The 915,915-nt window shown below is 61.3% G+C and carries 841 protein-coding genes, 9 tRNA genes, 9 rRNA genes, 1 other RNA gene, 1 pseudogene and 6 riboswitches (2 of these 867 running past the window's edge); of the genes and pseudogenes, 377 read left to right on the top strand and 484 right to left on the bottom strand.

Going from position 1 to position 915,915, the window contains the following annotated elements; genetic code table 11:
• Positions 1-898, bottom strand: partial view of an amidase gene (locus tag JNO51_RS06795; RefSeq protein ID WP_215782253.1) — the 5' portion only. It extends 524 nt beyond the left edge of the window; 898 of the gene's 1,422 nt are visible here — the first part of the coding sequence; it begins with the start codon at positions 896-898; the stop codon falls past the left edge of the window.
• A 127-nt stretch (positions 899-1,025) separates the two neighbouring features.
• On the opposite strand from JNO51_RS06795, the gene JNO51_RS06790 reads away from it, so the two are divergent.
• The 4 genes from JNO51_RS06790 to JNO51_RS06775 all read left to right on the top strand — a co-directional run bounded on the left by JNO51_RS06790 (position 1,026) and on the right by JNO51_RS06775 (position 4,032).
• Complete coding sequence (locus JNO51_RS06790; RefSeq protein ID WP_215782252.1) at positions 1,026-1,532, top strand: VOC family protein; 507 nt, start codon at positions 1,026-1,028, stop codon at positions 1,530-1,532.
• A gap of 53 nt (positions 1,533-1,585) precedes the next feature.
• Positions 1,586-2,890, top strand: coding sequence for a M20/M25/M40 family metallo-hydrolase (locus JNO51_RS06785; RefSeq protein WP_215782251.1), 1,305 nt, complete (start codon positions 1,586-1,588; stop codon positions 2,888-2,890).
• A 237-nt stretch (positions 2,891-3,127) separates the two neighbouring features.
• Positions 3,128-3,364, top strand: a complete 237-nt coding sequence (locus JNO51_RS06780; RefSeq protein WP_215782250.1) for a hypothetical protein — start codon at positions 3,128-3,130, stop codon at positions 3,362-3,364.
• 65 nt (positions 3,365-3,429) lie between these two features.
• The gene (locus JNO51_RS06775) at positions 3,430-4,032 is read left to right on the top strand and encodes a hypothetical protein (RefSeq protein ID WP_215782249.1); all 603 of its coding nucleotides are present in this window, start codon (positions 3,430-3,432) and stop codon (positions 4,030-4,032) included.
• Between the two features lie 81 nt (positions 4,033-4,113).
• On the opposite strand, the gene pepT is transcribed toward JNO51_RS06775, so the two are convergent.
• Positions 4,114-5,343, bottom strand: a complete 1,230-nt coding sequence (gene pepT, locus JNO51_RS06770; RefSeq protein ID WP_215782248.1) for a peptidase T — start codon at positions 5,341-5,343, stop codon at positions 4,114-4,116.
• A 227-nt stretch (positions 5,344-5,570) separates the two neighbouring features.
• Between pepT and JNO51_RS06765 the strand changes: the two genes are divergently transcribed.
• The 6 genes from JNO51_RS06765 (at position 5,571) to JNO51_RS06740 (ending at position 10,823) form a co-directional block, all read left to right on the top strand.
• Positions 5,571-6,134, top strand: coding sequence for a flavin reductase family protein (locus tag JNO51_RS06765; protein ID WP_215782247.1), 564 nt, complete (start codon positions 5,571-5,573; stop codon positions 6,132-6,134).
• A 77-nt stretch (positions 6,135-6,211) separates the two neighbouring features.
• The gene (locus JNO51_RS06760) at positions 6,212-7,018 is read left to right on the top strand and encodes an ABC transporter substrate-binding protein (RefSeq protein WP_215782246.1); all 807 of its coding nucleotides are present in this window, start codon (positions 6,212-6,214) and stop codon (positions 7,016-7,018) included.
• A gap of 170 nt (positions 7,019-7,188) precedes the next feature.
• Positions 7,189-8,892 (top strand): choline dehydrogenase, encoded by a 1,704-nt coding sequence (betA, locus tag JNO51_RS06755; RefSeq protein WP_215782245.1) that lies wholly within the window; start codon positions 7,189-7,191, stop codon positions 8,890-8,892.
• A 49-nt stretch (positions 8,893-8,941) separates the two neighbouring features.
• Positions 8,942-9,352 (top strand): hypothetical protein, encoded by a 411-nt coding sequence (locus tag JNO51_RS06750; RefSeq protein WP_215782244.1) that lies wholly within the window; start codon positions 8,942-8,944, stop codon positions 9,350-9,352.
• A 149-nt stretch (positions 9,353-9,501) separates the two neighbouring features.
• A complete protein-coding gene (locus JNO51_RS06745; protein WP_215782243.1) occupies positions 9,502-9,750 on the top strand; it encodes a hypothetical protein in 249 nt (82 codons plus the stop codon).
• A 155-nt stretch (positions 9,751-9,905) separates the two neighbouring features.
• Positions 9,906-10,823, top strand: a complete 918-nt coding sequence (locus JNO51_RS06740; RefSeq protein WP_215782242.1) for a hypothetical protein — start codon at positions 9,906-9,908, stop codon at positions 10,821-10,823.
• Positions 10,824-10,876: 53 nt separating this feature from the next.
• Here JNO51_RS06740 and JNO51_RS06735 read toward each other — a convergent pair whose 3' ends face one another.
• The 9 genes from JNO51_RS06735 to JNO51_RS06695 all read right to left on the bottom strand — a co-directional run bounded on the left by JNO51_RS06735 (position 10,877) and on the right by JNO51_RS06695 (position 18,794).
• A complete protein-coding gene (locus JNO51_RS06735; RefSeq protein ID WP_215782241.1) occupies positions 10,877-11,092 on the bottom strand; it encodes a hypothetical protein in 216 nt (71 codons plus the stop codon).
• A 356-nt stretch (positions 11,093-11,448) separates the two neighbouring features.
• A complete protein-coding gene (locus JNO51_RS06730; protein WP_215782240.1) occupies positions 11,449-11,664 on the bottom strand; it encodes a hypothetical protein in 216 nt (71 codons plus the stop codon).
• Positions 11,665-11,879: 215 nt separating this feature from the next.
• A complete protein-coding gene (locus JNO51_RS06725; protein WP_215782239.1) occupies positions 11,880-12,095 on the bottom strand; it encodes a hypothetical protein in 216 nt (71 codons plus the stop codon).
• A gap of 215 nt (positions 12,096-12,310) precedes the next feature.
• Entirely contained in the window at positions 12,311-12,526 is a 216-nt protein-coding gene (locus tag JNO51_RS06720) for a hypothetical protein (protein ID WP_215782238.1), read from the bottom strand.
• A 145-nt stretch (positions 12,527-12,671) separates the two neighbouring features.
• Positions 12,672-13,904, bottom strand: coding sequence for an MFS transporter (locus JNO51_RS06715; protein WP_215782237.1), 1,233 nt, complete (start codon positions 13,902-13,904; stop codon positions 12,672-12,674).
• A 169-nt stretch (positions 13,905-14,073) separates the two neighbouring features.
• Complete coding sequence (locus tag JNO51_RS06710) at positions 14,074-15,039, bottom strand: ABC transporter permease (protein WP_215782236.1); 966 nt, start codon at positions 15,037-15,039, stop codon at positions 14,074-14,076.
• A 1-nt stretch (position 15,040) separates the two neighbouring features.
• Positions 15,041-16,141: an ABC transporter permease gene (locus tag JNO51_RS06705; RefSeq protein ID WP_215782235.1), complete on the bottom strand. Its 1,101-nt coding sequence runs from the start codon at positions 16,139-16,141 to the stop codon at positions 15,041-15,043.
• Complete coding sequence (locus tag JNO51_RS06700) at positions 16,138-17,667, bottom strand: ABC transporter ATP-binding protein (RefSeq protein ID WP_215782234.1); 1,530 nt, start codon at positions 17,665-17,667, stop codon at positions 16,138-16,140. Before JNO51_RS06700 ends, JNO51_RS06705 begins: the two co-directional genes overlap by 4 nt.
• Positions 17,668-17,789: 122 nt before the next feature.
• The gene (locus tag JNO51_RS06695; RefSeq protein ID WP_215782233.1) at positions 17,790-18,794 is read right to left on the bottom strand and encodes a BMP family protein; all 1,005 of its coding nucleotides are present in this window, start codon (positions 18,792-18,794) and stop codon (positions 17,790-17,792) included.
• A gap of 543 nt (positions 18,795-19,337) precedes the next feature.
• Here JNO51_RS06695 and JNO51_RS06690 point away from each other — a divergent pair.
• Complete coding sequence (locus JNO51_RS06690; protein ID WP_215782232.1) at positions 19,338-20,183, top strand: 23S rRNA (adenine(2030)-N(6))-methyltransferase RlmJ; 846 nt, start codon at positions 19,338-19,340, stop codon at positions 20,181-20,183.
• On the opposite strand, the gene cysN is transcribed toward JNO51_RS06690, so the two are convergent.
• The 6 genes from cysN to JNO51_RS06660 all read right to left on the bottom strand — a co-directional run bounded on the left by cysN (position 20,171) and on the right by JNO51_RS06660 (position 28,789).
• Positions 20,171-21,625 carry a sulfate adenylyltransferase subunit CysN gene (gene cysN, locus JNO51_RS06685; RefSeq protein WP_215782231.1) on the bottom strand — a complete coding sequence of 485 codons (1,455 nt, stop codon included), beginning with the start codon at positions 21,623-21,625 and terminating at the stop codon, positions 20,171-20,173. The genes JNO51_RS06690 and cysN overlap by 13 nt on opposite strands.
• Positions 21,626-21,652: 27 nt before the next feature.
• A complete protein-coding gene (cysD, locus tag JNO51_RS06680; RefSeq protein ID WP_215782230.1) occupies positions 21,653-22,564 on the bottom strand; it encodes a sulfate adenylyltransferase subunit CysD in 912 nt (303 codons plus the stop codon).
• Positions 22,565-22,688: 124 nt separating this feature from the next.
• Positions 22,689-23,492: a helix-turn-helix transcriptional regulator gene (locus JNO51_RS06675; RefSeq protein ID WP_215782229.1), complete on the bottom strand. Its 804-nt coding sequence runs from the start codon at positions 23,490-23,492 to the stop codon at positions 22,689-22,691.
• Positions 23,493-23,911: 419 nt separating this feature from the next.
• Positions 23,912-24,026 (bottom strand): 5S ribosomal RNA (gene rrf, locus JNO51_RS06670).
• Between the two features lie 75 nt (positions 24,027-24,101).
• Positions 24,102-26,992, bottom strand: a 23S ribosomal RNA gene (locus JNO51_RS06665).
• Positions 26,993-27,251: 259 nt separating this feature from the next.
• A 16S ribosomal RNA gene (locus JNO51_RS06660) occupies positions 27,252-28,789 on the bottom strand.
• Together the 16S, 23S and 5S rRNA genes form the textbook arrangement of a ribosomal RNA operon.
• Before the next feature lie 362 nt (positions 28,790-29,151).
• Here JNO51_RS06660 and nadB point away from each other — a divergent pair.
• Positions 29,152-30,759: an L-aspartate oxidase gene (nadB, locus tag JNO51_RS06655; RefSeq protein WP_215782674.1), complete on the top strand. Its 1,608-nt coding sequence runs from the start codon at positions 29,152-29,154 to the stop codon at positions 30,757-30,759.
• A 119-nt stretch (positions 30,760-30,878) separates the two neighbouring features.
• Positions 30,879-33,155 (top strand): NADP-dependent malic enzyme, encoded by a 2,277-nt coding sequence (locus tag JNO51_RS06650; protein WP_215782228.1) that lies wholly within the window; start codon positions 30,879-30,881, stop codon positions 33,153-33,155.
• A 65-nt stretch (positions 33,156-33,220) separates the two neighbouring features.
• Here the strand turns inward: JNO51_RS06650 and hydF are convergent, their stop codons facing one another.
• The 6 genes from hydF to hydE all read right to left on the bottom strand — a co-directional run bounded on the left by hydF (position 33,221) and on the right by hydE (position 42,451).
• Complete coding sequence (gene hydF, locus JNO51_RS06645) at positions 33,221-34,462, bottom strand: [FeFe] hydrogenase H-cluster maturation GTPase HydF (RefSeq protein ID WP_215782227.1); 1,242 nt, start codon at positions 34,460-34,462, stop codon at positions 33,221-33,223.
• A gap of 1 nt (position 34,463) precedes the next feature.
• Positions 34,464-35,885, bottom strand: coding sequence for an aspartate ammonia-lyase (locus tag JNO51_RS06640; RefSeq protein WP_215782226.1), 1,422 nt, complete (start codon positions 35,883-35,885; stop codon positions 34,464-34,466).
• A gap of 7 nt (positions 35,886-35,892) precedes the next feature.
• Positions 35,893-37,296 (bottom strand): [FeFe] hydrogenase H-cluster radical SAM maturase HydG, encoded by a 1,404-nt coding sequence (gene hydG, locus JNO51_RS06635; protein WP_215782225.1) that lies wholly within the window; start codon positions 37,294-37,296, stop codon positions 35,893-35,895.
• A gap of 120 nt (positions 37,297-37,416) precedes the next feature.
• Positions 37,417-39,174 (bottom strand): 2Fe-2S iron-sulfur cluster binding domain-containing protein, encoded by a 1,758-nt coding sequence (locus tag JNO51_RS06630; protein WP_215782224.1) that lies wholly within the window; start codon positions 39,172-39,174, stop codon positions 37,417-37,419.
• 12 nt (positions 39,175-39,186) lie between these two features.
• Positions 39,187-41,184 (bottom strand): FAD-dependent oxidoreductase, encoded by a 1,998-nt coding sequence (locus JNO51_RS06625; RefSeq protein WP_252346229.1) that lies wholly within the window; start codon positions 41,182-41,184, stop codon positions 39,187-39,189.
• Positions 41,185-41,266: 82 nt separating this feature from the next.
• Complete coding sequence (gene hydE / locus JNO51_RS06620; protein ID WP_215782222.1) at positions 41,267-42,451, bottom strand: [FeFe] hydrogenase H-cluster radical SAM maturase HydE; 1,185 nt, start codon at positions 42,449-42,451, stop codon at positions 41,267-41,269.
• Between the two features lie 522 nt (positions 42,452-42,973).
• Here hydE and JNO51_RS06615 point away from each other — a divergent pair.
• The 3 genes from JNO51_RS06615 (at position 42,974) to infA (ending at position 45,639) form a co-directional block, all read left to right on the top strand.
• A complete protein-coding gene (locus JNO51_RS06615; protein WP_215782221.1) occupies positions 42,974-43,246 on the top strand; it encodes a hypothetical protein in 273 nt (90 codons plus the stop codon).
• 12 nt (positions 43,247-43,258) lie between these two features.
• Positions 43,259-44,977 carry an NAD-dependent malic enzyme gene (locus tag JNO51_RS06610; RefSeq protein ID WP_215782220.1) on the top strand — a complete coding sequence of 573 codons (1,719 nt, stop codon included), beginning with the start codon at positions 43,259-43,261 and terminating at the stop codon, positions 44,975-44,977.
• A 401-nt stretch (positions 44,978-45,378) separates the two neighbouring features.
• Entirely contained in the window at positions 45,379-45,639 is a 261-nt protein-coding gene (gene infA, locus JNO51_RS06605) for a translation initiation factor IF-1 (RefSeq protein ID WP_215782219.1), read from the top strand.
• Positions 45,640-45,753: 114 nt separating this feature from the next.
• Here the strand turns inward: infA and JNO51_RS06600 are convergent, their stop codons facing one another.
• Together JNO51_RS06600 and JNO51_RS06595 are read right to left on the bottom strand one after the other, a co-directional pair.
• A complete protein-coding gene (locus JNO51_RS06600) occupies positions 45,754-45,957 on the bottom strand; it encodes a cold-shock protein (protein WP_215782218.1) in 204 nt (67 codons plus the stop codon).
• Between the two features lie 272 nt (positions 45,958-46,229).
• Positions 46,230-47,111 (bottom strand): LysR family transcriptional regulator, encoded by an 882-nt coding sequence (locus JNO51_RS06595; protein ID WP_215782217.1) that lies wholly within the window; start codon positions 47,109-47,111, stop codon positions 46,230-46,232.
• A gap of 104 nt (positions 47,112-47,215) precedes the next feature.
• On the opposite strand from JNO51_RS06595, the gene JNO51_RS06590 reads away from it, so the two are divergent.
• Positions 47,216-48,208 (top strand): aldo/keto reductase, encoded by a 993-nt coding sequence (locus JNO51_RS06590; RefSeq protein WP_215782216.1) that lies wholly within the window; start codon positions 47,216-47,218, stop codon positions 48,206-48,208.
• A 108-nt stretch (positions 48,209-48,316) separates the two neighbouring features.
• Here the strand turns inward: JNO51_RS06590 and JNO51_RS06585 are convergent, their stop codons facing one another.
• Complete coding sequence (locus JNO51_RS06585; protein ID WP_215782215.1) at positions 48,317-49,108, bottom strand: EAL domain-containing protein; 792 nt, start codon at positions 49,106-49,108, stop codon at positions 48,317-48,319.
• A 298-nt stretch (positions 49,109-49,406) separates the two neighbouring features.
• Here JNO51_RS06585 and JNO51_RS06580 point away from each other — a divergent pair, with 298 nt between their 5' ends.
• The 10 genes from JNO51_RS06580 to JNO51_RS06535 all read left to right on the top strand — a co-directional run bounded on the left by JNO51_RS06580 (position 49,407) and on the right by JNO51_RS06535 (position 60,560).
• A complete protein-coding gene (locus JNO51_RS06580) occupies positions 49,407-50,084 on the top strand; it encodes a type 1 glutamine amidotransferase domain-containing protein (protein ID WP_252346206.1) in 678 nt (225 codons plus the stop codon).
• Positions 50,085-50,146: 62 nt separating this feature from the next.
• Complete coding sequence (locus JNO51_RS06575; protein ID WP_215782214.1) at positions 50,147-50,647, top strand: bacterioferritin; 501 nt, start codon at positions 50,147-50,149, stop codon at positions 50,645-50,647.
• A 157-nt stretch (positions 50,648-50,804) separates the two neighbouring features.
• Complete coding sequence (locus JNO51_RS06570) at positions 50,805-52,358, top strand: efflux transporter outer membrane subunit (RefSeq protein ID WP_215782213.1); 1,554 nt, start codon at positions 50,805-50,807, stop codon at positions 52,356-52,358.
• A gap of 14 nt (positions 52,359-52,372) precedes the next feature.
• A complete protein-coding gene (locus JNO51_RS06565) occupies positions 52,373-53,494 on the top strand; it encodes an efflux RND transporter periplasmic adaptor subunit (RefSeq protein ID WP_215782212.1) in 1,122 nt (373 codons plus the stop codon).
• 8 nt (positions 53,495-53,502) lie between these two features.
• On the top strand, positions 53,503-56,556 hold the full coding sequence (locus tag JNO51_RS06560; RefSeq protein ID WP_215782211.1) for an efflux RND transporter permease subunit: 3,054 nt from the start codon (positions 53,503-53,505) through the stop codon (positions 56,554-56,556).
• Positions 56,557-56,778: 222 nt separating this feature from the next.
• Positions 56,779-58,152: a flagellar filament capping protein FliD gene (gene fliD, locus JNO51_RS06555; RefSeq protein WP_215782210.1), complete on the top strand. Its 1,374-nt coding sequence runs from the start codon at positions 56,779-56,781 to the stop codon at positions 58,150-58,152.
• An 81-nt stretch (positions 58,153-58,233) separates the two neighbouring features.
• Positions 58,234-58,926: a YafY family protein gene (locus JNO51_RS06550; protein ID WP_215782209.1), complete on the top strand. Its 693-nt coding sequence runs from the start codon at positions 58,234-58,236 to the stop codon at positions 58,924-58,926.
• An 88-nt stretch (positions 58,927-59,014) separates the two neighbouring features.
• Positions 59,015-59,389, top strand: a complete 375-nt coding sequence (locus JNO51_RS06545; protein ID WP_215782208.1) for a VOC family protein — start codon at positions 59,015-59,017, stop codon at positions 59,387-59,389.
• Positions 59,390-59,524: 135 nt separating this feature from the next.
• Entirely contained in the window at positions 59,525-60,229 is a 705-nt protein-coding gene (locus JNO51_RS06540; RefSeq protein ID WP_215782207.1) for a glycine zipper 2TM domain-containing protein, read from the top strand.
• Positions 60,230-60,484: 255 nt separating this feature from the next.
• A tRNA-Ala gene (locus JNO51_RS06535) sits at positions 60,485-60,560 on the top strand.
• 149 nt (positions 60,561-60,709) lie between these two features.
• Here the strand turns inward: JNO51_RS06535 and ribA are convergent.
• Together ribA and JNO51_RS06525 are read right to left on the bottom strand one after the other, a co-directional pair.
• Positions 60,710-61,315 carry a GTP cyclohydrolase II gene (gene ribA / locus JNO51_RS06530; RefSeq protein WP_215782206.1) on the bottom strand — a complete coding sequence of 202 codons (606 nt, stop codon included), beginning with the start codon at positions 61,313-61,315 and terminating at the stop codon, positions 60,710-60,712.
• Positions 61,316-61,397: 82 nt separating this feature from the next.
• The gene (locus JNO51_RS06525; protein WP_215782205.1) at positions 61,398-62,105 is read right to left on the bottom strand and encodes a GAF domain-containing protein; all 708 of its coding nucleotides are present in this window, start codon (positions 62,103-62,105) and stop codon (positions 61,398-61,400) included.
• An 85-nt stretch (positions 62,106-62,190) separates the two neighbouring features.
• On the opposite strand from JNO51_RS06525, the gene JNO51_RS06520 reads away from it, so the two are divergent.
• Positions 62,191-63,276 carry a patatin-like phospholipase family protein gene (locus JNO51_RS06520; RefSeq protein ID WP_215782204.1) on the top strand — a complete coding sequence of 362 codons (1,086 nt, stop codon included), beginning with the start codon at positions 62,191-62,193 and terminating at the stop codon, positions 63,274-63,276.
• Here the strand turns inward: JNO51_RS06520 and hslO are convergent.
• From hslO to JNO51_RS06505, 3 genes are all read right to left on the bottom strand, one after another.
• Positions 63,270-64,148 carry an Hsp33 family molecular chaperone HslO gene (gene hslO / locus JNO51_RS06515; RefSeq protein ID WP_215782203.1) on the bottom strand — a complete coding sequence of 293 codons (879 nt, stop codon included), beginning with the start codon at positions 64,146-64,148 and terminating at the stop codon, positions 63,270-63,272. The genes JNO51_RS06520 and hslO overlap by 7 nt on opposite strands.
• Positions 64,135-64,731, bottom strand: coding sequence for an MFS transporter (locus tag JNO51_RS06510; protein WP_215782202.1), 597 nt, complete (start codon positions 64,729-64,731; stop codon positions 64,135-64,137). The genes hslO and JNO51_RS06510 overlap by 14 nt, the downstream gene beginning before the upstream one ends.
• 88 nt (positions 64,732-64,819) lie before the next feature.
• Positions 64,820-66,298 carry an MFS transporter gene (locus JNO51_RS06505; RefSeq protein ID WP_215782201.1) on the bottom strand — a complete coding sequence of 493 codons (1,479 nt, stop codon included), beginning with the start codon at positions 66,296-66,298 and terminating at the stop codon, positions 64,820-64,822.
• A gap of 99 nt (positions 66,299-66,397) precedes the next feature.
• Here JNO51_RS06505 and JNO51_RS06500 point away from each other — a divergent pair, with 99 nt between their 5' ends.
• Positions 66,398-67,330, top strand: a complete 933-nt coding sequence (locus JNO51_RS06500; RefSeq protein ID WP_215782200.1) for a LysR family transcriptional regulator — start codon at positions 66,398-66,400, stop codon at positions 67,328-67,330.
• 42 nt (positions 67,331-67,372) lie between these two features.
• The gene (locus JNO51_RS06495; RefSeq protein ID WP_215782199.1) at positions 67,373-68,170 is read left to right on the top strand and encodes a class II glutamine amidotransferase; all 798 of its coding nucleotides are present in this window, start codon (positions 67,373-67,375) and stop codon (positions 68,168-68,170) included.
• A 77-nt stretch (positions 68,171-68,247) separates the two neighbouring features.
• Here JNO51_RS06495 and JNO51_RS06490 read toward each other — a convergent pair whose 3' ends face one another.
• Positions 68,248-68,622, bottom strand: a complete 375-nt coding sequence (locus JNO51_RS06490) for an oxidoreductase (protein WP_215782198.1) — start codon at positions 68,620-68,622, stop codon at positions 68,248-68,250.
• 95 nt (positions 68,623-68,717) lie between these two features.
• The gene (locus tag JNO51_RS06485; RefSeq protein ID WP_215782197.1) at positions 68,718-69,653 is read right to left on the bottom strand and encodes a substrate-binding domain-containing protein; all 936 of its coding nucleotides are present in this window, start codon (positions 69,651-69,653) and stop codon (positions 68,718-68,720) included.
• Positions 69,654-69,983: 330 nt separating this feature from the next.
• Here JNO51_RS06485 and JNO51_RS06480 point away from each other — a divergent pair, with 330 nt between their 5' ends.
• From JNO51_RS06480 to rbsD, 6 genes are read left to right on the top strand one after another with little or no spacing between them, the layout of a single operon-like run.
• On the top strand, positions 69,984-70,925 hold the full coding sequence (locus JNO51_RS06480) for a sugar ABC transporter substrate-binding protein (RefSeq protein ID WP_215782196.1): 942 nt from the start codon (positions 69,984-69,986) through the stop codon (positions 70,923-70,925).
• 56 nt (positions 70,926-70,981) lie between these two features.
• Positions 70,982-72,511: a sugar ABC transporter ATP-binding protein gene (locus tag JNO51_RS06475; RefSeq protein WP_215782195.1), complete on the top strand. Its 1,530-nt coding sequence runs from the start codon at positions 70,982-70,984 to the stop codon at positions 72,509-72,511.
• 2 nt (positions 72,512-72,513) lie between these two features.
• Positions 72,514-73,491, top strand: coding sequence for an ABC transporter permease (locus JNO51_RS06470; protein ID WP_215782194.1), 978 nt, complete (start codon positions 72,514-72,516; stop codon positions 73,489-73,491).
• A 2-nt stretch (positions 73,492-73,493) separates the two neighbouring features.
• On the top strand, positions 73,494-74,504 hold the full coding sequence (locus JNO51_RS06465) for a LacI family DNA-binding transcriptional regulator (protein ID WP_215782193.1): 1,011 nt from the start codon (positions 73,494-73,496) through the stop codon (positions 74,502-74,504).
• Between the two features lies 1 nt (position 74,505).
• Positions 74,506-75,447 (top strand): ribokinase, encoded by a 942-nt coding sequence (rbsK, locus tag JNO51_RS06460; RefSeq protein ID WP_215782192.1) that lies wholly within the window; start codon positions 74,506-74,508, stop codon positions 75,445-75,447.
• A gap of 14 nt (positions 75,448-75,461) precedes the next feature.
• A complete protein-coding gene (gene rbsD / locus JNO51_RS06455; protein ID WP_215782191.1) occupies positions 75,462-75,857 on the top strand; it encodes a D-ribose pyranase in 396 nt (131 codons plus the stop codon).
• Between the two features lie 61 nt (positions 75,858-75,918).
• Here the strand turns inward: rbsD and JNO51_RS06450 are convergent, their stop codons facing one another.
• Together JNO51_RS06450 and radC are read right to left on the bottom strand one after the other, a co-directional pair.
• Positions 75,919-76,170, bottom strand: coding sequence for a hypothetical protein (locus JNO51_RS06450; RefSeq protein ID WP_215782190.1), 252 nt, complete (start codon positions 76,168-76,170; stop codon positions 75,919-75,921).
• 99 nt (positions 76,171-76,269) lie between these two features.
• The gene (gene radC / locus JNO51_RS06445) at positions 76,270-76,944 is read right to left on the bottom strand and encodes a DNA repair protein RadC (protein WP_215782189.1); all 675 of its coding nucleotides are present in this window, start codon (positions 76,942-76,944) and stop codon (positions 76,270-76,272) included.
• 138 nt (positions 76,945-77,082) lie between these two features.
• Between radC and coaBC the strand changes: the two genes are divergently transcribed.
• Genes coaBC through JNO51_RS06430 form a run of 3 tightly spaced genes read left to right on the top strand, consistent with a single transcriptional unit; the run spans position 77,083 to position 79,225 of the window.
• Positions 77,083-78,273 carry a bifunctional phosphopantothenoylcysteine decarboxylase/phosphopantothenate--cysteine ligase CoaBC gene (gene coaBC / locus JNO51_RS06440; RefSeq protein WP_215782188.1) on the top strand — a complete coding sequence of 397 codons (1,191 nt, stop codon included), beginning with the start codon at positions 77,083-77,085 and terminating at the stop codon, positions 78,271-78,273.
• Between the two features lie 12 nt (positions 78,274-78,285).
• Positions 78,286-78,738, top strand: coding sequence for a dUTP diphosphatase (gene dut, locus JNO51_RS06435; RefSeq protein ID WP_215782187.1), 453 nt, complete (start codon positions 78,286-78,288; stop codon positions 78,736-78,738).
• 1 nt (position 78,739) lies between these two features.
• Positions 78,740-79,225 carry a prolyl-tRNA synthetase associated domain-containing protein gene (locus tag JNO51_RS06430; protein WP_215782186.1) on the top strand — a complete coding sequence of 162 codons (486 nt, stop codon included), beginning with the start codon at positions 78,740-78,742 and terminating at the stop codon, positions 79,223-79,225.
• Between the two features lie 237 nt (positions 79,226-79,462).
• On the opposite strand, the gene JNO51_RS06425 is transcribed toward JNO51_RS06430, so the two are convergent.
• The 5 genes from JNO51_RS06425 to JNO51_RS06405 form a co-directional block, all read right to left on the bottom strand.
• Positions 79,463-80,068: a MotA/TolQ/ExbB proton channel family protein gene (locus JNO51_RS06425; RefSeq protein ID WP_215782185.1), complete on the bottom strand. Its 606-nt coding sequence runs from the start codon at positions 80,066-80,068 to the stop codon at positions 79,463-79,465.
• A gap of 50 nt (positions 80,069-80,118) precedes the next feature.
• The gene (locus tag JNO51_RS06420) at positions 80,119-82,485 is read right to left on the bottom strand and encodes a TonB-dependent receptor (RefSeq protein ID WP_215782184.1); all 2,367 of its coding nucleotides are present in this window, start codon (positions 82,483-82,485) and stop codon (positions 80,119-80,121) included.
• 33 nt (positions 82,486-82,518) lie between these two features.
• Positions 82,519-83,217, bottom strand: a complete 699-nt coding sequence (locus tag JNO51_RS06415) for an energy transducer TonB (protein ID WP_215782183.1) — start codon at positions 83,215-83,217, stop codon at positions 82,519-82,521.
• Complete coding sequence (locus JNO51_RS06410; RefSeq protein ID WP_215782182.1) at positions 83,214-83,624, bottom strand: biopolymer transporter ExbD; 411 nt, start codon at positions 83,622-83,624, stop codon at positions 83,214-83,216. The genes JNO51_RS06415 and JNO51_RS06410 overlap by 4 nt, the downstream gene beginning before the upstream one ends.
• 395 nt (positions 83,625-84,019) lie before the next feature.
• Entirely contained in the window at positions 84,020-88,831 is a 4,812-nt protein-coding gene (locus tag JNO51_RS06405; protein ID WP_215782181.1) for an NAD-glutamate dehydrogenase, read from the bottom strand.
• Positions 88,832-89,121: 290 nt separating this feature from the next.
• Between JNO51_RS06405 and JNO51_RS06400 the strand changes: the two genes are divergently transcribed.
• The gene (locus JNO51_RS06400) at positions 89,122-89,886 is read left to right on the top strand and encodes a transporter substrate-binding domain-containing protein (protein WP_252346205.1); all 765 of its coding nucleotides are present in this window, start codon (positions 89,122-89,124) and stop codon (positions 89,884-89,886) included.
• Positions 89,887-90,053: 167 nt separating this feature from the next.
• Positions 90,054-90,998 (top strand): GlxA family transcriptional regulator, encoded by a 945-nt coding sequence (locus JNO51_RS06395; protein WP_252346204.1) that lies wholly within the window; start codon positions 90,054-90,056, stop codon positions 90,996-90,998.
• A 124-nt stretch (positions 90,999-91,122) separates the two neighbouring features.
• Here the strand turns inward: JNO51_RS06395 and rrf (JNO51_RS06390) are convergent.
• The 7 genes from rrf (JNO51_RS06390) to JNO51_RS06360 form a co-directional block, all read right to left on the bottom strand.
• Positions 91,123-91,237: ribosomal RNA gene (gene rrf, locus JNO51_RS06390) — 5S ribosomal RNA — on the bottom strand.
• Between the two features lie 75 nt (positions 91,238-91,312).
• Positions 91,313-94,203 (bottom strand): 23S ribosomal RNA (locus JNO51_RS06385).
• A 259-nt stretch (positions 94,204-94,462) separates the two neighbouring features.
• Positions 94,463-96,000 (bottom strand): 16S ribosomal RNA (locus JNO51_RS06380).
• Positions 96,001-96,249: 249 nt separating this feature from the next.
• A complete protein-coding gene (locus tag JNO51_RS06375) occupies positions 96,250-98,550 on the bottom strand; it encodes a Tex family protein (protein ID WP_215782178.1) in 2,301 nt (766 codons plus the stop codon).
• A gap of 126 nt (positions 98,551-98,676) precedes the next feature.
• Positions 98,677-99,024 (bottom strand): STAS/SEC14 domain-containing protein, encoded by a 348-nt coding sequence (locus tag JNO51_RS06370; protein ID WP_215782177.1) that lies wholly within the window; start codon positions 99,022-99,024, stop codon positions 98,677-98,679.
• 51 nt (positions 99,025-99,075) lie between these two features.
• Entirely contained in the window at positions 99,076-99,648 is a 573-nt protein-coding gene (locus JNO51_RS06365; protein WP_215782176.1) for a hypothetical protein, read from the bottom strand.
• Between the two features lie 59 nt (positions 99,649-99,707).
• Positions 99,708-100,817: an aromatic ring-hydroxylating dioxygenase subunit alpha gene (locus JNO51_RS06360; protein ID WP_215782175.1), complete on the bottom strand. Its 1,110-nt coding sequence runs from the start codon at positions 100,815-100,817 to the stop codon at positions 99,708-99,710.
• Between the two features lie 722 nt (positions 100,818-101,539).
• Here JNO51_RS06360 and pta point away from each other — a divergent pair.
• The 5 genes from pta (at position 101,540) to JNO51_RS06335 (ending at position 112,112) form a co-directional block, all read left to right on the top strand.
• A complete protein-coding gene (gene pta / locus JNO51_RS06355; RefSeq protein ID WP_215782174.1) occupies positions 101,540-103,624 on the top strand; it encodes a phosphate acetyltransferase in 2,085 nt (694 codons plus the stop codon).
• Between the two features lie 172 nt (positions 103,625-103,796).
• Positions 103,797-105,278 (top strand): methyl-accepting chemotaxis protein, encoded by a 1,482-nt coding sequence (locus JNO51_RS17505; protein ID WP_215782173.1) that lies wholly within the window; start codon positions 103,797-103,799, stop codon positions 105,276-105,278.
• Between the two features lie 151 nt (positions 105,279-105,429).
• On the top strand, positions 105,430-109,341 hold the full coding sequence (hrpA, locus tag JNO51_RS06345; protein ID WP_215782172.1) for an ATP-dependent RNA helicase HrpA: 3,912 nt from the start codon (positions 105,430-105,432) through the stop codon (positions 109,339-109,341).
• Between the two features lie 79 nt (positions 109,342-109,420).
• Positions 109,421-110,578, top strand: coding sequence for an HD-GYP domain-containing protein (locus JNO51_RS06340; RefSeq protein WP_215782171.1), 1,158 nt, complete (start codon positions 109,421-109,423; stop codon positions 110,576-110,578).
• 226 nt (positions 110,579-110,804) lie between these two features.
• Complete coding sequence (locus JNO51_RS06335; protein ID WP_215782170.1) at positions 110,805-112,112, top strand: S8 family serine peptidase; 1,308 nt, start codon at positions 110,805-110,807, stop codon at positions 112,110-112,112.
• Between the two features lie 3 nt (positions 112,113-112,115).
• On the opposite strand, the gene nagZ is transcribed toward JNO51_RS06335, so the two are convergent.
• The 12 genes from nagZ to rpoE all read right to left on the bottom strand — a co-directional run bounded on the left by nagZ (position 112,116) and on the right by rpoE (position 122,741).
• Positions 112,116-113,201, bottom strand: a complete 1,086-nt coding sequence (gene nagZ / locus JNO51_RS06330; protein WP_215782169.1) for a beta-N-acetylhexosaminidase — start codon at positions 113,199-113,201, stop codon at positions 112,116-112,118.
• Positions 113,198-113,608, bottom strand: coding sequence for a holo-ACP synthase (gene acpS / locus JNO51_RS06325; protein WP_215782168.1), 411 nt, complete (start codon positions 113,606-113,608; stop codon positions 113,198-113,200). Before acpS ends, nagZ begins: the two co-directional genes overlap by 4 nt.
• Entirely contained in the window at positions 113,605-114,363 is a 759-nt protein-coding gene (gene recO / locus JNO51_RS06320) for a DNA repair protein RecO (RefSeq protein WP_215782167.1), read from the bottom strand. Before recO ends, acpS begins: the two co-directional genes overlap by 4 nt.
• A 3-nt stretch (positions 114,364-114,366) precedes the next feature.
• Entirely contained in the window at positions 114,367-115,260 is an 894-nt protein-coding gene (era, locus tag JNO51_RS06315; RefSeq protein WP_215782166.1) for a GTPase Era, read from the bottom strand.
• Positions 115,257-115,970: a ribonuclease III gene (gene rnc / locus JNO51_RS06310; RefSeq protein ID WP_215782165.1), complete on the bottom strand. Its 714-nt coding sequence runs from the start codon at positions 115,968-115,970 to the stop codon at positions 115,257-115,259. Before rnc ends, era begins: the two co-directional genes overlap by 4 nt.
• A 113-nt stretch (positions 115,971-116,083) precedes the next feature.
• Positions 116,084-117,055, bottom strand: coding sequence for a signal peptidase I (lepB, locus tag JNO51_RS06305; RefSeq protein ID WP_305798424.1), 972 nt, complete (start codon positions 117,053-117,055; stop codon positions 116,084-116,086).
• Complete coding sequence (gene lepA / locus JNO51_RS06300) at positions 117,056-118,849, bottom strand: translation elongation factor 4 (protein ID WP_215782164.1); 1,794 nt, start codon at positions 118,847-118,849, stop codon at positions 117,056-117,058.
• A gap of 107 nt (positions 118,850-118,956) precedes the next feature.
• Positions 118,957-119,196, bottom strand: a complete 240-nt coding sequence (locus JNO51_RS06295; RefSeq protein ID WP_215782163.1) for a glutaredoxin family protein — start codon at positions 119,194-119,196, stop codon at positions 118,957-118,959.
• Positions 119,193-120,605: a DegQ family serine endoprotease gene (locus JNO51_RS06290; protein ID WP_215782162.1), complete on the bottom strand. Its 1,413-nt coding sequence runs from the start codon at positions 120,603-120,605 to the stop codon at positions 119,193-119,195. Before JNO51_RS06290 ends, JNO51_RS06295 begins: the two co-directional genes overlap by 4 nt.
• Before the next feature lie 77 nt (positions 120,606-120,682).
• Positions 120,683-121,660: a MucB/RseB C-terminal domain-containing protein gene (locus JNO51_RS06285; protein WP_215782161.1), complete on the bottom strand. Its 978-nt coding sequence runs from the start codon at positions 121,658-121,660 to the stop codon at positions 120,683-120,685.
• Entirely contained in the window at positions 121,660-122,139 is a 480-nt protein-coding gene (locus tag JNO51_RS06280; protein ID WP_215782160.1) for a sigma-E factor negative regulatory protein, read from the bottom strand. Before JNO51_RS06280 ends, JNO51_RS06285 begins: the two co-directional genes overlap by 1 nt.
• Positions 122,140-122,141: 2 nt before the next feature.
• The gene (rpoE, locus tag JNO51_RS06275) at positions 122,142-122,741 is read right to left on the bottom strand and encodes an RNA polymerase sigma factor RpoE (protein WP_215782159.1); all 600 of its coding nucleotides are present in this window, start codon (positions 122,739-122,741) and stop codon (positions 122,142-122,144) included.
• A gap of 269 nt (positions 122,742-123,010) precedes the next feature.
• Here rpoE and prpB point away from each other — a divergent pair, with 269 nt between their 5' ends.
• From prpB to JNO51_RS06245, 6 genes are all read left to right on the top strand, one after another.
• Positions 123,011-123,892, top strand: a complete 882-nt coding sequence (prpB, locus tag JNO51_RS06270; RefSeq protein ID WP_215782158.1) for a methylisocitrate lyase — start codon at positions 123,011-123,013, stop codon at positions 123,890-123,892.
• 32 nt (positions 123,893-123,924) lie between these two features.
• Positions 123,925-125,073, top strand: a complete 1,149-nt coding sequence (gene prpC / locus JNO51_RS06265; protein WP_215782157.1) for a 2-methylcitrate synthase — start codon at positions 123,925-123,927, stop codon at positions 125,071-125,073.
• 13 nt (positions 125,074-125,086) lie between these two features.
• On the top strand, positions 125,087-126,538 hold the full coding sequence (locus JNO51_RS06260) for a bifunctional 2-methylcitrate dehydratase/aconitate hydratase (RefSeq protein WP_215782156.1): 1,452 nt from the start codon (positions 125,087-125,089) through the stop codon (positions 126,536-126,538).
• A gap of 147 nt (positions 126,539-126,685) precedes the next feature.
• Complete coding sequence (locus tag JNO51_RS06255; RefSeq protein ID WP_215782155.1) at positions 126,686-128,068, top strand: M12 family metallopeptidase; 1,383 nt, start codon at positions 126,686-126,688, stop codon at positions 128,066-128,068.
• 74 nt (positions 128,069-128,142) lie between these two features.
• Complete coding sequence (gene dbpA / locus JNO51_RS06250) at positions 128,143-129,522, top strand: ATP-dependent RNA helicase DbpA (RefSeq protein ID WP_215782154.1); 1,380 nt, start codon at positions 128,143-128,145, stop codon at positions 129,520-129,522.
• Positions 129,523-129,559: 37 nt separating this feature from the next.
• Positions 129,560-130,003 (top strand): GNAT family N-acetyltransferase, encoded by a 444-nt coding sequence (locus JNO51_RS06245; RefSeq protein ID WP_215782153.1) that lies wholly within the window; start codon positions 129,560-129,562, stop codon positions 130,001-130,003.
• Between the two features lie 6 nt (positions 130,004-130,009).
• Here the strand turns inward: JNO51_RS06245 and JNO51_RS06240 are convergent, their stop codons facing one another.
• Positions 130,010-130,330 carry a tetratricopeptide repeat protein gene (locus JNO51_RS06240; protein ID WP_215782152.1) on the bottom strand — a complete coding sequence of 107 codons (321 nt, stop codon included), beginning with the start codon at positions 130,328-130,330 and terminating at the stop codon, positions 130,010-130,012.
• Between the two features lie 3 nt (positions 130,331-130,333).
• On the bottom strand, positions 130,334-133,135 hold the full coding sequence (locus tag JNO51_RS06235; RefSeq protein ID WP_252346203.1) for a DNA translocase FtsK: 2,802 nt from the start codon (positions 133,133-133,135) through the stop codon (positions 130,334-130,336).
• A gap of 316 nt (positions 133,136-133,451) precedes the next feature.
• Here JNO51_RS06235 and JNO51_RS06230 point away from each other — a divergent pair, with 316 nt between their 5' ends.
• The 5 genes from JNO51_RS06230 to JNO51_RS06210 all read left to right on the top strand — a co-directional run bounded on the left by JNO51_RS06230 (position 133,452) and on the right by JNO51_RS06210 (position 137,886).
• Complete coding sequence (locus JNO51_RS06230; protein ID WP_215782151.1) at positions 133,452-134,201, top strand: calcium-binding protein; 750 nt, start codon at positions 133,452-133,454, stop codon at positions 134,199-134,201.
• Between the two features lie 25 nt (positions 134,202-134,226).
• Positions 134,227-134,445 carry a hypothetical protein gene (locus JNO51_RS06225; RefSeq protein ID WP_215782150.1) on the top strand — a complete coding sequence of 73 codons (219 nt, stop codon included), beginning with the start codon at positions 134,227-134,229 and terminating at the stop codon, positions 134,443-134,445.
• On the top strand, positions 134,442-135,164 hold the full coding sequence (locus JNO51_RS06220; protein ID WP_215782149.1) for a calcium-binding protein: 723 nt from the start codon (positions 134,442-134,444) through the stop codon (positions 135,162-135,164). The genes JNO51_RS06225 and JNO51_RS06220 overlap by 4 nt, the downstream gene beginning before the upstream one ends.
• Positions 135,165-135,239: 75 nt before the next feature.
• Positions 135,240-136,952 carry a calcium-binding protein gene (locus tag JNO51_RS06215; RefSeq protein ID WP_215782148.1) on the top strand — a complete coding sequence of 571 codons (1,713 nt, stop codon included), beginning with the start codon at positions 135,240-135,242 and terminating at the stop codon, positions 136,950-136,952.
• 205 nt (positions 136,953-137,157) lie between these two features.
• Positions 137,158-137,886, top strand: a complete 729-nt coding sequence (locus JNO51_RS06210; RefSeq protein ID WP_215782147.1) for a calcium-binding protein — start codon at positions 137,158-137,160, stop codon at positions 137,884-137,886.
• An 85-nt stretch (positions 137,887-137,971) separates the two neighbouring features.
• On the opposite strand, the gene acnB is transcribed toward JNO51_RS06210, so the two are convergent.
• Positions 137,972-140,563, bottom strand: a complete 2,592-nt coding sequence (gene acnB / locus JNO51_RS06205; protein ID WP_215782146.1) for a bifunctional aconitate hydratase 2/2-methylisocitrate dehydratase — start codon at positions 140,561-140,563, stop codon at positions 137,972-137,974.
• Between the two features lie 186 nt (positions 140,564-140,749).
• On the opposite strand from acnB, the gene gcvA reads away from it, so the two are divergent.
• The 4 genes from gcvA (at position 140,750) to JNO51_RS06185 (ending at position 145,310) form a co-directional block, all read left to right on the top strand.
• Positions 140,750-141,628, top strand: coding sequence for a transcriptional regulator GcvA (gcvA, locus tag JNO51_RS06200; protein ID WP_215782145.1), 879 nt, complete (start codon positions 140,750-140,752; stop codon positions 141,626-141,628).
• A 76-nt stretch (positions 141,629-141,704) separates the two neighbouring features.
• The gene (locus tag JNO51_RS06195; protein WP_215782144.1) at positions 141,705-142,706 is read left to right on the top strand and encodes a class 1 fructose-bisphosphatase; all 1,002 of its coding nucleotides are present in this window, start codon (positions 141,705-141,707) and stop codon (positions 142,704-142,706) included.
• 150 nt (positions 142,707-142,856) lie between these two features.
• A complete protein-coding gene (locus tag JNO51_RS06190; protein WP_215782143.1) occupies positions 142,857-143,657 on the top strand; it encodes a response regulator in 801 nt (266 codons plus the stop codon).
• A 366-nt stretch (positions 143,658-144,023) separates the two neighbouring features.
• On the top strand, positions 144,024-145,310 hold the full coding sequence (locus JNO51_RS06185; protein WP_215782142.1) for a DEAD/DEAH box helicase: 1,287 nt from the start codon (positions 144,024-144,026) through the stop codon (positions 145,308-145,310).
• Positions 145,311-145,367: 57 nt separating this feature from the next.
• Here the strand turns inward: JNO51_RS06185 and JNO51_RS06180 are convergent, their stop codons facing one another.
• The 9 genes from JNO51_RS06180 to JNO51_RS06140 all read right to left on the bottom strand — a co-directional run bounded on the left by JNO51_RS06180 (position 145,368) and on the right by JNO51_RS06140 (position 153,757).
• Entirely contained in the window at positions 145,368-146,384 is a 1,017-nt protein-coding gene (locus tag JNO51_RS06180) for a histidinol-phosphate transaminase (protein ID WP_215782141.1), read from the bottom strand.
• A gap of 117 nt (positions 146,385-146,501) precedes the next feature.
• Positions 146,502-147,503 (bottom strand): hypothetical protein, encoded by a 1,002-nt coding sequence (locus tag JNO51_RS06175; protein WP_215782140.1) that lies wholly within the window; start codon positions 147,501-147,503, stop codon positions 146,502-146,504.
• A gap of 49 nt (positions 147,504-147,552) precedes the next feature.
• Positions 147,553-148,281: a pseudouridine synthase gene (locus JNO51_RS06170; protein WP_215782139.1), complete on the bottom strand. Its 729-nt coding sequence runs from the start codon at positions 148,279-148,281 to the stop codon at positions 147,553-147,555.
• 102 nt (positions 148,282-148,383) lie between these two features.
• Positions 148,384-148,950, bottom strand: coding sequence for a membrane integrity-associated transporter subunit PqiC (locus JNO51_RS06165; protein WP_215782138.1), 567 nt, complete (start codon positions 148,948-148,950; stop codon positions 148,384-148,386).
• Positions 148,947-150,566, bottom strand: a complete 1,620-nt coding sequence (locus JNO51_RS06160; protein WP_215782137.1) for an intermembrane transport protein PqiB — start codon at positions 150,564-150,566, stop codon at positions 148,947-148,949. Before JNO51_RS06160 ends, JNO51_RS06165 begins: the two co-directional genes overlap by 4 nt.
• Positions 150,559-151,161 carry a paraquat-inducible protein A gene (locus JNO51_RS06155; protein WP_252346202.1) on the bottom strand — a complete coding sequence of 201 codons (603 nt, stop codon included), beginning with the start codon at positions 151,159-151,161 and terminating at the stop codon, positions 150,559-150,561. Before JNO51_RS06155 ends, JNO51_RS06160 begins: the two co-directional genes overlap by 8 nt.
• The gene (locus tag JNO51_RS06150) at positions 151,161-151,802 is read right to left on the bottom strand and encodes a paraquat-inducible protein A (RefSeq protein WP_215782135.1); all 642 of its coding nucleotides are present in this window, start codon (positions 151,800-151,802) and stop codon (positions 151,161-151,163) included. Before JNO51_RS06150 ends, JNO51_RS06155 begins: the two co-directional genes overlap by 1 nt.
• Before the next feature lie 37 nt (positions 151,803-151,839).
• Positions 151,840-152,370, bottom strand: coding sequence for a FixH family protein (locus JNO51_RS06145; protein WP_215782134.1), 531 nt, complete (start codon positions 152,368-152,370; stop codon positions 151,840-151,842).
• A 97-nt stretch (positions 152,371-152,467) separates the two neighbouring features.
• Entirely contained in the window at positions 152,468-153,757 is a 1,290-nt protein-coding gene (locus JNO51_RS06140) for an FAD-binding oxidoreductase (protein ID WP_215782133.1), read from the bottom strand.
• 157 nt (positions 153,758-153,914) lie between these two features.
• Between JNO51_RS06140 and JNO51_RS06135 the strand changes: the two genes are divergently transcribed.
• Together JNO51_RS06135 and JNO51_RS06130 are read left to right on the top strand one after the other, a co-directional pair.
• A complete protein-coding gene (locus tag JNO51_RS06135) occupies positions 153,915-155,297 on the top strand; it encodes an MFS transporter (protein ID WP_215782132.1) in 1,383 nt (460 codons plus the stop codon).
• A 190-nt stretch (positions 155,298-155,487) separates the two neighbouring features.
• Positions 155,488-156,420, top strand: coding sequence for a hypothetical protein (locus JNO51_RS06130; protein ID WP_215782131.1), 933 nt, complete (start codon positions 155,488-155,490; stop codon positions 156,418-156,420).
• Here the strand turns inward: JNO51_RS06130 and JNO51_RS06125 are convergent.
• On the bottom strand, positions 156,417-158,252 hold the full coding sequence (locus JNO51_RS06125; RefSeq protein ID WP_252346201.1) for a GGDEF domain-containing protein: 1,836 nt from the start codon (positions 158,250-158,252) through the stop codon (positions 156,417-156,419). The genes JNO51_RS06130 and JNO51_RS06125 overlap by 4 nt on opposite strands.
• A gap of 52 nt (positions 158,253-158,304) precedes the next feature.
• Positions 158,305-160,248, bottom strand: coding sequence for a patatin-like phospholipase family protein (locus JNO51_RS06120; RefSeq protein ID WP_215782130.1), 1,944 nt, complete (start codon positions 160,246-160,248; stop codon positions 158,305-158,307).
• Positions 160,249-160,435: 187 nt separating this feature from the next.
• On the opposite strand from JNO51_RS06120, the gene JNO51_RS06115 reads away from it, so the two are divergent.
• Positions 160,436-161,224, top strand: coding sequence for an alpha/beta fold hydrolase (locus tag JNO51_RS06115; RefSeq protein WP_215782129.1), 789 nt, complete (start codon positions 160,436-160,438; stop codon positions 161,222-161,224).
• Between the two features lie 32 nt (positions 161,225-161,256).
• Positions 161,257-162,045 carry an enoyl-CoA hydratase-related protein gene (locus JNO51_RS06110; protein WP_215782128.1) on the top strand — a complete coding sequence of 263 codons (789 nt, stop codon included), beginning with the start codon at positions 161,257-161,259 and terminating at the stop codon, positions 162,043-162,045.
• Positions 162,046-162,119: 74 nt separating this feature from the next.
• Here the strand turns inward: JNO51_RS06110 and flgL are convergent, their stop codons facing one another.
• From flgL to flgB, 11 genes are all read right to left on the bottom strand, one after another.
• Positions 162,120-163,031: a flagellar hook-associated protein FlgL gene (gene flgL, locus JNO51_RS06105; RefSeq protein ID WP_215782127.1), complete on the bottom strand. Its 912-nt coding sequence runs from the start codon at positions 163,029-163,031 to the stop codon at positions 162,120-162,122.
• A gap of 20 nt (positions 163,032-163,051) precedes the next feature.
• Positions 163,052-164,848: a flagellar hook-associated protein FlgK gene (gene flgK, locus JNO51_RS06100; RefSeq protein WP_215782126.1), complete on the bottom strand. Its 1,797-nt coding sequence runs from the start codon at positions 164,846-164,848 to the stop codon at positions 163,052-163,054.
• A gap of 53 nt (positions 164,849-164,901) precedes the next feature.
• Positions 164,902-165,852 (bottom strand): flagellar assembly peptidoglycan hydrolase FlgJ, encoded by a 951-nt coding sequence (gene flgJ, locus JNO51_RS06095; RefSeq protein WP_215782125.1) that lies wholly within the window; start codon positions 165,850-165,852, stop codon positions 164,902-164,904.
• A gap of 86 nt (positions 165,853-165,938) precedes the next feature.
• Positions 165,939-167,033 (bottom strand): flagellar basal body P-ring protein FlgI, encoded by a 1,095-nt coding sequence (locus JNO51_RS06090; RefSeq protein ID WP_215782124.1) that lies wholly within the window; start codon positions 167,031-167,033, stop codon positions 165,939-165,941.
• Positions 167,034-167,046: 13 nt separating this feature from the next.
• Entirely contained in the window at positions 167,047-167,721 is a 675-nt protein-coding gene (locus tag JNO51_RS06085; RefSeq protein WP_252346200.1) for a flagellar basal body L-ring protein FlgH, read from the bottom strand.
• 30 nt (positions 167,722-167,751) lie between these two features.
• Positions 167,752-168,534 carry a flagellar basal-body rod protein FlgG gene (gene flgG, locus JNO51_RS06080; protein WP_215782122.1) on the bottom strand — a complete coding sequence of 261 codons (783 nt, stop codon included), beginning with the start codon at positions 168,532-168,534 and terminating at the stop codon, positions 167,752-167,754.
• A 30-nt stretch (positions 168,535-168,564) separates the two neighbouring features.
• Positions 168,565-169,305: a flagellar basal body rod protein FlgF gene (locus JNO51_RS06075; protein WP_215782121.1), complete on the bottom strand. Its 741-nt coding sequence runs from the start codon at positions 169,303-169,305 to the stop codon at positions 168,565-168,567.
• 25 nt (positions 169,306-169,330) lie between these two features.
• Positions 169,331-170,596: a flagellar hook protein FlgE gene (gene flgE / locus JNO51_RS06070; RefSeq protein WP_215782120.1), complete on the bottom strand. Its 1,266-nt coding sequence runs from the start codon at positions 170,594-170,596 to the stop codon at positions 169,331-169,333.
• Positions 170,597-170,628: 32 nt separating this feature from the next.
• Complete coding sequence (locus JNO51_RS06065) at positions 170,629-171,360, bottom strand: flagellar hook assembly protein FlgD (RefSeq protein ID WP_215782119.1); 732 nt, start codon at positions 171,358-171,360, stop codon at positions 170,629-170,631.
• A gap of 18 nt (positions 171,361-171,378) precedes the next feature.
• Positions 171,379-171,789 (bottom strand): flagellar basal body rod protein FlgC, encoded by a 411-nt coding sequence (gene flgC / locus JNO51_RS06060; RefSeq protein ID WP_215782118.1) that lies wholly within the window; start codon positions 171,787-171,789, stop codon positions 171,379-171,381.
• Positions 171,790-171,794: 5 nt separating this feature from the next.
• Complete coding sequence (flgB, locus tag JNO51_RS06055) at positions 171,795-172,205, bottom strand: flagellar basal body rod protein FlgB (RefSeq protein ID WP_215782117.1); 411 nt, start codon at positions 172,203-172,205, stop codon at positions 171,795-171,797.
• A 289-nt stretch (positions 172,206-172,494) separates the two neighbouring features.
• On the opposite strand from flgB, the gene JNO51_RS06050 reads away from it, so the two are divergent.
• From JNO51_RS06050 to JNO51_RS06005, 10 genes are all read left to right on the top strand, one after another.
• Positions 172,495-174,408, top strand: coding sequence for a KUP/HAK/KT family potassium transporter (locus JNO51_RS06050; RefSeq protein ID WP_215782116.1), 1,914 nt, complete (start codon positions 172,495-172,497; stop codon positions 174,406-174,408).
• 81 nt (positions 174,409-174,489) lie between these two features.
• Positions 174,490-175,395, top strand: coding sequence for a LysR family transcriptional regulator (locus JNO51_RS06045; RefSeq protein WP_215782115.1), 906 nt, complete (start codon positions 174,490-174,492; stop codon positions 175,393-175,395).
• A 302-nt stretch (positions 175,396-175,697) separates the two neighbouring features.
• A complete protein-coding gene (locus tag JNO51_RS06040) occupies positions 175,698-176,852 on the top strand; it encodes an ABC transporter substrate-binding protein (RefSeq protein WP_252346199.1) in 1,155 nt (384 codons plus the stop codon).
• Between the two features lie 56 nt (positions 176,853-176,908).
• Positions 176,909-177,922: an ABC transporter ATP-binding protein gene (locus JNO51_RS06035; protein ID WP_215782114.1), complete on the top strand. Its 1,014-nt coding sequence runs from the start codon at positions 176,909-176,911 to the stop codon at positions 177,920-177,922.
• A gap of 3 nt (positions 177,923-177,925) precedes the next feature.
• Positions 177,926-178,852, top strand: coding sequence for an ABC transporter permease (locus tag JNO51_RS06030; RefSeq protein ID WP_252346198.1), 927 nt, complete (start codon positions 177,926-177,928; stop codon positions 178,850-178,852).
• The gene (locus JNO51_RS06025; RefSeq protein WP_215782113.1) at positions 178,842-179,663 is read left to right on the top strand and encodes an ABC transporter permease; all 822 of its coding nucleotides are present in this window, start codon (positions 178,842-178,844) and stop codon (positions 179,661-179,663) included. The genes JNO51_RS06030 and JNO51_RS06025 overlap by 11 nt, the downstream gene beginning before the upstream one ends.
• Before the next feature lie 23 nt (positions 179,664-179,686).
• Positions 179,687-181,123, top strand: a complete 1,437-nt coding sequence (locus tag JNO51_RS06020; RefSeq protein ID WP_215782112.1) for a gamma-aminobutyraldehyde dehydrogenase — start codon at positions 179,687-179,689, stop codon at positions 181,121-181,123.
• Between the two features lie 167 nt (positions 181,124-181,290).
• Positions 181,291-181,875, top strand: coding sequence for a DedA family protein (locus JNO51_RS06015; RefSeq protein WP_215782111.1), 585 nt, complete (start codon positions 181,291-181,293; stop codon positions 181,873-181,875).
• A gap of 6 nt (positions 181,876-181,881) precedes the next feature.
• A complete protein-coding gene (locus JNO51_RS06010) occupies positions 181,882-183,102 on the top strand; it encodes a glycosyltransferase (RefSeq protein WP_215782110.1) in 1,221 nt (406 codons plus the stop codon).
• Positions 183,099-183,824, top strand: a complete 726-nt coding sequence (locus JNO51_RS06005; RefSeq protein WP_215782109.1) for a glycosyltransferase family A protein — start codon at positions 183,099-183,101, stop codon at positions 183,822-183,824. Before JNO51_RS06010 ends, JNO51_RS06005 begins: the two co-directional genes overlap by 4 nt.
• Here JNO51_RS06005 and JNO51_RS06000 read toward each other — a convergent pair.
• The 3 genes from JNO51_RS06000 to JNO51_RS05990 all read right to left on the bottom strand — a co-directional run bounded on the left by JNO51_RS06000 (position 183,817) and on the right by JNO51_RS05990 (position 187,180).
• Positions 183,817-185,181 (bottom strand): aspartate aminotransferase family protein, encoded by a 1,365-nt coding sequence (locus JNO51_RS06000; RefSeq protein WP_215782108.1) that lies wholly within the window; start codon positions 185,179-185,181, stop codon positions 183,817-183,819. The two genes, JNO51_RS06005 and JNO51_RS06000, sit on opposite strands and share 8 nt — an antisense overlap.
• 168 nt (positions 185,182-185,349) lie before the next feature.
• Positions 185,350-186,639 carry an MFS transporter gene (locus JNO51_RS05995; RefSeq protein ID WP_215782107.1) on the bottom strand — a complete coding sequence of 430 codons (1,290 nt, stop codon included), beginning with the start codon at positions 186,637-186,639 and terminating at the stop codon, positions 185,350-185,352.
• 40 nt (positions 186,640-186,679) lie between these two features.
• Complete coding sequence (locus JNO51_RS05990) at positions 186,680-187,180, bottom strand: gluconokinase (RefSeq protein ID WP_215782106.1); 501 nt, start codon at positions 187,178-187,180, stop codon at positions 186,680-186,682.
• 143 nt (positions 187,181-187,323) lie between these two features.
• On the opposite strand from JNO51_RS05990, the gene JNO51_RS05985 reads away from it, so the two are divergent.
• A complete protein-coding gene (locus tag JNO51_RS05985; protein WP_215782105.1) occupies positions 187,324-188,346 on the top strand; it encodes a LacI family DNA-binding transcriptional regulator in 1,023 nt (340 codons plus the stop codon).
• Between the two features lie 14 nt (positions 188,347-188,360).
• Here JNO51_RS05985 and JNO51_RS05980 read toward each other — a convergent pair whose 3' ends face one another.
• On the bottom strand, positions 188,361-190,034 hold the full coding sequence (locus tag JNO51_RS05980) for a long-chain-fatty-acid--CoA ligase (RefSeq protein WP_215782104.1): 1,674 nt from the start codon (positions 190,032-190,034) through the stop codon (positions 188,361-188,363).
• 219 nt (positions 190,035-190,253) lie between these two features.
• On the opposite strand from JNO51_RS05980, the gene JNO51_RS05975 reads away from it, so the two are divergent.
• From JNO51_RS05975 to JNO51_RS05965, 3 genes are read left to right on the top strand one after another with little or no spacing between them, the layout of a single operon-like run.
• Complete coding sequence (locus tag JNO51_RS05975; protein ID WP_215782103.1) at positions 190,254-190,883, top strand: LysE family translocator; 630 nt, start codon at positions 190,254-190,256, stop codon at positions 190,881-190,883.
• A gap of 10 nt (positions 190,884-190,893) precedes the next feature.
• A complete protein-coding gene (locus JNO51_RS05970) occupies positions 190,894-191,469 on the top strand; it encodes an NnrU family protein (protein ID WP_215782102.1) in 576 nt (191 codons plus the stop codon).
• Position 191,470: 1 nt separating this feature from the next.
• Positions 191,471-192,241 carry an ABC transporter substrate-binding protein gene (locus JNO51_RS05965; protein WP_215782101.1) on the top strand — a complete coding sequence of 257 codons (771 nt, stop codon included), beginning with the start codon at positions 191,471-191,473 and terminating at the stop codon, positions 192,239-192,241.
• A 58-nt stretch (positions 192,242-192,299) separates the two neighbouring features.
• Here JNO51_RS05965 and JNO51_RS05960 read toward each other — a convergent pair whose 3' ends face one another.
• From JNO51_RS05960 to crcB, 24 genes are all read right to left on the bottom strand, one after another.
• The gene (locus tag JNO51_RS05960) at positions 192,300-193,388 is read right to left on the bottom strand and encodes a methyl-accepting chemotaxis protein (protein WP_215782100.1); all 1,089 of its coding nucleotides are present in this window, start codon (positions 193,386-193,388) and stop codon (positions 192,300-192,302) included.
• A gap of 104 nt (positions 193,389-193,492) precedes the next feature.
• Complete coding sequence (locus tag JNO51_RS05955) at positions 193,493-193,954, bottom strand: PTS glucose transporter subunit IIA (protein WP_215782099.1); 462 nt, start codon at positions 193,952-193,954, stop codon at positions 193,493-193,495.
• A gap of 373 nt (positions 193,955-194,327) precedes the next feature.
• Positions 194,328-195,845 (bottom strand): glycerol-3-phosphate dehydrogenase, encoded by a 1,518-nt coding sequence (glpD, locus tag JNO51_RS05950; protein ID WP_215782098.1) that lies wholly within the window; start codon positions 195,843-195,845, stop codon positions 194,328-194,330.
• Positions 195,846-195,992: 147 nt separating this feature from the next.
• On the bottom strand, positions 195,993-196,703 hold the full coding sequence (locus JNO51_RS05945; RefSeq protein ID WP_215782097.1) for an MIP/aquaporin family protein: 711 nt from the start codon (positions 196,701-196,703) through the stop codon (positions 195,993-195,995).
• A 33-nt stretch (positions 196,704-196,736) separates the two neighbouring features.
• Complete coding sequence (gene glpK / locus JNO51_RS05940) at positions 196,737-198,233, bottom strand: glycerol kinase GlpK (protein WP_215782096.1); 1,497 nt, start codon at positions 198,231-198,233, stop codon at positions 196,737-196,739.
• A 414-nt stretch (positions 198,234-198,647) separates the two neighbouring features.
• Positions 198,648-199,412 carry a DeoR/GlpR family DNA-binding transcription regulator gene (locus tag JNO51_RS05935; RefSeq protein WP_215782095.1) on the bottom strand — a complete coding sequence of 255 codons (765 nt, stop codon included), beginning with the start codon at positions 199,410-199,412 and terminating at the stop codon, positions 198,648-198,650.
• A gap of 92 nt (positions 199,413-199,504) precedes the next feature.
• A complete protein-coding gene (locus JNO51_RS05930; protein WP_215782094.1) occupies positions 199,505-200,866 on the bottom strand; it encodes a diguanylate cyclase in 1,362 nt (453 codons plus the stop codon).
• A 250-nt stretch (positions 200,867-201,116) separates the two neighbouring features.
• Positions 201,117-203,498, bottom strand: coding sequence for a xanthine dehydrogenase family protein molybdopterin-binding subunit (locus tag JNO51_RS05925; RefSeq protein WP_215782093.1), 2,382 nt, complete (start codon positions 203,496-203,498; stop codon positions 201,117-201,119).
• A 32-nt stretch (positions 203,499-203,530) separates the two neighbouring features.
• The gene (locus JNO51_RS05920) at positions 203,531-204,403 is read right to left on the bottom strand and encodes a xanthine dehydrogenase family protein subunit M (RefSeq protein ID WP_215782092.1); all 873 of its coding nucleotides are present in this window, start codon (positions 204,401-204,403) and stop codon (positions 203,531-203,533) included.
• Entirely contained in the window at positions 204,391-204,876 is a 486-nt protein-coding gene (locus JNO51_RS05915; protein ID WP_215782091.1) for a (2Fe-2S)-binding protein, read from the bottom strand. The genes JNO51_RS05920 and JNO51_RS05915 overlap by 13 nt, the downstream gene beginning before the upstream one ends.
• 33 nt (positions 204,877-204,909) lie before the next feature.
• On the bottom strand, positions 204,910-205,845 hold the full coding sequence (arcC, locus tag JNO51_RS05910; RefSeq protein ID WP_215782090.1) for a carbamate kinase: 936 nt from the start codon (positions 205,843-205,845) through the stop codon (positions 204,910-204,912).
• Positions 205,845-207,296 carry a dihydropyrimidinase gene (gene hydA, locus JNO51_RS05905; RefSeq protein ID WP_215782089.1) on the bottom strand — a complete coding sequence of 484 codons (1,452 nt, stop codon included), beginning with the start codon at positions 207,294-207,296 and terminating at the stop codon, positions 205,845-205,847. Before hydA ends, arcC (JNO51_RS05910) begins: the two co-directional genes overlap by 1 nt.
• Before the next feature lie 54 nt (positions 207,297-207,350).
• On the bottom strand, positions 207,351-208,571 hold the full coding sequence (locus JNO51_RS05900; RefSeq protein ID WP_215782088.1) for a YgeY family selenium metabolism-linked hydrolase: 1,221 nt from the start codon (positions 208,569-208,571) through the stop codon (positions 207,351-207,353).
• Positions 208,572-208,636: 65 nt separating this feature from the next.
• Positions 208,637-209,836: a diaminopropionate ammonia-lyase gene (gene dpaL, locus JNO51_RS05895; protein ID WP_215782087.1), complete on the bottom strand. Its 1,200-nt coding sequence runs from the start codon at positions 209,834-209,836 to the stop codon at positions 208,637-208,639.
• A gap of 63 nt (positions 209,837-209,899) precedes the next feature.
• Positions 209,900-211,090 carry a knotted carbamoyltransferase YgeW gene (gene ygeW / locus JNO51_RS05890; RefSeq protein ID WP_215782086.1) on the bottom strand — a complete coding sequence of 397 codons (1,191 nt, stop codon included), beginning with the start codon at positions 211,088-211,090 and terminating at the stop codon, positions 209,900-209,902.
• Positions 211,091-211,501: 411 nt separating this feature from the next.
• On the bottom strand, positions 211,502-212,875 hold the full coding sequence (locus JNO51_RS05885) for an NCS2 family permease (protein WP_215782085.1): 1,374 nt from the start codon (positions 212,873-212,875) through the stop codon (positions 211,502-211,504).
• 160 nt (positions 212,876-213,035) lie between these two features.
• Positions 213,036-214,352 (bottom strand): guanine deaminase, encoded by a 1,317-nt coding sequence (gene guaD, locus JNO51_RS05880; RefSeq protein WP_215782084.1) that lies wholly within the window; start codon positions 214,350-214,352, stop codon positions 213,036-213,038.
• 114 nt (positions 214,353-214,466) lie between these two features.
• Positions 214,467-217,361 carry a molybdopterin-dependent oxidoreductase Mo/Fe-S-binding subunit gene (locus JNO51_RS05875; protein ID WP_215782083.1) on the bottom strand — a complete coding sequence of 965 codons (2,895 nt, stop codon included), beginning with the start codon at positions 217,359-217,361 and terminating at the stop codon, positions 214,467-214,469.
• Position 217,362: 1 nt separating this feature from the next.
• Positions 217,363-218,136, bottom strand: coding sequence for a molybdopterin-dependent oxidoreductase FAD-binding subunit (gene ygfM / locus JNO51_RS05870; RefSeq protein ID WP_215782082.1), 774 nt, complete (start codon positions 218,134-218,136; stop codon positions 217,363-217,365).
• Positions 218,137-218,208: 72 nt separating this feature from the next.
• Positions 218,209-219,534: a putative aminohydrolase SsnA gene (gene ssnA / locus JNO51_RS05865; protein WP_215782081.1), complete on the bottom strand. Its 1,326-nt coding sequence runs from the start codon at positions 219,532-219,534 to the stop codon at positions 218,209-218,211.
• Positions 219,535-219,539: 5 nt separating this feature from the next.
• On the bottom strand, positions 219,540-222,644 hold the full coding sequence (gene ygfK / locus JNO51_RS05860; protein WP_215782080.1) for a putative selenate reductase subunit YgfK: 3,105 nt from the start codon (positions 222,642-222,644) through the stop codon (positions 219,540-219,542).
• A gap of 286 nt (positions 222,645-222,930) precedes the next feature.
• Positions 222,931-224,196: a phosphopyruvate hydratase gene (eno, locus tag JNO51_RS05855; protein ID WP_215782079.1), complete on the bottom strand. Its 1,266-nt coding sequence runs from the start codon at positions 224,194-224,196 to the stop codon at positions 222,931-222,933.
• A gap of 20 nt (positions 224,197-224,216) precedes the next feature.
• Positions 224,217-224,540: a DUF190 domain-containing protein gene (locus JNO51_RS05850; RefSeq protein ID WP_215782078.1), complete on the bottom strand. Its 324-nt coding sequence runs from the start codon at positions 224,538-224,540 to the stop codon at positions 224,217-224,219.
• Between the two features lie 16 nt (positions 224,541-224,556).
• Positions 224,557-224,940, bottom strand: coding sequence for a fluoride efflux transporter CrcB (gene crcB, locus JNO51_RS05845; RefSeq protein ID WP_215782077.1), 384 nt, complete (start codon positions 224,938-224,940; stop codon positions 224,557-224,559).
• Between the two features lie 51 nt (positions 224,941-224,991).
• A riboswitch (Fluoride riboswitch) is annotated at positions 224,992-225,054 on the bottom strand.
• A 150-nt stretch (positions 225,055-225,204) separates the two neighbouring features.
• Positions 225,205-225,267: riboswitch (Fluoride riboswitch) on the top strand.
• A 293-nt stretch (positions 225,268-225,560) separates the two neighbouring features.
• Here crcB and eno (JNO51_RS05840) point away from each other — a divergent pair.
• From eno (JNO51_RS05840) to JNO51_RS05830, 3 genes are all read left to right on the top strand, one after another.
• Positions 225,561-226,826 carry a phosphopyruvate hydratase gene (eno, locus tag JNO51_RS05840; RefSeq protein ID WP_215782076.1) on the top strand — a complete coding sequence of 422 codons (1,266 nt, stop codon included), beginning with the start codon at positions 225,561-225,563 and terminating at the stop codon, positions 226,824-226,826.
• Between the two features lie 60 nt (positions 226,827-226,886).
• Positions 226,887-227,417, top strand: a complete 531-nt coding sequence (gene ppa, locus JNO51_RS05835) for an inorganic diphosphatase (protein WP_215782075.1) — start codon at positions 226,887-226,889, stop codon at positions 227,415-227,417.
• Between the two features lie 108 nt (positions 227,418-227,525).
• A complete protein-coding gene (locus tag JNO51_RS05830; protein ID WP_215782074.1) occupies positions 227,526-227,948 on the top strand; it encodes a hypothetical protein in 423 nt (140 codons plus the stop codon).
• 81 nt (positions 227,949-228,029) lie between these two features.
• On the opposite strand, the gene JNO51_RS05825 is transcribed toward JNO51_RS05830, so the two are convergent.
• Complete coding sequence (locus JNO51_RS05825) at positions 228,030-229,460, bottom strand: nucleobase:cation symporter-2 family protein (protein ID WP_215782073.1); 1,431 nt, start codon at positions 229,458-229,460, stop codon at positions 228,030-228,032.
• 278 nt (positions 229,461-229,738) lie between these two features.
• Positions 229,739-231,322 (bottom strand): selenium-dependent molybdenum cofactor biosynthesis protein YqeB, encoded by a 1,584-nt coding sequence (gene yqeB / locus JNO51_RS05820; RefSeq protein ID WP_215782072.1) that lies wholly within the window; start codon positions 231,320-231,322, stop codon positions 229,739-229,741.
• Between the two features lie 151 nt (positions 231,323-231,473).
• Between yqeB and yqeC the strand changes: the two genes are divergently transcribed.
• Positions 231,474-232,295, top strand: a complete 822-nt coding sequence (gene yqeC / locus JNO51_RS05815) for a selenium cofactor biosynthesis protein YqeC (protein ID WP_215782071.1) — start codon at positions 231,474-231,476, stop codon at positions 232,293-232,295.
• On the opposite strand, the gene JNO51_RS17500 is transcribed toward yqeC, so the two are convergent.
• Positions 232,264-234,081: a sigma-54-dependent Fis family transcriptional regulator gene (locus tag JNO51_RS17500; protein WP_215782070.1), complete on the bottom strand. Its 1,818-nt coding sequence runs from the start codon at positions 234,079-234,081 to the stop codon at positions 232,264-232,266. The two genes, yqeC and JNO51_RS17500, sit on opposite strands and share 32 nt — an antisense overlap.
• A 234-nt stretch (positions 234,082-234,315) precedes the next feature.
• Here JNO51_RS17500 and JNO51_RS05805 point away from each other — a divergent pair, with 234 nt between their 5' ends.
• Positions 234,316-234,909: an NTP transferase domain-containing protein gene (locus JNO51_RS05805; protein ID WP_215782069.1), complete on the top strand. Its 594-nt coding sequence runs from the start codon at positions 234,316-234,318 to the stop codon at positions 234,907-234,909.
• Here the strand turns inward: JNO51_RS05805 and JNO51_RS05800 are convergent.
• From JNO51_RS05800 to selD, 3 genes are all read right to left on the bottom strand, one after another.
• The gene (locus tag JNO51_RS05800) at positions 234,906-235,097 is read right to left on the bottom strand and encodes a hypothetical protein (protein ID WP_215782068.1); all 192 of its coding nucleotides are present in this window, start codon (positions 235,095-235,097) and stop codon (positions 234,906-234,908) included. The two genes, JNO51_RS05805 and JNO51_RS05800, sit on opposite strands and share 4 nt — an antisense overlap.
• A gap of 327 nt (positions 235,098-235,424) precedes the next feature.
• A complete protein-coding gene (locus JNO51_RS05795) occupies positions 235,425-237,077 on the bottom strand; it encodes a methyl-accepting chemotaxis protein (RefSeq protein ID WP_215782067.1) in 1,653 nt (550 codons plus the stop codon).
• 116 nt (positions 237,078-237,193) lie between these two features.
• Positions 237,194-238,234, bottom strand: coding sequence for a selenide, water dikinase SelD (selD, locus tag JNO51_RS05790; protein ID WP_215782066.1), 1,041 nt, complete (start codon positions 238,232-238,234; stop codon positions 237,194-237,196).
• Between the two features lie 20 nt (positions 238,235-238,254).
• Between selD and mnmH the strand changes: the two genes are divergently transcribed.
• Positions 238,255-239,283: a tRNA 2-selenouridine(34) synthase MnmH gene (gene mnmH / locus JNO51_RS05785; RefSeq protein ID WP_215782065.1), complete on the top strand. Its 1,029-nt coding sequence runs from the start codon at positions 238,255-238,257 to the stop codon at positions 239,281-239,283.
• A gap of 45 nt (positions 239,284-239,328) precedes the next feature.
• A complete protein-coding gene (gene mnmC, locus JNO51_RS05780) occupies positions 239,329-241,326 on the top strand; it encodes a bifunctional tRNA (5-methylaminomethyl-2-thiouridine)(34)-methyltransferase MnmD/FAD-dependent 5-carboxymethylaminomethyl-2-thiouridine(34) oxidoreductase MnmC (protein ID WP_215782064.1) in 1,998 nt (665 codons plus the stop codon).
• A gap of 85 nt (positions 241,327-241,411) precedes the next feature.
• Here the strand turns inward: mnmC and JNO51_RS05775 are convergent, their stop codons facing one another.
• Positions 241,412-243,271: an ABC transporter ATP-binding protein gene (locus JNO51_RS05775; protein WP_215782063.1), complete on the bottom strand. Its 1,860-nt coding sequence runs from the start codon at positions 243,269-243,271 to the stop codon at positions 241,412-241,414.
• Positions 243,272-243,394: 123 nt separating this feature from the next.
• Positions 243,395-243,835, bottom strand: coding sequence for a thioesterase family protein (locus JNO51_RS05770; RefSeq protein WP_215782062.1), 441 nt, complete (start codon positions 243,833-243,835; stop codon positions 243,395-243,397).
• A gap of 1,031 nt (positions 243,836-244,866) precedes the next feature.
• Here JNO51_RS05770 and JNO51_RS05765 point away from each other — a divergent pair.
• Positions 244,867-245,238 (top strand): DNA-binding transcriptional regulator, encoded by a 372-nt coding sequence (locus JNO51_RS05765; protein WP_215782781.1) that lies wholly within the window; start codon positions 244,867-244,869, stop codon positions 245,236-245,238.
• A gap of 34 nt (positions 245,239-245,272) precedes the next feature.
• Complete coding sequence (locus JNO51_RS05760) at positions 245,273-245,701, top strand: hypothetical protein (protein WP_215782061.1); 429 nt, start codon at positions 245,273-245,275, stop codon at positions 245,699-245,701.
• A gap of 26 nt (positions 245,702-245,727) precedes the next feature.
• On the opposite strand, the gene JNO51_RS05755 is transcribed toward JNO51_RS05760, so the two are convergent.
• The 6 genes from JNO51_RS05755 to JNO51_RS05730 form a co-directional block, all read right to left on the bottom strand.
• Positions 245,728-245,922 carry a hypothetical protein gene (locus tag JNO51_RS05755; RefSeq protein WP_215782060.1) on the bottom strand — a complete coding sequence of 65 codons (195 nt, stop codon included), beginning with the start codon at positions 245,920-245,922 and terminating at the stop codon, positions 245,728-245,730.
• Between the two features lie 95 nt (positions 245,923-246,017).
• Positions 246,018-246,551, bottom strand: a complete 534-nt coding sequence (locus JNO51_RS05750; protein WP_215782059.1) for a phospholipase D family protein — start codon at positions 246,549-246,551, stop codon at positions 246,018-246,020.
• Between the two features lie 242 nt (positions 246,552-246,793).
• Positions 246,794-247,363: a hypothetical protein gene (locus JNO51_RS05745; protein WP_215782058.1), complete on the bottom strand. Its 570-nt coding sequence runs from the start codon at positions 247,361-247,363 to the stop codon at positions 246,794-246,796.
• A complete protein-coding gene (locus JNO51_RS17335; protein ID WP_252346197.1) occupies positions 247,360-248,196 on the bottom strand; it encodes a methyl-accepting chemotaxis protein in 837 nt (278 codons plus the stop codon). Before JNO51_RS17335 ends, JNO51_RS05745 begins: the two co-directional genes overlap by 4 nt.
• A 17-nt stretch (positions 248,197-248,213) precedes the next feature.
• On the bottom strand, positions 248,214-248,582 hold the full coding sequence (locus JNO51_RS05735; protein ID WP_215782057.1) for a response regulator: 369 nt from the start codon (positions 248,580-248,582) through the stop codon (positions 248,214-248,216).
• Between the two features lie 52 nt (positions 248,583-248,634).
• A complete protein-coding gene (locus tag JNO51_RS05730) occupies positions 248,635-250,974 on the bottom strand; it encodes a HAMP domain-containing protein (protein WP_215782056.1) in 2,340 nt (779 codons plus the stop codon).
• Between the two features lie 531 nt (positions 250,975-251,505).
• Between JNO51_RS05730 and JNO51_RS05725 the strand changes: the two genes are divergently transcribed.
• Both JNO51_RS05725 and JNO51_RS05720 read left to right on the top strand, forming a co-directional pair.
• Entirely contained in the window at positions 251,506-252,879 is a 1,374-nt protein-coding gene (locus tag JNO51_RS05725) for a tyrosine phenol-lyase (RefSeq protein WP_215782055.1), read from the top strand.
• A gap of 128 nt (positions 252,880-253,007) precedes the next feature.
• Positions 253,008-253,718, top strand: coding sequence for an outer membrane protein (locus tag JNO51_RS05720; protein ID WP_215782054.1), 711 nt, complete (start codon positions 253,008-253,010; stop codon positions 253,716-253,718).
• Positions 253,719-253,999: 281 nt separating this feature from the next.
• On the opposite strand, the gene JNO51_RS05715 is transcribed toward JNO51_RS05720, so the two are convergent.
• A complete protein-coding gene (locus JNO51_RS05715; protein ID WP_215782053.1) occupies positions 254,000-255,805 on the bottom strand; it encodes a methyl-accepting chemotaxis protein in 1,806 nt (601 codons plus the stop codon).
• Positions 255,806-256,115: 310 nt separating this feature from the next.
• Here JNO51_RS05715 and JNO51_RS05710 point away from each other — a divergent pair, with 310 nt between their 5' ends.
• Positions 256,116-256,364, top strand: a complete 249-nt coding sequence (locus tag JNO51_RS05710; protein ID WP_215782052.1) for a hypothetical protein — start codon at positions 256,116-256,118, stop codon at positions 256,362-256,364.
• On the opposite strand, the gene JNO51_RS05705 is transcribed toward JNO51_RS05710, so the two are convergent.
• Positions 256,352-257,008, bottom strand: a complete 657-nt coding sequence (locus JNO51_RS05705) for an HAD family phosphatase (RefSeq protein ID WP_215782051.1) — start codon at positions 257,006-257,008, stop codon at positions 256,352-256,354. The two genes, JNO51_RS05710 and JNO51_RS05705, sit on opposite strands and share 13 nt — an antisense overlap.
• A gap of 735 nt (positions 257,009-257,743) precedes the next feature.
• Positions 257,744-258,184 (bottom strand): hypothetical protein, encoded by a 441-nt coding sequence (locus tag JNO51_RS05700; RefSeq protein ID WP_215782050.1) that lies wholly within the window; start codon positions 258,182-258,184, stop codon positions 257,744-257,746.
• A 202-nt stretch (positions 258,185-258,386) separates the two neighbouring features.
• Here JNO51_RS05700 and JNO51_RS05695 point away from each other — a divergent pair, with 202 nt between their 5' ends.
• The 15 genes from JNO51_RS05695 to JNO51_RS05625 all read left to right on the top strand — a co-directional run bounded on the left by JNO51_RS05695 (position 258,387) and on the right by JNO51_RS05625 (position 266,802).
• Entirely contained in the window at positions 258,387-258,692 is a 306-nt protein-coding gene (locus tag JNO51_RS05695; protein WP_215782049.1) for a helix-turn-helix domain-containing protein, read from the top strand.
• A 66-nt stretch (positions 258,693-258,758) separates the two neighbouring features.
• Complete coding sequence (locus JNO51_RS05690; RefSeq protein ID WP_215782048.1) at positions 258,759-259,241, top strand: hypothetical protein; 483 nt, start codon at positions 258,759-258,761, stop codon at positions 259,239-259,241.
• Positions 259,238-261,376: a Mu transposase C-terminal domain-containing protein gene (locus JNO51_RS05685; protein ID WP_215782047.1), complete on the top strand. Its 2,139-nt coding sequence runs from the start codon at positions 259,238-259,240 to the stop codon at positions 261,374-261,376. The genes JNO51_RS05690 and JNO51_RS05685 overlap by 4 nt, the downstream gene beginning before the upstream one ends.
• Positions 261,377-261,429: 53 nt before the next feature.
• Positions 261,430-262,173, top strand: coding sequence for an AAA family ATPase (locus JNO51_RS05680; RefSeq protein ID WP_215782046.1), 744 nt, complete (start codon positions 261,430-261,432; stop codon positions 262,171-262,173).
• 41 nt (positions 262,174-262,214) lie between these two features.
• A complete protein-coding gene (locus JNO51_RS05675) occupies positions 262,215-262,811 on the top strand; it encodes a helix-turn-helix domain-containing protein (protein WP_252346196.1) in 597 nt (198 codons plus the stop codon).
• On the top strand, positions 262,798-263,121 hold the full coding sequence (locus JNO51_RS05670) for an XRE family transcriptional regulator (RefSeq protein WP_215782044.1): 324 nt from the start codon (positions 262,798-262,800) through the stop codon (positions 263,119-263,121). The genes JNO51_RS05675 and JNO51_RS05670 overlap by 14 nt, the downstream gene beginning before the upstream one ends.
• A 2-nt stretch (positions 263,122-263,123) precedes the next feature.
• The gene (locus JNO51_RS05665) at positions 263,124-263,429 is read left to right on the top strand and encodes a hypothetical protein (protein WP_215782043.1); all 306 of its coding nucleotides are present in this window, start codon (positions 263,124-263,126) and stop codon (positions 263,427-263,429) included.
• Positions 263,426-263,770: a hypothetical protein gene (locus JNO51_RS05660; RefSeq protein ID WP_215782042.1), complete on the top strand. Its 345-nt coding sequence runs from the start codon at positions 263,426-263,428 to the stop codon at positions 263,768-263,770. Before JNO51_RS05665 ends, JNO51_RS05660 begins: the two co-directional genes overlap by 4 nt.
• A gap of 2 nt (positions 263,771-263,772) precedes the next feature.
• A complete protein-coding gene (locus tag JNO51_RS05655) occupies positions 263,773-264,384 on the top strand; it encodes a DUF3164 family protein (protein WP_215782041.1) in 612 nt (203 codons plus the stop codon).
• A gap of 19 nt (positions 264,385-264,403) precedes the next feature.
• A complete protein-coding gene (locus JNO51_RS05650; RefSeq protein WP_215782040.1) occupies positions 264,404-264,916 on the top strand; it encodes a hypothetical protein in 513 nt (170 codons plus the stop codon).
• 3 nt (positions 264,917-264,919) lie between these two features.
• An RNA gene (locus JNO51_RS05645) (hammerhead ribozyme type II) lies at positions 264,920-264,982 on the top strand.
• A 10-nt stretch (positions 264,983-264,992) separates the two neighbouring features.
• Positions 264,993-265,430 (top strand): hypothetical protein, encoded by a 438-nt coding sequence (locus JNO51_RS05640; RefSeq protein ID WP_215782039.1) that lies wholly within the window; start codon positions 264,993-264,995, stop codon positions 265,428-265,430.
• Between the two features lie 150 nt (positions 265,431-265,580).
• Positions 265,581-266,000 (top strand): gp16 family protein, encoded by a 420-nt coding sequence (locus JNO51_RS05635; protein ID WP_252346195.1) that lies wholly within the window; start codon positions 265,581-265,583, stop codon positions 265,998-266,000.
• Complete coding sequence (locus JNO51_RS05630; RefSeq protein ID WP_215782037.1) at positions 265,997-266,428, top strand: Mor transcription activator family protein; 432 nt, start codon at positions 265,997-265,999, stop codon at positions 266,426-266,428. The genes JNO51_RS05635 and JNO51_RS05630 overlap by 4 nt, the downstream gene beginning before the upstream one ends.
• 35 nt (positions 266,429-266,463) lie before the next feature.
• The gene (locus tag JNO51_RS05625; RefSeq protein WP_215782036.1) at positions 266,464-266,802 is read left to right on the top strand and encodes a hypothetical protein; all 339 of its coding nucleotides are present in this window, start codon (positions 266,464-266,466) and stop codon (positions 266,800-266,802) included.
• On the opposite strand, the gene JNO51_RS05620 is transcribed toward JNO51_RS05625, so the two are convergent.
• On the bottom strand, positions 266,799-267,530 hold the full coding sequence (locus JNO51_RS05620) for an N-acetylmuramoyl-L-alanine amidase (protein ID WP_215782035.1): 732 nt from the start codon (positions 267,528-267,530) through the stop codon (positions 266,799-266,801). The two genes, JNO51_RS05625 and JNO51_RS05620, sit on opposite strands and share 4 nt — an antisense overlap.
• The gene (locus JNO51_RS05615) at positions 267,531-268,106 is read right to left on the bottom strand and encodes a PAAR domain-containing protein (protein ID WP_215782034.1); all 576 of its coding nucleotides are present in this window, start codon (positions 268,104-268,106) and stop codon (positions 267,531-267,533) included.
• 258 nt (positions 268,107-268,364) lie between these two features.
• On the opposite strand from JNO51_RS05615, the gene JNO51_RS05610 reads away from it, so the two are divergent.
• The 7 genes from JNO51_RS05610 to JNO51_RS05580 all read left to right on the top strand — a co-directional run bounded on the left by JNO51_RS05610 (position 268,365) and on the right by JNO51_RS05580 (position 271,325).
• Entirely contained in the window at positions 268,365-268,880 is a 516-nt protein-coding gene (locus tag JNO51_RS05610; protein ID WP_215782033.1) for a hypothetical protein, read from the top strand.
• Between the two features lie 88 nt (positions 268,881-268,968).
• Complete coding sequence (locus JNO51_RS05605) at positions 268,969-269,376, top strand: M15 family metallopeptidase (protein ID WP_215782032.1); 408 nt, start codon at positions 268,969-268,971, stop codon at positions 269,374-269,376.
• A complete protein-coding gene (locus tag JNO51_RS05600) occupies positions 269,376-269,606 on the top strand; it encodes a hypothetical protein (RefSeq protein WP_215782031.1) in 231 nt (76 codons plus the stop codon). Before JNO51_RS05605 ends, JNO51_RS05600 begins: the two co-directional genes overlap by 1 nt.
• 195 nt (positions 269,607-269,801) lie before the next feature.
• Positions 269,802-270,395, top strand: a complete 594-nt coding sequence (locus tag JNO51_RS05595; protein WP_215782030.1) for a hypothetical protein — start codon at positions 269,802-269,804, stop codon at positions 270,393-270,395.
• A 5-nt stretch (positions 270,396-270,400) separates the two neighbouring features.
• Complete coding sequence (locus tag JNO51_RS05590) at positions 270,401-270,604, top strand: TraR/DksA family transcriptional regulator (protein ID WP_252346227.1); 204 nt, start codon at positions 270,401-270,403, stop codon at positions 270,602-270,604.
• Positions 270,601-270,825, top strand: coding sequence for a hypothetical protein (locus JNO51_RS05585; RefSeq protein ID WP_215782028.1), 225 nt, complete (start codon positions 270,601-270,603; stop codon positions 270,823-270,825). Before JNO51_RS05590 ends, JNO51_RS05585 begins: the two co-directional genes overlap by 4 nt.
• Positions 270,825-271,325: a DUF1804 family protein gene (locus JNO51_RS05580; protein ID WP_215782027.1), complete on the top strand. Its 501-nt coding sequence runs from the start codon at positions 270,825-270,827 to the stop codon at positions 271,323-271,325. Before JNO51_RS05585 ends, JNO51_RS05580 begins: the two co-directional genes overlap by 1 nt.
• Here JNO51_RS05580 and JNO51_RS05575 read toward each other — a convergent pair.
• Positions 271,322-271,828: a hypothetical protein gene (locus JNO51_RS05575; protein WP_215782780.1), complete on the bottom strand. Its 507-nt coding sequence runs from the start codon at positions 271,826-271,828 to the stop codon at positions 271,322-271,324. The genes JNO51_RS05580 and JNO51_RS05575 overlap by 4 nt on opposite strands.
• Before the next feature lie 42 nt (positions 271,829-271,870).
• Between JNO51_RS05575 and terL the strand changes: the two genes are divergently transcribed.
• From terL to JNO51_RS05555, 4 genes are read left to right on the top strand one after another with little or no spacing between them, the layout of a single operon-like run.
• Positions 271,871-273,505, top strand: a complete 1,635-nt coding sequence (gene terL / locus JNO51_RS05570; protein ID WP_215782026.1) for a phage terminase large subunit — start codon at positions 271,871-271,873, stop codon at positions 273,503-273,505.
• A 12-nt stretch (positions 273,506-273,517) separates the two neighbouring features.
• Positions 273,518-275,107 (top strand): DUF935 domain-containing protein, encoded by a 1,590-nt coding sequence (locus JNO51_RS05565; RefSeq protein WP_215782025.1) that lies wholly within the window; start codon positions 273,518-273,520, stop codon positions 275,105-275,107.
• Complete coding sequence (locus JNO51_RS05560) at positions 275,094-275,915, top strand: phage minor head protein (protein ID WP_215782024.1); 822 nt, start codon at positions 275,094-275,096, stop codon at positions 275,913-275,915. The genes JNO51_RS05565 and JNO51_RS05560 overlap by 14 nt, the downstream gene beginning before the upstream one ends.
• Positions 275,912-276,475, top strand: coding sequence for a phage virion morphogenesis protein (locus JNO51_RS05555; RefSeq protein WP_215782023.1), 564 nt, complete (start codon positions 275,912-275,914; stop codon positions 276,473-276,475). The genes JNO51_RS05560 and JNO51_RS05555 overlap by 4 nt, the downstream gene beginning before the upstream one ends.
• A gap of 99 nt (positions 276,476-276,574) precedes the next feature.
• On the opposite strand, the gene JNO51_RS05550 is transcribed toward JNO51_RS05555, so the two are convergent.
• On the bottom strand, positions 276,575-276,862 hold the full coding sequence (locus tag JNO51_RS05550) for a hypothetical protein (protein ID WP_215782022.1): 288 nt from the start codon (positions 276,860-276,862) through the stop codon (positions 276,575-276,577).
• Positions 276,859-277,137: a DUF2513 domain-containing protein gene (locus JNO51_RS05545; protein WP_215782021.1), complete on the bottom strand. Its 279-nt coding sequence runs from the start codon at positions 277,135-277,137 to the stop codon at positions 276,859-276,861. Before JNO51_RS05545 ends, JNO51_RS05550 begins: the two co-directional genes overlap by 4 nt.
• Before the next feature lie 138 nt (positions 277,138-277,275).
• Between JNO51_RS05545 and JNO51_RS05540 the strand changes: the two genes are divergently transcribed.
• The 22 genes from JNO51_RS05540 (at position 277,276) to JNO51_RS05435 (ending at position 295,520) form a co-directional block, all read left to right on the top strand.
• On the top strand, positions 277,276-278,367 hold the full coding sequence (locus JNO51_RS05540) for a phage protease (protein WP_215782020.1): 1,092 nt from the start codon (positions 277,276-277,278) through the stop codon (positions 278,365-278,367).
• Between the two features lie 3 nt (positions 278,368-278,370).
• On the top strand, positions 278,371-278,775 hold the full coding sequence (locus tag JNO51_RS05535) for a hypothetical protein (RefSeq protein WP_215782019.1): 405 nt from the start codon (positions 278,371-278,373) through the stop codon (positions 278,773-278,775).
• Positions 278,776-278,789: 14 nt separating this feature from the next.
• Complete coding sequence (locus tag JNO51_RS05530; protein ID WP_215782018.1) at positions 278,790-279,698, top strand: Mu-like prophage major head subunit gpT family protein; 909 nt, start codon at positions 278,790-278,792, stop codon at positions 279,696-279,698.
• 14 nt (positions 279,699-279,712) lie between these two features.
• Positions 279,713-280,078, top strand: coding sequence for a hypothetical protein (locus JNO51_RS05525; RefSeq protein ID WP_215782017.1), 366 nt, complete (start codon positions 279,713-279,715; stop codon positions 280,076-280,078).
• Between the two features lie 2 nt (positions 280,079-280,080).
• The gene (locus tag JNO51_RS05520; protein ID WP_252346194.1) at positions 280,081-280,500 is read left to right on the top strand and encodes a gp436 family protein; all 420 of its coding nucleotides are present in this window, start codon (positions 280,081-280,083) and stop codon (positions 280,498-280,500) included.
• Positions 280,500-281,165, top strand: a complete 666-nt coding sequence (locus JNO51_RS05515) for a DUF1834 family protein (RefSeq protein ID WP_215782016.1) — start codon at positions 280,500-280,502, stop codon at positions 281,163-281,165. The genes JNO51_RS05520 and JNO51_RS05515 overlap by 1 nt, the downstream gene beginning before the upstream one ends.
• Positions 281,162-281,389 (top strand): DUF2635 domain-containing protein, encoded by a 228-nt coding sequence (locus JNO51_RS17330; protein ID WP_252346193.1) that lies wholly within the window; start codon positions 281,162-281,164, stop codon positions 281,387-281,389. The genes JNO51_RS05515 and JNO51_RS17330 overlap by 4 nt, the downstream gene beginning before the upstream one ends.
• Positions 281,389-282,807, top strand: a complete 1,419-nt coding sequence (locus JNO51_RS05505; RefSeq protein ID WP_215782666.1) for a phage tail sheath subtilisin-like domain-containing protein — start codon at positions 281,389-281,391, stop codon at positions 282,805-282,807. Before JNO51_RS17330 ends, JNO51_RS05505 begins: the two co-directional genes overlap by 1 nt.
• Positions 282,808-282,822: 15 nt before the next feature.
• Positions 282,823-283,197 carry a phage tail protein gene (locus JNO51_RS05500; protein ID WP_215782015.1) on the top strand — a complete coding sequence of 125 codons (375 nt, stop codon included), beginning with the start codon at positions 282,823-282,825 and terminating at the stop codon, positions 283,195-283,197.
• 3 nt (positions 283,198-283,200) lie between these two features.
• Complete coding sequence (locus tag JNO51_RS05495; RefSeq protein WP_215782014.1) at positions 283,201-283,584, top strand: hypothetical protein; 384 nt, start codon at positions 283,201-283,203, stop codon at positions 283,582-283,584.
• A gap of 121 nt (positions 283,585-283,705) precedes the next feature.
• Complete coding sequence (locus tag JNO51_RS05490; RefSeq protein WP_215782013.1) at positions 283,706-285,826, top strand: phage tail tape measure protein; 2,121 nt, start codon at positions 283,706-283,708, stop codon at positions 285,824-285,826.
• Positions 285,826-287,085, top strand: a complete 1,260-nt coding sequence (locus tag JNO51_RS05485; protein WP_215782012.1) for a DNA circularization protein — start codon at positions 285,826-285,828, stop codon at positions 287,083-287,085. The genes JNO51_RS05490 and JNO51_RS05485 overlap by 1 nt, the downstream gene beginning before the upstream one ends.
• Positions 287,069-288,172: a phage baseplate assembly protein gene (locus tag JNO51_RS05480; protein WP_215782011.1), complete on the top strand. Its 1,104-nt coding sequence runs from the start codon at positions 287,069-287,071 to the stop codon at positions 288,170-288,172. Before JNO51_RS05485 ends, JNO51_RS05480 begins: the two co-directional genes overlap by 17 nt.
• A complete protein-coding gene (locus JNO51_RS05475) occupies positions 288,162-288,809 on the top strand; it encodes a phage baseplate assembly protein V (protein ID WP_215782010.1) in 648 nt (215 codons plus the stop codon). Before JNO51_RS05480 ends, JNO51_RS05475 begins: the two co-directional genes overlap by 11 nt.
• An 83-nt stretch (positions 288,810-288,892) precedes the next feature.
• Complete coding sequence (locus JNO51_RS05470) at positions 288,893-289,441, top strand: YfbU family protein (RefSeq protein ID WP_215782009.1); 549 nt, start codon at positions 288,893-288,895, stop codon at positions 289,439-289,441.
• A 55-nt stretch (positions 289,442-289,496) separates the two neighbouring features.
• Positions 289,497-289,847, top strand: a complete 351-nt coding sequence (locus JNO51_RS05465) for a phage GP46 family protein (protein ID WP_215782008.1) — start codon at positions 289,497-289,499, stop codon at positions 289,845-289,847.
• Positions 289,847-290,911: a baseplate J/gp47 family protein gene (locus tag JNO51_RS05460; RefSeq protein ID WP_215782007.1), complete on the top strand. Its 1,065-nt coding sequence runs from the start codon at positions 289,847-289,849 to the stop codon at positions 290,909-290,911. Before JNO51_RS05465 ends, JNO51_RS05460 begins: the two co-directional genes overlap by 1 nt.
• A complete protein-coding gene (locus tag JNO51_RS05455; RefSeq protein ID WP_215782006.1) occupies positions 290,908-291,477 on the top strand; it encodes a YmfQ family protein in 570 nt (189 codons plus the stop codon). Before JNO51_RS05460 ends, JNO51_RS05455 begins: the two co-directional genes overlap by 4 nt.
• A gap of 2 nt (positions 291,478-291,479) precedes the next feature.
• Positions 291,480-294,029, top strand: a complete 2,550-nt coding sequence (locus tag JNO51_RS05450) for a choice-of-anchor R domain-containing protein (RefSeq protein ID WP_215782005.1) — start codon at positions 291,480-291,482, stop codon at positions 294,027-294,029.
• A gap of 1 nt (position 294,030) precedes the next feature.
• Positions 294,031-294,420 carry a hypothetical protein gene (locus tag JNO51_RS05445; RefSeq protein ID WP_215782004.1) on the top strand — a complete coding sequence of 130 codons (390 nt, stop codon included), beginning with the start codon at positions 294,031-294,033 and terminating at the stop codon, positions 294,418-294,420.
• A 148-nt stretch (positions 294,421-294,568) separates the two neighbouring features.
• Entirely contained in the window at positions 294,569-294,778 is a 210-nt protein-coding gene (locus JNO51_RS05440) for a Com family DNA-binding transcriptional regulator (protein ID WP_215782003.1), read from the top strand.
• Positions 294,726-295,520: a DNA adenine methylase gene (locus tag JNO51_RS05435; RefSeq protein WP_215782002.1), complete on the top strand. Its 795-nt coding sequence runs from the start codon at positions 294,726-294,728 to the stop codon at positions 295,518-295,520. Before JNO51_RS05440 ends, JNO51_RS05435 begins: the two co-directional genes overlap by 53 nt.
• A 267-nt stretch (positions 295,521-295,787) precedes the next feature.
• Here JNO51_RS05435 and JNO51_RS05430 read toward each other — a convergent pair.
• The 10 genes from JNO51_RS05430 to JNO51_RS05385 form a co-directional block, all read right to left on the bottom strand.
• Positions 295,788-295,864 (bottom strand) — tRNA-Pro (locus JNO51_RS05430).
• A 30-nt stretch (positions 295,865-295,894) separates the two neighbouring features.
• Entirely contained in the window at positions 295,895-296,248 is a 354-nt protein-coding gene (locus JNO51_RS05425; protein ID WP_215782001.1) for a MerR family transcriptional regulator, read from the bottom strand.
• On the bottom strand, positions 296,229-296,531 hold the full coding sequence (locus JNO51_RS05420; RefSeq protein ID WP_215782000.1) for an integration host factor subunit alpha: 303 nt from the start codon (positions 296,529-296,531) through the stop codon (positions 296,229-296,231). The genes JNO51_RS05425 and JNO51_RS05420 overlap by 20 nt, the downstream gene beginning before the upstream one ends.
• Positions 296,532-296,597: 66 nt before the next feature.
• The gene (gene pheT / locus JNO51_RS05415) at positions 296,598-298,958 is read right to left on the bottom strand and encodes a phenylalanine--tRNA ligase subunit beta (protein ID WP_215781999.1); all 2,361 of its coding nucleotides are present in this window, start codon (positions 298,956-298,958) and stop codon (positions 296,598-296,600) included.
• Between the two features lie 19 nt (positions 298,959-298,977).
• Positions 298,978-299,961, bottom strand: a complete 984-nt coding sequence (gene pheS / locus JNO51_RS05410; protein WP_215781998.1) for a phenylalanine--tRNA ligase subunit alpha — start codon at positions 299,959-299,961, stop codon at positions 298,978-298,980.
• Between the two features lie 127 nt (positions 299,962-300,088).
• A complete protein-coding gene (gene rplT / locus JNO51_RS05405; RefSeq protein ID WP_133680318.1) occupies positions 300,089-300,448 on the bottom strand; it encodes a 50S ribosomal protein L20 in 360 nt (119 codons plus the stop codon).
• A gap of 11 nt (positions 300,449-300,459) precedes the next feature.
• Positions 300,460-300,657: a 50S ribosomal protein L35 gene (gene rpmI / locus JNO51_RS05400; RefSeq protein ID WP_215781997.1), complete on the bottom strand. Its 198-nt coding sequence runs from the start codon at positions 300,655-300,657 to the stop codon at positions 300,460-300,462.
• A 157-nt stretch (positions 300,658-300,814) separates the two neighbouring features.
• Positions 300,815-301,333 carry a translation initiation factor IF-3 gene (gene infC, locus JNO51_RS05395; RefSeq protein WP_215782665.1) on the bottom strand — a complete coding sequence of 173 codons (519 nt, stop codon included), beginning with the start codon at positions 301,331-301,333 and terminating at the stop codon, positions 300,815-300,817.
• A gap of 43 nt (positions 301,334-301,376) precedes the next feature.
• On the bottom strand, positions 301,377-303,278 hold the full coding sequence (gene thrS / locus JNO51_RS05390; RefSeq protein WP_215781996.1) for a threonine--tRNA ligase: 1,902 nt from the start codon (positions 303,276-303,278) through the stop codon (positions 301,377-301,379).
• A gap of 188 nt (positions 303,279-303,466) precedes the next feature.
• Positions 303,467-303,543: transfer RNA gene (locus JNO51_RS05385), tRNA-Val, on the bottom strand.
• Positions 303,544-303,669: 126 nt separating this feature from the next.
• On the opposite strand from JNO51_RS05385, the gene tgt reads away from it, so the two are divergent.
• The 7 genes from tgt to miaA all read left to right on the top strand — a co-directional run bounded on the left by tgt (position 303,670) and on the right by miaA (position 311,613).
• Positions 303,670-304,785: a tRNA guanosine(34) transglycosylase Tgt gene (gene tgt / locus JNO51_RS05380; RefSeq protein WP_215781995.1), complete on the top strand. Its 1,116-nt coding sequence runs from the start codon at positions 303,670-303,672 to the stop codon at positions 304,783-304,785.
• Between the two features lie 112 nt (positions 304,786-304,897).
• Positions 304,898-305,224: a preprotein translocase subunit YajC gene (yajC, locus tag JNO51_RS05375; RefSeq protein ID WP_215781994.1), complete on the top strand. Its 327-nt coding sequence runs from the start codon at positions 304,898-304,900 to the stop codon at positions 305,222-305,224.
• Between the two features lie 72 nt (positions 305,225-305,296).
• A complete protein-coding gene (gene secD / locus JNO51_RS05370) occupies positions 305,297-307,114 on the top strand; it encodes a protein translocase subunit SecD (RefSeq protein ID WP_215781993.1) in 1,818 nt (605 codons plus the stop codon).
• An 11-nt stretch (positions 307,115-307,125) separates the two neighbouring features.
• A complete protein-coding gene (secF, locus tag JNO51_RS05365; protein WP_215781992.1) occupies positions 307,126-308,061 on the top strand; it encodes a protein translocase subunit SecF in 936 nt (311 codons plus the stop codon).
• 74 nt (positions 308,062-308,135) lie between these two features.
• Positions 308,136-308,774 (top strand): DedA family protein, encoded by a 639-nt coding sequence (locus JNO51_RS05360; protein WP_215781991.1) that lies wholly within the window; start codon positions 308,136-308,138, stop codon positions 308,772-308,774.
• Between the two features lie 2 nt (positions 308,775-308,776).
• Positions 308,777-310,636 (top strand): DNA mismatch repair endonuclease MutL, encoded by a 1,860-nt coding sequence (gene mutL, locus JNO51_RS05355; protein ID WP_215781990.1) that lies wholly within the window; start codon positions 308,777-308,779, stop codon positions 310,634-310,636.
• 2 nt (positions 310,637-310,638) lie between these two features.
• Complete coding sequence (miaA, locus tag JNO51_RS05350) at positions 310,639-311,613, top strand: tRNA (adenosine(37)-N6)-dimethylallyltransferase MiaA (RefSeq protein WP_215781989.1); 975 nt, start codon at positions 310,639-310,641, stop codon at positions 311,611-311,613.
• Here miaA and JNO51_RS05345 read toward each other — a convergent pair.
• From JNO51_RS05345 to JNO51_RS05330, 4 genes are all read right to left on the bottom strand, one after another.
• On the bottom strand, positions 311,610-313,085 hold the full coding sequence (locus tag JNO51_RS05345) for a hypothetical protein (protein ID WP_215781988.1): 1,476 nt from the start codon (positions 313,083-313,085) through the stop codon (positions 311,610-311,612). The genes miaA and JNO51_RS05345 overlap by 4 nt on opposite strands.
• 224 nt (positions 313,086-313,309) lie before the next feature.
• Positions 313,310-313,657: a RidA family protein gene (locus JNO51_RS05340; RefSeq protein ID WP_215781987.1), complete on the bottom strand. Its 348-nt coding sequence runs from the start codon at positions 313,655-313,657 to the stop codon at positions 313,310-313,312.
• Positions 313,658-313,703: 46 nt separating this feature from the next.
• Positions 313,704-314,876 carry a PLP-dependent aspartate aminotransferase family protein gene (locus JNO51_RS05335; protein ID WP_215781986.1) on the bottom strand — a complete coding sequence of 391 codons (1,173 nt, stop codon included), beginning with the start codon at positions 314,874-314,876 and terminating at the stop codon, positions 313,704-313,706.
• Between the two features lie 157 nt (positions 314,877-315,033).
• Entirely contained in the window at positions 315,034-316,224 is a 1,191-nt protein-coding gene (locus JNO51_RS05330; protein ID WP_215781985.1) for a fatty acid desaturase, read from the bottom strand.
• A gap of 196 nt (positions 316,225-316,420) precedes the next feature.
• On the opposite strand from JNO51_RS05330, the gene JNO51_RS05325 reads away from it, so the two are divergent.
• The 5 genes from JNO51_RS05325 to JNO51_RS05305 all read left to right on the top strand — a co-directional run bounded on the left by JNO51_RS05325 (position 316,421) and on the right by JNO51_RS05305 (position 321,965).
• Positions 316,421-317,995 carry a YdgA family protein gene (locus JNO51_RS05325; protein WP_215781984.1) on the top strand — a complete coding sequence of 525 codons (1,575 nt, stop codon included), beginning with the start codon at positions 316,421-316,423 and terminating at the stop codon, positions 317,993-317,995.
• A gap of 50 nt (positions 317,996-318,045) precedes the next feature.
• The gene (locus JNO51_RS05320; RefSeq protein ID WP_215781983.1) at positions 318,046-318,510 is read left to right on the top strand and encodes an NUDIX hydrolase; all 465 of its coding nucleotides are present in this window, start codon (positions 318,046-318,048) and stop codon (positions 318,508-318,510) included.
• Positions 318,511-318,601: 91 nt separating this feature from the next.
• Entirely contained in the window at positions 318,602-319,636 is a 1,035-nt protein-coding gene (mnmA, locus tag JNO51_RS05315) for a tRNA 2-thiouridine(34) synthase MnmA (protein ID WP_252346225.1), read from the top strand.
• 73 nt (positions 319,637-319,709) lie between these two features.
• Positions 319,710-320,420, top strand: coding sequence for a hypothetical protein (locus JNO51_RS05310; RefSeq protein WP_215781981.1), 711 nt, complete (start codon positions 319,710-319,712; stop codon positions 320,418-320,420).
• A gap of 21 nt (positions 320,421-320,441) precedes the next feature.
• Positions 320,442-321,965: a KTSC domain-containing protein gene (locus tag JNO51_RS05305; protein ID WP_215781980.1), complete on the top strand. Its 1,524-nt coding sequence runs from the start codon at positions 320,442-320,444 to the stop codon at positions 321,963-321,965.
• Between the two features lie 91 nt (positions 321,966-322,056).
• On the opposite strand, the gene JNO51_RS05300 is transcribed toward JNO51_RS05305, so the two are convergent.
• Entirely contained in the window at positions 322,057-322,500 is a 444-nt protein-coding gene (locus JNO51_RS05300) for a VOC family protein (protein WP_215781979.1), read from the bottom strand.
• 58 nt (positions 322,501-322,558) lie between these two features.
• Complete coding sequence (uvrA, locus tag JNO51_RS05295) at positions 322,559-325,375, bottom strand: excinuclease ABC subunit UvrA (RefSeq protein WP_215781978.1); 2,817 nt, start codon at positions 325,373-325,375, stop codon at positions 322,559-322,561.
• 121 nt (positions 325,376-325,496) lie between these two features.
• On the opposite strand from uvrA, the gene JNO51_RS05290 reads away from it, so the two are divergent.
• The 3 genes from JNO51_RS05290 to JNO51_RS05280 all read left to right on the top strand — a co-directional run bounded on the left by JNO51_RS05290 (position 325,497) and on the right by JNO51_RS05280 (position 328,488).
• A complete protein-coding gene (locus JNO51_RS05290; protein WP_215781977.1) occupies positions 325,497-326,858 on the top strand; it encodes an MFS transporter in 1,362 nt (453 codons plus the stop codon).
• Complete coding sequence (ssb, locus tag JNO51_RS05285; protein ID WP_215781976.1) at positions 326,859-327,359, top strand: single-stranded DNA-binding protein; 501 nt, start codon at positions 326,859-326,861, stop codon at positions 327,357-327,359.
• 472 nt (positions 327,360-327,831) lie between these two features.
• On the top strand, positions 327,832-328,488 hold the full coding sequence (locus JNO51_RS05280) for a hypothetical protein (RefSeq protein ID WP_215781975.1): 657 nt from the start codon (positions 327,832-327,834) through the stop codon (positions 328,486-328,488).
• Between the two features lie 87 nt (positions 328,489-328,575).
• Here the strand turns inward: JNO51_RS05280 and JNO51_RS05275 are convergent, their stop codons facing one another.
• The 3 genes from JNO51_RS05275 to mdtH all read right to left on the bottom strand — a co-directional run bounded on the left by JNO51_RS05275 (position 328,576) and on the right by mdtH (position 331,339).
• On the bottom strand, positions 328,576-329,097 hold the full coding sequence (locus tag JNO51_RS05275) for a TIGR00645 family protein (RefSeq protein ID WP_215782664.1): 522 nt from the start codon (positions 329,095-329,097) through the stop codon (positions 328,576-328,578).
• A 78-nt stretch (positions 329,098-329,175) separates the two neighbouring features.
• A complete protein-coding gene (locus JNO51_RS05270; protein ID WP_215781974.1) occupies positions 329,176-329,982 on the bottom strand; it encodes an ABC transporter substrate-binding protein in 807 nt (268 codons plus the stop codon).
• Positions 329,983-330,112: 130 nt separating this feature from the next.
• Positions 330,113-331,339 (bottom strand): multidrug efflux MFS transporter MdtH, encoded by a 1,227-nt coding sequence (gene mdtH, locus JNO51_RS05265; RefSeq protein ID WP_215781973.1) that lies wholly within the window; start codon positions 331,337-331,339, stop codon positions 330,113-330,115.
• A 95-nt stretch (positions 331,340-331,434) separates the two neighbouring features.
• Here mdtH and JNO51_RS05260 point away from each other — a divergent pair, with 95 nt between their 5' ends.
• Positions 331,435-332,322, top strand: a complete 888-nt coding sequence (locus tag JNO51_RS05260; RefSeq protein ID WP_215781972.1) for a LysR family transcriptional regulator — start codon at positions 331,435-331,437, stop codon at positions 332,320-332,322.
• 123 nt (positions 332,323-332,445) lie between these two features.
• On the top strand, positions 332,446-333,477 hold the full coding sequence (locus JNO51_RS05255; RefSeq protein WP_215781971.1) for an alpha/beta fold hydrolase: 1,032 nt from the start codon (positions 332,446-332,448) through the stop codon (positions 333,475-333,477).
• On the opposite strand, the gene JNO51_RS05250 is transcribed toward JNO51_RS05255, so the two are convergent.
• On the bottom strand, positions 333,446-334,468 hold the full coding sequence (locus JNO51_RS05250) for an AraC family transcriptional regulator (protein ID WP_215781970.1): 1,023 nt from the start codon (positions 334,466-334,468) through the stop codon (positions 333,446-333,448). The genes JNO51_RS05255 and JNO51_RS05250 overlap by 32 nt on opposite strands.
• 126 nt (positions 334,469-334,594) lie before the next feature.
• On the opposite strand from JNO51_RS05250, the gene JNO51_RS05245 reads away from it, so the two are divergent.
• The 3 genes from JNO51_RS05245 (at position 334,595) to JNO51_RS05235 (ending at position 336,721) form a co-directional block, all read left to right on the top strand.
• Positions 334,595-334,918, top strand: coding sequence for a hypothetical protein (locus tag JNO51_RS05245; protein WP_215781969.1), 324 nt, complete (start codon positions 334,595-334,597; stop codon positions 334,916-334,918).
• 70 nt (positions 334,919-334,988) lie between these two features.
• Positions 334,989-335,510, top strand: coding sequence for a chalcone isomerase family protein (locus JNO51_RS05240; protein WP_215781968.1), 522 nt, complete (start codon positions 334,989-334,991; stop codon positions 335,508-335,510).
• Complete coding sequence (locus tag JNO51_RS05235; protein WP_215781967.1) at positions 335,507-336,721, top strand: MFS transporter; 1,215 nt, start codon at positions 335,507-335,509, stop codon at positions 336,719-336,721. The genes JNO51_RS05240 and JNO51_RS05235 overlap by 4 nt, the downstream gene beginning before the upstream one ends.
• Here the strand turns inward: JNO51_RS05235 and JNO51_RS05230 are convergent.
• Positions 336,702-337,094 (bottom strand): helix-turn-helix domain-containing protein, encoded by a 393-nt coding sequence (locus tag JNO51_RS05230; RefSeq protein WP_215781966.1) that lies wholly within the window; start codon positions 337,092-337,094, stop codon positions 336,702-336,704. The genes JNO51_RS05235 and JNO51_RS05230 overlap by 20 nt on opposite strands.
• Positions 337,095-337,213: 119 nt before the next feature.
• Between JNO51_RS05230 and JNO51_RS05225 the strand changes: the two genes are divergently transcribed.
• Positions 337,214-337,768: a flavodoxin family protein gene (locus JNO51_RS05225; protein ID WP_215781965.1), complete on the top strand. Its 555-nt coding sequence runs from the start codon at positions 337,214-337,216 to the stop codon at positions 337,766-337,768.
• Between the two features lie 68 nt (positions 337,769-337,836).
• Here the strand turns inward: JNO51_RS05225 and JNO51_RS05220 are convergent, their stop codons facing one another.
• Together JNO51_RS05220 and JNO51_RS05215 are read right to left on the bottom strand one after the other, a co-directional pair.
• A complete protein-coding gene (locus tag JNO51_RS05220) occupies positions 337,837-338,613 on the bottom strand; it encodes an HAD-IIA family hydrolase (RefSeq protein ID WP_215781964.1) in 777 nt (258 codons plus the stop codon).
• Positions 338,610-339,254, bottom strand: coding sequence for a TetR/AcrR family transcriptional regulator (locus JNO51_RS05215; RefSeq protein ID WP_215781963.1), 645 nt, complete (start codon positions 339,252-339,254; stop codon positions 338,610-338,612). Before JNO51_RS05215 ends, JNO51_RS05220 begins: the two co-directional genes overlap by 4 nt.
• Before the next feature lie 68 nt (positions 339,255-339,322).
• On the opposite strand from JNO51_RS05215, the gene JNO51_RS05210 reads away from it, so the two are divergent.
• From JNO51_RS05210 to JNO51_RS05195, 4 genes are read left to right on the top strand one after another with little or no spacing between them, the layout of a single operon-like run.
• Entirely contained in the window at positions 339,323-340,216 is an 894-nt protein-coding gene (locus JNO51_RS05210) for a TolC family protein (RefSeq protein WP_215781962.1), read from the top strand.
• Positions 340,188-340,751: a TolC family protein gene (locus tag JNO51_RS05205; RefSeq protein WP_215781961.1), complete on the top strand. Its 564-nt coding sequence runs from the start codon at positions 340,188-340,190 to the stop codon at positions 340,749-340,751. Before JNO51_RS05210 ends, JNO51_RS05205 begins: the two co-directional genes overlap by 29 nt.
• On the top strand, positions 340,748-341,860 hold the full coding sequence (locus JNO51_RS05200; protein ID WP_215781960.1) for an efflux RND transporter periplasmic adaptor subunit: 1,113 nt from the start codon (positions 340,748-340,750) through the stop codon (positions 341,858-341,860). The genes JNO51_RS05205 and JNO51_RS05200 overlap by 4 nt, the downstream gene beginning before the upstream one ends.
• Positions 341,857-344,910 (top strand): efflux RND transporter permease subunit, encoded by a 3,054-nt coding sequence (locus JNO51_RS05195; RefSeq protein ID WP_215781959.1) that lies wholly within the window; start codon positions 341,857-341,859, stop codon positions 344,908-344,910. The genes JNO51_RS05200 and JNO51_RS05195 overlap by 4 nt, the downstream gene beginning before the upstream one ends.
• Positions 344,911-344,989: 79 nt before the next feature.
• Here the strand turns inward: JNO51_RS05195 and JNO51_RS05190 are convergent, their stop codons facing one another.
• The 3 genes from JNO51_RS05190 to JNO51_RS05180 all read right to left on the bottom strand — a co-directional run bounded on the left by JNO51_RS05190 (position 344,990) and on the right by JNO51_RS05180 (position 348,885).
• Entirely contained in the window at positions 344,990-345,832 is an 843-nt protein-coding gene (locus JNO51_RS05190) for a methylated-DNA--[protein]-cysteine S-methyltransferase (RefSeq protein WP_215781958.1), read from the bottom strand.
• Positions 345,833-345,928: 96 nt separating this feature from the next.
• The gene (kdsA, locus tag JNO51_RS05185; protein ID WP_215781957.1) at positions 345,929-346,804 is read right to left on the bottom strand and encodes a 3-deoxy-8-phosphooctulonate synthase; all 876 of its coding nucleotides are present in this window, start codon (positions 346,802-346,804) and stop codon (positions 345,929-345,931) included.
• Positions 346,804-348,885, bottom strand: coding sequence for a bifunctional diguanylate cyclase/phosphodiesterase (locus JNO51_RS05180; protein ID WP_215781956.1), 2,082 nt, complete (start codon positions 348,883-348,885; stop codon positions 346,804-346,806). Before JNO51_RS05180 ends, kdsA begins: the two co-directional genes overlap by 1 nt.
• 281 nt (positions 348,886-349,166) lie before the next feature.
• Between JNO51_RS05180 and JNO51_RS05175 the strand changes: the two genes are divergently transcribed.
• The 3 genes from JNO51_RS05175 to JNO51_RS05165 all read left to right on the top strand — a co-directional run bounded on the left by JNO51_RS05175 (position 349,167) and on the right by JNO51_RS05165 (position 353,941).
• Positions 349,167-351,056, top strand: a complete 1,890-nt coding sequence (locus JNO51_RS05175) for a M3 family metallopeptidase (RefSeq protein ID WP_252346192.1) — start codon at positions 349,167-349,169, stop codon at positions 351,054-351,056.
• 143 nt (positions 351,057-351,199) lie between these two features.
• On the top strand, positions 351,200-352,753 hold the full coding sequence (locus JNO51_RS05170) for a TerC family protein (protein WP_215782662.1): 1,554 nt from the start codon (positions 351,200-351,202) through the stop codon (positions 352,751-352,753).
• A gap of 177 nt (positions 352,754-352,930) precedes the next feature.
• Positions 352,931-353,941 (top strand): hypothetical protein, encoded by a 1,011-nt coding sequence (locus JNO51_RS05165; RefSeq protein WP_215781955.1) that lies wholly within the window; start codon positions 352,931-352,933, stop codon positions 353,939-353,941.
• A gap of 10 nt (positions 353,942-353,951) precedes the next feature.
• Here JNO51_RS05165 and JNO51_RS05160 read toward each other — a convergent pair whose 3' ends face one another.
• The 4 genes from JNO51_RS05160 to JNO51_RS05145 form a co-directional block, all read right to left on the bottom strand.
• On the bottom strand, positions 353,952-354,686 hold the full coding sequence (locus JNO51_RS05160; RefSeq protein ID WP_215781954.1) for an MBL fold metallo-hydrolase: 735 nt from the start codon (positions 354,684-354,686) through the stop codon (positions 353,952-353,954).
• Positions 354,683-355,279, bottom strand: a complete 597-nt coding sequence (locus tag JNO51_RS05155) for a hypothetical protein (RefSeq protein ID WP_215781953.1) — start codon at positions 355,277-355,279, stop codon at positions 354,683-354,685. The genes JNO51_RS05160 and JNO51_RS05155 overlap by 4 nt, the downstream gene beginning before the upstream one ends.
• 109 nt (positions 355,280-355,388) lie before the next feature.
• Positions 355,389-355,919 (bottom strand): adenylyl-sulfate kinase, encoded by a 531-nt coding sequence (cysC, locus tag JNO51_RS05150; RefSeq protein WP_215781952.1) that lies wholly within the window; start codon positions 355,917-355,919, stop codon positions 355,389-355,391.
• Entirely contained in the window at positions 355,916-358,360 is a 2,445-nt protein-coding gene (locus tag JNO51_RS05145) for a tetratricopeptide repeat-containing sulfotransferase family protein (protein ID WP_215781951.1), read from the bottom strand. Before JNO51_RS05145 ends, cysC begins: the two co-directional genes overlap by 4 nt.
• A gap of 245 nt (positions 358,361-358,605) precedes the next feature.
• Here JNO51_RS05145 and JNO51_RS05140 point away from each other — a divergent pair, with 245 nt between their 5' ends.
• The 4 genes from JNO51_RS05140 to JNO51_RS05125 all read left to right on the top strand — a co-directional run bounded on the left by JNO51_RS05140 (position 358,606) and on the right by JNO51_RS05125 (position 362,899).
• Positions 358,606-360,120, top strand: a complete 1,515-nt coding sequence (locus tag JNO51_RS05140) for a mechanosensitive ion channel family protein (RefSeq protein ID WP_215781950.1) — start codon at positions 358,606-358,608, stop codon at positions 360,118-360,120.
• A 98-nt stretch (positions 360,121-360,218) separates the two neighbouring features.
• Positions 360,219-361,289 (top strand): cobalt transporter CbiM, encoded by a 1,071-nt coding sequence (gene cbiM / locus JNO51_RS05135; RefSeq protein WP_215781949.1) that lies wholly within the window; start codon positions 360,219-360,221, stop codon positions 361,287-361,289.
• The gene (gene cbiQ / locus JNO51_RS05130) at positions 361,286-362,131 is read left to right on the top strand and encodes a cobalt ECF transporter T component CbiQ (RefSeq protein WP_215781948.1); all 846 of its coding nucleotides are present in this window, start codon (positions 361,286-361,288) and stop codon (positions 362,129-362,131) included. The genes cbiM and cbiQ (JNO51_RS05130) overlap by 4 nt, the downstream gene beginning before the upstream one ends.
• A gap of 18 nt (positions 362,132-362,149) precedes the next feature.
• A complete protein-coding gene (locus JNO51_RS05125) occupies positions 362,150-362,899 on the top strand; it encodes an energy-coupling factor ABC transporter ATP-binding protein (protein WP_215781947.1) in 750 nt (249 codons plus the stop codon).
• 12 nt (positions 362,900-362,911) lie between these two features.
• On the opposite strand, the gene nikR is transcribed toward JNO51_RS05125, so the two are convergent.
• A complete protein-coding gene (nikR, locus tag JNO51_RS05120) occupies positions 362,912-363,349 on the bottom strand; it encodes a nickel-responsive transcriptional regulator NikR (RefSeq protein WP_215781946.1) in 438 nt (145 codons plus the stop codon).
• 90 nt (positions 363,350-363,439) lie between these two features.
• Between nikR and JNO51_RS05115 the strand changes: the two genes are divergently transcribed.
• Positions 363,440-364,174 carry a glutathione S-transferase family protein gene (locus JNO51_RS05115; RefSeq protein WP_215781945.1) on the top strand — a complete coding sequence of 245 codons (735 nt, stop codon included), beginning with the start codon at positions 363,440-363,442 and terminating at the stop codon, positions 364,172-364,174.
• Here JNO51_RS05115 and JNO51_RS05110 read toward each other — a convergent pair.
• The 7 genes from JNO51_RS05110 to phnF all read right to left on the bottom strand — a co-directional run bounded on the left by JNO51_RS05110 (position 364,156) and on the right by phnF (position 371,109).
• Positions 364,156-365,853, bottom strand: coding sequence for a putative 2-aminoethylphosphonate ABC transporter permease subunit (locus JNO51_RS05110; protein WP_215781944.1), 1,698 nt, complete (start codon positions 365,851-365,853; stop codon positions 364,156-364,158). The genes JNO51_RS05115 and JNO51_RS05110 overlap by 19 nt on opposite strands.
• Entirely contained in the window at positions 365,847-366,947 is a 1,101-nt protein-coding gene (locus tag JNO51_RS05105) for a putative 2-aminoethylphosphonate ABC transporter ATP-binding protein (protein ID WP_215781943.1), read from the bottom strand. The genes JNO51_RS05110 and JNO51_RS05105 overlap by 7 nt, the downstream gene beginning before the upstream one ends.
• A gap of 92 nt (positions 366,948-367,039) precedes the next feature.
• Positions 367,040-368,056: a putative 2-aminoethylphosphonate ABC transporter substrate-binding protein gene (locus JNO51_RS05100; RefSeq protein WP_215781942.1), complete on the bottom strand. Its 1,017-nt coding sequence runs from the start codon at positions 368,054-368,056 to the stop codon at positions 367,040-367,042.
• A 184-nt stretch (positions 368,057-368,240) separates the two neighbouring features.
• Positions 368,241-369,041 carry an ABC transporter substrate-binding protein gene (locus JNO51_RS05095; protein ID WP_215781941.1) on the bottom strand — a complete coding sequence of 267 codons (801 nt, stop codon included), beginning with the start codon at positions 369,039-369,041 and terminating at the stop codon, positions 368,241-368,243.
• Positions 369,042-369,153: 112 nt separating this feature from the next.
• On the bottom strand, positions 369,154-369,714 hold the full coding sequence (phnN, locus tag JNO51_RS05090) for a phosphonate metabolism protein/1,5-bisphosphokinase (PRPP-forming) PhnN (RefSeq protein WP_215781940.1): 561 nt from the start codon (positions 369,712-369,714) through the stop codon (positions 369,154-369,156).
• A complete protein-coding gene (locus JNO51_RS05085) occupies positions 369,704-370,384 on the bottom strand; it encodes a DUF1045 domain-containing protein (protein ID WP_215781939.1) in 681 nt (226 codons plus the stop codon). The genes phnN and JNO51_RS05085 overlap by 11 nt, the downstream gene beginning before the upstream one ends.
• Positions 370,384-371,109: a phosphonate metabolism transcriptional regulator PhnF gene (phnF, locus tag JNO51_RS05080; RefSeq protein ID WP_215781938.1), complete on the bottom strand. Its 726-nt coding sequence runs from the start codon at positions 371,107-371,109 to the stop codon at positions 370,384-370,386. The genes JNO51_RS05085 and phnF overlap by 1 nt, the downstream gene beginning before the upstream one ends.
• Before the next feature lie 159 nt (positions 371,110-371,268).
• Here phnF and phnG point away from each other — a divergent pair, with 159 nt between their 5' ends.
• The 9 genes from phnG to JNO51_RS05035 all read left to right on the top strand — a co-directional run bounded on the left by phnG (position 371,269) and on the right by JNO51_RS05035 (position 378,412).
• Complete coding sequence (phnG, locus tag JNO51_RS05075) at positions 371,269-371,703, top strand: phosphonate C-P lyase system protein PhnG (protein ID WP_215781937.1); 435 nt, start codon at positions 371,269-371,271, stop codon at positions 371,701-371,703.
• Positions 371,703-372,278 carry a phosphonate C-P lyase system protein PhnH gene (gene phnH, locus JNO51_RS05070; protein ID WP_215781936.1) on the top strand — a complete coding sequence of 192 codons (576 nt, stop codon included), beginning with the start codon at positions 371,703-371,705 and terminating at the stop codon, positions 372,276-372,278. Before phnG ends, phnH begins: the two co-directional genes overlap by 1 nt.
• A 3-nt stretch (positions 372,279-372,281) precedes the next feature.
• On the top strand, positions 372,282-373,379 hold the full coding sequence (locus tag JNO51_RS05065; RefSeq protein WP_215781935.1) for a carbon-phosphorus lyase complex subunit PhnI: 1,098 nt from the start codon (positions 372,282-372,284) through the stop codon (positions 373,377-373,379).
• Entirely contained in the window at positions 373,372-374,217 is an 846-nt protein-coding gene (locus JNO51_RS05060) for an alpha-D-ribose 1-methylphosphonate 5-phosphate C-P-lyase PhnJ (protein WP_215781934.1), read from the top strand. Before JNO51_RS05065 ends, JNO51_RS05060 begins: the two co-directional genes overlap by 8 nt.
• Positions 374,214-374,987, top strand: a complete 774-nt coding sequence (gene phnK / locus JNO51_RS05055; protein WP_215781933.1) for a phosphonate C-P lyase system protein PhnK — start codon at positions 374,214-374,216, stop codon at positions 374,985-374,987. The genes JNO51_RS05060 and phnK overlap by 4 nt, the downstream gene beginning before the upstream one ends.
• A gap of 5 nt (positions 374,988-374,992) precedes the next feature.
• Positions 374,993-375,700: a phosphonate C-P lyase system protein PhnL gene (gene phnL / locus JNO51_RS05050; RefSeq protein WP_215781932.1), complete on the top strand. Its 708-nt coding sequence runs from the start codon at positions 374,993-374,995 to the stop codon at positions 375,698-375,700.
• Complete coding sequence (locus JNO51_RS05045) at positions 375,697-376,833, top strand: alpha-D-ribose 1-methylphosphonate 5-triphosphate diphosphatase (RefSeq protein WP_215781931.1); 1,137 nt, start codon at positions 375,697-375,699, stop codon at positions 376,831-376,833. Before phnL ends, JNO51_RS05045 begins: the two co-directional genes overlap by 4 nt.
• 1 nt (position 376,834) lies before the next feature.
• Positions 376,835-376,996, top strand: coding sequence for a hypothetical protein (locus tag JNO51_RS05040; RefSeq protein ID WP_215781930.1), 162 nt, complete (start codon positions 376,835-376,837; stop codon positions 376,994-376,996).
• Between the two features lie 132 nt (positions 376,997-377,128).
• The gene (locus JNO51_RS05035) at positions 377,129-378,412 is read left to right on the top strand and encodes a ferric reductase-like transmembrane domain-containing protein (RefSeq protein ID WP_215781929.1); all 1,284 of its coding nucleotides are present in this window, start codon (positions 377,129-377,131) and stop codon (positions 378,410-378,412) included.
• A 12-nt stretch (positions 378,413-378,424) separates the two neighbouring features.
• On the opposite strand, the gene JNO51_RS05030 is transcribed toward JNO51_RS05035, so the two are convergent.
• On the bottom strand, positions 378,425-379,042 hold the full coding sequence (locus JNO51_RS05030; RefSeq protein ID WP_215781928.1) for a hypothetical protein: 618 nt from the start codon (positions 379,040-379,042) through the stop codon (positions 378,425-378,427).
• A 101-nt stretch (positions 379,043-379,143) separates the two neighbouring features.
• On the opposite strand from JNO51_RS05030, the gene JNO51_RS05025 reads away from it, so the two are divergent.
• From JNO51_RS05025 to JNO51_RS05010, 4 genes are all read left to right on the top strand, one after another.
• Positions 379,144-379,605: a YhcH/YjgK/YiaL family protein gene (locus JNO51_RS05025; protein WP_215781927.1), complete on the top strand. Its 462-nt coding sequence runs from the start codon at positions 379,144-379,146 to the stop codon at positions 379,603-379,605.
• Positions 379,602-379,811, top strand: coding sequence for a SlyX family protein (locus tag JNO51_RS05020; protein ID WP_215781926.1), 210 nt, complete (start codon positions 379,602-379,604; stop codon positions 379,809-379,811). Before JNO51_RS05025 ends, JNO51_RS05020 begins: the two co-directional genes overlap by 4 nt.
• Before the next feature lie 14 nt (positions 379,812-379,825).
• Positions 379,826-380,842: a DUF1176 domain-containing protein gene (locus JNO51_RS05015; protein ID WP_215781925.1), complete on the top strand. Its 1,017-nt coding sequence runs from the start codon at positions 379,826-379,828 to the stop codon at positions 380,840-380,842.
• Between the two features lie 118 nt (positions 380,843-380,960).
• Positions 380,961-382,265: an MFS transporter gene (locus JNO51_RS05010; RefSeq protein ID WP_215781924.1), complete on the top strand. Its 1,305-nt coding sequence runs from the start codon at positions 380,961-380,963 to the stop codon at positions 382,263-382,265.
• Between the two features lie 62 nt (positions 382,266-382,327).
• On the opposite strand, the gene JNO51_RS05005 is transcribed toward JNO51_RS05010, so the two are convergent.
• Genes JNO51_RS05005 through JNO51_RS04995 form a run of 3 tightly spaced genes read right to left on the bottom strand, consistent with a single transcriptional unit; the run spans position 382,328 to position 387,999 of the window.
• On the bottom strand, positions 382,328-383,740 hold the full coding sequence (locus JNO51_RS05005; RefSeq protein ID WP_215781923.1) for an efflux transporter outer membrane subunit: 1,413 nt from the start codon (positions 383,738-383,740) through the stop codon (positions 382,328-382,330).
• On the bottom strand, positions 383,737-386,877 hold the full coding sequence (locus JNO51_RS05000; RefSeq protein ID WP_215781922.1) for an efflux RND transporter permease subunit: 3,141 nt from the start codon (positions 386,875-386,877) through the stop codon (positions 383,737-383,739). The genes JNO51_RS05005 and JNO51_RS05000 overlap by 4 nt, the downstream gene beginning before the upstream one ends.
• A gap of 3 nt (positions 386,878-386,880) precedes the next feature.
• A complete protein-coding gene (locus JNO51_RS04995) occupies positions 386,881-387,999 on the bottom strand; it encodes an efflux RND transporter periplasmic adaptor subunit (RefSeq protein ID WP_215781921.1) in 1,119 nt (372 codons plus the stop codon).
• A 208-nt stretch (positions 388,000-388,207) separates the two neighbouring features.
• Between JNO51_RS04995 and JNO51_RS04990 the strand changes: the two genes are divergently transcribed.
• Entirely contained in the window at positions 388,208-388,804 is a 597-nt protein-coding gene (locus JNO51_RS04990; RefSeq protein ID WP_215781920.1) for a TetR/AcrR family transcriptional regulator, read from the top strand.
• A gap of 43 nt (positions 388,805-388,847) precedes the next feature.
• Entirely contained in the window at positions 388,848-389,420 is a 573-nt protein-coding gene (locus tag JNO51_RS04985; RefSeq protein WP_215781919.1) for a sugar O-acetyltransferase, read from the top strand.
• 29 nt (positions 389,421-389,449) lie between these two features.
• Here JNO51_RS04985 and JNO51_RS04980 read toward each other — a convergent pair whose 3' ends face one another.
• Positions 389,450-390,193 carry a metallophosphoesterase gene (locus JNO51_RS04980; protein WP_215781918.1) on the bottom strand — a complete coding sequence of 248 codons (744 nt, stop codon included), beginning with the start codon at positions 390,191-390,193 and terminating at the stop codon, positions 389,450-389,452.
• 101 nt (positions 390,194-390,294) lie between these two features.
• Positions 390,295-391,803: an MFS transporter gene (locus tag JNO51_RS04975; RefSeq protein WP_215781917.1), complete on the bottom strand. Its 1,509-nt coding sequence runs from the start codon at positions 391,801-391,803 to the stop codon at positions 390,295-390,297.
• Between the two features lie 87 nt (positions 391,804-391,890).
• Between JNO51_RS04975 and JNO51_RS04970 the strand changes: the two genes are divergently transcribed.
• A complete protein-coding gene (locus JNO51_RS04970) occupies positions 391,891-392,838 on the top strand; it encodes a LysR family transcriptional regulator (RefSeq protein ID WP_215781916.1) in 948 nt (315 codons plus the stop codon).
• Positions 392,839-392,923: 85 nt separating this feature from the next.
• Here the strand turns inward: JNO51_RS04970 and aspA are convergent, their stop codons facing one another.
• The 12 genes from aspA to pepP form a co-directional block, all read right to left on the bottom strand.
• Positions 392,924-394,324, bottom strand: coding sequence for an aspartate ammonia-lyase (gene aspA / locus JNO51_RS04965; RefSeq protein ID WP_215781915.1), 1,401 nt, complete (start codon positions 394,322-394,324; stop codon positions 392,924-392,926).
• Between the two features lie 177 nt (positions 394,325-394,501).
• Complete coding sequence (locus JNO51_RS04960) at positions 394,502-395,413, bottom strand: LysR family transcriptional regulator (RefSeq protein WP_215781914.1); 912 nt, start codon at positions 395,411-395,413, stop codon at positions 394,502-394,504.
• 18 nt (positions 395,414-395,431) lie between these two features.
• The gene (locus JNO51_RS04955; protein ID WP_215781913.1) at positions 395,432-396,457 is read right to left on the bottom strand and encodes an LD-carboxypeptidase; all 1,026 of its coding nucleotides are present in this window, start codon (positions 396,455-396,457) and stop codon (positions 395,432-395,434) included.
• Between the two features lie 170 nt (positions 396,458-396,627).
• Entirely contained in the window at positions 396,628-398,061 is a 1,434-nt protein-coding gene (locus tag JNO51_RS04950) for a DHA2 family efflux MFS transporter permease subunit (RefSeq protein WP_215781912.1), read from the bottom strand.
• Positions 398,062-398,155: 94 nt separating this feature from the next.
• Complete coding sequence (locus JNO51_RS04945; protein ID WP_215781911.1) at positions 398,156-399,556, bottom strand: ATP-binding cassette domain-containing protein; 1,401 nt, start codon at positions 399,554-399,556, stop codon at positions 398,156-398,158.
• 156 nt (positions 399,557-399,712) lie between these two features.
• Entirely contained in the window at positions 399,713-399,973 is a 261-nt protein-coding gene (locus tag JNO51_RS04940) for an acyl-CoA-binding protein (RefSeq protein ID WP_215781910.1), read from the bottom strand.
• 68 nt (positions 399,974-400,041) lie between these two features.
• Positions 400,042-400,428 (bottom strand): hypothetical protein, encoded by a 387-nt coding sequence (locus tag JNO51_RS04935; RefSeq protein WP_215781909.1) that lies wholly within the window; start codon positions 400,426-400,428, stop codon positions 400,042-400,044.
• Positions 400,429-400,473: 45 nt separating this feature from the next.
• Positions 400,474-400,647, bottom strand: coding sequence for a hypothetical protein (locus tag JNO51_RS04930; protein ID WP_215781908.1), 174 nt, complete (start codon positions 400,645-400,647; stop codon positions 400,474-400,476).
• A 243-nt stretch (positions 400,648-400,890) separates the two neighbouring features.
• Positions 400,891-401,634, bottom strand: coding sequence for a DsbC family protein (locus JNO51_RS04925; RefSeq protein ID WP_215781907.1), 744 nt, complete (start codon positions 401,632-401,634; stop codon positions 400,891-400,893).
• An 11-nt stretch (positions 401,635-401,645) separates the two neighbouring features.
• Entirely contained in the window at positions 401,646-402,797 is a 1,152-nt protein-coding gene (locus tag JNO51_RS04920) for a UbiH/UbiF family hydroxylase (protein ID WP_215781906.1), read from the bottom strand.
• Positions 402,794-403,966: an FAD-dependent monooxygenase gene (locus JNO51_RS04915; RefSeq protein WP_215781905.1), complete on the bottom strand. Its 1,173-nt coding sequence runs from the start codon at positions 403,964-403,966 to the stop codon at positions 402,794-402,796. The genes JNO51_RS04920 and JNO51_RS04915 overlap by 4 nt, the downstream gene beginning before the upstream one ends.
• Before the next feature lie 17 nt (positions 403,967-403,983).
• Positions 403,984-405,273 carry a Xaa-Pro aminopeptidase gene (pepP, locus tag JNO51_RS04910; protein ID WP_215781904.1) on the bottom strand — a complete coding sequence of 430 codons (1,290 nt, stop codon included), beginning with the start codon at positions 405,271-405,273 and terminating at the stop codon, positions 403,984-403,986.
• Positions 405,274-405,515: 242 nt separating this feature from the next.
• On the opposite strand from pepP, the gene JNO51_RS04905 reads away from it, so the two are divergent.
• On the top strand, positions 405,516-406,694 hold the full coding sequence (locus JNO51_RS04905; protein ID WP_215781903.1) for a hypothetical protein: 1,179 nt from the start codon (positions 405,516-405,518) through the stop codon (positions 406,692-406,694).
• Positions 406,695-406,766: 72 nt separating this feature from the next.
• Here JNO51_RS04905 and JNO51_RS04900 read toward each other — a convergent pair whose 3' ends face one another.
• The 20 genes from JNO51_RS04900 to uvrB form a co-directional block, all read right to left on the bottom strand.
• Positions 406,767-407,498, bottom strand: coding sequence for a YebC/PmpR family DNA-binding transcriptional regulator (locus JNO51_RS04900; RefSeq protein WP_215781902.1), 732 nt, complete (start codon positions 407,496-407,498; stop codon positions 406,767-406,769).
• A 172-nt stretch (positions 407,499-407,670) separates the two neighbouring features.
• Positions 407,671-408,624, bottom strand: coding sequence for a hypothetical protein (locus JNO51_RS04895; protein ID WP_215781901.1), 954 nt, complete (start codon positions 408,622-408,624; stop codon positions 407,671-407,673).
• 65 nt (positions 408,625-408,689) lie between these two features.
• Complete coding sequence (gene fliR, locus JNO51_RS04890; RefSeq protein WP_215781900.1) at positions 408,690-409,469, bottom strand: flagellar biosynthetic protein FliR; 780 nt, start codon at positions 409,467-409,469, stop codon at positions 408,690-408,692.
• Positions 409,470-409,476: 7 nt separating this feature from the next.
• On the bottom strand, positions 409,477-409,746 hold the full coding sequence (gene fliQ, locus JNO51_RS04885; RefSeq protein WP_215781899.1) for a flagellar biosynthesis protein FliQ: 270 nt from the start codon (positions 409,744-409,746) through the stop codon (positions 409,477-409,479).
• Between the two features lie 18 nt (positions 409,747-409,764).
• Positions 409,765-410,505, bottom strand: coding sequence for a flagellar type III secretion system pore protein FliP (gene fliP, locus JNO51_RS04880; RefSeq protein WP_215781898.1), 741 nt, complete (start codon positions 410,503-410,505; stop codon positions 409,765-409,767).
• Complete coding sequence (gene fliO, locus JNO51_RS04875; RefSeq protein WP_215781897.1) at positions 410,505-410,933, bottom strand: flagellar biosynthetic protein FliO; 429 nt, start codon at positions 410,931-410,933, stop codon at positions 410,505-410,507. Before fliO ends, fliP begins: the two co-directional genes overlap by 1 nt.
• Positions 410,930-411,379: a flagellar motor switch protein FliN gene (gene fliN, locus JNO51_RS04870; RefSeq protein ID WP_215781896.1), complete on the bottom strand. Its 450-nt coding sequence runs from the start codon at positions 411,377-411,379 to the stop codon at positions 410,930-410,932. The genes fliO and fliN overlap by 4 nt, the downstream gene beginning before the upstream one ends.
• Entirely contained in the window at positions 411,372-412,385 is a 1,014-nt protein-coding gene (fliM, locus tag JNO51_RS04865; protein WP_215781895.1) for a flagellar motor switch protein FliM, read from the bottom strand. Before fliM ends, fliN begins: the two co-directional genes overlap by 8 nt.
• A gap of 3 nt (positions 412,386-412,388) precedes the next feature.
• Positions 412,389-412,907: a flagellar basal body-associated FliL family protein gene (locus tag JNO51_RS04860; protein WP_215781894.1), complete on the bottom strand. Its 519-nt coding sequence runs from the start codon at positions 412,905-412,907 to the stop codon at positions 412,389-412,391.
• 94 nt (positions 412,908-413,001) lie between these two features.
• Entirely contained in the window at positions 413,002-414,150 is a 1,149-nt protein-coding gene (locus JNO51_RS04855) for a flagellar hook-length control protein FliK (protein WP_215781893.1), read from the bottom strand.
• Positions 414,151-414,197: 47 nt separating this feature from the next.
• Positions 414,198-414,647 (bottom strand): flagellar export protein FliJ, encoded by a 450-nt coding sequence (gene fliJ, locus JNO51_RS04850; RefSeq protein ID WP_215781892.1) that lies wholly within the window; start codon positions 414,645-414,647, stop codon positions 414,198-414,200.
• A 16-nt stretch (positions 414,648-414,663) separates the two neighbouring features.
• The gene (fliI, locus tag JNO51_RS04845; RefSeq protein WP_215781891.1) at positions 414,664-416,067 is read right to left on the bottom strand and encodes a flagellar protein export ATPase FliI; all 1,404 of its coding nucleotides are present in this window, start codon (positions 416,065-416,067) and stop codon (positions 414,664-414,666) included.
• Positions 416,051-416,875 carry a flagellar assembly protein FliH gene (locus JNO51_RS04840; RefSeq protein ID WP_215781890.1) on the bottom strand — a complete coding sequence of 275 codons (825 nt, stop codon included), beginning with the start codon at positions 416,873-416,875 and terminating at the stop codon, positions 416,051-416,053. The genes fliI and JNO51_RS04840 overlap by 17 nt, the downstream gene beginning before the upstream one ends.
• A complete protein-coding gene (fliG, locus tag JNO51_RS04835) occupies positions 416,856-417,854 on the bottom strand; it encodes a flagellar motor switch protein FliG (protein WP_215781889.1) in 999 nt (332 codons plus the stop codon). The genes JNO51_RS04840 and fliG overlap by 20 nt, the downstream gene beginning before the upstream one ends.
• A complete protein-coding gene (gene fliF / locus JNO51_RS04830) occupies positions 417,847-419,601 on the bottom strand; it encodes a flagellar basal-body MS-ring/collar protein FliF (RefSeq protein WP_215781888.1) in 1,755 nt (584 codons plus the stop codon). The genes fliG and fliF overlap by 8 nt, the downstream gene beginning before the upstream one ends.
• 54 nt (positions 419,602-419,655) lie before the next feature.
• Positions 419,656-419,979: a flagellar hook-basal body complex protein FliE gene (fliE, locus tag JNO51_RS04825; protein WP_215781887.1), complete on the bottom strand. Its 324-nt coding sequence runs from the start codon at positions 419,977-419,979 to the stop codon at positions 419,656-419,658.
• An 18-nt stretch (positions 419,980-419,997) separates the two neighbouring features.
• Positions 419,998-421,350 carry a sigma-54 dependent transcriptional regulator gene (locus JNO51_RS04820; RefSeq protein WP_215781886.1) on the bottom strand — a complete coding sequence of 451 codons (1,353 nt, stop codon included), beginning with the start codon at positions 421,348-421,350 and terminating at the stop codon, positions 419,998-420,000.
• 12 nt (positions 421,351-421,362) lie between these two features.
• A complete protein-coding gene (locus tag JNO51_RS04815) occupies positions 421,363-422,046 on the bottom strand; it encodes a chemotaxis protein CheB (RefSeq protein WP_215781885.1) in 684 nt (227 codons plus the stop codon).
• Between the two features lie 85 nt (positions 422,047-422,131).
• Positions 422,132-422,617: a low molecular weight protein-tyrosine-phosphatase gene (locus tag JNO51_RS04810; RefSeq protein ID WP_215781884.1), complete on the bottom strand. Its 486-nt coding sequence runs from the start codon at positions 422,615-422,617 to the stop codon at positions 422,132-422,134.
• Between the two features lie 21 nt (positions 422,618-422,638).
• Positions 422,639-424,657 carry an excinuclease ABC subunit UvrB gene (gene uvrB / locus JNO51_RS04805; RefSeq protein WP_215781883.1) on the bottom strand — a complete coding sequence of 673 codons (2,019 nt, stop codon included), beginning with the start codon at positions 424,655-424,657 and terminating at the stop codon, positions 422,639-422,641.
• A 232-nt stretch (positions 424,658-424,889) separates the two neighbouring features.
• Here uvrB and JNO51_RS04800 point away from each other — a divergent pair, with 232 nt between their 5' ends.
• A complete protein-coding gene (locus JNO51_RS04800; RefSeq protein WP_215781882.1) occupies positions 424,890-425,783 on the top strand; it encodes a serine hydrolase in 894 nt (297 codons plus the stop codon).
• Positions 425,784-426,083: 300 nt separating this feature from the next.
• Positions 426,084-426,665: a hypothetical protein gene (locus JNO51_RS04795; RefSeq protein ID WP_215781881.1), complete on the top strand. Its 582-nt coding sequence runs from the start codon at positions 426,084-426,086 to the stop codon at positions 426,663-426,665.
• A 40-nt stretch (positions 426,666-426,705) separates the two neighbouring features.
• Here JNO51_RS04795 and JNO51_RS04790 read toward each other — a convergent pair whose 3' ends face one another.
• The 7 genes from JNO51_RS04790 to JNO51_RS04760 form a co-directional block, all read right to left on the bottom strand.
• Entirely contained in the window at positions 426,706-427,968 is a 1,263-nt protein-coding gene (locus JNO51_RS04790; protein WP_215781880.1) for a flagellar assembly protein T N-terminal domain-containing protein, read from the bottom strand.
• Positions 427,969-427,975: 7 nt separating this feature from the next.
• Positions 427,976-428,656 carry an LPP20 family lipoprotein gene (locus JNO51_RS04785; RefSeq protein WP_252346191.1) on the bottom strand — a complete coding sequence of 227 codons (681 nt, stop codon included), beginning with the start codon at positions 428,654-428,656 and terminating at the stop codon, positions 427,976-427,978.
• A gap of 99 nt (positions 428,657-428,755) precedes the next feature.
• On the bottom strand, positions 428,756-429,652 hold the full coding sequence (locus tag JNO51_RS04780) for an EamA family transporter (protein WP_215781879.1): 897 nt from the start codon (positions 429,650-429,652) through the stop codon (positions 428,756-428,758).
• A 50-nt stretch (positions 429,653-429,702) separates the two neighbouring features.
• Positions 429,703-431,088 (bottom strand): glutamate--tRNA ligase, encoded by a 1,386-nt coding sequence (gene gltX, locus JNO51_RS04775; protein WP_215781878.1) that lies wholly within the window; start codon positions 431,086-431,088, stop codon positions 429,703-429,705.
• A gap of 65 nt (positions 431,089-431,153) precedes the next feature.
• Positions 431,154-432,350: an MFS transporter gene (locus tag JNO51_RS04770; protein WP_215781877.1), complete on the bottom strand. Its 1,197-nt coding sequence runs from the start codon at positions 432,348-432,350 to the stop codon at positions 431,154-431,156.
• Positions 432,351-432,445: 95 nt separating this feature from the next.
• Positions 432,446-433,345: an AraC family transcriptional regulator gene (locus JNO51_RS04765; protein WP_215781876.1), complete on the bottom strand. Its 900-nt coding sequence runs from the start codon at positions 433,343-433,345 to the stop codon at positions 432,446-432,448.
• Complete coding sequence (locus JNO51_RS04760) at positions 433,252-434,064, bottom strand: L,D-transpeptidase (protein WP_252346190.1); 813 nt, start codon at positions 434,062-434,064, stop codon at positions 433,252-433,254. Before JNO51_RS04760 ends, JNO51_RS04765 begins: the two co-directional genes overlap by 94 nt.
• Between JNO51_RS04760 and JNO51_RS04755 the strand changes: the two genes are divergently transcribed.
• From JNO51_RS04755 to JNO51_RS04730, 6 genes are all read left to right on the top strand, one after another.
• The gene (locus JNO51_RS04755) at positions 434,063-434,266 is read left to right on the top strand and encodes a hypothetical protein (RefSeq protein WP_215782779.1); all 204 of its coding nucleotides are present in this window, start codon (positions 434,063-434,065) and stop codon (positions 434,264-434,266) included. The two genes, JNO51_RS04760 and JNO51_RS04755, sit on opposite strands and share 2 nt — an antisense overlap.
• Positions 434,235-435,785, top strand: a complete 1,551-nt coding sequence (gene rlmD / locus JNO51_RS04750) for a 23S rRNA (uracil(1939)-C(5))-methyltransferase RlmD (RefSeq protein ID WP_215781874.1) — start codon at positions 434,235-434,237, stop codon at positions 435,783-435,785. The genes JNO51_RS04755 and rlmD overlap by 32 nt, the downstream gene beginning before the upstream one ends.
• A 236-nt stretch (positions 435,786-436,021) precedes the next feature.
• Complete coding sequence (locus tag JNO51_RS04745; RefSeq protein ID WP_215781873.1) at positions 436,022-436,414, top strand: hypothetical protein; 393 nt, start codon at positions 436,022-436,024, stop codon at positions 436,412-436,414.
• Complete coding sequence (locus JNO51_RS04740; protein WP_215781872.1) at positions 436,411-437,154, top strand: LiaI-LiaF-like domain-containing protein; 744 nt, start codon at positions 436,411-436,413, stop codon at positions 437,152-437,154. Before JNO51_RS04745 ends, JNO51_RS04740 begins: the two co-directional genes overlap by 4 nt.
• A gap of 9 nt (positions 437,155-437,163) precedes the next feature.
• Positions 437,164-438,231: a sensor histidine kinase gene (locus JNO51_RS04735; protein ID WP_215781871.1), complete on the top strand. Its 1,068-nt coding sequence runs from the start codon at positions 437,164-437,166 to the stop codon at positions 438,229-438,231.
• On the top strand, positions 438,228-438,956 hold the full coding sequence (locus JNO51_RS04730; RefSeq protein ID WP_215781870.1) for a LytTR family DNA-binding domain-containing protein: 729 nt from the start codon (positions 438,228-438,230) through the stop codon (positions 438,954-438,956). The genes JNO51_RS04735 and JNO51_RS04730 overlap by 4 nt, the downstream gene beginning before the upstream one ends.
• Positions 438,957-438,982: 26 nt before the next feature.
• Here the strand turns inward: JNO51_RS04730 and JNO51_RS04725 are convergent, their stop codons facing one another.
• Positions 438,983-439,243 (bottom strand): KTSC domain-containing protein, encoded by a 261-nt coding sequence (locus JNO51_RS04725; protein ID WP_215781869.1) that lies wholly within the window; start codon positions 439,241-439,243, stop codon positions 438,983-438,985.
• A 289-nt stretch (positions 439,244-439,532) separates the two neighbouring features.
• Between JNO51_RS04725 and JNO51_RS04720 the strand changes: the two genes are divergently transcribed.
• The gene (locus JNO51_RS04720) at positions 439,533-444,515 is read left to right on the top strand and encodes a 2-oxoacid:acceptor oxidoreductase family protein (protein ID WP_215781868.1); all 4,983 of its coding nucleotides are present in this window, start codon (positions 439,533-439,535) and stop codon (positions 444,513-444,515) included.
• Entirely contained in the window at positions 444,512-447,352 is a 2,841-nt protein-coding gene (locus tag JNO51_RS04715) for a sulfide/dihydroorotate dehydrogenase-like FAD/NAD-binding protein (protein WP_215781867.1), read from the top strand. The genes JNO51_RS04720 and JNO51_RS04715 overlap by 4 nt, the downstream gene beginning before the upstream one ends.
• Positions 447,353-447,474: 122 nt before the next feature.
• Here JNO51_RS04715 and JNO51_RS04710 read toward each other — a convergent pair whose 3' ends face one another.
• From JNO51_RS04710 to JNO51_RS04695, 4 genes are all read right to left on the bottom strand, one after another.
• The gene (locus tag JNO51_RS04710) at positions 447,475-447,858 is read right to left on the bottom strand and encodes a hypothetical protein (protein ID WP_215781866.1); all 384 of its coding nucleotides are present in this window, start codon (positions 447,856-447,858) and stop codon (positions 447,475-447,477) included.
• A gap of 137 nt (positions 447,859-447,995) precedes the next feature.
• The gene (locus tag JNO51_RS04705) at positions 447,996-449,531 is read right to left on the bottom strand and encodes a DHA2 family efflux MFS transporter permease subunit (RefSeq protein ID WP_252346189.1); all 1,536 of its coding nucleotides are present in this window, start codon (positions 449,529-449,531) and stop codon (positions 447,996-447,998) included.
• A 247-nt stretch (positions 449,532-449,778) separates the two neighbouring features.
• Positions 449,779-449,982, bottom strand: coding sequence for a hypothetical protein (locus JNO51_RS04700; protein ID WP_215781865.1), 204 nt, complete (start codon positions 449,980-449,982; stop codon positions 449,779-449,781).
• An 89-nt stretch (positions 449,983-450,071) separates the two neighbouring features.
• A complete protein-coding gene (locus JNO51_RS04695; RefSeq protein WP_215781864.1) occupies positions 450,072-450,671 on the bottom strand; it encodes a TetR/AcrR family transcriptional regulator in 600 nt (199 codons plus the stop codon).
• Between the two features lie 119 nt (positions 450,672-450,790).
• Between JNO51_RS04695 and JNO51_RS04690 the strand changes: the two genes are divergently transcribed.
• The 3 genes from JNO51_RS04690 to JNO51_RS04680 are packed head-to-tail and all read left to right on the top strand — an operon-like array spanning position 450,791 to position 454,895.
• Positions 450,791-452,218, top strand: a complete 1,428-nt coding sequence (locus tag JNO51_RS04690) for an efflux transporter outer membrane subunit (RefSeq protein WP_215781863.1) — start codon at positions 450,791-450,793, stop codon at positions 452,216-452,218.
• 19 nt (positions 452,219-452,237) lie between these two features.
• The gene (locus JNO51_RS04685; protein WP_215781862.1) at positions 452,238-453,344 is read left to right on the top strand and encodes an HlyD family secretion protein; all 1,107 of its coding nucleotides are present in this window, start codon (positions 452,238-452,240) and stop codon (positions 453,342-453,344) included.
• Between the two features lie 9 nt (positions 453,345-453,353).
• Positions 453,354-454,895, top strand: a complete 1,542-nt coding sequence (locus JNO51_RS04680; protein WP_215781861.1) for a DHA2 family efflux MFS transporter permease subunit — start codon at positions 453,354-453,356, stop codon at positions 454,893-454,895.
• A 31-nt stretch (positions 454,896-454,926) separates the two neighbouring features.
• On the opposite strand, the gene JNO51_RS04675 is transcribed toward JNO51_RS04680, so the two are convergent.
• The 4 genes from JNO51_RS04675 to JNO51_RS04660 all read right to left on the bottom strand — a co-directional run bounded on the left by JNO51_RS04675 (position 454,927) and on the right by JNO51_RS04660 (position 459,439).
• Positions 454,927-456,831, bottom strand: coding sequence for an NAD(P)-binding protein (locus tag JNO51_RS04675; protein WP_215781860.1), 1,905 nt, complete (start codon positions 456,829-456,831; stop codon positions 454,927-454,929).
• A gap of 13 nt (positions 456,832-456,844) precedes the next feature.
• Positions 456,845-458,188, bottom strand: coding sequence for an ATP-binding protein (locus JNO51_RS04670; protein ID WP_215781859.1), 1,344 nt, complete (start codon positions 458,186-458,188; stop codon positions 456,845-456,847).
• Entirely contained in the window at positions 458,164-458,829 is a 666-nt protein-coding gene (locus tag JNO51_RS04665) for a response regulator transcription factor (protein WP_215781858.1), read from the bottom strand. The genes JNO51_RS04670 and JNO51_RS04665 overlap by 25 nt, the downstream gene beginning before the upstream one ends.
• A gap of 64 nt (positions 458,830-458,893) precedes the next feature.
• Complete coding sequence (locus tag JNO51_RS04660) at positions 458,894-459,439, bottom strand: hypothetical protein (protein WP_215781857.1); 546 nt, start codon at positions 459,437-459,439, stop codon at positions 458,894-458,896.
• Between the two features lie 170 nt (positions 459,440-459,609).
• Here JNO51_RS04660 and JNO51_RS04655 point away from each other — a divergent pair, with 170 nt between their 5' ends.
• On the top strand, positions 459,610-460,950 hold the full coding sequence (locus JNO51_RS04655) for a glycosyltransferase (protein WP_215781856.1): 1,341 nt from the start codon (positions 459,610-459,612) through the stop codon (positions 460,948-460,950).
• A 111-nt stretch (positions 460,951-461,061) separates the two neighbouring features.
• Positions 461,062-461,385: a hypothetical protein gene (locus JNO51_RS04650; RefSeq protein ID WP_215781855.1), complete on the top strand. Its 324-nt coding sequence runs from the start codon at positions 461,062-461,064 to the stop codon at positions 461,383-461,385.
• A 203-nt stretch (positions 461,386-461,588) separates the two neighbouring features.
• On the opposite strand, the gene JNO51_RS04645 is transcribed toward JNO51_RS04650, so the two are convergent.
• Both JNO51_RS04645 and JNO51_RS04640 read right to left on the bottom strand, forming a co-directional pair.
• A complete protein-coding gene (locus tag JNO51_RS04645) occupies positions 461,589-461,873 on the bottom strand; it encodes a hypothetical protein (RefSeq protein WP_215781854.1) in 285 nt (94 codons plus the stop codon).
• Between the two features lie 626 nt (positions 461,874-462,499).
• A tRNA-Leu gene (locus tag JNO51_RS04640) sits at positions 462,500-462,587 on the bottom strand.
• Between the two features lie 218 nt (positions 462,588-462,805).
• On the opposite strand from JNO51_RS04640, the gene JNO51_RS04635 reads away from it, so the two are divergent.
• A complete protein-coding gene (locus JNO51_RS04635) occupies positions 462,806-464,404 on the top strand; it encodes a glycosyltransferase family 39 protein (protein ID WP_215781853.1) in 1,599 nt (532 codons plus the stop codon).
• Positions 464,405-464,425: 21 nt separating this feature from the next.
• Here JNO51_RS04635 and JNO51_RS04630 read toward each other — a convergent pair whose 3' ends face one another.
• Entirely contained in the window at positions 464,426-465,649 is a 1,224-nt protein-coding gene (locus tag JNO51_RS04630; protein ID WP_215781852.1) for an HD-GYP domain-containing protein, read from the bottom strand.
• Positions 465,650-465,997: 348 nt separating this feature from the next.
• Between JNO51_RS04630 and JNO51_RS04625 the strand changes: the two genes are divergently transcribed.
• Together JNO51_RS04625 and JNO51_RS04620 are read left to right on the top strand one after the other, a co-directional pair.
• Positions 465,998-467,779 (top strand): ABC transporter ATP-binding protein/permease, encoded by a 1,782-nt coding sequence (locus JNO51_RS04625; protein WP_215781851.1) that lies wholly within the window; start codon positions 465,998-466,000, stop codon positions 467,777-467,779.
• 162 nt (positions 467,780-467,941) lie between these two features.
• Positions 467,942-468,835 carry a DMT family transporter gene (locus tag JNO51_RS04620; RefSeq protein ID WP_215781850.1) on the top strand — a complete coding sequence of 298 codons (894 nt, stop codon included), beginning with the start codon at positions 467,942-467,944 and terminating at the stop codon, positions 468,833-468,835.
• A gap of 115 nt (positions 468,836-468,950) precedes the next feature.
• Here the strand turns inward: JNO51_RS04620 and JNO51_RS04615 are convergent, their stop codons facing one another.
• Positions 468,951-470,330, bottom strand: coding sequence for an L-serine ammonia-lyase (locus JNO51_RS04615; protein ID WP_215781849.1), 1,380 nt, complete (start codon positions 470,328-470,330; stop codon positions 468,951-468,953).
• 238 nt (positions 470,331-470,568) lie between these two features.
• Here JNO51_RS04615 and JNO51_RS04610 point away from each other — a divergent pair, with 238 nt between their 5' ends.
• Entirely contained in the window at positions 470,569-471,456 is an 888-nt protein-coding gene (locus JNO51_RS04610; protein ID WP_215781848.1) for a hypothetical protein, read from the top strand.
• A 3-nt stretch (positions 471,457-471,459) separates the two neighbouring features.
• Positions 471,460-471,789 (top strand): hypothetical protein, encoded by a 330-nt coding sequence (locus JNO51_RS04605; protein ID WP_215781847.1) that lies wholly within the window; start codon positions 471,460-471,462, stop codon positions 471,787-471,789.
• Here JNO51_RS04605 and JNO51_RS04600 read toward each other — a convergent pair.
• Both JNO51_RS04600 and JNO51_RS04595 read right to left on the bottom strand, forming a co-directional pair.
• A complete protein-coding gene (locus JNO51_RS04600) occupies positions 471,771-472,856 on the bottom strand; it encodes a nitronate monooxygenase family protein (protein WP_252346188.1) in 1,086 nt (361 codons plus the stop codon). The two genes, JNO51_RS04605 and JNO51_RS04600, sit on opposite strands and share 19 nt — an antisense overlap.
• A 296-nt stretch (positions 472,857-473,152) precedes the next feature.
• The gene (locus JNO51_RS04595; protein WP_215781845.1) at positions 473,153-473,374 is read right to left on the bottom strand and encodes a hypothetical protein; all 222 of its coding nucleotides are present in this window, start codon (positions 473,372-473,374) and stop codon (positions 473,153-473,155) included.
• A gap of 540 nt (positions 473,375-473,914) precedes the next feature.
• On the opposite strand from JNO51_RS04595, the gene JNO51_RS04590 reads away from it, so the two are divergent.
• From JNO51_RS04590 to JNO51_RS04570, 5 genes are all read left to right on the top strand, one after another.
• Positions 473,915-475,339 (top strand): amino acid permease, encoded by a 1,425-nt coding sequence (locus JNO51_RS04590; RefSeq protein ID WP_371822878.1) that lies wholly within the window; start codon positions 473,915-473,917, stop codon positions 475,337-475,339.
• Positions 475,340-475,520: 181 nt separating this feature from the next.
• Positions 475,521-476,381, top strand: coding sequence for an HDOD domain-containing protein (locus JNO51_RS04585; RefSeq protein ID WP_215781843.1), 861 nt, complete (start codon positions 475,521-475,523; stop codon positions 476,379-476,381).
• A gap of 69 nt (positions 476,382-476,450) precedes the next feature.
• Positions 476,451-477,152, top strand: a complete 702-nt coding sequence (locus JNO51_RS04580) for a glutathione S-transferase N-terminal domain-containing protein (RefSeq protein ID WP_215781842.1) — start codon at positions 476,451-476,453, stop codon at positions 477,150-477,152.
• Between the two features lie 6 nt (positions 477,153-477,158).
• On the top strand, positions 477,159-477,701 hold the full coding sequence (locus tag JNO51_RS04575) for a GNAT family N-acetyltransferase (RefSeq protein WP_215781841.1): 543 nt from the start codon (positions 477,159-477,161) through the stop codon (positions 477,699-477,701).
• Complete coding sequence (locus JNO51_RS04570) at positions 477,688-478,671, top strand: GNAT family N-acetyltransferase (RefSeq protein ID WP_215781840.1); 984 nt, start codon at positions 477,688-477,690, stop codon at positions 478,669-478,671. Before JNO51_RS04575 ends, JNO51_RS04570 begins: the two co-directional genes overlap by 14 nt.
• Before the next feature lie 6 nt (positions 478,672-478,677).
• Here the strand turns inward: JNO51_RS04570 and JNO51_RS04565 are convergent, their stop codons facing one another.
• Positions 478,678-480,297, bottom strand: coding sequence for a mechanosensitive ion channel family protein (locus JNO51_RS04565; RefSeq protein ID WP_215781839.1), 1,620 nt, complete (start codon positions 480,295-480,297; stop codon positions 478,678-478,680).
• A 62-nt stretch (positions 480,298-480,359) separates the two neighbouring features.
• The gene (locus JNO51_RS04560) at positions 480,360-480,971 is read right to left on the bottom strand and encodes a TetR/AcrR family transcriptional regulator C-terminal domain-containing protein (RefSeq protein WP_215781838.1); all 612 of its coding nucleotides are present in this window, start codon (positions 480,969-480,971) and stop codon (positions 480,360-480,362) included.
• A gap of 377 nt (positions 480,972-481,348) precedes the next feature.
• Between JNO51_RS04560 and JNO51_RS04555 the strand changes: the two genes are divergently transcribed.
• Positions 481,349-481,567, top strand: coding sequence for a YdcH family protein (locus JNO51_RS04555; protein ID WP_215781837.1), 219 nt, complete (start codon positions 481,349-481,351; stop codon positions 481,565-481,567).
• Between the two features lie 42 nt (positions 481,568-481,609).
• Here the strand turns inward: JNO51_RS04555 and JNO51_RS04550 are convergent, their stop codons facing one another.
• A complete protein-coding gene (locus tag JNO51_RS04550; RefSeq protein ID WP_215781836.1) occupies positions 481,610-482,260 on the bottom strand; it encodes a pyridoxamine 5'-phosphate oxidase family protein in 651 nt (216 codons plus the stop codon).
• A 164-nt stretch (positions 482,261-482,424) separates the two neighbouring features.
• Between JNO51_RS04550 and JNO51_RS04545 the strand changes: the two genes are divergently transcribed.
• The gene (locus tag JNO51_RS04545) at positions 482,425-483,030 is read left to right on the top strand and encodes a UPF0149 family protein (protein ID WP_215781835.1); all 606 of its coding nucleotides are present in this window, start codon (positions 482,425-482,427) and stop codon (positions 483,028-483,030) included.
• 66 nt (positions 483,031-483,096) lie between these two features.
• Here the strand turns inward: JNO51_RS04545 and JNO51_RS04540 are convergent, their stop codons facing one another.
• The gene (locus JNO51_RS04540) at positions 483,097-483,885 is read right to left on the bottom strand and encodes an ABC transporter substrate-binding protein (RefSeq protein ID WP_215781834.1); all 789 of its coding nucleotides are present in this window, start codon (positions 483,883-483,885) and stop codon (positions 483,097-483,099) included.
• A gap of 19 nt (positions 483,886-483,904) precedes the next feature.
• Positions 483,905-484,684: an ABC transporter substrate-binding protein gene (locus tag JNO51_RS04535; RefSeq protein ID WP_215781833.1), complete on the bottom strand. Its 780-nt coding sequence runs from the start codon at positions 484,682-484,684 to the stop codon at positions 483,905-483,907.
• Positions 484,685-484,882: 198 nt separating this feature from the next.
• On the opposite strand from JNO51_RS04535, the gene JNO51_RS04530 reads away from it, so the two are divergent.
• Positions 484,883-485,458, top strand: coding sequence for a DedA family protein (locus JNO51_RS04530; protein WP_215781832.1), 576 nt, complete (start codon positions 484,883-484,885; stop codon positions 485,456-485,458).
• A 3-nt stretch (positions 485,459-485,461) separates the two neighbouring features.
• Here JNO51_RS04530 and JNO51_RS04525 read toward each other — a convergent pair whose 3' ends face one another.
• Together JNO51_RS04525 and speF are read right to left on the bottom strand one after the other, a co-directional pair.
• A complete protein-coding gene (locus JNO51_RS04525; RefSeq protein WP_215781831.1) occupies positions 485,462-485,884 on the bottom strand; it encodes a cytochrome c in 423 nt (140 codons plus the stop codon).
• A 133-nt stretch (positions 485,885-486,017) separates the two neighbouring features.
• The gene (speF, locus tag JNO51_RS04520) at positions 486,018-488,180 is read right to left on the bottom strand and encodes an ornithine decarboxylase SpeF (RefSeq protein ID WP_215781830.1); all 2,163 of its coding nucleotides are present in this window, start codon (positions 488,178-488,180) and stop codon (positions 486,018-486,020) included.
• A gap of 781 nt (positions 488,181-488,961) precedes the next feature.
• On the opposite strand from speF, the gene JNO51_RS04515 reads away from it, so the two are divergent.
• Complete coding sequence (locus tag JNO51_RS04515; protein ID WP_215781829.1) at positions 488,962-490,179, top strand: MFS transporter; 1,218 nt, start codon at positions 488,962-488,964, stop codon at positions 490,177-490,179.
• 10 nt (positions 490,180-490,189) lie between these two features.
• Here the strand turns inward: JNO51_RS04515 and JNO51_RS04510 are convergent, their stop codons facing one another.
• From JNO51_RS04510 to folD, 3 genes are read right to left on the bottom strand one after another with little or no spacing between them, the layout of a single operon-like run.
• On the bottom strand, positions 490,190-490,837 hold the full coding sequence (locus JNO51_RS04510; protein ID WP_215781828.1) for a hypothetical protein: 648 nt from the start codon (positions 490,835-490,837) through the stop codon (positions 490,190-490,192).
• 8 nt (positions 490,838-490,845) lie between these two features.
• Entirely contained in the window at positions 490,846-491,715 is an 870-nt protein-coding gene (purU, locus tag JNO51_RS04505; RefSeq protein ID WP_215781827.1) for a formyltetrahydrofolate deformylase, read from the bottom strand.
• A 57-nt stretch (positions 491,716-491,772) separates the two neighbouring features.
• Complete coding sequence (gene folD / locus JNO51_RS04500; protein ID WP_215781826.1) at positions 491,773-492,630, bottom strand: bifunctional methylenetetrahydrofolate dehydrogenase/methenyltetrahydrofolate cyclohydrolase FolD; 858 nt, start codon at positions 492,628-492,630, stop codon at positions 491,773-491,775.
• Between the two features lie 115 nt (positions 492,631-492,745).
• On the opposite strand from folD, the gene JNO51_RS04495 reads away from it, so the two are divergent.
• From JNO51_RS04495 to JNO51_RS04465, 7 genes are all read left to right on the top strand, one after another.
• Positions 492,746-492,822: transfer RNA gene (locus tag JNO51_RS04495), tRNA-Pro, on the top strand.
• A gap of 18 nt (positions 492,823-492,840) precedes the next feature.
• A tRNA-Arg gene (locus tag JNO51_RS04490) sits at positions 492,841-492,917 on the top strand.
• 27 nt (positions 492,918-492,944) lie between these two features.
• Positions 492,945-493,020: transfer RNA gene (locus JNO51_RS04485), tRNA-His, on the top strand.
• A 46-nt stretch (positions 493,021-493,066) separates the two neighbouring features.
• Positions 493,067-493,142, top strand: a tRNA-His gene (locus tag JNO51_RS04480).
• 242 nt (positions 493,143-493,384) lie between these two features.
• Positions 493,385-494,047, top strand: coding sequence for a GntR family transcriptional regulator (locus JNO51_RS04475; protein WP_252346187.1), 663 nt, complete (start codon positions 493,385-493,387; stop codon positions 494,045-494,047).
• Positions 494,048-494,185: 138 nt separating this feature from the next.
• Complete coding sequence (locus JNO51_RS04470; RefSeq protein ID WP_215781824.1) at positions 494,186-494,674, top strand: winged helix-turn-helix transcriptional regulator; 489 nt, start codon at positions 494,186-494,188, stop codon at positions 494,672-494,674.
• Between the two features lie 7 nt (positions 494,675-494,681).
• A complete protein-coding gene (locus tag JNO51_RS04465; RefSeq protein WP_215781823.1) occupies positions 494,682-495,161 on the top strand; it encodes a YbaK/EbsC family protein in 480 nt (159 codons plus the stop codon).
• On the opposite strand, the gene JNO51_RS04460 is transcribed toward JNO51_RS04465, so the two are convergent.
• The 4 genes from JNO51_RS04460 to JNO51_RS04445 are packed head-to-tail and all read right to left on the bottom strand — an operon-like array spanning position 495,124 to position 499,254.
• A complete protein-coding gene (locus JNO51_RS04460) occupies positions 495,124-495,699 on the bottom strand; it encodes a GNAT family N-acetyltransferase (protein ID WP_215781822.1) in 576 nt (191 codons plus the stop codon). The genes JNO51_RS04465 and JNO51_RS04460 overlap by 38 nt on opposite strands.
• A 46-nt stretch (positions 495,700-495,745) precedes the next feature.
• Positions 495,746-496,723, bottom strand: a complete 978-nt coding sequence (locus JNO51_RS04455) for an ABC transporter ATP-binding protein (protein ID WP_215781821.1) — start codon at positions 496,721-496,723, stop codon at positions 495,746-495,748.
• On the bottom strand, positions 496,707-498,239 hold the full coding sequence (locus JNO51_RS04450; protein WP_215781820.1) for an iron ABC transporter permease: 1,533 nt from the start codon (positions 498,237-498,239) through the stop codon (positions 496,707-496,709). Before JNO51_RS04450 ends, JNO51_RS04455 begins: the two co-directional genes overlap by 17 nt.
• Before the next feature lies 1 nt (position 498,240).
• Entirely contained in the window at positions 498,241-499,254 is a 1,014-nt protein-coding gene (locus JNO51_RS04445) for a thiamine ABC transporter substrate binding subunit (protein WP_252346185.1), read from the bottom strand.
• A gap of 39 nt (positions 499,255-499,293) precedes the next feature.
• A riboswitch (TPP riboswitch) is annotated at positions 499,294-499,401 on the bottom strand.
• Positions 499,402-499,573: 172 nt separating this feature from the next.
• Here JNO51_RS04445 and JNO51_RS04440 point away from each other — a divergent pair.
• Entirely contained in the window at positions 499,574-500,431 is an 858-nt protein-coding gene (locus JNO51_RS04440; protein WP_215781819.1) for a hypothetical protein, read from the top strand.
• 12 nt (positions 500,432-500,443) lie between these two features.
• Here JNO51_RS04440 and JNO51_RS04435 read toward each other — a convergent pair whose 3' ends face one another.
• Positions 500,444-501,355, bottom strand: a complete 912-nt coding sequence (locus JNO51_RS04435; protein WP_215781818.1) for a DMT family transporter — start codon at positions 501,353-501,355, stop codon at positions 500,444-500,446.
• A gap of 92 nt (positions 501,356-501,447) precedes the next feature.
• Between JNO51_RS04435 and JNO51_RS04430 the strand changes: the two genes are divergently transcribed.
• Positions 501,448-502,236 carry a helix-turn-helix transcriptional regulator gene (locus JNO51_RS04430; protein WP_215781817.1) on the top strand — a complete coding sequence of 263 codons (789 nt, stop codon included), beginning with the start codon at positions 501,448-501,450 and terminating at the stop codon, positions 502,234-502,236.
• Between the two features lie 92 nt (positions 502,237-502,328).
• On the opposite strand, the gene arcD is transcribed toward JNO51_RS04430, so the two are convergent.
• Positions 502,329-503,777: an arginine-ornithine antiporter gene (arcD, locus tag JNO51_RS04425; protein ID WP_215781816.1), complete on the bottom strand. Its 1,449-nt coding sequence runs from the start codon at positions 503,775-503,777 to the stop codon at positions 502,329-502,331.
• Between the two features lie 124 nt (positions 503,778-503,901).
• On the opposite strand from arcD, the gene JNO51_RS04420 reads away from it, so the two are divergent.
• Both JNO51_RS04420 and JNO51_RS04415 read left to right on the top strand, forming a co-directional pair.
• Positions 503,902-504,795: a LysR family transcriptional regulator ArgP gene (locus tag JNO51_RS04420; RefSeq protein ID WP_215781815.1), complete on the top strand. Its 894-nt coding sequence runs from the start codon at positions 503,902-503,904 to the stop codon at positions 504,793-504,795.
• A 138-nt stretch (positions 504,796-504,933) separates the two neighbouring features.
• Positions 504,934-505,329, top strand: coding sequence for a hypothetical protein (locus JNO51_RS04415; protein WP_215781814.1), 396 nt, complete (start codon positions 504,934-504,936; stop codon positions 505,327-505,329).
• 5 nt (positions 505,330-505,334) lie between these two features.
• On the opposite strand, the gene JNO51_RS04410 is transcribed toward JNO51_RS04415, so the two are convergent.
• The gene (locus JNO51_RS04410) at positions 505,335-506,117 is read right to left on the bottom strand and encodes an SDR family oxidoreductase (protein WP_215781813.1); all 783 of its coding nucleotides are present in this window, start codon (positions 506,115-506,117) and stop codon (positions 505,335-505,337) included.
• Positions 506,118-506,458: 341 nt separating this feature from the next.
• Here JNO51_RS04410 and JNO51_RS04405 point away from each other — a divergent pair, with 341 nt between their 5' ends.
• The gene (locus tag JNO51_RS04405; protein WP_215781812.1) at positions 506,459-506,656 is read left to right on the top strand and encodes a hypothetical protein; all 198 of its coding nucleotides are present in this window, start codon (positions 506,459-506,461) and stop codon (positions 506,654-506,656) included.
• A gap of 11 nt (positions 506,657-506,667) precedes the next feature.
• Here JNO51_RS04405 and JNO51_RS04400 read toward each other — a convergent pair whose 3' ends face one another.
• Positions 506,668-507,390, bottom strand: a complete 723-nt coding sequence (locus tag JNO51_RS04400) for an SDR family oxidoreductase (protein WP_215781811.1) — start codon at positions 507,388-507,390, stop codon at positions 506,668-506,670.
• Positions 507,391-507,499: 109 nt separating this feature from the next.
• On the opposite strand from JNO51_RS04400, the gene JNO51_RS04395 reads away from it, so the two are divergent.
• Positions 507,500-508,366 (top strand): LysR family transcriptional regulator, encoded by an 867-nt coding sequence (locus tag JNO51_RS04395; RefSeq protein WP_215781810.1) that lies wholly within the window; start codon positions 507,500-507,502, stop codon positions 508,364-508,366.
• On the opposite strand, the gene JNO51_RS04390 is transcribed toward JNO51_RS04395, so the two are convergent.
• Complete coding sequence (locus tag JNO51_RS04390) at positions 508,333-508,536, bottom strand: hypothetical protein (protein ID WP_215781809.1); 204 nt, start codon at positions 508,534-508,536, stop codon at positions 508,333-508,335. The two genes, JNO51_RS04395 and JNO51_RS04390, sit on opposite strands and share 34 nt — an antisense overlap.
• 141 nt (positions 508,537-508,677) lie before the next feature.
• Complete coding sequence (locus tag JNO51_RS04385; RefSeq protein ID WP_215781808.1) at positions 508,678-508,875, bottom strand: hypothetical protein; 198 nt, start codon at positions 508,873-508,875, stop codon at positions 508,678-508,680.
• A gap of 110 nt (positions 508,876-508,985) precedes the next feature.
• Between JNO51_RS04385 and JNO51_RS04380 the strand changes: the two genes are divergently transcribed.
• Complete coding sequence (locus JNO51_RS04380) at positions 508,986-510,509, top strand: PLP-dependent aminotransferase family protein (RefSeq protein WP_215781807.1); 1,524 nt, start codon at positions 508,986-508,988, stop codon at positions 510,507-510,509.
• 93 nt (positions 510,510-510,602) lie between these two features.
• Positions 510,603-511,535 (top strand): hypothetical protein, encoded by a 933-nt coding sequence (locus JNO51_RS04375; protein ID WP_215781805.1) that lies wholly within the window; start codon positions 510,603-510,605, stop codon positions 511,533-511,535.
• 26 nt (positions 511,536-511,561) lie between these two features.
• Here JNO51_RS04375 and JNO51_RS04370 read toward each other — a convergent pair whose 3' ends face one another.
• Positions 511,562-513,499 carry a methyl-accepting chemotaxis protein gene (locus JNO51_RS04370; RefSeq protein ID WP_215781803.1) on the bottom strand — a complete coding sequence of 646 codons (1,938 nt, stop codon included), beginning with the start codon at positions 513,497-513,499 and terminating at the stop codon, positions 511,562-511,564.
• A gap of 385 nt (positions 513,500-513,884) precedes the next feature.
• Between JNO51_RS04370 and JNO51_RS04365 the strand changes: the two genes are divergently transcribed.
• From JNO51_RS04365 to JNO51_RS04350, 4 genes are all read left to right on the top strand, one after another.
• On the top strand, positions 513,885-515,015 hold the full coding sequence (locus JNO51_RS04365) for an alpha/beta hydrolase (RefSeq protein ID WP_215781800.1): 1,131 nt from the start codon (positions 513,885-513,887) through the stop codon (positions 515,013-515,015).
• 190 nt (positions 515,016-515,205) lie between these two features.
• Positions 515,206-515,454, top strand: a complete 249-nt coding sequence (locus JNO51_RS04360) for a FeoA family protein (protein ID WP_215781798.1) — start codon at positions 515,206-515,208, stop codon at positions 515,452-515,454.
• Positions 515,447-517,282: a ferrous iron transporter B gene (locus JNO51_RS04355; protein WP_215781796.1), complete on the top strand. Its 1,836-nt coding sequence runs from the start codon at positions 515,447-515,449 to the stop codon at positions 517,280-517,282. The genes JNO51_RS04360 and JNO51_RS04355 overlap by 8 nt, the downstream gene beginning before the upstream one ends.
• Positions 517,279-517,482 carry a FeoB-associated Cys-rich membrane protein gene (locus JNO51_RS04350; RefSeq protein ID WP_215781793.1) on the top strand — a complete coding sequence of 68 codons (204 nt, stop codon included), beginning with the start codon at positions 517,279-517,281 and terminating at the stop codon, positions 517,480-517,482. The genes JNO51_RS04355 and JNO51_RS04350 overlap by 4 nt, the downstream gene beginning before the upstream one ends.
• Positions 517,483-517,542: 60 nt before the next feature.
• Here JNO51_RS04350 and JNO51_RS04345 read toward each other — a convergent pair whose 3' ends face one another.
• From JNO51_RS04345 to JNO51_RS04330, 4 genes are all read right to left on the bottom strand, one after another.
• A complete protein-coding gene (locus JNO51_RS04345; protein ID WP_215781791.1) occupies positions 517,543-518,127 on the bottom strand; it encodes a hypothetical protein in 585 nt (194 codons plus the stop codon).
• Positions 518,128-518,280: 153 nt separating this feature from the next.
• Complete coding sequence (locus tag JNO51_RS04340; RefSeq protein WP_215781788.1) at positions 518,281-518,457, bottom strand: hypothetical protein; 177 nt, start codon at positions 518,455-518,457, stop codon at positions 518,281-518,283.
• 73 nt (positions 518,458-518,530) lie between these two features.
• Positions 518,531-521,380, bottom strand: coding sequence for an adenosylcobalamin-dependent ribonucleoside-diphosphate reductase (locus JNO51_RS04335; RefSeq protein WP_215781786.1), 2,850 nt, complete (start codon positions 521,378-521,380; stop codon positions 518,531-518,533).
• Between the two features lie 155 nt (positions 521,381-521,535).
• Positions 521,536-524,796, bottom strand: a complete 3,261-nt coding sequence (locus JNO51_RS04330; protein WP_215781784.1) for a DUF748 domain-containing protein — start codon at positions 524,794-524,796, stop codon at positions 521,536-521,538.
• Positions 524,797-525,021: 225 nt separating this feature from the next.
• Here JNO51_RS04330 and JNO51_RS04325 point away from each other — a divergent pair, with 225 nt between their 5' ends.
• Both JNO51_RS04325 and earP read left to right on the top strand, forming a co-directional pair.
• Positions 525,022-526,362, top strand: a complete 1,341-nt coding sequence (locus tag JNO51_RS04325; protein ID WP_215781783.1) for a glutamine synthetase family protein — start codon at positions 525,022-525,024, stop codon at positions 526,360-526,362.
• A 98-nt stretch (positions 526,363-526,460) separates the two neighbouring features.
• Complete coding sequence (gene earP / locus JNO51_RS04320; RefSeq protein ID WP_215781782.1) at positions 526,461-527,651, top strand: elongation factor P maturation arginine rhamnosyltransferase EarP; 1,191 nt, start codon at positions 526,461-526,463, stop codon at positions 527,649-527,651.
• Between the two features lie 83 nt (positions 527,652-527,734).
• On the opposite strand, the gene JNO51_RS04315 is transcribed toward earP, so the two are convergent.
• The 6 genes from JNO51_RS04315 to JNO51_RS04290 form a co-directional block, all read right to left on the bottom strand.
• On the bottom strand, positions 527,735-529,309 hold the full coding sequence (locus JNO51_RS04315) for a PepSY domain-containing protein (RefSeq protein ID WP_215781781.1): 1,575 nt from the start codon (positions 529,307-529,309) through the stop codon (positions 527,735-527,737).
• Positions 529,306-529,596 carry a hypothetical protein gene (locus JNO51_RS04310; protein ID WP_215781780.1) on the bottom strand — a complete coding sequence of 97 codons (291 nt, stop codon included), beginning with the start codon at positions 529,594-529,596 and terminating at the stop codon, positions 529,306-529,308. Before JNO51_RS04310 ends, JNO51_RS04315 begins: the two co-directional genes overlap by 4 nt.
• Positions 529,593-529,865 carry a hypothetical protein gene (locus JNO51_RS04305; protein WP_215781779.1) on the bottom strand — a complete coding sequence of 91 codons (273 nt, stop codon included), beginning with the start codon at positions 529,863-529,865 and terminating at the stop codon, positions 529,593-529,595. The genes JNO51_RS04310 and JNO51_RS04305 overlap by 4 nt, the downstream gene beginning before the upstream one ends.
• A gap of 28 nt (positions 529,866-529,893) precedes the next feature.
• Positions 529,894-530,796: an alpha/beta hydrolase gene (locus JNO51_RS04300; protein ID WP_215781778.1), complete on the bottom strand. Its 903-nt coding sequence runs from the start codon at positions 530,794-530,796 to the stop codon at positions 529,894-529,896.
• A gap of 3 nt (positions 530,797-530,799) precedes the next feature.
• Positions 530,800-532,806, bottom strand: a complete 2,007-nt coding sequence (locus JNO51_RS04295; RefSeq protein ID WP_215781777.1) for a TonB-dependent siderophore receptor — start codon at positions 532,804-532,806, stop codon at positions 530,800-530,802.
• Positions 532,807-533,526: 720 nt separating this feature from the next.
• Positions 533,527-534,336 (bottom strand): outer membrane protein OmpK, encoded by an 810-nt coding sequence (locus JNO51_RS04290; RefSeq protein ID WP_215781775.1) that lies wholly within the window; start codon positions 534,334-534,336, stop codon positions 533,527-533,529.
• A gap of 370 nt (positions 534,337-534,706) precedes the next feature.
• On the opposite strand from JNO51_RS04290, the gene efp reads away from it, so the two are divergent.
• From efp to JNO51_RS04270, 4 genes are all read left to right on the top strand, one after another.
• Positions 534,707-535,273, top strand: coding sequence for an elongation factor P (gene efp / locus JNO51_RS04285; RefSeq protein ID WP_215781773.1), 567 nt, complete (start codon positions 534,707-534,709; stop codon positions 535,271-535,273).
• A 180-nt stretch (positions 535,274-535,453) separates the two neighbouring features.
• A complete protein-coding gene (locus tag JNO51_RS04280) occupies positions 535,454-537,265 on the top strand; it encodes a DUF885 family protein (RefSeq protein WP_215781771.1) in 1,812 nt (603 codons plus the stop codon).
• Positions 537,266-537,395: 130 nt separating this feature from the next.
• Positions 537,396-537,860, top strand: coding sequence for a GNAT family N-acetyltransferase (locus tag JNO51_RS04275; protein WP_215781769.1), 465 nt, complete (start codon positions 537,396-537,398; stop codon positions 537,858-537,860).
• Positions 537,861-537,945: 85 nt separating this feature from the next.
• The gene (locus tag JNO51_RS04270) at positions 537,946-539,433 is read left to right on the top strand and encodes a carboxypeptidase M32 (RefSeq protein WP_215781767.1); all 1,488 of its coding nucleotides are present in this window, start codon (positions 537,946-537,948) and stop codon (positions 539,431-539,433) included.
• Between the two features lie 43 nt (positions 539,434-539,476).
• On the opposite strand, the gene JNO51_RS04265 is transcribed toward JNO51_RS04270, so the two are convergent.
• Genes JNO51_RS04265 through JNO51_RS04235 form a run of 7 tightly spaced genes read right to left on the bottom strand, consistent with a single transcriptional unit; the run spans position 539,477 to position 547,478 of the window.
• Entirely contained in the window at positions 539,477-540,331 is an 855-nt protein-coding gene (locus JNO51_RS04265; RefSeq protein WP_215781764.1) for an ABC transporter substrate-binding protein, read from the bottom strand.
• On the bottom strand, positions 540,328-542,271 hold the full coding sequence (gene fhuB / locus JNO51_RS04260) for a Fe(3+)-hydroxamate ABC transporter permease FhuB (protein WP_215781762.1): 1,944 nt from the start codon (positions 542,269-542,271) through the stop codon (positions 540,328-540,330). Before fhuB ends, JNO51_RS04265 begins: the two co-directional genes overlap by 4 nt.
• On the bottom strand, positions 542,268-543,041 hold the full coding sequence (locus JNO51_RS04255) for an ABC transporter ATP-binding protein (protein WP_215781760.1): 774 nt from the start codon (positions 543,039-543,041) through the stop codon (positions 542,268-542,270). Before JNO51_RS04255 ends, fhuB begins: the two co-directional genes overlap by 4 nt.
• Positions 543,035-543,772 (bottom strand): siderophore ferric iron reductase, encoded by a 738-nt coding sequence (locus tag JNO51_RS04250; protein ID WP_215781758.1) that lies wholly within the window; start codon positions 543,770-543,772, stop codon positions 543,035-543,037. The genes JNO51_RS04255 and JNO51_RS04250 overlap by 7 nt, the downstream gene beginning before the upstream one ends.
• Positions 543,769-545,565, bottom strand: coding sequence for an IucA/IucC family siderophore biosynthesis protein (locus JNO51_RS04245; RefSeq protein WP_215781756.1), 1,797 nt, complete (start codon positions 545,563-545,565; stop codon positions 543,769-543,771). Before JNO51_RS04245 ends, JNO51_RS04250 begins: the two co-directional genes overlap by 4 nt.
• Positions 545,565-546,155 carry a GNAT family N-acetyltransferase gene (locus JNO51_RS04240; RefSeq protein ID WP_215781753.1) on the bottom strand — a complete coding sequence of 197 codons (591 nt, stop codon included), beginning with the start codon at positions 546,153-546,155 and terminating at the stop codon, positions 545,565-545,567. The genes JNO51_RS04245 and JNO51_RS04240 overlap by 1 nt, the downstream gene beginning before the upstream one ends.
• Before the next feature lie 9 nt (positions 546,156-546,164).
• Positions 546,165-547,478 carry a lysine N(6)-hydroxylase/L-ornithine N(5)-oxygenase family protein gene (locus JNO51_RS04235; protein WP_215781751.1) on the bottom strand — a complete coding sequence of 438 codons (1,314 nt, stop codon included), beginning with the start codon at positions 547,476-547,478 and terminating at the stop codon, positions 546,165-546,167.
• Positions 547,479-547,715: 237 nt separating this feature from the next.
• Here JNO51_RS04235 and JNO51_RS04230 point away from each other — a divergent pair, with 237 nt between their 5' ends.
• Genes JNO51_RS04230 through JNO51_RS04210 form a run of 5 tightly spaced genes read left to right on the top strand, consistent with a single transcriptional unit; the run spans position 547,716 to position 552,496 of the window.
• Entirely contained in the window at positions 547,716-549,860 is a 2,145-nt protein-coding gene (locus JNO51_RS04230) for a TonB-dependent siderophore receptor (RefSeq protein ID WP_215781749.1), read from the top strand.
• A gap of 3 nt (positions 549,861-549,863) precedes the next feature.
• On the top strand, positions 549,864-550,568 hold the full coding sequence (locus tag JNO51_RS04225; RefSeq protein ID WP_215781747.1) for an energy transducer TonB: 705 nt from the start codon (positions 549,864-549,866) through the stop codon (positions 550,566-550,568).
• A 12-nt stretch (positions 550,569-550,580) separates the two neighbouring features.
• Positions 550,581-551,285 (top strand): MotA/TolQ/ExbB proton channel family protein, encoded by a 705-nt coding sequence (locus tag JNO51_RS04220; RefSeq protein ID WP_252346184.1) that lies wholly within the window; start codon positions 550,581-550,583, stop codon positions 551,283-551,285.
• Positions 551,286-551,288: 3 nt separating this feature from the next.
• On the top strand, positions 551,289-551,726 hold the full coding sequence (locus JNO51_RS04215; RefSeq protein ID WP_215781745.1) for a biopolymer transporter ExbD: 438 nt from the start codon (positions 551,289-551,291) through the stop codon (positions 551,724-551,726).
• 50 nt (positions 551,727-551,776) lie between these two features.
• Positions 551,777-552,496, top strand: a complete 720-nt coding sequence (locus JNO51_RS04210) for an ABC transporter substrate-binding protein (RefSeq protein WP_215781742.1) — start codon at positions 551,777-551,779, stop codon at positions 552,494-552,496.
• Between the two features lie 114 nt (positions 552,497-552,610).
• Here the strand turns inward: JNO51_RS04210 and zapE are convergent, their stop codons facing one another.
• From zapE to cmk, 12 genes are all read right to left on the bottom strand, one after another.
• Positions 552,611-553,768 carry a cell division protein ZapE gene (zapE, locus tag JNO51_RS04205; RefSeq protein WP_215781740.1) on the bottom strand — a complete coding sequence of 386 codons (1,158 nt, stop codon included), beginning with the start codon at positions 553,766-553,768 and terminating at the stop codon, positions 552,611-552,613.
• Positions 553,769-553,778: 10 nt separating this feature from the next.
• Positions 553,779-554,699 (bottom strand): cysteine synthase CysM, encoded by a 921-nt coding sequence (gene cysM, locus JNO51_RS04200; RefSeq protein WP_338621165.1) that lies wholly within the window; start codon positions 554,697-554,699, stop codon positions 553,779-553,781.
• A 12-nt stretch (positions 554,700-554,711) separates the two neighbouring features.
• Complete coding sequence (rfaD, locus tag JNO51_RS04195) at positions 554,712-555,710, bottom strand: ADP-glyceromanno-heptose 6-epimerase (RefSeq protein ID WP_215781738.1); 999 nt, start codon at positions 555,708-555,710, stop codon at positions 554,712-554,714.
• A gap of 9 nt (positions 555,711-555,719) precedes the next feature.
• Positions 555,720-556,688: a D-glycero-beta-D-manno-heptose-7-phosphate kinase gene (gene rfaE1, locus JNO51_RS04190; RefSeq protein WP_215781736.1), complete on the bottom strand. Its 969-nt coding sequence runs from the start codon at positions 556,686-556,688 to the stop codon at positions 555,720-555,722.
• A gap of 8 nt (positions 556,689-556,696) precedes the next feature.
• A complete protein-coding gene (locus JNO51_RS04185) occupies positions 556,697-558,016 on the bottom strand; it encodes a UDP-glucose/GDP-mannose dehydrogenase family protein (RefSeq protein WP_215781734.1) in 1,320 nt (439 codons plus the stop codon).
• Entirely contained in the window at positions 558,013-558,759 is a 747-nt protein-coding gene (gene pyrF / locus JNO51_RS04180; protein WP_215781731.1) for an orotidine-5'-phosphate decarboxylase, read from the bottom strand. Before pyrF ends, JNO51_RS04185 begins: the two co-directional genes overlap by 4 nt.
• A gap of 16 nt (positions 558,760-558,775) precedes the next feature.
• The gene (lapB, locus tag JNO51_RS04175; RefSeq protein WP_215781729.1) at positions 558,776-559,939 is read right to left on the bottom strand and encodes a lipopolysaccharide assembly protein LapB; all 1,164 of its coding nucleotides are present in this window, start codon (positions 559,937-559,939) and stop codon (positions 558,776-558,778) included.
• A gap of 46 nt (positions 559,940-559,985) precedes the next feature.
• Positions 559,986-560,276, bottom strand: a complete 291-nt coding sequence (locus JNO51_RS04170; protein ID WP_215781726.1) for a lipopolysaccharide assembly LapA domain-containing protein — start codon at positions 560,274-560,276, stop codon at positions 559,986-559,988.
• 158 nt (positions 560,277-560,434) lie between these two features.
• Positions 560,435-560,761, bottom strand: coding sequence for a hypothetical protein (locus JNO51_RS04165; protein WP_215781724.1), 327 nt, complete (start codon positions 560,759-560,761; stop codon positions 560,435-560,437).
• 197 nt (positions 560,762-560,958) lie between these two features.
• Positions 560,959-561,285 carry an integration host factor subunit beta gene (locus tag JNO51_RS04160; protein WP_215781722.1) on the bottom strand — a complete coding sequence of 109 codons (327 nt, stop codon included), beginning with the start codon at positions 561,283-561,285 and terminating at the stop codon, positions 560,959-560,961.
• Positions 561,286-561,293: 8 nt separating this feature from the next.
• Positions 561,294-562,976 (bottom strand): 30S ribosomal protein S1, encoded by a 1,683-nt coding sequence (gene rpsA, locus JNO51_RS04155; RefSeq protein WP_215782656.1) that lies wholly within the window; start codon positions 562,974-562,976, stop codon positions 561,294-561,296.
• Between the two features lie 107 nt (positions 562,977-563,083).
• Entirely contained in the window at positions 563,084-563,749 is a 666-nt protein-coding gene (cmk, locus tag JNO51_RS04150) for a (d)CMP kinase (RefSeq protein WP_215781719.1), read from the bottom strand.
• Positions 563,750-563,921: 172 nt separating this feature from the next.
• Between cmk and JNO51_RS04145 the strand changes: the two genes are divergently transcribed.
• The 4 genes from JNO51_RS04145 (at position 563,922) to JNO51_RS04125 (ending at position 567,965) form a co-directional block, all read left to right on the top strand.
• On the top strand, positions 563,922-564,695 hold the full coding sequence (locus tag JNO51_RS04145; protein ID WP_215781717.1) for a hypothetical protein: 774 nt from the start codon (positions 563,922-563,924) through the stop codon (positions 564,693-564,695).
• A gap of 74 nt (positions 564,696-564,769) precedes the next feature.
• On the top strand, positions 564,770-566,065 hold the full coding sequence (gene aroA / locus JNO51_RS04140) for a 3-phosphoshikimate 1-carboxyvinyltransferase (protein ID WP_215781714.1): 1,296 nt from the start codon (positions 564,770-564,772) through the stop codon (positions 566,063-566,065).
• Positions 566,062-567,579 (top strand): histidinol-phosphate transaminase, encoded by a 1,518-nt coding sequence (gene hisC / locus JNO51_RS04130; RefSeq protein WP_252346183.1) that lies wholly within the window; start codon positions 566,062-566,064, stop codon positions 567,577-567,579. Before aroA ends, hisC begins: the two co-directional genes overlap by 4 nt.
• The gene (locus JNO51_RS04125) at positions 567,576-567,965 is read left to right on the top strand and encodes a carboxymuconolactone decarboxylase family protein (protein WP_215781712.1); all 390 of its coding nucleotides are present in this window, start codon (positions 567,576-567,578) and stop codon (positions 567,963-567,965) included. The genes hisC and JNO51_RS04125 overlap by 4 nt, the downstream gene beginning before the upstream one ends.
• Before the next feature lie 15 nt (positions 567,966-567,980).
• On the opposite strand, the gene JNO51_RS04120 is transcribed toward JNO51_RS04125, so the two are convergent.
• The 4 genes from JNO51_RS04120 to JNO51_RS04105 all read right to left on the bottom strand — a co-directional run bounded on the left by JNO51_RS04120 (position 567,981) and on the right by JNO51_RS04105 (position 571,790).
• Positions 567,981-568,862: a prephenate dehydrogenase/arogenate dehydrogenase family protein gene (locus JNO51_RS04120; protein WP_215781710.1), complete on the bottom strand. Its 882-nt coding sequence runs from the start codon at positions 568,860-568,862 to the stop codon at positions 567,981-567,983.
• Between the two features lie 80 nt (positions 568,863-568,942).
• Complete coding sequence (gene pabC / locus JNO51_RS04115) at positions 568,943-569,749, bottom strand: aminodeoxychorismate lyase (protein WP_215781708.1); 807 nt, start codon at positions 569,747-569,749, stop codon at positions 568,943-568,945.
• The gene (locus tag JNO51_RS04110; protein WP_215781706.1) at positions 569,746-571,047 is read right to left on the bottom strand and encodes an aminodeoxychorismate synthase component I; all 1,302 of its coding nucleotides are present in this window, start codon (positions 571,045-571,047) and stop codon (positions 569,746-569,748) included. Before JNO51_RS04110 ends, pabC begins: the two co-directional genes overlap by 4 nt.
• 128 nt (positions 571,048-571,175) lie before the next feature.
• Entirely contained in the window at positions 571,176-571,790 is a 615-nt protein-coding gene (locus JNO51_RS04105; protein ID WP_215781704.1) for a CBS domain-containing protein, read from the bottom strand.
• 134 nt (positions 571,791-571,924) lie between these two features.
• Between JNO51_RS04105 and JNO51_RS04100 the strand changes: the two genes are divergently transcribed.
• Positions 571,925-572,587 (top strand): hypothetical protein, encoded by a 663-nt coding sequence (locus JNO51_RS04100; RefSeq protein ID WP_252346182.1) that lies wholly within the window; start codon positions 571,925-571,927, stop codon positions 572,585-572,587.
• A 92-nt stretch (positions 572,588-572,679) separates the two neighbouring features.
• On the top strand, positions 572,680-574,716 hold the full coding sequence (locus JNO51_RS04095; RefSeq protein WP_215781702.1) for a phosphocholine-specific phospholipase C: 2,037 nt from the start codon (positions 572,680-572,682) through the stop codon (positions 574,714-574,716).
• Between the two features lie 72 nt (positions 574,717-574,788).
• Here JNO51_RS04095 and fabF read toward each other — a convergent pair whose 3' ends face one another.
• The 8 genes from fabF to JNO51_RS04055 all read right to left on the bottom strand — a co-directional run bounded on the left by fabF (position 574,789) and on the right by JNO51_RS04055 (position 581,096).
• A complete protein-coding gene (gene fabF, locus JNO51_RS04090) occupies positions 574,789-576,030 on the bottom strand; it encodes a beta-ketoacyl-ACP synthase II (protein WP_215781700.1) in 1,242 nt (413 codons plus the stop codon).
• Between the two features lie 195 nt (positions 576,031-576,225).
• Complete coding sequence (gene acpP, locus JNO51_RS04085) at positions 576,226-576,465, bottom strand: acyl carrier protein (RefSeq protein ID WP_215781697.1); 240 nt, start codon at positions 576,463-576,465, stop codon at positions 576,226-576,228.
• A gap of 105 nt (positions 576,466-576,570) precedes the next feature.
• Positions 576,571-577,308, bottom strand: coding sequence for a 3-oxoacyl-ACP reductase FabG (gene fabG / locus JNO51_RS04080; RefSeq protein WP_215781692.1), 738 nt, complete (start codon positions 577,306-577,308; stop codon positions 576,571-576,573).
• A 12-nt stretch (positions 577,309-577,320) separates the two neighbouring features.
• Positions 577,321-578,250, bottom strand: a complete 930-nt coding sequence (fabD, locus tag JNO51_RS04075; RefSeq protein ID WP_215781691.1) for an ACP S-malonyltransferase — start codon at positions 578,248-578,250, stop codon at positions 577,321-577,323.
• 47 nt (positions 578,251-578,297) lie between these two features.
• Positions 578,298-579,257: a beta-ketoacyl-ACP synthase III gene (locus JNO51_RS04070; RefSeq protein ID WP_215781690.1), complete on the bottom strand. Its 960-nt coding sequence runs from the start codon at positions 579,255-579,257 to the stop codon at positions 578,298-578,300.
• A gap of 7 nt (positions 579,258-579,264) precedes the next feature.
• Entirely contained in the window at positions 579,265-580,305 is a 1,041-nt protein-coding gene (gene plsX / locus JNO51_RS04065; protein ID WP_215781689.1) for a phosphate acyltransferase PlsX, read from the bottom strand.
• A 77-nt stretch (positions 580,306-580,382) separates the two neighbouring features.
• Positions 580,383-580,562 carry a 50S ribosomal protein L32 gene (gene rpmF, locus JNO51_RS04060; RefSeq protein WP_215781686.1) on the bottom strand — a complete coding sequence of 60 codons (180 nt, stop codon included), beginning with the start codon at positions 580,560-580,562 and terminating at the stop codon, positions 580,383-580,385.
• Positions 580,563-580,592: 30 nt separating this feature from the next.
• Positions 580,593-581,096, bottom strand: a complete 504-nt coding sequence (locus JNO51_RS04055; RefSeq protein WP_215781684.1) for a YceD family protein — start codon at positions 581,094-581,096, stop codon at positions 580,593-580,595.
• Positions 581,097-581,314: 218 nt separating this feature from the next.
• Here JNO51_RS04055 and JNO51_RS04050 point away from each other — a divergent pair, with 218 nt between their 5' ends.
• Both JNO51_RS04050 and JNO51_RS04045 read left to right on the top strand, forming a co-directional pair.
• Complete coding sequence (locus JNO51_RS04050; RefSeq protein ID WP_215781682.1) at positions 581,315-581,896, top strand: nucleoside triphosphate pyrophosphatase; 582 nt, start codon at positions 581,315-581,317, stop codon at positions 581,894-581,896.
• A gap of 33 nt (positions 581,897-581,929) precedes the next feature.
• Positions 581,930-582,634 (top strand): SAM-dependent methyltransferase, encoded by a 705-nt coding sequence (locus JNO51_RS04045; RefSeq protein ID WP_215781680.1) that lies wholly within the window; start codon positions 581,930-581,932, stop codon positions 582,632-582,634.
• Between the two features lie 75 nt (positions 582,635-582,709).
• Here the strand turns inward: JNO51_RS04045 and JNO51_RS04040 are convergent, their stop codons facing one another.
• The 10 genes from JNO51_RS04040 to JNO51_RS03995 all read right to left on the bottom strand — a co-directional run bounded on the left by JNO51_RS04040 (position 582,710) and on the right by JNO51_RS03995 (position 593,262).
• Entirely contained in the window at positions 582,710-585,175 is a 2,466-nt protein-coding gene (locus JNO51_RS04040) for a fimbria/pilus outer membrane usher protein (RefSeq protein WP_215781678.1), read from the bottom strand.
• A gap of 54 nt (positions 585,176-585,229) precedes the next feature.
• The gene (locus JNO51_RS04035) at positions 585,230-585,817 is read right to left on the bottom strand and encodes a hypothetical protein (RefSeq protein WP_215781675.1); all 588 of its coding nucleotides are present in this window, start codon (positions 585,815-585,817) and stop codon (positions 585,230-585,232) included.
• A gap of 41 nt (positions 585,818-585,858) precedes the next feature.
• Entirely contained in the window at positions 585,859-586,611 is a 753-nt protein-coding gene (locus JNO51_RS04030; RefSeq protein ID WP_215781673.1) for a fimbria/pilus chaperone family protein, read from the bottom strand.
• Between the two features lie 362 nt (positions 586,612-586,973).
• Complete coding sequence (locus JNO51_RS04025) at positions 586,974-587,630, bottom strand: DUF1120 domain-containing protein (protein ID WP_215781671.1); 657 nt, start codon at positions 587,628-587,630, stop codon at positions 586,974-586,976.
• 57 nt (positions 587,631-587,687) lie between these two features.
• Positions 587,688-588,344, bottom strand: coding sequence for a DUF1120 domain-containing protein (locus tag JNO51_RS04020; RefSeq protein WP_215781659.1), 657 nt, complete (start codon positions 588,342-588,344; stop codon positions 587,688-587,690).
• Between the two features lie 21 nt (positions 588,345-588,365).
• Complete coding sequence (locus JNO51_RS04015) at positions 588,366-589,028, bottom strand: DUF1120 domain-containing protein (protein ID WP_215781657.1); 663 nt, start codon at positions 589,026-589,028, stop codon at positions 588,366-588,368.
• A 22-nt stretch (positions 589,029-589,050) separates the two neighbouring features.
• Positions 589,051-589,707 (bottom strand): hypothetical protein, encoded by a 657-nt coding sequence (locus JNO51_RS04010; RefSeq protein WP_215781655.1) that lies wholly within the window; start codon positions 589,705-589,707, stop codon positions 589,051-589,053.
• 113 nt (positions 589,708-589,820) lie between these two features.
• Positions 589,821-590,534 carry a response regulator transcription factor gene (locus JNO51_RS04005; RefSeq protein ID WP_215781653.1) on the bottom strand — a complete coding sequence of 238 codons (714 nt, stop codon included), beginning with the start codon at positions 590,532-590,534 and terminating at the stop codon, positions 589,821-589,823.
• Between the two features lie 503 nt (positions 590,535-591,037).
• Positions 591,038-591,289 carry a hypothetical protein gene (locus JNO51_RS04000; RefSeq protein WP_215781650.1) on the bottom strand — a complete coding sequence of 84 codons (252 nt, stop codon included), beginning with the start codon at positions 591,287-591,289 and terminating at the stop codon, positions 591,038-591,040.
• A 1,121-nt stretch (positions 591,290-592,410) separates the two neighbouring features.
• On the bottom strand, positions 592,411-593,262 hold the full coding sequence (locus JNO51_RS03995) for a Rossmann-like and DUF2520 domain-containing protein (RefSeq protein ID WP_215781648.1): 852 nt from the start codon (positions 593,260-593,262) through the stop codon (positions 592,411-592,413).
• A 122-nt stretch (positions 593,263-593,384) separates the two neighbouring features.
• Here JNO51_RS03995 and JNO51_RS03990 point away from each other — a divergent pair, with 122 nt between their 5' ends.
• The 5 genes from JNO51_RS03990 (at position 593,385) to JNO51_RS03970 (ending at position 596,705) form a co-directional block, all read left to right on the top strand.
• A complete protein-coding gene (locus tag JNO51_RS03990; protein WP_215781646.1) occupies positions 593,385-593,864 on the top strand; it encodes a BLUF domain-containing protein in 480 nt (159 codons plus the stop codon).
• A 77-nt stretch (positions 593,865-593,941) separates the two neighbouring features.
• Positions 593,942-594,142 (top strand): hypothetical protein, encoded by a 201-nt coding sequence (locus tag JNO51_RS03985; protein ID WP_215781643.1) that lies wholly within the window; start codon positions 593,942-593,944, stop codon positions 594,140-594,142.
• Positions 594,143-594,255: 113 nt separating this feature from the next.
• Positions 594,256-594,729, top strand: coding sequence for a BLUF domain-containing protein (locus JNO51_RS03980; RefSeq protein WP_215781641.1), 474 nt, complete (start codon positions 594,256-594,258; stop codon positions 594,727-594,729).
• Between the two features lie 76 nt (positions 594,730-594,805).
• On the top strand, positions 594,806-595,270 hold the full coding sequence (locus JNO51_RS03975; protein WP_215781638.1) for a plastocyanin/azurin family copper-binding protein: 465 nt from the start codon (positions 594,806-594,808) through the stop codon (positions 595,268-595,270).
• A 151-nt stretch (positions 595,271-595,421) separates the two neighbouring features.
• Entirely contained in the window at positions 595,422-596,705 is a 1,284-nt protein-coding gene (locus JNO51_RS03970) for an HD-GYP domain-containing protein (protein WP_215781636.1), read from the top strand.
• Between the two features lie 435 nt (positions 596,706-597,140).
• Here the strand turns inward: JNO51_RS03970 and JNO51_RS03965 are convergent, their stop codons facing one another.
• Both JNO51_RS03965 and JNO51_RS03960 read right to left on the bottom strand, forming a co-directional pair.
• Complete coding sequence (locus JNO51_RS03965) at positions 597,141-597,641, bottom strand: transposase (protein WP_215781634.1); 501 nt, start codon at positions 597,639-597,641, stop codon at positions 597,141-597,143.
• Between the two features lie 187 nt (positions 597,642-597,828).
• A complete protein-coding gene (locus tag JNO51_RS03960) occupies positions 597,829-598,209 on the bottom strand; it encodes a sulfite exporter TauE/SafE family protein (RefSeq protein WP_215781632.1) in 381 nt (126 codons plus the stop codon).
• A 172-nt stretch (positions 598,210-598,381) separates the two neighbouring features.
• On the opposite strand from JNO51_RS03960, the gene JNO51_RS03955 reads away from it, so the two are divergent.
• The gene (locus JNO51_RS03955; protein WP_215781630.1) at positions 598,382-599,971 is read left to right on the top strand and encodes an ABC transporter substrate-binding protein; all 1,590 of its coding nucleotides are present in this window, start codon (positions 598,382-598,384) and stop codon (positions 599,969-599,971) included.
• A gap of 66 nt (positions 599,972-600,037) precedes the next feature.
• Here JNO51_RS03955 and JNO51_RS03950 read toward each other — a convergent pair whose 3' ends face one another.
• Complete coding sequence (locus JNO51_RS03950) at positions 600,038-601,312, bottom strand: O-acetylhomoserine aminocarboxypropyltransferase/cysteine synthase family protein (RefSeq protein ID WP_215781627.1); 1,275 nt, start codon at positions 601,310-601,312, stop codon at positions 600,038-600,040.
• A gap of 181 nt (positions 601,313-601,493) precedes the next feature.
• On the opposite strand from JNO51_RS03950, the gene JNO51_RS03945 reads away from it, so the two are divergent.
• Both JNO51_RS03945 and JNO51_RS03940 read left to right on the top strand, forming a co-directional pair.
• On the top strand, positions 601,494-602,471 hold the full coding sequence (locus tag JNO51_RS03945; RefSeq protein ID WP_215781625.1) for a hypothetical protein: 978 nt from the start codon (positions 601,494-601,496) through the stop codon (positions 602,469-602,471).
• Positions 602,468-602,905 carry a CesT family type III secretion system chaperone gene (locus JNO51_RS03940; RefSeq protein WP_215781622.1) on the top strand — a complete coding sequence of 146 codons (438 nt, stop codon included), beginning with the start codon at positions 602,468-602,470 and terminating at the stop codon, positions 602,903-602,905. The genes JNO51_RS03945 and JNO51_RS03940 overlap by 4 nt, the downstream gene beginning before the upstream one ends.
• Positions 602,906-603,539: 634 nt before the next feature.
• Here the strand turns inward: JNO51_RS03940 and JNO51_RS03935 are convergent.
• Positions 603,540-604,421, bottom strand: a complete 882-nt coding sequence (locus JNO51_RS03935) for a MurR/RpiR family transcriptional regulator (RefSeq protein WP_215781620.1) — start codon at positions 604,419-604,421, stop codon at positions 603,540-603,542.
• A gap of 409 nt (positions 604,422-604,830) precedes the next feature.
• Between JNO51_RS03935 and JNO51_RS03930 the strand changes: the two genes are divergently transcribed.
• A complete protein-coding gene (locus JNO51_RS03930) occupies positions 604,831-605,925 on the top strand; it encodes a succinylglutamate desuccinylase/aspartoacylase family protein (RefSeq protein ID WP_215781619.1) in 1,095 nt (364 codons plus the stop codon).
• A 7-nt stretch (positions 605,926-605,932) separates the two neighbouring features.
• Positions 605,933-606,175, top strand: coding sequence for a pentapeptide repeat-containing protein (locus tag JNO51_RS17535; protein ID WP_215781618.1), 243 nt, complete (start codon positions 605,933-605,935; stop codon positions 606,173-606,175).
• A gap of 116 nt (positions 606,176-606,291) precedes the next feature.
• On the opposite strand, the gene gcvP is transcribed toward JNO51_RS17535, so the two are convergent.
• The 4 genes from gcvP to JNO51_RS03905 all read right to left on the bottom strand — a co-directional run bounded on the left by gcvP (position 606,292) and on the right by JNO51_RS03905 (position 612,067).
• The gene (gcvP, locus tag JNO51_RS03920; RefSeq protein WP_215781617.1) at positions 606,292-609,150 is read right to left on the bottom strand and encodes an aminomethyl-transferring glycine dehydrogenase; all 2,859 of its coding nucleotides are present in this window, start codon (positions 609,148-609,150) and stop codon (positions 606,292-606,294) included.
• A 93-nt stretch (positions 609,151-609,243) separates the two neighbouring features.
• Entirely contained in the window at positions 609,244-609,630 is a 387-nt protein-coding gene (gene gcvH / locus JNO51_RS03915) for a glycine cleavage system protein GcvH (protein WP_215781616.1), read from the bottom strand.
• Between the two features lie 31 nt (positions 609,631-609,661).
• Positions 609,662-610,750 carry a glycine cleavage system aminomethyltransferase GcvT gene (gene gcvT, locus JNO51_RS03910; protein WP_215781608.1) on the bottom strand — a complete coding sequence of 363 codons (1,089 nt, stop codon included), beginning with the start codon at positions 610,748-610,750 and terminating at the stop codon, positions 609,662-609,664.
• Positions 610,751-610,790: 40 nt separating this feature from the next.
• Positions 610,791-610,885, bottom strand: a riboswitch (glycine riboswitch).
• Between the two features lie 9 nt (positions 610,886-610,894).
• Positions 610,895-610,984, bottom strand: a riboswitch (glycine riboswitch).
• 105 nt (positions 610,985-611,089) lie between these two features.
• Complete coding sequence (locus JNO51_RS03905) at positions 611,090-612,067, bottom strand: LacI family DNA-binding transcriptional regulator (protein ID WP_215781606.1); 978 nt, start codon at positions 612,065-612,067, stop codon at positions 611,090-611,092.
• A 163-nt stretch (positions 612,068-612,230) separates the two neighbouring features.
• Here JNO51_RS03905 and JNO51_RS03900 point away from each other — a divergent pair, with 163 nt between their 5' ends.
• Complete coding sequence (locus tag JNO51_RS03900; RefSeq protein ID WP_215781604.1) at positions 612,231-613,679, top strand: glycoside hydrolase family 1 protein; 1,449 nt, start codon at positions 612,231-612,233, stop codon at positions 613,677-613,679.
• 144 nt (positions 613,680-613,823) lie between these two features.
• Complete coding sequence (locus JNO51_RS17495) at positions 613,824-616,694, top strand: HD domain-containing phosphohydrolase (protein WP_215781602.1); 2,871 nt, start codon at positions 613,824-613,826, stop codon at positions 616,692-616,694.
• Positions 616,695-616,780: 86 nt separating this feature from the next.
• Here the strand turns inward: JNO51_RS17495 and arcC (JNO51_RS03890) are convergent, their stop codons facing one another.
• From arcC (JNO51_RS03890) to gluQRS, 4 genes are all read right to left on the bottom strand, one after another.
• Entirely contained in the window at positions 616,781-617,728 is a 948-nt protein-coding gene (gene arcC / locus JNO51_RS03890) for a carbamate kinase (protein WP_215781599.1), read from the bottom strand.
• An 85-nt stretch (positions 617,729-617,813) separates the two neighbouring features.
• A complete protein-coding gene (locus JNO51_RS03885; RefSeq protein ID WP_215778195.1) occupies positions 617,814-618,818 on the bottom strand; it encodes an ornithine carbamoyltransferase in 1,005 nt (334 codons plus the stop codon).
• Between the two features lie 98 nt (positions 618,819-618,916).
• The gene (locus JNO51_RS03880; protein WP_215781597.1) at positions 618,917-620,149 is read right to left on the bottom strand and encodes an arginine deiminase; all 1,233 of its coding nucleotides are present in this window, start codon (positions 620,147-620,149) and stop codon (positions 618,917-618,919) included.
• 431 nt (positions 620,150-620,580) lie between these two features.
• Positions 620,581-621,501, bottom strand: coding sequence for a tRNA glutamyl-Q(34) synthetase GluQRS (gene gluQRS / locus JNO51_RS03875; protein ID WP_215781594.1), 921 nt, complete (start codon positions 621,499-621,501; stop codon positions 620,581-620,583).
• 46 nt (positions 621,502-621,547) lie between these two features.
• Between gluQRS and fdxA the strand changes: the two genes are divergently transcribed.
• Positions 621,548-621,871, top strand: coding sequence for a ferredoxin FdxA (fdxA, locus tag JNO51_RS03870; RefSeq protein ID WP_215781592.1), 324 nt, complete (start codon positions 621,548-621,550; stop codon positions 621,869-621,871).
• A gap of 74 nt (positions 621,872-621,945) precedes the next feature.
• Here the strand turns inward: fdxA and cheD are convergent, their stop codons facing one another.
• From cheD to JNO51_RS03820, 10 genes are all read right to left on the bottom strand, one after another.
• Complete coding sequence (gene cheD / locus JNO51_RS03865; RefSeq protein ID WP_215781590.1) at positions 621,946-622,545, bottom strand: chemoreceptor glutamine deamidase CheD; 600 nt, start codon at positions 622,543-622,545, stop codon at positions 621,946-621,948.
• A gap of 5 nt (positions 622,546-622,550) precedes the next feature.
• On the bottom strand, positions 622,551-623,606 hold the full coding sequence (locus JNO51_RS03860) for a chemotaxis response regulator protein-glutamate methylesterase (RefSeq protein WP_252346181.1): 1,056 nt from the start codon (positions 623,604-623,606) through the stop codon (positions 622,551-622,553).
• Between the two features lie 6 nt (positions 623,607-623,612).
• Positions 623,613-624,440, bottom strand: a complete 828-nt coding sequence (locus JNO51_RS03855; RefSeq protein WP_215781586.1) for a CheR family methyltransferase — start codon at positions 624,438-624,440, stop codon at positions 623,613-623,615.
• 78 nt (positions 624,441-624,518) lie between these two features.
• Positions 624,519-627,326, bottom strand: coding sequence for a methyl-accepting chemotaxis protein (locus JNO51_RS17530; protein WP_215781584.1), 2,808 nt, complete (start codon positions 627,324-627,326; stop codon positions 624,519-624,521).
• A complete protein-coding gene (locus tag JNO51_RS03845) occupies positions 627,319-627,846 on the bottom strand; it encodes a chemotaxis protein CheW (protein WP_252346180.1) in 528 nt (175 codons plus the stop codon). The genes JNO51_RS17530 and JNO51_RS03845 overlap by 8 nt, the downstream gene beginning before the upstream one ends.
• A 24-nt stretch (positions 627,847-627,870) precedes the next feature.
• Positions 627,871-629,997, bottom strand: a complete 2,127-nt coding sequence (locus tag JNO51_RS03840; RefSeq protein WP_252346179.1) for a chemotaxis protein CheW — start codon at positions 629,995-629,997, stop codon at positions 627,871-627,873.
• 82 nt (positions 629,998-630,079) lie between these two features.
• Positions 630,080-630,445, bottom strand: coding sequence for a response regulator (locus JNO51_RS03835; RefSeq protein ID WP_215781579.1), 366 nt, complete (start codon positions 630,443-630,445; stop codon positions 630,080-630,082).
• A gap of 11 nt (positions 630,446-630,456) precedes the next feature.
• Entirely contained in the window at positions 630,457-631,608 is a 1,152-nt protein-coding gene (locus JNO51_RS03830) for a methyl-accepting chemotaxis protein (RefSeq protein WP_252346178.1), read from the bottom strand.
• Between the two features lie 519 nt (positions 631,609-632,127).
• Positions 632,128-632,433: an STAS domain-containing protein gene (locus JNO51_RS03825; RefSeq protein ID WP_215781574.1), complete on the bottom strand. Its 306-nt coding sequence runs from the start codon at positions 632,431-632,433 to the stop codon at positions 632,128-632,130.
• A gap of 24 nt (positions 632,434-632,457) precedes the next feature.
• On the bottom strand, positions 632,458-633,615 hold the full coding sequence (locus tag JNO51_RS03820; protein WP_215781572.1) for a PAS domain-containing sensor histidine kinase: 1,158 nt from the start codon (positions 633,613-633,615) through the stop codon (positions 632,458-632,460).
• Positions 633,616-633,787: 172 nt separating this feature from the next.
• Between JNO51_RS03820 and JNO51_RS03815 the strand changes: the two genes are divergently transcribed.
• The 9 genes from JNO51_RS03815 to JNO51_RS03775 are packed head-to-tail and all read left to right on the top strand — an operon-like array spanning position 633,788 to position 642,080.
• Entirely contained in the window at positions 633,788-634,735 is a 948-nt protein-coding gene (locus tag JNO51_RS03815; RefSeq protein ID WP_215781570.1) for a chemotaxis protein, read from the top strand.
• Positions 634,736-634,765: 30 nt separating this feature from the next.
• A complete protein-coding gene (locus JNO51_RS03810; protein ID WP_215781568.1) occupies positions 634,766-635,710 on the top strand; it encodes a chemotaxis protein in 945 nt (314 codons plus the stop codon).
• 52 nt (positions 635,711-635,762) lie between these two features.
• The gene (gene cheY / locus JNO51_RS03805; protein WP_215781566.1) at positions 635,763-636,152 is read left to right on the top strand and encodes a chemotaxis response regulator CheY; all 390 of its coding nucleotides are present in this window, start codon (positions 635,763-635,765) and stop codon (positions 636,150-636,152) included.
• A gap of 39 nt (positions 636,153-636,191) precedes the next feature.
• Positions 636,192-636,953: a protein phosphatase CheZ gene (gene cheZ, locus JNO51_RS03800; protein ID WP_215781564.1), complete on the top strand. Its 762-nt coding sequence runs from the start codon at positions 636,192-636,194 to the stop codon at positions 636,951-636,953.
• Positions 636,954-636,990: 37 nt separating this feature from the next.
• Positions 636,991-638,892, top strand: coding sequence for a chemotaxis protein CheA (locus JNO51_RS03795; RefSeq protein WP_215781561.1), 1,902 nt, complete (start codon positions 636,991-636,993; stop codon positions 638,890-638,892).
• A 45-nt stretch (positions 638,893-638,937) separates the two neighbouring features.
• Positions 638,938-640,122, top strand: coding sequence for an EAL and HDOD domain-containing protein (locus JNO51_RS03790; protein ID WP_252346177.1), 1,185 nt, complete (start codon positions 638,938-638,940; stop codon positions 640,120-640,122).
• Positions 640,123-640,153: 31 nt separating this feature from the next.
• Entirely contained in the window at positions 640,154-640,828 is a 675-nt protein-coding gene (gene tsaB, locus JNO51_RS03785) for a tRNA (adenosine(37)-N6)-threonylcarbamoyltransferase complex dimerization subunit type 1 TsaB (protein ID WP_215781557.1), read from the top strand.
• Positions 640,825-641,265 (top strand): ribosomal protein S18-alanine N-acetyltransferase, encoded by a 441-nt coding sequence (rimI, locus tag JNO51_RS03780; RefSeq protein ID WP_215781555.1) that lies wholly within the window; start codon positions 640,825-640,827, stop codon positions 641,263-641,265. Before tsaB ends, rimI begins: the two co-directional genes overlap by 4 nt.
• Complete coding sequence (locus JNO51_RS03775; protein WP_215781553.1) at positions 641,262-642,080, top strand: uracil-DNA glycosylase family protein; 819 nt, start codon at positions 641,262-641,264, stop codon at positions 642,078-642,080. The genes rimI and JNO51_RS03775 overlap by 4 nt, the downstream gene beginning before the upstream one ends.
• 137 nt (positions 642,081-642,217) lie before the next feature.
• Here the strand turns inward: JNO51_RS03775 and rpmG are convergent, their stop codons facing one another.
• Together rpmG and rpmB are read right to left on the bottom strand one after the other, a co-directional pair.
• Positions 642,218-642,373: a 50S ribosomal protein L33 gene (rpmG, locus tag JNO51_RS03770; RefSeq protein WP_133684015.1), complete on the bottom strand. Its 156-nt coding sequence runs from the start codon at positions 642,371-642,373 to the stop codon at positions 642,218-642,220.
• A 35-nt stretch (positions 642,374-642,408) separates the two neighbouring features.
• Positions 642,409-642,642, bottom strand: a complete 234-nt coding sequence (rpmB, locus tag JNO51_RS03765) for a 50S ribosomal protein L28 (protein WP_215781551.1) — start codon at positions 642,640-642,642, stop codon at positions 642,409-642,411.
• A gap of 296 nt (positions 642,643-642,938) precedes the next feature.
• On the opposite strand from rpmB, the gene JNO51_RS03760 reads away from it, so the two are divergent.
• The 4 genes from JNO51_RS03760 to JNO51_RS03745 all read left to right on the top strand — a co-directional run bounded on the left by JNO51_RS03760 (position 642,939) and on the right by JNO51_RS03745 (position 648,217).
• Positions 642,939-644,585: a CTP synthase gene (locus tag JNO51_RS03760; RefSeq protein ID WP_215781549.1), complete on the top strand. Its 1,647-nt coding sequence runs from the start codon at positions 642,939-642,941 to the stop codon at positions 644,583-644,585.
• Positions 644,586-644,755: 170 nt separating this feature from the next.
• Positions 644,756-646,039, top strand: a complete 1,284-nt coding sequence (eno, locus tag JNO51_RS03755) for a phosphopyruvate hydratase (protein WP_215781546.1) — start codon at positions 644,756-644,758, stop codon at positions 646,037-646,039.
• Between the two features lie 12 nt (positions 646,040-646,051).
• A complete protein-coding gene (gene ftsB / locus JNO51_RS03750) occupies positions 646,052-646,342 on the top strand; it encodes a cell division protein FtsB (protein WP_215781543.1) in 291 nt (96 codons plus the stop codon).
• A 42-nt stretch (positions 646,343-646,384) separates the two neighbouring features.
• A complete protein-coding gene (locus JNO51_RS03745) occupies positions 646,385-648,217 on the top strand; it encodes a GGDEF domain-containing protein (protein WP_252346176.1) in 1,833 nt (610 codons plus the stop codon).
• Between the two features lie 65 nt (positions 648,218-648,282).
• Here the strand turns inward: JNO51_RS03745 and JNO51_RS03740 are convergent, their stop codons facing one another.
• Together JNO51_RS03740 and JNO51_RS03735 are read right to left on the bottom strand one after the other, a co-directional pair.
• On the bottom strand, positions 648,283-648,567 hold the full coding sequence (locus JNO51_RS03740) for an RnfH family protein (protein WP_215781541.1): 285 nt from the start codon (positions 648,565-648,567) through the stop codon (positions 648,283-648,285).
• On the bottom strand, positions 648,560-648,997 hold the full coding sequence (locus tag JNO51_RS03735; RefSeq protein ID WP_215781538.1) for a type II toxin-antitoxin system RatA family toxin: 438 nt from the start codon (positions 648,995-648,997) through the stop codon (positions 648,560-648,562). Before JNO51_RS03735 ends, JNO51_RS03740 begins: the two co-directional genes overlap by 8 nt.
• Before the next feature lie 161 nt (positions 648,998-649,158).
• Between JNO51_RS03735 and smpB the strand changes: the two genes are divergently transcribed.
• Both smpB and guaA read left to right on the top strand, forming a co-directional pair.
• Positions 649,159-649,605, top strand: coding sequence for an SsrA-binding protein SmpB (smpB, locus tag JNO51_RS03730; protein WP_215781535.1), 447 nt, complete (start codon positions 649,159-649,161; stop codon positions 649,603-649,605).
• Between the two features lie 36 nt (positions 649,606-649,641).
• Positions 649,642-651,243 carry a glutamine-hydrolyzing GMP synthase gene (guaA, locus tag JNO51_RS03725; protein WP_371822874.1) on the top strand — a complete coding sequence of 534 codons (1,602 nt, stop codon included), beginning with the start codon at positions 649,642-649,644 and terminating at the stop codon, positions 651,241-651,243.
• Positions 651,244-651,340: 97 nt separating this feature from the next.
• On the opposite strand, the gene JNO51_RS03720 is transcribed toward guaA, so the two are convergent.
• On the bottom strand, positions 651,341-652,117 hold the full coding sequence (locus JNO51_RS03720; RefSeq protein WP_215781531.1) for an AraC family transcriptional regulator: 777 nt from the start codon (positions 652,115-652,117) through the stop codon (positions 651,341-651,343).
• Positions 652,118-652,224: 107 nt separating this feature from the next.
• Between JNO51_RS03720 and JNO51_RS03715 the strand changes: the two genes are divergently transcribed.
• Complete coding sequence (locus tag JNO51_RS03715) at positions 652,225-652,821, top strand: cyclase family protein (RefSeq protein ID WP_215781528.1); 597 nt, start codon at positions 652,225-652,227, stop codon at positions 652,819-652,821.
• Positions 652,822-653,097: 276 nt separating this feature from the next.
• Positions 653,098-653,736 (top strand): YitT family protein, encoded by a 639-nt coding sequence (locus JNO51_RS03710; RefSeq protein ID WP_252346175.1) that lies wholly within the window; start codon positions 653,098-653,100, stop codon positions 653,734-653,736.
• Positions 653,737-653,757: 21 nt separating this feature from the next.
• Here the strand turns inward: JNO51_RS03710 and JNO51_RS03705 are convergent, their stop codons facing one another.
• Positions 653,758-655,629 carry a sigma-54-dependent Fis family transcriptional regulator gene (locus JNO51_RS03705; protein ID WP_252346174.1) on the bottom strand — a complete coding sequence of 624 codons (1,872 nt, stop codon included), beginning with the start codon at positions 655,627-655,629 and terminating at the stop codon, positions 653,758-653,760.
• 277 nt (positions 655,630-655,906) lie between these two features.
• On the opposite strand from JNO51_RS03705, the gene adh reads away from it, so the two are divergent.
• Positions 655,907-657,412, top strand: a complete 1,506-nt coding sequence (adh, locus tag JNO51_RS03700; protein ID WP_215781526.1) for an aldehyde dehydrogenase — start codon at positions 655,907-655,909, stop codon at positions 657,410-657,412.
• Between the two features lie 47 nt (positions 657,413-657,459).
• On the opposite strand, the gene JNO51_RS03695 is transcribed toward adh, so the two are convergent.
• The gene (locus tag JNO51_RS03695) at positions 657,460-657,885 is read right to left on the bottom strand and encodes a PACE efflux transporter (protein WP_215781524.1); all 426 of its coding nucleotides are present in this window, start codon (positions 657,883-657,885) and stop codon (positions 657,460-657,462) included.
• Between the two features lie 92 nt (positions 657,886-657,977).
• On the opposite strand from JNO51_RS03695, the gene JNO51_RS03690 reads away from it, so the two are divergent.
• On the top strand, positions 657,978-658,853 hold the full coding sequence (locus tag JNO51_RS03690) for a LysR family transcriptional regulator (protein ID WP_215781521.1): 876 nt from the start codon (positions 657,978-657,980) through the stop codon (positions 658,851-658,853).
• A gap of 60 nt (positions 658,854-658,913) precedes the next feature.
• On the opposite strand, the gene JNO51_RS03685 is transcribed toward JNO51_RS03690, so the two are convergent.
• From JNO51_RS03685 to JNO51_RS03675, 3 genes are all read right to left on the bottom strand, one after another.
• Positions 658,914-660,194: a cytosine permease gene (locus JNO51_RS03685; RefSeq protein WP_215781518.1), complete on the bottom strand. Its 1,281-nt coding sequence runs from the start codon at positions 660,192-660,194 to the stop codon at positions 658,914-658,916.
• A 153-nt stretch (positions 660,195-660,347) separates the two neighbouring features.
• Positions 660,348-661,139 (bottom strand): DUF1700 domain-containing protein, encoded by a 792-nt coding sequence (locus tag JNO51_RS03680; protein ID WP_215781516.1) that lies wholly within the window; start codon positions 661,137-661,139, stop codon positions 660,348-660,350.
• Entirely contained in the window at positions 661,129-661,473 is a 345-nt protein-coding gene (locus JNO51_RS03675; protein ID WP_215781514.1) for a PadR family transcriptional regulator, read from the bottom strand. The genes JNO51_RS03680 and JNO51_RS03675 overlap by 11 nt, the downstream gene beginning before the upstream one ends.
• A 165-nt stretch (positions 661,474-661,638) precedes the next feature.
• On the opposite strand from JNO51_RS03675, the gene JNO51_RS03670 reads away from it, so the two are divergent.
• Positions 661,639-662,313 carry an RNA pseudouridine synthase gene (locus JNO51_RS03670; RefSeq protein WP_215781510.1) on the top strand — a complete coding sequence of 225 codons (675 nt, stop codon included), beginning with the start codon at positions 661,639-661,641 and terminating at the stop codon, positions 662,311-662,313.
• Between the two features lie 34 nt (positions 662,314-662,347).
• Here the strand turns inward: JNO51_RS03670 and JNO51_RS03665 are convergent, their stop codons facing one another.
• Positions 662,348-662,614, bottom strand: a complete 267-nt coding sequence (locus JNO51_RS03665) for a VF530 family DNA-binding protein (protein ID WP_215781507.1) — start codon at positions 662,612-662,614, stop codon at positions 662,348-662,350.
• A gap of 142 nt (positions 662,615-662,756) precedes the next feature.
• On the opposite strand from JNO51_RS03665, the gene JNO51_RS03660 reads away from it, so the two are divergent.
• The 5 genes from JNO51_RS03660 to JNO51_RS03640 are packed head-to-tail and all read left to right on the top strand — an operon-like array spanning position 662,757 to position 668,691.
• Complete coding sequence (locus tag JNO51_RS03660; RefSeq protein ID WP_215781504.1) at positions 662,757-664,976, top strand: TonB-dependent hemoglobin/transferrin/lactoferrin family receptor; 2,220 nt, start codon at positions 662,757-662,759, stop codon at positions 664,974-664,976.
• Positions 664,977-664,984: 8 nt separating this feature from the next.
• Positions 664,985-666,049, top strand: a complete 1,065-nt coding sequence (locus tag JNO51_RS03655; RefSeq protein ID WP_215781502.1) for a hemin-degrading factor — start codon at positions 664,985-664,987, stop codon at positions 666,047-666,049.
• Positions 666,037-666,924 (top strand): hemin ABC transporter substrate-binding protein, encoded by an 888-nt coding sequence (locus JNO51_RS03650; protein WP_215781500.1) that lies wholly within the window; start codon positions 666,037-666,039, stop codon positions 666,922-666,924. Before JNO51_RS03655 ends, JNO51_RS03650 begins: the two co-directional genes overlap by 13 nt.
• Complete coding sequence (locus JNO51_RS03645) at positions 666,921-667,925, top strand: iron ABC transporter permease (RefSeq protein ID WP_215781498.1); 1,005 nt, start codon at positions 666,921-666,923, stop codon at positions 667,923-667,925. The genes JNO51_RS03650 and JNO51_RS03645 overlap by 4 nt, the downstream gene beginning before the upstream one ends.
• A gap of 1 nt (position 667,926) precedes the next feature.
• Positions 667,927-668,691: an ATP-binding cassette domain-containing protein gene (locus JNO51_RS03640; protein WP_215781495.1), complete on the top strand. Its 765-nt coding sequence runs from the start codon at positions 667,927-667,929 to the stop codon at positions 668,689-668,691.
• Positions 668,692-668,733: 42 nt separating this feature from the next.
• Here JNO51_RS03640 and JNO51_RS03635 read toward each other — a convergent pair whose 3' ends face one another.
• The 11 genes from JNO51_RS03635 to JNO51_RS03585 all read right to left on the bottom strand — a co-directional run bounded on the left by JNO51_RS03635 (position 668,734) and on the right by JNO51_RS03585 (position 684,407).
• The gene (locus tag JNO51_RS03635) at positions 668,734-669,618 is read right to left on the bottom strand and encodes an energy-coupling factor ABC transporter ATP-binding protein (RefSeq protein ID WP_215781492.1); all 885 of its coding nucleotides are present in this window, start codon (positions 669,616-669,618) and stop codon (positions 668,734-668,736) included.
• An 18-nt stretch (positions 669,619-669,636) separates the two neighbouring features.
• Entirely contained in the window at positions 669,637-670,416 is a 780-nt protein-coding gene (gene cbiQ / locus JNO51_RS03630; protein ID WP_215781490.1) for a cobalt ECF transporter T component CbiQ, read from the bottom strand.
• Entirely contained in the window at positions 670,417-670,755 is a 339-nt protein-coding gene (locus JNO51_RS03625) for a hypothetical protein (protein ID WP_215781488.1), read from the bottom strand.
• Position 670,756: 1 nt separating this feature from the next.
• The gene (locus JNO51_RS03620; protein WP_215781486.1) at positions 670,757-671,422 is read right to left on the bottom strand and encodes an energy-coupling factor ABC transporter permease; all 666 of its coding nucleotides are present in this window, start codon (positions 671,420-671,422) and stop codon (positions 670,757-670,759) included.
• Positions 671,423-671,553: 131 nt separating this feature from the next.
• A riboswitch (cobalamin riboswitch) is annotated at positions 671,554-671,767 on the bottom strand.
• Positions 671,768-671,873: 106 nt separating this feature from the next.
• Positions 671,874-673,244: an exopolysaccharide Pel transporter PelG gene (gene pelG, locus JNO51_RS03615; RefSeq protein ID WP_215781484.1), complete on the bottom strand. Its 1,371-nt coding sequence runs from the start codon at positions 673,242-673,244 to the stop codon at positions 671,874-671,876.
• Positions 673,244-674,800 (bottom strand): GT4 family glycosyltransferase PelF, encoded by a 1,557-nt coding sequence (pelF, locus tag JNO51_RS03610; protein ID WP_215781481.1) that lies wholly within the window; start codon positions 674,798-674,800, stop codon positions 673,244-673,246. The genes pelG and pelF overlap by 1 nt, the downstream gene beginning before the upstream one ends.
• On the bottom strand, positions 674,797-675,831 hold the full coding sequence (locus JNO51_RS03605) for a lipopolysaccharide assembly protein LapB (RefSeq protein WP_215781478.1): 1,035 nt from the start codon (positions 675,829-675,831) through the stop codon (positions 674,797-674,799). Before JNO51_RS03605 ends, pelF begins: the two co-directional genes overlap by 4 nt.
• A complete protein-coding gene (locus JNO51_RS03600; protein ID WP_215781476.1) occupies positions 675,824-677,248 on the bottom strand; it encodes a PelD GGDEF domain-containing protein in 1,425 nt (474 codons plus the stop codon). The genes JNO51_RS03605 and JNO51_RS03600 overlap by 8 nt, the downstream gene beginning before the upstream one ends.
• Positions 677,249-677,264: 16 nt before the next feature.
• Positions 677,265-677,804, bottom strand: a complete 540-nt coding sequence (locus tag JNO51_RS03595; RefSeq protein ID WP_215781474.1) for a hypothetical protein — start codon at positions 677,802-677,804, stop codon at positions 677,265-677,267.
• A 23-nt stretch (positions 677,805-677,827) separates the two neighbouring features.
• Entirely contained in the window at positions 677,828-681,538 is a 3,711-nt protein-coding gene (locus tag JNO51_RS03590) for a tetratricopeptide repeat protein (protein WP_215781472.1), read from the bottom strand.
• The gene (locus tag JNO51_RS03585) at positions 681,513-684,407 is read right to left on the bottom strand and encodes a bifunctional glycoside hydrolase 114/ polysaccharide deacetylase family protein (RefSeq protein WP_215781469.1); all 2,895 of its coding nucleotides are present in this window, start codon (positions 684,405-684,407) and stop codon (positions 681,513-681,515) included. The genes JNO51_RS03590 and JNO51_RS03585 overlap by 26 nt, the downstream gene beginning before the upstream one ends.
• A gap of 344 nt (positions 684,408-684,751) precedes the next feature.
• Here JNO51_RS03585 and tadA point away from each other — a divergent pair, with 344 nt between their 5' ends.
• Entirely contained in the window at positions 684,752-685,480 is a 729-nt protein-coding gene (gene tadA, locus JNO51_RS03580) for a tRNA adenosine(34) deaminase TadA (RefSeq protein WP_215781467.1), read from the top strand.
• The gene (locus tag JNO51_RS03575) at positions 685,477-686,097 is read left to right on the top strand and encodes a L,D-transpeptidase (protein WP_215781465.1); all 621 of its coding nucleotides are present in this window, start codon (positions 685,477-685,479) and stop codon (positions 686,095-686,097) included. The genes tadA and JNO51_RS03575 overlap by 4 nt, the downstream gene beginning before the upstream one ends.
• A gap of 28 nt (positions 686,098-686,125) precedes the next feature.
• On the opposite strand, the gene JNO51_RS03570 is transcribed toward JNO51_RS03575, so the two are convergent.
• Positions 686,126-686,656, bottom strand: a complete 531-nt coding sequence (locus JNO51_RS03570; protein WP_215781463.1) for a cytochrome b — start codon at positions 686,654-686,656, stop codon at positions 686,126-686,128.
• 65 nt (positions 686,657-686,721) lie between these two features.
• Positions 686,722-688,248 (bottom strand): fumarate hydratase, encoded by a 1,527-nt coding sequence (locus tag JNO51_RS03565; protein ID WP_215781461.1) that lies wholly within the window; start codon positions 688,246-688,248, stop codon positions 686,722-686,724.
• A 235-nt stretch (positions 688,249-688,483) separates the two neighbouring features.
• Here JNO51_RS03565 and JNO51_RS03560 point away from each other — a divergent pair, with 235 nt between their 5' ends.
• The 4 genes from JNO51_RS03560 (at position 688,484) to JNO51_RS03545 (ending at position 694,434) form a co-directional block, all read left to right on the top strand.
• Positions 688,484-690,289, top strand: a complete 1,806-nt coding sequence (locus tag JNO51_RS03560; RefSeq protein WP_215781459.1) for a putative nucleotidyltransferase substrate binding domain-containing protein — start codon at positions 688,484-688,486, stop codon at positions 690,287-690,289.
• Positions 690,289-690,897, top strand: coding sequence for a 3'-5' exonuclease (locus tag JNO51_RS03555; protein WP_215781448.1), 609 nt, complete (start codon positions 690,289-690,291; stop codon positions 690,895-690,897). Before JNO51_RS03560 ends, JNO51_RS03555 begins: the two co-directional genes overlap by 1 nt.
• A 169-nt stretch (positions 690,898-691,066) precedes the next feature.
• Positions 691,067-692,320 (top strand): HlyD family secretion protein, encoded by a 1,254-nt coding sequence (locus JNO51_RS03550; protein ID WP_215781446.1) that lies wholly within the window; start codon positions 691,067-691,069, stop codon positions 692,318-692,320.
• Positions 692,314-694,434 (top strand): peptidase domain-containing ABC transporter, encoded by a 2,121-nt coding sequence (locus JNO51_RS03545; RefSeq protein ID WP_215781435.1) that lies wholly within the window; start codon positions 692,314-692,316, stop codon positions 694,432-694,434. The genes JNO51_RS03550 and JNO51_RS03545 overlap by 7 nt, the downstream gene beginning before the upstream one ends.
• Here JNO51_RS03545 and hutC read toward each other — a convergent pair.
• Positions 694,413-695,126 (bottom strand): histidine utilization repressor, encoded by a 714-nt coding sequence (gene hutC / locus JNO51_RS03540; RefSeq protein WP_215781433.1) that lies wholly within the window; start codon positions 695,124-695,126, stop codon positions 694,413-694,415. The genes JNO51_RS03545 and hutC overlap by 22 nt on opposite strands.
• A 90-nt stretch (positions 695,127-695,216) precedes the next feature.
• Between hutC and hutU the strand changes: the two genes are divergently transcribed.
• The 5 genes from hutU to JNO51_RS03515 are packed head-to-tail and all read left to right on the top strand — an operon-like array spanning position 695,217 to position 701,245.
• The gene (gene hutU, locus JNO51_RS03535; protein WP_215781431.1) at positions 695,217-696,926 is read left to right on the top strand and encodes a urocanate hydratase; all 1,710 of its coding nucleotides are present in this window, start codon (positions 695,217-695,219) and stop codon (positions 696,924-696,926) included.
• A complete protein-coding gene (hutH, locus tag JNO51_RS03530; RefSeq protein ID WP_215781428.1) occupies positions 696,926-698,464 on the top strand; it encodes a histidine ammonia-lyase in 1,539 nt (512 codons plus the stop codon). The genes hutU and hutH overlap by 1 nt, the downstream gene beginning before the upstream one ends.
• A gap of 9 nt (positions 698,465-698,473) precedes the next feature.
• Complete coding sequence (gene hutG / locus JNO51_RS03525) at positions 698,474-699,454, top strand: formimidoylglutamase (RefSeq protein ID WP_215781426.1); 981 nt, start codon at positions 698,474-698,476, stop codon at positions 699,452-699,454.
• Positions 699,444-700,658 carry an imidazolonepropionase gene (hutI, locus tag JNO51_RS03520; protein ID WP_215781424.1) on the top strand — a complete coding sequence of 405 codons (1,215 nt, stop codon included), beginning with the start codon at positions 699,444-699,446 and terminating at the stop codon, positions 700,656-700,658. The genes hutG and hutI overlap by 11 nt, the downstream gene beginning before the upstream one ends.
• Positions 700,655-701,245: a HutD family protein gene (locus JNO51_RS03515; protein WP_215781422.1), complete on the top strand. Its 591-nt coding sequence runs from the start codon at positions 700,655-700,657 to the stop codon at positions 701,243-701,245. The genes hutI and JNO51_RS03515 overlap by 4 nt, the downstream gene beginning before the upstream one ends.
• 18 nt (positions 701,246-701,263) lie before the next feature.
• Here the strand turns inward: JNO51_RS03515 and JNO51_RS03510 are convergent, their stop codons facing one another.
• From JNO51_RS03510 to JNO51_RS03495, 4 genes are all read right to left on the bottom strand, one after another.
• Positions 701,264-702,196, bottom strand: coding sequence for an NAD-dependent epimerase/dehydratase family protein (locus tag JNO51_RS03510; RefSeq protein WP_215781420.1), 933 nt, complete (start codon positions 702,194-702,196; stop codon positions 701,264-701,266).
• Positions 702,197-702,427: 231 nt separating this feature from the next.
• Positions 702,428-702,814: a GNAT family N-acetyltransferase gene (locus tag JNO51_RS03505; protein WP_215781417.1), complete on the bottom strand. Its 387-nt coding sequence runs from the start codon at positions 702,812-702,814 to the stop codon at positions 702,428-702,430.
• A 134-nt stretch (positions 702,815-702,948) separates the two neighbouring features.
• A complete protein-coding gene (locus JNO51_RS03500) occupies positions 702,949-703,344 on the bottom strand; it encodes a DUF4440 domain-containing protein (RefSeq protein ID WP_215781415.1) in 396 nt (131 codons plus the stop codon).
• Between the two features lie 49 nt (positions 703,345-703,393).
• A complete protein-coding gene (locus JNO51_RS03495) occupies positions 703,394-705,028 on the bottom strand; it encodes a methyl-accepting chemotaxis protein (RefSeq protein ID WP_215781412.1) in 1,635 nt (544 codons plus the stop codon).
• Positions 705,029-705,281: 253 nt separating this feature from the next.
• Between JNO51_RS03495 and JNO51_RS03490 the strand changes: the two genes are divergently transcribed.
• The 4 genes from JNO51_RS03490 to JNO51_RS03475 all read left to right on the top strand — a co-directional run bounded on the left by JNO51_RS03490 (position 705,282) and on the right by JNO51_RS03475 (position 709,148).
• Positions 705,282-706,022 (top strand): NADPH-dependent oxidoreductase, encoded by a 741-nt coding sequence (locus tag JNO51_RS03490; RefSeq protein WP_215781410.1) that lies wholly within the window; start codon positions 705,282-705,284, stop codon positions 706,020-706,022.
• Positions 706,023-706,038: 16 nt separating this feature from the next.
• Positions 706,039-707,133, top strand: a complete 1,095-nt coding sequence (gene nemA / locus JNO51_RS03485) for an N-ethylmaleimide reductase (RefSeq protein ID WP_215781408.1) — start codon at positions 706,039-706,041, stop codon at positions 707,131-707,133.
• A 161-nt stretch (positions 707,134-707,294) separates the two neighbouring features.
• Positions 707,295-708,302 (top strand): alkene reductase, encoded by a 1,008-nt coding sequence (locus JNO51_RS03480; protein ID WP_215781406.1) that lies wholly within the window; start codon positions 707,295-707,297, stop codon positions 708,300-708,302.
• 78 nt (positions 708,303-708,380) lie between these two features.
• Positions 708,381-709,148, top strand: a complete 768-nt coding sequence (locus JNO51_RS03475; RefSeq protein WP_215781404.1) for an ABC transporter substrate-binding protein — start codon at positions 708,381-708,383, stop codon at positions 709,146-709,148.
• On the opposite strand, the gene JNO51_RS03470 is transcribed toward JNO51_RS03475, so the two are convergent.
• Entirely contained in the window at positions 709,149-710,075 is a 927-nt protein-coding gene (locus tag JNO51_RS03470; protein ID WP_215781401.1) for a diacylglycerol kinase family protein, read from the bottom strand. It abuts the gene before it with no gap.
• Between the two features lie 237 nt (positions 710,076-710,312).
• Here JNO51_RS03470 and queC point away from each other — a divergent pair, with 237 nt between their 5' ends.
• The 8 genes and pseudogenes from queC (at position 710,313) to JNO51_RS03435 (ending at position 717,799) form a co-directional block, all read left to right on the top strand.
• Entirely contained in the window at positions 710,313-711,005 is a 693-nt protein-coding gene (gene queC, locus JNO51_RS03465; RefSeq protein WP_215781399.1) for a 7-cyano-7-deazaguanine synthase QueC, read from the top strand.
• 328 nt (positions 711,006-711,333) lie between these two features.
• A pseudogene (locus JNO51_RS17485) lies at positions 711,334-711,660 on the top strand (6-pyruvoyl tetrahydropterin synthase family protein); the annotation flags it as partial.
• A gap of 96 nt (positions 711,661-711,756) precedes the next feature.
• Entirely contained in the window at positions 711,757-712,029 is a 273-nt protein-coding gene (locus JNO51_RS17480; protein ID WP_371822930.1) for a 6-pyruvoyl tetrahydropterin synthase family protein, read from the top strand.
• A gap of 11 nt (positions 712,030-712,040) precedes the next feature.
• A complete protein-coding gene (queE, locus tag JNO51_RS03455) occupies positions 712,041-712,670 on the top strand; it encodes a 7-carboxy-7-deazaguanine synthase (RefSeq protein WP_252346173.1) in 630 nt (209 codons plus the stop codon).
• Between the two features lie 74 nt (positions 712,671-712,744).
• On the top strand, positions 712,745-713,599 hold the full coding sequence (gene serB, locus JNO51_RS03450; protein WP_215781392.1) for a phosphoserine phosphatase SerB: 855 nt from the start codon (positions 712,745-712,747) through the stop codon (positions 713,597-713,599).
• 69 nt (positions 713,600-713,668) lie between these two features.
• Entirely contained in the window at positions 713,669-714,181 is a 513-nt protein-coding gene (locus tag JNO51_RS03445) for a hypothetical protein (RefSeq protein WP_252346172.1), read from the top strand.
• A gap of 46 nt (positions 714,182-714,227) precedes the next feature.
• Positions 714,228-716,483: a formate C-acetyltransferase gene (pflB, locus tag JNO51_RS03440; RefSeq protein WP_215781390.1), complete on the top strand. Its 2,256-nt coding sequence runs from the start codon at positions 714,228-714,230 to the stop codon at positions 716,481-716,483.
• Positions 716,484-716,542: 59 nt separating this feature from the next.
• Positions 716,543-717,799 (top strand): amino acid permease, encoded by a 1,257-nt coding sequence (locus JNO51_RS03435; RefSeq protein WP_215781388.1) that lies wholly within the window; start codon positions 716,543-716,545, stop codon positions 717,797-717,799.
• Between the two features lie 66 nt (positions 717,800-717,865).
• On the opposite strand, the gene mpl is transcribed toward JNO51_RS03435, so the two are convergent.
• The 16 genes from mpl to grpE form a co-directional block, all read right to left on the bottom strand.
• Positions 717,866-719,251, bottom strand: coding sequence for a UDP-N-acetylmuramate:L-alanyl-gamma-D-glutamyl-meso-diaminopimelate ligase (mpl, locus tag JNO51_RS03430; RefSeq protein WP_215781386.1), 1,386 nt, complete (start codon positions 719,249-719,251; stop codon positions 717,866-717,868).
• Between the two features lie 115 nt (positions 719,252-719,366).
• Positions 719,367-720,758, bottom strand: coding sequence for a sodium:proton antiporter (locus JNO51_RS03425; protein ID WP_215781383.1), 1,392 nt, complete (start codon positions 720,756-720,758; stop codon positions 719,367-719,369).
• 71 nt (positions 720,759-720,829) lie between these two features.
• A complete protein-coding gene (gene gloA / locus JNO51_RS03420; protein ID WP_215781381.1) occupies positions 720,830-721,219 on the bottom strand; it encodes a lactoylglutathione lyase in 390 nt (129 codons plus the stop codon).
• Between the two features lie 59 nt (positions 721,220-721,278).
• Entirely contained in the window at positions 721,279-721,965 is a 687-nt protein-coding gene (locus JNO51_RS03415; protein ID WP_215781379.1) for a M48 family metallopeptidase, read from the bottom strand.
• On the bottom strand, positions 721,943-722,707 hold the full coding sequence (locus JNO51_RS03410) for a 1-acyl-sn-glycerol-3-phosphate acyltransferase (RefSeq protein ID WP_215781377.1): 765 nt from the start codon (positions 722,705-722,707) through the stop codon (positions 721,943-721,945). The genes JNO51_RS03415 and JNO51_RS03410 overlap by 23 nt, the downstream gene beginning before the upstream one ends.
• A gap of 15 nt (positions 722,708-722,722) precedes the next feature.
• Positions 722,723-723,271 (bottom strand): D-glycero-beta-D-manno-heptose 1,7-bisphosphate 7-phosphatase, encoded by a 549-nt coding sequence (gmhB, locus tag JNO51_RS03405; protein WP_215781375.1) that lies wholly within the window; start codon positions 723,269-723,271, stop codon positions 722,723-722,725.
• Positions 723,272-723,333: 62 nt separating this feature from the next.
• Positions 723,334-725,394, bottom strand: a complete 2,061-nt coding sequence (glyS, locus tag JNO51_RS03400) for a glycine--tRNA ligase subunit beta (protein ID WP_215781373.1) — start codon at positions 725,392-725,394, stop codon at positions 723,334-723,336.
• Between the two features lie 3 nt (positions 725,395-725,397).
• Entirely contained in the window at positions 725,398-725,835 is a 438-nt protein-coding gene (locus JNO51_RS03395; RefSeq protein ID WP_215781370.1) for a surface-adhesin E family protein, read from the bottom strand.
• A complete protein-coding gene (gene glyQ / locus JNO51_RS03390; protein ID WP_215781368.1) occupies positions 725,832-726,728 on the bottom strand; it encodes a glycine--tRNA ligase subunit alpha in 897 nt (298 codons plus the stop codon). The genes JNO51_RS03395 and glyQ overlap by 4 nt, the downstream gene beginning before the upstream one ends.
• A gap of 198 nt (positions 726,729-726,926) precedes the next feature.
• The gene (gene tdh / locus JNO51_RS03385) at positions 726,927-727,952 is read right to left on the bottom strand and encodes an L-threonine 3-dehydrogenase (RefSeq protein ID WP_215781366.1); all 1,026 of its coding nucleotides are present in this window, start codon (positions 727,950-727,952) and stop codon (positions 726,927-726,929) included.
• Positions 727,953-728,031: 79 nt separating this feature from the next.
• Complete coding sequence (locus JNO51_RS03380) at positions 728,032-729,231, bottom strand: glycine C-acetyltransferase (RefSeq protein WP_215781364.1); 1,200 nt, start codon at positions 729,229-729,231, stop codon at positions 728,032-728,034.
• A 131-nt stretch (positions 729,232-729,362) separates the two neighbouring features.
• Complete coding sequence (gene hemB, locus JNO51_RS03375) at positions 729,363-730,367, bottom strand: porphobilinogen synthase (protein WP_215781360.1); 1,005 nt, start codon at positions 730,365-730,367, stop codon at positions 729,363-729,365.
• The gene (locus JNO51_RS03370) at positions 730,364-730,561 is read right to left on the bottom strand and encodes a hypothetical protein (protein ID WP_215781358.1); all 198 of its coding nucleotides are present in this window, start codon (positions 730,559-730,561) and stop codon (positions 730,364-730,366) included. Before JNO51_RS03370 ends, hemB begins: the two co-directional genes overlap by 4 nt.
• 167 nt (positions 730,562-730,728) lie before the next feature.
• The gene (dnaJ, locus tag JNO51_RS03365; RefSeq protein ID WP_215781356.1) at positions 730,729-731,859 is read right to left on the bottom strand and encodes a molecular chaperone DnaJ; all 1,131 of its coding nucleotides are present in this window, start codon (positions 731,857-731,859) and stop codon (positions 730,729-730,731) included.
• 67 nt (positions 731,860-731,926) lie between these two features.
• Positions 731,927-733,843, bottom strand: coding sequence for a molecular chaperone DnaK (gene dnaK / locus JNO51_RS03360; protein WP_215781354.1), 1,917 nt, complete (start codon positions 733,841-733,843; stop codon positions 731,927-731,929).
• A gap of 118 nt (positions 733,844-733,961) precedes the next feature.
• Positions 733,962-734,495: a nucleotide exchange factor GrpE gene (gene grpE / locus JNO51_RS03355; RefSeq protein ID WP_215781351.1), complete on the bottom strand. Its 534-nt coding sequence runs from the start codon at positions 734,493-734,495 to the stop codon at positions 733,962-733,964.
• A 470-nt stretch (positions 734,496-734,965) separates the two neighbouring features.
• On the opposite strand from grpE, the gene aceA reads away from it, so the two are divergent.
• Positions 734,966-736,246, top strand: coding sequence for an isocitrate lyase (gene aceA, locus JNO51_RS03350; RefSeq protein WP_215781348.1), 1,281 nt, complete (start codon positions 734,966-734,968; stop codon positions 736,244-736,246).
• A 171-nt stretch (positions 736,247-736,417) separates the two neighbouring features.
• Here aceA and JNO51_RS03345 read toward each other — a convergent pair whose 3' ends face one another.
• From JNO51_RS03345 to aguB, 3 genes are all read right to left on the bottom strand, one after another.
• The gene (locus JNO51_RS03345) at positions 736,418-737,662 is read right to left on the bottom strand and encodes an ammonium transporter (protein WP_215781346.1); all 1,245 of its coding nucleotides are present in this window, start codon (positions 737,660-737,662) and stop codon (positions 736,418-736,420) included.
• Positions 737,663-737,880: 218 nt separating this feature from the next.
• Complete coding sequence (gene aguA, locus JNO51_RS03340) at positions 737,881-738,972, bottom strand: agmatine deiminase (RefSeq protein WP_252346171.1); 1,092 nt, start codon at positions 738,970-738,972, stop codon at positions 737,881-737,883.
• 8 nt (positions 738,973-738,980) lie between these two features.
• Positions 738,981-739,871 carry an N-carbamoylputrescine amidase gene (aguB, locus tag JNO51_RS03335; RefSeq protein ID WP_215781344.1) on the bottom strand — a complete coding sequence of 297 codons (891 nt, stop codon included), beginning with the start codon at positions 739,869-739,871 and terminating at the stop codon, positions 738,981-738,983.
• 108 nt (positions 739,872-739,979) lie between these two features.
• Between aguB and JNO51_RS03330 the strand changes: the two genes are divergently transcribed.
• Positions 739,980-740,918, top strand: a complete 939-nt coding sequence (locus tag JNO51_RS03330; protein ID WP_215781341.1) for a LysR family transcriptional regulator — start codon at positions 739,980-739,982, stop codon at positions 740,916-740,918.
• A gap of 40 nt (positions 740,919-740,958) precedes the next feature.
• On the opposite strand, the gene JNO51_RS03325 is transcribed toward JNO51_RS03330, so the two are convergent.
• From JNO51_RS03325 to JNO51_RS03315, 3 genes are all read right to left on the bottom strand, one after another.
• Positions 740,959-741,354: a GNAT family N-acetyltransferase gene (locus JNO51_RS03325; RefSeq protein WP_215781339.1), complete on the bottom strand. Its 396-nt coding sequence runs from the start codon at positions 741,352-741,354 to the stop codon at positions 740,959-740,961.
• Between the two features lie 165 nt (positions 741,355-741,519).
• Positions 741,520-741,921: a hypothetical protein gene (locus tag JNO51_RS03320; RefSeq protein WP_215781337.1), complete on the bottom strand. Its 402-nt coding sequence runs from the start codon at positions 741,919-741,921 to the stop codon at positions 741,520-741,522.
• Between the two features lie 61 nt (positions 741,922-741,982).
• Complete coding sequence (locus JNO51_RS03315; protein ID WP_215781335.1) at positions 741,983-742,879, bottom strand: LysR family transcriptional regulator; 897 nt, start codon at positions 742,877-742,879, stop codon at positions 741,983-741,985.
• A gap of 311 nt (positions 742,880-743,190) precedes the next feature.
• On the opposite strand from JNO51_RS03315, the gene aceB reads away from it, so the two are divergent.
• The 3 genes from aceB to JNO51_RS03300 all read left to right on the top strand — a co-directional run bounded on the left by aceB (position 743,191) and on the right by JNO51_RS03300 (position 746,288).
• Positions 743,191-744,786, top strand: a complete 1,596-nt coding sequence (gene aceB / locus JNO51_RS03310) for a malate synthase A (RefSeq protein WP_215781333.1) — start codon at positions 743,191-743,193, stop codon at positions 744,784-744,786.
• 98 nt (positions 744,787-744,884) lie between these two features.
• A complete protein-coding gene (locus tag JNO51_RS03305; RefSeq protein ID WP_215781330.1) occupies positions 744,885-745,577 on the top strand; it encodes an SIMPL domain-containing protein in 693 nt (230 codons plus the stop codon).
• 99 nt (positions 745,578-745,676) lie between these two features.
• The gene (locus tag JNO51_RS03300) at positions 745,677-746,288 is read left to right on the top strand and encodes a glutathione S-transferase (RefSeq protein WP_215781328.1); all 612 of its coding nucleotides are present in this window, start codon (positions 745,677-745,679) and stop codon (positions 746,286-746,288) included.
• A gap of 146 nt (positions 746,289-746,434) precedes the next feature.
• On the opposite strand, the gene htpG is transcribed toward JNO51_RS03300, so the two are convergent.
• The 10 genes from htpG to JNO51_RS03250 form a co-directional block, all read right to left on the bottom strand.
• Positions 746,435-748,333: a molecular chaperone HtpG gene (gene htpG, locus JNO51_RS03295; protein ID WP_215781326.1), complete on the bottom strand. Its 1,899-nt coding sequence runs from the start codon at positions 748,331-748,333 to the stop codon at positions 746,435-746,437.
• 95 nt (positions 748,334-748,428) lie between these two features.
• The gene (locus tag JNO51_RS03290; RefSeq protein WP_215781324.1) at positions 748,429-748,884 is read right to left on the bottom strand and encodes a GNAT family N-acetyltransferase; all 456 of its coding nucleotides are present in this window, start codon (positions 748,882-748,884) and stop codon (positions 748,429-748,431) included.
• A 153-nt stretch (positions 748,885-749,037) separates the two neighbouring features.
• Entirely contained in the window at positions 749,038-749,976 is a 939-nt protein-coding gene (gene ispH / locus JNO51_RS03285) for a 4-hydroxy-3-methylbut-2-enyl diphosphate reductase (protein ID WP_215781321.1), read from the bottom strand.
• 66 nt (positions 749,977-750,042) lie between these two features.
• Positions 750,043-750,519, bottom strand: coding sequence for a signal peptidase II (gene lspA, locus JNO51_RS03280; RefSeq protein WP_215781319.1), 477 nt, complete (start codon positions 750,517-750,519; stop codon positions 750,043-750,045).
• Complete coding sequence (gene ileS / locus JNO51_RS03275) at positions 750,512-753,295, bottom strand: isoleucine--tRNA ligase (RefSeq protein ID WP_215781317.1); 2,784 nt, start codon at positions 753,293-753,295, stop codon at positions 750,512-750,514. Before ileS ends, lspA begins: the two co-directional genes overlap by 8 nt.
• The gene (locus tag JNO51_RS03270; protein WP_215781315.1) at positions 753,292-754,227 is read right to left on the bottom strand and encodes a bifunctional riboflavin kinase/FAD synthetase; all 936 of its coding nucleotides are present in this window, start codon (positions 754,225-754,227) and stop codon (positions 753,292-753,294) included. The genes ileS and JNO51_RS03270 overlap by 4 nt, the downstream gene beginning before the upstream one ends.
• 145 nt (positions 754,228-754,372) lie before the next feature.
• A complete protein-coding gene (locus JNO51_RS03265; RefSeq protein ID WP_215781313.1) occupies positions 754,373-755,026 on the bottom strand; it encodes an OmpA family protein in 654 nt (217 codons plus the stop codon).
• A 242-nt stretch (positions 755,027-755,268) separates the two neighbouring features.
• Positions 755,269-755,781, bottom strand: a complete 513-nt coding sequence (locus JNO51_RS03260) for a DUF934 domain-containing protein (protein WP_215781310.1) — start codon at positions 755,779-755,781, stop codon at positions 755,269-755,271.
• The gene (locus JNO51_RS03255; RefSeq protein WP_215781308.1) at positions 755,765-757,417 is read right to left on the bottom strand and encodes a nitrite/sulfite reductase; all 1,653 of its coding nucleotides are present in this window, start codon (positions 757,415-757,417) and stop codon (positions 755,765-755,767) included. Before JNO51_RS03255 ends, JNO51_RS03260 begins: the two co-directional genes overlap by 17 nt.
• Before the next feature lie 2 nt (positions 757,418-757,419).
• A complete protein-coding gene (locus tag JNO51_RS03250; protein WP_215781306.1) occupies positions 757,420-758,112 on the bottom strand; it encodes a phosphoadenylyl-sulfate reductase in 693 nt (230 codons plus the stop codon).
• 111 nt (positions 758,113-758,223) lie between these two features.
• Between JNO51_RS03250 and cysB the strand changes: the two genes are divergently transcribed.
• Positions 758,224-759,183, top strand: a complete 960-nt coding sequence (gene cysB, locus JNO51_RS03245) for an HTH-type transcriptional regulator CysB (protein WP_215781304.1) — start codon at positions 758,224-758,226, stop codon at positions 759,181-759,183.
• A gap of 66 nt (positions 759,184-759,249) precedes the next feature.
• Here the strand turns inward: cysB and fabG (JNO51_RS03240) are convergent, their stop codons facing one another.
• Together fabG (JNO51_RS03240) and JNO51_RS03235 are read right to left on the bottom strand one after the other, a co-directional pair.
• Positions 759,250-759,990 (bottom strand): 3-oxoacyl-ACP reductase FabG, encoded by a 741-nt coding sequence (gene fabG, locus JNO51_RS03240; RefSeq protein ID WP_215781293.1) that lies wholly within the window; start codon positions 759,988-759,990, stop codon positions 759,250-759,252.
• A gap of 247 nt (positions 759,991-760,237) precedes the next feature.
• On the bottom strand, positions 760,238-761,863 hold the full coding sequence (locus JNO51_RS03235; RefSeq protein WP_215781291.1) for an ABC-F family ATPase: 1,626 nt from the start codon (positions 761,861-761,863) through the stop codon (positions 760,238-760,240).
• A gap of 167 nt (positions 761,864-762,030) precedes the next feature.
• On the opposite strand from JNO51_RS03235, the gene dapA reads away from it, so the two are divergent.
• The 3 genes from dapA to JNO51_RS03220 all read left to right on the top strand — a co-directional run bounded on the left by dapA (position 762,031) and on the right by JNO51_RS03220 (position 765,523).
• Positions 762,031-762,906 (top strand): 4-hydroxy-tetrahydrodipicolinate synthase, encoded by an 876-nt coding sequence (gene dapA / locus JNO51_RS03230; protein WP_215781288.1) that lies wholly within the window; start codon positions 762,031-762,033, stop codon positions 762,904-762,906.
• Positions 762,907-762,925: 19 nt separating this feature from the next.
• On the top strand, positions 762,926-764,080 hold the full coding sequence (gene bamC / locus JNO51_RS03225; protein WP_215781286.1) for an outer membrane protein assembly factor BamC: 1,155 nt from the start codon (positions 762,926-762,928) through the stop codon (positions 764,078-764,080).
• A 957-nt stretch (positions 764,081-765,037) separates the two neighbouring features.
• Entirely contained in the window at positions 765,038-765,523 is a 486-nt protein-coding gene (locus JNO51_RS03220) for a peptidylprolyl isomerase (protein WP_215781283.1), read from the top strand.
• 52 nt (positions 765,524-765,575) lie between these two features.
• Here the strand turns inward: JNO51_RS03220 and prmC are convergent, their stop codons facing one another.
• The 4 genes from prmC to JNO51_RS03200 all read right to left on the bottom strand — a co-directional run bounded on the left by prmC (position 765,576) and on the right by JNO51_RS03200 (position 768,443).
• Positions 765,576-766,394 carry a peptide chain release factor N(5)-glutamine methyltransferase gene (gene prmC, locus JNO51_RS03215; protein WP_215781281.1) on the bottom strand — a complete coding sequence of 273 codons (819 nt, stop codon included), beginning with the start codon at positions 766,392-766,394 and terminating at the stop codon, positions 765,576-765,578.
• A 5-nt stretch (positions 766,395-766,399) separates the two neighbouring features.
• A complete protein-coding gene (gene mtgA, locus JNO51_RS03210; protein WP_215781279.1) occupies positions 766,400-767,086 on the bottom strand; it encodes a monofunctional biosynthetic peptidoglycan transglycosylase in 687 nt (228 codons plus the stop codon).
• Between the two features lie 2 nt (positions 767,087-767,088).
• Complete coding sequence (aroE, locus tag JNO51_RS03205) at positions 767,089-767,916, bottom strand: shikimate dehydrogenase (protein ID WP_215781276.1); 828 nt, start codon at positions 767,914-767,916, stop codon at positions 767,089-767,091.
• Between the two features lie 74 nt (positions 767,917-767,990).
• A complete protein-coding gene (locus JNO51_RS03200) occupies positions 767,991-768,443 on the bottom strand; it encodes a rhodanese-like domain-containing protein (protein ID WP_215781274.1) in 453 nt (150 codons plus the stop codon).
• Positions 768,444-768,726: 283 nt separating this feature from the next.
• Here JNO51_RS03200 and glnA point away from each other — a divergent pair, with 283 nt between their 5' ends.
• The 3 genes from glnA (at position 768,727) to ntrC (ending at position 772,826) form a co-directional block, all read left to right on the top strand.
• Positions 768,727-770,145 carry a type I glutamate--ammonia ligase gene (gene glnA / locus JNO51_RS03195; protein WP_215781271.1) on the top strand — a complete coding sequence of 473 codons (1,419 nt, stop codon included), beginning with the start codon at positions 768,727-768,729 and terminating at the stop codon, positions 770,143-770,145.
• A 152-nt stretch (positions 770,146-770,297) separates the two neighbouring features.
• Positions 770,298-771,401, top strand: a complete 1,104-nt coding sequence (gene glnL / locus JNO51_RS03190; RefSeq protein ID WP_215781269.1) for a nitrogen regulation protein NR(II) — start codon at positions 770,298-770,300, stop codon at positions 771,399-771,401.
• A 3-nt stretch (positions 771,402-771,404) separates the two neighbouring features.
• Entirely contained in the window at positions 771,405-772,826 is a 1,422-nt protein-coding gene (gene ntrC, locus JNO51_RS03185) for a nitrogen regulation protein NR(I) (RefSeq protein WP_215781267.1), read from the top strand.
• Between the two features lie 73 nt (positions 772,827-772,899).
• Here ntrC and JNO51_RS03180 read toward each other — a convergent pair whose 3' ends face one another.
• From JNO51_RS03180 to JNO51_RS03165, 4 genes are all read right to left on the bottom strand, one after another.
• Entirely contained in the window at positions 772,900-773,256 is a 357-nt protein-coding gene (locus JNO51_RS03180) for a hypothetical protein (protein WP_215781265.1), read from the bottom strand.
• 185 nt (positions 773,257-773,441) lie between these two features.
• Positions 773,442-774,851: a threonine synthase gene (gene thrC, locus JNO51_RS03175; protein ID WP_215781262.1), complete on the bottom strand. Its 1,410-nt coding sequence runs from the start codon at positions 774,849-774,851 to the stop codon at positions 773,442-773,444.
• Between the two features lie 3 nt (positions 774,852-774,854).
• A complete protein-coding gene (locus tag JNO51_RS03170) occupies positions 774,855-776,174 on the bottom strand; it encodes a homoserine dehydrogenase (protein ID WP_215781260.1) in 1,320 nt (439 codons plus the stop codon).
• Between the two features lie 98 nt (positions 776,175-776,272).
• Positions 776,273-777,496: a pyridoxal phosphate-dependent aminotransferase gene (locus JNO51_RS03165; protein ID WP_215781258.1), complete on the bottom strand. Its 1,224-nt coding sequence runs from the start codon at positions 777,494-777,496 to the stop codon at positions 776,273-776,275.
• A gap of 160 nt (positions 777,497-777,656) precedes the next feature.
• Here JNO51_RS03165 and JNO51_RS03160 point away from each other — a divergent pair, with 160 nt between their 5' ends.
• Positions 777,657-778,022 carry an Mth938-like domain-containing protein gene (locus JNO51_RS03160; protein ID WP_215781255.1) on the top strand — a complete coding sequence of 122 codons (366 nt, stop codon included), beginning with the start codon at positions 777,657-777,659 and terminating at the stop codon, positions 778,020-778,022.
• A 48-nt stretch (positions 778,023-778,070) separates the two neighbouring features.
• Here JNO51_RS03160 and ubiB read toward each other — a convergent pair whose 3' ends face one another.
• The 6 genes from ubiB to queA form a co-directional block, all read right to left on the bottom strand.
• Positions 778,071-779,597, bottom strand: coding sequence for a ubiquinone biosynthesis regulatory protein kinase UbiB (gene ubiB, locus JNO51_RS03155; protein ID WP_215781252.1), 1,527 nt, complete (start codon positions 779,595-779,597; stop codon positions 778,071-778,073).
• 5 nt (positions 779,598-779,602) lie between these two features.
• Positions 779,603-780,199, bottom strand: coding sequence for an SCP2 domain-containing protein (locus JNO51_RS03150; RefSeq protein ID WP_215781250.1), 597 nt, complete (start codon positions 780,197-780,199; stop codon positions 779,603-779,605).
• A 16-nt stretch (positions 780,200-780,215) separates the two neighbouring features.
• On the bottom strand, positions 780,216-780,557 hold the full coding sequence (locus JNO51_RS03145) for a multidrug efflux SMR transporter (RefSeq protein WP_215781248.1): 342 nt from the start codon (positions 780,555-780,557) through the stop codon (positions 780,216-780,218).
• Positions 780,558-780,573: 16 nt separating this feature from the next.
• The gene (gene ubiE / locus JNO51_RS03140) at positions 780,574-781,308 is read right to left on the bottom strand and encodes a bifunctional demethylmenaquinone methyltransferase/2-methoxy-6-polyprenyl-1,4-benzoquinol methylase UbiE (RefSeq protein WP_215781246.1); all 735 of its coding nucleotides are present in this window, start codon (positions 781,306-781,308) and stop codon (positions 780,574-780,576) included.
• An 85-nt stretch (positions 781,309-781,393) separates the two neighbouring features.
• Positions 781,394-781,768, bottom strand: coding sequence for a gamma-butyrobetaine hydroxylase-like domain-containing protein (locus tag JNO51_RS03135; protein ID WP_215781243.1), 375 nt, complete (start codon positions 781,766-781,768; stop codon positions 781,394-781,396).
• 14 nt (positions 781,769-781,782) lie between these two features.
• Positions 781,783-782,808 carry a tRNA preQ1(34) S-adenosylmethionine ribosyltransferase-isomerase QueA gene (gene queA, locus JNO51_RS03130; protein ID WP_215781241.1) on the bottom strand — a complete coding sequence of 342 codons (1,026 nt, stop codon included), beginning with the start codon at positions 782,806-782,808 and terminating at the stop codon, positions 781,783-781,785.
• A 298-nt stretch (positions 782,809-783,106) separates the two neighbouring features.
• On the opposite strand from queA, the gene aroQ reads away from it, so the two are divergent.
• From aroQ to JNO51_RS03100, 6 genes are all read left to right on the top strand, one after another.
• Complete coding sequence (gene aroQ, locus JNO51_RS03125) at positions 783,107-783,556, top strand: type II 3-dehydroquinate dehydratase (RefSeq protein WP_252346170.1); 450 nt, start codon at positions 783,107-783,109, stop codon at positions 783,554-783,556.
• 34 nt (positions 783,557-783,590) lie between these two features.
• On the top strand, positions 783,591-784,055 hold the full coding sequence (accB, locus tag JNO51_RS03120; RefSeq protein ID WP_215781237.1) for an acetyl-CoA carboxylase biotin carboxyl carrier protein: 465 nt from the start codon (positions 783,591-783,593) through the stop codon (positions 784,053-784,055).
• Between the two features lie 86 nt (positions 784,056-784,141).
• Positions 784,142-785,500 (top strand): acetyl-CoA carboxylase biotin carboxylase subunit, encoded by a 1,359-nt coding sequence (gene accC / locus JNO51_RS03115; RefSeq protein ID WP_215781234.1) that lies wholly within the window; start codon positions 784,142-784,144, stop codon positions 785,498-785,500.
• Positions 785,500-786,396 (top strand): 50S ribosomal protein L11 methyltransferase, encoded by an 897-nt coding sequence (gene prmA, locus JNO51_RS03110; RefSeq protein WP_215781231.1) that lies wholly within the window; start codon positions 785,500-785,502, stop codon positions 786,394-786,396. The genes accC and prmA overlap by 1 nt, the downstream gene beginning before the upstream one ends.
• Complete coding sequence (locus JNO51_RS03105) at positions 786,393-787,538, top strand: DUF3426 domain-containing protein (protein WP_215781229.1); 1,146 nt, start codon at positions 786,393-786,395, stop codon at positions 787,536-787,538. Before prmA ends, JNO51_RS03105 begins: the two co-directional genes overlap by 4 nt.
• 93 nt (positions 787,539-787,631) lie before the next feature.
• The gene (locus JNO51_RS03100) at positions 787,632-788,276 is read left to right on the top strand and encodes a redoxin family protein (RefSeq protein ID WP_215781227.1); all 645 of its coding nucleotides are present in this window, start codon (positions 787,632-787,634) and stop codon (positions 788,274-788,276) included.
• A 10-nt stretch (positions 788,277-788,286) separates the two neighbouring features.
• Here JNO51_RS03100 and JNO51_RS03095 read toward each other — a convergent pair whose 3' ends face one another.
• Positions 788,287-788,874 (bottom strand): TetR/AcrR family transcriptional regulator, encoded by a 588-nt coding sequence (locus JNO51_RS03095; RefSeq protein ID WP_215781225.1) that lies wholly within the window; start codon positions 788,872-788,874, stop codon positions 788,287-788,289.
• Positions 788,875-788,994: 120 nt separating this feature from the next.
• On the opposite strand from JNO51_RS03095, the gene JNO51_RS03090 reads away from it, so the two are divergent.
• Entirely contained in the window at positions 788,995-790,197 is a 1,203-nt protein-coding gene (locus JNO51_RS03090) for a Bcr/CflA family efflux MFS transporter (RefSeq protein ID WP_215781222.1), read from the top strand.
• A 65-nt stretch (positions 790,198-790,262) separates the two neighbouring features.
• Here JNO51_RS03090 and JNO51_RS03085 read toward each other — a convergent pair whose 3' ends face one another.
• The 9 genes from JNO51_RS03085 to JNO51_RS03045 form a co-directional block, all read right to left on the bottom strand.
• On the bottom strand, positions 790,263-791,252 hold the full coding sequence (locus tag JNO51_RS03085; protein ID WP_215781220.1) for an NAD(P)H-dependent glycerol-3-phosphate dehydrogenase: 990 nt from the start codon (positions 791,250-791,252) through the stop codon (positions 790,263-790,265).
• Position 791,253: 1 nt separating this feature from the next.
• Positions 791,254-791,676 carry an SH3 domain-containing protein gene (locus JNO51_RS03080; protein WP_252346169.1) on the bottom strand — a complete coding sequence of 141 codons (423 nt, stop codon included), beginning with the start codon at positions 791,674-791,676 and terminating at the stop codon, positions 791,254-791,256.
• Positions 791,677-791,702: 26 nt separating this feature from the next.
• Positions 791,703-792,167 (bottom strand): protein-export chaperone SecB, encoded by a 465-nt coding sequence (secB, locus tag JNO51_RS03075; protein WP_215781216.1) that lies wholly within the window; start codon positions 792,165-792,167, stop codon positions 791,703-791,705.
• Between the two features lie 142 nt (positions 792,168-792,309).
• Positions 792,310-792,573, bottom strand: coding sequence for a glutaredoxin 3 (gene grxC, locus JNO51_RS03070; protein WP_215781214.1), 264 nt, complete (start codon positions 792,571-792,573; stop codon positions 792,310-792,312).
• Positions 792,574-792,635: 62 nt separating this feature from the next.
• A complete protein-coding gene (gene dacB, locus JNO51_RS03065; RefSeq protein WP_252346168.1) occupies positions 792,636-794,027 on the bottom strand; it encodes a D-alanyl-D-alanine carboxypeptidase/D-alanyl-D-alanine-endopeptidase in 1,392 nt (463 codons plus the stop codon).
• Positions 794,027-796,261, bottom strand: a complete 2,235-nt coding sequence (locus tag JNO51_RS03060; protein WP_371822871.1) for a primosomal protein N' — start codon at positions 796,259-796,261, stop codon at positions 794,027-794,029. The genes dacB and JNO51_RS03060 overlap by 1 nt, the downstream gene beginning before the upstream one ends.
• Before the next feature lie 326 nt (positions 796,262-796,587).
• Positions 796,588-797,643 carry a uroporphyrinogen decarboxylase gene (hemE, locus tag JNO51_RS03055; protein WP_215781212.1) on the bottom strand — a complete coding sequence of 352 codons (1,056 nt, stop codon included), beginning with the start codon at positions 797,641-797,643 and terminating at the stop codon, positions 796,588-796,590.
• 58 nt (positions 797,644-797,701) lie between these two features.
• Complete coding sequence (gene parE / locus JNO51_RS03050; RefSeq protein ID WP_215781210.1) at positions 797,702-799,666, bottom strand: DNA topoisomerase IV subunit B; 1,965 nt, start codon at positions 799,664-799,666, stop codon at positions 797,702-797,704.
• A 75-nt stretch (positions 799,667-799,741) separates the two neighbouring features.
• Positions 799,742-800,278, bottom strand: a complete 537-nt coding sequence (locus JNO51_RS03045; protein WP_215781207.1) for an RNA pyrophosphohydrolase — start codon at positions 800,276-800,278, stop codon at positions 799,742-799,744.
• A 182-nt stretch (positions 800,279-800,460) separates the two neighbouring features.
• Here JNO51_RS03045 and JNO51_RS03040 point away from each other — a divergent pair, with 182 nt between their 5' ends.
• The 4 genes from JNO51_RS03040 (at position 800,461) to JNO51_RS03025 (ending at position 806,048) form a co-directional block, all read left to right on the top strand.
• Positions 800,461-801,777, top strand: coding sequence for an FAD-binding oxidoreductase (locus tag JNO51_RS03040; RefSeq protein WP_215781205.1), 1,317 nt, complete (start codon positions 800,461-800,463; stop codon positions 801,775-801,777).
• 55 nt (positions 801,778-801,832) lie between these two features.
• Positions 801,833-803,179, top strand: a complete 1,347-nt coding sequence (pssA, locus tag JNO51_RS03035; RefSeq protein WP_215781194.1) for a CDP-diacylglycerol--serine O-phosphatidyltransferase — start codon at positions 801,833-801,835, stop codon at positions 803,177-803,179.
• A 109-nt stretch (positions 803,180-803,288) separates the two neighbouring features.
• Positions 803,289-805,220 carry a flagellar assembly protein A gene (locus tag JNO51_RS03030; RefSeq protein ID WP_215781192.1) on the top strand — a complete coding sequence of 644 codons (1,932 nt, stop codon included), beginning with the start codon at positions 803,289-803,291 and terminating at the stop codon, positions 805,218-805,220.
• Between the two features lie 138 nt (positions 805,221-805,358).
• A complete protein-coding gene (locus JNO51_RS03025; RefSeq protein ID WP_215781190.1) occupies positions 805,359-806,048 on the top strand; it encodes a DUF3313 domain-containing protein in 690 nt (229 codons plus the stop codon).
• Between the two features lie 137 nt (positions 806,049-806,185).
• On the opposite strand, the gene rrf (JNO51_RS03020) is transcribed toward JNO51_RS03025, so the two are convergent.
• From rrf (JNO51_RS03020) to coaD, 6 genes are all read right to left on the bottom strand, one after another.
• Positions 806,186-806,300 (bottom strand): 5S ribosomal RNA (gene rrf / locus JNO51_RS03020).
• Positions 806,301-806,375: 75 nt separating this feature from the next.
• A 23S ribosomal RNA gene (locus tag JNO51_RS03015) occupies positions 806,376-809,266 on the bottom strand.
• A 259-nt stretch (positions 809,267-809,525) separates the two neighbouring features.
• Positions 809,526-811,063: ribosomal RNA gene (locus JNO51_RS03010) — 16S ribosomal RNA — on the bottom strand.
• Positions 811,064-811,366: 303 nt separating this feature from the next.
• Complete coding sequence (gene trxA / locus JNO51_RS03005; RefSeq protein WP_215781188.1) at positions 811,367-811,720, bottom strand: thioredoxin; 354 nt, start codon at positions 811,718-811,720, stop codon at positions 811,367-811,369.
• 108 nt (positions 811,721-811,828) lie between these two features.
• On the bottom strand, positions 811,829-812,776 hold the full coding sequence (locus JNO51_RS03000) for a class I SAM-dependent methyltransferase (protein ID WP_215781185.1): 948 nt from the start codon (positions 812,774-812,776) through the stop codon (positions 811,829-811,831).
• A 95-nt stretch (positions 812,777-812,871) separates the two neighbouring features.
• Positions 812,872-813,315 carry a pantetheine-phosphate adenylyltransferase gene (gene coaD / locus JNO51_RS02995; protein WP_252346223.1) on the bottom strand — a complete coding sequence of 148 codons (444 nt, stop codon included), beginning with the start codon at positions 813,313-813,315 and terminating at the stop codon, positions 812,872-812,874.
• A 198-nt stretch (positions 813,316-813,513) separates the two neighbouring features.
• Between coaD and JNO51_RS02990 the strand changes: the two genes are divergently transcribed.
• Positions 813,514-814,137, top strand: a complete 624-nt coding sequence (locus JNO51_RS02990) for a peptide deformylase (protein WP_215781181.1) — start codon at positions 813,514-813,516, stop codon at positions 814,135-814,137.
• Between the two features lie 77 nt (positions 814,138-814,214).
• Here the strand turns inward: JNO51_RS02990 and JNO51_RS02985 are convergent, their stop codons facing one another.
• The 6 genes from JNO51_RS02985 to JNO51_RS02960 all read right to left on the bottom strand — a co-directional run bounded on the left by JNO51_RS02985 (position 814,215) and on the right by JNO51_RS02960 (position 821,314).
• Positions 814,215-815,189, bottom strand: coding sequence for a peptide ABC transporter ATP-binding protein (locus JNO51_RS02985; protein WP_215781179.1), 975 nt, complete (start codon positions 815,187-815,189; stop codon positions 814,215-814,217).
• Positions 815,186-816,160, bottom strand: a complete 975-nt coding sequence (locus JNO51_RS02980; RefSeq protein ID WP_215781177.1) for an ABC transporter ATP-binding protein — start codon at positions 816,158-816,160, stop codon at positions 815,186-815,188. Before JNO51_RS02980 ends, JNO51_RS02985 begins: the two co-directional genes overlap by 4 nt.
• 10 nt (positions 816,161-816,170) lie before the next feature.
• Positions 816,171-817,082 (bottom strand): ABC transporter permease subunit, encoded by a 912-nt coding sequence (locus tag JNO51_RS02975; protein WP_215781175.1) that lies wholly within the window; start codon positions 817,080-817,082, stop codon positions 816,171-816,173.
• A 16-nt stretch (positions 817,083-817,098) separates the two neighbouring features.
• Entirely contained in the window at positions 817,099-818,127 is a 1,029-nt protein-coding gene (locus JNO51_RS02970) for an ABC transporter permease subunit (protein WP_215781173.1), read from the bottom strand.
• A gap of 265 nt (positions 818,128-818,392) precedes the next feature.
• A complete protein-coding gene (locus JNO51_RS02965) occupies positions 818,393-819,985 on the bottom strand; it encodes an ABC transporter substrate-binding protein (protein ID WP_215781171.1) in 1,593 nt (530 codons plus the stop codon).
• Between the two features lie 207 nt (positions 819,986-820,192).
• Positions 820,193-821,314, bottom strand: coding sequence for a beta-ketoacyl-ACP synthase III (locus JNO51_RS02960; protein ID WP_215781169.1), 1,122 nt, complete (start codon positions 821,312-821,314; stop codon positions 820,193-820,195).
• A gap of 266 nt (positions 821,315-821,580) precedes the next feature.
• On the opposite strand from JNO51_RS02960, the gene iscR reads away from it, so the two are divergent.
• From iscR to udk, 10 genes are all read left to right on the top strand, one after another.
• A complete protein-coding gene (gene iscR, locus JNO51_RS02955; protein WP_215781167.1) occupies positions 821,581-822,072 on the top strand; it encodes a Fe-S cluster assembly transcriptional regulator IscR in 492 nt (163 codons plus the stop codon).
• Between the two features lie 30 nt (positions 822,073-822,102).
• On the top strand, positions 822,103-823,320 hold the full coding sequence (locus tag JNO51_RS02950; RefSeq protein WP_305798423.1) for an IscS subfamily cysteine desulfurase: 1,218 nt from the start codon (positions 822,103-822,105) through the stop codon (positions 823,318-823,320).
• Between the two features lie 49 nt (positions 823,321-823,369).
• Positions 823,370-823,753: a Fe-S cluster assembly scaffold IscU gene (gene iscU / locus JNO51_RS02945; RefSeq protein ID WP_215781165.1), complete on the top strand. Its 384-nt coding sequence runs from the start codon at positions 823,370-823,372 to the stop codon at positions 823,751-823,753.
• An 18-nt stretch (positions 823,754-823,771) separates the two neighbouring features.
• Positions 823,772-824,095, top strand: coding sequence for an iron-sulfur cluster assembly protein IscA (gene iscA / locus JNO51_RS02940; protein ID WP_215781163.1), 324 nt, complete (start codon positions 823,772-823,774; stop codon positions 824,093-824,095).
• 52 nt (positions 824,096-824,147) lie between these two features.
• Positions 824,148-824,681 carry a Fe-S protein assembly co-chaperone HscB gene (gene hscB, locus JNO51_RS02935; protein ID WP_215781161.1) on the top strand — a complete coding sequence of 178 codons (534 nt, stop codon included), beginning with the start codon at positions 824,148-824,150 and terminating at the stop codon, positions 824,679-824,681.
• A 28-nt stretch (positions 824,682-824,709) separates the two neighbouring features.
• A complete protein-coding gene (hscA, locus tag JNO51_RS02930; RefSeq protein WP_215781158.1) occupies positions 824,710-826,572 on the top strand; it encodes a Fe-S protein assembly chaperone HscA in 1,863 nt (620 codons plus the stop codon).
• A 6-nt stretch (positions 826,573-826,578) separates the two neighbouring features.
• On the top strand, positions 826,579-826,920 hold the full coding sequence (gene fdx, locus JNO51_RS02925; protein WP_215781156.1) for an ISC system 2Fe-2S type ferredoxin: 342 nt from the start codon (positions 826,579-826,581) through the stop codon (positions 826,918-826,920).
• 11 nt (positions 826,921-826,931) lie between these two features.
• Entirely contained in the window at positions 826,932-827,129 is a 198-nt protein-coding gene (iscX, locus tag JNO51_RS02920; protein WP_215781154.1) for a Fe-S cluster assembly protein IscX, read from the top strand.
• Between the two features lie 128 nt (positions 827,130-827,257).
• Positions 827,258-827,893 carry a glutathione S-transferase family protein gene (locus JNO51_RS02915; RefSeq protein WP_215781152.1) on the top strand — a complete coding sequence of 212 codons (636 nt, stop codon included), beginning with the start codon at positions 827,258-827,260 and terminating at the stop codon, positions 827,891-827,893.
• Positions 827,894-827,935: 42 nt separating this feature from the next.
• On the top strand, positions 827,936-828,550 hold the full coding sequence (gene udk, locus JNO51_RS02910) for a uridine kinase (RefSeq protein WP_215781149.1): 615 nt from the start codon (positions 827,936-827,938) through the stop codon (positions 828,548-828,550).
• A 52-nt stretch (positions 828,551-828,602) separates the two neighbouring features.
• Here udk and JNO51_RS17445 read toward each other — a convergent pair whose 3' ends face one another.
• Together JNO51_RS17445 and hemN are read right to left on the bottom strand one after the other, a co-directional pair.
• Entirely contained in the window at positions 828,603-828,728 is a 126-nt protein-coding gene (locus JNO51_RS17445) for a hypothetical protein (RefSeq protein WP_256444965.1), read from the bottom strand.
• A gap of 3 nt (positions 828,729-828,731) precedes the next feature.
• Complete coding sequence (gene hemN / locus JNO51_RS02905; RefSeq protein WP_215781147.1) at positions 828,732-830,138, bottom strand: oxygen-independent coproporphyrinogen III oxidase; 1,407 nt, start codon at positions 830,136-830,138, stop codon at positions 828,732-828,734.
• A gap of 109 nt (positions 830,139-830,247) precedes the next feature.
• Between hemN and fnr the strand changes: the two genes are divergently transcribed.
• Complete coding sequence (gene fnr, locus JNO51_RS02900; protein WP_215781145.1) at positions 830,248-830,997, top strand: fumarate/nitrate reduction transcriptional regulator Fnr; 750 nt, start codon at positions 830,248-830,250, stop codon at positions 830,995-830,997.
• Between the two features lie 27 nt (positions 830,998-831,024).
• Here fnr and JNO51_RS02895 read toward each other — a convergent pair whose 3' ends face one another.
• Positions 831,025-831,936, bottom strand: coding sequence for a DUF1853 family protein (locus JNO51_RS02895; RefSeq protein ID WP_215781143.1), 912 nt, complete (start codon positions 831,934-831,936; stop codon positions 831,025-831,027).
• Complete coding sequence (locus JNO51_RS02890) at positions 831,914-832,678, bottom strand: RNA methyltransferase (protein ID WP_215781141.1); 765 nt, start codon at positions 832,676-832,678, stop codon at positions 831,914-831,916. The genes JNO51_RS02895 and JNO51_RS02890 overlap by 23 nt, the downstream gene beginning before the upstream one ends.
• Before the next feature lie 141 nt (positions 832,679-832,819).
• Here JNO51_RS02890 and JNO51_RS02885 point away from each other — a divergent pair, with 141 nt between their 5' ends.
• Positions 832,820-833,608 carry an inositol monophosphatase family protein gene (locus tag JNO51_RS02885; protein WP_215781139.1) on the top strand — a complete coding sequence of 263 codons (789 nt, stop codon included), beginning with the start codon at positions 832,820-832,822 and terminating at the stop codon, positions 833,606-833,608.
• 48 nt (positions 833,609-833,656) lie between these two features.
• Here JNO51_RS02885 and JNO51_RS02880 read toward each other — a convergent pair whose 3' ends face one another.
• Positions 833,657-835,129 (bottom strand): DHA2 family efflux MFS transporter permease subunit, encoded by a 1,473-nt coding sequence (locus tag JNO51_RS02880; RefSeq protein WP_215781136.1) that lies wholly within the window; start codon positions 835,127-835,129, stop codon positions 833,657-833,659.
• Positions 835,130-835,177: 48 nt separating this feature from the next.
• Positions 835,178-835,645, bottom strand: a complete 468-nt coding sequence (locus JNO51_RS02875) for a MarR family winged helix-turn-helix transcriptional regulator (RefSeq protein ID WP_215781133.1) — start codon at positions 835,643-835,645, stop codon at positions 835,178-835,180.
• 262 nt (positions 835,646-835,907) lie between these two features.
• On the opposite strand from JNO51_RS02875, the gene JNO51_RS02870 reads away from it, so the two are divergent.
• From JNO51_RS02870 to JNO51_RS02860, 3 genes are all read left to right on the top strand, one after another.
• Positions 835,908-837,071, top strand: a complete 1,164-nt coding sequence (locus JNO51_RS02870) for a porin (RefSeq protein WP_215781131.1) — start codon at positions 835,908-835,910, stop codon at positions 837,069-837,071.
• Positions 837,072-837,240: 169 nt separating this feature from the next.
• Positions 837,241-839,787, top strand: a complete 2,547-nt coding sequence (gene mutS / locus JNO51_RS02865) for a DNA mismatch repair protein MutS (protein ID WP_215781128.1) — start codon at positions 837,241-837,243, stop codon at positions 839,785-839,787.
• A 64-nt stretch (positions 839,788-839,851) separates the two neighbouring features.
• The gene (locus JNO51_RS02860) at positions 839,852-840,289 is read left to right on the top strand and encodes a hypothetical protein (protein ID WP_215781126.1); all 438 of its coding nucleotides are present in this window, start codon (positions 839,852-839,854) and stop codon (positions 840,287-840,289) included.
• A gap of 46 nt (positions 840,290-840,335) precedes the next feature.
• Here JNO51_RS02860 and aceK read toward each other — a convergent pair whose 3' ends face one another.
• Positions 840,336-842,099 (bottom strand): bifunctional isocitrate dehydrogenase kinase/phosphatase, encoded by a 1,764-nt coding sequence (aceK, locus tag JNO51_RS02855; protein WP_215781123.1) that lies wholly within the window; start codon positions 842,097-842,099, stop codon positions 840,336-840,338.
• A gap of 35 nt (positions 842,100-842,134) precedes the next feature.
• Complete coding sequence (locus JNO51_RS02850; RefSeq protein WP_215781121.1) at positions 842,135-842,776, bottom strand: pseudouridine synthase; 642 nt, start codon at positions 842,774-842,776, stop codon at positions 842,135-842,137.
• Between the two features lie 226 nt (positions 842,777-843,002).
• Between JNO51_RS02850 and icd the strand changes: the two genes are divergently transcribed.
• The gene (gene icd, locus JNO51_RS02845) at positions 843,003-844,250 is read left to right on the top strand and encodes an NADP-dependent isocitrate dehydrogenase (protein WP_215781119.1); all 1,248 of its coding nucleotides are present in this window, start codon (positions 843,003-843,005) and stop codon (positions 844,248-844,250) included.
• Positions 844,251-844,479: 229 nt separating this feature from the next.
• A complete protein-coding gene (locus tag JNO51_RS02840) occupies positions 844,480-845,376 on the top strand; it encodes a LysR substrate-binding domain-containing protein (RefSeq protein ID WP_215781117.1) in 897 nt (298 codons plus the stop codon).
• Between the two features lie 96 nt (positions 845,377-845,472).
• Here the strand turns inward: JNO51_RS02840 and JNO51_RS02835 are convergent, their stop codons facing one another.
• The 3 genes from JNO51_RS02835 to JNO51_RS02825 form a co-directional block, all read right to left on the bottom strand.
• The gene (locus JNO51_RS02835; protein WP_215781115.1) at positions 845,473-847,614 is read right to left on the bottom strand and encodes a lysine decarboxylase LdcC; all 2,142 of its coding nucleotides are present in this window, start codon (positions 847,612-847,614) and stop codon (positions 845,473-845,475) included.
• Between the two features lie 72 nt (positions 847,615-847,686).
• On the bottom strand, positions 847,687-849,006 hold the full coding sequence (cadB, locus tag JNO51_RS02830) for a cadaverine/lysine antiporter (protein WP_215781113.1): 1,320 nt from the start codon (positions 849,004-849,006) through the stop codon (positions 847,687-847,689).
• A gap of 613 nt (positions 849,007-849,619) precedes the next feature.
• Positions 849,620-849,823: a cold-shock protein gene (locus JNO51_RS02825; protein ID WP_215781111.1), complete on the bottom strand. Its 204-nt coding sequence runs from the start codon at positions 849,821-849,823 to the stop codon at positions 849,620-849,622.
• Between the two features lie 207 nt (positions 849,824-850,030).
• Between JNO51_RS02825 and clpS the strand changes: the two genes are divergently transcribed.
• Both clpS and clpA read left to right on the top strand, forming a co-directional pair.
• Positions 850,031-850,339 carry an ATP-dependent Clp protease adapter ClpS gene (clpS, locus tag JNO51_RS02820; RefSeq protein WP_215781109.1) on the top strand — a complete coding sequence of 103 codons (309 nt, stop codon included), beginning with the start codon at positions 850,031-850,033 and terminating at the stop codon, positions 850,337-850,339.
• On the top strand, positions 850,339-852,615 hold the full coding sequence (gene clpA / locus JNO51_RS02815; RefSeq protein WP_215781107.1) for an ATP-dependent Clp protease ATP-binding subunit ClpA: 2,277 nt from the start codon (positions 850,339-850,341) through the stop codon (positions 852,613-852,615). The genes clpS and clpA overlap by 1 nt, the downstream gene beginning before the upstream one ends.
• Positions 852,616-852,674: 59 nt before the next feature.
• Here clpA and xerD read toward each other — a convergent pair whose 3' ends face one another.
• The 7 genes from xerD to JNO51_RS02780 all read right to left on the bottom strand — a co-directional run bounded on the left by xerD (position 852,675) and on the right by JNO51_RS02780 (position 858,844).
• Positions 852,675-853,562 carry a site-specific tyrosine recombinase XerD gene (xerD, locus tag JNO51_RS02810; protein ID WP_215781105.1) on the bottom strand — a complete coding sequence of 296 codons (888 nt, stop codon included), beginning with the start codon at positions 853,560-853,562 and terminating at the stop codon, positions 852,675-852,677.
• Positions 853,546-854,013: a methylated-DNA--[protein]-cysteine S-methyltransferase gene (locus JNO51_RS02805; protein ID WP_215781102.1), complete on the bottom strand. Its 468-nt coding sequence runs from the start codon at positions 854,011-854,013 to the stop codon at positions 853,546-853,548. Before JNO51_RS02805 ends, xerD begins: the two co-directional genes overlap by 17 nt.
• A gap of 88 nt (positions 854,014-854,101) precedes the next feature.
• The gene (gene rplS / locus JNO51_RS02800; RefSeq protein WP_215781100.1) at positions 854,102-854,470 is read right to left on the bottom strand and encodes a 50S ribosomal protein L19; all 369 of its coding nucleotides are present in this window, start codon (positions 854,468-854,470) and stop codon (positions 854,102-854,104) included.
• A gap of 1 nt (position 854,471) precedes the next feature.
• The gene (gene trmD / locus JNO51_RS02795) at positions 854,472-855,239 is read right to left on the bottom strand and encodes a tRNA (guanosine(37)-N1)-methyltransferase TrmD (RefSeq protein WP_215781098.1); all 768 of its coding nucleotides are present in this window, start codon (positions 855,237-855,239) and stop codon (positions 854,472-854,474) included.
• A complete protein-coding gene (gene rimM, locus JNO51_RS02790) occupies positions 855,239-855,745 on the bottom strand; it encodes a ribosome maturation factor RimM (protein ID WP_215781095.1) in 507 nt (168 codons plus the stop codon). The genes trmD and rimM overlap by 1 nt, the downstream gene beginning before the upstream one ends.
• A 35-nt stretch (positions 855,746-855,780) precedes the next feature.
• On the bottom strand, positions 855,781-856,026 hold the full coding sequence (rpsP, locus tag JNO51_RS02785; protein ID WP_215781093.1) for a 30S ribosomal protein S16: 246 nt from the start codon (positions 856,024-856,026) through the stop codon (positions 855,781-855,783).
• Between the two features lie 139 nt (positions 856,027-856,165).
• Positions 856,166-858,844, bottom strand: coding sequence for a bifunctional acetate--CoA ligase family protein/GNAT family N-acetyltransferase (locus JNO51_RS02780; protein ID WP_215781091.1), 2,679 nt, complete (start codon positions 858,842-858,844; stop codon positions 856,166-856,168).
• Positions 858,845-859,048: 204 nt separating this feature from the next.
• On the opposite strand from JNO51_RS02780, the gene nadA reads away from it, so the two are divergent.
• The 5 genes from nadA (at position 859,049) to rpoS (ending at position 863,610) form a co-directional block, all read left to right on the top strand.
• On the top strand, positions 859,049-859,963 hold the full coding sequence (nadA, locus tag JNO51_RS02775) for a quinolinate synthase NadA (RefSeq protein ID WP_215781089.1): 915 nt from the start codon (positions 859,049-859,051) through the stop codon (positions 859,961-859,963).
• A 109-nt stretch (positions 859,964-860,072) separates the two neighbouring features.
• Positions 860,073-860,816, top strand: coding sequence for a 5'/3'-nucleotidase SurE (gene surE, locus JNO51_RS02770; protein ID WP_215781087.1), 744 nt, complete (start codon positions 860,073-860,075; stop codon positions 860,814-860,816).
• Positions 860,801-861,469, top strand: coding sequence for a protein-L-isoaspartate(D-aspartate) O-methyltransferase (locus tag JNO51_RS02765; RefSeq protein ID WP_215781085.1), 669 nt, complete (start codon positions 860,801-860,803; stop codon positions 861,467-861,469). Before surE ends, JNO51_RS02765 begins: the two co-directional genes overlap by 16 nt.
• Before the next feature lie 93 nt (positions 861,470-861,562).
• Positions 861,563-862,615, top strand: a complete 1,053-nt coding sequence (locus tag JNO51_RS02760) for a peptidoglycan DD-metalloendopeptidase family protein (protein WP_215781082.1) — start codon at positions 861,563-861,565, stop codon at positions 862,613-862,615.
• 44 nt (positions 862,616-862,659) lie between these two features.
• Positions 862,660-863,610 carry an RNA polymerase sigma factor RpoS gene (rpoS, locus tag JNO51_RS02755; protein WP_215781071.1) on the top strand — a complete coding sequence of 317 codons (951 nt, stop codon included), beginning with the start codon at positions 862,660-862,662 and terminating at the stop codon, positions 863,608-863,610.
• A gap of 55 nt (positions 863,611-863,665) precedes the next feature.
• Here rpoS and JNO51_RS02750 read toward each other — a convergent pair whose 3' ends face one another.
• The 3 genes from JNO51_RS02750 to JNO51_RS02740 are packed head-to-tail and all read right to left on the bottom strand — an operon-like array spanning position 863,666 to position 868,065.
• Positions 863,666-864,997, bottom strand: a complete 1,332-nt coding sequence (locus JNO51_RS02750) for a TolC family protein (protein ID WP_215781068.1) — start codon at positions 864,995-864,997, stop codon at positions 863,666-863,668.
• Between the two features lie 4 nt (positions 864,998-865,001).
• Positions 865,002-866,951, bottom strand: a complete 1,950-nt coding sequence (locus JNO51_RS02745) for an ABC transporter permease (protein WP_215781066.1) — start codon at positions 866,949-866,951, stop codon at positions 865,002-865,004.
• Entirely contained in the window at positions 866,944-868,065 is a 1,122-nt protein-coding gene (locus tag JNO51_RS02740) for an efflux RND transporter periplasmic adaptor subunit (RefSeq protein ID WP_215781064.1), read from the bottom strand. The genes JNO51_RS02745 and JNO51_RS02740 overlap by 8 nt, the downstream gene beginning before the upstream one ends.
• A gap of 262 nt (positions 868,066-868,327) precedes the next feature.
• Between JNO51_RS02740 and JNO51_RS02735 the strand changes: the two genes are divergently transcribed.
• Entirely contained in the window at positions 868,328-869,287 is a 960-nt protein-coding gene (locus JNO51_RS02735) for a histone deacetylase family protein (protein WP_252346167.1), read from the top strand.
• On the opposite strand, the gene JNO51_RS02730 is transcribed toward JNO51_RS02735, so the two are convergent.
• The gene (locus tag JNO51_RS02730) at positions 869,284-870,633 is read right to left on the bottom strand and encodes a PLP-dependent aminotransferase family protein (RefSeq protein WP_215781060.1); all 1,350 of its coding nucleotides are present in this window, start codon (positions 870,631-870,633) and stop codon (positions 869,284-869,286) included. The genes JNO51_RS02735 and JNO51_RS02730 overlap by 4 nt on opposite strands.
• Before the next feature lie 63 nt (positions 870,634-870,696).
• Here JNO51_RS02730 and JNO51_RS02725 point away from each other — a divergent pair, with 63 nt between their 5' ends.
• A complete protein-coding gene (locus JNO51_RS02725) occupies positions 870,697-871,392 on the top strand; it encodes an aspartate/glutamate racemase family protein (RefSeq protein WP_215781057.1) in 696 nt (231 codons plus the stop codon).
• On the opposite strand, the gene plsY is transcribed toward JNO51_RS02725, so the two are convergent.
• Complete coding sequence (gene plsY, locus JNO51_RS02720) at positions 871,393-872,052, bottom strand: glycerol-3-phosphate 1-O-acyltransferase PlsY (protein ID WP_252346166.1); 660 nt, start codon at positions 872,050-872,052, stop codon at positions 871,393-871,395.
• A 71-nt stretch (positions 872,053-872,123) separates the two neighbouring features.
• On the opposite strand from plsY, the gene JNO51_RS02715 reads away from it, so the two are divergent.
• Positions 872,124-872,483 carry a dihydroneopterin aldolase gene (locus tag JNO51_RS02715; protein ID WP_215781055.1) on the top strand — a complete coding sequence of 120 codons (360 nt, stop codon included), beginning with the start codon at positions 872,124-872,126 and terminating at the stop codon, positions 872,481-872,483.
• A gap of 6 nt (positions 872,484-872,489) precedes the next feature.
• On the opposite strand, the gene JNO51_RS02710 is transcribed toward JNO51_RS02715, so the two are convergent.
• The 12 genes from JNO51_RS02710 to mutY form a co-directional block, all read right to left on the bottom strand.
• On the bottom strand, positions 872,490-873,746 hold the full coding sequence (locus tag JNO51_RS02710; protein WP_215781052.1) for a D-amino acid dehydrogenase: 1,257 nt from the start codon (positions 873,744-873,746) through the stop codon (positions 872,490-872,492).
• An 8-nt stretch (positions 873,747-873,754) separates the two neighbouring features.
• The gene (locus JNO51_RS02705) at positions 873,755-874,654 is read right to left on the bottom strand and encodes a CheR family methyltransferase (RefSeq protein WP_215781050.1); all 900 of its coding nucleotides are present in this window, start codon (positions 874,652-874,654) and stop codon (positions 873,755-873,757) included.
• A gap of 59 nt (positions 874,655-874,713) precedes the next feature.
• A complete protein-coding gene (erpA, locus tag JNO51_RS02700; RefSeq protein ID WP_215781048.1) occupies positions 874,714-875,064 on the bottom strand; it encodes an iron-sulfur cluster insertion protein ErpA in 351 nt (116 codons plus the stop codon).
• An 84-nt stretch (positions 875,065-875,148) separates the two neighbouring features.
• A complete protein-coding gene (gene argC, locus JNO51_RS02695; RefSeq protein ID WP_215782642.1) occupies positions 875,149-876,177 on the bottom strand; it encodes an N-acetyl-gamma-glutamyl-phosphate reductase in 1,029 nt (342 codons plus the stop codon).
• A 142-nt stretch (positions 876,178-876,319) separates the two neighbouring features.
• Positions 876,320-876,712 carry a 30S ribosomal protein S9 gene (gene rpsI / locus JNO51_RS02690; protein ID WP_215781046.1) on the bottom strand — a complete coding sequence of 131 codons (393 nt, stop codon included), beginning with the start codon at positions 876,710-876,712 and terminating at the stop codon, positions 876,320-876,322.
• 9 nt (positions 876,713-876,721) lie between these two features.
• The gene (gene rplM, locus JNO51_RS02685) at positions 876,722-877,156 is read right to left on the bottom strand and encodes a 50S ribosomal protein L13 (protein ID WP_215781044.1); all 435 of its coding nucleotides are present in this window, start codon (positions 877,154-877,156) and stop codon (positions 876,722-876,724) included.
• 334 nt (positions 877,157-877,490) lie between these two features.
• Positions 877,491-878,201, bottom strand: coding sequence for a purine-nucleoside phosphorylase (gene deoD, locus JNO51_RS02680; RefSeq protein WP_215781042.1), 711 nt, complete (start codon positions 878,199-878,201; stop codon positions 877,491-877,493).
• Positions 878,202-878,217: 16 nt separating this feature from the next.
• Positions 878,218-879,435: a phosphopentomutase gene (locus JNO51_RS02675; protein WP_215781039.1), complete on the bottom strand. Its 1,218-nt coding sequence runs from the start codon at positions 879,433-879,435 to the stop codon at positions 878,218-878,220.
• 14 nt (positions 879,436-879,449) lie between these two features.
• Complete coding sequence (gene deoA / locus JNO51_RS02670; protein ID WP_215781037.1) at positions 879,450-880,787, bottom strand: thymidine phosphorylase; 1,338 nt, start codon at positions 880,785-880,787, stop codon at positions 879,450-879,452.
• A gap of 45 nt (positions 880,788-880,832) precedes the next feature.
• A complete protein-coding gene (deoC, locus tag JNO51_RS02665) occupies positions 880,833-881,609 on the bottom strand; it encodes a deoxyribose-phosphate aldolase (protein ID WP_215781035.1) in 777 nt (258 codons plus the stop codon).
• Positions 881,610-881,792: 183 nt separating this feature from the next.
• Positions 881,793-883,997: a bifunctional (p)ppGpp synthetase/guanosine-3',5'-bis(diphosphate) 3'-pyrophosphohydrolase gene (locus JNO51_RS02660; RefSeq protein WP_215781032.1), complete on the bottom strand. Its 2,205-nt coding sequence runs from the start codon at positions 883,995-883,997 to the stop codon at positions 881,793-881,795.
• A gap of 13 nt (positions 883,998-884,010) precedes the next feature.
• Positions 884,011-885,057 (bottom strand): A/G-specific adenine glycosylase, encoded by a 1,047-nt coding sequence (mutY, locus tag JNO51_RS02655; protein WP_215781030.1) that lies wholly within the window; start codon positions 885,055-885,057, stop codon positions 884,011-884,013.
• A gap of 114 nt (positions 885,058-885,171) precedes the next feature.
• Between mutY and JNO51_RS17525 the strand changes: the two genes are divergently transcribed.
• Positions 885,172-887,040 (top strand): THUMP domain-containing protein, encoded by a 1,869-nt coding sequence (locus JNO51_RS17525; RefSeq protein ID WP_215781028.1) that lies wholly within the window; start codon positions 885,172-885,174, stop codon positions 887,038-887,040.
• An 81-nt stretch (positions 887,041-887,121) separates the two neighbouring features.
• Here the strand turns inward: JNO51_RS17525 and JNO51_RS02645 are convergent, their stop codons facing one another.
• From JNO51_RS02645 to JNO51_RS02635, 3 genes are read right to left on the bottom strand one after another with little or no spacing between them, the layout of a single operon-like run.
• Positions 887,122-888,135 (bottom strand): FUSC family protein, encoded by a 1,014-nt coding sequence (locus JNO51_RS02645; protein WP_215781026.1) that lies wholly within the window; start codon positions 888,133-888,135, stop codon positions 887,122-887,124.
• Positions 888,132-888,704 carry a cysteine hydrolase family protein gene (locus tag JNO51_RS02640; RefSeq protein ID WP_215781024.1) on the bottom strand — a complete coding sequence of 191 codons (573 nt, stop codon included), beginning with the start codon at positions 888,702-888,704 and terminating at the stop codon, positions 888,132-888,134. Before JNO51_RS02640 ends, JNO51_RS02645 begins: the two co-directional genes overlap by 4 nt.
• A 60-nt stretch (positions 888,705-888,764) precedes the next feature.
• Entirely contained in the window at positions 888,765-889,667 is a 903-nt protein-coding gene (locus JNO51_RS02635; RefSeq protein ID WP_215781021.1) for a LysR family transcriptional regulator, read from the bottom strand.
• 151 nt (positions 889,668-889,818) lie between these two features.
• On the opposite strand from JNO51_RS02635, the gene JNO51_RS02630 reads away from it, so the two are divergent.
• On the top strand, positions 889,819-890,211 hold the full coding sequence (locus JNO51_RS02630; RefSeq protein ID WP_215781018.1) for a DoxX family protein: 393 nt from the start codon (positions 889,819-889,821) through the stop codon (positions 890,209-890,211).
• 146 nt (positions 890,212-890,357) lie between these two features.
• Positions 890,358-892,067 carry an alpha/beta hydrolase gene (locus JNO51_RS02625; protein WP_215781016.1) on the top strand — a complete coding sequence of 570 codons (1,710 nt, stop codon included), beginning with the start codon at positions 890,358-890,360 and terminating at the stop codon, positions 892,065-892,067.
• Positions 892,068-892,129: 62 nt separating this feature from the next.
• Here the strand turns inward: JNO51_RS02625 and tyrS are convergent, their stop codons facing one another.
• Complete coding sequence (gene tyrS, locus JNO51_RS02620) at positions 892,130-893,407, bottom strand: tyrosine--tRNA ligase (RefSeq protein WP_215781014.1); 1,278 nt, start codon at positions 893,405-893,407, stop codon at positions 892,130-892,132.
• Positions 893,408-893,546: 139 nt separating this feature from the next.
• Between tyrS and JNO51_RS02615 the strand changes: the two genes are divergently transcribed.
• A complete protein-coding gene (locus tag JNO51_RS02615; protein ID WP_215781012.1) occupies positions 893,547-893,951 on the top strand; it encodes a nuclear transport factor 2 family protein in 405 nt (134 codons plus the stop codon).
• A gap of 4 nt (positions 893,952-893,955) precedes the next feature.
• Here the strand turns inward: JNO51_RS02615 and JNO51_RS02610 are convergent, their stop codons facing one another.
• From JNO51_RS02610 to JNO51_RS02570, 9 genes are all read right to left on the bottom strand, one after another.
• Positions 893,956-894,318: a hypothetical protein gene (locus tag JNO51_RS02610; RefSeq protein ID WP_215781009.1), complete on the bottom strand. Its 363-nt coding sequence runs from the start codon at positions 894,316-894,318 to the stop codon at positions 893,956-893,958.
• Between the two features lie 84 nt (positions 894,319-894,402).
• A complete protein-coding gene (locus tag JNO51_RS02605; RefSeq protein WP_215781007.1) occupies positions 894,403-895,236 on the bottom strand; it encodes an energy-coupling factor ABC transporter ATP-binding protein in 834 nt (277 codons plus the stop codon).
• Positions 895,229-896,074: an energy-coupling factor ABC transporter ATP-binding protein gene (locus tag JNO51_RS02600; protein ID WP_215781005.1), complete on the bottom strand. Its 846-nt coding sequence runs from the start codon at positions 896,072-896,074 to the stop codon at positions 895,229-895,231. Before JNO51_RS02600 ends, JNO51_RS02605 begins: the two co-directional genes overlap by 8 nt.
• Positions 896,065-896,772 (bottom strand): energy-coupling factor transporter transmembrane component T, encoded by a 708-nt coding sequence (locus JNO51_RS02595; RefSeq protein ID WP_215781002.1) that lies wholly within the window; start codon positions 896,770-896,772, stop codon positions 896,065-896,067. The genes JNO51_RS02600 and JNO51_RS02595 overlap by 10 nt, the downstream gene beginning before the upstream one ends.
• Positions 896,772-897,347 (bottom strand): ECF transporter S component, encoded by a 576-nt coding sequence (locus JNO51_RS02590; RefSeq protein ID WP_215781000.1) that lies wholly within the window; start codon positions 897,345-897,347, stop codon positions 896,772-896,774. The genes JNO51_RS02595 and JNO51_RS02590 overlap by 1 nt, the downstream gene beginning before the upstream one ends.
• A gap of 14 nt (positions 897,348-897,361) precedes the next feature.
• Positions 897,362-897,775, bottom strand: coding sequence for a PPC domain-containing DNA-binding protein (locus JNO51_RS02585; RefSeq protein ID WP_215780998.1), 414 nt, complete (start codon positions 897,773-897,775; stop codon positions 897,362-897,364).
• A 338-nt stretch (positions 897,776-898,113) separates the two neighbouring features.
• Positions 898,114-898,189 (bottom strand) — tRNA-Phe (locus JNO51_RS02580).
• Positions 898,190-898,384: 195 nt separating this feature from the next.
• On the bottom strand, positions 898,385-899,449 hold the full coding sequence (gene hppD, locus JNO51_RS02575) for a 4-hydroxyphenylpyruvate dioxygenase (protein ID WP_215780996.1): 1,065 nt from the start codon (positions 899,447-899,449) through the stop codon (positions 898,385-898,387).
• A 60-nt stretch (positions 899,450-899,509) separates the two neighbouring features.
• Positions 899,510-900,286, bottom strand: coding sequence for a phenylalanine 4-monooxygenase (locus tag JNO51_RS02570; protein WP_215780993.1), 777 nt, complete (start codon positions 900,284-900,286; stop codon positions 899,510-899,512).
• Between the two features lie 169 nt (positions 900,287-900,455).
• Between JNO51_RS02570 and JNO51_RS02565 the strand changes: the two genes are divergently transcribed.
• Both JNO51_RS02565 and JNO51_RS02560 read left to right on the top strand, forming a co-directional pair.
• A complete protein-coding gene (locus JNO51_RS02565) occupies positions 900,456-900,935 on the top strand; it encodes an Lrp/AsnC family transcriptional regulator (RefSeq protein WP_215782641.1) in 480 nt (159 codons plus the stop codon).
• Positions 900,936-901,013: 78 nt separating this feature from the next.
• Entirely contained in the window at positions 901,014-902,825 is a 1,812-nt protein-coding gene (locus JNO51_RS02560) for a diguanylate cyclase domain-containing protein (protein ID WP_215780991.1), read from the top strand.
• Positions 902,826-903,546: 721 nt separating this feature from the next.
• On the opposite strand, the gene metF is transcribed toward JNO51_RS02560, so the two are convergent.
• The 3 genes from metF to metK all read right to left on the bottom strand — a co-directional run bounded on the left by metF (position 903,547) and on the right by metK (position 907,189).
• Positions 903,547-904,383 (bottom strand): methylenetetrahydrofolate reductase [NAD(P)H], encoded by an 837-nt coding sequence (metF, locus tag JNO51_RS02555; protein WP_215780981.1) that lies wholly within the window; start codon positions 904,381-904,383, stop codon positions 903,547-903,549.
• A 95-nt stretch (positions 904,384-904,478) separates the two neighbouring features.
• A complete protein-coding gene (gene ahcY / locus JNO51_RS02550) occupies positions 904,479-905,879 on the bottom strand; it encodes an adenosylhomocysteinase (protein WP_215780979.1) in 1,401 nt (466 codons plus the stop codon).
• A 140-nt stretch (positions 905,880-906,019) separates the two neighbouring features.
• The gene (gene metK / locus JNO51_RS02545) at positions 906,020-907,189 is read right to left on the bottom strand and encodes a methionine adenosyltransferase (protein WP_215780976.1); all 1,170 of its coding nucleotides are present in this window, start codon (positions 907,187-907,189) and stop codon (positions 906,020-906,022) included.
• Positions 907,190-907,263: 74 nt separating this feature from the next.
• Between metK and JNO51_RS02540 the strand changes: the two genes are divergently transcribed.
• Positions 907,264-908,157, top strand: a complete 894-nt coding sequence (locus tag JNO51_RS02540) for a lysophospholipid acyltransferase family protein (protein WP_215780974.1) — start codon at positions 907,264-907,266, stop codon at positions 908,155-908,157.
• Positions 908,154-909,020, top strand: coding sequence for a lipid A biosynthesis lauroyl acyltransferase (locus JNO51_RS02535; RefSeq protein ID WP_215780972.1), 867 nt, complete (start codon positions 908,154-908,156; stop codon positions 909,018-909,020). The genes JNO51_RS02540 and JNO51_RS02535 overlap by 4 nt, the downstream gene beginning before the upstream one ends.
• A 58-nt stretch (positions 909,021-909,078) precedes the next feature.
• Here JNO51_RS02535 and JNO51_RS02530 read toward each other — a convergent pair whose 3' ends face one another.
• The 7 genes from JNO51_RS02530 to nuoL all read right to left on the bottom strand — a co-directional run.
• Positions 909,079-909,741, bottom strand: a complete 663-nt coding sequence (locus tag JNO51_RS02530) for a DUF799 domain-containing protein (RefSeq protein WP_252346165.1) — start codon at positions 909,739-909,741, stop codon at positions 909,079-909,081.
• A 9-nt stretch (positions 909,742-909,750) separates the two neighbouring features.
• Positions 909,751-910,107: a DUF4810 domain-containing protein gene (locus JNO51_RS02525; protein WP_252346164.1), complete on the bottom strand. Its 357-nt coding sequence runs from the start codon at positions 910,105-910,107 to the stop codon at positions 909,751-909,753.
• A 30-nt stretch (positions 910,108-910,137) separates the two neighbouring features.
• Positions 910,138-910,821 carry a CsgG/HfaB family protein gene (locus tag JNO51_RS02520; protein WP_215780967.1) on the bottom strand — a complete coding sequence of 228 codons (684 nt, stop codon included), beginning with the start codon at positions 910,819-910,821 and terminating at the stop codon, positions 910,138-910,140.
• Between the two features lie 188 nt (positions 910,822-911,009).
• A complete protein-coding gene (locus JNO51_RS02515) occupies positions 911,010-911,303 on the bottom strand; it encodes a DUF2818 family protein (RefSeq protein ID WP_215780965.1) in 294 nt (97 codons plus the stop codon).
• 9 nt (positions 911,304-911,312) lie between these two features.
• Entirely contained in the window at positions 911,313-912,767 is a 1,455-nt protein-coding gene (gene nuoN / locus JNO51_RS02510) for an NADH-quinone oxidoreductase subunit NuoN (protein ID WP_215780963.1), read from the bottom strand.
• Between the two features lie 15 nt (positions 912,768-912,782).
• Positions 912,783-914,276: an NADH-quinone oxidoreductase subunit M gene (locus JNO51_RS02505; protein ID WP_215780961.1), complete on the bottom strand. Its 1,494-nt coding sequence runs from the start codon at positions 914,274-914,276 to the stop codon at positions 912,783-912,785.
• A gap of 39 nt (positions 914,277-914,315) precedes the next feature.
• A protein-coding gene (nuoL, locus tag JNO51_RS02500) for an NADH-quinone oxidoreductase subunit L (RefSeq protein ID WP_215780959.1) crosses the window boundary here: on the bottom strand, positions 914,316-915,915 show its 3' portion. Its footprint extends 428 nt past the window's final position; 1,600 of the gene's 2,028 nt are visible here — the last part of the coding sequence; its start codon lies beyond the right edge, outside the window; its stop codon occupies positions 914,316-914,318.

The following is a 915,915-nucleotide window of genomic DNA, read 5'->3' as shown; positions in this document are numbered from 1 at the left end:
GCAGCAACATCGGGGCCATCAGGTCATACAGGGCCGCCACTTCGTCAAAGCGCTGTTGCTCTGCCTGCATGCCGTCCGCCAGCAAGGCCGTGCGGGCCGCGGCCAGGGCCTGTTCGATGCAGGCAGACTCGGGACGCCAGGGGAAGGCATCGGCGTCAATCAGCCGCAGTGTCCTGAGCGGCGGCGCTTCGGGCAGGGTCTGGCCACTCAGCACCTGATATACCAGCCGGGCATCACGGACCGAGCGGGTGATCGGGCCGACGGCCAGCCAGCTGTCGGTAAAGCCGGCTATGGTCGGCCAGCAGCCCTGCTTGGGCACGGCCGCAGAGGCCGGCTTGAAGCCGACCACGCCACAAAAGGCTGCCGGGATGCGGATCGAGCCCAGGATGTCGGATCCCACCCCAAACGCCACGGCGCCACTGGCGACCATCACGGCATCGCCGCCCGAAGAGCCACCGGCGACCCGCGACGGGTCGAGCGGGTTGCGGGTCAGGCCATAGCGCGGATTGCTGCTTTCGGCGGTCATGGCGAATTCCGGCACATTCCCGCGCGCCATGATCACGGCGCCGGCGGCCTTGATTCGCGCCACCACCGGCGAATCCTCGCCAGGCACGATCGGCCGCATATAGTTCGAACCTGCGGTGATCGCCTGCCCGGCGATGCCGAGGGTTTCTTTCACAGAACAGGGCAAACCGTGCAGTACGCCGTCGGGCAGCGTTGCCAGCTGATCCATGGCCTCCTGGCGCAGGACGTGGCTGGCGGGATTGAGCCGGGGCTGGATGTCGTCCAGCAGACCCAGGTGGCGGTTCAACTGTTTTTCGAGGCAAAAATCGTCCTGCTGACGTTGCTGCAACAACGCGGTGGCATCCGGCAAGGCATAGGGCTGGAGGGTAGACATGGCGGATTCTCGGCAAGGTTTCTCCACGTCACTGATACCACATTGGCATAACCATAACCAGTAGAGGGCTGAACAAATGTCGCGCTCACGCTAGACTGAGGCCCTTTTTCGTCAGATCAGGTGAACCATGGGTATCAAGCGACTCAACCATGCGGTGCTCTACGTCAGTGACGTCAGCCGCAGCAGTGATTTCTACCGCGAGGTGCTGGGCTTTCGTGCCAAACCGGGCGCCCAGCCGGACCGGGCGGTGTTTGCCCAGGCAGCCGATTCGGATAATGACCATGATCTGGCGCTGTTTGCCCGCAATCTGGGCCAGCAGCGTGCCGGGGTGTTCAGCCCGCGCGGCGAAACGCCGGGCGCGCACGAGCCGCCGGCGGGTCTGTATCACCTGGCCTGGGAAGTGGACACACTGCAGGAACTAAAGCGGATTCGTGACCAGCTGGCAGCCATCGGCAAGCTGGGCCTGGAAGAAGACCATGGGGTGCACAAGAGTGTGTACGGCCATGACCCGGATGGTTTGCTGTTCGAAGTCACCTGGTTTGTGCCGGCAGACCGGTTGACCGAGGCGGACCGGCACAGCGATGGCACACTGGACTGGGATCGTGAGCTGGCCCGGTTTGCCCGTCAGGAATAAGCGTCCTCGGGCGACTATACTCTCCCTCTCTCATATCGCCGCAGGACACACCCATGCGCCTATCGCTCTTCCCTGCCTTGTGGATACTGGTATCCGCCTCCCTCGCCATGGCAGCCCCACCGACGCCGCTGCCAGCCATGCTGCAACATGCCCAAGCGGCGCAACAGGGACAACTGCAGTGGCTGGCGACACTGGTCAATCAGTCAAGCAACACGAGCGATGCCCAAGGTGTTCGACTTGTCGGCGAGCTGGTGCGCCCACGTCTGGAAGCTCTGGGTTTCGAGACCCACTGGCAGGACTTGCCTGCGGAAACCGGCCATGCCGGCACCCTGGTTGCTCGCCACCCCGGCTCGCGCGGACCACACTTGTTACTGATCGGCCATTTGGATACCGTTTTGCCCGCAGACACGCCATCAGGGCGGTTTCAACTGAGTGCCGATGGCAAAACGGCAACTGGCTCTGGCGTCATCGACGACAAGGGTGGGCTGGTGGTGATGGTCGGCGCACTGGAAGCCCTGCAGTCGGTGGGGGAGCTGAACGATGCGGCCATCACGATCATCCTGACGGGCGACGAGGAGCAGGCGGCCCGGCCCGTCTCGGCGTCACGACGGGCGCTGATAGAGGCCGCCAACGACAGCACCATCGCGCTCGGCTTTGAGTTTTCGCTGGCGCCGGATGAAATGGTGATCGGGCGGCGTGGACTGGATGAATGGATCATTCAGAGTAGCGGCCAGTCGAGACACTCCTCCACCCTGTTTGCGCCTGATAGCGGGACAGGAGCGATCTACGAACTGGCCCGGATACTGGATGCATTGCGTCAGCGGCAGGCCGACTTCCCGGGGCTAACTCTCAACCCTGGCCTTTTGCTGGGCGGCCAGCAAGTCAGCGAGAATGCCGAAGGCAGTCAGGGTCAGGCCAGTGGCCAGAAAACCATCATTGCCGCCAGTGCGCTGGCGCATGGCGATGCCCGCTTCAGTGATGAAGGCCAACGCGCTGCGGCACGCGACATGTTGCAGCAGTTGACCCGTACATCCTTGCCCGGTACGCGCAGCCAACTGCAATGGCTACCGCGGATGCCGGCAATGACTGCCACGCAGGGCAACCTGGCGCTGCTCGACGCCATGAGCGCTCTGAACCAACAACTGGGTGGCCCAACCTTGCACGCCGTTCCACCAGCAAACCGTGGGGGTGCGGATATCTCTTATATCGCAAACAAAGTGAAGGCCGCGCTAGATGGTCTTGGCCCCTGGGGACAGGGGGCTCATAGCAAGCAGGAAACCCTGCAAACCGAATCCTTACCCTGGGCAACAGCGCGCGCCGCCGCATTGATCTGGCAACTGCAGCATATGACGCCATGACGTTGTTGTAAAAAAACCACCCAGGCCCGCGCCAACTAACAACACTTTCAATTATTGTTAATCATTGAACGGCAAGCTGCTGTTCGGGCGCTTTCAGATCTTATTTTAAATCAATACTTATCCTGCATGTCACAAACGCTGTGATATAACCAACAATGACTGACGGTCATCGGCGTGCTCATCCCCCCGACGATCGGGCAGGCCATCCATTGTGCTGGTGATTTCAAAGAGGAAGCGATGAAACCGCGACTGATGCCGGACTTGCAGGAAGCCATCGAGCTGACCCGATTCTGGACCGACTTCGAGCCATCGGATGTCGACATCGAGCAGCATCGCATCGTGTCATGCATCCTGCTGGCCTATATCGATATTCTGGAGCAGGAGATCGATCGCCTGCGCTCGCTGTATCCGGAGGATGTCCATGGCCTGCAATTGCACGACCCGACGCCCTATACACCGCCGACCGGACGCTGACGCCGACCTGGTGCCGCAGACGCCCCGCTCTGCTATGATATCCGGGAAAAAGGGCGGGCATTCTCATGAAAAAAATATGCATGGTTCTGGCCCTGCTGCCAGCCATCCTGCTGACGGGGTGCAATGCATCGGGCGGCACCTCCGAGCACGACCAGCAAGACGTGACCGACACCACCTACTTCAAGGCGCAGGCCATCCTGCAATCCTTGTCCTGTCCGCTGCCTGCCGGCATGCGTGCCTTTACACCGCTGCACAATATCGGGGCGGATGACGTCAAACGCCAGGCGCTGGCGCGATCGTATGTCGAGCTGAAACGGCGCGAGACGCAGGGTTCCTGGCAGTCTGCCGCGCAATACTTCAATCAGGATCAGTACGCTGCCGACAACTGGAAGCGCCGCATGCAGGACAATCTGGCCGCCATCAACGACAGCATGCAGACCTATCGCAAGAACAATTACAACTTTGCCACGCCGCTGGATGAGTACGTTCAGTCGCAGGCCGATCAGTACCGTCATGCCTGCCAGCAGTACCTGCGTGCCAATGCGGAGTGGGTGGCCAAGGATCGTGATCTGGCGGCCTTGCGCAAGGAAAAGAAGCAGCCGTGGCTGAGCCCGGATCGTCCCCTCACCTGCTCCATGCTGGCCAGCAAGGGCTGCTACGACGACTGAGGTCAAGGGGGCAGGCCGCTGCGGTCCTCCCCAACAAAAAAGGGTGCCCGAGGCACCCTTTTGCACGCGACACCAGCCCGCTTAGCGCGCGCGGTCGGCGGTCAGCTCGGCAATGCGCATGATGACGGCGACTGCCTTCTCCATGCCTTGCAGGGTGACAAACTCGTGCTTGCCGTGGAAGTTGTAGCCGCCGGTGAACAGATTGGGGCACGGCAGGCCACGGAAGGATAGCTGGGCACCGTCGGTACCACCGCGGATCGGGCACATTTCCGGTTCGATCGCGAGGTCGATCATGGCCTGGCGGGCAATGTCCACCACATGCGGGAACTTGGCCACTTCATCGCGCATATTGGCGTAGGAGTCTTTCAGCGTGACATCGATATGGCAGTCGCTTGGCAGGCCCTGGGCCACCTGGGCGCAAATGTCCTGGATGCGGGTTTTGCGGGCGGCAAAGTTGTCTCGGTCGAAGTCGCGGATGATGTAGTTCATCTCGGCCTTCTCCACCGTGCCGTTGAGCGAGATCAGGTGGAAGAAGCCCTGATAGCCCTCGGTGTGTTCCGGGGTTTCTTCTGCCGGCAGCATCTGGTGAATCCGGGTGGCCAGGGTCATGGCGTTGACCATCACATCCTTGGCGCTGCCGGGGTGCACATTGTTGCCGTAGATCTTGATGTTGGCCGAAGCCGCATTGAAGTTTTCCGCTTCCAGTTCGCCGACACCGCCGCCATCCACGGTATAGGCCCACTCGGCACCAAAGGCCGGCACATCGAAATGTTGGGCGCCCTTGCCGATTTCTTCATCCGGGGTGAAGGCAAAGCGGATGGAGCCGTGCGGGCGGTTCTGTTCGCGCAGGCGCAGCATGGCGGTGATGATCTCGGTCACACCGGACTTGTCGTCGGAACCCAGCAGCGTGGTGCCGTCGGTGGTGATCAGCGTCTGGCCGATCAGCTGGTTGAGTACCGGGAAACGCGCCGGGGACAGCACTTCGCCGCTGGTGCCGAGTTTGATCTCGCCACCCTGGTAGTTTTCCACGATTTGCGGCTTGACGTTCTTGCCACTGCAATCCGGCGCGGTATCCAGGTGGGCGATGAAGCCGATCACCGGCACGGGCCAGTTGACGTTGGATGGCAGGGTGGCCATGACACAGCCTTTTTCATTCAGTGACACTTCTTCGAAACCGAGTTCGGTCAGTTCCTTGAAAAGTGCACGGGCCAGATTCAGCTGGCCATCGGTGCTGGGCACGCGATCGGCCTCGGGATCAGATTGGGTATCGACTGCGACGTAGCGGAAGAACCGTTCGAGAATATTATCCATTTTGTCCTCAATGATGAGCGTTTTTTGTCATTGTGCATGCAATATGAGGCAGAAATCTTGCGGTACATCATAAAGCCGGCAATCACACGGCATAGCCGCGATGCGACGATCCGGCCACGGTCGGCAGTGAGCCCCGCCGGGCGGGCGCGCTGGCCGGTGAAGCCTTGGCTGCCCCGGGCATTCAGCGTTACCATCGGCGCTTTATTCATGCCGAATTGGTACTGTCCATGAGCAAGCTTCCCTCTTTTGTTGCCGTCGAACTGGCCAAGGCTTACCGCCTGCTCAACCATGGGCCGGTGACCCTGGTCACCAGCGCCCATCAGGGTGAGCGCAACATCATGGCGGCCGCCTGGGCCATGCCGCTGGATTTCGACCCGCCCAAGGTGGCGGTCGTGATCGACCGGCAAACCCGCAGCCGGGAATTGATTGAGGCATCCGGCCGCTTTGCGCTGAACATTCCGACCCGGGCGCTGGCGGCGCAAGTGGTCGCAGTGGGCTCTCGTTCCGGGCGCGATGGCGACAAGTTTGCCGAACAGGGCATCGAGACTTTTCTCGGTCAGAGCGATCTGCCGCTGGTTCAGGGCTGTGCGGCCTGGCTGGAGTGCCGGATCCTGCCGGAGCCGGCCATGGCCGAGCGCTATGATCTGTTTCTGGGGGAAGTGACGGCCGCCTGGGCGGACCCGGCACTGTACAGCGACGGACGCTGGCATTTCCCGGACAGCGACAGCCAGACACTGCATTACATTTCCGGCGGCGCCTTCTTTGCCTCGGGTGACTATTTCGAAGTGTGAGCATGCGGGACAAGGGCTGCCGGTGACAGGCTCATGGGCTAGAATAATGAGAGCTGCATTGTTCCGGAGAGCCAGCCATGCTTCGCTACGGCGGTTTCAGCCCTGCTTCCTCCAGGCGAAGGACAAGCCTGGGGTTTCTGCTGCTCATTGGCATGCTGGCACTGGCTCGTCCGTGTCTGGCCGCGGACAGGGACGTCATCCGTGTCTGTGACGACAATAATTTTGCCCCCTTCCTGATGTCCATTAATGGTGAGACACATGGTGCGACCGCGGAATTAATGCGCCAGATGTTTCTCCGGCTCGGGCTGCGCTATCGCATCACCATCATGCCCTGGCAACGCTGCAAGGCCTATCTGAAGGAAGGGAGTTATGACATGGCGCCGGATGTCACCTATGATCCGGCGCGGTTGCAGGACTTCCGCCTCAGTCAGGCCTATTACCAGACGGCTTCGACTTTCTTTTATCTGCGCAGTCGTTTTCCCAACGGCATGCCGGTCAGACATGCCCGGGAGCTGCTGCCTTATCAGGGCTGCGGTCTGTTCGGGTATTCCTATGCGCGCTATGGCCTGCCTGTCGGCAAGCTGAACACCCACGCCAACAGTTATCAGGAGCTGGTCCGCATGCTGCGCAGCGGTTTGTGCGACTACTTTCTCGGCGAGCAGGAAATCATTCTCGGCAATGCCCTGCCCGGCCCGAACCAGCTGGACATCAACGGGGTGATCATTGGCAAGCTGGATGACGTCGCGCCGAATAGTCTGCATTTCCTGCTGGGACGCCGCGGACCGAATACGGACTGGCTGCTGCCCCAGCTGAATCAGCAAATTGAGCATTTCAACCAGTCCGATACCATGAAGCACCTGGTGGATCAGGCGCTGTCTCCCTGACATTCCGGTCAGTCATGCCCGCCCCGGCGCGGGCTTGCCGAGCGGGTCAGGCGCAGATGGCGTCGGGCTCGCAGCCGTTTCGTATTTCCATATCACATACTCAATGCATTTGTCATTACCAATCCGGCACGCTAGAACAGGACCATTCTGTGAGTCGTCGGAGGCAAAGCATGTCCCGTTGCGAAGAGTTTGATTACATCATTGTCGGTGCCGGCTCAGCCGGATGTGTCATGGCCGCACGCCTGAGCGAGGATGCGGCGGTGAGTGTGTTGTTGCTGGAGGCCGGCGGGCCGGACTGGCGGGCCGACTGGCGCACGCAAATGCCGGCCGCACTGTCATGGCCGTTGCGCGGCACTCGCTACAACTGGGCTTATCAGACCGAGCCGGAACCGCATCTTGGCATGCGCCGCATGCGCCAGCATCGTGGCAAGGGCCTGGGCGGGTCTTCGCTGATCAACAGCATGGTCTACAGCCGCGGCAATGCCCGGGACTATGAGCATTGGGCCAGCCTGCCCGGCCTGGCCGACTGGCGTTACGCGGATTGTCTGCCCTATTTCCGCAAGGCGGAGTGCCATCATGGCGGCATCAATGCCTATCACGGCGGCAGCGGTCCGTTGCAGGTCACGCAGCCCGACTGGCAGCACAGTCCGCTCTATCAGGCCTTTATTCAGGCAGCCATTCAGGCCGGGCACATGCACAGCAGTGATCTGAATGGTTTCCGCCAGGAGGGCTTTGGTCCGCTGGCACGGACGACCACGACCGGCGGGCGCCGCTGCAGCAGTGCCTATGCCTATCTGGACCGGGCTCGCAAGCGCCCCAACCTGACCATCCGCACCCACAGTGTGGCGGATTGTCTGCTGTTGACGGGTCGTCAGGTGCGCGGTGTCCGGGTGATCAGTGGCGATGGTCATGAGGCGGCGTATGCGCGTCGCGAGGTGATTGTCTGCAACGGCGCCATCGGCAGCCCGCTATTGCTGCTGCGCTCCGGGATCGGTCCGGCGGCCGAGCTGGCCGCCATGGGCATCGCGGTCATCGCGCATCTGCCGGGGGTCGGGCACAACCTGCAGGATCATCTGGCCGCCACGCTCCAGTTCACCTGCCATGACGCGGTCTCGCTCACGCCGGCGACCCGCTGGTGGAAGCAGTGGCAAATCGGAGCGCAATGGTTGCTGACGGGTGGCGGACTGGGGGCTTCGAATCAGTTTGAAGCGGGCGGGTTCCTGCGCTCGCATCAGGATTGCGCCTATCCCAATCTGCAGTTCCATTTTCAGCCGCTGGCCGGCCACGATGAGGGCGACGGCGCCCCGCCCGCGCATGGTCTGCAATGCCATGTCGGTCCCATGCGTTCCCCCAGTCGCGGTCAGGTCCGGCTGCGGACACGCCATCCGCTGGACCCGCCCCGGCTTCAGTTCAACTATATGGCGCATGAGGATGACTGGGTCGAATTTCGCCGGGCGATCCGCATCACGCGTGACATCATGTCGCAAAGCGCCCTGGCGCGTTTTCGGCTGGAGGAGCAGCAGCCCGGCAGCGCGGCCTGGCGTGACAGTGATCTGGATTATTTCATCCTGCGCCATGCCGAGTCGGCCCTGCAGCCCTGCGGCAGTTGCAAGATGGGCAGTAGTGCCGATGCCATGGCCGTGGTGGACGGCCAAGGTCGCGTGCATGGCATCGCCGGCTTGCGGGTAGTCGATGCGTCGATCATGCCGCGGATTCTCAGCGGCAATCTGAATGCCGCCACCATCATGCTGGCGGAAAAGATCGCGGATCATGTGCGCGGTCTGCCGCCGCTCCCGCCACAATGGGCCGCGGTGGCTCAGGAGCGAACGATCCCGGTCATACAGCCGCACTTTGATACGTCACTGGCACGCTAATTGCTATTTCTGACAGGACAATGACCACCCAATGGACCCCTAGTCAGCCATGAGCGCGACGCTTGCTACCGTTCAGACCGCCTATGCCAGCCAGACGACTTTTGCCGGACAGGCAGATTTTGCCGCGACAGCGGCAAACCCTGCCCGTAGCGCGTCGCTCAGTCCGGACGAAGCGCTGCCCGAGCCGGGCACGGACTCGACACGGGTGACCTTGTCGCCACAGGCGCGTGCCCTGTTGCAGCAAGAGGCCACGGTGGCTCAGTCGGCCAATGCGCAGGCGAGCAGTTCGACGCAGCTGCAATTTCCGGATGCCGCACTCATGGCTCAGCTGCGTGCCGCCGGCATTCCGCAACAACCCGCCTTCATGCTGAAGGTGGATCCTGTCGATCATCACGTCACGGTCCTGGGGGCTCGCCCCGATGCCGCGCGCATCGCCGCCATGATCAACACCGTGGCCTGATGCGATCGCGGGCCAGATCCTCATCCTGAACTTCGTTTCCCCCTACAAGCAATACACCCATTGACTGACATCCTGTCGGCCGGCGCCATGCCATGCTTTCACGCGTCCCTGAACGGATACGTTGCCGACAACCCAATGAAAGGATGATCATGTCCCGATTGCATTTCCCCCTTGCCAGCCTGTGGCTGCTGGTCTTCGCCAGCCCGCCGGTACTGGCGTCTGATTGCCACCCGACACCGGACTGTTCCGAGGCCAGGATCAGGCAACTGGGTCAGGCCATGCGGGTGGCGCTCAGTAATGAAAAGACCGCCGTCGCCTCCGCCATCCTGCATCAAATCGCCGACTGCGCCTGGCAGCGGCGTCAGGCGCAGGTACAGGCATCGCCCTCTGAACGCTGAGCCACTGACCGCCCCCCATCGGCCCCGGACACCGGGGTCGATTTTTGTCATGGTGAGGCGATTGACGCCCTGCTACACTCACGATCTTTTCAACGCTCCGTCCGCTGGCTGCGAGGCAGTCACGGGTCAGGACGGAACCGCAACCATTTGAAAACATGAAGAATAAATGGACAACACTGGCGCTGCTGGTCATCAGCGTCTGGACAGGCAGCAGCCTGGCGGCCGGGCGCACCTTGCCCGAGTGGCTGGGCGATGCGCTGTTTTGGCAACAACTCGACTGGTATCAGGCCCCGTCTTCGGCGATCTGGCAGGATCGTGGCTGGGTCAGCTATCTGGGCAAGCAGAGCGGCAACACATCGCATGACCGGATTCAGGCGTTCAAGCTCGACGGGATCGACTGGCAGGCGACACTGGATAACAAGGTCGATGGCCAACCCGCGCAGCAACTCACCATTTATTCACCCGGCGAAGACAGTCAGGCGGATCATTGCGGCAATTTGTTCAATTGGGCCATGCATCATTTCGGCCCGCCCACCATCACGGTGGATGGCAGCTATCGTCTGGCGAGCGCGGCCGGCAAGGGGGCGCACAGCTATACGGATCTGCACTATCAATGGGATCTCGGTACCACGCGCATCATCCAGGAGTGCCAGGGGCACAACGGTGAGGATGGCAGCACCATTTTTGCCGCTGCCTCGCTGCGTTTCAGCGCGCTCAGTGCCGGGCACGTGATTCATCCCCTGATCAGCGCCAAGTGCTCCCGCTCGCTGCGACTGAATGATTCGAGCGATATCCCGCTGAAGATGTCGGATATCGTCTTCATCATTGACGAAAATAACGGCTCGATCCGCCGTCCGGATCTGGTGCCGATCCGGGTGCATCAGGTGACAGTCAATCCACAGCTGGTCCGCTTCAGTCTGACGCTGGATCAGTCCAACAATGACTATCAGATCGACCTGCCCGCCGGCACGCTGAATGCCAATATGTCGATTGCCGGGGTGCGTACCGGCCAGGTCAGCGGGCAGTGTCTGCTGACGCCAACCGTCACGACCTCCGGCAAAAATACCCCCTGAGGATTCTTCAGACGAAAAAAAACCCGGGAATCCCGGGTTTTTTTTGCTTTGTCTCAGTGACGGCCGCTGAAGTCCTGGCGCCAGCCGCGTACATCGCCTGCCTTGTCATTGGCCATGGTTTCTTTGCTGCTGGAAACCGTCGTGGTTTGCACGGTATCTTGCACCGGCTTGCCCAGGCGGACCTGGACAGTGGACTCGGTCACTTGGCCACCGGCAAAGGCTGCGGCAGAGAGGGACAACGTTGCGATCATCAGGGTCAGGGTTTTCATGGTCTTGTTCCTTATCAGTTGTTTGGATTGCGGCACCATCAGTGCGGTGAGGCATGGGTCAAACTATACATGCTATATTTATGGCAATAAATATCAATTTATTCACTTCTTTATTTCTTATAGAGAAACAATATCACGGTTGAAAAGCCAGCTGCTTGCCCTCATTGTTTCTGGTCTCTGCAGCAAACACACCCCATGACAACCGCATCAACCTGATGGCACAGGATGGATCTGCCCCATGTACCTTGTTCAGGCTACCGAGCCCGGAGACCAGACCAGCGGCATCCTCTTCTCCCCCTTCAAGACTGGCAGGCATTAAAAAACCCGGTCGCACCGGGTTTTTTAGTCGGGCCATCTTAGCGACGGCTGTTATGTGCAGGATGGCCTGCCATCGCTGCTTCCGCTTGGTCACTGACCGGGTTGCCAAAGGTACTCACATCGTTCGAGGCCTGTGCAGCATGCGGGGACGATTTGCTCATTTGCTGGTGAACAGCGGAATCATTATCCAGGCCACCGGCAAGCGCAGCGGCGGAGAGGGTCATCGTGGCGATCATCATGGTCAGGGTTTTCATGGTTTTGTTCCTTATCAATTGTTTGGATTGCGGCACCATCAGTGCGGTGTGGCATGAGTCAAACTATACATGCATCAATTAAGGCAATAAATATCACTTTATTTTATTACTTGTTCACCAATGCGAAACAATAATCTCGACATGCTGACGACACCCTGGCGTAACAGGCATAAAAAAACCCGGTCGCACCGGGTTTTTTGGGGATCAGCGGCATATTAATGACGGCCGCTGTAGTCCTGGCGCCAGCCGCGTACGTCTTGCGCCTTGTCACTGGCAGCGGTGTCATTGCTGCCCGACACCGTGGTCATTTGCACGGTGTCTTGCACCGGCTTGCCCAGGCGGACCTGGACAGTGGACTCGGTCACCTGGCCACCGGCAAAGGCTGCGGCGGAGAGGCTCATCGTGGCGATCATCATGGTCAGGGTTTTCATGGTCTTGTTCCTTATCTGTTGTTTGGATTGCGGCACCATCAGTGCGGTGTGGCATGAGTCAAACTATACATGCATCGTTTTAGGCAATAAATATCACTTTATTGTCTTACCTGTTCACTCATACGAAACAATACTCTCGACATGCTGACGACACCCTGGCGTAACGGGCATAAAAAAACCCGGTCGCACCGGGTTTTTTTGGGATCAGCGGCATATTAATGACGGCCGCTGTAGTCCTGGCGCCAGCCGCGTACGTCTTGCGCCTTGTCACTGGCAGCGGTGTCATTGCTGCCCGACACCGTGGTCATTTGCACGGTGTCTTGCACCGGCTTGCCCAGGCGAACCTGGACAGTAGACTCGGTCACCTGGCCACCGGCAAAGGCTGCGGCGGAGAGGGTCATCGTGGCGATCATCATGGTCAGGGTTTTCATGGTCTTGTTCCTTATCAGTTGTCTGGATTGCGGCACCATCAGTGCGGTGTGGCATGAGTCAAACTATACATGCATCGGAAAAGACAATAAACACCAATATATTCACCTTATAGTTTACCTAAAAGAAACAAAATACCGACGCTGATCACGCCTTTTGTTGGCGCATGCGATGCAAATCCGGCAGGAACATGGTCAGCAAACCCAGCAGGGGCAAGAAGGCACAGACGTGGTACACGAAGAAAATATCGGTGCGATCTGCCAGCATACCCAGTGCAGCGGCACCGAGCCCGCCCATGCCAAAGGCAAAGCCGAAGAACAGGCCGGAAATGGCCCCGACCTTGCCCGGGACCAGTTCCTGGGCATAGATCAGAATGGCGGAGAAGGCCGAGGCCAGTACCAGGCCAATCACCACGGACAGCACTTCCGTCCAGAACAGGTTGGCATAGGGCATCAACAGGGTGAAGGGGGCCACGCCCAGGATGGAGACCCAGATGACGCGTTTGCGTCCGATTCGGTCTCCGATCGGTCCGCCGATCAGGGTGCCGGCGGCAACGGCAAACAGGAACAGGAAAAGATGCATCTGCGCCGACTGTACGCTGAGCTGGAACTTGCTGATCAGGTAGAAGGTGTAATAGCTGGTCAGACTGGACAGGTAGAAGTACTTGGAGAAGATCAGCATCGCCAGAATGAACAGCGAGAACAGTACGCGTCCGCGCGACAGGCCTTCGCCATACAGCGCGGCACTGGCCGCCTTTTTGGCCTGGGTGCGCTGATGATGGCGGTACCAGTTGCCTACGCCGGAGAGCACCACCATACCGATCAGGGCGGCCAGTCCGAACCAGGCAACGCTGCCCTGCCCGCGCGGCAGGATGATCCAGGCGGCCAGCAGGGGACCAAGCGAAGAACCCAGGTTACCGCCGACCTGGAACACGGATTGCGCCAGGCCGTGACGGCCGCCGGAGGCCATGCGCGCCACGCGCGAGGACTCGGGGTGGAAGATGGACGACCCCATGCCGACCATGGCGGAGGCCAGCAGCAGCGAAGGCATGCTCTGCGCCGACGACAGCAGCATCAGTCCGCAGAGGGTGCTGCCCATGCCGATGGCCAGTGAATAGGGCTGGGGGTGTTTGTCGGTATAGAGCCCGACCAGTGGCTGCAGCAGGGAGGCAGTGATCTGGTAGGTCAGCGTGATCAGGCCGATCTGTGCAAAGCTCAGTTGATGCGCGGTCTTGAGCATCGGGTAGAGCGCAAAGATCAGAGACTGCATCATGTCGTTGAGCAAGTGGGAGAAGCTGATGGCCGCCAGTACGGCCACCGCCAGGCCACCAGCGGCTTTGCCGGCAGTCTGGCCATCCAGGGCAGGTGTCAGGGTTTTCATGAAAATCAATCGCTTGCAGGTAAATGAATCACGTTCTCATTCTAGAGCGGCAGGGAAAACAAATCCTGACAAGCAATATCGCCAATCTGCCAATCTTCGCCGGCTGGCGAAGATAAAAAAACGCCGGCTGAATCCAGCCGGCGTTTTGTCCTGGGAGTCGAAGTGCGGCTTAGCGCGACTTGACGAACGGAATGCCAATCGCCTTGGGGGCCACGGCGCGACCGACGAAGCCGGCCAGCAGCAATACCGTCAGCACGTACGGAATCACCTGGATGAACTGCGACGGAATCTCGCCGATGATCGGCAGGGGCACGCCTTCCAGACGAATCTGTACCGCATCGGCAAAGGCGAACAGCAGACAGCCGAGTACGGCGTAGGTCGGACGCCATTTGCCGAAGATCAGTGCCGCCAGAGCCAGGAAGCCCTTGCCGGCGGTCATTTCCTTGATGAAGGAACCTGTCTGATAGACCGACAGGAAGGCACCGGCCATGCCACACAGCATGCCGTTGCACAGCAGCGCCAGATAGCGGATGCGTGCCACGGAAATACCGGCGGTGTCGGCCGCATGCGGGTTTTCCCCCACGGCGCGCAGACGCAGGCCGAAGCGGCTCTGGTAGACGGTCCAGGTCACCAGGGGCAGCACGATCAGGAAGGTCAGATAGACCAGGATGCAATGCCCGGAAATCAGGCCACTGTAGATCGGCCCCAGTACCGGCACATTGGCCACCGAGTCGGCGAACGGCAGTGTGATTTCGTGGAAGCGCGCCACATCGTCCAGCTGCGGCGAGTTGCCGCCCTGCTGGAACATGGCGAGTCCCAGTACCGGCGTGATCCCGGAGGCAATGGTGTTGACGGCCATGCCGGAAATCAGCTGGTTGCCGTTGTAGGTCACGGAGACCAGTGCGTGCAGCATGGACAGCAGCGTGGCGGCGATCATGCCGGCCAGCAGGCCCAGCCAGGGGTTGCCGGTGTAGAAGGCGACCGCGGCACTGGCAAAGGCGGCGGTGAGCATCTTGCCTTCCAGGCCGATGTCGACGACACCGGAGCGTTCGGAGAACAGGCCGGCCAGTGCGGCCAGCACCAGGGGCGTGGCCACGCGAATGGTCGACGCCAGCAGGCTGATGTACTGATCCATGTCATTTCCCCCGCTTGAAGAACGAAGCCAGAATCGGCTCGAACAGATTTTCCAGACCGCCGCAGAACAGGATCACCAGACCTTCGATCAGCAGCACCATTTCACGGGTGATCAGCGGCTTGGCGAACGACAGTTCCAGCCCGCCCTGGGTCAGGCCGCCGAACAGCAGTGCCGACAGGATGATGCCGACCGGGTGGTTGCGGCCCATCAGCGCCACGGCCACACCGACGAAGCCGATGCCGTTGGTGAACAGGACGTTCATGCGGTGGGTCGAGCCCAGCAGTTCGTTGACCGAGGCCAGACCGGACAGGGCACCGGAAGCGCACATGGCCAGGATGATGACCTTGGTGACGTTCATGCCGGCATAGCGTGCCGCATGTTCATTGGTCCCCACGGTCCGCAGTTCGTAGCCCCAGCGGCTGTGCCAGACCACCAGATAGAACAGCACGGAGGCGATCAGGGCCAGGAAGAAGGTGCCGTTGAGCGGGGTATTGGAAATATGGATACCCAGGCCACCCAGGATGTTCTGCATCGACGGCATCCACGAGTTCTGACCGAATTCGCGGGTGGTCGGATTCTGCGAACCCGGCTCGATCAGGTGGTGGCCGATCAGATACAGCATCAGCGAGTAGGAGATGAAGTTGAACATGATGGTGGTGACCACGATGTGGCTGCCACGCTTGGCTTGCAGCCAGGCCGGGATATAGGCCCAGGCGGCACCGAAGGCCATCGCGGCGATCATGCACAGCGGCATCAGGATCCAGAACGGCAGGACCTTGTCGAAGGCAAATACCGTCAGGGTGATCCCCAGGCCGGCCAGATAGGCCTGACCTTCACCACCGATGTTGAACAGGCCGGCATGGAACGCTGCCGCGACCGCCAGGCCGGTGAAGATGAAGTCGGTGGTGTAGAACAGGGTGTAACCCAGCCCTTCACCATAGCCGAACGCACCATGCACCAGGATTTTCAGGCATTCGAGCGGGCTTTCGCCGATGACCCAGGTCACCAGACCGGTGACCAGAAGTGCCGCCAACAGGTTGAGCGCCGGCAGAATCGTCAGCTGTGCCCAACGCGGCAAAGTGGATGGTTGACCGAACTTCAATGCTTGTCTCCTCCGCCCATCAACAGGCCAAGGGCCGGGGCGGTTGCGTCCTTGCCGGCCATTTCGCCAGTAATCTGTCCACCAGCCATCACCAGGATGCGGTCAGACAACGACATGATTTCTTCCAGTTCCACCGAGACCAGCAGGATGGCCTTGCCGGCATCGCGCAGCTCGACCAGCCGGCGGTGGATGAATTCGATGGCACCGATGTCCACGCCACGGGTCGGCTGACCGATCAGCAGCAGATCCGGATTGGCATGGATCTCCCGTGCCAGCACCACCTTCTGCTGGTTGCCGCCGGACAGCAGACCAACACGCAGCATGGGATTGTCCGGACGGATGTCGAATTGCTGGATCAGGTGGTTCATGCGCTCGATCAGCGCCTTGCGGCTGTAGAGCGGGCCACGGCAGACCGACTTGTCGCACTGGTAGCCGAGGATGGCGTTCTCGTAATTCGGGAAGGCCTTGACCAGCCCCTCGCGCGAACGGTCTTCCGGCACGTGGGCAATACCGAGCTGACGCAGCACGGCAGCCTTGGGCTGGCGATACTTGAGCGTGCCGAGGTTCTGGCCCTTGTAGATGATTTCACCCGAGGTGCTGGTCTGCATGCCTGCCAGCACTTCCAGCAGTTCGGACTGGCCATTGCCGGCCACCCCGGCGATGCCGACGATTTCGCCGGCTCGTACCTGCAGGTTGATGTCTTTCAGCAGACCGACGCCACGGGTATCGACCAGGTTCAGTCCCTTGACCGACAGCACGACTTCACCCGGCTCGCGCTGGGCCTTGTCGACTTGCAGGTTGACCTTGCGACCGACCATCAGGTCGGCGAGATCGGCCTTGCTGACATCAGCGGTGCGCACGTTGCCAACCATCATGCCGCCACGCATTACGCTGACGGCATCGGTGATGTCCAGCACTTCGCGCAGCTTGTGGGTGATCAGGATGACGGTCTTGCCCTGCTCTTTCAGGGTGCGCAGGATGCGGAACAGATGGTCGGCTTCCTGCGGGGTCAGTACGGCGGTCGGTTCGTCCAGAATCAGCACGTCGGCGCCGCGATACAGCGCCTTGAGGATTTCGACGCGCTGTTGCAGGCCGACGCCGAGCTTGCCGACGACGGCATCCGGATCGACCTCGAGGCCGTATTCCTTGTTGAGTTCCTTGAGGTGGGCACGCGCCTGCTTGACACCGTGCTTGAGCACGAGGCCGCCTTCGGCGCCCAGAATGATGTTTTCCAGCACGGTGAACGTGTCGACCAGCATGAAGTGCTGATGCACCATGCCGATACCGAGGCGAATCGCCTCCTGGCTATTGCGGATTTGCGTTTCCTTGCCATTGACGCGAATGGTGCCGGCATCCGCCTGATAGTAGCCGTACAGGATACTCATCAGGGTGGATTTGCCTGCCCCGTTCTCGCCGATGATGCCGTGGATGGAGCCCTTGGCAACCTTCATTTCGATATCGCGGTTGGCCGCGACGGCGCCAAAACTCTTGCAGATGCCGATCAACTCGATGGCTAAGTCGGTCATTCTTGTATTTCCCTGAATGCTGATTACCCTGAGACCTTCCCGCACAAATCAAACGGCCACGCCGCCACTGGCTGGCGTGACCGTCACGGGATTGCTCTGATCCTGATGAGGACGTTGCTGCCTTATTGAACCGGGCAGCTGTTGTTGGTGCGGTAGTCGGCGACCTTGATCTTGCCGGCGATGATGGCAGAGCGTGCGGTGTTGATGCGCTTTTCCATATCCGGGGTGATCAGGCTGCGGTTGTTGCTGTCCAGCGCCCAGTCAATACCGTTTTCCTTCAGGCCCAGGATCTTGACGCCCGGCTTCCAGGTGCCCTTCTGAGCTTCCTTGAAGGTGTTGTACACGGCGATGTCAACGCGCTTGACCATGGAGGTCAGCACGGAACCCGGGTGCAGGTAGTTCTGGTTGCTGTCTACGCCGATGGAGTACTTGCCGGCCGACTTGGCCGATTGCAGTACGCCCAGGCCGGTACCGCCGGCAGCGGCGAAGACGACGTCAACGCCACGGTCAAACTGGCTCTTGGCCAGCTCGGTACCACGAGCCGGGTCATTGAAGGCGGCCGGGGTGGTGCCGGTCATGTTCTGGATAACCTTGCCGCTCTTGTCAACGTACTTGACGCCCTGAACGTAACCGCAGGCAAAGGCGCGGATCAGCGGAACGTCCATGCCGCCGATGAAGCCGACGGTGTGGGTCTTGGACTTCATGGCAGCAGCCATGCCGACCAGGAAGGAGCCTTCCTGTTCCTTGAACAGGATGCTTTCAATGTTCGGGCCCTTGGCGACGGAGTCGATGATGACGAAACGGGTCTTCGGGAATTCCTTGGCCACGGATTCGATCGCCTGGGTGTAGGAGAAACCTACGGCGATGATCGGATCCATGTTCTTGCGCGCCATATCGCGCAGAACCTGCTCTTTTTGTGCGTCGGAAGAAATCTGTGCATCGCGGTAGGCGACACCGGTTTCCTTCTTGAAGCTCTCGGCGCCCTTGTAAGCGGCCTCGTTGAAGCTCTTGTCGAATTTACCGGCCTGGTCGTACACCACGGCGGGAGCAAAGGTTGCAGCGAAGGCGGAGGTAGCCATCATGGCAGCCGCAACAGCAAGGCTCACACGTTTCAGTTCGATCTTCATCTTTATCAACTCGCATCGTTGGTGATAGGAAATGTGCTCCCGACCGCCAGCCGGCCTGGATGACACACTCTCAAAAGAGCAAGCCCGAAGCAGCGTTGCGCCTCGAGCCAGGGTCTTGTGTTTCAGGTTGCCCTTGCTGGCAACATGGCGCCACATCGACCCCAGACAACGCCGCATTTGTGCGGAATCCGGGACGAATTGGCCGAAACATCAGCACATTCTGAGGGCGCAGATTGTAGATTCACCATGCAAACCTGTAAACACCGAGTAGCTTATCAGTAAATACTGTCACACGGTTCTTTCATCTGTCCTGAGAACGGCTGGCCAACGCTTACCGTTGCAATATTCTCTTCCGATGAAGATATCTATGCAACATGATTGACATGTTTTGACTAGGCTAAGAGGGATTTATTTGACGCGGATCAGCCAATCCATGACATGTGAATGACACATTTCACTTTTAATGAAGATATTTTGACTGGCAATCGGAATTTGACGGCATTTCCGCTACAATTACCCCCTCCAGATTGAAGAAAAACCCTCATGTTGAGCTATCGCCACGCCTTTCATGCCGGAAATCACGCCGATGTCCTGAAACACCTGATTCAAGTGCTGCTTTTGCAACACCTTGGGCAAAAGGACAAGCCGTTCTGGTATGTCGATACGCATGCCGGTGCAGGCCTGTATGCGCTGGAGGAAGGTTTTGCCGCCAAGAATGCCGAGTATGAAAGCGGCATTGCGCGACTGTGGCAACGCCAGGATCTGCCCCCGGCGGTGCAGGATTATGTGGCCCTGATCCGCGGCTGCAATCCCGATGGCAAGCTGGCGTTTTACCCCGGCTCTCCGCTGGTGGCAGATCGGGTCATGGCCGCCGAGGGCAAGCTGCGTCTGTTCGAGCTGCACCCGAGCGACCACCGCATCCTGCAGGAGAATTTCGCCGGTCGCCACCGCCGCTGCCAGATTCAGTGCGCCGATGGTTTCGAAGGCATCAAGGCGATTCTGCCGCCGCCGCCCAGACGGGCGCTGGTACTGATTGACCCGCCGTACGAGGACAAGAAGGATTATCAGCGCGTGCCTCAGGCGCTGCGCGAGGGGTTGAAGCGCTTTGCCACCGGTGTCTATGCCGTGTGGTATCCCCTGCTGCAGCGGGCCGAGATGCGTGAATTGCCGGACGCGCTGAAAAAGCTGCCGGTCCAGAGCTGGCTGAATGTCACCCTGACGGTACAAACGCCTTCTGCCGATGGGTTCGGCATGCATGGCAGCGGGATGTTCATTCTCAATCCACCCTGGACGCTGGCCTCGACGCTGCAGGAGATCATGCCCTGGCTGTGCAGCACCCTGGCTCAAGACCAGGGCGCCTGCTTCTCGCTACAACATCAGTCGTCCTGACCGATCCCAAGACGTGACAGCAGCTGCGGCAGATCTGCCAGTCGATGTTGCGGATAGTATTTGTGCAGCAAGGCCTGCAGCTCGGCTTTGAAGGCCGTCTGTTGCGCCGTGGCATCCAGCACCACCCCCGGCAATTCGACCGCTTGCTGGATCATGCCGCCGGCGGCGGTGGCATGGTTGAAACGATCGATGACGATGAAATTGCCGGTGTGGCGGCATTGGCGGTAAGGGTCAAAGATGACCGGCGCATCGAGTTGTACCCGGCACAGGCCAATCTCGTTCAGCGCCAGCTGCTCGGCCTGCTCCGCCGCATGGGTATTGACGTCGATGCGCTGCAGAATGCGCACCACCCGTCCCGGCACCTGGCGCCCCGCCAGCTTGAACAGATACTCGCGCCCAGGCTGCAGCGGTGCTTCAGCCATCCAGACGATATGTGCCTCAAAGGCCGCGGACACGGCAGGCGCAGCCTCGCCGGCCCGTACCAGCATGTCGCCGCGCGAGATATCGATTTCATCCTCCAGGGTCAGGGTGATGGCCTGACCGGCGCCGGCACGGGCCAGATCACCATCTGCCGTGACGATGGCCCTGACGCGGCTTTCCCGCCCGGATGGCAAGGCCACGATGCGATCTCCCGGATGGATCTCTCCGGCGGCGATCGTGCCACTGAAACCGCGAAAATCAGCATGCGGCCGGTTGACCCACTGCACTGGCAGCCGGAAGGCGCCCAGGCCCTGCGCCGCCGTCAGCTCTACCGACTCCAGCAACTGCATCAGGGTCTGACCGTGATACCAGGGCATATGGGCACTGGCCTCGACCACATTGTCGCCACGCAGGGCAGAGATCGGCACGAAGTGCAGTGATTCGAAGCCCATGCCGACGGCCAGGCTGAGGTACTGGTCACGGATGGCATCGAACGCCGCCTGATCGTAGTCACGCAGGTCCATCTTGTTGATGGCGACGATCACGTGACGAATGCCGAGCAGGCTGACGATATAGCTATGGCGCCGTGTCTGCGTCTGGATACCGTGACGGGCGTCCACCAGAATCACCGCCAGATCACAGGTTGACGCGCCGGTGGCCATATTGCGGGTGTACTGCTCGTGCCCCGGGCAATCGGCAATGATGAATTTTCGCTTGTCGGTGGAGAAGTAGCGGTAGGCCACGTCAATGGTGATGCCCTGCTCGCGCTCGGCCTGCAGTCCGTCCACCAGCAGCGCCAGATCGATATCGTCATCGGTGGTGTTGTAGCGCTGTGAATCGCGCTGGATGGCGGCCAGCTGGTCCTCGAAAATCAGCTTTGAGTCGTGCAGCAGGCGGCCAATCAGCGTGGATTTGCCGTCATCAACGTTGCCACAGGTGATGAAACGCAGCAGGTCCTTCTGTTCATGCTGTTTCAGGTATTCGTGAATGTTGTCGGCAATCAGCCCGGATTGGTGTGACATGGGTTACTCGCTTCTGTCGCAGACAGGCTAGAAATAGCCGGCTATTTTTTTCTTTTCCATCGAGCCGGACTGATCGTGGTCGATGAGGCGTCCCTGGCGCTCGGAGGTCTTGGTCAACAGCATCTCCTGGATGATCTCCGGCAGGGTGGTGGCGTCGGATTCGACGGCGCCGGTCAGCGGATAACAGCCGAGCGTACGGAAGCGCACCTTGCGCATTTGCGGCACCTCGCCCGGTCTCAGCGGCATACGCTCGTCGTCCACCATCAACAGCATGCCGTCACGCTCGACAACAGGACGCTCGGCGGCAAAGTACAGCGGCACGATGTCGATGTTTTCCAGATAGATGTATTGCCAGATATCCAGTTCGGTCCAGTTGGACAGCGGGAAGACGCGGATGCTCTCCCCTTTGTTGATGCGGGCGTTATACAGATTCCACAGCTCGGGACGCTGGTTCTTCGGATCCCAGCGGTGCTGGCGATCACGGAAGGAGTACACGCGCTCCTTGGCGCGCGATTTTTCTTCGTCACGCCGGGCGCCGCCAAAGGCGGCATCGAAGCCGTATTTGTCCAGGGCCTGTTTCAGGGCCTGGGTCTTCATCACATCGGTATGCAGGGCACTGCCATGGAGGAAGGGATTGATCCCGGCCGCCAGGCCTTCCGGATTGGTATGCACCAGCAGCTTCAGGCCAAGCCGCGCCGCCAGCTGATCTCGAAACGTGATCATCTCGCGGAATTTCCAGGTGGTATCCACGTGCAGCAGGGGGAAAGGCAGCTTGCCAGGGTAGAAGGCCTTGAGTGCCAGATGCAGCATGACCGCCGAGTCTTTGCCGATCGAATACAACATGACCGGATTGTCGAATTCGGCAGCCACTTCGCGAATGATATGAATCGATTCGGCTTCCAGCTGTTTGAGGTGTGTCTGTCGATGTGCGTCTAGCATGCGTAACCTGTCTGTGATTCCCGGCCTTCTGTCAGAGGCGCTTCATGCAAGGAATCTAAAGCAGACAGGAGATCAACGCAAAACCGTTTTGCTATATGAATATGAAGAGCGGTTGTGCCAAGCCTTATCGCGGGTTCGTGGTCTCGTGGCGGTTGCCGACACTCCCGGGCGGAAAGCCAAAGAAGCGCTTGAAGGCAACAATGAAGGCCGAAGCGGAGGTATAACCAACTTCTGCCGCCACGCGGGATACCGCAGCGCCTTCCCCCAGCCTGAGCATGGCACGCTGCAGACGCAGGCGCTGGCGCCAGGCACGAAACCCCATCCCGGTCTCGGACTCGAACAGACGGCTCAGGGTACGACTGGAGGCGGCGGCCTGGCCGGCCCAGTCCTCCAGACTGTGATCGCACGCCGGTTGGGCGATCAGCTGGCGACAAATCGACTGGAGCCGCCCATCGCGCGGGAATGGCAAGAGCACATCGCGCAGGCTCAGCCGGGACAGCTGGTCGATCAGCACGGCAATCAGCCTTCCCTGCTCTCCCTGCTCGTCATACTCGACCGGATAGGTACCCGCTTCGTGAATCAGCTCCCTGACCAGCGCGTTCATGTGAACGACGCCTCCCTGACCAGCCAGACGTGCGCCGAGTTCCCCATCCAGGTACAAGCTCTCTTGCTCAATGGCCTGAACCATTTCGACCGAGTGTTCGATATTCGGGGGGATCCACAGCCCCATGTCCGGTGTCATGACATAGCTGCCGATTTCGGTGGTCACCGACATCACGCCACTGCTGCAGTACATGAACTGGGCCCAGGGGTGTCGATGGGGGCGGACATAGGAGTGGCCTGGTCGATGCTCAATGCGCATCAGCACCGGGCGGGGCAAGGTCACCAAAGCGGGCAGACTGAGTTCGATCAGGTCGTTTTGATTCATGAGGCATCGATGTCAAAAGGTAAATGATCGTAGCACCATCACCAATATAATACACCTGTCCATTATTACGTCAGCATTTACCCACCCAAACGCAATTACCTTTTCATTTTAAATCAATGAGCTAGGCAAGTAGCCATGGCTCCATAGCGGTAAAACAGAAATCCTTCGTTGTCTTGTCTCAATCAGCCAGTAAGCCATCGATATTCAACACCTGGCCTGCACCTATCGCAACCATTTCGGCATCACGCCGCGTGAAGAGCGCGCCCAGCGCACTCAGCCGCAAGCCCAGTCCTGACGCCGCGGCGGGAAGCGACACACCACAAAGCCCGGATCATCGATCCGGGCTTTTGCTCATCGCGCCTCCTGCGGCACCACAAAGCAAAAAGCCCAGACCTGAAGGTCTGGGCTTTGCATGGGGAGTCTGGCAGTGTCCTACTTTCACACGGCGAATGCCGCACTATCATCGGCGCTAAGGCGTTTCACGGTCCTGTTCGGGATGGGAAGGCGTGGGACCACCTCGCTATGGCCGCCAGACATAAACTGTCTACAAACTGCAGAAGCCGTTTGGTTTGAATTCGTATGTATCGGGCACAAAGCCCATCAAATGATAGGATCAAGCCTCACGAGCCATTAGTATCGGTTAGCTTCACGCCTCACAGCGCTTCCACACCCGACCTATCAACGTCCTGGTCTCGAACGACTCTTCAGGAGGGTCTAGCCCTCAGGGAAGTCTCATCTTCAGGCGAGTTTCCCGCTTAGATGCTTTCAGCGGTTATCTCTTCCGAACTTAGCTACCCGGCGATGCCACTGGCGTGACAACCGGTACACCAGAGGTTCGTCCACTCCGGTCCTCTCGTACTAGGAGCAGCCCCCGTCAAACTTCCAACGCCCACTGCAGATAGGGACCAAACTGTCTCACGACGTTTTGAACCCAGCTCGCGTACCACTTTAAATGGCGAACAGCCATACCCTTGGGACCGGCTACAGCCCCAGGATGTGATGAGCCGACATCGAGGTGCCAAACTCCGCCGTCGATGTGAACTCTTGGGCGGAATCAGCCTGTTATCCCCGGAGTACCTTTTATCCGTTGAGCGATGGCCCTTCCATTCAGAACCACCGGATCACTATGTCCTGCTTTCGCACCTGCTCGACTTGTCGGTCTCGCAGTTAAGCCACCTTTTGCCATTGCACTATCAGCACGATTTCCGACCGTACCTAGGTGACCTTCGAACTCCTCCGTTACACTTTGGGAGGAGACCGCCCCAGTCAAACTGCCTACCATGCACTGTCCCCGATCCGGATCACGGACCTAGGTTAGAACCTCAAACACACCAGGGTGGTATTTCAAGGACGGCTCCACGCAAACTAGCGTTCACGCTTCATAGCCTCCCACCTATCCTACACAAGTCTGTTCAAAGTCCCATGCAAAGCTACAGTAAAGGTTCACGGGGTCTTTCCGTCTAGCAGCGGGTAGATTGCATCTTCACAAACATTTCAACTTCGCTGAGTCTCAGGAGGAGACAGTGTGGCCATCGTTACGCCATTCGTGCGGGTCGGAACTTACCCGACAAGGAATTTCGCTACCTTAGGACCGTTATAGTTACGGCCGCCGTTTACCGGGGCTTCGATCAAGAGCTTGCACCCCATCACTTAACCTTCCGGCACCGGGCAGGCGTCACACCGTATACGTCCACTTTCGTGTTGGCACAGTGCTGTGTTTTTGATAAACAGTCGCAGCCACCGATTCTCTGCGACCTCTCAAAGCTTCGGACGCGAAGTCCTACACCCTAAGAGGCATACCTTCTCCCGAAGTTACGGTATCAATTTGCCGAGTTCCTTCTCCTGAGTTCTCTCAAGCACCTTAGAATTTTCTTCCTGCCCACCTGTGTCGGTTTGCGGTACGGTTCTCATACAGCTGAAGCTTAGAGGCTTTTCCTGGAAGCAGGGTATCAGTCACTTCAGGTCCGTAGACCCTCGTTATCACTTCTCGGCGTTAACGAACACGTGGATTTGCCTGCGTGTCCCGCCTACCAGCTTGAACCAACTATTCCAACAGTTGGCTGACCTAACCTTCTCCGTCCCCCCATCGCACTGTATGAAAGTACTGGAATGTTAACCAGTTTCCCATCGACTACGCATTTCTGCCTCGCCTTAGGGGCCGACTCACCCTACGCCGATGAACGTTGCGTAGGAAACCTTGGGCTTTCGGTGAGCGGGCTTTTCACCCGCTTTATCGCTACTCATGTCAGCATTCGCACTTCTGATATCTCCAGCATGCCTTTCGACACACCTTCACAGACCTACAGAACGCTCCCCTACCACTTGCACTCGCGTGCAAATCCGCAGCTTCGGTTATCAGTTTGAGCCCCGTTACATCTTCCGCGCAGGACGACTCGACCAGTGAGCTATTACGCTTTCTTTAAATGATGGCTGCTTCTAAGCCAACATCCTGGCTGTCTGGGCCTTCCCACTTCGTTTACCACTTAACTGATCATTTGGGACCTTAGCTGGCGGTCTGGGTTGTTTCCCTCTTGACGATGGACGTTAGCACCCACCGTCTGTCTCCCATGCTCGCACTTTCCGGTATTCAGAGTTTGCCATGGGTTGGTAAGTCGCAATGACCCCCTAGCCATAACAGTGCTTTACCCCCGGAAGTGATACATGAGGCACTACCTAAATAGTTTTCGGGGAGAACCAGCTATCTCCGAGTTTGTTTAGCCTTTCACCCCTATCCACAGCTCATCCCCTAATTTTGCAACATTAGTGGGTTCGGACCTCCAGTGCGTGTTACCGCACCTTCATCCTGGCCATGGATAGATCACTCGGTTTCGGGTCTACGCCCAGCAACTGAAGCGCCCTATTCGGACTCGCTTTCGCTACGCCTCCCCTATTCGGTTAAGCTCGCTACTGAACGTAAGTCGCTGACCCATTATACAAAAGGTACGCAGTCACCCCTTGCGAGGCTCCCACTGTTTGTATGCATCCGGTTTCAGGTTCTATTTCACTCCCCTCCCGGGGTTCTTTTCGCCTTTCCCTCACGGTACTGGTTCACTATCGGTCGATCATGAGTATTTAGCCTTGGAGGATGGTCCCCCCATCTTCAGACAGGATTTCTCGTGTCCCGCCCTACTTGTCGTACGCTCAGTGCCACCATTCAGTTTTCGTGTACGGGGCTATCACCCACTATGGCGAGCCTTTCCAGACTCTTCCACTAACTCAACGGCTAAAACGTACAGGCTCTTCCATTTTCGCTCACCACTACTCACGGAATCTCGGTTGATTTCTTTTCCTGCGGGTACTTAGATGTTTCAGTTCTCCGCGTTCGCTCTACCCATCCTATGTGTTCAGGTGGGAGTGACCCCTAAGGGCCGGGTTTCCCCATTCGGACATCGCGGGATCAAAGCTCTATTGCCAGCTCCCCCGCGCTTTTCGCAGGCTTACACGTCCTTCATCGCCTATGATCGCCAAGGCATCCACCAGATGCACTTACTCGCTTGACCCTATCATTTCAAGGGCCTTGCGCACTCGCCTTGCCGATACCTCTACCGGCAAAACGTCGATACATACAATTACCCAAAGTTGAATCCAAACGAGGATGAAACCATCCTGGCTCAGAATCAATTTTGTATTCGGCTTCTTCAGTTTGTTAAAGATCAATGCGTTTGAAACGCTAATCACAAGACCCCTCAGGCCCTCTGATTACCATTCCACTCGCTGAACAACCGATAGGCTGTGAGTACCAGGATCGACTTTCTCTAGAAAGGAGGTGATCCAGCCGCAGGTTCCCCTACGGCTACCTTGTTACGACTTCACCCCAGTCATGAAGCATACCGTGGTAAGCGGCCTCCTTGCGGTTAGCCTACCCACTTCTGGTATCCCCCACTCCCATGGTGTGACGGGCGGTGTGTACAAGACCCGGGAACGTATTCACCGCAGCATGCTGATCTGCGATTACTAGCGATTCCGACTTCACGCACTCGAGTTGCAGAGTGCGATCCGGACTACGATCGGTTTTTTGAGATTGGCTCCACCTCGCGGCTTCGCGACCCTCTGTACCGACCATTGTATGACGTGTGAAGCCCTGCTCATAAGGGCCATGAGGACTTGACGTCATCCCCACCTTCCTCCGGTTTGTCACCGGCAGTCTCATTAGAGTGCCCAACTTAATGATGGCAACTAATGACAAGGGTTGCGCTCGTTGCGGGACTTAACCCAACATCTCACGACACGAGCTGACGACAGCCATGCAGCACCTGTGTTACCGCTCCCTTTCGGGCACACCCAAATCTCTTCGGGCTTCGGTACATGTCAAGAGCAGGTAAGGTTTTTCGCGTTGCATCGAATTAATCCACATCATCCACCGCTTGTGCGGGTCCCCGTCAATTCCTTTGAGTTTTAACCTTGCGGCCGTACTCCCCAGGCGGTCAACTTCTCGCGTTAGCTACGCTACCAAGGATTCAAACCCCCAACAGCTAGTTGACATCGTTTAGGGCGTGGACTACCAGGGTATCTAATCCTGTTTGCTCCCCACGCTTTCGTGCATGAGCGTCAGTGTCATCCCAGGGGGCTGCCTTCGCCATCGGTATTCCTCCACATCTCTACGCATTTCACTGCTACACGTGGAATTCTACCCCCCTCTGACGCACTCTAGCCTTGCAGTCTCCAATGCCGTTCCCAGGTTGAGCCCGGGGCTTTCACATCAGACTTGCAAAACCGCCTGCGCACGCTTTACGCCCAGTAATTCCGATTAACGCTTGCACCCTACGTATTACCGCGGCTGCTGGCACGTAGTTAGCCGGTGCTTATTCTTCAGGTACTCTCATCCCCGCTCATTATTCACAAGCAGGATTTGCTCCCTGACAAAAGTCCTTTACAACCCGAAGGCCTTCTTCAGACACGCGGCATGGCTGGATCAGGGTTGCCCCCATTGTCCAAAATTCCCCACTGCTGCCTCCCGTAGGAGTCTGGGCCGTGTCTCAGTCCCAGTGTGGCGGATCATCCTCTCAGACCCGCTACTGATCGTCGCCTTGGTGGGCCTTTACCCCACCAACTAGCTAATCAGACGTCGGCCGCTCGAATAACGCGAGGCCCGAAGGTCCCCCGCTTTCCTCCTCAGAGCGTATGCGGTATTAGCACAACTTTCGCTGCGTTATCCCCCATTACTCGGCACGTTCCGACGCATTACTCACCCGTTCGCCACTCGCCACCAGGAGCAAGCTCCCGTGCTGCCGTTCGACTTGCATGTGTAAAGCATGCCGCCAGCGTTCAATCTGAGCCAGGATCAAACTCTTCAGTTCAATCTCTATGCTTTTCGTACTATCTGGCACGCAAGGACTTCAAAAGAACCCCGTAAGGTTTTTTTCTGTCTCTTGCAGTGCAAGTGTCGGTCTTTCCCGGCACTCACACCTATCGGTTGTTCGTTTTGTTAAAGAGCGGTGCTGCGTTGTTGCTGCAGCGAAGAAGCCGAACTATACGCCCCGCCCTGCCACCCGTCAACCCCTCCCGCAACAATCATTTCAAAGACAGGCGACGCACACGCCTCTCCTCGCCCGGCAACAGACAAGCCACCCCCAATCGCCGCGCTGAATCTGGTAGTCTAAATCTTTTCGACATACTCTGATGTCATCGCTCTGATAAGCGGAACGGACATCCAATGACCATGCTCAAGTACGATATTCTGATTATTGGCAGCGGGCTGGCCGGCATGACGCTGGCCCTGCATCTGGCCGAAACCCGCAAGGTGGCACTGGTCACCAAGAAAGACCTGCTGGAGGGCAGCTCCAGTTACGCACAAGGCGGCATTGCTGCCGTTCTGGATACCGAAGACTCGGTCGAAGAGCACATCCGTGACACGCTGATTGCCGGTGCGGGCCTGTGCAACGCCGATGCCACGCGTTTTATTGTCGAGCATTCCGAAGAGGCCATCCGCTGGCTGATCTCGCTGGGCGTGCCCTTCACCAAGGATGAAACCCATCGCACGGGATACCACCTGACACGCGAAGGCGGCCACAGTCACCGCCGCATCATCCATGCCGCCGATGCCACCGGTGCTGCCGTCACCAGCACGCTGGGGCAGAAAATCAAGGCTCACCCGAACATCACGCTGCTGGAAGAGCACATTGCCATCGATCTGATCACATCGGCCAAGCTCGGCCTGGAGGGGCATCGCTGCTACGGCGCCTATGTGCTGGACAAGAAGGGCGATGAGGTCAAGACCATCGCCGCCAAGCACACCATCCTGGCCTGCGGCGGCGCCGGCAAGGTCTACCTGTACAGCACCAACCCCTATACCGCCACGGGCGATGGGATTGCCATGGGCTGGCGGGCAGGCTGCCGGGTTGGCAACATGGAGTTCATCCAGTTTCACCCGACCTGCCTCTATCATTCGCACAGCGAATCTTTCCTGATCTCCGAGGCGGTTCGTGGTGAGGGCGGCATCTTGCGACTGCCTGACGGCACACGCTTCATGCCGGATCACGATCCGCGCGCCGAACTGGCGCCGCGCGACATCGTCGCACGCGCCATCGACTTCGAGATGAAGCGGCACGGTCTGGATTGCGTTTACCTGGATATTTCCTATAAACCGGCGGAATTTGTCCGCGAGCATTTTCCCAACATTTACAACCACTGCCTGGAATTGGGCATTGACATTACCAAGGAGCCGATTCCGGTGGTGCCGGCAGCCCACTACACCTGCGGCGGCCTGCTGACCGATCTGCGCGGGCGCACGGATGTCGACGGACTGTATGCCGTCGGCGAGTCCGCCTGCACCGGCCTGCACGGCGCAAACCGTCTGGCCAGCAATTCGCTGCTCGAGTGTCTGGTCATTGGCAAGGCAGCCGCCGAAGACATCCTGTCGCAGGGCAAGCTCGCCCTGCCCGCCATCCCGGACTGGGATGACAGCCGTGTCACGGATGCCGATGAATCGGTCGTCATCTCGCACAACTGGGACGAGCTGCGCCGGGCCATGTGGGACTATGTCGGCATCGTGCGCACCAGCAAGCGCCTGGAGCGGGCACTGAACCGGGTCAGACTGCTAGAAGGCGAAATCGACGAGTACTACAGCCACTTCCATGTCAGCAATGACCTGATCGAACTGCGCAACCTGGTGCAGACAGCGGAGTTGATCATCCGCTCGGCACTGGCACGCAAGGAAAGCCGAGGGCTGCACTTCAGCCGCGACTACCCGGAGATGCTGACCGAGCCTTGCGACACGATTCTGCAGCCCGACCATATCCGGCGTACGACGCCAGAGAAGCAACCCTGACATGACACCATTCGCCGCACGACTCGCAGTCGGCCATATGGCTCGAATGCGGCCGTGCTGCCTATAATGACCCACCAAAATAATTAAAGACGTCCTCACCTACAGGAGCGCACAGAGAAATGGATGAGCAACTGCGCCAAAGCGCACTCGAGTATCACCAATACCCCAACCCGGGCAAGATTCAGGTGGCGCCGACCAAGCCGCTGGCCACTCAGCGCGATCTGGCCCTGGCCTACTCGCCCGGGGTGGCCGCGGCCTGCGACGCCATCGTCGAAGACCCGCTGAACGCCTACAAATACACTGCCCGCGGCAACCTGGTGGCGGTCATCTCCAACGGCACGGCTGTGCTCGGCCTGGGCAATATCGGGGCACTGGCCGGCAAGCCGGTGATGGAAGGCAAGGGCGTACTGTTCAAGAAGTTTGCCGGCATTGACGTCTTCGACATCGAGGTGGACGAGAACGACCCGGACAAGCTGGTCGACATCATTGCCGCCCTCGAGCCGACTTTCGGCGGCATCAATCTGGAAGACATCAAGGCGCCCGAGTGCTTCTATATCGAAAAGAAGCTGCGCGAGAAGATGAAGATTCCGGTCTTCCACGACGACCAGCACGGCACCGCCATCATCACCGCTGCCGCCGTCCTCAACGGCCTGCGCGTGGTCGGCAAGCAGATGGCCGACGTGCGCCTGGTCACTTCCGGAGCCGGTGCGGCGGCCATTGCCTGCCTGGACCTGCTGGTGGCCCTGGGCATCCAGCAGAAAAACGTGGTGGTGTGCGACTCCAAGGGCGTGATCTACCACGGCCGCGACGAGAAGATGGACGAGTCGAAGAAGCGCTACGCCATCGACGACAAGGGCCTGCGCACCCTGAAGGACGCCATCGTCGGCGCCGACATCTTCCTCGGGCTGTCCGGCCCGAACCTGGTCAGCCAGGACATGGTGCGCTCGATGGCAGCCCATCCGCTGATCCTGGCGCTGGCCAACCCCGAGCCGGAAATCCTGCCGCCGCTGGCCAAGGAGGCTCGCCCGGATGCGATCATCTGTACCGGCCGCTCCGACTTCCCCAACCAGGTCAACAACGTCCTGTGCTTCCCGTTCATCTTCCGCGGGGCGCTGGACGTGGGCGCCACCACCATCAACGAACCGATGAAACTGGCCTGCGTGCGCGCCATTGCCGATCTGGCGATGGCCGAGCAGTCCGATGTCGTGGCATCGGCCTATGTCGACCAGGAGCTGACCTTCGGCCCGGAATACCTGATTCCCAAGCCCTTCGACCCGCGCCTGATCGTCAAGATCGCGCCGGCGGTGGCGCGTGCCGCCATGGAGTCCGGTGTGGCCACCCGGCCGATCGCCGACATGGAAGCCTACATCGACAAGCTGGCACAGTTCGTCTACAAGACCAACCTGTTCATGAAGCCGGTATTCACCCAGGCGCGCAAAGACCAGAAACGCGTGGTGCTGGCCGAGGGGGAGGACGAGCGGGTGCTGCATGCCACGCAGGAGATCGTCGCCCAGGGTCTGGCCAAGCCAATCCTGATCGGCCGCCGCAACGTAGTGGAAAAGCGCATCGAGAAGCTGGGGCTGAAGCTGGAGATCGACAAAGACTTCCAGCTGGTGGACAACGCCTCCGACCCGCGCTTCAACGACTACTGGAAAGAGTACTACCAGCTGATGCAGCGCCGCGGCATCTCGCAGGAGCAGGCTCGTCGCCGCATGATCGGCCAGACCACGCTGATCGGCGCCATGATGGTCAGACGCGGTGATGCCGACGCCCTGATCTGCGGCACCTTCGGCGCCTACCGTCACCACTTCGAGATCATCCAGGACGTGCTGGGCTACAACAACCCGCAAAAACTGGCCTGCGCCATGAACGCGCTGATGCTGCCCAACGGCAACATCTTCGTCACCGACACCTATGTCAATCCGGCGCCGGATGCCGAGCAACTGGCCGGCATTACCGAGATGGCGTCCAAGTCGATGAAGCGCTTCGGTATCGTGCCCAAGGTCGCCTTGCTGTCCAACTCCAGCTTTGGCTCGGTCAACTGCCCGTCAGCGCAGAAAATGCGCGATGCACTGGCACTGATCCAGAGCAATCAGCCGACGCTGGAAGTCGACGGGGAAATGCAGGGCGATGCCGCCCTGGTGGAAAGCATCCGTCAGCAAGCCATGCCGGACAGCACCCTCAAGGGCTCGGCCAATCTGCTGGTCATGCCGAACATCGAAGCGGCCAACATCACCTACAACCTGCTGCGCGTCTCGGCCTCCGACGGCGTGACCATCGGTCCGATCCTGATGGGCATTGCCAAGCCGGCACACATCCTGACGCCGATCTCCTCGGCACGCCGCATCATCAACATGGTGGCGCTGGCGTGCGTGGACGCACAAACCGCCGGTTAACCCGACGCCCGGCACAAGCAAAAGGCCACCGTCATGGTGGCCTTTTGCTTTCCTGACAGACTGCGTTATCGCGGGAGCCCCTGCGCCCCCTGGCGGAAGGCCTCCAGCGCCGCCGGGAAACACTGCAAAGTGCGCTCCAGCACCCCCTGCACCTGCGAGATCGCCATGCCGTAATTGGTCATCGGCACCTGCTGACGCTCAGCCAGATACTGCCGGTGCAGAATCATCTTGCGCGTCACCATGCAGCCACCACACTGCACCACCAGCGAATACGGAGACAGATCACTCGGAAAGTCCTTGCCGGCCACCACATCGGTCTGCAAGTCGCCACCGGCAAACTGCCGCAACCAGCGCGGAATCTTCACCCGACCGATATCATCCGCCAGCGAATGATGCGAGCAGGATTCGGTAATCAATACCCGATCCCCCGGCTTGAGCGCATTGATGGCGCCAGCGCCATGCGCCAGACGGATCATGTCGCCCTTGAAACGGGACATCAGAATCGAGAACGTGGTCAGGGGAATCTCGTTCGGGGTATCGGCCGAGGCCTTGAGCACCACCTGAGAGTCACACACCACGATGCGTGGCGGCACGGTCAGCTTGGCCAGGGTATCCGCCAGTTCGCGCTCCTTGACCACCACACAGCTGGCATCACTGTCCAGCACATCGCGGATCGTCTGCACCTGCGGCAGAATCAGGCGCCCCTTGGGCGCGCCCAGATCAATCGGCACCACCAGCAACACCAGGTCGCCCGGCGACAGCAAGTCTCCGATCAGCCTTGGCTCGTCCAGCGGATTTTCCGGCGCCAGATGGAACAAGGCCTCCTTGACCTGATCCATCGACTGCGCAGCCGTGGCGCTGGCCAGCACATACATGATCCTGTCCTGATCCAGCCGCGCCAGATCACCGGCCGGCGGCTGTCCCAGATCGCACTTGTTGAACACCACCACAAACGGCGTCTTGCGCTCGCGCAACAACGACATGACCTCCTGATCGAAGTCAGTCAGTCCCTCCGGCGTCGCCACCACAATAGCCAGATCGACCCGATCCAGCACCTGCAGCGACTTCTGCTTGCGCATCTCGCCCACCGCGCCGACATCGTCCAGACCGGCGGTATCGACAAACACGATCGGCCCCAGCGGCGCCATTTCCAGCGTCTTCTCCACCGGGTCGGTGGTCGTCCCGGCCAGATCAGACACAATCGACACCGACTGACCAACCAGCGCATTCATCAGGGAGGACTTGCCGACATTGCGCCGGCCAAACAGGCCGATATGCAGCCGCAATCCCTTCGGGGTATCCATCATGTCAATTTCCTCCATTCGGCTGACGCGGACCACCACGGAAACCCAGCGCCGTCATCGCCGCCGGCGACAGGGCCTCGGCCAGTGCCGCCTCGCTCAACCGTCCCTCGGCGCGCACCAGCTCGGCAATGGTACAACCCTGCGCCAGCGCCTGCTTGGCCAGTCCGGCCGCCGCCTCATAGCCGATCAGCGGCACCAGCGCCGTCACCGTCGACAGCGACTGCGCGACATGCTCGCGGCAGGCCGCCTCATTCACCTCAATCCCCTCGACGCAGCGCAGACGGAACATGCGGTTGGCGCGACACAACAAGGTCAGCGACCCAAGCAGCGCATGCGCCACCAGCGGCAGGAAGGCATTCAGCTCCAGCTGGCCGGACTGCGCCGCCATCGTGATGGCGGCATCATTGGCAATCACCTGCATCGCCGCCTGCGCCACTGCCTCGCAGATCACCGGATTCACCTTGCCGGGCATGATACTCGAGCCAACCTGCATCGGCGGCAGACGCAGCTCACCCAGACCGGCACGCGGCCCCGAAGCCAGCAGACGCAGATCCGACGAACACTTCAGCAGATTGACCGCATGCGCCTTGAGAATGCCGGACACTTCGACAAAAACATCCGCATTCTGCGTGGCATCGACCAGATTCTCTGCCCGCGCCAGCCCAAAGCCGGTTTCTTCGCGCAGGCGCTCGGTCACGGCAAAGATATACTCGCGCGGCGCCGTGATGCCGGTGCCGATCGCCGTGCCGCCAAGATTGACCACCCGCAACCGCTCCTCGCACTTGGACACCCGCCAGCGGTCACGCGACAGCCCCTCGGCCCAGGCCGAAAAACTCGCCGCCATGCTCATCGGACAGGCATCCTGCAGCTGCGTGCGGCCGATCTTCACCACATGGGCAAACTCACCTTCCTTGCGCTGGAAGGCCATCTGCAGTTCCGAGATATCGATATGCAACTGCCGCAGCAGGCCGATGGCCGCCACCTTCAACGCCGTCGGATAAGTATCGTTGGTCGACTGATGCAGATTGACATGATCAATCGGATGCACCAGCCGGTACTGGCCGCGCTGGCCGCCGAGCAGCTCCTCGGCCCGGTTGGCCAGCACCTCATTGACATTCATATTGAGCGAGGTCCCTGCCCCGCCCTGCAGCGCGTCCACCACCATCGAGCTGGCAAACTCGCCGGCCGCCATCTCGCGCGCGGCGCGCACAATGGCCTCCGCCAGCTCGGCCGGCAGATAACCCAACGCCGCATTGGTGCGTGCGCAGGCAATCTTGACCCGGGCAAAGGCCGACACCAGCTCGGGCGCCACCCCCTGCCCGCTGAGCAGGAAGTTGTCGCGCGCCCGGGCGGTGTGCGCGCCGTACCAGGCATCCTGCGGCAGCTCGACCTGACCGAGCGAATCGCTTTCCAGACGCAAGGCCATGATCGCCTCAGCAGTAAATGTCGCGACGACCCGAGCGGATCATGTTCAACATCTTCTCGGCGTTGCGACGGGTCTTGGCATCCATCTTGTCCAGCGACTGCATGATGGCGGTCTCGCCGGCAGCCTGCGTTTCCGGCTCGGCATAATCACACAAGTACTCCTGCAGCGTGGTCACCGCATTCGGATCGCACTTGCGCTTGATCAGACCCGGCTTGGCCAGATCCATGAAATCCTTGCCGGTACGCCCCATGCGGTAGCAGGCCGTGCAGAACGACGGCACGAAGCCGGCCTGCGACAACTCGCGCACCACCTCTTCCAGCGAGCGGTGATCACCCAGCTGGAACTGCTCGGTCGAGCCTTCGTCGGCGCCATAGCCCCCCGGATTGGTCCGGCTGCCGGCGGAAATCTGCGAAATCCCCAGCGCAATCGCCTCACGGCGCATCTCGGCCGATTCGCGCGTCGACAGAATCAGACCGGTATACGGCACCGCCAGACGCAAAATGGCGATCAGCTTCTTGAAATCGTCGTCATTGACGGCATAAGGCGGGGCGCTGGCGTAATCGGAACCTTCGGCCGGTTCGATACGCGGCACGCTGATGGTGTGGGCGCCTACCCCGAAACGCTCCTCCAGATGGGCGATATGCTGCATCACGCTCATCAGCTCGAAACGCCAGTCATACAAACCGAACAGCGCGCCCAGACCAACATCGTCGATGCCCGCCTGCATGGCCCGGTCCATCGCACTGGCACGCCAGTCGAAATCCGCCTTCTTGCCGCGCACATGCACCTCGGCATAAGTCGGACGATGATACGTTTCCTGGAACAGCTGATAAGTGCCGATTTCACGGGCCTTCAGGGCCTGGAACTCTTCAATGCTCAGCGGCGCCACATTGACATTCAGGCGGCGGATATTGCCGTTCTTGTGCTCGACCGAGTACACCGCATCGATCGCGTCCAGCACATAGTTGAATCCGCCATTGGCCGCCGAGTAGCCCTCACCGGCCACCAGCAGTACACGCTTCTGCCCCTGATCGATCAGGCACAGCGCTTCCTGCTTGATATCGTCCATATTCAGCGCATGACGCTGAATCTCCTTGTTCGAGGCACGGAATGCGCAATAAGTACACTCATTGCCGCACACATTCGAAATGTACAGCGGTGCAAACAGCACCATGCGCTTGCCGTAGATTTCTTCCTTGACGTAGCGCGCCGTGGCAAACAGCTCGTCACGCAGCTCGTCGTTGTCGATGCTGGCCAGGGCGGCCACATCGTCAAAATCCAGCCCCTTCAGTTCGCGCGCCTTCGCCAGCACGGTGCGGATATGTGCCGGATCCTTGTTGGCATTGGCCAGCGCGGTTTCGACAACTTCCGGGTTCAGCCAGGTGGCCTGGGTATCGTGAATGTGACTCATGCTTTTCTCCAATGTAAAAATCCGTTCATCCCTATCCTGCCGAGCCCTTCGGCACCGCCGCCGGGAAGACGGCGGTGCAGGCTTCTTGCATCAGGGCGCCGCGGGCGGCACCCCTCGCGCTCAGACTTCTTCCTGGCGCGGCTTGGCGTGGTAATGCGTATGCAGCAGCTCGTGCGACACATGCGATAACGGTTCGCCGAGGAAATCCTGATACAGCTTCTGTACCTGCTGGTTACGGTGCGACTGGCGCGCACCGGTCTTGCGGTCAATGGCATACAGCCCCTTGCGCCGCGCCTCGGCATGCTTGAGATAGCCCTTCTTGCTGCGCAGATGACCGCCGCCATCGATACACCCCCCCGGGCAGGCCATCACCTCGATGAAGTCATACTTCACCGCACCGTCCAGCACCGCCTGGGCCATCTGGGCCGCCCCCTTGAGACCATGCACCATGGCCACATTCAGCGTACCGACCTGACCACCCACTTCGATGCTGGCCTCGCGCACATGATCGAAACCGCGCACCTCATGCACCTCAATGCCCTCCAGCTCCTTGCCGTTGGCCACGAAATACAGCGTACGGATCGCCGCTTCCATCACCCCGCCGGTGGTACCGAAGATCACCCCGGCACCGGTGTACTCACTCATCAGCGGGTTATCGAAAGCCGACGGTTCCAGCGCCGCCAGATCGACCCCTTCGCGCCGCAGCAGTCGGGCAAACTCGCGGATGGTCAGCACCACATCCACATCCGGAATGCCGTCCTTGGCCAGCTCAGGCCGCGCCGCTTCCTGCTTCTTGGCAGTACACGGCATGATCGATACCACGCGGATATGCGCGGCCTCGATGTCCATCTTTTTGGCCAGATAGGTCTTGGCCAGCGAACCCAGACATTGCTGCGGCGAACGCGTCGACGACACCATGGGCAGGATGTCCGGGAAATGCTTCTCGGCAAAATCCACCCAGCCCGGGCAACAGGAGGTAAAGGTCGTGCCGCGGCCCTCCAGGACACGGCCCAGCACCTCGTTCCCTTCCTCCATGATCACCAGGTCGGCAGCAAAATTGGTATCCAGAATCACGTCGGCACCGATCTGGCGCAGCGCCGCCACCACCTGACCCTCGACATTGGTCCCGGCCGGCAGACCGAACTCCTGACCGAAGCCGACGCGGATTGCCGGGGCGATCTGGAACACCGTGACAATCTCCGGATCCACCAGATAATTCATCACCGTCTGCGTCTGATCGTTCTCCGACAGCGCACCGGTCGGGCACACCATCACGCACTGACCACAGGACACACAGTCAGACTGACGGCGCTCATCCCCCCCATTGAGCTCGATGGCCGACTCGGCTCCACGCCCCACCAGACTCAGGGCATCCACCCCCTGAATGTCGCGGCACATCGCCACGCAGCGCATGCAGCGGATACAGCGGCTGGGATCAAAACGAATGGCATTGTCCGTGCCTTCGCACACCTTGCTCACGCCCGGACGGGCGATACTGCAGGACGACTGACGCACACCGACCGCTTCGGCCACGTCCAGCAGTTCGCAATCGCCATGACGCGAACAGGCGGCACAATCCTGATTGTGCTCGGCCATGATCAGCTCGACCTGCACCCGACGCAGATCCTGCACCGCCTGGGTACGGGTCATGACCTGCAACCCTTCCTGCATCGGCGTATCACAGGCCGTGACAAACTCGGAACTGGCCGCGCCCTCGCGCTTCACTTCCACCAGGCAGACCCGGCAAGTTCCCGGGGCATGCCCCTGATCGTGCAACTCGCACAAGGTCGGGATGAACACGCCATGACGACGCGCCACTTGCAGAATCGACTCCTGCGCCTCGAACGAACATTCCTTGTTATTGATCTGTGCTTTCATTTTCCAACCCAATCATGCGAATTCAGCGGCGCGGGCAGTGTGCGCCAGCGGGTTTTCGGTCACCACCAGATAATGGCGGTAGCAACGCAGGCAACGTTCCGACTCCAGGTAGGCATCACGCTGCGTCAGCGCCAGCTCGACCTCGGTAAAGTTGCCCACCCGGTCTTCGACCGGCTGTTCCGGGACAGCCTGACGCGGCTTCGGCATCGGCTCGCGCTGCAGGCAATCGCCCTTGAGCAGCTTGTTGGCGGCAATCAGCGCCTGCATGCGCTGTTCCGGCAACACGCTCGGCTGCTGCCCCTGCAGATACTGCACGATGCTCAGTGCGGCACGCTCGCCGTGCGCCATGGCCTGAATCAGCGTCTGCGGCCCCAGCACACAGTCACCGCCGGCAAACACCCCCTCGCGCGAGGTGGTCATGGTGTCCTTGTCGGCCACCACGCAGCCCCAGCGATCGGTCTCGATGCCGTCAGCCTCGCCCAGCGTGGCACGATCCACCTGCTGACCGATGGCGGCAATCACCACATCGCACTTGAGCACATGCTCGGAACCTTCCACCGCCTCGACATTGCGGCGACCGCGGGCATCGACCTCGGTCTGGCGCATGTCGACCACTTCCACCCCGACCACCCGGCCGTTATCGGCAATCAGCCGCGACGGATTGGTCAGGCAATGGAACACGATGCCCTCCTTCTCGGAAGCCTCGATCTCCTCGTGATCTGCCGGCATGTCGGCCACAGTACGGCGATACACCAGATGCACCTTGCGCGCCCCCAGGCGCAGCGCCGAACGCACGCAGTCCATGGCCACGTTGCCGCCGCCGACCACGATGACCTCGCCATTCACCTCGAACGGCACACCGTCTTCTACCCGGTCATGCACCGCCTTGAGAAAGTCGATACCCGAGAAATAGCCCTTGAGCGACGGGTCCTCATCCTTGACCCCGAGCAGGGTGCCACGGCTGGCGCCATAACCGAGGAACACGCTGTCATAGCCCTCGGCGAACAGATCATTGACGGAAAAGTCCTCGCCCAGCTTGCGGCCGTACACCATCTTGCCGCCCAGACTGACAATCGCGTCTTCGGTCTCGGCCTTGAGCACGTCCTTGGGCAGGCGATAACTGGGAATCCCCACCGACGCCATGCCCCCCGCCTTGTGCTGCATGTCGATCACATCGACATCAATGCCCTGCTTGAGCAACTGATAAGCACAGGTCACACCGGCCGGACCGGCCCCCACCACCGCCACCTTCTTCCGGGCAGGCAGTACCGGGCGCACCCGTTCCTTGTTGAAGAACGACTTGCTGCTGGCGTAGGCCTTGTCGGAAGCAAAACGCTTGAGCATCTTGATCGCCAGCGCCCCTTCGGCCTTGGTACGACGACAGGCCGACTCGCAGAAACGCACACAGACCCGGCCACAGGAGGCCGCCATCGGGTACTTGTCGAGGATGACTTCCATCGCCTGGGTATTACGCCCCTCGCGGATCGAATCGATATAGCGCGGCACATCCAGACGCGACGGGCAAGCCTCGATACACGGGGCCGTGGTGTAGATCACGCCATTTTGCTCGGCCACCGGCGCCTTGCCGCTGAACTCGCTGGGGAAGTGCGTCAGCGCATCCATCAGCGCCTTGCCCGAAGACTGCCCCAGGCCGCACAGCGAGGTCGTCGCCAGCAAATGCGCCAACATGCGCAGGCTGTGCAGACCACCGGCCGGCTCGTCACCGCGACGCAGCAGATCCAGCTGATCACGCAATTCCACCGTGCCGACACGACAGGGCGTGCACTTGCCACAGGACTCGTCCGCCGCGCGGGCCAGGTATTGCCAGAAGGCACCGGCCAGATTGGCCGAGGCATCGAACACCATGAAACCGCGATCGGCGACAAACACCTTGACCGGATTCTCCGGCGCAAAGACTTCCAGACCACTCAGCCCCGGAATGACGGCCTCGTCCGACGCCGCCTGCTTGCGGAAGTCGTATACCTTGCCATCCCATACCCCATACAGCATTGTCTTCAATTTTTCCTCCAACCCGGAATTGCTTTGCCCGTCAGCGGGCGATTCTCAATGACCAAAATCTGTACTGGCTGCATCAATCCTGTTGCAGATGCAGCTTGATAATCTTGTCGGCGCGCAGCGCCAGATGACGCAGGCCGGACGGCGGCTCGGCCGGCTCGGCGGCCAGACCGTTGCGCTGGGCAAAGTGCACCGAGTCGCCCCAGCTGTGGTAGCGGATAAAACGATTGACCGAGGCAATGCGGCCTTCCAGACAGGTGGCACACTGGCCGGCACTGTCTTCCAGGCATGGCTTGCCGTCATAAAGGGTGTATTGCTTGCGTACCGAGAGCGGCGTGACCTGCGGCATGATCACATTGGCGCCAAAGCGCAGGCCACGCTCGCGCCCGACCGGATCCAGCGCCTGCAGCGCCGTGGTCGCGGCGATATTCACATCGCCCAGCATCAGTCGCGCCAGACCGATCATCTTGAAGGCCAGATCCAGCCGCGCCTCGACCGGCGCCACCGGCCACTCGGCCGGCATGGCCGCCTGGGCATGCGGGATGTAAGGCCCCATGCCGATCATGTCGATATCCAGCGTCCGGAAAGCCAGCAGATCATCGGCCAGGTCTTCCAGCGTCTGCCCGGGAATGCCGATCATGACCCCGGTGCCGACCTGAAAGCCGACCTCGCGCAGCGTCTTCAGACAGGCACGCCGCGTTTCATAATGTTGGTGAGCCGGATGGATCCGCGCGAACAGCGCGGGCGAGAAGGTTTCCATACGCAGCAGATAACGGTGCGCACCGGCTTCGAACAGGCGCTGATAGTCTTCACGCGACTGTTCGCCGACACACAGGGTAATGCCCACGCCCTCCGGCTGGCGTTCGGAACGCGTGGCCTGCTTGATGGCGCGCACATTGGCCACCAGGCGGTCTACAAAGCGCGCATCGCGCCGCTCACCGGACTGCAGCACCACCGAGCCATAGCCCTTCTCGGCACACCAGCGCGCCGACTCGACAATCTCGTCGTCACTCAGCGTATAGCGATCAACCTGGCGGTTATGCATGCGGATACCGCAGTACAGGCAATCGGAAATGCAGACATTGGAAAACTCGATCAGGCCGCGCAGGCTGACACCGGCCCCCACCTTGTCCAGCAGCATCGCCTCGGCGGCAGCACGCAAGACCTCCAGCGCAGCGTCGTCCTGCATGCCGAGCACCCGGACCAGATTGTCCCGGGTCCAGTCGCCGTGCTCGATGATGCGCGTGATGTCATCCTTCATTGCTGCCACCCTGACCGCCCTTCCCCGTCTGAAAATTGGAAATGCCCGCACAACAAGCGCGACATGTTCGTTTTCGCACACCAATGATCAAATGCAGCCCGATGCGGCCAACACCGCAGGCAACACGGCGCCAGACCGCCAAAAACCAACCCTGACGTGACACCCGCAGAAACCGACAGAGCGCCCGAAGCAGGCGATGACAGGAAGGACGAGACACGCAAGACTGCCGCTGACCCTCACCGGAAGTTCACAAACGAACATTGACGAACAATCCGGCTTGTTGGACTTCATTATCGAACAGCACTTATGGCAACTCTTTGATCCTCGTCATCCCTTGTATGGCAATTCATGACATTTGATGCCGAAATGGAATGGCCCAATACCTGATGGCAGCGTATTCGAACCGCCCTCCAGGCCATATTGCCATTGGAATATAACCACCGGCTAAAACATGAATCCATGCATACAAAGCATCAGCTCAGCAATTGAATTGGGGTAGCCTACTGCCATCGAAAACACGTCATGGTTTGGTGCCTTGCCCTGGGCAAGTCAACCGAACGACCCATCATGATCCAGACCGACAAGCAGACCGCCCGGACCCCTCGTCCGGCACGGCAATACCAGCCGGCGATCCGGCCAGAACAACAACCGCTTTGGCACACCGCCAGCCTGCTGGACAGCGACACCCCGCCGGTGCTGCTGTTCGCCGCACCGGCCATCCGCAAAAGCGAACCCCGCCAGGCCGGACCGCTGCCTGACGTGGCCAACCTCTACAAGCATTCACACATCAATTAACCGGAGATTGAAATGGGTTCCAAATTCCCCTGTGCCGACATCCCGATCGATGCGCAAGTCAAGACACGTCTGACCGAACAGGACGTCCTGGCCGACCCGCTGCTGAACAAGGGCACCGCCTTTACCGAAGCCGAGCGCGACGAACTGGGTCTGCATGGCCTGCTGCCGCCGAACGTGATGACGCTGGAAGAACAGGTGGCTCGCCGCATGGAAGCCCTGCGCGCCCTGCCGACCGATTTCGATCGCTACGTGATGCTGCGCGAACTGCAGGACAGCAATGAAACCCTCTACTACGCGGTCATCACCCAACACATCGAAGAAATGCTGCCGGTCATCTACACCCCGACCGTCGGCGCCGGCTGCCAGCGCTTCAGCCACATCTACCGCAAGCCTCGCGGTCTGTTCCTCAGCTACCCGCACAAGGGCCTGATCCGCAAGATCCTGGCCAATCCGCGCTTCGACAATATCGAAGCCATCGTCGTCACCGACGGCGAACGCATCCTCGGCCTGGGCGACCAGGGCGCGGGCGGCATGGGCATTCCGATCGGCAAGATGGCCCTGTACTCCGCCTGCGGCGGCCTGCACCCGGCCACCACCCTGCCGATCACCCTGGACGTCGGCACCGACAACCAGGAGCTGCTGGCAGATCCGCTGTATATTGGCTGGCGCCACGCCCGCATTCGCGGCGAAGAATATGATGAGTTCGTCGACGAATTCGTCGCCGCCGTCAAGGAACGCTGGCCGCACGTACTGCTGCAGTGGGAAGACTTTGCCAAGAACAACGCCAGTCGCCTGCTGGAGAAGTATCGTGACCAGCTGTGCACCTTCAATGATGACGTACAGGGCACCGCCGCCGTCGCCAGCGGTACCTTGCTGGCCGCCATCAACGTCACCGGCGTCCCGGTGACCGAGCAGCGCGTGGTGATTCTCGGCGGTGGCTCGGCCGGTTGCGGTATCGCCTCGCTGATCCAGAACATCATGGTGGAAGCCGGCCTGAGCGCCGAAGAAGCCGCCAGTCGCTTCTATGTGGTCGGTCGCGCCGGCCTGATGATCGAAGGCAAGACCGACATGGCCAAGCTGGAACCGTTCCAGCGCCGTTATGTGCAAAAAGCCAGCGCCACCGCCGGCTGGGTGTGCGACAACGAACAGCCGTCGATGATGGACGTGATCCGCAACGCCAAGCCGACCGTACTGATCGGCGTCTCCGGCCAGGCCGGTTCGTTCACCGAAGCCATGGTGCGCGAAATGGCCAAGCATGTTGAGCGTCCGGTGATCTTCCCGCTGTCCAACCCGACCGCCAACAGTGAGGCCCGTCCGGAGGACCTGATGACCTGGACCGAAGGCCGCGTCATCATCGGCACCGGCAGCCCCTTCCCGCCGATCGAACGCCATGGCCGCCAGTTCAAGGTCGACCAGACCAACAACTCCTACATCTTCCCGGGTGTGGGTGTGGCCGCCCTGGCACTGAAGATCCCGCGCATCACCGACCAGTTGTTCATGGCCGCTGCCAAGGCACTGGCTGAGCTGTCGCCGGCCCGTCTGGACCCGCAGGCCAACCTGCTGCCGCCGGTTGCCGACCTGCGCAAGGCCGCCCGTGCCGTCGCCCTCGGCGTCGGCAAACAGGCCATCGCCGATGGACAGATCGCTCCGATGAGCGAAGCCGACATGGCCGCCAAGATCGACTGCAAGATGTGGGAACCGGTATACCCGCACGTCTTCCTGGCCAAGTAAGCCGCCAGCGGCAAAGCAAGACAAAAACGCCCCGCCAGAATTGGCGGGGCGTTTTTTCATTAACACAAGCAAACCACATCCGCACATAACGCATTCACGTAGAACGCATTAACGTAGGGTGCATTCGCCGGAGGCAATGCACCGATGCAATGCACCAATGCAATGCACCAATGCAATGCCCCACACCACCAGAAGCACCAAATTTAAACAAACATTGACAAATCAACAAGATAGGAATAATATTTCAACAACTCTTCCTAAGGTGATGAACTTCATCACCTGCCTTGCCTTAACTGCTGCCGTTTAGCTACAGCAATTTCCGCCCAGGTCCACGAAGCCAATCCTGATGTCGCCCAGGCACCTTGCCTGCCCGACAGGTAAATTTTTAGATTGGAAATACCATGCCCAAAGAAGACATGATTGAACTCGAAGGTATTGTCATCGAGATGCTGCCGGAATCACGCTTTCGTGTTCGGCTCGATAATAACGTCGAAATTCTGGCGTATGGCTCGGGAAAAATGAAACTACACCGCATCCGCGTACTGCAGGGCGACCGAGTGACTGTCGAAATGTCACCCTACGACCTCAGCAAAGGGCGAATCAATTTTCGTCACCCGACAGCCAGGCCGGCCCATCAACCGCAAACAAGGCCAAGACACTAAGGTTTCGGCAAACCAGCCCGGTTTCATGAATAAAAAAACCTGCCTTATGGCAGGTTTTTCATTCTGGCAGCACAAATAAAAAAAGCCCCGAACGGGGCTTTTTTTCAGCAAGGCTTACAGCGGCTGAATGGCCGTTGCTGCCGGGCCCTTCTGGCCCATTGCGCGGGTGTAGCTGACTTTCTGACCTTCTTGCAGGGATTTAAAACCATCTGCACGAATTTCAGAAAAATGCGCGAAAAGATCACCGCCGCCATTATCAGGCGTGATGAAACCAAAACCTTTTGCATCATTGAAGAACTTAACGGTACCCGTTTCCATAACCTACTCCTTGAATCAATTTGGATTGCAGAAAAACATGATAATCAAGAGACAGATAAGGAAACGAAGAAGACCTGCTTGGAGGGCTACGAGGTATCGACAGACATGACGCTTGAACATCCTGCTTGCCCTTTGTACGCGACAAAGCCGCGCAGGTCAATCTATTTTTTGGCATGAGGCCCCCAATCCGGGCGCTCGACACCCTTCGATGTGCGCATCATGAAGGACATGGCGCCCGGCGCATACCCCCCCCTGAAATCAGGGTCATGGCCTCATGCCGAACGTAAACGCGCCAACACCAGCGCGACGGCAGGTGACACCTGACGACTGGCGTAATACAGGTGATAGCCGCTAAAACTTGCCGCGCAATCTTCCAGCACCATCTCCAGCCGGCCGCTGGCCAGATGCGGTGCCACTCTGTCTCTGGGCAGCCAGGCCAGCCCCCCGTCATCCAGTGCTGCCTGCAAAGTCATGAGCATATTGCTGAAGACCAACTGCCCGCGCACATTGATCTTGATGTGCTGTCCCTGCTGTTTGAACTCCCAGGGCATCAGACCGCCATGAGTCGGCAGGCGCAGATTGATGCAGTTGTGCTCCAGCAGATCCTGCGGGGCCCGGGGACGGGTGCGCGACTGGAAGTATCCCGGACTACCCACCACGGCCATGTGCAAATCCGGTGACATGCGCACGGCAATCATGTCCTTGGCGAGATCTTCTCCAATTCGCACACCAATATCGTAGCGATTGGCGACAATGTCGGTAAAACGATTGTCGCTGGTGATTTCCACCGAGATATCCGGATATTGCGTCAACCAGTGCGCCAGGCGCGGCCAGATCAGGGCATCCACCGCATGATCGCTGGCCGTGATCCGCACCGTGCCGGCCGGCTTGTCGCGCAGCTCGCTCAGAACGGACAGCTCTTGCTCGATGTCGGCAAAACGCGGCGCCACCGCCAGATACAGGCGCTGCCCGGCCTCTGTGGTCGAGACACTGCGCGTGGTCCGCTGCAACAGCTTGATACCCAGCCGGGTTTCCAGCGTCCGCATGGCATGACTGAGTGCCGACTTGGACACGCCCAGTCGTGCCGCAGCACGGGTAAAACTGCCTGCCTGTACCACCGCCACAAACGTGGCCAGATCATCCATATAGCTCATTGTTGATTAATTCTCACCAGTTCATGCCATTTATTCAGTCTAGTTATACATTCAACCAATGCCTAGACTCCTCCTGTCCATCCGCCAAACAAAAGGAGTCAAAGATGCAATATCGTCAATTAGGCAACAGTGGTCTCAAGGTGTCCGCACTGGGCCTGGGATGCATGGGCATGAGCTCGACCTATGGCCCTGCGGCGGATCGTCAGCAAATGATCAGTCTGCTGCGCAGCGCCGTCGATCGCGGGGTCAACTTCTTTGATACCGCCGAAGTGTATGGCCCTTACGTCAACGAGGAACTGCTGGGCGAAGCCCTGGCCCCCGTGCGCGAGCATGTGGTGATTGCCACCAAATTCGGCTTCGACATCCAGGCCGGATCCGCCTCACTGCAACAGGTCAACAGTCGCCCCGAGCATATCCGCCAGGTGGTGGAACAATCGCTCAAGCGTCTGAATACCGAGGTCATCGACCTGCTCTACCAACATCGGGTAGATCCGCAGGTGCCGATTGAAGACGTCGCCGGTACCGTCCAGCAGCTGATTCAGGCAGGCAAGGTCAAGCATTTCGGACTTTCGGAGGCCGGCGCACAGACCATTCGTCGCGCCCATGCCGTTCAGCCGGTGACCGCACTGCAAAGCGAGTACTCACTGTGGACCCGGGAAATTGAGACAGAGATTCTGCCGACGCTGGAAGCACTGGGTATTGGCCTGGTGCCGTTCAGCCCGCTGGGCCGGGGCTTTCTCAGCGGCAAAATCGACGAAACCACCCAGTTCGCCGCCAACGATTTCAGGGCAAGCAGCCCGCGCTTCACCCCCGAAGCGCGTCAGGCCAATCAGACCATGATCCAGTTGCTGCAAGCGACAGCTCAACAGAAAGGGGCCACACCGGCACAGATCGCCCTGGCCTGGCTGCTGGCACAAAAACCCTGGATCGTACCGATTCCCGGAACACGCCAGTTAACCCGACTGGACGAAAACCTGGCGGCCATCGACCTGGTGCTGACTGACAGCGAGTTGGCGCAGATCACCCAGGCCGCGTCCCGCATCACCATCCAGGGCACCCGCTACCCGGCAGAAATGGAAAAAATGACCGGACTGTAACGCCATCAGACGGGGTCAGGTCTTGTATTTTGCATTCCAATGCAAAATACAAGACCTGACCCCGTCTGGAGCCCTGCTCAACGGGATCGGCAAACCGTTTTGCCTCTTTCACCCCGGCAAGTCGATCGCGCCGTCTGGCAGGAAGCCTTCGAAAATCGGCCGGGACAACAGATAGCCCTGAATCAGTTCAATTCCCAGATCACGCAGGCAGGCCAGCTCCCCCCGGGTCTCCACCCCCTCTGCGATCAGCTTGATACCGAGTTCGGCACAGAGGCCGGCGACGGCACTGACGATGACACGGCGATTCTTGTGCTGGTCAATGCCACGGATCAGCCCCATGTCCAGCTTGATAATGTCCGGCTGGAAATCGGCCAGCAGGTTCAGACCGGCATAACCCGCGCCAAAATCATCGATCGCGGTCAGGAAGCCGATGCGCCGATAGGCGCGAAACACTTCCTCCAGCCACCGGCCATCTTCGATGCGCTCGCCTTCGACCGTTTCAAAAATGATGTTTTCCACCGGAAAGTGGTAAGTCTCAGCCGCCTTGAGGGTGGTACTGATACACACCTCCGGCCGATAGATGGCATTTGGCAGGAAGTTGATGGAAAGCTTGCTCTGCATGCCCAGACTCGCTGCCGTGCGAATGGCCTGCACCCGGCAGGCCTGATCGAACTGATAGCGGTTGGCTGCATTCACCCGCTCCAGCACCGACAGCGCAGACTCCCCCTGGGGGCCACGGACCAGAGCCTCATGGGCAAACACCCGCCTGGCCTGGATATCGATAATGGGCTGAAAGGCAAAGCTGAACGAGAAATCCAGCGCAACGCCATCGCGGCAGATCGAACAAACCGCCTCATCGGCCTGGTGTGCAGCAGGATTCTGATGGCAGGCATGATTCATCTTTCCCCCTCTCCAGACAATGCAACGCCCGTCCGGCACAATGCAGAAATCATAAACCATCAATGATGGCAATCATAGGTAGATGAGAACATCCATTGCCCTTCTGCCCCCCACCACCACTCACCATAAATTTATTTATACCCCAGACTAAATACCCCTATTGGCGTTCATCCGACCATCACGCCTACCATGTGTCCATCCTCTTCGTGCCCCACTCAGCGCACCGATACCAATGGCTGAAGCACGCATCAACACGACACAGGCCGCCTGTCGGCGGCCGCACAACAAAGGAACAATCATGAAAGTCTTGATGGTACTCACCTCGCACGACCAACTGGGCAACACCGGCAAGAAAACCGGCTTCTGGCTGGAAGAATTCGCCGCGCCCTACTACGTCTTCAAGGATGCCGGCGCCGACATCGTGCTGGCCTCGCCGCTCGGCGGCCAGCCGCCGCTCGACCCGAAAAGCGACCTGGCCGAATTCCAGACCGAACTGACCCATCGCTTCAAGGCCGACCCGGCCGCCCAGCAAGCCCTGGCCAACACCGTGCGCCTGGACAGCGTGCAGCAGCAGGACTTCGATACCGTGTTCTACCCGGGCGGCCACGGCCCGCTGTGGGATCTGACCGTCTCGCAGACCTCCATCGACCTGATCGAAGCCTTCGAACGCGCCGGCAAACCGATCGGCTTCGTCTGCCACGCACCGGGTGTACTGCGCCACGTCAAGGCCGCTGACGGCCGCCCGCTGGTCGCCGGCCGTCGCGTCACCGGTTTCACCAATGGCGAAGAAGCCGCGGTCGAACTCACCGACGTCGTGCCGTTCCTGATCGAAGACGAATTCAAGCGTCAACAGGGCATCTACCTGAAGGGTCCGGACTGGGCACCGTTCATCGTCGAAGACGGCAAGCTGATCACCGGCCAGAACCCGGCCAGCTCGGAAGGCGTCGCCCGGGCACTGCTGACCTTCTTCGCCTGACCAGACAACAGGGGGCCTGGCGACAATGCCCCCTTCCCCATTGAATCGATAGAGAGACAGCCATGAGCCACATCCCGACGGCAAGCCCCACTCCCAGCCCGGTCCCTGCACTGCTAAACCAGTTGATTGGCGCATTCTGGGGGGCGAGCGTGCAGCACCAGACCCATCTGGCACAGATCAGCGCCCTGGGGCTGACCAGCCTGAGCATCCAGATGCAGGGGCATATCAGTGACGAGCCCCTGACCCTGAAAGCATTGACAGACCGCTTGCTGGACATCGGCGGCAGTCCGGATTTCACCGTGACACAGCCACGCATTGGCCAGACATTGAGGGAGATTCTGCAAGCGGACCTGCAGATTCAGGAGGCCGGCCTGCCGGTGCTCAATCAGGCCATCGAAACGCTGGCCAAGCTGGGTGACGCCACCACACGCCGTTTGATCGAAGACGTGCTGGCAGGCGAAGAAGCCCATCTTTCCTGGCTGAGAAACGAGATGAGCCTGCTCGATCGCATGGGCGAGGCGCTGTATCTGTCAGTGCGTGTCAATGCCAGCGCTGCTGCCTGAGTATCGGGGCAGCCGAGAGCGGGCGGTACGCTGACGTCACGGGCATTTGAAAACAGCAACAATTATCAAGACAAATGTATGCAATAACCATGTAAAGTAACGCTCTAAAATATTTGAGTGATAAACGCCGAGCCACGAGCTCGACGAGGAGCGTGAAATGCAGGAAAAACCCGCTCGGCCCGGCCTGATGCCGGGCCGTTTGTCGTGCCTGACCAGCCTGGCGCTCAGCATGTTGCTGCTTGGCTGCGCAGTCGGCCCCGACTTCAAGTCGCCCACCGTCAGTACGCCGACCGGCTATCTGCCGGGACAGGCCAAGACCGTCCTGCAGGTCAGCGGCGCCAAAGCGCCTGATGCCGGCCAGGCTGGTGCCAGCCAGTCGGTCAGCAGTGACAAAGACCTGCCCGCCGAATGGTGGTCGTTGTTCCATTCGCCCGAACTCAACGCCATGATTAGCGAGGCCCTGCAGCACAGTCCGACCCTGGCCGCCGCCCAGGCCGCCGTGCGTCAGGCGCAGGAAAATTACAATGCCGAGGCCGGCACGCTGGAATTCCCTACCGTCAATGCCACCGGCAATGCCAGTCGGCAGCGTCAGGTACAAAGCACGCCGCCTGCCAAGGACTTCACCGTTTACAGTGGCGGCTTGAGCGTCTCGTACACCCTGGATGTATTTGGTGGCGGCCGGCGCGAGCTGGAAACCCTGGCGGCACAAGTCGACTATCAGCGTTACCAGCTGGAAGCCGCGCGTCAGACGCTGATCTTCAATGTGGTCAACACCGCCGTCCAGGCTGCGGCACTGCAGGTGCAGCTGGATGCCAGTCGCGCGGCACTGGCCACACAGCTTGCGCAGCTGGAGATCATTGGCAAGCAGAATCAGCTGGGTGCCCAGCCGCTCACCGCGGTGATGAGTCAGCAACAGCTGGTGGCACAAAGTCAGGCGGCCCTGCCGGCGCTGGAAAAATCGCTGGCCCAGACCCGCAATCAGTTGGCCTTCTATCTGGGGCGCTACCCCAATGATCCGGATCTGCCGCAGGTCAACCTCGACACCCTGCGTCTGCCGCAGGCGCTGCCGCTGTCCCTGCCCTCGGCCCTGGTACGGCAACGTCCCGACATCCAGGCCAGCGAAGCCTTGCTGCATCAGGCCAGCGCCCAGGTCGGTGTCGCCACGGCCAATCTGTACCCGCAAATCACGCTGAGCGGCAGCTACACCCGTCAGCGCACAGAGATGGGTGGTGTGAACAGCTATGCCTCGCTGTGGAATCTGGGGGCCGGGCTGGTACTGCCGATCGTCGACGGCGGTGCCTTGCGCGCCAAGCGCCGTGCGGCTGTCGCGGCCTACGACCAGGCGGCGGCGCAATATCAGCAAACCGTCCTCGGGGCCTTCCAGAATGTCGCCAACACCCTGCGCACCATCGAAGCCGACGCCGGCACGCTGGATGCCCAGGCTACGCTGACGGCGCAGAGCCGGCAGCTGCGCGACATCATGCAGCAGCGCTATCGGCTGGGGGCGGTGAGCTACCTCAATGTGCTGGATGCCGAGCGCAGCTACCAGCAGGCGCGCACCAATCTGGCCACGGCCCAGGCGGCACGCTTCAGCGACAGCGCCATGCTGTATATGGCACTGGGTGGTGGCTGGTGGAACCGCACCGGACAAGAACAAGCAGGCAACAGCCAAAAGACGGCTGCTGCCCACAACGATAACAACATTCAATAAAAGGAATCGCAATCATGACCAAACGCATGTTGATCATGCTGGGTGGCGTGCTGCTGCTGATCATTCTGCTGGGCTTCGGCTTCTTCCTGCATATCCGCAGCCTGATGGCCAACGCCCCGAAACCGAGTCCGCAGACCGTCACCTCGACCGTCGTCAAATCGCAGGAATGGCAGCTGCAGCTCAATTCGGTGGGCACGCTGTCGGCCGTCAGCGGCGTCGACATCAGCAGTGAAGTCGCCGGCAAGGTCAAGGCCGTCCACTTCAAGTCGGGTCAGGACGTCAAGGCCGGCGAAGTCCTGCTGGAGCTGAACGCCGACTCCGACATCGCCCAGCTGCACGCGTTGCAGGCCAGCGCCGAGTTGGCTGCCATCACGCTGAAGCGTGACCAGGCGCAACTGGCCGTACAGGGTGTCAGCCAGGCACAGGTAGATAACGATGCGGCCGATCTGCGCGCCAAAACCGCTCAGGTCGAACAACAGGCCGCCCTGGTGGCCAAGAAGGTGATCCGCGCGCCGTTCGCCGGCCGTCTGGGTATCAGCGCCTTCGTGCCGGGTCAGTACGTCAACCCGGGTGACAAGATCGTCACCCTGCAGGAAATCAACCCGATTCACCTGGATTTCTACATCCCGCAAAGCCGGCTGGCTCGCCTGGCCGTGGGGCAGACGGTCACCGCACTGACGGACGCCTTCCCGGGTCAGACCTTCAGCGGTCGCATCAATGCCATCAACCCCAAGGTGGATAACACCACGCGCAACGTCCAGGTCGAGGCACTGATCGACAACCCGCAGCGCAAACTGTTGCCGGGCATGTTTGCCAATGCCCATGTGTCGGTCGGTCAGAAGCAGCGTTACCTGACCCTGCCGCAAACCGCGATCACCTACAACGCCTATGGCTCGACCGTGTATGTGGTGGAAACCACCGACAAGCCGGTCGCCGGCAGCAACCGCATTGTCCACCAGCTCTTCGTCACCACCGGCGAAACCCGTGGCGACCAGGTTGCCGTTCTGTCCGGGCTGAAGGAAGGTCAGGAAGTGGTGACCAGCGGGCAGCTCAAGCTGAAGAATGGTGCCCCGGTGGTGATCGACAACTCGGTTCAGCCGGCCAATGATGCCGCGCCGACGCCGCAGGAACACTGAGACAGGCCATGAAATTTACCGATATTTTCATCCGGCGGCCGGTGCTGGCCACCACCATCAGCCTGTTGCTGGTGGTGCTGGGCCTGCGCTCGCTGTTCAGTCTGCCGGTCGAGCAATACCCGCGGACACAAAACGCGGTGGTGACCATCTCCACCACCTATTACGGTGCCGATGCCAAGACGGTGGCGGGCTTCATCACCCAGCCACTGGAAGCGGCCATCTCCCAGGCTCAGGGGATCGACTATCTGTCGTCCACCAGCAGCAGCGGGGTCTCGACCATTACCGCGACCCTGCGCCTGAACTATGACGGCAACCGGGCGCTGACCGAGATCAACAACCAGGTCAACTCGGTCAAGAACCAGCTGCCGTCGCAGGCACAGCAACCGGTGCTGACGGTACAGAGCGGCCAGACCACCGACGCCATGTACCTCGGCTTCTATAGCAGCACGCTGCCGACCAACAACGTCACCGACTATCTGAACCGGGTGATCAAACCGAAGCTGGATGCCATCGAGGGGATTCAGACGGCAGAAATCCTCGGGGCGCGCCTGTTTGCCCTGCGTGCCTGGCTGGACGCCGACAAGATGGCCGCCCATGGCGTGACCGCTGCCGATGTGTATGCCGCGCTGGGCAGCAACAACTCGCTGGCGGCGGTGGGCAACACCAAGGGTCAGATGGTCTCGATCCCGCTGACGGCGGCGACCGACCTGCATACGGTGGACGAGTTCAAGCACCTGGCCGTCAAGCAGAACGGTGATGCCATCGTGCGGCTGGAAGATGTGGCCAACGTGACGCTGGGCTCGGAAAACTACGACTTCAACGTGGCATTCAGTGGCGAGCGTTCGGTATTCATCGGCATCAAGGTGGCACCGGAAGCCAATATTCTGGATGTCGCCAAGCGGGTACGCACCGCCTTCCCGGAACTGCAGAAACAGCTGCCCTCTGGCCTGACCGGCAAGATCGTTTACGACTCGACCGACTTCATCAACACCTCGATCGACGAGGTAGTGAAGACGCTGGTCGAGGCACTGGTCATCGTGACGGTGGTGATCTTCCTGTTCCTCGGCAGTCTGCGCGCGGTACTGGTGCCGGTCATTGCCATGCCGCTGTCGCTGATCGGCACCTTCTTCATGATGCTGATGCTGGGCTACTCGATCAATCTGCTGACCCTGCTGGCCCTGGTGCTGGCCATCGGCCTGGTGGTCGACGACGCGATTATCGTGGTCGAGAGCGTCGACCGGCACATGCGGGAAGGCATGTCACCGCTGGATGCCGCCATCGATGCTGCGCGCCAGCTGGGCAGCCCGATTCTGGCCATGACCGTGGTGCTGGTGGCCGTCTACGTGCCGATCGGCTTCCAGGGCGGCCTGACCGGGGCACTGTTCACGGAGTTTGCCTTTACCCTGGCGGCTTCCGTCACGGTTTCGGGGGTGGTGGCGCTGACCCTGTCGCCGATGATGTGCTCGCGCTTCTTCAACCATGACCAGGATAGCGGTCGCTTCGTCCAGTGGATCGACCACACCTTTGAACGCCTGCTCAATGGCTACAAGCGCCTGCTGGCCAACCTGCTGTCGAGCTGGCCGGTACTGGTCGTGCTGGGCGGCATCCTGATGCTGCTGTTGCTGGGCATGGCCAAGATGTCGCAGTCCGAACTGGCGCCGGAAGAAGATCAGGGCATCGTGCTGGGTCAGGTGGTCGGGGCGCCGAATGCCACCGCCAACCAGATGCAGACCTATGCCAACCTGATGTTCCAGGCCAGCAAGGCAATGCCGGAATACAAGCAGATGTTCCAGATTACCGGCACGCCGACGGTCAATGCCGGTATCGGTGGTGTCCTGGTGAAAGACTGGGGCGACCGCACGCGCAGTGCGCATCAGATCCAGCTGGATCTGCAGCAGAAGTGGAACAAGATTGCCGGTGCCCGCGTGGCCGCCTTCCAGTTCCCGCCGCTGCCAGGCTCTTCCGGCCTGCCGCTGCAGTTTGTCATCAAGACCACCGAACCGTTCCAGAACCTGAATCAGGTGGCGCAACAGGTGCTCGACAAGGCTCGCAGCTCCGGCAAGTTCTACTTTGCCGACGTCGACCTGAAGGTCGACAAGCCGCAGGCCACGGTGGTAGTGGATCGTGACAAGGTCGCGGCCCTGGGCATGACCCAGCAGGACGTGGGCACGGCCCTCAGTGCGGCGATGGGCGGCGGCTATGTCAATTACTTCGCCATTGACGGCCGCTCGTACAAGGTCATCCCGCAGGTGCAGCAGAAAGATCGCCTGAATCCGGATCAACTGCTGGACTTCTACATCCGCAGCCCGAACGGCGTCATTCCGGTCAGCACCATCGCGCACCTGAAGTACACCGTCGAGCCGGAGTCGATCACCCGCTTCCAGCAGCAGAACTCGGCCACCATTTCCGGCGTGCCGGGTGTGGCGCAGGGTGATGCGCTGCAATTCCTGCGCGATACCGTGCAGGAGATTGCCCCGACCGGTTACAGCGTCGACTATGCCGGCCCGTCGCGGCAGTTCATGCAGGAGTCGGGGGGATTTGTGGTGACCATGCTGTTTGCGGTGATCATCGTGTTCCTGACCCTGGCGGCGCTGTTCGAAAGCTTCCGCGATCCGCTGATCATTCTGGTATCGGTGCCGCTGGCACTGTTCGGGGCGATGATCTTCATCTTCCTCGGCTTCGCTTCGCTCAACATTTATACCGAGGTCGGTCTGGTGACGCTGATGGGTCTGATCAGCAAGCACGGCATTCTGATCGTCGAAGTGGCCAATGAAGAGCGCGCCAAGGGCGTAGGCAAGCTGGAGGCCATCCAGCGTGCCGCCGCCACCCGGTTGCGTCCGATTCTGATGACCACGGCCGCCATGGTGTTCGGTGTCTTCCCGCTGGTGATCGCGTCCGGCGCCGGTGCCGGTGGCCGCCACGCCATCGGTCTGGTGATTTTCACCGGCCTGTCGATCGGCACGCTGTTCACCCTGTTCGTGGTGCCGGCGATGTATATGCTGCTGGCCTCGAACCACAAGGTCGAGCCGGTCTCGGTCAACGACGGCGGCGATATCGCCTGACGTCACCCGATGCCCTCCCCTGAAACCCGATGCTCCGGCATCGGGTTTTTTACGTTTCATGCTGCTTCTTTGCGCAACTTTACCCTTTGGTCACAGACAGTCACGGTTAAAACAATCTTTAACAGACTGATCAGATGGACGGACTGATTCGTCCCTAAGATACGCTCAAGTCGCTGCGCCCCAACGACGATAAATCTGTCATCAACCTGCCGGGAGTGCGCCATGTCCACATCATCGATTTCTTCCTCCACCGGCCCGCTGGATGTCCAGGGTCTGGTATCGCAACTGATGACTGTGGCGCAGCAACCGCTTAACCGCATGAACAGCACCATGCAGACCGAAAACAGCCAGATCTCGGATTACGGCAATCTGAGCTCGGATCTGACCAGTCTGCAATCGAGTCTGACCGGCCTGGCCTCCGGGGCCTTCATCAATACCTTGCAGGCCACCAGCAGCAACACCAGCATCCTGTCGGCCACGGCAGACAACACCGCCAACGCCGGCAACTACAACATCACGGTCAACACGCTGGCGTCATCACAGAACCTGGCCCTGACCGGACAGGCGAGCGAAAGCACCAGCCTGGGCAATACCGCAGACACCATGAAGTTCACCTTCGGTGATGGCTCGACCCAGTCGGTGAGCATTGCGGCCGATGCCACGCTGGATCAGATCGCCGCCAGCATCAACTCGGCCGGCATCGGCGTGGCGGCCAGTGTGGTCAAGGCCGACAGCACCACCACCCCCTATCGCCTGGTCCTGACCGGCAATACGGTGGGCGCCGGCCAGAGCTTCAGCACCAGCACCACAGGCGGCCAGAGCGCCCTGTCCTTTCTCAATTTCGATGCCTCATCGGCTGTCGACAGCAGCGGCAAGATCACCGACAGCCGCCTGACCGCCCAGGCACAGGATGCCAGCCTGACCGTCAACGGACTGACCATGACCAGCAGCAGCAACACCGTCACCAATGCGGTGCTCGGCGTCAGCATGAACCTGACCCAGACCGGTACCACCGTCCTGACGGTGGCGCGCGACTCGGCGGCGATCCAGAAGCAGCTGCAGAGTTTCGTCACCGCCTATAACAAGGTGCAGTCAGACAGCACCAGCCTGTATCAGGGAGACCTGCAGGGCGACTTCAACCTGGTTCAGCTGCAGCAGAGCTTTGACAGCATCCTGCAAACCCCGATCTCCGGTGCTGATGGCACCTCCCAGGTCGCCTACCTGGCACAGATCGGCATCAGCATCCAGAAGGACGGCTCGCTGAGTCTGGACACCGCAGCCCTGAATACCGCCATCAGCAAGGACCCGAAGGCGGTGGCCAATCTGTTCGGCAACGACAACAATGATGGCTTCGCCCAGCGCTTCAACAACAGCATCAACAATATGCTGGGGCCGCAGGGGCTGATTACCACCCGCATCACCTCGCTCAATCAAATGGTGGCCACGCAGAAAGATCAGATTGCCCAGGAGCAGAACCGCCTCAGTACCGTCCAGGCGGGCTATCTGACCCTGTATTCCAATCTGAATTCGGCGCTGATGGAGATGGAGCAGACCAGCTCTTCGCTGACCAAGATGCTGAGTTCCAGCTCGAGTTAAGCCGGCGATCCGGCCCGGCTCTCCTGACATATACTGCCAAATTATGGCAGCATTGTTTTTTCCTCTTCCGGAGACTTCGCCATGTCGCGCGCCGCACGTCTGCTGGATCTGCTGCAACAATTGCGCCAATACCGCTATCCCGTCAGTGGTGCCACCCTGGCACAGCAGCTTGGCATCAGCCTGCGCACGCTCTATCGCGACATCGCCACCTTGCAGGCTCAAGGGGCCCATATCGAGGGAGAGGCCGGGCTGGGCTATGTGTTGCGCCCGGGATTCATGCTGCCGCCGCTCATGCTGGATGAAGAGGAGCTGGAAGCTCTGATGCTGGGCAGCCAATGGGTGGCGCAGCGCGGAGACGAACGACTGAGTCAGGCGGCGCGGGGGGCGCTGGCCAAAATTGCCGCCGTACTGCCGGCGGACCTGCGCCGCGATCTGGATGGCCATGGCCTGCTGGTCCCCGCGACCGACCGGCTGCCGGTACAGCCCGTCGATCTGGCACTGGTGCGCCAGGCCATCCGCCGCGGTCAGGTACTGGCCATCCACTACCGGGATCTGAATGGCCAAACCTCGCAACGCCGTATCTGGCCTTTTGCGCTGGGCTACTTCGAGCATGTGCGCATGCTGGCGGCCTGGTGTGAAACACGGCAGGATTTCCGCCACTTCCGCACCGATCGCATCCTGTCCCTCAGCCAGACCGGCGAACGCTATCCTCGTCCGCGTCAGGCCCTGCTGAAAGCGTGGAAGCAACGGGAAGGTCTGCGCCAGCAACCTTGAGCCCTCTCACAAAACACTACTGACAAAAACTGTCAGCACCCGATGCCATGCTGTGATCTCCGACTCACCCCGATACAGGATGATCACGATGAAAACCCTCAGCCATTACGTTTTGCTGTTTGTCGACAGCCCGGAGCGCAGCGCCGCTTTCTATCAACCGCTTCTGGGTCTGCAACCGGTCGAACAATCCCCCACCTTTGCCCTGTTCCTGCTGAGTGACACGCTCAAGCTGGGACTGTGGTCACGTCACACGGCCGAGCCGGCGCCGACCGGTCATGCCGGCATGAGCGAGCTGACCTTTTGCCTGGAGAGCAACGACGCCGTCGATGCCTGCCATGCGCAATGGCTGACCATGGCCGTGCCGATACTGCAGGCGCCGTGCGAGATGGACTTTGGCAGGACTTTCGTGGCACAGGATCCGGATGGGCATCGCCTGAGGGTGTTTGCCTCAAACGGACAGTAAGACAGCAACGTACACTTGCTTACACAATTTCACGCTTGCTTACCTTCTTACCCGATTATCATGAAACCAGTCCCGTTTCAGCCGGTCTGATTCATTTTCAGAGCTGATATAACATCAGCCATCAGGGAGAAGACGATGAAGCAATCGCTATTGATCGCCAGTGTACTGGGCGGGGGTGTGGCCCTGGGGGCCATTGGCGTCGCCGGTATCCAGGCCTTGAGCCACAAGTCGGCGCCGGCACAGGTCACAGCATCGCAGCCCGTCGCGGTGGTGGCGCAGGCCAGCGCCGCGGCCGCAACCCAGGCCGCCGCGCCGGCCGCGGTAACCGCCAGCAAACCGGTTGCCGCCGCCACCGCACCGGTGGCGGCAGCCAAACCGGCTGCGCCGAAACATGCCAGCTTCGCCAGAGTCTTGGGCAGCACCCCGATCACGGAAGAAGTGCAAAGCACCAAAACCGAGTGTCATCAGGTGCAGGTCGAGCGTCAGGCGCCCGTTCAGGATCAGCACCGGGTGACCGGGACCTTGCTGGGCAGCGTGGTCGGCGGCCTGCTGGGCAATCAGGTGGGCGGCGGCAATGGCAAGAAACTGGCCACCGTGGCCGGCGCCCTGGCAGGTGGCTACGCCGGCAATCAGGCGCAAGACCAGATGCAGAAGCGTGACACCTACACCGATACTGAAAACCGCTGCATGGAAGTGCCGGTGACGACACAGAAGGTAGTGGGCTATCAGGTTCGTTACTCGCTGGACGGCAAAACCGGCACGGTGCGCATGGCGCACAAGCCCGGCAAGCGCATTCCGGCCCGCAATGGCGAACTGCTGCTGCCAGGTTCGGCCAATTGATCAGCGCCCTCGCCGCGCTCGCCTCCGGGCGCGGCATCACTTAATGACATTGAAATATTTCCTTCGAAACCCTCTCTCCGGCCAATTCTTTCTGCGAATATCCCGGATCAGGACATCGCCATGCGGAAACACTGAGACGACAGACATGGCGCGTATTTTTTTCCATTTTTCCCGGTCTGAGGCTTGACTCGGAAATTTCGTATAGGTATAGTTCGGTTCTCGGATGGCAGTGACCAACGCCACCGGACCTCATGTGGGGGTATAGCTCAGCTGGGAGAGCGCTTGCATGGCATGCAAGAGGTCAGCGGTTCGATCCCGCTTATCTCCACCACAAAATTCAAAGGCCGACTCTTCGAGTCGGCCTTTATCATTTCTGCGTCCTGGCGAAAAATCCATCAAAACGGGGTCAGGTCTTGTTTTTTGCGTGCAATGCAAAAGACAAGACCTGACCCCGTTCTGCCGGCCGGCTTTGCCGGACGCTCAGGGCAGCAGATGCCCCATCTTGTCGGCCTTGGTTTTCATGTAGCGATCATTGTGCGGGTTCTGCCCGACCAGCAGCGGCACGCGCTCCACCACATCCACGCCCAGGGCCTCCAGGGTTTCGACCTTCTGCGGGTTGTTGGTCATGACCCGTACCCGCCGGATATCCAGCGCGGCCAGCATGTCGCGTACCAGGCTGAAGTCACGCATGTCCGCCGGGAACCCCAGCTGCTCATTCGCTTCGACCGTGTCCGCCCCCTGATCCTGCAGGCGGTAAGCCCGGATCTTGTTGATCAGACCGATGCCGCGACCTTCCTGTCGCAGGTACAGCAAGGCACCGCGCCCGGCCTCGGCGATCGCCGCCAGCGCCGCTTCCAGTTGAAAACCGCAATCACACTTGAGGGAAAACAGGGCATCCCCCGTCAGGCACTCCGAATGCAGACGAATCAATACCGGTTCGTCATCGCCGAACGTCCCCATGGTGAGCATGACATGCTCCTTGTCACCATCGCCGGCAAAGCCATGCAAGGTGAACACCCCCCATTGCGTGGGTAATTGACAGGACGCCACCAGACTCACCGTGACCTCCCCGACCTCTTGAGACATGCAAACTCCCGCTTTTCTTTTCTGGCGCACAGCGTACGCCATTGCCCGGCCAGGAAACAGCCCTGCCCGGGCAACAGATCATTTACTCATCGGCGACAAACGGCAACTCGGCCAGCGGCTTGGCCAGCACGATGGCCAGCGCGGCCAGCCAGACCTGGCGAGCCGGATCAAAAAATGCCCGCTCACTGGCCTCGGCATCAATAATGCCCAGCACGCGGCCTTCATGGTCCAGCACCGGCAGGCAGACCTCGCTTTGCACAGCGGCATCGCACTGATAATAGCCCCCGCCCATTTGCGACCATTCGGCCACATCATCAATCACTGCCCCCCAGCCGCTGAGACCGACCCGGCTGTTATTGCTGATTTCGGCAAAGGATTCCGTCAGGGGAAATTCGGCCCGGCTCGGACGGCCGTGATAGGCCATCTTGACCAGACGTGCCTCCTCGCCCTCGCCGCGTACGGCATAAATCCCCAGCCAGTCGGCTCCCACCTGGCGATTGGTCGAATCGATGAGGGCAGACAGATCGGTCAGGGCTGCACGCGCCGCTTCCGTTTCGCCGCCAAACCACGGCGAAAGATCGTAAGGCTCATCGGCCAGTTCATCCACCAGGGAACATGCGCCATTCTCTCCCAGCGGCGGAACGGGGAAACGGAACAGATCTCGATCGACCGGTGCCTTCGGCACGGCCAGCACAGCCGCCAGCGTGATCGCCGCAACTTGCACCTGGGTCAGATCCAGATCGAGCGATTGCTCCCTGAGGTAATCCCGCAGGGTGTGGGCAGCGATCATGGGCAACACTCCTTGAAACGTCGGGACGCTCCCGACGGCAAAAATCTTTTACACTTGATGATCTGATATTGGGTCTGATTCAGAAATGACAATACTAAATGATGAGGATGTACTGAGCATTCGTGCCGGCAAGCTGGCACGGCAACACCTGCAAGCGCACGGGCTGAAGGCAGCCGACGTCGCCGTGGTGCCCGGCGCTGCGGGCGGCCCCAAGGCCATCGGCCTGCTGGGTCTCGACCAGGCGGTCTTTCCCTGGCTGAATGCGGCGCCCCGCCCGCGGGAGTTCATCGGCGCCTCGATCGGCAGCTGGCGTCTGGCCTGCGCCCTGCAGGCAGACCCCGTCAGCCAGCTCGCGCATCTGAGCGAACGCTATATCGACACCACCTATCCCGACCCCACGGTGCACACCATTACCCGCCAGTCGGCCGAGATGTTGCACGCCCTGTTTGACGCCGAGGGCATCGAGCAAATCCTGAACCACCCGCAGCACCGGCTCAGCATCCTGGTGGCACAATCTCACGGCCTGCTCAACCGCAGCGGGCGCACGCCGCTGCTGGCCGGTCTGGCCTTCAGCGCCGGACTCAATCTGCTGTCGCGTCCGCTGCTGCGCTATGCCTTTACCCGGATGGTTTGCCACGATGTTCGCAGCTCGCTGTCGTTTCTGCCCGCAGACGGCATCCCGACCCGCCTGCGGGCACTGGATCGCGGCAACCTGCTGCCACTGTTGCTGGCCAGTGCGGCCATTCCCGGGGTCATAGAAGGGGTTCGTCTGGATGATTTGCCGGGAAGACTGCTGCGTGACGGGGGCCTGATTGACTACCACCTGGATCTGCCGTTTGACGGCAGCCGCGGATTAACGCTCTACCCGCACTTTACCGACCGCATTGTGCCGGGCTGGTTCGACAAGTTTCTGCCCTGGCGCCAGGCGCACAGCGCGCACCACCAGCACACCATCCTCATCGCCCCTTCGGCACGCTATCTGGCCAGCCTGCCTGGCGGCAAGTTGCCGGATCGCCGTGATTTCAAACGATTTGCCGGCCAGGATACCCTGCGCCAGCAACAATGGCGCACGGCGGCCGCACAGAGCCGGCAACTGGGCGATGCCTTCCTGGCGCTGTGCGACAGTGGTCGCATCGCCGACATCGCCCGGCCGCTGTTTCCGGATCAGTGACGCGCTTCGCGCGCTGCGGCCATCACATCCATCTGGAACAGCTGGTTGACTTCTTCTTCGTCGAAGACATAGCGCTGATTGCAGAAGTCACAGCCGATTTCGACACTGCCCTGCTCCTGCAGAATGGAGGCGGCTTCCTGGCCGCCCACCATCTTGAGCATGTCGGCGACCCGCTCACGGCTGCAGGTGCAGGCAAAAGACAGGCGCTCCTCATCGAATACCCGCACGGTTTCCTCGTGATAAAGGCGGTACAGGATGTCGAGTGGCGGCAGGGTCAGCAACTCCTCACTCTTCAGCGTATCCGCCAGCGAACGGGCACGAGGCCAGCCATCGGCATCACCATGGCCGTCCGGCAGGCGTTGCAGCAGCATGCCGGAGGCGCGCCCGGCATCGGCGGCCAGGATCAGACGGGTATCCAGCTGTTCGGAGCGCAGCATGTAGTTTTCCAGCATGGCGCCGACGCTGTCGCCCTCCAGCGCCACGATCCCCTGCCAGGTCTGCGACTTGTCGGTACGCGGCTCCAGGGTCATGACAAAGCGTCCGCCCTGCCCCAGCAGCGCCGGCAGCGGCAGTTGATCCGGCTCGCCGTCCCACTTGGCGGTCGCGCGCAGGGTCCGTTCATGGGTGCACTCGACCACGGCCAGGCGCAGGGCACCGGTGCCGTGCATCTGCAACACCAGCGTGCCGTCGAACTTCAGGTTGGCACCCAGCAGGGCAGCGGCAGCCATCATTTCACCCAGCACCTTGCGTACGGCCGGCGGGTAGCTGTGACGCGACAACACCTGCTGCCAGGTATCTTCCAGCGACACCACGGCGCCGCGCACCGGCGCGCCATCAAACAGAAAACGTTGCAGGCAATCAGTCTGACTCATGCTTTTTTTGATCCTTGATACTGTCCAGCGTGTACACCGTCATCGGCATGGACGAATTGACATCGAACTCGCAGCCTGCGCGCACGCCGATCTCGGCGATGGCTCGGGCATCGAGGTTTTGTTCATAGGCCACCTGCATGGCGCCCATGGCGAACTTGCGACCAGAGCCAATGGCCCAGAAGCGGGCAAACTCATAGACCTCACGCATCGGATAAACGCCGAAGATGCCGTGCGCATTGGCAACCAGCACCATCATCTGGCTCGATTCGTAGGGATCTTCCTCATCCTCTTCCGGGCGCAGGAAGAACTGGTCCTTCAACTTGGGATGCAGTTTGCGGAAGGTGTCGAACAGCCCGGCACGGCTGGTAAAGTCTTTTTTCTTCAGGCCGTCCAGAGCGGACTGCAACACCAGGTCATGGGCTGCCGAGCCGGAAATGGCGAAATAGCTGTCGCCACGCTGGAAAATCTTGTTGTGATAACAATCATAGGCAGCCAGCAACTTGTGGTCATCGCCAAAAGTTGTCTGACTGTCCGCCGCAATGGCGATCTGATTGTCTTTTTTAACCACCACGATGGTCGTCATGGCCGGACATCCGTCTGATTCAAAAAAAGCAAATGGGGGCAGTTTATCTATTCTCAACTCATATGGTAGACCGATATCCAGCCCATGTTCAGACAAAGGTCTTCTGCAGCAAAAGCAGCACAGCGGTCAGCAGGCAGGCACAGGCCACCATGGCAAAAGTCTGCGAGGCGGCCAGCAGCGCGGCCTGTTGCTCGACCATCCGGCTCAGTTGCGACCAGCCCTCGGGATTGCCAGGTACCAGGCCGAGCTGGGTTGCCAGCTGGCTGTCGTAGCCTGCGGCCAGGGCAGTGCGCGCCCGTGCCGTGACGTTCTGCCAGAAGACATCCGCCAGACCGGAGCCAGCTGCCATGGCCAGCAGGCGCAACAGGTTTTTGAGGGCATAGGCATGCACAAAGTCCAGATGCCGAAACTCGCGGAAAGTCAGCCCCGCCAGCTGCACCACCACCAACACCGGGAACAGCCCCTTGAGCAGCAGCCATGGCCACAGCCGGGTCCATGACACATCGGGTGCCGCCCCGCTGGCCAGCCCCCACAGGATCCATGCCAGCAGCACACAGCCGGCCGCCATCAACAGCCGGCGCGAGGGCAGAAAGGGGGACAGCCGGAAATAACCGGGCAGACACAGCAGCGTCCCCAGTCCGCCCAGACTGATCAGCGCACCGGTGGTGGTGAGATTAATGCCCTGCCCCTGCGCCAGATACTGGGGCACCGTGATGGAGACGGCACCGTTGATCAGATAGTAGGCAACATAGAACAGCAGACCGAGCACGAAGCGGCGACTGGCCAGCGTCGACAGCTGCAGCCAGGGGTCCGGGTGTTGCCACATGCGCCAAAACAAAACGAGCAGCAGCGCCCCGGCCAGCAGGATGCGCAACCACCAGCCGGCATCGGCACGCTGATAAGCCAGATCCTCCAGGGCATGCAGCGACAGCAACACGCCCAGACACAGGGCCAGCACCGCCCAGCCATCCAGCCGTCCTACCGGGCGGGTCACATGCACCCCGCCCGGCAACATGCGCCAGGCCAGCAGCGCCACGACAGCCCCCAGCACGGCCTGCAGCCAGAACAAGGCATGCCAGTCACCGGCCTGCATCAGGGTGGCCGCCAGCCAGGGTCCCGGCGCCGCCGCCAGAAAAATACCGTAGATGAAGCCGCGCAGCTGGCCTGGCCGACGCTCGGCGGGGACCGTCAGCTGCAACATCACCCGGGCGCAGGTCATCAGCGGGCCACCCCCGAGTCCCTGCACCACCCGGGCAACAATCAGCTGCGGCAGCGTCTGGCTGCTGGCGGCCATCACAGCCCCGAGCACAAACAGCGTCAGACCGGCCAGCAGCAGCGTGCGGATGTGATACAGACGCAACAGCCGTTCCAGGCAAAGAATCATCAGGGCGCCGGCAGCGGCATAACCGGTCAGCACCCAGAGGAATTGGTCCGGCGTGACGCCAATACCGGCGCGAATCTGGGCGCTGGAAAAGCTCACGGTACCATTGGCAAAGTAGTCGACCCCGGCGATCAGTCCGGCCATCCAGCCCAGCACTTCGCGACGCCAACGCGCAAAAGAAGACATGGCGATTCATCAATACAAGACAAAACACCATCTTACAGATCATTATTGATACAATAATCCGTCAAACTGGCTTTCAGTATTTCATTATTGGAACAATCCATGCACCTCGACGACCTCAGGGTCTTTTTCGCCGTGGCCGAACGCCTGAGTTTCACCCAGGCCGCCGAGGCGCTGAATCTGCCCAAAGCCAATGTCAGCCGCGCGGTGGCGCGCCTTGAACACATGCTGGGCACACGCCTGCTGGAGCGCAGCACCCGAAGACTGCGACTGACGGAAACCGGTACCCGGCTGGTGGCCCAGGGGGCACCGCTGACCGATCGGCTGGAAGACCTGTTGCAACAGGCCGCCGAGCATGATGATCGTCCGCGCGGCACCCTGCGCATTGCGGCACCTTATGAATTGGGGATTTTCCGTCTGGGGGACGTGCTGACCGAGCTGTTGCTGGCACACCCCACACTGGAAGCGGAAGTCGATCTGACCTCGGCCAGCCCCGATCCGCGCGACCAGCATTACGATATCGTGTTCCGCTTGCAGGGCAGCGGCCTGCCCGACTCCGGTCAGGTGGCGCGCCGTATCTATAGTGTGGCCCGCGGTCTGTATGCCGCACCGGCACTGATTGCACGCATGGGCATGCCGCAAACGCCTGACGATCTGGCCGGCTGGCCGGCCATCATCAGCCCGGAGGATCCGGAATGGCCGCTCAGTGCACCGGATGGCACTCAACATGTTTTGCGTCCTGCGGGACGGCTGCGCGCGCCCAACGTCGGCATGCGCCTGCATGGCACCATCGCCGGTCTGGGCATGAGCCTGCTGTCCACGCATTTTTGCCAGGCAGCCTTGCAAAACGGAGACATCGTCCCCCTGCTGCCGGCGTACCGCGTGGCACCGACCCGGGTCTATGCGCTGCTGCCCGGCCGGCGCCTGAAGCCGGCACGCGTCCGTGCCTTTCTGGAGCTGCTCAGCGAGGCCATGGCGCCCTGGGATCAAGAGGGTCTGGCACAATCAGTAAATTCCATGGAACAATCAAACTGATTCTCATGCCGGTGTCCGGCACATTTTTACAGGATTCTCGCCATGTGCCAGTTATTGGGCATGAACTGCAATGTTCCGACCGACATCGTGTTTTCCTTCGAAGGCTTCCACCGCCGTGGCGGCCTGACCGACCATCATGCCGATGGCTGGGGGATTGCCTTTTTCGAAGAACGTGGTTGCCGTCTGTTTCTGGATGACCGGCCCTCGGTCGATTCGCCGCTGGCCAAACTGGTGCGCGACTACCCGCTCAAGTCCACCAATGTGATTGCGCACATCCGCAAGGCAACGCAAGGCGAGGTCAAGCTGTCCAACTCGCACCCCTTCATGCGCGAGCTATGGGGACGCTACTGGATTTTCGCCCACAACGGGGATCTCAAATCCTTCCGCCCCGAGCCCGGTCAGTACTACCGGCCGGTGGGCAGTACGGATTCCGAGCGTGCTTTCTGCGCCATTCTGGAAGCCCTGCGCCAGCGCTGGGACGAGATGCCGGACGAGCAGGCGCTGTTCTCGGCGCTGGCCGAACTGAGCCGCGAGATGGCCACGCACGGGGTATTCAATTTCATGTTGTCCTGCGGCGAGTTTCTGGTCGCCCACTGCTCGACCCATCTGCATTACATCGTGCGGCAATCGCCGTTCAACAAGGCCCATCTGGTTGACGACGACCTGACCATCGATTTTGCCCAGGTCACCACGCCGCACGACCGTGTGGCGGTGATAGCCACACAGCCGCTGACCGACAACGAAAGCTGGACGGCGTTCGCCAGCGGACAGCTGATGCTGTTCCGCGATGGCACGCCGGTGCTGCAGACCCACTGCGGCCCGGGCGACTGCAAGACATAAAAAAAAACCGGGAAGCCTGGGCTTCCCGGAATCCTCGTTGACGACAGGCGGCTGCCTGTCGACCTATTACAATCTTCTCAGTAAGACTGCTCGCCGTGCACCGGTTCGACCAGACTGCCAGTACACAGGGACAGCATCAGCAGCGCCACCCTTTCGTGCACGATCACAGTGTGGTGGTTGCCGGAAAACTGCATGTAGCGACGCAGATCTTCACGCACCTTGGGCGAACCGGTCATGTCGATGATGATGTCGACACCGCCGCCCAGTTCGGCAATATCCAGCCCGTTGTGGGTCACCAGCACGCCACGCTCCTTGGCCAGCTTCATGCCGGGCGTGTCGGTATTCAGATCGGCCACGCCGACCACTTCAACAAACGGCGCATTCAACAGTTGCTTGAGCAATGGGGTACCGGTTTCGCCGGCACCGATAATACCGATTTTGAATGATGCCATCGGCTTATTCCTTTTACAGTGTATTAATTATGACAAAAACACTGTAACAAGAAGGGTCTTTGCCAGGATTTGAGCCAGATCAACTGATTGACATATCAAATCTTGACCAATTCGAGCGGAATCGGGATGTAGCTTTCGATCGGTGCCTTCTCCAGCAACTGCCTGGCCGTCAGCACGCCCTGCCGACCTATCATGTCCGGTCGCTGGGCAATGGTGGCCGCCATTTTGCCGGCACGAATGGCGGCCAGCGCGTCGGAAGTGGCATCAAACCCCACCACCAGCACCCGGTCCTGCCCGGCTGCCTGCAAGGCTTTCAGTGCACCGAGCGCCATTTCGTCGTTCAGGGCAAACACGGCATCAATCTTGCCGTACTGCTCAATGATGGCCTTCATCTGCTGCTCGGCTTTCTGCCGATCGAAATCTGCGCTCACCCGCGCCAGCAGATGCAAGCCCTTGGCTTCATGCAAGACCAGGTTAAAGCCCTGGTCACGCTCGATGGAAGCCGAGGCCCCCGCCAGGCCAAGCAGCTCGACAACGCGCCCCTTGCCACGCAGACGATCCTTGATGTACTCCCCGGCCATCCGGCCACCGGCCATATTGTCGGAAGAGATATGCGCCACGACATTGCCGGCGCTGACCGAACGATCCAGCGTGACCACCGGAATGCCGGCGCGGTTGGCTGCGGCGACACTGGCGGCCACTTGCTGAGAATCAGTGGGATTGAGCAGCAGAACCCGAACTTTCCTGGCAATCAGCGACTGGATATCGGCCTGCTGCCTGGCGGTATCATCATGTGCATCGAGCACGATCAGACGAAACCCGCTTTCGCGCGCCGCTTGCTCGGCTCCCTGCTTCAGGGCCTTGAAAAATGGATTGGAGACATTGGAGATCGCCAGGCCGATGACCGGCATGTCCGTACTGCTGTGGGCCGGCGCACTGGCTTCCTGGCCACTGCCCCCTCCGGAGCAGGACGTCAGCCCGATCAGAGTCAGCACCACACCGAAACGCAGCCATCCCGCACAGAATCGCATCTCACCTCTCCGCCCCATGTTGGTAGGTATTTATACACTTATAGTCCATAACAAATGAATGGATTTTTGGCGAAATATCCTATGATCATTTTCGAGTGTCGTGAAATTGGCGCACTACATCGACGTGAAGAAAATACCCTGCCAGACAGCCTTTTACGCTTAATGCAGGAGCATCATCAAGCAACTTGCTTCATTTGAAGGTAATTTTTTTGCAACAAATGTTTGACACGCCTGCCACTCGGGCAAAAAAATAGCCGCAAACGATTGCGCAATCGTTTTCTAGATGCCGCACCGCGCAACCAACCTCGTTAACGATGGAGAAGAACAACGATGAAAACCAGTCGTATTTTCAAATCCCTGACCCTGGCGCTGGTCATGGCCGCCATTCCGATGCAATACGCTTCTGCCGCTGAAAAACCGAAGGTTGCGCTGGTGATGAAATCACTGGCCAATGAGTTCTTCCGCACCATGGAAGACGGCGCCAAAGACCATCACAAGCAGCATGCCGCCCAGTATGACCTGCTGACCAACGGCATCAAGGATGAAACCGACACCGCCAACCAGATCCGTATCGTTGAACAAATGATCGTCGAGCACGCCAACGCCATCGTCCTGGCACCGGCGGACTCCAAGGCGCTGGTGCCGGTCGTCAAGAAGGCAGTCGATGCCGGCATTCTGGTGGTGAACATCGATAACCGTCTCGATCCGGCCACGCTGAAGAGCAAGGGCCTCAACGTGCCGTTCGTCGGCCCGGACAACCGCAAGGGTGCCCGTCTGGTCGGTGACTACCTGGCCAAGCAGCTGAAGAGCGGTGACAAGGTCGGCATTCTGGAAGGCGTGTCCACCACGACCAACGCCCAGCAACGTACCGCCGGCTTCCAGGACGCCATGAAGGCCAAGGGTGTCAATGTGGTCGGTGTTCAGTCCGGTGACTGGGAAATCGACAAGGGGAATACCGTCGCTTCGGCCATGCTGCGCGAACATCCGGACCTGAAGGCCCTGCTGTGTGGTAACGACAATATGGCCCTGGGTGCCGTTGCTGCGGTCAAGACTGCAGGCAAGGCCGGCAAGGTAAAGGTCGTTGGCTATGACAATATTGCGGCCATCAAGCCGATGCTGGCCGATGGCCGTGTTCTGGCGACCGCCGACCAGTATGCCGCTCAGCAAGCTGTATTCGGTATCGAAACCGCGCTGAAGGCGCTCAAGGCCAAGACGCCGCAAAGCGCCCTGCCGGCCGTGTTTGAAACCAAGGTTTCGCTGATCACCCGTTAATCACCCTCCCCCCGACGCCGGCCGCATTGCGGCCGGCGGTTTATCGGAGATGTCGCATGACAGAACCAGCCCCGATCCTGCGCCTGCAAGGCATCGGCAAGACCTATGCCACACCTGTGCTGGCCGATGTCGATCTGGCGCTCTACCCGGGTGAAACCCTGGCGCTGACCGGTGAGAACGGTGCAGGCAAGAGTACGCTCAGCAAGATTATTGCCGGATTGATTCCGGCCTCCGCCGGCACAATGCTGCTGGGTGACAAGCCCTATCAGCCGCAGTCTCGCACCGAGGCAGAAGCACTCGGCATCCGCATGGTGATGCAGGAGCTCAGCCTGGTCCCGACACTGTCCGTGGCGGAAAACCTGTTTCTTGGCCAGCTGCCGCAGCGTGCCGGTTTCATCCGCCAGCACTCGCTGTATGAGCAGGCGGCCGCCCATATGCAGTCGATCGGCCTGACGCGTATCGATCCGCGTCAGCTGGTGGGCGAACTGGGCATCGGCCACCAGCAGATGGTGGAGATCGCCCGCAGTCTGCTGGGCCCCTGCAGACTGCTGATCCTGGACGAGCCCAGCGCCATGCTGACCCGTCACGAGATCGACCACCTGTTCCAGCAAATTGCACGTCTGAAGTCCGAAGGCGTCAGCATCATCTATATTTCGCATCGTCTGGATGAGGTCGAGCAGATTGCCGACCGGGTCACCGTCCTGCGCGACGGACGTCATGTCGCGACCCAGCCGATGTCTGCGCTCAATCAGGAAGCCATTGTCGGCCTGATGGTCGGCCATCAGGTTGCCGCCAGTGAGGTGCGGGCGCCGGTCAAGACCGAGAAGCCGGCGCTGAGCGTGCGCGGTCTGACCCGCGGTCAGCGCGTGCGCGACGTCAGTCTGGACGTGTATCCGGGGCAGATCTACGGTATCGCCGGCCTGGTCGGCTCCGGCCGTACCGAATTGTTGCGCCTGATCTTCGGTGCCGACCGCAAGGACAAGGGGGATATCTTTTTGCATGGCGCCGAACAGCCCATCAAGATTGATTCGCCGGTCAGCGCGGTCCGCCACGGGATCGGTCTGATTCCGGAAGACCGCAAGTCGCAGGGGCTGTTGCTGGACAAATCAATCACCCTCAATACCTCGCTGGCCCGACTTGGACATTTTGCCCGGCGCGGCTGGCTGAACCTGAGCGACGAGCAGCGCTCGGCGCGCGATTTCGTCAAGTTGCTGGGCATCCGCTGTCATTCGGACGCGCAGGCAACCGGCGAATTGTCCGGCGGCAATCAGCAGAAGGTGGTGTTTGCGCGCTGGATCTTGCGCGACTGCCCGGTCTTGCTGCTGGATGAGCCGACCCGCGGCGTGGATATCGGCGCCCGTGCCGACATTTATGCCCAGATGCGCAAGATGGCCGATGAGGGCAAGGCCCTGCTGGTGGTCTCCAGCGATCTGCGCGAATTGATGGAAATCTGTGACCGTATCGGCGTGATGAGCGCCGGGCAATGGGCAGGCAGCTTTGCCCGGGACGAATGGGATCAGCAGACTTTGCTGGAAGCGGCTTTCAGCGGCTACAGCACATTGAGCCAGGATGGACGACAAGGATAATCATGACAACGCAAAACCCTACCCGCCGCTGGTTTAGCGGCGTTGCCGGCACCTACCTCGGACTGGCGATCGCCCTGTTGGCCATGGTGCTGTTTTTCGGCGCAATGAGCGAATACTTCCTCAGCGCCAATACCTTCATCACCATCGCCAATGACATTCCCGCCCTGACGGTCATGGCCGTCGGCATGACCTATGTGCTGATCATCGCCGGTATCGACCTGTCGGTCGGCTCGGTGATGGCACTGTCCAGTGCGCTGTGCTCGCTGGCGATGCTGCGCTGGGGCTGGAGCCTGACCCCTGCCCTGCTGCTCGGCCTGCTGTGCGGCGCCGCCTGCGGCTCGCTCAACGGACTGGTTTCGGTACAGTGGCAATTGCCATCGTTCATCGTGTCGCTCGGCATGCTGGAAGTCGCCCGGGGCGCAGCCTATGTGGTGACCGATTCGCGCACCCAGTACATCGGCAGTGATGTCGACTGGCTCAGTTCCAACCTGATCGGCGGGATCTCGCCAGCCTTCCTGATCGCCCTGGCGGTCATCGTGATCGGCCAGACAGTTCTGACACGCAGCGTGTTCGGACGATATATGATTGGCATTGGTACCAACGAAGAAGCCATGCGCCTGGCCGGCGTCGACCCGCGCCCCATCAAGGTGGCCGTGTTTGCGCTGATGGGTTTGCTGGCCAGCGTGGCCGGTCTGATGCAGACTTCACGCCTGGAAGCTGCCGACCCCAACACCGGGATTGGCATGGAGCTGCAGGTGATTGCGGCGGTGGTCATCGGCGGCACCAGCCTGATGGGCGGCCGCGGATCGGTCATCAGCACCTTCTTCGGGGTACTGATCATCGCCGTCCTCGAGGCAGGCATGGCGCAGATCGGGGCTTCGGACCCCACCAAACGGATCATCACCGGCCTGGTCATCATCGCAGCGGTGATGCTGGATAAATATCGCGATCGGCGCAAGCAGGGGCGCCAGGCAGGTTAATCATGGCCACAATGAAACAGGTTGCCGAGCGGGCCGGCGTCTCCATCAGCAGCGTATCGCATGTGCTCAACGGCACGCGTCACGTCAGCGATGAAGTCAGACGGCGCATCGAAGACGCCATGCAGGCACTGTCTTATGTGCCCAGCGCGGTGGCACGCAGCCTGAAGCACAATGTCACGCGGACGCTGGGCATCATGCTGCCCAACAACAGCAACCCGTATTTCGCCGAGCTGATCCACAGCATTGAGGATCGTTGCTACAAGGCGGATTACAACGTGGTGTTGTGTAACTCGGACGACGACCCGGTCAAGCAGAGCGTGTATCTGCGGGTATTGATGGAAAAACGGGTCGACGGTCTGATTGTCATGTCTTCCGGCGACTCGCCGGACCTGCCGGAACTGCTCTCCCGGCTGAAGGTCCCGCTGGTGCTGGTTGATCGCCAGTGGGCCTCGCTCGACTGCGACACCGTCACCAGCGACCATCGCATGGGGGCCTACCTGGCCACCCGGCATCTGATTGAACTGGGACACCGGGAAATCGCCTGCATCGCCGGTCCGGAGCATCTGGCGCCGAGCAAGCTGCGCACCGCCGGCTGGCGCGAGGCGCTGGCCGAGGCCGGTCTCGAGCCCGGGCCGCTGGTCTTTGCCGACTTCACCAGCCACGGCGGCTATGATGCCACCCGACGCCTGTTGCAGTCTCCCTACCGGCCGCAGGCCATTTTTGCCTGCAACGACCTCATGGCCATTGGTGCCCTGTGTGCCGCACATGAAACCGGCCTGGTGGTCCCGCATGATCTGTCGGTGGTCGGCTTCGATGACATCGAGCTGGCGGCTTTTACCTGCCCCCCGCTGACGACGGTGGCTCAGCCCAAGCAACGCATCGGCGAGGTCGCCACCGAACTGCTGTTCGAACGGCTGCACCATGACCGCACGGAGCCCTGCAAGATCGCTCTGCAGCCGACACTTTGCCTGCGCGCCTCATCGGCACCACCCCGCGCCAAGGATAAACACTGAAATGAGCCATTCCCCGCTTTCTCCACGCCATGTGGCTGTCGTTGGCAGCCTGAACATGGATCTGGTGCTGCGTGTACCACGCAGCCCACAGGCCGGCGAAACCCTGCTGGGCCATGACTTTGCACTGCACCCGGGCGGCAAGGGCGCCAACCAGGCCGTGGCCTGTGCCCGCCTGGGCGCGACGGTCAAAATGATCGGCAAACTGGGCGACGATGTCTTTGCCATCCAGCTGCGCGAAACCCTGGGCGCCGCCGGGGTCAACCATGATCACGTCCGCACGGCCAATGGTCCGAGTGGCATTGCCATGATTGTGGTCGAAGATAACGGCCAAAACCGCATCATGCTGGCGCCGGGCGCCAACGGCAGCCTGAGCGCGGCAGACGTGCAGAATGCCGCCGGCGAGATTGCCGGTGCCGCCCTGCTGGTCTGCCAGCTCGAAGTGCCGACCGAATGCATGCAAAGCGCCTTTGAAGTGGCCCGCCAGGCCGGTGTACCGATTCTGTTCAACCCGGCGCCGGCCATGCCGCTGACACCGGAACTGCTGTCGGTCGATTATCTGGTGGTCAACGAAACCGAGGCGGCCCTGATTGCCGGTCTGCCGGTCAATGACCGCCCGCAGGCCATCGCTGCGGCAGAACAATTGCGCCAGGCCGGCGCCGCCACGGTACTGCTGACCCTGGGTGCCGATGGCGCCCTGATCGTCGACGCCGCCGGGACTCGTCACTACCCTGCCTGCCCGACCAGGGTCGTGGACACGACCGCTGCCGGCGACACCTTCATCGGCGGCGTTGTCGCCGGGCTGCAAGAAGGCATGTCGATCGACAGCGCCGTACAGCTGGGCATGCAGGCGGCGGCCATCACCGTCAGCCGCCCCGGCGCCCAGCCCTCCATCCCTTTCCGTCACGAACTCTCAGGCCAAGACACAGCGGCTTCCGGTGTGTAAGCCTTCCGAATCTCATGAAAAAAACATTCCTGTTGAACAGTGCACTGTCTGAAGTGATCGCCCGCATGGGGCATGGTGACTTGCTGGTGATCGGTGATGCCGGCCTGCCCATCCCCCCCGGCCCTCAACGCATCGATCTGGCGGTCAGCCAGGGGGTGCCGGATTTCCTTGCGGTACTGGATGCCGTGCTGAGCGAAATGCAGGTCGAATCGACCATCGTGGCGCAAGAACTGGCCAAGGTCAGTCCGGCCATGCATGCCTCGATCCAGGGCCGGATCAGCCCGACGCCGGTCGAGACGCTCAGCCACGAGGATTTCAAGCAACTCACCGCCCGGGCCGTCGCCATGGTACGCACCGGCGAATGCACTCCGTACGCCAATATCATCCTGCGCGCCGGCGTGGCATTCTGACATGAACAAGGCGCGGGGGTTTCCCGCGCCTTGGCGTGCAACAGATCAATGCCATTCGGGGTCAGTGCAGGCTGTCACGCGACAGAAAGCGCAGATACCCCAAGCCCTCCAGCCAGAAACCACCATCGGCCAGCGGGGTCGCCTCTTCCAGCTCGGCCACCGTCAGCACCAGGTCATGGCCATCCACCCGGGCCTCCAGGGCCACATCGTCATCATCGGCAAACTCTTCGGACACCGGCTGACGCTCCGGTTTAATGAACTGGTTATTGACCTGAATATATTCCGACTCGTTGAGCAAGCGCAGGATGTTCATGATGAGCTCCTTGTGATGCATGAAAGAATCGAACTCGACAGTGTCCAACCAGTCGTGGATGCGCCCTGTCTTCACACGCACCCCATCTGCACGCCTTGTTTACAGATACCCTCTCTCTGCCATGGAAAACGTCTTTTGCCTTGTCACCACCACATGGTCGAGCAACTTGATATCGACCTCGCGCAGCAGTTTCTTGAGCGTGTCGGTCACCAGATAATCCGGCAATGACGGCTCCGGATCGCCCATCGGATGGTTGTGGGCCAGAATCAGCCCGGCGGCATTGTGTTGCAGGGCCAGACGAACCACCTCGCGCGGATAGACCCGGGTTTCGGTCAGCGAGCCACGAAACAACTCCTGAGCCGTTATTACATGATTGCGCACGGAGAGGAAAATAACCATAAAAATTTCAATGTCGCTCGCCCCAAGACGCAGGCGCAGATAATCGGATACCCGCTGCGGCGTGTCGAGCACATCGTCTTGCGCCATTTCCTCACGCAAGGCCCGCTGCGCCAGCTCGCGCACTGCCAGCAGCCCCGCGGCCTTGACCGGGCCGAGGCCGCCCAGCGCCGTCACCTCGCTCACCCGGGCAAACAGCAGACCGGACAGGGAGCCGAAGCGGTTGAGCAGCTCGCGACCCAGATCCACCGCGCTGCGGCCACGCGCACCGCTGCGCAGGAAAATAGCCAGCAATTCCGCATCACTCAGCGCAGCAGGCCCTCTGGCCAACAGTTTTTCCCGCGGACGCTCGAGCACGGGCCAATGAGAGATCGCCATCTTGTTCCTCCGGTCAGGTTGAAATGCCCCTTTTTACCACCGCAACGCCAGAGACACCCGTCAGCCCGGTTCGAGCGCGCGAGCCCCGGCAAAATCCGTTACACTGCCGGGATGTCATCAGGCAAAGTAACCGAGCTCATGTCCTCAAAACGCATTCTTCTCGGCGTGACCGGCGGCATCGCCGCCTACAAGGCCGCCGAACTGACCCGTCTGCTGATCAAGGCCGGCCATCATGTCGAAGTCGTCATGACCGAGAACGCCACCCGCTTCATCGCGCCACTGACCTTCCAGGCACTGTCCGGCAACCCGGTCTACACCAGCCAGTGGGACGACCGTCCGACCAACGGTATGGCGCATATCGATCTGTCGCGCCGCGCCGACCTGTTTCTGATCGCGCCGGCCACGGCCAACACCCTGTACAAGATTGCCCATGGCGCGTGCGACGACCTGCTGTCCACGCTGATCGCCGCGCGCACCTGCCCGCTGGCCGTGGCACCGGCCATGAACCGGCAGATGTGGGAAAACCCCGCCAACCAGCGCAATCTGGCCACCCTGCGCGCCGACGGCGTCACCGTGTTTGGTCCGGACAGCGGCGAACAGGCCTGTGGCGAGGTTGGCGAGGGACGCATGATGGAGCCCGAAGCCATCGCGGAACTGGTGCATGGCTTCTTCCGGCCCAAGTCGCTGGCCGGCAGGCGTGTTTTGCTGACCGCCGGCCCGACCTATGAAGCCATCGACCCGGTGCGCGGCATCACCAACATCAGCTCCGGCAAGATGGGCTATGCCCTGGCACGCGCCTGCCGCGATGCCGGCGCCGAGGTCATGCTGATCTCCGGCCCCACCGCCCTGGCCGCGCCGATTGCCGTCCCGCGCATCGATGTCGCCAGCGCCCGGGACATGCAGCAGGCCGTGCTGACCCACGTCGGTCAGAGCGACATTTTCATCAGCGTCGCCGCCGTCGCCGACTATCATGTCAGCAACCGCGCCGAGCACAAGCACAAGAAGGGCGAGGCGCCACTGGAAATCCGGCTGGCGGAAAACCCGGACATCCTGCGCAGTGTGGCCGCCCTGCCTGCGGCCCCCTTCTGCGTCGGCTTTGCCGCGGAAAGCCGCGAGCTGCTGACCTTTGCCGAACAGAAGCGGCGCAGCAAGCGCCTGCCGATGCTGGTGGCCAATCTGGCGCAGACTGCCATGGGCGCGGACGACAATCAGGTCGTGATTCTGGACGATCAGGGCAGTCACGCCTTGCCGGCCATGAACAAACAGGCGGTGGCCGAAGCCATCGTCGACCATCTGGCCACCCTGCTGGCCGCCCCTCAACCCCTATAGCGCGAGGACCGCATGAAACCCGTTATCGACGTCAAAATTCTCGACCAGCGACTGCACGACAACCTGCCTGGCTATGCCACCCCGGGCTCTGCCGGCCTGGATCTGCGCGCCGCCATCGAGCAGGACATCCAGATCAACCCCGGCGAGACCCATCTGGTACCGACCGGCATGGCCATCCATATTGGCGATCCGGGCTTTGCCGCCATGATCCTGCCGCGCTCCGGGCTGGGGCACAAACACGGCATCGTGCTCGGCAATCTGGTCGGGCTGATCGACTCCGACTACCAGGGCCAGCTATTTGTCTCGGTATGGAACCGTGGCAGCGAGCCCTTCCGCCTGACGCCGCTCGAACGCATTGCCCAGCTGATCGTGGTACCGGTAGCCCAGGTCGACTTCAATATCGTTGACGACTTCGCCGCCTCCGAGCGTGGCGCCGGCGGTTTCGGCAGTACCGGGCGCGCCTGAGATGCAACAGGCGGAACTCTTCGCCCTGCTGGCCGAGATGGGCATCCAGTACGTCAAGGTCGACCACCCTGCCTATGGCTCGGTGGAGGACTATCACCGCGACGGCATCACCTTTCCCGGTCAGTGCGTGAAAAACCTGTTCCTGAAGAACCGCAAGGGCAACCGCTTTTATCTGCTGGTGCTGGATGAGCTGAAGACCGCCGACCTGGCGGCACTCGCCAGCCAGGTGGACGAGGCCCGCCTCTCCTTTGCCTCGGAAGATCGCCTGCAGGAACTGATGCAGCTCACCGCCGGCTCGGTGACGCCGTTCGGCCTGGCCAACGATGTCGAGCACCGCATCACGCTGCTGCTCGACAGCGACATCGACCCGGATCAGCTGATCGGTTTCCATCCGATGAGCAACGACTCGACCATCTGCCTGAGCGTGCCGGACTTCTTGCGCTTCCTGCGCCACACCGGCCACGAACCGGTACAGGTTCAGGTCTGAATCTGCCAATGCAAACAGCCCGGTTTCCCGGGCTGTCAGGCTGTAGACAAAGGTGGTCTGCGATCAGGCTGGAGGACCCGGCAAAGCCGGGCCTTGTCACCAACTGACTGATTTTCCAGCCTGCCCATCGAATCCCAATCCCCTCACCCTTGCCCTGCAAGGGGGCGTCCGCTGCGCGGACATGGGTTTGTCAGCAAGCTGACAGCCCGGTTTCCCGGGCTGTTTTTTTATCTCGGATCAGGCGACCTCGTGGCGCACGGCGCTGCGCAGCAGCAAGACTTTCAGGTGCTCGCTGATACGATCGACACGGTCATGGAAATGATTCAGGAATACCAGCCCGATCAGGGCCACGGTAATCCCCATGGCCGTCGCCAGCAAGGCGGTACCAATTCCGGCAGACACCCCCTTCGGATCAGAAATGCCATGCTCGGCCAGGGTGGTGAAGGTTTCAATGATGCCGAGAATGGTGCCCAGCAGCCCGAGCAGCGGTGCGGCGGTCACGATGGTGTCGAGGATCCACAGGTTTTTCTGCATGCGCGACTTGGTACTCAGGAACACGGCACTGGACAAGTGCTGGATATCTTCCGCCGAACGCGCCTGTTTCATGTCGGCCATCATGGTACGCAGGGCCTGAGCCGGCAGGCTGTCACGCTCGATCAGCGATTTCGGCAGCAGATGCAGTTCGCCGGCGTGCCCGGTCACGGCCACTTCCAGTTCTCGGGCATGTCGCTGGGTCTGGACGTAATAAACCAGCCGCTCGACGCAGACGAAAATGGCCAGCGCCAGGCAAACATACATCAGGTAGAAAGTCGCCGTGTGCAGGCTGGTATAGTCAATATGCATGATTCTTTTTCTCCATCTGCCGGGGCCCCAGGCCCCGGCGATCCTTCAGGTTACAGGTCTGCCGACAGGGTGACGGCAATGGCACGCGGGGCGCCAAGGTTGTAATACACGCCATCGCTGGACTGCGACTTGACGCCGGAGCTGAGCGAGGGCACACGGTAGCTGGTATTGAACACATTGCTCAGATTCAGCTTGATGGTCGGGTTCTTGACCAGGCCGACGCTGTTGAAGCGGTAGCCCGCATCAAAGTCCACCGTGGTGTATTCCGGCACTGCCTCATCATTGACCAGCGTGGCGTATTGCTTGCCGGTGTGCTTGATATTGGTCCGGGCGAAGAACGGGCCTTGTGCATACTGCAGCGACAGGGCCGCCATCCAGTTCGGTGTCATCGGGAAATACTTGCCCGAGGTCGGCAGGGTGCCGCCCTGCGCCGGAATATTGCTCAGAATCCGGCTGCGGTTCAGCGTCAGCGAGGTGTAGGCACTCCAGCCATTGACCGGCGCAGAACCCAGCTCCATCTCGGCCCCCCAGACATGCACATCCCCGGCATTGATATAGGTGCTCTTGCCGGTCACCGGATCGGTGGAGTTGGCCATGCGATTGCGGAAATCGACGTTGAACAGCGAGCCGCTGAAGGTCAGCAGGCTACCCTGGTAGCGATACCCCAGATCGGTGTTGATGGAGGTTTCCGGGGCAATATTGCCGTTCAGCGTCACTTTCCCGCCCACCAGCTGGACATAGCTGTTGCTGGGGGCATAGGCAAAGTTCGGCGGCGCCTTGAAGTTTTTCGCCACATTCATGAACACCTGCTGCGATGGTGTCAGGTTGTAGCGGAACCCCAGACTCGGCAGAACATCGCTATAGGTCTGCGTGATGTTGTAATTGGTCTGGTTAACCTGGGCATTCGGCGCAGTGGAATAGTAGTCATCGGCATGATGCGTGAAGTCGCGTTTGACGGTCGGTGCACGTACCCCCGCATTGATATTCAGATCATCCTTCAGCAGGCTGATCGAATCCTGGGCGAAGAACTGATAGGCGGTACTGATGGTATCCCAGTCACGCAGCTGCGCCAGCGAGCCATCGGCACGGGTCACCAGCGAACCGTTCAGCCAGGAACTGACGGGCGTACCGTCATTGTTGACCAGCGACATCGGCGAGGTCTGGCGATGCTCCGCACGCTCGTACCACACCCCGCCCAGCAATTGATGCATGCCCCATGTCTTGGACAAGGACAGGGTGATCCCCGGGCGATTGGTCTTGGTCACCGACTCGCTGAAAATCAGCACCTTGTCCAGGGTATCGGTGTCGACACCGCTGCCGCCGTTGAGGTTGACCGTGCCGGTCAGAGTGCCCGTCGCCGCGTTGTAGAAGCGGTTTTCGTTCTGGATCTTGGCCCCCGTGCCACCGGCGCCGTAGCCATACCAATAGTAGGGCTGAACCTTCAGCGTGGTCGTGTCATCCAGCTTGAACACGCCATTGGCCGAGAAAATGACATTCTCGAAGGGATTGATCGACTGTTTGTAATAGGCAGGGCTCTGAGCCGTCTCGACCTGGGCCCCCGGGCCGGGGTTGGTGTGCGCCGCGCCGGGCTGGAAGCTGGCGGCATAGTCGGCGTTATAACCGTTCTGCTGCAGCTCAGAGAGCTTCGGCTGGTAAAGGTTGTAGTTGAACATGCGATTGTAGAGCAGCGAGGCGTCGATATAGCTGCCCGGCGACAGATCGTAACGCCCGCCCATATCCACGTGATCACGGGTGGCATCACCCTCACCCTTCCACTTGTCGACTTGGGAGTGCGACATCGACAGATAGGCATGTGCCTTGCCGTCGGCAAAGTCACCACTGTCGACACGGCCATAGGTACGGCTCAGGGCATTGCTGCCGAGCGTCTGCGCCAGGCGGAAACGACGCTGCTTCTCCGGCGAGCAGGTATTGAACCCCAGGTTGCCACCGGTGGCGCCGACATGCGGCGCATCGGTATCGGTCGAACCCTGGGTGACAAAGGCATCACAGAGGTTCTCGTTATCCATGTATTCGGACGGATACACCGCAAAGCTGCCCGAGTCATTGACCGGCACACCATTGACGGTCACGCCGATCTGGTCGGAGTTGAAGCCACGCATGGTCAGCGCGCCACCGAACATGCCGGTGCTGTCGAAACTGGAGGCATTCACCCCGGCCAGCATGTTGATATTTTGATACAGGTTGCCGGTCGGGCTGGACTTCTCGATCGACGAACGGCTGACATTGCTGCGCGCCTTGACGCCATCATCCTGCTGGAGATAGCCCGCTCCCAGCTTGTCCCCTTCGCCGGTGATGGTGACCGTCCCCAGTTCCGACGTATTGTCGGCATGCGCCAGCGGGCTGGCCAGCGCAGCAAGTACGGCCAGCACAACGGGCCGCAAATTAGTCTGTTTCATTGGATTATGTCTCTGCACAAATCAAGCGGTGGATCAGTTGGTTGGCGGCTCGTACTTGAGCCGGGTACAAAACACATGGCTGGTATCGCCACTGAAGGTCCCTTCCGGAAAGGCCGGATAGGAAATCGTGTTGAGCAGACGCTGCGCTGCCTTGTCCAGCGAGGCAAAACCGGATCCCTGCTGAACGGACACATTGCGTACCCCCCCGTCACGCCCCAGTTCGACACAGGCGTGCACGGTGCCCTCGGGCTTCTCGATGGCCACTTCACGCCCAGTCGGATAGCTCTTCTGCCGCTCGATATAGGCACGCACCTTGGCTTCGAACTCACGATCGGCGCTGACATTGGCTTTGGGGGCCGGCTCGGCCGCCCGCACCGGACTCGGTACCGGGCTCGGTGTGGTCACAGTGCGGCTGGGTGCCGCGGGCACGGCACTGGGTTGCGGGATCGGGCTGGGTGCAGGCTGCGGCTTGCTGACCGCCTGCCGCAGCACAGGCTGTGGCTGGGCAACGGGCGCAGGTGCCTGAGCTTGCGGCATCGGCGGCGCAGGTTGTGGCTCGGGCGGCGCAGGCTGCAGCTCAATGGCAATCGCCTGCTTTTCCTGATGGAAATGCGGCAGCGGTGCCAGATGCGCCAGGCCATACAGGCCCGCCATGACCAGGGCCGCAACCAGGGCGGCCAGCGCCTCACGGCGCTGGTCGGCCGCGCTGTCGTAGACCAGCTGGCTGCTCATGACTTTTTCTTTGCTGCGATGGAAATCTGGCTGACACCGCTGTCACGCACCAGGTCCATGACATCGACCATCTGCTGCACACGGGCGGCGTCATCGCTCTTGAGGACCACGGACAGGGACTGACCCGGCTGCTGCAGGGCCTTCAGTCCGGCGGACAGGGCCCCCGGCGCAATATCCTTGCCATTGAGCTGTACTGCGCCCGTGGCGGAGACGGTGACGACAGCAGGCTTGATGGCCGTGGACTGGGCGGCATTGCGCGAAGAAGGCAACTGGGTCGTCAGGCCGGTCGACGGAATGACATTCAGGCTGATCAGGACGAAAAAGACCAGCAGGAACATCATGACATCGATCATGGGAATGATTTCGATCCGCGCCTTTTTGCGCGGCTCTTCATCGAGGAAGTACATGCACTTTCACCTCAAACAATATTGGCTCGAGGCGAAGATACATGCCGCAACTTACACTTATGAGAAATATATATTAATAAGGCATTTCCATTCACAATGAATGTCCGAATGGAAAAATACCCGCCGCCAGGGCCGCGCGCCCAGGTACATCCTGACAGCACCGCGCATCAGATCACTGATTATTCATGGCTTTTCCCAGAAAGCCCTCCCCCGCAAACAACCGGCACGCCAGCGTCATGAGCACACACAAACTCATTACTTTGTTAATTTTTCTAGAAACCGTCATCTTTAATTCATTTCAATAAGCGGGCATTTCCAAATTTTCAATGACATTGTCACTGTTGTGGCAAAAAAAAAACGCGCACCGAAGTGCGCGTTTCCGCGGACCAAAAAACTCAGGCCAACATGTGATTGCTCAACTCCCGCATGCCGGCAGACAACATCGCCAGATCCAGCGTCTCGAAGGCCTGCAGTTCGGCAAACATCTGCTGGCAGATCTCCACGTGCTGAGCCCGCTTGGCCAGCCACTGCCCGGCAAAGGCCTGATTGTCTCCGGCATCGGCCAGTGCCTGGCTGGTCAGGGAACGCTGCATGCGATACAGATCATCGCGCAAGGCCGAGCGTGCCAGCGACTGCCAGCGGTTATCACGCGGCAGGCCGGTAATGGCATCACGCAGCCAGTCGAGCTGAAGATCGGCCGCCAGTCGATAGTAATTGCGTGCCACCACCTCCGGGCTCACCTTGGCCGTTTCTGCCAGCTCGAGGATATCCATCAGCGACACGGCGAACTCGAGCCGAGCCAGCACCCGCGCCAGATCCTGCGGCACATTCGGCAGGTTCAGTCGCGCCTCCCAGTCTGCCACCACCGGATACTGCATGGAGCCGATCAAGTCGGGCAGCAGGGCAAGCAGAGCACCGACCTTGTCGGCATAGCGGGCCACCTGTTTTTCGACCGAGCCGACCGGGCGCAGATTGCGCAGCACCCAGCGCGTCACCCGCTCGACCAGCGTGCGCACCAGCACCATCATCGTCATCTGACGATCGGCCGGCACACGGTTATCCAGCGACTCGATACGCTGCCACAGCGACTCGGCATCGAAGACCCGACTGGCAATCCACCAGGCACGGGCGATTTCGGCTGCAGAGAACGGTGACTCTTCCTGCAGACGGAACACGAAGGTGGTCCCCATGCGGTTGACGATCTGGTTGGCCAATTGATTGGCAATGATCTCGCGCTTGAGGTGATGACGCTCCATCTGGGTGCGGAATTTCTTCTGCAGCGCCTTGGGGAAGTAATTCACCAGAACCGGCAGAAAGTCAGGATCATCCGGCAGATCACTGGCCAGCAAGGCCTGATCCAGCGAGATCTTGCTATAGGCCAGCAACACACCAACCTCCGGCATGGTCAGCCCCTGACGGGCCAGACGGCGCTCGTTGATCTGGGTGTCGTTCGGCAGGAACTCCAGCTCGCGATTGAGCTCACCGGTTTTTTCCAGATGGTGGATCAGGCGGGCGTGGGTCGACAGCATCGAGGCCGCTTCCTGACGCTTAATGGCCAGCAGCTCGGTCTGCAGATAGTTGTTGCGCAGCACCAGCTCGCCGACCTCCTCGGTCATCTCGGCCAGCAACGCATTGCGCTGTTTGAGCGTCATGTCACCGGCCTGCATGACAGCGCCCAGCAGAATCTTGATGTTCACCTCATGGTCCGAGCAGTCCACCCCGGCCGAGTTGTCGATGGCATCCGAGCAATTGAGCCCGCCCTTCAGGGCAAACTCGATCCGCCCCTTCTGGGTGCAGCCCAGATTACCGCCCTCCGCCAGCACCTTGACCTTGAGGTCGCAGGCGTTGACGCGCAGGCCGTCGTTGGCGCGGTCATGCGCATCGGCATGGCTTTCACTGCTCGCCTTGAAGTAAGTACCAATGCCGCCGTTATAGAGCAGATCGGCCTCTGCCGTCAGGATGGCGCGGATCAGCTCGTTGGGCGCCAGATGCTCCTCCTCCACCCCCAGCCAGGCACGCACCTCCGGCGACAGCGGGATGGACTTGGCCGAGCGCTCGAACACGCCGCCTCCCCTGGAAATCAGCTTGGCATCGTAATCGGCCCAGCTGGAACGCGGCAGATCAAACAGACGCTGCCGCTCGGCAAAGCTCTTGGCGGCGTCCGGATTGGGGTCGAGGAAAATATGCAGGTGGTTGAATGCCGCCTTGAGCCGGATATGCTTCGACAGCAGCATGCCGTTGCCGAAGACGTCACCCGCCATGTCACCGATCCCGATGACGGTAAAGTCCTGCTCCTGAGTATTCAGGCCGAGATGGCGGAAATGTCGCTTGACCGACTCCCAGGCCCCCCGCGCGGTAATGCCCATCTTCTTGTGGTCATAACCGGCCGAGCCGCCGGAAGCAAAGGCATCGCCCAGCCAGAAGCCATAGGCCTGGGACACACTGTTGGCAATGTCCGAGAAGGTGGCCGTGCCCTTGTCGGCGGCGACCACCAGATAGGGATCATCTTCATCCAGACGTCGTACCGAAGGCGGCGGCACGATGGCGCCATTGACCAGATTGTCTGTCAGATCCAGCAACGCCGAAATGAAGATGCGGTAGCAGGCAATGCCCTCGGCCATCCAGGCCTCGCGGTCGGAAGGCGGGGGAAGCTGCTTGCAGACGAAACCGCCCTTCGAGCCCATCGGCACAATCACCGAGTTCTTCACCTGCTGCGCCTTGACCAGCCCCAGCACCTCGGTGCGGAAGTCTTCCATGCGGTCCGACCAGCGCAGACCGCCACGTGCGACGCGCGAACCACGCAGGTGTACGCCTTCTACGCGCGGACTGTAGACCCAGATCTCGAACATCGGACGGGGTTGCGGCAGGAAAGCGATGGCACCGGACTGCAGCTTGAACGAGATATAGGACTTGGGCTGCCCCTCGCTGTCGAGCTGCCAGAAATTGGTCCGGCGCGTCGCCAGCACCACGGTCAGCAGACCATTGAGAATACGATCCTCATCCAGGTTGGCCACCAGGTCCAGGCGCTCGTGCAGGCGCTCCTCCAGCTCGGCGGCACGCTTGAGATCGGCATGCTGCGGGTCGAGACGGGCGGCAAACAGCTGCACCAGCTCACGGCTGATCTCCGGATAATTGGTGACACACTGCTCGATATAGGCCTGGCTGAAGGTCAGACCAGCCTGACGCAGATACTTGGCCAGCGCGCGTACCAGCGAAATTTCGCGCCAGTTGAGCCCGGCCACCAGGGTCAGACGATTGAAACCGTCGTTTTCGCAGCGACGGGCAAACACCTGGCTGAGCAATTCCTGAAAATCCTGCTGCACCTCTTCACGCAGCAGTTGCTCAAAAGCCCCGCCCAGATCGAGGCCGAAGTCACTGATCCAGACCGTGGTGCCATCGGCGCGGCGCACGCCATAGGGGTGCTCGTCACGCACGCGCACGCCCATGTTTTCCAGAATCGGCAGGCTGGCGGACAGCCCCAACGCCTCTCCGTAGCTGAACAGCTTGAGGTTGAAATCTTCGGCATTGCGATGGAAAGGCCGGTACAGCTTCATGGCCAGAGGCTGTTCCGCGGAAACGCCTTCCAGGTACTGGATATCCAGCACCGCATTGCGCACGGCAAACTCTTCGCGGTACGACAGGGGGAAGGCCTGCTTGTAGCCATTGAACAGGCGATTGCCCTCTTCCTCGCCATGCGCCTCGATCAGTTGCTGATGCAGCTCCTCAGTCCAGCCTCTTACCAGGCGCTCGATTTCGGCCTCGATCTCGGCCTCGCGGAAAGCCGGCAAATGCGCGGCATTGGTACGGATGATGTAATGCACCCGCGCCAGCATGGCATCACCGATCTGCACACTGAATTCGGTCGAATTGCCGTGGAAGGCATTGAGCAGCACCCGCTCGATCTTCAGACGCACTTCCGTGCTGAAGCTGTCGCGCGGCACATAGACCAGGCAGCTGACGTAGCGATGGTAGCGATCGGTTCGCACGAACAGGCGCACCCGCGGCCGCTCCTGCAGATTGACGATGCCCTCGGCAATCGGCGCCAGGGTCTCGGCCGGAATTTCGAACAGCTCGTCTCGCGGATAGCTTTCCAGCACGAAATTCAGCGTCTTGGCCTTGTAGCTGTTCTCAACGTAATCGCAATTGCGGATCACAGCCTCGACCTTCTGCCGCAGGATGGGGATGTTCTTCGGCGACACCTGGTAGGCACGCGCGGTATACAGCCCCAGGAAACGCCGCTCGCCGATCACCGCCCCCTTGCTGTCAAAGCGCTTGATGCCGATGAAGTCGACATAGGCCGAGCGGTGGATGATGGAGCGGGTCTGGGACTTGTTGAGAATGATCAGCTGCGGCAAATGTGCCAGCTCGCGCAACTCCTGCGGCAATTGCTCGAAACTGGCGGAATACTCTTTGTCCCCCTGATCCTGCAGGATACCGAGCCCGCTGCCCTTGACGATCTTCAGGCTGTCCTTGCCGCCGCGCTTGACCAGGTCATAGTCGCAGTACCCCATGAACAGGAAGTGATTGTCGGCCGTCCACTGCAGGAATTCGATGGCTTCGCGCGCCTCGGAGGCCCGGGCGCCCTTGATTTTGGCCAGGTCCTTGCCGATTTCTGCCAGCGCGGCGCGCATTTTCGGCTCGTCGCTGACCACCAGGCGAATATCGGCAATGACCCGGTACAGCTCATCCTGCAAGGCCTGCATCACCGCATGGTCGCTCACGCGGTCGATCTGCACATGAATATAGGACTCACGCAGGGCATCGCCCTCGCCGGTGCGCTGCACTTCCTGCAGGCTGCCCGCCTGATCGCGGCGTACGGCCAGCACGGGGTGAACCAGCAGGTGCAGGTTCAGATTGTTGCGGGCGAGAAACAGTGCCAGCGAATCAATCAGGAACGGCATGTCATCCGTCACCATCTCGATGACCGAGTGCGTGGACTGCCAGCCATCCCGCTCGAATTCCGGGTTATAGATGCGGATCTTGTGCTGGCCGACCGCCCGCTTGCGGGCGAAATCGTGATGTGCCATCGCGGCGCCGAACAGATCCAGCGAAGAAAAACGACTCAGGTCGCCATGCTCGGCGCCTTCGAAATAGACCGGGAAAAAGGAGACATGCCGGTCGGCTTCTTTGGCCGACAACTTGCTTTTGGCCACGGACTGAATATCCGCAATCAGACTTGCCAATTCGGTTTTATTGGTCAGGGACATAGGTTTCTCTTGTTGTTAGCACTCTGATGCCCGAAACGATGCGACGGCTCTCTGCCGGAGTCCTGTCGTCACCGCAGGTGGAAAGGGAGGCATCACCTGAACTGTCGTTTGTCACCAGACCAATATAGCTGCTGCTGCATCAGAAAAAACACACAACCATGCAGAAACATTCGTCTGGAAAAAACAGCAGTTGCCCTGCGCATTTAATACCTTTTCCTAAGGGTGGAGCAAGCTGATAAACTGTCGGCATCCTGCAATAGCTGCCAGGCGGCGCTCCAGGGCTCATGAACATGCGATGGAAAGTCTTGTGGCTCATCACCCTGAGCCTGCCCACCCTGCTCCATGCAGAAACCTTGCGTTTCGGCATGGATCTCAATTACCCGCCTTTCTCATGGCAGGACAGCGATGGCCAGCCACAGGGCTTTGATGCCGACATGGCACGCGCCATTTGCCGCGACCTGCAGACGGACTGCCGCATCGTGCCACAGGACTGGGATGGCCTGACCAAGGCGCTCTATCTCGGCAAATTCGATGCCATTCTGTCGTCGATGCAGATCACGCCGGAACGGCGTCAGTCCCTCAGCTTCAGCCGCCGCTACTATCACATTGCCAGCCGCATCATTACGCGCGCGGGCAGCAAGGTGTCGCAGCACAGCTTCCAGGGCCAGGCCATCGGGGTGCTGCGCGGATCCACCCAGGCCGCCTTCGCCCAGGACTACTGGGGCAAGGCCGGTGCACGCATCACCGCCTATGACAAGATTACGGCGGCCTTCAATGATCTGGTGCGCGGCAAACTGGCGGCCGTCTTCGTCGACAATGTGGTCGGCGAACAGTCTTTCCTCTCGACCGCGCAAGGGCGCGGCTTTGCCTTTGCCGGGCCGCAGTATGATGATCCGCGCTACTTTGGCGAGGGGGCCGGTATCGCGGTGCGCAAGGGCGATGTCCCGCTGCAGCAGCGTCTGAATCAGGCCATCACCGATCTGCGCGCCAGCGGCGAATACCAGCGGATTGCCAGCAAATACTTTCACTTTGACATTTACGGCAACGAGCGCTGACGCGGCGGTACTAATCTTGCTCGTAAAGTGTCAAATGATCGTACAATACACATCTAGCGTTATTAATGCGGCATACCAGCTTTTTGTCATTGAGACAGCGGGCCGTTTACTTACTTACGGAAGATATGGGTCTCCAACCGCAAGCAGTTAAACCACTCAGATATGGCATGCTTCTGCTGCCACATGCCTCGATGGCTGACTTTGCCATGGCCTGCGAAGTCCTGACGCGTGCCAATCAATTGGCAGAGAAGAAGATCTACGAGTTTCTGACCTTGTCACTGGACGGCACGCCGGTGGCCCTGAGCAACGGACTGCAATACGCCGTCGATCTGCCGCTTGGCTACAGCCCGCGCCTGGATGGCCTGCTGATCTTCGGCGGCGACATCTCCAGCGATGTCAACGTTGACGAGCTCTCGCGCGGCATTCACGCCCAGAACCTGGAAAAGATGCAACTGGCCGGCATCGGTTGCGCCAGTTACTGGCTGGCCCGCGCCGGCATGCTGAACCAGCAGCGTGCCACGATTCACTGGCAGGAAGTGAATCAGTTCACCGAAGACTTCCCCGAGGTCGTGGTCTCGTCCAACCTCTACGAAGCAGACGGCGCGGTCATGACCTGCGCGGGCGGGGTAGCCACCATGGATTTCACCCTGTCGCTGATCGAAGCCCAGCAAGGCCACGAGTTTGGCTCTCGCCTGTCTGAAGTCTTCATCATGGAGCGCACCCGGCCAGGGAACGAGCGTCAGCGCATCCCGCTGGCCACCCGCATCGGCGGCAGCCAGCCCAAGCTGACCGAGGCGGTTAGCCTGATGGAAGCGAATATCGAAGAGCCGCTGTCCACCGATGACATCGCCTATTACGTCGGGGTATCACGCCGACAGCTCGAGCGGCTGTTCAAACAGTACCTCAGCACCGTCCCGTCCAAGTACTATCTGGAATTGCGGCTGAATCGTGCGCGGCAATTGTTGCAGCAGACCTCCAAGTCCATCGTTCAGATCAGCCTGGCCTGCGGCTTCTCCAGCGGCCCGCACTTCTCCAGCACTTATCGCAACCATTTCGGCATCACGCCGCGTGAAGAGCGCGCCCAGCGCACTCAGCCGCAAGCCCAGTCCTGACGCCGCGGCGGGAAGCGACACACCACAAAGCCCGGATCATCGATCCGGGCTTTTGCTTATCGCGCCTCCTGCGGCACCACAAAGCAAAAAGCCCAGACCTGAAGGTCTGGGCTTTGCATGGGGAGTCTGGCAGTGTCCTACTTTCACACGGCGAATGCCGCACTATCATCGGCGCTAAGGCGTTTCACGGTCCTGTTCGGGATGGGAAGGCGTGGGACCACCTCGCTATGGCCGCCAGACATAAACTGTCTACAAACTGCAGAAGCCGTTTGGTTTGAATTCGTATGTATCGGGCACAAAGCCCATCAAATGATAGGATCAAGCCTCACGAGCCATTAGTATCGGTTAGCTTCACGCCTCACAGCGCTTCCACACCCGACCTATCAACGTCCTGGTCTCGAACGACTCTTCAGGAGGGTCTAGCCCTCAGGGAAGTCTCATCTTCAGGCGAGTTTCCCGCTTAGATGCTTTCAGCGGTTATCTCTTCCGAACTTAGCTACCCGGCGATGCCACTGGCGTGACAACCGGTACACCAGAGGTTCGTCCACTCCGGTCCTCTCGTACTAGGAGCAGCCCCCGTCAAACTTCCAACGCCCACTGCAGATAGGGACCAAACTGTCTCACGACGTTTTGAACCCAGCTCGCGTACCACTTTAAATGGCGAACAGCCATACCCTTGGGACCGGCTACAGCCCCAGGATGTGATGAGCCGACATCGAGGTGCCAAACTCCGCCGTCGATGTGAACTCTTGGGCGGAATCAGCCTGTTATCCCCGGAGTACCTTTTATCCGTTGAGCGATGGCCCTTCCATTCAGAACCACCGGATCACTATGTCCTGCTTTCGCACCTGCTCGACTTGTCGGTCTCGCAGTTAAGCCACCTTTTGCCATTGCACTATCAGCACGATTTCCGACCGTACCTAGGTGACCTTCGAACTCCTCCGTTACACTTTGGGAGGAGACCGCCCCAGTCAAACTGCCTACCATGCACTGTCCCCGATCCGGATCACGGACCTAGGTTAGAACCTCAAACACACCAGGGTGGTATTTCAAGGACGGCTCCACGCAAACTAGCGTTCACGCTTCATAGCCTCCCACCTATCCTACACAAGTCTGTTCAAAGTCCCATGCAAAGCTACAGTAAAGGTTCACGGGGTCTTTCCGTCTAGCAGCGGGTAGATTGCATCTTCACAAACATTTCAACTTCGCTGAGTCTCAGGAGGAGACAGTGTGGCCATCGTTACGCCATTCGTGCGGGTCGGAACTTACCCGACAAGGAATTTCGCTACCTTAGGACCGTTATAGTTACGGCCGCCGTTTACCGGGGCTTCGATCAAGAGCTTGCACCCCATCACTTAACCTTCCGGCACCGGGCAGGCGTCACACCGTATACGTCCACTTTCGTGTTGGCACAGTGCTGTGTTTTTGATAAACAGTCGCAGCCACCGATTCTCTGCGACCTCTCAAAGCTTCGGACGCGAAGTCCTACACCCTAAGAGGCATACCTTCTCCCGAAGTTACGGTATCAATTTGCCGAGTTCCTTCTCCTGAGTTCTCTCAAGCACCTTAGAATTTTCTTCCTGCCCACCTGTGTCGGTTTGCGGTACGGTTCTCATACAGCTGAAGCTTAGAGGCTTTTCCTGGAAGCAGGGTATCAGTCACTTCAGGTCCGTAGACCCTCGTTATCACTTCTCGGCGTTAACGAACACGTGGATTTGCCTGCGTGTCCCGCCTACCAGCTTGAACCAACTATTCCAACAGTTGGCTGACCTAACCTTCTCCGTCCCCCCATCGCACTGTATGAAAGTACTGGAATGTTAACCAGTTTCCCATCGACTACGCATTTCTGCCTCGCCTTAGGGGCCGACTCACCCTACGCCGATGAACGTTGCGTAGGAAACCTTGGGCTTTCGGTGAGCGGGCTTTTCACCCGCTTTATCGCTACTCATGTCAGCATTCGCACTTCTGATATCTCCAGCATGCCTTTCGACACACCTTCACAGACCTACAGAACGCTCCCCTACCACTTGCACTCGCGTGCAAATCCGCAGCTTCGGTTATCAGTTTGAGCCCCGTTACATCTTCCGCGCAGGACGACTCGACCAGTGAGCTATTACGCTTTCTTTAAATGATGGCTGCTTCTAAGCCAACATCCTGGCTGTCTGGGCCTTCCCACTTCGTTTACCACTTAACTGATCATTTGGGACCTTAGCTGGCGGTCTGGGTTGTTTCCCTCTTGACGATGGACGTTAGCACCCACCGTCTGTCTCCCATGCTCGCACTTTCCGGTATTCAGAGTTTGCCATGGGTTGGTAAGTCGCAATGACCCCCTAGCCATAACAGTGCTTTACCCCCGGAAGTGATACATGAGGCACTACCTAAATAGTTTTCGGGGAGAACCAGCTATCTCCGAGTTTGTTTAGCCTTTCACCCCTATCCACAGCTCATCCCCTAATTTTGCAACATTAGTGGGTTCGGACCTCCAGTGCGTGTTACCGCACCTTCATCCTGGCCATGGATAGATCACTCGGTTTCGGGTCTACGCCCAGCAACTGAAGCGCCCTATTCGGACTCGCTTTCGCTACGCCTCCCCTATTCGGTTAAGCTCGCTACTGAACGTAAGTCGCTGACCCATTATACAAAAGGTACGCAGTCACCCCTTGCGAGGCTCCCACTGTTTGTATGCATCCGGTTTCAGGTTCTATTTCACTCCCCTCCCGGGGTTCTTTTCGCCTTTCCCTCACGGTACTGGTTCACTATCGGTCGATCATGAGTATTTAGCCTTGGAGGATGGTCCCCCCATCTTCAGACAGGATTTCTCGTGTCCCGCCCTACTTGTCGTACGCTCAGTGCCACCATTCAGTTTTCGTGTACGGGGCTATCACCCACTATGGCGAGCCTTTCCAGACTCTTCCACTAACTCAACGGCTAAAACGTACAGGCTCTTCCATTTTCGCTCACCACTACTCACGGAATCTCGGTTGATTTCTTTTCCTGCGGGTACTTAGATGTTTCAGTTCTCCGCGTTCGCTCTACCCACCCTATGTGTTCAGGTGGGAGTGACCCCTAAGGGCCGGGTTTCCCCATTCGGACATCGCGGGATCAAAGCTCTATTGCCAGCTCCCCCGCGCTTTTCGCAGGCTTACACGTCCTTCATCGCCTATGATCGCCAAGGCATCCACCAGATGCACTTACTCGCTTGACCCTATCATTTCAAGGGCCTTGCGCACTCGCCTTGCCGATACCTCTACCGGCAAAACGTCGATACATACAATTACCCAAAGTTGAATCCAAACGAGGATGAAACCATCCTGGCTCAGAATCAATTTTGTATTCGGCTTCTTCAGTTTGTTAAAGATCAATGCGTTTGAAACGCTAATCACAAGACCCCTCAGGCCCTCTGATTACCATTCCACTCGCTGAACAACCGATAGGCTGTGAGTACCAGGATCGACTTTCTCTAGAAAGGAGGTGATCCAGCCGCAGGTTCCCCTACGGCTACCTTGTTACGACTTCACCCCAGTCATGAAGCATACCGTGGTAAGCGGCCTCCTTGCGGTTAGCCTACCCACTTCTGGTATCCCCCACTCCCATGGTGTGACGGGCGGTGTGTACAAGACCCGGGAACGTATTCACCGCAGCATGCTGATCTGCGATTACTAGCGATTCCGACTTCACGCACTCGAGTTGCAGAGTGCGATCCGGACTACGATCGGTTTTTTGAGATTGGCTCCACCTCGCGGCTTCGCGACCCTCTGTACCGACCATTGTATGACGTGTGAAGCCCTGCTCATAAGGGCCATGAGGACTTGACGTCATCCCCACCTTCCTCCGGTTTGTCACCGGCAGTCTCATTAGAGTGCCCAACTTAATGATGGCAACTAATGACAAGGGTTGCGCTCGTTGCGGGACTTAACCCAACATCTCACGACACGAGCTGACGACAGCCATGCAGCACCTGTGTTACCGCTCCCTTTCGGGCACACCCAAATCTCTTCGGGCTTCGGTACATGTCAAGAGCAGGTAAGGTTTTTCGCGTTGCATCGAATTAATCCACATCATCCACCGCTTGTGCGGGTCCCCGTCAATTCCTTTGAGTTTTAACCTTGCGGCCGTACTCCCCAGGCGGTCAACTTCTCGCGTTAGCTACGCTACCAAGGATTCAAACCCCCAACAGCTAGTTGACATCGTTTAGGGCGTGGACTACCAGGGTATCTAATCCTGTTTGCTCCCCACGCTTTCGTGCATGAGCGTCAGTGTCATCCCAGGGGGCTGCCTTCGCCATCGGTATTCCTCCACATCTCTACGCATTTCACTGCTACACGTGGAATTCTACCCCCCTCTGACGCACTCTAGCCTTGCAGTCTCCAATGCCGTTCCCAGGTTGAGCCCGGGGCTTTCACATCAGACTTGCAAAACCGCCTGCGCACGCTTTACGCCCAGTAATTCCGATTAACGCTTGCACCCTACGTATTACCGCGGCTGCTGGCACGTAGTTAGCCGGTGCTTATTCTTCAGGTACTCTCATCCCCGCTCATTATTCACAAGCAGGATTTGCTCCCTGACAAAAGTCCTTTACAACCCGAAGGCCTTCTTCAGACACGCGGCATGGCTGGATCAGGGTTGCCCCCATTGTCCAAAATTCCCCACTGCTGCCTCCCGTAGGAGTCTGGGCCGTGTCTCAGTCCCAGTGTGGCGGATCATCCTCTCAGACCCGCTACTGATCGTCGCCTTGGTGGGCCTTTACCCCACCAACTAGCTAATCAGACGTCGGCCGCTCGAATAACGCGAGGCCCGAAGGTCCCCCGCTTTCCTCCTCAGAGCGTATGCGGTATTAGCACAACTTTCGCTGCGTTATCCCCCATTACTCGGCACGTTCCGACGCATTACTCACCCGTTCGCCACTCGCCACCAGGAGCAAGCTCCCGTGCTGCCGTTCGACTTGCATGTGTAAAGCATGCCGCCAGCGTTCAATCTGAGCCAGGATCAAACTCTTCAGTTCAATCTCTATGCTTTTCGTACTATCTGGCACGCAAGGACTTCAAAAGAACCCCGTAAGGTTTTTTTCTGTCTCTTGCAGTGCAAGTGTCGGTCTCTCCCGGCACTCACACCTATCGGTTGTTCGTTTTGTTAAAGAGCGGTGCTGCGTTGTTGCTGCAGCGAGGAGGCGAACTATACAGAGACGGGAAACACAGGTCAAGTCCTTTCCCGCATTATTTTCAGAATCCGCCTCTGTACAGTCGCGTGAATGCTATTTCTTCAGACGTGCAAACGCAGCCGCCATGGCGGTATCACCCGCGGCCGCGGCGGACGGCGCCTGGCGCGACCGGGCCTTCGGCTCTGCCGTACTGCGCCCAGCGCTGCGGCCGGCACCGGCCGGATCATCCAGACGCATGGTCAGGGCGATGCGCTTGCGCGGCACATCCACCTCCAGCACCTTCACCTTGACCACATCGCCGGCCTTGACCACCGTGCGCGGGTCCTCAACGTAGCGCGACGACAGCGCCGAGATATGCACCAGCCCGTCCTGATGGACACCGATATCCACAAAAGCACCGAAATTGGTGACGTTGGTCACCACGCCTTCCAGCAGCATGCCCGGCAGCAGATCGGACAGAGACTCCACGCCGTCCTGGAAGGTGGCAGTGCGGAACTCAGGACGCGGATCGCGCCCCGGCTTGTCCAGCTCCTTCAGAATATCCACCACCGTCGGCAGACCGAAACGCTCGTCCACATAGTCCATCGGCCGGACGGAACGCAGGAAGGCGCTGTCGCCAATCAGGCCACGCACCTCACGCCCGCAGCGCGCGACGATTTTCTCGACCACCGGATAAGCCTCCGGGTGAACGGCAGAGCGATCCAGCGGATTATCGCCATCCATGACGCGCAGGAAGCCGGCGGCCTGTTCAAAGGTCTTGTCTCCCAGGCGGGGCACCTTGCGCAACTCGCTGCGCGAACGGAAGGCACCGTACTGGTTGCGATAGGCGACGATATTGCCGGCCAGCGTCTGGTTCAGACCGGACACGCGGGTCAGCAGCGGCACCGAAGCGGTGTTCACATCCACGCCGACGGCGTTGACGCAGTCTTCCACCACACCATCCAGCGAACGCGCCAGCTGGCCCTGATGGACGTCGTGCTGATACTGCCCCACCCCGATCGACTTCGGATCAATCTTGACCAGCTCGGCCAGCGGATCCTGCAGACGACGGGCAATCGACACCGCGCCACGCAGACTGACGTCAAGATCCGGAAATTCGTTGGCTGCCAGCTCGGAGGCGGAATACACCGACGCCCCCGCCTCGGAGACCATCACCCGGGTAAGGCCCAGTTGCGGATGCAGGCGAATCAGGTCCTGCGCCAGCTTGTCGGTTTCCCGGCTGGCGGTACCGTTGCCGATGGCAACCAGCTCGGCCCGGTGTCGCTGTGCCAGCTGTGCCAGCGTGGCAACGGAACGATCCCAGTCATTGCGCGGCGCATGCGGATAAATTGTCGCGGTCTCGAGCAACTTGCCGGTATCGTCGACCACGGCAACCTTCACACCGGTGCGCAAACCGGGGTCCAGCCCGATGGTGGTCCGCCGTCCTGCCGGCGCCGCCAGCAACAGATCGCGCAGATTGCCGGCAAACACCCTGATGGCCTCCGACTCGGCCGCTTCCTTGACACGTGCCATCAGCTCAAGCTCCAGCGACAGCAACACTCTGGCACGCCAGCAGAGCCGCACCGAATCCAGCAGCCACTTGTCGGCAGGGCGCCCCTTGTCGGCGATGCCGAAATGCTCAGCCATCTGGCGTTCGTAGGCACTGCGCTCGGTCAGCGGCACATCGTCCGGCTGATATTTGAGCGCCAACTGCAGAACGCCCTCATTGCGACCGCGCAGCAGCGCCAGGGCGCGATGCGAGGGCATGGCATGCAAGGCTTCGCGGTGATTGAAGTAATCCGAGAACTTGGCGCCCTCGCTCTCCTTGCCGGGCACCACCACGGCCGCCAGTTCCCCCTCACGCCATAGCTTTTCACGCAGGAAGCCCAGCAGGCCGGCATCCTCGGCGAAGGTTTCAATCAGAATGGCGCGCGCACCGTCCAGCGCCGCCTTGCCATCTGCCACGCCCCGGGCGTCATCGACATAGGACTGCGCCACCTCTTCCGGCACCAGACCGGGGTCGGACAGCAAAGCGTCGGCCAGCGGCTGCAGCCCGGCCTCGCGCGCTATCTGCGCCTTGGTTCGCCGTTTCGGCTTGTAGGGCAGATACAAATCTTCCAGTGTGGTCTTGTTGTCGGCAGCCAGAATGGCCTGCTGCAGCGCGGGGGTGAGCTTTTCCTGCTCGCTGATCGAGCGCAGGATGGCCTCGCGCCGCTCATCCAGTTCGCGCAGATAGGTCAGCCGCTCGTCGAGCTTGCGCAACTGGGTATCATCAAGCCCGCCGGTCACTTCCTTGCGGTAACGGGCAATAAACGGCACGGTGGCCCCGCCGTCGAGCAGCTCGACCGTAGCGGCCACCTGTTGTTCACGAACCTGCAGTTCAGCCGCGATCCGGCTGGCGATACTTGGCAACATCGGCAATATCTTGTGTTTGACGGGAAGGCGTTACTGTAGCCGGTTCCGGCACAAAATCAAGCCGCCGGGCAGCAGAAAGCAAAAGGGCCGGTGCAACCGGCCCTGACAGGATGAGCGGACGAAGAATCAGGCGGCATTCAGCCAGGCTTGCGCCACTTCGATACTGTCGAAGTACTCGGAATGACCACGGGTAACCAGGCCGGCCAGATGGGCCGCCAGCTTGATCCAGACGTCACTGACCACCACGGCCACCTTGCCGAAGTCCTTTTCATGGGCACGCACGAAGCGCAGTTCTTCCAGCGCCATGTCCAGGGTGAAATCCTTCAGCTCGGACAGGTCGAGCAAGACATGCGGATGACCGATTTCCGCCGCGCGCTTGAGCAGCGCGTCCTCGAACAGCTTGAAATCGGCCAGGGTGAACTCGTTGAACAACGCCACATCCAGTCCGTAAGACTGTTCACGAATAGAGATCATCAGTCAGCTCCTCAAAAATCAATCCGGCAATTACATTTTAGTCGCAATTTATCATGACTTGCCGTGCGTCAGCTGAGCCGAATAACAGATCAGCTCCAGACTCTTGCGATAGGTTTTATATTCAGACGCATTGGCGGCGCAGCGCGCCTCCAGCACCCGGGTACGGTCCTTGCGCTGGAACAAATGCAGATTGCGCCGGACGATCCACAAACGGCCCGACACATAGCGCCCTTCCCGGTAGTCCAGCACCAGCCGGCCGGCCTTGGGCAGATAGCGCACCACCTGTGCTGCCTCGCGGTCGCCACGCTGATTGCGGAATGACGCAGCCAGGCCGCTGAGCGACTCCCCACGTCGCCAGGGGCGCAGGCGCACAACCACATCAATAGCCGCCCGTTCCCGCTGGTCGGCCTTGGGCGGCACCACACGCAACTGGCGCACCCCGTTGAAGGTCTCGGCCCGGACGCGCCAGCCAGCAGGAACTTGCATCTGAATGGCACTGACAGGGTCGGTATAGGTCGTGACTGCCTGGACAACATTCGCCGGCCGTACCGCCTGGGTCAGGGGAGGCGCAGCCAGGGCTGCGGACAAAAACAGCACAGGAAGAAAGCGTAGAAACCGGGTCATTGGATCAACAAAAAAGGCGTGGAAACCCACGCCTTTTCATTGTGCACGCAATCGCGGAATCAGGCCAGCAGCAAGTCGCCCATGGTGCGGCGATAGAACTCGTGGAAATGCTGCATGCCCTCTTCGGTCGGCGACTGGTAGGGACCGGTTTCGTTCTTGCCATCCAGCCACAGGGCACGGCGTCCCTGATGCATGCGATAGCAAATCTCGTCGTCTTCCTTGGCCGTCTCGAAGTAGGCGGCCTGCTCGGCTTCGATGAACTCCGGTTCGAAGTACAGCACCTCTTCCGGATAGAAGAACTCGGTCACAACCGTGCATTTTTCCGGGCCACGCGGAATCACCACGCTGATCACCAGCGAGTGCGGATACCATTCGACCATAATGTTCGGATAGTAAGTCAGCCAGAGTGCGCCGAATTCCGGGCACTTGTCCGCATAGCGGCGCAGCACTTCCTTGTGCCACTCGCCATAAACCTTGGAGCCCGGACGGGACAGCGAATTCTTGATACCCACCGACTGCACATGGTACTGACTGCCCCACTCCCACTTGAGATCGGCACAATTGACGAAATTGCCCAGCCCGGGGTGGAACGGATCAACGTGGTAGTCCTCCGAATACACTTCAATGAAGGTCTTCCAGTTGAAGTCATACTCGGTGACATGGGTGCTGTGATAGCCGAAGCCTTCGAAATCCATATAGCTGGCCACACCCAGTCGTTCCAGATCCTGGCGCACGTTGCGGCGGGCATCGAACAGCATGCCGTGCCAGGACACCAGCGGTGTCTGACCCAGGTTCAGGCAGGGCGTCTCCGGAAACAGGGGCGCGCCGATCAGCTGACCATGATTGTCATAGGTCCAGCCGTGCAGATTGCACACCACATGATTGCCGTTGCCGCGACCTTCGTAGATGCGCGCCTGGCGATGGCGACAGACATTGGACAACAGCAGGACCTCGCCACCGGCACGCTTGAGCATCTTGCCGTGCTGGAGCCATTCGATGGTGTGATAGTCACCCTCGTTCGGCACCATCAGTTCATGCCCGTAGTACACCGGGGCATCGGCAAACAGACGCTCCTGCTCCAGCTGGTAAATGGCGGAGTCGAAGTAAGTATTGATGGGAAGCTGGACAGCAGCCGGTTGCAACAGCTGCGAAGAAGCCAGATCAGACATTATTCCCACACCTCCTGGTTAGAAGTATAAGACCAGCCGAATCTCGCCCTAAAACGAGTTTACGGAACGCTATAAAACAAAAAAGGCCCGGCATAGGGACCGGGGTTGAATTCTGGCCTGCCCCCCGCAAAAGGGCAAGTGCTTTCATGCAAAAAACAAGAAAAACCCACCCCCACAGTAAAAAAATCGGCAAAAAAGCAAATCAGCCGACAAACAGGCAGAAATAACCCTTTCAGCATCAATGTGTTAGCGATCAATTACACACACAAATCCACACAATATTAGTGAATCTGCAATAATTCGAGCTGAAACTTTTGTGCAACACAACATAGGCAGGCTATTGATATGCGTCAATCGCAGGAGAAACACCCGCCAAACCCCCTGCACAGCAGGCCCGCTTTAGCGTAAATAGTGCACTCGTTCAGCGATGACAGGCAGCCAAACCCTGCTGCCGGACGCGCTCGGCAAGGATCTTTTGCTGCACAGCAGCATCGTGCTATACACAAGATCGGCAGCGCACGTTCAAGCCATCGCCGGCGAAGCTGGTGATTGACCTTGATAACGGAATGGTTTTTTGAGATACAACCGGAGTTGACGAATTGGCATCGGACAACCCGGCAATCAGAAAATCACCCCTTGTCAGCCAGGTCTGCCCATGTTGGCAAAGCGTTGATGATCGTACCGGCTCACGTCAAGATGAGCCGGCTTCAAGGAATTGAACAATGCATACATTCTTTCTGGCGCCGATCGGCTTCGATGTCGGCCTGACCTCCGTCTCCCTGGGCATGATCCGCTCGCTCGAACAAGCCGGTCTGTCGGTGGGCTTCGTCAAACCGATTGCCCAGGGCAACAACACCCAGGAAACCGAACTGTCCACCCATTTCGCCCGTGCCATCTGCCGTGCGGACGCCCCGCAGCCCATCCCGATGGAGCACGTGGAAAAACTGCTGGGTCAGGGCCAGGTCGACCAGCTGATGGAAGAAATCGTCAGCCTGTATCGCAAGGTCGCCAACCAGAAAGTAGACGTTGTCGTGGTGGAAGGCCTGGTGCCGGATCAGAAGCATGTCTTCTCGACTTTCCTGAACACCAAGATTGCCCGCAACCTGGAAGCCCAGACCATTCTGGTGGGCTCGGTCGGCCAATTGAGCGATCACGAACTGGCCGAACAGATCGACCTGAGCGTCCAGTCCTTCGGTGGTCACAGCGGCCAGATCGCCGGCATCATTCTCAACCGCGAGAACAGCAAGCGCGACGCCAAGACCATCTGCCAGCAAATCCAGGCCGAAAGCAAATGGGCCCAGGACGTCAATCTACCCCTGCTGGGCCTGATTCCGGAGCAGACCGATCTGCTGGCACCGCGCACGCTGGACGTGGCGCGCCACCTCGACGCCACCATCATGCACCCCGGTCAGATCCGCGAACGCCGCGTGAACTCCATCGTGGTCACGCTGCGTACCGCACCGAACTTCATTCACCTGCTCAAGCCGGGCGCCCTGGTCGTCACCAGCGGCGACCGCGAAGACGTCATTCTGGCCACCGCCATGGCCAGCATGAACGGCGTACCGCTGGCCGGCCTGCTGTTCACCTGCGATTCCCAGCCGGATCCGCGCATCCAGCAGCTGTGCCACCACGCCTTCACCAGCAACCTGCCGGTGATGATCAGCGCCATGAACACCTTCGAGACCAGCAGCATCCTGACCCAGATGGGCAAGGAAGTGCCGGAAGATGATACCGAGCGCATGGAACGGGTCATCGACCACATCGCCGAACACCTGGATGCCGACAAGCTCAAGCAATTTGTCGGCGAACCGCACGAGCCGCGCCTGCCGCCGCCCGCCTTCCGCTACCTGCTGCGCGAAAAGGCCCGCAAGGCCAACAAGCGCATCGTACTGCCGGAAGGCAACGAGCCGCGCACCATCATGGCAGCCGCCATCTGCCACGAAAAGAACATCGCCCGCTGCGTGCTGCTGGGTGATCCGCTGGAAATCCAGCGCATTGCCGACAACCAGGGCGTCACCCTGCCGGCGTCGCTGGAAATCCTCGACCCGAACAAGATTCGCGGCAAATACATTGAGCCGATGGTCGAACTGCGCAAGGGCAAGGGCCTGAACGCCACCCTGGCCGAACAGCAACTGGAAGACAACGTCGTGCTCGGCACCATGATGCTGGCACTGGACGAAGTCGACGGCCTGGTATCCGGTGCGGTTCACACCACCGCCAACACCATCCGTCCGGCCCTGCAACTGATCAAGACCGCTCCGGAGGCCCGCCTGGTGTCCAGCGTGTTCTTCATGCTGATGCCGGAACAGGTCCTGGTCTATGGCGACTGCGCCGTCAACCCGGATCCGAACCCGGAAGAACTGGCCGACATCGCCATCCAGTCGGCCGATTCGGCCAAGGCCTTCGGCATCGAGCCGCGTGTCGCCATGATCTCCTACTCCACCGGCAGCTCCGGCAGCGGCAGTGATGTGGAGAAGGTACGCGAAGCCACACGCATCGCCCGCGAAAAGCGTCCAGACCTGATCATCGACGGCCCGATGCAATACGACGCCGCCTCGGTGGAAAGCGTCGGCCAGCAAAAGGCCCCGGGCAGCGCCGTCGCCGGTCGCGCCACCGTGTTCATCTTCCCGGACCTGAACACCGGCAACACCACCTACAAGGCGGTACAGCGCTCGGCCAACGTCGTCAGTGTCGGCCCGATGCTGCAAGGCCTGCGCAAGCCGGTCAACGACCTGTCGCGCGGCGCCCTGGTGGACGACATCGTCTACACCATCGCCCTGACCGCGCTGCAAGCCGGCCAGAAATAAGCCTGCCCTCCCCGGCCCACAGCCCCTGCCCGCAACGGCAGGGGCTTTTGTTTTTCTCTTTCCTCACCGGCAGTGCCATTGATTCAAGCAAACAATTGTTTTAAAGTCCGAAAAAAAATATATTCATTCGGGATATTTGCAACCCACAGCCAGCAACAGGAGGCAATGATCAATGGCAGCAGCCAATCTCACGACATGGTTCATACCGGAATCGATCCGGCTATCTCCCGAGCAATCGATCAAGGCAAGAACCGTGGTGGGGGTGGCTCTGCTGGCCGGCATCATCGCCCCACTCTTCGCCATCGAGTATTTCCAGCTCAACCATCCGGCCATGGGCTGGGGCATTGTCTGCGGTGGCCTGGGCCTGCTCTCCGGCCCGCTGATCCTCAAACTGACCGGCGCCCTGCGCTTCAGCGCCGAATTCATCATCGCCGCCATGTACTGCATGGTTTGCTGGATGGTGTATGTCAACGGCGGCATCATGTCGACCAGCATCGTCTGGTTTGCTGCCATCCCCTTCACCGCCATCTTTGTCAGCGGCCGCGCCTCCGGCGTGGTCTGGACCCTGCTGGCCCTGCTGGCCATCGGCAGCTTCTTTTTGCTCAGCGGCGAACCCGGCATGCTGCCGCCAGTCCCGATCGACCACCACGTCATTCCCACCCTGCAGGCCAAATCACTGTCCGGCCTGACCCTGATGGTACTGGTGCTGGCCATGTCCTACGACAAAGCCAAGGTACAGAGCTTTGCCAAGCTGGACATCGCCCGCAACGAAGCGGAAGAAGCCAGCCGCGCGGTCAAGGCCATGCTCGAGCAGGTCACCCGCTCGATTCAGGATGCCTCCAGCGCCAGCCGCGACATCGCACAGGCCACGCGCAAGATGGCCCAGACCATGTCGGAACAGCGTGAACGGGCTGAAGACATGGTGGTGATCGCCCAGCAAATGGCCGTGGTCACCAGCCAGAACACCGAGCAATCCCATTCCGCCACCAGCATGGCACAGAATGCCGGCGCCCAGGCCAGCAAAGGCGGCCAGGCCATGGACCAGGCCGTCGATCAGCTCAACCAGGCCAACCACGTCATCCGCGATGCCGCCATGCGGCTGGAAGAGCTCGGGCAGCGCAGCGCCGAAATCAGCGGCATCGTGCAATTGATCCGCGACATTGCCGATCAGACCAACCTGCTGGCGCTCAACGCCGCCATCGAAGCTGCCCGCGCCGGCGAAACCGGACGTGGCTTCGCCGTCGTGGCCGATGAGGTACGCAAGCTGGCCGAACGAACCCAGCACGCCACCGAAGGCGTCGAGCAGAAAATCCGCGTCATCGTCGACGGTACCACCCAGGCCATCGAAGCCATGCGCAACGGCAGCCAGCAAATGCAGGCCGGCCAGAGCAACAGTGCCTCGGCCCAGCAGCAACTGGGTGACATCATCCGCGACACCCGCCACCTGGCCAGCATCCTGAGCGAAGTCTCGGCAGCCGAAGCACGCCAGAACCAGGGATTCACCCAGTTTGCCGGCGACATCACCGCCGTCGGCGAATCGACCCGCACGCTGACCCAGGAAGTACACACCATCGCCGAAGCCATCCACAAACTGGATGCCCTGATGGCCGAGCTGGGACAATCCATGCGACAGTTCTCCGGCAACCCCGCCTAAAAGCCCCAAGACGGGGTCAGGTCTTGTATTTTGCGTCCTGATGCAAAATACAAGACCTGACCCCGCTGTTTCTCCGTACAAATGCAAAATGAAAGACCTGACCCCAGGTTTGGTATAATCGCAGCCTTCCTTTGTTCTGACCGGCTGCATCATGAAATCCGATATGCCCTCCCATGCCCTGAAAACCGCTCTGGCCGATTGCCTGATTCGTGACCGGCGGCCGCTGCTGGGCAAGCTGCGCGAGCTGGAGGCCAGGCTGCGCAAGGGGCAACCGGGTGACAAGCTGCAAGGGCAGATCGAGGCGCAGATGGCGCGTTCGCAAGCCCGCGTGGCGGCGCGGCGCGCCCACCTGCCGACCCCCACCTTCGATGACAGTCTGCCGGTCAACCAGAAGCTGGACGACATCCGCAGCGCCATCGAGCAGCACCAGGTGGTGATCATCTGCGGTGAAACCGGCTCAGGCAAAACCACTCAGATCCCGAAGATCTGCCTGACACTTGGACGCGGGGTGCATGGCCTGATCGGCCACACCCAGCCGCGCCGGCTGGCGGCGCGCTCGGTCGCCACCCGCATCGCCCAGGAGCTCGGCTCGCCGCTGGGCGAGCACGTCGGCTTCAAGGTACGCTTTACCGACCAACTGTCGGAAAAGAGCGTCATCAAGCTGATGACCGACGGTATCCTGCTGGCCGAAACCCAGACCGACCGCTGGCTGGAAGCCTACGACACCATCATTATCGACGAAGCGCACGAACGCAGCCTGAACATCGACTTCATGCTGGGTTACCTCCGGCAACTGCTGCCGCGTCGCCCCGATCTGAAAATCATCATCACCTCGGCCACCATTGACGCCGACCGCTTTTCGCGCCACTTCGACAACGCGCCGGTGATCGAAGTCTCCGGCCGGCTGTTTCCGGTGGAAATGCGCTATCGCCCGCTCAAGGAACGCGACGAAGACGAACGCGAAATGGAGATGGAAGACGCCGTGGTGGAGGCCGCCCAGGAGCTGATGCGGCTGGGCAGCGGCGACATTCTGGTGTTCCTGCCCGGCGAACGCGAAATCCGCGAAACCGCCGAGAAGCTGCGCAAGGCCGGCCTGCGCGGGCTGGAGATCCTGCCGCTGTTCGCCCGTCTGAGCAATGAAGAGCAACAACGCATTTTCAAGCCCAACGGTGGCCGTCGCATCGTACTGGCCACCAACGTGGCGGAAACCTCGCTCACCGTTCCGGGGATCCGCTACGTGATCGACACCGGGCTGGCGCGCATCAAGCGCTACAGCCCGCGCGCCAAGATCGAACAACTGCTGGTGGAAAAGATCTCGCAGGCGGCGGCACGGCAGCGTGCCGGCCGTTGCGGCCGGGTCGAGGCCGGCGTCTGCATCCGCCTGTATGGCGAAGACGACTTCAATGCCCGCCCGGCCTTTACCGACCCGGAAATCCTGCGCGCCAACCTGGCGGCGGTGATCCTGCGCATGGCTTCGTTGCGCCTGGGACGGGTCGATGCCTTCCCGTTCATCGAAGCTCCCTCCTCGCGCCAGATTGCCGACGGCTATCAGGTGCTGACCGAGCTGGGTGCCCTCAATGACAGCGGGGAATTGTCCAAGGTCGGCGAGGAGCTGGCGCGCATCCCGACCGACCCGCGCCTGGGCCGCATGCTGCTGGCGGCGCGCGACTTCCATTGTGTGCGCGAAATGCTGATCATCGCCTCGGCGCTGTCGATCCAGGATCCGCGCGAACGGCCCTTCGATGCCCGCGATGCCGCCGAACGCGCTCAGCAGCGCTTCGTCGACGACAAGTCCGATTTCCTGTCCTTCCTGCACCTGTGGGAGTTCTACGACGAGGCACAGAAGCACAAGAAATCCACCCGCCAGCTGATCAACCTGTGCCACGACCACTTCCTGTCGTGGATGCGCATGCGCGAATGGCGTGAACTGCACGGCCAGCTGGCCGAAATTGCCGCCGAGCTGGGCTTCCGCGCCGAAGCCGTACCGGTCAACCAGCCGCAATCGGACAAGGCGAAACAGAAACTGGATGCCGTCGCCTACGAAAACCTGCACAAGGCGCTGCTGACCGGCCTGATCGGCAATGTCGGCATGAAATCCACCGAGGGAGACGACTATCTCGGTGCCCGGGGCAGCCATTTTCTGATCTTCCCCGGCTCCGGCCTGAAAAAAGCCAAACCGAAATGGCTGGTGGCGGCCGAGCTGGTCGAAACCTCACGCCTCTACGCCCGTTCGGTAGCCAAGATCGAGCCGGAGTGGATCGAGAAACTGGCTCCGCACCTGGTCAAGTACCACTACTTCGACCCGCACTGGGAAAAAGCGCGCGGGGAGGTGGTGGCCAGCGAACGTGTCACCCTGTTCAACCTGACCCTGGTGGCACGCCGCCCGGTCAGCTACGGCCGCATCGCGCCGCAGGAAGCGCGCGAGCTGTTCATTCGCGGCGCCCTGGTGGCGATGGAGTATGCCAGCCAGGCCCCGTTCTTCCAGCACAACCAGCGGCTGATCCGCGAAGTGGAACAGCTGGAGCACAAATCCCGGCGCCAGGACGTGCTGGTCGATGAAGAAGCGCTGTTCAGCTTCTACAGCGAGCGCATCGGTACCGACGTGGTCGATGCCGCCAGCTTCGAGGCCTGGCGCAAGGAAATCGAACGCGACGAGCCGAAAAAACTGTTCCTGACGCGTGACGAGCTGATGCGCCATGCGGCCCAGCACGTCACCGAAAACCAGTTCCCGGAATGGCTGGAGACCGCCGACGGCAAGCTGCGGCTGAAATACCGTTTCGAGCCCAACCACCCGCTCGACGGTGTGACCGTCGACGTGCCGCTGGCCATCCTCAACCGTCTGCAGCCCGCCCATTTCGACTGGCTGGTGCCCGGCATGATCCGCGAAAAGCTGCAGATGATGATCAAGGCCCTGCCCAAGCAAATCCGCCGCAACTGCGTACCGGTGCCCGACTTCGTCACCCGCTTCCTCGACAGCCAGCCAGACCAGCAACAGGCCCTGGCCCCGCAGCTGGCCGCCTTTGTCGGCAAGGAAACCCGCCAGCACCCGGGCGACGAAGCTTTTGCCCAGGCCGAACTGCCGGCGCATTTGCTGTTCAACTTCCGCGTCATCGACGACGGCAAGCAGGAAATCGGCTGCGGTCGCGACCTGACAGCCCTGCAGCGCCAGTTTGGCCAGGCGGCCCAGCTGACCTTCCGCGACACCTCGGCTGAATTCGAACGTGACAATGTGCTGAGCTGGGACTTCGGCGACCTGCCGGCCTCGATCCAGTTTGCCCGCGGCCGGCAGCAACTGACCGGCTACCCGGCGCTGACCGTGGAGCAAAACCAGATCGCCCTGCGCCTGTACGACACCGAGGCCGCCAGCGAGCAGGCCCATCGCCAGGGGGTGATTCGCCTGCTGCAGCTACAACTCAAAGAACAGATGAAACAAATGGGCAAGGGCCTGCCCGGCCTGACCCAGATCGCCCTGCAACTGCGCGCGGTATGCAATGCCGACGAGCTGCTGGCCGATGCCATCGCCGCCATCTGCGACCGGGCCTTCATCGGTGAAGACCCGCTGCCACGCAGCGAAAAGCAGTTCAACGAGCAAAAATCGCGTGCACGCACCCGCCTGCCGGCGGTGACACAGGCCGTCATGCAATATCTGGGACAAATCGCCCAGGAGTATCAGGCACTGTCGCTGCGGCTGGCCAAACATCGCCTGGGCCACGAACTGCGCACGCAACTGGATGCCCTGGTCTATCGCGGTTTTCTGACTGCCACCCCCTGGCCCCAACTACAACATTTGCCGCGCTACATGAAGGCCATGGGCCTGCGTATGGACAAGCAGGCGGCCAACCCGCAGCGCGATGGCCAGCGTGCAGCGGAAATCCGACAGATGTGGGAGATGTGGCGCAGTCGCGTTGACGAAAAGATGGCGCAAGGCGAGGTTTCACCCGCCCTGGCCGATTTCCGCTGGCAAATCGAGGAACTGCGCGTCTCACTGTTTGCCCAGGAGCTGAAGACCCCCTACCCGGTATCGCTCAAGCGCCTGCAGAAAATCTGGGGCGACATCAAATAGCCCGCCGCTGTACTATGCGTTTTTATAGTAAAGCGTTAAAATCGTTTATACGATTAGCATGAAATCTCAGGTTCAGGGAATGACTTCAGGTTCGACCAAGACTCGCCAAGGCAAACCGCCTGCTGACCTGATTGAGGTCGGCAAGGAGTTGCCGTTCGATGTATTCGCCAACAACGGCTTTCTGCTGATGAAGAAGGGCTATTACGTCCTGACCGATGAGCAGAAGTCCAAACTGGAAACGCTCGGCTTCACGCCGCGCAAGGCCGAAGAACGCGAAGAACCAGCCGAAGTCGATTTCGAGATCGAAGACAAGCGGCTGCAGCCCGGACCGTTTGACGAAATGGCGCACCTGTACCTGCGCACCCGCGCCTTGCTGCGCCAGGCCTTCAAGATTCGCGGCTTCCAGCAATCGGTCGAAGGCGTGGCCCAGAGCATTCTGCGCCTGAGTGAAGAGCAACCGGATGCCGTCATCGCCTCGATCCTGCTGGCCCCGTTCCGCGAATACGCCCCGGCGCACGCCGTGCACACCACGGCGCTGCTGGCACTGCTGACGCGGCGCATGGCCCTGCCGGCCAACCACCGCGAAACCCTGCTGTGCGCCGCGCTGACCATGAACATCTCCCAGGTCGAGCTGCAGAACGAACTGTTCTCGCAGCAAGACGCCCTGACGCCGGATCAAAAGCACGAGATCAAGGCGCATCCGCTGATGAGCTCGGCCATCCTGCGTGAAGTCGGCGTACAGGACGAGCTGTGGCACACCCTGGTACAGACCCATCACGAATCCTGGACCGGTCGCGGCTACCCCTTCGCGCTGCAAAAGACCGAGATCCTGCCGCCGGCCCACATCCTGCACCTGGCCGACATCGTCTGCGCCAAACTCACCCCGCGCCGCTACCGCTCGGCCCTGCTGCCGGCCACCGCGCTGGGTCAGATTTTCCAGAAGAAAGACGCCGAATTCGACGAGGCCTTCACCACCCTGCTGATCAAGGAACTGGGCATCTACCCGCCCGGCAGCTTCGTGCGCCTGGCCAGCAATGAAATCGGCGTGGTCACCTACCGCGGCGCCAAGCCCAGCACGCCGCAAGTGGCGGCGCTGCGCAAGGCCGACGGCCCGGCCTATGGCGAGCCGCTGATCCGCGAAACCCGTAATCCATCCTACCAGGTGGTCGAACCCTGCGCGGCCTCGCTCAGCGGCGTGCGCCCAGGCTATCTCGGCAATTTGTGGAAGACTGGCTGAACGGAAAGCGCTAACGAACGGGGTCAGGTCTTTCATATTGCATTTGGATGCGATATGAAAGACCTGACCCCGTTCTGCGTTCTGCTGAACACCCCCTGTCAGTACGGACTGTTTTTCTGGTCGTCGGGAAACACGTCAAGCCAATACGAACCCAATGCCATGCCATGTGCAACAGGCGGGTGTCCGGGCCTGGCGCATGGCGCCCCTCGTCAACCAGGAGCATGTCATGTTCTCGAAACGGCTTTTTTTCCCATTGTTCGGCGCCTGCCTGCTGGCGCCGCAGATTTCAGCTCAGCCGCAGCGCAGCAGTCCACTGTATGACCACGCCACCCAGTGGTATCTGGATGAGCCGCTCAGCGGCATCAATATCGGACCGGCCTGGCAGATTACCCAGGGATCACCGCGCGTGATCGTCGCCGTCATTGACACCGGTATCTTGTTTGACCACCCCCTGCTCAAGGGGCGCATCCTGCCCGGCTACGACATGGTGTCTCAGGATCCGATGCCCTGCCCCCCCGACCGGGTCGCACATCAGTATGGCTGCCCATTCATTTATGCCGGTGATGGCGATGGCCGCGACAGCGATGCCAGCGACCCCGGTGATGCCTATTCGGTAGCGCTGCTCCGTGCCTATGGGGAGCCGGAAACCAAGGTGTCCGACAGCAGCTGGCATGGCACGAGCGTGGCCAGCATCATTGCGGCACAGGGACATGCCAGCTGGGGACTGAGCGGGATTAGCCGTCACGGCCGCATTTTGCCGGTACGGGTCGGGGGGCGGGGCTACAACCGACAGGATCTGGTGGACAGCATTCGCTGGGCAGCTGGCTTGCCGGTCGCCGGGGTACCGCACAATCGCTTTCCGGCACAGGTGTTGAACATGAGTTTGAGTGCAGAGGAAGAGGATGTTGGCAAGGTTTGCCCGGCTGATATCCAGCAAGCCATCGACGAAGCGCTGCAGCGGGGTTCGGCCCGCGCCATTGTGGTCAGCGCCGGCAACGACGGCAAGCTGGATGGTGCGCGGGCACCGGCCAATTGCCGCGGCGTCATCACGGTGACCGCCGTGACCCGAAACGGTCAACTGGCCGATTATGCCAATTACGGGCGGGCGATCACGCTGGCAGCGCCGGCCAGCGCGCTGGATGATCAGGATGGCGGCTACAGCGACTATCCGGTCGCCAGCCACTGCGCCCTGCAACACCCGGTCAGCGACGCCCTGCACTGCCCGGATCCCGCCGCCCCTGGGGCGCCCTGGGTCATGAAGCCGGGTGCCGGCACCAGCTACTCGGCCCCGATCGTGTCAGGCACCATCGCGCTGATGCTGGCGGCCAATCCCTCGCTGACATCCGGCGGCATCAGGCAGATCCTGCAGCGTACAGCACGCCCTTATGCACCGTCTTCCTTTTGTTACCACAGCACGGATCTGTGCGGCAGCGGTGTACTGGATGCCGGCCATGCCGTACTGCAGGCCGCCTTGCTGCCCGGCGGTGTGCGCGAGGCCAGCGGACAGCGCCCCGGCATCCCGGGACGCCGCTGAGGCTCAGTGGGCTTCGCCGACGGCCGGACCCTTGAGAGTGGTTTCGGACGGGACCAGGGCGGCAACCTGACGCTGGCAATCCGCAAAGTCCGGCGTGGCGATCAACGCACGCCAGTCTTCGGCGGCGCCACGACCCTCCATGCGAGCCAGCCGCTCGGCCAGGCCGGCAATCTGCGGCATCGGCAATTCGGCCATCAGCTGAGCCGCCAGATCCGGACGGTTGCAGACCAGCGCCATGTCGCAGCCGGCATCAAATGCGGCACGGGCGCGTTCGACGATGCCGCCGACACCGGCCGCCCCTTCCATGCACAGGTCGTCGGAGAAAATCACCCCGTCGAACTGCAGCTCACCACGCAGGATGTCCTGCAGCCAGATGCGAGAGAAGCCGGCCGGCTGACTATCCACCGCCGGATAGACCACATGAGCCGGCATCACCGAGCCCATGCCGGCGACCGTCATGCGGGCAAAGGGCACCAGATCATCCTGACGGATCTGGGCCAGGCTGCGTTCGTCGTGCGGGATGACATGGTGCGAGTCGCCCTCGACCCAGCCGTGGCCGGGGAAATGTTTGCCACAGCTGTTCATGCCACCGCGCGCCAGGCCGCGTTGCAGGGCCAGGGCCAGTTCGCTGACCACATCCGGGTCTGCGGCGAAGGCGCGGTCACCGATGACCGCACAGCGCGACCAGTCAAGGTCAAGCACCGGGGTGAATGACAGGTCGATATCGCAGGCGCGCAGCTCGGCGGCCAGCACATAGCCGACGGTTTCCGCCAACTGGCGCGCCTTGCCCGGGTCTTGCTGCCACAGCTCGCCCAGACGGCGCATCGGCGGCAGGCGGGTAAAGCCCGGCAGAAAGCGCTGGACGCGGCCGCCTTCGTGGTCGACGGCGATCAGCAGCGCGGGGGAGCGCAGTGCGCGGATTTCGGCGGTCAGGGCACGCAACTGGGCCACATCACTGAAGTTGCGCCGGAACAGGATCACGGCACCGACCATCGGCTGGCGCAGGGTCTGGCGCTCTTCCTCAGTCAGGGTCAGGCCGGCGATGCCGACGGTCAGGGGGCCGCGTGGCAGGTTGAGGGCTGGGGTCATGATGTCCTCTCACGGGTGGGCGCCGCATCGGCGCACTCAAGCACGACAAAGGCAAGCGCGTGGGTGCGCTCGTCACTGATGGATAGATGGTGGGCGGTGATGCCGCGCTGGCGGAGGTACTCGGCCAGTTCAGCGGCAAAGGCCAGCTGTGGCTTGCCGGCGGCATCGTGTTCGACATGGATGGCGGTCAGCAGGACCGGGGCGCGCACGCCGGTGCCCAGCGCCTTGGCCAGGGCCTCTTTGGCGGCGAAGCGCTTGGCAAGAAAACGGGCCTGATCGCGGCTGGCCTGCCAGTCTGCCAGCTCCTGCGGCGCCAGAATGCGCCGCACCACGCCGTCGTGATGACGTTCGATCAGCCCCTGCATACGGCTGATGTCGACCAGGTCGGTGCCAATTCCCGCGATCATGATGGCTCAGGCTCCTGTTCGGCTGGCAGCGTCAGGGACTGCAGCAGCTCTCTGGTGGTGAGGCGCGCCTCCGGCCCCATCAGCTCTTCCAGCATCAGGCGCAGCAGGCCGCGCGCTTCGCGCCGGGTCAGTTCGGCAGAGAAGTCATCCGCTGCCATGGCGAGCAAGGTGGCGCCGGAGACCATGGCCTGGTGGTGGCGGGGCTCAAACCCGCGATCCAGCGCCGGTGCCTGGCCAGGGCTGCACACATACAGACGATCCGGCTGAACCGCGGCCCCCTCTTCATCTTCGGTCAGCAAGGGGGCATAGCCAAGGCAGCCGATGAGGGCCAGTTCAAAGCGGCGCAGCAGGGCGCCGGGGTTTTCTCCTGCCGCCAGGCCACGCACGGCGCGGTCATAGATGCGCCAGGTCTCGCCATGCGGGTCTTCCCGCACCAGCAGGTGCATCAGCAGCTCGTTGAGGTAAAACCCGCAGATCAGCGGCAGGCCTGACAGCTGTCGTACCCCGCCCTGCCAGTCGGCACTGTGCAGGGTGCGCACTTCATTCTTGCCGAACCAGGACAGGGTCAGCGGCTGAAACGGCAGCAGCAGCCCCCGCAATTCGGCGCGCGGGCGGCGCGCACCGCGCGCCACCAGACCCAGACGGCCGTGATCCGGCGTCAGGACCTCCAGCAGCAGGCTGGTTTCGCGATAGGGCCGCGCATGCAGGATATAGGCCGGCTGGCGGTCGATTTTGCCGGGTTGCGAGGCAGCCATGGCTTAGTCGAGACCGAATTCCTTGAGGAAGCGCACGTCGTCGGCCCAGCCGGTCTTGACCTTGACCCAGACTTGCAGGAACACCTTGCCGTCGAACAGGGTTTCCATATCCAGCCGCGCTTCGGTGGAAATTTTTTTCAGCTTTTCGCCTCCCTTGCCGATGACGATGCTCTTCTGGTTTTCACGGTCGACCAGCACGGCCACATGAATGCGGCGCAGATTGCCATCCATCTCGAACATCTCGACTTCGACATTCATCGAGTAAGGCAGCTCTTCGCCCAGATAGCGGAACAGCTTTTCGCGCACGATCTCCGCAGCCAGGAAGCGTTCGCTCTTGTCGGTGACCATGTCTTCCGGATACAGCGGCACCGATTCGGGCAGATAGGGACGGACTTGCAGCAGCAGTTCGGCCAGGCGCTGGCCATGTTTGGCACTGACGGCCTCGACGGCGGCAAAGGCAAAGTCCTGCTGCACAGTGTCGATGAATTGTGCCAGCGCCAGTTTGTCCTTGGCCTTGTCCAGCTTGTTGACCACCAGGATCACCGGGGTGTTTTTCGGCAGCAGCGGCAACAATTCGCGGTCTGCCGCAGTCCAGCGCATGGCTTCCACCAGGAACAGCACGCAATCGACGTCGGACAGGGTGTCGCGCACGCTCTGGTTGAGCACGTCATTGAGGGCGCTGCGATGGTGCGTCTGGAAGCCCGGGGTGTCGACAAAGACAAACTGGGCATCGGCCTCGGTGCGGATGCCGGTGACGCGATGGCGCGTGGTCTGGGCCTTTTTCGAGGTGATGCTGATCTTCTGGCCGATGAGATGGTTCATCAGCGTCGACTTGCCGACATTGGGGCGGCCCACGATGGCGACAAAGCCACAGTGGTATTGGATTTCTTCAGTCATCGGGTTTTCTTGCCTTTGGCAATGTGCTGGGCCAGCAGGTCGAGCGCCACTTCGGCGGCCTGCTGTTCGGCGGCGCGGCGGCTGCCGCCCTCGCCGGTGGATTCTATGGCTAGCTCGCCCAGATCGCAGACCACGCGGAACCACTGTTCGTGGGCCTCGCCGTTCTGTTCGAGAATACGGTATTTCGGCAAGGCCAGCTTCTGTGCCTGCAAAGCTTCCTGCAGGCGCGTCTTGGCGTCCTTGGCATGCTTGGTCGGGTCGATGCTGCGAATGCGCTCGGCGTACAGCCCGCGTACCACCTGCTCGGCGGCCGCAAAGTCGGCATCGAAGCTGACGGCGGCAAAGGTGGCCTCCAGCGCATCCGCCAGGATGGACGGCCGGTTGAACCCGCCGCTCTTCAACTCACCTTCGCCAAGGTACAGATACTCGCCCAGCTTCAGCTCATGAGCGATTTCGGCCAGGGTGTTCTGGTTGACCAGGTTGGCGCGCAGGCGCGACAGCTCGCCCTCGGTCTGCGCCGGAAAATGGTCATACAGCATGCGCGCCACGGTGTAGTTGAGGATACTGTCGCCGATGAATTCGAAACGCTCGTTATTGGGCGAGCCGAAGCTGCGGTGGGTCAATGCCTGTCGCAGCAGGGCCGGCTGGCGGAACACATATTGGAGCGCCTCGCTGAGGCGGCGGAAACGGGATTCTGGGGACGTCACCATGGATTCTGTTCAATGGGTTGCCCGCCCGAGCCGGGCTCGGGCCGGAAAAAAGTCATGCCTGCATACGCAATGATAATACAGTGCGATGCAGGCATGGGATATGAAGCTGGAGATTAGTTGACCCGGCTGCCGATACGTCCGGGCTGGGAGAAGTTCATCCAGATGAAGAAGGCCTTGCCCACCACCAGACGATCATCGACAAACCCCCAGTAGCGACCGTCGAGACTGTTGTCGCGGTTGTCGCCCATCATGAAGTACTTGCCGGCCGGCACCTTGCAGACAAAGCCGTTGTCGTCGTAGCGGCACTGGTCGCGATCGGGGAAATCCATCACCTGCGCCGGCACCAGCGTCGGTGCATCCGGAATGTTCAGCACTTCCACCTTCTTGCCCAGCAGATCTTCCTGGAAGCGGTCGTTGTGAATCATGGCCACGCGCTGCTCCAGGTAGTCGTAGGTGCCGTCCTTGACGTCCGCCACCGGCTGACCGTTGATGGTCAGGCGCTTGTTGCGGTATTCGACGGTATCGCCCGGCAGGCCGATGACGCGCTTGATGTAGTTGACCTTGGGGTTCATCGGGAAGTTGAACACCATGACATCACCGCGCTCGACCTTGCCGACCGGAATCAGCACGTTGTTGAGCACCGGCACGCGAATGCCGTAGATAAATTTGTTGACCAGGATAAAGTCGCCGACCACCAGACCGGGGCGCATGGAGCTGGACGGAATGGTGAACGGCTCGACCAGGAAGGAACGCAGCACGAACACCACCAGAATGACCGGAAAGAAGCCCCTGGCATAATCGACCACCAGGGAGGCCTCTTGCTGGCTGGCCTGACGCTTTTTCGCCAGCAGCCATTTATCCAGCGCCCAGACCACACCGGTAATCACCACGAACAGCAGCAGCACGGCCGTCAGGCTGATGTACTCGGACAGCACACCGAAAATGCCGATGACGACAAACAGCGCGCCCCACTGCACGGAAGGCGGAAAGTCCTTGGCGCCCGGCTGCTTCTTGCCGCCGAACAGGGTCAGCATCAGGCCGATGACGGCCAGTGCGACAAATACCCAAAAATAGTTACCCGACACTTATTTGTCCCCTACTTGAAGGATGGCAAGGAATGCTGCCTGCGGAATTTCCACGTTGCCGACCTGCTTCATGCGCTTCTTGCCGGCCTTTTGCTTTTCCAGCAGCTTTTTCTTGCGGGTGATGTCGCCGCCATAACACTTGGCCAGCACGTTCTTGCGCAGGGCCTTGACGGTTTCACGGGCAATGATGTGACTGCCGATGGCGGCCTGGATGGCAATGTCGAACATCTGGCGCGGAATCAGCTCGCGCATCTTCGACGCCAGTTCGCGGCCACGATACATCGAGGTCGAGCGATGCACGATCAGCGACAGGGCATCCACCTTCTCGCTGTTGACCAGGATATCCAGCTTGACCAGATCGGCGGTCTGGAATTCCTTGAATTCATAATCGAGCGAGGCGTAGCCACGGCTGGTCGACTTGAGCTTGTCAAAGAAGTCCATCACCACTTCGTTCATCGGCATGTCGTAGGTGAGCATCACCTGACGACCCATGTATTGCATATTGCGCTGCACGCCACGCTTCTGGTTGCAGAGCGTCATCACCGCGCCGACATAATCTTGCGGCACCAGGATGGTGGAAGTAATGATGGGCTCGCGAATTTCTTCAATTTTCGACAATTCCGGCAGGCGCGAGGGGTTTTCCACCTCGATCAGCTCACCATCCTTCATCAGCACCTGATAGACCACGGTCGGTGCCGTGGTGATCAGATCCATGTCGAATTCGCGCTCCAGACGTTCCTGCACGATTTCCAGGTGCAGCAGCCCGAGGAAGCCGCAGCGGAAGCCGAAGCCCAGTGCCTGCGACACTTCCGGCTCGAACTGCAGCGAGGCATCGTTGAGTTGCAGTTTTTCCAGCGCATCGCGCAGCGAGTCGTAGTCGTGGCTTTCCACCGGATAGAGACCGGCAAACACCTGCGGCTTGACTTCCTTGAAGCCCGGCAGGGCCGCTTCGGCCTGGCGCGAGACATGCGTGATGGTATCGCCGACCTTGGCCGACTTGAGTTCCTTGATGCCGGCGATGATGAAGCCCACCTGGCCGGCCGACAGCGTCTCGCGCTGCACCGACTTCGGCGTGAAGACACCGACCTGTTCGCACAGGTGCTCGGCACCGGTGGCCATGAACTTGATCTTGTCCTTCGGACGCAGGGTACCATCGACCACGCGCACCAGCATCACGACGCCGACGTAGTTGTCGAACCAGGAATCGATGATCAGCGCCTTGAGCGGCGCATCGGGATCGCCTACCGGGGCCGGAATCTTGCTGACCACGGTTTCGAGAATGTCTTCGATGCCGATGCCGGACTTGGCAGAGGCGCGCACCGCATCGATCGCCTCGATGCCGATGATGTCCTCGATTTCCTGGCTGACGCGTTCCGGCTCGGCGGATGGCAGGTCGATCTTGTTCAGCACCGGCACGACTTCGACGCCCAGGTCGATGGCGGTGTAGCAGTTGGCCACGGTCTGGGCCTCGACGCCCTGCGAGGCATCGACCACCAGCAGAGCCCCCTCGCAGGCGGACAGTGAGCGGCTCACTTCGTAGGAGAAGTCAACGTGCCCCGGGGTGTCGATCAGGTTCAGGTTGTAGACCTGCCCGTCGCGCGCCTTGTAATGCAGGGCGGCCGTCTGAGCCTTGATGGTGATGCCGCGCTCTTTCTCGATATCCATCGAGTCGAGCACCTGCGCGCTCATTTCACGCGCGTCCAGCCCGCCACAATACTGGATAAAGCGGTCGGCGAGCGTGGACTTGCCATGGTCAATGTGGGCGATAATCGAGAAATTGCGAATATGTTTCATCGGAGTCCGGAAAAAATAAGAGCAGGTAATGCCTGCCCCCAGCAGCCAAAAACGACACGCGGCCGGGACATGCCCGGCCACGAAAACAGCATACACTGGCGCGGATTTTAGCTGATTTCCCGCAGATGTGCAGCCAGACGCTCGGTATCGAGGTGGTAATGACAGATTTCCGTCTCACCATCCATCAATACCGGCACCAGCTCGTCGAAGCGTTCGGTCAGCTGCGGATCCTCATCCACATCGACAACCTCCAGCCCGAAGCCATACTGCGCGCGCCAGGGCGCGAGTTCAGCCAGCATCTGATGGCACAGGCTGCAGTACTCGCGAAAGTACAGGGTCAGCGTCATTCGCCGCTGCCAAGCGCAATGGCGATGAACATCAGATTGCCCTCGCGCAGCACCTGCAGGGCAATGCTGCCCTTGCCGGACTTGATCGCCGCCTCGAGCTGCTTGACCGAGGACAGTTTCTCGCCGCCGATACCAACGATCACATCACCCGGCACCAGCCCGGCACGGGCGCTGCCGGCGCTGACGGCGCGCACCACCACGGCAAAGCCGACGCCCAGCTGCTGGCGCTGCGCGGCGTTCAGCGGGCTGACCACCAGGCCGATCTGACCCAGATTGCGGTCGCTGCCATTCGGTTTCGCATTGTTGTCGTTGCCGGACTGATCGTCCTGATCCGGCTGGTCCTTCAGCTCTTCGCTGACCACCGTGATTTGCCGGCTCGCCTTGTCACGCCACACCTGCAGATTGAAGCGGCTGCCCGGCTTGGCCATGCCGATCACGCGCTGCAGATCGCCGGTATTGGTGATCGCCTGCTGATTGACCCCGGTGATGATGTCGCCGACACGCAGACCGGCTCGCGCGGCCGGGCTGTCCGGCTCGATACGGGCAATCAGCACGCCATCGGCGCGGGACAGACCAAACGACTGAGCCAGTTCCTTGCTCAGCGGCTGCAGCTGAACACCGATGCGGCCACGCGACACCTTGCCGTTGGCCTTGAGCTGATCCGCCACTTCCAGCGCCACATCAATCGGAATGGCCAGCGAGATGCCCATGAAGCCACCAGAGCGGCTGAGAATCTGCGAGTTGATCCCGACAACCTCGCCCTTCATGTTGAACAGCGGACCGCCGGAGTTGCCCGGGTTCACCGCGGCATCGGTCTGGATGAAGGGAACGTAGTTGTCATCGGGCAGCTGGCGGCCCAGCGCCGAGACAATGCCGGATGTCACGCTGTTGTCGAGACCGAAGGGCGAGCCGATGGCCAGCACCCACTGACCGACCTGCAGGCTGGAAGCCTTGCCCAGCTTGACCACGGGCAGCTTGCTGCCGTCGATTTTCAGCAAGGCCACATCGGTACGGCTGTCGGCACCGATCAGCTTTGCCTTGAACTCGCGCTTGTCGGTCAGGGTCACGGTGATTTTTTCGGCCTTCGACACGACGTGGGCATTGGTCAGCACATAGCCGTCGGCGGAAATGATGAAGCCGGAACCGAGCGAGCCGACCTCGCGCTCACGCATCTGGGGCGGCGCAAAGCGGCGGAAGAATTCGAAGAAGGGATCGTTGGCCAGGGCATCGGGCAGCGCATTGGAGGCCTGGCGTTCAATGCGGCTGGTACTGATATTGACCACCGCCGGCCCTTCAGCCGTCACGATCTGGGTAAAGTCCGGCAGGCTGGCCGCATCGGCAGCCCAGGCGGGCACGCCCAGCATCGAGGTTGCCAGTGCCACAATGGCCATCAAGCTTCTGAGTGTCATGTATTCACCTCGGAATCGAACAGTTACGTCAAACAGGCGGCAGGACCCGCCGAGGGCAGGCCCTGCCGCCAATCCATTCAGGGACGGGAAACGATGCGTACGCCGCGGGCCAGATTCGCCAGCGTGGACTCGGGCATGTCCCCCACCAGGGTCAGCATTTGTTCGCCCTGACTATTGGTGGCCATGTTGATGGCGCCGTGCAGGTTCATGCTCTGCACCTTGCGCATTGAGGCCGGAATGTCTGAGGGCATCGGCTCGACAAACAACGACAGCATCACCAGGCCATCAGAATAAACCATGTGATGAACCGGCTGGGCATTGCTGCCTCCCGGCATGGTTCTTTGTACAGAACGAACCAGCTTGAATCCTGATGGCAACCCGCTGATTTCTGATCGGCCGGCGTTGCCGTCAGCGGCAGACTGCGACTGCACCGGGCCGCGCAGCTGGTTGCTCAGCTTGTATTGCGGCTTGAGCTGGCTCTTGTCGCGCTGAGGCGTAAGATCAATGGCGGTAAAGGTGTATTGCTCGACCACCTCGTTGCTGCGCGGGGTCAGGGTCATCATCTTGAGCGGCAGGGCGGTGGTCTGATCGACACAAATGCGCTCGGTATAACGCTGCTGGTCGCGTGCCCGCACCTCCAGCCAGTTGCAGTCGCGCTGCGCCACGCGGTCGGGACCCAGCTTGCGTAAGGTGTAGGACTGGGAGATGTCAGCGACGTCGTCGGACATCAGCGCCGGAAAGAGCCGCATGGCACTGACCTTGGCGGCCAGCAGCGACTTCTTGTCCGGGGCATAGCAGGTGAGCTGCTCGCCATTGCGCACGATCTCGCGCGGCGGTCCATCCAGCGCCACACGGCGCTCCTGGACGGATGAAGCAGCGCCGAGGCGCACGATGCGGAAAGTTTCCAGCGTATCTTTCATTTGGTGCAGATAGGTGCCACTCATCGACTGCTGACGTCCGGCTTCGGTCACTTTCTGGAACAGTTGCCAGTCATCTTCCGCCAGCGCGAGCATCGGCAAGGCCAGCAGGCACATCCCCAGCGCGATCTTCCTCATCAGTGCGCTGCCCCCTGACTGTAAGACACACGCACCAGCCCCTGATCCGCGGTCAGTTCCTGATGGGCCAGGAAGTAGGCATCGGCATTGCTGCCGGCCACCGGCTGCAGGGCCAGGGGTTTCTGCACCTGGCTGCTGACCATCACGGCCGCATGCTGGGACGAGGAAAGCTGCTGCCAGCCCACCACCGCGGCGAAGCTGACACTGGCGGCCAGTGCAGCCGCCCCGGCCATGCGCGTGCGCGTCGGCCGGTACCAGCGACGCGGGGCCAGCACGGTCGGCTCGGCCTTCAGGCGCTCGCTGACGGCATCTCGCACGTCAAAGGCAACCTGTGCATTGGCACGCATGGCATCGCCGATCAGGTGATAGTCATTCCAGGCCTGCTTCAGGGAGGCATCAGCCTCGATGGCGGTCATCACATGAGCGGCGCTACTGTCGTCCAGCTCGCTATCCATCAGTTCGGAAACTCTCTGTTTCATTTCTACCACCTTTTGTTTTTGGCCGTGTCCAGGAGGGGCCGCAACTCGGTCGCAATCGCCTCGCGCGCACGGAAAATCCGCGAACGCACGGTCCCGATCGGACAGTCCATCACCTTGGCAATTTCTTCGTACGACAAGCCGTCCATTTCGCGCAGCGAAATGGCGGTGCGCAACTCTTCCGGCAGACGCTCTACCGCCTCATTGACGGTGGTGAGGATCTGCTTGTTCATCAACGCCGATTCGGGCGTGTTCAGATCCGGCAGTTGCGAGGCCAGATCAAAGCTTTCACCGTCTTCATCTTCGAAGTCGGCGTGCACAACCGGGCGCCGAGAGCTGGCGCTGAGAAAATTCTTCGCCGTATTGATGCCGATGCGATACAGCCAGGTGTAGAACGCGCTCTCGCCGCGAAAGGCAGACAGAGAACGATACGCCTTGACAAAGGCCTCCTGGGTCACATCTTCGATATCCGCGCTGTCGCGCAGAAATCGTGACAAAAGACGCGCCAGGCGCCGTTGATATTTCGCAACCAGCAGATCAAAGGCTCTCTTCTCCCCTTTTTGAGCACGCGCTACCAGCTGTTGATCGATATCACGATCACTCATTCGTTTTTAATGCTCCCTGAATAGCCCAACCAATTATATTTCTGAATTTGCGTAGCGGGCTTGTAACTAGACCACTACACGCGAAGGGAGTTCCCGAAATTCGAAATCGGAAAAAGCGAACCTTAGCAGAGCTGCCCATAAAGGTGAATGGGCCATGGTCGGCTTCCAATTATACCAAGCACTTGCTAGAATGACATTTAGCTAACCAGCTGTCGGACAAACCGACGATCCGCATCAGCAACCTCCATTCACTCAGCCAGGGAGCCTTCATGAACACACCCGGTCAACGCTTTCGTCAGGCGGTCGAGCAAGAACACCCCCTGCAGGTGGTCGGCGCCGTCAATGCCTACGCGGCCCGCCTGGCCGAGCACAGCGGCTTCAAGGCGCTCTATCTGTCCGGCGGCGGCGTGGCCGCCTGCTCGTGCGGCATCCCCGACCTCGGCATCACCACACTGGAGGATGTCCTGATCGACGTACGGCGCATCACCGATGCCAGCAGCCTGCCCCTGCTGGTGGACATCGATACCGGCTGGGGTGGCGCCTTCAATATTGCCCGGGCGATCCGCAGCCTGGAGAAGGCCGGTGCCGCCGCCGTGCACATCGAAGACCAGGTGCAGCAGAAGCGCTGTGGCCATCGTCCCAACAAGGCCATCGTCAGCCAGGAAGAGATGGTCGACCGCATCAAGGCGGCCGTGGATGCGCGGCAGGACGACAGCTTCGTCATCATGGCCCGCACCGACGCCCTGGCGGTCGAGGGGCTGGATGCCGCGCTGGCACGCGCCCAGGCCTGCGTGGCTGCCGGGGCCGACATGATCTTCCCCGAAGCCATGACCGATCTGTCGATGTACCGCCGCTTTGCCGAGGCCTGCCGTGTGCCGATCCTGGCCAACATCACCGAATTCGGTGCCACCGAGCTCTACGACACCACCCAGCTGCGTGATGCCGGCGTCGGTCTGGTGCTCTACCCCTTGTCGGCCTTCCGGGCCATGAGCCAGGCCGCGCTCGAGGTCTACCAGACGATCCGCCGCGACGGCAGCCAGCGCCAGGTCATCGACAAGATGCAGACCCGCAGCGAGTTGTACCAGCACCTGGGCTATCACGAATACGAACAAAAACTGGATGCACTGTTTGCGCAAAACCAGAACAAATAAGCGCGCTGCCCGCACACACCAAGGAGAAACTGATGCAAGAAACCGTTCTGACAGGAAAGCCGAAGAAATCTGTCGCGCTCTCCGGCGTCGCCGCCGGCAATACCGCGCTGTGCACGGTCGGTCGCAGCGGCAATGATCTGCATTACCGCGGTTACGACATTCTCGACCTGGCAGGCCAGTGCGAGTTTGAAGAGGTGGCCTATCTGCTGGTGCATGGCAGCCTGCCGACCCGCACCGCCCTGAGCGCCTACAAGAACCGGCTCAAGGGACTGCGCGGTCTGCCGGCCAATGTACGCAGCGTACTGGAGCTGCTGCCGGCGGCCACCCATCCGATGGACGTGATGCGCACCGGGGTCTCGGCACTGGGCTGCCTGCTGCCGGAAAAGGACGACCACAACACCGCCGGCGCCCGTGAGATCGCCGACCGCCTGATGGCCAGCCTGGGGTCGATCCTGCTCTACTGGTATCACTTCAGCCACAACGGTCGCCGCATCGAGACGGAAACCGACGATGACAGTATCGGCGGGCACTTCCTGCATCTGCTGCATGGCAAGACGCCGAGCGCCGAGCATGTCCGCGCCATGCACACCTCGCTCAATCTGTATGCCGAGCATGAGTTCAACGCCTCGACCTTCACCGCCCGCGTGATTGCCGGCACCGGCTCGGACATGTATTCGGCCATCACCGGCGCCATCGGTGCGCTGCGCGGCCCGAAGCACGGCGGGGCCAACGAGGTGGCCTACGAGATCCAGAGCCGCTACGCCAGCGCCGAGGAGGCCGAGGCCGACATCCTGCGCCGCATCGCCAACAAGGAAGTCATCATCGGTTTCGGTCATCCGGTCTACACCGAATCGGATCCGCGCAACCAGGTGATCAAGCGCGTGGCGCAGGATCTGTCGCAACAAAGCGGCAACCACCTGCTGTTCGACATTGCCGCCCGCATCGAGCAAGTCATGTGGGATGCCAAGCACATGTTCCCCAATCTCGACTGGTTCTCCGCCGTCAGCTACCACCAGATGGGCGTGCCGACCGCCATGTTCACGCCGCTGTTTGTCATCTCGCGCACCAGCGGCTGGAGTGCCCACGTCATCGAACAGCGCCAGGACGGCAAGATCATCCGCCCGTCCGCCAACTACACCGGGCCGGAAGAACAGACCTTCATTCCGCTCAAGGATCGTTAACCGAGGAAACCTCATGTCCGCACATATTTCGAACATCCGCCCCGAACACGATACGGTGCTCAAAGACATCGCCCGCTACGTGGCCCATGGCCACATCGATTCGGCAGAAGCCTGGAACACCGCGCGCCTGTGCCTGATGGACACCCTCGGCTGCGGCCTGGAGGCATTGTCCTACCCGGCCTGCACCAAGCTGATGGGGCCGATCGTCCCCGGCACCGTGGTCCCGAACGGTGCCCGCGTTCCCGGCACCTCTTTCCAGCTCGACCCGGTACAGGCCGCCTTCAATATCGGCGCCATGATCCGCTGGCTGGATTTCAACGACACCTGGCTGGCGGCCGAATGGGGCCACCCTTCCGACAACCTGGGCGGCATTCTGGCCACGGCCGACTGGATCAGCCGTGAACGCGTAGCACGCGGTGATACCCCGCTGACCATGCGCGATGTGCTCGAAGCCATGATCAAGGCACACGAAATCCAGGGTTGCCTGGCGCTGGAGAACTCATTCAACAAGGTCGGACTGGATCACGTGGTGCTGGTCAAAGTGGCATCGGCCGCTGTCTGCGCCAAACTGATGGGCGCCACGGAGAACGAAATCGCCGATGCCGTCTCGCAGGCATTCGTCGACGGCCAAAGCCTGCGCACCTATCGCCACGCGCCGAATACCGGTTCGCGCAAATCCTGGGCCGCCGGCGACGCCACCAGCCGCGCCGTGCGTCTGGCGCTGTTCACCCTCAAGGGCGAAATGGGCATCCCGGGCGTGCTGAGCGCACCGACCTGGGGCTTCTACGACGTCCTGTTCAAGGGCAAGCCCTTCGCCTTCCAGCGCCCCTATGGCAGCTACGTGATGGAAAAGGTGCTGTTCAAGATTTCCTTCCCGGCCGAGTTCCACAGCCAGACCGCCGTCGAGTGCGCCATGACCCTGCACAGGCAGTTGCAGGAGATGGGCAAGCAGGCCGAAGACATCCGCAAGATCACCATCCGCACCCATGAAGCCTGCATCCGCATCATCGACAAGCAGGGCCCGCTGGCCAACCCGGCCGACCGTGATCACTGCATCCAGTACATGGTGGCCGTGCCCCTGCTGTTTGGCCGCCTGACCGCCGCCGATTATGAAGACAGCGTGGCCGGCGATGCGCGCATCGATGCGCTGCGCGCCAAGATCGTCTGCGTGGAAGATGCCCAGTTCACCCGTGACTACCATGACCCGGACAAGCGCAGCATCGCCAACGCGCTGACCGTAGAGCTCAATGACGGCACCGTCCTGCCCGAGGTGGTTTGCGAATATCCGATCGGCCACCAGCGTCGCCGCCAGGATGGCATCCCGCTGCTGGAAGCCAAGTTCCGCACCAACCTGGCTCGCCGCTTCCCCGAGAAGCAGCAGAAGGCCATCTTCGAGCTGTGCAACGACCAGGCGCGTCTGCTGGCCACGCCGGTCAATCGTTTCAGCGATCTCTGGGTGATCTGACCCTCCGTGCGGCGGGCCGGCTGGCCCGCCGTTTTTCTTTCAGCCTTGTCCCATATCACGGTCAGTCTTCGCTCTGCCCCCGGTTCAGCCTGGGAAATATCAGTTAAAAGACGCGCTCCTTTCCACCGCATCATGTCAGGAGTGCCCATGCTTCGTTCCCTGCCCTTGCTGTTGTCTGTTTCTTTACCGGCGGCTGCCCTGCCCCCTGCCCCCTGCCCGCAACCGGCCGAGACCATCGTGCACGATAGCGGCGCACGACTGCGCTATTGCGTGGACGGCGGGCTGGCCCTTTACGGCGATCTGGTGCTGGGCCCTGCCGATCACATCCGGCAACAGGGCATCCCTACCCTGCAAGTCAGCCCCTGGCAGCAGCACCAGGAGACTCAGCAGCGCGCGCGCCCCAGACGCCAGATCCCCCTGGGGCCGGGCAGCACCACCTGGCCGCTCAATGTGGTGGTCTATCAGTTCGGCCAGGTCACGCCAGGAGCCCGACGCGCCATGCTGGCGGCGATGCAGGACATCGAGCGCAAAACCCATGTCCGCTTCCGCGAACGCCAGAGCGAGCGTGACTATGTGCAGATCGTCAGCGCCCCCTACAACGGCAGGATCTGCGGCACCTCCTACCTCGGACGCATCGGTGGTGCCCAGCGCCTGCAGATCGCTGATCGCTGCGAAACCACCACCACGGCCTCGCACGAACTGCAGCATGCACTGGGCTTCGAAGATCGCCAGATTCGCGACGCCCCGGCCCTGAGTGAGCGCGACATCCTGCAGATCAACCATCTCTACCCGCCGGTCAACCTGAGCGCCCAGGCCGATCCGATCCTGCGACTGAGCGCCCTGCATCTCACCATCGATCAGCATGGCGTGGGTCATGTACGCGGCTATCTGCGTCCGGGGGCCCGGCTGCTGCGCTGGCAATGGCAGGACGCCAGCGGCCGGGCATTGACACTCAAGACTTTGCAGCAGCCGTCCGGTCATCGTCACGACTTCACCATCCTGCCGCAAGATTTTCATGGCAAGGCAATACTGACGCTCTGGGTGCAAAGTGCAGAAGGCCTGACTCAACAGGTGCAGATGACGCTGCAGGTTCAACCGGCGCAGCCGCCCGGCCTGCACCGGGCCGAGGCCATGTCCCCGGCACACGACCCCGGCCCGGGCCGTCAACTGGTGCTGCGCCACAGCCATAACCTGTGCCTGACGGCGCAGACAAGCCGGCGCCCGCTGGCGCTGACACGTTGTGAAGGTGATGCGCCGAATCAGCGCTGGGTGCTGCATCAGGATGGCCGACTGGAAAATGCCGCCCGGCACCAGCACTGCCTGGTCGGCACGCCGGCAGCCAGCGGCGGCATGCTGCTGCTGCGCCACTGCCAGGCCACCAACCCAAGACACCGCTGGTATTGGCAGGACGCCGTACTGAGCAGCCAGGCCGCCCCTGACGATCGCCTGACGGCCGAGGCCGGCGGCACGCTGCAACTCTACCCGCCCCGAATGGATGAGGGCATCAGCCAGCACTGGGACTGGCGTTAGCGCAGGATTCGGGCGCACGGCCGGGCCGGCTTCGTGCTACACTGTGCGCCCAGTGAAATACCGGCTAAACCATTGTGAATAAAACAGCTTTTTCCTCCCTCCCCCTTTCCGCGGCCATGCTCGACAATCTGGCCAGCCTCGGCTACCAGACCATGACCCCGATCCAGGCCGAAAGCCTGCCCGGGACGCTGGATAACCGCGACCTGATCGCCCAGGCCAAGACCGGCAGCGGCAAGACGGCCGCATTCGGCATTCCGCTGATGGAAAAACTCAATCCACGCTGGTTTGCCATTCAGGGGCTGGTGCTGTGTCCGACCCGCGAACTGGCCGAGCAGGTGGCCAAGGAGCTGCGCCGTCTGGCCCGCCACATCGACAACATCAAGGTGCTGACCCTGTGCGGCGGCAGCCCGATGGGGCCGCAGATCGGCTCGCTCGAGCATGGCGCGCACATCATCGTCGGCACGCCGGGGCGTCTGCGTGACCACCTGGGCCGCGGCACCATCGACCTGTCCACCGTACACACCCTGGTGCTGGACGAGGCCGACCGCATGGTCGACATGGGCTTCTTCGACGATATCGCCGGCATCATCAGTGCCTGCCCGAAAAAGCGTCAGACCCTGCTGTTCTCCGCCACCTACCCGGACAATATCCGCAAGCTGTCGGCCCCCTTCCTGCGCATGCCGCTGGAGGTCAAGGTCGAATCCCTGCACCAGACCGACAAAATTGAGCAGCGCTTCTACAAAGTGACGGCGGAAAACCGCAACGACATGGTGGCGCAGGCGCTGCTGCACTTCCGCCCGACCTCGACCCTGGCTTTCTGCAACACCAAGATTCATTGCCGCGAGCTGGCCGACCAACTGAGCGCCAAGGGTTTCTCGGCACTGGCACTGTACGGTGAGCTGGAACAGCGCGAACGCGATGAAATCCTGCTGCGCTTCGTCAACCGCAGCGCTTCGGTACTGGTCGCCACCGACGTGGCGGCACGCGGTCTGGACATTCCCTCGCTGGACATGGTCATCAATGTCGACGTGGCCCGGGACGCCGAAGTGCACATCCACCGCATCGGCCGCACCGGTCGCGGAGACGAGAAAGGCATGGCGCTGTCGCTGGCGGCACCGGCCGATCAACGCTGGGTGGAAGAAATCGCCCGCTATCAGCAGGCGCCGATCAGCTGGCACGACTGTGCCGAACTGGTCACGCAGGGTGCCGGTCGGCTGGTGGCGCCGATGGTGACGGTCTGCATTGCGGCGGGCAAGAAAGAAAAGATTCGGCCGGGCGACATTCTCGGTGCGCTGACCGGAGATGGCGGACTGGACGGCGCCGACATCGGCAAAATCCAGATCGGCGAATTCGCCAGCTTTGTCGCCCTGCGACGAGACGTGGCGGAAAAACACTTCAACCGCCTCAGCCAGTGCAAGATCAAGGGCAAAACCAGCAAGATGCGCCTGCTGTAATGCGTTATGCTGATGAGCTACCGAGTGGAGGCTCATCATGTCCGTGACTTTCGATACTGATCCGACCCGTCTCGATCGCGAGCGGGTCTTTGCTTATCTCAGCCAGCAATCCTACTGGGCACGTGGCTTGCCGCGCGCCGTCTTCGAACGGTCGCTGCAGGGCTCGCTGTGTATCGGCGGCTATGACGAACAGGGCGAACAAGTCGCTTTTGCCCGCGTCATCACTGACTACGCCACCTTCGGCTACCTGTCGGACGTCTTTGTGATCGAAGCACGGCGCGGCCAGGGCATCAGCAAGGCGCTGATGCAGTTCATTCTGGCGCACCCCGAGCTGCAGAATCTGCGCCGCTTCATGCTGGCCACGGCCGACGCACACGGACTGTATGCCGGCTTCGGCTTTACCCCGCTGTCCAAACCGGAACGCCTGATGGAACGGCTGGATCAGCAGGTCTATCAGCGACTGGCCGGCTCCGCGGGTTAAGTCCGTCTAGCTGGCCTCGCGCTGCAAGCGGCGCAGAAAGACGGTCATTTCTTTCTGCGCCTGCACATCCCCATGCGCAACGGCCACCGCAATACCCTGCTGATAAGCATCGACCGCAGCAGCAGGCTGACCGGCGGCAACCAGCACCTTGCCCAACAGCTTCCAGGCGGCGGTGTAATCCGGCTGCCAGACCAGCGCCTGACGCAAATGGGTTTCGGCTTCGCCCAGCTGGCCGAGCTTCAGACACTCCCCTCCGATGGCAAAACGCAGCAGTGCGTTGTCTCGCGGGCCATCGACCATTTTCAGCAGTGCGTCCAGTTGCGGCATGTTTCAACCTCCATTTGACCGATCGGGCACCAGCACCGTGCGGTTGCCATTGCTCTCCATGGCGCTCACCAGCCCCGCCGCTTCCATTTCTTCAATCAGTCTGGCCGCCCGGTTGTAGCCGATACGCAGGTGTCGCTGCACCGAGGAAATCGAAGCCTTGCGGGTACGCAGCACGATCTCCACCGCCTCGTCATAAAGCGGATCGCTCTCGGCCGCGGCCTGGCGGTCGCCGCCGGCGGCATTGCTCTCTTCCAGCTCTGCCTCGCCGGTCAGCAAACCCTCGACATAATCCGGCTCGCCGAATGACTTGAGCGTTTCCACCACCGCATGCACTTCATCATCGGTGACAAAGGCACCGTGGATACGCTGCGGATAGCCACTGCCCGGCGGCAGGAACAGCATGTCGCCCTGTCCCAGCAGCGCCTCGGCGCCCATCTGGTCCAGGATGGTACGACTGTCGACCTTGCTGGAGACCTGAAAGGCAATCCGTGTCGGAATGTTGGCTTTAATCAGACCGGTAATCACATCCACCGAAGGCCGCTGGGTGGCCAGAATCAGGTGAATGCCGGCCGCGCGCGCCTTCTGCGCCAGACGCGCGATCAGTTCCTCGATTTTCTTGCCGGCCACCATCATCAGGTCAGCAAACTCATCCACCACCACCACGATGCAGGGCAGGGTTTCCAGCGGCTCCGGTGTCTCCGGGGTCAGCGAGAACGGATTCTTCAGCGTCTCGCCGGCCGCTCGGGCCGCCTGCACCTTGTCGTTGTAACCCGCCAGATTGCGCACACCGAGGGCACTCATCAGGCGATAGCGCTTTTCCATCTCGCCGACACACCAGTTGAGGGCATTGGCGGCCAGCTTCATGTCGGTGACCACCGGCGCCAGCAGATGCGGAATGTCGTTATACACCGACAACTCGAGCATCTTCGGGTCGATCATGATGAAACGTACGTCTTGCGGCGTGAATTTGTAGAGCAGGGACAGAATCATGGCATTGACCCCGACCGACTTGCCCGAGCCGGTGGTGCCGGCAACCAGCAAATGGGGCGCCTTGGCCAGATCCATCACCACCGGCTCGCCGGTAATGTCCTTGCCCAGGGCCAGCGTCAGACGGGTCGAGCTGTCGCTGAACGCCTCGGAAGCCAGGATTTCGGACAGGCGGATCATCTGGCGCACCGGATTGGGCAGCTCCAGCCCCATGCAGGTCTTGCCCGGGATGGTTTCCACGACGCGAATCGAGGCCAGCCCCAGTGCCCGCGCCAGATCCTTGACCAGATTGACCACTTGGCTGCCGCGCACGCCGACCGCCGGTTCCACCTCAAAGCGGGTAATCACCGGGCCGGCATAGGCATCCACCACGCTGACCTTGACCTTGAACTCGGCCAGTTTTTCTTCAATGACAATGCCCCGCTCGATCAATACGTCCTGATCCTGCACCGCAGCCGGATTGGTTTCGGCCGGCTTGAGCAGATCCAGCCCCGGCAGGCATTCGGCACTCCAGTCACGCTGCGGCAACTGACTGACCACGTCGGCACTGCGCGACACTGGCACCGACACCGGTGCGGTCATCACGGCCGGCTCGTCTTGCGGCCAGGGAGCCGGCGCGACAGGCGCTTCGCGCTCGGGTACCGGCTGATCTTCAATCCAGGTCCAGACCAGGCCGGATGAGGTGGTCTGCGCCGGTGCGGCAGCCGGCTGCGGCGCCGGAGACACGGTTGGCGCAGCCGCGGACGGCGGAGCAACCCGATCTTCGGCCACGGCAGGCGGCGCTGGCGGCAACTCGGCGGGCGCCGGCGGGACGACGGCTTGCGGCGTTGGCACGACGACCGGACGCGATGCCGACAGGGGCTGTGGCTGCACTTGCGGCAAGACCGGACGAGCGGCGGCAGGGGGCATTCTCGGTACGGCGGGCTCACCGGCCAGCAAGGTCGGACGCACCTCCAGCGGGGCAGGCGGCGGAGACGCCGACACGACCGGATCGATGATGTCGGGAGTCGGCTGCGGCCGGGAGGGGGGGGCCGGCACGAAGCGTGCCGGGCTCTGGCCAGGCTGTGTCTGGCGCAGCAGCGGCGAGGCGGGTTCGGCCGCCGGGACGGGCGCGGTATCGGAAGCCGGGGGCGCCGCACGCCGCCCCGCCTGCGACGGCGCCATCGGGGCGGGCGCCGGCTGTCGTGCCCGCAGACGCTCGCCATGGATCTGTCGCAGGCTGGCTCGCACTTCATCCGCATCGATCAGCGGCAAGTCTTCAGGCGCGGACGGGGATTCGGTACGACGACGCTGACGCCCGCCCAGCGACTGCAGATTTTGCTCTACTTCCTGGGCACCGATCACCGGCAAGGGGGAATCGTTTCTGGCTTCTTCCGGCAGGGCACGGAAGCGGCCCAGCACATTCTGGCGGATCGTCTGCGGGTCCAGCAGCGGCAATGGCGCCTCGGCCACGGGTTCGGGCAGATCACGCGACAGCCGTGCCGCCGCCTGCCGGCGCAACACGCTGCGATCGATGACCGGCATGGCTTCTGGTGCCGTGCCGGGTGACTCGGCCGGCATCGCGGAGGCGAACGGCGTTGGCGGTGCCGGATCGGCTTGAGCCTGAACCGGGGCGGCGGGCATGCCGATCTCGGGCTCGCCCAACAGGGGATCCGCCTCGAAGAACGCCGGCGACGCGGTATCGGGCCGCCTGTGGTTCAGCGCCGGTTCGGGGTCCAGCCACCAGGAAGACAGGCGGCGCAGGGACGACAGCAGGCGACCGGTCAACGCCGCCCACAACAAGACACCCAAGATCAGCAAGATGAAAAACCAGGACACGCAGATACCCACCAAGCAATGAACACGCAAAACGGCCTCTCCAGGCCGGGGGCAAATTGTAACGCGTTTTACCGGCGCCCGGCGCATCCCTTCTTGCCCCGTACGCAGACAGTCACGCTTTGAAATCGGTTTCACAGCCCCTCTCCCGCTGATGCCGGGCTGTCAGACAGGCGAACGTCGATACGAGGAAACGCAGCGGATGTGCGCCAGATCATTCGGTAACGCGGTTTGGCCGACTGCAGACAGGCCGCCCTGCCCTTATAGTCGCTTCACCTTGCCAACCGGCACCGCACAACCCTCTGATCAGGAGAACACCATGTCCGACAACGCATTTCATAACACCCCGGCGGTCGAGCACGCATTACGCATTTACAACCAACTCAATAGCGAAACCCCCACACCAGAACCCGATGCGCAGCAAACAGCATCCGCCATTCCGCCATCTGCCGCGAGCCAAGATATGGAAGGCAGTCCGGCAGACGATCATCTCTGCGGCGGCCCCGGGGCAGACCGGCTTGATGGTGCGGACGGTGACGACCAGCTGTGTGGCGCGGCTGGCAATGACCAACTCAGGGGCGGCCCGGGCGATGACCGGCTAAGGGGCGGCGCTGGGCGGGACCTGCTCTATGGCGGGCCGGGTAACGATGTCCTTGAGGGAGAGCAGGGCTTCGACTACCTCTCCGGCGGCGATGGCGACGATGTTCTGCTGGGCGGCGCGGGTCATGACATTCTCGATGGCGGCCGCGGCAATGACCTGCTCAGCGGCGGAGAGGGACGCGACACCTTCCGCTGGCAATGGGATGAATTGGGCGGCATCGATCATCTCCGCGACTTTACCCCCGGCGAAGACTGCCTGGGCATTGATCCGGATCCGGAAGGCACGCCGTTGCGCCTTGTGCTGCAGCACGACAGCGAAGGCAGTCAGCTGCAACTGCTCAACCTGCAAGGTGAGCGTTTGCAGACGATCGTCTTCGACCACCTCGATCTGAGTCAGGCCGGCAACCTGAGCGATCAGGCCATCCTGGCGCACCTCCTCGAGCAGGAAGATCTCCCTCCCTACGCCTGACCCCCCTCCTCCCCGGCGCCACCGCATGGCTGGCGCCCTGGCTGCACGCCAGCTGACAGACAAACTCCCGCCAGACGATCAGCCTGTTCCGAAACCCGGCAAAGCCAATTTACAAGCCAATTTTAAACACTATATTGGCGCTCTTGTAATCGATTACACAAAACCGGACCAGCCGGAAAGTTTTCTGCGCCGACGGGCGCTTCCGGCCAGGCGGGCTTATTCATCAACAGGAGCAACACCATGACAACAAGCAAAGAGCCTGAGCGCAATCTCCTCTCGGGCAGCAAAGGCGACGACACGCTGATCGGTGACGACAGCGACAACATCCTTCAGGGCGGGCGCGGCGATGACTGGCTACAGGGGCGCGGCGGGCACGACATCCTGCAGGCCGGAGAAGGCAACGACAGCCTCTGGGGCGGTGACGGTGATGACCAGCTGTTCGGCAGCAGCGGCGATGACCTGCTGTATGGCGAGCAGGGCTGTGATGTACTTCGCGGCGGCAAGGGAGGCGACACGCTGTCTGGCGGCGAAGGCGATGACCGGCTCTACGGCGGCGAGGATCAGGACATGCTCTACGGCGGAGACGGTGCGGACCAGCTGTTCGGCGGCACAGGCAGTGATCTGATGGTTGGCGGTCGGGGTCATGACCGCCTCACCGGCGGCGAGGGCAATGACCTTTTTTACTGGGACTGGAAGGACCTGGGGGGCACGGACACCCTGGCCGGTTTCCAGCTGCAGCAGGACAAGCTGCTGTTCGGCTTTCGTCTGCAGGATGCGGCAGAGGACGCACCGGAAAGTCATTTGCTGCTGCAACACGATACCCGACAAAGCCAGCTGCTGGTCACCGACAGCCAGGGCACGGTGATGCAAACCATCCTGTTTGATGGTGTGGACCTCTCGGCCGGCGGCACCCGCAGCGATGGCGAGATCCTGCAGCAGTTGCTCTATCAGGGTCAGTTCTGACCCATGACACAGCGGCTGCCGCACAGGCAGCCCCAGCCAAACCCCGCATCAGAAACGGAAAGAATGAGGACAAACATGAACCTTTTCATCAGCCAGCAAGACCAGCAAGCCCGCGCCAAGGCGCTTTATGAAAAACTGCACGGCCGGCGCCATGAAGGCATCGTGATCGTGGGACAGGACAGCCACCTCAGCGGCGTGCAGGATGGCGACCTGCTCATCACCCATGGCAGCAGCAGCGACGATCTGATCGTGGCGTCGAATGCCCAGATGAACGAAGTCCATGGCAAGGAAGGCGCCGACACCATCATCGCGGTCGAGGGCGTGAACCTGCTTTATGGCGAAAGCGGAGACGACACCCTGCTCGGCCACACCGAGGATGATCAACTGATGGGCGGTGATGGCCGCGACAGGCTTCTCGGCATGGCCGGTGACGACACCTTGCTCGGGGGCCAGGGGGATGACGAGCTCGACGGCGGCAGTGGCAGGGATACGCTCTACGGCGGGGCCGGGCGCGATGTCCTCAAGGGCGGGGACGATCACGACACCCTGTATGGCGGCAGTGGCAATGACCAGCTGGCCGGCGGAGAAGGCAACGACGAGCTGCATGGCAATCAGGGTCAGGACACCCTCAGCGGCGGGCTGGGACACGACACGCTGTATGGCGGCAGCGGCAATGATGTGCTGCGCGGTCAGGAGGGCCATGACAATTTGTACGGCGGCAGTGGCAACGACCTGTTGTCGGGTGATAGTGGCGATGACCGGCTGTTTGGTGGCAACGGCAACGACCGTCTCAATGGCAGCACGGGCAATGATCGTCTCTCCGGCGAAGAGGGGGACGACATTCTCAAGGGCGGAGAGGGTCGCGATGTACTGAGCGGCGGCAGCGGCAACGATGCCCTGACCGGTGGTGAAGGGGCGGATGCCTTTGTCTGGCAACGCAGCGATCTGGGGGGGACCGATATCATTCGTGACTTCACCCCGGGGGAAGATCAGCTGGATCTGACCGACATCCTGCTGCGCGGCGATCATCCGCATCACTCGCTGAAGTTCGAGCACCAGGCACAAGGCTCTCGGCTGCAGATCCTCAACAGCGATGGCGACACCCTGCAAACGATCGTCTTCAAGGGCGTCGACCTGTCCGAGGGGGGCCGTCTCAGCACCGAGCAGATTCTGGACCGCGTGCTGACCGACTCGGCGCGCGCCAGCATCAGTGCCTCGCAAGTGATCGGCAGTGACCAGGACGACCGACTGTATGCCCGTGAACTCGATTTGCCGGTGTATGGCCTGGAAGGCGACGACAAACTGGTCGCCCATCCGCTGGGCAGCACCTTGTTCGGCGACGCGGGCAATGACTGGCTGGAGGGCGCCGGCGGGGATGACTGGCTCGAAGGGGGCGCCGGCAGGGATACCCTGTCCGGCGGCAATGGCGATGACATGCTGCGCGGCGGCAGCGGTCGCGACCTCCTGCTGGGTGAGGCCGGGGGGGACACTTTTGTCTGGCAGAGAGAAGATCTGGATGGCATGGATGAGGTCGGAGACTTCGACCTCGGCGAAGACCGTCTGCAGTTCGTCGGACTCGGCGGCGCCAATGGCGAGCGCGCCCTGCACCTGGCATTGCAGGTCGAGCAAAACGGCCTGGCCATTCTCGACGTACGCGACGAGCAGGATCAGATCGTGCACCAGATCCGCTTCACCCATCGCGACTTCTTCCAGGATGGCAGCATGAGCCATAGCGAGATTCTGCAGCGCATGCTGGGTGAAGAACCCCCTCTGCCCCTGCTGCCCTGACGCCCAGGCACTGCCAGCACGGCGCAAGCCGGCTGACAGTGTCTCACGCCCTTTTTCCCGCTGTGCGGCAGATAAAACTGCACATGGGGGTAAAAAGGGCGTAACCGTCTTTGCCCCTCTGGCCGGACCACCCGCCGCCGATTAGTCTCCCTGCCGCGCCGATCGATTCGTCGGCCACTTTGATCAACGTAGCAAGGAGAACCTCATGCATTTGAACAATCCTCATGACCACCAGCCCGCCACGTCACGGCCCGGCTCACCGGACATCACCCTGATCGGTACCGACGATGATGACGTCCTGACGGCCGGCAGGCAGGCCGTCAACATGCAAGGCCTGGATGGCGATGACTTGCTGCGCGGCAGCCCGCACGATGATCTGCAACTGGGCGGACGGGGCGATGATTTCCTGCAGGGACTGGGTGGTAACGACACCCAGTTGGGCGGCGAAGGCGACGACATTCTGCATGGTGATGCCGGCCACGACCGTCAGGAAGGCGGCTCGGGGGATGATCTGCTGTTCGGGCATCAGGGCAATGATGTGCTCGACGGGGGCGCGGGTGACGACGTACTGGATGGCGGCCCGGGGGAAGATCTGCTGCGTGGCGGCCCGGGCGATGATCATCTGGCCGGCGGCGGCGGCCGCGACATTCTGCTCTGGCATGCGCAGGATATGTGTGGCGATGACCAGATCTCCGGCTTCGAACCCGGGGAGGACCAGATCTGGCTGCCCCTGCCCTTCCAGCCCGGGGAAGCGCAGTATGCGCAGGTAAAGCTGGAAAGTCGTGAGGATCAATCTGTCTTGCGCATCCAGAATAACGAACGCCACTGCCAGATCAACATCCGCTTTGAGGACGTCGACTTGAGCGATGGCGGCAGTCTCTCCGAACAACAGGCACTGAGCCGTCTGCTGATGGAAGGCCCGCAGGCGTTCTGATCGGACGAATCAGACCGACAGACGTCTGATCATAAAAAAAGCCCGGGGCGCGCAGCACCCCGGGCTTTTTTCGGCTTCAATCCGTTCAGACCTTGACCGAGCCGGCTTCTTCCGTGTAATCGGCAATCTGGTCGAAGTTCATGTACTTGTACACTTCCGCCGACTTCTGATTGATGATGCCGATATTGGCCTGATACTCCTCTACCGTCGGAATCTTGCCCAGCTTGGAGCAGATGGCGGCCAGTTCGGCCGAGCCGAGGAACACATTGGTGTTCTTGCCCAGACGGTTAGGGAAGTTACGCGTCGACGTGGACATCACCGTCGCGCCTTCGCGCACCTGTGCCTGGTTACCCATGCACAGCGAGCAACCCGGCATTTCCATGCGGGCACCGGCACGACCCAGAATGCCGTAGTAACCTTCTTCGGTCAGTTGCTTGGCATCCATCTTGGTCGGCGGCGCTACCCACAGCTTGACCGGAATATCGCTCTTGCCATCCAGCAACTGGCCGGCGGCGCGGAAGTGCCCGATATTGGTCATGCAGGAACCGATGAAGACTTCGTCGATCTTGGTGCCGGCCACTTCGCTCATGAACTTCACGTCATCCGGATCGTTCGGGCAGGCCACGATCGGTTCCTTGATATCGGCCAGATCAATCTCGATCACGGCGGCGTACTCGGCATCCTTATCGGCCTGCAGCAGCTTGCCGTTGGCGATCCAGTCTTCCATCGAACGGATGCGACGGGCCAGGGTACGGGCATCTTCGTAGCCATTGGCGATCATCGACTTCATCAGCGTGATGTTGGAGCGCATGTATTCGACGATCGGCGCCTTGTCCAGATGCACGGTACAACCGGCGGCCGAGCGCTCGGCCGAGGCATCGGTCAGTTCAAAGGCTTGCTCGACCTTCAGATCCGGCAAACCTTCGATTTCCAGGATGCGACCGGAGAAAATGTTCTTCTTGCCGGCCTTGGCCACCGTCAGCAGCCCTTGCTTGATGGCGTACAGCGGAATGGCGTTGACCAGGTCACGCAGGGTCACGCCCGGCTGCAGCTTGCCCTTGAAGCGCACCAGTACCGATTCCGGCATGTCCAGCGGCATCACGCCGGTGGCGGCGGCAAAGGCCACCAGACCGGAACCGGCCGGGAAGGAAATCCCGATCGGGAAGCGGGTGTGCGAGTCACCGCCGGTACCGACGGTATCCGGCAGCAGCAGGCGGTTGAGCCAGCTGTGGATCACGCCATCGCCCGGACGCAGCGATACGCCGCCACGGCTGGAGATGAAGGTCGGCAGTTCCTTGTGCATCTTGACGTCAACCGGCTTCGGATAGGCAGCGGTATGACAGAAGGACTGCATGACCAGATCGGCCGAGAAGCCCAGGCAGGCCAGGTCCTTCAGCTCGTCACGGGTCATCGGGCCGGTGGTGTCCTGCGAGCCGACTGTGGTCATCTTCGGTTCACAGTAGGTACCCGGACGAACGCCCTGGCCCTCGGCCAGACCACAGGCGCGACCCACCATTTTTTGCGCCAGGGTGAAACCCTTGCCGCTATCTACCGGCGACTTGGGCAGGCGGAATACGGTCGAGGCCGCCAGACCGAGCGCTTCGCGTGCCTTGCTGGTCAGACCACGACCGATGATCAGGTTGATGCGGCCACCGGCACGCACTTCGTCCAGGATCACTTCGCTCTTGAGCTTGAACTCGGCCACCACGCCGCCGTTCTTCTCGATCTTGCCGGCGTAGGGGTAGATGTCGATTACATCGCCCATTTCCAGCTGCGACACATCGACTTCGATCGGCAGCGAGCCGGAATCTTCCTGGGTGTTGAAGAAAATCGGCGCAATCTTGCCACCCAGCGTCACACCGCCAAAACGCTTGTTCGGGACAAACGGGATGTCCTGGCCGGTCGCCCACACCACCGAGTTGGTGGCGGACTTGCGCGAGGAACCGGTACCGACCACGTCACCGACGTAGGCCACCAGGTGCCCCTTTTTCTTCAGGTCGTCGATGAACTGGATCGGACCACGCTTGCCGTCTTCCTCCGGCACAAAAGCCGCACCCGGACGGGTATTCTTCAGCATGGCCAGGTAGTGCAGCGGGATGTCCGGACGGCTCCAGGCGTCCGGCGCCGGCGACAGGTCGTCGGTATTGGTTTCGCCCGGCACCTTGAACACGGTGACGGTGATCTTTTGCGCCACTTCCGGACGCGAGGTGAACCACTCGGCATCGGCCCAGGACTGCATCACCGCGCGGGCCACGGCATTGCCCTTGTCCATCTTTTCCTTGACGTCGTGGAAGGCGTCAAACATCAGCAGGGTCTTCTTCAGCGCCTCACCGGCCACGGCGGCCACTTCGGCGTCGTCCAGCAGGTCGATCAGCGGCTTGATGTTGTAGCCGCCCAGCATGGTGCCCAGCAGTTCGGTGGCGCGCACGCGGGTCAGCAGCGGACTCTTGACCGTGCCTTCGGCCACGGCGGCCAGGAAAGAGGCCTTGACCTTGGCGGCATCATCCACGCCCGGCGGGACGCGATAGGTAATCAGGTCAACCAGCGTGTCTTCCTCGCCCTTGGGCGGGTTTTTCAGCAGCTCGACCAGTTCTTCAACCTGCTTCGCCGACAGCGGCAGGGGCGGAATGCCCAGCGCTGCGCGCTCGGCGACATGCTGACGATAGGCTTCTAACATGACATGGACCTTCTTTGCTGTGGTTGGCCGGCCGCGCTCGCGTTCCGGCGGGTGGGCAATGGCTTACATAAACCGGGCTGAATTCGCCTCTTTGTTTATGCCTTTGTAGTGAGCTGAAGATTACGCCTTTCAGGGCCAGCATTCAAACGAGTATTCGCCACAAGCACTGTGAGCTAAAATCACAGCATGAACCATTTCCCTCCCCTCAACTCACTCCGGGTTTTCGAGGCTGCCGCTAGGCTGGAAAGCTTTTCCGCCGCCGCCAGCGAATTGTTCGTCACGCATGGCGCTGTGAGCAAACAGATTAAGCAGCTGGAAGACTGGCTGGGCATGGCCCTCTTCGAACGGCGGGGTGGCCGGGTACGCCTGACCGATGCCGGCTGGCGCTATCTGGTGCAGGTGCAGGACGGCCTCGACCTGATCGCCAATGCCACGGCGCAACTGCAACAGCCTGACCGGCAGCGGCGTCTGGCCGTCAATGCCACCCCGACCTTTGCCAGCTACTGGCTGCTGCCGCGCCTGGCCAGCTTTCGTGAGCAGTATCCGGATCTGGTGCTGCACCTCGCCACCTCTGACCGTGACATCAGCCGGCTGGATGCCCCGTTTGACATCGCCATCCGCCGCGGGCCGGGCGACTGGCCCGGCCACATTGCGCGCCCTTTCCTCAAGGAGTGGGAATTGCCGCTGGCCAGTCCGGCCTTGCTGGACCGGCAGCCGATCAGCCAGCCGGGCGACCTGATTGCCCACACCCTGCTGCATGCCGACGCGCGACCAACCGCCTGGCCACGCTGGCTGACGCTGGCCGGCGTGGCCGAGCTGAAACCGGCGGCGGAGATGCATTTCGACCGCTTCTCACTGGCCCTGCAGGCGGCTTGTGACGGCCTGGGGGTCGTGCTGGGCCCATTGCCGATGGCCCAGCAGCTCATCGATCAGGGACTGCTGCGCGCCCCGCTGCAGAGCCCGGTCGTACCGGTGCGGGATTTCTGCTGGATTGTCCCTCGCGCCGGCAGCGACGACCCGACGGTCACCGCCTTCTGTCGCTGGCTGGAAGAAACCGCCGCATGACCGGGGACGCTGGCATACGATATAATCATGGACGCGCGGCATCCGGTTTGACCGCGCCCTAACCGCAAGGAATGCCATGAGCCGCATTACTCTTTCCCGCTTTCTGATCGAACAGCAACGCAAGGCCGGCACGCTGCCGCCGGATCTGCGCCTGCTGATTGAAACCATTGCGCGCGCCTGCAAGGCCATCAGTTTCTCCGTCAACAAGGGGGCGCTGGCCGGGGTGCTGGGCGAAGCCGGCACCGGCAACATCCAGGGCGAAGCCCAAAAGAAGATGGACGTGATTGCCAACGACTACCTGCTGGATGCCAACGAGTGGGGCGGCAATCTGGCGGCAATGGCCTCGGAAGAAATGGAACTGCCCTACCACATCCCGGGCGAATACCCCAAGGGTGACTACCTGCTGCTGTTCGATCCGCTGGATGGCTCGTCCAACATCGACGTCAACATTACCGTCGGCACCATTTTCTCCATCCTGCACAACCCGAACGGCAACCTGACCCCGAGCGAAAGCCACTTCCTGCAAAAGGGCGGCGCCCAGGTCGCCGCCGGCTATACCATCTACGGTCCGCAAACCATGCTGGTGCTGACCTTCGGCAGCGGCGTACATGGTTTTACCCTGGACCGTGAACAAGGCAGCTTCGTGCTGACCCATCCGGACATGCGCGTTCCCGAGCGCACCAGTGAGTTCGCCATCAACATGTCGAACCAGCGCCACTGGGAAGCCCCGGTCAAGCGCTATGTCGACGAACTGCTGGCCGGCAAAACCGGCCCGCGTGGCCGTGATTTCAACATGCGCTGGGTGGCCTCGATGGTGGCCGAGGTGCATCGTATCCTGACCCGCGGCGGCATCTTCATGTATCCGCGCGACGCCCGCGAGCCGGAAAAACCCGGCAAACTGCGGCTGATGTATGAAGGCAACCCGATGGCCTTCATCATCGAGCAGGCCGGCGGGCTGGCCACCAATGGCCATCAGCGCATCATGGACATCCAGCCGACATCGCTGCATGAACGGGTGGCGGTCTTCCTCGGCTCGCGTGAAGAAGTCAAAATGGTGACCGGTTACCATCAGGGCTAAACCGGCCACCGACAGCCAATGAGCCGCAAATCCTTGATGACATTGGGATTGCGGCTCATTTCGCTTTCATGATCTAAATCAGTATTGTGGTTGGCGGCTCAGTTATGCTGGTCTACATTCATTTTAAAGCACACGATTTTGGGGGCGGTCATGCTGGAAGTAGAAAACCTGATTGTGGCACTGGTCGAACCATCGAACGTTCAGGCGCAGATCATCAAGGCGGCGCTGCAGGAACGGGGGATCGACCAGGTCACGGTCTACGAGTCGGGCTCCGACCTGCTTGAAGCACTGGCTTCCAAATTGCCCGACCTGGTCTTCAGTGCGCTTTATCTGCCGGACATGACCGGCACGGATCTGGTCTATACCCTGCGCGACACCCCGGCCTGGGCCGATTTGCCGTTCATCCTGATCTCGAGCGAAACCAACCCCTACTACCTGGACCCGGTACGCCAGGCGGGCACCATGGCCATCCTGCCCAAGCCGTTCTCGCAGAATCAGCTGACCATGGCCCTGGAGAACACGCTGGACTTCCTCAATGCCGAGCAACTGGACATTCCGCTGGAAGACGACTTTGCCGACCTGAATGTCCTGCTGGTCGATGACAGCAGCACGGCGCGGCGTCATGTGCGCTTCATTCTGGAAAAGCTGGGCTTCGAGAAGATCTACGAGGCCAACAATGGCCTGGAGGCCATTCCCCTGCTCAACTCGCAGCTGTTTGATCTGGTCTTCACCGATTACAACATGCCGCAGATGGATGGTCGCGCCCTGGTCGAGTACATCCGCAAGGAAAGCATGCAGAGCTCGGTGCCGATCCTGATGGTATCAAGCGAGGACAACGAAGGGCGGCTGGCCGCGGTCGAGGCTGCCGGCGTCTCCGCCATCTGCGACAAGCCATTCGGCGCTGAAGTGGTACGCAAGCTGGTCGGCCAGTTGCTGATGGATCGCGACTGATCGCATGGGGGCGGCTGACACGCCGCCCTTTTCCGCACCAACTCCCCACAAAAAATCATGCACTTATGGCACGATTTTAATTTTTCCTATTGCCAAGGCAATTGATTTAGCGTATATTCCCTCCTCTTGCATTTCGCCGTGCGCTCACTCCCGCAACTTCTGCCCGGCGGACCCTGCTGTATTCATCGTCCCTGACCGTTTTCCAGGCTTCGTCCACGAGATGTCCCTTCGTACGGACCGTTGTTGTTCGCCGCTTGCCAGGTTGGTGCCGATGAGCCATGTGGCTATTTCAATTCCAAATGAAGCCACACAACCAGCCTTTTCAGGCCAAGTGACTCCCGGACACCTCCGGATCGAAAGGACATCATGACGTTTTCCGACCTGGGCATTTCGCCCCTGATTCTGCGCGCCCTCGAAGATGCCGGCTACAGCGAACCGACCCCGGTTCAGGCCGAAGCCATCCCCGCGGCGCTGGCGGGCGAAGACCTGCTGGTCTCGGCACAAACCGGCAGCGGCAAGACCGCCGCCTTCCTGCTGCCTGCACTGGTCAAGCTGACCGAACGCTCGACCGGCTCCGGCAAGGGCCCGCGTGTTCTGGTCCTGACCCCGACGCGCGAACTGGCGCAACAAGTTGAAAAGAACGCCACCGAATACGGCACCCACCTGCGCTGGCTGCGCACTGTCTGCCTGGTCGGCGGCGCCTCCTTCGGTTATCAGGTCCGCGCCATGTCGCGCCCGATCGACATCATGGTCGCCACCCCGGGCCGCCTGATGGATCACATGCGCCAGGGCCGCATCGACTTCTCCCGTCTGGAAATGCTGGTCCTGGACGAAGCGGACCGCATGCTGGACATGGGCTTCATCGAAGACATCGAAACCATCGTGCAGGCCACCCCGGCTGCCCGTCAGACTGTGCTGTTCTCCGCCACGCTCGACGGCGTGGTCGGCAAGCTGGCACAGAAGCTGACCAAGGATGCCAAGCGCGTCGAAATCGAGCGCAAGGAAAGCGGCGGCAACATCGAAGAACACCTGCTGTACGCCGACAACCAGGCGCACAAGGATCGTCTGCTGGACCATATCCTGCGCGAAGCCGGTTTCGATCAGGCCGTGATTTTCACTGCCACCAAGATCGGTTCCGAAGAGCTGGCCGACAAGCTGGCCGACCAGGGTTTCTCCGCCGCCTGCCTGCATGGCGACATGCCGCAGAACTGGCGTAACCGTACCCTGAACGACCTGCGTCGCGGCCGCATCAAGGTACTGGTGGCCACCGACGTGGCCGCGCGCGGCATCGACGTGCCGACCATTGACCTGGTGGTCAACTACGACCTGCCGAAGCAGGCCGAAGACTACGTGCACCGCATCGGCCGTACCGGTCGTGCCGGCCGTAACGGCACGGCCATCACCATGTCGGAGACCAAGGAATTCCATCGCGTCCGTCGCATCGAGCAATACCTGAAGCGTCAGATCACCGAGGGTGTCATCGAAGGTCTGGAACCGACCCGTCGTCCGCCGAAGGGTGGCAATGGCCAGCGTCGCGGCGGCAATGGCAACGGCGGTCAGCGCCGTCATGGCAGCGGCGGCGGCTATGGCGCCCAGCGCAAGCCGGGCAGCGGCTACGCCAAGCGAGCCCCGCGTCAGCAGACTGCCGGCTGATCCTCAGCCCGAGCCATCAGGCAACAAGCCGCATCCCCGGATGCGGCTTGTTTCATTTCAGCCCTCCCTCACCCGGCGCTGCAGCAAATCCCGCAGGACCTGCAGATAACGCTGCACCCCATCAAAACTGTCGACACTGACCCGACACCAGCCGGGCAAGGTGTTGATCGGATAGCAGACGCTCACGTCGGCAGCGGCCAGGCCAGCCAGCCAGAACGCCGCCTCTCCCGGCAGGCGATGCAGCACAAAATTCAGCACTGAACAACGCGGTGACAACTGCAGGGCCTCCAGCCCTTCGCACAATGCCGCCCGCGCCGTCGCCAGCAGCCAGCGAGCATGCTCCAGCCAGGCCGGATTTTGCAAAGCCTCGGCCGCGGCCAGCAGACCGGGCAGATTCAGTGCCGGTGCCAGCGCCGCCTGCAGACCGGCCAGCCAGCCGGCATCACGCCCAACCGCAAAGCCGACGCGTAAACCAGCCAGCCCATAGGCTTTGGAAAAGGTGCGCAAGACCAGCAGCGAGGACGGCAAGGCATCCAGCCGGGACAGCAGCGAATGCGCCTCGGGCTCGGGCAGAAACTCCATATAGGCTTCGTCGATGATGAAACGCACCCGTGGCGATGCCTCGCACATCCAGGCATCCAGCAGCGTCTGATCCAGCATTTGTCCGCCATGGCAATCCGGGTTGCTCAGATAGACCAGGGCGGCCCCCCGGTGTTGCTCGACGCGCTGGCGCAAGCCTGGCAAATCGATGCTGCCATCCGGAAGCCAGCGACAGAATTCGCTTGGCAAGGCACCGGCCATCGCCGGCAAAAGGGGAAAAACCGGGGCACTATAGAACAGACGGGCATCCGGCCGGCGAGCAAAATGAGCCAGCACGGTCTGCAGGATGGCCGTGGCGCCGGCCCCGAGGACGAACTCCTCGGGACGACGACGATGATAAATCGCCAGGCGTTGCACCAGACGCGCCGCCTCCCGCGCAGGGTATTGCCAGGCCAGCGGACCTGCCGAAGACAACAGGCGGCGAACCGCTGGCGACAAGCCATGACGACATTCGTTCCGATGCAGATTGAGCACGATACCCCCGATCCAAATGACAGGGGTTCATGATGGCGAGAACCGACCTCAGCGCAAAGCAGCCAGCAGGCGAACCACCATTCACTGACGCGCTTTTAGGCACATTCCTTCTGACGTTCAGGCATCGGCCTGCAAGCTGCGCGCCAGCTCCTGCATGGCCGTCCGGCTCACGCTTACCGGGACAATCACTCGCCGCACCGGCTCTTCCGGCGAGAGCAGAAGTTCTTCCATGCACACCCGGGTCCCCTCCTCGATCTCATCGGCCGAGCGCACCACGCCCATACGGTCGAGTGTCAGCGACGCCTGCTGCAGACGGAAGTAGTCCTGCGGATGGCTCAGCATATGCGCCACCAGTTCCAGCAGGCCGTTCAGGGTCGTCACACTGCGCACTTCATTCAGGCGGCACTGCGCGGCCTCCTGCCGCTGCAGCAAACCGGCGCGATCGCGCGGCAGGGGGTCGTCATCCGGCAGGGCATCAATCAGCAGAGACTCGGGGTGGCTCAGCGCCGTCAGGCGCAAGCGGATGCGGGTCAGTTCACTTTCCAGATCACTGCGCTCCTTGGCCAGCAGCGCCAGCCGCTGCGCCACCAGGCCGGCAATCACCTCCAGCGCCCGCTCCGCGGTACTCGCCCGCAAGACCTCGACAGACGGGCAAGGCAGCACCATGCGATGGTGATCAAAGCTGACGACCGTCTGGGCGACATCACTGCGTACCTCACCGTTGAGTGTGGCCATCCCATAGCGCTGACTGTCACGCCGCTGCATCAGCAGCAGTGCCAGCGCCTGATCGCCCTGCGAGGGGGACGCAAAGAAGGCCTGCAGCGCATCACTACGCATCAGCATGCCGAGCAGACTGGCCGGCGAAGAGAAAAACAGCCCCAGACGACGGTCCAGGGTAAAAGACAGCAGGGAAAGCTCCAGCGGATCGGGCAGATCGCGCACCAGCTCGGCGGCATAGTCGCGGCAGACCCGCACCCCGGGCAGCAGGGCCTTGCGATAACCCGGCAGCAAGGCCAGGCGCGCATCGGTCGCCGCCACCATCCGCTCGATGGTGGCCAGCTCCTCGGCACTGGCCGAGGCTGAACTACCGAAAACCCTGCGTATCAGGTTGCCGAACATCGGTCACCCATCACGGAAAATTGAAAAGGCCCGGAACGCCGTGCGCGCCTCAGAACGATTCGTCTTCGCGCAGATAGCGCCATTGCCCCGGTGGCAGATTGCCCAGCATGATCTTGCCGATGCGCACCCGTTTCAGGCCGGTCACACGCAAGCCGACCAGTTCGCACATGCGGCGGATCTGGCGCTTCTTGCCCTGGCGCAGGACAAAGCGCAACTGGTCCTCGTTCTGCCAGCTGACCTGGGCCGGCAGCAGGGCTTCGCCATCCAGTTCCAGACCGTGATTGAGCAGCGTGAGCCCCTGCGGAATCATCTGCCCGGTCACCCGAACCAGATACTCTTTTTCGACCTGGGAATTCTCCCCGATCAACTGCTTGGCAATGCGACCATCCTGGGTCAGCACCAGCAGACCGACCGAATCAATATCCAGCCGCCCGGCCGGCGCCAGCCCCTTGAGATGGCCCGGCGTGAAGCGCTGTCGTGCCGTATCGCCCACCCAGCGACTACTGCCGGTCACCAGCGTCACGGCCGGCGGATAGCCCTTCTCTGCCTGTCCGGAGACATAGCCAACCGGTTTGTTGAGCAGAATCGTCACGCGTGCCGACTGAGCGGCACGGGCACGGGCATCGACCTCGATGGTCTGGTGCGGCAACACCTTCAGACCAAGTATCGCCACTTCCCCATCGACCTTGACCCATCCCTGCTCAATATAGCTGTCGGCCTCACGGCGAGAGCAGATGCCCAATTCGGCCAGGCGTTTGGAAAGACGTACCGGTTCCATCAGAACTCCCAAGCAATAAAGGCGATCTCCGATTGCGACGGGATCGCCTTCTCAATTAAACAAGCCGTATTGTAAGAGATTGGCGCCGGGAACAAAACCGCTTCAATGTACAAACGGGCGCAAACTCTCGGCAATGGCAGCGGCCAGTGCCGCACTGGCCTGTTCATGGGCAAGCACCAGGGCCGTCGCATCCTGACCACTCAGCGCGAACGAACGCGTCAGACGCCCCTGCCCGACGGGCTGACCGGCATGCAGGATCTGCCAGCGGGCATCCAGCTGCAGCCTCTCGCGACCGGCATCCAGTGCCAGAACATCCAGCGCAACCTGCCAGTCGGCTGCCAGTGGCGAAGCAGACGGCCAGGCGCGCACCTGAGCCGTGACCAGGGACCGGCCGAGCTGCCTGGCCAGGTCCAGTGCCAGCAGATTGGCCAACGGCGCCGCCCATTCGGCCTGCGGCAGAAAATGCACCTGACCATCCGCGCCGGTTTGCTGCAACTGCGGGCGGTTGAGCCAGCCGGGCAAGGAAACCGGCCCGATCTGCAAAGTGGGACCGTCCGACCGGCTCGGCGGCTCGGTGCCGCCCTGCTCGGGCAGTCGATAGTAATGCACCGGTGCCGAGGCGCAACCGAACAACAACAGGCACAACCACAAGGCAAGGATACGGTTCATGGTGCCTCTCCTGCTTTACCGCGAATCAGCGCCTCGGGATGGCGCTGCAAGGTGTCGGTCAGCGTTTTCACACTCTGCGCTGCCGCCGTCACTTCATGGGCGGCATCGCGCAGATCCTGCTGCAGCGGGGCATCCGGCCGCAGCGTCTGACGCGCACTGTCCAGTGTCTGCTGCAGGGACTGCAGGGTGCTGAGCAATTGCGGCAGACCTTGCTGACTCATGCCATTCATCAGGCGATCGGTCTGCTGCAGCGTCCCATTGAGCGTATGCAGCGAGCGGCGCAGATCCGCCGACAGAACATCCAGCTGCATGCGGTCAATACTGCGGGCAATCCGTGTCAGACTATGCTGCAGCTCGCCGATGTCGCCCGGCATGCTGGGCAACAACAGCTGACCATTCAGATGCCCCAGGCGCGCACGCGGCGCATCGGCAAAGTAATCGATGGCGACATACAACTGACCGGTCAGCAGGCTGGCCGTGCGCAACTGGGCTCGCAAGCCATGTGCCACCGCAGACGCCAGCTTCGCCTCCTCCAGCTCTGCGCGCTGTGGCTTGCCCCCGGCCACCGCCGTCAGACGATCCGGATAGATGCGCAGGCTGACCAGCATCTTGGGCGCCCCCGGCGGCGAGGCCGGATCCAGCGCCAGGCCGGCAACTTCGCCAATCGCAATACCACGGAAATCCACCGGGGCACCGATTGTCAGCCCGCGCACCGAATCGGCAAACCGCACCTGATAGCGCAGCACCGTGGTTTCGACCTGGCGCAACGCCTGATCATGGTTGCGAGCCAGCAGGAACACATGGTTGCTCGATGCCTCGCTGCCCCGGCCTTCATCCGGCGTCTCAAAGGCCACGCCGCCGAGCGCCACCGACATCAGTGACTGGGTCGCCAGCTTCAGTCCGTTGGCGTCCATGCTGACGTCAATCCCGCTGGCGTGCCAAAAGCGGCTGTTGTTGCGGACATACTGGTCATACGGCTGATTGACGAAGACGGCCACCGCCACACTCTGGCCATCGGGCGCCAGGTGGTAGCCCACCACCTGACCGACCGGAACCCGGCGATACAAGACCGGCGAGCCAACCTCCAGCGAACCGAGATCCTCAGCCTGCAGGGTAAACTGCCGCCCCGGACGGTCACTGCTGACAATCGGCGCCTCGTCCAGCCCGGTAAAATGATCACTGGTCTGGCTGGCATGACCGACGTCCATGGCGATATACGAGCCGGACAACAGCGTGTCCAGACCGGACACCGTGCCGCCGCTGATCCGCGGACGCACCACCCAGAAACGACTGTCCGCCAGCAAATAGGGCGAAGCCTCGCGCACCAGGCGTGCCTTGACCTGAATATGATGCCGGTCCGGACTCAGTGTCACCGCCGTCACCTCTCCGATGTCCACATCACGGTACTTGATGCGCGTCTTGCCCGCCTCCAGCCCCTGGCCGGAGGTAAACAGAATGGTGATGGTCGGACCGCGCGACAGGATGGTGTTCACCACCAGCCAGGCCCCGATCAGTGCTGCCAGCAGCGGCACCAGCCAGACCAGGGAGGGATTAATCCGGCGCCGTGGCAGCACCCTGGCTTCCGGCAAGAAGGAAGACGGGTCGGGCTCAGTCATGCAAGGTTTCCTTGTTGTTATCCCAGATCAGCCGCGGATCAAACGCATTGGCGGCCAGCATGGTCAGCACCACCACCGCGGCAAAGGCCAGCGCCCCGGGGCCGGCCTGAATGCTGGCCAGCCCGCGCAGTTGCACCAGCGCCACCAGCAGGCCAACCACATAAATATCCAGCATCGACCATGGCCCGATGGCCTCCAGCAGCCGGTACAGGCGAGTACGCTGCTCGGGCGCCCAGCGCCAGCGCCAGCGAATCGACAGCAGCAAAAAGCTCAGGCTGAGCATTTTCAGCAAGGGCACCAGGATGCTGGCCACAAACACCACCAGCGCCAGCGGCCAGGAACCTGCCAGCCACAGATACACCACTCCGCTCAAAATCGTGTCGTCCTGGCGGCCGAACAAGGTACGGGTCGTCATGATCGGCAGCACATTGGCCGGCAGATAGCAGAGAAACGCCGCCAGCAACCAGGCCGTACAGCGACTCAGGCTATCCGGCTTGCGACGCGCCAGCCGGCTGCCACACACAGGGCAAACCGACTCGCCATCGCCTGCCAGCCGGCAGGTGGTCCCGCACACCAGGCAGGTCGACAACGCCATCATCCGGCTCCCTGTGCCTGTTGCAGGCGACGATAACTGGCCCACAGACCACGCGAATCGAACTGACTGGCATTGAGCGCCAGCAGCAGAATCAGGGCGAAAAATGCCCATAAGCCAACACCAGGCGCGATATCCGCCAGATGCGACAGCTTGACCAGCGCCACCAGCACGCCCATCAGGAACACCTCGGCCATCCCCCAGGGATGCAAGACATGCAGAATACGCAGAATTCGGTCAAAGCCGGGGGGGACGCGCCGGAGCAACAGGGGAAACATCAGATAGCCCAGCACCAGCAACTCCAGCAGCGGCACCAGCATGGCGGTGGCTGCCACCAGCAGCGCCACCGGCCACATACCTTGCTGCCAGAGTGCCCAGGCAGTCCCCAGCAAGGTCGTGGCGGTGCGTGCCCCCTGGGCGCTCATCGACACAATCGGGAAGACATTGGCCAGCAACAACACCAGCAGCCCCGTCAGCACCAGGGCACAACGTGCCTGCAAGCCGATACCGGGGCCACGCAGCAGCACGGCCCCGCAACGCGGGCATTGCGCCCGCTCGCCGGCGCTCAGCGGCGTCAGACGCTGCAGCAGGTCACAGTCATGACAGACAATCAGCCCATCCCGGTTCGGCTCGCCCCCTTGCATTGTCCCTCCGCCGGAAACGCCAGACCTCGGCCGCGCCTCAGTTCTGGGCTTCGCGCACATCCGTTGGCGACAATGTCGCCTGGCTGCCTTCTTCTTTGTTCCACTTGCCGGACAGACTCCAGCGCTTGTCCGGGGCACTGAGCGTCAGATCCCAGCGCGAAGCCTGACTGGGCTGCAGTGCCGCGCTGTAACGGCCATCGGGCCCGACCACCAGATTCACGGTCTGATCCAGGCTGGCGATGGTCGGGTGCGACAACTGCAGGGTCAGCACCGGCGGCAAGGGCTCGTTCACCTTGCGCTGCAGGACCAGCGTCACGCTGTTATCGGCAAAGGTCAGCTGGCCAAGCAAACCCATCTTCTCGGCCGTTTTGCCGGCCTCGATCAATGAATTGATCGACTGGCCAGCCGCGTAATACTGCTCCTGCACCATCGGATCCGTGCCGTGGGTGGCGATATAGATGAAATAGCTGCCGACACAGACAGAGGAAAACGGAATGGCAATCAGCAACCACGGCCAACGATGCTTGTACCAGGGTGCCGACATACTCGAATTGGATTGGATAGTCATGGTTTCTCCGCCTGCAAGATGTTTTTCTCTCGATTATCCGTCATATCACTACGGCATGAAAGACCATGATCCCAAGTATTGTACTTCGCCGATCGCCTTACAAATAATCCTTCAGGCGGTAATACAGCATGCCCAGCACCAGCGCCGGTGTGCGCAACAGAGCGCCGCCCGGGAAAGGACGGTGGCGCAAGCGCGAGAACAGCTCGAAACGGGTGTTTTCATGCGCGATCGCCTCGGCCAGCATCTTGCCGGCAATCCCGGTAATGTTCACCCCGTGGCCGGAAAAACCCTGCAGGTAGTAGATCGAAGGGCTCAGCCGGCCAAAATCAGGCGCCCGGTTCATGGTGATGTCGCAGAACCCGCCCCAGGCGTAGTCGATCGACACATCTGCCAGCTGCGGGAACACGCGCAACATGTCACTGCGCATGGCCTGCGCCAGATCGCGCGGTTCGCGACCGGAGTAGCTGACCTTGCCGCCGAACAACATGCGGTGATCGGCGGACAGGCGGTAGTAGTCGAGCACGAAGTTGCTGTCGCACACCGCCATATTATTGGCAATCAGGCCACGGGCACGCTCGGCCCCCAACGGTTCGGTGGCAATGACATAGGTACCGACCGGCATGATGCGTGCCGACAACTCGGGGGCCAGGGTGCCACCAAACACATTGCAGGCCAGCACCAGGATCTTGCAGCTGACGCTGCCGCGCTCGGTCACGGCCTGGGGTGAGGGTTCGCGCACCAGCGAACGAACCGGGGTATTTTCGTAAATGGTGACACCGGCGGCTTCGGCGGCACGCGCCAGTCCGAGGGTATAGTTGAGGGGATGCAGATGGCCGGCCAGCGGATCAAACAGGCCGCCGACATAACGCTCGCTGCCCAACTGACTGCGCAGCTGCGGCAAGTCCCACCATTGGTAGTGCTGATAACCGTAGCGCCCGGCGGCTTCCTGCTGCCAGGCAGCCAGATCGCGCAGTTGACGGGGCTTTACCGCCACCGTGCAATATCCGCGCGTCCAGTCACAGTCGATCTGATGCTGCCGTACCCGCTGATCGATGATCTCGACCGCCTCGACCGACATGTCCCAGAACGATCTGGCGTACTCCTCTCCCGCCTGGGCGCGCAGGGTATCCATATCACAGGCAAAACCGCTGATCACCTGACCGCCATTGCGGCCCGAGGCGGCAAAACCGATCTGCGAGCCTTCCAGCAAACCGACGCTGAAGCCGCGCTCGGCCAGATTCAGCGCCGTCGACAAACCGGCCAGCCCGCCCCCGATCACGCACACATCGTACTGTGCGTTGCCATCCAGCGCCGGACGCAGGGTCCAGGGTGTGGCAGTGGCCGCATAGTAGGAGTGGGCATGGGGCTGGCGGGCATAATTCAGCATAAAAGCCTTTCAATGGCACGGGGTGTCTAAAAAGATTAGCGCATGCTTAATATTTTTGACAATAGCATTAAAAACAGCAAAACAACTAGCGGCTGATTGCCAAACGCGGCCAGCAGGATCAGACTGACCGGCTGCCGTCGGGATCCCTCACAGACTCATGCTTGTACCATTGATTGTTGCCTGCGCCATGCTGATGGAAAGCATGGACGCCACCGTCATTACCACCTCTCTGCCAGCCATTGCCCTGGAACTCGGCCACAGCCCGGTCACCCTCAAACTGGCGCTGACCGCCTATGTCGTCGGCCTGGGCATCTTCATCCCCATCAGCGGCTGGATGGCGGATCGTTTTGGTGCCCGGCGGGTTTTCAGCACTGCCATCGTGGTATTCATGCTCGGCTCGCTCGGCTGCGCACTGGCACACCATCTGACGACGTTTGTCCTGGCGCGCTTTCTGCAGGGCACCGGGGGCGCCATGATGGTGCCGGTCGGACGCATCGTGATTTTCCGCACCATTCCGAAAGCCGAGCTGATTCGAGCCATCGGCTACCTGACGATTCCGGCCCTGCTCGGACCGGTCATCGGCCCGCCGGTCGGCGGTTTCATCACGACCTATTTCGACTGGCGCTGGATCTTCCTCATCAACCTGCCCATCAGTGTCCTGGGGCTGTTCCTGTCCGCCCGTTATCTGCGCGCCTGGCGCGAGGCCGACTGCCCGCCGCTGGATGTCGCCGGCTTCCTGCTGTCCGGCACCGGCAGTGCGCTGCTGATGCTCGGCCTGGCCCTGATCGGCAGCGGGCTGGTCCCCGTGGCCTGGATCGCGGCGCTTTGTCTGGCGGGCAGCCTGTTGCTGATTTTCTACTGGCGGCATGCACAACAGACGGCACAACCCTTGCTGGACCTGAGCCTGCTGCGCATACCAACCCTGCGCGCCAGTGTACTGGGCGGCTCGCTGTTCCGCCTCGGCCTGGGCGCCACCCCCTTTCTGCTGCCGTTGTCACTGCAAATCGGCATGGGGCACAGCGCCTTTGCCGCCGGCATGGTGACCTGCGCCTCGGCACTGGGCGCCATTACCATGAAAACACTGGCCGCCCCGCTGCTGCAGCGCTTCGGTTACCGGCCGGTGATGCTGGTCAATGCGCTGCTTTGCGGTCTGGTGATGGCAGGCTACGGGCTGTTCACCCCCCATACCCCGATCTGGCTGATGATGCTGTTCGTGCTGTTTGGCGGTTTGTTTCCTTCGCTGCAATTCACCTGCCTCAACACCATTGTCTATGCCGACATCACCGACAAGGACATCAGTCGGGCCACCAGTCTGGCCAGTGTCGTGCAGCAGTTGTCACTGGGGCTGGGCGTGACCCTGGCCGGACTGGCACTGAGCTGGAACAGCGCCTGGCACGGGCATGCCGTTCCGCAGAGCAGCGACTTCTGGCCAGCCTTTCTGCTGATCGGTCTGTTCTCCTGCCTGTCGGTCCTGCCCACCCGCAAGCTGTCACCACAGGCCGGGCGATCGCTGACATGCGCGACCAGTGCCACCGACTGAGTCCGCGCCATACTTCTGTCAGACATTCCTGTTTTCAACGACTTACCCCCCGGCCCTCTGGTCTTCGTGCCGCGTCCGGCCCAGCATGACAGGGCTCGCATGACGAGCCTGGGGCCTGCCGCAAAGCCGGCAGGGACTGCGCCGGCCTGGCAGATGGCCCCAGCCACGCCACCCACCAGACGAGGGCCTTATGCGCACCCATTCAAATTCCCGACTTCATCGATCTGGACTTGGTCTGCTGATCGGACTTTGCCTGCCCGCCCTGGCGCAGGGCTCATTCAGCCTGATCTTCACCGGAGGGCCGCGACTGTCATGCGACCCGGCACCAAGCTATGTCGCCGGTTCGCACTGCTTTTCGCAGGCAGAACAAAACAAGCTGTTCGCGCGCCAGATCACCGCGCTGCGCAATGCCCGTCCTGACCTGAATCTCAAGGGCATGTGGATCAACGGCAATCTGACCGCCAGCGGCAGCCAGCAGCAGTGGGAGTGGCTGCAGAATTTCTGGCTGAAGGACCATGCGCCTGACTCGGCGTTCCCACACTGGTTCGGTCTGGGGGAAAACGAAATGCGCCTGCCCGCGGCCAAGGCCGTGATGCAGACGCAGATCAGCCAGACGGGGGGCCAGCAGGCACCGGCAGGCCAGGTCTTTTCGTTTGACTTCGCGGGGAGGCATTTCGTCCAGCTGCAGAGTTTCAAAAGCATTGGCGGGGTGGATCAGCGCCGCAACATTGACTGGCTGCGGGAGGATCGCCTGCGTGCGGTGAACAGCGACAAGCCGATCGTGGCCTTGCTGGATGACTCAACGCTCACTCACAGCATCAGGCCGGCGCTCACCGCCGTGGGCAGCGTCTGGGGCCGGCTGACCCGGGCGACCATTTTCACCACCCTGCCCACCAACGTGCTGGCACGGGAACGGGCACCGGGCGAAGGTCGAAGCTGGGGATTCATGCCCCCCAAGTGGCAAATCGGCGCCATCGAACAGGGCACGGCCTTACTGGTCACCTTCCATGACAACAAAAACAGCATGCGGGTCATGACCCTGCGCACCCAGGAAGGCAAGGCACTCCCCATCCTGACCGATCTGGGTGAGTTTTGGCTCTATGGGGTCGACGACGACCACTAGCCTGAGACAGGCCCGGCCCACGGCCCCGCCGGCAATGCCGGTTCGCCGTCGGGTCGGCGCCGCTCGATGAACAGGCTGCTGCCACTTTGCTTCTTGGCCATTTTTTTGGCCTCGGCCGCGGCAGCGCCAATTTCCACATGACTGCGATACTGGCCGGGCAGTACCTTCAGCACCCCGAGCGACAAGGAGGTGAGCGGGAAGAACGTCATCTCGCCACGCCGGTCTGCCAGGTGAAAGCCCTGCTCACTGACATGCTCGGGCGAAAAGTAATACGGTACGGCCTGGTCAAAGGCGGACAGCACCTTTCTCAGCCGGTGCTCCCAGTCGGCGCACTGCATCAGCACCACGAAATCGTCGCCGCCCACATGCCCGACAAAGTCGAGCGACTCATCCACCTCTTCCGACAGGATGTTGGCCACCAGCTCGATCAGCTCATCCCCGGCGGCGTAACCATACAGATCGTTGAACGGCTTGAAATGGTCGAGGTCGGCATAGGCCACAACAAAGTGCTGGCTGCTCTCGATCAACCGGTCGATCGCCTCGTTGATCGGCACATTGCCAGGCAGCCCGGTCAGCGGATTGGCATAGCGCGCGGCACTGATCTGCAGATCGGTGATCTTGCGCATCAGGTCATAGCAAGTGCCCATGCCGAGATAACTGCCGTCTTCGGTCAGAATGAAGCCATCTGCCAGATAGTCTTTGCCGGCAGCCAGCACCAGAGAAGACAAGGTGGTGATATCGGTATCGTCCGCCACGATCAGCGGGCGCTTTTCCATCATCACCGTGCAGCTTTTCTTGCCATACAGCTCGCGATTGAAGGGTCGGGCAAAGCTTTCCAGAAAATGATGGCGGCGCAGCAGGCCGACCGGCCGCCCCTGCTCCAGCACCGGGATGGCAAAACAATCCTGATCGGCAGCGAACAGGCGATACGCTTGTTCATTGGTATCCGAGACCTGCAGGGGATCCACCTCGATCAGCAGGTCACGCGCCACGATCTGGCGCGCACTGCCGCGCTGACGTTCACCGCTCCAGACAATCCCGCCAATCGAGTGCTGCAGCTGTTTGTCCGGCTCGCGCTCTGGTCTGGCAATCAGATACCCCTGGCCGTATTTCACGCCCAGATTGCGCAGCAGCCGCAATTCTGCAGCGGACTCGATGCCCTCGGCAATCAGCAGGGTGCCGGCCTGACGCGCCATGTCGACCATGGAACGGACAAACTGCTCCTTGAAAGGGTCTCGCTGAATGTTCTGCACGAAGTGCTTGTCCAGCTTGACGAAATCAGGCCGCAGCTCAGACCACAGCCGCAAGTTGGAATAGCCCTCGCCCAGATCATCCAGGGCAAGGTGAAAACCGTTGCGGCGGTAATATTCGGTGGCTTCGCGCAGGGCATGGTAGCTGGCAAACGGCAGGGTCTCGGTCAGTTCGATGACAATACGCTCGGGTTCCAGACCGATCTGCTTCAAATAGGCCAGGGTTTTTCCCGGGCGATGATCCGGTGACAGCAAGGTTTCCGGATTGACATTGAGGAACAGCCGCGCCGGCAAGCCCAGCTCGGCAAAGCGCTCCATGGTGACGCGGCGGCAACACTGGTCCAGCTGGATGGCCCGGCCGCATTGCGCCGCCTGCTGAAACAAATGCAGCGGCAGATGCAGGGGGCTGTCTGCCGGCCCGCGGATCAAGCCTTCGTGGCCGAGCGTGATCCCGCTTTGCAGATCGACGATGGGTTGATAGACCGGAAACAGCCGACGCTCGCGAATGATGCTCTCGAGTTCATCGCAGTTGGCGGCGAGCGCCAGCAACCCGCCCTCGCCCCCGCTTAATGACATATTCATCAAAGACTGACCCTATCAGACAGGGTAGTGACTTTATGCCTGCAAGATGACATTAAGGTGACATGTCGTAGACGCCCTGACGCTTTTGTGCAAACAGCGTCACATCCCCCCACACCCTGCCCCGGCCCTGACGCAGCAGGCGCAACTCTCTGAGCCAGTCTTTCAGGCGCCGGGCGACCTGTCCCGGGCAATACAGGCCAAACAAACGCGTTTGATAGGCATGCCGCCACTGCTCCAGCAGGGACTGCAAGGCACTCAGGCTGCGCGGGACACCCAGGCGTGGCTGGACACGCATCAGCAGATCCTGATTTTCACGGCATTGCCACAGTGCCAGTCTGGCCGGATAAAGCACCTGGCGCTCGATCTCATGCGCCAGAATCTGTACCAGCCTCTTTTCCTGATGCGCCAGCCAGGCGGACTCCAATGCGCTTCGGGCGCCTGCGGGACGCTGCCAGGCCTGGTCCAGCACCTGACGCACCGTCCGGTAACAAGGGGATCGCAGGCAACGCAGCAGATAATCCAGGCGATGCGGGTCGATGCGCCCGGGCGGCGAGCTCGCAGTCGCCAACAGGGCCCCGGCGCGAGAGAGCGCCTGTCGAATCAGGGACTCGCCCTGCTGCTGACTCATGGCCTGACAACGCAGCGCCTCCGACAACTCGGCCAGACGTGCCAGCACATCGTCAATCGCCTGGCGAAACGCGGCCGTGCGAGCCAGTTCCGCCGCCTCGGGTGCCGGCAAGCCCTGCCGGCACAGCAGGGAAAAGTGCGCGTCATCCAATGCCAGCAAGGCTGGAGCCAGCGACGCATAGCATCGCGACTGACGTGCCTGTTGTCGGGCCTGCAAATGCGCGGAGACGGCCTGCCGGGCGGCGTGCTGCAGAAGCTGGCGTTGCTGCCGGTTCAGATTCAGCCGCCAGGTGGCATGGGTGAGGTCCGTCTGCGACTGGCGCAGCGGGATCGTCACCACCTGTCGCCCGGCTGCGCTGTGCGCCCACTGATCATGCAACCAGGCATCGGACGCCACCGAGTGCATGCCGGCCAGGGCGTCAAACCACCGCCGCAGCCACAGACGCCAGCCCACACGAGCGGGGGCTTCAAAGCGCAAGACCAACTCATCGCCGTCCGGCCATTCATCATCCAGACCGGCAGGCAGAATCAGGCTGCTTGCCGGCGTATTCAAACTGCAACCACCATCAAAGCCCCAGCCGCGCTCACGCACGCCGGGGCGAGATAAAGTCAGCCGGACCCGGTTGAACAGCAGAGGCAATGCGCAGGATGCCTGCACACCCCGGGCGACCTCCAGGCCGGGCGTGCTGTCGGCATCCAGCAGACGCAGGCCGCCAAGACCGAAACGCGCCCGCTGAAAGGAAATCACGCAGCCAAAACGCTTGACGGCCGGCAGCAGGCGACTGATCTGCGCCAGCAGGGCAAAGGTCAGCGGCCGTGTCTGATTTGCCAGTTGCTCATGCCAGCGCTGCACCTGCCGGTAATCGCGACTGGCCGGATCGTGCCGGGCCAGCCACTCCGCCAGTCGCGCCAGCAGGGCCGCCCTGCCGTATTGCGACACCAGTTGCTGCAAAGGCTGGCCGGTATTGAACCAGCGCAGCCACCAGCGCCTGGGGAGGGAGAGTCCCTGCAACGGATCTCCCCGCCGCCGGGTCAGGGCAGGCAAGGCCAGTTGGTCCGTCAGCGCCTTCAGCTCGCCTGCGGACATACCGCAAGCCAGCAAGGCGCCCACCAGCGCCCCCGCCGAAGCGCCACGGATCTCCCGGATGGCCGACAAGGCGTCGTCATGCGCCAGCGCCTCCAGGGCGCCGACATAGGCCAGCCCCTTGACTCCGCCACCGGACAACACCAGACCGCGAATCGGCGGCAGCGCGGCTGACAGGACGTAGCCGGTAGTGCATCGGCTCAATGTCAGGTGTGCGGTGCCGAGTTGATCGATCAGCACGGTCCGCCCGGGATGGCGAACCGGCGGGTGCAAGCCTTGCGTCATGATGTCTCCTGCCAGTCAGATAAAGAGGCGGCATTACAGCAGCGATCACCGAAGCGGGCTTGCACAAAGCAACCATGTCTGCGGGCAGATGCGGCGGGCTGAATGAAGAAAAAATGACAATTGCACCATTTATGGCAAAAATGAGCTTTCACGGCATACAATTGAGACAGCCGCCAGGGAGTTTGCCATGCCGCACATCCAGCTTGATGGTCAGTCGATTTATTACGAGCTCAGTGGACAGGGTCAGAAGACGCTGGTGCTGTTCAATGGCATCACCATGTCGACTGTCGCCTGGACGTTCCTGCTGCCGGTGCTGGAGGCGCATTACCGGCTGTTGCGGCTGGACTTCCCGGGACAGGGGCAAAGTGACAAGCCGGACGTGCCGTATTACCGGCTGGAGGAACAGGCGGAAGTGGCGCTGGCACTGCTCGATGAGCTGGCCATTGAAACTTGCTACCTGGTAGGTTTGTCATATGGCGGCATGGTAGCGCAGCATTTTGCCCGCCATCATTCCGATCGCATCGAAAAACTGCTGCTGGCCTCGACACTGGCCTGGTCAGATGCAGTCAATGCCGCCATGTGTGACAGCTGGGTCGAAGCCCATGAGGCCGGCGGCTTTGATCTGGGCTACCAGATCAGCGTCCCCTGGCTGTTTTCCAGTCGCTTCCTGTCTTCGCAGGCCGCCATGCTGCCTGAGTTGCAGCGCCTGGCCTCGCTGGTGGACTGGCCCTCGGTGGTGCGACTGCTGGCGGGCATCAAGCAACACGATGCCCGCACCTGGCTCGACAGCATCCAGGTACCGACGCATATCATTGTCGGTACCGAAGACCGCCTGACGCCGCGCTATCAGGCGGAGCTGCTGAACGAACGTATTGCCGGCTCGACGCTGGCGCTGCTGCCGGGTGCCGGCCACGTGCTGCATCTGGAGGCCCCGGAAGCATTTTGCCGGGCCATTACCGGCTTTTGCCTGCCCTGAAACTGCCAACTCAGAGAGACAAGAAGAAAACCATGAGCTCATCCATTTTGCTGAATGTAGACGCGCGCGGCGTCGCCACCCTCACCCTGAACCGGCCTGAGTGTCATAACGCGCTGGATCATGACGGCGTGAACCTGCTCAACGCCAATCTGCAGACCCTGGCCGAAGACGATGCCATCCGTGCGGTGATCCTCACCGGCAGCGGCATCAGCTTCTCCGCCGGCCATGACATCAATGCCATGCGCCTGCTGGCCGAGGCGGACGAAAGCGTCATGCGCGGCATCGTCGGCGAATACGCCACGGTACTGGACACCCTGGACCGCTTCAACAAGCCGACCATCGCCCGGGTACAGGGCTCCTCGTTCGGCTTCGGCATCGGCCTGATTGCCTGCTGCGACTTTGCCATCGGCGTGACCGATGCGCTGTTCGGATTCTCCGAAGTCCGCCAGGGGGTGACCACCGGGGTGGCCATGCCCTATATCGTGCGCGCCATCGGTGCCCGCGCGGCGCGCCGCTACATGGTCAGCAGCGAGCGCTTCAACGCCGGCAAGGCCAAACGCATCGGCCTGCTGCATCAGGACGTCACACCAGCCCTGCTCGACAGCACGGTGGAGCAACTGGTACGTCAGTTGCTGCTCAACGGACCGCAGGCCATGGCCATCACCAAACAACTGATCACCGAGCTGGATCAATATCCGATTGACGATACGGTCAAGACGAAGATGCTGGAGAGCTCGCTGCAGGTCAGGACCAGCCAGGAAGGCCGCGAAGGTATTCTGGCCTTCATCGAGCATCGGGCCCCGGACTGGGTCCAGTCCTGACGGCAAGCGCAGCAATGAAAAACGGCAACCTGTTCAGGTTGCCGTTTTCACGTCTGGCTCGTGGCTCGCCAGATTTACGAGATGTAGTTGAACAGCGACAGCTGGGTGACCTTGGTATAGGTGAGCTGGCTGTACTGCAACGCCGTCTGTGCCATGGTGAAATCGCTGATCGCCTTGGGCAGATCGAGGCTCTGCAGGTTACCGATGGCTTCCTGATACTGCACGCTCATGCCCTGGCTGGCAGTCAGCGTGCTGTTGTTTTCCTGCTCGGCCGCCCCCACCGAGGCCTGGGTGGTCAGAATCTGCTGCTGGGCGTTGTCCAGGCTGGACATGATGGCATCGAGCTGAGTCTGATAGTTGGCCGGCTTGGTAGTCTGGCCAAGCAACTGGCTGAAGGTCTGCATGGCATTGAGCAGCGCTGCCGGATCGCTACTGTTGCCATAAGCCTGCGCCCCGTTGAGCGTCACCGGCAGGGAGCGGGTATCGGTGATCTGCACCTGGCGCTGCCCGGAGTCACCGTTGTAGACATACTGGGTACCGTTATAGGAAAACGGCGGGCTGGAAATCTGGTTGCCGCCCATCAGGTAATCGCCACGTCCGTCGGTCGCATTGGCATAGCCGACCAGTTCGTTGAGGTTCTGATTGACCTGCTGCTGCATCATCTGCAGTTGCTGCGCGGTGATCGAGCCATTGCCTGCCTGCACCACCAGCGATTTCAGGCTGGAGAGCAGATTGGCGGTATTGCCCAGCGCGGTATCCACCATGCCCAGCTGCGACTTGACGTTCTGGCTGTTGCTGATGAACTGGGTATTGCGACCGCTCGACTGATTGAGCTGCAGAATTTGCGTCGCCGCCACCGGATCATCCGAAGGCTTGTTGACACGCTGCTGGGTATCGAGTTGCTCCTGCAGCGACTGGATCGCCTGCTGCAGGTTGTCGATATCGAAGGTACCGGTCGAGTACTTGGTGTAGCTACTGATCTGCATGATTCAAATCCTCTTTCACATCAGCCCATCGACAGGATCTGATCAAACAGCTTCTGCGCTGTACTGATCACCTTGCTGGACGCCTGGTATGCCTGCTGGTAGCGGATCAGATCCGCTGCTTCCTGGTCGAGGTTGACCCCGGAAAAATTGGATTTTGCCAGCGTCGTCTGCTGCAAATTGGTTTTGGCAGCATCCCCGGCCGACTTGGCGGTATTGGTGCTGTTGCCCACGATGCTGGCGGCGGATGCATAGGCATCCTGGAACGACTGCAGACCGGTGGTGGTTCCGTTGCGCAACGGGTCGACCACGGCCTTGGTCTGCAGATTCTGAATCTGGCGCAGGTTGCTGTTGTCGCCGGAGCCGAAACTGGCGGCATTGTTCTGGGTGATGGTGAAGCTGGTGCTGTTGGGCATCTTGCCGGACAGCGTAAAGGCAATACCGACATCCACCCCGGCCCCGGTCTGCACCTTGTAACCGTTTTGCTGCGTCGGGTCCACCACCACATTGTAGGTGGTCGCCCCCAGGGTTGCCGTGATCACCCCCGCCGCGCTGGCAGTCACCGTCATGCCGGTGGCTGCCGTCGAGCCGATGGTCAGCGACAGATGCGAAGCTGCCGATGGTGCACCGGCGGCCGTCGCCGAGGTCCAGCCGTAGTTACCCGGCAAGGTCGCCGCCACGCTGTTGACCGAAACACCTGCGGTATTCAATGCCGACTGGTTGGCTTTGCTGACCTGCATGTCCGAGGCGGCGGCGATATTGCGCGGATCGCCCATCAGCATCTGCAGGTTGGCAATGGCATTCTGCGGCTGACTTGCATAGCCGGTCAGATCGGTAAACATATTGGTACCGGCATTGCCGTTCAGATCCAGACCCAGCTTCGACTGATAGTTCATCGACGTGGTGAAGTCGATGGCAATGTTGCCCAGCGTGACCTGCGTCTGCTGCAGGGTATTGTCGCGGAAGTTGAGCAGGCCACCGAGCGAGCCGCCGGAGAACAGATAATCCGGCATCACCGTGACCGAGCCGTTCGGATTGGGCTGGGTAATATCGACGTTGGCCGGGTTGGTGGCATTCTGCTGGGTCGAAAGCGGCAGCGTGGTATAGCCCTGCACCAGCGTCTGGCCGTTACCAATGAACACGTCGTAGCTGCCGTTGGACTCCTGCACATAGGTCGCGCCGATCAGCTTGTTCAGATCGCTCATTGCCTGATCGCGCTGATCGAGCAGGTCGTTCGGCTGATTGACCGAGCCGCCGGGTGCCAGCGCGGTAATCTGCTTGTTCAGACTCGCGATGGTATTGGCCAGCGTATTGATCGAGGCCACGGCCGAGACGATCTGGGTATTGGTCCCCTGCTGGATCTGGCTCAGACGGTTATCGATCGACTGGAACTGCGACACCAGCGCCTGGGCGCTGGCCAGCACGTTCTGCCGGCTCGGCAGCGAGGCCGGGTTTTGCGACAGGGTCTGCAGACTGGTGAAGTAGTTCTGCAGGCTGGGACTCAGGCCGGCGGTGGTGCTGGCCATGATGTTGTCGATCTGGTTGAGCTGAGTCAGCTGAGCCGAATAGTAGCTGCTGGTGGACTGGGCGCTGAGCGTCTGGTCGTTCAGATACTTGTTGTACTGGCGGGTCACGGAGTCGACCGACACCCCCATGCCGATAAAATTCGAGCCGAGATCCTGCGGCACCAGAGCGGATTGCTGCACGGTCTGACGCGTGTAGCCGGTAGTGTTGGCGTTCGAGATGTTATGGCTCACCGTGGCCAGTGCCACGTTGGCGGCATTCAGCCCGCTTACACCAATATTGAAAATGTCCGGCATGATAACCCTCCAAGAATCTTATCGACCTGAATCGTCCGGTCTTGAGCCGTCCGTCAGGCCTGCGCCATGTACTGCGCCAGCGATGACATCACGTCCACCAGCTTGCGGGCATAGCGCGGATCGGTGGCGTATCCCCCGCTCTGCAAGCCCTGGGCATAACCCTGAATATTGCGCCCCTGATTGAGGACATTGCGGTAACGCGGCGACGAGCCGAGTACATTGGCGTAATCCGCAAAGGCCTCCTGATACGAACCATAGGAGCGGAAGGTATCGACCTTCTTCTGTGCCACACCGTTGACATATTCGGTGGTGACGATATTGGTCGTGGCACCGCGCCAGTCACTGCCCGCCTTGATGCCGAACAGATTGTGACTGTCGCTGCCATCTGCATTACGGATGCTGCGCTTGCCCCAGCCGCTTTCCAGCGCGGCATGTGCCACCAGCAATTCCGGTGCCACCCCCAGTTGCGAGGCGGCCTGCGATGCCTGTGGCAACAGCGCTCGGGCGAAGCCGCTGGCTCCGGCTGCCGAGATGGAATCGGCACTGGCCTGCGGTGCGGCATTTTGTGCCGCCTGCGCCTGCGCCTGCGCCTGGGCTGCGCGATAAGCCTGCATCGCGCGTGCCGGCAGCGGCAGGCTGCCAAAGACCTGCGAGCCGGGCGGCGTGTCCTGGGCGCTGTCATCCAGATGCGCCAGCCGGCCGATCTGCTGCTCCAGCATGCGCGTCAGCCCCAGACCCTTGCCGGCGGTCATCGACTGAACCATCTGCTGGTCGAGCAGACCTTTGTAGGTCTGCATTTCGTTGCTCTGGTCGTCGTCACTGAAATGCGTTTCGCGCATCCCCTTGAGCAGGGTATCGAGAAACATGGCCTCAAACTGCTGGGCAACCTCATGCACCGCCGCCTTCGGATCCTTGCCGATTTTGGCCGAAATATTGGCCATCGCCTGCGGATCTGCCGCCAGCGTCTGAGCCATCATCGGGTCGGTGTATTTCGAAATGCCCATGCATCCTCCTGCACGATTTATAGCAATTTACGTGCCAGATACAAAAACAGCCCTTGCGGGCTGTTTGCTGCAAGCAGAATGACCGCTCAGATAATCTGCAGATCGGCCTTGAGCGAACCCGCGGCTTTCATGGCCTGCAGGATGCTGATCAGATCCTGCGGCGTAGCCCCCAGGGTATTGAGGGCATTGACCACCTGACTGAGATTGGCGCTGCTCGGCACATTGAACACCTTGCCGTTCTGGGCCTGTACGCTGACATTGGCCTGATTGGTCACCGCAGTACGCCCATTGGACAGCGGATTGGGCTGACTCACCGACGGGGTATTGCTGACGGTCACAGACAGGTTGCCATGCGACACGGCACAAGGTTCAAGGCGCACGCCCTTGTTCATGACAATCGACCCGGTGCGGGCATTGATGATCACCAGCGGGGAAACTTCTGCCGGGTCGACGGCAAGATTTTCCATGCGTGCCAGAAACTGCACCCGGTCATTGGCATCAAACGGGGCGCGCACCTGGATCGTCCGGCCATCCAGCGCCCGCGCCGTCTCGGCACCAAAGCTGCGATTGATGGCCTGCACCACACGCTCGGCAGTGGTGAAATCGCCATTGATCAGTTCAAGGCGCACAAAATCGCCACTGCCCAACGACATCGGCAACTCGCGTTCTACCGTGGCACCATCCGGAATACGGCCCGAGCTCAGCTGGTTGATCTGCGCGCTGCTGCCGCCGGAAGATGCGCCGGCGCCACCAATCACCACATTCCCCTGGGCCATGGCGTAAATCTGACCGTCCGCCCCTTTGAGCGGCGCCATGATCAGGGTTCCGCCGCGCAGGCTTTTCGAATCACCGATGGAGGAAACCGTCACATCCAGCAACTGGCCGGAGCGGGCAAACGGCGGCAAGGTGGCGGTCACGATCACCGCCGCCGCGTTTTTCGGATCGACCTTGGTACCGGCCGGCACATTGACCCCCAGCTGGGTCAGCATATTGGTCAGCGACTGCCCCATGAAGGGCGAGGAGGTATTCTTGTCGCCGGTGCCATCCAGACCGACCACCAGACCATAGCCAGTCAGCTGGTTGGGGCGCACCCCGGCTACATTGACAATATCCTTGATGCGGTCTGCCCAGACCGGCAGGCACAAAGCGAGGCCGAGCAACAGACAAAACAGTTTTTTCATGCGGCTCCCCCGGTCAGAAAGGCAGGATGGACAGGAAGATCTTGGTCATCCAGCCCGGTTCGTTATACAGCCGGTTGGTCCCCTTGGTTTCCTGCTCGATGCGCGCATCGGCCACCTTGAGTGACGAGACCGAACGGGTGGCATCGATATCGCGCGGATTGACCACACCGGAGAGGCGAATCGACTCGATATCGCCATTGATGCGCACCTGCTTTTCCCCGCTGATCACCAGATTGCCGTTGGCCAGCACTTCGATCACCGTCACCGAGATCGAGCTGACAAAGGTGGTTGCCAGGGCATTGCTGCCCTTGCCGGTCTGGGTCGCCCCGCCGGCAGTATTCAGATTGGTACCGGCCAGACCGGCGCCCAGACCCGTGAGGAACGGCAGTTGTACACCACCGGTCACCGACTCGTTCAAGGTGGACGCGCGGCTCTCGGTCACCTGCTCGGTGGCCGAGGTCGAGGTCTGTTCCTGGATATTGACCGTCAGGGTATCCCCTACCAGGCTAGGACGGCTGTCCTCCAGCAGGGGGCGATAGGTACTGGTCTGAAAGATGGAGCCGTTATTGGCCTGCAGTTGCGGCTGCGGCTGGGGCCGGGCCGTCATCGGCCCCTGAACCAGCGGCGGTTCCTGCATGGTGCAGCCAGCCAGCAGCGCGGTCAGCAGGCAGGCCAGTAAACGATTCATGCTCATCATCATTCCGTTAGCAGACAGGCATCACATCTGCGTCAGCTTCTGCAGCATCTGATCCGCAGTGGTGATGGCCTTGGAGTTCATTTCAAACGCGCGCTGGGCGGTAATCATGTCAACCAGCTCCTGCGTCACATTGACGTTGGAGTTTTCCAGAAACGCCTGCTTGATCTGGCCACGGTCATCCGTACCAGGATTGCCGGTCTGCGGATCACCGGAGGCGGCGGTCTGCGCATACAGGTTTTCACCCAGACTCTGCAAACCCTGCGGGTTGATGAAGGTACTGGTCTGAATCTGGCCGGCGGTCTGCGGCGTGGTGCTGCCGTTGACGTAATATTGTACCACCCCGGCCAGAGAGACCGTCATATTGGTCGCGGTCGCCGGAATATTGATGTTCGGATTGAGCTGATAACCTTGCGGGGTCACCATATTGCCGTTGTTGTCACGACGGAACTCGCCGTTGCGCGTATAGGCCGTGGTACCGTCCGGCAGCGTGATATTGAAAAACCCGTCACCGGAAATCGCCAGACTGTAGGAGTTGGTCGAGCTGATCAGCGTGCCCTGGGTATGATCACGCGAAGTCGACACCGCGGCGGCACCGGTACCGACCAGCAGGCCGGTCGGGGTATTCGAGCCGTTCGGCAGCTGGGCGCCGGGCTGACGCAGCGTCTGATAGTACAGATCCTCGAACTCGGCGACCGAGCGCTTGAAGCCGACGGTGTTGACGTTGGCCAGGTTGTTCGACACCACATCCAGCTTGAACTGGCTGGCATCCATACCGGTCTTGGCGATATACAGAGAACGCATCATGACGTTGATTCCTTCTTGTTCTTATCCGGTTCAGCCCATGGCGAGCAACTGGGTCGCCTGCTGATCATTCTGTTGCGCGGTCGTCATGAGTTTGACGTTCATGTCGAACATGCGCCCGTGGGAAATCATCTGCACCAGGCTGTCGACCGCATTCACATTACTGGCCTCCAGGGCACCGACCACCAGCTTGACGTTCTGGTCTGCGGCCGGCGTCGAGCCATCGTTCATGCGAAACAGCCCGTCCTCCCCTTTGTACATCGTCTTCGGGCCGGGGTTGACCATCTTGATCTGCCCCAGCGTTTGCGGGGTCGGGTTGGACACCCCGAGTGCAATGGCAACCACCGTGCCGTCGGTCATCAGCTGAATCTTGCTGGCCGCCGGGGCAACAATCGGACCGCCATCCCCGAGGATCGGCAAACCGCCGCGGGTGCGCAGCGTGCCGGCACTGTCCACGACAAATCCGCCGGCGCGGCTGTAAGCCTCCTTGCCATCCGGCCCCTGCACGGCAAAGAAGCCCGGGGTTCCGAGGGCAAAGTCGTTCTGGTTGCCGGTTTGCTGCAGCGCGCCCTGCGACAGATCGGTGCCGATGGTGTTGTCGACCACATAAGTCCGCGTCGGCGCACCATCGCCAATGACCGGCAAGGCACGAAACGACACTTGCTCGGCCTTGAAGCCATTGGTGTTGACGTTGGCCAGATTGTTGGAAGTCGTCGCCTGTTGCCATTCGACGTGCTTCGCACCATTCATTGCCAGAAACAGCATCCGATCCATGATTCAGACGTCCCTCAGGTCAGGCTTACAGGTTCACCAGCGTCTGCTGGATCGTGTCTTGTGCCTTGATGGTCTGCGCGTTGGCCTGGTAGTAGCGCTGAGCGGTAATCAGGTTCACCAGCTCGGTGGTCAGGTCAACGTTGGACGCTTCCAGCGCCGAATCGCGCAGCGTACCGGCGGTCCCGGACCCCGGGGCATTCACCTGGGCCGGACCGGAGGAATAGGTCTGGGTCCAGCGATTGTTGCCCACCGGCTGCAGCCCCTGCTGGTTGGTGAAGTTGGCCAGGGCCACCTGACCAATCGTCTTGGTCTGGCCGTTGGTATAGGTGGCCTGGATGATGCCGGTCGAATCGATATTGATCGACGACACGGTGCCCGCCGCATAACCGTCATTGGTCAGCGAGTTGGTACCCGAGGTCTGGCCATACTGCGTCGAACCAGTATAGCTCAGGGTATAGGCAATCGGCGAGGTTGACCCAGTCGGGGTCGCTGGTGGCGGGGTATACGACACAGCCAGCGGCATGGCCGTGGTCAGCGAACCGGTCAAGCCGAAATTGATCGTGGTCGCCGCACCAGCCGCACCGCCGCCAATCGACGCGGCATTGCCATCGACATAGGCATACACGCTCCAGTCGGTACCGGTCGCCGTCGGGGTCTGCTTGCGATAATACAGGGTCATGTTGTGCGCATTACCCAGCGAGTCATAGACCGAGGTCGAGTTGGACCAGTTATAGGAAGCCGGCGTGGTCGGGCTGAAGGCGACCGTCGGCGGCGTGGAGCGGGAGTCGAGGTTGACGCCCATGGTGACCTTGGAGGTCGTGCTCGGGGCAATCAGCGAAGTCTGCAGCTGCAGGTCGGCTGTCGCCCCCTGGGTCACGACGCCATTGCTGGCTACCCAGCCCTGCAGGCGATCCGGACCATTCACGATATAGCCCTGATTATCGACCTTGAACTCACCATTGCGCGTGTACTCCAGCGTGCCGGTACTGGTCCCGCTGGTCGAAGCGCCGGTCTTCACGATGAAGAAGCCGTTATTGTTGATGGCAATATCCAGATTATTGTTGGTGGTGGTGATATTGCCCTGGGTCATCTGCTGTGCCACATCCAGCGTCTGCACCCCGATACCGGCCTGGGTCGAGGCCACGCCATAAAAGCTGTTGGCATACATATCGCCGAACTCGGCGCGCGAGCCCTTGAAGCCGACCGTGCTGGCGTTGGCAATGTTGTTGCCGATCACATCCAGCTGCTTGGAGGCGGCATTCAGACCGCTCAGACCTTGTTGGAAACCCATGTTCTTGCTCCGATCTCTGTTCCGTTTTCCACTCAGGAAATCTGTGCCACATCCGACATGGCCACGGTCTTGCCGTTACTCAGCACCAGCTGCGGCGCCCCGTTAGCGGCAAAGCTCACCGCGGCAATGGTCTTGTAGTTGTAGGTCGTGGCCTTGACCTGCACGGCCGAGCCGTCGGTCCCCTGATTGGAGGCCGTGGCGGTAAAGGTATAGTTGCCGGCCGGCAGGACGTTGCCGCTGCTGTCCTTGCCATCCCAGGCGAAGGAATTCATGCCGTTTTGCGGACTCGGCACACTGAAAGTGGAAACCGTCTTGCCGTTGGCGTCCTGCACCGAAATATTCAGTTGCTGAGCCGAACCTGCCAGCGAAACCGCCCCCATGGTCTTGTTGCCGTTGGTATTGCCGTCCCAGCCCATGGTATTGCCGGCAACCAGGGCACTATGTCCGACCGTGGTGGCGGCAATCAGCGACTGCGACGCCATTTGCGACTGCAGCAGCGACTGCATGGTGGTATTCAGGTTCTGCATCCCGGTCACCTGGCTGATCTGCGCCATCTGACTGGTGATCTCACTGTTCTCCATCGGATTCATCGGATCCTGAGCCTGCAGCTGGGTCGTCAGCAGCTTCAGAAAGCGATCCTGAATCCCCTGAGCGCTGGTCGGGTCGGTACTGCTGCCGGACGTGGAGCTGGACGAACTCTTGTTGCCGTTCAGAATGTCGTAGGGGTTGCTGCTATTGGACTGGCTGGTAGACGAGACGGTCATGATGCATTCCTTTCAGTATTACTGGCCAAGCTGCAGTGTTTTCTGCATCAGGGTTTTGGCGGTATTCATCACTTCAACGTTGGTCTGATACGAACGCGAGGCCGAGATCATGTCAGCCATCTCTTCTACCGGATTGACGTTGGGCATATTGACGTAGCCGCGGGCATCTGCCAGCGGGTTGGCCGGATCGTACTTCAGAATCGGCGGGCTCTTGTCTTCCACCACCGAGGTGACCCGCACCCCGGCCACCAGCGGCTGGGTGGCCGTCACCGGAATGGCGGTAAACACCACATGACGACCCTTGTAGGGTTGCCCGGTCGAGCTGGTCGCGCTTTCGGCGTTGGCGATATTACTGGCCACCACGCTCAGTCGCATGGACTGCGCTGTCAGCGCCGAACCGGCAATCGAAAAAACATTGGTCAGAGACATGGCAATCAGCCCTTCAGAACCAGATTCAGCTGCGAAATACGATGATTGAGGAAGGTCAGCGTGCTTTGATACTGCAAGGCGTTATCCATGAACGCACCACGCTCCACATCCATATCCACGGTGTTGCCGTCGACACTGGGCTGCACCGCATTGCGGTATTGCAGCGGCACCGAGGCGCCACCATCACCAGGATTAGTACTGAAATGACGCGGATCGGTGGCCATCAGCGCCAGATCCTTGCCACTGCCATGACCATCCATCTGAGCCTTCATGGTGGCGGCAAAATCAAAGTCGACAGCCTTGTAGTAAGGCGTTTCCGCGTTGGCCATATTGCCGGCCAGCACTTCAGTGCGATACGCGCGCAGATTCAGTGCGCGTTGATCGAACTTAAAGTCATTGGCGATTTTGTCGAACATGTCTTCCTCCTGGTGCGACATATAAAGCAGGAAGCATGCCAGAAAATATAAAATAATTAAGTGATTGATTTTTATCGTTTTTATTTAACAAAAAACCCATCGCCCGCCCCAAACCCACCGTCAGCGGCAAGAATTGCCGCCGACAGGCAAGGCCTTGCAGCCACCCGGCAAAAGAGAAACACCATGGCGGACAGGGTCGACAGATATTCAAAATGGGTCTGGTGTGACTATGATTCTCTTAAGAATCCTAAAAGACCCGGCCCGGCCGGGGAGAACATGGGGACATGGCGTGGCTGAGAATCGCAAACTGGCCGTTGCGACCCTGGGGGCGATTGGTATCGTCTACGGCAATATCGGCACGTCGCCGCTCTATGCGCTGCACCAGATTTTCTTTGGCTCCGGACTGCAGGCACTGACGCCAGACAGTGTGCTCGGCGGCACCTCACTGGCGATCTGGGCACTGACCCTGATTGTGGCCTTCAAATATGCCCTGCTGGTTCTGCGGGCAGACAATGATGGCGAGGGTGGTCTGTTTGCGCTGTACAGCCTGCTGTACGGCAATGCCAGACAATCGCGCACCCGGCCGATCCTGATTGCCCTGATTCTCGGTGCCGGCCTGCTGATCGGCGACGGCATGATCTCTCCGGCCATCAGCGTACTGGCGGCCGTCGAAGGTCTGGACATCGCACTGCCCGGACAGAGCGAGCTGGTGACGCCGATCACCCTGGCACTGCTGACGCTGCTCTTTGCCCTGCAATCCGTCGGCAGCGGCAAGATCAGCAAGATTTTCAGCCCGGTGCTGCTCCTGTGGTTCCTGTCCATCGCCCTGCTCGGACTGCGGCAGATCATGACCACCCCGGAAATTCTGCAGGCACTCAATCCCTGGTACGGCCTGCAGTTTTTGCTGCAGCGTCACTGGCACGCCTCGCTGATGACCCTGGGGGCCGTCATGCTCTGCGTCACCGGTGGCGAAGCCCTGTATGCCGATCTCGGGCATTTCGGCGCCCGCCCGATTCGTCTGGGCTGGTTCAGCGTGGTCTTCCCCGCCCTGCTGCTCAACTATCTCGGCCAGGGCGCCTTCGTTCTGGCTCACCCGGGCCAGAACTGGCCCAATCTGTTTTTCAGCATGGTGCCGCCGCCCCTGCTCTACCCGATGATCATTCTGGCGACCCTGAGCACCATCATCGCCTCGCAGGCATTGATCACCGGCACCTTTTCCCTGCTGTCGCAGGCGGTTCGTCTCGGCCTGTTTCCGCGCCTGCGGATCGTGCATACCGATATCGAGCACACGGGCCAGATCTATATCAGCTTCGTCAACTGGTCGCTGTACCTCGGCAGCATCACCCTGGTGGTGGTCTTCGGATCCAGCCACAACCTGGCGGCGGCCTATGGCCTGGCTGTTGCCGGGGTCATGCTGATCACCTCCAGCGCCATGCTGCCCATCGCGCAGGAGCACTGGCAATGGACCCGCGCCCGCGCAAGGCTGGTCTGGGTCCCGATCACCGCCGTCAATGGCGCCTTTCTCGGTGCCAGCAGTCTGAAATTCCTTGAGGGCGGCTATGTACCAATCAGCATCGGGTTGGTGGTATTCATCGTCATGGTCACCTGGCAGTGGGGCAGGCAGGCCACTTCGGCGGCCTACTCGCGCAAACACACCATGAACATGACCGAGCTGATCGAACTGCACCGCCAGAGCCGGCATTTTGTCGAGCGCAACGCCATTCTGATGATCCCGCGTGCACCACACCGCCTGCATGACCATACCCCGGCCCTGCTGCAGCTCATCTGGGACCGTTATGGCATCCTGCCGCGCAACCTCATCTTCGTGACCGTCAACCACCCCAAGGTGCCCTACGTACACGGCAACCGCTATCAGATCACGGTCTTCGAGCAGACACCGGGCCGTGGCAGCATCCTCAGCGTCAACGTCAGCTTCGGCTTCATGGAAGAACCCAACGTGGAAAACCTGCTGGAGGAAATGGCACAGCAGAAGGAAATCGCCCTGCCGACCGACCGGCGGCACTGGATCGTACACGTCGCCGTCGAGAACCTGCTGCCGTCCCGCACCCTGGGGCGGACAAAACGCATGGGCTTCCGCCTGTTCCAGTTCCTGCGCACCGTCTCGCAGCCAACTTATTACTACTACGGTATGGGGGTGTACGTGCAGCTGTCCTCGGAAATCATGCCCGTCCACTTGCGTTAAGCCCTTTTCGCCGCGCATCACAAAGACATAAGCATTGAGCATTCGCCTTGCGCCTCCGTATACTGCCAGCCAGGGGGAGTCATGGCGCTATCACTGAAAAACATTCGTTACTTCATCGCAGTGGCCGAAGCCGAGTCGATCACCGGGGCCGCCCACGCACTGAATGTGTCGCAATCCGTGCTGACCGAAGCCATCAAGGCACTGGAGGCCGACCTGGCAGCCACCCTGTTCCAGCGTCACGCCCGCGGTATGGTACTGACCCATGCCGGACACCAGTTCCTCAGCCATGCCCATCAGATCCTCGGCAGTGTGCGCAATGCGCAGCAAGCCCTCTCCGCCCGGCCGGACACCATGACCGGTCAACTCAACCTGGGGGTCACCAGCCTGGTGACCGGCTATTTCCTGCCCTATCTGCTGGGCCGCTATCGCCGCACCTTTCCCAAGGTCGACGTCAAGGTCATCGAAGACCAGCGCGACTATATCGAGCATCTGCTGGTCAACGGCGAACTGGATGCTGCCGTGCTGATCGTCTCCAACATCCAGAATCGCCAGGCCATCGAGGCAGAAACCCTGATGGAATCGCCCTACCGCCTGTGGCTGCCGACCAACCATCCCCTGCTGGAACTCGGCGCCATCTCGATCACGGAAATGGTCAGTGAACCACTGGTCATGCTGCGGCTGGATGAACTGGAAGACAGCATCACCTCGTCCTGGCGCCAGGCCGGCCACCGCCCCAACGTCGTGCTGCGCACCGAGTCGGTCGAAGGGGCGCGCAGTCTGGTCGCCAGTGGCGAGGGGCTGGCCATCCTGCCAGACATGCTCTACCGCCCCTGGTCGCTGGATGGCGACCGGCTGGAGGTGCGCAGCCTGCAGGAAACCATGCCCTCGCTGCAGCTCGGCATTGCCTGGCGTCGCGGCTCACGCCTGTCCGACATCACCCGCCATTTCTTGCTGATTGCCCGCGAACATAGCCGGGGCCGTGGCTGAGGCGATTTAGCAATCTAATTTACCGAATACACACCACCACCGTTCGGAAATTCAGAACAAATTTCCCCCCTCCGGCACCGCCGGCCCACCAGCAACCGGCTGCACCCCCTCCCAATTCAGCTAGTCGGCATCAGCCTTCCCTCCCTTGCCTGGCTGCATTCTGAAAAACCGAACGTTTCTATAGGTCTGGAGCATTAGCTCGAAATCAGACGCTTTCTTATGATGCAACGAGCATAGGCAGACGCAGATCTGCCGCGCTTCTACATGTCAGTTAGCTACGTAACGCTACACAGGAGAGAAACATGTTCAAGACGATGCACATCAAAGCCGGTCTGCTGACGCTGGGCGTCCTGACCTTCCCGGCCAGCCAGGCCGCACCGCTGACCCATCTGGGTGCCGGCGAGGGCCAGCTCAACATCATTGCCTGGCCGGGCTACATCGAACGCGGTGCCAACGACAAGAACTACGACTGGGTCACGGCATTTGAAAAACAGACAGGCTGCCAGGTCAATGTCAAAACCGCAGCCACCTCCGACGAGATGGTGTCGCTGATGGGATCGGGCAATTACGATCTGGTCACCGCCTCGGGTGACGCCTCGCTGCGACTGATCTACGGCAAGAAGGTGCAGGCGATCAACACCGCCCTGATTCCCAGCTGGAAGACCCTGGACAGCCGGCTGCAGAACGGCAGCTGGTTTACCGTCAACGGCCAGCACTACGGTACGCCCTATCAGTGGGGGGCCAACTTCCTGGCCTATAACAGCAAGATTTTCAAGACGGCACCAAGCAGCTGGAACGTGGTCTTCGAGCCGATGACCCTGCCGGACGGCAAGCCGAACAAGGGCCGGGTACAAGCCTATGACGGTCCGATCTATATTGCCGACGCCGCCATGTACCTGATGGCCAAGAACCCGGCACTGGGCATCAAGGACCCCTACGAACTGAACGAAACCCAGTATGCCGCGGTGCTCAAGCTGTTGCGCCAGCAAAAACAGCTGACCCACCGCTACTGGCATGACGTCACCGTACAGATGAATGACTTCAAGAACGAGGGCATCGCGGCGACCAGCGCCTGGGGCTACACCGTCAATAGCCTGACGGCGGAGAAATTCCCGATCGGTGAAACCATTCCCAAGGAAGGCGCCACCGGCTGGGCCGATACCACCATGCTGGCCAGCGAGGCCAAGCATCCGGTCTGCAGCTACAAGTGGATGGAGTGGTCGCTGAACAAGAATCTGCAATCGGCCCTGGCAGAATGGTTCGGATCCAACCCGGTGGTGCCGGCAGCCTGCAACACCAAGGCACCGGGCGGCACGGCCTTCTGCAAGAGCAATGGTTTCGACAAATTTGCCCAGATCCACTTCTGGAAAACGCCGACCGCCAGCTGCAAGCAGGGGCAATGTGTGCCCTACAGCCGCTGGACGGCTGACTATATCGCCATCATGGGCGGACGCTGAGCGCAACCGGCCGGTTCGCTGCGGGCGAACCGGCCATCTCAAGAAGCGAGACCATCGTGACCTACGCTGTCGAATTCCAGAATCTGAGCCGCACCTTCGATAAAGTGCGCGCCGTGGACAATGTTGATCTGCGCATCGAAGAGGGCGAATTCTTCTCGATGCTCGGCCCGTCGGGCTCCGGCAAGACGACCTGCCTGCGCCTGATTGCCGGCTTTGAACAGCCGACTGCCGGCTCGGTGCGCATTTTCGGTCAGGAAGCGGCCGGACTGCCGCCCTACCGCCGTGACGTCAATACGGTATTCCAGGATTACGCCCTGTTTCCCCACATGAGTGTCCTCGACAATGTCGCCTACGGGCTGATGGTCAAGGGCGTCGACAAACGCACCCGCTGGCAGCGCGCCCAGACCTTGCTGGACATGGTCAAGCTGGGCGACCACGCCAGTCGGCGGCCGGCGGCCCTGTCCGGCGGTCAACGCCAGCGTGTGGCCCTGGCACGGGCACTGATCAATCAACCGCGGGTATTGCTGCTGGACGAGCCGCTGGGCGCCCTGGACCTGAAGCTGCGCGAACAAATGCAGATCGAACTGAAGGCCCTGCAAAGACAGCTGGGCATTACCTTCATCTATGTCACCCACGATCAGGGTGAAGCGCTGTCGATGTCGGACCGGGTCGCGGTCTTCAATCTGGGGCGGATCGAACAGGTCGCCACGCCGCGCGTCCTGTATACCCGGCCACAGACCGCCTTCGTCGCCGATTTCGTCGGCACCTCGAATGTCTTTGATGCCGCGATGGCCCAGGCCCTGTGCGGGCAGTCGCAACCCTTTTCCATCCGGCCCGAGCGCATCCGGCTGAGCCAGAGCGCACCGGCCGGGGAGGAAATCGGTCTGCAGGGCGAACTGATCGACATTCAGTATCTGGGGGCAGTCAGCCGCTTCGAAGTCCGGGCAACGAACGGCAAGGTACTGGCCGTGGTCAGCCCAAACCTGGATGACGAAGAGCAGCGTCTGCACATCGGCATGCCGATCCATCTGTGCTGGCCACATCAAGCCATGCATGTCCTGGGAGCCTGAGCCATGAAGCTGACGCATCCCGCCTGGCACCGCAGCCTGATCGACCGGCTCTACCTGAGCCCGAGACTGTGGCTGCTGATGCTGCTCGCCCCGCCGCTGCTCTGGTTCGGCGTGGTCTATCTCGGCTCGCTGTTCAGCCTGCTGCTGCAGAGCTTTTTCACCTTCGATGACTTCACCATGAACGTCAGTCCGGTGCTGACGCTCGACAATTATCGCAATCTGCTGTCGCCGGCCAATATCGATGTCATCCTGCGCACCCTGGGCATGGCGCTGGCCGTCACCCTCGCCTCGGCGCTGCTGGCCTTTCCCCTGGCCTACTACATGGCCCGCTACGCCAAAGGCTGGAAAAAGGGCTTCTTCTACGTGGCCGTCATGCTGCCGATGTGGGCCAGCTACATTGTCAAGGCCTACTCCTGGACCGTGATCCTGGCCAAGGGCGGACTGGTGTACTGGTTCTACCGCACCTTCGGTCTGAGTGGCTTTGTCGACTGGCTGCTCTCGCTGCCGTGGATTGGCGGCAATTCGCTCTCCACCTCCAATCTCGGACGATTTACCGTGTTCACCTATATCTGGCTGCCCTTCATGATCTTGCCGATCCAGGCCTCGCTGGAACGTGTGCCGCCTAACCTGACCCAGGCCGCAGCCGATCTGGGCGCCACCCCTTGGCAGGCATTCCGGACCGTGATCCTGCCGCTGGCGTTTCCCGGGGTGGTGGCCGGCTCGATCTTCACCTTCTCCCTGACCCTGGGGGACTACATCATTCCGCAGTTATTCGGCCCGTCGGGCTACTTCATCGGCACCATGGTGTACAGCATGCAGGGCGCCATCGGCAATCTGCCGATGGCCGGCGCCTTCACGCTGGTGCCGGTGCTGATCATCGCGCTGTACCTGAGCGTGGCCAAACGTCTGGGAGCTTTCGATGCGCTATAAGCCAAACAACGCCGATCAGGCGCCCTGGTGGCTGCGCCTGCTGGCCTGGGGAGGGCTGGGCTTTCTGCACCTGCCGATCGCCATGATCGCCCTGTATGCCTTCAACACCGAAACCGCCGCCTACAGCTTCCCCATGAAGGGCTTCACCCTGCACTGGTTCAGCGTGGCCTTCGCCAATGCCGACGTGCTGGCGGCCATCGGGCTGTCGTTCAGGATTGCCCTGGCGGCGACCCTGCTGGCACTGCTGCTGGGTTCCCTGGCTGCCGGGGCACTCTACCGCCACCGCTTCCCCGGCAAAGAGACGCTCACCCTGATGCTGATCCTGCCGATTGCCCTGCCCGGCATCATTACCGGTCTGGCCCTGTTGTCGGCATTCCGACTGGGAGGCATCGAGCCGGGTTTCTGGACCATCGCCATCGGCCATGCCACCTTCTGCGTCGTCGTGGTGTACAACAATGTGATTGCCCGGCTGCGGCGCAACAGCTACAACCTGATCGAAGCATCGATGGACCTCGGGGCCGACCCGTGGCAGACCTTCCGCCATGTACTGCTGCCCCAGATGGCCACCGCCCTGCTGGCAGGCGGCATTCTGGCTTTTGCCCTGAGCTTCGACGAAATCATCGTCACCACCTTTACCGCCGGCAATCAGGTCACGCTGCCCATCTGGCTGCTCAATCAGCTGACCCGCCCGCGGGATGTGCCGGTGACCAATGTGGTGGCACTGACTGTCATGCTCCTGACCACGCTCCCGATCATCGCCGCATGGCGCCTGACCCGGGGCACCGAAGACATTGCCGGCAGCGGCAAATAACCCTGACCCATAGAGGCTGAACCATGGAAAAAACCTTGCAAACCCGCCTGCTGATCAATGGCCAGTTCGTCGAGGGCGAAGGTCATCCGGAAGCGGTGATCAACCCTGCAACCGGCGAATGCATCGCCCGCATTGCCGAAGCCTCGCTCGAACAGGTACAGGCCGCGGTACGGGCGGCCGATGCCGCCTTTGTCGCCTGGTCTCGCACCACGCCCAAGGACCGGGCTCAGATGCTGCTGCAGATCGCCGAGGTCATCGATGCCCATGCCACCGAATTTGCCCGCCTCGAGTCCCTGAACTGCGGCAAGCCCTATGCCCTGGCGCTGGCGGATGAAATGCCCGCCGTGGCCGATGTATTCCGCTTTTTCGCCGGGGCGGTCCGGGCCCAGACCGGCCTGCTGGCCGGCGAGTACCTGGCCGGCCACACCAGCATGATCCGCCGCGATCCGCTCGGGGTGGTGGCCTCCATCGCCCCCTGGAACTACCCGCTGATGATGGCGGCCTGGAAAATGGCACCGGCACTGGCTGCCGGCAATACCGTGGTGCTCAAGCCCTCCGAGCAGACCCCCCTGTCCACCCTGAAACTTGCCGAATACTGCGCCAACATCCTGCCGCCCGGGGTTTTCAACGTGGTCCTGGGTCGGGGCGACACGGTGGGCAGCCCGCTGATCAGCCAGCCGCAGGTGCGCATGATCTCCCTGACCGGTGATGTTTCTACCGGGACCCGCATTCTGGAAACCGCGGCCAAGTCGCTCAAGCGTACCCACCTGGAACTGGGCGGCAAGGCTCCGGTGATCGTGTTTGACGATGCAGATCTGGAAGAGGTGGTGGCCGGCATTCGCACCTTCGGTTACTACAATGCCGGGCAGGATTGCACTGCAGCCTGCCGCCTCTACGCCAGCAGCAAGATTTACGACAAGCTGGTGGCGGAACTGTCCAGTGCCGTCTCCGGCATCCAGTATGGCAAGCAGCATGATGAGGGCGTGGAAATGGGGCCGCTGATTTCCGAGCGGCAACTGAACCGCGTCGCCAGCTTCGTCGAGCGCGCCCAGCAGCAAAGTCATATCGAGATCACGGCCGGTGGCCAGCGAGGCAGCGGCAATGGCTTCTTCTTCCAGCCGACGGTCATCGCCGGCGCCCGCCAGACTGACGAAATCGTCTGCAGCGAGGTCTTTGGTCCGGTGGTGTCGATCACCCGCTTCGACGGCGAAGAGCAGGCCATCGCCTGGGCCAACGACTCCAACTACGGCCTGGCCAGCTCGGTCTGGACCCGGGATGTCGGCCGTGCCATGCGGGTGTCTTCGGCGCTGCAATATGGCTGCACCTGGGTCAACACGCATTTCATGCTGGTCAGTGAAATGCCGCATGGCGGCCTGAAGCGCTCCGGCTACGGCAAGGACCTCTCGCTGTACGCCCTGGAAGATTACAGCGTGGCACGCCACATCATGATCAAGCACTAAGCACCTTCAGCCCGGCAGCCGCCTGGTTGCCGGGCGCTTCCCTCGCCTGCCCCCGCCTGATCCGACGCCATCTGATTGCAACAATTGCCCTTTAGCATGGCCTCAGCGATGCCGGAACAGAAGGAGGAGGCCATGTTTGCACCCCCCCGTTGCGCGGAGAACCTCCGTTGATCCTTGCCGCCTGGCTGCCTGCCGCGCTGCCGCTCTATGGCTGGCCTGCGCTGTTCGCCGCCATGGTACTGGAAGGGCCGCTGGCCACGGTGCTGGCCGGCTTCATGGCCGCCCAGGGACTGGTCTCCCTGCCGGGCATTGGCCTGCTGGCCGTGCTCGCCGATCTGAGCGGCGATACCCTGCTGTATATGCTGGGACGACAGGGGCGAGTCCCGTCCCGGGTCTGGCGAGGCCGGCGCGGCCTGCTGCGGCGCAAGCGCGCACTGTGGCTGCAGGCGCATCTGCGCCAACATGCCGGGCGTCTGCTGGTGGCCGGCAAGCTCACTCATGCCATGGGGTTTCTGGTGCTGATCGCTGCCGGTGCGGCCCGGCTGCCCTTTCTGCCCTTCCTTGGCTGGAACCTGCTCGCCACCCTGCCCAAAGTGGCCATCTTTGCCGGGCTGGGCTATTTCGGCGGCGCCGCCTTCCAGCGCATCGACCATGCGCTGTGGCTATTCAGCTGCCTGGCCGGTGCCGGCCTGCTGCTGGCCGCCTGGCTCTGGATTCGCTACCACATCCTGCCCCACCTGCCGGAGGAGTGACCGATCATGCGCATCGCCGTTTTCACCGACAGCTTCTACCCGGAACTGGGTGGCATTCAGGACTCGATCATGCTCACCTGCCGAGCCCTGGGAGAACGTGGGCACCAGTTGATGATCGTCGCCCCCCGTGCCAGTCGCCAGGACTTCCGGCTGGCCAATGTCCCCTGCCGGGAAATCGACCTGGGTCCGAATGTGACCATCTTGCGCCAACTGTCGCTCAAGGCACCCGGTTCGACCGGGCAATCGCGTCTGTTTGTCCCCAGCGGACTGGTCAGCCGGCGCCTGCGGGCTTTCGCCCCGCAGCTCATCCACACTCACACTTTTCTCGGCGCCGGTCTGCAGGCACGCCTGTCGGCGCGACGGCTCCGGCTGCCGCTGATCGGCACCAACCACTGGGCCATCGGCGCCTTCTCGGGCTATGTCCCCTTGCCGGCCGACTGGGTGCGTCACGCCAGCCTGAATGCCGTCACCAGTTATTACAACCATTGCCAGCTGGTGACCGGCCCGTCGCACTCGGTACTGGAAGACATGCTGCAACACGGGCTGCGAGCCCCCCACCGGGTGCTCTCCAACCCGATCGACACCACGCTGTTCAGCCCGGTTCATGCCAGCGTGCGCCAGCAGCTCAAGGCCAGACTGGGCCTGAGCGACGCCACCATCGTCTACGCCGGTCGCCTGGCCAGAGAAAAGCATGTCGACGTCTTGATCCAGGCGCTCGCCAGACTGCGCAGCCGGCATCCGGCCGCCCTGCTGATCCTGGCAGGACATGGCACGGAGCGCGACAGGCTTCAGAGTCTGACCCGCGAGCTGGGCATCGAAGCCCAGGTGCGCTTTGTCGGGACGCTGGACAAGCCGGCACTGGCCGAGTTGTTTCAGGCCGCCGATGTCTTTGCCCTGGCCAGCACCTCGGAGACCCAGAGCATGGTCATGCTGCAGGCCATGAGCAGCGGGTTGCCGGTCGTCGCCGCCGATGCGCTGGCGCTGCCGGAATATGTCACCGAGGGCAGCGGCCTGCTGGCCGCACCAGGTGATGCCGAAGACTTTGCCCGTCAGCTCGATGGGCTGCTGGCCGATGGCCCGCGCCGCCGGCGCATGGGTCTGCAGGCGCAACAGCAGACCAGGCGTTATGCCCTCGACACCATTGTCTCGGCATGGGAAGCCCTCTATGCCGATGCAGCTGCCTTGCCCGTCCCCCTCGTCCCCCTGCCACAAGGAGCACAGCCATGAAGCTCAGCCTGATCATTCCGGCCTACAACGAACAAGACTACCTGGCGGACTGCCTGCGCCATGCCCTGCGCGAAACCCGGGCGCAGGCCGCACGCGGGCCGTTTGAAATCATCGTCATCAACAATGCCAGTACCGACCGCACCGCCGAGGTCGCGGCCGGATTTGCCGATGTACGTGTGATCCATGAGGCGCGCAAGGGCCTGACCCATGCGCGTCAGCGCGGCCTGGAGGAGGCGCAGGGCGAGATCCTGGCCTATATCGATGCCGATACCCGCATGGCCCCCGGCTGGCTGGGCCGGGTACTGGACCTGTATCAGGCCAGACCGGATGCCGTCTGCGTCAGCGGCCCCTATACCTATTACGATCTGGCGAAATTCAAGAGCGCCCTGGTCAGGCTGTACTGGCTGATGCTGGCCAAACCGACCTATCTGTTCACCCAGTACATGGCCGTCGGCGGTAACTTCGCCGCCCGCCGCAACGCGCTGGTCGAGATCGGCGGTTTTGACACCAACATTGCCTTCTACGGTGAGGACACCAATATTGCCCGGCGCCTGGCCGATGTCGGCCGGGTGATTTTCGACATGGGACTGATCATGCCGACCTCGGCACGGCGGCTGGACGAAGAAGGCTTCGTCATGACCGCCATGCGCTACATGATGAACTTCATGTCGGAGGTCGTCCTCAAGCGCCCGACGACCAACGCCTACCGCGACGTCAGATAGTCACGGCGGAGAGGAAAGCATCGAAGGCAGCGATCAGCCGGTCGACATCGGCCTCCAGGGTCGCCGGACACACCAGCATCATGTTGTGGAACGGGGTGATCGACAGCCCGCGATTGAGCAGATAGAGGTGAATCATGTGCTCCAGCTCACCATCCAGAATGGCACCGGCCTCACTGCCATTACGCGGCGGCCGGGGGGCAAACTGAAACTCGGTGCGGGCGCCCACCTGGGTCACGCACCAGGGCACCGCATGACGGGCAATCACCGCACGCAGGCCCTGGGCAAGCCGGGCGGCCAGCTCGAACATGCGCAGATAGGCCGCCTCGGTCATCACCTCGGACAGATTGGCCCGCATGGCCGCCATCGCCAGCATATTGGCCGTCAGCGTCGTCCCGATGCCGCTGTGGCCGGCAGGCGCTGCCCGCTTGGCCGCTTCGGCCCTTTGCGCCACCTCGGCGCTGAAGCCGTACACCGCGCAAGGCAGCCCTCCGGCGACCGGCTTGCCCAGCACCAGCATGTCCGGCGACAGGCCATGCGCCCGGGCATAGCCGCCCGGACCGCTGCTGATGGTATGGGTTTCGTCCAGCACCAGCAGGGTGCCATGGCGTCGACACAGATCCTGTGCCGCCTGCCAGAAGCCAGGCTCAGGCAAGACCATGCCGATATTGGTCATGGCAGGCTCGGCGAGCAGACAGGCCACCTGACCATCCTGCAAGGCGGCCTCGAGCGCCGTCAGGTCGTTGAACTCCACCACCCGGGTGTGTTGCGTCAGATCGAACACCTGACCCAGCAGGCTGTCGCGCATGACCGGCTGCCCCTGTGGCGTCAGATCGACAAAGACATCGTCGACCGTGCCGTGATAACAGCCATTGAACACCAGAATCTGTGACCGGCCGCTGATGGCCCGCGCCCAGCGCAGCAGAAAACGATTGGCATCGGATGCCGTCATGGCGAACTGCCAGAACGGCAGGCCAAAACGGCGCGCCAGCTCGGCCGCCACCCAGGGCGCATCCTCGCTCGGCAGCATGGCTGTCAGACCCTGTGCCCCCTGCCGTGCCAGGGCCTGCGCCACCGGCGCGGGCGAATGGCCAAACATGGCCCCGGTGTCACCGAGACAGAAATCGGCATAACAGTGGCCATCCACATCTTCGAAACCAGCCCCTTGCGCACGCTTCACGGACAGCGGAAACGGCGTTGACCAGTCATCCATCCAGTGCAGCGGGACACCGAACAACAGATGCCCGGCAGCCGCCTGCGCCAGCGCCCTGGAACGAGGGCGCGCGGCGGCAAATGCGGCACGCTCTTCAGCGTACAAGTGCTGGGCACGCGCCCAGTCGAGTCCGGCACGGGTAGGCATGGCTGCTCCTGATCGTCGTCATGGGGAATGCGAAAAGTATGCATTACTCATCGCACTATGCGCCATACCATTCGAGAGGCCAGCCACGGTCACTGCCGCCAACAACGGCGCGTCCCCCCGGGACCGCTGCGGAGTAACACGTCAGCGGCAGCGGACACGCTGGCCAGATCACGCCGGATCTGCAATCGGCTCGATGCGCCCCAGCAACACCACAAAAGCAAAGATGCCCAGCAGCAACACCACACCGGCCACCAGAAAGGCATTGGTAAACGAATGGGAGGCACCGACGATGAAGCCGGTCACGATCGGCGCCACCACCCCCATCATATTGTTGGCAAAGTTCATGATGCCGCCGACTGTGCCGGTGGCGCCGCGCGGGGCGATGAGCGATGGCAGGGACCAGCTGACCGGTGCCGCCGCCGCGAGACCGGACAGGGCCAGCGAAATCCAGCCGATCGCCCAGTACGGATCCTGCGTCAGGACAGTGCCGAACACGGCCAGCCCAAACAGCATGCCGGTAACCAGTACCGCTTTGCGCACCCTGGTTTCATCCAGTCCGCGCTGCACCAGATGGTCGATCAGCCAGCCGCCGACCAGCAGATCAGACACCGTGGCACACAGCCAGGGAATCGCGGCAAAACCGGCCGACTTGAGAATGCTCATATGCATGCTCTGCACCAGATAGCCCGGCAACCAGGTGAGAAACAGATAAAACGAGTAGCCGTAGGCAGCGAAGCCGATGGTCAGCCCCCAGATCTTTCGCTGACGCAGCAGATAACCCAGGGTCGTCAGCGAACCCGCCTGGCTTTCCCCTTCGGCAGCCGCACCCCCCTGGCGAATGTAATCATATTCCTCGGTACTCAGCGCGGGATGGGCACTGGGATCACGGTAGAACAACAGGAAGGCCAGGAAATAGGCCAGACTCAGCAGGGCGGTCACACCAAAGCCCCAGCGCCAGCCAAAGGTCACCACGGCATAAGCCACCAGCGGTACGCCGATCACGCTGGAAAATTTTGCCGCCGCATCAAACAAGGCGGTAGCCATGGCACGCTCACGCCGCGGGAACCAGTAGCCGGTTGCCTTGGCACTGGCCGGAAACCCCGGGGCCTCGGCAATCCCCAGCAGGGCACGGGCGGCGAACAGGCCGGCAAAGCCGCCGGCGAAGGCGGTGATGCAGGAAGCCACGACCCAGAGAAAGGCCCCCCAGCGGCCCACCCTGGTCACGCCAAACTTGTCCAGCACCATGCCGACCGGGATCTGCAACATGGCATAAGTCCAGAAAAAGGCACTGAACAGCAGGCCCAGCTGTTGATTGCTCAGGTCAAACGCCTGCTGCAACTGCGGCCCGGCCACCGATACGCTGATGCGATCCAGATAGTTGATTAATACCCCGACACCCAGCAAAGCACCGATCCGCCAACGCAGCCTTGGCAAGGCTGCCTGATTTCCCTGTTTCATGTTTTTCTCTCCGTGTGTGCTGCAAAATAAGCGCCGGTGACTAAGCCAGTGCGCTCAGAATCGAATCCACAATCTGCTGCGGGGGCAGCTCGACCGGACAGGTCAGTGCACGCTCGTCGAACTCAGGCACTTCCAGATCGGTAAACTGGCTGTCCACCAGCGCCACCGGCATGAAATGCCCCTGCCGCTCCAGCATGCGCGCCGCCACCAGCAGCGGCGTGGCGCGCAGATAGACCAGTCGCAGATCGGGGGCGCCTTCACGCAGCACCTCGCGATAGCGACGCTTCAGTGCCGAGCAGGCCAGCACCACGCCCTCTCCCTGCCTGCATGCCTCAGCCAGGATCTGCGACAGCTGTTGCAGCCAGCCCTGACGGTCCTGATCATCCAGCGCCTGACCGGCCGCCATCTTGTCGCGATTGGCCTGAGGGTGATAGTCGTCACCCTCGATAAAGCGATAGCCGAGTGCCTCTGCCAGGCGTGCGCCGATCTCGCTCTTGCCGCTACCGCAAACGCCCATTACCACCAAACATTGATCACGCATTGCCTTTGCCACCTGTGAGAGACAGAAATGTCTGTTGATTGAAAAAGAAGCCTCCTGATGTTAGCGCTAACATTTGAGAATGGCAAAGCAGATTTGCCTGACAGAATGATCTTTGCCGCCGGGATTCCAGTAGAATCGCCACCATGGCAGAACGCAAACCCCGCAACAGCGCTACCGGTCGCGTGACCTTGCAGGATGTGGCGCGGGCGCTGGATATCAGCGCCATTACCGTGTCGCGCGCCCTCAAGACCCCGGAACGGGTCTCCGTGGCGCTGCGCGATCGTATTGCCCAGGCGGTCGAAACGCTGGGCTACCGCCCGAATCATGCCGCACGCACACTGGCCTCGGCCCACTCGGGCAATGTACTGGTACTGGTGCCTTCGCTGACCAACGAAGTGTTTGTTGATGTCCTGGGGGGGATTCACGAAGAGCTGCAGCCTTATGGCATGCAAATGCTGATCGGCAATACCCACTATTCGGAACGGGAAGAAGAGCGTCAGTTGGAGGCATTTCTCGGCCACAATCCGGACGGTATCCTGCTGACAGGTGTCGACCACAGTGCGCGCACCCGACAGCTGCTGGCAGACAGCCGCCTGCCCATCGTCACCATGATGGAGCTGGACGAGACGCCTGGCAGTCGCTCGGTCGGTCTGTCGCAAAGCGCCGCCGCCGAGGCACTGACCCGGCACCTGATCGAGCGGGGCTATCGCCGCATTGCCTATGTGGTCGCCCAGTCCGACCCCCGTACCCGCCAGCGGGCTGAAGGCTACCGCACGGCGCTGGCCAGGGCAGGACTGCAAGATCGGTCGCGGGAAATCTGGGTCGAAACACCCTCTTCAGTCGGACTGGGCGCCGAGCTGCTGCAGATGCTGCTGGCCGAACACCCGGACAGCGATGCCGTATTCTGCTGCAACGACGACCTGGCCCAGGGCATGCTGTATGCCTGCCAGCGCCAGGGCCTGCGCGTACCCGAACAGCTGGCGATTGCGGGCTTCAACGATCTGGCCGCCTCAGCCTGGACCTGCCCGGCCCTGACCAGCATCGCCACCCCGCGCTACGATATCGGTCGCCAGGCCGCCCGCATGCTGCGCCTGGCCATTGCCGGGCAGGATCAGCCGTCTGCCCTGGATCTGGGCTTCCGGCTGATGGCAAGAGAAAGCAGCTAGTCCCCGCCTGCCCCTCAGACCTCATCCCGCAAGGCGCGACGCAGAATCTTGCCGACATTGGTCTTGGGCAGCTCGCTGCGGAAGACAATATGGCGCGGGCGTTTGTAGCCGGTCAGTTGCTCGCGGCAGAACTGTCGCAAAGCCGCCTCGTCCAGACTGGCATCGCGCCGCACCACAAACAACTTCACTGCCTCGCCGCTTTGCGCATCGGGCACCCCGATGCAGGCACACTCCTGCACGCCCGGATGGGTCGAGACGACAGCCTCGATTTCATTCGGATAGACATTGAATCCCGACACCAGAATCATGTCTTTCTTGCGATCGACAATCCGCACGAACCCGGCGGCATCCATCACGCCCACGTCCCCGGTGCGGAAAAACCCGTCCGCCGTCATGACCCGGGCGGTTTCCTCCGGACGATTCCAGTAGCCCCGCATCACTTGCGGACCGCGAATGGCAATCTCCCCCGCTTCGCCTAGCGGCAGATGCCGCCCGTCATCGTCGAGAATCGCCACTTCGGTCGAGGGGATCGGCAAACCGATGGCCCCGGTGAAGCCCTTGATGTCATGCGGGTTCAGCGTGGCACAAGGGGAGGTTTCCGACAGGCCATACCCCTCGAGAATCGGGGTGCCGGTTCTGGCCTGCCAGCGGTCGCTGGTACTTTGCAGCACCGCCATGCCGCCACCCAGGGTAATTTTCAGGGCCGAAAAGTCCACCCTGGCCAGCGCCGGCTGATTCAGCAAACCATTGAACAGGGTATTCACACCGGGGAAGAAGTGCAGACGATGACGCGACAACACCTTGACCAGTCCCGCCATGTCTCGCGGATTAGGAATCAACACGGTATGCGCGCCCCACTTGGTACCCATCATCATGCAGGCGGTCAGCGACAGCACATGGTAGAGCGGCAAGGCACACAGCACACCAAGCTGCTCATCAATGTCCTTCAGGACCGGCGCCGCCCAGGCATCATTTTGCAGCACATTGGCCAGGATGTTGCCGTGGGTCAGAATCGCCCCCTTGGCCACACCGGTCGTCCCGCCGGTGTATTGCAGGAAGGCAATGTCCTCATGCCCCTGCTCGCTCTCGCGCAGCGGCAGATGTTGCCCCTGCTGCAGTGCCGCCTTGAACCAGTGCGCTTGCGGCAACTGATAGGGTGGCACCATCTTTTTCACTTTGCGTACCACCAGGTTGATCAGCGGACCTCGCAGCGGACCGAGCAAATCGCCGATGCCGGTCAACAGCACATGCCGCACCGGCGTCTGATCGATCACCGCCGCCAGCGTGGCGGCAAAATTATCCAGCACGATAATCGCTTCGGCACCGGCATCATTCAGCTGGTGCGCCAGTTCACGCGGGGTATAAAGCGGATTGACGTTGACCACCGTCATGCCGGCCCGCAGGATGGCCGCGACGGCCAGCGGGTATTGCAGCAGGTTCGGCATCATGATGGCCACCCGGCTGCCGGGCGCCAGGCCGAGTGACTGCAGCCAGGCCGCCAGCGCCTGCGACCGCTGCCCAAGCTCGCGGTAGCGCAGAGACTGCCCCATGCAAGTGTAGGCAACGCGGTCGCCATAGCGGGCGAATGACTCATTCAGCAAGTGGGTCAGCGACGCATAGACAGAGGGATCGACATCCGCGGGCACCCCCGCCGGGTACGATTTCAGCCAGATCCTGTCTACCGCCATTGCGCCTACCTCCTCGATCTTGAAACAAAAATGCCGGCAATAACCGGTCATTTTTGATACCAAACGCATAAAAAGACCCAATAGATTAAGCACTTGCCGGCCGATGCACAAGTAAAACAGACATCAGGCTGCCACCGCGCCACGGCCATCCGGCAAGACAGGATTTGCATATGGAATAATCGATTGTAGACTACCTATTCTTGCAATCAGGAAGCCAGCATGAATACCACGCTTTATCTCCTCTTCTGCGTGACGGCACTGGCCGCCGTGTTCACGCCCGGTCCGGCAGTCATGCTGGCCCTGCAAAACAGCACCCTGTATGGCTGGCGCCGTACCGTGCTGTCCTCCCTGGGCAATATCTCCGGCCTGCTGGTGCTGATCAGCGCCAGTGCCATCGGCCTGGGTGCACTGCTGCGCACCTCGGCGACCCTGTTCCTGCTGCTGAAACTGGCCGGCGCTGGCTATCTGATCTGGCTGGGTATCAAGCAGTGGCGCGCTGGCGGCAGCAGTCGGCAGCAGGTGACCCGCACGCAAAACAGTCATCCCGCCCGGATGGCGCTGTATCGCGAAGGTCTGCTGCTGGCGCTGTCCAACCCCAAGGCCATTTTGTTCATCACCGCCTTGTTTCCCCAGTTCATCGTGCATGAGCAACCGCTGTTGCCGCAGTTGATCCTGCTGTCGCTGACCTTCATGGGCATGTCGTTCTCCGCCCTGATGACTTATGCCCTGGCCGGTCATCTGGTAGGGGGCAATCTGGCGGATGCCATGCAGTCGGCACGCTTCCGTCGCGCCACCGGCGGCCTGTTCATTGCCATGGGGGCCGGACTCCTGACCCTGAAGGCCAAATAGACACCACATCATGAGCCAACTTCTGACCGGTCTGCTGCTGTTCGTCGGCATTCACTCTCTGCGCTTGCTGGCACCGGCCTGGCGCGAGGCCCAAATCGCCCGGTTCGGCACCTTGCGCTGGCGTGGGATGCACTCGGTCGCGGCACTGCTCGGGCTGGTACTGATCGTGCGTGGCTATGCCGAAGCACGCAGCCTGCCCGGCCTGTACTGGCAACTCCCCTTTGCCGCGCGCCACGGCATGCTGCTTGGCATGTTGCTGGCCTTCATTCTGCTGACGGCCAGCCAGATTCCGGGCACGCACATCAAACAGCGCATCGGCCATCCGATGAATCTCGGACTGGTACTCTGGTCGGGACTGCACCTGCTGTTCAATGCCAGACCCGCCGCCCTGCTTCTGTTCGGCACATTCTTTGTCTGGTCGCTGACCCTGCTGCTGGTGTCGCTCAAACGTGACCGCGAAGCCGGTGTCAGCTACCCGCCCGGCCAGCTCAGTCGCGACCTGCTGTGTGCGGCGCTGGCACTGGTGGCCTGGCTGGCTTTTGTTCTGATCCTGCACCAGCGTCTGATCGGTGTGGCGGTACTGTGAAATGACTCCACACTGGCGCCTGCGAACAGGGATCTGTCTGCTCGGGCTGCTCTGGTCGGTGGCCGTACAGGCAGCTCACCTGACACTCACTTTCGAAGCCGACGACTGGATGCCCTTCAACGGCGATGGCATCAACCATAACGGCTATGCCATCGATGTGCTCAAGGCCATCTTCGAGCCCAAGGGCATTGCCATCGTTTTTCGCAGCACCCCGTGGGCCAGAGCGATCGGTGACGCCCGCACGGGCAAATGCGACGGTGTGATCGGGGCCCAGCGCAGTGAAATTGCCGGCTTTGTCATCCCGCAGGAAGAACTGGGGCAAGGCCGGCAGGCTTTCTATGTCCGCAAGGACAGCGCCTGGCGCTTTCAGTCGACGGACTCCCTGAAGCAGGTCACGCTGGCGGTGATCAAGGACTACTCTTACTCCCAGGCCATCAATCAGTACGTACGCGATCATCGTGATCGCGTCTATGTCGGCGTCGGCGAGCAACCATTGCAGCACAACCTGCAGATGCTGATCCATCGGCGGGTCGATGCGGTCGTGGATGACGAGACCGTCATGCAGTACGCCATCCATCGTGCCGGGCTGACACAACAGGTGGTGCTGGCCGGTTACGATACCGGTACGGAAAAAAACTATATTGCCTTCTCGCCGGCCAACCCGGCCTCGGTGACCTACGCCAGCATGCTGGACGAGGGCATGCGCCGGCTGCGCAAGAATGGTCAATTGCGCCGCATCCTGGCGCGCTATGGTCTGTCTGACTGGAAATGAAGCGGGGCAGCCTGCCGCGCACAAGACTTCGCGCGGCCAGGCTGAAGATTGACGTCTCTCAGGCAGGAACGGCCTGTGGTACGTGTGCCAGATTGCGGCCCAGGCCTTGCGCCAGTTGCAGCAGATCATCCGAGGTCTGGCGCAGCTGAGTGACGACCTCAATATTGGACTCGGCCAGCTGCGCAGTAGCCGCCACCTTTTGTGCCAGTTCGATGCTGGCCATGCGCTGCTCGCGCAGACTGCCATTGATGGTCTCGATCGACCCGACCACCGTCTGCGAACTGTCCTGGATACCCTGCATGGACTCGGCACTCTGGGCAGCCCCCTCACTGACCTGCAGCACACTTTCCAGACTTTGCTGCATGCTCTCGACCACCGACCCGGCCTCCTGCTGAATGGTCTGGATCATGGTGGTGATTTCCTGTGCGGAAACAGCACTGCGCTCGGCCAGCTTGCGGACTTCATCGGCCACCACGGCAAAGCCGCGACCAAATTCGCCGGCACGCGCCGCTTCGATGGCCGCATTGAGGGCCAGCAAATTGGTCTGATTGGCCACATCGACAATCACCCCCACAATATTGCCGATCTTTTCCACCTGACTGGTCAGGGCTTCGATACGATGCGAGGTGGCCTGTACCTTGTCCGCCACCGCCCGCATGGCCTCGGAGGACTGCATCACTTCCAGCACGCGCTGGCTGGCGATCTCCCCGGCTTCGCGCGCCATGCGGGAGGCCTTGCCGGAACTATTGGTGACATGATTGATGCTGACGGTCATCTGCTGAATGGTCGCCGCCGCCTCTCGGGTCGAGTCGGCCTGCTGCTGCACGCTGCTGCCGACCTGCTCGGTCATGCCGGCCAGGGCATGCGCGGCATCGGTGGCAGCCTGCGCGCTCCGGCGCGCCTGCTCGCTCAGCGCCGACCACTGTGCCTGCAAGGCATCAAACTCGCGCTGCAGCGACTGTCGGGGCGCATCCAGACGCCCTCCCACCCACCAGGCCAGCGCCAGTGCCGACAGCACGGCCACCACCAGCAGCGGCAGCCAGAGCGTCAGGCCGGCCTGCGGCAGCAGCATGGCCGCCAGCGCCACCGCGCCACACAAGGCGGCACCAGCCAGTTGGCTGGCCACCATTTGATATCTTGTTGTCATCTTTTCCCCCTCTTCGACATCCCGGCACCCATGGGCCAGGTGCAACAAGGCCCCCGGCTCCAGAAGGCAGCACGGGGGCCGGGTACATCCGTCTATATCGGGATTTATTTGGCGGTCACGGTCAGGAATGCCGACTGACCGGCGTTCAGGGAGCCGGTAGCCTTGGCCGACAGCGCGTAGTCATCGCTGTTGGCAATCACCACCACGCTGGTCAGCGACGGGACTTTCCCCTTGATGCCGGCAAAGTCGACATCAATCAGCGGCGTGCCGGTGGTCACGCGCTGGCCCTGACGGACGCGCGGGGTGAAACCCTGGCCATTCAGCTTCACGGTGTCGATACCGATGTGCATCAGCACTTCGGCGCCATTGTCGGCGGTCAGCGTCAGGGCATGGCCGGTACGGGCAACCTGCGTGATGATGCCGTCACAGGGCGCAACCAGCGTATTGGAAGTCGGATTGATTCCCAGACCGTCTCCCATCATCAGACCGGAGAACACCGGATCCGGCACGCTGGCCAGGGGAACGACGGCACCACTCAGCGGGGCTACCAGTTTGATCGTAGACATATTGTTTTCCTCTGTGATTGAACGAACGCCCGGGAGGCAAGGCACACCCCCTTGTAAGGGTTTCTTGCTATGCCACTGGCAAATTCTAATCACATTACTGAAAAATGTGCGTCCTTTGTGCGGCCCGATATCCTGTAATTTTGCAAAAGTTTGCTTCAGCTCAAGTACACACCGCCTTGTCAGACAGGCGGATAAAACCGCTCACAGCAAGGAATAATGCGGTTTTCATGCCAATCTACCAGACTCGCCTCCGCCCATGACATGTTGTAGTAATACTACACAACCACCCTCAGACGAGCGCCCCATCCTTTAATGCAGGTTAGCGGGAAGCCTCTGATCCTCAGGCCTGCCAGACCGAGTGCGAGGGGGTCGGTCAATACGGCGTGGCAAGCGCCTGCTGCCGGTCTTCAGCCAGCCACCGGGCCACTGCCGTCACCTGTGCCGCGTCCAGCCTCAGCCGCAGTTTGCTGCGACGCCAAAGCAGGTCCTCCGCACTGCGCACCCATTCGACATCCACCAGATAACGTGCCTCGGCCTCATACAAGCCGGGAGCGATCTCCGCACCCAGCCCCGCCAGACTGTCGGCATGGCCGATCAGCCTGACCAGCCTGGTGCCGTAGGCACGCGCATAGCGGGTCAGCAGATCCAGCGGCATCCATGGGTAGCTGGCCTTGATACCGGCAAACCAGGGATAAAAATCGGCCTGCGGCATGTCGCCGCCCGGCAGGGGTGCGCGGTCGCTGAGGCAAGGCTGCCGGCACCCCAGGCGCGGAGCCAGCAGGTCAACCGCCTGTTCAGCCAGCTTGCGATAGGTCGTGATCTTGCCGCCAAACACCGACAGCAATGGCGCCCCCTCCCCCGGATCCATCTCCAGCGAATAATCGCGCGTCACGCTGCTGGCATTATCCGATTCGTCATCCAGCAAGGGGCGCACGCCGGAGTAAGTCGCCAGGACCTCCGACGGATGGATCTGGCGCTCGAAATAGCGGTTGCTCATCTCGCACAGATAACGCACTTCGTCCTGCTCAATCGCCACGGCAGCAGGGTCGCCATGGTATTCGACATCGGTCGTGCCGATCAGGGTGAAATCACCTTCATAGGGAATGGCGAAAATAATACGCTTGTCGGGATTCTGGAAAATATAGGCATAGGGATGCTCGAACATGCGTGGCACGATGATGTGACTGCCCTTGACCAGCCGCACCGATTTGCCGGCACGCACTGCGACCTGTTCGCGCAGGAAGCGATCCACCCAGGGACCGGCCGCATTCACCAGCGCACGGGCCTGCACCGTCTGCTCGGCGCCATCGCTCTGCCGCAGCGTGCAGCACCATAGCCCGCCCTCGCGGCGAGCGCCGACACAGGCGGTACGCGTCAGAATCTGCGCACCATGCTCGGCCGCATCCAGCGCATTGAGCACCACCAGGCGGGCATCCTGCACCCAACCGTCGGAATACTCAAAACCGCGGCGAAAACCCTGCTTGAGCGGGGAGCCGGCAGGATGACGGGAAAAATCCACCGACACCGATCCGGGCAGGACTTCGCGCCGGGCCAGATGATCATATAAAAACAGTCCGCAGCGGATCATCCACGTCGGCCGCATGCTGGCATCGTGCGGCATGACAAAGCGCAGCGGCCAGATGATGTGCGGCGCCAGACGCAACAGCACTTCACGCTCTTGCAGCGCCTTGCGTACCAGACCGAACTCGTAATATTCGAGGTAGCGCAATCCGCCATGAATCAGTTTGGTACTGGCCGAAGAGGTATGCTGCGCCAGGTCATCCTGCTCGCACAGCAATACCGACAACCCTCGCAGGGCCGCATCACGGGCAATGCCGGCACCATTGATGCCGCCGCCGACCACCACCAGATCCCAGATCACTTTCTCCACGCTTTCCCCTCGCAGTCATGACTGAGTCAAGCTTAGTCAATCACCCCGCACGAGACAACAAATTATGTTGTTTTTTGTTGTTTTTATGTTCGTTTTATTTTCGAAGCAAAAAGGGCGTGCGCCGCTGACTGCACACGCCCTGATGGCTCAGACAAATTGCTTGCTGTACAGCAGGGCCGCCAGCGTGCCGCCGATCAGCGAGCCAACCACCGGCACCCAGGCATAGCCCCAGTCACTGTCACGCTTGCCGGGAATCGGCAAAAGCGCATGCATGATGCGCGGTGACAAATCGCGCGCCGGGCTCATGGCATACCCGGTGGTACCGCCGAGCGAGACACCAATGCCCAGTACCAGCAGGCCGACCGGCAAGGCATCCAGCGCACCGAGCGAGGCCTTGGGGGAGACCATGTTCAGCACGGCAAACACCAGCACAAAGGTCGCAATCACCTCAGAGGCCAGATTGCCCGGCAAGCTGCGGATGGCCGGCCCGGTGCAAAACACCGCCAGCTTGGTATCGGGGCACTCGGTATGGGCAAAGTGCTGGCGGTACATTACCCATACCAGGAAGGCACCGAACATGCCGCCCAGCATCTGCGCGCACATATACGCCGGCACACGGGCCCAGTCGAACTTGCCGGCCACGGCCAGCGCCAGCGTCACCGCCGGATTGAGATGCGCGCCGCTGTAGGCGGCCACGCAGAACACGGCGACAAATACGGCCATGGCCCAGCCAAAGGCAATCACGATCAGGCCGCTGTTATGGCCCTTGGTATTTTTCAGGATCACGTTGGCGACCACGCCATTGCCCAGCAGAACCAGCAAAGCGGTGCCAATGAATTCAGCGATCAGGGGAGTCATTGTTTGTCCTTTTTATTGAATGACCAGGGCGCCTCAAGCACCAGCCCAGGCGATGGCGGCCCGTACGGCGCGATGCCAGCCATCCACCAGCTGTGCCACCTTCTCCGCCGCCATATCCGGCTGGAAGCGGCGATCCAGCTGCCACTGCCCCTGCACATCATCCACACTCTGCCAGTAGCCCACGGCCAGGCCGGCCAGATAGGCGGCGCCCAGGGCGGTGGTTTCGGTGACCTTAGGCCTGATCACGTCCAGCCCCATGATGTCGGCCTGAAATTGCAACAGCAGATTGTTGACGGTCGCCCCGCCATCCACGCGCAGCTCCGGTACGGCAATACCGGCATCGGCCTCCATGGCCTTGAGCACATCCATGGTCTGATAGGCAATGCTCTCCAGCGCGGCGCGTGCCACATGGGCCGCCGTCGTGCCTTGCGTGGCACCAAACAGCGAGCCACGGGCGTTCTGGTTCCAGTGCGGCGCCCCCAGTCCGGCAAAGGCCGGCACCAGATAGACTCCGTCATTGTCCCGCACCTGGCGCGCCAGCTCGTCCACATCGGCGGAGTGCTTGATGATGCCCAGGCCGTCACGCAGCCACTTGACCACCGAGCCGCCGATGAAGATCGAACCTTCCAGGGCATAGTGGGTCTCGCCCTTGACCTGCCACGCCACCGTGGTCAGCAACTTGTTGCTGGACTCGGTCGGTTTGGTTCCGGTATTCATCATCAGGAAGCAGCCGGTGCCATAGGTATTCTTGACCATGCCCGGCCGGGTGCACTGCTGGCCGAACAGAGCGGCCTGCTGATCACCGGCGATGCCGGCGATGGGGATACCCGCTCCCAGCTGCGTACCCTGGGTGGTGCCATAGACTTCGCTTGAAGAACGGACCTCCGGCAGCATGCTGGCCGGCACATCCATGATCTTCAGCAATTCTTCGTCCCAGCTCAGGGTATGGATGTTGAACAGCATGGTGCGCGAGGCATTGGAGACGTCCGTGACGTGCACCTGGCCATGGGTGAAGTTCCACACCAGCCAGCTGTCGATGGTCCCGAAGGCCAGCTTGCCAGCCTCGGCACGAGCGCGGGCACCCGGCACATTGTCAAGAATCCACTTCACTTTGCTGCCGGAAAAATAAGCATCAATCATCAGGCCGGTCTTGGCACGAATCGGCGCTTCCAGCCCCCGGGCCTTCAGACTGTCGCAGAAATCGGCCGTGCGACGATCCTGCCAGACAATCGCGTTGTACACCGGCTGACCGGTTTCGCGGTCCCATACCACCGTGGTTTCACGCTGGTTGGTGATGCCGATGGCAGCCACATTGGCGCTTTCCAGTCCGGCATAGGCCAGCGCTTCGGCAGCCACACCGGCCTGCCCGCCCCAGATTTCCAGCGGATCATGCTCTACCCAGCCCGGTTGCGGATAATGCTGGGTAAACTCCTTTTGGGCGACCGACACGATATTGCCCTGGCGATCGAAAACGATGGCCCGAGAGCTGGTCGTACCCTGATCAAGTGCCAGGATGTACTGCTTTTGCATATTGTCTTCTCCTTGTGTACTGCATTGCGCCGCCGACGATCGTCGACGGCCTGTTTTCGCTGCCACCCCGCCACCCGGCACAACCCGGCAGACAATGACGCCAGCATGTTGTTTTGTGTTTGTTCCGGATTCTACACAGGGCAAAACGCTCATAAAAGGAAATTGTTACGAAAATATTCAAAACAAATGACACAAAAAACGAAAAGCGCCACGCTGGTACGAAACCCTGAGTGGCGCAGCAGAAGACGGGATGGGGACATGATCAGCGCAAATGCTTTATCCAGAGGCACAGCGCGGCAATCGACAGGCCAAGCCGCCATGCATGCCACACAGGGGCGAGAGCCCCTCGCGTCTGTCGCACAATGACAACGTCCTCAAGATGCCAGTCTGACATCATGATTTCATGACCGCTGGTCACGGGGCGATATAGAGTTCGACCCGCGATTCGGCAATCACCGCGGCCATGTCCTCCGGGGGAGGCAGGTCGGTAAACAGGGCAGTCACCCGCGACAGCGGGCCGAGTTCGACCATGGCAGGACGGCCGAACTTGGTGTGATCGGCAACCAAAAATACATTGCGCGACTGATGGATAATGGCATCCGAGGTGCGCACCTCGCGCATGTCGTAGTCACGCAAGGTGCCATCCTGCTCGATGCTGGAAATGCCAATGATGCCGTAATCCACCTTGAACTTGCGGATGAATTCGATCGTGGACTCGCCGATGATGCCCATATCGCGCGGGCGCATGACGCCGCTGGCGACAATGACCTCGCAATCCGGGTAATTGCACATCATGGCCGCCACATTGAGGTTATTGGTAATCACATGCAGACCACGGTGCTGGTGCAGTGCCTTGGCCACCTCTTCGGTCGTGGTGCCGAGATTGATGAACAAGGAAGCATGGTTGGGGATCTGTTCCGCCACCTGACGGGCAATGCGCCGCTTCTCCTCGATGCACATGACCTGACGGGTGTTGTAAGCCACATTTTCCACACTGGACTGGGCACTGGCCCCACCATGGATGCGCTGCAGCAGCCGGTTGTCCGCCAGCAACGCGATATCACGCCGGATAGTCTGATGCGTGACGCCAAAATGCGTGGCCAGCGCCTCGACGGTGACATGCCCCTCACGCTGCACCCAGCCTAGGAGCTCCTGTTGTCGCTGATTGAGAATGATCATAGTGGCATGGCGCGCTGGCTCGAGTTGATCGGCATGGAATGGTTGTGCAGATTATACAGGGGTGATATCGGCTTGCCAGCCTGACCCTCTGCCTACTCGGGAGACATCACGCCTTCCACCCGGTTACGCCCGCGCGCTTTGGCACGGTACAGCGCCTGATCTGCCAGGGCAAACAAGTCATCCAGCGCCAGGCCCGGCCGGGCGACCATGCTCGCCACGCCCAGACTGGCCCGGATCGTGGCTTTGCCCTCGTCCTGCGCCAGGCAAAGCGCCGCCACCGAGGCTCGCACCAGTTCTGCCCGGGAGCAGGCGGCCTCCAGCGTCATGTCCGGCAGGATCAGGGCAAACTCCTCGCCACCGTAACGCGCCGCCACATCGCCAGCCCGGCGGGCATGCGCCTTCAGCACTAGGGCCACCTGGCGCAGACACTCATCGCCGGCCAGATGCCCGTGGCGGTCATTGAAACGTTTGAAGTGGTCAATATCCAGCAGCACCAGGCAGAGCGCAGACCGCTGACGTGCACTGCGGCGCCAGGCGGCCTGCAGGGCCTCGTCAAAGGCACGGCGATTGGCCAGCCCGGTGAGCGAATCAGTCAGGGACAGCGCCGCCAGCTTGCGGTTTGCCGCCGCCAGATCCTGCTGCACCGCCCGCAAGGGCGTGATATTGCGGTGATGCCACAGCCGACCATAGCGGCCGTTGCCATAAGAAAACGGGATGTAATCACGCAGGTAGATCTGCCCATTGCGCAGACGCACCTCATAATTGATGTCTGCCACCCCCCGTTCGACCAGGCGGGCAATCATGCCGATTTCGCGCTCTGGATCCTGCATCATCGGACGGATCAAATCGAGAAATGCCGGCGCCGTCATGCCCACCAGCTGTTGCGGAGACTGGCTCAGGCCAAACATATGGATCAAGGCCTGATTCAGATACTCGATCCGTCCCTCGTCATTCACCAGCAGGATGCTGTCATGCAGCACCGACAAAATGGTCTTGAGCCGCAATTCATGATCATCCAGCCGTTGAGCCAACTCGGCGGGAGCCTCGATATGGGGGGCAAGATCCGTCCAGGCCAGCAGGCTGTCGAAGCCGGCCTCATGTTCGGGATCCCAGGCACGCAGATAATCCATGGCCCAGGCTAGACGCTCGCGTTCATTGAGACGGTCATCGCGCAGAATGCGCTGCAGCTCGGTCAGAACACGCAGATGCTCTTCCCTGTGATGATGCTTGCTGTCTTCGCTCAGGGGCGAAGCTGCCAGCCATTGCTCTTCATCGATGAAATGGGAGGACAGCAGATCCAGCAACTGACGCTGAACGAAATCGAAAGGGGGTAATGCGCCAGCATGACGCAAGGACTGCGACAAATCCGCAATCAGACGACGCAAGGCCAGGTGTTGCTGATCAATCTGCGCAATGCCGGTCAAGGTCTTGGTCAACAGCGACGGGGTGTCCATATCGTGCTTTAGCCTGAGATGGACACAGGATAAACCATTACTTCACGTATAGCTATTATGTTATTTCTATAATAAGCATCGATTAATGACAAGAGGGTTGCGAAAAACCAAAAAGGGGGCGAACACCTGGCAGGATGGGCTGACCGGGAAGGGGAGACCGGCCGACACGAGGGTCGCCCTGCCAGGGCTCGCCCCAAAGACAATGGCGTTCATTGTCTTTGGGGCTGACGCAGGGGTCAAAGCAGCGCGGTCAGCCCTGCCCAGCGACAGGTCGCTCTGTGGTACGGGTGCTCATTGCCGCCAGCACCACCTCCGGCAAAGCCGGTACCCGGGTAATGCGCACCCCGATGGCGTCGTGGATGGCGTTGAGAATGGCCGGGGCCACCGGCACCGTCACCGGCTCTCCGATCCCCTTGGCGCCAAACGGCGCCGAACTCACAGGATCTTCGATCAGATAGCGGTGCATATTCGGCACATCCATCGCGGTCGGAATGATGTAATTGCTCAGCGACGGATTGCGGATCTGCCCCTCGCGAACCACCAGGTCTTCATACAAGGCATAGCCCAGCCCCATGACGAAGCCACCGTCTATCTGCCCTTCCACCATGACCGGATTCAGCGCCCGGCCCACGTCCTGCGCGCACCATGCCTGGGTGCAGCTCACTTGTCCGGTCAGGGTATCGACCTCCACCTCGACACCATAGGCATTGAAGGTATACGGCCAATAGGGTGCGCCATAGCCATTGTCGTCCAGCTTGACGGTCTGGGCGGTAAAGGACTCGCGCACCCGCAGAGTGCGGCCTTCGGCAGCCATGACGGCAGCAATCTCTGTCAGATCCAGACCGATTTTCGGCAAAAATGTCAGATAGACCCGGTGGTCATCGACGGTGAAACTCAGTCCGGAGTTGATCTTGGAGAAGGCATCGCGCGAGCGGTTGAGCTGCTCGACCGTTTCCAGAATCAGGGCCCGGCGGAAGCTCTCCGCCGCCAGTCGCACGGCATTGCCGGTGTTATAGGTCTGGCGCGTGGCGGCAGCCGTACCGGCATCCTCGCATTCGTCGGTATTTTCGCTGGTCATGCGGATACAGCCCACCGAGACCCCCAGCGCCTCGGCACAGATTTGCGGCATCACCGTCTTGGCCCCCTGCCCGACTTCGGCCGCACCGACCCGCAACAAAAAACGCCCCGCCGGCAAGAGCTCGACCTCGGCGACCGAAACATCGGGAAAACCGTTGCCATAACCGGTGCCATACCAGCAAGCCGCGATCCCCCGGCCGCGCCGCACCGTGCCACTGCCCCGGTCGAAAGGCACTTGCGCCATGCCCTGCTCAATCGCGGCCAGGCAACGATCCAGAGGTACCGCTTCCGTCAGCAGCTGGCCATTACCCGTCTCACTGCCGACCCGATAGATATTGCGCCGGCGCATCTCGAAAGCATCCAGTCCGAGCTGCTCCGCCAGTTGCTCGATCAGCGACTCGTGCACCATGGTGACCTGGGTCGCGCCGAAGCCGCGCATGGCGCCAGTAAAAGGGTTATTGGTATAGACCGCGTAACTGTCGACTTTGACATGAGGAAAGACATAGGGGCCGGTGATATGCACCCCGGCCTTGCGCAAGACATTGATCGCCCAGGAAGCATAGGCGCCGGAGTCGCCGATCAACTCAGCCTCAAAGGCAAGCAGACGCCCTGCCGCATCGGCCCCCATGCGTGCTTTCATATGGATCGGGTGACGCTTGGAATGCGCCAGAAAGGATTCGTCACGCTCGTAGGCGATCTTGACCGGCCGGCCAGTCAGCAGACAGCCCAGCGCGGCATGAATCTGGATGGTGATGTCCTCGCGGGCGCCAAAGGCGCCGCCAATCGCCAGATTAAGCACGCGCAGCTCGCTCTCGGGCACGCCCAGCGCATCGGCGATTTCCAGCCGGTCAAAGTGCGGATACTGCGAGGCAACACAGACCACCAGCTTGCCATCCTCGTCACGATAGGCCAGCCCGCTCTCGGTCTGCAGGAAGGCGTGATCGACAAACGGCGAATGAAACTCCCCCTCGGCGACGACAGCGCAATCCTGCCAGACGGCATCGGTATCGCCCTTGCGGCAGCGATAATGAAAAATCACATTGGGCAGCCCCTTGTCCTCGGGGCGTGTCCAGCTCTGGGTCATGGCTTCGTCGTAGAAGAAAAAACGGTCTTCATACTCATTGACCACCGGCGCCCCGGGTCGCATGGCTTCGCGCGGATCGAATACCGCCGGCAAAGGCTCGTATTCGACGACCAGCAGGCGTGCCGCAGCCTGCGCCTGGCAAGCGGTTTCTGCCAGCACCAGTGCCACCGGATCGCCGATGCGGCGCACCTTGTCATGACAGAATACACAATGATCCTTGTACAGCACGCCATGATTGTTATGGCCGGTGACGTCTTCGGCGGTCAGAATGCGCACCACCCCGGGGGCGGCGGCGGCACGGCTGAGATCGAGCCCCAGAATGCGCGCGTGGGCATGCGGCGAACGCACGGTCACGCCATACAGCTGCCCTTCCCGATCCAGATCATCCGGATAACACGCCCGTCCTGTCACCTTGTCGCGGCCTTCGCGACGCTCCACATTGCGGCCGATTGTCTGCAGCTCCGCCATCATGCTCATCCCGTGTTTGGTTGGCCCCGGCGCGTTCAGTCGTTCAGCCGGGACAGTTCCTGCAGTAATGCTTCCAGCAAATTGCCCGCCACCTGGCGCCGGTACAGTGCTGTCGAACGGACATCATCGATCGGGCAGATCGCCTGCTGCAGCGCCTCACAGGCGGCCGCCAGCGGCAGATCGGACAAAGTACGCCCCTCAATCAGCGCCTCAACGCCCGGCACCCGGGCACAGCAAGGTGACAAGGCGCCGGTCGCCAGCCGGAAGCGACTGACGCGCCCCTGCGCAACCTCCGCCATGGCCGCCATGCTGGCCTTGGCGATCGCCTGAGCTTCTCGGGCGCCAACCTTGCGGAAATAGTGAAAGCTGCGCCCTTGCGGCTTGCGAACACGAATGCGGGTCAGCAACTCGTCAGGCGCCCGGTCAAACTGCTTGTAGCCGGTCCAGAACTGCGTCAGCGGTACCCAACGTTCGCCGCGCAGGGAACAGAGCGCCACCTCGGCGTCATAGACCAGCAAACTGGGGGGAGTATCGGCGGCGGGGCTGCCATTCATGATGTTGCCGCCCAGGGTGCCGCGATTCTGGATCGCCAGCGCCGCCGTGGATCGGGCGCTCTTGATCAGGCAGGGGAAATGCCGGTGCACTGCCGGCGTCTGGCGCAAGGCGGTAAAGGTCGTCAGCGCGCCAAAGGTCAGCGTGTGCTCATCCTCCTGAATGCCCTTGAGTTCCTTCAGCCGGTTCAGATCGAGAAAGTGGGTCACTTCCGGCACATGCGGCGGCAGCGGCACCATCAGATCGGTGCCGCCGGCAATCGGCCGCCAGACCCCCGGCTCGGTTGCCATCACCTCCAGCGCGGTGCCGAGCGAGGCCGGCATGCACACCTGGCACTGAGCGGTCAGCTGGCGCATGATGCCTCCCCGCGGGCTGCCTCCTGTACCGCCTCAATGATCTTGACGTAGCCGGTACAGCGACAGAGATTCCCGCCGATGGCCTCGCGAATGGCCGCCATGTCGGGACTGGGATGGCGGCGCAGCAGATCGGTCGCAGACATCAGCATGCCGGGTGAACAATAACCACACTGCGCAGCGTTGTGGCGCAGGAAGGATTGCTGCAGGCGGTTGAGATTGTCCTGATCGGCCAGCCCCTCAATGGTCAGCAGATCGGTCCCCTGGGCCTGATAGGCCGGCACCAGACAACTATTCACCAGCACCCCGTCAAGCAGCACGGCACAGGCGCCGCACTCCCCTTCGCCACAGCCTTCCTTGGTGCCTTTCAGCCCCAGATCTTCCCGAATCACATCCAGCAGACGCGCCATCGGCCAGACCTGCACCGAGCGCTCGACCCCGTTCACCAGCAGGGTCAGTTGAATTTTTTCGGCCATGACAGGCCTCCTGGCAACAACAGTCCGTTGAACTCATGCGGCGCAAATGCGCGTCCCGGTCTTGCCTTCGATCCCTTCGCGGGCCTTTTCCAGCAAGGTGATCAGTGCAGTGCGTCCCGGCTTGCTCCGGGCAAAGGTCAGTGCCGCCTCGACCTTGGGCAGCATCGAGCCCTTGGCAAATTGTCCGTCGCGGATGTGACCCTGCGCCTCATCCGGTGTCATCTGCGACAACCACGCCTGGTCCGGTGTACCAAAACGGATCGCCACCCGCTCCACCGCAGTCAGAATGATCAACATATCAGCATCGATCATCTCCGCCAGCCTTGCACTGGCCCAGTCCTTGTCCACCACGGCACTGGCGCCACGCAGATGCAGTCCTTCGCGCAAAACCGGAATACCGCCGCCACCGGCGGCCACCACCAACTGACCGGCATCCAGCAAGGCCCGCACCGTCTCCTTCTCGACAATGTCCACCGGCTTGGGCGAGGCCACGACACGGCGGTAGCCCCGGCCCGAGTCCTCTTTCAACCGCTCGCCACAGGCCATCAGCTGCTCAGCCTCTTCCCGGCTGTAGAAACCGCCAATCGGCTTGCTCGGGTCCTGAAATGCCGGATCGGCCGCATCCACCACCACCTGGGTAATCAGCGTGGCCACCGGCTTGTCGATCCCGCGCGCCAGCAGCGCCTCGCGCAGCGCATTTTGCAGGTCATAACCGATATAGCCCTGACTGAGCGCCACGCTGACCGACATCGGCAGGCGGGGTGAATGGGCATCGGCACGAGCGGCAATCTCGAAGGCCTGATTGATCATGCCAACCTGCGGACCATTGCCATGGGTCACCACCACCTCATGCCCCTGTTCGATCAGATCGACAATCGCATTGGCCGTGGTCTGCACGGCGCGCATCTGCTCGGCCAGGTTGTCTCCCAGGGCATTGCCCCCCAGCGCCAGTACAATTTTCTTTTTCATCATCGCGCCCCCTCGAGGCCAAGGAATAGATCTTCAGACACCGCCGCCGGCCGACGCCGCGCACCGCAGCGGCTGGCATCGAAAGGCTGGCGAAACAGGAAACGGCCATGCCCGGCACGACCGACAAACTGACCATCACGCGCCACGGTCTCGCCCCGGCTGAGCGTCATGCGTAGCTGACCACGACACGGCCAGCCCTCATAGGGCGAGTAATCGCATTGATCATGCAGCGCGGCATGGCGGATCTCGCTCTTGCCCGCCGGATCGAACAACACCAGATCGGCATCGCTGCCGGGGGCCAGGCAGCCTTTCTGCGGCCACAGACCGAACAGCTGCGCCGGCCGGGTGCTGGTCAGAGCGACAAACTCGGACGCCGTGATCCGCCCGCGCATCACCCCCTCGGAGAACAACAGCGGCAGGCGAGTCTCCACGCCCGGCAAGCCATTGGGACAGCGGCTGAAATCGCCGCCGGACAGCGCCTGACGCTGGGCATAGGGAAACGTGCAGTGATCGGTGGCGACCGTATCGATCGCTCCCAGACTCAGACCGGCCCACAGCTTGTCCAGCTCGGCGTGCGGTCGGAGCGGCGGGCTGAGAATGAACTTGAGCGCGTCCTCGCGCAGATAGCATTGTTCATCCAGCAGCAGATATTGCGGGCAGGTTTCGACCCAGACCGGCTGCCCCTGCTGACGCGCCAGCTGCACATAGTCCAGCCCGAGTCCGTTGGACAGATGCACGATATACAGGGGAGCATCTCCCGCCAGACGGGCCAGATTGATCATGCGTGCAATGGCTTCGGCCTCGCAGGACAGAGGTCGGCTTTCTGCGTGATAACGCGGCGCGGTCTTGCCGGCGCGCAGCAGGGCCTCGCGCCGCAGCGCAATCGCCGCGTCATTCTCCGGATGCACCGCCGTCAGCGCGCCGACCTGGCGCAACTGCTGCAGCGCCTGCAGCACAGCGCGGTCATCCAGCTTGTACTGATAGGTGAGATACAACTTGAAACTGCTGATGCCTTCTTCCTGCACCATCGGCGCCATCTCGGCCAGAATCGCCGGATCAACATGCTGAATGGTGCCGTGAAAACCGTAATCGATCACCGCCTGCCCGGCGGCATCCTGGTGATAGCGCCGCAACTGATGGTGCAGGTCGCACCCCGCCGGGCCAAAACCCATGTGATCGACAATGCTGGTCGTGCCGCCACAGGCCGCCGCCCGGGTACCACTGAAGAAATCATCGCAACTCTGAGCCAGGCCGACATCAATATTGAAGTGCGTGTGAACATCCACCCCGCCGGGCATGACCAGACAACCGGCAGCCTCGATGACCTCGGTATCCGCTGTCGGCTCGATCCGCTCGGCCACCGTATGGATCAGCCCGTCGACGATCAGCAGATCCTGGCGATACTGCCCGTCGGCATCGACCAGCACACCATTGCGTATCAATCGCTTCATGGCCGTTTCACCCAGACAAGGCGCGCGGGGCTGACGCCCCGCGCAAGACTTTCATTACTTGTTATCCAGCTCAGACAGATAGGCCAGCGGGATCGCCGCATACATGGCCGCACACTTGACCAGATGCGACTTCCAGGTCTTCTCGTTCGGTGCGTGCGCCTCCGGCTCCTTGCCCGGCCCGAAGCCGATCACCGGAATGCCGTGACGACCCATGATCGAGACGCCGTTGGTCGAGAAGGTCCACTTGTCCACCACCGGTGCCTTGCGGAACAAGCCCTCATAGGCACTGCTCAGCGCCCGCACGGTGATGTGATCCTGCTCGACCTTCCAGGTCGGGAAATAGCACTCGGTCGGATACACCAGCCCGGTCCAGGACGGACGGTCGTACTGATACATGCTGACCACCGCACCGGCAGCCTGTACCGCTGGCAGCGCACGAATTTCTTCCAGCGCCCCTTCCCAGGTTTCACCCCAGGTCAGACGACGGTCGATCGACACGGCGCAGCTGTCGGCCACGGCACAGCGGCTGGGCGAGGTGAAGAAAATTTCCGATACCGTCAGCGTGCCCTTGCCGAGGAAATCGTCATGGCCAAGACGACCGGCCAGTTGCTGCAACTCGCCGAGAATCGGGCCCATCTTGAAGATGGCATTGTCACCGCGCTCCGGCGCCGAACCGTGGCAGCTGACGCCCTGCACTTCGACACGAATCTCCATGCGGCCACGCTGACCACGATAGATCTGGCAATCAGTCGGCTCGGTACTGACCACGAATTCCGGACGGATCTTGCTTTGCTCGATCAGGTACTGCCAGCACAGGCCATCGCAGTCCTCTTCCTGCACGGTACCGGTCACCAGCAGGGTGTATTGGTCTTCCAGGCCCAGATCCTTGATGATCTTGCCGGCATACACCATCGAGGCCATACCGCCCTCCTGATCAGAAGCGCCGCGGCCGCCGATGATTTCATCGTCTTCCATGCCCTGATAGGGGTCAAAGGTCCAGTTGCCCCGATTACCGATCCCGACGGTATCGATGTGCGCATCCATGGCGATCAGGTGCGGCCCGTGGCCGACATAACCCAGCACATTGCCCATCGGGTCGATTTCCACCCGGTCAAAGCCTACCTTGATCATCTCGTCGCGAATGCACTCCACCACGCGCTGCTCGTCGCAGCTTTCGCTCGGAATGGCAATCATGGCGCGCAGGAAACGGCTCATATCGGCCTTGTACGACTCGGCCTTGGCCAGCACCTGTTCAAACGGAATCTTCTTGGTCATTGCTTTCTCCACAATGGTATGAAATTCAGCACACGGCCCGACGCCCGCCAGGCCGAGCGGCGAGATCAATCAACAGCGGGATGCTTGCCTTCCCAGACCACCTCGCGGTAATGCTTCACATCGGTGTCGCCCTCAGTGCTGATCAGCAGCACCACGGCATCGGCATTCAGCCCCAGCCGCTCACGCAACTGCGCGCGCTGCGGATGACAATGCACGGCCATCAACACCCCGGCCCCAACGGCACCGGATTCCCCGGACACGATGCGCGGATCATCGCCGAGCGGATTGCCCAGCACGCGCATGCCCAGCGCCGCCACCTTGTCGTGGCAGGAAATAAACTGCGTACTGCAGTCACGCAACAGCGGCCACCCCAGCGGATTGGGCTCGCCACAGGCCAGCCCGGCCATGATGGTGCGCATCGCGCCACCGACATTCACCATCTCGCCGGCCACACCGGAACGGTAAATGCAATCTGCCTGCTCCGGCTCGACGATCACCGAGTGCAGGTGGCGGGCGCCGAAGCAATCCACCAGGTACCCCAGCACCCCGCCGGCCATCGCCCCTACCCCGGCCTGCAGAAACACATGGGTCGGACGCTCGATACCCATGGCCTGCATCTGCTCCACGGCCTCGTCGGCCATCGTGGCGTAACCCTGCATGATCCAGGTCGGGATCTTGGTATACCCCTCCCAGGCCGTGTCCTGCACGATATGCCAGCCACGTTCGGCCGCCACCTTCATGGTCAGGCGCACGGTATCGTCATAATTCATGTCAGTGACGATGCATTCCGCGCCCAGGTTGCGGATGTGCTCGACCCGCTCACGCGCCGAGCCCGCCGGCATGTACACCACGGCGTTCTGCCCCATCTGCTTCGCCGCCCAGGCCACACCCCGGCCATGGTTGCCATCGGTCGTGGTGGCAAAGGTCATCTTCTCGGTGACCAGCTGACGGATCTTGTCGAAGGAGAACTCGTTGATATCGAGCTGATATTGCTCGCACAGCAGATTGGCGATGGCATACACCCCGCCGAGCATCTTGAAGGCGTTCAGGCCAAAGCGCTTCGATTCGTCTTTCACCAGCACCTTGCCGACCCCGATATGCGCGGCCAGCGCCTCCAGAGAACACAGCGGCGTCGGCTGATAACCGGCCAGCTTGCGGTGAAAGTCGCGCGCGCGCCGTGCTTCGGCACGCGAGAACAACGGCGAAGTCTCGCCGGTGAAGTGACCGTTATCCGCAATATCCAACTTCAGCGAAAATTCGGACATGGCAAACCTTTCAGGTCTGTTGCCGCCGGCAGCGCCAAGGCGCCGCCGGCAGGAGGAACAGCGTTATTCGCGCACACGCAGCTGCATGTTTTTCAGCAGTGCCTGCAGCTTTTCACCCGGACGCGGGAATTTGCGCGCCACGATCATGGCGGCAATGATGTACGGCTTCCAGCTGGCTTCCTTGTAAGTGGCAATGCGGTACTTCTCGAACACACTGTCACTCACCTCACCCTCCTGGCACGACACCCCGGTGATATCCGCCGGCAGACAGTGCATGTACAGCGCATCGCCGCCACGGGTCAGACGCATCATCTCTTCGGTGCACTGCCAGTTCTTGTGATTGGCATTCTGGGCCAGACACTGTTTTTCCAGGGTCTTCAGGCCGTCGTGATCATTGGCACGCAGCAGCTGAGTACGGGTTTCCATCACCTTGTAAGGCGCCCAGGACTTCGGGTAGACGATATCGGCGTCCTTGAAGGCCTCTTCCATGGTGGCCACCTTGCGGAAGCTGCCGCCGGAAGCCTTGGCGTTGTTGCGGGCCACTTCCACCACATCCGGAATCAGGTCATAGCCTTCCGGGTGGGCCAGGGTGACGTCCATGCCGAAGCGGGTCATCAGGCCGATGATGCCCTGCGGCACCGACAGCGGCTTGCCATAGCTCGGCGAGTAAGCCCAGGTCATGGCAATCTTCTTGCCCTTGAGCTGATCCAGCCCGCCGAAATGCTCTTGCAGCCAGGCCAGGTCGGCCATCGCCTGAGTCGGGTGATCGATGTCACACTGCAGGTTGATCACCGCCGGGCGCTGCGGCAGCACCCCTTCGGCGTAGCCTTCGTCCAGTGCCTTGCCGACTTCACGCATGTAGGCATTGCCGGCACCGAGGTACATATCGTCGCGGATACCGATGGCTTCGGCGCAGAAAGAAATCATGTTGGCGGTTTCACGTACCGTTTCGCCATGGGCAATCTGTGACTTGCCTTCGTCCAGATCCTGCTGTGCCAGCCCCAGCAGATTCAGGGCCGAGGCGAAGGAGAAACGGGTACGGGTCGAGTTGTCGCGGAACACCGACACCCCCAGACCGTTATCGAACAGTCGGGTGGAAATATTTTCGGCACGCATGGTACGCAAGGCTTCAGCCAGCTTCAGCACCAGTTCCAGTTCCTGCGGCGTCTGCTCCCAGGTCAGCAGGAAATCCTTCTCATGCAGGCTGGACTGCAGGCCGTTGATCTCTTTAATCAGTTGATTGACAGTTTTCATCGCTTTTCCCGAGTGATTGACAAGTCATGATTGTGGGTCTGCCGGACCCGCTCGCCAGAAGCCTGCTGAAGACCACGCCCACATCGTGCAGCCATGCCGAGCAAAGATTCGTGCAAGTCTGCCCTTCTATAATCAAGAACCGTGCCAAGCTGCCAGCCAACCGAAAAAACAAGATCAAATCATTGATTATTAAAGGATTTTCAAAATCAAGATTCCGAAAACGGCATTCTCAGCCGCAAAACAACGGGAGGAGTGAGGGCTTTATCAGCAGACGGTCAGAACCGGGGGGTCAAAAATGATAGCGGGAGAGAAGGCGATTCTCATTTTGATAATGCGACCAGCACGCCTGGCACCGGGCATAAAAAAACCGCTCGCCAAACCCGCGGCGAGCGGCTTACTCACTGCAACAGCTCAAATTGCCCAGCCACCGGCGTAGAACACCACCAGGGCAATGGCGATCAGCACCGTGCCGATATTCAGCTTGCGCCATTCCTTGGCACAGATGCGGCCGATCACCAGGGTGGCGAACCCCATCATGATGCCGGTGACAATATTGCAGGCCAGGACGATGAACACGGCACACACCAGGCCAGCCATGGCATCGACAGCGTCCTCAAAATCCAGCTGACGCACATTGCTCAGCATCAGCAGCCCGACATACATCAGCGCCGGGGCCGTGGCGTAATCCGGCACCAGATAGGCCAGCGGCGAGAAGAACAGCATCAGGAAGAAACCGATCCCGACCACGGTAGCCGTCAGCCCGGTGCGGCCACCGGCAGCCGTACCGGCGGCGGACTCGATATACACCGCGGCCGGCGAGGAACCGACCAGTGAAGAGAAAATGCTGCTCAGCGAGTCGGCGGTCAGTGCGCGCTGGCTGTTGATGATGTGACCATCCTTGTCCAGCAGGTTGGCCTGGCCGGCCACGGCACGGATGGTCCCGGTGGCGTCGAAGACCGTGGTCATCACCATGGCCAGTACCAGTGGCAGCACCTTGGCCGAGAAGGTCCCCATGATGTTCAGATCGAACAACTGGGTATGACCGTTGGCATCCACCAGCGAGGGCAGCGCCATCAGGCCGTGGTAATGGACATTCGGATCAAAGATCAGGCCGATGATCGCAATCACCACGATGACGATCAGGATGGCACCCGGTACGCGCAGCTTGTTCAGACCGAACATCGCCCCCAGACCGATCAGGGTCATCATCACCGGAAAGGAAGAGAAGTGCCCCAGCGAGACCGGCAGCCCGTCAAACGGGTTCTTGATGATGATGCCGACGGTGTTGGTGGCAATCAGGAACAGGAACATGCCAATGCCAATGCCGGTACCGTGCGCCACACCATGCGGCAGGTTGTTGAGAATCCAGGTGCGCACGCCGGTGACGGAAATGGCGGTGAAGATCACCCCCATCATGAACACCGCACCCAGCGCCACCGGCACCGGGATATGCTGCCCCAGTACCAGGCTGAACGCCGTAAAGGCCGTCAGGGAAATGGCACAACTGATGATCATCGGCAGATTGGCCCACAAGCCCATCAGCAATGAGCCGAAGCAGGCTACCAGACAGGTGGCGACAAACACCGCCCCGGTCGGAAACCCTGCCTTGCCGAGCATGCCCGGCACCACGATGATCGAGTAGACCGAAGCCATGAAAGTGGTCAACCCGGCGAGGACTTCCTGCCGCACGCTGCTACCGCGCTCAGATAGATGGAAGTATCGCTCCAGCTTGCCGGCAAAACCGCCCGGCGGGGTATATTCGCCTGCTTGATGTTCGACTGACATACGCTCACCTCAAGATGTCTTGAATGGTTCTCTTCAAAAGGCATCGAACCCGGTCACAGCGCTTCGATGGCACGGTATCCCGTACCGGATCGGATCATGCCGTTGCTGCCGCGCCGGCGTGGCGCGACAGCGCTCCCTCACTGCACATACCTTGATACGGTTAGTACCGCTCATAAACCAGCTGGCCATCGACATAAGTGCGATAAATGGCCCGGTCGTCTCCCAAAGTCATCAACACAAAAAGTTTTTCGCGCAACGTCGTTGAGCTGTCGCAGCGCAACTGCTGCATCGGCGTCGAGGTGTGGTCGATCACCACAAAGTCTGCCTCCTTACCGATTTCGAAGCTGCCGATCCGGTCGGCCAGACCGAGCGAATCCGCACCGCCCAGCGTCGCCAGATAGAAAGCTTCGAATGGCGACAGGCAGTGCCCCTGCATCTGCATCACCTTGTAGGCCTCATTCAGGGTCTGCAGCATGTTAAAGGTGGTGCCGGCACCGATGTCGGTACCGATGCCGACCTTGACGCCCATTTCCCAGGCCTTGTGCAAGGGGAACAGGCCGCTGCCGAGGAAGAAGTTCGAGGTCGGGCAGAAGGCGATGGTCGAACCGGTGTTGCTCAGACAATCCCATTCATCCTGTTCCAGGTGGATGCAATGGCCAAAGACACTGTTCGGGCCGGTCAGACCGAATTCGTGATACACGTCCAGATAGTTCTTGTAGCCCGGGAACAGGGCCTTCACCCATTCGATTTCCTTCTGGTTCTCGGACAGGTGCGTCTGCATCCAGGTATCGGGGAAGGCGGCACGCAGGCGACCGGCCGCTGCCAGCTGTTCCGGTGTCGAGGTCGGGGCAAAGCGCGGCGTCACCGCATACAGCAGACGGCCATTCTTGTGCCAGCGCTCGATCAGCTCCCTGCTTTGTCGATAACCGGTTTCAGGCGTATCCAGCAAGGCATCGGGCGCATGACGGTCCATCATCACCTTGCCGGTGATCAGCCGCATATTGATGCGACTGGCCGCTTCGCACAGTGCGTCCACCGACTGCGGATGCACCGAGGCGAACACCGATGCCGTGGTGGTGCCGTTGCTGAGCATTTGCTTGAGGAAGAAGGTCGCCATTTCACGCGCGTACTCATAGTCGTGATAGCGCATTTCCACCGGGAAGGTGTGCAGATTGAGCCATTCCAGCAGTTGCTCACCGTAGGCACCGATCATCTCGCATTGCGGAAAATGCAGGTGCGTATCGATAAAGCCCGGCATCACCGTCTTGCCGGAGTAGTTGCGCACGCGGACGCCGGCCGGCAGATGATCCTTGCCGTCAGCCCATTCGCCGATCCACTCGATCAGGCCGTTGCGGATGATCATCAGACCGTCGTCGATCACCCGTACATTGCGTTCCAAATCTGCCGGACAGGAGACGGTACTCGCGTAATCGAAGAAGCTGCCACGGATCGCCTTGACTGAATTGTCATATCTCATTGCTGCCAACCTCCGCCAAATAATCATTTGTCATAGATTTTGCGCGAGCGAAGTCATTCACAGCACGACACGCCCGGGAACAGCGGCGCGGGCCACGGCCCGCGCGCTCACTTTTTATTGCCCGACGCCCTCCTCCAGCTTGCCCAGCCCCCGAAGAATCTTTTCCGGGGTGAAGTGCCAGCGTCGCAGCCAGACGCCGCAGGCGTCGTGGATGGCGGCGGCGATCGCCGGCGCGGCACCGTTGACCCCGATTTCCGAGATCGATTTGGCACCGTATGGGCCAACCTTGTCGTCACTCGGCACCAGGAAGGCGCGGAAGTCGCGCGGCAGGTCGCCGATCTTTGGCGCACCATAGCGCTTCAGATCACGGGTGACCGGGATCCCCCGGGCGTCATAGATGATTTCCTCGCTCAGGCTGTGACCGATGGCACGTACCGTGGCACCGTAGATCTGCCCCAGGGCCAGCGAAGGGTTGACCGGTGTGCCGCAGTCCAGCAAGGCATGGAACTTGTCCAGCCGGATTTCCCCAGAGCGCACATTCACCGCCAGTTCGACAAAGTTGGCGCCATAGGGGAAGGCGAATTCGGTGGTGGTATAGCAGGCGGTGCCGACCAGAATGCCGAAGCCGGTACCCGTCTCGGCCTTATGGGCAATCTGGGCAAAGCTGAGCGACTGCTTGCGGCCACGGACCATGCCCGGGGCGACGATCTCCACATCCTCCACGGCTTCATCCAGCATCTGCGCGCCATGGAAGAGGATCTTTTTCTTCAGGTCCTCGGCCGCCAGACGCGCGGCATTGCCCGAGAAGCAGGTGCCGGACGAGGCATAGGCCCCCTTGTCGAACAAGGCGTGATCGGTATCGCCGGAAATGACATGCACGGAGGACAGCGGGCAGCACAGGACCTCGGCCGCCAGCTTGGTGACCACGGTATCCAGGCCGGTACCAAGGTCGGCACCACCAGAATGCACGATGAAGGTACCGTCCGACTCCAGCTTCACCATGCAGTTGGCCTGGTCGATATCCGGAATCCCCGACTTCTGCATGATGATGGCCACGCCGCGACCAATGCGCCAGTCGCCCTCCGCCGGCTTGGGCGCATCCCAGCCGATCAGCTCGCGACCTTGCTTGAGGATCTTGTCCAGGGCGCAGCTGGCCGCCTTCGGGGCTGTCGTCGGCATCTTGCCCTCGCCGATCGCAGCCAGGATCTTCAACTCCTGCCCTTCGACCACGCGGTTCTTCTCGACCATGTCCAGTTGGTCGATACCAAGCTGCTCGGCCATCTCTGCCATGACCATGGTCAGGGCAAAATTGCCCTTCGGTGCGCCATAGCCCTGATAGGCCCCGGTCGGACAAATATTGCTGTAGTAAGTGGTCACCTCGAAGTGCACGTTCTCACAGGGGTACAGCGGCAGGGACAGTGCCGGACCATTACAGGGCACGGTCAGCGCATGATTGCCATAGGGGCCGGTATTGGCGCGGAAATCCATCAGGATGGCCGTCAGCTTGCCGTCCCGCTTGGCGCCGATCTTGACCTTGACCTTGGCGACATGGCGCGAGGTATTGCTGATGAACTCTTCTTCGCGGGTATAGCGGAAGTACACCGGTCGCCCGGTCACCACCGTGGCATAGGCACAGACATCGTCCAGCAGGATGTCCTGCTTGGAACCAAAGCCGCCGCCGATACGTTCCTTGATCACGTGCACCTGATTCTGCCGCAGGCCGGTCACGCGTGACACCAGCTTGCGCAAGTGCCAGGGCACCTGGGTGGAGGCATGCACCACCAGGCGCTCACCGTCCATATAGCTGAAGCAGACATGGGTCTCGACCGGGCATTGCTGTGCCTGGCTCGATTCATAGGTACGTTCCAGAATCAGGTCGGCTTCGGCAAAACCCTTTTCCACATCACCGATGTTGCCGTGCACGCTGGCGGCAATATTACTGTGCGGTTTGGCACCGATCGGGAAGTTGATGATCAGGTGTTCATTGCCGCGCTTCACGGCGCAGGCATTTTGCTGTTCCAGATCCGCCGGCGCGCCATGCACATAGACAATCGGCTCGTCATGCACCAGCGGTGCATCGGGTGCCATCGCCTCGTCAATCGACATCACGGGCTTGAGCGCTTGGTACTCGACCTCGATCAGGTCCAGGGCCTGCAGGGCGATCTCTTCATTGACGGCAATCACTGCCGCAACACGATCACCGACGTGGCGCAGCTTCTGGCTGAACATGCGCCGGTCGAGCGGCGACGGTTCGGGCGAGCTCTGGCCGGCCGGGGTGTAATAGATATCCGGGCAATTCAGGTGGGTAATGACATGCACTACCCCTGGCAAAGCTTCGGCGCGGCTGGCATCGATGCGGGTAATCACCGCATGCGGGTGCGGGCTGCGCAGCATCTTGAGGATGCAGGCATCGTCCGGCACCCGGTCTTCGACAAAGGCCGGTTTGGCCTGGACCAGTTTGGCCGCATCGACCTTGGGGCAATCCTTGCCGACATGGGTCAGATCGTTGCGGTACTGCTGCACCGGCGGACTGGGGAAATCGGGTTCGGCCAGGCGTTTGCGCGCCAGCTCAACCACCTGATAAAACTGCTGATAGCCGGCATCACGACTGAGCAAGCCGGACAGGGCATCATCGATGGCGGCACGATCCGGGTTGGGGTTGCGCTCCAGCAGGTCGGTGAGGATCAGCGCGGCCGCCGGGTCGTTGTACCCCCCCTGAACGATGCCGATATCCACCATGGCCTGTTGCACCAGACTGAGTTGATTCCAGCGCCCCAGTGACTCGGCGGTCTCGACCTGCGCCCCTTCCAGCTGAGCCGCAATCAGCAGCGAGGCATTGACGATACGGCCATTGAAGCGAATGGCGTCAGAACCGGCAAAGCCGAAGCCGTCATCACTGTTGCGTACCGAGTGCATCCGGCAACGACTGAACAACAGCTTTTGCACATTGTCGCCCGGGCGGCAGCTCAGCGAACAGGGTTGGCCATTGAGGGTAAAGTGCAGTTCCATGTCATTGCTCCTTCTGCTGCCGGCAGTCCGCCAGCAGATCGGCCAGAACGACCCCGGTGATATAACGTTTGTAGGCGGCACTGCCGACAAAATCGTCACAGGGGGTGATGGCGGCGCGCACGGCCTGCTCCAGGGCTTCGCCCTGCAACTGGCGTTGCTCGACGGCATGCAGACGCAGTGCGCCGGGTACCACGCCCGACACCGCCAGCCGCATGGCACCACCGTCCTCCAGCGCCACGGCCGCCGTCACCACGCTGACGCCATCGGCATTGCGCGTCACGCGTCGGGTGGCACAGCACTGCCGGGACCGCGGCAGCTCGATGGCCTGAATCAGCGCCTCGCGCGGGCCGGCCAGATAGGTCTCCAGCGGGACACGCACCCCATCCTCCAGCAGCAATTCGGCCTGCATCACCAGCAGCAGGGGCAGCAACACCGGATCATGCCCCTGCGCGGCGACTTCTCCGCCCAGCGTGGCCTGATTGCGCAGGTGGCGCGAATAGACAAAACCCAGCGCCTGACGCAGCGCCGGGGGAGCCAGCGGATGATCTCGCAAGGCCTGCAATGTGATGGTCGCACCGATACGCAACGCGCCATCCGTCTGGCTGACCTGATCCAGGCCCAGCCGATCCAGGGCGATGGCGATGGTCTTGTCGGTTCGCGTCGGGGTGGCATTCAGTTTACTGCCCCCCGCCAGATAGACCGCCTGGTCACCATGGCGCGCTTTCAGCGCCACCGCCTGTTCCAGTGTTTCCGGTCGATAGAATTGCTCGATCATTTCAATCTCCCCCGTCACCATGTGGTGGTGCGCCATGCGGCGCACCACATGCTACGGGCATTGTCCAGCCGATTAAGCCAATGCATCCATGCGCTGCCACAAACCTTGTGCAACTTCGCGTGCGCGGGCATAGACCGGCGCGACATCCAGGGCGAAAGCACGATCCTCATACACCATGCGACCGGCCACCATGACACTGTTGACGTGACCCGCATTCAGCGCGAAGGCCAGGTGGCCCGGCAAATTGGCAGCCACCAGGGGGGTCGGACTGACATAGTCACAAATGGTCAGGTCAGCCTGATAGCCCGCCTCCAGGCGGCCAAAGCGGGCGCCGAAGTTGCGTGTCAGCAGCTCGTTGCCATTGGCCAGGAAGCGGGCAAAGCTGTCCGGCCACAGGCTGCCGCCGGCATCGCGGTGCTTGAAGTAGGCAAACTTCAGTTCTTCGAACATGTCCGCGCCGATGCCATCGGTGCCGAGGGCCAGATTGCGGTACTCGGGCAGGTGGTGGTTGTAGCCGACATGGTTGTTCATATTGGAGCGGGCGTTATGCACCAGGAAGGCATCGCGCCGGTTGAGGATGCCGATGTCTTCGTGCGACAGATACAGACCGTGACCGATCAGTGTCTTGTCGTTGATCAGGCCGTGATCATCCAGCCGGGCAATCAGATCCTTGCCGTAGTGATGATGGCTGTGCGACACATCATAGCCATCCTCGGCCACATGGATATGCAGCCCACGACCGGTAGCCTGGATGGCCTCGCGCAGCATGGCCATGCCGGACTCGCCCACGGTGAAGGGCGCGTGGGCGCCGATGTGGGCTTCCACCAGGTGGGGCTCGCCCCGGGCACGTGCCGCATCGATCTGACGCGCAAAGGCGATGTTTTCCTCCACCCCGGCCTGCATCTCGGCCAGCCCGCCGTTGCGGTCGGTGGTTTCGAAACAGGTCATGCCGCGCAGACCGGTCTCGCGGAAGCCGCGGCTGATGATCTCCAGCGAACCGGCAATGACTGAGGGGGACGCGTGGTGGTCGATGACGGCGCTGCAACCGCTCTTGATGGCTTCCAGCGAGCAGATCAGACCGCTGTAGTACAGCGATTCTTCATCCAGCGCGCGATCCAGTCGCCACCACAGGTTCTTCAGCGTGGAAATGAAGTCCGGACAGGGAGCGATGCGCGCCATGATGCCGCGTGCCAGGCCAGAGTAGAAATGGTTGTGCGCACATACCAGCCCCGGCATCACCAGCTTGCCGCCCATCTCCTTGTAGCGGCTGCCCGGATACACCGACAGCAGATCGGGACCGACCGCCACAATGCGGTCGCCCTCGATGGCGATGTCGACCCCTTCCTGCAGCAGCGCCGGTTCCAGTTGTGCGGCCGTGACATTTTTCAGGATATACATGGTGCTTACTCCTCGACCCGGCCAAGCAGGTAGTGGTGGTGGGCATGCACGTGGCTGATGATGCGGCACATTTCGCTCAGTTCCGCGGGAACATGGGCAATCTCGCCATGCTCGCCGATCTGCAAGCGGTAGACCTCGCCTCCCTGGCGCACCTGCAACTGGCCATCGTCACCGAGATAGAAGCCCGGATTGCGACTGTTGGCGAAATCCCCCGGCAGACTGAACACCGTCACCTTGTCCTGATAGGGTTTGCCCTGCCATGGACAGAACTGCGCGCAATTGCCGCACTCGTTGCAGAAAGCATCCAGGTGCAGGGTCTGGAACTTGTTGCGGAAGCCCGGGACGGCGATCGAGACATTGGCCCGGTTCGGACACACGTCGACGCACTTGGCACAGAACACATTGCATTCCAGGCAACGATGGCTTTCCTGCGCCACAAAGGCATCGCGTGCAGCACTGCCGGTCTGCGCGACGGCCAGTACACCCTTGCGGCGGAAGATGGCCGAAGTATCGACGCTGGCCACATGCAAGGGTTGCGGACGTTGCAGATGCTCGCGCGTCAGGATCATGTCGGCCGCATGACGGGCGTCAGCCATGGCGCGCACGATGGTGGCCGGGCCATGCTGCACGTCACCGATCAGGAACACATTCTGACGCCGGGTCTCGCCCGTGGCGGGGTCGACATGGGCATGGCCCTTGTCATCCACCGGCACGCCAAGGGCGGCCAGGGCGGCGCCATCTGCCTGCTCGCCAATGGCGGTAATCAGCGCATCCATCTGCAGCACCACGGTTTCTTCGGTCGGCTGCGGACGACGACGGCCCTGTTCATCGGGCTCGCCCAGTGCCATGACCCGCAGGGTCAGCGTGCCGTCGGCATCGAAGCGTTCCGGATTGGCCAGGAAGCGGAACTTCACGCCGTCTTCATGCGCTTCCAGATACTCTTCGCGGGCGGCCGGCATTTCCTGCTCGCTGCGACGATAGATGACGGTCACGCTTTCGACGCCTGGCACCTTGAGCGCGGCACGGGCGCAGTCCATGGCAGTATTGCCGGCACCGGCCACCGCCACATGGCGGCCAAGCGGCAACGGCTGGCCCTGATTGAAACTGCGCAGGAAGGGCAAGGACTTGTGGACACGCGGGTGATCGCCATCCAGCCGCATGCCACTGTTCTTGTCGGTACCGATACCGACCAGCACATAGCCAAAGCCTTGTTGTTGCAGTTGATCCACGTTCAGCGCCGGATCGCAGCCGAAGGCAAACTTCACGCCATGCTCAGCGACAAAATCGATATCGCGCTGAATGACTTCAGCGGGGATGCGGAAGCGCGGGATGATGTTCTTCACCACGCCGCCGGCATTGGCTTCACGCTCGAAAATGGTCACCGGCACCCCGGCTCGTGCCAGGAAATAGCCTGCCGACAAACCGGCCGGCCCGGCACCGATGACGGCAACCGGCCTGGCCGCACTGTCGAGCGGCTTGACCCAGCGGGCCTTGTACTCGTCCCAGCCTTTTTCCAGTGCGACCTTTTTCAGCTCGCGGATATTCAGCGGGCTTTCGTAATCCAGCCGGGTGCAGTTGTTCTGGCACTGATGGTCGCAAATATGGCTGGTGATCGCCGGCAGGGCATTGCGCTGATAGATCAGTTCCAGCGCCTCGACATAGCGTTGTTCACCCAGCAGACGAATGTATTCCGGAATGTCCTGATGGATCGGACAGGCCGTGACGCACGGCGCGACATAGCAATCGGTCATCGGCAGGGCTTCGCCGGTGTCGATGCGTTCCTCGCTCTTCCACGACTTGTGGGTGTATTCCATGGTCAGGGCGCGTTCAGCCAGCGCCGACAGCTTGTCGACGTCGACATGGCGCATGCCCCAGGCCTCGGAGCGATCCAGCTCACGCATGCACTCGGCCAGACGCAGATAGCCGCCCGGCTTGAGCAGATCGGTAGCCATGGTGATCGGGCGAATACCGGTCTCGAAAATATCGCGGATATTGAACAGGCTGGCCCCGCCGGAATAGGAAATCGGCAGCTGGCCGTGGAAGTGGCGCGACAGCAAGGCAGCCACATTAATCGAGATCGGGAACAGCGCCCGGCCGGACATATACATTTCGCCGCCCGGCAAGGCGCCCTTGTTGTTGATGGTACCTAGGGTATTGGTCAGTTTGACGCCAAAGGTCAGGCCCTGGTCGGCCGCCAGTTTCATCAGGCGGGTGAGCATGGCCAGGGCGCGGTCCAGCTGCAGGTCGTGTTCGAACGACTCCGGCTTCAGGCCGATATAGTCGAAACCGCAGCCATCGAGAATCTCGCGCACGCGCTGATAGCCCAGCAGGGTCGGATTGAGTTTGACGAAGGTGTTGATGCCCTTCTCGCTCAGCATATAGCTGCAGATCGCCTCGATTTCGTCCGGCGGACAGCCGTGCATGGTCGACAGGGTCACCCCCTGCACCATGCGCCCGTCGATCTGCTGCGGCAACTGCTGCAGCTCGGCACGTCGCGCCTGCAAGCCCATCTTGCCGAGGAAGGTCTCATCGGCCAGCAGATCGGCCAGCAAGGCGCGATACTCGGCAAAGCGCGGGTGGTGGCCGGCATCCATCATGTTGTGGATGAACTGCTGCATCGGCGGCTGCTTGATCCCTTCCAGGTTGTAGCCCACGCTCATGTTGAAGATGAACGACTTTTCTTCGCCCGGCTGACGCGGATCGAAGATGGCTTCCAGCAGGTGCAGGGCAAACCAGGCTTTCAGATATTCATCCCAGGCCTTGGGCAGGGTGAACTCGGTCGACCACTCGGTGTTGAAGCATTCGTCCTCGGCATCAATACAGGGCTTTTCGATTTCCAGCCGATCGAGGATCTGAACGGTTTTCAGCTCCATGAAGCGCCCGCCGGCGAGCCATGAAGCCACGATATTCTGTGCCAGTTGGGTATGGGGGCCGGCAGCGGGGCCGACGGGTGTTTCGCAGCTCTCGCCAAAGACGCGAATCTTGCGCTCGTCGATCTTGCGATAGAACTGCGTGGCCGGAATGCCAAAAATCGACTGCGACTGCGCGAACTCGTCGACGATGCGCGTCAGGAATTCCCGGAAGGGAACAGGCCGCATGATGTCACCCATAACATTCTCCGTATTCTGCTCTTGTCGTGAACGACCCCTGCCCTGTGTGCGTGGGTCAGGTACCGCTTCAGATTGAGCAAAAAACGCGCCAGCCCGCCGGATCGCGACAACAAAATCAGCGGCCCCTTATGCAGCAAGGCTTTGCCGGGGATGTCCCTGCGGCCGGCCAGGCATGCCCGGGCGTTTTCCCCGGGTGAGAATCAAATCAATAGGGTGGTTTATCACTTTGAGAATCGACCGGTGACGTCGGGTGAGCGCCTGCCCACCCGACGGTGCAGCGGGAACTTCAGGCGCCAAACACGGCACGACCGGCCAGCTCGTGCTCGATTTCCAGCAGACGGTTGTATTTGGCGATACGCTCGGAGCGACATAGTGAGCCGCACTTGATCTGCCCACCCCCCATGGCCACGGCGAAGTCGGCCATGAAGGTATCTTCGGTTTCTCCGGAACGATGTGAGATGACATAGCCCCACCCTGCCTTGCGACAGAGCTGGATCGCCTCGATGGTTTCGGTCACCGAGCCGATCTGATTGAGTTTGATCAGGGCGGCATTGCAGGCTTTTTCGCGGATACCCCGCGCAATGAAGCGGGTGTTGGTCACCAGATTATCATCGCCCACAATCTGAATCCGGTCGCCCAGCGCCGAGGTCATGCGCCGGAAGCCATCCCAGTCATTTTCATCATGGCTGTCCTCGATCGAGACGATCGGATAGCGATCCACCCAGTCCTGAAACAAGGCAACCAGTTCCTCGGCACTCTTCTCCCCCTGACCACTGCGGCTCAGACAGTAGCGCCCGTCCAGATAAAAGGAGCTGGCCGCCGGATCCAGCGCAATGGCCATATCGCGGCCCGGGACATAACCGGCCCGCTCGATGGCCTCGACGATCAGGTCGCAGGCTTCTTCATTACGCTTGACCTTGGGTGCGAAACCGCCCTCATCGCCGACACTGGTGGCATAACCGCGCTCTGCCAGCATGCCTTTCAGGACATGAAAAGTTTCTGCGCCATAGCGCAGGGCCTCGGCAAAGCTCGGTGCGCCAATGGGATAAATCATGAACTCCTGAAAATCGAGCCCCGAATCAGCGTGCTTGCCACCGTTGAGCACATTCATCATCGGCTTGGGCAGGTGCACTGCACCGACACCACCAAGATAGGCATACAGGGGCAGACCCGCCTGGCGGGCCGCTACCCGCGCCACCGCCTGGGAGACGCCCAGAATGGCATTGGCGCCCAGCTCCGCCTTGTTGTCCGTGCCATCCAGCTCGATCATACGGTAATCGATATCCGCCTGATCTCGCGGGTCGCGCCCCTGCAGCAGCGGCGCAATGTGTCGATTGACGTTGTCGATGGCTTTTAATACGCCTTTGCCACCATAGCGCTGCGCATCGCCATCACGCAGCTCAACCGCCTCGTTTTCGCCCGTTGAAGCGCCGGAAGGCACCGAAGCACAGGCAGTCAGGCCGTTGTCCAGCCGGATATTGACCCGCAGTGTCGGATTGCCCCGCGAGTCGAGGATCTCCAGCGCCTGAATGGTTTGAATGGTTACCGTCATCGTTCAGTCCTCCTGTCGGCTCAAGCCTGTTGCGGGCATGTGAAGCCGTATTCGATCGGCATCTTGATGTAAAAGAGATTGAGATGCTCCTGCTGCAGCCGGGCCAGCAAGACCGGCAAGTGGTCTTCGCTCATGGCGAGCGTGACCGCCACCGGCTGGTCACCCAGCTCGAAAAACCGGGCCGCATGGATTTTGTGATCCCGCCCCAGTCCTTCTGCAGCCGTCACCATGGTGGCGCCCTCCAGATTCAATTTCCGGGCTTCGCGAACCAGCCACTCGGCCACAGGGAAGCCGGCATGACTGCGGTTTTGCTGGGTAAAAAACGTGACTTGATAACCGTTCATGATATTTCTCCGAAATTCAGGCGTGTTTGATGGCAATGATCGTGGCAATGCCCAGTGAGGTCATCAGGACGGAGCCGATGACATGGAGACCGATTTCACCCGCGGCCCACAGCAAGCGACCTTGCTGTATGAGTGTCGTGACTTCGGCGGAAAAGGTTGAGAAGGTGGTCAGACCACCGAGAAAACCGGTAATGACCAGCAGACGCCAGACCGGCGACACATCGGGATGATTGGCAAAGAAAGCGACAGCAAGGCCGATCAGATAGCCGCCGATGAGGTTGGCTGCCAGCGTACCGGGGGGAAGCGTGGGAAACAGGGTATTGAGCGTCAGGCCGAGCACCCAGCGCAGAACAGAACCCAGGGTGGCACCAACACTAATGGCAAGCAGAGAGTAGAGCATGACAACATTCCTTGTAGGGCGCGATGAATACACGCTGCTCTTGCTCAGAGCAGGTCTATAGACATCATCAGCCACCAGGCGGTTACAAGGAGGAATGTCATCTCCGAAGCCAAATATACACCCGACGAAAAAAAATGAAAACCGGGTAATCGTTAAGAATCATTCTGGCTGGCGATTGTGCCGGATGGTGGCGCCCGGCAAGGCACAAGAGAATTTCTGTTTTTAAATCAATGCCATTCAATTTTCTCATGATTCTGCGTTATGATATCCGCCGGAGATGACATTCCTCCCTGTAACCGCCTGGTGGCTGATGATGTCTGTGCCGCGCTCGAACTGAGCGCTGTCTTCAGCATGCTTGCCAGGGGGTGTCATGTTTACCCAGTTGTTGTTCCCTTACGCTGTTTCGGCGTTGATTTCATCATGTCCTGACGTACGGCTGTCCTTCTCGGACAGACGCCCGCCGGCACGCACATTGCATTGCCGTTCAGTACAGACGGCCCTCCCCGTTAACGTACTGGCCGCAGGCGCCTGCCCGCCGCACCACCTCCCCCCTTCCCCTTGCTCCATACAGTCTGTGCAGGCAGTCGGCATCCATGGCGCCGGGAACGGAGCATCCTGAAATGAGCGCACAGATCCAGGCGATCGAGGCGCAGGAAATCCTCGACTCACGCGGCACCCCCACCCTGCGAGTCCATGTCTATCTCGATCATGGCGTGTCGGCCAGTGCCTCCGTCCCGTCCGGTGCCTCGACCGGCAGTCATGAGGCCGTCGAGCTGCGCGATGAGGACAAAAGCCGTTACGCGGGCAAGGGGGTGCTTTGGGCCGTCGACAACGTTAATCGCCATCTCGCACCACTGCTCAAGGGCCTGAATCCTTGCGCGCAGGCCGAGATCGATCACCGCATGATCGAGTGCGACGGCACCCCCGAGAAAGCCGTACTGGGCGCCAATGCCATGCTGGGCGTCTCGATGGCCGTGGCCAGGGCGGCCGCGCTAAGCGCAAATCTGCCGTTATATGCCTACCTCGGCGGCATCGGTGCCACGCACCTCCCCATTCCGATGATGAACGTGCTCAATGGCGGCAAGCATGCAGACTCCGGACTCGACTTCCAGGAGTTCATGATTTATCCGCTGGGCGCGCCGAACTTCGCCGAGGCCCTGCGCTATGGCGCAGAAACCTTTCGGGCCTTGAAAACCTTGCTGGCCCAACATGGCTGTACGACCAGCGTCGGTGATGTCGGCGGTTTCGCGCCCATCGTTACCTGCAATGAAGAAGCCTGCGATTTGATCGTCATGGCCATCGAGCGCGCCGGTTATGTGCCGGGACGGGATATCGCCATCGCACTGGATATTGCCGCCAATTCGTTCTATCGGGATGGTCACTATTGCCTGCAGCGCGGCGGCCAAGGCCAAAAAACCAGTGTCGGCATGGTGAGCTTGCTCAGTCAGTGGCTGGATCGCTATCCGATCGTTTCCATCGAGGACGGACACCACGAAGGGGATGTGCAGGGCTTCCGGCAACTGACGGCCGAACTGGGAGACCGGGTTCAGATTGTCGGCGATGACCTGCTGGTCACCCATCCTCAGTACATTCAGCAAGCCATTCAGGACCGCAGCTGCAACGCAGCCCTGATCAAGCCCAACCAGATCGGCACGATCAGCGAGACCCTCGAGGCCATCCAGCTGTGTCGCCGGGCGGGATGGGGCTATGTCGTCTCTCACCGCTCAGGCGAAACCGAAGACAGTTTCATTGCCGACCTGGCCGTGGCCATGGGCGGCGGTCAGATCAAAACCGGCTCGCCCTGCCGCTCTGAACGCATGGCCAAATACAACCGGCTGCTGGAAATCGAGCGTCATTTGGGCGCCAGAGCCGTGTATGGCCGATGAATCGCAGTCACTCACTGCCGGCAGCAAGACTGCCGGCCCCTTACACCTCAAGGAGTTTTTATGAATATCGCTCACATCCAGGCCGGTGATCTGTTACCGGACAGCTTTAACGTCATCGTGGAAATCCCGGCCAACGCACTGCCGGTCAAATATGAGATGGACAAGACCTCCGGCGCCCTGTTTGTTGACCGCTTCCTCTCGACGGCCATGCAGTATCCGATGAATTACGGCTTCGTCCCGCACACCTTGTCGCAGGATGGCGACCCGACCGATGTCCTGGTGCATGCGCCCTTCCCGCTGCCGGGCGGTGTGGTGGTGCCCTGTCGGCCGATTGGCCTGCTGAAGATGGAGGATGAACACGGCATCGACAAAAAGGTGGTCGCCGTGCCACTGGATGCTGTCTGCCCGATGACGGCGACGATTCGCAGCCTGGAAGACCTGCCGCAGGCCCTGCTGCAGCAAACGCTGCACTTTTTCAGCCATTACAAGGATCTCGAAGCCGGCAAATGGGCCAAGGTGCATGGCTGGGACGATCTGGAAGCGGCCCGGGCAGAAATCATCGAGAGTGTGCAACGCTATCAGGCGCCCTAGCAAAAAGGGACAGACACCGGCTGACTGGACTTTCGTACAGCGCGACATGGGAACGGACTGGTTCTGCCGTGGCCCTAATGGCGCACCGATTGCAGACAAGGAGATCACATGACACGACGCCTTACCCTCCCCCTGCTGTGTCTGTTGCCCTATCAGGTTCTGGCTGAGGACGTGACGTTTCCGGTGCAACCGACTCGATGGCAACTGACGCTGCCTGCGGACCTGAGTCATGCCCCTGACCACCTCGCAGCCAAGGGACTGAGCGAGCATTTCATGTTGCCGTCCCCCACGCCCCTGCCCCAGGTCGCCGAGCAGGTTAATGCAGCACAAGCGTCACTGCAGCCATACGAACGCGCTTATCAGCAGCAACGAAAAACGTTGCACAATCGGTGCGGTAGCGGCCTGCAAAGTGTGGCAGCCAAGCGGTCTGCCGCGCACGGGACAGTGTCGCTGGCTCCCTGCGCGGATCCGCTATCCGGCATCTGGCCGCTGCAGCGGCAGCCGGGAATCGCGATTGCGCTCCCCGAATAGTCTCAGCGCCCTCATCCGCACAGGCTCAAACAAAACGGCCCGCTGCCTTCGCAGCGGGCCGTTTGACCTTGGCATGTCGACTCAACCGTGGATCACCTCGGTCGACACCTTGGCGACCGGCTGGCTGCTGGCCGCTGCAACCGGACGGGCAACCGCATCGCGCCGCGGCAGGCAGAGGTTCATGGCAATGGCGATCAGCCCGCCGGCGCTGATCGGGTTTTCCATCAGCATGGCGATGGCCGGCGGCAAGGCGTGGAACACATCCGGCTGGTAGGAAATGCCGAGCCCCAGCCCGAGTGCCGTGGCCACGATCAGGGTTTCACGCCGGTCCAGCCCGGTCGGACCGGACAGGATGATGCGGATACCGGCCAGCGAGATCATGCCGAACATCAGGATGGTTGCCCCGCCCATCACTGGTTGCGGAATGGTGGTGAAGAAGCAGCCGACAGCCGGGAACAATCCCATCAGTACTAGTATCACGGCGATGAATTTGCCGACATGGCGCGAGGCCACCCCGGTCATCTGGATCACGCCATTATTCTGGGCGAAGGTGGTCAGCGGCAGCGAACCGAGCGCCGAGGCAATCACCGAGACCAGACCATCGGCCAGCACACCGCCCGACAGACGGCGCGTGAAGTTGTCATCATTGATCGGGCAATGCGACACGATGGCGGTCGCGGTAATGTCGCCGACGGCTTCCAGTACGCTGAGCAGATAAATCACGCCGGCCACCAGGAAGGCATGAAAATCAAAGTGAAAACCGAAGCGGAACGGTACCGGCACCGTGATCAGCGGCTTGTTCATCATCGCCGAGAAGTCCACCAGGCCGAGCGCCAGCGCCGCCACATAGCCGGTCATCATGCCGACCACAATGCCGCTCATGCGCAGCATCGGACGCTTGCTGCTGTTGACGGCGATCACCACCACAACGACCAGCAGGCCCAGACCAAGATTCTGATAGCTGCCGAAGGTCCCGTTGCCCATGGAGGCAAAGCCACCGGCAAAGTCGATCATGCCCACTTTGATCAGGCTCAGGCCGATCATCAGCACGACCACGCCGCTGACCGTCGGGGTAATCACGCGCTTCAGATAGGGCAGGACGAATGAGGCGCCCGCCACCAGGAAGGCGCCGACAAAGGACACCCCGAGCAAGGTCGACATGATCAGGTCTTCGTGCAGGCCGTCTTTGCGCATGGCGCTGCCCAGCGCAATCATCACGGTCACAAAGGAGAAATTCACTGATTGAATCGACAACAGGCCAGAGCCGACGCGGCCATACCGATTCACCTGCAGCCAGGTACCGATGCCGGAGGCAATCATCGCCATCGACACCAGATAGCCGGTCGTGCTGCTCGACAGCCCGAGCGCGCCGCCGACAATCAGTGCCGGCGCCACCATGGGTACCAGAATCGCAAACAGGTGAGTCAGGGCCCCGGTCAGGGTCTGCAGAAACGGGGGTTTGTCATCAAGGGAAAAAATCAGGTCAATCTCACCGCCAGGCATGTCAGACATTTCTTCACTCCCTGCAAAGAAAATCAAAAGAAAACGGTGCAGGCCGACGGCACAAAACCACGATGCGCAGGCCAGGGTTGCACCGACTTCAGCAAGAAGCAGGCCAGCCATGACAAAGCAATGAAATTCCGCGGGAAAACCTTGCAGGGGCAAGGTATGCTGCCGCCCCGGGGCGGACATGGCGCAATTTTGTTTTTATATCAAGCGAATGGGTTGTATCAGTTTGAGAGGTTCGGCCTGACACGATGATGTCAGGCCGACAGACTTCTGCGGGCAGATCAGGGGGTCACAAGATGCAAAATGGCTTCCAGCACACCGCCACCAATGGCTCGCGCCTTGTCAGAAACGGTAGTGTAATCGGCCCGGGCTCCTCGCGGATCGATATCGCCGATCTTGAAACCTTCGGGTACGGCAATATCGTCGTGCAGCAGACCGCGCACCATGCCGGCCATCGGTGCCGGTACGGGTGCCTCACCCACCCAGGCCATGATATCGCCCTCCTGGACCAGCTCACCCAGCCGTACATTGGCGCGGAACACCCCTGCCACCGGAGAGCGGATGACCCGCTCGCTGGTAAAGCCTTCGATATTGCCCGGCACGCCGGTGTTCGGTGCCGCCGCGCCCTGGTAGATCACCCGGCCGAGGTAGTGGCCGCGGTTGGTTTCGATCACGGCATCACAGTCACGACCGGCTTCGAAGCCCGGTCCGAGGGCAATGGTGCAGGGCGCCATGTCACGCCGGGTACCCAGATTGCGTTTGGCCAGGATAGCGTCGACCAGCACATCCGGCTTGAGCGCCTCGAGGCATTCGGCATGCTCGTCGACCAGCAGCGGGATGATGCCCTTGTCGAGCAGGCTCATGGCCTCGGGCAGCGAGTGGGCCAGCTTGCCCTGCACGCCCTCCACCATGGTTTCGCCGTCGAACATGGCCTGGGCGAAGGCCACACTGCGCCGGATCACGGTCGGCCGGGCCAGATCCAGCATCAGCACGCGCATGCCGGCCTGGTGCAGGCGCAGCGCCACACCGCTGGCAATATCGCCCGAGCCACGCATCACCACCAGGCGATGCCGGCGCAGTCCATCCTGCTTGAGGCCGCCCGGAGCGCCATGCCGCACCTGCAGCAGATGCGCCAGGATGCTGATGGCGATTTCTTCCGGTGTCTCTGCACCAATGTCATAGCCAATGGGCGCGTACAGGCGTTGCAGGCAAGCCTCCGGGGTACCGGCTTCGCGCAGCGTCTGGATGAAAGTCAGCGTCTTGCGCCGGCTGGCCAACAGGCCAAGATAGGCCAGGGGACGCTCAATCAGCTTATCCAGCGCTTCCTTGTCCTGATGGTTGGTGGCAATGATGACCTGGGCATCGGCCTCGAGCGGCAGGCGGTCGAGCAATTCGCTCATGGTCTCGCCATGGGCGAGCTGCGTGCCGGCGGGAAACAGCGCTGCATCCAGATTGCCGGCAAAGGTATCGCCGACATGAATCTCATAACCCAATGGCGCAGCCGCCTGCGCCAGGGCGCGATTGACGTGACCACCGCCGATCAGTACCAGCCGCGGCCGCTGGCCGAAAACCTCGATATAGACCGACATGGCCCCGCCGCAATCCGAGCCGACGGCATGTTCGCCGGTACGGGTCATGCGGCCGTGAACCATGCGTGGCGCACGGGCGATGATGGCCAGCATGGCCTCTTCGATCACGCGACGCTCAATCATGCCGCCACCAATGGTGCCTACCGTCCTGCCATCGGCTTCGATCAGCATCTGACCACTGTGGCGCGGTGTCGAGCCCCGACTTTCTACGATATGCGCCAGGGCAAACGGACGATTTTCCTGTTCCAGCCTGGCTGCATGAGCAAACAGATTCATTCGGCACACCTCTCCTGTCAGCGCACCGCTCCGGGCGGCGCCCTACTTCAACAGCAAATTCTGCGCCAGTGTCCCGCCAGGCTGTCGTATCAGCCTGGCACGTACACCGCTATAATCGGCGACACTGATTTCATATCAAGCCAATCTCGCCATGTATCACTTTGAGAATGCCATCCATGTCCAGTCCTGCCCGGACGAAGCCAGCTGGCTGGCTTGCCTGGGGCCGCTGACACCCGGCGACTGCCGGCTGATCAGCCTGTGCGGTGCCGGCGGCAAAACCTCGACACTGTTCTGGCTGGCCAGGGTGTTGCAGCAGCGCGGCTTGAACGTGCTGCTGAGCACCACCACGCGCATGTATCTGCCGACAGCGGATCAGGTGACAAGGCTTCACTTCGGCCCCTGCCCCCCCGTGCCCGCCGGCGGCACTCAAGCCTGGTTTGCCGGCCACGACGCCAGCAGCGGCAAGGTGATCGGCCTGGCGCCGGCGCAACTGGACGAGCTCAGACTTCAGCGCCGGTTCGACGTGATTCTGGTCGAGGCTGATGGCGCTCACCAGAAACTGTTCAAGGTTCCGGCGCAGCACGAGCCCTGCATCCCGGCCGGCAGCGATGTGGTGATCTCGCTGCTGGGCTCGGCGCTGCTGGGTACAGCGCTGACGCCAGACCGGGTACATCGCTGGGACGCGTTGCAGAGCTTGACCGGCATCGTCCACGGCCAGCCGCTCGACTGGGCCTTGCTGGACGGCCTGCTGTCGCACCCGCAGGGGCTGTTCAAGGGCTGTCCCGACAAGGCGCGACGCATCTGGTTCGTCCATGGCGAACACCAGCACGAATCGGCCTGGCTGGCAGATCTGGCGCGACTGCTGAGCCGGCACCCGGCCCTGACGGCAATCTGGCAGGGCGCCGTGCGGGAAACACCCGCCATCCGCCATCTGCTCCTCCCTACTCCGGCACCTCAATCGCGTACTTCTTGATCTTCCGGTACAGGGTGGCAATGCCGATCCCCAGCGCCTGGGCGGCCAGTTTCTTGTTGCCGACCCGGCTGAGGGTTTCCTCGATCATCTGCTTTTCCATGCTTTCCAGCCCGCTGTCTGCCATGACCACCGGCGGCGGCTCGGCATGAGGTGCGGCACAGGCCGGTGCCGCGGTCAGGGGGGTGGAGACCGGCGCGGCGGCCGGACGGGGCGGCACACTCTGGCCGCGCAAAATGTTTGGCGGCAGCAAGCTACAGTCGATGATGTCGCCCTCCTGGATGACATTCACCAGGTACTCCACCAGATTGCTCAACTCACGCACATTGCCCGGCCAGCGGTACTGGCTCAGCATCTGGCGCGCTTCGGCACTCAGTCCGGGATAAACGCAGCCAATGCGCCGGGTATGTTGCTGCAGGAAGTGGTGGATCAGCCGTTCGATATCTCCTTCGCGCTCGCGCAGCGGCGGCAGTTCGATCGGAATGACATTGATGCGGTAATACAGATCCTCGCGGAACTTGCCTTCGGCGATGTACTGATCGAGGTGCTGGTGCGTGGCGGCCACAATGCGGATATCGACCGGAATCGGCCGGCTGGCGCCAATCGGGGTCACTTCGCGCAACTCCAGCACCCGCAGCAGCTTGGCCTGCATGGTCAGCGGCATGTCGCCGATTTCATCGAGAAACAGCGTCCCCTGATGGGCGGCCTGGATCAGCCCCTGCTTGCCGGCACTGTTGGCGCCGGTAAAGGCGCCCTTGGTGTAGCCGAATAATTCGCTTTCCAGCAGCTGTTCCGGGATGGCGGCGCAGTTGATGGCAATGAAGGGTTTGTCGCTGCGCGGGCTGAGGCGATGAATGGCCTGTGCCACCACCTCCTTGCCGGTGCCGCTTTCGCCTGTAATCAGCACGCTGGACGGGCTCTGGGCGATGCGGTGGATCAGGATTTTCAGCCGCCGCATCGGCGCACTCTCGCCGATCAGACTGTCAATGGCACAGGGATCGTCGGCACGCGGCGCGACCTGGGCCACATTGGCCTGATGCGGCGACATCAGGAACAACTGCTGACCCTGAATCTGGAATAGCTGGCCGATCACCAGCGCCTGTCGCTGCCCCAGATCAACCACATGCTGGACATGGCCGGACAAGCCCTGCTGACCAAAGGTGAGCGCGCGCAAGCTGATTTTCTGACCTACCAGGCTGGGATCGCAGCCCAGTTGCTGCAGGGCGATCTCGTTGGCAAAGACGACACGGTCGTGCTCGTCCAGCAACAAGCCGCCCTGGGCCATGCGGGTCATCAGCGTCAGGAACAGTTTTTTATCGCCTTCGCTCCAGTCCGGCGCGTCCAGCAATTTGGAGACAAAGATGCTGGAGATATGCCGTACATAGTCGCTGACCTCCTGCAGATTCTGCTGCAGGCGCTCCTGCTGGGCACAGGTGAGCGCGACCAGGCTGATGGCACCGATACAGACCCCATTGACCACAATTGGCACGCCGAGAAACGCCATCTCCTTGCAACTGTCTCGCGTGGCACAGCCCTGGCAGACCGGGTCTTCGCGTGACTTGATGGCGACTTTTTCGCACTGTTGCTCCATCACATAGCGCAACAGACGCGAATCCCCCTCCAGTTTGCGACCAAAACCACTGCCGAATGGCCCGGTACCAGCCAGACGAATCAGGTTGGCATCGACGATTTCAACTTCGAGCTGCAGGACATTCGCCAGCATTTTGGTAAAACGCAAAATGGTTGGCTGGATTTGCATCAACAACAGCTGATTGCTTGCTGACATCATGAACATTACCCCCTCGGGTCATGATCCACTGGCGCCATGCGATGAGTGGCGTGCGGTTCGGCCCGCGGCATTATCATCATGTAAAGACAATCAGCAGAATACGACTTTTGCGGCAGCGGTGGCACGGCATGGCCGGTTGTCGCAAAACAATCTGATCTGGGTCAGATGATTTGCGCAAAACCCGGCAAATCCGTCGCAAAAATGTAATAAGGGAATATTTGACGAGGAGGTGGCATGGGCCAGACAGGCATTCTGATCACGGCTGCCGGGCGAGGCGAGCGCTTTATCCAGGCCGGCGGCGAGGGTAACAAGCTCAATGCGGTGCTGGGGGGTAATGGCGAAGAGACTGTCTTTGCCCGCACCTTGCGCCAGGCACTGGACAGCGGCCTGCCGGTGCATGTCGTCACCCGTCCGGACAATACTGCCGTCCTGCAATTGTGCCGTGCGCTGCAAATCCCCCTGACCCTGCTGGCCAGCCACGGGCTGGGTGACTCGATTGCCGCGGGCGTCAGCGCCACGCGCCACTGGCAAGGCTGGCTGATTCACCTGGCCGACATGCCGTTTGTCACGCCGGAGGTGTTCCGCCAGGTGGCCACGGCGCTACGCGAACACGAGATCGTCCGCCCGCAGTATGGCGACCTGCCGGGGCACCCGGTCGGTTTTGCCATGAGCATGCGGGCAGGCTTGATGGCACTGACGGGCGATCAGGGCGCACGCAGCCTGCTGGAAGACAACGAAGTCTGCCAGCTGGCCATCAACGATGCGGCGGTGGTGTGTGATATCGATTTGCCCGCACATCTGGCGGGCAGAAGGTCGAATGAGGCTTAACGGCTGGCGTTGAGGTAGGCGTCGGCCATGTACACGGCGCTTTCCAGACCAAACATCGAGCGGAAGGTCACTTCGACACGACGGCCGAGCGAACGCACCTGCATCACTTCAAACGAGGCGACTTCGCCATTATCACGATGTTCGTCAATACGAAAACCGGGTTGCAACTGACTGATTTGCATCATCATAGGAATATCCATTTCTTTGTGTATTTAGAATTTTGAATGGAGTTAACAGGCAGGGCGCAAAAACACTGTCGAGAGACAGGAGGCGCTTATGGGATTAAAACCGGAAGTACCGCTTGGAAGGGGAACGTCGAGACTTTAACAACTTATGCACAGCTTAACTCTGTCGGATACATTCTCACAAAAATTCCTTCGTGTCAAACATTTTTATATTCATCGGTCTATCTCCCCCATCCGGCAGAGCAGCACACACGTCCCCAACGCCCTCCTGAGTCACCAGCAAAAAAAGCAACCCGGCCTGGGCCGGGTTGCTTTTTTCTGCCTCGGCATTTACAGCGCGAAGCGGCTGACTTCTTTCTCCAGATCCCGCGCCAACTGCTCCAGTTGCTTGGCCGCCTCTGTCGCCAGATCGACGACGGCGGTATTTTCCTGTGCGGACTGGGCAATGCGCTCGACACTGGTGGCGACGTCATGACTGGCAATACTCTGCTCGGACAGCGCATGGTGGATTTCAGTCACGCCACGGATCATGCGTTCTGCGCCCTGATTAATCTCCTGAACCGACTCCACCGCCTGACCTGCGCGCTCGGAACCGGTCTTGACCAGTTGAGCAGCGCCCTCCATGCCGGAGATGGCCGCAGTCGCCCCGCTCTGGATCTTCTCCGCCATCTGCGAGATTTCCACCGTGGATTGTGCCGTGCGTTCGGCCAACTTGCGCACCTCGTCGGCCACGACAGCAAAGCCCCGCCCCTGCTCACCGGCCCGTGCCGCCTCGATGGCCGCATTCAGGGCCAGCAGGTTGGTCTGGTCGGCAATATCGCGAACCACCAGCACGATGCTCTGGATCTGCTGCGACTGGGTGCCCAGTTCGCGGATCATCTCCTGCGCCGACAGCACGGACTGCGACAACGACTGCATGTCGGCCACCATGGCGCGCATCGCGCCACTCTCGCCCGACAGCGACTTCATCTGTTCGGAGATTTCCTTGGCCTCGCGCGCACTGTCCGAAACATGCTGGATACTGACCGACATCTCTTCGATGGCGGCGGCGACACTGGATGATGCACTGGATTGATGATGCGAGCTGGTGGCCACCTGCTCGGACACCTTCGACTGCTGCAGGGCAGCACTGGACAAGCCCTGCGACACCGTACGGACATTGCTGACGATGTTGCGCAGCCCGACGCGCATGGTCTCCATCGAGGCCATCAGACTATCCACCCCGCCGGAGGCCTTGATGCTCACGGCCAGATTGCCGGAGGCCATGGCCTGGGCCACACGGGCGCCATCACTCGGCTCGCCCCCCAGTTGCGACAGAATCGCCCGGGTGGCAGAGACCACAATCACCATCACACCGGCCATGACCACGGCCAGAATCACCCCGAACATCACCAGCGAAGCATTGAACGCCGTGGCCAGGGAGGCGATTTCATCATCGGCGGACTGCAGCGAGGCTTTCTCGATTTTCTGGCCAAAGCTGCTCAGCGCCTCGGTCATCGGCCGGTCCATGCCAGCGACCAGCTTGTCGACCACATGCGAGGCATTGGGATCCGCCTTGTCATAGTGACTGAGCGCATCACGATATTTCTGGCCGAAATCCTTGTGGGTTTGCAGCAGTCCGTCGATTTCGGCTGCCAGATCGTCATGGCCCTGGCCCTTGAGTCCTGCCTGCGCCTTGCGCAGATGCTCATCCATCGCCGTTTCACGGGTCTGGAAATTGCCGTAGTACTTGTCGAATTTAGCCGGATCATTACCGCGCAGCAGGATATCCTTCCACTCCTGCACCTGCTTCTTGAACTCCAGGCTGGCGGACTCAACCTCCAGCAAGATATGCATGTCCTCGCCGGCACGCCCAAACCCGGCGACTGCACGATTTTGCTGTGCATTAAGCTGGTATACGCCAATGGCGGCTACCAGCAGCATGCCCACGATCCCCACCGCGGCAATCAGCAACAGGACCTGTCTGACTTTAAGATTTTTCATTGTAAGTTCCTCATTGGCCCGCATCTTTATTGTTCATAGCAGCTTTTTATTGCATTCAAGCTTCAATTTAGTCGTATTTCCTCCTGACTGGATGGCATTGCCACTGGATCCGGCACTCAGCGCGCCACCACGCGCACTGCGCCGGTCGTCAATTGCCCGATGACCGCTGCCTCGGCAAATCCGGCGGCATGGAAACGTTGCAGCACCTGCGCCGCGGCAGTGGGTGCCACACTGACCAGCAAGCCGCCACTGGTCTGCGGATCGGCCAGCAGACGGCGCTGCCAAGCTGGCGCGCTGTCCGGCATGTCGAGCTCGGCGGCAAAGCTTTGCAGATTGCGTTCGATGGCGCCCGGGCCGATGCCCTGCTCGGCAAACGCGCGCACGGCAGGAATGACAGGCAGCGCGGACAGATCCAGCGCCGCCCCCAATCCGGCGCCGCGGCACAACTCCAGCAAATGCCCCAACAGGCCGAAACCGGTGACGTCGGTCAGCGCATGTACCTCATCCAGGGCCGCCAGCTCGCTGCCGACCTTGTTCAGCCGCGTGGTCACATTGATCAGCGCCTGATAGCCATCGGCATCCAGCAGGCCTTTCTTCATCGCCTGAGCCAGCATGCCAATGCCGAGCGGCTTGCCGAGAATCAGCACATCCCCGGCCCGTGCACCACTGTTGCGCTTGAGTTGGGCAGGATCGACCACACCCAGTGCCACCAGGCCATAGATCGGCTCAGGGGCATCGATGGAGTGGCCGCCGGCAATCGGAATGCCGGCGGCCGAACAGACTTCTTCACCACCGGCCAGAATGGCACGGATGGTTTCCAGCGGCAGCACATTGACCGGCATGCCGACAATGGCCAGCGCCATGATCGGCGTGGCGCCCATGGCATAGATATCGGACAGCGCATTGGTGGCGGCGATACGGCCAAAATCGCGGGCATCGTCGACAATCGGCATGAAGAAATCGGTGGTAGCGACAATCGCCTGCCGGTCATTGAGGCGGTAGACCGCCGCATCGTCACTGGTTTCTGCGCCGACCAGCAAATCCGGAAAGGGTGTTTTGTCGCGGGCATCAGCTAGAATGGACTGCAAGACCGCGGGCGCAATTTTGCACCCGCATCCACCGCCGTGAGACAATTGTGTCAACTTGATTTCAGCCATTTTGAGCCCCCTTATAAACCATGTTCTTCAAGGTCGCGACCGTAGCACAGCTCGCCGCATTTGACGAGATTATCGACGTACGCTCACCGAGTGAATATGCCGAAGATCATATTCCTGGCGCAATGAACTGCCCCGTACTCGATGACGAGGAGCGTGCACGCGTCGGGACACTGTATTGTCAGCAATCCCCCTTTGCGGCCAGGCGCGTCGGCGCGGCGCTGGTGGCGCGTCATATTGCCGAGCATATCGAGCAGCATTTCCACGACCGTCCCAAGTCCTGGCGCCCGCTGATCTATTGCTGGCGTGGCGGGCAGCGCTCCGCCTCAATGGCACTGATCATGGGGCAGATCGGCTGGAGTGCCCATCAGTTGGAAAAGGGCTACAAGGCCTATCGCCAGCAGGTCTTGCTGGATCTCGAACAGTTACCGGCCAGCCTGGACTTCCGCGTGCTGACCGGCCCGACCGGTTCGGGCAAAAGCCGCCTGCTGGCCACCCTGGCGCGCCAGCAGCGTCAGGTACTGGATCTGGAGGGGCTGGCCTGCCACCGCGGCTCGGTACTGGGCCAGGTGCCCGGCGAACCGCAGCCGGGTCAGAAAGCCTTCGAGGGTGCTCTGCGCCAGGCGCTGTGCCGCTTCGACCCGTCGTTGCCGGTGTTTATCGAAGCCGAAAGCCGCCATATCGGTCGCCTCACGCTGCCCAATGCCCTGCTGGCCGCCATGCACCGTGCGCCGGCCATCCGGCTCGACGTGCCGCTGGCAGAACGGGTGCAGTTTCTGCTGCAGGATTACGACTTTCTCACCCGCGATCCGCTGCATTTGCGCTGTCAGCTGGAGCGGCTGCGGGCCCTGTATCCGCGCGAGCAGTGGCAGGCCTGGCAGGCCATGATCGAGGCCGGCCAGTTTGCCCGGCTGGTCGAGCAGTTGCTGCAGCAACACTACGACCCGCTGTATCAGCGTTCTACCAGCCGTCACTTTGTGGCCGACACTCGCAGCCTGCCTCTGGCCGATGTCAGCGAAAGTGCCCTCGAACGCGCCGCTTCTATGCTATAGACCAGTTATTCCGATGAATTTGTCACCCTTTTTCACCTCATTGTCATGACCACTACTGCCCAACTCGACTGGCCTGAAGGGCTGCCCTTCTCCACAGCTTTCGGCGATGTGTATTTCTCGCGCGACAGCGGACTGGATGAGACCCGGCACGTATTCATCGACGGCAACGACCTGCCGCAACGCTTTGCCGCACTCGAAGACAACCTGCTGTTCAGCATTGGCGAAACCGGTTTCGGTACCGGACTGAATTTCCTCTGTGCCTGGCAGTGCTTCCGCCGGCATGCCCCCGCTGGGGCACGCCTGGCCTATGTATCGGTGGAGAAATTCCCGCTGTCGGCGTCTGATTTGCGCCGGGCACTGGCGCTGTGGCCCGAGCTGGCCGATGAGGCCGGTGCCTTGTGTGCGCAGTACGGCATTCTGCCGCCGGGCTGGCACCGTTTCCTGTTCGATGAGGGCCGGATCAGTCTGACACTGATCATCGGCGATGCCACGGAAAGCCTGCAGCAGGTTGACGGCAGTATCGATGCCTGGTTTCTCGACGGCTTCTCGCCGGCCAAGAACCCGCAGATGTGGTCGGACGAACTGTTCCTGACCATGGCGAACTTGTCGGCAGACCGGGCCAGTTTCGCTACCTTCACCAGTGCGGGCTTTGTCCGGCGCGGCTTGCAGGCAGCCGGTTTCGCTGTCGAGAAGGTTCCCGGCCATGGCAGCAAGCGCGAGATGAGTCGTGGCGTCTATCAGGCAGGATCATCCGCCAGACCGTGGAAAGCCCCCTGGTACAGCCATCCGCCCCGCCCCGAAGCACAAGAACGCCATGCCGTGGTGGTCGGTGGCGGGGTAGCCGGCGCGGCCAGTGCCTGGAGTCTGGCGCGCCGCGGCTGGCAGGTCACGCTGATCGAGCGTCACCCGGCGCTGGCCAGAGAAGGATCCGGCAATGAGCAGGGCATCCTGTATGCGCGCCTGTCGCCGCATGCCACCCCGCTGACCCAGCTGGTACTGGCCGGCTATCGCTTTTCGCTGACGCTCTTGCAGCAGTTGTTTGCCGGGCAGCCGGATGCCTGGCAACCCTGCGGCGTGCTGCAACTGCCGGTCGACGAAGACGAGCGGAAAAAACAGCACGCCCTGATCAACAGCGGACTGGCCGACGGCTGGGTGGAATGGCTGGATCGCGCGGCGGCCAGCGAACGGGCCGGTGTGGCACTCCCTCAGGGCGGATTGTTTTTCCCGCATGCCGGCTGGCTGCATCCGGCAGCACTGGCCAACACGCTGAGCGCTCATCCGAATATCCGCGTCACCACCGATACCTCGGTGCTGGAGCTGTCTCGCAATGCAGACAATGATCTCTGGGTGGTGAGCGGCGAGAACGGTGCCGTTGCCCTGGGCTCAGTGGTCATTCTGGCCGGTGCGGCGGAAAGTGCCGCCTTTGACAGCACCAGCCATCTGCCACTCAAGCGGATTCGCGGCCAGGTCACACACTTGCCTGCCACGGCAGAAAGCCAGTCATTGCGGACGGTGCTGTGCCACGAAGGTTATGTGGCGCCGGCACACCGGGGACAGCACACGCTCGGCGCCAGCTTCAAGTTCAACGTCGAGCACTTGCAGCTGACCGCCGAGGAGCATCAGGAGAATCTGGCGATGCTGCGCGACATGGCGCCAGCCTTGCATCAGGCCTGCCAGGCCGACACGCTGGACCTCACCCGGCTCGCCGGTCGCGCCGCCTGGCGCTGCACCAGCCCGGACTACCTGCCGCTGATCGGCCCGGTCGCACCGCTGCGCGAATTTGTCCGCACCTATGCCAGTCTGGCCCTGGATGCATCGCTCAAGCTGGAGCACCCGACGCCCTGGGCAACCGGGCTGTATGTCAACACGGCGCATGGTTCACGCGGCATGATCACCGCGCCGCTGTCGGGCGAAATCCTGGCCGCGCAGATTTGCGGCGAACCGGCCCCGCTGCCGCAATCGCTGATGCAGGCCGTGCACCCCAATCGCTTCCTGTTGCGCAACCTGATGCGCGGCAAGCTGAACCCGAACGAATACGAGTAAACGCCCTCGCCGCCCGACCAATGAAAACGCCCCCCACCGCTGAAGGTGGGGGGCGTTTTGTCATGAACGGCGATGACTTCGCCGTTCAGCCCATCTGGCCGGCCGGACTTTCCTCTTCCTCGTCCTCGCCCAGGAAGCCGCCACTCTGATGCGCCCACAGACGGGCATACAAACCACCCCGAGCCAGCAACTGCTGATGGCTGCCCTCCTCCACCACCTGACCGCGATCGAGCACGATCAAACGATCCATGGCAGCAATGGTCGACAGGCGGTGTGCAATGGCCACCACGGTCTTGCCCTCCATCAGCCGATACAGACTGCTCTGGATGGCGGCTTCGACCTCGGAATCCAGCGCACTGGTGGCTTCGTCCAGCAGCAGGATCGGGGCATCTTTCAGCATGACGCGCGCAATGGCGATACGCTGACGCTGGCCACCGGACAGCTTGACGCCGCGTTCGCCGACGTGCGCATCGTAACCGCAGCGCCCCTTGGGGTCGGTCAGTGTCAGGATGAAGTCATGTGCCTCGGCACGACGTGCCGCAGCGATCATGTCCTCATCACCGGCATCTGGCCGGCCATACAACAGGTTTTCCCGCACCGAGCGATGCAGCAGCGAGGTATCCTGGGTCACCATGCCCACCTGGGCGCGCAAGCTGTCCTGGCGCACGCTGCGGATGTCCTGACCGTCGATCAGGATGCGACCGCCGTCGGCATCATAAAAGCGCAGCAACAGATTGACGATGGTCGACTTGCCGGCGCCGGAGCGGCCGACCAGGCCGATTTTCTCGCCGGGGCGGATGGTCAGGTTCAGCCCGGCAATCACCATCTTGTCGCTGCCATAGCCGAAATCCACCTGCTCGAAACGAATTTCACCACGTTTGACCTGCAGGGCCGGGGCATCAGGCTGGTCGCTGATGGCAACCTTGCGCGACAGAGTGACAATGCCGTCCTGCACCGTACCGATGTTCTCGAACAGGCTGGACATCTCCCACATGATCCAGTGAGAAATCCCGTTGAGCCGCAGCGCCATGGCCGTGGCAGCGGCCACTGCGCCAATGCCGACCTGACCCTGCATCCACAACCACAGCGCCACGCCCGAGGTAACGGCAATCAGCAGCATGCTGGTCATCTGATTGACGATTTCAAACCCGCTCACCAGACGCATCTGACGGTAGGCGGTACGCATGAACTCCTGCATGGCACTGCGGGCAAAACGCGCTTCGCGCTGACCATGGGAAAACAGCTTCACCGTCGCGATATTGGTGTAGGCATCGGTGATACGCCCGGTCATCAGGCTGCGGGCATCGGCCTGCAGGGTGGCCGCCTGGCCCAGTCGCGGCACGAAATAGGCCAGCGTCAGCACATACAGCAGCAGCCAGCCGAGGAAGGGCCAGAGCAGCATGGTATCGAAGTGCCCGACCACCGCGATCATGGTGACGAAATAGATCAGCACGAAGACCAGAATATCGGTAATGATCATCACCGTATCGCGCACGGCGAGGGCGGTTTGCATCACCTTGGCCGACACCCGTCCGGCAAACTCATCCTGATAAAAACTCATACTCTGCCCGAGCAGATGGCGATGGAACTGCCAGCGCAGGCGCATGGGAAAATTGCTGAACAAGCCCTGGTATTTGCACATGGCCTGCAGGGCCACCAGCAGGGGACTGCCGAGCAGGATGGCGGCCAGCAGCAGCAGATTGCTGCGCTCGTGCTGCCAGAGCTGGGCAGCCGGCACGCGGGACAGCCAGTCGACGACCGAACCGAGCATGGCAAACAGCAGTGCCTCGAAGGCACCGATGGTGGCAGTCAGCAAGGTCATGCAGACGATCAGGCCACGCATGCTGCGCGTGCAGAACCAGATAAAACTGAAGAAGCCGGCGGGCGGCTGGGGAGGCGGAGAATCCGGATAGGGATTCACCCGGCGTTCAAACCAGGAAAACATAAAGATCGCTCCTGTCGCAGGCGCCGCAAGGCGCCAGACCGAGGGGTTAATAGGGGTGATGACATTAGCCTATTCAGACCAAGCGCGCAAGCAGGCGGAATCTGACAAGCACTAAACCATTGATCAGACTGACATTTTCTCCAACTCCGCCACTTGCGGCGCCAGCACCTGACGGATCACCTCGGGCAGAGCCACCGGCTGTCCGGTCTGATAATTCACCCACACCAGGGTGACATCCCCATAGGCATAGACTGTTTCCGGATCGCCCTGCACGTAAAAATGATGCCGCAGGGTGATACTGCTGCGCCCCAGGCGCTCCAGTTCGAGGGTGATCTCGACCGTAGCCGGATAGCTCATCTGGCGACGGAAGGTGCAGGAGGTGGCGGCGATGACCGGTCCGCTCTCTCCCGGCCGGATGCCCTGCCCGATATTGTCCAGCCACTCGACCCGTACTTGCTCGAGATAGCGGAAGTAGTAGGTATTGTTGAGATGACCAATGGCATCCATGTCTCCCCAGCGCATGGGGATGAGTTTGCGGCCGATTTCCGGATAATGTTTTTCCATACCTTCCGTCCAAGAAACATTTAGTCACACTTCGTCAAACAAACGCTCAATAAACCGTATGGTTCTTTCAGAGCCCTCAGCGCATACTGACGCCAGGTCAGGCAGCGCTCTGCGCTGCCTTGATATGACCGGGAGTCGACACTCCCGGTCTCCTGAGCGAAGGTGCAATTCAGAGCCCCCTACAAGGGGCTCCTTTTTTTTGCCTGACCGCCTTTGTCACCCACGGAAAATCCTGCTAATTTCAAAGCAGCAGGTCGTCTGTCCGGCCCCCCCGCAGCACCTCCCGATTGTCATGGTTTTGTCTTACAAACCAACTATGATCAAGTATATCAATCATGATATTGGAGTGAACTGCACAGTAAACACAACATTTGCCGTTCGGACAGAAATTCCCGCTTTACAAATGAGAAAAAACGAGTCACTTTATCTATTGACTGACCGACCGAGTCATGTTGCAGCGCAAGGTGCTGCCTGTCCGGATGGTCTCCGGTACCCTTTGTACCGGCGTTTGGGGCTGTAGTAGGCAATCAACCGACAGTGAGGTACCAGGATGATTTCGCGTATCCCCCTCAGTGTGCGTCGCAAACAGGCGCGCGACCAGCATGAAAGTTTTCTGTACGCTGTGGCCAAGCCGCAGCTCAACGAAACGGAAAGGTCCAGGCAGCAAAAAGTCAGGCAGCGTGCCCATGATCGAGACGATGCCCGATTTCTCGCAGAACGTTGTGAAGATGTTTTCTGATTGATTCCAGACCAAGAGGTGACCTGCAGGGTCACCTCCTCCCGCCTCCATACCATAGTCATATAAAGCCACTAAAGATCGATGCCAAAAGCATCATTACAACTAGATATAGCGCATTTGCAACAACCTGCCCTCATTATCCTTGAAACATAATTACACATCGTATTAAGTCGATATAGGATATGCACCGAGCGAAACAACCTCCCATGGATGCGTGCACAAAAAAAGCACCACCTGGTGGGTGAATAATCATTAAAAAAAAAGCAGTTAATCCAGAATGAGGTCTACCCCCATGAGTTCGGAAAACAACGTCTCTTTCGATCCCCGTGCCTTGCGCGTCCAGCTGGATCTGAATCAACAGGAATTCTGGAGCGCCATCGGCGTCACCCAGTCAGGCGGCTCTCGTTATGAAAATGACCGACGCATCCCCAAGCCGGTGATGGAATTGCTGCGCCTGCGCTATCAGCTGGGCATCAAGCTCGACGGCATCACGGAAGAAAATGCCCCGGTCGTCAAAGCGATTGCCAGCGGCGAGCTGGACAGCACCGCCATGCGTGCCAATGTGGAGCGTATCCAGAAATTGCTGCGTGCCAGTGAGAATCTGGCGCGTGAAGCGGCCTTGCTGTCCGCCGCCGCAGAAGAACTGTTGAATCAGCCGAACTGATCATGCCCTGCCCTTGCATCGGGGATCTCACCCGATGTCTGCCAGCCATCCGATCCGACTGAATGTTGAAAACGAGGCAGAGGCTGTTCTGCAGCCCGCCAATTCATTTTTCCATAGCATGTTTGACCCGATTCCATCCTCATCTTCGGTCGCTGCAGAGCGGCTGGACGCTGAAGTGCTGTCGACGCTGCGCTCGCTGATTTCCGGCTTTGCCTCGCTGCAACGCGCCATCGAAGCCACGCGCCGCTACAGCCAGACAACAGACCCGCAGGTACAGGGGCGCGCGCTGGCCCGCTGGCAACTGCTGGCGACCATCCACCCCTTGCTGAAGCAATACATCGACCTGGGCGTCGCGCCGGGGACGCTGCTCCATGACGTTCCGCTCTTGGTGCCGGCCATTCGCCAGGCAGAGGCGGAGATCCGCGAGCGGGGCGAATTCGGGGGATGGGGAACGGGCCGGTGACGCGGAGCCGTCGGCCCTGCACCCGGTCAATGGTGAAAGTGGATGCCCTGCACCTGCATGATGGCGTCAAAGGCATCATCACTCAGCCGCCAGCCATGGCGGCTGGCGACAAAGAAGCAACGGTAACGATCCGGAATGCAGGTGTCCGGATCAGAGCCCGCCTCGACAGATAACCTGAGCAGCTCTCGGGCGGTTTCGGGATTGATTTGCGACAATTGCATGATGGGCTCCTGAAACACAGAGGATCAGATTATGCCCATGCAATATGCCCTGTTCTGAGCACGGTCAAATCGATTGCAAAACATCCAGCGTCGCATCAAGGCTGCATTGGCTGACTCTCGGCCCACAGGCGCTGCCATTCACGCCGGTAATCCGCAGCCAGAGACGGCACGTTCCAGAGCAGCAGGACATTTTCCGCATTGGCCTTGACCGCCGCCTGACTGTAGTTAAACGAGCCGGTTTCAACGGTCTTGCCATCGATCACCATGAATTTGTGATGATGAATGGCATAGTTGCCATTCAGGCGAACCGGAATGCCGCGCTGCACCAGCATGGAAAGGGCGGTGAATTTCCCGTCCCGGGCCGGCTGATTAGCCTTGCGATCCGCGACCACCCAGACTTTGACCCCGCGCTTCGCCGCTGCCAGCAGAGACTGGGCAATCGGTTTGCTGGTAAAGCCATAGGCAGCCACCAGAATCTCCTGTTGCGCACTGTCAACGCCCTTTTGCACCACTTTCAGCGAACTGCCGCCAGGTGAAAACCCCAGGTCATAGGCAGCGCCGGCCGGGATCGGTGTGGCCGCCAGGGCCGAATGGGCAATAAAAACAAACAGCAACAAGAACCGCTTCATGGCATCCCCAGAGAAAAGCGCCATGATAGCGGCACGACGGCTCTGCTTACCAGTGCTCCACCGCAATCGAAATGATCATCACATGGGCCGCCAGGCCAACGGTCAGCAAAATCCAGAAACCACCGATACGTTGTTTCATGCTGCATTCTCCTCGTGCGGGACATGCTGCATGTTAGGTAGCGCCTCATCAAAATTGCATAAAAAATTGACCATCCCAAAGCACAGCATGCACCTGAAATCACTCAGAACAACGCCAGTTCGCCGGCCTGCTCTTCCAGGGCGTGCTGTCTCTCAAATTGATAATCAAACTGGCTACCAGGTGTCAGCATCAGACCAACCGTCAGCGACAGGTGACAGCCAGGACCGATCTGTGCCTGGTAGTGGCGCTGCAGGGACAGCGACAACATGTCCAGATGCCGCAGACAGGCGCTACCCAATATCAGCGGCGTCGACATGCCAACATGATGAAAAGGCACGCACAGCGCGCGATTGACCGCGCCGCAAATCATGTTGGCCACTTCGCCATACGCATCCAGCAGGTCCTGGCCGCGCGGGGGCTCGGCGCTGCGAAGCAGACGACCGAGACAGCACGCCATTTCCTCGCTGTCTTCAAAGTGGAACAGATGCAGCAGGCGGAACTGATAGCTGGAGATATTCAGCAGGATCAGCGCCTGGCCGGGCGCCGTCGCGATCTGTTGCGCGGGGTCGCAGGAAGTCACCACGCAGGAATCAGACAGATCGACCCGGCAGCCATCCTGCAAGGCCTGCTGATAAAGCTGATCAAGTGATGTTCTGGTGGCCGCCGTGATCATGCCGCAACCTCGGCATGCAGCTTGCCAAACAGGCTGTCGCTGGCACTTTGCAGACTGAACACCGCGGTACGGATCATCTTCCCGCTGGCCTGCAGATCCTGAAAGGTCGTGGTGGTCACCAGATCATTGCGCTCCAGGTTCTTCTTGTACTCGCCGGACAGGACGCCGGCATTGAGTGCCAGATCACGCACACCATCCGCCACCACGGCAAAGCCCCGCCCCTGCTCACCCGCACGCGCCGCCTCGATCGCCGCATTCAGCGCCAGCATGACAACACTCTTGACGATGGAGGCAAAACGCTCATTTTGCTCACGTAATCGCTGATTGTTCACCAGGATGGCCTGCATCTCTTCATGCCAGCGCTCAATGGTCTGCACCAGGCCGAGCAAGCGCGACATCTCCTCGGCCAGGGCCCGCTGCTCGTCCTGCAAAGATTGCTGCCATTGCGCGTAGCGCGCTGCCCAGGCCTTGTCTGCCGCCAGCATGGCCTCGCTGCGCGCCGACTCGCAATGCGCAGGCAAGGCGGCTTCGCTTTGCTGCAGGGCCAGAGACAGACGCGAGTTCTCGGTCTGCAATTGATCGATCTGTGCCTGCAAGTCCGCCAACCTGTGTGCATCCAGCGCCTGCCCTGACGCCTGACTGTGCAGCATCGCCACTTCCTGCCCCTGCTGCAACAGATCCAGTGTCAGCCGGCGCACCCGCTGCCGCAGCCATAGGCACAACATGATCAAACCCGTCACCAGTACAACCAACACCACGATCCCCGCCATCACGCCATCCATTCCGCCCGCGCTTTCAGACAAACGCCCCGGCCAGACCTGGCGGGGCGACACACATGCGTTGCTGCCGATTACTCGGCGACCAGCTTCTTGAAGGTAGCCAGTACCGCCGCGCCATTGAATGGCTTCACGATCCAGCCCCGAACCCCGGCAGCCTTGCCACGCTCCTTCATCGCCGGACTGTTTTCCGTCGTCAGCATGATCACGTTGACCGCCATGTTTTTCAGCTCCTGACGGATCTTTTCCGCCATGGTCAGGCCATCCATATTCGGCATGTTGACATCACTGACCACCAGCCTGATGCCCGGATTGGCACGCAACTTCTCCAGCCCGTCCCTGCCGTCCACGGCCGGAATCACCGTCAGGCCATTGGCCTTGAGAAAATCACAGACTTCGTTACGTACCGCACTGGAATCATCCACCATCAATACTTGTGCCATTTTCGTTTCCTCTCACCATCTCGGTGCAAAAGTGTGTCTGTCTGCGCCGAGATCAGGCGATGGCCTGCGGATGCTCGACGAGTTTGTTTTCACGGATCTCCACCTGCACCGCCAGTGCCGCAGGCAAGGTGACCACCGTCTCGAAGCGGCGAAAATCCGCGCCGGCTTCCTGATCCAGGAAGCGCAGGCAGATCTGGCCATTCTCACGTTTGATAAACGACTGAACCGCATCCATGCCCACCCCGCGTCCGGACACTTCGCTGAGCTGACTGGCGGTAGAAAAACCAGGACGGAAAACCAAGCTGGCGACAGCCTCATCATCGAGCGCGGCATCCCGGGCGATCAGCCCCTGCTCGATGGCGCGCTCGCGGATCCGCCCCAGCGCCAGACCCCGGCCATCATCACTCAGACGCAGCACCAGATGGTCACCCGTCTTGTTCACTTGAATTCGAATGGTTCCTTGTGCCGGCTTATGCAGCGCCTGCCGCTCCTGCGCGGTTTCCAGGCCATGATCGACCGCGTTGCGCAGCAGATGCATGAAGACGTTTTTCAGGGTGCCGGCGATCTGGCTGCGCAGCACATAGCCGTTATCCTGCAGCAGCACCTGCGGCGGCAGCTTGCCCAACTCTTCCGCCAGCGAAGGCAGGGAGGACAGCACCCCGGACAACATATCCTGCAGGGACTCGGTCCCCATGCGATTGAGCAGTTGATGCACGGCCTGGTGCACGGCAATCAGCTCATGCAGATTGCCCGTGTTGACCGACTCCAGCCGTGCCAGCGTTTCCTGGATCTGTTCGCGCTCCACCAGCAGATAACGCTCGGCACTCCCCCGCCGACCCGGCCCCTTGCGCCCCAGCGACACCTCGTTGATATGGGCGTAGTGTTCGACCAGAGAACGGACCTGGGCCAGTTCGTCCAGCAATTGCGGCGTATCCCAGGCAATCGCCGGCTGCGGCTGACGCAGTTGCTCATAGCGCTGCTCGGCCTGATGCACGGTCTGTGTCAGATGAGTCAGCCCATAGGTACGGGCATTCCCCTTGATGGTGTGCATATTGCGGAACAACTGGGCAATGACCTCGGCCTCTCCGTGCGGACTCTGGCGAATCAGTTGTTCGTTCTCGCCGATAAAACGGATGGCGCTGGTAATGAACTCATGGAATTTCTCCTGGCTGACGGCCAGAATTTCACCAATGATGGCCAGCTCGCGCTTTTGCTGATGCGCCTCCGCTGCCAGCGCGCGCAACTCGGTCACATCCCGCACGCACAGCATCAGTCTCTGGACCCTGTCGTCGTCATCGCAAATCGCCGACCAGCTCAAATCCAGCACCTGCTTGCGACCATCCGGCAACGCCCTTTCCAGCTCCCCGACCAGAAGATGACGGTTGAAATCGAAATTCATGCTGTCTTCGCCGATGCAGGAAGCCATGGCGGCCTCCAGCTGGGACAGGATGTCGGCGCCGAGATGGCTGCCGCGGAACAGCAGGTCCAGAATGTCGCGCCCGGCGATGTGGCGCGTGGCGAGGATGGTTTCCAGATGGGCAGAATATTCCGGGTGCACCCGATGCCCCTCCACCAGGGTCAGAATCCCCTGCGGGATGTTCTGCAACATGGCCTGAATGTCATGGGTCTTCTGACGCACCAGTGCGGTGCTGGACTCGATCTGCGCCACCATGGCATTGAAGGCCTGCACGGATTTGCCGATTTCGTCCTGCTGTTCCACCGGCACGCGGCGGGAAAAATCCTGACTTTGGGCAATCTCGCTCATGGTGCGCTGCATGCTGCTGATCGGCCGCACGATCTGCCGGTACAACAGCCAGCCGAGCAAGCCCAGTCCCAGCAGCGTCACCAGCGTCACCAGGGACAAGGTCGCCGCAGTGCCTGCCAGACTCTGATTGAGGGCCTGGATCGCTTCGTCCTTGCTGCGGTTCTTTTCTACTCGCAGGGTGCTGACGATTTGCTGCAGATTGTCCTGATATTGCAGCACACTGGCGGCAAAGGTGGCATTGGCCATGTCATTCTGACCGGCGAGCTTGAGCCTGACCGCATCGGCAATGGAATCGAAGTAACTGTCGAGCACTTCAGCAGCTTGTTGTACCAGACCATGCTGGATGGCATTGCTGGCCAGACGCCCCTGCAATGCCAGCTGTGTCCGTAGCAATTGCTCGCTGTCACCGAGGGTGGTCTGAGCCTGCCCCAACAGCCGTGCATCTGTCGCCTGCAACACATTCATGGTGGCTAGCTGAACATCCTTCAGTGCGGAGACCAGATCGGCCGAGGCCAGCGCACTGGGCACGGCCCCTTCCGTGACTGACTTCACCGCACGGGCATTGGCGCCGGCCTGCCAGATGGCATAGCCCCCGATCGACAGGATGGCCAGAAAGCTGACCAACACCAACCATGCAATACGATTTCGTATGCTCACGCGGCACCTATGACATTCGGATTTTTAAAGCGATTCCATGCGAATCGGCCCCAAATTTGGAAGGCACTTTATGCGCTGATCGTTGCAGGCTGGTGACAGAAAAGTGACGCTTTTTCTGCCGGAGGGATATGAATCACCGCATCCCTCGTTTTCCTTATCTCCATCGTCATTCACTGAACCAGACCCCGTCATGTCAGTCCCCTCTGCAGCAAAAAGGCGACAACCACATGCCGCGTCGGCGTAACACGCTGAATCCCCATCAAAGACCCACCAATACTGAAGCCCGCCGACTCGACTTCCTTATTCAGCCCCATTTTTCATGATTATTGGCACATCGTTTCATTGATTAATGTCAACAAGGCAACTATCAACCCATTGTTATCCGTTAGCAGGACAGGATATGCTCACTTCCGTCGATTCCTTGGCATAACCCAAACGGAATAAGCCGACTGTTGGCAACAATTTAAGCATCCCGAACACCAACTCACTCAGGAGTGCAACATGCGTTACCCGTCCGAACCGTACAAGATCAAGGTTGTGGAACCGTTTGCCGTCACCACGCGCGAACAGCGTCAGGCCCATATCGAGGAAGCGGGCTACAACACCTTCCTGCTCAAGTCCGAGCAAGTCGGCATCGACCTGCTGACCGACAGCGGCACCACGGCCATGAGCGACAATCAGTGGGCCGGCATGATGATGGGTGACGAGGCGTACTCCGGCAGCCGCAACTTCATTCACCTGCAGGAAGTCGTACGCGAGTACTACGGTTTCAAACATATCGTGCCGACACACCAGGGCCGCGGGGCAGAAAACATTCTGTCGACCCTGATGATCAAGGACGGAGACTTTGTGCCGGGCAATATGTACTTCACGACAACCCGGGCTCACCAGGAGCGCAATGGCGCCTCCTTCGTCGACATCATCATCGAAGAGGCGCACAACTCGCAGTACGAACATCCGTTCAAGGGCAATGTGGACGTGATGAAGCTGCAGGCACTGATCGAAAAAGTCGGCGCCGACAAGATTCCTTATGTCTGCGTGGCCGTGACGGTCAACCTGGCCGGTGGTCAGCCGGTCAGCATGCAGAATCTGCGTGAAGTGAAAGCGCTGTGCAGCCAGCACAACATCCCGGTAATGTTCGATGCCACCCGCTGCGTGGAAAATGCCTACTTCATCAAGGAACGCGAAGAAGCCTACAAGAACGCCAGCATCGCCAGCATCCTCAAGGAAATGATGAGCTATGCCGACGGCTGCACCATGAGCGGCAAGAAAGACTGCCTGGTCAATATTGGTGGTTTCCTGTGCATGAATGACGACGAGCTGTATCAACGTGCAACGGAAATCGTGGTGCTGTTCGAAGGCATGCCCTCCTACGGCGGCATGGCCGGCCGTGACATGGAAGCCATGGCACGCGGGATTGAAGAGTCGGTGGACTTCCACTATATCGAGCACCGCATCGCCCAGTGCCGCTATCTGGGCGACAAGCTGACGGCAGCCGGTGTGCCGATCGTGCGGCCGGTAGGCGGTCACGCCGTCTTCCTCGACGCCCGTGCCTTCCTGTCGCATCTGGATCAGGAAAAATTCCCGGCTCAGGCGCTGGCCGCCGAGCTGTACCTGGAATCCGGGGTACGCAGCATGGAGCGCGGCATCGTATCGGCAGGCCGCAACAAGCTGACCGGCGAGCATCACAAGCCCAAGCTGGAGCTGGTGCGCCTGACCATTCCGCGCCGGGTCTACACCTATGCCCATCTGGACGATGTCGCCGATGCGGTCATCAGCCTGTATCAGCGCCGCAGCCAGATCAAGGGTCTGAAGATGGTGTACGAACCCAAGCTGCTGCGCTTCTTTACCGCGCGTTTTGAACCGCTGAAGTAATTCCTTTCTCTGGCATGCGTTGTGCCCTCCCGCTCAGGCCGGAGGGCATTTTTTTTCATGGGGGAGACATTGTCTGTGCCGCCAGCACCGCCTAGATTGAAAGCAGAACCTCTTCGCGGGAGCAATGCATGATGCGCACCTGTCTGCTTGTCTGCCTGTCAGTCTGTTTGAGTGCGACCGGCCCCGCCCTGGCGCAAGCCAGCGAGGGCAGCGGCCTGCGGCTTCCGGCGACGTGGCTGCAGATCAGCGGCACCGACGCGTACGGACCGGACGGCGATGCGCACGGCGTTGAGCTGACATCACTGAGCGGCAGCAGCAGACATCCGACTTATTTTTCCGCCGGGATACGCAGCACCCCGCTGGCCTGGGCCGTCCCCTGGCAAACGGAAAGCCAGAGCAGGCACTTCCATGGCCGGCTGGGCATGGGCTGGCTGATTACCCCGGGATTATTGCTGGTGCCGTTTACCGAAATGGGCCATGCGTCCTGGCAGAAGTCCGGCAGCACCAACGGGCCGTCACAAGGGGTGGACTACTACGGCGTGGGGACGCTGGTGCAATACCAGCTGGCCCCGCACTGGCAGCTGACCGGCAGCGCACTGCTTGGACGCAATCAGGGAAATGCGGCACCGGGCAACGACGCGCTCAATGGCAGTGTGCCGCTCTACCGGCTGGGCGTGGGGGTCGATTACCAACTGAATGACAGGCTGCATGGCAGTCTGGGGATTGACTACCGTTACTCGCGCCTGGGGATGCCCGGCTTTTCCACCATGCCGCCCCAGAGTCAGGAGAGCAGCCCGGGAGCGGCCAGCATCAGCCTGGGCCTCGGGCTGTCTTTCTGAACAGGGAGATGATCCGGCCCATCGGTACCTGACTCAGCCCATGGCATGGGCACAACCGTAGAAAAACATCATCCACACCAGTGCCACGCTGCATTGCCAGAAAAATCCGGTTTGGCCGGCATGGGCCAGACCTTGCTTGATCCTTTTCATGATTCGCTCCTTGTCTGCTGACGGGCGGGCACTGTCCCCGCCCCCCTCTTTTCGACCTGCGCGGCCAAAAATGAAGGGGATTGTCAGACAAAAAGCGACGGCCATCGAGGGCGTGATGGCAAGCGGCGCAATCAGTGTCCGCTTTGCTGCAGCAGTGCCAGGGGGTCGAATCCGAGACGCAACGCCCCCCAGTGGCGGCCATTGACCATCACAGGCAAGGAGACCTCCGACAGCACTTCACCCGTATCCCGACAATAGGTGTGCAGCAGGAACGGCTTGGTATTGCGCGCCGACTTGAGGCCGGCCGGGTCATTGAAAATGCGCTTGTCGCGGCTGTGCACGACATCATGCGCCGGATCACCGGTCTGGGGCTGCGAGGCGCGGCTCATATGGGTCGGCGCATACCCCTGATTGTCGGTCATGACACAGAAGCGGCTGGCAGGGATTTCCGCCGCGCAGGCGTCGTACACCGCCTGCAAGGCACGCTCCAGCTGACGGTCATAGCTGGTGCTGTATTTCTGTGGCTGGGTGCCGGGAATCGGCTGATAACGCTGGTCGAAGATATCCAGACCGTTTGCCTGGCTGCGGGTCAGCAGGTTCTGCAGCTCATCCCGCGCACTGCGCACCCGGTTGACCATCTGGTCAAAGGGCCCCTCGCCCACCACAAAACGCGATACCAGTTCCTGCACCTGCTCGGTATCTCCGGCCAGTTCGTTGGCTGCCTGCTGGGTCAGATCCAGGCGTTGCTTGACATGCTCGCCCAGCGAGTGGATTTCTGAAACGTGTCCGTTGATCTGGCGGTTGGAGTCGGCCAGACGATCCAGCGTCCCGACCATATCACCCAGACTGCCGGCGGTACGTTCAAAGTCGCCGATCATGCTGCTGAAATTGGCCGAGGCACGCGACACGACCTGACTGGCCTCGGTGGTGCCGGCACGGATTTCTCCGGTTTCCACTTCGGTATTGCCCACCAGGGTCAGCATGCCTTCGATGTTGCCGGAAATTTCGTTGGTCGCCACCTTCACCCGTTCGGCCAGCTTGCGTACCTCATCGGCCACAACAGCAAAACCCCGTCCCTGCTCGCCGGCCCGGGCTGCTTCGATGGCGGCATTCAGCGCCAGAAGATTGGTCTGGTCGGAAATGTCCTGAATCAGGGAGACAATCGATTTGATGCTGGCGGAACGCTGGCTGAGATCCTCGACCGTGGTATTGAAATGCGTGACCTGCTCGCTGATCACGCCGATGCGTTCAGCGACCAGATTGAGTTCTTCATAGGACGAGCGGGCCACGCCCAGATTGGTCTCGGTGGTTTCGGCAATGCCGTGTGCCTGCACCGTCAGTTGCTCGACGCCACGGGTCGATTCGTCGCTGGTTTCATGCACCCGGGTGGCAGACAGTGCCTGTTCGCGCGCCATCTCCAGCGATTCGCTGACGTTCTTGCCGGTGCGGGCCGAATCAAGCGCAATACGCACCGACATCAGGCGAACGTGACTGATGATTTCGCGCATCTTGGTGACGAAGCGGTTATACGACAGCGACAGTTCACGGATTTCATCAAAGGTCACGGTCGGGATATTGCGCGACAGATCACCCTCGCCGTCGCCAATCTCATTGAAGATGGTAATGATCATGCGCAAAGGCCGCACAATCAGAAAACGCAGGTAGCAGATTTGCAGCACGATGAAGACGGCGCAGAACAGCCAGAAGACCCAGGTCCACAACAGCACCGAATCCACATTGCCGGCCAGCACCTGGCGGGCACCTTCGCTGACCGGACCCGCACGCAACTGGCTGCGGACATCATCCAGCCGCCAGTAGAGATAGACCGTCAACATGAGCTGAAACAGACTGATGAACAAAAAACTGGCCAGCTTCTTGCCCAAGCTGTTCCAGAAAGTCTTTTCGATGCACTGATACAGGCGCCAGAACCAGGCCATGCGAGTCTCTCCCATCTCTCCCCACTGTCTTGTCTGTGGGGATTTTTATCTAGCCTGAGATTGTCACTTATATTTCATAAAATGACCAGTGCATTAAAAACGGATCACAGGTCTTTAAGCAGCTGTTTTTCAAGTGCCTCTTGCAAACAGCAGCAATTACTAATATTGACCATTATCAACCTTGAGGCAAATGCAGAGATCGGCGGAAGATTGCGTGCCGATTTGATCCGGATCAGAGGGGGGACATCCCATGCGACCTACGCGCATGGGATAATCAGGCCATCGAGCTTATGGGCGGAGAGTCGGATCGATGAAACAAAAGCGTCTTGCACTGGGTCATGCCCGCCAGCTGTTGCGGGTGACCGTGCGCTGTCCACATGGCATCAGTGTCGACTTTGAGTACTGTGTGCCGACGCGCGGCCAGGAAAACGAACGCCGCGCCGCCCTCGCCCGCACGATCAGGAACCATCGCCATACCTGGCGACGCATTGAACAGGGTCAGAGCATTTTCGGCCGCTGCCGCTGCTGCATGCAGGCCAATACCGCTCAGGCTGCCTGAGCCTTGAGTGCCGCCACCAGTGATGGCAATGCCTGCATGTGATGCAGGACCTGGTGCGCTCCGGCAGCCTGCAGGCGGTGTGCCGGGATCAACCCCGCATAGCCCAGCACGGTCATGCCGGCCGCCTGTCCCGCCATCACACCGCTCGGCGTCCCTTCGACAACGATACAATCCTGCGGTGCCACGCCAAACTGGCGCGCAACCTGAAGATAGAGATCGGGGGCGGGCTTGGGCTGCGCGATGTCACAGCCACTGAACAGGCTGCGCTCAAACCGCAACAGCAAGCCGGCCAGCCCAAGCGTGGTTCGCATCCGGCCATAGGAGCCGTTCGAAGCAACGCACTGCGTCACCTCGATCTGATCCAGCGCCTCGACTACCCCCTCAACCGGGCGGACCCCGGCCTGCAAGGCCAACTGGCTGCGCAGACGATAATGCTCAACAAAATCCGGCGGCGGCGGATGCCCCAGCATCTCCGCGACCCTGGCCAGACACTGAGGCATCGACAAGCCGATGAAATGTTCCAGCAGGTACTCCAGCGTCACCGCCAGCCCCAGCTCATTCAGCATGTCGGCAAACACTTGATGAGTAATGCGCTCGCTATCTACCAGCACACCATCGCAGTCGAGAATCAGCAGGGAAGTCATATTCGGACATTGTCATATGCACCGAATAAGATATTAGCATATTGAATATTTATCGCCATGACAGTAGGGACAGGCCTGACAACCAACAAGCCGGCGCACCAAGCCAACCAAGGGACGGCCAAGCGGTACGGAGAGGAAACAGGCAGAAAGGCGAACCCTGGCTTTGCTGAGATTCGGGTGCACGACTTGAAACATACCTTCCGGCAGCGCTTGGCTGGCGTGCCATTCGAGGATCGGCAGGTATTGCAGGGTCCCATGACGACGCATGACTCAACGCCGGAGATCGGGCATCTGGTCGAAATGGCGAATCGCGTGCTTGAGACGGACAACCGGCTGTGGGGGAGTGGTTAGTTTGACACCGGGTGTTTCGTGGTGAGAATCGGCCAGAGAGCTAACAGCCACGCGGCTATGAGCTGATTTTGATCGTCAAGGAAGTAGTGCACAAAAGCGATTAGAAATGGCAGGAGGTTGACGATTCTTGCACGGTTTTTGGCACTGTAGCGAATGCTTGTTAACACGTTTCGGAGGGCTGTACGACAAAAGCAGGCGTCGTTTGCTGCGTCTCTGGTTCTGAATGTGGCTTGAGGTCGTAAGTAGAAGCAGGACGTATTCGGTCGTTCAACCAGAGCATCCAGAAGCAAGGCTCTTACGGCCTCAAGAGCCTCTTCCCGCTCCGACATGCCTTGATGCCACTGTCAAAGCGATTATCATAACGTAACGCGTAGATATATCCAATTAAGCAACGAGGGCGGCGACGGCCATCTCGATGCCTTCTTTGCCTCCACCACGTACCGCGTAGTCATAAAGAAATGCCACCACAGCACCTCTCTTCTCCGGTTTGAGGCTCAACCCTTTGGCTTGCAAGGTTTGATCCAGGAGCGTTTCTACCATGCGTAAAGTTTCGAGGTCGATCTGGGTCGGACCCGTGGGTTTGGCTTGGGAAATAGATGCTATCGCCTGCTGCAAATGATCCGCCTGGTCGTTGCAGGACTCCTGCACCGGTAGATAGCGCTCGGGTACGGCATAGACACGGCGCGTCCCACCGATTCCTTTACGCTCCTCAAAATACCAGCCCTCGCTAGCCGCTCGCTCGATGACCTTCCCTTTGCTTGATGGCAGTCCGGGAAGCTTCAGCGCGGCAATTTCTGCTGCTGACAAGAGTTTTTGGGGTGGCACACTTATTCCTCAAAAAGTGTTCCCTTTTGGGAACGGTTATCTAGCGCCAGGGGTTTTTATTTTTATCAATAAAAATCATTTGCTTATGTAGGCAATATGCTTCCGTGCGCCCCATAGTAAAGCGTTCCATTGGGAACACTCTTGACGGAACACTTTGGAACGCTTAATGTGTGCATGCCTAATCAACTCAAAGGATTATGGAATGAACACACAACCCGCCGCAAAAAAAGACGCCATCGACTGGCATCGCGCGGACATCGTGGCAGCGCTGCATAAAAAGGGCTGGTCGCTGCGAAAGCTGTCCGTAGGCGTTGGGCTGAGTCCCGGCGCACTCAATAACGGGCTAGATCGCCCATGGCCAAAAGCGGAGCGAATCATTGCCGCCGCCATCGGCGAAGCACCCGAAACCATCTGGCCGAGCCGCTACGCCAAACGCCATTTTAAACCGGTTCTGCCTCCTCTCGCTCATGCACGTTCAGCTGCCGAGTTTTCTTCGGCTGCGGCATGAACTGAATCGTAATTCCGCTAAGCCAAAAACGCTATCTAAGCGTTTCGCGCACGCATGGAGCGAGACATGAGAAACAGAAAATGGAAATCAGTTCGACCAGCTAGCCTCAGCGAGGCATTCGAACTGTGCGTGGAGTACGCAGGCGAACATCGCCGTCCAATTAAGGTTCTGGCCGATCTGATGGGGGTGGAGCTAAAGACCCTGTATCGCTGGTTGGCAGATACCTCGATGCCGTTGAATCGGCTCCGCCAGTTTGAAACTTTTTGTGGCATTGCGTTTGTGAGCGAGTACCTATGCTTGGCGCATGGCGACCGAGTGGTCGTTGAAATCCCGAGTGGCAAACGCGCAGGCGTTGCTGCGCTCTCGGAGGTTCAAGTCAACGCTGCCTCAGCTTTGGCGTTGCTATCTCAGTTTTACCAGAACGGCCAAGGAGTAGAAGAAACACTTTCTTGTTTGACGCGCACTTTGACCGAGTTCGCCTATCACCGCCAAAACGTGATGAAGGCGGCGCAACCGGAACTGGCCTTGTTTGGCGAGGCTGAGCAATGAGCGCAATCAAGTCACATTATGGCGCGGCGGAGCTGGCTGCAATGAAGTTGCCAGTCCTGCCGACATCTAAGGGCAAGCTGATCGCCCGCGCTGATCGCGAGGGATGGCCTTACGTAGAGGTGCCCGGCAGAGGTGGCGTGCGGCGTGAATATACCCCCCCTGCAAATGTCATCGCCGCCATTAAGGCCAAAGCAGCGGAACAAGTAGCGACCACTGTTACCGCGCCGATATTGCCGTTGCGTCGAGAGGCGCAACTATCCCTGATTGAAACCGAAGGCCAAGCACTCAAGGCTGATGCCCGTAAAGGCGTGCTGCAGGCGCTGGAACTGCTGATGCAGCGGTCCGGTTATCCCATGAAGAAAGCGGCTACTGTGTTGCTCGACATGGCACGTGTGGGCGCGGCAAACGAACAAGTTGTCGGCATGCTCAAGATGGCGCGGGACAACCGTGGTCGGACCAGCCTGGATGGGCTGCCGAGCGTGCGTAGCCTGCTGCGGTTTGTCGAGTACGAGCGCGCCGGCATGCTCGCGCCAAAGAAGCGCGAACGTGACATGACCGTGCCAGAGTGGGCACCGGCCTTCCTGGCCTACTACCAGCGCCCGGAAAAACCGACCGTCGAGCATGCATACCGCGAATTCCTCAAAGCATGGGGAGCCGAGAAGCCGCTCGCCAAGGTGCCGAGCGTGTGGCAAGTGCGCCGCTTCCTGCAGAAGGTCGGCAACGTCAGCCGCGAGATCGGACGGCTGGGTGAGCGTGAGCTGAAAACCCTCAAGCCGTTCATACGGCGCGGGTTTGAGAACCTGCTGCCGGGCGATATCTACAGCGCAGACGGCCACACCTTCGACGCCGAAGTACAGCACCCGCTGCATGGCCGCCCGTTCCGGCCGGAAATCACCACCGTGGTCGACATCGCCACCCGGCGGGCGGTTGGCTGGTCTATCGGTCTGGCGGAGTCGGCCCTGGCCGTCCTCGACGCGTTGCGTGACGCCTGCCTCAAGCATGGCATTCCGGCCGTGTTCTACGTCGACAACGGCTCAGGTTACAAGAACGAGATGATGCTGGACGTGGCTACCGGCTTTATGGCTCGCCTTGGCATCGAGATGATCAACAGCCTGCCGTACAACTCCCAGGCGCGCGGCGTGATCGAGCGCTTGCACCAGATCATCTGGATCAACGCAGCAAAGAGCCTGCCTGGCTACATCGGTCACGACATGGACCGCGAAGCCAAGCTGTCGATCTTCAAGCTGTCACGCAAGGCTATCGCCCATTCAGTCAAGCCCGGCGAGGCAACGGCTATGCCGCTGATGGCATGGACCCGCTTTGTGGCGTTCTGCGAGGAAAAGGTGGCCGAGTACAACGACCGGCCGCACCGCAGCCTGCCGAAGATCACCGACCCGGCCACCGGCCGCCGTCGCCACATGACCCCGAACGAGAAGTGGGCGCTGCATGTCGCTCAGGGCTTCGAAGCGCATCGCGTCACCGACGATGAAGCGCGGCCACTGTTCCGCCCGCAAGTGCTGCGCACCGTGCGCCGCTGCGAACTGGAGGTGTTCGGCAACCGCTACTTTGCGCGCGCCCTGGAGGAGTTCCACGGCGAACAGCTGCGCGTCGGCTACGACATCCACGATCCCCACAACGTGTGGGTTTACGACGACGAGGGGCGCTTCCTTTGTACCGCTGAGCTGGATGCCAATAAGCGCGACTACATGCCGAAGTCGGTTATCGACCGCGCCCGCGAAAAGCGCGCCGCCGGCCGAGAAAAACGTCTGACGGCGAAGCTGGTCGAGGTGCGCGAAGAGTTGCATGGCACCCCGGTGCTCGAACACATCGACACCGTCACCATCCCCGGCTTCATGACCATCAACCGCGAGCAGTTGGCCGCCCGCGCCCGCGCATTGGACACCGTGGAGATCGAGTTGGCCCCGCAAGAGCTGAACACCCCGGAACCGTTGCCGGAACCGGTATCCGATCTGCCGGCTTGGTCGGTACCGGCCAGCCCGGAGGCACGCTGGCACGAGTGGCAGCGCCTGAATGGCATGAACGAGGAGGAAATCGATAGCGAGAAGGCAAGGAAATGGCGGCACACCTATCAGGCGACCGCCGAGTTCCGAACTTATCAGCGCAAGAGCGCTTAACGACCCACTGCCGCTGCAACGGCACTGATCAACTTACCAAAGGAAATTCGATCATGACGCAACCTCAACCAATGGTCAATCGCGTAGCCAACATCGCCAATCTCGATCTGGTCGCCGTCGCCGCCGAGAAACTGTTGTCCCGCGTCGAAGGCTTGCCCGGTATCGGCGTGATGTATGGCGAGGCTGGGCGTGGCAAGACCATCGCCTGCAGCGCACTGGCCAATCATACCCGAGGCTACTACGTGCAGATGCGTAGCGCCTGGAACCGCAAGGCGCTACTGGAAAAGATCCTGTTCGAGATGGGCATCAAGCCGGCCGGCACGATTCCCAACCTGCTGGATCAGGTGTGCGAGCAAATCGCCGCCAGCCGTCGCCCGCTGATTATCGATGAATTCGACTTCTGCCTGCGCACCGACGGGCTGATCGAACTAGTGCGCGACATCTACGAGGGCAGCCAAGGCACGCTGTTGTTGGTGGGCGAGGAAACCATCCCGCAGAAGCTCAAACGCTGGGAGCGTTTCCATAGCCGGGTAATGGCCTGGATTCCCGCTATGCCGGTCAGCCTGGAAGACGCTCGCAAGCTGGCCCCGATCTACTGCCCGGATGTGGTGATTGCCGAGGATCTCTTGGCACACGTGGTCGAGGTGGCGCACGGCTCGGTGCGCCGGGTCTGCGTCAACCTGACCCGCATCCACGAGGAAGCCATGATGCTGGCCGAGTCGGAGATGAGCCTGGACAAGTGGGGCGAGCGCGACCTGTATACCGGCGAAGCGCCGAAGCGTCGGGGGGCCTTCTGATGGCGGCCACCAACAAAATCCGGCAACCGGCCGATTTGGAAATGCTCGGAGGCAAGAGCAAACGCCAGCGTCTGTGGGAGGTTATCCGCGCGTACCGCGACGGTTTCACTTTGCGCGACATTGCCTACGACACCGACGTCGACATGACGACCACTCGCTCCTACCTGCAGTCGCTGGAGCGTGGCGGATTCATCCAGCAGAGCAACGAAACCGTGCACATTTGCGACGAGAAGCAATACCGGCTGCTCAAGGATAACGGCTTGGAGGCACCGAGGCTGACTCGGGATGGGCAGCCGGTGATCCAGGGGCGTGCCCAGGAGCAGATGTGGCGCACCATGCGCATCCTGGGCGGCGACTTCAACTATCAGGAGCTGGCCGGCCTGGCATCGACCTCGGAAGTCGTGGTGTCGCCCATTGCGGCGCGCGACTACCTTAAGCACCTGGCGCATGCCGGCTATGTAGCGGTGGTGGCCAAGGGCAAAGGCCGCGGAGCGGGAGGCGTGCCGAGCCGCTACCGTTTCAACCGCAGCCGCTATACCGGCCCGCGTCCGCCGATGGTCCAGCGCACCAAGTCCATCTATGACCCGAATCTGGGCAAGGTGGTCTGGCAGGAGGAGGTCGACCATGACGACCTCTGAGCCGCACTGGATGGCACTGCTACGCGCCGAGGCCCAGCGCACCAGCATGCGAGCCGTGGCCAGCGCCCTGGGCTATAGCCCCACCACTGTGAGTCTGGTCCTGTCCGGCAAATACCCTGGCAAGACGGACCGTATCGCCAAAGCCGTGCTGGCGCTGCTCGATGTCGTCGAATGCCCGCACATCGGGCAGAGCATGCCGCTGGCCGAGTGCCATGGCCTGGCCCTTGCGCCGGCCCCCACCCATCACCCCATGAAGCTGAGCCATTGGCGTGCTTGCCAAGGCTGCCCACATCGACCGAAAGGAGAATGACCATGCAAACGCAAGCCATTCAGCAACATCGCCCGCCGTTCAATGCCGTGCTGCAGGCCGCCACGCTGAAAGTCGCCGCCGCCATCGAGAAGCTGAGCCAGCGCGGTCTGGCCGTGGTGTCGGTCGAGCTGGATACGCCCTCTCGTCCGACTATCCGCATCCAGACCTGCGCCAAGTGCCAACAAATGATCGCCAATCAGCAGGCGGTCTACTACAGCTTCGGCCAGAACAGTCATTTCGGCCCTTACCGCGAAGGGCAATTCATGGTGGACGGCTGCCGCGTCGTCTGGATGGAGTTCGGTCATTGAGCACACCAGAACTGGACGTGGTGACCAAGCAGCGCCTGGCGCAGGAGGTCGAGCAACTGGTGCGGATGGGCATGGATCGCAAGAAAGCCCGCCGCATCGTCTGGGAGGACTACCAGGAGGAGCAGGCCGCATTCGCCTCCGAGACTCTGCCCGATCCAGATCCGCCCCAACCGGAACCGCGCCCGCCGGACACGCCTGTACCGGAGCCGCCCCCAGTGACGGGAGTAGTGCCAAAACTCGCGCAAGCAGTACCAGAAGCACGGTTTTTTACGCCGGAACGGCTGCAGAAGAACCGGGCCGAGCTGGCAAAAGTAAAACGTTTAATCGGACTGAGGAGTTAAACATGAACACCATCCCGGAAGGCTACAAGCAAGACGCCAAGGGTCGACTGATCCCCATCGACGCCATCAAGCCCATCGACATGGAACGTGACCAACTGGTGGGCGAGATCGTGCAAAAGGCCATGGCCGTCAGCACGACGCTGGCCAACTTCAAGACCGCTGTATTTGCTGACATCGGCGCTTTTATCGAACTGTCGGCCGAGCGCTATGACGCCAAGGTCGGCGGAGCCAAGGGCAACGTTTCCCTGGTGAGCTTTGACGGCCGCTTCAAGGTGCAGCGGGCTATTCAGGACACGCTCACGTTTGACGAGGGACTGCAGGCGGCCAAGGCGTTGATCGATGAGTGCGTGCATGAGTGGACCGAGGGGGCGCGCAGCGAGATCCGTGCGCTGATCAACGACGCTTTCGATGTCGACAAGGAAGGGAACATCAGCACCGGTCGCATCCTGTCGCTGCGCCGTCTCGATATCCAGGACGAGAAATGGCAGCGCGCAATGGCGGCGCTCAGCGACTCGGTACGGGTGCAGTGCTCGAAGAGCTACATCCGCGTGTATGAGCGTGTCGGCGAGACCGACCAGTACCGTGCAGTGCCGCTCGATATCGCCAGCGTTTAACCAATCAGAGGAGATGGAAATGAACCAACAAACTATTTCCCAGGCAGCCGAAAAGGCCATGCAGGTCACGCTGTCGGAAACGGCGCAGCTGTCGAACGAAGATGCCAGTGAGTACCTGTCTGCCGTCGCGACAACGGCGATCAGCATGCTGCGGAGCATTGATGGCGAGTCGTTTGTTTATGGATTCCTGCGCAGTGCACTGGCCAGCCTCGGACAAGAGGTTGGTGTCGCCGAAAACCCGTTTGGCGGAACTGCCGGCATCGCTGTGCAGGTCGGCGCGAGGCAGATCGACCCTAACCAGATCCACTCCCTCCAGGAACTGCGCGAGGCACTGCACCAGGCCAATGAGCAGCTGCTCGACCGCGATATTCAGCTGGTCAATCAGAAAGCAGTGCTGCAGCGGGTCTTACGCGATATCGCCCCGATTCTGCTCGCGCATGCCTCTGGTAACGCTGACCAGGTAAAGGGTTTGCTGGACGCGTTCTGCACCCGTCACGTACTGATCAAAAAGCCGGACAGCCAACTGCATTAACCCATGCGAAACCGCCGCGAGGCGGTCTGCCGGGCGTGGTGGCCCGGTACTGATGAGCAGCCAAATGGAGGTAAAGATGATGTTGACAGCAGAACAGAAGGAAAAGGCCATCAAAGACCTGTCCTTCCCTTGGGGGCGTGTCGAGCTGGTTTGTGATGGTCGAAGAATCACGCTCGAAGTGCGTCGAACTAAAAAATCCATGACTTATCGAGTCTGCACGTTCATCGACGGCTTTTTTAAGTTCGAGTGGGCGCATGGCGGCACCGAATACCCAGAGCAGAAGTATTTGCGTAAGTCCGTCAGGCCCAATGTCAGCCCCACGAAACGCAAGGAGTACGAAAAACACATGGGTAAGCGCTGGGTCAAGCAAGACAAGTTTATCAATGGCTCAGTCACCCTCTTTCTCCCGGACTGGGGGAGCGGCAAGGCTGCCATCAACCACCTTTGCAAGGTATGCGACAGCGTCGAGCTAGCAGCAACCCCAAAGGACACATTGGCTTTTGTTGAGGCCTAGAACCCGGTGTCGAGCCTGCGTTAACAGGCTCCGCAACGTGTTTTAACCACCATGTATCCGTGAGCGGCCAGCTCCGATTAACCCTAACCAGGAGTGCCGTCCTCTGACCCGGCCGGCCGCTCACGAATGCATGCACTACAGGAGCCAATGATGAACGACCGTCGCAAGGCGATGATCGCCAAACTGCACATCGCCCGCCAGCAGCTCGGCATGGCCGACGACAGCTATCGGTCACTTCTCGGCCGCATTACTCCGGGGAAGTCGAGCAGCACCCAACTGACGCTGCAGCAACTGGATGACGTGCTAGCCGAGATGCAGCGCATGGGATTCGTGCCAAAGGCATCGCCCAAGCATGGTCGCAGGCCGATGCCCAAGGCAAACCGGACCGCACTCGTCGGAAAGGTCGAAGCATTGCTTGCCGAGGCGAAACGCCCCTGGACTTACGCGGATGCCATGGCCAAGAGGATGTTCGCCGTGGACAAGGTGGATTGGCTTGATACCGAACAGTTGCAGAAGTTGGTGGCGGCGTTGACGTATGACGCCAAACGGCATGGGAGGAGCTTGGGATGAACCTGGACGAAGTGCAGCATCTGTTGCCCGAGATGGCCAAGCTGATCGCCACCCTGATCGGCCTGCCCAAGGCTTTGAAGCTGATCGAGGCTTGGGGCGGCACCACCTTTCCCGTGTCCAAAAACAAGCGCCGTGAGGGCCAGATCCGCTTCGAAGCATTGGCCGATGTGGTCGGGGTGGAGGCGGCCGACATCCTGACGCGCCACTTCGGCGGCGAAGTGCTCTCGATTCCACGCTGTGCAGCAGCGATGCGGGAGGTTCGAGACCGCATGATCCGGGCTGAATTCGACCAAGAGACCCGGCAACACACGGCAGTCTACGCCGTAAACCAACTGGCCAGGCGTTACCATATGACCGAGCGGAATGTGTGGATGGTTCTGAAAAAAGCCGACCAGGGAAACGAGACACGACAAGCAGTGTTATTTTAGTATATCGCCCTTCAAGTCAGGAGCACCGCATAGTAATGAAACGCCGCACAATAACCTTCTCGCTGATCGCGCTGGCAGCGTTTTCCCTGGTGGTCGCCACGACACGTATGGCAAAACCGCCAACAGTCGCTCCCTGTAGCGACGCATGGTTTGTATACATTGAAAAAGAATATGATGCCTCTCCTTCCGACGAAGAAGGGCATGGACCGGACTTTGGTGATCCGTCGTGGTTCTCGTCGTTTGAATACCAGGCGGGGATACCGAATACATCCGGGCGGCTCCCCGATCAGCGCTGCCTGGCTATTCAGCAACAACTCGAACGCCGAACTATCGTTGTTAGCCGTCTATTTGGAGCGATCACGCTCTGGCGTTAGCCTGCTGGTTTTGCCAGGCCAGTCGCTGAGCGCAACCGGCTAACCAATTGAAGTCCAACGTTGCCGGGGCAAGTGTGTCCCTCGCCTTCTTCTTGGTGTGGAAACTCACGATGGCCACCCAGGATTTTGATGTTGAAGAACTCCTGCAGCACCTTAATGAATCTCAGCAAGCTCTCTTCTTGTGCTGACGGCACGGTCGGTTCCTTGAGCCCGACAATGGCCTTGGTGGCTCGTTTGACCGTAGCGATCCAGTCATTGCCCTCCTTGGATTCCATCAAGTTCTCAAGCAGAACGATACCGATGACACCAGTGTTATATGCATTCAGATGCTCGCCTTTGAATCGAATATCACGCCCTTCATACACGTTCCCGAAGCAGTCGATGGCATAGTGATAACCAATGTCAGCTTTGTCCTTCTTATCCATGTGCATCTCTTGGATTTGCTGCAACTGGAGCGCTCCTGGCCCACAAGAATAACTACGCCCAGCGGTATGAATGGCGATTTGCTTATAGTCCCAATCGTCTTTGAGGTCGATGGATTTGCTCTTGTGCGCAGCCCAATCCGAACGAGGGACAAACTCCCCGCCACGGCGCCGAGTCAGCGTGATGATGGCCTCGCGCGTAGCGGCGCGGTCATTCACGGTAACGACCTGGGCGGGCTTGTTCCGGTAGTCAGGCTGTGCTTGAGCACGCGACCAGTGCGTAACGGTATAGTGCGGTTCCGACATTTAGCTCTCCTGGTGGCGTAGTGCGTCTTTGGGCGAGGTGAAAATCAGGTGCAGTTCAATGGCTGCCCCTTGGGACGCGTCGATGTGGGCGAAGCCGTTGTCGTCGGTGGTGCCAGAGATAGGGCTGCCATCAACCTTGCCGACGTAGTGGCGACCTGACAGCGGCTGCTGCGTTTCGCTGTCGAGGAACTGGTATTGCTGGCCTGCATCAATGTTGTGCGTATTGCCAGACATTGAAACGGCGGCAGCCGAGGCATGGCCCAGGGAGCTCTCAGGACCGTTCTCCACTTCCTGATATGACAAGGATTGATTGGCCATCAACTGCGGCGGTGGCATGCAGCCGCAAATGCAATAGTCGCCCTCCAACGCCGGTAACTTACCGTCCATCTTGAAATTCAAGCGTGGCGCAATACACATGATGTAGCCGGGTCGTCCGCACTTTGGGCAGGAGATAGGATCGCCCTCCAGTGCAATCGGTCGGCCTTCTATTTTCTTTAGCCACTCCCCGCCACTGGCAAACACCGTTCCTCCTACCGTGGTGTAGGCACCATCAGTAACGAAATAACGCTTTCTCATGCCTTGATCCCGTTGCGTTCCAGAGAAAAGGCGATATTTTGTTTGAGTGCAAGCAGATCGGGAAGAGGGAACTGTCTGAAAATGACAAAAGCCTAGAGAAATTGGCCGATGTGGGCGTGGCGAACGCTGCCGGCATCTTGACGTGCTATTCCTGTGGTGACGCGCTCCCGAACCAGCGCTAAAAGCCGATCAGGGTAACGAGACGAAACCAGTCGAATTGATTTAGGATATTGGCACTGCAAAAAGCAAGGAAGTGTCATGAAGCGTTACCTCTCGATTTTATTGGTCGCCTTGTTGTTGGTTGGCTGCGGAGAAAAAGATAAAGTCGCCAAATTAGAAGCGGAAAACCAAGCGCTCAAGGTTAAGCTGGCTGGCTACGAACCAGCAGTGGAACCGTCTCTTGCATACAAGTTTGCCGCTTTGGCCGCAGAAAAACCGATCAGCCAGCAGGACACTTCCGTGGCTCACGCAAAATCGCTACTGGATCTTGCCGCCAAGCAATACAACATCACGCCGGATGAAGCGGCAAATATGTCGCTCAGAATTGCGGATCTAGCCAAGAAAAGCAGTGTAAATGCTAACCCGTTAGAAATACTGGAAGGCGCTACGATTTATGGTGCAGTGGATAGCAAGCAGTGGAAAAAGGACAAGGAAAACTTTGCAAAGTTTGGGGCTTTGTACGTGGCCAATCGCACTCAAGTAGGAGCGAGCCATGAGGTTGCGGTTCGTTCCCTGGTGGCTTTGCAAACCAGCATAATTAATACGGGCGGATAAGCCTGTATCGCTACACTGAAGTTTCTCACGGCGCTCCAATTGGAGCGCTTTTTTATTCTGACGGTGTTCTATTCAACAGGATGCCGTCATGGCCAGTCGCCAAATCGAAGATCTCCACCCCGACCTGCAGCCGCTCTGTCGCGAGTTTCTCTCGCGCTGCACAGCGGCGGGCGTAGAGCCGCTCATTACCTGCACCTACCGCTCCGGTGCCGAGCAGGACGAACTGTATGCTCAGGGTCGCACCAAGCCCGGCCCGCGTGTCACGAACGCCCGAGCCGGACAGTCTGCGCACAACTTCTCCATCAAGGGCCAGCCGGCCGCGCGCGCGTTCGACGTTGTTCCGGTGATTGGCGGCAAGCCGATCTGGGACGCTAGCCACCCGCACTGGCAAACCATGGGGCGGATCGGCGAAACGCTGGGCCTCAACTGGTACGGCAATCCGCGTGCCCAGTTCCGTGAATTTCCGCACTTCGAGCTGGCCAAGGGGTATCAGTAATGCGCCTGTCCGATCTGATCTCCAATCCGGACTCCGGGCGCATGAGCCACACCAAGCTGTGGGCCAACGTGGCCTGTGCTACGGCAACCGGCATGTTCGTTTTCCAGGGCGTAAAAGGCACGCTCACGGCTGATACGTGGTTGATCTACCTCGGACTGGTCGGCGGTTATGCCGCTGCTTTGCGCCTGATCGCCGCCTGGCGCGATGGCAAGGGAGGTGGCAATGCTTAATCACCTCAAACGCATGTGGCGCTGGTGGTGTCGACTGTTTGTGTCGAATCCGGCACTGCCCGGTTCCCGGCGTCCGCCCCAGAGACCGGTCACTCCACCGCTGATCTGTTGGCCGGCCCCGCGCTCCGGCAAGACGGGCACGGCAGCAGCCAAGCGAGCAAGTCGCAAGCGGCGCAACCGCCAAAGGAGCCGCAAATGATGACACCGCCTAGCTGGATCAAACCCCTCGTCATTGCCGTGCTGATCGGCACGAGCTTGTACGCCACAGAGCAATTCGGTTACCGGCGTGCGGCAGATATCTATACGGCAAAACTCGCTACCTCTGACGCCAATCACAGCCACGCCATGCAGCAGGTTGCCGAGCAGCGCTTGGCTGAACAAGCTGCCGCCAGTGATGCCTATCGGCGGTTGAACGAACAGGCCCAGAAGGTGGCATGGGAGCTGCTGCAAGCCAGACAGCAACTTGAAGCCACGCAACGCCAACTCAAGCAGAGGATTCCCAATGCGATTAACTCGGATGGTGCCAGTTTTACTGGCCTTGGCCCTGACAGCCTGCGGCTTTACCGGCAACTCCTCGGCTACCCGACCGGCGGTGAAACTGATTTGCCCGCAACCGACGCCAGAGATGCTGATCAAGCCCACCAGACCACCGGCACCGAAGAAGGGCTACCGCCGGCCGATCTCCTCGAACATGCCGCCGACTACGGCGAGTGGTGCCAAAAGCTCGACGCCCAGGTAAGCACCTACATCCAGCTCCATACAACGGCCGTCATGGAGGCGAAACCGTGACCGATATGTTCGACCGTGCCCAGGAGCTGGAGCTGCGTCAGCGCGAAGAAGCGCTTGTTAGGCAGGCGGCCAAGCTGAGCACCGGTGCCGGCCTCTCGCACTGCATGGACTGTGGCGAGGCAATCCCTGAAAAGCGCCGGCAGTGCACGCCTGGTTGTAAGCGCTGCGTCACCTGCCAACACGACTACGAAGAAAGGAACGCCCGATGAGCGGCGATAACACCGAACTGACCCGCGCCCTGGGGCGTATCGAAGGCAAGCTCGACATGATCGTGGCCAGCCAGTCCAGCCTGAACGAACGGATGGACAACATGGATAGCCGCTTGCGCCATGTCGAGCAGCAGGCGGCCAAGGTCGGTGCGATCAGCGGCGGCATTGTTGCAGTCGGCACCGCGCTGGCGGTCGAAATGGTCAAGCGGGCGTTGCTGTAATGGCGCACTCCCCGGAAACCCGCGACAAGGTCCGCCGCCTGTACATATTCGACCGGCTCGGGCTGGAGGTGGCTGCACTGCAATGTGGGGTGTCGATGTCGACTGCCAGTCGCTGGAAGCGTGAAGCGCAGGATGAAGGCGACGACTGGGACAAGCTGCGCGCGGCGGCGATTCTGGCCGGCGACGGCATCGAGAGCGTGGCGCGGGCCGCCTTGGCAGGGTTTTTGACCCAGTACCAGGCGACGATGGAGGCGCTCAACGACAACTTGGATATTCCGGCCGAGAAGAAGGTGCAGATGCTGGCCAGCCTAGCGGACTCGTTCAACAAGACCGTGGCGGCTTCTCGGCGAGTGCTGCCGGAAACCAGCCAGCTGGCCACCGCGATGGAGGTGGTGCAAAAGCTGGCCGGCTTCATCAGAGAGAAGTACCCGAAGCATGCTCAGGCGTTCGTCGAGGTGCTGGAGCCTTTTGGGGAAGAGTTGGCTAAAACCTATGGCTAATTGGCGATCTGTTGAAGCGTCGTCCAAACTGCCTGCGGATTTTCGCAAGCCAGCTCTACCAGCTTATTGGTGAAAGTCTTGAGCGCCTCGCTTGGAAGCGCTTTGAGAGTGTCGACAAAGCGCGCTTTCTCAGGGGATGGAAGAGTGGACGACATGATTTTGGCTTCAAGCATATCGCGGATGGTATCTGCGTGCAGCTTGACCGTGACAGTACCGAGAATTGCGGAAAGGCCGCCATCTTCCTCCAGGAAATCCATGCCCTTAGCAGTAATTGTTACGGGATGGACTGACCGACCTGTAAAAAAATTCGTACTTGAGAGCGACTCGAAGTGCGGCGCAGGAGCCACTAACCCATGTTCGTAGAGGTAAGTCAGATTTGCGTCCAGCTCATCTGGGGCAGAGCTAATTATGGTTGAGTTAAGAGCACAAATATCGACTTGCTCTGGATAGTGCTCCGCAAGTTGGCACAGAAGTTCGCGCTGCAGAGGTCTATTTAAAGCCATTACGGCACTCCTTTGAATGCAAGTTCTGACGTAGGTGATTTAGTGAAGAAGGTTACCAGAAAAGACTTCTTACAGGACGTCGCGCTACTGGCCGCTGAGTACCGCCGCCAGATCGACGCCGAGTGCGACGGCTTCGACCCCGATCCGAGTGCGCGTGAGCAGCGCCGCCTGCAGGCGTTCGCCAGCTTCCGCTATTTTGCTCTGACCTATTTCCCGCACTACGTCAAACACGACCCGGCCACCGTTCACGACTATCTGTTCGACCGCTTTCAAGAGGTGGTCGACAACGGTGTCGGCGACCATGATGCCGTGGCTGCACCGCGCGGTCATGCTAAGTCGACCTTGGTGACCCAGATCGGCACGCTGTGGTGCATCGTCACTGGCCGCAAGCATTACCCACTGATCGTGATGGACGCCATCGAGCAGGCATGGCCGATGCTGGAGGCGATCAAGGCCGAACTGGAATTCAACCCGCGTTTGGTGTTGGACTTTCCCGAGGCGACCGGGCGCGGCCGGGTATGGCAGGTCGGCACCATCCTGACCACCAACGACGTCAAGGTCGAGGTGTTCGGCTCCGGCAAGAAGATCCGTGGCCGCCGTCACGGGCCGTACCGGCCGGATCTGGTGATCGGCGACGACCTGGAAAACGACGAGAACGTGCGCAGCCCCGAGCAACGCGACAAGCTGCTCAGTTGGGTGACCAAGAGCCTGCTGTCGCTCGGCCCGGCCGACGACAGCCTCGACGTATTCATCATCGGCACCATCCTGCACTACGACTCGGTGTTGGCGCGGCTGATCAAGAACCCGCTCTGGAAAAGCGCCAAGTTCCGCGCGGTCGAGCGCTGGCCGGATCACATGGACCTGTGGGACCGCTGGACCGAGATCCTGCTCGGCCAGGGGCCGGACGAGGCGCTGGCGTTCTACCAAGCGCACCAGCCGGATATGGATCGGGGTGTGGCGATCTGCTGGCCAAGCGGCACCACGTTCTACAAACTGATGGTGAAGCGCGCGCGAGATGGCAAGTCGGCGTTCGACTCGGAGCAGCAGAACGACCCGCTTTCCGGTGACGACGCGCCGTTCGCCGAATGCATCCACTTCTGGGTCAATCGGCTGCCCGAGTGGGTGTTCTACGGCGCATGCGACCCTTCACTCGGCAAGGCGGGCGCACGGCGCGACCCGTCGGCCATTCTGGTCGGCGGCTTCAACCGTTTTACCGGCATCCTGGATGTTGTCGAGGCCAGTATCCGCAAGCGTCTGCCCGACCGCATCATCTCGGACGTGATCAGCTTCCAGGCCGAGTACCGTTGCGTGCTGTGGCTGGTCGAGTCAGTGCAGTTCCAGGAGTTCATGCGCACCGAGCTGGTCAAGCGCTCGGCGCAGCGCGGCATCCCAGTGCCAGCACGTGGGGTACAGCCGCACGGTGACAAGCTGCTGCGCATCGAGACGCTGCAACCCCACATGGCCAACGGCCTGATCCGCCTGCACCCAAGTCTGCACACGCTGATCGAGCAGCTGCGCCATTTCCCCCTGGCTGACCACGACGATGGTCCCGACGCGCTGCAGATGCTATGGGCCGCCGCGCTGTCCGGCGGTGGCCAGATCGATTACACCCCGGTGCCGCGCGCTGGCAGTGCCTATGATGAAGGCTTCGGCGGCTTTGCGTCCGGAGCCTGGTAAGGAGTGACAAACATGCCGCAAATTCTTGATCAGTACGGCAAGCCGATTCAACAAGATGTGCTGGATGAACCGCAAACTGCCCGCGTTGGCTGGGTGACGCGCGAGTTTGCCGAGCATCCGTCGCGCGGCCTCACCCCGCTGCGGTTGCATCGCATCATGGAAGATGCCGAACAAGGCAATCTGGCCGCCCAGGCGGATCTGTTCTCGGACATGGAGGAAAAGGACGCGCATATCTTCGCCGAGATGAGCAAGCGCAAGCGTGCGTTGCTGACGCTCGACTGGAGTATCGCTGCGCCGCGCGATGCCAGTAGCGCTGAAAAAAAGATGGCCGAGCAACTGCAGGAGTGGCTGATCGATCTGGCAGATCTGGACGATGTACTGCTCGACTGCCTGGATGGTATCGGCCATGGCTTCTCGGCGCTGGAAATCGCCTGGCAACGCCTCGGCAGCGACTGGTTACCGCAAAGCCTGACGCACCGACCGCAACGCTGGTTCCAGACCTTGCCGCATGACGGCAATGCCTTGCGCCTGCGCGATGGCAGCGTCGAGGGGGCCGAGCCGTGGTCCTTCGGCTGGGTGATCCATAAGCATCGCGCCAAGTCTGGCTACCTGACCCGTGCCGGGCTGCATCGCGTGTTGGCCTGGCCGTACCTGTTTAAAAACTACTCGGTGCGCGATCTGGCCGAGTTTCTGGAAATCTATGGACTACCGTTGCGGGTCGGCAAATACCCTGGCGGCGCGACCAAGGAAGAGAAGGCCACCCTGCTGCGCGCGGTGGCCGAAATCGGCCACAACGCGGCAGGCATCATTCCCGAAGGCATGTTGATCGAATTCCAGAATGCCGCGCAGGGCAGCCATGAACCGTTCCAGGCGATGATGGACTGGTGCGAGCGTTCTCAGTCTAAGGCGATCCTTGGCGGCACGTTGACCAGCCAGGCCGATGGCAAGAGCAGCACCAATGCCCTTGGTAATGTCCATAACGAGGTACGCCACGATCTGATCGCGAGCGATGCCCGTCAGCTACAGGGTACGCTGACGCGCGACTTGCTGTACCCATTGGCCATGCTCAACTTTGGGCAGGTCGATCCGCACCGCCTGCCGCGCCTAGTGTTCGATACTCGCGAGCCGGAAGATCTCAAGCTGTACGCCGATTCCCTGCCAAAGCTGGTTGGGCTGGGTGTCAAAGTGCCGGTGAAGTGGGTGCATGAAAAGCTGGCCATTCCGCAGGCCCAGGATGACGACGAGGTGCTGGTCGCGCCGCGCCCGGAAATGGCCTTGCCGCCCGAGCTGCGACAGAAGGATACACCGGCCGCGCTGACCTACCGTGCCGTGCTGACAAATGCGCAGGGCGAAGTGGTCTGTCCGGACCAGGCCACGCTTGACCAGGCCGCCGAGAACCTGCCGGCCGAGTCGATCAATGCCGGCATGGACACGCTGCTCGCTCCGGTGATCCAGGCCATTCGGGGCGGCGCGACACCGGACGATGCCTTCGAAGCCCTGGTCACGGCGTACCCGGCGATGGATGACAAGGGGATCGCCGAATTGTTGGCGCGCGCGATCTTCGTTGCCGACGTGTGGGGGCGCGTGAATGGCAACACCTGACCTGTCCTACGCCATTGGCTTGCCGCCCGAGGAGGCGATCCGCTACTTCGAGAGCAAGGGATTTGCCATCGGCTTCAAGTGGCAGGACGTGTGGGCCGAGGCGCATGCCAAGGCGTTCACCGTGGCCGGGGTCACCAAGCTGGACGTGCTGACCGACATTCGTGATGCGCTCAGTGATGCGCTGAAAAACGGCGCGACGCTGGCCGATTTCCAGCTTCGGCTGCAACCATTGCTGGAGGCCAAGGGCTGGTGGGGAAAAGGTAGGATCATCGATCAGGCCACCGGGGAAATTTACGGCAAGCGCCTGAATCCTCGCCGCCTGGAAACTATCTTCCGTACCAACATGCAATCGGCCTACATGGCCGGACGATTCCAAACTCAACTGGCCAGCGCTGAGCAACGGCCGTTTTGGGAATACGTGGCGGTAATGGATAGCCGCACGCGACCGGCGCACCGCAGCCTACATGGCAGAGTGTTCCGTTACGACGATCCGTTCTGGCGCACCTTCTACCCGCCCAATGGCTGGAACTGCCGCTGTAGAGTGCGCACCCGCAGTGCGCGCGACATGGAGCAATTGGGACTGTTTGAGTCTAGCAGCGAGGGTCGTCTGGAAACCGTGGAGCAGCCCATAGATCGCCAAGGCAACACCAAGCCGGCTGTGGCTTTCAATGACCCGGTCACAGGGAAACGCTTCATGAGCGATGCCGGCTTCGGTTTCAATCCTGGCCAAGCTGCATATCAACCGGATCTCAGCCGTTATCCGCCTGAGTTGGTTCAACAATATCTTCTAGAGCAGTCGGCCCGATGATTGATATTAAAATTGATAGCCAGGACGTGGTCGAGAAATTGAAACGAGTGGAAAAAGCGTTGACTCACCGCGAGTCACTTATGCGAGCCATAGCGGGCATTATGGCGGATGCAGTAGAAGAGAATTTTGCCCGCGAGGGTCGGCCAGCTTGGCAGGGATTAAAACCCGGCTCGTGGCTATCCAGAGCCGGTGCGTTAACCAAGACTGGGCAGGTGTCGGCAGCACGTCTGGAGAAGAAGGTCCGGGGTGGGAAGATATTGCAACGATCCGGTCGGCTGGCGGGGAGTATGACCGAGTTTAGCGACAACGATAATGCCGGTGTGGGAACCAATGTCAAGTATGCGGCAATTCAGAACTTTGGGGGCAAGACCAAGCCACATGAGATCCGGCCTCGCAACAAGAAGGCGCTGGCCTGGGCGGGAGGGGGGCATCCTGTTGGCAAGGTCAACCACCCCGGCAGTAACATTCCAGCCCGTGAGTTCCTGGTGCTAGACGATAGCGATAAACAGCGCATCGAAACGACGGTGGAAGATTATCTCCGTGAGGCCGTTGGGGAATAATAGATGAGAAAAGCGCAAAACGCGCCGTTATGGCGCGTTTTCGTGGCTTGAGGCGACGGTGGTATAGGCGAATGGCTGGCGAAGGAATTTAAACGGGGTTTAAACGCCTTCGTCATCATCAAAACGAAAGGATTGGAACGCTCTCTCAAGTTCTGGACGTAATGCGGAGAAAGAAGCGTCAACCACACCGATACCATGGGGGTGATGAAGAAAGAGCGTGAGGTCATCTCCCTTGAGGTTTGCATCTCCAGGCAAGCTCGGCAGATCGACCTTTCGTTTCCCCAGGAAAGGCATGTTAATGATGGCCAGGATATCGTCCTGCGTCAGACGAAAAGTGTACTGGCACCCGTCGCTCGTATCATGGACCGTAACATGGGTGGTTTTCATGCTGGAAGCCTTTTTGCATGCTCCTTCTCAATCGACTCCAGTAGATCGCATCCTTGCCACGTCAACACTACAAAAGGGTTGTCTTTTTTCCAGCTTGCGGTGCCGTCTTGAGGAAGATAGCGAATGAATCCGGCATGCTCCAATAGATCCAGATGATATTGCTGCTCGACAGTGCCGGCCCCGGAGGTGTCCGCGACGTGCTTACGCAAGGACGCAAGGGTTGGCGCTCCATTATCCGTGGTTGCGGCATCAAGAATGGCCCGAACGGTATTCATATTTCTACGCATTATTTGGCTCCAAAATATGGGACTATCATTCTGGCGGCCGCCGTTTCCCTGGGCAAGTGCCTGCCAATAATCACACTGAAACCCATCAACTAATCCGTCTATCCATCGCCCACGACAATGTGGGCTATGGCACGCAAAACTCCTCTCATCGCCGCTCTGACGGTTGACCTCTCACTGCTCGGCAATGCCGAGGGCGAAGCCCCTCGCGTCATCAAGCTGTTGCCGGCCGGAGAGTTTCGCGCCCGCGATGGCCGCCCGGCGGAATGCTCTGCCTGGCGACTGGATGAGGTGGCCGCCGCCGTTCTGATCGCTGAAGCCAATCGACGGGAGACCCCTTATGTAATCGACTACGAGCATCAAACCCTGCATGCCGCAATCAATGGCAAGCCGGCTCCGGCCAGTGGTTGGTTCCATACGCTGGAGTGGCGTGACGATGGCCTCTACGCCACCGACGTGGAGTGGACGGCCAGCGCCGCCGCCATGATTGTCTCGAAGGAGTATCGCTACCTTTCCCCAGTTTTTACCTACGACAAGAACGGTCGCATTGCCGTTCTCATGCATGTCGCGCTGACCAATAACCCGGCACTGGATGAACTGCCTGAACTGCAGGTGGCCGCCTTGTCGCGTCTGGTTTCCTTAAACCCGTCCCCCGAGGAGGACCCCACGATGGACGAACTGATCGAGCAGCTGCGCTGGCTGCTCAACCTGCCGGTCGGCGCTACGGCCGATGACATCAAGGCCCAGCTGCAAAAGCTGGTCGATCAACTTTCCGACGGCCAGGGCACGGCCGCTGCCAGCGTCGACCTGGTCGCCCTGGTCAGCACTCAGCAGCAGCGCATTGCCGCGTTGACGGCCAATCAGGTAGACCCGGCCCGCTTCGTGTCGGTCGACACCATGCGCGATCTGCAGGGCCAGGTGGCTGCGCTGACCTCCCAGCTGCAAGGACGCGAGGTGGACGAACTGGTGACTGCAGCACTGTCCGATGGCCGCCTGCTCGCCGCCCAGGAAGCCTGGGCGCGTGGCCTGGGCACGTCCAATCTCGATGCACTCAAGGGTTACCTCGCCACCGCGCCGAAGATCGCCGCGCTGACGAGCACCCAAACCCAGGGCAACCCGCCGGCCGACGACACGGTTGCCGGTTTGGATGCTGACACGCTGGCCGTTTGCAGCATGTTTGGCAACGACCCCAAGGTCGTAGCCGCAGCAATGAAGGAGTAATCCATGACCGCCACTACCCAAGACCGCAATACCCCGTTCAAGGACGGCGAGCTGATCGTCGTTCCGGTGGCTGCGGGCGTAAAGATTCCGGCCGGCACAATCGTGGTTGCCAACGCCAGTGGCTTTGGCGCGCCCGGAGCCACCGCCACCACGCTGGCCTATCTCGGCATGGCCGACGCCGCCATCGACAACTCGGCAGGCGCAGACGGTGCCGTCGGTGTGCCGGTGCGGCGCGGCAAGGCGTTCAAGTTCGCCAACGATGGCACCGATCCGGTCACCCAGGCCAGCCTCGGTCGCCCATGCTTCATCGTCGACAACCAGACCGTGGCCAAAACCAACGGCACCAACACCCGCTCGCAAGCCGGCATCGTCGTCGCCGTCGACGCCGATGGGGTATGGGTTCTCTAAAGGAGCAAGCATCCATGATCATCAACGCATCGACCCTCAAGGCGATCTTCGTCAACCTGAAGACCATCTTCAATAACGCTTTCGACGCCGCACCGAGTCAGTGGCAGAAGATCGCCATGCTGGTGCCGTCCACCGCGCGCACCAACGACTACAAGTGGCTGTCCAGCTTCCCGCGCATGCGCAAGTGGATCGGCGAGAAGGCGGTCAAGGCGCTGGCGGCTTCCGGCTACAGCATCACCAACGACGACTGGGAAGCGACCGTCGAAGTCGACCGCAACGACATCGACGACGACAACCTCGGCATCTATGCGCCGCAGGCGCAAATGGCCGGTTTCTCGGCCAAGCAGCTGCCGGATGAAATTGTCTTCGACCTGGTCAACCAGAGCTTCAGCTCCCTGTGCTATGACGGCCAGTACTTCTTCGATGTCGATCATCCCGTCAACGGTCAATCGGTCTCCAACAAGGGCACCAAGAAACTGTCGGCTGCCTCGCAAGCCGCCGCTCAGGCGAGCTACGGTGCGGCCCGCACGGCGATGAAGAAGTTCAAAGACGACGAGGGCCGTCCGCTCAACATCACCCCCAATGTGCTCCTGGTGCCGCCGGCTCTGGAAGATGTCGCGCGGGCGCTGCTGACCAATGATCGCCTGGATGACGGCAAGGCCAACCCGTACAAGGGGACGGCCGAACTGGTGGTCGATGCCCGCCTGACGTCGGATGACGCCTGGTTCCTGCTCGACACCACCAAGCCGATCAAGCCGTTCATCTACCAGGAACGCAAGAAGGCGGTGTTCGTCCAGCAGACCGATCCGCAGGCCGACGACGTGTTCAATCGCCGCAAGTACAAGTTCGGTGCGGAAGCGCGGGCCGCAGGCGGCTACGGTTTCTGGCAGCTCGCCTATGCCTCTGACGGCAGCGTGGCGTAAGCGAGGGGCTGATCATGGCAGAAAGCCAATCGCAAGACACCCCGGTCGAAGAAATCGACCAGTCGACGACCGGGCCGGAGATCGCATCGGAGGGCACGTCTACGGCCAAGGTGCAGCCGGAAGTCGGCAATAACACGCTGGCACCGGCGGCAGCGGATGCGGCGCAGCCGGAAAGCGCAGACGCCGCTCCCGCCAGCCCGTTCGAACCGAACGCCATCAAGGTGGTGGCCAAGTGCGAGAGCTTCCGGCGTGCCGGTCGCTGGTTCAGCCGCGACGTCACGACGATCCGGGCGGCGGATCTGAGCGAAGCCGAGTTCGAGCAGCTGTTGACCGAGCCGATGCTGTCCGTCCAACCGATCTACCTTGCCGAGGAGGACTAATCGTGTACGCCACCCGTGACGACATGGTAAAGCGCTTTGGCGAGAAGGAGGTCATTGCGCTGACCGACCGCGATTACACCGGTCAGGTGGACGAGGCGGTGCTGGCCGAGGCGCTGGCCGGTGCTGTCGTGGAGATCGACGGCTATATCGGCGGTCGCTACCCGTTGCCGCTGGAGACGCCGCCGAAAATTCTCTGTGGCTATGCCTGCGACATCGCCCGTTACCGCCTGTGCGGCAGCGGCACCCAGTTGACCGAGGACATCCGTGATCGCTATCGCGATGCGGTGCGTTTCCTGGAGCTGGCGGCCGCCGGCAAGGTGACGCTCGGCGGTATGCCTGGCGGCGGGCCGGCCCCGGTCGACAACACAGTGCAATTCGCCATGGGGTCGCGGGTGTTCGCCCGCAACGGGGGGGCGTTCTGATGATCCTGATCCAGACCGAAAACGCCATCATCGCGCGTCTGCGTCTCGGCCTCGGTCGCATGGTCAAGGAGGTTGGCAGCTATGGCGGCGAACTGGACGGGGCGCTGGAGGAAGCCATCCGCCGTTTCCCTGCGGCCTGGGTGACGTTCGGTGGTGTCTCCAAGACCGATCCCACCAGCACCAGTCGCCAGAAGTTCAAGGCTACCGGCCAGTTTGTGGTGATGGTGGGCGACCGCAATGTGCGTAGCGAAGCGGCGGGCCGGCACGGCGGCCCTGGCTCGGGAGAGATCGGCAGCTACTCGCTGGTCTACGCGGTGCGCCGGTTGTTGTCCTCACAGGACCTCGGGTTGCCGATTGCCGAACTGATGCCGGGCCGGGTCCGTACGTTGTTCAACACACAACAGGAGCGCCAGGCGTTTTCGGTGTTCGCCTGTGAATTCCAGACGGCCTGGATTGAAGAAGCCCTACCGCGCGATCACTGGCCGTGCCCGCCGGGTGCCGGCGCCCCGGACGCTGAGTCGAGTCCCGATGCCGTATTCGCCCGCTTCCAAGGCAAGCTCGGCCAGCCCGACCCGGACTGGCTGCGTACGGGGCTTTATTACCACTTGTCCCCGGACGACGGTGTACCCGACGCCCAGGACATCCTTACCAGGAGCAAGTCATGAAAGTCAAAGCCGCGCCTGGCATCCAGGTGCCGAAGGAAGATAACCCGCGCGAGTACATCTCCGAGGCCGACGATGTCGAGGTGCCGCACAGCGCGTACTACCTGCGCATTGTGGCCGAGGGCGATCTGATCGTGTTCGATGGCCGGGCCGATACCGGCGTAACCGGCCCCGTGTCGGAGTCCATGGACAGTGCCAAAAAAACCACAAAGAAAGAAGGTGAATGATGGCAAGCCAGAACATCAGCTTCGACAGCATTCCGTCGAGCATTCGCAAGCCGGGCAAGTATTTCGAGTTCAATACCAAGCTGGCAGTACGCACGCTGCCAGGCAACCCTCAGAAGGTGCTGGTACTGGGGCAGAAGTTGGCCAGCGGCACGCAGGCAGCTCTGACGCCGGTTGATGTGTTCAGCGACGAGCAAGCTGCACAACTGTTCGGGCGAGGCTCGCAGTTGTTCCTGATGGTGCGTGCTGCCATCAAAGCCAACCCGTATCTGCAGTTGACGGCTATCGGCGTCGCCGACCCGGCAGGTAATGCCGCTACCGGCAGCACCACGCTGGAGGGGACGGCCACCAGCAGCGGGGTATTGACGTTGTGGATCGGAGCCAATCGTGTCGATGTGCCGGTCGGCGGCGGCGATACCGCTACGGCGGTGGCTGCCGGGTTGGCGGCGAATCTTGCCATCAAGTCGGATCTTCCTGTGACCAGTACGGTGGCCGGTGCTGTGGTGACCCATACCAGCGTACACAAGGGGACGTTCGGTAACGACATCAAGCTCGATGCCAGTTGCACCGCGCCGGGGCTGAAAGCAACGGTCGTCGCGATGTCAGGGGGTGCGATCGATCCGGACTATGCCGCAGCGCTGGCGGCCATTGCCGGTGCCGGTCACAACATCATCGCGGCACCACTTTCCAACCAGTCGGTCCTGACGGCGTTGCGCACGCATCTGGATTTTGTGGCGGGTCCGATGGAGCAACGCGGCGCGATAGGCACGGCAGGTTGGCCCGGCACGCTGTCGAACGGCACCACGCTGTCCGGGCAAGTCAACAACGGCCGTATCTCTACCGCCTGGCACCGTGGCTCGCGGCGTTTGCCGTGCGAGATCGCGGCCGGCTACGCCGCCGTACTGGCGAGTGAGGAAGATCCGGCGCGGCCGCTCAATACGCTGGAAGTGCTCGGCCTGGATGTGACCACCGTTGACCAGCGGCCGACGCGAACCGAGCAGGAGGCAGCACTCCACAATGGTCTGGCGCCGCTGGAAATCGGCCCCGGCGACAAGGTGCAGATCGTGCGCGCCATCACCACCTACACCAAGGATGCCCAGGGGGTGGATGACGTTTCCTTGCTCGATGTCACCACCATCCGAACGCTGGATTACGTAGGCAAGGCGTGCCGCGAGCGTATCGCGTTGCGCTTCCCGCGCGAAAAGAAATCCAAGCGCATCAAGGAGAAAGTTCGTAGCGAGATTCTCGACGTGCTCTACAAGCTGGAGGAACTGGAGATCGTCGAGAACGTGGACGCCAACAAGGATGGGGTGATCGTTGAGGATGATCTTCAGGACGAGAACCGCCTCAACGTCAAGATTCCGGTGGACGTCGTCAATGGCTTGCACGTGTTCGCCGGTCGCATTGATCTGCTGCTCTAACTCGGGAGAATCAACATGGCATTGCAGGAATACGCCGGCGCAATCGTGCTGGAAGTGGACGGCAAGGAGGTCGAGGTCATCGACCTGAACGTCAACACTCAGACCGGCCGCAAGCTGGTCAAAACGATGAACAAATCGGGCCGCGCCAAGGGCTTCTCCAAGGGGATCGCCGAGTATGACCTGGACGTCACCGTCGCGATCCCGCTGACCGGCGATCTCGACTGGGCCGCCATCGAGGGGGCAAAGCTGACCATCTACCCGATCAGTCCGGGCGGCAAGCGCGAGAGCTATCTCGACTGCTTCACCACCCAGGTCGGTGAGAAGTACAGCGTCGACAATGAAGCGCGCCGCGATCTCAAGATCCAGTCGCTGCGTAACGTGAAGGAATAAGTCATGGTGACCGAAAAGGACCAACTGCAGTATGGCGTCGAGTACCCGGCCGAAAGTGGCGTGCTGCACTACGACTTCGAACTGCGCCTACCGACTGTCGGTGACAACATTGCCGCCATCGAGGAGCTGGGCGTAGGTTCCAACCTGCGCCTGAATACCGGGATGCTGGCGCGCTGCCTGGTGAAGCTGGGCGATATCCCCCGCGAAGCCATCACCTACGAGTTGCTGGACAGCAGCCTGGTCGATGACGACTACGATGTGCTGTCGGCAGCGCGGGATCGCCTTAAAAAAAAGCGGATGCGGCCGAAGCCCACCTCGCCGGATTCCGACTCGCCGTCGTTGCCCTCGGCAAGCACGGCATCGCCGAGTCCCGCGTCCGAGAGCTGAACGCGGCCGAATTCGAAGGCTATCTCGCCGCTGTGAACCGGCTGTATGGCGGTAAAGCCAAGCCGACCGGCGGCGAGACTCGCAAGATTAAATCGCAGCGTAACAAGAAGCCTCATTAAACATGCCCCGTAATCTTGAAGTTGCTCTGGTACTCAAAGGCCGCGACGACGGTGCCCAGCGCGTAGCGGAACGCACCGCGCGGGCCGTCATCGGCCTGTCGCGTGAGAGCCAACGCATGGCCAGCGCCCGCGAGCAACTGGGGGTTCGGGCCGAGCGCACCATCCAGCGCGAGATCCGTGCAACGGAAGCGGCCTACCAACGTCTGGCCAGCAGCGGCACGATGTCGGTCAAGGAGCAAGCGCGTGCCTACGACGCGATGCGCGAAAAGGTCGCCGGCCTGCGCCGTGAGATGGCCACGACGAGCCGTTTCCAGCGCGGGATGGCCGCCGGGGCCAAGGGGCTGGCGGCTGGCGCAGCAGCCGCATGGGCTGGGGGGGCGGTGGTTGCCAGTCCGATGCGCCGGGTGGCCAACTACGACATGCGGCTGTCGCAGATGGCCAATACGGCATTCAACGAAACTGAGATTAACGGCCGGAAGCTGTCAACTGATGAGCAGTTGCAACGGCGCAGAGGGGGCAAGGCGCAGCTTCAAGAATACATTGTGGCGGCAAACCGGGAGGGTGGGAGCAGCAACGACAATGCGGCCGCACTCGACAAGCTGATCGCCAGAGGGATCTTCTCCCCGACAGAGGCCGGCAAGTTGCTACCGATGATCTCCAAAGCGGCCACGGCAGCCGGCTCCAGCGCGGACGAAATGACTGATGTGGTGATGGCTGCGGTGCAGAACGCCAAGATTCCGGTTGACCAGATTCCGAAGGCACTCGGCATGGCGCTGAAAGCAGGTCAGATGGGCGGCTTTGAACTCAAGGATATGGCCGCCTGGCTGCCGAAGATGCTGGCGATGGGCGGGATGTCCGGCCTGCGAGGTACGGATGGTCTGGCCTCGATTCTGGCTGCCAGCCAGCTCGCCGTAACGGCGGCGGGTGGCACGGATGAGGCCGGCAATAATGTTGTCAACTTTCTGCAAAAAATCACCTCGGCCGATACCGCCGCCGACTTCAAGAAAATCAGCGCTCGCTCGCTGGGAAACAAAAAAAAGGGTGAGAAAGGGATCGATCTGTACGGCACGCTGGCCCAGGCTCGCCAAGAGGGTATGGACCCGGTCGAGGCCTTTACGCGCTTGGTCCGTAAGGTCGCTGAGAGTGATAAGGAATTTTCCCGGCTGCAACGCCAGGCGGCGGATGCCAAGAACGACAAGGAAAAGTCGGCGATGTATGGCAGCATGGCCGACATTATGCAAGCGCGCGGGGTCGGGAAAACCATCCAAGACCGCCAGGCGATGTTAGCGCTTCTGCCAATGCTGTTTGACCCGAAATCGTACCGCGACATGAAGACCGGCATCTTGGGCGGCGGCGCACAGGATGTTGATATCAACCAGCGCTTCATCAAAGAGCAAGCTGGCTTCAAGTTTCAGCAAGGGGAAAACCTCAAGGAGCAAGGCGAGTACGACTCGGTCGGTAAATTCAACGACGCCGTGGGTGATGTCGTTGGCAAGTTGACCGAATACGGCTCCCAGTATCCGGGGCTGACCGCCGCAGTAGTCGGGGCGACGACCACAATCTCGGCGCTGGCCGCTGCTGCCGGCATGGCTGCGCTGCCAATGCTCCTCGGCGGCAAGGGAGGCGGTTTGGCCGACCTGTTCAAAGGCGGGCCAGCGACGCGCGGCATTCTGGCGGGGCCTGTAGCCGCTTCCGGTGGCTTGTTGGCCCGTGCTGGATTGGCCGGGATCTTGTCAATTCTCGGGCTCCAGGTAGCCAAGGCTGCTGGGTTGCCGGACGTCGATAAGGCGCAAGGACAAAAAGACCTGAAAGCCGGGAACTGGTGGTCGGCCGCAGCGCATCTACCGGCTGGCGATTTCATCTCGGCTGCTTGGAAAAACCTATTTGGCAGCGATGCCGCCAAGCCCGGTGCACGGAACGCGCCAGTCGGTGCGGCCCCAATCCCTCAGCTTGATATGTTGCAGGCAGCCGTGAATGCCTCGACCAAACTGGATCTGGCTGCACAGAAGATGCAGCAGGTGGCGAGCCAACCGATTCCGGTCAAGGTTACGGTCGATGTTCAGAACGGCAATATTGTCGCAGCCGTGAACGCGGCCAATAGCCAGACGGCGCGGAGGTACTGATGGCCTGGGCCGATACCCTGCTTGATGCCTCGTTTCGTGGGGTCACGTTTGATTGTTTGCGGACCGAGGATAATGCGACGCGTGACACTGCCAGTCACGAATATGCCTACATGGATGGCGCGGATGTCGAAGACCTGGGGCGCAAGGCGCGCACGGTCGATATCTCGGCGGTGTTCTTCGGTTCGGACTACGAGACCAGGCTACAGACGTTTCTCAAGGAGCTCGACAAGCCGGGCCATGGTGAGCTGGTCCATCCGGTATTCGGCAGTATCAAGCAGGCGCAGCTGACCAACTACAAGATTGTCCACGAAGCAGACAGCCCGGATTACTGCACGGTCGAACTGTCCTTTGTCGAAGCCACCCCCGGCAACCCATTCTTTGTGCAACAACTGCCGGCGCAGAAGGCTGAGGCAGTCACCCAGTTGGCCGAAACCGGCAGAAGCGGCGGAATTGAAGCGTTTTCCACGGCGCTCGACAGCCTCAAGAGCGTCGCCGGCAATCTGTCGCGCCTCAATGCGCTGCGCGACGTCATGACCGGAACGCTGGGGGGTATCCGTAGCCAGGTACAAGGCATCATTGGCACCACGCTGGATCTGATCGACTACCCGCGCGCCTTTGCCAGTGATGTCGCGAGCCTGATCGGTGGCATGGCTGACCTGCGCGGCTTCGATGCCGGCGTGATCCAGTCCGACTGGAAAAGCCTGACCGGGCAGCTCGATAACGTGGTGAAGCTGCCTGGTAAGGTCTCCTCCGGCAGTGTGTCTGGCGACAGCAGCACCGCCCTCGCCGATAGCAAGCCCATCCCGGCCAACGCGGCGGATGTGGCGCTGGTCACGACCGTGGTTCAGGTCGCGGCGGCCACGACGCTGGCCGAGACGGCCAGCCAGATCCTTGCCGACGAGGCTGAGCAGCCGACCTTGTCGCCCAAGGACATCGAGCAGATAAGCAACGATGTGCGCAATGCGCTGCAGCAGGCCATTGATAACCACCGTGACCAGTTTCCGCTGGAAACGTTGCGCCCCATCACCGAGGCGCTGAAAGATACGGCGCTGGCGGTGCAGGACGCTGCAGCAGCCGTGATCGAGGCGCAGCCGCCGCTGGTGACCCGGACCGTCGAGGCGCCGGGCAACCTGCACCTGGTCGCATTCCGCTGGTACGGCGACTATACCCGCGCCCAGGAACTGGCCCGCCTCAACCCCCAGTTGATCAACCCCAATGCCATCCAGGCGGGAGATGTCCTGTATGCCTACGCCCGATAACACCGTGAGTTTGCTGATCGGCGGCCGGGTGCATAGCCGCTGGACCCGCTACGAGATCGACTCGGATTTGCTGATCCCGGCGGACGCCTGGCGCGTCGAGCTTGGGCTTCCGGAGGGGAAATTTCCGGCGGCCGTCAAGGAAGGTGCCCAGGTCCAGGTGCGCATCGGTAGCGATACCGTATTGACGGGCCGCATTGACGATATTGAGGACGGCGTCGAGAAAGACAGCCATACGCTATCCCTCAGCGGCCGAGATGGCGCGGCGATACTGACCGACTGTAGCGCGCCGATCTTTACCGCCAAGCAGGCGACGCTGGCGGAAGTGGTCGCCAACGTGGTCAAGCCGCTGGGCTTGAGCAAGATCCGCATCGATGCCGCCACGACCCGCTCATCCGACAAGGTTGCGGTCGAGCCGGGAGATACCGCCTGGGATGTGCTGGTCCATGCGGCCGAGGCCAACGGCCTGTGGCCCTGGTTCGAGCCGGATGGCACGCTGGTGATCGGCGGTCCGGACTATAGCAAACCGCCGGTTGCCAGCCTGATCATGAAGCGTGATGGGCGCGGCAACAATCTGATCAGCCTGCGGCGGGTGCGCAGCATGGCCGAGCGCTACTCGGAGATCACCGTGCTGGGTCAGGCGCATGGCACGGCAGTAGAGGGTGGCAAGCATGCCTTGAAGAACACCGTGCGCGATACCGGCGTGGCCGTCTACCGGCCGCGGATTGTGGTCGACCACGATGCCGAAAACACCGAGATTGCCCGAGCACGTGCGCGCAAGCTGCTGTCCGACTCGCGGCTCAAGGGCTTCACCCTGATCGCCAAGGTTAGCGGTCATCGCACCAGCGACGGGCAGCTGTGGCAGCCTGGCCAGCGTATTCATGTCGTCAGCGAGCCGCATGAAATCGACGGGGTGTTTTTTATGATGGCGCGCAAATTCCAGGGCGGCCGTGGGCTGGGACGAACCACCACGCTAACACTGAAAGAAGACCGCGCCTGGGTGCTCGACGCCCATCCGCATAACGGCCGCAAGAAGCGCAAAGGCCATGGTAAAGCCGACGCGGGCGTGGAGGTTGTCGATGTGGGCTGACGTGGACAAACGCATTCGCCGCGCCATGGCTGGCGTGCGTCAGGCATTTCGTGGCGTACTGACCTTGGTCAATAGCGGGACGTCTGTGCAACTGGTGAAGGGCGATGGCCTTGCCGGTGAGCCGCTGCAGGATCTTGAACTGTTCCAGGACTACGGCTTCACCAGCAACCCGCTACCCGGATCGATGGCCGTCATTCTGCCTGTGGGTGGCAAGACCAGCCACGGCATCGTCATCGCCACCGAGCATGGCAGCTATCGGCTCAAGGCGCTCGCACCTGGCGAGGTTGCGCTCTACACCGATGAGGGGGCAAAGATCGTACTCAAGCGCGGTCGACTGATCGAGACCGACTGCGACGAGTTTAAAGTCAACTGCAAGACGTGGGAAGTCAACGCCAGCGATAAAGCCGATTTCAATACGCCGATGCTGACGGCCAGCACTGCGGTCACGGCAAAGGGACAGATCACTGGTCAGGGCGGCCTGGCTGTCAGCGGTGGTGACGGCGCGAGCTTCAGTGGCGATGTGCGGCAGACTGGTGGAGGTATCTCTACGGATGGCGATGTGGTGGCGAGCGGCAAGAGCCTGGTGCACCACAAGCACCCAGGAGATTCTGGCGGGGTCACCGATGAACCCGTATAGCCGTTTAAGGAGAAAGCAAGGCTTGACGCCAAGCAGATTTCATACGTTTAATTTTGTTTCTAATCATGTTGGATAGAGACAAAATGCGAAAGAAACTGGTCTTAACTGATGTTGAGCGCTTAATTCTTGCCAATCAATATGAAATCTTGTCGAAGCTCGAAAAGATGGATGGAGGGCCTGATGCAGAGGAGTATGAGCAGACGGCGGAGCAGCTTCGTGACGGACATGCGTTTTTGTATGATGGTTTTCTAAATAGCGTTCTCTCCGACAAATTGAGTGAGGGGATCGAGCAACATGTTCTCGAAACTCTAGAACTACTCTCGACCCTCAAGTCCAGCTATCAAAACCTTCCTGAGTCGGAGCGACAAGATATTGATGAGCACGATGTAACGTTTCACGGATTCGACGGGAATAACGAAACAGAAATGCTTCTCTTTGCAGAGGCCCTAGCGAAAGCAGGACGCTTCTCCTCGACCCTGAAAAGGAATGCGCTGAATTCACATTGCCCAACATATGAGCTGTATGCTCGTATGCTTCGCAAATGGAAAGAGTTAGGTGAGCCGCTATATCCGCTATCGGCAGAGCATATCCGTCAAATTGTCGCAGAGCGTATTCATCCAGAGAATCGCTAGCTCACTGAAGTTGTTCATGATTCCGTAGATATCGCCATGCCCCGACAATCGGGGCATGGACGCTTTAATCAACCCGCAAACCGGCGACTATGCCGGTTCCCGCACCAACACTCTGGCCAATGCGGTCTACCTGCGCCTGTCCACCCCGTTGGGCAGCTACTGGGCAGACCCGACGCTGGGGTCTCGCCTGCACGAGCTGCAGCGCGAGAAGAATGTGAGCCGAGTCTACGTACTGGCACGGCAGTACGCCGAGCAGGCCCTGGCGCCGCTGGTCGATGATAGCCGTGCCAATAGCATAGAAGTCACGGCAACGCGCGTGCGCCCCGGCTGGTTGCTGCTGCATGTTGTAGTGGAAGATGCCAGCGGCCGTGTTGAGCGCTTCAAGCATCCGGTGAGGGTTGCCTGATGCCATTTGCCATCCCATCCTTCTCTGCCATCCGCGACGCCCTGCTGCGTGACTTGAAGAATCAACTGCCGGATGCCGATGTCGGCCCGGATAGTGATTACTTCATTCGCGCTACCTCGGTAGCCAGTGCCGTTGAGGGTTTGTACGAGCACCAGGCATGGATCGTCCGCCAGATTTTCCCCGATACAGCTGACCGCGAGTATCTGGAGCTGCACGCACGCTTGCGGGGGCTGTCGCGCAAGGCGGCCGTAGCGGCCAAAGGGTCGATCCGCATGACGGGGACGCCGGGGATGGCTTTCGCTGCTGGGTTGGCGGCAAAGCGCGGCGACCAGTCCTATGTCACCACCCAGTCTGGCGTAATGGATGCGACTGGCCACGCCACCGTAACTGCAGCAGCCAGCACGGTCGGAACGGTGGGAAACATTGTAACGGATAGCGTTGTCGAGCTAACCGCAGCACCTTCCGGCATTTCCAGCCAGGCGATCATCGTCACCATGACCGGCGGGGTCGATGACGAGTCCGATAGCGAGCTGCTGGCCCGCCTGCTTGAGCTGATTCGACGTCCACCTGCTGGCGGGAACAAGTACGACTTCCGCCGCTGGGCGATGGAAGTGCCGGGCGTCACTGCCGCCTACGTGTATCCGTTGCGCCGGGGCCTGGGCACGGTCGACGTTGTGCTGACCTCGGCAGGCGGCATGCCATCGGCTGAAACCGTTGCCGCAGTCCAGTCACACATCGACGATCAACGGCCCGTCACCGCCAAGAACACCATGGCGCTGGCCCCGACTCAACGGGTCTACGACGCGGACATCGCGGTGCAACTGTCGGGCCTGTCGCTCGCAGCCGCTGAATCGAAGATCGAGGAGGCGCTACGCCAATACGATGGCCAGATCGCGCCGGCAGAAACCGCCATCAAAAGCCGTATCGAAGCCATTGTCTCCAATATTGCCGGGGTGACGGACCGGGTTGTGACCTTGCCTGCCGGCAATGTCGTTCCGGTGGTCGATGCGACCCGGATCGAATGGGTACGACTCGGGGCGGTCCGGGTGAGGCCGATGGCATGAGTCACCACTCTCTGCTGGCGCTATTGTTGCCTCCTGTCAGCTATGCCCCATCCGAACCGGGCCTGCAGGCAGAGCTGGCCGCCGAAGGTAAATCTCTTGATGGCGCACTCGCCAGTGCCGGCCGCGTAAAGGGGGCCATCACCCCGTTCTTTGCTGAGCAGTTGATTCCAGACTGGGAGCGGGTCTGCGGCGTGGTCCCGTCCGCTGGTGCCACCTACCAACAACGCCTGCAGACCGTGCTGGCCAAGCTGGCGGAAACCGGCGGGCTGTCGATCCCGTACTTCATCCGGCTCGCCCATGGGCTGGGTTACCGCATCACGATCAATGAGCCGCAGCCGTTTCGAGCCGGCTTGAGTCGAGCGGGAGACACCCTGTGGGTTCCCGACATTATCTGGGTTTGGCAGGTCGTGGTGCACTCCGGAAGTCTGCGGGCATACAACTTCCGGGCCGGCCAATCCGCCTCCGGTGAGCGACTCATTACGTTCGGAGATCCAGTGATCGAAGCATTGTTTGACGACCTCAAGCCCGCTTTCACTTTTGTGTACTTTGCGTATCAGGAGACCTAGCCGTGCGCGACTTGATTGATAAGATTGACTCTCCCGATGGTGCCTTTCATGACGGGAACCCGGCAAGTGGCGAGGCAGGCACCATCGTTACCGCCAAGTGGTTAAACGCAGTCCAGGACTCAACAAGGTCTGTCCAGGCCGAGATTCTGTCGGTGTTGGCTGCCAATGAGATTGCCCCTGACTCGGAAAAGGCCGATCAGTTACTTAAAGCCTTTGGCAAAATGCTCGGCAAGAAAGCCGATGCGGCAGGTGTCCAGACGGCATTCACTGTTGGTCAGGCGACGAAGCCAACAGATGCTGTTCAGATGCAGCAAATGCAGGCTGCGCTATCTGGTATCGGTAGTTGTGCCGCCCCGACCAGCCTGTTGGCACCATCGAACGATGGCGGCTGGCGAGATGTCTACCGAGCCGGCTGGCTCCCAGGTTGGTTCAATCAGCAGTGGGGCGGTGCACAGGCTGGCATGGAGCTGATCGATAGCACTACCGGACAGCTATACCGTTTCGATGCGGCAACGGGCAATGTGCAGGATGATGCCGCGCATGCGATCGGCTCTGACGTTGTGTGCGGCGACTATGCCCAGCCGGTGGTGCTGAGCGAGACCGGCAGCTACGACAAGGTGTTCTTCAAGCTGTACAAAGCGGGGAACCCGACGGACAGCGTGACCCTCTCGATCTACTCCGACAACAACGGGATTCCTGGCGCATTGTTAGCGACGTCTCAGTCGATTCCGTGCAAGCTGCTCACCAGCAACAATGTCGGAGAGTGGTATCTGTTTACATTTAATGCCCCTATCGAGTTGGGCGCGGGGACGAAATATCAATTTGTGCTCTCGCGCTCAGGGGCCATCAATGGTTCGAATTGCCCTTGCGTCAAGGCAACGAATGCATCGCGTTACCCGTTCGGGGTAGCGACGCGTAAGAACAATGGTGTATTCACGACCAATGGCCTAGCTGCGACCGCATGCGCCTGCTTCATGCTCCCAAACATCAAGCGATTCCTGACTGCAGGCGGGATGTTCGACCAAAAGCTGACCTTTACCCAAGGAACCCCAGTCAACCAGTCGAAGTTGCTTTGCCAGCCGGCGCGCGGCTACTTCGATGGTAAAAGCGGTACGATTCTCTATCGCGGCGCAGTGCAGGTAAACGGCACGCTCTATGACGTTGGCGCTGGAATAGATCATGACCGCCTGGTACTGGGCACCTCCGCCCAAGGCTATCCGACGGTGACGCTGTACCGTGCCGACCGCACTTCGGCCAACGTGACCGGAACCGCCAGCATTGCCGCCGGCGCACATGACGTGGCAGTCAGCTACCGCTGTGTCGGCGATGGTGCGGACTATCTACGGCTGTACGTCGATGGGGTGACGGTAGGACAACCCCTGACTGCGCAGACCTTTAGCATGTCTGAAGGCTGGCGCGATCAGGCTACCAGTTGGCTCGGTGGCGGCTTGCCGCTGGTGCCGGCCTGGGACGCCGCATCGCTGCATTCGTTCGCAGCACTTCCGAGTGCTGTTGGCTGGACATGGGCGGGGTCGGCATCAGAGGCAAATGCGGTCAGCGTGTCGGGCGGAAGCTTGTACCAAAATCGCGGCGGCTATGGCTCTGGCGATACCGGCTACTACACCCGACAAAACGCAGGACTGACTAACGCCACGGGCTGGGCTGTCGTTTGGCGCGGCCACGTCGCTATCGGAGACAACTCGGCCATTCGTGGTGTGGGCCAGATTTCCGTCTCGGATGGGGCAAAGACCATCTCCCTCGATCTGCAGGAATACTTTTTCAGCGTCGATAACGGCTCTGGTACCCGCGTGTATATCCAGTGTGATATGCACCAAGACAATACGCTCGCGCTGGTCGGACGAGGTAGCGACTACTACGTCCTGCTGAATAATCGCTTGGTTATCGACGGCACCGGGCAGATGACGGCGGCGTCGGCGGCAAACCAGATCATTTTCGGCGATACAACGACGCAGGCAGGTACCAATGGCGACGTTGTCACGCGCTATCTAAGAATCTGCTCTTCTGGGCCATTGCTTCCTGCTGCCGCCCAGGGGGCCACGTTGTCGGAATTCGCCTACTGGTCGGGCGATCAGTCTTCCATACTGCCTGGATTGGCTGGTGATGGCTCGCCGAGAAGTGTCCGCAAACTGTGTGGTCTCAACCATGGCTATATCGACGGAAGAGATGCAGGCGTATTCAGAGATTTTCGCCGAGGTGTTGCCATCTCTCCAACGACGGCAAGTACGAGCCCTGTGTTGCTGATGGACATGGAATCATTTGTCATCGGCTCTAGCTTTGACGTTGACTTTCGTGATGTGCAGACCAACAGCGGCCAGGGCAATCAGACCAACTCAACGGTAATGCTGGACGGTATCAGCGGCCCATCAACATATTTCAATACCAATCTTGGTAACTGGTCGCCGGTATTCGCTAAAGGGGTATTCCGCACAACTCTCGGTCTGCATCGTGTTGATGTTCGATGGGCGGTTGGCGCTGGCACCAGTACCAGCCTGCAGGTGCAGCGTCACCTGACCATGGATTCGAGGAGCTGATATGAACTATGTAATCACGCCGTTGCCATCTGGCATCCTTCCGAGCTATGACCCTGAGGTGCTGGCCGATGAGTTGGCTTCTGCCTGTGGCAGCAGCTATGGACTGTCAACGGCCGGAACCTGCTTGATGCTGTTTCCTACTCCGGGCACCGATGAAACCAAGATTATCCAGGTCATCGAGCGGCATCTTGCAACCGATGCGTCGGACCGGCGCACCAAGCGTGCACGCGCTGCCGAGATTCGAGTGCGCTTGGATCAGATCGACGCCGAGTCGGTGCGGCCGCTGCGTGCGCATATCGCAGGTTCGGCGACAAGTGAAGACGAGGATAAGCTCAAAAAGCTGGATGTCGAGGCTGTGGTGCTGCGTAAGGAACTTGAAACCCTCAGATAGAAGACAGCGACCGGCTGGGTGTTAGAGCACTCAACCGGCCAGCTGACCCGCAGAACAGACCTGCAAGTCACCCCAAGGCTGCCGCCTTCAGCGCTGAAAGCGCGGCCAGTCTAGCGGATTAATTGTCACCCGTTAAGGGCTTGCAGAAATGAATGATATTCGCTGTGGCCAGTGTGGCCGAAAACTGGCCTCTGGCCGATACCTTGAACTGCTGATCAAGTGCCCGCGTTGCCGGGCCATGAATCATCTGAAGGCCGAGAGCCTCCCATCCGAGCGCCCTGGAGCGCCACGACAAGGAGAAGGTGATGGACTCCAGTCCTATCATCCCGTGGCTGGGTGGCAAGCGACGCCTGGCTGATAAGTTGCTGCCGCTGTTTCCCCCTCATGAATGCTACGTCGAGCTGTTCTGTGGAGGAGCTGCTCTGTATTTCCTGCGCCATGTTCCTGCCCCGGTTGAGGTGCTGAATGATGTGTCCGGCGAACTGGTAAACCTTTACCGGGTCGTGCAGAGCCATATGGAGGAATTTGTACGCCAATTCAAATGGGCAATCAGCAGCCGAGAGGTGTTCAAATGGCAGCAGATGACCAGGCCGGAAATTCTGACTGACATACAGCGTGCGGCGCGTTTCTACTACCTACAGCACCATGCTTTCGCAGGGAAGGTGACCGGGCAGACATTTGGCACGGCGACGACCGGCCCTGCGATCAATCTTTGCCGCATTGAAGAAAACCTCAGTGCAGCTCATCTGCGGCTTGCCGGCACATATGTCGAGCACCTGACTTGGCAGGACTGCATGAAGCGCTATGACCGCTCGCATACCTTTTTCTACGCTGATCCACCTTACTGGCAGACCGAAGGCTATGGCGTCCCGTTCGGGTTCGAGCAATACGAGCAGCTCGCGGCCGCGATGCGGATATGCAAAGGCAAGGTGATGGTCAGCATCAACGATCACCCTGACATTCGAGCGGCGTTTGATGGCTTCTGGATGGAGGGGCTGGATATTAAGTACAGCACTGCCAATGCGCATGGCGCGCCTGAAACCAGCCGGGAACTGGTGATTACCAACTGGGAGCCTGATGCCCTCGGCGGGCTGTTCTAACCAGCAGCAGGCTGGCTGCAGCGAGAGTGACAATCAAAGCGCAAAACTCGGTGTTTCAGCGTACGATCCCGGTGCCAAAACGTCCGCAAACGGGTGCCAAAGTGCGCGCCGCGTTACACCGGCAACGGGTATCGCCGACCATCCTGCGGAGAAAAACGGCATGAGCGAGAAAACCGTAGTCGCACAAAACTCGCACAGTCGATTTTCAGACAACAAAAAAGCCCTGCGGCAACAGGGCTTAAATGTTTGCTACGTAAGGCTTTGAACTGGTCGGAGTGAAAGGATTCGAACCTTCGACCCCTTGCACCCCATGCAAGTGCGCTACCGGACTGCGCCACACTCCGACTCAAGAAGGACGCATTATAGAGGCCGGATCAGCTTTTGCCAATCCCTGCATCCAAAAAATCGAGGATGGACTGCAGCTCGGCGCGCACGTCCTGCGCCGTAATCGGCGTCCGTGCCTGGCCATCCTGTCCAAGGCGCTGGCGCGCACCCTGGATGGTGAAGCCATCGTCGTAGAGCAGTTCGCGAATGCGCCGCACCAGCAGCACCTCATGGTGCTGGTAGTAGCGGCGGTTGCCACGGCGGGTGACCTGGCGCAGTTGTGAAAACTCCTGCTCCCAGTAACGCAGCACGTGGGTCTTGACGCCGGCCAGTTCGCTGACCTCACCGATGGTGAAGTAACGCTTGGCCGGGATCGGCGGCAATTCAGCCTTGCTTGTCGGCATGGTGCTTTTCAACCATTCCCTTGAGTTTCTGGCTAGCATGGAACGTTACCACACGACGGGCGGTGATGGGAATTTCCTCACCGGTCTTGGGGTTGCGTCCAGGACGCTGCGGCTTGTCGCGCAGCTGGAAATTACCGAAACCAGACAGCTTGACGCTGTCCCCGGACTCGAGCGCGATGCGAATTTCTTCGAAAAACGCTTCGACCATGTCCTTAGCCTCACGCTTGTTCAGGCCCACCTTGTCGAACAACAGGTCAGCCAACTCGGCTTTGGTCAAAGTCATGACTACCCCTCATAAGCAACAACATGAAAATATTACATACCGAAACGTCGGCGGCAAGCACTCAGATCAAAGACGCAGCTGGGCGCCATGCTGATCTGCCACGGCCTGCAGCAGCGGGGCCACGGCCGCTTCGATTTCCTCGTCGGTCAGTGTCCTGGCCGGATCCTGCAGCACCACACTGAACGCCAGGCTCTTCTTGCCCGTTTCCACGCCAGCACCGCGGTAGACATCGAACAGCGACACCTGTTGCACCAGGTCGCCGGAGGCCGCGGCAAAGCTCTGCAGCATCGCACCGACTTCGACGGCATCGTCGACCAGCAGGGCCAGGTCACGGCGCACTGCCTGGAACTTGCTCACCGGACGTGCGCTGATGCGCTCGGCGCGGGTCAGCACGGCCAGATCCAGCTCAGCCAGCAAGGGGGCACTGGGCAGATCGAAGGCCTGAACCCACTGCGGATGCAGCTCGCCGATCACACCGATCACCTGCCCATCCAGCAGCACCTCGGCGCAACGACCGGGGTGCAGGGCCGGGTGACTGGCCTTGCGGAAGCTGGCCTGACGCGGATGCAGCAGTGCCTCGACATCGCCCTTCAGATCAAAGAAGTCCACGCGTTCGGTCTTGGCACCCCACTGCTCCGGCAGACGCGAACCCCAGGCCAGCAGCGCCAGTTTTTCCGGCTGATCGACCTGCTCGCCCTGCTTGTGGAACACGCGGGCGATCTCAAACAGACGCACACGCGGCTGCTTGCGGTTGAGGTTGCCGGCCAGCACATTGATCAGCCCGCCGAACAAGTTGGAGCGCATCACGCTCATCTGGGCCGCGATCGGGTTGATCAGGCGCACCGGGTCGGCATTGCCGGCCAGATCACGCTCCCAGGCTTCGTCGACGAAGGCGTAGGAGATGATTTCCTGATAATCGCGATCGGCAACCCGCTGGCGCAGGACATCACGCGGGCGACGCTCTTCCGGCAGCGGCAGCATGCGCTGCCCTGCCATCGGCACGTCGGCGCCGATGGCGTCATAACCATGCACCCGTGCGATTTCTTCGATCAGATCTTCTTCGATGGCGATGTCGAAACGGAACGAGGGCGCGCTGACGGCAAAGCCATCCGGCAGGGTGGTAAAGTCCAGCCCAAGGCGGCGCAGGATGCCGGCGATGGTTTCGGCGGAGAGTTGGACACCCAGCAGACGATTGACCCGCTCGGTGCGTACACGCACACCGTGCTCGTGCGGCAGGTCGCCCACCGTTTCACGAACCGGTCCCGGCGTACCGCCACAGATTTCCAGTACCAGCTGGGTGGCACGCTCGATGGCAGCATGCTGCAACTGGTAATCGACACCGCGCTCGTAGCGATAAGACGAGTCGGAGCCGAAGCCCAGCTTGCGCGCACGACCGGCAATGGCATCCGGTGCAAAGAAGGCGCTTTCCAGGAAGATGTCGCGGGTCGCGAGATCGACGCTGCTTTCCTTGCCGCCCATGATGCCGGCGATAGCCAGGGCACGCGCCTCATCGGCAATCACCAGGAAGCTGTCGTCCAGCTCGACGGTTTTGTCGTTGAGGCACAGCAGCTGCTCGCCCGGACGCGCCATGCGCACCTGAATGCCACCGCGGATGGCCGCCGCATTGAAGGCATGCATCGGCTGACCCTGCTCGAGCAGGATGTAGTTGGTGATATCCACCACGGCAGAAATCGGACGCAGGCCGGCGCGCTCCAGACGACGCTTCATCCAGTCAGGGGTCGCGGCAGCGGCATTGATGCCGCTGATCTTGCGGCCGACGTAGCGACCACAGGCGGCCGGCGCATCGATGCGTACCGCGAGCGCATCATCATGCGCGGGCTTGACCGGGGCAATGGCCACCGGTTTCAGCTCGGCACCGGTCAGTGCGGCCACTTCACGCGCGATACCGCGAATCGACAGGCAGTCGGCACGGTTCGGCGTGATCTTGAGGGTAAACAGGGTGTCGTCCAGCGACAGGTATTCGCGGATGCTCTGCCCGACGGGAGCCTCGGCCGGCAGCACCAGCAGGCCGTCGACGTCATCCGGCACGCCGAGTTCACGTCCGGAGCACAGCATGCCGTTGGACACTTCGCCACGCATTTTGGTCGGCTTGATCTTGAAGTCGCCCGGCAGGATGGCGCCCGGCAAGGCGCAGGGCACCTTCAGTCCGACCGCCACATTCGGTGCACCGCAGACGATCTGGATCAGCTCGCCGGTACCGGCATCGACCTTGGTTACCCGCAGACGATCGGCATTGGGATGCGGCACCACTTCCCTGACTTCAGCCACCACGACGCCGGAAAAAGCCGGGGCCGCCGGGGTGGTTTCTTCCACCTCCAGGCCAGCCATGGTCAGCAAGTAAGACAGTTCGTCGCTGGAGAGGGACGGATCGACCCAGCTACGCAGCCATTGTTCGGAAAATTGCATGGTGATTCTCCGTCCGCGCTCAGTTGAATTGTTTGAGGAAGTTGAGATCGTTCTCGAAGAACAGCCGCAGGTCGTTCACCCCGTAGCGCAGCATGGCAAAACGGTCGATACCGATACCAAAGGCGAAGCCGGTGTACTTCTCCGAATCAATGCCGACATTCTTGAGGACGTTCGGGTGCACCATGCCGCAGCCACCGACTTCCAGCCAGCCGCGTTCGCCCAGGACGTCGATTTCGGCCGACGGCTCGGTAAAGGGGAAGAACGAGGGGCGGAAGCGCACCTGCAGGTCATCGCGCTCGAAGAAGCGGCGCAGGAAGTCGATCATCACGGCCTTGAGGTCGGCAAAGCTCACACCCTCATCGACCCACAGACCTTCCATCTGATGGAACATCGGCGAATGGGTGGCATCGGAATCCACACGGAACACGCGGCCAGGCGCCACGATCTTGATCGGCGGCTGGTTGTTCAGCATGTAGCGCACCTGAATCGGCGAGGTGTGGGTGCGCAGCACGTCACCGCCCTCGACATAGAAGGTGTCCTGCATGGCACGCGCCGGATGGTTTTCCGGGATGTTCAGCGCCTGGAAGTTATGGAAATCGTTTTCGATTTCCGGACCGTCGGCCACTTCAAAGCCAATGCTGGCAAACAGTTCGGTGATGCGTTGCAGGGTCAGGGTGACCGGATGCAGACCACCACTGGCACTGCCCCGCCCCGGCAACGTGACGTCCAGGGCATCGGCCTGCAGCTGGCGCGCCAGCTTCTCGGCATTGAGGGCATCGCGCCGCTCGTTGTGGCGCGCCTCAAAAGCCTGCTTGGCAGCATTGATGGTGGCACCGGCAGCCTTGCGCTCTTCGGCGGGCAACTGGCCCAGCTGCTTGAGCAGTTCGGTCAGCTCGCCACTCTTGCCGAGATAGCGCGCCTTGACCTGTTCCAGTTCGATCAGGTCACTGACGGCAGCAACTGCCGCCAGGCCGGACTCGAGAATGTCGTTCACGTTTTTCATGGATCTCACACCGCATGCGTAAGAGGACTGGCCTCACACTTCCCGTCAGGGAAAGGTCGGGTCAGGCTTCTGTGTCGGCAGGATAAAAAAAGGGAGGCAGTTTGCCTCCCTCTTGACCATCATCGGCTTAGGCAGCGAGGCTTGCCTTGGCCTTTTCAACGATCTGGGCAAAAGCCGGCTTGTCGAAAACAGCCAGATCGGCCAGGACCTTGCGGTCGATTTCGATGGAAGCCTTCTTCAGACCGTTCATGAACTTGCTGTAGCTCAGGCCCGACAGACGCGCAGCGGCGTTGATACGGGTGATCCACAGTTGACGGAACTGACGCTTTTTCTGACGACGGTCACGATAAGCGTACTGGCCCGCCTTCATCACCGCCTGTTTGGCGATGCGATAGACGTTCTTGCGACGGCCGCGATAACCCTTGGCAAGGGCGAGAATCTTTTTGTGACGAGCGCGAGCGGTGACACCGCGTTTAACACGAGGCATAGTTCAACTCCTTAAGCGTAGGGCAGCATTGCGCGAACAGAAGCCATATTGGTGGCATCGACCATGGTCGTACCGCGCAATTGACGCTTGTTCTTGGTGGTTTTCTTAGTCAGGATGTGACGCTTGAAAGCCATGGAACGCTTTACACCGCCGCCGCCCAAAACGTTGAGACGCTTTTTGGCGCTCGACTTGGTCTTCATTTTCGGCATGGAAAAAAACTCCTGCGAATATTGTATAAATCCGGCGCAGGGTGGCCCGTGAAGGCACTTGAAACCGCTACGCCACGCTTTTTTTATGCGGCATTTGCATGCCACAAAAGAACCCGGCGGAGAGACTCCGCCGCGTCAAACCGATGATTATACCCGATTATTTCTTTTTCGGGGAGATCATCATAACCATTTGTCGGCCTTCGAGGCGCGGAAACTGCTCGACGACCCCGACTTCGGCCAGATCAGCCTCGACGCGCTTGAGCAACGCCAGACCGATATCCTGGTGCGCCATTTCGCGACCACGGAAACGCAAGGTCACCTTGGCCTTGTCGCCGTCGGTCAGGAAGCGGATCAGGTTGCGCAGCTTGACCTGGTAGTCGCCGTCATCGGTTCCGGGACGGAACTTGATTTCCTTGACCTGAATCTGCTTCTGCTTCTGCTTGGCTTCGTGACGCTTCTTCGACTGTTCATACTTGAACTTGCCGTAGTCCATCAGCTTGCAGACCGGGGGCTGCGCCGTCGGGGAGATCTCCACCAGATCGATGTCATTCTCTTCCGCCATGGCCATGGCTTCACGCAGACTCACGATGCCAAGTGCTTCGCCTTCAACACCTACCAGACGGATCTCGCGGGCGGTAATTTCGCCATTGATCCGTGCTTCACGTTCCTGAGCTATGTCCGCTCTCCTTCAAAAAATTCATCACGCTTGCCGCGCAACATCAATCCGCCGGCATATCCGCCAGCAGACGGGCGACAAAATCATCCACGGTCAGCTGACCGAGATCCTCACCACGTGCCCGCACGGCAACCAATCCGCCAGCCTTTTCCTTGTCGCCGACAATCACTTGATACGGCAACTTCTGTAGGCTGTGCTCGCGGATTTTATAGCTGATCTTCTCGTTTCTCAAGTCAAGTTCCACACGGAAGCCTTGTTTTTTCAGCGTTTCCGCAACCTGAGAGGCGTAATCAGCCTGTGCTTCGGTGATATTCATCACCGCAATCTGCACCGGCGCCAGCCACAAGGGGAAGGCACCGGCATGGTTTTCGATCAGAATGCCGAGGAAGCGCTCAAGCGAGCCGAGCGCGGCGCGATGCAGCATCACCGGGCGCTTGCGACTGTTGTCATCGGCGACATATTCGGCATCCAGACGCTCCGGCAGCATGAAGTCCAGCTGCAGCGTACCGCACTGCCAGGAACGTCCCAGCGCATCCTTGATGTGGTACTCGATCTTCGGACCATAGAAAGCGCCCTCACCCGGCAGCTCTTCCCACTCAACACCGCAGGCACGCAGCGCTTCGCGCATGCCGTCTTCCGCCTTGTCCCAGGTTTCTTCCGCGCCAATGCGCTTTTCCGGTCGCAGCGCCAGTTTGATGGCCACCTTGTCGAAGCCGAAGCGGTCATAGACCTCCATCACCAGACGGTGGAAATCCTTGGCCTCCTGATTGATCTGTTCTTCGGTACAGAAAATATGACCATCATCCTGCACAAAACCGCGCACACGCATGATGCCGTGCAGGGCCCCCGACGGTTCGTTGCGGTGGCAGGAACCGAACTCGGCATAGCGCAACGGCAAATCGCGATAAGAACGCAGTGCGCTGTTGAAAATCTGGATATGCCCCGGACAATTCATCGGCTTGACCGCGTAGTCGCGCTTTTCCGACTCGGTCACAAACATGTTTTCGCGATAGTTGGCGGCGTGACCGGAACGCTCCCACAAATTGACGTCCATCATCATCGGCGTACGTACTTCGCGATAGCCCTCACGCGTCAGTTTGGCACGCATGTACTGCTCGACGTTCTGCCACAATTGCCAGCCCTTGGGGTGCCAGAACACCATGCCCGGCGCTTCGTCCTGCAAATGGAACAGATCCAGCTGGGTACCCAGCTTGCGATGATCGCGCTTTTCCGCCTCCTCCAGCATGAACAGATAAGCGTCCAGATCTTCCTTTTTCGCCCAGGCCGTACCGTAAACACGCTGCAGCATTTCGTTCTTGCTGTCGCCACGCCAGTAGGCACCCGCGACCTTCATCAGCTTGAACACCTTCAGCTTGCCGGTCGACGGCACGTGCGGGCCACGGCAGAGGTCAGTGAACTCGCCCTCGCGGTACAGCGACACCACCTCACCCTGCGGAATCGACTCGATGATTTCGGCCTTGTAATGTTCGCCAATCGACTTGAAGTAGGCGACCGCCTCATCGCGCGGCAGCACATAGCGCTCGACCGGGATGTCCTTCTTGGCCAGTTCGCCCATCTTCTTTTCGATGGCCTGCAGATCTTCCGGCGTAAACGGACGCTTGTAGCTGAAATCGTAGTAGAAGCCGTTGTCGATCGCCGGCCCGATGGTCACCTGCGCCTCGGGGAACAGCTCCTTGACGGCATAAGCCAGCAGGTGGGCCGTGGAGTGACGAATGATATCCAGACCGTCGGCATCGCGATCGGTAACGATCGCCAGTTCGGCATCCTTCTCGATTCGGAACGAGGTGTCCACCAGCTGGCCGTCAACACGACCGGCGAGCGCGGCACGCGCCAGACCGGCGCCGATCGACGCAGCGACTTCGTGCACCGTCACCGGCTGTTCGAATGAGCGAATGGAACCGTCAGGCAGGCGAATGTCAGGCATGATTTCTCCAATAGATCTGGTTAGATTGCTTCAGCATCGCCCCGGATGCCGCGGATAAAAAAAAAGTGCGGCATTCGAGCCGCACTTCTTGTCTTTGGGATGGAACGACCAGTGGCTCGACTAGCTCGAGAAACCGGTTGTGGTAGTTCGTACTGCCAACATGATTGGTCATCCCATCAAAATTCGTTTGGTAGGCACGATTGGATTCGAACCAACGACCCCCACCATGTCAAGGTGGTGCTCTAACCAACTGAGCTACGTGCCTAACGCTGAGGCAGCCATATTAGCGACACTTCAGCCAATACGCAAGCCTCTCTACGTGAATAAAACGCGAAAATCATCCTCTTCAGCTATACTGACGGCCTATTTTTGAATTGCTTACCGTCTGCCAATGCTCAAGTTTACCGTTCACAAAACCTCCGGTGGCGCCCGTCGCGGCACGCTGGAACTGAATCACGGCACCGTGGAGACCCCGGTGTTCCAGCCCGTCGGCACCTACGGCTCCGTCAAGGCCATGAGCCCGCTGGAGCTCAACGAGATCGGCGCCCAGATCATTCTGGGCAACACCTTCCACCTGTGGCTGCGCCCGGGGCTGGAAGTCATCGAGCAATTCGGCGGACTGCACCAGTTCATCGGCTGGGACAAGCCGATCCTGACCGACTCCGGCGGCTTCCAGGTCTTCAGCCTCGGCGACCTGCGCAAACTGACCGAAGAGGGTTGCACCTTCCAGAGCCCGGTCAACGGCGACCGCTGCTTCCTGTCGCCGGAAGTGTCAATGAAGATCCAGCGGGTCCTCAACTCCGACATCGTGATGATCTTCGACGAGTGCACCCCCTACCCGGCCGACTACGACACCGCCGCCGCCTCGATGCGCATGAGCCTGCGCTGGGCGGAACGCTCGCGCCGCGCCTTCGACGACCTCAAGAATCCCAACGCCCTGTTCGGCATCATTCAGGGCTCGATGTACAACGATCTGCGCGAAGAGTCGCTGCGCGAACTGATGAACATCGGCTTTGACGGTATCGCCATCGGCGGCCTGTCGGTGGGTGAGCCCAAAGAAGAGATGGAGCGTATGCTCAAGGTCATGCAGCCGATGCTGCCGGCCGACAAGCCGCACTATCTGATGGGCGTCGGCACGCCGGAAGATCTGGTATACGGCGTGGCCCACGGCGTGGACATGTTCGACTGCGTGATGCCGACCCGCAATGCCCGCAATGGCTGGCTGTTTACCCAGTGGGGCGACATCAAGATCAAGAATGCCTGCCACAAGCAGGATACCCGCCCGCTGGACGAAGCCTGCGAGTGCTATACCTGCCGCAACTTCAGCCGCGGCTACCTGCACCATCTGCATCGCGTGGGCGAAATTCTCGGCGCACGCCTGAACACCATCCACAACCTGCATTATTACCAGCAGCTGATGCGTGAAATCCGCGCCTCGATCGAGCAGGACCGCTTCGAGGACTTCCGTGCCGAATTCGCCGTCAAGCGAGCGCGGGGCACAAAATAAGGCGACGACAGTCAAACATCGCTTGCCTTTCAGAACCGGAGCGGTTGGAAAAGCCGTCTGTGCTGGCTACAATGACCGGTTTGCGATACACCCCTAACCAGGAGTTTCAACAATGTTTCTGATTTCTTCCGCATTTGCAGCCGGCCCGGCCGCCGGCGCAGAAAACCCGATCATGCAGTTCCTGCCGATGATCGTCATTTTCGCGCTGTTCTACCTGCTGCTGATCCGTCCGCAGCAAAAGAAGGCCAAAGAGACCAAGCAAATGCTGGCAGCCCTGGCCAAGGGCGACGAAGTCATGACCCAGGGTGGCTTTGCCGGCCGCATCAGCAAGCTGGACGAACAGTTTGCCACCGTGGAAATCGCCAAGGGCGTTGAAATCCAGCTGGCACGTGCTGCGATCACCGGCAAGCTGGAAAAAGGCACGATCAAGTCCCTGTAATCCCATACAGGGCCTGCGGCCCCTGCCCGGATGACGGGCAGGGCCTGTTCACTTTTCCGCCGAACCACGCACATGAATCGCTACCCACTCTGGAAGTACATCATCATCGCGGTGGCACTCGTCATTGCGACGATCTACACCCTGCCCAATTTCTACGGTGAAACGCCTGCTGTCCAGATCTCCAGCTCGCGCGAATCCATCCCGGTCGATGCCGCGCTGATGGGCCGTGTCGAAGGCGCCCTGCGCGCCCAGGGCATCACCCCGGACGGCATGCTGCTCGACAACAACAGCCTGAAGGTGCGTTTCCACGATCCGGATACCCAGATCAAGGCGCGCGACGCCATCCAGCACGACCTGGGCGACAGCTACATCATCGCGCTCAACCTGCTGACGGCCTCGCCCGACTGGCTGTCCCGCCTCAAGGCCTACCCGATGTTCCTCGGCCTCGACCTGCGCGGCGGCGTGCACTTCATGCTTGAAGTCGACATGAAGGCCGCCATCGACAAGACCATGGAACGCTATGCCGGCGACATCCGCCGTGCGCTGAAGAAGAAAGACGTCCGCTACGGCAGCGTCAAGCACATCGGCAACACCATCGAAATCCAGCTGCGTGACGCGGACACCCTCGCGGCCACCTCTGACGTGGTGTCGCGCAACCTGTCCTCGCTGACCCAGACCCGCGACAACAGCAACTTCAAGCTGACGCTGAGCCTGTCGCCGGACGAAATGACCCGCATCCAGAACGATGCCGTCAAGCAGAACATCACCACCCTGCACAACCGTGTCAACGAACTGGGCGTCGCCGAGCCGATCATCCAGCAATCCGGCCCGAACCGCATCGTGGTCGAACTGCCGGGCGTGCAGGACACCGCCAAGGCCAAGGACATCCTGGGTCGTACCGACACGCTGGAAGTGCGCATGGTCGAAGACGACCAGGCCAAGGTCAGCGCCGCCATGGCCGGCAATGTGCCGAGCGGTTACGACCTGATGGACGAAGCCACGGCCAACGGCAGCGACAAGATCCTGGTCAAGAAGGAAGTCGAACTGACCGGTGACAATATCAACGACGCCCAGCCGGGCTTCGATGAAAACGGCGCCCCGTCGGTCAACATCAATCTCGACGCCACCGGCGCCGACATCTTCCGCCAGGTCACGGCAGAAAACGTCGGCAAGCGCATGGCGATGATCCTGGTGGAAAAGGGTCGCTCCGAAGTCGTGACCGCCCCGGTCATCCGCACCGAAATCGGGGGTGGCCGCGTGCAGATCTCCGGCAGCATGAGCCCGGCTGAAGCACGTGACGTGTCCCTGCTGCTGCGCGCCGGCTCGCTGGCTGCGCCGATGAACATCGTCGAAGAGCGCACCATCGGCCCGAGCCTCGGCAAGGAGAACATCGAAAAGGGCTTCCACTCCACCCTGTGGGGCTTTGCCGCCATCGCCGTCTTCATGCTGATCTACTACCGCGTGTTCGGCGTGATCTCGGCCATCTCGCTGGCCGTCAACCTGTTCATGCTGGTGGCGCTGCTGTCGATGATCCAGGCCACGCTGACCCTGCCGGGTATTGCTGCCATCGCGCTGGCGCTCGGCATGGCGATCGACTCCAACGTGCTGATCAACGAGCGGGTACGTGAAGAACTGCGCAACGGCATGCCGCCGCACTCGGCGATCCAGGCCGGTTACGACCATGCCTGGGCGACCATTCTCGACTCCAACATCACCACGCTGATCGCCGGCCTGGCGCTGCTGATCTTCGGCTCCGGCCCGGTACGCGGCTTCGCCGTCGTACACTGCCTCGGCATCATGACCTCGATGTTCTCGGCAGTTCTGGTATCGCGCGGTCTCGTCAACCTGTGGTACGGCCGTCGTCGCCGTCTCACCTCGATTTCGGTGTAAGGGACCCAGACATGGAATTCTTCCGCATCAAAAAAGACATTCCCTTCATGAGCTACGGCAAGATCACCACGGCGATCTCGCTGCTGACCTTCGTGCTGGCTGTCTTCTTCCTCGCCACCCGCGGCCTCAATTACAGCGTTGAGTTCACTGGCGGCACGGTGATGGAAGTGCAATACGACAAGGCGGCCGACCTGCCGGACGTTCGCAACCGCGTCGATGCCCTCAAGCTGGGTGAGTCCACCATCCAGACACTGGGCACCTCGCGCGACGTGATGATCCGTCTGCCGAACCTCGGCGCCAAGTCGTCCGCCCAGCTCTCCAACGAAGTACTGCAGGCACTCAAGCAGGGCGGCCAGCAAGTCGAACTGCGCCGCGTCGACTTCGTCGGCCCGCAGGTCGGTGAAGAGCTGGTACAGCACGGCCTGATCGCCGTCAGTATCGTGTGTCTGGGCATCATGCTCTACCTGGCGCTGCGCTTCGAATGGCGCTTCGCCGTGTCGGCCATCATTGCCAACATGCACGACGTGGTAATCATCCTCGGCTGCTTCGCCCTGTTCCGCTGGGAGTTCTCCCTGACGGTCCTGGCCGGCGTACTGGCGGTGCTGGGCTACTCGGTGAACGAGTCGGTGGTGGTGTTTGACCGGATCCGCGAAAACTTCCGCAAGGCCGGCATGCGCAACCACACCGTGGCAGAAATCATCGACAACGCCATCACCTCCACCATGAGCCGAACCATCATCACCCACGGTTCGACCGAAACCATGGTGCTGGCGATGCTGCTGTTCGGTGGCCCGGCCCTGCATGGTTTTGCCACGGCCCTGACCATCGGCATTCTGTTCGGTATTTACTCGTCGGTGCTGGTCGCCAGCCCGATCGTGCTGTGGCTCGGCGTCTCGCGCGAGAACCTGGTCAAGCCGCCCAAGCAAAAGCAGGAGGCGGTGGTTTAACGCCCACCCCTCCCCGACTGGCCGGCATCCCTGATGCCGGCCATTTTTTCTGATACTTCGGAGCCGTCCACGCGATGCAATATGTGACCTTTCTGATCGACTTCATCCTGCACATCGACCAGCACCTGCCGCCGCTGATTGCCGCCTATGGCCAACTGATCTACCTGATCCTGTTTGCCATCGTCTTCAGCGAAACCGGCCTGGTGGTCACACCCTTCCTGCCGGGCGACTCCCTGCTGTTCGTGGCCGGCACCCTGGCCGCCACCGGCGACATGAGCCTGGCCACCCTGATGGTCGTCCTCGCCATCGCCGCCATCCTCGGCAACCAGGTGAACTACCTGATCGGCCGCTTCTTCGGCCATAAACTGTTTGCCAATCCGAATTCGAAAATCTTCCGCCGCGAATATCTCGATCGCACCCATGCTTTCTATGACAAACATGGCGGCAAAACCCTGATCTTCGCCCGCTTCATGCCGATCATCCGCACCTTCGCCCCCTTTGTGGCCGGCATTGGCGAAATGCCGCTCCTGCGTTTCAGTCTGTTCAACCTGGCAGGCAGCCTGCTGTGGGTCGGCCTGTTCTGCGGCGCCGGCTACCTGTTCGGCAACATCCCGCTGATCCGCAAGAACCTCGAACTGCTGATCCTCGGCATCATCGTGCTGTCCTTCCTGCCGGCCATCATCGGCTATCTGCGCCACCGCAAGGGGCAGTAAGCATGCGCCCGATCCGTCGACTGCCCGACCACCTGGTCAACCAGATCGCCGCCGGCGAGGTCGTCGAACGACCGGCCTCCGCACTGAAAGAAATGCTGGAAAACAGCCTGGACGCCGGGGCCGACAAGATCAGCGTCGATCTGGCCCAGGGCGGTATCAAACTGATCCGCGTGGTGGATAACGGCAGCGGTATTGCCGCCGACGACCTGCCGCTGGCACTCGACCGCCACGCCACCAGCAAGATCGCCTCGCTGGATGAGCTGGAACAGGTAGGCACCCTGGGGTTCCGCGGCGAAGGTCTGGCCAGTATTGCTTCGGTATCACGCCTGACCCTGATCAGCCGCCCGCAGGATGCCGCACACGCGCACCAGATCATCGCCATCGACGGCCGGCTGCATCCGGTCGAACCCGCCGCTCATGCGCCCGGCACCAGCGTCGAGTGTGTCGATCTGTACTTCAACACCCCGGCACGGCGCAAATTCCTCAAGTCGGACAATACCGAATACGCGCACTGCGCCAGTGTGTTCGAACGCATTGCCCTGGCGCGGCCGGATGTCGAATTCCTGCTGCGCCATAACGGCAAGGTGGTCTGGCGTCTGCCGCAGCAAAGCCGCGCCGAGCGCGTCGGCGCCCTGCTCGGCCAGGATTTCCTGCAAGCCGCCCTGCCGGTCGAGCATGTCGCCGGCCCCCTGCAACTGACCGGCTTCATCGCCGATCCGACCTACTCCAAGTCGAGCCGCGACGCCCAGTTCTTTTATGTCAATGGCCGCTTCGTGCGCGAAAAAACCGCCCAGCATGCCCTGCGCCAGGCCTACCGCGACGTTTTGCACCACGAACGCCACCCGGCCTATGCGCTGTTCCTGACCATGGATCCGGCCGCCGTCGACGTCAACGTCCACCCGACCAAGATCGAGGTACGCTTTCGCGAGTCGCAGGCCATTCACCAGTTCCTGTTCCATAGCCTGAACAAGACCCTGTCCGGCAGCGCCGGCAGCCGGGTCGAAGCCGCCGCCACGCTGCCAGCCGGCAGCCCCCCGGTGACCGCCACAGGCCCGGAGACCCCGCGCCCGCCACAGCCTGCCCCCCGTGGTCAGGTTTTCGTGCAACAACCCATGGCACTGCATGTTGGCGGCGATGCCGGAGCGGTTTACCAGAAGCTGTTTGCCGGTGTCCGCGAAGAAGAGCGCGCCCTGGCCCCGGCCGGCAGCCTGGCGCCGGCGCTGGCGCAACCGTCCCCCGCCTATCGTACGCCGGATCTGCCCGACAGCGATGAAGGCATCCCGCCACTCGGTTTTGCCCTGGCCCAGCTGCATGGCGTCTACATCCTGGCACAGAGCCAGGACGGCCTGATCGTGGTGGACATGCACGCGGCCCACGAGCGCATTGTTTACGAGCGGCTGAAACAGGCACTCGACCATGAAGGCATCCCGACCCAGCCCCTGCTGCTGCCGGTCTCATTCGGCGCCAGTGCACAAGAAGTCGCCAGCGTCGAAGAGCACAAAGAAGGCCTGATGCGACTTGGCCTGGAACTGGCCGCCCTGTCACCGACCCAGATCGCCATCCGTGCCGTACCGCAATGGCTCAACGACGGCAACCCGGTCGATCTGGCACGGGCTGTACTGGCCGATGTACGCGAATTCGGCCTGACGCGTGTCATGACCGAACGCCGCAACGAGCTGCTGGCCACCATGGCCTGCCACGGAGCCGTCCGCGCCAACCGCCAGTTGACCCTGACTGAAATGAACGCCCTGCTGCGCGACATGGAGGCCACCGAGCGCTCCGGCCAGTGCAACCACGGCCGGCCGACCTGGAGCCGACTGAGCATGAAGCAGCTCGACGAGCTGTTCATGCGGGGACAATAAGCATGCAAGACAAGGTATTGATGCTGATGGGGCCGACCGCCAGCGGCAAAACCGCCCTGGCGCTGGCACTGGCACAGCACCTGCCCATCGAGATCATCAGCGTCGATTCGGCGCTGGTCTATCGCGACATGGACATTGGTACCGCCAAGCCCAGCCGCGCCGAACAGGCCAGCTGCCCGCACCATCTGATCGATATCATCAGCCCGCTGGAAAGCTATTCCGCCGCCCAGTTCTGCAGCGATACCGAGCGGCTGATCGACGAGATCCACGCCCGTGGCCACATCCCCCTGCTGGCCGGCGGCACCATGCTCTATTACAAGGCTCTGCTACAGGGCCTGTCCGAACTGCCCCAGGCCGACCCGGACCTGCGCGCCAGGCTGGATGCCGAAGCCGCCGAGCACGGCTGGCCGGCCCTGCATGCCCGACTGGCCACACTGGACCCGGTCACCGCGGCCCGGCTGCAGCCAGGCGATGCCCAGCGCATCCAGCGCGCACTGGAAGTCTGCCTGTTGAGCGGGCAGCCGATGTCATCCCTGCTGGATGCCGAAGCACAGCGCCCGCAACACCGCTGGCAGTCTCTCAACCTGGCCCTGGTCCCCGCCGAGCGCAGTTGGTTGCACGAGCGTATCGCCCAGCGCTTCGCGCTCATGCTGGCCGATGGTTTCCTCGACGAAGTCAGCCGCTTGCGCCAGACCTACCCCGACCTGCACCCCGGACTGCCGTCGATGCGCTGCGTGGGTTACCGCCAGGCCTGGGAATATCAGGATGGACACTGCAGCCATGAAGAGATGGTAGCGCGCGGCATCGCCGCCACCCGCCAGCTATGCAAACGACAACTCACCTGGATCCGCTCGCTGGAGACCATCCCGGTCAACGCCCAGTCCGACCAAACCAGCGAACAGGTGATCCGTGCCTGTAACGATTTCCTCGCCGGACGGACGATCTGCCCGGATCTACGCTGGCAGGGGGCCTACTAGCCGCCACCCTTTTTTGAAGAGGCAAAATCCGATTGCCAGGCCACAATCTGCTCTGGATGAGCGAAGAACACCAGATCATCACCATCCGCATGCAAATTGAGATCGGGATGCCTAGCTAGCAACCTGGACTGAATCTCGACATGGGCATCCCGGAATGCACCCAACTGCTCAATGCCGGGCTTGGTCAGTGACGCTGCTGCCGCTTGTTGAACACGATCATATAATTCACTCCGTCGGGCGCTGGGCGAATGTTGCGAGGGAACAAACGGATGCTTCTCCGCCATGGCCTCGCCAATGGGAAAGGTTTCTGCAAAGGTGTGATAAGCACCAAAATTCATGAATGCAGCGATCCCCAGTGTTGCGGGCATCACCACATGAGCCTGACCATACAGGGATTTGTCACTCAATGAATGCAGCGCCAACAAGATGTCGCAAGTCCCTCCCGATTGGGCTCCTGCCGCAGGTAGTCCTTTCTGGCTGGATTCCAGAGCACTGGTGCCGAACAGCTGCCAGCGATTGACTCCGGTACCATGAAACAGCCTGTGCCGATCCAGCAAACCCTCCATGCCCAGCTGCTGATAAGGCAAAGGAATCTGCAACCACTCCTCCTCCGACATCGTGAAAGGTCGTGTCAAATCTTCAATTGGTGCGCCCTGACGGGGAATCGCATTGATATGGCGGTTATTTTCACCCAAAGCAGCCGTCAGCGCCGCTTGTTGGGCGGGGTAAGCCGGGTCGACCTTCTGCACCACCAAGCCAAAACCGAGACCATAGCGCGCGGCATCTTCGTACACACCCTTCACCGGGTACAAACTTTCTCCATCCTGAATCAGCGGCATACGCTCACTGCGTGCCCGACTGATCTGAAGATCAAACAACGGGGTACGGGTCATGGCAGCAAACTGCCTGAAACGGTCCGAAAAGTCAGTGCAGGCCATGCCGCTCTCGCTCAACAGCATCTGGCAAGCTTTCCGGTTTTCTGCCATATGAACCGCATACTCCTGAGAGGCCGAAGGGATATCAACTGGATTCATCAGTTGCCACAGCGTGGTGCCAAATGCACTCAGGGCGCGGATCTTGGTCATCAAGGGAAGGTAGTTGTCCGGCATGTCCGGCACCAAAGGCTGTCGGAGAGAATGGAGCAGCCAAGACTGAAAAGGCTGCATCTGCGACATTTGCCGACCAATCTGATCAGTTTTTGCCGACAGCGCAGAAAAAACCTGAGTAAGAACTGCTGACAAGGACTGCGTTTTCCCCTGGAAAAACACCTGCTGCTGCCCGGCCGAACCAGAGGCATCCAGACCAATGGTCAATACCTTGGACAGCTTTGCTGCATAGCTGTTATAAACCTGGCCCACCTGGCCCGCGTGATCAAGGATGGCCATACTGGCCCCGGCCTCAAAGAACTTGCTATTGGCGATCACCTGCTGTTGAGCACTACTCAGGCTGACGCCCTGTTGCTCACTCAGCACTTCAGCGGGGGTCCCCTCCGCACTCATGGCCCGTATTGAATGCAATGCCCCAGCCTGTCTTGCTACGAATATTGACGTCACAGTAGTAGTTCCCGGTTTAGACAGAAAAAACCACTATCCACCGCTCATCGACATTGCCGAATCAGAGAGATCCAATTTGTACACACCACAAAAAAGCAAAACCCCGGCTAACCGGGGTTTTAACCAATACAGTCGGCGGCCTCTTATCGAACCGCGACCAGCTTGATCTCCACCTTCCACTCCGGCTTGGCCAGCTTGGCCTGCACCGTTGCCCGAGCCGGCGTATGGCCGGCCGGCACCCAGGCATCCCAGGCCACATTCATGGCGTCATAGTCGGCCAGATCGGCCAGAAAGATCGTCGTATCGACAATCTTGCTCTTGTCACTGCCCAACTCGGCCAGCAGCGCGTCGATCTGGGCCAGCACATCGGCGGTTTGCGCCGTGGCATCGGCATCGGTATTGCCCGGCACCTGACCGGCAAGGAAGATCAGACCGTTGACCACAACGGCTTCGGACAGACGGGGACCCGGTTGATGGCGGTAAATCGTCACGCGATGCTCCTGAAAAAGTGAATGGGACAGCCCGATTCTAGCGTCATTAAGCGGCCAAGGCACGATCCAGCGCGGACGCCAGATCACTGCGCAGATCTTCCAACCCCTCGATGCCGACCGACAAACGCAGCAGATTGTCGGTCAGGCCGATTTTCTGCCGGTGAGCCGAATCCACCGCGGCATGGGTCATGGTGACCGGGTGGCACACCAGGCTCTCCACCCCGCCCAGGCTTTCCGCCAGGGTAAACAGCTTGAGGCCGGCCAGGAAGCGACGCACCGCCTGCTCATCCCCCTTCAGATAGAACGACACCACACCGCCATAACCCTTCATCTGCTGTCGTGCCAGCTCATGCTGCGGATGACTTTCCAGGCCGGCATACAGCACCTTTTCCACCGCAGGGTGCGTCTCCAGCCAGCGCGCCAGTGCCAGGGCATTGGCGTTATGCCGCTCCATGCGCAAGGCCAGCGTACGCAAGCCACGCGTCACCAGAAAACTGGGGAACGGATCCAGGACCGCGCCGGTGGCGTTATGCAGATAGGCCAGCTTTTCTGCCAGTTCCGGACGGTCCTTGCCCACCACGGCCACACCGGCAACCACATCAGAATGACCATTCAGATATTTGGTCGCCGAATGCAGCACGATGTCAAAACCATAATCCAGCGGACGCTGCACCACCGGTGAGGCAAAGGTGTTATCCACCACCGACAGCAGGCCGCGCTCACGCGCCAGCTTGCCGACGGCTGCCAGATCCACCAGCTGATTGAGCGGGTTGGACGGCGTTTCAATCCACAACAGGCGCGTTTCCGGACGAATCGCCGCGGCCAGCGCAGCCACATCGTCGGCAGGCGCATAGCTGACCGTCAGATTGGCGCTGATGCCGCGTACTTTTTCGAACAAGCGGAAAGTACCGCCATACAGATCATTCACCGCCACAACATGACTGCCGGCGGGCAACAGATCCAGCACCGTGGCAATCGCCGCCAGCCCGGAGGCAAAGGCATAGCCCTGCGCCCCGCCTTCCAGCTCGGCCACGGCACGCTCCAGCGCCTGGCGCGTGGGATTCTGCGACCGCGAGTATTCGTAACCGGTATGTTCACCCGGGCCGTACTGGCGATAGGTTGAGGTGGCATAAATGGGGGGCACCACCGCACCATAGGGATCGGCAAACGGATCGGACAACAGTCCGGCAGTGATGGAGAGGGTGTGGAAGTCAGTCATGGGGCATCCCGGGCAACAGCATTAGAATGGGATTTAATATAACCTTTGGTTATTTTATTGAAAAGCAACTATCGGAAATATCCATATAACCAAATCCCCGGACAAGAAAAAAACCGCCTCGGCAGCACCGAGGCGGTTTTTTATGTCCATACCCCAATCAGGCCTGCGCGACGCGGCGCAGATCGAAGGCAAAGCGCTCCAGCGCGGCAATGCCGCTGGCTTCGGCACGAGCGCACCAGTCATGCAGTTCCAGCAGCAGTTGCTCGCGCGTCAGGTTGGAGCGCAGCCAGACGCGACTCAGCTCCTGGCGCATGGCGTAGACCTTGGCTGCCAGCGGGCTGTTGGCCAGAAGCTGCTGCAGCTCTTGACGCTCTTCCTCGGGAGTCTGCTGGGCCTCCTGCTTCAGCCAGCGCTTGAACTTGGCCGGCAGATCGGCGGCCTGCAACTCCGGCAGGGCATCGCGCACCCGCAGCAGTTCATCCTGGCAGGCCGACGCCAGCTCGCGGGCGAAACGAGCCGCCAGCGCATAGCGATTGGCCACAATCGCCTGCAGGCGCTCGGCATCCATCGGCAACAGCGAGCCTTTGCATTGCAGCTTCGGCGCAACCTTGCGCACCTTGGCCAGACCAACCGCCGACATCATGCGGATATACATCCAGCCGATATCGAACTCGAACCATTTATGCGACAGCTTGGCCGAGGTGCCGAATGTGTGGTGGTTGTTGTGCAGTTCTTCGCCACCGATCAGGATGCCCCAGGGGAAAATATTGGTCGAGGCATCTTCACACTCGAAATTGCGGTATCCCCAGTAATGACCGATGCCGTTGATCACCCCGGCGGCAAACAGCGGAATCCAGATCATCTGGACACCCCAGATCAGCAGGCCCGGCAGACCGAACAGCAGCAGATCGATGCCCAGCATCAGGAAAATACCCTTGCCATTGTGCGCGGTGTACAGCTTGCGCTCGATCCAGTCATCCGGCGTGGCGTGACCGTACTTTTCGATGTCGTCACGGTTGCGGCAGGCAATGCGATACAGGCCGGCCCCCGTAAACAGCACGCGCTTGATGCCATACACCACCGGGCTGTGCGGATCATCGGCGCTTTCGCAGCGGGCGTGGTGCTTGCGGTGCACCGCCGCCCACTCCTTGGTGACCATGCCGGTGGTCAGCCACAGCCAGAAGCGGAAGAAATGGCTGACCAGCGGATGCAGGTCCAGCGCGCGGTGCGCCTGGTGGCGGTGCAGGAAGATCGTCACCGAGGCGATGGTGACGTGGGTCAGCGCCAGTGCGGCAATCACATAGCCCCACCAGGGCAGGTCGATCAGACCAGAAAAAATTGCGGTCATGCTTATCAGGTTCCTCGAGACTTGGGAGTAAAAATCAGGACAAAAAGGTTTGCAGCGAATGATTCTTGTTTAGTATTTTTACTCCATGATAGCGAAAAGCGCCTGATTTGTCAGAACCTTGAAAGTGCGGGTTCATTGCATCGGCGCACTGGTGTACCATTAGCCCCTGATTACCACTTACTTCAGAAAAGATCCTGTGTTGCAAAAACAACGCCTGACTTTCGCCGCAGCCGCACTGGGCGGTCTGTTCGTTCTCTATGGTGGCGCTGCCTACTGGGCCGGCATCAAGGCCGAAGACACCCTCGAACAACAGCACCGCATGCTGGCCAGCCTGCCGCTGTTCAAGGTGAAGTCGCACACCTACGAACGCGGCTGGTTCTCCTCGCAGGAAACCACCGAACTGGTGTTCAACCGTCGCCTGACCGGTCCGTATGAAGGCATGCTGCCGGACAACATCCGTCCGATGCTCGGCGCCACCATCCGCTTCACCAACACGGTCAAGCACGGCCCCTTCCCCGGACTGGGCAGCTTCGACCTGCGTCCGGCGCGCGCCCTGGTCACCACCCGCTTCGACATGAGCGACAGCACCCGCAAGACCCTGGCGCTGTTCTTCGGTGACAAGGAGCCGATCACGGTGGTCAACCGCCTGGGCTTTGGCGGTGGCGGTGAACTCAAGGTCGACATCCCGGCCTTCGATTACGAAGAGGCCCTGTCGGGCGTCAAGGTCAAATGGAAGGGCTTCAGCCTGGCCGTTGACTACCAGCAAGGCTTCAAGCAATACCAGACCGAGGCCAATTCACCCTCGTTCTCGCTCGAGGCGGCCAGCAAGGGCACCATCCACTTCGACGGCGTGCGCTATGTGTCCGACATCCGCCCGGGCAGCACCGGCGTCAAGCTCGGCACCAGCGAACTGACCGTCAGCAATGTGCAGCTCAACTGGAAGGACAGCATCCCTTACAGCATCAAGCTCAACGATCTGGTCTATCTGCTGACGCGCATGCATGTCGGCGAATTCATCAATCCGTCGGGCGAGTTCAAGCCGTCGAGCGTCACCCTCAAGGGTCTGCACTACCAGATCGTCACCTCGGAAGAAGATCCGTACATCAACTCGCGCGGCAAGCTGGGCTTTGACACCTTCAGCTACAACGACCAGGTCTATGGTCCGATGCGTCTGGATGTGTCCGCCAACCACCTGCACGGCCCGACACTGGTCAAGCTGGATCAGGCCATCTCGCAGTTGCCGATCGAAGGCATGGATGCCGCCACCCTGCGCAAGAGCTACATCAGCACGATCAAGAAGTACGGCATTCCGCTGCTGGAAAACGACCCGCGCCTGGTGGTCAACGACTTCTATCTGAAGATGCCGAGCGGCGAAGCCACCCTCAAGGGACAGCTGGCGCTCAAGGGCTTCCGCGAAGCCGACCTGAAGGATCCCCTGCAGGTGCTCAGGCGCTTCCAGGTGGCGGCCAGCGTCTCACTGCCGCGTCAGACCCTGGAAAATCTGGTGGTCACCCAGGCACGTAACCTCTTCACCGTCGACCAGAGCGCCGAAGATCAGCCCAACCTCAACGAGATTGACGATCTGGCGAAAAACCTGCTCGACAGCCAGTTGGCACAGTGGGCAGACCAGGGCTTCATCCAGGTCAACAAGGGCCAGATCAACACCAGCATCGACTACCATGACGGTGCGCTGAGCGTCAGCCACAAGCGCGTCGCGCTGCCCTGGGAAGAAAAAGACGACCCCGCCGGGCCAGGCGGCTCCGCCAAATAACACCAAGGGGGCGTCAGCCCCCTTTCTTCATGGTCCATACCGGAGAACGCATGGAACGCTGGAAGCCGCATGTCACCGTGGCCGCCGTGATTGAACGCGATGGCCGCTTCCTGCTGGTCAGGGAACAAACCGTGGACGGCATTCGTTATAACCAGCCGGCCGGCCACCTCGAGCAGGGCGAGAGCCTGGAGCAGGCCGTGGTACGAGAGGCACTGGAAGAAACCGGCTGGCAGGTCACGCCGGAAGCCTTGCTTGGCATCTACCAGGCCCCGTCAGCCGACGGTCGTATCACTTACCTGCGCTTTGCCTTCATCTGCCGGGCAAACCAGCAGAACCCGGACCCGGTACTCGATCATGGCATCCTCGAAGCCCTGTGGCTGAGCCCGGAAGAAGTCCGCGCACGGCAGAACGCGTGGCGCAGCCCGACCGTGATCCGTTGCATCGAAGACTACCTGAGCGGGCAACGCTACCCGCTGAGCCTGATCCAGACACTGGTCCTGACCCGATTCCCGTAATTATCCCTTTCAGGGTATAATGTACGGTTTTTAAAAGCATTCTTGCAGGAAGGAAGTTCCCGTGACGGGTAAAAAGCGCATTGTCGTCGGCATGTCGGGCGGCGTGGATTCCTCTGTGACCGCCTGGCTGCTCAAGCAGCAGGGCCATGAGGTCATCGGCGTCTTCATGCAGAACTGGGAAGACGACAACGATGGCGAATACTGCTCGATCAAGCAGGACTCGCTGGATGCGCTGTCGGTGGCTGACATCGTCGGCATCGACATGGAGATCGTCAACTTTGCCAAGGAATACAAGGATCGCGTCTTCTCCTACTTCCTGGCCGAGTACTCTGCCGGCCGCACGCCCAACCCGGACGTGCTGTGCAATGCCGAGATCAAGTTCAAGGCCTTCCTCGACTACGCCATGCAGCTGGGCGCCGACTGCATTGCCACCGGCCACTACGCCCGCAAGGCGGAAATCGACGGTCTGCACTACCTGCAAAAGGCCGTGGACGAGACCAAGGACCAAAGCTACTTCCTTTACCGCCTGAACCAGTCGCAGTTGTCCAGGGCCATGTTCCCGCTGGGCGAGATCCGCAAGAGCGAAGTGCGCCGTCTGGCCCATGAGGCGGGCCTGCCGACCGCCGCCAAGAAGGACAGCACCGGCATCTGCTTCATCGGCGAACGCCCCTTCCGCGAATTCCTCCAGCGCTACCTGCCCACCAGCCCGGGCGAGATGATCACCCCGGAAGGCAAGGTGATGGGCGAACACATGGGGCTGATGTACTACACGCTCGGACAGCGCAAAGGACTGGGCATCGGCGGGCTGGGCGAACCGTGGTTCGTGGCCGGCAAGGACATTCCGGGCAACCGGCTGATCGTGGTGCAGGGGCACGACCATCCACTGCTGCTCAAGCACACCCTGCAGATGGCCGATCTGAGCTGGACTCTTGACGGTGCCCCGGCCGCCGGCGACTACAGCGCCAAAAACCGCTACCGCATGCCCGACGCACCGTGCAGTCTGTCTGCCGTCGCCGACGGCCAGGCCAGCCTGACCTTCCGCGACGCCCAGTGGGCCGTCACCCCCGGCCAGTCGGCCGTACTCTATCAGGGCGACATCTGCCTTGGCGGCGGCATCATCGTCTGATTCCCGGCCCCAAACCGCGCGCCCTTCCCCGCCGCCCTATCTGACCGCATAGTCACCTCTTTTCGAGGTGACCATGCGCCGACTTCGCCACTGTCTGTTCTTCCTGGCCGCCGTCTTGCTCTGCAGCTGGCTGCAGCTATACGACTTCGCCACCGATATCGGCCATAGCCTGTACAAACACGGCTTCAGCCCGGCAGGCTGGCAAGCCGTTCAAAGTGACTTCGCCAAATTCAGGCGCTTTTACACCGGCCCGCCCACCGATGCCGAGGTGATCGCTTTCTGGACACGTCATCGGCAGCAGTTGGCGCAGATGGTGGCGCTGCATACGGCCGGGAAATGCCATGGCGGCTACCCGGTCGTCCCCTACGACGATTGCGCCAAAATCGGCATGGCCATCGGCGTTGCTTTCATTGCACTGGACCATCTGGCCAACAGTGTCCACGCCCCAAGTCATCACTGCCGCGTCGGCTGCCAGATCATTTTCTTTACATTGCCTTACGAGCAATCCGACTGGTGGCGCAACACCAATCGGCACATTGCGGCCTGGCGCAAGCGTCTGGCGTACATCCCACCATTATTGCCGCCCGAAGCACTCGGGCTAAACCGCAAGCTCACTACAGACCGAAATCAAGTCATGCAGCATTGGTGCCGGCATCAGCGCCCCTCCCTTGATCGCCCACTCCCCGAGCAGTTTGCCGCTGAATACGCACCGGAGGAATGCGCCTTCCGAGCGATGGGCGCCGGCTGGTACCTGTTGCTGGAACCTCATTACACCCTGCCCTGAACCCACTAAAAGGAGAGCATCATGTCAGAAACCAAAGTCACCCTGTACGATCAAGCCGCCATGGATTTTGTCGATACGTTCAACGCTCCGATCCGCCGTGCTGCCACGATTCTGGGCATCACCCCCGAAGCCCTCTTCGGCGCCCTGGTAGAGGAGAACCACGCTTATCGGCAGGACAGCCTGAAGAACTACCTCGGCGACCAGTGGACCCGATTCAGCGGACGCAACCACTGGCTGTTGAAACAGAGCTATGCCTTGGCAAAACAACAGGACAAGCTGGACCGTCACAGCACCTGGGACAAGTTCAACCCGGTGCTCAACGATATCGGCCCCTTCAATATCAAGCTGGGGACGGCGATCCGCCTGCTGGAGGATTACGCACGCGCCACACCACCCGGACAGGATCCGCTGCAAGTGCGTCACTATCTTGAGGACTACAAGGTACTGGCCGATGCGCTGTTCGACGGCTCCGCAGCCCCGGCAATCGCCGGCCTAATGTTGCAAGAAGCCCAGCAATACATGACGCAACATGCTGACCCTGAGGAATGGGGACAACACCCTCAGCATATAAAAGACGGTATTTATCTGACCTACTACAACATGGGACCCAAAGTCATCGAGGAAAGAAGACAACAACAAATACAAAAACATGGCAGGTATCGCCCTAAGCCAGGCGCAAAAAGCGCAGCCGGGGATGACCACATCGGCAACGCCGCGCGCATCGGCGAGCGCTTTAACAACCACCGCTACGGGGAAGTCACCGCATCGCCTGCTTCGCCCCCCGCACCAGCACAGCCCCCAGCTGCGGCGGCGTTCACCCCCACCGAGCCCACCCCCCGCCCGCCGTCCTCCACCCTGATCCGGCGCCATGCCGAGCACGAGGTCGAACTGCTCAGCGGTGGCACCCTGTCCGACATCATGGTGGTTGAGCGGTCACGCGGCAACCTGATCACGCTGGACGATTTGCGTGCGGCCAATGGCCTGAATCCGGGCCAGGAGCGCAGATTGCCCGCCGGCATGCGCCTGTGGGTCCCGCAGCGGCAGGCGGACGGCACGCTGGAAACGACGGCAGAGGGCCTCACTGTCCGCTGGGATCGCCGCGATGGGCGAGTCAATATCACCCACGAGCAGGCCGGGCGCTTTACTTCCCTGCTCCGCTCCTACGACGCCATACGGCAATGCCACAGGGACCACTACGCCGAATGGCATGGGTCCACCGAGGTCTTCAGCAGCACCGAGGATGTCGACATGGGGTATTACAAAAGAAACAGGACAAGCTGGCGCCCGGATTCTGGTTCATGCACCAGTCTGACTTCCAGCAGCATCAGCCGGATCTGCCACGATGCCGACAGCCAGATCCTCTTCGTCCGCTTCGTGAATGGCAGTCAGTACGAATACTATCTTGTTGCGCGACAGATCTATCAGGACTTCCTGGCGAGCCCCTCCAAAGGGCAGTTCTTCAACCGCAACATTCGCAGCCGATACCCCTACGCCAGGACTCGCGAGGTACGGATTTCACAGCACACCCTGTCTGAGACACCCTAAACAGAACAAGTGAAAACACGGGGTCAGGTCTTTCATTTTGCGTGAAATGCAAAATGAAAGACCTGACCCCGTTCTGATCCTCGACGGAAGCTTAAGCCGAAGCGTTGACCAGCTTGAGTTTGCCGACCAGCCAGGTGTGGTCGTAGCTGACGATCTCGAACGGATTGCCGAACGGATCCACGAAAGAAATCGAGCAGAAGAAATGATGGTCGCGCACCGAATCGCGCGCGATGGTCAGCCCCTCGCGGCTGGTCACCCGCTCGCTGGCCAGACGGTCGATCCACTCCAGAAAATCCTGACCGCTGACCACGAAGGCCACCGAGCCCGGCAGGCTGGTCGGCGTCTCGGACTGGCTGACGGCAAAGCGTACCGTACCGCTCGGATTGGCCAGCATGGTGGTCGCATGCGGTTCATCCTGCAGCTGGCGATAGCGCGGATCCGGGTTCAGCCCGAGAACGCGCTGATACCAGCCGATGGCCTTGGCGGCATCGGTGACGCCGATATGGATATGGTCAATCTTTCCTAACGACAACATGCTGTTCCTTTTTGCTTTTCTGTGCCGCAACCACAACGGGGCCCCCGCCCCGTCGCGCTTACTTCAGCATAGGCGCCAAATAGCGCCCGGTGTGACTTTGCGGATGCGCCGCCAGTTGCTCCGGCGTACCGGCAGCCAGAATGCGGCCACCGCCACCACCGCCCTCCGGACCGAGATCGATCAACCAGTCAGCGGTCTTGATCACATCCAGATTGTGCTCGATCACCACCACCGTATTACCGTTCTCGCGCAGACGGTGCAGCACCTGCAGCAACAGATCGATATCGTGGAAGTGCAGACCGGTGGTTGGTTCATCCAGGATATACAGCGTGCGGCCGGTATCGCGCTTGGACAGCTCCAGCCCCAGCTTGACCCGCTGCGCCTCGCCGCCGGACAGCGTAGTAGCCGACTGCCCCAGACGAATATAGCCCAGGCCAACATCCATCAGCGTCTGCAGCTTGCGCGCCACGGTCGGCACCGCGCTGAAGAATTCCAGCGCCTGTTCGACGGTCATTTCCAGCACTTCGGTGATGTTCTTGCCCTTGTAGCGCACTTCCAGCGTTTCGCGGTTGTAACGCTTGCCATGGCAGACATCGCAAGGTACGTAAATATCCGGCAGGAAGTGCATCTCGACCTTGATCACGCCATCGCCCTGGCAGGCCTCACAGCGCCCGCCCTTGACGTTGAACGAGAAACGCCCCGGCCCGTAGCCGCGCTCACGCGCAATCGGCACCCCGGCAAACAGCTCGCGGATCGGCGTAAACAGACCGGTATAGGTGGCCGGGTTGGAGCGCGGCGTGCGGCCGATCGGGCTCTGGTCCACATTGATCACCTTGTCCAGGTGCTGCAGCCCCTCGATCTCGCGATACGGTGCCGGCTCCTCGCTGGCGCCATTCAGTTCGCGCGCGGCAATCTTGTACAGCGTGTCGTTGATCAGCGTCGATTTGCCGGAGCCGGAGACGCCGGTAATACACACCAGCATGCCCAGCGGCAGATCCAGCGTCACATCCTGCAGATTGTTGCCACTGGCGCCGATCAGACGCAGCACGCGATCCGGATTGACCGGACGACGCTCGGACGGCTGGGCGATGCGACGTCGACCGGACAGGAAGGCCCCGGTCACTGACTGATCGCAGGCGGCCACCTCGGCCGGCGTACCCGCCACCAGCACCTCGCCACCATGTTCGCCGGCCCCCGGCCCCATGTCGACCACATAGTCGGCACTGCGGATGGCATCCTCGTCGTGCTCCACCACGATCACGCTGTTGCCCAGGTCGCGCAGACGCACCAGTGTCGCCAGCAGGCGGTCATTATCCCGCTGGTGCAGCCCGATGGACGGTTCGTCCAGCACATACATCACCCCGGTCAGGCCGGAGCCGATCTGGCTGGCCAGCCGGATACGCTGCGCCTCGCCACCGGACAGGGTATCGGCGGAACGCGCCAGGCACAGATAATCCAGACCGACGTTGTTCAGGAAGGAAACACGCTCGCGCACTTCCTTGACGATCTTCTCCGCCACCGCCTGTTTCTGACCGCTGAAGGCCAGACCAAGGAAAAAGTCCTCTGCCTCGCGCAGCGACATCTGGTTGATGTCATGCAAGGTGCGGCCAGCCACCAGCACATGGCGCGCTTCGGTACGCAGGCGCGTGCCCTGGCAGTGCGGGCAGGTCTGATTGTTCTGATACTTCGACAGCTCCTCGCGCACGGCACTGGAGTCGGTCTCGCGATAGCGGCGCTCCAGATTCGGCAAGATCCCCTCGAACGGATGGCTGCGGGCGAAACGCGTGCCGCGCTCCGACATATACATGAATTCGATACTGTCGCGCCCCGAACCATGCAGCACCACATGGCGCACCTTTTCCGGCAGCACTTCAAACGGCAGGTCGAGGTCGAAACCATAATGGCTGGCCAGCGACTGCAGCATCTGGAAATAAAACTGATTGCGCTTGTCCCAGCCCTTGATGGCACCGGAGGCCAGACTCAGCTCCGGATGCGCCACCACCCGGCGCGGGTCGAAGAAGGTCAGCTCGCCCAGGCCGTCGCACTTGGGACAGGCACCCATCGGGTTATTGAACGAGAACAGTCGCGGTTCCAGCTCCGGCAGACTGTAGGAGCACACCGGGCAGGCAAACTTGGCCGAGAACCAGTGTTCGGCCCCGCTATCCATCTCCACGGCAATCGCCCGGCCTTCGGCATGACGCAGCGCCGTCTCGAAACTTTCCGCCAGTCGCTGCTGCATGTCCGGCCGCACCTTGATGCGGTCGATCACCACTTCAATGGTGTGCTTCTTGTTCTTGTCGAGCCTGGGTACATTGTCCAGCTCCAGCACCTCGCCATCGACGCGCACGCGCACGAAACCCTGGGCGCGCAGCTCCTCGAACAGGTCAAGGTTCTCGCCCTTGCGCCCCATCACCACCGGCGCCAGGATCATCACCCGCGACTCGGCCGGCATGGCCAGCACATGATCCACCATCTGCGACACAGTCTGCGACGACAGCGGCACGCCATGTTCCGGACAGTGCGGGTCGCCGACACGGGCAAACAGCAGACGCAGGTAGTCATGAATTTCCGTCACCGTGCCGACGGTGGAGCGCGGATTGTGGCTGGTGGCTTTCTGCTCGATCGAGATCGCCGGCGACAGGCCCTCGATCAGGTCGACATCGGGTTTTTCCATCAGCTGCAGGAACTGACGGGCGTAAGCCGACAGCGACTCGACATAGCGGCGCTGCCCCTCGGCATACAGGGTATCGAACGCCAGCGACGACTTGCCTGAGCCGGACAAACCAGTAATGACGATTAACTGGTGCCGTGGCAGGTCGAGATTGATGTTCTTGAGATTGTGGGTTCGGGCGCCACGTATGCGAATGGTTTCCATGCCTCACTCACAGGATCGGAGAACCTGATAATATACCCGACTTGTGGACCCTAACTCCACCTGCATCTTGGATGAGCATCATTTTTGTAATGTGAATAACCGCAGAACTACCCCAATACACATGAATCCGCTTGAACTACGCGCCAGCCTCGGTCTGGCTGGCATTTATGCCCTGCGCATGCTGGGCATGTTCCTGATCCTTCCGGTATTCGCGTTGTATGCCAAGACCCTGCCCGGTGCCGACAGCCCGACCTGGATCGGCATTGCGCTCGGCAGCTACGGCCTGACCCAGGCCCTGTTGCAGTTGCCTTTCGGCATGCTGTCCGACCGCATCGGTCGCAAGCGGGTGATCTATTTCGGCCTGGTGCTGTTTGCCCTGGGCAGCTTTGTCGCCGCCGAGGCCCACACCATCGGCTGGCTGATCGTCGGCCGGGTCATCCAGGGCTCGGGCGCCGTCTCTGCGGCGGTCACCGCCCTGCTGGCCGACCTGACCCGCGAAGAAAACCGCACCAAGGCCATGGCCATGATCGGCATGAGCATCGGCACCACCTTCGCCGTCAGTCTGGTGCTCGGCCCGCTGCTGGCGCACTGGATCGGCGTCAATGGCATCTTTGCCCTGACCGGCCTGCTGACCCTGATGGCCATGATCGGGGTCAAGTACATCATTCCGGACCCGGTCATCTCGCGCTTTCACTCTGACACCGAAACCAATACCAGCCGGCTGATGGAGGTATTGAAAGACCCGCAGCTGTTGCGGCTCAACTTCGGCATCTTTGCCCTGCACGGCGCACAGATGGCCATGTTCGTGGTCATCCCCTTCGCCCTGATCAGCACCGGCCACCTCGACAAGCAGCACCACTGGCAGGTCTACCTGCCCGTCACCCTTGGCGGTTTCATGCTGATGGTGCCGGCCATCATCTATGGCGAAACCCGCCACAAGCTGAAGCAGGTGTTTGTCGGCGCCATTGCGCTGATGACCCTGGCCCAGCTCGGCATGGCCTTTGCCCTGACCTCGTTCTGGTGGATCGTGGCCTGGCTCGGCGCTTACTTCGTGGCCTTCAACATTCTCGAAGCCACCCTGCCGTCGATCATTTCCAAGATTGCTCCGGCGGATGCCAAAGGCACGGCAATTGGCGTGTATAATACCGCCCAATCTTTCGGCCTGTTCCTCGGCGCCGCCGCCGGCGGTCTGCTGTACACGCATTTCGGCAGCACCGGGGTATTCAGTTTCACCGGTCTGATGATGCTGGCCTGGCTGATCATGGCGCTGACCATGGTGCCGCCGGAGCCGGTCAAGTCGATGATGTTCCATATCGGCGAACACTGGCGCGGCAACCCGCGCGAGCTGTCGCGCATGCTGGCACTGCAGCGCGGCGTCAAGGAAGCGGTCGTCATGCTGGAAGAACGCGTGGCCTACCTCAAGGTGTCCCAGCAGGACTGGGACGAAGCCTCGGTACAACAATTGATTCAGGAGACCAAGTAAATGGCGTCCGTCAACAAAGTGATTCTCGTCGGCAATCTCGGCCGCGACCCGGAAGTGCGCTACATGCCGTCCGGCGACGCGATCGCCACCCTGTCGATCGCCACCACCGACAGCTGGATGGACAAATCGTCCGGCCAGCGTCAGGAACAAACCGAATGGCACCGCGTGGTGTTCTTCGGCAAAACCGCCGAAGTGGCCTCGCAGTACCTGAAAAAGGGCTCGCAGGTCTACGTTGAAGGTTCCATCCGCACCCGCAAGTGGCAGGACAAGGAAACCGGCCAGGACCGCTACAGCACCGAAATCCGCGGTGACCGCATGCAAATGCTGGGTGGCAAGAGCGGCGGCGGCAGCGCCCCGATGGACGGCGGTGACGATTACGGCTATCAGGGTGGCCGCAACGACGCCCCGCCGGCACCGGCTGCCGCCCCGGCCGCACCGCGCCGCCAGGAATCGCGCCCGGCACCGAAGCTGGATGATATCGACGACGATATTCCGTTCTGACCTCCAGTCTTTCGTCTGAACAAAAGCCAAGCTATTCATGTAGCTTGGCTTTTTTTAATCTCAACAGAAAACCAGGCAAGTCATTTTTCCGGATAGTCCAACTGGCCCCCTCACTGACAAGCACGAACGTTTTGCAGCGTGCTGCGTCCAATCGCCTCAGGTCTTAGGTTCCTTCAGCGAGGATTCCGCCATGATTGAGCCCGTTCTGCACTTGCCACACGAAGACTGGCTGAGGTGACGCATGGCGCTCTGGACAGACTGTCAGAAAGATCAACACTTAGCTGACTTGAGTGCAGCAAAGACCGACAACCGATGACCACCTGTTGACCCATCACACTCATCCACCCTTCAAAATCACCCCCCTATGCCATCCCAGCCCAGCCGCTTCGCCCTTTTCGCCGAAATCCTTCCCGCCATCCGATTTGTCTGGCAAGCACGTCAGCGACTGTGGCTGCCGGGGGGAATACTACTGTTGACCGAGCTCCCCCTGTTTCTGTATCAGGCCCAGGCATCGCAAGGCAGAGGCCACAATATCCCGTGGCTGGCCATATTACTGCTGCTGACCCTGATCAACATGCTGATCAACATCGCCGTCATGCGTCTGTACCACGATGAACCGGCACATGACTGGCGCCTGCACCGCCTCGATCAAACGACCCGCGGTGCATTCTGGGTGATGTGCAAACAGGTCGTGGCCATCATGCTGGTGAGCATGCTCCTGATCATCCCGCTAGTGGCACTCGGCCAGTTGGCCAAGAAGATGGGCTTGCCAGCCCCGGCAGAAGAGATCGTGCTGACCGTCCTGTTGGGCTTGTTGCCCAGCATGCTCAACGCCAGATTGCTGCTGGCGTTACCCGCGCGCCTTGACCAGCGCAGCCAGCCCTTTGGCGTGGCCTGGCGCCTGAGTCGGGGTCAACTGCTGCCGCTGACGCTGTTTGGCCTTGGCTTCAGCTTGCTGGACAAACTACCCACCCTGAGCCACCCGGTCCTGACCCGCTGGGTACCTGCCAATGGCTCCTGCTACTACCTGCTGGTCCTGGCACTCTGTGTGCTGCTGGCCTGGCTGGAAATGATCAAGGTCATCCTGCAAATCCGCTGCTACAACCGACTGGCCAGGCCAGCGCCGTAAGCCCCTCAAAACGAACGGGGTCAGGTCTTGTTTTTTGCAGAAATGCAAAAAACAAGACCTGACCCCGTTCGTTTTATTTCAGGCCAATCAATGTCCGGCCTGGGTTGCCTGCTGATGCGATTGCGTCAGCAGGCGATCAGTAAAGGCAATGGCGATGGCCGAAAGCAGGAAGGCCAGATGCAGCAGCAACTGCCACATGATGGCGTGGTCAGGCAGTTGTGCGGCATTGATGAAGGTCTGCAACAGGTGGATCGAAGAAATGCTGATGATCGCCAGCGACAGCTTGACCTTCAGCACCGAAGCATTGACATGATCCAGCCACTCAGGCTGATCGGGGTGATCGTCGATGCGCAGGCGCGAAACAAAGGTTTCATAACCGCCCACCGTCACCATCAGCAGCAGGTTGGCGATCATCACCACATCGATCAGCCCCAGCACGGTCAGCATGATCTGGGTTTCGCTCAGGCTGGTCAGATTGATCAGCATGCTCCACAGCGCACTGAGAAACTTATAGGCATAGATCCCCTGCACCACAATCAGACCAAGGTAGATCGGCAATTGCAGCCAGCGGCTGGCAAACATCACTTTTCCGAGATAGGACATTTTCATGGGGGTCACGGCTCTTTCATGATCAATGACAAACGACCATGAAAGACCCGGCAAGATGCCGACAGTTCCTTTGCTCCTTCAGTCCCCCGGCCGCACCGTCACCGGCAGGGAGCCGGGCGGCAAGCCGATGGTCTTCAGTTCCATCGGTACGGTCTCGTGCGGCAACCATTTCTTGTAGATGCGGGCGAAGGTGCCATCCTGCTTGACCTGGCGAAAGCCCTCCTGCCAGGCAGCAATGGTCTCGGCCGGGGTGCCTGCGGAAAAAGCCAGAAACAGTTCCAGCCGCTGCAGGATGGTCAGCGGTTCAATCTCGCTGTAATCGTGGCCGATGGTTTTCATGACCTGAGGCACGATCACACTGCCATCGACCCAGATATCCACCCGGCCATTGAGCAGCATATTGGCCACGGCTTCCGGGGTCGCCACATCGTCGGTGACGTTGAATCCCGCCTGACGGGCGGTGGTGAGGAAAATGCTCGAGCGGTAGGCGCCGGTATGCAGCTTGAACATGTCAGCGCCCATGGCGCGGTAACGGGCGGCATTACCCTGACGGCAGTAGGCCTCGATGTTGGAAACCACGATCGGACCGACCAGAGTCATCAGCCGTTCACGCTCCGGGCTGCGGCCGACGGTAAACAACAGGACGTTCGGGTTGCTGAGCAGCTGCGAATAGCCCCGGGCAAAGGGCTGCACCAGAATCGGATCGGTCGAGCCGATGCGCTGCTGAATCGCGCGCACCACGGCCACGGCCATGCCGTCCGCCTTGCCGGCACTGGCAAAGGTAACCGGCGGCCAATCCTCGGTCAGGATGACCAGATGCCCGGCAGCCCGCGCCGGCACGGCCAGACACAGCCAGATCAGACAAAGCCAGATCAAACGGCCCATCGACAAGGCGCCCCGAAAAACGACCGCGCAAGCCCGGTATGGCTCCGCACTGCCCGTAACTCATGTTAGACAGTGCAGACGCCGGACACCAGTAATGATCATGGCATGTCAGTCATGATGACCAGCCAGCTCAGGCCACCGGACACCCGGAAACGGCCGCGGTGCCGGCTTGTTGCCGGCGCGGCAGCCTGAACTGGCGCCAAAGTGCCAGCCAGGTCAGCCCGCCGACCAGCGCCAGCGTCATCCAGGGCAAGCCCGGTCTGTACAGACGTTGCCCCAGGTCATACAACCACCCACCGCCGAAATAGCCCAGCGAGCCACCGAGCGCCAGCCCCAGGCGGCTGGCCCCCATGTAGCTGGCACGCGCCTGCGGGTCGGCCAGTCCGGCCACATAGGCCTCCCGTGCCGGCTCGACAATGATCGAGCCGAGATAGAGCAGCCCCAGCGCCAGAAAGGCCGGCAGTGCCTGGGTTACCCAGACCATGCTGGCCCAGCACAGCGACATCATCGCCAGACCAATCAACATACGGGTCTCGCGCCGCAACCAGCGCTCGCCCAGCCGGGCCAGCGGGTAGAGCAGCGTCAGCGACAGACAGGTTTCCAGGGTGTACATCCAGCCCACCGCGGCCATGCTGCCGGTCAGCTTCTTCATCACGATCGGCATCAGCAGCAGCACCTGCACATACAGCATGTAATAACCGCTCAGCGTCAGGACAAAGCGCATGAAATGCCGGTCACCCAGTACCAGACGCATCGAGGCCAGCGGGGCGGCCGTGCGTGAACGACTGACGCGCCAGGCAGGGAGGATCAGCCAGTTGGCCAGCGCCACCATCAGGAACACGGCGGTACCAACCAGGCCGACCCAGAAAAAATCGAAACGCAGCAGCCAGGAACCCAGTAAAGCACCGCTGACCGCGCCGGCGCTCTCCTGCATCATCATGATCGAATAAAAATGGGCGCGTTCGCGCGGCCGGACCAGCTTGGCCACCAGCGCGATGCGTGGCGGGTCAAACAGGACGCCGCCCAGACCGGCCAGCAGACAGGACAACACCAGCACCCAAGGTGCCTGCGCGACGGCCATCAAGGCAAAGCCCAGCGCCCGCAGCAACATCCCGCCGATGATCAGCGGCTTGGCGCCGAAGCGGTCGGCCAGCATTCCGCCGAACAGTCCCAGTCCCTGCTGGGTAAGCTGGCGCGCCCCGAGGGCCAGACCGACACTGGCGGCCGCCCAGCCCAACTGATCAACAAAATGCAGACTGACCATCGGCACCACCATGTAAAAACCCAGCAGCACCAGCAGGTTATCAAACAGGATGAACCACTTGCCGCTTCGGCGCGCCTGGTTGGCATGAGCCATGATCAATCTCCTTATTCTGTCATGCGAACAGTATAGGGAGCGGCTCTGCTATCATGGAATCCTATTTCTTGGAATAGTTAATATCTGGAATCGTTATGTCAGTATCGTTAAGCGATCTGGCCTTGCTGATTGATGTCGCCGAACGCGGCAGCTTCAGCCAGGCGGCAGCACTGCGAGGCTGGTCACAGCCCCAGGTCAGCCAGCGCATCGCCGTGCTGGAGGCAGAGCTCGGTCACGCCCTGTTTCAGCGACATCGCCGCGGCGCCATCCCCACCGCCGCCTGCGAACAGTTTCTCGGTCCCGCCCGCCAGGCGCTGGCGGCATTCCGTCAGGGCCAGGAGGCGCTGCTGGCGGCGCCTCCCCTGCCGCGCATTCATCTCTCCTGCCTGCCCTCGCTGACCACGCCGGTGTTCGGACCGCTGCTGCTCCGACTGGTCGATGCCCCATTCGAGATTCGCTGCCATACCGATCACTCGCCGCAAATCATGCAAACCGTGCTGACCGGCGAGATCGATGTCGGCTTTGTACTGAAATGCCCGGCCATCGCCGGTGTCCAGGTAGAACCGCTGTGGCGCTCCCCCATCGTTCCGGTGGTCTCCCCCGATCATCCGCTGGCACGACAAGCGGCACCGCTCAAACTGGCTGATGTTGCCAACTATCGCATCGCGCCGCAGTACTGGGGACAGGCTTGCGAAGAGCTGATCCGCCGCCTCTGGCTGGTACGGCAGCACAGCAGCGCCATTCATGCCATCCAGCCCGCCTCGGCGGCGCGCGAGATGGCGTTCAGCCATGGCTTCCTGTCTTTCCTGCCCGAGCTGTCGGTGCGAGAGGACCTGAAAGCCGGTCGGCTGATCCGCCTGCAGATTCCGGAGCTGCCGGAATGGCTGTGGGAGGTCATGATGGCCTACCGCAGCGGCAAACGACCGTCGACTGCCAAGCAGACCGTGCTGGAAGCGGCTCGCGCCCTGGCGGCAGATGCCTGAGTCCTCACCTGTAAGCTGTCCGGCGGTCCTGAAACCGGCAACCGCATGTCCTCAATCCGGTTTCAGGTCGCCCGCAGGACCGGACCGGGGCAAGCTGAGCACTCCGTCATCAGGAGAGCCCTTATGCACAAATCCCTGCTCGCCCTGCTGACCCTGCTCTGGGTCAGCGCACTTTCCGCCGCGCCGGTCACCGGCATGCAAAGACTCACCCTGCCCGCCCAGGCACAGGCACGCAGCGCCGAGGCCGTGCTGTGGTATCCGGCCAGCAGCGACGCCCCAACGACACGCGTGGCGGACAATGCCGTGTTCATCGGCATTGACGTGGTCGAATCGGCCTCGCCCCTGCCGGGTCCCCACCCACTGGTCCTGCTGTCACATGGTTATGGTGGCAACTGGGCCAATGAAAGCTGGCTGGCCGCCGATCTGGTCCGCCAGGGCTATATCGTTGCGGCCGTCAACCATCCGGGAACCACCACTCGCCATATGGATCCCGCGATAGCGCGCACGTTGTGGCGCCGGCCACAGGACATCCGCCATCTGCTCGATACCTTGCTGGCGAATGCGCAATGGGCGCCGCGGATTGATCCGCAGCGTATCGCGGTCATTGGCCACTCGCTGGGCGGATGGACCAGCCTGGCACTGGCCGGGGCACGCTTCAGTCCGGAACGCATGGAGCAGGATTGTCAGCAGCACAAGGCGCTGATCGCCTGCCAGCTGTATCAGTCGCTGGCCATCGGCCAAACGCCGGTCGATCGCCAGGCGCTGGCGGCCCCCATGGACGACCCCCGCATCCGTGCCGCCGTGGCACTGGATCCAGGCGTGACCCGCGGCTTTACCCCGCAAAGTCTGCAGGGCCTGCACCGGCCTGTGCTGATTCTGGCGGCAGGTGGCGAGAATCCGGCCTTGCCGGCCGCCCTGGAGTCAGGCTATGTCGCGGCTAGTCTGCCAAGTGACAATCGACACTATCAGGTCATCGAGGATGCGCTGCATTACAGTTTCATGCAGGTGTGCCGCCCGGGGGGAAGTGAGCTGCTGGCACGCGAGCAGCCGGACGACAGCATCATCTGCCACGATGCCGGGGAGCGCCCGCGCGAGGCAATTCACCGCCAGGTCGCCGCCCTGATCAGCGCATTTCTGCAGCAGGCCCTGCGCTGAGGGATGCCTGACGCCGCCAGGCGCTGGGCGACATTCCGGTCTGCCGGGCAAATTCATGATTGAAATTGGACTTGGTGAGAAAACCGCTCGCCAGTTGGACCTCGGTGACCGGCATGGTTGTTTTGGACAACAACCGACAGGCTTCCGCAATGCGCAGACGGTTGATGTATTGCGAGACATGACAACCACTTACCCGATTGACCGCCTGCGACACCTGGCGCGGCGAACGCCCCAGTTTGCGCGCCAGTCGCTGCAGGGTCAGCTCGCCGTCGCAGTACAGCCGCTGCTGCTGCATCAGTTGCGCCAGCGCGGCCATCAGCGCCTGATCATCCGGCGCCGGCGATGCCTCCACAGGCGAACGGCCGGCATCCTCGCTCAGCACCTCGCTCGGACGCAAACGATCCAGCATCAGCATCAGGCCACTGCTGAGCAACAACATCAGCAGATTGGCGGCACTGACCACACGCAGGGCATGCTCGCCATGGGCGAAACCAAAATCCAGCGCCAGCACCAGATCGGTCAGCCCCGAGATCAGCAACATACCACCGGCCAGACTGGCCAGACCCTGCGCCTGACGCGTACTTTCCAGCCGCACGCCGGCAAACTCACCCTTGGTTGCCAGCCACAACAAGGCCAGCCCATAGGCAGAAAACTGCAGCGCCAGCGAGGCATCCAGCAGGGGACGCCAGAACCAGGCCTGAAAGGCAATCAGCAGCACCGGTATGCCATGCAGCCAGCGCGGGCGTTCCGGCGCGGCAAAAGCCACCCAGGCCAGGGGCGGCAGAGTCGCCGCCACCATGGAGCGCCAATGCCAGACCAGCACCGAGGCCGTGCTCCAGCGCCACCCCACCATGACGGAGGACAGCGCACAGGCGGCGATAAACCACAGCACGGCCGGGTTGACCGCCTCATGCCGGCGCCCCAGCCACAAACGCAGCAACACCAGGATTTGCAAAAGCGCCAACACAAAGGGCAAAGGAAGCGATGCCATCGTTGCAGATTCCACACCATGGTCAATGACATAATCATGCTACCACCGCCGCGGACCCGCTTCCATCCAACTTCCCGTCCAGATGGACGACTGGTATGCTGCCGTCCCGTTCACACAGAGCCCCGCATGCCCTATCCCCTTACCCCCCTCTACGGTTTCTCCGGACAGGCCGGCAGCCTGCTGGAAGTCAAACGACTCGACGTGCCGTCCACGGCGGCGCCCTCGGCACGTTTCTTCTGGCTGTGGCGTCCGGCTGGCGGACAATGGCAAGTCCTGACCTTTCTCGCCATGCAAACTGAGCCCGGACAATATCGACACTTTGCCGAAGGCGAACTCTGGTTTGATGCGCAGCAGGCGCGCTGGCAATCTCCCGGGCTGAACTGCATCTTGCCCGCTGCCCTACCCTCCGGCTGGCAAGACGAGGTCTGGTCCGCCATTACCGATCAGTAACTTTTACTACCGGTCAGTAGACTTCTCCCTGTCCGCTTTGTATGCTGAAACAAAACGGAGGATCTCGCGGATGAAAAAAATCTTGCTGGCGATCTGCTGCTTCTGGGCGCTGACGTCCTCGGCAGCCATGGACGTCAGCGCGCTACTGCCTGACGCCCGGATGACCGGGCGCGGCGAATTCCGTTATTTCGGCTGGCTGATTTATGACGCGACCTTGTATGCCCCACAGGGACAATACCGGCCGGGTCAGCCCTTTGCGCTGACGCTGCGCTATCACCGCCAGATCAGTCGTCAGCAACTGGCTGACAGCAGCATCGAGGAAATCACCCGGCTCTATCCGCAGAAATACCACCGCGAACGCCTGGCCACCTGGCGCGAGCGTCTGCTGCAAGCCCTGCCCGACGTCCGCCCTGGCGATCAGTTGACCGGCGTGTACGAGCCGGAAAAGGGCTGTCGTTTTTTCAATCAACAGCAGTTGATTTCGCGCATCGATGATCCGGAACTGGCACGCGCCTTCTTTGACATCTGGCTTTCCCCTGCCACGCGTGATCCGCCATTGCGCCAGCAACTACTCGGCAGTCGCACGCCATGAACCGCTGGGCGGGACTGCGCTACGGGCTGATGGGTCTGCCTCTGGCCATGGTGGCGCTGCCGGTCTATCTGCAATTGCCGCGCTACTACAGTACGGCACTGGGTCTGCCGGTCGCGGCGCTGGGCATCTGGCTGATGATGGCGCGCAGCTGGGACACGCTGCAGGATCTGTGGCTGGGTGCCTGGCTGGCCACCATGGCCGGCAAAGGCCGTCTGAACCGGCTGCGCCATCTGGCGGCCGGCCTGATGATGGGCAGTTTCGTCGGCCTGTGGTTTCCGCCGCTGCGCGGCGAGGCCTTGCTGCCGTGGTTCGGTTTGATGCTGGCGATGTGCTACAGCAGCCATAGTGTGCTGAACATTTGCCTGCTGGCACAGGGCAGTGCCCTGCCCGCGGCACGACAGCTGCAGGCGGCCGCCTGGCGCGAGGGCTGCGGACTGCTCGGCGTCATCCTGATGAGTCTGGCTTCTCCCTGGCTGACGGCGACCACCGCCCTCTCCCCCTGGGTGCGACTCGCGGCAGTCCTGCTCTGCGCACTCAGCCTGCTCGCCTCGCTTTACTGGCCGGCCGCCGATGCGGCGCTTTCCGCGCCGACGCGCACCGACTGGCGCCTGCCCTGGCGCAACCCGGCATTTCGCCGCCTGCTACTGCCCTGTGGCTGCAATGCCCTGGCCGGCGCGATCGCCGGGACTCTGGCGCTGTTCTTCATTGAAGACCGTCTGGCGCTCGCCGGTTCGGCGGGCTGGCTGCTGGGCAGCTACTTTCTGGCCGGGGCACTCGGCATGCCGCTGTGGATACGCCTGAGTCAGCGCTGGGGCGCACTGCAGGCATGGCGGCTGAGCATGTGGCTGGCCATTGCCGGCTTCCTCGGTGCCATGGGGCTGCAGGCAGGACAGGTCTGGATCTACTGGCTGATCTGCCTGCTGACCGGGCTGACCCTGGGTGCCGATCTGATGCTGCCGCCATTGCTCATCGGTCAGCAGGTCCCCGCCACCGAACACCACGCCGGCTACTTTGGCCTCTGGAGCCTGCTCGGCAAGCTGGCCCTGGCAGGCAGCGCACTCAGTCTGCCGCTGCTGGCACTGGCCGGCTATCAGCCCGGGCAGCCGGGGCCGCAGGCACTGAGCATCGCCTATGCCGGACTACCCTGCCTGCTCAAGGCCATGGCCTTGCTGTCCCTGCCCGGCAAGCCCCTCAGGCATTCTGCAGATTGAGGCGGTCATATTCGCGCTGTGCGGCCAGCACCGCCTGAATATTGTGTTCGGCCCAGTGCGACAGCGAGGCAAAGGTATCGGACAGCGTGCGGCCCAGCGGCGTGAGTGCGTACTCAACCGTCACTGGCACCGTGGCGAACACCTTGCGGGTGATCAGACCGTCCCGCTCAAGTTTTTTCAGCGTCTGCGACAGCACCTTCTGCGAGATCCCCTCGACATCGCGGCGCAGTTGGTTAAAGCGCACGCTGCCCGGACGCAGGCGTTCCATGATCAGTACCGACCATTTGTCCGCCAGGCGGTCCAGCACCATGCGGGCCGGACAATGCTGGCTGAACACGTTATAGGACAGACAGGACGAGGCACTTTCGCTCATGGGGTGGTTTCCTCAAAGTAACTAAATCACACACAAGTGCCTTCTTGGCTACCTGGTATTCAAAAGATACCATGCTGACAAACCGCTGAATACCCGGCGGCCAACCAAAAGGAGCAAACATGAGCAAGCAAGTTGTCGTGTACTTTTCCGGCTACGGCCATACCCGCCGTGTTGCCGAAGCGGTTGCCGAAGGCGCACAAGCCAGCCTGATCGCCATCGATGGCGAAGGCAATGTGCCGGAAGCCGCCTGGGAACAACTGGCTGCCGCCGATGCCATCATCTTCGGTGCGCCAACCTACATGGGCACCGTGCCGTGGCAGTTCAAGAAGTTCGCCGATGCCACCTCCAAGGTCTGGTTCACCCGTGGCTGGCAGGACAAGGTTTTTGGCGGCTTCACCAACAGCGCCAGCCTGAACGGTGACAAGCAAGTCACCCTGATCACCCTGCAAACCCTGGCCTCGCAGCATGGCGGCATCTGGGTCAGCCTGGGCCTGTCGCCGTCCAATACCAAGGCCGCAACCCGCAATGACGTCAACAATCTGGGTGGCTCGGTCGGCCTGCTGGTGCAAAGCCCGGCAGACGCCAGCGTCGAGGAAGTGCCGCAAGGCGACCTGGAGACCGCCCGTCAGTATGGCGCCCGCGTCGCCGCCGTGACCCAGCGCCTGCGCGGCTGAAACGGCTGAACGCAACGGGGCCGGCGCGGGCATCTCCCGCGCCGGCCCCGTTGTCCTGTCGGCCATGGTCAGAGTGTCAAGGGATCAATCTCGGCCACACTATTGAAGATATAGTCCGGCTGATAGGGGAAGTGCTCGACCGACTCGCGGGTCGACACCCCCGACAGCACCAGCGCCGTCCACATCCCGGCCTCCAGCCCGCCGACGATATCGGTATCCATGCGGTCACCGATCATCACCGCCTCTTCCGGATGCACACCCAGCTTGCGCGTCGCCAGCATCATCATCAGCGAATTCGGCTTGCCGACAATATAGGGCTTCTTGCCGGTCGCGGCGGAAATCGCCGCCAGCAAAGTACCGGCAGCCGGCTCGTAACCGCCTTCGACCGGATCGATCATGTCCGGATTGGTACCGATGAACTTGGCCCCCTGATCGATAAAACGCACCGCCTTCTTGATCTGCTCGAAGCTGAAGGTTTGCGACTTGGCCACCACCACATAATCCGGATGGGATTCGGAGATCGAAAAACCGACGTTGTACAGCTCGTTGATCAAACCGCCGCCACCGACCACATAGGCAGTGGGCTGCGCCTTGCGCGTCTGGCTCTTGAGAAACATCGCGGTGGCCATGGCGCTGGTAATGAAGTTGTCTTCGGTCAGTCCGCTGATCCCCAGCCCTTCCAGCTTGAGTTTCAGATCCAGCGGCGTTTGCTCGGCATTGTTGGTGAGAAACAGAAAGGGCGTCTTGCCCTCCACCAGCCGGGTGACAAACTCGCGTGCACCGGGAATCAGTTGCTTGCCGCGATAAATCACGCCATCCATGTCGGAAATGATGCTTTTTGTCATTGTTCACCCTTTGGCGCGCCATAAGCACGCAGAAAAAAATCCACATTGGCCTGCAGCAGACGGGCATCGTCCCCGGCACTCGGCCCCGGCAAGCCCAGCATCAGCCGGCAGTGCCCGCTGCCAAGATACAGACTGAGAAACTGATCGGCCGCCTGCAGCGGATCCTCGATCAGCAGGCTGCCCGCGCGTGCGCACGCCTGCAGATAAGTGGCCAGATGAGAGACCACTTTCTCCGGGCCCTGGCGATAAAACGCCTGGCAGGCTTCCGGATTGGTGGTTGCGGCGGCAATCATCATGCGCTGATGGCAAACCACGTCTTCCGCGCGGATCAGTTGCAAAAACCCCTCCGCCACCTGCATCAATACCCGGCGCGGCGCCAGCGGGTCGGCGCTGTCCAGCCGCTCGACACCGAAGGCGGCGTCGGTCCGCAGGCTGACTGCAGCCTCGAAGAGCGCCTCCTTGCTGGGAAAATAGCGATATATCGTGACTTTCGACACGCCGGAGGCATGCGCCACCCCCTCCATGCTGGTGCGCTCGTAACCGTGCAGTCTGAACTGTTCCTGCGCCGCCTCCAGCACTTTGCGCATGCGTTCCGGATCACGCGGGCGACCGCGCTTGCCGGCAGATTGACTTGCTTCCATTTTCTTTACTTGACCGTTCAGTAAATAATTTCTACTATCCACTCTACATGTAAAACCGGAATCGCAGGATGTTCAAGCTCAAATACTCCGCCTATTGTGGCAGCTTGTCGGCCGTTTTGCTGCCCGTGCTGCTCACTAGCTGTGCCCTGCCCCCGCCAGCACGTGATCTGCACAACCTCACGCCGCAAGGGACTTACCGTCAGGCGACGCCCCCGGACGAGCACATCCCGGCAAGCGAAGCCGCCTGGTGGGCACAGTTCGATGATCCACGCCTGCTGCAGCTGATCGAGCACGCCCAGCAGGCCAACCCGGATATCCTCATCGCCCTGCAGCGGGTACAGGAAGCACGCGCCGGCATGCGTGCCGCCCTGGGCGCCACCGTGCCCTCTCTGTCGCTGGCCGCCAGTGCCAGCGACAGCAGCAGCGGCCTGCCCGACCCCGTCAAACAGGGGGTGCCCGACACCCGCAATCGCACTGTCGGCCTGGACACCCGCTGGGAAATCGACCTGTCCGGCGCCTTGCGCGAGCAGTATAGTGCGGCGCAGCATGATGCCCTGGCCGCCGACTGGGGTGTGCGCGGGGCCCAGTTGATGGTCAAGGGAGAGGTCGCGCGCCAGTACTTCCTCTGGCAAGGCGCCCTGGCGCGGCAAAGCCTGCTGCAACAAATCATTCAGCGGCAGGAACAACAACTGGCGCTGCTGCAATTGCGGCTGGATGCCGGGCTGGCAAGCCCCCTGCAGCGCGACCAGCTGGCGGCGGCGCTGAACAGCCAGCGTGCCGAGCTGCCGGCGCTGCACAGTCTGCAAATGGCCTGCGAAAACCATCTTGCCGTCCTGCTGGGTCAGTCGCCCAGTCAGCCCCGGCCTGACCGCTACCCTGCCCGCGCTCTCCCCGGGACTGCCGGCAGAGCTGCTGCGCCGCCGTCCCGATCTGATGGCCGCCGAGCACAAGCTGCGTGCTGAAGGCGCCCGGCTGGATCAGGCCTATGCCAACCAGTGGCCGAAACTCTATCTCGACGCCCTGTTCGGTCGTGAAGCACTGACCCTCAACAATGTGAGCCAGGTGCCAGTGCGCTTCAGCCAGATCGGCCTGACCTTTACCCTGCCGATTTTCAGCGGCGGGCGTATCCAGGCGGCCATCGATGCCCAGACCGCACGCGAACAGACTGCCTGGCTGGACTACCGGCGGCAGATCCTTGCCGCACTGGAAGACGTGGAAAACAGCCTGACGCTGCGCCAGGACGAGGCACGCCGGCTGCACGCCCTGACCCAGGCCAGCGAAGCGCAGAACAGCGCACGCCATCGCGCCGATGCCTTGCTGGCCGAAGGTCAGATCGATCAGTCTGGCTGGCTGGATACCGAACGCGCCCGGCTGGCCGCCGAGCTGGCCCGAACCGACAGTCTGGTACAGGCCAAACTCGACCTGATCCAGCTCTACAAAGCCATGGGTGGCGGCTGGCCGGCCACCGCCCCAAGCAAAGGAAGCCCGCAATCATGACGTCCCGTTATTTTGCTCTGGGTCTGCTGACCCTGCTGAGTGCCTGCGGGCGCCATGAAACCACCGCGCCGCCAGCGCAAACGGTGCTGGTCAGCCGCATCGGCGACGCAAACAGCACGCAAAGCCAGGTGTTTGCAGCCAGCCTGCAGGCCCGTACCCGCAGTGATCTGGCCTTCCGGGTCGGTGGTACGGTGCTGCGACGGCTGGTGGAGACCGGTCAGCGTGTACACGCAGGTCAGGTGCTGGCCGAACTGGACCCGGCGGACTACCGACTGGGCCTGGCGGCTGCCCGCGCGCAATGGCAGAGCATTGGCGCGGAAGCCAGCCAGGCGGCGGCCGACCAGGCACGCTTTACCCGTCTGCAGGGCACCGGCGCCGTGGCAGCAGCCGATGCCGAGCGCCAGCGCAGTCGCGCCAGCGCCACGCAAGCTCAGCGCCAACAGGCCGAAAGCCAGCTGGCCCTGGCGCAACGCAACCTGGACTACACCCAGCTGCGCGCGCCCTACGATGGCGTCATCACCGCTCAGCATGTCGAAGCCGGCCAGGTCATTGCCGCCGGCCAGCCGGTGCTGAGCATCGCCCGGCCGGAGGAACTGGAAATCGTGGCCGATCTGCCGGAAACCGTGGCGGCACAAGCCGCCCGGGCGCAGGCCAGTGCCACGCTGTGGGGCGACCAGGGCGGGCCGGTTCAGCTGGTACTGCGGACGCTGGCACCTCAGGCCAGCCAGCCTGCGCGCACCTTCGAGGCCAGTTATCGCCTGAGCCGTGTCGATGCCGCGCGTCGTGCCGGCTGGACGCTGGGGCAAAGCGCCGAACTGACCTTGCACTGGCCACAACCCGGCACCTCGGTCCTGCTGCCGGCCGGTGCGCTGCTGAACAACCATGATGGCCCGGCAGTCTGGCTGGTCAATGAGGATGGCCAGACCATCCGGCGTCAGCCGGTGGTGGTGCTGAACTGGGGCAGCGAAGCCGTGCGCGTACAGGGGCTCCAGCCAGGACAACGTGTGGTCAGCGCCGGGGTACAGAAACTGGACGCCCGCAGCCGCATCCGGCCCGTCGAGCGCAGTGGCAGTGGCTTGCAACTGGATCAGGCCGGGAGCGGGTCATGAGATCGTTCAACCTGTCTGCCTGGGCGGTCACCCACCGTCCGATGGTGCTGTTCCTGCTCATCATCACCTTGCTGGCCGGGGTGTTCTCCTTTTCCCGCCTGGGGCGGCTGGAAGACCCGATCTTCAATGTACCGGTCATGACCGTGGTGGTGGCCTGGCCGGGCGCCAGTGCCCGCGAGGTGCAGGATGAGGTGCTCAACCGCATCGAACGGCAACTGCAGGGCATCGATGGCGTCGACTATATCCGCAGCTATGCCCGCCAGGGCTTTGGCGGCATCACGCTCAACATGAAAGGCGGCACGTCGAGCCAGGACCTGGATCGTGCCTGGTACCAGGCGCGCAAGAAGGTCGGCGATATCCGCGACAGCTTGCCGGCCGGCGTGCGCGGCCCGTTCTTCAACGATGAATTCACCGATGTCTACAGCGTGCTGTATGCCGTGAGCGCCCCGGACCTGAGCCCGGCCGAGCTGCACGAGCAGGCAGCCGACATTCAACGCGCCCTGCAGCGTGTCGACGGCGTCAACAAGGTCGACATTCTCGGCAGTCAGGATGAAAAGGTGTATGTCGACTTCTCCAGCCGCCGTCTGGCCGGTCTCGGACTGTCGCCGCAGCAGTTGATGGACACGCTGGATGGCCATTTGCGCCTCGCCCCGGCCGGCCTGGCGGAAAACCGCAGTGACCGAATTTATCTGCGCCCCGATGCCCCCTTGCACAGCGCGACAGAGGTGGCGGCACTGCCGGTTCAGGCCGGCGCTCGCCAGTTGCGCCTGGGCGATGTTGCCCGCGTACACAGTGGCTATGCCGACCCGCCATCATTCACCATCCGCCACAATGGCCAGCCCGTACTCGCCATCGGGGTCACCATGAGCCGCAACGGCAATATCCTGCAGCTCGGCAAGGCGCTGGATGCCCAGTTGCAACAGATCCGTGCCGGTCTGCCGGCAGGGGTCAGCATCGAGCAATACGCTGACCAGCCCAAGGTGGTGGAAGAATCCGTCTGGGAGTTCGAGCGCTCCTTCCTGGAGGCCCTGGCCATCGTGCTGGCGGTGTCGTTCTTCTTCCTCGGCTGGCGCACCGGCATCGTGGTGGCCGCCTCGGTGCCCCTGGTGCTGAGCCTGGTAGCCGTGGTGATGGCCGCGTGTGGCTGGCCGCTGGATCGCATCTCGCTCGGCGCCCTGATCATCGCGCTCGGCCTGCTGGTGGACGACGCCATCATCGCTGTGGAAATGATGGTGGTGAAAATGGAACAAGGCTGGAACCGCTTCAAAGCCGCCACCTTCGCCTACACCTCGACCGCCTTTCCCATGCTGACCGGTACCCTGGTCACCGTGGCCGGCTTCATGCCGGTCGGCTTTGCCCGATCGATTGCCGGCGAATACGCCGGCGGTATCTTCTGGATTGTCGGGCTGGCGCTGATCACCTCCTGGCTGGTGGCGGTCATCTTCACGCCCTATCTGGGCGTGATGCTGCTGCCCAACGCCAAACCCCATGCCGGCGGCCACCACGATGCCTACGATACCCCGCTGTATCGCCGGGCCCGGCGCATCGTCGACTGGGCCGTGACGCATCGCCGTACGGTCATGATCGGCACCGGCCTGCTGTTCGTGACTGCACTGGCAGGCATGGGGCTGGTGCAGCAGCAGTTCTTCCCCACCGCCTCCCGTACCGAGCTACTGGTGGAGTTTCGTCTGCGCGAGGGCGCCTCCTTCGCCGCCACCCAGCGGGACGTGATGCAACTGGAACAGATCCTCAGACAGGACAAGGATGTCGAGCACTACACCGCCTACACCGGCGCCGGCTCGCCGCGATTCTTTCTGTCCCTGTCGCCCGAGCTGCCCGATCCGGGTTACGCCCAGTTCGTCATCCAGACGCGAGACATCCAGGCGCGAGAGGCCCTGCGCCGCAGATTGCAGCAGCGACTGAACCAGGACCCGGCCTTTGCTGACGCGCGCAGCCGGGTATTGCGGCTGGAGTTCGGCCCGCCGGTCGGCTTCCCGGTGCAATTCCGCGTCATCGGCCCGGATACCGCCCAGGTGCGTGCCATTGCCTACCAGGTGCGGGACATCGTGCGGCAAAGCCCACTGGTGTACGACACGCAGCTGGAATGGAACGAGCTGGTGCGCACTCAGCGTCTGAAGATCGACCGCCAGCGCGCCAGCCAGCTCGGCCTGAGCCAGGCGGATATCGCCAATTTGCTGCAAGTCTCACTGGAAGGGGCGCCCGTCAGCCAGATCCGCCGCGGCGAGGACTTGATCGATGTCGTGCTGCGCGGCGATGCCCATGACCGCCGGGCACTGGAACACCTGCAGGACATTCGGCTGACCACACGCAGTGGTCAGGTCATCCCGCTTTCCCAGGTGGCGCAGGTGGTGCCGGCCTTCGAGGAACCGGTGCTGTGGCGCCGCAATCGCGAGATGGCCCTGACGGTGCGCAGCGAAGCGGCGGACGGGGTACAAGCGCCTTACGCCTCGGAGAAAATCTGGCCACAGCTGCAACCGCTGATCAGCAAACTGCCGCCCGGCTATCGAATCGAGGCCGGCGGCGCGATCGAGGAAAGCAACAAGGCCAACAAGGCACTGTTTGCCATTTTCCCGCTGATGTTCCTCGCCATGCTGCTGATCCTGATGGTGCAGCTGCAGAGCTTTGCCCGCATGATGATGGTCTTCCTGACCGCCCCGCTCGGCCTGATCGGCGTGGTGCCGGCGCTGCTGATCTTCAACGCACCATTCGGTTTTGTGGCGCTGCTGGGGGTGATTGCCCTGGGCGGCATGATCATGCGCAACTCGGTGATTCTGGTGGATCAGATCGACCAGGACATCGAGCACGGCACCCCGGCCTGGCAAGCGATTGTCGGCGCCACCATCCGCCGCTCGCGCCCGGTGATCCTCACGGCGGCAGCGGCCATTCTGGCGATGATTCCGCTGGCCGGCAGCGTCTTCTGGGGACCGATGGCCATGGCCATCATGGGCGGGCTGATCGCCGCCACCGCGCTGACCCTGGTATTCGTCCCGGCACTCTACGCCAGCTGGTTCCGCATCCAGCGTCCGTAATCCCCCACATACCCCACGGGGTCAGGTCTTTCATGTTGCATCTTGATGCAGCATGAAAGACCTGACCCCGTTGCTGCATTCAGTCTGCAAACTGTGCCGCCTCCCAGGCCAGTATGGCCTGCTTGCGCTCACTGCCCCAGCGGTAGTGGCCGACATCACCGCTGGCACGGATGACGCGGTGACAAGGGATCAGATAACCGATCTGGTTGGCTGCCAGCGCACTCCCTACGGCCCGGCTGGCCGACGGTGTCCCGATGCACCCGGCCAGTTGGCCATAGGACAACACCTGTCCGGGGGGGAGCGCCAGCAGCGCTTCCCATACTTTGATCTGGAAGTTGGTCCCGCGCAGCACCAGGTGCAGCGTGCCACGCTGCGGGATTTGCGCAAACACGCGCCCCAGCCAGTCGGCTGCCTGCGCGTCGTCGCGCTGCAGACGGGCTGCCGGCCATTGCGCCTGCAGCACCGCCTCGGACACCGCGGCGGGCGCTTCGGCAAAGGCCAGATGGCACAGGCCGTGCGCACTCCAGGCCAGCAAGGCAGCCCCAAAGGGAGATGCCCCCCAGCCCCAGCCCAGGGTCAGCCCCTGCCCGCCACGCTGGATATCCCCCGGGGTCAGCGCCTCACAATGCAACACCAGTTCGTGCAAGCGGCTCGGGCTGCTCAGGCCAACCGCCTGCGCGGTCTGCAGCACGTCGGCGCCCCGGGCCAACTGCGCCAGGGCGTGTTGCTTGGTCAGTGACTGCAGAAAACGCTTGGGCGAGACCCCGGCCCACTCGGCAAACAAACGCTGCAGGTGGTATGGACTCATATGCACCGCCTGAGCCAGATCGGACAGTGAGGGCTGCGCCAGCCGGTGCTGGTGCAAATAGCGGATGGCGCGCTCAATCAGCGCATAGTGGCGGGCATCTGTATCGACTGACATGGTGCAATCCCTGGAACCCGGAAGGTGACGCAGTCAGTATGCACGGCGGGACAGAACGGTGCATTCCGCTTATTGCGGAGTGCACCGTCTGCCGAATCAGATCTTCAGCGGGGCGAAGGACTTGACCAGATCGTCGATGGCCTTGATCTGCGCCAGGAAGGGTTCGAGCTGATCGAGCGGCAAGGCACTCGGGCCATCGCACTTGGCCTGGTCCGGATCCGGATGCGCCTCAAGGAACAGACCGGCCAGCCCCACGGCCATACCGGCACGCGCCAGCTCGGCCACCTGTTCGCGACGACCACCGGAGGCGGCGGCGCCCGATTCGCGCTTTTGCAGGGCATGGGTGACGTCGAAAATCACCGGCAGATTCTGGCTGACCTGCTTCATCACGCTGAAGCCCAGCATGTCGACCACCAGATTGTCGTAGCCAAAGCAGGTACCACGGTCACACAGAATCAACCGGGGATTACCGGCCTCGATGAATTTCTCCACGATATTGCCGATTTGCGACGGGCTGAGGAACTGCGGCTTCTTGATGTTGATCACCCGGCCGGTCTTGGCCATGGCAACCACCAGATCGGTCTGGCGGGCCAGGAAGGCCGGCAACTGGATCACGTCGGCCACTTCCGCCACCGGCTCACATTGCCACGGCTCATGCACATCGGTGATCACCGGCACGCCAAAGGTCTCCTTCACCGCCTGCAGGATCTTCAGCCCTTCTTCCATGCCCGGACCTCGGTAGGAGTGGATCGACGAGCGATTGGCCTTGTCGAAGCTGCCCTTGAAGACATAAGGAATGCCGAGCTTCTGCGTCACACGCACGTACGCTTCGGCAGACTTGAGCGCCAGATCGCGCGACTCCAGCACGTTGACGCCGCCGAACAGCACGAACGGACCCTGGTTGCTGACAGTGATTTGCGGGGTGATCGAAACCTTGGACACGATGATTCCTTTGCTTGAAAACAGCGCCATCATACAACCGGAGGCTGCCAGAGGAGAAATTGTTCCAGTGGCATGGGACGCGCCAGGACATAACCCTGCACCAGATCACAATCGTTCTCGCGCAGCCAGGCCAGCTCTTGCGGGGTTTCCGCGCCCTCGGCCACCACGCTCAGCCCCAGTTCGTGGCAGAGCAGAATGGTCGAGCGCACGATGGCGGCATTCTTCGGTGTCGCGTCGATGGCATCGACAAACACCCGGTCGATTTTCAGCTCATGCACCGGCAGAGTCTTGAGATAGGCCAGCGAGGCCTGGCCGGAACCGTAATCATCGATTGACAGCTTGACACCGAGGCTGGCGAGCTGATCAAGCAGCGCCAGCGCCTGTGCCGGGTCTTCCATCAAGGCACTCTCGGTGATCTCCAGACACAGGGCCGACGGCGGCAGGCCATGCCGCTGCAACAGCGACGCCACCAGCCCGGCCAGCGCCGGATTGAGCAGGTCATGGGTTGACAGATTGACCGCCGGCACGATCTGCCGCCCGGCACGATGCCAGTCGGCGGCCTGTGCCAGCACCTGATCCAGCAGCCATGGCGTGATCTCGCGAATGAAGCCGGTTTGCTCGGCAAAAGGAATGAACAGGCCGGGCGGGACCATGCCGCGTTGTGGGTGCTGCCAGCGCAACAGGGCTTCGGCCGCCGTCATGCGACCGGTACGCAGATCGAACTTGGGCTGATAAAACACCACGAATTCTCCCCGGTGCAAGGCATCGCGCATCTCGCCGATCAGGGACAACTGCGCATGCACCGGTTCCTCGCCCACTTCGCTGTAGCTCAGGCAGCTTTGCCGCCGCACCTTGGCGCGCCGTGCCGCCAGTTCGGCGCGGCGCAACAGCGTCGAGGCATCCTGGCCATCCTCGGGGTACAGGGCAATGCCCAGTGCCCCCTCGACATCCAGCCGCTGCCCCTCCAGCACCAGCGGGGTACGCAGCAGCAGCGCCATCTGTTCACCCATGGCGCGCGCCGCAGCCAGATCGCCATCGGGCAGCAACAACGCAAACTGATCGGCCCACAGCCGAACCAGCAGTTGCTCCTCCTCCAGCAAGGCAGATAGTCGCAGGCCGATCTCGCGCAGCAGTCGGTCGCCGATCTGCTGCCCCAAGGCATGATTGATGAGGGCAAAACGATTGAGGTCGAACACCAGGACGGCCCCCCGGCTGTCTGCCGGCAAGCGCTGGAAACGCTCGATAAAGCGCGTCCGGTTGGGCAAACCGGTCAGGTCATCCTCATAGGCCAGTCGCAAGATGCGGGCCTCACGACTGGAAAGTGCGTCACGCATCGACAGCAAGGCGCGCAACAGCTTGCCAATTTCGTCACGCCCCCCCGCCGGTACGGCGCGGTGCAGGTCACCCAGGGCAATGGCTTCGGCCACCCCGACCGCCTCGTTGATCGGCCGGGTCAGGCTGCGTGCCATGCGCCAGGCCAGCCACATGCCCAGCAGCAAGGCCCCGAGGGACAGCGAAACCACCAGTTTGCGCGCCAGTGACTCTGCCTGATGCAACTGCCACAGCTCTTGACGCATCCTTTGTTGCTGACGCGCCGCCAGGGCCGCGGTCTCACCCAGCAGTGCGTTCAGTGACTGCCTGGTGGCGCTGTCAAACTGCTGTCTGGCCTGATCGGGCCCTTCAAGCTCAATCAGATTGACGGTCTGGTAGAAGCGGTCGTTGTACTGGCGCCGCAGCACCTTGATACGGGTCAGTTGCGCCTGCTCGGCTTCTGGCGCATGACTCGCCGCATCGTTGACGATCTTGTCGAGCCGCGAAATCGCCAGATCGGCGGCTTCCAGCTCGCTATCCATCTGCTGATACAGGCCAATGCGCCGCTCCCGGTCGGTGGTCTGCAGCAATTGCAGCAATTGATTGGCGGCCACCAGGGCGTGCTGATCCGCCACCTGTGCCAGGTATTGCTTTTGTACCTGCACATCGACCAGCGACTGAGTGGACTCTGCCAGGCGAGTGAGCCGGGACAGTGAGACAGCGGCCACCATGCCGAGCAGGGCCAGCAACAAGGCAAAGGCCAGAGACAGGCGTACACCGATACGCAGCGAACTCAACATGAAACGGGCATCCCTGGGTGCCTCCCTCATCAGGACTGGACGATGACGATCTCTTCATCTTATGCAATATTGATGGCCACGACAGCCCTGACCGACCAGAACAGGCAGGCATGCTGCATAAACCACCCTGATCATGAATCAGCCATTTATGTTGCAATATCATGATTTAGTGATTTTTTATGTCTCAAATCAAAAGAGCATCTTTCGCGGGCAAACGCAAAAACGTAATATCACGCTATTCCAAGCTCATAGGGCATGTTTGAAAAATAGCCCGAACCCACATGGAGATATCGCTCATGACCACGCTGGCGGCGCTGCGAAGCGCCTTTGATACCCTGAACCAGGATTACCTGACTGTTCACAAGACCAAAGAAGATCTTTTCTGGGACACCTATATGGCCGTCTCGGACGACCATGCCGGTTTCGCCCGCGCCGAAGCGGCATTCAAGGACTTCATCTCCAGTCCCGAGCGACTGGCTGCCGTCGAGCAGGCGCTGCAGCAATTGCAGACCATGCCGCAGGATGCTGAACGGGATGCCCTGCTGCATGGCTTCAAGGGATGGCAGGCACTGTTTCGCAGCAACATCATTGAAACGGCCGAAGCGCGTGCCCTGATGGCAGAACTGATCGAACTGGAGTCGGTCCTGTTCGCCAAGCGCCGTGACTACAAGATGCAGCACATCAATGACAACGGTCAGCGCGAAGATGCCACCCTGAGCATGCTGATGACCAACCTCGGCACCAACCGCGACGAAGGGGCCCGCAAGAGCTCGCACGACGCTTTGCTCGGCCTGGAACGCTGGGTGCTGGACAACGGCTTCATCGATATCGTCAAGAAGCGCAACCAGATGGCCCGTGCTCTGGGCTATCGCGACTATTTCGACTACAAGGTGCACAAGAACGAACAGATGTCGCCGGAAGACCTGTTCGCCATCCTGGACGAGTTCGAGGCCCGCACGCGCGAAGCCAATCACAAGGCACTGGCGCAACTGGCCAGTCGTCAGGGGCAGGAAGCCCTGCAAGGCCACAATATCCGTTTCCACATGAGCGGAGACGTGACCCGCCAGCTGGACCCCTATCTGCCCTTCTCCAAGGCCGTGGAACGCTGGATCATCAGCTTCCGCCGACTGGGCATCCAGTACCGTGGCGCCACCATGCAACTGGATCTGATCGAACGGGAAGGCAAGTACCAGAATGGCTTCTGCCATGGTCCGATTCCGAGCTATTTCGACCGTGAGCGCTGGGTCGCCGGCCAGATCAACTTCACCGCCGACGCCAAGCCCGACCAGGTGGGCAGCGGTATCCGCGCCATCAATACCCTGTTCCACGAGGGCGGACATGCCGCGCATTTCGCCAATGTCACCCAGAACTCGCCCTGCTTCTCGCAGGAGTTCTCGCCGACCTCGATGGCCTATGCCGAAACCCAGAGCATGTTCTGCGACAGCATGCTGTCCGATGCCGACTGGCTGAAACGTTATGCCAAAAACAGCGCCGGCGAGGTGATTCCGGATCAGCTGATCCGAGCCAAGATCGAAGCCACCCAACCGTTTGCCGCCTTCAACGAACGCATGCTGGCGGTGGTCGGTTATTTCGAGCGTGCCCTGTATGCCATGCCGGAGACCGAACTGAGCGCCGGAAGCATCCTGGAACTGGCACGCCAGACCGAACAGCGCATTCTCGGCATCGGCGTCAGCCCGCGTCCGCTGCTGGCCATTCCTCACCTGCTCAATCAGGAGTCGGCTGCGGCCTATCACGGTTATCTGCTGGCCAATATGGCGGTCTACCAGACCCGCGCCTGGTTCAAGCGCGAGTATGGTTTCCTGGCCGACAATCCGGCCATCGGGCCGAAACTGGCCGAGCATTACTGGGGTCCGGGCAACAGCATCAACCACAATGCCACCCTGGTCCGCCTGACCGGTGAACCGTTCAACCCGCGCTACCTGGCCGATGCCTGCACCCGCAGCGTCGAGGAAGCCTGGGCCAATGCCGAGAAACTGATTGCCGAAGCCGCCAGCCGCGACTACCCGACGGCTTACCCGGATGACCTGAAGGCCAGCATCCGTCTGGTGCACGGCGCGGAGCTCATTGCCGACAATCGCGATGGCGATGAAGCCATGTGCCACCGCTTCGAAGCCTGGGTCGCCAAAAACTACCCGGCCAGCGTGCACTAAGCCAACCGGCCCGCAGACCAGCCTGGTCTGCGGGCCGCATCCCCCCAGTTTTTTCCGCCCGGCCATGAGCACGAACTGCTCGTGAACGGGGCGAACTATGCTAGTCTTCACTTTTAATGCTGTGAGGATGACCTACCCGTATGATGGACGTCGCCTGGCTGTCCGACCCCGCCGCCTGGCTGGGTTTGCTGACCCTGATCGTGCTCGAAGTGGTTCTGGGCATCGACAATCTGATTTTCGTGGCCATCCTGGCCGACAAGCTGCCCCCCGAGCAACGCGACCGCGCCCGTCTCACCGGCCTGTCGCTGGCCCTGGTGATGCGACTGGTGCTGCTGGCCAGCGTCTCCTGGCTGGCCTCCCTGACCGCCCCCTTGTTCAGCCTGTTTGGCCAACCGTTTGCCGGCCGGGACCTGATCATGCTGTGCGGCGGGGTCTTCCTGCTTTTCAAGGCCACCAGCGAACTGCATGAGCGGCTGGAGGGCGAGTTTGAAGTCCACACGCAGGGACAGCGGGCCTATGCGGCCTTCGCCACGGTGGTGGCGCAGATCCTGGTCCTGGACGCCGTGTTTTCCATCGACTCGGTGGTGACCGCCATCGGCATGTCGGACCACCTGGCAGTCATGATGATGGCCGTCGTCATTGCCATGATCCTGATGATGATGGCCAGCAAACCACTGACCACCTTCGTCAATGCCCACCCGACAGTGGTCATGCTGTGCCTGGGCTTCCTGCTGATGATCGGCTTCAGCCTGGTGGCCGACGGCTTCGGCTTCCACATCCCCAAGGGCTATCTGTACGCCGCCATCGGCTTCTCAGTCCTGATCGAAGCCTTCAACCAGATTGCGCAGAAAAATCGCATCCAGTACCTCAATCGCAGCCAGTCGCTGCGTGAGCGTACGGCCAGAGCAGTGCTGTCGCTGATGGGCAACCGTCTGGTCTCCACCACCCGTGACGGTGTCGAACCACCGGAAGAAGAAGCCTTTGCCCCGAACGAACGCGCCATGATCCGCAGCGTGCTGACGCTGGCAGAACGGCCGATTCGGGCAATCTGTACCCCGCGCAACGACATCGAGCGTATCGATCTGTCTCAGACGCTCGAGCAACAGCATCGGGTGCTGCGCAGCAGCCCGCACTCGCGGCTGGTCGTCATCCGTGACGGCGCCATCGATGAGCCACTGGGGATCGTGGCGCGCAAGGATCTGCTGGCCCCCTTGCTGGACGGTCAGCAGCCGGACATCGAAGCGGCCCTGCGCCAGCCTCTGGTACTGCCGGAGAGCGTTCCGGTGCTCAAGGCACTGGAAAGCTTCCGGCAACATGCCGCCGAGCTGGCCTTCGTGGTAAATGAATTCGGTAGTCTGGAGGGCATCGTCACCCACAAGGATCTGATGGAAGCCATTGCCGGCGAGTTTCCCGAAGAGTACGAGCAGCACGAGCGCCCTGCCCTGGTGGTCAATGAGGATGGCAGCCTGGACGTCGAGGGCAATCTGGAGCTGGTCATGCTGGAGCCCTATCTCACGCTGGGCGACTTCGATGACGCCGACTTTCATACCGTTGCCGGCCTGCTGATGGACCGGCTGGCACGGATTCCGCGCCAGGGTGACACAATCGAACTGGCCGGCTGGTGCCTGACGGTCATGGTACAGAACGGTAATCGTACCGAAAGAGTACTGCTGACGCCCCTGCTGCCAGCGGATTGATGCGACGGCATTTTTTCTGATCCAGCGCAATACTGGACGGATCGGTTCTGCAGCGACGCCAGCGAGTCGATATAATTCAAGCCATTGATTTAATGTCATTGTCTAGAAGCGACGCGCTGGGTCCCTGCTGACAGGCAGACCAGCAGCAAATCTGTTTGCCCGATCAGAGGATGCTGCATGAAACCGGACGTGATCACCATCGAATTGACCGCCACACAGGGTTTTCGTGTGCAATGGCAACGCATGGCGGCAGAACAGTTATTCATCGGGCTGCCCCCCGCCCGCATCTACCCCCTGATCCCCTCTCTGTTCTCCCTGTGCAGTCAGGCCCATGGCCTGGCCGCACGACTGGCGCTGTCAGCCGCGGCCGGTCACTTGCGCGAGGCAGATCCGGAAGAGCTCGACACCCTGACGCTGGAGGCGGTACGCGATACCCTGCGCAAGGTCTTGCTGGACTGGTCGCTGGCCTTCGAGGGCGCACCGGCCGACCCGGCGCTGCTGGAGCAATGGCGTCTGGCACAGAACCTGCCTGCCATGGCGGCCCTGGCCGAGGAACAGGTATACGGCATGGCGCCCGCGACCTGGCTGGGTCTGGGGCTGAATGGCTGGCAGCAATGGATGGCCTCGGCGCGGGTCCCCGTTGCGCGCTGGCTGAACAGCCTGAAAGAAGCCGATGCGGGTTGCCTGCTGCTGCCGATTCTCAATGCCCGCATGCTCAGCACCCTGCCGCTGGCCTGGTTCGACAGCGGCAGCCCCGAGTGGCAAGGCATGCCTTGCGAAGTCGGCGCACTGGCTCGCGAGGCCGAACTGCTGGCACCGCTGATGCATGCCGGACAATTGACCCGGGCCCGCTTGCTGGCCCGCCTGATCCAGCTGGCCCGCTGGCTGGATGGCGCCAGGCTGGCGGTCGACTGGGCTCCCTGTCATGGCGGCGCCGTGGCGCTGGTGGATACCGCCCGCGGCCTGTTGTTGCATCATGTCGTGCTGGACGACGCCGGCCGGGTGGCCCAGTACCGCATTCAGCCACCAACCGCCTGGCACACCCACCCGCAGGGACTGATCGCCAACACCCTCAATGCCCGTCGCCAGGCCAGCGAAGCGGAATGGCGCCGCCAGGTCGCGCTGATCGACCCTTGTGTGGCCTACGAGATGCGCTGCCAGAACAGTCAGCGCTTTCATATCGGCTGAATAAAGCGCCCTAGCAGATCCCCACTTTCAGCTCATCCAGCCAGTTGATGAAGCGCATGACATCCGCCCCCTGATAAATCGAGCCGTGCTGCGGGCAGAGCAAATCGATCTGCAAGCCAGACACGCGCTCGCACCAGACACGTTTGGCGGTATTGGATCCCAGCCAGCGCTTGTGGAACCCCTCGGCAAAGCGGATGTGACGGTCAAAATCGCGTACAAACAGATCTTCACCGGGATTGGGCAGCAAGGCCGCGCCAATATCACCGGAAAACAGCAGGCGGGCATTGGCATCGTAGAGATGAAAATTGCCGGAGGAATGCAGGTAATGCGCTGGAATGGCATTCAGGGTGTGCTGACCGACCTGCAGCTCACCCCCGTCATCGGGGATGCCTGCAATGTGGCTGTCCGTGCCACCGAAATGCGGGATGAAACTCTTCCACAAGCCGCTGACATGACAGCGGATCTCCGGATTGAAGGCCAGCCACAGGGCCAGAGAGGAAATCACGTCAGGATCCTGATGCGAGGCAAAGATCTGCCGGATGGTGCCCGGATCAATCACCTCGCTCACCGCACGAAAGACCGCCGGAAAGATCTCCATGCCGCCCGGATCCGTCAGCAAGGCTTCGCCGGGCGTGGCCACCACGTATTCATTGGTATCAATCAGGCAATCAGGCTTGTCCGGATCGCGCGACAAGGCATACCAGCAGACATTGCCGACTTCGGCGATCTTGGTGCTTTTTTTCATCCCCGCTCTCCAATGGCCTTTTTCAGGCTCTCCAGGCTGTCCAGAATATCGTCGATGTAGTGGGTGAACTCCTGAGAAGCCAGGGTAAGGGCATTGCCATGAGCGCCGGCATAAGCGGCCTCAATCTGGGCCGAACGCGCCAGCACCGAACCATAAAGGCAGGCCTGATAGGCCCGGGCCATGTTTTCGCGCATCTGCTCATGCTCCTGCTCGACCCGTTTCCCGACCTGCTCGCCGATCTGGCGCTTCTGCGCCAGCGCCCCCTCCAGGCCGCAGTGCGCCAGAGCCGCACAGGTTTGAGAGATCAGCGCCACCTGGCGCGCCATTTTCAGACGCTGCGACTCCAGATCAATCAAATGACCACCGGACTCTCCCAGCGTAGCCATCTCGCCATGCAACACCTTGCTGAAATCGCGCAGCTCGCTGGAAATGACCCCGAAGCCCCGCGCATTGGCCCCGTAGCGTTTGGCCAGCAACAAGGCATTCAGGCCGAGCAGATTGATCTTGAAGGCATAGGCCGCCACCGTGCGGATGCCCTGTCTCAGCGCGGCCACCCGCTTGAGTTCGGTCGAAGCCTGTGCATCAGTTGTCATATGCCCCCGCCCATTGCCGCCTGGTTGTCATCATGGTTTTCATCAGGCATAGCACAAGCCGCACGGCAACCAAAGGCAGCAGATCAAATTTCTCGCGCCCGGCGGGTACTCAGGCGTGGCGCAGCGCCAGCAGAGACTGCACCTGAAGGCAGCAGGTCTCGACACTGAGGCAGGCGGTATCCAGCTGCAGATCTGGAGTGAGCGGTGGCTCATAGGGATCACTGACCCCGGTAAAGGCCGGAATGTCGCCGGCACGCGCTTTGCGATACAACCCTTTCGGGTCACGCGCCTCACAGACGACCAGCTCGGTGGCCAGATAGATTTCGACAAAGCCCGGCGCACCGATCAGCTCGCGCGCCATCTGTCGGTCAGCGCGATAGGGGGAGATCAGTGCCACGACCACACAGATACCCTGTTGATTCAGCTCACGGCAACGCAAGGCCACACGGCGGATATTCTCGCGCCGGTCCTCACGGGAAAAGCCCAGATCCGCGCACAGATCGCGCCGTACCTCATCGCCGTCCAGTATCTGACAGCGGATACCCGCCTCCTGCCACTGCCGGTACAGGGCCTGCGCCAGCGTGGTTTTGCCGGCAGCGCTCAAGCCGGTGAGCCACAGCGTCAAAACAGGCGGCTTCATGGGGTTGCCTCCCGGGTATCGCCCTGCGCCAACAGCGCCAGCAAGGGGGCCAGTTCCCGCCGGTAGCGCTGCCAGCGTCCGACCGAAGCCGCATACAGCGGCTGACGAACCTGCGCGGTACTCGCCGTGCGAACCGTATGCACCGTGCGATGAAAGGCCAGGCACTGATCGTTCCACGCCAGACCAAGGTATTGCAGCAAGGCGCTCACCGTCCCGGACAGATCCGCCACCAGTGATTCATAGACCACTTCATGAACACAACCGGGTGGCAACAGCTGCTGCCAGTGGCGCACAACACGGCGGTAGCGCAAGGCTTCGTGCCCCAGCGAGAGCAGATCGTCGCTGTACCCGTGACCCGTATGAAAGGGAATGCAATAGCAAGACAGACAGACATCGCGCAAATCGCGCACCGCATGGATGAAGCGCGCCTGGGGCAGCATCAGTTGCATCAGGCCCAGCCAATAGACATTGCCCGGCATCTTGTCGCTGATGTAACGCGCGTCGGGCGCCAGTTGCCAGAGTTGGTCCAGGTATTGCCGCCCCAGCGCGCGCAAGGCGGCGAGGCTCTCGGCACTGACCGGCTGACTGGCCAGAATGGTCAGCGCCTGCTCGGCCAGCGGCGCCAGCAGACTCTGCTCCCCCGCACCAAACACCTCACCCTGGCTGACCAGAATCTGTTCTATCAACGAGGTTCCGGAGCGTGGCATGCCGACGATGAAGATCGGCACTCGCTCATCGCCGGACGCCGCAGGCAGCGCACGGGCCAGCCGGGCATAGGCCTGCAAGGTCTCTGCCGGCGTCAGGGAGAGAATCCGCGCCACCCGCGCCTCCGCTTCGGCCTCATCCCAGGGCTGCAGACGGCGTCGTAACGCATTCCCCTCGGCAAAGGCAGCAAAGGCCGCGGCATCGTCCCCGCGCTGCGCCAGCACCCGTCCCATGGCAAAGCTCAGGCCCATGCGCAAAGGCAGCGGCAGGCTTTCACGCTGCAGATACACCTCGTCCAGCGCGGCAAAGCGCACATCATCGGCGCGATAAGGCAGATATTGCAAAGCATTGATCAGCACCCCCGGATGGGCCGGCGCCATGCGCAATGCCCGGTCCATCCACCCTCGACCTTCATCCTCCTGGCCGGTATCCAGCAGCAGGCAGGCCAGATTGCAGCAGGCCTCGACATGGCCGGGATCCAGCTGCAGGGCATGGCGAAAACTGGTGGCCGCCGCCGCATATTCCGCCTGCTCGCGCAGGACATAGCCCAGGCTGGCCGGCAGGTCGGCATGCCGGGGGGCCAGTTGCATCCCCTGGCGCAAATAATGTTCGGCATCCTGCAAACGCCCGAGCACAAAGCAGAGATTGCCCAGATCACGATAGAGCCCGGGGCTCGCAGGGCCGTGCTGCAGGGCCAGTGCCATCCAGGCCAGCGCGGCGGCCGACTCTCCACGCGCGGCCAGCACTCTGCCGATGCCGTGGCAGGCCTGTGGATGTTCGGGGCATTGCGCCAGGGCCTGGCGCCAGGCCCGTTCGGCCTCGTCCGGGAGCGACTGGCGCAACAGAATGTCGCCCTGACGCGCCAGCAGATCGGCATGTGCCGGGTGATGCTGCAGGGCCGACTCGCAATGCGACAGGGCTTCAGCCAGCTTGCCGCCGTCGCAAAGCAGTTCGACCAGCAGCAGCGCCGGGTCGGGCGCCTGCGGGGCCAGCCGGCAAGCCTGCCGGGCAAACTGCAGCGCCTGGTCCGACTGGCCGGTTTGCCGGCAGACACGTGCCGCACACTCATGCGACCAGGCCAGGTCGGGCTGCAGGCTGATCGCCTGCAGATGGCAGCGCAACGCCGCCTGGAACTTGCCGTGCCTTGCCAGGTGTTCGCCAAGATTATTGTGCAGCGCCGGCCAGGCCGGCTGGCGCTGCAAAGCCAGACGCAGACAATGCTCTGCCTCGTCCCCTCGCCCGAGATCATCCAGCAGCAAGGCCAGATTGTTCAGACAGGGAACATGCCCGCCATCAAGGGCTAGCGCCTGGCGGAAGGCCTGTTCGGCCCCCGCGTGCTCGCCCCGTTCGCGCAGCAGATTGGCCAGATTGAAATGGAGTTCGGCATCCTGCGCAGCCAGCTGCAGTGCCTGCTGCAAGCTGTCCTGAGCCTGCAGCAACAGGCCGCAGGCACGCTGCACCAGCGCCGCCAGTTTCCAGACCGCGGCATCCTGTGGCGTGCGACGGGTCTGGGCCAGGGCATGCGGCAAGGCCAGCACGGCCTGGCCGCCACGCAGCAGCAACAACAGGTCATTATCACAACGCGTTTGCGCCGCCAGGCAACGCGCCAAAGGCAAGGCCAGCGGATGGTGCCGTCCATCGCGCCCCCCCTGGTCCAGCAAGTGTTGCGCCCGGGGCAAATCTCCCTGCCGGTGTGCCACGACGATGGCATCCCACCATTCGCTGTCACTACTCATGGCAAGACGTGTCTCCGAAGAATGATCACAATGCACAATGGCCAATCATTATTAGTATTTGATCACGCAAGGATAATTGCCTGCGCTGGCGCCCAATATGAATGACTTTGCTACTTTGTTAGCAAATGTATTAACAAACATGACAAATCGGACAGTCGGCCGGCGGCAGCCCCGCCTCTCCGATGCCATAACGGTATAAACCGTTTTTATCTATGATGAAGTATTGATCAAGTAAGGGGATACGCATGATGCCCTTGCCAGACTCTCTGTCCTGGATACAGCAACACCAGGCCTGGTTACTGCTGACGCTGGTCATGATGGCCATGACCTATGTGCGTTCGGCCAGCAGTCGCCAGCATATCCGCACTTCCCTGGTGCTGATGGTGTTGCTGGCACTGGCCGCCTTGACCGTGCGCAACCAGACCGCCTGGCTGGGCAACAGCATCCCGCCGGCCATCCAGGCAAGCCTGATCGACCTGGCAGCAGGCCTGCTGATCATTCGAGTCTGGGGCGGCATCGCTTTCAAACTGCTGCTACCCGTGCTGCGATTGCACCCGCCGCTGATCATTGCCGATATCACCGTCTCATTTTGCTATCTGATCTGGTGCGCCATCCGCCTGCATGTCGCCGGGATGGCCCTGGGTGAAATCATCACCACCTCGGCGGTACTCACCGCCATCATCGCCTTTGCCCTGCAAGACACCCTGGGCAATCTGCTGGCAGGCATCGCCATCCAGCTGGATGATTCCATCCATGTCGGCGACTGGATCGAGCACGAAGGCGTGACGGGCAAGGTCTCGGAAATCAACTGGCGCGCCACCAGCATCGAGACACGCAACTGGGAAACGGTGGTGATTCCCAACAGTCTGCTGCTGAAAAATCGCTTTATGGTGCTGGGCAAGCGCTATCACCAGCCCGTGCAATGGCGTCGCTGGGTCTGGTTCGATCTCTCGCTGGAGACCCTGCCAACCCAGATCATCAGTCTGATCGAGAAATCCTTGCAGGAGACGCGCATTCCTCATGTCGCCAGAACGCCGCCGCCCAACTGTGTGCTGATGAAAGTGGAAAACGGCATTGCCCGCTATGCGGTGCGCTACTGGCTGACCGACCTGCAGATGGACGACCCGACCGACTCGGCGATCCGCACCCAGATCGATGCCGCCCTGCGCCGCAATGACCGTCGTATGTCACCACCGATCTTCAATGTGCTGATGACCAAGGAAAAATATGCCGTCGATGTCCGCCACAAACGCCATCAACAGGAACGGCTGACCCATCTGCGCCGACTGAGTCTGTTCCAGATGCTGACGGAAGACGAGCTTTGCGAACTGGCCGACGAACTCAAGTTCACCCCCTTCGTGGCAGGCGACACCATGCTGGAACAGGGCGAGATTTCCGACTGGCTGTTCATCCTGGTGGCCGGCGAGGCCGACATGCTGGTGAGTCAGGCCGAGCATGATCCGGTCCTGCTGGGCAAACTGAGCAGCGGCAGCTTCTTTGGTGAGATGGGATTGTTGACCGGCGAACCAAGCGCCTACTCGGTGCGTGCCATCGGCGCCGTGGAGTGCTACCGGGTAGGACGCGAGACTTTCCACAGTATTTTCCTTGAGCGCGACGAGCTGGTCAGTGCGCTGTCCGAAGTCTTGCAGACCCGGCTGAAAGAACAGCAGCGCCTGCTGGAAAACCTGCACCTTCAGACACCGCCCCGCGAGGCAGGCGCCATGATGGCCAGCCTGCGACGCTTTTTCGGCCAGGAATAGCCGGGCTTGATCGAGAACAAACCCGGCGGTATGAAGTTTTGAAAATAAATATGAAATCAGGCAAGATGACCGGCGTTTGAATGCCCCGGAGTCTTGCCATGCACATCCCTGACGGCTACCTGAGCCCTGCCACCTGCCTCGCCACCACCGCGCTGGCCCTGCCCTTCTGGTGGCTGGCCATGCGTCGGGTTCATGCGGTGCTGCACACCCGTCTGGTCCCCCTGCTGTCCGTCGTGGCCGCGTTCAGCTTTGTGGTGATGATGTTCAACCTGCCCTTGCCGGGCGGTACCACCGGACACGCCGTGGGCATGACCATTGCCGCCATCGTGCTTGGCCCCTGGGCAGCCATTCTGGCCGTGTCGATCGCCCTGTTCATTCAGGCTGTTTTCTTTGGTGATGGCGGTATCACCGCCTTCGGTGCCAATTGTCTGAACATGGCCATTGTCGGCCCGATGGCCGCTTATGCCCTCTATCGCCTGCTGTCGGCCGGGGCCGCCCTGACCGCAACACGCCGCATCTGGGCCGCGGCCGTGGCCGGTTATGTCGCCATGAATCTGTCCGCCTTGCTCGCCGCCATCGAATTCGGGCTGCAGCCTCTGTTGTTTCATGATGCCGCCGGCACGCCGCTGTACGCTCCCTACCCGCTGTCGGTTGCCGTTCCGGCGATGCTGATCGGCCATCTCGGCTTTGCCGGACTGGCCGAGGGAGCCATCAGCGCCGGCATCGTCGCCTACCTGCAGAAGGCCAATCCCCGCCTGCTGGAAACCAGCGCCGGCAGCCGTCCCGACCTGTCTCGCGCCGCCACCGGCTGGCGTCCGGTGCGAGGGTTGTGGATCGGTCTGTCGCTGTGCATGATCCTCAGTCCGCTGGGGCTGCTGGCCGCAGGCACGGCCTGGGGGGAATGGGCGCCGGAAGATTTCAGCAACCCGCAAGTACGCGCAGAAATGACCCAGGCGTCGATCCAGACAGCACCACCTGCGGCCGCGCCCAGTGGCATGCTGCGTCTGGCCGGGGTCTGGGAGGCACCGATCCCCGACTATGCCCCGCGCTTTCTGGCCAACCCGGTCTTCGGCTACCTGCTCTCTGCCGTCATGGGCAGCGGCCTGATCCTGCTGCTGATCAGCCTGATGTCCTGGTGGCGCGGTCGTCGCCAAACCGTCTCCGCGTGAGCGAGCAATCCTTCATCGCCGGCCACCGGCATGCGGCCGGTGGCAGCTTCTGGAGCAGGACCCTGGCCGGCCTGCTGGATACCGTCACGCATGCGCTCGATGCCGAACGGGTCGCCGCGCGTCCCGGCTGGCTTCAGGGCCTGGACGCACGCAGCAAGTTGCTCGGTCTGGGCTTCCTGATCGTCTGTACCGTCACGGTGCATCACTTGCTGGCGCTGGCCTGGCTGTTCGTCTTGGCGGTGCTGTTGTCATTTGGTGCCGGCGTGACGCTGCGCCGGCTCTGGCGCCAGGCCTGGCTCAGTGTCCTGCTGTTCACCGGACTGATCGCTCTGCCGGCCCTGTTCCTGGTGCCCGGCCCGCCACTCGCCGTCCTGCCTGTGATCAGCCAGACCGGCCTGCGCTCGGCACTGTTCCTGCTCGGCCGCGCCGAAACTTCGGCCACACTGGCTTTGCTGATCATGCTCTCCACCCCCTGGCCACAGTTGCTCAAGGGGCTGCGCGCCCTGCGCGTGCCCGTGGTGCTGGTCGCGATTCTCGGCATGACGCATCGCTATCTGTTCACCTTGCTGACCAGCACCCAGCAATTGCTGGAGGCCCGCAGCAGCCGACAGATCGGGCCGCTGAGCGCGCGCGAGAAGCGCCGTCAGCTGGCGGCCTGTGCCGGAACCCTGCTGGAGCGCTCGCTCGCACTGAGCCAGGAGATCCATCTGGCCATGCTGGCGCGCGGCTATCGCGGCGAGATTCATCTGCTGCAGGCGGCACGCCCCGGCTGGCGCGATCTGGCCGCCCTGCTGCTGTTCGTCAGTGCCGGCCTGCTGGCCCTGACGTTTCCCTTTGTCTAGTTTCCGGTACTCCCTGTCATGACCCAGTCACTGCCTCCGGCCTTCCTGCTTGAAGATGTCCACTATGCCTATCACGACATCGGGGCGCTGCATGGCCTGAGCCTGAGCATCCCTGCCGGCCAGCGTGTCGCCCTGCTCGGCGCCAACGGATCGGGCAAATCCACCCTGCTGCGCCTGCTGGACGGACTGTATTTTCCCGATCAGGGGCGGATCAGCGCCTTTGGCGAACCACTGACGGAGGCCGTCCTGCGTGACGAGGCGGTTTCACATGCCTTTCGCCGCCGGGTCGGCCTGGTGTTCCAGAATCCGGATGTACAGTTATTCAATCCGACGGTCATGGACGAGCTGGCCTTCGGCCCGCTGCAACTGGGCTGGGCGCCGGCGCAAATCCATGCGCGCATCGACGAGATGCTGACGCGCTTTGCCATCACGCATTTGCGCCACAGAGCACCACATCGCCTGTCAGGCGGGGAAAAGAAGCGCGTCGCCCTGGCCTCGGTACTGATGACCGAACCGGAAGTGCTGTTGCTGGACGAGCCCAATGCCGGACTCGACCCCGCCAGCCAGGACGATATGTTGCACTTTCTGCGCGAGAGCAAGGGACAGGGAAGAACCCTGGTGATGGCCACGCATGAGCTGGAAAGCGTGGCGGAGATTGCCGATCACTGCCTGGTGCTGCACCAGGGGAGACTGGAAGCCCAAGGCAGCCCGCAAGCCATCCTGGCCGACCAGGACCTGCTGCAGCGCTGTCGCCTCAGCCGGCGCTAGGGTCTGCGCCCCTCAGCGCTTGCGGCGCCACATGGGCGCCGCCGGCGCCTCAGCCACCGGAATCAACTGGACATGGCCATGGCGTACCCCGGTTTCGGCAATCACCGAGTGGGCAAAGGCGGTGACCTCCCCGACCTGGCCGCGCAGCAGCACGGTTTCGACACAATCCTCATGACTGATGTGGGCATGCATGGTTGCCACCGCCAGATCATGATGGTCATGCTGCAGGCTGGTCAGACGCGAAGACAGCTGGCGCTCGTGGTGATCAAACACATAGCTCAACACCGCCACACAGGCTTGTGAACCGTTCTGCTGCAGATCCCGCTCGCCCAGCTCGCGCCGCAACAGGTCACGCATGGCTTCGGAGCGGCTGCTATAGCCTCGCTGCTGCATCCATTGGTCAAACGACTCAGCCAGCTCGTCACTCAGGGAAATGGTCAAACGCTGCATGCCATGGCTCCATAATGGTTGCCCAAATCATAACAGCATGCGGTATAACAAGCTTTGCCTATCATCACATCTCAATAAGCGGCAAACACCATGATGAACCTGATCCAGTTTCCCTATTCGCACTTTTGCGGCAAAGCCCGCTGGGCGCTCGACTACAAGGGGCAGTCCTATACCGTGGAGAACCTGATTCCGGGCCTGCATCTGCTGCGCACCCGCAGACTCTGCCCCAAGAGCAGTGTGCCGATCCTGCAGCATGACCAGACGCTGGTTCAGGGCTCTGCGGCCATCATTGACTATCTCGACGCGCATTGGCCCGAGCGGCCGCTCACGCCACAGGATGCCGAGGCGGCCCGCCAGGCAGCCGTCTGGGAGCAGTTTGCCGAAAAGGAGATCGGCATCCATCTGCGCCGCTGGTTTTATTCCCATCTGCTGCACGAACGGCGCTATGCCCTGCCCTTTCTGCTGACCGGCGCCACCCCGCGTCAGGCGAAACTGTTGACACTGGGCTTTCCCCTATTGCGTCAGTTGCTGCGCAAGGGCCTGCACATCACCCCGGCCAGCAGCGCAGCCTCGCGTCAGCGACTGGAAGCCGCCCTTGATCGGCTGGATCAGGCCCTGCCATCCACAGAGGGCTATCTGGTCGGCGGGCAATTCAGCCGCGCCGATTTGTCCGTCTGTGCCCTGCTTGGCCCGCTGGTCGCGCCGGAGCAGGATGAAGCCAGCCTGGCGGCCCGACTGCCGGCGACCTTCCACGCCTGGCGTCAGACACAAAGTCATCGCCCCTGCTTCGACTGGCTGCGTCGCATTCATCGCGACGACCGCTGAGTGCCTGAGCGCACACGCTGCGCCAGCGCGCCCAACAACACGGTCGCCAGCAGCGAGGTCAGCACCACCAGCGTCGACATGGCGGCTGCCGCTGCCGTGTCGCCGCTGTCATCCAGGGTGATGATCGACACAGCCGCCACGCTGTGGGCCGGACTCATGAGGAAGATCAGCGCTGACAAAGTGGTCATGGCAGAAACGAAGTAGAACCTGGCCACGTCCACCAGGGCAGGCAGGCAGACCGGCAGGGTCACACGCCAAAGGGTGACCCAGAAAGGGACCTTGAGCGAGGCGGCCACCGACTCGAACTCGCCATCCAGCTGCCGCAGGGCTGTGGTCACCGTCAGATGGGCCGTGGTGTAAAAATGGGCAATGGTGCACATAACCATCAGCGTCATGCCACCATAAAGCACATTCAACGGATTGGCCGGGTGGTTGAAAAAGAACACATAACCCAGGCCCAGCACCAGCCCCGGCACCGCCATCGGCAACATCGCCAGCAAACGCAACAAGGCGCGCAGCATCGGCGCCAGGGTCATTTTTTCGCAGACGTATGCCCCGAGAAACACCAGCATCGTTCCCAGTACGGCAGTCGCTGCCGCCATTTGCAGACTGTTGAAGTAGGCATGCCAGCCACTGCCATCCGAACTGGCGAATTGATAATGCTGCCAGGTCAGGGACAGGTTGTAAGGCCAATAGCGGATCAGCGAGGCGCAGACACCGACGGCCAGCAGTCCCAGCAAGGCACCGCTGACCAGCCACAGCAGCAAGGCGGCCAGCGCGTCGCGCCAGCGGTGTCTGGCCGGCTGATAGGGAGTCGAACGTGCCGTCATGCTTGCTTGCTGCCGGCGTGCCAGCTGGCGCTCGATACCGAAGGACAGCACTGCCGGCAACAGCAGCATCAGACCGATCACCGCCCCGCGCGGGAAGTTCTGCTGACCGATCACCTGCTTGTAGGCCTCGGTGGCCAGCACGTTGACATCGCCCCCCAGGACGGTAGGTACCCCGAAGTCGGTCATGACCAGGGTCGCCACCACCAGCGCCGCTGAAACCAGGCCATAGCGTGCACCGGGCAGGGTAATGGTCAGAAAGCGGCGCAGGGCGCCGGCCCCCAGCACCCTGCCCGCCTCGTACAGGCGACCGTCAGCCGAGGCCAGCGCGGTGGAAAGAATCAGCAAGGCGTAGGGAAAGGTATAAAAGCTTTCGCCCATCACCATGCCCCAGAATCCGTACACCGTGCCGCCAGGCATCCAGTCCTTGATCAAGCCCTGATTGCCAAACAGATAAACCAGCGAAATACCAGGCATCAGGGAGGGCGCCAGCAGCGGCGACAGACCGATCTGTCGCCACCACCCCCGTCCCGGGACCCGGGTGCGGGTCAGCGACCAGGCAAAAGCAAAGGCCAGCGGCGTGACGATCAGGCAGACCGTCATGGCCAGCGACACGCTATGGGTGGCCGCACGCCAAAGACCGGGGGTATGCAGGACCTGCCACACATTGGCCAGACCGACAAAGCCGCCGTCACGATCCTGGACGGCGCGAGACAACAGACAGAGCAGCGGCAGACAGATCGCCAGGCTGAGCAGTAACAGCAGCACGGCGAGCAAGAGCTGCGCCAGCCGGGTTTCGGCCGGCATGGCACGCGCCAGGGATGGGCGCGATTTCCAGACGGCACTCAACATGCGGCCTCCCCGGCAAACACCAGCAAACGTGCCATCGGCAACTCGACCGGCACGATCTCTCCCGGCACCAGCGGCTGACGCTGCATCATTGATGGACACAGCTCGGCATGCAGCACCTGCCCCGGCATGCCTTCAGGTTGCAGACGCACCCGGGTCAGGGCGCCGGCAAAACTGACATCTTCCACCCGGGCAAGCAGGGTGTTCGCCGCACCATCCCACTGCGGCTTGATGATCACATCCTCTGGCCGCAGGAACAGCGTCAGATCCCGTTCTGGCGGCAGGTCCGCCTGCAGGTGCAGGGTATGGCTGCCCACGCTGACCGCCCCGTCCTGCCGCGCCGCGACCGGCAGCCAATTGGCATCGCCGACGAACTCGGCGACAAAGCGGCTGGCCGGACGCTGGTAAATCTCGGCCGGCGTGCCTACTTGTTCGATCTTGCCCGCCTGCATGACCACCACCCGGTCGGCCAGCGCCAGGGCCTCCTCCTGATCATGCGTCACCATCAGCGTCGTGACCCCCAGGCGCTTTTGCAGCCCCTTGAGTTCCTCGCGCAAGCGCTCACGTACTCGTGCATCCAGTGCCGACAAGGGCTCATCCAGCAACAACATGCCCGGGGAAGTCGCCAGCGCCCGGGCCAGGGCCACCCGCTGCTGCTGGCCACCGGACAGTGCGGCCGGCAGGCGCTGCTCGGCACCGGGCAGGCCGACCAGATCCAGCAGCTCGCGCACCCGCGCGGCAATGCGCGCCCTGTCACGCCGCGGCCTGAGGCCATAGGCAATGTTTTCTGCCACCGTCAGATTGGGAAACAGGGCATAACTCTGAAACACGATGCCGTAATCCCGCGCTGCCGGCGGTGCATGGGTAATGTCACGCCCCGCCAGTGCCACCAGCCCGTCGTCGGGCTGGTCCAGACCGGCAATCAGGCGCAGCAAGGTGGTCTTGCCACAGCCGGAGGGCCCCAGCAGACAGACAAACTCGCCCTTGTCGATTGACAGGGACACCGCATCCAGTGCGGTAAAGGCACCAAACCGGCGCGTCAGATTCCGCACGGTCAAATGGGCCGTCAAACGGCTCAAACCATCGGCAACTTGCATGCCGACCTCCCTCGCCCGGCCTGACAGGCCGCGCCACAAGTGGAAAAAGAGAGCGGGAGAGCCCGCCCTCTGGCTGACGCAGGCCACACAGCTCAGGACTTCGGCGCCGCCTTGCTTTCATAACGACGCGACCACTCCTGCAGGATGGCGTCACGGTGCTGGGCTGCCCAGCCGAAGTCATTCTTGATCAGACGCTTGGCATAATCGCCCGGCAGATTGGGGTTTTGCTGCGCCACACCCGGCATGGCCAGTACGGCATAGCTCTTCTGATACAGCTGCATGGCCGGCAGGCTGGCCGAGAAATCCGCCAGCTTCTTGGCGGCTTCAAGGTTTTTGGTGCCCTTGATGATGGCTGTGGCTTCCAGATCCCAGCCCAGACCTTCCTTGGGGAAGATCAGATCAATCGGCGCCCCCTGGCTCTTCAGCTCGGCACCACGATATTCAAACGAAATGCCGACCGGATACTCACCGGCGGCCGCCATCTTGCAGGGTTTGGAGCCGGAATGCACATACTGGGCAATGTTGTTGTGCAGCTGATCCATGTAAGCCCAGCCCTTCTTTTCTCCCATCAGCTGCAGCCAGGCAGACACATCCAGATAGCCGGTCCCGCTGGAGGCCGGATGCGGCATCACGATCTGCCCCTTGTACACCGGCTTGAGCAAATCGGCCCAGCTGGTCGGTGCCGGCAGATGTTTTTTGGCCGCTTCAACGGTGTTGAAACAAATGGTCGCCGCCCAGACATCCATGCCGGCCCATTGCGCCGGCTTGCTGCTGTCGATGAACTGACGACTCAGTTTGTCGGCCCCCTTCGGGGTATAGCCTTGCAGCATGCCCTGCTGCTTGAGGATCATCAGGCTGGTCGCGGCCAGCCCCCAGACCGCATCGGCCTGCGGATGATTCTTCTCCGACAACAGCCTGGCGGTAATGACGCCCGTCGAGTCGCGCACGAAATTGAGATCGACGTCGGGATTGACCTTCTGGAAAGCGGCCTTGTAGGCATCGACCTGATCCGCCTCCAGGGCAGTGTACACCGTCAGGGTGCTATTGGCTTGTGCCATGGAGGCGGCACCCAGTGCCATGCCCAGCCAAACGGCCATCTGCTTTTTCATCAAACCGGCTCCTTGTGTTTAGACGTATAGACAAATAAACCGACACACTGACATCCATGGGTCAGATCATTTGCCGCTACCTTAAGGAGCAACGATTACAGAGTCATAAACCTTGAATGAAGCTTGTTTTGCGCGACTAGACGTCTGGAAAATCCATTGCCCAGTCCCCCGGGAGCGCTGCCGCTCATCGCTGGACAAAGCTATCCGGCACCCGGTCGAACACATGAAAGCGCGCCACCAGCCAGGGGTAGGCACCGGTGCGCCGCCATTTGGCGTAGGCCGCCGCAAACTGGCGTGCCAGATCCGGTCCATCGGCAGCATTCTTGAACGCGATATACATCGGATTGCCGCTGAATACCGCGCCCGGCACCTGCACCACCCGCGACGTGATATCCGGTATCTGCGGCTGCACCAGCTGCATGGCCAGCGTCTCGGCTACGGCGACATCGATACGTCTAGCCAACAGCATGTTGAATAACTGCGCCTGGGTCTGGGGGCTCAGATCGACCTTGCCGCCCGCATTGATCGCATCACTGACTTCCTGGCCGAGAAAATAGCCACGCGGGGCACCAAAACGGAACTGCTGCATCATGCTGGCAACTGGCGGCAGATAACGGATTCGCCGGCGGTCATCACGCCGGACAAACAGGGTGACATGCTCAACATGCAGCTGATTCCCCTCCAGAAACACGGCAAACTTCTGCCGCTCCGCGGTCTTGCCCATATAGGTAACGGCATCCACCCTGCCGGTCGACAGCAGGAGCTGCGTCCGGCTCCAGGGCACCCGCACAAACTGTACCGACCATCCCAGATCAGCAGCCACCATCCGCACCAGTTCGGTATGAAAGCCGGTCAGATTGCCCTGCTCGTCCAGATATTCAAACGGGCGGTTATCGGCTTCTTCCATCGCGACCGTGAGCGTTTGCCCCCAGACGGCCAACGTCATCCACCCTGCCAGCAAAGCACTCCATGTCAGCAACCTCATGCTCGACCCCCGCCGGACCCTGAGCTTGGTATAGATAATTCACCCGGCAACAGGCAATGACCATCGGATCAGCGGTCTGCACCGCGGCAGGGTCAGCAGGTCCGCCCCAGCGTCAATGCCAGGGCGCGCAGAGCAGACTTAACAACTGCTCGCCCCCCTGAGACAGGGTGCCATCATTGCGCAAAATCAGGCTGCCTTCTGGCGGGACAAACCCGGCCGCTTCCTGCAGGCGGCGCTGCACCGCCGCCTCATCCTCCCGACCGCGTGCCCGCAATCGTTCTGCCAGCACCGCCGGACTGGCCAGTACCCACAGCGGGGTCAGCGTCGGGAAATGCGCGGCCGCCAATGGCAAGGTGGCACGCGAACCATTCACCACCACGTCCAGCCCCTGTGCCAGCCAGGTTTCGACCTCCACTCCCAGTGCATAGGCCAGGCCGTGCCGACGCCAGCTCAGGGCAAAACAACCATGGCGCTCGCGACTGTCAAACTCGGCGGCCGACAGGGCAATGTGGTTCTCCCCCCCGGCATCGGCCGGGCGGGTGATGTAGCGATGAGCAAACACCAGCCGGGATGAGCCCGCCAGTTGCTGGCGGGCATAGGCCAGCAGACTGTCTTTGCCGGCACCGGACGGCCCGATGACATACCACAGACGGCCGGGAGACTCAGTCGACATCGCGCCATACCTCGCCATCGAAACCGCAATAAGCCCGGTAGCGCAGCGCCTGGCCGGCACCAGGCTCAACAAACAGCGCCAGCCCTGCCACCACCTGCTGCAGGTGAGGCGCGAAATACTGCCCGGCAGAGGCCTGCAACGCAGAGGCATCGGGGGCATCCTGCGCCATGCGCTCGCTCAGGGTCATATGAAAGCGAAATTGCTCGAAGACATAGGGATAGCCCCAGCGTGCATACAATTCGAGCTGCCGGGCGCTGAGCCCCTGGCGTTCGGCCAGTCTGGCCTGAGGGTCTCCCAGAGACTGAAGTTGCAGCACACAGGCCGTGGCCAACTCGCCCAGACGCGGAAGCGGCTGTGCAGGACGCAGGGAGAGAAAACCGTGCAGCCAGCCCACCTGCAGCGGCAGAGCGAAAGGCGAAAAACGCGTGGCCAGTTCGCTCACCGCTGCCACAAGTGTCGCCTCATCCACACCCGGGGCCGGTGCAAAGGGGGCCTTGAGCGTGCCATGCCAGCCATAGCGTGCGGCCGTGGCCGTCAGCGCGTGAGACAAGCCAGGCAAGGCAGGCTGCGTCACCACGCGCCCACTGGCCGCGTCATAGCCAAGCCATTGGCTGCCTGCCTGCCAGAATGCACTGTCTGGCGGCGGTGCATAGAAAATGGCGCAGCGCATCAGTGCTCGTCCTCCATGACCAGCTGCACCAGATCACCGTTGAAGCAAGTGATGCCATACTGAACCGGCTGACCGGCCGGATCGACGTTGAGGGATTTGACGTGCAGTACCGGTCGGTTTTTCGGGATGCCGAGATAGTCCACCACCTCCGGCTCCGGCAAACGGGCGGTGACCCGGGTAAAGCGCCGGGTATAGTCGGCCACGCCGAACTCGGCCAGGGTCAGCGTCACCGACCGCAGACGGCGGAACACCTCGGGCAAGCCGGGAAAACGCTCGGCCGGGAAAAAAGCCATCCCGAAATCAATGACACGTTGCTCAACCGTACTCAGCGTCTTGATGCGATACAGCACGGCACCAGGCGACACACCGAGCAGTTCGGCCAGTTCGGCCGTCGCCGGCAGGGTGTCGGCCGCCATGATCTCCACCTCGGCACTCAGGTTCTGGCTGGCCATATTGCGCGAAAAACGCGTGCGCTTGCTGATGGCGTAGTCGATGGCATTGTCCTGAACAAAAGTCCCGCGCCCCTGCTCGACCCGCAACAAGCCCCGCTCCACCAGCGTCGCCACTGCACGGCGCACGGTATGGCGGTTGACACTGAAACGCTCGGCCAGCTGCAACTCGGTCGGCAATTGCGCGCCGGCCCGCAGCGCACCACTGGCAATCTCCTCGGCCAGACGATCTTCGATTTGCCGCCAGACAGCGACCCCACTGCCACGCTCTATCATTGCTTCACCCCCTCAGTCACCAGACATCCAGCCTGGCCACGAAAACGTCACAAAAGCTTCATCGACCCATGATGTTCAAAACGGCTTGCCGGCTATTATCATGCAGTCGTCTATACGTTTATATGAATTTTTCTTGAAATGGTGACGAGCCCTTCCATCATGCAGACACGACAACATTGGTTGGGCGTGCTGGCCAACAGCCCGCCTGACGATTTGCAGACCCGGCTGACACCCTGGCGGCAGCTGGCTGCCGCCCCCATCTGGTTGCGACGAGGCGAAACCGGCCTGGTGATGTTGCAGGGCCGGATCGGCGGCAGCGGAGCACGTTTCAACCTGGGCGAGATCAGCGTCACCCGCGCCAGTTGCCGCATCGGCACACAGACCGGACACGGCTGGGTGCGTGGCTCGGATGCCCATCATGCCGAACTGATCGCCATTGCCGATGCATTACTCCAGGACCCGCAACATCAGGCGGCCATACTCGATACCCTGATCACGCCACTGGCTCAGGCGCTGCAGCAGCGGCGTGAGCAGGCCTCGCGCCAGGCGGCTGCCAGCAAGGTCGAATTCTTTACCATGGTCAGGGGGGAGTGATGCTGCATACCGCTTTCGAACAACCGGTCGATCAGTGTCAGCAGGTCTTCCGCGCCGTGCTCAGCGCGTTGGCCGAACCCCTGTTGCCCCGTCGCCTGCCCTGCCTGCCTCCGCCCCTGCCCGGATTGAGCGAGGCCAGTGCCGCCTTGCTGTACAGCCTGGTGGATCAGGAGGTCGCCGTCTGGTTGCCCCCCCTGCCTGCGGACACGCTGGAAAGCCTGCGCTTTCATACCGGCTTGCAGATCTGTCGCGATGTAGCCCAGGCGGATTTCATTCTGCTGACTCGTGGCTGCCCGCTGCCCGCGCTGACCGGGCTCAAGTCCGGCACGGCGGAATATCCCGACCGATCGGCCACCCTGCTGATCGAGGTCGAGCAGTTCAACACGCGGCAGATCGAGGGCTGCGGCCCGGGTATTCCGGCTTGCCGCCGCTTTGGCGCCGTCGGTCTGGCGGCGGATTTCTGGACCCAGTGGCAGCAGAACCATACCCGCTTCCCGCGCGGGGTGGACGTGATCTTGCTGGCTGGCGAACACATTGCCGGTCTGCCGCGCAGCACCCGCATTCAGGAGGGCTGAACCATGTATGTCGCCGTCAAAGGCGGGGAAACGGCCATTGCCCGCTCGTGGGATCTGCTGGCGGCCAGCCGGCGCGGAGATCCGGCCGAAACAGAACTCAGTCTGGCGCAAATCCGCCAGCAGATGCGCCTGGCCGTCGCCCGGGTCATGCAGGAAGGCTCGCTGTATGACGAGCACCTGGCCGCACTGGCGCTGAAACAGGCGGCCGGCGATGTGGTGGAGGCGGTGTTTCTGCTGCGCGCCTTTCGCACCACCTTGCCGCGGCTGGCCACCAGCCTGCCGCTCGATACCGCCGATATGCGCGTCCGGCGGCGCATCTCCGGCACCTTCAAGGATGTGCCGGGCGGTCAGATTCTCGGCCCGACCGCTGATTACACCCAGCGACTGCTGGACTTTACCCTGGCCGATGCCACGCAGCCTGCTCCCTGCCCGCAGGCCGATGCACCGGTCGCCCACCCGCTGCCCAGCGTGCTGGACACGCTGTCCAGCGAAGGGCTGATCGAAGCAGAGCCGGTACCGGAAGGTGATCCGGAACCAGTCGACCTGACACGTTCACCGCTGATGTTCCCGACCGACCGGGCAACCAGGCTGCAAAACCTGGCGCGCGCCGACGAAGGCTGGTTGCTGGGTCTGGCCTACTCGACCCAGCGCGGCTACGCCGAAAGCCATCCCTTCGCCGGGGAAATCCGCATGGGGGAGATCAGTATCCGCGTCTGCCCGCCCGAGCTCGGTTTCGACATCGAGATAGGCGAAATCACCCTGACAGAGTGCCAGATGATCAACCAGTTTGCCGGCAGCAAGACGGCGCCACCGCAATTCACCCGTGGCTATGGTCTGTCTTTCGGCGAATCCGAACGCAAGGCCATGGCCATGGCGCTGGTGGATCGCAGTCTGCGAGCCGGCGAGCTGGGGGAGGACGGCCATGCCCCGGCCCAGCAGCAAGAGTTCGTGCTGTATCACAGCGACAACGTCGAGGCCTCCGGTTTCGTACAGCACCTCAAGTTGCCGCACTACGTCGATTTCCAGGCCGAACTGGCCCTGATCCGCACCCTGCGCCAGCAGGCGGCGGCCCAGCAACCGCAGGAGGATGGCCATGAATGACGGCCAATGGCAGTACAACTTCGGCTTTCTGGATGAGAACACCAAACGCATGCTGCGCCGCGGCCTGCTCAAGGCGGTGGCCATTCCGGGGTATCAGGTGCCGTTCGGCAGTCGCGAAATGCCCCTGCCCTATGGCTGGGGGACGGGAGGCATTCAGGTCACGGCCAGCATCATCGGCCGCGACGATGTACTCAAGGTGATCGACCAGGGGGCCGACGACACCACCAATGCGGTCAATATCCGCCGCTTCTTCGCCCGCGTGACCGGTGTCGCCACCACCAGCCGCACGACCGAAGCCAGCCTGATCCAGACCCGGCACCGCATCCCGGAAACCCCGCTGCAGCCCGGGCAGATCATGGTGTTCCAGGTGCCGGAACCCGAACCGCTGCGGACGCTGGAAGCCTCCGAGGTCGAAACGCGCAAGCTGCATGCCCATCAGGAGTATGGCCTGATGCACGTCAAGCTGTACGAAGACATCGCCCGCTTCGGCCATATCGCCACCAGCTATGACTATCCGGTCCGGGTCAATGGCCGTTATCTGGCCTCGCCGTCGCCGATTCCCAAATTCGACAATCCCAAGCTGGATCGCAGCCCGGCACTGATGTTGTTTGGCGCCGGACGCGAGAAGCGGCTGTACGCCATTCCGCCCTGGACGCCGGTGGAGAGCCTGGCCTTCGACGACCATCCCTTCGAGGTGCAGCGCTGGCCCCATGCCTGCGCCTTGTGTGGCGCCGAGGACAGCTATCTGGACGAGATCGTCACGGATGATGCCGGTACCCGTCTGTTTGTCTGCTCGGACAGTGACTATTGCCAGCAACGTCAGGAGGTCACGCCATGAACATGCCGATACTGCAGGTCCGCGGCCTGAACAAGGACTATGGCAATGGTCAGGGTTGTTTCGATATCGACTTCGACCTGTATCAGGGCGAGGTACTGTGCATCGTGGGGGAGTCGGGCTCGGGCAAGTCCACCCTGCTGGCCACGCTGGCAGGCAAGCTGCCGGCGGATGGCGGGACTGTGCGCTTTCATGACCGGGATGGCGGCGAGCATGAGCTGACCACGCTGGCAGAAGCCGACAGGCGCCGGCTGGCACGCAGCGAATGGGGCTATGTCACCCAGCACGCCCGCGACGGTCTGCGCATGAATGTGTCTGCCGGCGCCAATGTCAGCGAGCGTCTGATGGCGCTGGGTCAGCGTCATTACGGTCAGTTGCGGACCACTGCCGGTGACTGGCTGGAGCAGGTGGAGATCGGCCGCGAGCGTCTGGATGACAAACCCTCGGCCTTTTCCGGCGGCATGCAGCAACGTCTGCAAATCGCCCGCAATCTGGTGACACAGCCACGTCTGGTGTTCATGGACGAGCCGACCGGCGGACTGGACGTCTCGGTGCAAGCGCGCTTTCTCGACCTGACGCGCCGGCTGGTCCACGACACCGGCATCGCGGTGATCATGGTCACCCATGACCTCGGCGTAGCGCGCCTGCTGGCGCAGCGCACGCTGGTAATGCAGCGCGGCCGGGTGGTCGAGGCCGGGCTGACCGACCAGATCCTCGATGACCCGCAACACCCCTACAGCCAGCTGCTGGTTTCCTCGATTCTTCAGGCCTGATACCCATGAGCTTATTGATTGATGCCCAACACCTGAGCAAGACCTTTGTCCTGCACCAGCAGGGCGGGCTGCGCCTGCCCGTCTTGTCTGATGTGTCCCTGTCGGTTGCCGCCGGCGAATGTGTCGCACTCACCGGTCCCTCCGGCGCGGGCAAGAGCACTTTGCTCAAGGCCCTCTATGCCAACTATCTGGTACAGTCCGGCAAGATCGGCATTCAGCATGAAGGGCAGTGGGTCGACATGGCGCAAGCCCGCCCGGATCAGATCAGTGCCGTCCGCCGTCGAACCCTGGGTTACGTCAGCCAGTTCCTGCGCGTGATCCCGCGGGTCAGTGCGCTGGACATCGTCGCCGAGCCGCTCGAAGCCTGGGGCTGGCAGCGCGAGGCCGCCCTGGCCGAAGCAGCGCGCTGGCTGGCTCGGCTGCATATTGCCGAACGTCTGTGGCACCTGCCGCCGGCCACCTTCTCCGGAGGCGAGCAACAACGCGTCAACATTGCCCGCGGCATGATCGCGCCGCGGCCGATTCTGTTGCTGGACGAACCCACCGCTTCGCTGGATGCGGCCAATCGTGCCGTGGTCATCGAGCTGATGCACGAGGCACGCCAGCGCGGCGCGGCACTGGTCGGCATTTTCCACGACGAAGCCACCCGAGATGCCATCGCCAACCGCATTTTCAACGTGCCGCTGGCACGTCAGGAGGAGCAAGCCGCATGAAGCGCATTCTGAATCACGCCCGACTGGTACTGGCTGACGGCATCATCGAGCGCGGTGCCGTGGAGATCGACAACGGCCTGATCAGCGCCGTCCATTCCCACCCGCTGGCAGAAGGCGAAGATCTGGGGGGCGATGATCTGCTGCCCGGTCTGGTCGAGCTGCATACCGACAATCTGGAAAAGCACCTGATGCCGCGCAATGGCGTGCTGTGGCCGGTCTTGCCCGCCGTCGTCACCCACGATGCGCAATGTGTGGCGGCCGGCATCACCACGGTCTTCGATGCGCTGTCGGTCGGCGACATGGAAGATGAAAGTGTCCGGCTGGATACCCTGCACACCGCCTTCGCCGCCATTGATCAAGGCATGCGCGAAGGGGTATTGCGTGCCGACCATCTGTTTCATCTGCGCTGCGAACTGTCCTGGCATGATCTGCTCGGCGAACTGAAGCTGCTGATCGACCATCCGGCTGTGCGCCTGATCTCGGTGATGGACCACACCCCCGGCCAGCGTCAGTACCGCGATCTGGCGCAATACCAGAAGTACTACGCCAAAAAGAATGTCAGCTGGAATGAAGCCACTTTCCTGCAGGCGGTGGCAGAGCGCCGCGAACGGCAGCAGCGCTACGCGGCACGCCACAAGCAGGCAGTAGTGGCCATGGCGCGGGAGCGGCACATCTGCCTGGCCAGCCATGACGACACGGATGAAACGCATATCGAAGAGGCACTGGCCGACGGTGTGCGCATCGCAGAGTTTCCCACCACGCTGGCGGCCGCGGCGGCGGCCCGCCGGCATGGCCTGGTAACCGTCATGGGCGCGCCGAATGTGGTACGCGGCGGTTCCCACTCCGGCAATATTGCCGCCAGCGAACTGGCACGTGCGGATCTGCTCGACATCCTGTCTTCCGACTATGTCCCTGCCAGTTTGCTGCATGGTGCCTACCTGCTGGTGGCACAGGCCGGCTGGACGCTGAACCGGGCTGTGGCGACGGTCAGCCGCAACCCGGCACGCGCGGTGGCGCTGCAGGATCGGGGGGAGATTGCCCTCGGCCAGCGTGCCGATCTGGTCCAGGTTCGACCGCATGGCGATGTGCCGCTGGTGCAGCAGGTCTGGCGTCAGGGCAGAAAGGTGTTCTGAGATGCACCCGGTGACCGAAACGATTCAGCGACTGTATCAGCAACATGGCGGGCAATATGACGGCGAGGCCGCCAGCCAGGCCGATCACGCCATTCAGGGTGCCATGCTGGCCCGCGAAGCCGGCGAGCCCCGGCACGAGCCCGTCATGCCGCCCGAAATGTAAACCGCTTGCCAACAAATATTGCCATTGGCGCCTGTCGCAACATCTCGCAACATCGGCACCATCTTCCTCAGTTTCGCTTAAGTTTCGCTTGTTTGAATGCGCTCAAGATTGATTCGTACCAAGGCATTCATCATGAAGAAATACCCGCTTACCCTGTTGCTGGCACTGACCACCCTGCTGTTTGGCTGGGCCAGTCTGGCACAATCCGGCATCCCGGCCACAGTCTGGGCCTGGCGTAACCAACTGGTCCTGCTCAGCGGCATCCAGCTGATGGCCGTCATGAGCACCGCCATGCTGCTGGCCACCCGCGCCGGCTGGCTGGAAAGCCGGCTGGGCGGGCTGGATCAGATGTATCGCCTGCACAAGCGCCTCGGGATCAGCAGCGGTGTCCTGCTGGCCGCCCACTGGCTGATCAAGCTCTCACCGCCCCTGTTGCTGGCGCTCGGCGCCGAACCCCTGATGCGTCATGGTCACCACGCCGGTTTTTCGCTGATCGGTCTGGCCCGGGAAGTCGGCAGCTGGAGTGCCTACGCCATGCTGGCACTGGTCGCACTGGCCTTGTTGCGACTGGTACCGTACGGCGTGTTCCGCAAGCTGCATACCCTGTTCGCCCCCCTGTTCCTGCTCGGCGCATTTCATGGCGCCATCTTGTTGCCGCGCAGTTTCTGGCCGACGCCGATCGGCATCCTGTTTGCCCTGATGATGCTGGCCGGCAGTGTCGCTGCCGGCCTGGTCCTGGCCGGTCGTATTGGTAAGTCGCGCCTGCACCGTGGCCAGGTCGTGTCGGTCACCCCGCTGCCCGGCGAGCTGCTGGAAGTGGTTTGCCAGATGGATGCCGGCTGGCCGGGCCACCGTGCCGGCCAGTTTGCCCGCGTCACCTTTGACGCAGCCGAGGGCGCCCATCCGTTCACCATTGCCAACGGTGACAATGCCGCGCGACAACTGCGCTTCATCATCAAGCGCCTGGGGGACTACACCGGCAAGCTGGCGAACACCCTGCAAAGCGGTCACCCGGTGCAGATCGAAGGGCCGTATGGCCGCTTCCTGCCGGCCAGCAAGCCGCAGCGCCAGGCCTGGGTCGCCGGCGGGATCGGTGTGACCCCCTTCCTGGCCTGGCTGGACAACTTTGCCCGCCAGGGAAGCAAGCTGGATCAGGTCGATTTCTATTACTGTGTGCAGGCCGAGCCGCACGCGGTCCAACTGGCACAGCTGCGTGCGCAATGCCAGGCAACCGGAGTACGGCTGCATCTGCTGGCCAGCGAACGCGGTGATCGTCTGCAGGCCGACATGCTGCCGGTGGTCGACAGTGTCTGGTTCTGTGGTCCGACGGCATTCGGCTCGGCACTGGCCGAGGGACTGGCCCGGCGCCGGGGCAAGAAGCCAAGCTTCCATGCCGAGGCCTTCTCCATGCGCTGATGACAGCCTGCCTCACAGCAGGACGGAATCGTCACAGTGATCGTTTTCCATCGCCGGCCGCCAGCCGGGGCTGGCACCATGCCCCAGCAGACCGGACCAGTCGCTGAAATGGAAACGCACTTCCTGCAGGCGCTCTCCACTGCACAGGAAACGGACGCTGGTGCTGGCGGCGGCATAGTCCGGCCGCAGCGCCGCCCGCAGGTCGGTCAGGGTAACCCGCTGGCCGGCATGCTGCGCCAGATAACGCCCCAGACTGCTGCGACTGACCTGTTCGGCCATCTGCACCATCTGGGAAAAATAGGCATGCGGCAGCATGCCGCTGCAACTGCCGTGCTTCTGCCACTCATGCTGCGCCAGGCCGTCCTGCACCCCCGGCATCCAGTGCGCCAGATCCGCAGGCAGATCTCCCTGATGCAGCGGCGGTGCGTGGCAGTTCTGCTGCCGGGGCCACAGACCATGCAGGGTGAGGTGATGGCTGGCGAAGTCGTCCACCACCCGGCATTGCTGCTTGCCGGCGTGCGTGGCACAAAAGCCCGGCGCCCAGCTCAGGGCCAGCACCCAATCCGCGGCCAGCGCCGGCAGGGAAACCGCCAGGGCGGTCCAAAACAATACGCGCCGAAAGGCTGACATGAGCATGCTCCCTGTCTGGGCTATAAAAGAAGCCATTGTGCCCGTCCCACGGCGGACGGGCATTCGGCTAAAATGCCAGCTCACGGATTCGAGAACCTGCCATGTACTGCGACCATATCGACCATCTGGCCGTCTGCCCGCTGCCTGATGCCTTGCGCAATGCGCTGGGATTGCTGACTGACTTCGCCCTGCTGCCACCGGGGCATTACCCGATTGACGGCACTCGGCTGTTCGCCCTGGTGCAGGAAATGGAAACCGGCTACGCCGAAGAACGGCTGTTTGAAGCGCATGCACGCTATCTGGACGTGCAATATCTGGTCAGTGGCGTCGAACGCATTGGCTATCTGCCGCGCGGCAGCGAGGTGAGACTGCATGAAGACCGCCTGGAAGAGAGCGATATTGCGCTGTACGACAGCCCCCAGGCTGCCAGCGAGCTGCTGCTGACGCCGGGCATGTATGCCGTGTTCGAGGCCGGTGAATTGCATCGCCCCTGCTGTGCTGTCGCCAGCCCGGCACCGATCCGCAAGGTGGTCCTCAAACTGCGCCAGGGAGAAGTGGCATGAATACCGAAGCACGCCTGACCGAGCTGGAGGTCAAACTGGCCTTTCAGGATGACTTGCTGGACACGCTGAATCTGACGGTCACCCGCCAGCAGCAACAGATCGATCTGCTGCAGCAGCAACTGCGTCTGCTCTACCAGCAGATGCGCAGCAATGACCCGGGTCAGGACCCGGCCGGGCCGCAACACGAGATCCCGCCCCACTACTGAGCCAGGCCCCCGTCATGCACCGTCTGCCGACCCTTTGCCTCGCCGCATGTTGTCTGCTGTACGGCAGCGTGAACCACGCTGCCGTCACGGGGTTCAGGGACTGGACACTGTCCTGCGACAACATCCTGCACTGTGAAGCCAGTGGCTTTCAGCCCGAGGAACAAACCGCACCGGGGCATGCCGCCGGACTCTGGCTGGCGCGCGATGGCGGGCCAGGCAGCGGCCTGACCGGCAGGCTGTATCTTGATGTGCCGGAGGGGGCAAGTCTGCCGGGACAAGGCCTGACGCTAAAGGCCGGAACCTGGCTGCGCAGCGGCGTGGCCGCCGATCAATTCTTTACGGCGGAGCAGATGGCGCAAATGCTGCCGCACTTGCTCGATGCCCAGGTGATTGAGCTGAGCGCAGGCCGTCTGCACTGGCAAATCTCGTTGCGCGGTCTGAAAGCCGCCTTGCTGAAGATGGATGCCATGCAATCACGACTCGACACCCCCGGGGCGCTGGTACGCAAAGGCAGCAAGGCCGAAAACAGCGTTCCCAGGCCTCCCCTGGCGCCCCTGGTGAAGGCGTCTCCCCTCCCTGCGTCTCGACCGGACGACCCCAAGCTGATCATGCCGATTCTGCGCGCCACGGCGCGTACCGACTGTTCGGTCCCGCTGAACGACCCGGCGTTGCTGGCCGCCACCATCCATCGACTCTCCGCCTCGCGCGTGTTGCTGCTGGCCGCCTGTGACGCGGGGGCTTACCAGTCCACCTTCCAGGCCTGGCTGGCCAATGACCGCCCTCCTTATCGCCCGGAACCCGTGCGACTGCCGGATGTGGATGGTTCAGCCGGGCAGCTGACCGACCCGGCGTGGCAGACTGGTTTGCTGCGCTCGTATGCCAAGGGCCGGGGGATCGGGGACTGTGGCAGCCTCAGGGTATGGGCCTGGACCGGCCAGCAATTTGCGTTGCAGCACGCCAGTGATGCCGATCCATGCAGCGGCATTGGTGGCGGCATTCCTTTGCGAATATGGACATCAAGGCAGCAATAAATGGCGCTGCCCGTTTTTTCTTTCAGAAAAAAGGCATTTCCTACTCATATGGCATTCGGTTATCCTGATCTGATACGGCGCAGGACGCCGAACAATAATGATCATGGGACAAACAACAATGCCTTTCGACCATACCCGACCACTTAATCGCAGCGACTATCGCACCCTGGCACTGGCTGCCCTCGGCGGCACGCTGGAGTTCTACGATTTCGTCATCTATGTGTTTTTCGCCGCCATCATGGGGCAAGTGTTCTTCCCGCCGCACAGCCCGGACTGGCTGGTACAACTGCAGACATACGGCATTTTTGCTGCCGGTTACCTGGCACGTCCGCTCGGCGGCATCGTGATGGCCCACTTCGGCGACCTGCAGGGGCGCAAGCGCATGTTCACGCTGAGCATCCTGCTGATGGCCCTGCCGACCTTCCTGATGGGTCTGTTGCCCAGCTATGCCAGCATCGGCATCTGGGCCCCCTTGCTGCTGCTGTTGCTGCGCGTTCTGCAAGGCGCGGCCATCGGCGGCGAAATCCCGGGCGCCTGGGTGTTTGTCTCTGAACATGTGCCGGGTCGTCGGGTCGGCTTTGCCTGCGGCACGCTGACGGCCGGTCTGACGCTGGGCATCCTGCTCGGCTCCCTGGTCGCCACGGTCATGCATGCGCGCTTCACGCCGGCCGAGCTGGTCGACCACGCCTGGCGCATTCCCTTCCTGCTGGGCGGGGTCTTCGGTCTGTGTGCAGTGTGGCTGCGCGGCTACCTGCACGAAACCCCGATCTTCAAGGAACTGGCAGAACAGCGCGCCCTGTTGGCCGAATGGCCGATGAAGCGGGTGCTGGCCTCGCATCGCGGTGCCATGCTGCTGTCGATGCTGGCCACCTGGCTGCTGACCGGCGGCATCGTGGTGGTGATTCTGATGACGCCTTCCCTGCTGGGCAAAATCCCGGAAATTGGCGCCGAGAAGGCCCTGCTGGCCAATAGCCTGGCCGTCGTCTGCCTGTCGATCGGCTGCGTGCTGGCCGGCAGCCTGACCGACCGCTTCGGCAATGGCCCGACGCTGCTGGCCGGCTCCGCGCTGCTGCTGGTCGCCTGCTACGGCTTCTACAGCCAGATTGCCGCTAATCCCGCGTTGCTGTTTCCGGGCTATGCGGTCCTGGGTTTGACGGTCGGCGTCATCGCCACCGTCCCCTGCATCATGGTCAAGGCCTTTCCGGCATCGGTCCGGTTCAGCGGTCTGTCGCTGTCCTATAACCTGGCGTATGCGATTTTCGGCGGTCTGACACCGATGGCAGTGGCCGTCATGCTCAAGAGCGATCCGCTGGCACCGGCCCACTATGTCGAAGCGCTGGCGGTCATGGGCATGCTGATCGGCCTGGGACTGAGCAGCTCGGCCCGCCGGATTGAGCCGCAGGGACTCAAGGCCAACAGCTGAAGACAGGCAGCAAAAAGCCGGACTGGAGAAAGACCAGTCCGGCTTTTTTCATTGCTCCGTCCTCAATTTGGTGAGGGGTTGGCCCCGCCACCAAGGACCTTGTACAAGGTGATGCGATTGCTTTCGCGCGCCAGCTTGACCCCGATCAGTTGCTGCTGTGCGGCATACAGGGAGCGCTGGGCATCCAGCTGGTTGAGCGAACCGTCGATCCCGGCCCGATAGCGGGCATCGGTCAGACGGGCAGTCTGGACCGCGCTGTCGGTATAGCGCTGTTGCGCCGCCAGCTGCTCCGCCATGCTGGCTCTCACCGCCAGCGCATCCGCCGCCTCGCGGAAGGCGGTCTGGATGTCTTTCTGGTACTGCGCCACATTGATGTCGCGCGAGACCTTGGCGACATCCAGCGAAGCGCTGAGCGCACCGGCATTGAAGATCGGCAGGTTGAGCTGCGGCAGGAAACTCCAGGTGCCATTGCCCCCTTCGAACAGCCGGCTCATGTCATTGCTGGCACTACCGGCACTGGCCGTCAGCGTGATGCTGGGGAAGAATGCCGCCCGGGCCGCGCCAATATTGGCATTGGCCGCCTTCAGGGCATGCTCGTCGGCCCGCAAATCGGGACGCGACAGCAGCACGCCGGAAGACAGACCGGAAGGCAGCTCGGCCAGCAGGGGCGGACCGTCAAAGCGTCCGGCGGGCGGCAGGGTCGCCTCATCCAGCGGGGCGCCAACCAGCAGGGTCAGGGCATTGCGGTCCTGCTCCAGCTGGCTGCGATAACTGGCCGCATCGACACGGGCACTCTCCATCAGCCCCTGCGCCTGACTGACATCCAGCTGCGAGCCAATCCCCAGCGCAAAACGTCGCTGGATCAGATCCAGCGATTGCCGGCGGCTGCGCAGCGTCTCTTCGGCCAGCTTGAGCCGGTCCTGGTCTGCCGCCATGCTCAGCCAGCCATTGACCACCTCGGCAATCAGGCTCAGCTGAGTGGCGTTGCGGGTTTCCACGCTTTGCAGCACGGTTTCCCGGGCAGCATCGGTCTGGTTCTGCAACTTGCCGAACAGGTCGATTTCCCAGGCACTAAAGCCTACGCCGGCATTGTAGCTGTGCGTAATGCGCGGACTGCCGCTACCGGTCAGATCCTGGGCAGTCTGGCTGTGCGAGCCGGCGGCCGTGGCACTGACGGCGGGCAGCAGGTTGGCGCGGGTGATGCCGTACTGGGCACGCGCCTTGTCGATATTCAGCGCGGCAATGCGCAGGTCGCGGTTATTGGCCAGCGCCTGGGCCACCACCTTGCGCAAGCGCTCATCCTGGATGAACGTCTGCCAGTCGAGGTCGACGCGCTGGGCAGTCGTGGTCTGGCCATAATCCGGCAGACTGGCCGGTACCGGTGCTTCAGGGCGCTGGTAATCGGGCGCCAGCAGCGAGCTGCACCCGGTCAGCAGCGCCAGGCTCAGCGCCACACTCAGGGATCGCAACTTCATGGGTTTTCCTCCTTGACGGTGGTGACCGTCGCCTGGCTGTGGCGGCTGAAATAACGGCGAATCTGCACAAAGAACAGTGGGATCAGGAAAATCCCCAGGATCGTCGAGGCCAGCATGCCGCCCAGCACCCCGGTACCGATGGCGTGCTGACTGCCGGAACCGGCGCCATTGGAGATGGCCAGCGGCAGCACCCCCAGACCGAAGGCCAGCGAGGTCATCAGAATCGGCCGCAGACGCAGGCGAGCCGCCTCCAGCGTCGCCTCGATCAGATCACGGCCCTGCTCCTGCAAGGACTTGGCGAATTCGACAATCAGAATCGCGTTCTTGGTGGCCAGACCGATGGTGGTCAGCAGCCCCACCTGGAAGTAAACGTCATTGGACAATCCGCGCAGCCAGGTCGCCAGCAGCGCGCCGACGACCCCGAGCGGCACCACCAGCATCACCGAGAACGGTACCGACCAGCTCTCGTAGAGGGCGGCCAGACACAGGAACACCACCAGCATCGACAGGGCATACAGTGACATGGCCTGCGATCCGGCCAGACGCTCCTGATACGACAGACCGGTCCAGGAGTAGCCGATACCGGCTGGCAGCTTGGCCGCCAGTTTCTCCATGGTCTGCATCGCCACACCAGAGCTCAGCCCCGGTGCAGGCTGCCCCATGATCTCGACCGAAGGCACCCCGTTGTAGCGCTCCAGACGTGGCGAGGCGTAGGTCCAGTAAGCACGCGAGAAGGCAGAGAACGGCACCATGTCGCCACTGCTGTTCTTGACATACCAGCGTTTCAGATCATCCGGCTGCATGCGGAAAGGCGCATCAGCCTGCACATACACTTTCTTGGTCCGGCCCTTGTCGAGGAAGTCATTGACATAGGCACTACCCCAGGCGGTTGCCAGCACGCTGTTGACGCTATCCATCGACAGGCCCTGGGCACCGGCCAGCGTCTTGTCGACATCCAGCTTGTACTGCGGCGTGTCGTCCATACCGTTGGGACGTACGGCGACCAGGCCCGGCTCCTTGGCGGCCATCATCAGCAACTGATTGCGCGCCGCCATCAGCTTGGCATGCCCCAGCCCGCCCTGATCCTGCAGCTGGAAGTCAAAGCCGGTGGCATTGCCCAGATCCATCACCGCCGGCGGAGCAAAGGCAAACACCATGGCTTCGCGGATCTGCGAGAAGGCGCCCATGGCACGACCGGCAATCGCGTCCACTTTCTGGCTGGCCGCCTTGCGCTGATCCCAGTCCTTGAGACTGATGAAGGCAATACCTGTGTTTTGGCCATTACCGCCAAAACTGAAACCGGCGACGGTGAAGATCGAGTTGACGTTATCTTTCTCATCCACCAGGAAATGCTTTTCCACCTTCTTCAGGACATTGATGGTGCTTTCCTGCGTCGACCCCGGTGGCAGCGTGACCATGGAGAACAACACACCCTGATCCTCTTCCGGCAGGAAGGAGGTCGGCAAACGGACAAACAGCAAGGCCATCACGCCGACAATGGCCAGATAGATCAGCGAGTAGCGCGTGGAGCGCGCCAGCACGCGCCCCACCAGACTCTGATAGCGGGCGGTATTGCGGTCGAACATGCGATTGAACCAGCCAAAGAAGCCGGTGTGATGCTTCTCGTGATCCTTTTCCACCGGCTTGAGCAGCGTCGCGCACAAGGCCGGCGTCAGGATCAGGGCCACCAGCACCGACAGCGCCATGGCCGAGACGATGGTGATGGAGAACTGCCGGTAAATCACGCCCGTCGAACCGCCGAAGAAGGCCATCGGCACGAACACGGCGGACAGCACCAGACCGATGCCGACCAGGGCGCTGGTAATTTGCCCCATGGACTTCTTGGTGGCCTCTTTCGGAGACAGGCCTTCCTCGCTCATCACCCGCTCGACGTTCTCCACCACCACGATGGCGTCATCGACCAGCAGACCGATGGCCAGCACCATACCGAACATGGTCAGGGTGTTGATCGAGAAGCCCGCCACCGCCAGCACGCCGAAGGTCCCCAGCAGCACCACCGGCACGGCAATGGTCGGAATCAGGGTCGCGCGGAAGTTCTGCAGGAACAGATACATCACCAGGAACACCAGCACGATGGCCTCGGCCAGGGTCTTGATCACCTCGCGGATGGAGATCTTGACGAACGGCGTGGTATCGAACGGATAAACCGTCTTCATACCATTCGGATAAAACTTGGCCAGTTCGGCCACACGGGCTTCCACGCCCTTGGCCGTTGCCAGGGCATTGGCCCCCGTCGCCAGGGTAATGGCGATACCGGTCGCCGGCTTGCCGTTGAAGCGCGTGGCGTAGTCGTAGCTTTCCGCGCCGAGTTCAATGCGCGCCACGTCACGCAGCCGGACCGCGGCGCCATCCGAGCTGGTACGCAGCAGAATGTTGCCGAACTGCTGCGGCGTATGCAGCAGGGTCTGCGAGGTCACGGTCACATTGAGCTTCTGCCCCTTGACAGAAGGCGTGCCGCCCAGTTGGCCGGCAGAGACCTCGGCGTTCTGCGCCTGAATGGCCGCCGTGACATCCGCCGGATTCAGCTTGTAGGTATAGAGCTTGTTGGGGTCCAGCCAGACGCGCATGGCATAGGGCGCACCAAACAACTGCACACTCCCCACCCCCGGCACACGACTGATCGGATCCAGCAGATTGGTCGAGACGTAGTCGGACAGGTCGGTGGCGTTCATCGAACCATCTTCCGACACAAAGCCCAGCACCATCAGGAAGCTGGCGTTGGCCTTGTTGACGGTGATGCCCTGCTGCTGCACGACCTGAGGCAGGCGCGGCGTGGCCAGCGACAACTTGTTCTGCACCTGCACCTGGGCGATATCCGGGTTGGTGCCGGCGCTGAAGGTCAGGTTGATGCTGACGCCACCGGAGGAGTCACTGGTGGAAGACATGTACAGCAGACCATCCAGCCCCTTCATGTTCTGCTCGATCACCTGAGTGACCGTGTTTTCGATGGTACTGGCCGAGGCACCCGGGTAGGAAGCCTGAATCGAGACCTGAGGCGGCGCGATGTTCGGATACTGCGACACCGGCAGCCCGGTAATCGCCAGCATGCCGGCCAGCATGATGATAATGGCGATCACCCAGGCAAAAATCGGGCGATCAATAAAGAACCTTGCCATGGCTTATTCTCCCGTTCCGGCGCCCTGTGCCGGCGACGGCTTCACGGGCATGCCCGGACGGATGTACTGCAGGCCATCGACAATCAGTCGATCACCCGGCTTCAGGCCCTGGCTGACCAGCCAACGATTGCCGACGGCGCGCGGCGTTTCCACCACGCGGGCTTCCACCTTGTCCCCGGCGCCGACGACCATGGCAACGGCCTGACCTTTCTCGTTATGGCTAATCAGGTCCTGAGCAACGAGAATGGCTTTTTCGTTGACCCCCTCTACCAGGCGGGCACGGACGAACATCCCCGGCAGCAGGGCATGCTTCGGATTGGGGAACTGGGCACGCAGCGTGACGGAACCGGTACTCGGATCGACAGTGACATCGGTGAACTGCAGCTTGCCTTCCAGCGGATACGTGCTGCCGTCTTCCAGCGTCAGGCGTACGCGAGCCGCGTCGGCACCGGCGCTCTTGATCGAGCCGCTGGCCAGCTGTTGCTTGAGCTGCAGCAGCTCGCCACTGGAGCGGGTGACGTCAACATAGATCGGATCGAGGGCCTGAATGGTGGTGAGGGCGGTCGCCTGATCCGCCGTGACCAGCGCCCCCTGCGTCACATTCGATTTGCCGATGCGACCGGACACTGGCGCCAGCACATGGGTGTAGCCCAGATTGATGCGCGCCGTATCGACGGCAGCCTGGGCCTGCTTGTAGGCCGCTTCAGCGTCGTCATAGTCCTGCTGACTGACGGCATTAATGCCGATCAGCTGGCGATAACGCTCGGCCTTGCTCTTGAGGGTGGCCAGATTGGCCACGGCACTGTCGTAGCTGGCGCGATAGGTCGCCGGATCGATCTGATACAAGGCCTGGCCGGCCTTGACATCACTGCCTTCGGTGAAGAGGCGCTTCAGCACCACGCCACTGACTTGCGGCCGGACTTCGGCCAGCGTGAATGCCGCCGTACGGCCGGGCAGCTCGCTATCCAGCGCCACCCGCTCGGGCGCCAGCGTGACAAAGCCGACTGTCGGCAATGCGGCCGCGGCCTGGGAGGCATGATTGCCGTCCCCGCAGGCCGACAACCCGGCGGTCATCAGGCATGCCAGCGCGACAGCAGAATAAAGGGAAGACTTTTTTTGCATGCGACACCTGTCTTGATCATGTTGTCTGCGCAATCTGGCGCGAGGATGAGTCAGCGCGCGGGCGCGTCGGGTAATCCACACTACTTTATAACGAAGTAGAATGAACACTCAATCTAGTTTGAGCGTTCATTCTATGCTAGGATGCAGCAATCCGGCAATCAGCAAAGTATGAATGATTTTGTAGCGGTGCCGCATCCAAAGGAATCTCATGGTGACCACGCCCTCTCAAGAGCCACAACGTGCACAAATGCGACGCAGCCAGGTGTTGCAAGCCGCCACGCGCTGTTTCCGGCTGTATGGTTTTCATGGCTGCAGCATGGCTCAGCTGGCCAAAGAGGCCGGCATGAGCGTTGGCCACATTTATCATTATTTCGAGAACAAAGAAGCCATTATCGAAGCCATCGTCCAGCAAGATCTGGAAGAATGGCTGATCAGCATGTCCCGGCTGCTGGACAGTCCGGATGTCTTCCAGGAGATTCTCGACACCCTGGAAGAACCGGTGCGGGAGACCCAGCAGCCAGACTATGCGGCACTGCAGATCGAAATCATCGCCGAAGCCGCCCGCAACCCCAAGGTGGCTCACATGGTGCACACCGTACATCGGCAGGTACGCGATACCGTCGCCGCCATGCTGATCAAGGGAAGTCGGCGCCCGCTGAGCGAGACCGAGATCGACAGCAAGTTCGAACTGCTCAGCGCCCTGTTTGACGGTCTGATGGTGCGTGCCATCCGTGCCGAAAAAATGGATCTCGATGGTCTGATGGCCATCATGCGGCCGACCATCCGCTTTATTCTCGACCACTGAGCCTTGTCCACGGGCACGGCTCATTTCACAAGGAGATTGCACCGTGTCCAGTCAATGGGATCATGTTCTGAATGGCGGCGTCCTGGACGACTTCATGCCGGAAATCGACCGCGACCGGGAGCGCGGACAGGCGCAGCTTGCCCGGCTCAACGCCATTCCGCTCAGCGACAGGGCGGCACGCCAGGCCATGGCCGCCGAGCTGTTCGCCGCCTTCCCGCCCTCCTGTGTGCTGTTCTCCCCCTTCACCTGCGAGTTCGGCCGCAATATCCGTTTCGGCGAACACAGCTTCGTCAATGTGAATGTCACCATGGTCGATCTGGGTGAAATCCATATCGGCAGCCATGTGATGATTGCCCCCAACGTGCAGATCTATACCGCGACCCATTCGCTGGATTACCTGTCCAGGCGCGAATGGCTGACCACCGCAGAAAAAGTGGTCATAGGCGATGACTGCTGGATTGGTGGCGGCGCCATCATCCTGCCGGGGGTGAGCATCGGACCGCGCAGCGTCATCGGCGCCGGAGCGGTCGTCACCCGGGACATCCCCGCCGACTCGCTGGCCGTAGGCAACCCGGCCCGGGTCATCCGCCGTCTCAATCAGCAAGGCAATCGCTGAGTCCTGCCCCGCCGGACACGGCGATCCACTCAGTGGCGAGTACTGCCGGTCTCCAGCCAATGCGCCCAGGCTTCATTGCCATGCGCACGGGCGGCGCGTGCCGCGGCCCGATGGTCATAGCCAATGGCGCGCAGACTGACGTCCCAGCCCTGTCCATGCCATTCACAGATGGCATAGCGCGCATGCGGACTACCGTTTTCCATGCGGTGGGGATAAGGGTGATCATCGGTGTAAGCCGGCAAGCCGACACTGCCCGGATTGACCACCAGCCGGCCATCATAGAGCGCGTGTACCCGGGGATGATGAGTGTGGCCGCATAGAATCAGTCCGGCCGGGATGCCGGCAGCCCGCAGCTCGATGGACTCGTGGCAGGCGGCATGCACCCCGTGCGGATCGACCTCTTCCAGGAAATAGGCCAGATCATCGCCCGGCGCGCCGTGGCAAACATGGATACCCGGCTCGCTCAGGGTCAGGTCCGCCGGCAGGCTGTGCAGCCAGTCACGCTGACGGGCCGTGGTCTGCTCATAGGCATACTGATCAGACTGACCGCCCTTCTGGCGGGCACAGGCCAGCAGTTGACGTTCGTGATTCCCGCGGATAGTGCGCCAGTCCAGCGCCATCAGGCGCTCGGCGGTCGCAGCCGGTTCCAGCGGGCCGGAGAGGATATCGCCGGCATTGATCACCAGATCGACTTGCTGGCGATCAATGTCGGCGATCACGGCTTCCAGCGCCCAGAGATTGCCATGAATATCCGAGACGACAGCGACTTTCATCGTTCAACCTCAAACCATGACATTAGTTTTTAAGTATGGCCAATAAGGTTTAACAGTCAAACTGAATAAAACAGTTTGCAGACGTCGAGCAATCGTCATGATCAGCGGAAGGTTCTCTGCCACAGCAGCAACAGCGCCATGGCCAGACCGAGCCACATCTGCAGGCGGAAGAACTCAAGACAGGAGAGCATCAGCGTCTGACGCGACCACTCGCTGGTCAGCAAACCGAAGGCCGTACTGGCATCGACTTGTGGCAGCGTGACGCGCATCTGCGCCATGGCCTCGCCCAGCCAGGGGCTGCCATCGGCAAAACGCTCCGACAGGCGACTGAAATGCAGGGCATTGCGTCCCTGAATGAACACCGTACTGAGCGAGACGGCACTGGAGAGCGCCACCTGGCGCAGCATGTTCTTGGTCTGGTAGGCATGGGCAAATGCGCCCTCTTCCACCGCACTGAAGGTCCCCTGTGCCACCGCAATAATGAATACCGACATGAAGCCCCCGTTCAGCAGCAGAATGGCGGCAAGACGGCCCAGACCCGTGTCCTGGTTCAGCCCGCTCATCAGCAGGCCATAGGCGCCGAGCAGCAGCATGCCCAGCACCATGGGCGGACGCAGCGTCTTGACCAGACCGCGTTGGAGCAGGAAGGCATACACAGTGGCAAACAGCATGCCGGCCAGAAAGCTGACCGACAGCAACAGTCCGGTGGTCGGCACGCTGAAGCCCAGCCCCTGCTGGATCAGCAGGGGCATGATGTAACTGTTGGCCGCCACCATGGTGTAGCAGAAGAAGTAGTACGCCAGCCCGAGCAGATAGCGCTTCTGGCCCAGTTGCCGCCAGCGCGCACCATGACCGGCCGTACTGACCCGGCGCAGCCACATCAGACTGGCCAGCAGCACGCCGGCCAGCAGCGCCAGCAACCAGCCTGGACGACTGAAAAAGTCATAGGGCAACTGCTGAATCAGGTATTGCAACAACAAGATGGCAACCGCCAGCCACAACAGGCGCGGAGAAGTCATCTCGCGATCATGCTCATCCCCGGCCTCCGTTTCGGCAAACAGGCCACTGGCCAGCCAGCCGGCCGCTGTCCAGGGCAGGATGCCGAAACACAGCCAGCGCCAGCTGCCGGCGCCGAGCGCCAGGCTGCCCAGCAAGGGGCCCAGTGCCGACCCGCCCAACAAGGCATAACCAAAACCCAGCAGCGCCGGCGTGCGCTGTTCGGCAGCCAGGCGGCTGACCTCGACACGTGCACCGGTGAAAAACGCCGCTGCCGCGATGCCCTGCACCGCACGGCCCAGAATAAAACCAGCCGGACCATGCGCCATGCCGCATACCACCGCCCCGGCCGCAAACAGCAGCATCGAACCACGAATCAGCCGGCGCGGACCGAAAGCCAGACGCAGGCGACGCTGCTGACTGATCGCCAGCACGGCACAACTGGCATAGGCCATGGCGGCATAGCTGAACTCCTCCGGTCCGGCACCGATGCCGCCCATGACATCGCTGGCGGCAAAATTGAGCATGCCGTTCTGTAAAAACTCCACCATCGTGACGGCCATGATGCACAGCATGTACAGCGGCAGCTTGTGCTGGCCTGATTGATCCTGCATTGCCCTATCCTTGCGTCATTGAATGGCGCAAGTATAGTGACGTCATATATATTCTAAAAATCGATAGATTTAATCCTGAAAATCGAAATGGATAATATTAACGGACTGCGTCTGAGACGCCTGGATCTGAACTCGCTGGTGGTGCTGCATACCCTGCTGCAAACGCGCAGCGTCAGCCTGAGCGCCCGACAGCTTTGCCTGGGTCAACCCGCGATCAGTCATGTCCTCAAGCACCTGCGCGAACAGTTTGCCGACGAGCTCTTGTATCGTCACGGTCGCGGCATGGCCCTGACACCATTGGCGCAATCCTTGAGCCAGCCGCTGGCGGCATGGCTGGGCGAGGGACAACGGCTGTTCGCCAGCCAGCAGGCATTTGACCCGAGCGAGGCGCAGGGCACCGTACGGCTGGCCATGCCCGACCTGCTGGAGGCCATCCTGCTGCCGGGCATGCTGCAAGCCATGCAACATCAGGCCCCGCAGCTGAATCTGGCGATCGAAGCCATGCCGGCGGCGCAGGTAGAGGGAGCGCTGGAGGAAGGCCGCATCAGTGCGGCTTTTGGCTACTTCCCCCGCCCGGGGCGTCAGTGGCAGCATTTGCCGCTGTTCAAAACCAGCTTTATCGCGCTGTATCACCCGGCACTCATCAGCCTCCCTCCCACAGTGGGTCTTGCCGATCTGGTGGCCATGCCCCATGTACACACCTCCTATGTCGACGAGGGAAGCGGACTGATTGAGCAGGTCATGACCAGGCGAGGTCTGCCGAGACGGGTGGTGGTGCATGGCGCGGGTCTGCTGGCGCTGCCGGTCTTGCTCGAGACACTGGCAGCCGTCGCCGTTCTGCCACAAACCATGGCGGCGTGGCTCAGACAACACCACCCGATGCTCTGCCAGGTGCCGGTTCTGGACCCTGAGATGCAAATCGAAATCGAAATGGTCTGGCATACCCGGCTGGCCAGCGACCCCTTGCTGGGCTTTGTGCGCGGGATCGTGTCGCAAGAAGTGGATCGCCGCTTTGCCGGGCCGCTGGCAGACTGACATAAAAAAACGGCAGACCCGCAAGAGTCTGCCGTGAAGAAGTGTCCGGCGCCAGGACAGGACCGCCGGACAAGGGTGAATCCGATTACTTGACCCAACGCGGCTGGGTCAGGGCCTCCGGCTGCAACACCGCATCCAGTTCCTTGCGGGTCATCAGGCCACGCGCCAGCACGATTTGTGCCACGCTGCCGCCCTTGGCATGCGCTTCGGCGGCCACTTCGTTGGCTGCCGAGTAGCCGATGAACGGGCTCAGCGCCGTCACCAGACCCACGGAGTTTTCCACCAGACGACGCAGGTATTCGCCATTGGCGGTAATGCCGCGCACGCAGTTTTCGGTCAGGGTGTCGCAAGCGGCGCGCAGGTGGTTGACGCTGCGGAACACGCTGTAGGCAATCACCGGCTCGAAGGCGTTGAGCTGCAGCTGGCCACCTTCTGCGGCAAAGCTGACGGTCACGTCGTTGCCGATCACTTCGAAGGCCACCTGGTTGACCACTTCCGGGATCACCGGATTGACCTTGCCCGGCATGATCGACGAACCCGCCTGACGGGCCGGCAGGTTGATTTCGCCCATGCCGGCACGCGGGCCGGAGGACAGCAGACGCAGGTCATTACAGGTCTTGGACAGCTTGACTGCCACGCGCTTGAGTACGCCGGACAGTTGCACAAAGGCGCCACAGTCCTGAGTGGCTTCGATCAGGTTCGGTGCCGTGATCAGCGCCAGGCCGGTCAGACGTGCCAGATGCTGGCAGATCAGGCGGGCATAGTCCGGGTGGCTGTTGATGCCGGTCCCGATGGCGGTCGCGCCCATATTGATTTCATGCATCAGGGTGCAGGCTTCTTCCAGACGCTGGCGGTCTTCGCCCAGCATCACGGCATAGGTCTGGAACTCCTGGCCGAGCGTCATCGGCACGGCGTCCTGCAGCTGGGTACGGCCCATCTTCAGGATGTCCTTGAACTCCATGGCCTTGTCGGAGAAGGCATTCTGCAGGTTCTGCATCGAGGCGATCAGGCGGGCCACACCGAAGCAGCTGGCCAGACGCAGCGAGGTCGGATAGACGTCGTTGGTGCTCTGACTCAGGTTGACGTGCTCGTTGGGGTGCAGGAAATCGTAATCACCCTTCTTGTGGCCAAGAATTTCCAGCGCCACGTTGGCAATCACTTCGTTGGCGTTCATGTTGGTGGAGGTACCGGCCCCACCCTGGATGACGTCCACGACAAACTGATCATGCCAGCGACCGGCGCGAATCTGTTCGCAGGCTTCGATGATGGCATTGGCGATCTTGTCATCCAGCAAACCGAGATCGCGGTTGGCCATGGCGGCCGCCTGCTTGATGGAGGCCAGCGCGATGATCAGGTCGCTGTAGGCAGAGATCGGCTTGCCGGTGATGTTGAAGTTTTCCAGCGCACGCAGGGTATGCACACCCCAGTATGCTTCGGCCGGGACTTCACGTTCGCCAATCAGGTCATGTTCGACGCGGGTACTCATTTTTGTTTCCTTGTCCACAACGAGGGTTGATGGAAACACTCTAAGCCGCGTCACCGGCAACTGGCCAATCCCGATTATCGATTTGTCCATGCATTAAATGCATAGATCATCCGACTGTCGCCATGACAAAGGCGCATGGCATTTATGCCATGCGCCCTTTTCGTATACGAGAACGTACTATACGGCTGGATATTGTGTCTGCAGGTACTGCCAGAAAGCATCCAGCGCCGGCCGGCTGCGCTTGAGATCTCGATAGAGACGGATCTCCATCGCCACGCCCCAGCGGGCATCGGCGGCCAGCGCCAGCTGGCCGGCCTGCAGCTCACGCTCGACCGTACTGTCCGGCAAAAATGCCACACCGTGCCCTTCCAGCACCATGTTCTTCAGCCCCTCGGCCATGTCCGTTTCGTAGCGCTGATGCAGATGGCAGGGTTCCGGGGCATTCTCCATGATGAGTTCCGTCATCAACCGGAAATAGGCATTGGCGGCATAGCCGAGAAACGGCAGCGGTGCCCGTGCCTGGCCCGGCAAACGGAAGGCCGGCTGCCCGTCTTCTTCACGTCGTGCGTAAGGCATCAGATGCTCGATCCCCAGATTCAGCCCGGCATAGCGATCGCCGGACAGCTCAACCGGCTGCTTGGGGTGGTGATAGCACATCAGCAGGTCGCAGCCACCTTCGACAAAGGCCAGCAGCGCATCATGCACATTGCTCGCCTGCAGGCGGCAGGACAAATCGCCGAAGCCGCCTTGTACCTGCGACAGCCATTTGGGGAAGAAGGAAAACGACAGGGTATGCGGTACGGCAAACTCCATGGTGTCTTCCGGCAAGGGGCGCATGCCCTGCATCAGCGCACGGGTGGCGTGAATCTGATTGAGCATCGCCACCGCCTGTTCCTTGAACACTTCGCCGGCCGGCGTGAGCCGTGTCGGATAGCTGCTGCGATCGATCAGATCGCAACCGACCCAGCTTTCCAGCGCCTTGATGCGGCGCGAGAAGGCCGGCTGGGTCAGATGGCGCGCCTGCGCCGAACGGGTGAAGCTGCCGCTTTCGGCCAGCACGATGAAATCTTCCAGCCAGCGAGTTTCCATGGCGTGTGGGTTCTTTCCTTACTGAGTAGTGGCCGCGTTGGCGGTCCAGGCTGCGGGCAGGCGCTTGAGCGCCGGATAGCCGCTGACGTTGAGGGTGTAGCCGGTGGCATCGATGCGCAGTTCGCCCCGGGCACCGATGGGGATCGGCACGATGTCGGCAACATGACCAATCGGCAGGCCGCTGAGCACCGGGATGCCCAACTGGCGGGCCAGTCGATTGGCCAGCGTCGCCATGCTGTAGCCCTGCGGATCAAAACCATCGCTGCGCTGGGCACTGAAATGCCCCAGCAAAATCGCCCGCTGACGGCCGAGCACACCCGCCAGGCGCAACTGTTCGAGCATGCGGTCGACCTTGTAAACATCTTCGCCGACATCCTCGAGGAACAACAGGCCATCCTGCGGCTGCGGCAGATAGGGCGTGCCAACCAGGCTGACCAGGGTCGAGAGATTGCCGCCCCACAGGGTGCCGTCCAGCTGGCCGCTGGCCATGGACTGAGGAACATCGATGCGCAGGGTGTAGTGATCATGCGTCAACACCTCGCGCAGCCACTGCTGAGTGAAGGCCGACAGCGGGCTGGCACCGAAATCGGCATACAACACCGGTCCGGACAGCGAGATCACCCCGGCACGAGCCAGCAAGGCCAGTTGCACGGCCGTATTGTCGCTGTAACCCATGACCAGGGTACCGGCGGCGCGCAGGCGCGGGCCGAGGCGGGCGTAGTCGAGCCGGTCCAGCAACTGGATGGCGCCAAAACCGCCGCGCGTCGCCATGATCAGATCGGGCATGGGCAGGGACGGATCGGCCAGGGCATTGAGGTCGGCAGCACGCTCATCGACCGTGCCGGCAAAACGCGATTCGCGCCGTGTCAGTGCGGGCAGGTTATCCAGCTGGAAGCCCAGGGACTGCAGGGCAGCAACCCCGCGCTCGACGCGGGCACGGTCGGTCATCGGCCCGCCAAGCGCCATCAGGCGCACGACCGGTGCCGTTGCCGGGGCACGCCCCGGCTGCGCGGGGGTGGAGCAGGCAGACAACAGATGACTCATGACAAGGACGGTTCCCAGTTTCAGGACCCGCCGGCGATCGTCGTGAAAGGGACTCAGCGACATGCAGGACCTGTCCGTTGGTGAATGCCCGACATTACATCATGGAACGCCCCGCCCTTGGCAAGTCTGTCAGCATTTTTACCACCTCAGGCATCGTCATTTGACATGCGTCAGTGACCGCCGGCTGCCACAGGGCGCACCGCATGCGCTGCGCCATCCTGTGGTTTGAGACGCAGGAAGATCAGCGTCGAAAGCAAGGTCAGCCCGGACAGCAGCACAAAGGTGGCGCGAAACGCTGGCGTCAGTGCCGCGCCCTGGCTGACATGCGCCGGGTGAAACAACTGCAGCGCACTGGCCGAAATCGCCAGACCAAAGCTGACCGACAGTTGTTGTGCCACACTCAGCACCGTATTACCCATGCTGGTATGACGCGAACTCAGGTCGGCCACTGCCAGGGTATTCATGGCAGTCATCTGCATTGAGCTGACCCCGCCGAACAATACCAGCGATGGCAGCATCCAGGGCAGTGGCATGTCGGCAGCAAACAGCGCAAAAGACGCAATGCTCAGCACGGTCAGCAGACTGGTCACGATCAGGGTGCGGCGATAGCCAATACGCGGCAGGCCCCGGGTGATCAGCGGCTTGGCGAGAATCGCGGCCAGGGCCACCGGCGCCAGCATCCAGCCGGCAGTATCGGCACCGTAGCCGAAGCAGACCTGCAGCAGCAGCGGGATCAGCAGCGTGATGCCACCGGTGCCGAGACGACACAGGATATTGCCGAAGATGCCGATGCGGAAGCCACGGGTCTGGAACATCGCCAGATCAAAAAGCGGCTCGGCATGCCGGCGTGCATGACGCACATAGGCCAGCAGCAGCAGGGAGCCGGCCAGCAAGGCCGGCAGGGCCAGCACCAGGGCATGGGCGGCGCCGATCAGGTCCAGGCCAAAGGAGAGTCCGACCAGGGCAAAGGCAAACAGCAGGAAACCGGGCCAGTCGAAGGGATGGTGCGGCGCCTTGTGATCGGACATGACGCGTGGCGCCATCAGCAAACCGACTAGGCCGATCGGCAGGTTGATCAGGAAAATCCAGTGCCAGCTGGCATGGGTCACCAGCCAGCCGCCCAGCAAGGGGCCCAGCACGGGGCCGAGCAGGCCCGGCATGGTCACGGTACTCATGACGGCCAGAAACTGGCTGCGCGGATAACTGCGCAGCAGGGCCAGACGGGCGACCGGCATCATCATGGCGCCCCCCACCCCCTGCAGCACGCGCATGGCCACCAGCATCGGCAGCGAGCCCGACAGGGCGCACAGCAGGGAGCCCAGGGAGAACAGGCCGACCGCCGCCATGAACACGCGCCGGCAGCCGAAACGATCGGCCAGCCAGCCGCTGAGCGGGATCAGCAGCGCCACGGTCAGCGCATAGCTGATGACGGTCGACTCCATCTCCAGCGGCGAACGCTGCAGATCGGTGGCAATCGCAGGCAGGGCGGTATTGAGAATGGTGGTGTCCAGCATCTGCATGAAAAAAGCCGTGGCGGCCAGCCAGGGCAAGGCATCATGCGGGCGTGGCCCCACCCCTGCCGTGAGGGTATCGGTTGAAGCCATGAGTCTCTATCCAATAGTTACCTAATAATAATAACATTATGGATATCAACTTGCCGGCCCTCTTCACAATTGCTAACCAGCAGTGGCACTGGGTTTACAAATTCAGGCGCCGCATTTCCCCCAGTTGTTGCACCAGTGCCTCATCGTGGCTGATCAGCAGCAGGGTGCCCGGATAGTCATGCAGGATCGAGGTCACATGCTGGCGCGCCCGGCCATCCAGGTTGTTGCTGATCTCGTCCAGAATCAACAACTGTGGTGGACGAGCAGCCAGACAGGCCAGCGACAGCCGTGCGCGCTCGCCACCAGACAGGGCACGGACCAGGGTCTGCACCGCGCCATCACCACGAAACAGGAACCGGCTCAGGTGGTGGCGCAGCGCACTGGGCGCCCAGTCGGGAACCGTCTGCTGCAATACCGCCAGGACAGTCTGGTCGGCGGGCAGGTTGGCATAGTGTTGATCGAGATAGCCGATCTCCTGCCTTGGCGGTGTCTGCCACTGTCCACCCAGACGCAAGGCCGTCTCGCCGAGCAGTGCGCGCGCCAGCGTGGATTTGCCGCTGCCGTTGGCACCACCGAGCAGCCAGCGCTCGCCCGACCGGATCACCAGATGCAGTGGTCCGGCGATCACTCGCTCATGGCCAATCAGGCCATCACTCACCTGCACCACCGGTCCCCGGGCATGTCGGGCTTGCGGGGGCAGGAAAAACGCCGGACTGATCACCTCGCCAGGACTGAGGCGCGCCAGTTCGTCCCCCAGCGTCTGTTGCCGAGTCAGTAGGTCAGCCCGGTTGTCGACCGCCGTGGTGTTGCCTCGCCCCAGCTTGGTCGCCGACTTGACGGTCGCCCAGCGCCGTTCGCGGATGGCCTTTTCACCGCGCTGACGGGCATGGCTGGCTCGCTGTTGCTCCTGCATCAACCGCTGGTGGGCACCCTGCTGTTCGCGCCGCAGCAGGTCGCGCTGCCGTTGCAGGGCGGCATGCTGGCCGGCACGTTCAGCCAGGTAGTCCTGATAGCGGCCGTGAAACACCCGGATCTGGCCATCGGCGACGATCCACAGGGTGTCACACAATGTGTTCATCCAGGTTTCATCGTGCGTGACCAGCAGCAATCCGCCGTGAAAATGCTGCAGCATGCGCAGCATGGCACGGCGGTTGGCGGTATCCAGATGATTGCTGGGCTCGTCGAGCAACAACAGATCGGGCTGTTCTGCCAGGGCCTGGCTGAGCGCCTGGTTCACCCGCTGGCCGCCACTGAGCTTCAGGTCACCATCCAGTACCTGTGGCACATGGCCCAGACGCAGCAAGGGCTCCATCTGCAGCCGGCCCTCGGAGGGTGACTGCAGGCCGGCCAACATTCGCAGCAACGACGATTTGCCGCTGCCGTTATCACCGACAATGGCAATGCGGCAGCCCCAGTCCAGTTGGCCGGAAAATTCGCTGAAGCAGGTTTTATGGGGGAAGACAAGGCTCAGGCCTTGCCATTGAATCATCGACATGAACACCTCCCGCAGGATGGGCAGTAAAACGTGGGTTGCCCGTTATCGGGCGGTCAGGTGCGCAGGCTCATTTCGACGAATCCTTGAAGGGTAATGATTGAATGGAGGTATTTCAAAACAAAAGAGGGGGGACCAGCCCCCCTTTGTCACGCGTGATCAGGCTTCGAGCAGGCCCTTGACCACGTCGATGTAGCCTTGCATGGCCTCATCGGCAGAGGTGCCCTTGAGCTTTTCCCAGGCATCGAACTTGGCGCGGTTGATGAAATCCATCATGCCGGGACGTTCGCCATGGGCATCGCCTTCGGTCGCCTGCTTGAACAGGGCGTAGAGCTGCAGCAGGGTCTGATTGTCCGGGCGCTCGGACAGGGTTTTGACATCGGCCTGAGCCTGGGTGAACAGGGTTTGCAGATCAGACATGTTTCTTCCTTGATGTTGTATTGTGTTAGCCCAACGGCATTAATATACACGAAAAACACCCGGTTTCATCATCCCTGCCAGGCGCTGGTAGCGCCTTGCTCCAGCCAGCTGCGAATCAAACCGGAAAGAAAAGGTTGCTGCGCATTCTGCAACCCGGCCAGACTGAGCAGCTGCCCGTCCGGCCGGACCAGAGCCGGCAGCAGGGCCGGATCGACGTCAGGGCTGCCCGGCAACAGATAGACGGTGAGATCCGGCAAGTGCGTCAGCGCCTGCTGTAATGCGCCCACAGGGTGGCCACCGCTGAGCAAGGCAAGTTGCAGATTGCCGTTTCCCTGCGTGACGACACCGGCAGAGGACAGCGGCAAATTTCGCCAGCGCCCCTGCTCCAACCAGGCGGCATGTGCCCGGGTCAGATCGAGGCCATCACGCAGATCGATCAGATGTCCCCAGAGCACAGTCTTCCGGTCTGGATCGGCATAGACAATCTGTCCGGCGTCCAACTACAGCTCATCCAGCCCGGGAAGCGGGCTGGTGCTTTGATGCAAGACACGCCATCCACCCAGTTCTTCCTCACGCCCTCCCGGCAGGGTACAGCTGTTTGCACACAGGATCAGATAACGTCCCCCTCCTGCCAGATAGCCGACTTGTCCATTGCTAAAAATCATGGGCTGCATGCCTTGCCCCGAACCCGACTCTCGGCTTGCCTGTTGCCTTGCCTGTTGCAACACATCCCCACGGCCATCTGTCAGAAAAGCCCTGTGCGGTGCAGGATGGCAGGCACACAGCAACAGACAAAGCAGCAGGACTCTGAACATGAAAAAATCTTCCGCATCGACCATCGAGGCGGAAGATTTTAGGGAGGGATGACAGCCAAATCCTGATCAATAACCCGACAATAACCGTCCGAATTGACCGACTCAGCGCGCGTCGAGCAGTTGCTCCAGCTGAGCCTTGGGAATCGCGCCGGCCACCAGGCGCCCATTTCCGAAGATCAGGGCCGGCGTGCCATTTACCCCCAGCTTTTCACCCAAAGCCAGGTTTCGCTCGATCGGCGTCGCGCACTTGCCTTCGCCAACCGGCTTCACGCCATCATCCATCCAGGACTTCCAGGCCTTGAGAGAATCTTCAGCACACCAGATTTGCTGCGATTTGTGCAACGCATCCGGATGCAGCTGGGTCAGCGGAAACAGGAAGGTGTAGATGGTGACATTGTCCACACCGGCGAGACTCTGCTTTTCCAGCTGGTGGCAGAACGGACAGTCCGGATCGGTAAAGACCGCCAGCTTGCGGGCGCCGTTGCCGCGCACTTCCTTGATGGCATCATTCAGCGGCAGGCTATTCCAGGACACCTGGCTCAGATCGGCCTGACGTGCCTCGGTCAGGCTTTGACCACTCTTGACATCGATCAGATCGCCGACAAACAGATAGCTGACCTTCTGGTCGACATACACCACCTGATTACCCTGGACATCCACCTCATAAATACCCTTGAGCGGCGTGGGGCGCACATCCAGCACCTTGCGGTCGCTGAAACGTTGCTCGAAGGCCTTTTTCACCGCCGTCAGGCTGGCATTGCCCGCATTGTTGTCGGCATTGGCGCTGCAGGACAGCAGAGCCGGCATGATCCCGGCCAGCGCCAGGCGAATCAGGGTTTTGTTCATGTCTATCCTTGTTAAAAGCCCACCGCATGGCGGGCCAGTTGCCGCTTGAGCGGGGCGAGATGATTGACCAGCGACAGGCCACGGTTGCGCAGCTGCGCCAGCCCGGGCAAAGACGACTGGTGAAACAGCCGGAACAGACCATCGCAGGTCAACTGCATGGTCAGCACCGCCTCCTTGCGGCTGCGCTCGTAGCGGCGCAGCAATGCCCAGTCGCCGGGATCGCCCTGACGACCGATGAGCGCGGCCAGGGTCGCGGCATCCTGAAAACCGAGATTGACCCCCTGCCCTGCCAGCGGATGCACGGTATGCGCGGCATCGCCCAGCAAGGCCAGCCGGGGATGAATCACGGTCTGCGGACGCAGCAGGCGCAAAGGGAATGCGGCCGCCGGCGTCAGACTCTGCAGGGCGCCAAGGGCATGACCGCCCGCCGCCGAGACGGTCTCCGCCAGCTCGTCTGCCGGCATTCTGACCAATCGCTCGGAATCGGATGTAGACCATACAATAGAAATTCGGTTCCCGGGCAGCGGCAACCAGGCCAGTACCGCATCACCGAGGAACCATTGCCTGGCACAATCGCCGTGCGGCACTTCGCAGGCAAAGTTCGCCACCACCCCTGACTGGCCATAGGCCCGGACGGCCACTTCGATGCCGGCTGCCTGCCGCAGCCAGGACTGGGCGCCATCGGCGCCGGCCAGCAGTGCCGCCGTCAGCACCCGGCCATCCTCCAGCGTCAGCCTGGCCTGACCGGCCTGGCAGTCGCAGGCCGCGGCACGACCATGGATCACGGTGATCTCGCTGTCGGCGATGGCTCGCCAGAGCGCCGCCAGCATCCAGCGATTCTCGGCGATCGCCGCCAGTTCGCTTTCACCGATCTCGGCAGCACTGAAGGTCAGGCGGCCATCCCGGTCGCCACGCACATCCATGCTGGCGATGCGGCCGATCCGGCTGGCATCGGGCCAGGCACCAAGACGGGCGAGAAAATCGCGGTTTTGCGGACTGACGGCGTAAATGCGGGCATCCCAGCCTTGCATCAGCCCGTCCTGTCCCTGCGGATGCGGTTCGAGCAGGGCGACCGAGCGCCCCTGACGTGCCAGCGCCAGCGCCAGGCTGGCCCCGACCAGCCCGCCTCCGCTGACCAGGACGTCGAAATCTGTCTGACTCATTGTCCGGCTCCTACACCAAAGACCAGATGACCGGCAAAGCGCTTGCGCAGCGGGGGCAACGCATCCAGCAGATTCATGCCGGCCGCCCGTGCCAGCCCGAGCAGCGGGTCACGCGACTCGAACAAATGCATCAGGCCATGGGTAAAGCCGATGACAGCACGGGTGTCGCGCTGGCGTGCTGCGGCATGTCGCGCCAGCAAATGGGCGGCACCCGGATCTTCCGCTCCGTCAAGAATGCGGGTCAGGGCCATGGCATCGCGGATGCCGAGATTGAGTCCCTGCGCCGCAACCGGATGGACGGTTTGCGCCGCATTGCCGATCAGCACCACTCGCTGGCCGACGACCCGGCTGGCCTGCTTCAGGCGCAAGGGGAAGGTGGCCACCTCCCCGACGGCACGCACGGCCCCCATCCGGTCCCCAAAAGCCTGCTGCAGCGCAGAGGCCAACACCTCGGGAGCCGCCGCTTTCATCGCTTCGGCCTGTGCCGGGGAGCGGGTCCAGACCAGCATGCAGCCATCACCGTGAGGCAGCAGCGCCAGGGGTCCGTCCTGGCTGAAACGTTCGTAGGCCACGCCCTGGTGCGGCTGTTCGAAATGGACCTGCGCCAGCACGGCGGACTGCTGGTAGTCGTGCTCGCGACGACGTACACCGGGAAGGCGTTCGATCAGCGCCCCGCCCTCGGCCAGAATGGCCAGTCTGGCGGTCACGGCACCTTCATGGCCGGCTTCGCGATAACGCACGCAGACGTAGCCGGCCAGCGACTGCAGGTCATCGACCCGACAGCCCCACAGCACGGTCACCCCCGCGGCAGCCAGCCGGGCATCCAGCGCCAGGGTCAGTGCCGGATAATCGACCACCTGTCCCAGATGCGGCAGACCAACGTCTGCCGCCCGGATCAGCGTACGGCCCCAGCAGCCCTGCTGGGACACATGCACGGTATCGATCGCCGTGGCAGGCAAATCGTCCGGCCAGGCTCCTGCCGCCTGCAGCTGCTGCTGACTGGCACTGGACAGGGCGAGCGCGCGGGCATCGCGCAGCGGCTCACCGGCCTGGCGAGCCTCCAGCAGGATGACGCGCCGGCCCTGACGGGTCAGCAGCAGGGCGGCCAGGGCACCGGCCGGCCCGCCGCCGACAACGGCGACATCCGCATGCAGCAGAGCGGAAGACATGGCTTGCCGTGCCCCCATCAGGCCATCAATGCTTCAATGTCATCAATGCGCTTGGGCACTTCCGACGTGTAGATTTCACGGCCATCACGGGTAATCAGCACATCGTCCTCGATCCGGATGCCGATATTGTGCAGTGCCGCCGGGACATTGTCGGCCGGGCGGATGTAAAGCCCCGGCTCGATGGTCGTGCACATGCCCGGTTTGAATTCGCGCCACTCGCCGTTGACCTTGCGCTTGCCGACATCGTGCACGTCCAGGCCGATCATGTGGCCGACACCATGCATGTAAAACTGACGGTAGGCCTCCGACTCGATAATGCCGTCGACGGTGCCGCCGAGCAGCTTCAGGTCGATCATGCCCTGAGCCAGCACGCGCAAGGCGGCATCGCCCGGCTCGTTGAGGCGTGCACCGGGGCGCAGCGTGTCGATGGCTGCCAGCTCGGCCGCCAGCACGATCTCGTAGACATCCCGTTGTGCCGCGGTGAACTTGCCATTGATCGGGAAGGTCCGCGTGATGTCGCCGGCGTAGCCATTGAGCTCGCAACCGGCATCGATCAGCAGCAGCTCGCCATCGTTGAGCCGGTGGTTATTGCCGACATAGTGCAGCGTGCAGGCATTGGCGCCGCCGGCCACAATGCTTTCATAGGAGGGGAAGCGCGCCCCGTGGCGAATGAAGGTATGCAGCAGCTCGGCTTCGATCTGGTATTCATTCATGCCCGGGCGGGTAGCCTGCATGGCGCGCACATGGGCTTCGGCAGAAATCTTGCCGGCACGACGCAGAATGCCGATTTCGTATTCGTCCTTGATCAGCCGCATTTCGTCCAGCAGAGCGAGCACATCGCCAAAACGGGACGGGACTTCGACGCCGGTACGGAAACGGGCACGCAGCTCATCAAGCCAGCCATTGACGCGTACATCGAAGGAAGGATTGCGCCCCACCGGCCAGTGCACTTCCGGTTGGCCGGCCAGGATATCCGGCATGCGACTGTCGAGCTCACCGATCACATAGGCTTCGTCAAAACCGAATTCCTGTTTCGCGCCTTCCGGCCCGTAACGGAAGCCATCCCATACTTCGCGGTCAGGATCCTTTTCACGACAAAACAGGATGCTGCGCTTGTTGCTGGCATCCAGCACCAGCACGGCCCCCGGCTCGCCAAAGCCGGTCAGGTACCAGAAGTGGCTGTCAGGACGGTAGGGATAATGCGTATCGGCATTGCGAATGGCTTCGGGCGCGGTGGCCAACACCACGACACCGGAACCGATTTGTGCCATCAGGCGGGAGCGACGGTCTGCATGCATCTGTTTCATGGTCAGATTCTTTCGAGCTTGAGACGGCAGCCAGTTTACACCTGTATGAAGAATACGTGGGCTAATCGCCTGGCATTTTATCTGGCCGCCCCCCGTCCGAAGACCAGTCTCATCGCTGTCATGACGCTGCCGGAATCGGCTCACGCCAGAAATCTGGTGCAAGGCATTTCCGACTCGTCTGATCGGTCATTCGCTGAACCGCGCCCTACTCTTCTACCTTCGTTTACCAATGGGGATTCACTATGACTTTGAAGCGTATTCCACAACTCGTTCTGCTGATGGCCGCATCCGTATCCGGCGCGCAGGCCGCTCAGGCTGGCCAGATGACAGATCTTTCTCCCAATGGACACTTTGTCATCTACCAGGGTCTGTCTCTGTCTCAGGATGGCAAAACCACCTATGTGCAAAGCACAGCCAATGATGCCTTCCCGGAGAATACAGACCATGAGCTGCATCAGTACATCATTCGCGCTGGCGCACCACGCGAACTGACACTAACCGCCAGTGGTTATTCCGAATTTTCAGGGCTTTCCGGCGATGGGTCTACGCTGTTTGGCTGGAACCGCTCTGGCAATTGTGATCACATTGCAGCGATGGTCGACGTGAAGGGCGGGGACAGCGATTACCGCGCTCTGAGCCATGATGAGTCTGAAGTTCATGCTGCCTCGCGCGATGGCTCGGTTCTGGTGGGTAGTGTTCAGCGGGATGGCATCAACCATGCCGCGCTCTGGAAACATAACCGTATGGAACAGCTGGACATTCCCGGCAGTTCCAGTGCCACGGCCGTCTCTGCCAATGGTCGCGTGGTGACCGGGGTGGCCGACCGAATCGGTTTTGGCCAGCAAGTATTCCGTTACAGCCGCACCGATGGCCTGCAATACGCAGGTTCGCTGGGTGGCGCCACCGTGACGCCGAATGCCGTCTCGCGCAATGGCCAGACCATTGTCGGCAAAGCGGATACCCCTTCGTGGCAAAGTCACGCCTTCTATGTCGGACCAAATCAGTCGGCCACAGACCTGGGCACCTTTGGCGGTAATAACTCGGAAGCAACCGGGGTATCGGCCAATGGTCAACTGGTCGTTGGCTGGGCGGCGCTGAAGAACGGCGATCAGCATGCCTTCATCTATCAACCGGGTGGCAAGCTGGTCGATATCGGCACGCTGGGCGGACATTTCTCGATGGCGACGGCCGTTTCGGCTGATGGCTCGACGGTAGTCGGGGTTTCCTCAACCCGCTCGTATGTTGAGCATGCCTTCCGCTACTCGGTCAAGGATGGTGTCATGGAGGATCTCGGCACACTGGGCGGGGACATGTCCGCGGCGCTGGCAGTGTCCGCAGATGGCTCGACGATCGTCGGCAGCTCGGACACCCGCGACCAGGGACACGGGGTCTTCGTCTGGCGGCAGACAGCCAGGCAGTAACCCGCCACAGACAGCAAACAGCCCGAACCGGTCGACACCGGTTCGGGCTGTTTTTCCTGCCATTGGACCGCCTTACGCTTCGTCAGCGATTTCTGCCGAGGTGTAGACCTCCTGCACGTCGTCCAGGTCTTCCAGCGCGTCGAGCAGCTTCTGCATGCGAACCGCATCGTCGCCCGACAGCTCGGTAACGTTTTGCGGACGCATGGTCACTTCGCCCATCTCGGCCTTGAAGCCGGCGGCTTCCAGTTTGCCCTTGACGTCGGTGAACTCGTAGGGGCCGGTGATGACTTCGATCGAACCGTCATCATTGGTCACCACGTCTTCGGCCCCCGCCTCGAGCGCGGCCTCCATGATGGCGTCTTCATCCACGCCGGGCGCAAACACCAGATAACCGCAATGCTTGAACTGGAAGGCCACGCAGCCATCGGTACCCATGTTGCCGCCGTACTTGGAGAAGGCATGACGGACATCGGCGACGGTCCGGGTCTTGTTGTCGGTCAGACAGTCGACCATGACCGCAGCCCCGCCGATGCCATAACCCTCGTAGCGGATTTCGGCGTAATCGACGCCTTCCAGGCTGCCGGTACCGCGATCGATGGCACGCTGGATGTTGTCTTTCGGCATGTTGGCATCCAGCGCCTTGTCCACTGCCAGGCGCAGACGCGGATTGATATCGGCATCGCCACCGCCCATGCGGGCAGCAACGGTGATTTCCTTGATCAGGCGCGTGAAGATCTTGCCACGCTTGGCGTCAGCGCGTTCTTTCTTGTGCTTGATATTCGCCCACTTGCTATGTCCTGCCATAGTCGCCTCAATGCATGAAGGGCCGCCGGTCAGGGGACCGCGGCCCGGTTTGAATCCGGAACAGTTCGGGCGCACCCGGGGTGCCGCCCGATAAGTGCAGGCATTCTAGCAGTCCCTTGCCGTTTGCGCATTATCCGGCCCCGTCTTCAGACGAGGCCGAAACAACTCGGGATCAATGCTGCTTGAGCCAGGGCGTTTCCGGCGTCCAGAACAGCAGACCGGCCCCCAGGTAGCTGGTGGCGAAATCGGTGATTTCCTGCTTGCTGAACGGCTTGTGGGTTTTCGGATTGGTGTAGGTCAGCGTCGGCTCCTGAATGGCCATGGCCACCACCGGCAGTTTGCCTTTGTAGCGATTGAAGAACGGATAGGCATTCTTCATCTGCCCTTTCTTGTAGGGCACGACGTCCGGACCGCCCAGCCCGATATGGTTATTGGCAGCGAAGGCAAACAGCCGCGACATGTACTGGTGGTCGTTGTCCCACTCGCAGGGCCAGAAGTTGACGTATTGCACCACCAGCGACTTCTGGAAGGCACTGCGGGCGACCTGCATGTTCTGGACTTCGGCATTGAAGTAGCGGTCGCAGCTGAAGCCGGTCTTGTCATGTTTCTGGTCAATGTCGATGGCGGTTTCCGGCAGGTTGACACCGTAGACCTTGCCGTCGAAGCGAGCCGCCAGTGCCTTGAGCAGCGCCTGGTAGCGCTTCTGCACTGCCGGGTTCCACTGCTGCGCCACCCAGCCCATGGCCGGCGCCTTGCCCTGCCCCGGGTTATCCACCTGCGGCACGATGCCCCCCTTGTACTCGGGCGCGGTCATCAGATAGGCGGGAACATTTTTCGCCGTCGGTTCGAAGAAGCGATCCTGAATCTGGATGAACAGCTTTTTGTCCATCTTCTGCACATAGGCCAGATCGGCCTCAATCGCCGAAAAGTCGTACTCTCCCTTGCCCTTTTCCAGGTTTTTCCAGTTGTACACCACCTGCACGCCGGCAATGTCGCTGCGCGCCAGCTTGTCATGCAGAGTGGCCAGCTCGCCCGAACTGGCGAAGAGGAAGTTGACCGGCTCAGCCTGTGCGGCAAAGGCGGACAGGGACAGACACAGGGCGGCGGCCAGGGACGTCAGACGCATATAGTTCATCCAAGAATAATAAGTGAGCTTAGTAGACCATCAAAAAGCAGAGGGAGTTCGGCCGCTCAATGCACCACGCGGAACATTTCCAGCGCAAAAGCAAAGCTCTGACGGTAAAACTGCTCGATCAGCGGCACCATATTCGGCAGAGACAGATAGAGCGCGATAAAGCCGATCGAGAGGGTCAGCGGAAAACCGAACGACATGATGCTGAACTGTGGCGCGGCGCGGGTCATGACACCGATGGCCAGGTTGGTCATCAGCAGGGCGGCCATGACCGGCAGGGAAAGCCACAGGCCCCAGAGAAAGAGATGACCGCCCCATTCTGCCAGCAGACGCCAGGTGACCCAGGGCACGGACTTGCCGATCGGCATGACCTGAAAGCTGTCCACCAGCGTGGCCAGCACGACCTGATGGCCATTGAAGGTCAAGAACAGCAGGGTGACGAACAGGGACAGCAAGGTGGCGATGGTCGGTACCTGGGCACCGTTCTGCGGGTCGAACATGGTGGCAAAGCCCAGGCCCATCTGGTTGGCAATCAGCAGGCCGCCCAGCTCCACCGAGGTCATCACCAGACGCATGACAAAGCCGATGCCCAGACCGATGAGCACCTGCTGGATCAGGGTGGCGATCCCTTCGGCAGACACCAGCGGAATGACCGGGAATTTGGGCAGGATCGGCGTCACCAGAATGGTGAGAAAAATGGCAAACCCGGCCTTGTAGGTGCGCGGCACATTGCGCGAGGCATAGACGGGATCGGTCATGAAAATGCCGGTAATGCGGGCAAACGGCCAGATGAACAGACCCAGCAGGGCATTGATTTCCTGATCGTTGAACGTGACCATGCCGCCCTTATCCGATCACGTTGGGGATGCTTTTGTACAGGCGAATGGTGTAGTCGACCAGGGTACTGATCATCCACGGACCAGCCAGCACCAGCGTGACAAACAGCGCCAGCAGCTTGGGAATGAAGGTCAGCGTCATTTCGTTGAGCTGGGTCGCGGCCTGCATGATGCTGATGAACAAACCGACAACCAGCGAAACCAGCAATACCGGCGCACTGATCAGGATCAGCGTGTAGAGGGCATTCTGGACAATGTTGACGACCATTTCCGGACTCATGTCAGACTCCCTTCCTCATCACGTGTAGAAGCTCTGCACCAGAGAGCCCATCAGCAGGGTCCAGCCGTCGACCAGCACGAACAGCATCAGCTTGAACGGCAATGAAATCATCGCCGGCGACACCATCATCATCCCCATGGCCATCAGGATGCTGGCCACCACCAGATCGATGATCATGAACGGGATATACACCAGGAAGCCGATCTGGAAGGCCGTTTTCAGTTCGCTGATCACATAGGCCGGAATCAGGGTCTTCATGGACACGTCGTTGCGGGTCGCCGGACGCGGCGATTGCGATACTTCGATGAAGAATTGCAGATCCTTCTCGCGCGTCTGGCGCAGCATGAAGGTCTTCATCGGCTTGCTGGCCGCATCCAGCGCCTGATCCAGGGTGATCTTGTCGGCAGCAAATGGCTGCCAGGCATTGGCATACACCTGATCCAGCGTAGGGCCCATGATGAACAGCGTCAGAAACAGCGACAGACCGATCACCACCTGATTAGGCGGCGAGGTCGCGGTGCCGAGGGCCTGACGCAGCAAGGACAGCACGATGATGATGCGCGTGAACGAGGTCATCATCAGCAGCATGGCCGGGATGAAGGTCAGCCCGGTCATGAACAGCAGCATCTGGATACTGAGGGAGTAGTTCTGCCCCCCGCCGGCGGCAGGGGTACTGGTCATCATCGGCAGGCCGGCCGGCAAGGCCGCCAGCGGCATCAGGGCCAGCATCAGCCCGAACAGCGGAAGAAAGCGTTTCATCAATTCTTATCGTCTTTGTCTGGCCGGCTGCGTTGCAGCGCGGCCTTGAACCAGCGGGCAAAGGGATCCACCCCGGGCAATTCGGGGCGCAGCTCGGCGGCATCGGCCGGGCGCGGCCGGCTCTCGAGCAGATTGATCGACTGCGGGGTCACCCCCAGCACCAGCCACTGCTCGCCCAGCTCCACGATCACCACCCGTTCGCGTTGTCCGACCATCACGGCACTCACCACCCGCATATGGCGCGGCAGACCGGTGACGCCACTGGACAGTCGCCGGAACAGCCAGGCGGTACCGAAGATGGCGGCCATGACCACGGCCAGACCGAAAATCACCTGCACCAGGCCTCCCAGGCCACTGGGCGCCGCACTCAGGCCGTCCGCGGCCAGGACGACGCCCGGCACGGCCAGCAGGATCAGGGCGCGCTTCATTTCTGCAGGCGGCGAATACGCTCGGCCGGCGTAATGATGTCGGTCAGGCGGATACCAAACTTGTCGTTCACTACCACCACTTCGCCCTGGGCAATCAGACAGCCGTTGACCAGCACGTCCATGGGCTCACCGGCCTGACCATCCAGCTCGACCACCGAGCCCTGCGCCAGTTGCAGCAGGTTGCGGATGGCGATCTTGGTACGGCCGAGCTCCACGGTCAGCTGGACCGGGATGTCCAGAATCATGTCGAGGTTGGACGGCACATTGCCACTGGTATCGGGGCCGGTACCCAGCTCCTGGAACAGATTGCTGGCCGGGACGGCTTCCGGTTCGGCCTCGGCGGTCATGCTGGCATCGGCCACTTCCTGCTCGGCCATGGCGGCCGCCCAGTCGTCCATGGAGATTTCTTCTTCGGCGGCTGCGCCGGTATTTTGCTGATCAGTCATTCTGTTCGTTTCCTCCCGTTGGCGGCTCGGCAAATTCATTGGTACCGGCCAGCACGGTTTCGACACGCAGCGCGTACTTGCCTTGCAACGTGCCGTACTTACATTCGAAGACCGGAATGCCGGAGACGTCGGCCACAACCTTGTCCTGGATATCCATCATGATCACATCGCCCTGCTTCAGGCTGAGGATATCGCCCAGCATCACCGTGGTAGAGCCCAGTGTGGCCACCAGGTCGACTTCTGCTGCCTGCACCTGGCGCGACATCAGGGTGACCCAGCGATTATCCACTTCGGTGCGGTCTGCCTGCATGGTACTCGACAGGATGTCGCGAATCGGTTCCACCATCGAGTAAGGCAGACAGATGTGGAAGTCGCCACCGCCGGCACCCAGTTCGATATGGAAGGTCATCGCCACCACCACTTCGGTCGGCGTGGCGATGTTGGCGAACTGGGTATTCATTTCTGAGCGCAGATAGGCAAACTCGATCGGATAGACCGGTTCCCAGGCCTTCTGACACTCGTTGAACACCACCTCGAGCAGCCGACGAATAATGCGCTGCTCGGTCGGGGTAAAATCCCGGCCTTCCACACGAACATGGTAGCGCCCGTCACTGCCGAACAGATTGTCGACCACCAGGAACACCAGATCGGGGTCGAAAATCAGCAGGCCGGTCCCGCGCAGCGGTTTGACGTGCACCAGATTGAGGTTGGTCGGCACGACCAGGTTGCGAATGAATTCGCTGTATTTCTGCACCCGCACCGGTCCGACGGAAATTTCGGCATTCCGCCGGATGAAATTGAACAGGCCGATGCGCAGATTACGGGCAAAACGCTCGTTGATGATTTCGAGCGTCGGCATCCGGCCGCGGACAATGCGCTCCTGTCGGCCGATGTCGTAATTATGGACACCTTCCGCATCCGCACCGCCATTGTCCTCGTCGTTCTCACCGGTGACGCCCCTCAGCAGGGCATCGACCTCTTCCTGGGACAGGATTTCGTCGCCCATAGCCTACGAGTTCTGGATGATGAAAGAAGTGAACAGAATGGCTTTGACCGGTTCATCCGGGCCACTGTCCATTGCACCGTTGATCACCAACTTGACCTGGTTCTTGAGTTTCATCTTGCCTTCCGGTGTTGACAGCTCTTCCGCGGTCTTGGCTGACAGCAACAGAATCACGGCACTGCGCACTTTCGGCATGTAGTCGGTCAGACGCTTCTGCGCATCGGCATCGGCCAGTTCAGCCTGCATGTCGACCTGCAGCAGGGAGCCACCCTGACCGGACAGATTCACGACAAAGGTATCGAGTTTGGAGAAAACCGGCGGTGCATCGGACTTCTTCGCTGCGGCGGCATGCGTCTCTGCCGCTGCCGCTGCCGGAGCATGCCCCGACAGCATGAGATAACCCACAGCACCGACCCCCCCGATCAGCACCACCAACAGCAGGACGACAATCAACATCAGCTTGTTGCCGCCGCCGCGGGGTTTTTCGTCTTGTGCGCCCTTTTCCGCTTTTTTATCTTCTGCCATTGCCTGTCAGCCTTGATTGTTGGTATTCCGGGATTCTAAACCAATTTTTTATTATATCTTCCAGAATCCAACATGTGCTGAACAAAGGTCAAGATCAGGCGAAGATACTGAGCACCCCGCGCGCGGCCTTGATGGTGGCCAGCGTATCGAATTCTTCCCCTTCCTGCGCCTGCGGCTGGGCATTCCCGCGCTGGTTTCGGGCGTTTTGCTGTTGTTGCTGCGACTGCCCGCCCGACACCTGGGCATCCCCCAGCTGAATGCCGCTGGAGGCCATCATCGACTGCAGGCGCGGCAGACTGTCCTGCAAGGCAGCGCGCGTCGTGGCGGAATCGGCATTGAATGTGACCTGCGCGGTATTGTGGCCATCCATTTTCAGGGTCACGTCAATCGGGCCAAGCTCAGGCGGATTGAGCTGAATATGGGCGGTTTCGGCCTTGATGCTCACCATGCTCAGCACTTTGTCGCTGAGGGACTGACTCCAGGCCGGGGTGCCCACGGGTTGCGGAATGGTGAACGTCGGCTTGACCTGCGGCTCTCGCGACACGGTCGAATTGACCTGCAGACCGAGCTGCTGCGGCAAATTTGTCGATTGCGCGCCTTCCGAAGGCGGCAATTTTTGCAGCCCCTTCTCGGCATCGGCACTCATCGCCTGGAACAGATCGGCGCCCTTGACCTCGCCCCCCAACGGCGTTTGCTTGCTGTCCTTGATCGCCGCGGCATCTTGCGGCAGCGTCGCCGCGGCAGCGGCGCCCAGCGAGTTGTTCTGGGTGTTCTGATTGCTCTGTGCGTCGTTCTGCACCGGCGCATTGTTGACCGGCGTGGCAGGAACCACTTGCTGCAGCAACAGCAGGGCAGGATTCGGCAAGGGATCGACATTGGCGGAAAGGCTGGCGGCATCGCCATCCCTGGCTTTGTCAGACTTGCCGCCATCCTCGTCACTGCTCACTGCCCCCGGGCCGGACAAGCCACCGTCCAGCACCGCCATATGGGCATCCAGCATGCGGGCAAAGATGTTTTGCGGGGACTGTGGATCGGTCTGGGGGCTTTGTGCGTTCGGGCTGTTCTGGTTGACCTGAGCGGCCTGAGCGGCGCCCTGAGCCTGATTATTGCTCCCCTGCCCGGCCTGACTGACTGCCTGATCATTGCCGCCAGCGAAGGGGGCATTGTTGGCAGGGCTCGGCGAGGCACTGAAGGCCGCGGTCGGCGAAGCGGTTGCAGCGTTGACGGGCAAGGCAATGGGCATGATGCATCTCTCCACAGGATGCCCATACTAAGCAATTAACATGCCAGTCAGTCTTCGGAGTGGGTCTGGTCCCAGAAACGACGCGAGGCGAATTCGTCCGTGATCTTTTGTGCCCGACGGTTTTCTGCCCGCAAGGCCCGCTCGGCTTCACGTGCCTTGAGCTTTTCGTAGGCCTTGAGCTTTTTGCGCTCCAGAAACCAGGCCTGCCGCTCCATCAGAAATCGCTGTACGCAGCGATCCACCTCGCCTTGCTGAATCTCCACCGCCTCCTCCAGCCGGCGCAGGAATCGCTGAAAATCCTGCCACTGCCCGATCCCCATGCCTTGCATGCCGCCATGAGTCAGCCGGTGCTGGTACTCCTGCAGGAAGGCCTGCAGCTGCTCCAGCTTACCCTGCGCCGCCACCTGGGCCGCCTGGGCCTTGCGCATGCGATCCGCCGCGGCCTCGACCTTTTCCTGGGCCAGGTTAAGCAACAGGGCATACTTGCTGTGCGCCACGATAGGCTACCCCGGCTCAGCGCAGCACGTGGCGCAGTTGTTCGACGGTGGAAGGGAAATCGTGCTGCTCGTGCATGGGCTGCATCAGAAAGCCGGCCATCTGTGCTTCGCGACGGATCGCCTCATCCAGCAGCGGATCGGAGCCGGGCACATAGGCGCCGACGCTGATCAGATCCTTGTTGCGCTGGTAGCGGGAATAGAGCTGTTTGAAGCGACGCGCCAGACTGACATGCTCGAGGTCGACCACATCGACCATGACCCGGCTGATGGACTGTTCGATATCGATGGCCGGGTAATGCCCGGACTCGGCCAGCTCGCGCGACAATACAAAGTGACCATCCAGAATGGCACGGGCCGAATCGGCCACCGGGTCCTGCTGATCATCCCCCTCGGAGAGTACGGTATAGAACGCGGTAATCGAGCCACCGCCCTCGGCAGCATTACCGGCCCGTTCGATCAGTTGCGGCAGCCGGGCAAAAACCGATGGCGGATAACCCTTGGTCACCGGCGGCTCACCGATGGCCAGGGCGATTTCGCGCTGCGCCATGGCATAACGGGTGACCGAATCCATCATCAGCAGCACATCCTTGCCCTGGTCGCGAAAGTACTCGGCCAGGGCGGTGGCATAGGCCGCCCCATGCAAACGCATCAGCGGCGGCATGTCGGCCGGCGCCGCCACCACCACGGCACGACGACGGCCCTCGTCTCCCAGAATATTCTCGATGAAGTCCTTGACCTCACGGCCGCGCTCACCGATCAGGCCAACCACCACAATATCGGCGCGGGTAAAGCGGGCCATCATGCCCAGCAACACACTCTTGCCGACCCCGGAGCCGGCAAACAGCCCCAGACGCTGCCCGCGGCCAACCGTCAGCAAGCCATTGATGGCACGCACGCCGACGTCCAGCACGTTCTTGACCAGGGAACGGCCAAGCGGATTGATTGGCTGACTGTGCAGGGGATAAAAAGCTTCGGGATGAATGGGGCCCTGGCCATCGAGCGGCCGCCCCAGGGAATCGAGCACTCGCCCGAGCAGACTCTCCCCCACCGGCACCATCCGGCCGGCAGGACCGTTGACCCGTCCGGCGGCGCCGGATTTGCCGTAATGCGGCGGATGATGTGGCGCCAGCGGGGTGACGGGCGTACCGGGCAACAGGCCATGCACATTGGTCAGCGGCATCAAAAAGGTTTTGTCGCCGGAGAAGCCGACCACTTCGGCCTCGACCCGATGACCTTCACTCAGCTCGACCTGACAGGCACTGCCGACAGGCAGTTTGAGCCCGACCGCCTCCATGACCATGCCGGTCACGCGCACCAGACACCCACTGGCGGGAGACAGAACCGCCTCGTCAGCCGTACGGCCACACTCGGCCAGAAACTGGCGCTGACGCTCGAGCAGCAACTCAGCCGAGATCGCCATCGTCTTGCGGCTCCTCGGTCAGACCAAGCGCACGGGTCATGGCAGCCAGACGCGCCGGATGCGTCAGCACCTGGCGCAGCGAAGGCGTCTCCAGCAGGCAGCCGCCACGGGGCACCTCGGCATCTTCCACCCACTGCCAGATCGTTTCCGGCCGCTCCTGCTGCAGGAAGGCTCTGGCCACCTCCAGATCCTGCGGATTGACCCGCAGACGCCCTTGCGCCAGGGTCGGCGGCAGGGCCGCCAGGGCTTCACGCAACAGCGGCTCGATGGCACGCGGATCCGCTGCCAGATGGGCAGCAACCAGACGCTCGGCCAGGCGCACCGCCAGGGCCAGCACATCGGCAGAGAGTTGTTCTTCCAGGCCTGCCAGGGCATCCGAAAAGCCAGAGGCCAGCTGCTGCAGCGGCGTCCAGGCCTCGGCAAAGCGCTGCTGCACCTCGGCCAGTCCCTGGGCACGCCCTTCCGCCAGCCCGGCTTCATGGCCCTGGGCGGTACCGGCCGCCAGCCCGGCATCATGCCCGGCCTGCCAGGCCTCCTGATGGATGGATTCCAGTTCTGCGGCGGTGGGATAGCCAAGCTGCGGGGCGGGGGGTGTTTCTTCGGTATCTTCCGGCTCGGGCAGGGGCTCGACCGGCGGGCGGTCCTGAGGCGCCAGACTGGCGGTCAGGGCCTCGACCTGCGCGACCGTCAAGCCGTCGAACACGGGCTCCGGGGGTGCAGGCGGGGTCAGCAGCTCGGCAGGCGACCAGCTTTGCCAACCACCCAGCTTGTCGGCCGGGATGATGCCCTTACTCGACAAGTCCTTCATCACCACCCTTGCTGCCTAGCACGATCTGACCATCGTCGGCGAGTTTGCGTACCACCTTGAGGATTTCCTTCTGCTCGGCCTCGACCTCGGACAGCTTGACCGGCCCCTTGGCTTCCAGATCGTCGCGCAGCATTTCTGCCGCACGCTGCGACATGTTGCGGAAGATCTTTTCCTTGAGTTCGTTGCTGGTGCCTTTGAGCGCCACCACCAGGGAGTCGGTCTGCACTTCCCGCAGAATGGTCTGGATCGAGCGGTCGTCGACTTCGAGCAGGTTTTCGAACACGAACATCTTGTCCTGGATGCGCTGCGCCAGTTCCGGGTCGTATTCTCGGATGTAATTGAGCGCCGAGGCTTCGACGGTATTGCCCATGAAGTTGAGGATTTCGGCGGTCATGCCCACCCCGCCGGCCGCACTCTTCTTGAGGCGGTCGGAGCCGGACAGCAACTGCGTCAGCACGTCGTTCAGCTCGCGCAGCGCCTGCGGCTGCACCCCTTCCAGCGTGGCGGTACGGATCAGCACCTCGTTGCGCAGGCGCTCGGGGAAGTAGGACAGGATGGAGCTGGCCAGATCCGGATCCAGGTGGACCAGGATGGTGGCAATGATCTGCGGGTGCTCGTTGCGGATCAGGTCGGCCGCAGAGCCCGGGTCCATCCACTTCAGGCTTTCGATACCGCTGTGGTCGTTGCCCTGCATGATGCGGTCGAGCAGGTTGGCCGCCTTGTCCGGGCCCAGCGCCTCGACCAGCACGTTGCGCAGGTATTCGTCGGAAGCACCGATGCTGGCACGCGCCTGGCACTCTTCCTTGAACTGGCTGAGCACCTTGTCGATCTCTTCGTGACTGAGATTGTTGATGGCCGCCATGGCCAGCGAGATCTTCTGCACTTCCTTCGGCCCGAGGTATTTGAATACCTCGACGGCATGCGCCTGCCCCAGGCTGAACAACAGTACGGCGCTGCGGTGAATTCCTGCGTCACTCATCTGAGCTGATCCATTCCTTGATGATCTGCGCCGCCATGCGCGGATCGGACTTCACGATTTCACGCACTTCTTCGATATTGTCAGCATAGTGCTTGCGCTGCAGATAACGCGGATCCTTGTTGCGTTCTTCCTCGGACAAAGGATTGCCGTTTTCGTCCACCAGCTCCTCGTCCCCGGCGACCGCCAGGAGACGACCGCCTTCGGCCGCAGCCAGCGCCGCGGCCTCGGGAGAGCCCGGCTCGGGCGCCGGCGGCCGCGGCGGACGCAGCACCTCGCGCACCACCGGACGAACGACACCGAACAGCAGGTAGAGCGCCGCAATCGCTACCAGGGCGTACTTGAGGATATTGGTGGCATTGTCGCTGACAAAGGTGATCGCCTTGTCCTTGAAGGTCACCGGTGCCAGGGCATCGGCAAAGGCAGCATTGACGACATTGATGCTGTCGCCGCGCGACTGGTTGTAGCCGATGGCCTCACGCACCAGATTGTTGACCTGCACCATTTCCTGCGCCGTCAGCGGCGTCGGCTTCAGATCGCCATTGCGATCCGGCATATTGCGGAAATTGACCACCACGGCAGCCGTCAGGCGCTTGAGAATGCCTTTGGGCTGCAGGGTATGCGAGATGGTCTTGTCGACTTCGTAATTGGTGGTGATATCACGCTCGACCGCCCCGTTCTGCCCCAGCGCCTGACCAGACAGTGTCTGCGTACCCGGCAGCGCACCCGGCGGCAGGGTGATCGGCGCCGAGGCGGCCGATGGCGGCTGGTTGGACAGTGCGCCCGGCACCCCGGTCGGCTGCGTGGTGCTGTTGTTCAGCTTTTCGACGATCTGCTGGCTGCGGGTCGACGAAGGATTCGGACTGGAGTTGGGACGATAAGTCTCGGAGGTCTGTTCTACCTCGGAGAAATCCAGCGATGCACTGACCTGGGCATGGGCATTGCCCTTGCCGAAAATCGGTTCGAGGATGGCCTCGATACGCTTGGCATAGTCGTCCTCGACCGAGCGCACGTATTTCAGCTGACGGGAGTCCAGGCCATTGCCCGAGGCATCGAGCTCTGGCGACTGTGACAGCAGGTTGCCGTCCTGATCAACGATGGTAACGTTCTTGACCGCCAGCCCCGGAATGGCGCTGGACACCAGATGCAGGACACCGGCAATCTGACCCGGATCGAGGATGCGCCCCGGGTAGAGGTTCAGCATGACCGACGCGGTGGTCGGCTCTTGCTCGCGCACGAACACGCTCTGCTTGGGCGTCGCGATATGAACCCGGGCGGATTGCACTGCATCGATGGATTCGATGGTCCGGGCCAGCTCGCCCTCGATGGAGCGCTGATAGTTGACCTGTTCGGCAAACTGGCTGATACCGAACTTCTGGTTGTCCATCAGTTCAAAGCCGACGCCGCTGGCCTTGGGCAAGCCCTGGGCGGCCAGCTTCAGACGAATGTCGTAGACCTGCTCGGCCGGCACGGAAATGACTCCGCCCGCACCCAGCTGGTAGGGCACGTTCATCTGTTGCAGCGAGGCCGTGACCTGACCGCCGTCACGGTCGGCCAGATTGGCAAACAAAATCTTGTAGGAAGGCTCGCGATTGAGCAGCGCCACGCCGACGACAACGGCGAACAGCGCCGCGATGGCGCCGTAGAAGATGAATTTCTTGTTGGGTGGCAGCGCCTTGAAGCGCTCAAGCACTTCATTCAGACGCACACGCCAAGCGGGAATGTTTTCGTTTTCAGCCAGATCTGCCATACAGTGGTTTTAGCTTTCGGTTCTAACCGCTGCCGGCATGCTGACAGGACAGCGCTAGACCTGGGTATTCATAATATCCTGATAGGCGGTCACCAGCTTGTTGCGCGCCTGGACCATGGTCTGGAACGACAGGCTGGCTTTCTGCAAAGATACCATAACATCCTGCAGATTGACGCCCTCATCCCCCAACTCGAACTGCTTTTGCATTTCCTGTGAAGTCTGTTGTGCAGAATTCACCTGATCGATCGTGGATTTCAGCACATCGGCAAAATCCACCTGCGGCGTCTGTTGCTGCGTACTGCTGGCCGGCTTGCCGGCCGCAAGCGCAGAGGCCGCCCTGAGCTCGCCAAGCAGTTGATCGATTCCTTGCGTTGACATGGTCAACTCCCAAACTTGTTACGGTGACGGTGCCGTCGTATCGCCATCTTCTTCTCGATAGCGCTGCAGCTTGTAGCGCAGGGTTCGTTCGCTGATGCCGAGCTTCTCGGCGGCCAGCTTCTTCACCCCACCCACGGCCGTCAGGGTTTCCAGGATATGTCGCTTTTCCAGCGAGCGCATGTCGGCATCCGCCTCATCACCCGCCTGCAATGCGTCCGGGGCAACCTGTTCCGCAAGACCGGTCTGCGGATCCAGCATCAGATCGGCGGCAATAATTGCCGGTCCGGCGGCAAGAATCACCGCTCGCTGCATCACGTTTTCCAGTTCGCGGATGTTACCCTCCCAACTATAGGTCGTCAAATGACGTTCCGCCTCGGCAGACAGCGTCAGAGTGGCTCTTCCGGCTGACTGCGCATACTTGTTAAGCATACGGCGTGCCAGGGGCAGAATATCTTCGCGCCGATCCGCCAGCGCGGGGATTTTCAGCGGGAAGACATTCAGACGGAAATACAAGTCTTCGCGGAAGCGGCCATCCTCGACAAAGGCCTGGATATCACGGTTGGTCGTCGCCACCACACGGATGTCCAGCCGGATGGTCTTGCTGCCGCCAACCCGTTCCAGCTCACGCTCCTGCAACACCCGCAACAGCTTGGCCTGCAGCGCCAGCGGCATCTCGGTCACTTCATCCAGCAGCAGGGTGCCGCCCTGCGCCTGCTCGAACTTGCCGGGCATGGCATGACTGGCGCCGGTAAAGGCGCCCTTCTCGTGACCGAACAGGGTCGATTCCAGCAGGGTGTCGGGGATCGCCGCACAATTGACGGCGACAAACGGTCCGTCATGACGTCTGGAATGCTGATGGATATAACGCGCCAGCACTTCCTTGCCACTGCCGCTCGGACCTGACAGCAAGACGGTGGCATCGCTCTGCGCCACCCGGCTGGCCAGCGAGAACAACTGACGCATGACCGCCGACTCGGCCACCACGTCACTGCGCCCCTCTTCCGGCATCCTCAGCAGATGTTTCTCGACCTCGGCAATCAGATCCTGCGGCTCGAAGGGCTTCAGCAGATAGTGCGTCGCCCCCGCCCGCAACAGGTCGATGGCACGCTCGATGACGCCATAGGCCGTCATCAGAATGAAAGGCAGTCCGGGATACAGGCGCTTGACCTCTTCAAACAGGGCATAGCCATCCATCGGCGCCATCTGGGCATCGGAAATCACCAGACCGACCGGGGCCTGCTGCAGCCTGGCGAGCGCACTACTGCCATCTTGAGCTTCCAGCGTCTGATACCCGGCCAGGGTCAGCGTATCGACAATGGCTTCGCGCAGGTCGGCATCATCCTCAACGACCAGAACAGGGAGAAAATTCATCGGAAATCGCAGTTAAGTAGTCGGTTGTCTTTGTTTGGCGAGCACCACCAGCCGGTTGGCAATGGCGTTGAGCGGCAGGACTTCATGCGTCGAACCGTTGGCAATGGCCTCTTTGGGCATGCCGAACACCACACAGCTGGCCTCATCCTGGGCGATATTGTATGAGCCGGACAGACGCAGCTCCAGCATGCCATTGGCGCCATCACGCCCCATCCCGGTCAGGATCACCGCAATACAGTTCTTGCCGACCACATTGGCGGCGGAGCGGAACAGCACATCCACCGAAGGACGATGACGGTTGACCGGATCCCCCTTCGACAGCGACGTGGCGTAACCGATGGTCGGCGCCGCCTTGACCATCAGATGCGAATGCCCGGGCGCGATATACACTGTCCCTTCCTGCAGGCGTTCGGCATCGCGCGCCTCCTTGACTTCCAGCTTGCACAGGCTGTTGAGCCTTTCGGCGAACGAATGGGTAAACATTTCCGGCATGTGCTGCGTGATCAGAATGGGCGGCATTTCCTTGGGCAGCGCCGTCAGCAGCACGCGCAGGGCCTCGGTCCCCCCGGTCGACGAGCCGATGACGATGACCGTCTGCCGGGCCAGCGGCATGCGTCCCGGAGTGAGCGGCAGAATAACGTCTGCGCTGAGGCTGGGCACAACTTGCAGCGGCTGATCTGAACGTGCGCGCTCCATGAGTCGCCATCCTGTGAATGATTGTTTGGTTTAGCTTAGCAGTTGTCGCCATGCGCTACTACTCGCGACAAGCAATTCATGCACTTTACATATTACGTATTTTTTCCAGCCAGCCATCACAGGCTGCCTCGAGCAGATCCAGCACATGATCAAACCCTGAGGGCCCGCCATAGTAAGGATCCGGCACTTCCTGCTCACTCCCCTGCGGCAGCACCGACAACATCAGTGCCAGCTTGTGTTGCAAGGCCGCCGGACAGCGGGCGCGCAGATCGGCCAGATTGTGCCGGTCCGCGGCAAGAATCAGGTCAAATCGCTCAAAGTCCTCATCCGTCACCTGGCGAGCCCGCAGCGCCGACATGTCATAGCCGCGCTGCCCCGCCACACGCTGCGAGCGACGGTCTGGCGCCTCGCCGACATGATAGGCACTGGTACCGGCCGAATCGACCTGCAAAACCGACCCCAGACCGGCACGCACCGCGCGCTGGCGCATCACCGCCTCGGCGGTCGGCGAACGACAGATATTGCCGTGACAAACAAACAGCACCGAATAACCCCGACTGATGTCGATCATCTGCAACTCACTCCGATCCCGTTAATCACCATTCAGGAAGGCCGCTTCCTTGAGCGCCTTCAACGCATCACGCAGCTGTGCGGCACGTTCGAAATCCAGATCGCGTGCCGCCGCCATCATGTCCTTTTCCAACTGCTTGATCTCGCGTGCCAGCGCCTTCTCGTCCATATGGCCGACGCGCCGCTCCAGGGCACGCTTGCGGTTCTCGGCCTCGCTGGCAGGGTGGTAAACCCCGTCGATCAGGTCCTTGATTTCCTTCTTCACCCCGGCAGGCACGATGCCGTGCTGCTGATTGAAGTCCAGCTGCTTCTGGCGCCGGCGTGCCGTTTCGTCCATCGCCCGCTTCATGGAATCGGTAATGCGATCCGCGTACAGGATCGCCTGACCGTTCAGATGGCGCGCCGCCCGGCCGATCGTCTGAATCAGCGAGCGCTCGGAACGCAGGAAGCCCTCCTTGTCGGCATCCAGAATCGCCACCAGCGACACCTCGGGGATATCCAGCCCCTCGCGCAGCAGATTGATGCCGATCAGCACATCGAACATGCCCAGCCGCAAATCGCGGATAATCTCGACCCGCTCGACCGTATCGATATCCGAATGAAGATAGCGCACCTTGATGCCATGCTCGGTGTAATAGTCGGCCAGCTGCTCTGCCATGCGCTTGGTCAGCGTGGTGACCAGCACGCGCTGGTTGACCTCGATGCGCGCACGGATCTCCGACAGCAGATCGTCTACCTGGGTGGCGACCGGACGCACAATGACCTCCGGATCAATCAGGCCGGTCGGCCGCACCACCTGCTCCACCACCTGGCCGGCATGCTCGGCCTCATAACTGGACGGCGTGGCGGAAACAAACACCGTCTGCGGCATCATGCGCTCGAACTCTTCAAAGGTCAGCGGGCGGTTATCCACCGCGGAAGGCAGACGGAAACCGTAATCCACCAGATTGACCTTGCGTGCCCGGTCTCCACGATACATCCCGCCAATCTGCGGAATGGTCACATGCGACTCGTCGATGAACATCAGCGCATTCTTCGGCAGATAGTCGATCAGCGTCGGCGGCGGGTCCCCGGCATTGCGACCGGAGAAATGGCGCGAGTAGTTTTCGATGCCCTTGCAGAAACCCATCTCATACAGCATTTCCAGATCGAAACGCGTGCGCTGCTCGATGCGCTGCGCCTCCACCAGCTTGCCCTCTTTCTGATAAAACTGGACCCGCTGATTCAACTCCAGCTTGATCTTCTCGCAAGCCTTGAGCACGGTGTCGCGCGGCGTCACATAATGACTGCCCGGGAACACGGTAAAGCGCCCCAGCCGCTGACGTGTCACCCCGGTCAGCGGGTCAAACAGCGTCAGCGTCTCGATCTCGTCATCAAACATGGTCACGCGCAGCGCCAGTTCCGCACTTTCCGCCGGAAAGATATCGATCACATCACCGCGCACCCGGAAGGTGCCGCGCCGGAAATCCACCTCGGCACGCTCGTACTGCATGCCAACCAGCCGGGCAATCATGGCGCGCTGCTCAAGTTGCTCGCCTTCCTTGAGATGCAAAATCATCTGATGGTAGTCGGAGGGATCGCCGATACCATATATTGCGGAAACTGTTGCAACAATGACGCAGTCCTGCCGCTCCAGAATCGACTTGGTCGCCGAAAGGCGCATCTGCTCGATGTGTTCGTTGATGCTCGAGTCTTTTTCAATGAAGAGATCACGACTCGGCACATAGGCTTCCGGCTGGTAGTAGTCGTAGTAGGAGACGAAATACTCCACCGCATTATTCGGAAAGAACTCGCGCATCTCGGCATAAAGTTGCGCGGCGAGCGTCTTGTTGTGCGCCATGATGATCGCCGGCCGCCCGGTTCGCGCAATAACATTGGCCATGGTGAAGGTTTTACCCGAGCCGGTCACCCCGAGCAAAGTCTGATAGGCCAGGCCGTCAGAGAGACCTTCTACCAATTGCTCGATGGCCACCGGCTGGTCTCCGGCGGGCGGAAACGGCTGATTCAACAGGAACGGACTACCCGGGAAACTGACTTGCATGGCAACAGACTCGGCTACAGATCGAACCTGCATTCTAGCGCAACTGACTGACGACGGTTTCAAATGGGATTTTTACCGATTTTTTGTGAATTAATATCCCCAATAAAACCTTGGTTGATTAAAATACAAAACAGAATGTTTATCTCTGACGGCGGCACTCCTCGGAAACCCCTGCAAACCAGTAAATGCGGGGATTTCCGAAGGGTTCCGCCATGAATCGGAAAGGTTGCTGATGTTGAAGAATGTCGCTGGCTGGCTGGCAATGGCCCTGGCCGCTGCCGTCGTGCCCGCGGGCGTGAACGCCCAGTCTCTGAATCAAGGTGGCACGGTCCGTGTTGCCGAACAAATGGCTTATTACAGCGCTCCACGCCTGTCGGCGCAGTCGGTGCTGGTTCTCAATGGCAATAGTGGCGAGCCGCTGTACGAAAAGCGTGTGGATCAGCGCCAGCCCATTGCCTCGATCAGCAAGCTGATGACCGCCATGGTCTTGCTGGATTCCGGCGTCTCGCTCGACGAGCGCATCTCGGTCAGTGATGCCGAAATCGACCGCGTCAAGCACACCCGCTCCCGCCTGGCGGTGGGGACCACCCTGCCGCGCAAGGAAATGCTGCTGCTGGCCCTGATGTCGTCGGAAAATCGTGCCGCCGCCGCGCTGGCCCGCACCGCCCTGCCCGGCGGGACTCGCGCCTTCGTGGCCCGCATGAACGAAAAAGCCCGCCAGCTGGGTATGAGCGACACGGTGTTCTATGATCCGACCGGGCTGGACATGCGCAATACCTCCACCGCACGTGACCTGGCCCGCATGGTCAAGGCGGCACAGAACTACCCGCTGATTCGTGAATTCACCACCACCCCGGAACACGAAATCTATTCGGTTTCCAACCGATTGCTGCAATACAGAAACAGCAACGCCCTGGTACGCGAAGGCAACTGGGACATCGCCCTGCAAAAAACCGGCTACATCAACGAAGCCGGCCATTGCATGGTGATGGAAGCGACGGTCGGCTCACAGCCGCTGATCATTGTCATCCTGTCTGCCGGTGGCGGACAGTCACGGGTCAACGACGCCCGCGCCATCAAAAACTGGCTGGAAAGCCACCCGCAAAGCTGGCTGGCTGCCGGCTAATCGCGCAGCCCCCCTCCCCGGGGGGCGCCCTCCTGACCAAGCGCCAACGCCTTCCGGGCCCTGCGAGCCCGCTCCCCGTCTTTCCCTGCTGATATTCATACCCCCCGCCAGTCTGGCCCAAGCCCGGATGAGGCGGCCAGCCCTGTCCTTTTGCGCTGCATCAAGTCAGCCCGATTCTGCCGCCCGTCTTTCGGATCTCACCGATGTCAGCCAATACCACTGCAACGCGAACATGACCCACAGCTGCACTGACAGCAAAACAAGAGATCACTGACAAAACTTCAAACTACGGAGCAAGCCATGAAAAAACAGGCAGCCATCCTGGCCCTCGCCTCCCTGACCTCGCTGAGCGCCTACGCGACATCCAGCAATGATGTCTACTTCGATATGGGCAACATTCAGGATTTCGGCTTTGAAGAAACCTTCCACGCCATTACGCGCGGAGAGACCTGGGGGGGGATCAGCAACATCAAGATCAAGGTCGATCACTGGGGAATGCTCACCATCAAGGCGGACAGAACCAACAGCCAGCAAGTGGCTGATGATTTCAAGGCCGCAGCAATGGGTTCTTACGAGTTTGGCAGCGGCAGCAACGCCATCGCCCCGCAAATGCTGAATTTCATGATAGAAGGCAATATGTATCTGAAAGCCGACGGAGAAGACATCACCTGTGAAGGCATGCTCCTTGGACAAGGCAGCGAACGCCATAGCGGTATCGTGCATAACATCTGGTGGATCAGTGCCCACGGCATGATCCAAAATGGTGCTCACGTCGGCAGAGTACTTTGCCAGACCGCCTCAGGGCGTCATGCCGTTGTCTATTTCTCGGATGGCAGCGACGTCAACCGTTTCAATGTGCAGGCCAACATCTACCCCTGGTAAAACGTGACCATAAACCCTGCCCGGTCAAGGCCGGGCGGGTCTAACGCTTGGGAATAAAGCGCAGCAGATCCCCCGCCTGTACCGGCGCCTTGCCGCCATGCGCCACGGCGACCGAGAGATTGGGTTGAACCTGGATCAGCGACACATCGCCCAGCAACGACTCCGGAATACCCAGCTCCTGTCCGCTGGCAGGGTCAATCACGGCATTGGCCAGCCGCTGGCGATACACCAGCATACGATCGCCGACCTGCAAACCCGACAAACCGCCGGCGTCCACATAGATCTGCCCCTTGTCCACCCGCAACACCCGGGCCGTGAAAGGCAAACAGCTCAGCGTTGCGGCCACATCCCTCGTCACGGCATCCATCAGGTCATTGACCTCGCCACCGTAGTCGGTCTCCCAGAAGGCATCCGAGCCGAATACCGGCATGTTCCTGGGTTCGACATAACCACTGGCCGTCGTCGCAAACTGCTGCGTCCGCAGCAGACTGCCGGTGAGTCCGTCATAAACCCATAACTCCAGCTTGAATTCACGGGCGACTGAACGATAAACCACCCCGGGACCGAACAACGCCGACCCGGGGCCGTTGTAGTACATCCCCTGTTGGCTGCTATTGGTCGAGCCATACAGGGATAGACGCGGGCTGCGCTTGGTGACCGCCGTAGAGAGCACTCTGCCGGCCACCACAAACTGGGCATTCTCGCTGTCAGCCAGACGTCGGACGGCAGAAGCGGCCAGCGCGGGATCCATCAGATAACGATTGGGCAGCAGCCCGATATTGCCGGCATCGCGCACGGCAAACTGCCGCTCCAGCTGGCCAAGACGGCGCGCCAGGTCATGAGGCAGACGCACGCCGAGCGCATCCAGATCACTGGCATCTGCCGGATGATCAAGATAAAAATAGGCCGCAACCACTCTGCGCCGCAGCGCACGGCTATCCGGTGCGCTACACCCTGTGGCACGGCCGCGTGCGGCGGGCTGATCCGGCTCAACCTGCACCTGCACCTGATAGAGGCCATCGGCCTGATGCTCCTGCAATACCGTCACCTTGCCGGAAATCGGCGCCGCCGACAGACTCGACGACTCGCTCACGACGCCGGAATTCATATACTGCGCCGAATTCACCTGCGCCCCCTGAGACAGGGCCGCCTGATGCAAGGCATCCTGAATAGCCATTTCCCGCGCCGCCGTCAGGCCGGCATCCATCGGGGCACTGCCGTTGGCAATGATCGGATCGGCCACGGCAGCGGACAAAAACAAAGCCGCCACGAGGGCGGCATGAACGGATTGACGCAGGCGCATGGCCATCCTATTGGGCGTTATAGAAATTGCTGCCATAGCGGGCCGAAGCACAGTTGTCTGCACCACACTGCACCCCTTGCGCGCCGCTCTGCTGCGCAGCCTTCATGACACTGCCAGTTTGCTGCAGGGCACTCTTGAACTGCAGATAGAAATCCTTGTCCAGCACGATTTCGGCGATGACCTCGCTGGTCCCATCGGCCTGAATGCTGGTGGAAATCACGTTCACACCGCGCAGATAGGCATCCACATAGGTGCGGAAGCTATCGCTGACCGACACCATGTTCGCCACCGAGCTGTTACCGACCAGCTTCATCCCCTGCACCTGTTCGGCAATCGCACGGAACGCATCCAGCTTGGCGGCACGAATGCCCAGCAACTTGCGCTGAGCTGCGGTCAGCGACTTGGAAACCGGCACTGTCCCCTGGCCGGTAACACGAATCTTGATCGGCTGATAGGGATCGACCTCCTTGACCACCACCTTGGGGGCTTCCGGCTCAATACCGGCACCGACAAACCCTACCCCGGTACGGGCATCCAGCGCGGCCGACGCAGCCGATACCGGCGCCGGCGCCGGCTCGGCCATCACCGCGGAGGCCGGCATTGCCGGGGTCACGACCTGAGGGTTGTCGGCGTGGGCACACGCCGTCAACAGCACCAGCAGCGGGACAATCTTATAGGCTTTTCTCATTTCAGACCCCATTTGTAATATTTGGCATGGTATGAACCATTGCCAGTCGACGTCAACCGCTTCATCGACCAATTAAAGCAAAACTTGAGAATAGTCTGATTAACTTGCTTGTTTTAACAGGGATTTCAACACTCTGGCGCCAAAAACATTCACCAGCAGCCCGGCCAGCAGCAATACGCTGCCCAGTAACTGGCTGGCGCTCAGGTGCTCCCCCAGCAGCCAGGTCGAACACAGCAAGGCCACCAGCGGCACCAGCAGAGAGAAAGGCGCCACGGCATTGGCGGGATAGCGCGCCAGCAAACGGCTCCAGATGCCATAGCCCAGCATGGAGGCAGCAAAGGCCAGATAGGCCACCGAGGCCAGCGAGCCCCAGGAAAAATGACTGAGCGCGGCCCAATCGCGCGCCCCGCCCTCCAGCCACAGCGACAGCGCCAAAAACGGCAGGGGCGGAATCAGACCGGACCAGACCACCAGCCCCAGCGGCTCAACCTGCAGGCCCTGGCGCACCATGCGTCGCACCACCACATTCGACAGCGCCCAGCTGCTGGCCGCCATCAGCGTCAGGACAAACCCGAGCAGCGTCATGTTGCCGCCACGCGCCAGTCCGATCAGCGCCAGCCCGGAAGCCGCCAGCAGCAAGCCGGCCAATTGCGCCGGCTGCCAGTGCTCGCGCAGCATCAGGGCAGCAAACAACATGGTAAAAAACGCCTGGGATTGCAGCACCACCGAGGCCAGACCGGCCGGCATGCCAAACTTGATGGCACAAAACAGACAGGCAAACTGGCCAAAGCCGACTGTCAGGCCGTAAGCCGCCAGCCAGCGCCAGGGAAGGCGCGGACGCGCCACCCACAGACAGCCCGCCAGCGCGAGCAGGGAAAACCGCAGGCAACCCAGCAGCAGAGGCGGCACATCCGCCACCCCCCACTTGATCACCACAAAATTGAAGCCCCACAGCAATACCACCAGCAGGGCCTGAAGGATGTCCCGGGTTTGCATGCACCGTCCTTATCAGACCGGGGCATGCCTCACCCCGGAAACCAACTGCCTCAGCCCTTCATGCGCTTGAGCACTTCATCCTTGCCGATCAGGGCCAGCACCGCATCCACCGAAGGCGTCTGCGCCGTGCCGCACACCAGTACACGCAGCGGCATGCCGAGCTGGCCCATCTTGATGCCTTCATCGGCACAGAACGGCTTGAACAGCTCATGGATGGCCTCGGCCGTCCATTGCGGCAGTGCCGCCAGCCGCTCGGCAAACCGCGCCATGCGGGCACGCGACTCATCTGACAGATGCTTGGCCAGATCCTCTGCCGAGGCTTCACGCTTGCGATAGAAGTAGTCGGCCTCCGCCGCCAGCGCATTCAGATCCTGCACACGCTCGCGCACCAGGGCCAGCACCTCGGTCAGGGCAGGCCCCTGAGCCACGTCGATACCGGCAGCCGCCAGACGCGGCGCAACCAGCCCGGCCAGGGCGGCCAGATCCGCCTGCTTGATATGCTGGGCGTTCAGCCACAGCAGCTTGTCGCCATCAAAGCGCGAGGCCGAGGCACTGACATCGGCCAGATCGAACCACTCGATGAACTGCGGCATGTCGAAGAATTCGTCATCGCCGTGCCCCCAGCCCAGGCGCGCCAGATAGTTGAGCAGCGCCTGCGGCAAGATCCCCTTGTCGGCATAATCGACCACGCTGACCGCATCGCGGCGCTTGGACATTTTCTGGCCATCTTCGTTGAGGATCATCGGCAGATGCGCATACACCGGCAGCGGCGCGCCGAGTGCCTGCAGAATATTGATCTGGCGCGGGGTATTGTTGACATGGTCGTCACCGCGGATCACATGGGTGATCTGCATGTCCCAGTCATCCACCACCACGCAGAAGTTGTAGGTCGGACTGCCGTCAGGACGGGCGATGATCAGGTCATCCAGCTCCTGATTGCTGATTTCGATCCTTCCCTTGACGGCATCGTCCCAGGCCACCACCCCATCCAGCGGCGTCTTGAAACGCACCACCGGCTCGATCCCTTCCGGCACCGGCGGCAAGGTCTTGCCCGGCTCCGGCCGCCAGCGGCGGTCATAGCGCGGCTTCTCGCCACGGGCCTCCTGCTCGGCACGCATGGCTTCCAGCTCTTCCTTGCTGCAATAGCACAGGTAGGCATGACCCGCATCCAGCAACTGGCGGATGACCGCCTTGTAACGATCGAAACGCTGGGTCTGGTAAAACGGACCCTCGTCATAATCCAGACCGACCCAGTGCATGCCGTCCATGATGGCCTTCACCGACTCGGGGGTCGAACGCTCCAGATCGGTATCTTCGATACGCAACACAAACACACCCTGGTGCTTGCGGGCATAGGCCCAGGAAAACAGAGCGGTGCGCACACCGCCGATATGCAGGAAACCGGTCGGGCTCGGCGCGAAACGGGTACGGATCATCTTCAGGTCCAGCAAGAAAAATAAACGTTTATTGTACGCCGACGGCAAAAGACGCGGCAAATGGCTTAGCGCCCCCGGCCAGATCGCGCCAGCCACCAGGCCAGCACGGCCAACAGACACACGGCTGCGGCCCAGCCACCGATATGGTTCAGCCACACCGCTGACAGAGCAAACACGCCGGCCAGCACTTGCTGCACAAAACCGCACAATGCCATGGCCATCCCCCCCTGATCGCGCCCCTGCTCCACCGCCAGGGCCATGCTATTGGGAAACACCACCGCCTGACCGAACACGGCCAGACCGTAAAGCAGCACAAACACCACCAGCCCCAGACGCCCTTCATGCGACATCACCGCCATCCAGACAAAAATCGCCAGACCGGCCAGCAAGAGGCCATCGCAGCCACGCCGCAACAAATGCAGGCTGCCATAGTGCGGAACCATCCGGTGCACCAGCACAGATCCCGCCAGATAACACAGGGCAAATAACACTCCCAGCGCGCCAAATCCGGTGGCACCCAGACCAAAATCCTGCCGAAACACAAACGGGCTGCACTGCTGCAGGGTTACGATCACTGCATAACCGACGCCACCTACTGCTGCAGACTGCCAATAACCTGCACGCCGCAACAGACACCACAGACCGTGCCACATCGGCGCTGGGTGGCCCCGGGAGTGAGTCGCCGGCAGCCAGTGCCCGAAGCAGAAAGCCAGCAAAGCGAGCAGCGCCATCAGAACAAAGCCCTGAGGCCAGCGACCGAAACGGGCGATCAACCCGCCGACAAACTGCCCGCCGCCCAGGGCGCAGATAAACGCCATCGACAGACAGGACAGACGGCGGGCCAGAGCATCCCCCTGCCAAAAATCACGCACCAGAATACGGGCGATGATCGCGGCACCGCCTGCCGACATGCCCTGAACCCCACGCAGGAACAACAATTGCCAGGCTTCGTGGCAGAACGCCAGCGCGAGACTGCTGGCCATGAACAACAACAAGGCCCCTTGCAAGGACCGCCGCCGCCCCCAGCGCTCCGCCGCACGCCCCCACCACAACAAGGGCAGCGCAGCACTGATCACAAACAGGGAAATCGACAGCTCGGCCTGAGCCTGAGTCATCGACAAGGCATGCATCACCTCAGGCAGAGACGGCAGATACAAGGTGGTCGCCATCTGCGCCATCAACACCACCAGGCAGGCCAGTGGCAGCACGACGCGGGAAACAGGCGGCCGATCGGGACAAAGAACAGAGATAGATTCAGACATGGGGGCCATCCAGGCAGGGACAAAGCCTGATGCTATCCAGAGAGAACAGACCATGCCGCCTGCAAACCGACACGCATGGCGGCAAACCAGACAACTCAAGCGCCAGCAGGATCCTGGCCACGCCCCTTACGAGCGTAATCAGACGGCGCACAAGACATCAGGCGGCGGAACATGGCAGCAAACGCCCCCGGATTGTCATAGCCAAGCGCCGTCGCCACCTGCGTCACCGACTCGCCGGCGGCGAGGTGCGGCAAAGCCGTCATGACCGACAGATGCTGGCGCCACAATTGATAGGACATCCCTAACTCGGCGACAAACAAACGCGACAGCGTACGCCCTGACGCCCCCTGCTCCCGGGCCAGCGCCTCCAGTCCCCGTGGGTCGGCAGGATCTGCCAGCAATGCGGTACAGACACGCGCCAGTCGCACATCGCCGCCCTGTGGCAGCGGCAAACCGACATCCTCCGACCAGGCCAGCTCCTCCACCAGCACCTGCATCAGCCGCTGCTCGTGCTCATCGGCACAACGTACCTGCTGCTTGCTCACCAGACGCAGGATCAATTCGCGCAACAAAGGAGAAACCGTCAGGGCGCGGAAATCGGCAGGCAGACGCGCCAGATAGCGAGAGTCCTCCATGACGCTCAGAGAACACAGCGACAGGGGCATACGAGCACACAGCACATGTTCGCTCCCCGGCGGGATCCAGACACCATGCTGCGGAGGCAGCGACCACCAGCGTCCGGCACATTGCAGCGCCATGGCGCCGCCGATCACCACATAGAGCACGCCTTCGGCACGAACAGGCACCGGGATCGGCTCACCAGGGCGGCAATCGTGCCACTGCAGCGTGGCAGACAGACCTCTCGGCAAAACCGGCGGCAAGACTTCGGCCTGCCGCGACATCAGAATGCCGGCTGTGACGATTCGCTGGCCGGCGCCCGGGCGGGTGCCGAACTCTCCACCGTCAGGCCGCTGTCTGGTGGATTGGATAGCCAACGGAATACCGTCAGCGAGACCTCACGATAATCCGGCGCGGCGCCCTTGCAGCTCAGGCACACCGGTTTGCCATTACGCAAACGCAAAGCGTCGTTGACACGATTGCCATACAGCGGAATCCGGTGATCACGCTGCCACTTGAGCAACACCTGCCCCAGCCAGGGCATCGACACATCATCATGGCCATAGGGATTGCGATACGCCGTCAGCCATAAATGCCCGGCAGGATCCTGATTGAGCAAAATCGCCTGATACGCCACCGTCACGGCATCCCCCACGCGCACCAGGCCGGCCAGATCCAGCGCATCCGGATTCTTTAGTCGCACGCAGCCGTGACTGCGAAACCCCGGCACACTACCGGGCGCGTTGGTCCCGTGCATCCCCAGCCCCAGACCGGGTTCGCCAAAACGGATGAACACCTTGCCAAGCGGATTGTCCTCGCCGGGCGGAATGGCGGTCTTGACCGGCTTGCCCTGCGCCCGCATTTCTTCCTGGATCGACTTGGGCACATGCCAGGTCGGATCGTGATAGATCCCGGTGATATCGAAACTGCCGGTCGGGGTGCCGGTCAGCATCTTGCCGACGGCCACCGGATAAGACTTCACCAGGACACCATCCTGATAGAGAAACAGCCGCGTCTGCGGCACATTGATCACCACCTGGCGTCCCTGGCTGGTAATCAGCACGTCCGGCTCCGGCAAGCCGGCTCGCGCCGCCATGCTTGCCAACACCAGTACTGCCATCGCAAAAAACTTCAACATCCCGACCTTCATCCTGATGCATCCGCGCCGCTGGCGCTTGTCTGAAAGAGCCCCTTCACAAAAAAGCCAGCGCAAGGCGCCGCTTTTTGAGAAAATCGCTTCTTTAGTGGTTGATCTGGCAACGAACAATGAATCCGTCCGAAACGATTGCCCTGGTTGAGTCACTCGACCATGAAGGGCACGGTGTCGCCCGCGTCGATGGCAAAACCATTTTTATCGATGGGGCACTACCCTATGAGCGGGTAATATACCGCTCCTACCGTAAAAAACCCACATTCGAAAATGCCGAGACCGTGGAAGTGCGAAAAGAGAGCTTCATCCGCACCACCCCGCGCTGCGCACATTTCGACACCTGTGGCGGCTGCTCCATGCAGCACGTCGAGTTCTCCGCCCAGGTGGCCATCAAGCAACGTGTACTGGAAGACAACCTGCGCCACATCGGCAAAGTCAAGGCAGAACGCATGCTGACCCCGATCGCCGGACCGGCCTGGGGCTACCGCCATCGCGCCCGTCTGTCGGCCCGCTGGGTGGAGCGCAAGGGTACCGTTCTGGTCGGGTTTCACGAAAAGCGCTCCAGCTACATCGCCGACATGCAGCAATGCCACATCCTGCCGCCGCACATCTCGGCCCTGCTGATGCCGCTGCGCGAGCTGATCGCCCAACTGTCGATCCGCGAGCGCATGCCGCAGGTCGAAGTGGCCGTCGGCGAAAGCGTCGACATCCTGGTGCTGCGCAATATGGATCCGATCAATGTGGCCGACGAAGGCCTGCTGCGCGCCTTTGCCGACCGACATACCGGCGAACGCCCGCTGCAGATCTGGCTGCAGCCGAAGGGACCGGACAGTTGCTATCCCTTCTATCCGCTGACTGCGCCGCGTCTGACCTACCGCATGCCGGAATACAACGTCGAGATGCCGTACAACCCGACCGAGTTCACCCAGGTCAACCCGCAGATCAACGCCATCATGGTCAAGCGTGCCCTCGGCCTGCTCGACCCGCAGCCGGGTGAACGCATTGCCGACATGTTCTGCGGCATCGGCAACTTCACCCTGCCGATCGCCCGCTCCGGCGCCGAAGTCCACGGCATGGAGGGCAGCGAGGCCCTGGTCAAGCGTGCCGTGGAAAATGCCACCCACAACGGCCTGCAAGATCGCGTCAGCTACGAAATGGCCAACCTGTTCGAGGTGACGGAGGAGAGCTTCACGGCCCTGGGCAAGTTCGACAAGATGCTGATCGACCCGCCGCGCGATGGCGCCGTACAGCTGGTCAAGGCCTTGAGCGACGACAATGCGCCGCAACGCCTGGTCTACGTTTCCTGTAATCCGGCTACCCTGGCGCGCGACGCCGGCATCCTGGTGCACCTCAAGGGCTACACCCTCAAGGCAGCCGGCATCATCAACATGTTCCCGCACACCGCCCACGTCGAGTCCGTCGCCTGGTTCGAAAAAACCGGCCCGGGCAAGAGCCGCGAGGAAATTGCCGCCATGGATGCCGCCGAAGCCGAGCGCATCGCCGCCAACAAGGCCGCCAAGGAAGCCCGCAAAAAGGCCGAAGCGGAAGAAAAGGCCCGCATGCTGGCCGAAAGCGCCGCCAAGAAGGAAAAGCGCTACCAGCACTACTTGGCCAACAAGGACTACTACGACAAGCGTAGTGCCGAGAAGAACGGCAAGTCGTCCTGACCCCGGTCGCAGGCCCCAAGACATCCGGTCTTCCTCACCAGGAACCGGATGTTTTTTTACCTGACAAGGACGGTTGCCGAAGAATAAGCTGACCTACTTGGCACCAGAACCACCAGCAACCGACCGGCAATCTCCGTCATTCACCGAGTCACGGCGTGCATTGGCCGAAAGCCGCACGACGCCGGCAGCCACTGCGGATAATCTTGGCAGCGTACCCTGTCAATCCGAGGACCAAGATGATGAACCCGATGCGGCTCGAACAGCCCCAACACCGGCACCCCATGCGCCGGTTCCACTTCCTGCTGAGCGGGCTGTCGCTGATTCTGCTGGGCGTCCTGCTGGCGCTGGCCAATCTCGGCACGGTGGCCCCGCAGTCGGTCTGGCAAATCCTGCCGATCCTGATCGGCCTGTCCGGCCTGGTACGCGTGGTCACTGCGCGTCGATTCTTCCCCGGGGCAAAGGGACTGCTGCGCATCGCCCTCGCCATCTGGCTGTATGCCTGCATCGGCCACTACTGGGGGCTGACCTTTCACAACAGCTGGCCGGTACTGCTGATTCTCTTCGGCTGCCGCGTCACGCTGCGCGGCTTGTTCCAGCGCCGTCCTCTCGCACAGGAAATGACATCATGAGGCACCATCACGGCACACACGACCACGCCCCCCACCCACGCCACCGGCTGGTACTCGGTCTGTGCTTTGTCGTCGCAGGCGTTCTGGCCTTGCTGGGCAATCTGCACATCATTCAGATTGGTGAGCTTCGTCACTACTGGCCCCTGGTGTTCTGTGCCTTCGGCCTGTCCAGACTGCTGCACCGCCACCACTTGCCCGGCATGCTGTTCGGCCTGGGATTCATCGCCCTTGGCGTCGGGCTGACCCTGCAGAATCTCGGCCTGGTTCAGCATGTCATGGCCATCCTGCTGCCGGCCTTCCTGATCCTTGCCGGGCTGGCGGTGATGACACGCGGACTGGCACCGCGCCGCGTCCCCCGCCGCGACCGCGGCGGCAGAGGACACAGCCCGCTGGGAGAACCCGTACTGGCACACGATGCCAGTCTGCAACTCTCCGCCACCATGAGCGGCCTCAACCATCGGTGCGATTCACAAGACTTTCAGGGCGGCACGCTCAATGTGGTCATGGGTGGCATCGAGCTGGACCTGCGCCAGGCATCGATCAGCAACCAGGCCACCCTGCAGGTCAATGTCGTCGGCGGCGGGATCAAGATCCGCATCCCGCATGACTGGCAGCTGCAGTTGAACATCTCTCCGGTGCTCGGCGGCATCGAGGACAAGACCGTCCCCCCGATGCACAGTGACAAAATCCTGCTGCTGCAAGGCGAGGTCGTGCTGGGCGGCATCGAGATCGGCCACTGAGCCCGCCGCATGCATCCGATTCTGGCCGATGTGCGCAAACTGCTGTTGTATGGCCTGGCCTGCCTGCTGGGCGGCCTGGTCTTTGCCTCGCTGCTGATCTTCAGCGATCAGGCTGACACAGGACAGGCCCTGCTGTTTGCCCTGCCATTGAGCCTGCTGTGCGGCTTCGCCCTGCTGTCCGCCTACCCCTTGTGCCGGGCCCGTCCGGCAGCACGCCGCACGCTGGCCGCCACCTTCTGGCTGTTCACCAGCACGGCCGTGGTCTGGGCCGGCATCTGGCTGGCCATGGCACTGGCCTGGAATGTCGCCGCCGGCGTCCTGCTGGGCCAGCCCGGCGCATTGATGCCGCTGGATGCCAATCTGCGGCTGATCCTGTTTCTGGCCGGGGTGGCACTGTATCTGCTCTCGCTGCTGACCCACGAAGTCCTGATCGCATTCGGCAACCTGCAACAGGCCCTGACCGCCGAAGCAGAATCACGCCTGATGGCACGCGATGCCGAAATGCGCCTGCTGCGCAGCCAGATTGATCCGCACTTCCTGTTCAACAGCCTTAACTCGATCAGCGCCCTCACCAGCCTCGATCCGGCGGCAGCTCGCGACATGACCATTGATCTGGCACAGTTTTTCCGCCGCACCGTGGCACTATCGGGCCGCGACACCATCAGCCTGAGTGAAGAACTGGCGCTGTGCGAACACTATCTGGCCATTGAGCAACGTCGCTTTGGCAGCAAGTTGCAACTGTCGTGGCAAATCGATCCGGCGGCCCGCCCGTGCCAGCTGCCGCCCCTGACCTTGCAACCCTTGCTGGAAAACGCCCTCAAGCATGGCATCCGCCAGCTCGACCAGGGCGGCACCGTCCATATCGAAGCCTCGCTGCGTGACACCTGGCTGCACCTGGCCGTCAGCAACCCCTTGCCCGCCGCCCCGGTGGTCGCCAGTGACAGCGGACATGGGCTGAATCATTGTCAGGCACGACTGGGGAGCCAATACGAACAACGAGCCCGGCTGACCTGGCAACGCCATGATGGTCAGTTCCGGGTCGAGATCACCCTGCCATCCGAGGAGCCCCGCGCATGAGCACCACCCTGAGCGTGCTGATTGCCGATGATGAACCACTGGCACGCCACCTGATCCGCGACTATCTGCAGGCACACACTGACCTGACCATCATCGCCGAATGCGAAGACGGCCTGCAGACCGTGCAAGCGATCAGCACGCTGGCCCCGGATCTGGTCCTGCTCGACATCCAGATGCCCAAACTGACCGGGCTGGAAGTACTGGCACTGAGCGGACGACGCCATGGCGTCATCTTCACCACCGCCTATGAGGCCCACGCCCTGCAGGCTTTCGACCTGCATGCCGTGGACTATCTGCTCAAGCCATTCTCGCAACGTCGCTTCGACGAGGCCCTGGACAAGGCCCGTGCCCTGCAGGGGCAAAGCAGACCGGCCCTGAACGCCTTGCTCCAGAGCCAGCAGCCACTGCGCCGCATCCTGATCCGCGAGCGCGAACAGGTCCATGTGCTGGCCGTGGAGGAGATCGATTACATCGAGGCGCAGGACGACTACATTGCCATTTGCAGTCAGGGAAAAAGCTGGCTGAAAACCCAGCGCCTGAGTGACATCGAAACCCAGCTCGACCCACAGGTTTTTGTGCGCGTGCACCGCTCCTATCTGATCAACCTGACACGCCTGCAGGCCATCGAGCGTCATGGGCGCGACGGCCATGCCGCGCGCCTGCAGGGCGGCAAGCTGGTGCCGATCAGCCGCGCCGGCTACGAACGGATACGTGGCGTGATCTAGGCCCCCCTGGTTCCCTGACCGCCCCCTCAGACAAACAAATCATCCAGCGGATTGGCCTTTGGCCCTTTTCCCTGACGCGGGGCCGGCCGGCAAGTGAACTGCTCCTCAATATGGTCCCGATAGACACTCCAGGCCGAAGCCGAGCCGGCCAGCCGTTGCCAGAGCGCTTCGCTCACCCCGCTGTAATCCAGACACCGGCCATCCTCCAGCTCGACACGCAGCGTGCGGCTGGCACGGTCATAGCCCGCGGTTCGCAGCTTGCCGGCATTCAGGTGTTTCATTTCCATGCAAGTCTCCTGTTGGATAATACGCACAGCACGTCAAGACAAAAATGTGTCAATCATTTTCACGTATACGCCATATAAGTTCGTAAAATGACAAAATTGCGACACATCAAGCCTCCGATTCGCTGACAAAGATCAAGCAAGCAAGGTTTGCTTCCGAATCAAGACAATTGTTGATTCAGGTAAAAGAGTTTGTCGATTTTTGGGCTGAGTATTCCATATGAATCAGGTGCCCGCTGCGTCCGCGACGCCCCGGGAGATAACAATTTACCCAGCTCTTGGATACCTCTCCATGAAAGTCGATCAAGCGAAATACCCTGGCATTCCCTGTGTCATTCACGGTAATGGTGCTGTCGCGCATGTGATGAATCATGTCTGCGGTGGTGTCATCGGTTACCCGATCACCCCGTCGACCGAAATTGCCGAGCTGTTCGAGGCAGCCCGTGCCGACGGCAGTGTCAATGTCTGGGGCAAACATCCGTTCTTCTTCAGCCCGGAAGGCGAACACTCGGCGCAAAGTGGCGCGCTGGGCGCGGCACTGACCGGCGGGCAATACATCTCCAATGCGTCCTCCAGCCAGGGCATCCTGTATGCCATGGAATCGCATTACGTCACGGTCGGCAAGAAAGTCGGCGGTTTCGTGCTGCAAGTGGCCGCGCGTGTGGTCTCGCGCCATTCGCTCAACGTGATGGCCGGCCATGACGACGTCTACGCCCTGCTGTCCGCCGGCTATACCATCCTGTTCGGCGCTAACCCGCAGGAAGCGGCAGACCTGGCCGCCATCTCCTACCGACTGTCTGCCGACTCGCTGATCCCGGTAGCCAACGCCATGGATGGCTTCTCTACCAGCCACATGCTGAGCGAAGCCTGTCTGCCCGAGCCGGAACTGCTGGCAGAGTTTATCGGCGACCCGCAGGCCTATATCAAGGCCCCGACCCTGGCGCAGGAAATGCTGTTCGGTGCCAAGGGACGCGTGGCCCAGCTGCGCCAATACCTGGACAACCAGCGCGCCGACCTGACCGATGCACAATATGCGGCACTGGACACCTACCTGAACCAGCATGCCGAGGCCATCGAACAGGATGCCGAAGGCAAGCTGCTGGACGACACGCTGGCCTGGCTGCCGGCCGAACTGCAGCGCCCGTGGCGCCGCCAGTGGCGCAATGCCCATGCCAAGGGCACGCGCCAGCGCGTCCCGGCCCTGGTCGACATCAACAACCCGGGGCTGACCGGCCCGGTACAAAACCAGCCGGACTTCCAGGCTGGTGCCATCGACCACCGCACTCACTTTGTCAGCGCCGTTCCCGCCATGGTGCGTCAGGCCATGGCCGAATACTCGGCACTGACCGGTCGACACTATGCGCCGATCCACACCTTCCATTGTGACGATGCCGAAACCGTCATGGTCGGCCTGGGCTCGGTCACCGAAGACGTGGAAGCCGTGGTCAGCCACCTGCGCGCCAAGGGCGAGAAGGTCGGCCTGGTCGCCGTCAAACTGCTGCAACCGTTCCCGGAAGCCGAAATCGTTGCTGCCCTGAAGGGCAAGAAGGCGGTCATGGTGCTGGAACGCTCGGAACAGACCGCCCTGAGCAGCCTGGTCACCCAGGCGCTGTTCAAGGCGCGCGAAAACGCCGACCAGCTGCGCTATGAAGGCATCGACGCCATCGAGCAGCTGCCGATGCTGACTACCGCCATCTTCGGCCTGGGTGGTCACGACCTGCAGCCGCGTCACCTGATTGCCGCCTTCCACCATCTGGCCAGTGGCAACCCGGCTCCGCTGGTCTACCTTGGCAGCCAGTTCTTCTCCAAGGATCCGTCGCCGCGCATGGCCGAGCTGCAGGCCCGCCTGAAAGCGGCCTATCCGGAAACCGAGCGCATGGCGCTGGAAACCGGCGACAATCCGCGGCTGCTGCCGGACAGCGCCTTCCGCATCCGCTTCCACTCGGTAGGCGGCTACGGCACCATCGCCTCCGGCAAACTGCTGACCGACATCCTGGCCGGTGCACTCGACCTGCACTCCAAGGCCGCACCGAAATACGGCTCGGAAAAGAGCGGCGCCCCGACCAACTACTACATCACCCTCAGCCCGGAACCGATCAAGATCACCAACGCCGAGCTGGAAGATGTCGAAATCGTCATCTCGCCCGACCACAAGGTATTCAGCCACACCAACCCGCTGCGCGGCCTGGCCAGGGGCGGCACCTTCATCCTGCAATCCAACGCTTCGCCGGAAGAAATCTGGCGCGAGCTGCCGCAGGCCGCACGCCAGACCATCCGTGACAAGCAGATCCGCTTCCTGGTGATCGATGCCTTCAGCGTGGCCAGCAAACACTCGCCGTCTCCGGCCCTGGCCACCCGCATGATGGGCATTGCCTTCATCGGCGCGGTAGCCGGTCATGTGCCGCAAGTGTTGGCCGGCACCGAGCGCGAGGTCCTGCTCGACAAGATTGCCAAGCAGATTGCCAAGAAGTTCGGCAGCAAGGGCGAGGCCATTGTCGAAGGCAATATGAACGTCATCCGTGACGGGATTGCCGCCACCCTGCCGCTCGACTACGACTCCGCGGCACTGCGCGCCATCGACGGAGAACCGGCCAAGGTCTCGTTTGCCGGTCCGGAGCTGTCGGCCGCCATGTGCCGCCGTGCCGGCAGCGCCGCCACCGGTGGTCTGTTCGACAAGGAATACTTCGAGGAAATGGTGGCCAAGCCATTCCGCAGCGGCACCATCGGTGAAGCACCGGTACTGCCGGGTATCGGCATGTTCATGCCGACCGGGACCGCCGGCGCCAAGGACAAGGGACTGTTCCGCCGCACCGTACCGGATTTCGATCCGGCACAGTGCACCGGCTGTATGGAATGCACCATGGTCTGTCCGGATGCCGCCATGCCGTCCGCCGTGCATGACATTCACGAACTGCTGCGTGGCGCCATCGGTCAGCTCGAGCTGACCGGCGCCCAGCGCGAAACCATGCACAATCAGGTGTTCGCGCTGGTCGAAGCCATCCGCGCCGCCTACCGCGACCACCAGGCCGAGCGGCCCTTCCATGAGCATGTCGAAGCCGCCGTCGCCACCCTGGGCGAGCTGTCACCGGCCCTGCGCAGCCACTACCAGCAAATGGTCGCCAAACTGGCCGACTACCCGGTGGCGCGTACCAAGCCGTTCTTCGATGCCATGGAAAAGGCCCAGCCGGGTACCGGCGGTCTGTTCAATGTCAGCATCGACCCGTGGAAGTGCTCCGGCTGTCTGGAGTGCGTGGATGTCTGTGGTCCGGGTGCCCTCAAGGCGCGCGATCAGGACAACGCCCTGTTCGACACCCTGCAACGCCGCTTCGCCTTCCTGGCCAAACTGCCGAGCACCCCGGAACGCTTTGTCAACGAAGCACTGGAACAAGGCGGCGACATCAAGCGCCTGATGCTGGTACGTGACAACTACTACGCCACCACCGGCGGCCACGGCGGCTGTCGCGGTTGCGGTGAAGTCACCGCTATCCGGCTGGTGATGTCCACCAGCCAGGCCATCACCGAGAAGCGTCGCCGCCTGCACACCCGCCAGCTGGAGCAGATCATCGCTGCGCTGGAAGACAAGCGCGACGCCCTGCCGGCCGGCGACCAGACCCGCGAACGGCTGAGCCAGCTGAGTGCCAAGCTGGAAAACCAGCTCTACCAGATGGAGAGCGGTCCGACCGGCAACGGCCAGAGTGGCACGGTGATTGCCAACGCCACCGGCTGCAGCAGCGTCTATGCCTCGACCTTCCCGTTCAACCCCTATAACGACCCGTGGGTCAACAGCCTGTTCCAGGATGCCCAGCCGCTGGCCAAGGGGATGTTCGAAGGGATTGCCGCCCAGAAAACCGAGCTGGTGCGTGCCCTGCGTCAGGCACAACTCGAACTGGCCGGCGAATACCGTGCAGAAGAGCACGACAGCGTGCTGCGCTACCTCAACTGGAGCACCTTCACGCCGGAAGAGCTCAAGCTGCTGCCGACCGTGATGACCATCGGCGGTGACGGGGCCAACTACGACATCGGCTTCGGTGCCCTGTCGCGCATCCTGGTCAGCGGTACGCCGATCAAGATCATGGTGCTCAATACCGGCGCCTACTCCAACACCGGCGGTCAGGCCTCGACCTCCAGCTATGTCGCTCAGGACTCCGACCTGGCCCGCTTCGGCAAGGCCCACCACGGCAAGCACGAACAGCGCAAGGAACTGGCGCTGATCGCCGCCTTCCACGGCAATGTGTTCGCCTGTGTCAGCAGTACGGCCCTGCACGGTCACTTCCTGAAAAACACCCTGGCCTATCTGGAGTACACCGACGGCCCGGCCATGCTCGACGTCTACACGCCTTGCCAGGGCGAACACGGCATTGCCGACCGCGCCTCGGCCGAGCATTCGCGCCTGGCGGTGGAAAGCCGCATGTGCCCGGTCTTCGTCCATGATCCACGCCGCGGCAAGACGCTGTTCGAGCGCCTGTCGCTGGAAGGCAACCCGGATCTGGACAAGACCTGGAGCAAGACCACGCTGGAATATCTGGATGAGGAAGGCAAGCTGCAACTGATGGAAGTGGCCCTGACCCCGGCGCAGTTCGCCCTGGGAGAAAACCGCTTCAAGAAACAGTTCAGCAAGCTCGATGACAGCGCCGATGCCGTCCCGGTCGATGCCTACGTCGAACTCAATCCGGAAGCCCGCGATGGCAAGACGCCGTTCATCTATGCCGTGGATGGCAAGCGTCGCCTGACCCGTCTGGCCGTGTCAGACGAGATCGTGGCCCTGACCGAAGACCGTCGTCGCAACTGGCAACTGCTGCAAACCCTGAGCGGTCGTCAGGTCGCCGTGATGAACGAAAACCATCGTGCCGAACTGGAAGCCCTCAAGCAGCAATACCTGCAAGCGGTCGAACAGCGCGAATCGTCGATCGACGCCATGGCCCGCACCATGGCCGACCTGGCCACCGCCAGCAAGGCCCCGGCCAGCATTGGTCAGATCCCGATCGTCGCTGTCGGCGGTCAGCCGGCGGCCGCCGCCAGTGCCGCCGCTCCGGCGGCAGCAGGCGATGCCCTGCTGGTCTTCGACGATAACGATCACACCAAGTGCACCAGCTGCAACACCTGCTATCAGGAACTGCCGGAGCTGTTCGAAAAGACCCGGGTGGTCGTCGAGGGCGAAAGCCGCGACGTGGCCCAGCTGATCCCGGGCGCCCTGGACAAGGTGACTGTCACCGACGATCTGAAGAGCCGCGTGGCCCGCGTGATCGCCAATTGTGATGCCGAGGTGATTCGATGAACCCGAACACAAGCGCTTTCAACCCGGCAGACCTGCAGCGTTTCGTTGCGGTCGGCGACGACCTGGCGCGTTCGCGCGAGGAAGTCGCCCGCCTCGAGGAAACCGAGGCTGTCGAGGCTTACAAACGGCAGATGGCGCTGCTGCAGCGCCGTCTGATCAACCAACCCGAGTCATTCCGCGAGCTGTTCATCGGCGACGGCATGCAGGCGGTGGTATGGGAATTCCAGCAGGACGAGCTGGGGGGCGACTTCGTACAAGCCTTCTGGCAAGCCCTGCTGCGCGAAGACGACACCGCCCTGCTGCTGATGCGCTTTGTCTGGAACCTGCCGCTGAAACTCAAGCGCAAGTTCATCCAGGGCATCGACCAGCACCTGTCCGGGCGCTACCCGATGTTCAAGGGCCTGTCGGAAAACTGGCCGGCGCAGAGCTACATTCCGCCCTATGTGCGCTCGGCGGAAGAACGCTCGGACGACTTCGGCCTGGTCAACCAGGGCTATCTCGGCTACATGAACGTCGGCTTCTCTGCCCGTGAAGTTGACCTGTTCGTCTGGCTCGAGGCACTGCGTGACAAGCAGTGCCATGAACGCCCGTGCGAACTGGGCGAGCACGTCGAAGGCAAGGCGGAGAACAAAGGCGGTTGCCCGGTCAAGATCCATATCCCGGAAATGATCGCCCTGCTGGGCACTGGTCGCTTCCACGAGGCCATGAAGCTGATCGAGAGCTGCAACCCGCTGCCCAACGTCACCGGTCGTGTCTGCCCGCAGGAACTGCAGTGCCAGGGCGTCTGTGCACACCAGAAGCAGCCGATCGAGATCGGCCAGATCGAGTGGTTCCTGCCGCAGCGCGAGAAGGTGCGCCAGGCAGGCCAGGCCATCCCGACCGATCTGCTCAACGACCCGTGGCTGACGGCCAGCAAGCCACCGATTGCGGTGGTCGGCTCCGGTCCGTCCGGTCTGATCAATGCCTACCTGCTGGCCGCCGAAGGCTTCCCGGTCACCATCTTCGAAGCCTTCCACGAACTGGGTGGCGTGCTGCGCTACGGCATTCCGGAGTTCCGCCTGCCCAACGAGCTGATCGATGACGTGGTCGGCAAGATCAAGCGCCTGGGTGGCCGTTTTGTCACCAACTTCGTGGTCGGCAAGACCGCCAGCATCCAGTCGCTGAAAGACGCCGGCTTCTACCGTGTGTTTGTCGGCACCGGTGCCGGCCTGCCGCGCTTCATGAACGTGCCCGGCGAGCATCTGCTCAACGTGATGTCGGCCAACGAGTTCCTCACCCGCGTCAACCTGATGCAGGGTCTGAAGAACGAGTTCGCCACCCCGCTGCCGGAAACCCGTGGCAAGGAAGTGGTGGTCATCGGCGGTGGCAACACCGCCATGGACTCGGCCCGTACCGCCCGTCGCCTCGGCGCCAACGTCACCATTCTCTACCGTCGTACCCGTGACGAAATGCCGGCCCGGGTGGAAGAGCTGCACCACGCGCTGGAAGAAGGCATTCACCTCAAGGTGCTGCGTGCACCGAGTGAATTCCTCGGCGATGACAAGACCCATTTTGTCCGCCACGCCCGCCTGGAAGTCATGGCCCTGGGCGAGCCGGATGCCTCCGGCCGCCGCAGTCCGAAACCGACCGGCGAGAGCGAGCTGATGGCCGTCGATCTGGTGATCATGGCACTCGGCAACGATGCCAACCCGATCATCAAGGACTCGGAACCCCGTCTGAAAACCACTCGCTGGGCCACGCTGGAAGTCAGCGGCGGCTCGCAGCAGACCTCGCTGGAAGGCGTGTTCTCCGGTGGCGACGCCACCCGCGGCGGCTCCACCGCCATCCGTGCGGCAGGTGACGGTCAGTCGGCCGCCCGCGAAATTCTCGGCACCATCGATTGCACCACAGATGAAATCCGCGACCGGGTCAGCCGCGCGCGTCACTACACCGAACTGGGGGCCGAACCGCATACCATCGTCGACCGCAAGGAACTGGCGACCGGCATCGTCGAGATTGAGGTCCGGGCACCGCTGGTGGCACGCACCGCACGGGCAGGTCAATTTGTGCGGGTGCTGGCCTGGCCCAAGGGCGAGCTGATTCCGCTGACCCTGGCTGACTGGAATGTCGAGAAAGGCACCATCACCCTGGTGATCCAGGGCGTCGGCGCCAGCAGTATCGCCATCAATCGCATGCAGGTGGGCGAAGCCTTTGCCGGCATCGCCGGACCGCTGGGCCTGCCGAGCCAGCTGCACCGCTACGATGACAACGCCACGGTGGTATTCACCGCCGGTGGTGTCGGTCTGCCGCCGGTGTACCCGATCCTGCGTGAGCATCTGCGCATGGGCAACCACTGCACCCTGATTTCCGGGGTACGCAGCGCGGACCTGGCCTTCTGGGACGGCCCGACCGACCGTGTGGCCATGCTCAAGGCCGAGTTCGGCGATCTGCTCGAGGTGATCTACACCAGTAACGACGGTTCACTCGGCATGCAGGGCTTTGTCACCACGCCGCTGCAACAGATGCTGGACGACAACCAGGCCGGCAAGGGCCGTCCGATCGCCGAAGTCATCACCATCGGCCCGCCGATGATGATGCGTGCCGTCTGCGACCAGACCCGCCCTTACCAGGCCAAGACCGTGGCCAGCCTCAACTCGATCATGGTCGACGCCACCGGCATGTGCGGTGCCTGCATGGTGCCGGTCAATGTCGACGGCAAGCTGGTCCGCAAGCACGCCTGCATCGACGGCCCGGAAATCGACGGCCATGTCATCGACTGGGACAAGTTCCTGCCGCGCTTCGGTCAGTTCAGGAAACAGGAAGCCGACAGCCTGAACGAACACCGTTACGGCGCCTGACCCCTCTTGGTCTCAAACCACAACGCCACCCCTTGGGGTGGCGTTTTTGCATTGCGTCGCGGGATGGCAGCGATGAATCGCCAAGGCAGGGAAGACGAACAGCCACTCAAGCAAGGCAGCCATCATCGCTGCGTTTCTCCATATTCTCGCCCGTTCATTGATCCATCTGATTTTTTGCCGACTTCGCTTGGCGAACAGCGATCTGTTCTTTGGCTGCCCGGGCAGCGTTGATCCAGCCACCCCATGAACCGTAACAGGCCATAGAACACGAACCACATACCGACAGCAACGCCTGCCGAAAGCCCAATGCCAGATAAGGTGAAGAGCTTCTTCTCCTGATGTGAGTCGATGAGATCCAGCGCGATGCCATAAACCAATAGCGCGAGCGCACAGATTGAGGCCCCCTTGCGCGCACTGACTTTGCCCCGGGCGAACTGACCGCCGATATGACCACAAATGACATCGACCCAGAAAGACACCCACTCCAGCAAGAAGATCAATATCATGGCCCCCATCGTGAACGAGAGAGGGGCCGCGCTGAGCACGGCCCCGAAAGAAGCGAGCGTCCACGCCAACACGCCTGGACAGCCGCCTGCCCATGGCATCAAGCAGACTGCAGCATGAAAGACCAGACTCCGGCTGATTAGTGCCCGCCCCCACCCCCGGCCGAGCCGAACGGCGGTCGTGTCTGCCAGATCGCCACGATCAGGCCGAAAAACACCAGCGCAATCAGCCAGAACACCTCGGTGGTCGCCACCATGGCGCTTTGCTGATGCACCATGCCGGACAACTGGCGCCAGGCAGCTTCGCCCTGCAGCCCCAACTGCCCCAGACCATCCAGATAGCGTTGAGTTGAATCGCTGTAAATGGACAGGTTCTCCGCCAGCCGGGCCTCATGCATCTGGGTACGGTGATCCCAGACCGTCACCACGATGGCCGTGCCCATGCTGCCGGACAGGGTGCGAAAGAAATTCGACAGCCCGGAAGCCGCAGCCAGTCGGTTGGGTTCGATGCCGGACAGGATGATCTGATTGATCGGCACAAAGAAGCAGGCGGTGGCGACCCCCTGTACCACACGCGGCAACATGATCTGCCCCAGCGAAGTATCCAGATTGAAGGTTGAGAACCAGTAGGAAGTCAGACCGAAAATCACGAAGGCCAGGGTCGACAGCCAGCGCAGATCGACCTTCTGCATATTGCGCCCCACCAGCGGCGAACAGATCAGCGCCAGAATGCCGATGGGCGCGGTGGCAATCCCGGCCCAGGTCGGGGTATAGCCCATCACCGTCTGCAACCACAGCGGAATCAGCACCGTCATGCTGAAGAAAGACATGAACCCCAGCCCCAGCGCCAGCACGCCATAGCGGAAATTGCGATGCTGAAACAGGCTCAGATCCACCAGCGGATGTTCATCACCGTGCTCCCAGATCACCAAGAGGGTCAACCCCACCACGGCAATGATGGCCAGCACCACGATCACCGGCGAATTGAACCAGTCCAGATCATTGCCGTTATCCAGCATCAGTTGCAGGCAGCCCACCCCCAGTACCAGCAGCATCAGCCCCGGCAAATCGAATGGCCCCCGGATGGTCGGGGTTTCGTGCTTGTGCAACAGCGTCCAGGTGACCATGGCGGAAAACAGCCCGATCGGCGCGTTGATGTAGAAGATCCACGGCCAGGTCAGGTTGTCGGTGATATAGCCGCCCATCAGCGGGCCGAAGATCGGCGCCACCACCACCGTCATCGCCCACAGGGCCATGGCCATACCACGCTTTTGTGGCGGAAAATTCGACAGCAGCAGGGTCTGCGACAAAGGCACCATTGGCCCGGACACCAGTCCCTGCAGAAAACGGAAAGCCACCAGCATCGGCAGGCTGGTGGCCAGCCCACACAGGGCTGAAGCCAGGGTGAACAGCAGCACCGATGCCACAAAAGTCCGCACCTCGCCAAAGCGGCGGGCGATCCAGCCGGTCATCGGCACCACAATGGCCGCGGCCAGGCCATAGGAGGAAATCACCCAGGTACCGTCATTGGCACTGGCGCCGAGGTTGCCGGCAATGGTCGGTACCGCCACATTGGCGATCGAGGTATCCAGCACCTCCATAAAGGTCGAAAACGCCACGGCGATGGTAAACAACACCAGCACTGACGGGCTCATGCCCTGCCCTGCCTGACTCATGACCGCCCTTTCCGGCCCTGAGGCTCAAATGACCGCTGATCATCGATATATAGCATCCCGCTGATCTTCGATCATTCGTCACAAAAAAGATGATTCAATTTGCCACCATCACGACAAGCCGACAGACCGTCTCCGTCAGACCGAGTTGGACAGTCCATCGCGTGGCGGCGTGTCCGTGCCGGAATGGCACCTTGAACGACATGTCGGGGTGGCTCAGGACGGGTGAGACTACGCCACCACACCCCCATCAACACAAGCCTTCGCGCACACTCACCACCACCTCGCCGCGCTCGCGCAACACCTCGGCGACCAGGCCATTGAACGCCACATATTCTTCCTGGTCGATCCCGCCGGGGAACAGATCACACAGTGACAAAGCATCGGCAAAGTAGGCCGTACCATGCAGATCCATCAGATGGGCAATGTACTTTTTCAGCAAGGCACGATACATGGCAACCTCCGTGGCGACAGTCTGGTAGTTCTAATATCGACTATTTTCACCAGGAGTTTAGTGACCCTTTACCCCCCCCGGTGTCGGCATCAGGGACGATAGGCAAGCAAAAACGTCTCGACCGCCCGCTCGACCGTCTGCGGGATCGGGGGGAGCTGCGCCAGCTCGCTGGCGCCGAATAGCAAGGGGTCCAGAATTTCCGCGCGCAACAGGGCCATCATGTGACAGCTGGCGACCCGCGGATCAGTCTGACGTAATGCACCGCGCTCCATGCACGACTGCAGATACTGCGCCAGCTTGATCTCTCCATCATGAGGCCCCTGCAGATAGAAGCGCCGGCCAACATCGGTACGCCCTGACTCGGCATACAACACCCGGATCAAGGTGATCAGGCGCTGCTGGCTGATGAAGCCGATGAATGACTCGCCGAAGGTCTGCAGGGTCTGCCGCAGGGGCTGCTGCGCATCCAGCCCTTCAAACAGGGGATGGATGGCGGTCTCGGCAAAGCGGTGCATCACCTCGAGGAACAGATCCTCCTTGGAGGCGAAATAATTGTAGAGCGTGGCCTTGGAACCGCCGACACGGGCAGTGATCTCCGACATCGAGGCCAGCTCGAACCCCTTCTCGCGGAACACCTCCTCCGCCACATCCAGGATGGCCTGGCGACGGATCTCAGACTTGGCTCGCATGACACACTCACTTTCATTAACTGAACCTGTTGGTACAGTTTCTCTTGACAGCGGCATTTTGTCAATTCAGACTGTACCGTACAGTTTAGTTAAAAGAGGTGATCGTGAGATCGAACCGCATGCATTTACCCCGAATTGCCCAAGGTTCCGGCTTGCTGGTGCTGGCTTGCACGCTGGCACTGGCAGGCTGCGCCCAGTTACCGGCCCATCCGGCACTCCCCGAGATACAGGCGCCCGCAGCCGGCTGGGCAGACAACCTGCCACAGAACGCCAGCGCCTGGCCGGCTGACGACTGGTGGACTGCCTATGGCGATCCGCAACTGGACAGTCTGATCCGCGAGGCCCTGGTCAGCGCCCCGAGTCTGGCCGTGGCCGATGCCCGCCTGAAGCAGGCGGCAGCCAACCTGGACAGCAGTGACGCCGACACCTTGCCGCAAGTCTCGGCCAACGCCGACATCAGCTCGGCCAAGCAAAGCTATAACTACCTGACGCCGAGAGCGATGTTGCCCAGTGGCATGCACGGTTATGCACGCAGCACCCTGGACTTCAGCTGGGAGCTGGACTTCTGGGGAAGAAATCGTGCTGCCCTGGCCGCCGCGACTTCTGAGCGCGATGCCGCCGCGGCGGAAGCCGCTCAGGCAAGACTGGTGCTGACCACGGCCATCACCAGTGCCTATGCCGAACTGGCCCGTCTGTTCGCGGCGCAGGATACCGCCATCGCCGCCACGGCCGTGCGCAGCCAGACCGCGACCCTGTTCCGCCAGCGCTACGACAATGGTCTGGAAACCCTCGGCAGCGTGCGTCAGGCCGAAGCGCGTACCGCCTCCTCACGGGCAGAGGTCAAAAGTCTGGCCGAAAAAATCGAATTGCAGCGCAATCAACTGGCGGCGCTGATGGGCAAGAGCCCGGATCGGGGCCGCACCATCAGTCGTCCGCAGATGAATCTGGCCCGACCGCTGGGTCTGCCGGACACGCTGGCCCTCAATCTGCTGGGACGTCGTCCGGATGTGGTGGCAGCCCGTCTGCGCGCCGAGGCGGCCAGCCGTCGTATCGATGTCGCCCAGGCAGCCTTCTACCCGAACGTCAATTTGAATGCCTTCATCGGATTGCAGTCGCTGGGCCTGGGTCAACTGACCAAGGCCGGCTCCGAAATCGGCAGCGTCGGTCCGGCGATCTCGCTGCCGATCTTCAACGGCGGCCGCCTGCGTGCCCAGTATCGCGGCGCAAGGGCAGAGTACGAAGAAGCAGTGGCCAACTACCAGCAAACCGTGACCGAAGCCCTGCATGGCGTGGCAGATGCCGCCATGAGCCAGCGGGCACTGGGGCCCCAGCTCGGCGATACCGCCGACGCGGTACAAGCCGCCAAAGATGCCTGGCGTATCGCCCAGCAGCGCTATCAGGGCGGCCTGTCGACTTACATCGAAGTCCTGAGTGCTGAAGACAACTTCCTCGCCAACCAGCGGGCACTGACCGATCTGCAATCCCGTGCCCTGACCCAGGATGTCGCGCTGGTGCGCGCCCTGGGTGGCGGCTTCCGCTCCGAATAATGATTGAAGAAAGACCACTATGAATCTCGCAAATCCGAATCAGCGCCGCCGTCTGTTTATCCTGCTGGCCGGCGCCTGCGTCGCCGCTGCCGCTGGCTTTGGCGCTTACTGGTTGCTGTATGCCTCGAACTTTGTTTCCACCGACAACGCCTATACGGCAGCGGAAGTGGCGCTGGTCACGCCGGCCGTCGGCGGCACCGTGGCGCGCGTCAATGTTGTCGACACCCAGAAGGTGCGCCGCGGCGATGTCCTGGTCGTGATCGACAATACCGATGCCACCCTGGCCTTGCAGCAGGCAGAGGCCGAGTACGGCCGCGCCGTGCGCAAGGTGCGCGGCATGGTCGCCACGGATGCCGGGCTGGAGGCACAGATTGACGCGCAACTGGCCGCCCAGACGCGCGCCACAGCGCAACTGCAGGCTGCACAGGCCGATTTTGAGCGTGCCAGTATCGACCTCAAGCGGCGCCAGGCACTGGCCGGCACCGGCTCGGTCTCGGGTGAGGAGCTGACTCAGGCCCAAAATGCCTTTGCCTCGGCGCAGGCCAATCTGAGCGCAGCGCGTGCGGCGACGCTGCAGGCCCATGCCAACCGCGCGGCCGCGGTCGGCCAGCGTGATGCCAACCATGTGCTGATTGATAACAGCAGTGTCGAGGCCAACCCCGAGGTAGCCCTGGCGCGCGCCAAGCGCGATCAGGCGCGGGTGGATCTTGAGCGCACCATCGTGCGTGCGCCGGTCGACGGGGTGGTGGCACGACGCCAGGTTCAGATCGGCCAGCGTGTCCAGGCCGGTTCGGTGCTGCTGTCGGTGGTGCCGCTGGCACAGATGCATGTGGATGCCAACTTCAAGGAAGTCCAGCTGACCGATGTGCGCCCCGGACAAAAGGCCGAGGTGACGGCGGACCTCTATGGCAGCAGCGTACGCTATCACGGGGTGGTGGCCGGGTTTGCCGGGGGTACCGGTTCGGCCTTCGCCATGATTCCGGCACAAAACGCCACAGGCAACTGGATCAAGGTGGTTCAGCGTCTGCCGATCCGCATCCAGCTGGACCCGGCTGAACTGGCACGTCACCCCCTGCAGGTCGGGCTGTCGATGCAGGTGCGAATCGACACCCGCGACGGCAAGTAAGGAGCCGGTATGTCGACAACGACTGAATTGCCCTCCGGGGAAGAACCCCTGCATGGTGTCTGGTTGCTGCTGGCCGCCCTGGCGCTGGCAGCCGCCAATTTCATCGCCGTGCTGGATACGACGATTGCCAACGTCTCGGTCTCCAACATCGCCGGCGCCCTGGGGGTGACCTCGAGCCAGGGCACCTGGGTGATTACTTCGTATGCCGTTGCCGAAGCCATTACCGTGCCACTGACCGGCTGGCTGGCGGCCCGCTTTGGCGCCGTCAGGGTGTTTGCCACCTCGATGGCCCTGTTCGGCCTGTGTTCAGCGCTGTGCGGCCTGTCCAATTCGCTCGGGATACTGGTAGCCGCACGGGTGCTGCAAGGTTTGTCCGGTGGGCCGCTGATGCCCCTGTCGCAGACCCTGCTGCTGCGGATTTTCCCCAAGGACAAGGCCGCGGCCGCCACCGGCATCTGGGCCATGACCACGCTGGTGGCACCGATTCTGGGCCCGATTCTGGGCGGGGTGCTGTGCGACAGCGCTTCCTGGCCATGGATCTTCATGATCAATGTCCCGGTCGCCCTGATCTGCGCCCTGGGGGCCTGGCGCCTGCTCAAGCGCTATGAACAGTCGCTGGCGCGCGCGCCGATCGATCTGACCGGTCTGTGCCTGCTGATTCTCTGGGTCGGGTCGCTGCAGATCATGCTGGATGAAGGCAAAGACCTGGACTGGTTCTCCTCGGTAGAGATCTGCCTGCTGGCCATCGTCGCCGTCGTCGGCTTTCTTGCCTTCCTGATCTGGGAGCTGACGGCAGAACATCCGGTCGTGGATCTCAGGGTATTTCGCCACCGGGGCTACTCGATGAGTCTGGTCACGCTGGTCCTGGCCTTCGGCGCCTTTTTCGGCATCAATGTACTGACCCCGCTGTGGCTGCAAAACTTCATGGGCTACACCGCCACCTGGGCCGGCATGACCACCGCCTGGAGCGGCGTACTGGCCGTCCTGATCGCGCCGGGTGTCGCCGCGCTGTCGATGCGGGTGGACGGCAGACGGCTGGTCTTCATCGGCGTCTGCTGGATGGGACTGGTGACGGCATGGCGCTCGATGGGCACCACAGACATGACCTATTGGCAGATTGCCACCCCCTTGTTGCTGATGGGGCTCGGCATGCCGCTGTTCTTCGTGCCGCTGACCGGACTGGCGCTGGCGGCTGTAGACGAGGCCGAAACAGCCTCTGCCGCCGGCCTGATGAACTTCCTGCGTACCCTGGCCGGCGCCTTTGCCACCTCCATGGTCAGTACCGTGTGGGAAGACCGCATCAAGTACAACCATGCTGACCTGGTGGCGCAGCTGGACAACTCGGGGGAAGCCCTGCGCAGCATGCAGTCAGCCGGCCTGTCGCTGGACAGCATTCGCGGCAGCATGGACCAGATACTCAACGGTCAGGCCGTCATGCTGGCCACCAATCAGGTGTTCCTGGCCATGGCGGGGATCCTGATCTTTGCCGCCAGTTCGATCTGGCTGGCGCCGCGAGCACGACGCATCGTCGAGGGAGCCACCGGGCATTGAACGCCGGGCCGGTGCCGGAGCGCTCCCACGCTCAAGTGCCGGCCTTCAACGCCTGCACCGCGCGCCAGGCCATATCGATGGCCGCATCGGTGTAGGCCCGGCCGGCCGCATCGGCATTGGCCATCACGATGTTGCCATGGCGCTTGCTGGCCAGCAGATGGGCAGGCTTGCCCTGGTAGAGCGCATCTTCATAGACATAGCCGTGCGGCCAGCGATTGACCGTGATCGCGGCAATCTGCTTGTTGGCATCAAAACCATGCGGCCCGTACATGCCAGTCAGTTGCTGACGAATCTGCTGTTCAAACTGGGCAAAGTCGGTCGCCAGCAAATCGGCACGGCCTTGCCGCAACAAATCGGCCACACTGCCCTCGCCAAACGGTGGACAGGGCATGCGGGCCATCAGCAGTACATGCGGCTGATCCGGTGCGCGACGCGGCTGGTACGCCCCCATGCTGACCGGAAAGTCCATTTGCACATACTGAAAATACGAGCCGGGGCAATAGGCCGCCGCCACGCCGCTGCGGGCAATCGGCTGCCAGTTGCGCAGCGCCACCTGGGCATACACCAGCGGCATCTTGATGTTGGCACGCATCGCGGCTTTCTGGTTCGGACTCAGGCTGGGAATGATGTGGGCGGCCATCATGTGCCAGCCGGCCATGACGGTGTGCCGAGCCCGCGCCTCATGCAGCCTGCCGTTTTGCAGGTAACGCACATACGTGCCGCCGGACTGGTTGTCCGCTTGTACGGCCATACTGCTCAGACGGATACGCACGGGCTGATCAGGACGGTCAAGCTGGTTGTAATCAAAGCGCGTGCTCAGGCATTGCTCGGCACTGTCGAAGCGCGCCACGCGCGGCACCAGCTTTTGCACCAATAGACGGGCCAGCGAGGCATTGCCATCCGGGAAATGATAGACATAGCCTTCGTCGTCCTCACGCTCATCATCCGGCGCCAGGCTGTCATCATCCAGTTGCCTGGCCAGCCAGTTGCCATCCGGCAAACCCAGCAAGCCCCCCTCCTGCGCCAGCGCCAGCGACACGCCGTTGCCACCAAGCGCCGCCTCTTCCGCCAGCGTCATCGATAACAGCTTGAGCAGCGCCTTGTCCTCGATGCCATACACCCTACGCAGGAAAGACAGATAGCTTTGGCCATAGAGGCGCTGCTCCCCTTGATCACCCTGGAAGTACTGCATGGCGGCCTTGCCCGGCGACAGCACCTGTTGCAACTTGCTGCGCTGTGCGCTGCTCAGCGGTGCCTGCGACAGGGTACTGGCAAAAGACGGCGGCAGTTGCAGGCCCGGTACCCAGCCACGAATATCCGCAGCCACCGGACTGCTGGTCGGCAGGCCACTGCGCAGCAACGTGGCACGACCAAAATCGGCGGGGTCATAGTAAATGCCGCTGCTAAGTTTGTAGCGCGGAAAAAAGCCCAGGTCATAAGCGTCTTCCAGACGGGTCAGGTTGATCCCGACGCGACGCAAGAGCGCTGCGGCCTGCTTGCTGTAACTGGCCGGATCATCAAAAGACTGAGTACCGCCGTAGCTCAGCAAGGTTCGGCCATCGATGCCGAACTCGTTGCGCTTGGCATGTCCACCAAAATCATCATGGTTATCCAGAATCAGGATGCGGGCATCGGCCTTGACCAGATCACGGTAGTACAGCGCCGCACTGAGACCGCTGATGCCGGCACCAATGATGATCAGATCATATTGTTCCACCGGGCCGCTGACCGGCCCGAAGTCGGGCTTACCCCCCCAGGCCAGCGCATGGGCGGATTCGAAGGCACCCTGATGCGCACCGCGCATGCCGGTGAGCGCAGGCGGATAACCGGCTGCCGCCGGGCCGGTGGCGGCAAAGGCGCCCAGGGGGGCCAGCGCACCGCTGATGCCAGCCCAGGCCAAACCATTCAGAAAATCGCGTCGGGTAATATCGTGCATCCCGCTCCTCCTATCACTGGTCAAAAACAATCCAGACAGCCAACCCTCGTCGGGCCACTTCATCAGTCCAGGCGAGCCGGATCGTCGCCCCCAGCCGCCGGGCCAGCGACTGCACAATGGACAGGCCAAGGCCGGACCCGATCTCGCTGCTGCCGGGAATCCGATAGAACGCATCGAACACCCGCTCACGATCGTCGGGGGCAATACCCGGCCCGTTATCCCGGATCTGAATCACGACTGATTGCGCCTGTTGCGACACCACCAGATCGATCCGCCCCCCCTCCGGGGTATAGCGGATGGCATTCTCAATCAGATTGCGCACCAACAGCGCCAGATCAAATGCCGAGGTGGTCAGCACGATATCTTCGCCCGGCTGCAGTCCGATATCCTGTTGCCGACTCTCAGCCAGTGGCAGCAGATCGGCCAGCACGGTTCGGAACAGCTGATGGAGACTCACTGGTTCCGCGAGTGGCTCAGCATCGGTTTGCGCCCGGGCGAGATCCAGCAGCTTTTCCAGCAACAGCCGCTCGCGCTCAATGCCGATCTTGACCTGATCCAGACGCTCGCGAGCGGCTTCAGACAGCTCGGTGCCGGCCAGGCGCTCGACCTGCAGCGTCAGCGCCGTCAGTGGCGAGCGCAATTCATGCGCCGCATCGGCAATAAAACGCCGCTGCTGCCCGAGCAGGGCGGCAATGCGCGCCAGCAGCCGGTTGATTGAGCGCACAAAGGGTTTGATCTCCGCAGGGATATGCTGCTCGTCCAGTGGAGAGAGCACATCATCACGACGGTCCAGCTCATCGGCGGCCCTGGTGATCGGCACGAAGGTACGTCTGATCAGGATGGCCGTGATCAGCAGCATCAGCGGGATCAGCACCAGAAACGGCATGATGGTACTTTCGGCACTCTCCCGGGCATTTTCATCTCGCAGCCAGGTCGCCTGCGCCACGGCCACCCGCTCCCCGTTGCCCAGGGAGCGAATCAGCACCCGATAGGGTGTGCCGGCACTATCCAGTGTGTAGATCCCGTCCCGCAGCGTGCCGGGCAGGATCAAATGCGGCTGTCCAGGGCGCACAGCCGCCGAGGGATGCCGGTTGAGCGACTGCACGATGACCTGCGAAGAGGGGTCATCTTCATTCACCTCGCCAGTCAGTGGTTCGGTAATCAGGCGCAGGTTGGATTTACCGAGCAGGGAGGCAATCTGGCGCAGGGTTTCATCCTGCAGCTCGTAGGCTTCGTCATACGCCGAACGGAATGAGGAGACCGTGGCCACCATGGCCACCAGCAAGATCGACATGGCTAGCCCCAGCGACAGGCGAAACTGCACCGACGCGGCTAGTCGCGCTTTGAGACCATCCATCCCAACCCCCTGACATTCTTGATCGCCTCATGGCCGAGTTTCTTGCGCAAGGCATGGATCAGAAACGCCACGGCATTGCTCTCGACCTCCTCCCCCCAGCCGTAAATCTTGTCTTCCAGCTCTGCGCGGGAAAAGATCGCCCCCGGCCGCTGCAACAAAGTGTGAAGCAGGGAAAACTCGCGCTGAGTCAGCCTCACCGGCTCCCCCTGCGCGACCTGAGCTTCTTTGCTGAGTACATTCAGCGACAGCAGACCATTGCTCAGCACGCTATCCCCCTGCCCGCCACGGCGCCGGATCACCACCCTCATGCGCGCCAACAGTTCCGCCATGGCAAAGGGCTTGACCAGATAATCGTCGGCGCCCTCATCCAGACCATGCAGCCGGTCCTGCAACTGGTCACGGGCGCTGAGGATCAGCACCGGCAAGGGATTGGCCCGGCTACGCAACTGGCGCAACACCGTCATGCCATCGCACCCTGGCAGCCCCAGGTCCAGCAGGGCCACATCATATAAATCGCTGCCGATATAATTCGAGGCCGTCACCCCATCGCGCACCCAGTCAACCGCATAGGCGGCTTCGCGCAAGGCGGCCTGCACTTCCTCGCCGATCATCGGATCGTCTTCAATCAACAACACACGCATGACAACCTTCTCCGACTTGTTGTTGCTCCAGCCGACAGGACAAAGACAGCTTGCGTATCGGTCTTCATTTAGTTAGCGCCCTTTTCTGCCACCAGGCAAAAAATTTCTCATGCCAGCGCGCCGAAATGTGCGCGACAGCCGGCACAAACCAGCCCGCCACTTCTCCCAGCAATCCCGCCATCAGCGCGCCATAAATCATGGAGGCCAGCACCACCGGCCAGTCGTTCATGCCCAGTCCAATGCGCAAACCGGCAATCAGCGCCAGCAACAGCAGGTGGGCAATGGCAAAGCCACGGAATCCGCGGCAGCGCCAGAAAATCAGCGCAAACGCCGAGATGATGGCGATCTGATTGATCAACGGCAGAGGTGGGCTACTGTGCTGCAAATGGGGCACACGGGTGTTGAGCAACAAGGTGCCAGGCGGGCTCAGAACGCCGATCAGGTGATTGACCGACACCAGCAGGATCGACGTAGCCGCCAGCAGGATGCAGACTCGGCGGGTGAACTCGCTGCAGTAGACCCAGCCGATGATCAGAATCGCATGTACCCCCCAGGACAACTGCTGAATCAGCACCGTGACAATCGCCATCAGAAACGGATCGCTTGGCATCCCTACCCTCACCACAAGACTGGATGAAAACCACCCCGGCCAGTCGGCACGCTGCACGGCAGCCAGGAAACCCGCGTAGTCTGACGCGGGAAAATTAGCCGAAACTTAGCGAGCCCGGCGCTGGGGAGGGTCAGGAAAGCCGCACCGCGCTGCGCAGGAAAAAAGGATGATTGACCTTTCATCGTCGTACACATAACGTTAAGGCCATCGTCATAAGCTATTGCATCGCAACCAATACGGATGAATCGATGGCCCTCAGCAAAGTCGTCTTTCTTTCTGGCTCCAGCTCGCTCCCGCACACCTTGAGCATGTATCGATCACTGGCGGCCGCCTTTCAACAGGAGGGCATCGAAGCCATCATGGTCGACGCTGACCAGGACGATGCGACCGTCAGGCAATCCCTGGAATCATGCAAACCAGACTTCATTTTTGAGATCAACCGGACCAGGAACCAGAGCCTCAAGGCGATCCCTGTGGACATCCCGCATATCGCCTGGATTCAGGATGCCTGGCGCGAACGCCGCCCGACGGAAAGCAAACAGCTGCACTACTGTGATCCCTTGTTTGGCGGCAGCGACCTCACCTACACCCTGATCCAGCCTGACTACTTCGGTTTCAGCCATCACTTGCAGCAAGGGGTTTGGGGACGCTTGCACACCGGCATTGACCCCCTGATCCACCGGCCGGGAGATCGGGATGAAACCGTTGCGGATACCGCTGCAATCTGTGGCTACATTCCGCCACCGCTGCACGCGATGGAGAGCGCTTTCGTTCGCACGGCATTATGCCAGAGCAACGGCCTGACCTTGCGTGTTGACCAAGTCGCCGAGTACCTGCTGCATGAGGCCAAAGTCTCTATCTGCCGCCACACCTTCCCGCAAGTTCATGCCCTCATTACCGCCCGCATCAACGAATGCCTGGGCACCCATATCGGGGTTGACGTCCTGCTCGCAGCCCTGGGGCAATCGGCAACCCTGCAGTTGCTCGACACTGAAATCCCTCGCATCACTGACCGGATGGCGCTTGGTCATCTCGCCTTGAAAGCGGGCATGACCTTGTCGATCTATGGTTCAAAGGAATGGCAGTACTGGCCGACTTTCTCACCCTTTTACCGGCAAAACCTGCACGCTGCCCAAGACCTGGCCCAAGTCTACCGGCAAACACAATTTAACCTGCATAACGGTAGTTTTGGCATGCATGCGCGCGTCCTGGAGGGCATGGGGTGCGGCAGCGCCATGTTCGTCCACACGGGATGTTTCGACGATACCGAGTTCGATATCAAGCGGCATTTTTCTCCCGGGGAGCACTACCTGCCGCTCTCCATCGAGCAGGGTGCGGAAACCCTGCGTTACTGGCGTGAGCGTCGATCACAATTGCGCGACATCGGTTTGCGTGCGGCAGAGGAGGTACGCCTGCGCCACACATGGCGTCATCGTGCCCGCGAGATTTTGAGTGACTGGATGAGTCTGACATCCTGTCAGGCGGTGGTTGAGCCAACCGCGGCCGGTTGATCTTTCATCCCTGCCAAACGGCCTGTCACTTCGACCATAACGTTTGTCTCATCAGAACGTGGTACGGATCGTCTTATGCTTCTCAGGCAATACCATCACCTGGAGAAAACCATGAGACCTTTCATCGATATTTCACATGTCATCCATGATCCGGACTTCATTAAGTTGAATCGTCATTTTGATCTGCTGACTCGACTCAATCACTACAACAACGCCACGAACGATACCGATGCGCTGGCCTGGCTCAATAGCATGTATATCGTACTTACCGGCAACGTGTTCAAACATGAAATCATTATCAGCGACAATCTGTCCGGACCGGCCGGTATCACGCTCGCGGCGATAGAGTACGCACGTCTGACCATTAACGGTACACCGCCAGCCATCCCGTTCAATTCACACTCTACCCCCGAAAAGCTGGTACTGATGCCGTAATGCAGCGTCTGGAATCGTGCGGCCAGGACCGCCGTATGGAAATCGCCTTCCCGACAGAGGATGATCTGCCCCTCTGTCGGGAAGGTGTGTTGCGGTATTTTTGTCGCTGAATCGGTCACACGCCCCCATGCTGTAACAAAAAGAAAAAACCCGGGAGGAAAAACCAACTCCCGGGCCTGCCATACCACTAAATCTCAAACGCGTTATTCACGGAAAATACCACGCTTGCCGTGACAGTATGCAAGCACAACATACTGGTATTTTGTCCCATTATAAATACCATTACTTCGCAAATAATCAATAGTACTTTCGTCAACATCCGCGGCATCCAGCAGGGTGGTACACCGCACAATCCCAAGTTCTCGAATCGTTTTTTTATCTTCTTGATAAAAATCATTTTCAATCAAATCAGGATTGGCAGCACCAGTCCCACCCTGTTGGCTGCCATGTGTACCAGTCACCACAATAATTAACTCACCAGGCTCCATTGAATCCTTGATGGCCTCTAAAGCATTTTTCTCCCATTTGCCGTCACACGCTTGGAGGCCGCATAAACCCAGAAATCACCCATGAGATTACCGGTGAAGTTATCAGTTCTTTTTTGAGGCATAATTTTTTACTCCTTGATGTTTACCATTTGATTGATCGTGCTTTTCAAAAAGCAATTACATGCTTCCATTTAAATTCGTTATTGTATGTAACCCTTTCGTCACGACTTGGTCCTGTCCAAGACCCCAGAACGATCTACACAGGTCGGGAGCCTCATCCAAACCTTTTGTCTGCGAGGCCATCCCCAATACAAGGCAGAAGATTGGTTATAGGATTTAGTCGCGTCTGTTATCGCGCGGCTGGTACGTGATGTAGTCGTGGTATTGAAAAGCAGGAATCTTGCTCGGTTTTTTCTGGAGATGAGTCTGCGCATTGCAACGCAGGCAGGCGCTCATGCCTTAGCTTTGGGCGCGAGTAGTCGGGGGGAGGCGTCGCTCACATATCGACCCCCAATTCCCTCCCCGGAGCCCTATGGATGGGCATGGACAATGCTGGAAATATAAAACCCGCATAGCCTGGCGCTGTGCGGGTTTTTATTTTGCCTGGACGCCTGCGGAAGGCGTCCTGGTGCCCGGAACCGGACTCGAACCGGTACAGGGGTCACCCCCCGGCGGATTTTAAGTCCGCTGTGTCTACCATTTCACCACCCGGGCCTGGGTGCGGTCGGTGTGCAAGTCACCAACGCATGAAGAGACTGGCGATTGTATGTGTCCGGCCCAGGTCTGGCAAGCAAGCCAGAGGATTTGCCCTGTTGCATTTCTGCGCGATTTGACCCGCCCGATCACGCGCAGGGGACAAGCATCTTGATTGTAAAGAAGTATTAATTTACCATTCGCTCGTGGGAAATATTCCCATAAACCATTTTGATGCCATGACACCACCCACCCTTACCCCTGCGCTCGATCGGCCACGCTGCCGGCATTGCCAGACCGAAACCGAGCATCACGAGCGCCAATCCCTGGCCTGTCGTCTTGCACGGCTGCGCCTGCAACAGTGGCAACTGTGCGACCGTTTCGCCGCGGCGATGATCCGGCATCCGGCCCGCCTGTGCCTGCTCAGTGTCATGGTGTGGTATCTGATCAGCCAGATCGCCTTCACCAACCTGGACAGCTATGGCGACATGATCGAAGCCTATGTGTTCACGCCTTTCTGGGAGCTGGGCACCTTCAAGCATCCGCCGCTGACCGGCTGGGTGGCCAAGGCCTGGTTCGCCGTCATGCCGCACAGTGTCTGGGCGTTCTACCTGTTGTCCAGCCTGGGCATGCTGATCGGCATGCTGGGCGTCTGGCGTCTGGCCGACGAATTTGTCTCCCGCGAACGTCAGGCACTGGTCCTGATGGCGCTCAGCCTGACGCTGCCTTTCTCGACCCTGGCGTTCAAATTCAATGCCAACAGTATCCTGCTGCCGATCTGGCCCTGGCTGACGCTGATGTTCGTACGCTCGCTCAAAGGGGCTCATTGGCGGCATGCCATCGCCCTGGGCGTCCTGGCAGCGCTCGGCATGCTGGGCAAATACTACACCGGGGTGCTGCTGGTCAGCATGCTGGCGACGGCACTGGCGACCCGCAGCGGTCGTCGCTGGCTGTGCACGCCGGCCCCCTGGCTGGCCTTGCTGACCTTCGCCTTCTGTCTGCTGCCGCATGTCCTGTGGGTACTGCACCATGGTGACTCGACCCTGGCCTACGTAGGGCGCAAGGCCGACCACCATGTCGACTGGAAGCATCTGTTCAGCTTCCTGCTCTCGCCGCTGACCTATTGCGGTGTCGCCTGGGGCCTGATGCTGGCCGCGGCCTACCGTGGTTCGCTGCGCCAACGCCTCATCGCTTCGCTGCGCCTCAAGGATCGCCGCAATGACGTGCTGTTCTGGCTGACACTGTCCCCGATGCTGATCACGGCCCTGTTTGCCTTGTCGGGCTACGTCAAGCTGGCCTTGCACTGGTCGATCCCCCTGGCCTACATCATGCCGCTGTTCTGGCTGAGCCGGGCATCGGACTGGCAGCCGGAGCGCGCTCGCGCACTGTTGCGGGCCCTGCCGTCGGTCTGGGTCGGGCTGATGCTGCTGGCAGCAGCGTTCAATGTCGGCCAGGCATTGAGTGGCAAGGCATGTCATTACCGCGACGATGCCGGTGCCGCCCGGGCCATCGTCGAAGCGCGTCCGCAACACCGCCTGAGCTGGATCGGCGGCAACTGGCCAGAAGCGGCGATCGTACCCTTCTTCGCCGACGCCTCCGTGCGCGTCATCCCCGGTGTGCCGGATCAGCTGCCGCCTGGCGTGACGCCGGTCGACAACTGGCAATCGCGCCCCGGCGCCCTGCTGTGCCGGATCGATGATGCCGCCTGCCAGCAAAAAGCCTCGGACTGGCTGCAGGGACACGGACGCAGCAAGCACCCGCTGCTGATCAGCAGCGAGCGCGAGGGCTGGCTTTTCCCGCTGAAGGTACCGACGCAATATCTGGTGTACTGGTACTGAGGAGAGCAGGCAGGTCTGTGTTTACAGGGAGTCGGAAAGATAGCGGGTAGGATCCAGGTTCCACTTGCGCGGATCCTCATACCCGATGATGCGATCACCACCGCCGGCACCGAAGGGCCGCGACAGGTCGATCAACTGAGCGGGAATATGAACATTGTTGCGGGTAGAGAAAAAGGCTCGCACCTTGGGCTTGAGCACTTCACTGTCATGGGGCTCGACCACCACCGCGATGCGCCCGCTCTCCAGCTTGACCAGCGTCCCCACCGGATAAATCCCCACGGCGGTCATGAAGGCGCGCATCAGCGTCGCATCGAAATGATGCCGGCTCCATTCCCACATTTTCTTCAAGGCGGCCGTCGGGGGCATGGCGGTGTGATAGCACCGGTCGGAAGTAATGGCGTCATAGACATCGGCGATGGCGGCCATGCGGGCCATGCGACTGATCGTTTCATGCCCCTGGGCATTCGGATAGCCACTGCCATCCAGGCGTTCATGATGATTCAACACCACATCCAGCGCCTCGTGCGGCACGCCCTCAAGTGACTGCAGGATCTCCAGCCCATAAGCGGGGTGTCGTTTCATCACGCCATATTCATGCTCGGTATAGCGCCCCGGTTTGTTGAGAATTTCAACCGGAATCCTGACCTTGCCGACATCATGCAGCAAGCCGCCCACCCCGGCCTGATGCAAGGTCGTGCGATCGCAGTTCAGGGCATAACACAGCGTCACCAGCAAGGCGCTGACAGCGACGGAATGGACCAGGGTGTAGTCGTTTTGCGCACGGACCCTTAACAGCAGCAGCAAGGCGCTGTCATTGCGCAAGGTACTTTCAATGATGGCCCCCACCAGCTCATCCACTTCGGCCATATTGATCGCCTTGCCCATCTTGGCATCCTGCATCACGGTACGAATGATGCGTGTGGCACGGGCACGCAGGCGGCGGGCATTGGGCAGCTCCTCGGCGACCGTCGTGCAACGGTATGGCGCCTCATGACTGACCGCCTCCTGCATTTCCTCCATCAGTTGCTGGCTGACCTCCGCCTCGGTCGGCGCATCGGCATCGTCCAGGCCCCGGGAAGTATCGATATAGAGCTCGTGAATCCCCGCCGCAATGATCTTCTCGATGACCTCCTCATCGGTCACCAGAAAGCGATTGCGCAGGAAAGGATGCGACATCCAGCCCGCATTCAGGTTATGCAGAAACATGCCCGGGCGCAGACGCTCGACGGGGATTTTCTTGATCATGTTGACCGATGCCGGTTAGAGGTTGGACAAAGGAAGCGCCGGAGCACCCTTGGGGGAGAACATAGGCGAAGCGATGATCCTACCCCAATCAATTCACAAAGTTAAATACTATTCTGCCGAGAATTTTGCGCCCGATCAAACGTCCCAGCATATAACCAGTCCTTGTTGGCGCGGCAAAAAACACAGCTATTTACTTACAAATGGCATGAATGATTAATAAGCACTAGCCATCCAGCAGAAATTGACGAATACACACACTTTGCCAACCTGCCCTGCCCTTGCCGGCGCCTCGCTATGCTAGTATCACAAGCCATGATTCATGTTCGAACATAACAAGAAAGGACCGGGATGGATTGGCATCAGGAATTGCTGGCCAGTGGCTGGTGGCTGCTCAAGGCGTATGCCATCGCCGCCGTGCTGTTCGTCGGCAGCGTTGCGCTGCTGGCCCGCTTTACAGAATGGGGAAGACAGTTCTGGAAACTGACCGGCCACTATTTCTCGCCCAGACATTACCCCAAAACCCTGATGCGCCTGGCGCTGATCTTGCTGATCACCCTGATGGCAGTACGGGTCAATGTGCTGTTTTCCAACTGGTACAACAGCTTTTACACCGCCATGCAACAGCTGAACCAATCGGCATTCTGGCGCGAAATGGGGGTGTTCTGCGTACTGGCCACACTGCATGTCGTACGCAGCCTGCTCGATTTCTTCATCAACCAGAGCTTCAGCATTCACTGGCGCGAGTGGCTGAATGAACGGCTGCTGAGCCACTGGCTTGACCGGCAGGCCTACTACCGCACCCAGTATCTGGACCATCCGGCGGATAACCCCGATCAGCGTCTGCAGCAGGACATCTCCAGCCTTGTCAGCGCTTCGCTGGACCTGTCAATGGGGGTGGTCAATGCCCTGGTCTCCATCGTGGCCTATACCCTGATTCTCTGGGGACTGTCCGGCGCCCTGCCGCTGTTTGGCCATGAAGTACCGCGCGGCATGGTGTTCGTCATTTTCGCCTATGTTCTGATCGCCACGGCCTTTGCCTTCCGCATTGGCCGTCCGCTGATCCGGCTGAGCTTCCTCAACGAGCAACTGAACGCCAACTACCGTTACGCCCTGGTGCGGGTACGCGAGTATGCCGAGAACGTGGCCTTCTACAGTGGTGAAAAAATCGAGGGTGCGCTGCTGCGCAGTCGCTTCGCCGATGTCATCGGCAACGCCTGGCGCATCGTATTCCGTTCGCTGAAATTCCAGGGTTTCAACTTTGTGATCAGCCAGACGGCGGTGGTGTTTCCTTTCATCATCCAGGCGCAGCGTTTCTTCGCCAAACAAATCACACTGGGCGACATGGTGCAGACCGGCCAGGCATTCGGCACGCTGCATGACAATCTGTCTTTCTTCCGCAATGCCTACGACAACTTTGCTTCCTACCGCGCCGTACTGAACCGTCTGTCCGGTTTCGATCTGGCCGTCGAGCAGGCCAATGCCCTGCCGGTGCCGGACCTGCGAGCCGAAGGCCGCCGGGTCGCGCTGGAAAACCTGACGGTTCGACGTCCGGATGGACGGGCACTGGTGACCTCGGCCAGCCTGGAAATCCCGGCCGGACAGCCCCTGCTGATTCGTGGCTGCTCAGGTGTCGGTAAAACCACGCTGCTGCGGGCCATGGCAGGCTTGTGGCCCTACTGCGAGGGCCAGATCATCCGGCCAGCCGAGCGCGTGATGTTCCTGTCGCAGAAGCCCTATTTGCCCCTGGGAACACTGCGCGAGGCGCTGTACTACCCCCATGCCAGCGACGGCAATGATCAGGCGGCCCGGCAGGCGCTGCAGGATGTCCAGCTGGGCTATCTGGCCGATCGCCTGGACGAGCCGGCTGACTGGAGTCATATCCTGTCACTGGGCGAGCAACAGCGCCTGGCCTTTGGCCGCATTCTGGTCGGTCTCCCCCAGGCGGCCTTCCTCGACGAGGCCACGTCCGCCATGGACGAAGCGCTGGAGCTGGCGCTGTATGCCATGCTGCGCCAGCGCCTGCCGGATGCCGTCCTGGTCAGCGTCGGACACCGCAGCACCCTGCTGCAGCATCACCCCCTGCAACTGCAATTGGAGGGTGATGGCCGCTGGCAAGTCGTCACCGCCTGAGCTTGCGGGCGGCCCCCGGCTCGGGGCCGCCCCTGCCTGACACACCCCGCACGCCCCCTTTCCCCATTCATCTCTGCCCCTTCAGCATCTGGTGACAAGGTCGATTTGCCAGCCATGGTTCGGGTCGATAGACTCGAAATGAATATTGATTAGGGCTAGAAAATGAAAAACGATAAAAAACAACGCTACAAAGGGATGCTGTGGATTGTGCTGGCTGCCTGTGGTTACGGCAGCATGGCCTTGTTCGCCCGACTGGCCTATGCCGATGGAGTCGACACCACCTCGCTGCTCGCCTTGCGCTTCCTGCTGGCCGCGCTGTTTCTCGGCCTTTGGGTCAAGAAGCAGCATATTCCCGTACCTCAAGGCCGGGATCGCTGGGCCTTCGCCGGGCTGGGTGCGTTGTTTGCCTCCATGGCCTGGACCTACTTCTCGGCACTGCATTACGCCAGCAGCGGCCTGGTGGCCCTGCTGGTCTATGTCTATCCGGTGATGGTGGCGGTTCTGGGAGGGCTGCTGGGTCTGGATCGTTTTGGCCGGGCGGAAACACTCGCCCTGCTGGCCTGCAGCGCCGGTCTCTACATGCTGCTCGGTCACGCCCTGCACGCCGGCAACCCGCTGGGCATCGCGCTGCCGCTGTTGTCCGGTTTGCTGTACGCGGTGTACATCCTGTGCAACAGCCGATTCGGACAGGGGGCTCATCCACTGGGTGCCGCCTGGGTCGTCATCTGCAGTGCTGCCGTCATCGACAGCGCCATTGCACTGGCCATGCATCTGACCCTGCCGGCCAGTCCGACCGGCTGGGGCGCACTGCTGGCCCTGGCCTGCTTCAGTTCGGCCCTGGCCAACTCGGCTTTTCTGATCGGCCTGCGTCATGTCGGTCCGACCATGGCCTCGGTATTGTCCACCCTGGAGCCGGTGGTAACCGTCAGCCTCGGCATCGCCTTCCTGGGCGAATCACTCAGCCCGAGCGCACTGCTGGGCAGCCTGCTGGTACTCGGCGCCGCCAGCGGGCTGGCTCTGGCACGAGCCCGCTTCGTACCGAGCTGTCCGACCTAGACCCGCCAGCACAAGCGCTTCCTGGCGCTTGCCATAAAAATCGGGGGTCAGGTCTTGTATTTTGCATCCGGATGCAAAATACAAGACCTGACCCCCGACGTTCAAGACGACTGCCTCAGCACTCGATCACATTCACCGCGAGACCGCCGCGAGAGGTTTCCTTGTACTTGTCCTTCATGTCCGCACCGGTTTCACGCATCGTACGGATCACTTTGTCCAGCGAGACGAAGTGGTGGCCATCGCCAAACAGTGCCATGCGGGCCGCATTGACCGCCTTGACCGAGGCCATGGCATTACGTTCGATGCAGGGCACTTGCACCAGGCCGCCGATCGGATCGCAGGTCAGCCCGAGATTGTGTTCCATCCCGATCTCGGCCGCGTTTTCGACTTGTTCGATACTGCCGCCCATCACCTCCGCCAATGCACCGGCCGCCATCGAACACGCCACCCCGACCTCGCCCTGGCAGCCGACCTCGGCACCGGAAATCGAGGCGTTTTCTTTATACAGGATGCCGATGGCGCCGGCGGTCAGCAGGAAACGGATCACGCCGTCATCGTCGGCTCCCGGGTAGAAGCGGGTGTAATAGTGCAAGACCGCCGGGATGATGCCGGCAGCGCCATTGGTCGGTGCGGTGACCACCCGGCCGCCGCTGGCATTTTCTTCATTGACGGCCAGGGCGTAAAACGAGACCCAGTCCAGCACGGTCAGCGGATCCTTCAGCCCGGCTTCCGGTCGGCTGATCAGCTTGCGATACAACTCGGCGGCGCGGCGTTTGACCTTCAGGCCGCCGGGCATGATGCCCTCGCGTTCGGCACCTCGACGCACACAGGCCTGCATGACTTCCCAGATGTTCAGCAGGCCCCGCCTGACCTCTTCCTCACTGCGCCAGACCTTTTCGTTCTCCATCATCAACTGGCTGATACTCATGCCCTGCTCGCGACACATGGCGAGCATTTCCTTGGCACTGTGAAAGCGATACGGCAACTCGGTGCTGTCCAGTGCGATGCGATCCGCCCCGGCCGCCTCCTCGTTGACGACAAAGCCTCCGCCAACAGAATAGTAAATTCGGGTAAAGACGACGGCGCCAGCGGCATCATACGCCGTGAAGCGCATGCCATTCGGGTGATAGGGCAAAGTCTCGCGACGGTAGAGGATCAGGTGTTCTTTTTCCACGAAAGCGACCGGATGCACCCCCAGCAGCTTGAGCTGACCGCTGGCGCGGATCCCGGCCACGCGGGGTTCGACACTGTCAGTATCCACCTGATCCGGCTCCTCGCCCTCCAGCCCCAGCAGGACGGCGACATCCGAGCCGTGGCCACGACCGGTGGCCCCCAGCGAACCGAACAGTTCGCTCTTTACGGCAGTGACATCCTTCAGAAGATCACGATTACGCAGACAGTTGGCGAAACGACAAGCGGCCCGCATCGGGCCGACTGTGTGAGAACTCGAGGGACCAATCCCTACTTTGAACAAATCAAAAACGCTGATGGCCATGGTTGCTACCCTGTTATTTTGCTTATTGAATGATAGATCTGTATGAGTCCGGCGCCATTTAGTCCGGACAAGGGACCCACGGAATCTATTCACTTCAAATCACGCTGTCAAACAATCAACGGTATCCAAATGCCTCACGCAACGACCATATAGTAATTTATGTTAATCTAATAAACACATTAAAAAATCAACAAGGTTTCGCCATGCACACTTGCGCTTCGACGTCAGGAGATCACTGATGACAACCCGCTCTCCCTGGCTGCGACTCGGCAGCCAGCTCGCCCTGATCATCTGCCTCGCACAATCTGCCATTGCCGCGGACAGCTCGCAGGCGCAAGCCAGCCAGCCATCGATTCAGACGCTGACCATGCTGCTGGCCGGCAATCAGCCGCAGTCAAGTCGCCAGGCGGCTGCCGAGCAGGCCGCCGTCATGCTGCTGACCCGACAGAACCTGCACAGTCTCGACCCGGACAACCGCCTCGGCGCCGAAGGCACCAAGGCGGTCACGGCGCGGCTGACCCGAGATATTCGCCCGGTGGTCCATCAGGTGTTTGCCAGCCTGCCGGCCTCCCAGTGGCGCCACACACTGGCGCAGGCGCTGCAGGAAAACCTGAATCAGCAAGGCGTCGACCGCCTGCTGGTCTATTTGCGCAGCCCGGCCGGGCAGCAGTACCTCGCCTTCAACCGGGCGCTGGATCAACTGGTTGGCGAAGGGCTGAGTCAGATGACCTCCACCCCCATTTCGATCCAGCGAGATCAGATGCCGGCGCCGGAGCTCATGAAGCAGCGACAACAGTTACTGGCCATGTCAACCAATGTGCGTCAGTTGCGCCATGCACACCCGAGTGGCAGCCCGGCTGCCCTGGGGGTGATCTGCGACCTGCTGGCCGTTCAGCGCGGAGCAGCACTGGACCAGCTGGCCAGACAATACGGGAAGTCACTGCCGGCCTTTGCAGCCTTCCAGCAATCGGAAGAGGGCCAGGCGCTGAGCCGGGCATTGTGGCGCTGGAGCAATTTGCAAAGCAGCAATGTAGAGGCCTCGCTGCATCAGGCCGCCAGCGACCTGGCGTCACAACAGGCGGACTGGCAGGCACTTACCCGACAATGGCTGAACGAGAAGAAGTGAAAAATGATTCCATCCCCTGCCAAACTTGAGGAAATCGAGGTGACCTACCGCCATGCCCTGCGCATCTGGTGGGCCATCCTCTGGCGTACCGCTCTGCTCAGTGCGCTGAGCAGCCTTGCCCTCGATCACCTGGAAAGCTCAGCCGCAAGACTGCTGCTGCCGGGCGAACTGCCGACCATCAGTCACTGGTGGTCGACATTCTGTCTGGTACAGGGCGCGATCCTGGCAGCCTTGATCGGCGTTGCCATCCTGCGCCTGATTCTGCGGCGGCACTTTGACCATTTCCGCATCGTACTGGCCAAGCATCAGTCGTATTACACCGAGCCGTTCTGAGCCCGGCGGGCAGACCATCCGGGCAACAAGGCACGCCATTCGGCATCCAGCCGGCGCACCAGTGCACCGGCCGGCATGGCGCGTGCCATGGCCACCCCCTGGCCGGCCCATAGCGACTGTTCGTCAGCCCGCCCCTGGCGGGCGGCGGCCTGACGCAATGGCGCCGTCAAGGCGTTCTGCAGCGGATAGGCCGGTACCTCGTCCTCGCAGGCTGACATCTGTTCGATAAAAGCATTATTCAGGCCACGCGCCGCCCGCCCGGAAAATACCCGTGTGACCCTGGTCTGATCGTCTTGCGCCGTCATCAGCGCGGCACGCCAGGCAACATCAATGCCGCTTTCCTCACACAGCAGAAAGGCCGTTCCCATTTGCACGGCCTGCGCACCGAGCAGCAGACAGGCGGCGATCCCCCGTCCGTCCATCACCCCGCCCGCCGCGATCACCGGGATCGACAGCCTGTCGACCATCTGCGGCACCAGGGCCATACTGCCGATCAGGCCGGCCTGCCCCGTCACCAGAAAGCTGCCACGATGTCCACCTGCCTCGGCACCCTGGGCACAGACGGCATCGGCCCCTACGGACTGCCAGGCCAGCCCCTCTGCCACGGTCGTCGCCGTGCCGATAACCCGGCTTCCGGCCCGATGGCAGCGCTGAACCTGTTCGGCACTCAATATTCCGAAGGTGAAACTGAGCCAGGCAGGCGGGTCGGCCAGCACGGCCTCCAGCTGGGCTGAAAAGTCTTCACACCAGCGATCTGGCTGCGGCACGCTCAAACCATGGCGCTGATAAAACGGTGCCAGACGGGCTCTCGCCCTCTCTACCTCGGTGGGTTCCGGCGCCGGGGGGGGCAACACAAAGAGATTGACGGCAAACGGCTGGTCCGTCAGTGCGCGGACGGCCTGCATGGCCTGCGTCATCGCTGTCGGACCGAGCATACCGGCCGCCAGTGAGCCGAGGGCGCCGGCCTGGCTGACGGCGGCAACCAGGGCAGGTGTCGTCGGGCTGCCGGCCATCGGCGCCTGAATCAGGGGAATGGGTAAGTTCAGGCTGTTTGGAAGCGGGCTCATCCGGGCAGACTCCATCGCATAGACACGGCCAATCAAACACACCACCCATACTACATGACTCGCCGGACAAAACATGACATTCAACTAGGACAACCGAAAAGAGAGCCCATCGCTCGCCTGGACAGAGCCGTCAGCGACCCATCGCTCAACCCTGCGGCAGGCGTGACGAAGGCGGGAATCATCGGCAAATAATGATATGTAGGCAAAACCCAACAAACACCTATGTTGTATGGGTTGCCACCGGCGCCCAAACCACCCCGGCAAACCATCAAAGTGCGGTAAAAAAACCACGCTTTTCAATCAGAATTATCCGTGCAAATCACCATATAGCGTGCTTTGCCGTTCACGCTGGAAAAACCTGCTTTTTTGTTGCGCATTTCGTCTTGCGCCGTGCAAGTTTGTGGTCTAGCATCGCGCCCCATGATGACTTTCGACTTGACCGCCACCACGCATAACCCCGCCGCCTGCGGGGTGGTCGCCGTGCGCCTGGTGAACAGGTTAAGTAAGCCGAAGCTCATCTGACCGGAACAGCCGATTCCATCAGATGAGCGTGATGGAATCGTTGTCCCGGGGTTTGCTGTCTCTCTCCCGTCCGACCTTTTTTCCCGCCCATTTGTCAGAATCGACTGCTGCGCAGCAGTAAGCCCTCTGGCGTCTTTGCTTTGCAATGTTCGGCTTTTATCGTGAGCACTCCCCCCCGGGATGATTACGCATAAAAAAAGAGACCGAAACAGTCAAAAAGCATTAATCCAGGCTTACAGATTGCGTTTTCCGGTGTTGAATGAAGACAGGGGGTCTGTCTTCATCCATCCGCAGGGGTGGTCCGTTGTTGTTGGGAGAAAGAGGTGTCCACACGGGAGTGGGTGGAGACTTCTTGGTTGTAAAACGCCCTCGGGTCTCGCTGGTACCCGGGTCATTGATGGTTTGTCACGAGGCAAGCCCAACCGGTGCGGAAAAACCGAAGAAACCGCATCGATAACAACTAGGAATCAAACATTATGGAAAAAAACCGGGAAACGCCTGGACTGCGGCGTGAGCTCCAGTCACGCCACCTGTCCATGATTGCAATCGGGGGTTCAATCGGCACGGGTCTGTTCCTTGCCTCTGGAGCGACCGTGGCTACAGCCGGCCCGGGCGGAGCCCTGCTGGCCTACGGTGTTGTCGGCCTGATGGTGTACTTCCTGATGACCAGCCTGGGCGAAATGGCCGCCTACATGCCGGTATCCGGTTCTTTTCAAGTGTACGGATCGAACTTTGTCGATCCGGCTTTCGGTTTTGCGCTCGGCTGGAACTACTGGTACAGCTGGGCGGTGACCATCGCCGTCGAATTGTCAGCCGCGTCCATCATCATGCATTACTGGTTTCCGGCAACACCGGGATGGATCTGGAGCGCCTTGTTCCTCGGCATTATCGTTGCCCTGAATTACTTCTCGGTCAAAGGATTCGGTGAGGCCGAATACTGGTGTTCACTGCTGAAAGTGATCACCATCCTCATCTTCATCGTCCTGGGCCTGCTGATGATCGTCGGGATCATGGGTGCCCCCGTGGTGCATGGCATGCACCCCGGCCTCGGCATTTTCACCCTGAGCGGATCTTCCTTTGTCGGCGGCATACCTGCCTTCATCAGTGTGTCGATGATCGTCGGCTTTGCCTTCCAGGGCACCGAGCTGATCGGTGTCGCCGCCGGTGAGGCGGATAATCCCAAGGCCACCATCCCGCGCGCCGTCCGTCAGATCTTCTGGCGTATCCTGATGTTCTACATGCTGTCGATTCTGGTCGTCGGCATGATCCTGCCTTACAACGACCCGTCGCTGCTGAAGAATGGCATGGAAGACGTGGGCGCCAGCCCGTTTACCCTGGTGTTCCAGCGTGCCGGCCTGGCTTTTGCCGCCAGCCTGATCAATGCCGCCATCCTGTCGGCGGTGCTGTCGACCGGCAACTCCGGCATGTATGCCTCGACCCGCATGCTCTACACCATGGCGCATAACGGCATGGCCCCCAAGGCATTCGGCAAGCTGTCCAAGAGCGGCGTGCCGCGCAACGCGCTGTATGTGACCACGGCCATTGCCGGTCTGTGCTTCCTCAGCTCGCTGTTCAACAACAACGATGTCTATCTCTGGCTGCTGAACTCGGCGGGGATGACCGGCTTCATTGCCTGGCTGGGTATTGCCGTCTGCCACTACCGCTTCCGCAAGGGCCTGGTTGCGCAAGGCATCGAGCTGGAGAGCCTACCCTATCGTGCCCTGCTGTTCCCGTTGGGTCCGATCTTTGCCTTCAGCCTGTGCATGCTGATCATGCTGGGTCAGGACTATGCCGCCTTCACCAGCACCAAGATCGACTGGAACGGGGTGGTCGCCACCTACATCGGCATCCCCTTGTTCGTACTGTTCTGGCTGGGCTACAAGTACAAGCACCGGACGCGTGTCGTGCCGCTGCAGGAGATCGATTTCCAGGGTGCCCGCATGGCGGATGCCCAGGATTGATCCGGACTGGCTGATTGCCGGTTGACCAGAACGGGTGCCCGCAGGCGCCCGTTTTGCATTCTGGCTGCGATCGTGCAAGGATCTGCCTATAACTCGATTAGGGATTCTGTGCGTCCCGTTCGGCCGGAGTAGTGGGCCAAGCCGGACGCCAGACGATCATTGGCAGGCAACGGGGTGAATAATGAGTGTCGATCACGGACAAATCAGCGCAGCAGAACGCGACAAACTACTGAAAAACCTGGTGATTCCGCCACGGCCGTCGGTACTGGACAGCCTGCTCAAACTGCGGGACGACCCGAACGTCAATCTGCAGAAAATCGGACAAGTCATCGAGTCGGACGTCGCACTGTCCGCCGCGGTCCTCAAAGCCGCCAACAGCCCGCTGATTGCCCATACCCGCACGATCAGCTCGGTATCGCAAGCCATCAACATCCTCGGCAGTAAAAACGTGGTCAGCCTGATCAGCGGCCTGGTGCTGCGCAGCCGCCTGACCGGCGATGCCCCGGCCAGTATCGAACAATTCTGGGAGCGTGCCATGCTGACGGCACAGATCAGCAAGGCGCTGTGCAACCATATCGTGCATACCCCGGAAGATTGCCAGACCTATGCGCTGTTCCATGGCTGCGGCATCGCCCTGATGCTGATGCGCTACAAAAATTATGAGCGCACCCTGCAACTGATCGAGATGGCTTCGGATGGCCGCAGCGCCAAAATCGAAAACGAACTGCATGGCACCTGCCACGAGATTGTCGGCTATCTCGTGGCCCGCGCCTGGAACATGCCCGAGACATTTTGTCAGGCCATCCTGCTGCAGCATGATGCGACCGTTTACGATCCGCAATCCGATCTGCCGATTGACCAGCCCATGCGCCTGTCGATTGCCATCACCCGTGCCGCGCTGCATGTCTGGCGCACACTCACGCCCGGCAATGTCGACGCCGGCTGGGATGAAATCAAGGAAGGCGTGCTGCGGCTGGTGGCGCTGGACGAAACCGAGTTCGACGACTGGGCCGATCACATGCACCACAAACTGGCCGTCTGACAACGGCCACACCTCGCGGACAGATTCCTTTATGCTAGATGGCTCAGTCCGTCCTCTTGAGGAGCCAGCATGACCGATCTGTCCGCTTTCCCGATTACCCGCAAATGGCCGGCACAACATCCCGACCGCCTGCAACTGTATTCACTGCCCACGCCGAATGGCATCAAGGTTTCTGTATTGCTGGAGGAAACCGGCCTGCCCTACGAGGCGCATACTGTTCACTTCGACAGCAATGAGCAGTTGTCACCCGAATTTCTGTCGCTCAACCCCAACAACAAGATTCCGGCCATCCTTGATCCGAATGGACCGGACGGCAAGCCGTTCGGCCTGTTTGAGTCTGGTGCCATCCTGCTGTACCTGGCAGAAAAGACGGGGCGCTTCCTGCCCGCCGACGCTGCAGGCCGCCATGAAACCATTCAGTGGCTGATGTTCCAGATGGGCGGCGTCGGGCCGATGTTTGGCCAGCTGGGGTTCTTCCACAAATTTGCCGGTGCCGCGTTTGAAGACAAGCGTCCGCGTGACCGCTACGCCGCCGAGGCCCGTCGGCTGCTGGGGGTACTGGATCGTCATCTTTGCGGCAAGGACTGGATGATGGGCCAGGCCTACACCATTGCCGACATGGCCATCCTGCCCTGGGTACGAACCCTGCGCGACTATTATCAGGCGGGCGATCTGGTCGGCTATGGTGACTTTGCCGAAGTCGAGCGCGTCCTGCAGACCTTCCTGGCACGCCCCGCAGTCCAGCGTGCGTTGGACATCCCGCCGCGTTAAAAGCACATGGCCCTCAATGCCGAGATCCGCTCAGCCCGGGAAACCGATGCCGACGGCTTGTCCGCACTGGCCATGCTGGTCTGGCTGCATACCTATGCAGTAGACGGCATTGAGCCAGACATGGCACGCCATGTGCTGCATTCATTGAGTCCGGCACAGTTCCGGCGCTGGCTGGCCGACCCGCAGCAACGGATCCTGCTGGCCGCGGACGGCCCGCGCCTGCTCGCCTATGCCCGGCTGAATCGCGCCCCGGCCGGCCCCATCCCAGAAGTGGGGGGCTGCGAACTGGAAACCCTGTATGTTCACCCCGGCTTCGCCCGCCGGGGTCTTGGCCAGCGCCTGCTGGCCGCCTGTCGCACAGCGGCACCTGCCCCCTTGTGGCTGAGCATCTGGGCATACAACACGGCCGCCCTGCACTTTTATCTGGCTCAAGGCATGCAACAAGTAGGCGAAACCACCTTTCGCTTAGGCGATATCGATCACCCGAATCTGCTGCTGGCAGACACCTTGTCAGCTTTCCCTCACCATCATGCCCATGACCCTGACTGAACACGCCCTGCCTCCCGACGGCTTTCTGTCAGGTTTCGCCGATGACGAAATCTTTTACCGCGCCTTTGCCGAAGGCTGTCTGCCCGGCTTTGAGCATGGTTTTTTCAGTATCGAACAGGATGGTCGGCGGCTGTGTACGCTGCCCTACTTCGTGACCGATTTTCAGCTCAATACCATGCTGTCCGACGGCTGGCTGAAATCAGCGCTGGCATGGCTAACCGTCCCGATGGCTTGTGTCGGCCATCCGGTGGCCGATTTTGGGCGAGTCGAGGGCGAATTGACCCCCGAGATCACCCGGCTGGTCAGTGACCGACTCAAGCAAAAGGGCCAATTGATTGCCTGGAAGGGATATGGCGCCGATCTGGCCTTGCCGGAATTTACCCGGGTCGTCGGCCTGCCTGTGCCGGTACTGAAGCTGAATGGCAACTATTACGGCTCGCTCAGGAGCGACAAGCGCAATCTGCTGAAACGCAAACTGAACAAAGCCTCGGCATTGCGCTATGTGCTTCATGACGGACTGCCGGAGACCGAGCTGGAACGCCTCTATGCGCTCTATCTGCAGACCTGGCAGAAGGCACCAGTCAAATTTGGCCGGCTCGAACCGGCGTATTTCCGGCGCACCAGCGCCAGCAGTACCTATCTGTTGTTCTATCAGGATGACCGGCTGATCGGGTTCACCCAACTGCTGGGCAAGGGTGATCAGATGATGAATATGTTCATCGGCATGGATTACGCACACAGCCATGAGCATGGTTTGTACTTTGCCATGTTCATTCGATCGGTCGAAGTCGCTCAGGCACGCGGCTGCCGGGAAATCGAACTGGGAGCCACCAGCTATGGCTTCAAGCGCACGCTCGGCGCGACCGACCATCCGACCTGGAACTACTTCTTCCATCAGTCGCCATGGGTTAACTGGCTGCTGGCGAAACTGCGCCGCGTGCTGGAGCCGTCCGCAGACGAACTGAAGTAAGTCCGGCTATGGCGGTGACGCGGGCGGCAGATGCCAGTCCTGTGGCGCCACCACCTTGGGCGTGGCACTGTCGGCCATGTAGTGCGGCGACATGATCTGCACCCCGTAGTGATTGAACACATCCTGGATCCTGGCATGCAGGGCGGACAACACATCCACCCTGGGCGGGCCCTCGTGCGACAGCACCACCACCAGCCGGTAGACCGGATAGAAGTCCTGCAACGCCGTCTGATAAACCCTGGCAGGCGGCTCGGACAAGATGCCGGGCGTCTGTCCGGCGGCCTCCAGGAGCATGGCCTCGACCTGACGCCAGGGCGTGTCATAGCCGATACTGACGCTCGTCTCCAGCAAGACCCCGCCACCGGATGCCCGCCGGGAGTAGTTGCGTGTCACGCTGCCGGCAATCAGGGCATTGGGCAAGGTCAGTTCGATGCCGGTACCGGTGCGAATACGGGTGGTAAACATCCCGGCCTGCTGCACGGTGCCCTCATGCTCACCGATCTGGACATAATCCCCCGGGCGAAAGGTCCGTGTATAAGTGAGGATCAGGCCGGCGGCACCCTGGCCCACAATACTGGAGGCACCGAGTGTCACCATCAACCCCAGCAAGACCGACAAGCCCTTGAAGGCCTCGGTCTGGGCGCCGGGCAGATAGGGATAGGCCATGGCCAGGGCAAACAGCCAGATGGCAATCGCCAGCAGGCGCCGCGTCGTGGGCAGGGTATCGCTGTTCAGCCAGTTGCCACTGGCACCGCCTTCCGCCAGTCGCTGGCAGACATGCCCCACCAGTCCGACCACCAGCCTGGCCAGGAAGAAAATCACCAGTGCCACCCCCAGACCGGGCAAGGCACTGATCACCGCATCGAACAGGCGCTGCGCCAGCGCCAGGGACGACTGGTTCAGCGTCTCGCCCCAGGGGCGGGTATAGGGAAAGCGCAGCAGCACAAAGCTCAGCCAGCGATAGCACAGCAGCAAGACCAACAGGCCGTTGAGCAGTGCCAGCAAACGCCCGAGCAGAGGGTAGAGGTAACGGCGCTCGATCAGCTCGACATTGCCGACACGCAGGGCACTGACCTTGCGCTCGGCGAGACGGAGCAGCAAGGCCGCCAGCCAGCGGCGCAGTCTGGCCAGTCCCCAGAGCATCAGCAGCAGCCACAGCGTGGCCAGCCCGCTCCACAACAAGGCCAGCAAAACCGCATGCAGATTGCTGGCCTCCCGGGTTTCCGCCACCACCCGTTCCAGCTGCGCCGCAGCGGCCGTGGCCACCCCGTTGAGGGTTTCCTGCCGCAAAGGATCCACGTCGCCCGGGCTGATCACAAACACCAGCCGGTTTCCCAGCAACACCAGCTGTCCGAGCGGATTGGGCTGCAGTTGAACAGTCAGCGGTCCGTCCTGAGCCAGCATTTGCTCGACCAGCACACGGGCCCGCTCGGCGCGCTCTTTGGGCGAGGCCCCGAACAATGCGGTCCGGAAGGTAAAAATGGGGCGATGGGCAACCAGCAGCTCAGCGCTGTCGGCCGAGGCCATGACAGCGGCACTGGCCTCGGTCCCCGGGGCCGGGGATGGCGATGCCGCAGCCAGGGTACACCACAGACACGACAGCAGGACAAGAAGACATCGACGCATGGGCTCTCCGACAATTCCGACCGTGTATAGCGGAAAAGTAGCACATGCGGATCAAGCGGGCATCAGGCGTTCGCGGTGGGAAGATAAGCACAGAGAAAGACCGCGACGACCTCGGCAACATGTTCGGCCAGCACCTCGCGCGTCGGACGTGGCGACACATCCAGCATGGCCAGCATCAGGAAATCACCCTCCAGCAAAGACAAGAGATGGCGGGCGCAACGCCATGCATCGGCCTGGCGCAAGCGTCCGGCCTGCATCTGGGTCTGCAGAAAGTCCGCCAGCCGCCCCTGCCCCTGCTTCGGCCCCCGTTCGTAGAACAGCTTCCCGACCGGCGAGCTGCCGGCCTCTGCCATCACGCTGCGACGCATGGCCAGCAGATCGTCAGCCAGAAGCGTCGGCAACAGTGCCAGACCGAAATCCTGCAGGGAGGCCTCCAGGTTGCCGTCATAACGCAGATTGGCAAAAGCATCGGTGAAGCGCGAGGCACAGTGCGCATCCATGGCGGCCATGAACAGGGCTTCTTTGGAGGGATAGTAACTATACAGCGTGGCCTTGGAGCAACCAGCCTGCCGGGCAATCTCATCCATCGCGCTGCCTTCGAAACCGTGACGCTGGAAGACGGTCAGCGCTGCCTGCAGGATACTGTTGCGCTTGGCTTCACTTTTGACTCGCATGACCACCCTTAATTAAACCAATGAGTACAGTTTACTTGACAGCCACCCACCGTCAAGCCTATAACTATACCCGACGGTTTTGTTATCGCAGCCAGGTTGAGCGACCAGGCTGCGACCTAGCCGTTTTCACCGTGTTTCGTTTTGGCCCGGCCTTGTGCCGGGCTCTTTTACGTCAGCCAACCGCACCGACCTGACGACAGTCAGGCGCCCAAACATCGAGTTTCGCACCTTGGCGGCGGCGACAGAACCGATTTTCCTCCTCGAAACAGGATTGTTTGCGTCATCGCAACAAGCTTTCACACCACACCGGATTTCAGCTGTTATTTACCGCACATCGGCGTAGTCTGGGGACATGGCAACCAGGCAAAGGAGGTTCGATGTTTAGAGAGCACCGAGAACTGATTACCCATCTGAAACAACATGATCGGCATTTTGAGCGTCTGTTCGATGAGCATAATGAACTGGATCAACGTATTCAGAATGTCGAGAATGGGCAGGAGCACCTGGGACAGCTGGAAATCGAGACCCTCAAGAAGCAGAAATTGCTGCTGAAGGATCAGATCTACGCGATCCTGCAAGAAAAGTCCCGAGCCTGAAGCGCGCCAGGTCAACAGCCGGTCAGTCCTGACCGGCTGTTTTCATTTCGCCCGCTGCCGGGCAACGCTGGCAGGCAGCGGCAAGGTCTGGCTCCGGCTGTCCGGCACGATCTCGCCCCAGCCATGGTGATACGTCCACACTCCGCCCCACTGACCGGGGGCCTCGGCGCCATCATCCGGCTCGCCGGTCGACAGTTTGGCCACCACTTCGGTCAGCGCAAAGCGCAACACCAGGGTGGCCGCCATTTCCTGTACGGTTGGCTGACGCACCTCCTGCCAGCGACCAGGCAGCAGCTTTTCATAGAAAGCCTGCAGCAACTGCAACCGTTCCGTTTCTTCCCGAACAACCTCAAAAGCGCCATAGGCCATGACCGAGCGGAAATTGATCGAGGTATCGAATGCCGAGCGGGCCAGCACCAGCCCGTCGGTGACCGCCAGGGAAACCGCGGCGGGACAGCCGGCGGCAAGCTGCTGGCCAAAACGGCTGCCATTGCTGCCATGAATGTACAGGGCATCCTCGACCCGCCAGTGGGTCGAGACCATCTGGCGGGGCAGTCCGCTGTCCGCGTCGCAGATGGCAATGGTGCATTCCGGGATATCGTCGATCACCTGATAGATCGTTTCCCGGTCATAGCTGGCTTTATGGGCGCAATGACGCATCCGCGTCCGCGCAGTCTTGACAAACTCAGTCATGGTACAGCTCTCCGTCAAAAGAACCGTGCCATTCTGGCAGCGTGGCATACGGCATCACAGAGCCACTCTGCGCTGACAGAAGGGGTCCATCCACAGACAGATTTTTCCCCGTTGAGGACGTAAAGCGCCGATAATGCCGGCAACATCAACTCGCGAGCCACATCATGAATTACGAAGCCTTGACCGACCGGGACTATCAGCGCCTGGCCGAGACGCTGGCCCGGTTCAGCGATCAGGATTGCATGAACCTCGAACAGCTCGACGGGTTCTTTACCGCCCTGCTGTGCGGCCCGATGCCCATCCGTCCGACGGAATGCCTGCCGATCATTCTCGGCGATGCCTTCGACGACGAGGACGCCTTTCCCGGCGCACAGGGGCTGGAACGGTTTGCACACCTGCTGATGCGCCACTGGCTGGATATTTCGCATACCCTGCAATCCGGACAGCCCTTCCATCCCTGGCTGGATGCGGATGAGCACGGCGTGTTCCGCGGCAACGACTGGGCTCAGGGTTTTGTCGAAGGCATGCAGCTGGTCTATGACGACTGGACGCTGCTGCTGGATGATCCGCAGCAGGCCGAGCTGCTGGCCCCGATCATGGCACTGGCCTTCGAAGGGCAGCCTGACGAAGAGATGAAGGGCTACCTGCAGGAAATCAGCCCCGAGGACCGGGCCGACTGGCTGGGGGCGATTTCGCCCAATGTGGCCGCGATTCATCAGTTCTTCACCCGCTTGCGGGCCGAACTGGAGGCCGACGAAGAGCAGGAATGAGTCTCTGGCGCGCAGGCGGCCTGCGCGGCTGTCTCCGGCCCGGACCAAGCCGGGCCGCACTCACGATCAGTTGTGATCCAGACTCAGGTAAATCTCGTTGCGGGTTTCTTCCACCAGCTGATTGAACTTGCCGGAGGCATGCAGTTGCTTCAGGCCGAGATTGAAACGCCGAACCAGTTCGGCGCCAAGCGGATGCCGGCGCCAGATCACCACATGCATCGGTGCAGTCCAGAACGGCTCTGGCTGTGCCACCACCTGCGCTCGCTGATCCGGACGGAAATTCTGCACCATCAGCAAGGCGCCGACCTCCGAATCGATTGGAAACAGGTCCAGATGGCCTGCCTGCAGTTTGCGCAAATTGGAGACATCATCCGGCGAGGCTTCGGGATGCAGCACCCCGGCGGCCTGCAACCGGCTGAATTCTTCCGAATAGGTATTGCCGCTGGTAATGCCAATACGCCGGGAGGCCAGGTCCCGCATGTGCTTCCAGGCGACGGGATGATCGGCGCGCTGGAAGAACACCATGCGCAGGCTCATGACCGGATCGGTATACAACAAATCCTTCTGTCGCTCCGGGGTAATGGCCCAGCCCAGGCTGCCATCCACCGCACCGGTGCGCGCCGACTGCAAGGTACGGTTATTGGGATAGAACACATAGCGCACCTTGACGTTCTGCAGGCGAAAAGCCTCACTCACCACCCGCGACATCAAACCATCGCCGGCCATGCTTTGCCCCATGTAGGGCGGATATTCCTGATTGGAAAGGACGATGCTGATTTCCGGTTGCTCTGCCCGGCAGCTCATGGCCAGCGTGAGCAGAGACAACCACATGATCAGACGGGTCAACAGGCGCATGATGCGGTCCTCCCTGTAGCTAATGAGGATCGAGGCCCTGATAAATCTGGTTGCGGGTGTTCTCGATCAGTCGGTTGAATTCCCCCGAGGCGCGCAACTGAGACAGGCCACGGTTAAAGCGGCGCACCAGCTCCGCTGCCTGAGGATGGTGGCGCCAGATCACCACATGGACTTTGGCAATCCAGAACGGCTTGTCCTGCGCCTCCACCTGAACGCGCTGGGCACGCGGGAAATGCTGCATCAACATCAGTGCCCCCACCTCCGAATCGATCGGGAACAGATCGATATGACCTGCCAACAGCTTGCGCAGGTTGGACAAATCATCCGGCGATGTCTCGGTGTGCAGAATGCCGGCCGACTGCAGGCGGCCAAATTCCTGCGAATAGGTGTTGCCCGTGGTGATGCCAATACGGCTGTCACTCAGATCCTGCAGACTCTTCCACGACAAGGGATGATCCTTGCGCTGAAAAAACACCATGCGCAGACTCATGACCGGATCGGTATACAACAGATCCTTCTGTCGCTCCGGGGTGATGGCCCAACCCAGGCTGCCATCGACGGCCCCGGTCCGGGCCGACTGCAGGTTACGGTTGTTGGGGTAGAACACATAGTGCACTTTGACGTTCTGCAGGCGAAAAGCCTCGCTCACCACCCTGCTCAACAAACCGTGACCGGCCAGCGACTGTCCCTCATAAGGCGGATACTCCTGATTGGACAGAACGATGGACATCGGCCTGGCTGCCATGGCGACGCTACTGGCCGTCAACAGCACCCCCATTACCCATGTCTTCCAGCGCATTTACCGTCCCCCGATCATTGCTGGTTTGTGATCCAGACCCTGCTGCACGATCTTCTCGACGCCAACCTGCTGTCTCATGGGATTACTCTGGATTTAAGCAGGTTTGACTCGATATACCAGTCAGAGCAATGTCATGTTCTACACCAAAGTCGTATCTGTTACATTGCGGCTTATCATTTGTAGTCACACCGGGCCATCATGAGCTTTGCTGCACTTCTTGCCAACTATGGCTACTGGGCTGTCCTGATCGGTTGCCTGCTGGAAGGCGAGACCATCCTGATTCTGGCCGGTTTTGCCGCCCACCAGGGTTATCTTTCCTTCCCGCTGGTCGTGCTGACCGCCTTCTTTGCCGGCAGCCTCGGCGATCTGTTCTTCTTTTTGCTGGGCAAGTATCTCGGGCGCCCCCTGATTGCCCGCTATCCCCGCCTTGCCGGACATGTCGCCCAGGTCAATGCCCTGTTGCTGCGCTATCAGCGCCGAATCATCGTCCTGATCCGCTTCATGTACGGTCTGCGCATTGCCGGCCCGATCATCATCGGTAACAGTGGTATCGCCACGCGGCATTTTGTTTTGTACAACATGATTGGTGCCGCGATCTGGGCGCCACTGGTGGCCGGAGCAGGCTATGTGTTCGGCGAGACCGTCCATCTGTTGTTTGCCGACCTGGGCCATTATCAGTGGCTGGTCATGCTGGGGCTGGCCGGGGTGATCTTGGGAGGACGAGGCTGGCGCAAATGGATGCGCCAGCGCAGGGAGCGGGTCGAAACCGACTGAGGATCAGTTGCGGAACTTGTCGTGACAGGCCTTGCAGGACTGCTGGACTTCACGGAAGCTCGCCCGGACCTGATTCACATCGCCGGCGGCGGCGACCTGGTTCAGCTTGCTGACCTTGCGTTCGAAGTCATCGCTGGCTTGTTTGAAGCCTTGCGGATTGCTCCAGATTTCCGGCTTGGTATCACGGGTGCTGCTACCGGCCGGGAAATACTGCCAGGGAGTGTGCGCCTCGGCTTCCAGCGACTTGGCGGCAGCGGCAAACTGTGCCTGATCAAAACTGCCGGCATTGAGCATTTTGTTCATGCTGCCCAGCGACTGCTTGTAATGTTTGAAGACCGTACGGCGCTCGCTGGCCGGACTGGCGGCGAAGGCGCTGGCAGCGATGGTCGCCAGCAGCAAAGATCCAATGAGAGTGGATTTCTTCATCAGCAATTCCCCTTTCAGAATAATGGGTAGTGCCTGATCATAGCGGGTGAATCTTAATGCCGCATTAATGCGGACTCTGAATAACAAAACGGCCGGGAAAACCCGGCCGTTTTGATCACTGACAAACAGCGAATTACTTGGTCAGCATGTAGCCATATGCACGCTTGCGGCCATCTTCATCCTGCTGGATGTAAACGCCTTGCAGTTCCGGCGAGAAGCCCGGCAGCAGGTTGATGCCTTCTTCCAGCGCCAGGAAGTACTTCAGCGCAGCACCGCCCCAAACTTCGCCCGGTACCATGCACAGTACGCCCGGCGGGTACGGCAGCGCGCCTTCGGCAGCGATGCGGCCTTCGGCCTTGTCCAGCGCCACCAGCTCGACGTTACCACGGACGAACTCGATGTTGGCTTCCTGCGGGTTCATTTCGACCTTCGGCAGCTTGGCCTTGCGGAACATTTCCTTCTGCAGCTGCTTCACGTCGCGGCTGACATACAGGTTGTGCATTTCCTGGCACAGCTGACGGATGGTGTAGCCGCGATAACGTTCTTCGTTATTGGCATACACGGTCGGCAGCACTTCGGACAGCGGTGCATCTTCGTCCAGATAGCGTTCGAAGCGGGCGATCTGGGCAACCAGGTGCTGCATCTTGCCCATGTCTTCGGCCGGGGTCATCAGGAACAGGATCGAGTTCAGGTCACACTTCTCCGGCACGATGTTGTTTTCGCGCAGGAAGTTGGCCAGGATGGTCGCCGGTACGCCGAATTCGGTGTACTTGCCGGTCGCCGCATCGATACCCGGGGTGGTCAGCAGCAGCTTGCACGGGTCAACGAAGTACTGGCCCTTCTCGTAACCTTCGAAGGCGTGCCACTTTTCACCCGGCTGGAACTCGAAGAAGCGCAGATCGTTGGCCATGGTTTCGGTGTCGTGATCCTGCCACTTCTTGCCATCAACGGTCGCCGGAACGAACGGACGGATGTGCTTGCAGGCATTCAGGATCATCTTGCGGGTTTCGATACCGACCTTGACGCAGTCAGCCCACAGCTTGCGGCCCAGTTCGCCGTCGTGCATCTTGGCGTTCACGTCCAGGGCAGCGAACAGCGCGTAGAACGGGCTGGTCGAAGCGTGCAGCATGAAGGCATTGTTGAAACGCTTGTGGTTGCAGTAGCGCTTCTGACCCTTGATGTGCTTGTCCTTCTTGTGGATCTGCGAGGTTTGCGAGAAACCGGCTTGTTGCTTGTGAACCGACTGGGTCACGATGATGCCAGGATCGTTTTCATGCAGATCCAGCAGCAGCGGCGAGCAGTCCTTCATCATCGGGATGAATTGTTCGTAGCCAACCCAGGCCGAGTCGAACAGGATGTAATCGCACAGGTGACCGATCTTGTCGACAACTTGACGGGCATTGTAGATGGTACCGTCATAGGTGCCGAGCTGAATGATGGCCAGGCGGAACGGACGGGCTTCCTTGGCACGTTCCGGTGCCACGGCAGCGATTTGTTCGCGCAGGTATTTTTCTTCGAAGCAATGTGCGTCGATACCACCGATGAAGCCGAACGGGTTACGCGCGGTTTCCAGGTAGACCGGGGTCGCACCAGCCTGAATCAGGGCACCGTGGTGGTTGGACTTGTGGTTGTTGCGGTCGAACAGCACCAGATCGCCACGAGCCAGCAGGGCGTTGGTCACGACCTTGTTGGAAGCGGAAGTACCGTTCAGAACGAAGTAGGTCTTGTCGGCATTGAATACCTTGGCAGCATAAGCCTGAGCATCGTGCGGCGCACCTTCGTGAATCAGCAGGTCGCCCAGCTTGACGTCGGCGTTGCACAGGTCAGCGCGGAAGACGGTTTCGCCGAAGAATTCGAAGAACTGACGGCCGGCCGGATGCTTGCGGAAGAATTGACCACCCTGATGCCCCGGGCAGTCAAACGCCGAGTTACCCATTTCAACATACTGCTTCAGCATGCCGAAGAACGGCGGGTACAGGCTGGCTTCGTACTTGGTCAGCGCGGTTTCGATCTGACGGCCATAGTAAACGGCAGACTGCTTGCCCAGCTCGATCACGCCATTGACGCTCTTCAGCACATCAACCGGCATTTTTTCGTGGCAGCCGGTCACAACAAAAACCGGAATCTCCAGACCCTTGGCAGCCAGTTCCTTGATGCGGCCGGCAGCGACGTCTTCCATGCCCAGGACAACGGCACCTACGTCGGTGAAATCGGTTTCCGCCAGGTTAACCAGCGAGCGCGTGGTTTCGAAACAAGTCGAAGGCGCCGAACCTACCGCTACTTTCAAATAAGTCATGTTTATCCTACCTTGGGTTGGGAGAGCGACATGCCGGCACGGATGGGCCGGATATTCGCTCCTTCAAAATAAACTCGACACCATCGCCCTCTGAGCGCGACAGAGCCGGCCGGTTTTAAGGATTCGCAACGTTCTGTTTTGGAGCACCCCACTTCCCTGCACGCTCTGACTCATTGCGCATCGAAGTGAGGCATCTATGGGGTAGATTTTATATCAGCGTTCGCTTCACTGATTTCTTTGGCGAGAACCGGAAATATATCTGTGCGACACGGCCCCACTCAAAATTCAATCTCTTCGAAATACGTCAGCAACGGCCTGTCACCACGAGTTCTGGCTCGCGGCAAGCGATTTCCTTCCCCGGTACGACAGCACATGGCAATACACCGGGAAATTTCTAAATCAAGCCTATACGACGCTGCTCATTATTCTATAGAAGAATTTGTTTTTATTTGATTTTCGACAAGCGGGACAACTGCGGAATTTCCAGATCGGGAAGCATTTGTTCGCAATTGCGACAAGCTATGACATTGGCAAATAAATGGACAAAAAAGCCATTAACCAGCCTTTTATTGACAAAAGTTCTAACAAGACACCATATCAGAATCCACTGAAAGGATAATATATATGTAGACGACAAAACCGCGTGCTTTAACCGGTGAGCCAAAGCCAGCGCCTGCAAAAAACACTCGGAGGAAAACGATTGACAGCGGCTTTGTCAGATCGCTAAATCGTGGTTAAGCCGCAGAAGACACAATTTCCCGCCATCCAGTGATACAAGCCCATGCCAGACCACGCCGAACCCGCTGCCCGCCCTGTCCGCCACTTCATGTTGAGCCAAAGTTGCTCCACCCTCGCCTATCAGATGCTGGTCGTGGCATTTGGCTGGCAGGTCTATGAGCTGTCACACAGCGTGCTCTTTCTCGGCCTGATCGGACTGGCGCAGTTTGCGCCGCAACTGCTGCTGACCCTGATTGTCGGCCACACCGCCGATCAGTTTGAACGCCGGCGTATCGCTCAGTATGCCCAGGGCCAGCAGGCACTCGGCGCCACCCTGCTGGCCCTGGCCTGCCTGAGCCAGCAGCAAAGCCTGACACTGATCTTCGCTTGCGCCGTCCTTACCGGCAGCGCACGCGCTTTCGAATCCCCCAGCATGCAGTCCTTGCTGCCCACGCTGGCCAGCGAGACACAACTGCCCCGCAGCCTGGCCATGGCCGCTTCGGCACGACAGAGCGCCGTCATCATCGGGCCGGCACTGGGCGGCATGATCTTTGCCCTTGGTGCCGCCGCGGTCTACGGCAGCTGCCTGCTGATCTGGCTGCTGGCCATGTCCTGGCTGCAGGTCCTCCCACCCGGCAGGCAAAGCCGCGCCAAAGAACCCATGTCGCTGCGTTCGGCACTGGCGGGCGTGCAGTTCATCCGCGCCCGTCCGGTGATCTTTGGCGCCATCTCGCTCGACCTGTTCTCGGTGCTGCTGGGCGGCGCCACGGCGCTGCTGCCGGTCTATGCGCGCGATATCCTGCATACCGGCCCCTGGGGACTCGGACTGCTGCGCACCGCGCCGGCCATCGGTGCGCTGGCCACCTCGCTCTATCTGGCCCGCCACCCGCTGCGCCGGCACATCGGACGCAACATGGCCTGGGCCGTCATCCTGTTCGGTCTGAGTACCATCGTGTTCGGCCTGTCTCACGTCTTCCCGCTATCGCTCGCGGCCCTGGTGGTTCTGGGCGCCAGCGATATGGTCAGCGTGGTGATCCGCTCCTCCCTGGTTCAACTGGAAACACCCGATGCCATGCGCGGACGCGTCAGCGCCGTCAACTTCATCTTTATCGGCACATCCAACCAACTGGGGGAATTTGAATCCGGGATCACGGCCGCCTGGTTCGGCACCGTTCCGGCGGTGGTACTGGGCGGCGTGGGCACCCTGATCGTGGTGGCACTGTGGCGGCGCTGGTTTCCCGCCCTGTTTGAGCGGGATACCTTTGCCGGTCCAGCGAAGTGAAAGGAATGGATCAGGGCATGACGGCAGGCTGGGGACTGGTGGCCGCACCATTCTGGCCATTGCTGTCGGCCGCGGGGGGCAGCGGCTCGGCATCCTGGAGCGATGCCGCCTGGGCGAAGGGATTCCAGGCACTCTGCGGCGCATCGACCCAGCCCTGCCGGCTGCTCAGATACCAGGCCCCCTGCATCAGGAAAGCCGAACAGAACGAAAACAGCAGTATCCCCAGCAGGGCACGCAGACGCCCCTGTCCGGAGGCCAGCGCCAGGGCATTGCTCAACACCAGCAGGGAATAAGCCATCAGTACCAGCAGCAGGCCGTCTGCCACATCGGCAGGCAACCAGCTGGTGAGCGGCTGCAGCAGCTGAACGCTGCTGGCCAGCACGATCAGCGCCAGCAGCGGGCGCGTAAAACGCCAGGGATTGACGCGCAGCCACAGACCGATGAAGGGCACGAACAACAGCGTCTCCAGCCAGTTGTAACCGATGCAGAAGCCGATCCGCCCCGGCAGGTAGTGCCCCAACTCGGGCGAGCCGCCACTGGTCACCAGACCGAGCAGGCTGATCAGCAGCGCCAGCTGCCACCAGGGATGGTGGTATGCCGGCAGCGGTTTGACCCGGAAACGGAACAGGTCCAGTGCATCATTCAGCAAACGGTTCATTGCATCACTCAATCAAAAATGACCGTCTTGTTGCCATAGGACAGGATGCGATAGTCCAGATGCCAGCGTACGGCACGGGACAGCACCACCTTCTCCAGATCGCGTCCCTTCTGGATCAGATCGTCGACATCATCGCGATGGGAAATGCGCGTGACCTCCTGCTCGATGATCGGCCCGTCATCCAGCACCTCGGTCACATAGTGGCTGGTGGCACCAATCAGCTTGACACCACGGGCAAAGGCCCGATGGTAAGGCTTGGCGCCATCGAAAGCCGGCAGGAAGCTGTGATGAATGTTGATCACCCGGTTGCGGTAGCGTGCGACAAAGGCCGGCGACAACACCTGCATGTAGCGGGCCAGCACGATCAGGTCGACACCGGCCTCATCCAGCAACTGCCACTGCGCGGCCTCGGCCTCGGCCTCGGCCTTGTTGTCCTTGTTCACCGGAATCACATGGAAGGGAATACCGTTGAATTCGGCCAGTTTTCGGCAATCTTCATGGTTGGCAATGATCAGCGGGATGTCGCAGTTCAGCTCACCGATACGCCAGCGATGCAGCAGATCCGCCAGACAGTGCTCGTAATGAGACACCATGATGGCCATGCGCGGCTTGCGTGCCGACAGCGAGACACTCCAGGACATATTGTGCTCGGAGGCAATCGGCTGGAAGGCGGCGGCAAAATCATCCATCGGCAAGGTAAAACCATCCAGCGACCATTCAACCCGCATCAGGAACAACTGTTCGCTGTCATCCTGGTGCTGGTCGGCATGCATGATGCTGGCGTTGTAGGTCATCAGGAAATTGGCAATCGCCGCCACCAGGCCCTTTTTGTCGGGGCAGCTGATCAGCAGGATGGCGGAAGGTTTGGCATGACTCATGTATTCGGATCTCTTTGTCTTTTATCAATTTATAGATAGGTGAACCCGGACGGACGACTAGACCGGGTCGCGCCGGCTGGCCGCATCCAGGGTATTTTGCATCAGGCTGGCAATGGTCATCGGTCCCACCCCGCCCGGTACCGGGGTAATGAAGGCCGCCCGCTCGCTGGCGGCGACAAAATCGACATCGCCGCACAGACTGCCATCTTCACGATAATTAATACCGACATCCATCACGACCGCACCAGGCTTGACCCACTCGCCGCGAATCAGACCCGGCTGGCCGGCGGCAACCACCAGAATGTCGGCCCGCGCCACTTCGGCGGCCAGATCGGTTGTCGCGCTGTGGCAGACCGTCACGGTGGCCCGCGCCAGCAGCAACTCCAGCGCCATCGGCCGGCCGACAATATTGGAAGCCCCCACCACCACGGCATGCTTGCCCGCCGGTTCAATCCGGTAGTGGGCCAGCAGGGTCATGACCCCGCGCGGGGTACAGGGACGCAATACCGGCATCTTCATCGCCAGACGACCGATATTGTAGGGATGAAAACCGTCCACATCCTTGGCCGGATCAATCCGCTCCAGCACGGTTTCGGCATCGAGATGGCCGGGCAGCGGCAATTGCACCAGGATGCCATCGACCTGCTCATCCGCATTGAGCTGATCCATCAGGGCCAGCAGCTCGGACTGGGAAACCGTCGCCGGCAAATCATGGCCAAACGACTGGATGCCGGTGCGCTCGCAAGCCCGCTTCTTGCCCCGAACGTAGGAGGCAGAGGCAGGGTCATCCCCCACCAGCACGAAGGCAATGCCCGGCACCCGTTTGCCGGCCGACCGCCGTGCTTCCACCCCCTGGCGGACCTGATCAATCAACTGCTCTGCGACGGCCTTGCCGTCTATACGCTGTGCCGCCATATCTGATCCTGAAAACTCACCGGGGAAAGATATCCATTTTCGCATTTTTATCCCCCCGTGCTCAACGGGTATTGACACAAGATGACTCGATCCGTATAGTTGCTGGCTCTGTAGTCGGGGCGTAGCGCAGCCCGGTAGCGCACCTGGTTTGGGACCAGGTGGTCGTGAGTTCGAATCCCACCGCCCCGACCAGAACGAGCCTGACGGTACGTGCCCGTAGCTCAACCGGATAGAGCACCGGCCTTCTAAGCCGGGGGTTACAGGTTCGAGTCCTGTCGGGCGCGCCAGAAGATGGCAACAAGCAGCAAACAGTGGTGGATGTAGCTCAGTTGGTAGAGTCCCGGATTGTGATTCCGGTTGTCGTGGGTTCGAGTCCCATCATCCACCCCAGCATTACCGCAGCAAGCAGGCCCAAAGCCTGTACAACCGATCAGTGGTGGATGTAGCTCAGTTGGTAGAGTCCCGGATTGTGATTCCGGTTGTCGTGGGTTCGAGTCCCATCATCCACCCCAGAATACCGAAGACCCCGCTCCTTAGCGGGGTTTTTCATTTTCCGCCCCGCCTCGGCCATGGACAGGCATAAGCAGGCAAATAACGACACTTTCCAGCGTCAAACCGCCCTTTCCCCGGTTTTTTTCATCTTTTTGCCACTTTTCCCAGTGGCTCTCTTGTCGGACAGCTGAAACGCCGTATATTCTGTTGCCATAAAACATATTCTTTTCGATTGACCGACAGCGCCCTTTAAATGAACACCATGCAGCCGATCAAGCGCCAAACCCTGACCAGTGCCGTCACGGAATCACTGCGCCAGCGCATCCTCTCCGGCGAATTTGCCGATGGACAGCAATTACGTCAGGAAGCACTCTCCAACGAGTACGGCGTCAGTCGGGTACCGGTGCGCGAGGCACTGCGCCAGCTCGAGGCCGAAGGCCTGATCCAGATCATCGACCACAAGGGTGCCCTGGTGACCAAGCTGTCCTTCGATGACATCCGGGAACTGCTCGACATCCGCGCCCTGCTGGAAAGCGAACTGCTGCGCAACTCTGTGCCGCAACAAAGCCAGAGTGACCTGCAGCTGGCCGAGCAAACGCTGCAGGAATTCGAACTGGCCCTCAAGAACAATGACATCCGTCACTGGGGTGAGCTCAATGCCCGCTTCCACATGGCGCTGTATCGCAGCGCACGACGTCCGAACACCCAGGCGCTGATCGAGCAGCTGCACAACAAGACAGATCGCTACACCCGCATGCAGATCCTGTTCACCCAGACCATGGAGCAGGCCCACACCGAGCACACCCGGCTGCTGGAACTGTGCCGGGCCGGCAAGGCTGACGAAGCGGCAGAGTTCATCCGCTTCCACATCCTGTCGGCGGAAAACGCACTGGAATCGGTCCTGCAAGCTCAGCACAACGCATGAAACGACCAGGCTTTTTTGGCAGGGAAATGGCCAAAACAAAGTCATTTCAAGTAGTATATTGATTATAGAGCAGTGCTTTTGCCCTAATTTTGGCAAATTATCAATATATTCATCCACATCAGGGGGTGCAGCGTACACATGAGAAAGAAGACCACTGCCGAGCGGATCTTTGACAAGGTCGACCTGAAAATCCTGCAGCTGCTGCAAAGCAATGGCCGCATTTCGCTCACCGACCTGGCCGAGAAGGTTGGTCTCTCCACCACCCCCTGTACCGAACGGGTACGCCGGCTGGAACGCGAGGGCGTGATCGAGGGCTACCATGCCCGGCTCAACCCGCACATGCTCAACGCCAGCCTGCTGGTTTTCGTGGAAATCAAACTGTCCGCCAAATCCGGTGACATCTTCGATGCCTTCCGCCACGAAGTGCAAAACATTCCGGAAATTCTCGAATGCCACCTGGTCTCGGGCGAGTTCGACTACCTGATCAAGGCCCGCATTCCCGACATGTCGATGTACCGCGAACTGCTGGGCAACATCCTGCTCAAGCTGCCCGCAGCCAATGAGTCGCGCAGCTACGTGGTCATGGAAGAAATCAAGGAAACCCTGGCGCTGGCGCTGCAGGAGTAGACGATCAATGAGTCTGGAAAGCGTCCGCGCCGAATTTGCACGCCGTCAGATCGAATTGCCGATCATCGAACTGACGACCAGCACCGCCACCGTCGCACTGGCGGCAGAAGCGCACGGCGTGGAACCGGGCCGTATTGCCAAAACCCTGGCCTTCCGGCTGGGCGACGGTCGCGTGGTACTGCTGGTCGCCCGGGGCGATGCCCGCATCGACAACCGCCTGTTCAAGGCAGCATTCGGCAAAGGCAAGATGCTCGGCGCCCATGAGGTCGAAACACTGACCGGCCATCCGGTCGGCGGCGTCTGCCCCTTCGGGCTGGCCCAGCCCCTGCCGGTCTATCTGGATACCTCGTTGCAGGATTTCGAAGAAGTCATGCCGGCCGCCGGTGGCACCCATACCGCGGTACGGGTCTCGCCGGCCCGACTGCAGCAGATTGTAGACGGCACCTGGGTTACGGTGTGTCAGTTGGCGCCGCAGCCAGCGGACTGAGCAGACAGTAGCTGTCCAGATCCCAGTATTGCCCTTGCCAGAACACCAGGCCCAGACGCTGCCCTTCCCGCACAAAGCCCGCCCGTGACAAAGTGGCCACCGACGCGGCATTCTGCGGAAAAACCAGCGCCTGCACCCGATGCATCTTCACCCCCAGCCCTCCGGTCCAGGCCCAGGCCAGCAGCGGCGCCATGGCCTCGCTCATCAGCCCCTGATGCCAGAAGTCGGGGTGCAGGGCATAACTGATCCCGACGTTGTGCCATTGCAGGTTGATGCCATCAAAACTGAACGTGCCGATGCACTCGCCGCTCGCCTTGTGCCGCAGCAGCCAGGTCACCCCCAGATTGAGCTGGCGCATCTGCGCCTGCACATCCAGCCAATAGCGCGCCTGCGCCGGTTCCGTCATGCAATCCTGACCAAACAGCCGACTGACATCCGGATGCGAATACAGATGAAAAATCGCCTGCTGTTCGCTGCCGTCCAATGGCAGCAACTGCAGGCGAGGCGTATCAAAAGAGGGGATGGCGGACGTTGTCATGCCGCTCAGGCTAGCATCAGCCTCGGTAAAACCGCATGACAAAGCATTAATAATTGTAATCGGCTGCCGTGCTCACCTTGCTGAAACGCAGGCGCCGAGACTCATCGATCTGCAAACCAATCTCGCTGCCGGGCTGAAGTGAAGCGCCGAGCGCCGCCAGCTCGCGACCAGACAGACTCATGATGTAATGCTGCCCGGCCTGATTCAGGGTCAGCCGCACCCCCTCCGCCTGTGGCATCACACTGTCGATGCAAGCATCCCGACCCTGGGCATCCAGCTGCAAGGCTGCCGCCGGCAGCGCCCAGTCCGGCCCGACATTCTCAAAACCAATAAAGCGGGCCACCCAGCTGTCGACCGGCGAGGACAACAAGCTGGCCGGGGCGGCACACTGCCGGATCTGTCCCTCATGCAGCAGCGCAATACGATCCGCCATGGCAAAGGCCTCCTGACGATCATGCGTCACCAGCACGGCACTCATGCCCAGATCGCGGATACGCTGACGGAACTCGGCCTGCAAGGCCAGCCGCAAGTGGGCATCCAGGCTGGAAAACGGCTCATCCAGCAACAACAGCCGTGGCTCGGTCACCAGAGCCCGCGCCAGCGCCACCCGCTGCGCCTCGCCGCCGGACAACTGCCCGACCGGTCGCCGCTCATAGCCGGCCAGCCCCACCGTCGCCAGCAGACCGGCGGCACGCTGTCGCGCCTCGGCGCGCGGCACTCGCCGCTCGACCAGCCCGAAACAGACGTTCTCCAGCACATTCAAATGCGGGAACAAGGCAAAATCCTGAAACATCAGCGCAAAATGCCGCGCCTCGGGCGCCACGCCGTCCAGATCCTCCCCGGCAAAACGGATCGATCCGGCATCCGGCTGCACCAGACCGGCAATCAGCTTGAGCAAGGTGCTCTTGCCACAGCCGGAAGGCCCCAGCAAGGCCACAATCTCTCCCTGCCCGACGGTCAGAGACAAGTCGCGGGCCGGCCACTGCGAGCCAAAACGCTTCGAAACCTTATCGATGATCAGCATGCCCAGCCTCCTCGCGCTGCCATTCAATCAATACAAACGCCAGCATGGCCAGCCCCATCAACAGGCAGGACAGCACCAGAGCACTCTCCTGATTCAAGTCCCCCGGGCGCCCCAGACGTTGATAGATCAGCGTCGTCAGGGTCATCCACTCCGGGCGGGACAGAAACAGCGTGACGGCAAATTCGCCCAGCGCCGTCGCGGCGGCAAAAGCCATGCCGCGACGCAATGCCGGCGCCGCCAGCGGCAGCAACACACGCCAGACCACGCGCCACGGCGAAGCCCCCAGCGAACGGGCAGCCTGGGGCAAATGTGCCGGAACGGCATCCAGTGTCGCCGACAAACCGCGGGCGATGAAGGGATAGGCCAGCAGCGTATACGCCCCCAGCAACATCACCAGACTGGCACTCAATCCGGGATACAGCAGCAAGAGACCAAAGGCGACACAGACAGGCGACACCGCATAGGGCAGGAAGGCCAGCGCCCCCAGCAAAACACTGCGACGGGCGGCAAAGGCGTGTGCCAGACCGAACAGGCAGGCACCCAGCAGAGCCAGCAGGGTGAAGCGCGCCGTATTGTACAAAGCCCGCCAGACCTCCGGCTCGGTCAGCACCTGCCAGGCGGCGCCCGCCGTCAGCGCCCGCCAGGCAATCGCCGCCAGCGGCGCCAGGGCCAGCAAGCCCAGCAACACAAAGGACAGGCACAGCAGGCCATATTGCCAGGCATCCCCCGCCGCCACGCGCGCCTGCGGCTCACCCCGCAGCGGACGCGCCAGCACCCGCTCCAGCCAGGCATAGGCCAGTGCTGCCAGCCCGGTGGCCAGCAACACCGTCAGCGCCAGCGAACTGGCATCGGTCAGATTCAGCTCATAGGCCACCAGGGTATAAATCTCCACCTCCACGGTGGCGTAATGCTGCCCACCGAGCAGCAAGGCCAGCCCAAAGCCGGAAAAGCAATAGAGAAAAACCAGACACAGCGCAGAACAAATCCAGGGCATGGCACCGGGCAGCTCAATGCGCCAGAACACCCGCCAGGGGCTGGCGCCGAGCGAGCGCGCCGCCTGCAAACGATGCGCCGGCAGACGGGCAAACCCTTCCTGGGCTGCACGCACCATCAGCGGCAAGTTGTAAAACAGATTGCCATACAGCAACAGCCAGGGCGTGTCCTGGCCATGCAGGCCGGTCAGCCCCTGCGGCCCGAACAGGGCCAGCACCCCCATGGCGGCCACCAGGGTCGGCATGACAAAGGGCAACATGCCCAGCCGGATCAGCCAGCGACGGCCGGCAAACTCCAGACGTGCCAGCGTCCAGGCCACCGGTACGCCGAACAGCAGGGCCAGCAGACAGGTCAGCAGCGCCTGCCCGGCAGACCAGAGCAAACGCCAGCGATAATAAGGATCGGACAAAAAGGCCAGCGACAACGCGCCGGCCCCTTCGGCGATCAGCCGCCCCAGTGGCAGGACCACCAGCGCGGCCAACAGGGCCAGCGGCAACCACGCCAGCCAACGCATGGAACGCATCTTATTTGAGTACCACCTGAGTCCAGCGCTTGATCCAGCCTTGCCCCTTATTGCGGAGCGTTTCAGCCGACGGCGTCTGGTGTGCGGCAGGCTCCTTGGCATAGGAGAACACCGGGGCCTGCGGCGTACCGCTCATCACCGGATACATCCACATGGTCGTCTGCAGATCCTGCTGCACGGGTGCCGAACGCAGGAAGGCGATGAACTTCTCCGCCGCCGCACGCGCCTGACCGCCCTTGATCAGGCCGGCACCTTCCACTTGCTGATACACGGCACCAGACAACGGCAGGGTCGCCACCGGCGACTCGGTCAATTTGACTTTACTGAAAGCCACTTCTGCCGCCGGATCGGTCGCATAGCTCAGCACGATCGGCCGGCTGCCGCCGTTGTGGGAAAACTCGGTGTTATAGGCGGCGCTCCAGTCATTCACCACTTTGAGACCGTTCTGGCGCAGCTTGCCCCAGAAGGCAAAAGCCTTGTCCTCGCCGAGGGCACCGATGGTGGCATACAGGAAACCTTGACCGGTACTGGACGTTGCCGGGTTTTCCACGACCAGCAGATCGCGATAGGCCGGCAGGGTCAGATCGTCCAGCGACTTTGGCAACGCCAGCTTGCTCTTGGCAAACCAGGCCTTGTCATACACCAGGGTGACATAACCGTAATCGGTGCTCACCAGACCATCCGGCAAGCTGTAACGTGCCTTGCGACCATCGGATTTCAGCGTCAGCGGCTCGATCACCCCGGCCTTGGCCGCCTTGCCCACCAGCGAATTGTCCAGACCGAACACCACATCGGCGATCGGATTGGCGCGGGTGAGAATCAGCTTGTTGAGCATTTCGCCGGCATCACCGCCCTTGATCAGCTGAACCTTGATACCCGTCTGCTTTTCAAAGTCCGCCAGCAGCGGTTTGGACACATCGAAGGAACTGTGGGTGATGACACGAAGATCGGCAGCCTGGGCACACAGCGCGGCGGCACAGAGGGAAACGGCGAGGCAAACTTGGCGCAACTTCATTCGGACACTCTCCAAAAGGCGCGGGAGCGTGGCCGCAGCGAACTGTGCCGATCACGCTCCCTACGCTGGTACGAACCAGATCAGGTAATCAGGGTATTTCTCAGCCGACAAGCCCCTGAATGGACGTCGGCACCCCCGGTGACAGTGCGTCATTATACATGTTGTGACGAAGAAGCTGGCATCCTTGACCACGGCCATCCGCCAGCTTGTTTTGCGCCAAATCCAACGTCATAGGCATTTTGTTTGCAAATTGCTTTGTAACAGTTCATTTTTAATGCAGGATAGAGCCCTTGAAGCACACGAGCGACGCAGCACTGGCATGACCACTACCCTTGGCAGACCTTCGGCGATGACCCAACCCGCATCCGAACATGTCGCGGCACAAGCCGCCAGCGCAACGGAAATAAAGGCACCGGAAAGCGATACCGCACTGGCCAACATCGCCATGCCGCTGGGGGAGTCGATTATCAAGTTGCAGCGAGACAGCAGCGTCCTGCTGTACGGCATCCTGCAGCGCAATCGTGCCGTCACCCAGCAATCGGACTTTTTCCGCGTGCAATGCCGCGGTTATGCCATCAACCAAAACGGCAGCTGGGGCGCATTTCCGGAAGACGAGGCGCGCTTTCACGCCAGCCGCAACTGTGCCTGGGTCCGCGTCGACCACCCGAGCCGCTCGATCACCTTTGGCCCCAAGGCGGGCATCCTGATCACCGACACCCTGCAGGGGGCCGGGCTGGATGACTTCCTGTTCGCGGCCGTCATCGCCTGGGTCAAGGGGACCTATCCGGAATACAGCGCCAGCCCCGGCATGCTGATGATTCAGGCCGGTACCAGCGAGTCGGAAAGACTGCACAAACAGGCCTTCTTCGCCAAGCAGGGCTTCGATTTCGAATGGAGCGACGAGCAACAGCGCTCCGGTCTGTATTACAAAGACAAGGTCAACCGGCTGATTGGTGTCTGCGAAAGCACCATGATTGCCGAATTCGGCGGCGAGGCCATTTTGCAGACCCTGATCAAGCAGGACCAGGATCGGCACGAACTGCAGCAACGCATGGAAAAAATCGAATCACTGAACAACGCCGTGCACCAGGCGCTCGACAAGGAGCGCCATACCACCCAGGTGCTGGCCGTGGTGCTGGTCGTGGTGATGATCATCGGCCTGTGGGCGCTGTTGTAAACCGCGCGCCGCTCAGAGCGTTCGCAGCCTGACCGGGGCCATGCCCAGGGGCTGGCGCCAGGTCTGCACCAGCAACACCCCGCCCAGCACCAGCGCCCCACCCACCAGGTGATACGCGTGCAATGATTCGCCCAGCAGCAGGCTGGCAATCGCCACCGTGATCACCGGCATCAGATTCATCAGCGCGGCCGTACGTTGCGGCCCCAGCGCCTGCACCCCGGCCAGCCACAACATCGGCGCCAGCAACGATGCCGGCAAGCCGGCATACAACACCAGCGGCAGGGCGACCAGACGGACACCGGGTGCACCGGCCGCCAGGTAATACACCAGCAGGAACCCCACCGCGCACCAGATTTGCAGGCACAGCGAGGCCCAGCGATTCAGCGCGATCGGCCAGCGCTTGAGCAAAACGCTGTAGGCGGCATAGGCCAGGCAGGCCAGCAGCATGATGCCATCGCCCGGCGCCACCCCCAGCCGCAGCAAGCCCGCCGGATCGCCATGGCTGAGCAGATAGACCAGTCCCACCAGCGACAGGACACCGCCGACCAGATCGCCACGCGTCACCCGCTCGCCCAGCCAGAGGACCGACAGCGCCACCGTCAGCAGCGGCAGCGTGGCCTGCAGCAAGCCCATATTGGTCGCCGTGGTGGTTTTGGCCGCCAGGTAGGCCAGACACTGGTAAGCCACCATGCCCAGGAACCCCAGCAAGACCAATTGCCCGGCATGACGGCGGATCAGCACCCGCTGCGCCAGCCAGTCGCGCCAGACAAAGGGGGTCATGCACAGCGCAGCGATCAGCCAGCGATAAAACGAAATCGCCGCGGCATCAATGCTGCCGGCCGACAACTTCGACACGATGGTATTGCCACCCCAGATCAGCACCGCCAGCAAGGGCAGCACATAGTGTCGGGCAGAAACGCGCATAAGAAATATCCGTCATCACAATGACAGTATTGTCGGCCAGACCGATTCAAGGGATATAATGCAAACCAGACAATCCATACCGAAAGCCTGCCATGCCGGCCAGCAGCGTGCTGTTTCCGCCTGACCTGACGACCCTGCCCTATCCGGTCTATCTGCGACTCAATGAATTTGCCACCAATGACCGCTTTCTCAGCCATCGCCACCCCTGGGGCCAGCTCAGCTATTCCGCCAGCGGCGTGATGGCACTGACCATCGATGGCCGACCATTTCTGGCGCCACCACAATATGGCCTGTGGACGCCGCCGGATCATGAACACGATGCCCACACCCTGCAAGGCGGCCGCCATCATTCGGTCTATATCGATGCCGATTACTGCCGTGACTTGCCTGCGCAACCCTGCGCCCTGCAACTGGGGCCGATCCTCAAGGCGATTCTGGAAGACTTTGCCGCACGCGGACTGAACGTGCCGCAAACCGGGGCCGACCGGCGTCTGACCGATGTACTGCTGGACCAGATGCAACTGGCACGGTGCTCAGACAGCTACCTGCCGGCCAGCAACGACCCCCTGCTGTCACGCCTGCTGAGCGCACTGCAACAAGCGCCGGGCAATAACGACACCCTGGCGCAATGGGCCGACCGGCTGCACAGCACCGAACGCACCCTGGCCAGACGCTTCCAGCGCGAACTGGGACTGAGCTTCAGCGAATGGCGACAACGCCTGAAATATCTGACCGCCTTATCGATGCTGGAGCAGAACCTGAGCGTGCAGCACATTGCCCTGGATCTCGGCTACAGCACCGCCTCGGCCTTCATCGCCATGTTCCAGCGACTGGCCGGCGTGTCACCGGACCAATACCGCCGCCAGCATCCGGCGCAGTAGGCAGACCATGCTCACGACACAAAAAAAGCCGCGGCCTGTGCCGCGGCGAGGGAGCAAAACAACCTTCTTATGACGAACTGAAACCGACCCACTCAGCTCAGGCTGATCTTGCCCTGGGCCAGCATGAAGCAGGCGATCACACCCAGCACGGCCATGAACAGGGCCAGCGCTGCCTCGAAGCCCTTGAAGGGCTTTTCGCCACGTTCCCACTTGGCCCACCAGTAAAAGGCAATCCCCGGGGTATACAGAATCATCGACAGGAACAGGTATTTCAGTCCTGCTGCATAAATCAGCCAGACACAGTACCCCGTTGCCAGCACGCCGATCAGCATGTCGCGATTGCGCGCCCGGCTACCGGCGGGATACCCCTGGCCGCGCAGTGCCACCATCCAGGCATAGCCACCACACAGCAGATAAGGGATCAGCACCATCGAGGTGGCCAGCGACAGCAGGGCCAGGTAACCGGCCGAGCTATACAGCGTCACCAGCAACATCACCTGAATCAGACCATTGGTCAGCCACAGGGCATTGACCGGAGACTGATGGCGGTTGACCTTACCGAACATTTTCGGGAAGACCCCGTCACGCGCGCCCAGGTAAGGAATTTCAGCCGGCAGCATGGTCCAGGCCAGCAGCTCCCCCCCCACCGCAATGATCAGGCAGGCGTTGATCAGATCGGCCCCCCATGGCCCGACGACGTGCTGCAGCACACCGGCGGCAGACGGATTCTTCAGGCCGGCCAGCTGCGGCTGGCTCATGATGCCCAGCGACAGCACCGACACCGCCACCAGCAACGCCGAAGTCAGCAGGAAGCCCACCACGGTGGCACGACCGACATCGCTCTTCTTCAGTGCCCGGGTCGAATACACCGTGGCACCTTCAATACCGATATACACCCAGACCGTCACCAGCATTGAGCCCTTGACCTGGTCCAGCACCGAGCCCAGCTTGACGCTGCCCCAGAAGTCCATGGAAAACGTTTTGACCTGAAAGGCCAGGATCACCACGATGACAAACAGAATCAGCGGCAGAATGCGTGCAATGGTGGTCAGGATATTAACGAAGGCCGCCTCGTGCACGCCGCGCATCACGGTCCAGGTCAACAGCCACAGCAGGATGGACGATGCCAGGATCGACTGCCAGTTATTGCCATCGGCAAACAGGGCGAACGGTTTGAAGCCCGCCAGTGCCGAGAACATCACCACAAACAGCGACACATTGCCGACCCAGCCGGACATCCAGTAGCCCCAGGCCGAGTTGAAGCCCATGAAATCGCCAAAACCGGCACGGGCATAGCCATACACCCCGCCCTCGACATCTGGCTGACGATTCGACAGGTTCTGGAAGACCAGCGCCAGCATGAGCATGCCAAACAGCGTAATGCCCCAGGCAATCATCACGGCACCAGCACCGGAAGTCGCCGCCATATTCTGTGGCAGGGAAAGAATCCCGGCCCCCAACATTGAGCCCATCACCAGGGCGGTCAGTGCCACCAAGCCCAGCTTCTTGGCGCCACGATCTTGCGCTACGGCATCTGTCATTGTCTGACCCCTTATTTTGATTTTCTGGTCTCGCCGCAGTAAAACAGCGTCCTCTAATAATCTAAACGACTAATATACTTGTTGTACAATTCATAATTCTGGATATGGATTAGAGGCGCTAATCATGAGCCTGCGCATTGACTACAAACAGTTGGCCGCCCTGGATGCCGTGATCCGCGAACAAAGCTTCGACAAGGCGGCCCGCAGCCTGCACATCACCCAGTCGGCGGTGTCGCAGCGCCTGTCCCAGCTGGAACACAGTGTGGGGCAGCGCCTGCTGACACGGGCACAACCGATGGCACCGACGGCCCAGGGAGAACACTTGCTGCGCCATGTGCGCCAGGTCGCCTTGCTGGAAAGGGAACTGGAACATCGCATGAATGCCGATGCCGACAGCTATCAGGTGCTGGCGGTCGCGGTGAGTAATGACACCCTGGCCTGGTTTGTCCGCACCTGCATGCAATGGATGCCGTCAACACCACGCACCCTGCTGCAAGTCTATGTCGATGATGAGTCACGCACCCAGCAGATGATGCGCAACGGAACGGTACTGGGCTGCATCAGCCAGCACCCCACCGCCCTGCCCGGCGGGGAGGTCACCGAACTGGGAGCCATGCGTTTTTACTGCGTGGCGACGCCCGCGTTTGCCCGGCAACACTTCCCCCACGGCATGACCGATAGCGCGCTGGCGCGTGCGCCGGCAGTACTGGTCAGCCATGATGATCCGCTGCATTTCGACTTCCTGGCACAACAGCATCCGGACTTTAACGGCGTGTTTCCCTTTCACCTGATCCCGTCAATCAATGAGTTCGTCGATGTCATCACGGCCGGTGCCGGTTTTGGGCTGGTTTCCAGCCTGCTGATCGGCGAGCGGCTGAATCAGGGCGAGCTGGTCGACCTTTGCCCGGCAGCCCCCTTTCACCTGCCCTTGTTCTGGCACCGCTGGGCCATGCAGAGCACGCTGATCAGCCGGCTGACCGATTCGCTGATGGCCGAAGCGCGCCGCTTGCTCGACTGAGGCAGGCAAGCATCGCATTGACATCGGGCGGCGAGATGTTTACCCTGCCCCCTCGCTTTTTGTGGCCCCGCCGGATACCGGTTCCCGCCACAGGGAGCGCGAAGCCTTTCGCCAGAACCTTTCCCGATTCAAGCATCCATGCTCAGAAAGAAAAAAAGCACGCCGGCGCGTGCCTTGCTCATGCAATTGACCGATGAGGAATTTACCCTGCTGGCCGGTCCCTCGGTGGACAGCCAACTGCCGGTGGTATTTGACAATGGCGCCCGGTTCGGCCAGTTAATGGGCGAATGCCTGTTCTGCAAAACCCCGCTGCGCCGCCATGCCCTGCGTGGCCAGGTGACCCGTACCGCAGGCAATCTGTACGCCATCCGGGCCATCGGCATCTGCATCAGCTGCCGCAACCTCACCAAGTTCAATTACCGACTGAACGACAACCTGACCATCACCGAACCGGGCAGCGGCAAGATCATCAGCCAGAGCCTGCCCGCGACCGCTGAACCCAGGAAAAGCAGCCGCTTTTTCTCGGAAGACTAGGGTCCCTAGTCATTGCGCATCAGCTGAAAAGCCACCTTGCGCTGCCAGCTGCGCGGCATGAAACGGTTGAAGAACACCGTCAGGCGGTTGACCCATCCCGGCACCCGGGCCGCCCCCCGGCGACGCAACAGCGCCAGCGCCTGACGCACCACCTCAGGGCTCTGCATCATCACCAGCTTCTGGTACGGCGTGGCTCGCTGACCGGAGACGGCCAGAAACTGCGTCGCCGTGATGCCGGGCGCCACCACACTCACCGTCACGCCGTAGGGACGCAACTCCTCGTGCAGCGCCTCGCCCAGCAGCAGGACATAGGCCTTGCTGGCACTGTAGGCGGCATAAGTCGGCGTCGCCTGGTAAGCCCCGATGGACGACACCAGCAAGATCTCACCCTGCCCGCGTGCCACCATATCGGCCGCGTAGCAATGCGTCAGCTCGGTCAACGTGGAAATATTCAGTTGCAGCATGTCCTGCAGCCGCGGCAAAGGCTGGCGGTGAAACTCGCCATGCACACCAAACCCGGCATTGTTGACCAGGACATCAATCTGCCAGCCCAGCCGGTCTGTCTGCTGCTTGAGCGCAATCGCCGCGCCCGGTTGTCCCAGATCCTGCACCAGTACCTGCACATCGACCTGATAGCGCTGGCGCAGCTCGTCTGCCAGGGCCTGCATCGGCGCTTCGCTGCGTGCCACCAGAACCAGCGCATTCCCCCTGGCCGCCAGTTGGCGTGCGAAGTCGGCCCCCAGACCGCTGGATGCGCCGGTAATCAAGGCGCGACGTGGTTGTGACATGGTAACTCTCCCCGATAATTAATTGACCGACGGTCATTATTCAAACATGAAGCAGCCGATGGCGCCAGAGAACCGAAACGCGACCAGGCCGGTTTGTCTCGCTCTTGCCACAAACCTGTTTGAAATACAGCACATTAAGCTGCTCAAACCTGGGGGAACCGCCCGCGAGGATGGGGCACTGGGCACTCAAAATCTGACAGAAAAAAACAATAGATATGTCAGAAATATAGGAATCCGCCGATGGGACACGACGGACAGCTCCCGGATCATTGCCTGGTTATTCACAAAAACCGCACGCCACCTCAGGGGTAGCGTGCGGGCAATTGATTCTGGAGATTTCAATGACTGGAAAACATCAGCTCGGCGCGCAGATCCTGCGCTGGATCCACCACTTTCAGGCCGTGCGCGCCGCGCGTCATGCACACAGCGCAACCGGCGACGACTACGGCATGCCGCACGGGAACTGCCACTGCAGCTTCTGCGAAGAGTACCGGGATATCAAGGCTCGCAGTCAGGACGACTTGCCGCACAGCCACTGATCCGGGGGAGATCAGGCTGGCTGGCGTGTCGCCGCCAGGACGATTTCCCGAATGCAGACCTGCTGGGGTTGCTCGTAGGCAAAGCGAATGGTTTCCGCCACCGTCTGGGCATTCAGCACCCCGCCCATCTGCTGCTTCCACTCGTTGTAACCCTGCTTGATCGCCGCATCGGTCGTATGCCCGAGCAATTCGGTCTCGACGGCTCCCGGCGCGATGGTGATCACACGAACATCCTGCGCCGACACTTCTTCACGCAGATTCTCGCTGATGGCATGCACGGCAAACTTGGTGCCGCAATAAGCCACATGACTGGGGAAGGTCTTGCGCCCGGCAATCGAACTGATATTGATGATCGTGCCATGGCGTCGCGACACCATGCCGGCGAGCACCGCATGAATCCCGTTCAGCAAACCCTTCACATTCACATCCAGCATGGTCTGCCACTCTTGCGGATCCTGACCGGCCATACTGCCCAGCAGCATCACGCCGGCATTATTGATCAGCAAGTCTGCCGGACCATACAGCGCCTCGGCTTCCTGAACGGCACCGGCCAGGGCAGCGGCATCGGTCACATCCACGGCACGGCAAAGGGTTTGGGGCAAGGCCAGTTGCTGCAGGCGCTCCAGTCGGCGCGCCAGCAGCAGCAGCGGGTAGCCGCGCTCGGACAGCAGGCGGGCCGTGGCTTCGCCGATACCCGAGCTGGCACCGGTAATGATGACGAGAGGCTTTTGCATGATGACTCCTGAAATAGATAAAGACGATAACAAAGAATGGAATGCAGTATAATTTAGCCAAAACAAGCTGAAAAATACTGTTTTTCTAGAACAGACATCGAAAATATCTATGGATATCCGCCAGCTCAAAGCCTTCATCGCCGTCTACGAAGAGCGCAATATCAGCAGCGCGGCACTGCGCCTGCACCTGAGCCAGCCAACCTTGTCCGTGACCATCCGGCAACTGGAAGCACGGCTGGGCACCACCCTGTTCCTGCGCCAGACCCGTGGCGTGGCGATCAGCGATGCCGCACGCCAGCTTTACCCGCGCGCGCGCAAACTGGTCGCCGATGCCGAGGCGCTGGATGGACTGTTTTGCGCGGACAGCGAGCCCTGCAAGCTGCTGACCCTGGGCATGGAGGGCGAACCGGGTCCGGCACAGATCGAATCCATCCTGCGACTGGCACACCGCAGCGACCCTTTGCTGCAACTGACGTTGCGGCAAGGCTGTCAGGGAGAAGCACGGCTGGCCCCCGAGAGCCTGCGCTGCGAGGAGGAGTTGTTTCTGCCTTTGTGGGAAGAGCCCTTCGTACTGGTACTGCCCCATGACCACCCGCTGGCCAGCCGCGCGGCAATTGCCCATGCCGATCTGACCGGGGTGGACTGGATCGCCTGTCCCGGCCATGACTCCCATCCGGTGCTCATGGCCTGGTACAACCAGCCAGAGCATCAGGTGCCCTGCTTTGCCGCTCAGGCGGATAACTTCACCCTGGCCCTGTCACTGGTGGCCACCGGCATTGGCGTGGCGCTGCTGCCGCAATCTCTGGCGGCCGGGAGACCGGATCTGGCGCTGCGTCCCCTGACCGGAAATGCCCCTCATCGCCGTGTCGGACTTTGCTACAACGAAACGGCCAGAGCCAACCCGGCTCTGGCCGCACTGATCGATCAACTCAACGCACTGCCTCAATCGTCGTCGAACGAGATCGGCATGCACTGACTGCACTGCACCCCTTGCGGGCAAGAGCAAGCGACCGGCAAGGCTTTGGTACGTTGCATCACGGCCACGACACGCTTGTCATGCAAGGCCTCATTGATCTGCAGGCCCATGCCCCAATACCATCCCTGGCCCACCGCCTGACGCTGACGGCGAAATTTTTCTCCAATCATTCTGCTTTCTCCTTTTTCTTTATCCCGGAAAGCAGATACAGCCGGAAGGTTCTCTCCTCTGTTTTTTTAGACCTTCCGTTCCACCTGATCCTGTCCTGACCCGGCGGAGGCCGATCTGCCCGTCACAACGCTGCCCTGCCCTCAAACAGGCGGCAGTTTGGCAGCCCGGCGGGAAGACAGACACTGGCACATGCGCCATCCTCCCTGCCGATCCTGCAGGCCCTCGCCCAAAGCTTCGACATCGGGGCGAAAAGACCGACCGACATGGCTGACCATGCCGATGTACCACTGATTTAACAATAAGTTAGCCAGGCCACGGAATGCCAAGAATTTTTTCATTTTCGCGCTCCCCATGAATATTACTTGACGCACAGTAAGCCTAAACGCATAGTGGATCACCAAGAAGCACCACTTATATGTTTTTACAATAGACCACTTTGCAGACCGCTATGCGTACCGTGAAAACCCTCGACATCCCGCTACTCGACAATCCCTCCCTGACCGGACTGACCCGTCAGGACCAGGTGTATCGCAGCCTGCGGCAGGCGATTCTCGAGGGACGCTTGCGCCGCGGCGTACAAGTCCCCTCCAGCCGCGAGCTGGCCAGCCGCTGGTCCCTGTCTCGCGGCACCATCGAGCAGGCCTACGAGCGTCTGGCGATCGAGGGCTATCTGGAGCGGCGCCAGGGTGCCGGCACCTTTGTGGCGGCACAGTTGCCCGAACACTTCCTGCTGCCCGACACGCCGTGCAAGGTGCGCAATAGCCCGACGTCTCCCGTACCGGACAGCAAGCCGGCCCCGCTGCCCGACACGCACGGCATGGCGCCCTGCGGGCCCGGCCCGGCACGCCAGGCATTCATCGCCCGCTCGGCAGACCCCTTGCTGCTGGATATGGCCAGGTGGCGCCAGCATCTGTCCCGGGCGACGCGCAGTATTGAGGTGGACGACATGCATCTGATGCAATTTGGCGGGCTGGCCCGCCTGCGCCAGGCGGTAGCCGTCTATGTGAAGGGCGTGCGCGGCATTGAGTGCCGGGCAGAAGATGTCGTGATTACTACCGGCATTCGCCAGGCCCTGAGCCTGGTGGCAGGACTGCTGCCGGCAGGCGCGCGCGTGGCGATCGAAGACCCGACCTATCGTCAGGCGCGGGAAATTTTTGAATCCCGCGGTCTGGCCCTGCAGCCGACCCCCGTCGATCAGGAGGGGATTCGCGTCGAGGCGCTGGGCAACACCCCCTGTGCCGCGGTCTATGTCACGCCGGCACACCAGTCTCCGCTGGGGTATACCCTGAGTGCATCCCGCAGGGCAGCCTTGCTGGACTGGGCCCGGCATCATGGCAGCCTGATCATCGAGGATGACTATGACAGCGAATACAACTATCTGAAATCGCCGCCACCGGCATTGAAATCCAGCGACAGCGCTGACCATGTGCTGTTCTGTGGCAGCTTCAACAAGCTGCTCTACACCTCTTTGCGTATCGGCTTCATGATCGTGCCGCAAAGCTGGCGGGCCGCGTTGATTCAGCGTCTGTATGCCACCGGCGCCCACCCCGGTCTGATCGAGCAGCAGGCCCTGGCCTCCATGATCGAATCCGGCGACCTGTACGCCCATATCCGCCAGGCGCGGCGCACCTATCAGCGTCGGCGCGACATCGTGATCCAGACATTGTCCCGCTGGATCGAACGCCCGCATCTGTCCGGCGAGCACTGCGGCTTTCATTTCGTGCTCTGGCTGCCGGCCTCGCTCAACGATCAGCAGATCGCCGCCGAATTGGCGGCACAGGGCCTGCCGGTTCGTGCCCTCTCCGCCCTGGCACTGCTTGACCGCTATCCGCCGGGGCTGCAGCTGGCCTTCGCCTCGATCTCCGATGACGTCCTGCGCGATGCCAGCAACCGACTGGGCGCGCATTTGCAGCGACATTGGCAGCAGAAACCTCAGCCTCGCCCGTGCCTGCAGGCCTCACAACTGGCCTGACAGCAAGGCAGGGGACGGCAGCATGGCCAGAGATTCACTCAAGATCATCGCCATTCGGCCGATAAACGATTGTCATCAGAATTTGTAAAAAATATGCTTATTCGTATTCTCTCCCAACCGATTGTCGTGTCGACCAGCCAAAGCAGCCGTACCACGACATCCGCGGAACCAGCCAAGACCGTCAACTCGGCCAGCCAGGATCAGGTCACCCTGAAGAGCGTGTTGGGTCAGACCATCTCGCAATGGGAAACGGCCATGGCCCAGTATCAGCAGGTGGCCAAGAAAAACCTGGCCACTTTGCAGCGCAGCAATCGCAGCAGCCGGCGCGCGGCGCTGGCACAACGTGCCGAGAATCTGAAACAGCGGGTCAAAGCCTTGCAGCAGATGATGAGCATGGCCTCATCCCATACCGCCAAAGGACTGGCGCAAGAGCTCTCCAGGCTGGCCAAGGAACTCAAGTCCCTGGCTTCCGAGCTGAAGTCACTCAGTGGCGGCAGTAGCGGCGGGGGCAGCCAGCCGATCAACTTCAGTGTGGCCGGCCAGACAGACGAAGGCAGTTCGGAGACAACAGACAGTGGCGACAGCACGGCGGACATCAGCAGTGCCAGCATCGACACCAGTCTGCCCGAGGTGACCAGCAATGTATCGGCCGATGCCGGGACGACCACAGAGGCCGGAACGGACAGCAGCGAAGCGGTCGACAGCAGCGGGCAGGACAAGACGGATGCGACGGTGAGCCATCAGGCGGGCAGTAACAGTGAGGCGGCGGCAGATGCCCAGGAAAAGATGGCGGATGCCAGTCTGGCCAACGCCCTGCAGGAGCTGGCCGCCAAGCTCAAGGGCATGCGCAATATGCTTAAGGCACTGGTACGCGAGCAGCCGGGCGGCAAGAAGCTGATGGACGACATTGACCGTGATTTCAACGATATCGACAAGGCGATGGCCGATATTAACGACAATACCAGCCAGGCCGAACTGACCGGCGATAGTGGCGGCAGTGGCGGGCAGATCGACGTCAGTGCCTGACGCCGGGCCGGCCCGCCGGCAGCCGTTTACAGCCTGAATCCGCCCACCACCTGCTCCAGCGTGCGCGACAGATCAGCCAGATGCACGATCACCTGGCTGGCCTGGCGGATTTCGACATCGCCCTGCTGCACCTGCACCGACATCTGTTCGGCATGGCGTGCCATGTCTTCGGTCGCACGCGACTGTTCGCTGGCGGCATCACGGATCTCGCCCGCCTGACGAATGACGGCCTGCATGCTCTGCTGAATGGCGGCAATGTGGCTTAGCGCGGCATCGACCAGCAACACCCCGCTCTGCACCGACTCATTGGTCTGTGCCACACCTTGCAGCGCCTGGGACGAGGCGTCGCGCATCGAAGACACAATCTGGTCAATTTCCACCGTGGCCTGGCTGGTGCGTTCGGCCAGCTTGCGTACCTCATCGGCCACCACAGCAAAGCCGCGACCCTGCTCCCCGGCACGCGCCGCCTCAATGGCGGCATTGAGTGCCAGCAGATTGGTCTGATCGGCAATATCCTTGATGACCCCGGCAATGCTGCCGACCTGCCCGGAGCGGGACTCCAGGTCGCCCACCAGCTGCGTCACCCCGTCCATGGACTGGGCGACCGTACCAATCTCGCCGGATACCTTGCGCACCGAGTCGGTACTCTGATCGGTCAACGCCCCGGCATCGGCAATGATCCCGGCAGTCGCATGGCTGCTCTGGGCAATATGAGAAATGCTGACCGTCATCTGTTCGATGGTGGCCGCCGTGGCTTCCGCCATGTCGGCATTGGCGCGCGACCCCTGCTCCAGCCGCACATTCATCTGGGACAACTGCTCGACACCGGCGCCCAGCAGCCGGGACTGATCGCGGACCCGCAGGAACATCGCGTGCAGTTGCGCCATGAAGGCATTGAAGGCCTCGGCCACCTGGCCAGACTCGTCGCCACTCTCCACCGGCAGGCGCATGGTCAGATCGCCGTGCCCGGAAGTCAGGGAGCGCATGGCGTCGCGCAGCTGGGCAATCGGCCGGGTAATGCTGCCCGATACGGTAAAAATCAGCAGCAGCGCGACCGCCAGCACCAGAACATCCAGCAGGGCCAGCCACAGCATGGTGTGGCTCAGGGCCCCATAGACTTCGTCTTCCGGAATCTGCACCACCACAAACCAGTTGGCACTCGGCAGGTAACTGGAAGCCACCACCATCGGACCATCCGGCCCGGTGAAATGCGCCAGATTGAAGGCGGTCTTGTTCAGCAGCCCGGCAGCAACGTCCGCCATGCCCGGCAGGCTGGCCATGGCGACTTTGTCCCCCACCTTGACCAGTGACGGGTCGCGATGAATCTGGATCTTGCCCTGATCATCCACCACGAACACCTGTCCCTTGTCGCCAACCGCCATCTTGCGGATGCGCTCGGCCATGGCGGTCACGTCAAAGCCCAGTGCGGCAATGGAACGATGGCCATGCGCGTCATGCGCCAGGACATCAACAAACATCATCACCTGACTCTTGCCGTCTTCAACCCCGAGGTTGAACTCGCTGTCTCGCCCACTGGCCAGAAAATCCTTGAACCATTTGTCGGCACCGTCCGGATGCACCTTGACCAGGAAGGTATCGCCATAATTGTTCAGCGTGGCTTCGGACGACCAGGAAATGATGCTGGCACCGGTCGCCTTCTTCACCTCGGCGGCATAGTGCTGGAAAGCCGGCACACCGCTGGCCGGCTCTCCGGCACTCAACCAGTCCAGCACATAGCTGTTGCGCGCCATCTGGCGGGTCTGGTGCAGCGGCAAGGCCACAGCCGCATCGATATCATTGCGGATGGCTTCCACCGTTTTGACCAGCTCGTGCTGCTCCAGCCGCTCGGTCAGCACACTGCGGAACAGATGCGCCGAGACCAGCGCCAGCACCAGCAGCGATGCCGTCAGGATCACCGCCACACTGATCAGGATTTTTTGTCTGATCGACCAATTCTTGAACATCCGGAAACTCCCCTCACAAACCCGGCAGGCCAGATTGGCGCCACCATTTTTCTTTATGTGAAGATATTATCGCATGATGTGTGCAAAACGGGCGTCCTGCAGAGAAAAACCCTCGCAGGCCAGGAGGGAGGCGCCTTGCCATGTCGGCAAAGCGGTTGTCGTCAACAGGCAATGCCATTAGCATGGCGGCACCAAGACTCGCCGTACTCGCCACGACGTCACGCACCTCAAGCGCGTCGCCGCCGCGTACTGACCATTATCAAGTTGTCATGATAGTGAATTTATTATCATAATAAGCCGCCTTTAACCGCATTCGCGCAATGCCGTTGCCTGCCCGCGTCGTTTGACGCCATATGCAGGCCATCAGCAAGGGACTTGAAACTGCATGTTTACCTTTGATCTGGACTACCGGGCGCTGTTTGACGAACGTGCCTGGCAACTGAAAGCCCAGGGGATTTCCGGCAAATCGCTGCGCCAGGTGCGCAGCCATGTCACCAACTTCTGGGGCACCGGTCCGGGGGCCTGGACACATGAGTGGACCTTGCATGCCATGCAGGCCGAACGCGCCGGGCGCTGGCTGGAGGCCTCGGCCTGCCACGGTGCGGCGCGCTTCCCGGTCATCAACACACCGGAACGGCAGCAGGCGCTCGCCGACCAGATCCGCTGCTATCTGCGCGCGGCCCCCGAATTTCCCTGTCATTTCAGCCGCAAGACACTGACGGTGCAGTTGCCGACCGGCGCTGCGCAGATCATGGTGCACCTGTTCGAACCGGCGAAAACCACCCGTCGCCCGCGCCCCCTCCTCTGCCTCAGTGGCGGCGTGTACATCGGCAAATTCGAGCTGCACAAACTGGCACTGACACTGGCGCGTTTCGGTGGCATGCGTGTCTGTGTGCTGGACATGCCCGGCACCGGAGAGACCACCCTGCCGCTGCAACCGGAGAGCCACCTGGTCTACGAGCAGGTCATCCAGCAGTTGCGCGACCCCGAAGCCCGTTGCGGCATGCTCGGCATCAGCATTGGCGGACACTGGGCGGCCAAGCTGGCGATGCTCGGCAGTGTCGATGCGGCGGTCGACATCGGCGGTCCGGTCGGCTTCGACACCCAGCCCGGCGCCAGCCCGCTGGCACTGAACAATGCCCTGACCGGGACCATCGCCAATGCCATGCAACTGGCGGAGATGCCGGATGACTCGCAGGCGCGGCAACTGGTACAGGAGTTTTCCCTGGCACACCAGGGACTGCTCGCGGGGGCCCCCAGGGTGCCGCTGCTGGTCATCAACGGCAGCAATGATCCCTATGTCAGCCGTCAGGACACGCTGGGCTTTGCCGGCAAGGACAATGCCGAGATCTGGCTGATCGACCGAGCCGGTCATTGTGCCGCCGAGCAGTTCGTCCGGCTGGTGCCGGGCGTCATGCTCTGGCTGCGACAACGTCTGAATGTCCCTGCCGGGCTGGGCTCGCCGGTCAGCCTGCTGGGCAAGGTGCTGATGCCAAGACGCAAGGTTCTGGCCTGAGCGCCGCGCATCGCGCCCGCTGCGGCGGGCGCGATCTTTGCTGACCATTCCCGCACGGGTGCGAACCCGCAACACCCGGTACCCTGCGGCTTGACCGACATCAAGCAAGCGGCAATTCCCCCACAGCAAGTATTGCCAATCGGGTCTTGGCTGGAAGATAATGAGAACGATTATTATTTAAGACCGCGCCATGACGCTTACCGACCTCCCCACCCACGCCCAGGCCATCGTCGACCATGTCGACGATGTTCATTCACCCGACACCATTTCCCAGCGCCTGCGCGACCTCGGTTTCGTACCGGGTGAACCGGTGCGCGTGGTGGCCCGAGCCCCCTGGGGCGGCGATCCGCTGCTGATCCAGATCGGCTCGACGCGCTTTGCCCTGCGCCAGGCCGAGGCTCGCCGCGTGGTCATCAACCGGGAGACCGCCCATGACTGAGGCAGCACTGCGTATTGCCCTGGTGGGCAACCCCAACTGCGGCAAGACCGCCTTGTTCAATCAACTGACCGGTGCCCGTCAGAAGGTGGCCAACTACGCCGGTGTCACGGTCGAGCGCAAGGAAGGCCGCTTTACCGCGCCCTCCGGTCGCAAGATCCGCCTGCTGGATTTGCCCGGCGCCTACAGTTTCGAATCCGCCAGTCCGGATGAGCGCATCACGCGCGACGTGCTGATGGGGCAATACCCGGGAGAAGCCATTCCGGACATGATCGTCTGTGTCGCCGATGCCACCAACCTGCGCCTGCACCTGCGTTTCGTGCTGGAGGTCCAGCGCCTGGGCCGGCCGATGGTGCTGGCGCTGAACATGATGGATGCCGCGCGCCGTCGTGGCATCCACATTGATGTTGAAGCGCTGTCGCACCGCCTGGGCATGCCGGTGGTGCAGACCGTTGCTGTGCGCCGTGGCGGGGCTCGTGACCTGATCGCGCTGGTCGATCAGGGCATCCCGGCCCATGACGCCGAAGCCCGTGCCGGCGACGGGCAGGATGTGCACGAAGCCGTACGCGACCTGCTGCGCACCACCGTCACCATGCCGCATGCCTCGGACAGAATGGTCGATACCATTGACCGCTGGACCCTGCACCCGGTCATCGGACCGATCATCCTGGCGGCGGTAATGTTCCTGGTTTTCCAGGCGGTGTATTCGCTGGGCAAGCCGCTGACCGATGCCATTGGCGATGGCTTTGACGGATTGAGCCAACTGGTCGGCGCCAGCCTGCCGGATGGTCCGCTGCGGGGCCTGATCTGCGATGGCGTCCTGGCGGGTCTGGGCACGGTACTCGGCTTCCTGCCGGAAATCCTGGTGCTGTTCTTCTTCATCCTGGTACTGGAAGAGTCGGGCTACCTGCCGCGGGCAGCCTTCCTGCTGGACCGCCTGATGGTTTCCGTCGGTCTGACCGGCCGCTCGTTCATCCCCCTGCTGTCGAGCTTTGCCTGCGCGATTCCCGGCATCATCGGCACGCGCAGCATTACCGATGCGCGCGACCGCTGGACCACCATTCTGGTCGCCCCGCTGATGACCTGCTCGGCGCGCCTGCCGGTCTACGCGCTGCTGATTGGTGCCTTCATCCCGACCATCAAGGTCTGGGGGCTGTTCAATCTGCAGGGGCTGGTCCTGTTTGCGCTCTACATGCTGGGCATCGTGGGTGCCATGGTCGTGGGCTGGATCTGCAAGAAGCTGGGCCGCGACCAGAGCGAACACGCACTGCTGATGGAGCTGCCGGCCTATCGCCTGCCGCAGGCGCGCGACGTGGCCATCGGACTCTGGGAGCGTGGCAGCATTTTCCTGCGTCGTCTGACCGGGGTGATTCTGGCGCTGACCGTGGTGATGTGGTTCATTTCCACCTTCCCTTCGCCGCCTGCCGGCGCCGTCGGTCCGGCCATCGACTACAGCTTCGCCGGCTATCTGGGCCGCGCACTGCAGCATGTGTTCGAGCCGCTGGGCTTCAACTGGCAGATCACCCTGTCGCTGATTCCGGCCTTTGCCGCCCGGGAAACCGCCGTGGCCACCCTGGCCACCGTCTATGCCGTCGGCAGTGATGCGGATGTCAGCTCGCTCGGTCACGTCCTGGCCAGCCACTTCTCGCTGGCCAGCGCGCTGGCGCTGATGGTGTGGTTCGCCTTTGCCCCGCAATGCATGTCCACCCTGGCGGTCATCCGCCGCGAGACCGGCTCCTGGCGCAAGGTCATCCTGTCATTCAGCTATATGTTTGTCGTGGCCTATGTGCTGGCGCTGGCCACTTACCAGATAGCGAGGGCCCTGCTATGAGTCACGGACTGTGGATGCAATACGTCATCATCGGCCTGCTGGTGGTCGCCAGCGTGGTGTATACCGTGCGCAAGCTGCACAAGAGCGCCAGAACCGGTGACTGCGCCGGTGGCTGCAGCAGCTGCAACAGTTGCGGCAGCCCGCAGGAGGACGCCACCACGGCGCCGGTCACCCTGCACCGCCCCCCTGGCAAACAATGAGTTCTGCCACATAAAAAAACAGGCAACCGTTCGGTTGCCTGCTTTTTTGATGCGAGCGCATCAGCCGTAGAGATACCCCTGATCCACCTGAACGATCTGCTCCAGCGTGACCGAAGGCGACACCCCGCGCAGGATGGCAAAATCCACGACATCGCAGCGGCGACTGTCGTCGTCGGCGCAATCTGCGGTATCGATCATCGAGGGATTGGAACGCATCTGGATGACGTAGTCACCATCGCGCTGCACACCTTCAAAAATCCGCTGTGCATCGCGCGAGAGAAAATAACCGCTGTGGTAACCGGTCACCAGTACGGCGCCGGTTTCCTCATCCTCGGCATAAATCGGCGCCCGCTGCAGACCATGAATCACCAGCTTGTCTTCCCCCTGCTGAAAATGCGTCACCACCGTGGGCGGCACGCGATTTTCCAGAATGGAGAAGAAGCGCCCTGAACCTTCGCCATAATAGCCCTGCGCATGTTCGGTCAGACTGGCGGGGATTTCCACCGTCTGGGCCCGTCCGGCCTCGCCCAGATCAATCTGCAGATGGGGCCGGTTGACCAGAACCTGATCGACACGGCTCGCGTCGACATTGCCCGGTGCATACGTTTCGTCATGCACGTTACTGCGTTTGCTGCGTTCTGACATGATACGTCTCCTGTCCAGTCGTTGAATGCTGCCATCAGCCCGGCCAATCTAAACAAGCCGGGGAAACTTGCAGAGCGGCCAACAGCGCTTCATCACGTCAGAATCATTACCGTCTAGCGACAGGGTTTGGCGACCGACCCCAGAGAAAGCGGATCAGTCGAACAGATCTGCCTCATCCACGGCGGGCTCGCCCCCCTGCTGTGCGGCACGCTCCCTGGCCTGCAAGGCCTGCCAGGCTTCTTCGGTCAGGGCATGACTGCCATCACAGTATTCACGCCGGCCACAGCCGCAGCGGCCGATATCAGCCGGATTGTCCTTCACACGCATCATGTTGTTTTCTCCTTGTTGACGATAAAAAGCCCGCCGTCCGCAAGGACGACGGGCCGGGAACCGCGAGACAGGATCAGCCGCAGGCGCCCACGTGGCCGCAGGCCGTGCAGAACTCGCAGCCGTCGCGCTTGATCAGCGCGTGATTGCCGCACTCAGGGCACGGCTTGCCCGCAACCGGCTTCATCTGCTCAACATTGCCGTCTTCGAACAGATCGCCCTGCTCCGGCACCATCACGCCCATGTTCTCCACCGGGAAGCCCTCTTCGGTCAGGATGCCGAGCATGGCGTAACGATGGATCACCAGACGCGCCATATAGGCGACGGTCGACGGCCAGCTCTGCGACTTCTCGCTGTCCGGCGTACGGGCGAAGAAATCGCCCTGCGGCTCGGCATAGCTCAGCAGCTTGCGCAGCTTCATGCCGATCCAGGCCGGATCGATGACACGCATGTCCATGGACAGCATCTTGCACAGGCCATCCAGCTCACGCGGATAGCTGCCGGCCATCCACATGGAGAACGGACGACGCTGGCCCGTCGGCAGCACCAGTTCCTTGAGGAACAGCACGAAGTCATCACCGGTCTGCGGATTGGCAATGTCCACCGACCAGCTCATGGTGCCATCGGTGCCGGACTTCGGCTCCTTGCGGGCGAACATGGCGTCGATCACCGGCGTCGGTTCCCCTTCCTGCGCCGCCAGCGCGCCCAGCTCCTCAACGCGGAAACGCACGATATGCCCCAGCGCGGCAGCCGCACTGCTGGCATGCAGCAGCTTGTCGCCCAGCTCGACGGTATAGCGCTTGTCGCCGAAGGTCTGCGCCAGCGACTCCAGCTTCATGCTCAGCCACTCGACGTCACGGCAGCGCATGTCCATCGACAGGGTCTTGGCGACAGCGCCCAGACCGCGCGGCTGCTCGTTGCCGTTCACCCAGCACTCGAACGGCTGCTTGTGACCGTTTTCGACGTGTCCGATGAAGACGGCAAAGTCACCGCTGTCATGCTCGACCATATAGGTCCAGGACGGATTGCCCTGCTTGAGCTTGGGACGATGCGGCCACTTCAGGCTCGCCAGAGCCGGACTCGGCGCACTGTTCAGGGTGATGCGACGATCCGGATCCCCCTCCTGGCTGGCAGACAGATCCTGCGGGGTTTCCTTGGCCGGCTCAACCGACAGCACGGACCCGAGCACATTGTTCGGCCGGTAAGTGGTAATCCCCTTCAGGCCGGCACGCCAGGCCTGCATGTACAGCGACTCGAAATCGCCAAACGGGTAATCGGCCGGGACGTTGACGGTCTTGGAGATGGCGGTATCGATGAACGGTGCCACGGCAGCGACCATCTGCATGTGGTCCAGAGCGCTCATGTCCAGCGCCGAGACAAAGTAGTCCGGCAGGTTCTTCACGTCGCCGCCCAGCATGCGATAGACACGATAGGCGTGGTCTTCCACCAGATATTCCTGCGTGGTGCCGTCGGCCATGCGCTTCTTGCGGGTATAGAACCAGGAGAACGGCGGCTCGATACCATTGGAGGCATTGTCGGCAAAGGCCAGCGAGATGGTGCCGGTCGGCGCGATCGACAGCAGGTGCGAGTTGCGGATGCCGTGCTGACGGATGCGATCCTTGATGGCGTCCGGCAGGCGGCTGGCGCAATGCGGTTCGGCCAGGTATTGGTCGGCATCGAACAGCGGGAAAGCCCCCTTCTGGATGGCCAGATCGACCGAGGCATCGTAGGCGGCATTGCGCATCACTTCGGAGACACGGGCCGCAAAGCGACGGCCGGCTTCGCTGTTATAGGCAATCTTCAGCATGATCAGCGTATCGCCCAGGCCGGTGAAGCCAAGGCCGACACGGCGCTTGTTCTGTGCTTCGCGCTCCTGTTCCGGCAACGGCCAGACGGTCAGATCCAGCACATTGTCCAGCATGCGGATCGAACTGCGCACCACGCTTTCAAAGGTGGCCTCGTCAAACGAGGGTGCCTCGCCGAACGGATCGCGCACGAAGCGGGTCAGGTTGATCGAGCCCAGATCGCAGCAGCCATAATCCGGCAGCGGCTGCTCGCCGCAGGGGTTGGTCGACTCGATGACTTCGCAGTAGCTCAGGTTGTTGTCGCGATTGATCTTCGACATGAACAGCACGCCGGGTTCGGCATGGTCATAGGTCGAGACCATGATCTGCTGCCACAGATCACGTGCACGCACTTCACGATAGACCCACAGACCGTCGTCACGGCGGAAGCTGTCCGGGAAAGCCTTGGAGGAAGGTTCGACGGCATGCACCAGCTGCCAGGTGAGATCCTGATCCACTGCCTGCATGAAATCATCGGAAACGCCGACCGAGATGTTGAAGTTCTTCAGATCGCCGTGGTCCTTGGCGTGAATGAACTCCTCGATATCCGGATGGCTGCAATCCAGCACGCCCATCTGGGCACCACGACGCGCGCCGGCGGACTCGACGGTCTCGCAGCTGCGGTCGAACACACGCATGTAGGAGACCGGGCCGGAGGCGCGACTGTTGGTACCCTTGACGCGCGCACCCTTGGGACGGATGCGGCTGAAGTTGTAACCGACGCCACCACCGCGGCGCATGGTTTCCGCGGCCTGCAGCAGCGCGGAATAGATGCCGACCTTGCCGTCGATGGCCTCGCTGACCGAGTCGCCGACCGGCTGGACGAAGCAGTTGATCAGGGTGGCACGCAAATCGGTGCCGGCTGCGGAGTTGATGCGACCGCCGGGAATGAAGCCGCCTTCCAGCGCGATGTAAAACTCTTCCTCGAAGCGCGCCGGATCCTGCTCCAGCGCCGCCAGTGCGCGTGCCACACGACGACGCACTTCGGACACATCGCTCTCACCGTTCTTGGCATATTTCTCCAGCAACACTTCGCGGGAAATATCCTGCTCGGTCATGGCAGCTACGTTTTCCTGTTTCACGGCTTGGTCCTCTCATCACATCCGCAAGGGCCGGGCAAAGCGTTTCCGGGAGGAAAACGTTTGCACCGGCCCTTGCACTATATCTTGTGTTTGCTGATATCTGTCTGCACTACATGCCGCATTCTAGCGCATTGATGGCGAACACGAAAGTTTTCTCATGGCCTTGTCAGATCAATCGCCAGCGGCACCCCGTCGGCACTGGCCTGGGCGGTTTTGGCCGCGGCCAGCGAGATGCGCGCCTTCAACTCTGGCCAGGTCTGCGCCAGGTATTGCTGTGCGCCCCTGGCACGGGCATTGGCCAGTGCCAGCAAGTCCGCATCGGCCACCGCCTCGTTCTGGATGGCCTCCTGCCGCAAGGCCGTGTAGAAGGCAGGCCCGCTGCCGCCGGAAACCATGCGTGCCACCAGTTTCAGGCGGCCGACGCGATCGGCGAACATGGTCTTGATCGCCTGTTGTATTTCCACATCCTGCACATCGACGGCCGGCAGCGGCTCATCCGGCAGCAGCACCACACCGGCCGCCTGCAGGATGGCCCGGTCCACCCGGGCACGGGCCAACTGGCGACGGTCTGCCTGCGGATCCCAGGTCCCGGCGATACTCAGACGCATCTGGGGGCGCTGCGACATCATCTTGGCCAGCTCGCCCAGTTTCTGCCGTTCGGGTGAGGTCACGGCCGCTTCGCCCGCGACAAAACGCACATCGTCAAAGCCATCCATGCCCAGCATCGCCCCCAGGGCACGGAAGGGAGCGGTGGCCACTTTCTGCACCACATTGACGAAGGCTTGCCATACCAGACCGCCATAGCTGAACTGCGGATCGTCCAGATCGCCGCTGACCGGCAGATGCAAATCGATCCGGCCATGACTGTCCTGCAGCAGCAACACCGCCAGACTGAGCGGCAAACGGCTGATGCCGGGACGCTCGACCTGCGGTCCGAGCTTGATCGAATCCACCACAATGCGGTTATCGCCCTTGAGCTTGCGCTGCGACAGCAAATACTGCAGCTCCACCGACAGGCGACCATCATCGATCTGCCAGCCGGCGATATTCTCCGAATAGGTGTTCAGGCTGGTGAGCGGAATATTGCGGAACATCAGCTGGATATCCGCGCTGTCGGTAAACGACAGCGGTGCCAGGGCACCCCGTACGCGCACGTCACCGTTTTGGTCGACCAGACCATTCAGCGCGATGGCACCACGCTTGCCGGGGCGGGAAGACAGGCCGCTGATGGTGCCCCCCAGCTGATTGACGCGGGTGGCAAAGGCCGGCTTCATGCCCTGATCGGCAAAATCGACATTGCCGTTGCGCACCCGGATCATGCGCACGTCAAAGATCAGCGGCGCGGCCTTGCCCGTGGCCGGTTTCGCCGGTGTCGGAGACGTTGCGGCAAACAGCCGGCGCAGATTGCTGACCCGGTTCTGATCCAGCACCAGCCGTACCACCGGCCGATCCAGCTGCACATCACGCACCGACACCGCCAGCGGACTGCCGGACAACTTCAGCCCCGACAGATTCAGAGCCCGCCAGGCCAGCAAGGGGTTCTGCTCGCCGGCCTCACGAATCAGCAGGCTGCTCAGACCCGCACTGCCGGCCAGCTGCCAGCCCGTGGCGCCATAGCGCAGATCCAGCTTGGCCGACAGGTTTCCCTGCGGCATGGCCAGCGGGGTTTTGGCCAGCAAATACGGCGACAGCGGCGTCAGCGGCAGGGCTTGCGCGGTCAGTTGCCCCTGCAGCTGCGCGGCCGCCGGATCGAACTGACCGGCAAAATCGAGCTGACCGCGGCCGGCATGGGCATTGAGGCTCACGTCGAATGCCCCGTCCGAAGGATGGGGACTCAGGCTGCCGGCCAGGGGCGCCAGGGTCACTTCGGCAGGCTGGGCCAGCGTGCGATCACGCCAGACCAGACGGCCATCGGCCATGGCCAGACGAGGCAGGGTAAATTGCCAGCCACGGTCTTCAGCCTTCTGCACGGCCGCCACCACCGGGCGACCGCCCGAACCGGCGCGCAAGGCATCCAGATTGAGCGACCCATCCGCCGCGCGTTCGATTTGCAGCACAGGCTGCTGCAGCGTCAGCACCCCGCCATGGATCTGCCGGCCACTCATCGACGCTTCGCCCAGACCGAGATGCGCCATGGTCAACATCGGGGGCTGCCCCGGCTGAGCCAGCGACAGGTCCTTCAGATTGGCGGTGATGCGCGAGAGCGCCAGACCAGCCGGATCACCCAGCCGCACCCCGAGCGAGAGAAAGGGCAAATGACCCTTCAGCTCGACCGGACTGACGCGGCTCTGATCCCTGAGTTGCCATTGCCAGTTGTCCAGCCGCAGATCATTGACCTGGATATGCCACGCCGGACCAGCAGCCGGCTTGTCGGCCGCAGCAGCCTGCGCGGGCATGGCGGCCAGCCAGTCGAGCTGACCGGCCTGATTACGCACGGCGGTCACCTGCCCATTCGACAGATGGATGCGTTTAAAAAATAACGAATGTTTCTGCAGGTCGAGCAGGCCGTCCTCCAGCGCCAACTGGCCGAGCGCCAGCTGACTCTGGCCATCCGGCGAGCGCAGTCCCAGTCCGTCAATGCGGGCAAACAGCGTGCTGAGGGTCAGGCGCGGCCTGGCCGACTTCAGGTCAAACACATAATTCAGATCCAGCGACAGATTGCCGCGCGGCGGCGCCAGATGCAGATAAGGCGCCAGATAGTCCCAGACATCGGCCACCGGCAGCTGGCTGATGGTGATGCGGCCGGACGAGGACAAGGGCTCCAGCCCCAGCAGGCCGCGCCACTTCAGGCGGGTATGCTCGCCCAGGGTAGCCGACAGGGTATAGCCCCCCTCACCGGCCAGGGTACTGAGGTCATGCAAATTGAGGTTAATGCGCTGCAGGTCATAGGTCTGATCCGGACTGCCCTGCAGATCGCGCAGCACCAGCCGGCCCTGACTGAAGGTCAGCCAGTCGATAAAGACCTTGGACGCACTGCCGGAAGACGGCCCCGGGCCGCTGGCATCGCGCACCAGCCGGGCCCAGTTCCAGCTGCCATCGGCAGCACGCACCAGATCCACTTCCGGGCGGGACAGCGCCAGCATCTCGGCATGCCAATGGCCGATCAGCAAGGCCCGCGGCATGGCATCCAGCTGGATGCGCTCGGCCGCAAACAAGGGGCTGCCGTCGCGGTCACGCAGCCGGACCCCCTTGAGTTCCAGGCTCATGCGCCATGGGTGAATCGCCACCTCCTCCAGCGTCAATTGCCGGCCGATACCCTGCGCCCAGCGTACCGCCGCATCGTGTACCAGCCCGGGGGCAATATAAGCAAGGAAACCCCAGGACAGGGCCCAGAGCAAGAGCACGGCGGCCAGCGCATAACGCCAGAAACGCCGCGGCTGGGGACGACGCGGCTCGGAGTGAGATTGGTCAGACATGCAGATTCCAGAGCGAAGATTCTGATAACAATTAAAGAATAGTACCGCGAAACGACCTTTCCGAGGACAGTTCAGCGCTGGACGCGGCGGGCGGATTTGTTGGTTAACGACAACAGCATCAGACTTTCATGACAAAAAGATTGCTGCCGCCCGGCAAGGCCACCTAGGATGAATGAGCGTTAAATATTTTTAACGCCCTTCCTTCTTCCCACCGCAAGAGGATTTATGAACCCTGCCGACAGTATTACCAGCTGGCTTGATCAGCACCGAATCACCGAGATCGAATGCCTGATTCCGGACATGACCGGATTGGCGCGCGGCAAAGTCGTACCGCGCCACAAATACGATCCCGGAGAAGGGCTGCGCCTGCCCGAGGCAGTGTTCGAACTGAGCGTCACCGGCGACTATCCTGACGCCAGCCTGACCCCGGAGGCCGACCCGGACCTGCGCCTGATCCCGGATGCCAACACCCTGCGACTGGTTCCCTGGGCGGCGGATCCGACGGCCCAGATCATCCATGACTGTGTCGGCTTCGACGGCAAGCCGGCCGAGCTGTCACCGCGCAATGTGCTCAAGCAGATCCTGGCGCTGTACGAAGCCGAAGGCATGACGCCGGTGGTGGCGCCGGAAATGGAGTTTTACCTGGTGGAGATCCAGCCGGACGAAGACATCCCGCTGTCCCCCCCGGTCGGCCGTACCCGCCGCACCGAAGCCGGTCGCCAGAGTTTCAGCATCGATGCCATTTCCGAATACGACGAAATCTTCGACATGCTGTACGACTGGTGCGAAAAGCAGAACCTGCAGATCGACACGCTGATCCATGAAATGGGTCCGGCACAGATGGAGATCAATCTGGATCACGGCAATGCGCTGGATCTGGCCGATCAGGTGTTCCTGTTCAAACGCACCGTGCGCGAAGTGGCCTATCGCAACAATATGTACGCCACCTTCATGGCCAAGCCGATGCAGGGGCAACCCGGCAGCGCCATGCACATCCACCAGAGCCTGGTCGACCGTCAAACCGGCAAGAACGTCTTCTCCAATGCCGATGGCAGCCCGTCAGATCGTTTCTTCCAGTTTATCGGCGGCCTGCAAAAGTATCTGCCGCCGGCCATGCCCTTTTTTGCGCCGTATGTGAACTCGTATCGTCGTCTGTCGCGTTACACCTCGGCACCGATCAACCTCTCCTGGGGCTACGACAACCGCACCTGCGGCCTGCGCGTTCCGCACTCCAGCCCGGCCGCCCGTCGCGTCGAGAACCGCCTGCCCGGGGTCGACGTCAACCCCTACCTGGCGATTGCCGCCAGCCTGGCCTGCGGCTATCTGGGCATGAAAGAAGGGCTGAAGCCGACCGAGCCCCTGGCCGGCAGTGCCTATGAGCAACCACACCAGTTGCCGCGCCACCTGGATGACGCCATCGACATGCTCAATGGCTGCGAACCGCTGATCGAAGTATTCGGCGAACGCTTCATCCGCGCCTATGCCGCCATCAAGGAGCTGGAGTACCGCGAGTATTTCGAAGTCATCAGCCCCTGGGAACGCCGCTTCCTGCTGCTGCACGTCTGATCGTTCGGGGTGTCGGTCTGCTCCGGCACCCCGGATGTCCGGCCCGGCCCGGCCGCATGATGTTATGCTAGAGGCTGATGAGCACCGGATATTTCTGCATGACGCAACACACGCCGCCCCTGTCCTGGGACATTTTCTGCAATGTGATCGACAACTATGGTGACATTGGCGTCACCTGGCGCCTTGCCAGCCAGCTCCAGCGCGAGCATGGCCAGCGCGTGCGCCTGTGGGTCGATGACCTGCACAGCTTTGCCCGCCTCTGTCCCGGCATCAGCGCCAACCTGGCACGCCAGGACTACCGCGGCATCGAGGTGCTGCACTGGACACCGCAACTGCCGGCCGACGCCCTGCCCGGCGAGGTGGTGCTGGATGCCTTTGGCTGCAGCCTGCCGGAAGACTTTCTGGCCGCCATGGCACGTTGCCGTCGTCCGCCGCTGTGGATCAACCTGGAATACCTGACGGCAGAAGACTGGATCGACTGCTGCCATGGCATGCTCTCTCCCCATCCCAGCTTCAGCATTACCCGGCATTTTTTCTTCCCGGGCTTTACCGCGCGCAGCGGGGGCATCATCGCCGAACAAGGCCTGGTCGAGGCCGCCCGCCAGTGGCAACAGCAGCCCGAGCGGAAAAGCCTGCTACTGCAAAGCCTGGGCTTGCCAGCGCACGACCCGGAGGCGCTGTATGTCAGTCTGTTTGCCTATGAAAACGCCGCGATTGGCGAATTGATGCAGCACTGGGCCGCCGGACCGCAAAAGATCGTTTGCCTGGTACCCGAGGGACGAATTCTGGGCGACGTCATCGCCGGATTTGCCCACCAGCCGCTGGTCGCCGGCGATCACCTGCAACGGGGTGCGCTGTCACTGCACGTTCTGCCCTTCAGCGATCAGGAAAGCTACGACCGCCTGCTGTGGAGCTGCGATGTCAATTTCGTGCGGGGCGAAGACTCATTCGTGCGCGCTCAGTTGGCCGGCAAGCCGATGGTCTGGCACATCTACCCGCAGGAAGATGCCGCGCACTGGGTCAAGCTGGATGCCTTCTGTACCCGCTACCTGCAAGGCGCAGACCCGGAAGTGCAGCAAGCCATGCTGGCACTCAACCATGCCTGGAACCACAGCCAGGCCATCGTACCGGCCTGGAAGCAATTCATTGCCCGCCGGCTGGCACTGGAAATCCATGCCGCCGAGTGGCCGCGCACCCTGCTGGAAGGCGGCGACCTTGCCAGCCGCCTGATGCATTTCATCCAGGCGCGGCGCGACGACACACCGCCCGGTGACAACCAGGCAGATTGACCCTTGCCCGAGGAGGCAAGGGCTTCTTGAATGACCGGGGCAATCAGCACGAACCCTCACACTGCCCCGGCAGCCGTGCCGCCTCACCGGCCAGCAATGTGCCATACCGAGTCCGCGGCACTTGCCGACAGACGGCGGCCGACCCAGCCCGCCAGCCATGCCAGCACCCCGCTGGCCAGCAATGCCGTCACATCGACGGCCCAACCTGCGACATACCCTCTCTGTGCCGCAACCCAAAGCGACGAAATGGGGATGGCCAGCGTGGCAAGTGCACAAAAACGCAGCAAATCACGGGATGCCCTGGCTGCGCCACGCAGCAGCGCCCAGGCAATCGACAGCAGAAACACCCCATAGTAAAGCGGCAGGTGCCACTCCACCCCGGGAGCAAAATAGTTCAGCAACTTGCTGGCTGCCATCGCCAGGGAAATGCCGCTCATACATCCCAGGCTGATGCCGACCGAGAGTGCGGCCATGCTGCGCACCTCTCGCCGCTGCGCAGGGACACTGCTCTCGCCGTGCGCGACTTTGACCCTGCGCGACTCTATCCATAGCAGATTGCCACTGAAAAACAGCCACGCACCCGCCATGGCCAGCAGGAAATACAGCCACTGCAGGAGCGCTCCGCCAAACAAGGCCATGTGCAACGCAAAGAAACTGCTGATCAAGGTATTGGATAGCGATTGAGCGCCGGGCACCATCTCCTTGCTCTCGAGGTGGCCGGTGTAAGGCTGCAGCACCAGGAAGCCGCCTTGTGGGCGTGGCATGACCGCCCGGCTGTCATGCCCCCACACTCTCACCAGCGGGCGCGCCCCACCGATATCCTGATATTGCAAGGCATCCACCTGCATGTCGGGGGCCAGTTGCCTGGCCCGTTCAAGCAACTGCTGCGGCGTGAGCAGGGTTGCGGCCAGAGGCCCTGGCGGTGCGTGATGCGGAGCACTTTGCACCGGGCGCGGCGGCTTGCCGGATAACTGGTCTTGCACCAGGTAGAACAGGTCATGATAAGCAAACACCACGGCGGTAATGGCCATGACCAGGTGAAAGGGCAAGCTGATGATGCCGACAATATTGTGTGCATCAAGCCACATGCGCTTGAGGTTTTTGCCGGTTCGCAGTCGGAAGAAATCCTTGACCAGCGAAGGCAGCAGCACCACCACGCCAGAAATCAGCGCCAGTGCATACAGGACCGCAACGACCCCCATCACCCAGCGTGCGTAATCATGATCGACAGGCAGGCCGATCACCCGGTGCAGCGTATCGATAAAATCTGGCAAGCTGGCCCCATGCAATGGCTGGATTTGCACCCCTCCCTCTTCGGCCAGGCCGGCAACCAACAAGCGTCCTGCCCCGTGCGCTTCTTCGCCAGTCTGCGCCTGCCAGCTCAAGCGAGCCGGAATCCCCCCCTGCTCCGTGACATGCACGGTAAAACCGGCCGCCACGGACGGCTTGCTGGCCAGGACAGCCTCTACCAGTCGGCCCGCATCGGCCAGCGAGACCATGCGCAGCGGCACTGTCGGCTGCAGCCATGCACGGATGGGCTCCTTGAATACGGCAAAGCCACCGGCATAAAACGCGATGAACAGCCCCAGACCGGCAATGAGACCAACCCAGGTATGCAGGGATTTGTAGATCCGGATGATGTCGGACGGAACTTTCATGACAGCCCTCCCCGGCTCAGCCAGCCCAGCCAGAGCCAGGCCAGTGCATTCACCCCTCCCAGACAGAGCAAGGCCGACCAAACATGACGAAACAGATAGACCGTGCCGGCGACACCAAGCCAGACCGGCGCCACCAGCCACATAGCCAGCTGGGAACGCACCGGAAGAGGCACTTCGCCCAGGCGCTGCAGCAACAGACCTCCGCAGGCAAAACCCAGCGCCAAGCCCAGCACCTGCCCTGTCAGCGTCTTGCCCAGCCAGGATCTGCGAATGGGAGACGGGCTCATCGACTGGCCCTCCCGCTGATGAGCAGCGCGCCCAGATAAGGGCAGAGCAGCAAGACCACCATGAGCAGGCAACTGAAAACAAAGATACTGCTCAGCAACAGAAATACGCGACACAGCAGCAGCAGACCCGCCAGCAGCAGGGCAAGCGCCACCAAGCGTGTTCGCCCGCGGGGTAAAGGACGGGGCAGCCAGTTCTGATTGGGTGAGGCGAGAAACAGACTGACACTGCCCAGTACGATGGCGAGCACGCCACACAAGAGATTCATCATGGATACGTCCGGCATAAGACATGTCATATCAGGGCTGTTGAACAAAAAATGCCATGCCGCGAACCAGCGCTGGCATCCAGGAAAACCCGTGATCCTCCCCCTCCAGAACCTGGAAGCGAACACGGTCAGCCTGTCCGGGCAATGCCTGCAGGGCCTCAGCCAGCCTCCGGGCAGGCGCAATCATCGGCCGAGACAGCAAGGTCGTGCGCCGCTGCGCAGACAGGTTTTCTGCAGGGAGGTCATCTTCTAGCGCACCAACCGTCAGCTGAAATGCCGGCAGACCGGACGCGGGCATGGTCGTCGGCACCAGATTGAGCACCATTTGGTTTTCCCACCACAGGGAAGGACTGGAGGCGAGGCAGGTGGAAAAGCTTTGCGGATATTTCAGGCAGACATAACTGACAAACAAGCCGCCAAAGGAATGGCCGAAAATACCCTGTCGCCGGAGATCAACCGGGAAACGCGACTGAATCAGCGGCTTGAGTTCTGTTTGCAAAAAGCGGAAGAAACGCTCTGCGCCACCATACCCGGCGACGACTGGCCCGCCAGGCAGGAGCGGCGTGTAATCTCTTGCCCGGGCGTCATAAGCGAAATCCTCTTGCTGCGGGTACGCCACCGCGACCACCAGCGGTGCCACCAGACCGGTTTCACGACGGCGCCGTGCAATGCCTCGGGCGATGAAGGCCGCAACAGGAAAAGCGGCATTGCCATCCAGCACATACAGCACCGGATAGCCGTCCTGCGGCACCGGCGTCTCTGGCCGGAACACCATGATGCGATAGCGCTCTCCGTTACTGCGCGACAGCAGGTCGATCTGCTGCCCGGCCTGGGCCGACACTGACTGCCAGCCGGCGGCGAGGCAGGCGGCTGACAGCCCGAAGGCCATCAGCCCGCCCAGACTCCGGCCCAAATACTGTCGGAGCTTTTCCATCCGTCAGAAGTCCGTGGTGGCCGACACGGTATAGGTGCGTGCCTGACCCAGGGTGGCAATCGGCGTACTGTCGCTGAAGCTGCCCGAGTAGTAATGACGGTTGAACACATTGTCCACGCCAAAACGGAACACGGTTTTCTTGCCGCCAACGCGAGTCGTATAGCGCGCCCCCAGATCCAGCTGACTCCAACCGGAAATCTGCTGGGTATTGGCCGCGTCCAGATACACGCTGCTGGTGGCAATCACACGGCTGCTCAGCGTCAGCCCCGGCACCCAGGGAGTATCCCATTCCAGCCCCATATTGCCCTGCCAGCGCGGCACACCCACCGCCTGCTTGCCGTTGTTCTGGCCATAAGCCGTCTTGGTCTGCACACCCTGGCTGTAAGTCGCCCCCCCCAGCAAACGCATCGCACGGGTCAGCTCGCCACTGGTACTCCATTCCAGCCCGCGCACCCGTTTCTCGCCGCCATCGACATAGGTGGGGTTGGTCATACTGCCCATGGCCACCAGCGTGGGCTTGGTGATTTCAAACAGGCTGGCAGTGTGACTGAAGCGGCCGGCATCCCACTTCACCCCCATTTCCTTCTGTTCGGTCTTGTAGGGTGAGAACACCTGGTTGTAGTTGGTCGCGGAGGTATCCGTCACGGTATCGCCCTTGGACAGACCTTCCACATAATTGGCGTACAGCGAAACCGTCGGCCCCCATGGTTTAACCACCAAGCCAACTGCCGGAGACACCACGGACTTGTCATAGCTGGCCGTGGTTGCGCCGCTGCCATTGTAAGAAGTGGTCTTCACCCGCTGATTGCGCAGCCCCATGGTGAGCTTGACCCTGTCATCGAGCAGGGAAAGGGTATCCATCAGAGCGAGACTGGACAGCGTGACATCGCCGGTTTTCGGCGCGGTAGACGGGATGTCAGGCATCGCGGCCGTCACCGGATGATAAAGATTGGACGAGAAGCTGCTCATATTGACCGCAGAACCGCTTTCCTGCTGCAGTTCGCTGGCATGTACCACCAGCACATGACCGATGCTGCCGGTATTGAAACGGCTGCGGATACCGGCCTCTGCCGAGACATTCTCGTCATAGCCACGTTGCGCCACCATGCGGCCGGTAAAATCACCATTAGCCTGGATGCTGCGGGCATGGGTGCCATTGATGAAGCCGCTGTAGTCGTGACGCATACTGCCCAGACCGGCAAACAGCGACACGACATCATTCAGCGCATATTCGCCACGCAGGATGGCCGCCTTGCTTTCCAGTGTTCCTCTGGCATTGGGGAAGAGATTGGTACTGGCATCCAGAGCCGGTGGAATGTCGCTCGTGGCAAACCAGTACATGGCTGGCGTACCGCCGCTGAACGACTCCTTGCTGTAATACACGTCCAGGCTGGCTTTGAGCTGCTGTCCACGGTAATCCAGCGCGGCCGAGAGGAAATCGCGCCGCTTGGACTGACCACTGAGCGTGGTATCGCCGTCACTGAGCGCGGCATTGACGCGCACGCCCCATTCATTGTTCTCGCCATAGCGACGACCGACATCCAGCGTTTCCTCCAGCTGGGAATCTGACTGAACACCCACAGAGAGTCGCGTCAGCGGCGTGTCGGCCGCACGCTTTGGAACAAGATTGATGACCCCGCCGACTCCGCCGCTGGGCGCCATGCCGCTAAACAGCGCACTCGGCCCCTTCAGCACTTCAACCTGTTCGATAAACTCAACCGGCGTATGCCCATATGGCGCCAGACCATACATGCCATTCACAGCCAGGTCATTGGCGCTGACATCGAAACCGCGGATGCGGTAGTTCTCGTAGGCATGACCGCTGGAGGTGGTAAAACGGACCGAAGCATCATTCTGCATGACATCCGCCAGGGTCCTGGCCTGCTGATCCTCAATCAGCTGTGCGGTGTAACTGGTCATGCTGAACGGCGTATCCAGGATCGCCTGATTGCCCAACACCCCTACGCTGGCGTTTTTCGACACCTGCCCTGCCGCATAGACGGCAGCCACCGACGGCTTTTTAGCCTTCACGACAACGGCAGGAAGTTCGGTTGCATCCGAAGCGCCCCCCACCTGCGTACTTTCTTCCGCCAACAACACAGTTGGGAACGTGGCAACTGCCAGAGCAATGGCAATTGGCGTCATCCGCAGCGACATAACTTCTCCTTGCAAAAGATCACACAAGCCCGGAACAGGCCTGGAAAACGATTCATGAGCGATGGACAAAAAAATGGCGCCGAGGCCCACCAGGCCGCATCCCTATGCACCCCAAAGGACAGACCGGACAGCCATCACGCCCGTCGTACTTTCCACCTGCCGGGAGCATGGCGATCAGCTTGCTGACACACCATATCGCAGTGCTTTTCCCGTCAACGAGGAACAAGGGCAAGTGGAAAGACTCGCATCTTAATGAAAATGATTCTCATTTGCAATAAATGAATAAGGTGACAGAGAATGTCAACACGCAGAAAAACAGAAGATGCAGAACAATTGCCAACAAAAGCCTGTTGATCGCCGAAAAAGACAGATCATCAAGATAAAAGGCACACCGTCACTCAATGCCGACAGAGACACAAGCCAGAACGGGGTCCGGTCTTTCATTTTGCGTCAGGATGCAAAATGAAAGACCGGACCCCGTTTGAGCGATTTGTGTCGCCCCCTCAGATCCGCGAAGTACCAAAAAAAAGCCGCCCGAAGGCGGCTTTTTGACAGCTCGGTGCAACTTCCGGATCAGAAGTTGTACTTGGCGGTGTAGATCCAGGCGTATTCGTTGCCAGCGGTACCCAGCTTGTTGACGGCGTAGCGGTATTGCAGGCCGGCGGTCAGGTGCTTGGTAGCATTCCACCACAGCGAGACGGCACCGTTCTGGCCGGTACGCTTGGAGGGGGTCGAACCCGGCTGAGCCAGCGTGGTGAAGTAGTCGGAGCGGGCGAATTCGGTTTCATGCCACTGGGTCAGGGCGAACGACTGACCAAACAGGTCGAAGTCATAACCTGCCACGTAACCGGCCATGTAGCCGTTCATGTGGGCGCCAACGCCTGCCTTCAGCTCCTGATGACGACCGAAAAACGGATGAACCCACAGCTTACCGAAGTTCAGATCGGTACTCAGACCCAGCACACGGTTCTGGTCGAAGAACTGGTTGCCACCACGGGAAGCCGGATCGGTATCGCTGTCACGGGTATCGTACACGTGGGTGTACAGCTTGATCGGCAGACCGGCTACTTCCGTCAGGTTGAAACGGCCAATCACCTTGAAGGTGTAGCGCTGGTCGCCAGACTTCATTTGCGGGTCGTGACGGTTCCAGTTTTCCAGGTCGAAGAAGCCATAGACATCCCCCCAGGAACGGCCAGCGCCGCCTTCAACTTCCAGGTACTGGAAGTTGCGCTTGGCACCGAACGGTGCGGCCTGAGTTTTGTCCAGGGTCGATTCGGACCAGTTCAACTGGTTGATGCTGACATCACCAAAGGTGTAGTCAGCGTGAGCGGCGGCCATGCCACCTGCCATGGCCAGAGCCAGGGCGATCTTGAGCGTTTTCATTGTTTTCACCGTGTGTTCTTGCTTGTTACTCTCTCGCAGACAAGGGAGTCTGCGGCGCGGCGAAAGATAATGGAGAAATACTTTTTTGCAAAGTAACTGCAACAAAATTGTCGCTTTAACGACATCTTCATACAAAAACTATTTGTCTTTATATAAAGCAATCTTCCCTTTTTTCCCCAAAGCAGGCAGCATAGGCTAGTGGCTCATACAAGTGGCCATGCTTTGCAGCCCCGCCATCCCGTCAGCCCTCACACGACGCCCGCGTACCGGAAAACCAACAGCCTTTCAAGGCCTGTCTGGCGCTTTGCATTGGAAATCAATACAATACCGGGTTTTGTCGGAATCGATTCCCCAACAGGACTGTTTAGCAATGAAAACCGCTCAGGAACTCCGCGCAGGTAACGTCTTCAAGCTTGGCAACGACCCGATGGTCGTGCAGAAGGCCGAGTACAACAAGTCCGGCCGTAACGCCGCTGTTGTCAAAATGAAGATGAAGAACCTGCTGACCGGCACCGCTTCGGAAGCCGTTTACCGCGCCGACGACAAGTTCGACGTGGTCGTGCTTGACCGCAAGGCCTGCACCTACTCGTACTTCGCTGACCCGATGTACGTCTTCATGGACGAAGAGTTCAACCAGTACGAAGTCGAAGCCGACAACCTGGGCGACGTGCTGAACTTCGTGGTTGACGGCATGGAAGACGTCTGCGACGTGACCTTCTACGAAGGCAAGGCCATCTCGGTTGAACTGCCGACCACCATCGTGCGCGAAGTGGAATACACCGAACCGGCCGTCCGCGGCGACACCTCGGGCAAGGTCATGAAGCCGGCCCGCCTGAAGGGCACCACCTTCGAAATCCCGGTTCCGGCCTTCGTCGAAATCGGCGACAAGATCGAAATCGACACCCGCGATGGCGGCGTGTTCAAAAAGCGCGTTTAAGCCAACCGGCCACGCAAAAAACGACCCTGCGGGGTCGTTTTTTTTGCCTGTCGTTCATGCCATTTGACTCAAATCATTGGCTGACGGTGGTCGTCATGCCAGTGGTGTTGCGCGCCATCAAATGTTAGCAATTATTAACTTAGTAATATTTGAAGACCCACACAACGCACAAGGCGCATCATGAAGCTCCGTATTGCAACATTGTTGGTATTCTCCGCTTTCCTCTCCACCGGTATGGCTGCCACCGCCCAGGCCGCTGACGTGGCGCCAGCCACCCAGGCGAGCCAGGCCATCAACCCGACAGGCCAGCAACTGCGCAGCCTGGTTGACGAGTATTACCATGCCAGCGTGGCGCTCAACCCGCTGAGCGCCCCGGACATGGGGGTTTACACCTATAACGATCAGTTTGGTGACTACTTGTCTGACGCCTGGATCGCGCGAGCCAAGAACCTGGAACAAAGCTATCTGAACAAGGTGCAGCAGATCGACCGCGCCAGTCTGTCGGCCGACGACCGCATCACCTATGACATGTTCCGCTATGACCGTGAAATGGCATTGCGCGGCTTTGATTTCCCGTTCTGGTATCTGCCGCTGAACCACTTCGACAGCAAGGCATCGACCTTTGCCGACCAGGGTACTGGCGAAGGTTCGGTACAATTTGCCACGGTCAAGGATTACGAAGACTTCCTGAAGAAGATGGACGGCTTTGCCGCCTGGAGCCATGCGGCCGTCGCCCGCATGCGTGAAGGGATGGTCAAGGGCGTGGCACTGCCGATCCCCCTGGCAGACATCCTGCAAAAGCAGCTGCGCGGTTACGTCACCGTCAAAGTGGAAGACAGCAGCTTCTGGAAGCCGATTGCCAACATGCCGAAGGATATCTCGCCGGCAGACCGCGAGCGCCTGACCGCCGCCTATCGCGACAAGATCGAACATGTCGTGAACCCGGCCTATACCCAGATGGCCGACTTCCTGCAACACGACTACAAGGGCACCAAGACGCTGGGCTACACCAGCCTGCCGAACGGCAAGGCCTGGTACCAGTACAAGTCTGACCTGAACACCACCACCAACCTGCCGGTGGCGCAGATCCATGAAATGGGCAAGAAAGAAGTCGCCCGCATCCTGCGTGAAATGAACCAGATGAAGGCGGAGTCCGGCTACAAGGGCGACCTCAAGTCCTTCTGGAAATACCTGCAGACTGACCCGAAATTCTTCTGGACCGATCCGAACCAGGAACTGGCCGATTACAAGGCCTTCCGCGACAAGATCTATCCGCGTCTGCCGCTGTTCTTCAACCTGATGCCGAAGGCGCCGTACGAAGTTCGCCCGGTACCGAAGGAAACCGAAGATACCGCCGGTGTCGCCTATTACAATCCGGGTACACCGGATGGCAGCCGTCCGGGCATCTTCTATGTCAACACCAAGCCGGGTCAGCAATTGCCGAAGTGGAGCATGGAAACCCTGGCCATCCACGAAGCAGCACCGGGACACCACTTCCAGATTTCCCTGAAGCAGGAACAGCAGAACGAGCCGGAATACCGCAAGTTCGCCAGCTACAACGCCTTTGAAGAAGGCTGGGCGGTGTACTGCGAAAGTATCGGCCGCGAAATGGGCATGGAAAAAGACCCGCTGCAGTACTTCGGCAAGCTGAACGAAGAGATGCTGCGCGCCATGCGTCTGGTGGTGGACACCGGCCTGCATTCAAAGGGCTGGAGCATCAAGCAGGCTGAACAGTACATGCACAATAACTCGGCGCTGGGCGCCGGCGACATTCACTCCGAAGTTCGCCGCTATCTGGCCATCCCGGGTCAGGCGCTGTCGTACAAGGTGGGCCAGTTGACCTTCACCAAGCTGCGTGCCGACAGCAAGGCCGCACTGGGCGACAAGTTCGACATCCGTGCCTTCCACGATCAGGTGCTGAGCACCGGCTCGCTGCCGATGTCCGTCATGCAGACCAAGATCCAGGACTGGATCGCCAGCCAGAAGCAGTAATCGCTTTCAGGCAAGCAGTACCCAGCGCATCGCCCCTCGGGGCGATGCTTTTTTATGGACTGCCCGCGGCATGGACGAAGGCAGTACCATAGAGACACTGTTGAATGACTCATCACGAAAAGGACCACAGATGACTGCGCCCCTGCTCACCCGCCTGCTGCAACAGGAAGACTATCCGGCCTGGAAGCCCCTCTGGGATGGCTACAACGCCTTCTATGGCCGCAGCGGCCCGACGGCGCTGCCGGACAGCGTCACCCAGACCACCTGGCAACGCTTTTTCGACCCGACCGAACCGATGCAGGCCCTGGTGGCCGAGCAGAACGGTCAACTGCTGGGTCTGGCCCACATTCTCTACCACCGCAGCACCACCGATATCGGCCCGACCTGCTACCTGCAGGACCTGTTTACCAGTGAACAGGCTCGCGGCAAGGGGGTCGGGCGAGCCCTGATCGAAGCCGCCCGCCAGCAGGCGCGCGCCGCAGGTGCCACGCGTCTGTACTGGCTGACCGCCGAAGATAACCACACCGCACGCCAACTCTACGATGCGGTCACCGGTGGCTGCTCGGGCTTTCTGGAATACGAGACCGGCGTCTGAACATCGCGCTATGACAAGTGGGCAGTTGTTGGCAAAATAGGCCCCCTGTCCACTGACCTGCCCCACCCGCCAGAGAGGATTTTCCATGAGCAGCTGCCCTGCCTACCAGCAATTGGCCCACACCTTTGCCCGCCTGCACCGCTTCAGCCATCTCGGCGCCATCGCCGGCTGGGACCAGGCCACCATGATGCCGGCCAAGGGCAATGAAGCCCGTGCCGCCGCACAAGCCGAACTCGGCGTCCTGATGCACCAGATCATCACCGATGGTCAGCTGAAAACGCTGCTGGCCAGCGCCGAGCAGGAAGACCTGGACGAGATGCAGCGTGCCAACCTGGGGGAGATGCAGCGCGAGTGGCGCATGGCCAACACCCTGCCCGCTTCCCTGGTCGAGGCCAAAACGCTGGCCGCCGCCCGTTGCGAACACGCCTGGCGCGGCCAGCGTGCCGCCAACGACTGGCAGGGCTTTCTGGTCAACTTCCGCGAAGTCGTCCGTCTGGCCCGCGAAGAAGGCCGGCTGCTGGGTGCGCTGAACGGACTGTCGGTCTACGACGCACAAATGGACAAATACGAGCCGGGCATGCAAAGCGCCCGGGTCGAAGCGATTTTCGGTGAGGTGAAAACCTGGCTGCCGGGGCTGATTGCCCGGGTACGTGACAAACAGGCCGGTGAAACCGTCGTCCAGCCACAGGGCCCGTTTGCCACCGACAAACAGCGGGCGCTGGGCGTGGCCGTGATGCAGCTGCTGGGCTTCGACTTCGAGGCCGGTCGGCTGGATGTCAGCCTGCACCCCTTCTGCGGCGGCGTGCCCGAGGACGTGCGCATCACCACCCGCTATCGCGAGGATGACTTCGTGCAAAGCCTGATGGGCATCGTGCACGAAACCGGCCATGCCCGTTACGAACAGAACCTGCCGCAGGCATGGCTGGCGCAACCGGTCGGCCGGGCTCGCTCCATGGGCATTCACGAAAGCCAGAGCCTGTCATTCGAAATGCAGCTGGGCCGCAGCCGCGGCTTCCTGCAACTGATCACCCCGCTGATCCGGCAGCAGTTCGGCGAACAGCCCGCCTTCAGCGCCGACAACCTGGCACGCCTCTATACCCGGGTGAACCCAGGTCTGATCCGGGTCGATGCCGACGAACTGTGCTACCCGGCACATGTCATCCTGCGCTTCGAGATTGAGCGCGACCTGATGAATGGCGAGATCGAACCGGAAGATGTGCCGGCGCTGTGGGACGAGAAAATGCAGGCCTATCTGGGGCTGGACACCCGCGGCAACTACAAGGATGGCTGCCTGCAGGACATTCACTGGACCGACTCGTTCGGCTATTTCCCCAGCTACACCCTGGGGGCCATGTGTGCTGCGCAGTATTTTGCCTGCCTGCGCCGGCAGCACCCCGATCTGGACCAGCAAATCGCCGCCGGCAACCTGCAACTGGTCTTTGACTGGCTGAAACAGCACATCTGGCAACAAGGCAGCCGCTGGTCCACCGAACAACTGCTACAGCACGCCACCGGCGAAACCCTCAACCCGCGCCATTACCGCGCCCATCTGGAAGCACGTTACCTGGCCTGATCCACCCCGACCCCGGGCCTGGTCGCAGACAGCGCCGGGGGTCCTAGCCGCCCATGGTCTCAAGCCCCTGAACCACCCCCTCGGCCAGATACAACAACGAGAACACACCGCCGTAGGTCCAGCTCGGCCGCATGGCGGCAAACCGTCCCTCGCGCACAAAAGGCATGGCCTGCCACAGCGGGCTGTGCCACAACGCCCCGCCAGGCGCCAGCGGGGCGATGGCCAACACCGCCGTACCGCTCAAACGCGCCAGATCACTCACCCGACGCTGCGCCACCCCCCAGGCCCCGGTCTCGACCGGGCAGCCCGGACGCAGGCCCAGCGCCTGGATGGCTGCCTGCGGCATGGAGTTGCGGCCATACAGCCACACGGCACTCGGGCTGCCGACACGGATCACGCACACCGCCGGCGCACCGGCGGGATAGCGCGCCGCCAGACGTACCCGCCACTGCGCCAGTTGCGTCTGCTGCCTGCGCAGTTGTTGCTGTGCATAGGCCGTTCGCCCCAGCACCGTCGCCAGCTGCAGATAGATCTGCCTGGCCATGGCGGCATTGTCATGGTCCACACTGAAAGCCTGCAGACTCAACACAGGTCCCAGATGCGCCAGTCGCGGTTGCAGATCGGCCAGTGCCCCGTCGATCAGAATCAGATCCGGCTTGAGACGCGCGAGCAACTCCAGATTCGGCTCCAGCCGGCTGCCGGCATCCTGCACCGACGGCGGCAAGGCCGGCCGGGCCACCCAGCGCTGATAATCGGCCCGATCCGCCACCGCGAGCGGCGTGACACCGAGCGCCAGCACCTGCTCGGCGGCATCCCAGCTCAGCGCCACGATCCGCTGCGGCACGGCCTGCGCGGCCAGACTCACCATCAGCAAACCCAACATCCACCAGACTCTCATGCCCGTCCTCCCCGGCGCAGCAACAAGGCCAGCAGCATCAGGCCACCGGCCAGCATGCCGGCACACAACCCGACCGGCAGCTGCGCCGGATACCGCAGGGTTCGCCCGAGCGTATCCGCCAGCAGCATCAGACTCGCGCCGGCCAGAGCCGCCCCGAGCAGCTGGGCGCCGACAGCACGTGCGCCCAGGCGTTGCGCCAGATTGGGGGCCAGCAGACCGACAAAGGCCACCGGCCCGAGCAAACTGGTCACCAGCGCACACAGCACGGCCGCCAGCAGAAACCAGGCCCCCCGCCACTGGCTCACCCTCAGCCCGCGACCGGCGGCCATGGCATCGCCCAGAGATAACAACAACAAGGTACGCTGCCCCAACAGGGCGGCAGCGAGGCATGACAGCACGCCCAGCGTGAGACCGAGCGCCGCACCGGCATCCAGACGGTAGGTCGAGCCGGCCAGCCACCCCAGCACCGCCACGGTATTCAGGTCGCCCCGGGCCAGCATCAGCTGCAACAGACCATCCAGCAGAGCCGACAGCGCCAGGCCCAGCAATAACAGCATGCCCGGTGCCCAGCGCCAGCGCCGCCCGAGCCACAGCAGGGCCAGCAGGCTCAGGGCACTGCCCAGTGCCGCCGGCAGCCAGCTGCCCTGCTGCAGCCCGCTGCCAGACCACAGCGACCAGCTCACCACCGCCAGGGCCGAGCCGGACGACACGCCAAGCAAATCAGGACTGGCCAGCGGATTGCGCAGCAGTCGCTGCAAAATCACCCCGGCGACGGCCAGACCGGCGCCGGCACTGGCCGCCGCCAACATGCGCGGCCAGCGCAACATCCATTGCAGGGCATCCGGCCAGGCCAGTAACCAGGCCGCCCCCTGACGATCCAGCCCCAGTGCCAGCAGCACGGTCACCACGAGGCCGAACCAGCCCAGTCGCGCCACCCAGCGATGAGGCCGTACCGGCGCGGCGGTGCCGACCCCCAGCGCCAGCGAGCGGGTATCGCGCAACAGCCAGATCAGCAGCGGTGCCCCCACCAGTGCCGCCATGGCGCCACTGGGGACACTATCAGCCAGGAACAGACTGGCCGCCTGCGCCAGCGCATCGGCCAGCAGCAGCAACAGCGCCCCGTACAAAGCGCTGGCCAGCCACTGCGCCGCCACCCCGCGTGCGCCGAGACGGCAGGCCAACAACGGCGCCAGCAGGCTGACAAAACCGATCAGGCCGGCGGCCGCCACGGCCAGCGAACACAGCCACAGCGACAGCAGCAATACCAGCAACATCACCGGCACACGCGCCAGCCCGCGTCCGGCCGCCGCCTCCTGTCCCAGCCGCAACAGCTGCAGCGGCCGCCACAGCCAGGGCAGCAGCAACAGGGCCGGCACCAGCCTGGGCCACAGCCAGCGCGGCCAGTGCCAGTCAAACTGCGCCAAATCCCCCGCGCCCCAGACAAACACACCGAGCGCATATTGATCGTTGAGCAGGGTCACGGCACTGGCCAGCGCCCCCAGCAGAATATTCAGCGCCATCCCGGCCAGAATCAGCTGCAGCGAGGCCAGCTGACGCAGGCCGGTGATCGCCAGCAACAGGAGGCTGGCCGCCGCGGCACCGCCCAGCGCCAGCCAGTCCGGGTACTGCGTCAGCCAGCCCGGAAACCATACCGCGGCACTGCACATCGCCAGCCAGGCACCGGACGCTGCGCCCAGCGTCATCGGCGACACCAGGGCATTGCCCGACAGTTGCTGCAACAGCATGCCGGACAGGCCCAGTGCCGCACCGCACAGCAAGGCCATGCACAAGCGCGGCACCGTACCCTGCCAGAACAGAATGGCGTCGACTTCGCTGTGCCCGGCCAGACTGCCCTGCCAGCCGTGCCCCCCCCACAGGGGCCAAAACCCGGCGAGCAGCAGCAAACCGCCGACGAGGGCTCGGTGAGGTAATGCGTTCATGCCTCCTCCCGCACCACCGCCAGCGGCAAACGCGCCTCGCGTGCCATCAGCTCGAAAGAGACCCCGTACAAAGCGGAGAGCCTGTCCGGCTGCAGCAGCTCGGCAGGAGGACCGGCAAACACCACCCTTCCGGCTTGCAGGGCAATGATGTGCCCGGCATGGGCGCAAGCCAGATTCAGATCATGCAAGACCGCCAGGACCCCGCGTCCGGCCTGGCGATGGATTTGCCCCAGCAGGCGCATCAGTGCGTGCTGATGGCCCAGGTCCAGCGCCGAAGTCGGCTCGTCCAGCAGCAGCAGCGGTGCCTGCTGCGCCAGCATCATGGCCAGCCAGCAACGCTGGCGTTCGCCGCCGGACAGACTGTCGCTGTCGCTATCGGCCAGATGAGCGACATCGGTCGCCCGCAACGCCGCCTCAATCGCGGCGTGATCCGCCGATCCGAGTCGGGCCAGCGGGCCATGCCAGGGATAACGCCCCAGCGCCACCAGCTCACGCACCGTCAGCCCCGGCGTCGGTGCCAATTGCTGCGGCAGATAAGCCAGACGCCGTGCCAGCGCACGGGCGCCCAGCCGGGCCAGCGGCTGGCCATCCAGCCGCACCGTACCGCGCGTCGGTGTCAGTTGTCGGGCCAGCACCCGCAGCAGGGTGGATTTGCCCGAGCCGTTATGCCCCAGAATCACCGTCACCTGCCCCGGATCAATCTCCAGAGCCGGGATATCAAGAATCAGCCGCGAACCGGCCCGCACCTGCAGATCATGCACACTCAGCACAGCCAGGCCTCCTGCAGTCTTGCCAGTCGCGTCTCGGGTCCCAGCTTCGGACAACTGGCGCAGTACTCACCTTGCGCACAACGGAAGTGCTGGCAGCACACCCGTCGCAGCAAGCCGACGCCCTGCCCGCCGTCCGGCAGGGGAAAGGACTGCAGATCACTTTGATCCGCCAGCCCCATGGCGGCCAGCCAGGCCCGCCCGCCTGTGCGCAACACGGCAAAATCCCAGTCCGGCGAGGCTCGCGCCACATCGATCAGCACACTGAGCACGCAATCCGCCTGCAATCTGCCGGCCATCTTGGGGTGCAGCCGGATGCGGCTCCCCAGATCGGCCAGCAACAGACGGCTGAGCTGCGCCACCTCCTGGCCGGCCTGGGCCATGTCAGCACCGGCATCACACGGCAGGGGCTCATGGGGTGGCAAGGCAAAGCCGGCCACCACCCCCTGATGATGGCGCTGAGCCATGCCGGCCAGCCGGGGTACGGCGCGGCTGCGGTACCAGGCCCAGATCATCAGATAGACAGGCTGCCAGACCAGCATGGTCCAGCAACGACTGGCCCAGTACAACGGCCCGGCCTCGGGTTGTGCGCGCTGCCAGTAGGCCAGCAAGGCATCCAGCGGTGCCGCCGGTCCGCCGGGGACGATCAGGCTGTCATCCGCACTGCCCACCTCCCCCGCCAGACCCGGCTGGGCCGTGGCGACCTCATGCAACAGATGCTGCAAACGACTCATGAGGCGGCACCCGGGCGGTAGGCGGCGATCGGATTGTTCAGCCGGCCATGAAACTGCAGTCCCTGCACCGGATCGGCCAGATTGACCATCTGGCGGTTATTCGCCAGCTGCAGACGGTTGAGGCAAGAGCGGATGAAATCCGGGGCAAACAGATCAAAACGGACGTACTTGTCGGCCCTCTCCGGGTGGTCTTGCTGATAGTCGGTCACACACTGGGCGACGCTGCGCCAGAACTCTGCCTCGGCCAGTCCGGCACGCTGCAGGATCGGCCCCAGAAACCGCAGGAAACCATCGAACACATCGGTCAGAATGGACAGGGTGCGCAGTTCATCGGGGCAAGGAGCACAAATCCGTTCCAGGAAGCCGGGCAACGGTTGCGCCGGATTGAGCACCCCGACCTCCTCGCCGATATCCTTCATCAGCACGCGTACCGGCACATGACCATCCAGAATCAGGATCAGGTTTTCGCCATGAGGCATGAACACCAGGTCATAGCAATAGAAGCAATGCAGCAAGGGGCGCAGATAAGCACGCAGATAGTGCTGCAGCCACTGCCCGGCCGTCAGCCCGGAGGCCCGGATCAATGCCGGCAACAGGGCATGGCCGTCACCATCGACATGCAGCAGGGCGGCCATGGTCATCAGACGCTCCCCCGGCCGCAGCCGGCTCATCGGACTCTCACGCCACAGCGCCGCCAGCTGCTTCTTGTGCGGCCCGTTGCCCTGCAGGGCAGCTTCGTAATACGGCTGCCGGTAACCGATGGCCGCCACTTCGCACAGCACATCAAAACCGCAGTCGCGCAGGGTCTCGTCAGCCCGGACCAGCGCGGCGACCCACTGATTGATGGCTGGCGTGCCGGCCATGTAATACGGCGACAGGCCGCGCATGAAACCCATGTTCAAAATCGACAGTGCCGTCTTGACGTAACGCTTTTCCGGCTGGCTGACATTGAACATCGTGCGGATGGATTGTTGCGCCGCATAGCGATCCTCACTCTCACCGAGATAGACCAGCCGCTGTGCCGCGATCTCGGCAGCAAAGCAGACCGCCAGTCGCTGCTGCCACTGCCAGGGATGCGCCGGCAGATACCAAAAATCATCGGGCGACAGTCCGCGATCACGCAGCAAGGCCGCAAACCGGGCCAGGGTTTCGCCCCCCAGCTCTTCGGCATACAGCTGTGAGGCGCTCAGGTTCTCGACCAGGGACAACTCGGCCACCTGCTTGTTGACCGCCAGCCACACCAGCGCAAAAGGCTGGCCACACTCGGGGGCATAACGGCGATAGTCGCTCAGGCTGAAGCCGATACGGCCATTGTTGGCCACAAAAGCCGGATGCCCTTCGGTCATGCCACTTTCCAGCGCCTGATAGTCCGCCAGCGCCAGCGCTTCGGCAGACAGGTAAGGCTGGTGCAGTTTCCAGGCGCAGCCAAACAGGGTGCTGCTGATTTCATCCAGGTAATCGGGCAGGACGCTCTGCGACAAGCCGAGTTGCTCGTGCGCGGCCACGATGAAGGCCAGCATGTCGGGGGCCACTTCCTGCCCGTCCGCCAGACAAACCAGACTGTCCGGATCCACCTGCCAGTGATCGAGCGCGCTGCGCTCGGCAGCAAACAGATAACGCGGCCCCGTGGTCTCAATGACATAGCGTCCGTCGGGCTGGCGCTGCGGTGTCAGCAGCAATTCATGGCTGAATTCACCGATGGCCTTGGCCAGCAGATGGCGGTTGGCGCGCTGCCACCGTTCAGGACGAAGATGGGCCACAGCCGTGGCAGAGGAAGCAATCGGGGCATTCATCAACGGAGCTCCTGCAGGGCGTCATAGTCGGTGCGATGGCAGAACGCCAGCCAGGCACGCTTGCCGGGCAGGTCGATCTGACGCTGGTAGACAAAACCGGCACCAAGATTGATGGGATGGATTCGGGTATTGGCGATGGCCGGTTCAACCACGATGCGTTGCACCGCAGGATCGCTGAACAGCCAGGCCTGAATGGTGCGCATCACCCCGCGGGTGAAGCCGTGCAGGCGGGCCGGACCGGGCGGCGCGCACAGGAAATGCATCCCGCGGTCACCCGGCATGACCTGATAATGATGGCCGACGGGATCATGGCGCGGATCGTAGGTTTCCAGCAGGAAAGCCGGGCTTCCCTGGTACTCGCCCAGCAACACGCTGTGATGCGGGCTGGCCGCCTGCCGCAGGAAGTAGTCCTGCACCTGTGTAAGGCTATCGTGTTGCATGCCCCAGAAAGCGGCATGCGGGCTACTCAGCCAGCCATGCAGCCGCTCGAGGTCCTGCGCCAGATCGATGGCGCGCAGGCTGAAGTGCCCCAGGGCGGGGATCTCGTGGCAAAACAGCGCTTCAGGAAACAACAGGGTGTCAGATGTCATGGCAACGCCTCAGGCCAGGCAAGGTTGGGAAAGCGGCAGCGCCTCACCCGGCATGCCGAAGGTCTGGCTGGCGATGCGGGTTTCCACCGGATAGACTTCGCGACCGGTCATGGCACGCAGCAGGCAGGCATTGCGGTAGCAGGCCATGCCCAGATCCGGCGTCGCCAGACCATGGGTATACAACCCCACGTTCTGGACAAAAATCTCCTCGCCCTGCACATCCACCGCATAATCCCGCGTCACATCCAGCCGTCCGTGGGCATCGCGCCGCAGCCGATCGCTGATCCCGGCAAGGAAAGCCGGTTGCCGGTAGGCATAGCCGGTTGCCGCCACCAGCGCTGCCGTATCGAGGCGAAAGGCTTTCTGCTGCTCACATTGCAGCAAATCCAGCGCCAGCCCCTCGCGTCCGCTCTGGGTATGGCAGGCAGTCAGGGCACAATTGGTCAGCAGCAGAGGCTGGGCACCACCCCGCAGACGCAGTTGATAGAGCTGCTCGAAAATCTGGTCGATCAGCGTGCGATTGATCCCCTTGTACAGCCCTTTCTGCTCATTGATCAGTTGATCGCGCTGGCCGGGAGGCAGGGCATGGAAATAATCGATGTACTCCGGCGAGGTCATTTCCAGCGTCAGCTTGGTGTACTCCAGCGGGTAGAAACGCGGCGAGCGGGTCATCCAGCTCAGCTGATAGCCATAGCGGTCACTCTCCGCCAGCAGATCGGCAAAGATTTCGGCGGCACTCTGGCCGCTGCCCAGCACGGTGATCGAAGGCAGCATCTGCAACCGCAGCTTGTTGCTCAGATAGTCGGCGCTATGCACCACGCGCTCCCCCAGACCGGCGCAGCAGGCCGGCAGTTCGGGCGAGGTCCCCGTCCCCAGAACCAGTCGCCGTGTGCGCCAGGTTTCCTGCTGTGCACCGTTGCGCACGCTCAGATGGTAGAGACCGTCCTGCCAGACAATGCTGTCCACCCGCCGGCCGAAATACAGTGAATCGAGTTGCGCGGCCACCCATTGGCAGTAGTGGTTGAACTCGGTGCGCAGCGGGAAGAAATTCTCGCGGATGTAGAAGGGATAGAGACGTCCCTGCTGCTTGAGGTAATTCAGAAAACTGAAGCGGCTGGTCGGATCGGCCAGCGAGACCATATCGGCCAGGAAAGGCGTTTGCATGCTGCTGCCTGGCAGCAGCATGCCGGGATGCCAGTCAAAGCCGGCACTTTGTTCGAGAAACGCCCCTTTCAACTCGCTCACCGGCTCGGCCAGACAAGCCAGGCTCAGATTGAACGGCCCAAGCCCGATACCAATGAAGTCATAGACGGTCGCATGCATGTCGCGAGGTCCTTTGCAGAGATTGCCGCGTAGCGGCGGTTGGCTGGTGAACGCCGCTGCACATCCGGCACAGCGGCATCAGACAGGCCGGACCCGGCCATTCACTCTCGCGCACTTGTCATTTCCCAAGCAGGTTGAAATTTCCAAGAGCATACTATTGTAAATGCGAATGATTATCAATACAATTTATCGAAATTGTTTTCAGACCAACAGCACAGAAAGAAGCGAAAGATCCGTATGTCTCCGTCACCCTTCCCTTCCCGTCTTACCAAACTGGTCCTCGCCCTGAACCTGGCCAGCATGAGCAGCCTGGTCCTGGCCGATGAAGCAGCCACCCTGCCGACCGTCACGGTCAAAGCCAGCCCGGCAACCGCCCAGTCGCCCACCAGCGGCTACAGCGCCGGCAGCAGTGCGGCAGCCAGCAAGACCGACACCCCCTGGGTACTGATCGATCACTCGGTTTCAGTCATCACCCGGCAACAGATCGAAGATCAGGCACCGCATACCTTGTCCGAGGCGCTGAGCTATACGCCAGGGGTGTTCAGCAATGCCATCGGTTCCAGCAGCCGCTACGACTACATCGTGCTGCGCGGTTTCAACGGACACATGAACAACAATCAGTGGCTGGACGGGCTGCGCCTGGCGGGCGATCCGGAGGGCAGCAATTCACCGCAAGTCGATCCATTCTTTGTTGAGCGCATGGATGTGGTCCGCGGACCGGATTCGGTGCTGTATGGCCAATCCTCGCCCGGCGGTCTGGTGGCACTGACCAGCAAACGACCATTGTCCTCGCCGCTGCACCAGCTCGAAGTCGGCATCGGCAACAACCAGCAGCAGTGGCTGGGACTCGATATCACCGGTCCGCTGAATGACCGGCCGGATCTGGACTACCGCCTGGTGGTCAAGGGGCAGCGCCGCAATGAGCAGCAGACGCTGGCGCAGAGTGAACGCTATACCGTGGCGCCATCGCTGAGCTGGCGCATCGACGGCCAGAACCGGCTGCTGTTGCAGGCCTACCTGCAGCACGAACCCTCCACCGGTTATCACGGCTCGGTGCCCTGGGAAGGCTCGGGGGTGAATCATCAGGGGAGCAGGCTGCCGGCCAGCTTCGATGACGGCGCCAGCGGGGATGGCATGCACCGCCAGCAACAAATGTTCGGCTATCAGTTTGAGCATGACTTCAACAGCGACTGGCAATTCCGCCAGAACCTGCGCTACCAGAAGAGCAAGGTCAGTCAGTTGCAGGTCTATCAGACCGGCTGGGCCGGTGCCGGCAGCTCGGTACTGAACCGGGCGGCCTCGCAAGGCGAAGAGCATGGCGAGACCTTCCTGATCGACAACCAGTTGCAGGGCAAGCTGACCACCGGCGCGGTGCAGCACACCCTGCTGGTCGGGGTGGACAGCAGCCGCATGCGCAACGGGGGCTATAACCGCTATGGCAGCGCCGACTCGCTGGATACGTCGGCACCGCAATACGACAGCGGCAACATCACCTTTGGCGCCCCGTCATACTTCAACCACGACAACCTGCAGACCGGGATCTATGCCCAGGATCAGATGGCCTGGAATCGTTGGCGTCTGACGCTGGGTGTACGCCAGGATCAGGCGCGGGTGCATACCGACGACCCGCAAAGTGGCAGCCGCAGCGAGTGGAACGGCAGCAAGGTGACAACCCGCGCCGGCGTGCTGTATGAGGCGGCCAACGGCTTGACGCCCTACTTCAATTACAGCGAGGGCTTTGACCCGAACGCCTCGTATGCCACCGGCAGCGACGGTCAACTGCTGGCACCGCAACAAAGCCGGCAAAAGGAAGTGGGCCTGAAGTATCAGCCGGCCGGCGGGCAGACCCAACTGAGTATCGCCAGCTATGACCTGCGCCAGCAGAACCTGGCCTATTACAACCCGATCACGCTGACCTACCAGCCGGTCGGCGTGGTGACCTCGCGCGGCATTGAACTGGAGGGCAAGACCCGTATCGGGAATCAATGGTCACTGATGGCCAGCATGACCTTCAACCGCCTGCGCATCGATCAGGGTCCGCAACAAGGCAACACCCCGTTTGGTTCGCCGTCTCGCATGGCCTCGCTCTGGGTAGACTATGCCTTCGCCAGCGGTCTGGGCCTGGGCAGCGGGATTCGCTACACCGGTCCGAGCTGGGCGGACAGCGCCAACACCACTCGCCTGCCGTCCTACACCCTGGTGGATCTGGCCCTGCGCTACGACCTGGGGCGCATGAGCCCGGCCTGGCAGGGGGCCACGCTGCGCCTGTCCGCCAACAACCTGTTCAACCGTACTTATGTGGCCAGCTGCTACGACAGCCTGACTTACTGCTACTACGGCAGCAAACGCACGCTGAGTGCCACCCTTGGCTATCAGTGGTAAGCCATGGCGTCTCAAGGTCAGACCATTCCCATGATCATTGCCCTGCGACGCCGGCCCGGCTGGCGACCGCAGCCCCTGGGCTGCCTGCTGCTCACCGCCTTGCTGCATGCCCTGGCGCTGTGGTGGCTGTCCTCGGGGCCGCGGCAGGCGCCTGCCCCGGTCACCCCCCCCACCGTGACCGGGCGGCTGGTGGCCACGATGGCTCCGGCCGCCCCGCCGGTGACCGCAGCAAGCCGACCGGTGCGGCCGTCACCGGCCACCACGGCACCCCACAGCCGGGCGCTTCCTCCGGTCCGAACGGTCAGCCACACGGCAGCGGCAGCCCCCCACCCGGCCCCCGCCCCACTTTCCGCCCCGCAGGCAGCCCCCCCGGCGCCGACGGTCGCGGAATCCAGGGCCCCGGCGACGGAGGCCCCGGTGTCCCCCCCAATGAGCCAGGCCGCCGGGCTGAATAACCCGGACCCGACCTACCCGGCCTTGTCTCAACGTTTGGGAGAGGAAGGCGTGGTGGTGCTGTCGGTGCTGATTCTGGCCAATGGCAATGTGGCGGAGGTGGCGGTGCAGCGCAGCAGCGGCTACCCGCGGCTGGATGAGGCGGCCCTGGCTGCGGTACGCCGCTGGCATTACCGTCCGGCACGGCGAGCGGGCGTCGCCATCGATTACCGCTATAGCCAGCCGATCCGTTTTTCGATCGATGAATCCAATTAGTGAAAGGTTTACATGTCTTCTGCACTGCATCTCGACCAACTCTGGGCTCAGAGTGATCTGACCATCCGACTGGTGGCGCTCGTCCTGCTGAGCATGTCACTCGCCAGCTGGTCTCTGATCCTGCTGCATGCCACTCGCTGGTGGCAGCTGCGGCGCGCAGCACGGGCCATGGCCGGCTTCTGGCATGCCAGCAGTTTCGAACAGGGGCTGACCACCCTGGGCCAGGCGGGTGATGGTGTCGCCAATCCGTATCGTCTGCTGGCACTGGAATGCCGCCAGGCCGTACAACACCACCGCGACAATCAGCAGGACCTGCACGGGCAGCTGGCGTTGACCGACTGGCTGACCGAAAGCCTGAGTGGCGCCATCGACGAGTGCGGCCAGAGCCTGCAAAGTGGTCTGTCCATCCTGGCCTCGGTCGGCTCCACGGCCCCCTTCATCGGACTGTTCGGCACGGTATGGGGCATCTATCACGCCCTGGTGAATATTGGTGCGGCCGGTCAGAGTTCGCTGGACAAGGTCGCCGGCCCGGTCGGCGAAGCCCTGGTCATGACCGCATTCGGTCTGGCGGTGGCGATTCCGGCCGTACTGGGTTACAACGCCTTCACCCGGGTCAATCGCACAGTGATCGGCCGGCTGCAGCGATTCGCCCGCCAGCTGCACGCTTACTCACTCACCGGCAGTACCACCCAGCCGGTCACATTGCGGGAGCGCTGAGCCATGGCATTCAAACAGGGTTTGTCCTCCTCCGAGGAGGAGGTTCTGAGTGAAATCAACATGACGCCGCTGGTAGACGTCATGCTGGTGCTGCTGGTGATCTTCATGCTGGTGCTGCCGGTGATGAGCCAGGCGGTGAAACTGGACTTGCCGCAGGCCAACGCGACGCCGCTGGCGCCGGCCACGCCGCAGACCGTCACCCTGTCGGTGACACAGGATGGCCGCTTTTTCTGGAACAGCACCGCCGTGGACAGTGCGACCATGGCCGACAGGCTCAGGACCCTGGCCGCACAGTCGCCGCGCACCGAGGTACGCATCCGCGCCGATCAGCGCACCGAGTATCGCCATGTCATGACCCTGATGGCCCTGGCGCAACAGAGCGGGCTGGCGCAGCTGAATTTCATGACTCAGGCCGAGGCACCGTCACACGATACCCATTGACCCCGGCTGGCGAGCGCTTATAACGAAAGCATGTCCGACGGAGGGGTGTCATGAGGCGATGCGCCGGTTGCTGGCTGTTGCTGTGGTCTCTGCTCGGCCCGTGTGCGTCGGCGGTGACGCTGATCGGCGCCGAAGTCCCCCCCTTCGTCACCCAGCAGGGCGGGCTGGCGGTGGCCATTCTGCGCGAGGCCGCACGTCGCGCCGGGACCGATGACCACGTCACGGTCTACCCCTTCATCCGTGCCATGGTCCTGGCCACCCAGCCCGGAGGCCCTTATCTGCTGGTCCCTCCCGGCCGTACCCCCGCACGCGAATCGCGTTACCAGTGGGTGGCGCCCCTGATGGACGAAGCCTTTGTGCTGGTCGGCAATCGCAAGGTCAACCCCAACCCGCCGAGCCGAAGCGCCATGACCGGACAATTGATCGGGGTCATGCGCAACTCGGTCGGCCAGGAGCTGGCCAGCCACATCCCACAGTCCAGACTGAGTGTGGTCACCTACGAAACCACCAATGCAGCCATGCTGGCCAACGGCCATATCGGTGCCTGGGCGGTCGCCTGGAACACCGCCCTGCAGGCCCAGCGCGAGGCCGGCCTGCCGGTTGAAGATCTGCTCAAGGGGGAAGTACTGATGCGCAGCACGCTCTATCTGGCGGCATCACTGGACATGAGCGCCAGTGAAGTACAGCGCTGGCGCAGCATTCTCGACAACATGCGCAAGGACGGCACCATCGCCCGACTAGAGCACGACTACCGCTACGTCCTGCCATAAGCCGGGGTCAGGTCTTGTTTTTTGCATCGTAAGCCGCGTAAGCCGGGGTCAGGTCTTGTTTTTTGCATCTCGATGCAAAAAACAAGACCTGACCCCGGGTGATGGGGTGGCGGCTTACAGGGCGACACTGCGGGACGGGTCGAGCTGAAATTCGTCGACCAGGTGGGGCAAGGCCAGGTAGCTGTCGGTCTGCATCTCGGTCAGGCGACTGGCGGTGCGGAAGAATTCGCTGGCCTGCACACCATCCACATAGATCTGCTCGGCCGGCACGGCCGAAGACGCCACCAGCTTGACCCGGTGGTCGTACAGCACATCGATCAGCCAGGTAAAACGGCGCGCTTCGGCCGCCTGGGCGGCGCTCAGCGCCGGGATGCCGGACAGGAAGACGGTGTGATAGTCGCGGGCAATTTCCAGGTAGTCGGTCTGTGAGCGCGGACCGCCGCACAGGGCGGCAAAGTCGAACCAGATGACTCCGGGAGCATGACGCCGCAGCGGGATGTGCCGACCGAACAGCTCGATGTCGTTGGCCAGCGGGGTGGCTTCGAGCGTCAGTCGGCTGAACATGGCATCCATGCTGGCTTCAGCGGCGGCATCGGCCGGCACCTGAAACAAGTCCGCCCGCGCCAGTTCGCGCAGGCGATAGTCATTGCCGCCATCCACGGTAATCACTTCCAGCTGCGACTCCATCAGGGCGATGGCCGGCAGGAAGCGGTCACGCTGCAGGCCATTGGGGTAAAGCCCCGAGGGCGGGTAGTTGGAGGTCGCCACCAGCACCACACCCCGCTCGAACATGGCACTGAGCAGGCGGTAGAGGATCATGGCATCGGCGATGTCGCTGACGTGGAACTCGTCAAAGCACAATAGCCGGGTGGTCTTGGCGATGCGATCCGCCACGATCAGCAGCGGATCGGTCTCCTGCGTCAGGGTTTGCAGCTGGCGATGCACTTCCGCCATGAAGTGGTGAAAATGCACGCGGCGTTTGCGCCGGTAGGGAACGCACTGGAAAAAAGCATCCATCAGGAAGCTCTTGCCGCGCCCTACCCCTCCCCACAGATACAGCCCTTTGGGCACCGGCGGATTGCGCAGGCTGCGCCCGAGAAAGCGGTCGCGCCGGGCCTTGAACTCCAGCAGGCGCTGCCACAGGTCGGTCAGCCGCTCGATGGCAGCGGCTTGTGCCGGATCATGGATGAAACCGTCGCGCGCCAGGGCAGCCTGGTACCAGGCCCGGGGGCTTTGGCCGCTCTCGGCAGGGGAATAGGCATGTTGCGCCATGGATTTCCTTTCAGGCGAACAGGCCGGTCGACAGATAGCGGTCGCCGCGGTCACAGACGATGCTGACGATGACGGCATTTTCCAGTTCGGCATCCAGCTGCAAGGCCACCGCCAGCGCGCCGCCGGAGGAAGGGCCGGCCAGGATGCCCTCTTCACGCGCCAGGCGGCGGGCGGTGTCTTCTGCCCTTTGCTGGTCGATCAGGATCAGGCGATCGATGCGCTGAAACTCACAGATCTTCGGCAGATAATCATCTTCCCAGCGGCGGATGCCGGGAATCTGGCTGCCCGGCTCGGGCTGGACGCCAATGATCTGGATGTCGCGATTTTGCTGCTTGAGGTAGCGACTGACCCCCATGATGGTGCCGGTAGTGCCCATGCTGGAGACGAAGTGGGTAATCCGGCCATCGGTTTGCTGCCAGATTTCCGGACCTGTTCCTTCGTAGTGGGCCTCGGGGTTATCCCGGTTGCTGAACTGATCGAGAATCAGCCCGCGACCTTCCGACTGCATCTGTCGTGCCAGGTCAATGGCACCGGGCATCGATTGCGCCGCCGGGGTCAGCAGGACCTCGGCGCCATAGGCGCGCATGGTCTGCACCCGCTCGGCACTCGAGTTCTCCGGCATGATGAGGATCATGCGATAGCCCATCATCGCAGCCGCCATGGCCAGGGCAATCCCGGTATTGCCACTGGTCGGTTCAATCAGGGTATCGCCAGGCCGAATGTCGCCACGCGCCTCGGCACGACGGATCATGGAGAGTGCAGGACGGTCCTTGACCGAACCGGCCGGATTATTACCTTCCAGCTTGACCAGCAGCGTATTGCCGCGCCCGGCAGGCAGGCGCTTGAGCCGGACCAGAGGGGTCTGGCCGACGTAATCTTCGAGGGTTTTGAACACCGGTGGCTCCAGAATAAAAAAAGCCGGATGAGGCATCCGGCCCGGGGCTTATTCCTTGCTGATCAACCAGTCGACATAGCGCGACACACCCTGCTCGACGTTGAGCATCGGTGCCGTGTAACCGGCGTCGCGCAACTTGCTGATGTCGCCCTGGGTGAAGCTCTGATACTTGCCCTTGAGCGCGTCGGGGAACGGGATGTACTCCAGCAGCCCCTGCGCCACCATCTCATCCAGGCTCAGCGCCGGCAGGCCTTCATGACGGCGGCAGGCATTGACGGTCGCCACGGCGACGTCGTTGAACGGCTGCGCCCGGCCACTACCGAGGTTGAAGATGCCCGACAACTCGGGGTGGTCCAGGAAGAACAGGTTGACCTTGACCACGTCCTCCACCGAGACAAAGTCACGGCTCTGCATGCCGTCGCCCCAGCCATCCCAGCCCCCAAAGAGCTTGACCTTGCCCTCCTTGCGGTACTGGTTGAAGTTGTGGAAGGCCACCGAGGCCATGCGCTCCTTGTGCTGTTCGCGCGGGCCGTAGACGTTGAAGTAGCGGAAGCCGGCCACCTGGGCAGTCAGGCCATCCGCCATGCGCCGGCGCAGCACCTGGTCGAACAGGAATTTGGAGTAGCCGTAGACGTTGAGGGGCGACTCGTGTTCGCGCTGCTCGACGAAGGTGGTCCCGGCGCCATAGACCGCGGCACTGGAGGCATACAGGAAGGGAATGGCCTCGCCCTGGCAGTGATTGAACAGCGACAGGGTGTACTGATAGTTGTTTTCCATCATGTACTTGCCGTCGTGATTCATGGTGTCGGAGCAGGCACCCTGATGGATCACGGCACGCAGTTCGCCATCCAGCTCGCCTTCGGCCAGCATCATCATGAAGTCATGCTTGTCGAGATAGTGGCTGATGTCGCAATCGACCATATTGCGGAACTGATCGCCACGGGTCAGATCATCGACGGCGATGATGTCGGTCTCGCCACGCTGGTTCAGCGCCTTGACGATGTTCGAACCGATAAAACCGGCCGCGCCGGTAACAACGATAGTCATGTCTGCTCCTTAGGCTTGCAGCGCAAAAAGTTCTTCCTGACGACAGACGGCGGTGCCCAGCTTGCCGACCACGATGCCGGCGGCGGCATTGGCCAGCGACATGGCCTGCGGCAGCGGCAGACCGGCAGCCAGCATCAGGCCCAGCGTGCCGATAACGGTATCGCCGGCACCGGAAACGTCATACACCTCACGCGCCAGGGTCGGCTGGTGCAGGGCGCCACTGGCGCTGAACAGGGTCATGCCGGCTTCGCTCAGGGTCACCAGCAGGGCATCGAGATTCAATTCGGCGCGCAGGGTTTCGGCCTTGCGGGCCAGTTCGGCATCATCGCGCCAACTGCCGGCCACCTGGCGGAATTCGCTGCGGTTCGGGGTCAGTAGCGTGGCGCCGGCGTATTTGCTGTAGTCGTCACCCTTGGGGTCGATCAGTACGGCTTTGCCGTGCGCCCGCGCCAGTTCGATCATCTTGGCCACATGGGTCAGCCCGCCCTTGCCATAGTCGGACAGAATCACCACATCGTGGTCGGCGAGGATTTTTTCATACTCGTCGAGCTTGGCCGCCAGGATCTCGTGGCTGGGCGCATCTTCGAAGTCCAGCCGGATCAGCTGTTGCTGCCGGGCCACCACACGCAGCTTGATGGTGGTGGAGATGCTGGCGTCGCGCTGCAGGGAGGTGTTGACCCCCTTCTCGACCAGCAGGCGCTCCAGCGCCGTGGCGGCCTCGTCGTCGCCCACCACCGAGAGGATGGTGGCCTGACCGCCGAGGCTGACGATATTGCGGGCCACGTTGGCCGCCCCGCCGGCACGCTCTTCCATGCGGGCAATGCGGGCCACCGGCACCGGCGCTTCCGGCGAAATGCGCGAGACATCACCGAACCAGTAGCGGTCCAGCATCACGTCGCCCACCACCAGCACACGGGCACCGGCCAGACGAGCCGACAGACTGGCCGGCTCGAGGGAAAGTTGTTGCAGCAGACTCATGCGTGTCCTCAGCGACCGATGGCCTGGTAATCAAAACCCTGCTGACGCACCCACTGCGGATCGTACATATTGCGACCATCAAAGATGGTCGGCGTCTTGAGCACTTTCTTGAGCAGATCAAAGTCCGGGCTGCGGAACATCTTCCATTCGGTGACGATCAGCAGGGCATCGGCGCCTTCGGCGGCTTCCATCATGTCGTGAGCAAAGCGTACGCGCGGATTGTCGCCGATCACGCGGTGGGCTTCTTCCATGGCGACCGGGTCATAGGCCACGACTTCGGCACCACGGGCGGTCAGTTCATGCACGATGACCCGCGAGGCGGCCTCGCGCATGTCGTCGGTATTCGGTTTGAAAGCCAGCCCCCAGATGCCGAAACGGTGGCCGCTCAGATCCGTGCCGAAGCGCTTTTCGATTTTCTCGACCAGACGGTGCTTCTGCAGCTCGTTGGCTTCTTCAACGGCCTCCAGTACGCGCAGGGTGTGGCCGTTTTCCTTGCCGGTGCTGATCAGGGCCTTGACGTCCTTGGGGAAGCAGGAGCCACCATACCCAGTGCCCGGGTACAGGAAGTGATAGCCGATACGCGGGTCGGAGCCGATGCCCTTGCGCACCAGTTCGATGTCGGCGCCCAGGGTTTCTGCCAGGTTGGCCAGTTCGTTCATGAAGGAAATGCGGGTAGCCAGCATGGCGTTGGCGGCGTACTTGGTCAGCTCGGCCGAACGAACGTCCATGAAGAAAATACGCTCATGGTTGCGCTGGAACGGCGAGTAGAGACGACGCATGGTGTCGATGGCGCGCTCATCTTCGGCGCCGACCACGATGCGGTCCGGTTTCATGAAGTCTTCGATCGCGGCACCTTCCTTGAGGAATTCCGGATTGGACACCACCGAGAACGGAATGGCCATGCCGCGGGCGCTCAGCTCTTCGGCCAGTGCCGCCTTGACCTTGTCGGCGGTACCAACCGGCACGGTCGACTTGTCAACCACCACCTTGTAATCGGTCATGTGGCGACCGATATTGCGCGCGGCGGAAATGACATATTGCAGATCGGCGGAACCGTCTTCATCCGGCGGCGTGCCGACGGCGATGAACTGCACTTCACCAAAGGCCACGGATTCGGCGATGTCGGTGGTGAAGGTCAGACGGCCGGCTTCGACATTGCGGCGGACCAGATCATCCAGGCCCGGTTCGAAGATCGGAATGCCACCCTGCTTCAGCGTGGCGATTTTTTTGGCGTCCAGGTCGAGGCAGCAAACATGGTTGCCCACTTCGGCCAGGCAGGTGCCAGTGACCAGGCCCACGTAGCCGGAACCAATAACCGTAATTTTCATGATTGTTTCTTTCTGAAGAGTTCGATGTCGGAATTGATTTTGCGCAGGACCTGCAAAGGCTGGTCGGCGCGGGTGATCGGACGGCCGATCACCAGATAGTCGGCGCCGGCGGCCAGCGCGGCCGTCGGGGTCATGACGCGGCGCTGGTCATCTGCCGCACTGTCGGAAAGACGGATACCCGGGGTCACCAGCTTGAACTGGGGACCAAGGCGGGCCTTGAGCAGCTGCGCTTCCTGTGCCGAGCACACCACGCCATCCAGGCCGCAATCTTGTGTCAGGGTCGCCAGACGCATGACATGCTCTTCCGGGCTGACGCTGATGCCGACCTCGGCCAGATCTGCGGCCTCCATGCTGGTCAGCACCGTCACGCCGATCAGCAGCGGTCGCTGGCTCAGATTGGCCAGTGCTTCGCGCGCCGCCGTCATCATGCGCCGGCCGCCACCGGCATGGACGTTGACCATCCAGACCCCGGCATCGGCCGCCATGGCGCAGGCCTGGGCCACGGTATTGGGAATATCGTGAAACTTGAGGTCGAGAAACACCTGGAAGCCACGCAGCACCAGGCTTTCCACCAGCTCACGCCCGGAGGCGGTAAACAGCTCCTTGCCGACCTTGACCCGACAGTCCGCCGGATCAAGACGGGCGGCAAAATCAAGCGCAGCATGGGCATCGCGGAAGTCCAGCGCCACGATGACCGGGGAGCGGGTTTCCAGCGCCAGTTCGGCCGACAGCAATGGGTTCATGTGTGTGCGTCCAGGTTTAGTGGGTTTCCGAACGATTGGCGGTGAAGCTTTCCCACTCGCCGCAGGCCGGGCAATGCCAGAAGAAGGCACGCGAACGGAAATTGCAGCAGCGGCAGGTATGCACCGACAGTCTCTGGGCATGCTTGGCGATCAGGGCACGGGCCACTTCGGCATCCATGCGCCCTTCCGGCGACAGGGCATCCATCTGGGCCTCGATGAGACGATAGACGCCCGACAGCGAGGGGCGTGCCTGTACCGCTTCGCGCACCGACTCCAGCGCCTGGGCCTCATTACCGAAGCTGCACAGCTTCTGGTACAGCATGTCGGTCATGTCCAGCTGGGGGAAGGTTTTCTGATAGCCACGCAGCAGGGCAATCCCCTCTTGCGGTCGCCCGAGTTTTTCATAGGCATCGAACAGCCGCTCGGCAGCCATCGACAGGTATTCGTAGTTCTGCTTCTCGATCCCCTGCCAGGCGGCAATGGCCGCCTCGGTCTGGCCCTCGGCAAATTCGATGTCGCCCAGCAACAGGCTGGCGCGGACGCATTTGCGATTGATCTTGAGTGCCTCCAGGGCATGCTCGCGTGCGGTGCCGTAATGCGACTTGTACAGCTCGCCCTGCGCCAGCTCGCAATGGAATTGCGCCACTTCGTGCTGGAAGGAATGCACATCGCTCTGCAGCTCGCGCGCCGTTTCGATGGCCTTCTGCCAGTCACGGTCCTGCTGATAGATATCCAGCAGCTGACGACGGGCGGCCAGCCCCATATTGCCGCCGAGCAGCTTCAGCAGAATCTCTTCGGCGCGATCCACCAGTCCGGCCTTGCGAAAATCCTGAGCCAGCTCGAAACGCACCTTGTCGCGCTGCTCGACCGGCAAGTCGCTGCTGTCGAGCAGGCGCTGATGCAGCCGGATGGCACGGTCATTTTCGCCCCGTTTGCGGTACAACTTGCCCAGGGTCAGTTGCAGCTCCAGCCCGGATTGCTGCTGTTCACGCGCCACTTCGGCCAGGGCACGCGCGGCCACATCGGTCTTGTCTTCAACCAGGGCATCCAGACCACGGAAGAAACCGGCAGGCACCTGCCGGGCCTGCTTGAGCACCGTGCGCATGTCGACGCGGGCAGCCAGCCAGCCCAATGAGAAAAACACAGGTAGCAGCAACAGCCACCAGAGATCGAGTTCCAAAAACAGCTTCCTTTTCGGGTGCGGGATCGCTCAGCGTGTCGTGATATCAATCCGCCAGGGCGTCGCTCGGGTCGGATTCAACCTGGCCTTGCGGCCGTTGACGCAGTTCTTTTTTCAGCTGCGACAGCTCGCGTCGCATCCGCAGGTAATAAGTGAAGGTTGCCAGAAGACCGACTGCAGCCCCGGCAATGAAAAAGCCCAGCAGAAAAACGATCAGCGGTGCGCTCCAGCTTTGCCCGAAGAACAACTTGAACTCGACGATGTGGCTGTTCTGCACGGTGATGGCAATCAACAACACCAGCAACGCCAGCTCGACGATCCTCAGTAGGTAACGCATGGATTTCCTCTGCTGAAAGAGACTAATTCGCAAGTTTAAACGATCATGGTAAGCAACCCAAGTCCGTCTAATCAAAGAACATGCAATTCATGCCCTGACTGGCGCACAAAACGCCCGAAACCCTCTGCGCCGCGACACAGAGGGCTGATATGGCACCGCTACTGGCAACGGAAGGTCAGCTTGGCCTGATAAGGCTTGTCTTCCGTCAGCAGTCCGACCAGGGGAATGACACTACCGGCCTTGCTCAGCGCGGTATTAATGGTTTGATTCATCTCCCCCTTGTAACTGGTCTCGTTGCTGACCAGCACCACCTCGCCCGCACGCTGATGGCAATATTCCTGCGCCGACTTGAGGGCCACCTTCTCCGCCTCCTGCGGCGAATCGGCATAGTACTGCGAGACGATGGCCGTCTCGTAGCGCATGACCGTCGCCTTGGGGCTGGCGCAACCTGCCAGCAACAACACCAACCAAATCAGTTTGCTCATCCTGTTTCTCTGCATGATTCTTCTCTCGGACATGGGTTTCTGTGGGTTTGCCTGTAACCAAGGCAAAAGCACGTCAATAGTCCTGACCACGCAGGGAAAGTTCTGGCCGCGCTCGCGGTGAGCGGGCAAAAAATGACAAACCCCGCACAAAGGCGGGGTTTGTTTTCGATCCGGCAGGCGGATCGGTTTGGCAACCCTCAGGAGGGTTCCCGAACCGGCGTTTGCAATTCCAGCGACAGGTCGACGCGTTCACGCAGTTCCTTGCCCGCCTTGAAATGCGGAACATACTTCTCAGGAACCGAGACGCTACTTCCCGATTTGGGATTGCGCCCGACTCGCGGCGGACGATAGTTCAGATCGAAGCTACCGAAACCGCGAATCTCGATGCGCTCGCCCTGGGACAAGTTGCTGGCCATCGCATCCAGGATGGTTTTGACGGCCAGCTCAGCGTCTTTGTAGACCAACTGAGAATTGCGCTCAGCCAGGCGTTCAGCCAGTCTCGCAATCAGCTCAGACTTGGTCATTTTGCCGCTTACTCTGCGCTATTGCCGGAGGACAGCTTGGCCTTCAGGAGCGCGCCCAGGTTGGTGGTACCGGCAGTCACGTTCTCGGACTGCAGGCCCTTCAGGGCAGCGGTTTCTTCCTGAGCATCCTTGGCCTTGATCGACAGGCTGATCGAGCGGTTCTTGCGATCCACAGCGATGATCACAGCCTCAACCTCATCACCTTCCTTCAGATGGGTGCGGATGTCTTCAACGCGGTCGCGAGCCACTTCGGAAGCACGCAGGTAGCCTTCAACGTCTTCTTCCAGGGCCACAACGGCACCCTTCGGATCGATCGCCTTGACGGTACCCTTGACCAGAGCGCCCTTGTCGTTCATGGCAACGTAGTTGTTGAACGGATCACCTTCCAGTTGCTTGATGCCCAGGGAGATGCGTTCCTTTTCCACGTCGATGGACAGCACCACGGCTTCCACGTCGTCACCCTTCTTGAAGCGACGGACGGCTTCTTCGCCGGTTTCGGTCCAGGACAGGTCGGACAGGTGTACCAGACCATCGATGCCGCCCGGCAGGCCGACGAACACACCGAAGTCGGTGATCGACTTGATCGCGCCCTTCAGCTTGTCGCCCTTCTTGAAGTTCTGGGCGAATTCGTCCCACGGGTTGGCCATGCACTGCTTCATGCCCAGGCTGATACGACGGCGGTCTTCGTCGATCTCGAGGATCATGACTTCGACTTCGTCGCCAACTTGAACCACCTTGGACGGGTGTACGTTCTTGTTGGTCCAGTCCATTTCGGACACGTGTACCAGGCCTTCGATACCTTGTTCGATTTCAACGAAGGCACCGTAGTCGGTCAGGTTGGTCACCTTGCCGAACAGGCGGGTGCTGGCCGGGTAACGACGGCTCAGGCCGACCCACGGATCTTCGCCCAGTTGCTTCAGACCCAGCGAAACGCGGTTCTTCTCCTGGTCGAACTTCAGGACCTTGGCTTCGACTTCATCGCCAACAGCCAGCACTTCGGACGGGTGCTTCACACGACGCCATGCCAGGTCGGTGATGTGCAGCAGACCATCGATGCCGCCCAGGTCGACGAAGGCACCGTAATCGGTGATGTTCTTGACGATACCCTTGACGACAGCACCTTCCTTCAGGGTTTCCAGCAGCGCCTTGCGCTCTTCGCCCAGGGTCGCTTCCAGCACGGCGCGGCGCGAAACAACCACGTTGTTGCGCTTGCGATCCAGCTTGATGACCTTGAATTCGATCTGCTTGTTTTCGTACGGGGTGGTGTCTTTCACCGGACGAACGTCTACCAGGGAACCCGGCAGGAAGGCACGGATGCCGTTGACCATGACGGTCAGGCCACCCTTGACCTTGCCGCTGATCAGGCCGCCCAGGATGGTGCCGGCTTCCAGCGCTTCTTCCAGTTCAACCCAGGCAGCAAGACGCTTGGCCTTTTCACGCGACAGCTTGGTTTCGCCGAAGCCGTTTTCCAGTGCATCGATCGCCACGGTGACGAAATCGCCGACGGCGACTTCAACTTCGCCCTTGTCGTTCTTGAATTCTTCAACCGGGATCAGGGATTCGGACTTCAGGCCGGCGTTGACGGTCACGAAATTGCCATCAACGGCAACCACTTCAGCGGTGATCACTTCGCCTACGCGCATGTCGTGAAGAGAGAGGCTTTCTTCGAACAGCTGGGCAAAGTTTTCCATGGTGAGGGAGGTCATTAAGAGTACTCACATTTGCATGCCTCACGGCATGCGGGTTAGGGTTTGTCATACACCCCGACACACCATGCATCGGGGCAACCTGCAAAAAATCAGTCGCCGGAAGCCTTGTCGGCGTACCACTGCAGCACCTGCTCGACCGCCTGGTCGATGCTGAGCTGGGTGGTATCGAGCAAGAAGGCATCCGGCTCTTGTCGGAGAGGGGCTACCGCCCGCGCGGCGTCACGCCGGTCGCGATCGATAATGTCCTGCCGAATCTGCGGGAGATTAGCAGATTCTCCCTTGTCGATCAACTGCTTATAACGTCGTTCGGCCCGTTCTTCCGCACTGGCGGTCAGAAAAACCTTCAGATCGGCATCCGGGAACACCACCGACCCCATGTCACGGCCATCTGTCACCAGGCCGGGTGCCTGGCGAAAATCGCGCTGACGCTGCAGCAGTGCGGCGCGCACGGCTGGCAGCGCCCCGACCCGCGAGGCTCCGATGCCGATTTCTTCGGCGCGAATCGCCTCGCCGGCATCGTTGCCGGCCAGCAACACTGCGCCATGGCGAAACTCGGCCGGCAGGCTCAGGGCCGCCGCAGCCAGCGCCGCCTCATCGCACCAGTCAATTCCCGTGCGCAGGGCATGCAATGCCACCAGCCGGTACAGACTACCGGAGTCGAGATACTGAAAGCCCAGCTGTTCAGCCACCCGGGCTGCGACAGTTCCCTTGCCCGATGCGGAAGGGCCATCAATGGCAATCACAGGGATATTCATGCAAGCAGCTCCGGATAAAGCGCGACATTATACATTGTTAGTACTGGCTTGACAGGTTCACACAGACCCACCCCCCTCTGCACCGGCTTGTCAACCAAACCATTTGTCATCGACAAAATAATTTCTCAAGTCAGAATGCATGGCACTTTCCATCACCGACAGGACAGACGCCATGGCGCGCCCATCGCTCTATAGCAATCTCGATCTGCGCACGCTCGACAACGGGGAGATCGACGGCCTTCTCGACCTGCTGTTTCCGGTACACCAGCGCATTTTCGGTGGCGGCACGCCCTCACTGTTCCGCAGCCAGGTCCTGCAGAACCAGGCGGAACACAGTTATCTGCAAGTGCGCATCAACCGGCTCGGTCAGGTCATCGGCTACTGCGCGGTACATTTCTTCCACATCGAACAGCCGGGCCGCCGGGTCTGTATCATGCGCTCGCAGGCCGGACTGCTGCCGGCCTACCGCGGCGGCAACAGTCTGGCCCCCTTCATCCTGGCCCGGCTGCTGGGCTATCGCCTGCGCCATCCCGCCACGCCGATCCACTTCTTTGCCACCCTGATCCACCCCTCCAGCTATCTGCAGTGCCACCGCTATGCCCGCCAGCTCTGGCCAAGGCCGGAACAGGGCCTCCCCGCCGACGTCCGCCGCGTCCTGCAAGACTGCCTGAGCCATTTCGGATACCACGCGGCAGAAGCCCCCCTGCCTCGGGTCGTACCGGTCGGCTGGCGCACACTGGACAACGAGGCCGATCATCACCACTGGCGCAGCTCCCCGCGCCCGGCGGTACGCTTCTTCCTGCAGCACAACCCGGCCTATCTGGACGGGCAGGGCCTGGTCACCCTGGCACCGGTTTCCCTGCTCAATTTACTGACCGCCACCAGCCGGCTGGCCAGGGATCGCCTGCGTCGCCGCCTCGGCCTGCCTCACGCCAAACGGGAATAGGTCTGATTTGCACCTGACCGGGTTGACGGGTAGAGTGAACAGTCAATTTTCATATTTTTCCGAGTCGATCCACCATGGAACAGTTGTCTCTCGCCGCCATTCCCCGCCTGTCCGGCACCCTGAAACTCCCCGGCTCCAAAAGCATTTCCAACCGCACGCTGCTGCTGGCGGCACTGGCCGGCGGCGACACCCTGGTGCGAGACCTGCTCGACTCGGATGACATCCGGCACATGCTCAACGCCCTGCAACTGCTCGGCGTCAGCGTGACCCGACACGGCGACTCGCGCGATTTCAGTGTCAGCGGCAGCGGCGGCGTCTTTCCGGTCCGTTCCGCCGACCTTTTCCTCGGCAATGCCGGCACCGCCTTCCGCCCGCTGACGGCCGCCCTGGCCCTGATGCAGGGCCACTATCATCTTTCCGGCGTGCCGCGCATGCACGAACGGCCGATCGGCGATCTGGTCGATGCCCTGCGCCAGGCGGGTGCCGACATCCGCTACCAGGGTCAGCCGGGCTTCCCGCCGCTGGAAATCGCGCCGGCCAGCATCAACACCGAGCGCGACATCAGCGTCAAAGGCTCGGTCTCCAGCCAGTTCCTGACCGCCCTGCTGATGGCACTGCCGCTGACCGGCCATGCCGCTACCCTGCGCGTCGAAGGCGAACTGATTTCCAAGCCCTACATCAGCATCACGCTCAATCTGATGCGCCGCTTCGGCGTCGATGTCCAGCAACAGGGCTGGGAAACCTTTACCGTGCCGGCCGGGCAGCACTATGTCTCGCCGGGCGAGATCGTGGTGGAAGGCGACGCCTCCAGCGCCTCCTACTTCCTGGCGGCAGGCGTCCTGGCCGGCGGCCCGGTACGGGTCGAGGGCGTGGGAGCCAACAGCATTCAGGGGGACGTGCGCTTTGCCGAGGTGCTCAACCTGATGGGGGCCGACATCCGCTACGGCGACAACTGGATTGAAGCCCGTGCCGGTGACACCCTGCGCGCCATCGACATCGACCTGAATCACATCCCGGACGCCGCCATGACCGTCGCCATGCTGGCCCTGGCCGCCGACGGCACCAGCACGCTGCGCAACATCGCCAGCTGGCGCGTCAAGGAAACCGACCGTCTGGCCGCCATGGCCACCGAGCTGCGCAAGGTCGGCGCCCAGATCGAAGAAGGCGCGGACTACATCCGCATCACCCCGCCGGCCGTCCTGACGCCGCACGCCGAAATCGACACCTACGACGACCACCGTATGGCCATGTGCTTCTCGCTGGTGGCGCTGATGGGGGCGCCGGTGACCATCAACGACCCGAAGTGTGTCGCCAAGACCTTCCCGGATTACTTCGAGCGCCTGGCCGCCCTGGCGGGGAGCGCGGCATGAGCGACCTGTTTGCCCTGCGGCGCGAATTCATCAGCCGCTTTGATCTGCCGATTCCGCCCGCACCGCGCTTTGCCCCGGACAACCTCGCCATGTGGCAGACCATGCTGGCCGAGGAATGGGCCGAATTTCAGCAGGCACTGGCCGACTACCAGGCCGATGATCACCGCGACGAAGCCACCAGCACGCGCCTGATGGCCGAACTGACCGCCGAAGGCGTCGATGTCCTGAACGTGCTGGTCGGCCTGCTGCTGTCACAGGGCATGCCGGTTGAGGCCATGACCCGGGCCATCCACCAGGCCAACCTGCGCAAGGCCGTCAATGGCCAGGTGGTACGCCGGGCCGACGGCAAGGTATTGAAGCCGGAAGGCTGGCAACCGGCGGACAAGGAAGGGGTGATTCGCCAGGCCCGGCAGCAGCCGGCGGCAGACAGCGACCCGCGCCGCTTCTGGAGCGAACTGGTCCATCAGCTCACCCCCTATCAGCCCGGCGAGCAACCGCAACAGCCCATCCAGATCAAGATCAACACCAATGAGAGCCCCTATGGGCCGGCACCGGGCGTCCTGACCGCCATCCAGGCGGCCAGCGATGACAGCCTGCGCCTGTACCCCGACCCGGATGCACGCGCACTCAAGCAACAGATCGCACGCCATCACCAGCTGGACACCCCCCAGATCTTCGTCGGCAACAGCTCGGACGAAGTCCTGGCCACCGTCTTCCAGGCCCTGCTGAAAAAACCGCAGCCCCTGCTGATGCCGGACATCAGCTATGGCTTCTACCCGGTCTATTGCGCGCTGTACGGCATCCCCTATCGCCAGGTGCCGCTGGATGCGCAACTGGCGATCCGCGTGGCAGACTACCGCCAGCCGGCCGGTGCCATCATCCTCGCCAACCCCAATGCCCCGACCGGCCAGTTGCTGACCCTGGACGACATCCGCCAGTTGCTCGACGAGCACCCGGATCAGGTCGTGGTCATCGATGAAGCCTATATCGACTTTGGTGGGGAGAGCGCCATCGCCCTGCTGCCAGAGCACCCCAACCTGCTGGTCGTGCGCACCCTGTCGAAATCACGGGCACTGGCCGGCCTGCGCGTCGGCTATGCCATGGGCCACCCGGCCCTGATCGAAGCCCTGGAACGGATCAAGAACAGCTTCAATGCCTATCCGCTGGACCGTCTGGCCATCGCCGGCGCCATCGCCTCCTTCGAAGACGAAGACTATTTCCGCCGTACCTGCCGCCAGGTGATGCACAATCGGGAACAGTTGCGCCAGGGCCTGCAGGCACTCGGCTTCGAGGTCCTGCCCTCGGCCGCCAACTTCCTGTTCGTGCGCCACCCCCGGCATGATGCCGCCGCCCTGGCCGCCGACCTGCGCCGCGAAGGCATCCTGGTGCGACACTTCAGGCAGCCCCGCATCGAGCAATACCTGCGCATCAGTATCGGCACCGAGGCGCAATGCGCACGACTACTCGACGTCTGGCAACAACAACTCACTTCACGCGAGGCAAGCACCTCATGAGCGAACAGGATCGTCAGGCCGGACAAGCCCGTCGCAGCGCCGTCATGGGCGAGGCATTTGTCGAGCGCGCCATGAGTCAGCAGGACGGATTTTCCCGCCCGCTACAGGACTGGCTCAACGAACATGCCTGGGGCAGTACCTGGCAAAGAGAAGGCATCGACCTGAAAACCCGGAGTCTGGTCACCTGTGGCATGCTGGCCGCCCTGGGACGCAGCACCGAACTGAAAGGTCATGTGCGTGGCGCGCTGAACAACGGCGCCAGTCTGGTGGAAATTCGCGAGGTCTTGCTGCACAGCGCGGTCTATGCCGGCGCACCGGCGGCGGTCGAGGCCTTCCGCGCCGCGCGCGAAATCCTCAATGAACTGGGCCTGAGCCTGCCGGACTAGGCCCCCGGCATCCGGCTACTTGCGCAGAAACTTCTGATGCCAGTCGGTGCGTACCTGACGCGCCGCACTGAAACGTTCGGCCAGCCCGGGCCCGTCCTCACTCGCCAATAGCGCGATCAACTGATCCAGCTCGCCGCGAAAACCCAGCAGCTCGGCCAGCAAAGCCTGCCGGTTGGCCAGCGCCACGTCACGCCACATTTCCGGTGAACTGCCGGCAATGCGGGTAAAGTCGCGAAAACCGGTGGCGGCGAAATCGAGACAACGCGCAGCATTATCCTGCCCGGCCACCAGATTGACGTAACTGAAGGCCAGCAAATGCGGCAAATGACTGACCGCGGCAAAAATGCGGTCATGCTCCTCGGCATCCAGCACCGCGACGCGCGCGCCGCAGGCCTGCCAGAGCGAAGACAACCGTTCAATGGTGGCCGGATCCGTCTCGGCCAGCGGCGTCAGCACCACATCACGGTTTTCATACAGCCCGTACTGGGCGGCCGAGGCCCCCGACAACTCGGAACCGGCAATCGGATGCGCCGGCAGGCAGCAGGCCAGATGATCCGGCAACCCCTGGCGCATGATGGCGGCGACATTGCCCTTGGTACTGCCGACATCCGTCACCAGCGTACCGGGGCGCAAATGCCCGGCCACTGCAGCCAGAATCGCAGCCATCTGCCCGACCGGGGTCGCCAGCAGCAGCACATCGGCACGGGCCGCGGCGGCACAGACATCATCGCTGATCTCGTCCACCACCCCCAGCTCCAGCGCGCGCCGCAGATTATCGGCGGAACGATCGACACCGATCACCCGCCCGACCAGACCGGCACGCTTCAGCGCCAGCGCGAACGAACCGCCGATCAGGCCCACCCCCACCACCACCAAGGTCTCTATGCCTTGCCGCAACGTGCTCTCCCCTTATCTCCCCGGCCTGGCGACCGGGACACGGGCACAAAGGCCCTGTCACGCACCCATCATAAGCGATTTCATGGCGTCTGCGGCGCCGAATCCCGTGCCAGCGCCTGCTGCAACGGTCGCAGCAGCGCAAAGTCCGACCACTGCCGCCCGTCCAGACTGGCCACCGGCCACAGACCCGCCAGGCTGTTGCCCAACACCAGCAGCTCGGCACGCGCCAGCTGCGCGGGCATCAGGCGCACCTCCTGCACCGGCTGTTGCGCCATCATCCAGCTGCGCACGGCCCCGGCCACCCCGCAGCGATCCAGCGCCGGCGTCAGCCAGTGCCCGTCCAGCCGCACAAACAGATTGGTCTGCGTTCCCTCGACCACCGTCCCCTCGCTGTCACACAGCAGCGCTTCCTGCACCTCCGCCGCCATCCGGCTGCGTGCCAGGACATTCTCCAGCCGGTTCAGGTGCTTGACCCCGGCCAGCAAAGGCTGCAAACCGAGCCGGACTTCACTCCAGCCCAGCGCCACCCCGTCCCGGCCCCAATGCTCGGGATAGCCACCCCAGCCACGGGCCGCCACGATGCGGGTCGGCACCGGATCGGCCGGAATGGCATAGCCCCGCGGGGCAGAACCGCGCGTCAGCGTGATCTTGGCCACGGCGCGCGGCAACCCGGCAGCCACCAGCGCCAACTCGGCCAGCAGCACGGACGCGTCCGGCAGCGGCAAGCCCAACTGTGCCGCATCACGCTGCAGACAGGCCCAATGCCAGTCCCACAGACAGGGACGCGCATGACGACACTCCAGCGTGCGAAACACGCCATCACCAAAAGCCAGGCCACGGTCATCAGCCGCCAGCTGCGAGGTAGCCACCCCATTGATCAGCATCATTGGTCAAGCACCCCCAGTGCACGCAACAGACCGCGCGCCTTGTGTCGCGTCTCCATCAGCTCACGCTGCGGATCGGAGTCGGCGACGATGCCGCCCCCGGCCCGAAAACGCAGCGTCGAGCCCTGGCGCATGAAGGTACGAATCAGAATATTGAAATCCATGCTGCCATCGTGATTGATATACCCCAGGCTGCCGGTATAGGCACGGCGTGCCCGGTCCTCCAGCTCGCGGATGATCTGCATGGTACGCACCTTGGGACAACCGGTAATGGTGCCGCCGGGGAACAGCGCGCGCAGCACCGCCACCGGCGCCACCCCGGCACGCAGACGGCCGCGCACATTGGACTCGATATGATGCACATAGGCATAGCTGGCCACCGCCATCAGCTCATTGACCTCCACCGTCCCCGGCAGGCAGATCCGGCCCAGATCATTGCGCTCCAGATCAATCAGCATCACATGCTCGGCACGCTCCTTGATGCTGCTGATCAGGCGCTGCTTCAGCGCCGCATCCTCGGCCGGATCGGGCGAACGCGGGTGCGTCCCGGCAATCGGCCGCGTCTGCACCCAGCCATCACGCACCTCGACCAGCCGCTCCGGCGACGAACTGACAATCTGGGCATGGCCAAAATCGGCCAGCGCCGAGAACGGCGCCGGATTGGCACGCCGCAAGGCTGCGAACAGATCCGCCGCCGAACAGTCTTCGGCCAGTTCGGCACGCCAGCCCCGGGAAATATTCACCTGAAACACATCGCCGTCATGGATGTAGCGCTTCAGCCGGGTGATGGCATCGAGATAACGCTGCGGGTCGTCCTCCTCGAGCCGGCGCAAGGGCGGCACCACCGGGGCGAGCGCAGCAGGCGCATCGCGCAAGGCGGCCTGCAAGGTCTGCCAGCTCTCCTCATCCTCGGCCATGGCCCAGGCCTGACCACGGCCGCGATCGACCAGCAGGGCCGCAGGGATACGGGCCAGGGCGGCCAGCGGAAACGGATCAGGCAAACCAGCCGGCACCTTGTCTTCGAAAGCCTGCAACATCTCATAGCCGAGAAACACGAACCAGCCGCCACAAAACGGCAGACCATGCGGATTATCCAGCGTCTGATCACAAGGCAAACCCTGCAGATCCGCCAGACAGGACTGCACCTCCCCGTCGCCATACACCCGCACCGAACGCGGCAAGGCAAACAGAATGTCCCAGCCGTGCAGGGCATCGGACTGCAGCAGATAAGGAAAGCGTTGGCGGTCAGCGGCATGAATCGCCAGCAGATCCGGCGGGACGGCAAGGAGTTCGGCACGCATGGGGAAACGAGGACCCGGACAATCACAAACCGCAGATTCTACCGGACGAACGGGCCCCTCTGAACAAGATATTTTTCTCCGTGCACACGATGCCGGTGGCCGCACGGCACGACGGCCGCGCACGCGCCTCAGCTCATCGCCTGTTCGGCATGCAGCAAGGTGTACTGAATCTCCGACAGGGTCTGCGGCAGGCGGATGAAACTCAGCGGCATGCCCAGCTTGCGCGCCATCTGAGTCGTCGAGAACAGACCGCACAACTCATGATGCCCATTCTCGGCATTCACCTGCACCACCAGCGCATGCTGGCGGCCCAGCTGCTTCATGGTGGCCACCAGCTCGCCCACCCGGGCATGCGCCACCTCCTCCATACGCAGGGCGTCCAGCCGGGCGCGCGGCGTCATCACATCGCGCACCAGCAACTCGGCATGCGGCTTGCCCTGCTCCTGCATGCGCTGTATCGGCCGCTCCCCCAACAAATCCACCGCCGTCACCAGACCGACCAGGCTATGCTGGGCATCTTCGACAAACAACAGACGAATGCCACTACAGACCATCAACTGATGCGCCTGGCGCAGGGTCGCATCCTGATCGATGCTCACCGGGCGCACCTGACGCAGATCGGTCATCACCGTCAGCGCCGGACTCTCCAGCGTCACCGGAGTTGGCGGCCGCAGATCCGGCTGCAGCAGATCCGTGGTACGAGGCAGGGAATGGGTCGACAGCGGGCGAAATTCGGCAAACATGGCGGCTCCTCGCGCCGGGGGAAATGGCTCCGGCTATGATTTCAACTTAGCGGATAATCCGGATCAGTACAGTCTGATTGGCAGCGAGGTGAAACCGGCATGAGATTGTCATTGACCCTCACCTGGAGAATCACATGAAACGACGCCTGATCCCGGCCCTGCTGCTGGCACCCTGCCTGCAACTCGCCGCGGCCCCCCTGCCTGCCGGCTGGCAGGATGACATGCCGACCCGGGTCAAGGCGCTGGCCCTGCTGCAAAGCTTCAATGTCACCCTGCTGACCCAGCCCAGCGCCACCCGCACCCTGCAACAGTGGTGCGCCGACCATCAACTGGCGCCCGGGGCCCGTATCGTCGCGGTGCGCGATCGCACCAGCGCCAAAGCGGCCGGCCCGCAGGTCCGCCAGGCACTGAAAGTGGACGGGCAGACCCCCCTCAACTACCGTCGCGTACAACTGCACTGCGGCAGCAAACTGTTGTCCGAGGCCGACAACTGGTATGTCCCGGCACGACTCACCAGCGCCATGAACCACACCCTGGAAACCAGCGACATCCCCTTCGGCACCGTGGTGGCCCCCCTGCACTTCAGCCGCCGCACCCTGAGCGCCACCCTGCTGTGGCAGCCGCTGCCGCCAGGCTGGGAAAACCAGCCCTGGCAGACGGCCAGCAGCAGCCAGCCCCTGCCAGTGCCGCAGCAACTGCTGCAACATCAGGCCGTGCTGTACCGCGAAGATGGCAAACCATTCAGCTTCGTCCAGGAAACCTACCAGCGAGATGTCCTGGCCTTTCCACTGAACTGAGCCGCACTGTCAAGCTGACCGACCTGCCACGTGGCATGGCGCCGAAACTCGTCTTTGCTGAGAGAGTCGCCCTATCCGTGAGGTCACCCCAGATGCAGCGCCGTGCCTTTCTCCAGTCGCTGGCAGCCGCCATCGGCTCGCTGTCCCTGCCTGCCCTGCAGGCACAAACCCTGTTCCGGGCCTTGCAGACCGCCCCGGCCAGACGCCATGGCTCGCTGCAAGACATCGAACACATCGTGATCTTCATGCAGGAAAACCGCTCCTTCGACCATTACTTTGGCTGCCTGCGCGGGGTGCGCGGCTTCAGCGACCCGCGCGCCATCCTGCTGCCGGGCGGACGCAGCGTCTTCCAGCAACCCCGCCTGCCGGGAGGCGGCGGCGGGGTCGTCGAGCCCTTTCATCTCGACAGCCGCCGGACCGGCGCCCTGTGCATGCCCAGCCTGCCGCACGGCTGGAAAGTCTCGCAGCATGTCTGGCGCCATCACGATGCCTGGGCCTGGAGCAAGGGCGCCGCCACCATGGGCTACTTCCGGCGCGAAGACATCCCGTTCTATTACGCCCTGGCCGATGCCTTCACCCTCTGCGATGCCTACCATGCTTCCATCCAGGGCCCGACCGACCCCAACCGGCTGTTCCTGATGTCCGGCACCAGCGGCCAGACCGTCGCCAATCTCGACGACGGCAACCACACCGCCGACATGGCGCGTGATCGCCAGAGCTATCGCGGCTATCGCTGGAAAACCGTGGCAGAACGTCTGGAAGAGGCCGGCGTCAGCTGGCAGGTCTATCAGGAATACGACAACTACGGCGACAACGCACTGGCCTACTTTGCCAACTTCCGCAACCTTGACCGGCAAAGCCGGCACTACCTGCGCGGCCGGGCCATCGTACCGGGATCCAGTGCCGACAACGCCGCGAGCAGCGATGCCCGCTACCTGGTCGACGCCTTTGCCCGCGATGTGCAACAGGGCACGCTGCCCCAGGTGAGCTGGATTGTCGCCCCCGAGTCATTCAGCGAGCACCCCTCGAGCTCACCGGCCCTGGGCGAGTGGTTGAGCGCTCGCCTGCTGGCCGCCCTGGTCGCCAATCCGGCCGTGTGGTCCCGCACCGTATTCCTGCAGATGTACGACGAAAATGACGGGCTGTTCGACCATCTGCCCATGCCGATTCCGCCCCTGCAGGACAAGCAGGGGCGCAGCAATGTGCCGGTCACAGGCGAAAGCTACCTGGGCGAGCCGATCGGCCTCGGCCCGCGCGTGCCGATGCTGGTGATCTCCCCATGGAGCAAAGGCGGCTGGGTATGTTCAGAGCAGTTTGACCACACCTCGGTCATCCGCCTGCTGGAAGCCCGTTTCGGCATCCATGACGACAATATCTCGCCATGGCGGCGGGCAGCCTGCGGCGACCTGACCCGCACACTGGATCTGAGCCAGCGCGACCCCGGCTGGCCGTCCCTGCCCGATCCGGCCAGCTATCTGGCCGCCGCCCGCGCAGCCTGCACCCTGCCGCGCCCGCAGCCCGGACAGGCGAGCGGACGACCGGCGCAAGAACCCGGCCAGCGTCCCTCACGCGCCCTGCCCTACCGCCTGGCATGCCAGGCCAGCGTCAAGGGCGATGCCCTGACCCTGAGCTTCGACAACCAGGGCGAGACCGCCGCCTGCCTGATTGTCTATGGCGATGACCCCTATCGACCCGATGGCCCCTGGCACTACACCCTCGCGGGCCAGAGCCGGCTGCAGGAGACCTGGCACACCACCCTGCAGGGTGGACGCTATGGTCTGAGCGTACATGGCCCGAACGGCTGGCTGCGCCGCTTTGCCGGCTCGCGCCATGACCCGGGGCTGTCATCCCGCTGGCAGGAAGACCCGGCGCGACATCAGATCCACCTCTGGCTTCGCAACGAAGACACCCGCCCCTGTACGCTCTGGCTGCGCAGCGCCGGCAGCACCACCCCGTCGCAACAGCTGAACATCGCCGCGGGGTCAGAAATGCACTGGTCGCAGGACGTTTCGCCGCGAGCCGACTGGTATGACGTGATCGTCACCGACTCAGCAGATGGCAAGGGGTGGCTGCGCCAGTACTGCGGGCGCATGGAAACAGGCCGGGATGGCTTGAGCGAACCGTGGTGAGCCCGCGCCCGGCCTGAAAAACAAAAAACCCCGAGGCGGACGCCTCGGGGTTTCTGACTGAATGACAGACGCTCAGACGCGCTTGAACACCAGCGTGCCGTTGGTGCCGCCAAAACCGAAGGAGTTGGAGATCGCCACGTCGATCTTCATGTCGCGCGCGGTATTGGCGACATAGTCCAGATCGCAGCCATGCTCCAGATCCTGCTCAACCAGATTGATGGTCGGCGGCGACACCTGGTTGTGGACCGCCAGGATGGTGTAGATCGCTTCGACACCACCGGCGCCACCCAGCAGGTGACCGGTCATCGACTTGGTCGAGTTGACCGCCAGCTTCCTGGCATGATCGCCAAAGGCCATCTTGAGCGCGTTGGTTTCATTGGCATCGCCCAGCGGCGTGGAAGTGCCGTGCGCGTTGACATAGTCCACCTGATCCGCATTGACGCCGGCATCGCGCAGCGCATTGGCCACGCCACGTGCCGGGCCTTCGGCGCTCGGGGCCGTGATGTGGTGAGCATCGGAGCTCATGCCAAAGCCAATCAGCTCGGCATAGATACGGGCGCCGCGCTTGACGGCATGCTCGTACTCTTCCAGCACCAGCACGCCGGCACCTTCGCCCATCACGAAACCATCGCGACCGGTATCCCAGGGACGGGAGGCGGTGGCCGGGTCATCGTTGCGGGTCGACAATGCCTTCATGGCGGCAAAGCCGCCCACGCCCAGACGGGTGATCGCGCCTTCGGCGCCACCAGCCACCATCACGTCGGCATCGCCGTACTGAATGATGCGGGCCGCATCGCCAATGCAATGGGCACCGGTGGTGCAAGCCGACACAATGCCGTAGCTCGGACCCTGATAGCCCTTGATGATCGACACATGGCCGGCGATCAGATTGATCAGCGAGCCGGGGATAAAGAACGGGCCGATCTTGCGCGGACCGCCTTCCATCAGGGCCACGCCGGTCTCTTCGATCAGCGGCAGGCCGCCGATGCCGGAGCCGATATTGACCCCGACCCGGGTCTTGTCGAGCGAGGCCACCTCATCCAGACCGGCATCGCCAATCGCCTGCAGCGCAGCGGCAATGCCGTAATGGATGAACACGTCCATGCGACGTGCATCTTTCGGCGAAATATAGGCGCCGATATCGAAATCCTTCACCTCGCCGGCGATCTGGCAGGCCAGGTCACTGGCATCAAAGCGGGTGATTCGGCCAATGCCGGATTTGCCTGCCAGCAGGTTGGCCCAGCCGGTGGCGACGTCGTTCCCTACCGGGGACACATGCCCCAGACCGGTGATGACAACTCTTCTCTTGGACACGGGACTTCTCCGCGTTAATACGGGAACACTTCCCGGGCGCGGCTACCGGCTAGCGGCGGCAGGCACCCTTCTCCCGAAGGTTCGTTCTCGATCCTGTCGGTGACAGGATTCAAAAATCTGTAACAGAAGCGCGAGCAAAAAGACCTCTGCGCCAGCGCGAAGCGCTTCGTGCAGAGGTCCTGGAAATACGACTGCTTACTTGCTCAGGTGAGCGCTCACGTAGTCGATGGCTTGCTGAACGGTGGTGATCTTTTCAGCTTCTTCATCCGGGATTTCGCACTCGAATTCTTCTTCCAGTGCCATCACCAGTTCAACGGTATCCAGGGAGTCAGCGCCCAGGTCGTCGACGAAAGAAGACTCGGTCTTCACTTCGGCTTCGTTCACGCCCAGCTGTTCGGCAACGATCTTCTTGACACGCTGTTCGATGTTTTCCATTTGGTAAAAATCCTTTCCCATTCGATGTCGGGATTACAAAACCCGACTATTCTACAAAAAAAAATTAGAGTAGCCTACCTAATTCTGCTTTGCGGTGTTGTTGCCTTACGGCATCAACATGCCGCCGTTCACATGCAGGGTCTGCCCGGTGATATAGGCAGCCCGATCCGAGGCCAGAAAAACAACGGCATCGGCGATATCCTTCGCATCCCCCAGACGGCCCAGGGCAATCTGGCCGACCAGCGCTTCACGCTGCGCTTCCGGCAAAGCCTTGGTCATGTCGGTATCAATGAAACCGGGGGCCACACAATTGACCGTAATGTTGCGACTGCCGACTTCACGCGCCATCGACTTGGTAAAGCCCATAATGCCGGCCTTGGCCGCCGCATAGTTGGCCTGGCCGGCGTTGCCCATGGCACCGACGACCGAAGCGATATTGATGATGCGGCCGGTACGGGCCTTCATCATGCCGCGCAGCACTGCCTTGGAGGCCAGGAACACCGACTTCAGATTGGTGTTCATGATGGCATCCCAGTCTTCTTCGTTCATGCGCAACAGCAGTGTATCGCGGGTAATGCCGGCATTATTGACCAAAATCGACACATCGCCGAATGTTTTGCCAATTTCGCCGATCAGCGCCTCAATCGCCCCCGGAACCGACACATCCAGCACACGGCCCGCCCCCCCGCTGGCCTGCAGGCGACCATGGATAGCCTCGGCCCCCGCTTCGGAGGTGGCGGTACCGATCACGATGGCACCTTCGGCAACCAGTGCCTCGGCAATGGCTGCGCCAATCCCGCGCGACGCGCCGGTGACCAGCGCCACTTTACCTTGCAACAGCATGTTCCGGCTCCTTTAAACCAGCTCTGCCCGTGCCGCTTCCAGCGAAGCCGCATCGGTCAGGGCAAAACACTTGACGTTGCCGTCGATCCGCTTGGCCAGGCCAGCCAGCACCTTGCCCGGGCCACACTCGGCCATCAGGGTCATCCCGCCGGCGGCCATCAGGGCCACGGTTTCGGTCCAGCGCACCGGGCTGTACAGCTGGCGCACCAGGGCATCACGAATCTGCGCCGGGTCCTGATAAGCAGCGACGTCGGCATTATGCAGCACTTCGATGACCGGCGTTTGAATCTCGACATCGGCCAGCGCCGCCGCCAGACGCTCGGCAGCCGGCTTCATCAGCGCACAGTGCGACGGCACCGACACCGGCAGCGGCAGGGCACGCTTGGCACCGGCGGCCTTGCAGGCCTCCATGGCGCGCTCGACCGCGGCACGATGACCGGCGATCACCACCTGCCCCGGCGAGTTGAAGTTCACCGGCTCGACCACCTCACCGGCAGCCGAAGCGGCGCAAGCCTCGCGGATCACCTCGTCGCTCAGGCCGAGAATCGCGGCCATGGCGCCGGTGCCTTCCGGCACAGCCGCCTGCATGGCTTCGGCACGCAGCCGTACCAGACGGACCGCATCAGCAAACGGCAGCGCTTCCGCCGCCACCAGCGCGGAATACTCGCCCAGGCTGTGGCCGGCCAGACGCGCCGGACGCGCACCGCCGCTGCTCAGCCAGGCACGCCAGGTGGCGACACCGGCAGCCAGCATCAGCGGCTGGGTATTGACCGTGGCATTGATGGCATCGGCAGAATCCGCCTGCAGCATCGCCCACAGATCCTGAGCCAGCGCATCGGAAGCTTCAGCGAACGTATCGCGAACCACCGGCAGCGCGGCAAACCCATCCATCATTTTCAGGCTTTGCGAGCCCTGACCGGGAAAAAGGAAGGCAAACGCCATAAGTCTGTCTCCAGCAAAAAGAGTGGAATGGTGAGCACGGCTGACACTCAGAAGGTCAGCAGCACCGCACCCCAGGCGAAACCGCCGCCGATACCCTCCAGCAGGACACGCTGGCCGCGACGAATACGCCCGTCGCGCACCGCCTGATCCAGCGCCAGCGGAATGGAAGCGGCCGAGGTATTGCCATGCGTCGGCAGGGTCACCACCACACGCTCCATCGACAGGCCAAGATGCTTGGCCGTCGATTCGATGATGCGCAGGTTGGCCTGGTGCGGCACCAGCCAGTCGACCTGATCTTGGCTGACGCCAGCCTGACTCAGGGTGGTGGTGGCAATTTCGGACAAGGCCTTGACGGCAAACTTGAATACCGCCGGACCATCCATGTTCAGGAACGGCAGACCCTGGATCTTGCCGCCGGAAATCTGGGCCGGGGTATTGAGAATCTTGTTGTAACGACCATCGGCCGCCATGCAGGCATGCTCGATGCCCGGCTGGTCGGAAGCGCCCAGCACCACGGCGCCGGCGCCATCGCCGAACAGCACGCACGTACGGCGGTCTTCCCAGTCGAGAATGCGCGAAATGATTTCCGCGCCGACCACCAGGGCCTTCTTGGCCATGCCGGCCTTGATGTAGTTATTGGCCGTCACCAGCGCATACATGAAACCGGCACACACCGCCTGCACGTCAAACGCCGGACAGCCGTGTACGCCCAGCTTCTCCTGCAACAGGCAGGCGGTGCTGGGGAAAACCATGTCGGGGGTGGTGGTGGCGACAATGATCAGATCAATGTCTTCGGGCACGAGCCCGGCGTCGGCAATCGCAGCGCGGGCTGCCTGCAGCGCCAGGTCGCTGGTCTTTTCGTCTTCGGCGGCGATGTGGCGTGCGCGGATACCAGTGCGAGAGACAATCCACTCGTCACTGGTTTCCACGCGCTCAGCCAACATCGCATTCGTCACCACGTTGGCCGGCAGATAACTGCCGGTACCCAGAATGCGTGAATAGACCATGTTGTTGTCAGTTCGCCTCAGTCTCGGAGGGCTTCAGATTCGACATCTGATGCACCACCCGATCGGTGATGTGACCAATCACATTGGAACGCGCTTCTTCCCAGGCCTGATGCAGGGCATAACTGAAGCCCAGCGCATCGGTGCCGCCATGGCTCTTCACCACGGTGCCCCTGAGACCGAGAAAGCTGGCGCCATTATAGCGACGCGGATCCAGGCTGTTGCGGAACCGCTTGAGTACCGACATCGCCATCAGCGCGCACAGACGCGTCCACCAGGTGCGCGTAAACTCCCGGCGCATAAACATCACGACCATGTGCGCCACCCCCTCGGAGGTCTTGAGCGCCACATTGCCGGTAAAACCATCGCAGACCACCACATCCACCTTGCCGCGGTAGACATCGTCGCCTTCGACGTTGCCGTAAAAATTCAGGCCGGATTCCTTCAGCAGCACCGAGGCGCGCTTGACGCTCTCGTTACCCTTGATATCTTCCGAGCCAATATTCAACAGACCAACCAGGGGGTTGTCGCGCCCGGCAATGCACGACACCAGCTCGGCACCCATGATGCCGAACTGCAGCAGTTGCTCCGGCGTGCAATCGACGTTGGCCCCCAGATCGAGCATGCAGGTATCCCTGCCCTCGACAGTCGGCAACAACTTGGCGATCGCCGGACGATCGATCCCCGGGATGGTCTTCAGCACGAAACGCGCGGTCGCCATCAGCGCCCCGGTATTGCCGGCCGACACGGCCGCCTGGGCCTCGCCGTCCTTGACCAGGGCAATGGCCACCCGCATCGACGAATCCTTCTTGTTCTTCAGGGCCAGCTGCGGCGCTTCGTCCATGTCCACCACCTGCGTGGCGTGACGAATGTCCAGACGATCGCGCACAGCCGATGCCTGCGCCGACAGTTCTGCCGCAATGGCTTCACTGTCACCAACAAGGATCAGACGTGCTTCGGGGTGTTCTTCGAGAAATCGGAGCGATGCCGGGACGGTGACCTTGAGGCCAACGTCGCCGCCCATGGCATCGACCGCTACGGTGATTGTCATCAACGGATACGGTAGTTGGTCCTACCTGTTCTTGGAGCCTGGATCAGGCCTTGTGAGGCAGGTAAGGGTAGAGAAAATTACTCGCCCTTGGCCTTCAGGACCTTGCGACCACGGTACATGCCGTTCGGGCTGATGTGGTGGCGCAGGTGAACTTCACCGGTAGCGGTGTCCTTGGCCAGGCTCGGCGCGGTCAGAAAATCATGCGCGCGGTGCATGTTGCGCTTGGACGGGGACTTCTTGTTCTGTTGAACAGCCATGTTCGACTCCTGAAAAATTCAATTACATGTTCATTCGGACTTGCGGCCCTTCAAAGCCGCCAACACCGCGAACGGGTTGGGCTTGTCAGCCTTGGCACGTTCCAGATGTTCCGTCCCGCAGTCGTCATGAAGTGGCGACAACGGCAAGCCCATGATGATTTCGTCTTCGATCAGCGCCTTCACATCCAGCTCGGGCTCGGCCATGATGGCATCGAGTTCCTCGTCGGCTTCGACGGCTTCTTCCAGCTTTTCCTCCGAGGTAAACAGCGTGATGACCGAATCGGCCACCAGGTTCACCGCAAAGGGCTGCAAGCAACGACCGCAGGGCACCGACAGAGCCACGGCCAGCTCGATGCGCAGCGAGGGACGGCGATTATCGTCGACAAAGCCGGTCAGCGTCCAGGACACTTCGCCGGCAGTCGAGGCAAGCTCCGACAGCACGCGTTCATCAAGCTGATTTACCGGCAACTTGCCGGCAATGCGCCGCCCGTCATAGGCATGCTTCAGCGGATCGATCAAAATCGGGTTAGACATAAACTGTGCATGATATAATCCAGGCCACTGATTTGTCAAAAAAATACAAAGTACCGAATATCCTGCCTGGCACAGGGTGTGTCGATCGGCACAGACCGTGCCCTTTATTATAATTGGACACGTCATCGTACTCGCCATGACAACAAGACCTGCCAGGTCTGGCCAGACAAATCGCCCACCTGGCAGAACAAAACCGTAGCTGACACCACAGATCGAACATGCAACTCGTCCTCGCCTCCACCTCCGTCTTCCGCCGCGAGATTCTGTCGCGTCTGGGCCTGCCCTTCATCGCGGCAGCCCCCCACTGCGACGAAACCCCGCTGCCGGGCGAAAGCGCCCCCGACACTGCCTGCCGCCTGGCGCGCATCAAGGCCCAATCACTGGCCGGCGCCTACCCCGACGCACTGATCATCGGCTCCGACCAGGTCGCCCTGCTCGACGGCCAGCAAATCGGCAAACCACAAGACCAGGAACACGCCGTGCGCATGCTGCTCAACCAGCAGGGGCGCACCACCGTGTTTCATACCGCACTGGCTCTCTATGACAGCGCCAGCGGCAAGCTGCAGGAACACGTCGACCTCACCCGCGTCACCCTGCGCCCGCTGAACGAGGCACAGATCCGCCACTACCTGGCGCAGGAGCCCGACGCCCTGTACTGCGCCGGCGCGGCCAAGAGCGAAGGCCTGGGCGGTGCGCTGATCGAGCGCATCGAATCCACCGACCCCAACGCCCTGATCGGCCTGCCGCTGTTCGCCCTGGTCAGCATGCTGGAACAGGCTGGCTTGCCCATCCTGGCCTGAGACCGCCACCCACCTCTTACCGGAACCCGATACATGGCCACCCTGTTTCTCATTCCCGCTCCGCTGGGCGAAGCCGACACCCCCTGGCTGCCCGAGCCGGAACGCGCCCGCCTCACCCACCTGCGCCACTTCGTGGTCGAAGCAGAAAAAACCGCCCGCAAACACCTCAAGGCACTGGGCATCAGCACCCCGATCCGCGAACTGACCATGCACACCCTCAACGAGCACACCCCGGCACAAGACATCGCCGCCCTGCTCGACCCCCTGCTGGCCGGCCACGACGTCGGCCTGATCTCCGAAGCCGGCTGCCCGGCGGTCGCCGACCCCGGCGCCCAGCTGGTCGCACTGGCGCACGAAAAAGGCCTCAGCGTCATGCCGCTGATCGGCCCCTCGTCCATCCTGCTGGCCCTGATGGCCAGCGGCGCCAACGGCCAGCGCTTCGCCTTCCACGGCTACCTGCCGGTCGACGCCGGCGAACGCGCCCAAACCCTGAAAAAGCTGGAACAACGCTCGCGCGACAACGACGAAACCCAGCTCTTCATCGAAACCCCCTACCGCAACGACGCCATGCTGGAACACCTGCTGAGCACCCTCTCGCCGACCACCCGCGTCGCCGTCGCCTGCGACCTGACCCTGCCGGGCCAGACCATCGTCAGCCGGCTAGTACGCGACTGGCCAAAAGAAAAGCCGGCGCTGCACAAGCGACCGGCCATCTTCCTGCTGCATGCCCAGCGATAAGCCGCCTGAGCCGCATACAACAAACAGGCCGCCCGGTCTCCTGACCAGGCGGCCTGCATCATGCCGATACCCCGCTCACTTCACGCAAGTGGCATCAATCGATTCATAGAACTTTTCCGTACTGGCCGCCGGTAACTCATACTTCAGCGAACACTGCTTCACATCATTGACCGCAATCGCCAGCCCCCCGTCCGCCGGCGGATCACTCACCATGGCAATCCCCATGCTGGCCACGGTAGCGACATAATCGCCCTTGGCATTCATCACCGCCGCGCCCTTCTGCGCCGGCGAACCATCCGGCATGGTGATATGAAACAGAATGCGCCGGGTGCGCGCCACATCAAACTTCACCTGATTGACCGAACCATGCCCGGCTTTCAGACGCTCGACACCATTATTGATATCCACATTGCGCGGCAGGGTCTTGGTCTCCAGCTCAATGCGCGACTCACTATAGGCCGGCATATCAGCAATCACCGCCCGCCCGCGATAATCCGTCCACACCGGACCGGAAGGGGTATCCACCTTCACGCCGCTGACATCGCCTACCTGCACAATGCCAAAGGTATCACGCACCTGATAGGGTGAAAGTGTCACGCCATCCGCACTGGCCACCGCCGCGCCCGACATATCCCAGGACGACGTCGCCTGGCCCGAGCCTGATTGCGAATAATGCGCCCCCAGATGGGTATAGGTCGTGGTCAGATAGCTGTCGGCCGACCATCTGGTGGTATGCCCCTGCAGATCCTGCTCGGCACTCACCCCATAGCCGAAACGGTCACTGCCCTTGCCATTAAAGCGCAGCCCCGCCACATCACCACCGCGATTATTATTGCCATAAGCGCTCACCGTCCCGAGATCGGTCGGCACGATCACATTCAAATACAACTGATCACGCGGCGTCTGGCCATCATTACTGCCAATCAAATGATCATAACTGAGCGATGCCGACCAGGTCTTGAAAGAGACACCCCATGAGCCAAACAAATGTGAATTTCGCTTTCCTGCAAAGCTCTGACTGGTGCTATAGCCAAAGTTATACGCCCCCCAGCGCTCGTCATTGAAACCCAGCGAGGCGGTATAGCTCGCCTTGGTCCGCGTGCTCGGATCATCCTCCTGCAAATTCCCCAGGGTATCGCTCAACTCCTGATAATTGGCAGTCTGACGCGCCGCCGACATCGACAAAGAAAATTTGTCCGATGCCCGCACACTGACGCTACTCTGCAGGCTGGCCCCATTGCCGCCCTGTTTGGCATGCGAACCAATCAGAGAAAACGTACTCGACACCTGCTCACTGGGGGCCAGATGCAGCGTAGACGACGCCGCCTGGTAAGACGACGACAGCAGCGACCCTGCCTCCAGCACCGCCTTGCGCCCCAGCGCCCAGCCATTGCTGGCCGACAAGACCCAGGGGGCATCACGGCCGCCATCATTGCCCTGCACCTTGCCCAGCGCGGCAGAAAACCCGACCGTGGGCGCCAGCTGCGCCGGCAGATACAGCGCTGGCGGCACGGTAAAGCTGGTCACCTCGCCACCACTCTCCGTCACCTTGACACTCAAATCGCTATTGCCATTGAGAATCGGCAAATTATCGAGCGTAAACGGCCCCGGTGAGACCAGGGTTGAATAGATCAGCGAACCGTTCTGGCTCACCTCCACCTTGGCCTGTGAATGGGCAATCCCCTGCACAAAGGCACCACTGCCATTGCGCTTGCTCAGCGCCGCTTCCGGATAAAACTGCACCCCATACAGCGTAGACAGCGGAATCGTGCCCTGAGGCGCAATCGAGCCGATCTGCATCACCGACTTCTCGGCGGTCAGGGTTTTCTGCGCATAGCCAACCAGGCTGTTCCAGTGCGTCCCCTTGTCACCCGAGGTAAACGTCTGGTTACTGCGAAAAATCCAGTCAGCCAGATTGAAGCCCATTTGCGTATTGCCCTGGGTCTGCGTTCCGGAAGAACTATGCATGGAAAACAGCGAGTAATTCAGCAAAGCTGCTGTACCGCCTGAAGTGACATTCACCCCGGAGGTATCGCCATGCACCACGGCCTCATCCGGCACATACATCTCCACCGAGGCACTGCCCGGCAGCAGACGAATCACCGTCTGCGGGTAATCCTGACGATAATCATGGCACCCGGCCACCGGCTTGTCCGAATCCAGTGCCTTTGGCACCACCAGACCGGCTCGCTGCAAAAACGAACGGTCCACACACAAATTGCCCTGGTCATCGAAGCGCGCCGAAATCGAGCCGCGCAGCACATCATTCAGCTTCAGCGACACCTGAGTCACGCCAGCCGGGAAACGCGGCGCCTGCTGAAAATACTTGGCCAGCGCCGGGTCCAGCCCGCGCTGCTTGAGCATGTCCACATCAAAATTGGTCGCAGCCGGGGCAGCGGGCTCGGCCGGTTTCGCCGAACCTGCCGCCGCCTGGGGTTGGCCCACCGGCGCTGATGCAACAGGCTGCACCACCGCACTGTCAGCGCTGGCATGGGGCCCATACCCCAGCAACGTCACCAGCAGACAGGCTTGGGCAGTCAATGCAGACTCAGGCCGTTTAGATCGCAACAACACCAGACTCCTTCACATCATCCGTTAATGGACAGGGGCAACACTGCCGGCATCCGGCAAGGTCGTTACTGGCTGCAGCAAGAACTGCAGATCGGTCGAAAACGCCATACGCTGTTTGGGGTGAGCATCCGCCTCCGGCAGCATCGGCTGCAGCAAGAGCTGCAACTCAACCGGCTTGCCGCCGGTGGCCAGGCGAATGCCCTGCCCGGGCAACAGCGCCATCGCCTGGCGTACCGGTCTTGGCCGGTCGTCATCGACACTGCCGAGACGCGTCACGCCCAGCGGGCGCCCCTCGCTCTCTGCCGACTGCAGCAGCACCAGCAAGCGACCATTTGGCCCATAGGCAAAGAAGCGCCCGTTATTGGGCCCGCTCAGCCGCAGCTCCACCTCATCCGCCGTCGGGCACTGCAACCACACCGTACTCTGCCGCCGACCCGGCGAGCGAAAGCCCTTCAGCCGGGTGTTTTCCAGCTGGCTGGCTGACAACGCGCCGAAATCCTGCACCCCGCCGGACAAACGCAAAGTACAATCGCCGGACATCACCGCGGCCTGGGCCACCCCCGTCAGCAAGACCAGCCCGCACAGCACCACCCTCGGTTGCAACAAGCGCATGGCAAACCTCCCTCACAACCACCGATCCGAACCCGACAAACTCAGCCGGCTTTTTGTACAGCGGCAGGAGCAGAGGCAGCCGGGGCAACGGCGGCGGGCTTGCTCAACAGCGGCGCATCATAGGAGTCCACCGCATAGCCATACAGGCTGGCCGGCGAAATACGCAGCTGGGTGGTACTGCCCAGCGCGTCCTTGACCTTGCTGGCATCAATGGTCAGCGTCGCCCCCGGCAGCACATAGGGCTTGGGCAAATCCAGCGTCTGCTTGCCCGGCAGCAACTGCAGCAGCTGGGTCATGCGTACCACATACGGGCTCGGGTTGGTCACCACCAGCTTGTCGCCATCGCGCGTCCACTGCAGCAAGGTCCACGGGTCGTTCTTGCGCGGCAGGTTGGCCGGGTGAATCACCACCGGCAAATCCTGACGCAGCGTAATGCTCACCTGGTTCTTGCCCTTTTCCGCTTCCGGAATCCCTTCAAACACCACGCGCTTCATGCGCTCGGTGGCAATCGGTTCCTTGCTGTCAACAATGAAGCGCACCAGCTGCGACTGGCCGGCTTCCACCCGGGCCACCGGCGGGGTCACCACCAGCAGATGAGCGTTGTCTTCCGGCAGGTCATACATCGAGGTATACAGCAGGCGCGGGCGGTCATCGGTGTTCTTCACCGTGATGGTGCCTTCGCCATCGGCCACATTCACCAGCACCACCGAACTGTCCGGCACCATGCCGGTTGCCTGGGCCATCGATGCACTGGCCAGCCAGACCAGCGCGCTCAGCAGAGATACTTTTTTCATTGTCAACCTCGTCATAAACTGTTGTGAAAATTCCTGCGGCGCAGGAGATATCGTCATATTAGAAGTCGGCCCGCTCAGCAGACATCAGAGCATTCCTATTCCTAAGGAAAATCCGTCAGAATTGATCATGAATCAGGCCGGAACTGGCCATTCGGCGAGGCAGACAGGCAAAACACATCCAGACCGACTGTAACCCGCGGTACACAGACGAAGGCACAGAAGGGCCAGATTCGTACCAGTACGAGCCCGGGTATCAGGCAGGGCGCAATCAACAAGGGCACCAGCGCAACTGCGCCATCCCCCAGCCATAAAAAACGCCCGGCGCGGGCAAACCGCGCAGGGCGTACAGACATCACAAACACTTACATGAAGTACAGGGTGACCGTGGCCGAGCCCGACAACGTGACATCCGAGGTGATACCGCCAAGATCCGTCAGGCTCAGGATGGTCGGCGCCACTTCCAGCTGGGCAGTAAACACATTGCCCGCAGTCAGGGTGGTGCCGGTCCCGGAGACGAAACCAACACGGTTGGCGCCGGTAGATCGCGTCATAGCCACCGGAGTGGAACCCGCATTTGTCCAGGCAGTACCCCCATTGGTCGTCGTCAGAAACGACTGGTCCACATTGTCGATCTTCGGGGTTTTCAGTGTCAGCGTATAGCTGCCATAGCTGGAGGAACCATTACCCAGACCGAACTGCGTCGCATCGGACCCTGCCGGCAACAGGGCAGTCGAGTTATCGGCCACACTCACCGCCACGGAGGCATTCTGCCCCGTGCCACACTGAATCGTCATGGTCTTGCTCTGCGCGGTCAGGGTGGTGGCATTGGTCTGGTCCAGCATCCCCGGGGTAATGTCACCGAAGGTATAGGCACCGCCATCAGCAATGCTGATATCACAAGTATTCGGAATCACCGCGCCAACCACGTTCAGAGTAGTGGTCGTCGGCGCCGAACTAGCCCAGGCCGAAGCACACGCCAGGCTCAGCAGGCACAGCACCGCTTTGTTTGCTACATTCATTATTTATCCTTTCTCATGCATGAAGATCATGCGAGTCTTCCAGGCAGCTTGCCGCCATCAGGAATAAGTCAGGGTAATCGTCGCACTGCCGTCCAGACTCTCGTCGCCGGTCGGCGCATAGCTGGAAGGGATATGCGGCTCAACACGGAACTGCATGTGGAATTTGGTCGAAGCATCCTGCGTTGCCGAGGTCGTGCTCGCCTTTTTCATGCTGAACTGCTCGTTGGTTGTCGTGAAGTTACCGATACGATCCGAACTACCATCGTCAGCCCAGCTGGTACCAGCATTGGTGGTATAGATATACTTGGCAGCAACACCCGGATCATCAATTTTCGAGTTCGCTTCAATCAGTTTAATTTCGTAGTAACCGATATTATTGTTGGCCGAGTCCTTCCCCAGCCCCCAGGAGTAGGTGCTGGTATCGGTACGCGAAGCTGCCTTGTTATCAACGAGCTTAAACATCACTTTCTGCGGCGCCGGGCATGTCACATCTACCGACTGGGTAATCGGAGAGGGCGCAAGATTGCCTGTGCCGTTATTGAGATAAATATTGCCAAAATTAAAGGTGCCACCGTTTTGCAGGGTCGGCGTACACGCACCGACGCGGATAACACCATCCACGGCGATCGGCGAAGAAGCGGCAGCCATCACCAGACCACTGGCACTGAGTCCCAGCGCCAGCAGAACTAACCTTTTGCTCAAATTCATGTTCATCTTCCTATCCTGAGAGTCCGATCAGAAATAATGCAGGCTGATCGTTGCCTGACCATTCAGATTGATATCGTGCCCCAGCGTGGCAACCGCATTGTTGATATAGGGTTTCACCTTCAGATCAAACACCATGTCTGTCGTCGACGACGGGTTCCAATCCGGAGCAACCGAATCGACAATGCCCCAGTACTCGGAGGCCTCCCCAAAGACCATCATGCCGGAACGCGGCCGTCCCCAGGTAACACCACTGTCGGTACTCGCGGTCCATACAGCAGATTTGGGGACACCGCCGATCGTCACTTTCACATTGGCGGAGTTAATAGGAATAATTTCATAGGCGCCAATCTTGGTGGTGCCATCCATACCCAGACCAAACTCAGCCTTGCTGGTAAAGATCTGACTTGAAGCCTTGGTGTCCGCAAAATTCAGCCCGACCTTGGCTGCGGAGCCACAATGGAGACTCAACGTATGAGAAACCTCAGACAGAGTGGTATAGGTATAGCCGTTCGACACATCGGTGCCAGTCAGCGCGGCAGTCGAGACCCGGCCAATCGAAAAATTGCCACCATTTTCAAAAGTCGGCGTGCAGGAACCGGTCTTGACCGTTCCGTTAATCTTGAATTCATCGGCATGGGCTGCAACCCCGACACCCAGCGCCAGCAGGGCGCAAATCAGATTCAGTTTCATGAAATAATTTCTCCTGCTCGCGTTACGGGAACATCAGCGTCAGCGTCGACGAACCATCCAGGTTCAGATCGCTGGTCGCCGTGCCCAGATCGGTCTTGCTGAGGATGGTGGCGGTCATGATCAGATCGGCACTGAACGAGTTAGCGGCCACCGGATCGTCGTCCGTCCCGGTGGTAAACGCCAGCACATTTTCCTGCGCCACCGACGGCAGCAGAGCCACGGTGCCCGCACCAGCATTGATAAAGTTGGCTCCGCCAGTGGTACTGGCGGTGATGGCACCGGCGGCACCTTCCACCTTGGGGTTAGCCAGTTGCAGGATGTAGCTGCCGATCTTGTTGGTGCCGTTCAGACCCAGGCCCAGCGAGCCGGTCGGTGCGCTGGCAGGCAGGTTGGCCGCCTTGTTGTCAGTCACATACAGACCCACTTTGGAGCTCACGCCGGTATCGCAGGTCACGGTCAGCGCCTTGGTGATCGGCGTCTGCGCCGTCACGGCGTTCTGTGCCAGTGCACTATATTGGATGTCCGGCACGGTGAAGGTGCCGCCATCGGCAATCGCGACACCGCAGGTGCCGGTCTTCAGCGTAGCGCCAACCGTCACGTTCGCAGTTTGCGCTGCGAACACGGCGCCGCTGGCCAGAACACCTGCCAGCAGGACACTCATTTTCGAGGCCAACTTCATGGTTTCTTCCTTTTCGTTAGATCAAACTCATCACCCGCAGCGGGTGACCTGAATTGCCGTGGTATAGGACGGCAAGGCGTCTTAGCGTAAGCGCCCCCGGCCAGACACCACGATTACCGCGGTGGATTCGTACTGGTACGAGACCAACTGCGGGAATACTGTTCGCGCAAATACAGCGCCAGGCTCAATTCGTCACCCAGCTGCAACTTGCGCATCGCGTTATGCTTGTGCGTGCTGACGGTCTGCTTGCTGCGATGCAGCCGCTCGGCCACCTGCACGACTGACAGGCCATGTGCCAGCAGGCGCAGCACTTCTTGCTCGGCCGGCGACAACTCACCGCCCGCAAGCGGGGCCGGCAGGCATTGCCAGTGCCCGTCCTGGGCCAGCAAGAACTGGCGACGATCCTGCTGCAAGGCATGAAAGAAAGCCGGCATCCCATCCAGCGACTGCTGCTTGCTCCAAAATCCATTGGCGCCCGCCTGGCAAGTGGCATTCACGGCCGCCGCCGAACGATCACCGCTGCAAACCACCAGCAGCAAATCGGGATAATCACGCCGCAAACGCGACAACAACCGAGCCCCATCTGTCTCGGCCTGCGGCAAATGAAAATCACACACCAGCACATCGCAAGCCTCAGCCTTCAGTACCGCCGACAACTCGGCCGGGGTCTGACAGGCGGCCACCAGCTGCATGTCCTGTCGGGCCGACAGCATGAAGCGCAGCCCCTCCAGCACCACCGGGTGATCGTCCAGCAGCGCCACGCGCAACTTGCGACCATTCAACAAACGAGCCGGTACCACAGCACTGGAAGGCGAAGGAGAGCACATCAGGAAAACTCATTCCGTTTCAGATGGAATGAATGGTAAGGGGGGGCGATCAGGCGAACTGTCAGACGAGTCCTAAACAGAACTTCTCTGACAGGAAAAAGTTACGCTGGACGACTTTGGACCGCGTCGCCATGCGGCAAGCTATTCAGGGGGGCCATCAACATGGCACCGCCCGCCAGCCGCTCGTCGCTCAGGCGGGTCAGGGGCCCCCTGTCATACGCTTGCACGGCGACAACCCAAAATCTGATGGCAATGGTCTGGCAACCGAACGTCACGCCACAGTCAGATCAATCCGCAACGCCGCGGGGATGACCGTCGCGCGAAGATAGGGACGGCGAAGCGGTGGCGGCGTGCGCGGCGCGTTCGCGCCGGGAGGCAGGAAAGGGGGGCTGGCATGCGGCCCGTGAAAAGATAATCGGCGCATTGTCATCGACCCATTGCGCCTTTCTGGTGAGCCCACACCCCCCGGAGGGCTTGCGCCCCCCGGCCTCCAAAGTGAATGCCTACTCCGCCAGCAACACCGTACAACCCGCCAGCTGCCGCATCGGCACCGCGCGCGGCAAATACAGCCAGCTTCGGCCATCGGCCTGGGCCAGCGACCAGTCGAGCCGGCTGTCAACGATCAGCCGGCACAGCCCGGGCTCAGGCAGCGCGGTGCGCGGCGGGCACAGCTGTGCCACCAGCGCCAGCAAGGACGGATGAGGACGGTGATTTGTGAAGTGGGACAGGGGTGAATTACCATACTTGGCAGCCATACTGACTCCTTGGACGAGTTGGTTTGGTCAGCGGGCTCGGGGGTGGTCGCACACCCTCGGGCCCGCGCCCGTTTCAGCGGCACCATGCCGCGCCACATACCCTAGCGAAAGCGATGACAGCCATGCAAGTCAGCGCGGTCATCCTTTTGTGGCGCATTGCATTGGCGCATTGCATTGGCGCATTGCCTTCGGCGAATGCACCCTACGCGAATGCACCACACGGTTGGGCGTTGGTCTCGCGGGGGCCGTCAATGGGTGCATTGCCGTTGGCGAATGCACCACACGGTTGTGGCGTTGCTCCTTCGTGTGCCGTCCAATTGGTGCATTGCCTTCGGCGAATGCACCCTACGTAGGGCGCACTCTTCAAGTGCGCCGTCCTTCGCGCGCCGTCCTTCGTGCGCCGTCCTTCGTGCGCCGTCCATCAACACAACGCATGGCAAATCCGGTCGGAGAAACGTGATGTAACCAGCACAGGGGAAATGTAACCCGAATGTAACCCGAACTTATGCTTTAAAAACAGCGATGTAACCCATGTAACCAATGTAACCACGTTTTTGAGAGAGAAATAGAGATAGGGGGATAGGTAAGTAAATAGTAAGGGGTATATATATATTTATCTGTAAGAAAAACATATATATAAGTACCTTCTGCACCAACTACTACTTATCAATATCTCTCAAAATCGTGGTTACATTGGTTACATTGGTTACATCGTTGAAATATAAAGATATTTTCTGGTTACATCTGTAACCCATGTAACCAAAATGCCGTTGGGATAGGTGATATACGGACGGCATGGTTTATTGACGGGTGCCCCCTCTCTCAAACCCCCAGCCCGCTCAGCCATGGGTGACCGTCCAATTGGCGCATTGCCGTTGGCGAATGCACCACGCGGTTGGGCGTAGGTCTCGCGTGCGCCGTCCAATTGGTGCATTGCCTTCGGCGAATGCACCCTACGGTTGGCGTTGGTCTCGCGGGGGCCGTCAATTGGCGCATTGCCTTCGGCGAATGCACCACGCGGTTGGGCGTAGGTCTCGCGTGCGCCGTCCAATTGGTGCATTGCCTTCGGCGAATGCACCCTACGTTGGGCGTTGGTCTCGCGGGATGAATGGGGGATCGGTCTAAGCCAGCAGCGTGTGCAATGCCGCCAGCCGGTCGGCGGGCAGGCGGGTCAGGGGCAAGGTGGCATGGCCCAGTGCTTTATACAGGGCGAGCGAATCCGGGCTCGCTGCCAGGGCCTGCAGATGGGCGGCGACTGTCGCCACATCGCCGCGCATGATGGGGCCGGTCAGGGCCTGCTGCGCCCCCAGTTGCAAGGCATTGTCCAGCGACTGGTGCATCAGCGGTGCCAGCAACTGTCCGGCCAGCGCCGGGGGCAGCCCGGCCTGTTCGGCCACCGAGCGTGCCAGCCCGGTCAGCGTGACCAGATAATTGGAGGCGATCGACAGGCTGGCATGGTAGGCCGCCTTGGCGCCCGGCGGCAGGTCAAACGCCTGGCCGCCGATGGCGGCGGCAAAGGCACGCAAGGCGGCGTCGGCGCCCGCCTCGCCCTGCAGCGCGCACAGGGTACCGGCAAAGGACGTGACGGCCCGGCTTGGATCGGCAAAGGAAAACGCCGGGTGCAGACTGCCTACGGCCAGCCCGCTGTCGGCCAGTGCGGTCAACACCGTCGGTTCCAGCACGCCGCTGGCATGAAAGGCCACGGCCATGTCCGGCCTGGGCAACGTTGCCATCTGGGTCGCCAGCGCGGGCAGGGTGTCATCCGCGCAGGCCAGCAAGTTGAGCTGGGCCAGCGGCGGCAGCTGCGCCAGGGTGCAGGGGGTGCCGGCGCCGATGAAATCCACCGCACGCTGCGCGGCGGCCAGGCTGCGACAGCACACGCTGCCGATGCGGTATTGTCCGCTGAGCTGCGCCAGACGTCCCCAACTTTGCCCCAGCCGACCGGCGCCAAATATCGCCAGAGTGGTTTGCATGCTGCCCCCTTGTTGATTCAGGCAGTCATTATAACCAAGGTGGATTTAATAGGACTTTTCAATAGTTATTGGATTATGTATAAACCAAGGGGAACTCACCCCTTTGCCGAAAAGACTATGCCGTGATTCGTCTCATCTTCAGTGGCTCCCTGCCCATTCTGCCCAGCGCACCGCAACTGCGCGCCTTTGTCAGCGACAGTCAGTCGCGCAACCGGCGCCATGGCATTCACGGCGCCATGATCCTGATGCAGCGCGACTTTATGCAGGTGATCGAGGGGCCGCAGGAGACGGTGGATCAGATGTATGACCAGCTCAGCCAGAGCAGCCATCGCTATGGTCTGGTGCTGGTCTCGCGCCAGGAGAATGTGCGGCCGCTGTTTCCCGACTGGCATCTCGGTCTGATCCAGCCCCCGCCGTTCGGCACCGAACCCGACCCGCGCGAGCACGCGGCCTATCTGATGCTGCAAAAAGCCGAGGGCGCCGATGCCGATCAGCGCGACACACTGAAGACCATGCGCGAATTCATTCGCGGCCAATGGCACCGCAACCAGATCGACAACGACCAGCCCATCGTGCTGCGGCGCCAGCGCAAGGTGTTCTGAGTTTCAGCTTTGTCCGAGAGGCCAGGCGCCCCCTTTGCGCCAACATCGCAGCATCACCCTGACGGTCCTCTTTGCTCATGCTGCGCCATACCCGCCTGCCGGTTTTCTCCCTGGCCACCTTTCTGATCTGTGTGTTGTTCGCCTGGGCCGATGAACGCAACGGTCAGGATATGGCCCTGAGAGTGATGAGCTGCCTCATTGCCAGCCTGTTGCAAATCGCGCTGGCCTTGCTGTGCAAGCCGTGGCTGCCACCCGGACAATCTACAAACAAGTCTTGAATCAGAAGTCATGAAATTTGTCAGATACGCGCATATAAAATGCATTTTGCATTTCATGTGACAACGATGTAAAAAGATGTATTGACCCACCTGACATAAAGAAGACTCATGCAGTGATTCGTCTGATTTACAGTGGCTCGGTCGCCACCGAACCCGATCCCCAGCGCCTGGCGGCCTTCCTGGCCGACAGCCGCCGCCGTAACCAGCGTGATGGCATCACGGGTGTCCTGGTCCTGATGGGGCAGGAGTTCCTGCAGGTCATCGAGGGGCCGGAGGAGGACGTCGACCGCTACTACCGCCAGGTCTTTCAGGACACCAGCCGCTATAAACTGCTGTTGCTGGCACGTCAGGAAATCGAGACTCCGATCTTCACCGGCTGGAGCCTCGGTCTGGTCAAGTGTGATGAAACACCGAACGACCCGCTGCCCGGGGATGTGTCCATGATGGAAATTGAGCAGATTGACCCGGCCGACCCCTGTGCCCTGCGCACCCTGCGCGTCATTCGGGAATTCATCGATGGCAAATGGCGCGTGCGTTTTCCCTCCAGCCAGAAACCCACCATCATGCAGCGCACACGCGGATTCTGAAATATACCCCCCGGGGGTTGTCCGCCATACATGGCACATCTAGAATGGCTCCACATCATACCCCCAGGAGATTGCCATGCCCCTGCTGACCTCCCCGCGCGTCCTGCTGCTGAGCACGCTGCTGTGTACCGCCCCGCTGGCCCTGGCGCACCCCGCCGGCCAGACCGACTTCGGCCACCCGGCCAAAGCGGCCCAGGCCACCCGCACCATCCGCGTCGAGGCCAATGATCAAATGCAGCTGCGCTTCAGCCAGCGGGATATTCGTCAGGGCGATGTGGTGCGTTTCATCGTCACCAACCATGGCAAGGCCAGGCATGAATTCGGCATCGCCGACCCCGCCGCACAAAAACAACATGCTGCCGAAATGCGCGCCATGCCGGACATGATGCATGACGAGCCAAACGTCATCAGCCTGAATCCGGGCGAAACCAAATCCCTGACCTGGTCGTTCAGCAAACTGAAAAGCCATGACATCGTGTTCGCCTGCAACCTCCCCGGCCATGCCGAAGCCGGCATGAAACAAACCATCCACATCCCCTGAAACACCAAAGGACGGGGTCAGGTCTTGTATTTTGCATGCTGCATGCAAAATACAAGACCTGACCCCGTCCTTTTCGCCGTCCTTTTCACTGCGCTTCTGGCATCCATGACAAAAGGTTAAACTGTTGTCATGACTTGCCAGAGGAGCGTTCGTGCCAACCTTCCGCTACCTGGATGACCTGCTCTACCCCCGGCAACTGGCCCTGCATCGTGCCCTGCTGCGACGGCTGCTGCCAGTCTGGTTGTTGCTGTCTCTGGTGGCCGGGCTGGTGGTCTGGCAACTGGAGTCTGCCCAGATTGACCATCTGGTGCTGAATCTGTCTGCCGATGCCGTTCAGCAATTCCGCCAGTCCAATGGCAGTGATTTCTGGCGCCTGCCTGCGGCGCAGCAGCAGGCCCGACTGGATCAACTGTTGCCGCGCACGGCCTTTGTCGGCATGCGCCTGTTCGATGTCCGCGGGCAGGCGCTGGCGGAGTGCTGGCGCGAACCCATCGGCCATGCGTCCCTGCCGGCGGCATTTCCCGACGATGGCCAGTCCCGTCAGCAAGCGCTGCGCCAGGGCGACCGCATCTATGTCCAGTCTCTGGTGCCGCTGCACGATGCGCGTGGTCAGCGGCAAGGCTGGTTGCAGGGCATCTACCGTGTGCCGCCTCAGACGGCACAGGCCATCGCTCACCGCCTGCGCGATACCCTGATCGGTGTCCTGCTGGTCATTGCCATCAGCACCCTGGCCATCTACCCGGTCATCCTGTCGCTCAACCGTGATGCGCTGCGGCTCAGTCAGCATCTGCTGTCCAGCAATGGGGAGCTGTTGCGTGTACTCGGCAGCGCCATTGCCCAGCGCGATGCCGATACCGACAGTCACAACTATCGGGTCACCCTGTATGCCGTGGCGCTGGCAGAAGCCCTGCCACTTCCGCCGCGCGAGATCATCACGCTGATGACCGGCGCTTTTCTGCATGATGTCGGCAAGATTGGCATTCCGGATCACATCCTGCTCAAGCCGGGCAAGCTGGATGCGGAGGAGTTCAGCCAGATGCAGCAACATGTTGCCATCGGTCTGCAAATTATCAGTGAGGTGGATTGGCTGGCGCAGGCCAGAGATGTGGTGGCCGGTCACCACGAACGTTATGACGGCAGTGGCTATCCGCAGGGCTTGCGCGGCGAGGCCATCCCGCTGACCGCGCGCCTGTTCGCCATCGTGGATGTCTTCGATGCGCTGAGCGTGCACCGCCCCTATAAGGCGGCGCTCCCCCTGCCACAAGTATTGGCGATGATGCAGGCAGAACGCGGCAGCCATTTCGACCCACAGCTGCTCGACGTGTTTCTCGCCCTGGCACCGGCCCTGCATGCCCGCTACCACCAGGCCGATACCGCCACGCTCAAGCGACACATCAGCAACGTGATTCAGCAGTACTTCCGCCCTCACCGGTAGGGGGTTGTATTGGTGCGTTGCATCGGTGCATTGCCGTCGGCGAATGCACCCTACGTGGTCCGTAGGGCGCAATCTTTAATTGCGCCATCATCCGATATGGCATTGGTGCGTTGCATCGGCGCATTGCATTGGCGCATTGCATCGGCGCATTGCCTCCGGCGAATGCACCCTACGCGAATGCACCCTACGCGAATGCACCCCACGTGGTCCGTAGGGCGCAATCTTTAATTGCGCCATCATCCGATATGGCATTGGTGCGTTGCATCGGCGCATTGCATTGGCGCATTGCATTGGCGCATTGCATTGGCGCATTGCCTCCGGCGAATGCACCCTACGCGAATGCACCCTACGCGAATGCACCCTACGTGGTCCGTAGGGCGCAATCTTTAATTGCGCCACCATCATCGGTGCGCCATCATCATCGCTGCGCCATCCTCATTCCCTCCCCCAATCGGCGGGATAGCGCCCCAGGCTGACTTCGCGATGGAAAGTGGAGTAAGGCCAATCCCTCACCCGATTGACCAGACCATGTTTGACCGGGTTGAAGTGCAGGTAATCCAGATGCGCGTCCATGTCCGCCTGATCGCGGATGGTGTGTTCCCAGTATCGCCGTTGCCAGATCCCCCGTTCTCCACGCCTTTGCCGGGATAGAGAGCGCAGCTCGCCTTTGGCGATACCACGGGAAAAAATCAGTTTGATCAGGCGCCAGCGCAAGGCGTAATCATGGTCCCCTGGCGGCAGCTCAAGGACACAGTGCAAGTGGTCAGGCAACACCACCCAGCCATGAATATGAAATGGGTGCGCCTGGCGCACTGTCCTGACTGCCAGGCGCAGGTCAGCGATATGGTCGGTCAGCAAGGGGGCCGATCGTCTTTTCCACAGATTGACGGTGAAGAAATACGTCCCGCCAGGCAGCCAGTTTCGTCGATAGTTCATGCGGCCAGCTTGCCGTGCGGAACACGACAATGCACCTCGGCGCGGCAGATTGGTGCATTGCATCGGTACGTTGCATCGGTGCATTGCATCGGTGCATTGCATCGGTGCATTGCATCGGTGCATTGCCTCCGGCGAATGCACCCTACGGGAATGCACCCTACGGGAATGCACCCTACGGGAATGCGGGCTACGCGCCGCGTGCGGTGTAAATGGTGTAGAGCCCGATGGCGATGAGGAACAGGCCGAATACGGCTTTTAACAGGGTGCCATCCATGCGTTGTACCAGCTGTGCGCCGAACCAGGCGCCGATGAACAGCATCAGGGCCAGTACGGCAGCCGCCCGCAGATCGACCATCGAGGCCCGGTAGTATGACCAGACGGCCGCCGCCCCGACGGGTGGCAGCAGCACGGCCAGGCTGGTGCCGATGGCTCGCGGCATGGGAAATTTCAGCAAGAACACCAGCGCCGGCACGATCAGAATGCCGCCGCCAATGCCGAACACACCGGATGACACACCGGCGGCCAGGCCAATGGCCAGCAACACGCCCCACTCGACAGTCGAAGTCATACACGCACCCAAATAACCTTACAGAATAAGTATATTCCATTTACTCCATGCAAAAGGACTGTTATTCCAGCCAATATCTATGCATATAGAATGTTGTTTTGGCGCCTGCGGATCAAAGAACTTATACTCTGCCGGTTAGCCCATCGGGCATCTAGCTGTCGGAGAACAAGACATGCGTCCACTGCATCAAGGTTTGTTATTGCTTGCTACCTGCGCTGCCACCAGCAGTTGGGCGGCGAATACCCTGACGGTCTGCACCGAGTCCAATCCGGACGGATTCGACGTCGTGCAGTACAACGCGCTGGTCACCACCAATGCCTCGGCCGACCCGCTGATGAACCGGCTGGTTGAGTATGACCCGGACAGCGGCAAGGTTGTCCCCTCGCTGGCCAGCAGCTGGCGCGTCAGTCCGGATGGCCGTGCTTATACCTTTACCCTGCGCCAGGATGTCAATTTCCACAGCACCGACTATTTCAAGCCCAGCCGCAAGCTGAGTGCCGATGACGTGGTGTTTACCTTCGAGCGCATGCTCAACCCGGGCAATCCCTGGTACAAGATCTCCCCCGGCACCTTCCCGCATGCCACCTCGCTGCAGCTGCCGTCGCTGATTCAGGCGGTGCACGCCATTGACAACCATACGGTGGAGTTCATTCTCAGTCGTCCGGAGTCGACTTTCCTGTCGACCCTGACCATGGGCTTTGCCTCGATCTATTCCGCCGAGTACGCCAATCAGCTGATGGCCGCCGGCAAGCCGCAGGAGCTCAACAGCAAGCCGATCGGTACCGGCCCCTTTGTGTTCCGCAGCTATCTGAAGGACAGTGTGGTGCGCTACAGCGCCAATCCGGGCTACTTCGGCAGCAAGCCCAAGGTGGGTCAGCTGATTTTTTCCATCACGCCGAGCCCTTCGGTGCGACTGCAAAAGCTCAAGGCTGGGGAATGCCAGATCGCGCTGTCGCCGACACCGCAGGACGTGTTGAGCGCGCGCGGCAATACCAGTCTGCAAGTGCTGTCCTCGCCGGCCTTCATGACCGCCTTTGTGGCCATGAACAGCCAGAAGAAACCGTTCGACAATGTGCTGGTGCGGCGCGCCGTCAACCTGGCCTTCGATCATGCCAGTTATCTGAGTGCCGTGTTTGACGGTACGGCTACCGAGGCCGTGCTGCCCTACCCGCCCAGCACCTGGGGCTATGCCCGCAACATCAAGGCCTGGCCGCATGATGTGGCCGCGGCCAAAAAGCTGCTGGCTCAGGCGGGCTATCCGAATGGCTTTGACACCACGGTCTGGGTGCGTCCGACCGGCAGCATGCTCAACCCTAATCCACGTGCCGGCGCGGAATTGCTGCAAGCCGATCTGGCCCGGGTTGGCATCCGCGCCAAGGTGCAGGTGATTGACTGGGGCGAGCTGATCCGTCGCGGCAAGGCCGGTGAGCATGAGATCCTGTTCATGGGCTGGGCGGGCGACAACGGCGACCCGGACAACTTCCTGACGCCGCAATTCGGTTGTGCCGCCGTCAAGTCGGGCACCAACTTCGCCCGTTTCTGCGATGCCAAACTGGACAAGCTGATCAGCGACGGCAAGCGCACGGCGGATCTCAAGCAACGTACCCAGCTGTACCTGGCCGCCCAGAAGCTCATCCACGACCAGGCGGTCTGGCTGCCGCTGGCGCACCCGACGCTGTATGCCATGGCGGCGCGCAATGTCAGTGGCTACCGTGTCAGCCCCTTCGGACGGCAGGATTTCTCGCATGTTGCGCTGAAGTAAGCCGCCTTCGGGCAAACAAAAACCCCGCCATCGCGCGGGGTTTTTGTTTTGGCTGGCCGGAAGGGGTCAGCCCGCCTTGGACAAGGCCTGCTTGATGTCGTCCAGGATGTCGTCGATGTGTTCGATACCGATCGACAGGCGCACCAGCTCGGGGCGCACACCGGCCTTGATCTGTTCTTCCGGCGACAGCTGGCGGTGGGTGGTGGTGGCCGGGTGGCAGGCCAGCGACTTGGCGTCACCGATGTTCACCAGGCGGGTGATCAGTTGCAGGGCATCGATGAAACGGCCACCGGCCTCGACGCCGCCCTTGATGCCGAACGACAGAATGCCCGAAGCGCGTCCGCCGAGGTACTTGTCCACCAGCGGGCGCGAGGCATGGCCGGCCAGGCCGGCGTACTCCACCCACTCGACCTGGTGGTGTGCCTGCAGGAACTCGGCCACTTTCAGGGTGTTCTCGCTGATGCGGTCCATGCGCAGCGGCAAGGTTTCCAGGCCCTGCAGGATCAGGAAGGCATTGAACGGCGACAGCGCTGCGCCGGTATTGCGCAGCGGCACCACGCGGGCACGGCCGATGAAGGCCGCCGGCCCGAGTGCTTCGGTATAGACCACGCCGTGGTAGGACGGGTCCGGCTGGTTCAGGCGCGGGAAGCGGTCTTTGTGTTCGGCCCAGGGGAATTTGCCGGAGTCGATGATCGCCCCGCCGATGCTGTTGCCGTGACCGCCGATGTATTTGGTCAGCGAGTGCACCACGATGTCGGCGCCATGCTCGAACGGCCGGCACAGATAGGGGCTGGGCACGGTGTTGTCGACAATCAGCGGCACGCCGTGCGCGTGGGCATGCTTGGCGAAGGCGGCGAAGTCGACCACATTGCCCAGCGGGTTGCCGATCGACTCGACATACACCGCCTTGGTGCGGCTGTCGATGAGTTGCTCGATGGCGGCCGGGTCGCGGTAGTCGACGAAACGCACCTCGATGCCGAACTGCGGGAAGGTGTGGGCAAACAGGTTATAGGTGCCGCCATACAGGGTGCTGGTGGCGATGATGTTGTCACCGGCTTCGGCGATGGTCTGAATGGCATAGGTAATGGCCGACATGCCCGAGGCCAGTGCCAGTGCGCCGATCCCGCCCTCCAGCGCCGCCAGTCGTTTTTCCAGCACGTCGGTGGTCGGGTTCATGATGCGGGTGTAGATATTGCCCTGCACCTTGAGATCGAACAGATCGGCCCCGTGCTGGGTGCTGTCGAAGGCATACGAAGTGGTCTGGTACAGCGGGACCGCCACCGCGCGGGTGGTCGGGTCGGGTGAATAGCCGGCATGCACTGCCAATGTTTCCAGTTTCATCGCTCAGTCCCTTGTCAATGACGTTGTTGTATTGCCTTACGCTAACCCAAAGAAATAGAAAAGAAAATATGAATTGCTTTTTCTTTCATAACCAATGGCAATAAGGCGGCGTCAAAACGCCAAAGCAGCCGGCAGACAGACCCGGCAAGCTGCGTGCATCCCTTCTGTAAAGGAAGTCCAGATGGCCAACTCAATTACCTACCCGGCTCACCGTACCATACCCATTCAGCACAGCAATCCATTGCTTATCGAAGCGCTGGATCTGGCCATGACCCCGCAGAGTCAAAAGGCACAAAACATACTGGAACATGCCCGCCAGCAAACAGCGCCCGGCAGCCCGGTCCGTTCTGCCAGCACCCATTCCCTGTCTAAAGACCCGATCGTCGCCAGGCAGGCCCTGCCCGGCATGGACAAGCAGGAAGACGATGCCACCAGCCGGAAAAACAGCGGGTTGCTCGCTGATCTGAAAAAGATCGGCTGGTACTTGCTCACCGGCGAAACCGGCAGCGGGGACGACTCACTCCGCCGTGAGCTGAATAGCAAGATTGATGAACTCAACCAGCAAGTGAAGACGCAGCAAGCGCTGATAGAACAGTTGTCGCAGTGGCTGGCCGCCCAATCGAGCGCCATGGCTACGACGGCAGCGCCGCCTCCCCAGCCTGCAACGCGCAGTGCGCCCGCTTCGTCCACCATGCCCGCATCGCCCGCCGGACCCGCCATGGATCCTTACCAGCGGGAGCATGTCAAGCGTTGCAATCAGATTCTGAATGGCAAACAGGCCATGAAGAAGATGCAATTATCTTCCGACCAGCTGGTCACCGAAGATGGCGAGGGACGCTTCACTGTCAAAAAGGGAGCCGATCTGTGGGAACAGCAGAAAAAGAACTATGAGACATTGAGCGAAACAGACAAACGACACCTGAAGGAAGCCTATGATGACCTGCGCTCTGCCACTTACCTCAGGCAACATGGGCCGGTCTACCATGATGAGCGGGGCTATCTGAGCAACAGTCCTGAAGCACACAAGCACATCAACATCGCCCTGAAAAAAAATCTGGAAAACCTGTACGGCAAGGACTCGCAACCAGCCACCAGGCAGCAGGCAACGCAGACTGAAACGCGTGCCGAGCCGCTCCCAACAAAGGTCACGGCGGTATGACCCCCTTCGATGACGCCCTGCAGCACCTGGCCCGGCATCTCGGACTGAACCGGCTCGCGCGGCACGGGGATATGGTCAGCGTACCGCGTGAGCAGGGCGAGGTGTTTCTCAGTGCCCTGCCGGCCAACTATCTGCTGATGTTTGTCTTGCTGGACGAGCAACCATTGCCGGAAGGGCGACAGTTGCTGGCGCTGAACCATTTCAGTCATGAGCCCCTGCGGCCGACGGTGGCCTTTGATCGCCGCAGCGGCAACTGGCTGTTGTGGAGCCGCCAGCCGCTGGGCGGCAGCAGCGGCATGACCGATGTGATTACCCAGTTCGAACTGCTGGAAACCAGCCTCCAGCAGGTGCTCGAACAGGCCCGCACCTATCCCGCACCGGTCAGCAAAGCGACCGCACCACGCACCAGTGCCATCCGTGGCGGCATGCTGTGACTTGCACCAAACCGTAAGGCGCAATCTTCAATTGCGCCGCCATCCGGTATGGCATTGGCGCATGGCATCGGCGCATTGCCTCCGGCGAATGCACCCTACGTGGTCCGTAAGGCGCAATCTTCAATTGCGCCATCATCCGGCATGGCACCGGTGCATTGCCTCCGGCGAATGCACCCTACGTGGTCCGTAGGGCGCAATCTTCAATTGCGCCATCATCCGGTATGGCATTGGCGCATTGCCCCCGGCGAATGCACCCTACGTGGTCCGTAGGGCGCAATCTTCAATTGCGCCATCATCCGGTATGGCATTGGCGCATTGCCCCCGGCGAATGCACCCTACGTGGTCCGTAGGGCGCAATCTTCAATTGCGCCATCATCCGGTATGGCATTGGCGCATTGCCCCCGGCGAATGCACCCTACGTGGTCCGTAGGGCGCAATCTTCAATTGCGCCATCATCCGGCATGGCACCGGCGCATTGCATCGGTGCATTGCATCGGTGCATTGCCCCCGGCGAATGCACCCACGTGGTCCGTAAGGCGCAATCTTCAATTGCGCCATCATTATCGACACGCCATCATTATCGACACGCCATCATTATCGACACGCCATCAACATCGACACGCCACGACGCCCATCAAACATAAAGATAAGGCAACACGCTGTTGGCCATTTCCGCCGACAAGGCCGCGGCATCCTGATTGCGCAGCATTACGCCGGAGATCAATGCCTCGATCAGGCCAAAGGCTGCCAGGTTGGCATTGATCAGCACCGGGTGTTCGGTAGCGGCATACAGCACGTGGTGTGCCACGCTTTGTAGCGGGGCCGCGGGGGAGTCGGTGATGGCCACAATGCGTGCGCCGCGTTTCGCGGCGAATCGGGCCAGGCGATCGGTGTCCAGCGAGTAGCGCGGCAGCGAGATGGCCAGCAGGACATCCTGTTCGGCAATGGTCGCCAGCCGATAGGCGGCATTTTCATTGCCGCCTTCCATGCTGATCACCTGGGCATCGGCACAGTAGGGCACCAGGTTGGCGGCCGCATAGCCGGCCAGGTAAACACTGTTGCCAAATCCGAGCACATAGACTTTGCGTGCCTGCAGCAAGCAATCGACCGCCGCATCGAATGCTTGCTGGTCATTCAGTCCGGCGGTTTGTCGGAGGCCGTCGCGCGCGGTTTGCAGCAGCGCCGTCAGGCCAAGGGGGCTTTGCTGATCGGCCCCGATTTGCTGGCGCAGTTTTTCCACCGGCGAGACAAAAGCCTGCAGCGTTTCCAGCAGTGCCGCTTTCAGCCCACTGAAGCCGCCGAGATCGGCCGCGTTGGCCAGCCGGTTGACGGCTGCGGCCGAGGTGGCGGTCTCCCGGGCCACCTCATCGATGGTCATGGTGGCGGCTTTGAGCGGGTTGCGCAGAATGAAATCGGCTACGCGGCTCAGCGCCGGGGGCAGCGTCGGCGCAATGGTGGCCAGCCGCTGGATGACCGGGGTCTGATAGATCGCGGTAGCGGGTCTTGGGGTAGGCATGACGACTTTCCTGAGAGATTCGTTCCTTATATAGCAGCCATGGATACGGGACAAGTCTGCCGCCACTGCCGCTTGCTGTGGTCTTGATCTGGATCTGATACCGGCGATTGGCGGCGGTGATGCACAAATGTTGCACTTTTGTGCTTTTTGATGAAAATTCATTTTCATATCTTAATTTGAATGAAAATTTTAATTTCAATTCAATATAAGATTCTCTCTGACGAGCAGGACGGGCTTTCGATAAAAATTCGCCAATCAATCGGCCATATCAGTAGAAAACTAGCCGAAATGGCGCGATGTCCGGCATGTCCGGTTTGCGAAAGATCAACTTGTCGGCCTGACCGGCTCCGCACACTGAGGGCGGCAATCAGGGCACTGATCTGCAGTGCCCGCCATCAGGGAGAAGAATATGCGACACACGATTTTGGCAACATGTCTGGCCTTGGCCAGTGCCGGGGTTTTCGCGGCCACGCAGTACACGGGGGACAAGATTGACGGTGTGCCCGTCATCAGCAAGCTGGATGTCAGTGACCTGCCTGCAGGCACGGTTCAGCATTTCTGGTTTCAGGGTGTCGAAAATGCCATCGGACAGCATCAGTATGTTCCGGTCATGGTCGCCAAGGGTGTCGAGCCCGGCCCCAGGCTGGGCCTGCAATCCGGTTTGCATGGTGATGAACTGAATGGCACGCGAACGGTGCAGAAGGTGTTTGATGCCATTGATCCGGCCAGGCTGAAGGGGGTGGTGATCGGGGTCGTCGGGGCCAACCCGACCGGCATGCTGGCCAATAATCGCAACTTCCAGTTGCAAAACGATGGGGGCGACATGACCGACCCCAATCGGCTCTGGCCGGGCAAGGAGCACAAGGACGCCGGTAAACGCCATATCTGGCTGCTGTGGAATCAGCTCTGGGGCGGCAACGTCGACTTGTTCATCGACTTGCACACGCAAAGTCGTGGCACGGCCTATCCCTTGTTTGTGTATACCGATGCGCGGATCACCCAATCGTTCGACATGGCCAAGTTGATTCCTGCTGATCAGATCAAGCTGGATCCGGGTGAGCCCGGCTCGGCGGAAACCACCTTCGACGAGAACAAGGTTCCTGCCATTACCATGGAAATCGGCCAGGCCAAGCTGTATGAAACGGCGCTGATCGAGAAAAGCTATATCGGCGTGATGAATGTGCTGGTCGCCAATCACATGCTGCCGGGCAAGCTGGGCAAGACCTCTCGCGAAGCCAAGACCTATTTCGGCAATGATATGACGTCGGTGCGGGCAGAGGTCGGCGGTTTTGCCGAGGTGTTGGTCGCGCTCAATCAGGATGTGGTGAAGGGGCAGAAAATCGCGGTGCAACGTGATGCCTTCGGCAAGGTGCTCAAGACCTACTTCGCGCCGGAGAATGGCCGCGTGCTTTCAATAGGGACCGACCCGCTGCGTGAGCCGGGTGGGCTGCTGGTGCGCCTGCTGCTGCAGAATCCCGCCGCCGAATGCAAATTGGGCTGTTGATCGGTGCATGGCATCGGTGCATTGCATCGGTGCATTGCATCGGTGCATTGCATCGGTGCATTGCATCGGTGCATTGCATTGGCGCATTGCGTTGGCGCATTGCATCGGTGCATTGCGTTGGCGCATTGCCTCCGGCGAATGCACCCTACGCGAATGCACCCTACGCGAATGCACCCTACGTGAATGCACTCTACGCGAATGCACCCTACGCGAATGCACCCTACGCGAATGCACCCTACGTGGTCCGTAGGGCGCAATCTTTCATTGCGCCGGCCACATGCGGTGGCGCATTGTCCGCGGTGAATGCGCCCCATGAAAAACCCCCGGCATCTGACGATGCCGGGGGTTTTGTTTCAGCCTGAGGTCTTAGCGGTAGCTGTCGGTCGACGGGCAGCTGCAGACCAGGTTGCGGTCGCCGTAGACGTCATCGATGCGGTTCACGCTCGGCCAGAACTTGTTGTCGAACACATACGGCAGCGGGAACAGGGCTTCTTCGCGGCTGTAGGGGTGCGACCAGTCGCCGGCGATGTCGGCCTTGCTGTGCGGTGCATTGCACAGCGGGTTGTCATCCTTCGGCCAGATGCCGTTCTGTACCTTGTCGATCTCGGCGCGGATCGCCAGCATGGCGGCGATGAAGCGGTCGAGTTCGGCCTTGGACTCCGATTCGGTCGGCTCGATCATCAGCGTGCCCGGTACCGGGAAGCTCATGGTCGGCGCATGGAAGCCGTAGTCCATCAGGCGCTTGGCCACATCCACTTCGGTGACGCCGCTGGCGGCCTTGAGCGGACGCAGGTCGATGATGCACTCGTGGGCCACCCGGCCATTGGCGCCGGTATACAGCACCGGGTAATGTCCGGCCAGGGCGCTGGCAATGTAGTTGCCGTTGAGCAGGGCGTTGCTGGTGGCCTGTTTCAGGCCTTCGGCGCCCATCATGGTGATGTACATCCACGAGATCGGCAGGATCGAGGCCGAGCCGAACGGTGCGGCGGACACGGCACTCTGCCCTTCCGAGCCATTGGCAATCGGGGTCACCGCATGGTTGGCCATATGCGGGGCCAGGTGGGCCTTCAGGCCGATCGGCCCCATGCCCGGGCCGCCACCTCCGTGCGGAATGCAGAAGGTCTTGTGCAGGTTCATGTGGCTGACGTCGGCACCGATATCGGCCGGACGCATCAGGCCGACCTGGGCATTCAGGTTGGCACCGTCCATGTACACCTGACCGCCATGGGCATGCACGATCTCGCAGATCTCTTTGATCGAGGCTTCGAACACGCCGTGGGTCGACGGGTAGGTGATCATCAGGCAGGCCAGGTTGGCGCTGTGCTGCTCGGCCTTGGCCTTGAGATCGGCCACATCGACGTTGCCGGAGTCGTCGCAATCCACCACCACGACCTGCATGTTCATCATTTGTGCCGAGGCCGGGTTGGTACCGTGTGCCGAACGCGGGATCAGGCAGACATGGCGATGGCCTTCGCCACGTGCTTCATGGTAGCGGCTGATCGCCAGCAGGCCGGCGTACTCGCCCTGGGCACCCGAGTTCGGCTGCATGCAGATGGCGTCGAAGCCGGTGATGGCCTTGAGCTGCTCGGCCAGGCCGTCGATCATCTGCAGATAGCCACCCACCTGATCGCGCGGCGCGAACGGATGGATGTTGGCGAATTCGGGCCAGGTGATCGGCAGCATTTCGCTGACGGCGTTGAGCTTCATGGTGCAGGAGCCCAGCGAGATCATCGAATGGTTCATCGCCAGATCGCGGTTTTCCAGCCGCTTCAGGTAACGCAGCATTTCGTGTTCGGTGTGATAACGATTGAACACCGGGTGGCTGAGGATGGCGGATTCGCGCTTGAGCGAGGCCGGGAAGGCATCGGCGGTAGCGGCGTCCAGTGCTGCCAGGTCGGTGTCCTTGCCGGTGAACAGGCGGATCAGGGCCTGCAGGTCGTCGGCGGTGGTGGCTTCATGGAAGCTCAGGCCGACGATGCCATGGCCGGCATCGCGCAGGTTGTAGCCGGCGTCGCAGGCGGCGCGCAGCACGTCGGCGGCACGGCTGCCGAGATCGACTTGCACGGTGTCATAGAAGCGGTCGAATACCAGCTTGCCGCCGGCCTGCTTCACGGCGGCCGCAAACAGGGCCGCCAGGCGGTGGATGCGATGGGCGATGCGCTGGATGCCTTGCGGGCCGTGGTAGACGGCGTACATGCCGGCGATATTGGCCAGCAGGACCTGCGAGGTGCAGATGTTGGAGTTGGCCTTTTCGCGGCGGATGTGTTGTTCGCGAGTCTGCAGGGCCATGCGCAGGGCCTGTTTGCCCTTGGCGTCGACCGACACCCCGATGATGCGGCCCGGGGCCGAGCGCTTCATGTCGTCCTTGAAGGCGAAGTAGGCAGCGTGCGGGCCACCGAAGCCCATCGGCACGCCGAAGCGCTGGGTCGATCCCAGGGCGATGTCCGCGCCCAGTTCGGCCGGTGACTTGAGCAGCACCAGGGCCATGATGTCGGCGGCCACGATGGCCACCGCACCGCGGGCCTTGGCGGCGGCAATCGGTGCCGACAGGTCCAGCACATCGCCGGCTTCACCGGGGTACTGGAACAGCGCACCAAAGTATTCTTCCTGACCGGCCTGCTCCGGATGCCCCTGACTCAGCTCGAAGCCGAAGTACTTGGCACGGGTTTTCAGCACGTCCAGGGTTTGCGGCAGCACGCGGCTGTCGACGAAGAAACGGTTCGACTTGCTCTTGGAGACGCGACGCGCCATGGCCATGGCTTCGGCGGCGGCGGTGGCTTCGTCCAGCAGCGAGGCGTTGGCCAGCTCGAGGCCGGTCAGGTCGATCACCATCTGCTGGTAGTTGAGCAGGGCTTCCAGACGGCCCTGGGCGATTTCGGCCTGGTACGGGGTATAGGCGGTATACCAGCCCGGGTTTTCCAGCACATTGCGCAGGATGACCGCCGGGGTCAGCGTCGGGTGGTAGCCCATGCCGATATACGATTGTTTGATCACGTTCTGCCGGGCCAGCTGTTTGAGCACTTCCAGTGCCTCGGCTTCCGGACGGGCCTCCGGCAGTGGCAGTTTGCCGCGCAGGCGGATGGCGGACGGTACGGTCTGATCGATCAGGTCTTCCAGCGAGGAAGCGCCGACGGTGGCCAGCATGGCCTGACGGTCGGCATCGGACGGTCCGATATGACGGGCGATGAATTCATCGCGGTTGAACAGCTGGGAAAGCGTGGTCATGGCTTCAATCCTTGCATCAATTCCGGAGACACATTGAAGTAGGGTGCATTCGCCATCGGCAATGCACCCTCGCAATGCGCCGAAAAGACAGGCTTACTCGCCGATTTCGGCAGCGTAGGCGGCAGCGTCCATCAGGGCGTCAAAGTCGGCCGGGTTGGCCGGACGCATCTTGAAGAACCAGCCTTCGCCATACGGGTCGGTATTGGCCAGCTGCGGCTCGGCTTCCAGGGTGGCATTGACTTCCACCACGGTGCCGGCGATCGGACAGTACACATCGGAGGCAGCCTTGACCGACTCCACGACCCCGGCCTGCTCGTCGGCCGCCAGGGCGGCTTCGACTTGCGGCAGCTCGACGAACACGATGTCGCCCAGCAGTTCCTGCGCATGGTGGGTGATGCCCACGGTGATCACGCCATCGGCGCCAAGGCGCAGCCACTCGTGGCTGGCAACATATTTCAGGTCGGACGGAATATTGCTCATTACAAACTCCCTGTGTTCGTATGGGTTGCGATTATTCGAAAACCTTCTTGCCATTGCGCACGAACGGCATTTTGACCACGCGCACCGGGGTCAGGGTGCCACGCAGATCCACTTGCGCCTCTGCACCGGTACCGACCGGCACACGGGCAATGGCAATGGAATGCTTGAGGGTGGGCGAGAAGCTGCCGCTGGTAATCACGCCTTCGCCGACGCCGGGCACCACTACGCGCAGACCATCGCGCAGCACGCCGCGGCCTTCCAGCACCAGGCCCACCTGTTTCATCTTCAGACCGGCCGCCTTGGCGGCTTCCAGCGCCTTGCGACCATTGAAGTCGCGCTCGGCCGGTTCCCAGGCGATGGTCCAGCCCATGCCGGCTTCCAGCGGCAACACGCTTTCATCCATATCATGACCGTACAGGTTCATGCCGGCTTCCAGCCGCAGGGTGTCGCGCGCGCCCAGACCACACGGCGCCACGCCACCGGCGATCAGCGCACGGAACAGCCCGGCAATCTCTTCGGCCGGCAGCATCAGCTCCAGACCATCCTCACCGGTATAGCCGGTGCGGGCGATGAACCACTCACCACAGAAGACGCCCTGGAAGACCTTGAGCGCCTTGACGCGGTCGGCCGCTTCCGGCTTGACGTCGCAGAACTTGGCGATGGCATTCGGGCCCTGCACGGCCAGCATGGCCAGGTCGCGGCGCACCTTGAGTTGCACGTCGAAGCCGGCGCGCTGGCTTTCCATCCAGGCCAGGTCCTTTTCGGTGGTGCCGGCATTGATCACCATGCGGTAGCCGTAGCTGGTCAGGTAGACGATCAGGTCGTCGACCACGCCGCCGTCCTGGTTGAGCATGCCGGAATACAGCGCCTTGCCTTCGAAGCCGAGCTTGGCGACATCGTTGGCGATGAGTTTTTGCAGCCAGGCCCTGGCTTGCGAACCGGTGATATCCACCACCGTCATGTGGGACACATCGAACATGCCGGCATCGGCACGCACCAGTTCGTGCTCCTTGAGCTGCGAACCATAGTGGATGGGCATTTCCCAACCGGCAAAATCAACCATCTTGCCTTGGGCGGCAACATGTTCTGCAAACAGGGGTGTGCGTTTCGGGGCCGTCATGGCGCATCCTCAAAGAAGTGTGTGAAAGCACTAATGCAACTCACACCCCTCTGTCCTGACACCTGAGATTTTCCGGTCATTCGACCGTTAGCCCCTTCGGTGGATGCTGCGGCACCGCTCTCCAGAGTTTTCGAACCTGACGGTTCTGACGATGCAGTCCTTTTGCCTGAGCGATTGCGGGTGCGCTTGCGCCTTCGGCGGCCGGTCGGACCGGCTCTCTCCTGCATGAATGGCGATTATCAAGGGTGAATAGACGGTTGGCAAGACACTGGCCAACGAATATGACAATAGTTTTATCTAAAGCAAGTCTCGCTCATCCGTCCCACCCTGCCTGCCCTGTCATTGCGCCTGTGGCGCACAGGATTCTCGCACTAACAAACGAGGCGGCAGGAGGGTGTCCGACACGCTTTCCCCACGCAGTCGGCGCACCAGCAGTTCGGCTGCCCGGGCGCCGAGCGCGGGCATGTGGGTGTCAACCGTCGTCAGCGGCGGGGTCATGCAGGCAGAGGCCGGCACGGCATCGAAGCCAATCAGCGAGACTTGCCCGGGTACGGCCAGACCGTGACGGTACAAGGCCAGACGGGCACCGGCGGCCATCTGGTCGTTGGCGGCAAAAATGGCGGTGAAGGACTGCCCCTGTGACAACCAGTGCTCGACCGCCTGCTCGCCGCTGGCCGGCAGCCAGTCACCCTCGCGGATCAGCGCCGGCTCCGGCGCCAGACCGGCCTCCTGCATGGCCTGCCGGTAACCTGCCAGCCGGGCCCGGGCACTGGCGCGGTCTGCGGGTCCGGCAATATGGGCGATGCGCCGATGTCCCAGCGATAACAGATGTTGCGTGGCCTGCCAGGCCCCCTGCTGATTGTCGACGCCGAGACGCCATGCGGCCGGCGCACCGGCGCCGATGACCATCAGTGGCAGCCGGGCGGCCAGCCGCGCCAGGGCCTCGTCCGGCAGGGCGCTCGACAGGATGATCAGGCCGTCGACCCGCTGCGACAGCAGCAGATCGATGCGCTTCTGTTCTTCTTGCGCCAGCCAGTGACCACAGGCCATCAGCGGGACATAGCCCTGGGCGCTCAGCGTCTGGTCAATGCCGAGCAAGGCGGCACTCAGCAGCGGGCTGTCCACGGCCGGCGTCAGCACGCCGATGGTCATGGAGGCGCCGCGCTTCAGGCTTTGCGCCAGCGCATTGGGGCGGTAGTCCAGTGCGGCGATGGCCTCTTCCACGGCCTGGCGGGCCGCGGCGGACAGGCGGGCTTTGCCGCTGAGGAAACGCGAGACGGTGCTGGCGGAAACGCCGGCGCGTTGGGCGACCGCCATCAGCGTCGCCGGGGAATGAGGCGCAGAAACAGACATGAGCATCCTGAGTGATTGCTTTGCCGACATCTTAGCGCATTTCAATCATGCAAACGTTGTCATTTTTATTGACAACGTTTGCAAAAGCAAAAATACTGATCAAAACAGCGTAACCAGGAGTCAGCACATGCATCATCGTCAATGGCAGCCTTTCCCGAGCGATTTCCTCTGGGGTGCCGCCTCGGCAGCCTATCAGATCGAGGGCGGGTGGCAGGCAGACGGCAAGGGGCCGTCGGTATGGGATGTGTTCAGCAAGCAGCCGGGGCGGACCTTCAAGGGCAGCAACGGTGATGTGGCGGTCGATCATTACCATCGCTATGCCGAAGATGTCGCCCTGATGGCCGAGATGGGGCTGAAGGCGTATCGCTTCTCGATCAGCTGGCCACGCATTTTCCCGCAGGGCCGGGGCGAGCCGAACGAAGGCGGTCTGGCTTTCTATGAGCGGCTGATCGATGCCTTGCTGGCACACGGGATCGAGCCGGTGGTGACGCTGTATCACTGGGATGCCCCGCAATGTCTGATGGATGAGTATGGGGCCTGGGAGTCGCGGCGCATTGTCGACGACTTTGATCATTACTGCCGCACCCTGTTCCAGCGTTTCGGCCACAAGGTGCGCACCTGGATCACGCTCAACGAGCAGAACATCGACACCATCCGCAGCTACCTGCTGGCCAAGCACCCGCCCGCCGTGCAGGACCGTCGTCGCTTCTATCAGGCCAATCATCACGCCTTCCTGGCCAATGCGCGCGCCATCCGTTCTTTCCGCGAGCTGGTGCCGCAGGGTCGCATCGGGCCGACGTTCAGCTATTGCCCGGCGTATGCCGCCAGCAGCCAGCCTGCCGACATCATCGCGGCAGAGAGTGCCGAAGAGTTCAATAATCACTGGTGGCTGGATGTGTATGTCACCGGGCAATATCCGCGCTCAGCCTGGCGCTGGCTGGAGGCCCAGGGCGAGGCGCCGCAGACAGAGGCCGGCGATGCCGAGCTGCTGGCCAGTGCCCGGCCGGATTTCCTCGGCATCAATTACTATTTCTCGCAAACCTTCGAAGACAACGGACTGGACGGTGTCGGTGCCGCCGACTTCAATACCAGTGGCCAGAAAGGCAGTACGCCGGACAGCGGCGTTCCCGGCTTGTTCAAGACCGTGGCCAACCCGCATCTGCCGACGTCCAACTGGGACTGGGCGATTGATCCGGATGGTCTGCGCATTACCCTGCGCCGGGTCACCAGCCGCTACCGGCTGCCGATCCTGATTACCGAAAACGGCCTGGGCGAGTTCGATACCCTGACCGATGACGGCAAGGTGCATGACGACTACCGCATTGATTTCCTGCGCCGTCATCTGCTCGCCTGCCAGCAGGCCATCAGCGACGGCACCGAGCTGCTCGGCTACTGCGCCTGGTCGTTTACCGATCTGCTCAGCTGGCTCAACGGTTATCAGAAGCGTTACGGCTTCGTGTACATCAACCGTGACGAGACCGACCCGCGCGATCTGGCGCGCATCCGCAAGGACAGCTTCTTCTGGTATCAGCGCGTGATCCGCGCCAACGGCAGCCAGGGGTTGCTGGCCGACTGATCCAGCCTGCCCCCCGGGTGGTTTGCCGCCCCCCGGCCATCTGGCCCGGGGGCGGTATTATTTCTTGCCATTCCTGCCGATGCTGACTATCAGGTATGAATAACAATCCATAATCGCCAAACGCCTGTGCAGGGAGCGCGAGCCATGGCCGAATCCCATCCTCCCGCGGATCATCCCTTCATCGTCGGCAGCTCGGTCAGGGTCCTGCTGTGTCTGCTGATTGCCGGCCTGGTACTGCTCACCGCCATACCGCTGATGCTGTTTTATTACCAGCAATTGCAACAGCAGCAGCTCATTGCACAAAACCGCCTGTTCCGGCAAAGCGTGCATGCGGTCAGCCAGGAGGTCAGTCAGGCCGGAAGCCGGGCGGAAACGGCAGTCGCGCTGCTCGCCAGCCTGCCGACACCAGCACCGGCACAAGCCGCCCAGCAGATCGGACTGTTCATTGCCAGTCTGCAGAACAATCCTGACTTGCAGGCCGTATTCTGTGGTCAGCAGGATGGCGCTTTCTTGCTGGTGCGCCGCCTGGACGGCGCCATCCGCCAGCGCTTTGCCCATGCCCCGCCCGGTACCCGCTGGCTGCTGCAGCAGATTCCGCCTCACGCCGCCGGTCCGGCCCGGCAGCAGTTCCAGTTCCTGAATCACGAGGGACGGGCGCTCGCCGCCCCTTTCTATGTCATCCGGTCCTACCACCCGGCGCAGCGGCCCTGGTTTCAAATGGCTCAGACAGCGACCGGCGTGGTGCACACCGGCCTGTATCGCTTTGCCACCACCGAGGAACTGGGCATCACCCATGCGCGCCGCAGCCATGACGGCAAGGTGATCTACGGTGTCGACACCCAGCTCTCGCGGCTGCACAGCTTGCTGCTGCAACAGCGGCCCAGCCCGCATGCCCGGCTGATCTTGCTGGATGCCCAGCGCAATCTGCTGGTCGGCACGACACAGGATGCCCGCCTGGCAGACGCCGCGCTGCAGGCCTGGCAGCAGCAGTCCCCTCAGTCGCTGTCGGCGACCTGGCAGGCAGAAAATGAAAGCTGGCGGGTGGCCCTGAGTCAGGTGGCCAGTCAGGGCGCCGCCCCCTTGCAATTGCTGATGCTGGTACCGGAGCACGAGGTATTTGCCGAAGGGGTGGCCATCAGCCGCGATGCAGTGCGCATTCCCCTTCTGCTTCTGCTGGTACTGTTGCCGCTGGGCTGGCTGCTGGCCAACTGGATCAGCCGGCCGATTCAGCATCTGGTGGAAACCACGCTGCGCATCCAGGCCATGGATTTCGATACCCCGCCACTGCAACGCACGCCGGTACGGGAGATGAACGCCCTCATGACGGCGACCGAATCGATGAAGATCACCATCCGCGACTTCATTGGTCTGAGCCGGCAAATCGTCGCCGAAACCGAGACCGGGCAATTGATGCAAATGTTGCTGCAAACCACCCGGCAGGCGATGGACGCCGAGCGGGCCGCCATCTGGTTGCGGCAGGACGATCAGCTCGTGCCCAGTTGCGGACAGACACAGCAGGCGGAGACCCTGGCCATCGGCACTCTGCCGGTGGACGATGCCCTGCTGGCGGCACTGAGCGGCACGGGTGGCGAGGCGGCCATGCTGAGTGTCCGCACGGCATGGCTCCCGCAGGGTATGCAGGCGCTGTGTCCCGGACAGACAGCCCGCCTGACGGTGTTTGTCTTGCGGCTGGAGAATCAGGCGATGAACGGACTGCTGGTGCTGGCGGATCCGGCACAGGGACCCATTGCACCGAACTGGGGCCGCCTGAACTACCTGAAAGCGCTGGTCAGCTTTGCTGCCATCGCCCTGCACAACCGGCAACTGGCCAACTCGCTGCAGACGCTGATGAATGCGCTGGTCGAGCTGATTGCCAGTGCGATTGATACCAAATCGCCTTATACCGGCGGACACTGCAAGCGTGTGCCGCACATTGCCCAGGCGCTGGCAGAGGCGGCGGAGCAATGCCGCCACGGCAGCCTGGCGGATTTCAGCATGCGTGAAGAGGATCGCCAGGCCCTCTTTTTCGCCAGCTGGCTGCATGATTGCGGCAAGGTCACCACGCCGGAATACATCGTCGACAAGGCCACCAAACTGGAAACCCTCTACAACCGCATCCACGAAATCCGCATGCGCTTCGAGGTCCTCAAACGCGATGCCGACATTCGTTACTGGCAGGGCCTGTGTGCGGGCGGCGACCCTCATTTACTGCAGCAGCAACGGACCGAGGCGCACTCACAGCTGGATGCGGATTTTGCCTTTGTCGCGCACTGCAATATCGGCAGTGAAGCCATGTCCGATGCGGATCTGGCGCGCCTGCAGCAGATCGCCGAGCGGCGCTGGCAGCGCACACTCAGCGACCGTCTGGGGCTGGGGCACCTCGAATCGCAACATGTGGCACAAACAGCGGCTGCATCCTTGCCGGTCGAGGAGAAGCTGCTCGACGACAAGGCGATTCACCGCTATCCCTGGCCGGCGGACAGCCGGCAGGAGGATCTGCGCTGGGGCTTTACCCTGCAGCGACCGGCCTGGCGCGCCAATCTCGGCGAGTACTACAACCTGTCCATCCGGCGCGGCACGCTCAACGAAGAGGAGCGTTACAAGATCAACGAGCACATCATGGAGACCATCAAGATGCTCGGCACGCTGCCGTTGCCGGCGCACCTGCAGCAGGTGCCGGAAATTGCCGGCGGTCATCATGAGCGGATCGACGGCAAGGGCTATCCGCGCGGGTTGAAGGGTGCGCAGATGAGCGTACTGGCACGGGTCATGGCGATTGCGGATGTGTTTGAGGCGCTCACCGCCTCGGACCGGCCCTATAAAGAAGCCAAGCCGATGAGCGAGGTGTTGAAAATCATGGTGCAAATGGCCTGCGGCGGGCATCTGGACGTCGCGCTGCTGCGGGTCTTCCTGCAAGACGATATCTGGCGCAGCTACGCCGAACAATTCATGGCGGCCGGGCTGCAGGACGTGGTGTCAGCCGCGCCCTATCTGGCGATGCTGCCGGACAACTGACGTCTCGGGGGCAATCAAACAGAAACGGGGCCATCGGCCCCGTTTTCTTGTCACCGTGTCACGCGCGCGGCGTGACAATCAGGCGATCAGTACCATTCGATCCCGGCCTTTTCGGTCGAGATGATGGTGCCGGCCTTGCCTTCGACGATCATTTCGATGTCTTCCAGCGCGCCGATCACGGCACGCTTGCCGGTCAGACGGGCAAATTCGCAAGCCGCTTCGACCTTCGGGCCCATGGAGCCGGCCGCAAAGCCCAGCTTGTCCATTTCGTCCGGGTGAGCCATGCGGATGGCCTTGGCTTCCGGGGTACCCCAGCCAACGAACACGCTCTTCACGTCGGTGGCGATCACGAAGTAATCGGCTTCGACTTCACGCGCCAGCAGGGAGGAGGACAGGTCCTTGTCGATGACGGCTTCGACACCACCCAGGCGCTTGCCGCTGGCATCGTACATGGTCGGGATGCCGCCACCGCCGGCAGCGATCACCACGGTGCCCTTTTCCATCATCCACTTGATCGGACGCATTTCGAAAATGCGCTTCGGCTTCGGGCTCGGTACCACACGACGGTAGTACTCGCCATCGGCCTTGACGGTCCAGCCCTTTTCGGCGGCCATCTTTTCAGCGTCTTCCTTGGTGTAGACCGGGCCGACGAACTTGGTCGGGTTCTTGAATGCCGGGTCATTGGCATCGACTTCGGTCTGACACAGGATGGTGGCCAGCGGCACTTCGAACGGCAGCTCGTTACCCAGCTCTTGTTCGATCATGTAGCCGATCATGCCTTCGGTCTGGGCGCCCAGCACGTCCAGCGGGTACGGGGTCACCTTGCCGTCAACGTGACGGGCATAGGCATCATTCTGCAGACCCAGCAGGCCAACTTGCGGGCCGTTACCGTGAGCCACGACCAGTTGGTGCTTGTTGGCGACGGTCGCCAGTTGCTTGGCGGCGATCTTGACGTTGTTGCGCTGGTTTTCGGCGGTCATCACTTCACCGCGGCGTTGCAGGGCGTTACCACCCAGAGCTACGACTACTCGCATGTTGCTTACCTCAAAACTTGTTTCATTCGTCAATAGAGGGCGTCGTCACGATGGGCACGACGCCCGGTCCGACCATTACGGCAGATCAGTCACCCAGGGTGGCGACCAGGATCGCCTTGATGGTGTGCATGCGGTTTTCAGCTTGTTCGAACTGCAGGGCCATCGGCGACTCGAAGACGTCTTCGGTCACTTCCACGCCGTCCAGACCGAAGGTCTCGAAGACCCACTGACCGATCTTGGTTTCCTTGTTGTGGTACGCCGGCAGGCAGTGCATGAACTTCACGTTCGGGTTGCCGCTGGCCTTCATCAGCGCCATGTTGACCTGATACGGCTTCAGCAGGTCGATACGTTCCTTCCAGGCCGATTCCGGCTCGCCCATCGACACCCAGACGTCGGTGTGAACGAAGTCGGTACCCTTCACGGCTTCGACCGGATCTTCGGTCAGCGTGATGCGGGCGCCGGTTTCAGCGGCGATCTTCTTGCACTCGGCAACCAGTTCGTCGGTCGGCCACAGGTGCTTCGGCGCACCGATGCGTACGTGCATACCCAGTTTGCAACCGATCACCAGCAGCGAGTTACCCATGTTGTTGCGGGCGTCACCCATGTAGGTGTAGCTGATCTGGGACAGCGGCTTGTCGCTGTTTTCCCACATGGTCAGCACGTCGGCCAGCATCTGGGTCGGGTGGAATTCGTCGGTCAGACCGTTGTACACCGGCACACCAGCGTAGGCAGCCAGTTCCTTCTCAACCATTTCCTGGCTGAAGCCACGGTATTCGATGGCATCGTACATGCGGCCCAGAACGCGGGCGGTATCCTTCATCGATTCCTTGTGACCGATCTGCGAGCCGGACGGGCCGAGGTAGGTCACGTGCGCGCCCTGGTCATAGCAGGCCACTTCGAACGCACAGCGGGTACGGGTCGAGGTCTTTTCGAAGATCAGAGCGACATTTTTGCCCTTCAGGTGCTGCTGCTCGGTGCCGTTGTACTTGGCACGCTTCAGATCACGGGCCAGGTCCAGCATGTAGCGGATTTCACGCGGGGTGAAGTCCAGCATCTTCAGAAAATGACGGTTGCGCAGATTGAAAGCCATGTCTAACTCCTGATGAATAAGGGGTTACTGCCAGAAAATGAATTACCGTTAAACGGGTATTATTGGCGCCCGTCCGCAACAGGCCGGGCGCCGTCAGATCAGATCGATACAGCGTCGCGGATCAGCGGGCAGGTCATGCAGTGACCACCACCACGGCCACGGCCCAGTTCGGCGGCCGGGATCTCGATCACTTCCACACCATGCTCGCGCATCAGGCGGTTGGTATAGGTATTGCGGTCGTAAGCCACCACCACGCGGCGGTCCAGGGCCACGACGTTATTGCCGTCATCCCACTGTTCGCGTTCGCGCTGGTAGGCATCACCACCGGTCTGAATCATGTTGATTTCCTTCAGACCCAGGGCTTCGCGCACCACTTCGGTCAGGTGCTTGCCTTCGTGACGTTCGAAGCGGACTTCGCCTTCCTTGTCGCCCTGGTACATGCTGGTGCAGGTGATCTCGTCGACCACGTCCGGGAAGACCGACAGCAGGTCGATGTCGAGGAAGCTGAACACGGTATCCAGGTGCATGGCGGCACGGGTCTTCGGCATTTCACAGGCGATGACGCGGGTCGCGCCGCCTTCCTTGCCCAGAATGTTGCGGGCCACTTGTACCACAGCCTGCGGGCTGGTGCGTTCGCCCATGCCGATCAGGACCACGCCGTTGCCGATCGGCATCACGTCGCCGCCTTCCAGGGTGGCCAGGCCATAATCCTTGTCGCTGTCACCCCACCATACCTTCACCTTGCCGGCGAAGTACGGGTGGAACTGGTAAACCGCCTGCTGCAGCAGGGTTTCCTGGCGGCGAGCCGGCCAGTACATCGGGTTCAGGGTGACGCCTTCGTACATCCAGCAGCTCGGGTCGCGCTGGAACAGAATGTTCGGCACAGCCGGCAGCACGAAATCGGAGTGTTCCAGATAGCCACCGAACAGGCCCTTGGCGTCGAACGGCAGTTCGAACTTGGCGATACCGCCAATCATGTGTTCGGCCAGCTGGAAGGCCGGCATTTCATCCAGCCAGGCACGCAGGTCACCCAGCATGCCGATGCCGACGTTATCGGCCTTGATCTTGCGATCCAGTACCCAGGCACGACCGGCCTTGTCTTCCAGCACCTTGGCCAGCGCTTCGGTCAGCTCGATGACATGCACGCCGCGAGCGCGCATTTGTTCCACCATGTAGTCGTGGTCTTTCTGCGCGCGTTCTACCCAGATCACATCATCAAACAACATGCTGTCACAGTTGCCCGGGGTCAAACGCTTGTGAGCCAGGCCAGGACGGGCAACCATCACGCTATGGAGCTTGCCGCATTCAGAGTGGACACCAAACTTGGTCATCTTGCTTCCTTCAATATCGCCATCATTGTGAAATTGTTCGCAACCGCTACGGTCGCAACGACTGCGCATGGCTCATCGGCAACGGCTCAAGCCGGTCATCCAGACCAGATTGAACCCGTTTGATACGCGGAAAGGCGAAACCCGATTTGCCGCATGTGCCGCAGACACGGCACACGAGTGGAAACTGATTCAGGAGCCCTGATTCTCAGCCTCGAACCTGCCATCAATAACAAGAATTAGAATATTCTAAAACTCTTGAATATTAACATTCCGATTTGCTGAGCTGCAATCATAGTAAGGACATGGCATTCGGGCAAAGAAGATTGATGTAATAATTGATAAAGGTCAACTTATCTATATTGCGTTTTATTGACAAAGTTTCTTGCAAGCGGTATTAGGCGAAAATTCACGTCGCATTAACGCAAGTGGGTTTATATCCACGACATATTCACATCAAAAACCGGACCTTTTGGCACATTCTCCAGACACCAGTGATTGTGGGCCCATGACCACAGCTCGGAGAGCGAAATCAGTCCGGCCGGCGGGCGATGACCCAGCCGGGTCAGTGCCAGGGCCAGCTCATCCAGTGCGGCATCGGCACTGATTGAGGGTGCCAGCGTCTGTTTCGATAACTTCTCGCCCGCCGCATTGACCAGCAGCGGCAGATGGCAATATCCCGGCGTCGTCAGGCCCAGCCGCTGTTGCAGCCAGATCTGGCGCGGGGTCGACACCAGCAGATCCGCTCCGCGCACCACGTCGGTGACGCCCTGATCGGCATCATCCACGACCACGGCCAGTTGATAGGCCCAGTAACCATCGGCCCGCAGCAGGACGAAGTCACCGATGTCACGCGGCAGGTTCTGGGCATAGCGACCTTGCAGACGATCGCCAAAGGCCTGCTCGCCGGCGAGGTCAACCCGCAGACGCCAGGCCAGGCCTGGCTGCGGTTTCAGTTGCAGCGCACGGCAGGTACCGGGATACACGACCCCGTCGAGCCCTCTGGCGGCCACCGCCTGGATCTCGCGTCGCGAACAGCGGCAGGCATAGGCCAGATCCTGATTGATCAGGGCGTCGAGTGCGGCACGATACCGCTCATGGCGCCGGCTTTGATAGACCACCTCGCCATCCCAGGCGAACCCCAGACGCGCCAGCGTGCGCAGGATTTCGTCAGCGGCACCGGGCACCATGCGCGGAGTATCGAGATCTTCGATGCGCACCAGCCAGCGCCCGCCCCGGGTCCTGGCCTCCAGATAACTGCCGACCGCGGTCATCAGGGAACCGGCATGCAGCAAGCCGGTCGGACTGGGCGCAAAACGCCCACAATAAGTGTGGGAATCGCAAATGGACGACATCGATTAAAATGACACTCTGAATCAGTCAATAAAAAGGGATTTTCCAATGGCCTACGTTGTAACGGATGCCTGTATCAAATGCAAATACACCGACTGCGTGGATGTCTGCCCGGTCGACTGCTTCCACGAAGGGCCGAATTTTCTCGCCATCGATCCGGATGAATGCATCGACTGCACGCTGTGCGTCGCCGAATGCCCGGTGGAAGCCATTTATGCCGAAGATGATATTCCGGCCGGCCAGCAGGTCTTTGTTTCGCTGAATGCGGAACTGGCAAAAAAATGGCCGCTGATTATACAGAAAAAAGATCCGTTGCCGGATCATGAGCAATGGGCAGCCGTCAAAGGCAAACTCGACCAGCTGGAAAAATAATCACCCGGGGGTCAGGTCTTGCATTTTGCGTCCGGACGCAAAATGCAAGACCTGACCCCGTCTTAATCGCCGTCTTAATCGAACAGGTCGATGCTGCCGCTCTGGCTTTCTTCCTGCACGATGCTGTCGCGGTATTGCTTTTCGCGTACGGCCAGTTTGGCCACTTTCTCGGTGTTCAGGCGGCGGATCATCACTTTGCCGCTATCGGTGAAGAAGTAGACTTTGCGCGCGGTTTCGCCCAGCAGGTCGCTGGCGACGATGGGGATGCGCTCCAGGTCGAGGTAGCTGCGCACGAAGGCGGCATTGAGTTCGCCGACGTTGACGACATTCATGCCGTCCAGCACTTTGCCGGCACCAAAGACCTTGGCTTGCAGCCGGTCGCGCCGGGCGCCGCGTTTTTGCATGTCGGTAATCAGCAGCTCCATGGCCTGAATGCCGAAGCGCGAGGACAGGCTGTCGGCGGCGGACACGCTGCGGCTTTCCGGCAGCATGAAGTGATTCATGCCGCAGACACCGGACGCCGGGTCTCGCAGACAGGCAGCGACACAGGATCCGAGCACGGTCACCAGCAGGCGGTCATCCTGGGTGGCGACATAATCGCCGGGCAACAGCTTGATCGCCGGCAGCCGGAACTGCTGGTCGAAGTAGTCTAGGCCGTGCCCGTTATGGGACATGACGCTCACCCGATCCGCAATTGTTCCAGCACCCTGGGTGCCAGACGGTCCAGAGGGCAGATCTCGTCCACCCCGCCGACTGCCACCGCCTCTTTCGGCATGCCGTAAACAATGCTGCTGGCCTCGTCCTGCGCCAGGGTATAGGCCCCGGCCTGGTGCATGGCCAGCATGCCGCGGGCACCATCCTTGCCCATGCCGGTCATGATCACGGCCACGGCGTCGCGCCCTACCCGCTCGGCGGCCGAATCAAACAGGACATCCACCGCCGGGCGATGACGGTTGACCGGTTCGCTCTGGTCAAGGCCGATATACCAGCCGGACTGCCGCCGGCAGATACGCATGTGCGAATGGCCCGGGGCGATATAGGCGGTGTTGCGGCATACGGCCTCGCCGTCTTCGGCTTCCTTGACGTGCATGGCGCAAAGCGTGTCGAGTCGATTGGCGAATGAAAACGTAAAGTTCTCGGGCATGTGCTGCACGATCAGGATCGGCGGACACTCGCCGGGCATACCTCCGAGAAAAGTGCGGATGGCTTCGGTCCCGCCGGTCGAGGCCCCAACGAATACCAGCTTGTTCGGATTCAGCCGCATGGGTCTGCCTGCCACGGGGGGCGCCGGCGCAACGGGGGGCCGGGTCGGCAGGCGCTTGCGTGCCGCGGCGGCCATACGGATTTTCTCGCGGATCTCTTCGGCGTAGGCCTGCATGCCGGCATTGACATTGGTGCTCGGTTTGGGGATGAAATCCACCGCGCCCAGTTCGAGGGCGGTCAGTGCGGTTTCCGAACCCTGCTGTGTCAGCGTGGAGATCATCAGTACCGGTGTGGGGCGCAGGCGCATCAGGCGCCGCAGGAATTCGATGCCGTCCATGCGCGGCATTTCGACATCGAGGGTAATCACATCGGGGTCGGTTTCACGGATGCGTTCGCGCGCCACCAGCGGATCGGCGGCCGTCGCCACCACCTCCATGTCGGGCGCACCATCGATGATGCTGGTCAGCAGGCTGCGGATCAGGGCCGAGTCATCGACCACCACTACCCGGATCTTGTTCACAGAAGGCGACATAGGCGTCTACCCGGCCTTGCGGTACGTCGTTCTGCCGCAGGGCGTAAAAATATCGGTAATCAGTTGAATATTCTCCGAATGCCCGAGGAAGAGCAGGGCATGCGGCTGCATGTGTTCGGCCAGATGATGCAGGATGTTGCGCTGTGTCTCGCTGTCGAAATAGATCAGCACATTGCGACAAAACACGGCATCAAACAGCCCGATGTCCGGCCAGCGTTCGGCAATCAGATTGAGCTGGGCAAATTCGATCACTGCGCGCAACGCCGGTTTGATGCGCACCTTGCCTTCGTTGCTGCCCTTGCCGCGCAGGAAGTGTGTCTTGAGCTGTCGCTCTTTCAACAGGGCGATGCGCTCCTCCGGATACACCCCGTTGGCTGCCGTCTTGAGCACGTTGGTATCGATGTCGGTGGCCAGCAATTCAAAGCGGCACGGCACTTTGGGCCGGGTTTCGGCCAGGGTCATGGCGGCCGAATAAGCCTCTTCGCCCGTTGACGAGGCCGAGCTCCACACACGGTAGACCTCTCGTTCGGCGTGGTGGCTGTAATGTTTGGCCAGCATCTCGAAGTGATGCGGCTCGCGAAAGAAAGCGGTCAGATTGGTGGTCAGGGCATTGATGAATGACTGCCATTCGGGGTGTGCCGGATCGGCGGACAGGACATCGAGATAGACGCTGAAGCGCTTTTCCCCCATGGCACGAACCCGGCGGGCCAGGCGGGCATAGGCCATATCGCTTTTGGCATCGGACAAGGAGATACCGGCATGGCGGTAGACCATGTCACGCACGCGGCGGAAGTCCGCCGCGGTAAAGGTCAGGTCACGATCATCAATCGACATGGCATTCCCGCTGCACGCTGCAAAGAAGACCGGGGGTGAAGGCTCTTGCTGGCCACGCCCCCCGGATCTCCGCCCCCATCAGAATTCTTCCCACTCCCCTTCGCCCTCACGTGTCGCCGACACCTGGGCAATGCGTGGCGCCGGGGTAGCGGCCGCATGGCTTTCCGGCTTGGGCAGTACCCTCTCTCCGGCCGGCGCCCGGCCGATCTGGGCCACCGAGGCCGGCTTGACCGGGGTCGCCACCGGCTTGACGACCTGTGCCGGGGCATCGCGGCGGACGCTCTTGTCACCCTCTTTCAACTTGAACAAGGCGACGGCCTCGGCCAGGTTGCGCGCCTGCTCTTCCAGCGATTCGGCGGCTGCCGCGGCCTCTTCCACCAATGCCGCGTTTTTCTGGGTGTTTTCGTCCATCTGCGTGACGGCCAGATTCACCTGTTCGATGCCGGAGCTCTGCTCGACCGAGGCGGCCGAGATTTCGCTCATGATGTCGGTGACACGGGTAATCGCCGAGACGATTTCCTGCATGGTACGACCGGCCTCATCCACCAGCCGCGAACCGGACTCGACTTTTTCCACCGAGTCGCCGATCAGGCCCTTGATTTCCTTGGCGGCACCGGCAGAACGCTGGGCCAGGTTGCGCACCTCGCTGGCCACCACGGCAAAGCCGCGGCCCTGCTCGCCGGCGCGCGCAGCTTCCACCGCCGCGTTGAGGGCCAGGATATTGGTCTGGAAGGCAATGCCGTCGATGACGCTGATGATGTCGACGATCTTGCGGGCGCTTTCGTTGATCTCGCTCATGGTCGACACCACCTGACCGACGACCTGGCCTCCGCGCGATGCGATGTCGGACGAGCCGATGGCCAGTTGATTGGCTTTCTTGGCATTGTCGGCGTTCTGACGCACGGTACTGGTGATCTCTTCCATGCTGGAAGCGGTTTCTTCCAGGCTGGCTGCCTGCTGTTCGGTACGGCTGGACAGGTTGGCGTTACCGGCGGCAATTTCGCGCGAGGCGGTATTGATCGAGTCGGTCGACTCCTTGATGTTGGTGACGATTTCGCGCAGGCGCTCGACCGTGGTGTTGGTATCTTGCTTGAGGGTACCAAACAGGCCCTGATAGTCGCTGTGGATGGTATGGGTCAGATCGCCCTTGGCGACGGCACTCAGCACGTTGGCAATATCCTGCAGGCCATTACTGGTGACATCCAGCAGCGAGTTGAGCGCTTCACCCAGCATCTTGAAGAAGCCTTCCTTGCCCTCCATGCGCACGCGGTGTTCAAAGTCACCCCGCGAGGCGGCGCTGACAATCGCCGAGACCTCTTCCTCCACCTGCACTTCCAGGGTGCGGTCGCGCCATTCCACCGCGGTCCCGAGGCGATCGCCACCGGCGGTGAAGACCGGGCTGGCGGCCAGCGAGAAGGTCCGGCCACCAACCTTGATCTGGGTGCGGTGGGTACCGCGCAGGTTGGCCAGCATGTCGCGCTGATGCGAAGGCGTCTTGTGGAAGCCGTCAAACGAGCGCCCGAGCAGGCCGCGTGCTTCGAAATTCGGCAGGTCCTTGCGGATGTCCGACTCGGCGTTCTGCATCAGTTCCTGCACACTGCGGTTCATATAGATGATGTTGCCGTTGGGGTCGGCAATCATCACGCTGGTGCTGACATTGTCCAGGGCGCTGCGGATACGGGCATTTTCTTCCGACAGCTTGCGCTCTTCGGCCAGACGCTCCTGTTCGCGCTCCTGCATTGCCAGTTCGGCGGTCTTGTCCTGCCACTCGACCGTGGTGCCGAGTACGGCACCGCTCTTGCCAAATACCGGCGTGGCACTGATGGTCAGGGTCCGTCCGCCGATCTTGATGGTGCCGTTGTGGGTCTGGCGCAGGTCCTTGATCAGACGTTGCTGGTGTGACGGATTGCGGTGGAAGGTATCCATGCTGCTGCCAAGAATGTTGTTGGCACTGAAGCTGGGGATTTCCTTGCGGATATCGGCCTCGGCAGCGCGGAACAGGTTGAGTACCGCTTCATTCATATAGATGATGCGGTTGCTGGCATCGGCGATCATCACATTGGTGCCGGCCGCATCCAGCGCCTTGCGTACGCGGATGTTCTCGATGGCTTGCTGCGCCGCCTTGCTCATATAGGCAAACAGGCTGCTGTCATCGCCCTTTTTCAGGTTCAGCGTGGTGGTGACCTCACCTTCGGCCAGTTCCTCCATCAGCTTGCGGGCTTCTGCCGGCTCGCCGCCCAGCTCGCTCATCAGCGAACGGGAGATCAGCCAGCCGGCAATGATGGCCAGCAGCAGCGTCACGCCCGCCGATATCATCAGCACCCATTCCGTACGGCTCGCCTGACTGGAAGACTGGTTGGCCAGTTGCTGGGACTGATCCTGCTCCAGCTTGATCAGCTTGTTGACCTGATCCATGTAGACCAACTGAGTATTCCGCATCTGGCTGAGCAGGAACTTGCGTGCTTCCTCTTTTTTGCCTTCCTTGAACAGCTGGATAAAAGTCGCATAGTCGTTGCGATAGCCGGTGCGCGATGTCTGCGCCTCCTGCTGTAGCTGCATGCTTTCCGCGCTGCCGGGCGTGTTGGTCAGGACCTCAAAGGCAGCCGTCACCTCCCGGCTGGATGCTTCGGCCTGCTTGATCTGCCCGTCGATCATGTCCTGACTGTCGGCCAGCAACATGGTCCGGACAGAGCGGGCATGCGCATTGACCGCATCGATAATATCGTTGGCGGCCTTGGCCCGGGGCACGTGAACCGACGACGTTTCTTCGACGCTGGCCCGCAAGCTGCTGATCTGAGAAACGGCGATCCCCATACTGGCTGCGATCACCACAATCACCAGACCGAAGCCGAGCGTCAGCCGGTGCTTTACTTTCATGCTAGCCATTTGACACACCTCCCAGTTGTTGGCCGCTTTGGGCATGACGCTCGACTTCCATCAAGCTCATTTCCGCGCTACTCATCAATCGTTCGATATCCATCACAATCACCATGCTGTCGCCGACCGGCGTCAGGCCTTCGATATAGGCGGTGTCGACAGCGGCACCGAATTCCGGCGCCGGTCGGATGGCCTCCGGCTTGAGCTGGATCACGTCCGACACGCCGTCGACCACGATGCCGACCGTGCGTGACAGCACGTTGAGAATGATCACCACGGTGAAGGGGGTGTAACTGGCGTCGCCCAGGTCGAATTTGAGTCGCATGTCGACAATCGGCACGATGCTGCCGCGCAGATTGACTACCCCCTTGATAAAGTTCGGCGCACCGGCGATGCGCGTCACGGACTCATAGCCACGGATTTCCTGCACCTTGAGGATGTCGATGGCGTATTGTTCGGCGCCGAGTGTGAATACCAGCAGTTCTCTGGCTGCCGCCAGCGCCGGATCTTCCATATCGGTTTGTGTCATGTTCCCGTTCCCCCTGATAAGGCCTTATTCGGTACTCGCCAGATTCATGCTCAGCGCCTGGGCGGCTTTCTGATTGCGGCGCACGATGGTGGTGACGTCCAGAATCAGCGCCACATGCCCGTCGCCCATGATGGTGGCCCCGGACAGGCCTTCGACTTTGTGGTAATTGGTTTCCAGGTTCTTCACCACGAACTGCTGCTGGCCGATCAGGTCATCGACCAGCAGCGCCACCCGGGTGTCGTCGCTCTCGACGATGATCAGGATGGCCTCGGTCGGTTCATGGCGGGCATCGGGCACATGGAACATCTTGCCCAGCGCCACGATCGGCAGGTATTCGCCGCGCACATTGACCACCCTGCCGCGGCCGGACACGGTGCGCACGTCCTGGGGCTGCGGCTGCAGGGATTCGAGAATGAAGGACAGCGGCAGGATGTAGGTCTCCTGACCGATGCGCACCGACATGCCGTCCATGATGGCCAGGGTCAGCGGCAGATGGATGCCGATGGTGGTGCCGTAGTCGCGCAGGGATTCAATCTCCACCCGGCCGCCGAGGGTCTGGATGTTGCGCTTGACCACGTCCATGCCGACACCGCGACCGGAGACATCGGTGATCTGCGCCGCCGTGGAAAAGCCCGGCTCGAAGATCAGGTTCCAGACTTCCACATCGCTCATGCTGTCGGACACGGCCATGCCGCGTTCACGGGCCTTGGCCAGGATGCGTTCGCGATCGAGGCCGGCGCCGTCATCGGTGACTTCGATGACGATGCTGCCCCCCTGATGGAAGGCGCGCAGGGTCAACTGCCCCTGAGGCGACTTGCCCTTGCGGATGCGTTCTTCCGGTGACTCGATGCCGTGATCGAGGCTGTTGCGCACCAGGTGGGTCAGCGGGTCGGCCAGCTTCTCGATGAAGCTTTTGTCCAGTTCGGTGTTTTCGCCCACCATCTTCAGCTCGACTTGCTTGTCGAGTTTTTGCGCCATGTCGCGCACCACGCGCGGGAAGCGGTTGAAAACAAAGGCGACCGGCGTCATGCGGATCGACATCACGGCTTCCTGCAATTCGCGCGAGTTGCGCTGCAGCAGGTTGATGCCGTTGATCAGTCTTTCATGCTCGACCGAGTCCAGCGCATTGCCGGACTGCATCAGCATGGACTGGGTGATGACCAGTTCGCCGACCAGGTTGAGCAACAGATCCACTTTTTCGATATTGACGCGGATGGAGTTTTCCGCCGAGGCCGCGCTGCTGGCAGCTGGTGCCGCTCGTTCGCTGCGTTCGCCCGGTGTCGGAGGGTGGGGCGGCGCGGCGTGTGGTGAAGCCTGTGCCGGCTCGGCAGCCGGGGGCGGCGGGACGGGGTGGAACAGGCCGAAGCCCTCGTCCTCGATGGCTTCGTGCGGTGCATCGACCGGCGTGAACAGACCGAAGCCGTCCTCTTCCAGCATCACATCCGGGCTGGGCGCGGCCGGGGCACCCAGAAACAGGCCGAAGCCTTCGGTTTCTTCGGCACCGAGATCGCGCGTGACTCTGAACACCGACGGGTCCAGTGCAAAAGCCAGGGTTTCACAGACTTCGGGCAGGTCCATGGCGGAATGCAGCTTGAGTACCCAGGGCAGGGCCGGTTCGGCACTGCCCTGCTGCACGGTCTGCAACTCGCCGTGGCGGGAAAGGTCATCGATCAGCGCAGCGACATCCACGGATTCCAGCGGATCGATTTCGATGAACAGATCGTGCCATGCAGGCGGCGCGGGTGCTGCCTGCGGCGCGCTGACGACTTCCTGCTGCCCCTGACCGAGGGCGTCCAGGGTTTGCTTGACCTGCTCGACCTCCGCTTCTTCGACCGGCTCGCCGCCGCGGTGGCTGGCCAGCAGAGCGGCCAGTACATCCTTGGCATGCAGGAAGGCATCGACCATCGGCGCGGTCAGGTCCAGGGTCCCTTTGCGGATGCGGTCCAGCAGGTTTTCCAGTACATGGGTCAGTTCGGCCAGGTCGCTGAAGCCAAAGGTGGCGCTGCCGCCCTTGATGGAGTGTGCGGCACGGAAAATGGCGTTCAGGGCCTCCTGGTCCGGGGCATGGATGTCCAGTTCCAGCAACAGGGACTCCATCGACGCCAGGTGTTCGTCGGTCTCATCGAAAAACACTTGATGAAACTGCGTCATATCAATCGACACTTGATCCCCCTCCAGTAAGGCGCGACATCAAGACTTGCCCGCCGGTGCAGACGCCGCCGGCCGGGGTCGGCTAGCCGACCAGGCGCTTGACGACGTCCAGCAGTTTTTGCGGATCAAACGGCTTGACCAGCCAGCCGGTTGCGCCGGCCGCCCGTCCCATGGTTTTCATTTGTTCGCTGGACTCGGTGGTCAGCATCAGGATCGGCGTGCTGCCATAGGCGGGCAGTTTGCGCAGTGCCCGCACCAGGGACAGGCCATCCATGCCCGGCATGTTCTGGTCGGTCAGCACCAGGTCGAAATGTGCGCTCTGTGCAGTCGTCAGGCCGGCCTGGCCATCCACCGCTTCACTCACGTCGTAACCGGCGCTTTTCAGGGTGAAGCTGACCATTTGGCGAATGGAGGCCGAGTCATCGACCGTCAGAATCTTCTTTGCCATGATGTTCCCCGTCAGAAAAGATCAATGCTGCCGCTGCCCATCGCGGTCTGTAATACCGGGGAGTGCGACAGTTTCTCCCCGATGGCACGCAACTGCGCCTGGACATCTGCCGGCGGTGCCTCTCCCAGCAGTGTCAATGCTTCTTCGATGCCGCCGAGCCGACGGCGGATGTGGTCCAGCAACTGCGAGGTCATGTCCTGGAACTGCAGGCAGCGCACGGCATCGCCAACGTCATTGGATAGCTGGGCCACGCCGGTTTGCAGCTCCTGCAGGGAATCGGCCATGCGCTCATCCAGCAGGGCGATGCGTGAAGAGGTTTCGGACAGGCGCTGCTTGGCCTGCAAGGTGAACATCATGTCCTGCGAGGCCACCTGGTGAATCAGGGTTTCGGCATCCTGCACCGAGTGCCCGACTTTGGCGATCAGCTCGCGAATCTGCCCGCTGAAGGACTCGGTCCGGCCGGACAGGTTGCGCACTTCGTCCGCCACCACCGCGAAGCCACGGCCGAGCTCGCCGGCGCGTGCGGCCTCGATCGCGGCATTCAGGGCCAGCATATTGGTCTGGTTGTTGATGCCACCGATTTCATCCAGCAGCGCATTGACCGAATTGACCTCTGTCACGATGCGTTCCATCTGCTCGACCAGCAGAATGGCGGATTTGCTGTTCTCGACTGTCTTCTCGACGAAGGTCTCCATGGTCTGCGAGATTTCATCGACAAATTGTTTGAAGGAAATGCCATAGACACCGGTGTGATGGGTATCGGTCTCGCCCTTGGCCAGTGACTGGGCCAGCACCAGCTGCGCCTGCGCCTCATCGGCCAGCCCGGCAAAACTCTGAACCAGGGTGGCAACCGCTTCGCTGATCAGGGTGCGGGTGCGTTCCAGCTCGGAGAGTGCCTCGCGGGCCTGCTCGCTGGCGAACTGTCGCGGTGCCAGCACGCCCTCAGCGGGCATGACCGTTTGTCCCGCCTCCGGAGCCGGGCCGGCCTCGCCGGAGCCTGACTGCCGCCGTCCCCAGAGCCAGACGACAAGGAGCAGCAGGCAGGCCAGACTGGCCACCAGCCAGGTTGAGGCTATCCACAAGGGTGCCAGCAATACCAGCACACAGCCCGCCAGCAGCGGCAAAACCGAGCGGATCTGCACAAATACGCTGCCTGAAGACATTTGCATGTCCTATTTGTTGATGAGTTGAGAGTTTGTTTTCAGCACTCTCTCTTGATCATACATAAAGCGGTCTAATGCAAGATGTTTAATCAAATTGCTTTTTTTATGCTTAATAGCATTCCAACAACAATCCGCTGTCCAAGCGGCCATGGCAGTGATTTCCACCAAATTAATGTGTTTTATTTCTATTTTCTCTCGTAATCGGCGACTGTCCACTGGATTTGTCCAGCGAATTCACCCGAATGGGGGTATCCCTGTTCTCTTGATCAGTAGCTGATCAACATCAAGCACAACACGCCATGACGGATTGGGTAACAGACAGGGGAAACGCAGGAAATCCGCGGCTGAAGCCTGGATCAGGCATTCTGCGGGCAGGACATGCCGGTGGCTTAAGAACAGGGAAAAGGGTTGTCGGGGCTCAGCCCGGCGGAGGGAGGCAGGCGGGACGACCGCCGGCATGCGCAGACGAGTGAGGTCATCACTCGTCTGCGCATGCCGGCAGCGCGCGCCTGTGCGGCATTACTGGATGTTGAACATCTTGTTGAAGCAGGCGATTTCCAGGACTTGCTGCACGGTATCGTGGCAGTTGACCAGGGCCAGGGATTTCTTTTGCAGGGCGGCACGCTCTTTCAGCAGCAGCAACATGCCCAGCGCCGAGCTGTCGAGAAACGGCACCTGATCGAAATCGACCTGGATTTCGGTCACCTGGTTGGCGTCGAGCAGCTCCTGGCTTGCCTGACGAAAATCCTTGTGCATGTTGAAGTCAAACTGGCCAAGCAAAACCAGTCTGCCGATATTCCCTTCGACTTTCACTACCGGCTTCATCGCATTCTCCGTTGGTGTTGCTGTTTACTGTCGCGCGACTGGCAGACAAAATTCGAACGCTGCCCCCCCTTGAGGGCGATTGCTGCAACTGACGCGCCCGCCGAGTTCTTCCGCCACCTTCTTGACGATCGCCAGCCCCAGCCCCGTTCCGCCGGAGCGGGTGGTGTAGAACGGTTCGAAGAGCCGCTCCTGTTCCGCCTGCGGGATGCCCGGACCGGCGTCACACACCTGCAGGCACAGACTGTCGGCCGTCTGTGTCAGGTTCAGTTCGATGGTACTGCCTTGCGGGGAAAAAAATACGGCATTTTCCAGCAGATTGGTCATGGCACCGACCAATGCTTTCCGGTCCCCCATCACCGTTATGGCAGACGCAGGCACTGAAGCGCAAACGAAATTAATGCCACGTGACTGGCATTGCGGCAAAAATACCGCATTTAGATCATCCAGGACCAGCGCCATGTCAAGCGGTTCGCGTTCGGTGACCTGCCCCCGGACAAAGCCCAGCATATTCTGGATCAACCCCTCCAGAGCCTTGAGCCGCGTCAATATCTTGTCAATAAACCGGTTACGGTCTTCCTCTTTCAAATCGGTTTTTTTAAGATTAGCGGCGTAAAGCAATGCCGTAGACAATGGCGTTCGCAACTGATGGGCCAGCGACGCGGCCATGCTGCCCATGGCGGCCAGTTTTTCCTGGCGTGCCAGTTCACCGGACAGCTGGTTCAGCCGCGTGACATCGTGTAACAGGGCGATGCGTCCGCCTGAAGCAGGCAGGTCTTTGTATTGCAGGGTCAGGTGGCAGCCACTGGCCAGGCGGTAGGATTGGTCCAGTTCGGTCGGCTGCAATAACGGCAGGATGTCCTGCCAGTTCTCGCCCAGGATGTGTCTGCCAAGCATCTGGATGGCGGTCGGGTTTTCGGAAATGACCCGTCCGTCCTCGGACAGTTCGATCACCCCGGCTGGCAAGGCTTCCAGCAACATGCCAAGGCGCTCGGCCAGCTCGGCATTGGCCTCGACCTGCCGGCGCAGGGCGTTGTTGGCTTCGTCCAGCTGCTGATTGAGGACGTTGACCTGGCTTTCCAGCTGGCTATAGGCACCAATCAGCTGATCGGAGACGGCGTTGAACTGCTCGAAAGCCGCTTCGAGTTGTTGTTGGTCAGGTAACTTTGAAACATTTTTTGGCATTTGCTTTGCGGTATTTGTAAAAAGCAGTTAATCAGTATGATAATGAGACCACGTAATCTGGGTATACTAGACGCATGCCATAGTGCATTCGTTAAAAAATATCGGGAACTCCCCATAACTGGCGTATAAAGGGAGTGTATACGCCACACAACAAGATGCTGCGGAGGTTGCTGTGTCAGAGCTTCTAAAAAAAATCGATGCCCGAACCAAGCTGGCTGGTACCAACAAACTGGAGATCCTGCTGTTCTCGCTGGGCCATGATCAGCGAACCAACCGCAAGGAAGTCTTTGGTATCAACGTCTTCAAGGTACGCGAAGTCATGCGTACGCCGGAAATTACCACCGCACCTGAAATGCCCTCCTCCGTGGAAGGCATGGTCAGTCTGCGCGGTGCGCTGGTCCCTGTGATCGATCTGGCGAAGTATTCCGGCATCGTGACCAGCAGCAAGCCCGAAATCATGATTGTTACCGAGTACAACGGTCATACCCAGGGGTTCCTGGTTGAGTCGGTGGACACCATTCTGCGCCTGGACTGGTCGGCGATGCGCATGCCGCCGGACATGATCACCAACCGTATGGCAGGCCTGGTGACCGCGGTCACCGAGCTGGAAAACAATACGCTGGTGATGATGATGGACGTGGAAAAGGTGCTGGCCGAAACCACCCTCAGTGATGACGCCCACCTGTACATCAACGTCAAGCCGATTCATGAAGAACGCATGATTTTCTTCGCTGACGACTCGGTAGTGGCGCGCAAGCAGATTGAGCGCACGCTGGACGCGATGAACATCAAATATGCCCAGGCGATCAATGGCGCCAAGGCATGGGAAGAACTGCAACGCATGGCGATGCAGGCCGACCTGGCCAGCCGGAAATTGTCCGACATCCTGCACCTTGTGCTGACCGATGTGGAAATGCCGGAAATGGACGGCTATATGTTGACCAAGATGATCAAGAGCGACCCGCGCTTCCAGGGCATCCCGGTGCTGATGCACTCCTCCCTGTCCGGCGCATCCAACCAGAAGCTCGGCGAATCGGTAGGCGTCGATGCTTATGTGTCAAAGTTCGAGCCGCAGAAGCTGTCGATGAAACTGCGCGAAATGCTGCATATTGAAGAATAAAAATCGTACAGACTCGGGAAGGGACAGAAGATGGCAGCCAATGACGCTTCCTTGCTGGCGACGGTCGATGCTCGTACCAAGCTGGCAGGCTCCAACAAGATGGAAATCCTGCTGTTCTCGCTGGGTACGCGGGAAACATTCGGCATCAACGTATTCAAGGTTCGCGAAGTATCGCAAACCCCGGCCATTACCAAGTCGCCCAACATGCCGATCGGTGTGGTGGGTGTGCTCTCGCTGCGCGGCAATATCATTCCGGTCATTTCGCTGGCCAAATTCATTTGTCCGGACAATGCGGCGCGCCGTTTCGACACCATGATCGTGACCGAATTCAACAAGAGTACCCAGGCCTTCCTGGTGGACTCGGTGGATCGCATCATCCGTGTCGACTGGGACAAGGTCCGGGCACCGGACAATATGGTGATCACCAGTTCTGCCATCCAGAACAACCTGATTACCGCCATCACCGAGCTGGAAGACGGCAAGCTGGTGTCGATTCTGGACGTGGAACAGATTCTTGCCAGCGTGGTCGGCGAGGCGCGTGTACCGGATGTGCCGCAGGCACAGCTGGGCACCGACCAGTACATGTTCTTCGTCGACGATTCGGCAGTGGCCCGCAAGGAAATCACCGGTGTACTGGAGAAGATGGGCGTCAAGTTCCAGCAGGCGACCAATGGTCGCGAAGCCTGGGAGCGCCTGCAGATGTTCGCCTCGCGCAACTGGCCTGAAGGCGAAGCCCTGCACGATTATCTGAAGGTGATCCTGGTCGATGCCGAAATGCCGGAAATGGATGGCTATGTCTTGACCCGCCTGATCAAATCGGACCACCGCTTCAATGGCATTCCGGTCATCATGCACTCGTCGCTCTCCTCCAACGCCAACCGCGCGATGGGTTCGAGCGTCGGGGTGGATGCCTATGTGGCCAAGTTCGATCCGGTGGCACTGGCTGAAACTTTGATTCCTTTCTTGCAAAGGTAATGGTTAGAATTAGCCCTTTTGGATTGACTGAATAATTTCGGGATGTACCTCGATGCCAGACAAGAATATGCGCTTTCTCGTGGTGGATGACTTTTCCACGATGCGCCGAATTGTGCGCAACCTGCTGAAAGAACTCGGCTTCACCAATGTGGATGAAGCCGAGGATGGTCAGGTCGCGCTGCACAAGCTCAAGACCCAGCACTACGATTTCGTCGTGTCGGACTGGAATATGCCCAACATGACCGGGATTGAGCTTCTCAAAGCGGTTCGGTCCGAGCCCACCCTCAAGGGCCTGCCGTTCATGATGATTACTGCGGAAGCCAAGCGGGAAAACATCATTGAAGCGGCCATGGCAGGCGCCAGCGGTTACATTGTCAAACCTTTTACCGCTGCGACGCTGGAAGAGAAGATGAACAAGATCTTCCAGACCATGAACAAATAAAAACGGACCCGACAGGGGCCTGTATCAGGAGGAATGATCGTGCCGGATCACATCTTGGAAAACGGCGATTCGCCAGAGCTCGAGGAGCTTTTTGACTCCATCGCGCATCAGGTTACGGAAGAAGCACCCGCGGCCGAACAGGCACAGGAGGCCGCCATTGTCTCGCCGGAACTGATCACCGACCCGAGCCTGGTCGACCCGAGCGTGATGTACGAGCAGATCGGTCAGCTGACGCGCAAGCTGCACGATGCCATGCAGTCGATGGGCTATGACAAGTCGCTGGAAAGCATGGCCGAAGTGATTCCTGATGCCAAGGATCGCCTGACCTATATCGCCAATCTGACCCAGAGCGCCGCCGAGCGCGTGCTCAATGCCACCGATATCGCCAAGCCGATTCAGGATGGCATCGAAAAGGGCGCGGACTCGCTGTCCAAGCGCTGGGATATGGTCTTCAACAACCAGCTGTCCGTCGCCGAATTCAGGCAACTGGCAGAAGAAACCCGCAGCTATCTGGCTTCGGTACCCGAACAGACCCAGGCGACCAGCACCCAGCTGCTGGAAATCGTCATGGCCCAGGATTTTCAGGATCTGACCGGCCAGGTCATCAAGAAGATGATGGATATGTTCAAGGGTATCGAGCACGAACTGGTCTCCTTCCTGATTGCCTATTCGCCTACACTGAAGAAGGTGGATGTGGACGCCAGCCTGCTGAATGGCCCGGTGGTCAATCCGGAAGGTCGCAGCGACGTGGTGACCAACCAGCAACAGGTCGACGACCTGCTGGAAAGTCTGGGCTTCTGAACAAGAGTCGTAAGTCATTGAGTACGAGGATGTCACCATGAGTGAATTCGGCGGAATGGAAGAGCTGTTGCAGGACTTTCTGATGGAATCGAACGACTTGCTGTCGGATGTCGACAACAAGCTGGTCGAGCTGGAAAAGCGTCCGGATGACAAGGCCCTGCTGAACGATATCTTTCGGGGTTTCCACACCATCAAGGGGGGCGCCGGCTTCCTCAACGTGACACCGATGGTCACCTTGTGCCACCGGACGGAAAACCTGTTCGACAAGCTGCGCAACGGCGAGCTGACCCTCAACCCGGAAGTCATGGACGTGATCCTGAGCGCCACCAGTGTGGTACAGGAAATGTTCGGCACCCTGGGTCAGGGTCTGATGCCTCAGCCGGCGGATCCGGGCTTGCTGGCTACACTGGACGCCGTGCTGGCCGGCGAGAGCATTGGTGCGGCTGCCGCACCAGCCCCCGCAGCTGCGCCGGCCGCCGAAGCGCCGGCAGCCGCACCGGCAGCGGCAGCGGCCGATGGTGGCCCTGACTGGAACGCCCTGCATCAATCCGTGACCGGAGCAACCCCGGCTGCAGCCGAACCGGCCCCTGCGCCGGCAGCGGCACCGGCTGCCCCGGTAGCCGCCGCGCCAGCCCCGGTAGCCGCGGCACCGGCGGTGGTACCGCCGCCCTCGCCCGCCAAGACCCAGCCGACCGTGGCCCAGGCCAAGGCCGGGGGCAGTGTCAGCGGCCCGCAGGAAAACACCATCCGTATCGATACCGTTCGTCTGGATATGGTGCTGAACCTGTCGGGCGAAATCGGTCTGACCAAGAACCGTCTGACCACGCTGCGTACCGAAATCCTGCAGGGCAACCACGATACCAATACCCTGCGCTCGCTCGATGAGTCGATCAGCCAGCTCGACCTGCTGGTCGGCGACCTGCAAAACGCGGTCATGAAGACCCGCATGCAGCCGATCGGGCGTCTGTTCCAGAAATACCCGCGCTTGGCGCGTGACCTGGCCCGCCAGCTGGGCAAGGAAGTCGAACTGGTGTTGAGCGGTGAAGAGACCGAACTCGACAAGACCATGATCGAAGACCTGAACGACCCGCTGGTGCACTTGGTGCGCAATTCGGTCGATCATGGCGCCGAACTGCCGAACGAGCGGATTGCCGCCGGCAAGAAGCCGCAGGCCACTGTACAGCTGACCGCCGAGCAGGTGGGTGACCACATCCTGATCGAGATTACCGACGACGGGCGCGGCATGAATGCCGATGCACTGCGTCGCAAGGCGATCGAGAAGGGCCTGATCGATGTCGAAACGGCCAACTCGCTGGACGAGAAGCAGTGTCTGCAGCTGATCTTCCTGCCTGGCTTCTCGACCAAGGATCAGATCTCCAGCGTGTCGGGCCGTGGCGTCGGCATGGACGTGGTCCGTACCAACATTCAGAAGCTGAATGGCCGCATCGACATCAGCTCGGTGCCGGGCGAAGGTACGCGCATGAGCATTTCGCTGCCGCTGACGCTGGCGATTCTGCCGGTGCTGGTGGTGCGCGTCTGCAACCAGGCGTTTGCCGTGCCGCTGGCCATGGTGCGCGAAATCATCACCATCGATCCGGATGCCATCCAGGAAGTTTCCGGCAAGCCGACCATCGTGGTGCGCGATGAAATCCTGCCGCTCAAGACGCTGGCCGGCCTGCTGGGCTGGGAACCGACACAGAAGCCCTGCTTTGGTGTGCTGATGCAGTCGGCGGAAAAGGCCTTTATCCTGGCGATCGACTCCTTCATCGGCCGTGATGACGTGGTGATCAAGCCGCTGCAGAACATCCGTCCGAAGGGTGTTGCCGGTGCCACGCTGTCTGGCGACGGCTCGGTCGTGCTGGTGCTGGACATGGAAGACCTCCTGTCCGCCAATGAGGCCGGCGGCGGTACCCGAATGTCCGAATTGATAACCTTCTAAGCAGGCATGACAACAAAAAACGCTTTTATCGGTAGACAACCTGTCTTGAATCGAAATCAGCAGCTCATAGGTTATGAGCTGCTTTTTCGTCCTTCAGCCCAGGCAGATGCCGCCGGTCTTACCGCCGTTCTTGAGGCGGACACCCAGGTCCTGGTCAACACCCTGAACCATATGGGGACCAGCTGGCTGGTCGGCAACAAACTGGCGTTCATCAATGTCGGGGAAGAAATGCTGACCAGCGACTTCCTGGAATTGCTGCCGCCGCGCCGCATCATTCTGGAAATCCCGCCGGAGATCACGCTGAGCGCCGAACTGCAGTCACGGGTACGCCATCTGCGCTCGATGGGCTTCAGCATTGCGCTCGACAAGTTCCATTTCGAGGCCCCCTCCTCGGTGTTTCTGGATCAGGCCAGCTACGTCAAGCTGGATATCCAGGGCAGCGATCTGGGCCACTTCCAGGCCAATGCCGCCCGCCTGCGCAGCTTCCCGGTCAGCCGCATCGCCGAACGCGTCGAGACCCGCGAGCAGTTCAAGCAATGTCACGACCTCGGCCTAGATGGCTTTCAGGGCTATTATTTCGCCCGGCCGGAGACCCTGTCGGCCAAGGTGATCAACGCCACCTTCTCCAACACGCTGACGCTGCTCAACCTGCTGCGCCAGGATGCCGACATTCGTCAGCTGGAAGATGTGCTCAAGCGCGACGTGGCGCTGTCCTTCAAGCTGCTGCGCTACGTCAACTCGGCCGCCGCGGGGCTCAATACCACCATCACCTCTTTCAGCCATGCCGTGACCGTGCTGGGGTACAAGAAACTGTACCGCTGGCTGACCCTGCTGCTGATTACCGCGGATGATGGCGGTACCGTGCCGCCGGCGCTGCAGAAAACCGTGATCACCCGAGGCAGGCTGATGGAGCTGATCGGTCAGGACAAAAAGCTGCCCCAGGAGCAATGCGACAACCTGTTCATCACCGGTATGTTCAGTCTGCTGGATGTGCTGTTCGACATGCCGATGAACAGCATCCTTGCCCATATGCAGCTGCCGGAATCGATCAAGACTGCCCTGCTGGGTCAGAGCGGTGATTTCACCCCTTATCTGCAACTGGCTCGCGCCTGCGAGGATCTGTCGCTGGAACAGGTTCCGGAACTTTGTCGCCAGCTGGGTCTGGACAGTGACCGCTTCAATCTGGCTCACACCTCGGCGCTGGCCTGGATAGAAGGCCTGGGCCTATAATGCCGGGTTTTGACCTGACTCGAGCTCGCCCATGAACTGCCTGGCCATCGATACTTCCACCGACTACCTGTCTCTGGCGCTGCGCTGGCAGGGACAGGTACTGGTACAGCATGAACCGGCCGGTCAGGCACATGCCGAACGCGCACTGCCGGGCATCCGCGCCTTGCTGGATCAGGCCGGCATCGAATTGCGCCAGCTCGATAGCATCCTCTTCGGCCAGGGCCCCGGCTCCTTTACCGGTCTGCGCATTGCCTGCGGGCTGGCTCAGGGCCTGGCGTTCTCCGCCGATCTGCCGGTCATTGCCATCCCGACACTGGATAGTATGGCCGTTCAGCTCGACGGCCCGGTGCTGGTTTGCCTGGATGCCCGCATGAACCAGGTGTATACCGCCTGCTACGATACGCAGCACTGGCAGCGCCTGACACCGATCAGCCTGCGCGACCCGCAGGACGTCACGCTGCCGGACACCGCGGACGGCTGGCTGGCCGCCGGTTCCGGCTTTCGTCACTACCCCGCCCTGTTGACCGAGCGCCTGGCCGGCCGCCTGAGACGGGTGGAAGCCGACATCACCCCCAATGCCACCAGTCTGATCAGGCTGGCAGACAGCGGTCGCTATCCGCCGGCCCCCGCCCGTGAGGCCGGCCTGCTGTATGTGCGCGACAAGGTGGCACTGACCAGTAGCGAACAGCAGGCGCTGCGCAAATGATCTCCCTGCGTGACGCCTTGCCGGAGGATGCCGAGGCCATGGCCAGCCTGGAGGCGCGAGCCGCCAGTCATCCATGGCGTGCCAACCAGTACCTCGAATCGATGCAGGCCGGTCACCTCAGCCTGTTGCTGTGCCGCGGGGGTCTGCACTGCGGTCAGGCCATTGCCATGCTGGTGCCTGATGAAGCCGAGCTGCTGAACATTGCCATCGCCCCGGACTGTCAGGGTCAGGGACTGGGGCGCCACCTGCTGGAGGCCATGCTGAGCCGCCTGCGTGCACAGCAGATTCGTCGCGTCTTTCTTGAAGTCCGCGCCAGCAACCACATCGCGCAACAGCTTTACACCCGTTGCGGTTTTGTCGAATGCGGCCTGCGCAAGCATTACTACCCCTGTGCAGAGGGTCGTGAACACGCCATTCTGATGGAGGCCGCACTGTGAGCCGCAAAGCACAGCTTGTCGAGGCCATGGGACTGGGGCCGATCTGGCAGGCGCGCCCCGGCGCCCACCCGGAACATGCCGGACTGAGCTGGCTGCAGCAGCCCGTGGCAGCGCCCCTGCCCGCACCCGAAGCCATCGATCTGCCCCTGGCGGCGCAGACCGAACCGCTCCGCATCGTCAACGAGACACCCCCGCCCGCGACGGCGCCGAGCCCGGTGGCACCGACAGAGATCGAGCGGCCGGCGGTCAGCAGCGAACGGCTGAGCTGGCCCGCCCTGCAGCAGGCGGTACAGCACTGCCAGCAATGCCGTCTGTGCGACACCCGCACGCAGGCCGTGTTTGGTCGCGGCAATCCGCAGGCACGCTGGCTGCTGGTCGGCGAAGCGCCGGGCGAGCATGAGGACCGGCAGGGCGAACCTTTTGTCGGCCGTGCCGGCCAGTTGCTGGACAATATGCTGGCGGCAGCCGGCCTCTCGGCCCAGGACGATGTGTTCATCGCCAACGTTCTCAAGTGCCGCCCCCCGGGCAACCGCAATCCGGCCGGCGATGAAATTGCCGCCTGCCAGCATTTCCTGTGGCAACAGATCGATCACATCCAACCCGACATCATCCTGGCGCTGGGCCGGTTTGCCGCACAAACGCTGCTGCAGACCGAACAAAGCATCAGCCGCCTGCGCGGTCAGGTGCATGATTTCCGCGGGCGCCGCCTGATTGTCAGCTATCATCCCGCCTATTTGCTGCGCAATCCGCCCGACAAGGCCAAAGCATGGCAGGATTGGGTTCTGGCAAAGCGTACCCTGGACGGGCAGCCCTGAGCCGGCAAAGAAAAAGGATCGCACAGCGATCCTTTTTCTTTGGGCTGTCAGCACACGACACGCCTCAGCCGGACAAAACAAAAAACCCTTCGGCGTACCGAAGGGTTTTTATGAATGCCATGTCACCGGAACCAGGCTTACTTCAGCTTGGTTTCCTTGTACAGAACATGCTTGCGGGCAACGGGATCAAACTTCTTGATCTCCATCTTTTCCGGCATGGTGCGCTTGTTCTTGGAGGTGGTGTAGAAATGGCCAGTGCCGGCAGTCGATTCCAGCTTAATCTTGTCGCGCATGGTATACCTCAGTCGCTATCCGTGTTGTCGCTGAATCAGATCTCGCCGCGAGCGCGCAGATCGGCCAGGACAACGTCGATGCCCAGCTTGTCGATGGTGCGCAGCGCAGCATTGGAGATGCGCAGGCGAATCCAGCGGTTTTCGCTCTCTACCCAGAACTTGCGATATTGCAGGTTCGGCAGGAAACGTCGTTTCGTTTTGTTGTTGGCGTGGGAAACGTTGTTCCCGGTCATCGGACGCTTGCCGGTGACTTTGCAAACACGCGCCATGTTGGACTCCCAAAACCGGTAAAACTGGCTTTATACCACAAAAATTGCGTTATATTCAAGCCAGTGCACGCCTTGTGCCCGTATTCGGGGCAATGCAGCGTCGCGTAAGTTAGTGAATGAATTTCGCAGTATAACCCCAAACCCGCAGGCAAGTCGAATTTTCCCACGCCAACAGACCGCAAGTGTCGCATGTATGGCTGGATTTTCTGTCGGTCATGCGACAGCAGGGGGGGAAACGGTTCAAATTTTCCCCGTTTTCAGGGTAGAATCCCGGATTCCAACAGAGTCGCAGATCCATGACCAAGTTCATCTTCGTTACCGGCGGCGTGGTCTCTTCCCTTGGCAAGGGTATCGCTGCTGCGTCCATCGCCGCCATTCTTGAGTCGCGCGGGCTGAAAGTCACCATGCTGAAGCTCGACCCCTATATCAACGTCGACCCGGGCACCATGAGCCCGTTCCAGCATGGCGAAGTATTCGTCACCGAGGACGGCGCCGAGACCGACCTCGACCTGGGGCACTACGAGCGCTTCATCCACGCACGGATGAAGAAGAGCAACAACTTCACCACCGGCCAGATCTACGAATCGGTCATCACCAAGGAGCGCCGCGGCGACTACCTGGGTGGCACCGTTCAGGTCATCCCGCACATCACCGACGAAATCAAGCTCAAGGTGAATGAAGGTGCCGGCGAAGCCGAAGTGGCCATCGTCGAAATCGGCGGTACGGTCGGCGACATCGAGTCCCTGCCCTTTCTGGAAGCCATCCGCCAGATGCGCACCCAACTGGGCCGCAAGAACACCCTGTACGTCCATCTCTCCTATGTGCCGTACATTGCCGCGGCCGGCGAGATCAAGACCAAGCCGACCCAGCACTCGGTCAAGGAACTGCGCGAGATCGGCATTCAGCCCGACATCCTGCTGTGCCGCATGGACCGCGAGCTGCCGGATGACGAGAAGCGCAAGATCGCCCTGTTCTGCAATGTGGAAGAACAGGCCGTGATCGGCTGCTACGATGCCGATTCGATCTACAAAGTGCCTGCCATGCTGCATGCACAGGGCATCGACAACATCATCAGCGAACAGCTGCAGCTCGACCTGCCCAAGGCAGATCTTTCCGCCTGGGATCGCATCATCGATGCCATCGAGCATCCGGCCGAGAGCGTCAACATCGCCATGGTCGGCAAGTACGTCGACCTGACAGAGTCCTACAAGTCCCTGTCCGAAGCCCTGAAGCATGCCGGCATCCATACCCGCAGCCAGGTCAACATCCACTACGTCGATTCGGAAGAAATCGAGCGTGATGGCGCCGAATCGCTGCGCGACATGGATGCCATCCTGGTTCCGGGCGGCTTCGGCAAGCGCGGCGTTGAAGGCAAGATCAAGGCTGTACGCTTTGCCCGCGAGAACAACATCCCCTATCTCGGCATCTGCCTGGGGATGCAGATCGCGCTGATCGAATATGCCCGCGACGTGGCCGGCATGACCGACGCCAACTCGACCGAATTCAACCCCGATACCGAGTACCCGGTCGTGGCCCTGATCGACGAATGGGTCAACCACGATGGCAAGGTGGAAACCCGCGACGAGAACTCCAACCTGGGCGGCACCATGCGCCTCGGCGGCCAGCAATGCGACCTGGCAGCCGGTTCGCTGGCGGCACGGGTCTATGGCTCGGAGCAGATCGTCGAGCGCCACCGCCACCGCTATGAAGTCAACAATTACTATGTACCGCGCCTCGAAGCGGCCGGTCTGAAGATCAGCGGGTTGTCTGCCGGCCATGAAAAGCTGGTTGAAACCGTTGAACTGAGCAATCATCGCTGGTTCTTCGGCTGTCAGTTCCATCCGGAATTCACTTCCACGCCGCGTGATGGCCACCCGCTGTTTACTGCCTATATCCAGGCCGCCCTGAACTACAAGGCGGAAAAGATCGGGCAAAAGGGATAAGGCGAAAGCGGGCCTGCCCGTCCTGCGGGCCCGCCACGCAGACCGATCTCGGTTCGCCGGCTCCGGCCGGCCCTTCCCTGTGTACGACCACTGATTTTGTCTCTGCTGTCTTGCATGAAGCGCCTCTTCGGGGGCAATAAAATCAACCAAACCAGGATAGGTGTATAGCTATGAGTTCGATCATTGATGTGGTAGCCCGGGAAATTCTCGACTCCCGCGGCAATCCGACAGTAGAAGCCGATGTATTGCTCGAATCGGGCGTGATGGGTCGTGCGGCCGTGCCGTCCGGCGCCTCGACCGGCGAGAAAGAAGCCCTGGAGCTGCGTGACGGCGACAAGAGCCGTTACCTGGGCAAGGGCGTGCTCAAGGCCGTTGAGCACATCAACACCGAGATCTGCGAAGCCATCATTGGCCTGGACGCCAATGATCAGGCCTTCATCGACAAGACCATGATCGAGCTCGACGGCACCGACAACAAGGGCCGCCTGGGCGCCAACGCCACCCTGGCCGTGTCGATGGCCGTGGCGCGTGCCGCCGCAGAAGATGCCGGTCTGCCGCTGTACCGCTACCTGGGTGGTGCCGGCCCGATGTCGCTGCCGGTGCCGATGATGAACGTCATCAACGGTGGCGCACATGCCAACAACACCCTGGACATCCAGGAGTTCATGATCATGCCGGTGGGCGCGCAAAGCTTCCGTGAAGCCCTGCGCTGCGGCGCCGAGATCTTCCATCACCTGAAGAAGATCTGCAACGACAAGGGTTTCGCCACCACCGTGGGTGACGAAGGCGGCTTCGCACCGAACCTGGCCTCGCACGAAGAAGCCATCCAGCTGATCCTCGAAGCAGTGGACGCAGCCGATTACGTTGCCGGCCAGGACGTGATGCTGGCCCTGGACTGCGCTTCCAGCGAGTTCTACAAGGACGGCCGCTACCACCTGACCGCCGAAGGTCTGGCCCTGTCGTCGGAACAATTCGTCGACTACCTGGAAAAGCTGGTCGACCAGTACCCGATCATCTCGATCGAAGACGGCATGAGCGAGCACGACTGGGCAGGCTGGAAGGCTCTGACCGACCGTCTGGGCAAGCGCGTGCAGCTGGTGGGTGACGACATCTATGTCACCAACCCGGCCATCCTGGCAGAAGGCATCCGTCAGGGCATCGCCAACTCGCTGCTGGTCAAGGTCAACCAGATCGGTACCCTGTCGGAAACCCTGAAGGCTGTTGATCTGGCCAAGCGCTCGGGCTATACCAGCGTAATGAGCCACCGCTCTGGCGAAACCGAAGACAGCACCATCGCCGACCTGGCCGTTGCCACCAACTGCATGCAGATCAAGACCGGTTCGCTGTCGCGTTCCGACCGCATGGCCAAGTACAACCAGCTTCTGCGTATCGAAGAAGAGCTGGGCGATGCCGCGACCTACCCGGGCCGTGCTGCTTTTTATCAACTTAAATAATATAACTAGAACATGCGCTGGCTGACCGTGACCCTGATCGCTCTACTCGTTGCCCTGCAATGGCCGCTTTGGCTTGGCAAGGGCAGCTGGTTCAGGGTCTGGCAGCTGGACAAGCAGCTCCAGCAGCAGCGGGTGGTCAACCAACAGCTGATCGCCCGCAATGCTGCACTGGATGCCGAAGTACGGGATTTGAAACAAGGGACCGATGCCATTGAAGAACGCGCCCGCAATGAGCTTGGGCTGATTCGCAACGGCGAAGTATTTTTCCAATTGCTGGCCCCGGCAAGCGCAAACAGACAATAATCACCTTGCCCGGCTGACTTTCACTGCGAAAGATCCGAGAGCATGCGTGGCAACAAGTCCTCCAGGGTATGGGCCATGACGACCAATAATCCGATTGAAGTCGCGCGAGAAACACTCAAGCAGCTGTCTGCACGCAAACTGTTACCCACTCCGGAAAACTTCGAACGCGTTTTCAACGAACTTTGCCAGAATCCGCTGACCCGCGAAGGGCGGCTGGCCGGCCAGCTGGTCCGCGCCATCGAATCACAAGCCACCAACTCCGTACAATCACGCCTGCTGCTGTCCAAACTGCAACAGGCTGCCGACGACGAGCGCTGGGAGCAGATCCCGCAGCTGGCCGTCGACTGCATGCGCGAAGCCCTCAAGGACTGTGAGCTCACCCAGTCATGGGGCTCGCTGATCAACGACCTGATCCGCGGCTGGGAAATGCGCATCCCCGATCTGCCGCAACACTTCAAGCAGACCGCTCTCGAGCGCGTACTGATCAACTACGGCAACCAGCCGGAAGAACTCAACCAGAAACTCAACGCCCTCATCAACAACTGGGGCCTGCCGCCGAGCCAGCGGGACCCTGCCAGCTGGGGCGAAGAACCCGTTGTGCCGGAAGAGGAGGCAGTGGTCATCGCCCAGGCGCCGCACAGTGCCGATGACAGCTGGGGCACCTGGCAGCGTACTCTGGCCTATGCCCTGAAGCATGGGCTGGAACCACGACTGCTGGACAACCCGGACCTGCAACTGGACCTCGAGGTCCTGATCACCGAACTGGAAAACCTGCAGGACGCCGCCGCCCTCGACATGTACCTGCCGCGCCTGCGAGCCTTCATGATCAAGCTCGAGCTGCAGTCGCAACAGGAAGGACGTCTGGTCAACGGCCTGGCCAACATGCTGAAACTGATGCTGGACAACATTGCCCAGCTCAACCAGTCCGATGGTTTTCTGGTCGGCCAGGTCGCCAGCCTGCAGGAAGTGCTGTCGCAACAGCCCCTGTCCATGCAGCAGCTCTACCAGCTGGAAACCAGCCTGCGCGAGGTCATCCGCAAGCAGGGCAGCCTGAAACAGTCGCTGGACGAAGCCGCCAACTCACTGCGCACCCTGCTCGACAGCTTCATCACCCGCCTGTCGGCCATCACCGACAGCACCGATGACTTCCAGCAGAAGATCACCGTTCATAGCCAGCGCATCAAGGAGACCACGGATGTCGGTGAGCTGAACAGCATCATTGCCGACCTGGTGGAAGACACGGTCGAAATGCAGCAGGGACTGAGCCACTCCCACGACGAACTGATCACCGCACGCAACGAGGTCGAGGCCGCGGAACAGCGCATCAAGGAGCTGGAACAGGCACTGGAAACCGCCAGTGCCAAGGTCAAGGAAGACCAGCTCACCGGCGCCTACAACCGCCGGGGTCTGGCCGAGCACTTCCAGCGGGAGATCGGACGTACCGAGCGCACCCACAGCCCGCTGTGCGTCGCCCTGATCGACGTCGACAACTTCAAGCAACTGAACGACCACTACGGCCACCTGACCGGTGACGACGCACTGATCTACCTGGTGGACGTCATCCGCAACAATATCCGCCCTGCCGATGTGGTCGCACGCTTCGGTGGCGAAGAGTTCGTGCTGCTGATGCCGGACACCTCGCTGGAAGAGGCACTGGAAACCATCCGCCGCCTGCAGCGCGAGCTGACCAAGACCTTCTTCCTGGCCAACAACGACCGCCTGGTCATCACCTTCAGCGCCGGCGTTGCCCAATGGCATCTGGGCGAACGCGATATCGACGTCATCGAGCGCGCCGACCAGGCCATGTACCAGGCCAAGCTGGCGGGCAAGAACCGTGTCTGCAGCGCAGAAGAAGGTCCGGTTCACCTCGGCTGAAATCCGCGTACAGCCCATGAAAAAAGCCAGTGCAATGCGCACTGGCTTTTTTTATCGCCATCCCCTCACGCCTTGCCGGCTTTGGCACGGCGGCGGCGCACCTCCTTCGGATCCGCCAGCAAGGGGCGGTAAATCTCGACCCGGTCGCCGGCACGCAGCACCTGCCCCGGCGGCACGGCTTTGCCGAACACGCCCAGCTTCAGCGTCGCGACATCCACGGCAAACGCCGTCAGCAAACCGGATTGCTCGGCCGCCTGCAGCGCGGTGGTGCCGGCGGCAACCTGCAAAGCCACGATCTTCTGTGCCGCTGGCGCGGCGTAAGCCACCTCGATGGCAATCGGCTCAGTCATGACCATAAACCCTGTCGGCTTCCTTGATGAACGCATCGACCAGCGAGGCTGAAATATGATCGAACACCGGGCCGATCAGCTTTTCCAGAATCTTGCTGGAGAACTGGTAACTCAGACGAAACTCGATCTTGCAGCCCAGGTCACCCAGCGGGCGGAACTGCCAGCTGCCGGACAGCGATTCGAAAGGCCCCTCGTCCAGCGTCATGGTGATCGACTGGCCCGCCACGCAGACATTGCGGGTCGAGAAATGCTGCCGCACCTTGAAATAATCGATATGCAGCCGGGCATGGACCTGCTCGCCCTCGCGCGACAAGACCTCGGCGCGACCACACCACGGCAGGAAAGCCGGGTAGCGCTCGAAGTCATTCACCAGCGCATACATCTGGTCCGGGGTATGCCCGACCAGCACATTCTTTTCAACCACCTTCATCGCGCACGCACAGCAAAAAAACAGAACGTTACCCGTTTAACCGGCAACCGACAAGAATCACGCCATGAGGTAGGCCAGAAGCTGCTGAATTTTCGAGGGATTCAGCGAAAGCCCGGAGTCTGCTAAAATAGCGGATTCACCATTGCAGCCATGCCATCAAAATGAGCATCATCGACAACCGCAAAGCCTTTCACGAGTACTTCATCGAAGAGAAACACGAGGCCGGCCTCGTGCTCGAGGGCTGGGAAGTCAAGGCCATCCGCGCCGGCCGCGCCCAGCTGAAAGAAAGCTATGTCGTCTGGCAGCGTGGCGCCTTCTGGCTGATCGGCGCGCACATTTCGCCGCTGCAATCCGCCTCGACCCACATTCACCCCGATCCGGTGCGCAGCCGCAAGCTGCTGTTGAACCAGAGCGAAATCAACAAACTGATCGGCAAGGTCGAACGCGCAGGCTACACCCTGGTCGCCCTCGACCTGCACTACACCCGCGGTCGCATCAAGGCGGAAATCGGCCTGGCCAAGGGCAAGAAGCAGCACGACAAGCGTGCCACCGAAAAAGACCGCGAATGGGCCCGGGAAAAGCAGCGACTGATGCGCGACAAGGGCTAAACAGCATTCAGACACACCCGCCGCACCCACACGTATATGGCGGCGGGCCACATTTCAAGGAACAGCATGGACAAAATCCTCATTCTCGACTTCGGCTCCCAGGTCTCCCAACTGATCGCGCGCCGCGTGCGCGAAGCGCATGTCTACTGTGAACTGCATCCGTTCGACATGCCGATCGACGAGATCCGCGCCTTCGGCCCCAAGGGCATCATCCTGTCCGGCGGACCGAACTCGGTCTACGAAAGCGACTACCAGGCCGACGCCGAGCTGTTCCAGCTCGGCGTCCCGGTTTTGGGCATCTGCTACGGCATGCAATGGATGGCCCAGACCCTGGGCGGCAAGGTCGAGTCGGGTCATGTGCGCGAGTTCGGCTATGCCGAAGTCACCACCGTGGCCAGCAAGCTGTTCGACAACCTGCCGGGCAAGGTCCTGCCCAACGGCGAACGCGTGCAGGAAGTGTGGATGAGCCATGGCGACAAGGTCACCGCCCTGCCGGCCGGCTTCAACGTCATCGGCAGCAACCGTTCCTGCCCGATCGCCGCCATGGCCGATGAACACCGCGGCTTCTACGCCGTCCAGTTCCATCCGGAAGTCACCCACACCAAGCACGGCAAGGACATGCTGCACCGCTTCGTGCTCGGCATCTGCGCGGCCACCCCGTCCTGGACCATGCCCAACTACATCGACGAAGCCGTCGCCAGAATCCGTGCCCAGGTCGGCCAGGAAGAAGTCATCCTCGGCCTGTCCGGCGGGGTCGACTCCTCCGTGGCCGCTGCGCTGATCCATCGCGCCATCGGTGACCAGCTGACCTGCGTCTTTGTCGACCACGGCCTGCTGCGCCTGAACGAAGGCCAGATGGTCATGGACATGTTCGCCCGCAACCTGGGCGTCAAGGTCGTGCACGTCGATGCCGCCGCCGACTTCATGGGCAAGCTGGCTGGCGAAACCGATCCGGAGAAGAAGCGCAAGATCATCGGCGCCGAATTCGTTGAAGTCTTCCAGCGGGAAGCCAAGAAGCTCAGCAATGCCCGCTGGCTGGCACAGGGCACCATCTACCCGGACGTGATCGAATCGGCCGGCGCCAAGACCAAGAAGGCCCACACCATCAAGAGCCACCACAACGTCGGTGGTCTGCCGGAAACCCTGAATCTCAAGCTGCTGGAGCCGCTGCGCGAACTGTTCAAGGACGAAGTGCGCGAACTGGGCGTGGCACTCGGCCTGCCGCACGACATGGTCTATCGCCACCCCTTCCCGGGTCCGGGCCTGGGCGTGCGCATCCTGGGTGAGGTCAAGACCGAATACGCCGACCTGCTGCGTCGTGCCGACGCCATCTTCATTGAAGAACTGCGCAACACCGTCGACGAAGACGGTCTGTCCTGGTACGACAAGACCAGCCAGGCCTTTGCCGTCTTCCTGCCGGTCAAGTCGGTCGGCGTGATGGGCGATGGCCGCACCTACGACTACGTCGTGGCACTGCGTGCCGTGGTCACCTCCGACTTCATGACTGCACACTGGGCCGAACTGCCCTACTCCCTGCTCGGCCGCGCCTCCAACCGCATCATCAACGAAGTGCGCGGCATCAACCGCGTGGTCTACGATGTATCGGGCAAGCCGCCGGCGACGATTGAGTGGGAATAAGCGACCACCGACCGGGCGGCACGCCAGCCCGGCTGGGTACGCCAAAAAGCCGACGGCTCACGTCGGCTTTTTTGCGCGCCCGGGAAATCAAGATCGCCTACTTGCCCATCCCCTGCACATAGCGCGCCGGTGTCACCCCAAAGCGCTGCCGGAATGCGGTAATGAAGCTGCTGACACTGTCGTAACCGGTCTCGAAGGCCACACGTGTCACGCTGCCGCCAGCAGCCAACCCTTCCAGGGCTTTTTTCATGCGCGCCGCCGTGCGCCATTGCACCAGCGTCATCCCGGTCTGCTGCCTGAAGTGGCGGGTCAGACTGCGCGGTGACAAGCCGGCCTCACGCGCCAGGGTATCGAGCGGGTGCGCCTGTGCCGGATCCTCCAGCAATCCCCGGGCAAGGTGCAGCAGCCCGGGATGACTGGGCATCGGCAACATCAGCGGCTGAGTTCCGGCCTGCAGCAACTCGTCCAGCAACACGGCAAAAAAGCGCTGCTGGCGCTCGCTCAAGCCGGCGGCGGCAATCTGCCAGTCAGCGATCTGCGCCAGCATGGCACGAATCAGCGGGCTGGCACGAAACACCGTTGGAGTCGGCGGAAACACCTCGCACAAGGCAGGCTGCAAATAGGCATGCCAGCCAACGGCCTGACGAAACACCGAGGAGGCATGGGGCGTGCCGGGCGGCAGCCAGCCAATCTGACCTTGCGGCAGCACCCACTGGCACCCCTGCAGCTCGATGGTCACGCCGCCTTGCCACAGCGCCCAAAGCTGCCCTTCAGGGTGGCAGTGCAAATACATGTCAGCGCCAACCGGATGCGCTTGATTGCGGATCAGCATCGGTCGGCCATCGCTCAGCCGGGTTTCGACAGGGATCATCATTGGCCAGATTTCCAAATTGATTGGCGTTACATCGTTAGCAAGCCAATGCACAGATTAGCACAATCATGCTGGTCCACCCGGACATCCCATCACACAAGGAGCCCACCATGCTGATTGATCTGTCCCTGTCGCTGTCTTTCGACCACCCGCTGTTTGCCGAAATGCGCATCACGCGCCCCGGCCCCATCGATGCCGGCCATGTCGGCACCCACCTGGACAGCCGGCTGTTGCAACCGATTCCGCTGAACCGCAGCCATTGTGCCGCCGTGCTGATTGATGTCAGCCAGGCGGGCCGCGACATCGGGGTCGAGGCATTGCGCCAGGCCGACATCCGCCAGAACGATGCCATCATTCTTTACACCGGACACATGCAGCGTTTTCCCTATACCAGCCGGGAATATTTTGCTGACCATCCCCAGTTGAGCTGGGAGGCCGTGGAATACCTGATCGCCCGCCAACCCGCGTTCATTGGCATCGATGCATTGGGCTTGCGGCGCGGTGAGCAGCCTCATCACGAAGTGGACAGCTATTGTGAGGACCATGGCTGCTACGTGATCGAGAACCTGAACCAGCTGCCACAGCTGGCCGAAGCCTTGGCCGGGCGGCAACGCTTCGGCCTGCGGCTGGGCTGGATCGCCCATCAGCGCAGCGACAGCCTGCAGGGCTTTTATGGTGTGCCGGTTCATCTGCTGGCAGAGCTCTGAGGCCATCACGGCGGGCAGCAGGGGCTGCCTGCCTGCAAGACCTCACCGGCCAATGCGCACCAAAACAGTGCAAATTCACGCTCTCTCCGCGCTTTGTGCCACAAAGACCGCCAACGCTGGCACAAAGCTCACCGCCACATCTCGGCAGAACACGCCAAAATTACAGCTCAAATCGAAGAATCATGGCGCACCCTAGGACGGCACAGATGTGCCAATTGTCGCCAGGTGACGCTGGGCCGGCGCGGCAATGGCATACATTTTGCAAATAAGTAGACATTGCCTACTTCGCGCACCAAGATCATGCACGCCATCGCCGCCCCCACCCCCGCCCACAGCCTGACGGAAGACATTCTGTCCATCCTGATCGGTACCCTGCTGGTCTCTTTCGGCATTGCCATGTTCAAGCAGGCCGGCCTGCTGATCGGCGGGACGGCGGGGATGGCCTTCCTGATTCACTACCTGACCGGCTGGTCATTCGGGCTGGTGTTCTTCGTCATCAATCTGCCGTTCTACTATCTGGCGCTCAAGGGCAAGGGCAGCGAATTCACCCTCAAGACCTTCTGCGCCGTGGCCCTGGTATCGCTGTTCTCCGGACTGCACGGCCACTTCGTTCACTTCGGGGCCCTCAACGGCTTCTACACGGCACTGACCGGGGGACTGCTGATGGGGGTGGGGCTGATCGTACTGTTCCGCCACCAGGCCAGCCTGGGCGGGGTGAACATTCTGGCGCTGTACCTGCAGGAGAAAAGCGGAATACGCGCCGGCAAGCTACAGATGGCGGTCGATGTGCTGATCGTCGCGGCCTCCCTGCTGGTGGTCAGTCCGCTGGCACTGCTGGCCTCGCTGATTGGCGCAGTAGCACTCAACCTGGTAATCACCATGAATCACCGCCCCGGACGTTATCAAGCCGCCTGAAGCCCGGACGCACCGCAACGCTCAACGGCCGTTCCCGCCCTCCTGCCGCAGCTTGCGATATAGCGTGCTGCGACTGATACCCAGCGCGCGCGCCGCCGCACTGGCATTGCCACCGAACTGGGCCAGCATGCCGGCGACCATGCCCGGGGTGGCCGGCTCGGCACCGGCCAGCTGCATCTCTTCCTGCAGTGTGAGCGGCAGATGCGCCAGCGTCAGCACCGTCCCATCATCGACCAGCGCCAGCAGGGTTTGCAGCAGATTGGCCAGCTCGCGCAAATTGCCCGGCCAGCGATAGCGTCGCAGCGCGGTAGCCAGTTGCGGAGACAGCACGATGCCACGCCGCGCGGCGCCGCCCTGATCCAGCAGCTGCTGCGCCACCCGGGCCACATCGCCACGCTCACGCAGCGGAGGCAGACACAGCGGATAGTGACACAGCCGATAGTACAGATCGGCGCGGAACGTGCCGGCCTGCACCATGGCACGCAAGTCGCGGTGTGTGGCGCACACCAGGCGGAAATCGACCGCATGGCTGCCGCCGCCGCCCAAAGGCGTCACGGTACGATCCTGCAGCACCCGCAACAGCCGCGCCTGCATCGACAGCGGCATGTCGCCAATTTCATCCAGAAACAGCACACCGCCCTGCGCCTCGCGCAATCGCCCCTTGCTGCCCTGACGCCGGGCACCGGTAAACGCGCCCTCCTCATAGCCAAACAACTCGGCCTCGATCAGCCCTTCCGGAATCGCGGCACAATTGACCGCCACGAAGGGGGCGGCACGCCGATGACTTTGCTCGTGCAGCGCACGGGCAAACTTATCTTTGCCGGTACCCGTTTCACCGAGGATCAGCACCGGAATATCGGCCTGCAGCAGCTTGAGGGCTGTCTGCATCAGGGCGGGCGGCAGGCCGGACGCCGCCGCCTCCGCCGGGCTGCTCACCTCCGCACGCCGGTCTGGCCGGGCCGTACGCAATACTGGCGTGGCCTGGGCCACCGGATGCGGCAATAGTAAACGACCACTGAACAGACGCTCGCCATGCGCCAGCAAAGCGCGATGCTCGCCGGCACGTGACTGCCAGTGCGCCAGCGTCTCGCCAAACAGATCGGCAAACTGCAGCCGCCCCAGTGCCGACCAGTCGAGCTGCAGTGCCTGCAAGGCACTACGATCAGCCGCCAGCAGGCGCTCCTCGCCATCGAAGGCCAGCCGCGCCGCCCGCGGCGTGGCCAGTTGCGCCGGATCGACATGGAACAGCAAGGTGCGCGCCTGACGGGTTGCCTGGGCAAACAGGCGCTGCTCGATCAGGCGGGCGGCCGACTCGACCCTTTGACCATGCATCGGACCCAGCTTGCGCGGCAGGCCGGAAACATCCAGCACCCCCAGCAGCTGGCCGAAGGGATCAAACAGCGGCGAGGCCTGACAGGACAGCAGCCGGTTGCGCTCCAGATAATGTTCGCTGCCACGCACCCGGGTCACCTGCCCGGCCAGCAGCGCCGTGCCGATGGCATTGGTCCCTCGGTGCTGCTCGCTCCAGTCCATGCCCGGGGTCAGCGCCACCCGCTCGGCCTTATCGAGAAAGGCAGGATGGCCCATCTCCTCCAGGATCACGCCGTGACGATCGGCCACAATCACCACATGGCCATCATCAACCACACTTTCAAACAAGGTATCGATCTGCGGTCTGGCCCACTGCAACCAGTCGGCGTTGGCGTCCAGTCGCTCGCGCAACACGGTTTGCTCAAGCCGCTCGCTGCCTCGCGCATCCACCGGCAGGCCCAGGCCGAGACAACGCCGCCAGGACGACAGGATGGAGGGCGGTACGCTGCCGTCCGGCAACGGCGAGCCATCGAAGAAGCGCTTGCGCGCCTCGTGCAAGGTCAGGGAATGGGTATCGGTCATGCCGTCCTCCACTGTGTCATGACACTGCGACAGGTGTCGCAGCCTGACACAGCCATCGTCGCTTCAATGCACTGATTATGGTTGTTGCGAACTCGGCTGCAAGGCCCATCCCAAGGGTCAGTCATGCTGCTGCGCAAAAGAAATTAGAGTAAATGCTTGCAAAACGGCACATGCCGCTTGCTGCAGCGCACGATCGAAATTTCCTGGCACGGCGTGTGCTGTACTGGCTGTACGTCCCGACGGGAACGACCACAACAAGCGACACAAGGAGAAAGAGATGACACAACTGAAGCCAGGTATCGCCATCAAGCCACGCTACGACAACTATATCGGCGGCAAGTGGGTACCTCCGGTCAATGGCCGCTACTTCGAGAATCTGACCCCGGTGACCGGCAAGGTGCTGTGCGAAGTGGCGCGTTCCGATGAGCAGGATGTGGAGCTGGCACTGGATGCGGCCCACGCCGCCCGCTTCAAGTGGGGTCATACGCCGGTGACCGAGCGGGCCATCCTGCTCAACCAGATTGCCGACCGCATGGAGGCCAATCTGGCCCTGCTGGCCGAAGTGGAGACCTGGGACAACGGCAAGCCAATCCGTGAAACCCGCGCGGCCGACATCCCGCTGGCCATTGATCACTTCCGCTACTTCGCCTCCTGCATCCGCGCCCAGGAAGGCACGCTGGGTGAAATCGACCAGAACACCATGTCCTATCACTTCCACGAACCGCTGGGCGTGGTGGGGCAAATCATTCCGTGGAACTTCCCGATCCTGATGGCCGCCTGGAAACTGGCGCCCGCACTGGCGGCGGGTAACTGCGTGGTCCTGAAACCGGCCGAGCAGACCCCGATGTCGATTCTGGTGTTCGCCGAACTGGTGGGCGACCTGTTGCCACCCGGGGTGCTGAACATCGTCAACGGCTTCGGTCTGGAAGCCGGCAAGCCGCTGGCCAGCTCCAAGCGCATCGCCAAAATCGCCTTTACCGGCGAAACCGGTACTGGCCGGCTGATCATGCAGTACGCCAGCCAGAACCTGATCCCGGTCACGCTGGAGCTGGGCGGCAAGTCGCCCAACATCTTCTTTGCCGATGTAGCGGAAAAGGATGATGCCTTCTTCGACAAGGCCATCGAAGGCTTCGTGATGTTTGCGCTCAACCAGGGCGAAGTCTGCACCTGCCCGAGTCGAGCGCTGATTGCCGAGTCGATCTACGACCGCTTCATGGAGCGCGCACTCAAGCGCGTTGCCGCCATCAAGCAGGGCAATCCGCTCGATCCGCAGACCATGATCGGCGCCCAGGCCTCGCTGGAGCAGATGGACAAGATCCAGAGCTATCTGCAGATCGGGCGCGACGAAGGCGCACAGGTGCTGGCCGGTGGCAGCCGCGCCCATCTGGGTGGCGGGCTGGAAGACGGCTATTACATCCAGCCGACGGTGTTCCATGGCAACAACAAGATGCGCATCTTCCAGGAAGAAATCTTCGGCCCGGTGGTCTCGGTGACCACGTTCAAAGACACCGAAGAAGCACTGCACATCGCCAATGACACCCTCTTCGGACTGGGTTCAGGTGTGTGGACCCGCAACATCAACACTGCCTTCTTCATGGGTCGTCACATTGAAGCCGGCCGTGTCTGGACCAACTGCTACCACGCCTACCCGGCTCATGCGGCCTTTGGCGGCTACAAACAGTCGGGCATCGGGCGCGAGACCCACAAGATGATGCTGGAGCACTACCAGCAGACCAAGAACCTGCTGGTCAGCTACTCCGAGGACAAGCTGGGCTTCTTCTGAGCGCCAGGCACAGACAAGCGCCGGGGGAAACCCCGGCGCTTTGTTTGTCAGATCGCCCCGACCAGACGCAGGCGCAACTGGTCATAACCCCAGTGATAGAGATAGGTATACGGCAGGAAAAACAGATTCAGCCCGATATCCAGCTTCAATGCCGGCCACAACGCCAGATCCAGCCACCACATGGCCAGCGGCAGACACACCAGCATCAGCCCGCCCTCGAACAGCAGGGCATGCATGGCGCGGACTCTCCAGGCCTTGGCCAAACCGCGTGCACGCAACCAGCGATCAAAATGCCGATTGAACAGAACATTCCACAACAAGGCGATCAGGCAGTTGGCCACGGCCAGCCCGCCCATGGCCAGCAGAGGTGTCTGCATCCACCAGGCAAACAGCGGCGTCACCAGCACAATGGCCAGCACCTCAAAGCCGATGGCCTGCAAAGCGCGTTCCAGCGGGGATTTGTCAGCCAGCATGGCAAACCTCCTTTTCATCTTCGGATACTTGGCATGATGCGCAAAATAGTCGATGCTCCAAAGTTGATATCCATCGACAAAGGCGATAGGTCATGCCCAATCTGGAAACGCTGCAAGTGTTTGCCACAGCGGCGTCCTGCGGCTCCTTTTCCGCCACGGCACGCCGCCTGGGCAAAAGTCAGTCCACCATCAGTGCCTGCATTGCCAATCTGGAAATCGATCTGGGGGTCACACTGTTTGATCGTCAGAGCAAGTTTCCGACCCTGACCCGGGCGGGTCGGCATCTGCTGGCCCAGGCCGAACAGGTACTGATGGCCAACGACCGGCTGTTGCGCACCGCCGCCGGTCTGCAGGCTGGCCACGAACCCAGGCTGAGCATTGCCATGTCCGATACCTGGCAGCCAGACCGGCTGGAAGCCGTCGAACAGCATTTTGCCCGGCAATACCCGGAGATTGAGCTGGAATGTCTGATTGCCGAGTGCGAGGACCTGATCCGGCTGGTCGATAGCGGGCGGGCCCATCTTGGCTTTGTCGAGCGACAAGCCGCCTATCCGGTCGGCATGGTGTCGCAGCCCTTGCCAACGCCCAACGAGATGGCGCTGTATCTGGCGCAGAGCCATCCTCTGGCCCAATCCGGCATACAGAGCAGCGCTCAACTGGCGACGATCCGCGCCCTGCGCCTCAGCACCATCCACGGCGATCGTCCGGGGCCATCCGGCGGACACTGCTGGTCGGCCCCGAGCTATCTGATGTTGCTGGAAATGACCCAGGCGGGGCTGGGCTGGGCTGAATTGCCGTGCTGGCTGGTGCGCCGCTATGGCGCAGGCCTGGTCCCCCTGCCGCTGCCCGGCTGGCCACGGCAAGTGACGGTCGAGGCCATCTGGAGCCGGGAACGTCCGCTCGGCCCCGCCGGGACCTGGCTGCTGAGCGCCATCCTGCAGGCTGCCACACCAGCCAGCCCCGAATGACAAAGCGGCCCGGCCGGCGGGTTTCCCCTGCCGGCCGGGCCGCTCGTGGATTCAGCAAGATCAGGAAGCGCGACTACCCTCACAGGCATCGCCCGAAGCATGGCGCAACTGACGCCCCTTGCCGCGCGACAGTACCTTGCTGGTGAAGGCATACAGACCCGCCGCCACCAGCAGGGCATCCAGTGCCGGAATGTCCGTCAGGGTAATCATCTGGCGCGAAGCCAGCAGACCGACCACCGTCGCCAGCCCCCAGATGACAAACGTCGGCAGTGGAACAGCAGGTTGCAGCGCCAGATCCGCCGGGTGATAGCCCTTGCGGCGATGCAGGAAGAAGTCGGTGATGTAAATGCCGGCAATCGGCGGTACCGAAATCCCCAAAAACACCAGGAAGGGAATGAACAGATCCAGGATGTCCTGGCTGCCAATCAGGCAAGCCAGCACGCCAAGCAGCAGGGTAATGCGCGGCCGCGGCATCACCCGCACGAAGGTCGAAGTCGCCAGCGTCGCCTGGAACAGGTTGCCGGCATTGCCGGTCACGGTGGCAATCAGCAGCATGACCACTGTCGGCAGGGCGGCCCCCGCCAGTGCCATGGCCGCGACCAGCGTGACCTTGCCGCTCAGGGCGCAGGGCACGGCGCCGGCGACGAACAGGGCCGGATAGGCAATGCCCATCGACAGCACGGCGCCGATCAGCGCATGACGCCGGTTGTGCACCATGCTGGAAAAATCGGGCATGGTGGTCACCAGAATCATGAAGGTGCCGGCGACCGATGACGTGGCCACGCCCATACTCATGGTATTGACCTGGCTATGCGCCGAGAACGGCGCCACACCAAAGAAACGCGACAGATTCCAGGCCAGCAGCCCCAGCAGGATCGGAATGGCAACCAGGGCAATTTTGTCCAGTACCTCGAAACCAAAGGCCGTAGCGCCGATGAACAGCACCCCGCCCAGGCAGACCAGCGGCAGCATGGGCACCTGCCAGCCAAACATGGCCAGCAGATCCTGCAGCGCATGCCCGCAACTGTTGGCGGTCACGCAGGTCCAGCCAAACAGGGCGATGGCAAACAACACATTGATGGCACGGCTGCCCTGGGTGCCGAATGCGTATCGCACAATCTGATAGGTATTCATCCGTGCCGTAACGCCGATCCAGCCCGTCAGGCAGGCGATGCTACACAGCACCAGCGAACCGGTAACAATGGCGCGCAGGGCGTCGCCCAACACCAGATGACTGCCCAGCGCCGAGGCGGCGAGCAGCACTGGCGACACGGCAATGCCGAGAATGATCAGCGCGATGCGATATCCCGGCACGGTGGCGGAATGAGAAGCTTGAGTCATGTGCGTATTACCCGGTTGGCTGCCGGAGGCGGCCACTGTCAAAATCAGATAATGGTGATATTTCTGCCGACCATCATAAACCAATAATATCTTTACTTCAAAATATATTGACTTTAACAGTTACTCAAGGGCAACACCGACACATCTCTTTGATTATGGTCGGCTTTCCTCATGCAACAAGCGCCATTGCCAGCGCAACCACAGCCCGGTTCCCCGCCACAGGGCACTGATCACCTTCCAGCCCAGCACGCTGCCCAACCCGCCGATCAGCATCATCACCAGCCCGGTGACCAGCATGCCGGCACGCGGCATGCCCATCATGCCGTTGATCACGACCTGCCCATCCGGATCCTGAATCGCCAGCTGCTTCAGGCTGCCGTCCGAGGCATTGCGAATGCTGACGCTGCTATGGTCATCCTGCACCAGAATCTGCATCGCACCGCTCGACGCATCGGTATGGATCTGGACACTGGACTCGCGCCCTTCCTGATGGCCGTACAGCGTGAACTGCCGCATGGCGTGCCCATACCCCAGCTGCGGCCAGCCAATCAGCGCGTGCGTGGCCCAGCTGCCTGCCATCAGGAAGCCACCCAGCAACATCATCAGGGCACCAAGCCACAGGCTGCCCAGCACCGTCATCACCACCAGATAGGGCATGGCCAGCAGCAGGTTCAGCACGCTGAGCCCCGCCAGCGCCGACAGCACCCGCCCCAGATTGGCGGGGGTCTTGTGGGCTTCCCATTGCTTGAGATGGCGTTCAGCCGTCAGCTCGCGGGCCAGCCGCTCCGGTTCACCCAATGCCCGGGCGACCTCCTCTTCCTGGCGGCCATCCGCCAGGGCATCGGCAAAGTAGCTGCGATAGTCCGCGAGAATCTCCTCCCGCTCGGCAGGGGGGAGGCCATGGAGCGCACGTGCCAGGCGCTCGAGAAAATCATCACGCTTCATGTTCTTTCTCCTGATTGCCATGTGCCGTGTCATCCAGCACATCGTTGATTTCTGCCACAAAGCCCGCCCATTCGCGCCGCATGGCGGCCAGCGCCTCGCGGCCGGAGCGTGTCAGGGTGTAGTACTTGCGTGCCGGGCCATTGCTGGACTCGCTCAGATAAGTGGTCACCCAGGCATCCGCCTGCAGGCGACGCATCAAGGGGTAGATGGTGCCCTCACTGATATCCATGCTCTGCGCCAGGCGACTGACAATCTCGTAGACATAGCTGTCCTGACGAGCCAGAACAGCCAGCACGCACATTTCCAGTGTGCCCTTGCGTAATTGTGTCTTCATGCGTCCCTACCGGTTCATCAGACCGTTTTATCCTAATCCACACTACCTTGCATTACAAGGTATCTTTTTATATCCATTGCATGAACACCATGAATGGGACGACAGTTGTGCAGACAGACCAAGGGGCGGATAATCGCCCCCCTTCAGAGACAAGGAAACCGCGCCATGGACGAACCTCAAGGCATCCGCCTGGCCAAGCGTATGGTCGAACTCGGCATGTGCTCGCGTCGCGAAGCGGATGAATATATCGAGCAGGGTCTGGTGAAGGTCGATGGCCAGGTCGTGCGGGTACTCGGCAGCCGGGTACGTCCGGAGCAACAGATTGAACTGACGCGTCCGGCCACCCCGCTATCGGACGCCCCGGTCACCCTGCTGTTTCATCAGGGGGCCTGGATCGATGCCCCCTGGAGCAAGCGGCTCAGCCAGGACAATCGCTGGGAAGCCGACCAGGCCGAGCAAGTCTTCTTGCCGCGCCATACCCGGCAACTGAGCGCCTTTGGCGCCACCGACCCGGCCAGCAGCGGACTGATCGTGCTGACGCAGGATCGGCGCCTGCTGAAAAAACTGGCCGAATGCGAAATGGAGTTTCTGGTTGCGGTAGCGCAGGCACCGGCGCTGGCGGCACTGAAAATCGAAGGCTTCAGTGGCAAGATCAATCGGCAGAGCGACCGGCAGTTGCGCATCGTCATGCCACAACCCGCCAGCGGACAGATTGGCGAACTGTGTCAGCAGCTGGACTGCCCGGCACTGAGTATCCGCTGCATCCGTGTCGGCCGGCTGGCGCTGGGCAAGCTGCCGGAAAACCAGTGGCGCTACCAGCTCGGCTGGGAACGTTTCTGACACTCCGGCGGCCGCTGGCCGCCGGCAACCTCTCTTATTCAGCGCTGCCCGGGCGCTTGCCGAACGTCAGCACGACCGGCTTTTCGCGCAACATCACCCGATACACGTCCTCGACCCTGGCCCGCGCCCAGGGTGTTCGCCGTAAAAATTTCAGGCTGGAAGCAATACTGGGGTCATGGGTAAAGCAGCGGATGTCGATCATCTGCCCCAACCGTTCCCAACCATAAAACTTCACCAGCTCTTCCAGGATGGCCGCCAGCGTGCGTCCATGCAGCGGGTCTTTTTCTGCCCCAGCATTCATGTCAGGCCATTTCTTGTCAGATTGAACCGGGCGTCATTATAGGCGGCTTGCGCGCCGACAAGGGGCAATTCTGTTCCTCCCTCTTTTAATGCGAATGATTCTCATTTACTATTTGGTTTTCCAACAAAAAACAGAGAGAACCATGCCACCCAAGCAGCTTGCCCTGTGCCGTGCCACGGCGCCGCGAACCCGACACACCGCCCTGACGATGAGCCTGATGGCCGGCCTCATCCCGCTGGCCCATGCCGGACAGGCGCCCGAGCAGGCGCCGTCACTGCAAGAGGTGACCGTCAGCGCCACCCGCACCGAACGCCGTGTGGACAATGTACCGGCCAGCGTGACCGTCAAGACCTGGCAGCAGATCGAACAATCCGGGGCACGCAACATCAAGGAGCTGTTCAGCGACGAGCTGGACGTCTCCGTCCCGCAAGGCCCCAACCGTTACAGCATCGGCGGTTCGAGCACCGCGCGCGCCGGCAACGAAAGCATCAATATCCGTGGTCTGGAAGGCAATCAGGTGCTGATGATGGTCGATGGCATCCGCGTGCCGGCCAGCTTCTCCTTCGGGACCTTCGCCACCGGACGTGACGACTATCTGGCGCTGGACGGTTTCAAGCGCGTGGACGTATTGCGCGGTCCGGCCTCCACCCAGTACGGCAGTGATGGTCTGGCCGGGGCGGTGAGCTTCCAGACCCTGGATCCGCAGGATGTACTGCAAGCCGGCCAGACCCTCGGCGGCTTCGCCCGCGCCGGGTACAACAGTGTCAACAACAGTTGGTCCAACAGCCTGGCGTTTGCCAGCCGTCAGGAGGACTGGCAATCGCTGCTGCAAGTCAGCTATCAGCAGGGACATGAACAGAAGAATATGGGCAGCAACGGCTCACTGGACAGCAACCGGACGACCCCCAACCCTGCCGATACCCATAACAGCTATGTGCTGGGCAAACTGATCCGCCGCCTGGATGCCGCCAGCCAGCTCGGACTGACCGTCGAATCACTGCGTCGCCGCGAGCAAACCGAGGTGTACTCGGCACGGGCCCTTCCCCCCTACAGCGCCAGCAGTACGATGGATTTTCAGACCGACGACCGCATCGAGCGCGACCGGGTATCACTGAAGTACAGCTATGCCGACCCGACCAATCCGCTGTGGCAGAAGGTGGAAAGCCAGATCTACCTGCAGAATGCCAAAGTCGTGCAAGGCACGGTCGAAGACCGCTATACCGCCGCCGACCGCACGCGTGACAACAGCTACATCAGCAATACGGTCGGCCTCTCCAGTCAATTCGAGAGCCAGTTGCCGGGCGCGCTGATCCAGCGTCTGAGTTACGGCTTCGACTGGAGTCGCAGCCAGGTACAAAGTCCGCAGAACGGCACGGTGCCTCCGGCCGGCACAACCTTCCCGAGCAAGAGCTTTCCGGACACCCGCTATACCCAGACCGGTCTGTATCTGCAGGATGAAATCGAGCTGGGCAGCGTCAGCCTGATTCCCGGTCTGCGCTATGACCAGTACCGCCTCAGTCCGTCGAGTGCCGGCTACAGCGGCAGCATCGTGACGCTGTCCGACCAGGCCTGGTCACCGCGCCTGGGCCTGGTCTGGCGACTGATGCCGGAACTGGCGCCCTATGCCCAGTGGGCACGGGGTTTCCGCGCCCCGACACCGGATCAGGTCAACAGCAACTTCAGCAACCCGGCCTTCGGCTATACCAGCATCGGCAATGCCAACCTGCAGGCGGAGCGTGCGAACAGCGTCGAAGTCGGCCTGCGCGGCAAACACGACCGCCTGCGTTACTCGCTGGCCTATTACGACAGCCGCTACGACAACCTGATCTCGCAACAAGTCGTCAGTGGTGCCGGCACACCGTCCAATCCGGCGGTTTACCAGTACATCAACCTGCATGATGCCCGGATCCATGGCTGGGAAGTCCGTGCCGAATGGTGGCTGGATGAGCGCTGGCGGCTGAAAGGCGGCGTCGCGGCCGCACAGGGCGACAGCCAGGCGAACGGCGTCAGCCAGCCGATCAATACCATCCAGCCACTCAAGGCTGTACTGACCCTGGCCTATGAACAGGAAAGATGGGGCGCCAACGCCACCCTGCAGCATGCCAACGGCAAGGCGGCCAGCGACATTGCACAGCCACAGAACAGCAGCCAGTTCGCCCCGGCGGCCTGGAACACGCTGGATCTCGGCATGTTCTGGAAGCCGCTCAAGGCGCTGACCCTCAACGCCGGCATCAACAACGTGTTCAACCAGAAATACTGGAACTGGTCCGATGTCCGTGGACTGGCCAACAACACCGGCACCGCCGATGCCTGGAGCGCGCCGGGCCGCAATGCCTATCTCAACGCCCGCTATAACTTCTGAGGAACATCATGGATCTGAACACTTTGCGGCAACAGGTTGCCGAACAACGCCAACAGGGACGCCGTCAGCGCGATATCGCCGCCACACTGGGCGTCACGGAGGCCCATCTGATCGATGCCCATACCGGCGCACCGCAAGACGCGCTGCTGCAGGCCCGACGCCTTGACAGCGACTGGCCGGCCATATTCAGCCAGCTGGCCACGCTGGGCCAGGTCATGGCCCTGACCCGCAATGAAGATTGCGTCCATGAGAAGACCGGCGTGTACCGCCCATTCAGCCATGGCGAGCGCATCGGTCTGGTGCTGGATGAGGCCATCGACCTGCGCATCTTCTTCGAGCACTGGGCCTATGGCTACCGGGTATCGGACCTTCACGGCAGCAGTGCGCAGCACAGCCTGCAGTTCTACGACCACCATGGCCGGGCCATCCACAAAATCTATCTGCGCCCAGACAGCGATCAGGCGGCCTGGCAGGCGCTGTGCCAGCGATTCGAGGTGGCTGCACCGGCGCCGCTGGGCACCCTGCCGCCCGCCCCGCCACCCGAGGCGGAATCGCCGGACAGTGCCATTGATGTCCAGGGACTGCACCAGGGATGGGCGGACCTGCGCGATACCCATGACTTCTTTGCCCTGCTGAAGCAGTACGGCGTCTCGCGCCGCCAGGGACTGCGACTGGCCGAAGCGCGCTTCGCCCGACCGCTGGAGCCCACGGCCATCAGCCTGCTGCTGCGCGAGGCCGCCCTGCGTGCCGTACCGATCATGGTCTTCACCGGCAATCCCGGCATGATTCAGATCCATACCGGCCCGGTACAGCATATCGTCGAGCAAGGTCCGTGGATCAACGTCATGGATGAGGGGTTCAACCTGCATCTGCGCCAGGATCGGGTCGCCGAAGCCTGGCTGGTGAAAAAGCCAACCCGTGACGGCCTGGTGTGCTCGCTGGAGCTGTTTGACGCAGCGGGCGAAACCATTGCCATGCTGTTTGGCGCGCGCAAGCCGGGGTTGCCGGAACGCAGCGACTGGCGCGCCCTGCTGGACTGGCTGCAAGACGAGGCCACGGCATGCACGGTCTGATCCTGCCGCGCCGGGCGCTGCTGCAAGGGGCGGCAGCGCTCGGACTGGGCATGCTGTCGCCCCTGCTGCGGGCCGCCTCCCGTCCTGACAACGCCAGGCTGGTCTGCGTCGGCGGGGCGCTGACCGAGATCATCTATGCCCTCGGGGCCGAACGGCAGCTGGTCGGCGTCGACAGCACCTCGCGCTTCCCGGCCGCTGCACAGAGCCTGCCCGGCGTCGGCTATGCCCGCACCCTGTCGGCCGAAGGCATCTTGTCGCTGGCCCCCGGAGCGGTGCTGGCCAGCGAGGATGCCGGTCCGCCTGCCGTACTGCGCCAGATCAGCGCAGCCGGTGTGCCGGTGCACATCCTGCCTGGCAACCACCGCTTCGAAGGCGTGCTGAGCCGCATCACCCGCGTCGGCGAGCTGACCGGACGCACCACGCAGGCAGCCCAGCTGCAAACCCGGCTGCAGCGCGATTGGCAGAAGGTGCAGGGCAAGGTGGCGGCACGACATTCGCCACCGGCACGAGTGCTGTTCATGCTCAACGCCGCCCCGGGCCAACTGCTGGTGGCCGGCAACGGCACGGCGGCCGATGCCATGCTGCGCTATGCCGGCGCGCGCAATGCCCTGCAAGGTTTCAATGGCTATCGCCCCATGACCGCCGAAGCGGTGGTCGCCGCCCGACCGGATGCCCTGTTGCTCTCCGGTGACGGACTGGCGGCAGCTGGTGGCGTGGAAGGCGTGTTGCGGCTGCCTGGCGTGGCACAGACACCCGCCGGCCAGCAGCGGCGTATCTTGTCGCAGGATGCCCTGCTGCTGCTCGGCTTCGGCCCGCGCCTGCCGCAGGCGGTCGACTGGCTGGTGCAGACCCTGCCTGCAGGACAAAACTCATGAGTGCGCGCCAATCTGCCTTGTGGCTGGCGCTGGTCGGTCTGGGACTGCTCGCCCTGTGCGCCCAGTTTGGCGCCGTGGCCATTGGCTGGCATGACTGGCTGGCGCCGTGGCAGGGGCCGCTGAACGGCAGTGGCTGGGTGCTGTGGCAATTGCGGCTGCCGCGCCTGCTGCTGGCCTTGCTGGTGGGGGCGGCGCTGGGGCTGGCCGGCTCGCTGACGCAGGGGCTGTTCCGCAACCCGCTGGCCGACCCGGGTCTGTTGGGCGTCAGCAGCGGAGCGGCCTGCGCCGCTGCACTGTGCATCGTGCTGGGACACAGTCTGAACCTGGCCGAGCCACTGCGTCAGTGGCTGCTGCCGCTGGCGGCCTTTGCCGGCGCCTTCGCGGTCTGCATCGGACTGGATCGTCTGGCCCGCTGGCTGGCGCCCGGCTCGATCAGCGGTCTGCTGCTGTGCGGGATTGCCCTCAACGCCCTGGCCGGTGCCCTGATCGGACTGTGTACCTATCTGGCCAATGATGAACAGCTGCGCAGCCTGTCATTCTGGACGCTGGGCTCGCTCGCAGCCGCCAACTGGTTGCTGGCCGGCCTGCTGTTGGTTCTGATGGTGCTGACACTCTGGCGCCTGCCGGCGCTGTGTCGCCAGCTCAATGCGCTGGCGCTGGGAGAGGCCACGGCAGGTCACCTGGGTATCTCGGTCCTGCGCCTGCGCAGTGCGGTGACCTGGCGCGTGGCGCTGCTGGCCGGCATCACCGTCGCCTGGTGCGGCATGATCGGCTTCATCGGGCTGATCGCCCCGCACATTGCCCGCCGTCTGGGGCAGGCAGATCAAGTCAGCAGTGCCCCGCTCTCCATGCTGATCGGCGCCCTGCTGCTGTTATTGGCCGATACCCTGGCTCGCTCGCTGGCCGTGCCGGCGGAAATGCCGGTCGGTATCTTCACGGCCCTGCTCGGCGTGCCTTTTTTCCTCTCGCTGCTGCGCAGCCATTCCCTGTCCCGGAGCTAGCATGGATACCTTGCTGCAACTACAACACTGCCGGCTGGCCCAGGGCCAGCAATCTTTCGGCCCCTTCAGCCTGGCCATTGGCCCGGGTGAACGGGTCGCCATCCTCGGCCCCAGCGGCGCGGGCAAATCCACCTTGCTGCATGCCATGGCCGGTGATCTTCCCCCTCAGTCGGGCAGCATCCTGCTGGCCGGTCGGCCGCTGGCATCCTGGTCGCTCCCCGCCCTGAGCCGCCGCCGGGCCGTCCTGCCGCAATCCACCCGGGTCGCTTTCGCGTTGACCGTCGAGCAAGTCATCGCCCTGGGACGCCTGGGCCGAGAGGATGGCCTGACCGGCCAGTTCGTGGCCGCGGCCGCGGCCCTCGCCGCCTGCGGCCATCTGCTCGGACGCAGCATCGACAGCCTGTCCGGCGGCGAAGCGGCGCGGGTGCATCTGGCCCGGCTGTTTGCCCAGCTATGGGATATTCGCCAGGGGCTGATTCTGGTGGACGAGCCGCTCAGTGCCCTGGACCCCGGCCTGCAACACCTGCTGTCACGCCAGCTCGACCGCTTTGCCCGCGAACGCGGCCATGCCCTGCTGGCGGTACTGCATGACCTGAATCATGCCGTTCGTCATTTCGACCGTTTGCTGTTGTTGCGTGCCGGGCAACTGGTGGGCGATGTGCCGACCCGAGCGCTGGACCAGACCCTGCTGCAGGCCCTGTACGGATTGCCATTCAGCCGGGCGCACACCGACAGTGGTCAGGCAGTGTGGCTGCCGGCGGCTTGATGATGCGAGGGCCAGGCAACGCCCGCCCCGGGAACAGAGAGATTACCCCTGGCAGGTACGCGGCGCCGGGGAGGAGAAAGTCAGCGGCCTATCCGCCTCCTCGGCCGCCAGCACCTGTCGCAGCAGGGTACGGGCCTGACCGATGCTCAGCGGCAGCGGACCTTCCGGGATCAGGCCGTCGCGCATCAGGATTTCGGCCAGATGAGCGACCCGCGGCAACCGCAGATCGATCGCCCGGACCACCTCGCGCTGGTTGAACACTTCAGCCGGACTGCCGCCCAGCAGCATTCTGCCGCGATCCAGCAGAAACACCCGATCGGCCAGCAAGGGCACGATATCCACATCATGGGTGGCAAACAGCAGGGTCACACCCAGCTCACGGTTGATCTGATTCAGCAGCGACACCAGCATCCCGGCGGCCTTCGGGTCCAGCGCATTGGTCGGCTCGTCGAGCACCAGCACCTTGGGACGCATGGCCAGCACGCAGGCCAGAGACAGGCGCTTCTTTTCCCCCCCGCTGAGATTGAAGGGGTTGCGACTGAGGTAATCGCTCATCCCGACAACCTCCAGCGCCCATTTCACCGTCGCGTCCAGCGTCTCGCCGCGCTGTCCCATATTCATCGGCCCATAGGCCACTTCACGGTACACCGTGGCATTGAACAACTGGTCGTCGGCATCCTGAAACACCATGCCGACCTGACGGCGCAAGGCCGGCAGATTGGCACGACAGACGGGCAGGCCTGCCACGGTCACCTGTCCCGAGCTCGGCAGCAACAGACCGTTGAACAACTGGAACAGGGTCGACTTGCCGGCGCCGTTGGGGCCAAGCACCGCCACCCGTTCACCGGCAGCAATCGACAGATCCAGCTGATGCAGGGCCTGACAGCCATCGGGATAGGTGTAGCTGACCTGATTCAGCTCGATCATGGGGTGTGTCATCGGTGGTCAACCCAGCCAGTAATTGAAAAAAGCCAGCAAGCTCAGTGCGCACAGGCCAAGCAGGCCGACATAGTAATCCCGCCGGGAGATGGCCGAACGGAAGTGCGTCATGACCGGACTGTTCTCGTCATAGCCGCGCGCCAGCATGGCCTGATAGATGCGCGTGCTGCGATCCAGCGACTTGATGAGAATGCTGGCCGCCAGCCGGCCGACATCGGCCACACGCCCAAGCCAGCCGGCCTCGGCCCCCAGGCGGCTCAATTGCGCCCGCCGCATGGTCTGTGCGGTGTCCTGCAGAATGAACAGGTAGCGGTACATCATCTCAGCCAGCTCGATCATGATGAGCGGCACTCGACAAAGCCGCAGGGTCGCCAGAATCTCCACCATCGGGGTCGTCATCGCCAGCAGCGCCGCCAGGGTCACGGCAGCCATGATGCGCAGGAACAGCAAGCCGCCGTATTGTAGCCCCTCGGCATACACCCTGAGCGTCCAGCCCCAGAGCGGGACTTGCCACAGCACCTGACTGCCGCGCGTCAGCATGACACTGAGCAGCACCACCCAGGCAATACCCAGCGGCATCAGCAGACGACGACACAAATCGCGCCCGTTGAGCCCCAGCAGCGCGAACAGCGCCAGCGCCCCCAGCCACAGCGCGAGCGCCAGCACACCATGCCGCAAAGTCGAGGCCACGACGACCGCCGCCAGCAACAACAGGGTCTTGATGCGGCCATCTGCCCCGGCCGCGGCCGAGGCAGCGACGGCATCATGGCGTGCCAGGCTGACCACTCAGTCTTCCTGCTGACAACGGCACTGACCTTCACGCCGCCCGAAAAGCCGCAGCCAGTGATAGCCGACAATCAGACCGGCAAAGAAGTTGGCAACCGAGAAAGCGCCGACCTGGGCATCGCCCGGCAGCTCAAGGAAGGGATGATGATCGCGCTGCGTGACCTGGGTCGCCAGGTTATTCACATGATCATCCGTGCCGGCGGCTTCCATCTGGTGTGCACTCATATAGCGTGCCGAGACAAAGATGAACAGCAGCAAGGCACACATCACGGCCAGCATGCAGCGGGTAAAGCCATCGAAGAAACGGTTCTGCGACAGATCGCGTGCGGGATGTGACATCTCAGGCTCCTTTGCTGACGAGGATGCCGGGCAACAGATCGGGCCGGCGGCTGGCCATCGCCTGCAGCACGACGGCGGTAAACACCCCCTCGGCCAGGGCCAGGGGCAACTGGGTCGGGGCATAACCCATGAAGAAAATCATCCACTGGGTCAGCAGCGGCATATTGCCGTGCAGACTCCAGGCCAGCTCGAAGGCACTGACCAGATAAGTCATCAGGTCACCGACCACCCCGGCCAGGCCGGCGGCCAGCCACAGCGGGCAATTCAGCGCGCGCAGGCTTTTCCACAGCACATAGCCGGACAGGGCGCCGGCGATCCCCATCGAGAAAGTATTTGCGCCAATCGTGGTGATACCGCCATGACCAAGGAAAATTGCCTGGAAGAACAGCACGATGGTGGAGATGACCGCGGACGCCCAGGGCCCGACCAGAATCGCCGCCAGCGCCGTGGCGCAAGGATGCGAGCATGATCCGGTCACCGGCACCGGCAAGTGCATGGCGGAAATGACGAAGACCGCCACGCCGATCATGGCCAGGAACGGCTTATAGGACAGGTTTTCCTGTACCTTGCGTTTGATCTGATAAATCCCGGGAACGACGAACACGGCGGTCGCCGCGTACCAGACTGCGCATGCCTGTGGTGACAGGATGCCATCTTCAATGTGCATGAACTGCTCTCCCTTGCGAAGAACGGATCCGGCGGATCCAAGCCGGCCAATCACCAAGGGAAATCCGATCCGGAGCCACACACCGAAGTCGCAGGCGCACAACCGCAGAACCGTTCCCCACCCCAGAGATTGGCACTACCGATGACCCAGGCCGGTCTTCTGGCTCGCCTTCATCCTCCTCGGCCGGCCTTCCCGCACCGCAAAGCGGCACAGTGGCATGTGGCAGATTCGTCAGGCCTACAGCAGCGGGGGCTGCGCCGGACTGGCTGCATGGCAGCGTCACCGGCTTCCCGTTTCACTCCTCCCATGGACATGGGTCAGAGCACCTGGATCAATTGTCATGTCAGGACGACGTGTCGTCCGACATAAAATAGCTTCGCAGTATACCCCTTTGTCAAACAAGCCGCGCGGAGTCAGGTCAAGTCCAACGCACAAATGTAGCCAGTTGCGCTTACTGCAGCATGTAGGTTTCGTACTCAAGCCGCTCCAGCTTGCGATCCAGCGCCGCCAGCCCGATCACCACCGCAATCAGCATGGCTCCGGCAAACCCATAGCCATACCAGGCGGGGTTGAGTTGCAAGGTGATTCCCGTCAGCAGCATGTTGAGCAACAAAAAACCGCTGGTCGCCGCCAGCACCACGCGACGTTTGTCGAGGTAGAAAAAAATGTTGATGATGCCGAGGAACACCACCTGCAGGCTGGCGGCAATCACATCGACCTGCAACAGCGGCAGGTACAGGACCGAGATCCCCAGCCAGCGCAACAGCTCGGCGCCGCTGGCAAACAACAGGATGGCCGCAATCGACTGCACCTTGACGATCTCGTACAGCCCGGTACGCAGGGCATCGACCATGCCGTTGCGGACATTCTCGATATGCTGCAGCGAAGCGCCTTCCCGGACCGCGCTATAGAAGGCATCGTAATACTCGACGAAATCGGTTTCGATGCGCATCAGGAACACCGCCATGCCGGGAATGATCGCCAGATAGGCCAGAAAGACCGGCATATCGTAAATGATCGAGGCATGCAGCGGGCCGATCACCGCCTGACCGGTGGCCGGGGCATACCAGAACATCAGCTTGTCCACCCAGATACCCAGGTTGTACAGCAGACCGATCCACATCAGCGCGGTATGGCGATGGGCCTTGTGGAACATTTCAAACGAAATGAACAGACGGCCGGGAAACTCACGGTAGATCAGCAACAGCAGACCGAACAGCAGCACGCACTGACCGAGCACGAAGCCGGCCAGCAGCCCCTCCAGACCATGGGTATTCAGCAGCAGCGAGCCCACGACGGTGGCGCCGTAACCGATCAGGAATACCAGCAGGATATGCATGTACCGTTTCTGACCGGAAAGGAAAATGGCGGCGATCCAGATATTGGCCAGGATCACGAAGCCGCTGAGCATGAACAGGCGATACACCCCGGATGTACCGTGGAACAGCCACAGAATGGTCGGCACGCCAAACAGCAACGCGCCCAGATTGATCAGCAGCACGACGCCGTGAAAATTCGACAGCACCAGATCTTGCCGCTTCTCGAACAGGCGGTCGGCGGTAAAGCGGGTATAGGCCAGCTGGAACGGACCGGTCAGCACCAGACTGCCGGCGATCAGATAGGTGACGGACACCTGGAACTGGGCAATCAGAAAGGTCGGGACCACAAACGGCAGGCTGAGCACACCGATCAGCAGGATGCCCACGATGGACAGCATCCACGGACCGGCACTGATCAGGCCGGCATAGGTATACGCCTGCAACAGGCCTGCCAGCGAATTACGCCGCAGCATCTTGCGCAATTCAAATCCGATACCGGCCATCAGCGCCCCTCCCCGCCATCCGGCGGCATCGCCAGCAAGCGTTCATAGCGTTCACGATAGCTGCCAATCATCTGCGCCTGCGTGTAATAGCGCTCCACCCGGGCGATGCCCGCACGTTGCGCTGCCTGCCAGCGCGCCGGGTGCTGCAGCAGGGACAACACGGCACCGGCCAGGGCTCCGGGGTTGGCAATCGGCACCACTTCGCCGGCGCGGCCCAGTGCGGCATCCTCACCGGGGCGGCCGTCAATCAGCTCGCGACAGGCACCGACCTCGGTGGTGACGGCCGGTACGCCGGCGGCAAAGCCTTCCAGCACCACCAGCGGCAGGGCCTCCGAAATCGAGCTGAGCACCACCAGTCCCACCCGCGGCAACAAATCCTCTACCTGCTGCATGCCGAGAAAGCGCACTTTCTCGCTCAGGCCGAGACTGGCGACCAGACGGTGGCACTCATTGGCATAGTCTTCGTCTTCATCATCCGGACCCGCCACCCAGGCCTCGGCCTCGGGCATGGTGTCCAGAATCGTCAGCATCGAACGGATGAAGGTTTTCACGTCTTTGATCGGCACCACCCGGCCGATCAGGCACAGCACGGGGGGAATGGCGGCCGGTCGCAGATCGCGCAACCGGGCAAACCGTTCGAGCTGAATGCCATTGGGAATGGTGCAGGTCTTTTCCTCGGGCGCACCGTCGCCGATCTGGCGCTGGCGGTTGCCCTCGTACAGGGCGACGATATCGCTGGCCGAGTCGTAACACATCTGTCCCAGCGCCATGAAAAAACGCATCCAGAGATCGCGGAAATAGCCGATCTGTGCAGCATCGCGCTCGAACACGCTGCGATTATCGCGAATCCACTGACTCTGAAACAGGTCGATCTTGCGTTCCTTGGTATAGATGCCGTGCTCCGACACCAGCAAAGGCTGGCCGCGCCGCTGCTGCAGCATGGTACCGAGCAGGCCGGCATAACCGGTCGAGACGGTATGGAATACCCGCACCGGGATCAGTTGCTCCGCCACGGCGGCCAGCTTCCAGATCGACTGGTGCATGATGCGTACCGTCCAGAAGTAGTCGGTAAACGACGGATCGGTGCAGTACTCGCGATAGTTGTCGGTCAGAAACTGCCAGGCTTGTTCGGAATGGGCGAACACCTCGGCGGACAACTTACCCCCGGGCTGCATCAGGGGCATCAGCTGGCGCAACATGCTGCTGGCCTGATGTTTGCCCTGCGGGCTGCGCAGTTTGCCGTGCAGCGACGCCACCTGGCGGAACACCTCGGGGTCACCCCGCAGACTGGGTTTGACAGGCTGGCGCTGCGGGTCAACGGCGAAATCGAACAGATAGTGACACTCCATGTGCACCACGTTGTCCGGCAAGGCATAGGCCATCTCGCCATAGCTGTCGGGGCTGCTGCCGATGAATACGATGGCAAAGCGCAGATCGGGAAAGGCACGGATCATCTGGTTGATCCAGCTGGAGACCCCGCCGCGCACATAGGGGAATGTTCCCTCCAGCAGCAGGGCGATATCGGCCTGTTCGGCCTTGGGCAGAAGGGGACTCATGGCTGATCACTCCAGTAACGGATCACCGGCTGCATGACCGGCAAGGCACTGGAAAGCGGCTGAGCAGCCAGCAGCGCCTTGACCTGGGCATAGTCTTTATCCAGATAGGCGACCTCCGCCAGGTAGGGCAGGAGGCGCAAACGCTCAAAGCCATGCACCATGGCCAGATCCAGCATGGTCGTCGCCGAGGCGGTATCGCCCCGGTCCAGGGCCAGCCGGCCGCGCAGGCGCCACAAAGAGGCATCGCCCGGCATCAGCGCCAGCGCTTCGGCCGCATAACGATCGGCCTCGCGTGCGGCATGGCGATACACATCACCCTGCACCAGATAGGAATACACCAGTTCGTTGTACAGCAGGGCCAGCTCCTTGTTGACGCGATAGCGCTCGCTCTTGCTGAGCGTCAGCTTGAGTCGGGGTAATTGGTCGAGAATTTTCTGGGTCAGCTCTTTCTCCTGGCGATCCAGCATCCAGAAAGCCAGCAGCCGGATATCTTCAAACTGATCGTCCAGCATGGTGCGCAGCAAGGGGGACACGGTGCGCATCGGCATGGCCTGCATGGCCATCAGGGCGGTCATGCGAAACGACGAGGCCGCCCCCTGGCTTTGCAGCACCGATTTGAGGTGCGCCCCCCGGCCGAAAGAGGTCGATGCCTGCGGTGCCAGGAAGGTGGGTGCCCAGGTCAGCTCGATCGGCAAATCCTCGGGTTCGGCCGGCAGGCGCGAAGCGAGGGCGATGGCGCCACAGGTCAGCAACAGGCCGCCGATCGGCACGGCAAACAGATAGCACCAGAGAAACAGCCCGGTGAGTGCCTGGCGATGCTTGAACCGCCGCGGCAGCAAGGTCAGCGTGGCCGGGGTGGCCAGCAAGGCCGCCAGTGCCTGCAACAGCAACATGCACACCACCCAGCTGCTGCTGGCGGTCTGCATGGGTGCCGTCAGCAGACGGTACAGGACATAGCTTTGCAGCAGGATGCCGGGCATCAGCAGCGGAATGGCGCGGCGCAGACGCGCGGCGATCAGCAGCTCAGACATCGATCTGGCACCGGCGGAAGAAGGCAGCCAGCTCGCGTGCCGGCGCCTCGGTGGGCAGGGGCATGGTATTGACCGACACGCGGCCAGTCTCGAAATCCACACCGAACTGGGCGCGCATGCTCTCCTCGATACGCAGCAGGAATCCCTCGACGGCGCTCTCGCCAGACAATGGCATCAGCACCACGATGGCATCACGTTCCGGCCCGGGGATCACCCACTGCACATCCAGGGCACGACGGCTCATCTGCAGATGGTCGAACAGGGTTTTGCCCATATCGGTCTTGGCAAAGCTCAGGGCGACCAGAGAGGAGTCGATGCCGGACTGGTGCGCCAGCCGGACCAGGCGCGAGAAATCCAGGGCAAAGTCTGCCGGACAGCTCGGATAGACCGAGAGCAGCAGGCCGGCCACGGCACCTTGCCGCACGCCGTCGGCGTAATAGCCACTCAACACCAGCAGGAATTGCAGGTTCTCTTCGCTCAGCGCCATGAAAGGCATGTGCCGTACCACCAGCACGCCCAAAATCTCATCCACGGCATCGACCAGCGGCACCACGGCAATGTAGTCGGTCTTGATGCCGGGGGCCAGCTGCTTGCTCTGGACATGGGCCAGCGTGCGATGTGCCAGCGCATAGCGCACCAGAATATCCTGACGATCGAGATGGAAGGGTGCCCCCACGGTGGCAGCAGGCTCCTCATCCGGCACGCCCCGGTGACAGACATGCAGCTGTGCCCGCTCCAGCTGGCAGGCATGGGCGGCAATCTCGACAAAGCGACGCGCATGTCGCTGCTGCAGATCCGGCTCCTGATCCGGATTCAGCCCTTCCAGTTGCAGTGACAGGGCGCGCAACTGCGACAGGGAATCACGCAGGGTCGCCGGCCGCGACAACAAGTCATGTTCGAGCCGTTCGTGTGACAGCCGCAGCAGGAAGTGGGTCTTGGTCAGCACCCCCAGGCGCTCGTTCAGGTAGTCGGTGACGGTACGCATGTGACGCAGTTTGCTGCCCCAGGTATCGCCGAACTGGCCGCCGATCAGCACCAGGGTGAACCCGCCCAGGAAAAACGGCAGCGGGAAGGGCTGCTCTGCCGAACGTTGCAGGCTGTAAGCCAGCAACAGCAGCAGGCTGGACAACACCCCCTGCATCAAGCCATAGCGCAAGGCACAGATCAGCGGCACCAGCCAGATCCAGCCGAAGCCGGCATCAATCAGCAGCGGATCGGCCGGGTTGGCCAGGTGCAGCAATAACAAGATAGCCAGGGACACCAGCACAGTCTCCATGGCAATCAGTGCCGGCGCCCGCTGACGCAGGCGCTCGGAGGCAATCAGCGATACCCAGCGCGAGCCCCCCTGTGCGGCATGGCCACGGCGCAACTTGAAGGCTTGCTCGGTTTTGCGACCCTTGGTTTTGGCTTCAGACAAGTCAGCGACTCCCGGCTTAGTCCACGATGGCACTGGTCAGTGGTGACAGCAATTTGCGCGACAGCGCCGCGGCCACGCCGGCCAGCGAATTGTTGCCCCACCCTTCCTGATGACCGGCGCCGCGCCAGATGACTTTGCCACTCTCCAGGTCGATCAGCTGCAAGGTCAAACCCACCACGGGTTCACCATCCACGCCCACCTTGTAGCGCCACTCGATGACCGAACCGGTCAGGGCATAACGGGCATGAATGCTGCGGGCCCAGGCCAGGCCGCGCGCACGCTGATCGGCCGCAGCCGGTTCGAACAAGGTTTCTTCGCCGTTGTCCGCCACATAGCGCTGTACATCGGATACCCCGCGCGTACTCAGGACCGTGGCCGCCAGTTCGGCAGCCCGCTGTCCTGCCATCGGCGTATCGGTCAGATTTTCCAGCGGCAGGACGGCCCAGGGTTGTGCGCCGGACAGCGCCGCAGGCGGCGGCGCAACCTCGATGCCGGCACAGGCACTCAGCCCGAGTGCCACCACAGCCAGCAACAGCAACTGTTTGATGCTTCTCATTTTTGACTCCTCAAAACCGATTCCTAATAAAACCAGCTATAGCGCACCCCGACTTCGGTCACCGGGGAAGACCCCTGGGCCGCCATGTCCTGGTGCTGGTAAAAGAGCGACAAGCGATCACGGCCAAACACCGAGCCCACCACCCCCAGATTGATGCTAGCCCCCCAGCCGGCATGACTGTCGTAGACCGGTCCGGCCTCCAGGTAAGGGCGGAACGCATGGCTGTAGCCCCCCGGCAGATCGGTCCCGAAACTCAGCAGCAGCCCGCTCTGGGTAAAGGTCTGCGGCATGATCTCGGCAGCGGCGCTGGTGCCGGGATTCGGCAACAGCGTGAGTCCCGACGGCGTCACGCTGCCATACGGACTGTACTGACCATGATTGGCGACCAGGTGGGCGGTAAAGTCCGGATAGCCAAAGCGGAATTTGTAGCCGGCATCCAGGCTGGCCTGATACCCCTCCCCCAGGAAGCTGCGATCCTGCAGGTAAAAACGGTCGTATTCAACACGACCGCTGGCAAACCAGCGCCCCTGCTGCCAGCTGCCCCCCAGGGCGGCGAGGTTCTTCATCCCGCCCAGCAGCAAGACACTGGTCTCTTCGGCGTTTTGCGCACTTCCCAGCGCATAGTTCAGAGCACCGCCGCGGATACTGCCCTCCAGGCGCACCTGGGTGATGCCACGCCACCCCTGGCGCGAGGCCACCGTCACGGTCTGGTCAGTATCGATCCCCTGCCAGCGGTAGCCGAGCGAGACCGTATGATCCTGTCCAGGGGCACCGGGCAGCACCGCCGCATCGCTTCGCTGGTTGCGCTGGAGAAATCCCAGCTGCAGGGACTGACGCTCGTCCAGTCGCAGTCCGGCACTCAGCCCGAACTGGTCATAACGCAGTGCGTTCTGGCGCACACTGCGCCAGAACGGCGTGACTGACTGGGCATTGGCCTGCAACTGCTCGCGCAGCGTGGTTTGCAGGCTGTCATTGTCAGGCTGGTGCTGCATGGCTGCGAAGGCAGATGACTGGGCCTCGGCCAGACGTCCGGTCTGCACCATGGCTTCGATGCGGTTTTCCTGAGGTAACTGCCCCCGTTTTTCTGTGAGCAGGCGGTTCAATGCCACGGTGTCCCGGGCCTGCAGGGCCAGTGCCACCTGCGCCTGTGCCGGTTGTGCCAGCCAGTTGAGATAGCGCCGGGTCAGCCAGGACTTCACCAGGGCATGCGCTTCGTGCGATTGCGCCCAGGCCAGCGCCGCATCGTTCACCGCAGGTGGCAGAGGTTCGCCCGCCTGCTGCATGGCCTGACGCAGCAGCGCCAGGCCATGGTCGGCGTCGGTAAACTGGCCGGACAGCGCGACCAGGGCCGGCAACAGGGTCTGGCGTGCGGCGGCGGTTCTGGACCGGGTCAACCGGGCAGGCAGCAGATCGCGCCAGACATGCTGACGCAACTGCCAGGCCGCACCGGGGCGCTGTGCCAGATCCATGGCCTCGGCATAGGCCAGCAACCAGAGCGGATCTCGCTCGCGACCACGCCGGGCCAGGGCAAAGTAATGCAGCGCCTTGTGCGGTTCGCCGAGGGAGAGCCAGGCGGCCGCATAAGCCCCGATCAGACTGGCATCACTCTCGGCCCGCGCCGCAAACCGGGGCAGCAGTTGCCGCAACATGGTGTCCTGTCCCTGAGCAATCAGGCCCCAGATCCAGGCCGCCTGCACGTCACTGCTGCGCGGGGCCAGCCGGGCGGCATGCGACAGGTCAGCCAGTCCGGCGACCGGCTGTCCGCTTTGCAAAGCGTAATCGGAGCGCGCCAGCAGAAAATCGGCACTGCGCTCTGCCTGATGCAGTGCCTCGGGACTCAGACTGTTCAACAGCGTATCGACGGCAGCCAGATCCCCCAGGCTGACATAGGCAGAAATGGACCGGGCCAGAAACGGGATATGGCCGGTTTGCCGATACAGCCGCAGCGCCAGCGGCGCACTCTCGCGCGGGCTGGCCGCCATCGCCTCCAGCAGGTGCTCACCACTGCCGATCCGTGAGTCCGCATCGTTCAGCAGTTGCCGGTCTGCCCGCAGTGCCGCCTCGCGGTCCTGCAACTGACTGGCCATCACGCTATAGGCTTGCCAATACTCCACATCGGCCCCGGTGGCCAGGGGCCGGGCAGCATCGAGTGTAGCCAGACTGGCGGCATACTGTTGCTGGCGGAATTGCCCCTTGGCCAGGGGCAAGGCATAGGCTGGCCGGGGCGCATCAATCTGCATCAGCAGCTGCCAGGTTTGCAGCGCCAGGGCATCGTGGCCGCTGCGCCAGGCCAGGTCGGCCACACGGCGCAGGATCTCGATGCGTTGCGGGCCATTGCTTCTGGCCTGCAGGAAGCTCAGGGCCTGTTCCGGCCGACCCGCCATTTCCTCAGCCCGCACAATCTTGTCGACCAGGCTCAGATCACCCGGACGCTGCCCCAGTTGGTGCCGGTAGAGCTGCAACTGCGCCTCGGTGTCATTCAGGCCCTTGGCCAGGGTTTCCACCTGGCGCCACATCGCTTCATCGCCATGCTGTTGCGCCAGCTGCAGGAACTGCGCCAGTGCCGTGGCCGGATCGCGGTTCCACAGCGCGGCCTGGGCCAGACGCGGCTGCCACAGCGCCGGATCCAGGTGACTGTCCATGGCCAGGCGGGCAATTTTCTGTGCATCGCCGACATTGCCATTGGCCATGAAGACCTGATAGGCCAGATCCAGATCCTGGGCGCTGTGCACCCCGCTTTGATCCAGGCGGCGCACGCTGGGCGCCTCGGCTCGCGCCGGCTCGACGCGCGCCGCCTGGGCGCGCTGCGGCACCGGCTCTCCCGGCAAACGGGAAACAAAGCCGGCTCGCGGCTGAGGCTGGGGATCTGGCAGGGCGGGCGGCGCCGCTTTCAGCAAGCGACGAACATAATCCTCGGCCAAATCCGGCCGGCCGCTGGCCAGAGCCAGTCGGGTCAGAAAACGCAGCGTCTCGGCATCATCCAGCAACTTGCCGGCATGCTGTTCGGCGGCCTGCATGGCCTCGGGCAGCAGGTTGCCCATCTGCAGGGCGCGCAAGCCGGCCAGGAAATCCTGCCGCTGCCGGGCGCTGTCGGTTTCATGTTGCTGGGCAGCAAAGCAGGCACGGGCTGCAGCAAGGTATTGCCGCTGAGCAAGCAGCACCTCGCCGGTCTTGCGCCACCAGTGGGCGGCCCGTGCAGGTTCACGTTGCGCCAGTTGTGCATAGAAGCGTGGCGTCAGATGCTGAACACCCCCCTGACGGGCCGTCTCGGCCAGCGCCTCCAGCTGACTGTTCTGCCATGGCAGCGGCAGGGCTTGCTGTAACAACAGCGCCAGTTCATCGCTGCGCAAGGCGCGCAACTCGGCATCGCGCGCGGAGAAAACGGCGGTTTGCGCCAGGCCGATCTCGATCAGCAGCGCATCCTGACGCGTCGCCGGGTCACGCGAGGCCTTGAGGCGGGCGATCAGGCGATGGGCATCGCCGGCCCGCTGCCCTTTCAGGTATTCACGGGTCAAGGTGCCCAGGACGTCGGGATTATCCGGCTCAACGCGCTGCCAGGCCTCCAGATAGGCAATGGCCAGCTGGTCGGATTGCGGTTGCCCGAGCAAGCGCCCCTGCAGCGAGGTACGCGGGAAGACCAGTGCCAGCAGCAATACCAGCAACAAGGCCAGTCCGGCCAACTGATAGGGCGGCAGCAGCCGCAGTCGCTCAGGCTTGACAGGAGACATCGACATGCACGCTCTGCAGGGTCTGGGTCACCTCGACACCGACCTCCCCCAGACGGAACAAACGACCGTCAGCCGTGGCCTGGCCACTGACAGGCCGATCGTTGACCCTGACCTGGCAAGTGCTCAGGCCGGCCAGGGTGAATTGTGGCGCCACATGCGAGACCAGCTCGAATGACACTCCGGTGGGGGTACGACGGAAATCCTTGATACGCCCGTTGGCACTGGCCAGCCAGACCATCCTGGCGGCCTGGGCCTGCGCCAGAGGCAAAAGACGGAACCGGGCTTCACTGCCGGTCAGATGGACATACACGCCATCCGGACCGGGAAGAAATCCGGCCACCCCCTGGGCAGTCTGCAGGTCGGGGGCCTGGTCTGGGGACAGCCGCACGGTACGCAGTTCGCCGGCAGAGCGGATCAGCCAGTCTTCCCCTTCTTGCGCCACACTGGTCTGCTGCGTATCGAGCATGGTCTGTGCATACTCGGAGACGAAAACCGGGTGGATCGGCTGGCGGGCCACGCCTTGCAGGACGCTGTTGAGTGCCACCAGCGAGGCCTGCTTGGTGCCGGTAAACATGTGGTAGTAAATATCGATGGGCTTGAGCCGGCGCGGGCGCTCGGTCAGTTCGAAGGTTTCCAGCACCCGGCGGTATCCGTAATACGGCCCCTGCCAGAGGTTGGTATAGACCTCTTCGTTCTGATTCGGGGCAAACAGCTGAAAATAGCCGTCTTTCCAGACCCCGTGCGGCGCCACGGCAGTCAGGCTGGGATTGCTGTGGGTCATCAGGGTGTCACCACCGTTCATATTGAACACCCCCGCCTGCTCGGCCTGCTTGAGCGCCACGGCCGGCACCTGACAATCCCCGCTCCACAGCACCACCTTGACCTGTTTACCGGGTGGCGCCATCAGACGGTTGATGCCGGCCACCGAGCCATCGATTTCTCGCGTCAGATTAAAGCGGTAGCCGGGTACATTGATGGACAGACCGTTCACCGAGGGCACGCCCGCCCCTTCCGCCTTGTCATAGTCTGTCGTCGACACCCCCTGGCCGGTCACCTGCATCCAGGGCAAGGGGTGGGTATAGGTATGGCTGGCCATCTCGACATTGGGCAAGTCAAAGATGCGCCGGGCAATGTCGCGCAGCTGCGGGGCAATGGCCGCATTGGGTCCTTCATCACTCACCTCCCCCTCGATGACCGAGACCGTCACCGGCAGCCCATATTGTTTCAGCACCCGGTAGAGCGCTTCACCCGAATAGGTATCGCCGTTAGCGGCGTGAAACTCCACCCGGGAGGCAAACCCGTCACCATCGATGTGCGACATGAACAGGCGCAAACCATTTTCGGTCGTCGGATCGGGGACAGGCATGTCCGGCAGCTTCAGCGCCTGGCGCAGAAATGCGAATGGCTGCAGCACCCAGCGGGTTTGGCCGACCGCATCCATGGCGTAGACGGCGAAGGGCCGCATGACATAACCGCCCCAAGGCATCAGGGCGGCGGCATCCATCGACAGTTCGCCGGATTGCAGATGCAACAGCGAGCGCCCGCCGGCACCGACACGTACCGGCGTGAAGTCTCGCGGATTGGGCAGGGGCGGCATTTCATAGCCGATCAGCGACGGATCGGCATGGGTCACCTGCAGCGGACCATCCATGGCGGCGCCGGCAGGCGTCAGGCCGAGCGTGCGGGCAAACTGGCCGGCGATCGGCATGCCAAAGGTGCCGATGAACACCACGCGCACACCACGATCGATCTGCTGCGTGACCCAGGCTCGCAGCTTTTCGGGATGTTCGACCGGATTATTCAGCCACAGCACCACCCCGGCATAGCGATCCTGCAGCGGGCCCTCGGGCAGGGTATCGCGGTTGATATCGAGATAATCAAGGCGATAGCCCATGTAATTGAGGGGGGTCGACAAATAAAGCACACCGTCCGAGACATTCAGGCTGACCCCGGGCGGCGGGTCTTGCAGCACCAGGACACGGCGCGGCATGGCCTGTCGGGCGCCGATGCCGACACGCTGCAATCCGGGGTCGGTGACATAGGGAATCAGCCCCTGGGACTGGATGCGGGCAACCGTATCGCGCGCGCAGGCAGCATCCTGATCCGGACAATAGTCAATCGCGATCACCGGCAGGTGATATTGCTCGCGCAGCGGTTTCACCTGCGCCATGAGCCAGTCGCGATCCGCCTGGGGAACATCGGTGAATCGTTTGGCGCCCTGATCCCAGCCCTTGTACAAGGACTCAAAGGCCACGGCGTCGGCCAGTTGATGAACCTGCGGCAGAATTTCGAATCCGCGATTGAAGACCAGCCGTGCCTCGGGATAGCGCTGCTTGACGGCACGAATGACCCGTACCAGCCCATCAATCTGCAACTGGCGCTCGCGGTCGTTTTTGGCGATGAGCTGGAAGGCATCCAGGGTATCGAGGAAGAAGCCGCGATAGCCGCGTTGCCACAGCGGGGTAATCACCTGCTCGACAAAGAAAGCCGGCCAGCCGGCGGCAGACTGATCGATGACCAGCGAGTCCCAGGCGTGATTGCCGCCTTTGAGCCAGCTCTTGGGCATGCGTGCGAAGTAGTCACGCTGGCGCGTGACTTCGCCGACGCTGGTATAGGCCAGCCAGTCGGTGTGCGGGGTACGGACCTGACGGGGATTGAAACCGCTGTCCGGCTCGACGACGACATGGTCAAAAGCCGTCAGGGCCTCGAGCGGCAAGGGAGCCGGCCCGTAATAGAAAGCATAGGAAGGCTGGGCAGACGGCCCGGGCGCCGTCGCGGTCGCGGATGCGGGGCGCAGCAGCAGCAGCGCCCCCGACAAAGCCAACACCAATGGCCGCACATAGCGGCTTAACCACCCCTTCGTTTTTTTACTCACGGCTCTCTCTCAGCGCCAATTCTTATTATTTTTTGTTTAAAATGAATATTAATTTACGATATAGTAATAAAGTATTTCAAAAGAAAGCAACAAACAATTTAAATACAAATGTTGCCAATGACAAAAGCATTAATGACAAAATCCTAAAGGTAGCAGGCACTTCATTCAAACAATCTGCCGCTTTACGCAAGAGGCGTGGTAAGGATGTCACACTCCAGTAAAAGGACAGAGACATCCCGGGGTACATCATGATTTCTGTGTACTCCATATGGGCGTAATTACAAGGCGCAGGCGATGCATTGGCTCGACTATAATTTGCGCGGAACAGACAAATAGGGCTTGATGTGCAGCTGACTTCCCCCCCCCTCCCCCCCAAGGCGGTCTCCTGGCTGGCCAGCCATGGCATTGCGACCCGTGCTGACCTGTTGCAGCAGGGCGTGGTGCGTACGTTCCTGCTGTTCAAGGCGGCCGGCCTGCCGGCCGGCAAGCGCCTGCTGTTCGCGCTGGAGGCCGCCGCCCGCGGCGTGCACTGGGATCAGCTCAGCGATCAGGACCGCCGGCAACTGCAGGACAGTCTGGCCACGCACCCGCCGGTACGACTGCCACCGGAGGCGCACGAGGCGGAAGGTTTCATGCGCCAGGCGCTGGCGCTGGCGGCGCGAGCAGCCGACGAGGGAGAAGTGCCGGTGGGGGCCGTGGTGGTGTATCAGGGCGAGGTGATCGGAGAGGGATTCAATCAGCCGATCGGCCGTTCCGATCCCTCGGCACATGCAGAAATGCTGGCCCTGCGCCAGGCCGCTGCCCGGCTGGGCAACTACCGCATGGCCGGCTGCGATCTGTATGTCACGCTGGAGCCCTGCCCCATGTGCAGCGGCGCACTACTGCATGCCCGGGTCGACCGGGTCATGTTTGCCACACCCGATCCGCGTACCGGTGCCGCCGGCAGTGTGGTCAATCTGTTTGCCGAACGGCGCCTCAACGCCCATACCGACTGCTTTGGCGGGATGCTGGCGGAGGAAGCTGGTGCCATGCTGTCGGACTTCTTCCGTACGCGGCGGGAGGCTGAACAATGAAGCCAGGCTGGTTGTGCCTTTGCACGCTGGTACTGGGGATCGCGCAAGCGGCGACACCGGACCCCGACTACATCCTGCAGGAGCAGCAGGCCACACCGTTTACCGTGCTGCACCCGAATCCTCACCGGCATGGTGAGCCGTGGCTGCGCGTCAGCGTGGCAGAGCAGACGCTGACCGCCTATGACGCCATGGGTTTCACCCGGCAGGTCTATCGTGTTTCCACCGCCACCCTCGGCACGGGGGCAAAAGTGGGCAGCTATCAGACCCCACTGGGCTGGCATCAGGTCTGCAGCAAGATCGGGGACGGGGCACCGGCAGATGCCATCATTTACCACCGGGAAGTGACGCCCTGGCGTTACAGCGCCGAGCTGCATGCTGCCTACCCGGACAAGGACTGGATCCTGGCGCGCATTCTGTGGCTGTGTGGCATGGAGCCCGGCAAGAATCAGGGGGGCGATGTCGACAGTCATGATCGCGCCATCTATATCCATGGCGCCGGCTCGCATGTCGCCTTCGGTACCCCCACTTCACGCGGTTGCGTGCGCATGGCGGTCGGAGATGTGGTGCAGCTGTACGACCAGGTACCGCTGGGGATGGATGTGGTGATTGAGCAATGACCGGGAGGTAGAGGCCTCCCGGTATGCATTAACGACGACGGAAGGTCATGCGCAGCAGGGTTTCATCCTTGAGCACCACATGGTGCCAGAGTGCCGCGAGCGCATGCACGCCCACCAGGAAATAAACCGCATTGCCGAGAAACTCGTGCACCTCCTTCACCGTGCCGCGCAGGGCCGGATCAGGATTGACCAGATGGGGCAGTGCCCAGCCAAACAACGCGACTTCGCGTCCACCCGCCTGAGAAAACACCACGCCCGTGATGGGCAACAGGAACATCACCAGATAAAGCAGGCCGTGCAGGGCACTGGCGGCGGCCGTCTGGAGACGAGGACCAATCGGCGCCGGGCCACCAAGGCTGATGCGCGAAGCGACGCGCACCACGGCAAACAGCAACACCAACAGACCGGCATCAATGTGACTGCTGCGCAGCAGATCACGCATCGGCGTACCCTTCGGCCACCAGTCGCGCATTTCGATGAACAGCAGTGCAGCGGCGAACAGCAGGAACATCAGCCAGTGCAGCACGATGGATGCCGGATGATAGTTTTGACGGACCATAATCTCCCCTTTGCATGTGAAGACGGCCGAGCATAGCCCGACCGTCTTAAGCTTATATTATTTGATCAGGCTTCAACGACCGGGATCTTGCCGATGCGGGCACGCCATTCGGCCGGACCGGTCTGGTGCACGGCCTGGCCACAGGAATCGACAGCCACCGTGACCGGCATGTCCTTGACCTCGAACTCGTACACTGCCTCCATGCCCAGTTCCGGGAAGGCCAGCACCTTCGAGGCCTTGATAGCCTTGGAAACCAGGTAGGCGGCACCGCCGACCGCCATCAGATAGACCGCCTTGTTGTCGCGGATGGCCTCGATGGCTGCCGGGCCGCGCTCGGACTTGCCTACCATGCCCAGCAGGCCGGTTTGCTCCAGCATCTGGCGCGTGAACTTGTCCATGCGGGTGGCGGTGGTCGGGCCGGCCGGACCAACGACTTCATCACGAACCGGGTCGACCGGGCCGACGTAATAGATGAAGCGATTGGTGAAGTCCACCGGCAGTTTTTCGCCACGGTTGAGCATATCGGTCATGCGCTTGTGGGCGGCATCGCGACCGGTCAGCAGCTTGCCGTTGAGCAACAGGGTTTCGCCCGGCTGCCAGGAGGCCACTTCTTCGCGGGTGATGGTATCCAGATTGACGCGACGGCCTTTGGAGGCATCGAAGGTCAGCGAAGGCCAGTCTTCCAGTGACGGCGCCGCCAGTTTTGCCGGGCCGCTGCCATCCAGATGGAAGTGCACGTGGCGGGTGGCGGCGCAGTTGGGGATCATGGCGACCGGCAGCGAGGCGGCATGGGTCGGGTAATCCATGATCTTGACGTCCAGCACCGTGGTCAGACCACCCAGCCCCTGGGCGCCGATGCCCAGCGCATTGACCTTCTCCATCAGCTCCAGCCGCAGCTCTTCGACGCGGGTCAGGGTCGCGCCGCTGGCGGCCTTGTCGCGCAGCTCGGCGATGTTCACCGGTGCCATCAGCGACTCCTTGGCCATCAGCATGGCCTTTTCCGGCGTGCCGCCGATACCGATGCCCAGAATGCCGGGCGGACACCAGCCGGCACCCATGGTCGGCACGGTCTTGATGATCCAGTCGACCAGCGAGTCCGACGGATTGAGCATGACGAACTTGGCCTTGTTCTCCGAGCCACCGCCCTTGGCCGCACAGGTCACTTCGATGCCGTCACCGGCGACGATTTCCATGTGAACCACCGCCGGGGTGTTATCACGGGTGTTCTTGCGCGCGCCGGCCGGATCGGACAGCACCGAGGCCCGCAGCTTGTTGTCCGCGTCGGTATAGGCACGACGCACCCCTTCGTTGACCATCTCCTGCACGCTCAGGGTGGCATCCCACTGGACATTCATGCCGACCTTGAGGAAGACCAGGGCAATGCCGGTATCCTGGCACAGCGGCCGGTGACCTTCGGCACACATACGGCTGTTGATCAGGATCTGTGCCATGGCATCGCGCGCGGCGGGGCTTTCTTCGCGCTCGTAGGCTTCGGTCAGGGCCTTGATGTAGTCAACGGGGTGGTAGTAGCTGATGTACTGGAAGGCATCGGCGATGCTCTGGATAAAGTCATCCTGGCGGATAAGGGTCATGGGGCTTTCTCGCAGTTCAGATAGACTTGAAATGAGGCCGCACGGCAGCTGGCGCGTGGCCGGTCAATCCCGGATTGTAGCACCATGCGCCAGGCACGGCGCCGCTTCGTCTTGCGTTCGTCATGCGTTTTTTGCATTCAGGGATACGCGCATTCATGCCAAGAGAATGGCATGCCGTTCACGGTGAGGGCAAAAGCCCGCTATGCTGGAAGCATCCTCCTCTGATGGATGTGGTATGAACCGCTTTGATTTCACCGCCCCGCCCTTTGACAGCCTCACGCCGGCCGAGCGTCAGGAGCTCGAACAGAGCGCGGATATCGTCTATTTCGCCGCGGACAGCCTGATCATGGGTCCCGGACAGTCTATTGATGCCCTGTATGTGGTGATCAAGGGCGTGGTCTGCGAGCTGGCCGACGAAGAGGTGTTGTCGCGTTATCGGCAGCAGGACAGCTTTGATGCCCGAGCCATGGTGGCGGGTCAGGGACCGCATCGCTTTGTCGCCGAAGAGGAGTGCCTGCTGTTTGCCCTGCCCCGTGAACAGGTGCTCTCGCTGACCGAGCGCAATCCGGCTTTTGGTGCCTATTTTTACTCCAGCGTGTCGAAAAAAATGGGCGCACTGGCCCAGCGTACCGGAACGCGCGAGTTGCAGACCCTGCTGACCGCCACCGTGCGCGATGTCGGCTGCCGGTCGCCGGTGTTTGTCGAGGGCAGCCAGAGCATTCGCGATGTCGCCGCCACCATGAAGCAGCAACGCAGCAAATCGGTCCTGGTGCGGGAAGGCAGCCGGCTGGGGATTTTCACGACCACCGATTTTCGCGACATCATTCTGGAGGGCGTGCCGGTCGAAGCTGCGGTGGCCGAGCATTGCCAGTTCGAGCTGCTGTGTATCGACATTGATGATTTCCTGTTTGACGCGCTGCTGCTGATGACGCGCCGCAATCTGCGGCGCCTGGTCGTCCGGGAGCAGGGCGAACCGGTCGGCCTGCTGTCCCAGGTCGACGTGTTGTCCTATTTTTCCAACCACTCGCACCTGATCGCCCAGCGGCTGGAGCGTGCCGGCAATCTGGAAGAGCTGGCCCAGGCCGCCGGCCAGATCACGCGCCTGGTGCAGATCCTCTCCGGTCACGGGGTCCGCCCGCCGCAACTGGGGCGGTTGGTACAAACGCTCAACAGCCGCCTGTTCAGCCGGACCTGGCAACTGCTGGCGCCGGCCGAGCTGTTTCAGGCCAGCTGCCTGCTGGTGATGGGGTCGGAGGGCCGTGGCGAGCAGATTCTCAAGACCGACCAGGACAATGCGCTGCTGCTGCCGGATGAGACCGATTTTCCCATGCTGGAAGCGGTCTGCGAGGCCTTCTCGGCAGCGCTGGCCCGCTTTGGCTACCCGCCCTGCCCCGGCAAGATCATGGTCAACAACCCGGACTGGCGCCTGACGCGCCAGGCGCTGCGCGAGCGCATCCGTCAGTGGATCAATCAGCCCAGTGGCGAGGGCATGTTGCAGCTGGCGATCTTTGTCGACGCCGAGGCGATCTGCGGCGACAGCCACCTGCTGCAGGAAGGGCGTCACTATCTGCAGCGCCTGCTGAAGGATGACGCCGGCTTCCATGCCCGTTTTGCCCTGGCAATCGAGCAGTTCGATACCCCGCTCGGTCTGTTTGCCAAACTGCAGACCCGTGAGCGCGATGGGCGGGAATGGCTGGATTTGAAAAAGGGCGGGATTTTCCCCCTGGTACACGGCCTGCGGGCCCTGGCGCTGGAGCACGGCATCGAGGAGCCTTCGAGTCAGGCGCGTGCCACCCGTCTGGCAGCCGCCGGACATCTGGACCCGACACTGGCCAGCGACATTCAGGAGGCCCTGTCTTTCCTGCTGCAACTGCGACTGCAACATGGTCTGCAACAGCTGGAGCGTCAAATGCCGGTCGACAACCTGATCGAGCCCGCAGCCCTGTCGACCCTGGAGCGCGACTTGCTCAAGGATGCGCTGGCGGTGGTCAAGCGCTTCAAGACCCATCTGCGTCACCACTACCGGCTGGGGAGTCTGTGATGCTGCGCGCCCTGCAACAGGCATGGCGCAGGCGGCAAGTGAATGATCCGGCCTGGCTGCGCCTGTTCGAGGAACATGACAGCGAATGTGTCAGCCTTGACTGCGAGACCACCAGTCTCAATGTGGCAGAGGCGGAGTTGCTGTCGATCGGTGCCGTCAGGGTACGCGGCAACCGCATTCTGTGCAGCGAGTCGCTGTCGCTGCTGGTACGGCCGCAACAACCGCCGGGCAAGGAAAACATCCAGGTGCACGGCCTGCGGCCCTGCGATGTCGATCAGGGCTTTCCGGCAGAAGAAGCCGTGCTGCGGCTGCTGGACTTCATCGGGGGTCGCCCGCTGCTGGGCTATTACCTCGAATACGATGTGGCCGTCCTCAACAAGGTGGTGAAGCCCCTGATCGGCTGCACGCTGCCGCAGCGACAGATTGAGGTCTCCGGCCTGTACTACGACTACAAGCTGCGGCAGCATCCGGAAGGCTATATTGACCTGCGGCAGGCACAACTGCATGCCGAACTGGGCGTGCCGCAATGGCCGCGCCACGACGCCCTGAATGATGCCATCAGTGTCGCCATGCTTTACCTGGCACTACGCCAGCGCGGAGCCGGCTGAGTCGATTCTGCTGTTCACGCCAGATTGTGCTGACTCTCGGCTGCATCGCCAAACTTTTCCCGTTTCGGGGCAGTCATCCCCTGATCGGCCCGAACGGGCCATTTCCCGAGCCTGTTGAAAGAACGCGGCCAGCATGATGCCGGCCGGTTCGGATCACGGCCATGACACCATGCCAGTACCCGATTCTCCTCTCTTTCGCCCGCAGGCCGTGGCGGCACAGGCGGAACAGTTGCTCGGCCGTCCGAGTGGCCTGTTGCCGGTTCGCACAACCCTTCTGGTCTACCTGCTGGCGGCATTGGCCACCCTGACCCTGGCCTGGCTGTACGCCAGCAGTTATACCCGGCGCGTGACCGTCAGCGGCGATATCCAGCCGGGGGATCAGGTCTTGCGGCTCTATCCGGCACAATCGGGGGTGGTGCTGCAACGTCACGTACAGCAGGGCGAACGCGTGCAGGCCGGTCAGTTGCTGTTCACCCTGAGTGCAGAGCGCCACAGTGACGGCAGCCCGACCCAACAGCGTATCAGTGCCGCCCTGCAGGCACGGCTGCAATCGCTGCACGCCAGCATGGCCGCCGGCAAGCGTCTGGGCGCACTGCAGCTATCCGACCTGCAGCGCCGTCTGACACTGCTGGGCGCGGAAGCCAGCCGCGCCGAACAGGAGAGCGCCCTGCTCAGGCAGCAGCTCGAGCTGGCGCGCCAGACTCAGCAACGCTTTGCACAACTGGCCAGCGCCGGCTTTGTCTCGACCGTGCAACAACAACAAAAAGAGCGCGAGCGACTGGAGGCCGAGCGCCAATGGCAGGCGCAACAGCGACTGTTGACTACCCTGCAGCGGGATCGGGCCGCCCTGCTGGCCGAACTGCATGCCCACCCCCTGCGCGAGCTGGATCAACAGCTGAGCCTGGGCCGGGCGGCAGAGGCGCTGGCACAGGAACTGGCCCAGCATCAGGCCGGGCATCGATGGCAAGTCCTGGCACCGCGAGCCGGGGTACTGGCCGCCATCAATGCCACGCAGGGCGCACCAGTCAGTCCCTCCCTGCCGCTGGGCCTGCTGGTGCCGGCCGATGCCGGCCTGGAGGCCCATCTGTATGCCCCCAGTCGGGCCATCGGCTTTATTCGGCCCGGCACCGCGGTCAAGTTGCGGCTGGATGCCTTTCCCTACCAGAAATTCGGCCATGTCCACGGCACGGTGCTGACGGTGGCCCAGTCGGCGCTGCAACCACAGGAAATCGAGGGGCAGGGCCAAAGCCGCGAAGCGCTGTACCGCATCCGTGTCCGGCTGCAAGGCAATACCATCCGCGCCTATGGCCAGCCCATGCCGCTGTTGCCGGCCATGCGTCTGGAGGCCGATCTGTTGCTGGATACCCGTCGCCTGTACGAATGGGCGCTGGAACCCCTCTACAGCGTGAGTGGCAAATGGTGAGCCTGCCTCGCGACTTACTCAGGCAGGCGCGTCTGCCACTCTATCTGCAAAGCGAGGCGGCCGAATGCGGGCTGGCCTGTCTGGGCATGATTGCCGCCTATCATGGTCATCGCGCCGACCTGCCTTCCTGGCGGCAGCGTTTCACCACTTCGCTCAAGGGCGCGACCCTGGCCGATCTGATCCGCATGGCCGACCAGATCGGGCTGGCGGCACGCGCCTTGCGGCTGGAGCCGGCCGAAATGGCTCAGTTGCCCTTACCCTGCATCCTGCACTGGGAAATGAATCATTTCGTGGTGCTGGCCGGGGTCGACCGGCACGGGGTATGGCTGCACGATCCGGCACAGGGCAGGCGCCGGCTGAACTGGCAGGAGGTCGACCGCAGCTTCAGCGGTGTGGCGCTGAGTCTGACCCCGACCGAGACGTTCCGCCCCCTGGTGCAAGCGCAGCGCTTTCCCTGGCGACAGTGGCTGTCGGGTTTCGACGGACTCGCGCATGCCGTGCTGCAGGTGTTCGTGCTGGCCTTGCTGCTGGAGTTGCTCGGGCTGCTGGCGCCGCAATTCACCCAGTGGCTGATCGACGGCGTGCTGCTCAGTGCCGATCAGGAGATGCTGCACGTGCTGGTCAGCGGTTTTCTGCTGGTGCTGCTGGGCGAGGTCGGTATCGCGGCATTGCGCGCCTGGAGCGTGCTGCACATCAGCCACACCCTGGGTCTGCACTGGCATCTGAGAGTATTCCACCATCTGTTGCGCCTGCCGCTGTCCTACTTCGAGAAGCGTTTCATCGGTGATATCAGCGCTCGGTTCGGCAGTATCGCCGCCATCCAGAAAACCCTGACCAGCCAGTGCATCGAGGCGGTACTGGACGGACTGCTGGCCCTCGGCACCGGCACCCTGATGCTGCTCTATAGCCCGCCCCTCGCGCTGATTTCGCTGGCCAGCCTGGGCGGCTATGCACTGCTACGCTTCCTGGGCCAGCGCCCGCTGCGCGAACGTCACGAACGAGAAATCGTACGCCAGGCCCGGCAGGAAGGACATTTTCTGGAGAGCCTGCGCGGCATGCAGGCGATCAAGCTGTTTCAGCGCCAGGCAGAACGGCAATCGGTGTGGAGTAATCTGCTGGTCGAGCAAATCCATGCCGCGATGCAGACCGATCGCGCAGACATTCTCTACCGCAGCCTGCAGCGCCTGCTCAGCGGGCTGGAGTACGCCGCCCTGCTGTGGTTTGGCGCCGGACTGGTGCTCACCCAGCAGTTTTCCGTCGGCATGTTCATGGCCTTTGCCGCCTATGCCGCCCAGTTTTCGCAGCGTACCAAGGGATTGATCGACAAGGGGGCGGCGCTGGCCATGCTGCGCCTGCAAGGCGAAAGACTGGCCGATATCATCCTTTGCACGCCCGAAGCTGAAACACTGCCGGGATCTTCCCTGCCCGCCAGTACCAGCATCGAGTTGCGCGATGTCTGGTTCCGACATGATGAGCAGTCACCGTGGATTTTGCAGGGGGTGAATCTGAGGATTGCCGATGGCGAGTCCGTCGCACTGACCGGCCCGAGCGGCTGCGGGAAAAGTACCCTGCTGAAATTGCTGCTCGGCATGCTGACACCAACACGTGGCGAAATGCTGATCGGCGGGGTGCCCTGGACGCAGATCGGCACTCACGGCGTACGCACGCTGTGTGGCACGGTAATGCAGGATGATCAGCTGTTTGCCGGCTCGTTGCTCGACAACATCACCTTCTTCGACCCGAGTCCGGATATCGCGCGGGCGGAACACTGCGCCCGGCTGGCGGCCATCCACGATACCCTGGCGGCGATGCCGATGGGCTATCACACGCTGTGCGGCGACATGGGGTCGGTGCTGTCAGGCGGACAGAAACAGCGCCTGTTGCTGGCGCGGGCCCTCTACAAGCAACCGCGCATCCTGTTGCTGGACGAAGCAACCAGCAGTCTGGACACCCCACTGGAACAGCAGGTCAACCAGGCGGTGGCCACCCTGAAGTTGACCCGGCTGATCGTGGCACACCGACCGGAAACCATCGCTTCGGCCGATCGGCACGTGATGCTCGGGGTGGACATGCCGGCCGACACGACCGACGCTCAGATCCCGCCGGTAAGCTGATACATCTGTCCCGGATGCCACAGCACGGCCAGCGATGCCACCTGCCGTTCGGTACGCGTGGTACGAAACACCACCAGACAGGGCTCTCTGGTACTGATGGACAGCCGAGAGGCGATGTCCTTGCCGGGCAGACGTGCCTCGACCGCATATTGCGCCCCGATCAGCGGCGCCACCATCGACAGATAGGCGCTCGGGGTCTGCTGCCTGAAACTTTGCTCAAGATAATGTGGCGCGACGGAGGGATTGACCAGACGGTCTTCGACCTGAATCGGCACCGCGTTCTCGCGATGGACAATCAGGGAGCGGAACAAGGGTTCGCCGGGTTCGATGCCGAACAGGGCCGCCTGTTCAGCCGTCGCCGTCACCGCCTCGAGCAACAGCAGCTCACTGTCGTGGTGGTGACCGCGCTCGGCGATTTCGTCGGCAATATTGCGGATTTCGAGCAGCGAGGTATGGACGCGGGGGGGCGCCACATAGGTGCCGGAGCCGCGCCGGCGGACCAGCACGCCGGCCTGGGTCAGGTCCTGCAGGGCGCGATTGACCGTCATGCGCGCCACACCAAAATCACGGGCCAGGGTCTGCTCGGGCGGAATCGCCTCCCCCACTCCCCACTCGCCGGCGGCAATGCGCTCCAGCAGATCCTGTTTGATCTGCTGATAGCGGGGCGTAGCATTTTTGTCAGCGGATGTCATTGTCTTGAACCAAATTTGTCTATACAGCTTCTCAAGTCGGACCGACTCACCTATATTAGTCTATACAAATCACGACATGGAGGAGAACCAATGTCCCGCACCGATTCCCGTTTCGACCCGTCGCGCCAGATCCGCGCCCCGCGTGGCAGCGAACTGTCCTGCAAAAGCTGGCTGACCGAAGCCGCCTATCGAATGATACAGAACAATCTGGACCCCGAGGTGGCGGAAAACTCGCAAGCGCTGGTGGTGTATGGCGGCATTGGCCGTGCTGCACGCAACTGGGAGTGCTATGACCAGATTCTGGCCACACTGCGCCGTCTGAATGATGACGAAACCCTGCTGGTGCAGTCCGGCAAACCGGTCGGGGTCTTCCGCACCCATGCCGATGCACCGCGGGTGCTGATCGCCAACTCCAATCTGGTGCCGCACTGGGCCAACTGGGAGCATTTCAACGAGCTGGATCGCAAGGGGCTGATGATGTATGGCCAGATGACGGCCGGCAGCTGGATCTATATCGGTACCCAGGGCATTGTGCAGGGTACTTACGAAACCTTTGCCGAAGCCGGCCGGCAACACTATGGCGGCGATGGCAACCCGTGGCAGGGCCGCTGGATCCTGTCCGCCGGCCTGGGTGGCATGGGGGGCGCCCAGCCACTGGCCGCCAGCTTCGCCGGCGCCACGTCGCTGATGATCGAGTGCCAGCAGTCGCGCATCGATTTCCGCCTGCGCACCCGCTATCTGGACAAACAGGCACGCGATCTTGAGCACGCGCTGGAACTGATCGCGCACCACACCAGCCGTGGCGAGGCCATTTCCATCGGCCTGCTGGGCAATGCCGCCGAAATACTGCCTGAGCTGGTTCGCCGCGCCAGAGAAGGCGGCCTGAAGCCGGACCTGGTGACCGACCAGACCTCGGCCCATGACCTGATTCACGGCTATCTGCCGGCCGGCTGGACGGTCGAGCAGTGGCTGGAAGCACAAAAGGATCCGGCGCGTCACGACAGCCTGCGCCAGGCTGCAGCCCAGTCCTGCGCCGCCCATGTTCAGGCCATGCTGGACTTCCAGACCATGGGCATTCCGGTCACCGACTATGGCAACAACATCCGCCAGGTCGCCTTCGACCAGGGGGTAAAGAACGCCTTTGATTTCCCGGGTTTTGTCCCCGCATATATCCGCCCCTTGTTCTGCGAGGGCAAGGGCCCGTTCCGCTGGGTGGCCCTGTCCGGCGATCCGGAAGACATCAAGAAAACCGACGACAAGCTGCGCGAACTGTTCCCGGAGAACAAGGCCCTGCATCGCTGGCTGGATATGGCAGAAGAACGCATTGCCTTCCAGGGCTTGCCTTCCCGTATCTGCTGGCTCGGACTGGGTGAGCGCCACAAAGCCGGTCTGGCCTTCAACGAGATGGTGGCACGAGGCGAGCTCAAAGCACCGATCGTGATCGGCCGCGACCATCTGGACACCGGCTCGGTAGCCAGCCCGAACCGCGAGACCGAATCCATGCGCGATGGCTCGGACGCCGTCTCCGACTGGCCGCTGCTCAATGCCCTGCTCAACACCGCCGGTGGCGCCACCTGGGTCTCGTTGCACCATGGCGGCGGCGTCGGCATGGGCTTCTCGCAACATTCGGGGGTGGTGATTGTCGCGGATGGCAGTCAGGCCGCCGCCCAACGCCTGGAACGTGTATTGTGGAACGACCCCGGCACCGGCGTGATGCGTCACGCGGATGCCGGCTATGACATCGCCCAAGACTGCGCGCGCAAGATGCATCTCGATCTGCCGATGCAGGGAGACAAGTAATGCGTACCCTGACTCTGAAACCGCAACAACTGACCCTCAAAGACCTTCGTGCCATCTGGCAGGGAGAAGTACAACTGGCGCTGGACCCGGCCGCCTGGCCGGCCGTGGAGGCCTCGCATGCCGCCGTGGCGGCCATCGTGGCGCGCGGCGCGCCGGCATATGGCATCAATACCGGCTTCGGCAAGCTGGCCAGTACCCAGATCGAAAATGCCCAGCTGGCCCAACTGCAGACCAACCTGATCCGCTCGCATTCGGTGGGGGTCGGTGCACCGATGGAAGACCGGGTGGTACGGCTGATTCTGGCCACCAAGATTGCCAGCCTGGCCCGCGGCGTCTCCGGCATCCGTCGTTCGGTGCTGGAGAGCATGCTGGCCGCCTATAACGCCGGCATTGTGCCGCTGATTCCGTCCAAGGGATCGGTCGGCGCCTCCGGCGACCTGGCACCGCTGTCTCACATGACCCTGGCGCTGATGGGCGAAGGCCGGGTGCGGGTCAACGGCGAAGAAATGCCCGCCGACGCCGCGCTCAAGGCCGCCGGCATCACCCCGATTGCGCTGGCGGCCAAGGAAGGTCTGGCGCTGATCAATGGCACTCAGGCTTCGACGGCGCTGGCGCTGCAGGGCCTGTTCCTGGCTGAACGAGTCTTTGCCTCGGCCATTGCCGCCGGCGCCCTGACCGTCGACGCGGCCAAAGGATCGGATGCGCCGTTTGACGCCCGTATCCACGCCGTGCGTGGCCAGCCGGGCCAGATGGCCGTGGCGGAGCACTATCGCGAGTTACTCGCCGGCTCGGCCATCCGCCAGTCGCATCTGGTCGGTGATGACCGGGTGCAGGATCCGTATTCCCTGCGTTGCCAGCCCCAGGTGATGGGTGCTTGCCTCGACCTGATGCGCCAGGCTGCCCGCACGCTGGAAATCGAAGCCAATGCCGTCTCGGACAACCCGCTGATCTTCGAAGAGCAGAACGGCCACATCGTGGTGTCCGGCGGTAACTTCCATGCCGAACCGGTCGCCTTCGCCGCCGATACCCTGGCCCTGGCCATCGCCGAAATCGGTGCGCTGTCGGAGCGTCGCATTGCGCTGCTGATCGATGCCAGCCTGTCCAAGCTGCCGGCCTTCCTGGTGCCGAACCCGGGCCTCAACTCCGGCTTCATGATCGCCCACGTCACTGCCGCGGCACTGGCCTCGGAAAACAAGTCACTGGCGCACCCGGCCAGCGTCGACAGCCTGCCGACCTCAGCCAACCAGGAAGACCATGTCAGCATGGCCACCTTTGCCGGACGCCGGCTGACCGACATGGCGCAGAACACCGCCCACATCGTCGGCATCGAGCTGCTGGCAGCAGCCCAGGGCATTGATTTCCAGCGCCCGCTCAAGAGCTCGGATAAACTGGAAGCAGTGCATGCGCAGTTGCGTGCCGAAGTACCGTTCTACAGTGAGGACCGCTATCTGGCCCCCGATCTCAACGCGGCGCAACAGATGGTGCTGTCGGGCAAGTTCGATTTCGCCGCCCACCACCTGCTGCCCTCAATCGAATAGTGGAGCGCCATGAACCCCAAACCGAAACTTGCCTGCAGCGGCTTCAACCGGGACCACTGGCACGGACGCTGTGATCAGGAAGAGTCCGGCTTTGCCCGCCGCTGGCATGAAGAAATCAGCGAAGTGAACGACACCCGTCCGGGTGTCGCGCTGGTCGGCTTTGCCTGCCATGCCGGCGTCGTTCGCAACCACGGACGCGCCGGGGCCGAGGCCGGCCCGCGCGCCCTGCGCCGGGCACTGTCCAATGTACCGCTCAGCGGCCCCTGCGCACTGTACGATGCCGGCGACGTCTTTTGTCACGGCGACCAGCTGGAAGCCGCGCAGGAAGCCTTTGCCCATAGTGTCAGCCACCTGCTGGTCAACGGCCACCGTGTCATCGGGCTGGGCGGCGGGCATGAAATTGCCCTGGCCAGCTTCTCCGGCCTGCTCAATGCCTGCCAGCAAGGCGGCGAAGCCAGACCGAAAATCGGCATCGTCAATTTCGACGCCCACTTCGACCTGCGCGCCGGAGCACGGGGCAGTTCCGGCACGCCCTTCCGGCAGATCAGCGAGCGCTGCGCCCGGGATGGCGTCGACTTCAACTACCACTGCTTCGGCATTTCCCGCTTTGCCAATACCGCGGCGCTGTTTGCACGGGCGCGCGAACTGGGGGTGCAGTGGCGCGAGGACGAACAGCTGACCCTGCTGGACCTGCCGGCGGCACAGGCAGAATTGCAGGCGTTCGCCGCCTCGGTCGACCATCTCTACCTGACCATTTGTCTGGACGTGCTGCCGCCGGCGCTGGCGCCCGGCGTCTCGGCACCGGCCGCTCGCGGCGTCGAACTGGCGGTACTGGAGCCGCTGCTGGACACGGCGGTGGCCAGCGGCAAGCTCAAGCTGTTCGATCTGGCCGAGCTGAATCCGGAGCTGGATCAGGACATGCGTACCGCGCGGATTGCCGCCCGCCTGGCGGCCAGGGTCATGGAGGGCTGGAGCCACCATGACGCGTGACGGAGTCATCGACAATGTCAATCTGGCCACCTTCGATGCGGCAGGTTACGGAGAAATGAAGGAAGCGGCCATCGCCTGGCGGGATGGCCGCATTGCCTGGCTCGGGCCACAGGTCGAACTGCCGGGCGAGTTCATGGACCTGCCGCATTACCACGGCCAGTCGGGCTGGCTGACGCCCGGGCTGATCGATTGCCACACCCATATCGTCTACGCTGGCAACCGCGCCGGCGAGTTCGAAGCACGGCTGCATGGCGCCAGCTATCAGGAAATTGCGCTGCGCGGCGGCGGGATTGCTGCCAGTGTGCGTGCCACCCGGGCCGCCAGTGAGGAACAATTGCTGGCACAGAGCCTGCCCCGCGTCGATGCCCTGCTGTCCGAGGGCGTCTGTACACTGGAAATCAAATCGGGTTACGGGCTGGATCTGGCCAGTGAGCGGCGCATGCTGCGGGTGGCACGACGGATCGGCGAAGAACGGCCGGTCAGCATCCGGACCACCTTTCTCGGCGCGCATGCCCTGCCACCGGAATTCGCCGGTCGCGCCGACGACTACATCGATCATCTGTGTCAGACCATGCTGCCGGCCCTCGCGGCCGAAAAGCTGATCGACGCGGTCGACGCCTTCTGTGAAAACATCGCCTTCTCGCCAGCTCAGGTCGAGCGCCTGTTCAGCACGGCACGCCAGCTTGGCCTGCCGGTCAAGCTGCATGCCGAACAACTGACCAATCAGGGCGGCGCGGCCCTGGTCGCCCGGCACCAGGGATTGTCAGCCGACCATCTGGAATGGCTCGATGCAGACGGAATCGCCGCCATGCGCGAGGCAGGGACTGTGGCCGTACTGCTGCCTGGGGCCTTCTACTTCCTGCGCGAAACCCGCCTGCCGCCTGTCGAGGCGCTGCTGGCAGCCGGCGTGCCGATTGCGCTGTCGACCGACTGCAATCCTGGTACCTCGCCACTGACCTCCCTGCTCACCACCGCCAACATGGGGGCCGTGCTGTTCCGGCTGACACCCCAGCAGGCGCTGGCCGGCATTACCCGCCATGCCGCGCACGCGCTGGGACTGACAGACCGAGGGCGACTGGCCGTCGGCATGCGGGCCGATCTGGCACTCTGGGATATCCAGTCGCCGGTGGACCTGGTCTACCACCTCGGCCAGCGACCATTGCGCGCCTGCTGGGCCGATGGCACCTTGCGGCCAGCCTCATGACACTGCGCCGGTTCGGGCCAGCCGATTTTCGCCGCATGCCCTGGAAGAACGGCGGCGGCGAAACCCTGCAACTGGCGATCTGGCCGCCAGAAGCCGATCTGGAGGACTTCGACTGGCGCATCACCAGCGCCAGCGTCAGCAGCGACGGTCCGTTTTCGACTTTCGTCGGCATCGACCGCTCGCTGGCGGTACTGGCCGGCGGAGACTTGCTGCTGAACATCACCGACCCGGCAGGGCGTCTGCCGCAGCGTGTCCTGCTGCACCCCGGCGAGCAACTTGACCAGTTTGCCGGCGAAGTACCGATTGTCAGCCAGCGCCGGCAAGGCCGCCTGCTGACCGACTTCAACGTCATGACCCGCCGCGATCGCTACCGGCACCAGCTGCAGAAACTGCAACTGGATGGCAGCCTGTCGCTGAGCGAGACCTCCTGGATGGTGTATCTGACTGATGGCTGCCTGTGTGCCGGAGCGCCGCCACAGACCATTGGGCAGGGTGAGCTGCTGTGGGGACAGGGCCCGGCCATCCTGCAAGGCAGGGCGGAAGGCTGGCTGGTGCATCTGATCGCGCTGTCCGCCGGCCATCCCTGAACGCCATGGGCTGCCGTGCTACTTGAACTCGAACAGCGGGTGCCCCTGCCACATCTGCATCAATAGCCGCGGGCTGAGCGCATCGTGAATGGCCGGCAGCGTCAGGGCCAGCGAGGCGCCGACAAAGTCGGGCAGAAACTGCTGCATGCGCGACAGATCCAGCCGCAAGTCCAGATCGCGAAAGGGAAAGAATTCGCGCGCCTGCAGCTTGCGCCGCGCGGTATCGACCATGATCACCTCGGGCTGCAGATCCGCCACACCAGCCAGCAGCGCCACATAGTCGATGATGCGCATCATTCCCTGCTGCGAACCGCAATTGAGCACCAGGAACCCGGTCGGCAACTTGTGCAGCTGATCAATGATGCGCGCAACCTCGCCTACCTCAATGAAATGCAGCCAGGTATTGCCTTCGTTGGGCATGTAGATCGGCTTGCCGGCATGCATGCGGCCCCATAACAGGGTTTCCCGCTCCAGCGGATTGCCCTGACCATAGAGATAGGGCGGGATCAGCACGCTGACCCGACGGCTGCTGCGATGGGCCTGTACCTGATAATAGGCATCAATCTCTGCCTTTTCCCTGCCGTAGCTGCCCCAGGCGCTGCCACCATTGCGCAGCATGACCTCCCGGTACGGGGCCCGGGCTTCATCGGCATAGACCGAGGCGGAACTGATATGCACCCAGTGCCCGACATGGGGCGCCAGGATTTCCCAGGCCAGACGCGCCTGCCTCAGGGTATAGCAGCAGGTATCAATGAGCAGATCGGTATCGGCCAGCTGGGGGGCCACGGCCTGGAGTGCGTGCGGATCATGGCGATCCGCCACCAGTTGACGACATTTGTCCTGCGGGCGTCGGCCACGGTTGACCAGCGTGACCTCATGCCCTCTTTGCGAAAAATATCGGGCAATGCGTTTGCCGAGAAACACGCTGCCGCCAAGGATAGCGACCTTCATGCAACATCCTGCTCCAGATTCTGAGAAACCGGCCAGGCAGAGGCATGGCCGGGCATAGACCATACCATTTGCATGTAAATTTCGCCTCCGCGAGAATACTTAGCTGGAAGACAGTTCAGTAAAGACAAGAAATCGAAAAAAAAGCAAAAACTCTAATTAAATATTGAATACCGTCGAAATAAAACATTCATCATGACCCGTGCAGGCCAGATGCGGCGACCAAGACGGTACTCAAATGATCGGGGAATCAGCAAGACGGGCGTAAAGCAGATAGTCGCGGGGGACACCGCGCACCCGGCGGAAATGGCGCAACCGGCCTTCCAGGACAAAACCGCATTTTTGCAGAACACGGGCGGATGCCGGATTGCTCTCCAGCGCGGTACCCTGGATGCGCCCATAGCCGCGCAGCCGGAACCCCCACTCAGTCACGGCCTGGCAGCAGGCGCTCGCCCAGCCTTTCCCCCAGGCCTCTGCTGCGAACTCATAGGCAATTTCCGCCGTGCCATGGTGCGAGGAAATCGTGTGAAAGCCGATGGTGCCGACCAGCGCCTGGTCGGCTTGCCGCAGCACGGCAAAACGGATCGGAGAATCCGGCGTGGTGGCCAGGCAATCCTGCACCAGAGGATCGAGATCGCGACTCGAGGCCAGGGCTCAACTGGTGTGCCTGGTCACTCGCTCGTCCGACAGCAGACGGAACCAGGCATCGATCCAGCTGCCGCAGACACAGCGCATCACAGACTGGCACGGGAGGCTCATGAATCAGCATTTCCCCCCCCGGCGCTGGTCGGCGTGCCCTGATGAAAACGCATTTGCCAGCCTTGCGGCCCCTTGAGCCACAAAGAGCTGCGCAGGGTATGACGCCCCACATGCCCCTGCTCATCCCGCTCACTGGAACGGTAGGTCAGCAGCGCAGCGGTTTCGGTCGCCCACTGCAGGGCAAAATCACAGGCCACGATCTCTCGGCGGACAGAGGCCCCCGACAGCCAGGGCAAGGCCTCAACTCGCCGCACCAGGCCGCCGGAGCGGCCAAACTCGAGAAAATCGCCATGCAGCAAGGCGGCCAGCACCCCCGGCTGCGCCGGATCCTCTGGCCGATGCAAGGCACACTCCAGAGAGGAGAGCAGGCTCAGCAACGTTTGATCAGTCATGCAGGCAAGCTATCACATGACAACAACATTGCAAACCCACCCTACCCGACTACAAGCGGAAACGCGATACGCTCTCCTGCAGGGTATGAGACAGTTGCTCCAGACTGGCGACCTGGTCGGCAGTGCGCGCCATGGATGCCCGGGTCTCTTCGACCCCCGAAGCAATCATCTCGACCTGCTGGGCGATGCTGGAGCTGGCCAGACTTTGCTCCCGGGTAGAAGCCGCCACATCCTGCACTCGGGCCAGGGCCAGCTGCATGCCACTGCGGATCTGCTGCAGCAGCTGGGCCGTGCCGTTCGACAGCTCAACCCCCTCATCCGCCTGCGGTACCGAACCTTGCAGCATGACCACTGCCGTCTGGGTTTCCTGCTGGATGCCGTGAATCATTTGCTCGATTTCCACCGTGGCGCGTGCGGTGCGTTCAGCCAGACCGCGCACCTCGTCGGCCACAACCGCAAAGCCACGCCCCTGCTCGCCGGCCCGTGCCGCCTCAATGGAGGCATTGAGCGCCAACAGATTAGTCTGGGCAGCAATCTCCTTGATCACGGCGGTAATGGTGCCAATCTGATCGGCCCGGGAGACCAGACCACTGACGCTCTCGGTGGCGCCCCGCGAGGTCGTCAGCACTTCCTGAATCTTGCTGACCACCGACAGGGCGCGTTCCTCACCACTTTTTGCCTGCTCGGCGGCTGCCTGGGAGTCCCCTTCGCTGTCCCGGGCATTGTCGGCAATATGATTGACGGCAACCGTCATCTGCTCCATCGCGGCAGCCATCGAACTGACGCTATCGGCCTGATGCCCGGCCATGGCCAGGACCCGGTTGGTTTCGGTGGCCACCGTGGACGCACTCTGTTCCAGGCCAGCCGAAACCTGCCCCAGTTCACGCACCAGCGATGCCAGCCCCTGCAGCATCAACTTGAGATTACCCAGCACACTTTGGTCTCCGCCCTTCACCTCGAAGTCGGTCGACAAATCTCCCGCTGCGGCACGGCGCATGATGCCCATCAGTGCCAGGGGCTCGCCCCCCAGCTGGCGAACGATGCTGCGCGACGCCACCACCCCGGCGGTACCGGCCAGCAACAGACTGATCAGGATACCGATACCGTAGCGCGTGGCTTCGGCATACAGCATCGCGTTGACATCATCAACATACACCCCGGTGCCGATGGCCCAGTGCCACTCCGGCACGGCCTGGATATACCCCAGTTTTTCCAGCGGCACATCGCTGCCGGCACGAGGGAACCAGTAGGACAGATAACCGGAGCCCGGCCCGGTCGCCGTGGAGACAATGGCATCCCAGAGCTTGAACCCCTTGACGTCGGTCTTGCCGAGCATGACCTTGCCTTCCAGCTTGGGATTGCCGGACACCATGACGGCACGCCCGTCAAAGTCGTAAATAAACACGTAGTTGTTGCCATCGTAGTGCAGGTCACGCAGGGCTTCGCGTGCCTGGCGCTGAGCCTCGGCCTGAGTCATCTTGCCGGCTTGAGCCTGCTTGACATAGAAATTGGTGATCCCGGCGGCACCATCGACAATATTGCGGATACGCACGTGATGAGCATTCAGCTGCGATTCACGCATATTCATCAGGGCGAAGGCGGCGAAAGCCAGCAAACAGACAAAGGCAGTCATCAACGCCAGACCAAGACGTGTCCGGACATTCATGTGATCGAGTCGGCTCATGAACTCCCCTCCAGGGGTGGAATGGTAGAGACGGATACAGACAGGGGCTGTTTTCTATATAGGTTGTTCTGTGCCGCACTGCTGCTTGCACCCTTTGAATATGATCGGTTTAGATAGATTGAGACTTGCGCCAACACAAGAAACGGGCCGTTCTAAGCACAGACCAACAAATCACTTGCAACTAGACGACCGGTCTAGTACATTAGCCTCCATCTCTAGACGACCAGTCTAATCAAATACTTCCGGAGCCTGCATGAACCCGACACTTGCACAAATGCACCAGCACCACAGCGTGCGCAGCTATCAGGACAAACCCATCGATCCGGCGTTGCTGGATGCCATTCTCGACGCGGCCTGGCATGGGCCGACATCAATCAATGGCCAGCAAGTCTCGCTGGTGGTCGTACAGGATGCCGCACGGCGCGCCAGAATTGCCGACATTGCCGGTGGCCAGCCTTGGATTGCCCGGGCCCCGGTCTTTGTCGCCGTCGTGATGGACTTCCACAAGACCGCCGTTGGCGCCGAGCTGGCGGGTGAATCCCAGGCCATCCACAACAGCGTGGAAGGTTTTGCCGTCGGCGCCGTCGATGCCGGCATTGCGCTGGGCAACCTGATGACCGCGGCCCGTTCGGCCGGCCTGGGCGTGGTGCCGATTGGCGGTATTCGCCGCGATCCGCAGGCCATGATCGAATTGCTGGATCTGCCGCCGCGCACCCTGGCCATTGCGGGGGTGGTGATCGGCCATGTCGAGCAGGATGGCAGCGTCAAGCCGCGCCTGCCGCGTGTCAGCTTCGTCCACCACGAACGTTACGACAGCAGCGTGATTGCCCCGTCGATCCGCGCCTATGACGAGACATTGCAACAGTATTGGCAATCGCAGGGCCGTCTGGATGGACAACCTTGGTCGGTCAACACCGCCCAGACCTACAAAACGGTTTACTTCCCGCTGACCGCCGTGGTGGCGCGCCAGCAGGGTTTCGGTTTCGATCAATAATCCGAAAGGAAATGGCATGAGTTTTGACAAGCTGTTCACACCGCTGCAAGTCGGTGCCGTCACCCTGAAAAATCGTGTCGTCATGGCGCCGCTGACCCGCCTGCGCAACACCGAGCCGGGTGACACGCCGACCGCGCTGGCGGTCGACTATTACCGCCAGCGTGCCAGCGGCGGCCTGCTGATCGCCGAGGGGACCCATATTTCCCCGACCGCCAAAGGCTATGCCGGTGCGCCGGGGATCTACAGCGAAGCCCAGGTACAGGCCTGGCAGCCGGTCACCGCGGCCGTCCACCAGTCAGGCGGGCTGATCGCGCTGCAACTGTGGCATACGGGGCGAATCTCGCATCGCTCGCTGCAGCCGGACAACGAAGCGCCGCTGGCGCCCTCGGCACTGCGTGCCGACAGTAACACCAATATCCGCACGGCCGATGGCGGACTGGCACGCGTCCCTTGCGACGAACCGCGCGCCATGGAACGTTCGGAAATCGAAGATCTGCTGGAAGATTATCGCCGCGCCACCGACAACGCGCGCCGCGCAGGCTTCGATCTGGTGGAAATTCATGCCGCCCACGGCTATCTGCTGCAACAGTTCCTGTCGCCGCAAGCCAACCAGCGCACGGATGACTATGGCGGCAGCATCGAAAACCGTGCCCGCCTGGTACTGCAAGTCGTCGATGCGGTGGTGGACGAATGGTCGGCAGACCGGGTTGGCATCCGCATCTCCCCGCTGGGTATCTTCAATGGTCTGTCCGATGTCGGCCAGGAAGAAATGGCGCATTACCTGGTCAAGGAACTGGCCAAGCGCAAGCTGGCCTTCCTGCATCTGTCCGAGCCCGACTGGGCCGGTGGTCCGGCACTGACCGAAGCCTTCCGCGCGGCCGTCCGTGCCGAATACCCGGGGGTCATCATCGCTGCCGGCGGCTATGATGGCAGCAAGGCTGAAACCATGATCGGCAAGGGTTATGTGGATGCCGTGGCCTTCGGCCGCAGCTACATCGCCAATCCGGATCTGGCCGAACGCCTGCAGCAAGGCGCGGCGCTGAATGCCCCGGACGCTTCCACCTTCTACGGTGGCGGTGCCGCAGGCTACACCGACTACCCGACCCTGTAATCCTCAAGGGGGCGGCACCGCCGCCCCTGCTACCCCGCCTCGTCAATTGTTGATCATTTTCAATCAATTGGGATTTGTCTGATCCTGCAACACTGCCTGAATTCCTAGACTGACATCCATCTTGAATGATGCGTCACGCATCCCGTCCGAAGGAGTCAGTCATGCAGTCGATCAGTCTGAATACCCCCCTGCACATTGGTGCCGTCCGTGCAGCCAATCGCATTGCCCTCAACTCGGGGCACCCAGCCTTCCGCGCCGATGCGCGTGGCGTACCAAACGGCGAAGGCCCCGCCTTTGCCCCGGCCAGCCTGGTGCTGGCCAGCAGTGCCACCGTCAATCTGACCGGCTATGCCCGCAGTGGCATGCCAGGTCTGTATGACCCGACACAACAAAAAGCCTGGCAAGCCCTCATTCAGCGTGTACATCAGCAGGGTTGCCTGCTGGCGTTACCACTGACCCATGCCGGACGGGTATCACACCGAAGCCTGCAGCCGAATGGCGTCGCGCCGATCGCGCCGACTGCAGGACAGGCTGCCAGCTTCACCTCGATCGAGAACAGCCAGGGCCACATCCTGAGAACCCTGTGCAGCGAGGCACGCACCATGCTGCTGGCCGAAATCGCCGACTTGCCGAATGACTTCCGCCGCGCCGCCGCCATGGCGCTCGAAGCCGGTGCCGATCTGGTCGAAATCGATGCTGCGCAGGGCTATCTGCTGCATCAATTCCTGTCTGCCGAGAGCAATCAACGTCAGGATATGTATGGCGGCAGCGTGGAAAACCGTGTGCGCCTGGTGCTGGAGGTCATGGATGCGGTACTGCAGGTGTGCCCGGCAGCCCGGCTGGGTCTGGCACTGTCTCCTGTCGGCGTATTCAGGGGACTGGAAAGCATCGACATGAGTGATGCGATTCTGCAGCTGGCAGCGGCCGCCCAGGCACGTGGCCTGGCCTATCTGCGTCTGGTCGAACCGGAGTGGCGCTATGGCCACCAGGTGCCCGATGCGCTGCGCACCGGCTTGCGCAAGGTGTTTGGTGGCGCACTACTGGCCTCTGGCAGCTACGATCAGGACAAGGCTGGCGATTTGCTGGCGCGCGAACTGCTCGATATGGCCGCGTTTCACTGCTCGCAGATGCCACAAACACTGACCACGCAGGTCCTGCAGGTCGCCTGAAGACTTTTTCGGCATCGACGATAACTCGCGCTAGACTGGAAACACCAGCCACCTCCTATTCGGAAGGTCTCCCTGCTGATGCGCTCTTTCTGGCACGGTTTACTGCTGGCGAGCTGGTTCACGGCCTGTTACGGTCAAACCATCGACGCCTACACTACGGAATCGCCGCCGTTCCAGTCCGCGCGCCTGGGGCTGCCTGGCGGCTATGCCGTCGATGTGGCGAAAGAGCTGGCTCGCCAGAACGGCGACAAACTGGTGTTCCATTTCCTGCCGTGGGCTCGCAGCTATCAATTGGCCAGACAAACACCGGGGGTCTTGTTGTTTTCGCTCAGCGAGATCGATGCCCACGCCGGCAATTTTGCCTGGGTCGGCGCGATCGCCAGCAATAACGTGGCCCTGTGGCAATTGAAAAGCCGTCGCGATCTGCAACTGAAAACGCTGGACGATGCACGCCATCGGCAGATCGGCGTGTTGCGGGATGACTTCAAGACCCGTTATCTGCTGCTCAGGGGATTTCAGGAGGGCAGCGAACTGCAATATGGCAGCGATGATTTGCTGAATCTGCGCAAACTGCTGGCCGGCCGGCTGGACCTGCTACCCGCCAACAATAGTGATGTGCTGATTCATCTGGCACGCAGCAATGGACTCAACCCCCAGATGCTGAGGCAGGCACTGCCGCTGCCCGAGCTGGCCTCGCCACTGGGTATCGCCTTTTCGCCCGGCAGCGATCGCAAGCTGGTCAGCCGCTATGCCCTGACACTGGAAAAACTGCGTCAGCAGGGTTTTCTGGCGCAACAGCAGCGGCTGTTGCAATTGACCCTGTCCAGTGCACAAAAAGCCGACTGATCAGCGCGGACGGTCGTGCACCACCCAGCACAAGGCGCCGGGCAGCAGGTCAATGGTCACCGGCTCGCGACCGATTTTTTCCCCATCGGCCTCCAGCGGACAACCAGGCGGATCGGTACGCACCTCGACCCGGCTGCTTTGCAGATAACACACCCGGGGATCATCGATCCGCTGAGCCTTGTGCAGCACCGGCATGAAGCGCAGGAAGGCCGCCACCGAGGCATTGCGGATCATGACGATCTCCAGCACGCCATCATCCAGTTGTGCGGTCGGCGCCACGCCCAGCCCGCCACCGAAATAGCGGCCATTGGCCAGACACAGGTTGATCATGGCCTCTTCATGCACCGAACCATCCGCCAGTACCAGCCGCATGCGTGCCGGGCGCCAGGTCAGCAGCGCCAGCATGGTGCCCAGTCCATAGGCGAGCCCGGCCGGCAGCCAGCGCGGAAAACGGGCGACGCGATCTACCACGGCAGAACTGATGCCCAGCGAGGCAATATTGGCAAAGTAGCGACTGCCCGCCTCGCCGGTCGGCATCACGATGCGCCCGAGATCCAGGCGGCGCGTGCTGTCACGGCGGATCAGCCGATACAGACGCGAGACGGAGGCATTCATGCCCAGCGAACGGGCAAAATCGTTGCCGGTACCGAAAGGCAGAATGGCCAGTGTCACCTGCTGCCGCAGCGCCTCCGGTGCACGCATGACACCATTGACCATCTCGTGCACCGTCCCGTCGCCCCCCACCGCCACCACATAATGGCACCCTTGCGTCACCGCCAGGCAAGCCACTTCTTCGGCGCGCAGGCCGGAGGTCGTGATGTGGATGTGCACCACGAAGTGGCGCGAGAACTGGCGCAGCAAGCGATCGGGCAGATGTGCCGGACTGCGGCGTCCGTGCAGGATGAAACAAATGTGAGGTTGATCCATAAATAGAGGGTACGGGCAGCCGTCGGCATGATGCAAGTAGCATGTTTGCCCTCCAGTGCGGGCATCAGACGCTTCCTGCCGCCCGTTTCTGGTCGCTTCATGCGAAAACAGCTACAATACGCGGTTGCCTGAGGCCCCTGCGGGGCCCTGTGGGCGCGCAACGGCGCGTCCGAATGCCGCGCCGGGTGAGACCGATCCCGTGTGCCGCGACCTCGACTGTTTATCGATGGAACCAGCATGAAACCAAACAATGAAAAAGCACTGGTCGTCCTTTCCGGCGGCCAGGACTCCACCACCTGCCTGTTTTGGGCCATTCGCCGTTTCGGCCAGGACAACGTCGCTGCCGTCACCTTCGACTATGGCCAGCGTCATCGCATCGAACTGGACTGTGCCCGCAAGATTGCGGGCATGGCCGGCGTCGAGCAGTTCGTCCTGCCGATCGACACCTTCGGCGCCATCGGCGGCAATGCCCTGACCGATGACAGCATCGTGCCGCAAACGGACGACGCGCCGCAGCAGGCTGCGCTGCCCAACACCTTCGTGCCGGGTCGCAATCTGATCTTCCTGACCTTTGCCGCCGCCCTGGCCTATACCCGCGGCATGCAGCACATCGTGACCGGCGTGGCTCAGACCGACTACTCCGGCTATCCGGACTGTCGCGAGAACACGCTCAAGGCGCTGGAACTGGCGATTCGCCTCGGCATGGATGCCCCGTTGAGCCTGCATGCCCCGCTGATGTACCTGACCAAGGCTGAAACCGTGCATCTGGCGCAGGAAGTCGGTGCCATGGAAGCCATGGCCTGGAGCCATACCTGCTACAACGGCAGCGTACCGCCCTGCGGCGTCTGCGACGCCTGCCGCCTGCGTGCCCGCGGCTTTGCCGAAGCCGGCATCGCCGACCCGCTGGTCGAACGCACGGGACAGCACTGATATGCATACCACATTCCTGCTTGCAGCCACCGGCTTCGAGGCCGCACGCCGCATCCCCGGTGCCAGCGACCCGCGCCTGACCAATCCGCATGGCCACAGCTTCCGCGCCCTGGCGCGCGCCGATGCCACCCATACCGATCAGGCCACGCTGGAAGCGGCACTGGCCAATGCCGTCGCCCCGCTCAACTACGCCCAGATCAACGAGACCCTTGCGGCACCGGACGATCTGGGTATCGCCCAGTATCTGGCCGACAGCATTTCCAGCCCGGTTACGCTGGCGCTGCAGAGCTCGGCCCGCTGCGGTGCCCTGGTCGATAATGGCCAGGCCCTGCTCAGTCTGAACGTCGCCTTCGAAGCGGCACACCAGTTGCCCCAGGTCCCGGCTGGCCACAAATGTGGCCGCCTGCACGGCCATCAATTCGGCGTCCGCCTGTTTGCCGATGCCCGAACCTGCGACCACGCCGGCATGGAAGCCGCCTGGCAACCTTTGTACGCCCGCCTGCAGCATCACTACCTGAACGAGATCGAGGGACTGGACAACCCGACCAGCGAAGTCCTGGCCAAATGGCTGTTCGAGCGCCTGCGTGACACGCTGCCGGGCCTGGCCTGGGTCGAAGTGCGCGAAACCCACAGCGCCGGCAGTCAGTATGATGGTCACCGCTTCAATATCTGGAAGGAGCAGCGCTTCGAAAGTGCCGTGCCCTTCAACGGCGACGGCAGCTATACCGGCCACAGCTACCTGATCCGGCTGATGCTGACCGGCGACCTGGACCGTACCATGGGATGGGTGCTGGACTTCGGTGACGTCAAGGACCGCTTCAAGCCGGTTTACCGCCAGCTCGACCACAACCCGCTGGACCGCCTGTCGGGCATCCGCAACGGCAAGAGCGCCTCGGTCGCCGAGTGGGTGCATGTCCACCTGGCCCCGCTGGTGCCGGAGCTGGCGCGTATCGATCTGTACGATACGGCCGAACGCGGGGTCTCGCTCACCTTCCATCACGACATGCGCTGGCCGCTGCTGTAAGGATGACTGGCATGTATACCGTGAAGGAAATCTTCTACACCCTGCAGGGCGAAGGAGGACAGGCAGGTCGTCCGGCCGTGTTCTGCCGCTTCTCCGGCTGCAACCTCTGGAGTGGCAAGGAACGGCATCGCAGCCAGGCCATCTGCCAGTTCTGTGATACTGACTTTGTCGGCACCGGGCCGGATGGCGGCAAGTTTGCCACGGCCGGGGCGCTGGCCGAACGCATTGCAGCCACCTGGCCCGACCACGGACAGGGTCGTCCCTATGTGGTCTGTACCGGCGGCGAACCGCTGCTGCAGCTCGATACCGCACTGATCGACGCCCTGCATGCACAGGGTTTCGAAATCGCCGTTGAAACCAATGGCACGGTTGCTGCCCCCGCCGGCATCGACTGGATCTGTGTCAGCCCCAAGGCGGGAGCCCCGTTGAAGCAGACGAGCGGCAGCGAGCTGAAACTGGTCTTCCCGCAGCCCGCGGCCATGCCGACTGAATTCGAGCAGCTCGACTTCCAGTTCTGGTACCTGCAACCGATGGATGGGCCGGAGGCTGCCGCCAACCTGCAGGCCGCCATCGACTATTGCCTGGCGCATCCGCGCTGGCGGCTGTCACTGCAGACCCACAAACTGACCCGGATTCGGTGATTTTTCTCGCCGCCACCCCAACAGGCTATGCAATAATCATCGGTTAACAAAGAACAATTCCGATAAGCCTCGCGATGACTGCTGACACTTTGACACTGGTGATTCAATCTCCGGCGGCGCTGGACGAGCCGGGGCTGACGCACCTGGCCACGCTGAGCGGCACCGCTTCCGTACAGCGCACGGCGCCCGGGCGGGCGCGGTTGTTGCAGGCCGATCCAGCCCGGCGCCAGGCGGTGCTGGCCTGGTGCGAAACGCAGGGCTGGGATGCCGCCTGGCTGCCGTCCGGCATGCGCTTTGCGGATCTGGGGCTGATCGTGTCCGACATGGATTCGACGCTCATCACCATCGAGTGCATTGATGAAATTGCCGACATGTGTGGCCTCAAGGCACAAGTGGCGGCCATCACCGAGCGCTCCATGCGTGGCGAACTGGATTTCTCCGCCTCACTGAACGAACGGGTGGCCTTGCTGGCCGGGCTGGATGCCTCCGCTCTGGAGCAGGTTTATCAGACGCGCCTGAAGTTGACACCCGGCGCAGAAACCCTGATTGCCGCCTGCAAGCGCGACGGCGTGCGTTTCATGCTGGTTTCCGGTGGTTTTACCTACTTTACCGACCGTCTGCAGCAGCGTTTGGGGCTGGACTATACCTTTGCCAATCAGCTGGAAATCGTCGATGGCAAGCTCAGCGGCAGGCTGACCGGCACGATTGTCGATGCCCGTGCCAAACGGGACCTGCTGGTTGCCATGCGCGAGCGCCTTGGCTTGCAGGCCCATCAGGTACTGGCCGTCGGCGATGGCGCCAATGATCTGATGATGCTGGCCGAGGCCGGCATCGGCGTTGCCTTTCATGCCAAACCGGTGGTACGGGCTCAGGCCGATGTCGCCTTGAACGCCTGCGGACTGGAAGGCATTGTCGGCCTGTTCGAATAGGTTCGGGGTCTTTGTGCCGCCAAGTCGGCACGCTTGTGCTTCAATAGAGGTTGAACGGGTTTGAGGTCCATGATGTCACCATTGCCCATGCTGGCCACTGCCAGCTTTGACGACGAGTTGCCCTTTGCCGTCGCCCCGCTGCAGCATGGTGCCTGCTCGCCGCAGCAGGTCCGTGAAACCCGGCTGGCGCTGAAAGTGCTGGCCGCCCCGGTCGACAGCAATGAGAACATCGACCCCTTGCTGCAACGGCTGGAGGCCAAGCTGGATCTGGCGCTCGAGGTCAGCCTGCTGTCGCGCTACCCGGAGCGTCCGCCCCTGACCCCCTGTCGGGTCGGACTGGATGCCATCGGCTGGCTGTCGCTGCATCCCTATACGCTGGGCGAGGCGCTGCGCATCGAAATGTTCCCGCATGCCGATTCGGCCCTGGTGCTGTATCTGGCCGCATCGGTGACGGCCAGTGTGCCGGTGGCAGGCGGTCACCAGATTACCGTCGACATTCAGCCGGCTTTTAACGAATACACGTTGCAACTGTGGGAGAAGTGGGTGTTCCGGCGTCATCGCCGCGCCATCCTTGACCGCTGAGAAGGCTGGCCCGCAGCCCATTGTCCGACTAGCTTGGAGGTTCACCATGAATGCACCGGAACGAGCAGCGCCCTCCCCTGACCCGTGGGTCGGCTTTCAACAAGGTCACTGGCAGCAAGCCGTCGATGTGCGCGACTTCATCCTGCAAAATGTCACGCCCTATCTGGGCGACGATCAATTCCTGACCACGGCCACACCGCGAACCCGCGCCATCTGGGATGCCCTGACGCCCCTGCTGCGCGAGGAGCGCGAAAAAGGCATTCTCGACGTCAGTACCGATATCGGTGCCAGCATCACCGCACACGGTCCGGGTTACATTCTCAAGGATCAGGAGCTGATTGTCGGCCTGCAGACCGACAAGCCGCTCAAGCGCGCCATCATGCCCTTCTCCGGCATCCGCATGGTGGAAACCGGCCTGGAGGCCTATGGCTACCAGCTCGACCCGGTACTCAAGGAGGTCTTCAGCCGCTACCGCAAAGACCACAATCAGGGCACTTTCGATGCCTACAGCGCGGAAATCCGTGCCGCGCGCAAATCGGGCATCATCACCGGGCTGCCGGATGCCTACGGACGCGGGCGCATCATCGGCGACTACCGCCGGGTGGCGCTGTACGGCGTCGACCGTCTGGCGGCCGAACGCCAGACGCTGTATGACGAGCTGGACGATCAGGACTTTACCGAAGACGTGATCCGGCTGCGGGAAGAGCTGTCAGAGCAGTTCCGTGCCCTGCAGGAGCTCAAGCAGATGGCCGCGACTTACGGCTTTGACATCGGACGTCCCGCCGCCACAGCGCAGGAGGCCGTGCAATGGGTGTATTTCGGCTATCTGGCGGCAATCAAGGAGCAAAATGGTGCGGCAATGTCACTGGGACGGGTCTCCACCTTCCTCGACATTTATCTCGAGCGCGACCTGAAGGCCGGCCTGATCAGCGAAGAGCGCGCCCAGGAACTCATCGATGACCTGGTGATCAAGCTGCGCATCGTGCGCTTCCTGCGCACCCCGGAGTACAACGAACTGTTTTCCGGTGATCCGACCTGGGTCACCGAAAGTATCGGCGGCATGGCGCTGGATGGCCGCACGCTGGTCACCAAGTCCAGCTTCCGCTTCCTGCACACGCTGAACAACCTCGGCCCGGCACCGGAGCCCAACCTCACCGTACTGTGGTCGGAACAGTTGCCGCAGGGCTTCAAGTCGTTTTGTGCCAAAGTCTCCATCGAGACCAGCTCGATCCAGTACGAGAGCGATGATGTCATGCGCCCGAACTGGGGCGACGATTACGGCATTGCCTGCTGCGTGTCGGCCATGCGCATCGGCAAGCAAATGCAGTTCTTCGGCGCCCGTGCCAATCTGGCCAAGGCGCTGTTGTATGCCATCAACGGCGGCGTGGACGAAAAATCCGGTGCCCGCGTTGCCCGCGGCTTCCAGGCCATTGAGGGTGACGTCCTGGATTTCAACGAGGTCATGATCAAGTACGACCTGCTGCTGGACTGGCTGGCCCGCACCTATGTCAAGGCACTCAACTGCATTCACTACATGCATGACAAGTACGCTTACGAGCGTATCGAGATGGCGCTGCACGACCGCGACATCCTGCGTACCATGGCCTGCGGCATCGCCGGGTTATCGGTGGCCGCCGACTCTCTGTCGGCCATCAAGCACGCCAAAGTCCATGTCATCCGCAATGAGCAGGGACTGGCGGTCGATTTCCGTGTCGAGGGCAGCTACCCGGCCTTCGGCAACAACGATGACCGGGTTGACCAGCTCGCTGTGGATCTGGTCAAGCGCTTCATGGACAAAGTGCGGCGCCAGAAGACGTACCGCAATGCCATGCCCACCCAGTCGGTGCTGACCATCACCTCGAATGTGGTCTACGGCAAGAAAACCGGCAATACGCCGGATGGCCGTCGCGCCGGCGAGCCGTTTGCGCCCGGTGCCAACCCGATGAACGGACGAGACCATCTTGGCTTTGTCGCCGCCGGCGCTTCGGTGGCCAAGCTGCCTTATGACGATGCCCAGGACGGCATCAGCTGGACCGCGTCGGCGACGCCGGATGCCCTGGGGCATACACTGGGAGAACGGATCGCCAACCTCTCCGCCTGCCTGGATGGCTACTGCTGCGCCGGGGGCTTCCACGTCAATGTGAACGTCCTGGACCGTGCCCAGCTGGAAGATGCCATGGCGCATCCGGAAAAGTATCCGCAATTGACCATCCGCGTTTCTGGCTATGCGGTGAATTTCGTCAAGCTGTCGCGCGAGCAGCAGTTGGATGTAATCAACCGGACATTCCATTCGGCCATGTAAAATGTCAGGCTTCCTGCCCCGGCCGGGGTGGGAAGCCTCGATCCTGACAAACAGAAAGCATGATGAATCAACAACCAGGAATACACGCCGGCACGACCCAACACGATGTCGAGTGGGTGCTGACCCTGTTTGGTACCGCCGTCGGTGCCGGCATTCTTTATTTGCCCGTCCAGGCCGGACTGGGCGGCATTTGGCCGATCCTGATCCTGGCCTGCGTGAGTTTTCCGGTGGTCTGGCTGTCGCACCGCACCCTGACCCATCTGGTGGTCACCCACAAGCAGCCCTGCGAGCTGCCACAGGTCGTGGAGGAGGACCTCGGCCCGGCGGCCGGCCTGGCGGTCAGCCTGCTGTACCTGGCCTTCTATCTGGCACTGGTGGTGGCCTTTGCCACCGGCATGATCAATATCGCCGCCACCTATATCGAATTCCAGCTGGGGCTGGAGGCCATTCCACGCCCGATTCTCTGCCTGCTGATCGCCCTTGGCCTGTCGGCGGTGATGCTCACGGCGGGCGAACAGGCCATCCTGCGCATCACCTCGACCATCGCTTTCCCGCTGATTGCCGCCCTGCTGTTCCTGTCGATCTATCTGATCCCCGGCTGGCACAGCAGTATGCTGACCGCCATGCCGGATGCCTGGTCGCTGGGCAAGCATTTGTTGCTGATCGTGCCCGTCCTGTTTTTCAGCATGGACTTTTCCGCCGTCTGCGCCATGCTGGCCGCTTCCTATCGCCGGCACTACCCGGACGCCCGCGTTGCCATGCGGCGCAGCGATCGCGCCGTCTACTGGAGCAGCCTGATGCTGCTGGTCTTCGTCCTGTTCTTCGCCTTCTCCTGCGTCATGGCGATCCAGCCGCAAGATCTGAGCTATGCCCTGCAACACAATATCGACGCGCTGACCCTGATGTCGCTGCATGTCAAACCGCACCTGTTACAGTTTGCCCTGCCGCTTTTGGCTTTTGCCACCATCCTGCACTCGTACTTCGCCGCCTTTCTCGGCGCGCGCAGCGGACTGATCGGCCTGATGGGGCAATGGAAACGACACCAACATCATCCGGAAGGGCACCACCCGCTGGAGTGGATTACCACCTTGCTGGTGGCGCTGCCGCTGTGGGCATTTGCCCTGAGCGACCCGTCGATCCTGACCCTGATTGGTATGATCGCGGCACCGATCATTGCCCTGGTGTGCTATGTGATGCCGGTGTACGTGTTCCGCCGGGTACCGAGACTGGCGATCTACCGCGAACGCGCCAGCGTGCTGGTACTGCTGGCGGGACTGCTGGTGATGGTGAGCTACTGGCTGGGCACGCGACTGTAAACGCCGGGAGGAAATGCAAAACGCCCGTTGCTGCACAGGCAGCAACGGGCGTTTTGCTGACAAACATCAGTCGGCGCGGGCGTTCAGTCCATCCAGCAACTTCTGATGAATGCCATTGAAGCCACCGTTGCTCATCACCAGCACGTGATCACCCGGACGGGCTTCGTTCAGCACCGCGGCCAGCAATTGCTGGAAATCATCATAGGTGCAGGCACGCGCCCCCAGCGGAGCCAGGGCCTCGGCCGGATCCCAGCCCAGATTCACCGCAGAGCAGAACACCAGATCGGCATCAGTCAGCGCCCCCGGCAGCTGGGCCTTCATCGTGCCCAGTTTCATGGTATTGGAGCGCGGTTCGAGTACGGCCAGGATGCGCGCCTTGCCGACCTTGCGCCGCAGCCCTTCCAGCGTGGTGGCAATGGCGGTCGGATGATGCGCAAAGTCATCGTAAACCGTCACCTCCCGGGCCACACCGCGGATCTCCATACGACGCTTGACGTTCTGGAAGCGCGTCAGCGCCTCGATGGCCACCGGTACGGCAACACCGACATGGCGTGCTGCGGCCATGGCCGCCAGGGCATTGAGCTGGTTATGCTCGCCCAGCAGCGTCCAGCAGACCCGCCCCTGCTTCTCACCGTCCAGCAAGACATCGAAATGACCGTTGTCATCGGCGGCGTCGATCTGCCAGCCCGATGCCGCCTTGCCGAACCACTCGACCGGCGTCCAGCAGCCACGATCCAGCACGCGCTGCAGGCTGTCCTCCCGACCATTGACCACAATGCGCCCCTGTCCCGGAATGGTACGCACCAGATGATGGAACTGGGTCTCGATGGCCGCCAGATCGGCAAAGATGTCGGCGTGGTCGTACTCGAGGTTGTTGAGGATGGCGGTGCGCGGACGGTAGTGGACGAACTTGGAGCGCTTGTCGAAGAAGGCGGTATCGTACTCATCGGCCTCGATGACGAAGAAGGGGCTCAGACTGTCCGGATCCTGCACAGGATGACCGGGCAGGCGCGCCGACACGCCGAAGTTCTGCGGAATGCCGCCAATCAGGAAGCCCGGGGCCAGGCCCGCCTCTTCCAGAATCCAGGCCAGCATCGAGCTGGTGGTGGTCTTGCCATGGGTGCCGGCTACCGCCAGGACCCAGCGCTCGTGCAATACATTCTCGGCCAGCCACTGCGGCCCGGAGCAATACGGCAGACCGCGGTTGAGGATCTCCTCCATCAGCGGCTTGCCACGGGTGACCACATTGCCCACCACGAATATGTCGGCCCCGATATCCGCCTGCTCGGCACCAAAGCCCTGGATCAGATCGATGCCCATGGCTTCCAGCTGCGTGCTCATCGGCGGATAGACGTTGGCATCGCAACCAGTGACCTTGTGACCGGCCTCGCGCGCCAGGGCAGCCACCCCCCCCATGAAGGTGCCACAGATACCGAGAATGTGAATATGCATAAGATGAACTACTAAAGAAATCAAAGCCGGTAGCTTACGCGCGAATGGCGGGGCTCTCAAGGGTTGCGGGGCGTGTCTGCCGTCATGAACAACGGCGAACACGCTCCACCCGGAATCAGAAAAAGACCAGCGACAGCAACACAAACAGGGGCAGCAGGAAAACGCATGACCAGCCGAGATAGCCGAAGAAACTCGGCATCTTGACGTGGTGATGCGTGGCGATGCTCTTGACCATGAAGTTGGGCGCGTTACCGATGTAGGTCATGGCCCCCATGAACACGGCCCCCATGGAAATGGCCTGCAAAGTCGAGGACAGACTGCCCATCATGGTGTGCGCATCACCGGAAGCCATGTTGAAGAACACCAGATAGGTCGGGGCATTATCCAGGAAGCTGGACAGCAGGCCGGTCACCCAGAAGTAGGCCGGATCAAGCGGTTGTCCGGACGGGTCGGTCACCAGACGCGCCAGACTGGCCAGCGGACCGGCCTCGCCGGCACGCAGCATGGCAATCACCGGCGCGATGGTGATGAAAATGCCGATGAACAGCTTGGCGACCTCGGCGATCGGATGCCAGTTGAACTCGTTGCCGGCACGCACCGAGCGCGGCGTCAGCCAGAGCGACAGCGCCGTCAGTACCAGCAGCAAGCCGTCACGCACCAGATCCTGCAGTTGCAGATGCACCCCCGACAGCGTCAGCTCGACATGAGGCTTCCACACCCCGGACATCAGCACCGCGGCGATCGCCAGCATCAGCAGCAGCAGATTCAGGCGGCCGGAGAGCCGCAGTGGCGCATCCGGCGCATGGGGAGCCTGTGGCTTTTCCTTGCTGAAGTAGTAGCGGTCGAGGCAGTAGAACACCAGCAACAGGACGGCAACGGCCAGCAGCACCGGCGCCAGCATGTGCCAGAAAGTCCAGCGGAAGGTCACGCCGTTGAGGAAACCCAGAAACAGCGGCGGATCGCCCAGCGGCGTCAGGCCACCGCCGATATTGGCCACCAGGAAAATGAAGAACACCACCACATGCACCTTGTGCTGGCGCCCCTTGTTGGCGCGCAGCAGCGGACGGATCAGCAGCATGGCGGCCCCGGTGGTCCCCATCACCGGGGCAAGCAGCGCACCGAGGCCGAGAATGCGGGTATTGAGCCCCGGTGTGGCGTGCAGGCGGCCGGTCAGCAGAATGCCGCCCGACAGGGTATAAAGCGTCAGCAGCAAGATCAGGAAGGGGAAATACTCGGTCAGCAGCGCATGGGCCACCAGTTCCAGCGTGGCCGGCATGCCGAACCAGGACAGGAAAGGCAAGAGGAAGGCCGCCGTGAAGAAGGCGACGATCTTGCCGAAATGGTGATGCCAGAACGCCTCTGCCACGATGGGAAACAGCGCGATGGACAGCAGGATGGCGGCGAACGGCACACCCCACAGCAGGCTCAGTCCTGCCCCATCCAGGCCGGCGGCCTGCGCGGCCACCGGCACAAGGAACAGCAGACCGGCCAGCAGTTTTTGTTGCATGGTAGACTCCCTACACTTTCTGGTTTGTCCGGCAGGCAGGAAGTCTCCGGCACCTGGCCGGGTGCGGAGGCTTAACGGCTGCCCTTCTGGATGAATTCGATCTTGTAGCCATCCGGGTCTTCGACGAAGGCAATCACCGTGGTGCCATGCTTCATCGGCCCGGCCTCGCGAACGACCCGTCCACCCTTGGCGCGCACTGCCTCACAGGCGGCAGCGGCATCATCGACTTCGATGGCAATGTGCCCGTAGGCATTGCCCAGCTCGTAGCTGCTGGTATCCCAGTTATGGGTCAGCTCCAGCACCGTATGCGCGGCTTCGTCACCGTAACCGACGAAGGCCAGGGTGAATTTTCCCTCCGGAAAATCCTGACGACGCAGAAGGCGCATTCCGAGCACCTCTTGATAGAAAGCCAAAGAGCGCTCAAGGTTCCCCACGCGCAGCATGGTATGCAACATTCTCATCTGAAATTCTCCTTTCAATGACAATTTTCCACCGGTTTCACCCGGCACGGGCAGCATATTTATCCGAAATCAAACAACTGCTCACCATACTGGCGCAGCCAGCTGCGTGCTTCGCGCCATGCCGGAAACAGCCGCCCGGTTTCCTGCCAGAAGGCCGGTGAATGATTCATGTGGCGCAGATGGGCCAATTCATGGGCAATCACATAGTCCAGAATGTCAGCGGGGGCCTGGATCAGGCGCCAGTTGAGCCGTATCCGCCCATCCTGATGGCAGGAGCCCCAGCGGGTACGTGCAGAGCTCAGCAGCAAGGGACCTGGCTCGCGTGCCGCCAGAGGTGCCAGTCGGCGCCACTGGCGCGGAAACTGCTCGGCCGCCTGGCAAAACAGGAAATGCGCTACCTGCTCGCGCACCGCCGACGGCTGGCCACCGACCCACAGCGTGTCGCCCTCCTGCCTGACCGTGGCGGGGCCACAGGGATCGTGCTGCAACGAGAGCACCCTCCCCTGCAGCAGCAGTTGCCCGGGCGGCGCACTGCGCCGCACGTGAACAGCTTGCTGCCGCTGCCAGTGGGCGCGAATCCAGTCGCGCTTGTCATCCAAAACCCGTTGCAGTGTCGCCAGGGGGACGCGCGGATGGGCCGCCAATTCGATGCGACCGTCCGCAATGCGTATCCCGATGGTTTTGCGCACCCGGCGCGTCACCACAACCTCGGCGTCAATCCCCTCAGGCAGCGCGAGTGTCGGCATGTTGCTTGGCACGGCCGGCGCAGGGGCCCACGCCCCCGATTTCCTGCTGACGGGCTTCGATCCAGTCGGCGGCCTCGGCCATCAGGTCTTCGGCATGCTTGCCGGGCGCCGGGACAATCGCCGGCCCGATGACCAGGGTAATCATCCCCGGATATTTCAGGAAGGAATTGCGCGGCCAGAATTCGCCGGCATTATGCGCCACCGGCACCAGCGGAATCTGCAGGTCGATCGCCATGCGTGCGGCTCCCAGCTTGTACTTGCCGCGTACCCCCGGCTTGACCCGCGTCCCTTCCGGAAACACGGTGATCCAGAAGCCATGCGAGAGTCGTTCACGGCCCTGCTCGAGGATCTGCTGATTGGCGCGGGCACGATCGGAGCGGTTGATCATGATGGCGTTCATCAGAGCCAGTCCCCAGCCGAAGATCGGAATCCACAGCAGTTCGCGCTTGGCGACGTAGATCTGGTACGGAAAGATGGTCTGCAGCGACAGCGTCTCCCAGCCGGACTGGTGCTTGGCGCAAATAATCGAGGGCGTGTCCGGAATATGCTCGCGACCGATGACCTGATACTTCAGGCCGATCACGTTTTCCAGCATCCACATCAATACCTTGGTCCAGGCCACACCAAGGAAATGACGCCGACGGCGCGGCAGCGGTGCCAGCAAGAGCAGGAACAGGAAAAACAGGGTGGTGGTGATCGCCAGCACCACCCAATAGAGAAGGTTGCGGATCCAGAGCTGCATCGGGGCCCTTTGTGCTTATTGGTAATCGGGGGAATGAATCAGGTATTCGGCCGCATCATAGAGGTTGTCGAAGACCTTGGTGTGTTCCGGCAGGCCACCATTGGCCAGGGTCTTGTGCCCCTTTCCGGTCTTGACCAGGATGGGCTGACCGCCGGCGGCGTCGATGGCCTGCAGGTCACGCAGGCTGTCGCCGATCATCGGCGTCTCTTCCGGACGGACATGGAAACGCTCGGTAATTTCCAGCACCATGCCCGGCTCGGGCTTGCGGCACTTGCACTGGTCGTTGTTGGTATGCGGGCAGAACACCACGGCATCGATGCGCCCGCCCGCCTGATTGACCAGACGGTGCATCTTCTCGTGCATGGCATTGAAGGCATGCATGTCGAACAGGCCGCGACCGAGACCCGACTGGTTGGTGGCGACGACGACACGCCATCCTGCCTGGGTCAGATTGGCAATCGCCTCCAGGCTGTCGGTAATCGGTACCCATTCGGCCGGCGTCTTGACGAAGTCGTCACGATCTTCGTTGATGACGCCATCACGGTCGAGAATCACCAGTTTCATGCTTACCTCCAGATGGCAAAAACCGGGGCGCTGGGCGCCCCGGCAGAGTGACTGGCGAAGACTTACTCGGCCAGCAGCGAGATGTCGGCCACGCGGTTGAACAGCGCAGACAGACGGGCCAGCAGCGCCAGGCGGTTGGCACGCACAGCCAGGTCTTCCGCCATGACCATGACGCCATCGAAGAAGGCGTCCACCGGCTCCTTCAGGCTCGACAGGGCGGCCAGCGCGGCGGCAAAGTCATGTGCGGCAAACTGGGCCTCGACCGTCGGCGACAGCGCCTCCAGGGCGGCAAACAGGGACTTCTCCGCATCGTGCTGGAACAGCGCGACATCGATCCGGCCCTCTTCGCCGCTGGTTTTCTTCAGCAGGTTCTTCACGCGCTTGTTGGCCGCGGCCAGGGTGGCGGCGGCAGGCAGACGCTTGAACTGGGCCACGGCCGCCAGGACAGCCGGCACCTCGTGGATGGCCGACGGCGCCAGTGCCAGCACGGCCTCGACTTCATCGCCCTGATACTCGGCCACCAGATAGTTCTTCAGGCGGTCCTGGCAGAAGCCGAACACCTCTTCAACCACGGACGGCGACAGCAGACCGGGGGCGAAGGCACCGGCGGTCAGCTGCAGCAGGTCGCGCAGGTCGAGCGGGTTGGCCAGCAACATGCGCAGCACGCCCAGGGCGGCACGGCGCAGGGCGAACGGATCCTTGTCGCCGGACGGGATCAGGCCGATCCCCCAGATACCGACCAGGGTTTCCAGCTTGTCGGCCAGCGCCACGGCAGTGGCCACCGGGCTTTGCGGCAGGCTGTCACCGGCGAAGCGCGGATGGTAATGCCCCTCGATGGCAGCGGCGACTTCCGGGTGCTCGCCGTCGATTTCGGCGTAGTACATCCCCATGATGCCCTGCAGTTCGGGGAACTCGCCGACCATGTCGGACACCAGGTCGGCCTTGGCCAGCTGTGCGGCACGTTCCGCCAGCGCGGCATCGGCGCCCAGGCGGCCGGCAATGCCGCCGGCAATCAGCTGCAGGCGCTCGACACGCTGCCACTGGCTGCCGATCTTGTTGTGATAGACCACGTCGGCCAGACGCGACAGGCGCGACTCCAGCCGCACCTTCTGGTCCTGCTCGAAGAAGAACTTGGCGTCGGACAGGCGGGCACGCAGCACGCGCTCGTTACCGCCAATGATGGCCGTGGGGTCGCGTGCCTCGAGGTTGGAGACCAGCAGGAAGCGGTTCTTCAGCTTGCCGGTGGCGTCCAGCAGCGGGAAATACTTCTGGTTCTGCTGCATGGTCAGAATCAGACACTCTTGCGGCACCTTGAGGAAGTCGGCATCGAAGCCGGCTTCCAGCACCACCGGCCACTCGACCAGCGCCGCCACTTCGTCAAACAGCGACTCGTCGGCAGCGATGGTGGCGCCCTGCTGGGCGGCAGCCTCTGTCAGGCGATGGTGAATCAGCTCGCGGCGCGAATCGAAGCTGGCCACCACACGGCCACGCTCGAACATCACCCGGGCATAGGTATCGGCATCCGGCAGGCTGACCGGACCGCTGCACAGGAAGCGGTGCCCCAGGGTCTCGCGACCGCTCTTCAGCCCCAGTACTTCGCCGTCAATGACGTCGGCGCCATGCAGCATGACCAGGCCATGCACCGGGCGCACGAACTGGTGCTCGGAGTCGCCCCAGCGCATCAGTTTGGGCGCCGGCAGCTTCTTCAGCGCCGTGGCCACGATGGCCGACAGCACCTCGCTCAGGGCCTGGCCGGCCTTGACGGTCTGGAAGGCATAGACATCCTGCTTGCCGTCATGCAGCGTGGTCAGGTCGGCGACCTCGACGCCGCAGGAGCGGGCAAAGCCGGCCAGCGCCGGGGTCGGAGCACCATTCTTCATGCCGGCCGATACGGCCGGGCCCTTGCGCACGATATGCTGCTCCGGCTGAACCGGCAGCACTTGCGGCAAGGTGACCGCCAGACGGCGCGGGCTGGCATAGACGGTGGCCGCTGCATCGGCAGCAACAAACTGCATTTTCTTCAGTTCTTCGCTGATGGTGTCAGCAAAGCTGGCCGCCAGCCTGGGCAGAGCCTTGGGCGGCAATTCCTCGGTGAGGAGTTCGATCAACAGGGTAGCGTTCATGGCTTATTCGGGTTTCTTGCGAGAGGCAGGGTTGCTGCACACCAGGTCGATCATCGCTGCCGCCAGGGTGTCCTGGTAGACCGGAAGCCATTTCCAGGCATAACGGGGCAGCGGATACATGGTCGACCAGACATGCCGGTTGGTGTCGGTATAAAAGTCGGTGCTCACCAGCACATACTGGTACTTCTTGCAGTCGACATAACCGGTGGTGCGGCGAATCCAGTAATCGACCTGATAGTTCTTGTCGTGCTGACGCTGGGTGAAGCGCTCCTGGTTGACGAAGTGCGCCAGGCCATCCGGCTCCTGCCAGATCGAATTGCGGTCGAGCGACAGTTCCAGCGCGCTGCCGCGCTGATACACCTGCCAGTCGGCAATGCGTTCGGCCGCTGCCGGCATGGCGCTGGCAGCGAGGCACAGGGTCAGCCAGAGAGCGTGTTTCATCCGGCATCCTTCGGACACATCGGGAAGCCCAGGGCTTCACGCGAGTCGTAGTAGGCTTGTGCCACCTGACGTGCCAGCGCACGAATGCGGCCGATATAGGCGGCGCGTTCGGTCACCGAGATGGCGCCACGGGCATCCAGCAGGTTGAAGTTGTGCGCGGCCTTGAGGATCATCTCGTAGCCCGGCAGCGGCAGGCCGGCGTCCAGCAGACGTTTGGCCTCGCTCTCGAAGTGGTTGAACTGCTCGAACAGGAACGGCACGTTGGAGTGCTCGAAGTTGTAGCGCGACTGCTCGACTTCGTTCTGATGGAATACGTCGCCGTAGCTGACCTTCTGACCGTTCGGGTAGACGGTCCAGGTGAGGTCGTAGACGTTTTCCACGCCCTGCAGGTACATCGCCAGACGCTCCAGGCCATAGGTGATTTCCCCCAGCACCGGACGACAATCCAGACCGCCAACCTGCTGGAAGTAGGTGAACTGCGTCACTTCCATGCCGTTGAGCCAGACTTCCCAGCCCAGGCCCCAGGCGCCCAGGGTCGGGTTTTCCCAGTCATCCTCGACAAAACGGATGTCATGGATGGTCGGGTCGATGCCCAGCTCGCGCAGCGAGCCCAGGTACAGCTCCTGGATATTGGACGGCGACGGCTTCAGCACCACCTGGAACTGGTAGTAATGCTGCAGGCGGTTGGGGTTTTCGCCATAACGGCCATCTTTCGGACGGCGCGACGGTTGCACGTAGGCCGCATTCCACGGCTCGGGCCCGATCGAGCGCAGGAAGGTCGCGGTATGCGAGGTACCCGCGCCCATTTCCATATCGTAAGGCTGCAGCAGTGCACACCCCTGGCGGTTCCAGTAGTTCTGCAGCGTAAGGATAATTTCCTGAAAAGTAAGCATAACGCCGTTCAGCAAAGAGAAAATTAAACGTCGATTCTACCGTTTAGTCACGCGCTGGGAAAGCAATGCCCACTGCCTTGTGGTGAATCGACGCCTTTCGGCGCTGTTCTGCGCCATTTTGCCGGACCAGACAGGCAAACCAGCAAAAAGCCCCTGCCTGACGAAGCAGGCAGGGGCTGGCAGACACCAAGGACGGACTTATGCCCAGTCGAGGATCACCTTGCCGGACTGGCCGGACAGCATGGCGTCGAAGCCTTGCTGGAAATCATCGATCTTGTAGTGGTGGGTGATGATCGGGGTGATATCCAGACCCGACTGGATCAGCGCCACCATCTTGTACCAGGTCTCGAACATTTCCCGACCATAGATGCCCTTGATTTCCAGACCCTTGAAGATCACCTGGTTCCAGTCGATGGCGGTATTGGCCGGCGGAATGCCCAGCAGCGCAATCTTGCCGCCATGGTTCATGGTTTCCAGCATCTGGCGGAAGGCCTGCGGGTTGCCGGACATTTCCAGACCGACATCGAAGCCTTCGCACATATGCAGCTCGCCCATCACCTCGCGCAGGTCTTCCTTGGCCACATTGACGGCGCGGCTGGCGCCCATCTTGCGCGCCAGTTCCAGGCGATATTCATTGACGTCGGTGATCACCACATGGCGGGCGCCGACATGTTTGGCAATGGCCACGGCCATGATGCCGATCGGACCGGCACCGGTAATCAGGACGTCTTCACCGACCAGATTGAACGACAGGGCGGTATGCACGGCATTGCCGAACGGGTCGAAGATCGAGGCCAGATCGTCCGTGATGTCCGGCGGCAGCTTGAAGGCGTTGAAAGCCGGGATGACCAGGTATTCGGCAAAGGCGCCTTCGCGGTTGACGCCCACGCCGACGGTATTGCGGCACAGGTGGCGACGACCGGCACGGCAGTTACGGCAATAGCCACAGGTGATGTGGCCTTCGCCGGAGACGCGGTCACCAATTTCGAAGCCCTTCACCTCCGAGCCCATGCCGGCGACCACGCCGACATATTCATGGCCGACATGCATCGGTACCGGGATGGTCTTTTGTGCCCACTCGTCCCAGTTGTAGATATGGATGTCGGTGCCGCAGATGGCGGTCTTGACGATCTTGATCAGCAGGTCGTTATGACCGACTTCGGGTTTTTGCACGTCGGTCAGCCACAGACCGCGTTCAGACTTGAGTTTTGCCAACGCTTTCATTTTTTCTCTCCCTGGCGCGGATCGAGCCGCGCCGGTTGTGTTCATTGCCCGGGGAAGACCCCCTTCCCCGGTCCCTGCATCAGGCGATCACGCCCAGTTCGCGGCCGACACGGATGAAGGCATTGACCGTGTGCTCGACCTGTTCCGGTGTGTGGGCGGCCGACATTTGCGTACGGATGCGTGCCTTGCCCTTGGGCACAACCGGGAAGGAGAAGCCAATGACGTACACCCCTTCCGACAGCAGAGCGGCAGCCATTTCACCCGCCAGGCGGGCATCGCCCAGCATGACCGGAATGATCGGATGCTGGCCCGGTACCAGGGTAAAGCCGGCAGCAGTCATTTTCTGGCGGAACAGTTCGGCATTGCGCTTGAGATTGGCACGCAGTTTGGCACCATCCTGCTCAATGATTTCCAGCACCTTGAGGCTGGCGGCGGTGATGGCCGGTGCCAGGCTATTGGAGAACAGATAGGGGCGCGAGCGCTGGCGCAGCAGCTCGACAATCGCCTTGCGGCCGGACACATAGCCACCGGAGGCGCCCCCCAGGGCCTTGCCCAGGGTGCCGGTGTAAATGTCGATGCGATCGGCAACGCCGCACAGTTCCGGCGTGCCGGCGCCGGTCTCGCCGATGAAGCCGACGGCATGCGAGTCATCGACCATCACCAGGGCACCATAGCGGTCAGCCACTTCGCACAGCGACTTGAGGTCGGCGATGATGCCGTCCATGGAGAACACCCCATCGGTCACCACCAGCTTGAAACGGGCCCCGGCTTCGTCGGCGGCCTTGAGCTGGGTTTCCAGATCGCTCATGTCGTTGTTCTTGTAGCGATAGCGCTTGGCCTTGCACAGGCGCACGCCATCGATGATCGACGCATGGTTCAGTTCGTCGGAGATGACCGCATCCTCTTCGCCCAGCAGGGTTTCGAACACGCCGCCATTGGCGTCGAAGCAGCTGGAATAGAGGATGGTGTCGTCGGTCTTGAGAAAGCGCGAGATGGCGGCTTCCAAATCCTTGTGTACCTGTTGGGTACCGCAGATAAAGCGTACCGAGGCACAGCCGTAGCCGTACTTGTCCAGACCGGCCTTGGCTGCCTCGATCAGGCGCGGGTCATCGGCCAGGCCAAGATAGTTGTTGGCGCAGAAGTTCAGCACGTGCTTGCCGTTGCCCAGGGCAACGTCAGGCCCTTGCGGTGTGGCAATCACGCGTTCCGGCTTTTCGAACCCGTCAGCGCGGATTTGCGCCAGGGTTGCATCCAAATGGGCGAGATAGGTGTGGTTCATGGCATTGACTCATGATTTGAGGGAAAAAAGGCACGTGGCCGCTCACTCGCGCTTGTTGCTGCGCGATGGAGTTGGACCGTTGCCGGCCGCAATAGGCTGCCACTGTGCCGCATAAAATGCTGTTCTCTTTTTTAGCCGCGCTTGAGCAGACGCGCGGCATCCATGGCGAAATACGTCAGGATACCGTCCGCACCGGCGCGCTTGAAGGCCAGCAGACTTTCCATCATGCAGGCTTCTTCGTTCAGCCAGCCGTTGGCAAAAGCCGCCTTGAGCATGGCGTATTCACCGGAGACCTGATAAGCATAGGTCGGCACGCCGAAGGTATCCTTGACGCGGCGGATCACATCCAGATAAGGCATGCCCGGCTTGATCATCACCATGTCGGCACCTTCCTGCAGATCCATCGCCACTTCCTGCAGGGCTTCGTCGCTGTTGGCCGGGTCCATCTGGTAGGTGTATTTGTTGCCCTTGCCCAGATTGCCGCTCGATCCCACGGCATCGCGGAACGGACCGTAGAAGCTGGAGGCGTACTTGGCCGAGTAAGCCAGAATCTTGGTGTGAATGTGGCCGTGGCCTTCCAGCTCTTCACGCAGGTAGCCGATGCGACCATCCATCATGTCGGACGGGCCGAGGACATCAACGCCGGCCGCCGCATGGCACAGCCCCTGCTTGATGAGGATTTCCACCGTCTCGTCATTGAGCACATAGCCATTGTCGTCGATCACGCCATCCTGACCGTGGATGGTGTAGGGATCGAGCGCCAGATCGGTCATGACCCCCAGTTCGGGGAAGCGGGCCTTCAGGGCGCGCACCACGGTCGGTACCAGTCCCTCGTCGTTATAAGCCTCTTCCGCCTGATTGCTCTTGCCACCTTCGATCACCGGGAACAGCGAAATCAGCGGAATGCCCAGCTCGAGCATTTCTTCTGCGGTATGCAGCAGCAGATCCAGGCTCTGGCGCTCGACGCCCGGCATCGAGACCACCGGCTGGCTGCGCTTTTCGCCTTCCAGCACGAATACCGGGTAGATCAGATCGTTGGCCGTCAGCACGTTTTCGCGCATCAGGCGGCGGGAGAAATCATCACGGCGCATGCGACGCATGCGCGCAAAAGGAAAATCGCGATTGGCAAAAATCATTTCTGGTCTTTTTCTGGAGAATGAGGGGAAGGCGAAGGGGCTTCATCGGCGCCATCCGCAGGAGGTACGGCCATCCGGCCGGGGATCTGTGGCGGCGGCTCAAGACGCGCCAGCCGCGCGAGGATGCCCGCGACGGTGGCGATCGGTCCGGCGATGATCAGAACCCAGAACCAGGTGGCATGCAGCAGATTCATTATTCCATGGCTTAAATAATGACAAGGCTATTGTACGCCGATTGACATGATGCGCATCAGTTTTGGCCGATATAGGTCAAAAAGCTGGCAGATAAAGGCGATGACGTCCGCAAACAAAAACGGCCCTTGCAAGGCAGGGGCCGTTTGGCTGTCGACAAGGCCGACGCTCAGGCGAAGAAGTCTTTCAGCTTGTCCATAAACGACTTGGCGCGCGGATTATGCACGGTGTCGTCGTTCTGGCTGAGCTCTTCGAACTCGCGCAGCAGTTCTTTCTGGCGTTCGTTCAGGTTGACCGGGGTTTCCACCACCACATGGCACATCAGGTCGCCATAGGTATTGCCACGCACGGCCTTGATACCCTTGCCGCGCAGGCGATAGACCTTGCCGCTCTGGGTTTCGGCGCTGATCTTGACCTTGGCCATACCGTCCAGCGTCGGAATTTCGACCTCACCGCCCAGGGCGGCAGTGGCAAAGCTGATCGGCATTTCGCAATGCAGATCCATGCCTTCGCGCTGGAAGACCTGGTGCGGCTTGATGTGGGTCACCACATACAGGTCGCCGTTCGGTCCGCCGTTTTCGCCCGGTTCGCCCTCGCCTGCCAGACGGATGCGGTCCCCCTCATCCACGCCGGCCGGAATCTTGACGTTGAGCGTCTTGGTGGTCTTGACCTGACCGGCACCGTGGCACTTGGGACACGGGTCGGTGATCTGCTTGCCGCTGCCATGGCAGGTCGGGCAGGTCTGCTGCACCGAGAAGAAGCCCTGGCTCATCCGCACCTGACCATGGCCGCCGCAGGTGGCGCAGGTCTTGGGCTGGGTGCCCGGCTTGGCGCCGGAGCCATGGCAGGTATCGCAGTGTTCGTGCGCCGGGATGCGGATCTGCCGCTCGCAACCGCGAGCGGCTTCTTCCAGGGTGATCTCCATGTTGTAGCGCAGGTCTGCGCCACGGAACACCTGGGAACGACCGCCACCGGCACGTCCGCCACCGAAGATATCGCCGAAGATATCCGAGAAGGCGTCGGAGAAGTCACCAAAACCCTGGCCGCCACGGAAGCCACCGGCACCGGCATTCTGATCCACGCCGGCATGGCCGAACTGGTCATAGGCGGCACGCTTCTGGCTGTCAGACAGGATCTCGTAGGCTTCCTTCACCTGCTTGAACTTGTCTTCGGCTTCCTTGCTGTCCGGGTTGCGGTCCGGGTGGTACTTCATCGCCAGTTTGCGATAGGCTTTCTTGATGTCCTCGTCGGAGGCATCGCGATTCACGCCCAGTACGTCGTAGTAATCTCGTTTTGACATGTGCTTGACCATTGCACAAAGCCCCCGTGCGGGAGCTTTGTGTTTTCAGTGGAACGATTGACTACGCTTACTTCTTGTCTTTAACTTCTTCGAACTCGGCATCGACGACGTTGCCTTCGTCCTTGGCACCCGCTGCCGCAGCAGATGGCTGTTCGCCCTCACCGGCCTGGGCAGCATACATTTGCTCGGCCAGCTTGTGCGACACCTTCATCAGTGCTTCGACCTTGGCATCGATGGCTTCCTTGTCCTCGCCCTTGAGCACTTCTTCGGCTTCCTTGATGGCCGCCTCGATGGCACTCTTTTCTTCGGCGGAGACCTTGTCGCCGAAATCAACCAGCGACTTCTTCACCGAGTGAACCAGCGATTCGCCCTGGTTGCGGGCGGTGACCAGCTCATGCAGCTTGCGGTCTTCTTCGGCATTGGCTTCGGCATCCTTCACCATGGCCTGGATTTCCGCTTCGGACAGACCGCTGGAAGCCTGGATGGTGATGTTGGCCTGCTTGCCGGTCGCCTTGTCCTTGGCGCTGACATGCAGAATGCCGTTGGCGTCGATGTCGAAGGTCACTTCGATCTGCGGCATGCCGCGCGGTGCCGGCGGGATGTCCGACAGGTTGAACTGACCCAGGCTCTTGTTGGCGGAAGCGCGTTCGCGCTCACCCTGCAGCACGTGAATGGTCACGGCAGTCTGGTTATCTTCCGCGGTCGAGAAGGTCTGGGTGGCCTTGGTCGGGATCGTGGTGTTCTTCTGGATCAGCTTGGTCATGATGCTGCCCATGGTCTCGATACCCAGCGACAGCGGGGTCACGTCGAGCAGCAGCACGTCCTTGCGCTCACCGGACAGCACCGAACCCTGGATCGCGGCACCGACGGCCACGGCTTCGTCCGGGTTCACGTCACGGCGCGGTTCCTTGCCGAAGAATTCCTTGACCTTGTCCAGGACCTTGGGCATCCGGGTCTGACCGCCGACCAGGATCACGTCGCTGATCTCGTTGATCGACAGGCCGGCATCCTTCAGGGCCACGCGGCAAGGTTCGATCGAACGCTCGATCAGGTCTTCCACCAGCGATTCGAACTTGGCACGGGTGATCTTCATCGCCAGGTGCTTCGGACCGGTGGCATCCATGGTGATGTACGGCAGATTGACTTCGGTCTGCTGGCTGGAGGACAGCTCGATCTTGGCCTTTTCGGCGGCTTCCTTCAGGCGTTGCAGCGCCATCACGTCCTGCTTCAGGTCCACGCCCTGGTCGCGCTTGAACTCGGCGATGATGTAGTCAATCAGGCGCTGGTCGAAGTCTTCGCCGCCCAGGAAGGTATCACCGTTGGTCGACAGTACTTCGAACTGGTGCTCGCCATCCACATCGGCGATTTCGATGATCGAGATGTCGAAGGTACCGCCACCCAGGTCATAGACGGCAATCTTGCGGTCGCCTTCCTGCTTGGCCAGACCGAAGGCCAGTGCGGCGGCGGTCGGCTCGTTGATGATGCGCTTGACTTCCAGACCGGCGATGCGGCCGGCGTCCTTGGTTGCCTGGCGCTGGCTGTCGTTGAAGTAGGCCGGTACGGTGATCACCGCTTCGGTCACTTCCTCGCCCAGATAGTCTTCGGCAGCCTTCTTCATCTTGCGCAGCACTTCGGCGGAGATTTGCGGCGGTGCCAGTTCGTTGTCGCGCACATTGACCCAGGCATCACCGTTCTTGGCCTTGGTGATCTGGAAAGGCATCAGGTCGATGTCCTTCTGGACTTCCTTGTCTTCGAAGCGGCGGCCGATCAGGCGCTTGATGGCGTACAGGGTGTTCTTCGGGTTGGTGACGGCCTGACGCTTGGCCGGGGCACCGACCAGGATTTCACCATCTTCCATGTAGGCGATGATCGACGGCGTGGTGCGGTTGCCTTCGGCGTTTTCGACCACTTTCGGATTACCGTTTTCTACCACGGCGACACAGGAGTTGGTGGTGCCGAGGTCAATACCAATGATTTTGCCCATATTCATTATTCCTTTGCTCTGTGAAACCGCGTGGATTCAGCGGCTTCCTTGATCATGTTTTGCAAGTCGTGGCGAAGTCCGGCTTTTTCAAGAGGGCTTTGCCAGCAGATTCAGTGTCTTACTTTGCCACCACCACCATGGCCGGTCGCAGCAGACGATCTGCAATGGCATAGCCCTTTTGCATCACGCGCACGACGGTATTGGTCTCGGCTTCCGCATCTTCGCTGCTGATGGCCTGGTGCTTGTGCGGGTCGAGCGGCTGGCCCAGCGGATTGATCTCTTCGATCTGCACTTTTTCAAAGGCACCGGCCAGCTGCTTCAGGGTCAGGTCGACACCGAACTTGAGGTTGTCGAACTGGCCGCTTTGGTCGGCCAGTGCCATTTCCAGGCTGTCCTTGACGCTCAGCAGCTCCATGGCGAACTTGTTGATGGCGTACTTGTGCGCACTGGCCAGCTCTTCCTGATGGCGGCGGCGCAGGTTCTCCATATCGGCCTTGCTGCGCAGATACTGATCCTTGACCTGCGCCAGCTCGGCCTCCAGCACCCCAATGCGCTCTTCGGCCGTGGCTTCACTGATGATGTCAGTATGCGTTTCAGTCGATTCGACGGCATCAGCGGCTTCTGCGCTGACGTTTTCCGGTTTTTCCTGCATGGTGGGTCCTCAATGGCACGGCTGTGACAAATGTTAACTCTGAGCAAAGTAGGGTCTTTGGCGGCGAATTCAAGAGGTCGATGACGAATTCTGCAAAATCTCCATGGAAAGTGAATTTTGCGTCGCAACCACGCCCATGTGCGCTTTTGGCCTCGCTCGTTCGGAAATGCAAAATAAATAGCCCAATCAGGTTTCGTTTTCGGACAATTTTGTTAGTAATTGAAAACAAAAGATTTTTTTGTGCTGCGCCGCACACAAAACAGATTATTTATGCTTAAATGGCTCCACAACAAAAGCGTCATATGACGTTTACAGCGCCCCTCCCCCATCGCAGCGGGGCGCCACAAAGAGAGAACGGCCCCGGCGAACCCGGACTGCTTTGCCACCGAAGTCAAGCATCCCCTGCCGGTGGCCTCCACGAGGAAAGTCGCCTGGCGACTTGGAAGAAACCTATCGATGAAGGGTAACGTATGACTACTCGCGAACAACGCATTGCCGCCATTCAGAAAGACTGGGACGAGAATCCGCGCTGGAAGGGCATCACCCGCGGTTACAGCGCCGCCGATGTGGAACGCCTGCGCGGCACTGTGCAGATCGAACATACCCTGGCACGCCGTGGTGCCGAAAAGCTGTGGAAACTGATCAACGAAGAGCCGTTCGTCAATGCCCTGGGCGCGCTGACCGGCAACCAGGCCATGCAGCAGGTCAAGGCCGGCCTGAAGGCCATCTATCTGTCCGGCTGGCAAGTCGCTGCCGATGCCAACCTTGGCAGCGAAATGTACCCGGACCAGTCGCTGTACCCGGCCAATTCCGTCCCGGCCGTGGTCAAGCGCATCAACAACACCTTCCAGCGTGCCGACCAGCTGCATCATGCCGAAGGCAATGACGAGATCGACTTCTTCGCCCCGATCGTGGCCGATGCCGAAGCCGGTTTCGGTGGCGTGCTGAACGCCCACGAACTGATGAAGAGCATGATCGAAGCCGGTGCCGCCGGCGTGCACTTCGAAGACCAGCTCGCCTCGGTGAAGAAGTGTGGTCACATGGGTGGCAAGGTGCTGGTACCGAGCCGCGAAGCAGTTGAAAAGCTGATCGCAGCCCGTCTGGCCGCCGACATCTACGGTGTGCCGACCATTCTGGTCGCCCGTACCGATGCCGAAGCCGCCGACCTGCTGACCTCGGATGTGGATGAGCGCGACCGTCCGTTCTGCACTGGTGAGCGCACCGTGGAAGGCTTCTATCGCACCAAGCCGGGTCTGGAACAAGCCATTTCGCGCGGTCTGGCCTACGCGCCGTACGCCGATCTGATCTGGTGTGAGACCGGCAAGCCGGATCTGGAGTACGCGCGCAAGTTCGCCGAAGCGATCCATGCCAAGTTCCCGGGCAAGCTGCTGGCCTACAACTGCTCGCCGTCCTTCAACTGGAAGAAGAACCTGGACGATGCCACCATCGCCAAATTCCAGAAGGAACTCGGCGCCATGGGTTACAAGTTCCAGTTCATCACCCTGGCCGGCTTCCACAGCCTGAACTACTCGATGTTCAACCTGGCTTACGGTTATGCCCGCCAGCAGATGACGGCCTTCGTCGAACTGCAGCAGAACGAATTCGCTGCGGCCGAAAAGGGCTTCACTGCCGTCAAGCACCAGCGCGAAGTCGGTACCGGCTACTTCGACGCCGTGACCCAGACCATTCAGGGTGGCCAGTCTTCGACCACCGCCCTGACCGGCTCGACCGAAGAAGAGCAGTTCCACTGAGCTTCGCAGACCGTCTCACTCGCCGCCCCGCACCGGGGCGGTTTTTCTTTGTAGCAGGCAAAAAAGAAGCCTCTCACTGGGAGGGCTTTTTTTCTGTGCTGCGCTGCAGGCAAAAAAGAAGCCGCGACCTGCGTCGCGGCTTTCAATATTGAGCAGGCATGAGGCCCCGGATCACAGACCCTGGGTATAAGCCTCTTCACCGTGCAGGGCAGCATCCAGACCGGTTTCCTGGGTCTTCGGATCCACCTTGACGGCGGTAAAGCGGTCGATCACCCACAACATGCCGTAGGTGAAGACAAAGGCCCAGACACCGGAAACCACGGCGGCAACGATCTGCTTCCACAGGAAGGAAGCATCGCCCGACAGCAGACCATTGGCGCCGGCCGCATTCCAGGCCTTGTCGGCAAACACGCCCAGCAGGATGGTGCCCAGCAGACCGCCCACACCGTGTACGCCCCAGACGTCGAGCGCATCATCCCAGCCCAAACGATTCTTCACCATCACGGCCAGGTAGCAGACTACAGCGGCGATCACACCGATGAGTGCAGCGGAACCCAGCGAGATGTAACCGGCGGCCGGCGTGACCGTGGCCAGACCGGCGACGGCACCGGTCAGCAGACCGATCAGCTTGGGCTGCTTGGAGTGCGACCACTCGAGGAAGAACCAGGTGGTGCCGGCAAAGGAGGCCGCCACGTCGGTATTCAGGAAGGCCGAGCAGGTGACATAGTCAACCTTCAGTTCGGAACCGGCGTTGAAGCCATACCAGCCAAACCACAGCAGACCGGTACCCAGGGCGATCAGCGGCACATTGTGCGGCTTGTTTTCCACGTAGGCACGGCGACCGACATAGAGAATCGAGGCCAGGGCGGCGAAGCCAGCGGTGTTATGCACCACGATACCACCGGCGAAGTCGAGTACGCCCCACTGCGCCAGCAGGCCGTTCGGGCTCCACACCATGTGGACGAACGGGAAGTAGACGAAGATCAGCCAGGCGGTCAGGAACAGGAAGTAGGCTTTGACCGTCACGCGGTTGGCAAAAGCACCGGTGATCAGTGCCGGGGTGATGATGGCGAACATCATCTGATAGGCCACATGCACGATCAGTGGAATACCGGCATCGTTGCCGGCAAACATGGTGTGCAGCGTCACGCCGCGCATGAAGGCATAGTAGGTGGGGTCACCGATGATGCCGTGCCAGGTCGGACCGAAGCACATCGAGTAACCGAAGGCAAACCACAGCACCGTGGTCCAGCCCAGTGACATGAAACTCTGGGCCATGATGGTCAGCACGTTCTTGCGGCCGACCAGACCACCATAGAAGAAAGCCAAACCCGGTGTCATCAGCATCACCAGGCTGGAACACAATAGCATAAAGCCAGTATTTCCGACGTTAATCGGCATGATTGGGGTAGTCATGTAACGATTTCCTATTAGTACAAAAATGGGTATTTCTTATTGTGGCTGCATCGTGCGCCTGCTCCGCGCTACACTCGTTGCAATAGATCAAGTGAAGATCACAAGATCGTGATGTTGTTGATGACGTGTCCGGTTCACGACGCAATCCTGTCGGTAACCGACGCACAAATAAAAACGCGCCGTGGCCAAAAGGACACGGCGCGTCAGCAAGCAAGGACTCAGGCAGGGATTTGCTGAGTGATGCAGTGGATGTTGCCACCGCCGAGCAGCACCTCGCGGGCGGGGACGCCGACGATACGGTAGTCGGGGAAAATCCCCTGCAGCTGGCTGGCAGCCTGGGCATCGGTACGCTCATCCAGCAGAGGGAAGATGACCTGGCCATTGCTGATCAGGAAGTTGACATAGGAGGCGGCCATTCTCTCCCCTGCCAGCCGGGGTACGGCATCTCCCGTCTCGACACCGGCCACTTCCTGCGGCGTGTAGTACAGCGGCCCCGGAGCAATCATCTTGTGCACCCTGATCCGGCGTCCTTTGGCATCGACCGCCTTGCTCAGTACCGCATACGCGGCTTGCGACCGGGCATACTGCGGATCTTCCGGATCCTCCACCCAGTGCAGGATCACCTCACCCGGCCGGGCAAAGCAGCACATATTGTCGATGTGGCCGTCAGTCTCATCCATGAAGACCCCCTCCGGCAGCCAGATGAAGTGGCTGACGCCGAGGTACTGGCTCAGCAGGGCCTCGATCTGCGGCTGATCGAGATGCGGGTTGCGGTTGGGATGCAACAGGCACTCCGCCGTGGTCAGCAGGGTGCCTTCACCGTCGACGTGAATCGAACCACCCTCCAGCACCAGCGGCGCCTGATAGCCGGCGAAGCCATGCTGTGCCAGCACCTTGCCGGCAACATCGCTGTCCTGGTCCCAGGGATGATACAAACCGCCGTTCAGCCCGCCCCAGGCATTAAACTGCCAGTCCACGCCGCGCAGATCGCCGCCGGCATTCACCACCATCGTCGGACCGGTATCGCGCATCCAGCAATCATCGCTTTCCATCTCGACCAGCGTCACGGCTGCCGGCATCACCGCGCGGGCGGCCTGCATGCAGCGCGACGGCACCCCCATGAACACCGGGGTAGAGGCCGCGATGGCGGCGGCAATGGCCGCGAAGGTCCGCTGTGCCGGGACGCCCTGCTCGCGCCAGTTATCCGGGCGCTGCGGCCAGATCATCCAGACGGCCTGCTGGGGTGCCCATTCGGCAGGCATGGCAAACCCATCCTGCTGCGGCACACTGTTCATGACATGATGACTCATGGTTGACCTCACTCTGCCTGGTGAACACCATCGGATGTTTTCAGCACATCGTACATCTGCGGTCGGCGATCGCGGAACACACCCCAGGCCACACGGCGCTTTCTGATGGCATCCAGATCGAAGGTATGTACCAGCACACATTCGCTCGTTTTGTCGGCCTGCTTGACCAGTTCACCGGTCTCGTCGGCAATGAAGGACGAACCGTAGAAGGTCATTTGATAATCCGGATGCAGCACGCTGGCCTCGGTACCAATGCGGTTGGAAGCAATCACCGGCGTCAGATTGGCACCGGCATGACCTTGCTGGACACGGGTCCAGTGCGGCTGGCTGTCGATCTCCGGATAATCCGGCTCGCTGCCGATGGCGGTCGGGAAGAAGATCAGCTCGGCGCCCATCAGTGCCAGCGTGCGTGCGGTTTCCGGGAACCACTGATCCCAGCAGATGCCGACACCGATCCGGGCATAGCGGGTATCCCACACCTTGAAACCGCTGTCACCCGGGGTGAAGTACTGCTTTTCCTGATAGGCCGGGCCATTGGGAATGTGGGTCTTGCGATAGGTATCCAGCACCTTGCCGTCGGCATCGATGACCACCAGCGAATTGTAGTAGGCATTGTGGCAGCGTTCGAACCAGCTGATCGGCAGCACCACTTGCAGTTCGCGTGCCAGCTGGCTGAAATGGGCCACGATCCGGCTTTCGCCGACCGTGCTGGCCAGCGCGAAATGTTCGGGGTTCTGTTCGATGCAAAAGTACGGCGCTTCGAACAATTCTTGCAGCAGGATGACCTGCGCGCCCTGCGCAGCAGCCTGCCGCACCAGTTTTTCCGCATTGGCGATATTGGCACTGCTATCCCAGCTGCAAGCCATTTGTGTTGCGGCCACCGTCACCATCTTGACCATGATGCTCTCTCGCTTTCACTGAATGAATCATTGACAGCACCAGTCTAGGGAGCGTCAAATCATTCATCAAATGAATAATATAGATGGCACCATCAATGAGGTGAATACATGAAACTGCACCAACTGGATCTGAATCTGCTGCTGGCGCTGGATGCCCTGATCAGTCTGCGCAGTGTCACCCGAGCCGCAGAGAAACTGTTTGTCAGCCAGCCCGCCATGAGCCACTCGCTCAACCGGCTGCGCGATTTCTTCAACGACCCGTTGCTGGTCCGCACACCACAGGGCATGCAGCCCACCGAACGCGCACTCTATCTGCAGCGGGGGGTGCATCAGGTGCTGAGCCTGCTGGAAAACCATCTGAACCAGCCGGAGGCCTTTGACCCGCGCACCTCGCAGCGCCGCTTCACCATCAGCACGACCGACTATGTCGAGTGTGTTCTGATCCCCCCGCTGGTCCAGCGGCTGGCTGAAGAGGCCCCCGGCATCCATCTGGATATCCAGATCCTGCGCGAAGAGATTCCGGAGAGCGCGCTGGCGAATGGGGAGATCGACCTGCTGCTGGGGTTTGACGAGTACATGGCGATCCCGGGCTATCTGTGCCGTGAGACCTGGCTGACCGAACCGCTGAGCGGACTGGTCAGCCAGCAGCATGCTCGTGTCGGCGATACCCTGACGCTGGCACAGAGCATCGAACTGCCACATGTGTTTCATTCCCCCCTCGGACACCGCGGCTCGCCCCTGGACGACTACCTGGCCGAGCGCGGCCTGCAGCGGCGCATTTCGGTGCAAAGTCAGAGTTATATGTCTGCGGCGGCGATTGTCAGCCACACCGATCATCTGTTCATCCTGCCGCAGCGGGTGGCGGCCATGATGGCCGGCTTCTGGCCGCTGCGAATGGTCGAGCTGCCACAGGATTTCCCGGTGTATCACTTGAACTGTGTCTGGCACCCGGTGCAGGACAAGCAACCCGGGCTGTGCTGGCTGCGAGACTTGATGCGCCAGTTGATCCAGCAGCCGACACCCGCCGCTTTTCACGGTGCAAGCTGAAGCACCAGAACAAGCGGCCCGCAGTTGCGGGCCGTTGTCATCACGATAGCGTCTTGCGCATGAAGTGGTTTTCACCCAGATCCGGGCCGGGCTCGGGCAGGAAGCCCCAACGGGCAAAGAACGGTTGTGATTCACGGCAAACCAGCGCAGTCAGGGTACGCAGGCCATGGCTGGCGGCATGGCGATGAACCCGCTCCATCAGCAGGGTGCCGATACCCCGGCCCTGCCAGCTTTCACGCACGAAGAAGTGGTCGATCACCCCTTCGCCATCCAGGTTGGCATAGCCAATCACCTGATCACCGTACTCGACGACGAACGGCTCGCTGACGCGCAGTCTGGCCAGCCATTGCTGCTCGGTTTGCCCGGTCTTGCCCAGGCGCTGATAAAGGTCCCAGAGCTTGGGTTCCTCTCCGGGTTGGTAGGGTCGCAAACGCATGATGAATCCTCGATGAGCCTAAAATTTTGATTGCACTCAGTCTACGCGCGCGACAACCGGCACGACTTGACTTAATGCAAATAATGCATCGACCAATTCGTCATAAGAATAGTTTCATGCACTGCAAAAGACAATTCACCCGCCAAGGCCCGTCAGGCGACAGATTTACAGCGGCAACTGGTCGATCAGCCGTCGTACCGCCTCCTCCATATCCACGTCTCCGTCCAGATCCTGCCGACCTTGCCAGCCTGGCTGGGTATGGCTGCCGGCACGCAGGACCAGGACCGGAATGCGCACAACGCGCGAAACCGGCGGCGCCCAGTACGGTCCGTAGGCAGGCCCGGGTTCGGTGATGATCTGCTGCCGCTCCTCCAGCCTGAAACACAGCTGGTAGTCACTGCCCTGCTTCACCTCGCGCCAGCCATGCAGATCCAGTCGCATGCGAATATTGTCTGCCAGACCGGGCGGTGCATTGTCCGGCAGACAGTCGAGCCGGTAGCCCGGTTCGGCGGCAAAGATCCGGCCGGCCAGCAAGGCCAGCACGACAAATAGTGCATATCGTTTCAAACGTTCACTCCTTGTAGAAGATGGATGTCGCGGCGGACGGCCCGCCGACCAGCCGGCAGACTTAATCCCAGTAGCCGGTCCGGGCATAGACAGCTTTGAGATAGTCGATGAAATGGCGCACCCGCTGGGGCAGAAACTTGCGTTGCGGCACCACGGCATACACCGGGTAATCCGGCGAAGAAAAATGATCCAGCACACTGACCAGACGTCCCTCCGACAGGTCATCCTTGACCTCCCACAGCGAACGCCAGGCCAGCCCTCGCCCCTGCAGCGCCCAGTCATGCAGGACCGCACCATCGTTGCACTCCAGCATGCCGGAAACGCGCAGGTTGATCATTTCGCCCTCGACCACGAAGCGCCAGCCACGGCTCTGACTCTCGCCCAGCGTCAGGCAGGCATGCCGTGACAGATCCTCCAGAGAGCGCGGAATACCATGCTGAGCCAGATAGGCCGGCGCGGCCACCACCACGCGGCGGTTCTGCGCCAGCCGCAGCGCCACCAGACTGGAGTCGGACAGATCGCTGATGCGGATGGCACAGTCGATGGGGTCACGCAACAGGTCGACGATTCTATCGGAAAGATCCAGCGTCAGCTTGATGTCGGGGTTGGCCTGCTGAAACGCCGCGGCATGGGGTGCCACATGACGGCGTCCAAAGCCGGCCGGGGCGCTGATGCGCAGATGGCCGCGCGCCCGGGCACTGCCGGAGGCCACGGCCGCCTCGGCCTCGTTCAACTCGGCGAGGATGCGCAGGCAATCCTCGTAAAAAGCACTCCCCTCCTGGGTCAGCGACAGGCTGCGGGTCGTGCGTACCAGCAGGCGCGCCCCCAGCCGCTCTTCCAGCGCATCCAGCCGGCGCCCCATCACAGCAGGCACCACGCCCTCACTGCGCGCTGCGGCCGACAGGCTGCCGTGCTTGACCACCGCCACAAAACTTTCCAGCTGCTTGAGATTATCCATCGCACTCACTGCCTGTCTGACGGGTTGGCGTTTGTACCGGACGGATCAATGATGAGGAACTCATCACTCAGGAGTCATGATCATGGTTGCCGCATTATTGCTCCTCCTCTGCCTGGCCGATTCGCCGGCACAGGATCCGGCCACCGCCCCCTGGCCGGATTTCGAGCTGGAGATCAATCAGATTCCCTGAGTCGCCCGGTCCATTACCTACCAAAAAGTAAAAGATGTTATGTCATTTTAGGTCTTTTTAACTCATGTTGTCGTCACTAAACTGTTTGGCATAATCAGTACACACACGGGGAAGAAACATCATGTCGATTCAATTGCCGCAGGGTGTCGCCATCAGCGCACCCATCCTGGACGAGTTCGAAACCATCCTGAGCGAAGACGCGCTCGCTCTGGTCGCCGCCCTGCACCGTCAGTTCGAGCCGCGACGCCGCGAGTTGATGGCCGCGCGTGTGACTCGCCAGGCCGAGCTGGACGCGGGCCGCCTGCCGGACTTCCTGCCGGAAACGGCCGCCGTGCGTGCCGGGGACTGGAAAATTGCGCCGCTGCCCAAGGACCTGCTGGATCGTCGCGCGGAAATCACCGGTCCGGTCGAGCGCAAGATGATGATCAATGCGCTCAATTCGGGCGCCAAGAGCTTCATGGCCGACTTCGAAGATTCGAACTGCCCGAGCTGGGAAAACCAGATCCGCGGCCAGATCAATGTGCGTGATGCCTATCGCAAGACCATTGCCTGGACCAGCCCGGAAGGCAAGGCCTATCGCCTCAACGACACGATCGCGACGCTGATCCTGCGGCCGCGCGGCTGGCATCTGATGGAAAAGCACGTCACGGTGGATGGTCAGCAGGTGAGCGGGGCGATCTTCGACTTTGCCCTGTCCTTCTTCCACAACATTCACTACCTGACAGCCAACGGCTCGGCCACGTACTACTATCTGCCGAAGATGGAGAGCCATCTGGAAGCCCGTCTGTGGAACGACATCTTTGTCGTGGCGCAGAAGGCCCTCGGCGTCCCGCAAGGCACCATCAAGGCCACGGTGCTGATCGAAACCATCCTGGCCGCCTTCGAGATGGATGAAATCCTGTATGAGCTGCGCGAACACAGTTCGGGGCTGAATGCCGGACGCTGGGACTACATTTTCAGCTGCATCAAGAAGTTCAAGAACAATCGCGACTTCTGCCTGGCCAACCGCGGTCAGATCACCATGACCGTGCCGTTCATGCGGGCCTACAGCCTGTTGCTGCTCAAGACCTGCCATCGCCGCAACGCGCCGGCCATCGGGGGCATGGCGGCGCTGATTCCGATCAAGAATGATCCGGTGGCCAATGAAAAGGCCCTGGCGGGGGTGAAGGCGGACAAAGACCGGGATGCCAGTGACGGCTACGATGGTGGCTGGATTGCCCACCCGGGTCTGGTACCGATCGCGCTGGAGGCCTTCACCGCAGTATTGGGGGATCGCCCGAACCAGATCGACAAGCAACGTCCGGACGTCGAGGTCAGCGCGGCCGACCTGATCAACTTCCAGCCGGAAACCCCGATTACCGAGGCCGGCCTGCGCATGAACATCAATGTCGGCATCCAGTATCTGGGCTCGTGGATTTCCGGCAATGGTTGCGTGCCGATTCACAACCTGATGGAAGACGCGGCCACCGCCGAGATCTCGCGTTCGCAGATCTGGCAGTGGATCCGCTCGCCCAAGGGGGTTCTGGAGGATGGCCGCAAGGTGACGGTCGAACTGTTCCGCCAGCTGCAGGCTGATGAAGTGGCCAAACTCAAGAGCGAATACGGTAGCCGCTGGACACGCCAGTACGAAGATGCGGTCAATATGTTCGACATGCTGACCACCTCGGACAACTTCGTCGAATTCCTGACCCTGCCGGGCTACGAATACCTGGCTTGATCCGCCGCACACCATGCAGTTAAATTAAGGACGGGATCGAATGAACGATCCCGTCATTTTTTTGTCCATGCAGTTTATTCCTGTCATTGCGAGAGACCATGAAACCCATGCATGCCCTGATTGGCGGAACCCTGCTGCTGGCGGCCACCCTGCCGGCACTGGCCGAGGACAATACCACCCAGCTCGAGCTGACGGCGTCCAGCCAGCGCGAAGTCGCCAACGACCAGCTGGATGTCACGCTGTACGTGCAGGAAAGCCAGGCCCAGCCGGCGGCTCTCGCCGACAGCCTGAACCGCAAGACCGCCGCCGCCATGGCGGTGGCGCGCAGCTATGGCGCCGTTCAGGCCAGCAGCGGCAACTACAGCACCTGGCCGCAGTACGACAAGAACAACCAGATCAAGGGCTGGCAAGGCCGGTCGGAGATCCATCTGCGTAGCGGCGACTTCGTACAGACTGCCCAGTTGGTGGCACGCCTGCAGCAATCCATGCTGCTGGGCAATGTCGATTTCAGTGTCTCGGAACAGGCACGCAAGCGCATCGAGCAGCAAATGCTGCCCGAGGCCATCGCCCAGTTGCAGGCGACGGCCAAAGTCGCCGCCGGTGCGCTGGGCAAGAGCCATGTCAGCGTGCGAGAGCTGAGCATCGGTAATAACGGCAACGCCCCGCGTCCGATGATGGCCATGATGGCCAAGCGTGCCAATATCGGCCCCGAATCCGTCGCCGCCCCGGACTGGCAGGCAGGTACGTCCATGCTGCAATTGCAGGTCAGCGGCAAGCTGGATTTGAAGTAAGCCGAGAGGCGGGCTCTTCCGGAGCAGCGGCGCATGCGCTAAAGTGATGGCCACGCTCCGCTACTCCAGACGGATCACCAACCCGGTTTGAACCATCCTATGAAACTGATTGCTTCGCTCACCAGCCCCTACGCCCGCAAGGTGCGCATCGTTCTGGCAGAAAAGAAGATCGACTGTCCCCTGGAAGTCGACATCCCCTGGGAGGCCGACAGCAAGGTCCCGGACTACAACCCGCTGGGCAAAGTACCGGTGCTGGAGCTGGATGACGGCATGGCGCTGTATGACTCCCGCGTCATCGTCGAATACCTGGACAATGTCTCGCCGGTTCAGCGCCTGCTGCCGGACGGTCATCGTCAGCTGATCCTGGCCAAGCGCTGGGAAGCACTGGCCGATGGCATCATCGATGCCGCTGTGACGGTCTTCCTGGAGCAAAAACGCCCGGCAGCCCAGCAGAGCCCGGAATGGATCGAACGCCAGTACGGCAAGATTGCCCGTGGTCTGCAGGCGCTGTCGACCGATCTGGGTGAACGTCCCTGGTGCCATGGCGATGGCTATAGCCTGGCCGATATTGCCGTCGGCTGCTGCCTGGCCTACCTGGCCTTCCGTTTCCCGCAGATCAGCTGGAAACAGGACTACCCCAATCTGGATGCCCTGCACCAGAAGCTGGAAGCCCGCCAGTCCTTCATCGACACCCAGCCCCCGACGGTCTGAACCATCATTGCCCGACAACGTCGGCCCGCAACAGACAGAGACGACGCCTTCGGCGTCGTCTTTTTTTGGTCCGTTCCCGGCGCAAAAAAAGTGCCCCCTGAATTCAGGGGGCACAGGGGGACGTCTTGTCGAGGTCCTTGGGGTAATCAGGCAGACAACTCCAGCATCAGCCGGTTGATGCGCTTGACGAAGCTGGCCGGATCGTCCAGCTTGCCGCCTTCGGCCAGCAGCGCCTGGTCGTACAGCACATGCGCCAGATCGGCGGCACGCGCCTCATCCTGCTCGGCATTCAGCCGCCGCACCAGCATGTGCTCCGGGTTGATCTCCAGCACTGGCTTGTTCTCCGGTACATTCTGGCCAACCGACTTCAGCAAACGCTCCAGGTGGGCGCTCATGTCATGCTCGCCAACCACCAGGCAGGCCGGGCTGTCGGTCAGACGTGCGGTGGCACGGACTTCCCTGACCTTGTCGCCCAGCGCGGCGGTAATGCGGCCCAGCACCGGTTTGGCGCTCTCTTCGGCCTTCTGCTGTGCGGCCTTGTCGGCATCATCTTCCAGCGCGCCAAGGTCGAGTTCGCCCTTGGCGACCGACTGCAGCTTCTTGCCTTCGAATTCATGCAGATTGCTGCTGACCCACTCATCCACACGATCCGCCAGCAGCAGGACTTCAATACCCTTCTTGCGGAACACTTCGAGGTGCGGGCTGTTCCTGGCGGCAGCCAGGCTTTCAGCGGTAATGAAGTAGATCTTCTCCTGACCTTCCTTCATGCGGCCTACGTAGTCCGCCAGCGAAACACTGGCGGTATCGCCCTCGCTGGCCGTGGAGTGGAAGCGCAGCAGCTTGGCCAGACGATCCTTGTTGGCAAAATCTTCGCCCACACCCTCTTTCAGCACCTGGCCGAATTCCTGCCAGAAGCTGGCATATTTAACGGCGTCGTTCTGCGCCAGGTCTTCCAGCATGCCGAGCACCTTCTTGACGCAGCCGGCACGAATGGCGTCGATATCACGCGACTGCTGGAGGATTTCCCGCGACACATTGAGCGGCAGATCGCTGGAGTCGATCACCCCGCGCACGAAGCGCAGGTAATGCGGCATCAGCTTTTCGGTATCTTCCATGATGAACACACGGCGCACATACAGCTTCACACCCTGCTTGCGCTCGCGGTCATACAGGTCAAACGGAGCCCGTGACGGGATGTAGAGCAGCTCGGTGTATTCCTGACGGCCTTCGACCCGGGCGTGGCTCCAGGCCAGCGGGTCGGTGAAATCATGGGCAATGTGCTTGTAAAACTCTTTGTATTGCTCGTCGCTGATCTCGCTCTTGGCGCGTGCCCACAGGGCGGAAGCCTGATTGACCGCCTCGAAGGCCGGTTCGGCGGCTTCGGCCCCCTCTTCGGCTTCGCTGACGGTTTTCATCTCAATCGGCAGCGAGATGTGATCGGAGTAGGTGCGCACGATATGACGCAGGCGCCAGTCGTTGAGGAACTCGTCCTCACCCTCCTTCAGATGCAGCACCACCTCGGTACCGCGCGCGGTGCGCTCGATGGTTTCCAGTGTGTAATCGCCCTGGCCGGTGGACTCCCAGCGAACGCCTTCGCCACTGGCGGCACCTGCGCGCCGGGTGCTGAGCGTGACCTTGTCCGCCACGATGAAAGCCGAATAGAAGCCGACGCCGAACTGGCCGATCAGATTGGCATCCTTTTGCGCATCGCCGGTCAGGGCATCGAAGAACTTGCGCGTGCCGGAGCGGGCAATGGTGCCAATGTTTTCGATCACTTCATCACGGCTCATACCGATACCGTTGTCGGTAATGGTAAGGGTACGGGCAGCCGGGTCGAAGGTAACGCGAATCTTCAGCTCGCCATCGTCTTCCAGCAGCTCTGGATGGCTCATCGACTCGAAGCGCAGCTTGTCGGCGGCATCGGAGGCATTGGAGATGAGTTCTCGCAGGAAGATCTCCTTGTTGGAATACAAGGAGTGGATCATCAGATGGAGCAGTTGCTTGACTTCAGTCTGAAAGCCCAGGGTTTCTTTCTGTGCGCTCATATCGGTTATTCAGGGTTGGTCAACGATAGAGCGCAGATAGGGGCGTGCGGGCGGGTTTTCAATAGGGAGCCGGACGGCTCCCCGTCAGCAGGCCATCAGTCGGGGCGGTAAAGAATGTGGTAGGTCTTGCCGGTCCAGCCATAGCGATGGCGCCGCTCCAGCAGAAAGGGCGGTACGATGTCGTCGCTGCACGGGATGAAGCCTTGCGCAGCAAACAGGGGAATCAGCGTACTCTGGGTCAGGCAGTAACAGGGGTCGGTCAGATAGCCGGTGGCCGCCGCCAGCAGCTGGCGGCCAATGCCGCGACCGCGCCAGTGTTTGCCGATATACAGGCCGCGCAGCAGGGTATAGCCCTGCTCTTTCACCAGTCGCACCACCCCGACGGTTTCATGCCCCATGATGGCCAGCAGGAGGAAATCGGAGGCCTGATAACGGCCATCGTAGCCACCCTCGTCGTACAGTCGCACGACCGAGGCAAACTCATAAGGCGAGGCCTGACGGATGATCAAGGATTCAGACGGGCTGACGTGATAGGAGGCTGGGCTTGGCATTGCATTATTCCGCGAGAGTGTCTGGCCCCCGAAGGGGATTGTTCAACAATATACGGGTAGTGATCACATCATGCCTTCAGGCGAGAAATAGCACAACATGAAGACAATCAAGCCCGGCCGGGGCCGGGCTTGATGAATGCCGAAACGGCATGCTCAGGACTGGGCGACGCGCAGCCCAGGCGGCAAAGCGAAGGTGGTGTGCTCCTCGACACCGGGCAGCTCGGCGACCTCGCTGGCGCCCAGCTCGCGGATGCGCTCAATGACCGCCTGAACCAGCACCTCCGGTGCAGAAGCACCAGCCGTCACACCAATGCGCTGCTTGCCCGCGAACCAGCTTTCCTGCAACTGGGAGGCATTGTCCACCATCCAGGCATCCACCCCCTTGAGGGCAGCCACTTCACGCAGGCGATTGGAGTTGGAGCTGTTGGGCGAACCGACCACGATCACCAGATCACAGCTGTCCGCCAGGCTCTTGACCGCATCCTGCCGGTTCTGCGTGGCATAGCAGATATCATCCTTCTTCGGGCTGGCAATGGCAGGGAAACGGGCCTGCAGGGCGGCAATGATGTCGCGGGTTTCATCCACCGACAGTGTGGTCTGCGAGACGAAGGCCAGCTGTTCCGGGTTGTTCACCACCAGCTTGCCGACATCCTCCAGGCTCTCCACCAGATACATGCGATCCTCGACCTGGCCCATGGTGCCCTCCACCTCCGGATGACCGGCGTGACCGATCATGATGATCTCCATACCGGCCTTGTGCATGCGCTTGACCTCGACATGGACCTTGGTCACCAGCGGGCAGGTGGCATCGTAAACCTGCAGCCCGCGAGCCTCGGCCTGTTGCCGCACCGACTGCGGCACGCCATGCGCCGAGTAGATCAGAATGGCCCCCTGCGGCACATCGTCCAGCGCCTCGATGAAGATGGCCCCCTTGTCGCGCAGCTGCTCCACCACAAAGCGGTTGTGCACCACTTCATGGCGCACGTAGATCGGTGCGCCATACAGCTCGATGGCGCGCTCGACAATGGCAATGGCCCGATCGACCCCGGCGCAGAAGCCGCGCGGGTTGGCCAGCATGATGGTCTTGTTCATCGGGTCTTGTCCTTCAGGTAAACGGAGAAAACGGCCAGTCCGGTTCGCCGTGGCGAACCGGCAGGATCAGCGGGCCGGCTTTTTCAGGCTGTCGAGCACCATCAGCGCCGCACCGACGCAAATGAAGGAGTCCGCCAGATTGAAGGCCGGATAGTACCAGTGACGATAGTAAATCTGGATGAAGTCGACCACATGGCCGTAGACCATGCGATCGATCACATTCCCCAGTGCCCCGCCCATGATGAAGGCGGCGGCCCAGCGCATCAGACAGGAGAAACGCCCCTGCAAGAGGTTCCAGCCCAGCCAGCCGGACACGGCAAAGGCCAGCACGCTGAACAAATGCTTTTGCCAGCCGCCGGCATCGGCCAGAAAGCTGAAGGCCGCACCGGGATTGTAGATCAGCGTGAAGCTGAACAAGCCCGGGATCACCGCACGGCTCTCACCGTATTGGTAGGTCCCGTTGAAATACAGCTTGGCCAGCTGATCGAGCACAATGATCAGCAGGGCCATGGCGAACCATGGCCAGCGACGAGACTCATGCATGCTGCCGGCCCTCGCCCTGCCCCGCCAGATTGCTGACGCAGCGACCGCACAGGGTGGGGTGCTCGCCATGGCTGCCGACATCGGCACGATAGTGCCAGCAGCGCTCGCACTTGCCATGGGTGGACGGCGTCACGCGGATACGCGTGGCATCGCCCTGGCTGACACCGACGCGCGACACGATCAGCACGTACTTCAGGTCGTCGCCCAGGCTGGCCAGGAGCGGGAACAGGCTGTCGTCGGCTTCGATATCGATTTCGGCCTGCAGCGAGGAGCCCAGCTGCTCACCGGCACGCAGCACTTCGATTTCCTTGTTCACTTCGGCGCGCAGGTTGCGGATCACCTGCCACTTGGCCGCCAGCGCAGCCTCGGTCTCGGCGTCCGGCAACGGGAACTCGTGCCAGGTGTGGAACAGGGTCGAGTCTTCCTCGTTACCGGTAAAGACTTCCCAGGCCTCGTCGGCGGTAAAGCACAGCACCGGCGACAGTAGCAACAGCAGCGAGCGGGTGATGTGATACAGCGCCGTCTGGGCCGAGCGACGAGCCGGCGAATCGGCGGCCGTGGTATACAGACGGTCTTTCAGCACGTCGAGGTAGAAGGCGCCCAGATCTTCGGCGCAATAGACCACGATCTCCTGCATGGCATGGTGGAAGGCATAGCGGGCGTAATGCTCGCCGGCAACCTTCTCCTGCAGTTCCTTGGCCATCACCAGTGCGTAGCGGTCCAGTTCCAGCATGCGTTCGAACGGCACGGCGTGGTCGATCGGATCGAAGTCGGACAGGTTGGCCAGCAGGAAGCGCAGGGTATTGCGCAGGCGGCGGTAGCTTTCCGTGGTGCGCTTGAGAATCTCCTGCGACAGGGCCATGTCGCCGGAATAGTCGGCACTGGCAATCCACAGACGCAGGATGTCGGCGCCCAGGGAGCTGCAGATTTCTTCCGGCGCAATGCCGTTGCCGCGCGACTTGGACATCTTGTAGCCCTTGTCGTCGACGGTGAAGCCATGGGTCAGCAGCTGCTTGTACGGCGCACGACCGATGGTGGCGCAACCGGTCTTGAGCGAAGACTGGAACCAGCCGCGATGCTGGTCCGAGCCTTCCAGATACAGGTCGGCGGGCCAGGCGAGCTCGGGGCGCTGCTTGAGCACGGCGAAATGGGTCGAACCGGAGTCAAACCAGACGTCCAGCGTGTCGCTGAGCTTGCGATACTGGTCGGCCTCTTCACCCAGCAGCTCGCGTGCATCCAGGCTGAACCAGGCCTCGATACCCTGCTGCTCGATGCGCAGCGCCACCTCTTCCAGCAGCTGGGCCGAACGCGGATGCAGCTCGCCACTTTCCTTGTGCACGAAGAAGGTCATCGGCACGCCCCAGTTACGCTGACGCGAGACACACCAGTCCGGGCTGTTCTTGATCATGGCATCCAGCCGTGCGCGGCCCCAGGCCGGGAAGAACTCGGTGGCATCGACCGCACGCTGGCTGATGTCGCGCAGGGTTTCGCCGCCGTGGCCGGGGCGGTCCATGCTGATGAACCATTGCGGCGTGGCACGGAAGATGATCGGCGTCTTGTGGCGCCAGCAGTGCGGGTAGCTGTGCGACAGCTTGGCCTGATGGATCAGTGCGCCGCGCTCGGCCAGCACTTCGATGACCTTCGGGTTGGCATCCCACACCAGCAGACCGGCAAACAGCTCGGTGGTCGACTTATAGCGGCCATCGTCGGCCACCGGGTTGTCGATGCCCAGCTTGTAAGCCTGACCGACGATATAGTCATCCAGACCATGCGCCGGGGCGGTATGTACCAGACCGGTACCCGCCTCGGTGGTCACGTGGTTGCCGCAGATCACCGGCACCTGACGGTCATAGAACGGGTGCTGCAGGGGCAGCAGCTCAAGCGCCTCGCCCTGTGCCTCGCCCAGCACGCGGTGGCTGTCGACGCCATAGCGCTGCAGCGTGGACTCGGCCAGCTCCTTGGCCAGGATCAGCAAGCCCTTCGGGGTATCCAGCAACTGGTAGGTGAGCGTGGGATTGACCGACACCGCCAGGTTGGCCGGCAAGGTCCACGGCGTGGTGGTCCAGATGACGGCCATGGCCTGTCCGACCGGGGCGTTCAGGCCGAAAATGCTGGCCAGCCTGTCGCTGTCCAGTACCTTGAAGCCGACATCAATGGCCGGCGAGACCTTGTCTTCGTACTCGACCTCGGCTTCGGCCAGCGACGAGCCGCACTCGATACACCAGTGCACCGGCTTCTCGCCCTTGTTGAGGAAGCCGTTGTCGTGAATCTTGCCCAGGGTGCGCACGATGTCGGCTTCGGTCTTGAAGTCCATCGTCAGGTAGGGATTCTCCCAGTCACCGAGGATGCCCAGGCGGATGAAGCCCTTCTTCTGGCGCGCCACCTGCTCCTTGGCGTACTCGCGGCACAGTTCGCGGAACTTGGCGGCCGGGATGGCCTTGCCATGCAGCTTTTCCACCATCAGTTCGATCGGCAGGCCGTGGCAGTCCCAGCCGGGCACATAGGGGGCGTCGAAACCGGCCAGGGTACGTGAACGGATGATCAGGTCCTTGAGCACCTTGTTGACCGCATGCCCCAGGTGAATGTCATTGTTGGCATAGGGAGGGCCGTCATGCAGGATGAACTTCGGCCGGCCGGCACACAGCTGGCGCAGCTTTTCATAACGGCGGCTGTCCTGCCAGCGCTTGACCCAGGCCGGCTCGCGTTTGGCCAGGTCACCACGCATGGCAAAGGGGGTGTCCAGAAGATTGACGGTTTTACGGTAATCGATGCTCATGCCTGCTCTCGTTGCAAACTGGTCAAATAGGCTTTGGCACTGCTGGCATCCCGTTCAATCTGGGCCACCAGTGCGGAAAGATCGTCATAGCGCGCTTCATCGCGCAATTTTTTCAGAAAACGTACCACGATGCGGCGACCATACAGATCACCGCTGAAATCAAACAGATGGACTTCCAGCTTGTAGTTCTGGCTGGTGGTCACCGTCGGGTTCTTGCCCAGACTGGCCACCCCGCCCAGGCGCCCGGCTTCGGTCTCCACCTCGACCACGAACACGCCTTCCAGGGCTGGGCGGCGATGCGGCAAATGCACGTTGGCGGTCGGAAAACCAATGGTACGCCCCAGCTTCTTGCCGTGGATCACCCGGCCGGACAGCTGGTAAGGATGTCCCAGCAGGGCCTCGGCGCCGGTCAGGTCGCCGGCGGCCAGGCGCTGCCTGACCAGCGAGCTGGAGGCACGCTCCCCCTCCACCAGCACCGAGGGCATCGCCTCGGTGACCAGGCCCGGGGTCGACGACAGCAGGGCAAAATCGCCGCGCCGATCGGCACCGAACTGGAAATCATCGCCAATCAGCAGATAACGCGCCTTGAGTTGCTCGTGCAGCACATGCTGAACGAAGTCCTGCGCCGGCATGCGCGAAAACCCGTGATTGAAGCGGAATACGAACACATAGTCGAGCAAACCCAGCTCACGCAGACGGCGCAGCTTGTCGCGCATGGTCGACAGGCGCGCGGTCGGCTCGCCACGGGCAAAAAATTCGCGCGGGTGCGGTTCAAACGTCAGGAGCGCCGTGGGCAGATGACGGGCATCGGCCTCAAGGCGCAGGCGTTGCAGCATCTTCTGATGCCCATGGTGCACACCGTCGAAATTGCCGATGGTCAACGCACATGGCGACAGGGAGAAGCGTCGCGGATCTCCGAAAAATACCTGCATGTGCGGGCTCTGATTGCATACCGAAACGTCCGATTGTAGCCGCCAGTACTAGCGAGCGTCCAGCCACGAACCCTGGCATGGTGCAACAAAAAACAAAACCGCCGGCCACAGGGTGGCAGGCGGTTCGGACAAAACCGGGCAGTGCTTACTTGCCGACGGTTTGTACGGTGTCGATCACCAGTTCAACGCGACGGTCAGCTTCCAGGCATTCCTTCAGCGCGGCAGAAGCGCGATGACCCTTCTTGTACTTGAACTTGGTCGAGCACTCTTCGGTCATCGAGGCGTTGGCCGGGCCTTGGCCGACGGCAACAACCTTGTCGGTCGGCACGCCACCGGCTACGAAGTAGTCCTTGACGGCGTCAGCACGCTTTTGCGACAGGGTCAGGTTGTACTTTTCCGAGCCCAGGAAGTCGGTGTAACCATTGACGGCAACACCCTTCAGGTTGGCATCGCCCTTCAGGCGGTTAACCAGCGGGTCCAGAACATCCTTGGCTTCCGGACGCAGCACGGCCTTGTCGAAGGCGAACAGCACCTTGGCGGACAGGGTCACCTTTTCATGGGTCACGGCAGGCGCAGCAGCCGGAGCAGCAGCTACGGCTGCAGCCGGAGCCTTGTCGCCGCACTCAACCAGGCCTTCGGTCGCCTTGTCGAAGTAGTTGGTGTGCCAGCATTCGTTGTAGCTGTTGCGGGCAACGGCATCGGTCGATTGGTCAACGGCATAGCCCGGCTTGGCAGCGAAGGCGCTTGCAGAAACCAGCAGAGCAGCGACCAGCGCGCTCAGTTTCAGCTGTTTAGTCATGTTTTTCCCTCTTTCTTATCTGAATTACAGGCCCATGCGTGAGGTACAGGGACCCACAAGGTAAAGCTTGGCTGCAAACAACAGGCTCTTGCTTTCGGCTGTGTTTGTGCAGTTAATCGGCACTATAGGAATCAGGCTATCCCATGTCAACAGCACAGCTGAGGCAAAAAAGCCAAGCTGTTGCGCTAGAACCTACTTCTTATCCAGATGTCGCACAAGTATTGTAACAAATTTACAACACATCAGTCATGACTGATGCATCTGCGAAACAGTGGTTGCGGCTGCCGAAAGCTAGTCTGGTAATGCTCCGAGAAGGCCGCACCTGCCAGTCCACCCTGTGGCAAAGGCTTGCCTGGCTTGATTTCGAAGCTATCAAAGCCGACCAGCCACAACGCCTGGACCTGATCCTGCCAGACATCGCCCAGCGCCCGAAGTTCCCCTGCATAGTTGTATCGTTCGCGCAACAAGCGCGCAATGCTATAGCCGCGCCCATCGGTAAAGCTGGGAAAGTCAATGGCAATAAGCGTTAACAGATTGAGAGAAGGTTGAAGCTGCCCCGGTTCATGATCGGGCGCGAGCCAGACCGCGGTCCGTCCGGGACGGTCCAGCAGCTCACTCTGCATCGATAGCCAGGCCGGCAAAGGCACGATGATGTCATCGTCCGGCGCAGATGACGGCAGCTGCCCGTCCTCCTCCTGGCGCAGCAAGACCCAGCGGTCCTCACGCAGACCGTGCCGATCAATGATGTTTTGCATACACGCGCTCCTTGAACGGCTCGGCCCCGAGTCGCTGCACGACCTCGAGGAAGGTTTCGTCGGGCTGACGCCGCTCGACGTAGACTTGCAGGATCTTGTCGATGACATCCGGAATGGCCTCGCGTGCAAAGGAAGGACCAATCACCTTGCCGATGGCGGCCTGTTTGCCCTGGCTGCCCCCCAGCTGAATCTGGTACCACTCCTCGCCATTCTTATCGACACCGAGGATCCCGATATTGCCGATGTGGTGATGGCCACAGGCATTCATACACCCCGACATGTTCAGCTGCAGCGGCCCCAGATCATGCAGGTAGTCCAGGTCATCAAAGCGCTCCTGGATGGCGGCAGCAATCGGGATGGACTTGGCATTGGCCAACGAGCAGAAATCGCCCCCGGGACAGCAGATGATGTCGGTCAGCAAGCCGATATTGGGGGTGGCAAAGCCTTGCTGGCGTGCCAATTGCCAGAGTTCGTACAGATGACTTTCCGCCATGTCCGGCAGAATCAGGTTCTGCTCATGAGCCACACGGATTTCGCCGAAGGCAAAGCGATCGACCCAATCCGCCACGGCCTCCATCTGGCCGGCCGTGATATCCCCCGGCGGTACGCCGGTTTTTTTCAATGACAGGATCACGCTGCGGTAGCCTGGCTGGCGCTGGGGACGGGTATTGCGCTCAACCCAGCGGGCAAAGGCCGGGTCTGCCTGGCGTGCCGCATCGAATGCCCCCGTCTGCGGCGTGCCGTAAGACGGTGCCGTGAAAAACGCAGCGTAGTGCGCGACATGCTCCGGCGTCAGCGTCGCCGGCCCCTCTTTGAGGTGCAGCCACTCATCTTCCACCTTGGCGGCAAAGCCCTCCGGCGTCATGGCCTTGACCAGGATCTTGATGCGCGCCTTGTACTTGTTGTCACGACGACCAAAGCGGTTGTACACCCGCAGCACAGCGTCCAGATAGGTCAGCAGATGCCGGGCGGGCAAAAAGGACTTGATGACATCGCCGATGATCGGCGTACGCCCCAGACCGCCGCCGATAGCGACCTGAAAACCGACCTCCCCGGCCGGGCCGTGGCAGGCGGTCAGACCAATATCGTGCACCAGGGTCGCGGCGCGGTCTTCGACGCTGCCGGAAACGGCAATCTTGAATTTGCGCGGCAGGAAGGCGAACTCGGGATGCAGGGTGCTCCACTGGCGGATGATCTCGCACCAGGGACGCGGATCAATGATTTCGTCTGCCGCCACGCCGGCGAAAGCATCGGTCGTGGTGTTGCGCACGCAGTTGCCGGAAGTCTGGATCGCATGCATTTGCACGGTTGCCAGTTCGGCCAGGATATCTGGCACCTGAGCCAGCTCGACCCAGTTGAACTGGATATTCTGCCGCGTGGTGAAATGGCCGTAACCACGATCGTAACGACGGGCAATCTCGGCCAGTTTGCGCAACTGCCTGGACGAGAGGATGCCGTAGGGAATCGCCACCCGCAGCATGGGGGCATGGCGCTGGATGTACAGCCCGTTCATCAATCGCAGCGGACGGAATTCGTCTTCGCTCAGCCCGCCGGCCAGAAAGCGCTCGGTCTGGTCGCGGAACTGGGCCACACGCTCGTCAACGATGCGCTGATCGATTTCATTGTATTGATACATGGTCAGACCTGCTTGATGCGCACATGCAGGCCGCACTCTTTGGTTTCGGGGTTTTCCCACCACCAGCGTCCGGCACGCAGGTCCTCGCCGACGGCAATCGGCCGGGTACAGGGCGCACAGCCAATGGAGGGATAGTGCTGATCGTGCAGGCGATTGTAGGGCACCTGATGCTCACGCAGGTATTGCCAGACATCGGCTTCCTGCCAGTCGGCCAGCGGGTTGTACTTCATCAGCCCGTGATCTTCGTCGAAGGCCTCGAACGGCAGATCGCTGCGAGTCGTTGACTGTGCCTGGCGCATGCCGGTGATCCATGCCTGCTGGCCGGCCAGCGCCCGCCCGAGCGGTTCGACCTTGCGCAGGGCACAGCAGGCCTTGCGCAGTTCGACGCTGCGATAGAAGGCATCGACACCATGCTCGCTGACCCACGCGCCCAGCGCAGCGGCATCCGGGTAATAGACCCTGAGACGCAACCCGGGGTAGTGCTGCGGCAAACGATCCAGCAACTGATAGGTTTCGGCCGGCAAACGTCCGGTATCCAGGCAGAAAACGGCGAAAGGCAGATTCAGACGGGCGATCAGATCGGTCAGCACCATATCCTCCGCCCCCAGACTGTTGGCCAGCACCACGGCCGCATGGGCGCCCTGGATGGCCTGCAGGCGTGCCGTGGTCGCCGCCAGACGTTGCTGATAACTCATCGGTTTTTCTCACCTTTTATAGTCAATGCATGCTACCCAAACGACCTATAAACTTAAAAGAATATTGTGTTAGTATTTAATTACTCCTGGTTTTAACAACAAGGTTCCCGCATGAAGCTGCAGCAGTTGCGTTATCTGGTGGAAGTGGCCAAACAGGGTCTGAATGTGTCGGAGGCGGCAGAAAAACTGCATACCTCGCAACCTGGCATCAGCAAACAAATCCGCTTGCTGGAGGATGAACTCGGTATTCAGATCTTCATCCGCAACGGCAAACGGGTAGTCGCGGTCTCCGACCCTGGCAAGGAGGTGCTGAAGATCTCCGAGCGCATTTTGCGCGAAGCCCAGAACCTCAAACGCGTCGGCGATGAATTCTCGCGCGAGGCCGAAGGCTCACTCACCGTGGCGACGACCCACACCCAGGCGCGCTACGCCCTGCCGGCAACCATCACCGCCTTCATGCAGCGCTATCCGGCCGTGCGTCTGTCGATCAAGCAAGGCAGCCCGACCCAGATCTGCGACATGGTCATCAGCGGCGAAGCCGACCTGGCGCTCGCCACCGAAGGGATCGCGCTGTACAAGGAACTGGCGATGCTGCCCTGCTACGAATGGAATCGTGGTGTGGTGGTCCCTGAAGGCCATCCCCTGCTGGCGCTGGATCATCCGATCACGCTGCAGGACATTGCACGCTATCCGATCATCACCTACGACTTTGCCTTCACCGGCCGCTCGAAAATCAACAAGGCCTTTGCCAGTCAGTCGCTGACGCCGACGGTGGTACTGACCGCCATCGACACCGACGTGATCAAGACCTATGTCGGATTGGGGCTGGGGATCGGCATTATTGCCAATATGGCTTTCGAGCCGGAGCGCGATACCGGCTTGCGCATCATTGATGCCAGCCATCTGTTCGAACCGTCCACCACCAAGGTGGGCATCCGCCGCGACGCTTACCTGCGCGGCTTTGCCTATACCTTCATCGAGCTGTTTGCCCCCCACCTGCACCGGCGCGAGGTCGAAGCGGCCCTGCTGGCCAGCGCCCATGAGGATGAGCTGGACGACGAAGAGGTCTGATGCTGCGGCAGCGAAAACCCAAAAGGCGTGGAAGCCCGCTTCCACGCCTTTTTCTCATGCCATGGCTTACAGCGTCAGGCCGCCCGTCACCTCGATGGCTGCGCCGTTGATGTAGCTGGCGTCATCGGAAGCCAGGAAGGCGTACACATTGGCGATCTCGGACGGCTGAGCCAGACGGCGCATCGGCACGCGCTCCTCCATGGCCTGGATGACCTTTTCCGGCATGGCGTTGAGGATGGGGGTGGCGACGAAGCCAGGGCATACGGCGTTGGCACGAATGCCCTTCTTGCCCAGCTCCTTGGCCCAGGTCTTGACGAAGCCAATCACACCGAACTTGGTGGCGGCATAATTGGTCTGGCCGAAGTTGCCATACAGGCCCACCACCGACGAGGCATTGAGGATCACCCCGCTGCCCTGCTCCACCATGGTGTCCACCACGGCGCGGGTGCAGTTGTAGACTCCCTTGAGGTTGATGTCGATGACCTGATCAAACTGATCATCGGTCATTTTGGTCAGTTGGGCATCCTTGACGATACCGGCATTATTCACCAGCACGTCGATACGACCGAAGCGCTGCTTGACGTCGGCAACCATGCTGGCGATTTCTGCCTTGTCGGTCACATTGACCCGGTAGGCGACGGCCTGACCACCGGCCGCCTTGAGCGACTCGGCGACCGCCTGAACGGCTTCGAGATTGACGTCACAGACGGCGACAATCGAGCCTTCCTGCACGAATTTCTCCGCGGTCGCCTTGCCGATGCCGCTGGCGGCGCCGGTAATGATCGATACTTTCCCTTGTAATTTCATGGTGCATCCTTCTTTGGCTGTGTTCTCCGAACGTCAGGCACAAAACCTGTCGTTTCCCAGTAAAGCGTTATTGTTATTGGGTCCTGATTTGCTCAGGTGTGGCAACCACGATATTGCAGTGCACAAAGCGCTAGACTGACTATAGACCAGCCTTTTGGGACGGTAAAGCCTAATTCTGTCACCAAAAATGATGCATTGCGCACAAAGAAACGGCCGCTTGCGCGGCCGTTTTTGCAAAGCATGAAGCTTACTCCAGACCGCGGCTGGCCAGGTAGTCTTCGTACTCACCGATGTAATGCTGATACCCGCCATTGCCATCCAGCTCGAGAATCTGCGTGGCCAGCGAGCCGACGAACTGACGGTCGTGCGACACGAAAATCAGCGTGCCCTTGTATTTTTCCAGCGCCATGTTGAGCGCCTCGATGGTTTCCATGTCCATGTGGTTGGTCGGCTCGTCCATGATCAGCACATTCGGCTTGGTCAGGATCATCTTGCCATACAGCATGCGGCCTTTCTCACCACCGGACAGCACCTTGACCGCCTTGGTCACGTCATCGCCCGAGAACAGCAGACGCCCCAGCGTCCCGCGGATCACCTGCTCGTCGTCGCCCTCCTGGCCCCAGTCGCGCATCCATTCGGACAGGGTGCGATCCGAGTCGAAATCGTTCTCGTGATCCTGCGGGTAGTAGCCGATCTGCGCCTTTTCCGCCCACTTGATGCTGCCCTGATCGGGGGTCACATCGCTCAGCGAAGCATCAAAGGCATTGGCCAGCATCTTGACCAGCGTCGACTTGCCGGCGCCGTTCGGGCCGATGATCGCCAGGCGCTGGCCGGCTTCCAGAATCAGGTCGAGCTTGTTGATCAGCGGCTTGTCGAAGGACTTCGACACTTCGCTCAGCTCCACGGCCTGACGGTGCAGCTTGTTCTTGTCCTCGACCTCGAAGCGGATGAACGGGCTCTGGCGCGAAGACGGCTTGACTTCGACCATGTCGGCCTTGAGCTTGTCGACCTGTTTCAACCGCGAAGTTGCCTGACGAGCCTTGGACTTGTTGGCCGAGAAGCGGGCCACGAATTCCTGCAGCTCCTGGATACGCTCCTTGGCCTTGGCATTGGACGACAGCTGACGTTCGCGCGCCTGGGTCGAGGCGATCATGTAGTCATCGTAATTGCCCGGATAGATGCGGATGGTGTTGTAGTCCAGGTCGGCCATGTGGGTGCAGACCGAGTTCAGGAAGTGTCGGTCGTGCGAAATGATGATCATGGTCGAGTTGCGCTCGTTGAGCACATGCTCCAGCCAACGAATGGTGTTGATGTCCAGGTTGTTGGTCGGTTCGTCGAGCAGCAGGATGTCCGGATCGGCAAACAGGGCCTGCGCCAGCAGCACGCGCAGCTTCCAGCCCGGCGCCACTTCGCTCATCGGACCGGTATGTTGCTCAACCGGAATGCCCACCCCCATCAGCAGCTCGCCGGCACGGGCTTCGGCGGTATAGCCGCCATACTCGGCAAACTTCGCCTCCAGCTCGGCGGCATGCATGTAGTCTTCGTCTGTGGCCTCGAGATTGGCATAGATGGCGTCACGTTCGCTCATCGCAGCCCACATTTCGGTATGCCCCATCATGACCACATCGATCACGCGCTGGTCTTCATAGGCAAACTGGTCCTGGCGCAGCTTGCCCAGACGCAGCCCGGTTTCGATGGCGACTTCGCCGCTGGTCTGCTCCAGATCGCCACCGAGGATTTTCATGAAAGTCGACTTGCCGCTACCGTTGGCGCCAATGAGGCCATAACGGTTGCCTTCACCAAATTTGACCGAAACCTTCTCGAACAACGGTTTCGCGCCAAACTGCATGGTAATGTTCTGTGTGGTAATCACGCTTGGATCCTTCAGCCTGTTAGCCGTAAGTATCGGGAAAAACGTGGGATTCTAGCACATTTGCCCCACTTTCCGGGCAAATAACAATTCAGAATCAGCCCTTCGACGCCGACGGGAATTCCGCTACAATCGGGCACTAACCTTTCTAGACCTATATAGGCAGATTTATGCTCACTGGTAGTCTGGTCGCGCTGGTCACCCCGATGCGGGAGGATGGTCAGGTCGATTTCGAGGCCCTGAAACGCCTGGTCGAGTTTCAGATTGAAAATGGCACCACGGGCATCGTGGCTGTCGGCACCACCGGAGAATCCCCCACCCTGACGCCAGACGAGCATCGCGCCGTCGTCGAAACCGTCGTCCGGCAGGCGGCGGGCCGGGTCAGCGTCATTGCCGGCGCTGGGGGCAATGCCACCGCCCACGCCGTGGAACTGGCGCGCACCATGCAGCAGACCGGTGCCGACATGCTGCTTTCCGTTGCGCCCTATTACAACAAGCCCTCGCAGGAAGGACTGTACCAGCACTTCCGCACCCTGGCCGAAGCCGTCTCCATCCCGGTCCTGCTCTATAACGTTCCGGGACGCACGGTGGCCGACCTGGCCAATGACACGGTGCTGCGGCTGGCCGAGATCGACAATATCGTCGGGCTCAAAGACGCCACCGGCAACATTGCCCGTCACTGCGACCTGACACGGCGCGCGCCGCAGGACTTTGCCCTGTACTCCGGCGAGGACAGCACCTCGCTGGCCTATCTGCTGTGCGGCGGTCACGGCGTGATTTCCGTCACGGCCAATGTGGCGCCGGCGCTGATGAGTCGCATGACACAGGCCGCCATCGCTGGAGATATTCCCCTGGCGCGCAGCTCTAATGATATGCTGCAGGGCTTGCATCACCGATTATTTATCGAGCCCAGTCCGGCGCCCAGCAAATGGGCACTGAGCAGGCTGGGACTGATAGAAAACGGCATCCGCCTGCCGCTGATGCCACTGACCGAAGCCAGCCAGGTGCTGGTCGAGGCCGCCATGAAACAAGCTGAAGTCATCTAACCCCAAGATGGGAGCTCGCATGAAACGAACCGCGCCTGCCGCGATTCTGCTGGCAACCGGCCTGATCGCAGGTTGCAGCACCAGTGAACCGCTTAGCCAGAAAGCCAACTTCGAGTCAGTCGTCCCCGCAAAAGCAGCCGACAGCGGGCTGGAAGTCCCGCCGGATCTGACTGCGCCGCAAGCCCAGGACAAGTATTCGATCCCGGGCAGCGGCTCGGCCTCGGCCAGCCAGATGCCCAAACCCGCGGCACCGGCCGGCGTCACCGCCAGCACGGCCAGCGACAACACGGTTGCGGTCAGCGTCGACAAGGTCCGCATGATGCGCGCCGGCACGCAGCGCTGGCTGGTGGTCGGCGACAAGACGCCGGCACAGCTGTGGCCCTTGCTCAAGGCCTTCTGGCAAGACAGCGGCTTTACGATCAAGACGGAAGAGCCGGATATCGGCGTGATGGAAACCGACTGGGCGGAAAACCGCGCCAAGCTGCCGAACGACGGCATCCGCGTCCTGCTCGACAAAGTCGGCCTGGGCGGCATCTACTCCACCTCGCAACGCGACATGTTCCGCATTCGCCTGGAAAAGGGCGAAAATGGCAGCACCGAGGTGTACTTCTCGCATCGCGGGCTGGACGAGGTCTACTCCGACAAGGACAAGACCCAGACCGTCTGGCAGCCGCGCCCCGTCGATCCGGAGCTGGAAGCCGAAATGCTCGGCCGCTTCATGATGCGCCTCGGCATGACTGAAGAGCAGGCCAAGGCAACACTGAAGCAGGTCACTGCACCGGTTCAGGCGCAAACCAATCCGATCAGCAATGGCACCCTGACCATCGGCGACAGCTTCGACCGCGCCTGGCGCCGTGTCGGCCTGGCCCTGGACCGCGTCGGCATGGTGGTCGCTGACCGCGACCGCTCGCAAGGCATCTACTTCGTCAAACCGGCCAAGAGCGATCTGGATCAGAAGGACAAGGACAGCAGCGGTGGCTTCTGGTCCGGCCTGGCCTTCTGGCACAGCAGCACCCCGCAGCCGCTGCTCAGCGACGACGGCAACATGCAGGTCCGGGTCAAGGAAAGCACGCCGGGCAGCACCAGCATCACCATTACCGACAAGCAGGGCAAGGTACTGGAAGATGCCGCGGCCAAGTCGGCGCTGCTCAAGCTGCAGGCCGAACTGCAATAAGACGGTCGGCACAAAAAAAAGCCCACGAACAATTCGTGGGCTTTTTTATTTACCCGATGATTTCACCAGGCAAATAAAAAACCGGCTCGAAGCCGGTTTTTTATTACTACTCAAGTTCCGCTTACTTAGCAGCGGAAGCAGCCGGAGCGGAAGCAGCCGGTGCAGAGGCTTCCGGAGCGGAAGCAGCCGGAGCGGAAGCGGCCGGAGCGGAGGCAGCAGCCGGAGCGGATGCGTCAGCAGCAGGAGCTTCGTCTTTCTTACCGCAAGCGGTCAGAGCTACAGCCAGCAGGGCAGCAACGAGGAGCGACTGTTTCATTTTTTCTTTACCTTTGAAGATAAGTTGAACAAGACGTCAGTTTAATCGCAGCCATCTAAACGATGGGAACGGCTGAAAATCCTTCAGTGCGCAAATTGTAGCACGAAAAAAAAGACTGCATAGAGTGCAATACGTCCAAAAATACAACGAATGCGACTAAAGTTTATTGCAAAGCAACAATACAGTCAAAACGGAGGACACGAGGTCCTTCGTAACGTTTTCGAACCGCCGACGTGCGCAATTACGAACAGATTTTGTTGTTATTGTGCTACAAATTCACGAGAATGCCAAGACCAAATATGCGTAAATCCTTTTCCTCGGCATAAAACCCACCCGATAGCCGGTGGTATTTTGGAAAAGCGCGATCCACGCAAAGTGTTGCCATCAGGCGACACCGCAAGGGTGAGCGCCTTCTAATAAGCTCACGATGGATTCGCTGGCGGACAGAAATCAAACTTGGTGTTGCCCTCTTCCGGGTGGAATGAAACCAATCAATAAAGTCAGAATCGGCACGTCATTCGGCTTCCCGCACCGAATGGTTTACAATGCCGACAAACGCGCTACACTTGCGCCACTATCTTGTCGGCCGATGACCGCCATCTCACCGTCAAGCCTTTTTACCTCCTGCACGGATCACTTTCATGCAAATCGCCAAAAATACTGTCGTGACCATCCATTACGAGATGTTCGACGCCGACAACAACCTGCTCGACAAGACCGAAGAGCCGATCAGCTATCTGCACGGTGGCTATGACGGTATTTTCCCGCTGGTTGAGGAAGCGCTGCATGGCAAGGACGTCGGCGAATCGGTTGATGTGAAGCTGGCGCCGGATGATGCCTTCGGCGAACCGGAAGAAGAATTGATCCGCGTCGAAGCCCTCGACGTGTTCCCGACCGACGTCGAAGTCGGCATGATGTTCGAAGCCGATGATCCGGAAAGCGGCGAAATCCTGCTGTTCCGTGTCACCGACATCGCTGACGGCAAGGCCGTGGTAGATGCCAACCACCCGCTGGCCGGCATGACCATTCGCTTCGCCGCCAAGGTGGTTGAAGTCCGCCCGGCCACCGAAGACGAAATCGGTCATGGCCACGCCCATGGCGCGCACGGTCATCACCACGAGCACTAAGCCGCACAGGCCGTCGACGTAAAAAAACCCGCCTAACGGCGGGTTTTTTGTTTCAGCAGCGACGACCGAGGGTAACCCGGTCCAGGCCGGCCAGATCCGGCAAGGTTTCAACCTGCTGCAGCCCCTGCGCAAGAAACAGGGCCCTGACCGCCTCGCCCTGATCATAGCCATGCTCGACCATCAGCCATCCCCCCGGCTGCAGGCGGGAGGGAGCCCCGGCAGCAATGGCGCGCAGACAAGACAGTCCATCGGCACCATCCGTCAGCGCCATACGCGGCTCGAAGCGCACATCGCCCTCGCCCAGGTGATGATCCTGTGCCGCAATATAGGGCGGATTGGACACGATCAAGTCAAAACACGCTGACGACGCCAGCGGCTCAAACCAGGAGCCCTGATGAAAACGGACCGTCGCCTGCAGGCGCTCGGCATTTCCCCGTGCCACCGCCAGGGCGTCCGGCGACAGATCTACCGCCGTCACCTGCCATTGCGGGGCCTCCAGAGCCAGGGTCACGGCAATCGCGCCGCTGCCACAGCCAAGATCCAGCACCTGCGCCGGGCCGCGCCCCTGACGCGCCAGCGCTGCCTCCACCAGATGTTCGGTTTCCGGACGCGGGATCAGCACGGACGGCGAAACCGCAAAAGGTCGACCGTAAAACTCGCGCTGCCCCAGCAGATAGGCCAGCGGCTCCCCGTCCACACGCCGCTGCGCCAGCCGGCAGAATGCCGCATAGACGCCCGACTGCAGCTCATGCTCCGGATAAGCGACGATGCGGGCATGGGTCAGATCCGGCACGACATGCATCAACAACAGACGGGACTCAAGGCGCGGCAGCGCAAAAGCGCGCAGCGCCGAAGCAATGGTAGGCGTCATCAGGGTCATTCCGGCAGATCGGCGTACGGCATGCGCCGCAGAATAATGCGCGTCTTGCGCCCCAGTCCGGGCGCATTGCGGTGCTCGTCGTAGTAACGCGGGTTGGGTACCATGGCCGCCAGCTTGGCGGCCTGGCCAGCGCTGAGCCGTGCCGCCGAAGTATGGAAGTAATAGCGCGCAGCCGCCTGGGCACCAAACACGCCATTGCCCCATTCAATCACATTCAGGTAGATCTCGAAGATACGGCGCTTGTCCATCACGGCCTCCAGCATCACCGTGATCAGCGCCTCCTCGGCCTTGCGCCAGGGCGTGCGCTTGTCGGAGAGAAACAGATTCTTCGCCAGTTGCTGGCTAATGGTCGAGCCACCGGCCACAATACGCCCCTTTTTCAGGTTTTTCTCGAAGGCCGTTTCGATGCCATCCCAGTCGAAACCGACGTGATCGACAAAATTGGCGTCTTCCGCGGCAATCAGGGCACGTTTGAGGTTGGGCGAGATCTGTTCGTAGGCCACCCACTGCTGACGCAGCTCGGCCTCGGGATCGTCTTCCTGCAGCTTGGCCAGCTGCTCGTTCATGAAGGCGCTGGCCGACGGGTTATGGCTGCGCCAGTAAACGATATGGCCGAAGATCCACAGGTTATATAAGGCAAAGGCGGTCACCAGGACCGCCAGCAGCTTGCTGAACCAGCGCATCGTCAGGCCAGCAATTCGCGCAGCATATTCGTCACCTTGCGCGTTTCCGGCTTGACGCCATGCCAGATATGGAAGGATTCCGCGGCCTGCTCGACCAGCATGCCCAGGCCATCGGCCAGCATGCCGGCATTTTCCGACTGGGCGCGCTGCAGGAACAGCGTCAGACCACTGCTGTATACCATGTCATAGGCCAGCGAGCGGGTGGTGAAAATACCGTGCGGGATCGGCGGCAGCTCGTTGTGCAGGCTGGTGGAGGTGCCATTGATCACAATGTCGAAATGCTGCCCGGCCAGTTGCTCATAGGCGGAGGCGGCACAGCGCCCCAGACCGAGCGCCTCGAAATGGTGCACCAGTGCCTCGGCCTTGATCAGGGTACGATTGGCAATGGTGACCGAGGCCGGTTTTTCCTGCAGGACAGGCCCGAGCACGCCGCGCACGGCACCACCGGCACCAAGAATCAGCACGCGCTTGCCTGCGATGGGGAAATCCAGGTTTTCCACGATGTCCCGCACCAGCCCCACGCCATCGGTGTTGTCGCCGAACACCTTGCCGTCGCGGAAGGTCAGGGTGTTGACAGCCTCGGCGGCACGCGCACGCTCGGACAGCTCGGTCGCCAGACGATAGGCGTCCCCCTTGAACGGCAAGGTCACATTCAGACCACAGCCCCCGGTTTTGACGAAGGCAGCGACCACATCGGCAAAACGGTCGGTGGCAGCCTGCAAGCGCTCATAGCGTATCGACCGGTTTTCGGCCCGGGCGAATTCGGCATGAATGAAAGGCGACTGGCTATGGTCTACGGGGTTACCGATGACGGCGTAACGTTCGGTCATGATCTGCTTTCTGGAAATCCGTTTACTGCGGTTGTCCGCTACTTTAGCCGCGACAGCCTCATGCATCAACACATTCAACCCTGTACCCAGGGCAAGCCATGCTTTTTCCAGCCATTGAGGTGGCCACGCTGGCTCATGCCATCCTTATCCCCCTCAAAGCCTTCCAGCACGTTATAGACCGCGGCGAACCCGGTCCCCTGCACCACACGTGCGGCCTCATCCGAGCGCGCACCGCTGCGGCACATCAGCATCACCGTCGCCTCCGGTGCGACACGGGCCTGCAACTGGGCGAGAAACTGGCCGTTGAGCTGCATGCCGGGATAACTGCGCCACTCGACACAGACGGCATTCGGCACCATGCCGACAAACTGCCACTCGGCAGCACTGCGCACATCCACCAACACCGCACCCGGCAAGTGCTGCATCAGGTACCAGGCTTCCTCCGGCAGCAGCGCCCCCTGATACGGCGCCCCCATGGCGGCGGCTCGCCCGGCGGCCTGTTGCAAAATTGTCTGAACCTGATCCATCACAGACTCCCCGCTCAGCGGTCAAAAATATGACGTCTTGATTATCCGTTGCAGGCGCAGACAAGGCAATGCCTGTTCACTCGGGCCGGATATGCATCATTTTGGTGCATAAAATCGGGGACAGCACTAAAATGGGTCGGCCAGTATCATGACGTACGCGTATCCAGCACGCCCTACAAGGATTTACCGTCCGGAAAAGGGTTGGCACGCTTCATGCTAGACAGTGTCCAGCAACCATTTCAGGCATCACCTTGAAGCAAGTAGCCCAATTTAGGAGATCAACATGGCGGTAGCAGACGTAGTGAAACTGATCCAGGAAAACGACGTGAAGTTTGTTGACCTGCGCTTTACCGACACGCGCGGCAAGGAACAACACGTATCCATTCCGGCACATGTCCTGACCGAAGATGCTGAAGCCTGGTTTGAACGCGGCCATGCGTTCGACGGCTCGTCGATCGCCGGCTGGAAGGGCATTCAGGCCTCCGACATGCTGCTGATGGCCGATCCGGCCACTGCCAAGATCGATCCGTTCTTCGACGAAGCCACCGTCATCATGAGCTGCGACGTGGTCGACCCGGCCGATGGCAAGGGCTATGACCGCTGTCCGCGTTCCATCGCCAAGCGCGCCGAAGCCTACCTGAAGGCCACCGGCATTGGCGATACCGCCTACTTCGGCCCGGAACCGGAATTCTTCATTTTCGACTCGGTCACCTGGGGTGCCGACATGTCCGGCTGCTTCGTCAAGATCGAGTCGGAAGAAGGTGCCTGGGCCTCGGCCCAGCAGTTCGAAGGTGGCAACACCGGCCACCGCCCGGGCATCAAGGGCGGCTACTTCCCGGTACCGCCGGTCGACTCCGCTCAGGACATCCGTTCGGCCATGGTGCTGCTGCTGGAAGAGCTGGGCGTACCGGTCGAAGTCCACCACCACGAAGTGGCCACCGGCGGCCAGAACGAAATCGGGACCAAGTTCTCCACGCTGACCCAGCGCGCCGACTGGACCCAGATCCTCAAATATGTGGTGCATAACGTGGCGCACAGCTACGGCAAGACCGCCACCTTCATGCCGAAGCCGATCGTCGGCGACAATGGCTCGGGCATGCACGTGCATCAGTCGATCTGGAAAGACGGTCAGAACACCTTCGCCGGTGACGGTTATGCCGGCCTGTCCGATACCGCCCTGTACTACATCGGCGGCATCATCAAGCACGCCAAGGCACTGAACGCCATCGCCAACCCGGGCACCAACTCGTACAAGCGTCTGGTTCCGCACTACGAAGCCCCGGTGAAGCTGGCCTACTCGGCCAAGAACCGCTCGGCCTCGATCCGCATTCCGCACGTGGCCAGCCCCAAGGCCCGTCGTATCGAAGCCCGTTTCCCGGATCCGCTGGCCAACCCGTACCTGCTGTTCTCGGCACTGCTGATGGCCGGTCTGGACGGCATCCAGAACAAGATCCACCCGGGCGACCCGGCCGACAAGAACCTGTACGATCTGCCGCCGGAAGAAGACAAGCTGATCCCGACCGTCTGCGCCTCGCTGGACGAAGCGCTGGATGCCCTGGACAAGGATCGCGAGTTCCTGACCCGCGGCGGCGTATTCAGCAACGAGTGGATTGATGCCTACATCGAGCTGAAGATGCAGGAAGTCAACCTGGCGCGCATGACCACGCACCCGGTTGAATTCTCGATGTACTACAGCCTGTAATTGTGCCGAACCGCGCCCGGGGTGCGGTCTGGAAAACCCGCTCTCCCGTGAGGGAAGCGGGTTTTTTTCCGGGCCCCCGCCAGAGCGCACCAAAACAGTGCATACTGAATCATGCCAATGGATTTCGTGCCCCAAGCTGACAAGAGCCTGTCATGACCGGAACAGAAAACACGCCGCCCGGCTTTGCCGGACTCGAACTACTCGACACCCCGGTGCTGATCGTGCGCCGCGATGGTGAATTGGTGTTTGCCAATCCGGCCAGTGAAAACCTGCTCGGTCTGGGACGGCGCGAACTCATGCGTCATCACCTCGCCGAGCTGTTCCTGCCCTGTGAGGCACTGCAGCAGGCACTGGCCACCGCCTTTGCCCACAATGCCAGCTATATCGAACACGACCTGGAGCTGGTCACGGCGCAAGGCGCCCAGCCTCTGCATCTGGCCCTGTCGGTGACGCCAATCGATCAGGGAGAGGGACTGGCGCTGATCGAGCTGCGCTCGCTCGACCAGCAGCTGCGCATCGTCAATGAAGAACGGCGTCTGCTGCAGCATCAGGCCAACCGCGAGCTGATCCGCAACCTGGCGCACGAGATCAAGAACCCGCTCGGCGGCATCCGCGGCGCGGCGCAACTGCTGGAACACGAGCTGCAGGACCGGCCAGAACTGAAGGAATACACCGAAGTCATCAAGGAAGAGGCCCTGCGGCTGCAATCTCTGGTTGACCGCATGCTGGCGCCGCATCGGCGCCATGTTGTCAGCGAGGTCAACATTCACGAGGTCCTGGAGCGCGTGCGCAGCATCGCCCTGGCCGAGTATCCACAAGGCCTGACCATGCAGCGCGACTACGATGTCAGCCTGCCGATGCTGGTGGCCGACAAGGAACAATTGATCCAGGTGGTGCTGAATATCGTCAAGAACGCCATCCAGGCCATGAAGGGTCAGGGCCGGGTCATCCTGCGCACCCGCGTGGCACGCCAGGCCACCCTGGCACGCAAGCGGCACCACCTGGCACTGAAATTGCAAATCATCGATGACGGCCCCGGCATTCCGGAAGACATCCGCGACCACCTGTTCTACCCGCTAGTGACCGGTCGTGCCGAAGGCACCGGCCTGGGGCTGACCCTGGCTCAGGCCTATGTGCACCAGCACGGTGGCAGCATCGAGTTCGATTCACGGCCGGGACAAACCTGCTTTACCGTCATGCTGCCCTTCAAACAAGAACAAACACTCGCCAACGCACCTGGCGCGCAAGGAGACTGAACGATGCCGGTCTGGATCATCGACGACGACAAAGCCATTCGCTGGGTCCTGGAAAAAGCCCTGGCCCGCAGCGCCATCGACTACCGCAGCTTTGCCAGCGCCGACGACGCGCTCAATGCCCTGGAGGACGAACAGCCGCGCGTCATCATCTCCGATATCCGCATGCCCGGCACCGACGGGCTGAAATTTCTCACCCGGGTCAAGGAGCGCCATCCGCAACTGCCGGTCATCATCATGACCGCACATGCCGACCTCGACTCGGCGGTTTCCGCATTCCAGGGGGGGGCCTTTGAGTACCTGCCCAAACCCTTTGACATCGATCAGGCGGTCGAACTGATCGAACGCGCGCTGGCCGAGTCGGGCCAGCATGACGACACCCCTGCCCCGCAAGCCGCGCTGCCGGTACTACTGGGTCAGGCACCGGCCATGCAGGATGTTTTCCGCGCCATCGGCCGCCTGTCGCAATCCACCGTCACGGTGTTGATTACCGGCGAGTCCGGGACGGGCAAGGAACGGGTTGCCGAGGCCCTGCACCTGCACTCGGTGCGTGCCGGTCGCCCGTTCATCGCCCTGAATACCGCCGCCATCCCGAAGGATCTGCTGGAAAGCGAACTGTTCGGCCACGAGAAGGGGGCCTTCACCGGCGCCCAGGCCACCCGTCGCGGACGTTTCGAAGAGGCGGAGGGCGGCACGCTGTTTCTCGACGAAATCGGCGACATGCCGACCGAATTGCAGACCCGCCTGCTGCGCGTCCTGTCCGACGGCCACTTCTACCGGGTGGGGGGCCACACCCCGATCAAAGCCAATGTGCGCGTGATTGCGGCCACACACCAGCACCTGGAGGAACGGGTGCGCAATGGCCAGTTCCGCGAAGACCTGTTCCACCGTCTCAACGTGATCCGCCTGCGTCTGCCGCCCTTGCGCGAACGCAGCGAGGATATCCCGCTGCTGACGCAGCACTTTCTGGCGCGCAGCGCAGCCAGCCTGGGCGTGGAAAGCAAGCGGCTGAGCCCGGCGGCCATGCAGTGCATCGTCGATTACGACTTCCCGGGCAATGTGCGCCAGCTGGAAAACCTCTGTCAGTGGATCACCGTCATGGCTCCCGGCCAGACCGTTGAAGTCTCGGATCTGCCGCCAGAGCTAAAGAATCCGGCCTCGACGGTCGCCACGGCAGACATGCCCGAGCTGCCGGCCGCCAGCCAGTCCGCCCAGGAGGCGGACTGGCTCAAGGGACTGTCGGCGGAAATCAGCCGCCGTCTGGCAGCAGGGGAAACCGGCATCATCGATGACCTGACCAGTCGTTTCGAAGCCTGCTGCATTCTTTCTGCACTGGGACACACCGCCGGGCGCAAGATCGAGGCCGCCCAGTTGCTCGGCTGGGGACGTAATACCCTGACGCGCAAAATCCAGGAACTGGGCTTGTAAGTCTGTCTACCGGGCGGGCGGCATGATATCCGGGGCAGACTGGCCCCGGATTGGCGCGAGGATTCGGACGTGACTAGTGACTCAGGCCGACCCAGAGATGATCCAGCATGGCGAGGATCAGCTCGTTCATGGCCTGATCGGGCTTCGCCGCGCTGGTCACGAACGACAACTGGGAGAAGGCAAAGATGCAGGCGCCGATCTCATCGTACGGAATCTCGCGGAAATGCTTTTCTCCCCTCTGCATGGCCTCACTCATCAGCGCACGAAAGCTGGCCAGTGTACCGGGACAAGTGCTCTCCAGCCACGCCATGGCCTCCTCCAGCTGCCCGGGTGTGCAGGCAAACGGTAGACGTCCCGTCGCCGGGTCATTCCGATCGGTTTGTGAGTCGGTCAGAGGGGTGTCGTGACCGAGGGGCTTCTGCTGCGACATGGCCTGTACTCCGGTTAGGAAACGGCCCATTAAATCCACGTCCACAGTCCTGGTCAAAAGGGCACGGTCAGAGAAAAGCGCGGAATGGTGATGTATCAACAAGCGCCGTCAGCAAATATCCGGTGATCTGACAAAAAAAGAGCCAGCCCGGGCGGGGCTGGCTCATCGGCTATTCGACGATCCGATCAGGAATGCGCTTCGATCACCTGCTTGACGGCGGCGACATCGGCCGGCAGCACGGTGAAGCGCTGCGGCAGATCCTCCAGCCCCTCGAACCCGGCCGGACGCGGCGGATCCTGATCGAGTGCCTCACGGATGGTTTCGGCAAACTTGGCCGGCAAGGCCGTTTCCAGGCAGACCACGGTCTCGCCGGTACGGCGCAGTTCGCGCGCCACCTTGACCCCGTCGGCTGTATGCGGATCCAGCACCTGACCATCCTGCCCGGCCACCTGGCGAATCGTCGCCAGCCGGTCGTCATGTGTGCTGTGACCCGAGGCGAAACCGAAGCGGGTCGCCACTTCGGAGAACAGCGGATCATCGCCCAGGTCGAAACCGCGGCCGTTGTCGACCTTGGCCCACAGTGACTTGAGCATGGCCGGGTTGCGCCCAACCAGTTCGAACACGAAGCGTTCGAAGTTGGAGGCCTTGGAAATATCCATCGACGGGCTGGAAGTCACCCGGGTTTCGGCACTGCCGCGCGGACGGTAGCGACCGGTGCGGAAGAACTCGTCCAGCACGTCGTTTTCATTGGTGGCCACCAGCAGACGACCAATCGGCAAACCCATCTGGCGCGCGATATGACCGGCGCAGACATTGCCGAAGTTGCCCGAGGGCACGCAGAAGCTGACCCGTTCGCCGATCTGGCCCGCTGCCGCGAAATAGCCCTTGAAGTAGTACACCACCTGGGCCACCACCCGCGCCCAGTTGATCGAGTTGACCGTGCCGATGGCATGGGCCGACTTGAAGGCCGCGTCGTTGGAAACCGCCTTGACGATGTCCTGACAGTCGTCAAACATGCCCTCGATCGCCAGGTTATGGATGTTCTCATCCTGCAGCGAGAACATCTGCGCGCGCTGGAAGGCACTCATTTTGCCGTGCGGCGACAGCATGAACACCTGGATGTTCTGCCGGCCGCGCATGGCATATTCGGCTGCACTGCCGGTGTCGCCGGAGGTAGCCCCCAGAATGTTCAGCTGCTGACCGCGCTGCACCAGCACGTACTCGAACAGGTTGCCCAGCAACTGCATGGCCATGTCCTTGAAGGCCAGCGTCGGCCCGTTGGACAGCCCCTGCACCCACAGCCCGTCCGACAGCTGCCGCAGCGGGGTGATCTCGTCGCTGCCAAACACCTCCGGCCGGTAGGTACGATGAACGATGGCACGCAGGTCATCGCTCGGGATGTCGTCGGCGAACAGGCGAATGATCTCGAACGCCAGCTCGGCATAGGACAACTCGCGCCAGGCGGCCAGCGTGGCCAGATCGATGCGCGGATAATGCGAAGGCATCACCAGTCCGCCATCCGGCGCCAGCCCCATCAGCAGGATGTCGCAGAAGCGCGAGGGTGCCAGGCCGCCACGGGTGCTGATATAGTCCATCGCTTACTCCTGTCCGGCTGTCAGTTCTTCCATGCGCAGCCGCACCACCGGGCCCGCTACGCTATCCAGATCCTCGATGGCGGCAATCGCGTGATTGACGTACTTTTCCTTGACGCGATGAGTCAGGATCACCACTTCAGCCGCGCCATCATGGCTGCAGCCCTTCTGGATCACCGCCTCGATCGAAATCGCATCCTCGGCCAGGATGCGGGTAATGTTGGCCAGCACCCCGGCACGGTCGATGGCCTGGATACGCAGATAGTACGAGCTGACCACCTCATCGATCGGCAGGATGGGCAGATCATGCAGCTGATCCGGCTGGAAGGCCATCAGCGGTACATGGTGCTCCGGATCGGCGGCCAGCAGACGGGTCACGTCAACAATATCGGCCACCACGGCCGAGGCCGTCGGCAGCGCGCCGGCACCGGCACCGTAGTACAGCGTCGGACCGGCGGCATCACAATTGACCAGCACGGCATTCTTGACGCCGTTGACGTTGGCGATCAGCCGACTTTCCGGAATCAGCGTCGGATGCACGCGCAGCTCGATGCCATCGTCGGTGCGGCGGGTCAGCCCCAGCAGCTTGACGCGGTAGCCCAGCTCCTCGGCATAGCTGATGTCTTTGGCGGTCAGCTGGCTGATGCCCTCGAGGTAGCACTTGCTGAACTGCATCGGAATACCGAAGGCGATCGAGGCCATGATGGTCAGCTTGTGACCGGCATCATGTCCTTCGATATCGAAGGTCGGATCGGCCTCGGCATAGCCCAGCCGCTGGGCATCGGCCAGCGCATCGGCGAAGCTGGTGCCCTTCTCGCGCATTTCGCTCAGGATGTAGTTGGCGGTGCCGTTGATGATGCCGGCGATCCACTCGACCCGGTTGGCTGCCAGGCTCTCGCGCAGCGCCTTGATGATGGGCACGCCCCCGGCCACAGCGGCCTCGAAGGCCACGATGACGCCTTTCTCCTGGGCGCGGGCGAAGATCTCGTTGCCATACTCGGCGATCAGCTTCTTGTTGGCGGTCACTACATGTTTGCCGTTATCAATGGCCTTGAACACCAGTTCGCGGGCGATGGTGGTGCCACCGATCAGCTCGACCACGATGTCGACGTCCGGATGGTTGACGATCTGGAAGGCATCGTCGACCACGATGACCTCGGGACCAACATGGTCACGCGCACGCTGGGTGTCGCGGTTGGCCGCCATGAACAGGCGGATGCGCCGGCCGGCCCGACGGCTGATTTCTTCGGCGTTGCGTTTGAGAACGGTGGCGGTACCGCCGCCCACCGTGCCCACCCCCATCAGGCCGATATTGATTGGTTTCATTCCTTGCTTCTCCACAGTAGTGATCTCGATCGTCCGTTATTTTTTATATGACGGGACGCTTGCGCGTCCCGTGGTCAAGGCGTTGAGACAAAGCGATGTCAGGCGTGGCGCATGCGATAGCCGTCCAGGAAGCGCTCGATGCGGTCCATGGCCTGATTCAGGTCATCCGTATTGGGCAGGAACACCACACGGAAGTGATCCGGGTTGATCCAGTTGAAGCCGGTACCCTGCACCAGCAGTACATGCTGCTCGCGCAGCAGCTCCAGGATGAACTGCTGGTCATCGGCAATCGGATACAGCTTGGGATCGAGGCGCGGGAACAGGTACAGCGCTCCTTTCGGCTTGACGCAGCTCACCCCCGGGATGGCGGTCAGACGCTCCCAGGCCAGATCGCGCTGACGACACAGGCGCCCGGTCGGCAGAACCAGATCATTGATGCTCTGATAGCCGCCCAGCGCGGTCTGAATGGCATATTGCCCCTGGACGTTCGAACACAGACGCATCGAGGCCAGCATGTTCAGCCCCTCGATATAGTCGCGCGCCGCCTGCTTCTCGCCCGACACCACCATCCAGCCGACACGGAAACCGGCAGCCCGGTAGTTCTTCGACAAGCCGTTCAGGGTGATGCACAGCACATCCGGTGCCAGCGAGGCGATCGAGGTATGCGAGGCCTCGTCATACAGCACCTTGTCGTAGATTTCATCGGCATAGATGATCAGCTGGTGCTGTCGTGCCAGCTCGACGATCTGCGCCAGCAGCGCAGGCGGATACACCGCCCCGGTGGGGTTGTTGGGATTGATGACCACGATGGCGCGGGTATTGGGCGTGATCTTGGCGCGCATGTCCTCGATATCGGGGAACCAGCCGGCCTGCTCGTCGCACAGATAGTGCACGGCGCGACCGCCCGCCAGGCTGATGGCCGCGGTCCACAACGGATAGTCCGGCGCCGGCACCAGCACTTCGTCGCCAGCGTCCAGCAGACCCTGCATGGCCATCACGATCAGTTCGGACACGCCATTGCCGATATAGATGTCATCCATGCTGACATTCGGCAATTGCTTTTCCTGGGCGTAGTGCATGATCGCCTTGCGCGCGGCGAACAGGCCGCGCGAATCGGAATAGCCGGACGCATCCTGCAGGTTGGCAATGACGTCCTCGATGATCTCGTCCGGCGCGAAAAACCCGAACGGGGCCGGATTGCCGATATTCAGCTTGAGAATGCGATGGCCTTCATCTTCCATCCGCTTGGCATGGTCAAGCACCGGGCCGCGAATGTCGTAACAGACGTTGGCGAGTTTCTGCGATTTTTTGACTGGCTGCATGGCGATCTACTTGTTTTTGCGCGCTTCTCTCCTGCCGAGCGCTTGGTCCTGATAGTCTCTTTGTCCCCCGGCATCCGGCTAGCCAGCGCCCGGGGTCGAGTTATAATCCTATCCTAAACGCGCAAGCGCGGGCACATTAATTTTCTGACGGAAAATCAGCATGAAACTGCATCAGGCAGCGGCGCCGGGCCGCAATTTGATCACGGCCTACGAGACCGGTCGCATCCGCATCAATCAGGATTACTTCAGCGGCAATCTGATCATCACCCCGGACAGCATCGTGCCCTGGCAGGCCGACAGCTTTGAATCGCTGAGCCCGGCAGACTTCGAGGCGCTGCTGGCCTTCGAGCCGGAAGTGGTATTGTTCGGCAGCGGCGAAAAGCTGCGCTTTCCGCATCCGCGGCTGTCTGCCGCCCTGGCGGAGGCCCGCATCGGCATGGAGGTGATGGACACCCAGGCGGCTTGCCGCAGCTTCAACATTCTGATGGCGGAAGACCGCCGGGTGGTGATGGCGGTATTGGGGTAAGCGGGCGCCCGGAGACGGAGATACCGGGCGCACACCGCAGAGGGGGCCTTAGAGAAAGCCCTTGAGCAGCAAGGCCACCAGCAGGATGGCAATCAGCGTCAGCAGGAAGTTCTGCCGCTTCTGCTCTTTCATCAGCAGGACATAGCTTTGCACCAGCAGATCCTGGGTCCGGCCGCCGAGGGCGTCGTTCAGCCTGCGCGGCAAGGCCGGGAGGGTGGTCGCCCATTGCGGGGCCTCATTCTTCAGCGCCCGGACAAAACCACGCCAGCCGATCTGCTCGTTCATCCACTTGGTGAGGAAGGGCTTGGCGGTATCCCACAGATTGAGATCGGGATCAAGCTGACGCCCCAGCCCCTCGATATTCAGCAGGGTCTTTTGCAGCAACACCAGCTGCGGCTGGATTTCGACATTGAAGCGCCGGCTGGTTTCGAACAGCCGCAGCAGCACCAGGCCGAAGGAAATCTGCGACAGCGGCTTCTCGAAGAAGGGCTCGCAGACCGTGCGCACTGCCGCCTCCAGTTCTTCCGGACGGGTATCGGCCGGCACCCAGCCGGACTCGATATGCGCCGTCGCCACCCGGTGATAGTCACGATTGAAGAACGCCAGGAAGTTGATCGCCAGATAGTGCTTGTCGACTTCGGTCAGACTGCCGACGATACCGAAATCCAGCGCGATATAGCGCCCGTCCGCGGCGACAAAGATATTGCCGGGATGCATGTCGGCATGAAAAAACCCGTGACGGAACACCTGGGTAAAGAAGATCTCCACCCCGAAGCGCGACAGTTTTTTCAGATCAACACCATCGGCACGCAACCTGTCGATCTGACCGATGGGCGTGCCGCGCATCCATTCCAGCGTCAGGACATCGCGCGCGGTGTAGTCATAGAACACTTCAGGCACCAGCAGCTTGTCCGAATCCTGGAAATTGCGCCGCAGCTGCGAGGCATTGGCCGCCTCGTGCATCATGTCCAGTTCGTCATGCAGGTATTTGTCGAACTCGGCCACCACCTCGCCCGGCTTGAGGCGCTTGCCATCGGGGAAGCCAGCCTCAACGATGCGCGCCAGGGTACGCATCAGGGCCAGGTCTTGTTCGATCACCGGCTGGATGCCAGGACGCAGCACCTTGATGGCCACTTCGCGCCCGCGACGGCCATCGGCCTCGCGCAGCCAGGCATGGTGCACCTGCGCCACCGAGGCACTGGCCACCGGCACATCGTCAAACGCCAAATAAACCGCTTCCAGCGGTCGCCCCAGGCTGCGCTCGATGACCTGACGCGCCAGCGCGCCGTCAAAAGGCGGCACCTTGTCCTGCAGCTTGGCCAGTTCGTCGGCGAAGTCCGCTGGCAGCAGATCCCGCCGCGTCGACAGCACCTGCCCGAACTTGACGAACACCGGTCCCAGGCTCTCCAGCGCCAGACGCAGCCGCACCGGCAGGGTCTGACCGCGCTGACGCGGCAAGGGCAGAACGCGGCAAAGTGCATGCAGCCATTTCAGCCGCGAGTGGCCGCGAAAGAAATCGTCGAGTCCGAAACGGTAAAAGGTGGCAAAAATCTTGTAGGCGCGCGCTATCCGCATGTTGTTCAGGCCGGCTGCGCCGGCTCGCTCCGAGACAGGCTTGCGGCTTCCAGCCGGGCCAGACGTTTTTCCAGACGGGCGGCATCGTCGCGCAAGGTATCGACGGCCGTCACAAATTGTTCCACATCACGCCGACGGGCCAGCAGGGGCGCTTCCTCGCGCAACTGTTCCACCCAGCTCTCCAGCAGGCGCGAGCCGACCTGCTGGCTGAAGTCCGCGGCCTGCAGCGCCCAGCCCTCCAGCCGGTGTGCCGCCACATCGCCGACCACGCGAGACAGGTCTTCGACCGGCAACCAGCGCAGACTGCCGATCAGATGGCCGAAACGCTGAGCCAGCTGGGCATCGCCATGCAGCTGCAGATCCGCAAAATCCGGAGTTCGCCCGCGCCACTGCGCTACCAGTGCCGCCAGTGGCCTGACCGCAACGATGGCCTCCGGTTCGCCTTCGCTGGCGGCCAGCCAGCCTTCGTCGGTGATGACCCCGGCCACGCTCAGCGGCGGCAGCTGCAGAGCCACGCGCCGGCCGGCCAGTTCGGCCAGTTGCGCACGCACCGCCGGGTGCTGGTTGAGGACGTGATTGAACAGGGCCAGTGCAGGTTGCATGAAAACGCCTCCGCGCTCAGGCTGCCGACTTGACGGCAAAACTGAGCATGATCACACCGATCGTCACAAACACGATGCCGGCCACTTTCAGCAAGGTCAGGCTTTCGCCATAGGCGATCACCCCGACGGCCGCGACGACCGCCATGCCGACACCGCACCAGACGGCATACACCAGACCGAGCTCCAGCCGCTGCATGACGCGTGCCAGCAGCCAGAAAGACAGGGCATAACCGATCACCACCACCAGCGAGGGCCAGAAGCGCGTGAAGCCCTGCGCCATCTTGAGCGAACTGGTGGCCGTGACTTCCGCGGCGATGGCGCCGGCCAGCATCAGCCAGCTGCTCAGGTTGGAACTCATGCCGTCTCCCCGTGGATCAGAACTTGTAGCCCTTGTGCAGGGCAACGACACCACCGGTCATGTTGTGGTAGTCGACCTTGCCGAAGCCGGCATCCAGCATCATCTGGCGCAAGGTATCCTGGTCGGGATGCATGCGGATCGATTCGGCCAGATAGCGATAGCTGTCGGCATCGTTGGCCACCAGCTTGCCCATCAGCGGCAGGGCCTTGAAGGAATAAAGGTCATACAGCGGCGACAGCGGCTTCCAGACCTTGGAAAACTCCAGCACCAGCAGCTTGCCGCCCGGTTTGAGCACGCGGCACATTTCCGCCAGCGCCAGATCCTTGTGGGTCATGTTGCGCAGGCCGAAAGCCACCGACACGCAGTCGAAATAATGGTCTGGGAACGGCAGTTTCTCGGCATCGGCCAGCGCCACCGGCAGCACCATGCCGGCATCCAGCAGGCGATCGCGGCCAACGGTCAGCATGGAGCTGTTGATGTCGGTCAGCCAGACCTCGCCTTCCTTGCCGACCCGTTCGGCCCAGCCGCGCGCCAGGTCGCCGGTCCCGCCGGCGATATCCAGAACCCGGTCGCCACGACGCACGCCGGAGGTGGTCAGGGTGAAGTGTTTCCAGATGCGATGCATGCCGCCGGACATCAGGTCGTTCATCACGTCGTACTTCTGCGCAACGGAATGAAAGACCTCGGCGACTTTCTGCGCCTTGTCGCTTTCAGCGACCGTCTTGAAGCCGAAATGCGTGGTTTTGTCCATATGCCGCCTTCCCTATTGTGTCGTCCGCACGTGCTGTGCCGTGCCCGATGCGTATCGGAGCCGGGCCCCTGCCGGGGGCCGGTGGTTATTGATCGCGACTGGCACCGGCTGCCTCGAGCCGGTCCAGATAGGCCTGCCAGTTGTCCGCCTGGCCCTGCCCCAATTCATACAGATAATCCCAGCTGTAGAGCCCGGAGTCGTGGCCGTCGTCGAACACCAGCTTGACGGCATATTGCCCCACCGGCTCGACGGCTGTGATCGCCACATGGCGCTTGCCGGTCTGCAGCACCTCCTGCCCAGCACCATGACCGCGCACTTCGGCAGACGGCGAGTAGACCCGCAGGTACTCGCTGGGCAATTCGAAACGCTTGCCGTCATCAAAACTGATTTCCAGCACCCGGGTCCGGGTATGCAGGCACAGTTCGAGCGGTTGAGCGCCCCCTTTTTTCAGTCCGGCCATGCTGGCGTTCTCCGTCAGGGTTTGTGCTTTTCCAGCAGCATGGCATCGCCATAGCTGAAGAAACGGTATTCGTGATCCACGGCGTGCTGGTAGGCTGCGCGGATGGTCTCCATGCCGGCAAACGCCGACACTAGCATCATGAGTGTCGACTTGGGCAGGTGGAAATTGGTCAGCAGACGATCCACCACGCGGAACTGGTAGCCCGGCGTGATGAAAATATCGGTCTCACCCCGGCCGGCCGTCAGCGTCCCGCTCTGCGCCGCCGACTCCAGCGCGCGCAGGCTGGTGGTACCGACGGCCAGTACACGATGCCCGGCAGCGTGTGCCGCGAGAATGGTGTCGCGGGTCTCCTGCGGAATCTCGTAAATCTCGCTGTGCATCTTGTGCTCGCGGATATCCTCCACCCGCACCGGCTGGAACGTGCCGGCACCGACATGCAGGGTCACGCGGCACAGCCTGACGCCGCGCGCCTCAAGGGCGGTCAGCATGCGCTCGGTAAAATGCAGCCCGGCGGTCGGCGCGGCCACCGCGCCCTTTTCGCGGGCATAGACCGTCTGGTAACGCTCGTCATCCTCGTTGCCGGCGCTGCGTTCGATATAAGGCGGCAGCGGCAGCTTGCCGGACTGCTCCAGAATGTCGAACAGGTGCTCGGACGCCAGGAAGCGTAATTTGAAAAGGTCACCGACCCGCTCGACCATCTCGGCCTGCCATTGCCCGCCGAAGGTCAGCAGGCTGCCCGGCTTGGGGGACTTGGAGGCACGCACATGCGCCAGCGCGGTGTGATCGTCAAGGACTCGCTCGATCAGCGCCTCGACCTGGCCACCGCTGGCCTTCTCGCCGAACAGCCGGGCCTTGATGACCCGGGTATCATTGAATACCATCACATCCCCCGGCTGGATCAGCTCGAGGAAATCGGCAAACATCCGGTCGTGACGGGTCGCACCGTCGACGTGCAGCAGACGGCTGGCGCCGCGTTCGGCCGGCGGGTGCTGGGCGATCAGGTGCTCCGGCAGGTGATAGTCAAATTGCGAAATGTGCATGGCAATCCATGAAGCTTTAAACGCAGCGATTATACCTGTGGTTCAATGACCCGGCACAGGTTTGATCTATTCCGTTTGCATCAACATAATTTGGTTCAGATCAACCCCGGTCAGTGCGGTTGGCGCACAATAGCCACACCCGAGCGAAAGGCGCCAAACTAGTGCTTTCGCTCCATTTCATCGGCAACTCCGCTGAATGACAGGTGAAAATTCCCTGGTGATTTGCAGTCAAAGCTGGACATTTTGCCGACATGTGCGGCAAACTTGCGGCCAATATTTGAACCAAGGACCGAACATCTTGACCCGAAAAATCCTCGTGCTGCACGGCCCGAACCTGAATCTTCTGGGCGCCAGAGAACCGCAGCACTACGGACGGGACACGCTGGATACCATCAATCAGCGCCTCAAGGAACAGGCCAGACAGGCCGGTTTCGAACTTGAGGCTTTGCAGAGCAATGCCGAATATGTGCTGATTGAGCGCATCCACGCCTGTGCCTCGGACAAGACCGAATTCGTCATCATTAATCCGGCGGCCTTCACCCATACCAGCGTGGCCATTCGCGACGCGCTGGCAGGCGTCAAGGTGCCTTTTATCGAAGTTCATCTTTCCAACGTGCACGCCCGTGAGCCGTTCCGCCAACATTCCTATTTCTCGGATCTGGCGGTTGGTGTCATCTGCGGGCTTGGCGCTCATGGATACGAGCTGGCGCTGGCGCATGCCATCACCCGGCTGGCCGTGCAGGCCTGACGTATCCACATAAAAACATCCGAAGGACAACTCAATGGACCTGCGTAAACTCAAGAAACTGATCGACCTCGTCGAAGAATCCGGCATTGCAGAGCTGGAAGTCACCGAAGGCGAGGAAAAAGTGCGGATCACCCGCGTCTCGGCCAATGCCCAGATTGCCTACGCACAACCGGTCAATGCCGTGCAGTTGCCACCCGTCCAGCAGGCAGCACCGGCCGCTGCACCTGCCGCTGCCGCCCCGGCAGCCAGCGCCGCCCTCGACGACAGCAAGCTGGTCAAGTCGCCGATGGTGGGCACTTTCTACCGCGCACCGAGCCCGGGCGCGAAGAAGTTCGTTGAAGTGGGCGACAAGGTGGAAGTCGGCAGCACCCTGTGCATCATCGAAGCCATGAAGCTGATGAACGAAATCGAATCCGATCGCGCCGGCACCGTGACCAAGATCCTGGTCGAAGAGGGCCAGCCGGTCGAGTACGGCGAAGCGCTGTTCGTCATCGAGTAATCGCCGACGAGCACCCCGAGAGATGACAGGGCACGACCATCCGTGCCCTTGTTGTTTGTTCCGACTTTCTACGGACACGCCAAATCATGTTTGAAAAGATCCTGATCGCCAACCGCGGGGAAATCGCACTTCGAATCCAGCGCGCTTGCCGTGAAATGGGCATCAAGACCGTCGTCGTGCACTCCGAGGCCGACCGCGAAGCCAAATACGTCAAGCTGGCAGACGAATCCGTCTGCATCGGCCCCGCCCCTTCCGGCAAGAGCTATCTGAACATCCCGGCCATCATCGCCGCGGCAGAAGTCACGGATGCCCAGGCCATCCACCCCGGTTACGGTTTCCTGTCTGAAAATGCCGACTTCGCCGAGCGCGTCGAACAATCCGGCTTCGTCTTCATCGGCCCGCGCCCGGAAACCATTCGCCTGATGGGCGACAAGGTATCGGCCAAGGATGCCATGCTGGCCGCCAAGGTTCCCTGCGTTCCCGGCTCCGATGGTGCCCTGCCGGATGATCCGGAAGAAATCATCCGTATCGCCCGCAAGGTCGGCTTCCCGGTCATCATCAAGGCCGCCGGCGGCGGCGGTGGCCGCGGCATGCGCGTCGTCCACAGCGAAGCCGCCCTGATCACTGCCGTGGGCATGACCCGCGCCGAAGCCGAAGCCGCCTTCGGCAATCCGGTGGTCTACATGGAGAAATTCCTCGAGCAGCCGCGCCATATCGAAATCCAGGTGCTGGCCGACGAGTACGGCAATGCCATCTTCCTCGGCGAACGTGACTGCTCGATGCAACGTCGCCACCAGAAGATCATCGAAGAAGCCCCTGCTCCGGGCATCACCGACAAGCAGCGCCAGCAGATCGGTGCCGTATGCGCCGATGCCTGCAGCCGTATCGGCTACCGTGGCGCCGGCACTTTCGAATTCCTGTATGAAAATGGCGGCTTCTACTTCATCGAAATGAATACCCGTGTTCAGGTCGAGCACCCGGTGACCGAAATGATTACCGGCGTAGACATCGTCCAGGAGCAGATCCGCATCGCCGCCGGTGAAAAGTTGCGCTATAAGCAAAAGGACATCGTAATTCGCGGCCATGCCATGGAATGCCGTATCAACGCTGAAGACCCGTTCACCTTCGTGCCCTCTCCGGGCAAGATCGACGGCTATCACCCGGCCGGCGGCCCGGGCATCCGCATCGATTCGCATATCTACCAGGGCTATACCGTGCCTTCGCATTACGACTCGATGATCGGCAAGCTGATCGCCTACGGCGACACGCGCGACCAGGCAATCGCCCGTATGCGCGTCGCGTTGTCCGAGATGGCGATTTCCGGCATCAAGACCAACATCCCGCTGCATCAGGAGCTGTTCATGGACAGCACCTTCATCCGCGGCGGCACCAGCATCCATTATCTGGAAGAACGTCTGGCCAACATGAAGAAAGGCTCGATCTGATGGCGTGGATCCAGGCCACTATCGATACCGACTCCAAGGTGGCGGAGAAGCTGGCGGATGCCCTGATGGAGGCCGGCGCCCTGTCGGCCGCCATCGAGGACGCCTGGGCCGGTACGGCGCAGGAAGAACCGATCTTCGGCGAACCGGGCGAGCCGGTTGACCGGCTGTGGGCACAAAGCCGCATTATTGCGCTGTTTGCCCATGATGCCGAAGTCGGCCTGCTGATCGCCGCCGCTGCCAACGCCTGCCAGCTGGCGATGCCGGGCTTCACGACCGAACGGATCGAAGAACAGGACTGGGTGCGTCTGACCCAGTCGCAGTTCGAACCGATCCGGATTTCGGACCGGCTGTGGATCACCCCGACCTGGCATGAGGCGCCGGCGCCGAATGCCGTCAACCTGCAGCTGGACCCCGGCCTCGCCTTCGGTACCGGCAGCCATCCGACCACACGACTGTGCCTGCAGTGGATCGATGCCCACCTGACACCGGGTGCCACGGTCCTCGATTACGGCTGCGGCTCGGGCATTCTGGCGATTGCAGCCCTCAAGCTGGGCGCCGGCGATACCATCGGTGTCGACATCGACCCGCAGGCAGTCCGTTCCAGCCGGGACAATGCCGCGCAGAACGGTGTTTCCGCCCGGTTCTGCCTGCCGGACGATACCCCGGCGGTACAGGTTGACGTCTTGCTGGCCAATATTCTGGCCAACCCGCTGCGCATGCTTGGCGGGATGCTAGCCAACCATGTCAAAACCGGTGGTAGAATCGTCCTGTCCGGCATTCTTGCCGAACAGGCTGATGAGCTCTCGGCGATTTATGCCGGCTGGTTCGATATGGATCCGCCGGTGTTCGACGAGGGATGGACCCGACTCACCGGAACCCGACGACAAACGGTATGACCAAAACAACACAGTGCCCCGCTTGCCAGACTCGCTTCAAGGTTAGTGACGTTCAACTGTCCGCCGCCAAAGGCTTGGTGCGCTGCGGGCGCTGTGCCCATGTCTTCAATGCGCTCGATTACCTGATTGCGCCGGTCCCCGCCGCAGTCACGACGCCGGCTCAGCCGGCACCAGCCCAGCCCCCGCCTGCCGCCGCCCCGGCAGCCCCCGCACCACAAGCGCCGGCAGCAGCGTACAGCGCGCCGGACATCGACGACTTCGAGCTGGAAGTCCCGGACTTCGACCCCATGACGGCCAGCCTGCCGGAAACCCCGGCAAGTGAACAGCCTGACAGCAGCGCACCGTCGCTGGCAGATGTCGAGGCCTTCCAGCAGGCACTCAACGAAGCCCTGCACCAACACCCGGTGGCCAGCGCTCCGATCGGCAATCCCTTTGCCGAGATGGCGCTTGACCCCGAACCGCGTCAGCCGGCCCCCGAAACACCGGTGACACCGATTGACGAAGAGGATCTGCCGGCGGTACTTGATACCCGGCGCAGCGCTCCCGCCCCCATCGAACCCGAACTGGCCGAGACCGCGCCGCTGCCGCAAGAGACCATGATTGCCGAGGCGCCGGCCTTCGACCCGGCCGGCGACGAGACACCCGCCCGCAAACGCAGCAACCCCTGGCTGACCATCCTGATCCTGTTCGGCTCGTTCATCGGCCTGTTGCTGCTGGCCGCCCAGCTGGTCTACATCAACCGTACGGCCATCGCGGCGCAGGCACCGGACACCCGCCCGGTCTTCGAGCGCCTGTGCAAAAAGCTGGGCTGCAACGTCCCCTACCCGACCGATCCGGAGTTCATCCGTACTGAATGGTCCGAGCTGTCCTTTGTCCCCGAGCACACCAACCTGGTGCAGCTGTCGGCAACGCTGAAGAATCATGCCCGCTATCCCCAGGCCTTCCCCATGCTGGAAGTCACGCTGAAGGATGCCGACAATCAGGTCCTGATCCGCAAGGTTTTCACTCCGCGCGACTATCTCAAGCCTGACAGCCAGAAGCTCAAGAGCTTTGCCGCCAACAGCGAAGAAAAGATCGTGATGCGCTTCGATGTCGGCAAGGTCCACGCCCAGGGTTACAGCCTGTACTGGTTCTATCCCTGACCGACGGGCGCAGCATCACGCTGCGCGCTGAACCTTTCCTTGTTTTTTCGCCGTCCGGCTTCCACCATGAAAGAAACATGGAGGAAGTTTGCGATGAACCAGTTCAGACTGCTGTATGGCGAGGAAATCCTGCCGCTGATCGGCGACTTTCCGACGCAGGGCTCTCATCTGCCGAGCTTCATGCTGGTCGATGGTCAATTCAATGACGTGGCACTGGGCCAGTTTTCCGGCCAGCCCAAGGCCATCATCACCCTGCTTTCCCTGGATGAAGATGAACACGGCGGCATGCGTCTGCTGCGGGAATCCCTGCGCTTTCTCGAGCGCTGGCCCACGGTTCAGGTGGTGGTGGTCACGGTCGACTCCCCCTCGACACTGCGTCGGGTACGCAAGGAGCGCGGGCTGCCCGGCGTCACCCTGCTCTCCACCCTGCGCGGTCGTGACTTCCACAAGCACTTTGGCGTGCTGATCACTGAATACCCACTGTCCGGCTACACCGCGCCATCCATCATCATTGCCGATGCCGACAATAATGTGCTGTATGCCGAGCGGCTGCGCGACACCCTGGATGATTTTCGCTTCGATCAGATGTTGCCGGTCATGCAGGCCATCGAGGCAGCAGAGGCGGCACTGCGCCAGCAAGCCGCCGAAGAAGCCGCCCGCGCTCAGGCAGAGGCCGAAGAAAGAGAAAGACAGGAACGCGCCATGATCGACACGGTGCGCAACAGCGTCGCCAAATAAGGGACGAAGCTTACTGTCCGCTGGCGGGCGGCGGGCGCAAGGCCTGCACCAGACGTTCGGCACAGAATGACAGCCAGGCAGCCCGGTCTTCCGGCGTTTCCACCATGCTGTTTTGATCCAGGGCGAAGCTGCTGGTCGCCGACAGGATCAGGGTCAGCACAAACGCCGGACGCAGGCCAGGATCGATATCGCCAGTCTGCTGATAATGCGCAATGGCCGCCAGCCATTGCCCGGCCGACTCCGACTGGGTTACCCCGATGCGGGCGGACGAAGACTGCTGCAGGCGTTGCCAGTGGATCATGCGCGCAATATCGCGGTTATCGCTGTAAAAGCGCACATTGTTACGCACCAGCGCCTGCATGAAATCGGCAAACGCCAGGCCGGTATCCGGCAGGATGCCCTGCGGCTCTTCTTGCACAATCGCCTGTTTCACCGCCCGCCAGAGCGTGTCCTTGTTGTCAAAATAGTGGAATACCAGACTGTGATTGACCCCCGCCTGCCTGGCGATATTGCCCATGGAGGTACCGGCGAAGCCATGCTCGACGAACAGCGCGCGCGCGGCCGCCAGAATCCGTTCCCGTTTGTTATCTGCTTTCATGCTGCCTGTCCGCCATCAGAATCCGTCATTGTATCGTTATTGACTGATCGGTCAATCATGCGTAAAGTGCGCACAACATTGATTGACTGATCAGTCAATTTTTTGATGAAGGCCAAGAACATGAAGTCTGCCCCTCCCATTCAGTGGCGCCAGTTAGCCGCCATCGTGCTGATTGCCTGCTTTGCGCAATTGGCCGCCGATGTCTATGCCCCGGCCCTGCCGGCCATCGCCCGTGACTTCCGCGTCAGCATCGGGCAAGTGCAGCTCAGCATGGCGGTGTACATGGCCACCCTGTCCTTGTCGCAGCTGGGCTATGGCCCGCTGTCCGACATGCTTGGACGTCGCCGGGTGCTGGCCCTGGGCTGCCTGATCGCCATGGCAGGCAGTTTGCTGGCGGCGCTGGCCCCATCCATCGACGCTCTGCTGCTGGCCAGAGCCATCCAGGGGGCCGGGGCCGGCGCCTGTGCCGCCATCTGGCGCGCGGTGTTCCGCGACCTGTTCAGTGGCGAAGCCTTGTCGCGCTACGCCTCCTATTTTGTCGTCCTGATCCTGTTCATCATGCCGGCAGCGCCGCTGATCGGTGCCTATCTGAGCCACCTGATCAGTTGGCGGGCCAATTTTGTTTTTTTACTGGGCTATGCCCTGCTGGCGCTGGCTGTTTTGCACTTTGCCTTTCAGGAAACCCAGGCCAGCCACCATCGGCAGGCGCTGAGTCTGTCAGGACTGTGGCAAGGCTATGCCGAACTGCTGCGCACCCGGGCATTTCTGCGGGTGGCACTGATGACGTTTGTTTGTTATGGCAGTTATTTCGCCTGGTTCAGCATGGGTCCGGTACTGCTGACCAGCCAATACGGGCAATCTGGTGTGTTCTTTGGCTGGCTGACCGGCGCAGGGGGCGGACTGTGTTATGGGCTGGCCGCCTGGTGCAACGGCAGGCTGGTCAAGCAACGGGGACTGACAGGCATGCTGCAGCTGGCCCTCGCCTGCATGCTGGCAGGCGCCCTGCTGATGCTGGCGCTGTCCTGGCTGCCGCTGGGTCTGGGTGGCCTGGTGCTGGCCTTGATGGTGTACTGGTTCGGCGCGGCACTGGTCTGGCCCAATACCAATGCGCTGGCCTTCTCGTCCGTCGGACATATCGCCGGCTCAGCGGCGGCTCTGTATGGCTGCCTGCAGCTGGGCGGGGCAGCCTGCGTCACACAACTGATCAGCCTGCTGCCCCACGACAGATTATGGCCACTGCAGCTTCTCATGCTGACAGCGCCGCTACTCTCCTGGCTGCTGCTGCGCATGGCTCGTCCCGCCGCGACGGCGGCAAAGCCCTGAGACTGGACAAAAAGGGAGGCAAAACAAGACATGCCCGCCGCAACACGGCGGGCATGAATTCAGGATCAGGATTCGGACTTGGGCGAACGGCTCAACAACTCATCCACCACTTGTGCCGGCTCGGCGCCGTAATACAGCAGGCCGCAGACCGCGGCCGTGATCGGCATGTCCACCTCCAGCCTTTCGGCCATAGTCAGCACCTCGCGGGCGGTGGGCACCCCTTCGGCCACATGGCCAAGCTCATCGAGAATCTGGCTCAGCGGCAAACCTTCGGCCAGACGCAGGCCAACCTGACGGTTGCGCGACAGGGCACCGGTACAGGTGAGGATCAGATCCCCCATGCCAGCCAGCCCCATCATGGTTTTCTGGCTGGCCCCCAGCGCCATGGCCAGGCGGGTAATCTCGGCCAGCCCGCGGGTAATCAGTGCCGCACGGGTATTCAGGCCAAATCCCAGACCATCGGCCACCCCGGTGGCAATCGCCATGACATTCTTGACTGCGCCGCCAACCTCTACCCCGATCAGGTCATCATTGGCATAGAGACGCAGCAGCGGACTGTGCCACTCTCGCACAATGCGCTCGGCAAAGGCCGCGTCATCCGAGGCAATGGTCACCGCCGCCGGCAGGCCGGCCGCGACTTCGCGGGCAAAGCTCGGTCCGGACAGCACTCCGCAGGGATGCTGCGGCGGCAACTCTTCCGCTACCACCTGGTGCGGCAGCAGGCTGGAACCCGCCTCGAAGCCCTTGCAGGCCCAGAGTACCGGTGCCAGCGTCCCCGCACAGGCCTTGAGCGCCCGCAACACCGGGCGCAGGCCGGCGATCGGCGTGGCAATCAACAGCAAATCGGCATCGGCAATGGCACGAGGCAAGTCCGCACTGAGCGTCAGACGCTCCGGAAACGGGGCATCGGGCAGGTAGCGCTGATTGACCCGGCTGGCAGCCAGCTCGGCCACTTGCGCCCCATTGCGCGACCACAGCACGACATCATGATGACGGGCAAAGGAGATCGCCAGGGCCGTACCCCAGGCACCGGCACCAAGAACGGCAAGCTTCATGCTAGAGGCCCCACAGATCGGAAATATTGGCGTAACCACTGCTGCCGTCGCGATGGCGGACATGCACCCAGCCGTTCACCGGCGGATCAATCAGCTGCAGCACGCCATTCTTTGGCACCGAAAACACCACCTGGGCGTTAGACGCCGCACTGGCGCGGACATCGGCCCGCTCATTCACCACCAACAGGGTCCGCTGAGCAGACAAGGCGGCGCTGGGCAACCAGGCAATGCCGCCAGTCGCATCACGCACCCGCGACCAGGCATCCTGGGTATTCAGCACCTCGACCGGATAGTAGCGGCTGACGACAAACAGCTTTTTAGCCGACAATGCCGGCGCCTCGTACAGCACGGAGCCGGTTTCCTTGACTGAACGGAACTCCAGTGCGCCCGCCAGGGGCGCACTGGCCATTGCCAGGAGGGCCACAAGCCATGCAAGACGCCGGCTGGTCATCAGGCGTTCCCGGCTTCGGCCTGTGCAGCACGCTGCTGCATGTACAGGGCTTCGAAGTTGATCGGCGACAGCAGAACCGGCGGGAAGCCCGCGCGATTGACGATGTTCGACACGGTTTCACGTGCGTACGGGAACAGGATGTTCGGGCAGGCCACGCCGAGGATCGGATCGATGTCTTCAACCGGAATATTGCGAATCTGGAAGATACCGGACTGGGCCACTTCGGCCAGGAACAGCGTCTTGTCATCCACCTTGGCCGTGACGGTCACGGTCAGGCAGCAATCGAAATAACCGTCTTCGATCTGCTTGGCTTCGGAAGCCAGTTGCATGTCGATCTCCGGCTGCACTTGCACCAGGAAAACTTCCGGTGCATTCGGCACTTCCAGCGACATGTCCTTGACGTAGATCTTGTCGATGGAGAAGACCGGTTGTTGTTGCTCTTGCTGCGCTTGCTGTTCGCTCATACTGAGAATCTCACCTGCTGGTTTGGTCAAAAATGACAGCCCAAAACGATGGGAAACTGTCGTAGGAATACTGCATTATTTCGCTGGCCGGCATCATCGCACGAATGATGACGGCAAACCAGACCGGCCAGCGTCACCGACGTCAGGCCGACTGCCCCAGCAAGACATCCAGCTTGCCGGCATTGTTCAGCGCCATCAGATCATCACAGCCCCCCACATGGGTCTCACCGATGAAAATCTGCGGCACGGTACGACGACCGGTCAGGGTCATCATCTTTTCGCGCTCGGCCGGATCCAGGTCAACGCGAATTTCACGGATATCGGTCACGCCCTTGCTGGCCAGGAGCATCTTGGCGCGCTGGCAATAGGGGCAAACCGCCGTGGTATACATGACAACGGGACTCATGAGGTTTCCTTGCAACGTGGCTGATCCCTCTCAGATTGGGGCAAGCCATTAACAATCAATCATTATATCCCGCCTGGCTCAAACTGCCGAATTGCATCACGTACCACGGCGTCCAGCGACGGCTTGAGACTGGCGGCCTCCGGATGATTCACCACCGCCACAATCACCAGACGCTGACCATCCCGGCGCTGCCAATACCCCGCCAGCGCCACCACATCTTTCAGCGTTCCCGTTTTCAGCCGCAGCGCCGGCCCCAGATCGACAAAACGCCGCCTGAGGGTGCCCATCTGACCGGCCAGCGGCAGGCTGGCCATCAGTTCACAGGCATACGGGCCACGTGCGGCCGTGCGCAATACCTCGCCCAGCAAACTGACCGGCAGGCGCTCGACACGCGACAGTCCGGCACCATTCTCCAGGACCAGGCCCTGGTCCGGAATCTGGTGCGCCGCCAGCGTCTGTCTGACGGCACGCTCGGCATCCGCCACCGTGTCGCCACGCTGCGCCGACTGCCGCCCCAACGTCAGGAACAACGAACGCGCCATCGGGTTGCTGCTGAATTTGTTCATGTCCGGCAGGATGCGTGCCAGCGGTTCGGAACTCACCTCGGCCAGCACGCGGGCATCCTCCGGCACCTTGCCACTGCCATCTCCCTGCAGCCCGCGGCCGTCCTGCGCCTGCCACAGACCCCGGAAGGCCGCGGCGGCAAAGGTTTCCGGCGCCAGAGGCTGCAGATAGGCCATGCGGCCATCGCAGGCCGGCGGCAGCGCACCGCTGACGCGGATATCACTGCCCGTGACGGCCATGCGTACGTAGCGTCGTACATCCGGGCAAGCCTCGTCGCCACCGCGCGTCAGACTGGCCTGGACATGCACGCCGGCCAGCGGCGGATCCAGAACCACGCGCGGCCCTTGCGCATCATTGAAGAATCGCAGCCAGACCACATTGAGATTGGTCAACAGCGGATCTGGCGGCGCCATGAAGCTTTCACCGCCGTCCGGATCAAAGCCATCAGCTTGCGACAGCCGGCTGTAGGCCGTGCGATCCTGCATCAGACGACCGGCGACCCCGACAATGCCGCGTTGGCGCAGGCCCGTCAGCAACTCGCTCAGCCGACTGGCATAAAAGCGGGGATCCCCCTCACCCACCCACCAGAGATCGCCCTGCAGCACGCCGTCCTTCACCGGGGCACTGGCCATCAGACGCGTCTGCCAGGTAAAGTCCGGCCCCAGCCGCTCCAGCGCCACCCAGCTGGTCAACAGTTTCATGGTAGAAGCCGGATTGACTGGCACATCGGCGCGATAGGCCGTCTGTACGTCGGCGGAGGCCACCGGGGCGACCCACAAGGCCAGGCTCTGAGCGGGCAGACCGTGCAGATCCAGCGCATGGGCTGACAGACTAATCAGCATTCCGCTGGCGAGCATGATCAATTTCTGGCGCATCTTCGGTTTTCTCATCATGTTTCCTGTGGATCGACGTCCAGAGACCAGCGCAAACCTCGTCCACTGGCCTGCTCCGGCAACCAGACCGTCAAATGATTCAATAACTGATGCAAGCCGCTGCGCTCGGCAGACTCCAGCACCAGCTGTGCCCTTTCGCGATTGGCCAGACGCACCATCAGGGCCGGTGCCGGCCCGCACAGCATGACGCCGGCCTGTTGCGCCTGCGGCGCCAGCCGGGCGCGAATATCCTGCAAAAAGGCGGTCGCCTCGGCCAGCGTCGGGGCATCGGCACGCAGCTGCGCCTGAAACGTGGCGGGCGGAAAGCCGGCCTGGCGCCGTTCATCCAGCAGAACCCGGGCATAGTGGTCAAAATCATGCGCCACCAGTGCCTGATACAGCGGATGCTCAGGCCACTGCGTCTGCAGCAAGACCTCGCCCGGACGGTCCGCCCGCCCCGCACGACCGGCGACCTGCATCAACTGGGCAAACAAGCGCTCCGAGGCACGGAAGTCGGCCGAATACAGCGCGCCGTCCGCATTCAGAATCACCACCAGGCTCAAGGCACCGAAGTCGTGCCCCTTGGCCAGCATTTGCGTACCGACCAGAATATCCACTTCACCGGATTGAACCTGACGGTAAATCTCGTGCCAGGCCTCGCGTCGCTGCGTGGTGTCGCGATCGATGCGCAAGATGCGGGCCCCGGGCAAGGCACGCGCCAGCGCCGCCTCCAGACGCTGCGTCCCCTCACCCAGCGGCTTGATGTCCGTGTTGCCGCACTCCGGACAGACATGAGGCACCGGCTCCTCCCAGCCACAATGGTGGCAGCGCAGCTTGCGTTCCAGCAGATGGACCACCAGCTTGGCACTACAGCGCGGGCAGCCGGAAATCCAGCCGCACTCGGTGCAGGCCACGACCGGGGCAAAGCCCCGGCGGTTGATATACACCAGACTCAGCTCCCGCTTGCGCACCCGTTCGGCCAGCGCCGCCATGACCTCGTCGCACATGCCCTCGCTGCGCCGGACACGGCGCACATCCAGCAGGCGCACCTGGGGCAGACTGGCCGATCGATGCGCCCGCTCCGCCAGCACCAGACGGCGATAGCGACCCGCCTCGACATTGGCCAGGGTTTCCAGGCAGGGCGTGGCACTGCCCAGCACGATCGGCACACCCGCACGGTGGGCACGCCAGACAGCCAGATCACGTGCATGGTAGCGCAGACCATCCTGCTGCTTGAACGAGCCGTCATGCTCCTCGTCGACGATCACCATGCCCAGCTCCGGCAGGGGGGTGAACACAGCCAGACGGGTGCCGATGACAATGCGTGCCCGCCCCTGCCAGGCGTCCACCCAGGCATTGAGCCGTTCGCCATCGGCCACATTGCTGTGCAACAGCGCCAGCGGCGTCTGAGGGAAGCGCTGCACGAAGCGGCCAATCAGCTGTGGCGTCAGGTTGATTTCCGGCACCAGCACCAGCACCTGACGACCGGCACGCAATTGCTGCTCGATCAAATGCAGGTAGACCTCGGTCTTGCCACTACCGGTGACGCCATGCAGTACCCAGGGCTTGCAGGGCGCCTTAGCTGACTGGATGGTGTCGAATGCGGCCTGCTGTTCAGCCGTCAGCGGCATGGCACCCTGAACCTGCGCCGCCCCGGCCGCAGGTGTCGCACGCCGAACCCAGCCGTCCTGCTGCCATTGCCTCAGGATGGCCGCGCCCCCGGGCGCCAGCTCACGTACAGCCTCGGGGGTCAAATCCCCCTGAGACAGCGCCTGCCACAGGGCAAAGCGTACTTTGTGGCGCGGCGGGATCACTGCGGCGCGCCCGGCAGGTGTCAATTGCCAGACCTGGCGATCGGCCAGGCGCACGGCGCGCGGCTCGCGCAAGGCCGTCGGCAAAGCGGTAAACAGCGTCTGACCGAAGGGGTGGTGATAGTAACTGGCGGCGAAGTTCACCAGCGCCAGGAAGTCTTCCGGCAAGGGCGGCAATTCATCAAACGCCTCCCCGACATGTTTCATGCGAAAGGCATAATCTTTGTTTTCGTTGAAACTATTTGTGACGACGCCACACATGCGTCGCGAACCGAAGGAAACCTGAACGCGCTGACCACGCAAAAGGGGCTGTTCGGTCAGGTAATGGAAGGTGGTCCACAAAGGGACGTCCAGTGCTACCTCTACCGAAAGCGATGGGGACGCAGGCGGGCTGTCCGGCTGCAAATCTAGCTCCGACAAGGCTTTGCCTTTCCTGTGCACAGCCTCTGTGGACAACTTTGTGCATAACCCTTGCGCCAGGGCTCAAAACCGAGGGTCAGACACACGACCAACAGATTGCACAAAAATTAATCAAATGTTAAAGGCTTTATTTTTCAATGACTTACAAACAGCAGTTTTTTGACCGACCGGGGGCTTGACAAGCATACGGCAAAAGACTAGCTCGTGTGCATAACTCTTAGAACAACAGACCGGGCAGATGTCAATCCGTAAATTGGGGCAGGACAAAAACAGTCACTACCCCATGGCCGGCCAGCGGACCGACAAACCGCCGCGGCGGACAAAACCACGGCGGTACTGAGGCTATATCAGTGCGCAGACAGGCGGTGAACCGCCTCAACCAGCACCGCCGCATGTTCAGGATCGACGTGCTGGGAAATGCCATGACCCAGATTGAAAACGTGGCCGCTGCCCGGGCCGTAGGCCTGGAGAATTCTTGCCACTTCGGCCTCAATCGCCGGCGCAGAGGCAAAAAGCACGCAAGGATCAAGATTTCCCTGCAGGGCCACCCGATCGCCGACCCGGCGACGGGCGTCGGCGATATCGGTACTCCAGTCCAGCCCCAGGGCATCCGCGCCGCTATCTGCCATGGCTTCCAGCCACTGGCCGCCGCCCTTGGTAAACAGGATGCAGGGCACGCGCCGCCCTTCGTGCTCGCGAATCAGGCCCTGCACGATGCGTTGCATGTAAGGCAGGGAGAATTCCAGGTAGGCGGCACGGGACAGCGCCCCTCCCCAGGTATCGAAGATCTGCACGGCCTGAGCACCGGCCAGGATCTGGGCGTTGAGATAGCGCGTCACCGCCTCGGCATTGACCGACAGAATGTGATGCAGCAACTCGGGACGCGAATACAGCATCGCCTTGGTGTGGCGGAAGTCGTCGCTGCCGCCGCCTTCGATCATGTAGCAGGCCAGGGTGAACGGACTGCCGGAAAAGCCGATCAAGGGCACACGGCCATCCAGCGCGCGACGAATAGTACGGACAGCCGCCATCACATAGCCCAGCTCCTCTTCCGGATCGGGCACCGCCAACTGGCGGATCGCCGCTTCGTCACGCAGCGGGCGCTCGAACTTCGGGCCCTCGCCCTCGGCAAAATACAGCCCCAGCCCCATGGCATCCGGCACAGTCAGGATGTCAGAGAACAAAATGGCGGCATCGAGCGGAAAACGATCCAGCGGCTGCAAGGTCACCTCACAAGCCAGCTCGGGGTTTTTGCACAGATCGAGAAAACTGCCGGCGCGGGCCCGGGTGGCGCGGTACTCCGGCAGATAGCGCCCTGCCTGGCGCATCATCCAGACTGGGGTATGCTCGACCGGTTGTTTGAGCAAAGCGCGCAAAAAAAGATCGTTTTTCAGTTGTGTCATGATCAGCTCGTCATTTATTCAGCCAGCATTATATCGCCGCAACCGGGGCTTGCACCGGTCAAATATCGGCTTCCACCTCGTTACCACGCGCCTCCATCCAGCTGCGCCGGCTGGCCGCCTCCCCCTTGCCCATCAGCATGGTGAACATGCGGCGGGTTTCCTCGCTGCTGTCCGGACGCATGCGCACACACACCAGCCGACGGGTATCCGGGTGCATGGTGGTGTCCTTGAGCTGCTCGGGATTCATTTCGCCCAGGCCTTTGAAGCGGCTGATGCTCCAGTTGCCCTCGCGCACCCCTTCACTGCGCAACCGTTCCAGAATCGCCTCCAGCTCGTCGGCATCCAGCGCATACAGCTTCTTCGGCGGACGATGTTTGCCCTGTCCCGGGACATCGACCCGGAACAGCGGCGGCTGGGCAATAAAGATGTGACCGGCACCCATCAGCGCAGAGAAATGGCGGTAGAACAAGGTCAGCAACAGCACCTGGATATGCGAGCCGTCGACATCGGCATCGGACAGGATGGCGATCTTGCCATAGCGCAGACCGGACAGATCGGCACTTTCACCCGGCAGATGCGGGTCGACCCCGATGGCAACGGCGATATCGTGGATTTCGGCATTGGAAAACAGCTGATCCTTGTCGGTTTCCCAGCTGTTGAGCACCTTGCCGCGCAGCGGCAGGATGGCCTGGAATTCCTTGTCACGCGCCAGCTTGGCCGAGCCGCCGGCCGAATCGCCTTCGACCAGAAACAGTTCGTTGCGCTCGATATCCTCGCTCTCGCAATCGGTCAGCTTGCCCGGCAGCACGGCCACGCCGGAGCCCTTTTTCTTCTCCACCTTCTTGACCGATTTCAGACGGCTCTGCGCCTGACGGATCGCCAGCTCGGCAATTTTTTTACCGGCTTCCACATGCTGGTTGAGCCACAGCTCGGTCGGGTCGCGCGTCAGCGCAGCAATCAGCTTGAGGGCATCGCGGCTGGTCAGCTTTTCCTTGGTCTGCCCCTGGAACTGCGGGTCAAGCACCCGGGCAGACAGCACGAAGCGCACCCGGCTCCAGACGTCTTCCGCCATGACCTTGACACCGCGGGGCAAGAGATTGTGGTGATCAATGAAGCTCTTCACCGCCTCGAAGATCCCGGCACGCATGCCGGCTTCATGGGTACCGCCGGCAGGCGTAGGAATCAGGTTGACATAGCTTTCGCCGCCAGCCCCGTCCTCGAACCAGGCCAGCGCCCACTGCACGCCTTCACCCGGCGCAAACTGTTCGTGCTCGGCACCAATGAAGTTCTCGCCGGCGAAAAACGGCGCCACCGGCTCGTCGCCGTTGCACAGCTCGGCCAGGTAGCCCTTCAGACCATCGGGATAGTGCCAGGACTTGATCTCGTCGCCCCCCGCACGCTCGATGGTCAGACTCACGGCCACCCCGGGCAGCAGCACGGCCTTGGCGCGCAGCATGCGCTCCAGCTCCGTCATGGAGTAGCGCGGGGACTCAAAGTATTTGCTGTCAGGCCAGACACGAACCCGGGTCCCGCTGGTGCGGGCACCGCAGTCGCCGATGCGGGCCAGCGGCTCAATCACGTCGCCGCCGGCAAACACGATGCGCCACACGCCGCCCTCGCGCTTGACCTCCACCTCCAGCCGGGTCGACAAGGCATTGGTCACCGAGACACCGACCCCGTGCAAACCACCGGAAAAGGCATAAGCACCGCCATCCTTCTTGTCGAACTTGCCGCCGGCGTGCAGCCGGGTATACACCAGTTCGACCACCGGCAGCTTCTCGGTCGGATGTTCGCCCACCGGAATGCCGCGCCCGTCATCTTCGACCGACAGCGAGCCATCCTGGTGCAGGGTGACCGCGATCTTGCGGGCAAACCCACCCAGCGCCTCGTCAGCCGCGTTGTCGATCACCTCCTGGCAGATATGCGTCGGGTCGACCGTGCGGGTGTACATCCCCGGCCGCTCTTTGACTGGTTCCAGCCCTTTGAGAACGCGTACCGAGGATTCGTCGTATTGTTGAGTCATGGCATTGAGTCACGAATGATCGATCAAACAAAAGCAGGCGCCCCACCAGGAGGCGCCTGCCACATCAACGGGAAATCAGGCCTGACGGTCCGGCACCGCCGCCGGAGGCTGACGCGTCAGGAATTCTTCGCGCGTCTCCAGGCCTTTGGTAAAACGGGACAGTTCGCGCAGGGCGCGCTCATAGACGTCCCGCTTGAATTCGATCACGGCATCCACCGGCGCCCAGTAGGGGCTCCAGCGCCAGCCGTCGAACTCGGGATGATTCGTGGCGCGCAGGCAGACATCGCAGTCGCGCCCGGTCAGGCGCAACAGGAACCAGATCTGTTTCTGTCCCTTGTAGCTGCCACGCCATTCACGTCGAACCCAGTTGGACGGCACCTCGTAACGCAGCCAGTCACGGGTTCGGCCGAGAATCTTCACGTGTTGCGGCAACAGCCCGACCTCTTCCAGCAGCTCGCGATACATCGCTGCCTCAGGGCTTTCGCCCGGTTTGATGCCCCCCTGCGGGAACTGCCATGAGTGCTCGCGCACACGCTTGCCCCAGAAGACTTCATTCCGGGCATTGATGATGACAATTCCGACATTGGGGCGGTATCCGTCCCGGTCCAGCATGGAAAAACCTACAATTCGTCAAGTTAGCTGAATTTTTGCACATTTCCACCATCCATGCCATGCGTGATTCGGCGCGTTTCCCGTCCTGATGTCAGATTACCAGCCACAGGCAGTCAGACAATTGACATCCGGCCAGACTCACCGCGAAGATGGATCCACCCATGCCGCCACGGAAACCGCTCATGCGCCAGGCTCCACACCTCGACACCTTTCAGGGACAGCATATCGACTCCTGGTATGCCCACAGCGCCGGCACGCCGGCGAGCTACCCTGCCCTGGAAAACCACACGCTGGATACCGCGGTCTGCATTATCGGCGCCGGACTCACCGGGGTCAGCGCCGCCCTGTCGCTGGCAGAACGAGGCATTCCCTGCGTCTTGCTGGAAGGGGGGCTGGTCGGATTCGGCGCCTCCGGCCGCAGCGGCGGTCAGGTCCTGCACGGCTACGCCTGTCCGCATGCCCTGCTGGTCCGGCACCTCGGGGCAGCCGGGGCTCGCCTGAGCTGGGATCTTTCCTTGCAGGGGGTCGCACTGCTCAAGTCCCGCATTGAACGCCATCAGATTGATTGCCAGCTGCACTGGGGCTATGTCACCGTGGCAGAGACCCGGCGCCAACTGAAGGGGCTGGCTGACTGGCAACAGTTGCTGCAACAGCTCGACTATGGCCGGACCGAGCTGCTGCAAGGCGCCGCACTGCGCGAGCAGATCGACTCTCCGGCCTATCTTGGCGGTCTGTACGACCCCGGTTGCGGCCATCTGCACCCCTTGCGCTACACACAGGGACTGGCCAGAGCCGCCAGCACACAGGGCGCCAGGCTGTTCGAGCGCAGCCGGGTCACGCAGATCGTGACCGACGCCAGGGGCGTACAAGTCCAGACCGCGCAGGGCGGTACAGTGCGGGCCGAGCATCTGATCCTGGCCACTAATGTCGACGTTGGCGCACTGCGCCCCGACCTGGCGCGACGCTTCCTGCCGGTGCAATCCCACATCATTGCCACCGCCCCCCTGGCACCCGAGCTGCACGCCAGCCTGCTACCCCGCCATGCGGCGATCTGCGACAGCCGGCATGTGCTCAACTATTTCCGCCTGTCCGACGATGGCCGCATGCTGTTTGGCGGCCGACTGAAACGGCCGCAGGGCGATCAGGCCAGCATTCGTGCCGAGCGTCAGGCAGAGCTGGTACGCATTTTCCCACAACTGGCCGGCACCCCCATCGAATACAGCTGGGGCGGCCTGATCGACATGGGCCTGAACAAGGCCCCCCAGTTCGGACGCCTATCCGAGCGCATTCTGTACGCGCAGGGCTTTGCCGGCCACGGCGTCGCCCTGACCGGTCTGGCCGGCGAATTGATGGCCCGCAGTATCGAGCAGGACACGAGCGGCTTCGACCTGCTATCGGGCCTGCCTGTTGCGCCGATCCCCCTGCGCGGACTGGCTGACAATGCCTTGATCCGGATGGGCGTAGCGTTCTACCGCTTGCGGGACCGGCTGGGCTGCTGATAACCATGGTGGTAAGATACTGAGTTCTGCTTGCACGCTGGCATACTAATAAATCATGGCGCTTCTCTATCCACGTCCGACACTGCAACAATTACCGCGCTTTCCTCTGACCGCCGCCGAGGTGGAAACCCTGACCAGCGCCGCCGACTTTCGCCAGGTGCTGCTGCAGCAGATTGCCCGTGCGCGCCAGCGCATCTATCTGACGGCGCTCTATTTACAGGACGATGACGCCGGCCATGAAGTCATGGAGGCCCTGCTGGCGGCCCGCCGCGCCCACCCGGAGCTGGATGTGCGGGTACTGGTCGACTGGCACAGAGCCCAGCGCGGACTGATCGGCGCGGGCAAGCAGGCCGGCAATGCAGCCTGGTACCGGGCCAGCAGTGACGCGCACGACGGTGCCATTCCGGTCTACGGTGTCCCGGTACAAACCCGCGAGTTGTTCGGCGTGCTGCACCTGAAGGGCTTCGTCTTCGATGATACCGTGCTGTACAGCGGTGCCAGCCTGAACGAGGTTTATCTGCAGTATCAGGACAAATACCGCCACGACCGCTACCACCTGCTGCATTGTCGTGAACTGGCCGATGCCCTGGTCAACTTTACCCGCCAGTATCTGCTGTCCTCGCCGGCCGTGCACCGTCTGGATCAGGCGGACTGTCCGCCGACACGCCTGTTGCGGCGGGAGATCCGCCTGCTGCGCCGACAACTGGCCATGGCACGCTATGATGTCTCGCATGCCAGCCTGGAGGCGCAGAACGGTCTGGCGGTGACGCCGCTGATCGGCATTGGCCGCAACAACCCGCTCAATCGCCATGTGCTCGACCTGCTGTCCAGTGCCCGCGAACGGGTCATCATCTGTACCCCGTATTTCAACTTTCCCAAGCCGGTCACCCGCGAAATCAACCGTCTGATCCAGCGCGGCGTCCAGCTGGAGATCATCGTCGGCGACAAGACCGCCAACGATTTCTTCATCCCGCCACATGAGTCCTTCAAGGCCATCGGCGCACTGCCCTATCTGTATGAGGTCAATCTGCGCCGTTTTGCCAAACAGCACCGCAAAGCCCTGCTCAATGGCCAGTTGAAGCTGCACTTGTGGAAGGACGGCACCAACAGCTTCCACCTCAAGGGCATCTGGGTCGACGATCACTACCACTTGCTCACCGGTAACAATCTCAACCCGCGCGCGTTCAGTCTCGATCTGGAAAATGCCCTGTTGATCCATGATCCACACGGGGAGCTGCAGGCGCTGAAGCAGCAGGAGCTGGATGCCATTCACCGCCACACCCGCACCATCCAGCAACATCGCGAACTGGAGACCCTGCGCCAGTATCCGGAGCGTGTCCGCAAGCTACTGACACGACTGAGCCGCGTCCGGATCGACCGTCTGATCTACCGGATCTTGTGACGCAAATCGCTCCTTGAAATTTGATGACAAAAAGCCATGCTGAAGAAGCCAATTCAGGCATAATCAGCATTTCCCTTTGTCATAAATTTCCCGGATCAAGCGTCACATCATGCAGACGAGTCAGCCTTCCCTTCTTCGCGAATTCGGCGATCCCCCTTTCATTGAGCTCAATGAGCAGGGCGTGTGGGTCGATCTGGGCAGGATGGACTCTTCCGCGCTGTTCTGTGAATTCGTCGACCGCATGTTTGCCGCCGGTTATTGCCTGCAAAACCTCGACTATCCTGCCTTTCTCCGCCTCATCAGCCAGTACACGCCGGAAATGCTGGCGACCCGGGCGGCGGCCAGCATCAGCAAGGTCGGCAAGGTTCGCATTGCAACAGGTATCCAGCCCTTTCCCGCCAATCGGCAGGCGCTGTATCGCAATCCCTTTCTCGCGGATGACAGCGCCGAATACCTGTTCGAACCGGTGATGATGGACAAGACTATCTCGGTGCCGATCTATGAAGAACTCGAAGACGGCACACAGGATGTCATCGGCCTCGACCAGAAAGTTGTTCAGGTTAAAGCGACGCTGGATTTTGACGAGTTTGTCGCCGCCATGTGGGTCAAGGGGATCCGCTATGGCATTGATGAGGCCGTGGTACGCGCGACCATCGGCAGCAACAAATATGCCCGTATCGCCGTTGCCCATGCCCTGCCGGTCACACCGGGCAAGGATGCCAACCTGGTCGAAGTCGGCAGCCAGATGCGCCGCGATGACGCACCGCTCAAACTTCCCAATGGCGCCATCGATCTGCGCCACTTCGGTAATCGCTTCCCCCAGGTCAAAGCGGGCGATCGGCTGATGCAGAAGTCCCCGCGTGAACTTGGTCTGCCGGGCTTCAGCCTGTCAGGCAAACCCGTCGAGCCACCACTGCCGGATGACTTCGACCTGCGGGTGCTGGCGGGGGAAGGGACGGCGATCGAACAGACCGCGGAAGGGGAATTCATCGTCGCCCGTATCAACGGTTTCCTGAATATCGACACTGCCAGCAATCGCATCGCCGTCACGGAAAAAATCATCAATTACTCCGGCGTCAGTCTGAAAACCACCGGTGACATCGCGCTCAAGGGCGAGCACTTTGAGGAGCATGGCGAGATCCAGGAAAAACGGGTCGTCCGAGGCAAGAGCATTACCGTGATGGCCGATGTCTTCGGCGAAGTGATCTCCGAGGGCGGCACCATTCAGCTGAAGCAGAACCTGGTCGGCGGCTCGGCCATCAATGAGGATGGCGACATCCACATCGACGGACTGACCAGCAATGCAACGGTCATCGCCAAAAAGGGCACGATTACCCTGAGCCGGGCCGAGAATGTGTTTGTGATCGGTCAGCACATCGAGATCGAGTCTGCCGTGAATTGTTGCATTGTCGGCGAAGAAATCCGGATCAAGGCGGCACACGGCAGCCAGATGGCCGGTCGTCAGGTTCATATCGAGCAGGCGCACAGCCGGCGCAATACGCCGACCATGGTCTCGGTGGTGTTGCCAGATCTCAGCCTGCTCAATGCCCGCATCAATGAAATGCGCTTTCGCAGCAGCGAAATCACCGGTGAAATCGAGGAGATGCGCAAGAAGTATGACGCACTGGTCGCCGACCCGGATGTGCGCAACTATCTGGCGATTGCCGGCAAGGTGCAACGCAAGGAACTGGTACTCAATGAGGAGCAGAAGGCCAATCTGCTGAAGATCAAGGCACGAATCACGCCATCACTGACGGCCGCGGCGGCAATCAATCAGCAGATTCAGGCTCGTATTGCCGAACAGAAAGAGTTGGTCGAACGGGCTTCGGCCATCCGTCAGCAGAGCTCCCAGGCCACCGCTTCAGTCTATTGCCAGATCGATCATCTGACCGATGACACGCAAATCCGTAAACTGCGCATCCATCTGAATACGCTGCTGGATGCCTCCCAGCGTGACCTGCGCCTGCGCCTGCTGGAAGCCGGCCCGAAAGAAGATCAGCTCCAGGTCATGAGCGAGCCCTTCATCTGGCGCCCCGCCTGAACGTCATTTTTCATGTTCATATCGGGACATTTGATGATACCTACTGTCTAAAATATGATGATGTTGTGGGACATTCCACCCAACAACCCAACCGAAGTCATCCGACAACCCCGCAGCGCTACCTGTATAAGGGTGATCATGAAGCGAAGCCTCAAATGCCTGTGTGCCAGCACGCTGCTGGCACTGTCCTGTCAGTTGGCCATGGCGGCTGACCCTGCGCCGTCCACGATTCAGCCGGAGTTGCTGTTCAATATCCCCAAGTCCCAATTCAAGCCATTGAAAGGCTATCCGGGGCAGTTTTACTACCTCAAACCCGGGGCGGACCTGCTGCAATACAACCAGATCATGGTAGCGCCGCTGGTCATTCTGGAGCAGAAGCAGGACAAACAGTGGCAGGCACTGGTCAGTGACGAAACGGGCCAGGCTGCCCAGCTGTTCCAGCAAACCATGACCAAGGCCTTGCAGGCACAGGGCCTGAAAGTGACCGACCAGCCAGGCCCGGGAGTGATCATCCTGCGCATCGCCGTCACGCACATTGAGCAGAGTCCTCAAGGGTTTGAAGTCTCCGATGTTTTGCCGATCAAAATGGTCTTTAACCTGGCTCGGCGGGCAACGGGTTTGCAGAAATATATCGTCAAGCTCTCGACCGTGGGTCAGCTGGATGATGCCCAGACCGGACAAATGGTGGCGGGGGGCTATGGCCTGCGCCATGAGAACAAGAACGGCTCTGAGGCCGTTTCGATGAGTCACTTCCAGGACTGGCTGGACAGCTGGAGCAAGGATGTCGCCGTGCGGCTTGCGCAGACGTTGCCGGGCGCCAAGCAGTAGGCCCACAGCCTTCTGTCCCGTCGGGAAGCGACACACCACAAAGCCCGGATCATCGATCCGGGCTTTTGCTTATCGCGCCTCCTGCGGCACCACAAAGCAAAAAGCCCAGACCTGAAGGTCTGGGCTTTGCATGGGGAGTCTGGCAGTGTCCTACTTTCACACGGCGAATGCCGCACTATCATCGGCGCTAAGGCGTTTCACGGTCCTGTTCGGGATGGGAAGGCGTGGGACCACCTCGCTATGGCCGCCAGACATAAACTGTCTACAAACTGCAGAAGCCGTTTGGTTTGAATTCGTATGTATCGGGCACAAAGCCCATCAAATGATAGGATCAAGCCTCACGAGCCATTAGTATCGGTTAGCTTCACGCCTCACAGCGCTTCCACACCCGACCTATCAACGTCCTGGTCTCGAACGACTCTTCAGGAGGGTCTAGCCCTCAGGGAAGTCTCATCTTCAGGCGAGTTTCCCGCTTAGATGCTTTCAGCGGTTATCTCTTCCGAACTTAGCTACCCGGCGATGCCACTGGCGTGACAACCGGTACACCAGAGGTTCGTCCACTCCGGTCCTCTCGTACTAGGAGCAGCCCCCGTCAAACTTCCAACGCCCACTGCAGATAGGGACCAAACTGTCTCACGACGTTTTGAACCCAGCTCGCGTACCACTTTAAATGGCGAACAGCCATACCCTTGGGACCGGCTACAGCCCCAGGATGTGATGAGCCGACATCGAGGTGCCAAACTCCGCCGTCGATGTGAACTCTTGGGCGGAATCAGCCTGTTATCCCCGGAGTACCTTTTATCCGTTGAGCGATGGCCCTTCCATTCAGAACCACCGGATCACTATGTCCTGCTTTCGCACCTGCTCGACTTGTCGGTCTCGCAGTTAAGCCACCTTTTGCCATTGCACTATCAGCACGATTTCCGACCGTACCTAGGTGACCTTCGAACTCCTCCGTTACACTTTGGGAGGAGACCGCCCCAGTCAAACTGCCTACCATGCACTGTCCCCGATCCGGATCACGGACCTAGGTTAGAACCTCAAACACACCAGGGTGGTATTTCAAGGACGGCTCCACGCAAACTAGCGTTCACGCTTCATAGCCTCCCACCTATCCTACACAAGTCTGTTCAAAGTCCCATGCAAAGCTACAGTAAAGGTTCACGGGGTCTTTCCGTCTAGCAGCGGGTAGATTGCATCTTCACAAACATTTCAACTTCGCTGAGTCTCAGGAGGAGACAGTGTGGCCATCGTTACGCCATTCGTGCGGGTCGGAACTTACCCGACAAGGAATTTCGCTACCTTAGGACCGTTATAGTTACGGCCGCCGTTTACCGGGGCTTCGATCAAGAGCTTGCACCCCATCACTTAACCTTCCGGCACCGGGCAGGCGTCACACCGTATACGTCCACTTTCGTGTTGGCACAGTGCTGTGTTTTTGATAAACAGTCGCAGCCACCGATTCTCTGCGACCTCTCAAAGCTTCGGACGCGAAGTCCTACACCCTAAGAGGCATACCTTCTCCCGAAGTTACGGTATCAATTTGCCGAGTTCCTTCTCCTGAGTTCTCTCAAGCACCTTAGAATTTTCTTCCTGCCCACCTGTGTCGGTTTGCGGTACGGTTCTCATACAGCTGAAGCTTAGAGGCTTTTCCTGGAAGCAGGGTATCAGTCACTTCAGGTCCGTAGACCCTCGTTATCACTTCTCGGCGTTAACGAACACGTGGATTTGCCTGCGTGTCCCGCCTACCAGCTTGAACCAACTATTCCAACAGTTGGCTGACCTAACCTTCTCCGTCCCCCCATCGCACTGTATGAAAGTACTGGAATGTTAACCAGTTTCCCATCGACTACGCATTTCTGCCTCGCCTTAGGGGCCGACTCACCCTACGCCGATGAACGTTGCGTAGGAAACCTTGGGCTTTCGGTGAGCGGGCTTTTCACCCGCTTTATCGCTACTCATGTCAGCATTCGCACTTCTGATATCTCCAGCATGCCTTTCGACACACCTTCACAGACCTACAGAACGCTCCCCTACCACTTGCACTCGCGTGCAAATCCGCAGCTTCGGTTATCAGTTTGAGCCCCGTTACATCTTCCGCGCAGGACGACTCGACCAGTGAGCTATTACGCTTTCTTTAAATGATGGCTGCTTCTAAGCCAACATCCTGGCTGTCTGGGCCTTCCCACTTCGTTTACCACTTAACTGATCATTTGGGACCTTAGCTGGCGGTCTGGGTTGTTTCCCTCTTGACGATGGACGTTAGCACCCACCGTCTGTCTCCCATGCTTGCACTTTCCGGTATTCAGAGTTTGCCATGGGTTGGTAAGTCGCAATGACCCCCTAGCCATAACAGTGCTTTACCCCCGGAAGTGATACATGAGGCACTACCTAAATAGTTTTCGGGGAGAACCAGCTATCTCCGAGTTTGTTTAGCCTTTCACCCCTATCCACAGCTCATCCCCTAATTTTGCAACATTAGTGGGTTCGGACCTCCAGTGCGTGTTACCGCACCTTCATCCTGGCCATGGATAGATCACTCGGTTTCGGGTCTACGCCCAGCAACTGAAGCGCCCTATTCGGACTCGCTTTCGCTACGCCTCCCCTATTCGGTTAAGCTCGCTACTGAACGTAAGTCGCTGACCCATTATACAAAAGGTACGCAGTCACCCCTTGCGAGGCTCCCACTGTTTGTATGCATCCGGTTTCAGGTTCTATTTCACTCCCCTCCCGGGGTTCTTTTCGCCTTTCCCTCACGGTACTGGTTCACTATCGGTCGATCATGAGTATTTAGCCTTGGAGGATGGTCCCCCCATCTTCAGACAGGATTTCTCGTGTCCCGCCCTACTTGTCGTACGCTCAGTGCCACCATTCAGTTTTCGTGTACGGGGCTATCACCCACTATGGCGAGCCTTTCCAGACTCTTCCACTAACTCAACGGCTAAAACGTACAGGCTCTTCCATTTTCGCTCACCACTACTCACGGAATCTCGGTTGATTTCTTTTCCTGCGGGTACTTAGATGTTTCAGTTCTCCGCGTTCGCTCTACCCACCCTATGTGTTCAGGTGGGAGTGACCCCTAAGGGCCGGGTTTCCCCATTCGGACATCGCGGGATCAAAGCTCTATTGCCAGCTCCCCCGCGCTTTTCGCAGGCTTACACGTCCTTCATCGCCTATGATCGCCAAGGCATCCACCAGATGCACTTACTCGCTTGACCCTATCATTTCAAGGGCCTTGCGCACTCGCCTTGCCGATACCTCTACCGGCAAAACGTCGATACATACAATTACCCAAAGTTGAATCCAAACGAGGATGAAACCATCCTGGCTCAGAATCAATTTTGTATTCGGCTTCTTCAGTTTGTTAAAGATCAATGCGTTTGAAACGCTAATCACAAGACCCCTCAGGCCCTCTGATTACCATTCCACTCGCTGAACAACCGATAGGCTGTGAGTACCAGGATCGACTTTCTCTAGAAAGGAGGTGATCCAGCCGCAGGTTCCCCTACGGCTACCTTGTTACGACTTCACCCCAGTCATGAAGCATACCGTGGTAAGCGGCCTCCTTGCGGTTAGCCTACCCACTTCTGGTATCCCCCACTCCCATGGTGTGACGGGCGGTGTGTACAAGACCCGGGAACGTATTCACCGCAGCATGCTGATCTGCGATTACTAGCGATTCCGACTTCACGCACTCGAGTTGCAGAGTGCGATCCGGACTACGATCGGTTTTTTGAGATTGGCTCCACCTCGCGGCTTCGCGACCCTCTGTACCGACCATTGTATGACGTGTGAAGCCCTGCTCATAAGGGCCATGAGGACTTGACGTCATCCCCACCTTCCTCCGGTTTGTCACCGGCAGTCTCATTAGAGTGCCCAACTTAATGATGGCAACTAATGACAAGGGTTGCGCTCGTTGCGGGACTTAACCCAACATCTCACGACACGAGCTGACGACAGCCATGCAGCACCTGTGTTACCGCTCCCTTTCGGGCACACCCAAATCTCTTCGGGCTTCGGTACATGTCAAGAGCAGGTAAGGTTTTTCGCGTTGCATCGAATTAATCCACATCATCCACCGCTTGTGCGGGTCCCCGTCAATTCCTTTGAGTTTTAACCTTGCGGCCGTACTCCCCAGGCGGTCAACTTCTCGCGTTAGCTACGCTACCAAGGATTCAAACCCCCAACAGCTAGTTGACATCGTTTAGGGCGTGGACTACCAGGGTATCTAATCCTGTTTGCTCCCCACGCTTTCGTGCATGAGCGTCAGTGTCATCCCAGGGGGCTGCCTTCGCCATCGGTATTCCTCCACATCTCTACGCATTTCACTGCTACACGTGGAATTCTACCCCCCTCTGACGCACTCTAGCCTTGCAGTCTCCAATGCCGTTCCCAGGTTAAGCCCGGGGCTTTCACATCAGACTTGCAAAACCGCCTGCGCACGCTTTACGCCCAGTAATTCCGATTAACGCTTGCACCCTACGTATTACCGCGGCTGCTGGCACGTAGTTAGCCGGTGCTTATTCTTCAGGTACTCTCATCCCCGCTCATTATTCACAAGCAGGATTTGCTCCCTGACAAAAGTCCTTTACAACCCGAAGGCCTTCTTCAGACACGCGGCATGGCTGGATCAGGGTTGCCCCCATTGTCCAAAATTCCCCACTGCTGCCTCCCGTAGGAGTCTGGGCCGTGTCTCAGTCCCAGTGTGGCGGATCATCCTCTCAGACCCGCTACTGATCGTCGCCTTGGTGGGCCTTTACCCCACCAACTAGCTAATCAGACGTCGGCCGCTCGAATAACGCGAGGCCCGAAGGTCCCCCGCTTTCCTCCTCAGAGCGTATGCGGTATTAGCACAACTTTCGCTGCGTTATCCCCCATTACTCGGCACGTTCCGACGCATTACTCACCCGTTCGCCACTCGCCACCAGGAGCAAGCTCCCGTGCTGCCGTTCGACTTGCATGTGTAAAGCATGCCGCCAGCGTTCAATCTGAGCCAGGATCAAACTCTTCAGTTCAATCTCTATGCTTTTCGTACTATCTGGCACGCAAGGACTTCAAAAGAACCCCGTAAGGTTTTTTTCTGTCTCTTGCAGTGCAAGTGTCGGTCTTTCCCGGCACTCACACCTATCGGTTGTTCGTTTTGTTAAAGAGCGGTGCTGCGTTGTTGCTGCAGCGAGGAGGCGAACTATACCGGCCGGACGCAGGGTCGTCAACACCCTTTCTGACAAAAAACGGTAACTTTACGCTAAGCCACTGAAGAAAAAGGCAATAAAAAAAACGGCGGGCTGCGCCCGCCGTTTTTGCATTGCACCATCTGCCTATCCCTGTGCCTGCTGGCGCACTTCTTTCATGTCCAGATCACGCACGGCCTGAATCAATTGTTCGAATTGAGCGCTCATCATCGCCCCCGCCTGGTTGAACACCAGCGTTCGGTCGCGCAGCGCCATCAGTGTCGGGATAGAGCGGATATTGAAGTGCTGCGCCAAAGCCGGCTGATCTTCGGTATTGATCTTGGCAAACAGAATATCAGGATGTTTTTCGGCCGCTGCCGTAAAGACCGGTCCGAACATTTTGCATGGTCCACACCACGGCGCCCAGAAATCCAGCAGGACGATGCCATCACGATCGACCGTCTCGTTAAAGTTTTCCGCAGTCAGTTCAAGTACAGCCATGGCGCCCTCCCCTTCAGTCTCAACGTTACACTGGAGAATAGGGTCGCCTTATATATTCCACAAGACAGTTAATCGATTGAATTTATCAACAGTACCGATAGCCCCGGCTCAAGGCAGATGGCGCAACTGATAACACTGATGGATTTTCTTGTTGCGAAAATCCTCCGGGACCGACTGGGCACTGAGATCCTTGACCTGATAAAGGATGGGCAATTTGCCATCGAGTTCGAAGCTGCGCAGGTTATTGGAGAAATATAGCGTTCCGTCCGGACTGAGTAGTTTCATCGCCTGTTCGATCAGCCAGGGGTGATCGCGCTGCACATCCAGGGTATCGCTCATCTTTTTGGAATTGGAAAAACTCGGCGGATCCATCACGATCAGATCGAACTGCTTGCGCTCGGCAATGGCCATGACCAGATACTGGAACACATCGCTGCGCACCAGCTGATGGCGCGCACGATCCAGGCCGTTGAGATCGAAATTGCGCCCTGCCCAATCCAGATAAGTATTGGAGAGATCAACCGTCTCGGACAGCACGGCACCGCCACTGGCGGCATAGACGGAGAAACTGCCGGTATAGGCAAACAGATTAAGGAAGCGCTTGCCGGCGGCCTCTTCACGCACCCGCTTGCGGGTATTGCGGTGATCCAGGAACAGGCCGGTATCCAGATAGGCATCCATGTTGACCCAGAAGCGCTGACCGAACTCCTCGACGACAAAGTCCTCGCCCTGGCTGCCGGTCTTTTCGTACTGACTTGTCCCCTTTTGCCGACGACGCGTCTTGACACCAATATGCGACAGCTCGATCCCGGTGACGTCCGCCACCGACTGGCAGACCGCCTGCAACCAGCCATCATGTTCCTCATCGCTCATCACCCAGCCGGTGTCGTACTCCTGCAGATGGCAATGGCTGCCATAGATATCGACGGCGACAGGAAACTGGGGGATATCGCGATCATAAGCTCGCCAGGCCTCGATACCCTGCCGCTTCGCCCATTTGCCGAAATGCTTGAAGTTCTTGCCGAGGCGATTGGCAAAGGCGTTGATGTCCGACATGATTGGCTCCCTACTGCCCGGTCCTGCCGGGCACAAAAAACATGACGCGCGTCAGCTTGATGCCGACGCGCGTCACTGTCAAATTCCGTTCCGGCTCAGCTGCCGCTGAGCGTATACATGGCCATCAGCTTGCGATAGACCGGATCCGGCACATACTGGCGGATCACGGTTTCCCAGCCTCGCGGACCGACCAGCCCCTTGACCATGGTCGAGGAGACTTCGGCATATTCACGCGGCGGCAGCAGGAAGATCGTGGTGATATCCGGATGCAGGTCGGTGTTGATGTAGCGCATCGTGCGCTCGTATTCGTAATCGCTGGCGGTGCGAATGCCGCGCACGATGTAGTTGGCATCGACCGTCTGGGCATAGTTGACCAGAAACTGGTTGCTGAACACTTCGACCCGCAGCTTGTTGAAGCCCTGAGTCACGGCGTTGAGCATTTCGACACGCTCTTCAACCGTGAAGGTACAGTGCTTGTCCGGGTTGACGCCGACAGCCACCACCAGCTCGTCAAACAGCTCGACCGCCTCACGGATCATCCACAGGTGACCGTTGGTTACCGGATCGAAACTTCCGGCATACACCGCTCTTTTCACGACATTATCCCGTCAGTAAGCTAGGTTATGGCGACTGTATCGCCAGTCAGCCGTTGAGGTAAAGCTTTTTTGTGCAACGCACACCGGAGGATGGCGACAGCATGGTCCCCTCGCCCCCCCGCCGACAAGGACATTTCTCCGATGACCGACTTTCTGCCCCCCGGGGCCCCGTTGTTGCAACAAGCGGTGGCACGGATTGCCCCCGAGACCATACCCTCCGCCGAGATTCAGGCGCTGATTGAGCGCATGCTGGTCGCGGCCGCGCCGGAGCGCGACGCAGACAATCCGCGCATGCTGGGCCTGGCGGCTCCGCAGATCGGCATCGACCGCGCCATCATCCTGGTCGATACCTCGGTACGGGAGGACCGGACCGGCTGGGGTGAGCTGGAGGTGTTCATCAATCCACGCGTCATCTGGCAATCGGAGGCGCAACAGACCGGGCCAGAAGGATGCTACTCCGTCCACGGTCAGGTGCGTGGTCTGGTGAGCAGAGCACGTGAAATTCGCATCGAGGCGCTGGACCGGCATGGCGAGCGGGTAGAGCGGACGGCCGAAGGGCTGACCGCGCGCATTTTCCTGCACGAAATCGATCACCTGCATGGTGTGCGCTTTCCTGACCGCATTGGTGACGACGGCGTCTTGCACTGGGTGCCGGAAGCACAACTGGCGCACTACCGCCTGCACTGGCAGCAATGGCCGACCACCTTCCCCTGGCCAAGCTGGCTGGCGATGAAACAAGGCACCCACTATCCGGTGCCGGATTGACGCCCTCGCGGCCCGGACAGGTCAGGACAAAAAAATGCCCCGCTCGGCGGGGCATCCTTGTGATCTGACTCCGTGAATCAGCTGTTGATCTCCTCGGCACGATGGCAAGCCACCTGGCGCTGATCCAGTTCGCGCAACTCAGGGGTCTCCTGTTTGCAACGCTCGACGGCAAACGGGCAGCGCTTGTGGAAGGCGCACCCCGTGGGCGGTTTGAGCGGACTGGGCAACTCGCCCTGGATCTTGATCTGAATACGGCGATCTTCCGGGTGGATCGACGGCGTGGCCGACAGCAGCGCCTGGGTATAAGGATGCAGCGGACGGGCGTAGAGGGTTTCCTTGGCGCCGATTTCCACCACCCGCCCCAGATACATCACCATCACGTCGTTGGCCACATGCTCCACCACCGCCAGATTGTGCGAGACGAACACATAGGTGGTGTTGAACGACTCCTGCAGATCCATGAACAGATTGAGCACCTGCGCCTGAATCGAGACATCCAGCGCACTGGTCGGTTCGTCGGCCACCACGATCTTCGGGTTGAGCATCATGGCACGCGCAATGGCGATACGCTGGCGCTGGCCACCGGAGAACATGTGCGGGTAGCGGTAATAGTGCTCCGGACGCAGGCCGACCAGCTTCATCATCGACTGCACACGCTCCAGGCGCTCCGCCGCCGACAACTGGCTGTTGATCACCAACGGTTCGGACAGTTGCGTCCCAATCTTCTGTCGCGGATTGAGCGAGGCATAGGGGTTCTGGAACACCATCTGCACCTTGGTGCGCATGGCCTTCAGTTCCGCCTTCGAGGCCTTGGCCGCATCCTGGCCGTCGAGCAGCAGAGACCCGGAGGTCGGCGGCTCGATCAGGGTGAGCTGGCGTGCCAGTGTCGACTTGCCACAGCCGGACTCCCCCACCACCGCCAGGGTACGACCGGCCTGCAGGTCGAACGAGACGCCGTTGAGGGCTTTGACCGTGGCATGGCCCTTGAGAAAGCCTTGCGACACCTGATAGTGACGGGTCAGATCCCGTGCCTGCAAAACATGTTCAGTCATTGCGTGTCCTTGGCCGAAAGAGGGAAATAGCAGCGCACGGCGCCGGCGGCGTTATGCTCGAGCACCGGACGCTCACCGCGGCAGCGGTCGGTCACATAGGGGCAGCGAGGCGACAGCAGGCAACCCTTGGGTCGGTCGTAATGCCCGGGGACGATACCCGGCAGGGTGTTCAGTCGGCGCGCCCCCTTGCTGTGCTCGGGAATCGACGACAGCAGCGCCTCGGTGTAGGGATGCTGCGGATGACGGAAGATGCCCGGGACGGCCCCCTCCTCCACCACCTGGCCGGCATACATCACCGCCAGCCGGTGCGCCACCTCGGCCACGACCGCCAGATCGTGGGTAATGAGGATCAGCGCCATATTGTGGCTCTTCTGCAGATTGACCAGCAGCGACATGATCTGCGCCTGAATGGTCACATCCAGCGCCGTGGTCGGTTCGTCGGCAATCAGCAGTTTCGGGTTACAGGCAATCGCCATGGCAATCGCCACACGCTGGCTCATCCCGCCGGACAGCTGGTGCGGATAGGCATCCAGCCGGGTCGCGGCGGCCGGAATCTCGACCATTTCCATCAATTCGATGGCGCGCTGCTTCAGCGCAGCACCACGCAGCCCCTGATGCACCTTGAGCACTTCCATGATCTGATAACCGACGGTAAAGCTCGGATTCAGGGCCGTCATCGGATCCTGAAAGATCATCGAAATATCTTTGCCGACGATCTTGCGCCGCTCGCGTGCCGGCAGGGTCAGCAGATCCTTGCCATCGAACTGCAGCTTGTCAGCCACAATGCGACCCTGGCCTTCCAGCAGGCCCATCATGGCCATCATGGTGACCGATTTGCCGGAGCCGGACTCACCGACAATCCCGACGATCTCGCCCTGCTTGACGCTCAGGTCCAGCCCTTCGACGGCAGCGAAGGGATTGGCTTCGGCACCGAACAGCACGGACAGATTGTTGATTTCCAGCAGACTCATGTTATTCCTCTCACGCCGCGCGTTTCAGTTTCGGATCCAGCGCATCGCGCAGACCGTCACCGATCAGATTGATCGCCAGCACCGACAGCAGAATGGTCAGACCGGGCCAGGACACCACCCACCAGGCGCGTTCGATGTAGTCACGCGCGCTGGAGAGCATGGCGCCCCATTCGGCAGAAGGCGGCTGCACCCCCATGCCGAGGAAGCCCAGGGCAGCAGCATCCAGAATCGCAGAGGAGAAACTCATGGTGGCGTGCACGATCAGCGGTGCCATGCAGTTGGGCAGCACGGTGACGAACATCAGACGGACCGTGCCGGCACCGGCCACGCGAGCCGCCGTGACATAGTCGCGGTTCAGCTCGGTCATGGCCGACGCGCGCACCAGGCGCACATAGCCCGGCAGCGATACCACGGAAATGGCAATGATGGTGTTGACCATGCTCGGCCCGAGGATCGCCACGATGGCAATCGCCAGCAGCAGCGACGGCAGGGCCATCATCACGTCCATGACGCGCATGATCAGCGGCCCCAGTACCTTGGGGAAGAAGGCCGCCAGCAGGCCGAGAATGATGCCCGGGATCAGCGAGGACAATACGGCGGACAGGCCGATCAGCAGCGACAGGCGCGAGCCGTAGATCAGACGCGACAACATGTCGCGGCCGATCTCATCGGTGCCGAGCAGGAAGCGGCTGCTGCCGCCATCGGCCCAGCTGGGCGGCGTCAGCATGAAGTCGCGGTACTGTTCCACCGGGTTATAGGGCGCCACCCAGGGCGCAAACAGCGCCGCCAGCACCACCACGGTCAGGAACACCAGTCCGATCACGGCCCCCTTGTTGAAACTGAAACCCTGCCAGAACTCTTTCAGCGGCGAGGGGTAGGCCAGTGCCTTGTCTTCGGCACTGCTTTGTACTTGGGTTGTCATGCTTGCTACTCCCCTGTTATTTGGCATGGCGAATGCGCGGATTGGCGATGCCGTACAGGATGTCGACAATGAAGTTGACCAGAATCACCAGCAGCGCCACCAGCAGAATGCCGTTTTGCACGACCGGGTAGTCACGGCGCTGGATGGCGTCGATCAGCCATTTACCGATACCGGGCCAGGAGAAAATGGTTTCGGTCAGCACGGCGCCGCCCATCAGGGTACCCACCTGCAGACCGACCACGGTCAGCACCGGGATCAGCGCGTTACGCAGGGTATGGATGAAGATCACCCGGGCCGGCGACAGCCCCTTGGCGCGCGCGGTGCGCACATAGTCTTCGCGCAGCACTTCCAGCATGGACGAGCGGGTCATCCGGGCAATCACCGCCATCGGAATGGTGCCCAGTGCAATCGACGGCAGGATCAGATGCGCCAGCGCATCGCGCAGCGCCCCGGCGTAGTTGGCCGGATCATTGTGTTCGGCAATCCAGGCGTCGATGGTCATGAAGCCGGTGCGGGCAGGGATATCAAATGCCAGGTCGATACGACCGGATACCGGCGTCCAGCCGAGTTTGACCGAGAACAGCATGATCAGCAGCAGGCCCAGCCAGAAGATCGGCATGGAGAAGCCGGTCAGCGACAGGCCCATGACCCCGTGATCAAACAGGGAACCACGCTTGATGGCGGCAATCACGCCAGCCAGCAGGCCGACCACCACGGCAAACAGCATGGCCGATGCCGCCAGCTCCAGCGTGGCCGGGAACAGGGTCGTGAACTCGTTCCAGACATTGTCACGGGTGATCAGCGACTGGCCGAGGTTGCCATGCAGCAGATTGCCGACATAGTCGAAATATTGTTGGTACAACGGTTTGTCCAGCCCGAGGCGATGCAGCGCAGCGGCGTGCAGGGCCGGGTCGAGGGTCCGTTCGCCCACCATCACTTCAATGGGATCGCCCGGGATCATGCGGATCAGGCCGAAGGTCAGCAGGGTAATGCCGATGACCGAAGGGGCCAGCAACCACAAGCGTCTGAGAATGAATGAAAACATGCGTGTCACCTCCGCGCGGCACTTCCAGCTGCGACTGCCGCGCATTTGCTTTTATCTGGCAGGGAGGAAACCGGGGAGGACGGGCCGGCGCGGGGACGCAGGCAGACAGCGCGCACGATAAACGCCGCCCCATCGTCGGATGGGCCGGACATCGTTGACTGACCAGCTCTCTGTTGCCCCTTTGACCAGCAATCCGGGCGTTGTCTCGCCTCTCTGATTTCGACCACACGCCCGGGGCCGGGCCCCGGGCGCTACTACCGTGTCATTACTTGACGCTTACACCATAGAAGGAGTTAAGACCGAACGGGCTGACCTTGAAGCCCACCACATTGGCGGTCGTCGGTTCGTTGACCGTGCTGTGGGCAATGGTGGTCAGCGGCAGCTGTTGCTTGGCAATCACCTGGGCCTTCGAGTAGTCCTTGGTGCGCTCGGCCACATTGGTGGTGCGCTTGCCACGCTGGATCAGATCATCGAACGGCTTGTAGCACCACTTGGTGTAGTTGTTGCCGTTGACGGCTTCGCAACCCAGCAGGGCATTGAGCCAGTTGTCCGGATCACCGTTGTCGCCGGTCCAGCCGACCAGAATGGCATCGTGCTCGCCATTCTTGGCACGCTTCAGGTATTCACCCCATTCGTAGGTGACGATCTTGGCGCGCACACCGATCTTGGCCCAGTCGGACTGGATCATCTCGGCCATCAGCTTGGCATTGGGGTTATACGGACGCTGTACCGGCATCGCCCACAGGGTGAGGTCGAAACCGTTCGGGAAACCGGCCTTGCTCAGCAGTGCCTTGGCCTTGGACGGGTCAAACGGCGCATCCTTCACGCTCTTGTTGTAGGACCACTGGGTCGGCGGCATCGGGTTGACGGCCGGTTGGCCCTGCCCCTGGTAGACGGCCTTCAGGATGGCCGGCTTGTTGATGGACATATCCAGCGCCTGGCGCACTTCCAGCTTGTTCAGCGGGGCATGCAGCACGTTGTAGCCCAGGTAGCCGACGTTGAAGCCGGACTGGGTCAGCACATGCAGCTTGGGATCGGCCTTCATGGCGGCGACATCGGCCGGACGCGGGTAGGCGGCAACCTGGCACTCACCGGCCTTCAGCTTCTGGTAGCGCACCGACGGGTCGGTGGTGATGGCGAAAATCAGGTTATCCAGCTTGACGTCGCCCTTGTTCCAGTATTCCTTGTTGCCGACGAAACGGATCTGGGCATCTTTCTGATAGCGCTTGAAGATGAACGGACCGGTACCGATCGGCTGGCTGTTGATCTGCTCCGGATGGCCGGCCTTGAGCAGCTTGTCGGCGTATTCGGCCGACTGGATCGAGGCGAAGCTCATGGCCAGGTCGGCCAGGAAGGAGGCATCGACGCTCTTCAGCACAAAGCGCACGGTCATCGGATCGACCTTTTCGACCTTGACGATGTTGTCCGGCATGCCCATGTCGGAGAAGTACGGGAAGTCGGTCGGGTAGGCCTTGCGGAACGGATGGTCCTTGTTCAGCATGCGGTCGAAGGTAAAGACCACGTCATCGGCGTTGAAGGTGCGGGTCGGCTTGAAGTAGTCGGTGCTGTGGAACTTCACGCCCGGACGCAGCTTGAAGGTGTAGTTCAGGCCGTCGGCAGACACGTCCCAGCTGGTGGCCAGACCGGGGATCAGCTTGGTACTGCCACGTTCGAATTGCACCAGACGGTTGAAGACGGTTTCGGCAGAAGCGTCGAAGTCGGTACCGGAGGTGTACTGGCCCGGATCAAAACCCGCCGGGCTGCCTTCGGAGCAGTAAATCAGGGTGCCGCCAGCGGACACGTACGACGCAGCGGCCAGCAGACCAGCTGCCAGCAGTACTTTCTTTGCATCTCGCATAATCTCTCTATTCCTCTGTATTTATTTTGATTAGGCCATCAAGGGCCATGCGGTATACATTATGCATTTGTATCGTATTTGACAAGCATCAAACCGATAATGATGCGAAAAGCGTAGCCGGGCAGAATTAAATGTCAAAAAAGGCGCAACGAGTATCGCTGCGCCTTGTGGAAATACTGGCGATGACGGAATGGCGGTCGGCCTGTCTCAGCGTACCCTCAGCACCACACTGCCGACCGAGTAGCCGGCGCCGAACGAAGAAATGACCCCCACGTCGCCAGAAACGAGATCATCCTTATATAAGTGAAAGGCGATAATCGAGCCAGCCGAACTGGTGTTGGCATAGCGGTCGAGAATCACCGGCGCCTCGATCTCGCTGGCATCCCGACCCAACACACGGCGGGCAATCAGCTGGTTCATGGACAGATTGGCCTGATGTAGCCAGAAGCGCTTGACGCTGTCCGGGGCAATCGACAACTGATCCAGGTGGCCGACAATATGCTCGCCGACCATCGGGCAGACCTCCTTGAAGACCTTGCGCCCCTGCTGGACGAACAATTTGTCCGGCTGGCCAATTCCCCGCTCGTCACACGCATTGAGAAAGCCGAAATTATTGCGGATGGCATTGGAGAACAGGGTGGCCAGCCTGGTGCCCAACACCTCGAACACCTGAGCGGCCCGGGCATCCTCGGCTCGCTCCACCAGCACGGCACTGGCCGCGTCACCAAAGATGAAATGGCTGTCCCGATCGCGGAAATTCAGGTGGGCCGAGCAAATCTCGGGGCTGATCACCAGGGCCGCGCGCGCCTGGCCGGTGGCGACGGCATTCACCGCATTCTGGATACCGAAGGTGGCCGAGGAGCAAGCCACATTCATGTCGAAGGCAAAGCCGCTGATGCCGAGCGCCTGCTGCACCTCGACCGCCATGGCCGGATAGGCGCGTTGCATATTGGAGCAGGCGACAATCACCATATCGATGTCTGCCGGGACGCGCCCGGCGTTCTCCAGCGCCTGGCGGGCCGCTGCCACCGCCATTTCGGCCTGCAGCGACAATGCCTCGTTATCGCGCTCGGGCAGGAAGGGGCGCATGCGCTGCGGATCCAGCACGCCGGACTTGTCCATCAGATAGCGCTGGCGGATGCCCGAGGCCTTGACGATGAAATCGCTGCTGGACTCGGCCAGGGCCTCGCGGCTGCCGGCCGCAATCTCTGCGGCATGCTGCTGGTTGTACTGCGCCACATAGGTATTGAATGCTGCGACCAGCTCGTCATTGCTGACCGCATGCGGCGGCGTGAACAAGCCGGTACCGCTGATGACTGCCTGATACATGAAGAATCTCCTCGCCTCGACAGCCACGGGCTCGCCTTGTCATGCCACAAGCCGCGTCACTGCCGCCATTTTGTTCTGTTGAAGTGCAGCAAATATACCAAGAGGATGACACGATTGTCAGAAAACGATCACAAATCCGCCATTTCCCAGTAAAATGATCAACTATCAACTTTGGTGGGCATGCTCCCGTCAAAAATTAGTTGACCAAATTACTCGGGATTTGCGTATAATCAGCTCGACCACTTTCTTTTTGGGAGCTTCCTACCATGCGCCTGACCACTAAAGGCCGATTTGCCGTCACGGCCATGCTGGACCTGGCACTGCGCCAGGACAAGGGTCCCGTCACGCTGGCCGGCATCAGCGAAAGACAGAACATCTCGCTCTCCTATCTGGAGCAGCTGTTCGGCAAGCTGCGCCGGGCCGAACTGGTCGACAGCGTTCGCGGACCGGGCGGCGGATACACCCTGGCACGCGCCCCCGAGGATATCTCGGTGGCTCATATCATTACCGCGGTTGACGAGCCGGTGGATGCCACGCAGTGCGGTGGCCGCGAAAATTGTCGCGGTCAGAACCAGCGGTGCATGACCCATGACTTGTGGACCAACCTGAATGCCACCATCTTCAATTATCTATCGCAGGTGAGCCTCGGCAACCTTGTCGACGAGCAGCTGGCCAAAGATACGGCCGTGCTGCAGGACAAGCGCGAAGCGGCCCCCGCACATCGATCGCAGCCAGCCTCGGCCGGCGGCGCCTTGTGACTGCGGAAACACTTTGTGGAGAACGTTTAAATGTCCCAGATGAAGCTTCCGATCTATCTTGACTACTCGGCCACCACCCCGGTTGATCCGCGCGTGGCAGAGAAGATGATCCCCTGGCTGACCGAGCACTTCGGCAACCCGGCTTCACGCAGTCACAGTTTCGGCTGGGAGGCCGAAGATGCGGTTGAAAACGCCCGGGCGGAAGTGGCTCGCCTGGTCAACTGCGACCCGAAAGAAATCATCTGGACCTCGGGTGCCACCGAGTCCGACAACCTCGCCATCAAGGGCGCGGCGCAGTTCTACCAGACCCGCGGCAAGCACATCATCACCGTGCGCACCGAACACAAGGCCGTGCTGGATACCTGCCGCGAGCTGGAACGCGAAGGCTTCGAAGTCACCTACCTGCCGGTCAAGCCGGACGGCCTGATTGATCTTGATCAGTTCAAGGCCGCCATGCGCCCGGATACCATTCTGGCGTCAGTCATGCTGGTCAACAACGAGATCGGCGTGATTCAGGATATCGATACGCTGGGAGCGCTGTGCCGCGAAAAGGGTGTGATCTTCCATGTGGACGCCGCCCAGGCCACCGGCAAGGTCGCCATCGATCTGGAAAAGCAGCCGGTTGACCTGATGAGCTTCTCGGCTCACAAGACCTATGGTCCCAAGGGCATCGGCGCCCTGTACATCCGCCGCAAGCCGCGCGTCCGTCTGGAAGCGCAGATGCATGGCGGCGGTCACGAGCGTGGCTTCCGTTCCGGCACCCTGGCCACGCACCAGATCGTCGGCATGGGGGAAAGCTTCCGCCTGGCGCGCGAAGAGATGGCACACGAAAACGAGCGCATCCGCATGCTGCGCGACCGCCTGTGGAATGGCGTCAAGGGCATGGAAGAGGTTTACCTCAACGGCGACATGGATCAGCGCGTGCCGCACAACCTGAACATCAGCTTCAACTTCGTCGAAGGTGAGTCGCTGATCATGGCCATCAAGGAACTGGCCGTCTCCAGTGGCTCGGCCTGCACCTCGGCCAGCCTGGAGCCGTCTTATGTGCTGCGCGCGCTGGGACGCAACGACGAACTGGCACACAGCTCGATCCGCTTCACCATCGGTCGTTTCACCACGGTCGAGCAGATCGACTTTGCCGTCGCCCTGCTGCGCGAGAAGATCGGCAAGCTGCGCGAACTGTCGCCCCTGTGGGAGATGTACAAGGACGGCGTGGACCTGAATAGCGTGCAGTGGGCTGCACACTGAACTGAAACCGGGCGGCAGCCGCCGCCCCTTGGCAGCAAGAGGTTACATCATGGCTTACAGCAACAAAGTACTGGATCACTACGAGAATCCGCGCAACGTCGGTGCCTTCGACAAGGACGACGGCCAGGTCGGTACCGGCATGGTCGGCGCACCGGCATGTGGCGATGTCATGAAACTGCAGATCAAGGTCAGTGAGGACGGCGTCATCGAAGACGCACGCTTCAAGACCTATGGTTGCGGCTCGGCCATCGCCTCTTCCTCGCTGGTGACCGAATGGGTCAAGGGCAAGACCCTGGACGAAGCCCTGAACATCCGCAATACCGAAATCGCCGAAGAGCTGGAGTTGCCGCCGGTCAAGATCCACTGCTCGATTCTGGCGGAAGATGCCATCAAGGCAGCGGTCAGCGATTACAAGCAAAAACACGGCAAATAAGCGGCGACAGGTAACACTATGGCCATCACCCTTTCCGAAAGCGCTGCGGCGCATGTCAGCAACTTCATTGCCAAGCGCGGCAAAGGTCTCGGCATCCGCCTGGGTGTCAAGACCTCCGGCTGCTCCGGCATGGCGTACAAGCTGGAATTCGTCGATGTCGAAAACCCGGAAGACATCTTCTTCGAAAGTCACGGCCTGCGGGTCTACACCGACGAGAAGAGTCTGAGCTACATCGACGGCACCGAGCTCGACTACGTCAAGGAAGGCTTGAACGAAGGGTTCAAGTTCAACAATCCGAACGTGAAGAACGAATGCGGTTGCGGCGAAAGCTTCAACGTCTGAACGGTGCACGTTGCGCCCCGGCATCCAGCTGCCGGGGCCTGCTGGAGTGTTGATGAACCCTGATTTCCAACAGAGTCACTTTGCGCTTTTCGGCCTGCCCGAACGCTTTGCGCTGGACAGCGCTCAGCTCGATCAGGCCTGGCGTGCCGTGGCTGCCGAAGTCCATCCCGACCGCTACGCCCATGCCGGTGACGCCGAAAAGCGCGTCGCCCTGATGATGGCCACCCGCGTCAATGAAGCCTACCGCACCCTGAAGTCCCCGCTGGCCCGGGCTCGCTACCTGCTCACGCTGGCCGGCACCGACACGCAGGAAGAAACCAATACCAGCATGCCCGGTGCGTTTCTGATGCAGCAGATGACCTGGCGCGAAACCATCGAGGATGCCCGCCGTGCCCGCGACAGCGCCACCCTGGACCGTCTGGCGGCCGAGCTGCGGGACGAAACCCGCCAGCTGGAGCAGCAACTGGTTCACACACTGGATATCGAACGCGACGACGACCAGGCTGCACTGCTGGTACGCAAGTGGCGTTTTCTGGAAAAACTTGGTCAGGAAGTCGATGACGCCCTCGAACAGGCGCTGTCCTGACCCCCTCACCCCTTACTGATCGTTTGCCATGGCCCTTTTGCAAATCGCCGAACCCGGCTTGTCCGCCGCCCCACATCAGCATCGCAATGCGATCGGCATCGATCTGGGCACCACCAACTCGCTGGTTGCCATCGTGCGCAGCGGCACAGCCACCGTGCTGCCCGATGATGAAGGCAACACGCTGCTGCCCTCGGTGGTCCGTTACCTCGACCAGGACGGGCAAGTCACCGTCGGCCACGGTGCCATGCAGGCCATCAGCCAGGATCCGGTCAATACCATTGCCTCGGTCAAGCGGCTCATGGGCCGTGGTCTGGCCGATATCGGCGACCTGAATGACCTGCCCTACCGCTTTGTCGATGCACCGGGCATGGCCCAGTTGCAGACCCGCGCCGGGATCAAGAGCCCGGTGGAAGTCTCGGCGGAAATCCTGCGCGCGCTGAAAGCCCGCGCCGAAGCCAGCATCACGGGCGATCTGCTCGGCGCGGTCATCACCGTGCCCGCCTATTTCGACGATGCCCAGCGTCAGGCCACCAAGGATGCGGCACAGCTGGCAGGTATCAATGTGCTGCGCCTGCTGAACGAGCCGACTGCGGCCGCCATCGCTTACGGCCTGGACAATGGTTCGGAAGGGGTCTACGTGGTCTACGACCTCGGCGGCGGCACCTTCGACGTCTCGGTCCTGCGACTGAGCAAGGGGGTGTTCGAAGTGCTGGCCACCAGTGGCGACTCGGCGCTGGGCGGCGATGATTTCGACCACCGGATCTATTGCTGGGCCCTGGAAGAGGCCCAACTCTCCGGCCTGTCCCCTTCCGACGCCCGCACATTGCACAGCGCAGCGCGCCAGGCCAAGGAAGCCTTGTCCGAACATACCGAAACCCGTCTGTCGGCGGAGCTGCAAGACGGACAACAGGTCGAGCTGACACTGGCACGCGATACCTTGCGTGACATCTGCCGCAATCTGGTGCAAAAAACCCTGCTGCCGGTCAGAAAGGCGCTGCGCGATGCCGGTATCGGCATCGACGAGGTGCAGGGTGTGGTCATGGTAGGGGGCGCTACCCGCATGCCGCAGATCCAGCAGGCAGTCGCCGAATTCTTTGGCCAGGCGCCGCTCAACAACCTCGACCCGGACAAGGTCGTGGCGCTGGGCGCGGCGATTCAGGCCAATCTGCTGGCCGGCAACAAGCAGGAAGATGACTGGTTGTTGCTGGACGTGATTCCCCTGTCGCTGGGCATCGAAACCATGGGCGGCCTGACCGAGAAGATCATTCCGCGCAACAGCACCATCCCGGTGGCGCGTGCCCAGGAGTTCACCACATTCAAGGATGGCCAGACCGCCATGTCCATCCATGTACTGCAGGGGGAACGCGAGCTGGTGGCCGACTGTCGCTCGCTGGCACGCTTCACGCTGCGCGGCATTCCGCCGATGGTGGCCGGAGCCGCCCGCATCCGCATCACCTTCCAGGTGGATGCCGACGGCCTGCTGTCGGTCTCGGCGCGCGAACAGACTTCCGGCGTGGCGGCCAGCATTGAGGTCAAACCCTCCTATGGGCTCAATGACGACGATATCAGCCGCATGCTCAGCGATTCACTGCAGCACGTACGTGAAGACATCGAGGCCCGCAAGCTGCGCGAGGCCCAGGTCAATGCCCAGGGGCTGGTCGAAGCCACGCAGGCGGCCATCCTGGCCGATGGCGACCTGTTGCAGGAGAGCGAGCGTCAGGCCATCGAGTCGGCCATTGCCGCCTGCCAGCAGGCCTGCGCCGGCAACGAGACCCGCGACATCAACGAAGCGGTCGGTCTGCTGAACCAGATCACCGAGACCTTTGCCGCGCGACGCATGGATCGCAACATCCAGCGCGCGCTCAAGGGCCAGAAAATTGGCGAATTGTGAGATCCCATGCCCAGAATCATTGTTTTGCCCCATAACGAACTGTGCCCGGAAGGCGCGGTAATCGAAGATGCCGAAAGCGGCAGCAGTCTGTGTGAGGTCTTGCTGAAAAACGGCATCGAAATCGAACACGCCTGCGAGATGTCCTGCGCCTGCACCACCTGTCATGTGGTCGTCCGCGAGGGCTTCAACTCCCTGCCGCCTTCGGACGAGCTGGAAGACGACCTGCTGGATCGTGCCTGGGGACTGGAAGCCACGTCGCGCCTGTCCTGCCAGGCGGTGATCGGTCAGGACGACCTGACCGTCGAAATTCCGCGCTACACCATCAACCACGCACGCGAGAACCACTGAGGAGGCCGATCATGAAATGGAGCGACATTTACGATATTGCCGCCGAGCTGGCGGACAGCATGCCGGATACCGACCCGCGTCATATCCGCTTCACTGACCTGCACAACTGGGTCGTCTCCCTGCCGGGGTTTGACGACGACCACGGCCGTGGCGGCGAAAAGGTGCTGGAGGCCATTCAGCAGGCCTGGATCGACGAAGTCGGCGCCTGAGCCCCTCCCGCCCCGCACCACCGTCTTGCACCACAGGACGGTGGTATTTTTTTGTCATGAGCAATCTAACCATCCCATGCACTTCTGCCGCGTTGTAAGATGAATCACCCCCATTCCCGGAGTGGCTCATGTTTACTTTGCTGATCGGCAACAAAAACCTGTCTTCCTGGTCCCTGCGCCCCTGGCTGGTACTGAAGATGCTCGACGAGCCCTTCGAAGAGCAGAAGATAGATTTGCGAGCGGCCGACGCAGCAGAACAAATCCGGGTATTCAACCCGGCCGGCAAGGTCCCGCTGTTGTACGACCGCAACTTGCGGATCGGCGACTCACTGGCCATTTGCGAATACCTGGCGGAGTGCTTTCCTCATGCCCGCCTGTGGCCACAAGGCAGTGCCGAACGGGCTCAGGCACGCTCGGTGGTGGCCGAGATGCACAGCGGCTTCCCCACACTGCGTCAGGCAATGCCGTTTGATATTTGCGGGCGCCACGCCACCCCGCCGCTGACCGCGGAACTGCAACGCGACATCCACCGCGTGCTCGAGATCTGGCAAAGTCTGCGCCAGCAACATGAAGCCGATGGCCCCTTCCTGTTCGGCCACTTCACCCTGGCGGATGCCTTCTTTGCGCCGGTCGTCACCCGCTTCGTCAGCTATGATTATGTCTTGACCGGTCTGGCCGAACAGTACGCCGAACACATGCTGTCTCTGCCGGCCATGCAGCAATGGATTCGCGAGGCCGAGGCAGAAACAGCACTGGCGCGCTGATTACCTTTTCATTAAAATATCGGCCTTTTCCGACAGCACATCATGACCACACCTTTCATCATCGGCATCGCCGGCGGCAGCGGCAGCGGCAAGACCACCGTAACTCGCCAACTGGTCGAAACCATCGGCACCGACAAGGCAGCGGTCATCATCCAGGACAACTACTATCGTGATCAGAGTGCGCTGACCTTCGAGCAGCGGCTGCTGACCAACTACGACCATCCGCATGCCTTCGACTGGCCGCTGCTGATGTCGCACATCGATGACCTGCGCAACGGCGTGCCGATCGACATGCCGATTTATGATTTCTCGATCCACACCCGCAGCCATGAAACCCGTACCGTCGTGCCGGCACCGGTGATTCTGATCGAAGGCTTCTACTCTCTGTACGATGCGGCGCTGCGCGACATGATGTCGCTGAAAATCTTTGTCGACACCGACCCGGATGTGCGTTTCATCCGCCGGCTGCAGCGCGACATCGTCGAACGTGCCCGCTCGATGCAGCACGTCATCGATCAGTACATGTCGACGGTGCGACCGATGCATAACCAGTTCATCGAGCCGACCAAGCGCTTTGCCGACGTGATCCTGCCGCATGGCAGCAATGACCCGGCCATCGACATGATCATCGCCCGCATCGAAAGCCTGGTGGTGTAACACACGCCCATGGCCGTATGCATGCAAAAAAAGCCGGCATCCGCCGGCTTTTTCATTTGCTGCGTGGTCGCTGCTGCCACAGCCAGGCGAACGGCCAGCCCAGGAGTCGCAGGCCAAACCACAGGCCGTAGGCGACAGCCACCAGGGCCAGCAGTACCCCGTTAAGCAGACGGGACACCGCTCAGATCACCTTGGAGTAACGGGCCTTGGTCTGGCGCTCGCGCAGATGGCGATCGAACAGCATGGCCACATTGCGGATCAGGAATCGCCCCTTCGGTTCAACGGTCAGGAAGTCGCCGTCAAAATGCAGCAGGCCCATCTGCTGCATCTCGCGCAGCTTCGGGATCTCTTCCGCAAAGTAATGGGCGAAATTGATATTGAAGATTTCCTCGATGGCCTCGAACGACAAAGAGAAACGGCACATCAGCGCCTGGATGATCGAGCGGCGCAGAATGTCGTCACTGTCCAGCACCAGTCCACGCATCACCGGCAGGCGGCCGGCGTCCAGCGCCGCATAGTAGGCATCCAGCTCTTTCTCGTTCTGGCTATAGCAAGGTCCCACCTTGCCGATCGAGGACACCCCGAAGGCCAGCATGTCGCAGTCGGCGTAGGTGGAATAGCCCTGAAAATTGCGCTGCAGACGCCCCTGACGCAAGGCAACCGCCAGGTCATCATCGGGCTTGGCGAAGTGATCCATGCCGATGAACACATAGCCCGCCTCGGTCAGTTGACGCACCGAGTGTTGTAAAATATCCAATTTCACTGAAGACGACGGCAGGTCGGCTTCGTCGATACGCCGTTGCGGCATGAACAGCGTTGGCAAGTGGGCGTAATTGTATAGCGCAATGCGGTCCGGACTGATGGCGATGACCTGCTCAATGGTCCGCGCCACGGAGCTTTGCGTCTGAAACGGCAGCCCGTAGATCAGGTCGATACTGACCGATTTGAAACCTGCCTCGCGCGCCGCCTGAATCACTTCCAGTGTCTCGTCCAGGCTCTGCACCCGGTTGACGGCCTCCTGCACGCGCGGTTCCAGATCCTGCACCCCGACACTGATGCGGTTGAAACCGAATGACGCCAGTTTGAAGATCGTCTCGCGCCCCACCTTGCGCGGATCAATCTCGATGGAATATTCACCTTCCGGCAAAAAGTCGAAATGCCCGCGCAGGATATTCATCAGTCGTTCGAGTTGCGCATCCGACAAGAAGGTCGGCGTACCGCCACCAAAATGCAACTGAATGACTTTTTCTCGCTCACCGACGGCATTTGCCACCATTTCTACCTCTTTTTCCAGGTAGTCGAGGTAGATATCTGCCTTGCTCTTGTCCTTGGTGATGATCTTGTTACAGGCACAGTAATAGCAAACAGTATTGCAAAATGGTAAATGAGCATATAATGATACAGCTTTACTGTTCGCCCCGATGCGACGCTGTTTGAGCCAATGACGATAATCGGCCTCGCCGAAATCCGCATGAAAGCGGTCTGCAGTCGGGTATGAGGTGTATCTCGGGCCGGAGCCTTCCAGCCGTTCGATCAGTTGTCGATCGAACTCGAAATGCTCCGGAGAAAACGAATGGATGGTGGTCATGTCGGTATTTGATGGAAAAACCGGTGGTGGGCTGGTAAATTTGCGGAAAACATTTGAATTCCGCTTTGACAAGAGTCAAGGTTCAATTAAAGGTTGCTCAAAAAACGGCATGACTGACCAGACCACCATCCAATTGCATGCGCTCAAGCTCTCCTGCTCCAACTGCAGCTTGCGCGAACTCTGCCTGCCCGTCGGACTGAATCGCGAAGAGATGACGCAGCTTGATGCCGTCATCCGCCAGAGCCGTCGCATCAAACGGGGCGAGTATCTGTTCCGCAGCGGTGAGGGCTTCAAGTCGCTGTTCGCCGTGCGCACCGGCTTCTTCAAGACCTGCGTCTCCAGCCAGGATGGCCGCGAGCAGGTCACGGGCTTCCTGATGTCCGGCGAGCTGATGGGGCTGGATGGCGTGTCCTCCAACATCCATGGCTGCGATGCCATCGCCCTGGAAGACAGCGAAGTCTGCGAACTGCCGTTCAATCGAATCGAGAGCCTTGGTCGCGACATCCCCAGCCTGCAGCACCATTTCTTCCGCCTGATGAGCCGCGAGATTGTCCGCGATCAGAACGTCATGTTGCTTCTTGGCAACATGAAGGCAGAAGAGCGTCTGGCCGCGTTCCTGCTCAACCTGTCCCAGCGTCTGGCCATCCGTGGCTTCGCCGCCAATGACTTCATTCTGCGCATGAGCCGCGAGGAAATCGGCAGCTTCCTCGGCCTGAAACTGGAAACCGTCAGCCGCACGCTGTCGAAGTTCCAGCAACAGGGCTGGATCAGCGTCGATCACAAGCACATTCAGCTGGTGAAACCGGAAGAACTCAAGCAACTGATCGCCGGCTGCATCCACTCCAACAACGCGGAGTAACTTGCCAGTCCCGACAACGGGCGCCGCTCAGCAGGCGCCCGTTGGCATTTGCTGCTGCAGCTGCACCAGCCGCCCGGCATCCGGCCAGCGCGACGGCAGAACAAAGCCGCGCCGCAATTCGCGCCATCCCCCCTCCTCTGCCACCATTTCCGCCACCATTTGGGGCGCCTCGGCTTGTGTCATCTGCACACGCAGGGCCTGTGCCGACCCTACCTCGCCGCTGGCGGCCAGCGCCGGCGACAGCCAGCGCATGCGCGGCAGCCACAGCCAGCGACTGGAGGCGTCGCGACAGGGCCAGGGCTGTTCGCAGTCAGCCATCCAGCCTTGCCATTGGGTTGCCGGCGCGAATGCCGCCTCGTCAGGCGCCTGACGGTAAAAAAAGCAGCCACGCACCAGTGCCCCGGTGCGCGGTGCCTCAAACCCCGGCGGCAGGACTTGTCGGGCCAGCGCATGGCGACTCAGCCTCAATTGCTGAGCCAGCTTGTCCTGTTTCAGCAGCCAGGCATCGCGCAGACTGGGGCCCACCAGGCCTGATGCCCCCTTCCCGCACTGCAGATAGAATTTGCTGCAGGTTTCCAGATGCCAGGGCTGGCCATCAATACGCAGCAGGAAGTCGAACTCACCCAGCGTCAGCCCTTTGTCGCGCAGCACCAGATTGTGCGCAACCAGCTCGATATGGGGGGAATGGTCAAACCAGAAAGCCAGCAGTTGCTCGGCATAGTGGCCAAGCCGCCTGACGGGACGAGCCGCCAGCCAGCGGCGCAGTGGCGCCGGATCGTTGTCCAGCATCGCCAGGCGCCTCATCCCGTCGGCCCCCAGCAGCAGCGCATCGGGCAGGTCGTCTGGCGTGAGCCAGGGTGCGCGGCCGGTCAGCAGACAGGCCAGATCACGCACCGCAGGCTGGCGCCAGGGCAGCTCAGGACTTGTCGGGAGGAACATGCCCGTCAGCCGCACGCATCACCTGCTTGAAGAAGCCGCGCAGGATGTCGACCTCTTCGCGCAGAACGCCGGCCCGATGGAACAGGGTGCGCATGCGGCGCATCAGCCGTTCGCCATTGCGGCGCTCGTAGTAGCCGATATGTGCCATGGTCTGATCCAGATGGGCGCACATGCCTTCCACCTCGTCAGCGGTCGCGGCCAGGCCGCTCGGCTTGAGATAATCGACGCCGACACCCACGTGGCTGAACAGCTCGTAGGTCATCACCTGCACCGCCATGGCCAGATTGAGGGAAAAATAATCCGGATTGCCCGGAATGGTCACCAGGCGATTGCACAGCTCGACCTCTTCGATCGACAGCCCGAAGGTCTCGTTACCGAACACCAGGGCCACCTGCTCGCCGGCCTGTGCCCGCCCCAGAAGCTCGGGCGTCAGCTCGCGCGGCACGGCCAGCGGGGTGGTCAGCTCCCGACGGCGACTGGTCAGCGCCGCGGCAACCGTCACCCCATTCAGCGCCTCTGCCAGGGTATCGACCACTTGCGCCGACTGCAGCAGATCCACCGCTCCCGAGGCCAGCGCATCGGCCTCACCACTGGGAAAAGCTTTCGGTGACACCAGCCATAATTGCGACAAACCCATGGTTTTCATGGCCCGTGCCGCCGAGCCGATGTTGCCCGGATGACTCGGTCTGGCCAGCACAATTCGGATGTTTCTCAAAAAATCAGGGACTTCGGGTTTATTCATTGACCGTTTCACATTAAAATAGCGGACATAATTTTGAAATGCGGCCTTCACATGCGCCGCCTTTCCTGTTCCTTAACCCAGATGATACCAGTCGGCGGCCCGCCCATGCGCGAGCCGTCCCTGTCAGTTTAGAGGCTGTCCATGCACCCGATGCTCAATGTGGCCATCAAGGCCGCACGCCGCGCAGGCAATGTGATTCAACGCGCTTCCATGAATGTCGATACCATCCGTGTCGAACGCAAGAAGCACAACGACTTCGTTTCCGAGGTCGATCGCGCCGCGGAACAAACCATCATTGAAACCATTCTCGAGGCCTATCCGAAGCACGCCATCCTGGCGGAAGAATCGGGCGCCAAGGGTGTGGGACAAGCCGAATACGAATGGATCATCGACCCGATCGACGGCACCACCAACTTCATCCACGGCCATACCCAGTACGCGGTTTCCATCGCGCTGGCGCACAAGGGCCAGATTCAGCAGGGCGTGGTCTACGACCCGAACCGCAACGACCTGTTCACCGCCTCGCGTGGCGTGGGCGCCTTCCTCAATGACCGCCGCATCCGCGTCGGCAAGCGTACCAACCTCAATGAATGCGTCATCTCCACCGGCTTCCCGGTGGTGGATCAGTCTTATATCGACACCTATCTCGGCATGCTCAAGGACGTGATCGGCCGTACCGCCGGCGTACGTCGCGAAGGTGCCGCCGCCATCGACCTGTGCAATGTGGCCTGCGGTCGGGTGGACGGTTTCTGGGAGTTCAACCTCAAGCCGTGGGATATCGCGGCCGGCAGCCTGATCATCCAGGAGGCCGGTGGCATCGTCACCGACATGAAGGGCGAGCAGGAATGGTTCGAATCCGGTGATATCGTGGCAGCCAGCCCGAAGGTTCTGGCCCAACTGCTGCACATCCTGTCGCCGCACGTGAAGTAAGCCAAAAAGCGCCCACGGGCGCTTTTTTTCATGGCGCTCGGCGGCGGATCAATCCGCCACGATCTCTACCTTGTGCACCACCCCCTTGCGCTGACGCAGCATCAGCACCAGCGGCAGCATCAGCAGGAAGCTGAAGGTAATCAGCCAGTAAACATCGACAATCGCCACCATGTGCGCCTGGCGGTCCAGCTCGCTGGCCAGCATGCTGGCCGAGGTCTCATCCAGCACGGTGCGCCCGCTCAGATTCAGATAAGACCACAGTGCCGGATTATTGATATTGAAATACCCAACCAGATGATTCCAGGCAGCCTGCGTGTCCCGGGTGTAGAAGGTAGTGATCACGGCAATCCCCACCGAGGAGCCGATGGTACGCAACAAGCTGAACAGACCTGCTGCCTCGGCGGTCAGCGCCGCCGGCAAGGTTGACAGGGCCAGCGTCGACAGCGGCACCCAGATCATCCCTAACCCGAAACCTTGCAGCAGTACCGGCCAGATAAACCAGGCCGTGCTGGTCTCCAGCGTGTAGTGCGTGCAGACCCAGGTACCACAGGCGCCGATCAGGATGCCGGTGCCGATCAGATAGCGGACGTCCACTTTCGACACCAGCCGGCCGATCATCATCATGCTGATCATGCTGGCAATGCCGCGTGGCGCCATGACCAGCCCGGTCGACAGGGTCGGGTAATGGAACAGGCCTTCCAGCATGATCGGCTGAATCACCATGGCGCCATACATGGCCAGCCCGAGTGCGGTGATCACGAAGCTGGAGGCCGCAAAATTGCCGTCGCGGAAAATATGCAGATCAAACAGCGGCTTCTGGCGCGAGAGCAGGCCTCGCAAACCAAAGCCGGCCATGCCGATCACACTGGCAAAGGTGGCCGCCACAATGGCCTGACTGGAAAACCAGTCCTCGGTATTCCCCCGGTCCAGCACGAATTGCAGCCCGCCAATGCCCAGGGTCAGCAGCAACAGGCCGAGCCAGTCCATGTCGCGCTGCCTGCGCGGCGTATCCGGCACCTGCCGGGCCAGCCACAGGGAGATCAGGCCAACCGGCACATTGATATAGAACGTCCAGCGCCAGTCAAGCACATCGGTCAACCAGCCCCCCAGCGTCGGGCCGCCAATCGGGCCGATCATGACCCCCATGCCCCAGATGGCCATCGCCCGGCCGCGCTCGGCCAACGGAAACGTATCCGCCATGATGGCCTGGGACAAGGGAACCAGTGCGGCGCCGAAGACCCCCTGCAGCAGGCGAAACAGCACAATTTGCGCCAGATTCTGCGCCACGCCGCACAGCATGGAGGCCAGCACGAAGCCGGCAATCGAATACAGCAGGTACCGACGCCGACCGAGGAGATCGGTCAGATAGCCGGTCAGCGGCATGAAGATCGCCGAGGCCACCAGATAGCTGGTCAAGACCCAGCTGATCTGATCAGCGGTCGTACCGAGATTGCCCTGCATCTGCGGCAGGGCCACATTGACAATCGTGGTATCGAGCGCCTGCATGATGGTGGCGGACATGACCGCCACCATGATCAACATCCGATTTGCCGGAGCCTGGCTCAAAACCTACTCCGGTGCACAATCCGACGCCGTGTGCGCCGCCAGCATGGCGGCAGCCAGCTGCTCCAGCTGCTCCAGCACCTCGATGGTTTGGGCCAGGGCCTCGGCAGGTACGCTGCCGAGCAATTCAGTTTTCATCTCGTCGGCAATCAGCGCCAGCTGCTGTCCTAGCGCGCTCCCCTGCCCGGTCAGCGACACCAGTTTGCTGCGCCGGTCATGCGGATCGGCCGTACGACTGACCAGTCCCTCGCTCTGCAAGGCATCCAGCAGCCGCACCAGCGAAGCCGGTTCGATACCGATGCGCTGGGCCAGATCACATTGCGCCAGCGGCTGACCGGCACGTAACAGTTTCAGCAGCACCTGCCAGCGCGCCTGAGACAGACCGAAAGGCCGGAACCGGGCATCGAGGGCACTGCGCCAGTTTTTCATCAGATGCACCAGGGCTTCGCTGAAGCGATCGTTTTGGGTCGGCATATCATTAGCAAACTAATTATGTTTAAGCTAATGATTCTAGCATGTCCGATCTGCCCCGGGCATGCCGCACTGTGGTCATATCACGACACATTCTTGCGACAGATCATGAAATTGTCGTTATTCATGATTTTGGCTCAACCCATTTATTGAGACATATAGCAATCAGACAATTCATGAAACTTCGGCCGCCATGCACCCTATCAATCTTAAAAAGACTGTTTAAATTGTATGACTCCTTTTACTCACATTCAGGAGTCATACCATGCATCTACGCTGGATCCCCCTGCTGGCCTGCCCGCTGTCCGCCCCGCTCTGGGCCGATGTCACGCTGTATGGCGAACTGCACGGCAGCCTTGGCCGCCACACCCTGTCGCGGGGGCCGAACCAGAACCGGCTGGACAATGCCGGTACACATTTCGGCATCAAGGGCAGTGAGTCGCTGGGCAATGGATTGAAAACCCTCTGGCAGATCGAGCTGGAGGCCGAGCTGGATGGCAGCAAGGCCCCGTCTCCGGGACAGACCTTTGCCGGACTGAGCGATGCCTCGCTGGGCACCCTGCGCCTGGGACATCTGAACAGTGCGCTCAAGGGGCTGTACACGGTCAATCAGTGGCGCTCGGGCGGCAGCATTGCCCATCACCGTCATCAGGGGCATGAAGGCATGAGGAATTTCGGCGCCGATGCCCTCAAGGTCTTCACCAATCCGGGCAAACGGCTGAAAAACGCCATTGCCTATGACTCTCCGGTCGTGGCGGGCTTTCAAACCAGCCTCAGCTACGGCTTTGGCGAAAACGCCACGCGTGACAGCACAGGGCAGGCGGAGATCGAACGGCCGTCCGACATTTTTTCGCTGGGCCTGAGCTATGCCGCTCAGGGATGGTTTGCCGCCTATGCCTTTCAACGCGAAGCCAATCCCTGCAGTCTGCGCCGGACCGGAGACAAGAAAGAGTGTCGTCCCCAGGCGGGCGGCGAACTGGAGCCCGCTCATCTGCACTATTTCGAGGCCGGCTATCGCAATGACCAGTGGCTGCTGGCTCTGGCCTGGCAGCAGGCGCGGGGCTATGACTGGACCGATGGCTTTTCCGGCGACAGCCAGCACCCCCAGGGGACAACGGGGGGCATGAAGTCAGCCGCCGAGAGCCGGCTGCAAACCCGGCAGGCGGCGCTCTCGCTGGCACACACCCGTGGCGCCATCACAGCAAAACTGACACTGGCACATGGCTGGGACCAGCGCACGAACGGAGAACGCCTGCCGCAGACCGGCTATCGTCAGTGGATCATCGGGGCCGATTACCAGCTCTCCAAACGCACGCAGGCCGGTATCGCTCATGGCCGGCTGATCTTCGCCCCCCAGGCGGGGGCCGCTGTGGCCGCGCGTGCCACCACCCTGACCAGCACCAGCCTGAGTCTGAGCCACAAGTTCTGAGCGCCAGGGCAGCCCGGCATATAGCCCGGGCCGCCCGGCTGTGAGAAAATCCATCCGGATGCCGCCGAGACGCGGCGCCAATGAGGCGAGGTCCCACCCCTCGCCCTTTTCTTTTCATTCTGCCCGGCCTGTTGCCGGGCTCAGCCGCCAGGAATCAGGGTCACCACCAATGACAGACGCCGCAGCCAAACACACCCCTGTCATGCAGCAATACCTCGCCATCAAGCGCGAGCATCAGGACAAACTGGTGTTCTATCGCATGGGCGACTTCTACGAGCTGTTCTACGAAGACGCCGAAAAAGCCGCCCGCCTGCTGGATATCACGCTGACCACCCGCGGGGCCAGTGCCGGCAATCCGATCAAGATGGCCGGGGTGCCCTACCATGCCGCCGAGCAATATCTGGCCAAGCTGATTCGCCTCGGTGAATCGGTCGCGATTGCCGAACAGTTCGGCGACCCGGCCACCAGCAAGGGACCGGTCGAGCGACGCGTGGCACGCATTGTCACGCCCGGTACCGTTACGGATGCGGCCTTTCTCGATGAAAAGCGCGATGTCCTGGTGCTGGCCCTGCAAACCATCAAGGGAAAGCTGGGACTGGCCTGGCTGTCGCTGGCCAGCGGCGAGTTCAAGGTGATGGAGACCGCCAGCGAGGAGCTGGCGAGTGAGCTGGAACGGCTGCGCCCTTCCGAGCTGATCCTGCCCGATGACTGCGATCTGGCTTTGCTGCAGGAACTGAACCTGCCGAAGAAAAAACTGCCGGCCTGGCAGTTTGACCCGCAGTCCAGCCATCAGGCCCTGACGCGGCATTTCGGCACGCGCGACCTGTCGGGCTTTGGTGCCGAGGAACTGAAAGTGGCCGTCGGCGCGGCCGGCGCCCTGCTGGAATACGTCAAGACCACCCAGGGTGCCAATCCGGCACACCTGATGTCGCTGGCGGTCGAGGACAGCCGCGAACTGATCCGCATGGATGCGGCGACCCGGCGCAATCTGGAGCTGACCGAAACCATCCGCGGCGAGCCCTCGCCGACGCTGTTTTCCCTGCTGGATCGCTGTGCCACCACCATGGGCAGCCGTCTGCTGCGCCACTGGCTGCATCACCCCCTGCGCCAGCAGGGCAAGATCGCTGAACGTCTGAGCGCCGTGCGTGCCCTGCTGCCGGGTCATGCCACCTTGCTGGCCGAGTTGCGCGAAGTGGCGGATATCGAGCGTATCTGTGCGCGCATCGCGCTGCGCTCGGCGCGCCCGCGCGACCTGTCGGCCCTGCGTGATTCGCTGATCAAGCTGGGCGACATCACGCCGCTGCTGCCCCAGGACGAGAGCGGACTGCTGGCCGAGCTGGCCGCGGCGCTGCCCGGTGCAGCCGGTCTGATCGAGACCCTGCAGCAGGCAGTGCTGCCGGAGCCGGCAACCTTTCTGCGTGATGGCGGCGTGATCAATCATGGCTATTCGGCCGAGCTGGACGAACTGCGCGCCATCCAGACCAATTGCGGCGAATTCCTGCTGGCGCTGGAGGCACGGGAACGCGAACGCAGCGGCATCGCCACCCTCAAGGTGGAGTTCAACCGGGTGCATGGCTTCTATATCGAAGTCAGCAAGGCACAATCGGAAAATGTGCCGGACGATTATCGCCGCCGCCAGACCCTGAAAAATGCCGAACGCTACATCACGCCCGAGCTGAAAGAGTTCGAAGACAAGGCGCTGTCGGCCCAGGATCGGTCGCTGGCACTGGAAAAGCAGCTCTACGAAGCCCTGCTCGAAACGCTGGCAGCGGGGATCGGCACGCTGAAGCAGGTGGCGGCCGCCGTGGCCACGCTGGATGTGCTGGCGGCGTTTGCCCAAAGCGCCGAAACGGGCGGCTATGTCGAGCCCGTGTTTGTCTCACAACCTGTGCTCGACATCCGCGGCGGACGCCACCCGGTGGTCGAAAGCCAGGTAGACAGCTTCATCGCCAATGACACCAGCCTGGGCGCAGCCCGCAAGCTGCTGCTGATCACCGGTCCGAACATGGGCGGTAAGTCAACCTATATGCGACAGACTGCGCTGATCACCCTGCTGGCACACATCGGCAGTTTCGTCCCGGCCGAGGGCGTCACCATCGGCCCGATCGACCGCATCTTCACCCGCATCGGCGCCTCGGACGATCTGGCCGGCGGGCGTTCGACCTTCATGGTCGAGATGACCGAAACCGCCAACATCCTCAACAACGCCAGCGAGCAGAGTCTGGTGCTGATGGATGAGGTGGGCCGCGGCACCTCGACCTTTGACGGCCTGGCGCTGGCCTGGGCGATTGCCAAGGCACTGATCGAGAAGAATCGTGCCTATACCCTGTTCGCCACCCACTATTTCGAGCTGACGCGGCTGGCCAGCGACTATCCGAGCGTGGCCAATGTTCACCTGTCGGCGGTCGAGCACAAGGACCGCATTGTCTTCCTGCACCATGTGGAAGAAGGGCCGGCCAGTCAGAGTTACGGTCTGGCGGTCGCCCAGCTGGCCGGGGTACCGGGCAAGGTGATCCGCGAGGCGCGTCGTTACCTGGTCGAACTGGAAAATCAGGCCGCCAGCCAGCAACCGGATCTGTTCGCCGTGGCGATGCCGCAGGCGTCCGAGCCGGAGCCCGATCCGGTCCTGGAGCGCCTGGCCGACATCGACCCCAACGCGCTGACGCCCAGGCAGGCGCTGGATTTATTGTTCGACCTCAAACAAATTATGAATTAAACCCCGGCAATCTGTACGGCATTGCCTAGAATGAAACACCAGATATTGATTCGAGGATGAAACCATGCCAACCAGCCATGCCGGCGACAATCCCGGCCTGAAGAAGATTTTTGGTGCGGCAGCGGAAAAGGAAGGCGTGTCGCTGACCGCCATCCGCCGTCGTGCGCAACGTCAACTGAGCAAGTTCGATCAGTTCGCCCGCGAGCAGCTGCAGCAACGCGGCATCACCATGCCACCGGGCATTGGCCTGGTCAGTTGCCCCAACTGCGCCTTGCGGCTGGATGGCGAACACCCGCAGGCCGATCTGCTGCAGGCGTGGATCGAGGGCAACGTCAAGATGGCGAAAAACTTCAAGGAAGTGGAAGTGCTGTTCGAGATGCTGCGCGCACTGGAAAACCCGGGCGAGACCTTCGCCAGTCAGAGCTGCTTTCATATCGGCCTGACCAGCGCCGGGCCGGTGGCCTACTTCCAGGATCACGTCTGTCCGGTGGTATCGGCCTGAGGTGAGGGATGACAAAGGCCGGGACACCTGGGTGTCCCGGCCTTTGTCATGGGGCAAAACGGGTCGGGTAGCGATGAACGAAGCGCATGCTCTCCGGATAGGGGTAGAAATCCTCGATATTGCCGGCACGGATGCGCTGCTGTTTTTCCTGCCAGAATGACGGATCCAGCAAATCCCGATGGTGCTGCAGGAACACTTTGCGCACATCGGCGTCCGCCAGCAGGAAGGTGGCAAACTCCTCCGGGAACACATCATTGCGCGCCACCGGATACCAGACCTCGCCGGACATCTCCATCTCGGGATTCGGTGCCGGCGGAATACGACGGAACTGACAATCCGTCATGTACTCGATCTCGTCATAGTCGTAGAAAATCACCCGCCCGTAACGTGTCACCCCGAAGTTCTTGAACAACATGTCGCCAGGGAAAATATTGGCCGTCGCCAGCTCCTTGATGGCATTGCCGTATTCGATCACCGCCTGTTCGCGCTCTTCCGGCGTCGCCGACTGCAGGTACAGATTGAGCGGTTTCATGCGCCGCTCGATATACAGGTGATGAATCACGATGGTGTGCTCGCTCTCCTCGATCATCGACGGAGCCAGACGACGCAATTCTTCCAGCAACTCCTCGGTAAAGCGCGCCTTGGGAAAGGCTACGTTGGAAAACTCCAGCGTATCCGCCATGCGGCCAACCCGGTCATGGCGTTTGACCAGCCGGTATTTGGCACGCACAGTGTGACGATCCAGCTCCTTGGTGGCGCCGAACACATCCTTGATCAGCTTGAACACATAAGGAAACGACGGCAGCGTGAACACCAGCATCACCAGCCCGCGGATACCGGGTGCGATGGTAAACAGGTCGTTGGAGTGCTGCAGATGCTGGATGAAATCGCGATAGAAGATGTTCTTCCCCTGCTTCTGCAGTCCGATCATGGTATAGAGCTCGGCCTTGCTCTTGGTCGGCAGCATGCTGCGCAGGAACTGCACATAGCCGGAGGGCACCTCCATGTCGACCAGGAAATAGGCATGGCTGAAGGAAAACAGCACGCCGATGCGCCAGGGCTCGAGCAGGATAGTGTCCAGGTAAAGATTGCCGTCGGCATCATGCAGCACCGGCACGGCAAAGGGATACGAGGCATAGCCGTTGATCACCTTGCCGAACAGATAGGCAGTCTTGTTGCGATAAAACGCCGAAGACAGCACCTGAATCTGCAGATTGGCCTCGCGCCGCGGAACGCGTCCCTCCAGATACTGATTCACCGTGCGCAATACCAGCGTCAGATCGCGGCGCAGATTGGCAAACGGTCTTGTCCAGCCGAAGTCGGCGATGATCTGCTGCAGGGTCGCCAGCAAGCCGACCGAAGCGGGATAGTAGCTGCGGTAGGACGGTGGATTGGATTCGATGTACTCGGTGGAAATCGCCGGGCGCAGGAAAATGAAATCGTTGTTGAAATAGTCGCGATGCAGAATGCGGGTGAACACCGAGTTGAAGAAGGTTTCCGCCAGCTCGGGTTGCTTGTGGTTGCACAGCAGGCCGATGTAATACAGCTTGGCCTGCTGCCAGATCTCGTTGTCCAGCAGCTCGGCATGAAAATCGCGATGCAGCAGCTCGACCGTCTCGCTCACACGCTGGTCATAAAACTGGATGCGATCGCGGATCGCTTTCTGGATCCCCGGCCAGTCCGCCTCGTCAAAGCGCGTCTTGGCGCTCTGCGTGCATTCGCGGAACAAGCGGTAATGCTTGTCGAAGCCGGCGATCAAGGCCAGCGCGATATCTCGCGCCACCGGGTTGTAATACTCGGGAATCTGCATCGTTTCGCCCCCTACCGGGCGGCGACCGACGGTTCTCAGCGTCTGCCGCTCCCCCGGCCGAATCTGGCGGCACCTGTCATCGTGCCGGCCGATTTGCCAATGCCACCAGCATGCTTGACTCGCGGCAAATCTTCAAGGCGGATTTCCAGCCGGCGCATTTCGCCCGGCGCCAGCCCGTCCACACGCCAGGGGCCAATGGCCACCCGCACCAGACGCAGGGTGGGCAAACCGACTTTGGCGGTCATGCGTCTGACCTGGCGGTTCTTCCCCTCGTGAATCGTCAGCGCAATCCAGCTGTCCGGCACGGTCTTGCGCACCCGGATCGGCGGCACGCGCGGCCAGATCTCGGGGGCATCCAGGCGCTCGGCTTCTGCGGGCAAGGTGATAAAGTCCCCCAGATCCACGCCCTGACGCAGGGCCGCCAGTTGCTCATCGCCCGGGACGCCCTCGACCTGCACCCAGTAAGTCTTGGGCTGCTTCCAGCGCGGATCGCTGATGCGATGCTGCAGCGTGCCGTCATTGGTCAGTAACAACAATCCTTCACTATCGGTATCCAGCCGGCCGGCCGGATAAAAGCCCGGCACCTGCACAAAGTCCTTCAGGGTTTTATGCAATTCATGTTGCGAAAACTGGCTTATTACGCCATATGGTTTATTTAACAGGATCAGTTCAGGCATGGGTCTGGCGAATACGAATGATTTACACGATAATAGCAAGGTTAAGGAGAGCGGCATAACAATAAGCTTTGGTCATCATCCGGCATCTCCTGCGCGGTCGCGCGACCGCTTCTCGAAACGATCGCACATTGCCCGCGCGCACCACCGGACACCACGAACACCCCGGCCGACCCGGCGGGGGCGTGATTCCTGGTAGCCAACAGCACCCACCAACAATGGAGAAGGCATGAGCGTTCAATCCCTCATCAAAGTGCCTGCCGGCGGACAAAAGATCGTCCCGGGGCAACCGATTCCGAACAACCCGATCATTCCGTTCATCGAAGGCGACGGCATTGGCGTCGACATCACCCCGGTGATGATCAAGGTCATCGACGCGGCGGTGGAAAAAGCCTATGGCGGCGCCCGCAAGATTCACTGGATGGAAGTGTATGCCGGTGAAAAATCGACCCGCCTGTATGGCCCGGACGAGTGGCTGCCGGCAGAAACCTTTGCCGCCCTGAAAGAATACTCGGTATCGATCAAGGGGCCGATGACCACGCCGGTTGGCGGCGGCATCCGCTCGCTCAACGTCGCACTGCGCCAGGAGCTGGATCTGTATCAGTGCGTCCGCCCGGTACGTTACTTCAAGGGGGTGCCCAGCCCGCTCAAGCAGCCTGAGCTGACTGATATGGTGATCTTCCGCGAAAACACCGAAGACATCTACGCCGGCATCGAGTGGCAGGCCGAAACGGAAGGCGCCAAGAAGCTGATCCAGTTCCTGCAAACCGAAATGGGCGTCAAGAAGATCCGCTTCCCGGAAACCTCCGGCATCGGCATCAAGCCGGTTTCGCGCCAGGGTACCGAGCGTCTGGTCCGTGCGGCCATCCGCTATGCCATCGACAACGATCGCAAGAGCGTGACCTTCGTCCACAAGGGCAACATCATGAAGTTCACCGAAGGTGGCTTCCGTGATTGGGCCTATGCACTGGCCAAGAACGAGTTCGGTGCCGAGCTCATCGACGGCGGTCCGTGGTGCAAGTTCAAGAACCCGAAGACCGGTCGCGAGATCATCGTCAAGGATGCGATTGCCGACGCTTTCCTGCAGCAGATCCTGCTGCGTCCGGCCGAGTACGACGTGATTGCGACGCTGAACCTGAACGGCGACTACATCTCCGATGCGCTGGCCGCACAAGTGGGCGGGATCGGGATCGCCCCGGGCGCCAACATCTCGGATCAGTACGCCGTGTTCGAAGCCACCCACGGCACGGCCCCGAAGTATGCCGGCCTGGATAAGGTCAACCCGGGTTCGCTGATCCTGTCGGCCGAAATGATGCTGCGTCACCTGGGCTGGACCGAAGCGGCCGATCTGGTGATCAAGGGCATGGAGAAGTCGATCAACGACAAGCAGGTCACCTATGACTTCGCCCGTCTGATGGATGGTGCCACCGAAGTCAGCTGCTCGGCCTTCGGCGACGCGATGATCGCTCGCATGTAAGCCAGCAGGCAGTCGTCAAAAAGCCGCGGCATGGCCCGCGGCTTTTTTCTTGCCCGCCGGACGACCGTCCGGGCAACGGCATATTCCATGGCAAAATGTTATAATATAAGGAAAATAAAAATCAGGCGCATGGCTTCCGTCCGACTACCCCCGGCACGCCACGCCACAGCATCCCCATTGCCGTTGCACAGGCCGTAGAAGACGTACGACCCAACACAGCCGGAGCGTTATGAACATCACCATTCGACAATTGCGTGCCCTACTGGCCGTGGCGCAGGAAGGCTCGATTGCCAATGCCTCTGAAAAACTCTGCCTGACGCGTCCTGCCGTATCACAGACGCTGCAGGAACTGGAACGCCAGTTTGGCCGCAAGCTGTTTCACCGGGTGAGCAACCGCCTGATTCTCAATTCGGAAGGCAAGCAGTTGCTGCCTTACATCGACGAGCTGATCCAGCGCATCAATCAGATCGAGAATTTTTTCACCGGTGAGTTCGAGAGCTTCAAGCGCATCAAGGTGGGCACCACCAAGACCATCGGCAACTATCTCTTGCCCGGCATTCTGCAGGACTACCACCAGACCGAGGGCGGCGGCTACCCGACACTGTTCATCGGCAGTACCGGTGATTTGTGTAACAAGCTGCAAACCACCGAGCTGGATGTAGCCATCATTGAACGCACCGTACAGGACGCCACCCTGACCAAGCGGCCGTGGATTCGCGATGAAATGATCGTGATTGCCCCGCCCGATTCGACCCTCGGGCTGGAGGGCAAACTGCAGATGGCCGAACTGGAAAAGCAGGCATGGGTGCTGCGCGAACAAGGCTCGGGCAGCCGCGAGCAGTTCGACTTCCATATCGGCCGCCGCCTCAAGCATCCGCGTATCGCGCTGGAGATCAACGCCACGGAAGCCATCATCAACGCCGTGATTCATGGTGTCGGGCTAGCCTTTGTTTCGCGCATCGCCGTCACTCAGGCTGTGGCGCACGGTCTGGTGCGGGCCTTGCCGATGCCGGAGTTTTTCCATCGCGAGTTCTGCATCGCCACCTACAGCGAGAAGTATGTCGGGCCGGAATTGCAGGCGCTGCTCGATTATCTCGAGCATTACAAAGACCAGCACAATCGCTGAATCGCACCGCCGCAAGGCGGTTTTTTGTTGCCCTGCCAGACAAAAAAACCGCCAGGCATCGCTGCCTGGCGGTTTTGTTTCATCAGCAAGACGCGATTAGCTGCGCTTGATGACCTTGACCTTGTAACGGCCGTCTTCTTGCTTGTAAGCACCGTGGATGTCGGTGTCGAAGCCCGGGTAGTGCTTGCCCACTTCGATCAGCATCAGCAGGAAGTCCAGAACGGCAACGCTTTCCTCGGTGATCACTTCACCCGGCAGAACCAGCGGTACGCCCGGAGGATACGGCAGGATCATGTTGGCGTTGACCTGACCAACCAGCTCTTCCACGTAAACTTCTTCGGTCTGATCCTTCAGCACCAGCTGGAATGCCTTGTGCGGGGTCAGTTCTTGTTGCGGCAGCACTTCGAAGGCGTGGTACATCATTTCCGGCAGGTTGAACTTGCGCATCAGCTTGTGGATGCCTTGTGCCAGATCCTGGATGCGCATGTCTTCGTAGAAGGACGGATGCTCATTGTACAGGCTCGGCAGCATGCTCTTGACCTTCAGGTTCAGGTCGTAGCCACGCTTGAACTCGGTCAGGGTACGCAGCAGCTTCAGCGACTTGGACTTGTCGATACCGATCGAGAACAGGAACAGCAGGTTGTACGGGCCGGTCTTTTCAACCACGATGCCGTGGTCGTCCAGGTACTTGGACACGATGGAAGCCGGGATACCGGTGTCTTCCAGGGTACCTTGCTTGCTCATGCCCGGGGTCAGGATGGTGACCTTGATCGGGTCGAGGTACATGTGGTCGGCATCAATGTTCTTGAAACCGTGCCAGTTGTCGCTCGGCTTGAGCGGCCAGCAATCCGCACCGTCAATCGCTTCCGGTTGCCATACGTCGAAGAACCAGCCCTTGCTTTCTTCACGCAGCTTCTTCACTTCCTTGCGGAAGTTCAGGGCGCGCTCAACCGAGTTCTCGATCAGGCGACGACCAGCGTTACCCTTCATCATGGCGGCAGCCACTTCGGTCGAGGCAACGATACCGTATTGCGGCGAGGTCGAGGTGTGCATCATGAACGATTCGTTGAACGTTTCATGGTCCACTTCGCCCTTGATGTGAATCATCGAAGCTTGCGAGAAGGCAGCCAGCAGCTTGTGGGTCGACTGGGTTTCATAAACCACCTTGCCCGGAACGGTTTCACCGCTCATACCATACTTGCCCTTGTACATCGGGTGGAAGTTGGTGTACGGCACCCAGGCGCTGTCGAAGTGCATGTGCTTCACGTCGAGGGTCTTCTTGATCCACTCGGTGTTGTACAGCAGGCCGTCGTAGGTGGAGTTGGTCACCACGGCATAGGTCGGCCAGGTAGCATTCGGGGTTTCGGCGATCTTCTCTTCGATCACTTCGCGGGTGAATTCGCTCTTCGGGATGCCACCGAGGATACCGTAGGCGTTACGGGTCGGACGGAAGTAGATCGGGGTCACATTGCTCATCATCATCAGATGGGTGAGCGACTTGTGGCAGTTGCGGTCAACCATGATGGTCGAACCGGCCGGTGCCGCGAACATGCCGACGATCTTGTTGGCGGTCGAGGTACCGTTGGTCACGATGTAGCTGTTGGTCGCGTTGAAGACCTTGGCGATGTACTCTTCGGCTTCCTTGTGCGGGCCGGAGTGGTCCAGCAGGGAGCCCAGTTCCGGCATGGACACCGAAACGTCGGCCTTGAATACGTTCGGGCCGTAGAAATCATAGAACACGCTGCCGACCGGGCTCTTCAGGAAGGCCGAACCGCCCAGGTGACCCGGGGTGCAGAAGGTGTACTTGTTGGATTCAACGTACTTGAACAGTGCCTTGGTGAACGGCGGAACGATGTCGTCAACGTAGGCTTCGATACCTTGCTCGATGGTCACGAAGACATCTTCGGCCTGATCCATGTGGTATTCGAAGAAATTCAGGTTCAGACGCAGTTCGGTCAGCGACACGTCCAGAACGGTATTGTGGTTGGCGAAGCCGAACAGCGGCAGCTTTTCATTCAGATTGCTGATTTCGCTGCACAGGTCCAGACCGAAGTCATCCCAGTCAAACAGTACGGCTGCGATACGCGGGTTTTGCGCGATCAGCTTCAGCAAGTCTTCCTTGCTGTCCGGGTAAACCACCTCGTAGCCGGAATCTGCCATTACTGCGTGCAGTTCCTGCATCGGTTCGGTCTTGAACTGCGGTGCATCGTTACTCGTCAGAATCAGAATGGTTTTCATAGAAACTTCCCTTTCTTGGGGTTTACAGCCACCAGCCGGAGCCCTCCGGCTGGCGACAGATTCTTTGCCGGATCAGGCGTCGATCGCGGCGCCGGCAGCCTGACGGGCACCCATCTTGCGGGCGTAGAACATCAGGATGATCAGCGAAACAATGAAGGTGCCCATCAGCGGGGTAGCATCCGCACCGGCCAGACCGACCATGCAGAAACCGCTACCGACCACGCAGGCCACCAGGCTGACAGCACTCTTGGTGGTCATGCCTTCGAAACGGATCAGGTTGATGCAGCTGTAGAAGTACGGCAGCAGGGTCAGCAGCACGGCGATCGAGGTCAGCTGATTGAACAGACCGGAAGCATTGCCCGAACCAGCGAACAGGTTCAGCAGAATCAGCAGGACAGTCATCTTGATCGAAGCCAGCAGCAGACCGAAACGGGCCACGCCATGCTTGTCGGTCTTGCCGTAGATGGCCGGGAAGTTGCCGTCATTGGCAGCACGACGACCAGCTTCGCCTACCAGCATCATCCAGGAACCCAGCGAGGTGAAGCAGGCGAAAGCCGCAAACAGCGAAACCAGCGGTGCAGCCCAGCTACCGAACATGTGGCTGGTAGCCAGCGCGAACGGCGCACCTGCAGCAGCCATTTCCTTGGCCGGGAACATGCCGCTGATGGCTTGGGTCGAGGAGATGTACACCAGGCCGGCCAGACCGGTACCCAGCATGGTAGCCAGCGGCACGGTACGCTTCGGATTGTCGACCAGACCGGTGGACACGGAAGCGGACTCGACACCAACGAAGGCCCACAGGCACAGGATCACAGCGCTGACCATGGCGGAGCCATCGGTCTTGCCCGAGGTGTTCCAGTTGGCCATGTAGGTGTGCGCATCAAACCAGCCCCAGCCCACGGTCGCGGTCAGAACGACCGGGATCAGGATCAGGATCAGGCCGAACGAGGTCAGACGGCTGACCCAGGCACCACCCATCAGGTTGACGAAAGTGAAGATCCAGACGATGGCCACCGAGGCGATCGTTGCCGGCCACGGTTGGTTCAGGATCGGGAAGAAGGTCGACATGTAGGCAACACCGGTAATGGCGATGGCCAGGTTGCCGATCCAGTTGGCGTGGTAGTACAGCACGCCGGTCTGGAAACCGAAGGCCGGCGACACTTCACCGGCGTAAGCGATCGGACCACCCTGTTGCGGGTTGACCGTGCCCAGGCGGGCATAGACATACGCCAGGCACATGGCGCCAAACATACAAATAATCCAGCTCAGAATAGATACCGAGCCAATGCGAGCCAGGTTGGCTGGCAAGAGAGCGATACCGCTGCCCATCATGTTGCCGGCGACCACGCCGATGCAGGCGAGCAAACCGATTTTCTTAGGTGTCGTAGTCATAGTCTTCAAGTACCTCAGGGTTTAGGCTTGTCAGTACCGGTTCCCGGCGGGATGACCTGGTCTGTTGCCTTTTCTGTGTTTCTCACGAAAGAGATCAAGCTGCGGATACTGGCCTGGCCTTGCTGCGGTCGACCTGTATGTTTGCTTTTCATTCGAGGAGTGCTTACTTGAGCACGAGGCAAGTGTAGGACTAGTCCGAATAACAAAAAATTAACTAATAATGAATCTCTAATTAAGCGAAACTTACCCGGGCAAACGCCCCTTTCTCACTGCCTGCCTGCATTAGCCAAAGCCAAGAACCTCTTTTGCCATTCGCTCTTGCAGCGCAACAACACAAGACAAATCATTGTTTTATTGAAGATTTTTTGTTTTTACAAATATGACAAAAGCAACCATGACGTCTTTACAGGGATCGAAAGAGGGTTCTGGCAAGTGGGGGCGCCATCTATAGGGCATTGAAAATTCAAAGGGGATATGAGGTATGGGCTGAAAAACAAATGCGGATGGACTTGATCTGGAACAAACTTTTCGGGCAAGAAAAAACCCGCTTGTGGCGGGTTCATCTAGATCCAGTGGTCGATTGAGGTCGACCCTCCCTAAACCTGTAACGAGGTTAAGCAGTCTGGATGTTCGACGCTTGCTTGCCTTTCGGACCATTGACGATGTCAAAGCTTACACGTTGCCCTTCCTTCAGGGACTTGAAGCCTTGCATGTTGATGGCCGAGAAGTGGGCGAACAGATCTTCACCACCCTCATCCGGGGTAATAAAGCCGAAGCCCTTAGCGTCGTTGAACCATTTGACGATACCAGTTGCCATTTCACTTCCTTGCATAAACAGGCTGGTGAGGCCGAACAACAAAAGCTTAACTAATTCGCATAGATTTCAATTAAGCCAAGCACCTGAGTGCATTTCTACGCAACCATTGCCACAGCGTCAAGTCATAAGTAATCGAATTGAATGCACTTGAAAAAATTAATACTGGAACCAAAATTGTAGTAAGCAGCGATTTTGCCGAAAGCCGACATGTCTACGCAGTACAAGGAAGATGCCGAGAACCTGGCATCAACAGTGCGCACTACCCCGCCACCCATGTATAAGGTGTTGTTATTGAATGACGATTACACACCCATGGATTTTGTCGTACAGATTCTGCAGCGCTTCTTTCACAAGGATCGCGAGCAGGCGACCGTGATCATGCTTCAGGTACATACGCAGGGCCACGGCGTGTGTGGCATTTATACCAAAGATGTGGCTGCAACAAAGGTTGAGCAGGTGTTGCACTTCGCGAAAGTGCATCAGCATCCGCTCCAATGCGTGATGGAGGAAAACTGATGATTGCCCAAGAGCTTGAAGTGAGCCTGCATATGGCGTTTATGGATGCCAGACGCAAGCGGCATGAATTCATCAGCGTCGAACACCTGCTGCTGGCCATGATTGACAACCCGTCCGCCGCGGATGTTTTGCGAGCGTGCGGTGCCAATCTGGATCAGCTGAAGAAACAGCTGACTGATTTCATCGATGAACATACCCCGACCGTCCCTGGCGAATCCGAAGTGGAAACCCAGCCGACCCTCGGTTTTCAGCGCGTGATTCAGCGCGCGATCCTGCATGTCCAGTCGTCCGGCAAGAAGGAAGTCACCGGCGCGAATATCCTGGTCGCCATTTTTGGCGAAAAGGATTCGCATGCGGTGTACTACCTGCACCAGCAGGGCATTTCCCGTCTGGACGTGGTGAATTTCATTTCCCACGGCATCACCAAGCAGCGCTCGCAGCAACAGCCGTCCGAGTCGCGCAGTGAAGGCAGCGAGGCCGATGGTGAAGAGCAGTCTCCGTCCGCGGGCGGGGCGCTGGAAAACTACACCCTGAACCTCAATGCCCTGGCGCGCGACGGCAAGATCGACCCGCTGATCGGGCGCGAACAGGAACTGGAACGTACGGTGCAGACCCTGTGCCGTCGCCGCAAGAACAACCCCTTGCTGGTCGGTGAGGCCGGTGTGGGCAAAACCGCCATCGCCGAGGGGCTGGCACGCCGTATCGTCAACAAGGAGGTCCCGGAGGTACTGGAAGGCGCCACGGTCTACGCGCTGGACATGGGCGCCCTGCTGGCCGGCACCAAGTATCGTGGTGACTTCGAGCAGCGGCTCAAGGCGGTCATCAAGCAGCTGACGGATGATCCGCATGCCATCCTGTTCATTGACGAAATCCACACCCTGATCGGTGCGGGCGCGGCCTCCGGTGGCACGCTGGATGCGTCCAACCTGCTCAAGCCGGCACTGTCCAACGGGAATCTGCGGTGCATCGGGGCCACCACCTACAACGAGTTCCGCGGCATCTTCGAGAAGGACAACGCCCTGTCGCGTCGTTTCCAGAAGATCGACATTGCCGAGCCGACGGTCGAGCAGACGGTGGAAATTCTCAAGGGACTGAAGTCGCGCTTCGAGTCGCATCACGGCGTTCGCTATACCGCCGGTGCGCTGGCCACGGCAGCAGAGCTGTCGGCACGCTACATCAATGACCGCCATCTGCCGGACAAGGCGATTGACGTGATCGACGAGGCCGGGGCTGCGCAGAAGATCCTGCCCAAGTCGCGCCAGAAGAAGGTCATCAACAAGTCCGAGATCGAGGAAATCGTGGCCAAGATTGCCCGCATCCCGGCCAAGACGGTGTCGAGCAGCGACAAGAACGTGCTGCGTAACCTGGACCGCGACCTCAAGAACGTGGTGTTCGGTCAGGACAAGGCCATCGAAGCCCTGGCCACCGCCATCAAGATGTCGCGTTCCGGCCTGGGCAATCCGCAAAAGCCGATCGGTTCCTTCCTGTTCTCCGGTCCGACCGGGGTCGGCAAGACGGAAGTGGCCCGCCAGCTGGCCTATGCGCTCGGCGTCGAGCTGGTGCGCTTCGACATGTCCGAATACATGGAGCGTCATGCCGTTTCAAGACTGATCGGCGCGCCGCCGGGATATGTCGGCTTCGAACAGGGCGGACAGCTGACCGAATCGATCACCAAGCACCCCTATTCGGTGTTGCTGCTGGATGAAATTGAGAAGGCGCATCCGGACATCTACAACGTGCTGCTGCAGGTGATGGACCATGGCACGCTGACTGACAACAACGGTCGCAAAGCGGATTTCCGCAACGTGATCCTGATTCTGACCACCAATGCCGGGGCAGAATCGTTGTCCAAGCCGACCATGGGCTTTACCAACGAACGCGCCCTCGGCGACGAGATGGCCGACATCAAGCGGCTGTTCAGTCCCGAGTTCCGCAACCGGCTGGATGCCATCATCTCGTTCAGCACGCTGGACGAGCAGATCATCCTGCAGGTGGTGGACAAGTTCCTGATGCAGCTGGAACACCAGCTGGCCGACAAGCACGTCGAGATCCACTTCACCGACGAGCTGCGCAGCTACCTGGCCAAGCATGGCTTCGACCCGCAGATGGGCGCCCGCCCGATGGCCCGCCTGATCCAGGACACCATCCGCAAGGCGCTGGCCGACGAATTGCTGTTCGGCCGACTGGCCGATGGTGGCGAGGTGACGGTCAGCGTCAACGAAGAAGGCAAGGTCGAACTGCAATTCAAGGAAGAGAAGCTGGCCGAGGCGCTGTAAGCAGTCCGCAGCCAACTGAAAGCCGGTGGCATTCGCCACCGGCTTTTTCATGTCTTGTCTCAGCCGCGGGGATGGTGCTCGGCATGCAGTTGCCTGAGCCGCTCGCGCGCCACATGGGTATAGATCTGGGTGGAGGAGATGTCCGCATGACCCAGCAGCAGTTGCACCACGCGCAAGTCGGCACCGTGGTTGACCAGATGCGTGGCAAAGGCATGGCGCAACGTATGCGGGCTCAGCTTTGGCAAGCCCTGGCGCTCGGCATAGCGCACGATCAGGTACCAGGCCATCTGACGGGTCATCGGCCCCTTGAGACGGGTGATAAAGACCGCGTCGCATTGCACGCCGGACAGCAGATGGGGACGCGCCTCGCTCAGATAGCGCTGCAGCCACTCCACGGCGATTTCCCCCAGCGGCACCAGTCGCTCTTTGTTCCCCTTCCCGACCGTCTTGAGCACCCCGCTGACCAGATCGATCTGCTGCAGCGTCAGCCCGACCAGCTCCGAAACCCGCAGGCCGGTGGCATAGAGCACTTCAAACAGGCAGCGGTCACGCAGTCCAAGCAGGGTGCCGGTATCCGGTGCCGCCAGCAAGGCCTCGACATGGGCCTCGGACAGGGTCTTGGGCAGACGCAGACCCTGCTTGGGGGTCGCCATGCGAGCCACGGGATCATCGCCGCGCATGCCGTTCTGCTGCAGGTATTGATAGAAACGCTTGGCGGCACTGAGCAGTCTGGCGCGCGTCGCCGGTTTCTCCTGATCAGCGCACAACAGCAAGGCCGAAGCCAGGGCCTGGCCATCGGCCGTGACCAGATTGCCGCCCACCTGCTCCAGCCTGAGCGCCAGCTTGTTCAGGTCGCGCCGGTAGGCCGCCAGGGTGTTGCGCGACAGACCATCGCTGAGCCAGAGATGGTCCAGAAAGGTATCGAGTACATCAAGCACGTCGTTCATGAGCGAGCAACCACTCCTTGATACTGACCGTCTCCCGTCCCGCCGACTGATTGAAGCCCCCGCTGCCGCTTGCCGCGACCACCCGGTGACAGGGAATGACCAGCGGCAGCGGATTACGGCCACAGGCACCGCCGACGGCACGGGCCACACTGCCCAGTTCTTGCGCCAGGGCACCATAACTCAAGGTCTGCGCCAGCGGGATCGCGGCAATGCGCTGCCAGACGCGCCGCTGAAAATCACTGCCCTGGAGCAGGAAAGGCAGGGAGAAGACAAAGTGCGGATCCACCAGCCAGGCCTGCACCTGACGCACGGCCTCTTCCGCCAGCCCGCCGCGCTGCGGCGCCGACAAGGGATGATCGCCCGGCAGAAAACGGATACTTGCCAGGCGGTCTTCGTACGTCTCGATCGCGAGACAACCGAAGGGTACCGTGATCACCACCGACTCATTCATGTGCCAGTCCTTGTGATGTCCAGACGACAGGCAGAAAAAAAGCGCAAGGCGTAAGCCTTGCGCTTCATCATAGCGAAAACCCGGTCGATCAAGCTTCTTTCTTGAACGACAGCTTTTCCTTGATGCGTGCGGACTTGCCGGTACGACCGCGCAGGTAGTACAGCTTGGCGCGACGCACGTCACCACGGCGCTTCACTTCAATGGAAGCCACCAGCGGGGAGTAGGTCTGGAAGGTACGCTCAACGCCTTCACCAGCGGAAATCTTGCGCACGATGAACGAGCTGTTCAGACCGCGGTTCTTCTTGGCGATGACAACGCCTTCGTAAGCCTGCAGACGCTCACGGTTACCTTCCTTTACCTTGACCTGAACGACAACGGTGTCGCCCGGGTTGAAGGACGGGATGGTCTTGCCCAGACGGGCGATTTCTTCTTGTTCCAGAATTTGGATCAGATCCATGTTACAACTCCTGATTTTTTACGGAGGCTTGTTCCTGCTGATACTCAGCCAGCAGCCGAGACTCCTGTTTTGACAACTTGCGGGCGGCCAGCAAATCCGGGCGGCGAAGCCAGGTTCTGCCAAGCGCCTGCTTGAGCCGCCAGGCGGCAATCAGGGCATGATTACCGGACATCAAGACGTCCGGTACCCGCATGCCCCGGTATTCTTCCGGTCGGGTGTAGTGCGGGCAATCGAGCAGGCCGGTGGCGAAAGAATCTTCATCCGCCGACAGCGCATCATTGAGCGCACCGGGCAACTGACGGACCACCGAATCGACCAGCACCATGGCCGGCAGCTCGCCACCGGACAGGACATAATCGCCGATGGAGACTTCTTCATCGACCTGGCGTTCGATCAGGCGCTCGTCAATCCCTTCATAACGACCGCACAACAGGATCATGCCGGGACGCGCGGCCAGTTCGACCACCTTGTCGTGGTCAAGCCTGCGTCCCTGTGGCGACAAATACACCACATGGCTGTCGATACCCAGCGCCTGCTGACGGGCACGCGCGGCCTCGATGGCCATTTCCAGCGGTTCCGGCAACATCACCATGCCGGGACCTCCCCCATAGGGGCGGTCATCGACGCGACGGTAATTGTCGTCGGTAAAATCACGCGGATTCCAGGCCTTGAAGCCCCAGATGTCCTGCTGCAGAGCGCGACTGGTTATCCCGCTGGCGCAAATGGCATCGAACATCTCCGGGAACAGCGTGATGGCATCGATCTGCATCAGTAGTCGGCACCCCAGTCGACCACGATGAGGCCTGCCTCAAGGTCGACACGGTCAATCACCGCATCTACAAACGGGATCAGACGGCGTTTGGGGCCGTCATCTACCACCAGCACGTCATTGGCACCGGTTTCCATCAGTTCCGTCACACTGCCGAACGACTCGCCCTCAAGGTTGTTCACCTTCAGGCCGATCAGGTCGTTCCAGTAATACTCATCTTCCTCGGCTTCGGGAAGCTCACTGCGGGGAACGGCGATCTGCATGCCGCGCATGGCCTCGGCCACATCGCGATCAGTCACCCCTTCCAGCTGTGCCACCAACGCCTTGGGCTGGACCTGCCCGTCGACGAAGTTGTACGGCTTCCAGTCGCCATTCCTGCCCAACCACCACACCGGGTAATCGAACAGGCTGTCGACGAATTCGGTATCGGCGTGCACCTTGATACCGCCACGCACGCCAAAGGCGCCGCGCACAAAACCCATGATGACCAGATCGTTGTCGCGCATGCGCCCTGCTTCCGTATTCGGGATCAGAAGATCGATCAGGCTGCTGCCTGTTCTTTCAGCAGACGGGCAACGCTATCGGATACTTGCGCGCCAACGCCGATCCAGTAGTTCACACGGTCCATGGTGAAACGTGCGCGTTCTTCCTTCTCGTTGGCAACCGGATTGTAGAAACCCAGGCGCTCGATGAAGCGACCGTCACGACGATTGCGGGAATCGGTCACAACGATGTTGTAGAACGGACGGTTCTTGGAGCCGCCACGAGCCAAACGAATGACTACCATTGTCGATGTCCTTAATGAAAACGGATCAATAGAAAAGCCCATGATTCTAGGTCAGTTTTCCCTTATCTGGCAAGCGCTTATTCTGTCAAGCCTGCCAACGGGCCTGTCCGGGGGCGGAAAACCCGACACTCTGCGCGGTTCAGAGCGCCCGGGTCACGTTGGTCAGCGAGCTGTCTTCCGGGTGTGGTTCCACGCTGAAACCCAGCTTGCGCATCAGTTTCAGCATGCCCTTGTTGCTGGCCAGCACCTCGCCGCGCATGACCTTGAGGCCCTGCTCGCGCGCCGCGTCGAACAAGGCATTCATCAGCAAGGCACCAATGCCGTGCCCCTGCCAGTGATCGGCCACCTCGAGCGCAAACTCGCAGCCTTCGTTATCCGGATCAGTAATGAAGCGCGCCACAGCCAGTTGCTCCTCCGCCCCCTGGCCGTCATCACGCACCAGTGCCAGCGCCATTTCCCGGTCGTAATCGAGCTGAGTAAAGCGCACCAACATGGTCTGCGACAGCTGCTTGATGCTGGACATATAGCGGTTATAGCGGCTCTCTTCCGACAAATTGCGCACGAAGGCCTGCTGCATCTCGGCATCCTCCGGCCGCACCGGGCGGATGGTCACCGGGGTGCCATCGGCCAGCTGCGCCTGGCGGATCTGCCGCGTCGGGTACGGCATGATGGCCATGTGGCTGTAACGCTTGCGGTCTTCACGCACGGCGGCCACCACGATGCGCGCATCCAGCGCAATGACCCCCAGGTCATCGGCCACCAGCGGGTTGATATCCAGCTCGCGCACCTGCGGCAGCTCGCATACCAGCTCGGAGACGTGCAACAGCACCTGCGCCAGCTGATCGCGGTCCACCGGCGGCATGTTCTTGAAGGCCCCCAGCAACTGACCGATGCGCGTCTTGTCGATCATGCGGTTGACCAGATAGTCATTCAGTGGCGGCAGGGCCAGCGCCCGGTCGTTCATGACCTCAACGGCAATGCCGCCGGCACCGAACGTCATCACCGGACCGAACTGGGCATCATGACTGACGCCGACCATGGTCTCGCGGGCAAAACGCCGGCGACGCATGGGCTGCACGGAAATCCCGTCGATGCGGGCATCGGGACGCGCCGAGCGGGTGCGGTCGATGATGCCGACAAAGGCCGCCCGCAGCGTGGCCTCATTGGTGATATTCAGCTCCACACCGCCGACATCCGACTTGTAGAAGATGTCCGGCGAATCGATTTTCAGCACCACCGGATAGCCGATTTCCGCCGCACAGGCCACCGCTTCGTCTTCCGTACGCGCCAGCAGGGTCTGATTGACCGGCACATGAAAGGCCGCCAGCACCTGCTTGGACTCATACTCGGAGAGCAGGGTACGGCCATCAGCCAGCGCCAGATTGATCACGGCCCGCGCCGTGGTGACATCCGGCGCCTCACGCTTGCCCTCCAGCGGCCCCGGCGTCTGCAGCAGCATTTTCTGGTTCTGATGGTAATTGGCCAGATTGCGGAATACCTCGATGGCGTACTCCGGCGCACGGAAGTGGGCGCACTTGGCCTTGCTGAACAGCTCGCGGCTTTCGGCCACCTTGGCCTCGCCGAGCCAGGACAGGAAGATCGGCTTGCTGGCCTCGCGCTGCAGGCCGATCATCAGTTGGGCCGTGGTCAGCTGATCGGTACCCGCCTGCGGGGTAAAGAGCACCAGCACGCCATCGACATTGGCATCATCGAGACAGGCTTTGACCGCGGTGCGAAAGCGCATCGGACTGGCATCGCCGATGATGTCGAGCGGATTGCCGCCGGACCAGTTACGCGGCAGCACCTGATTGAGCAGCGCCAGGGTCTCCGGTGTCAGTTGGGCCAGTTCGACGCCGTAACTGGCGACACTGTCGGCGGCCAGCACTCCCGGACCGATACCGTTGGTCACGATCGCCAGACGATTGCCCTGTACACGGAAATTGGCTGCCAGCACCTTGGCGGCAGTAAACAGCTGGGCAATGGTATCGACGCGCAGCACCCCGGCGCGCGACAGGGCGGCATCAAAGACATCGGCGCTGGCGATCAGATTGCTCGAATGCGTCAGGCCGGTTACCCCGTCTTCGTAGCGGCCGGACTTGATCACCACCACCGGCTTGGTTCGGGCCGCCGCCCGCAGGGCGCTCATGAAACGACGCGCATCATGAATGTGGTGCACGTGCAACAAAATACCCTGCGTAAAGTTGTCGGCCACCAAATAATCGAGAATTTCACCAAAGTCGACGTCGACCGCCTCCCCCACCGACACCACGCTGGAGAAGCCGATCCCCTTGCTGTCCGCCCAGTCGAGCATGGCGGTACACAGCGCACTCGACTGCGATACCAGCGCCAGATTGCCCGGGCGCACCTTACTGGTGTAATTGCTGGCATTGAAGCCGGCCACCGGGCGCATCAGTCCCAGCACATTGGGACCCAGCACCCGGATGCCGTAATGCCGCGCAATGCCGACCGACTCATTGAGAATTTCCCGCTCCAGCTGCTCGGCGTCCGAGAACTCCTTGGCCAGAAGGACCGCCTTGATCCCCTTTTTGCCACAATCGCGCATGATCGCCGGCAGGGTACGCAGCGCCGTGGTCACCACCGCCATGTCCAGCGGTGCTTCGATCTGACGCACGGACTGGTGTGCCGGCACGCCGCCGACCACCTTGTGATTGAGGTTGACCGGGAACAATTTGCCCTGAAAGTTGCCTGTCAGAAGATTGGCGAACACAGCCTGGCCAATGGAGCCCGGCGTATCGCTCGCGCCCACGACGGCGACGTTGCGAGGCGAAAACAAGGAGGTCAGATAATGCGGTTTCATCGGCGTCATCCACATTCGCATGCAATGCACGGCCAGCCTGCAGGATGGCAACTGGCCACTTTATTCGACAAGAATATCACCGCCCTCTGATTCAGTATCGTCCGACAGTCAAATCAGCGGCAAAGTGGCAATCCGGTCACAGACTTGATAACCTACGCTATTGGCCCAAACCTGCCCAAGTTGTCAGGAAGAGATGAAAGTATCATGACGAAACGTGTCGTCACCCTAGCCCACTATTACACCCAGCCCGAAGTCCAGCAGATGGCCGACAAGGTCGGCGACAGTCTGGAGCTCTCGCTGTACGCCCGTGAAGCGCAGGCGGACATCATCGTGTTTGCCGGCGTGCGCTTCATGGCGGAAACCGCCAAGATCCTCAACCCGAATGCACGGGTCATCCTGCCGGATGCCGGTTCCACCTGTTCGCTGGTCACCCAGACCGATGTCAGTGCCCTGGCCAAGTGGCGCAACAGCTACCCGGACCATGTCCATGTGTCGTACATCAACTCCAGCGCCGAACACAAGGCGCTGTCCGACTGGATTGTCACCAGCCGCAACGTGGATGACGTGATTGCCGACCTTTACAGTCAGGGCAAGAAGGTCATCTTCTCGCCGGACCGCAACATGGGCGCCTACCTGAACTTCCAGTATGGCTACGATATGCCGCTGTGGTCGGCCGTGTGCGAAGTCCACGACAAGTTCAATGAAACCGCACTCAACGAAGCCATCAGCGCGGTGGACGCGGCCCACCTGATCGCCCACCCGGAAAGCCCGCTGCCGGTCCTGCAGCGCGCCGAATACGTCGGATCGACCTCCGGCATGCTCAATTGGGTGAAAAACTATCAGGGCGATGCCAAGGACGTGATCTTCGTCGCCACCGAAGACGGCATCCTGTACAACATGCGGCTGGCCCGTCCGGATCTCGACCTGCGCCAGGCGCCGATCTATGCCGGCTGCCAGTGCAACTCCTGTCCGTACATGAAGCTCAACAGCGTCGAGGCAGTCAAACGCGCCCAGGATGGCATCGGTCTGGAAATCGACTATCTCAGCGAGGCGCAGATGGACGCCGCCCGCGTACCGATCGAACGCATGCTGGCCTTCAGCCAGCGCTACCTGGCCTGACCCGAAACCCGCCCCGTGGCGGGTTTTTGCATCACACGGCCATGATCCGACGGTTTTCTTACCCCCGTCCGGAGCGATACAATCAGCGGGTCTCCCGAGGAAATACGGCATGAAGTTTCTGATCAGCAATGACGATGGTTATCTCGCGCCGGGCATCCACGCCCTGGCCGAGACACTGGCACACTACGGCGAAGTGGTCGTCGTCGCCCCGGAACGCAACCGCTCCGGCGCCAGCAATTCGCTCACGCTGGATCGACCGCTGTCGGTACGCAAGGCATCCAACGGCTTCTTCTTCGTCAACGGCACCCCGACCGATTGCGTGCACCTGGCGGTGACCGGCCTGCTCGACTTCCGCCCCGACATGGTCATCTCCGGCATCAACCACGGTGCCAACATGGGTGATGACACGCTCTACTCCGGCACGGTGGCCGCCGCCACCGAAGGCTACCTGCTGGGCATTCCGTCGATCGCGGTCTCGCTGGCCAGCCATGCCACCGACAACATGCCGACCGCCTGCCAGGCCGTCGGGCGCCTGATCGAGCGCTGCCTGCAGCAGCCTTTCGGCCAACCAGTCCTGCTCAACGTCAATGTACCGGACGTCCTGCCCGAACAGCTCGGCGGCCTGAGCATCACCCGCCTCGGCCGCCGTCATATGGCCGAACCGGTGATCAAGACCGACACGCCGCGCGGAGAAACCGTATACTGGGTCGGCCCGCCCGGCAGCGTTCAGGACGCCGGAGCCGGCACCGACTTTCACGCCATCGCCAATCGCCGGATTTCGGTCACCCCACTGATGATCGATCTGACGGCCTATGACCAACTGGACGGGATCAATACATGGCTATGCAGCTGACTTCGCAGCGTCAGGATTACGGCATGCTGTCCGACCGGACACGCATGCGCATGGTCGAACGACTGCGCCAGGCGGGCATCCGCGACGAGCGGGTGCTGGCGGCCATGTACGAAGTTCAACGCCACCTGTTTGTCGACCAGGCCCTGGCCACCCGCGCCTACGATGATGTCTCGCTGCCTATCGGCATGCAGCAGACCATCTCCCAGCCCCTGACGGTGGCCCGCATGTCCGAACTGCTGTTTGCCGACCGCCCGATGGGCAAGGTTCTGGAGATCGGCACCGGCTGCGGTTATCAAACCGCTGTGCTACTCAAAATGGGTGCAACAGTATTTTCGATTGAACGTATCGGCGCGCTGCTGGACAAAGCCAGAAAGAACCTGCGCGCAGCCAAGCTGGTCCATGCCCGTCTGGTCCACGGAGACGGCCACTTCGGTCTGCCCGAGGCAGCTCCGTTTGACGGCATCATCATGACCGCGGCGGCCAAGGCCGTGCCGGAGGCACTGATCAGCCAGCTGGCCGAGGGCGGGCGCCTGATCATGCCGCTCGGCGACGGTGAACAGCACCTGTGGCACATCGAGAAGACCGCCAAGGGTTTGCAGAAGACCAAGCTGGATGCGGTGAAATTCGTTCCGCTGCTCCCGGGACGCGACTGACGCGTTTTAAACAGTCATGAATAGAGCAAAAATACCACAACGGTATTGTTTGACAATTTACAATTCATATCCGTTAGCATATAAAAAACCAGAATGATGATTTTGCCATCCCGTCGTACCAGTCTGCTGACTACCCTGGCCCTTGTCGGGCTGTGTGGTTGCAGCAGTTTTGTCCAGCAACCGGCTCCGGTCGAATCCGGCAGCACGGCTTCGCCGACCACGGTACGCAGCACGGCGCCAAACAGCGTTTCGCGCAGTGTGGATAGTGCGCAAACCACGCCCTACAAGGCCGATGCGCCGATGGGCAGTGCCGGCCCGGCATCCGCCAGACCGGTCGCGGTGAGCGCCGATGATGGCAAGACACACGTGGTGGCACCGGGCGAGAACCTGTTCCGGATCTCGCTGGCTCATGGGCTGAAGTATCAACAGGTTGCCACCTGGAACAATCTGCCGGACTTCAGCATCAAGGTCGGGCAGGTGCTGCGACTGACGCCTCCCGGCAGCGAAACGCCGGCGCCAAAGGCCAGTACGCCGCCAGCAACACAAATTAACGGATCTGTCAGACAGTCCCCCGTCAAGACATATCCGAAGGCTTTGAAGTTGGCATATTCTGATGCTGCTCTGCATGCAATTGGTGCAGAAAGCGAAGGCAGCAACCAGACCGCCAGCAAGAGCAGCAAACCGGCAGCCAGTGCGCCTGCCGTGGCCTCTGCCCCTGTGGCCGGCCCGACAGCGCCCGATCATGCGGCATCCGCCCCGGCGGCAAGTGCGGGCGATGACAATGTCGGCTGGATCTGGCCGGTGAATGGCAAGTTGTTGCGCGGTTTCTCCGACAACAACAAGGGTATCGACCTGGGTGGTCGCATGGGACAGGCTGTCCTGGCGGCCGGTGACGGCAAGGTGGTGTACAGCGGTAATGGACTGAGAGGTTACGGCAAACTCATCATCATCAAACATAACAAGACATTTCTATCGGCCTACGCTCACAACAGCCAGCTACTGGTCAAGGAAGGCCAGGCCGTAAAGAAAGGACAAAAAATTGCCGAAATGGGTAATACGGATGCAGATCAGGTCAAGCTGCATTTCGAGATCCGCAAATTCGGCAAGCCGGTTGATCCGACGCAGTACCTGAACAGCAAACCCTGAACGGGGGCTATCCCCAGCCAGGGTCATCTCTAGGCGGGGGAAGCATGAATAACGAACTCGATCTCCTCGAAGACGAGGAAACAGTAGAAGATGCGGGCGCCGAGGAAGCTGTAGCTGAACAAGCTGAAAGCGAAGAAGGATCCGAGGCGCCACTGGCCCACGACGAAACCGCCGATGTCACCCAGATTTATCTCAACGACATCGGCAACAACGCCCTCCTGACACCCAAAGAAGAACTGGAACTGGCCCGCCGTGTTGTACAAGGCGAGTTTGAAGCCCGGCAAAAGATGATCGAACACAACCTGCGTCTGGTTGTGAACATCGCCAAGCACTACATCAACCGGGGTCTTGCCCTGCTCGATCTGATCGAGGAAGGCAATATCGGCCTGATGCACGCCCTGGAAAAATTTGATCCCGAACGTGGTTTCCGTTTCTCGACCTACGCTACCTGGTGGATCCGTCAAAGCATCGAACGCGCCATCATGAACCAGTCGCGCACCATCCGGCTGCCGGTTCATGTCATCAAGGAACTCAACGTCTACCTGCGTGCGTCGCGCCATCTGGAGAGCCAGGTCGGGCGCGAGCCAACCCTGGAGGAGATCGCCCATCTGGTCGATCGCCCGGTCAGCGATGTGCGCCGCGTGATGAACCTCAATGAGCGCATGGCCTCGCTGGATGCACCGCTGGATATCGATCCGATGCTGTCGATCGGCGAGTCCATCCCGGACGAACAGCATGAAGAGCCGGAAATGCAGCTGCATAACACCCAGCTGGAGCGCTTTGTGCACGAGTGGATGGCGCAGCTCAACGAAAAACAGCGCATGGTGATCGAAAGACGTTATGGCCTCAACGGCCATGAGATCTGTACGCTGGAAGAACTGGCTGCTGCGCTGAACCTGACACGGGAACGTGTGCGCCAGATTCAGATCGAGGGCCTGGAACAACTGCGACGCATCCTGCGCCGCAAAGGCATCTCGAAAGACTTTTTGCTCTGACAAGCCCGGATCAATCGTTGGCGCCGACCATCGTCTCAAGCGGGGTCGGCGTTTTTCATTCCCCTGCCCCGGGTGAAACCAGCGCTTGCGGCGGCCCGCCCAGCACCTTGTACAGCAGCGCCAGATGGCTGGCACGCGCATGCAGCAGATCGACCTGCGCCGAAGCCAGCTGCAAGCCCTGCAAACGCACCAGCAAACGCTCGGTCTGTGCACTGGCGCCGGCAGAGACCGCCAGCTCGGCTCGACGCTCCTGCTGGCGCTGCAGCGCCAGCCGAGCCTCGACCCGCTGCACATCCTGTTCAAGCAACGGCTGATGACGCAGGGCCAGCGCCAGTTCGCGCAAGGCCCGTCGCAGGGTTTGCTCATAGGCCAGTGTGGCCTGCTCCCACGCCAGGCGAAGTTGCTCGCGCTGAATCCCCATGCCCGACCAGTCCAGAAATGGCAATCCCAGCTGCAGAACCCCACCGGCCGCGCTCTGAGCCAGCAAGCCTTTCAGGGTCGGACTGGCTGCGCCCAGCGTGGCGGACAGGGTGACGGTCGGCATCAGGGCCTGACGCGCCTGCACCAGCTTTGCCCAGGCCGCCGCAACACGGGCGGACTGAGCCGCCACATCCGGCCGGCGAGCCAGCACCGCGGCAGGCTGATCCGCCGGCAGCGCCGGCCACTGCGCCGGCAAGGTATCCGCCCCCGGCAAATCAGACAGTCCAGGCCGGTCGAGCAGCGCGGCCAGCCGCTCGGCGGCCTGCTCGACCTGATGACTCAGCTGCGACTGCCGTTCCCGGGCCTGCAGCCAGGCCATCTCGCTCTCATGCCGCTGACGCGGTGCCAGACTGCCATGCCGTACAGCCAGCTGATCGAGCTCGCGCAAGGCCTGACGGACCTCGACCACCTGCCCGGCCAACACCTGTTGCCGGCGCAGGGCCACCCAGTCCCAGTAGCGCATGGCCACCTCCGCCTGCAGCGACAGCCACAGGGCCTGCCGGTCGAGCTCAGCCGCTTCGACGGCATGCGCTTCTGCCTGCTTGCCCAGACGCAGGCGCTGCCAGACATCCAGCTCATAGCCCACGGCCAGATCCAGAGTGTGGCCATGGCGCAGCTCACCGCCGTCCAGTGACTGGCCGACATCCGCCGACATCCTGCCCCGGGGCCGCCAGTCCCCCTCGGCGAGCGACTGCCGCTGGCGGGCAATCAGGCGGGCTTTCTGGGCCAGCTCCAGATTGCAGCGGCCGGCTTCCGCCAGATAGCCGAGCAGGCGCGGATCGGCAAAGCCCTGCCACCATGCCAGCGTTTGTTCTGACCGGGTATCGCACACCGTCACGGCGGGCGGCGGACTCATGGCACAGCCGACACACCCCAGTGCCAGCAAGCCTGACAGCCATGCTTTCATGTTTTCACTCCCTGGCCAGTGCCACGACGGGATCCAGTCTGGCCGCCTTGCGCGCGGGGAAATAACCGAACCCGACACCGACCAGCATCGAGCAGCCAAGTGCCACCACCACCGAGGGCCAGGAGTAGCGCAACTGGATGCTGTCACTCAGCAACGGGAACACCAGACCAAACGCCAGGGCAAGGCCGATGCCGACCATGCCCCCGAGCAGGCACACCATGACCGCCTCAATCAGAAACTGCAGCAGCACATCGCGCTGACGGGCGCCGACGGCCATGCGGATGCCGATTTCACGCGTGCGCTCGGCCACGGACACCAGCATGATGTTCATCACCCCGATGCCGCCCACCAGCAGGGCAATCAGCGCCACCACCGACAACTGCAGCGACATGGTGTCATTGACGCGCTTCATCGACTGATAGATGGCATCGAGGTTGCTGGTAAAGAAATCCTTGCGGCCATGCAGGCGCGTCAGCTGGCGGGTGACCTGAGCCTCGGCCAATGCCATCGGGACACCATCGCGGATGCGCACGATCAGCATGTCGAAGTGGGCATAGCCGAACAGACGGCTGGCCGCCGTGCTGTAGGGGGTCCAGACCAGCAACTGGCTGGATCCCTCGTTGTAGCGGTCGCGATCGGTGACACCGATCACCGTCGCCGGCAGCGGCCCCAGCTGCACCACCTCGCCCAGCACCTCGCGCCGATCACCGAACAATTTGCGCCGGGTATTCGGGTCCAGCACCACCACCTGGTTTTGCTGGCGGATATCCTCCGCGCTGATCCCGCGCCCTTCGACCACTTGCCGCCCCATCACGCGGAACACATCCGCGCCCCCGCCAAACACCTGGACATCGGCATCGGCGTGACGCCACTGGGCACGCATCTTCGCGCCGCCCAGCGGCGACACGCTGTCGACATAGGAGGCGGCCGACAAGGCAGACAAATCCTCCGGTCCCAGCGTGTCGATCGATGACGCCCTGTCATCCGCCCAGTCGCTGCCACGGTAGACGTAGATGGCATTGGTCCCGATCTGGCGGATATCCTTGAGCACCGCATCGCTGGCCCCCTGTCCCAGGGCCACCACCGTAACGACCGCCGCGATACCGATCATGATGCCCAGCATGGTCAGACAGGTGCGCAGTCGATTGGCTCGCAGGGCAAACAGGGCCATGTTGAATGCATCGGCGAGATGGCCTGCACGGCGCGCCGGTGGGGCTGGCCGCTCCGGGCAGGATACGGTGGCCTGCGCGCCGGCACCGGCCGGGCCGCTGCCTCGCTGATCACGCACCACCCGGCCATCCGACAATTCGATGATGCGGCAGGCCTGGGCGGCAATCGACGGGTCGTGTGTCACGATGATGATGGTGTGACCGGCCTGATGGAGCTGATGCAGGATCGCCATCACCTCGCGCCCGCTCTGACTGTCCAGCGCCCCGGTCGGCTCATCGGCCAGAATCACCTCGCCGCCATTCATCAGCGCCCGGGCGATGCTGACCCGCTGCTGCTGCCCGCCCGACAGCAGGCATCCAGGTTTGTCGGCATGGGTCGACAGGCCCAGCCTCCCGAGCAAGGCCAGCGCCCGCTGCCGGCGTGGTGTCTGTCCCAGACCCGCATAGATGGCCGGCATGGCGACATTGTCGGCGGCATCCAGATGCGGCAACAGATGGTAGCGCTGAAAGACAAAACCAAAGCGCTCGCGCCGCAAGGCGGCCAGTGCATCGCTGTCTAGCCGCGCGGTATCCCGGCCGGCAACCCGGTAGCAACCACGGCTGGGCCGGTCCAGGCAGCCGAGCAGATTCATCAGGGTGGACTTGCCCGACCCCGAGGCGCCGATGATGGCGACCATGTCGCCGGCCTCGATCTGCAGGCTGACCTCATCCAGCACCGCCACCTCGCCGGCCGGCGAGGCAAAGTGGCGCGAAACGCGCTCCAGCCAGAGCAGGGGCTCAGCCATGACGCCCCTCCTGCAACGGCAGCCGCGCATCACTGATCACCACCTGCTCACCGGGCTGCAGTCCCTCCAGTACCTCCGCCTGGGTACGTCCACGCAAGCCGATGCGTACCCGCTGCGGACGAACGCTGCCATCCTTGCCCAGCACCCGTACCGAGTGCCAGTTGCCCTCTTCGGCCTCATCGTCCAGGGCCATCAGCGGGACGGCCACCACCTGGCGTGCCTCGGCCAACACGATGCTGACCTGAGCCGTCATCTCGGTTCGCAGCTGCTGCGGATTATCGACATCAAACTGCACATAAAAGTACAGCGCGTTATTGATGCGCTGCGGCGTCGGCAGCACTTCACCCACCCGGCCCTCATAGCGCTGAGCCGGATGACCCAGCAGCGAAAACCAGGCCTTCTGTCCCGGGTGAATGCGCAGGATATCGGCCTCGGAGACATTGGCCCTGACGCGGAGACGGGACAGATCCCCCAGCTTGAGAATGGTCGGCGCCTGCTGTGCCGCAATCACCGTCTGCCCTTCACGGGTTTCGATCGCCAGCACCTCGCCATCCATGGGCGCCTCAATGCGGGTATAGGCCAATCGGGTACGCTGCTGCTCAACCATCAGTCCGGCACGGCGGATGCGCGCCCTGACCCCCGCCAGATCCGCCGCGAGCTGCGCCCGCTGGCTATGCGCCTGCTGCAGCTCGCGCTCCGCGCTGACCCCGCCGGCATGTAACTGTTGCTGACGATGCAGCTCACGGTCGGCATAGTGGTAACGCACGCTCAGCCCGCGCGCCTCGGACTGCAACACGGCCAGCTCCGCCAGGGCGATCTGCAGCTCGCTCCGGGCCAGGCGCGGATCAATCTCGGCCAGCAGCTGGCCTTTGCGCACCCGCTGACCGGCGACCACATACAGATGCTTCAGTTGCCCGCTGACCTGGGCGCCCACATCGACGGTCCGGATCGGTTGTAATTGGCCACTGGCTTGCACCGCGCTGACAATGTCGCTGCGCACGATGGTCTCGGTCAGTGGTGCCGGCGCCGGGCTACGGACGGTTCTGTGCCACAACCACCAGGCCCCGGAGCTGCACAATGCCGACAGCAGGATAATCCATCCAATACGCTTCATCCTGCTGGCTTTTCGCCAAAACGCAACCATTCTATATTTCATGTATATGTCATGCTCGCAGCAATGGGCAACGGGCACTCAGACACAGGCATCAGGCAGATAGTTCTTTACTGGACGCCGCCAATTCCCCGCCATATCGCCGCCACTTTCCCGGCAAAGCTGATTCAGCCAATGCTTTCTTGTTATTGATTTCCGGGGGAATTTCGACCAATATTTATTGAAAATACATATGCTCGCGCACAAGAGCGACAGAGGGGAGATCGTGTTTACCTGGTTGAAGACCCAATGGCACCGTACCGGTCTGACGGCGTATGTCACCCACCCGGACTGTCTCCAGCACAATATGGGCGTGGGTCACCCCGAATGTCCGGAGCGCCTGATCGCCATCCGTGATCAACTGATGGCCTCCCAGATCTTCGACACCCTGCAGGAAGTCGAAGCCCCCGAAGTGACCGAACAACAACTGGCGCGCATCCATCCGCCGCGCTATGTGGAATACATTGAAGCCAGTGTGCCGACCGTCGGCACCTTCCGTGTCGATCCGGATACCGCCATGTCACCCGGGACACTGAAAGCGGCGCGCCGGGCCGCCGGAGCCGTGGTCAAGGCTGTCGATCTGGTGTGTGAAGAGAAGGTACCGAACGCTTTCTGTGCCATCCGCCCGCCGGGACACCATGCGGAAAGCGCCAAATCCATGGGCTTCTGTTTTTTCAACAATATTGCCATCGGTGTCGCGCACGCCCTGTCGGCCTACAAGCTGGAGCGCGTGGCCATCATTGATTTCGATGTCCATCACGGCAATGGCACGGAAGAAATTTTCCACAACGATCCGCGCGTGATGATGGTGTCGATTTTCCAGCACCCCTTCTACCCCTACTGTGGCGACAAGCCACAGGGCCCCAACATGCACAATGTGCCGCTGCGCGCTGGCAGCAGCGGCGCCGCCTTCCGTGAGGTGGTGGAGAATGTCTGGCTGCCTGAGCTGCACAACTTCCAGCCCGAGATGATCTTCATTTCAGCCGGTTTCGATGCCCATCGCGAAGACGATATGGGCTCGCTCGGCCTGGTCGAAGCCGATTACGAATGGGTGACGCGGCATCTGGTGCAGATTGCCGACCTGTACTGTCAGGGAAGGATTGTGTCGGTTCTGGAAGGCGGCTATGACCTCTCCTCGCTCGGACGCAGCGTGACCGCTCACATTCGCGTGCTGTCGGACGGTTAAGTCTCACCAGGCAACAAGACGGCCAGCTGCCGTGCCGCACGTTCAAGCTGGCGTCGGCTCACGGCGGCCCCCAAGGCCAGCCGCACCCCCTCTGGCGCCGCTCTTCCCACCGCCAGGTCCTGCCCATCCACCAACCAGATTCCCGCCTCGCGCAATCGGGAAATCAGTGCCGTCGAATGGCCCTCGACGGGCAGCCAGCGGTGGGGACAATGGCAGACTGGCCTGTTGGCCAGACCGAGCGCACGATCCAGCAATCGATGCCGTGCGGCCAGCTCCTGGCGCTGCCAGTTCAGCCGACGGCTTGCTTCACCAGTACGAATCAGCCGGCAGCCAAGCGCAAGCATCAGGGGACTGAGCTGCCAACCGGTAAGGTGCAAGGCATCCTCGGCACGCGGTGCCAGCGTGGGCGGTGCAGCCAGCATGCCCAGACGCAATCCGGGGGCCACGGTTTTGGACAGGGAGGTCAGATAAAGAGTACGCTCCGGGGCCAACATGGCCAGTGGCGGCAAGCGCGTTGCTGTCAGCAGTCCATAGACATCCTCTTCAATCAGCGTCACCCCGCGGCGCCGGGCCACCTCAACTAGCGCCAGACGACGAGCCAGCCCCATCGTCGCCCCTGTCGGATTTTGCAGGTTCGACGACACAATCGCCACGCGCACGCCACGCTGCGCCACGGTATCCAGGCTGTCCGGCCGCACGCCCTCGGCATCCATCGCCAAACCATGCAACTGCAGTCCCCGCATGGCAGCCAGCGCCTGTACCCCCGGGTAGGTCAGACACTCCACCGCCACGTCACGTCCGCCATGCGCCATGGCCAATGCCTGATCCAGCGCATGTTGTGCGCCAGCGCACAGCAGGATGGCAAACTGCCCGGTGTCCAGGCCGCACAACCCCAGCCAGTCGGCCACATCCGCCTGCGCGTCCAGCCACTCGCTCGCCGTGCAGTATCGCATCCACGCTTCGGCCCCCTGCTCCTGCAACATGGCCATCAACATCTTCTCGACGGTCCGATCCCGCAGATCCTGCGCCGGTACGTTGCTGGACAAATCGATGCGTTCGTCAGTCAAGTCACGCTGAGGCGCGAACAGACCAGAGGCAAGCACCCGATCCCGGACAACGGTGCCGCGCCGCCCCTGGCCGACAATCAACCCGCGCTGTTCAGCGAGGCCATAGGCACGCGTCACCGTGCTGAGATGGATACCTAGCAAATCCGCCAGCAACCGTTGCGGTGGCAACACCTCTCCCGCCTGCAATCGCCCGGCGCGGATGTCATGGCGGATGGCCTCTGCTATCTGCAAAAACATCGGCCCTTGTCCGGGACGCAAACGTGGCAGCCAGTTTGTCATGAAGACAATCCTGTCAGAAATGAAGACATACTAAGCCTATCTGCAAACAGAGAAGGACTGGAGATGAAAACCATCGGACTAATCGGCGGCATGAGCTGGGAGTCCTCAGCCCATTATTACCAACTGATCAACCAGTCCGTGAAGGCCAGACTGGGCGGTCAGCACAATGCACGCAGCCTGCTGCTGACCGTGGATTTTGCCGAGATTGAAACCCTGCAGGTACAGGGTGACTGGCAGGCGCTGGCGGACAAGATGGCCTGCGCCGCACGCCAGCTGGCGGCCGGGGGCGCAGATGGCATCGTGCTGTGTACCAACACCATGCACAAACTGGCTCCGGTCATTGAGGCAGCCAGTCCCCTGCCTTTGCTGCACATCGCCGATGCCACTGGCAAAGCACTGCGCCAGGCCGGTATCGACAAGGTCGGGCTGCTGGGAACGCGCTATACCATGGAGCAGGACTTTTATCGCCAGCGACTGACATCAGGGCACGGGATCGATGTACTGATACCCCAGGTACACGACCGCGAAGACGTGCACCGCATTATCTATGAGGAACTTTGCCAGGGGATTTTGCGTGAGGACTCACGCCAGCTGTATGGCCAAATCATGGCCCGCCTGCAACAACAAGGGGCACAGGCCATTGTGCTGGGCTGTACGGAAATCGGCCTGCTGATCAAGCAGGCCGACTCGGCATTACCCGTATTTGATACCACCGTCCTGCACGCCGAGGCAGCCGTCGAGTGGGCACTGGCGACGTGATTACTGATGCGGATCGGCCGGCGCCCGGGCCTTTTCGCCGATCTTCTTTTCCTGGCGGGTCAGCAGCTTGAGCAGATTGTCGCGGTGGCGGTAGAACACCAGCAGCCCGATCACCAGGGTGATACCCATTTCCGGCGTGCCACGCGGCATGAGGAAGGTGGCGAACAGCGGGGACAGGCCCAGCGACAGCATGGCGGCCAGCGAGGAGTAGCGCCAGATAAAGGCCACCAGCAACCAGGTCACCACGACGGTCAGACCAAGCAGCAAATTCAGGCCGAACATCACGCCAATGGCGGTGGCCACGCCCTTGCCGCCCTTGAAGTTGAAGAACATCGGCCACATGTGGCCGATCACCACGGCCAGGGCGACCCAGGCCACACCGGCTGCATCAACGCCATATTGCGGGCCAAGCCAGCGGGCAAGCAGCACGGCAACCAGCCCCTTGATGGCGTCACCCAGCAGGGTCAGCGCCGCGGCCGCTTTGTTGCCGCTGCGCAGCACATTGGTCGCCCCCGGATTCTTGGAGCCATAGCTGCGGGGATCCTGAATGCCCATGACCTTGCTGACGATCACGGCAAAGGACAGCGAGCCGATGATGTAGGCAGCGCAAGTAAAGACAAAATCAATGGGGGACATCAGGGCATGGACTGTCGGAGACATGTTATATCCACTAGAATGCAAAGTCTCAGATTCTACGGTATCAAGCGGCATTCCCCAACAGCCGCCATCGGATGGACATCATTTTTTTGCGCGAAATGCGCGCCGAGACCATTATCGGCATATACGACTGGGAAAAAACCACGCCGCAGACCATCGAAATCGATATGGAAATCGGCATTCCCAGCGAAGCACCCTGTCACAGCGATGACATCAGCGACACCATCCATTACGGTGTGGTGGTCGATCGTCTGCGCCATGCCCTGGCCGAAAGGCACTTTCTGCTGATCGAAGCCCTGGCGGAATACATTGCCAAGGTCGTGCGCGAAGATTTCGGCTCGCCCTGGGTCAAGGTATCCGTCAGCAAGCTCGGCATCCTGCCTGGCGTGAAGCGGGTCGGCGTCTGCATCGAGCGCGGCCATCGGCCACGCTGAGCCTCCTTAACCGGTAAAGCCGAACGCAAACGGCAGCTGGCGGCCGGCCATACGCTCGGCCAGCGCCTTGCCGGAGCCTGGCCCTTCGGTCAGCCCCAGGGTACCGTGTCCGGTATTCAGATACAGGTTGGCCAGTCGCGAACGGCCGATCAGAGGCACATTGCCCGGCGTACTGGGACGCAGGCCGCTCCAGAAGCTGGCCTGATCCCAATGTGCACAGGCTTCGGGCACCAGGACACGGGCACGGCGGATCAGCGCCTGACAACGCGCCGGATTCAGATGGGTGGAGTAGCCCGCCAGCTCGGCCGTCCCGGCAATGCGCAGCGTCGAACCCAGCCGTGTCAGCACGATCTTGTAATCCTCGTCGGTAATGCTCACCAGCGGCGCCTGCGCCTCATCGGCCAGCGGCACCGTGGCCGAATAGCCCTTGGTAGGATAGACCGGCAAGGACAGGCCAACTGTCCGCGCCAGCAGCGGGGAATAGCTGCCAAGCGCCAGGACGTAGGCATCCGCCCTGACGGTACGGTACTGGCCATCCTCATCGGTCACCGAGACACCGCTGACACGGTCGCCATCAGCCTCCAGGGCATTGATGCGGGTATTGAAACGGAAGCGCACGCCACGTGCCGCCGCATGCTGCGCCAACTGGGCCGTGAACAAATGCACACAGCCTGACTCGTCATCCGGACAGTAGGTCCCGCCGGCCAGCTGGCCGGCCACCGGAGATAGCGCAGGCTCGATGTCCAGCAACTCCTCGCGCGACACCACCCGCTTCTGCACACCGTAACCCTGCATGACCCGACAGGTCGCCGCCGCTTCGTCCAGGCCCTGCTGCGAGGCAATCAGGGTCACGATGCCGCGTTCCAGATTGTCGTAACGCAGGCCCAGAGTCTGGCGCAACTCGGCAAACGTGTCGCGGCTGTATTTGCCCAGTGCCAGCATCTGCCGCATGTTGCGATCGAAACGGCCGGGCAGGCACTCGCGCAGGAAGCCGGCCATCCAGCGCCACTGAGCGGGATCCAGCCGGGGGCGGAACAACAGCGGAGAATCCTCCCGCCCGAGCCAGCGCAGGATCTGCAGCGGCGCCCCCGGATAAGCCCAGGGCTCCGACTGACTGACCGAAATCTGTCCACCATTGGCGAAACTGGTCTCGCGCGCCGGCCCGCAGGCACGATCGATCACTTCCACCTCATGACCATCACACGCCAGAAACCAGGCGGTGCTGACCCCCACTACTCCTGCCCCCAGTACCGCTACCTTCATGGTGCTCCTTAACGTCCCTTGGCCAGCTCGCCCGGTTTATGCCCGGCATCGCCCCTGGGGGCATGCTCATACACGGTCTTGCCGCGCAGGCGGAAATAATCCGAAGCAAAATAGAAATTCTCGGAGTGACCGACAAACAACAAACCATCGGGACGCAGCAAGGGGGCAAAGCGCTTGAGGATCGCGAACTGCGTATCGCGATCAAAGTAGATCATCACATTGCGGCAGAAGATCGCGTCAAACTGCTTGTGCACCGACCACTGCGGCTCGATCAGATTCAGCCGGGAGAAGGTGATCATATTGCGCAGCTGGGATTTCGCCTGATAGGTACCATCCGGCAATTTGTCGAAATACTTGCTGGCATGCCCCGTGGGCAGCCTGGCCACCTTGTCGGCGGGATAGATCCCCTTGCGACCGGTTTCCAGCACCAGCGTATCCAGGTCCGTGGCGACAATATTGACCTTCGGACCGGTGCCGCGCAGCGTTTCCAGTGCGGTCATGGCCAGGGAATAAGGTTCTTCGCCTGTCGACGAAGCGGCACACCAGATATTGATCTCGGTCGCCCCTGCCGCCACCCGCTTCTTCAAATGTTCCGCCAGCAGCGGAAAATGATGCTCCTCGCGGAAGAAGAAAGTCAGGTTGGTGGTCAGGGCATTGACGAACTGTTCGAACTCGCGCTTGCCCTGGATTGATTCCAGCAAGTCCAGGTAGGCCGCAAAACCTGCCAGTTTCAGTTCGCGAATACGGCGCACCAGGCGACCGTAAACCATGTCCTTCTTGGAGGTATTCAGCGAAATCCCGGCCTCTTTGTATATCAGCTTGCGGATACGTTCAAAGTCGGCGTCGGTGAAATTGAATTCGCGGCTGAATTCAACCTTGGGCATCGTCAGAGGTGGCTGCTTGTCCATGTCGATCCAAATAAAAAAGCCTGGGAATACCCCAGGCTTTTATCTTATCGCAAAAAACCTTACACCGAGAACGAAGATCCACAACCGCAGGTGGTAGTGGCATTCGGATTCTTGATGACGAACTGGGAGCCTTCCAGGCTTTCCTGATAATCGATTTCCGCGCCGACCAGATACTGGTAGCTCATCGGATCCACCAGGAAGGTCACGCCTTCGCGGGCGATCTGGGTATCATCTTCATTCACCAGCTCATCGAAGGTGAAGCCGTACTGGAAGCCGGAACAACCACCACCGGTGACGAACACCCGCAGTTTCAGATCGGGGTTACCTTCTTCAGCGATCAGTTCGCGCACCTTGCTGCATGCGCTGTCGGTGAAATTGATCGGGGACAGCACTTCAGTCGTTTCAGTCATGATTAGCCTCTAAAGCGTTGAGCCGGACAGCGGCTTTCCTACTATTTTAGTAGGATATGGTGGCGTCTGGCGAGAAATTCAACATCAGGGCAGCAAGGGTACGACCGCCAGCCCGGCAGACTCCGGCAAGCCGAACATCAGGTTCATGTTCTGCACCGCCTGACCGGCCGCCCCCTTGACCAGATTGTCGATCACCGACAGCACCACCACCATGTCACCGCCCTGCGGCCGATACACCGCCATACGGCACAGATTGGCCCCTCGTACCGAGCGGGTTTCCGGCTGACTGCCTGCCGGCATGACATCCACAAATGGCTCATCGGCATAACGCGATTCATACAAAGACTGCAGATCCACCTCGGTCGTCAGGCGCGCATAGAGCGTCGCATGAATACCACGGATCATCGGCGTGAGGTGCGGTACAAAGGTCAGACCGACGGCATTCCGGGACAGGCGCGACAGGCCCTGGCGAATTTCCGGCAAGTGACGATGGCCAGCCACACCATAAGCCTTGAAGGAATCGCCGGTCTCGCAGAACAGCGCCCCCACCTCGGCCTTGCGACCGGCACCGGAAACGCCCGACTTGCAATCGGCGATCAGCGAAGACGCGTCGACCACTCCCGCCTCGATCAGCGGCAGGAAGCCCAACTGCACCGCCGTGGGATAACACCCCGGATTGGCCACCAGACGGGCAGAGGCAATCGCCTCGCGATTCACCTCCGGCAGGCCATAGACCGCGTCGGCAATCAGATCCGGACAGGCATGCGTCATGCCGTACCACTGTTGCCATTGCTCGACATCGCGCAGGCGAAAATCTGCCGACAGATCGATGACACGCACCCCGGCCTCCAGCAGGCGGCGGGCATCCTGCATGGCGACACCATTCGGCGTGGCGAAAAACACCACATCACAGTCGCTCAGCGATGCCTCATCCGGTGAAGAAAAGGCCAGATCCACATGGCCGCGCAGACTGGGAAACATATGGTCGATGCGCATACCGGCTTCCTTGCGGGATGTCACGCTCACCACACTGACCGACGGGTGCCCCGCCAGCAGCCGCAAAAGTTCAACGCCGGTATACCCGGTCCCGCCTACGATGCCTACCTTGATCATGCCGTCACCCAAACGTAAATTCATGTCGCAAAGGCGACATTATCCCGTTCAAGCCTCTTGCAATGCAACAAGCCGTCCGTGAAAAGGGCAATAAAAAAGCCGCCCGAGGGCGGCTTTTTTTGTAAAACAGGTAATCCGGCGATTAACGCTTGGAGAACTGCTTGGCACGACGGGCCTTGCGCAGACCGACCTTCTTACGTTCAACTTCACGGGCATCGCGGGTAACGAAGCCGGCGTTGGACAGGGCAGCCTTCAGATCGGCGTTGTAGTCGATCAGAGCGCGGGTGATGCCGTGACGGATCGCGCCGGCCTGGCCGGTTTCACCGCCGCCAACAACGTTGACCTTGATGTCGAAGGATTCGAGATTTTCGGTCAGCGCCAGCGGCTGGCGAATCACCATGCGGCCGGTTTCACGGGCGAAGTACTCGTCAACCGGCTTGCCGTTGACGATGATCTGGCCGTTACCCTTTTGCATGAAAACGCGCGCAACCGAACTCTTGCGACGGCCGGTACCGTAGTAGTATTTACCGTTCATCTTTTAGCCTCAAAAACTGATTTCCAGCACTTTCGGCTGTTGGGCCGAGTGCGGGTGCTCGCTACCAGCGTATACCTTGAGCTTCTTGATCATCGCGTAGCCCAGCGGACCCTTCGGCAGCATACCCTTAACGGCTTTCTCCAGAACGCGCTCCGGGAACTGGTTTTGCAGTTCGGTGAAGGTACGCTCGCGGATACCGCCCGGGTAGGTGGTATGACGGTAGTAAATCTTGTCCTGTGCCTTGGCACCGGTAACGCGGAGTTTGTCGACGTTAACGACGACAATGTAGTCGCCGGTATCAACGTGCGGGGTGTATTCCGGCTTATGCTTGCCGCGCAACAGGTGCGCGATTTCAGCAGCCAGACGACCCAGCACCTTGTCGGAGGCGTCGACCACGAACCACTCGCGCTTTACCTCATGCGGCTTGGCAGAAAAGGTCTTCATGGAACTCTTCTCATCGTAATTCTTGAAAGTTACGGATTCTATTACAAGGCCGACTACCCTGTCAAACCATTGTGAGACAAGAAGAAATCCGGCGCGGGAAAAGTCGTTTTTTTGGCCAAAAAAAAGCGCAACCCGGTTGTGATCGCGCCAAGTTCCACCTTTGAAAGGAGGATGGAGGAGACAACACCAAAACGCACAAGCGTCTGATGTAAATCCATTATTGGCAGAGCCCGGCAGGATGGCAAGGATTTTTTGTGCACTGCACTATGCGATATGCATCTGCACAACAAAACAAAAGCCCGGCACAGGGCCGGGCTGGGGGAAACATACCGAATTACAGCGCCAGAGCGGTTTCCAGCGCGATCTCGATCATGTCATTGAAGCTCTTCTGACGATCTTCGGCACTGGTTGCCTCGCCGGTCGGGATCACATCCGACACGGTCAGGATGCCCAGGGCACGTGCGCCATATTGCGCCGCAACACCGTAAATGCCGGCCAGTTCCATTTCGATCGCCTGAACATTCATGGCTGCCAGCGCATCGAGCATGCCCGGCTGCACCGAGTAGAACAGATCGGCCGAGAACACATTGCCGACATGCACCGGCTTATTCAGGCGCTTGGCGGTATCCACGGCGGTACGCAGGACGTCATAGTCGGCAATCGCGGCGAAGTCGTGATCCATCAGGCGCATGCGGTTGACCTTGCTGTCGGTCGAGGCACCCATGGCGATGACCAGATCACGCAGCTTCAGCTTGCTGGTGGTCGCGCCGCAGGAGCCGACGCGAATGATGGTCTTGACGCCGTAATCCTTGATCAGCTCGGTCGCGTAGATGCTGCAGGAGGGGATGCCCATGCCGTGCGCCATCACCGACAACCGGCGGCCCTTGTAGGTACCGGTGTAGCCGAACATATTACGCACCGCCGTCACCTGACGCGGGTTCTCGAGGTAGGTTTCGGCAATCATCTGCGCGCGCAGCGGATCTCCCGGCATCAGAACGATGTCGGCGAAGTCACCCGGTTGGGCGCTGATATGCGGAGTAGCCATGGCAGTCCTTTAAAAATTAGCCAAGAAATGAAGTACCGTAGTCCATCGGCGGCAGGTCAAGATGACGCGCGACCGATTGGCCAATATCGGCAAAAGTATCGCGACCACCCAGTGAACCGGCCGGCACCTTCTTGCCATAGCACAGCACCGGAATGTGCTCGCGCGTATGGTCGGAGCCGGGCCAGGTCGGATCACAACCGTGGTCGGCGGAAAGAATCAGAATGTCGTCCTCGCCCAGCAGCGCCAGAATCTCCGGCAGCCGGCGATCAAACGCCTCCAGCGCGGCTGCATAGCCGGCCGTATCGCGACGATGACCGTAGCTGGAGTCGAAATCGACGAAGTTCGTCATTACGATGCTGCGATCAGGCGCCTGGCGCACTTCCTCAAGCGTCACGTCCCACAGCTGGTCAAGACCGGTCGCCTTGACGGCACGCGTGATGCCGACATGCGCATAGATATCGGAAATCTTGCCGACCGACACCACCTGCCCGCCGGCATCCGCCAGCTTCTTCAGCACGGTAGGCGCCGGCGGTTCGACGGCCAGATCCTTGCGGTTGCCGGTACGGGCAAACTGGCCCTTGCCGCTGCCCAGGAACGGACGGGCAATCACCCGGCCGATATTGTAGGGCTCGAGCAGCTCACGGGTGATCTTGCACAGCTGGTACAGACGCTCCAGCCCGAAAGTTTCTTCATGGCAGGCAATCTGGAACACCGAGTCGGCCGAAGTATAGAAGATCGGCTTGCCGGTGCGCATATGCTCTTCGCCCAGGCGATCGAGGATTTCCGTGCCGGAGGCATGGCAATTACCCAGATAGCCCGGCAGGCCGGCACGTTCGACGATGGCATCCAGCAGCGCCGCCGGGAATGCATTTTCCTTGTCGGTGAAGTAACCCCAGTCAAACAGCACCGGCACCCCGGCGATTTCCCAGTGACCGGACGGCGTATCCTTGCCGGACGACAGCTCACGGGCAAAACCGTAAGCCGCGATCGGTTCGAGACGCTCGACGCCCGCCGGGAACTCGCCGCATGACAGCTCGCAGGCGTGCGCCAGGCCGAGCCGGGTCAGATTCGGCATGTTCAGCGGACCGCTGCGACCGCCCCGGTCGAGCAGACCAGCGGCGGCATCACGGGCGATATGCCCCAGCGTATTGCTGCCGACATCGCCAAAGCGATCGGCATCCGCCGCGGCACCAATGCCCAGCGAATCCAGAATCAAAATAATGGCTCGTTTCATGACGCACTCCTCCATCAGTTCTTCAGATCACCCTCGCGCAGGATGCAATGCACCTGCTCGGGACGGGCGACCGGCGTCGCACCAATGCTGACGGCTGCCAGCACACGGCGCTTGGCCTCTTCGAAACCGGCCTCGTCGGCGGCATGCACCACCGCCAGCGGGGTCTGGCTGTCGACCTTTTGTCCCAGGGCCACCAGATCGGTCAGGCCGACACGATAATCCAGCACATCGGCAGCCTGACGACGGCCACCACCCAGCGCACACACGGCCATGCCCAGACCGCGGGTATCGGTCGCCGACACAAATCCGGCTTCGGGTGCGAACACCGGGCGTACCAGCGGTGCCGGCGCCAGATACTTGGCATAGTTTTCGACGAAATCGGCCGGCCCCCCCATGGTGGCCACCATCTTGCCGAAGATCTCGGCCGCACGGCCGCTGTCCAGCGCCTGCTGCAGACGGGCACTGGCCTCGGCCACATCACGCGCCAGGCCACCGGCAATCAGCATCTCGGCACACAGCGCCATGGTCACTTCATGCAGACGATCAGAACGGACTTCGCCGGTCAGGTAGCGCACAGCCTCGGCGGTTTCGATCGAGTTACCGGCACAGGTCGCCAGCGACTGGTTCATATCGGTCACCAGGGCACTGGTCTTGACGCCCGCACCATTGCCGACACGGACGATCCGCTCGGCCAGCGCCTTCGACAACTCGAAGGTCGGCATGAAAGCGCCGGTCCCGGTCTTGACGTCCATCACCAGCACATCCAGTCCGGCAGCCAGCTTCTTCGACAGGATCGAAGCGGTAATCAGCGCAATCGACTCCACCGTACCGGTCACATCACGGGTGGCGTAGAAACGGCGATCGGCCGGTGCCAGGTCATTGGTCTGACCAATGATCGACACACCGACCTCCTTGACGATGCGACGGAAATTCTCGGCAGTCGGGAACGGGTCATAACCCGGAATGGCCGACAGCTTGTCCAGCGTACCGCCGGTATGGCCCAGACCACGGCCGGAAATCATCGGCACGAAGCCACCGCAGGCAGCAATCATCGGCCCGAGCATCAGCGACACCACGTCGCCCACCCCGCCGGTCGAGTGCTTGTCCAGCACCGGGCCCGGCAAATGCAGATCCGACCATTGCATGCGGCGACCCGAGTCACGCATGGCCATGGTCAGGCCGACGTTTTCATCCAGCGTCAGGTCGTTGAAGAAAACCGCCATCGCGAAAGCCGAAATCTGGCTGTCGGCGACCGAACCATCGGTAATCCCCTGGACGAACTGCTGAATTTCGCTCAACGACAACGCCTTGTTGTCGCGCTTTTTGACAATGAACTCCTGCGGCAGAAACATTCCCTGCTCCTTCAACCAGAAAGCGCCCGCGAGGGGCGCCTGTCATCAATATGCTGCGTTGTTTTGTTGCTGGGCACTTCCGACACCCAGCGTACTTTCCAGGCTGGCCAGCAGGCTGGAGGCACCGAAGCGGAAGTGGGCCGGGCTGACCCAGTCTTTCCCCATGATGCGTTCGGCCAGCGCCAGGTACTCAGCGGCCTCGGCGGCACTGCGCACGCCGCCAGCCGCCTTGAAACCACAATCACGCCCGCTGTCCTTGATGGCCTGCAACATGATCTCGGCGGCCTCCAGCGTGGCATTGACCGGAACCTTGCCGGTCGAAGTCTTGATGAAATCGGCACCGGCCTCAATCGAAATCAGGCTGGCCTGGCGAATCAGTGCCGGGTCTTTCAGCTCGCCGCTCTCGATGATCACTTTGAGCTGAGCCGCGCTGCCGCAAGCTTGCTTGCAGGCCGCCACCAGGCGGGCGCCCAGATCGGCATTGCCTTCCATCAGGGCCCGGTACGGGAACACCACGTCCACTTCGTCGGCCCCCAGCGCAACCGCCTCGCGGGTTTCTTCCACCGCCACGGCCACATCCGGGTTACCGTGCGGGAAATTGGTCACCGTGGCGACCAGCACATCGGGCGTCCCCTGCTCACGCAGCGTCTTTTTGGCGATCGGGACAAAACGCGGAAAGACGCATACTGCGGCGACCTTGCCGGCCGGACCCGCCGCCTTGCGGCTCAGATCGGCGACCTTGCCATCGGTATCGTCGTCATTCAGGGTCGTCAAATCCATCAAAGACAAGGCGCGCCGGGCGGCCAAAACCAAATCGGACATTTCGTCCCTCTCTTTTCTAACGAAAAATGGATACTAGCAATGAGTAAAACAACAAGAAGAAATTATGGACTTTATCTTCACGTGAAATCAATTGCTATTTGAATAAAGCAACGGGAAAAGCCGGGCCTGGGGCAAATGCCCCACAGCCCGGGCATCACGAAAAATAGCTGGTTCAGAGGGGCCCTAGCAGCGCCGGGCCTCGATAACGCCAGTGACATCCATCACATGCGCCAGCACCCGGTTGATCTCGCTCACCTGTCGCACTTCGACGGTGAAGCGCATCAGCGCCTTGAGATCCTTGCTCTGGGTGTGCACGCCAATCACATTCAGCTTCTCCCGTGACAACACATCCGAGATATCGCGCAACAGACCGTGCCGGTCTTGCGCGACCACCTCGATGTCGATCGGGAAAATACTGTTCTTCTGCTCGCCCCAGTCGGCGGCGATCAGCCGCTCCGGCGCCTGAGCCGACAAACGCTTGAGTGTCTGACAACCGGCACGGTGGATCGAAATGCCTCGGCCCTTCGTCACAAAGCCCATCACCGCATCGGGCGGCGCCGGCTTGCAGCAGCCCGCCAGCACCGTCATCAGGTTGTTCACCCCCTCAATCAGGATCCCGCCGGCATCGTGACTGCCCTTGCTGGCCTTGACCAGATCTTCCGGCGCCACTTCCTTCGGGGCGGGCGGCGGGGCAAAGCTTTCCAGCGCCTGAGCCACCAGCCGCAGCGTCAGTTCGCCATGTCCCAGCGCGGCATACAGATCATCCAGCTTTTCAAACCCCAGCTTCTCGGCCAGTTGCGTCAGATTCGGCCGGGCATGGGCATGGCGCACCAGCTCCTTCTCAAACAGCTGGCGGCCGGTTTCGCGCACCACGTCTGCGTTCTGCAGACGAATATACTGCCGGATCTTGGCAATGGCCCTGTGACTCTTGACCCAGCCTTCATGCAGCCAGTTGACACTCGGCCCGCCTTCCTTGGCAGTGAGGATCTCGACGCGCTGCCCATTTTGCAGCGGCGTCGACAGCGGCACGATCTGGCCATCCACCTTGGCGCCGCGGCAACGATCACCCACATTACTGTGCACCGCATACGCAAAGTCGATCGGCGTCGCGCCCGTGGGCAGAGCCAGCACGCGACCGGCAGGTGTCAGCACGTAGATGGTGTCGGCAAACAGCTCAGTCTTGAAGGCGTCAGCCAGTCCGGAACGGTCGGAGATCTCCTCGCGCCAGTCGAGCAGCTGACGCAACCAGGAAATCTTCTCCTCATACTGTGCATCCCCCTTGCCGCCTTCCTTGTAGCGCCAGTGGGCCGCCACGCCGAACTCGGCATGCTCGTGCATCTGGAAGGTACGGATCTGCACCTCGATGCCACGGTCTTCCGGCCCGATCACCGCCGTGTGCAGACTGCGATAATCATTGGCCTTGGGGTGGGAAATATAATCGTCGAACTCACCCGGAATCGGCTGCCACATACTGTGCATCAGGCCTAATACGGTATAGCAATCCTGTACCGTATCCACCAGCACCCGCACCGCCCGGATATCGTACAACTCATTGAAATCCAGATTCTTTTTGCGCATCTTGCGCCAGATGCTGTAGATATGCTTCGGACGGCCGGCCACCTCACCGTGGATCCCGGCCTTCTTCAGCTCCTGGCGCAGGGCTTCCAGCACGCGCTCGATATAGTCGATACGCTCCAGCCGGCGTTCATCCAGCAGGCGGGCAATCTTCTTGTAGTTATCCGGGTCCTGATGGCGGAACCCCAGATCCTCCAGCTCCCACTTGATCTGCCAGACGCCCAGGCGGTTGGCCAGCGGCGCAAACACATCCATGGTTTCCTGGGCAATGCGCCGTCTGACCGGCTCGTCACAATGCACCAGGTAATGCATGGTCTGGGTACGCCATGCCAGCTTGATCAACACCACGCGGATATCGGCCACCATCGCCAGCAGCATCTTGCGCATGGTCTCTGCCTGGCGCGCACGCTCCTCCGGGGTATCCAGATGATCGATATGAGCCAGCTCGGTCAGGCGGCGCACACGGCTGGCCCCTTCCACCAGGATGGCCACCGTGGGATTGAATTGCTCGTTGAGCCAGACCTGCCAGTCGGGCATAAAGTCCGGCACACAAAACAGCAGGGTCGCGGCAATGGCATCCGGCAGCAAATTCAGATCCGCCACAATGGCGGCAGCGGAAACCGCATGGCTGAAGACATCCTCACCCGTCGATGGCAGACAACGATCGGCATACAAGGTGCGCGCCTCGGCAAAGGCCCGCGCCAGCATGGCGCGATCGGCATCCGTCAGGGACGACGACAGCTGTTCCAGCCAACGCTCCGGATTGGCAGCATCCGCCAGCGTATCAGCGACAGATCGGACGACAGAAACCATATTCTCTTTACTTTCAGTTCAACCCGGCCAGCCACTGCTTCAGCAGCTTGCCGACCGGCGTCGGCACACCCGCGGCCAACGCCTCATCGACCGGAAGCCAGCAGGCACCGGCTTCCGGCTCCACCCCGGGCCAGCAGCGCGACAGCCGGATCGGCTGCGGCGTGATCTGCAGGCGAAAATGGGTAAACACATGCGTCATTTCCGGCCAGGAAGGCAGCAAATCCCCCTCACCATGCCGCGCCAGCCAGGCTTCGGCCTCACTGCTGTCAGCACACTCGGGCAAGGACAGCAAACCGCCCCAGATACCGCTATCCGGCCGACGCTGCAGATACACCCGTCCCTGGCAAACCGCCAGCACCATCATCACCTGACGCAGCGGCTGCGCCTTTTTGGCCTTGCGCACCGGCAACTCGGCCTGCCGGCCCTGGGCATTGGCCACACAGAAATCCGCCATCGGGCACGCCACACATTGCGGCTTGCCGCGCAGACAGACGGTGGCGCCGAGATCCATCAGACCCTGGGTATAGGCAACCATCCCCTGCTCGGGCAGGAGACGCTCCGCCAGCGCCCACAGACGATTCTCGACCGGCTTGTCACCAGGAAAACCCTCTATGCCGAACACCCGCGTCAACACGCGTTTGACGTTGCCGTCCAGAATCGCCTCGCGGCGGTCGAAGGCAAAGGCGGCAATCGCCGCCGCCGTCGAACGCCCCACGCCCGGCAGACGCTCCAGCTCGCTGCGCGAGGCAGGAAACGCGCCGCCGAACTCGTCCATCACCATGCGTGCCGCACGGTGCAGATTGCGCGCCCGACTGTAATACCCCAGGCCACTCCACAACGCCAGAACCTCGTCCTGAGGCGCCGCTGCCAGCGCGTCGACCGTTGGAAAAGCCTGCAGGAAGCGAGCGTAATACTGCAGCACCGAGGCCACCTGGGTCTGCTGCAGCATGATTTCCGACAGCCAGACGCGATAAGGGTCCCGCACCTGCCAAGGCAAATCATGGCGCCCATGGCGCTGCTGCCACTGAATCAGCCGACTGGCAAATTGCTGCTGCTCCATGAATGCCCAAAAATGAAAATTTAACCGGTTATGTTAGCGCAATCGCAAAACAGCACCAAGAAGGGAAGATAAAAATCCGCTAAAATACTGCTTTAAACATTCCGGGGATTTTTTATGGCCACCTTCCGCTCACGCCAGCGCGCCAGCCAGCGCCGCGACGGCAAGCGCGACGAACGACACGCGCCCGCCGCACCGACGCCCAAGCCGGCACCGGCAGCCGAAACGCCCCCCGGAGCACGTCGCCGCCAGCCCGAACAGGCCGGCAAGCCGCACTTTGCCAAAGCGGACAACCGTCGCACAACGCCGCAACGCGAGACCAAACCGGCGCCAGAAGCCAAGGCGGCACGCCCGGTTGAGGTGCCGGTCGAACAGCCAGCCCCGGCAACACGTCGGCGCTTTATCAAACCGGCGGATGAGGCTGCGCCGCCTGTCACGGCATCGCCGCCCCCCCGCCCGGCGCGTGAGGCACCTGCGCCCGCGCCGGCGCAAAGCAAGCCGCGCCGCTCGCTGATCAAGCCAGCCGCCGATCACGTCCCTGCCGTCGCCCCGCCCGCTCAGGAACCCGCCCCGGCGCGCGCAGAGGCCACCGATGCCGCCACCCCGGCACCGCGCCGACGCTTCATCAAACCGGCAGAAGGCCACGTCCCGGCCGCCGCGCCCGCACCGGCTGCACCAGAGACGACTGAAGCACCGCAGTCTGATGCACCGGTACGCCTGCGCCAGCCGAGCCGGCATGCCCCGAGCGCCCGCCGCGGACTGCCCGCCACCGATACCCTGCCGACCGAGCGTCCGGTATTCGAACGCCGCAGTGCCGAGACACGCCGTCGTGGCGAGCCTGTCCCGGCCCTGGCCCTCTTTGCCCCCTGCCCGCGCGGCCTCGAGCCGGTACTGCAGCATGAACTGCAAAAACTGGGGGCCGAGAACATCCAGGTCGCCGATGGCGGCGTCGGCTTCAGCGGTTCACTGCACACCATGATGCAGCTCAACCTGCACAGCCGGGTGGCCAGCCGGGTGCTGCTGCGCCTGGCACAGGGCGCTTATCAGAACGAGCGCGACATCAATGCGCTGGCCATGCAGGTCGACTGGCCGGCACAGTTCGATGTCAGCCGGACCATCAAGGTCAAGACCGATGGCGTCGGCGCCCGGGTCAAGAGCCTGGAATACGTCTCGCTGACCGTCAAGGATGCGGTATGTGACCGCTTCCGTCAGGCGCAGCTGGGCCGGCCAAGCGTTGACACCCGCGCGCCGGACGTGCGCATCCAGGTCTTCCTCAGCCCGACCGAGGCCTCGATCTATCTCGACAGCAGTGGTGACGCCCTGTTTAAGCGAGGCTGGCGCAAAGAAAGTGGTGAAGCGCCGCTGCGCGAGAACCTGGCGGCCGGCATCCTGCTGCTGGCAGGCTACGATGGCAGCCAGCCCTTGCTGGACCCGATGAGCGGCAGCGGCACCTTCCTGGTGGAAGCCGCCGATATCGCCCTGAATCGCGCACCGGGCCGTGCCCGCAACTTTGCCTTCGAAAAGTGGAAGTCCTTTGATGCCGCCGCCTGGCAGCAGTTGAGAGAACAGGCCCGGCTGGCCGAGAAACCCTCCACGGCGCTGCCGATCCGCGGCAGCGACGCCGACCGCAAGATGGTCAGCATCGCCCGGGCCAATCTGGAACGCGCCGGTTTGCGCGGACTGGTTGAGGTCGAGGTCAAGGACGTGTTTGACACCCGTCCCCACGCTGAACAAGGGCTGATCGTCACCAACCCGCCCTACGGTGTTCGTCTGGAAGAACAGGACACCCTGGCCGAGATGTACCCGAAATTAGGAGACTGGCTGAAACAGCATTTTGCCGGCTGGACCGCCCATCTGTTCACCGGTGACCTGCGACTGCAGAAACTGATCCGGCTGACCATCAAGCGTCGTGTACCGCTGTATAACGGCGCGCTGGAATGCCGCATCTTTGTCCTGCCCCTGATCGCCGGCAGCGCCCGCAAGTAAGCATCAACCGCACAACCCGGGGTCAGGTCTTGTTTTTTGCAGCAAAAAACAAGACCTGACCCCGGTCTTTTTCTGGTTGTTTCAGGCCACACGGATACGTGGTGCAGGCAGCAGCCTGTCGACCAGCAGCACAAATCCCAGCCCGATCACGCCGCCCAGCAACACATTCACCAGCCGTTCCGATGCCACCATGGCAGATTCATTCAGCAGAATCAGGGCACACGCCACGCAAGTACAGCGCGCGGCAAAGCCAACGATGTAGCGGTGAAAGGACACCAGCGTCGTCACCGAGGCCAAAGCGACCAGGGCATACATCACCGGGGTGTGCGGTAACAGGCTGCCGATGCCGATGCCCAGCGGCACGCCAATCAGTGCGCCAAGGCCACGATCTCTCAGCTTGCGGCGCGATGACAGAACATCACCGGTCACCACGCTGGCGGCCGACCAAACCACCCACTGCCCATGTCCCAGCTGTTGCCATTCCACTAGCGCAGCCGCACAAGCCACGGCCAGGCCGACGGCCAGCATGGCCGCCGCAACCGGCATGGCCTCTCCGGCATCGCGCTGGTGGCGCCAGCACAAATAGTGGCGCCACATCCCTGCGGCTTGCTGACGGCCACGCCGGTGATGCTCAATCAGAGACAGCAGCAACACCGGAAGCATGCTGATCAGCATATAAGGCAGGAAATGCCACGCGTGCGCGGCGAACTGTGCCGGTACCAGCCCTTCGGCGGTTTCACAGGCCAGGTACAAGGCAGGAATAAAGACAAAATTTCCCAGCGAGCGCAATTTGCGCCCAAACGCCGAAAGACCGATGGCCGCCGCAGCCATCAGCCCGCAGCCCAATACAAACAGCACCGGCTGCTGCAGGGCAAAGAACAGCAGCAAGAAGCCCATTGTGACCGCAAGTGCCTGCAGTAACACTCCGGCCGGGGCCAGATGTACACGCTCGACCCCGATCAGCGTCGCCACGGCCATGACGGCAGCGCGCAACCAGAGCGCATCGCCGCTGATCACCCACAGCAATAACACCGGCATCAACACCATCAGACAGCGCCCGGCCTGCCTGAGGTGGATTTCAGCCAGCCAGTTCACAACGATGCCACCTCGTCGGTCGTGATGATGCGGGCAATGCGCGACAGCATGGCCATGGACACTTTGTGCTCTTCATCATTGACCGCTGCACAGGCATCTTCCACCACCACGACCTGATAATCGCGGTCATGCGCATCGCGTGCCGCCGCCTGCACCGCCCAGGAGCTGCTCACACCGGCAATCACCACGCGCTCGATGCGACGGGCACGCAGGGCAGCCTCGAGATTGGTGCTGTAGAAAGCACTGACACGCGGCTTGACGATCACCATGTCTGCCAGTTCGGCGTGCAGATCCGGGTGGAAATGCATGCCGGCGGAGCCATGCTCCAAGGCGCCGAATTCATGTGCCCGGCCGAACATGGCCGAATGCTTGGGCTGATCCGGGTAACCGGCGGCAAAGCCGACCTTGACCAGAATCGACAGCCAGTTTTTCTCCCTGGCCAACGTCAGCAAACGATTGGCCTTGCCAATCACGTCACGCTCGGCGGCATGGGCAGCCGAACCGGCAATCTTGCCACTCGGATGCATGATGTCGACGATGTAATCCAGCCCGATGAACGCGGTATTCATGGTGTTCTCCTTGTTGAACTTTAGTTACTTTAACATAACTATTTAATTATTACAATTCAATCAGAAGAATGCCTGCCGTTCCTGGAAAAACTGCTGGAGAAACTCGACCAGGGCCCGCACCTTGCCGGGCACATGGCGCCGTACCGGGTACACCGCATACAGGTCCAGCGGCAGACGTCCATACTCCGTCAGAATCTCGACCAGTTGCCCACTCTCCAGCGCACGGGCCAGCAGGAAGCGCGGCTGCACCGTGATGCCCATGCCATTGACGGCGGCATCGATCAGCAAGTCTCCGTTATTGGCGCGCAGACTGCCCTGCACCTTGATCCGGCGTTCGGTGCCATCGGCATCGACAAAGGTCCAGTAACCGGCCTGATCCGTCAGGGTATAGACCAGACAATTGTGGTCGACCAGATCCTCCTTGCGTTGCGGGGTGCCGTGCTCGGCCAGATAGGCAGGCGAAGCGGCAATGGCCCCGTTGACCTTGACCAGTCGACGCGCGATCAGCGTGGAGTCGCCAGGGCGGGTGATGCGCAGTGCCAGGTCATAGCCATCCTCCACCAGGTCGACACGGCGGTCATTCAGCGACAGATCGATCTCGATCTGCGGATACAGCCGGCAAAATTCGGTCAATGCAGCGCCGAGAAAACGCTCGCCAAGCGACACCGGCGCCGTCAGGCGCAAGCGGCCTGCCGGTTGTGCCGCCCCTTGCGACAGCCGCGCCTCCAGCGCTGCCAGCTCACCCAGCAACATGCCGGCCTCTGCCAGATACGCCTCCCCTTCCGACGTCAGCGACAGGCGCCGCGTCGTGCGATGCATCAGCCGCACCCCGAGTCGGGCCTCCAGTGCAGACACCAGCTTGGTCACCATGGCACGTGATAAGCCCATGCGCTCAGCCGCCGCTACAAAGCTACCCTGCTCGGCCACCGTGACAAACGCCGTAATTTCCGAGAAGCGATCCATAATTTCCTCCAGGTAAACAATGCTTTTATTGAACAACTATTTATTCAACAAAGCAAACCCGCTTTAATAGGGGTAACAGCACGGCATCGAGCATCCTGCCGGATGCACCAAAACACGTGCCCTTTTATGGATTGCTTTCAAGGAGTTACAGATGAACACCAACCCGAGACTGGCCAGCCTGAGTTTGCGTCTTGCGCTGGGCCTGATGTATCTGGCGCATGGCGCCACCAAACTGTTTGTCTTCACCCCGGCCGGTACGGCCAAGTTCTTTGCCAGCCTGGGGGTTCCCGGCTTTGTCGGTTACCTGGCCATCGTGGCTGAGCTGGGCGGTGCCGCCTTGCTGTTGTCCGGCTTCATGGCCCGCTGGGCGGCGATTGCCCTGGTTCCCTTGCTGCTGGGCACCATCGTCCTGGTTCATGGCGCCAATGGCTGGATGTTCGCCAATCCGGGGGGTGGCTGGGAGTATTCAGCTTTCCTGATCGCCGCCTCGATCGCCCTGTTCTTCCTGGGGAATGGCAAGCCGTCCGACCGCGCCGGCGCCTGATCCCGCCTTGCCTCATCCTGCCCGCCCGCCGGCCTGCCGACGGGCGGGTTTGTTTTTGCCCCAAATCAATTTTGCACCGCAACATCCTCTGTGATTTGCCAGATGGCTACTACACTTATTGAGAAGACTTAATAAAGGAGGTCGACATGGGCAAGCATGAGCGCGTGCAGCAAGAGGATTGGCATCCCCCACTGGCAGAAGAGCTCTACCGGGCCATCGACCCATTTGAACTGGGCCCGATCATCGGCAAGGCACAACTGGCCTGGTGGTCGCACCCCAAGGACATGATGAATGCCATCGGCAACTGGCAAAGTGATGCCCTGCGCTGGCAGGCTCAGGCCTGGCGCCGCTTGCTGGGCGAGGGGGACGAAGACGAATTTCCGGCCAACCCCAGCGACGATCGCTTTGCCGACGAAGCCTGGCGCAGCCAGCCCGGCTGGGACATGCTCAAGGAATGGTATCTGTTCAATACCCGCTGGCTGCAAGACACCCTGTATGCCACGCCGGAGCTGAGCGACAAGGAGCGTAACCTCAGTGCCTTCTGGCTGCGGCAATACCTCAACGCCCTGGCCCCGACCAACTACCTGCCCTTCAATCCGCGAGCGCTGGAGAAAGCCCGTGAAACCGGGGGAGAGAGCCTGCTCAACGGCCTGCGCAATTTCCTGCGCGATATGGAGCACGGCGATATTGCCATGACGGACCGCGACGCCTTCCAGGTCGGCGTCAATCTGGCCACCACCCCCGGCGCCGTGGTGTACCGTGGCCCGTTGCTGGAAGTGCTGCACTATCAGGCGACCACAGAAAAGGTCCGCGCCGTCCCGATCGTCATCGTCTCGCCGTGGATCAACAAATATTACGTTCTGGATCTGGACGCCAAAAAGAGCATGGTGAGCTGGCTGGTCAGCCAGGGCTTCTCGGTCTTCATCACCAGCTGGAAAAACCCGCGTGAGGAAGCCCGTGACCTGGCCTTTGACGACTACATCCACGACGGCATTGACCGCATCGTGGAAGTGGCGCGCAAAATCAGCGGCAGCGAGCAGGTCCACCTCACCGGCTATTGCATCGGCGGTACCCTGACCGCCACTTATCTGGCCTGGCTGGCCGCCCGCAAACAGGCCGGCAAGGTCGCCTCTGCCACCCTGCTGACCACGCTGACCGATTTCGCCCGCCCGGGCGACATCGAGGTATTCCTGGGCGAAGAGGGGCTGGATTTTGTCGAGCGCAAGATGGCGCAACGTGGTTATCTGGACGGCAAGGACATGGCGTCCAGTTTCCGCATGCTGCGGGCCAACAGTCTGGTCTGGAACTACTGGGTGGGCAATTATCTGCTGGGAGAAACCCCGCGGGCCTTCGACATTCTCTACTGGAACATGGATACCACGCGCATGCCGCAGCAGATGCACAGTTTTTATCTGCGCGAGTTTTACTACCACAACAAGCTGTGCCAGCCAGATGCCCTGGTCATTGCCGGTGAGCCGATTGATCTGCAACGCATCGAAACGCCACTATTCATGGTGTCGACCGAAGAGGACCACATCGCCCCGTGGAAACAGACCTGGAAGCTGACCCAGCATGTCAGCGGACCGATCACCTTCACCCTGTCGTCCTCGGGCCACATCCTGGGCATCGTCAATCCGCCGTCACCGGGCTCCAAGCGCCAATACTGGCAGGGGACGCCGCAGCAAGGACAGAGCGCGGATTACTGGCTGGCCCATCATGAAGCGCATGCAGGCTCCTGGTGGCCCAGCTGGGTGGAGTGGCTGACACCTCGCAGCGGCGACATGGTCCCGTTCAAGCTGGACAGCAAGCACTACCCTCAACTTGGTCCCGCTCCGGGCACGTATGTGCTGGGGTAATGACACACAGACAAAAAAGCCCGGCAATGTACCGGGCTTTTTCCGTTTTGTCGGGCAAAACCTCAGGCCCAGACCACCAGGCAGTGGTTCTTCTTGCCGCGACGCAGCAGGGTGTAACGACCAAAGCGCTGATCGGCTGCCTGCAGGACATAGCTCAGATCGGTCACCTTGGCCCCATTGACCACCACGGCACCGCTCTCGATAAAGCCTCGTGCCTGGCTCTTCGAAGTTGCCAGACCACCAGCCACCACCGCGTCGATCAGATTGCCTTCGCCCAGGGTCAGTTGCACGGTCGGCAGGCCATCCAGCGCCAGTTGCTCGAAGTCATCCTCGGTCAGCGATTGCTGGTCTTCGGAGAACAGGCTCTGGCTGATGCGCTTGGCGGCCTCCAGTGCACTGGCACCGTGTACCAGCGTGGTGACCTGTTCGGCCAGAATGCGCTGCGCCTCCGGGGCCCCCTCACGCGCCTTGTCGGCCGCCTCGATGGCCTGAATCTCGCTCATCGGCATGAAGGTGTAGAACGCCAGGAAGCGGTAAACATCGGCATCAGCCGTCCCGAGCCAGAACTGGTAGAACTTGTAGGGCGAGGTCTTTTTCGGATCCAGCCACACGGTCCCGGTTTCGGTCTTGCCGAATTTGGTGCCATCGGACTTGGTGATCAACGGCAGGGTCAGACCGAAAACATGCTCGCGATTCAGACGGCGGGTCAGGTCGATACCGGAGGCGATATTGCCCCACTGGTCAGAGCCGCCGATCTGCAGGCGACACTGATGCAGACGGTTCAGCTCGACGAAGTCGTAACCCTGCAGCAGGCTGTAGGAAAACTCGGTGAAGGAAATGCCCACCTCATCGCGGTTGATGCGCTGCTTGACCGATTCCTTGTTGATCATGGCATTGACCGAAAAGTGCTTGCCGATGTCGCGCAGGAAATCCAGCACGTTCATGCTGCCGAACCAGTTGAAGTTGTTGCTGACGATGGCGCTGTTGGCGCCGCGGTCAAAATCGAGGAAAGGCGACACCTGCTGGCGGATACGCTCGCTCCAGCTGGCCGTGACATCCGGGGTGTTGAGCTTGCGCTCGGCAGCCTTGAAGCTGGGGTCACCGATCATGCCGGTGGCACCGCCGACCAGCGCGACCGGGCGGTGACCGGCCTGCTGAAAGCGCTTCAGCGTCAACAGCGGCACCAGATGGCCGATATGCAGACTGTCAGCGGTCGGATCAAAGCCGCAATACAAGGTCACCATACCCTCGGACAACTGCGCTTCCAGCGCTTCACGGTCGGATACCTGGGCGAGGAGACCTCGTTCTTCCAGCTGGCTGATCAGATTCTGCTGAGACATGTCTTACTTCCTTACGCTAAGTCGGGACATCAAATGAATGGGTCATTCTAGCGGATAACCCGCCTGCTCTGCATCCCCGTCCAAAGCCACAGAACAAAGCTATAGTTAAACCAGCTGGGTTGCCTGCCGGAGTGAAAACATGAATCGTTTCATTGATGCCGCCGCGCGCGACATTCTGGATCTGCATGAATTGGTCGAGGCATGGGTCCGGGGCGGGGCCGATGCGCCGCCGGTCGACATGGCGGGCTTTCTCGCCCACTTTCATCCGGAATTTGTCATGATTGCCCCGGCAGGAAAACGCCAGGGGCGCGAGGCGCTGGTGAGAACCATCCTCGAGGCCATCGACCGCCGCAGCGAACTGGACATCAACATCGTCGACCTGGAGCTGGTCCATGCCACCAGCGACGTGGCCATTTTTACCTATGAAGAACAGCGGCGAACCCCAAAGGGTTTCCACCGCCGCATCTCGACCGCCACGTTCACCCGCGGCGCAGATGGCGAACCCCTGCTGCGCCACCTGCAGGAAACCTGGATCGACGAATGACCGCTCAGTGACTGCCCTGCTCGATCGGTGCCGGCGCCCCCTTGGATTGGGGGTCGACGGCATCCTTGATCGACTCGACGCCTTCGCTGACCGCCTTGCCCACGGCCAGCGCCCCGTCCTTGAAGGCATGACCGACCTCCTTGCCGCCCTTGACGGCAGCATGGCCGACCGAGCTCGCGCCTTTGGCAATGCTGTGGCCGGCATGTTTGGCATCCTTGGCCACGACATGCCCGACGGTCACGGCATCCTGCTTGATGCTGGAGATGACACCCGTTTTGGCTGGCGCCGAAGCATTCTCCCCGGCCTGAGCCCAGGCGGAAGCCAGTACGGTAAAGGAAAGCATCCAGACAGCTTGCTTGATCTTCATGACACCACTCGCTTAAAAGGGAATGGTGCTACCTTAGCAAAGATCGCTCCCGACGGCGACTGACTCCTGGCAAACCCTGGCCAGTCAAGGCTTTCCGTCCGGAAAGGCCGCGACATGTGATCGCCAGAGGGCGGCAAAGGCATCCAGCTGCCTGCACTCCGGCAGGTTCAGGGACCGGCACAATGCCGGCAAGGTTGGTGCCGCCATGCGGCCTGTCTCTTGCAGATCGGGATGCAGCAACACTTGTCCGGCCGGACCATTGGCCTCGATTCGCCCCGCCTTGAGGTGCAGGACGCGACTGGCATGACGGGCAATGAAATCCAGATCATGACTGATGAACAGGACTGCGCGCCCCTGCTCCCGGGCCATGTTCATCCAGGCCTCGAACCGGGCCAGCAAGGGCGCATCAAAGTCACGCGTCGGCTCATCCAGCAAGATCAGCGGTGTATCCTGCGCAATCAGCGACGCCAGACTGAGCATGCGGCGCTCGCCGGCATTCAGATCCATTGGATGGCGCGCTGCCAGCCCGGTCAATCCGGTCAAACTCAGCGCCATCGACACGCGCTGTTCGACTTCTTCGGCCGACAGCCCGGCCAGTGATGGCGCAAATCCGACCTCGGCATCCACCCGCTCGCGGCAGATCTGTCGCTCGGCTTCCTGAAACATCAGCGATACCTGACGAGCCAGCTGCGGAGGACGCGCCTGAGCCGTATCCAGCGACCCCAGCCAGACCTTGCCGCTGGCGGGCCTGAGCAGGCCGCAGGCCAACTGGAACAGGGTAGACTTGCCGGCGCCGTTGCGCCCTACCAGTGCCACACACTCATTGGGCGCAATCTGCAGCGTCATGCACTGCAGCAGCGGCGAAGCCTCTGCCCAGGCGAACGACACTTCTTCAAATTTCAGCAGCGGTTCAGCCATGCAGCACCGCCATGAACTGTGCCGGGGCAGCCGCCGCACTCAGGGGCGCCGTCACCGAGGCGCGCCACAACCCTTCGCTTCTGGCCTGATGCGCCGCGCGCAGTGCATCACTGGCACAAACATGCGTCAGCGCCTGATCAAACACCACCGCCGGGGAATCGCAGGCAAGCTGGCGGCCCTCCTGCAACAGGACAACCCGCTGCGCCATGCTGGCGGCCAGGTCAAAGCGCTTTTCGAACAACACCAGCGCCATGCCCTCCCGCGTCAGCCCTGACAAACGCGCCAGAATGCGGCTGGCGGCCAAGGGCGTCAGACGGCTAAAGGCTTCATCCAGTAACAAGATTTGCGGACGCATGACCAGGGCCGCCGCCACAGCCACCCGCTGCGCCTCGCCGCCTGACAAGGTGGCAGGATGGCGCCCGGCAAGGTCTTCGGCCTCACACAAGGCCAATGCCTCTGCGACACGCAGCCGGATCTCCGACTCGGCCAGGCCGAGATTCTCCGGGCCGAAAGCCACCTCGGCCTCGACGGTGAAGGCACAGCCGCTCAATCCAACGTAGGGACTGGCCTGCACCAGTTGCACCCGTTCGGCCAGCCTGGCCGGGTGTTGCCCGGCCAGCGGTGCACCATCGATCATCGCCAGGCCGGCCGTGGTCGCCGGCAGGGCATGAGGCACCCAGCCGGCCAGCCAGTTGGCCAGAGTGGTCTTGCCGCTGCCACAGCCCCCCAGAACCGCCAGGGACTCGCCTGCGGCGAGCGTAAAATCGAGACCGGACAACACCGGCGCCGAGGCACCTCGACGCGTCAGGCTGGCCTGTTCGAAATGAATCAGTGCCATAAAGCGACCCCCGTCAGCAGGGCAGACAAAGACAGCCCCAGAGCGATCACGCCTCGCTCCCAGAAGGCCATGGATGGTGCATCGAGGGTCGTGCGCCGCGGCCGGCTGCGAAAGGCCCGCCCATCCAGCGCGGCCGCACGGGCGGTCACATCGGAGAGCGTCCAGACCAGCAGAGGGAAAGTCAGCGCCAGCAAATGTCGCCAACGCCGGAAGCGTGAAGCCTGCACATCCACCCCGCGCGCCGCCTGAGCCTGCGCAATGGCCGCCAGCCGGGTCTTGATCTGCGACACCAGCAACATCGGGTTGGCCAGCAAATAGGCAGCGCCTGGCGGCAGGCGACTGGCAAACAAGGCTCGGATCAGACGCTCCGGCGTCAGCGTGGATAACCACAGCAGGGCGGCGGCCAGCACGGTCCCCACCCGCAGCCACAGCATCATCACCGGCTTGAGCGCCACATCGGCCTGGCGCAGATCGGCCCCCAGCCAGACGGAGAGCCAGCGGCCGTGCACCAGCAACAAACCCAGCGCCAGCGGCACCATGACCAGCGCCCAGCGACGCAGGCGCGCACTACCGTCCGGGCGTAGCCCCAACAACACGACCAGCAGAACCAGCAGCCCCAGTCCGTGGCCCGGTTGTTCAAGCTGTAGCACCAGCAAAGCAAGCGGCAGCACCCAGGCCAGGCCGGTAAACGGATGCATCAACGCACAGCCGTCGCGTCGGGGAATTCGACCAGAACCCGTTCAGGCAGACGACGCACCACATACCAGGCCACCAGCACGGTGATGACCTTGTCGGCCAGATTGGCGGCAAAGACCGTCAGTGCCACCGACTCCAGCAGATCTTTTCCCATGGCGTGCAGATAGGCCACAGCGAAGTCGGCACCGCTGCCGGTCACCCCGCCAAACAGATAGGTGCGAATCGGCGTCGCCACCACCATCAGCCCCAGCGTGATCAACAGACTGGACAGCAGTGCTCTGGGCAGAGTGCGGTAGCCCCCCGAGCGGGCGCACAGGCCGGCAACCAGACCAATGACCGCCGCAACGGGCGCGAAGGCAGCGGCCACCGGGTCGGTGATCAAACCCCAGAGCAGGTTAGTCACCACGCCGGCGACCACCGCGGCCAGCGGGCCGGCCATCATCGCCACCACCACCGTACCGATCGAATCAAGGAAAATCGGCAACTTGAGCATGCTCACCAGTTGGCCGAAGGCCATATTGATGGCAATCGCCGCCGACATCAGTGCCAAAGTACGCGTCGAAAACAGGTTTTTCATGGTTAGCCTCGGTTTCAAGAGTGACTATCAGTAATGACCAACTCGTCGTAACCGGACCGTGCACACGGCTCGCGCGAAAACACGAGTCCCTGCAGCTCGCCGATTACCAGTTCGCATGTGGTACGCACCAGACATCCTGGCATGACATGCCCGCCACGCATCTGACCACAGGCATCCGACACGGACATGTGCAAATGCCCGCCCTGCTGATCCAGCGTGCCGGATAAGGCAATGATCTCGAATGCACCGTGCAGCACGGTACTGTCCGGTTCGCCGGCAAAGCGCAGCGATGCCTGGCTCAGACTGCCGACGACCCCGGCAATCCAGCCGGCACGGATATCATTTTGAACAAGGAAAGCATTCAATGCGCTCAGCAGCTCATCGCCTGGCAACAGCCGCAGCGCGAAGAAACGGGCAGCATGCCCCATGGTATCGATCTCCGTTGTGTCGCGGAGCAGGCCTCCGCCACCACATTGAGACGGCGTCGCCACAACAGGATCAGACAGCGGCGCCAATCATTGAATGACTAAAGATCTTAGCATCTTCAAATAAAAATTCTCCAAGCATAATCAGTGTGCACTGCCCGAGATCAAAGGCCTGTGTTTTTTAAGCATCACTGCCAGGGAGGCGGCGGGCATGGCCGCGTGGGGTTTGAAGGCCGGACGAAGAACTGGCTCAGAGCGTCCCCTGGTGGCGGCGGACAAAGCAAGCGGAAGGATGAAATGCAAAAAAGCCACCCTTTTCAGAGTGGCTTTTTTGGTAATTCTGGTGGCCAGTCGCGGAATCGAACCACGGACACGCGGATTTTCAATCCGCTGCTCTACCAACTGAGCTAACTGGCCTTCTTGGCGGCGCTGCTGCGTCGTCAGAGGTCGCCATTTAACCAGAGGCTCCCTGCTCCGTCAAGCTTTTCGCCGCCTTTTTTCAGACAAATTCCTAACAAGAGAAAAAGCGACAACAGAAACAGACACTTGGCTTCGCGACATTTTGAGCAAAAACAGCCGAGCCCCGCGCCTTGCGCGAGGCTCGCGCGCTCATCAGGCGGTCAACACCCCTCGACGGACCTGATCTTCTTCCATCGACTCAAACAACGCCTTGAAATTACCCTCGCCAAAGCCATCATTATTCTTGCGCTGGATGATTTCGAAGAATACCGGGCCGATCACGGTCTCGGTAAAGATCTGCAGCAAGATCCCGCCGCCCTCGGTCGGTGCGCCATCGATCAAAATACGGTTATCGCGCATGCGGGCAAGGTTTTCCCCATGACCGGGCACACGGCTGTCGACACGCTCATAATAGGTGTCCGGCGTATCGAGAAATTTGGTGCCGGCCGCACGCAGACCTTCCACCGTGGCATAAATATCACTGGTCGACAGGGCAATGTGCTGGATCCCTTCACCGTGATACAGACGCAAGAACTCTTCGATCTGACTCTTGTCATCGGCCGACTGGTTGATGGGGATACGGATCTTGCCGCAGGGACTGACCATGGCGCGCGAGGTCAGTCCCGTCAACTTGCCTTCGATATCGAAATAGCGGATCTCGCGGAAATTGGCGATGGCGGTATAAAAACCAGCCCAGACATCCATATTGCCGCGCGCCACATTGTGCGTCAGATGATCGATCTCCTGCAGCCCTGCCCCCTGATGATGCCAGTCGGCCCCCGGCAAGGACACGAAATCAACATCATAGATATTGCGCTCGCCATAGCGGTCAACCAGATAAATGGCCGAACCACCAATCCCCTGAATCGCCGGTATATTCAGTTCCATCGCCCCGACGGGGTGTTCATAGGCTTTGGCCCCATTGGCCAGTGCATACTCATAAGCCTTGGCGGCATCCTTGACGCGCCAGGCCATGGCGCAGACAGAAGGACCATGCAAGCGGGCAAAATCAACAAAGGGCGCAACCGGCTCACCATTGACAATGAAGTTGATATCGCCCTGGCGATAGAGCGTCACATTGCGATGGCGATGCCGCGCAACGGCAGCAAAGCCCAGCGAGCGAAACAGTTCACCCAGCCTGGCGACCCCGTCGGCATCGGCTGCGGTGTACTCGACAAATTCGAAGCCGTCGGTGGCAAGGGGATTGTTCAGGTTCATGCAGTTTCTCCGTTTTTGTAGGCGAAGGACCATCCTCTGCGGGATATCGGTCCGGACAGATCAGAACAGGGCGTCCGCCCAGCGGGCAAACGACTGCTCCAGTTGATCGAAACTCTCGATGACGAACAGCTTTTGCTGCATGTGCCAGATATCGTAGGGCTCGGCACTCACCACCTCGATATCAAAAGGACACTTCCGGGTTTGATCCGAGAGGCTGAACAACACCTCATCCGGGGACGACAAGATGCCTGAACCATAAATACGATGTTCATCACCCTCGCGAATCAGGCCAAACTCCACGGCATACCAGTAAATTCTTGGCAACCATTCCCTGGCCGGATGGTCGAGTTCAAAGGCTTTGACCCCCACCTGACCAAAGCGCTCGAAAAAAGCACAGAAACGGGGATCCGTCAGCAGGGGCACATGCCCCATCAGATCATGAAACATGTCCGGCGCCGGGGTATAACCCAGCTCTTCGGGCTTGCGAATGAAATCCGTTGAGGGGAAATGCCGCGAGGCCAGCAGGGCAAAAAACTCGGCATCCGGCACGATGCCGTCCACACGCACCAGCCGCCAGCCAGTGCAGGCTTCGACCCGATCGCTGATGTCGGCCAGACGCGGAATATGATCACGCGGAAAGTCGATGGCCTCCAGACCGCTCAGGAACTCTCGGCAGGCTCGTCCGGGCAGGACCCGTTGCTGATTGGCCAGCAAGGTAGCCCAGGTCTGATGCTCGATCGGACTATATGCAGGGACAGGTACCTCATGGATATCCTGCTGTTGCACTAATGCCATCTTCATGTCCGGACGGATCAAGCCTGCATCAGTGGTATACATTGCATCTTTTCCTTACTTATTGATTCCGAAGAGATAACTTCCGCGTGTAAAATAGGCATGTTAGGCATTTTATTCTAGAGAAGTCTTTCGCCAATTTCCTAGCTAATATGTCTTATAATGCAAAGATAAAAGAACAAAATTTCAACACACCATGACAAAAGGACAAGAGATGCCAAGTCTTACACTAGATAAGACCGACTTGAGGATTCTGGCGGAGCTGCAACTCAACGGGAGATTGACCAACGTAGAGCTGGCCGAACGGGTCGCGTTGTCTCCTTCTCCGTGTCTGCGCCGCCTGAAACAGCTGGAAGAATCGGGGGTCATCAGCCAATATGTTGCACTTTTGGATCCTGCCAAGATCGGCCTCGGTTTGCAGGCTTTCGTGCGTGTCACACTGGAAAAGCGCGGCAATTCGCACAATCAGAGCTTTGTCGATGCCGTTCAGCGCTGGACCGAAGTCGTCAATTGCTTCGCCATGACCGGCGAAATGGACTATCTGCTGCAGGTTCATTTCGAAGACATGGAGCATTTTTCACGTTTCGTCATGAACGAGCTGTTGCAACAGCAAGGGGTCGAAGACGTCAAATCGAGCTTCGTCCTGAAAGAGTTCAAGCGCACCACGGCTCTGCCGCTGAGCCACCTGCGCTAATCCCGGGCCGGAACGGCGCCGACCGTTCCGGCTGTCACCCACGGCCCGTGGATGCGGGTCATCCAGCAAGGGCGTCGGATGCGTTTCAAACCGCTGGCAATACAGGTGCTGCAGCAGATCCTGCTCTATGCGGTTCTGTTTTGGCTTCTGGTCAGTGCCGTACGCGCCGGCCTGCTGTTTTATCACGGCCAGAAACGCCTCGCCGAGATCCCGGAGACGGTCAACACCCTGTACATGCCGCTGCTGGCGCAGAGCGTCTGGGATGTCGAACTCAACACCACCCAGAAGGAACTGGCCAGCATCAGCGCCATCAATGGCGTCGAATCAGTCATTCTGGAGACACGCCTGGGGCAGCGCCTGCGCTATGACAGCCCGCATGCCGGCAACGCCCCCCACAACGTCTACCACCTGGACGTTCACCTCAATCACGGCACCCGCGAGTCACTCGGCACGCTGACACTGTTCGTCTCCAACAAGCCGGTTCAAAGCGAAATCGTCAACGATCTGCTCAGCAGCATGGCGCAGCGTGTCCTCGACTTCACGGCACTGGCACTGCTGATCGTCTTTATTCTGCGCCGCCGCTTCGTCTTGCCGGTCCAGCAGCTGGCCCAGGCGGCACGCACCTTCCGGCCTGGCGAGGCGACACCGACGTTTCGCCTGAACTATCCCAGCCATATCGAAGACGAGATGACCCAGTTGCTGGCGTCGTTCAATGCCATGCGCACCAGCATCAACAACCATCTGGCCGACCGCGAGCGTTATGAAACCGCCCTGACCCAGGCGCGCGATGAGCTGGCACGCCGGGTGGAAGAACGCACCGCGCAGCTGGACAGGCTGCTGAATTTCCAGCAACTGGTCTCGGCGATTTCCTCACGCTTCATCAACATCCCGCTGGCAGAAGTGAATCTGGCCATGTCGCAGGCCCTGATGCAGATTGGTCAGTTCATGGATGTCGATCGCTGCTACCTGATCGGCGTCGATCACCTGCAAATCGTCAGCATGGTGCACGAGTGGCAGGCACCAGGGATCGACAGCGGCAAGGAGGGACTGGGATTTGCTCCCCTGACGGCACGGCCATCATTGTTCGCCACCCTGATGCGCGAGGGCGTGCTGAACCTGCCGCACTGCCAGTCACTCCCGCAGGCAGATCTGGCCAGCGCGCAGGATGCGATCCAGAGCATGCTGATGATCCGCATCGACTACCTCGGCCACCCGGTCGGCGTCTTCGGCTGTGACATGCTGCGCCATGCCAGACAATGGCAGGAGGAGGAGTTGGTTCAGGCCCGTTTGCTGGCCGATATGTTTGCCAACATGATTATCCGCTGCCAGCAGCTGCAAGATCTGTCCGAAACGCAGCAGCAACTGGAGCAGGCCAATGCCAACCTGGCACGCATGGCCTTGAGCGATAGCCTGACCGGACTGGCCAACCGCCGTCACTTTGACGAAGAAAAGCGTCAGGCCTTCGACAAGGCGCGCCGCAAGGCGGAGCCCCTCGGGCTGATCATGCTGGATATCGACTTCTTCAAGGAATACAACGACCACTACGGTCACCTGGCGGGAGATCAATGCCTGCAGCAGCTCGCTGCCCTGCTGACGCGTTTCTTCGTTTATCCGGGCGAACTGGCCGCGCGAATCGGCGGGGAGGAATTTGCCGTGCTGCTGCCGGGACTGGACGCCCAGGCCGTCAGGTCACGCGCCGAAGCGCTGCGACAGGCGGTCTGGGAACTGAACCTGCCCCACGCCAGCTCGCGTGTCGCAGACCGTCTCACCATCAGCCTGGGGATTGCCGCCCTGGACACGGCAAACCACAGCAGCATCGATCAGATGATTGCCGAGGCCGACGCCGGGCTATACCGCGCCAAGGCCTCCGGACGCAACTGCACAGGCTGAACGGTACCGGCATAAAGAAAACGGCCGCTTCCGGAAGGAGCGGCCGTTTTCTTTATGCATCGCGGCTTAGCGGGCTACGCGACGATGGTTCTGGTAGTGCTGCCAAGCCAGTTTGATGGCATTGATGAACGATACAAACATATTGTTCTCCTTCGATATAGGGGTAGAGACTTGCCGGACAAAAGCACGGCCGCGCTGTCAGACAGAACTTTAGCCCGCAGCGCCCCATCACTCGATAGGACTAATCTGAATAATCCAAAAAACTAAAAAACAATATGGTTGTATGACCATTGCGCACAACGAGCCTTTATCCTGGGGCTCAAATGACAACGGGCGACATCACTGTCGCCCGTTTCGTTTGCCATCCCCAGGATTAGCGGGCATAGCGGCGGCCTTGGCGATGGTAAACGGACCAGGCGTGTTGCAGTTGGGACAGAAGCTTGATCATGGTAACTCTCCTTGAGTGAAAAACCGGCAGGTGCCTTATATGGCTTTTATTTGCCGGTAAATCAAAGATATCCGCCCCTCATTGCAAGGTCAATGGTTTTGCATGATTTCGCTATTCATCCCAAATAACATTAAATAATTATAAATTATGCAAAGCCATGAAATCAGGCCGCTATCACCTCATCAACCCCATGATTTTGTGTGTGTCTTTTTTACGACGCGCCGCAGCATAAAACAAAAAAAGGGGCCTAAGCCCCTTATTAGGTCATGGCTATTACAAGCCTAGTCGCTGCCAGATGGTTGAGACCACGCCAGCCTGATTCAGCGTATAGAAGTGCAACCCTGGCGCACCGGCCTGCAACAGACGGTCACACAGCTCGGTCACGACATCCAGCCCCAGGGCTCGCACCGAAGCGACATCGTCCCCATAAGCCTGCATGCGCAGCCTCAGCCAGCGCGGCACTTCCGTGCCGCAGGCATCAGAGAAACGGCACATCTGACTGAAATTGCTGATTGGCATGATGCCCGGCACGATCGGCACATCCACGCCACGGGCGCGCACCTCATCAACAAAGCGCAGATAGCTGTCGATGTTGAAAAAGTACTGCGTGATGGCCGAGTCGGCGCCTGCATGAATCTTGCGCACAAAGTTATTCAGATCATCCTCGGCGGAACGCGCCTGAGGATGGAATTCCGGATAAGCCGCCACCTCGATATGAAAATGCTCGCCATGTTCTTCGCGGATAAAAGCCACCAGTTCGTTGGCATAGCGAAACTCCCCAGCCTCGACCATGCCGCTGGGCATGTCTCCGCGCAGGGCCACGATGTGGCGGACGCCATGGGAACGATACTCGTCCAGCAAAGCCCGGATATTGTCGCGGGTCGAACCGATGCAGGACAGATGCGGCGCCACAGCCAGTCCGCGCGAACGGATCTCTTGCACCGTCGCCAGGGTTCCTTCGCGGGTGCTGCCACCGGCACCGAAGGTCACCGAAAAGAACTCCGGCTTCAGCGGAGCCAGCTGCATCAGCGTGTTCTGCAGACGAGTCATGCCCTCGGGCGTCTTGGGCGGGAAAAATTCGAAACTGAAATTGGATGTCCGTTCGGCCATGCGCTCCTCGGGCTCTCTCTTTGTCGGATTGATCAGACGGGGGGGAGACTCTGATTATAGAACCACGACTGTGGTCTCCCTCCCCGGGTCAGGCATTAATAACGATAGTGATCGGGCTTGTACGGACCGTTTTGCGGCACGCCAATATAGTTGGCCTGCTCATTGCTCAGTTCAGTCAGCTGGGCGCCAATGCGCTTGAGGTGCAAGCGCGCCACCTTCTCGTCCAGATGCTTGGGCAAGACATACACCTGCTTTTGATACTGGTCGCCATTAACGAACAGTTCGATCTGGGCAAGCACCTGATTGGTAAACGAGTTGGACATGACGAAACTCGGGTGACCGGTGGCGCAACCCAGATTGACCAGGCGCCCTTCGGCCAGCAGGATAATGCGTTTGCCGTCCGGGAAGATGATGTGATCAACCTGTGGCTTGATGTTTTCCCACTGGTACTGACGCAGGCTGGACACTTCGATTTCCGAATCGAAATGGCCGATATTGCACACGATGGCCTGGTTGCGCATGGCCTTCATGTGGGCGTGATTGATCACGTTGACGTTACCGGTGGCGGTGACAAAAATGTCCGCCTTGTCAGCAACATCTTCCATGCGTACCACGCGATAGCCTTCCATGGCCGCCTGCAGGGCGCAGATCGGGTCAATCTCCGTCACCCAGACAGTCGCCCCCAGGCCACGCAGACTCTGAGCACAACCCTTGCCGACATCGCCATAGCCCGCCACGACGGCCACCTTGCCGGCAATCATCACATCAGTCGCACGCTTGATGCCATCGACCAGCGATTCACGGCAACCGTACAGGTTGTCGAACTTGGACTTGGTCACTGAGTCGTTGACGTTGAAGGCCGGGAACGGCAGGCGCCCCTCCTTGTGCAACTGGTACAGACGATGCACACCCGTGGTCGTTTCTTCGGTCACGCCCTTGATCTGGACCAGACGCTTGGAATACCACTGGCCATCCACTTCCAGATGACGCTTGATCGCGGCAAACAGCGCGGTTTCCTCATCGTTGGACGGATGGGCCAGAACGCTGCGATCCTGTTCGGCCCGTGCGCCCAGCATCAACAGCAAGGTGGCATCGCCGCCATCATCCAGAATCATGTTGGCGGACTGGCCGGCCGGCCACTCGAAAATGCGGTGGGTATATTCCCAGTACTCGTCCAGGCTTTCACCCTTGAAGGCAAACACCGGAATCCCGGCGGCGGCAATCGCCGCGGCGGCATGGTCCTGGGTGGAGAAGATATTGCACGACGCCCAGCGCACATCGGCACCGAGGGCCACCAGCGTCTCGATCAGCACGCCGGTCTGAATGGTCATGTGCAGGGAGCCGGCAATGCGCGCACCGCGCAGCGGCTGCTGATGACGATACTCTTCGCGCAAGGCCATCAGACCCGGCATCTCGGTCTCGGCGATGCTCAGTTCCTTGCGGCCCCAGGCCGCTTGCTGGATATCGGCAACCAGAAAATCAGTGAATTCAGCCATCGTGTGTTCCTTTACACGCGGCCGAGGGGGAGATGCGCTTACCTACATCCCGCACCCCGGCACGGATTGTCAGGTAAGCGCCGTTTTGAACCGGGCCTGGGACGTTGTCCGTCTCGCAGCGCTTCCCGGAAATAAGTGGATTACAGCCCGGCGTCGGCTTTCAGGGCTTCGGCCTTGTCGGTACGCTCCCAGGTAAACTCCGGCTCTTCGCGACCGAAGTGGCCATAGGCCGCGGTCTTGCTGTAGATCGGACGCAGCAGGTCCAGCATCTGTACGATGCCCTTCGGACGCAGGTCGAAGTGGCGCTTGACCAGCTCAACGATCTGCTCATTGGGAATGCGGTTGGTACCGAAGGTATCCACGGCAATCGAGGTCGGCTGCGACACACCGATGGCGTAGGAAACCTGAATCTGGCACTGACGCGCCAGACCGGCGGCCACGATGTTCTTGGCCACATAGCGACCGGCATAGGCGGCAGAACGGTCAACCTTGGACGGATCCTTGCCGGAGAAGGCACCGCCACCATGCGGCGCGGCACCACCGTAGGTATCGACGATGATCTTGCGGCCAGTCAGACCGCAATCGCCCATCGGGCCGCCAATCACGAAGCGGCCAGTCGGGTTGATCAGGAACTTGGTTTCTGCCGTCAGCATATTCGGCGGCAGGACCGGCTTGACGATGTCTTCAATGACGGCTTCGGTCAGGGTCTTGTGATCGATGTCCGGGCTGTGCTGAGTCGACAGCACCACGGTTTCGATACGCTTTGGCAGGCCGGTGGCACTGTCGTAGACGCAGGTGATCTGGCTCTTGGCATCCGGACGCAGCCATGGCAGACGACCATCCTTGCGCAGCTCGGCCTGGCGTTGCATCAGGCGATGCGAATAATAGATCGGGAACGGCATCAGCGTCGGGGTCTCGTCGCAGGCGTAACCGAACATCAGGCCCTGGTCACCGGCACCCTGATCGAGATCCAGCCCCTGGCCTTCGTTGACGCCCTGGGCAATATCCGGCGACTGCTTGTCGTAGCAGGCCATCACCGCACAACCGTGATAATCGAAGCCCAGCTCGGAATTGTCGTAGCCGATACGCTTGATGGTCTCACGCGCCACCTGGATGTAATCGATGTTGGCATGGGTGGTAATTTCACCGGCCAGCACGACCAGGCCGGTATTCACCAGCGTTTCCGCAGCCACGCGGCCGAATTTGTCTTCGCGCAGGATCGCGTCAAGGATGGCGTCGGAAATCTGGTCGGCAACCTTGTCCGGATGGCCCTCCGAGACCGACTCGGACGTAAACAAATATTCACTCATTTTGATCTGCTTTCCGAATAATCTGCATTCGTGATGATAAAATACGCCGCTTTAATGCGACTCAAATCCCTACCATGGCTTCGCTGGTCAAACTACTGCTTACCCTGCTTGCCCGCCTGCCTCTGGCATGGTTGCAGGTGTTGGGTGCCCTGCTCGGCCGCATGACCCTGACACTGTCAGGCTCATTCCGTGCCCGCATGGCGAAAAATCTTGAAGATAGTAAAATTCTTCCAAATTATCAGCTTTCCCGCGACGCAGTCAAACAGTGCGCAGAAGAAACCGGCAAGGGCGCGCTGGAGCTGGCCATCGCCTGGTGTCGCGAACCGCGCGACATTGCCCGCATGGTCAAGGCATGCGACGGCTGGGAGCATGTCGAAAAGGCGATCAGCGCTGGCCATGGCATTGTCTTCGTCACGCCGCATCTGGGCAGCTATGATATTGCCGGCCGCTATATCAGCCATCGCCTGCCCTTTCCGCTGACCGCCATGTATCGCCCGCCCAAGTTATCCTGGCTTGAACCGGTCATGAATGCCGGCCGCGCCAGGGGCAAGGGCAAAACGGCGCCGGCAACCGGCGCTGGCGTGCGCGTGCTGATGAAAGCACTCAAGGCAGGCGAAGCCACCATCATTTTGCCGGATCAGGTTCCCGGCAATGGAGAAGGCGTCTGGGCGCCCTTCTTCGGACAACCCGCCTATACCATGACCCTGGTGCCGCGCCTGGCCCAGCTCAAGGGTGTGGAGACCTTGTTGTTTTATGGAGAACGACTGGCGAGAGGTCAAGGATTCAAAGTTCACATCCGCCCCTTGCCCCAGCCGTTCACCGGTGAACGGGATCAGGATGCCGCCATCCTCAACCATGCGGTTGAGACCCTGATCACGGAATGCCCACTGCAATATCTGTGGAGTTATAACCGCTACAAATGCCCGGCAGGTGTCGAACAGCCGGCCGGGCAAGAAGGATCCCCATGAGAATCGCCTTTGCCCTGCTGTGGCTGATCCGCTTTCTGCCGATGCCGGTGATTGGCGCACTCGCCTGGTTGCTGGGCAGTGTGGCCTATCTGCTGGCCGCAGATCGCCGCCGTGTCGGTATGATCAACCTGCGCCTGTGCTTCCCCGAACTGAGTGACGCCGAACACAAGCGCATGCTGCGCAACAATTTCCGTTACATGCTGCGGCTGGTACTGGAATACAGCGTCGTCTGGTGGAGTTCGGCCGAACGGCTGGACCGACTGGTGGACATCAAGAACCTGCACTACGTCACCGATCTGCGCGAGCAGGGGCAGGATGTCATCCTGTTCTACCCGCATTTTGTCGGTTTCGAAATGTGTGTGTTTGCCCTCAATCAGCATCTGCCGCTGGTCAGCGTCTATTCCGCCCAGAAGAACGATACGCTGGATGCCATGATTTACCAGGGTCGCCAGCGGTACAACAATGCATTCATCGTTTCACGCCAGGAAGGACTGCGGCCGATCATCAAGGCCATGCGCAAGAACCATGTCCCCTTCCTCTACCTGCCGGATCAGGACTATGGTGCGCGCGACTCGATTTTCGCCCGGTTTTTTGGCATCGAGACCGCCACCATCACCGGTTTGTCGCGCATCAGCCAACTGGCGCGCGCCAAGGTGGTACCGGCCATCGCCCGCCGAGTGGGTAATCGCTGCGAACTGGAGTTCTATCCTGCCTGGGACAACTTCCCCAGCGAAGATGTGTCTGCCGATACTCAGCGTATGAACGATTTCCTGGAAGCGCGGGTTCGCGAACAGCCGGATCAGTATTTCTGGCTGCACAAGCGATTCAAGACCAGGCCAGAAGGACAGCCGCCGATTTACTGATCCGAAAAAAGCCCTCTGCATGCAGAGGGCTTTTTATATCAGGGCAACAATCAGTGCATTACTGGGCCATGTATTTCGGTGAGCGCGGCCCGTACAGAATGCCGTTGAACCGGCCAGGCTCGAGCAGGCGCTGATCCGCCACCCCCGCTACCGGATAGGTAGCATCCGTCACCTTTTTGGCAATCTGCTTGATGGCGGCACTGACCAGTTGAACCAGCAGATCATTGTTATTGTTGTTGTTCTCGGCATCGGAGGCCTGCGCAGAGCCGGTCCACAAGGTGGCACCACTTCTCAGATCCACCAACCGGGCGGAAACACTGACCGAGGCAACACTATCCAGTACCTGGTAGCTGACGCCATATTTGCTGACCTCGATATACAGCACAGCGTCTGCACCAAAAATCTGGCGCAGCTTGGCCAGTGGCACCTGATGAATATCATCCGCCGTGGTCAGGCCATTTTGCTTGAATGTCTCAGAGACCAGACCGACGGGCAGGACATAGTAGCCTGCCTCTGCCAGGGGATAGGTGACTTGAGCGAGCACGCCGTTGCCGGCATTCACATCGGTCGCCTTGCTGATCGGCGGCAAAACCAGAATCGAGTGCGGGTTACTCTTCTTATAGGCGGTGTAATCCAGCTGTTTCGGCGGCTCAGTGGCACAACCCGCAAGAAAACCCAGCATGGAGGCCAGGGCAAGATATTTGCACATGGATTTGAACATGTTGATCTCTTATTTCTTCACTTTGGACATCAGATAGTCCAGATAGGGTGCAGACTCGGGGAACAGCTTTTCTTCCACCTGAAAATTCTGCGCCATCATGGCGGTGTTACCGACATTGGCATACAGCATGCCCAAATGCGCATAGTAGCCGGGAGGCGGCGTCTTTCCCCTGGCGCGGATCTTCTGCAACTCCGCTTCCATCTCCTGAATCTGCTTGTCCGGGCTGGTACCGGAGTCCGCACGCAGATAGCTGTACACGTGCGACTGATAACCTTCCCATTGATAGAGCGTATCCGGCTGTGAGGCGCAGGCACACAGCATGACACTGGCGATGAGGCCCAACACCAGACCCGAACGTTTCTGCATGGTCGATTTCATCTTGCTTGCATCCGTGAATTAGGGTTTTGCCGGCTGCCAGGCACCCGACTGAATACCGTCGACCAGGCGGTTGACGGCTTCGCGAATGGCCAGATCGAGTACCTTGCCATTCAAGGTTGAGTCGTAGCTGGCCGTCCCGCCAAAACCGAGCACTTCACGATTCGACAGCTTGTATTCACCCGCCCCCATGCTCGAGTAGACGACTTCGGAAGTGTGGGTGTTTACGACGTTCAAACTCACCTTGGCATAAGCAATTTGTTGCTTGCCGCTGCCCAGCAGACCGAACAGCTGATCATCCCCCACTTCCTTGCGACCAAACTCGGTCACATCACCGGTAATGACATAATCAGCACCCTTGAGCGACTGAGCTTGTTTTTTCAAACCGGCTTCCTGCTTGATTTCCGCCATATTGTCGCGGTCGAGCACATTGAAGCGATTGGTCTGCTGCAGGTGGGTGATCAGAATGGTCTTGGCCTGAGAGCCAACATGGTCGATCCCGTCGGAGAAAATCCCGCGCATGAAGCTTGATCGGTTATCAAATTTGCCGACAGCAATCGGCGAACGCACGCCGGTATACGGCTGACTGGCACTGGTAACCTGCGTCACCGCCAATGACTGCGAACTCTCCGTGGCACAGCCGGCCAACAATGCGGCCAGGGCCGCAACCGCAAAAAACGACTTCGCCTGTCTGCTGTTGAGCATCTACCCTCTCCAAGACAATGAGAAACAATTTAAAAAAAGGTAGATAGTATAAACGATTTATACAAAATCGCTACAGATCGTCATAAACGGCCACTAAGCGTTATGCAATCAGACAGAGCGTGTGCGACCGGTGGTCGAGAGGAAGGACAGGGGTGAGGGAAAGCACATCGGGCCAGGCCCGATGTGCTTCAGTGCGGCTGTCGCCAGAAATAGCGCCAGACAAATCCAGGAAAGGCAAAGACCACAAACAGGGCGAAGGTGCTGGCATAGAACTGCCAGTTCTGCTCATGTACCGGCATCAGCCGTGATTCGAGCAGTCGGGCAAACAGCCCGACCAGCAGATAAAGCACAACCAGCTCCAGCAGGCGCCAGCCGAAATGCTTGTGCACCACCGCCACCACCCCGCCGATACGCGGCAGGGCGAATGGCAGGTTGGCCGCCAGAACGGCCACGATCAGCAACACCGCAACACTGGCTTGCATGATCGCTCCTTACAGCGCCGTCAGCGATTGCTTGACGGCATCCATGCACAGGGCAACCAGTTGCTGCGGCAGGATGCCGAGCACCAGCAGGGCCAAGGCATTGAGCGACAGCACCAGACGCATGTCGGCCCGTACCACGATGGCGCTGTCGTCTTCTGCGGCGTCAAAGTACATGGCCTTGACCACGCGCAGATAGTAGAAGGCACCAATCAGCGACATCAGCACGGCAAACACCGCCAGGGGCACCATGCCTACGCTGAGCGCCGCACGGATCACGGCAAACTTGGCATAGAAGCCGGCCACCGGCGGGATGCCCGCCATCGAGAACATGACCAGCAGCATCAGGAAGGCATACCAGCTGTTGCGCTGGTTCAGCCCCTTCAGATCCGCCACCTTCTCGCACTCAAACCCGGCACGCGACAGCGCCAGCAGAACCCCGAAGGCCGCCAGCGACATCAGCACATAGATGATGGCGTAGTACATGGCCGAGGAGAAGCCATCGGCATTACCGGTCAGGAAACCGACCAGCAGGAAACCCATGTGCGAGATGGTCGAATAGGCCAGCATGCGCTTGATGTTGGTCTGGACGATGGCGGTGATGTTACCGATGGCCATCGACAGCACGGCGACGATCACCAGCATGCCTTGCCATTGCGACAGCAGCGGCCCCATGGCTTCGCCAAGGATGCGCACCAGGAACACGAAGGCCGCCAGCTTCGGCGCGGCGCCAATCATCAGGGTTACGGCCGTCGGCGAGCCCTGGTAAACGTCGGGCACCCACATGTGGAACGGCACGGCGCCCAGCTTGAAGCACAGGCCGGCCACCAGGAACACCACGCCGAAGATCAGCAGCACGGTATTACCGTTGCCGCTGGCGATCACCTGGGCAATGCGGCCGATTTCCAGCGAACCGGTGGCACCATACACCATCGACATGCCGTACAGCAGCAGACCGGAAGCCAGCGCACCGAGCACAAAGTATTTCATGGCCGCCTCGGTCGCAGACACCGAGTCACGACGCAGCGCAATCAGGGCATACAGCGCCAGCGACAGCAGCTCCAGCCCGATGTACAGCGTCATGAAGTGGCTGGCCGAAACCATGACATTCATGCCGAGCAGGGCAAACAGCGTCAGGGTGTAGAACTCGCCCTTGAACATCTGGCGGTCGGCGATGTACTGGCGCGAGTACACCAGCACGGCGGCGGTCACGCCATATAGGAAGAACTTGATGATGCCGGACAAGGGATCGGCAACAAACATTTTCTGGAAGGTTTCAACCGGCACGGCAGTCCAGGCGAGGTACTGCATCACGGCACAGCCAGCCAGCGTCAGCAGGCTCAGGCCATAAGTGATGTCACGACGTTCGTCCGGCAACAGCATGTCGATCACAAGAATCAGCAGCACCGCCGCGAGCATGAACAGCTCGGGCAAGGCTGGCATCAGGTTCAGGGTAGCCCAGTTCATTGTGTTTTCCTTGCCTTACAGCTTGCTTTGCGCCACATGGGCAATCAGGTCGTTCACCGCCGGGTGCATCTTGTCGATAAAGGCCTGCGGATACAGACCCATGCCGAGCACGGTCAGCGCCAACAGCGCCAGCACCAGGAATTCGCGCTTGTTGATGTCCTTCAGCTCGGCGACATGGTCGTTGGCCACTTCGCCGAAGATCACCCGCTTGAACATCCACAGCGTGTAGGCAGCACCGAAAATCAGCGTGGTGGCGGCCAGCGCGGCATACCAGAAGTTCACCTGCTCGGCACCGAGAATGACCATGAACTCGCCCACGAAGCCCGAGGTCGCCGGCAGGCCGGCATTGGCCATGGCAAACAGCATCATGAAGGAGGCAAAGATCGGCATCTTGTTGGCCACACCGCCATAGTCACCGATGTTGCGGCTGTGCATGCGGTCATACATGACACCGATCGACATAAACATCGCGGCGGACACGAAGCCGTGCGACACCATCTGGATCAGTGCGCCTTCGACGGCATACACGTTCTGGGTGTTGCCGGCGAACATGAAGATCCCCAGGGTCACGAAACCCATGTGGGAAATCGACGAATAGGCCACCAGCTTTTTCATGTCGCTCTGCACCAGCGCCACCAGGCCGATGTACACCACGGCGATCAGCGACAGGGTCACCATGAAACCGGACAGATAACGCGAGGCATCCGGCACGATGGGCAGAGCAAAACGCAGGAAACCGTAGGCACCGATCTTCAGGGTGATGGCCGCCAGCACCATCGAGCCACCTGTCGGCGCTTCCACGTGCGCATCCGGCAACCAGGTATGCACCGGCCACATCGGCACCTTCACGGCGAAGGACAGGAAGAAGGCGGTAAACAGCATCAGTTGGATGCCCATCGGGATACGCAGATCCTGGAAGGCAGAGATCTCGAAGGTATTGCCCGCCTTGCCGTACAGGTAGATGAAGGCCACCAGCATCAGCAGCGAACCCAGCAGCGTGTACAGGAAGAACTTGATCGAGGCATACACCCGACGCGGACCGCCCCAGACACCGATGATCAGGTACATCGGGATCAGCATGCCTTCGAAGAAGACATAGAACAGGATGGCATCCAGCGCGGCAAACGCCCCGTTGATCAGACCGGACATGATCAGGAATGCCGCCATGTACTGCGCAGTACGCTTCTGGATCACTTCCCAGCCGGCAATCACCACCAGCAGGGTGGTAAAGCTGTTGAGCACCACGAACAGCATGGAAATGCCGTCCACCCCGAGGTGATAGTTGATGTTCAGCGCATCAATCCAGCCGTGCATCTCTTCGAACTGCATACCGCCGTGCAGTTCGGTGAAGTTGAAGAACAGGGGCAGCGACAGCAGGAAACCCGCCAGCGCACCGACCACGGCAATCCAGCGTGCCAGCCCTGCCCGGCTGTCACCGCCGGTTGCCAGGACCAGCAGGCCGAACAGAATCGGCACCCAGATCACCAGACTTAAAACATGAGTCAACATAGTCGAACCTTTATTATTTCAATCCCGGTTGTTCGTGGCTCAGCGCAAGATCAGCGGGGCGAACCAGTAAGTCATCAGTGCCAGCACGCCCAGAATCATGGTGGCGGCGTAGCTGTAGATGAAGCCGGTCTGCAACTTGCGGATGGTGCGCGAGAAAGCAGCGACCAGCGCGGCAGAGCCGTTGACCACCAGTCCGTCGATCAGCAGCATGTCGCCGATCTTCCAGAACGCATTCCCCAGCGCACGCGCCCCCTTGGCGAACACGGCGAAGTACAGCTCATCCAGGTAGTACTTGTTGACCAGCAGCTGATAGAGGCCATTGACACGGCTGCGAATCTGCTCCGGCAGGTGCGGCGCCTTCATATAGCCGATCCAGGCGGCAAGGACACCAGCCGCAGCCAGCCACAGCGGCAGCGAGTGCAGCGACTCCAGCGCCATGGCAACCGGGCCGTGGAACTCTTCGCCCAGGTGCGACAGACCCGGATGCTTGATGGCATCGATGAAGATTGCGCCATGGAAGAAGTCACCAAACACCAGCGGGCCAATGGCCAGATAACCGATCACCACCGACGGAATGGCCAGCAGCACCAGCGGCAGGGTCACGACCCACGGCGATTCGTGCGGATTGTCATTCGGGCCCAGGCCGTGATGATGTTCGTCATCATGATGATCCTCGTGATGGTGAGCCTTCTGCTTCCAGCGCTCCGGACCATGGAACACCATGAAGTACAGGCGGAAGGAATACAGCGCGGTCACGAAGACACTGGCCGTCAGGGCAAAGCTGGCAAAACCGGCTGCCGGCAGATGCGACTGATTGACGGCTTCGATGATCGAGTCCTTCGAGTAGAAGCCGGCGAAGAACGGTGTACCGATCAGGGCCAGGGAGCCGATCAGCGAAGTGATCCAGGTGATCGGCATGTACTTGCGCAGACCGCCCATATTGCGCATGTCCTGGTCGTGGTGCATGCCGATGATGACGGAACCGGCAGCCAGGAACAGCAGCGCCTTGAAGAACGCGTGGGTCATGACGTGGAACACTGCCACCGAGTAGGCCGAGGCCCCCAGCGCAACGGTCATGTAGCCGAGCTGCGACAGGGTCGAGTAAGCCACCACACGCTTGATGTCGTTCTGCACCACCCCGAGGAAGCCCATGAACAGGGCAGTAATCGAGCCGATGACCATGACGAAGTTCAGGGCGGTATCGGACAGCTCGAACAGCGGGCTCATGCGCGCCACCATGAAGATACCGGCCGTCACCATGGTGGCAGCGTGGATCAGCGCCGAGATCGGGGTCGGGCCTTCCATCGAGTCCGGCAGCCAGACGTGCAGCGGAAACTGGGCGGATTTACCCATGGCGCCGACGAACAGCAGGATGCAGGTCACGGTCATCAGCGACCAGGACTGGCCGGGGATGATCTCGATGGTCTTGCCTGCCAGCGCCGGAGCGGCAGCAAACACATCGTTGTAGTTCAGCGAGCCGCCGAAATAGGCCAGCACCAGCCCAATGCCCAGCAGGAAGCCGAAGTCGCCGACGCGGTTGACCAGGAAGGCCTTCAGGTTGGCAAAGATGGCCGTCGGGCGCTTGAACCAGAAACCGATCAGCAGGTAGGACACCAGGCCCACGGCTTCCCAGCCGAAG

The sequence above is a fragment of the Paludibacterium sp. B53371 genome (genome assembly GCF_018802765.1).
Lineage (GTDB): Bacteria > Pseudomonadota > Gammaproteobacteria > Burkholderiales > Chromobacteriaceae > Paludibacterium.
Note: the sequence above shows the minus strand (reverse complement) of the source record. Positions and strands in the feature narration are given on the sequence as shown.

Excerpts from the sequence above, each read along its gene's own strand:
- JNO51_RS06010 (WP_215782110.1), top strand. The coding sequence starts at position 181,882 with ATGCGCATCGCCGTTTTCACCGACAGCTTCTACCCGGAACTGGGTGGC.
- JNO51_RS04860 (WP_215781894.1), bottom strand. The coding sequence starts at position 412,907 with ATGGCAGAAGATAAAAAAGCGGAAAAGGGCGCACAAGACGAAAAACCC.
- JNO51_RS02765 (WP_215781085.1), top strand. The coding sequence starts at position 860,801 with ATGGCTATGCAGCTGACTTCGCAGCGTCAGGATTACGGCATGCTGTCC.
- JNO51_RS02740 (WP_215781064.1), bottom strand. The coding sequence starts at position 868,065 with ATGAAGCGTATTGGATGGATTATCCTGCTGTCGGCATTGTGCAGCTCC.
- JNO51_RS02915 (WP_215781152.1), top strand. The coding sequence starts at position 827,258 with ATGTTTACTTTGCTGATCGGCAACAAAAACCTGTCTTCCTGGTCCCTG.
- JNO51_RS02965 (WP_215781171.1), bottom strand. The coding sequence starts at position 819,985 with ATGCGAGATGCAAAGAAAGTACTGCTGGCAGCTGGTCTGCTGGCCGCT.
- JNO51_RS04995 (WP_215781921.1), bottom strand. The coding sequence starts at position 387,999 with ATGCAAAAAAAGTCTTCCCTTTATTCTGCTGTCGCGCTGGCATGCCTG.
- JNO51_RS04290 (WP_215781775.1), bottom strand. The coding sequence starts at position 534,336 with ATGAAAACGCTCAAGATCGCCCTGGCTCTGGCCATGGCAGGTGGCATG.
- ygfM (WP_215782082.1), bottom strand. The coding sequence starts at position 218,136 with ATGATCGAGCAATTCTATCGACCGGAAACACTGGAACAGGCGGTGGCG.
- JNO51_RS05045 (WP_215781931.1), top strand. The coding sequence starts at position 375,697 with ATGAAGCGCATTCTGAATCACGCCCGACTGGTACTGGCTGACGGCATC.
- cysD (WP_215782230.1), bottom strand. The coding sequence starts at position 22,564 with ATGCTAGACGCACATCGACAGACACACCTCAAACAGCTGGAAGCCGAA.
- ssnA (WP_215782081.1), bottom strand. The coding sequence starts at position 219,534 with ATGTATATCCTGAAAAATGTCACGGCCGCACAACTGGAACCGGCGCTG.
- prmA (WP_215781231.1), top strand. The coding sequence starts at position 785,500 with ATGGCGTGGATCCAGGCCACTATCGATACCGACTCCAAGGTGGCGGAG.
- JNO51_RS04565 (WP_215781839.1), bottom strand. The coding sequence starts at position 480,297 with ATGCGTCGATGTCTTCTTGTCCTGCTGTCGTGTCTGTGGTGTACCCTG.
- JNO51_RS05020 (WP_215781926.1), top strand. The coding sequence starts at position 379,602 with ATGAATACCGAAGCACGCCTGACCGAGCTGGAGGTCAAACTGGCCTTT.
- JNO51_RS03040 (WP_215781205.1), top strand. The coding sequence starts at position 800,461 with ATGCGCCAGGCTCCACACCTCGACACCTTTCAGGGACAGCATATCGAC.
- JNO51_RS04185 (WP_215781734.1), bottom strand. The coding sequence starts at position 558,016 with ATGAAAATTACGGTTATTGGTTCCGGCTACGTGGGCCTGGTCACTGGC.
- JNO51_RS06360 (WP_215782175.1), bottom strand. The coding sequence starts at position 100,817 with ATGTCTGATCTGGCTTCTTCGCAGCTGTTGCAACCGGCTGCTGTCCAG.
- JNO51_RS06410 (WP_215782182.1), bottom strand. The coding sequence starts at position 83,624 with ATGTACTTCCTCGATGAAGAGCCGCGCAAAAAGGCGCGGATCGAAATC.
- JNO51_RS06780 (WP_215782250.1), top strand. The coding sequence starts at position 3,128 with ATGAAACCGCGACTGATGCCGGACTTGCAGGAAGCCATCGAGCTGACC.
- JNO51_RS05535 (WP_215782019.1), top strand. The coding sequence starts at position 278,371 with ATGACCGCCACTACCCAAGACCGCAATACCCCGTTCAAGGACGGCGAG.
- JNO51_RS04980 (WP_215781918.1), bottom strand. The coding sequence starts at position 390,193 with ATGAAAGTCGCTGTCGTCTCGGATATTCATGGCAATCTCTGGGCGCTG.
- iscX (WP_215781154.1), top strand. The coding sequence starts at position 826,932 with ATGAAATGGAGCGACATTTACGATATTGCCGCCGAGCTGGCGGACAGC.
- JNO51_RS02520 (WP_215780967.1), bottom strand. The coding sequence starts at position 910,821 with ATGCTCAACAGCAGACAGGCGAAGTCGTTTTTTGCGGTTGCGGCCCTG.
- JNO51_RS04715 (WP_215781867.1), top strand. The coding sequence starts at position 444,512 with ATGAACCCGAACACAAGCGCTTTCAACCCGGCAGACCTGCAGCGTTTC.
- glyQ (WP_215781368.1), bottom strand. The coding sequence starts at position 726,728 with ATGCTTACTTTTCAGGAAATTATCCTTACGCTGCAGAACTACTGGAAC.
- JNO51_RS05240 (WP_215781968.1), top strand. The coding sequence starts at position 334,989 with ATGAAAAAAATCTTGCTGGCGATCTGCTGCTTCTGGGCGCTGACGTCC.
- JNO51_RS04445 (WP_252346185.1), bottom strand. The coding sequence starts at position 499,254 with ATGAAGTTGCGCCAAGTTTGCCTCGCCGTTTCCCTCTGTGCCGCCGCG.
- JNO51_RS05110 (WP_215781944.1), bottom strand. The coding sequence starts at position 365,853 with ATGTTGAGTGCCGTCTGGAAATCGCGCCCATCCCTGGCGCGTGCCATG.
- prpB (WP_215782158.1), top strand. The coding sequence starts at position 123,011 with ATGAACACACCCGGTCAACGCTTTCGTCAGGCGGTCGAGCAAGAACAC.
- JNO51_RS02835 (WP_215781115.1), bottom strand. The coding sequence starts at position 847,614 with ATGAAAACCATTCTGATTCTGACGAGTAACGATGCACCGCAGTTCAAG.
- JNO51_RS04385 (WP_215781808.1), bottom strand. The coding sequence starts at position 508,875 with ATGAAAAAATTCTTGGCATTCCGTGGCCTGGCTAACTTATTGTTAAAT.
- JNO51_RS04440 (WP_215781819.1), top strand. The coding sequence starts at position 499,574 with ATGACCACTACCCTTGGCAGACCTTCGGCGATGACCCAACCCGCATCC.
- JNO51_RS04370 (WP_215781803.1), bottom strand. The coding sequence starts at position 513,499 with ATGTTCAAGAATTGGTCGATCAGACAAAAAATCCTGATCAGTGTGGCG.
- JNO51_RS04820 (WP_215781886.1), bottom strand. The coding sequence starts at position 421,350 with ATGAATTTTCTCCCTGTTCTGGTCGTTGAGGATGATGCCGACCTGCGC.
- uvrA (WP_215781978.1), bottom strand. The coding sequence starts at position 325,375 with ATGGAAACCATTCGCATACGTGGCGCCCGAACCCACAATCTCAAGAAC.
- JNO51_RS05720 (WP_215782054.1), top strand. The coding sequence starts at position 253,008 with ATGATGCGCACCTGTCTGCTTGTCTGCCTGTCAGTCTGTTTGAGTGCG.
- JNO51_RS02615 (WP_215781012.1), top strand. The coding sequence starts at position 893,547 with ATGAATCGTTTCATTGATGCCGCCGCGCGCGACATTCTGGATCTGCAT.
- JNO51_RS04645 (WP_215781854.1), bottom strand. The coding sequence starts at position 461,873 with ATGGAGCCTGGTGAGTTAATTATTGTGGTGACTGGTACACATGGCAGC.
- JNO51_RS06335 (WP_215782170.1), top strand. The coding sequence starts at position 110,805 with ATGTTCTCGAAACGGCTTTTTTTCCCATTGTTCGGCGCCTGCCTGCTG.
- JNO51_RS04280 (WP_215781771.1), top strand. The coding sequence starts at position 535,454 with ATGAAGCTCCGTATTGCAACATTGTTGGTATTCTCCGCTTTCCTCTCC.
- JNO51_RS03560 (WP_215781459.1), top strand. The coding sequence starts at position 688,484 with ATGAACCGCTTTGATTTCACCGCCCCGCCCTTTGACAGCCTCACGCCG.
- JNO51_RS05015 (WP_215781925.1), top strand. The coding sequence starts at position 379,826 with ATGCACCGTCTGCCGACCCTTTGCCTCGCCGCATGTTGTCTGCTGTAC.
- phnN (WP_215781940.1), bottom strand. The coding sequence starts at position 369,714 with ATGTCGACTGAGTCTCCCGGCCGTCTGTGGTATGTCATCGGGCCGTCC.
- arcC (WP_215781599.1), bottom strand. The coding sequence starts at position 617,728 with ATGCGAGTAGTCGTAGCTCTGGGTGGTAACGCCCTGCAACGCCGCGGT.
- ispH (WP_215781321.1), bottom strand. The coding sequence starts at position 749,976 with ATGAACAAGACCATCATGCTGGCCAACCCGCGCGGCTTCTGCGCCGGG.
- nuoN (WP_215780963.1), bottom strand. The coding sequence starts at position 912,767 with ATGAACTGGGCTACCCTGAACCTGATGCCAGCCTTGCCCGAGCTGTTC.
- deoD (WP_215781042.1), bottom strand. The coding sequence starts at position 878,201 with ATGGCTACTCCGCATATCAGCGCCCAACCGGGTGACTTCGCCGACATC.
- JNO51_RS04815 (WP_215781885.1), bottom strand. The coding sequence starts at position 422,046 with ATGGAGCGCGCACGTTCAGATCAGCCGCTGCAAGTTGTGCCCAGCCTC.
- JNO51_RS04125 (WP_215781712.1), top strand. The coding sequence starts at position 567,576 with ATGAGCGAACAGGATCGTCAGGCCGGACAAGCCCGTCGCAGCGCCGTC.
- JNO51_RS03620 (WP_215781486.1), bottom strand. The coding sequence starts at position 671,422 with ATGCACATTGAAGATGGCATCCTGTCACCACAGGCATGCGCAGTCTGG.
- aroA (WP_215781714.1), top strand. The coding sequence starts at position 564,770 with ATGGAACAGTTGTCTCTCGCCGCCATTCCCCGCCTGTCCGGCACCCTG.
- JNO51_RS05580 (WP_215782027.1), top strand. The coding sequence starts at position 270,825 with ATGGCGCACTCCCCGGAAACCCGCGACAAGGTCCGCCGCCTGTACATA.
- arcD (WP_215781816.1), bottom strand. The coding sequence starts at position 503,777 with ATGACAGATGCCGTAGCGCAAGATCGTGGCGCCAAGAAGCTGGGCTTG.
- JNO51_RS06675 (WP_215782229.1), bottom strand. The coding sequence starts at position 23,492 with ATGAATCAAAACGACCTGATCGAACTCAGTCTGCCCGCTTTGGTGACC.
- zapE (WP_215781740.1), bottom strand. The coding sequence starts at position 553,768 with ATGGCGCAACATGCCTATTCCCCTGCCGAGAGCGGCCAAAGCCCCCGG.
- acnB (WP_215782146.1), bottom strand. The coding sequence starts at position 140,563 with ATGTTAGAAGCCTATCGTCAGCATGTCGCCGAGCGCGCAGCGCTGGGC.
- JNO51_RS02880 (WP_215781136.1), bottom strand. The coding sequence starts at position 835,129 with ATGTCCGCCACCATCATGCAGGCGCTCGATACCACGATTGTCAATGTG.
- JNO51_RS04960 (WP_215781914.1), bottom strand. The coding sequence starts at position 395,413 with ATGGAAACTCGCTGGCTGGAAGATTTCATCGTGCTGGCCGAAAGCGGC.
- JNO51_RS03960 (WP_215781632.1), bottom strand. The coding sequence starts at position 598,209 with ATGACTTCGACTGTCGAGTGGGGCGTGTTGCTGGCCATTGGCCTGGCC.
- tyrS (WP_215781014.1), bottom strand. The coding sequence starts at position 893,407 with ATGTCTCAGCAGAATCTGATCAGCCAGCTGGAAGAACGAGGTCTCCTC.
- JNO51_RS06215 (WP_215782148.1), top strand. The coding sequence starts at position 135,240 with ATGAACCTTTTCATCAGCCAGCAAGACCAGCAAGCCCGCGCCAAGGCG.
- JNO51_RS04395 (WP_215781810.1), top strand. The coding sequence starts at position 507,500 with ATGGATATCCGCCAGCTCAAAGCCTTCATCGCCGTCTACGAAGAGCGC.
- JNO51_RS03650 (WP_215781500.1), top strand. The coding sequence starts at position 666,037 with ATGCACGGTCTGATCCTGCCGCGCCGGGCGCTGCTGCAAGGGGCGGCA.
- rpmG (WP_133684015.1), bottom strand. The coding sequence starts at position 642,373 with ATGCGCGACAAGATTAAGCTGGAATCGACTGCCGGCACTGGCCATTTC.
- JNO51_RS03840 (WP_252346179.1), bottom strand. The coding sequence starts at position 629,997 with ATGACGCAGTTTCATCAAGTGTTTTTCGATGAGACCGACGAACACCTG.
- JNO51_RS04955 (WP_215781913.1), bottom strand. The coding sequence starts at position 396,457 with ATGAGTCATCTGTTGTCTGCCTGCTCCACCCCCGCGCAGCCGGGGCGT.
- rnc (WP_215782165.1), bottom strand. The coding sequence starts at position 115,970 with ATGGTGACGTCCCCAGAATCCCGTTTCCGCCGCCTCAGCGAGGCGCTC.
- tsaB (WP_215781557.1), top strand. The coding sequence starts at position 640,154 with ATGAACTGCCTGGCCATCGATACTTCCACCGACTACCTGTCTCTGGCG.
- hydF (WP_215782227.1), bottom strand. The coding sequence starts at position 34,462 with ATGATGGATACCCCGAAGGGATTGCGGCTGCATATCGGCCTGTTTGGC.
- ygfK (WP_215782080.1), bottom strand. The coding sequence starts at position 222,644 with ATGGGTGACATCATGCGGCCTGTTCCCTTCCGGGAATTCCTGACGCGC.
- grxC (WP_215781214.1), bottom strand. The coding sequence starts at position 792,573 with ATGAGTCCCGTTGTCATGTATACCACGGCGGTTTGCCCCTATTGCCAG.
- JNO51_RS05680 (WP_215782046.1), top strand. The coding sequence starts at position 261,430 with ATGACGCAACCTCAACCAATGGTCAATCGCGTAGCCAACATCGCCAAT.
- gcvP (WP_215781617.1), bottom strand. The coding sequence starts at position 609,150 with ATGACCACGCTTTCCCAGCTGTTCAACCGCGATGAATTCATCGCCCGT.
- JNO51_RS03000 (WP_215781185.1), bottom strand. The coding sequence starts at position 812,776 with ATGTCGGACATCAACGCCTTTGCCAATCGCCTCGGCAAGAACTTCAAG.
- JNO51_RS05755 (WP_215782060.1), bottom strand. The coding sequence starts at position 245,922 with ATGCAATTGTCGCAAATCAATCCCGAAACCGCCCGAGAGCTGCTCAGG.
- JNO51_RS04430 (WP_215781817.1), top strand. The coding sequence starts at position 501,448 with ATGCCGGCCAGCAGCGTGCTGTTTCCGCCTGACCTGACGACCCTGCCC.
- JNO51_RS03545 (WP_215781435.1), top strand. The coding sequence starts at position 692,314 with ATGGTGAGCCTGCCTCGCGACTTACTCAGGCAGGCGCGTCTGCCACTC.
- JNO51_RS05465 (WP_215782008.1), top strand. The coding sequence starts at position 289,497 with ATGGACGCTTTAATCAACCCGCAAACCGGCGACTATGCCGGTTCCCGC.
- JNO51_RS03740 (WP_215781541.1), bottom strand. The coding sequence starts at position 648,567 with ATGACTGAGCCGATTGCCATCGAGGTGGCTTACGCCGCGCCAGCGGCA.
- tdh (WP_215781366.1), bottom strand. The coding sequence starts at position 727,952 with ATGAAAGCGTTGGCAAAACTCAAGTCTGAACGCGGTCTGTGGCTGACC.
- JNO51_RS06280 (WP_215782160.1), bottom strand. The coding sequence starts at position 122,139 with ATGAAACAGAGAGTTTCCGAACTGATGGATAGCGAGCTGGACGACAGT.
- JNO51_RS05205 (WP_215781961.1), top strand. The coding sequence starts at position 340,188 with ATGGCCGCCGAGCACAAGCTGCGTGCTGAAGGCGCCCGGCTGGATCAG.
- JNO51_RS06420 (WP_215782184.1), bottom strand. The coding sequence starts at position 82,485 with ATGAAACAGACTAATTTGCGGCCCGTTGTGCTGGCCGTACTTGCTGCG.
- JNO51_RS06210 (WP_215782147.1), top strand. The coding sequence starts at position 137,158 with ATGCATTTGAACAATCCTCATGACCACCAGCCCGCCACGTCACGGCCC.
- JNO51_RS04735 (WP_215781871.1), top strand. The coding sequence starts at position 437,164 with ATGCATCCGATTCTGGCCGATGTGCGCAAACTGCTGTTGTATGGCCTG.
- JNO51_RS04810 (WP_215781884.1), bottom strand. The coding sequence starts at position 422,617 with ATGATCGACATCAGTCGGGGTTATTCGGTGCTGTTTGTTTGTCACGGC.
- JNO51_RS02535 (WP_215780972.1), top strand. The coding sequence starts at position 908,154 with ATGAGAATCGCCTTTGCCCTGCTGTGGCTGATCCGCTTTCTGCCGATG.
- queC (WP_215781399.1), top strand. The coding sequence starts at position 710,313 with ATGAAACCAAACAATGAAAAAGCACTGGTCGTCCTTTCCGGCGGCCAG.
- JNO51_RS17500 (WP_215782070.1), bottom strand. The coding sequence starts at position 234,081 with ATGATGTCAGCAAGCAATCAGCTGTTGTTGATGCAAATCCAGCCAACC.
- JNO51_RS06590 (WP_215782216.1), top strand. The coding sequence starts at position 47,216 with ATGCAATATCGTCAATTAGGCAACAGTGGTCTCAAGGTGTCCGCACTG.
- JNO51_RS05330 (WP_215781985.1), bottom strand. The coding sequence starts at position 316,224 with ATGACCGCAATTTTTTCTGGTCTGATCGACCTGCCCTGGTGGGGCTAT.
- JNO51_RS03105 (WP_215781229.1), top strand. The coding sequence starts at position 786,393 with ATGACCAAAACAACACAGTGCCCCGCTTGCCAGACTCGCTTCAAGGTT.
- JNO51_RS04420 (WP_215781815.1), top strand. The coding sequence starts at position 503,902 with ATGAGCCTGCGCATTGACTACAAACAGTTGGCCGCCCTGGATGCCGTG.
- nadB (WP_215782674.1), top strand. The coding sequence starts at position 29,152 with ATGCTCAAGTACGATATTCTGATTATTGGCAGCGGGCTGGCCGGCATG.
- JNO51_RS06245 (WP_215782153.1), top strand. The coding sequence starts at position 129,560 with ATGTCCGTGACTTTCGATACTGATCCGACCCGTCTCGATCGCGAGCGG.
- JNO51_RS05300 (WP_215781979.1), bottom strand. The coding sequence starts at position 322,500 with ATGTTGTCGTTAGGAAAGATTGACCATATCCATATCGGCGTCACCGAT.
- JNO51_RS05505 (WP_215782666.1), top strand. The coding sequence starts at position 281,389 with ATGGCAAGCCAGAACATCAGCTTCGACAGCATTCCGTCGAGCATTCGC.
- JNO51_RS02780 (WP_215781091.1), bottom strand. The coding sequence starts at position 858,844 with ATGAAACCGCATTATCTGACCTCCTTGTTTTCGCCTCGCAACGTCGCC.
- JNO51_RS05670 (WP_215782044.1), top strand. The coding sequence starts at position 262,798 with ATGACGACCTCTGAGCCGCACTGGATGGCACTGCTACGCGCCGAGGCC.
- JNO51_RS02515 (WP_215780965.1), bottom strand. The coding sequence starts at position 911,303 with ATGCAAGCCAGTGTTGCGGTGTTGCTGATCGTGGCCGTTCTGGCGGCC.
- JNO51_RS06135 (WP_215782132.1), top strand. The coding sequence starts at position 153,915 with ATGCTTGTACCATTGATTGTTGCCTGCGCCATGCTGATGGAAAGCATG.
- JNO51_RS06090 (WP_215782124.1), bottom strand. The coding sequence starts at position 167,033 with ATGAAAAAACTGTTTTGTCTGTTGCTCGGCCTCGCTTTGTGCCTGCCG.
- JNO51_RS02875 (WP_215781133.1), bottom strand. The coding sequence starts at position 835,645 with ATGCCGACCCAAAACGATCGCTTCAGCGAAGCCCTGGTGCATCTGATG.
- JNO51_RS02805 (WP_215781102.1), bottom strand. The coding sequence starts at position 854,013 with ATGAATGAGTCGGTGGTGATCACGGTACCCTTCGGTTGTCTCGCGATC.
- JNO51_RS04375 (WP_215781805.1), top strand. The coding sequence starts at position 510,603 with ATGCTTATTCGTATTCTCTCCCAACCGATTGTCGTGTCGACCAGCCAA.
- mnmC (WP_215782064.1), top strand. The coding sequence starts at position 239,329 with ATGACCACTACTGCCCAACTCGACTGGCCTGAAGGGCTGCCCTTCTCC.
- JNO51_RS06630 (WP_215782224.1), bottom strand. The coding sequence starts at position 39,174 with ATGAAAGCACAGATCAATAACAAGGAATGTTCGTTCGAGGCGCAGGAG.
- JNO51_RS04390 (WP_215781809.1), bottom strand. The coding sequence starts at position 508,536 with ATGATTGGAGAAAAATTTCGCCGTCAGCGTCAGGCGGTGGGCCAGGGA.
- JNO51_RS05620 (WP_215782035.1), bottom strand. The coding sequence starts at position 267,530 with ATGTCGGAACCGCACTATACCGTTACGCACTGGTCGCGTGCTCAAGCA.
- dut (WP_215782187.1), top strand. The coding sequence starts at position 78,286 with ATGAAACCCGTTATCGACGTCAAAATTCTCGACCAGCGACTGCACGAC.
- JNO51_RS04230 (WP_215781749.1), top strand. The coding sequence starts at position 547,716 with ATGTCTCCGTCACCCTTCCCTTCCCGTCTTACCAAACTGGTCCTCGCC.
- JNO51_RS06125 (WP_252346201.1), bottom strand. The coding sequence starts at position 158,252 with ATGAATATGTCATTAAGCGGGGGCGAGGGCGGGTTGCTGGCGCTCGCC.
- flgB (WP_215782117.1), bottom strand. The coding sequence starts at position 172,205 with ATGTTCGACAAAATCGCCAATGACTTTAAGTTCGATCAACGCGCACTG.
- JNO51_RS02585 (WP_215780998.1), bottom strand. The coding sequence starts at position 897,775 with ATGGGGCATGCTGCCCGTTTCTTCGCGCTGCGGCTGTTGCCAGGCGAT.
- JNO51_RS03995 (WP_215781648.1), bottom strand. The coding sequence starts at position 593,262 with ATGCAAACCACTCTGGCGATATTTGGCGCCGGTCGGCTGGGGCAAAGT.
- JNO51_RS05930 (WP_215782094.1), bottom strand. The coding sequence starts at position 200,866 with ATGGACACCCCGTCGCTGTTGACCAAGACCTTGACCGGCATTGCGCAG.
- bamC (WP_215781286.1), top strand. The coding sequence starts at position 762,926 with ATGAAACGAACCGCGCCTGCCGCGATTCTGCTGGCAACCGGCCTGATC.
- JNO51_RS05775 (WP_215782063.1), bottom strand. The coding sequence starts at position 243,271 with ATGTTTTCCTGGTTTGAACGCCGGGTGAATCCCTATCCGGATTCTCCG.
- pelG (WP_215781484.1), bottom strand. The coding sequence starts at position 673,244 with ATGGCCGGTATCGGATTTGAATTGCGCAAGATGCTGCGGCGTAATTCG.
- JNO51_RS06510 (WP_215782202.1), bottom strand. The coding sequence starts at position 64,731 with ATGACGACCATCGTGGTGGTTAAAAAAGACAATCAGATCGCCATTGCG.
- JNO51_RS17525 (WP_215781028.1), top strand. The coding sequence starts at position 885,172 with ATGGCCACCTTCCGCTCACGCCAGCGCGCCAGCCAGCGCCGCGACGGC.
- JNO51_RS05420 (WP_215782000.1), bottom strand. The coding sequence starts at position 296,531 with ATGACTTTGACCAAAGCCGAGTTGGCTGACCTGTTGTTCGACAAGGTG.
- cheY (WP_215781566.1), top strand. The coding sequence starts at position 635,763 with ATGCCAGACAAGAATATGCGCTTTCTCGTGGTGGATGACTTTTCCACG.
- ppa (WP_215782075.1), top strand. The coding sequence starts at position 226,887 with ATGAATATCGCTCACATCCAGGCCGGTGATCTGTTACCGGACAGCTTT.
- JNO51_RS02760 (WP_215781082.1), top strand. The coding sequence starts at position 861,563 with ATGATGATTTTGCCATCCCGTCGTACCAGTCTGCTGACTACCCTGGCC.
- JNO51_RS05990 (WP_215782106.1), bottom strand. The coding sequence starts at position 187,180 with ATGCGTGATCAATGTTTGGTGGTAATGGGCGTTTGCGGTAGCGGCAAG.
- JNO51_RS05180 (WP_215781956.1), bottom strand. The coding sequence starts at position 348,885 with ATGTTGAGTTCGCTGCGTATCGGTGTACGCCTGTCTCTGGCCTTTGCC.
- JNO51_RS03220 (WP_215781283.1), top strand. The coding sequence starts at position 765,038 with ATGCAAATCGCCAAAAATACTGTCGTGACCATCCATTACGAGATGTTC.
- JNO51_RS06625 (WP_252346229.1), bottom strand. The coding sequence starts at position 41,184 with ATGCTGTATGGGGTATGGGATGGCAAGGTATACGACTTCCGCAAGCAG.
- JNO51_RS04535 (WP_215781833.1), bottom strand. The coding sequence starts at position 484,684 with ATGCGCTGGAAGACATGGGTAATGGGGGTGCTGTTGACGGCCAGTAGC.
- JNO51_RS05745 (WP_215782058.1), bottom strand. The coding sequence starts at position 247,363 with ATGATCACGGCGGCCACCAGAACATCACTTGATCAGCTTTATCAGCAG.
- JNO51_RS05575 (WP_215782780.1), bottom strand. The coding sequence starts at position 271,828 with ATGGCTTTAAATAGACCTCTGCAGCGCGAACTTCTGTGCCAACTTGCG.
- JNO51_RS05735 (WP_215782057.1), bottom strand. The coding sequence starts at position 248,582 with ATGGCACAAGTATTGATGGTGGATGATTCCAGTGCGGTACGTAACGAA.
- JNO51_RS03845 (WP_252346180.1), bottom strand. The coding sequence starts at position 627,846 with ATGACACAAACCGATATGGAAGATCCGGCGCTGGCGGCAGCCAGAGAA.
- JNO51_RS04525 (WP_215781831.1), bottom strand. The coding sequence starts at position 485,884 with ATGAAGAAATCCACTCTCATTGGATCTTTGCTGCTGGCGACCATCGCT.
- JNO51_RS03200 (WP_215781274.1), bottom strand. The coding sequence starts at position 768,443 with ATGGATCAGGTTCAGACAATTTTGCAACAGGCCGCCGGGCGAGCCGCC.
- ssb (WP_215781976.1), top strand. The coding sequence starts at position 326,859 with ATGGCGTCCGTCAACAAAGTGATTCTCGTCGGCAATCTCGGCCGCGAC.
- JNO51_RS03445 (WP_252346172.1), top strand. The coding sequence starts at position 713,669 with ATGATGTCACCATTGCCCATGCTGGCCACTGCCAGCTTTGACGACGAG.
- JNO51_RS06165 (WP_215782138.1), bottom strand. The coding sequence starts at position 148,950 with ATGAACCGTATCCTTGCCTTGTGGTTGTGCCTGTTGTTGTTCGGTTGC.
- JNO51_RS05335 (WP_215781986.1), bottom strand. The coding sequence starts at position 314,876 with ATGACTGACTTCCACACCCTCTCCATCACTGCCGGACTGTTGTCCGAT.
- JNO51_RS06040 (WP_252346199.1), top strand. The coding sequence starts at position 175,698 with ATGTTCAAGACGATGCACATCAAAGCCGGTCTGCTGACGCTGGGCGTC.
- rpsP (WP_215781093.1), bottom strand. The coding sequence starts at position 856,026 with ATGGTAGTCATTCGTTTGGCTCGTGGCGGCTCCAAGAACCGTCCGTTC.
- JNO51_RS05460 (WP_215782007.1), top strand. The coding sequence starts at position 289,847 with ATGCCATTTGCCATCCCATCCTTCTCTGCCATCCGCGACGCCCTGCTG.
- JNO51_RS04745 (WP_215781873.1), top strand. The coding sequence starts at position 436,022 with ATGATGAACCCGATGCGGCTCGAACAGCCCCAACACCGGCACCCCATG.
- JNO51_RS06695 (WP_215782233.1), bottom strand. The coding sequence starts at position 18,794 with ATGAAGATCGAACTGAAACGTGTGAGCCTTGCTGTTGCGGCTGCCATG.
- JNO51_RS03575 (WP_215781465.1), top strand. The coding sequence starts at position 685,477 with ATGAAGCCAGGCTGGTTGTGCCTTTGCACGCTGGTACTGGGGATCGCG.
- acpS (WP_215782168.1), bottom strand. The coding sequence starts at position 113,608 with ATGATCGCGGGAATTGGCACCGACCTGGTCGACATCAGCCGTATGCAG.
- JNO51_RS04635 (WP_215781853.1), top strand. The coding sequence starts at position 462,806 with ATGACACCACCCACCCTTACCCCTGCGCTCGATCGGCCACGCTGCCGG.
- JNO51_RS05125 (WP_215781947.1), top strand. The coding sequence starts at position 362,150 with ATGACCCAGTCACTGCCTCCGGCCTTCCTGCTTGAAGATGTCCACTAT.
- phnG (WP_215781937.1), top strand. The coding sequence starts at position 371,269 with ATGCAGACACGACAACATTGGTTGGGCGTGCTGGCCAACAGCCCGCCT.
- rimM (WP_215781095.1), bottom strand. The coding sequence starts at position 855,745 with ATGCGCGACAACGATCTGGTCATCATGGGTTTTGTGCGCGGCGCCTTT.
- JNO51_RS02730 (WP_215781060.1), bottom strand. The coding sequence starts at position 870,633 with ATGACAAACTGGCTGCCACGTTTGCGTCCCGGACAAGGGCCGATGTTT.
- JNO51_RS05875 (WP_215782083.1), bottom strand. The coding sequence starts at position 217,361 with ATGGAACTGCACTTTACCCTCAATGGCCAACCCTGTTCGCTGAGCTGC.
- cheD (WP_215781590.1), bottom strand. The coding sequence starts at position 622,545 with ATGTCCCATAACGGGCACGGCCTAGACTACTTCGACCAGCAGTTCCGG.
- ygeW (WP_215782086.1), bottom strand. The coding sequence starts at position 211,090 with ATGAAAACTGTCAATCAACTGATTAAAGAGATCAACGGCCTGCAGTCC.
- JNO51_RS06735 (WP_215782241.1), bottom strand. The coding sequence starts at position 11,092 with ATGAAAACCCTGACCCTGATGATCGCAACGTTGTCCCTCTCTGCCGCA.
- cadB (WP_215781113.1), bottom strand. The coding sequence starts at position 849,006 with ATGACTACGACACCTAAGAAAATCGGTTTGCTCGCCTGCATCGGCGTG.
- JNO51_RS06765 (WP_215782247.1), top strand. The coding sequence starts at position 5,571 with ATGAGCAAGCTTCCCTCTTTTGTTGCCGTCGAACTGGCCAAGGCTTAC.
- JNO51_RS03570 (WP_215781463.1), bottom strand. The coding sequence starts at position 686,656 with ATGGTCCGTCAAAACTATCATCCGGCATCCATCGTGCTGCACTGGCTG.
- pheS (WP_215781998.1), bottom strand. The coding sequence starts at position 299,961 with ATGAAAAACGTGAACGACATTCTCGAGTCCGGCCTGGCGGCAGTTGCT.
- ribA (WP_215782206.1), bottom strand. The coding sequence starts at position 61,315 with ATGTCTCAAGAGGTCGGGGAGGTCACGGTGAGTCTGGTGGCGTCCTGT.
- ubiB (WP_215781252.1), bottom strand. The coding sequence starts at position 779,597 with ATGCGGATAGCGCGCGCCTACAAGATTTTTGCCACCTTTTACCGTTTC.
- JNO51_RS05095 (WP_215781941.1), bottom strand. The coding sequence starts at position 369,041 with ATGAGGTTGCTGACATGGAGTGCTTTGCTGGCAGGGTGGATGACGTTG.
- JNO51_RS03835 (WP_215781579.1), bottom strand. The coding sequence starts at position 630,445 with ATGGCAAAGAAGATTCTGACGGTCGATGACTCGGCCTCCATTCGCCAA.
- purU (WP_215781827.1), bottom strand. The coding sequence starts at position 491,715 with ATGAGTCATGCCAAACCTTCCGCCATCCTGCTGATCAGCTGCCCCGAC.
- JNO51_RS06580 (WP_252346206.1), top strand. The coding sequence starts at position 49,407 with ATGAAAGTCTTGATGGTACTCACCTCGCACGACCAACTGGGCAACACC.
- JNO51_RS06075 (WP_215782121.1), bottom strand. The coding sequence starts at position 169,305 with ATGGATCGGATGCTGTTTCTGGCAATGAATGGTGCGAAGCACGTCGAA.
- JNO51_RS06150 (WP_215782135.1), bottom strand. The coding sequence starts at position 151,802 with ATGCAAGGGGGCGAGCCGAACCGGGATGGGCTGATTGTCTGTCATGAC.
- JNO51_RS04450 (WP_215781820.1), bottom strand. The coding sequence starts at position 498,239 with ATGCGTTCCATGCGTTGGCTGGCGTGGTTGCCGCTGGCCCTGTTGGCC.
- JNO51_RS06000 (WP_215782108.1), bottom strand. The coding sequence starts at position 185,181 with ATGCCTACCCGTGCCGGACTCGACTGGGCGCGTGCCCAGCACTTGTAC.
- JNO51_RS02870 (WP_215781131.1), top strand. The coding sequence starts at position 835,908 with ATGCATCTACGCTGGATCCCCCTGCTGGCCTGCCCGCTGTCCGCCCCG.
- JNO51_RS04925 (WP_215781907.1), bottom strand. The coding sequence starts at position 401,634 with ATGAACAAAACCCTGATTCGCCTGGCGCTGGCCGGGATCATGCCGGCT.
- JNO51_RS05825 (WP_215782073.1), bottom strand. The coding sequence starts at position 229,460 with ATGTCTGACATGCCTGGCGGTGAGATTGACCTGATTTTTTCCCTTGAT.
- JNO51_RS03860 (WP_252346181.1), bottom strand. The coding sequence starts at position 623,606 with ATGTCGCCTTCTGTGAACAAGATCCGGGTAGTGGTGGTCGATGACTCG.
- JNO51_RS03370 (WP_215781358.1), bottom strand. The coding sequence starts at position 730,561 with ATGAATCTGCTGCATGCCACCTGGTTCTGGGTTCTGATCATCGCCGGA.
- JNO51_RS05915 (WP_215782091.1), bottom strand. The coding sequence starts at position 204,876 with ATGGCCGAAAAAATTCAACTGACCCTGCTGGTGAACGGGGTCGAGCGC.
- JNO51_RS03940 (WP_215781622.1), top strand. The coding sequence starts at position 602,468 with ATGACCCCCTTCGATGACGCCCTGCAGCACCTGGCCCGGCATCTCGGA.
- JNO51_RS05630 (WP_215782037.1), top strand. The coding sequence starts at position 265,997 with ATGAACCTGGACGAAGTGCAGCATCTGTTGCCCGAGATGGCCAAGCTG.
- JNO51_RS04610 (WP_215781848.1), top strand. The coding sequence starts at position 470,569 with ATGACAACCCGCTCTCCCTGGCTGCGACTCGGCAGCCAGCTCGCCCTG.
- JNO51_RS05490 (WP_215782013.1), top strand. The coding sequence starts at position 283,706 with ATGCCCCGTAATCTTGAAGTTGCTCTGGTACTCAAAGGCCGCGACGAC.
- JNO51_RS04660 (WP_215781857.1), bottom strand. The coding sequence starts at position 459,439 with ATGCCAAGCGATCCGTTTCTGATGGCGATTGTCACGGTGCTGATTCAG.
- JNO51_RS03590 (WP_215781472.1), bottom strand. The coding sequence starts at position 681,538 with ATGTCGATGTCTCCTGTCAAGCCTGAGCGACTGCGGCTGCTGCCGCCC.
- fliI (WP_215781891.1), bottom strand. The coding sequence starts at position 416,067 with ATGGCGATCTCGGCTGAGTTGCTGCTCGAGCGTCAGCGCCAGTTTCTG.
- JNO51_RS02745 (WP_215781066.1), bottom strand. The coding sequence starts at position 866,951 with ATGGCTGAGCCCCTGCTCTGGCTGGAGCGCGTTTCGCGCCACTTTGCC.
- JNO51_RS05035 (WP_215781929.1), top strand. The coding sequence starts at position 377,129 with ATGAAGAAATACCCGCTTACCCTGTTGCTGGCACTGACCACCCTGCTG.
- JNO51_RS04550 (WP_215781836.1), bottom strand. The coding sequence starts at position 482,260 with ATGACTGAGTTTGTCAAGACTGCGCGGACGCGGATGCGTCATTGCGCC.
- aguB (WP_215781344.1), bottom strand. The coding sequence starts at position 739,871 with ATGGTCAAGATGGTGACGGTGGCCGCAACACAAATGGCTTGCAGCTGG.
- rpsA (WP_215782656.1), bottom strand. The coding sequence starts at position 562,976 with ATGGAAAACTTTGCCCAGCTGTTCGAAGAAAGCCTCTCTCTTCACGAC.
- JNO51_RS06170 (WP_215782139.1), bottom strand. The coding sequence starts at position 148,281 with ATGGAACCGGTACGTCTTTCCAAACGCCTGGCCGAATTGGGCATCTGC.
- JNO51_RS04220 (WP_252346184.1), top strand. The coding sequence starts at position 550,581 with ATGTCTTCTGCACTGCATCTCGACCAACTCTGGGCTCAGAGTGATCTG.
- JNO51_RS02625 (WP_215781016.1), top strand. The coding sequence starts at position 890,358 with ATGGGCAAGCATGAGCGCGTGCAGCAAGAGGATTGGCATCCCCCACTG.
- JNO51_RS02660 (WP_215781032.1), bottom strand. The coding sequence starts at position 883,997 with ATGGTTTCTGTCGTCCGATCTGTCGCTGATACGCTGGCGGATGCTGCC.
- gltX (WP_215781878.1), bottom strand. The coding sequence starts at position 431,088 with ATGATCCGTACCCGTTTCGCGCCGAGCCCGACCGGTTTCCTGCATATC.
- JNO51_RS02725 (WP_215781057.1), top strand. The coding sequence starts at position 870,697 with ATGAAAACCATCGGACTAATCGGCGGCATGAGCTGGGAGTCCTCAGCC.
- deoC (WP_215781035.1), bottom strand. The coding sequence starts at position 881,609 with ATGTCCGATTTGGTTTTGGCCGCCCGGCGCGCCTTGTCTTTGATGGAT.
- JNO51_RS04365 (WP_215781800.1), top strand. The coding sequence starts at position 513,885 with ATGTTTACCTTTGATCTGGACTACCGGGCGCTGTTTGACGAACGTGCC.
- JNO51_RS02530 (WP_252346165.1), bottom strand. The coding sequence starts at position 909,741 with ATGTTCAAATCCATGTGCAAATATCTTGCCCTGGCCTCCATGCTGGGT.
- JNO51_RS06240 (WP_215782152.1), bottom strand. The coding sequence starts at position 130,330 with ATGCCGCAACTGGACGCACTGCTGAAAATGGTCGATGGCCCGCGAGAC.
- JNO51_RS06595 (WP_215782217.1), bottom strand. The coding sequence starts at position 47,111 with ATGAGCTATATGGATGATCTGGCCACGTTTGTGGCGGTGGTACAGGCA.
- JNO51_RS04990 (WP_215781920.1), top strand. The coding sequence starts at position 388,208 with ATGGTGACCACGCCCTCTCAAGAGCCACAACGTGCACAAATGCGACGC.
- JNO51_RS04950 (WP_215781912.1), bottom strand. The coding sequence starts at position 398,061 with ATGGCTTCAACCGATACCCTCACGGCAGGGGTGGGGCCACGCCCGCAT.
- rfaE1 (WP_215781736.1), bottom strand. The coding sequence starts at position 556,688 with ATGAGTCTGCTGCAACAACTTTCCCTCGAGCCGGCCAGTCTGTCGGCT.
- prpC (WP_215782157.1), top strand. The coding sequence starts at position 123,925 with ATGCAAGAAACCGTTCTGACAGGAAAGCCGAAGAAATCTGTCGCGCTC.
- JNO51_RS06760 (WP_215782246.1), top strand. The coding sequence starts at position 6,212 with ATGCTTCGCTACGGCGGTTTCAGCCCTGCTTCCTCCAGGCGAAGGACA.
- JNO51_RS04210 (WP_215781742.1), top strand. The coding sequence starts at position 551,777 with ATGAGGCGATGCGCCGGTTGCTGGCTGTTGCTGTGGTCTCTGCTCGGC.
- JNO51_RS03305 (WP_215781330.1), top strand. The coding sequence starts at position 744,885 with ATGAAACCCATGCATGCCCTGATTGGCGGAACCCTGCTGCTGGCGGCC.
- JNO51_RS04685 (WP_215781862.1), top strand. The coding sequence starts at position 452,238 with ATGAATCTCGCAAATCCGAATCAGCGCCGCCGTCTGTTTATCCTGCTG.
- JNO51_RS05885 (WP_215782085.1), bottom strand. The coding sequence starts at position 212,875 with ATGTCAGTCGAACATCAAGCAGGCGAATATACCCCGCCGGGCGGTTTT.
- JNO51_RS05270 (WP_215781974.1), bottom strand. The coding sequence starts at position 329,982 with ATGGGCCGTTTGATCTGGCTTTGTCTGATCTGGCTGTGTCTGGCCGTG.
- JNO51_RS06575 (WP_215782214.1), top strand. The coding sequence starts at position 50,147 with ATGAGCCACATCCCGACGGCAAGCCCCACTCCCAGCCCGGTCCCTGCA.
- JNO51_RS05250 (WP_215781970.1), bottom strand. The coding sequence starts at position 334,468 with ATGGCATCGCTTCCTTTGCCCTTTGTGTTGGCGCTTTTGCAAATCCTG.
- JNO51_RS03160 (WP_215781255.1), top strand. The coding sequence starts at position 777,657 with ATGAAACTGCATCAGGCAGCGGCGCCGGGCCGCAATTTGATCACGGCC.
- JNO51_RS03935 (WP_215781620.1), bottom strand. The coding sequence starts at position 604,421 with ATGCCTACCCCAAGACCCGCTACCGCGATCTATCAGACCCCGGTCATC.
- metF (WP_215780981.1), bottom strand. The coding sequence starts at position 904,383 with ATGGCCGAACGGACATCCAATTTCAGTTTCGAATTTTTCCCGCCCAAG.
- JNO51_RS04100 (WP_252346182.1), top strand. The coding sequence starts at position 571,925 with ATGAAACGACGCCTGATCCCGGCCCTGCTGCTGGCACCCTGCCTGCAA.
- pabC (WP_215781708.1), bottom strand. The coding sequence starts at position 569,749 with ATGATGCTGATCAATGGGGTGGCTACCTCGCAGCTGGCGGCTGATGAC.
- JNO51_RS05165 (WP_215781955.1), top strand. The coding sequence starts at position 352,931 with ATGAAACCGGACGTGATCACCATCGAATTGACCGCCACACAGGGTTTT.
- fabG (WP_215781692.1), bottom strand. The coding sequence starts at position 577,308 with ATGCTGTTGCAAGGTAAAGTGGCGCTGGTCACCGGCGCGTCGCGCGGG.
- JNO51_RS06255 (WP_215782155.1), top strand. The coding sequence starts at position 126,686 with ATGCTTCGTTCCCTGCCCTTGCTGTTGTCTGTTTCTTTACCGGCGGCT.
- JNO51_RS06480 (WP_215782196.1), top strand. The coding sequence starts at position 69,984 with ATGAAAACCAGTCGTATTTTCAAATCCCTGACCCTGGCGCTGGTCATG.
- guaA (WP_371822874.1), top strand. The coding sequence starts at position 649,642 with ATGGCGGCGGGCCACATTTCAAGGAACAGCATGGACAAAATCCTCATT.
- JNO51_RS04270 (WP_215781767.1), top strand. The coding sequence starts at position 537,946 with ATGAGCAGCTGCCCTGCCTACCAGCAATTGGCCCACACCTTTGCCCGC.
- JNO51_RS04355 (WP_215781796.1), top strand. The coding sequence starts at position 515,447 with ATGACTGAGGCAGCACTGCGTATTGCCCTGGTGGGCAACCCCAACTGC.
- JNO51_RS04410 (WP_215781813.1), bottom strand. The coding sequence starts at position 506,117 with ATGTCACAACCACGTCGCGCCTTGATTACCGGCGCATCCAGCGGTCTG.
- JNO51_RS06475 (WP_215782195.1), top strand. The coding sequence starts at position 70,982 with ATGACAGAACCAGCCCCGATCCTGCGCCTGCAAGGCATCGGCAAGACC.
- JNO51_RS03250 (WP_215781306.1), bottom strand. The coding sequence starts at position 758,112 with ATGAGTTATCAGCAACGTCTGGCGGCGACCACGGCACGCCTGCAGGCC.
- JNO51_RS04025 (WP_215781671.1), bottom strand. The coding sequence starts at position 587,630 with ATGAATGTAGCAAACAAAGCGGTGCTGTGCCTGCTGAGCCTGGCGTGT.
- JNO51_RS04555 (WP_215781837.1), top strand. The coding sequence starts at position 481,349 with ATGTTTAGAGAGCACCGAGAACTGATTACCCATCTGAAACAACATGAT.
- JNO51_RS04595 (WP_215781845.1), bottom strand. The coding sequence starts at position 473,374 with ATGAGCTTCGGCTTACTTAACCTGTTCACCAGGCGCACGGCGACCACC.
- JNO51_RS04105 (WP_215781704.1), bottom strand. The coding sequence starts at position 571,790 with ATGTTTGCCGAATTTCGCCCGCTGTCGACCCATTCCCTGCCTCGTACC.
- hutH (WP_215781428.1), top strand. The coding sequence starts at position 696,926 with ATGCGTACCCTGACTCTGAAACCGCAACAACTGACCCTCAAAGACCTT.
- JNO51_RS04510 (WP_215781828.1), bottom strand. The coding sequence starts at position 490,837 with ATGAACCGTTTGCTGAATGATGCACTGGACCTGTTCCGTTTCCGGGTC.
- mtgA (WP_215781279.1), bottom strand. The coding sequence starts at position 767,086 with ATGCGCTGGTTCAGCAAGCTGCTGGCGGTCCTGGTGACCGCCTTTGCC.
- JNO51_RS04050 (WP_215781682.1), top strand. The coding sequence starts at position 581,315 with ATGCAACTCGTCCTCGCCTCCACCTCCGTCTTCCGCCGCGAGATTCTG.
- glnA (WP_215781271.1), top strand. The coding sequence starts at position 768,727 with ATGGCGGTAGCAGACGTAGTGAAACTGATCCAGGAAAACGACGTGAAG.
- JNO51_RS05945 (WP_215782097.1), bottom strand. The coding sequence starts at position 196,703 with ATGACTCCCCTGATCGCTGAATTCATTGGCACCGCTTTGCTGGTTCTG.
- JNO51_RS04275 (WP_215781769.1), top strand. The coding sequence starts at position 537,396 with ATGACTGCGCCCCTGCTCACCCGCCTGCTGCAACAGGAAGACTATCCG.
- JNO51_RS06525 (WP_215782205.1), bottom strand. The coding sequence starts at position 62,105 with ATGATCGCTGCCCACACCCTGCGGGATTACCTCAGGGAGCAATCGCTC.
- JNO51_RS04780 (WP_215781879.1), bottom strand. The coding sequence starts at position 429,652 with ATGCAAACCCGGGACATCCTTCAGGCCCTGCTGGTGGTATTGCTGTGG.
- JNO51_RS04725 (WP_215781869.1), bottom strand. The coding sequence starts at position 439,243 with ATGGAAATGAAACACCTGAATGCCGGCAAGCTGCGAACCGCGGGCTAT.
- icd (WP_215781119.1), top strand. The coding sequence starts at position 843,003 with ATGAGCGTTCAATCCCTCATCAAAGTGCCTGCCGGCGGACAAAAGATC.
- JNO51_RS05795 (WP_215782067.1), bottom strand. The coding sequence starts at position 237,077 with ATGAAAAATCTTAAAGTCAGACAGGTCCTGTTGCTGATTGCCGCGGTG.
- JNO51_RS02505 (WP_215780961.1), bottom strand. The coding sequence starts at position 914,276 with ATGTTGACTCATGTTTTAAGTCTGGTGATCTGGGTGCCGATTCTGTTC.
- JNO51_RS03640 (WP_215781495.1), top strand. The coding sequence starts at position 667,927 with ATGGATACCTTGCTGCAACTACAACACTGCCGGCTGGCCCAGGGCCAG.
- JNO51_RS02860 (WP_215781126.1), top strand. The coding sequence starts at position 839,852 with ATGCCAACCAGCCATGCCGGCGACAATCCCGGCCTGAAGAAGATTTTT.
- eno (WP_215782079.1), bottom strand. The coding sequence starts at position 224,196 with ATGACGGTAACCATTCAAACCATTCAGGCGCTGGAGATCCTCGACTCG.
- JNO51_RS04235 (WP_215781751.1), bottom strand. The coding sequence starts at position 547,478 with ATGCATGCGACCGTCTATGACTTCATTGGTATCGGGCTTGGGCCGTTC.
- fdxA (WP_215781592.1), top strand. The coding sequence starts at position 621,548 with ATGGCCTACGTTGTAACGGATGCCTGTATCAAATGCAAATACACCGAC.
- JNO51_RS06430 (WP_215782186.1), top strand. The coding sequence starts at position 78,740 with ATGCAACAGGCGGAACTCTTCGCCCTGCTGGCCGAGATGGGCATCCAG.
- coaBC (WP_215782188.1), top strand. The coding sequence starts at position 77,083 with ATGTCCTCAAAACGCATTCTTCTCGGCGTGACCGGCGGCATCGCCGCC.
- JNO51_RS05985 (WP_215782105.1), top strand. The coding sequence starts at position 187,324 with ATGGCAGAACGCAAACCCCGCAACAGCGCTACCGGTCGCGTGACCTTG.
- JNO51_RS03810 (WP_215781568.1), top strand. The coding sequence starts at position 634,766 with ATGGCAGCCAATGACGCTTCCTTGCTGGCGACGGTCGATGCTCGTACC.
- parE (WP_215781210.1), bottom strand. The coding sequence starts at position 799,666 with ATGACTCAACAATACGACGAATCCTCGGTACGCGTTCTCAAAGGGCTG.
- JNO51_RS04675 (WP_215781860.1), bottom strand. The coding sequence starts at position 456,831 with ATGCACGATATTACCCGACGCGATTTTCTGAATGGTTTGGCCTGGGCT.
- uvrB (WP_215781883.1), bottom strand. The coding sequence starts at position 424,657 with ATGCAAGTCAGTTTCCCGGGTAGTCCGTTCCTGTTGAATCAGCCGTTT.
- JNO51_RS04670 (WP_215781859.1), bottom strand. The coding sequence starts at position 458,188 with ATGGATGGTCTCAAAGCGCGACTAGCCGCGTCGGTGCAGTTTCGCCTG.
- hutC (WP_215781433.1), bottom strand. The coding sequence starts at position 695,126 with ATGACATCCGCTGACAAAAATGCTACGCCCCGCTATCAGCAGATCAAA.
- JNO51_RS02640 (WP_215781024.1), bottom strand. The coding sequence starts at position 888,704 with ATGAATACCGCGTTCATCGGGCTGGATTACATCGTCGACATCATGCAT.
- JNO51_RS03475 (WP_215781404.1), top strand. The coding sequence starts at position 708,381 with ATGCGCTCTTTCTGGCACGGTTTACTGCTGGCGAGCTGGTTCACGGCC.
- JNO51_RS05210 (WP_215781962.1), top strand. The coding sequence starts at position 339,323 with ATGTTCAAGCTCAAATACTCCGCCTATTGTGGCAGCTTGTCGGCCGTT.
- JNO51_RS05600 (WP_215782031.1), top strand. The coding sequence starts at position 269,376 with ATGCGCCTGTCCGATCTGATCTCCAATCCGGACTCCGGGCGCATGAGC.
- JNO51_RS05040 (WP_215781930.1), top strand. The coding sequence starts at position 376,835 with ATGCACCCGGTGACCGAAACGATTCAGCGACTGTATCAGCAACATGGC.
- JNO51_RS03720 (WP_215781531.1), bottom strand. The coding sequence starts at position 652,117 with ATGATGATCCCTGTCGAAACCCGGCTGAGCGATGGCCGACCGATGCTG.
- JNO51_RS03635 (WP_215781492.1), bottom strand. The coding sequence starts at position 669,618 with ATGATCGAGCTGAATCAGGTCAGCTACACCTATCCCGATGGCTGTCAG.
- JNO51_RS03500 (WP_215781415.1), bottom strand. The coding sequence starts at position 703,344 with ATGACTGATCAAACGTTGCTGAGCCTGCTCTCCTCTCTGGAGTGTGCC.
- ftsB (WP_215781543.1), top strand. The coding sequence starts at position 646,052 with ATGCGCTGGCTGACCGTGACCCTGATCGCTCTACTCGTTGCCCTGCAA.
- JNO51_RS06775 (WP_215782249.1), top strand. The coding sequence starts at position 3,430 with ATGAAAAAAATATGCATGGTTCTGGCCCTGCTGCCAGCCATCCTGCTG.
- JNO51_RS05290 (WP_215781977.1), top strand. The coding sequence starts at position 325,497 with ATGAATCCGCTTGAACTACGCGCCAGCCTCGGTCTGGCTGGCATTTAT.
- JNO51_RS05675 (WP_252346196.1), top strand. The coding sequence starts at position 262,215 with ATGCTCGGAGGCAAGAGCAAACGCCAGCGTCTGTGGGAGGTTATCCGC.
- gcvH (WP_215781616.1), bottom strand. The coding sequence starts at position 609,630 with ATGAGCAATATTCCGTCCGACCTGAAATATGTTGCCAGCCACGAGTGG.
- JNO51_RS02710 (WP_215781052.1), bottom strand. The coding sequence starts at position 873,746 with ATGAAGGTAGCGGTACTGGGGGCAGGAGTAGTGGGGGTCAGCACCGCC.
- JNO51_RS06450 (WP_215782190.1), bottom strand. The coding sequence starts at position 76,170 with ATGAACATCCTGCGCTTGCTCAACGAGTCGGAATATATTCAGGTCAAT.
- JNO51_RS03605 (WP_215781478.1), bottom strand. The coding sequence starts at position 675,831 with ATGTCTGAGCTGCTGATCGCCGCGCGTCTGCGCCGCGCCATTCCGCTG.
- JNO51_RS02990 (WP_215781181.1), top strand. The coding sequence starts at position 813,514 with ATGACCGACTTTCTGCCCCCCGGGGCCCCGTTGTTGCAACAAGCGGTG.
- aroE (WP_215781276.1), bottom strand. The coding sequence starts at position 767,916 with ATGACCGAACGTTACGCCGTCATCGGTAACCCCGTAGACCATAGCCAG.
- JNO51_RS05235 (WP_215781967.1), top strand. The coding sequence starts at position 335,507 with ATGAACCGCTGGGCGGGACTGCGCTACGGGCTGATGGGTCTGCCTCTG.
- JNO51_RS03735 (WP_215781538.1), bottom strand. The coding sequence starts at position 648,997 with ATGAAGGTGGTTGAAAAGAATGTGCTGGTCGGGCATACCCCGGACCAG.
- JNO51_RS03045 (WP_215781207.1), bottom strand. The coding sequence starts at position 800,278 with ATGCTGGACCGGGACGGATACCGCCCCAATGTCGGAATTGTCATCATC.
- coaD (WP_252346223.1), bottom strand. The coding sequence starts at position 813,315 with ATGATCCGTGAGGCGGTCGAGCTGTTTGACGAGCTGGTGGTGGCTGTC.
- eno (WP_215782076.1), top strand. The coding sequence starts at position 225,561 with ATGAGCGCACAGATCCAGGCGATCGAGGCGCAGGAAATCCTCGACTCA.
- fliP (WP_215781898.1), bottom strand. The coding sequence starts at position 410,505 with ATGAAACGCTTTCTTCCGCTGTTCGGGCTGATGCTGGCCCTGATGCCG.
- plsY (WP_252346166.1), bottom strand. The coding sequence starts at position 872,052 with ATGTCTCCGACAGTCCATGCCCTGATGTCCCCCATTGATTTTGTCTTT.
- JNO51_RS05640 (WP_215782039.1), top strand. The coding sequence starts at position 264,993 with ATGATGTTGACAGCAGAACAGAAGGAAAAGGCCATCAAAGACCTGTCC.
- rbsK (WP_215782192.1), top strand. The coding sequence starts at position 74,506 with ATGAGCCATTCCCCGCTTTCTCCACGCCATGTGGCTGTCGTTGGCAGC.
- mutY (WP_215781030.1), bottom strand. The coding sequence starts at position 885,057 with ATGGAGCAGCAGCAATTTGCCAGTCGGCTGATTCAGTGGCAGCAGCGC.
- rplT (WP_133680318.1), bottom strand. The coding sequence starts at position 300,448 with ATGCCTCGTGTTAAACGCGGTGTCACCGCTCGCGCTCGTCACAAAAAG.
- JNO51_RS05595 (WP_215782030.1), top strand. The coding sequence starts at position 269,802 with ATGATGACACCGCCTAGCTGGATCAAACCCCTCGTCATTGCCGTGCTG.
- JNO51_RS05565 (WP_215782025.1), top strand. The coding sequence starts at position 273,518 with ATGCCGCAAATTCTTGATCAGTACGGCAAGCCGATTCAACAAGATGTG.
- JNO51_RS06730 (WP_215782240.1), bottom strand. The coding sequence starts at position 11,664 with ATGAAAACCCTGACCATGATGATCGCCACGATGACCCTCTCCGCCGCT.
- thrS (WP_215781996.1), bottom strand. The coding sequence starts at position 303,278 with ATGCCTGACATTCGCCTGCCTGACGGTTCCATTCGCTCATTCGAACAG.
- JNO51_RS06365 (WP_215782176.1), bottom strand. The coding sequence starts at position 99,648 with ATGACCCGGTTTCTACGCTTTCTTCCTGTGCTGTTTTTGTCCGCAGCC.
- JNO51_RS04170 (WP_215781726.1), bottom strand. The coding sequence starts at position 560,276 with ATGCGTTACCTACTGAGGATCGTCGAGCTGGCGTTGCTGGTGTTGTTG.
- JNO51_RS06505 (WP_215782201.1), bottom strand. The coding sequence starts at position 66,298 with ATGTCTTCTTTTGCGCGTTGGCGTCGCGAAGTGCTGGGCTGGATGGCC.
- JNO51_RS06500 (WP_215782200.1), top strand. The coding sequence starts at position 66,398 with ATGCACCTCGACGACCTCAGGGTCTTTTTCGCCGTGGCCGAACGCCTG.
- xerD (WP_215781105.1), bottom strand. The coding sequence starts at position 853,562 with ATGAACGACGTGCTTGATGTACTCGATACCTTTCTGGACCATCTCTGG.
- aspA (WP_215781915.1), bottom strand. The coding sequence starts at position 394,324 with ATGAGTACCCGCGTCGAACATGACCTGATTGGCGAACGTGAAGTCCCG.
- pssA (WP_215781194.1), top strand. The coding sequence starts at position 801,833 with ATGGCGCTTCTCTATCCACGTCCGACACTGCAACAATTACCGCGCTTT.
- pta (WP_215782174.1), top strand. The coding sequence starts at position 101,540 with ATGCATACATTCTTTCTGGCGCCGATCGGCTTCGATGTCGGCCTGACC.
- phnH (WP_215781936.1), top strand. The coding sequence starts at position 371,703 with ATGCTGCATACCGCTTTCGAACAACCGGTCGATCAGTGTCAGCAGGTC.
- JNO51_RS06005 (WP_215782109.1), top strand. The coding sequence starts at position 183,099 with ATGAAGCTCAGCCTGATCATTCCGGCCTACAACGAACAAGACTACCTG.
- JNO51_RS05960 (WP_215782100.1), bottom strand. The coding sequence starts at position 193,388 with ATGACAACAAGATATCAAATGGTGGCCAGCCAACTGGCTGGTGCCGCC.
- JNO51_RS05805 (WP_215782069.1), top strand. The coding sequence starts at position 234,316 with ATGGGCCAGACAGGCATTCTGATCACGGCTGCCGGGCGAGGCGAGCGC.
- JNO51_RS02565 (WP_215782641.1), top strand. The coding sequence starts at position 900,456 with ATGCCAAGTCTTACACTAGATAAGACCGACTTGAGGATTCTGGCGGAG.
- JNO51_RS06195 (WP_215782144.1), top strand. The coding sequence starts at position 141,705 with ATGAGCCGCATTACTCTTTCCCGCTTTCTGATCGAACAGCAACGCAAG.
- JNO51_RS05920 (WP_215782092.1), bottom strand. The coding sequence starts at position 204,403 with ATGCGCCAGCTGACCGCTCAGTGCCAGGTGTGCATGCCGGCCTCGCTC.
- JNO51_RS04760 (WP_252346190.1), bottom strand. The coding sequence starts at position 434,064 with ATGGCGGCGCGAGCCGGCTTGCCGGAGCCGGACGTGCTGATTACCAGC.
- dapA (WP_215781288.1), top strand. The coding sequence starts at position 762,031 with ATGCTCACTGGTAGTCTGGTCGCGCTGGTCACCCCGATGCGGGAGGAT.
- JNO51_RS06740 (WP_215782242.1), top strand. The coding sequence starts at position 9,906 with ATGAAGAATAAATGGACAACACTGGCGCTGCTGGTCATCAGCGTCTGG.
- JNO51_RS03685 (WP_215781518.1), bottom strand. The coding sequence starts at position 660,194 with ATGACTCAAGCTTCTCATTCCGCCACCGTGCCGGGATATCGCATCGCG.
- JNO51_RS04325 (WP_215781783.1), top strand. The coding sequence starts at position 525,022 with ATGAACCCTGCCGACAGTATTACCAGCTGGCTTGATCAGCACCGAATC.
- hrpA (WP_215782172.1), top strand. The coding sequence starts at position 105,430 with ATGAAATCCGATATGCCCTCCCATGCCCTGAAAACCGCTCTGGCCGAT.
- JNO51_RS03645 (WP_215781498.1), top strand. The coding sequence starts at position 666,921 with ATGAGTGCGCGCCAATCTGCCTTGTGGCTGGCGCTGGTCGGTCTGGGA.
- JNO51_RS04035 (WP_215781675.1), bottom strand. The coding sequence starts at position 585,817 with ATGCGCTTGTTGCAACCGAGGGTGGTGCTGTGCGGGCTGGTCTTGCTG.
- JNO51_RS03490 (WP_215781410.1), top strand. The coding sequence starts at position 705,282 with ATGAACCCGACACTTGCACAAATGCACCAGCACCACAGCGTGCGCAGC.
- fnr (WP_215781145.1), top strand. The coding sequence starts at position 830,248 with ATGACTGACCAGACCACCATCCAATTGCATGCGCTCAAGCTCTCCTGC.
- hppD (WP_215780996.1), bottom strand. The coding sequence starts at position 899,449 with ATGAACCTGAACAATCCCCTTGCCACCGACGGCTTCGAATTTGTCGAG.
- argC (WP_215782642.1), bottom strand. The coding sequence starts at position 876,177 with ATGATCAAGGTAGGCATCGTAGGCGGGACCGGGTATACCGGCGTTGAA.
- rimI (WP_215781555.1), top strand. The coding sequence starts at position 640,825 with ATGATCTCCCTGCGTGACGCCTTGCCGGAGGATGCCGAGGCCATGGCC.
- JNO51_RS04755 (WP_215782779.1), top strand. The coding sequence starts at position 434,063 with ATGCTTGCCAACACCAGTACTGCCATCGCAAAAAACTTCAACATCCCG.
- JNO51_RS03315 (WP_215781335.1), bottom strand. The coding sequence starts at position 742,879 with ATGGATAATCTCAAGCAGCTGGAAAGTTTTGTGGCGGTGGTCAAGCAC.
- JNO51_RS05695 (WP_215782049.1), top strand. The coding sequence starts at position 258,387 with ATGAACACACAACCCGCCGCAAAAAAAGACGCCATCGACTGGCATCGC.
- JNO51_RS05320 (WP_215781983.1), top strand. The coding sequence starts at position 318,046 with ATGGAACGCTGGAAGCCGCATGTCACCGTGGCCGCCGTGATTGAACGC.
- JNO51_RS05770 (WP_215782062.1), bottom strand. The coding sequence starts at position 243,835 with ATGGAAAAACATTATCCGGAAATCGGCCGCAAACTCATCCCCATGCGC.
- cysM (WP_338621165.1), bottom strand. The coding sequence starts at position 554,699 with ATGCCTCATCCGGCTTTTTTTATTCTGGAGCCACCGGTGTTCAAAACC.
- JNO51_RS04245 (WP_215781756.1), bottom strand. The coding sequence starts at position 545,565 with ATGAATGCCCCGATTGCTTCCTCTGCCACGGCTGTGGCCCATCTTCGT.
- JNO51_RS04030 (WP_215781673.1), bottom strand. The coding sequence starts at position 586,611 with ATGAAAAAAGTATCTCTGCTGAGCGCGCTGGTCTGGCTGGCCAGTGCA.
- JNO51_RS06465 (WP_215782193.1), top strand. The coding sequence starts at position 73,494 with ATGGCCACAATGAAACAGGTTGCCGAGCGGGCCGGCGTCTCCATCAGC.
- JNO51_RS05260 (WP_215781972.1), top strand. The coding sequence starts at position 331,435 with ATGTCAGTATCGTTAAGCGATCTGGCCTTGCTGATTGATGTCGCCGAA.
- hslO (WP_215782203.1), bottom strand. The coding sequence starts at position 64,148 with ATGAGTCAGACTGATTGCCTGCAACGTTTTCTGTTTGATGGCGCGCCG.
- pheT (WP_215781999.1), bottom strand. The coding sequence starts at position 298,958 with ATGCAATTTTCCGAACAATGGCTGCGTAGCTGGGTCGATCCGTCCCTC.
- JNO51_RS05530 (WP_215782018.1), top strand. The coding sequence starts at position 278,790 with ATGATCATCAACGCATCGACCCTCAAGGCGATCTTCGTCAACCTGAAG.
- JNO51_RS03595 (WP_215781474.1), bottom strand. The coding sequence starts at position 677,804 with ATGAGAAGCATCAAACAGTTGCTGTTGCTGGCTGTGGTGGCACTCGGG.
- JNO51_RS03745 (WP_252346176.1), top strand. The coding sequence starts at position 646,385 with ATGCGTGGCAACAAGTCCTCCAGGGTATGGGCCATGACGACCAATAAT.
- JNO51_RS04855 (WP_215781893.1), bottom strand. The coding sequence starts at position 414,150 with ATGCCCATTGCCTTGCCCGTCAACGCTGCAACCGCTTCGCCGACCGCG.
- JNO51_RS03675 (WP_215781514.1), bottom strand. The coding sequence starts at position 661,473 with ATGAAGACACAATTACGCAAGGGCACACTGGAAATGTGCGTGCTGGCT.
- JNO51_RS06785 (WP_215782251.1), top strand. The coding sequence starts at position 1,586 with ATGCGCCTATCGCTCTTCCCTGCCTTGTGGATACTGGTATCCGCCTCC.
- JNO51_RS04545 (WP_215781835.1), top strand. The coding sequence starts at position 482,425 with ATGAATTACGAAGCCTTGACCGACCGGGACTATCAGCGCCTGGCCGAG.
- ubiE (WP_215781246.1), bottom strand. The coding sequence starts at position 781,308 with ATGGACAAAACCACGCATTTCGGCTTCAAGACGGTCGCTGAAAGCGAC.
- JNO51_RS03270 (WP_215781315.1), bottom strand. The coding sequence starts at position 754,227 with ATGCAGGTATTTTTCGGAGATCCGCGACGCTTCTCCCTGTCGCCATGT.
- JNO51_RS03830 (WP_252346178.1), bottom strand. The coding sequence starts at position 631,608 with ATGTCTTCAGGCAGCGTATTTGTGCAGATCCGCTCGGTTTTGCCGCTG.
- rbsD (WP_215782191.1), top strand. The coding sequence starts at position 75,462 with ATGAAAAAAACATTCCTGTTGAACAGTGCACTGTCTGAAGTGATCGCC.
- folD (WP_215781826.1), bottom strand. The coding sequence starts at position 492,630 with ATGGCGGCACAGCGTATAGACGGCAAGGCCGTCGCAGAGCAGTTGATT.
- JNO51_RS06470 (WP_215782194.1), top strand. The coding sequence starts at position 72,514 with ATGACAACGCAAAACCCTACCCGCCGCTGGTTTAGCGGCGTTGCCGGC.
- queE (WP_252346173.1), top strand. The coding sequence starts at position 712,041 with ATGTATACCGTGAAGGAAATCTTCTACACCCTGCAGGGCGAAGGAGGA.
- guaD (WP_215782084.1), bottom strand. The coding sequence starts at position 214,352 with ATGAGATATGACAATTCAGTCAAGGCGATCCGTGGCAGCTTCTTCGAT.
- JNO51_RS05710 (WP_215782052.1), top strand. The coding sequence starts at position 256,116 with ATGAAACAAAAGCGTCTTGCACTGGGTCATGCCCGCCAGCTGTTGCGG.
- JNO51_RS03380 (WP_215781364.1), bottom strand. The coding sequence starts at position 729,231 with ATGAACCACACCTATCTCGCCCATTTGGATGCAACCCTGGCGCAAATC.
- JNO51_RS04560 (WP_215781838.1), bottom strand. The coding sequence starts at position 480,971 with ATGCGAGTCAAAAGTGAAGCCAAGCGCAACAGTATCCTGCAGGCAGCG.
- JNO51_RS04015 (WP_215781657.1), bottom strand. The coding sequence starts at position 589,028 with ATGAAACTGAATCTGATTTGCGCCCTGCTGGCGCTGGGTGTCGGGGTT.
- radC (WP_215782189.1), bottom strand. The coding sequence starts at position 76,944 with ATGGCGATCTCTCATTGGCCCGTGCTCGAGCGTCCGCGGGAAAAACTG.
- trxA (WP_215781188.1), bottom strand. The coding sequence starts at position 811,720 with ATGGCTGTACTTGAACTGACTGCGGAAAACTTTAACGAGACGGTCGAT.
- JNO51_RS02840 (WP_215781117.1), top strand. The coding sequence starts at position 844,480 with ATGAACATCACCATTCGACAATTGCGTGCCCTACTGGCCGTGGCGCAG.
- JNO51_RS03260 (WP_215781310.1), bottom strand. The coding sequence starts at position 755,781 with ATGCAAAACATCATTGATCGGCACGGTCTGCGTGAGGACCGCTGGGTC.
- cysC (WP_215781952.1), bottom strand. The coding sequence starts at position 355,919 with ATGAAGCCGCCTGTTTTGACGCTGTGGCTCACCGGCTTGAGCGCTGCC.
- JNO51_RS04770 (WP_215781877.1), bottom strand. The coding sequence starts at position 432,350 with ATGTCTGAATCTATCTCTGTTCTTTGTCCCGATCGGCCGCCTGTTTCC.
- JNO51_RS05145 (WP_215781951.1), bottom strand. The coding sequence starts at position 358,360 with ATGAGTAGTGACAGCGAATGGTGGGATGCCATCGTCGTGGCACACCGG.
- JNO51_RS05690 (WP_215782048.1), top strand. The coding sequence starts at position 258,759 with ATGAGAAACAGAAAATGGAAATCAGTTCGACCAGCTAGCCTCAGCGAG.
- flgL (WP_215782127.1), bottom strand. The coding sequence starts at position 163,031 with ATGCAGATCAGTAGCTACACCAAGTACTCGACCGGTACCTTCGATATC.
- JNO51_RS06600 (WP_215782218.1), bottom strand. The coding sequence starts at position 45,957 with ATGGAAACGGGTACCGTTAAGTTCTTCAATGATGCAAAAGGTTTTGGT.
- JNO51_RS06065 (WP_215782119.1), bottom strand. The coding sequence starts at position 171,360 with ATGACCGTCTCGTCTACCAGCCAGTCCAATAGCAGCAACCCCTACGAC.
- JNO51_RS04000 (WP_215781650.1), bottom strand. The coding sequence starts at position 591,289 with ATGGCTGCCAAGTATGGTAATTCACCCCTGTCCCACTTCACAAATCAC.
- JNO51_RS03550 (WP_215781446.1), top strand. The coding sequence starts at position 691,067 with ATGCCAGTACCCGATTCTCCTCTCTTTCGCCCGCAGGCCGTGGCGGCA.
- JNO51_RS05665 (WP_215782043.1), top strand. The coding sequence starts at position 263,124 with ATGCAAACGCAAGCCATTCAGCAACATCGCCCGCCGTTCAATGCCGTG.
- JNO51_RS04465 (WP_215781823.1), top strand. The coding sequence starts at position 494,682 with ATGAGTCTGGAAAGCGTCCGCGCCGAATTTGCACGCCGTCAGATCGAA.
- rpmF (WP_215781686.1), bottom strand. The coding sequence starts at position 580,562 with ATGGCTGTTCAACAGAACAAGAAGTCCCCGTCCAAGCGCAACATGCAC.
- JNO51_RS04730 (WP_215781870.1), top strand. The coding sequence starts at position 438,228 with ATGAGCACCACCCTGAGCGTGCTGATTGCCGATGATGAACCACTGGCA.
- surE (WP_215781087.1), top strand. The coding sequence starts at position 860,073 with ATGAAGTTTCTGATCAGCAATGACGATGGTTATCTCGCGCCGGGCATC.
- JNO51_RS04975 (WP_215781917.1), bottom strand. The coding sequence starts at position 391,803 with ATGCAGGATCAATCAGGCCAGCACAAGCTGCCGCTGTACATGCTGTGC.
- JNO51_RS06045 (WP_215782115.1), top strand. The coding sequence starts at position 174,490 with ATGGCGCTATCACTGAAAAACATTCGTTACTTCATCGCAGTGGCCGAA.
- JNO51_RS02705 (WP_215781050.1), bottom strand. The coding sequence starts at position 874,654 with ATGGACAAGCAGCCACCTCTGACGATGCCCAAGGTTGAATTCAGCCGC.
- era (WP_215782166.1), bottom strand. The coding sequence starts at position 115,260 with ATGACTGAAGAAATCCAATACCACTGTGGCTTTGTCGCCATCGTGGGC.
- JNO51_RS04710 (WP_215781866.1), bottom strand. The coding sequence starts at position 447,858 with ATGATATTGATCTTCTTGCTGGAGTGGGTGTCTTTCTGGGTCGATGTC.
- JNO51_RS03695 (WP_215781524.1), bottom strand. The coding sequence starts at position 657,885 with ATGCTGGCTGACAAATCCCCGCTGGAACGCGCTTTGCAGGCCATCGGC.
- JNO51_RS03855 (WP_215781586.1), bottom strand. The coding sequence starts at position 624,440 with ATGTCGATTGATGATCGTGACCTGACCTTTACCGCGGCGGACTTCCGC.
- pyrF (WP_215781731.1), bottom strand. The coding sequence starts at position 558,759 with ATGAACCCATTGCTGTCGGCCGAACTGGCGCTGGAAACCCGCTCCCCG.
- JNO51_RS05200 (WP_215781960.1), top strand. The coding sequence starts at position 340,748 with ATGACGTCCCGTTATTTTGCTCTGGGTCTGCTGACCCTGCTGAGTGCC.
- JNO51_RS03930 (WP_215781619.1), top strand. The coding sequence starts at position 604,831 with ATGCGACACACGATTTTGGCAACATGTCTGGCCTTGGCCAGTGCCGGG.
- JNO51_RS06750 (WP_215782244.1), top strand. The coding sequence starts at position 8,942 with ATGAGCGCGACGCTTGCTACCGTTCAGACCGCCTATGCCAGCCAGACG.
- JNO51_RS05445 (WP_215782004.1), top strand. The coding sequence starts at position 294,031 with ATGAACTATGTAATCACGCCGTTGCCATCTGGCATCCTTCCGAGCTAT.
- JNO51_RS02595 (WP_215781002.1), bottom strand. The coding sequence starts at position 896,772 with ATGCATCCGTTTACCGGCCTGGCCTGGGTGCTGCCGCTTGCTTTGCTG.
- adh (WP_215781526.1), top strand. The coding sequence starts at position 655,907 with ATGACACAACTGAAGCCAGGTATCGCCATCAAGCCACGCTACGACAAC.
- JNO51_RS06140 (WP_215782133.1), bottom strand. The coding sequence starts at position 153,757 with ATGCTGAATTATGCCCGCCAGCCCCATGCCCACTCCTACTATGCGGCC.
- yajC (WP_215781994.1), top strand. The coding sequence starts at position 304,898 with ATGTTTCTGATTTCTTCCGCATTTGCAGCCGGCCCGGCCGCCGGCGCA.
- JNO51_RS03300 (WP_215781328.1), top strand. The coding sequence starts at position 745,677 with ATGAAACTGATTGCTTCGCTCACCAGCCCCTACGCCCGCAAGGTGCGC.
- JNO51_RS05220 (WP_215781964.1), bottom strand. The coding sequence starts at position 338,613 with ATGACAAAAAGCATCATTTCCGACATGGATGGCGTGATTTATCGCGGC.
- JNO51_RS05900 (WP_215782088.1), bottom strand. The coding sequence starts at position 208,571 with ATGACCAAGAAGATTCCGTTTGAACAGGTGCTGGCCAAGGCCGAGTCG.
- JNO51_RS03655 (WP_215781502.1), top strand. The coding sequence starts at position 664,985 with ATGGATCTGAACACTTTGCGGCAACAGGTTGCCGAACAACGCCAACAG.
- mutS (WP_215781128.1), top strand. The coding sequence starts at position 837,241 with ATGACAGACGCCGCAGCCAAACACACCCCTGTCATGCAGCAATACCTC.
- clpA (WP_215781107.1), top strand. The coding sequence starts at position 850,339 with ATGATTGCCCAAGAGCTTGAAGTGAGCCTGCATATGGCGTTTATGGAT.
- JNO51_RS04695 (WP_215781864.1), bottom strand. The coding sequence starts at position 450,671 with ATGCGAGCCAAGTCTGAGATCCGTCGCCAGGCCATCCTGGATGTGGCG.
- JNO51_RS04005 (WP_215781653.1), bottom strand. The coding sequence starts at position 590,534 with ATGTGCTCTCCTTCGCCTTCCAGTGCTGTGGTACCGGCTCGTTTGTTG.
- hutG (WP_215781426.1), top strand. The coding sequence starts at position 698,474 with ATGAACCCCAAACCGAAACTTGCCTGCAGCGGCTTCAACCGGGACCAC.
- yqeB (WP_215782072.1), bottom strand. The coding sequence starts at position 231,322 with ATGAATCTGTTTGCTCATGCAGCCAGGCTGGAACAGGAAAATCGTCCG.
- JNO51_RS03905 (WP_215781606.1), bottom strand. The coding sequence starts at position 612,067 with ATGGCGGTCGCCCAACGCGCCGGCGTTTCCGCCAGCACCGTCTCGCGT.
- rpoS (WP_215781071.1), top strand. The coding sequence starts at position 862,660 with ATGAATAACGAACTCGATCTCCTCGAAGACGAGGAAACAGTAGAAGAT.
- JNO51_RS05925 (WP_215782093.1), bottom strand. The coding sequence starts at position 203,498 with ATGATGGCGGAGCTGCAGACAATCGGCCGCAATGTGGAGCGTCGCGAA.
- JNO51_RS05030 (WP_215781928.1), bottom strand. The coding sequence starts at position 379,042 with ATGTCAGCCTTTCGGCGCGTATTGTTTTGGACCGCCCTGGCGGTTTCC.
- speF (WP_215781830.1), bottom strand. The coding sequence starts at position 488,180 with ATGACTTATTTGAAAGTAGCGGTAGGTTCGGCGCCTTCGACTTGTTTC.
- JNO51_RS04690 (WP_215781863.1), top strand. The coding sequence starts at position 450,791 with ATGCATTTACCCCGAATTGCCCAAGGTTCCGGCTTGCTGGTGCTGGCT.
- cbiM (WP_215781949.1), top strand. The coding sequence starts at position 360,219 with ATGCACATCCCTGACGGCTACCTGAGCCCTGCCACCTGCCTCGCCACC.
- ntrC (WP_215781267.1), top strand. The coding sequence starts at position 771,405 with ATGCCGGTCTGGATCATCGACGACGACAAAGCCATTCGCTGGGTCCTG.
- plsX (WP_215781689.1), bottom strand. The coding sequence starts at position 580,305 with ATGACAATCACCGTAGCGGTCGATGCCATGGGCGGCGACGTTGGCCTC.
- earP (WP_215781782.1), top strand. The coding sequence starts at position 526,461 with ATGACGCAACACACGCCGCCCCTGTCCTGGGACATTTTCTGCAATGTG.
- secB (WP_215781216.1), bottom strand. The coding sequence starts at position 792,167 with ATGAGCGAACAGCAAGCGCAGCAAGAGCAACAACAACCGGTCTTCTCC.
- JNO51_RS04580 (WP_215781842.1), top strand. The coding sequence starts at position 476,451 with ATGACCGATCTGTCCGCTTTCCCGATTACCCGCAAATGGCCGGCACAA.
- lepA (WP_215782164.1), bottom strand. The coding sequence starts at position 118,849 with ATGAAACATATTCGCAATTTCTCGATTATCGCCCACATTGACCATGGC.
- accB (WP_215781237.1), top strand. The coding sequence starts at position 783,591 with ATGGACCTGCGTAAACTCAAGAAACTGATCGACCTCGTCGAAGAATCC.
- hydA (WP_215782089.1), bottom strand. The coding sequence starts at position 207,296 with ATGAAGCGATTGATACGCAATGGTGTGCTGGTCGATGCCGACGGGCAG.
- JNO51_RS06160 (WP_215782137.1), bottom strand. The coding sequence starts at position 150,566 with ATGACTGAGCCCGACCCGTCTTCCTTCTTGCCGGAAGCCAGGGTGCTG.
- JNO51_RS06400 (WP_252346205.1), top strand. The coding sequence starts at position 89,122 with ATGCGATGGAAAGTCTTGTGGCTCATCACCCTGAGCCTGCCCACCCTG.
- JNO51_RS03820 (WP_215781572.1), bottom strand. The coding sequence starts at position 633,615 with ATGCCAAAAAATGTTTCAAAGTTACCTGACCAACAACAACTCGAAGCG.
- JNO51_RS06295 (WP_215782163.1), bottom strand. The coding sequence starts at position 119,196 with ATGACGCTGACCCTGTACTTTCGCGAGTACTGCAGCCTGTGCCATCAG.
- JNO51_RS05625 (WP_215782036.1), top strand. The coding sequence starts at position 266,464 with ATGAAACGCCGCACAATAACCTTCTCGCTGATCGCGCTGGCAGCGTTT.
- dacB (WP_252346168.1), bottom strand. The coding sequence starts at position 794,027 with ATGAGAAAACCGAAGATGCGCCAGAAATTGATCATGCTCGCCAGCGGA.
- JNO51_RS06120 (WP_215782130.1), bottom strand. The coding sequence starts at position 160,248 with ATGACGCAAGGCTTGCACCCGCCGGTTCGCCATCCCGGGCGGACCGTG.
- JNO51_RS05425 (WP_215782001.1), bottom strand. The coding sequence starts at position 296,248 with ATGCCGACAAGCAAGGCTGAATTGCCGCCGATCCCGGCCAAGCGTTAC.
- JNO51_RS03085 (WP_215781220.1), bottom strand. The coding sequence starts at position 791,252 with ATGAAGCTTGCCGTTCTTGGTGCCGGTGCCTGGGGTACGGCCCTGGCG.
- JNO51_RS05155 (WP_215781953.1), bottom strand. The coding sequence starts at position 355,279 with ATGACAACTGATGCACAGGCTTCGACCGAACTCAAGCGGGTGGCCGCG.
- JNO51_RS06285 (WP_215782161.1), bottom strand. The coding sequence starts at position 121,660 with ATGAGGAAGATCGCGCTGGGGATGTGCCTGCTGGCCTTGCCGATGCTC.
- JNO51_RS06155 (WP_252346202.1), bottom strand. The coding sequence starts at position 151,161 with ATGGCGTTGTCGACCTGCCTGGTGTGCGGGACCACCTGCCGGCTGGCA.
- JNO51_RS17530 (WP_215781584.1), bottom strand. The coding sequence starts at position 627,326 with ATGGCTAGCATGAAAGTAAAGCACCGGCTGACGCTCGGCTTCGGTCTG.
- JNO51_RS05585 (WP_215782028.1), top strand. The coding sequence starts at position 270,601 with ATGAGCGGCGATAACACCGAACTGACCCGCGCCCTGGGGCGTATCGAA.
- thrC (WP_215781262.1), bottom strand. The coding sequence starts at position 774,851 with ATGGACTATATCAGCACCCGTGGCGGCCTGGCACCCTCGCGCTTCTGC.
- JNO51_RS04515 (WP_215781829.1), top strand. The coding sequence starts at position 488,962 with ATGCCAGACCACGCCGAACCCGCTGCCCGCCCTGTCCGCCACTTCATG.
- JNO51_RS04605 (WP_215781847.1), top strand. The coding sequence starts at position 471,460 with ATGATTCCATCCCCTGCCAAACTTGAGGAAATCGAGGTGACCTACCGC.
- aguA (WP_252346171.1), bottom strand. The coding sequence starts at position 738,972 with ATGAGTCATCATGTCATGAACAGTGTGCCGCAGCAGGATGGGTTTGCC.
- JNO51_RS04895 (WP_215781901.1), bottom strand. The coding sequence starts at position 408,624 with ATGCGTCTGACGTCCCTGGCCGCCGCCCTGTGTCTGTCCCTGTCCGCC.
- secD (WP_215781993.1), top strand. The coding sequence starts at position 305,297 with ATGAATCGCTACCCACTCTGGAAGTACATCATCATCGCGGTGGCACTC.
- JNO51_RS04380 (WP_215781807.1), top strand. The coding sequence starts at position 508,986 with ATGCGTACCGTGAAAACCCTCGACATCCCGCTACTCGACAATCCCTCC.
- JNO51_RS06545 (WP_215782208.1), top strand. The coding sequence starts at position 59,015 with ATGAAAACCCTCAGCCATTACGTTTTGCTGTTTGTCGACAGCCCGGAG.
- JNO51_RS06190 (WP_215782143.1), top strand. The coding sequence starts at position 142,857 with ATGCTGGAAGTAGAAAACCTGATTGTGGCACTGGTCGAACCATCGAAC.
- queA (WP_215781241.1), bottom strand. The coding sequence starts at position 782,808 with ATGCACATTTCGCAATTTGACTATCACCTGCCGGAGCACCTGATCGCC.
- JNO51_RS03565 (WP_215781461.1), bottom strand. The coding sequence starts at position 688,248 with ATGACCCTTATCCGCCAGGATGACTTTATCCAGAGCATCGCCGATGCC.
- JNO51_RS06030 (WP_252346198.1), top strand. The coding sequence starts at position 177,926 with ATGAAGCTGACGCATCCCGCCTGGCACCGCAGCCTGATCGACCGGCTC.
- JNO51_RS04785 (WP_252346191.1), bottom strand. The coding sequence starts at position 428,656 with ATGAGAAAAGCCTATAAGATTGTCCCGCTGCTGGTGCTGTTGACGGCG.
- JNO51_RS05830 (WP_215782074.1), top strand. The coding sequence starts at position 227,526 with ATGACACGACGCCTTACCCTCCCCCTGCTGTGTCTGTTGCCCTATCAG.
- JNO51_RS05850 (WP_215782078.1), bottom strand. The coding sequence starts at position 224,540 with ATGAACGGTTATCAAGTCACGTTTTTTACCCAGCAAAACCGCAGTCAT.
- JNO51_RS05975 (WP_215782103.1), top strand. The coding sequence starts at position 190,254 with ATGAATACCACGCTTTATCTCCTCTTCTGCGTGACGGCACTGGCCGCC.
- JNO51_RS03025 (WP_215781190.1), top strand. The coding sequence starts at position 805,359 with ATGAAGCGAAGCCTCAAATGCCTGTGTGCCAGCACGCTGCTGGCACTG.
- JNO51_RS05190 (WP_215781958.1), bottom strand. The coding sequence starts at position 345,832 with ATGTCAGTCGATACAGATGCCCGCCACTATGCGCTGATTGAGCGCGCC.
- pepT (WP_215782248.1), bottom strand. The coding sequence starts at position 5,343 with ATGGATAATATTCTCGAACGGTTCTTCCGCTACGTCGCAGTCGATACC.
- dnaJ (WP_215781356.1), bottom strand. The coding sequence starts at position 731,859 with ATGTCAAAACGAGATTACTACGACGTACTGGGCGTGAATCGCGATGCC.
- JNO51_RS03715 (WP_215781528.1), top strand. The coding sequence starts at position 652,225 with ATGCTGATTGATCTGTCCCTGTCGCTGTCTTTCGACCACCCGCTGTTT.
- JNO51_RS03470 (WP_215781401.1), bottom strand. The coding sequence starts at position 710,075 with ATGGATCAACCTCACATTTGTTTCATCCTGCACGGACGCCGCAGTCCG.
- smpB (WP_215781535.1), top strand. The coding sequence starts at position 649,159 with ATGAGCATCATCGACAACCGCAAAGCCTTTCACGAGTACTTCATCGAA.
- JNO51_RS03510 (WP_215781420.1), bottom strand. The coding sequence starts at position 702,196 with ATGAAGGTCGCTATCCTTGGCGGCAGCGTGTTTCTCGGCAAACGCATT.
- serB (WP_215781392.1), top strand. The coding sequence starts at position 712,745 with ATGACTGCTGACACTTTGACACTGGTGATTCAATCTCCGGCGGCGCTG.
- aceK (WP_215781123.1), bottom strand. The coding sequence starts at position 842,099 with ATGCAGATTCCCGAGTATTACAACCCGGTGGCGCGAGATATCGCGCTG.
- JNO51_RS03625 (WP_215781488.1), bottom strand. The coding sequence starts at position 670,755 with ATGTCACATCCCGCACGCGATCTGTCGCAGAACCGTTTCTTCGATGGC.
- JNO51_RS04020 (WP_215781659.1), bottom strand. The coding sequence starts at position 588,344 with ATGAACATGAATTTGAGCAAAAGGTTAGTTCTGCTGGCGCTGGGACTC.
- JNO51_RS02715 (WP_215781055.1), top strand. The coding sequence starts at position 872,124 with ATGGACATCATTTTTTTGCGCGAAATGCGCGCCGAGACCATTATCGGC.
- JNO51_RS03095 (WP_215781225.1), bottom strand. The coding sequence starts at position 788,874 with ATGAAAGCAGATAACAAACGGGAACGGATTCTGGCGGCCGCGCGCGCG.
- JNO51_RS04530 (WP_215781832.1), top strand. The coding sequence starts at position 484,883 with ATGAGCTTTGCTGCACTTCTTGCCAACTATGGCTACTGGGCTGTCCTG.
- JNO51_RS05970 (WP_215782102.1), top strand. The coding sequence starts at position 190,894 with ATGAGCCAACTTCTGACCGGTCTGCTGCTGTTCGTCGGCATTCACTCT.
- JNO51_RS03690 (WP_215781521.1), top strand. The coding sequence starts at position 657,978 with ATGCCCAATCTGGAAACGCTGCAAGTGTTTGCCACAGCGGCGTCCTGC.
- JNO51_RS03435 (WP_215781388.1), top strand. The coding sequence starts at position 716,543 with ATGATGAATCAACAACCAGGAATACACGCCGGCACGACCCAACACGAT.
- JNO51_RS04940 (WP_215781910.1), bottom strand. The coding sequence starts at position 399,973 with ATGTCTGATCTGCAAACCCTGTTCACCCAGGCTCAGGCCGATGTCAAA.
- JNO51_RS04740 (WP_215781872.1), top strand. The coding sequence starts at position 436,411 with ATGAGGCACCATCACGGCACACACGACCACGCCCCCCACCCACGCCAC.
- JNO51_RS05495 (WP_215782014.1), top strand. The coding sequence starts at position 283,201 with ATGGTGACCGAAAAGGACCAACTGCAGTATGGCGTCGAGTACCCGGCC.
- JNO51_RS04165 (WP_215781724.1), bottom strand. The coding sequence starts at position 560,761 with ATGAGCAAACTGATTTGGTTGGTGTTGTTGCTGGCAGGTTGCGCCAGC.
- JNO51_RS04570 (WP_215781840.1), top strand. The coding sequence starts at position 477,688 with ATGACCCTGACTGAACACGCCCTGCCTCCCGACGGCTTTCTGTCAGGT.
- JNO51_RS17330 (WP_252346193.1), top strand. The coding sequence starts at position 281,162 with ATGAAAGTCAAAGCCGCGCCTGGCATCCAGGTGCCGAAGGAAGATAAC.
- JNO51_RS05635 (WP_252346195.1), top strand. The coding sequence starts at position 265,581 with ATGAACGACCGTCGCAAGGCGATGATCGCCAAACTGCACATCGCCCGC.
- JNO51_RS06550 (WP_215782209.1), top strand. The coding sequence starts at position 58,234 with ATGTCGCGCGCCGCACGTCTGCTGGATCTGCTGCAACAATTGCGCCAA.
- JNO51_RS05560 (WP_215782024.1), top strand. The coding sequence starts at position 275,094 with ATGGCAACACCTGACCTGTCCTACGCCATTGGCTTGCCGCCCGAGGAG.
- aceA (WP_215781348.1), top strand. The coding sequence starts at position 734,966 with ATGACTACTCGCGAACAACGCATTGCCGCCATTCAGAAAGACTGGGAC.
- fliE (WP_215781887.1), bottom strand. The coding sequence starts at position 419,979 with ATGTCAACGCAAGGAATCGATCAACTGCTTGGCGAGCTCAGGGCGGCC.
- JNO51_RS03030 (WP_215781192.1), top strand. The coding sequence starts at position 803,289 with ATGCAGACGAGTCAGCCTTCCCTTCTTCGCGAATTCGGCGATCCCCCT.
- JNO51_RS05480 (WP_215782011.1), top strand. The coding sequence starts at position 287,069 with ATGCCTACGCCCGATAACACCGTGAGTTTGCTGATCGGCGGCCGGGTG.
- JNO51_RS05255 (WP_215781971.1), top strand. The coding sequence starts at position 332,446 with ATGCACAAATCCCTGCTCGCCCTGCTGACCCTGCTCTGGGTCAGCGCA.
- JNO51_RS05605 (WP_215782032.1), top strand. The coding sequence starts at position 268,969 with ATGGCCAGTCGCCAAATCGAAGATCTCCACCCCGACCTGCAGCCGCTC.
- JNO51_RS17495 (WP_215781602.1), top strand. The coding sequence starts at position 613,824 with ATGGCCGAATCCCATCCTCCCGCGGATCATCCCTTCATCGTCGGCAGC.
- JNO51_RS03415 (WP_215781379.1), bottom strand. The coding sequence starts at position 721,965 with ATGCCGACACTCGCGCTGCCTGAGGGGATTGACGCCGAGGTTGTGGTG.
- JNO51_RS04600 (WP_252346188.1), bottom strand. The coding sequence starts at position 472,856 with ATGAGCCCGCTTCCAAACAGCCTGAACTTACCCATTCCCCTGATTCAG.
- JNO51_RS03135 (WP_215781243.1), bottom strand. The coding sequence starts at position 781,768 with ATGGCCGGACTGAAAAAAGGGGGCGCTCAACCGCTCGAACTGTGCCTG.
- ahcY (WP_215780979.1), bottom strand. The coding sequence starts at position 905,879 with ATGGCTGAATTCACTGATTTTCTGGTTGCCGATATCCAGCAAGCGGCC.
- JNO51_RS04665 (WP_215781858.1), bottom strand. The coding sequence starts at position 458,829 with ATGCGTGTGTTGTTGATTGAAGACGATCCGATGATCGGCGAGGAAGTG.
- JNO51_RS04055 (WP_215781684.1), bottom strand. The coding sequence starts at position 581,096 with ATGTCTAACCCGATTTTGATCGATCCGCTGAAGCATGCCTATGACGGG.
- JNO51_RS04475 (WP_252346187.1), top strand. The coding sequence starts at position 493,385 with ATGCAGCCGATCAAGCGCCAAACCCTGACCAGTGCCGTCACGGAATCA.
- JNO51_RS04460 (WP_215781822.1), bottom strand. The coding sequence starts at position 495,699 with ATGACAACGTCCGCCATCCCCTCTTTTGATACGCCTCGCCTGCAGTTG.
- gloA (WP_215781381.1), bottom strand. The coding sequence starts at position 721,219 with ATGAGAATGTTGCATACCATGCTGCGCGTGGGGAACCTTGAGCGCTCT.
- JNO51_RS04920 (WP_215781906.1), bottom strand. The coding sequence starts at position 402,797 with ATGAGTCAGACAGATTTCGACGTCCTGGTCAGCGGAGGCGGGCTGGTC.
- JNO51_RS03410 (WP_215781377.1), bottom strand. The coding sequence starts at position 722,707 with ATGCAGCTCTGGATCCGCAACCTTCTCTATTGGGTGGTGCTGGCGATC.
- JNO51_RS04585 (WP_215781843.1), top strand. The coding sequence starts at position 475,521 with ATGAGTGTCGATCACGGACAAATCAGCGCAGCAGAACGCGACAAACTA.
- JNO51_RS06700 (WP_215782234.1), bottom strand. The coding sequence starts at position 17,667 with ATGACCGACTTAGCCATCGAGTTGATCGGCATCTGCAAGAGTTTTGGC.
- JNO51_RS04945 (WP_215781911.1), bottom strand. The coding sequence starts at position 399,556 with ATGTCGATGATTCAATGGCAAGGCCTGAGCCTTGTCTTCCCCCATAAA.
- JNO51_RS02885 (WP_215781139.1), top strand. The coding sequence starts at position 832,820 with ATGCACCCGATGCTCAATGTGGCCATCAAGGCCGCACGCCGCGCAGGC.
- pepP (WP_215781904.1), bottom strand. The coding sequence starts at position 405,273 with ATGAAACAGATGCATGCAGACCGTCGCTCCCGCCTGATGGCACAAATC.
- JNO51_RS04930 (WP_215781908.1), bottom strand. The coding sequence starts at position 400,647 with ATGCAGCCCATGATTTTTAGCAATGGACAAGTCGGCTATCTGGCAGGA.
- JNO51_RS06565 (WP_215782212.1), top strand. The coding sequence starts at position 52,373 with ATGACCAAACGCATGTTGATCATGCTGGGTGGCGTGCTGCTGCTGATC.
- JNO51_RS03705 (WP_252346174.1), bottom strand. The coding sequence starts at position 655,629 with ATGACCGATACCCATTCCCTGACCTTGCACGAGGCGCGCAAGCGCTTC.
- grpE (WP_215781351.1), bottom strand. The coding sequence starts at position 734,495 with ATGCAGGAAAAACCGGAAAACGTCAGCGCAGAAGCCGCTGATGCCGTC.
- JNO51_RS05065 (WP_215781935.1), top strand. The coding sequence starts at position 372,282 with ATGTATGTCGCCGTCAAAGGCGGGGAAACGGCCATTGCCCGCTCGTGG.
- JNO51_RS04720 (WP_215781868.1), top strand. The coding sequence starts at position 439,533 with ATGAAAGTCGATCAAGCGAAATACCCTGGCATTCCCTGTGTCATTCAC.
- JNO51_RS06485 (WP_215782197.1), bottom strand. The coding sequence starts at position 69,653 with ATGCGATTCTGTGCGGGATGGCTGCGTTTCGGTGTGGTGCTGACTCTG.
- hydG (WP_215782225.1), bottom strand. The coding sequence starts at position 37,296 with ATGAGTCACATTCACGATACCCAGGCCACCTGGCTGAACCCGGAAGTT.
- rpsI (WP_215781046.1), bottom strand. The coding sequence starts at position 876,712 with ATGAACGGTAAATACTACTACGGTACCGGCCGTCGCAAGAGTTCGGTT.
- JNO51_RS05935 (WP_215782095.1), bottom strand. The coding sequence starts at position 199,412 with ATGATCATTCTCAATCAGCGACAACAGGAGCTCCTAGGCTGGGTGCAG.
- JNO51_RS06395 (WP_252346204.1), top strand. The coding sequence starts at position 90,054 with ATGCTTCTGCTGCCACATGCCTCGATGGCTGACTTTGCCATGGCCTGC.
- JNO51_RS03515 (WP_215781422.1), top strand. The coding sequence starts at position 700,655 with ATGACACTGCGCCGGTTCGGGCCAGCCGATTTTCGCCGCATGCCCTGG.
- glyS (WP_215781373.1), bottom strand. The coding sequence starts at position 725,394 with ATGAACGCTACCCTGTTGATCGAACTCCTCACCGAGGAATTGCCGCCC.
- secF (WP_215781992.1), top strand. The coding sequence starts at position 307,126 with ATGGAATTCTTCCGCATCAAAAAAGACATTCCCTTCATGAGCTACGGC.
- glnL (WP_215781269.1), top strand. The coding sequence starts at position 770,298 with ATGACCGGAACAGAAAACACGCCGCCCGGCTTTGCCGGACTCGAACTA.
- gmhB (WP_215781375.1), bottom strand. The coding sequence starts at position 723,271 with ATGAAACTGGTGATTCTCGACCGTGATGGCGTCATCAACGAAGATCGT.
- JNO51_RS06710 (WP_215782236.1), bottom strand. The coding sequence starts at position 15,039 with ATGGATCAGTACATCAGCCTGCTGGCGTCGACCATTCGCGTGGCCACG.
- JNO51_RS06725 (WP_215782239.1), bottom strand. The coding sequence starts at position 12,095 with ATGAAAACCCTGACCATGATGATCGCCACGATGAGCCTCTCCGCCGCA.
- nikR (WP_215781946.1), bottom strand. The coding sequence starts at position 363,349 with ATGCAGCGTTTGACCATTTCCCTGAGTGACGAGCTGGCTGAGTCGTTT.
- mutL (WP_215781990.1), top strand. The coding sequence starts at position 308,777 with ATGCGCCCGATCCGTCGACTGCCCGACCACCTGGTCAACCAGATCGCC.
- JNO51_RS04310 (WP_215781780.1), bottom strand. The coding sequence starts at position 529,596 with ATGAGCCCGTCTCCCATTCGCAGATCCTGGCTGGGCAAGACGCTGACA.
- rplS (WP_215781100.1), bottom strand. The coding sequence starts at position 854,470 with ATGGATCTGATCCAAATTCTGGAACAAGAAGAAATCGCCCGTCTGGGC.
- JNO51_RS06520 (WP_215782204.1), top strand. The coding sequence starts at position 62,191 with ATGACAATACTAAATGATGAGGATGTACTGAGCATTCGTGCCGGCAAG.
- JNO51_RS04265 (WP_215781764.1), bottom strand. The coding sequence starts at position 540,331 with ATGAGAGTCTGGTGGATGTTGGGTTTGCTGATGGTGAGTCTGGCCGCG.
- JNO51_RS04350 (WP_215781793.1), top strand. The coding sequence starts at position 517,279 with ATGAGTCACGGACTGTGGATGCAATACGTCATCATCGGCCTGCTGGTG.
- JNO51_RS02675 (WP_215781039.1), bottom strand. The coding sequence starts at position 879,435 with ATGAAACGAGCCATTATTTTGATTCTGGATTCGCTGGGCATTGGTGCC.
- JNO51_RS04540 (WP_215781834.1), bottom strand. The coding sequence starts at position 483,885 with ATGCGCCTGTTGACCCGTCTGATCATGTGGTTGTCTCTGCTCACGCTG.
- rplM (WP_215781044.1), bottom strand. The coding sequence starts at position 877,156 with ATGAAGACCTTTTCTGCCAAGCCGCATGAGGTAAAGCGCGAGTGGTTC.
- JNO51_RS03955 (WP_215781630.1), top strand. The coding sequence starts at position 598,382 with ATGCGTCCACTGCATCAAGGTTTGTTATTGCTTGCTACCTGCGCTGCC.
- miaA (WP_215781989.1), top strand. The coding sequence starts at position 310,639 with ATGCAAGACAAGGTATTGATGCTGATGGGGCCGACCGCCAGCGGCAAA.
- JNO51_RS02750 (WP_215781068.1), bottom strand. The coding sequence starts at position 864,997 with ATGAAAGCATGGCTGTCAGGCTTGCTGGCACTGGGGTGTGTCGGCTGT.
- JNO51_RS03090 (WP_215781222.1), top strand. The coding sequence starts at position 788,995 with ATGAAGTCTGCCCCTCCCATTCAGTGGCGCCAGTTAGCCGCCATCGTG.
- JNO51_RS04795 (WP_215781881.1), top strand. The coding sequence starts at position 426,084 with ATGAAAAAACAGGCAGCCATCCTGGCCCTCGCCTCCCTGACCTCGCTG.
- JNO51_RS05010 (WP_215781924.1), top strand. The coding sequence starts at position 380,961 with ATGCCTTTCGACCATACCCGACCACTTAATCGCAGCGACTATCGCACC.
- JNO51_RS05980 (WP_215782104.1), bottom strand. The coding sequence starts at position 190,034 with ATGGCGGTAGACAGGATCTGGCTGAAATCGTACCCGGCGGGGGTGCCC.
- flgE (WP_215782120.1), bottom strand. The coding sequence starts at position 170,596 with ATGGGTTTCCAACAAGGTCTGAGCGGTCTGAATGCCGCCTCCAAGCAG.
- fabG (WP_215781293.1), bottom strand. The coding sequence starts at position 759,990 with ATGAAATTACAAGGGAAAGTATCGATCATTACCGGCGCCGCCAGCGGC.
- JNO51_RS02590 (WP_215781000.1), bottom strand. The coding sequence starts at position 897,347 with ATGAAAAACCTGTTTTCGACGCGTACTTTGGCACTGATGTCGGCGGCG.
- JNO51_RS05225 (WP_215781965.1), top strand. The coding sequence starts at position 337,214 with ATGAGCAAGCAAGTTGTCGTGTACTTTTCCGGCTACGGCCATACCCGC.
- JNO51_RS06640 (WP_215782226.1), bottom strand. The coding sequence starts at position 35,885 with ATGGCCTTGCGTCTGGAAAGCGATTCGCTCGGTCAGGTCGAGCTGCCG.
- JNO51_RS06225 (WP_215782150.1), top strand. The coding sequence starts at position 134,227 with ATGGCTGGCGCCCTGGCTGCACGCCAGCTGACAGACAAACTCCCGCCA.
- fliR (WP_215781900.1), bottom strand. The coding sequence starts at position 409,469 with ATGGTCACGTTCAACGATCAGGAAATCAATGCCCTGCTGGGTCTGTTC.
- JNO51_RS02570 (WP_215780993.1), bottom strand. The coding sequence starts at position 900,286 with ATGTATACCACTGATGCAGGCTTGATCCGTCCGGACATGAAGATGGCA.
- gcvA (WP_215782145.1), top strand. The coding sequence starts at position 140,750 with ATGAACCATTTCCCTCCCCTCAACTCACTCCGGGTTTTCGAGGCTGCC.
- flgC (WP_215782118.1), bottom strand. The coding sequence starts at position 171,789 with ATGTCTCTGACCAATGTTTTTTCGATTGCCGGTTCGGCGCTGACAGCG.
- JNO51_RS05100 (WP_215781942.1), bottom strand. The coding sequence starts at position 368,056 with ATGAAAAAGCAGATGGCCGTTTGGCTGGGCATGGCACTGGGTGCCGCC.
- prmC (WP_215781281.1), bottom strand. The coding sequence starts at position 766,394 with ATGACGCCTACCATTGCTTCGGCGCTGCGCGCTTTTGCGCTGCCGCGC.
- pflB (WP_215781390.1), top strand. The coding sequence starts at position 714,228 with ATGAATGCACCGGAACGAGCAGCGCCCTCCCCTGACCCGTGGGTCGGC.
- JNO51_RS06020 (WP_215782112.1), top strand. The coding sequence starts at position 179,687 with ATGGAAAAAACCTTGCAAACCCGCCTGCTGATCAATGGCCAGTTCGTC.
- JNO51_RS05160 (WP_215781954.1), bottom strand. The coding sequence starts at position 354,686 with ATGAAAAAAAGCACCAAGATCGCCGAAGTCGGCAATGTCTGCTGGTAT.
- JNO51_RS03660 (WP_215781504.1), top strand. The coding sequence starts at position 662,757 with ATGCCACCCAAGCAGCTTGCCCTGTGCCGTGCCACGGCGCCGCGAACC.
- rpmI (WP_215781997.1), bottom strand. The coding sequence starts at position 300,657 with ATGCCGAAAATGAAGACCAAGTCGAGCGCCAAAAAGCGTCTCAACGTT.
- JNO51_RS05230 (WP_215781966.1), bottom strand. The coding sequence starts at position 337,094 with ATGAGCGAAAGTGCCTCGTCCTGTCTGTCCTATAACGTGTTCAGCCAG.
- JNO51_RS03180 (WP_215781265.1), bottom strand. The coding sequence starts at position 773,256 with ATGTCGCAGCAGAAGCCCCTCGGTCACGACACCCCTCTGACCGACTCA.
- hisC (WP_252346183.1), top strand. The coding sequence starts at position 566,062 with ATGAGCGACCTGTTTGCCCTGCGGCGCGAATTCATCAGCCGCTTTGAT.
- nagZ (WP_215782169.1), bottom strand. The coding sequence starts at position 113,201 with ATGACCCCAGCCCTCAACCTGCCACGCGGCCCCCTGACCGTCGGCATC.
- JNO51_RS06720 (WP_215782238.1), bottom strand. The coding sequence starts at position 12,526 with ATGAAAACCCTGACCATGATGATCGCCACGATGACCCTCTCCGCCGCA.
- JNO51_RS06415 (WP_215782183.1), bottom strand. The coding sequence starts at position 83,217 with ATGAGCAGCCAGCTGGTCTACGACAGCGCGGCCGACCAGCGCCGTGAG.
- JNO51_RS02850 (WP_215781121.1), bottom strand. The coding sequence starts at position 842,776 with ATGCCTGAACTGATCCTGTTAAATAAACCATATGGCGTAATAAGCCAG.
- JNO51_RS04315 (WP_215781781.1), bottom strand. The coding sequence starts at position 529,309 with ATGAAAGTTCCGTCCGACATCATCCGGATCTACAAATCCCTGCATACC.
- JNO51_RS03325 (WP_215781339.1), bottom strand. The coding sequence starts at position 741,354 with ATGCGTTTGCGACCCTACCAACCCGGAGAGGAACCCAAGCTCTGGGAC.
- JNO51_RS04070 (WP_215781690.1), bottom strand. The coding sequence starts at position 579,257 with ATGGTCTATTCACGCATTCTGGGTACCGGCAGTTATCTGCCGGCCAAC.
- JNO51_RS04800 (WP_215781882.1), top strand. The coding sequence starts at position 424,890 with ATGTTGAAGAATGTCGCTGGCTGGCTGGCAATGGCCCTGGCCGCTGCC.
- JNO51_RS06025 (WP_215782113.1), top strand. The coding sequence starts at position 178,842 with ATGCGCTATAAGCCAAACAACGCCGATCAGGCGCCCTGGTGGCTGCGC.
- JNO51_RS05545 (WP_215782021.1), bottom strand. The coding sequence starts at position 277,137 with ATGAATACCGTTCGGGCCATTCTTGATGCCGCAACCACGGATAATGGA.
- JNO51_RS05765 (WP_215782781.1), top strand. The coding sequence starts at position 244,867 with ATGAGTTCGGAAAACAACGTCTCTTTCGATCCCCGTGCCTTGCGCGTC.
- mnmH (WP_215782065.1), top strand. The coding sequence starts at position 238,255 with ATGTTCTTCAAGGTCGCGACCGTAGCACAGCTCGCCGCATTTGACGAG.
- JNO51_RS05800 (WP_215782068.1), bottom strand. The coding sequence starts at position 235,097 with ATGATGATGCAAATCAGTCAGTTGCAACCCGGTTTTCGTATTGACGAA.
- JNO51_RS03965 (WP_215781634.1), bottom strand. The coding sequence starts at position 597,641 with ATGAACTATCGACGAAACTGGCTGCCTGGCGGGACGTATTTCTTCACC.
- JNO51_RS03880 (WP_215781597.1), bottom strand. The coding sequence starts at position 620,149 with ATGACCAAGTTTGGTGTCCACTCTGAATGCGGCAAGCTCCATAGCGTG.
- JNO51_RS04345 (WP_215781791.1), bottom strand. The coding sequence starts at position 518,127 with ATGTCAGAACGCAGCAAACGCAGTAACGTGCATGACGAAACGTATGCA.
- JNO51_RS05170 (WP_215782662.1), top strand. The coding sequence starts at position 351,200 with ATGGACGTCGCCTGGCTGTCCGACCCCGCCGCCTGGCTGGGTTTGCTG.
- phnK (WP_215781933.1), top strand. The coding sequence starts at position 374,214 with ATGAACATGCCGATACTGCAGGTCCGCGGCCTGAACAAGGACTATGGC.
- JNO51_RS02890 (WP_215781141.1), bottom strand. The coding sequence starts at position 832,678 with ATGAATAAACCCGAAGTCCCTGATTTTTTGAGAAACATCCGAATTGTG.
- JNO51_RS06405 (WP_215782181.1), bottom strand. The coding sequence starts at position 88,831 with ATGTCCCTGACCAATAAAACCGAATTGGCAAGTCTGATTGCGGATATT.
- gcvT (WP_215781608.1), bottom strand. The coding sequence starts at position 610,750 with ATGACGGCCCCGAAACGCACACCCCTGTTTGCAGAACATGTTGCCGCC.
- fliD (WP_215782210.1), top strand. The coding sequence starts at position 56,779 with ATGTCCACATCATCGATTTCTTCCTCCACCGGCCCGCTGGATGTCCAG.
- JNO51_RS03950 (WP_215781627.1), bottom strand. The coding sequence starts at position 601,312 with ATGAAACTGGAAACATTGGCAGTGCATGCCGGCTATTCACCCGACCCG.
- JNO51_RS05470 (WP_215782009.1), top strand. The coding sequence starts at position 288,893 with ATGCGAAAGAAACTGGTCTTAACTGATGTTGAGCGCTTAATTCTTGCC.
- JNO51_RS06260 (WP_215782156.1), top strand. The coding sequence starts at position 125,087 with ATGTCCGCACATATTTCGAACATCCGCCCCGAACACGATACGGTGCTC.
- JNO51_RS04300 (WP_215781778.1), bottom strand. The coding sequence starts at position 530,796 with ATGGAAAAGCTCCGACAGTATTTGGGCCGGAGTCTGGGCGGGCTGATG.
- JNO51_RS02950 (WP_305798423.1), top strand. The coding sequence starts at position 822,103 with ATGTCCCAGATGAAGCTTCCGATCTATCTTGACTACTCGGCCACCACC.
- JNO51_RS05215 (WP_215781963.1), bottom strand. The coding sequence starts at position 339,254 with ATGGAAGCAAGTCAATCTGCCGGCAAGCGCGGTCGCCCGCGTGATCCG.
- JNO51_RS17480 (WP_371822930.1), top strand. The coding sequence starts at position 711,757 with ATGCTGACCGGCGACCTGGACCGTACCATGGGATGGGTGCTGGACTTC.
- JNO51_RS03265 (WP_215781313.1), bottom strand. The coding sequence starts at position 755,026 with ATGACTAAACAGCTGAAACTGAGCGCGCTGGTCGCTGCTCTGCTGGTT.
- JNO51_RS02970 (WP_215781173.1), bottom strand. The coding sequence starts at position 818,127 with ATGTTTTCATTCATTCTCAGACGCTTGTGGTTGCTGGCCCCTTCGGTC.
- JNO51_RS02825 (WP_215781111.1), bottom strand. The coding sequence starts at position 849,823 with ATGGCAACTGGTATCGTCAAATGGTTCAACGACGCTAAGGGCTTCGGC.
- glpK (WP_215782096.1), bottom strand. The coding sequence starts at position 198,233 with ATGCAAAAGCAGTACATCCTGGCACTTGATCAGGGTACGACCAGCTCT.
- JNO51_RS03480 (WP_215781406.1), top strand. The coding sequence starts at position 707,295 with ATGCAGTCGATCAGTCTGAATACCCCCCTGCACATTGGTGCCGTCCGT.
- erpA (WP_215781048.1), bottom strand. The coding sequence starts at position 875,064 with ATGACTGAAACGACTGAAGTGCTGTCCCCGATCAATTTCACCGACAGC.
- flgJ (WP_215782125.1), bottom strand. The coding sequence starts at position 165,852 with ATGGGCATTTCGAAATACACCGACCCGATGATGGCTCAGACGCTGGCG.
- JNO51_RS05455 (WP_215782006.1), top strand. The coding sequence starts at position 290,908 with ATGAGTCACCACTCTCTGCTGGCGCTATTGTTGCCTCCTGTCAGCTAT.
- JNO51_RS06110 (WP_215782128.1), top strand. The coding sequence starts at position 161,257 with ATGAGCTCATCCATTTTGCTGAATGTAGACGCGCGCGGCGTCGCCACC.
- JNO51_RS04095 (WP_215781702.1), top strand. The coding sequence starts at position 572,680 with ATGCAGCGCCGTGCCTTTCTCCAGTCGCTGGCAGCCGCCATCGGCTCG.
- JNO51_RS05105 (WP_215781943.1), bottom strand. The coding sequence starts at position 366,947 with ATGCAAGTTGCCGATGGTTTGAGCCGTTTGACGGCCCATTTGACCGTG.
- hydE (WP_215782222.1), bottom strand. The coding sequence starts at position 42,451 with ATGAAGGATGACATCACGCGCATCATCGAGCACGGCGACTGGACCCGG.
- JNO51_RS02600 (WP_215781005.1), bottom strand. The coding sequence starts at position 896,074 with ATGGCACTGATTCATTTCGAACAGGCCAGCCTGACGCGTCGAGGTGCC.
- JNO51_RS06650 (WP_215782228.1), top strand. The coding sequence starts at position 30,879 with ATGGATGAGCAACTGCGCCAAAGCGCACTCGAGTATCACCAATACCCC.
- JNO51_RS04630 (WP_215781852.1), bottom strand. The coding sequence starts at position 465,649 with ATGATCAAGAAAATCCCCGTCGAGCGTCTGCGCCCGGGCATGTTTCTG.
- JNO51_RS04435 (WP_215781818.1), bottom strand. The coding sequence starts at position 501,355 with ATGCGCGTTTCTGCCCGACACTATGTGCTGCCCTTGCTGGCGGTGCTG.
- JNO51_RS03290 (WP_215781324.1), bottom strand. The coding sequence starts at position 748,884 with ATGCCAAGCCCAGCCTCCTATCACGTCAGCCCGTCTGAATCCTTGATC.
- JNO51_RS04615 (WP_215781849.1), bottom strand. The coding sequence starts at position 470,330 with ATGGCCATCAGCGTTTTTGATTTGTTCAAAGTAGGGATTGGTCCCTCG.
- JNO51_RS02540 (WP_215780974.1), top strand. The coding sequence starts at position 907,264 with ATGGCTTCGCTGGTCAAACTACTGCTTACCCTGCTTGCCCGCCTGCCT.
- JNO51_RS05550 (WP_215782022.1), bottom strand. The coding sequence starts at position 276,862 with ATGAAAACCACCCATGTTACGGTCCATGATACGAGCGACGGGTGCCAG.
- JNO51_RS05475 (WP_215782010.1), top strand. The coding sequence starts at position 288,162 with ATGTGGGCTGACGTGGACAAACGCATTCGCCGCGCCATGGCTGGCGTG.
- JNO51_RS06130 (WP_215782131.1), top strand. The coding sequence starts at position 155,488 with ATGCGCACCCATTCAAATTCCCGACTTCATCGATCTGGACTTGGTCTG.
- iscA (WP_215781163.1), top strand. The coding sequence starts at position 823,772 with ATGGCCATCACCCTTTCCGAAAGCGCTGCGGCGCATGTCAGCAACTTC.
- JNO51_RS03760 (WP_215781549.1), top strand. The coding sequence starts at position 642,939 with ATGACCAAGTTCATCTTCGTTACCGGCGGCGTGGTCTCTTCCCTTGGC.
- JNO51_RS06790 (WP_215782252.1), top strand. The coding sequence starts at position 1,026 with ATGGGTATCAAGCGACTCAACCATGCGGTGCTCTACGTCAGTGACGTC.
- flgK (WP_215782126.1), bottom strand. The coding sequence starts at position 164,848 with ATGCCGGACATTTTCAATATTGGTGTAAGCGGGCTGAATGCCGCCAAC.
- JNO51_RS02605 (WP_215781007.1), bottom strand. The coding sequence starts at position 895,236 with ATGGCTGAACCGCTGCTGAAATTTGAAGAAGTGTCGTTCGCCTGGGCA.
- JNO51_RS03165 (WP_215781258.1), bottom strand. The coding sequence starts at position 777,496 with ATGCAGCCAGTCAAAAAATCGCAGAAACTCGCCAACGTCTGTTACGAC.
- JNO51_RS05615 (WP_215782034.1), bottom strand. The coding sequence starts at position 268,106 with ATGAGAAAGCGTTATTTCGTTACTGATGGTGCCTACACCACGGTAGGA.
- JNO51_RS04305 (WP_215781779.1), bottom strand. The coding sequence starts at position 529,865 with ATGATGAATCTCTTGTGTGGCGTGCTCGCCATCGTACTGGGCAGTGTC.
- JNO51_RS02980 (WP_215781177.1), bottom strand. The coding sequence starts at position 816,160 with ATGAGTCTGCTGGAAATCAACAATCTGTCCGTGCTGTTCGGTGCCGAA.
- JNO51_RS04905 (WP_215781903.1), top strand. The coding sequence starts at position 405,516 with ATGACTTTGAAGCGTATTCCACAACTCGTTCTGCTGATGGCCGCATCC.
- fliF (WP_215781888.1), bottom strand. The coding sequence starts at position 419,601 with ATGGCAGATCTGGCTGAAAACGAAAACATTCCCGCTTGGCGTGTGCGT.
- hemN (WP_215781147.1), bottom strand. The coding sequence starts at position 830,138 with ATGACCACCATCCATTCGTTTTCTCCGGAGCATTTCGAGTTCGATCGA.
- dpaL (WP_215782087.1), bottom strand. The coding sequence starts at position 209,836 with ATGTCCGAATTTTCGCTGAAGTTGGATATTGCGGATAACGGTCACTTC.
- JNO51_RS05685 (WP_215782047.1), top strand. The coding sequence starts at position 259,238 with ATGAGCGCAATCAAGTCACATTATGGCGCGGCGGAGCTGGCTGCAATG.
- JNO51_RS06085 (WP_252346200.1), bottom strand. The coding sequence starts at position 167,721 with ATGAATCGTTTACTGGCCTGCCTGCTGACCGCGCTGCTGGCTGGCTGC.
- iscU (WP_215781165.1), top strand. The coding sequence starts at position 823,370 with ATGGCTTACAGCAACAAAGTACTGGATCACTACGAGAATCCGCGCAAC.
- JNO51_RS02975 (WP_215781175.1), bottom strand. The coding sequence starts at position 817,082 with ATGACAACCCAAGTACAAAGCAGTGCCGAAGACAAGGCACTGGCCTAC.
- JNO51_RS03825 (WP_215781574.1), bottom strand. The coding sequence starts at position 632,433 with ATGAAGCCGGTAGTGAAAGTCGAAGGGAATATCGGCAGACTGGTTTTG.
- JNO51_RS04900 (WP_215781902.1), bottom strand. The coding sequence starts at position 407,498 with ATGGCAGGACATAGCAAGTGGGCGAATATCAAGCACAAGAAAGAACGC.
- deoA (WP_215781037.1), bottom strand. The coding sequence starts at position 880,787 with ATGTTTCTGCCGCAGGAGTTCATTGTCAAAAAGCGCGACAACAAGGCG.
- JNO51_RS05715 (WP_215782053.1), bottom strand. The coding sequence starts at position 255,805 with ATGGCCTGGTTCTGGCGCCTGTATCAGTGCATCGAAAAGACTTTCTGG.
- nemA (WP_215781408.1), top strand. The coding sequence starts at position 706,039 with ATGAGTTTTGACAAGCTGTTCACACCGCTGCAAGTCGGTGCCGTCACC.
- JNO51_RS03145 (WP_215781248.1), bottom strand. The coding sequence starts at position 780,557 with ATGAGTTCCAACCTGAGCAGCTGGCTGATGCTGGCCGGCGCCATCGCC.
- JNO51_RS03885 (WP_215778195.1), bottom strand. The coding sequence starts at position 618,818 with ATGGCTTTCAATCTGCGCAACCGTCATTTTCTGAAGATGCTGGACTTC.
- JNO51_RS03330 (WP_215781341.1), top strand. The coding sequence starts at position 739,980 with ATGAAACTGCACCAACTGGATCTGAATCTGCTGCTGGCGCTGGATGCC.
- JNO51_RS04970 (WP_215781916.1), top strand. The coding sequence starts at position 391,891 with ATGGATAATATTAACGGACTGCGTCTGAGACGCCTGGATCTGAACTCG.
- JNO51_RS06495 (WP_215782199.1), top strand. The coding sequence starts at position 67,373 with ATGTGCCAGTTATTGGGCATGAACTGCAATGTTCCGACCGACATCGTG.
- JNO51_RS06340 (WP_215782171.1), top strand. The coding sequence starts at position 109,421 with ATGACTTCAGGTTCGACCAAGACTCGCCAAGGCAAACCGCCTGCTGAC.
- JNO51_RS05995 (WP_215782107.1), bottom strand. The coding sequence starts at position 186,639 with ATGAAACAGGGAAATCAGGCAGCCTTGCCAAGGCTGCGTTGGCGGATC.
- JNO51_RS05060 (WP_215781934.1), top strand. The coding sequence starts at position 373,372 with ATGAATGACGGCCAATGGCAGTACAACTTCGGCTTTCTGGATGAGAAC.
- yqeC (WP_215782071.1), top strand. The coding sequence starts at position 231,474 with ATGTATCACTTTGAGAATGCCATCCATGTCCAGTCCTGCCCGGACGAA.
- udk (WP_215781149.1), top strand. The coding sequence starts at position 827,936 with ATGACCACACCTTTCATCATCGGCATCGCCGGCGGCAGCGGCAGCGGC.
- JNO51_RS05610 (WP_215782033.1), top strand. The coding sequence starts at position 268,365 with ATGAAGCGTTACCTCTCGATTTTATTGGTCGCCTTGTTGTTGGTTGGC.
- JNO51_RS04240 (WP_215781753.1), bottom strand. The coding sequence starts at position 546,155 with ATGACATCTGACACCCTGTTGTTTCCTGAAGCGCTGTTTTGCCACGAG.
- JNO51_RS03150 (WP_215781250.1), bottom strand. The coding sequence starts at position 780,199 with ATGCAACCTGCACTGGCCCTGTTCAATCACGTCCTCAACCAGCACCCG.
- JNO51_RS05305 (WP_215781980.1), top strand. The coding sequence starts at position 320,442 with ATGTCAGAAACCAAAGTCACCCTGTACGATCAAGCCGCCATGGATTTT.
- cysB (WP_215781304.1), top strand. The coding sequence starts at position 758,224 with ATGAAGCTGCAGCAGTTGCGTTATCTGGTGGAAGTGGCCAAACAGGGT.
- selD (WP_215782066.1), bottom strand. The coding sequence starts at position 238,234 with ATGGCTGAAATCAAGTTGACACAATTGTCTCACGGCGGTGGATGCGGG.
- JNO51_RS04620 (WP_215781850.1), top strand. The coding sequence starts at position 467,942 with ATGAAAAACGATAAAAAACAACGCTACAAAGGGATGCTGTGGATTGTG.
- JNO51_RS04455 (WP_215781821.1), bottom strand. The coding sequence starts at position 496,723 with ATGCTGATCATCGATAAGGTTTCGAAGCGTTTTGGCTCGCAGTGGCCG.
- JNO51_RS05140 (WP_215781950.1), top strand. The coding sequence starts at position 358,606 with ATGATGCCCTTGCCAGACTCTCTGTCCTGGATACAGCAACACCAGGCC.
- JNO51_RS06370 (WP_215782177.1), bottom strand. The coding sequence starts at position 99,024 with ATGATCTCTATTCGTGAACAGTCTTACGGACTGGATGTGGCGTTGTTC.
- JNO51_RS04110 (WP_215781706.1), bottom strand. The coding sequence starts at position 571,047 with ATGCGTGCCGAACTCCTTGCCGTCCCGCCGGATCTGCTGGCGATTCAT.
- JNO51_RS06745 (WP_215782243.1), top strand. The coding sequence starts at position 9,502 with ATGTCCCGATTGCATTTCCCCCTTGCCAGCCTGTGGCTGCTGGTCTTC.
- JNO51_RS04415 (WP_215781814.1), top strand. The coding sequence starts at position 504,934 with ATGCTCAGAAAGAAAAAAAGCACGCCGGCGCGTGCCTTGCTCATGCAA.
- JNO51_RS05245 (WP_215781969.1), top strand. The coding sequence starts at position 334,595 with ATGCCCTATCCCCTTACCCCCCTCTACGGTTTCTCCGGACAGGCCGGC.
- phnF (WP_215781938.1), bottom strand. The coding sequence starts at position 371,109 with ATGATAGAGCGTGGCAGTGGGGTCGCTGTCTGGCGGCAAATCGAAGAT.
- fabD (WP_215781691.1), bottom strand. The coding sequence starts at position 578,250 with ATGGCGTTTGCCTTCCTTTTTCCCGGTCAGGGCTCGCAAAGCCTGAAA.
- metK (WP_215780976.1), bottom strand. The coding sequence starts at position 907,189 with ATGAGTGAATATTTGTTTACGTCCGAGTCGGTCTCGGAGGGCCATCCG.
- rpoE (WP_215782159.1), bottom strand. The coding sequence starts at position 122,741 with ATGAGTGATCGTGATATCGATCAACAGCTGGTAGCGCGTGCTCAAAAA.
- hutU (WP_215781431.1), top strand. The coding sequence starts at position 695,217 with ATGTCCCGCACCGATTCCCGTTTCGACCCGTCGCGCCAGATCCGCGCC.
- crcB (WP_215782077.1), bottom strand. The coding sequence starts at position 224,940 with ATGCTCTACTCTCTGCTTGCCATTAGTGTTGGTGCCACCCTGGGTTCT.
- phnL (WP_215781932.1), top strand. The coding sequence starts at position 374,993 with ATGAGCTTATTGATTGATGCCCAACACCTGAGCAAGACCTTTGTCCTG.
- JNO51_RS03975 (WP_215781638.1), top strand. The coding sequence starts at position 594,806 with ATGCCCCTGCTGACCTCCCCGCGCGTCCTGCTGCTGAGCACGCTGCTG.
- JNO51_RS05760 (WP_215782061.1), top strand. The coding sequence starts at position 245,273 with ATGTCTGCCAGCCATCCGATCCGACTGAATGTTGAAAACGAGGCAGAG.
- JNO51_RS03495 (WP_215781412.1), bottom strand. The coding sequence starts at position 705,028 with ATGAGCCGACTCGATCACATGAATGTCCGGACACGTCTTGGTCTGGCG.
- rlmD (WP_215781874.1), top strand. The coding sequence starts at position 434,235 with ATGAATCCGTCCGAAACGATTGCCCTGGTTGAGTCACTCGACCATGAA.
- JNO51_RS05500 (WP_215782015.1), top strand. The coding sequence starts at position 282,823 with ATGGCATTGCAGGAATACGCCGGCGCAATCGTGCTGGAAGTGGACGGC.
- JNO51_RS06220 (WP_215782149.1), top strand. The coding sequence starts at position 134,442 with ATGACAACAAGCAAAGAGCCTGAGCGCAATCTCCTCTCGGGCAGCAAA.
- JNO51_RS05650 (WP_215782040.1), top strand. The coding sequence starts at position 264,404 with ATGAACCAACAAACTATTTCCCAGGCAGCCGAAAAGGCCATGCAGGTC.
- lspA (WP_215781319.1), bottom strand. The coding sequence starts at position 750,519 with ATGCATGAGTCTCGTCGCTGGCCATGGTTCGCCATGGCCCTGCTGATC.
- JNO51_RS06490 (WP_215782198.1), bottom strand. The coding sequence starts at position 68,622 with ATGGCATCATTCAAAATCGGTATTATCGGTGCCGGCGAAACCGGTACC.
- JNO51_RS06615 (WP_215782221.1), top strand. The coding sequence starts at position 42,974 with ATGGTTTGGTGCCTTGCCCTGGGCAAGTCAACCGAACGACCCATCATG.
- JNO51_RS05655 (WP_215782041.1), top strand. The coding sequence starts at position 263,773 with ATGAACACCATCCCGGAAGGCTACAAGCAAGACGCCAAGGGTCGACTG.
- mnmA (WP_252346225.1), top strand. The coding sequence starts at position 318,602 with ATGTCGGGCGGCGTGGATTCCTCTGTGACCGCCTGGCTGCTCAAGCAG.
- JNO51_RS05590 (WP_252346227.1), top strand. The coding sequence starts at position 270,401 with ATGTTCGACCGTGCCCAGGAGCTGGAGCTGCGTCAGCGCGAAGAAGCG.
- JNO51_RS05435 (WP_215782002.1), top strand. The coding sequence starts at position 294,726 with ATGGACTCCAGTCCTATCATCCCGTGGCTGGGTGGCAAGCGACGCCTG.
- kdsA (WP_215781957.1), bottom strand. The coding sequence starts at position 346,804 with ATGGCGCTGTTTTCAAGCAAAGGAATCATCGTGTCCAAGGTTTCGATC.
- JNO51_RS04010 (WP_215781655.1), bottom strand. The coding sequence starts at position 589,707 with ATGAAGTTGGCCTCGAAAATGAGTGTCCTGCTGGCAGGTGTTCTGGCC.
- iscR (WP_215781167.1), top strand. The coding sequence starts at position 821,581 with ATGCGCCTGACCACTAAAGGCCGATTTGCCGTCACGGCCATGCTGGAC.
- JNO51_RS06185 (WP_215782142.1), top strand. The coding sequence starts at position 144,024 with ATGACGTTTTCCGACCTGGGCATTTCGCCCCTGATTCTGCGCGCCCTC.
- accC (WP_215781234.1), top strand. The coding sequence starts at position 784,142 with ATGTTTGAAAAGATCCTGATCGCCAACCGCGGGGAAATCGCACTTCGA.
- trmD (WP_215781098.1), bottom strand. The coding sequence starts at position 855,239 with ATGCAGATCGATGCCATCACGCTGTTCCCGGAGATGTTCGATGCCATT.
- JNO51_RS05750 (WP_215782059.1), bottom strand. The coding sequence starts at position 246,551 with ATGAAGCGGTTCTTGTTGCTGTTTGTTTTTATTGCCCATTCGGCCCTG.
- JNO51_RS03680 (WP_215781516.1), bottom strand. The coding sequence starts at position 661,139 with ATGAAGCGTGATGATTTTCTCGAGCGCCTGGCACGTGCGCTCCATGGC.
- hutI (WP_215781424.1), top strand. The coding sequence starts at position 699,444 with ATGACGCGTGACGGAGTCATCGACAATGTCAATCTGGCCACCTTCGAT.
- JNO51_RS03665 (WP_215781507.1), bottom strand. The coding sequence starts at position 662,614 with ATGAATGCTGGGGCAGAAAAAGACCCGCTGCATGGACGCACGCTGGCG.
- JNO51_RS05025 (WP_215781927.1), top strand. The coding sequence starts at position 379,144 with ATGTACTGCGACCATATCGACCATCTGGCCGTCTGCCCGCTGCCTGAT.
- JNO51_RS06115 (WP_215782129.1), top strand. The coding sequence starts at position 160,436 with ATGCCGCACATCCAGCTTGATGGTCAGTCGATTTATTACGAGCTCAGT.
- hscA (WP_215781158.1), top strand. The coding sequence starts at position 824,710 with ATGGCCCTTTTGCAAATCGCCGAACCCGGCTTGTCCGCCGCCCCACAT.
- JNO51_RS06175 (WP_215782140.1), bottom strand. The coding sequence starts at position 147,503 with ATGTTCGGCAACCTGATACGCAGGGTTTTCGGTAGTTCAGCCTCGGCC.
- hemE (WP_215781212.1), bottom strand. The coding sequence starts at position 797,643 with ATGACACAACTGAAAAACGATCTTTTTTTGCGCGCTTTGCTCAAACAA.
- JNO51_RS04225 (WP_215781747.1), top strand. The coding sequence starts at position 549,864 with ATGGCGTCTCAAGGTCAGACCATTCCCATGATCATTGCCCTGCGACGC.
- JNO51_RS03945 (WP_215781625.1), top strand. The coding sequence starts at position 601,494 with ATGGCCAACTCAATTACCTACCCGGCTCACCGTACCATACCCATTCAG.
- rfaD (WP_215781738.1), bottom strand. The coding sequence starts at position 555,710 with ATGACTATCGTTGTTACCGGCGCGGCCGGTTTTATCGGTTCGAACATC.
- JNO51_RS06540 (WP_215782207.1), top strand. The coding sequence starts at position 59,525 with ATGAAGCAATCGCTATTGATCGCCAGTGTACTGGGCGGGGGTGTGGCC.
- JNO51_RS04145 (WP_215781717.1), top strand. The coding sequence starts at position 563,922 with ATGGCGCGCCCATCGCTCTATAGCAATCTCGATCTGCGCACGCTCGAC.
- nadA (WP_215781089.1), top strand. The coding sequence starts at position 859,049 with ATGACGAAACGTGTCGTCACCCTAGCCCACTATTACACCCAGCCCGAA.
- JNO51_RS02630 (WP_215781018.1), top strand. The coding sequence starts at position 889,819 with ATGAACACCAACCCGAGACTGGCCAGCCTGAGTTTGCGTCTTGCGCTG.
- JNO51_RS05555 (WP_215782023.1), top strand. The coding sequence starts at position 275,912 with ATGATTGATATTAAAATTGATAGCCAGGACGTGGTCGAGAAATTGAAA.
- JNO51_RS03900 (WP_215781604.1), top strand. The coding sequence starts at position 612,231 with ATGCATCATCGTCAATGGCAGCCTTTCCCGAGCGATTTCCTCTGGGGT.
- efp (WP_215781773.1), top strand. The coding sequence starts at position 534,707 with ATGAAAACCGCTCAGGAACTCCGCGCAGGTAACGTCTTCAAGCTTGGC.
- JNO51_RS04330 (WP_215781784.1), bottom strand. The coding sequence starts at position 524,796 with ATGTCTGACCAATCTCACTCCGAGCCGCGTCGTCCCCAGCCGCGGCGT.
- JNO51_RS04840 (WP_215781890.1), bottom strand. The coding sequence starts at position 416,875 with ATGAAGGACTTGTCGAGTAAGGGCATCATCCCGGCCGACAAGCTGGGT.
- JNO51_RS02525 (WP_252346164.1), bottom strand. The coding sequence starts at position 910,107 with ATGCAGAAACGTTCGGGTCTGGTGTTGGGCCTCATCGCCAGTGTCATG.
- JNO51_RS05360 (WP_215781991.1), top strand. The coding sequence starts at position 308,136 with ATGCAATATGTGACCTTTCTGATCGACTTCATCCTGCACATCGACCAG.
- JNO51_RS06375 (WP_215782178.1), bottom strand. The coding sequence starts at position 98,550 with ATGTTGCCAAGTATCGCCAGCCGGATCGCGGCTGAACTGCAGGTTCGT.
- rpmB (WP_215781551.1), bottom strand. The coding sequence starts at position 642,642 with ATGGCGCGTGTTTGCAAAGTCACCGGCAAGCGTCCGATGACCGGGAAC.
- fliM (WP_215781895.1), bottom strand. The coding sequence starts at position 412,385 with ATGGGCGACGAAATCCTGTCCCAGGAAGAGGTCGATGCCCTGCTGAGG.
- JNO51_RS04470 (WP_215781824.1), top strand. The coding sequence starts at position 494,186 with ATGAGAAAGAAGACCACTGCCGAGCGGATCTTTGACAAGGTCGACCTG.
- JNO51_RS05275 (WP_215782664.1), bottom strand. The coding sequence starts at position 329,097 with ATGAAAATGTCCTATCTCGGAAAAGTGATGTTTGCCAGCCGCTGGCTG.
- JNO51_RS05485 (WP_215782012.1), top strand. The coding sequence starts at position 285,826 with ATGGCCTGGGCCGATACCCTGCTTGATGCCTCGTTTCGTGGGGTCACG.
- mpl (WP_215781386.1), bottom strand. The coding sequence starts at position 719,251 with ATGCATATTCACATTCTCGGTATCTGTGGCACCTTCATGGGGGGGGTG.
- JNO51_RS06230 (WP_215782151.1), top strand. The coding sequence starts at position 133,452 with ATGTCCGACAACGCATTTCATAACACCCCGGCGGTCGAGCACGCATTA.
- pelF (WP_215781481.1), bottom strand. The coding sequence starts at position 674,800 with ATGAGTCCCCTTCTGCCCAAGGCCGAACAGGCCGATATCGCCCTGCTG.
- aceB (WP_215781333.1), top strand. The coding sequence starts at position 743,191 with ATGTCGATTCAATTGCCGCAGGGTGTCGCCATCAGCGCACCCATCCTG.
- JNO51_RS03395 (WP_215781370.1), bottom strand. The coding sequence starts at position 725,835 with ATGAAACACGCTCTCTGGCTGACCCTGTGCCTCGCTGCCAGCGCCATG.
- JNO51_RS06610 (WP_215782220.1), top strand. The coding sequence starts at position 43,259 with ATGGGTTCCAAATTCCCCTGTGCCGACATCCCGATCGATGCGCAAGTC.
- JNO51_RS03100 (WP_215781227.1), top strand. The coding sequence starts at position 787,632 with ATGAACCAGTTCAGACTGCTGTATGGCGAGGAAATCCTGCCGCTGATC.
- JNO51_RS05440 (WP_215782003.1), top strand. The coding sequence starts at position 294,569 with ATGAATGATATTCGCTGTGGCCAGTGTGGCCGAAAACTGGCCTCTGGC.
- htpG (WP_215781326.1), bottom strand. The coding sequence starts at position 748,333 with ATGAGCGCACAGAAAGAAACCCTGGGCTTTCAGACTGAAGTCAAGCAA.
- JNO51_RS17535 (WP_215781618.1), top strand. The coding sequence starts at position 605,933 with ATGGCATCGGTGCATTGCATCGGTGCATTGCATCGGTGCATTGCATCG.
- JNO51_RS05000 (WP_215781922.1), bottom strand. The coding sequence starts at position 386,877 with ATGGCAAGGTTCTTTATTGATCGCCCGATTTTTGCCTGGGTGATCGCC.
- JNO51_RS03795 (WP_215781561.1), top strand. The coding sequence starts at position 636,991 with ATGAGTGAATTCGGCGGAATGGAAGAGCTGTTGCAGGACTTTCTGATG.
- JNO51_RS05725 (WP_215782055.1), top strand. The coding sequence starts at position 251,506 with ATGCGTTACCCGTCCGAACCGTACAAGATCAAGGTTGTGGAACCGTTT.
- JNO51_RS03425 (WP_215781383.1), bottom strand. The coding sequence starts at position 720,758 with ATGCAACAAAAACTGCTGGCCGGTCTGCTGTTCCTTGTGCCGGTGGCC.
- JNO51_RS04680 (WP_215781861.1), top strand. The coding sequence starts at position 453,354 with ATGTCGACAACGACTGAATTGCCCTCCGGGGAAGAACCCCTGCATGGT.
- infA (WP_215782219.1), top strand. The coding sequence starts at position 45,379 with ATGCCCAAAGAAGACATGATTGAACTCGAAGGTATTGTCATCGAGATG.
- dnaK (WP_215781354.1), bottom strand. The coding sequence starts at position 733,843 with ATGGGCAAAATCATTGGTATTGACCTCGGCACCACCAACTCCTGTGTC.
- eno (WP_215781546.1), top strand. The coding sequence starts at position 644,756 with ATGAGTTCGATCATTGATGTGGTAGCCCGGGAAATTCTCGACTCCCGC.
- JNO51_RS05195 (WP_215781959.1), top strand. The coding sequence starts at position 341,857 with ATGAGATCGTTCAACCTGTCTGCCTGGGCGGTCACCCACCGTCCGATG.
- JNO51_RS06585 (WP_215782215.1), bottom strand. The coding sequence starts at position 49,108 with ATGAATCATGCCTGCCATCAGAATCCTGCTGCACACCAGGCCGATGAG.
- JNO51_RS02560 (WP_215780991.1), top strand. The coding sequence starts at position 901,014 with ATGCGTTTCAAACCGCTGGCAATACAGGTGCTGCAGCAGATCCTGCTC.
- JNO51_RS06290 (WP_215782162.1), bottom strand. The coding sequence starts at position 120,605 with ATGACACTCAGAAGCTTGATGGCCATTGTGGCACTGGCAACCTCGATG.
- betA (WP_215782245.1), top strand. The coding sequence starts at position 7,189 with ATGTCCCGTTGCGAAGAGTTTGATTACATCATTGTCGGTGCCGGCTCA.
- tgt (WP_215781995.1), top strand. The coding sequence starts at position 303,670 with ATGCTCAAGTTTACCGTTCACAAAACCTCCGGTGGCGCCCGTCGCGGC.
- JNO51_RS04700 (WP_215781865.1), bottom strand. The coding sequence starts at position 449,982 with ATGTATCGTGCCTTGCTGAAAAAGTACATTGCCCATCTGATGGATCTG.
- JNO51_RS06560 (WP_215782211.1), top strand. The coding sequence starts at position 53,503 with ATGAAATTTACCGATATTTTCATCCGGCGGCCGGTGCTGGCCACCACC.
- JNO51_RS05525 (WP_215782017.1), top strand. The coding sequence starts at position 279,713 with ATGGCAGAAAGCCAATCGCAAGACACCCCGGTCGAAGAAATCGACCAG.
- JNO51_RS02960 (WP_215781169.1), bottom strand. The coding sequence starts at position 821,314 with ATGTATCAGGCAGTCATCAGCGGTACCGGCTTGTTCACGCCGCCGCAT.
- JNO51_RS04625 (WP_215781851.1), top strand. The coding sequence starts at position 465,998 with ATGGATTGGCATCAGGAATTGCTGGCCAGTGGCTGGTGGCTGCTCAAG.
- JNO51_RS05175 (WP_252346192.1), top strand. The coding sequence starts at position 349,167 with ATGGAGATATCGCTCATGACCACGCTGGCGGCGCTGCGAAGCGCCTTT.
- cmk (WP_215781719.1), bottom strand. The coding sequence starts at position 563,749 with ATGAATATCCCTGTGATTGCCATTGATGGCCCTTCCGCATCGGGCAAG.
- JNO51_RS04215 (WP_215781745.1), top strand. The coding sequence starts at position 551,289 with ATGGCATTCAAACAGGGTTTGTCCTCCTCCGAGGAGGAGGTTCTGAGT.
- JNO51_RS04650 (WP_215781855.1), top strand. The coding sequence starts at position 461,062 with ATGAGACCTTTCATCGATATTTCACATGTCATCCATGATCCGGACTTC.
- cysN (WP_215782231.1), bottom strand. The coding sequence starts at position 21,625 with ATGTCACACCAATCCGGGCTGATTGCCGACAACATTCACGAATACCTG.
- JNO51_RS06425 (WP_215782185.1), bottom strand. The coding sequence starts at position 80,068 with ATGCATATTGACTATACCAGCCTGCACACGGCGACTTTCTACCTGATG.
- JNO51_RS05115 (WP_215781945.1), top strand. The coding sequence starts at position 363,440 with ATGATGAACCTGATCCAGTTTCCCTATTCGCACTTTTGCGGCAAAGCC.
- hemB (WP_215781360.1), bottom strand. The coding sequence starts at position 730,367 with ATGATTTTTGCCAATCGCGATTTTCCTTTTGCGCGCATGCGTCGCATG.
- JNO51_RS05705 (WP_215782051.1), bottom strand. The coding sequence starts at position 257,008 with ATGACTTCCCTGCTGATTCTCGACTGCGATGGTGTGCTGGTAGATAGC.
- JNO51_RS04160 (WP_215781722.1), bottom strand. The coding sequence starts at position 561,285 with ATGACCAAGTCTGAGCTGATTGCGAGACTGGCTGAACGCCTGGCTGAG.
- recO (WP_215782167.1), bottom strand. The coding sequence starts at position 114,363 with ATGGCTGCCTCGCAACCCGGCAAAATCGACCGCCAGCCGGCCTATATC.
- ileS (WP_215781317.1), bottom strand. The coding sequence starts at position 753,295 with ATGAGCATCGATTACCGTAAAACCGTCAATCTTCTGGACACCCCCTTT.
- JNO51_RS17505 (WP_215782173.1), top strand. The coding sequence starts at position 103,797 with ATGGCAGCAGCCAATCTCACGACATGGTTCATACCGGAATCGATCCGG.
- fliN (WP_215781896.1), bottom strand. The coding sequence starts at position 411,379 with ATGACTGATCAGCAAAATACCGGCGCAGCCGCCGAAGAAGAAATCTCC.
- JNO51_RS03170 (WP_215781260.1), bottom strand. The coding sequence starts at position 776,174 with ATGAAACCAATCAATATCGGCCTGATGGGGGTGGGCACGGTGGGCGGC.
- JNO51_RS04575 (WP_215781841.1), top strand. The coding sequence starts at position 477,159 with ATGGCCCTCAATGCCGAGATCCGCTCAGCCCGGGAAACCGATGCCGAC.
- JNO51_RS03555 (WP_215781448.1), top strand. The coding sequence starts at position 690,289 with ATGCTGCGCGCCCTGCAACAGGCATGGCGCAGGCGGCAAGTGAATGAT.
- JNO51_RS03670 (WP_215781510.1), top strand. The coding sequence starts at position 661,639 with ATGGACGAACCTCAAGGCATCCGCCTGGCCAAGCGTATGGTCGAACTC.
- fliG (WP_215781889.1), bottom strand. The coding sequence starts at position 417,854 with ATGAGTGACGCAGGAATTCACCGCAGCGCCGTACTGTTGTTCAGCCTG.
- JNO51_RS03345 (WP_215781346.1), bottom strand. The coding sequence starts at position 737,662 with ATGACTACCCCAATCATGCCGATTAACGTCGGAAATACTGGCTTTATG.
- JNO51_RS02985 (WP_215781179.1), bottom strand. The coding sequence starts at position 815,189 with ATGACTGAACATGTTTTGCAGGCACGGGATCTGACCCGTCACTATCAG.
- gluQRS (WP_215781594.1), bottom strand. The coding sequence starts at position 621,501 with ATGTCGTCCATTTGCGATTCCCACACTTATTGTGGGCGTTTTGCGCCC.
- JNO51_RS04590 (WP_371822878.1), top strand. The coding sequence starts at position 473,915 with ATGATTGCAATCGGGGGTTCAATCGGCACGGGTCTGTTCCTTGCCTCT.
- JNO51_RS04790 (WP_215781880.1), bottom strand. The coding sequence starts at position 427,968 with ATGCGCCTGCGTCAATCCGTTCATGCCGCCCTCGTGGCGGCTTTGTTT.
- JNO51_RS04360 (WP_215781798.1), top strand. The coding sequence starts at position 515,206 with ATGACGCTTACCGACCTCCCCACCCACGCCCAGGCCATCGTCGACCAT.
- JNO51_RS04400 (WP_215781811.1), bottom strand. The coding sequence starts at position 507,390 with ATGCAAAAGCCTCTCGTCATCATTACCGGTGCCAGCTCGGGTATCGGC.
- JNO51_RS05005 (WP_215781923.1), bottom strand. The coding sequence starts at position 383,740 with ATGAAGTTGCGATCCCTGAGTGTGGCGCTGAGCCTGGCGCTGCTGACC.
- JNO51_RS05965 (WP_215782101.1), top strand. The coding sequence starts at position 191,471 with ATGACTCCACACTGGCGCCTGCGAACAGGGATCTGTCTGCTCGGGCTG.
- flgG (WP_215782122.1), bottom strand. The coding sequence starts at position 168,534 with ATGATGCGTTCTCTGTATATCGCCAAGACCGGTATGGATGCCAGCCAG.
- JNO51_RS04045 (WP_215781680.1), top strand. The coding sequence starts at position 581,930 with ATGGCCACCCTGTTTCTCATTCCCGCTCCGCTGGGCGAAGCCGACACC.
- JNO51_RS02610 (WP_215781009.1), bottom strand. The coding sequence starts at position 894,318 with ATGAAGATCAAGCAAGCTGTCTGGATGCTTTCCTTTACCGTACTGGCT.
- mdtH (WP_215781973.1), bottom strand. The coding sequence starts at position 331,339 with ATGGCTCATGCCAACCAGGCGCGCCGAAGCGGCAAGTGGTTCATCCTG.
- JNO51_RS05955 (WP_215782099.1), bottom strand. The coding sequence starts at position 193,954 with ATGTCTACGATCAAACTGGTAGCCCCGCTGAGTGGTGCCGTCGTTCCC.
- JNO51_RS06715 (WP_215782237.1), bottom strand. The coding sequence starts at position 13,904 with ATGAAAACCCTGACACCTGCCCTGGATGGCCAGACTGCCGGCAAAGCC.
- JNO51_RS04705 (WP_252346189.1), bottom strand. The coding sequence starts at position 449,531 with ATGAGTCAGGCAGGGCAGGGCATGAGCCCGTCAGTGCTGGTGTTGTTT.
- JNO51_RS04340 (WP_215781788.1), bottom strand. The coding sequence starts at position 518,457 with ATGATGCGTGTGAAGGACAATCCGGCTGATATCGGCCGCTGCGGCTGT.
- arcC (WP_215782090.1), bottom strand. The coding sequence starts at position 205,845 with ATGAAAAAGAAAATTGTACTGGCGCTGGGGGGCAATGCCCTGGGAGAC.
- acpP (WP_215781697.1), bottom strand. The coding sequence starts at position 576,465 with ATGGAAAACATCGAACAGCGTGTCAAGAAGATCGTTGCCGAACAGCTG.
- fhuB (WP_215781762.1), bottom strand. The coding sequence starts at position 542,271 with ATGAACGCATTACCTCACCGAGCCCTCGTCGGCGGTTTGCTGCTGCTC.
- JNO51_RS06690 (WP_215782232.1), top strand. The coding sequence starts at position 19,338 with ATGTTGAGCTATCGCCACGCCTTTCATGCCGGAAATCACGCCGATGTC.
- JNO51_RS04250 (WP_215781758.1), bottom strand. The coding sequence starts at position 543,772 with ATGAGTCGTTTGCAGCATCTGTTGCATGAGGTCGCCACGGCCCAGCCG.
- JNO51_RS02895 (WP_215781143.1), bottom strand. The coding sequence starts at position 831,936 with ATGTTCCTCCCGACAAGTCCTGAGCTGCCCTGGCGCCAGCCTGCGGTG.
- JNO51_RS05310 (WP_215781981.1), top strand. The coding sequence starts at position 319,710 with ATGCGCCGACTTCGCCACTGTCTGTTCTTCCTGGCCGCCGTCTTGCTC.
- JNO51_RS03985 (WP_215781643.1), top strand. The coding sequence starts at position 593,942 with ATGCTGCGCCATACCCGCCTGCCGGTTTTCTCCCTGGCCACCTTTCTG.
- fdx (WP_215781156.1), top strand. The coding sequence starts at position 826,579 with ATGCCCAGAATCATTGTTTTGCCCCATAACGAACTGTGCCCGGAAGGC.
- fliO (WP_215781897.1), bottom strand. The coding sequence starts at position 410,933 with ATGAAGCGCGCCCTGATCCTGCTGGCCGTGCCGGGCGTCGTCCTGGCC.
- clpS (WP_215781109.1), top strand. The coding sequence starts at position 850,031 with ATGTCTACGCAGTACAAGGAAGATGCCGAGAACCTGGCATCAACAGTG.
- JNO51_RS02635 (WP_215781021.1), bottom strand. The coding sequence starts at position 889,667 with ATGGATCGCTTCTCGGAAATTACGGCGTTTGTCACGGTGGCCGAGCAG.
- JNO51_RS04405 (WP_215781812.1), top strand. The coding sequence starts at position 506,459 with ATGACTGGAAAACATCAGCTCGGCGCGCAGATCCTGCGCTGGATCCAC.
- JNO51_RS05540 (WP_215782020.1), top strand. The coding sequence starts at position 277,276 with ATGGCACGCAAAACTCCTCTCATCGCCGCTCTGACGGTTGACCTCTCA.
- JNO51_RS03255 (WP_215781308.1), bottom strand. The coding sequence starts at position 757,417 with ATGTATCAATACAATGAAATCGATCAGCGCATCGTTGACGAGCGTGTG.
- JNO51_RS04915 (WP_215781905.1), bottom strand. The coding sequence starts at position 403,966 with ATGTCTTCCGCTCTGCTGCATGCGGATGTCGCCGTTGTCGGCGGCGGG.
- JNO51_RS05085 (WP_215781939.1), bottom strand. The coding sequence starts at position 370,384 with ATGCGCTGCGCCATTTTCTATGCACCGCCGCCAGACAGTGCATTCTGG.
- JNO51_RS06570 (WP_215782213.1), top strand. The coding sequence starts at position 50,805 with ATGCAGGAAAAACCCGCTCGGCCCGGCCTGATGCCGGGCCGTTTGTCG.
- fliQ (WP_215781899.1), bottom strand. The coding sequence starts at position 409,746 with ATGAGTCCGGAAATGGTCGTCAACATTGTCCAGAATGCCCTCTACACG.
- hscB (WP_215781161.1), top strand. The coding sequence starts at position 824,148 with ATGAACCCTGATTTCCAACAGAGTCACTTTGCGCTTTTCGGCCTGCCC.
- JNO51_RS06145 (WP_215782134.1), bottom strand. The coding sequence starts at position 152,370 with ATGACTATCCAATCCAATTCGAGTATGTCGGCACCCTGGTACAAGCAT.
- JNO51_RS05515 (WP_215782016.1), top strand. The coding sequence starts at position 280,500 with ATGATCCTGATCCAGACCGAAAACGCCATCATCGCGCGTCTGCGTCTC.